We start from the raw sequence: 922,746 nt of genomic DNA on the forward strand, positions 1-922,746 counted from the left end.
GGCGCTGGTTGCCTATGTGGATAACGGTTATGCTGAGATAGATAACAACAGTGCAGAGCGCTCATTGCGGCCGATTGCCTTGGGCAGGAAAAATTACCTGTTTGCGGGTTCAGTTGCTGGAGGGGAGCGAGCTGCCGTGCTGTACTCAATACTAGGCACCGCTAAACTCAATGGCATCAATCCAAATGACTATCTCACAGCGGTACTTAAGCGTATCGGCAATCACCCCATCAATCGTGTCGATGAGTTGTTACCTTGGAATATCGATCTATCTAAACAGTCAGGTGACGCGATTTAAGACACTAAGTGTCCACTAAAATTAAGTGGACACTTAAATCAGAGCGCTAACCTGTGATCGCCGGACGCTTACTCACAATTAAGATATCAGCATTTAATATAAAAATGGCGTCCCCTAGGGGATTCGAACCCCTGCTTCCGCTGTGCAAAGGCAAAAGCGCGGTGTCCGCACCGCCATTCACGGCGAAAGCAGTAGAGAAATTAATATGATAATGGTTAATAGATGGCGTCCCCTAGGGGATTCGAACCCCTGTTACCGCCGTGCAAAGACAAAAGCGCGGTGTCCGCACCGCCATCACGGCACAGAAAACGTTTGAGATTGATTTAATATGAAATAAAATTGGCGTCCCCTAGGGGATTCGAACCCCTGTTACCGCCGTGAAAGGGCGGTGTCCTAGGCCTCTAGACGAAGGGGACGCACTGGAAATTGGTGGAGCTAAGCGGGATCGAACCGCTGACCTCTTGCATGCCATGCAAGCGCTCTCCCAGCTGAGCTATAGCCCCGAGTTATATTGAATCGGTTCTGGGAAAAGAAACCACTTAATGTGAAAATAATCATTGAAAGTGGCGTCCCCTAGGGGATTCGAACCACTGTCACCACCGTGCAAAGAAATTGCGCGGTGTCACACCGCCATCTCGGCGAGTAGATAATAAATTCAATTTAACTTTAACAAAAATTGGCGTCCCCTAGGGGATTCGAACCCCTGTTACCGCCGTGAAAGGGCGGTGTCCTAGGCCTCTAGACGAAGGGGACATAACAGTGAAAAGCGTGACTGAATTGGCGTCCCCTAGGGGATTCGAACCCCTGTTACCGCCGTGAAAGGGCGGTGTCCTAGGCCTCTAGACGAAGGGGACGCTGTAACAGTCTGAAAAGTGTAAAATTTAGTGGCGTCCCCTAGGGGATTCGAACCCCTGTTACCGCCGTGAAAGGGCGGTGTCCTAGGCCTCTAGACGAAGGGGACGCAATAAAATTTTGGTGGAGCTAAGCGGGATCGAACCGCTGACCTCTTGCATGCCATGCAAGCGCTCTCCCAGCTGAGCTATAGCCCCACACTTTTCTGTGCCAACTCTAAACTAAGCTTATCGCTGAACACGGGGCGCATTCTAGGGTGGTGCCTCAAAAGTGTCAACAGTTTTTTATAACAGCCCGATTGTTCGAGTAAATTTTAAACTATCACCAACCTTAATCACGTTTAAGCCATTAACACGCTTTTCTTTAGTGTTAGCCTTGGATTTTGTATACACTACGATCAGTTTACCGATGAAGAGCTTCTGGAAGGATTAACGATGTACGAGTCATACTACGGGCTGTCGGAGCGGCCTTTTCAGTTAACCCATAATACCAATTGGTTTTATGCCAGCCGCTTGCATAAAAAGGCTCTCGCCTATTTACAATATGGTCTGACGCAGGGCGAAGGCTTTATTGTTATTACCGGTGATGTCGGTACAGGCAAGACAACGCTCGCTAGTCAACTACTGTCTCAAATGAACCAAGACGAAATCGTCGCCAAGCAAATTGTTACATCAAGGCTTGGTCCAGATGATTTAATCCGTATGATTGCCAGTAGCTTTAACTTAATCGTCGCCGAAAACAATAAAGCAGCATACTTAGACGCTATCTACATCTTTTTGAAGCGTCTCAATTCCCAACATCGCCGCGCGTTGCTATTGGTTGATGAAGCGCAAAACTTGCCGCTTGAGTCAATAGAAGAGCTGCGCATGCTGTCAAATTTTCAAATAGATGGAAAGCCACTGCTACAAAGTTTTTTACTTGGACAAAATGAGCTTAACCCGATCATCCAAGCACCGAATATGGAGCAATTTCGGCAACGTATTATTGCGTCAAGTAACCTCGTGCCTTTGGTGCAAGAAGAAACACAAGGCTATGTAGAGTATCGCTTGCGTATGGCAGGATTAAATAGCCCATTACTAGAAGATGAGTGCTATCCGTTAGTACAACAGTTTAGCCGCGGCATTCCCCGCCGTATTAACCTATTACTCGACCGTGTGTTGTTGCTTGGCTATTTAGAGCAGCACCAAACAATCAAACCTGAGCATGTGCAAAGCGTGATTAATGAGATCTCCGAAGAGATCGCTCACCAAACAGCCCCCAGCCCTCAAAATATTAAAAGTGAAAGCGTAGCGCCAACAGCACCATCACCCTCGCCTGCCGCGCTTGGCAGTGCTTCAGTGCAACAGTTATTAGATGAGTCTTTAGAGCAGAAGCTTAAGTTAATAAAAGAGCTTGATGAGCTTATTCTGCAACGTCAGCAACAAGCAAAATAAGCTTCAGCTACCGATACACATAAAAACGGCGCTTAATGCGCCGCTTTTATTTTAAATACAACATGTTTAAGCTTAGAAACGATATTGATATTCTAACCAAACGCGATTCTCAGCATTATCAAACTCAGATTGATTTGAATCTCGATCTAATCGACGCAAAGCTAACCGTGCGGTAGAATGTGAATTGATAGTGCGTAAATAACTTAACGAGGCAGACAAGTTTTTATCTGTTCTTAATTCAGTAATGTACTTAGTGTTGTAATGCGTTACATCGAACAGCATTTTATTATGATCATTGAGCAGCCATGATGCTTGCAAACTCGCACTTTGGTTGGAGTTAGCCGCACCCGTTTCTACATATTCAGTTTCACTGTCTGAAAACAGCAGATTCAACGCTAAACGATTTTTGCTATATGCGATGTTGATACTTTCAGTTCGCACTTTTACTAGCTCTTGGCGCAACTCAGCGTTATTGATACTGACTTGCTGTAACGACTCACCAAATACAGGCACATATTGATTTGTCGGTGGCTTAAAGCAGGCATTAAAGTCAGATGCGCCATCTGGGCAAACAAACACACCTAAATCATCTAGTTCGTTATCAAACAGGTTTTGCGTTCTAACATTTTCAGAAACACTTAACCTCACCGACAAAAACCGCAAATCATACTTACCACTTAAGCGCATAGTTCGGCCAAAATAGCGCCGATCAAATGAGCCTTCTAAGCTGGTTCTGCGGCTTAACGCTAACAAGAAATCAGACGCTACATAGGTATCAGTTTCTGTTTTTAGGTCAAAGGCATTGGAGTCACTGCGATTCATGGTCAAGTTTATACGTGACTTGGCACCAAAACGGTATTCAACCCCCCCACCAAAATAGTCAAAACTGTTATCGTACTGCGCACCATTATCGGCTTCCTCAGCACCTAACCGACCAAAAAAAGAGAAATTTGGTGCAAAAGGTACACCGATAGATATGTTGTAGAAACTACCTGAAATATCATTGCCTGAATCACGCTCGGTTTCTTGTAAATTAGCTTCAAAAAACCAAAAGAAATTTAAACCACGGTTATTCGTTCCTAGCCGTAAATTAGCATTGTAGGCATCGGTGTCAAAGTTAGTAAAACCATCATCAACAATGCTTGTTTCTGATTCTGATTTACGATATTGCACAGCAATGTCAGTTATATAAACGGCTGAAGGCGAGTTAATATAGCTAACTTGAGTGCCATAACTATTCGCTTTACTAAGATTCTCAGCACCGGTGATTTTGTCAGAAAAAATGCCTAAGCGGCCATTTCTAACTACATAGTTTTGCTGAGCATTAAGCAGCCAATATAAACGCTTATTCAACGCGGTTATCTGGTTAGTAAATTGAAATTCGTTATAACTGCGACCATCGCGTTGCGCGTCATCATAAGCAACGGATTCATGTTGCCAAACCAATTTCGTTTGCATATTGGCTGACTGACGATTGAAAACAAGGCCAGGAGATAACTCCCAAGCCGCGCCATCATCCGTCTGATCAGACTCGGCCGTTTCAATCTGATAGCCATAAAAAGCCGTTTTAAATAACGGCGTAATCTTGGTTTCAGCAGCATTTAATGCTGCAGGCAACAATGCAACCGGCAATAGCAACAACAGCGAGTGCAACCTCGCTTTAGCAAAATGTTGTTGCTTGTTATTCAGCGCCGTAATAATAGCCATAACCATATCCTTTGCCCTGATTTCGGTGTGCCTTGTTAATTAAAAAACCAACCGCAATCTCTTTAGGAAGCAATGACACCGATTGTTCAATTTCAGCTAATCGGGTTTTATTTTCCTCAACAACAAGAACAGCTTGACCACACATTGCTGCCAACACAGACGTTTCGTTAACACCCAATAAAGGAGGTGCATCGAATATGACTAATCTATCTGGATAACGGTTTGCAAACTCTTCAGCGAGTTTTAACATTCGATCACTTGCCAGAAGCTCTGTAGACAAATGATGTGGGGAGCCAGCAGTAATTAATTTAAGCCGAGGGACATTGGTATTAAGAATGATATCGGATACTGAAACCTCAGTTGACAACAAATAATCTGTCAACCCTATCGGATAATCTACACCTAAAGTTTTAGCAACCTTTGGTCTTAAGACATCTGCATCGACCAACAAAACTGTTTTGTCTTGCTCTAACGCAATACTAAGCGCCAGATTTATCGATGAGAATGTCTTACCCTCACCCGGTCGTGAGCTTGAAACCAAAATTAGGTTTGAATTTTGTAAAGTTGACGATAAAACACCGAAAGCATTATTGATAAGCTTGCGTTTGATAACACGGTATTCTTCGTTTATCAGTCGCCGTTGCTTACTAAGAGAAACAAAGCCTTGTGATTCTAAGCGTTGTAAATCCAACTTAGTAACATTGCGATCTTCACTCGTCTCCACTTTTTTATTCGCATCATCAGAAAAAACAGTAGATGGCTGACTAATATCATCAACTCTTAATACTCGATTTTCTTGTTCCGCCGTCTCAGACGTGTCTAATTGTTCAGCGCGGCGCTGAATAGCTTTTTCAATAATACTCACCGCACAACCCTCATTAACAACTCCGCTGAACGACCAAATAGCATGTCATTACTCATTAAAACCAAGTAAAAAACAATTAACATTGCCGTAAGAGCAGTAAAATAGAAAAAGTGTAACCTAACCTGCTTTAAGATTTTCTCTTTTTCAGTGTGAGAAATCACACCAAAAACAGGATAATCACAAATAAAGCTAAGTTGAGAGGCACGACTCAGCACGGGTGACACTAAACTTCTCAAAAAAGCCATGCCTAAACCGGCACCTAAACCTAACAATAACACGACAGAATAAAGCAAGCGACGATTAGGACCTGATGCTTCAAAGGGTACTCGTGGAGGTTCGATGATTTTAAATTGTACATCTTGTTCAGAAGCATCAACACGACGAGAAAGCTCAGATGCTTCACGACGAGCCAAAAGCGCCTCATATTTTGAACGGTTAACATCATAATCTCGATTTAAGCCAGTGAACTGAGCTTCAATTTCAGGAATTAAATTTAAACGACTTTCTAACTCGTCAACCTTACCCTGAAAAGCATTAACTCTGACCCTCGTTGAGGCAACTTCAGTTTCCAGTCTTGCTACATTTAATTGTAACTCTTGATAGACAGAGTTTTGAGTAGCAACAAAGCCAGAACCTGATCTGCCGGAGCTAGATTCAGCTAAAGCGGTTAACTCATCATTTCGCTGTTTTACTAATGAATCAAGTAATCGGCGAGTTTCCACTACATCCGGATGGTTTTCAGTAAAACGGATCAACGCCATGTCTAATTGAGTTTGCAGTTGCTTAATTCGCTCGTCATATTGCGTGGTAATAGTATTATTATCACCACCTGCAGGATTTACTCCAGTCAGTTGCCCTCGGGCAGATTGCAGGCGAGTTTCTAACTCGCGAAGACCAAGTTTTGCATCCTCTAATTTTTGCTGTTCGTTTGCTAACTGGCTGTAATAATTGCTCTCAGAGCCCGGCAATAAATTCATGCGCGTTTTCTTAAATTCAGACAGTTTCTGTTCAGCCTCCATTAACCGACGTTCATAATCAGCAATTTCTCTGTCAAGAAATTCTTGAGCTGCCTGCGAGTCTGCACGGCTATTACCAATACGATTCTCCATAAAAGTATTTAGCGTTTCTTGAACGACTTTTAGTGCCTGCTGTGGCTGTGGGTTGGCATAGGTGATGGAATAGATATTTTCTCGGCTTGTGCCTGATACCTTTATTTCTTTTTGTAAAGCATCAATTATTGCTTCAAATTCAAGATCGGTTTTACTTTGCAGGTCTAAGTCAGCTTGACGGGCTATTTTTTGTAAATTTGTTCTACTTAGCAAAGTTCTTGCCATTAAACTAATTTCATCACGTTGATTTGTATTAATAGTTAGACCTCGAAGAATAGGCTCGAGAAAAGTACTACTTTCAACATATAAACGCGCGCTAGCTTCGTAGGTCGGTGGCATTTTATACACATAAAGCCACCCAGCTGGGCAAATCAACCATGCAGTAATGATGATATAACGCCGGCGCAGCCAGACACCTTGTAAATAGGTGTTTAATAATTCAAGCGCCTGCTGAATTTCTTTCATTATTCCTCCCTGAAGAATTTAAATTTAATGGCGTACTACAGATATCGCTTAAAACCATGCTTCAGGAACAATAATAATGTCACCGGGTAAGATATCTACGTTTGCTGAGATTTCACCTTCACGAACTAAGTCATCTAAGCGGATATTATAAGTGCGTTGCGAGCCATTGGTAGTGCGCACTAATTTAGCATTATTGCCATCTGCAAACTCTGTTAAGCCCCCCACCGTAATCATGACATCAAGTAAAGTCATGTACTGACGATAATTAACGGCTTGCGGATTGAGCGCTTGACCAATAACGCGAACTTGTTCGCTAAAAGGACCAACAAAATTATTAACTGATACCGTAACAACAGGATCACGAATGTATTTTGCTAAAATTTGCTCCATATCACGCGCTAGTTGCGTAGGTGTTTTACCACTCACTTCAACATCCTCAACTAAAGACGTCGAAATTTTACCGTCTGGACGAACAATAAAGCTTCCTGAAAGCTCAGGGTTACGCCATACAAATATAGTTAAAGAATCATCAGGACCAATCAAATACTGATAGTTATCAACTGAGGTTGTCGCAGAATTCTGCACGGATGCTCGAGGCAGAGTACTGTTATTAGCGCAGCCGCTAAGCAACAAAGTCGCTGCAAAAATTGCTGAAAAAGTTATTTTAACGTTTATCTTGTTATTCATAAAACGTGTCCTTTTGTCTGATGCATCATCAATATAACTAAAAGTTCGTCATTTAGCTGCTTTTTTTGAAGGTTAATTTCAAAAACGCAACTAGGAATTCAGCCTTAATTCAGCTAGATTACAGATCGACATCCAACTAGTTTAAAGGTACTATCACGACAATGTCTATTTATATTACCTAAACAGCAATTCGTGATGTTTAATGTTCCTCAAAACGAGTTAAAACACCAGCAAGTACCAAGGATGTGTTATGTTCAGCACAAGGATTAATCGTTCAAAAGTATCCGATAAGATACTGATGTTGGGCGAAATCAGTTTAATTTTGTTATCTGCCCATCTTGGTTTCATCCTCGCTGGCTTCGTTTCAGCAGAACCCATGGTATCGCTAACCCTAGAATGGGAAATGGTTTATATCGCCGTTTTCACATTTTCTACCATGCTTTGCACCCTGTCCTTAGGGCTTTATGATCATAAACTGCGCGAAACTAGCTCGGGTATTGTTAAACGCGTATTTCTCACTCAATGCTTCAACGTTTTATTTCTTGAATTTATTATTTTCAACATCGCCGACCACATTGATGTAGGCTTTATCCCGCTACTACTCTCGTCATTGATTACTGTATTGCTAATTAGCAGCTTCCGTACCTTTTTCCAATATCACGACTTAGTCAGACTTAGTCGCCGCAGAATCTTAGTGCTGGGTTCAGGCGAGCGTGCAGCTATTATTGAAAACAGAATGCGCCGTGATGTCGACCGACGTTATTTTGACTTAGTCGGTTTTGTGCGCATTGAAGGAGATAAAGAAGGCTATATTCCTGAAGACAAACTTATCGACATGGACTATCTAAACGACCTATTTACCTATGCTGAAAAACACAATATTGAACAATTAGTGATTGCCTGCGACGAGCGACGCAATATGTTACCTGTGGATTTGTTGTTTAAATGCAAAACACGCGGTATTGATGTTACCGACATCCTCGACTTTATTGAAAGTGAAACAGGACAAATTGCTGTAAACCTTATTTACCCAAGCTGGGTAATTTACTCTAATGGTTTAGCACGCAGCAAAAAATTTAGAACGAATTTAGATTATCGCTTAAATGCCATCTTAGCCATATTCACACTGCTACTGACTTGGCCAATCATGCTGATCACTGCCTTTTTAATTTATTTAGAAGATGGCCGAAAAACCGGTGCCCCCGTGCTTTACCGCCAAATCCGAGTAGGTTTTGATGGCCAACCGTTTCATATCATTAAATTCCGCAGCATGGGTATTGATGCCGAAAAAGACGGTGCGCAATGGGCTACCACTGATGACGTGCGCGTCACTCGCGTTGGCCGTTTTATCCGTAAATATCGTGTTGACGAGTTACCACAGTTAATTAATGTGCTTAAAGGCGAAATGGGCTTTGTGGGCCCTCGCCCTGAGCGCCCTGAGTTTGTAGATCAACTGGTGAAGGATATCCCCTACTACGCACAGCGCCATAACGTTCGCCCTGGTTTGACTGGCTGGGCACAGTTGAAATACCCCTATGGTGCTACAGCTGAAGATGCTTTAGAGAAACTAAAATTTGATCTCTACTATATTAAACATCGCAGCTTATTGTTAGACCTCACTATTTTAATCAGAACAGTTGAAATCGTCGTTCTCGGTAAAGGCCGCTAAGCATAATGTCAATAAAGCAAAAACCCATCAGCGCATTAACAGTAGATGTTGAAGATTACTTTCACGTCGCGGCTTTTGAAAAGAATATCAAATTAAGTGACTGGGATAAGATGCCCGTTCGCGTTTTCGATAATACAACACGGTTACTTGACTTATTTGATAAGCACGATGCTAAAGCAACTTTTTTTCTTTTAGGATGGGTAGCAGAACGTTTTCCTCATTTGGTTAAAGACATTCATAGTCGTGGACACGAAGTGGCGAGTCATGGATACAATCATGTAAAAGCAACACTGCAAAGCCGAGCTGAGTTTGCGAAGGATGTTCGAGATACAAAAGCCTTATTAGAAGATTTAACAGGAGCTGCTGTTGTTGGTTATCGTGCTCCCAGCTTTTCTATTGATAAAACCAACGAATGGGCTTTTGGTGAGTTACAAAAAGCAGGCTATCAATATAGCTCTAGCACCTACCCAGTAAAACATGATTTATATGGCACGCCTGACTGGCCGCAATTACCTTATATGCGACCTGAAGGGATATGGGAATGCCCTATGCCCATCCTCAATATGGCAGGAAAACAATGGCCGGTTGCAGGTGGTGGTTACTTTAGGTTAATGCCCTATTGGCTAAGTAAGCGTTTAATTAGCCGTTACATTAAAACAACCGCCAGTCCCTATATGTTTTATTTTCATCCTTGGGAAATTGACCCTGACCAACCACGTATTGATAACGCTAGTTTTAAATCTAAATTTAGGCACTACGTAAATTTAAATCGAATGGAAGATAAAGTCAGTGCATTATTAGTTGATTATCGGTGGCAGAGTTTGCAGCAAGTTTATGCTAATAACTTCATCTGATAACAATAGCTAATACCATGGAACAGGTTTACCGACTATCAGAGCCCCTCTTAGCAAATAACAACGAACTGTCTAAGAGGAAACCGAAATTATTGTTTTTGTGCCAACGACCTCCCTATCCTGCAGATAAAGGTGACAAAATTCGCTCATTTAATGTTATGCGCGAACTATCTCAATACTTTGAGATCCATCTTGGCGCATTAACAGAAACACAAAATGAGCTTCAATACACCAAAGCATTACATCAATGGTGTGCATCTGTTCAGCTTGTGTACCTTCCTCAATGGCAACGTAAACTTCAAGCACTGCAGTGCCTATTTATCGGCAAACCCATCACCAAGGGATGGTTTTTTAATCAAGCTCTGCAAAAATGGGTTAATCAGCAGCAAAATAAACAATTTGATTCAGTATTAGTGTATTGCTCCTCTATGGCGCAATATATTGAGCAGTCAGTTTGGCAAAGTACAAATTGTGTAATTGATTTTGTTGATGTCGATTCGGCAAAATGGCGAGAGTATGCAGCAAGAAGCAGCCAGTTAAAAAGTTGGCTCTATCAGCGGGAAGCCCGATTGCTAGAGCGCTATGAACAATATATTTGCTCCAACCTGGTTCGAGCAGCATTTTTGGTAAGCGAAGCAGAATGTGCACGTTTACAACAGCCCGCTAATTGCCAAGCGCATATTGGTTATTACGCAAATGGTGTCGATCTAGCTTATTACCAACCTCAGAGTAATGTGCTGCTGCATAGTCATGATATTGTATTTACCGGTGCGATGGACTATTTACCGAATATTGATGCGGTTCAGTGGTTTGTATTACATTGCTGGCCTGCCATTCAACAGTGCAGCCCCAATGCACGGCTGGTTATTGTGGGTAGTAACCCTGCCAAAAGTATAAAAAAACTGATGGCAAACCCAAACATTATCATTACTGGTCAAGTACCGGATGTCAGACCTTATCTTGCAAACGCAGCGCTAGCCATTGCACCAATGCAGTTAGGTGGCGGTATTAAAAATAAAGTATTAGAAGCCATTGCTATGTCACGACCAATGGTTGTTAGCACCTTGGCAACACAAGGTTTGAAGCTACCGAACGATCCCGCTCTCATCGTGGCTGACTCGGCAGAAGAAACGATTGCGGGCTGCTTACATTTTCTGCAACACCCATGTGCTTCAGAGCAGCTACGCGATTGGATCAGTCAACATGCTTCTTGGGCGGAAACGATTAAACCTCTGTTATCAGCTTTAAATGCTAAGGATGCAGCATGAATAAAACATATCCTCATATCAGTGTTTTTTTTCTAGCGCTAGCCGCGATAATAGCGATTGTTTGGCCGAGTTTAGCGGAAATGGAGTCGTTATGGCGCCGTTCAGAAACTTTTATGCACTGCTATTTAATTATTCCTATCTTTGCTTGGTTACTATGGCGTCGCTGGCCTTATCTTGAAACAAAAGAACTTACCTTTAGCCCCATTGCAGCAGTGGCCGCCGTTTTTTGTTTAACTGCTTGGTTATCTGCGTATTTAGTTGAAGTTAGCTTTATTGCTCACTTTAGTATTATTGCCTTCCTGCAGTGTTTAGTATGGGCTTGCTTCGGGAAAAAGTTCGTTCTCTCAATCCGATTTCCGATGTTGTATTTATATTTTTTAGTGCCCTTTGGTGAAGCAATAAACCCATTTTTACAAGATATTACCGCGTATCTCACGGTTGGGTTATTAAACGGTGTTGCTATACCAGTATTTAGAGAAGGCTTGTATTTACACACTGCCTTTGGTTTATTTGAAGTGGCGGTAGCCTGTTCAGGTTTAAATTTCCTTATTGCAGCACTGTCACTCGCCTGTCTCTATGCTTATCTCACTTACAGCAGCTTGTTAAAACAAGTAAGCTTTGTCATTATCGTGATTATTTTATCAATTCTTGCCAATAGCCTGCGCGCCTTTTTATTGATCTATATTGCTAAAGTGAGTGACTTTAATTATGGTTTTGGCGATGACCATTACTACTATGGTTGGGCTGTGTTTTTCTTGGTCATTTTTACTAATTTTTGGTTGGGAGGCTACTTTGCTGACAAAACGCCTTCTGTTAATCAAACTTACAGTCCTAAAGCAGATAAATATAAACCGTTTAATCGAATGATAGCTGGCATTACGGTATCAATTTTAGCGGTTAGTTTGTTCAGCAGTGCCTTAATACGATTTAATTTACCATTGACTGAAGTAATTACAGCGGCTCAACCATCACCACAAATCCTCTTATCGAGACAACAAAATCCCTCTGACTGGGGAATTACGTTTAATGATGGTCTGTACCGAGATTTCTTAGTACTGGAGAATAGCGTAGAAATTTTGCACGCCAGTTATGCCAGCAGACAAGATCAAGGTGAAATGATTAACTGGCGCAATCGTTTATTCGATAGAGATGGTTGGACGATTGTACGCAGGACCGCTATAGGGACAGGATGGCGGAACCAAGCAGAACTGCTTTTTCTACGGGATAACAGAGGTCGTTCTCGTACGGTACTTTACACGTATCGGATAGGTAAGCTTAATCTCATTCGCCCCGAGTTGGTAAAAATAGCACAGCTACTTGATTTGCTAAGCATACAACAAGGAGCATCGGTATTGGCATTTTCGATATCAGACGTAAGCGATGATGAGGCAACTGATATTTTACAACAAAGTTATTTGCTATTGAGCTGTTTGCCGGAATCCTGTAAGTCATGAGTAGTGTTTCAATCAGAGTGCTACCAGAGAACGCTACTGGTTACGCAGCAGGATAAATCACTAATGAAAACTATCTTTAAAAAGTTAATCAAATTATTTTTTCGCTTGTTAGCATCGCCATTTTTTATTTGGCTTTCTCTCAATACCGTGTTAATAGGTAGAGATCAGGCATTCCAGTCGATGTCACAAGTTCTGAGTGTGATCCCAGGCATCCTTGGCATTTATTTGAGGGCTGCCTTTTATCATCTAGCTTGTCCCAACACATCCGATGAAATATCGATAGGTTTTTTAAGCTTGTTATCGCATCGCGATACGGTCATAGAAAAAGGCGTCTATATTGGACCACAGTGTAATATAGGAAAATGCCGGATCGGTGCGGATACCATGCTGGGCTCCGGCGTGCATATCCTCAGTGGCAATAAACAGCACAATTTTGAAAATACCTTAAAACCGATGCAGCAACAAGGCGGACATTATCATCAAGTTAACATTGGCCGCGACTGCTGGTTAGGGAATAGCTCCGTAGTGATGGCCGATGTTGCAGACCATTCTATTATTGCTGCAGCAAGCGTAGTAACCAAATCGATTGAGGAAACACATAGCATTTGTGCTGGAAATCCGGCAAAGTTTATTAAATCCAGACTCAATCAACAGAGCAAAGATTAGTTATGCAAATCCACGGTACCGAAGTTGCTTTTGTCATCCCGGCCTTAAACGAAGAGCAAAATTTAGCCAACACCTTAACAGTGATTAAACAGCTATTCGGCAGTTGTGAAGGAGTGATTTTAGCTGACAATGGTTCGACTGATCAAACAGTTGAAGTTGCAAAAAGTTTTAATATAACAACCACAGTGCATCCCGGTGTTTCTATTGCTGCACTTCGCAACCATGGTGTAGCAATGACCCAAGCAGACATTATCGTTTTTATCGATTCGGATATCCAACTGGATCCAAGCTGGCCGAAGCATTTTGCCCATACTGTCCAGCAAATTAAAGCTTCGCCTTTGACGGTTGCGGGATCACGCTGCCGAGCTATCAACAAAAATAATTATGTTGGACGTTACTGGTATAACCGGCTCAGTCAGCAACAGAGCACTAACTACATCAATTCAGGGCATTTAGTTGTCAGCCGTGAACTGTTCGACCGCATCGGCGGTTTTGACGAATCGTTGCGTACAGGCGAAGACTATGACTTCAGCCAACGTGCCCTTAAAGCCGGTGGAAAAATAGAGCCCGATGCAGCACTGATTGCCTGGCACGATGGGTACCCTGATACCATAGGCGGATTTATGGCACGTGAAATGTGGCACGGCCGTGACGAATTCAAATCAATAACCTCAATTTTTCAATCGAAAGTGGCATTAGTATCTGTGACTTTAACACTGTCTTTGGCTGTTGCGCTTGTACTTTCCGTTCAGCAATCAAGCTTACTGCCAATATTATGGTATTCTGGGTGTTGGGCTTTATTAATTTTGACATTGATTATACAAAAATTCGGCTTAAGTAGTTTAAAAGTAACTACGAACAGTGCGCTGCTCTATTATTTGTACTTTCTGAGCCGTTCTTTTGCCTGGAGTTTTAAAGCCAGAAGGCCACTCGCGCGAAGCAGACAGGAAAAACCTGATGAATAGCTTTAGACTCAATCGCACACACTCAAAGGCATTTTTTTTACTTCTTTTGGTACTATTACCGGCATTAACTGCTTTAGCTTGTCGTTCTTATTTTCATCGGCAAACCGCCGCAGATAAATCATGGTTTTACCAGCAATCTCTGGAAATCATGTATCATCGACAGGCTTTGAATCTGCCGGTTGGCTCAGTGGTGTTTTTTGGAGATAGTCAAATCCAGGGGCTAGCGGTTACTGCCATCAGCCCAAAAGCAGTGAACTTTGGTATTGGCCACCAACAGTTGCAACGTTTAGCGTTCCGTATTGCCGACTATCCCAACCTTGAACGGGCAGAAAGAATTTTTATCGGCATTGGTATTAATGATTTATTACATGCTCCATCCGATGACCTTGAACGGGCAATCTCACAATTAATCAGCGGATTGCGCTGTTGCCACAGCAAAGTTACTTTGCTGAGTATTTTGCCGGTCAACGAAGTGAAACTCGCAAGACCTGGCTTGAATAAACAAATTGTTAAGCTCAACGAGCAACTGAAAGCTGCTGCCAATCAAGCCGGTCTGAATTTTATTGATTATCAAACGTCGTTTTCGGATCTAAACGGACATTTGAATATTCGTTATGACCTTGGGGATGGTTTGCATTTGAGTCAGGCTGGATATGACCACTTAATCGAAAAAATAAAAACAGGTTTACTAGGGGCGCCCAAAAATGCAAGCTAGTCATCCGGGACATTTACCACAACTGACATGGTTACGTGGTATCGCTGCGTTATTTGTGTTGTTCTCACACATTAATCGCGCCAATGAAACTAGTTACACCGGAGAGCAACTCCAAGACTATTGGTTGTTAAACTGGCTTGACCTAGGTAGTTTTGGCGTGGTGTTGTTTTTTACGCTGAGCGGCTGCACTTTGTATCTAAGTTCTTACCGACAGGGCTTTCCTGATATCAGAATCGGGTACGTGTTTTATGTTAAGCGGTTCTTTCGCATATGGCCTGCTTTTGCCGTATCTCTTTTGGTTTATATTATTGTTGGTCATCTGCTCCACGAAACATTACTCCCCTATCATGGTGGTTGGCTTGCTACTCAGTTTACAAATCCTTACTCATTTACTGATATACTTAATTATATGCTCCTTGTCTTTAATTTCACAGGACCATCTGAACTTTTTAACAATGCGTACTGGAGCCTCCCAGTAGAGTTTCAGTATTATTTGACGCTTCCTTTGCTCATTATATTATTGCAGCGATATGGCCCTGTAGCACTCTTTGCAATGGTTGTGCTCGGTCATGTTTTGTACAAGGCCGATATCAGCTCAATCGACAGTCCGCTAGTCTTCCGTTTATTTTTTACTTTTTGCTTTGGTATTTTTGCTGGGTACTTGTATGCAAATACGCGGATACGACTAGCAGCATGGTTTACACTGCCATTGATTCTGCTACTGACAGCTTTTACTTACCTTTTTAGCGCTGGTGTATTCAACCATATACCAATGCCGTCAGAGTGGATACTGTATGGGCTTAGTGCGGTGGGCGTTGTTATTTTGTCTGTAATTACAACTATCAGACTTCCAAAAAAAATAGATGATTTTCTTACATTTTATGGCGATATTTCTTATAGCTTGTACTTATTTCACAATTTGATTATTGCAATAGTTGTTGTATTTTTTATTCAGAACAACCTCTTAATTTCACAATACAAGCTATTATATCTAACAATATCTACAACGATTTTCTCGACTTTCGTAGCGTGGTTTTCATACAAGTATATAGAGCTCCCAATGATGCATTATGGTAAACATTTATCACGTAAATATATTAAGAGCATAGATGAAAAAATATCAAATTAGTTCCTAATGTTCCTAATAAAGTTTAAGACGTACAAAGAAAGTAGAATTTCCGACACTTTGATTTATGAAAGGTTTAGATAGTAAGACTAAAAATAAATTTTTAAGGCTCTTTATGATAAATTTAGCAAATAAAATTAAATTAGCACTTATTCTTATATGTTTTTCTTTTGATTCCATGGCGTCCAGTAAACCAGTATTGTTTTACTCTGACTTAACAGCCGGACCTAAAAATGGCTGGAGCCAAACAGAACCTAGCAAAGGCGCAGTAGTAACTGTTTGGGGTCGTAATTTGGGAGATTTCAAGTCTGCTGGCACTTACGGTAACTATATAACCGTTGGAGGAGTTCATTTGACAGACCTTAAAAGCTACGCTGAAGAATGGGGAGAAGAAGCACCTGTTCCGGGCATCCAAAAAATCAGTTTTTGGCTTACAAATGATATGCCTAAGGGATCGGTAGACATCAGTGTTACTGTTGATGGTGTGATTTCAAACAAGTTACCTTTTATGATAAATTCAGGTAGATTAGTTTTCATCGATAACACTTTGTTACCAAGCGTAGGTAATGGAACACATGAAAACCCGTACAGCTCGCCTTCCAAAGCACTTGGTTCACTAAAAGCTGGGGATATCCTTTATTTTAAATCTGGCGTATATAATCTTAAATATTGGGAAGGTGGTGAGAATATTTGGGCTAGACCAACCGCGCCTAAAGGAACCGAGGAGAACCCTATTGCCTTCGTTGCGTATCCCAAAGCAACGCCAATTTTCGATTCTTTATCTGCAAAAAGCTCAAGTTTCCACACTGGCATAAGAATAGATGTACCTTGGTACACTGTATCAAAGTTAACTTTTGTGTCCTATGCATCAGCAATTATCGCATCAGGCGAAAATGCACGTATCGTCGCAAATGATGTAGATGGTGGAAATATCTTTCGTTTTGGTATTGGGGTCATTACCGCAGCAAGAGATGGTGTGAAGGTTTTTGGAAACAGAGTTCATGGAGGTGAAACTGGCAATAGACTTGATCATGCCATTTACCTTAGTGGCTGTTCGCCAAATGAAGGAATTGAAGTTGGATATAATTATATACATGATAATAACTTTGGCGCTGGCCCAATGATTGTCGTAAATCATCAAGATGAAAGATGTAGTCCAGATGTTAGGTTAGCTGCACATAAGATATACAGTAATTTCATTGATTGCCAAAAGTATCCTTCAAGAGCAATAGGTTTATATGACCAATCATGGGATCCAAAGACAGATTCTTCAGGCGAACCTGAACCTACGTATGTCTTCAACAATATTACGCATTCATGTGGTGATAAAAGACAGCCAGTTTTTTATCAAAATTCAGCTCACGGCAGATGGTATAATAATACTCTGTATAACTCTCTGGGTAATGGCCTTAGCGTCTCAGGGGAACGAGTATTGTCAACTGAAATAATTAACAATATATTTCACATGAAATTGCCTCATCTGAAGTATTTTAATGTGACAAACGGAAAATATATTGTCACAAATAATCTTTATTATGGCGCTGGCCCGGACAATGGATTGGATGCTAAACCTGTAAACCGAGATCCGAACATGTATGTTACTCCTTATAAGCTAGAAGCAAGATTATGGCCTACAAGCCCCGCTATAAATGCTGGGAGTTTATCAACGATGAAGATTGTTAATTTAGACTACAAAGGCAGAACTAGAGTAACGGCTGATATTGGAGCGGCGGCAAAGACAGAGACTGTAATAATGAAAAAGCCAAGTTTTGAGCCACAAATGCAATAGTTTAAAATCATATAAATTTTGCCAATTGTATTCTAAATACAAATCAATTAAATACTTAACGGTGTATTAAAAAAAATGCAAAATAAATTGAAACGAAAGTGGCTGATTTTTACTTCTGCCGGTGATAACTCGAATATACAACAATGGCTGGGTGCTGAGCGAAAATACGATGTTTTTGTCGTCTATTATGGTCCAACAGAGTTTTTACTTAAAAACGATTGTGAAGTATACAAAGTGAGAAAAGGTGGTAAATATCAAAATTTACACTATTTCTACAATGAGGCTCGGGATTATTTCAATCAATACGAAGCTATTCTTGTAATGGACGATGATATCGAAATACCCACTGCAAATATTAATGCTTTGTTTCACTTAAGGGAAAACCGAAAATTTGATTTATTACAAAGCGCCTTTGATAGACGTGGGAAAATCAGTCATAAAATTACTGAGTTTAATCCTTTAGCATCAATCCGGATCACTAATTTTATCGAGGTTACGTGTCCTGTATTTTCTCAAAGGGCATTGGTAGCATTCTTAAACGAATATGACCCTACAGTAAATGCAACAGGTGTAGATTGGTGGTTCTGTAGTATTGTTGAGCGCAACTTTGGATTAGACTCTATTGCGATATCAGACGACATTACCTGCCTAAATCCCCACGACCTTGATAAAAACCCAATTGGGAATAGAGAAATCGACAGGCTTTTATCCAGAGAGCAACGTAATCAGTCGTGGATTGAAGTAAAGAAAAAGCATAATCTCGAGCTCAATGAAGGGGAATATGTTCTCTATCACTCGGAATACCGACCAACTTTAAAGAAAATTAGTTATTGGGTCTTTACAAAAATAGCAAACGTCCTACTTAGGATTCAGCGCAAACTAAATCGTAAGAACCTATTTAGAATTATAAACCCCATTAAGTAGCATTTCGGCCAAAAATCTATATTTATACGTAAGCGATCAATATAGCACGTCAGTTCTTTAGCGCGGTTTGACGCCAAAATTTTATCATTAACCCAACGGAGCATAATGATGACTAAGACAAGACGAACAGCCCGGCAATTGCAGCAACTTATCAGCGATTGGCAGGAAATAGTGGAGGCAGATGAAACCCTGTTTACATGTGCATTTGCACTTTACTATTATGGGGAGCCGTCAGATGTGTTAGTTTGCATTAACGTTGCCGAAGTCTAGCTTTTTTGTCGGTCATGAACAGGGACTTACCACATGTTAAAGAATGCTCATCGAATTGAACTTGTAATCACATTAACTGCACTTATTGGCGTGTTCGCATATCTGATACACTTTTTTCTGGTACCTGCTCTAATTGAAAACGAGTCAGTGTATTTGGTAAACGCGGCAATGTTAGCTCAACCAGAGTTATTAAAAAATGACTGGACCTTAACCAACAATTCAATGAGCTTTGGTGTAGCGTTTCATTATTTTTTACAACCTTTTTATTGGATTTCAGCCGATCCCATTTTCGTTGCTCAAAGCGCACGATTAGTCTTGTGGTTATTTGTTATTAGCTGCTTCATCTTTCTTGGTCGGGCTTTAAAACTAAGCTTTTCCACCATATTTATCGCCTTAAGTCTATATTTACTTGTTGGTCAGGGACAGTTTGCCTGGGCGTGGATATTTGGTGGTGCAGAACAAAAAGTTATCGCCTATGGGTTTCTATTTCTATCGCTGGCTAATTTAGTTAAAAAACGTTATGTCTTCTGTGGATTGCTGGCTGGTATATCCTTTTATGCCCATGTCATTGTGGGTGGGTGGGCGGCTTTGGCAATCGGTTTAGTGATAATCTCGCGTATTAAAACTGAGCCTTACGCCATAATAAAATATGCTAGTTTTGCCTTACCCATTGCAATAGCGGTGCTTACCTATCATTATTTTAGTGGTTTAGCTTACAACGATAAAAACTATGCCTTGGCTACAATGAATGTATACGAGATTAGTGCTACATTTCGTAATCCTCATCACATTGACCCAAATTACTTTTTAAGCATAAAAAAGACTTTACTCTATTTATTATTCGTAAGCTTGGGTGTGTATTTTAGTGTTAGCAATAAACTGCCTGTTGGTACCAAGGTATTAGCACAAATAATGACAATATTTGGTCTGTTTTTTGGCATTGGTATACTAGCCCGACAGCTAAATTTGTACTTTCTTTTGAATTTATATCCCTTTAGGCTTGCAGATGCTCTTTACCCCTTGTTTTTATCACTGCTTGTTGTTGAAACTGTATTGCTATCTCTTAAACAATTAACAATTAAATCCCCCTACTCCAATATACCTACATATGTATTTTTAGCCACTGTCCTGTCTCTGCCATTTTTTAAAATCGCCCTCAATCCACAGTCCAAAACAAATTACGCTCAATCTTCCGACGCAGCTAAAATGCACAATTGGATCAAGGACAACACAGCAAAACAAGCGATATTCGCCGTAATGCCGTGTAATGGTGATTTTTGGATGATGGCAGAACGTGCAATGATTGTTAATTTTAAGGCGGCTTCTGTGGGTAAGTCTTTCCCTGAATGGTATCAACGTTTAATAATGTTAAACGGCATGAAAGGTTTTACCACAGTAGGATTCAACGTATGTAGAGAACTTAAAGAAGGTTTTAATTCTCTGAGCATTAATAATCTAGTTGATATTAGTGAAAGTTATGGCGCGACTCACTATTTAAGTGACAGGCAGCACGCCGACTTAAATGAATCATTGCTGATTAACTTTGGCGACCTGTACCTGTATGAAATTAACAAAATTAAGCGAGTAGAGGTTTTATGAAAGGAATTATACTAGCTGGCGGCAGTGGAACTCGTCTTTACCCCGTCACTCAGGCAGTATCTAAACAGCTATTGCCAGTCTACGACAAACCTATGATTTATTATCCCCTAAGTGTACTTATGCTAGCGGGTATTCGCGACATTCTTATTATCACCACACCTCAGGATCAAAGCCAGTTTATTCAATTATTGGGCGATGGTAAGCAGTTTGGCATCAATTTAAATTATGCCACACAGGCAGAGCCCAATGGCCTAGCAGAGGCATTTATTATAGGCGAGAGTTTCATCGGTAATGAGGCTGTAGCAATGGTGCTAGGTGACAATCTTTTTTATGGGCCAGGATTTAGACCCTTATTGGAACGTGCGGCACAAACCACGCAGGGGGCTACCGTTTTTGGTTATCAGGTTAAGGATCCAGAACGATTTGGCGTAGTCGAATTCGATGAGGATCGAAAAGCTATCTCAATTGAAGAGAAACCACTCCAACCCAAAAGTAACTTTGCTGTAACAGGGTTGTATTTTTACGACAATGATGTGATAGAAATTGCTAAAGCAGTCGAGCCCTCCCACCGAGGTGAGATAGAAATCACTTCGATTAATCAGCAATACTTAGAGCAAGGTAACTTAAGAGTTGAATTATTAAGACGAGGGTTCGCCTGGTTAGATACCGGCACGCATGACAGTTTGTTAGAAGCCAGTAGCTTTGTGCAAACCATTGAGCACCGACAAGGGTATAAAATAGCCTGTTTGGAAGAAATTGCCTTTAATCAGCGCTGGATAGAAGCAAATGACATTAGGCGTATCGGGCAAGGCATGGCCAAAAATGGTTATGGTCAGTATTTGTTGGCCTTGCTATCTTAATGTTTTACAAGGGATTATTTTAATTGATTACTCAAGTTGACATAACGCCACGGGCATTTGACAGTCATTTGTTTTCGTTAGATGTGAAGTTGTTAGAGTTAACAACAGGCATCTCAATTTCAGAAGCAATTGAAGTAATTCAAAAAACGGCGTTTGATCTACTTTATATAATCTCCAGTCAACCAATTGAAACAGAATTTCTACAAAACAAGCAGGTATTAGAAATAAGTTATTGTGACGAGAAGATTGTCTTTTCGGGTGCTATTGAAAATCTTATTAGTACGGATTCCACTGTGCCTGTTATTGCAAATACGTTTAAACCAGAAGATTTCTCTGTATTGGAAAATTTGGCATTTCAAAGTGGCGAGTTTTCACGTTTTTATTTGGATCAAAAATTACCACATGAGGCATTTAACACTTTATATTCAACCTGGATAAGTAAATCATTGTCGAAAGAATATGCTGATGACTATTATATTGCCTATGATGGAAAAGCAGTTGGTTTGCTAACGTCTTCAATTAGGGCTGGTGTCGCTCAAATTGGATTGCTTGCAGTTGACAAGCATAGCCGGGGTAAAGGTATTGGTCGGAACCTATTATCGCGATTTGCTACAGAGATGAAAGGTAAAAACATAGAAAAGGTAGCTATTCCTACTCAACGGGCAAATATTAAGGCCTGTGGCTTTTATCAATCCCTCGGCTTATCAGAGATTGAACATAAATTCATCTATCACTGCTGGAAAAATAATGGATAAGATTGCTGTAGTTGTACCTGTATATGGTTGTCCAGAGTCGTTGCAAGAACTTTGTCGGCGGCTTATTGAAAACTTAAAAAAAATAACCAGCTCATATGAAATATTGCTTGTTGAGGATCATTGCCCAAAAGGCTCCTGGGAAATTATAGAAGGTATTTGTGCTGCCGAGCCATCAGTAAAGGGCATACGATTTTCAAAAAATTTCGGCCAGCATTATGCTATTCTGGCCGGCATGAGAAATACACAAGCCGATTATGTGGTGATTATGGATTGTGATTTACAAGATCCACCGGAAGAAATCCCCGGTTTATATGCAAAAGCCAAAGAAGGTTACGAAAAGGTTTTGGTGAAGCGTATTGCACGAAAACACTCAATTTTGGAAAGAGTAACTTCCTTTTTATTCTATAAATTTTTAAGTTATATGACAGGTACTCAGCAAGACTCAAGTGTCGGTAATTTTGGTATTTATAGTAAAAAAGTAGTAGCTGAAATGTCAGTCTTAACAGAGAGATCGCGGCTTCTGCCAGTTCACTCCCGATGGGTTGGATTTAACAGTGCATATCTTGAAATAGCCCATAATGACAGACACAGTGGTACCTCATCCTATACCTTTGCAAAGCGAATGGCGCTAGCTATAGATATCGTTTTGTCATTTAGTGATAAGCCACTATGGATGGTGATTAAAGCCGGTTTTACCATTTCTTTTATTTCATTTTTATATGCTATTTTTGTTTTCTTTAATTGGTTTTTTGGAGAAATTAAAGTGGATGGTTGGACGAGTCTTATTATTTCGGTGTGGTTGCTGGGAGGAATGATACTTGCAACCCTTGGTTTTGTTGGTGTATATGTAGCAAAGACATTCGATGAAACTAAAAACAGACCCCTGTTTATTATAGATACACGACTTAATTTAGAGAAGTAAGCGATGGGTTATCTTTATATTCTTGGGTGCGTACTGTTTACCGTTTATGGACAACTGGTCTTAAAGTGGCGCATGAACCAGCAGCAGCCCTTGCCGGATGGTCTATTTGACAAGGTTTTTGAGTTAATCAAACTGATCATGTTCGACCCATTTATTCTAAGCGGTTTTGTGTCAGCTTTTTTAGCTTCTTTATTCTGGATGGCGGCGATGACAAAATTTTCTTTGAGTTTTGCCTACCCTTTTATGAGTTCAGCGTTTGTTATAGTTATGTTTTTTTCAGTGTTTTTATTTGGAGAAACATTAAACTTGTATAAAATTACAGGTACCGGGCTAATCGTTGCCGGCATTATAGTGCTGAGTCAGGGCTATACAGTCTAATTGAATAGTAAAAGGAATTATTTGTGCAAAAGATATTAGTAACCGGTGGTGCCGGATTTATTGGTTCGGCTTTGATCAGATTTCTTATCAATGAAACCAGTCACTCAGTGGTGAATCTGGACAAATTAACCTACGCCGGTAATTTGCAGTCTTTGCGTTCAATAGAAGCGTCGCAGCGCTATCGTTTTGTCAAACAAGATATTTGTGATAGAGCCGGATTAACTGAACTTTTTTTCCAGGAACAACCTGACTTGGTCATGCATTTGGCAGCTGAAAGTCATGTGGATCGCTCCATTGACGGCCCCGCTGAGTTTATTCAAACTAATGTGGTTGGTACCTTTACTCTGCTGGAAGTCGCCCGAGATTATTGGCAGTCATTAAATGATGAAAGAAAATCCGCTTTTCGTTTCCAGCATATTTCAACCGATGAAGTCTATGGTGATTTGGGGCCAACTGGTTTATTTAGCGAACAAAGCGGCTATCAGCCCAGTTCACCCTATTCGGCCAGCAAAGCTGCTTCTGATCACTTGGTTAGAGCCTGGAATAGAACCTATGGTCTACCTGTAGTTATCACAAACTGCTCAAACAATTACGGCCCGTTTCATTTCCCCGAAAAGCTTATTCCGCTGATTATTTTAAATGCCCTTGAGAGGAAACCCCTGCCTGTATACGGCGACGGTCAACAGATACGCGATTGGCTGTATGTTGAAGATCATGCCCGGGCTTTATATAAAGTTGCCACGATGGGCGTGACGGGAGAAACCTATAACATTGGTGGCTTTAATGAAAAAGCCAATATTGATGTGGTTTATACCATTTGCGATTTATTAGAAGAATTACAGCCAGTAAAACCTGAAGGACTAGATGCTTATCGCGATCTGGTACATTTTGTTAAAGACCGACCAGGCCATGATCTGCGCTATGCCATAGATGCCAGCAAAATTGAACGTGAACTTGGCTGGCAACCTCAGGAAACCTTCGAATCGGGTATACGTAAAACAGTGTTGTGGTACCTGGATAACTTAAACTGGTGTAAAAGTGTGCAGGATGGACGTTATCAAAAAGAAAGATTAGGAGACAGACCATGATCCCATTTAACCGCGCGCCAGTGGTTGGCAACGAACAGGGCTTTATACAACAGGCTATTGAATCGCGAAAACTGTGCGGTGATGGGCCCTTTGCCAAAAAGGCCGAAGAACAGCTCAAGCAATTAACTGGCTGTCAAAAAGTATTGCTTACGCCTTCCTGCACTGCAGCACTGGAGATGGCTGCCCTACTACTTAACTTGCAAGCCGGTGATGAAGTGATCATGCCAAGCTATACTTTTGTCTCTACCGCCAATGCCTTTGCGCTGCGCGGGGCCAAAATAGTGTTTGTGGATGTAAAGGCTGATACCATGAATATCGACCCAGAGTGCATTGCAGCAGCTATTACGCCCCAAACTAAAGCCATAGTGCCGGTGCATTATGCTGGGGTTGCCTGCGACATGGGCACAATTATGGGCTTGGCTGAGAAACACAACTTATTTGTAGTAGAAGATGCTGCCCAGGCGATAGATAGTTTTTATAAGGGCAAGCCCCTCGGCACCATAGGGCATCTGGGAACTTTTAGTTTTCATGAAACTAAAAATATTACCAGTGGGGGAGAAGGCGGAGCCTTACTTATCAATGATGTGGCAATGTTTCAACGGGCAGAAATTATTCGTGAAAAGGGCACCAACAGAAATCAGTTTTTTCGCGGCAGTGTAGACAAGTATTCCTGGGTTGACATAGGCTCAAGTTATTTGCCCTCAGAAATACAGGCTGCCTACTTATACGGTCAACTGCTGGAATTAAAAACAATAAACGATAACCGACGTGCCAGTTGTGAACTATATAGACATCAACTTACTCAGCTGGCAGATGATGGATTGATAGAACTGCCCCACATTCCCGATTTTGCCACTAATAATGGCCATATGTTTTATCTAAAATGTAAAAACCTTGAGGAACGCACAGCGTTGATTTCTGCTTTGAGAGAAGCCGAAATAGGTGCCGTGTTCCATTATGTGCCCTTACATAGCGCAAAAGCTGGATTACAGTTTGGCCGCTTTTACGGAGAGGACATTATCACCACCGCACACAGTGAAAGACTACTACGGTTACCACTTTTTTATGGTATAGAAGTGGCAGAGGTGCTGAGCGTAGTTTCAGCGGTTAAGGGTTTTTATGCATAATAAAGCCTTCATGTTAGGGCTATTACATTGTAAGCGATGCATCCATGCCACCGAGTTAGTCGCCCCTGAATAACCCACTTTCTAAATGGAAGATCAGGGCTCTCTTCTAAATCTGCAGGCCTGCACTAACAGACCTGCATCACCCACAATCAAAACTGGTAACTTTCTTCTTTTCAAAGCGATGTGTCAGATCAATAACATTTTTCAAGTCGAGACTAATTAACCTTATATTTTCGGTATTTACCTTTCTTTCTTAATCCTTGAGAGACAGGGAATGAACATCTTTTGGTTAAAAATCATCCGACCAAGATTTCTGACCTGAATTTGCTATTTAGATTTTCCATAAATTAATGAGTCTCTGTGCAGAATTAACATAAATTCCCTTATCAAACCTAAAGCATCCAATAAAATGAACAAATACAAGTTCTGCTTTAAATTTATCTACAGAGTCATATTTTGCAATGGGTAAAACAAATACCGAATCGTCATTAGCCAGGATATAATTCGAAGCAAATTGCTCAGTCCCCCAATCATACCAGCGGTCTCCGAATAAGGCGTGATATTTAGTTGAAACTTCTAGCAATTTTTGTAAAGTTAATGTACCTGGAGCGTATCCGGCGAAACCAGCGCAAGCCCTGATGTATTTAACCATTTGCACATCGCCCATAATTCCCAAACTAGCCTCTGCATCTATTTGAATATGGGAGACACCTTCGCCTTTACGTTTCTCTGCAAAAGCTAAGCATTCAGCTGCGGTTTTTACCACTGTACCGCTGTCAGTTGGCAGTGCAAATGATCTATTCTGAGCAATAGCATCGATCATTTCGACTGGTGTGCTCATAAACAAAGTATCTGCATCCATTTGTACGATATATTCGTGCTTTGAAAACTCGCTGACAGCGACAATTCTTTCCCAACAGCCTCCACATGGCAATCCTTCTACCCGGTAGTTTTGAATTGGAACAATTTTGGCTGATGGGCATGCATTAATAATCTTCGCAATCTCAGGTGTGCCTAAAGACCCATCATTAACAATAATGACGTGCTTTGGCTTTGCGTATTGAAATAAAGAACGAATGGCAACCAGATATTGATAAAGATCTCGCTTACATAACATACTTAAAACCGAAAACTTTCCGTCCGGATCTGTATTAAGTTGAGGAAGGTGAAGTACGTGACGAGTTGACCAGTCGAATCTTTTAAAATTGAATTTATTCACTATACTAGACAGCATTTTCATCTTCCTTTATTAACTTTTTTGAGTGCAAACAACCACATATTACTAACAAAAAACAACTCATAATTTTGAAAGCGTCTAAAATACGACCATGCATACATCCCAAGCATAAAAATTATTGTATATAAAACAAACTTAGTGATCAGAATAATAAAGACGAAAGCATCAATAAAAGTAAAGACATAACAGGTAACAAAATAAGACAGTACTCCGACGACCAAGCTTGGCAGAGTTGCTTGTAGGGCCAACAAAAAACGCATTTTTGTATATTGCGCTGTGAATCCTATCGTAATAAAAAGGACTATCGAAGATGATAACAATCGTCCATATGATATCGCCAGTAGCGTTTTAAATTCAATCGCGGCATATCCAATAATGGCAAAGATAACTATGAAAGAGATGCAATCTAGATAAAAAACCAATTTAACTTTGGCTTGTACTGTAAGCAGCCTTTGGAGTATCGTACCCGAAGCATACAAAGCATATGCTGTACTGAGTATTGATACAACAGCAGGAATAGCACTCCACTTTTCTCCAAGCAGTATTGAAACAATCTCTTCAGAAGTTGACGCCAGCAATAGCGATAAAAAGAATACAATCAGAGACATAGCAGCCAAAGACTTGTACGCAAGTTGAATCTGTTGAGGCGAATCTGATTCGTGCTGTGCCAGGCCTGCATACAAAGGACGAGTTATGGGAGTAGCAAGCTCATTCGACGGCATATCTGCTAAGCTGGAGCTTAAGTGGTATTCCCCCATACCTGAACTCCCAACATATTTTGCCATAAGCAAACCATCGATTTTCGATTTCGTAAAACCTATGAAAACTTGTAAAAATGACCAACTATAAAAGCTAAATTGAAACTTTACATTCACAAGTGTTGGCTTAAGGTAGTTCCGTTCAACAGGGAGATAAATGTAGCTACACAACGCAAATACAACACAACCGATAACTTCTCCGTAAATTAAGGACCAATAATTAAAACCATTTAATGCCAATGTGACTGATACAGCGAAACCGATAACCTTCCTTGAAAGACCCAACATAAATACAGGTCTATAGTTTATTTTTTTCTCTTCCAAAAATAACCCTATATTTTTTACTGCATCAAACATTGGAACAATAGAAAGGACTTGAAACACAGGTTCTAACCGAGGCTCATTGAAGTAGATGGAAAGCTGCCCACTCGCTAAAAATAAAGCAGCACAATAGAAAGCCCGAAACAATATAAGCAACGTCCACGAAGTTCTAATATCATCCGCATCTAGATTGGTTTTTTGTATTAAATATTGAGATGTACCGGCAGAAGATAAATTCTGGATAAAATGCATTACAATCATGGCGATCGCAACTATCCCATAGTCCTCAGGCGTCAGAATTCGCGCTACAATTATAACACTAAATAATCCAATAAACCGTGAAAGCCAAGCAAGACCTACCGACCAAGCAGCACCTTTAAGTAAATTGTTAAACATTAAACAAGGCCCAGCACTTACTCAGTGAAATTATCATGACACAACCTTTATTGAAAACTTAGATTCAAAATTATTGATAAATACATTGTAAATCCAGTAAATCAAAAATACTGCTTTAAATATAGTCAAAAGCCCTTAGTGTAGATCTCTTTATACCGAACCGTCATTCTTTCTATAGAAAAATATTCGTAGAATATATTTCTTCCTTTTACTCCAAAAATATTTCTTTCATTGGTATCCGAGAGCAATTTTTTGATCGCGTTTGCAAAACTGCCAGGATCGTTAGACGGTGTTACATATCCAGAGACCTTATCGATAACAATCTCTGGGTTTCCTCCAACAGAGGTAACCACACAGGGTTTACCTAGATTCATTGCCTCGAGCAGTGTCATAGAAGTCCCTTCAGTCAATGAACTGAGTAAATAAATATCCATTAATTGCAAGTACGAAACCGGTTCGTTAATAAACCCCGTGAAAATAACGAGTTCTTTTAATCCAAGCTCCAAAGTCAGTTGTTCAAGCTCCTGACGGGAAGGCCCATCACCCACTATCAGCAATCTGGAGTTAGGGAATTCAGTTTGTACCAATGCAAAAGCATGCAGCATCATCGCTTGGTTTTTAACCGGATCTAGTCTGGCGATAGTTCCCAGAACAAGCAGGTCGTCAGTTAATCCAAGTTTAGACCTCAGCTCAGAGACCTTTGACATTTCAACTGTCAATGGCTGAATGCCGTTGTACACCACTTGCACCAGTGTCTTTGGAACCCATTCATAGCGTGCTAGCGCATCACGGGTAGCGGCAGAAATTGCACTAATGGCAGAGGTTGTAAGCGCCATTAGCACGTTCAGTGGTATAGCTTTACCACGGGAGCGGTCCGGGAAAAACCGACCATGTTCAGTAAACACAACTTTGGCTTTACAGCCCCAGGCCGCGAACCAGCCATAAACCCAAGGCGTGTATTGATGACAGTGTACGACGTCAAATTCACCGTTAAATAAGATCTGACGCAGCGTTTTTATCAGGACAAAATCAAGCCCACCTTTGCGTGACGCCTGATGAATGCGAATACCCTGCTGCTGTAACTGCTCACCGATCGCACCAATCTTACCGTCGATACAGAAAATCTCGTTGTCAAATTCGGCGGCCGGTAAATTCAAAACCAGTTGCCGAATCACCTGCTCGGTGCCGCCAATAGCCATATCAAAGGTGACATGTAAAATACGCAGCTTCTTCATGCCGGCGTGCCTATTGCTATTGTTTCAGAGGAACTTGCGCACGTAGCGACTGGTTGTGTCAGTGGCAACTCCGCAATGTAGAGGTCCCACCACTGCGAAAAAACCAGCAGGCTCCATAATTCCTGCGTGTGCTGATGTTGACCCTGTAAATGTTGTTGCCACAATTGCTGAATGCGCGGCAGATGAAACAGTTGCGCGAGCCCACCATCCGTTTGGCTAAATGCCTGCTCTGCAAACGGCTTTAACTCGGTTTTAAGCCATAGTGCTAGCGGCACTGAGAAGCCCATTTTTTTCCGGTATAAGGTTTCGTCGGTCAAAAAGCCTTCGAAGCTTTTTTTCAGGATATATTTTTTCTCCTGGCCATGCAGTTTCAACGCAGACGGAATACTGGCGGCATACTCGACCACGCGGTAATCCAGTAGTGGCGCCCTCGCCTCCAGTGAATTTGCCATGGTCATGCGGTCGACTTTGACCAGAATATCGCCCGGCAGGTAACTGTGAATGTCGGTATACAGCACCTTTGACAGATGATCGTCGGCCGGTGCTTCGTGATATTTCTGGCAGGTCATTGCTGCTGGGTCGTAGTCACGCGTATCGCGGGCAAAATCGCCATGCGCTAGTTGCTGCCAAAGGTCCGGGTGGAAAAATGAATTGGTGACAAAAAATCCCTGATCCGGCTCCATTGCGAGCGTGCGCAACAACGAATTTGCTTTACGGCCGTAAATACTGTTAAAAGTGCGGCCAAACAATTTACTGAGATTGGCAAGTGGCGGAAAAACACTGCTGCGCAGCGTTTTGGGGAACATACCACGCAGACGCTGCTCGGTCTGGTCAACATTGTACTTGCTATAGCCGGCAAAGCTTTCGTCACCGCCATCACCGGCTAACGCAACCGTTACGGCCTGGCGGGCTAATTTGGCGACAAAAAAAGTGGGAATATAGGAAGGATCAGCAAAAGGTTCATCAAAATAACTGCTGATTTGGGCAAAATTCGCCGACACCGATTCTTTTACCGTAAATTCGTGGTGGTCAGTGTTAAATTGCGCTGCAACCTTCCGGGCAAAATGGACTTCATCAAACTTTTCGTCGCCAAAACCGATGGCACAGGTTGTTACTGGCCCTTTACTGTGTTTTGCCATCATGCCTACTACGGCGCTGGAATCGATGCCGCCGGATAAAAAAGCCCCAAGCGGGACGTCACTGGCTAAGCGGATACGGGTCGCATCATCAATCAGCTCACGCAATTCACTGGCAATTTGTTGCTCCGTGCCACTAATTTGCTGTTTAAAACTAAGCTGCCAGTAACGTTGTTGCTGCATGTTGCCGTGTCTGTCACGTTTTAACCAATGTCCGGGCGGCAATTTCACAATATCGGCAAAAATCGTTTTCGGGTCTGGCACATACTGATAAAAGAAAAAATCCTTCGCAGCGTCTGGTCTAATAAGGCGCTCTACGCCTGGCAATGTCAGAATTGCTTTAATTTCTGAAGCAAACGCCAGCTCGTCGCCACGCTGATACAGATATAACGGCTTTTTACCCAACCGGTCCCGGGCAGCAAACAAGCTTTGCTCGGTTTTATCCCAGACCACAAAAGCAAACATACCGTTTAACTTATCCAGTGCCCGCTCGCCCTCCCGCATAACCAGGCGTAATAATACCTCGGTGTCGGTTTGGCTGGAGAACTGTTCGCCCTGTGCTTCAAGTGCCTGACGCAGTTCTTGGTAGTTATAAATCTCGCCATTAAAAACAATGACATAACGTCCGCATGGTGAGTGAATCGGCTGGGTGCCAGCGTCAGACAAATCGATAATGCTAAGCCGGCGGTGTACCAATGCAATGCCCTGGTCCCACCAAGTAGAGGCCGCATCCGGTCCACGGTGGCGGATGGCATTGCCCATTTGTTGCAATAGTTGCTCCGGTTCTTGACCGGTAAACTGTGTCCCACGAATAAATCCTGCAATGCCGCACATAATTGCCTCTGTTATCCCTTAAGTGCCAGCAGCTGGCGGAACAGCGTGACGTATTCATCAGTCATGCGTTTGGCAGAAAAACGCTGGTCGACCAAAGCGCGGCCGGCCACAGCAATTTGCTGATACAGTGCCAGATCTTTTACTAACTGTTCACAGCGCACTGCTAACTGCTGCCAGTCGCCCAAAGGCGCCAGCAAACCGGTATGCCCATCGATAATGAGTTGGTCAACGCCAGGAATGTCATACGCCACCACCGGACTACCAACAATCATCGCTTCCATCAGACAACGCGGAATGCCTTCGAGTGATGACGTCATCAGAAACACGTCAAACTGCTGCGATAACTGCAGACGGTCCTGCCGAAAGCCGAGAAAGCTGATCGCACTGTTACAAGGCAGGCTTTGCGCCAAAGCTTCCAGTTCACTGCGCTGTTCACCATCGCCAATTAAAGTCAACTTTGCATCCGGATAGCGACTGTATACCTCGTTAAAAGCACGGATCATATCGGCGATGCCCTTACGCGCAATCAACTGACCGATATAGCCAAAGTGCGGAGCCGAAATCTCATTGGTTGCATTAGTTCTAGTTTCAGCAGGCAGTAATTTGCGGTAGGTCTCAAGCTCAGTCAGGTCGACACCATTTTCAATAAACTGGATTTTGTCGCGACGCACACCAGCCGCGACAATGTCTTCAATCAGTTGCTGCGATAAAGGTGCAACTTTGTCGGCGAAGCGGATAGCAAATAAGCCCAGCCGGATAAACAGCCGCAGTTTCAATGGGATGTTATTAGAGAAACCATGTGGCGTCGCAACCACACAAATACCAGCTTTTTTCGCGGCCAAAACGCCAAGAATATCAGATTTATAGCCATGCGTGTGGATCACATCAATTTGACGTTGTTTTATCACTTCGACTAATTTGTCGACCACTCTTAAATCAAAGCGGCCGCTCATCGGTAAATAATGCACTTCGCCCTTCTCGCGCGGGTATAATTTTGCAACCGTTAAATCCTGCGTTTCACTTTCTTGAGTGACGGCCAGATCACATATCATCTCGGTACTGTCGGTATTATTGGCCACCGCCAGCACCCAGCGCTCAGCACCATAGAAGCCTGATGGCGTTATAAATTGAAGGACTCGCAGTTGACGCATAAGATTAACTCCGTTTTCTTTTGATCTCATCATTGAGAATTTCAATTTTTTTGTGGCCGTTTTTGTATTGTAAATAGTAAATATTTGTAGCAATCATCAAGAACAGAATGCACCACCAAAGTGCGGGAGCTCTTATACGATTAATAAACGTCGCCGCTGCAAAATAACCTAAAAGTGCGGCCTCGAGGGACAATACATGAAAATATCTTTCTGTGAGCTGATGTTCTAACAAATACTTTTTAGTCAGACGTAACAACCGAAATAGCGAAACAAGAAGTAAACCAAAACAGACCAATCCAACCCAGCCAGCTTCAGCTAAAAGCTGAAACCAACTCGAATGTACTGCTTTTGCATCAAGGGTTACAAAATAGGATTCAGGTAAGTAGGATTGACTAACTGCTTCGAAGCCACTGATGCCCACTCCCAACGGATGATCTCGCATTACATCAAAAGTTGCCAGCCAAAAATCAATACGATGAGATCCACTAGTACCACCATCCTCGATAACTTTTAGTGTTGACATTCGAGCCCAAAAAGAAGCGTCCGTAAGAGAAAATGCTCCGACTAACCCGAATAATATTATAGCAACAGCCGTCCCTCGCTGGCCCTTTTTTTGCCACTTAGAAAAAATCATGTAGCTTAAGAATATGCTTGCCCCAACCACACAACCAATAAATGCACCACGACTATTAATTAAAATAAGACCATTTACGACAAATGCGGCACATACTACACTCAGCAATCTGACCTTCAGGCTCCCCAACCACACGTAATACAAAAGCATAACTACTGCCGGAACAAGAGCTGCAGCTGTTAGATTCGAATCACCACCTGTGTCAATCATCCCTATGCCTTCAACACGGCCAGCACTATTTCTCCCTACAAAGCCTGCATAGTAGCCTATATAAGCAGCGCCAATAATATAAGCCCAAATGACTGCATCAAAGATAGACTGCCTATCTATTATCTTATAAACAACAAACAATATGACAACCAACTTAAGAAACTCGAAGCAAAACTGATAATGTATAGAGGTAAGTACTGCAAAAAAACCTGTAAAATAGTAGATGAGAAGTAAGATGACAATCCATTTAAATACTGGTTGTTCACGCCACCGTGTTTTTTCCGACAACCTCGAATAATGGATTAAAAGTGAAAATATCATTACCATTACAGTAATAAAAGAATACCCAATACTCGGAATGCCAGCACCCCACCATCGTGATTCCGGGTTCATAAAATAAACCAATTTATAAAGAATTACAGCATACAAAGGGGAACTAAAAAAAGCTCCGATCAAGCAGCCAAAAAACATAAGTAGAAATAGCAGCGCAAACTTAGACATATGGCCACATCAGGCAAATGGTGAATAAAATAACGACAACGATTAAACCTGGCAAACCAGACTCAGTCGGTATAACTCGTACCTGGTTGGAAGGCCGCACACTGCTCCAGGTAACCTGAGTCTGTCCCTGCAAAGCTTTGACAACTCCACGCATCGCGAAATAGTTGACCATTAAAAGGTAATACGGCATGGCAAACCAAATCGCTAGCGACGGAGAGCTACGGCGAAAACCGCCGATAGTAGCAGCAATGAACACCAGCAAAGCACCCGCAATGACCAATTGAAACAAAATTTGTTGCTGCGCAGCTAAGAAGGCGCTGCCGACCAAGCCGATACAAGCAAAATAGGGTAATAACCAGCGTAATAACTTGTGAGAAATCACTTCAAAACTAAACCAACCGTTATAAAAGGGGTTCATGACCGCTTTCACTCGCATCAAACCGCGGACACTACGGTTGACGATGCGCTCTTTGCGCTTGGCCTCTTTGGTAAAGTCACCTGCGGTTTCTTCATAACAGCGTGCCGTCGGTGTGAAAATTCCGCGATAGCCTTGTGCGACGATCTGCAACGGATTTACAAAGTCGTTAATGTCTTTTTGTTGCAACGGTTGCCATAGACTACGTCGAATGGCATAAATCGCACCATCTCCACCGACCACCGAATGCAACCTCGATTCCCACAGTTTTAACTTTAACTCATAACGCCAGTACAAATCTTCGTTGGCAGCCGCAGCATTGTCTTTACCATCAGTATACAAGGCTGCGCCAACCACATAGCCAACTTCGGGCAACTGAAAAAATCTGACCAACTGCAAAATTGCATCAATTTGATACATGGCATTGGCATCGGAAAACACCACATAATCGGCATCTGTGTGCTCCAGTGCCATATTCAGGCCCATGGTTTTGCCAAGTCGCCCTTCTTGCCGCAATAAGCGCACACCGTGGTCGGCGAAGCTTTTAACAATGGTATCGGTATCATCGTCTGAGCCATCCGACAACACCAAAATGTCTAACAATTCCTTGGGGTAATCCAGTGCTAAAGCGTTTTCTAATTTTTCTGCGATGACGCCTGCTTCATTATAGCAAGACACTACCAGTGTGACTTTTTTTGTCCTGTCAAAGGCAGGCTCCGGTAACGCAGGTTTTAGCCGGCTTAACAGCCAGAGTAACAACGGATAGCCACAATAGACATAAAGCGGGATCAATAAGCAAATTACAGTCAATATCAGGATCAAGGTCATAATGTGATATACCTGCGTAAACGGCTACCCAGTGAAGTCATCCAGGGCTCTGGAAGCGTACGCCAAATCTGTTCTGCTAGGGTTCGAAGTTTGCCTGGCGCAGCGACACTAATTTGTTCTGTAACTTGCCCTGCTGAGTTAAAACGTTGCCATAACAGCAGCTCCGGCACAGCTCCCCATTGTTTTTTAAACTTATATGTACCTTCACCGTAGGTTGAACGGCCAAAATTAAACCGACGCACGCCATTCTGACACAACCAAGCTTGCACAGACCAGTACAACAACATATTCGGCGCCAATGAGTTAAATTCAGCAATGGTTGATGCCCAAGGGATTACCGCTTCTTCGTTGCATAATAAAACGATGGCAGCCCCCACCACTTGTTTATCCAAACAAACTAAAGCCAAAATGGCTTCATTGTTGGCTTGATAGTGTTGCAAAACAGCGGCAAACCAAGCTTTACTATGCGCAGGTGAACCCAAACGGTGCATATTCTGACTGTAAACCTTGTAGAAGTCTTCCAGCCCGCTAGCATCGGTAAGCACCTTGGCAGTGAGGCCATTTTTACTGGCCTTTTTGATTTGACTGCGGAGCTTAGCAGAAAAAGCTGTCAATAAAGCAGATTCGTTATCTGGCAAACACAGCTGCATATTCACTTTTTTTCCACTCAAAAAGCTTTCATTTCTCTCAGCTGCATTATTTTTTTGGTTTTCTTGCCTGTTTTGCTGTTGGACTTGTTGCTGTCGAACTTCGCCGCCTTTTGGTTTCTGTGTGCAAACATGCACTGCAAAGAAACCTACAAGCGCTTCAGCAATTTCTGCATTGATAGCAACAGGGCCACCCACATCACAATAAGGCAATGAAACAAAAGCACAACGTCCCAGAATATCACGAACACAACAATAAGGTAAAAAACCGCGAATTTCGTTTTGCTCACGCCAGACAAGCACGCCCGGAGAAAATCCGTAACTTTGCTGGACAGCATTACGCCAACTGCTGAGTAAATATGGACTTTGACCAGGCAGTTTGCGAACCAGCTCATCCAGTTCCTGTTGCAATGCAGGGTTTTCTTGTTGCAGCCATTCAATCATGGGGATAACCTTTTGATATTGCAGATCTCAGAAGACAATTTTTGACCCAACGTCCAGCCCGTTCCAGTTTTAATTTCAAACGCGGCCGTTGCATTGAGACTTGAACGAGCCGGCTATGCCAATTACCAAGCTGTGATTTATAGCGCTCGCTGCCCCCCATAAAATCATAAAAATCATAACCATGATCCAGATATTGTTGAATACAATAACTATGCCCCAGTAAACCTGGTTTTTCCTTGTTATCAGATATCTGCTCGATACCACTAAGATAAAAAAATACTTTATTGAGGTAAAAAAAATTATAAAAAGTAGCAATATGATGCTCACCAGCATAGAGCGCCACCAGATCCACTTGTTTATGCTCCCAACAAAGCCTTATCAAGCTTTGATGAAAACTCACAAATTGTGGATTGGCAAAACCACTCTGATGTAAAGCACTGCCCCATCGTCTCATGTGCAATTGCCCAATTCGCTGAAAAAATGACAGCGCTTCGGTTTGACTTGCGGGCCGACGTAAAGTTAATTCACCGAATTGCTGATACATTCGCTCAGAGCGGCGAATTTGATAACGAGTATTTTGAGTCAGTGACGCCAGATATGAGATATTTTCAAACCTTAAATGCTTCATATCAACTCCAAAGCATGGCGCGGACCAACGTTCATGCATATAAAGTCGCGAAGCAAGATTTAATTGTAATGCTTTATTCTCTTCAATGCCTCCGAGTACCAATTCATCCCAGTGGGGGTATTCCGAACACAAATATTGAATGAACTGCTGTTCGATTAGTAGGCTATCTTGTTGATCGGTTAAAAAACCATTGTATTCAATCCAGATCTGATCTTGATCCCAATGGCCAGTCTGATGAAGTAGAAGCGTTCTCGCGTGTAGCACTCCATGGCGTTTTTCAACTTTTTGAGAGATTAAACCCAACCCACAAAGACTTCCATTTTGGCGAACCGCTTTTACCACTATCACCGACGGTCTGAAGATTTCAAGCCAGGTACCTATCCAATTCCAGGACAAAAAGAAACTGGTCTGAGCTTTTCGCTCAAGCAATTGCCAATCTCGGGCTAAAGCCGTGATATCGGTCAATTCATAATGTGATAACTGAAGCATGCGTCAATTAGCTGATTGTGGATGCTTGACTGAATAAGGACCCAACACTAGATCGTCAAGATTGCTATTAAAGAAGGCACGAACTACGTCCGATGGGCTATTTACAATATGCTCTTCAACCATATTAAAGCTAGTATTAATCAAACTCGGAATCCCGCTTAATTTTTAAGATTGTTTTAGAATATCGTAATATCCCTGATTATTTTCGCATTTCATAAGTTTCGGTCTGGCCGAACCATCAACATGAAAAACCGCAAGACAAGTTTGCCGGATAAAATCAGTGCAGTCAAAAGTTACCGTTACAAGCTCTGCTGCATGTTCTGCACTCTTAATGTTTTGAAACACTGCTCACGCGCTTCATTTAAGTGACTAGAGCAAAAGACAGCTCGGCACGTTCAAGACGTTTATTGAGTCATTGATTAACTTCCGACTCACCGTCATAATATATGATTGAGCGATTACCTAAAGCCCGCGGCCCGCATTCCATTAAAACCTGCTACCGCCTTTACGTTATTAATTAATAAAGCAACTTCTTCAGCAAGATTTTCCGGGCGTTCAGCTTTAAGGCCTTCAGCATCTAAAGCATCAAGTGACTCAGCATCAGAATATTCTGGGCCAAAATAGGCTCTTTGAATAGTTGGTTGCACCTTAAGCCTTAGGTGCAAAACGCTCGATAAAGGCTTTTTCTTCTTGTAAGTTACTGTGAATAGCCTTGGCTTCACTATCATTCGTCATAAACGCATAAGCAACTTCATCAAATTACGTTATTCTAAGGCCGGTGAAATCCAGTTCTGCTTACAAGGCTAACCGAGGAAAAACCGAGGATAACCATCTAGTGGTTTCACTCTAAAAAGGCGATATTGGCCTACAGCCAATACAATTTCACAATCAATGACGATAGAGATAATTGCAAATTTATCTAAAGGTGAAATACCTAAAACCTTTATTCTTATTTCTCAATTAACTTTTTAAACTGGCATGGGCTGGTTGCAGTACCGGCTAGTTCCCCAAAGAAATAATCAAAATAACGCCGAAAGCTGTCTAAAAATTGCTGCAGTTCTCTTTCATTTTGCACATAGGGTGTATGGCCCACTTCAACATTTGGGCTATGAAAGCTCCATATGAATAAGCGTGTACCACGTGTCAATAGTTCTTGAGTAAGCTTTTTGTGCTCTGCTGGGGTGTACCCTTCGGGTGATAATACCAGACGATCAACGGCACCTAATTTAGATAAGATACCGGGACCTTTTATTTTTTTTAAACGCTGCGCATTTCTAAATAAAGGGTCAGCCAAGCCTCTAGCCCAGCCAGTGAGAGCAACAGTAACGGGCAATTCTAACAATTGGTTACCAAACCAAAACGGCTCAGAATTATAAGCACGGTAATCTGGGCCGCCATCAGCACGATGATCAAATACAGGGCATACAGAAACGTCTATCTCAAACCCTAACTGGGTAATGATCGCTTGTGTATTTGGCCCAAAGCCATAACGCCCTGCTTTATACACTGAGGGTTTAAATAAAAAAGTCTCTTCAATTTTAGCAACTAAAGCGACGAGTTTTGCATACTCTAACTCAGCCGACAGATTACCGGGGTACATATTGGCTATGGATAATTCTTCGGATAAAGGCGGGGTAACCCAAGGATGTAAATGCGCGCCAATTTCACAGCGGCCTGCTGCAAAAATATCTCTTAAAGATTTATTATTTTGTTTATCAGAAGCAATGGGGTAATCAACGACATAACAGGGTTTAATCCCATATTCGTCAAAAATGCTTTGAACCCTATCAAGCTGATTTAAGTGCGCTACTGACGTTTTTTTCCGATCCGGAAATTCATTCCAGTTAAACTCTTCTTCAGTATCAATAACCACCATAAGTTGTGGCGGCATACTGACAGGCAAATGAATAGATTGTTTGTTAGTAAACATCACCCGTCCTAGGCTTGCCGCTTTAAAAGCGTTCTATTTTCTGTTTTAAAGTTATCATGCTTGATTTTTGCTCTGTGGGCAATATGATGGGTAAAAAGAATCTCACCGAAGAACACACTGGTTCTATCTAAAAACCCCTCAACCTTTTATTAAAATAATAACTATTAATACGAGGTCTTTGAGCAAAGGAGAATGTTCACATGAAAAAAACGTGTTTATCTGCCGCAATATTACTGAGTTTAATGCTCACTGGCTGTGGAGGCAAAACACCCGATGAGCATTTTGCTGCTGCTACTGAGTTGGCATCACAGCAACGTTATAATGAAGCTATCATTTCGCTCAAGTCTGCGGTGGCAGGAGCACCGGAAAATGCCGATTACCGAGTTTTACTGGGCCGTATGTATATGCAGAGTGGTGATTTTTCTTCTGCAGAAAAAGAGTTCGGAAAAGCCATTGAAAACGGTTTATCTATTAATGACATGGGTTTAGATTTAATTCAATCGTTTTATCGAAGTGAAAACTACCAAGCTGTTTTAAATTACTTTACTGAAGAATCAGGGCTTAGTGACTCTTTACAGCGCTACCTTAGCTTCTATCAAGCATCAGCTAACATTGAGATGGGTACGCCAGAAAATGCACTTACAACCTTTGACCAATTAGTAAATGCAGAGGAAGCGGATCTACAAACCATGGCACAAGCCGTGTTGAGTATTCGTAATAATGAGCCCCAAGAAGCGCTCACTCTTTTAGAGAGCTTTAACGAAGAATCCCCAATTGCGTTAGAAATGTTACTAATGAAAGCGCAGTTAAAGTCTAACTTGCAACAGCGTGAAGCCGCTTTAGAAGATTTTTACGCCTATTTAAAACAAGTACCAAGCTCGCTGCGCACACGCCTTATTGTGGCGCAAGTACATTTATCGCTGCAACAAGCCGACAAAGCCAATGAACAATTAGCATTAATATTACGTTTTGCTCCAACGCATGGCCTAACTAACTATTTAAAAGCTATGATTGCCTATGAAAAAAAGGACTTTACCTTAGCGAAAGAACATATAGATACGGCCATTACTAGCCGCTTTAATACAGCATCAAGCAGAATCCTCGCTGGATTAGTCAATTATGAGCTAGGTTTAAATAGTCAAGCACTGGCTCATTTAACCAGTGTTCAAGACCAATTAAGCATTTTCCCTCCAGCGCAACGTTTATTTACCGCTTTACAATTGCAAGCTGGCGAGTTCACTCAAGCAGCAAAGTCACTTACCAGCCAAACACTCACCGAAGATGATCTTTCTCTTGCTGCATCCACTGCCTTTCAATTAATGAGATCAGGCGAAGCAACACTTGCCAACGACATCATCAGAAAAATTGAAGACGCTGGTTTAAATAAAAATAGCCAAGCTCTTACCCAACTGGGACAGCTTAAATTGGGCTTCCCAGATCAAACTGAATCAGCAATTAATGATTTAGAACAAGCCTTGATTTTAGACCCAAGCAGACATGACGCGCGTTTAATTTTAGCGGCAAGTTATATTCGTCAACAGCAGTTTGATAAAGCCTCAGCATTAGGTGACGAATGGTTATTGCAACCAGAAACCACTAATGCTGGTTATAATTTAAAAGCACTTGCTGCGATGATGACAGGTAAGCAGAATGAGGCAGAACAACTACTAATTAAAGCTGAAGCTGCTGATGTAGAAAACCCCTTTACCATTTATCTGCAAGCCGCTGTTGCGCAACAAAATGCTGATTCTGATAAAGCGTTAGAGTTGTTAAATAAAACAATCAAAATTAAAGCTGATTATGTGCCTGCATTAACAAGCATATACCGGATCAATAAAGGACTCTCGCAAGATGTCACGCCTTTTATTACAACATTACAAGAAACACAAAAAGCTTATCCTGAAAATCAAGAGTTATTACTACTCGTATTAAACATCTACCAGCAAGAAGGCCTCCATTCTGCTACGGTGCAGCTATTAGAAGACAAGGTAAGTAAATCGGAAAATTTAGGGCCATCCGCTTACTTGGCTTTAGCAAATGCATATGCCGCGCAGCAGCAGCTTCCGCAAGCTCTGGCTCTGACTGAACGTTGGTATAAACAAGACGAAAGAGATCAACAGGCTGCCTTAGCTTACGCTAATGTACTGTCGATATCTGGTAAATTTAAAGATGCACTACAAGTAACTGAAAAACAATTACAAAACTCACCAACAGATCAAAGATTATTGTTGGCAAAATTTGCATTACTCTCTGAACTTAATAACCCTAAAGAAGCACTTGAAACCTACACTAAACTCTCTCAAGAGGTTGCTAATCAACCAAGAGTGTTACTGCAAAAAGGTCGAGTGGAGCTAGCTGCAGGCCAAGCGAGGTTGGGTTTAGCCAGCTTACAAAAAGCCTATGATAAAGAGCCGAGCGTGTTAACTGCCCAAGCCATGGCAGAGACGATTGCTCAAACAGACTCGTTTGACAAAGCCGTTAAATTTTTGGAAAAACACTTTGCAGAGCACGGTAATGACAATCAGCAGCTTTACAGCTTTTATGGCAGCCTACTTACAGAAGTAGACTCGAATAAAGCGAGAGAGGTTTATGAGTCTATTGCTAAAGCACAACCCGAAGATCCAGCAGTTCTAAATAACTATGCTTGGGTTTTAGCAACATCCGGTTTTGCTGCTGAAGCTCAACCTTATGCTGAAAAAGCATTGGCCATTCTTCCTCAACATCCGGATATTATCGATACCTACGGTAAGATCATGCAGCTACAAGGAAAATATCAAGAGGCTGCTGACCTTTTTGAAAAATCGTTAGTCATTAGACCTGAACACGCTGAAGTACAGCTTAATTATGTTGAAGCACTAATAAAACTAAATCAGAAGGTAAAGGCGGCAGAAGTTCTTAATTCTGTGCAGCCGAAAACGCCGTCTCAAACGACTAGACATAATCAGTTAAAATCTTTAATTTAACTACACCTGTGGGTGACGACACTGTGTGTTACCCACTTTTCTTACCTTTAACAATCACGCTCTATAAACCATCATAAGCTTCTTGCCATATTTAGCTTTATAAGTGCATTCTTTGTCGGTTTCAGGCCTTCGCGTAATTCAAGATAACTAAAGTTATGAGTGAAACCTAACGTGATAACGAGGCGACGGATTATTGAAAATAGACAACGCTGCGTCTAAAAAAACGTTAATTAGTACACTTTAATGCGTAGCTGCGACTGACCTTAATAAGAAGAAAAATAACTTTAACGGTTTAAAGTGTCAGCTTTTTTTACACATAAAACAATTTTCAAAAAACAGGCATTGATTTATATAGATTTTTTTATTGGCACGCTGTATGCATCATTTACTGTAACTACATTTTACAACCCAAAGGACAGACAAAATGAAAAAGACAATTTTAGCAGTAGGCTTACTTGCCGCATCAATAGCGACTGCACAAGCCGCATCTATTATTACTTGGGATTTTAGTGGTACTGGTGGTTCAGCAGCACCAAATTCCAACAATGTTGATGGCCCAACTGTTAACGATACAATGAACTTCACTTATAACTCACAATCTTTAGTTTTTGACGCTGATGGAAGCGGCACTTTAAGCGATGGTGACACTATTCGCTCATTTGGTGGTTGGGGAGCTAATGGTTTTAACTCCGCAGCTACACCTTTGTCTTCTACTGGATCAACTGGATTTGGTATTATTGGTTCCAATTTTATTAATGGTTTTGCGCCTGATGGTTCTCCTGCTCCAATAAATTATAACAGCAGTTATGTATTTACTTTTCAGTTCAACAATCTGATGGGTACATATTCAAGCGCTGCTTCAAACTTTATTTACACTTCAGGTGAAATTAAGTTTGGACTTCTATCATACTCAGCGACTACCGGTTTTGCTCCAGGTACGTCTGCTAACAGAATTTTTCACCCTCTTTTTAACCTTGACCTAGTTTCAGGTGGCCCGGTTACTGCTTTTGGGCAAGTACAGCAGGTATTTAAAGGAACAATTGATCCTACTTCTATTAGCACTGCAGCTGGTGCCGGTTTCACCTTAACCAGCCCAGGTAATGGTACCAAAACACTTGGTCAGTGGGCAGCTTTAGATTCTCCAATCTTTTTTGAGCTATCACAAACAGTTAAAGGTGGCTTAAGAGATATACCATTCAATCCTCAAAACTTACAGTTTGATGCAAATGGTAATACATTACTTGCCGCTTCTCATGATGGTAGTGTTCGTTTTTCAGTACCACAACCTGCAAGTATCTCAATCTTGGCTTTAGGTTTATTAGGTTTACGTTTAGCTTCACGTAAAGCGAAAAAATAAATCTTAATTTGATACTAAAAAGCCACTTCATTTGAAGTGGCTTTTTTATTTTTACTCTCTAATTTTTACAGCATAAAGCAAGCGCGAGATAGGGCTATAATAGCCGAACAGTTGCTAAAACCTTAACTAGCTTGCTGTTTTAACAGTGCTTTAATTTTATTAAACATCCAGCGTTGTATCGGGTTTTTATTACCAAAAGGACGCCAGGTTTTAATTAGGCAGTTACGATAAGCATCAAAATGCAGGCCTCTTGGCGCTTGAATCAACCCACCACGTTTGAGTACTAATTTTAGTACGTTAGAACATAGCACGCCGGCTGCCAGTGATATACCAGGGCATACTGAAGGCACTTTTTCTGCCATGATGTTAACGCGTGTATTATCCATCAAATAATGTCGCTGCTGCATTGATGGTGATACACCGATAATAAACCTGATAATATTGTCTTCAAAAATCTGTTTTACTTCAGCTTCCGTGTTGGATGGTTTTGCATCAACAAAACAAAAATAATCTTCAAATGACATACTGGTTGCTGTAAAGATCAACATGGCGGTACCCATACCCATTGGCGCAGCGGTAATGGCAGGGATCCCGAGCTCTCGACATCTTTTGAATACGGCTCTTCTAATGTCTAAAGCAAAAATATCAAGGCTATCGATATAGACGTCGACACCCTGTAAAAACTCATCAAGGTTTTCTGTTGAAATGCCTTTGTGGAAGTTTTTAACCGATGCTTCCGGGTTTATTTTCATGATGGTGTCAGTAATAACTTTTGATTTATCTACACCCACCGTATCAATATTGGCACCGGCTTGCCGATTAAAGTTGGCATAATCGTAGGTGTCCATATCGGCGATATGAAAATTGGAAATACCAAGACGGGCACAGACTATCGAATGATCGCCACCAACACCACCCAGTCCCCCCACAGCAACCTTGGTTTCTTTCAGTTGTTGTTGTTCGGCTTCAGTTAACCAACCGATATTTCGAGAAAAGGCATTGTAATAATTAAACATAATTGCACTCTTTAAAATGTAATTGACCTGTTTTAAGGCGCAAATAACAGGGGAGAGGTTTCAAAATCTTGCTGTTGCGATACGTCACTATTGTCTGTCAAGTTGCCTGATAGCATTAAATCCTGCTCGATAATGCTTAATAGTTTTATATAGCCAGGGCTTAAACTTTCTTTTAGTTGTCTACCGTCAATATAAAATGGTGCTCTTGGCCCGTGAAAATCGATTAATTTTCCAATCTGCTGAAAAGAGATACCCACAAAACTTAAACTTCTGGCTAAACGTGGCTCCATCATAACAAAACCATGATAACGGTTAGCTTGAATAGCCATAGACGTTGCCGCCATATACAGACATATCGCTATGTAAGGAAAACAACGTAATTCACTTTCAGAAAATACCGATTCATTAATAGCACCTGTTGCAGCGCCTTTAAATTTATCAATGGTACGTTTTCTAAAGTTGGCAGGGACAGCCAGACGTGATATTTCGCAAATTGACTCTCTTGGAAAGTTCTTTGGTATTAAGTCGCTATTTTCAAAAGCGTGACTGCAATACTTCTCAATTGGCAAAAGATCGTCTTTATCTGAACATTTAATGACCCTGACTGTACCGGCAAGTTGCTCTGAACTAAGGTGGCGAATTAAACAGTGCACCGACCTTTCATCGAATTCATCGACTTCTTCGTAACTATCTTTAATATCTTCAAAACCCAATTCTTCACAATATACCTGATGTCGTAAACGATAAACGCCTCGCTTTAACTCTTCTGTTACAGCAATTTGAGGGCGAAGATACTGTGAAAAATGTTCAGCAATTAACTTAGCGTCATTACTGGCGATTTTAGACATCGCTTTCTTTACAACGCCGCCGATTATTGGATTGTCTGCTAAATCTCTAAGCCCTTTCATACATTCCTCTGTAGCTATTTTACTCACAGTCGAGCTTTAGTTAAGCTGAAGGCAACTCAACTAGTTTAACTTTTTCATTAAAACAGTTTTAAAGCTAATACCTAATCTTAAATAGCTTTTTTACGCGCATTTTTAAAACCTATGGTTTAAGATTAATACAATTCAAAGGAATAAGCTAAGGTAGGCAAATGATATGCGAGCTTTTTTTTCATTTTTACTAATATTAATTAGTGTTTCTCCATTAACAGCACATCAAAATGACCTGCAAGCGACATTAAGTAAAATTAAACCCTCAATTGTTGCTATTGGCATTTACAACCCCACTGCTGCGCCACGGACGAAACTCATAGGCACTGGCTTTGTCATACAACCGGGTAATCAAGTCGTTACGAATTATCATGTAATTGCTGGTCTATTGGATAGCCAAAAACAGGAGCACTATGTAGTGTTATCCGGTCAAGGAACAGAGGTTAAGCAGCATAAAGTACTCACTCAGAAAAAGTCGATAGCACATGATCTTGCTATCTTAACCATTGCAGATAGCCTGCCCTCATTAACGCTTGTGAAACAAAACACGTTGATTGCTGATGGCACTGACATTGCGTTTACGGGTTTTCCGATCACCCAAGTATTAGGATTATACCCCGCAACCCATCGCGGTATTGTTGCTGCGCATACGCCTATTGCCATCCCCGCCGATAACTCTGCGCAATTACATGCCGCGGCCATCCGGCGTTTAAACGAGCCGTTTCTGGTTTATCAGCTAGATGCAATGGCATATCCAGGCAATAGTGGCAGCCCATTATTTTTGCCGGAAAGCGGCGAAGTGATTGGTATTATTAACTCAGTGCATATTAAAAGTACTCGCGAAGCGGTGTTAAGTGATCCCAGTGCGATCTCTTATGCTATCCCGGTGCGTTACTTGAAGCTGTTACAGGTGGAAACCCCTTAAATGGCTTTTTGGGAAAGCTTCTCACCGGAACGTATTGGTTTTGCGATAGCCGCCCTCGCCTATTTGGCCTTATCATTACTGGTTTTAACCACGCGCAGCCGTAATGTGCCGAAAAGTTTGTTATTGGCGTTTATTTTAAGTAGTTTTGTCTGGGCGCTGTTTTATGCCATCCAAGATACTTTACCTTACAACAGCGCGGTATCTCATACCCTAGAAGTGTTGCGGCAATTGTTGTTATTGCTGTTTTTACTCGCTGCACTGCGCCCGCATAAAACTATTAAAGATTTTATTTTTAAAAATTACAGCTTACTCATTATTGGCGTTTTGTTCGGCTGGCTCGCCGCATGTTTATGGCTGCAATTGTCTGCCAGTTTGCTTTACACCGGCTATCTTGGCTTATGTGTTCTGGCCTTAGCCTTACTGGAAGCTCTTTACCGGCGCTCTGGTAGCTCTGAGCGCTGGCAATTCAAACCATTATTAATTGCCCTTGCCACAGGCATTGTTTTTGACTTTGTCTTGTTAGCTGAGTCGGCGCTATTCGCTCGCATTGATACCCAGCTTTGGCAAGCGCGGGGCTTTGTGTTTGCCTTGCTAGTGCCGGTACTCACCATCTCTATTCGGCGCATTGAAGCTTGGGGCATCAATGTGTATATCTCACGTGATATTGTGCTGCAAAGTAGCTTGGTGCTAGCGGCGGGTTTGTACCTGTGTTTGCTGGCCATCACTGGTTTTTATTTACGTTACTTTGGTGGTTCATGGTCTGAGCTACTGCAAACCAGTTTTATTGTGCTGGGTTTTGCGCTGTTGTTGTTATTGGTGTTATCGGGCACCTTGCGCCGGCGCATTAAAGTGTTTATTGAGAAACATTTTTTTGCCAACCGCTTTGATTACCGTGAGCAGTGGTTAACGCTGACCAGTGGTTTAAAACAAATTGATATTAGCCACCATGATCGCCATCAGAAATTACTGCGCGTTTGGCTAGCAAGCATTAATTATACGCAAGGCGCCATAGTGCAGTATCGCGCACAAGGCGAATTAAAAACCTTGGCGTTGCAACAGCGTAATGCGCTTACCGACGCAGAGCAAACGCTTCTACAACGCTATTTTACGCTGTATGCCAATCAGAATTGGCAAGTCGATTTGCGAGAGCCACAAGGCAAACTGACTGAGGGTTTAGCGCCTGAGAGTTTACAGCTGCAACTGATATTGCCGATCCGCACCAAAGATGGTCTGTGGGGGGTGTGTATTATGCAAACTGACAGCGACACTAAGCTACGTCTTAACTGGGAATTACGTGATTATTTGTCATTGGTGTCAGAACAAGTTACTGCCTTACTGTTATTGATGCAGCACAGTGACAAACTCAGTGAAAATGCGCAGTTTATTGCTTTTAGTCGGATGTCGGCTTTTGTTGTACATGACTTAAAGAACGTTAAAGCGCAATTAGACTTGCTGCTACGAAATGCCCAAAAACATAAGCATAACCCCGAGTTTATCGATGATAGCTTTATTACGTTGGAAGCCATGCAGCAGCGCTTAGATCATATGCTGTTACAGCTCACCAATAAGCACAGTAAAGAGCAACCTCAGCGCAGTTTTTCTGTGGGGAAAGTATTAACCCAAGTGATTAACGAACGCTGTTCGGGCAAGTTACCCGTACCGCAAGTAGACATTATCAACGACAGCGAGCTAAAATTAGACCAAGACCGTTTTGCTAATGTGATGTTTCACCTACTCGACAACGCCCAGCATGCCACACCGTCAAATGGCATGATCAAGCTGGTACTCAACCGTCAAGCTAACCATCTACACATCACCCTTGAAGATAGCGGTAGCGGCATGAGTGCCGACTTTATTGAGAAGCGTTTATTCAAACCCTTTGATACCACCAAAGGCAATGCGGGAATGGGGATTGGCGTTTATGATGCACAGGTATTTATTGAACAAGCCGGCGGCACAATTCAGGTGACAAGCACCCTCGGCAAAGGAACTACCTTTAGCATTCAACTTCCGTTACACTCGGAGCCATTATTAGAACCAACACGCGCATTGTTGGCACAAGGACTGTAAAGGGATTGGCATGGCATTAAATACGGTATTAGTTATTGAAGATGATCTTGGCATCCAAAAACAATTAAAGTGGAGCCTAAGTGATTACGAATTAGTGTTTGCGTCGGATAGGCCACAAGCGATGACGCAACTACGTCGCTATGAACCGGCAGTAGTTACGCTTGACTTAGGCTTACCGCCCGATCCCGCCAATGCCACGGAAGGATTAGCTTGTTTAACTGAAATACTGACCGCGCTACCCGATACTAAGGTGATCGTGTTGACCGGTAGTACCGATAATAACCATGCACTGCAAGCTATTGCATTGGGTGCCTACGATTATTACCAAAAGCCAATTGATGCCGATGTGCTGAACATCATTTTACAACGCGCCTTCAAACTGACTGAGCTGGAAAACGAAAATAAAGCCCTAAAAGCCAGTAGCCAACAGCAAGCCGATATTCTGGGTAACAGTGAGGCCATGCAAAAAGCTTGTCGTACAGTCGAAAAAATTGCCCCCACCGAAATTACTACTTTACTGCAAGGCGAAAGCGGCACCGGTAAAGAAGTATTTGCTCGCGCCATTCATAAACAAAGCCCTCGCGTTGATAAACCTTTTATTGCCATTAACTGCGCTTCTATTCCTGAAAATTTGCTTGAGAGCGAGTTGTTTGGTTATGAAAAAGGCGCATTTACCGGCGCAGTAAAAACCACGGTTGGTAAAATAGAATGTGCCAACGGCGGTACCTTATTGCTCGACGAGATTGGTGATATGCCTTTGAGCTTGCAAGCAAAAATGCTGCGTTTTTTGCAAGAGCGGGTAATTGAACGTGTTGGTGGCCGCAGTGAAATTGAAGTGGATGTACGGGTTATTTGCGCTACGCACCGTGACTTACAAGAAATGGTAGCCAACCAAACCTTCCGGGAAGATTTGTATTATCGCGTTAGTGAAATTGTGTTGCGTATTCCCCCGCTACGCCAGCGCGGCCATGACATTATGATCATTGCGAACGCCTTGTTAGCGCGTTTTAATGAAGAATACAACTCGCAGGTGCAAGGCTTTACCGATTGCGCCACGAAAGCCATGCTCGCGCACAGTTGGCCTGGTAATATTCGTGAATTACAGAACAAAGTGAAGTCTGCGGTGATCATGGCAGATTCTAAACTGATTAATGCCGATGATTTAGGCTTAGTAGCCCCAGGAAACCACGGTAATATGCAAACGCTTCGACAAATTCGCGAGCAAGCAGAATCAGATGGCATCCGCCAAGCCTACTTATTAGCCGATAGCAATTTAACTAAAACAGCAGATATCTTAGGCATTACTCGGCCAACGCTGTATTCATTAATTGAAAAGTATAAATTGTATGACTTACGCAACAGCGAGCCTGAGTAACAGTCATCGATCGTATTATCAAAAACCGCATGCAAAGTGCGCAGCTTTAGTTTGCTAAATTATAACGACCTTAGCTAAAGCTATGACTTTACTGCAATGACAATGCAATATTTGCACAGCGTCTCCCTTTAATCAGCCCTAAGCTCATTACTGCACATTATCTGTGAAATTTCCTATTACCACAGTGTTGCTGTTGATATTTATCTTAGACTTGCTTAGAGGCAGCCATAACTTCTACCGTGCATAACCTCTAAAATTTGTTTTAAAAATAAACCGGTTATCGTTACTGATTAGCATGAAAGCCACATTGGGCTTTCATGCTAAAACGTGGCGTACTAGCTAAAGAAGTGCCACCAACCTAACCAAGCTGCTCCGGCTAAGCACAGCAACAGTATCGGTAAACGCCATGGGCTGCGTTTTTCTGCATAGGGATCATTCAAGCTGCGTTTCGCGCCAGCGGGGAGTTTCGCGACACCCGTTAAGGCTGCACCAAAGGGTACATTGATTTTCGCGCGAGTGTTCACCGCCCAGCCGTTAGCATCGAGTAGTGGCCCCACATTACGCCGACGCAATGTTAGATAGGCCAAAATCATCGATGGTGTTGAAATCAGCAACATCACAGCCGCCAGCACTATCGGCACTTGCCACCATACTAACGAGAACAAACCGGCAACCACCGCAGCTAAAGCGGTACCTAAAGCGCCTAAGGCTAAACCGATAGCGGCAAAGATACCGGCAAACTTCGCAATATCAAAGCTACTGGCCACCGCAGTAGGTGAAGCAGCGCCGCTATTGGTTTTGCTTTCGATATCTTTATCCCGCGAGGCGGCAAACTTTTGCACTTGCGATTCAATAAAGGCCGCCATACGACGATACGGTGACCAAAACGCTTGCGGAATACTGACCGGTTGCGCCACCACCTTGGTGACACTGGCACGCCAATCTCGGCCTTGGCGATCATAGAAAATACCGTTACGACCTGGCACCATGAGTTCATCAACGTCACCGTTAGTCAGTGCCGCAACAATATTGATGGGTTTTTCACCTTGGCGCACACAGGTGCAGTACACCAAATAACAGCCGCTAAAAGGTGCCATAGAGGCGTGTCGCGCTGGATCGGCTACCCGCATCACTAATTCACAGCTACGTTGATCCAAGTAAAGCGTACCCGCTTGGAAGATCGCTTTTGAATCGCCGTGATAAAAATCGCTAAAAGTCACGAAGTTGCGCAGTAAGGTCACGAGGTTTTGTTGATAACGCGTTAGCTTTTCCAGCGCTAATAAGTTATCGGCAAAGGTACTCGCGGCTAAATCATCGGCGATGAGTTGTTCTAATTGCGCTTTAAAATCACTGGCTAGCAGTTCATTAATGCGATCTAAACCTAAGTCATGCACCGCAGTAGCCGGGCGCGCGGCTTGCCAATTACGCCAAGCCGCCAGTTGAGCGGATACCTTGCGCCAATCGGCGTGGTTTAATTCAGCGTAATCGTCACCTAACAAAGGCTGTAATACGCTGCTGGTTAGCGCAGCAATTTGTGTTTGCCATGCTGGGTTAATGCCATCTACTAATGGTAAAGCCCGATCCGCAGCAATTTCAGATAAGGGTAATGAGGCAATATCACTGTCTTGCTCGGCAATAACCCGATTGGCTAGGCCGTCGTACATAGACGTTAACGGGTTTAAATTATCACTGGCACGGCCATCAAAGGCGGCAAGTTGGCAACGCACAAAGTAGTCGTCAATTTTCGCTTGCACTTGCTCAAATACCGCTACGGCCGCCGCGGTGTTTTCTGCTAGCGGGCACAGTAAACCTTGTTCATTAGTATAGGCCGCATGCCAGTCTTGCACGGCTTGTAGCTGTGCCCAAAAGCTGGTGACGGTATCCTGTGTGACGCCCATGCCACCACTGCGATCGGCCACGCCACCTTGTGTACTGATGATCTCAGCAATACATTGCTGTAGTGCTGCATCAGGCGTTAACTCTGGCATGATCACGCCATCACCATTGCAGTGATTAGGTGAAAACAATTGGCTGGTGTTGGTTAAGTCCGTAACTTGAATCGGCTGTTCGGCCGGGATCTGCAAATAGGCCATGACTTTTTCGGCAGCATGATAAATGCCCTCGCCTTCAGCATCCGCTTTAGAAATACTGGCGAGCGGTAATCCTGGCTGAGCAAACATTAAGCTGGCATCGGTTAACCGCTGACAACTCCAGCTTACTGCGCTAAGAATTTCAGGCACGCGGATCTGGCCATCGCCATCATTGTCCATCAGTGCCAAGGTGCGTTCATCAAACTCTAAGCCCGTAGTCGGGCAATTCAGTACGGTCCAAAGTTTTGGATTAAGTTCGCCTAAGTGGAGTAAATCGGCGGCGGTTTCAATGGAGACTTGGTCAAAGCCGCCTGAGCGGAAAAAACGCCATTGATGTGAAGTGGTGTTGTTAGTCAAAATACCTTTCCTTGTATAGATAATATGCATAAAAAAGCATAAGTGACTCTGCTTGTTTTTGCTAATAAAAAAACAGCCTTGCTCTAATAAAGTATTTCAGCATTTATATCATAAGCATTTTTGTGCAGTATTTAAGCACATCATCACTTTGCCAAACAGCAAAACTACTATATTATGCGCCACCTTTTCTTGCCGAGGCGGCGATTAATGATTTCGTCCAATGTGCTCTACACAGATTTATCGGCTTATTACGATGTGCTTTGTGCCGATATTAATTATCAACAGCAAAGCCAAGCTATCGCTCGCATCGCCGGGTTATTTGGTAATGGTGGTAAACAGCATGTGGATTTGGCCTGTGGCACCGCGCCGCACATTTGGCATTTACTGCAACAGGGTTATCAGTGTACCGGGTTAGATTTGAATCAGCCGATGCTCGATCTGGCTGCCATTCGTTGCCCGGAAGCGCAGTTTATGCAACAAGATCTGTGTCACTTTCAGCTGGCCGAGCCAGTCGATTTGATCACTTGTTTACTTTACTCCATTCATTACAGCGCCAGCCTAGCCGGTTTACAAAGCTGCTTACGTCACGTAAGCCAAGCATTACGCCCTGGCGGTGTGTTTTGTTTTAATGCGGTTGATAAAGATCGCATAAGCAATCAATTATCCGCTTCACATAGCAGTGAGTATCAGCAAAGTCGTTTTACCTTTGCCTCGTCGTGGTATTACTCTGGGCAAGGTGAGCAACAAGCGCTTAATTTACAGATCAGCCGAGAAACCGCAGGGCACACCGAGCAATGGCAAGACAGCCATACCATGGTGGCCGTGAGTTTTACTGAATTACTGGCGCTGCTTGCACCTTATTTTGAAGTGCATGTGTTAGAGCATGATTATCAACGTATCCAACCCTGGGACACGCAAAGCGGTAATGCGCTGTTTGTGTGTGTGAAGCGCTAAAACGGTCGAAACGGTCTTACAAACGTCAACAAGCCCTAGTCAAAACCTGCTACATTAATCACCTTAATGTTTTTTAGGAATACCGCCATGCACGTGGTGATTTTAGCGGATGGCGCCGCCGTAGCTGACTATGGCGCCAAGGTGTTTAAACAGCAGATAACCAAAAAACCTAACTCAGTGTTAGGTTTAGCCACCGGCTCGACACCGTTGGCATTATATCAACGCCTCATTGCGGCTTATCAGGCTGCAGAATTATCCTTTGCTCAGGTTAAAACCTTCAACCTAGATGAATACCTCGGTTTAGCGCCCGAACACCCGCAAAGTTATCGTGCTTTTATGCAGCAACAGTTGTTTGCGCATATCGATATAAACCCTGAACATACGCATGTGCCGCTGGGCGCAGCGGCGGATCCTTGGCAAGCCTGCATGGATTATGAGCAGCTTATTCTGTCTGCAGGCGGTATTGATTTGCAGTTATTAGGGTTAGGCCGTAATGGTCATATTGGCTTTAATGAACCGACGTCCTCATTACAGTCGCGCACTCGAATTAAAACGTTAACCGCACAAACCATTGCCGACAATGCGCGTTTTTTTAAAGCAGGCGAGTATCAACCGCATTTGTCAATCACGATGGGTATTGGCACGATTTTAGAAGCAAAGAAGATTATGCTACTTGCCACTGGCAGTGCGAAAGCGCCAGCCGTGCAGGCTTTAGTTGAGGGGCCGCTGAGTGCAGTTTGCCCCGCTTCCGCCTTACAACTCCACCCACAAGCCATTATTGTGGTTGATGAAGCAGCGGCCTCAGCGCTACAGCACCAAGCATTTTATCGGCATATTGCCAAAGAAACCGCGGCGTTATATCAGCGATTTCAGCGACAGCATTAGTTGCCAGCATCCGTTAACGGGCGGCCCACTGTCGCCACTTATGGCCTTTAAAGGCATAAAATAAGATAAACACATAACAAGGCAGTAATAACCAATACGCTTGTTGGTTACTGCCACTTTGCTCCGCCAAGTAACCATAAGTTAACGGCAACACCGCCCCACCCGCGATGCCCATAATCAATAGCGCTGAGCCTGTCGCCGTTAATTTACCTAAACCTTCTAAAGCCAGAGGCCACACGGCTGGCCAGACTAACGCATTGGCTAAACCTAACAAGGCTAAAAACATTACTGAGTCAGGCACGGTGGCAAAACCTAACCAGCCAATCAGCACGCTCGATAACCACTGGCTATCAGTTGAAGCAAAGATCACCCCCAAACTAAAGCCAATTCCGCTTAATGCTGAGATTTGTAAAGCGCGAGCTTGGCTTAACCAGCGTGGGATCAATACCACGCCTAGCACATAGCCCAGCACCATAAAACTCATGGTATAAGACGTTAACACACCGAAATGCCCAACCGCTAAATGCTTACCATAAAGTGCAATGGTATCACCGGCAATCACCTCTACCCCGACATAACAAAACAATGCCAGCACCCCAAATACCAACTGTGGCTTAGCCAATACTGCACGTAAATGATTGCTGTCGCGCTGAGTCGCGGTCTCGCTGGCGGGTAATTCAGGTAAGGGGGCAAAACCGATAAAGAACGCTAATAGCAGTAATGCGCCCGTCATATAAAGATAAGGCAGCACTAAGCGCTCTGATAACGTAGCCAATTGCACTTGCTGTTCTACCTCAGACAATTTAGCCAAGGCTTCGGCAGAGAATTGATCGATATTACTCAGCACCATAGAGGCAAACACAAACGGCACAATAATACCGGCGGCCTTGTTAACAATACCCATAATACTGATGCGCATAGCGGCACTTTCACGTGGGCCAATACAAACGATATAAGGGTTTGTTGCCGTTTGTAAAATGGTTAAGCCGGTACCCAGGGTAAATAACGCGAATAAAAATAACGGATACCAGGCGCTTTGTGCCGCAGGAATAAATAATAAAGCGCCAACGGCCATAATCAGTAAGCCCGCCAACATACTCTTTTTATAACCCAATAGATTTAATAAAAATGACATGGGTAAGGCCATTACCGTGTAGGCAATATAAAAGGCGGTGGTAACAAAAAAGGCTTGAAACTCGTTTAGCTGACAAACAATTTGTAAAAAGGGGATCAGCGCACCATTAAGCCAGGTGACAAAACCAAACACAAAGAACAAGATGCCGATAATCAACATTGGGCCTAGCGTTGAAACGGTCGAGGGTGCGCGCAAAGACTTATCCATCATATTTCCTGCCAGCTGTATAAAGGTTAGTTTTTAGTTTTTAGTTTTTAGTTTTTAAATAATGAGCCTGCCCCGCGATCCAGCAGCCTTCTACCTCTATATCGTCATTCAGTAAGGTGAAATCGGCCCGATAACCTGGCAGCAAATGACCATATTGCTGCTCGATCCCCAGCGCTTGCGCCGGATAAAGCGACGCCATGCGCAGCGCTTCATCCAATGCCACACCCAATGTTGTCACGGCATAACGCACCGCCGATGCCATATCTAATACGGAACCGGCTAACGCGCCCGCTTCATTGGTCAGCTTATTGCCTTCGCGGCGCACTACACCGTCAAAAAAAGCAAATTCGCTTTCAGACGTGCCCACCGGCGACATCGCATCGGTGACCAACAACACTTTACCCGTCGGCTTGGCTAATAACGCCAGTTTTGCGGCAATGGCATCGATATGTAAGCCGTCGAGAATAATGCCACACCAACTATCGGCATCCGTTAGTGCTACGCCCACCATACCAGGTTGGCGCGAAGTAAAGGCTGACATCGCATTGTATAAATGGGTAAAGCCATTGGCCCCGGCTTGCAGTGCCTGCTGCACTGTGGCGGCATCGGCATTAGAATGGCCGAGCCAAACATGGCTTCCACTGGCTTTTAATGCTTGAATTTGTTCTGGAGAGACATTTTCAGGAGCCACGGTGAGTAAACGACATCCTAAATCTGAACGCTGATAAAGCGCCAGCTCAGCGGCCGTTAAAGCACGAATATGTTGCTGCGGATGCACGCCTTTTTTTGGCACCGATAAATGAGGCCCTTCAAAATGGACGCCCAAAATGCCCGCTTGTTGCTGGCTTAGCGCGGCAGCAATGGTCGTAGCGGCCTGTTGCATCACGTTTAAACTGTCGGTGATCACCGTCGGTAGCATAGCGGTAGTACCAAACTGAGCATGCGCTTGTACCATGGTGTGCAAAGTTTCGCTGGTAGGCGCGGTATTAAATAAAGCGCCGCCACCGCCGTTAACCTGCAAATCGATAAAGCCTGGCACTAACATCCCGGCTAACACCTGACCACTCGCCGCTTGGATCTGACTGATCCGCCCCTGCGCTAACAGCACTTCTACATTATGATGCCAATTTGCACCGTCGAATAATTGAGCCACCGCTACGCGCTGCATTGTGCTTCCTTTTGACTGAGAGTTTGCGGCATCAAGGTTAAATTAGGCCTCTAGCACAAGCTGATAGCGCAAAATAACGCTGTGTTAGCCACAGTGCAATGGCTTTTTTGTGAAGTATAACAAAACACAAAGGCAGCTTGACCTTTGTGGTTGCGGTATGGCCCGTTTATCTTGGTTTAAGACACAAACAAATAAATGATATTTAGTTATTAATTGCCACTCGACCCGCATGGGCAAAACCCGCTACGCAACGACGCTGTGGCGCTAGGATAAATAAATCGCCATTTTGCCCAAGCAATTGTTGGCGCACCCCCGCGAGCTTTGCAACTTGGGCATTCGCTTGCATATGCGCGGCTTCACCGTGCACCGGCACGGCAATCTCGGGTTGTACATAACGATAGAGGAGATCCAGCTCACCTTGGTTGGGATGCCCAGATACATGGATGGGCAATAAGGTATCGGCTTGTTGTAACACCTGCACTTTTTTGGCTTTTAATTTATCGACCATTCGAGAAATCAGCATTTCATTACCGGGGATCAGCATGGCACTGAAAATCACCAAGTCGTCAGGCTCTAATAATAATTGCCGATGCCGATCTTCTGCTAACTTGGTTAAAGCGGCTTTAGGCTCGCCTTGACTGCCGGTGGCGACCACTAGCACTTCCTCGGGCGGTAAAAAGCCCACATGCTCGTTGGCAATCAGTGGAATATCTTCTGGCCAAAAGCCACATTGCCGCGCCGCGCCCACCATGTTCTCCATGGCGCGGCCAAATAGCGCTAAATAACGGCCGCTTTGCTTGGCGATGCGCCCTAAGCTGATTAAACGGCCGATATTGCTACTAAAACCGGTCACCACCACTCGTCGTTTAAACGGTTGGATCACCGTTAATAAGGCTTGGTAACAGGCCGTTTCAGATAACGAAAAACCACTTTTTAAGGCATTGGTTGAATCACACACCATTGCAGTAATGCCCTGTTTGGCTAAGCGTTTAAACACTTGCGGTTTAAAGGCTCGGCCTAAAATCGGTGCCGCATCCATTTTCCAATCGGCGGTATGAAACACTTTACCGGCGGCAGTGGTGATCAGCAGTGCCTGCGGCTCTGGAATAGAATGGGTGATATTCAGCCAATTGATAACAAAAGGCCCACAATGACAGGTGCCGCCGGGCGGTATTTCAATAATGGGCATATCTGCTGATAAACCCGAGCGAGCAATTTTGCGGCGTAAAATTTCTGCGGCAAAGGGCGTGCAATACACGGGCGCTTGCAAGCGTGGCCATAAGTACGGCAAGGCACCAATATGATCTTCATGCGCATGCGTAATAATAATGGCGCAAAGTCGTTCGCGCTGCTGACTAATAAAGGCAGGATCAGCAGCCTGCACTTCAGCGGTTAATGTTTGCGTGGTAGGCTGCAGCGGGTTGTAAAAAGTTACACCACAATCGACCATCAACCATTGACCGTCATGACCGTATAAATTCAGGTTCATGCCAATTTCACCACAGCCACCCAGTGGTAAAAACCATAATTCTTTGGCACTAGGTAACCGCTCTGCCACTGCTGCGTGCGTCAAAATAGCCTCGTGTAAAATTGCTTAGCGCTAAAGTGCTCACTAGTATCACTTTTTTTGCTTTAGCTGCTGTAAAAGCCTAATCATAAAGCATTAGGTACGTCAAATATACGAAAATGGCTCGCTTTCATGGGTATCGCTGTTAAATCCCGTTAATTTTTTACCTTTCAGTATTAAATGATCCTACTTGGGTGCTGTCTTAATAAAGTCTTAAGGTTCGGCATTTAAATTGGTCACAGTTTGCTTTACTAAGGCCACCTTATGACTCAGTTCGCTGCGCTTAACGCTTTGCCCCGCCCTTTTTTTGGCGATTGTTTGGCGCTGCAAAGCAGTAAATTGACACTGCATACAAGGCACAGCGCTGATCGCACTGAGATAGAACAGTTTATTCAACAGCAATTTCGACAGCACCATCAAGCCGACATCAATTTTTTTATGCCGGTGCTACTAAGCTTGCACTGCGCCGGGCAATTAACCGCCGTGGTGGGTTTAACTGCCGCCGCTTCGCAACCCTTGTTTTTAGAGCAATATTTACCGGCACCGATTGAACAGGTATTAAGTGCTCAACAGCAAATTGAGGTTCCACGCCAACATATTTTAGAAGTGGGTAATTTGGTCGCCAGTCGCAGTGGCAGCAGTTTGTTACTAATGGTGGTGTTAAGTGAACTGATCGCTGCATCGCCTTACCAATGGATCGCCTTTACCGCGACCCGTGAAGTGCAGTCCTTATTGAGTAAATTGCATTATCAACCGCTGGCTTTGGCCCCCGCCGATGTGAGCAAATTAGCCGACAACCCCACAGGCTGGGGCCGCTATTATCAAAAACAACCTACCGTTATGGCAGGGCATGCGTTGCCGGCGATAGCCAGTGCGCAACAACTCACCCGCTATCAGCTGATCAAACGGCTATTTTCCGAGCAAATTACACAGATCAGTACCGAACTTAACCTATTGGAGCACTCTTATGCTTAATACCGTGCCCGTGTCGCATGCTCAGTTGCTGCAATTTGCCGATCGCATCGCTTTAGACGATGGCGAACAGCAACTCAGTTATCATGAGTTGGCTTTGCAAGTATCGATCCTCAGTGCGTGGCTAGTCGCCTCGCCGTATCAACGCATTGCGATCAGTGGTGATAACAGTATCGCCTGGGTCATTGCCGATCTGGCATTGGCACAAGCGAATAAAATTGCCATCCCTGTACCGGTGTTTTTCTCTGCTCAGCAGCAACAATTTATGTTGGCTGAAGCCGGTGTTGAATTATTACTGCAAACACAAGCCACTGAACAAAGTCAGCCAACGGTTATTGACGGCTTATGGGCAAAGCGCCTTAACCCGGTCGAACATCATGCTGCCAGCATGCCGATCAGCAGTGGCAAAATTACTTTTACCTCGGGCACTACCTCAACCCCGAAGGGCGTATGCTTAAGCTGGCAACAACAAGCCGCCACCTGCGATGGCTTACAACAGGCTTTAGCCGAGCAGTTTAGCGCTGCGCCTCAGCTGCATTATTGCTTATTGCCGTTGGCCACTTTATTAGAAAACGTTGCAGGCGTGTATTTGCCGCTGCGTTTAGGGCAGCGTGTTTTAATGCTTAGCGCCGCTAAAACCGGCCTGGCTGGCAGCTCGGGTTTAGATTTGCCGACCTTTATTGCCAGCTTATTGCAATATCGGCCAGCCAGTTTGATTTTAACGCCGCAGCTGTTACAAGCGTTACTGCTGATCTGCCGGCAGCATCCTGAGCTAAGCCGCACCTTTCGCTTTATCGCCGTAGGCGGTGCGCATTGTGCCAAAGCTTTGTTAACTCAGGCGGCAGCGCTGAAGTTACCAATTTTTCAAGGTTATGGTTTATCGGAAGCGGGCTCTGTGGTCGCGTTAAATTTACCGCAGCAACAACGTCAAAACAGTGCGGGTAAACCCCTGCCCCATGTTGCTGTGCGTGTGCGTCAGCAACATATTGAAGTGAATGGCCAGCTTTTTAGTGGTTACCTTGGTGAGATGCCACGCGATCCAGAGGCGTGGTTAGATACCGGCGATCTGGGTTATCTGGATGAAGACGGCTATTTGGTGATCCAAGGGCGCAGCAAACATCTGCTGATCAGCAGTTATGGTCGAAATATTTCGCCAGAATGGCTCGAAGCCGAATTACAAAGTTGCCCCGCCATTGCTCAGGCGATGGTGCTAGGAGATGCCAAGCCTTGGTTAAGTGTGGTGCTGACACTTCGCGCCAATGCCAGCAAACAGACTTTACAACAGCAATTAAGCCAACTTAATACGCAATTACCTGATTATGCGCGCCTGCGAACGGTATTGGTGATAAACACCCCATTTACCCAAGCGAATCAGCAATTAACCGCCAATGGCCGATTGCGCCGCCAGCCGATTATTGAGCAGTATCAAACCGCCATTGAGCAGCTATATCAGCAACAACCCGATCCGCTTATTCCCACCATTATGGCAGTCGCTGCCAAAGAGGAGTTAACTTATGAGTTTTTTTAACACACTAATGGCACAAACCAGCAATGAGCGGCAATACCTGTTATCCGCACCGCTGATCCAGCGCTGTTTAGCGGCTCAAAGCTTTAATTTGGCTGAGTATCAGGCGTTTTTAACCGAAGCCTACCATCACGTTAAGCATACTGTGCCCTTGTTGATGGCTGTAGGCAGCAGACTGCGTAGCGACCAAGAATATTATCGCGAAGCCATTGCCGAATATATTGAGGAAGAATTAGGCCATCAAGAGTGGGTGTTAAACGATGTTGCCGCCTGTGGTGTGGACAAAGAAAGCGTTCGACATGGCCAGCCCCGCCTAGCAACCGAGTTAATGGTGGCTTATGCCTACGACACCGTGCTGCGCAAAAATCCGTTAGCGTTTTTCGGTATGGTATTAGTGCTAGAAGGCACCAGTGTTAATTTGGCCACGCAAGCAGCAGACATTATTCAACAGCAATTGGGCTTACCGAATAAAGCCTTTAGTTATCTGCGTTCACACGGCAGCTTGGATATTGAACATCTGACGTTTTTTGAAAAATTAATGGACACCATTACCGATAGCGCTGATCAAGCTGCCATCATTCATGCCGCAAAAGTATTTTATCAGTTGTATGGCAATATCTTTCGCAGTATCGAAAACGCGCCATCGCAGCAGGAGGCCGCATGACATTGCAGGCTAAAGCCGTCTTATTAACCGGTGCCAGTGGCGGGATTGGTCAGGCTTTAGCACAGCAACTGGACCAAGCAGGAGCAACACTCTGGTTAACCGGTAGAAACGTAGCTGCACTTCAGGCCTTAGCCGCTAAACTCAGTCGGCCAGCGCATATTGTCATCGCTGATCTTACCAGTAGCGCCGGTCGACAGCACCTGCTAGAGCGCTTAGGCACAGAGCCATTAGATGCTGTGGTGTTTGCTGCCGGCACTAACCACTTTGCTTTACTGGGCGATCAAAGTGCAGAGCAGCTAAGCCAGCTAATTAATACCAATTTACTGGCGCCAATGCAGCTAACACAAAGCTTATTGCCGCGATTAAGTGCCGATGCGCGCTTACTGTATATTGGCTCAAGCTTAGGCGCCATCGGTTATCCCGGTTTTGCCGCCTATGGTGCCAGTAAGGCGGGCCTGCGCAGTTTTGCTCAAGCACTCCGCCGTGAGTGGGCCGATAGCCCACGTCAAATTTGTCATATCGCGCCTCGCGCCACCCAAACCGAGATGAACAGCGCGGCGATGCAGCAAATGAATCAGCAATTAAAGGTCAAGGCCGATAGCCCCCAGTGGGTTGCCAGCCAAATACTGCGGCAACTGCAAGCAGCACACATGCACGATCAAGATTTAGGTTATCCGGAAAAACTGTTTATCCGCATCAATGCTGTATTGCCAGGGGTGGTCGATAACGCCATTACTGGTCAATTACCGGTGATTAAACGCTTTGCAAAACAAAACGTCAGCCAAGCGCTGACGACAGGAGAGGCTTTATGAACACTTATCAATCTTTACTCGTGAGTACCTTGTTAAGCAGCGCCTTGTTATTCAGCGCGACCAGTTACGGAATTGAGTTACCACAGCTGCAACAGCGTTGGGCCGAGATTAAATATCAACAAACCGGTAAGCAGCAAGAAAGCGCTTATCAAGCGTTATTAACTGCAGCCAGCGCCGCCCGTGCCGAACACGCTAATGATGCGAATTATCTTATTTGGGAAGGGATTATTCGCTCAACCTATGCCGGCGCCGTGGGCGGTTTATCTGCACTCAGTGAAGTGAAAGCGGCGCGCAGCTTGTTTGAACAAGCCATTGAGCTGGATGCCAATGCCTTAGATGGCTCGGCTTATACCAGCTTAGGCTCATTGTATTATCAAGTGCCTGGCTGGCCTGTTGGCTTTGGCAGCGATAAAAAAGCCCGTGAATATTTACTCAAAGGCCTGGCGGTTAACCCTAACGGTATTGATGCTAACTATTTTTACGGTGATTTTTTACTGCAACAAAAAGACTATCAAGCCGCCATAGCCGCCTTTGAAAAAGCGCTGGCGGCACCAGATAGACCCGGCCGTGAGCAAGCCGATCTCGGCCGTCGCCAAGAAATAATGCAAGCCTTAAGCCTCGCGCAACAAAAAAAGGCTAAATAACACGCCAAGCGTTTTATAGTGTGTTTCATTCGCCAATATAAAAACGGCAAGCACGGGTTCTCGCTTGTAGCGAGACCTCGTTAAGCCTATCTTAAGTGAATAATATGAATGTCTTGGCAGAATTAGCCAGCAGCAGGAGCAAGCCGATGCGTTTGTTATTAGTCGAAGATGATAAATTATTAGCGCAAGGTATTGTCACGGCGCTAAGCAAAGCCGGTTATCAATTGGAACACTGCCAAACCGGTAACCAGGCATTACAAGCGATTAATCATAGCGAATTTGACTTAATTATTCTCGATTTAGGCTTACCTGATGGCTTTTCTAAAACCGTTTTAGATAAATTACGCTCACAAAAGCATACCTTACCGGTATTGGTGCTGACCGCCTTGGACCAGCTAGAAACCAAGCTGAGTTTACTCAATGCTGGGGCAGATGATTATATGATTAAGCCCTTTGATGTGCGTGAGCTAGAAGCGCGGATCCGTGTGCTGATGCGTCGGCAAAGCACGCGGCGACACGATGTACTGACGGTAGGGAAAGTATCGTTAGATTTAGCCAATCATAGCTGCGACTTTGCCGGGCAAGCGGTTAACTTAACGCGCCGCGAGTTTTTGTTATTACAAGATTTTTTGCAGCATAAAGATCAAATTTTAACGCGCCAGCATCTAGAAGAGCTCAGTGTCGGTTGGGATGGTGATAACGAAAGTAACGCCATTGAAGTGCATATTCATAACTTACGCAAAAAACTGCAGCCAGAGCTGATTAAAACCGTACGCGGTGTCGGTTATTTATTACCAAGCAATTTATCTGAGTAACGTAGCCCTCTTAATTAACGCATGAAACGGCCTAACCCACATCGGGGTTAGGCCGTGTTTGCTCTCGCTAACGGTTCACTTAGCTTTGCAGCGCCTTGCTGATCATCAGATCGATTAAGGCTTTTTGTGCTTTTGCGGCATCATCCGCGCTTCGCGGTAACTTGCTGGCTTGAATGTTATTCAACTGCAACAAGGCGGCCGCTTTCGCCAGATTGTCATAGTCGCTTGGTTTTTCTAAACCGGCAGCGGCAATCAGCCGTTTCACATATTCCACTTGCAGGTTATGACTTACTGAAGTGGCTTTACGTGGGTCAACGAAGATACTGTCGGTCAGATCTTTCATAAAGCGCGTTAAGCTGTACTCATTACCATAAAGTGCTGAGTCAGAAATACGCTGTAACACGGCTTTGTGCAGGATGTGATCTAGCACCGACTTTTGCATGCCTAAGATCATCTCATGCGCTTTAGGATCTAAGTTACGACCGCTGTGCGTGAAGCCCCGACGTTGCTGTAATAACTGGCTGTATAACGGCTGCATTACCGCTAATACATCCGGCGCAAACACTTTTTCGCTCAGTAACTTCATCGCAGCTTGTTGCTGCGCTAATGGCACTGGTGTTAAAGGCTGCTTGTCGGTAGGGGCACCCGCGACATTACGCTCAACATAAACCCCACCAATTTGCCGCGATACCACACCGGCTTGGCTGCGGTATTGGCCAAACAGCATGTTCGCTGAAGTGAGTAAACGCTGGTAAGAGTCGCCTTCGGTAACAGCGGTAGTTGATAGCTCTGCCATCATTTTCTCTAACAAACGCATGCGATCGGCCGCATAAACAACAGGCTCTGAAGACATATCGCCAATCATCACGCGTGGATCAATGTGTCGCCCTGGCGTGCGCATATCATCCGCATCGTTACCAAAAGCTAAAGCAGGCTCAACTGAACGCGCTAAGATTTTCTCTAAACGCGCTTGCTCTGCTGCAGGATCACTTAACGCGGCGCTGTAGCCAAACTCAATGGCCCAATCATCATAAGGGCCGGGTTTTACTTGGAAGAAGTCGCCTTGTGCCATACCAATGGGCGCAACATTGATTGGCGTGTAGTCCATCACCGAGCCGGTTAAAATCCCTTGGGTTTTGCTCTTGTCATGCACTTCTTTGGCATTCCACAAGTTAGAAGCGCGCATGTTGTGGTTTAACCCCAGTGTATGGCCTACTTCGTGCAAAATTAACTCCATTAGGCCTTGGCGCATAATGTCGTTTTGGTCAATATCAAGGCCATTACCTAAGCTTTTGGCCAAAATAAAACTTTCTTGCAGTTGGTGCCCGGCTGAGCAGTACAAACCATCGGCATGCTGGTGCTGGCTTTCTTCTGTTGCCAGTTGCGCTGTGCCACCTTCAGTAAACAGCTTGTCGAAGATCCAGCGGTTTTTCATAAACACGTATTCAAGCATGATGTCGGCGCCTAAGATCTCGCCTGTTAACGGGTTAGCTAACGACGGGCCATAACCGCCAAAAGGTGGCTGTGGTGACGAGGTCCAACGTAATACGTTGTAGTTAATATCACCCGCATCCCAATCGGCATCATCCGGCTGGATACGCACTTCAATGGCGTTTTTAATCCCGGCCTTTTCAAAAGCACTGTTCCATGCTAATACACCGTCTCTGACAGTGTCGCGCCACTCTACAGGTGTGGTGTTCTCAATCCACCAAACGATCGGTTTAACAGGCTCAGATACCGCCGCTGACGGATCTTTTTTCTGCAGATCCCAACGATGGATCACATCCCGAAACGGCGCCCAATCTTCTGACGTCATATTGTCTGCTTGGGTGGTGAAGTAACCAATGCGCGCATCGTCATAACGCGGCACAAAGTTATTCTCAGGCAAAGCAATAAAAGAATGTTGAAACTTGATAGAAACAGAGCGCGGATCGCTTAGGGCATTGCTGCCACGAACGCCTGGGTTGCCGTCGGCAAACACATAATCTACGACGACATCAAGGTTATTCGGGTAAGGGCGATGCTGCACGATACGTGATTTTTTATCGTCTAATTTGCCTAGGCTAAAACGTTTTTTGGCGTTGGGATCGTTCGGGTTCGCCCACGGCGATACTTTGGTTAAGTCTTCGCTTAAAAATAGCTTGTCGGCTTTAACTAGAAACTTATCTTGCTGTTGCTTTTCAATTTTCAGCGTAGCTAATACGGCTTCACTGATATTCGCGTCAGCGGCGCGCGCTAAAGCACTGTTTGGGTCAAAGTAAAAGCGTGGTGTTTTACTGATCACATCAATGCGATCAAAGTAACGACGAAATTCAATCAGCTTAGTACCCCGATACGAGCCACGGAAATGCCCTGCATCGGTCACGCCATCCAGCGTTTTCGCGAAATACAAAAACGGTTTGTCGAGTTGCGCTTCCGTGATCATCATTAAATGCTCACCGGTTTTTTCATCAACATACAGCGTAAATAAACCGTTTATCGCGGTTTTGTTGGCAATCATGCTGCTGTAGGTTTGTTCTTTTTTTTCGGCAGCAGCAGGCTTGGCATCTTGGGCGGCAATCGGCGCGGCCAATAAGGCCAGCGATACCGCAAGCGAGAGAATGGATTTATTCATTAAGTAGTCTCTTATCTTTTTAGTTAATGTATTCATGACCAGGTTGCAAAAGTAACAACCTGTGTAAACTGGCCGTAGCCATGCGTTCAGTCAAGATTGATCAGACTGACATACGCACTAATACGATAAATGGCTCAAATGCCGCTAACGGCTCTGTTTTGTGCGTAGCTTGTTAACAAGGTGATACGGGTTAATGGCAACAACAAAACGAGGCGTTAAGTGCGAAGTTCACTTTGTCCAGAACCGTGTTTTTCATGGATGAAAAACAGGAGCCCCCAGGGAAGGGTTCACGGCGCGTTCTGGCAAAGTTGAACGGAGCACTGGGACTAAAGGGTCAGGTCTTGCTTTTTGCCTTTTCTGTCTGCTGCGTTAAAGTTAATATAGCTTCGGGGGCAGATACCAAGCCCCTTAACGTTTTCGCCGTTGGCGAGATACTTTCTTTTGCGTCGCCAAAAGAAAGTATCCAAAGAAAATGCCCCACCTCCGCTCGAAAGCCCGGCTGCTCATGCGCTGTCCAAGGCAAAAACGTCACTGACGCTATGCTTCGTCGCCGCACTCAAACACCCGTTTTCTTAAAACCTTGGTCAACGATGATCAGTCGGCTCGCTCTAAGGGGAATAAAAGCCAGAGCGATATTCGCTTAGCTGAATAGCTTGTTTGTGCAATGTTGCAGACATTTCACAGGGCAATCAGCAAAGACCGCTTTCAGTTTTTGGCTGTAAGAATCTTTAAACCGAAATACGCCTAAGTCTGATGCGCTTTTAAATCCCATTACGTTGCAAGCCGTGCAAGTTTGTACGACCAAGGTTTTAAGACGAGGGGTGTTTGAGTGAGGTGCGGTAGCGCCGAGCGAGTTACCTCGTCGCCTTGGACGGGCAAAATTGAACGGGCTTTCGCCGCAACGTGGGTCGAATTTTCTTTGGTGACTTTCTTTTGGCGAAACAAAAGAAAGTTACTCGCCAACGGCGAAAACGTTAAACGCTGCGTAAAGCTTCGGCTGGAGCACGCTTTAAATACATCCTTGTACGCTCCTCTTTTTCATCCCTGAAAAAGACGTCTCCAGCCAAAGTTTACTTCGCTGTTAACTCGCCCCGCATCAATCCGAAGTGTCTGTGCTGTTAATCCCATTACGTTGCAAGCCGAGCAAGTTTGCACGTCCAAGGTTTTAAGACGAGGGGTGTTTGAGTGAGGGGCGGTAGCGCCGAGCGAGTTACCTCGTCGCCTTGGGCGGGCAAAATTGAACGGGCTTTCGCCGCAACGTGGGTCGAGTTTTCTTTGGTGACTTTCTTTTGGCGAAACAAAAGAAAGTTACTCGCCAACGGCGAAAAAGTTATTTATTTATAAGTTATTGCGGACATGCGCATAGACATTTTGATGCGGCAGGTATTTCTGTTTTTCGCTCAAAGCAGCACATCACCTCCCTGTGCCCTTTCAGCCTGCGCAGCCTCCCTGCTGCTGTTACGAAAACGTTAGCCAACAGCGTTCTTAACTGCACACAATCTCTAGCGAGGTCTAATTAGCTGGCGCTGCCACTTGCAAATCGAGCCGATACTCCGCAAAGCCAACATTGTCGCTCGCCAGCTTCGTCATTGGCCAATACTGATTCGCCTGAATGAACTGCTGCGCGGCTACTGAATCACGGGTTTTAAAGCGCAAATCTAATTGCACCGCGCTTTTCAGTGGCAACAAACGCCAATTATGATCCGCTTGCGGATCCACCGCACTAAGATAACGATCGCTGGCAGCATCATACTGCGATTGCTGCTCAATATAGGCCACCAGGGCTTCACGATTGGTGTCGGGTAATTCCAGCACCACCTTATCACTGCCGGTACCCGCAAACATGCCGGTATAAGCCCGATAGTTGTTGGTGGCGACGATAAAGCTTTTGGCCGCAAACTCGGCATCCCGATACACTTTGCCATTGGCGTCGGTATAACGTAAATCGACAATGCGGTTTGCCGATGCATTCACTAATTCACAGCGCTGATTAAATTTGCTTGGTTGGCTAACATCAATTTGGTAATAGATGCCATCAATCACATCAAAATTATACGCTGAATGCGCCAAGTTAATCAGTGTTTGTGGCGCCGTTGACGTCAGATCAATTTGTAAAAATTGGTTAGCAGAACACTCCAGCCAATCTTTGAGCTCAGCCCCGTTTAACTTTACTGCGACAACAGTATTCGGATACAAATACAAATCGGCAGCATTACGAAAACTTAACGGCCCTTGGCTGACTTGAATATATTGCTCAGCATCGTTGCTGCTCTCAAGCTTACCACCAGCTTTAAACGGCGCAGCAGCTGACAAGAGCGGGATATCTTGCAATTCCGGCGGCAATAGCTCGGCCACTCGCGCTCGTTGCGCATCGGCAACCAATTGCACAGTAGGATCATCCTGAATTTGTGCTAAAAAGCTGTACATATCGGCAGAGGCCATACCAATACTACGCTGCATAAAGGCCATAGTGCCTTGATGCGCCTCAGCAACAGCGGCAACAATAGCAGCATCAGCCTCCACATTCGGCTGCTGAGTGGCATTGTCAAACACCGCTAAAGTTTGCGCTTGAGCAGAGACCACTTGCCACTTACCGGCGTTTTGCTGCAAGGTCAAATCGACCAGACCTAAATGATCCCCCCAGCGCCCTGGCATCACGGCCGGAATACCGTTGAGCAGGCCCTGCGTGATATCCGTGCTAGGTAGATGCTGAAATTGCGCCGCGGGAAACACTGCATGGCTGTGGCCAAACAACACCGTGGCAATGCCGGGTACCTGTGTTAAGGCATACACCATATTCTCAGCCATCGGATCAACTTCTGCGCCCGTATGACCCAAACCCGAATGAGCAATCGCAATAATTACATCGGCACCGGCCGCTTGCATTTCGGGCACCATGCGCTTTGCGGTGTCAATAATACTGTCTACCCGCAGCTGGCCATGTAAATGTTGTTTATCCCATGACATGATTTGCGGCGGCACAAAGCCAATATAGCCAATAGTGATTTGCTGCGGTTGCCCTTGAGTATCAATAACTTGTTTTTGCTGCAAAATGTAAGGTGGATATAAATGATCGCCCTGCTCGACACCCGGGCGGCACTGCGTTGTCGCGCAATAAATATTGGCACTGGTATACGGAAAATTAGCCCCCGCCAGCGTTTGATATAAAAACGGTAAGCCAAAGTTAAACTCGTGATTGCCCAGGGTAGCAACATCATAATTAAGGGTATTTAGCGCCAGCATGATCGGGTGGATCTCACCCTCTGCTAAGCCGCGCTGCGCAATGTAATCACCTAATGGGCTGCCTTGGATCAGATCGCCATTATCCACCAACACGCTGTTTTGTACTTCGGCCCTGGCCGCTTTAATTAAACTGGCGGTGCGCGCCAAGCCCAAACTTGGATCGGTTTGACCGCTGTAATAATTAAAATCCAGCATGTTGGCATGTAAATCGGCCGTTTCTAAAATGCGTAATTTAACTTGTGCGGGTTGTGCTGTTGAAGACTTAAGCTCTTCGAGTTTAGGTTGGCAAGCAACCAGCAGAAAAAGCGCGAGGCAAGCTAAAAAATGTGGTGCGGGATGCTTCATAAAATTCAATCTCTTTGGTCAGCAGGTTAAAGCGCTTTGAAACAATAAAAAACCGAATGTAAGTTCGTCGCCATGCTCTGTTTATCGAGTTTTGCGGCAAATTATACCGAAAAGAAGCGGATACAGTAAAAAGTAACGAGCTAACAATAGGTAAATATCATGAAAAAAAGGCTAACAAACTAACTTGATAGTGCAAAAATGTCATTAAATCATAAGAGTATTTACTTTAAAAAAACCTAAATTAATCATCTTAAATACAAAATTCCATTTATTAGAAAAAATTGATGGTAATTCGCTTTAATTCTGTTACATTTTTTATGGTTATTATTTTTTATAACAATAACACCTTGATTGCTATCAACCGTGACATGGAGTATCGGCACGTGTTTGACCACAAACAACATTGATAAAGGAGCATCAAATGTGGGTTACCACTCTATTCTTAAACCTCAGCGTTAGCAAAAAACTCATCGGTGGCTTCAGCATTGTCTTATTGATCTTACTCGGCATAAGTATTGTCAGTTATCAGTCAATGGTCAGCATAGTCGAACGTTTTGCGCTGGTGAACCAAGTTAGTCAAATTGATACGCTAGTGAACACGGCGCGCATGCAAGAAAAGGAATTTATTATTCGCCAAGATGGCAGTGCCGCTAACTTAAATAAAGAAACCATTAATCAAGTTATCGCCCTTGCAGAATTAGCCGCTAATGAGTTTTCCACCTTAGAAAGCAAACAACTTATTGCCGATTTAAAGCAAAGCGCACGCGCTTATCAAACATCCTTTTTACAGTTTGAAGGTTTAACGGCTGCAAATTTACAACGGCAAAACGAGATGGAGTTGGCAGCGCGAAACACCGTTGAAATGCTCAATCAAATAGAACAACAGCTTAACCAACAAACCTATCAATTAATTGCTCAAAATGCTGATGAAACACAACGTGCGTCATTGCAGCTATCAAGTTTAGCCGGTAATGCCGCCAAGGTAATGTTAACTGCACGTAAAGATGAGAAAAACTTTGTGATGCGTCAAGACACTGCAGATGCAGAAATTCTGCAAGCGCACATTGATAACTTACAAGGCAAAATACAACAGTTACGAACGAGCGTTACGGATAGCGATTTAAGCCAACAACTTCAAGCCATAACCTTACAGCTTAACCGTTATCAACAACAATTTGATGCCTATCAAGCCTCCATTGATAACGGTAAAGAAACAGAAAGTGCCATGCGCGAACATGCACGCTTAACCATGCAATATGCGACAGATTCAGCGTCTAGACAAATGGTTCGGTTAGAGAGTATGGCGCAAACTCGTGAAATTTTAGTGATTGTTACAGCCATTATCGCCCTGTTATTAGGTTTTAGTATAGCCGCTTTAATTACACGCGCGATTGTTTCGCCTCTTCGACAAGTGGTAACCGTGGCCAATAAAATTGCTGACGGCGACCTGACAGAAGACTTACCTCAAGATCGCCATGACGAACTGGGACAATTAATGCAAGCTACTCAGAAAATGACTGAGAATTTGCGTGGGATTATCTCTCAGCTAGCCGCCGGCATTAGCCAACTGGCCAGCTCAACTGAACAAATGGCAGCGGTATCCACACAAAACTCAGCAGGGGCAAGTCAGCAACGGGCAGAAACCGAACAAGCCGCCACCGCAATGAATCAAATGGCCGCAACCGTGCAAGATGTAGCACAAAGCGCAGAAGATGCATCTAACACAGCGAATACCTCGGCTGAACAAGCAACATTAAGTGAGCGCGTTATAAAAACGGCTATGCAACAAATTAATGATCTAGTCACTGAAGTGCAAGATTCGTCTGAAACCATCGATAGCTTGATGCAACAAACTTCGAATATCGGCACCATATTGGATGTGATTAAAGGCGTGGCAGAGCAAACGAATTTATTAGCATTGAATGCCGCGATTGAAGCAGCACGCGCCGGTGATGCGGGTCGGGGTTTTGCGGTAGTTGCTGATGAAGTTCGAAATTTGGCCTTTCGTACAAAAGAATCGACCGTACAAATTGAAAATTTAATTAGCACCTTACAACAAAAAGCTTCTGCAGCAACTGCGAGTATGGCGCGAAGCAATGCGTTGGCTAACACCACGAAAGAAAGTGCACACCAAGCCAGTAATTCTATTGAAACAATTACCGCCGCGATAGGCAGTATCCAACAGATGAATCATCAAATTGCCGCAGCAGCCTTAGAACAGAGCACGGTCGCTGAGGAGATTAATCGTAATATTAACCGTATTAAAGATATAGCAGAACAAACGGCCAGTGCCAGTGAAGAAACCGCCGCGGCAAGTTCAGATCTCAGTCAATTAGGTGTAGAACTGCATGGCATTGCCTCACGCTTTAGAGTGCATAAAGATCAGCCACAGACTCAGCCTAGCGCTGAACCCGCAGTGCAATCACGTTCATTACGTATTTTATTGAATGGCTAACGAGTTACAATAAAAGCAACAAACGATTACAGCCTAGCGGCACGCCTTAAAGTAGCGCTGCTAGGCTTTTTTATTGCGAGAGGCTTACGAAAGGCTAAAAGTTATCTAACCCAACGGCTTGACAAGTCTGCGTGGTTAAGATTAACAGCACGTTTAAAGCTACCGTTTTCGTTGCTCATCAGGTCAAAAACAATATAAAAACGCTATCCACAAAGCTTTAAACCACTATTGTATCTTACGCACGCTTTGTAATACCGCTGAGGTATCTTTTAAACCCACGGTGGTAGCGCCGCCGATCACGTAAATTACGTTATCTAAGGTCACGGCACCTAAACCATGCCGTGGAATCGGCATGGCAGGCAGTGCTTGCCAAGTATTACTTTCGGGCTGATAAGCCCAAGCGTCGCTATACACACCGCCGCCGTCGGTAAAGTACTCACCGCCAAATACCCATATTTGCTGATCAATCACAGCTGCTGCTAGGCCGCCTTGCGCCTGGGGTAACGGGGCTAACGTTTGCCATTTACCGCTTAGTGTATCAAAACGTTGCATCAGCGCTAAATTACTGCCCCCTACTTGCCGACCACCAACGACATAAAATTGTTCAGCCAAATTAACGGCAGCAGCGCTATTAAACGCCTGTGAAAGTGCCGGTGCCGCTTGCACGCTTAAAGTGGCAGGGTCAAAGATCCAGTGCCAGTTCACATCGGCTTGATCGCGCCACTGCGCATTTTCTAGAGCAATCGGTGAACGACCTGAAGCGAAATGCACTTTATTGCCAAGCACCACCGCAGTGGTTTCGGTTAACGGCTTTGGCAGTTGCCCCACTTTTTGCCAACGCTTAGCCGCTTCATCTAAACGCAAAATATCTGCACTGGCGCTCCAACGGCCATCATTCGCCTCGACAAAACCACCGAACAGGAATAACTGCTGTTGTACCGACACCAAATAAGCATGATGCCGCGGTGCAGGTAACTCTGCTGCTAATGACCAGCTATCGGTAGCAGGATCGTACACTTGCACCAGTGCGGTCATTTGCTGCACGCTCATATCCAGGCTATCACTAAGCCCCCCGGCAACGAAGATTTTGCCGTTATGTGCTGCAGGATAAATTTCCTGCACCGCAAGTGGCATATCAGCTAAACGTTGCCACTGCGTCGTGGCAACGCTATTGCAGGAACAGAGCAACAAAAATAATATGACAATGCGCATAAGGTAACTCCAGCAGCAATTAAAACAGTAAGTGGGTTCATACCAAGCCGTGGTGTGTTAGATCACACAGTACACTGGCTTGGTATCAGTAAATGGCGGTTTAGTTAAAGGTGTTCAGCTTTTTGCTTAAGATAATCACCACTATCCAGTAATCGGTTCATTAATTGATTATTCCAATCCTGCACGATAATTTGGGCACGGAACAACTGATAAAACTCGTATACGCTCACTAACAGGATCAGCACGATACCGGTCAACCAAACACTGGTAAACAATAACGCGACACCCAGTGTAAAGCTTAAGATATTCAGCAGACCATGCAGCCATTGCCGCAGATAGAAGTGATGTAAACCCGCTACAAAAAACCAGTTCAGGGCAGCGTAGGTATCAGGATCTTTCAGTTGGTCTTTTACTATTTGATAAAAGGCTTGGCGGTGAGCATCGGGCAAGGCCGCTGCGCGCAAGCGTAGCGCCTCTTCCTGAGCATCCACCTCAGTTTGCTTTAGCATCAAAAGTCTCCGGTACCGGCTCGATACATTTACAAAAACTATCATGTTGGCTACAACGGCGGATCCGTTGCCAACCCAATAACACACCACGGCGCACACCATAGCGCTCAATTGCAATATAGGTATAAGCAGAACAGGTGGGTTCAAAATTGCAGTCAACCGCAAACCAGCGCTGACCACCGCCGGTTCGCCGATAATAAGTGATTAGTTTTAACAGCAACGGCTTGAGCATTTAACGCCCTAAGGTAACGATCATCGCTTCACGGCTCCAAAACAGCCAAAAACGTTTTTGCTCAATCACTTGAAAAACCACCTGCCAACCTTGTGCCGCCTGCGCGTTTAACTCGGCTTCTACTTTTTTTAAAGGTAATCCCGATGCGCCCAAAAAGATGGTGCCACAGCCGCCCTCGGCTATATGTAAAACTTTGTATTCCCGATATGCTGTTGCCATGACGAGTTCCTTGATAAGTAGATTAAAAGCGGCTATCCGCATTGCTGCCAATTAGGACGATAGTATCAGCTGTTGAATCAGAAGCAACCACAGCGGCAAGGTCAAACAACCCAAAACGGTCGATTGTGCAATTAAGGTCGCCACACTTTGCCGATCAGCACCAAATACCGAGGCCAACACATGCGCAGCCGCGGCCGTGGGTAAAGCAGCAAATAACACCAGCACGGCGCTTGGCGCTGCCGCTAAACCTAAGTATTGGCTAGCCAGCAACATAACAGCAGGTAAAATCAGTAGCTTAATGCTGTTTAGTGCTAGCTGAATACGGGTAATTTGTGCCAAAGCCCGCCAGTTGATTGCCGCACCAATCGATAACAAGGCCAGTGGGATCGCCGCCTGCGCCAGCTTGCTTAACGCAAGCCATAACGGTTCAGGTAAACGGACATTCCATAACGAAAAGCTGATACCCGCGAGGCTGGCAATTAAAAAAGGATTGGTAACTAACTGGCGAAGTATATGCCGTTTCGTTAACTGCTGGCCGCGTGATAACGCCGCTACGGCTAAGATATTGGCTAAGGGGACTGCTAACCCGACCGCAATCGACATCAAACCACGATAGTCTGGCGGAAACACCTGCACCACCGCGAGCGCTACCGCGGTATTAAAACGCCAAGCGGTTTGCCACATCCCCGCAAAATCAAGAAAACGCGCTGGCCCCCAACGGCGCACCATAGCCCCTAAGGCACAAGCCAATAAAATAACCGACCATACGCCCGTCCCCATGATCGTCAAATCAGTCCAAGCGGGTGCACTGCGTAAGGTACTAACAAAAATTAAAGCCGGAAATAGCAGATAATAATTTAGGGTATCAATACCTTGCCAGGTTGCACTGGGTAAAGCACGACGCAAGCCCATGCCGCCGAGTAATAACAGTAAATCAGGTAACAGCGTAAGATAAAAAGGCGGCATGCGACCACTCCAGAACCTGCTGACACATTATGAAAGTACGCAATTATCTACACTTAACCAAATAACCATGTTAAACGCGCGCCATAGACTTGGCTAACACGATTAGACTGATCCTCTGCAGCTGTAAAATCACTGTTTACAATGGATTGTATATCAGCCGTAATAAAAACGGTCGGGGTTATCGCATAGCGTAAATACATTTCATACTGCTGGGTGTCAGCATTAACTGGCCGCTCGTCTGAGATAATTTGCTGCCCAACATAGGCTCGCGCCATAGCAAGGCCTAACACATAATTGTTGTGGCTAAACTGATAACTGACGCCAGCAAAGGCCCCCGCGGTGCTGACGCGATCATTTGCCGCACCTAAACGCACATTCCAAGCGTGTTTACCCAATTGATAACCTGCTAACAGATACAAACCATAGTTAGCCTGCTCTTGGTCGCTATCATCTAAACGAACATGGGCCGCAGTATTGGCCCAAACGCCCAAACGGAATAAATAATCGCTTTGCCGCCATGAAATAGAGGTAATGGCAAACACCCCTTTATCTTTTTCATTTACCGTTAACAATTGCGAGTAAGAGCGAGCATCGTTATCGGCTAAACCATTTGAACTGGCAAAGGCTGCACGAAGCACTGGCCCGGCGGTTAAATGCTGTTCGTATACTACGCCCAAAGTGTAATCTGGAAATTCAATCAGCGGGTTACCAGTAAAAAACGCGCCTAAAAATTGTGTGGCTTCATCACTAGCAATACGGCTTTGTTCAAAAAAACCGGAGATATCTATTAAACCCACGCTAAGTGTTTGCAGATCACTAAATTGATGTTGATAGAAAAGTTCAGATAGCTGAAAGCGGCCATTATCCTCTTTGGACAAAGCCGAAGCCGCATCGGTGTTAGCCTCGGGCAATAAACGGCTGATCCCTGCCGTTTTTGGGCTAGAGGACGCTTCTAGATGTATGACCCAACTGCCACTGAGCTGCTGTTTTGTTAGCAGTAAATCCGCTGAAGCCGCAGTTTCATTTGCCACCTGTTGCTCATCGGTTTGTTGATGTGTCAGCACGACACCGCCAGAAAAATCCCAGCTACTCGCCTGTGTGGTGAGCGGAGTTAAAGCAATAAAGGCGCTAATAAGGGTGACCATAGAGCGGGTTTTAGTCATGAAGGGCTCATTTGCAAGTATTAATAAATGGTAAATTTACACAGCAAGAAAACAAGCGGATCATAAAGCGCACACGGCATATTCACAAGCAGCATTAAGCTGAGCTCGCTTTTATCAACGCCTTATTTTGCACCGCACGCTTCAGTGCCGAACAACTTGCCTTTTCGATAGGCTTACACTATGGTGTTTGCATGCATGCTATTCATTTAATCCGCACTGGCACAGCAAACGCGCACTGCCACACACATAACGTTATCGCCTTCCATTCTTAGGCCGGTTTTGCCCTGCGCAAAATCGGCTAAAGATCCCATATTGATTTCTTAATACCTCATTATTAACTAGATTTTTACTGCTCTGTACTGGAGTTGTTATGCATTTCTGTTATCCCGACCCCGCAAACACTTTTGTTAATCGCTGGGTTGCATTGCTGGCTTGCCATGAATTTTTGCCTATTTCGGCACAGCAGCTTGCAAATACGTTGCATTTTTTAGCCGACAGCCAAACCCAACCTAAGCTGAATATCAACACGGTGATCCGCCAAGGCAGCACCGTGGAATTAGAAAATGGCCAAACCGGCTTAAGGGGTTGGTTAAAGTTAGTGGCACCGGCTCACGCTTGTTACCGTTCGGGCCGCATCTCATTACTGTCGCCGCTGGGTAGCGCCATGCTGGGCAAGACGGTTAATACCGACATTCACTTATCGCTATTGTGTCACCCATTACATTTTCGAGTACTCACCATACTGCATGTTCAACATGGCAAAATAAGGAGCCTATAATGCACACCCCTGACATTATGTTATCCACAACGGATTATGATCGATTAGATGCCCTACTAAGAGCGCAAAAAACAACGAGCATGGCGACCGAGACCTTGCGCCAAGAAATCGAGCGTTCCACACTCGTTGCACCAGAACAACTGCCCCCTCATGTGGTCAGTATGAACTCAACAGTACGCTTTCGCTTTGCTGAAGGTAAAACCAGTACACTGACGCTGGTATACCCGAAGGATTTAGATCAAAGCGGTCAGCAGATCTCCGTGTTAGCGCCAGTTGGCAGTGCTTTGCTGGGATTGTCGATCGGTGATGTGATTAACTGGCCATTGCCTGGCGGCAATATGTCAACGATTACCATTGAAGAGATTATTTATCAGCCTGAGCGGGCTGGTGCTTTTCATCGCTAACATAGCAGGCCATTGACGCTGCTTGCTGCGTATTATGTGTTAATTTTGCGCTGATGCTGTTGCGGCACTGCCACAATAAAAGCCCTGTGTTGTTAACCACAGGGCTTTGTTGTATGACGACTTAGCAAAATGGCTTCGCTGACTTAGCGATCCAACTCCATCACTTTGCTCCACGCCGCCACGAAATCGTTAACGAATTTCTGCTTAGAGGTATCAAAGGCATAAACCTCGGCCACCGCACGCAGCTCTGAATTTGACCCAAAAATCAGATCCACTGACGTTGCCGTCCATTTTTGTGCGCCTGATTTGCGATCAAAGCCCTCGTAAACGCCATCGGTAGCCGACTTTTTCCACACGGTTGACATGTCTAACAAGTTAACGAAAAAGTCGTTATTTAATGTGCCAGGTTTAGTGGTTAACACACCGTGTTTACTGCCACTGTGGTTAGCATCGAGTGCCCGTAAGCCGCCTACTAGCACCGTCATTTCCGGTACGCTCAGATCTAACTGATCGGCTTTATCCACTAACATTTCCGTTGGTGAGCGGTAGCTGTTTTTGCTGTCAAAGTAGTTTCTAAAACCGTCTGCACTTAACTCTAACAAACTGAACGAATTGACGTCGGTTTGCGCTTGAGTAGCATCACCGCGACCCGGTGTAAAAGGCACATTAACAGTATAACCGGCATCTTTTGCGGCTTTTTCAATCGCCGCAGCACCGCCTAACACGATTAAATCCGCTAACGACACTTGGCGTCTATTAGAGCGCGCATTAAAGGTTTTTTGCACTTCGGTTAACGCCGCTAACACCTTGGCGGTTTCAGCTGGGTTATTCACCGCCCAGTCTTTTTGCGGTGCTAACGCAATACGCGCACCATTTGCGCCGCCCCGCATATCAGATTGCCGGTAACTGGCTGCAGAAGCCCAAGCCACGCGCACTAACTCAGGCACGCTTAAACCCGTTTCTAAAATCTTGGCTTTAAGATCTTTAACGGCTTTGGCATCAAGGGTCGATTTAGTTTTTTCATCAATCGGATCTTGCCACACCAAGATATCTTGCGGCACGTCTTTACCCAAGAAGTTACGTGGTGGTCCCATATCGCGGTGCGTTAACTTGTACCAAGCCTTAGCAAAAGCTAAACGATACTCTTCAGGATCAGCTAAAAAGCGCTCCGCAATTTTGCGATATTCCGGATCCACTTTTAACGCCATATCGGCGGTGGTCATCACGGGCGGGTTAAATTTACCTTTAATATGCGCATCCGGTACTACGGTATGTAATGACTCATCAGTAGGGATCCATTGAATAGCACCGGCTGGGCTACGTGTTTGTTTCCACTCGAAATTCAGTAAATTGCTTAAATACAGCGAAGTCCAACGCGTTGGTGCTTGTGTCCAGGCGCCTTCTAAACCACTGGTGACGGTATCTTCAGAGTGACCTTTACCGCATTTGTTTTTCCAGCCTAAACCTTGCTCTTCAATACCGGCAGCAGCAGGCTCTGCACCTACACAATCCGCGGGTTTGTGCGCACCGTGCATCTTACCGAAAGTGTGACCGCCGGCAATCAACGCCAAGGTTTCTTCGTCGTTCATAGCCATCCGCTCAAACGCGACCCGAATGTTTTTCGCTGAGCCCATAGGATCCGGCACGCCTTTTGGCCCTTCTGGATTGACATAAATTAAGCCCATGTGGGTGGCACCTAACGGCCGTTGTAACTTGCCATCGCGATCTTCACGATCACTGGCTAACATTTCGACTTCTGGCCCCCAGTACACCATATCTGGTTCCCAGTCGTCCGCTCGGCCACCAGCAAAGCCGTAGGTTTTAAAACCCATATTTTCCAGCGCAACGTTACCTGCTAGCACCATTAAATCAGACCACGATAACGACTCACCGTATTTTTGTTTAATTGGCCATAACAAACGACGAGCTTTGTCCAAATTGCCATTATCAGGCCAGCTATTTAGCGGATCAAAGCGTTGCTGACCACCACCGGCGCCACCACGGCCATCAAGGGTGCGATAAGTACCCGCGCTGTGCCAGGTCATCCGAATAAAAAACGGGCCATAGTTGCCGAAGTCGGCAGGCCACCAATCTTGAGAAGTGGTCAGTAATTTATCGATATCTTGTTTAACTTTATCCAGATCCAGTTTGTTAAAAGCATCGGCGTAACTAAAGTTGGCGCCATAGGGATTTGAACGCGCATCATGATCGCGCAGTGCAGACAGATCCAGCTGATCCGGCCACCAGAATTGATTACTTCTCGCTTGGCCTTCTTTAGCCATGCCTGTGCCCACTGCACCTTTGGGCTTGGTCATTTCGGCTTTACCATGATTGTCACTTAAGGCACTGCCAGACAACAGCAACATACTCATGGCTATCGCCACAGCGGTTTTATTAAAACGTGGTGTTTTCATTATAAGGTTCCTTTGCGTTTACGTTTCTACACCTGTAGTAAAAACGGTATTTCACTCTAAAGATTGCAGCGCAGTCGTGTGAGCTACAAGTTGATTTACCCATGCCGGCATGTCTGTTTGGCTTGGATAACAACGCACTAAAAGAGTATAGCAATTGGCTAATAGATTAGAGTGAATTAAAACGATTGCCTTAATCGACTAATATGATGAAAGCAGAATGCGATGGGCAAATGGCCGTTATGCATCGATGTAGCTGATGTAAACAGTTTGAGGACCTTAGCTGACATAAAAAAATCGCTGGTAGCTTAAGCTGACCAGCGATTTTTCAGTAAGTTAAGCCAAAAAGATTAGCCCAACAAGAAAGGTCGATTGATTAACGACTGGCGGCAAAGCCATCCGCTTGAATTGATACCCGAGTCACTTCGCCCAGCGTTTGCGCAAAAGATGCTAGCTCATCTGCCTTACCCACTAACACAAACTGCAACTGTTGCTGTGGGAAATATTGCTGAATCAGCCGCTGTGTGTCAGCTAAGGTCAGGCTATCCACTTTTTGCTCAAAGTCGTTAATGTAGCCCTTATCTAGCTGATACAAATGCATATTACCGAGTAAATTCGCTAACTGGCTATTCGTTTCATAATCTGGTGGAAACTGGCCTTTCACATAAGCTTTAGCCGAGTCTAAGGTGGCCTGGTCGATGCCCTGCTGCCACAGTTTACTGTAGGTTTTCAGCGCCAATTCAATGGTTTGTTGACTGGTTTCGCTGCGGGTAAAGGTACTGATCTGAAAAGCACCACCGCGGCTTAACGCACTAAAACCTGAACGCGCGCCATAGGTCAGCCCGCTGTTAACGCGCAGCTCATCATTTAACCATGAGGTAAAACGGCCACCTAAAATGGTATTGACCACTTCTAAGCCAACAAAATCAGGGTTGTTTTGACTTACCCCGACACCACCGAACATCAATGTGGTCTCAGTCGCATCGGCTTTATCGACTAACAACACCCGCGCTTTGCTGGGCTTACTGACCTCAGCTAATGCTGGTTTTGCTGCACTTTGGCCTTGCCAGTCAGCAAAACGCGCCGTCAGTTGTGCTGTCAGCTCGCTCACTTGAAAATCACCGGTGACCACAATGGCAATATTATCCGGTTGATAATAACGCTGATAAAACTCAGTAACCGCTTTTAAATCCAGTGAAGCTAATGATTGCTCACTGCCGCTTCTGGCTTTGGCGTAAGGATGGCTGCCATATAGCAGTGCATCAAAATAACTGCCAATCACATTTCTCGGGCTTTCTTTGGCTTGTTGCTGTTGTGCCACTAACCGCGCATGTAATTTGCTAAATTCTGTCGTATCAAACGTCGGTTGCCTTAGCACCGCCGCTAAAATATCCAGCATACTGTCGGTATCTTTTTGCATAAAGTTCATGCTGAGGTAGCTGGCTTCTTTACCGGCCACGCTATTTAAACTGGCACCAATAAAATCCGTGGCTTGCTCTAGCTGTTGCTTGTTTTTATCGCCAGCACCTAACAACAGGCTTTGTGCGGTTAAAAAGGCTTCGCCACCGCGCTGATCCAGCACGGCACCGGCGCTAATGACCGCTTGCACACTTAATAAAGGCACTTCATGTTGCGGCATTAAATACAGCGTTAAGCCATTGGGCAGCACCATTTGCTGATAATCCGGTAACTTAAATGCCGATACCGACGGTGCGTTATCGCTAGCATTTGACGCAGGGGCGGATACTGCAGGTGCAGTCAGGCTGCAACCACTGAGCACAAGGCTGGTGGCCAGCACAAGACCTACCGCTAGCTTATTCTTGATAAAGTGTTTCATTGATCGGTCTCCTCGTTAGCGGCCAAAATGCCAACGGTACGGTTTGCCCGAGTTAAATAGCGTGCGGCCACCCGTTGAATATCGGCGGCACTCACTTGATTAAACAGTTCGGCTGTTTGATATAACTTGCGGTAATCACCAAAATACAATTGGTAAGTACCAATGTTATCGGCTTTACCATTAATGGTTTGCATCTCGCGATAAAAATTCATTAGCTGAATATTTTTAGCTTTTTCGAGCTCATTCGCGGTTACGCCGTTTTGGGCCAACGCGCTTAGCGCCTGCAATAACGCTTGTTCTAAAGTGCTTGCCGCAACCCCGGGGCGAGCTACGGCATAGATATAAAATAAATTGGGATCAAACGATAACGGCACATTGGTGAACACGTTGGTGGCAAGTTGTTGCTCAACGAGGGCTTGATGCAAACGCGAGCTATTGCCGCTGCTTAAAATGGTGCTAAGTAGCTCTAACGCATAGTAATCGGCATCGGAGGTCGCAGGAACATGATAGCCCAGCATAATATTGGCTGAGGTGGCGGAGGCTTTAGTCACAAACACCCTGCGCTCACCCGTTTGCTCTGGCTCGACGGTTTTTACCGCGCGCGGTGCCGGTTGCGCGGGGATCGGCGCAAAATATTGCTCGGCTAAACGTTTTACTTCCGCAAGGGTCACGGCACCGGCAATCACCACTACCGCGTTATTCGGTGCATAATAAGTTTTATGATACTGCTCTAGATCCTTGATGTCCCAGGATTGAATATCTGACTCATGCCCGATTACCGACCAACTATAAGGATGTGCTTGAAAGGCCACGCCTTTCAATGCTTCGCTTAAGGTACGGTAATTGGAGTTTTCCAAGCCGGTGCTGCGCTCAGAGATCACCACGCCGGTTTCACTGGCTACCATGTCTGGATCAATATCTAAATCGGCAATGCGATCCGCTTCTAAATCAAAGATCGTTTCCAGTGCGGTGTTCGGAAACCAGTTGGTATACACGGTTAAATTTTCCGTGGTATAGGCGTTATTCGCACCACCTGCTGCTTCCATCACCTGGTCAAACATTTTCGGGCCGTATTTTTTTGAACCGTTAAACATCATGTGCTCAAAAAAATGTGAAATGCCGGTAATGCCGGGCGCTTCGTTGCGTGAGCCGACTTTCCAAAATAAATACATATTAGCATTCGGGATCGAGTGATCTTCTAACACTAAAATTTGCATACCGTTTTCAAGGGTAAATTGCTGAACTTGCCCCGCGGTATTCGCCAGTGCCGGCAAGGCGGTAATGCTCGCCAGCCCCAGCCAACACGCCCAGCGTCTGGCGGTGGAAAAAAATGTCATAACAGCTCCTTAACGATTACCTGTGCGGTAAATGAGTGCAACACGATATACTTGCTGGCATAGGCTGTAAAGCAAGGCTCAGCCTTAAAACCGCGCTTATGGTTTACATTACTGATTATTTTAATAACAAATCGTCGCTGATCGGGATAAACCGGCTCGCTGCATTCACTAAGGCTTGCGCGGTGAGGCTTGGCACGCCATACACTTCGACTTCGGTGTGATATTTGTCAATTAGCCGCTGTGCTAACAGTGCAAAATCGCCATCGCCCGAGAGTAAGATCAGTGTGTCACTACTGGCACCGTATTCAATCGCATCTAACGTAATACCGACATCCCAATCGCCCTTTGCACTGCCATCAGCGCGTTGTATAAAAGGCTTTAATTTCACTTCAAAACCGATAGCCCGCAGAATATTTTGAAATTGCCGCTGCTTTTCATCGCCACGTTCAATGGCATAGGCAATCGCTTTGACTACGGTACGATTAGCCGTAGCCAGGCGCCAGAAGGCGTTGTAATCAAAGTTGCGCTGATAGGCTTCTCGGCTGGTGTAGTAGATGTTTTGCACATCGACCAGAATGGTCACACTGCTCATCGAAATACTCGTTAAAGAGAAAAAGCCACGCTAACTGGCAATGTAGCGTAGCGCAAGCTTTTTAATGGCGCGCTGCGGCTAATGCCGATAACACTGAGGCAGACAACCGCCGGAGTGCCGAAGCCTGTTCAGCCCGGTTTCACAACAAAATCCCGTGCTCCTAACTCTTTTGCTAAAGCACGTAAGGCGCTTTGCTGTTTTACCGGCTGATACGCAAAACAACTGACATACAAGCCAGCGTCACTGGCGGTGTGAATAAACTGGCAAACCTCACTAAAGCCATGCTGTTTTGGCTGAACAAGCTGCTGATAAGCGGGCGGATTGGTGGCCGGTAAAAAAATCTCGATGCGCTCTACTTCAAGATCGATTAATTGCTGACAAAGCTCTACAGCCATGTCTGCCGCGACCAAACCATAGCTCACCAACGTGATCGGTACGCCATGGCGTTGCTGTTTAAAAGCCGGTATCACCTGTTTTAATAAATCGAGCTGTAATAACGGATCACCAATACCCGCTATTGCCATACCCTGCAGCTCAAACTCGGTAGAGGCTTGCTGCTCATAACCGGCAACATAAGCCTGCTCTGCAGCATCAAGCAGTTGCTCAGCCGTTGGCGCAGCAGCCAGTTGCGTTAATAAGGTGCGGTTATCGCCAAATGTTAATAACGACTGTGCTGCTGGAAGTTCACTGCCACATTGCAGGGTTAAACGCTGATCATCAAAATATCGAAAAGGGCTGGCACTCATAGTGTCTCCTGCATACCGCTAAATAGAGCAAACAGCATGACAAAATGCCGCCACCATCGCAAGGCAGTTATACCTTACGGCTGAAAGCCTACATGACAAAAGGGGCGATATCATGCTAAAAGCTAAGCAACAAACCGCCATTTTATAGCCATTGGAGTGATCTGTGAGCACATTAACCCAGCTAGCCTTAATACTTTTTTGTTTACTGCTGTTCCCCGTACCAGCAGCCAGTGCGCAAGACAGTGCTTTGCGCTATCAGCCAGAACAACAGATCTTGCCAACGCTTCCGGTGTTGGAGCAAAAAGCCTTAGCTGAAAACAAATTGTTACTCGTTGCGTTGGGTGCAAGCTGGTGTCATGACAGTGTGGCGTTACTGGAACACTTTGCCGAGCCGACCTTAGCTGCCGCCTTAGCCGAACGGTTTGAAATAGTGTTGGTTGATGTCGCTTATTTACAATATGGTCAAGCCACCACCACGCGCTATCAGCTGCCCCTTTATTACGGCACGCCGACAGTGATGATTATTGACCCCAGTAATCGCCAGCTATTGAATAAACCCGATTTAATGCAGTGGACCAATGCCGCCTCTTTTGATGAAGCTGCCTACCAGCAGTATTTTTTAACCACCCACTTTAAACAACAATTTACCCAAACACAGCAACCTGCACTAACTGAGGCCTTGCAACAGCAAATTCGTGATTTTGAAGAGCAACAAGCGGCCACCTTAGCAATAGGTTATCAGCACTTAGGCCCGTTGCTTGCCGCCATGAAGAGCGATGCTCAAGCCGATCGTGCTGAGTTTATGGCCGTTTGGGATGAAGTAAGACGTTTTCGCGGCCGTATTATTGCCGATGTGCAAGCGCTGCAACAAGCCGCGGCACTTGATGCCAGCTCGCCGTTAAAGATACCAAGCTACACCGCGTTTAGTTTTCTAAAACCGGCCGAAGCGGACAAAGAATAAAAAATCACGTTGTGTTGCGCTATGGTGCAACAATCACTGGCACTAACACTTCATTGCGACGCATAAACCAAGGCATTAATGGCGGGTTATAACGAGCCCAAGACGGCTCACCCGCTACTTGGTATCCCTTGTCGTTGATCCATTGCATCAATTTCTCTTTGTGGCGCAAATAGCCCTTCTCATTCCAAAAACCGGAATAAGTGATAGCGGCCATGCGTTGTGCTGGCACTTGCCGAATTTTGACTAAAGGGTCACGCGGCTCTGGAATGGTCTCAAGCGTAAACTCTGCTGGCATCATAAAACTGACTAACCAATGCCCGGCTTGCTGTTGCTGGCCGACCGGTGTGGTCATATCAATTTTTTGCCCTTCTGCAGCTTGACCAACCGGTGTGGTCATAGCAATGTCTTGCCGAGCGGCATTATTACCCGAAATGTATTTAAACAAACGCTGAAACGCCGCATTACCTGCCTCATCAAACTCGGCCGCAACGGCGGTTTCTGCCACGATATGCGGCTCGTATAAGCGCAGTTCAAAATCGCGCTCAGACACTTCAACCGCATATTTTGCCTCTTCAATAGCCAACGCTTTAACCGCGAAAAGCGACAACAGTAATAACAGAGTTGTTCTTAATAATGTCATTTTAAATATCCTTAGATTGAACGCGCATTACCTAGGAAACGGCAACACAGCATTCGGTTGTTAGGGCTATCAACGCGCTTAAGCCACAATACGATCAATTTCACGGCGGTTTTATTTATTAAAGATGAGAGGGGTTACTCCGAATCACGGCATCGGCATAACAACGCTTGATGAAACAGTACTTTTACTGAAGGATAACAGGCAGTCTAAACAGTGTAGAGATTGCAGCAGGCGCTGCTGCAACGCCCTACTGCAGCAGATAGGTAGATAAATGCGGTAGGGCCAAAATCGCGCCCTACTGCACATTTTAAAGCTAAGGCTTATTCTACCATTAAGGTGCGCACAGCCGGTTTATCTGTGAACGGTTTGATACCTAATTTAGGATAAACTTCGCTTGGGTAATAAAACACGCCGCCGCGAGATACCAAGCGGATTGTTTTCACCGCTTTAAAATCGACGGTGGGATCATTCGGCACTAAGAAAAAGTCGGCTAATTTGCCCGCTTCAATACTGCCAAGCTCAGTATGCCCCATATATTTGGCCATATCGTAACTGGCTAATTTCAGCAGTTCGGCAGGGCTAAAGCCAAGCTGTTGATACAGTTCTAGTTCACGGTGCAGTGTAAAAGCACCACCTAAATCAGTACCGGGCACTATAAAGATGCCTTTTTCGCGCATCATGGTTAATGTTTTAACAATTTGCTCGTAAGCACCGCGATAAGCCGCATCTTGTTCAGGGCTTGTCACCTGCACCATCGACACCTTGGCACTGCGCTGCACACCCGGTGGCATGTTATCAATGTAATCTAATACCGCACGCTGTGTTTTACCGTTGCGCGATAACAACAAACGCTCGTGAATGGCTAACGTGGGCTCCATCGCAACGTTATTATCACGCATCAGCTGCAAGGTATACTGCACAGGCTCACTGTTTAAATCCAGCGCGGGTAAGCGGTCTAAGGCAGTTAAGCGCAGCAAGGTGCGCGTATCTTCATCTGGCTGTAACACCCAACCGAGCATCACTTGGTTGATATGCGTCAGCTCATGATAACCGGCTTTGATCATGGCATTGGCATTAGAAAACGCGGGTACGTGACCGGACACGCGCATACCGCGCGCTTTGGCAAGCTCGGCCATCGCCGGTACCCACTCACCTTTCATACTGTTATAAATTTTGATACCCGGAAAACCGTTATCGGCATAGGTTTGCACTGCGGCTAAAGCCTGTGCTTCGGTTTCAACTAAAATACCGTTGTTATTGTTGGTGGGGCTTTTACCTTCAATCATGCCATAGCGGGAAATGCGCGGCCCGGCCAAAATACCCGCATCAATTTTACCGATTAACTCACCCAGTACCTCTAACGAGTTACCCATGTCACGAATTGACGTAACACCCGCTAATACATTCATTAAGCCATCATCATCGCCAACATGGCCATGCATATCATATAAACCGGGTAACACGCTGCCGCCATTACCGGCAATTTCGGTTTCACCCGGTTGTGTGGCTTCCTCTAACGGGGCAATGCGCTCAATACGACCGTCTTTAACCAATACCGATACCGGCTCAGATAAAGCGAGTTGCTCTGGTTGAAATACCCGCACATTGCGAATACGCACGACGCCATCGTAACGATGGGCAAACTCTGCCTGAATGGCTTCAAAGCGTTGGGTAGAATAATTCGCAGAGCGCTGACGCAGCTGCGCTTCTTCTGCTTCAAAACCTTCACGGATCACAATAAAACGCGGGTTAATAAAGGCAAAAAACTGCAGTTTCTCATCGAGCACTAAATAATCGGGATCTAAATCTGCACCCGATAAGGCATAAGTGCTTACTGTTAATTCGCTGCCGTTATTCTCAACAACCAGGCTTTCCAGCTTTTCTATTGATAATTGCCCTGCAGGTAACGCCGGTAACATTTTGGCTGGGGTATCTAATAACGCCTTGGCCATAATATAGGCACTATAAGGGCTGCTATTTTGTGGCACATACAAGGCCATACCCGGCACAGTTTTTTGATCAGCACCGGTGGCATCTTGCCAACTAACATGCTCGGCAGAGCGCTGCATCTGCTCGCTGATACTATTACCAAAGGTGGTATTACCCTTAATTTGCCATGCCGTAGGTAACCCCTGCGCATCTAAACTGAGGATCTCTTTTGAGGCAGGGCCGCGACCATTGCTTTTATAATCATAATCAATACTGATCTGACTACCGGCAGTCATAACATGCAAATGCCCAACACGGTTGCCATTTAACATCACCGTATAATTATCTTCGCTGGGTGTTTCGCTAATCGAGGTTGGCGCCGGTTTGGAGCAGCCAAACAGCATGCCCAACATGACACTACATAACAATAATCGCATTTCAGCTCTCCTTTGAGGCTTTTAAAAGACTGATGGGCTGCAACTCATCTGGATAAGTATGCAACGGGCATACAAGCTGGTAAGTGTATTTAAACGCTGTGCTGCAAGCCCCCTTGGCGGTGGTGACGCTTCTGCTAACACAGCTGCTTAAAATGAGTCTATCCTGCACTGCGCAAAACACCAATGGCTGCGCGGCTAGTGCACTTCATTAAAAGACAATTAGTAGAAATGTGCTTGTTCCACAACAATTTGTGCGCTTTTTTATCGATTGCTTGGCTAGCGCAAACTGTTAAGCAGGCTATTTAGCGACCCAAGCTATCTTCACTGCGCTGCCAGATGAGCGTAAATGCCTATTTTATGACACCCATTTTGCTAATTGTTTATTGTGCGCCGCACTGAGCAACACTAAAGCCATAATAGCCCCAAGTAAGGCCAAGCCCATATCCGATTGCGTATCCCAAACATAACCCTGAGTACCTAAAAAGGCTTCAGCGTCTTCACCCGAAAGCAGCGCTACCCACCATTCAATCAATTCGTAAAAGGCACTAAACGCTAAACAAATTGCAATAATAATAGTGTTACGCCAAGCGTCGCCATTGACTACCGCTTTACGAATTAAAATTTCTCTTGCCAGCAAGGCCGGTACAAAGCCCTGAAAGAAATGCCCCACTTTGTCGTAATTATTGCGCTCTGCGCCAAACAAACCATCGAAAAAAGGCACTTCTGCATAGGTGTAATGCCCACCAATCATCAGCACAATGCAGTGCAGTAAAATAAAAAAGTACAGTAATGGCGTCAGCCGAAACGATTGATAGGTAGTAATAAGCAACACCAAACCGATGATCGCCGGAGCCACCTCCAATAGCCAAGTAAACTGATCTTTAGGCGTAATGCCCGACCAAATGAATACTGCGCTAAAAATACTCAGCCAAAGATACTTAATTTTTATCACTCCTTATTATGTTAAGCCGCTAAACACCTGTCGTTGGCATAATGGCCATTTACCGCCAACGCCTTAGGACACTTTAATTGACGCTAAAATCTTCTGCTCACCTTTTAATACGTGCTGTACCGATGGCAAAGCTTTGATCCGAAGGTAAAGCGAGTAGAGCTTTGGAAAACGCTCTGCATCTAGTGTTTCTCCGCCATGCTCCATATTGATCAGCTGACAGGTAAAGGCTAAATCCGCCAGCGTTAAGCTATCGCCAACAAAGAATGGCGACTCGCCGAGCGTTTGTTCAAGATAAACAAAGTGCTTAGGTAAAGTGTCAGTGAGTGCCTGCTGCACCGCGGCTTCATCAACCGGCTTTTGCTTGCTGGGGTTTAACACGCGTTGTTGAAATACCGTAAAGGTGCTGAGCGGCGCTAACTCATAGTCAGCATACTTTTCCAGCCAGCGTACTTTGGCTCGCTGCTCGGCGCTGTGCCCCATTAATGGCAGGCTATCGGGGTATTTGTCCTCAAGGTATTGGCAGATCACGCTAGAGTCTGCTAACACAGTATCACCATCTTTTAAGGCGGGTATGCGCCGTAGCGGGTTAAAGTCAGCAAACCACTGTGGCGGCTCAAAAGGTAAAACAATTTCAAGTTTATAGTCTAAGGCTTTCTCAGCTAGGCAAAGCCTTAGCTTACGAACAAAAGGTGAAAGTGGCACACCATAAACAATCAAACTCATGATTATTCCTTATCAAGAACAGTATTTTGGGTGGCGTATTAACCCTGTAACCATTTTTAACGCGGGTTACCACCTATTGAACAATCAAAAATGCCTCATTCTTGCACTGCATAACTGATTGCACGACAAACAACGCGCGTGTTTTTTATAAAATATCATTAGCGATGGCTCTGTGCATAACTCAAAAAGTCGTTTTCAGACAGTGGCTTACTAAAGTAAAAGCCCTGATAAACCTTAGCGCCAAGTTCATTGAGAAGGCTGACTTGCGCAATAGACTCCACCCCCTCAATAACCAAATCTAAATTCAGTTTCTGAGTAATCTTAATGATCGCTTCAAGGATCACCTCATTACGCCGGTCTTCGACAATATCATCAATGAAGGTCTTATCAATTTTAATTTCATTTACAGGGAGCAGCTTTAAATAATTTAATGACGAGAAGCCAGAACCAAAGTCATCTAACGAAAAAGTCACGCCAAATTCTTTTAATATATTCATTTTCAACATCGACTCGTCAAGATTTTGAATCACCGTGTTTTCAGTAATTTCCAATACTAAACTTGCTGCTGCATCCATCAAGCCGTTAAATTCGTTCAATAAAAAGCTAAATCGTTCCACAAAACGTTCATGGTTGAATTGAACTGGGCTAATGTTAATCGATAATTTAAATTCTGATGGAATGATTAAATGTGACCAAGACTTGATGCTCTTTATTGCTTCAGTTAATACCCACTCCCCCATTGGTACGATTAACCCCGTATCTTCAGCCAAAGGAATAAATTCTGCGGGAGAAATGATCCCCTGGGTGGGATGGCGCCATCGAATCAACGCTTCAGCACCCACTAGCTGGTTATTGCAGTTAACTTTGGGTTGATAAACAAGGAAAAATTCATTCCTACTAAGCCCCTTGCGCATATCTGTTTCAAGTTGATTACGGCGCACTAGGTCTAATTGCAATGATTCATTAAAGAAGCTATATCTATTTTTACCACACGATTTTGCATAATACAGTGCTAAATCCGCTTGTTTAAGTAGTTCAAACTTATTGCTGGCCGTATCATTGAAAAGGGTAATACCAATGCTGGAAGTAATATAGAACTCATGGTTTTTACAGAAAAATGGCTGTTTAAATAGCTCACGAATTTTTTTCCCTAAATTTTCAGCGTTTCTGTAGGCTGTTTCAGGAGTGACACCGATATCTTCTGCCAGTATCAAAAATTCATCACCGCCGAATCTCGCAATCATATTGACGTTCGATAGGCTATTACTCAGTCGCTTAGCGATATTTCCTAACAATAAATCGCCTATGTCGTGGCCAGAGGTATCGTTTACCACTTTAAAATCGTCTAGGTCGATAAACAACAAAGCATTTAATGCTAAGGGTTTTGAATTTAGGATCAGCTTTTTCAACCCTTTATTAAACGCCGCACGATTCGGAAGCTGGGTTAACTCATCTGTAAATGCCAGGCTATATATTTTCTCTTGAGCACTCTTTTTTTCATCAATATTAGCTTGAATACCTGCAGCTCTGATCACTTCATGATGTTCATTGGCAATAAAGCGGCCTTTTGACCACAACCAATGAATGCTACCATCGGGCCAGCGACACCTAAACTCGACGTCATAATCCCCCCCGATTCGCATGGCTTCGTTAAATACTTGGTCGACTCTACGTTTATCTTCTTCAATAATATGCGAAAGAAAGGTTTCATAGCTCCAGTTTTCCTGCATAGTCAAATGACCAAACAAGTTATCATGTCTAAGTGAACGCTTAGTTTCATTCGTTTTTAAATCAAGATCCCAATAACCAAGCCCGGCTGACTCTAAAACGAAATCTAAACTTGCCTCTCGTTCACTGGCAATTTCTCGTGATTTTTTATACCGCGTTGTCTCAAACGAATGCCCAATATAATATTGGCATTGCTCACCATTGATTGATAAGGGGGTTAAATTTAACTCTATCCAATATTCCTGTCCGGACTTGGTATAGTTAAGTAATTCACCATTAAAGGGCACTTCATTTTTTATCGCGTTGCGAATTTGCGCGATGACGTCTGGGGATGTATCCACGCCCTGCAAAATAGAGGGCTTTTTACCCAAAACCTCATGGGGTTCATAACCAGTAACACGGGAGAAAGCCGCATTCACATAGAGTATTTTTAAGCCATCTTTATCCAGGTTTGGATTATTGGTAATAATAATAATTTGATCTAAGAGACTAAAACTTTTTTCCATTATGGCAATAAGTTCTTGCGGCGCTAATTTCAAACAACTCGACAAACTTAATTCCATAACATGGTCAACTTTTAGGTTATTGCTTTATTAAACAATTCAAGACAATCATAGCTTAAAACGGAGATTAAAGCTGGTTTACGCCAACACCGTAGCATTTTTACTGGCAATGATGAAAATGCGCTGTGATTGGCTAGACTAGCGCAGCGCATGTAGAGATAGCGACATGTCAATATCAAGTTTTTTTAACTTTTTTGGCCATAATTAAAAAATATAACACGCCCAGCATAGCAGAAATAACGGATGCAACTAGAATTGCCGTTTTTGCATTGTGCAGATGCTCGGGCTGTGCGTCAAAAGCCAGCGCGGCGATAAACGTCGACATGGTAAAGCCAATACCGGCTATAAATGAAACACCAACAATATGCTGCAAATGCATGCCTTCGGGCAAACACCCTAATTTGTAACGTAAACCGAGCCAGCAAGCACCAGAAATACCCACAAACTTGCCCACTACAAGACCTGCAATAATGCCTAAGCCGGTTGGGTGCATGACACTATCAATGAAAGAGCTAACGCTCAATACCACGCCAGCATTGGTTAAAGCAAACAGCGGTAAGATGAATAAAGCCACTGGGCGCACCAGTGCATCTTCCCAGCGACGTAAGGGCGTTGTTGCACGCTCTGCAAAGTCACGCACATCTAACACGTGTTCGTGATCCCGTTTACTACCCAGTACATCGACTGTTTTTGTCTTTTGCAGCATCCCACTGATCACTTTTTTTGCTTTGTTAAGCAATGCACTGGAAGCTAACTTTGGCCTAGCTGGCACCGTAAAAGCAATGGCAACACCGGCAATGGTGGGATGCACGCCAGATTGAAGCGTCATCCACCAAGTAATAACGCCCGCCACTAAATAAAATAACGGCTCTCGTATGCCCGCATAATTTAATAACGCTAAATAGGTAATAGATATCAATGCCAAGCACAAATAAATGATATTTATTTGTTGCGAGTAAAAGATGGTAATCACCAGAATTGCACCAATATCGTCAATAATGGCAAGGCCGACAATAAAAGCCAGGAGTCTGACGGGGATCTGTTTTCTGACAATTGCCAGCACACCAAGGGCGAAGGCGGTATCGGTCGCCATCGGTATGCCCCAGCCAATTTGTGATTCAAGCGACCAATTAAACAGTAAGTAAATAAGCGCAGGTACCACCATTCCCCCCACAGCACAAAGCATTAGCATGCGCCGTTTTTGTGGTTGTGCCAGATCCCCCGCGAGAAACTCTCGTTTTATTTCCAACCCTAGCAAAAAGAAAAAAATCACCATCAAACCATCGTTGATAATGTGTTTTAGTGAGGCATGCAGTTCAAAAACACCGATCGAAAACCCCAGCTCGGTATGGATGAGATTAAGGTAGGCAGTGGCATAATTAGAATTTGCCCACCACAGGGCTAACAGGGTTGCCAACAATAGAAACACACTGGACGTTTTTTGAGCACGGGTAAAACTAGAAAATGGATGATGCATATTTTCTAAAGCCCGCTCTAGCAGATTCTTACTCTGATTAGCCATGCTATTTTGGTGCTATTCCGGTTGATATGTCAGAAATAAAACGCAAGAAATACGCTTTGAAAGAGAAACGTTCGCTTGTTGTTACGATAATATTGACCGCTTACTTAAACCTAGAAGTGGCAGATTTCAGTGCGGCACCAAACGAATCCCAGACACTATCAACACCGGCTTTAAGATCTTCCCATGCATTGTCATTGGCAGCTTTAAGTTCTGCCAATTTTTTACTGGCCAGTTGTTGTAACTCTCGCAGTTTCTCAATTTGTTTGTAGTACTCCAGTTGACTTTCGGCTTCTACCTTACTGGCTTTGGCCTTAAGCTTGTCTATCTGGATGGACCATTCATCTAATTGTGTTTCTAGCTTATGTTGGTAATTTTCTTTGATTGTCATTACAACTCTCCATTTCAAACATCATTGTTTTTGAAAAAACTGTGGCATAGCAAACTTGCCATAAAACTTATTAAGACAGCGCTGCTAAATTGCTTTGTTTAATGGGTGGTTTTTTGCGCTTCAGATGGAGGGGCCTAGCCTAGAAATGAAGTTGTAAAAATTTAAGCTCTTGCTGATACAGCGCTCGTTAAAAGAGCTCTCACTTAACTATAGCCTATGTACAGCATTAAGTAGGAAAACTGTGCTTGTTGGCAGCCACTGTTCTCACCTAACTTAAATGCTTTAATGCCGAGTGCTCACTTTAATTTTTATGTTTTAATCAATTAATTTTATATGAAGTGACTCATAAGCTTAATAACAGCAGCTAGCCATATTTGCTGAACAAACTATGGCTAAAAAGCATCAAGCACAATGATGCTTATCTGTAGTTAAGCTTTTTTAAGCCTCTAAAATCACCTCAAAGCCACCATAAATTAACCGTTTACCATCAAACGGCATGGGGTTTTGCTCTGGCTGCATACGTGGATCCGTCATAATGGCAGCCCAGCCTGCTGCTCGTGCCGCTTTTGATGGCCATACCACTGACGAAAACACCACAGTCTCATTGTCTTGGCACTGAACGGCTTTTAAAAAAGACGTGTGCTCACCATCAGGCACACTCTCACCCCAAGACTCGGTAATACTCAAGGCACCATGTTCTTTAAATACCACCGCAGATAATTTGGCATGTTCAATGTATTTTTCTTTATTTGCGGTAGGCACCGCCGCCACAAAACCATCAACGTAAGCCATCTCGTTCACCTTTATTTCAATGATTAAAAGTTACATGCTTGATAGTAGTCTAAACATCCGTTTTTCGGCGACTTTCTTGTGGCTTAACTAATAGGAGTTTCGCTAAGCTCATCTTTTGCTTTTGGTAACAAGCTGCAAATTGCTTTGTGATGTAGAAAAAGAATTGGAATAATTCAATTTCATCAGTGCCTTAGAAGTTAGATTTTTAGGTATGTAAAAACGTGAGAGATCCTGAGCTATAATCTGATCTGTACCAGTACACTTTACCACACACTGTTGCTGGTCTGGGTTAAGCTTTTGCTTGTTTCCGTTGATTGCGCAATATCTTACCAACACTTACTTTATTGGCTTAGATATAATAGGCTATCGTTAAAAGAGGGTTGGCCATTATTGGCTATCTTGCCAGCACAGCTTGTATGCCTCACCCCAATAACGTTGAGTAAGAATGGATCACCGTCATTACCTATGAACTGCTGCCAAATGCTCATAAGAGCAACTTTTCTCGTTGTATTGTGTTTGTGGTCACTTTTAGCGATCGCAGACACCGCACTTACTGACACTGAAATTGCGCTTGTCAATGAGCGTTTATTTTTACTTGATGACCCAAAATCCAGCTTAACGCCGCAGCAAGCTTTTGCAGCATACACACGCGATGAATTTACTCACAATACTCAAAATAAAGTGAGTTTCGGTTTTACTCAAAGCACAATCTGGGCGGTATTACCTGTTGAAAATGTCACAGATGCGCCTTTGCACAGCGTGATAAAAATTGATAATGCCTGGTTAGATAATATTGATCTGTATTTTTTTACTGCCGACACATTGATTCACCAGGTGTCTACAGGCGATAACGTGCCTTTTTCAGAACGCTCACGCCAAGATCGCATGCCCTCGGTTGCGCATGAATTTCCGCTGGGCACGTCTCATGTACTATTTCGAATTAATTCTGAAGACCCTCTGACCATTCCTATCTATATGGGCAGCGAAATGGCAATGGCCAAAGCCTTAACCAAAAATGCATATGTTTATGGCGCGTTGTATGGTGGCTTACTGATACTGCTGATATACAACTTAGCATTGTATTTTTACTTAAGAGAAATCAGATATTTACTTTACCCCATCTACCTGTTTGCCTTTACTGCATTTAATTTCACTTATACCGGACATGGTTTTTGGCTGCTTTGGTCTGGATCGGTCAGCCTGCAGCAGTGGTTAATGCCAAACCTGATGTTTTGCTATTTGATCTCAGCAGTCATGTTTACTATTGGCTTTTTAAATACACGGACTTTTTTACCCGCTTTGTATGCCTACAGGCAGCGCATCTATGCCAGTTTACTAGTAATAGCGGGGCTGATATTTTTGTCTGGTGATCGCGCATTTATCATCATGATCCAGTTGATTATGCTAACTCTCCTATCGGTTTGGATGCTCGTGGTTGGATGCCTGGCCTACAAAAATAACGATCCGCTAGCCAAGTTTTTTATCCCCGCAATCATTATGGGAACCGGCGGTGCAACCATTTCTAGTTTTGCCACTTGGGGCATTATTCCTTATTCGCAATGGGCGTTTCGAGGGATAGAAATAGGCATGCTGTTAGAGATGTCATTGTTGTCTATATCTCTTGGGTTTAATTTTAAGTTAGCGCAAGACGCTCGAATAGTCGCAGAAAGCAATGCCCTGCATGATCCTCTCACCAACTTGTATAACCGCCGGGCATTTTCTAAGCTTGTTTACCCGAGCTGGGAGTTGGGTAAAAGGCACAATAATCCAATGTGCATCATGTTGATGGATTTAGATTGGTTTAAACGAATTAATGATCGATTTGGTCATACCGCAGGCGACAGCGTGCTAAAAGCGGTGGCTAAAGAAATTAAAAGTCGCCTACGTGATTCTGATATCCCATTGCGCTGGGGAGGCGAAGAATTTTTAATATTTTTACCCAATACTAATAGTGATCAGGCGCAACAACTCGCCAATGGTCTGCGAGCGCAAATTGAAAAAATTAACCTGAACAACATAGGCAATGTGACGATAAGTATTGGCGTGGTAAGTGCCACTCCAAATCAAATTGATCTGGATAAATTAATTACTTTGGCTGATGAGGCACTGTACTCGGCCAAAGAGAAAGGCCGAAATACCGTGGTTGTAACAAGTTACAACACACCTGTTGCCGATTAGCCGCACTTTGCATCATTCATCTTGATGCCTTTTAGGGCTAGAGCTTCAGCTATGTTAAGTTAAGCCCCTTAACGACACGTCTATAGGTTTTTACGACATGGTTCAAAGAGTAAGTTAAAAATAGCACGCGTTGAGTCAGGTTTCTCTAAATGATACAACTGGCGCATTGAGCATAAAAACAAAAAACCGCGGCCTTGTAGCAGCGGTTTATGTAATGGCGCAATCCAGACAAGGTGTGCCTTAGCACTAAGATTGCGTCAGCCGATCCGAAAACTTAGGCAGATAATTTATCTAACTCGGCTTTTAAGTAATGTGCCAGCTCAAGCATGCCAAATTGCCCCGCTTTGGCCTCAGCGTCTGAATTATAATTGGTGTTGGTATTTACATCATAGGCATAGCTGTTGCCATCAGCATCTTGGATGGCCTCGATACCCGCAACGTCAATGCCATTCGCTTTTAAAAAAGCTTCATACTGCTCAATAAAGGCGGGGCGATAGTCTTGCAGTATGTCAAATTTCGCTTTGGGCTGTGCCGGTTTTTCATCCGTTGGGCAGAACATATTACCTATTGAGCAGGCATCGGCTGGGCAAAGCTCAAACCCTTCAGAGGTATCCACTTTCACACCATACAAAAACTTACCACCAATAAACTCATGTCGGATGATAAAGGGTTCGGTCGCTTTAATATATTGTTGAATAAGGGTAATGCCATCCACCGGCGCATCAAAATTCGGACCATCAAGATACTCTTGCAGTGCCTGTACCGAGTGAAATAATTGCACACCTTGCCCCTTGCCCGCACGGTTATGCTTGGTAATAAATGAGCCCATGCCTAACGAGTTTGCGGCGGCGATGATGTGTTTTTTGCCTACGGCAGCAATGGTTTTTGGCGTGGCGATACCGGCTTTTTCTAAAGCCAAGTATTGATGTACTTTACTGATCTCTAAACGCAATGCGCCACTGCCGTTGATTACTTTACGGCCATGAAATTCCAGCCAAGCGATTACTGCGCCAGCCAGTTCAGGGGCAAACCGGTGATCACGGGTATGAGAAGAAGCACTCATACGATTATAAAAAACGCCCTCGGGTGGCTCACTGGCTAAATCGATGATGCCTTCATCTAAATGCCATAGCTCATAAGGGTAATTCAATTCATCGAGTCGATTTTGTAAATGCACGGTCCATTCATTGTTTTCATGTAACACGTAAATCTTGCTCATGGTAGCTTGCCCTTAATGACTAAGTTGAGAGTGTGCTGGCTGTCGCCTAAACGTGATAAATAACGCAGCGGTAATCTGCGATGCCTTAACGCTGACTGAGAAATGGCCCAATCAGCTTGCATCGATAACACGTACGCCAAAGCCGATTAAAATGTGATGTCGTTACTCTGTGCAACTGCAGCATTCATTTTGCGTTACACGTTATCAATAGCCAGCGTTGAAAATACGCGTTGGCTGACCATTTTAGCGATAAAAAAGCCCTCAAACTTGAGGGCTTTCATTATTGCCGATTACACGAGGAAGATCAATAAGCTCTTTTTTATCAATAACTTATCTGTAATCTTCCGGGCTTGGGCATGAACACATTAGGTTACGGTCGCCGTACACGTCATCAATACGGGTTACCGTTGGCCAAAATTTGTTTTCTGCGACAAACTTCACTGGGAAGGCAGCATATTGACGCTCGTAAGCGCGATCCCATGCTGGGTCGAAGATATCTTCCATACTGTGTGGTGCGAAAGCTAATGGGTTGTTATCAACAGTCCATTCGCCTGCTTCCACTTTGGCAATTTCCGCACGAATGGTGATCATCGCTTCAATAAACTTATCCAGCTCGGCTTTGCTTTCTGATTCTGTGGGTTCAATCATCAGCGTGCCGGCTACCGGGAAGCTCATCGTTGGTGAGTGATAACCGAAGTCCATTAAGCGTTTAGCAATGTCCATTTCGGTAATACCGCTGGCTTCTTTTAATGGCCGAATGTCGATAATACATTCGTGCGCCACGTGGCCTTTAGTACCTACATACAACACCGGGAAGTGTGGGTTTAATTTCTTGGCTACGTAGTTAGCGGTTAAAATCGCGTACTCGGTAGCTTGTTTTAAACCTTCACTGCCCATCATGGCAATGTACATCCAGCTGATTGGCAGAATACCCGCACTACCAAAAGGTGCTGCCGCTACCGCACCGTTGCTGCTGCCGGTGTTGTCAATTTTGACAATACTGTGATTCGGTAAGAACGGTGCTAAATGGCTTTTCACACCAATAGGACCCATACCCGGGCCGCCACCACCGTGTGGAATACAGAAGGTTTTGTGCAGGTTTAAGTGCGACACGTCTGAGCCGATAAAGCCGGGTGAGGTTAAGCCGACTTGCGCGTTCATATTAGCGCCGTCCATGTAAACTTGGCCACCATAAGAGTGCACCACGTCACAAAGCTCAGCGATGGTTTCTTCAAATACACCGTGTGTTGACGGGTAAGTCACCATGATGGCGGCTAAACGATCGCCCACTTCCGCCGCTTTCGCTTTTAAATCAGCCATATCGATGTTGCCTGATTTATCACAATCTACCAGTACAACTTCGTAACTGGTCATGGCTGCTGTCGCTGGGTTAGTACCGTGCGCCGACACCGGGATTAAACAGATATTACGGTGACCTTCACCACGGCTTTCGTGATATTTACGAATAGCAACCATACCGGCGTATTCGCCCTGCGCACCCGAGTTTGGCTGCATAGAAATATCGTCATAACCGGTGATATTAACTAACCAACGGCCTAACTCGCCAATCATCTCGTAGTAACCATCGGCTTGATCGCGCGGTACGAACGGGTGTAACGAGGCAAACTCTGGCCACGTAATCGGGATCATCTCAGCAGTTGCGTTTAACTTCATGGTGCAAGAACCTAGGCTGATCATTGAGTGGTTCAGTGCTAAATCTTTGTTTTCTAACTTTTTGATATAACGCAGCATTTCTGTTTCAGAGTGATACTGGTTAAATACCGGGTGCGTTAATACCGCACTGATACGTGCTAAATCGGCAGGGATAGAGGTTGAACCCTCAGCCACAATAGCGGCATCTAAGGCTTGAACATCTAAGCCATGACCGTTGCCTAATACGATATCAAACAGCTCAGCAATATCAGCGGCTTTGGTGGCTTCGTTAAAGCTCACGGCTAAACAATCGGCCATGTCCGTGCGTAAGTTTACACCCGCAGCTAAAGCACGGGCGATAACGGCAGCACGATCCGCAACGGTAAAGCTTACTGTATCAAACCAATGGTGATTAACTAACTTAACACCCTTAGCTTTAACACCGGCAGCAAAGATATCGGCACTGCGATGAATACGCTCAGCAATGTCTTTTAAACCTTGTGGACCGTGATATACCGCATAGAATGACGCCATATTGGCCAGTAATACTTGCGCGGTACAGATGTTCGAGTTGGCTTTTTCGCGGCGGATATGCTGCTCGCGGGTTTGCATGGCCATACGCAGGGCTTGATTACCACGGCGATCTTTTGATACACCGATAATGCGACCTGGCATAGAGCGCTTATAGGCATCGCGGGTGGCAAAGAAAGCCGCGTGTGGGCCGCCGTAGCACATAGGCACACCAAAACGTTGCATAGAACCTAGCACCACGTCAGCACCTAATTCACCTGGCGCTTTTAACAACATCAATGCCATAGGATCGGTAGCCACGGCAACCACCGCTTTTTTCGCCTGAATAGCAGCAATTAAAGCGCTGTCATCACGAATATCACCGCGTGTATTTGGGTACTGTAACAAAGCACCAAACACATCTAAATCTGTCGCTTCGTTAACGTTACCAACGATAATTTCAAAACCAAACATTTCCGCGCGGGTTTTTACCACGTCGATAGTTTGTGGATGTACGTCGTCAGCAATAAAGTAAGTATTAGATTTGCTCTTAGCAACACGCTTGGCTAACGCCATGGCTTCTGCTGCGGCAGTGGCTTCATCTAACAATGAAGCGCTGGCTAATTCCATACCCGTTAGATCTAACGATAACTGCTGGAAATTTAATAAAGACTCTAAACGGCCTTGAGCAATTTCAGGCTGGTAAGGCGTGTAGGCCGTGTACCAACCTGGGTTTTCTAATACATTACGCAGAATAACGTTTGGCGTTAATGTCGGGTGATAACCCATACCAATGTATGATTTATACATTTTGTTTTTTGACGCAGCGGCTTTTAAAAAGCTTAGAGCATCGGCTTCAGTGCGGCTGTCACCAATAGATAACGGCTCAGGTAAGCGGATGCTCGCTGGCACGGTTTCAGCAATTAACTGCTCTAGGCTGTCAACGCCCAGTTCTTGCAGCATGGCTGCCGTTTCGGCACTGTCTGGGCCGATATGGCGCTGAATAAATTCATCGTGTTTGGCGAGTTGCGTCAGGGTTTTAACAGCGGTATGGGTCATGCTTAATTCCTGGTATTGGTGCAGCGGTTGTCACAGCGGGCGCAAAGCAGTTAAGGTGTAAGCTGCTACGCCAGCTGACATAAAAAATGCGAGTGTGCGAACTCGGTTGCTTACGCAGTGTAAGCTCAAATAGATTGATCCAAATAAGCACAGCACACTTTGCGATTTCGCTATCAGCCGTTTTTCTTTACAGCCGTTGTCATTAATAATGAACAGCCGCGGGTGAAACGTTAAACAACCAATACAGCATCATCATGAAATAGATACTGTATTGCTTGGTGGCCAACAGCTAAAACAGCCGATATTACTCTTCGATAGCGCTCTGGTAACCCGCAGCGTCTAACAAACTGGCTAATTGGGCTTCATCAGCAATCTTAATTTTAAACATCCAACCCTCAGCGTATGGGCTGCTGTTTACCAATTCTGGTGAGTCCGCTAAGGCTTCGTTAACCGCAATCACTTCACCGGCTACGGGGGCGTAGATGTCAGAAGCGGCTTTAACCGATTCAGCAACAGCGCAATCGCCGCCTTGTTCTACAGTGTCACCCACTTCTGGTAATTCAACAAACACCATATCGCCTAACAGATCTTGAGCATGCTCAGTAATACCTACAGTGTAAACACCGTCACCGTCTGCTCGCAGCCATTCGTGACTAGATGCATATTTTAAATTCGCAGGGATGTTGCTCATGTTATTTTCCTTAGCTGTTTTATGTTGTAGTTCGGTGTAAATTAGTGCGCAGTTTGCGGCTTAAACGAGTTTTTTTCCTGCGCGGACAAAGGCCGGCTTGATCACTTTAACCGCAACCATTTTGCCACGAATATCCACTTCAGCCGTATCGGTAGTCGCAGCAGGTACGCGCGCCATCGCAATACTAAAACCTAGTGTAGGTGAAAAAGTCCCTGAAGTAATCACGCCTTCGCCTGCTGGGGTAACTACGCGCTGACCATGACGTAACACGCCTTTTTGTTCCATCACTAAACCCACCAACTTCTCAGTACCTGCCGCTTTAGCTTGCGTAAGCGCTGCACGACCAATAAAATCACGCTCAGCCGGTTCCCAGGCGATAGTCCAACCCATGTTAGCGGCTAATGGCGATACGCTTTCATCCATATCTTGGCCATGTAAGTTCATGCCGGCTTCTAAACGTAATGTATCGCGCGCACCTAAACCACAGGGTTTTACGCCAGCATCCACTAAACGCTGCCATAAATCGGCCGCTTGCTCGTTTGGCAGGGCAATTTCATAACCGTCTTCGCCAGTGTAACCGGTGGTCGCAATAAACAAGTCGCCTGCTTGCACACCAAAGAAGGGTTTCATGCCGGCGACGGCAGCCAGTTGGTTTTCATTTAATAAGGTGGCAACTTTAGCTTTCGCATTTGGGCCTTGTACGGCAATCATCGCGAATTCTGGACGCTCTGTTACCGTCACGTCGAAAGCTTTAGCTTGCGCATTGATGTGCGCCAGATCTTTATCGCGGGTGGCCGAATTAACCACCAAACGGAAGAAGTCTTCTTGCAGGAAATACACGATTAAATCGTCAATCACACCGCCGTCTGCATTCAACATGCCGGTGTATAAGGCTTTACCTGGCACGGTTAATTTGGCGACATCATTGGCGACTAAATAACGCAGGAAATTACGCGTGTTGGCACCGGTTAGGTCAACGATGGTCATGTGCGACACATCAAACATGCCCGCGTCTTGACGCACGGCGTGGTGTTCTTCGATCTGTGAGCCGTAGTTAATCGGCATATCCCAGCCAAAGAAATCGACCATCTTGGCACCGGCAGCGAGGTGGCTGGCGTGTAACACGGTTTTTTGAGCCATTATTTTTTTCCTACTTAATGTGAGGGTCAGCAGCAGAAAAACCATCGCAGCAAAAGGCTTTAAATTTCAGCCTGTTACGCAATAAGCCTGCAGCTTGGACTAAAAAATACTGCTGGATTATACCGCAAGGCCTCTTGGGTAAACAGCCCAATTTGGATTACTTTTTGTAATGAATCAAACCCACTTACCAAAAAATCTAAGGCAAAATTTAAGGCTCTTGTGAGATCCAAGCTCACTGAGCCGCCGTCCAAATGCGTGAGCCTGTTGCAGCTAGCGGCCTGTAGCGGGGTTTGTGGTGGATGGCTTATATCAATATGAAGAGGTTAGGTTTAATTTAGAACGGCATGTCTTTTGTTTGTAGGGTTGGAAGAACTCGTTTTGAGTTAAAATTGGAACGGGTTATCTGGCCACGAAAGCTCAAGGCTCGAAGGGTAAAAACTACAGTTTAGTCAGCATAAACAAACGCAAATCTCTTTCCGAGCGCATAACAAAAAGAATATACACCTTTTCACTATCACACTTGTAAAAAACACGGCATGGATTGACCAACAATTCACGATACTTGAGATGCGCGAGTTCTGGCGGAATACGTCCAGACTCTGGAAAATCGGCTAAACACTCTACTTTAGTGAAGACGGTTTGCACCCGTTGTTTCGCCGCAACTGCATTTTCAAGAACAATGTATTCAGCAATATCATTCAGATCCGATAAAGCGGGGTCGCTCCAAACTATTTCAGCCATTTTGACATTTTGTCCTTAGCATCTTGATGGCTGATGACTTCACCATTAGCTAAAGCGCGCTCACCACGAGCAATACCTTCCAAGATTGCTAGACGATTTTGCATAAACGCATAATCGTCTACATCAATAAGATAAGCGGACGGTTTTCCATGTTCAGTGATCAGTACAGGCTCTTTCGTATCGTGCAGCTCGGCAAGGATCTTTGTTGCTTGACGCTTTAGTGATGTCACGAGTTCTACTTTCATCTGTGAGGCTCCAAAGAAACACTAAAGTGATACTATTCTATCACTATCAACATGGCAAGCTGAAAGCGGCAGCACCATAACTCACTGCGAAGAATGCTTCACAGTTATCAGTGTTTCTCGGTATCTGGCCCCGAAGGGTTCTTTACCAAAGCTATCCAGCTAAGTGAATACCTCTAAGACTCTCCCCATTGCAGCGAGCCGGTTGACCATCGCTGGCCAAGGTTTTAAGAAAACGGGGGTTTGAGTGCGGCGACGAAGCATAGCGTCAGTGACGTTTTTGCCTTGGACAGCGCATGAGCAGCCGGGCTTTCGAGCGGAAGAGGGGCATTTTCTTTGGATACTTTCTTCTGGCGACGCAAAAGAAAGTATCTCGCCAACGGCGAAAACGTTGAGGGTCTTGGTATCTGAACCCGAAGCTACTCGCTAAGCGAATACCACTCTGGCTTTTATTCCCCTTAGAGCGAGCCGACTGATCATCGTTGGCCAAGGTTTTAAGAAAACGAGTGTTTGAGTGCGGCGACGGTAGCGCCGCGCGAGTTACGTTTTCGCCTTGGACAGCGCACGAGCAGTTGGGCTTTCGAGCGGAAGTGGGGTCGCATTTTCTTTGGATACTTTCTTTTGGCGACGCAAAAGAAAGTATCTCGCCAACGGCGAAAACGTTAAATTCTAAGAGCTTGAGAGAGCTCGGTATCTGACCTCGAAGGCTAACGGGGTTTCAATTAACTATTAACTGCTAGTCTTTGGTCTTTTTACTCGTTTTCAGCACTTCCTGCCGTTCCCGCTCATACTCTTCGTAAGTTAGAGGGATACTTCGCATACACTCATCATATTGGCTGACCGGTAATTGCTGACATTGCTGCTTTTTATTAAGCTGCAAATTCTGATAGACCGCTTTATTACTGCAACCAGCGAACGCAAACAGCAATAGCAGGTAAATGAGTCGTGTTATGGATGGCTTCATTGGCTTTTACCTTATTTGATTGTTCAGCGCGGTGTATCGCACTAGCTAGCAAGCCAAGCCACTGCTTTTGCAGAAGTTGCTGAGGTTCTAGCTTACTAATTAGTACAGCTTTGGCAATAGCGCTTATGCTAACTGGCGTGAATAAAAGCGCCATACAGCTGTATACGTTTGTTTTTCTAAGCCCTTTTCTTTAGCCGTACCCGGCTCATGTAAGCTAGCGCCATCAACACAAAAACCAAATGAGGTGAGGGCCTAATTTTTAAACTCGGTACTGTTGCCAAAGCCGCGGCCAACGTTGACCAGCGAACCTACAAAAAGCAAGGCCTGCCCCTGACATGAAGTTAGATGCGATAACCCCAAACCTAAACTAGCCATCGCACCGATAACATGAGTATTAATACGATATACGGAAACGCCACTGTCGGTCGAATAGCTTGACGAGCATACTCTTGCATAAGGGATAGTCCGGTTAAACTGCCTTTTTGATATTCAGTATTAAACTGAAAAGCAGGGGCTTCAGCTTGCGCGGCAATAGCCAGCTCAACCTGAAATAGCCGAGCCGCTATGCGAGACTGAAAGGTTTTCCAAATGGCATCTTGTAGCCAAAGCACTGCCAACAGCAGCAAGATAAAAACATTCACCCCACTTGCCAGCTGTGCAACTAATACCACCGTAATGCTTAATAGTTTTATATAAAGAGAATGCTTCTCGTAGCTGTCAAACTGCTGTTGCAGTAAACACCACTCTGATTCAAATTCTGTTGTTTTCATGAATGCTCTCTAACATTGGCGAGCCATTTAACGATGACGTTACCGTGTTTTTGCTTTATCTGGCCAACCATAGGAAAACCACGCATAGAGTTTTTAATTTGGCCTTAAAACAAAAAAGCGACTGTCTGAAAAGTCGCTTTAAAATCATATTTTTAAACGTATCGCCACAGCAGTATTAAACAAGCGGTCGAAACTTAGCCGCATCAATTATCGACCATAAGTGCGCTATGGCAGCGACAATAGCCGGGATCACCAACCAAAAGGTGGCATAACCCACAGCACAAATAACAAAAAACACGATAGCCGCTAAAATACGGCCTTGCACCAGCTGTCCTAACCCGGGGATAAACACATTACACAAGGCGGCGATAACGTTGCCACCTGAGCCCTGACCTGCCATAACGTACTCCTGACTAATGATATTTACTGTTGTTGAATTTATTGTTTTAACGCTGCCACAAACTGTTCGCTTTGCTTAATTGCAGTATTCATTTCAGCAATCAGTCGGTTAATGTCTTTTTGAATGGAATTAAACTCACCTTTTAACGCCCCAATCGCTTTGGCGTTTAGGTTATGCTTTAAATACAGAGTGTTATCTTGCAGTGAAGCCAGCACAGGCTGCATACTGTCTTCGGCGCGGCGCATGGTTTTCAGTAAACTGGTATATTGGCGCTTAGTAGCAGCCAGTTTGCGCGCGCTGTCGCGTTTCAGTTTGTCGTTGCTGTAAAGCTCCAGCTCATCTTGCCACTCGTCAAATAAGGCATCGGCTACCGATTCGATACTGTCGATGCGGCCACTTACCTCTGCGGCGGCTTTGCTACAGGCTTGAAACTCACTGTCGGTCGCTTCATACATACGCTGTAAGTCGCCACCATCGAACTTTATTAAGCTGCTGAACTGTTCGAGCGCCGATTTAAACTGCTGCTGCGCCTCTTGCTGTGATTGCTGCGCTTCTTCTACCCGATCAACTAAAATATCGCGCTTATGCACGCCAACCTTTTCCATCGCCGAATAATAGGCGCTTTGACAGCCCGTTAAAGTAAAGAAAATGGGCAAAATTAACCACAGATAACGCATAAGATCAGTCCTTTGCAAAAACCAGACATCTGATAATAACCACTAAACGTGATTTGAACAAATCTTAAGTCTGCTTACTTTGGCGTAACGCCTTTAATTTCCTGACACAGCTGCATATCTGATTTGAAACGTTTTGCGGCTTCACAATGCAACGTTCAAGGCCTTACTCTTTTAGTTTGCACCCGAAAGAAAAGAAAGAGGCAAATAAACAGCTATTTTAGTCTATAGTTTAATTTCAAACTAAAAATTCAAACAACGGGATGGATTTATGTTAAAAAAGGTAAGCTTTCTGGCCCTTTTTTTGTTCGCGATAACCAGTTATTCGGCTAACGCATTACTAATAAAAGTTGATTTTACCTCTACCTCGACTGATATGTGGGGAAACACCACATCTGCATTTGACGTGACACAAGCAGGATTCGCAGCAAGCACCTTTAACTCACTGACTGATGCCATTATGACAGCCGTGCGAAATGATTTTTACAATAGTAGTCTTTATGGCTTTATCAGCAACGATAAACAATTAAATATTGATTTTGTAAAAGCAGCTGTAACTGACGATGTATCAGCTATCGATCCCAATCACTACACGATCCAAGTGGGTTCTCGTCTTTCTGGCCCCCACAATGGGTTTGGTGTGGCTTGTATTTCCTGTGTTTCAGGCCCTGGAGGCATTGCACGCTTTCCAACCACGATAAATAACATCTTTGGCTCTATTTTTTCCAATAATATTTTTTCTGCACTGACTTTAGCAGCCGGCGGAACTTGGGATATGAACGAGGCAGTTAATGCTATTGCCGGAACTTTATCGCATGAGATAGGCCATGGTTTGAATCAGTTCCATCCTAGCGGTCAACAAATAAACCCAGGCGAATCACTATGGGGCCTAATGGCTACAGGAGCGAGCCCCTCTTTAATGCCTAATGGCGAAAGACTTAAAGATAGAGCCTTTAGTAATGTGAATATGCAAGATTTAGTTAATAACCTTGGTTTAAGATCAGCAGCAGTATCAGAACCCCCTGCAATAATCTTGTTTTTCTCTGCCTGCTTAATAATGTTTTTCCAATTAAGAAAGAAAAATAATCAAGCTAGTTTAATGTGTTAATCACCACATCACTTGGGCTATTTAATTGAAATAGCCCCGTTTCTTTTTCTTTAGTAAGGAACCAAGTGCCTCTCATACCTACCTCAACTTTAATATCTTGGCTATTCAACATCCCATAAGGCCAATAATAGCCAACTGAAACTAATATAAATTCAGAGTTCGTATTTCCTTTGGTGATATTTTGAATTGCAAGAATAGCGACCTTTCGCGCGTACAAATCTTCTGAAAACTTTAGCGGTACTAAACTGACAACCTCAGCACTCACAATTAAAACAGCCTGCTGTTCGCGCTCTTCGATTGTTAGATAAAGCTCATCAGCGGCAATATTCCCGTTAAATATAATAAAAACAATGATTAGCGTTCTCAATAGGTAAGGTACTTTCATTAATTCTCTCGTATGAATTTCATGCTCAAGCGCTATCGATAAAAGCTTGGCGAATTTAATTTGATAGCAAAACTGCATAACACATTAAAATAATTCAGTTTTTCTCAGAGAAGAAAATAGCGAGTTTTGGAAGTCAACTTAAACGGCTTCACTGACTATCTGCCCCCCATCAAGCTTTGACAGCGCCCTTAAGCTTTGGCGTAACGTCTTTAATTTCCTGACACAGCCGCATATCCGTTTTAAAACGTTTTGTGGCTTAACAATGCAACTTTTAAGCTCTGCCCCCGTGAGGGGTATTAGCAAAGCGCCGACGCAGCGCCACTAACACTAACAACCAAAGTGCCGACAGGTTACTGCTACCGCCTCCCGAGCTGCTGTTACTTCCGGTGTTGCCACCCGATGCTGGGGCACTAGAGGCGTTAATAGTGACGCTGACACTATTATTAGTGCCAATCACTTGGCTATTGCCCGTTAAGCGCACGGTAAAAGTTTCAGCAGGTTCGGCGAGCACATCGGCTGTGGCCGCAACATTAATGGTTTTGCTCAGCTCGCCATTGGCAAAAACCACTTCACGGTTAATCGGGGTAAAATCGTCAGCAGTGGCACTGCCCGCTTCGGTTAGCACGGTAACGCTAATTTGACCATCGGCACCATTTGTTCGATTAAGCGTTAAATTGGCATTCTGGCCTTCGGATAATTGCAAAGTGTTTTGTGAAAAGTTAATCACACCGGGATTACCCATATCATCTGAGGTGATCGTCACGGTTTGCGATGCGGCATTGCTGGCAATACTGACACCATAAGGATCGATCAGCTCCACGACGAACACCTCATCTTGCTCAAACACCGCATCTTGGAAGGTTGCCACGGTCACTTGGCTTGTGGTGTTGCTGCCATCAAAGTAAACACTTTTAAGCGTGGACTGAAAATCAGTGAGATCCGCAGTCGCTTTGCGCGTAATTAACTGCACAACATCACCTAATGCGGCCCCTGACCAGTTGACTTCAACGATTAACGTTTGCCCTTCATTGATCACCGCACTTGGCAGAGATAAAGCGACCGTGCCTGAAGCGGCTTTAGCGGGTGTATTGTTAGCAAAAGGCCGTTGACGATTAGGAATAAGACTGACCATGGCTTCTTTATAAGCTCGTGCGGCATCTGCCTCTTCATTTACCCCACAAGCTACGCCTTGGCTGTTACTCACTAACGGCGATGAAAAGAAGCCCTCACTACGATTACCCGTGCTGCTTTTCATAATACTGTCAAAGTTACCACAGGTGCTACCACGGGCGAATGGCGCAGCTAAAAGCGTGCGCTCAGCCGTGGTGTAACTGTTATAACTTTCGGTATCATGAATAAAACCATCGTTGTGCCCTAACTCATGCGCTAAAGTGCGGTCGGCTAAACCGAGCCCAACCGGAGAGACCCAAGAGTATTTACCGCTTACTTCAGCCAGGCCAATAGTGGCAACAATATCGGGATAATAACGATTCAGCGCCACAACATAAGAGGTATCGTAGTAAAAACTAAAATCATAAGTTCTGTTGAAATACACACTGCGCAAATTATTAAGCCGTTCTTCCCGCTCAGCTTTATCGTCATAAACTAAATCTGTGGGTATCGCCACTACCCCCGCTATTCTGCGGCGTAATGGAATATCTTGGCGTCGAAAACTGTCATTATTAATCTTCACCGCCCCTTCAACATAAGCAAGCAGCTGCTCAACATCATTCTGAAAGTAATCCAGCATATCGTTCGAGTAGAAAAACACCACATCATGCACCAAGGCTTCAGATTCTAAATGTGTCTGCGCCGGATAGGTAAAGCCGTTTGACTGCAATAACAGCGGTGGCGCATTAACATCAAGTGTGCGATCGGGATAAGACTCGGCAAAAGCCATGACCGACGATAGCGCTAATAGCGAAAAACTGAGGGGTTTTAGCATAAAATACGTTTCCTAAGTTGTTTATTCACAAAAGGAAACGTGGCCGCTCAGCGAACCTGCTCCTTAACAGATGCGTCATACTCAACTTGTACAACTATGCCGTTTTTTTTAAGGCGACGACTCAAGCCTATTTATAAAACGCTACCACCTACTGCATCGGATCAAACAAAGGATGAACAACAGCCATTTGAGCGATAAAGCAAGAACGCTGCTGAAGATGAAATCTCGGCGGAGAATTAAAAATAAAGTATAGCTCATCGCATGAAAAAGAGGCGTTAATCGTGTTTTTAACGCTAGCAATACTTGGTTTAGAAAATGCCTGCTTTTAAGGCACAAACTTTGGTACTCGCTAATGGTTGGTATTGAGGTTTTAGCGAGCGTTGTTATGACTACATTTAACTCTCAAGGCCTGACCTCATCAGTTTGATCCCATGAGTTCATCAGTTTAATTAAACGAGAACACCGTTTGGTTTCTGCCATTACCTTTAGCTTGATAAAGCATGGCATCTGCTGTTTTGATATCGTCTTGTACGTCAGCGCCTGAATACTGAGACACCCCAATACTTAAGGTGAGAGGAATATTCAGGTTATTATAGAGTAATGGCGTATTCGCGATTTTTTGTCGGATACGCTCTGCCACGGCTTTGATATTAGTTTCAGAGATATTGGCAATAGCAATAATAAACTCTTCACCCCCAAAGCGGGCAAAAAGGTCCGCCTTAGACAGCAAGCTGCTGATTTGATTTGCGATATGCTTTAATGCTTCATCGCCAACATCATGGCCAAAATCATCGTTTATTTTTTTAAAGAAATCGGCGTCAATCAAAATAAAGTACAAGTCATCGCGTTTCGGTATGCTCTCTAAACGCTCAAAAAACGCCCGTCGATTTAGAATAGAAGTTAAGTAATCGGTTTCGCCCACTTTTTTCATTTGATTGTGTTTCAATCTAAACGCCAACATTAAAAACACCATAATTAATGTCAGGTGACCAAATAGCATAGTCATTGAGCTTACTGTTTGAATTTGCAAAACCGTCGATTCAGGAATAGCAAAAGATAACAACACCATGCTAATAAAAACGAGATGACAGAGTATGATCAGTTGTAAGGTGTAAAAAAAGTAGCTGAGTTCTTCTTGGTACTGGGTATAGCGGGCCTTCTTCGCAACGATATAAGTAAGATAAACCAAGGGCATAACACCAATAGTGAAATGCCAGTAGTGTACGACATCAGCATTTGCGTCGTGAAAGAATGCGAGTAACAAACTTGGGACAAACGATCCAATCAGACAAAATCTTTCATGGTTTTTGTTGGATCGTATTTCTAATAGCTCGCTAAACGCACGACAAAACCAAAATAACGCTGTGGCATATAACGTATTGTTTATAAATACATTGGCTTGTGGCGCATGCCTATTTAAGATTAATTCAAGAATTGACATGCTCAACAAGCAGAATCCAGCTAAAAGAAAGGCGCTAAACCCTCTAATGGTGTGATTTCTTTCATGGAAAAACCAACAAGCGATAACAAACTGTAAGGTAAGGAAGATAGAAATAATGTTAATGGTCAAAGGTTCAATCACTTAAGCTTCCTGCTATAGGTTAAGTCCACAAATATTTGGTTATTAGACCTTGTTGACGGACTCTTTTTCCATCTTGGAAAGGTCTTTTGCTATAGCAACCCGAACAGAGTACGTCCCTAGCACCATCCAAATAAAGAATACCAAAAGCAAAAGTACCTCAGAAAGCACGTTTTTACTAACTAACCAATATGCAAATGCCGATAGCAAAAAAGGTAAAATGCCATAGATTATAAATCTAGAACTGATTTTATGTTCAATACACAGCGAGGTTGCGCAATGTTTACAAGTAAAAGCGCGCAGAGGAGTAGATAAACACAATTTATGGATACCAACACTTTGCTGGCAGGTCGGACATTTGGAGAAGTTCATAACAATCCGTATTTTGAACATTATCTATATGATTTATTTCTGCAGATTAATGCAATAGCAAGATTAAAACAAGGTTAAGCAACTGCTTATGGAACCGTTTGCTGCTTGCATACACCTCAAACGCTAGCATTGTGCTTGCTTAATGCGCCATCTTAGCTAGCACGCTCTGCTATTTTTTCATTTCACTTTCATGCCTAGAGCCATCAGCTCAGCAGGTTTCACAATAACTGCACAATTCATGCAAATTTCCACGGTATGTTGCTGTATACCCCGAATGTTATTGAGATGGAAATATGAATTGTAAAACCTCTGCCCTGTTCCCTTTGTCGTTAATCAGTTTGCTGTTATTTGGCTGCGGTGGCGGCAGCGACGTCGACACCAGTGTTGCAGTTGCCCCTACCACACCGGTGAGTCAAACAACCGGTGACTTAAGAATTAACGAAATTGTTGCGGCAGCAGTAAACGACGGAGCCGACTGGTTTGAGCTGTATGCAACGGCTGATATCGCAGATTTATCTCAATACAGCATTGTTGATGATAACACCTCACATAGTGCGCAAACCCTCCCGGCCATTGCCTTAAAAGCAGGTGAGTTTGTCGTCATTCAAGCGATTGATGAAACCGATACCCCTGCCGAAGGGCAATATTATGTCACCTTTAAACTCGGTTCTGACGATGCCCTAACCTTATTTAAGCAAGGTGTACAAGTTGATCAGTTAGATTGGCAAGAGGGTGAAGCGGCGCAAGGCTATAGCTTTGGTTTATATACCGATGGCAGTGATAACGCACAAACACTGAGCCCCACTCCAGGTGCGGCCAATCAAATAGTCACTGGCGCTGTTGTATTAACCGATACCAAAACGAACCACGACGCACCGCTACGCATTAACGAAGTGGTAGCAAAAGATGCTATCGGCGGTCCAGATTGGATCGAGTTATATGTTAGCGGCGACAGTAGCGTGTTTCTGGGTGATTACCAAGTTGCTGATGAGAATGGCGTTGCCGTTTCCTTACCGGCGGTGACTTTAGGCTCTGGCAGTTTTTATCGTGTGTATGCCACCACCGATGCCATGGCAGACAGCGCCACCGTCGCTTTTAAATTAGGCTCTTCCGATCTGGTCAGCTTATATAAAAACGAGGATTTGGTCGACCAACTGAGTTGGAAAAACGGCCAAGCGCTAGCCGGTTACAGCTTTGGTCGCTTTCCTGATGGCAGTGATGCAGTTGCTACACTAACGCCTACTGCTGCTACAAGCAATATCGCGGCGTCACACGGGCCCTTGGTGATCAATGAAGTGGTCGCCTCACCTCTGGATGAGGGGTTGGATTGGTTTGAGTTGTACAACAACAGCGACAGTGTCATCGCGCTAAATCAATATCAGGTTATCGACAGTAGCAGCGATATTGAGCCGGTCACTTTACCGGATGTAAACTTGGCGCCAGGCGCGTTTTTGGTGATTTATGCCACAGATGAAAACCCCGGCAGCTATTACGTGCCTTTTAAACTGGGTAAAGAAGACGAACTATCACTGCTGTTGAATAATGAAACGGTCGATTACCTCAGCTGGCAAGCGAGCGATGTTGCCGCCGGTTATAGCTATGGTTTAGTCAGTGACGGCAGCTGGCAGAAGAACACCTTAGCCATCACGCAAGGTGCCAGTAATCAGCTACCGGCGGTGTATAACAAAGCCGCGGTTGAGTCGATTTACTTTGAGATTGACGCGGCCAAGTGGGAGCACATGCTTGATAATGCCTTAGATGAAGAATACTACCCCACCGCAGTCACTTATAAAGGCGTTACATTAGACAGTGTTGCCATTCGTACTAAGGGTAACTCTAGCTTAGATTCTGTTTACCGCTCGGGCGGCGAACGTTTTAGCTTTAATATTGATGTGAATGAATATGTCAGTGGCCAAAAGTTACTCGGCATGAAAAAATTTGTGCTGAACAATATGTTCAACGACCCTTCTTACATGCGCGAATATATTGCCTATGAATTAATGGAGCAAATGGGCGTCGCCACCCCTGAGCATGCTTATGTCAATGTCTATGTTAATGGTCAGCTGAAAGGGCTCTATTTATTGGTTGAATTTGTTAACGAAGACTTTATTGCCAGGCATTTTAGCAATACCCAAGGCGATCTTTACAAGCCAGACGGGGTGGGCAGCGATCTGCAATGGATTAACGATAATTTCAGCAGTTATACCGGTGTTGAATTAAAAACCAACGAAGCCAGTTCAGATAATGGTGCTTTTATTAACTTTGTTCGTGAAATGGCTTACGGCGATGCCTTAAGTGTCATTGAGCAAGACTCCGTATTACGCTACATGGCCGTTAGTGTAGCCTTATCTAATCTGGATAGTTACCACGGAATTTTAGCGCACAATTACTACATTTATGAACAAGATGGCGTCTTTTCAATGTTACCTTGGGATCTAAATGAAGCCTTTGGCTCTTTTAGTATGGGCTGTAACCGTGCTGATATTCGTGGCTTATACATTGACGAACCTACCGATGGCGCTTTAGCTAATAAGCCCTTAGTTGCCAAAGTATTTGCCGATAGCGCCAACTTGGCTAGCTACCATGGATATTTACAACAACTGATCGACGGGCCTTTAGCCAGCGCGAACTTTGCAGCTTGGGTAGCCGCGATTGACGCACAAATTGGCCAACATGTTGCAGCGGATCCCACAGCGTTTTACAGCTATAGCCAATACAAAACCAATCAAACCTCTACGGTGAGCAATTTCTACGGTTTAACTTCTTTTGTGAATTATCGCGTTGCCAATATGCGCCAGCAGTTACTGGGTACCCTGCCGTCCAAAGGCACAGGTCGTGGTTATTGCAGTAATTAAGCACTCAGCTGTCGAGATCTGGCGCACCTGCGTGAGATCTCGATTTACGTAAAGTGTTTAAATCCTAACCCTAACTAACCCGCAGAGGTTGCTATGTTAAGTCCATCACTCTTCAATCAACAGCGCTTAGCGGAAACCCCGAGGCAAACACCGCAACTAAATAAGCCACAGCCTGTTTCGCAAGCGAATCCGGCCTTAATGCAAGCCTTGATGCTGTTTCGCAGCCATCAACTCAGTGATCTGGATAAAGCCACTTTGATGGATCGGGTAGACGTTAAGTTTATGCTACCTAGTGCATTTTTACCGTCATTGTTAACACAATTACAGCAGCATTACAGTGTCTTGGAAATCGGTGGTCAACGGGTGTCACGCTATTACAATCGCTATTTAGACACAGCCCATTTCGACTTTTATTACAGCCACCACAATGGCAAATTAAACCGTTTTAAAGTCAGGCAACGCAGTTACCTTGATACGCACAGCCACTTTTTAGAAGTGAAGTTTAAAAACAATAAAAAACGCACCATAAAATCACGCATTCCCTGCGCTGATCTGTTAGAAAATCAGGACATCACGCACGCCTTTATGGCGAAACACATGCAAACGCCATTAAGCAGTTTGCAGATCAGCCAAGTGAGTGGTTATCAGCGGATCGCGCTTGCTAATGAAGCCAGTGCTGAGCGTTTAACCTTAGATTTTAATCTGTGGTTTCAAGCCGATAAAACCAGCCAGCCGCTTAGCTTACCGCAGTTTTTTATTGCGGAATTAAAGCAATTTAAACGCTCTAAACTGTCGCCGTTTTACCAACTGATGGCAAAAAACCATATTTATCCGGTGTCATTTAGCAAATATTGCATTGGCTGTGCCTTGCTGTATCCCAACCAACTTAAAACCAATGCCTTTAAACCAACCTTGACGCTTATCGACAAGTTTGCGGCTATTCAATCAAACACTTTCAACTGGGTTAATTAATATGATTTCTTTAGATTTGGCTTTTATTATCAAGCTAGTTATCAACATCTTATCTATCGCCGTACTTTGCTATGGCTGTTATTACCGCTTACATAAAAACAGCGAAGTGGCTGGCTCTTTTTTATTGTTTGGCATCGGCATTTTTATCATTACTAACTTATTGCATGGCGTTGATATGTCGATGGAGTTTGCCTTTGGCTTATTTGCAGTTTTTACCATGCTGCGCTATCGCACTGATGCCATTTCAATTAAAGAAATGACCTACCTGTTTTTAGTCATCGCCATTGCGTTACTCACCGCTGTTAGCAATTTGGCCATTATCGAATTATTGCTACTCAATGGTTTAATTTGTTTTGCGGCCTTTATCATTGATATGCGTTTTTTAAGAAGCCGTTATCGTACCCAAACTGTCTCTTATGAGCGGATCGAAAATATTAAACCGCAAAACAAAGCTCTGCTGCTGGCAGACTTATACCAACGCACCGGCTTACAGGTAATAGCGGTAGATATTCTGCATATCGATTTTTTAAAAGATACCGCAGAACTCAAGCTTTCCTATTTACCTTGTACTGCCACAGCCCATGCAAAAACGCCGATAGCAAGCGGTAACATGGTAAAAGCATCATGAGAATAGCGTTATTGCTCAGTAGCCTGCTGTTGTTAAGTCAAACCAGCTATGCAGCTACGCCAAGCTGGCCAGAGGTGGCGTTTTCTGGCGATATCATGCTGGATTACGATAACTACGCGGCCAACTTTTTAGAAAAAGCCACCACAGGTGATGCTGACGCAGAGTTGCGGCGCTTTCGGCTTAAAGCAGAAAGCGATCTTAATCGCCATTGGCAAGGCAAGCTCAGTATTGAGTTGAGCGATGGGCTATCAATAAAAGATGCTTGGCTAAACTACAGCGGCTGGCAATTCGCCGATATGACCTTCGGCCTGCAAAAAGAGCCTTTTGGCTTAGCGCAGTTAACCAGTTCCAGCAATTTGCTGTTAATCGAGCGCAGTGTGGTTAGCGAAGCGCTTTCGCCAAGCAGAGCCCATGGCGTAAAGCTATCGAATACTTTTGGCAATCTAAACTGGCAACTGGGTTATTTTATCCATGATCAAGATGAGCAAGAGCGGGCCATAACCGGCAGGATCAGTTGGGCAGCCTATGCTACTGACGACAGTTTACTGCATGTCGGCAGCTCTTTTAGTCAACGTGATTATCAGGGTAGTCTATTCAGAATTAACGAAACTCTGCAGGTTCATAGCGCTGATTCATTAATCGAGGGCACCGCCTTTAACGCCAATAACGCTTGGTTAACCGCTCTAGATATGCTTTGGCAACACAAGGGTTTTATGTTTTTGGCTGAGTGGCAGCAAACTGACATCAACAGTACTTTTGCTCAGCAATATCAATATAGTGGGGGGTATTTTGAGATGAGCTATTTACTCTCGGGACAGAACAGAAAGTATAAAAATGGCAGTTTAGGTGGCATCAGTCGCAAAAAAGACTGGGAGCTAACGGCAGGCATCAGCAGGTTCAACCTGACACAAGAACAAAGCCGCGCCACAGTATATTCTGTTGGTTTAAATTATTACCCCAGTAAAAACATTAAGCTGATGGCGAATATCTTAAACGCTGAGTATATCGAACAAGCTAAAGCGCTTGGCTCCGGTAACGCCGTTTCGTTACGAGCCCAGCTAAATTTTTAAAGCACCACAGTCACCAAGGGGTCAGGTCTTGCAGTCACCAAGGGGTCAGGTCTTGAATTTTGCCTCAGCGCAGCATTTCGGTTCTCAGATGGCTACCAATTTCAGAAAGTTTTAATGTTACACAATTCAACTTTCAAGACCTGACCCCATCACACAAGACCTAACACCGTCAGCGCATCAGTGCAGAAATAAACCTGGTACTTGTTCAGTCAAAGCACCAGGTAAAAGCCTATTCTTTACTCAAATTGCTCGGCGTGATCGAGCTCGGTTTGCAAGCGCTTGCTTTCATCGGCTCTGGGTTTAGCGAAGCGTGCTAGCGCTAAATACAGCACCGGTGTCAGGTATAGCGTGAATAACACGGCAATCCCTAAACCACCGAAGACCACCCAACCAATGGCATTGCGCGCTTCAGCACCCGCGCCGGTAGATAAAATCAGCGGTAAAGCACCCAGTAAAGTAGAAAGCAGCGTCATGGTGATTGGGCGCAAACGAATACTGGCCGCGCGCTCTACTGCTTGGCGTACCTCAAGGCCTTGATCACGCAACTGATCAGCAAACTCGACCAACAAAATAGCGTTTTTGGCGAGTAAGCCAATCAGCATCACCAAGCCAATTTGCGAGTAAATATTGATAGAAGTACCGGTTAAAAACAGCGCAAATAGCGCCGCGGCAATACCAAACGGCACCGTGGCCATCACCACCACCGCACTGTTTACGCTTTCAAACTGCGCGGCTAATACCAACAACACGATGACAAAAGCCAGTACATAGGTCATGGTGACTTCGCGGGCCGTTTCCTCAAACGTCTGGGCTTCACCCAAAAAGATTAAGCCAATATTATCGGGTAAGTGTTGATCCGCCAACGCTCGTAACTTTGCTACCGCTTCTTGCAGAGGTAACTCTGGCGGTAATTCCAGATCCAGCTCAATAGCACGGCGCTGCGCTTGGCGTTCAAGTTCAGCGGCAACGCCCTCTTCAGAAATAGAAGCCAAGCTTGATAACGGCACTAAGCCGCCATCGCGAGAACCCACATATAAATTCGCCAGATCAGACGGATCGTTAATTTTCGAAGTTTGAGCTTGCAAGATAATCGGTACAGCTTGATCGCCAACATTTAAGTCGGCCAAATCATCGCCATTAATCGCTACTCTTAAGGTGGTGGCGATATCGGATAACGGCACACCTAATTCTTGCGCCCGACGTCGGTCAATGTTCACTCTAAGCTGAGGCTGGGTTGGTTGATACGAAATCCGTGGCATACCCAGTTCGGGGATCTGCTGCTGGATGACATTAGCAAACGCTTGGGCTGCAGCAAAGATTTCACTGTAGCTTTGCCCAGTTAAAGCCAATTCCAGCCCACCGCCTTGGCCACGTAAATTCAAACTGTTTGAACCAAAAGCCCGCGCTGGCGCACCCGGTATCGCAGCCAATGGCCCACGGATCTCATTAATAATCTCTTGTTGTGAGCGCTTACGCTCATCCCAGTGTTTTAATGGCACCGTAATAAAGGTGAGGTTAGGATCCCACTGGCCGACAACCGTATAAATAGAGTCAATATCACCGCCGTTGACATAAGGCAGCAAAATATCTTCCATTTTGTCCGCTTGACGATCCATAAAATTCAAGCCCACTCCATCGGGGCCGCGAGCAAACACGCGGATGCTACCGCGATCTTCCGTGGGCAGCAGCTCGTTATCCAGCACACTCACCACACTCAGTGCGGCTGTTGCAGCTAGCACGCTGGCTAAAAATACCCACCATGCTTTATCAAGGGCAAAGTGTAAGCTGCGTTGATACCCCTGCAAAATTCGATGACCCCATGCCGCCAAACGCGATTGACCGCCGCTTTTTATCGGTAGCCTCGCGGTTAATGCGGGTACCAGTGATAAAGCCACAAAAGACGAAATAATTACCGCGATGGCCAAGACACCACCAAACTCGCGGAATAACTGACCAGCGGTAGAAGGTAAAAAGGCAATGGGCACAAACACCGCAACGAGAACCGCCGTGGTCGCAACCACGGCAAAGAACACTTCACGCGTGCCAATAACTGCCGCTGCTCGCGCGCCCAAACCCATAGCACGGCGCCGCTGAATGTTTTCGGTTACCACGATGGCATCGTCCACAATCAAACCGGTGGCTAAAACAAGCGCAAGCAAGGTTAAGATATTAATTGAAAAACCCATTAACCAAATGGCCGCTAAAGCCCCAATCAGCGACACAGGGATCGACAAAGCCGGAACGATGGTGGCGCGGCCAGAGCCGATAAACAGCCACAAGGTGGCAATAACCATTAAGATGGTTAGCACCAAAGAGGTCAACACTTCTTTCACCGAGCTGCGGATAAACTCGGCATCATCCGAGGTCACTTGTAACTCTAAATCAGGGAAGCGGTTTTCCAGTTGCTTCACCATCGCTAACACTTCGTCTGAGATCTCAATGGTATTGGAGCGAGCCTGTCGGATCACCCCTAACCCAATGACCGGTTTACCATCTAGCCGAACTAAACTGCCTGCATCTGCCGGGCCAAAATACACGGTGGCCACATCGCCAATTCGGGTGTTACCACTGACAATAATATCGGCAATTTGCTCTGCGGTAATCGACGTAGCATCTGCGCGCACGATAAGCTGCTGATCGGTGGATTTCATACTGCCTGCAGGCACATCAAAAGGCGCTAAGCGCAGTGCTGCTGCGACATCTGTAACCGATAAATTAAAACTGGTTAAACGCAGTGGGTCGAGTAAAACGCGCAGCACGCGTTCGCGGTCGCCATTTAAGCGTACATCAGCCACACCGGGAATGCTTAGAAACATCGGTGCTAAATCTGTTTCAACGCGCTCGGTTAAGCTTTCCAGATCCAAGGTTTTACTCGACACGGCTAAACTCACCACCGACTCCGCATCATTATCCGCTTTGATAATGGCTAAACGTTCCACACCATTCGGTAATTCGCGCTGCACCCGACTGACGGCTTCACGTGTTTCATTGGCAGCGTCATCTAAATTGATACCAGGCCTAAACTCAACGCGAATGCGAGCACTGCCCTCTTCGCTTGAGGCATTAATCGATTTAACACCACTGACCCGTGCCACTGCCCCTTCTAGTTTACTGGTGACTTCGGTATCCACGGTTTCTGGCGAACCGCCGGGGTAAGCGGCCGTTACGGACACTATTGGTCTGTCGACATCAGGTAATTCTCGTACCTCAATGGCATTTAACGCCGCTAAACCCGCGATGATAATCAGCAGATTTAACACCACAATTAACACGGGGCGGCGGATCGATAACGACGGTAAATCGTTCTGGATACTCGGCTGGCTCATAAGACACTATCCTCGGTAGCAACAGCAGTTACTGCCTGGCCATTGCGTAAGCTCTGCACGCCTTCAACGATGAGCATATCACCGGCGTTTAAGGCGCCCGCGACTAATAAACGGCCGCTGAGTCGCTGCATAATTTGTACATCAACCCGCACCGCTTTGTTATCTTGCATGAGCCAAACATAAGCACTGGTTGCTCCCCACAGTAGCGCGGCTTCTGGCACCACGGCGTAGCTATCACCCTTCAGCTCTAAAATCACTCGAAAGCTCATGCCCGGCCGATACTGGTCTTGGGCGTTATCAAGCAGGGCTCTGGCACGAATGCTACGATTGGCGGTATCGATACGTGAATCCACTTGGCTGATGAGTGCCGCTATTGTTTCGCCTTGCGATAACCAAGGTTGTAACGACACTGAACCCTGTGCCGATAAAATGGGTAAAGCGGCTTCTGGCGCCACAAAATTAACCAGTAATTGTTCACGATTATCCAAAGTGGTGATCGGGGTTTGCAAGGTGATGCGATCGCCCGCTTCGACATCCGTTAGCCCTACTACGCCGCTAAAGGGTGCGCGTACCGTTCGATCTTCTAGATTGGTTTTGGCTTCGGCCATTTGTACTTTTAATAAGTCGCGGTTAGTAATAGCGTCATCTAAATCACTTTGCGCGATAGCGCCGCGCTGGCGACTTTCTTGTAAACGGTTAACGGTGCGCTCGGCATCCGCTAATTGGATTGTGGCACGGTCCACGGCGACTTGTTGCCGGCGATCGTCTAATTGCAGCAACACATCACCCTGCTCCACTAATTGTCCGGGTAAAAAATTAACTGCGGTGACTTTATCGGCAACAGCAGGATAAATCACCACTGAGCGCACGGCCTCGGCTGTACCCACCGCTTCGATGCGGCTGCTTTGCTGCTCGAAACTCAATGGCATCACAATAACTTGTGCAGCCTGCCCTCCCCTAGCTTGCTGTGCCTGTGCCGGGCTAAAAAAGACAATAGCCAAACTGACTATGATTAGCCGAAAAAGTGTCATGTGAAATCCTTTGCATAATTAAGTTAACCCAAACGATACGCACTTTTTAACGGTGATGATCAAAAAAGGCTGTTTATACGCGATAAACAGCCCTTTTGAGGAGATAGCTGGTCAGTATGGTCGTACTGGCTTAGCTCGCTTTGACTTGAGCAATCCAATTGTTGACGCGTTTTTCCAGCACCGCTAGCGGCAAGGCACCGCCGCCAAGCACGGTGTCATGGAAAGCGCGAATATCGAAACGCTCACCCAGTTGCTGCTGCGCGTGGTTGCGTAATTCCAGTATTTTGATCATGCCAATTTTATAGGCGGTCGCTTGCCCAGGCCACACAATATAACGGCGAACTTCTGATCGCACCGCTTCGTTGGCTATCGGGGTTTTCGCTAAGAAGTATTCAATAGCCTCTTGTTCGGTCCAGCCTTTGCTGTGTAAACCGGTATCTACCACCAAACGCACTGCGCGCCAAATCTCGGTAATTAAACGGCCAAAATCTGAATAAGGGTTTTCATAAGCGCCCATTTCTTTCGCTAACAATTCTGAATACAGCGCCCATCCTTCAACATAAGCGGTAAAACCGGTTTGGGTACGGAAAGTCGGCACCGAGGTTAGCTCTTGTGCAATAGAGATTTGCATATGGTGGCCAGGGCTACCCTCATGATAAGCGATGGCTTCCATTTCGTTTTTTGGCATGGCGCGCATATCAGATAAGTGCGCGTAGTAAATGCCTGGTCTGGCGCCATCGGGCGTGCCAGGAAAATAATGCTGCGCTGCGCCTGGCTGCTCACGGAATGCCTCTACCCGTTTCACGACCAATCCGGCCTTGGGTAAAATGCCAAAATACTCAGGTAATTTTTCTTCAATAAAAGCCAAATATTGCCGTGAGTCGGCTAGGTAGCCTTCCCGCCCTTCATCGGTATTGGGATAGTAAAATTGATCGTCAGCTTTAATAAATTTGAAAAAGGCCGCCAGATCACCGTCAAACCCTACCTGATCTTTAATGGCAATCATCTCTTTGGTCAGGCGTTCAACTTCATCTAAGCCAATCTGATGAATTTGCTCAGCGGTTAATGAGGTGGTTGTGGAGACGTTTAACATGTAATCGTAATAAGCGACGCCGTTTTTTTGCTTACCTACGCCGGTAGCTATCTCATCGGTTTTGCTGACATCTTCTGCTAACCATTGCTTTAACGCGGTATAAGACGGTAAGAAGTGCTGTTGCAGTGCCAGTTTGGCTTCATGAGTGAGTTGCTCGGCTTCTTTATCACTGAGTTTATCCGCGCTGGTCAGTGCGGCGATCTTCGCTTTCGCATCGCTCCACAATGGGATATCTTGCGGCGCATCGAGCAATGGCGCACCGGTGATCAAATTATCGATTTGCTCAATGATCCCTTCATAGGCAAAGCGTGGCGCCCGAAAATCGTCCGCAGCATTGGCCTTGGTGCGCTCCAGTAATTGCATAATCGCTCGGCTGATCCCTTCGATGCGCGACACATAGGCCTGCATATCTTCTTTGTTATCCACTTTGTGAAAATTAATCAGCATTTGTGGTAACAACGCATGCATACCTTGCATCTGGTTAAACACATAGGTGTTTTTTCGAAATTGCACGCCGTTTTTTGCTTGTTCGTACTGATAAACCCAGATGTCGTAAGAGGTTTGTGCTTCTAAATCAAGTTGGCTGTAATCAAAGCTGCTGGTCAGTTCTGCCACGGTAGCCGCTAACCAAGCCAATTGCGCCTCTTCAGCTGCAATTGAGACATCATCGACTTGGTTGTATAAGTCTTTGCGCCCCAACATGGTCAACCGTAACGGGCTTTGCTGTAACTGTTCTTCGTACTTTGTTTCAAACCACTGATTCAGTCGTGCTGTTTCAGAAATGTGTGGTTGTGCGGCTACGGTGTCTACAGTTTGACTAGTTTGTGTGGTTGGCGCTTCGCCACAACCGGCCAAAAAAGCGACTAAACCTATAGCAATTAAAGACTTACGCATGGTTAAAATCCTTGTTGAGGAGCTGATGTCCTCTCAAGACTAACGCGTATAAGCCGGTTAGTCTAAAGAATTTGTGTTGCAGAGTGTTGCTAGAAAGGTGCTAAGCCTTGCGCTGGCGATAACAAAGGGCTGCGCCTGGCGGCAAACAGCCTAAAGCCCAGTTTAATACTTGGCAATGTCTGGTAAGTCGCCACTGTTACCCAGCGCAGCCGCCATCAGCTTTTGTTTTAAACCTGGCAGTTTATCGGCCAGTAACAAGCCTGCACCACGTAATAATTTCAGTGCCGGTTGCTTGTTACTAAAACCCCGTTTAAAGGCTTCCATCGTGGCGATCATGCTTTGCGCTTCGACTTTACGCCAGCGCTGATAGGCCAGTAATGCACGAGGCTCTGCCAAGGCTTTACCGCTTTGCAGTTGCTTTTCAATAATTTGCGCTAACGCGGCCACATCCATTAAACCTAAATTCATACCTTGGCCCGCCAAAGGGTGAATACTGTGCGCAGCATCGGCCACTAACACAACCCGCCCCCGCACCCACTCACTGGCATAACGCATGGTCAGTGGAAAAGCATGCCGCTCGCTTGTCAACGTTAAACAGCCCAAGGCGCTTTGGCTTGCCGCCGTAAGCGCCTGATTAAAGGCGTTGGCATCTAACGCTAATAACTGCTCTGCCCGTGCCGTGTCGGCACTCCAAACAATAGAGCATTGCTGTGCATCGGGTAAAGGTAATAATGCTAGCGGCCCAGTGGGTAAAAACACTTGCCGCGCCACGCCTTGATGTGGATCTTGGCATTGAATACGCGCCACAATCGCCTGTTGCTGATAATCCCAATGCGTTAACGGTAGCTGTTGCTGCTGCCGTACAAAAGAATTGACCCCATCAGCGCCCACCAGTAACTGACTCAATAAAATGTCACCGCTGGCGAGCTGCACTAACACTTCGCGCTCGGTTTGCGCCAACTGGCTAATCTTTGCTTGAAAGAAACACTGCACATTATTGTGTGTTTGTAGCTGCTGATATAACTGCTGGCGGATCCCTTCGTTATCACAGATCCAACCCAGTTGCGGCAACTGCGGTGGCTCTGCACTAAACTCAATACGACCAAAGCTATCAGCTTCCCACACCGCCATCGACGAGTAAGCCGCCGCTTGCGCCATAATAGGGTCTGCCACACCTAAGTGACTGAGTAAACGCATCGAAGCCGGGTTTAACGCACTGACCCGCTGATAGGTTAACTCGGACGATGTTGGCGCAGCGCCCTGCTCGACTAAAGCAATCTTTAAACCTAAGGGCGCCAATAACAACGCCAAGGTAAGCCCCGCACTGCCGCCACCGACGATAGTAATATCAAGATTTTGCATAAGAGGTTCCATAGCCCATGGTTTGCCGTGCTAATGGCTGTTTTAACTGATCATTCAGTAATAATGCTAACAACCCCACATTGCGCGCCAAGGCAATTAAACGAGAGCGATTAGAAAAGCTGCGCACCAGCGCATCAGTCAGTTGGATCACTTGCGCCATATCGGCTTGTCGCGCCAGCTGATAACGGCGTAACTGCGGGTAAGTGCCCACTTCGTTTAAAGTACCACTGGCAAGCAGATCGCTTAAACAAGCAATGTCGCGTAAGGCTAAGTTAAAGCCCTGTCCGGCAATCGGGTGCAAGCTGTGTAAGCTATTACCTAGCAACGCCAACCGATGCCCGACCACTTGCGGGCTTTGTCGCAGTACCAAGGGATAAGATGCTCGCTGACCACAGCCAGTAAATTGCCCTGCGCGATAGCCAAAGGCTTGTTGTAATTTTGCCAAAAAATCAGGCTCAGACAAAGCCATTAGCTGCTCGGCTTGCTCAGGGCTAACGGTCCAAACGACTGAATAGCGATTATCGACTAACGGCAGCAAAGCTAAAGGCCCATGCTCGGTAAAACGTTCATAAGCTTTATGCTGATGGCGCTGGGCAATAGCCACATTACAAATGATCGCGGTTTGCTGATAAGGCTGTTCACTTTGCGTAATACCGGCAAGTTGACGAGTAGCCGATTGGCCACCTTCGGCAATGACCAGTAAACGAGCAGCAATGGCGCTGCCATCTTGTAAAGTCAGTTGTTGCTGCGCTTGACGGCTTTGCAGTTGGCTAATTTGATTGGGTTGATAACGCGTGATTTGCGGATAGCGCGACAACTTCGCCGTTAATACCGCGCCTAGGTGTTCCACTTCGACAACTTGGCCTAATGCCGGTAAGCGATATTCTGCGGCTGATAGCCAAGTTTTACCGAAATGGCCGCGATCGGATACGGCGATCTGTAAAATAGGGCAGCTGTGGCGGGCTAATTCCGCCCAAATACCTAATTGCTGAAGCTGTTCGACACTGGCCGCAGCCAAAGCAATACTACGGCTGTCAAAACTGGCTTGCGGCGCGCTGGCCGCTTGCTGCTCGACTATCGCGATAGTCAGTTCGGGGCAACGCTGGGCAATGCTCAACGCCAGCATAGAGCCAGCCATACCGCCACCGGCAATAACCAAATCAAAGTTTGCTGCGCCCTGCGGGCTGGATGCCAGCTCTGGCGCGGCTGAAGGCTCTATGGTTTTCATGCAAGCACTTTTCCTAGCAAATTAGCCGGTTTATCAGATGAAACAGGCTTTACTTCATTAACTGCTCTATCTCGGTAAGGCTTTTTACACAGCTGGCGGTAAGGTTCTCGTAGCCATCAGCCGTTACCAAAATATTGTCTTCAATTCGCACCGCAAGCCCCCACCATTTTGCGGCGGCGGCACAACCGGCAGGAAAATACAGACCCGGTTCAATGGTTAACACCATACCGGCGACAAAGGGTCGATCTTGCCCCGCGATTTTATAAGCCCCGACGTCATGCACGTCTAAACCTAGCCAATGACCAATACCGTGCATGAAATATTGTTTACAGGCTTTTTGCTGAATAAGTTCAGTTAACTCACCTTGTAATATACCCAGCTCAACTAAGCCCGTGGTTAAGATTTGTTCCGCTAAAGAGTTTAAATCGGCAAAGGTACAACCGGGTTTCACGGCAGCAATACACGCAAGCTGTGCATCTAACACTAACTGATAAATGGCTGCTTGCTCAGGTGTGAAACGCCCATTGACCGGAAAGGTACGGCTAATGTCGGCAGCATAACCTTGCAACTCACAGCCAGCGTCAATCAATACTAAGCTGTTATCCGCCAACTGACTGGCATTTTCAACATAGTGCAAAATACAGCCATTTTCGCCACTGCCAACGATGCTGTTGTACGCGGGGAAACGTGCGCCCTGACGGGCAAATTCATGCAAAATCTCCGCTTCCAGCTGATATTCCCAGGCACCGACCTGACAAAAACGCATCGCACGCTGATGCGCTTGGCTGCTGATCTGCGCCGCTTGCCGCATAATGTGCAATTCTTCCGGCTGCTTAACCAAGCGTTGTTCACTACTGAGCGGTCGTAAATCGTGCCATGCCGTCGGAGCACTGTCGCCACGCTTTTCGCGCTGCCGCAACACCGCCATGATCTGACTAATTTGCTGCTCTAAGCCTGAGTGTTCACCTAAATTAAGATATACCGCCGTTTTACCATTTAACGCCTGAGTAAGCTGTGTTTGCTGCTCAGTTTGACTACAGGCCTCAAGCCCCAGTGTTTTAAGCGCCGCTGCGGGGCCTAAGCGTCGACCTTGCCACATTTCAGCGAAAGCATCTTTGTCGCGGCACAGCAGTAAACTGGTGCTGTCAGCATCGGTTGCTTTGCTTAAAATCAGTAAGGCATCCGGCTCGTTAAAGCCGGTGTAATACCAAAAATCGCTATGCTGGCGAAAAGGATACTCGGTGTCACGACTGCGCGTTTGCTCTGAAGCCGCGGCGATAATCGCCACACTGTGCTCGGGTAGTTGCGCAAGCAGTTGTCGACGACGTTGCTGAAAATATTCGGGTAACATAAAGCCTCGGTTTGGGTCATCTGCCAAGCTGTATTTGGCCTAAGCGCACCTTTCGCTTAGCCTACAACGCCCATCAACAGATTAATGCAGTGTTTTACTTACAGGGCCTTTATCTTGAAACTTTTGCCCGACATCGTTAAAGCAACTGAACACCATTAACCGAATATGTTCGAGTACCATGTAATAAGCTTCTTCGTTTTCTTCAGCACTGCTATCAGAGCTGGTAGTAAGATCCACTTTGGTCACTTCGGTCAATTGCTCTACCGCTTCGCGCACATCTTCTGACACTAAAGACAGATCCGTTTGCTGCACCGCAAAACCAACTAAAAAGGCTTGTGTCCATTCCACCATGGCTTCTAACCGTTCAACCAAGGCATCATCTTCGTTGGGCAGCAATAGTGCAAAATCGTATTCACCGCTTTGTAAACTGATAGCAGTATTGCTAATTAACTGCTGGACGTCGGCTTTTAGCGCTGCAGGTAAAGCCTGACCATCATTTAAAAAATCGTATAACACGGCTAAGAAGTCAGCCGATTTCGCAGATAAGCCACCGCTGAGTAAACCACTAATTAAACCATGCAGCTCGGCGGCCGATGCCATCACATGGGCTTGCTCAAGTGCCGTACTCCAACGATCATAACTGTGAATCAAAGAACCGGGCATAGCACCCCTCGCCTAAAAAAATCAAAGTAGCTTATGCTAACACCCCCACCCGTTTTGGCCAATACTGCTAGGGCTATGCTCTGCAGGCCAAAGTGCATAAACAAACAGCAAACAAACCGACAATTTATCGAATAATTTAGACAGCGCCGTTACGGATGTTATACTTAAGGCGTTCTCTGGGTTGTTTGTGTGCTTGTTGACGTCCCTGAGCCGATAATTGTTTTACCTAGGGATGCTTTTGCGTTGCTTTTGTGCAGGCCCGGCTTGTACTGGGAAGCCTACGGTGACCATTGGCCTTCCGCCTTGAACCTTGGGTTCAAGGGCTTAAATAAGTTACGGCAACTTGGAGAACACTTACAAACCGCCTCAGGCTCAGCGGTTTGTCTTTGTCATTCCGATTTTGCGAGGCTGCAGCAAGACATGTTAAGTCGTCAGCAATTGCGTACAGAAATGCGACAGCGTCGCCAAGCCCTTTCTGCCGCAACCCAACATAGCGCCGCCCTTGCGCTCTGCCAGCAAATCCTTAGCCAACCTGACATCATGTGCCAACAACACTTTGCTTTATACCTAAGCAACGATGCCGAAATTAATACCAGCCCATTAATCAACGCCTTACTCAACGCTAATAAACAGCTGTATTTACCGGTACTGCATCCTTTTGTCAGTGGCTATTTGTTATTTCAGCATTACTTGCCTTCAATGCCGATGCGAACAAACAAATTCGGTATTGCCGAGCCCGTTTGGCATTGCCAACACATTAAACCGGTGGCCGAGCTCGATGTTATTTTTACGCCCTTAGTCGCTTTCGATGATCGTGGCCAACGCTTGGGTATGGGCGGTGGTTTTTACGATCGTACGCTTGCGCCGTTAAATCATCTCGCTGCGCCAGCGCGCACACCGCAATTAATTGGTTTAGCGCATAATTGCCAGCAATGGCCTGAATTACCCATAGCGCCCTGGGATCAGCCCATGGCGGCTATCGCGACACCTTCACATTTTTGGCGTTTTAACGCCGACTGAGCAGACAGAGCAAAAGCAACACTGTCTTTTTTTAACACAGCCGATATAATATCCATCTGTATGGCTAAACGTATAAAGTAGATAAGCAATGACTCAAGATGAAATGAAACGAAATGCTGCCCGCTCAGCACTGGCTTTTATCCCTGAGAACTCGATTGTCGGTGTCGGTACCGGCTCTACCGTGAATCATTTTATCGATGCCTTAGCCGAGATTAAGCATAAAATCACTGGCGCTGTGTCTAGCTCGGAGCAATCCACAGCACGATTAACCGCGCTGGGTATTCCGGTGTTCGACTTAAATGACGTGGCGAGCTTTAATGTGTATATCGATGGCGCTGACGAAATTAACCCGCAGCGCCATATGATTAAAGGTGGCGGTGCCGCATTGACTCGCGAAAAAATTGTTGCCGCCGTAGCCGATACCTTTATTTGTATTGTTGATAGCAGCAAGCAAGTAGACGTGATGGGCCGTTTCCCGTTACCGGTTGAAGTGATCCCAATGGCCAGCGCCTATGTTAGCCGCGAATTAAGCAAACTGGGTGGCAAACCGGTTTTACGCCAAGGCGTAATTACAGATAACGGTAATCAGATCATTGATGTACACGGCTTAGCCATCACCGATCCGCTGCAACTGGAGCAACAATTAAACAATATTGTCGGCGTAGTTACCAACGGTATTTTTGCTCAGCGTAATGCCGATATCGTGCTGGTTGGCACAGCTAACGGCACCCAAACCTTAAAATAATAAAATGCAGCACCGAAGCTGCAGCAATACGACGACAATCATAGGCAGCATTTTTTAATTTAATTAAGCACAAGAGACGTGACATGGAAAAATTTTCGCTAGCAAAAGACAAGATTAAAATCCTGCTGCTCGAGGGTTTGCACCACAGTGCCGTACAAACCTTTAAAGATAATGGTTATACCAATATCGAGTATCTGAAGACTTCGTTACCAGAAGATGAGCTGATTGAGCGAATCAAAGATGCACATGTGATCGGTATTCGCTCGCGCACTCAGCTGACCGAGCCGGTATTAGATGCCGCCAATAAACTGATGGCAATTGGTTGTTTTTGTATTGGTACTAACCAAGTGGATCTGCATGCCGCGTTAACTCGCGCCATTCCGGTGTTTAATGCGCCCTTCTCTAACACGCGTTCGGTTGCCGAGTTAGTATTAGGCCAATTAATTATGCTGTTACGTGGTATTCCACAACGTAACGCCGCTGCCCATCGTGGCGAGTGGTTAAAAACGGCAGACCAATCGTTTGAAGCCCGCGGTAAAACCTTGGGTATTATTGGTTATGGCCATATCGGTACGCAGTTAGGCATCATGGCTGAAAATATCGGTATGCGCGTGCAATTTTATGATATCGAAAGCAAATTAGTGTTAGGTAACTCAACACAAGTTGATTTAGAAACCTTACTGAAAACCTCAGATGTGATCAGTTTGCATGTACCTGAAACCGTACAAACTCAAAACATGATTGGTGAAACAGAACTGGCGCTAATGAAACAAGGCGCGATCTTGATCAATGCTTCACGCGGCACGGTGGTCGATATTCCGGCACTCACCGCCGCTTTAGAAAGCCAAAGGTTGGCCGGCGCCGCCATTGACGTCTTCCCTATCGAACCCAAAGGCAACAGCGAAGAGTTTGTTTCACCCCTGCGTCAATTTGATAATGTAATTTTGACTCCGCACATCGGTGGTTCAACCCAAGAAGCACAAGAAAACATTGGCTTTGAAGTGGCGGGTAAGCTGGTGAAATACAGCGATAACGGTTCAACACTATCCGCTGTTAACTTCCCTGAAGTATCCTTACCCGAGCACAAAGGCCGCTCACGCTTGTTGCATATTCACAAAAACCAACCTGGTATGCTGACTAAGATCAACGAAGCTTTTGCAAGGCATAATATCAATATTTCTGGTCAGTACTTACAGACCGTACAAGAAATTGGTTATGTGGTAATTGATATTGATTCTGAAGATAGCGAACTGGCGTTAAATGAATTAAAAGCGATCCCAGGTACATTAAGAGCCCGTATCCTGCACTAATTGAACACCAACTAGTGAATGCGCTTAAAAAATGACCTTGAGTCTAATACAAATCAGTTGAGCATGACCTGTTTGCTCTAATTCAACCGTTGAAGGCCATGGATGGCCGGACAAATTCGTTGGGAACGAATTTGAACAGCTTTGTTGGCCCGGAAGGGTGAACTTCAGGAATGAAGTTCATCATCGAGCCTCAGGGATGATTCATGACGTGTTGATGTGAGCAAACCGCGTCATGCTAAACATTACACTGCTCGATATTAACCCTAAATCCCTTTTTTGTTTTGTTCAATATCTTAAAGCTTAGCTGTACCACCACTCATTTAAAAAGCATAAACCAGTGAAGCCGACGTTTCTGTATCTGTCGTTTCAGCATCGCCTTCAGGCTCAGAGTTATAGTTCACACTAAAACTTAAACGCATGCCTAAACGACCATTAATTTGCGATGTTAACGACGTGCGACTGGTAAATATCGAGTTATTGCCATCCAGCGATACGTTTCCCTCAAAAGTCTGCCGAAAACGACTGCCTTTATACAACTCTTGATCGAAGTTGGCCGCTAAAAACCAGATTAAACCACGGCTAGTGTTACCCGATGCTGCTTCGCGATAGGCAAAACCCGGGCCGGTTTCTAAGTCTAAATAGTTAGCTTGGTGCTCATAAATACGGTTAGCATAACCTGTTACCAACTGCCCTTGCTGTTTAAAAGCCCCGAGCATGTCATAGGCATAGGCTGCACGGCCAAAGAATGACTGTGTACCACTTAGGAATTTATAATTGCTTTGCCCCGTGAACGCGTAACGCTTTATGGTCGTTTGGCTAGTCACATCACCGGTGTCTGTATTGGTAAATTGATTTTTTTGTAACCGCCCCTGAAACTGATACTTATTCCGAAAATACTCAGTGTCATGCACCATTTCGGTGACCAGCCGCCAGCCTCGTGCTTCGGTATTTCCGTCGATAAACAAAAAGCCGAGTTCGATATCACCCGTAATGGTGCCCAAAATACCCAAATCGATAAATTCAGGCAACGTTCCCGCATCGTTCTCGGGTTCTTCGTTGGCGAGTACACTAAAGGACAGTAATCCGAGCAAAAGTATTAAAACAGGCATGTTAGGCGTAATTTCTTTATGGGGTTTCTAAGTAATGCTAGCGCCGAATCTTCAGACGCTAGCTCTGGCTAACCGCTTAGTTACTTTCAGCGCGTTGCTTTATATAGTCAAGTGCTAGTGTGATCCGCGCTAAAGCACGCTCTTTGCCGACTAAATACAACGTCTGATCCAAAGCAGGTGAGTTACCGCCACCGGTAACCGCCACACGCAATGGCATGCCGACTTTACCCATACCTAAACCCAATGCTTCTGCTGCTGCATTAATCGTTTGGTGGATATTGGCCGCATCCCATGTGCTGAGTTCAGCCAGTTTGGCTTGAACTAACGCTAAAGGTTCCGCTGCAACAACACGTAAATGCTTTTTCGCTGCATTTTCTTCAAACTCGCTGAAGTCTTCGTAAAAATAACGGCTGACTTCTACCAACTCTTTTAGCGTTTTTACCCGCTCAGCTTGCACGCTAATCACGTCAGTAAGCGCCGGGCCGTTTTCAGTATTCAGCTTTTGCTCTGCCAGATGCCAAGCTAAGTGCTCAGCCACCTGCTCTGCTGGCAGCGTTTTCATATAATGCTGGTTAAGCCAAATCAGCTTGTCAGTATTAAAAGCAGAGGGTGCGCGGTTACAGGCAGACAAATCAAAGAGATCTTTTAATTCATCAATACTAAAAATTTCTTGATCACCATGAGACCAGCCCAAACGCACTAAATAGTTTAATAACGCCTGCGGTAAGAAACCATTATCGCGATACTGCATCACGCCAACAGCGCCGTGGCGCTTGGATAAGCGCTTGCCGTCATCGCCTAATATCATCGGTACGTGTGCGTATTTTGGAATATCTGCACCCAATGCCGCTAAAATGTTCATTTGCCGAGGCGTATTGTTAACATGGTCATCACCGCGGATCACATGAGTAATCCCCATTTTCCAGTCATCTACCACTACGGTCAGGTTGTAAGTTGGGGTACCGTCGCTACGAGCAATAATCAAATCGTCCAGCTCGGCATTAGCAATTTCAATGCGGCCTTTGATCATATCGTCAATTACCACGACACCATCTAGTGGGTTTTTAAAACGAATAACATAAGGCTTGTCGCTCGGGTGATCGGTTCTGTCACGCCACATACCGTTGTATTTGGGTTTTTCCCCGGCGGCCATTTGCGCTTCACGCATGGCGTCTACTTCTTCAACAGTACAAAAGCACTTATAGGCTTTGCCTTCAGCTAATAATTGCGCAACCACCTCTTTATATAAATCAAACCGCTGAGTTTGATAATAAGGGCCTTCATCGTGATCCAGCCCCAACCACTGCATGCCTTCTAAAATGGCATCAACCGATGCCTGCGTCGAACGCTCTAAATCGGTATCTTCAATACGCAGGATAAATTTACCCCCCTGCTTTTTAGCGTATAACCAGCTAAATAAGGCAGTACGAGCACCACCAACATGCAAATAACCGGTTGGGCTTGGGGCAAAACGAGTCACCAATGACATAATTTTTCCATATCTGACTGAACAAGCTATAAGCTGGCTATTGTAGCAATGCCAGCCGCAGGATGCACCAAAGCTGTCGTTGTTCATGCAGACTTTTTCGGCAATAGGCAAAATGCTGTTCACTTTTGCGGCAAGCGGTAGCATTTTCAGAAAATAAAGTTGACACTCTTTTCTTGCTGCCTATAATGAGCGCCATCACAGCGTGGATTGTTAGCTCAGCTGGGAGAGCACCGCCCTTACAAGGCGGGGGTCACTGGTTCGAACCCAGTACAATCCACCAATTTGATGTTTTAAACTTAAATGAGAGCACCGCCCGCTCTTTGCTAAGACAGGGTTGCCACTGATTTGAATTCAGTACAATCCACCAATTTGATGCTCCCTTCAGGTAAAACTGAAAACTGGATTGTTAGCTCAGCTGGGAGAGCACCGCCCTTACAAGGCGGGGGTCACTGGTTCGAACCCAGTACAATCCACCAAATTTTTTTAAACTTAAAAGAGAGCACCGCCCGCTCTTTGCTAAGACAGGGTTGCCACTGATTCCTACTCAGTACAATCCACCAATTCTGCAAAAGTTATACTCCCATGGATTGTTAGCTCAGCTGGGAGAGCACCGCCCTTACAAGGCGGGGGTCACTGGTTCGAACCCAGTACAATCCACCATATCCTTTTTTTAAACCAATCCAATTTCTTGTTTGCTCAGTTTTAAGAGCACCGCCCGCTCTTTGCTAAGACAGGGTTGCCACTGATTCAAACACAGTACAATCCACCATATCCTTTTTTTAAACCAATCCAATTTCTTGTTTGCTCAGTTTTAATAGCACCGCCCGCTTTTTGCTAAGACAGGGTTGCCACTGATTCAAACACAGTACAATCCACCAAATTCTATCTGAAACTCATCTAATTTATTGCCAACTCAGCTGGGTAAGCACCGCCTGCTCTTTACCAAGACGCGGTTGTCACTGGTTCGAGCGTTTCACGCCGCACCGTACAATCCACCATATCCTTTTGAAACCAATCTAATCTATTGTTAGCTCAGCTGTAAGAGCACCACCCGCTTTTTACCAAAAGATGGTTGCCATTGGCCCACCTGCCAAGCACTAACATTAATATTTGCTATCCCTGCCTCTCTGACCTAGGCTTTTATGCAAGCTACACATCACCACTTACTATTTTCAATAGCTAACCTATTATCATCGTTGCCTTCTTAAGTCGTTGGGCGCACAGAACAACTAAAGGAAGTAATTATGACATTACACGTTATAGGTCTTGGCCTTGGCCGCACGGGCACCTTTTCACTTAAAACGGTGCTTGAACAACTTGGCTTTGGGCCTTGCCATCATATGGAGCGCATTGCCAAAGACCGCGCAACACAAGTGCCGCTGTGGAACAAGGTGCTCGATAAAACGACGGGGTTTGAGCAGGTATACCGCGGTATGGCAAGTGCCGTAGATTGGCCCACCGCCGCCTTTTCTGAAGAGTTACTGCAAGCTTATCCCAATGCCAAATTTATTTTAACCCATCGCGATGCCCAGTCTTGGGCTGAAAGCTTTGGTTCAACAATCTATACCTTATTAGCCGCGCGCAAAGACACACCACCCGACGTACAAGCCTGGCTCGATATGGTCGTTAAGATAATTGAAAAGTCTGGCTTTAGTATGGGGCTGGATGCCCAAGGCTTAGCTGAGCGCTTTAACGCGCATAATCAACGGGTTAAAGCCTTAATTCCCAAAGATCAGTTATTGGTTTATCAAGTAAAAGAAGGTTGGCAACCCTTATGTGACTTTTTAGATGTGCCAGTGCCGAGCACGGATTTTCCGCGCACCAATAATCGTGAAGAATTTTGGGAACTGATCAAGGGCGCGACCTAACCTTTCTATGTTAATCAGCTTAAAGGAGCATACGTTAAGTGCGTATGCCCCTTCGTTGTGTTTCAGATTTTGTCGGATTCATTTGCCAATAACATACTGGCTCTGTTGGTACAATTAACCAAAGTAGCGCATTGTAATAAACAACAACCTACCTCAATTCAGCATTCAAGGCATTGCCCTAGATTTTATCCATTTAAGCAACAAACTGACAAACTCAAACAACATCCACATCGTCATTGCAGATTCAGATAATGTGCTTGCAACGTTTACTTCAGTGACCAAACGCATAGACTAAGTGTGAGTTATACGTCAAAACGAACATACGGTCATGGCTGCACTGTAGTATGCTGTTAATATCATCACTCGATCACACGCAACGTGCAGCAGGAAACCGCTTATGCCCCATTCCCACCACCATGGCACAGAAAACCTTGGCGATGGCAAACTGCTTGTTGCCGTGGTCATCAATGTTTTACTCACCGTAGCGCAAATTATTGGCGGTATCATCTCGGGCAGTTTATCGCTGATTGCCGATGCCATGCATAATTTAAGTGATGCCGCTTCGCTGGGTATCGCCATCTTTGCCCGCAAGATAAGCCGTAAACCCGCCGATGAATTGAAAACCTTTGGCTATAAACGGGCCGAAGTGATTGCAGCGCTAATTAACCTCACCACCTTAATCATTATTGGCTTATATCTTATTTACGAAGCGTTATGGCGTTTAGCTGAGCCACAAGAGATCGCCGGTTGGCTGGTGGTTATTGTGGCCAGTTTTGCGTTGCTAGTCGATGTGGTCACCGTGCTTCTGACGTATGCGCAATCAAAAAACAGTATGAACATTAAAGCCGCCTTTTTACATAATGTCTCCGATGCCCTCGCCTCCGTGGCAGTGATTATCGCCGGCACCTTAATTTTGCTTTACCAATGGTACTGGGTGGATACCTTGTTGACATTACTGATTGCCGGCTATGTGCTTTGGCAAGGTTTTAGCATGCTGCCTAAAGCTAACCATTTATTGATGGATGGCACACCTGAGCATATAGACATCCCACAGGTTATTACGGCCATGCAAGCGGTAGATGGCGTAACAAACGTGCATCATGTGCATATCTGGCAAGTCGATGAACAGCACAGTGCGCTTGAGGCGCATGTTGTGGTGGAAAACATGGATGTGGCAGCACTGGAGAAAATAAAAACCACCTTAAAAGCACTATTAGCCCGTGAGTTTCGTATAGGTCATTCCACCTTAGAATTCGAGCATGCCACCCTGACTAACTGCAATAACGCGCAAGTTTGTCATTAATTTTGCTATGCTTGTAATGAGATTTTAAAGCGGACTAGTCACTTCTTTGCCTTGTCCTGAGGAATACATGCATTTACCCACTGTTGTGATATTAGCTCTGGTAATAAACCTGATTGTGGGTTTTTATTTATACTTACTTTATCGGCGCAAACCCAAAGATCGCTGCTTTCGACTTTGGTCATTCTCATCCATCAGTTTTGTGCTGGGTGGCACGCTCGTCGCCTTACGCCCTTATGATATTGCCGCGTTTTTCACCTTCTTTGTTGCTGATTGCTTGTTGTTATTGGCGCCAATATTGGTGCTGGCGGGGCTCATTCAATTTTCACGTTTTCGCTATACTCGGCGCCGGCGCCAACACGCTTTTGTGCTGTTGGCACTGATCGTCATAGCATTGCTAAGTGTCTATCAGCATCCAGGTATCTTGAGTGTGCTGGTTGCGCTGGTCATCGGTGTCACCTTCTGTTTATGTGCCGTGTTGTTAGAAAAATCGGTAATCACCGAGCCAACCTTTACCCGCTCACTTCAAGGTATTTTTCTGCTGCATGCGCTGACCATGTTTACCCAGATAATGATGATCCTCTGGCAATGGCAATCTTTAGATATGAATGGCTTACCCGAAAGCTCGGTCTATACCCTGCTCAGCCATATCTTACTGACCACCTTTACCGCTTTATTGCTACCCTGGTTATGCTTTTTAAAACTGGAACGCAAACTCACCTTAAAGTCGCAACGCGATGGCTTAACCAAACTGGCCAATCGCGAGCATTTTTTCAATCAGGTGGAACGTTATTGGCAACAACAGCGCCCTCTGCCTGCCGTATTAATGATGATCGATATCGATTTCTTTAAAAAAATTAACGATAAATTTGGCCATGCGGTAGGCGATAGCGCAATTAAAGCCGTGGCACAGTTGTTATCTAAACAATTGCGTTGTAACGATATTATTGGCCGTATTGGCGGTGAAGAATATGCTGCACTGCTGATCGATCTGGATGAAGCCACCGCACTAAAAATTAGCCAACGACTCTGTGAACAAGTTGAAAAACAACTGCAATTTGTGGCTGATGCCAAGGTCGAACTGACCATCAGTATCGGTTTAGTGCATGTGGATACCTCACAACACGACTACGTGAGTGCGCTAAAAGCCGCAGATGAAGCGCTTTACAGCAGCAAGCGCGCTGGCAGAAATACCGTAACCCTCGGCGCAGTTGGGCTTTGACACCAAGAATTTTAGAATGGATTAATGGCAAAGCCTTGCTGTTGCAATAGCGCGTGAGCCGTCATCGCAGAAAGCGCCATATTCACACCGGGTAGCAAGTCAGCATTACTGATGCCATTAGCGGCAGCACTTTGTCCACAAAGGTAAAATTTGACTCCCTTTTCCTGTAGTTGTGCGATAGCAGTGGCGCTGCTATTTTTTAGTCCATCTTTATTGGCGGCAAAAAACTTTGGGTTTGTCATCTCTAAAGAGGCACTGCCATGCACTACCACGGCCAGCTGAATATTTTCTAAAGGCACACCCGCTGCGACATGCATATTGATAAATCGAGCCGCACTTTCTATCGACCGATTTAACTTGCCTGGTTCTGCAGCTTTAGCGACGTCGAAAGCCAGCTTAAATACCGTATTGACTGGCACCGGCTCAGTTTGTTGCACGGGTGCTGTCGGCCCGAAATCTTTAAACACGGGGCCGGTTTTAAAATTGTCCAGTTGCGCAGCTAAGGCATTTTCAGTGCAAAGCAATAAGGGTATTAATAAAAGAAAACGGTGTATTTGCATGGTAGTGTCCAACGATTGTTTATAAAGACTATACCTAGCACCCGCGTAATCAACATGCAAGGCCTGCCCCTGTGGTTTCAAACAACTCTGTGACCGAGATCAATAAACCTTTTTTAATTTACGCCTATACTTATCAGGGTAAGACAGTAATTAATCGCATAAGGAAATAATATGACGCTTGAAAAACATAGCTTTCTCAGTGAGTTTCCCGATCATCACCATACTATTCGCCATTTAAAGATGCACGACCGGCACTTTGCCAAGTTATTTGATGAATACAACGACTTAGATCACGAAGTATTTAGTATTGAATCTGCCGGTACCCCTACTACGGATGACAATTTAGAGCAGAAAAAAATGCGCCGTGTACAGCTTAAAGACTCGCTGCTTGCCATGGTAAAAAAAGAAGAAGCCGCGCAATAACACCAAGCCAAATAATCTTATTAACCACAGCTACGTTTAACAAAAAATGTAGCTGTGGTTTTTCCATCTGCCACTAAACTAGCCGTTTACGCAGCGGCTAATTGGCTTTAGCGATATGGATAGGCGCTGCCCCAAAGGTTTGTTTAAACACCCGGCTAAAGTGGCTTGGGTTATTAAAGCCTAACTGATAACACACTTGGCTTATCCGCTCGCCAGTTTGCAGTAACCGATAAGCCTGTTGTAAGCGCAATTGCTGCTGCCACTGCGCTGGGGTTACCCCAAAAGCTAATTTAAACTGCTGATAAAATTTACTGCGGCTCATGCAAGCAATTTTGCATAACGTTTCAATTTGAATATCTTCGCTTAGGTGTTGCTCAATATAGTTCAGCACATTACCCAGCGGTGTTGTTTGGTTGTTTTGCTTACAACTGGCCAACAGTAATTCGCGGCTTTGCTGCTGTAATAAACGGGTAATCAATTCGTTTAGCGACAATTCAATTAAATAGTCACGGTGCTGCTCGTTTTCACTGAACAGCGTGATCATTTTTTCCAGTAACTGCTGCGTTTGCGAATTATGCTGGCCGTGTACCAGCTTCGGCACATAATGAAAAAAATCGCTATGGCTAATTTCTTGTTTGAAATTCAGCGCATCGGCCACGTTACGGATTTTATCGGTACTGATTTCAATGGCAAGGCAGGTGGTGGGCTGTTGCAGTGATGCCTCTGGAAAGTCGATAAGTACCTTTTGCCCGGGCGCCAGCACAAAAGATTGATGCGGTAAAAACGCGCTGTGGTATTGGCAATCGGCGACATGCATCACTTTTTTGCCCGTTAGCATACCGCAAAATAATAACTCACTAGAGTGTAACGCCACCTGCTGCGCATCTTGATAGGTGTCATAAATACTGAGTTCAGCGTGTTCACCAGCAAAGCTCACTTTGTTTTCAACAAGCACATTAATGCGTTGGCGTTTTTGGGTGAGTACCGATGTTGTCATAGTCTCCCTCAGTTTGGACAAATAGACAAAAACTCTGGACTAGCAAGCAAGCGTGCTGAATACACCTGCGCTAATGTGAACTTATGGCGGCTAAAAAACAATAACTTCCCGCCAGATTTAGCAAATTAATTGCTTAATGCAAGTTCACTATTTAGACAAAGGATAGACTATGATTTATGCAAATCCAGGTACAGCGGGTGCCTTAGTTAACTTTAAAGCGCAATATGGTAACTATATTGGTGGTGAATGGGTCGCCCCCATTAAAGGCCAGTATTTTGATAACAAAAGCCCGGTAAACGGCAAGGTGTTTTGCCAGATCCCACGTTCGACTAAAGAAGATATCGAATTAGCGCTCGACAAAGCGCATCTCGCTAAAGCCGCCTGGGGCAGTACCTCTGTAGCGGCACGCAGTAACATTTTACTGAAGATTGCTGATCGTATGGAGCAAAACTTAGAGATGTTAGCCGTCGCAGAATCTTGGGATAACGGCAAAGCCATTCGTGAAACCCTGGCCGCCGATATACCGCTGGCAATTGATCACTTTCGTTATTTTGCCGGCTGTATACGCGCCCAAGAAGGCAGTATTGGTGAGATTGACGAAACCACTGTGGCTTACCATTTCCATGAACCACTGGGCGTGGTTGGCCAAATTATTCCGTGGAACTTCCCGATTTTAATGGCCGCATGGAAACTTGGGCCAGCACTGGCGGCCGGTAACTGTGTCATTTTAAAACCTGCCGAGCAAACGCCCGCCTCTATTTTAGTGTTAATGGAATTAATCGGCGACTTACTGCCAGCCGGGGTGCTGAATGTGGTAAACGGCTTTGGCAAAGAAGCCGGTGAAGCCCTTGCAACCAGCAGCCGTATTGCCAAAATTGCGTTTACTGGCTCTACGCCTGTTGGCTCACACATTTTAAAGTGTGCCGCAGAAAATATTATTCCGTCTACCGTTGAGCTTGGCGGTAAATCGCCAAATATCTTTTTTAACGATGTGATGGATAAAGACGATTCATTTCTTAGCAAAGCGATTGAAGGTGCGGTGCTGGCCTACTTTAACCAAGGTGAAGTTTGTACTTGCCCGTCACGGCTGTTTATTCAAGAAGATATTTACGAGCAATTTATTGCGCGCATTTTAGAGCGCACGCTGCAAATCAAGCGCGGCAACCCACTGGATAGCGAAACCATGGTCGGCGCTCAAGCCTCCCAAGCACAGTTTGATAAAATTTTAAGTTACATTGAAATCGGCAAAAAAGAAGGCGCACAGGTGCTAACCGGCGGTCAGGTTGAGCAACTAAGCGACGATTTAAACGGCGGCTATTATATTCAGCCCACCATCTTAAAAGGCACTAACGATATGCGGGTATTCCAAGAAGAAATTTTTGGCCCAGTGATTTCGATGTCAACCTTTAAAGATGAAGCCGAAGCCCTGCAGCTGGCTAACAGTTCAGAATTTGGCTTAGGCGCTGGGGTTTGGACGCGCAATATGAATCGCGCCTATCACTTTGGCCGTAAAATTGAAGCCGGTCGGGTGTGGACGAACTGCTACCATATGTATCCGGCGCACGCGGCCTTTGGTGGCTATAAGAAATCCGGTATTGGCCGAGAAACCCACAAACTGGCACTGAATCATTATCAGCAAACCAAAAACTTATTGGTCAGTTACAGTGAAGATCCGTTAGGTTTCTTCTAACCTAAGCGTTTGCAAACCTGATAAACCTATAGTGTTACAGGTGAATATCCGCCCTCAGTGCAGGGCGGATGTCGCATTGCTTCAGCATGTAAATTAGCTTAGCGCAGGTCTTTAACGGGTAAAGGATAAACACTAAGCGCAAAGTGATTAACGAAAAACCGGCATCAAGTCATACCGGTTTTTATGCTATAGCGCTTATCGCACACTCCTGAATCAGCGCATCACTGCCGATTACTCAGATACACTGGAATAATCGCCACCGACTCGGGGGCCGTTACCGCAAAACTGGCGTTGGCAGCAATATTACCACCGGCACTGTTCAAGATATTATCAAAGCGTAACACGCGGTTATTCGACTTTTCGGCAACATACAGATGCTCACCGCTATACATAATATCAACCGGATTACCGAGCAAGGTATTCGCGCCACTGATATTAACGGCTATGTTGGTTAAACCTTCAGCACTGCTGGCATTATTTATAATATAAATTTTACCATCGGTGGCATCGGCCGCACTGCCCACATCAGAGACTATTAACGCATCACTGGCAAAATCATAATCAATACCATGTAAATTGGTTGGCGCTGCCACAGCAACACCGGAGACCGCGGGGGTGATCATACGATCTGCAGTGCTAATGACACTGCTACCCGCTAGCCATTTCGCTCTAACTTGATTAAACACCGCAACACTGCCATTGGTTAAGGCGACAAAAGCACGATCTGTGGTGGGATCATAATCAACATCCCACGGTTGCGCCGGGGCGGTGTTTAAGGTTAATAGTGGCGCGGCATTACCGCTAGCACAGGCTGAATAAATGAATACGCCCGGTGTTGTCGCATTATTTTCAGCCACAAAAATCAAACCTGAGGCAGAATCAACATCTAAGCCTTTGGGTGAAATTAAGCCCGTGTTACTTCCGGTAATGATCCGATCTTGCGCCGCAGAATATTGCTCGCCTAAGCGCATAGTCGCGACACGGTTAGAAATCACAATGCCACCGCTAGTCGCCGTATCAAAAGTGGTGTAGCTGTCACCGGCTAAATCAAAGGTGACGCTTTCAATATTTTGTAGCGCATTATATTGGCCTAAGTTACTGGTTAAAGGCGCATTTAATCGGCTTATTTGCCCTGTTGTCGGGCCTGTTACCGCGGGATTACTGGATACCGCAACGCCGAGTAACACCGCAGCACTGCTGATATCAGAAATATCGGCGTCTTGGCGCGAAGCGGTCAGTTCAACCAATGCTTCAGGTTTAATGGCGCTGGTTGTTAAATCAGGCGCAATATCACCGCTTGCACCTGCAAAAATATTGGCGTACACCAAAATGGCATCATTGGCTTTTTCGGCAATGCGTAATTCGCTGCCCGATAAAATAATATCTACCGGATTACCCAGTTTAGTTGCGGGGCCTTTAATGACTCGGCTGGGCACAACATTACCATCGACCATTGATATGTTATTAAGTACAAAAATTGCGCCATCGGTGGCATCGGAGGCACTGCCAACATCCGAAAGGACCATTTTGTCAGATAAACGATCGTAGGCAATCCCATGTAAATTAATCGACTGTTTAGCCCCATTGCTATCAACCGGGGTGATATTGCGCGTTGGCATCGCGGCATAGTTGCTTGCAACATAATTATCGTAAACCGACAATACGCCATTTGTTAGCGCCACATACAGCCTATCGTTATTGTCATCGTAAAACAGATCCCACGGCATCGCATCGGTGGTGGTGGTAGCTAACGGCGCGACATTCCCCGCCGCGGCGCCGCCATATACGGTGACTTGCATTGCGGTTTGATCGGCAATAAACACTAAACCACGCATCTGAGAATAGGCAATTCCTTTGGGATTAACTAAACCGGTTGTCGCACCGGTAATTTCCCGATCACGATTTAGGTTAAACGCAGCGCCATCAGCACGTTGTGCTATCTGACAAAAGGTTTTAAGGCTACCGTTCATGCTGTCACCGGCTTGCACTAAATTGCCCAGCGGATCAAGCGCCAGCCCTTCATTATTTAAGCCCGTTAAACGTTTCAGCATAGCGGCATTTTGATTAACCACATCCACGGTATTGCGGTTATCCGTGCCATTGTTAGCGATAAGAAAATTAGCGGCGGCGAAACCGGGCTGGCCATTGTTACCTATGGGGCCAGGCTGGCCTGGTTGCCCTGTGGCGCCCATTTCACCGGGTGCACCATCATCACCATTACAACCCGATAAAGCCAATAACATGGCGAGAGCTAATGCGCTTAAAGCTAAAGGCCCTGTCGGCCGAACTAATTTTGATGTTGTCATGACGTTGTCCTTACGTTTATCAACTGAGTTTGATGAGTGGCATAGCTATTGGCTTTGCTGCTAAATACTCATCTTCAATTGCAGTAACGACTCACTTGAATAATTAGATGCAACTATTTGGATATTTTTTATCAATGAAATCGGCAATTTAAAACCTGTTTAATATCAGTATGTTTGTTGAAAATTCGCACCTTGCCTTCATTCGCGATACTATAAGTAATTGCTTTAAGAACATTGTACTTACACGTTAAGGAGCCATTTTGAGTGAGCATAACACCACGCATTGGCTGCCACCTCAGCAGCAAAATCATCAGAATGCCGAACGACAAGTCGGGGTTGAATTAGAATTTGCTGGCTGCCAGCCCGAGTCGATTGTCGATTGTATTACCGCAAGTTTTGGCGGTAAGGTAATTAAACATTCGATCTTCAACTACCAGATCAAAGACAGCCGTGTAGGCGATTTTCGGATGGAACTCGATGCTGAACTCTTGCAAAAGATCGTTGCGACAGAAGAGAGTGCGCAGCAAAGCAGTGCTATTTATCAAGCGGCCGAGCAATTATTGAAATCGGCAGCAGAGCAACTGGTGCCTTGGGAAGTGGTCACGCCACCGATCAACGTCGGTCAGTTGGCTGAATTGAATACCCTCTTTCATTGTTTACGCGAAAATGGCGCGGTCGGCACACGCAAAGCCGCACGTTATGCCTTCGGTTTACACTTAAATCCCGATCTGCCTAATCTTCAGGTGACAACCTTAGTCAGGTATCTGCAAGCCTATATGTGTTTGTATGATTATATTTATGCTAAAGAGAACATCGACCTCGTGCGCAAGCTTACGCCCTATATCGATAACTTTAACAAAGACTATATTCTTAAGGTGGTAGACCCACAGTATCAACCTGATTTAGATAGCTTTATTCGCGACTATATGGCGTACAACCCGAGCCGCAATCGCAGTTTAGATTTATTACCATTAATTGCGCACATCGATGAAAAATGGGTAGACACGCATCCAGAGCGCGCCTTAATCAAGGCTCGGCCCACCTTGCATTACCGCTTACCCAACTGCGATATTGATAACCCGAATTGGGATCTATCTAAACCCTGGCAGCGCTGGCTTAAAGTTGAACAACTGGCGGATCAGCCCAAACTGCTAGCACAATTTATCGATGAGTTTCGTGCCGACTATCAACGCTTGACGCGCGATCTTGATAAAAAATGGCTAACCCGCAGTACAGAATTACTGCAAAGGTTAGGCTAACGCAATGATGAAAAACGCTACCAAACCGCTTATCGCGGTAACTGGCCCACGTAAACGCTTTCCCATTGGTTGGTGGGCTATCCGTTTTAATCTATGGCTGGTGGGCTTGCGCGGTATTTATCTTTACCCTGGCGGGCCAGAGCTGAACCAGCCGATCAGCGGGCTGATTATTAGTGGTGGCGATGATATTCATCCTGAGCATTATGGTGAGGGTGCACGCGAAACCAGCCGTTATGACCCCGCTCGCGATAAACTGGAAATGACCCTGCTTGAACAATATCTCGATTCGGGGCTGCCCATTCTCGGCATTTGTCGCGGCGCACAGCTGCTTAATATTGTGGCGAACGGCTCGTTACATGCCGATATCCGCCCTGATCGCCAGAAAACCCCCAATGCCTACACCGCATTACCGGTTAAAGAGGTCACGGTGGCACAGAAGAGCCAACTGAGCCATTGTGTCTCGCCCAGCCGCTTTAGTGTCAATAGCCTGCATAACCAAGCGGTTAAACGCTTAGGCGATAACCTGATTATTACCGCCAGAGATGCCGATGGTTTTGTGCAAGCGATTGAGCATAAGCATCGATTTGTAGTGGGCGTGCAATGGCATCCCGAGTATTTACCCTATCTGCCCGCACAACGTGAGCTGTTTCGCTGCTTTGCGCGGGCGGTAAAGCGCTTTAGCAAAGGCAACAAGGCAAATTAAACAAATAATAAAGGGGATGTCTGCCATCCCCTTTCGCCTTACTGCATTTACGTTGTAAAGATTATAACGCGCTATTGATGCTGCTGATTAAGCTGTTAATACGTTCAGCATTTTTACCAACATCACTTCTGCCGACGCGTGATTTACTGCGAATATCCAATAAGCGCATCTCGCCGTTATCCACCACGCGAATAATCACATCATCTTTAAAGCCGAACCATGCCGTGGTGTGCGTCGCTTCGATAATACCGGCTGTGCGGTCAACATTGACGATTTCCATGCCGTAGCTTTTCACTGCGGCTTCGGCTGCAGCAAACACTTGCTCAAGGCTTTGGGAATATTGCTGGGTCGCCAGCTCAGGATAGGCAACACGTTGCTGCTCGGCCGTTTCTTCGCCAGCATACGCGACCGGGTTGGGGGCATCTGCCCGCAACGGAGCAATGGCAATAAACTCAGGTGGATTGACTAAGTCAGTCGAAATATCATGAATAGGCGGTACTGAACGCGCTTTATTCAATAAACTGACGGGCACTGCCACCGCAAATAGGGCCAACAATGCTGAAGCAGCGGCTAAACCCCAATTACTATTTTTACGTTTCAGCACTAAGTACACTAATAACAGTACTAGGGCTGCGCCTCCCACATAGACACCATAACGCAGGCCAGCAAAAGCCGTGCTCAGCGCAAACAGGCCATATTTATATAACAGGCCAGGCAACACTACCATTAAAAAGGCAACGAAACTGACCAGAATCACTAAGATGTTCATACCGTGTATCCTATTATTGTTTTAGCTGTTGATGAAATACCAGCAGTTAATACTAGCAGGGATCGCATCTGGACTTATGTTAATCTTATAAACTTAGGCTTTAATCGGTAAAAGACGTTTTTAGCCACTTTGCGCCAAGCGCTATGTGGCGAAGCCTAGGCTTGAGCCAGCGCAAGGCAGCTTAACTAAAAACCTCTTAAAATCAGCAAAATATGCGATGAATAATTGCGACTAAGCAGTTATTCTGTGCAAAAAAGTTGCTATAGTGTGTTTGACTAACCTTTAGGATTATTGCCAACGATGGATAGCTCGCTAGAACGCGATGAACGAATTCTGATTATTGACGAACAAGCCTTGTCACAGAGCTATTTACGCTATGCGTTAGAAAAGTTGAGCTATCAAGATATTACGGTGGCCGATCGGCCGCAACTTGCCCTTACCCTGTGTCGAGAAAATCATTACGATCTGATTATTTGCTCTTACAACCAAGGTGAAGGCAAAGACGGTTACCAACTATACGAAGAACTGAAATTTAATGGCTTACAAAAATACACCACCGGTGTCATTTTTATCAGTGCTGAAACCGATCCTACCCTTGTGCACAGTGTTATCGAACTGCAACCCGACGAGTTTTTAGCAAAACCTTTTGCCATTAAAGACTTGCAGGTGCGTATCGAGCGGGTCTTAAAACGTAAAGAACAACTTCGCCCACTCTATCAATTATTAGATGCGCAAAACCATGATGCCGCTCTAAGCTTTATTGATGAGCAACTGTCTGATGCCAACCAGCGCAAGTGGTTTCCGTTATTATTAAAGCTCAAGGGCGATATTTTATTAAACTTGGCGCGTTATAAAGAGGCCGAGCAGTACTTTCAAGCGATGCTGGCGATCCAACCCTTTAACTGGGCGCGCATGGGCTTGGTGCGCTGCTATTTAAAATTGGATAAAGAGTCGCAGGCTTTTAGTGAATTAGAAGCGATGCTGATGCGTTCAGACAGCCGCTTATTTGCTTTAGATCTGCTTGCCGAATTAGAGTTTAAACAAAAACGTTATCAAGAAGCGCAGCAGCATCTGATTGATGCCGCTGATTTAGCACCACGCAATTTATTACGCCAACAAAAGCTGTTTCATATGTCGCGGTTAAATCATGATTATGAAACGCAATACCGTGCGGCAAAAGACATGGTTAAATTTGCACGGTTTTCAATTTTCGAACAGCCCGACTTGTATCTCAATTTGGCCAGAGCCAGTATTGATTTTGCGCTGAGCAGTGAAGATGAAGAACAGAACGTGCGTTTAAATCGCCAAGCTACCCAGAGCTTAGTCAGTTTACAAAAACAGTTTAATAAGCATGAACTGTCTGAGCAGCAACATATCATTCAAGCGCGGTTGCATTATTTACAAGATAATAAAGAAAAGGCCAAAGCCTTACTGCGTAGTTTAAAAGTCGATACGCCCATTCATTCGTTAGAAGATGCGCTGGATAAAGCTAAAGCGATGCATGAAGTAGGCTTAACTGAAAATGCCGAACATTTGTTTGAGCAGATCAGTGATTATTGTCTGAAAAACCAAGCGGATCCGATGTTAAATGCTTATTTACAACAAGAAAAAGCCGAGCGCAAACAAATGCAACTGGGCCCACGCGAACTCAACAACAGTGCGGTGCAGTTATATCAACGTGGACATTGGGAGCAGGCATTCGCCGCGTTCTCATTAGCCCATCAGGTGATGCCTAGAAATGCGGGTATTGCGTTAAACTTGTGGCAAACCATTCTGACTTCACCGCGGCCGTTGTGCCCGATAAAAGAGCAAAATAAGTTATTACGTCAGTGCCAGCGAATTATTGAGCAAGCGATGTTAAAACCCGATCAGCAACAGCGCTATGATCAACTTAAACATAAACTGACACCGGCCGCTAATCTTTAGTAACCGGTAACGGCCACTCTCGAAACACCTCTGGTAAGGTACGCGAGCGACACAGCCAGGCAAAGCCTAGCCCTAGCCCTACTACGGTAAACAAACGCCATGGGGCATCTAAAATGGCATCGGCCGGCAGATCATACAGCGTATAGGCCAGATCAGCACCACAACAAAGCAGTAAAATGGGTAAACCAAAACGCCAGACATGCCGCCAGCCGGCATGACGTTTATCACTGCGCTGCGACAAGGCGGCAACAACCAGTAAAACGGGTAACGCCAATAAGCAGGCAATCAGAAAATCTTGCTGCTGCGGATAAAACAGTTTCAACATGTCTTTTTGCTGCGCAGGTACGGTTAACACCAAGACCCAACTCAGATAAGGCCGCAGCAATAAAATCAGTAACCAATATAAACGCATCGGTACAGGGACTAAACCGTATTTATCTAATAATGGCCACTCTTTCATCAGCTGCCTCGCCAACATAACATCGCCATTACTGCCCACACTGCAAATATAGATTACGCATCGACAAGCCCATGTTGCTGAAACAATTGCAGCATAGCAGCTTCATCCCACACGGGCACATTGAGCTCATTGGCTTTTACCAGTTTCGAACCGGCATTGTCTCCGGCAACCACCGCATGTGTTTTGGCAGAAACCGAGCCCGAGACCTTGGCACCTAAGCGTTGCAATAACGCTTTTGCTTCATCGCGGCCCATGCTTTGTAAGGTTCCGGTCAGCACCACGGTTTGCCCCGCTAAGGGCTGCTCCGTTGCTGCAACTTTGCTCATGGCAGGCCAGTGCACACCTTGGGCCAGCAGATCGGCTACTACGGCCTGATTATGTGGCTCAGCAAAGAAATGGCCCAGATGCTCTGCCACTACTGAACCGACATCACTGACCGCCAATAATTGCTCGTTGCTCGCTTGCGCTAAGGCATCTAAGGATGCAAAGTGCGTGGCTAAATTCAGCGCAGTCGCCTCACCGACTTCACGAATGCCTAGAGCATAAATAAAGCGCGCTAGGGTCGTGGTTTTAGCCTGCTTAATCGCCTGCAACAGCTTTAATGCTGACTTTTCGGCCATCCGCTCTAAACCCAGCAAAGACGGCATATCTAAGGCAAAAATATCGGCCGGTGCTTTTACCAGTGCATGATCGACTAATTGTTCCACGAGCTTATCGCCAAGACCGTCAATATCCAGCGCTTTGCGCGACACAAAGTGCTTTAACGATTCTTTTAGCTGTGCCTGACAACTTAAACCGCCGCTACAACGTGCCACGGCTTCACCACTGACGCGTTCGATATGCGCCTGACAAACTGGACAACGGCTTGGGAATTGCACCGGCACAGTATGCTCAGGCCGCTGCTCTAACACCACACCGACAATTTGTGGTATCACATCTCCCGCCCGGCGAATAATCACTTTGTCACCGATTTGCACACCAAGACGGTTAATCTCATCCTGATTATGCAAGGTCGCATTACTGACGGTAACGCCGCCCACCGACACCGGTTCAAGTCTGGCAACAGGCGTAATGGCACCGGTGCGGCCAACTTGAAAATCGACATCCAGTAAGGTGGTTAGCATTTCTTGGGCTGGAAACTTAAAAGCAATGGCCCAGCGCGGTGCTCGCGCAACAAAACCCAGAGCCTGTTGCTGCGCTAAGTTACTGACTTTAATCACCACGCCATCAATTTCATAAGCCAACTCGGCACGTCGCGTTAAGATCTGCTGATAATAATCCAGCACCGCCGACTCACCCGTCACTAACTGAATTTCCGGACAGACCGGTAAGCCCCACTGTTTTAATTGCTGCAAACGCTGATAATGACAAGCACTATCTAACAGCTGTGTCGGATCTTCAACTTGCCCAACGGCATAGGCGTAAAACATCAGTGGTCGAGTGGCAGTGATGGCCGGATCTAACTGGCGTAAGCTGCCAGCAGCGGCATTACGTGGGTTGGCAAATAACTTATCACCGCGTTGCCGTGCCTGTTCATTTAAGCGGGCAAACCCCGCAAGCGGCATAAACACCTCACCCCGCACTTCAAGCACTGCCGGGATCGACTCGCCTTTTAGCTGTAATGGAATGGCTCTAATGGTTCTGATATTGCTAGTAATATCCTCGCCGGTATAACCATCACCGCGTGTTGCTGCTTGTACTAACTGACCGTTTTCGTAGAGAATACTCACCGCTAAACCATCCAGTTTTGGCTCACAACAAAAGCTAAACTCACCGCTGAGATCCAGCCTGTCACGCATGCGCTTGGTAAAGGCGCTCAGATCTTCGGCGGCAAAGGCATTGTCTAAAGATAGCATCGGTAAGCGATGCTGTACCTGCGAAAACTTCGCCAAGGGTGCACCGCCCACCCGCTGTGTCGGTGAGTCTTGGGTAATGAATTCAGGGAACTGTTGCTCTAGCTGTTGCAGCTCACGATACAGACGATCATATTCCGCATCAGGGACGGTCGGTGCATCCAGCACATAATATTGATAATTATAGTCTGCCAGTTGTTGGCGGATAGCAGCACATTGCTGTTCAGCTGTTGGTTTCATAAGCGGGCTTAACTCTCGACGAAAAACGGCAGGTAAGTACCTGCCGTTAGGGTATTCGATATCAACTTAACGATGGATCAAACGCTGCCGTTGGAACTCACGGATCCGTTCAACATAATGTCGTACCGTTTGTACTGTTAATACACTACGTTGACCATCTAACACCTGACCACCAAATTCTTCTGCTAATTTTTTTGCAGCGTTATTCATTAAGTTAAAGTTTTGCAATGGCTCACCTGGCCCTGGCAAGGTCATAAATAAACTTAAACCACGGGTCGACAGTTGTTCCATTTTATCCAGGGCAAAGGTCCCCGGATTAAACATATTGGCGAGGCTAAATAATACTTCGCCATTACCGGCACTGTCTTGATGACGATGGAAAATATCCATATCACCGTATTTAAAACCTAAAGGCGTTAAGGCTGACAGTAATTCTTGGCCTTGGATCTCTTTGTTTTCGGGTAACAGCACGTACAAAATCAACACTTCTGATGACGACGCTTCAGACTCGCTGGCACTGCTACTGCTGTGAGCACTGTCTGTCGCAACCTCGTTCTCGTAATCAAAGTCATCGACAGCCGATACGCTCGGCTCTGCTTGCTCTATGGCTGAAAAATTTAAACTCGGCTCTTTTGGCTCACTAAATAAATCGTTTTGCTCTGCTGGGCGCTGCACATCAATGGGCCGGCTCTGCGGTTTAGGCTCTGGTCGAGGCGTATTAAAACGCTTTAACTCTACCGGCTTTTTAGCCGCAGCCGCCCCTTTAACCACTCGTACAGGGCCTACGCCTAACTCATCAAAGCCTTCAGCCGTGTCATCCTTGGTATTTTCTTCTGGATGATAACGGTGTTGCGTTTTCGAGCTGTTTTTACGCACCGTCCATAAGCCATGTAAAAATAAGCCGCCCAATACCAGGGCACCTAAAATAATTAAAACCATACGCAAGTCGCTAGCCATTTCTTATACCTTTCACTGTTCTTAGGCTACTGCCAGCTTGACAGCATCGTCTACATCAACCGCCACCACTCGAGAGACGCCGGGTTCCTGCATAGTCACCCCCATTAATTGCGCGGCCATTTCCATCGCAATTTTATTGTGGCTGATGTAGATAAATTGTACCGTTTCAGACATCTCGCGCACCAAATTACAAAATCGACCCACATTGGCATCGTCTAATGGTGCATCGACCTCATCCAGCATACAAAATGGCGCAGGATTAAGCCTGAAGATTGAAAATACTAATGATAAAGCGGTTAACGCTTTTTCACCACCGGATAATAAATGAATTGTACTGTTTTTTTTACCCGGCGGTCGCGCCATGATACTCACACCGGTTTCCAGTAAGTCTTCATCGGTTAAATCTAAGTAAGCGCTACCGCCACCAAAGACTTTAGGAAACAATTGCTGCAACCCTTGGTTGACCTGTTCAAAGGTCTCTTTAAAGCGTTGCCGTGTTTCCCGATCAATTTTTCGCATTGCTGTTTCCAGCGTATCGAGTGCCGCAATTAAATCGGCATGTTGTTCATCTAAATACTGTTTGCGCTCAGCTTGTTGCTGATATTCCTCTATCGCGGCTAAATTAATAGCGCCAAGTCGGGATACCGCATCAACGGTTTTATCCAGTTGCTGCTGCCATACGGACTCTTGCGCGTCTGCCGGTAAATCCGCTAACACACTTTTTAAGATGACTTGCTGTTCTCGCAAGAGTTCCAACATATTGTTAGCACGAACTCGGTAACCCTCAGCATCTAAGCGCAACGACTCCAGTTTCTTTTGCTGTTGCGCGACTAAGTGCACTATACCTGATTGACCTTGCTCTAGGGCACGAATTTGTTGCTCAATCGTCGATAAATGCTCATTCGCCTGTTGCAAAGCCTGCTCAGCATCCACATGCAAGCCTAAATTTTCCTGCAACTGTGCTTGTAACAGCTCGCTTGGATCGGCTTGTTGCTGCAGTTGTGTGGTTAACGCATCAATTTGCGATTGTAATTGTTGCTGTTGCTCATGGGCACGATTGAGATTCTGGGCAAGGCTTTGCTGCTGACGCTGACAAAGCGTTTGCTGCATTTGTTGCTCTAGTAATTGTTGGCGTAACCGCTCGCTTTGTCCACGTAAATGACTTTCTTGCTGCCGAGCCTGTTGCACGGCCTGCTCAAACTCTGATTGCTCAGCTTGTTGCTCACTTAATTGCTCAGCAACCACCTCTTGTTGATCGCGTAAAGGCTCGCTGCTAGCTGCAAGTAGCTCCAGCTCATCCTGTAACGCGGCGATGGTTTCAACAAATTGCTGCCGTTGCTGTTGTCGCTGCGCTAAAGCTTGTTGTTTTAACTGCACAGCGGTTTGCTGTTGCTGCCAAGCGGTTTTTTGCTGTTCTAATTGCTGCTGTAACGCCGTACATTGGCTATGTATGTCTTGCCAGCGCTGTTTTGCGGTTTGAGCCGTCGTCTCGGCCTCGGCCAGTGCAGCAGTTAATTTTTGCTGTTCAGCCATTAATTGCTGTAAACGCTCTTGGCGCAATAAAGCACTGTCGGCCGCATTGGCGCTGGGTAATTGCCCCCAGTTTTGTCCCAGCCAGATCCCTTGCGGGCAAATCACAGATTGCCCCGCAGCTAATTGGGTTTGCATCACTTTGGCCTGCGCCAACGACTCTGCAACTAAAATATGTTGAAAGCTTTCAGGATAAGGCCCACTAAGCACCTGGGCGGCTAAGGTACCGGGCACGGCACTTTGCGCTGCAGCGTCTAAATAGGTTTGCGCTTCATTCTGAGCAGCAGAGCCAATTTGCGCATGTTGTAACTCGCCTAAGGCAAAGGCTACAGCAAGCGCCCAACCCTCGGCTAATTCCAACTGTTGTAAAACCTGCTGTGCTGGGCTCGGTAAAGATTGCTGGATCGCCGTGAGTCGCTGAGCTTCATTATGCACCAGCTGCCATTGATTTTGCAGTTGCTGCAGCTGCTGTTGTGTTTGCTCGCGTTGTTCGGCTGCAAGAGCTAAGGTACTTTGCAAGGTTGCGAGTTGCGCACTGCTTTGAGTAACGGCGGCAGCTAGTACGGTTTCTTGTTCGGTTAACTGGGCTAACGCCAAGCTTAATGCTTGCTCGTCAATGGCTTCGAGCTGTGCTTGCTGCCGCTGCAATTGTGCTGATACTTGCTGTTGCTGCTGCGCGAGATGCTGTAACTGCATCATCAATTGTTGCTGTTGCTGACGTAAACTAAAACGTTGCTCTTGCCATTGTTCAAAGCGTTGTTGTTGCAGCTGTAACGCTTGTGAAGCCAACAGTAACTGCTCGTCAACTTCGGCTAACTGATCCTCTAACAGCGCTATCTGTGGCTCAAATTGCGTCAGTTGCGCCGTGTAATCGGCTAATAGCTGCTGATCAGCCTGTTGATGTTGGCTAAATTGCTGCAAGCTGTCTCGTTTTTGTTGGAGTTGGCTTTGCAAAAACTGCTGTTGCTGCTGCTGATTGACAATTTGCTGCTCTAACTTACTGATACTGGCACCGAGCTGATAATATTGCTGCTGACAGCGCTCTTGCGAAGTACGTGCCTCTACCGCCTGCTCTTTTAATTGCACTAAGATGCGCTGATCGCCTTGCTGGCTGGTTTCAAACTTAAGCAGTTCAGTTTCTTCTGCCGCCAGTTGTTGCTCAAGGCCGGTTAATTGCTGATTAAATGCTAACCATTTAATGGTTGTCACCTCAGCTTTTAATTTGCGCTCTTGCGCTTTCAGTTCTTTGTAACGCTCAGCGGTAGTGGCTTGGCGTTTTAACTTATCGATATTTTTGGCTAATTCATCACGCACATCGGCTAAACGATCTAAATTGTCGCGCGTATGCCGGATCCGATTCTCCGTTTCGCGCCGCCGCTCTTTGTATTTTGAAATCCCCGCCGCTTCTTCAATAAACACCCGTAATTCTTGCGGCTTAGATTCGATCAGCCGCGAGATCATACCTTGTTCAATAATGGCGTAACTACGAGGCCCTAGCCCTGTGCCTAAAAAGATATCGGTAATATCACGACGACGACATTTACTGCCGTTTAAAAAGTAGCTGGATTGTGCATCGCGGGTGACCAAACGCTTTATGGCAATTTCGCTGCGATCGGCCATTTGACCGGCTAAGCGGCCTTGCGTGTTTTCAAAGACTAATTCTACAGACGCTTGAGCGACGGGTTTACGCTGGGCCGAACCGTTAAAAATAACGTCTGTCATGGCATCGCCACGCAGATTCTTGGCCGAGCTTTCGCCCAGCACCCAGCGTACTGCATCAATAACATTTGATTTGCCACAGCCGTTAGGCCCAACCACCGCTGTCATCGCTTCAGGAAACGGCACAGTGGTCGGATCGACAAAGGATTTAAAGCCGGCAAGTTTAATCTGTTTTAAGCGCATCCAGCCGTTGCGTTATTGTAATCATTGGATTTTTTCAATCTACCTAAATTCAACAGTACTGTCACTTGCTAATTCGGTTAACTGGGCGCGTTTGTAGGTTTTTCTGTCGCCAACGTTCGGCTTTTGCCATGACATCCACGGTACGCCGCTTTTTAGCCGGTGCAACGCTAACAATTACCACCGGTCGCGAGATGATCAGGTTATTTGGATAGATAATGCGCTCATTATCGGTGGTTTTCAGCACCGTATTGAATAAATGAATTTCTGCAATATCGCCCTCTAACGCATTATTACCATCAATAATGCGCACCTTACTGCCTTCAGCAAAGTCTTTTTGCCCCAGTAAGATAAAGAAAGCCGTAACGTTACTGATTAATGACCATGAAGCGAATAAGGCGACACCGGCTACCGCAATGATCGATGAAGCCAACACCAATAAGCCACGAATGTCGACGCCCCAAACGATGCTAAGCATCACCAGTAACACTAACAACAATAAGATATGAAAAACCACCAATGCCCGTTTATTCATGTCCGGACGCATCCGCCGGCCTTTTAGTAAGCCGTAAATAACGGGCACGAGGCGGCGACTGATCAAAATATAAGCCAGCACAGTCAAAACCGATAACCCTAGCTGGATGACGGTTGGATTTAAATAGCCGCTTAATTGCTGCAGCAAGTCGCTTTCAGCAATAATGGATTGCTCTACACTCATGCTTAATCCAAGTCATTCAATGGCCAGCTAACAATATAATCTTCGAACTTGTCCATATCGACCTGATCTTCGGAGATGGTTTTGTTGCGTACCGACATTTGTTTTTTATGCATTAAGCTTTTTTTACCGCCGTTAAGTAGCGGATGCCAAGACGGTAAGCCTCTACCTTCATGTAAACGGCGATAGGCACAACTGGTCGGCATAAAAAAAATATCTTTTAAATTATCTTTGGTGAGTTTGATACAGTCAGGCACCAGCACGGTGCGTTGCGTGTATTCGGTACATTCGCATTTATGGCTGTTTAAATAGCGACAGGCAATATTACTGAAATGCACTTGCTCATCTTGATGCAACACTGCAGTAGGACCTTCGCTTTCGTCATCATCGATAAATTTATTCAAACAACATTTAGCACAGCCATCACACAAGGCTTCCCATTCTTCATTATTCATCTCGGCCAGCGGTTTGTGCTGCCAAAAATTCTCTGTTAAAGCCATTTATGCGGTTACCTGCGTTGTTACCGAGAAAAAGTCAGCGAGCTCTAGCGTTAACACATCACCATCTTGCAATGGCCCTACTCCTGCAGGCGTACCTGTTAGAACAACATCGCCGGGTAGCAAAGTAAAATGCTGGCTCATTTCGCTGATTAACTGATTAATGCCACGGATCATATTGGCGCTATTGCCTTGTTGGCGCAGCTGCTGGTTTACCGATAAGCTAAAATCTAATTGTTGCGGATGCTGCACTTGGTTTTTAGGAACAAAACCACTCAGCGGACAAGCACCATCAAAACCCTTGGCGATTTCCCAAGGACGCCCCTGTTGCTTCAACTTGGCCTGCACTTGGCGCAGCGTCAAATCTAAAGCCAAACCGTAACCCCAGATTGCATCATTAACTGTGGCATAATCGGCTTTGCATAATCGGCTTTTAATCAATACCGCGATTTCGAGCTCGTTATGCACCTCGCCCTGCTGCTGCGGGATACTAAATTGCGGCGCTAATGGCACCAGCGCCGTGGCCGGTTTAATAAAAAACAAGGCTTCGGGAGCGGTGGTACTTTGCATTTCGGCGATATGGTCTTGATAATTTTGACCAATACACACCACCTTACCCACAGGTAAGGCGATATCGACGTTGGCCATCGTAAGATGTTGATACATGTTTAGCCCTGCTCTGCCACAATCAGATCGGCCAAATAGCCAACACTGGTTACGAAATAATAAGAACGATTCCAGTGCATTAAACTTTTGTAATTACTATAAGCTAAGAAGGCACGACCTTTTTCACCGTCAGGCATAATTAATGCCGCCGGCTGCTCACTTTTCGGTAAAGCGCTACCATTTAAACGGGTGACACCCAGTTTGTGCCATTGCATCACACTGCGCTCAGAGGCATCCCAACGTTTTAACCACTCGGTACGGGCTAAGCTGCCGCGCTGAATGGCATGGCTCGGATCAAAATTGGCCGGCAGTAACACTTCACGCCCCCACGTTTTGTTGTTATCCCAACCCTGGTTTTTTAAATAATTGGCGATAGAAGCGAAAACATCCAGCTCGTTAGTCCAAATATCTTTTTTACCATCACCATCCCCATCTTGGGCATAAGCCATAAAAGAACTTGGCATAAATTGGCTTTGCCCCATGGCGCCAGCCCAAGAGCCTTTCATGTTTTCGAGCGTGATATGGCCTTCGGCCAGAATATCTAGCGCATTATAAAACTCTTGGCGAAAAAAGGTTTCGCGACGCCCTTCATAGGCAAGGGTGGCTAAAGCAGAGGGAATGGAATAAGTGCCCATAAAACGGCCAAAGCTGCTTTCTAAACCCCAAAGCGCGATAATAAAGCGTGGCTGTACACCATAGCGTTGGCCAATTTGTTCTAGTTGCGGTAGGTATTGTTGATAACGCTCGCGCGCCATACGAATGCGAATTTCACTGACCCGCTTTGGTAAATAGGTGTTGAGCGTTTCAACCACTTCAGGCTGGCTGCGATCGGCGCTCACCACCCGCTCATGAAATTCCAGGCTGGAGAATACGGCATCTAATAAAGCAGCATCATAGCCTTTGGTTGCTGCTTCTGCTTTTAAGGCCGCGGTATAGCTGGCAAAGTCGGGTTTAGCCACTTCGGTAGATTGAGCCACCTCAGTATTCGCCAGTGCCACTGAACTGCAAAGCCATAAGCCCGCGGCGGTAGTCAGGCGACGCCATGTTAATCCTGTCATACTTCTCTCCTTTATTCTTGCAGCGAAGACGCGTTAGACGCTTTATGTGCTGCCAGCAAATTTTCTGGTGGGGGCGGTAATTGTAAATAGTAGCCTTGCTCGGTTAAAGCGGCTTTCACCTTTTCGATTTCAACTTGGGCTAAATGTTCCCGTTTAGCTAAATTGAGCAAGGTAACCAGTTGCGGCTTACCGAAGCTTTGCAGTAATAAAGCGGGGACCTTTTCGAAGTCATCACGCTTTTCAATATACAGATAAGTGCCTTCTTTACGCAGGCTACGATAAATGGCGCATAACATAGAATAAAACTACTTCACTAACTTGCCTAACAGATAGCAAGACTATAACATGAAGCTCAGGTCTTGCGTAATGGCGCCGCTCGTCGGTAACGCAAATAATAACGCTGCAATGGCAGTAATAATAATAGCAAAAGCACTGAATTTTTATGTCTGAACACACCTTAGAGTTAAAGGGCAGTTTGTTCCCTTTGTCCGTGTTACATTGTACTGATCTAAGCATTCATACCCTTGAGCCCCTTCTCGCTGAAAAACTCGCCCAAGCACCGGGCTTCTTTTATCAGGCGCCTATCGTATTAAATCTACAAGATAATCGGAATGAGCCTGACTTTGTTGCGTTAAAACAGGTATTTACCAAATTAAATTTAGTACTGGTTGGTGTAACCGGTGCCAATAATGAGCAAAAAACGGCAGCGCAACAAGCGGGCTTAGCCGTACTACAAGCCGGTAAAGCGCCGGTCAAAGCGGCTGCAGCCGTCGTTGAAAAAGCCGTTCAACCGCAAGTACCACAGAGCACCATGGACAGCAAAGTGGTTGAACAAACAGTTCGTTCAGGCCAACAAATTTATGCTAAAGGCGCAGATCTGATTATCAAAGGTGCCGTTGGCGCCGGCGCTGAAGTGATTGCCGATGGCAACATCCATATTTATGGCTCCCTTCGGGGTAAAGCCATTGCGGGAGCTAATGGTGATCATAGCAAACGCGTGTATTGTTTTAATATGCAGGCAGAATTAGTGTCGATAGCTGGAAACTACTGGCTTAGCGATAGTCTGCAAGGTGAATTTTGGGGCAAACCGGCCTGCATTAAATGGCAGGACGAGAGCTTAGTCATTTCAGAATTAGTGTAAGGATCGTCACTATGGCAAAGATTATTGTGGTTACATCGGGCAAAGGCGGTGTCGGTAAAACCACCTCCAGCGCAGCGATAGGTACCGGTTTAGCGTTGGCTGGCAAAAAGACCGTTATCGTCGATTTTGATATTGGTTTGCGTAACCTCGATTTAATTATGGGCTGCGAACGCCGAGTTGTTTATGATTTTGTTAACGTTATCAACGGTGAAGCGAATTTAAAACAAACACTGATTAAAGATAAACGCGTAGAAAACTTGTTTATTTTACCGGCATCGCAAACGCGCGATAAGGACGCCTTAACCCGTGATGGTGTTGAGCGTGTACTGAAAGAATTATCTGAAGATTTTGATTTTATTATTTGTGACTCGCCAGCGGGTATCGAATCAGGCGCAATGATGGCGCTTTATTTCGCCGACGAAGCGGTCGTGGTGACCAACCCTGAAGTGTCGTCAGTTCGCGATTCTGATCGCATTATCGGTATGCTATCCAGCAAATCACAACGCGCCGAGCATGGTAAAGATGGCATTAAAGAGCACTTGCTATTAACCCGCTATAACCCTGAGCGCGTGTTAAAGGGCGAAATGCTGAGCGTAGAAGATGTCAAAGAGATTTTAGCCATCGAACTGATAGGCGTGATCCCTGAATCTCAAGCGGTGCTCAATGCCTCTAACTCAGGCCAACCCGTTATTTTAGATAAAGACAGTGATGCTGGTCAGGCTTATTTAGATACCGTACAACGCCTGCTAGGCGAAACACGGCCATTCCGTTTTCTGACCGTTGAGAAAAAGGGCTTTATCAAAAGGATTTTTGGAGGATAACTAATGTCGCTACTGGATTATTTTCGTTCAACTAAAAAAAATACCGCCAGCACGGCCAAAGAGCGCCTGCAAATCATTGTGGCTCATGAGCGCAAAAGACGCTCTGGCCCAGATTACTTGCCGCAAATGGAACGCGATATATTAGAAGTCATTCGTAAATATGTCGATATCCCTGCAGACCAAATTGCCGTGTCACTGGAACAACGCAGTGATGAACTGTCAGTACTCGAGCTAAACGTTACTTTCCCCGATGATAAGCGCTAAGTAGCGCTTTTTATCCTAACTCTATGTCAAAGGAGCAGACAATGCGCAAGACCCTTATTGCCGCCGCTATCGTTGCCGCAGGCGTCGCTGGCTATTTCGCCCTCAATCAATCATCGACCAGCGCGAGTTCGTTTACCGAGCTAGACTACGTTCCTGCAGATACCGCGCTGTTTTCTGGCCAGTTTACTGCTCTAGATATCGTGTCTTATTTAAAAAGCCTCGGTATGTCACCGGCACAATATAATTCTGACGAAATGCAGCAAGCGATGGCCGCATTATCTGAGGATGGCTCGCCAGCATTGAAATTTGCCATAGCCTTATTTCAAGACTACCTGACCGTATTAACGTCACCAGAAACCTTTGTTGCCAACACCGGCATTATGGCCAAAACACGCTCGCTGAGTTATTTAGTTGGCGCGGCACCGGTGGTGCGTTTTGAAGTGTCTGACGCTTTAGCCTTTCAAGCTTTCTTTGAGCGCGCCGCGACCCAAAGCGGCGTCGTCTCTGAACAACGCCAATTAGGCGAGCACAGCTATCAGGTTTACCCGTTAGGTGATGCCATGCCTGGTTTAGAGTTGTTGGTCAGTATTGATCGCGGCTGGGGTACGGTGGTATTACACAACACGCAATTATCGGCTGAGCACCGCGCGCAAAGTTTAGCGCAAAGTAAGCCTGCACAAAATTTAGGTAACAGCCAAAAGCTCACCGAAATGAGCAAGAAATATCAACTGCATCAAGATGGTATTGGTTTTTTAAGTACCGAACAGTTGGCTTTAGCTTTCACCACTACCGATGGCAATCAATTAGCTAAAGATTTGCAGTTAACTTTTACAGATGGCCTACCTGCTGCGCTTGAAGTGTGGCACAGCGATGCCTGTCGTACTGATGCTGCCATGCTGGCGAAAACCTGGCCAGGGTTAGTGATGGATGCCAAAATTGCCCAGCAAGATAACAGCGGTTTACATATGAGCGGCACGATGCTTTGGCCTACAGAAAGCAAAATTGCTTTAGAAGGCATGCAGAGTATGCAAGGCTTTATCCCGTCGAGCTTAGCGGGTGGGATCCACCCGTCCATGTTCTACCTAGCCATGGGCACTGAGATCAGCCAACTGACCCCCGCTATTAGTAAAATGTGGGCTGGCATGACAGATCTGACGCTTAGCTGTGAGCCACTTGTGGCGATACAAGAGCAAATGAAAGCGCAAAACCCTATGATGATGTTAGCCATGGCCGGTATGGCTGCCAATGGCTTGCAAGGTGCTTCAGTAACCATTAATGGCTTTAGCATCGACATGAACACAGGGCAGCCAAAAGCGGCTGATGCCTTAGTAACCTTGTCGGCTGATAATCCACAAACCTTATTAGCGAATGCCAAAGCGATGTTACCGCCTTTGGCGAATATTACGCTGCCAGCTGATGGCGAAGATATTGCCGTGGCGGATATTTTCCCACCCGTCGCTATGCTTAATTTAGATGTACGGCTAAAGCTAAGCGGTAATCACCTCTTGTTGTATGTGGGTGATAAAGCTACCGCTCAAGCACAGGTGATTGCTAAAGAAGCCTTAAAGAAAAACGGCATGATTGCTTTTGGTATGGATTATCAACAGTTCTTTGCCGCACTGGGTGAAATGTTTGTCATGTCAGGACAACCTATGCCTGCCGAGCTTGAATCGATGCTGCAATCAGATATGAAAATTGGCATGTCTGTTGGTGTCAACGAGCATGGTGTCGTGATCAGCACAGAAATGAAGCTGGCGGACTAAACCCCGTTTAGCGGTTGTAACCGCCTGAAAGATACCTCAAGCCAGAGCCATGCTCTGGCTTTTTTATAGCTTGTTTAAGTTGGCTTTTCGCGATTGGCGCGAGTTACGCCAAGCATCATAGCTGTAACAAATCAGCCCCGCCCAAATAAAACTAAAGGTAAATAAGCGCTCGGCCGCAAACGGCTCTTGATAAAGCCAAACACCAAAGATAAACATAAAGGTTGGACCGATATATTGAAAGAACCCCATTGTTGACAAGCGTAAGCGACGCGCACCAGCAATAAAGCACAGCAAAGGGATCGTGGTCACAAAGGCCGCGGCCACAAGATAAGCGTTTAACGCCAAGGTGTTGTCTAACAAATTAACGGCTGAACTCTCTGCGAAGGTGTTCCAATACCACAGCGCCAGTGGCATTAACAATAAAGACTCAAAAAACAAACCGGTAATGGCATCGACCGCCAATTTTTTGCGTAACAAACCATAGATCGCAAAAGAACACGCCAAGGTTAAAGCGACCCAAGGCAAAGCACCAAAACTGATGATTTGCCACAACACACCTGCCGCTGCCAGCGATACCGCCAGCCATTGTAATTTACGCAAACGCTCGCCCAAAAACACCATACCTAGTAGCACATTCAGCAACGGATTAATGTAATAGCCTAAGCTGGCATCGAGCATGTGTTTATTATTCACCGCCCAAATAAATAACCACCAGTTGCCACCCAGCAATACCGCAGTCAACAATAAGCTAGCCAACATTTTCGGCTGACGAAACACCCTAAACGTGCTTTGTACTTGGCGCAGTGCGACAATCACCAAAGCTAATAACAGAAATGACCAAACGATACGGTGAATTAAAATTTCCGCAGCCGGGATATAATCAATCTGTTTGAAGTATAACGGGGCAATGCCCCATAAGGTATAAGCACTGGCAGCAAATACACCACCGAGTTTTTGTTCACGCGTTAACGACATAACCACCCCGTAAATTAGCGGCTGATTATACGCAGAACGCTGGGATGCGTCTGCCTCTATCTGCGCTAAACCCTGCCAGCTTGTTAGCTGCTGCATAAACACGGCAGTGAAAGATAGGGCGTTACATCAATATAAACAATAGCTTAAATAATGCAGACCTTAGGCAAAAAAAAGCGACTAGCCAAAGCTAGTCGCTCAAGATACAGGGAAAAGTATTTCAATAACGACTTAGTTAAAATCGTCTAATAAAATCAAACCCACATTACCGGTTAAACCTGCTCCATCACGAGCTACGGCGGTGTAAATCTTATTGGCAGCTAAGTCTAATGATAACGGCCCGATAGCAGCCGTTTTGCTACCCGCGGGTGTTACCGTAACAAAGTAAGTACCTTCAGCTAGCGATACATAACCGGTGTCGGCTTTAAATGGCACAGCTGCAAACGCAGGGGTGGCAGCGCTGATATCATTAGTAGCAGTAACATAGATATCAACAGGACCGGCTAAGGTAGACCCATGCACAATACGCACTTGTGCTTCAGTGGCAACACGACGTGGCATATCCGCTAACACTAACGGCTCAATGGTATCATTTTGCAAAGAACCCACGGCTAACACACTGTAAAACGCCCCTGCATCTAAGGTCAGATCTGCATCGATAACCACTATACTGTTATCTGCAGCTGCGGCAACTTTGACATTGTAGGTATCTGGATCAACACCCACATAATCAGTAAAGTCTGGAAAAGATAACGCCGAAACGAGTTCAATACTGTCATTCACAATAACATCAACAGCAGGTGCATCAGAGACGTTATGTACGACGCGCACTGAAGAAGTGGTGTTAGCATCAGCCACATCAAAGAAGCTGCCATCTGGAGCAACCGCTAACAATGAGACAGGTGAAGCACCTGATAAGCGGTTATTGATTGCCGCTACCACTAAATCCGTGCCTGCGGCTAACTCTAAAGTACCTGAGTCAAATACAACGGTAGATTGGCCAGGTAGTGTAATACGGACACGATAGTTACCTGCTGGCACATCTACCGGCGCAGTAAAATCTTTATAATCTAGAGTTGCTAAGGGTGCGGTTAAAGCATCCGTTGGCGCAGTAACATGCACATCCACAGTGGGTGCTGCTGAGGCCGCATGCACGACTTGTACACGGATGTTACCCGCAGCCAGTGGCGCAACGTCAGAGTTAACCACTAGCGGTTCTAAGGTTTCATTTGCTACAGAGCCAACAGCAAATACGTGGTAGTTGGTCGCTTCGGCTAACGTCACACCCAATGGGCCAATCACTGTAGCGGTGCTATTACCCGGTAAAATGGCATCAACCGCAACTTGGTATGTGTCCGGAGTCACATTGAAATTTGCAGAGCTCTGTGCATAAGCCAAACCCGATACTGCGTTCGCGCCAAAACGAATATTGACATCAGGTGCATCTGACGAGGCATGTACAAACTTCAAGGTAGCATCGGCAACGGCAGCTGGCTGACCTGGTGGTGTGATGGTTTCATCATCGTTGCTGCTGTTACAAGCACTTAGAGAAAGCATTGCCACAGAAGCTAAGGAAAGTGTTAATATTTTCTTCATCATTAATACCCTTTTAATTGATAAGCGGGAAAATTTACGCCGTCTCAAAATTGCGGGATCAATCGAAAAAGTTGACAAATATCGAAAAAAAACACCTATTTTTTACATAAATCTATTTAGCGTTAACGAACGTTGTTAACCAGTTAACTTAAAAGTCGACATGTGCTGGTTTGGGTAAAAACGGTTTTAGTAGCTCTGCACGCCAGCCTCGTAAATATTCAGGGATCGGTAATTGTGCACGTTGCTCATCGGACACCCGCCAACACCAATTAAAAAACTCATGTAATTGCCGACGGGTTGACAAAAATGCGGCGGGCAAACCACTACTGGCAGCGGCATCTTTCACCGCCTGCCCCAGTTCAGCTAACACCACCTTTTCTCCGGCAAAACGGTCAAGATGATAAAAACGTTGTGGACACTGCTCTGGCGCTAACGCTTTCGCCTGCTGAATTAACTCCACTAATAGTTTGGCATGTCGACGCATATCACGTGTCGCCATGCCGGGTATATTCAATAAACTTTCTGGGGTGGCCGGGCGGCGTTTCGCTAATTCCAGCAACTGAGCATCTTTAGCCACTAAGCCCAGTGCCAGATCTTTGCTACTGGCATACTGAAAACGCCAACTTACGATGTCACGTAATACCGCTAATTCACGACTATTTAATTGGGTACTGTTTTTAATCTCTAAAAACTTAAATTGATCAGGCAATTGATGCTGGCGACGTTGCAATAATTGTTGCCCTTCTGCGAGTAAAACTTCGAGCTGCTGCGGGGTTTTAAATTCAGTGAGCAAACGTTGATACACATCGAGCAAGTATTTTACATCATTCGCAGCATACGCTAGCTGTGCGGGCGCTAATGGCCTGGCCAACCAATCGGTACGCGCTTCACTCTTATCGATCACCGCACCGGTAATTTGCTCGACCAAACGAGCATAGCCAATACTCCCACCCCAACCGATCACTTCCGCTGCAAGTTGAGTGTCAAACAAGGGAGTGATCTGCGTAATATTAATGGTTGCAAAAGCTTCTAAATCTTCGGTGCAAGAATGCAAAATTTTACAAATATGCGGCGCTGCAAACAAAGTTTGTAATGGCGTCCAATCATCAATGGCCAGAGGATCAACCAACGCAAAATGCTGGCCATCAAATAATTGAATTAACCCTAACTTCGGTGACAGGGTACTTTGCCGGATAAACTCAGTATCAACCGCTAAGCTAGGCTGCTCTGCTGCCTGCAAACAAAAACGGGCTAAACTTTGATTATCACTAAGCAACGACATGGTGTTCTCTCTTCAAAAAATAAAGCCGGCAATCGCCGGCTCTAAGTACTAACCGCGTAATTCGCGGCGTAGGATCTTGCCTACATTCGTTTTGGGTAATTCCTTGCGGAATTCTACCAGTTTCGGCACTTTGTAGCCCGTTAAATGTTGCTTACAGTGCGCGATGACTTCTTGTTCGGTTAAAGAAGGATCTTTTTTCACGATAAACACCTTAACCACTTCACCCGCAACGTCGTTTGCAACACCCACTGCGGCCACTTCAAGTACCTTCTCGTTCATGGCGACAACTTCTTCAATTTCATTAGGGAAGACGTTAAAGCCTGACACTAAAATCATGTCTTTTTTACGATCGACAATATAAAAGAAACCTTGCTCATCCATCCGGGCAATGTCTCCGGTGTAAAGCCATTCATCTTTAATGGTTTTAGCGGTTTCTTCTGGGCGGTTTAAATAACCCAGCATCACTTGTGGGCCACGCACTAACATTTCACCTGACTCACCTGGGGCGACATCGTTACCGTTATCATCAATTAAACGGATATCCGTAGACGGTGCCGGTAAGCCAATACTGCCGTTAAAGTCTTCTAAGTTCACTGGGCTTAAAGTAACCAGTGGGCAGCACTCCGTTAAACCGTAACCTTCCAATAAGCGACTCTTGGTGACTTTTTTCCAGCGCTCGGCGACAGGCCGTTGCACCGCCATCCCGCCACCCAGAGAGAGTTTGAGCGAACTAAAATCCAGTTTGTCAAAACCCGGCGTATTCAACAAACCATTAAACAAGGTGTTGACGCCCGTGATCGAAGTAAACGGAAATTTAGCGAGTTCTTTAACAAAGTTGGGCATATCACGTGGATTGGTGATCAGTAAATTGGTGCCACCGAGCTTAAAGAACACAAAGAAATTCGCCGTTAGCGCAAAGATGTGGTAAAGCGGTAACGCCGTGACAACATACTCTTTTCCTGCCACTAAAAAATGATCTAAAAAGGCACTGGCCTGTTCTAAGTTTGCCACCATATTGCGATGAGTTAACATGGCGCCTTTTGATACGCCGGTGGTCCCGCCGGTATACTGCAAAAAGGCAATATCTTCACCGCTGATGTTTGGTTTTTGCCATTGCAGCGCAGCACCTTCTTTCAGCACTTGTTTAAAGGGGATGGCTTTACGCAGTTGATAGGCGGGTACCAGCTTTTTCACGTGTTTCACGACGAAGTTAACGACCGCACCTTTGACACTACCTAACATATCACCCATCTTGGTTAAGATGACATGTTCAACTTGTAATTGTTTTTCTACCGCCATCAGCGTGTGCGCAAAGTTATCGACGATAACAATAGCTTTGGCTTTAGAGTCTGACAGCTGATGTTGTAATTCCCGAGGCGTATAAAGGGGGTTTACGTTGACCACGGTACAACCGGCACGCAAGGTTCCCATTAGCGCCACTGGGTATTGTAAAAGGTTAGGCATCATAATCGCGACAGCGTCGCCTTTAACCAAACCCAAGGTATTTTGCAAGTACGCGGCAAAGGCTTGGCTTTGCTGATCTAACTCACGATAGGTAAGACTTTTACCCATATTGATAAAAGCGTCTTTATCGGCGTAAGTTTCAATGCTACGGCTAAAAATGTCGTTTAATGACGAATAATGATCGGGATCAATTGTTGCCGGCACACCTTCAGGATAACTCTCTAACCAGACTCTATCCACCGTCTACTCCTTTTTTGAAGTTTTTCTATCTGGTCGCTGTCAGGCATCTATGCTGTATTCTGACAAAACCATTTATCGTTATAGTTGTGTTGATGTTATACAGTAATTACTGCGGCCATCTAAATACTGAGTTTTTACTCTAGGTTAATCATCCCATAAATGTCTGCAGCAGACAATCAATCTACGCTGTCGACGTCTTGCGGTTTAATAAATTTCAGTGTCATGCGATCACTTTCACCAATGTTTTGGTAAAAATCGCGATCTTCTTGTCCTAATGCCAACGTTGGCGGCAAGGTATAAACCCCTTTCACATAATCTTTGGTATCTTTTGCATTGGCATTGACTTCACTGCGGTCAATTAAGTGAAAGCCAATCGCCTCAGCAACAGCGATTAAATAGGCTTCATCGGTGTAACCTTCAACGGCATAACTGGTCAGTTCGGTCACTTTAGCCGCACGGTGCTCAACCATTCCTAAGATACCGCCCGGTTTAAGTACCCGAAACATATTTTCTAACGTTGCTCGCAAATGTCCTGCCTGATCCCAAATATGTACATTGCGAAAGCTCAATACCATATCAAATTGGTCAGCGGCCAGCTGCGGAATAAAGTTGGGGGGATCTAACGCGACGCGAGATACTTGGCCAAAAGTGGCTTCTTGCTGCAATATGCGCTGCTCTAAACGGTTGGTCAGTCGAGTCCAGAACACACTTTTTTCATCCGCATTATTGCCACCATCTAAACGAAAATGCGCAATGGTCAATTGCCCTTCATCCTTTAAAAACGGCGCCAAAATCTCGGTATACCAGCCTCGTACCGGCCAAATTTCTAAAACGGACATTTGCGGTTCAATACCAAAAAACATTAAGGTTTCAACTGGATGGCGGTATTGGTTGCGCTGCAAGTGAGCCTCGCCACGCGAACGACTCTCCGACAATTCGGTCAAACGCTGCTGCCATTCGGTGGCATTATTAGCAACGCTCGGCGCAGGCATTAATGCCAGCAATAAACCTAAAGACACTATGCTTGTTGTTATTTTTTTCATAGTAAAACCTTGTTACATAACATTATTAAGATGCGAACTCTGCATAAGGCACTGCGATCAAACAATCTACTTTAAGATAACGCCCTATTTGCCCAAAAGTCCAGCAAAAGCACCCTGCATACTGGCATCATTTTTTAGCCACTCTGCCGCAAGCGCCTTGGCGTTGTCATATTCATCCTTTAAACTGCAACGCTTCTCTGTTGTTTAAATACACAAGGTATCTGATGCGCGCATTATTATTGCTACCCGTAATCGCTTTTGCCTCAACCGCCGCTACTGCAGCGCCAAAAAATATTATTTACATGATTGGTGATGGTATGGGTCCCGCTTACTTAACAGCCTATCGTTATTATCAACACGAGGGGGACCTCCCTGTCGCTAACACGATATTTGATGATTTACTCAAGGGTACTGCCAGCACCTACCCTGACGACGATACCCTGGTTACCGACTCTGCCGCAGGTGCTACGGCTCTGGCCACGGGTGTAAAAAGCTATAACGGCGCTATAGCAGTCAATCGCCAACACATACCGATTAGCACTATGATGCAACTGGCGAAACATCAAGGTAAGGCTAATGGTGTGGTCGCAAGTTCTCAGGTTAACCATGCCACTCCCGCGTCCTTTTTAGCCCACAATATCAGTCGGCAAAATTACAATCAGATTGCAGACATGTACTTTGACTATCGGATCAACGGCAAGCCGGTAGCGGATGTGATTTTAGGCGGTGGTACTCAGTTTTTTATCCGTGAAGATCGGCATCTGGTTAATGAATTTAAAAACGAAGGTTATCAGTACATCGATAATTGGCAGCAACTTGACTCGCTGACCCGCGCACCGGCACTGGCACTGATGGCTGACGTTGCGTTACCTGCTGCCCTTAATGCGACTGAACCAAGACAACTGGCGACACTGACCAGCAAAGCCCTACAATTATTAAGCCCTGCTGAAAAAGGTTTTATGTTGATGGTAGAAGGCAGTCAGATTGACTGGTGTGGCCACGATAACGACATCGCCTGTGCCATGGCTGAAATGGATGATTTTGCCAACGCTATCGCCGTTGCTAAAGCCTATGTTGATGCCAATCCTGATACCTTATTAATCATTACTGCAGATCACGAAACCGGTGGCATGTCGTTAGGCGCGGCAGGCAAGTATTTATGGTTACCAGAGGTCATTAAAGGAGTATCAGCCACGGGTCGTAAAATAGCAGATGAGCTTAATGCTGCCCCCGATGACAACACCGCGTTAGCACGCTGGCTAGCTCTTACCAAGATCCAACTAACCAAAGAAGAACAGCAACAATTGTTAGCGGCTCGCGGCAAAGAGCAAAAAGCCTTACGCGAAGTGGCGGTTAAACTTGTGGCTCAATATTCTTACACCGGTTGGACAACAGGCGCCCATACCGCGGTGGATGTCCCTGTCATGGCTTATGGTAAAAACAGTGAAGATTTCCACGGCTTTATGGACAATACCGATATTGCTAAGCAATTAATCAAGTATATCAGTAGCCATTAAGCCTTAGCGGGCTTAAAAGCGCCCAGTCGTTATTCTTGCCGGATGGTTAAGTGTTTCTAATACAACACTTAACTATTCAGTATTAACTTGCGCTTTGTTGTTTATTCACTACGTAAACCGGTTAATTGCTCGCGTAACTTTGGCGCACTGGTATCGTTGTGTAGCCATATATTAAAAAACGCGGGCCCAAAAGTGTTGTCTGCAACCACCCCTGTTTTGGTGCCATTAAAATAAAACTCAACACTCGAATCGGCTAACAGCACTGCCGCTAAACGATCACCTTCTTTCACATCTTGCCACAGCGTTTTTAATTGTTCAGCCCAATCAGCTTGTTGCGCAGTGGTGCTTTGTTTCAGCTTTTTCCACTCATCAACTGTTGCCTCGATGAACTGATCACGGCTAATCTTGCGTTTATAGGTTAACTCTAACAATAACGGCGAGCTTTGCTGGTAATCAACATAACGGCCATCGCGGGTCGCTAAACGTGCATCGTATAACTGCCAAAATAAATAACGGTAACTACCTTGGCCAACGGTCTCGAGTTGCGGTACCGCAAACAACGGGAATGACACACCCAGTGCTAAAATAATACCCAATAACTTACGCATAGCCCCTCCAAATAACTTGCCAAAAGCCGCATTGTGATGCCGCCGACGATAATGTTTAGACTATTCCTGAGCCGAACCGTTCAACTCTTGCTCTGTGCTGGTCTCTAACAGGCTTGGGATCTTACCGAAAATCACGCCTAACAAGCCCCAGACTAAACATAAAACGATGTAAGAAGTCACGCCTGCTGGGAAGCTCATGACACCGTCACTTAATGCCGCACCGCCAATATAAGACAGCGGCCCACCGGTCGCGCCCAAGGCAAAGCCCAGCCAAGGTTTTGTTAAGAAACGACTCATCACTTCAACCAGTGCTAACGCAAATATGGCCCACAACAAAATAAACCACAGCGGTAGCCATGCCAATTGCGCAAAGCTTAGGATCCCTGTTGCGACTAATAACGAGTCAACGCTGATACCTATAATGGCAGCCGCCAATACCAAATAACGCGCCTTCATTGACGGCAGTTGCCAAAGACCATAAAGCAAATAAGCTAAAACCGGCCAAAAAGCCAATTGCTGAAAATAGACCAGTAAAAACCAACTTAACTCAAAGCCAATTAATACTCGCCAATTTAATTTAACCTTAACGCTGCTCATGATTGCTTCATCTTGGCTGCCAACTTACAGCGTAAACCGTAAGGCAACACACTCAACGTTTTTAATAAATAGGCTAAGCGTCTTGGAAAACGCAGCCGTAACTTTCCCGCTTCGATGCCATCAAAAATAAGTTTAGCTGCGGCGGCCACAGGCATTAAGAAAGGCATCTGAAAATCATTTTTTTGCGTTAATGGCGTATCAATAAAGCCGGGTTCAATCAAACAAATATGAATACCACTGTCAGATAAATCGACGCGTAAACTATCAACAAAATAACTGACCGCAGCTTTACTGGCACCGTAGGCTTCTGAACGCGTAAAAGGAAAAAAGTGTGCCATTGAACTGACAATTGCTAAAGTTTTGCCGGCTTTTAAACGTGGTAATAACAGCTTAGTACTGCTAACAACAGCCTGAAAATTAATGGCAAACGTTCGTGCAAACGCATCTAAATCGAGGTCATTAGCTTCGACATATTCGCAATTACCGGCATTTAACAGCACCACATCAAAATGCAGTGCTGCCGGTAAACTGGCTTGCCATTCTTGCATTGCTGCATAATCTGTTAAATCTAAACTGACAGGGATAATTTTTTCAGGATGTTCAGCAGCCAGTGCCGCTAACTTATCTTCTGAGCGAGCCACCGCGTAAACCGTCCAGCCCTGCTGTGCATAATAGCTTGCGGTTTCGCGGCCAATACCTGAGCTTGCACCCGTAATAAGAATCGTTGCAGACATATTCACTCCTGTTATGTCGCTGAGTTCACTCACGCATTAGCCTCTATAAGCAAGGCCAAATAAATAGTAAGCGAGCAAGAAAGATATAACTTGTACGTAAAGGAATTAGAACAGTTCAGTGTGGCAGTAGAAGGGATAAGCGAAGCGAAAAAAATTAAAGCAAACAATTAACAGCCATTAAGCGTACAGATCGACACCTAGCATAGCTTGAACTTCGCTACGGCGTTGTTCGTTTTGCAAGCTTTGATAGGCAGCAACCGCGCGTTCGTTGCGTTGTTCCGTGTTATCGCGAAAAGATTGGCGGTTAGTTTGCGCTTCCCGCTCGCTATCTAATCGCTCCACCGCATCACGCTCAAAACGAATACCCGCCGTTTCTTTAACCACACTCTCCCGCTCTGGCTGCACCGTACGACTCGGCTGTGGCCGATTCGTTGCCGGATTTAGCAAGCTACTGGGATTAATGTTGTTACTGGCGTTGATGCTCATGCAAGCTCTTAGCTAATGGACAGTGTTCTAATTATAGACAAGTAATCAACCAACAAGCCAGTAACTTTTACAAACAGTGATATTAATACGCATTTGCAAGCTGGCATCTCTAAGCTAACGTCTCTGAGTATGGTCAGACCTGTACCGGAGTGCGGTCTGACCAGTCTCAGAGTGTGGTCGTACCTGTCTCAGAGTGCGGTCTGACCAGTCTTTGGCAATGTGAGTGTGGTTAGGGGTTAACGGCCGGGCAGTTTTTGCCAAGTGACTTCGTCACGCACATAAACCGGTTCGGCCTGCTCTGCTGCAACAAAGTGGCCCTGTTGCCATGCCTGATCAGCAAAAGGCAACATGTATTGTGCTGAGGGATATAGAATATCTTTGGCCACGCTGGCTGAAAGTATGCCTTGCAGCTGGCTCTGATAGGTTTGCCAGCCGGTGCCGACGGCCATTACCTCAGTGTCAAAATTTAAAGCGGTTATCGCTGCGGGTAAGGCGCTAGGCTTTGCAGCCACTTCAGCGCTAATCGCCTGCATCAAACCCTGCTCATCACGAGCATAGACAGCCAAATAAACTTCAGCCATCCGCGCATCAATCGCAGCAATAACGTGCTGAGCATTTTTTAACTGCGCAGCAGCTTGTGCCATCGCTGCCAAAGTCGAAACGCCATATACCGGCACATCGACACCAAAGGCTAAACCTTGTGCGACCGACACGCCAATCCTTACGCCAGTAAAACTCCCAGGGCCACGGCCAAATACGATACCGTTTAGCTGATTCAGGTTAATACCGGCCTCAGCCAGTAATTGCTGCACCATGGGTAGAATACGTTTGCTGTGTTGTTGCGGGCATACTTCGTCTAGGGTCAGTATTTTGCCATTGTGACTTAACGCGACGGAACAGGCTTCGGTAGAAGTATCTAACGCTAAAAAATTCATGAGTTTCCTTGTTGCTGCTCTTTTAAACCTTGTATCTCTTTTAAAAACTGACTGGCCGCACCGAGATCACGCGTTCGCCGCATCGGTGGCAAGCTTTTTAAAAAGGTCGCCCCATAGGGTTTAGTCACCAACCGATTATCGCAAATTACCAGCACACCGCGATCGGTTACATCACGGATCAGTCGGCCGACCCCTTGTTTTAAGGTAATCACCGCTTGCGGTAATTGTACCTCAGCAAAGGGATCTTTACCGCGCATCGCACAATCTTCCACCCTCGCTTGTAACAACGGATCATCTGGCGAGGCAAAGGGTAGCTTATCTATAATGACACAGCTTAAGGTATCACCACGTACATCAACGCCTTCCCAAAAACTGCCGGTACCCAGCAGCACCGCATTTTCTAATTTCACAAATTGTTCTAACAATAAGCGTTTACCGGTAGAGCCTTGAATAAGCACCGGCTGGCGAATTTGTTCAGGTAAGGCTTTCGCCATCATCTGTAACATACGATGGCTGGTAAATAAAAAGAAGCAACGGCCGTTATTAGCGGTAATCAGCTCTATCGCCATAGTTAATAAAGCATGCATCATTGCAGGCTCGTGCGGCTCTGGCATAAATCGCGGCACACAGAGCAGCGCTTGTTGCGCATAATCAAACGGGCTTTCGAGTAACAGGGTATCCGCCCCCGTTAAGCCCATTTGTTGTTGATAATGGGTAAAGCCTTCATCTACCGATAGCGTGGCTGACGTAAAAATCCAGCTGCGCTGCTCAGCAAACACCAGCTTGTTAAATTTATCGGCAATACTCAGTGGCGTTAAATGCAAACCAACATGCAATTTGCTGGTTTCGAACCAAAGACTCACGCCCGTTTGTTCAACCTGCAGTAATTTTTGCAGTTGGCTTTTAAGCTGCGCTAAACGCTCGTAGCAATTATCCAAGGTTTGGCTGCGCCCTAAGCTACTTTTAACAATCTGGTACAACATATCTAGCGCATCGTTAATGCGGGTGATCGCCGTTTGCATAGCCGGGTTTTGATAAGCTTGCCGCCAATTGCCCCGCGCGGGATCTGTGGCAAATTGCAGCCGCCAATCGCGAGTCAGGCTTGCCACTTTATCGGCTGCCTTGCTTAGCTGCATGACATCTTTTAACTCTGCCTTGCCAACTAACTCAATGTCTTTACACAGATCTTGTAAAATACGGCTAGAGAAATGTTCGCCAAAATACTCACTGGCGATATCAGGGATCTGATGCGCTTCATCAAAGATCACCACTTCCATTTCTGGCAACAACTCACCAAAGCCAGTATCTTTTAAGGCTAAGTCAGCAAAAAATAAGTGATGATTCACTACCACAAGATCGGCGGCCTGTGCCTCTTTGCGCGCTTTGAGTAAATGACAATCTTCATAAACGGGGCAGTCTTTACCCAAGCAGTTATCGGTAGTACTGGTTACATAGGGTAAGGCTTTGGAGTCTTCGGCAATATAGGTTAATTCGCCGATATCGCCGCTGTGCGTCTCCGCAGACCATTTTTTAATTAAGCTTAAATCGGCGATCAGTTGCGGATCAGCTACCGGAATATGCTGATAATGCTGCTCTAAACGAAACAAACACAGGTAATTTGAGCGGCCTTTGAGTAAAGCCGTTTTAACCGGTAACGCTAAGGCTTGAAGTACGGTTGGCAGATCACGAAAGTACAATTGCTCTTGCAGGTTTTTCGTTCCGGTTGATAACACCACTTTTTTACCAGACAGTAACGCAGGCACTAAATACGCATAGGTTTTACCGGTACCCGTTCCGGCTTCTACCACCAAGGCACCGTCTTTTTGAATGGTTTGTTCAACAGCGGTTGCCATTTCCAGTTGCGCGGCCCGAGGTTTAAAGCCTGCAATATGCTGCGCGAGTATACCGTTTTCAGCAAAGGCTTTGGCAGACTTAACGGCCATAGGTTATCCAGACGAAAACGGGCAAATTGCAATAGCTCACTGGCACTCCACAAAGGCTTGATTAGCTTAAACGCAGGCTTTGAAACGCTAACGTAACCGCTGCATAAGATGTAATGCTGGCTATTATGCCTTGTTCAGCTAAAAAATCAGACAAAAATATCTAAATGCCCGTCTTTATCAACATGCTGATCTTCTTCGGGAGTGGTGTAAGGAGCGGCAGGATAATCATCAGCGGAGCCGGTTTTATAACCAAAACGGCGTAAAATAAGGTACTTTTGCTCTTCGCGCTTGAGGGGCTCAAGGCGTGCTTCTTTAAAAACAGGCAGCACCGTTTTCGGGTCCGGCTCAATCGGCGTTCCCGGAATACGTTGTATAAATGGCATAAAAGCATCCATTTTTGCCTCCTGTCCGTAATTAAAATGTTATTTGGGTCTCACATTATTATATCGGCGGCAAATCGCATCACTTTAACGCTATCAGTGCAATGCATGCCTATACAACCTGACCACATTTTAACCAAATGGTTTAATTTTTAAAACCGCGACTCTGCAACTGTTTAGCTTAAAAAAACACAACATTAACTTATGCTATTGATTTTAATATATTTACACTGAATTACTCGTTGGATTACTTGAAAAAAGCGCTTGCGAAAAACAGTCTGCTGCAGTAACTTGTATAGCATAGCATTTTGGATAAATTTACAGCATGAATCGTTCAACAGTAACATTGCATCATCATACAACCTAGCCTTACCGCTTAGGTGGAGGGCTGTTGTCTGGGCCTCCGGTGCATCTTGTTACTCGCAACCCCGCAGGCCTAAGCCACGGGGTTTTTTGTTTTTAATTACAGTTTTTAATTTTCGGAGTGACCAATGAGTCCAGCCATTGAAAGTAAACGTCTTCGCATCGGTATGCAAAAGTCAGGTCGTTTGTCGATTGAATCACAAGCGCTGCTTAGTAGCTGTGGTTTAAAAATCAATTTACGTGAACAACGCTTAATTGCTCACGTTGAAAATATGCCGATTGATATTTTACGGGTGCGCGATGATGACATCCCAGGCTTAGTAATGGACGGCGTCTGTGATCTAGGCATTATCGGCGAAAACGTATTAGAAGAAGTATCACTGCAACGGCAAATCGATAACGAAAGCGCGGACTATGAAGTGCTGGCCCGCTTAGATTTTGGTGGCTGTCGCTTATCGATTGCCGTACCACAAGAAGAGCAATATCAAGGTGTAAGCAGCCTTGAAGGTAAAACTATTGCCACTACTTACCCACGTTTACTGACACGCTATTTAAAGCAGCAAGGCGTGAATGCCCGCGTAGTAATGCTGACCGGTTCTGTTGAAGTGGCGCCGCGCGCCGGTTTAGCTGATGCCATCTGTGACCTCGTGTCTACCGGTGCCACCTTAGAAGCGAATGGTTTAAAAGAAGCTGAAGTGATCTACCGCAGTAAAGCAGTACTGATCCAACGCAAAGGTTTAGCTGATGCTCAGCACCAGAAACTGATTGCTAAGTTAATGCCTCGCATTCAAGGCGTGATGCAAGCCAACGAAAGCAAATACATCATGCTGCACGCCCCGCGCGCTAAGTTAGACGAAGTGATTGCCTTATTACCTGGTGCAGAAAACCCAACCTTACTGCCTTTAGCTGGCAATAACGATATGGTGGCCTTGCATGTGGTCAGCAGCGAAACCCTGTTCTGGGAAACCATGGAACAGCTCAAAGCACTGGGCGCCAGCTCAATCTTAGTATTACCTATTGAAAAGATGATGGAGTAATCGATGCAACGCTTTAACTGGAGTCAACTTGATCAAGCTGGCCAACAAGCTGCCTTGGCCAGACCGGCCCTGCCTGATTCAGCCAGCCTTGCGCCGAAAGTACGCGAGATCATTGCAGCGGTGCGAGCAGAGGGTGATGCAGCCTTACGACGTTTTAGTCAGCAATTTGATCAGCTTTCCGATAACCCATTGGCGTTAAGTGCCAGCGTGCAGCAGCAGTTGTTAAGCCAATTACAACCTGAGCGCAAAGCCGCTATTGAATTAGCCTATGACAATATTCGCAAGTTTCATGCGGCGCAATTACCGCGGGATATCGAAGTTGAAACCAGTGTTGGCGTAATGTGTCAGCTGAAAAGTCGCCCGATTGGCAGTGTCGGCCTGTATATTCCTGGCGGTAGTGCGCCCTTACCTTCTACGGTGTTGATGCTGGGTGTTCCGGCGCAGTTAGCGGGCTGCCCGCGTGCAGTCTTGGTAACGCCCCCAGGTAAGCCACTCGCTACCGATATTGCACCCGAAATTATTTATGCCGCTAACCTTTGTGGCATTACCGAAATTTATACCATTGGCGGCGCACAAGCCGTGGCGGCGCTGGCTTACGGTACAGAGACGATTGCCAAAGTGGATAAAATTTTTGGCCCAGGCAATCGCTATGTTACTGAAGCAAAACAGCAAGTAAGCCAAGATGCGAAAGGCGCGATGATTGATATGCCAGCCGGCCCATCTGAAGTGCTCGTGCTGGCCGATGCTCAGGCTAACCCAGAGTTTGTCGCAGCAGACTTACTGTCGCAGGCGGAACATGGCCCTGATTCACAGGTGATTTTAGTTAGCGATAGCGCAAGTTTGCTGGATGCCGTAGAGCAAGCCCTTAGTGTGCAATTAGTCGCCCTACCGCGCCGTGATATTGCTGCGCAAGCGCTAGCACACAGCCGAGCCATCTTAACAACCGACTTAGACAGCGCCATTAGCGTGACCAATGCCTATGCGCCTGAGCACTTAATTGTGCAAACAGAGCAAGCTGAGCTACTCACTGAGCGCTTTACCAGCGCAGCCAGTATTTTTGTTGGCGCGTGGACGCCCGAATCCGCTGGGGATTACGCCAGTGGCACTAACCATGTGTTACCCACTTATGGTTATAGCCGCACTGTCTCAAGCTTGTCGATGACCGATTTCTTCCGCCGCTTTACCGTGCAGCAATTATCTGCCACCGGGATGCGTAATATTGGCCCCGCCATTGTCACCCTGGCTGAAGCCGAAAGTTTAGAAGCGCACGCCAATGCGGTACGGTTACGCTTGGCCAGTTTATTAAAGGAGACTGAACATGTCTAAGGTACACCCGCTGGCCCGTGATGCCGTTAAAGCTATCGTGCCTTATGCTTCAGCTCGCAGCTCAATGAGTGGCGGTGCGGTGTGGCTTAATGCTAATGAAAACGCGCTAGCGCCCGCTTATCAGTTAGATGACACCTTTAACCGCTATCCGTCTTGTCAGCCCAAAGCCGTGATTGATGGCTACGCTGCGTATGCAGGATTAGCTGCCGAGCAAGTATTGGTAAGCCGTGGTGCAGATGAAGGCATTGAGCTCTTGATCCGAAGCTTCTGCGAGCCAAAGCAAGATAGCATTACAATTTGCCCACCGACCTATGGCATGTATGCCATTAGCGCCGAGAGCAATCAAACGCCGGTGAATAAAGTACTGCTAAAAGATAATGAACGCTTAGATTTACCCGGCATTTTTGCTACCTCGCCAAAGCTTGTGTTTATTTGTAGCCCCAATAACCCGACCGGTGATCTCATTCCTCGTGAAGATATTATCGCGGTGTTAGAGCACTTTACCGATCAAGCCTTAGTGGTGGTTGATGAAGCCTACATTGAATTTGCCCCAGAGGCGTCTGTGGTGTCGCTACTGAGCCGCTACCCGCACTTGGTGATCCTGCGCACGCTATCTAAAGCCTTTGGCTTAGCGGGCTTACGTTGTGGTTTTACGTTGGCCGCGCCTGAGATTATCAACGCCCTGAAAAAAATGATTGCGCCCTACCCGATTGCCGAGCCGGTGGCACAAATTGCTGCGCAAGCGCTATCGCCCGCCGGTATCGCGCAAATGCAACAGAGTGTGGCTACCATAAATGCTTTACGTGATGACTTTATTACGCTTGCCGCAAGCTTACCGGGCATTGATAAAGTATGGCCAAGCAATGCTAACTATGTATTGTTGCAAGTAAGCGATGCCGCAGCCTGTGTTAATGCGCTGATTGCAGAAGATATTTTGATCCGCAACCAATCTAGCCAACTGGGTTTATCGCAGGTGGTTCGGGTATCCATTGGCAGCCCAGCAGAAATGCAGCGTTTAGCCGGCGCTATGCAACGTTATTTTCAACCTAATCAGAGAGAAACCGCATGAGTGGCCAACCTATTTTATTTATCGATCGTGACGGCACCATGGTAGAAGAGCCGCCAATAGACAAGCAGCTCGATAGCCTTGAAAAATTGGCCTACGAGCCAGGCTTAGTGCCGGCGCTATTAAAACTGCAAGCGGCGGGTTATCGCTTAGTGATGGTGACCAATCAAGATGGTTTAGGCACCGACAGCTTTCCGCGCGATACCTTTGATGCACCCCATAACAAAATGATGCAACTTTTAACCTCGCAAGGTATTCAGTTTGATGATGTGCTGATTTGCCCACATTTTGAGCGGGATAACTGCAGTTGCCGCAAACCGAAACTCGGTTTGGTCAAAGACTACCTGCAACAAGGTAAAATCGATTTTACCAATTCTTATGTGATTGGCGATCGGCTAACTGACGTGCAACTGGCTGAGAACATGGGCTTACCGGCTTTTCAGTATCAACGTGACAGCTTGGGCTGGGCCGAAATCACCAAACGCTTATTAAGCCGTGGCCGCAGCGCAACCGTGGTGCGTACCACGCGCGAAACCGATATTAAAGTGACAGTCGATTTAGATAGCAGTGGTAATAACCTGTTCAACACGGGCGTCGGCTTTTTTGATCATATGCTAGAGCAAATAGCCACCCACGGCGGCTTCTCATTGCAAGTGGAGGTGAAAGGCGATTTACATATCGACGATCACCACAGTGTTGAAGATACCGCCCTCGCCCTAGGCCAAGCCTTAAAGCAAGCACTGGGCAATAAGCGAGGCATCAACCGCTTTGGTTTTGTGCTGCCGATGGACGAGTGCCGCGCCGAGTGTATTTTAGATTTATCGGGTCGGCCGCTGTTTGTGTTTAACGGCGAGCTGGGCGAAGGTGCGGTGGGCGGTTTAACGCTGGAGATGGTGCCACACTTTTTCCGCTCAATAAGCGATGCCATGTTGATGTCTTTGCACCTGAGTATTACCGAAGGCAATAAACACCATAAAGTAGAAGGTTTATTCAAAGCCTTTGGCCGAGCACTGCGCCAAGCCATTACCGTATCGGGTGAAGCCTTACCAAGCTCAAAAGGAGTGTTGTAATGAGTTTGGTGATTGTTGATACCGGCTGTGCCAACATCAGCTCGGTGTATTTTGCGGTAAAACGCTTAGGTGTTGAGCCTGTAATAAGCCGTGATGCTGCGGTCATCCGTGGTGCCTCGCGGGTCATTTTACCGGGCGTTGGCACCGCAAAAGCAGCCATGCATAATTTAGCCGAGCGCGAGCTGATCGGCACCTTACAAAGCCTAACGCAACCGATGCTGGGTATTTGCCTTGGTATGCAAATGCTCACCGCCCACAGTATGGAAGGTGATGTCGCCTGTTTAGGATTAATTCCAGGCGAAGTGGCACCGCTTAATGCTGCCGGTTTACGCTTACCGCATATGGGCTGGAATACCTTGCACCAGATCAGTAAGCACCCCATTTTGGCCGGCTTTACTGAACAAGATTATCTGTATTTTGTGCACAGCTTTGCAGTGGTGCCGAGCGAATATAGCTTAGCACAATGCCACTATGGCTCTGACTTTGCCGCGGTTATTGGCAAAGATAATGTGGTCGGTGCGCAATTTCACCCTGAGCGCTCAGGTAAAGTGGGCGCGCGATTATTACAAAACTTTCTGGAGTGGCAGTTGTGATTATTCCGGCGATAGATTTAATTGACGGCACAGTCGTGCGTCTATACCAAGGCGCTTACGATAAAACCACCGAGTACACTTTCAGCCCCTTTACGCTTCGCGATAGCTATGCCAAAGCCGGTTCGCCGCTACTGCATGTGGTTGACCTCTCGGGTGCCAAAGATGCCAGCAAGCGGCAAATTGCCCTGTTAACCAAGCTAATGACCGACGCGCCATTGCAAATTCAAGTTGGCGGTGGGGTGCGCAGCGAGCAAGATGTGATGGATTTACTCGCCGCCGGTGCTAGCCGCGTGGTGATTGGTAGCTTAGCAATTCGGGAGCCTGAGTTGGTACAAGGCTGGATCCGCAAGTACGGCGGTGAGCGCATTGTGTTAGCCTTAGATGTAGCCATTAATGCCCAAGGCGAAAAAACCTTACCTAGCCACGGTTGGATTGAAGAGTCTGGCGTAACACTAGAGCAAGTGTTAGACGGTTATATTGCTGCCGGTGCTAAGCATGTGCTTTGTACCGATATCAGTAAAGACGGCACCTTAACTGGCGCTAATGTGGCGTTATACCGTGAGCTTAGCAGTAAGTATCCAACGCTGGCTTGGCAAGCGTCTGGCGGCATTGGTTCATTAGCCGATATCCAAGCGTTAATTGGCTCGGGTGTCGCGGGGGTGATCTTAGGTCGCTCGCTGTTAGAAGGTAAGTTTACGCTTGAGGAGGCCATTGCATGCTGGCAAAACGCTTAATTCCCTGTTTGGATGTGCGCGATGGCAAGGTAGTAAAGGGCGTACAGTTTCGTAACCATGAAATTATTGGTGATATTGTGCCTCTGGCCCAGCGCTATGCCGAAGCCGGCGCAGATGAATTGGTATTTTACGATATTACGGCGTCGAGTGATGGCCGGGTGGTTGATAAGAGCTGGGTGCGCCGCATTGCTGAGGTGATTGATATTCCCTTTTGTGTGGCCGGTGGCATTAAATCGGTGGCAGATGCCGGCAAAATTTTGGAGATGGGCGCGGATAAAGTGTCGATTAACAGCCCTGCCCTAACTAACCCGCAGTTAATTGCTGAGCTTAACCAAACCTATGGGCAGCAGTGTGTGGTCATTGGGATTGATAGCTTTTTTGATGTGGCATCGGGCCAATATCAGGTGTATCAATTTACGGGCGATGAGAGCCGTACCCAGAAAACGCAGTGGTTAACTCGCGATTGGGTAACTGAGGTGCAGCGCTTGGGTGCCGGTGAGATTGTGCTGAACTGCATGAATCAGGATGGGGTGCGGCAAGGTTACGATTTGGCGCAGCTGAAAACCATTCGGGATCTGTGCAAGGTGCCGTTGATCGCCAGTGGTGGTGCCGGCGCAATGCAGCATTTTACCGAGGTGTTTCAGCAAGCCGATGTGGATGGGGCCTTAGCAGCCAGTGTCTTCCACAAAGGTATTATTCAAATCAGCGAGCTAAAGGCGAAGTTACTGGCCGATGGTATTAGTATACGTCCTTAAAAGGAAAGCCATAAAACCCACGCAAGCACTACGTACATTTTTTCTGTGACACGCCGTGAAGCTTCCCCGGGGCTAGATTGTGAATATCATCCATGATATTCACCCGTTGGGACAGCAGAGCTGTCCAAATGCGTTCCTGACGAATTTGTCCGGCCATCCATGGCCTTCAACGGTCACAGAAAAAAGTATCTCCGCGCTTGCTTAGTTCTGAGCTTTCTCCAAGGTAAAAGCTGGGAAGTCCCAGCGCAACACTGATAATGCTAAGCAAAGCGTCTTTGGCATGGATGCCAAAGAGGAGCCTACAGGGAAGTATTCACGGCGTCTTTGCGTGCAATATCAGTGTGAAGCGGTACAGAATTTACAACGACTTTGCATGCACTATCAGTTTAAAGCGTGACAGTATTTATAACGATTTTGCGTGTAGTATCAGTGTGAAGCGTTACAGTATTTACAATAACTTTATGTGCAGTATTCATCTAAAACGCACTAGAGATAACGCTAATGATACGTGGCAAAATACACATTCGAACGTGAGAATTAAATGATGAACCAACAACAGATTGAACAACTGAGCTGGCCTGAAAATCAGTTACTGCCTGCCATAGTGCAACATGCCATCTCAGGTAAAGTGCTGATGCAAGGGTATATGAACCCCGAGGCACTTTCTCACACTCTTGCAAGCAACACGGTTACCTTTTTCAGTCGCAGTAAACAGCGCTTGTGGACCAAAGGTGAAAGCTCAGGTAACACCCTAAGTTTGGTCAGCATTGACCAAGACTGTGATGCCGACAGCTTACTGATTATGGCGCTGCCGGCCGGCCCTACTTGCCACGAAGGCACCGAAACCTGCTGGCATGATAATGACGCCAATAGCCCACAACTGAGCTTTTTGTATGACTTAGAACAAGTGATTGCCAGCCGTGAAGGTGCCGATCCGAAAAGCAGCTATACCGCCAGTTTATTCGCCCGAGGCGTAAAACGCATTGCGCAAAAAGTGGGGGAAGAAGGTGTGGAGTCAGCCCTAGCTGCGATGGCAGGTGATAAAGAAGAGCTGGCAAACGAAGCAGCAGATTTAATCTTCCACTTACTTGTTTTGCTGCGTAGTCAAAAATTAGCACTTAATGATGTCATTAAAGTGCTACAAGATCGTCATAAATAACAATACGCTAGCCATTTATCTCGGCTGACAACGTCTCATACTAGGCGTTTCAGCCTTTATCCTGACATCGTTCGAACAAAATATATGCTATTCTTAACAGTGACGTTTTGGCTTAAAGACCATGGGTAGCTGGACGTTGGGGTGATTTAGCGCTTGCTGCAACAACGCTAAATCACAACTTGAGTTAACGCCTGACAAATAATGGATTAATTGGCATGGGCAAATTTAAAGAAGACATCAAATTTGATGTCCAAAATCTTAACCCTTTGCTGGCGTCGTGGCAGTTTTCAGCCAGTAGCCAAGCACCGGATGCGCAACAGTCTGTTCTAAAAACCTTAGACCTCAACCTGCTAAATAGCATTTTTGAGAACTTTCAAAAAGCCTTGGGCGTGTCAATCGCGCTGATTGATTTACACGGTAAAGTCGTCTCTTCATCTAACTGGCAACGCGTTTGTATGCAGTTTCATCGTCAGCACCCTGCTAGCCTTAAAAATTGCATTAGCTCTGATACTACTCTCGCCAACGAAGCGATAAAACAGCAAGATTTTGCCACTTATGCATGTTTAAATGGCTTAATTGACTGTGCAGCGCCAGTAAAAATACTCAATAAGCACGTGGCTAATCTTTATATTGGCCAATTCTTTATAAAAAAACCGGATTTAAACTTTTTTAAACAGCAAGCAAAAGCACTTAGTTTTGATGAAGATAGCTATTTAAAAGCGATTGCCGAAGTCCCTATTATCCCAGAATCAAAAATTGAAGCGATGATGAAGCTGATCGCTTTTCTGGCAGAACAAGTCGCAGAGCTGAGCCATAGCAATTATAAAGCTGACCGCATGCTGCAAATTGTCGAGCAACAAGTAAAAAATCGAACGCACGAATTAGAAATGCAAAACCAGATCCTCAGTATGATCAGTCATGGTTCAGCATTGTCAGATGTTTTAATACAACTTGTTCGACAAATTGAAGCCCAATATCCTGAAATATTATGCTCGATACTGATACTCGATGAAGCGCAGTATTGTTTACGCGTGGCCGCCGCCCCTTCGTTACCTCAAGCCTTTAATGATGCTATTGATGGATTAACACCGGGTCCTGATGCCGGATCTTGCGGCAGTGCGGCTTACAGTGGCCAAGCCGTTATGGCTGAAGATTTATTACAACATCCTCATTGGCAAGCCTATCGCGAATTAGTGTTATTGAACGAGTTAAGAGCCTGCTGGTCAATTCCGATAAAAAATGCCCAAGGTAAAGTGTTAGGCGCATTTGGCTTTTATCAAAAAGAACCCGGCTTACCCTCGGCTGAGTTTAGCAGCAAGATGGCCATTTTCAGTAACTTAGCTGAGCTTGCCATTTCCCGCTCGCTCTCAGCTGCACATATTCATAAAATGGCATTTTATGATCATCTCACCGGTTTAGCCAATCGCCGCTTATTGGATGATCGCCTACAACTGGCTTTTAAACAAAGCAAACGCAGCAACAGCTTTGGTGCTTTATTATTTATCGATTTGAATAATTTCAAGCCCGTGAACGATCGCTTTGGCCATAAAGTGGGTGACTTACTACTGATTGAAGTAGCGAATCGGTTAACAAATCAAGTACGAGAAGTGGATACTGTCGCTCGCTTAGGGGGTGATGAGTTTGTGATTGTGTTATGCGATTTAGACTGTGATGCCGATAAAGCAAAAACACTGGCACAACAACTGGCCGAAAAAATTAGTGCGGCTTTAGCAGAGCCTCATGTATTTACCGAAACGCTTGCCGTACAGCATAGCTGCACGGGTAGTATTGGCGCTAACTTATTTCATGGCGCACAACACAACAGTTCAGATGTGTTGCGTCAGGCCGATATTGCCATGTATCAAGCTAAGCAGCAGGCTAAAGCCATTTGCTGGTTCGAATCTCGTTAATGCCTACTTACTTCACAAAAGTGTAACGGTGTATGTCTACGGCTTGACAAGCCTGAGCCATGCACCGACTATAGCGCTGCAACCTCGTTATCCTCATTAATTCAATAAAACTAAGAGATTTTATGAAAAAGTCATTACTTGTACTGGCACTGGCCAGCGGTTTCGCAATGGCAGATGAAGGCATGTGGATGCCGCAACAGCTGCCTAATATTGCCACTGAATTAAAAGCAGCTGGCCTTGAATTAGATCCAGCCAACTTAACGAAATTAACCGAATTCCCAATGGGCGCTATCGTCAGTTTAGGTGGTTGTTCAGCGTCTTTCGTTTCGCCACAGGGGTTAGTGGCCACTAACCATCACTGTATTTACAATAGCATCGCGCACAACTCTACTGCAGAGAATGACTTACTCAGAAATGGCTTTTTAGCCAAGACTTTAGCCGAAGAAGTGCCGGCCGCCCCGGGTAGCCGTATCTATGTCACTAAGGCGGTTGATAACGTCACTAACAAAGTGATTGATGCCAGCACCGCCAAATTATCCGGGAAAAAGCGTATAGACGCGATTGAAGCCAATCAAAAAGCCATCGTTGCTGAATGTGAGCAAGATGCCGGTCATCGCTGTTCTGTAGCGGCTTATTACGGCAGCTTAGAATATTATTTAATCAAGCAATTAGAAATTAAAGATGTGCGTTTAGTGCACGCCCCTGCCGAAGGTGTCGGTAAATTTGGTGGCGACACCGATAATTGGATGTGGCCACGCCATACCGGTGATTACGGTTTTCTGCGAGCTTATGTTAGCCCTGAAGGGAAATCAGCTGATTTCCATGCGGACAACGTGCCTTACACCCCAGATTTTCACTTGAAATTAGCGAAAGATGGCTTAAAAGAAGGCGATTTTGTGATGGCATTAGGCTATCCGGGGCGCACTAACCGCCATCGCTTACCGTCTGAAGTAGCGGACACCTTTGAGTGGAGCTATCCGAACACCGTGAGCCAGTTTGCTGAAACACTGGACATTATTGGCCGCGAAACGGCCAATGACCGTGATGCGGCATTAAAATATGCCAGCCGAGTGGCAGGTTTAAATAACTACATGAAAAACCGCCAAGGCATGCTCGACAGCTATGCTCAAAGCGATTTTCTGGCGCGTAAACAAGCTGAACATCAAGCATTAACCGCTTGGGTCAACAGCAGTAGCGCCAACAAAAAAGCCTATGCAAAAGATCTGGCTAATATCGAAAAACTGTTAAAAGAGCAGCAGCAACAAGGCCGCGATAGTTATTTACTGAATAATGCGAGCCCTCGTTTACTTGGCACAGCCCGCAGTTTGTACCGCTTGGCGCAAGAAAGCACTAAGCCCGATGCGGAGCGAAAAGCAGGTTTCCAGGCACGTGATTTACCGCGCTTTAAAGCCTTTATCGCTGGTATGGATCGCTCTTTTGATGTGCGTGTAGAAAAAGCGTTAGATCTGCAAAGCTTAACTAAGTATGTTGCTTTACCGAAAAAACAACGCAATGCCGACTTCGACAAAGCCATGGGCATCAAAGATAATATGGATCAAGCCGCATTAGTAGCACTGATTGATAGCTGGTATGCCGCTACTGTATTAACGGATGCAGCACAGCGCGCGGCCCTGCTAGAAAGCACACCCGCACAATTTGCTAATAGCAATGATCCTTTTGTTAAAGCCGCAGTGGCACTGTACAAAACTGATCGTTCAAAAGAAGCGGAGCAAGAAGAGCTAGGTGGCAAGATCCAACAAGCTTATGCCAGTTACATGCGCGCGAAAATTGCCTTTATGCAATCACAAGGTAAAGCCGTTTACCCTGATGCCAACAGCACACTGCGTGTCACTTACGGTAATGTTACCGGTCGAGCTCACGGTAATGAAGATGGTAACGCTTGGACCGCATTCACCACCCTGCGCGGTATTACTGAAAAAGCGACCAGCGAAGGTGAGTTTAATGCACCACAAAATCAACTTGATGCCATTAAAGCCAAAAACTATGGCCCTTACGCAGTTGATAGCATTAATTCAGTGCCGGTGAACTACCTTGCCACCTTAGATATTACTGGCGGTAACTCAGGCTCGGCCGTGTTAAATGGTAAAGGTGAGTTTGTGGGGTTAGCTTTCGATGGTACGCTAGATTCTATTATCTCTGATTGGGATTTTAACCTAGCGAACACGCGCTCAATCCAAGTCGATTTACGCTTTATGTTATGGCAGATGCAAGTTGTCGATAACGCCGATAACCTGTTAAAAGAACTGGGTGTAAACTAAACCACTCCCCCAAGTCGGTTGACACTGGCTTGGGGGGTTCATCTGACACTTTATGCTTTTTCCGCCAACAACTGCACTGCTAATCTGACAAAATCAGATGACGTTAAAATACCAAGTAGTTTATTGTCGCCAGAAACCACCGGCAAACAACCATGCCGATTACTGACAAAAAATGAAGCCACATCAGTTAAGCTTTGCTCGGGTGTGACGGTGGCAAAATCGGTTAACATTAATGTCGCCACACCTAACTGTTGTTCTTTATGATCCAGCGCCGCAGCACCATATTTCGCCAAAAGATTAATCACGGCACCAATCAACACTTTTTGCGTTAACATGCCAATTAAGAAGCCCTCGTTATCAATCACCGGAATATGCCGGATATTTTTTACCCGCATCAACTCATGGGCGTCTTTCAAGGTGGCGCTGCGTTGCAGTGATAGCGGATCTGGGGTCATTAAATCAGTGACAGTTTGCATACTCATCGTTACTCCTTATTTGCAGTAGCACAGCGCAACAGGATGCACTGTGCTTGCCCTACCCTTTAGTTATAACGAATAAAAGCCGTTACTGCTTCGGTACAGATCAACTTTTTATGATTTTAAGGGTTTAAAAACCCAACTTAGCTCGCTGCAGCAGATTTACTGCTTAAGGTGCTGCCTAACGAAGCACTGATCACTAATAAAATAGCGAGCCATTGCGTTAAGCTGAGTAATTCGGCTAAAAACAAGAAACCCGCTAAAGCCGCAATAGCCGGTTCTAAGCTCATCAAAACACTAAAGGTTTGCGCGGGTAGTTTTTTTAATGCCACCATTTCTAAACTATAGGGTATGGCACTGGATAACGCTGCCACGCCAATCGCTAATGGGATCACCTGCCAACTGAGTAAACTCTGCCCAGCAGAAAAGAGGCCCAGCGGCAACAAAAAGCTCGCGGCTACAGCCATCCCCAAGGCAACCGTGACACCCCCTGAGGCTAAGCTGCCAGCACGTTGCCCAAATAAGATATAACCCGCCCAACAAGCCCCCGCACCCAGCGCCAGCGCAACACCGACGGGATCTAAGGCATCGGCCGAGCGCATATCGGGTAACAGCAATACTATCCCCGCGATGGTCAGTGCAACCCACAGTAGATCACTGCGTTTTCTTGAAGAAAATAACGCCACCGCTAGTGGGCCGGTGAACTCTAACGCCACACCTATACCCAGTGGAATGCGCGCTATGGCTAGATAGAATAATAAGTTCATGCCTCCTAAACAGACGCCATAGATAAAAACGGCTCGCCAATTACGACCGACGGGTAAATGTCGCCAAGGTCGAAACACTAACCACAACATTAATGCAGAAAAACCGATACGCAGACCGGTGGTACCGGTAGGGCCAATTAGAGGAAATAATTGCTTGGCTAAAGACGCACCGGATTGGATCGTCAACATCGCCATCACCACACTGGCAATCGCTAAGAAAAAAGTTTTGTTAAACGGCACATTGTTCTCCGAATGCGCAATGGAATAGGTATGGTATGCGAAGCCAATCGCCCTGATGGCCTGTTTTATACATTATTTGCACTGAAACTAGGCAACTGCTTTCATTTCAAGCACAAATTTTAGCAGTTTTAGTGGCATGAGCCGGATGTAATTTTCAAACTTTATTCATTTCAGCATCTTACACTCGCAAATTGTGACGCTTCGCACTGGCATACAACCTGCAGCAATAGTGTTTCGACCTTACGCCTGAGTGAACAACCTAGGCCTGCAACCATGAGGTGAATTATGGAAAATCTATCCCGTCGCAGTCATCCTCTTCGCGATTTATTGGATAAAGAATTACAACAGCGCACTTTTCCGCCGTTAACGGCCCCCTGTCGACTGTGTCATTTTATGCTGACCTTAGCCCCCGCGTCACGCGCCTTAGAGTTTCAATGTATGCAGCAATTGGCTGCACAGCAAGGCAGCCAATTAACCGAAGCGGCACAAGATCTTACCTTATCACTTTATGGCCAATGGCTGCGCTGGGAGCGGCATGGTGAGTTTTCCAGTTATACATTTATTCGTGCTGACGCCGAAAAGCCATGGTTTGATGATCCTTTAGATTTTTTGCCCTCACGTGACTGGTTTGATCACATCCCAGGGCAAATTTTTCGTATTGTGCAACTGACCATCATTGATGCTAAACAGCCCTTAGCGGCACAACAAGTGGCGCGCTTGTTTAATGCCGAGAATTGTATAAACAGCTTATTAGCTGCAGGCAAAGCCAAAATATGGACAGATTTTCAAAAACATGCTGAAGGTGCCGGCCGCATGCTGCTGCTGGATCAAGGGCTCTCTGCCGCGGCATTAGGGCGTTTAGTGCAGCAATTATTTGATTTAGGAAATTATCGAAAATTATCGCTACTCGGTTGGCCGGTCTCACGGCAAAGTTTGCAGCAACTCAATAGCTTAGAGCAAAATTTAGCTTCACTGACTCAACGTATTGAACAAGAACGCGATAATGATGAACAGTTACTGGATCAGATCAGCCAGCTCGCGGCAGGTACAGAGCGCTTAATTGCCGAAAACAGTTCTCGATTAGAAGCTACCGCCGCTTATTATCAATTAACCTTAGATCGACTAAAAGCCTTAGATGAAACCAGTATTGACGATAAGCTATCGCTACAGGATTTTACCGAACGACGTTTAACCCCGGCTTATCGAACCAGCGCATCGGTGCAACTGCGGCAAAATAGCCTGTCAAACCGCTTAGGCCGTTCAACTGAGCTACTACGCACCCGGATGAGTTTAAAATTAGCCCAGCAAAATCAGCAATTGCTGCTTTCGATGGAACAAAAAGCAAAACTGCAACTAAAGCTGCAACAAATGGTTGAAGGCTTGTCATTAGTGGCGATTAGCTATTATGCGGTGCAATTAGCCGATAAGTTATTGCGCTCATTAAGCTATTGGCTACCAGAATTACCGATAGCGCTCTGGCAAAGCATTAGCGTTCCCGTTATCATTTTAATGGTCGCGGTAGTATTAAAATGGTTAGCCCACCGCGTTAAACGCCAAACCTGACTGCAAGGATCTCCGGTAATGCAAAGCGTGCGATGGGCCACATTAGGCGTAAGTAGTTTTTGTTTAATCTTTAGCGCCCTGCTCGCGGCGACAGACCGTATCACAGAGCCGAAAACGACGATTAAACTATCGCCTAATAGTGCGCCTTTACCGCAACCGACTGCCAACAGCGCTAATACGCCCAAGGTATTAGTTTATAAAACCGTGCTGCCCGATGGCAGCGCACGATTTTCAGATCAACGCCCTATTGGCCAAGCTTTTGAATTATTGCGCTTTGATTGCTTTGCTTGTGCCCCTAACTCCAGTATAGACTGGCAAAAAACACCGTTATTTAAACAACGTTTTGCCCGGTTAATTAATCAAGCGGCGGCCGAGCATCAACTAGAAAGTGCACTGATCCGGGCGGTGATCCATGCCGAGTCGGCATTTAACCCCAATGCGATTTCTGCAAAAGGGGCCATGGGGCTCATGCAATTGATGCCCGCCACGATGCAGCAATTTCAGGTCTTAAATGGCCATGAGCCCGAACAAAACATTCGTGCTGGCAGTCAATATTTAGGGCAGTTGTTAAAAGACTATCAGGGCGATCTTACCTTAGCGTTAGCCGCGTATAACGCGGGGCTAGGCAACGTAAAACGCTATAATGGCATTCCACCTTTTGCAGAAACTCAGGCGTATATTGAGCGGGTGCAGATTTTACGCCGCCGTTACGCCGCAGATTAAATTTGGCGTACAGCATAAAAGTCAAGTTAAGCCAAAGATTCTTAGCTTTTAGGTTTGGCTAACAAAGCGGCTTTCATTATATCCTTCCACGATAACAACCCCAGCAGATGCTGTTGATTGTCGGTAACTAAAATACAACTGATATTATGCTCAACTAACATAGTAGCGATAACTCGAATGCTGGTATCAAGCGGCACGGTAATCACCGGCGACACCATCACTTGATGCACCTTACGCGTACGCATAAACAAGCCTAGCGTTGTTTCGCTAGCCGAGTCGATAAGCGGGCTGACCTCTTTAAAATAATCTTTTACTGAGACAATACCCACCACTTTATCGCTGCTATCGACAACCGGTACATGCTGAAAATGCGACTGATTAAATACGTTACGCAGCGAAGCTAAACTGGCATCACCTTGGGTGGTAACCAGTTTGCTGCGAGGGGTCATGATCGAACTTAAACCCATAATGTGTTGGCGCCTATTCTTTATCCATGCTGTCTAGGGTGACTCCGGATAAGAAACCCGACCCTTTCACTTCATTGTTACGCAGTTTAATCATTAAACGTAAGTCATTCGGAGAATCAGCATGGTGTATCGCATCGGTATAGCTGATCACTTCGGCCTTGTACAGATCATACAGGGCTTGGTCAAAGGTTTGCATGCCTAACTCGCGTGACTTCGCCATCACCGTTTTAATCTCAGCAATTTGTCCTTTACTGATTAAATCGGCAATAAACGGAGAATTGAGTAACACTTCGATGGCGGCAACACGCCCCTGACCGTCGGAGGTAGGAATTAATTGCTGCGCCACAATACCGCGTAAGTTCAATGATAAGTCAAATAACAGCTTACTGTGCATCTCCTTTGGTACGAGGTGCATAATACGGTCAATCGCTTGGTTAGCATTGTTCGCGTGCAAAGTGGCAATACATAAGTGCCCGGTTTCGGCGAAAGACAGAGCAAACTCCATGGTGTCTTGTGAGCGAATTTCACCAATCAAAATCACATCAGGAGCTTGGCGTAATGAGCTTTTTAATGCTGAATCAAAGGTTTCAGTATCCAAGCCGACTTCACGCTGGGTAATCATACTGCGGCCATGCTCGTGCACAAACTCGATGGGATCTTCAATAGTCAGAATATGCCCTTTCGAGTTTTTGTTTCGATAACCAATTAACGCCGCCAAAGACGTCGACTTACCGGTACCGGTTCCCCCCACAAACAGCACTAAGCCGCGTTTGGACATAACGATTTCTTTTAAAATCGGTGGTAAACCCAGATCGTCAACATTCGGAATGGTGGTCACGATACGCCGCATCACCATACCGGCTTTGTCACGCTGCCAAAAGGCGGAAACACGGAAACGCCCCGCATCATTGGCAATCGCAAAGTTACATTCTTTGGTGGTATTGAACTCGTGCTGCTGTTTCTCACTCATCGCCGACAACACTAAATTTAACGAATCGACTTCTGATAAGCGTTGATCATCAATCGGCTGTAATTCGCCGTTAATTTTTGCCGCCACCGGCATACCTGCGGTAATAAATAAATCCGAGGCTTTTAACTCAACCATTTTTTTCTGATAATCAACCAGCTGCATATAAAACCTCGACTACATTCTGCTAAAGGTATTTTTATCTTGCGCCTTAGCTGCCGCATCTTTTTGCGTCACTAAACCACGGTTTACCAAGTTAATCAGACATTGATCCATAGTTTGCATACCATGTGCCGCCCCAGTTTGAATGACCGAATACATCTGAGCAATTTTATCTTCGCGGATCAAGTTTCGGATAGCCGGTAAACCGACCATAATTTCGTGCGCAGCAATACGACCACCACCGACCTTTTTCAATAAGGTTTGTGAAATAACCGCTCGCAAAGACTCCGATAACATCGAGCGCATCATGGCTTTCTCTTCGCCTGGGAACACATCGATGATCCGGTCAATAGTTTTCGGCGCGGAGGTGGTGTGCAAGGTACCAAACACCAAGTGACCGGTTTCGGCGGCGGTCATGGCTAAACGAATGGTTTCTAAGTCACGTAATTCACCCACCAGAATCACATCCGGATCTTCACGCAAGGCGGAGCGTAACGCATTACTAAAACTGTGCGTATCACGATGTACTTCACGTTGGTTGATCAAACTAAATTTATTGCTGTGCACAAATTCAATGGGATCTTCAATGGTTAAGATGTGATCAAAGCGCGTGGTGTTGATGTAATCGATCATCGCCGCCAAGGTGGTACTTTTCCCCGAACCTGTGGGCCCCGTCACTAGCACCAAACCACGTGGGTTTTCTGATATCGATTTAAAGATATCCGGTGCGCCCAGATCATCCAAGGTTAATACGTCACTGGGGATGGTTCGAAATACCGCTGCCGCACCGCGGTTTTGTACAAAGGCGTTAACCCGAAAGCGAGCAAGGTTAGGCACCTCGAACGAAAAATCCGATTCTAACCGCTCTTCGTATTCCTTACGTTGCTTATCGGTCATAATCTCATACACTAACGCATGCACTTCTTTGTGCGTTAACGGCGGAATATTGAGCTTGCGTACATCGCCATCGACACGGATTAACGGCGGTACACCCGCAGAAAGGTGTAAGTCTGAGGCTTTATGTTCAACACTAAAAGCTAATAATTCGGTAATATCCACGTTTAGGAAACTCCAATTTACTTATTTATGATGAATAACATAGCAGAACAACTTGCCCTCGCCTATCAGAAGCTAGCGAAAAATTGTGAACAATTGCCAGAATCGCGTCAGCCTGTGCAATTAATCGCCGTGAGTAAAACGCAACCTGATACAGCCGTACTGGCCGCCTACGAAGCGGGTCAACGCCTGTTTGGAGAGAATTATCCACAAGAACTGGCCACCAAGGCTGAAGCGCTGGCACATTTACCAGACTTGCAATGGCATTTCATCGGCCCCATTCAGTCTAATAAGACGCGGATTATTGCGCAGTATGCCAGCTGGGTGCATAGCATCGATCGTTTGAAAATTGCGCAGCGCCTTAGCGAGCAACGGCCCGCTGATGCCGCCGATTTACAGGTGTTATTGCAAATCAATATCAGCGATGAGGCCAGTAAATCTGGTATTGCGGCCACAGAGATGCTGGCACTGGCGGCCGATGTGAATGTGTTACCTCGCATCACTTTACGAGGTTTAATGGCTATTCCAGCACCTGGCGATGAGCACAAAGTTAAAGCCGACTTTGCGGCGATGCAGGCGTTATCCAAGCAGCTACAAGCGCATTATCCGGCGGCGACTGAATTATCCATGGGTATGTCGAATGACTGGCCACTGGCTCTACCATACGGTGCAACTATGATAAGATTAGGCACCGCAATTTTTGGCGCAAGGAATTATGAAAAACATGAATGACAATCGGGTGGCGTTTATAGGCGCTGGCAATATGGCGCGCTGTGTTATTGCCGCCATGGTTAAAGCTGGCTATCCAGCAGAGAATATTATGGCGGCTAATCGTAGCCAACCAAAATTAACCGAGCTGGCAAAAGATTACGGTATTGCCACCACCTTAGATAATGCGGCCGCGGCCGACTGGGCAGACGTTATCGTGCTGGCGGTAAAACCGCAAATGATGCAAGACGTTTGCAGCGCCCTGCTTGAGCAAGCTCCGCAGTGTCAGGACAAAATGTTCGTAACGCTGGCCGCCGGTTTACCGGTAGCACATTATGAAAATTGGTTAGGCAACATTAAGTTAGTTCGCGCTATGCCTAATACACCCTCGTTAGTCGCGCTCGGTGTTACCGGCTTGTTCCCAAGCCGTTGTTCAAACTATGAAAAAGCCTTTGTTGATCATATGTTTCAAGGCACCGGCATGACAGTATGGTTAAATGAAGAACACGAAATTAATCATATTATTGCCGTAACCGGCAGCTCACCGGCTTACTTTTTTTACTTTATGCAATCGATGCAACAAAAAGCCGAACAATTGGGATTTAGTGCCGAACAAGCAAAAGCCATGGTGGCACAAACCGCCTTGGGGGCCGCAACAATGGCGCTACAAAGCGATTTAAGTTTTGCACAACTGCGCGCCCAAGTAACGTCGAAAGGCGGTACTACGCACGAAGCGGTCAGCACCTTTGCGAATGAAGGTTTAGAAGAGATGGTGGCAAAAGCCATGCAAGCGGCTATAGATCGGGCCGAAGCCATGGCCAAAAGTATTTAAGTTAGCGGAGAAGCTCAAATGGAAGCAATACAGTTTTTAGTGCATACCGCTTTTACACTCGCCATTATGCTGATGTTAATTCGCTTTTGGTTACAGTTGGTTAGAGCCGATTTTTACAATCCGTTTAGCCAGTTTGTGGTAAAAGCCACCAACCCCGTTGTACTGCCTCTGCGCCGGGTGATCCCCAGTATGGGTAAACTCGACACCGCCACCTTATTAATCGCTTATTTACTCGCAACAACCAAGTTTATTGTGTTGCAGTTATTATTTTCTGTGTCGTTACAAATTGGGCCAAGCTTTATTTTAGGTGGCTTGCTGTTAATGAAAGAGATCCTCAGCTTAATTTTCTGGATCTTATTAATTCGCGCCATTATGAGCTGGGTCAGCCAAGGCCGTAACCCGATGGAACAAGTGTTTCAACAATTAACCGAGCCGATGCTCTCGCCGATCCGTCGCATCTTACCGCCGATGGGCGGCTTAGATTTATCGGTGTTGATCGCCTTAGTCGCGCTAAAATTTATTGAGTTGCTGTTCGCGGGCTGGTTCCGCGGTTTATAAGCTCGGTACTCGAACGGTTTTTTAAGGCCGCCTAACGGCGGCACATTTCTCACCAAAAGCGGAGTTATCAAGATGCAACAACGCACAACGCATTACTTACTGTATCTGCTTATGCTAAGCAGTTTTTTGTTTGCGGGTACATTGCAAGCTGAACAAAAAAAACAGTTAGGCGATTGGGATATTCACTACATTGCTTTTAACTCGACGTTTCTGACACCGGAAGTGGCCAGAGCCGCAAATCTAAGCCGCAATAAAAACAACGCGATCATTAATATTTCGGTACTGGATACGCAAACTCAGCAAGCACAAGCCGTGATTATTAGCGGCATAGCCCGAAACTTATTAGGGCAACAGCGCAGTTTAACCTTTCGTGAAATTAAAGACGGTGCAGCCATTTATTATATCGCTGTCATGCCGTTTCGTAATGAAGAGCAGTTTCGTTTTAGCCTCGACATTCGCCAAGGTAATACCCGTCAGCAACTGAATTTCGAACAAAAACTTTATACAGAATAAGGCTTAGGCATGAACAAAGTGGTATTGGCAACCGGAAATAAAGGCAAGGTGGCAGAGTTAGCCGCAATGCTCGCCCCTTTTTCGTTAGACGTGGTCACGCAAAGTAGCTTGGGCGTGAGCGATGCTGACGAAACCGGTTTAACCTTTATTGAAAACGCCATTTTAAAAGCCCGGCATGCTGCCGCCATTACCGGCCTACCGGCCATCGCCGATGACTCCGGCTTAGCCGTCGCGGCCTTAGCCGGCGCACCGGGTATATACTCGGCGCGTTATGCCGGTCAGGGGGCGAGCGATCAGCAAAACTGTGAGAAATTGCTCAGCGCTTTAGTTGATGTCCCGCCAGCGCAACGTCAAGCAACCTTTCATTGTGTGTTGGTGTATTTAAGCCATGCAGCCGATCCAACGCCACTGGTCTGTCACGGTCAGTGGCAAGGTGAAATTGCCTTAGCTGCTCGCGGTGAAGGTGGCTTTGGTTATGATCCCATTTTTTATCTGGCCGACTTAAATAAAACCGCAGCAGAGCTGAGCGCTGAGCAAAAAAAGCAGCGGAGTCATCGAGCGCAGGCCTTGCAGCAACTGGTAAAACTAATGTCATTAGCGCAAAGCAATAAGGCGGCATCTTGAGTTTGCAATTACCGCCTTTAGCACTGTATATCCATATTCCTTGGTGTATTCAAAAATGTCCCTACTGCGACTTTAATTCGCATGCAGTGAAACAAGGCATTCCTGAGCAAGAATATATTGCGCATTTACTCAATGACTTAGATGAAGATTTACACCTAGTTCGGCAACGCCCTTTGCACAGTATTTTTATTGGTGGTGGCACGCCAAGCGTGTTTAGTGCTGACGGCATCAAACAGATCCTCGACGGTGTGTTAAGCCGTATGCCCGCGCAACCCGAACTTGAAGTGACGATGGAAGCTAATCCTGGGACTTTTGAAGCAGAACGTTTCGCCGGTTATGTCGCGGCGGGTGTTACGCGCTTCTCGATTGGTGTACAAACGTTTCAAGCGGCGCAATTAAGCGCGCTGGGGCGTATTCATAACGCCGATGAAGCGTGTCGCGCGGCTGAGCTAGCCGCAACCTTACCGCTGAAAAGTTATAATCTGGATTTAATGCATGGCCTGCCGGGGCAAACCGTCGCTGCTGCGTTAGATGATTTAGCCCAAGCCATTGCATTACAACCACCGCATTTATCTTGGTATCAGCTGACCATTGAACCGAATACCGCTTTTGCTTCAAAACCCCCGACCTTACCTGATGACGATATCCTTTGGGATATTCAGCAACAGGGTCTGGCTTTATTAAGCGCGGCGGGTTATCAGCAATATGAAACCTCGGCCTACAGTAAAACAGGTCATCAGTGTCAACATAACTTGAATTACTGGCGCTATGGCGATTATCTTGGTATTGGTTGTGGTGCACATGGCAAGATTACCTTACCCAGCCGCAACAGTATTTTGCGTACGGTCAAAGTAAAACATCCGAAAGGCTATATGGATTTAAGCCGTAGCTATCTGGATGAGCGCCAGCAAGTGGAGCCGGAGGATCGCCCCTTCGAATTTTTTATGAATCGCTTTCGCTTGCTTGAGCCTTGTCCGATGGCCGACTTTACGGCCTTTACTGGCTTACCCTTAAGCTATATCACGCAGCCAATCACCACCGCCATTAACAAAGGTTTGCTGCGCGAAATTCCGGGTCATTGGCAAATCACGCCTTTAGGGGCACGTTACCTAAACGATTTACTGACCTTATTTATTTAGATGCGACAAGATAAAGGAAGCACAATGCAGAAAAAACCTAAATATACTCTGGCCTTATTGCCACTGCTGTTATCTGCCGCCTTAGTTAGCGGTTGCGGCCCAAAACCTGCTGAGACGAATGTCAGCGAGCCCGCTTCGCAACAGCAGCAAGTGGATGTGAATGAGCGCGCCAATCAACTCTTTGAACGCATTTTTAATGAACGTGTGCAGCGTAGTCCAATTTTACAAACCAGCTTGGGCATCAAAGATGATTATGATAAGTGGCAAGATCTGAGCGACAGTGCCTTCGCTGCAGAATTAGCACAAACGCGTCAACATCTTTTATTGTTAGCCACCATCGACCCTGCTGAATTAGATGCACAAACCCGCCTGAGTTATCAGTTAATGCAGCAGCAATTACAAGATATGCTGACCGATGCAGAGTGGCGTTTATACAGCTACCCTGTTAATCAGATGTATGGCGTGCACTCACAAGTGCCTTCGGTATTAATTAACCAGCATAAAATCAGTGATATCAGCGATGCAAAAGCCTATATCGCTCGGTTAAATGCCGTACCCAAATTATTCGAGCAGTTAAAAGAGCAATTAAAACAGCGCGCTGATGTGGGCATTATTGTGCCAAAGTTTGTTTTTCCGCATTTAAAAAGCGCTAGCGAAAACTTGTTACAAGGCGCCCCTTTTACTGAGGAAGGTGATAGCACCCTTCTAAGCGACTTTACCAGCAAGGTCACCGCGTTAAATTTGCCAGCTGCAGAACAAAAACTGCTGTTAGATGAAGCGAAGGTCGCGCTTTTAACCAGCGTTGGCCCGGCTTATCAGCAGTTAATCAGTTATCTTGGCGAGCTAGAAAAATTAGCCGGTACCGATGATGGGGTTTGGCGTTTTGAAAAAGGCGCGGCGTTTTATCAAAATCGTTTAAACCGTATGACCACCACCGATATGGATGCCGCCACCATCCATCAGTTAGGCTTAGATGATGTCGCTCGCATTCATAAAGAAATGCAGGCCATCATGCAGCAAGTCGGTTTTGCGGGTAACTTAGCCGAGTTTTTTGTGTTTATGCGCGAAGCGCCGCAATTCTATTACCCTGAAACCGCAGAGGGGAAAGCCGCTTATTTAGCCGAAGCCACCGCGCTTATCGATAATATGCGCACCCGGCTAGATGAGCTGTTTATCGTGCAGCCGAAAGCGCCGATGATTGTCAAAGCGGTTGAGCCGTTTCGCGAAGCCAGTGCCGGTAAAGCCTTTTATCAGCGGCCATCAATGGACGGCTCGCGCCCAGGTATCTATTACGCCAACTTGTATCAAATGAGCAGTATGCCCATTTATCAGATGGAAGCGCTGGCCTATCACGAGGGTATTCCGGGACACCATATGCAATTGGCGATAGCGCAAGAGCTGGAGGGTATTCCTAAATTTCGCCGTTTTGGTGGCTTCACTGCCTATATTGAAGGTTGGGGTCTATACTCTGAACTGGTGCCAAAAGAAATTGGGCTCTATCAAGATCCCTATTCAGATTTTGGCCGCTTAGCGATGGAGTTATGGCGCGCAGCGCGGTTAGTGGTTGATACCGGTATTCATGCTAAAGGCTGGACACGTGAACAAGCCATCCAGTATTTAATGGATAACACACCGAACCCCGAAAACGATGCGATCAAAGCTATCGAACGTTATATTGTGATGCCAGGTCAAGCCACCGCTTATAAAGTCGGCATGATGAAACTGCTAGAATTACGCCAGCACGCGAAAGAGCAATTGGGCGAGCAGTTTGATATTCGTGAGTTCCATCAAGTGGTTCTGGCTAATGGTGCCGTGCCGTTGGATGTGCTTGAGCAATTAGTTAACGACTATATCCGCGAGCGCAGCACGTCAAACGCCAGTTAAGGCCAACCCTCTGGACCCCACTGCCCAACATGTCTTGCCGTGTTGGGCAGGATTAAAAACAAAAAACCAATAAGGTCCTGCATGATTACATTATGTTTTTTTGATCACGAATCGGCTACTTGGCAACAACGAAAGTTAAAAGCCTTATCTGATGGCTTTCAATTTACCAGCCCGATCTGGATCGATTTATCTGAGGCGAGTATTGAAGAAGAGCTGCATGTGATGCAGAAATTGGCGATTGCGCCAACCATGTTAGAAGATTTTACACGCCAGCGTCACCCGCCTAAGTTTGAAGCCCAAGACGACTTTTCTTTACTGATTTTACGGGGTTATGCTGATCCTGACTTTAGCGAGCTGACCGAAAGCGCACAGATCAATTTATTATTTTCTCGCGATATTCTGATCAGTAAAATTCAATGTCACGATCCTTTACTCGCCAGCCAATTACAACCGCAATTAGCGGAGAAAAAAAATGCCACCGTCAGCGATTGGGTTAAGCAAGTTATCCTTGCCGTATCGGCCAGCTACTTAGGAAAGCTGCTGATTTTTGAGGACGAATTAAGTGAGCTCGAAGATGTTATGCTGCAAAAAGGTGACGATGAACTGATGTCGGCCATGATGCGCTACCGATCGGTATTACGCAAAGTCAGCCGCAACTTAGCTTACCAAAAAGATATTTTTGCCGAAGCCAGTTACGAAGAACTGCATCCAATGAGTAAAATGTTTCTTAGCACCGATGTGCGTGACTTTTATGAGAAATTTGAACGACTGCACTCCATGACCGACATGTATTATGATCAGCTAAGCGATTTAGTGGATGGTTATATGTCGACAACGTCGCATCAAATTAACGAACGTATGAAAGTGTTAACCATGGTCAGCACGATTTTTATTCCCTTAACCTTTATTGCCGGCATTTATGGGATGAATTTTGCTAATATGCCAGAGTTGATGCATAAAAATGGTTATTTTATTGCCTTAATCGTGATGTTTTTTGTCGGGCTGGGTAGCCTAATCTGGTTTAAGTTCAAGAATTGGTGGTAACAAGGAGTCTATATGGTAGAGAGCCAACATCTTGATATTGAAGAAATTGTCCGTGACAGTTTCGATGAAGACGAATTAAATCAGCTGCTGACTCGGTTAACCGAATTAGAACCGTCTGAGCTGGCGTTAGCGTTAGAGTCTATGCCGCTAGAGCAGCGGTTAAACTGTTGGCTCGGCTTAGCAGCAGAAGATCAAGTCAGTGCCTTGACCCATATGCGGGTCGATGCGCGTGAGAACATTTTCAAACAACTCGATGATCAACAACTGCGCACCCTCGTTGAGGAAATGGAAGTTGATGATTTACTTGAGTTATTGGAAGAATTGCCCCCTCGCCTTTACGATTATGCCTGCTCGCGCCTAGACGCCAGTCAACGCCGTTGGCTAGAGATCGCGTTAACCTATGATGAAGATCAGTGTGGTCGTTATGCCGATCATGACTTACTGATCTTAAATAAAAACGCGCGTGTGCGTGATGCCATTCGGCTGTTTCAAAGTTTGCCTGAAGACGCTGAATACCAAGAAACCTTATTTGTGATTGACCGCACCGGCCGCTATGCCGGACAAGTCTCCGCCAGTCGCTTGCTGGGTCGCGGTAGCCATTTGCCGATTGAAAGCTTTATTGATGATGAAGCCCCGGTCGTTGATGGTCAGTTAGATTTAGACCAAGGCTCAGATATGGTCTCTCGCTCTGGGTATACCGCCCTAGCGGTCGTCTCTGCCGAGGGCAAATTACTGGGCCGCTTATCCATAGGTGAAGCATTAGAGAATGTGAGGCGCAGCCTAGAAAGCCAATTCATGCACACCGCCGGTTTAGATGAAGAAGAAGATTTATTCGCACCGGTCTTTATTAGTGCCAAACGCCGCGCGGTGTGGCTCGGCATTAATTTACTCACCGCATTTTTAGCCGCTTGGACTATCGGCTTATTTGAGGCGACATTACAAGAAGTGGTCGCCTTGGCCGTGCTGATGCCTATTGTCGCCAGTATGGGTGGCATTGCGGGCAGTCAAACGCTAACGCTGATGATCCGCGGTTTGGCGCTCGAACAAATTACTGAACAAACCTATGTTGCGCTACTGCGCAAAGAGATTGGCGTTGCCGCGTTAAATGGCTTGCTTTGGTCAATCGTTATCGCGGTGATCACGTTCTTTTGGTTTGGTAGTTGGCTGATTGGCGGCATCATTGGTGTGGCGATTATTATCAATATTATTATTGCGGCTATTTGCGGTGTCTTTATTCCTCGCTGGTTAGATAAACTGGAAATTGATCCGGCCTTATCGGGTTCGGTTATTTTGACCACCGTGACCGATGTCGTCGGTTTTTTTGCATTCCTAGGGCTGGGTTCGCTATTTTTACTGGCATAATAGCCTGCCGAATTCCTGACAATCGACCGATTGTCAGTCCCCTGGTGTTTAGTGTCTGCGCCAACCTGGCGAGCAGGCAGGAGCCTTTATGAAAATAGCGATTTTGTCGCGTAACGCTGAGCTGTATTCCACCAAACGATTGGTAGAAGCCGCTACTCACGCTGGCCATGAGGTCAGAGTGCTCGACCCGTTAATGTGTTATATGAACATTAACCGCAGTAATTCCTCGATTCACTACAAAGGTGATGTGCTCGAGCGCTTTGACGCGGTGATCCCGCGCATTGGTGCTTCAATTACCTTTTATGGCACCGCAGTACTGCGCCAATTTGAGATGATGGGCGTGTACTCGCTAAATGAATCAGTCGCCATTGGCCGCGCTCGCGATAAATTACGCTCATTACAATTATTAGCACGCCAAGGTATTGGTTTACCGATCACGGGCTTTGCGGATAAGCCCGGTGATATTCCCGATTTAATTGACATGGTCGGCGGTGCGCCGCTGGTCATTAAACTGTTAGAAGGTACCCAAGGTATTGGCGTGGTGTTAGCCGAAACCCGCACCGCGGCAGAAAGCGTGATTGATGCCTTTATGGGCTTAAACGCGCATATCTTGGTACAAGAATATATTCGCGAAGCGAACGGTGCTGATATTCGCTGTTTCGTGGTGGGCGATAAAATCGTGGCCTCGATGAAACGGCAAGCTAAAGCCGGCGAGTTTCGTTCAAACTTACATCGCGGCGGCAGTGCCACTAAGATCACCCTTACGCCAGAAGAGCGTAAAACCGCCTTAGCGGCAGCGCAAACCATGGGCTTAGATGTAGCGGGTGTCGACTTACTGCGCTCTAATCATGGCCCGGTGGTCATGGAAGTCAATAGCTCACCGGGGTTAGAAGGCATCGAAACCACCACCGAAAAAGATGTGGCCGGCATGATCATTCGCTATCTAGAAAAAAAGGTTGCGAGCCATCAAAGCAAAAAAACCCCTAAAACTAAAGGCACCGGCTAATGAGTACAACTCGTCCCCCTTTTATGCTGGCCAATACCTATATCGCTGCAGGGGAACGCGCGGTAGTGGATATTCCCTTTGGTAAGCTTTATACCCACACAGAGCTGAATATCGGCGCACATGTGGTGCATGGCCGCCAAGAAGGGCCAGTGTTGTTAATCACGGCGGCCCTGCATGGTGATGAAATAAACGGGGTCGAGATCTGTCGACGTTTGCTTAAACTGCCAAGGTTAAGTCGGCTCAAAGGCACCTTAATCGTCGTGCCTATCGTCAACACCTATGGCTTTGTGCAGCAATCACGTTACCTGCCCGATCGGCGCGATCTTAATCGCAGTTTCCCCGGCAGCGAAAAAGGCTCGCTGGGTAGCCGCATGGCATTCCAATTTACCAATCAAGTGTTGTCAAAGTGCAGCCATGCCATCGATTTGCACACGGGGGCCATCCATCGGGCAAACCTGCCACAAGTTCGCGCCAGCGCCAAAGATAAAATGGCGCTGCGCATGGCAGAGAGCTTTAACGCACCGATTATCGTCAAAGCCGCTACACGTGATGGCACCATGCGCGGCACGGCCAATAATATGGGCATTCCCATTTTGTTATATGAAGCAGGTGAAGCACTGCGCTTCGACGAGCAATCGATTAAAATCGGCGTGCGTGGCATTGTTAACGTGATGCAAGATCTCGGTATGCTGAGTCGCTTAAAACGCGGCAAAAAAACAGACTCACTGTTTACTAAAAAAAGTAGCTGGGTGAGAGCTGAGCACGATGGTATCGCCCGCTATTATGTCAGCCTGGGGCAAACGGTACAGCAAGGTGATTTACTGGCTCATATTTACTCACCCTACTCTGATTTTGAAGTGGCTATTCACGCCACCTTAGCGGGAGTGGTGATTGGCCGCAATAACTTACCGCTAGTCAATGAAGGTGAGGCGTTGTTTCATATCGCCGAAGTCAGCTCATTGGAAGAAGCGGAAAAGACGCTGGATGCGATCAGTGATGAAGTCGATAACTCGATGCCGGTATCGCTGCAAGATGAGTATGGTGTGGTATAAGCGCCGTTACAGCGCCTGAGGTAAATAGTCCGTCTAAGTCGCCCACGGCTATTCGGGCTTTTCAACCACCACGTCAAACTGCGCAAGGCTGGCAATACGCTTTTGCAGTTTTGATTCAATATGGTCAAGCTCGCGCATGCGTTGGCAAAACAGGGCTGATTTCGCTTCAAGCTCTACCATTTTTTCGTCCATACCCAAGGTGATCTTTTCCATCAATTGATTCACAGACTGCCAATCTTGAGTTTCGGCTCGCTCAAAGTTGTTATCTGATTGACGTAACGCATCGCGCAATGCGCCCCACACAGCACCGACAGTGCGCCGCGCTAAGCTGGTTAACTGCGGTTTGAGTTCACGATTAAGAAAGTTGTCTAACTCGTTCAAGCTTTGCGGCGCCAGATAAAAGTGGTCGCCACTGCGCACAAAACGCGATAAAAATTGAAAGGTTGTTTCACGGATCAGCGCGCGCCACTCGTCTTGCTGCGATTGACTACCCACGCCAGCTAACATGGCTTCGATACTGGATAACCCCACTTCAACACCATCGACGGCTAAGCTAACAATCTCAGGCACGAACTTACGTAAACCTTCGGCATATTGCTGCAGTAAGCGCTGTTCTTCTTCACTGAGTGTTTGCAACTCACCGCGCACAAACAATTGCTGATCATGATTGATTTGCACGTGCGTACGATTATTTTGCATCATACGAATATGCTCAGGCGAGATTAATACGCCATAACGAAATGCCATATTACAATTGGCTGCAGCCGGAAAACAAAATAATAACAGTAAAACGAGAAGTAAAGGCACCGCACAAACTCAGTTATTGAATACCGATATAGCATAGGAAAAAAGCAGACATTTTACACGACCTATTAACGCAAAGTAGCTCCAGCTGGTCGCATTGCGGCTATGTTACAAGGGTTCAATCAGCGGACGCCCCTCACTGATCTTAATTCGAGAAGGGCTATGCTCACGTCGCGTACGCACACTCTGTGGTCCAAACTGCACTTCAACGGCAGAAAACAACTGCTGTGTAACCTTAATTTCTAAGGTTTGCAAAATTTGTTGGCGCTGCTCTTCAAGAGCTTTTAGCTCAGTGATCAAGGCTTTAACCAACTCTCGTTGTTGCTGAAAGTCCAGTTCAAACATTTGTAATTGCGGATCACCTTTACCCGCGGACGCTTTACGTAGTTGCTCAATTTGTGCTTTGCACTCTTCAAGCTCGTGTCGACTCAGCACCAACTGCTCTCGAAGTAAGCGTTGTTGTTCCAGTAAAGGCGTAATTAAGCGGTTTAATTGAATTATCACCGGACTATTTGACGGCGAACCGAGCTGACCGCAACTAAGGCCGTTTGCCAGCAAATAATGACCACCGACAATTTTACCGTTAATTTTATCCTCACTACCCGCCAAAACCGTTTTGGCTTCGACCTTGCAGTGCATTAAGTATTTACTGGCAAAGAGTGATCCCTGACAATGTAATTCAGAGTATTGTGCTAACGCGCAATGAATATCGCCCTTGGCTTTAACAACCGTCGTAAAATGTTGATCCCCTTCACTGACTTGATGGCCAATAATAGAGCCATCAATCACCACATCACCACCGGCTTCGATCAATTCCCCTTCAACGACACCTTTGATGTAAACATTGCCACCTGCCAGCACTTTCATACCGGCTGCGACGTTACCGGTGATCACCACTGAGCCTTTAAAAATGATATGACCTGAGCCTAAATCGACTTGAGAGGTATTAAAAACGTCATCTACGGTTGCACCATGCTCAATTGAGCGAGGTAACCCTTCTTGCTTCGCCAGCAATAGGTTTGGATCGTTGCTACTTAGCGCCACGCCACTGCCTAATTGCCATTCGATAATCTTACCAGGTTCAGCCGGCGTTTTTTCGCCGGTCACGGTATAGCCCGCCTCACCTAGCGTGGGGGGTAAGCGGCGCATCAAAGGATCGCCGGCAACGACAGAAGGGACACTGCCAAAATCACGCAAGTCCACTTTATGAATAGAATCGACCTGTGGTCGCTTACGTCTTACCACCATGTCAGGAATTAATGGATCAAAACGGGAATCCAAACCATCCTTAGCCAGTCGGCCAGTGGCAATTTCAGCCTGTAGCTGCGCACCAGGCTCTGCCTGACTGCTGGTTTGGATTAATTGTATTATCTGCTCTTTTTGAAAGCCAAAAACAATGCCAGCCTCTTGCGCCGCTTTCACCAATGCATTGGCAGCCAATGGCGCGCCGCCATACGCCGCAGTAACGGTCGCCGTAGCTGACATCTTGTCTTCAGATAATTGAAAGGTTACTTCTGCTGGGCGTTTTTCAGCAATGGGATAAACCAGCTCTTCGCTATTTTCAAGCAAAGTCTGTTGTTGCACTTGTTTACACAAGGGGGCGTATTCGGCTAGCAAGGCGTCGATTTGTGCTTGCAGCACATAACAGCGGCCATAACCTGCGTCTATTAATGCTTTGCGGATCAGTTCAACACTGATAGCAGTAGCAGACACCGGCACCTTTATTATTATTTTAAGTTTGTGCTCAGTAAAATGCATAAGTAACCCGTTATCTCAGGTTAAAGATAAAGCAAAAGGAAACATGACACGATATAACAATAGCATTAACCCTGCGATAAAGCAGGGTTATAGGGTGAAATACAGCGCTTTAGATATAATTATCCTGGTGTAAACGAATAAACATATCGTTGTCTTTTTTGGTGTAATCAATTTTATATTCTTTGTTATTTAACGCTTGGATAAACAACAATGTTTTTGTTTCACCAAATACATCAATACTGGACACATCAACCAGCTCCATGTATTGCTCTTTAGCTTCTAAGCGACTGCTTGGCACTTCATCTTCAAACACCTTAACGCCATGCCGAGTGACGATCAGCGTTGGGTTAGTATCATCATTGATGATAATCAAATCCAACTTCTTATTTTTATGAATAATGGTGTTACGGCCACTCACCAAAAATGCTTTGTCATAACTACTCATTTCAACCCTGCCAGCTAACTAGTATGGATGTATTATTATACACCACGACACAAGTGTCTAGTTATCATCGGGATGCAGTTGTTGCAGTCGTAACCGATTAATATCCTGACACCATTTGCGCACAGTAGCAGGTTCTGCATTAACTGGCACTAACAATTCAAAGCCACAAGCCGCCGTAATACGCTGCATGCGTTGGGCAAAAATCGCTTTGACACCATCATACTGCTGCTTAGCAGTGCTAAAATGATCTTTTTCACGCAGTAACTCTGTTGCGCACTGGCCGATACTGCAGCTTTGCTTGATGGCTTCTAAAAAAATAGGCCGTTGCTCAGTCATAATTTTCACGGCTAAACGTAACGGCAATTTTGCTAACACCGCATCATAATCCGTCACTTTAAAACCAATAAATGCCAGATCTTCGCCGCCAATGCTTGGCACGGCACTGTAACTAAAGGCTTGCCATGGCAATAGCCAGCTGCCGGCACGATGATGATAATGCACGCCCAGTTCATCACAATCGATACTGTATTTGGGCTCTGCTAATTTTGCCCAACCAATAAAAATCCCCATAAAACTGGCTATATAAGCCACCGCTAGCAACCAATTAAATTGTTCGGCCAATAATAAGGTATAGATAAAAAGCACAAACAATGTGCCGACACTCAGCAGCAACAGTTTGGCTCCGCCACTGCTGGCTGAACCCGCTAGCGCTAATTTGCTCATTATGCTCTCCCCTTTCCCGCATTCTCTGCTTTATAGTCTGCCAGTGTTTGTTTGGTTTAAGCCAGCTAAAACTATATTTCAGCCACAATAACGGTTCAGATTTGCCGAAAAATCGTTCTGATACGACCAAGTGTAGTCAGATTGCGATAATAGGGAATCTGACAGGTCGATAATTCCATACAATAGCCAAGATGATTTTTCTTAACGTTCCGGAGTTCCCTTGGCGCAATTACATTCACGATTAATATGGTTCATTTTGTTAGCATTACTGTGTTTTGTTGGCTTTTTGTTCTGGCAATCCGGACAAGTTCAAGACGGCGGACGTGGACCTGGCGGCGCGGTTTCGGTTAAAACGGCCCAAGTTGAAAGACATGAAATGAGTCGCGAAGTCGGCGCCATAGGCACCGGCATTGCCAATAACTCCATTCAACTCATTGCACCGAGTAGCGAATTCTTAATTGAACTGAACGTCAGTGAAGGTAAAAAAGTCAATAAAGGCGAAATCATTGCCAAACTCAGTGACATTCAGCAAAAAGCCCGTGTGGCCGAGTTAAAAGCCGTGTTGGTAGAACAATCTCGGCAGTTGGATCGTTTGAAGAACTTAGCCAAAACCCAAGCCACCGCCCAATCGATGCTGGATGAACAACAAAGCCGCGTAAACAGCACGCAAGCGCAACTGGACATCGCCAGCAAGCAGCTGAACGATATGACCATCCGTGCGCCTTTCAGCGGTTTTTTAGGTTTACGCCAAGTTAGCCAAGGGGCTTACATCAATGCTGGCACTGTGATTACTAGCCTCGATGATATGCAAACGCTACGCGTGCAATTCAGTGTCGCAGAACGCTATCTCTCAGAAGTGGCCTTAGGTATGCCCTTAACCGTTACCAACGTAGCTTATCAGGACGAAACCTTCAGCGGCAAAGTCTCGGCCATTGATACGCGTTTAGATCCGGTCACGCGCTCGGTAACCGTGCATGGTGAAATTGACAACGCAAGCTTAAAACTGCGCCCAGGGATGTTACTGTCTGTGCGCTTACAACTGGAAAACCGTGAAGTGTTACGTATTTCTGAAAAAGCCTTAGTACCCCAGCAAAACCGTCAATATGTGTATGTGGTCGATGCGGATAACAAAGTGATGCAAAAAGAAATCGAAATTGGCCAGCGCATTCCAAGTTGGGTAGAGATCTTGTCTGGGTTACGAGAAGGCGATGAAGTGATTGTTGAAGGCGTACAAAAGGTTCGCAACGGCATTACCATCAATAAAGTTGGAGGTTAAGGATGTGGTTATCTGATACCTCCGTTAAACGACCGGTTTTTGCCACTGTTATTAATATCTTATTGGTGATTTTCGGTATCGTTTGTTTCAGCATGCTGCCACTGCGTGAATACCCGGATATCGATTCACCGGTAGTCAGTATCAATACGAATTACCCGGGTGCTTCTGCTGAAATTGTTGAAAGTAAGATCACGCAATTGCTTGAAGATCGCATCAGCGGTGTTGAGGGCATTAAAAATATAAACTCCAGCAGCCGTAATGGCCGCTCAAGTATCACCATTGAATTTAACGTTGAACGTGATATTGATGCCGCCGCTAATGATGTGCGTGAGCGCGTGTCTCGGGCACTGAACAACCTGCCGGATCAAGCGGATCCGCCAGAAGTATTCAAAGCAAACTCAGACGAAGATACCATTGCCTGGTTTGTCTTAAACAGCGAAAACATGACCACGCTGGAATTAACCGATTATGCTAACCGTTATATTGCTGAGCGTTTTTCAGTGGTAGATGGCGTGGCCCGTTTGCAATTCGGCGGCTCACGCGATTACGCCATGCGTATCTGGTTAGACCGCGATGCAATGGCGGCGCGTGGCGTCACCGTGCAAGATGTTGAATCCATATTACGTGCTGAGAACGTCGAATTACCCGCCGGTAATATCAAATCCTTTGACCGTGATTTTACCGTGCGCGTGGTGCGCTCTTTCCGCTCGCAACAAGATTTTGAACGCTTAGTGGTCAAACGCGGAGCGAACAATTACTTAGTTCGTTTATCAGAAATTGCCGATGTCAGCTTGGCCGCTGAAGATGAAGAAGGTGAATTTCGTAGCGACGGTAAAAACATCCTCGGTATCGGCATTATTAAACAATCTAAAGCTAATACCCTGGAAGTGGTTCGCAATGCCCGCGCGGAAATGGAAAAGATTAAAGTCAATCTCCCGGCAGGCATGACCATTGAGCCAGGCTATGATTCTTCAGTGTTTATCTCGGAGTCTATTAAAGAGGTATACAACACGCTAGGTATTGCCATGGGCATGGTTATTTTAGTGATATTCCTGTTCTTGGGTAATATCCGTGCCACCTTTATTCCAGCGATTACCGTACCGGTTGCCCTAGTCTCGGCCGTTACCGTGCTCTATGCATTAGATTTTTCAATTAACTTGCTGACCTTGCTAGCCATGGTGCTGTCTATCGGCTTAGTCGTTGATGATTCTATCGTCGTTTTAGAAAATATTTATCGGCGGATTGAGCAAGGTGAAGCGCCGTTACTGGCAGCCTATCGTGGTGCGCGTGAAGTTGGCTTTGCTGTAGTGGCAACCACGTTAGTACTGATCTCGGTGTTTGTACCACTTGTCTTTATGCAAGGTGAGCTAGGTAAACTCTTTACCGAGTTTGCGCTGGCGGTGGCCGCGGCAGTGGCCTTTTCCAGTGTGGTCGCACTCACCTTATCACCGATGCTTTGCAGCAAAATATTGTCGCACCGCAAACGTGAAAGTAGATTTGGCACTTGGTTACACAAGGCATTTGCCAAGCTAGAAAGCGCCTACCAACGTCAACTTGCCGTAGTGTGCACCAAGCGTTGGCCGGTCTTGGTGGTGGTCACGTTATGTTTTGTCGCCAGTGTACAATTAGTTAGAATGCTGCCAAGCGAGCTCGCGCCGCAAGAAGATCGCGGTACTTTCTTCGTGATGATGAGCCCCGCCGAAGGGGCAAGTTATCAAAGCAACAGCCGCAATATGCGCTTAATTGAAGATATTTTAACGCCTTACTATGAGGATGGGCAGCTGACTCGGATGCTATTACGTGTTCCTGGTTGGGGTAACAGCGGTGGTGTCGCCATTGTTGGTACTGAAAACTGGTATAACGGCAAACGCAAGACACAAGATTTACTCACGGAAATAGGCAGCAAAGTAAACGAACTGCCTGATGTGCGAGCCTTTACGTTTATGCGCAGTGGCTTAGGCGGCGGTGGCGGCGGTAATCGCCCAATCCAGTTCGTTATTCAAGGCAATACCTATGAAGAATTGGCGCAATGGCGTGACATTATTCTGGCTAAAGCCGCTGAAAACCCGAACTTAATCATGCTGGATCACGATTATAAAGAAACCGTGCCGCAGATCTTAGTTGATATCGACATTGATCGCGCCGGTGATTTAGGCGTGTCGGTAGGTGCCATTGGCCGCTCACTAGAAGCGATGCTCGGTGGCCGCCGCGTCACCACCTTCTTAGACCGTGGTCGTGAATACGATGTGATTATCGAAGGCTTAGACGATGACTTCCGCGCGCCAACTAAAATCAGTAACGTTTATATTCGCTCAGATCGCAGCAACCAGTTAATTCCTTTAGATAACTTAGTGACGCTGCGTGAAGAAGCCACAGCTTCTAGCCTAAACCGTTACAACCGGATGCGCTCGATTACCATCACCGGCAGTATGGCGGCGGGTTACAGTCTGGGTGAAGCACTGGAGTATCTGCAAAATATCGTCAAAACGGATATCAATGACACTTTGGGTGTTGACTACAAAGGCGAGTCGTTACTCTATCAAGAAAGCGGTCGCTCTACGGCGCTTGTATTCGTGTTAGCACTGATTATCACTTATTTGGTGTTAGCTGCACAATTTGAAAGCTTTATTCACCCACTGGTGATCATGGTCACGGTGCCTCTTGGCTTAGTGGGTGCCTTGTCAGGCCTTTACTTTGCCGGCATGACGCTGAACATCTATAGCCAAATCGGTTTAGTGATGCTGATCGGTTTAGTGGCGAAGAACGGTATTTTGATTGTTGAATTTGCTAACCAATTACGCGATGCCGGAGTGGCGTTTGAAGATGCCGTTAAACGTGCTGCAGCGCAACGTTTGCGCCCAATCGTGATGACCGCTTTTACTACGGTGATGAGTAGCTTACCGCTGGTATTAGCAACTGGCCCTGGCTCTGAAAGCCGTATGGTTATAGGTATGGTTATTTTAGCCGGTGTTGCCTTAGCAACCTTATTAACCATCTATGTGGTACCGGTGGTCTATATTGCTATTGCACGCAATACAGGTTCACCACGCTCGATTAGTCGTAAGCTAGAAGAACTCGAATTAGCTGCGCCTGATGAGCATGCCGCTGACGAGGTGGTGCCAAAATAAGGCCGAACTGCCGTTGATTGATCACAAACGGGAGCTTAAGGCTCCCGTTTTTATTGGCTGTATGGCTCAGTTAACATGCTGCGCGCATCCGTTAACTTAGCCGCGCCATACATTGAACCGCAGGGTTAAAACAGCATTGTCAGCCCGTTATTCCTGTGTCAGTGGTGCGATAGAAAGAGCCACAACACAAAGGGATAATTGCATTGAAATGATATCATTAAGACCGCCTAATACCACGCGGCCTTCGCTAGCAACGCCTTAGCGTAGCGCAACCGTATCCGAACGTATAAAGTTTGCTAACACGGGTTGATGCTGCTGCGCCCATTGCCGTAATTCACGATCATCTCCACTGGTAATTTGCGCGATAAACGCGCTTGATAAAGCCTGTGTAGCCGCTTTAATCACTTGCTGCTGAGGCTCAGAGTCACCACTACGTCGCCAATTGGTAAAAATATTATGACTGCCGGCACTGAACACGGCCAATACTTTGTATTGACTGCCCATAGCGTAATACAGCTCAAGCCGATCTTGTGGTGCAGAGTAAAAACCAGGCACTGTGATTTCATCTTCGGTGGTGGTGATGTGCAGCGTTGGGATCCTGATATCAGATAGTACCTGAGACAGCGGCTGTTTATTGTAAAAAGGCGGGGCTGAAATCAAAATGGCCGCCGTGATCCGTTCATCCTTTAGGCTGACCAAACGGCCATCCTGCTTCACCTGTGCCCCACTTAATAGCATAGCGGTGTTAGCACCATAAGAATGTCCAGCCATCACAATATGCTGCTGGTCAAACTGCCCGGCATACTCTGAGGCTAGAATGTGATCTAAAGCGAATTTCACATCCTCTACCCGAGCCAGTGCTTCAGTATCATCGGCCGCATCCATTAAACGAAAGGGTAATAATAAACGGCTACCTCGCCACACTTTGCGATCGCTGCCAACATGCTGTAAATGCAAACTCGCAAACCCCTGACTTGCCCAATATTGCCCCAGATAAGCATAACGCTCTTTTGAGCCGCCTAAACCATGTGAGAACACGATTAAGGCTTTCGCCTGTTGTGCTGCAGCCGGTTTGAACAATAATGCTGGTACACTGCGTTCACGAGCCGGATCCAGCCATTCAAAACTGATTTGTTCAACATCACGCGACAAATTTTCGGCAACACTCAGTGCTTGCTGTACTGAGGGTAAACTTAACTGTTGCTGCCAAGCCACATTGTTGACCGGCTGTTTTTGCGAACAAGCCGTTAGCGTTAACAGTAAGAGTCCAAGGCAACTGCCCAGTGTTAAGGCTTGATGCTTGCTGAAAAAACGCATAAGGATCCTCTTGCTTGAATTGATGATAAGTTTCGCTAACGAGCGTCTCAGTTCAGATCAGCGACATGGCGCACAAAAAAACGGTAAGCTTTAATAAGGTAGCGCTTGCCCATCCCAATTGAGTAATTGACCGGATTGCTCTGGGCTTAAGCCTGCGATAATCGGCAATAAACGCTCCGCGGTGGCATGCGCGCTTTGTAACTGCCCTTCGGGTAAATTTCGCTGAAATGGCGCAGATAGCGCCGTATCCGTGGTGCCGGGATGTAAACTGACTAAACTGGCCGTTTTGTTGTAGCGCGCCAATTCAATACTGGTTGTTTTAACCAACATATTCAGCGCTGCCTTGCTCATCCGATAGCTGTACCAGCCCCCTAACTGATTATCCGTAATACTGCCCACTTTGGCACTGAGCACGGCTAATTTGATATGGGGCAGTTTTTGGATAAAAGGAAACAAAGACTGTAAATACAAGGCCGGACTCATAATATTAACCTGGAAACTTTGCTGCATCGCTTGAGCGCTCAGTTGCCGGATGGTTTTCTCTGGCTGCATACTATCGCCGTGCAACCAGCCTTGACATAACACGATAGCCGTCACCGGTTGACTAAAAATAGTCGTCAATACCGATGCCGCCTCAGGCGCATCGGCCTGCGGCAGTGTATACCACGCCAGATTTGCTACTTTTTCGGTTAGCGGTTGTCGGCTGATTGCCGACACGTGCTTGCCCTGTGCCAATAACTGATCAACAAAAGCACGGCCAATACCGCCGCTTGCACCAATAATAAGCCAATGTTCAGCCATGCTGGATCCTCTGAGCTAATTCATAACCACTTAGCCAGGCATTTTCAACCCGACCACCACGTGTCCAATCGCCGGCTAACCACAAACCCGGCGCTATTGCATCTTGGAAATGACTATCTGGCACCTGCTGTTGCTGGGCATACAGCCAACGATGGCATAACGCATGACTCACCGCCACGCTCTGCTTGGTCAAGCCTAAAATTCCGCTTAAGGCATGCTGAGCGTGTTGCTGCCAAAAAACAGCGTCTTGCTCTAAATGCTGTTGGCTAAACTCAGGCGTAAAATGCACCAGCCAATTTTCAGCGACGCTGCGTCCAGGCTTACTGTTTTGCCGACTGATCCAACTGACACCAAATGCCTGATCCTTAACAAAAATACCACCGGCGGCATGCTGCGTAGCCTTACTTAGTTGTAAACTCACGGCCCAGCAAGGTTGTAATAAATGGGTGGGTAACGTCACCGCTAATGGCGCTGGTAATAATGCGGCAGCTTGCGCTGGTGGGATCGCCAAGATCACCTGAGAAAAGGGTCCAAACTGTTCAGCATGCTCGTTTTGAATAAACCAGCCCTCTGCCGTGTTTGTTATGGTGCTGACACGGCAGTTAAAGTGGCATTCTAAGGTGTCGGCCATCGCGCGAAGTGGGCTGTGCATCGCCGGCGTACCAATAAAGCGTTGCTCAGCATCGGGGGAAGCCGCTAATTGCCCAGCACGATATTGATACATGGGTGCTAACCAACGATTGACCACGCCTTGCTTTAACCACTGTGTAACTTGCTGCTGAAATAAGGGCTGCCGCGCCGTAAAATATTGGGCGCCGAGATCTAAATAGCCTTCAGCACTGCGCTTACTGCTCATGCGGCCACCGGCGCCGCGTGCTTTATCAAAAACCGCAACCTGATGTCCCGCTTGTTGCAGCGCATAGGCACAACTTAACCCGGCCATTCCGGCACCAATTACTGCCAACGTCATTATTACTCCGGCGTGTTATAATCTATTAAGTTTTACATTACGTATTAGCCGACAGGCACGATCAACGGTTGATGCAAGGAGAAGAGATGAGTACACAGATTGCCACGTTCGGCGCAGGCTGTTTTTGGTGTTTAGAAGCAGCGTTAAATGAAGTCACCGGTGTACACGCGGCCATCAGCGGTTACATGGGAGGTCATACCCTCAATCCTGATTATCAGAGTATCTGCACCGGTGAAACCGGCCACGCGGAAGTGGTACAAGTGAGTTATGACGATAGCCAGATCAGCTTTAAACAACTATGCCAGCTGTTTTTTAGCTTACATAACCCTACCCAACTTAATCGCCAAGGCAATGATGTCGGCACTCAGTACCGCAGCGTTATTTTTAGCCATAACGCGGAGCAAGCTGCCGAAGCCGCGGCGATAATAAGCGAGCTTGAACAACAACAGTTATTTGAACAACCGATTGTGACCGAGATCAGCCCGGCCAGTGTGTTTTATCCAGCAGAAAGTTATCATCAAGGCTATTATTTGCAAAACCCACAGCAAGGCTACTGTCATTGGGTCATTTCACCGAAAATGTCGAAATTTCGCAGCCAATTTCAGCACCTGTTAAAATAAATCCAGCGCCGACTGCCACCTAATGATAACAACCTAGGTGGCAAAAGACAGCGCTGGGTTTCTCTTTAGCGATTAAGCATCAAGCGTTTAAGGCAATTTATATTGCAGGCTTAAACCAAAGTTTACACCGGCTGTTTCATAACCCGAACTGGTTTGATAATGTTTATCAAACAGGTTATCCACCTTAGCACTGAGCGATAAAGCTGGGGATAATGCAAAGCTGCCGCCCACGCCAAACACAGTAAAGCCCCCTAGATATGGGCTACTGGCATACTCACCTTGATAGGTATCGCTTTGGTAATCCGCCGTCACAAATGCCGATAACTGCTGCCATTGTTGCGTCAAGCGCCAATTCACACTGTGCTCAGGTCGGCGCGCTAACCGCTGCCCAGTCAAGGTGTTTTCAGTGTCCAACCAGCTATAACTGATAGTTTGCTGTAACGAATCCCAACGCAGATCAACACTGAATTCCACGCCAGAAATTTTGGCACGTTCAATGTTTTGTGGCGTGTAGGTCGCAAAATCAAACTGGATCAGATTATCGACATCTTGCTTAAACCAGGCTAACTGCAACGTCGCTGCGGCTAACTGATAACTCAGTGCAATTTCATCCGACAAGGTACTTTCTGGTTGTAAATCGGGATTGGCACTACCAGGATAATACAAGTCGTTAAAGGTCGGCGCTTTAAAAGCCGAACCCCGGCTCAGTCTGAGCTGCATCGCATCACTAAGATCAACACCTGCGGCGAATTGCCAGGTTGTGTTACCACCGTATTGCTCGGTAAGGTCGCGGCGCACTGCCCCGTCTAAACGCAAGCCTTGCGCAGCAAATTGTAAACCAGCAAAGGCGGCACGATTAAGGCGATTATCCTTCACATAGGCTACGCCAGAGCGCGCTACGCTTTCTTGATACCAGTTCACGCCCGCTAAACCCGATAGGCTATCTGTCAATGCGGTGGTTGCCTGATAGTTAAATTCATCGCGCTCAGTCACATAAGGGCTTTGCGAAACAGGCCCATAAGTCGTGTCATCATCCAGCGTTCGGCTGAATTGTGCTTGATGTTGCCATGATCCTTGCTGATGTTCCCAGCCCAACAAATAACTGCGGTTTAACGTTTCCGCTTGATCTTCACTGCCCCAGGCCGTATCAAACTGATAAAAACCGGAGTTAACATCCACCTGACCACGCCAAAGGCCAAACCCTGTTTGATAGGCTGCAGCCAGTTTGGCAAAACGTTGTTGGTAACCATCACGATCGTTATCTAAATCGCTGCGCACATTAAAACCATCGGCTCGGCTATACCCCGCACTGGCACTCAAGGTCAGATCACCCTGTTGTTGACTGGCATTAATACCAGCACCAGCCTGCCCATAACTGCCAACATCCGCAGTTAATTCCACGCCGCGGGCTTGACGAGTAGTAATAGCAATCACCCCAGCTAAGGCGTCAGCACCATACCATGCCGCTCGAGGACCACGGATCACTTCTATTCGTTCAATTAACGCTAAAGGCAACATCGATAAGGTTTTATAACCCAAGGTGGCAGAGCCACTGCGCACGCCGTCAATCAATACGAGCGTATGACCATTATTCCCGCCACGCAAATACAAACCGCTATTTTGGCCACGGCCACCGTCACGAGAAATCGTAATACCGGGTAATTGCGCTAATAAAGCAGGTAAATCACTGGCTTGACGAGCCTCAATATCTGCACGATCTAGCACCGAAACACTGGCTAACACTTCGGAAGTGGCTAAAGGGGTACGATTAGCGTAAACACTGATATGTTCGACCGCGTCAGTCGCGGATACAGCAGTAGGCACGGCTGACAAAAGCAGCGCCCAAGAAGGTTTAAACATAGATACTCCAGCAATGTGCCCACCGCACATTTCTTTGGTTTGAAGGACTTTTAGGCCGGTCTCCGGGCTAACAACCTGCTGACGCGAGTATTTCGCCTTCCCATCTTGCGACAGTGGCGGATGAAATACTTTAAGTTGCTTACCGTTGCGGGGGCAGCTCTGGTTTTACACCAGATTCCCGTTTAACTTGGTCGATGACGTTAAAAAGCAGCGACCAAGCACCTAAAAAAGCGGCGGCTCTATCAAGAGCCGCCGCAAGTTTACGCTGAATCAGCGTTAAGTCAATAGACTTCTAGAAGTCTTAACTGCAAATCAATCGCGAAAGTTGGTAAATTGAAAAGCTTGCTCTAATTCAGCTGCACGCACCGCCGCGATAGCTTCTTGTAAATCATCGCGCTTTTTACCAGTAACGCGCACTTGATCGCCTTGAATAGCGGCTTGCACTTTTAACTTATTGTCTTTAATCAATTTAACCAACTTTTTCGCCATATCCGTTTCGATACCTTGGCGCAGCGATAACGCTAAACTGTAGGTTTTACCCGAGTGCACCACATCGCCTTCTTTAAAAGAGCGCACATCTAGATTGCGTTTCACCGCTTTGGCAAAAAAGATTTCGAGCATTTGCTGTAACTGAAACTCTGCCTCAGCCACCATGTTAATTTGTTTATCTTTGAGGGTAAATTCAGCATTTACGCCGCGAAAATCAAAACGCGTTTGTAATTCACGGTTAGCATTATCAACCGCATTTAGTACCTCTTGCTGGTCAACTTCAGAAACTATATCAAAAGCGGGCATCTTGCTCTCCTATCTCGGTCTATGCTGGTGATTATAACCAGAAAACTGCTACAATCCGAGCCCCATTTATCGGAGATGAGAACGTGCCGCAATCGTTTTATCGCTTTTTGTTTTTATTATGTCTGCTGTTAGCCACTTTTGGCTTTATGGCCGAGATTAACGGCCACAAGCTTGCTGGCGAGTTGTCTTTTTTTAAAATTGAAAATCTCGATAAAGTGGCCCATTTTGGTATTTTCTTTGTACTCAGTGGCTTAATTTGGAAAGGCTTTCGAGCAGTGTTTTGGAAGATTCTACTTTTACTGGCAATCTATGGCGCCTTAATTGAAGTGATACAAGAAAACTATACGCGACGCACTGGCGATTTTTGGGATTGGGTAGCTGATATGGCTGGGGTTTTAACCTTTTTTGTTGTGCGTAAACTGTGGCATTTATGGCGACCACGCAGCAAGCGTTAAACTGGACCGTCGTTGGCCAAGGCGCTATTGGCCTGCTTGCTGCCTGTCGTTGGCAACAGGCTAATACGCCAGTACGTTTGTGGTTGCGTCAACCTAAATTGTTAAGCGTGCGCTTTTTGGCGCTAGATCACACCGAGCAACAATGCCATTTTCAAGCGGCAGTCTCCCCCATCCATGCCTTGTTTTTACCGGTAAAAGCCTATGCCGTTACCGAGGCCTTAGCCCAACTACAACCTCATCTCACTGACAACGCCCAAATTGTCGTTTCCCATAATGGTATGCCAGACCTTGCGGCATTGCGGCAATTTGCACGGGCTAAGCAAGGGATCTGGTTTTTAACGACTAGCCATGGTGCCTTACGACAAGCAGAGCAGATCCGCCATACTGGCCAAGGTAAAAGTATGCTCAGCCCACTGAATGAGGCCGCGAGTGCACAACGCAAAGCCGTTTTCACGGCTTTAAATCAGGCTTTAGGCCCGTTAACTGTCACCGAGAATATCATAGCGGCTTTATGGCAAAAGCTGGCGATTAATGCGGCTATTAACCCGCTCACTGCAGTGTTAAATTGTAAAAATGGTGCTTTAGCGGCGGCAGAGCATCAACCTCAATTGCAGCAAATTGTCAGCGAAGTCTGTCAGCTGGCGTCGCTTGAACAGATTGATTTGCCGTTTGCGGCAACCTTTGCGCAAGTGCAACAGGTGATCACCGCGACGGCCAATAACTATTCATCAATGCAGCAAGATCATTACCATGGCCGCCCCACCGAGCTTAGCGTGATCACCGGCTTTATTGTCGCCACGGCGGCAAAACATCAGCTAGCGGTTCCGGCCAATCAAGCGCTATGGCAAGCGCTGCAAGATAATTAAGGCCGATACACTGCAACATTGTTAAATCCCATCTCTTGCAGCAATAAAGCCTGCAAACGACTCATCACGCCACGTTCACAATAACAGTAATATTGCTGTTGCTGATCTAACTGTGCAAACGCCGTGGCTAAACGGTAAAACGGAATGGTCAGTACCTGATGCTGCTGTAATTGCAGTGGCCGCGCGTCGACTTCGTCGTGACTGCGAATATCTAACACGATCGCGTTAGCCGGTAATATCGCCTCGGTAGCGATAACACCCGCTTGTTGTTCTGCTTGATATTCAACGGTTCGAATATCGAGGATTTTAGCTTGCTCAATGGCTTGATTTATCCTGCGCGGATCGAGCTGTGCTTCGGCTGTGATGACCTCGCTGAGGATGGCATTCACCGTCGGATTTTGTGAAATCACGCCACAATATTCCGGCATACTTCCCGCCAACTCGGCCACACCAATTTGTCGTGCTAAATCCACAATATCTTGTTTGTCATGATAAATAAGCGGCCGTAAAACTAAGCTGGGGCTCGCTTGATCGATCACGGCCAAGTTAGCCAGAGTTTGACTTGCAACCTGGCCAATACTCTCACCGGTGACCACTGCCGAGATCCCAAGCTTTTCAGCCATAGCGCTGGCCACCTGCATCATCAGGCGTTTTAAAACGACCCCCATTAACCCCGTGGGTACATGTTCCAAAATATCTGCCACAACGGGGGCAAAGTCGACACTGACAAACTTCACCCGATGCGAGGCCGCATAGGTTTTCCATAGATAAAAGGCGATTTCGCGCACACCGTTCTCATGTGCTGCACCGCCTAAATTAAAGAACAGATAATGCGTGCGTAAACCCTTGCGGATCATTAAATAACTGGCAACAGCCGAATCAAAGCCGCCCGAGATCAACGACAAGGCATCCGATTGCGATGGGATCGGTAAGCCGCCCATGCCTGAAAAGCTCTCGGTGACCAGTAAAAATTGCTGCTGTTTAATCTCTAATTTAATCTCTAAGTCAGGCTGCTTTAATTGCACTCGCGCGCTATTGACTAATTGGTTTAAGCCGCCACCAATATAACGCTCGGCGTCGAGTGAACTAAATTCATGTTCCCCTTGGCGTCTCACCCTAACACAAAAGCTTTTGTTGATAATTTGCGATTGATAAACCGCCGCAACTTGTTGGAATAGATCGGCTAAATCAGTGAACTGGCGCGTTTGCATCTGAGCAAAGGCCACAATGCCGGGAATACATTTTAAACGTGTAATTAATTCTTGGCGCCAAGCGCTCGTCTCGTATTGGCTAGTGACCGTTAGGTGGTCAAAATAACCGGTGACTTTCACTTTATGCGGCAGATGTTTTAGTAAGGTTCTGAGATTCTGCTCCACCAGCAACGTTTGACGCTTGCGCACCGACTTACTTTTGATGGCGATTTCAGGATGCAACTTAATAATAAATTCGAGCATGATGGGCGCATTTAGCTAACAATGTTGCGCATTATAACCAAGCGTAACAAAAACGCCTAATCAAGCGATTAGGCGTTTGCTGACTTAAGGATTCGCTGCCGGTTCAAAACTGATCGGATCAGACACCTTCGGCTTGCCCTGCATAATCGAGATTTCGACACGCCGGTTACGCCGACGATTCAGCTCACTATTGTTTGGCATCAAGGGGCGAGTATCAGCATGCCCTACCACGACAATGCGGTTTCGATCAAAGCCCGGCGCGGCAATTAAGGCGGTGGCCACTGAAACGGCTCGCTTAGCCGATAAATCCCAGTTGTTGGCATGTAACTCATCACCCACCTGAAAATCATCGGTATGCCCACTGACGGTGATTTCACCGGGAATATCATTGAGCATCACCCCAATTTGCCGCACTATCGGGATAAAGCGCGGCTGTAAAAAAGAAGAGCCCGACGGGAAAGAGCCATTTTCGCGGATACGAATAATGATTTGCTGCCCCAATGATTCTAACTCCACTGCGCCGTCAACGATTTGTTGCTCCAGCTCTTCAGCTAGCTTCTTCACCGTTTCATTAACCTGCTCTTGGGCGGCTTCTGCGGCAGCGGCCGCTTTGGCATCGGCGGCTTCTTGGTCCTCAGCATTTAATGCCGATTGACCACCGGTTTGATCATCGCGTTGATCTTGGCGCCCACCGGCAGAGTCTTCTTCACCCGCTTGAAATTCAATGACTTGCTGGGTCATTTCCATGGTTTGCTGCTGGATCGTTTCAATTGGCGTGGGATCAGGCCGCCCAGGGCGAAACTCCATGGCAATAACACTGGTTCCCTTCGGGATATCATCCACTTCAATTTTATTTTGCACACCAAAGGCAAACTTCATAGAGCCGGCAATTTGTTTAAACTTCAACACGTCCATTTCAGAAAATGCTAATAACAACACGAAGAAGCACATCAAAAGCGCCATTAAATCAGCAAAGGTTCCCATATAAGCGGGTAACCCAGGCGGTGGGCATTTGCATTCTTCTTCGTCACTCATGCCGCCTCTCCTGCTACTTCGCGTTTATTTTGCGCTAAATAGTTACGTAAAATCCCTTCAATAACCTTTGGATTCTGCCCATCTTGAATGCCTAATACCGCATCTAAGATCAACATATTGTTCAGTTTTTCTTGCTGGTTGCGGATCGCTAATTTGTCGGCCAACGGAATGGCAATAACGTTGGCGACAAAGGCGCCATATAACGTCGTTAACAGTGCCACCGCCATCGCCGGGCCGATGGCTTTAGGATCATCCATGTTAGATAACATCGCCACCAAACCAATCAAGGTACCGATCATCCCCATGGCCGGTGCGACGTCACCCAGACTACGAAAAATGGCAATAGCCGTTTCATGGCGCTTTTCGGTTAACGAAATATCCTTTTGCATGGTAGCTCGCACAACATCAGCGTCATGACCATCCACCAGCATATTAATGCCTTTTTGCATAAAGCCATTGGGAATTTCAGCCTCCTCTAGGGCTAAAAAACCACCTTGACGGGCGGCACCACCTAATTGCACAGCGGTTTCAATCAGCTCTTCTGGTGATTCAATTTTAAACATAAAGGCTTTTGCCACGGCTTTACCCGCACCGAGAAATTGTGCCAACGTAAATTTAGACAGTACAACAAATACCGAGCCACCAAATACAATGAGCACCGAGACCAAATCACCAAACATGCCGACGTCACCGCTACTGCTGATAAACATCGCCATTACAATAAAGCCAATTGCGCCAATCAATCCGATTAAGGTCGCTAAATCCACATCCTACTCCTTCCAAAACAGTGCCGGGGCTGGCTTTTGAATCTTGATTTTAGTTATTTTATATCAGCTGCAAACTAGTTATCGACCTTAACTCTGAATCATTAAGCAATAAATCAGCAAAGAATACCAATTTAGTCGTTACTATACGCAATTTCATTGACCATAATAGCCTGCTACGATAAGGTTGCGCACAGTTTTTTTGGGGAATAATATGAGTAAAAAATCTGCAGACCCAGGCCAATTTGAACAATCCATCCAAGAACTCGAACACATCGTCCAACAATTGGAACAGGGTGAGCTGTCGTTAGAGCAAGCCCTAGGCCAATTTGAGCGTGGGATCAGTTTGGTCAAACACAGTCAGCAGCAACTGCACGCTGCGGAACAAAAAGTCCAGATTTTGTTGCAACAACAACCTGAACCTCTGCAGCCGTTTGAGCCGCAAACAGGAGACTAACCTTGGCCCCAACCAGTCTATCGCTATTTCAGCAGCGGGTGGAACAACAACTGCAACAGGCGCTTACCACAACAGTTCCAACGAACTTTTTGTTGCATGACGCCATGGCTTACAGTTTATTGCTGGGTGGCAAACGGGTTCGACCTTTTCTGGTTTATAGCCTAGGTCAAATGTTAGGTGCCAAACTGGCTGATCTCGATGCCCCAGCAGTGGCCATTGAAGCGATCCACAGTTATTCATTAATTCATGACGACTTGCCGGCCATGGATAACGACGATTTGCGCCGCGGCAAACCTACTTGCCATAAAGCTTATAATGAAGCCACGGCGATTTTAGCCGGAGATGCACTGCAAGCTTTTGCTTTTGAGCTATTGAGCAGTCATGATTACCAACAGGTTTGCCCGCGTAGGCAGGTGTTAATGGTGAAAACGCTGGCACAAGCAGCGGGTGCCACCGGCATGTGTGCCGGCCAAGCGATAGACTTGGCACAAACCAATCAAAAAATCACTTTAGAGAAATTAGAGTTAATGCATCGTTTAAAAACGGGTGCATTAATTGAAAGCACAGTTAAACTAGCCTATTACGCCAGCCCGGTAGAAGATGAACAGATCCTGCTGGATTTGTTAAAGTTTGCCAGTGCGCTGGGTTTGGCCTTTCAAGTGCAGGACGATATTCTGGACATTGAAAGCGACACGGCCACTTTAGGAAAAACACAGGGTTCTGATCTTAAAGCCAACAAAGCTACGTATCCGGCCTTACTGGGGCTTGCCGGTGCCAAAGATAAAGCGGCACAACTTTATCAAGAAGCCCTTGCCGCACTCGAACGGCTACCCTACGATACGGCTGAGCTTGCACGCTTTGCCCACTATATTATTGCCAGAAAGTTTTAACATAGGCATTTGTTATGCAAATTGATATGACGGAATATCCACTGTTAACTAAGGCTAATTTGCCCGATGAGCTTCGGCAATTACCTCAGGAAACCTTACCCCAACTGAGCCATGAACTGCGGCAGTTTTTATTAAAAACCGTTAGCCAAAGTAGTGGTCATTTTGCCTCAGGTTTAGGTGCCGTCGAACTGACTGTTGCCCTGCATTATGTTTACAACACGCCTTTTGATCGGGTGATCTGGGATGTAGGCCATCAGGCTTACCCACACAAGATCCTCACGGGTCGTCGTCATCAAATGCACACCATCCGCCAAAAAGAAGGCCTGCACCCTTTTCCGTATCGGGAAGAAAGTGTCTATGACGTGTTATCGGTAGGCCACTCCAGTACTTCCATCAGCGCAGCCTTAGGCATGGCAGTGGCAGCACAACAAGCTAAGAATCAACGTAAAGTTGTTGCGGTTATCGGTGATGGCGCCATTACAGCAGGTATGGCATTTGAAGCCTTAAATCACGCAGGTGAAATTAAACCGGACATGCTAGTGATCTTAAATGACAATGAAATGTCTATTTCAGAGAACGTTGGCGCGTTAAACCAATACTTTGCCCGCATTTTATCGGGCAGTTTTTATACTAGCTTGCGTGAGGGCGGCAAAAAAATCCTCAGCAACATGCCACCCTTACATCAGTTAGCCAGCCGCGCTGAAGAACATTTCAAAGGCATGGTAACACCCGGTACATTCTTTGAAGAGCTTGGCTTTAATTATATCGGCCCAATTGATGGTCACGATGTATTAGGCTTGGTCGATACCATTCGCAATATGCGCCAGCTTAAAGGCCCTCAGCTACTGCATATCGTCACGAAAAAAGGAAAGGGCTATGCCCCTGCCGAAGCCGATCCGATTGGTTATCATGCGGTCGCAAAATTTGATCCTGCGGCTAAAACGCAACCGGCCAAAAAAGCCAGTGCACCAACCTTTTCCAATGTATTTGGCCAGTGGATCTGCGATATGGCAGAGCAAGATGAGCGGCTACAAGGTATTACCCCTGCCATGCGAGAAGGTTCTGACTTAGTGGCGTTTTCAAAACGCTTTCCTAAGCGCTATTTTGATGTCGCCATCGCCGAACAACATGCGGTGACGCTGGCCGCAGGCATGGCCATTGAGGGCTTAAAACCGGTAGTGGCTATTTACTCGAGCTTTTTACAACGCGGTTACGATCAACTGATCCACGATGTGGCGCTGCAACAATTAGATGTGTTGTTCGCCATTGACCGCGCAGGCATTGTAGGCGCTGACGGCCCAACTCACCAAGGTGCTTTTGATATCAGCTTTTTACGCTGCATTCCCAATATCACCATTATGGTGCCATCTAATGAAAATGAATGCCGGCAGATGCTTTATACCGGCTATCAACATAACGGGGTGGCCGCCGTTCGCTATCCACGAGGTAGCGGTAACAACCAAGCGGCCGCAACAACGATGGAGTTATTACCACTGGGTAAAGCAAAAGTGGTACAGCGCGGTAAAGAACTGGCTATCTTAGCCTTTGGTCCACTGCTTGGCGCCTGTGAGCAAGCGGCCAAAGCGCTTGGCGCCACCTTAGTTGATATGCGCTTTGTTAAGCCATTGGATACTGCACTGTTACAACAATTAGCCGTGGATCACCGTTACGTGATGACCGTTGAAGATAACGCCATTATGGGCGGTGCCGGCTCTGCGGTAAATGAGTACTTGGTGCAGCTACATTATCAAGGCCAGATCCTCAACCTAGGCTTACCAGATGAGTTTATTAAACACGGTACGCAACAAGAGATTTATCAAGAATTAGGCTTAGACAGTGCCGGTATTTTGGCACAAGCGCAGCGTTTATTAAAAGAAGAGTAGTCAGCGCTAGACAGGCGACACCCAAAACGCGGGTGTCGTCTTTGCTAGAGCCGTGTTAAAGCCGATGCTGCTCTAACCAAATCAAGCCTTCAGCTAACAAGCGATTAATCTGCAACGGTAAATCAACACTTTCTTCAAATTCAAACGCATCTAATTGACTGGCAAATGCCAAACTGCCCACCACCGCGCTTAAACCTTGAGCTTTTAACTGCAGTAATGCCTGCTCGGCTAATTGCATTGAGCTTTCCCAATTCAACAACTGGCCACCGAGTAAAGGTAACGGATAAAGTGCATAACCACCAGATGCGGTTAGATTAATCACTTCACCATCGGGCAGCGTAAAATGACTGGCCGCAATCTGTTCTAGCAACCGGCAACTATAAGATGCCACCAACTCTTGCGCGATATCACGAAACACTAAAACAAAACGTGCATCAACAAAACGCACCACATAATCTGAGCCGCGGGTTTCTCGACTTAATAACGAGCTTAATTGTTGTAACAAACTATCCGCCGTGCTAACGCCATACTTTAAAAGAATTTGCTGATAATGATCAGGTTCAAGCAGCAACAACGCGATGGTTTTACCCTGCTCGGTTAACGCTTGACGATTGCGCTGAAAGTGCTCGATATCTTTAGGCAGTTGCTCAAACATAAAGCGTTTATTACGTAAGCCGGTGGTGGTGTCACGATGCGTTAATTGACTGAGTTGCTCGTTCAATTCATTCAGCTTTTGATTGGTGTTTTCTAATTCTTGGGTACGTTGTCGCACCAAACTGGTTAATTGCTCCTGTTTGTGTAAGTTATTTTGCCGATAAAGCCAAAATAAGCCATAAAACAAACACAATAACAAACAGAGCCACAGCAAGCGATACACCAAGGTTTCATCAAAGCGGCGCGGGATCACTAATTGAATTTGCGTTTCTTGGGCATCCAACCAATGTTGATAGTTATACCTTACCTGTAATTTAAAGGTAAAGTTGCCAGGTGGCAGGTTGGTATAGACCGCTTCGCGCCGATCGACCACTTCATGCCACTGCTGATCAAAGCCCATTAACTGATAACGAAAAATCACACTATCAGGCCGAGTATATTCAAGCGCTGAATAACTGATGGTTAGATTGCGCTCTTGCCGTTCCAGAACTTGCCGCAGTTGTTGACCCGACAGCGGATAACTTTGCTGAGCACTGATTTTCTTCAAAATGGGTCTTAATGTCTTGGGGGTAGTACTATCTAATTCTTCAGGTACCGCAACCAAACCGCGTAATGTTGGATACCATAGCTGTTGCTGCCAGAACGCCACTTTAGACTGGCCGGCACCGTTACAACAACGGCTGGTTAACGAGCCCATCTGCCTATCGTAGGGCGATAGCACTTCTTCTAAACGAAACCCCTCATCGGCCGCTTGCGGCAAACTGTCGACGCGTAAACGAAAGATCCCTTTATGCGTGCTCACCCAGAGCCAACCCGACTGCTGGTGAAAATAAAAACTTAAGGCAGGGCCATGTAATAAACCATTACCGCTGTGCAAATGTAACCACGCGTTATTGGGTCTTTGAATATACACACCATCATCTAAAGTGCTCACCAGCACAGTGCCATCGGGTAACACTGATGTCGCTAAAATATAAGCGTTATAAAGGGCACTGCCGATGCCTAAACGAGTTAATTGTGCATTTTGCCAACGGTATAAACCACGACTGGTGCCAAACAACACTTGGCCTTTATGCTGACTTAAAGTGGTGATCTGTTTAGATTCTAATTCGGCGTTAAAGGGAAGTAAGGTTAAAACATTATCTTGTGCATGATATAAACCATTAAGACTACCGATCCAAATGCCGCCCTGTTCCGCCGGTTTCACCACCCTAACGGCTTGGCCTTGCAACTGGGGAAATAACACGCTGAGCTGGGCCGTTTTCACATCATATTGGTATAAACCTCGCTCCAGCCCCAGCCATAGCTGCTCAGGGCTAGGCCAATAGAGAGCATGTACCGTTTGCCCTTGCAATTGTTCGGCAGCGATCAAGGGCTGAAAACGTTCAGCCATGTCTAAATAGCCCACTTCGCTTTGACTGGCTAATAACAGCTTACCTTGAGGTGTAAGTGAGACACTGCGAATAATGGGATCGCTGCCGGGAACTAACCGACGAATTTGACTGCGATTGACCATAAAAATGCCATCGCTGAAACTGGTCAGCCAAATATTATGCTCTTTATCTTGAAACACCCGGCTAAACCAAGGTGAACTGCCAAGTTCGGCAACCGTAACCGTTTGCCAAGCTTGTCCGGGATATTGAAAAAATAGTTTACGATAAGAAGAAAGCCATTGCGCGCCCGTATTATCTTGTAACAAGCGATATACCGGTGCCATGGTGTTGTCAGGCAGTAACTGCGCGGTGATCTCACCGTCGCTTTGTAACTGATATAAACCGTTTTCACTGGCAATATGTAAACCGTTATCGGTCCATGCTAAGTCGTATACGGGGTTTTGTGCTAATGCAAGTGGCAAGGCGAATTGCTGCCAGCTGCCGTCAGCCGAGCGCTGATGCAAATAATCGCTGGCCATTACCCAGATCTGCTCACTGGTTTGGGCTAATTGACTGACCACCGCTTTGACTTGCTCGACCCGGCGTACCTTATCTTGCTGCACACTAAATAATTGATCAGCGGCGACCCAAATCTCGCCTGGCGCCACTTCAAGCAGCGAAGTCACTTCACTGTAAATCGGTAAGCGTTGTAATTCTAGAGTGGCAGGATCCAACACCGACAAACCCGCTTTGGTACCGATCCATATTTTACCGTCACTGTCAGTCAGTAAACGGGTAATCGCATTACTGGCTAATTTCGGATGGGTTTCATTACTAAATACTTCAAAATGTTGGCCGTCAAAACGGTTTAAACCATACAGAGTACCAAGCCAGATATAGCCAAGTTTATCTTGCGTGATCGCTCGAACAGAATTGCTTGATAAGCCTTCGGCACTGGTCCAGTGCTTCAGATCATAGTCATACACGGAAGGTGGGGCCGCCAAAGCGCTCTGACACATCAAAACAAAGATGATGAACAGAAAACGAGACATGCAGCCCTCCTTGGTGATAGTGATTACGGTGTGGTCACAGCCCTTAGTTTAACCATGACAGGTACACCAATAGATGCAAGATGGCTAAAGCAGGTAACGCGGCCAGTAAATCATCCAGCATAATACCGAAACCACCGTGTACCTTGCGATCAAACCAGCTGATAGGCCAAGGTTTTAAAATATCGAACAACCGAAACAAGATAAAGCCCAGCAACAGGCTTTGCCAGCTGATGGGCACCAAGAGCATCGTTAGAGCAAAACCGATAATTTCATCCCAAACAATGGCGCCATGATCATGTTCACCCACATCGGCTGCCGCTTTGCCACAAACATAAATACCCAGTAAAGTTCCTAAAACGATAAATAGCAATAACCAAGGTTGACCGGCAAGGCTAAGTAACCAAACCAACGGCAGTGCCGCCAAAGTACCAAAGGTACCCGGTGCTTTTGGTGCTAAACCACTGCCAAAACCCAGGGCTAAAAAATGTTGCCATTTACCCAGCTGAAATCGGGCTTTGCTGTTTGCTGTTGTCATAGAAAATGTTGAAACCCCTGATGTTGGTACGCATAAGGCTGTTCACCGGCTTTTAATTCCAGTTTACCCACCGCCCCAGTGATCCGGCCAATACAGGTGATTGGCACGCCATAAGGCGACAGTAGCACATCAAGTGAGCCGCGGCGATTCTCTGGTACGGTAAAGAGTAACTCGTAATCTTCACCACCCGATAACGCCAGTTGCATGGCTTCTTCTGCTGTACAGCTATCTTTCAACGCTTGTGACATGGGTAAACGTTGAATATCAACATAAGCCCCTACTGCCGAGCGACGTAAGATATGCGGTAAATCACCGGCTAAGCCATCAGAGATATCCATTGCGCTACTGGCGGTATTGCGCAGCGCCTGACCTAAAGCAACCCGAGGAGAGGGATAATGAAAACGCTGTAACACATGGCCTTGATGCTTTTTACTGATCTCGCATTGTCCTTGCACCAACTTTAAGCCCAAAGCTGCATCGCCCAGTGTACCCGTGACATAAATATAATCACCCACTTTAGCACCGGCACGGGTAATGGCTTTACCACGCGGTACTTGGCCTTTAGCCATCATACTGAAACTGAGTGGGCCACGTGTGGTGTCCCCCCCTATCAATTGGCAATTATAGTATTCGGCGGTTTCATGCAAACCGGCAGCAAATTGCGCTAACCAGCTTTCATCTGCCGAGGGTAACGTCATCGCCAACGATAACCATGTTGGCTCTGCCCCCATCGCGGCTAGATCGCTCACATTGACAGCCACTAATTTATGACCAAGTGCACGCGGATCAACATCAGGAAAAAAGTGAGTCCCCGCGACCATGGTATCCGTTGTAACAACGATGTCGTAACCATCACGCACCTGTAACACCGCACCATCGTCACCGACACCAATACTGACATCAGTGCGCTTCACGCCGATATTCGAGAAATATCGCGCGATTAAATCAAATTCACCCATAGCGTATAAAAAGCCGACTGACGTCGGCTTCTCCATTAATTTGGACGCAATACCTTGACCGCTTTGTCCAGGATACTGTTCACAAACTTATGACTATCATCAGCCGCAAAGGCTTTGGCTAATTCAATAGCTTCATTGATGATCACTTTATAGGGGACATCTAAACGGTACTTCAGTTCATAGGCTGAAACACGTAATACCGCTTTTTCGACTAAGTCGATATCTTCGAACGGGCGCTCGAGATACGGTTTAATCGCTTCGTCTAATTTGGAATGGTGTAATACCACACCGCGTAAAATGTCTTGGAAATACGCAACATCGATATGTTTAACATTATTTTCCAATAACAATTGCTGCTCAATGTCAGCTATCGGGTTGTGGCTAACTTGCCAGCTGTAAATGCCTTGTACAGCGAGTGAGCGAGATTGACGACGGACGTTAGGTTTCATCTGTGCTTCCTGTTACAGCTGTGCAAGCACATTGATCATTTCGAGTGCCGACATGGCTGCTTCGCCGCCCTTGTTACCGGCTTTAGTACCCGCACGCTCAATCGCCTGCTCAATACTGTCTACGGTTAGAACGCCAAAAGCCACAGGTAGGTCATACTGCATACCCACTTGGGCAATACCTTTGACACACTCGCCAGAGACATACTCAAAGTGTGGTGTGCCACCACGGATCACCGCACCAATAGCCACAATCGCATCATATTTCTTGGTTGCAGCAACACGTTGTACCGCTAATGGCAACTCAAAAGCGCCTGGAATACGTACGACAGTGATGTCTTGTTCAGCGATATTACCCACGCGACGCAAAGTGTCGATGGCGCCAGTGAGTAAACTCTCAACAATAAAACCGTTAAAGCGTGCGACTACTATCGCAATTTTCTTACCATTTGCTGCATAGCCTGCTTCAATTACCTGCATGACCTGTCCTTACTATTTAACTGCCGTCAAAATTTAGCCGTGCATAATAGCATAATTTCTGACACTCGGGCATAGCCTTATTCAGAAACGTAATCCACTACATCCAGACCAAAGCCGGATAACGCATGGTACTTAATCGGCTTGCTTAATAAGCGCATTTTCTTCACGCCTAAACTGGCTAAAATTTGTGAACCCACACCTACATTTCGTGAGGTGCCTTTCCAAGGTGCCACTGGCGGTTTCTCACCTTTATCTTCTGCTTCAAAATGTTGCACCATCTGTACTAGCTCTGAGGTGCTTTCGTGCTTACCTAACAACACCAAGACGCCACCTTCATCAGCAATGCGCTGCATGGCGGTATGCAGCGGGAAGCTACGATTAGTGCCACGAGTGGTCAGCAATAAATCATTAAAGGTATTATGTAAATGCACCCGCACTAAGGTTGGCTCGTCAGCGACAATCTCGCCTTTTACTAAAGCAAAGTGCAACTGATTATCAATAGTGTCTTTAAAGGTCACTAATTCAAAGTCGCCCATCTCGGTTGGCAACTGACAAGTCGCCACTTTTTCAATGGTGGTTTCATTGAGATTACGGTATTCAATTAAATCAGCGATGGTGCCGATTTTAATATCATGCTCTTTCGCAAACACTTCGAGATCCGGACGGCGCGCCATAGTGCCATCATCATTAAGGATTTCGACAATCACAGCTGCAGGTTCCAGCCCGGCTAACCGCGCTAAATCACAACCGGCTTCAGTATGGCCGGCACGAACTAATACACCGCCATCTTGCGCCATTAAAGGAAAGATATGCCCAGGCTGAATAATATCTGTTGGGCGAGCATCACGCGCCACCGCCGCTTTCACTGTTTTGGCGCGATCGGCCGCTGAAATACCGGTGGTCACGCCTTCTGCAGCTTCAATGGATACCGTGAAGTTGGTAGCAAACGGTGATTTATTGGCGTCGACCATTAAGGGTAAGTTGAGTTGCTGGCAGCGTTTTTTCGATAAGGTTAAACAAATTAAGCCACGACCAAACTTTGCCATAAAATTGATGGCAGCAGGCGTGACATACTCGGCGGCCATCACCAAATCGCCTTCATTCTCGCGATCTTCATCATCCATCAAAATAACCATTTTACCTTGGCGGATATCTTCAATAATTTCTGCAGGTGTATTCAGTTGCATAGCTAACCTTCTTTATAAAAACCCGCGTTGCGCTAACAACGCCAGATCAACACCTGTTGTAGGGGCAGGTGTTTTAGTATGGAGTAAGCGTTCTAAATAACGCGCGATCAGATCCACCTCTATATGGACCAAGCTGCCTTTTTGCAACTGCAGCAATGTCGTTTGCGCAGCCGTATGCGGCACTATCGTTAAACGAAAGGCTGTGGCACTTAATTCATTTACGGTTAGGCTGACGCCATCAATGGTCACCGAACCTTTATGCGCTAAATAAGGGGCTAACGCCGCAGGCATAGCAAACCACAGTTGCCAGGCGCGCGCGGTTTTTTCAATACGCAGCAGCTCGGTTACGCCATCAACGTGACCACTGACCAGATGACCACCCAATCGACCGGTGGCTAATAAGGCTTTTTCTAAATTCACTCTCTGCCCCACCTGATACTGACTAAAGCGGGTTAAGGCGAGTGTTTCAGCGGATACATCAGCGACAAAGCCTTGGGCTAGCAATTGGGTAACGGTAAGACAGACCCCATTGCTGGCAATACTGTCCCCTAACTGCACATCGCTAAAATCTAACTGCTCACTGTGGATCTGCACTTCTAAATCGCCGCCTTTAGCGGTTAAGCGGCTAATGTGACCTGTGGCAGCAATAATACCGGTAAACATATCAGCTCTCTTTTGTTGGGTTGGCAACATTTGCTGTAGTGGGCTTCGCCCGAATTCGAATATCGTTGCCGAGTTGGTGTACATCCAGCAGTGTTAAATGCGGTACAGCGGTTAATTGTTGGAAATCGCCCAATTTCGCTAAGGGTTGAGCACAGTCACCCAATAGGAGTGGCGCTTGATACAAGATCAATTCATCGACTAAACCGTGCTGCAATAAGGCCCCGGCTAGCGTACTGCCGGCTTCCGTCCAGACACTGTTGATCTGTTGCTGATGTAACACTTTAAGCAAAGCCGATAAATCGAATTGGCCTGATGGCAACAATGCAACAGGCCATTGCGTTACCGCAACCGCACTGGCGCTAAGTTGTTTTGCCGCTTGTGTGCCGTCATAGCAAATTAACACCGCGCCACCTTGGCTAAACAAGGCTTCAGCCCCCGTTAAGCGCTGTTGCCGATCCAAAATGACACGCAGTGGCTGGCGAAGGTTACCATCGGCTAAACAGCTAATGGCCTCGCTGGCGGTTTGTCGCACGGTTAAGCGTGCATTGTCGGCTAATACCGTGCTCGCCGTTGATAAAATCGCGCTGCTCTGCGCTCGATACTGCTGCACATCATCACGGGCAACATCCCCGGTTAACCACTGACTTACGCCATTAGCTAACGCGGTGCGCCCATCTAAACTGGCGGCCATTTTTAGCCAAACATAAGGTCGTTGACGTTCCATCCGACTGAGAAAACCCGGATTAAGCGCCCGGGCGGCGTTCGTAAGCAAACCATGCTGCACGCTGATCCCTGCTCTTTCGAGGATAGCGACGCCTTTGCCTGCCACCAGTGGATTCGGATCTAACATGGCAATCACCACGCGACTGACCCCAGCTTTTACTAACGCTTCGGCACAAGGCGGGGTGCGACCATAATGCGCACAAGGCTCTAACGTGACATAACAAGTCGCGCCTGCTGCAGCAGAGCCGGCTTGTTGTAAAGCATACACTTCGGCATGGCCCTGCCCCGCTTGTCGATGATAGCCTTGCCCTATAACCTGAGCGTTTTTCACCAACACCGCACCCACATTAGGATTAGGATCGGTGGTGAAACGCCCAGCCGCAGCTAAGCTTAACGCCAGCGTCATATACTGATGATCGGCTTCTGAAAAGGACACCGTTACTTCTCTCCCAAGCGGGCAATTTCCTCGCCAAACTCACGAATATCTTTGAATGAGCGATACACAGAAGCAAAGCGCACATAGGCCACTTTATCGACTTTAACTAACTCATCCATAATTAAATTACCCAGCAAATGACTACCGACTTCACGTTCGCCCGTTGCGCGTAATTGCGATTTAATTTTATGGATCAGCTGTTCGATTTCTTCGGTAGATACCGGGCGTTTTTCTAACGAACGTAATAAGCCATTGCGCAATTTATCTTCGTTAAAAGGCTCACGCGAACCATCACGCTTAATAATGCGCGGCATTACCAGTTCGGCAGCTTCAAAGGTCGTAAAACGTTCATGACAAGCTAGACATTCACGACGCCGACGCACTTGATGACCGTCGGCGACTAAACGAGAATCAATGACTTTGGTGTCATCCGCGTTACAAAAGGGACAAAACATGCTGAGCTCTCTATATCACCCTATCGGGACTTTTTGAGATGGCCGGATAAAATAATGGCCGCAATTGCGGCCATCATAACATGTTATTTTAGTTTACGCATAAACTGGGAAACGGCTACATACCTCAGAAACACGGGCTCTGACGGATGCAATAACCGCTTCATCACCACGGCTGTCTAACACTTCACAAATCAGTGTGGCGACTAAACGTGCTTCAGCTTCTTTAAAGCCACGACGGGTAATAGCCGGAGTACCAATACGTAAGCCACTGGTCACAAAAGGTGAACGTGGGTCGTTAGGCACTGAGTTTTTATTAACGGTAATGTGCGCTAAACCTAACCACGCATCCGCTTCTTTACCGGTAATATCTTTGTCGATGAGATCCATCAAGAACAGGTGGTTTTCCGTACCGCCTGATACCACTTTGTAACCGCGAGAGATCATCTCAGCACACATGGCTTTGGCATTTAGTAACACTTGTTGCTGATACACTTTAAATTCAGGCTGTAAGGCTTCTTTAAAGGCTACCGCTTTTGCCGCAATAACGTGCATTAAAGGGCCGCCTTGGCCACCAGGGAACACCGCTGAGTTTAACTTTTTCTCAATGGCTTCGTTTTTACGCGCCAAAATTAAACCACCACGTGGACCGGCTAAGGTTTTGTGCGTTGTCGTTGTCACGACATCAGCAATAGGTACGGGGTTTGGATATAAACCCGCCGCCACTAAACCGGCAACGTGCGCCATATCAACCAGTAAGTATGCACCGACTTTATCCGCGATATCACGGAAACGCTGCCAATCAACAATACCGGAATAAGCAGAGAAACCAGCAATAATCAGCTTAGGTTTGTGTTCTAGCGCTAAGGCTTCGGCTTGATCATAATCAATCACGCCGGTTTCAGGATGCAGGCCATATTGCACAGCATGGTAAAGTTTACCGGATGAGCTGACACTCGCACCGTGCGTTAAGTGACCGCCATGCGCTAAGCTCATACCTAAAATGGTATCGCCAGCGTTTAATAACGCTAAAAATACCGCTGAGTTAGCTTGTGAGCCAGAGTGTGGCTGTACGTTAGCGTAGTCAGCACCAAACAATTCTTTGGCACGTGCAATGGCTAAATCTTCGGCTAAATCAACAAATTCACAACCACCGTAGTAACGCTTGTGCGGATAACCTTCGGCATATTTATTCGTTAACTGTGAACCTTGCGCCTGCAATACCCGAGGGCTGGCATAGTTTTCTGAAGCGATAAGCTCGATATGGGCTTCTTGACGTTCAGTTTCTTGTACCATGGATTGCCATAATTCCGGATCGAAATCTGCAATATTCATTTCACGCTTTAACATGCTTTCTCCTGCGCGCGGCTACCACGCTGATCGATTGACAACAGTCTAAAAATTGTTGGCTATTCTACTCTTATTTTTTAATTCTTGCACTGAAAAAACAGACATCCAGACAGCTAAATGAAATGAAGCCTGAAAAAATCTTACTGGCTGTGCAGAAATACTGCCACTCGCTTTACAACGTGTTGTAAGGGGCGTAAATTACTGGTTATTCATACAGCGCTATTTGCAGCAGGATTATGTCGCATCGAAAAATTATCCATTTAGATATGGATTGCTTCTTTGCCGCGGTTGAAATGCGCGACAACCCTGCCCTGCGGCATATTCCGTTAGCTATTGGCGGTAGTCGATCTGAACGCGGCGTGATTGCCACCTGCAATTATCCGGCTCGGGCTTTTGGTGTGCGCTCCGCCATGCCAACACATGAAGCCTTAAAACGTTGCCCGCATCTAACCTTAATGCGCGGGAGCATGGATAAATACAAAGCCGTTAGCCAACAGATCCAAAGCATATTTCGCCGTTATACCGAGCACGTCGAACCACTTTCTTTAGATGAGGCCTATTTAGATGTCACCGATTGTAAGCAATTTAAAGCCAGCGCCACGCTGATTGCTGCGGATATTCGCCGCTCGGTGTTAGCAGAAACCGGTTTAACCGTTTCTGCTGGGGTAGCGCCCAATAAATTTCTCGCCAAAATCGCCAGTGATGAACAAAAACCCGATGGTTTATTTGTGATCCCACCCGAGGCTATCAACGATTTTGTTCTGCAACTCGCCCTGCGCAAAATCCCCGGCGTTGGGGTAAAAACCGCAGAGAAACTTGCCAAGCTCGGATTTCATTTTTGCCGTGACATTTGTCAGCCAGGTGAAGAGATCAGTATAGAGCGACTTGCCTTGTTATCTCGGCATTTTGGCAGCTTCGCCGCTACGTTAATTAAACGCAGCCAAGGTATTGATGAACGCCCGGTCCGGCAAGATCGTGAACGTAAATCGATCGGTGTAGAACAGACATTGCCGAACGACATCGCGGACTTAGAGCAAGCCGAACAAGAAATGCTTCAGTTATTACCCACCTTAGAGCAGCGTTTAGCGCAAAGCGGTAAAGCGGCATTACTACAAAAAATTGGCGTGAAATTAAAATTCAGTGATTTTCGGCAAACGACAGTAGAAACCCAATGTCATCGTTTAGATCCGCGCTTATTGGCACAACTATTAGCGCAGGCTTGGCAACGCAGGCAAGAGCACAGCGTGCGTTTGATTGGCATACAGCTTGGCTTTAAAACGGCTTGTCATGAACAATTACCCCTACCGTTAGAAGGCACCACTTTTTAGAGGCGTAACTCAGGCAAGGTATTCGGCAATAAAAAAGCCGGCGCTAAGGCCGGCTCTTTAAAATCTTTACTAATTAACCGATAACAGTTACGTTTTCAGCTTGTGGGCCTTTTTGGCCTTCAGTAACGATAAAGGTCACTTGTTGGCCTTCAACTAACGTTTTACGGCCTGTACCGTTGATAGCGCGGAAGTGAACAAACACGTCTTTACCGCCTTCACGCTCGATAAAACCAAAACCTTTATCTTCATTGAACCACTTAACTGTACCAGAAATTAACTGTGACATAACACTCTCTTACTTTAACAAATTTTGCCGAAATTCCGGCGACTTAAATAATACCGGCCACGTCATCGAGCTGATACTTACTTCGACCGCATTATCAGTGATGCTGATTAAGTGGTCAATATAAATACCGAGACGAACAGAAAATAGTTTTCTGTTGGGCCGTTCCGGCAAGGACTGCTAAACCTTACTTACTCAGTGTAGCAGTAATGTGGAAAAAACCATCAATCTTGTGGTGTTTTTTTACGTCGCACGGGCGCCGAGCCGTCATCGCCACCTTGGAAGAACACCTTCGCCGGTGCTTTTTTCACCGTTTTCGCGCTGGGCTTGCCCGAGTGTTTAGCTTTCATGGTGCTTTTAGCTGACTTCGCTGCCGCTTTACCGGCTTTTTCTACTGGCTCGGTTGGGCCTTTGAAGCGCGCCACTAAACCTTCCACCTCGCTAAACTCTGCAGGCCGGCGTAAAAAACCTTCAATTTTTTGCAGTGATGCCCAATCTTTTGGCCCGACTAAGGAAAATGCCTGCCCCTTCGCACCGGCACGACCCGTCCGACCGATCCGATGCACATATTCTTCGGGGTGTTTCGGCAAGTCAAAATTGATAACATGGGTTACTTGCAGCAAATCTAGGCCACGCGAGGCTAAGTCAGTGGTCACTAACACTTGATACTTACCGGCTGCGAATTGCTGCATCACCGCATTACGTTGGCCTTGGTTTAACCGAGCACTTAAGCCCATGGCGCTAAAACCGTTATCAACACACACGGTCGCTAAGCGCTCGGCATCGTCACGAGTGGCGGTAAAGATAATGAGCTGTTTCACCGGCTCGTGTTTGAGCACATGTGCTAATAAGGCTTCTTTGTGCGTGAGGTTATCGGCAAACATAAATTGCTGCTGAATATCACTGTGCTGCTCATGCCCACTGCCTAAGGCAACCCGAAACGGGTTTTTTAATAAGGCAACCGTTAGCTCATCAACTTCAGTGTGATCTAAGGTTGCTGAAAACAATAAAGTTTGACGTAATCGATGCTCGGCGGCTTTATTAATAGCATTTAATTGCGGCATAAAGCCCAAGTCTAACATGCGATCCGCTTCATCTAAGATCAGCATTTCTAAGCCTTGCAGAAACACTGACTTGTGCTCAAGATGATCTAAAAAACGCCCAGGCGTCGCCACTATAACGGTCGGTTGGCGTTTTAATAGCTTCTCTTGATCATTAAAATTCTCGCCGCCCACAATTAATGCTGCCGTAACAGGCGTATTTGACACAAATAAGCGCAACTGTGCATACACCTGTTTTGCCAATTCGCGGGTGGGTGCCAAAATTAACGCACGGGCATCTTGCTTAGACAAAGGGCGGCTTTTCAACAGCCGCTGCATCATCGGTAACAAATAAGCTAGGGTCTTACCCGAACCGGTTTTGGACGAGACCATCAGATCCCGGCCCACCAATACTGCAGGGATAGCTTCTTGCTGAATTTCTGTAGGCGTGGCAAAGCCTAAATGTTGTACCGAGCGCAATAATCGCGGGTCCAGCCCTAAGTCTTGAAAAACCAAAATATACCTCTCTTTACGATAGGCGACTATGATACCTCAACTGACAGATTTGAGTTAGTGCCCTGTGTCGAGCTAGTATAAGCAATATTCCCGTAAATCGTTAAGAGTAACCTCATGAGTAATGCCTTTAAAGAGCAACTGCTTAAAGCCGGTTTAGCCGATCCGAAAAAACTAAAAGCGGCAAAAAAGCAACAACATCAGCAACGTGTGCAATCAGGTAAAAACCAAAAAGTGGTTGCCGAGGCCACCTTACTGGCCGAGCAACGCCGCCAAGAGCAGGTGGCACGCGATCAAGAATTAAACCGCCAAAAAGAACAGTTGTTGCAGAAAAAAGCCATTGCGGCGCAAGTTTCACAATTAATAACGAGCAATACCATTAAGCCCAGTGGTGAAGTGGCATTTAACTTTACCGACGGCAAAGTGGTTAAGCGACTTTACGTTAATAATAAGTTGCATAGTGAATTAACTCGTGGTTTACTTGCGATCGTTAAGCAGGGTGAAAACTATGTGTTAGTGCCCGCAGCGATTGCTGCTAAAATTGCACAGCGCCAACCAGAAAGCGTTATCGTGCAACAGGACCGCCCTGTCGAACAGGCCGATGAAGAAGATCCGTATGCCGCTTACCAAATTCCTGATGATTTGATGTGGTAACAATACGAGGCGGGCTTCTTCTCTTAATATTATTATTAAATGAAGGAGCTTGCTATGCGGCAACTACTTACTATTGGATTATTGCTGTTTTTCGGTGTCAGCCAAGCGGTCTTTGCCGCTTCTGTTTGGCAAGTGAGTAAAGATCAAACCCAGTTTTACTTAGTTGGCACTGTGCATCTACTCAGTGAAAACGACTTCCCCCTCCCTAACGCTTTTGATACCGCCTTTAATGCCAGCCAGCATTTGATTTTTGAAACCGACATGCAACAACTTACCAGCCCAGCAGGGATGAATAAGATGATGTCTCAAAACACTTATCGCCCGGGGCAGAACTTAAAAGATGTGTTATCCAATAAAGTGTATCAGCAACTTCAAGCCATGGCGAAAGAGCGGCAATGGCCACTCACTGCCATAGAACAATTTAAACCGGCTTTTGCCGCAATGATGATTTCAGTACAAGAACTGCAACGCCTCGGTGCCGCTTCTACCGGCGTAGATATGCACTATTTGCAATTAGGCTTGCAACAGCAAAAAAGCATGAGTGGGTTAGAAACGGTCGATGAACATCTGGCGGTGCTGACAGCATTAAATGAAATTGACGCCAACAAAGTGATCAGTTCAACCTTACAAGATTTAGAAAAAATCGAAAGCATGTTGTCGCAAATGAAGGCCGCTTGGCGCAGTGGTCATGCTGAGCAATTGGCTGACTTATTTATCGATGACATGAAAAAAATCCCTGAGATCTATCAAATCACCTTGGCAAAACGCAACTATGCTTGGCTGGATACGCTAACACAACTGGAAGGCAAGGATACGATGGTATTAGTGGGAGCACTGCATATGGTCGGTGAAGATGGCCTATTAAAATTACTGGCCGATCGCGGCTATCGTATTGAACAGTTGCACGATTAAAGCGTTAACCGCAACAACAACGCCCAACTGCCTTGGCGGATCTGTTGGGCTTTGTTAGCTTTATTTTACTGATTTGCGCTGGGCGCCATGCCTGGCACTGATGCCCTGTGCGGTAGAAAAGCCAGTTTGTACCTGCCATTTTGGCCGGATCGGCGTTAAGGGTAATTCTCTTTTTCGCGCCACCAACAAATAACTCGACGCAAAATAGCGTAAATGACGTTCACTGAAACGTTGCCAACGCCCAGCTTTATAGTCTGGACTTAACATTGAACTGCAAAAAAACCGCTGCTCACCGACCACTTCAAAACCAATTAAGTGCAACCAATCTTTAATCCTCGCCGCACTGAAAAAATGACCTTGCCACGGAAATTCGTTTTTTAGCCACGGCGCAAAGCGGGTTAACCCAAGCACACTATGTGGATTAAAGCCGCTGAGCAATAAATAACCATCGCCAATTAACACCCGGTGCGCTTCGCGGATCACGTGATGCGGATCGGATTGAAATTCTAAACAATGACTTAATAGCACCGCATCAACGCTCGCTGCCGCTATTGGCAGCGCGTCGGGCTCAGCAATCATTTTTGCGCCGGAGGGCAGTTCTGCTTGCCCTTCGGCAGAGCCTAGCGTTAATTGTTGGCGTAAGCGGGCACTGGGTAAACTTAATTGGCTACTTAAATCACCAATCTTCAATAAGTAATAACCGAAGATTTTTTGCAACCACGGCTCTAATTCCTGCTCCAGCGCACTGGCTAAGGCATGGCCTTGCCGAAAACAGTGCCAGCCGGAAGGGACTGCAGGATGATTGTCACGAAGTGCCGGTTTCATGTTAATGTTCTGCCCTGATTAAATGCAAAGGAGTTCCCAATGCTGGATATTAGCCCTATTCATGCCTTTCAGGATAATTATATCTGGGTTCTGTCACGCCCGAACCAACCCTATTGTTTGCTGGTTGACCCGGGTGATGCCACGGTGGTCAATCAGTACCTTCAGCAAACCGGCAAACAATTGCTTGGGATCTTAATTACTCATCATCATGCTGATCATACCGGAGGCCTGGCGCAATTAAAACAGCAGTGGCCTGAGGTTCGGATCATCGGCCCTGTTGCAGAACAGCATAAAATTCCATTATTAACCGAAACCGTTGCCGATAATAGCATCATTCATTTTCCGGAACTTAATTGGCACTGTCAGACTCTACAAGTGCCGGGCCATACGGCTGGGCACGTAGCCTATTATTCAGCGGACGTTTTGTTTTGCGGTGATACCTTATTTAGCGGCGGTTGTGGCCGCTTATTTGAAGGGACACCCGCGCAGATGCTGCAATCTTTGCAACGACTCGCTAGCTTGCCCAGTACCACTAAAGTGTATTGCACACATGAGTACACCTTGGCAAATTTGCGTTTTGCCCGTGAGGTTGAGCCCGATAACCTAGATTTACTGCATTATCAGCAGCAAAGTCAGTTAAAGCGACAAAATAATCAGGAAACTTTGCCTTCTAATTTAGCGTTAGAGAAAAAGATTAATCCTTTTTTACGCTGTGAAAACATAGCGTTACAACACAAATTTAAACAAAGCTCGGCTCTTGAGCTGTTTACTTACTTAAGAGCAGCCAAAGATCAATTTAAATCCTGACTTGCATTGAGCTGTCAGACAGGTAATATTTATTTTTTTTAAAACTGGATCTCCGTTATGTCTGTAAGAATCTCTGCCGTAGTTTTACTGGCACTGTTATCCGGCTGTGTCAGCACGACAGGGTCTGATGCTGAAACAACAGCTCAGGTACCACAGCCACAACCAGCAAAAACTAAAGCTGTAGATTTTCACAAGAATACCGCTTCGGCTGAGAAAATTGCCGCGAGGTTATGGGCTTCAGGCCTCAGTGAACAACAACTGCTTGATGCCAGCGAGTTGGAAGATCTTTGGTTGCGTATCCAAGCGCAATTAAGTTTTAAGGTGCCGCAAACCCGCGCTATCGTCGAACAACGTAATTTTTATACTGATAATCAAGCCTATTTAGATAAGGTGGCGGGTCGAGCCCAGCCTTTTTTGTACTACATTGTGCAAGAGCTAGAAAAGCGCCAAATGCCGTTAGAATTGGCGTTACTGCCCATTGTTGAAAGCGCCTTTGATCCCCTGGCTACCTCTCCGGCGAATGCCGTTGGCATGTGGCAATTTATGCCCGTCACCGGCAAACGTTTTGGTTTAGCACAGAACACCTGGTACGACGGTCGCCGTGATGTGGTGCAATCTACCCAAGCCGCTTTAGACTATTTGCAATATCTGTACGATACCTTAGAACATGATTGGTTAAACGCGATTGCCGCATACAATGCTGGCGAAGGTCGGATTATGCGCGCGATTAAAGCGAATCAAAAACGCCGCTTACCCACTGATTTTTGGTCGCTCGATTTACCGGCAGAGACCACCATTTACATTCCAAGATTATTAGCTCTGGTTGATATTTTACAACGTCCTGAAGAATTCCAAATTGTCTGGAAGTTTATTGCTAATGAGCCAAAAATTACCGTGGTTGATGTAGGTAGCCAAGTTGATTTAGCCATTGCTGCAGACTTGGCCAACATGAGTGTTGCGGATTTGCAGGCGTTAAACCCTGGGTTTAGCCAATGGGCAACCGCACCAGATGGCCCCCATCAACTGGTATTACCGATTGAGCAAGCCGAGGTATTTAACCAAGCGTTAGCCAATACACCGGTAACGCAATTAATGCAGTTTAAACCTTATCGTGTGAAAAGTGGTGATAATTTAGGCGTGATTGCGCGTCGTTATCAAACCTCGGTTGACGTGTTAGTGCGCTTAAATAAATTGTCCGGCAATACCATTAGGATTGGCCAAGAATTACTGATCCCCAACAGCACCAACCATAGCACTTCAGAGCAAAGCATTGCCGCTAGCGATAATACCCATACCAGCAACGGTGAAATGACCGAGCATATTATTCAGCGCGGTGATACTTTATGGGATCTTAGCCGTAAATATGATGTGACGGTAGCGCAGCTTCGTAACTGGAATAAACTAAGCGTTAACAGTGTCTTAAACGAGGGGCAGCGCATCCAGCTGTGGAGTAACAGTCCTTTACAAACCGCTACTCAGCAAACCCGCACCCTAAATTATCGGGTGAGACCTGGCGACTCTTTAGTTAAAATTGCCCAGCGTTTCAGCATTACAGTGGCAGATATCGTAAAATGGAATAATATTAATACTGAACGCTATCTTCAGCCTGGACAACAATTAACGCTATTAGTCGATGCAACAGCTGTCTGATTTTTACCGAGGTATCAGATGAAATATGTAGTATTAGCCTGGTTACTGTGTTGCAGCCATTTCAGTTATGCTGACTTTAAATACCATGGCCAATTGCAATTGCAAACGGCCAGTGGCGAACAACGGCAGCAGATTTTTACCCTGCAATTGAAACGTGAAGCCGGTGCCTATGAATTTACGGTAGGCCAACAGCAAAGCCGTTTTGCGATGCCACCGCAGTCTTACTCACTGGCTTTAATTTTACAAGATGACAGTGAGGTCTGGGTAACCGACTTTATCAACCAGCCTCTGCATGGCTTTACACTGCAACTTGGCCAATATCTCATTAAGCTAAGCAAAGATGATAATGCCCGTTCTGCGCGTGGCCGTTTTGTATTGGAAATCAATGATGAATCTTATTATTTCAGTAAAGGTCCAGCCCAAATTAATTTCAATTTGAGTGATAACGGTATCAATGAATTACAGGTACGAGGAATGTTTAAACCGAAACGTTAAGGCTCTTTTTGCAGTTGCAATAACGGTATTAAACCTGATGCCAAACAGAGCAAGGGTGCCAGCAATAATGGCCAGAAATAGTGTATGGGGATCTGATTCCACCAAGCGTGTATAGCTGCGGTGCCTTGAAAGACTAAACCAAAAATACCCACATAACAGAACGTGCGATTTAACCAACGTTTTGGAAAGCGTAACTTCATCACTTTAATGCCCGATTCCTTGCCGACACTTCCACATTGACCAGCATTCTAGCAAAAACACCTAAGACTAAGCGTTCTTGCTCGGTGTAATAGCGATACTGTTTCACCGAATCAAAACCAACAAAACCTAACAGTTCCATACCCGCCAACAAGGGTATGGTGAGAAGACTTTTGATCCCTTGCGGTTGTAATATTTGTTTTAACGCATCCCCCTTTGGCAGCGACGGTACATCAGGGATGTGCATCTCCTGCCCTGTTTGATGTGCATGCAGCCATTGCGGGATAACCGCTAAGGGCACGCCTTGTAAACTATTGATCTCCGGCATAACGCCCTCAGCGCACCACTCAAAAGTGTTTGAACAGGTATTGTTGTTAAAATCATAATTAAAAATATAAACGCGATCTGCCGCCACGGTTTGCCCTAATTTGGCTAAAGCTTGCTGGATTAATGCGGGTAATGCAGCCGGTTCGACCGTACTAAAATGCTGGCCTAGTTCTAACAGTAAACTGACTAAAGCCACAGGATCGCGCTGACTGGCCGTTGGCGGGCTGGCAAAATGTAAATTGGGAATTTGCTGCAAGATCACTAAGAAAAACCCTGTAGCAGGGGCATAACTATGTACTTGGTAACATAAAGCCGTGCTTTCTGAGAAGTACACCGCATGTCGGTTAAACTCTTCAGGCTGACTACGCGCTAAACGCTCGGCCGTTAATCCCGTAACCACTTTGAATATTGCATTCGCATCAACAAATACCCATTGCTCAGGATGCGCCGCTGTTTCTTGATACAAAGCACAACCAAACGGCGCTTGTCGCCACCACTGGAACATATCATCGTTGCTCATTCTGAATTACCCAACCTCGAAAATCCTTGCTTGCGAAGCATTGCATCAGTTAATACCACAATACGGTAAAGATAACGTTGCAGCAATCGCTTTACAGCAAACACTATCGAGGAGGTTAGGTTATTTACAGTTGCGCATCACTTTGATGTTCTGGCGCAGCAAGAGCAAATGCCGCCAATTGCTGACAATGGTGATAAATACGATTGATCTGCGGATAATGCATCATATCGAGTTTAAAGCGCAGAGCGTTATACACTTGCGGCACTAAACACACGTCTGCCAAGCTGACACTGTCGCCATAGCAATATTCGCCAGCACAGGATGATAAGCGTTGCTCAAAGGCTTTAAAGCCAACATGCAACCAGTGATGCAACCATTCTAACTTTTGCGCTTCAGATAGCGCCAGCGGGCCCGTTAGGTACTGCAATACACGAAGATTATTCAGCGGGTGCATCTCACAAGCAATATCCAGCGCTAGGCCGCGAACTTGTGCTCGCGCAACCGGATTGTCAGGCAATAACGCATGTTGCGGATAACACTCTTCTAAATATTCAATAATGGCTAACGATTGATGCAGTGTTGCCTGCTCATCAATAAAAACAGGAACTAACTCGGCTGGATTTAATCGCTGATAAGGCGGCTGATGCTGCTGCCCGCCCTCTTTTAATAAGTGAACGGGAATAGTCTCAAAACTGAGCTGCTTAAGATTGAGCGCAATGCGCACACGGTAAGCAGCTGAGGAACGCCAATAACTGTATAGTTTCATCTAAGTTGTCCCCTCAGCAATAGGCGGATGCGGCGCATCCGCCTGCAAACAGCAACAGCTTAGTGGGAAGCTGTCACTTGCTGGTCAATAGCGCCAAAGATGCTTTGACCTTGTGGATCCAGCATTTCTAAACGGATGGTATCGCCAAACTGCATAAAACGTGTAGTCGGTTTACCATCACGAATGGTTTCAATCATGCGGATTTCTGCAATACAACTATAGCCCACGCCACCTTCAGCAATCGCGGTACCATAGTCAGTGCCTTGCTTATTAGACACCGTACCTGAACCAATAATAGCACCTGCACCCAGATTGCGTGTTGCTGCCGCATGCGCAATTAATTGACCAAAATTAAAGGTCATGTCGATACCGGCATTCGGTTTACCAAAAGCTTCGCCGTTATAGGTGGATAACAAGGGCAAATGCAAACGACCGGCTTGCCAATGCTGCCCCAGTTCATCAGGCGTAACGGCAACAGGACTAAAACTTGAAGCGGGCTTCGATTGAAAGAATCCAAAACCTTTGCCTAATTCATTCGGGATCAAGCCACGCAACGACACATCATTCACCAACATAAGTAAACGCACTTTATCTAAGGCCGCGTCGGCACTTATTCCCATCGGCACATCGTCGGTAATCACGGCGATTTCACCTTCAAAATCGATGCCATGCTCAGGGGTGATCGCCACGATAGGATCGCGTGGGCCGATAAAATCATCTGAACCCCCTTGATACATCAAAGGATCGGTCCAAAAACTCGCCGGCATTTCGGCATTACGTGCTTTGCGCACTAATTCAACGTGATTTACATAAGCACTGCCATCAGCCCATTGATAGGCGCGCGGTAACGGTGATTCACACGCGGCCTGCTGAAACGGCTGAGCATCACTGACGCTACCTTGATTCAGCGCTTGATAAACTTGCTCGGCTTTACTGGCTAATTGTTGCCAATTATCTAATAACTGCTGCATCGTGTGTGCAATTTGTGGAATAGCAACACAATGCTGTAAATCACGGCTGACCACCACAAGCTGGCCATCACGTGTTTGATTTTTTAAACTTGCTAACTTCATTTTTTATCCTTGTGCAGGCAATTAAGGCTTAACTTTCCAGCTGTTAACATAGTCAGGGTTTTCGGTAGCCACTGCCGCATCGCCGGCAATCAACGCATCTCGCGTATCGAGCATCACCGCCACTTCATCGGTAAACTTTTTCCGATACTCTTGCCCTGCCTGAAACGCTTTAGGATGAGGACCATGGGTAAAGCCAGCCGGATGGAAAGTGACCATACCTTTTTCAATATTATCGCGACTAAAGAAATCACCCGCATGATAAAACAGCACTTCATCATAATCATCGTTATTATGATAAAACGGCACTTTTAAGGCGCCGGGATCGCTTTCGATAGGCCGAGGCACAAAGGTACAGACCACAAATCGTTGTGCCACAAAAGTCGTGTGTGCCGACGGTGGTAAGTGATAACGATGGCTCATTAAAGGCCGAATATCACGCCAGTTAATGCGCATCACAGCTAAATCACCATGCCAACCAATGGCATCCAGCGGATTATAAGGATAGGTAATGACCGACACTTCATTGTGTCGTTTCACTTCCACCTGCCATTGCTGCTCACTGTATTGGGCTTTAAACGCCTCATCAATTTTTGGCGTATCGAGCATCGCAGGGTCAAAAATCGCATGATTACCCACTAAGCCTTTTTCTGGCAATTGATAGCTGTCGTTGGTCGCCTCAATTAACACAATAAGCATGGGCTCAGACGGCTCTAAACGCCACATGGTCGAACGAGGGATCACCACGTAATCCCCGTCACGCAAAGTTAAATGACCATAATCGCAATACAGTTCAGCACTGCCCTCATGAATAAACAACAACTCATCGCCATCGGCATTTCGAGCAAGTCGCGACATCTTGTCAGTTAAACGCCAGGTGCGAAATTTACAATGGGCGTTATGTAACAAGGTCGGTACTGACCAAGGTGAAGCGGTGTTATTGCTGTTCACCGCATTAAAGTCAAATAAGCGTGGCCGCAACGGGCCTTGCCAATCGCTCCAGCCCGTGGGTGCGTGCCGATGATGGAAGTGAGTTGCGGGGCCAAAAAAGCCGCTGCGCCCCGCTTCACGCTCATAAATGGCCTGCTCTGGAAAATCAGCATGCGCTTGACGAGATATATCACCTTCTTTTAATGGAAAGGCTGCCCATTTACGCATTATTTAACACTCCGCGCTGGATCTGATCTTCTTCAATCGATTCAAACAAGGCCTTGAAGTTACCTTCACCAAACCCTTCATTACCTTTACGCTGAATGATTTCAAAGAACACCGGCCCGATCACGGTCTTAGTGAAGATTTGTAGCAAGATACCATCTTTCATCGGCGCGCCGTCGATCAGAATACGCAAATCGCGCAGTTGATCGAGATCTTCAGTATGGCCTTCGACCCGTTCATTTACCTTGTTGTAATAGGTTTCAGGTGTCGGCATAAATTCCATACCGCGCTCACGTAAAGTGCGAACTGTCTGATAGATATCTTCCGTGGTTAGCGCGATATGCTGAATACCCTCGCCTTTGTATTCACGGATAAATTCTTCAATTTGTGATTTGTCATCTGAAGATTCATTAATTGGAATACGAATTTTGCCACAAGGTGCCGTCATCGCTTTGGAGACCAGCCCCGTCAGTTTACCTTCGATATCGAAATAACGGATCTCACGGAAGTTACCGATATTCTCATAGAAACCGGCCCACAAATTCATATTGCCACGCATAACATTGTGCGTGAGGTGATCAAGAATTTCTAAACCCACACCATGTTGGGCCATCTCAACTTGCCAGTTGTCATAGTATTTAAAATCGATGTCGTACACTGAGCTCGCGCCGTAACGATCAACAAAATACAGCAAGCTGCTTCCAATACCGTAAACGGCAGGAATATTGAGCTCCATCGGACCAATTTGGTTTTTATATTCTTTTGCACCATTCGCTAAAGCATGTTGCAAAGCCGCTGCGGCATCTTTTACGCGAAACGCCATGGCGCACACGGATGGACCATGCTGGCGTGCAAAGGCTTCGGCCTGCGAATTCGGCTCAGCGTTGATGATAAAGTTAATATCGCCCTGCTTATACAGCCAAGCTTGTTTTGAACGGTGTTTGGCGACTTCGGTAAAACCTAGACCGAAAAACAGCTCTTTTAACTTTTGAATGCCGTTAGCATCGGCAGCGGTATATTCTACGAATTCAAAACCATCTGTGCCTAGCGGATTAATATGATCAGTCATTGTACAACTCCTATTACCTTGTCTTTGCCGACATCATGCGCGAGCGCCAGAAAAAAGAAAGAGGCAAGCCGCTGAAGAGCTGAAGGCGATAGCTGGAGCAAATTGTACAGTTAAGCATACAAAACCGCTGTTTTCCCGCTTGTTCAAACAGAAAGGCCGTCAGCACTGGCTGACGGCCTTTCCGATGTACAGCAAAGACTACAAAATCGTCTTTATATTTTTACACTCTTGCGGTTAATGCCATAGTCACGCAATTTGTTTGCCACCGCTGTATGGCTTAAACCCAGTTTTTTCGCCAATTGCCGTGAACTTGGATAGGCCGGAAACAACTTGCGCAGCAGATTAGCTTCAAAGCGTTTTACGGCTTCATCTAAAGTGCCATCAAAGTCTTGCTCTAAATAACCAAAGTCACTGGTATAGCTTGGTAACTGTAAGTGATGCTTATCTAACTCACTACCATCTAACAAGGTTACCGCACGATATAAAGCATTTTCTAATTGCCGAACATTACCTGGCCAAGGATACTGCTGCAAAAATTGACTACAGCTTTCGCTTAACTTCGGTGCTTTGCGTCCTAAACGTGCAGCGTAACGCGCAATAAAAAACTCCGCTAACGGCACCACATCTTGGCGACGTTCCCGCAGTGGCGGTAGGTTGAGCGTCAATACATTTAACCGATAGAACAAGTCTTCGCGAAATTTCGATTCTTGCACCATCGCTGGCAAATCTTTTTGCGTGGTGCACAACACTCTAACATCCACTTTGACTTCTTTCTCCTCACCCACTCGACGAAAGCTACCATCTTGTAAAAAGCGCAATAACTTCGTTTGTAGTTGATGAGACATCTCGCCAACTTCATCGAGAAAAACGGTGCCACCATTAGCTTGTTCAAAAATGCCTTTTTTGCCTTCAGCCGAACCGGCAAAAGCATTGGGACCATAACCAAATAACTCAGACTCCGCGACGTTATCAGGCATTGAGGCACAAGGCACTGTTAAAAACGGTTTACCGTGACGTCCGCCCGCGGCATGACAAGCGCGTGCCAGTAACTCTTTACCCGTGCCGGTTTCACCCATAATCAGGATAGGGGCATCAAGTTGCGACATCCGTCGTGCTTCACGTACCACTTTGCGCATGGCATTACTGGTTGCTTGAATGCTATTGAAGCTTTCTTGATCGCCTTTTTTAAAGGCAATCATATGCTGACCCAGCCGGCTCTCAGATTTCAGGTTTATCACCGCTCCCGCTAAGATATCTTTACCCGTTTCGTCCGGCACGTGTACTGGTAGAATGTCGGCGATAAAGCGTTTGCCATGAATTTCAAAACGACGAGTTTGCGCCAAAACGTCATCACCTTCTAACCAGCGCAGAAAATTAAAGCCTTTTACCATGCCTTGCAGCGATTGATCGGCAATCTCTTCGCGGGCAACCGACAGCGCTTCTAACGCCGCATCATTAATTACCGTTACATTGGCTTTAGCATCAATGGCAATTAAGCCATCGGGTAAAGTACGCAATAATGTCATTAATTCGTTATGCTCACGCTCAGACGGTAAAAACGCCGTCGTTTTCACGTCTTCTACGCCATTAATGCGGCGCATTTTTGCCATTAACTCTTGGAACTGCTGAAAGTCGACAGTAGGGAAAGATACATAGATTTTGTTTAACGAAGGATCAACCTCGATACCGCGCAGGTCAAGCTGGTAACTGACCAGAATATTCAGCACATCCTGCGCCAGCCCCAGCCGATTTTGACAAAGAATTTCTAAACGCATAGCCTTATTACACCTCTGGCTTAACAGATGATGCATGATACGGTATAGAATGGCTGACAGACCAGTTATTTTCGTAAAGAATTCTGCACAAAATAAAACTGGCGCCCTCGGCGCCAGTTTTTTCGTCAAGCTGCCATCATCACAGCAGTGCGTCGGTTTTTGCGGCGCAAATAAAATCGTTTTTATGCAGGCCTTTAATCGAGTGCGACCACCAGGTCACCGTTAATTTGCCCCATTCCAGTAATAACGCCGGATGATGACCTTCGGCTTCAGCTAATTCGGCCACTTTATTATGAAAAGCCCAAGCTTGCTTAAAGTTTTTAAACTTATATTCGCGCTCTAATTGTAAGATGCCATCACGCACTATCGGCGTCCAATCGGGCAACTGTCGCATTAATTCAGGTAATTCCGCATCTGATACTTTAGGGGCATCTGCGCGGCAGGCTTCACATTGCATTGTGGTTAATTGTGTCATGAACTCTTCCTAACTGGCTTGTTTTTCTTTTGGCGGAAATTTCGGGGCATGTAAACCGAGTGCCCGAGCTTGGTTAACCAACTGCATCATATCTAACTGCGAGATGTCGAACAGATCATCAATGCTGTTAATCATAAAGTAGATGGGTTGCATAATATCAATACGATAAGGGGTTCTTAGCACATCCACCGCATCAAAAACTTTGCGTTCGGGTATATCTGAGCCCAGTGCATACTGCGTTTCACCCGGTGACGATAAAATACCACCGCCATAAATACGTAGGCCATCGGCGGTATTAAGTAAACCAAATTCAATGGTAAACCAATAGAGACGGGCTAAGTAAACGCGGTCTTGCTTACTGGCCGCTAAACCCAGTTTACCGTAAGTATGGGTAAATTCAGCAAAGGCTGGATTGGTAAGCATGGCGCAGTGGCCGAAGATTTCGTGAAAAATATCCGGCTCTTGTAGATAATCAAACTCTTCGCGACTTCGAATAAAGGTTGCCACAGGAAAACGTTTGTTCGCTAACAACTCGAAGAATTTATCAAAGCTGATCAGGGCCGGTACTTCGGCACATTCCCAACCGGTACACTCGCGCAGTACTTGGCTCACTTCCTCTAATTGTGGAATGCGATCTTGCGGTAACTGTAATTTCTCTAACCCAGCCATATACTCAGCGCAAGCTTTACCTTCGATCACACTGAGTTGCCGAGTGATTAATTCATGCCAAATCTGATTTTCTTCCGCACTCCAGTGGATAATGCCTTGATCATCCGACTGTCGTGACTGATATTTACTTGTCTTAGTCATACACTACCTGTTGTCTTAATGAAGGTCGGTATTCAACCGAATCGCTTGGGGGCATTATTATTGTTGGGCGGTGACCCAAGCGTAATAGCTGCAGATACTAGATGATCGGGCGACAGGAGTTAATCCTGTGCGCCCGATTAATGTCATGCACAAGCGTAAAGCTGGCATTACAGTGAGCGTCAAGCGGGCAGAGAGTGGCTCTGGCGTTGTGGCACCGCGACAGCAATAATACTCAGGGCACGTTGCAAGTCGGCCAAAATATCATCGATATGCTCTAAGCCAATAGAAACGCGGATCAGGCCATCACTAATACCTGCTTTGGCCCGCTCTTCTGCCGTATAAGGGCTGTGTGTCATTGACGCAGGATGTTGAATTAATGATTCGGCATCACCTAAACTCACCGCAATGTTAAACAGCTGACAACGATTGATGACCTGTCGGCTTTGTTCCAAGCTGGCCTTTAATTCAAAAGCAATAACTCCACCGGCCGCTTTCATCTGATTACCAATAAAGCGATAACCTGGATGTCCTGGCAGACCCGGATAATACACGGCGGCGATTGCCGGATGCGCTTGTAAAAATTCAGCCACTTGCTGGGCATTTTCACAATGACGCTGCATACGTACCGATAACGTTTTTAAGCCACGAATAATTAACCAAGCATCATGTGGGCTCATCGTCGCCCCCATGTCTTTTAACGTGGTCATTTTGATTTGTTGAATGTTGTCTTGATCCGACACAATAATCCCCGCCACCACATCGCCATGACCATTGAGATATTTGGTCGCACTGTGAATGACAATATCAGCGCCATATTGGGCAGGTTGCTGTAATAACGGCGTTAAAAAGGTATTGTCGACGACCGACATCATATTGTGCTCGCGACACAGCCCGCATAAGAAGGCCAGATCTAACACCACTAAATTGGGGTTAATCGGTGTTTCTAAAAACATCATCTTGGTGTTGGGTTGGATCGCCGCCCGTACTGCGTCATGATCGGTCATATCAACAAAACTGACCTCGATACCATAGCGACGGAATTGATGATTAAACAGTGCAAAGCTACAACCATAAATGGCTTGGCTGGCAATCAGGTGATCACCTTGTTGTAAAAACGCCATGGTCGCCGCGGCCACCGCGCCCATCCCCGTTGCCGTCGCCGCGGCATCGGCCATACCTTCTAAGGCCGCCACTTTTAACTCTAATTCACGGGTGGTGGGATTGCCCAAGCGGGTGTAAATATAACCCGGTTGCTCACCTGCAAATCGCGCAGCACCTTGCTCGGCATTGTCAAATACAAAGGTTGAGGTTTGATATAAAGGCGTACTCAGCGCGCCATGCTGATCAACAGCCTTGCCAGCATGGATACAGAGGGTTTCTAGATGCTTATTTTTAGGTTGATGCATAATGATGTCTGCTTGTGGCTTAACTTGTTAATAACATTAACTCGCGCCAGCAGAAAGGGAAGCAAGCCAGACGGCTTGCTGTCTGAAGCAACAACATATCTTACCAGTTAAAATTGTCAGCTTTTATTGTCAGTTGCAGTTTGGCCTTTAAAGCGCCCTACTAAGACTTTGGCTAATTCGCTCACACTGACCTTTTGGTTCACTTGCAGGGGTAAAGGGCGTAATTGTTGTTGCGCTAAACTGCCAATGCGGGCGACCAACAAACCGGCAATCACGCCTTGTCCAGCGCGGGCAGAAATTTTTGCCGTTAGCTCACTACTGAGCACATCCGACGCCATATCGAGCACCACCTCAGAGCCGCCTGCCCACAATAAGGCGGTAAAGGTCCGCTTTAACATCGCCATACTGCGTAATTGACCAATAGGCGCACCATATACCTGCGCTAATTCGCGTAACATGCGACTGCTGCGCCATAACACCAATAACATATCGGCCAAGGCAAAAGGACTGATCGCCACCGCCAAACTGCTATCGGTACTGGCGCGCCAAATCACCTGCCGAGATTTCTTATCGGCATCGCTTAGCACCAACTGATTAAATAAATTCAGTTGCTCTTGATCACTGTGCTCGGGCGTTAGCGCTTGCTGCCAACGCGCAGTTGCTGCGGTTAACGAGCTACTCGGTGGTAATACCGCTAACATGTCTTGGCACAAAGCTGCGGCTTCACCAAACTGCACGCTGTCATTGATCCGTGTGGCTTGTTGCTGCCAACGCTGATTTTGCTTTAAGCGCCGCCATAACTGCCACTCTCTAAACCCCACGATCAACACGACACTACCAAGCACCACACTGAGTAAGCTACTGAGTATTGCCATCGGTATACTGGCTTGCCAACTTTGTTGCCACCACGCTAACCATTGCCATATCGCCAACACTAGCACCAACACGACGCCCACATATATTAACTTGCTAACGAGGCGTGAACCGGGCTCGCTGGCTAGCTCGCTGGGCTCTGGTAGCTCTGGCTGTATAGCGTGTTCGCTAAACTGTGCACGCGGTTGTAACAAAGGACTGTTCACATCGGCCACATCGCTAAAGCGTTGCGCAGGCTTTAAATCCGTCATTGTAATTTGTCTCCTAGTAGAAACTCCAAGGCGTGATCCATCCGCACATGTGGCATTGGTTGTTGTCCGCGGTGTTGCAACGGCGCGAGCGCCGGAAATTGAAAAGGATGCCGGTTAAATAAGGCCGCATCCGGCAGTTTAGCCGGTACTTCACCTGGAAACAGCGTGACCTTATTTCCGCTATCTAACTCAACACCACTGATACAAGGGCTTTTTTGCCCAGCGTGTTGCACAAATCCGGCGCTACTGGCTCGGATCGCTGCTAAGGCCATGGCCTCACTTTTTGCTGACGCATAATGGCTATGTTTAATCGGCTGTAGTAAAAGCTGCTGCAATAATAACGTCAGGGCTTTATGTTGCTCGGGTGTGACATGATCGGCCTTACTCGCGGCAAACAGCACTTTATTAATCTGTGGTTTAAATAAGCGGCCCAGAATACTGGCGGGGCCATAGCGGAAGCTTTGCATAATTAAACCTAAGGCCTGCTGTAGTTCTTGCATCGCAGCGAAGCCAGCATTCAGTGCGGATAAGCAATCCACTAACACGACTTGACGATCTAAGCGGGAAAAATGCTGTCGATAAAAGGGTTTAATCACGTAATCACAATAGCTGTGATAATGCTCGCTGAGTTGTTGCAGCAACGGGCTATCCTGCTTTAATTGCGCCGGTAACAACGGAAAAAGTTTTAACATTGGCGCGCCGGCTAATTCGCCAGGCACTAATAAACGACCGGGTTGATGCAAAAACGTCGCCGCATTCGCGCGAAAAGTGTGTAATAAATTTAAATAAGCATCGGTTAAGCGCTGCAACTGCAATGCGCTAACATCGTTTAAATCGGTATTGGCTAGCAAGTCTGCAAAAACTTGTGCTTCAGCTTGACGATGTGGCTGCTGAAACAGCGTCCAACAAAATGATGACCACTGCTGATAATCTTGCTGCAACATCGGAAGGTCAAGTAACCACTCACCAGGGTAATCGACAAGCTCGAGTTGTAACTCACTGCGCTGTTGGATCTTCGAGCGCCAGCCCGCGGCTGATTTATAACGTAAAGTGAGGTTTAATTGGCTCCAACCAGCCGTAGACGGTGGCCATGTCGCTGGCTGTTGCTGTAAATACTGCACGTTTTGTTCATAAGGGAACCGCGGAAAAGCCAAGGGTTGATTATTGGCTAGCCGCCCACCCAAATAGCGCCCTTGTTGTACCACAGCAAAAAACGGCAAATGTTCTGGCTGATCGCCCAGCGTCAACTGATGCACTAAGGAAGTAATAAATGCGGTTTTGCCAGCACCACTGAGCCCCGTCACGCCAAGGCGCAAATGCCGATCCAGTGCGCGTTGGCCCCATTGTTGACTTTGATACTGAATGCTTTCTAACCAACTCATAATACTCGCTTAGTCTGTTAAGACATCAGAGGTTATTAAACTCTCGATTTAACTGAAAGTGGCTTGAGGTGACATGCCGCTCCATATCACGCAACGTCAACTCCATGCTATTAAATTGGTGGTTTAAGTGCTGTAACGCCTGTTTTGGTGACTCACCACGTTGCCAAACTCGAGTTTTCAGCTCAACCGATTTCCCATTATAGATGGAATTGCCTGCCCCGGCGGTTGGCGGTTGAGCCAGTGACTTTTTTTCAAGCACCACCCAAGCTGCAATATAGAGTACAAAAACTAAACCACCTGCGCCAAGAAAAGCAGCAGAAATGGTAATAATACGTACCAGCCAAATTTCCCAGCCGAAGTAATCAGCGATACCAGCACACACCCCCGCGATCTTGCCATTTTCATCATCGCGCAGTAATTCAGCTCTTTTCTTAATCATGTTGCGTCCTCCAACGTGGACTTTCTGCATCTAAAATCGCTTCTAGTGTTTTAATACGCTCCGACATTTTCTCAGCGCGGTGCGCCAATTCATTTAACTGCTCTAACTCACTGGCCGAGAGCCCCTGCTTAATTTTATTTTTACTGCGATAATGCATAATCACCCACAGCGGTGCCACAAAAAGCATAAACAGTATCAGTGGCACAAAAATTAATTCATGTAAATCCATGGTTTAACCCTTTTGAAACGACGCCTGTACTCAGGCGTCTTTAGAACCTTGCTGCATCTTGGCTTTTAAAGCAGCCAATTCGTGATCAATCTTATCTTGCGCCGCCAGTTCAGCGAACTCGTCTTTTAAGGTCTTTTTGCCTAAGTCGTAGGCTTCAACCTGCGCTTCTAAGTTATCAATTTTTTGCTCATAGCGTTCAAAGCGATACATCGCATCATTCAGCTTAGTGCTATCTAGGGTTTTCTTCACTTCTAAACGATTCGCCACCGTTTGCTGGCGCATCAGCATACTTTTTTGGCGTGCTTTGGCATCCGCCAGTTTTTCTTGCAGCTGCGAGACTTCATCCTGCAATTTACTGATATGTTCATCCAGATTAGCAATATCACGGCTTACCGCATCCGCTTGCGTTTGGGCTTTTTGCCGTTCAATCAAAGCGGCGCGCGCTAAATCATCGCGATCTTTCGATAAGGCTAATTCGGCTTTAGCTTGCCAATCGTTCACTTCTTCATGCAAACGATTAACCACACGCTGTAATTCTTTTTTCTCAGCGATTGTTTTAGCCGATGAAGAACGCACTTCGACTAAGGTGTCTTCCATTTCTTGGATGATTAACCGCACCATTTTTTCTGGATCTTCAGCTTTATCCAGTAATGCGTTGATATTCGAGTTGACGATATCGGAAAAGCGGGAAAAAATGCCCATAATGTAATCCTCTGCGTTAAGTAAATAGTGTTTACCCCTTAACCTTATTCAGATTCCTTGCCAACTTGGTAATAAATTTTAAATCAATGAATATAAACAGGTTTATTTAAAATAAAAATAAAACTGTTCCTACCATCGGTTATGAAATACACTATAAATTAGTTAATTTAACCAACTAATAGCTCACCATGAATCAAAAGTTTCGGCAAGATAATCTCATCGGCCAAGCCAACAGCTTTTTAAACGTGCTTGACCAGGTGTCACAATTGGCTCCGCTGGATAAACCGGTTTTAATCATTGGTGAGCGCGGTACGGGTAAAGAACTGATTGCCGCCCGCCTACATTTTCTATCTAAACGTTGGGATCAACAATATCAAACGCTTAACTGTGCCGCACTGAACGAAAACCTGCTTGAAAGTGAATTATTTGGCCATGAAGCCGGCGCTTTTACCGGTGCCAGTAAACGCCATGAAGGCCGCTTTGAACGGGCCAGTGGTGGCACTTTATTTCTAGATGAACTGGCGAATACCCCCGCGATGGTGCAAGAAAAACTGCTGCGCGTTATTGAATACGGTGAGTTTGAACGTGTTGGCGGCAGCCGACCGATCCGAGTCGATGTGCGCCTGATTTGCGCAACCAACGAAGATTTACCGTCAATGGCGGAGCTAGGTGAATTTCGTGCCGACTTGCTTGACCGCCTCGCTTTTGATGTGATCACCTTGCCACCGATGCGTGAACGCCGTGAAGATATTATGCAACTGGCCGAGCATTTTGCTATGAATATGGTTCGCGAGTTAGGCCTAGAGCTGTTTAGTGGTTTTACTGAGCGGGCAAAACGCACCCTGCTCGATTATGACTGGCCGGGTAATGTCCGCGAATTAAAAAACGTGGTAGAGCGCGCGGTATATCGCAATAATAATGCTTATGTGCCGGTACATGAGATCCAACTCGATCCTTTTGAGTCGGCGTTTCGCCCCCAAAAACGGACTAAGACCAGCCATGCCGTGAAAACGCCAGCCGTTGTTGATAAAACAACTGAGCTCGCTAACCCCTCGCCTTTTTCGCCTGCGCCGCCTTCGGCCACCGAACATGACTTTAGCCAACCTTTAGATTTTAAAATCCTGTCGCAAGATTTTGAAATCAATTTAATCAAGCAAGCGCTAGCAGCAAGCCAGTATAATCAGAAAAAAACAGCAGAAATGCTAGGACTGACTTATCATCAGTTAAGAGGTTATATGAAAAAATATCAGCTGCTGGATAGCCAACAAGCATGAAAAATCGATTAATCGCGCTGCTGGTCAGTGTTGTTTGGCTCGCCGGGTGCCAACAAGAAGTACCCGAGACAGTGCGCTCAGGCTTAGTTTATTGCGCAGAAGGCCCCCCTGAACACTTTAATCCACAGCGCGTGACCTCAGGCACGACTATCGATATTATCAGCCAGCAACTTTATGATCGTTTGCTGGATATCGATCCTGAGAACGGTAACTTGCTGCCTGGCTTAGCGGTATCTTGGCAACGATCGGCCGATGGCCTGATCTATGATTTCACCTTACGCCAAGATGTAAAATTTCATCAAACCCGTTTTTTTAGCCCAAGTAGGCCCTTCAACGCGGATGACGTTGTCTTTACTTTTGAGCGGATAATGGAGCCTAGCCACCCTTATCACTTTTTAGGTGGCGGCAACTATCCGTACTTTCAAAGCGTTAACTGGGCCGCTTTAGTGCAGCAAGTTAGCGCTATAGGCCCTAATCAGGTGCGCTTTGAGCTGAGTCGTCCTGACAGCTCGTTTTTATCCAACCTAGCAACGGACTTTGCTGCGATTTTATCTGCCGAGTATGCCGCAAACCTGTTAACCGATGGGCAGCAGGCTTTGTTAGATAGTCGACCGATTGGCACGGGGCCATTTCGCTTTCGTGAATATCAAAAAGATGTGCTAGTGCGTTTATATCGCAATACTGACTATTGGCGTGGCCAATCGGCCATGGAACAATTGGTATTTGATATTGTGCCAAATAATGCCAAACGCATGGCAAAACTGCTGACGCATGAATGTGATATCGTGGCCTTTCCGCGTCTGGCTGAGCTTACGCTGATTAGCGAACGTCCCGATGTTAAAGTGCAAGAAAGTACCAGCATGAACGTGGGTTTTTGGGCTTTTAACACCACCAAAGCGCCATTTGACCAAGTTAAAGTGCGCCAAGCTTTGGCAATAGCGATTAATCAAAGCGCGATTTTACAGGCGGTATATTTTAATCAAGCCACTGCGGCCAAAGGGATCTTGCCGCCAACCTCGTGGGCCTTTGAGCAAAAGCTCCCCGACGCAGAATACAATCCACAGCGCGCACGCGAGTTGCTGGCAGAAAGCGGTTTAGCTGCTGGCTTTAGCATGGATATCTGGGCGATGCCGGTGCAGCGTTTGTATAACCCCAACGCGTTAAAAATGGCGGAACTGATCCAAGCCGATCTGGCTAATATTGGCGTAACTGCTAATATAGTAAGTTATGAATGGAACACCTTTCGGCGTAAATTATCCGAAGGAGAGCATGATTCGGTGTTAATTGGCTGGGCCGCTGATAACCCGGATCCTGATAACTTCTTTAGCCCGCTACTGAGCTGTGCCGCGGCCGATAGCGGAAGTAATCGCGCATTGTGGTGTGATCCGACCTTTGATTTATTGCTGAGTCAAGCGCTCAGTACCGACAACCAAGAGGCACGCCGTGCTTATTATCTGGCGGCACAACGTCATTTACATGCAGAAATGCCCTTAGTGGCGATTGCGCACTCGCAGCGTTTTCAGGCCATTAATGCTAATGTTGAAGGCGTTATCATTAACCCTTACGGTGGCATCGCGCTGTTTGCCGCTAGGCGGGTGCTACCATGATTGTTTTTTTACTACGTCGCTTGTTTTTACTTGGCACCGTCTTGTTAGGTCTAAGTATCTTTGCTTTTGCGCTCGGTTATTTATTTCCTGGCGATCCGTTACAAAACTTCAGTGGTCTGCGTTATATCGACAGTACACAGCGCGATTTACTGATCAGTGAGTATCGGCTCGACCAATCTTACTTGGCACAGTATTTGGCTTTTCTTGAACGCATTATCGCGGGTAATTGGGGCTTATCCTTTGCCAGTCAGCAACCGCTGTTACAAGAGATCTGGCAAGTACTGCCCGCCACCTTAGAATTAACCGCCTACGCCCTACTGCTCTCTTTTGTACTGGGTGTGCCCTTCGGTATTTTAGCCGCCATTAAACCGCAAGGGGTATTTGGCAAGACCATCTCTGGGCTGGCATTGATCGGTTATTCCTTACCTATTTTCTGGTGGGCTTTGTTACTCATTATGTTTTTTTGTATTGGGCTCGGCTGGTTTCCCTCTGGCGGTCGTATCGGTGTGTTATACGAAATCCCCAACGTTACCGGCTTTATTATGCTCGATATTATGTATGCTGATGTTAGCTATCAACAAGCGGCCTTCCACGATGCGCTAACACACTTAATTTTGCCCACCTTAGTCCTCGCCACCTACCCCACTACCGTGATGATCCGCTTTGTACGCGATGCGATGCTTGAGGTGTGGGATCAAAATTATATAAAAACGGCCAAAGCTAAAGGCTTAAACCGGCTACAAGTGTTATATCGACATGGCTTGCGTAATGCGTTGTTACCGGTGATCCGGCAAATCGGTTTGCAGTTTAGCGCCCTCATCACGCTAGCGATGTTAACAGAAGTCATTTTCTCGTGGCCTGGGATAGGCCGTTGGTTAATAGACAGTATTTATCAGCGCAACTTTCCCGCGATCCAATCGGGTTTAATGATTATTTCGACGTTGGTGATTACTGTTAATATGCTGACTGAAATTCTGCATACGCTGTTTAATCCGCTGGCCAGGAAGTCTTAATATGGCTAAATTTCGTCTCTATCTAGAAGAAAACAATCGCTCACCACTGGCACAGTTATGGCGTGAGTTCTCTCGGCAACACAGCGCTTTGGTGGGGTTAACACTCTTTGCCAGTTTTTTACTCTTCAGTGTTATTGCGCCCTTTATCACCCCGCATGATCCGTATTTTCAAGCCGATAATTTATTACTACTGCCGCCGTCTTGGGCCCCTGACGGCTTAGTGCAATACCCGTTTGGTACCGACGACTTGGGACGCGATCTGCTTTCTAGAATGCTCAAAGGCACTACCTACACTTTTGGTTTAGCCTTAGTGACGGTATTAGCCAGCTTAATGGCCGGTTTAGCATTAGGCGCATTAGCCGGTATGAGCCGTGGTGTTAAATCCAGCTTCTTTAATCACTTACTCGATTTGGTTTTAACGATTCCCTCATTATTGCTGGCGATTATTATCGTCGCAATTCTAGGCCCTGGTTTAGCTAACACCGCTTGGGCCATTATTTTGGCGCTCTTACCACAATTTGTGCATGGCATTCGTAATGCCATTGCCGATCAGTTAAAGCGCGATTATGTTACCGCCTACCGCTTAGATGGTGCGAATAACTGGCAGGTGTTAACCCGTGTGGTGATCCCAAATATCTGGGAAAAAATTACGGTCATGAGCAGCATGGCCTTATCCACGGCGATCTTAGATATCGCGGCGCTGGGCTTTTTAGGCTTGGGAGCACAGGCCCCTACCGCGGAATGGGGGGCGATGATCAGTGATTCTATGGATCTGATCTACGTGGCCCCCGCCAGCGTGGCAGTGCCCGGCTTACTGATTTTCGCGGCGGTATTATCCGTTAATTTATTAGGTGATGGTTTAAAAGTGGCTATTCAAAAACGGCGGGAAAGCTAATGTTGCTGCTGGATATTAAAAACCTGACTATCGAACTAGAAACCCCTGAAGGGCTGATCCGCGCCGTCGATCGCGTGAGCCTCAGTTTACGCGAAGGTGAAACACGGGGCTTAGTGGGTGAATCGGGCTCAGGCAAAAGCTTGATAGCCAAAGCAATTGTCGGTGTACTCAATCGTCGCTGGCAAGTTACCGCCGATCGCTTTAACTGGATGGGCCAAGATATGCTGCGGGTAACGGCTGAACAACGGCGGCAAATTATCGGTAGAGATATCGCGATGATTTACCAAGAGCCCAGCCGCAGTTTGGATCCCACCGCCGAAATTGGTGAGCAACTTGAAGAAGCCATCCCCAGCCACCTGCTGACCGGTAGCTGGTGGCAAAAACCTTTTTTGCGGCGCAAAAGAGCCATTGCCTTGCTGCACAAAGTGGGGATCCGCGATCATAAAAGCATTATGCAAAGCTATCCCTATCAGTTATCAGAGGGGATTTGCCAAAAAGTGATGATTGCCATGGCCATCGCGAAAAACCCCAAACTGCTTATTGCCGATGAGCCCACCACCGCTTTAGAAAGTACGACCCAAGCGCAGCTGTTTCGTTTGCTGGCCAGCTTTAACCAATTAAAAGGCATGGCGGTATTGTTAATCAGCCACGAACTGGAGAGTGTCGCGCGTTACACCCAACATATTAGTGTGCTGTATTGTGGACAATTAGTAGAAAGCGGCGAAACCAGCCAAATTCTCAAGCACCCGTTTCATCCCTACACTAATGCCCTGATTAAAAGCGTACCTGAGTTTCAGAGTAACCTAGCCCCCAAAACCCCTCTGTATGCATTACCGGGCAGTATTCCAACCTTACAACATGTGCCGATTGGTTGTCGCTTAGGGCCACGTTGCCCAAATGCTCGCAAAGAGTGTGTAAAAACACCGGTGCTAGAACGGCTACAAAATCATTATTACAGTTGCCACTTCCCTCTGAAAAAGCGAGATGAATCATGAGCGCCTTACTCGAGGTGGAACAGCTTAGCAAATGCTACTTTAAACAGCGTGGGCTAAACCGTAAAAAAATTATTGCCTTACAAGATGTCAGCTTTAGCTTAGACACCGGAAAAACCTTGGCAATTATCGGGGAAACCGGTTCAGGTAAAAGCACCTTGGCCAAGTTGTTAGTGGGCATCGAAAAACCCGATAGCGGCATTATTCGCCTGTCAGGACAGCAAGTCGATATTACTAACTATAAAAAGTATAACCACGTTATCCGGTTTATCTTTCAAGATGCTGGCCACTCACTTAATCCGCTACAAAAAGTCGGGCAAATGTTAGAAGACGTACTGCGCTTTAGTACCATTTTAGATACTGAGCAACGCCGTGTAAAAATCCGTAGCACCCTTCGCACCTTGGGTTTATTGGATGAACATGCAGAGTACTACCCGCATATGTTCTCTGGGGGGCAATTACAACGGGTCGCGCTGGCACGAGCCTTAATTCTCGATCCCAAGCTGCTGATCTTAGATGAAGCCTTAACCGCACTGGATCCTTCTTTACGCGCCCAAATTGTTAACCTGCTGCTAGAGCTACAGCAAAAAAATGGCTTGGCGTATTTATTAATTACCAATAACTTACGTTTGGTACGTCATATTAGTGATGAGATGCTGGTGTTACATGAAGGACAAATGGTCGATGTGGGTAATACCACCGCGGTGTTCAATAACCCCGTACATGACTATACCAAGCGTTTAATTAAAAGTAGCGCCTAACACCGAAGAAAAACGCTGCTAGCACAGCCTGTGCTCAAATGAATAAAAAAGGGAGCCGTTGGCTCCCTTTTCAGTGTTTTGGCGTTAACGCCGTTTCAATGCGCTTACAACTGCTCACTCAAATCAGTCGTGCGTAATTGACGCGTGATCTTAGCGTCAGCTTTTAAAGTGGCAATTAGCGCTTGATAATGCAGCTCTGCTTGCTGACGTGCAATCGCTTCTAACTGGCTGGTATCTGGCACACTGCTAATATTGGCAGGGGTAACCGCATCCACCGCCACTAATACCACATCACCGTTACTTAACTGCACCGAGTCAATACTGGCTTGATCGTTAGTAGGTCTTGGCATAGCAAACGCTTTACTGCGTACCTCTGTTTCTAAACTACCACCAAACCGCGGCGTGGCAGCACTATCAACGATGCTCGCCTCTGCTTTACTCGCCATCGCGGCTAAATCGCCACCTGCGGCGACGAGCTCTGCCGCATAGGCAGCAGCTTGTTTGGCCATTTCAGCTTGTTGTACTGCGTTTTGTACTTCAGCGCGCACTTCATTTAAACCTAAGGTACGTGCCGGTACATGTTCTTTAACGCGCATCACCACAACATGCTCGCGAGCAATTTCTAACACATCGCTGTTTAAGCCTTCGGCAATGAAGTTCAAATCAAATAACCGATTCAAAATAGCCGGTTGTGATAAGGGCTCTGCCGCATTAGCGCGCTCAAATAAGCCGGTAGTTTTAACTTGTAAACCAACCACATCAGCGGCTTCTTCTAAGTTGTCAGGCTGCTCAAACGAGACTTGTGCTAAACGCTGTTGCAGATCATAAAATAAGGCCGTGGCTTGCTCCGCTTTTAACGTTGTCGCAATTTCTGCAGCAACCTCAGCTAAAGGTTTAGTCACTGCCGGCTCAAGCGTGGCTAACTTGATAATATGATAACCATATTCACTTTTCACTACGCCAGATAATTGGCCTAGTTCTGTTAGCGCAAAAGCGGCTTCTTCGAACACAGGGTCCATTTGACCGGCCACCAACTCACCTAAATTACCGCCATTTTCGGCAGAGAAGGTATCGGCAGAACGGGTTTTTGCTAACTCAGCAAAATCTGCACCTTGTTGTAATTCCGCTAATAAGGCAGCAGCTTGTGCAGCAATAGCGGCATCTTCACTTTCGCTTTCCAGCATAATGTGGGCAAATTCACGCTTTTCTTCGGTGCCATAGCGCGCAGCGTTAGCTTGATAGTAATCAGCCACTTGCTGCTCAGTCACTTCGATGTCTTCCGCTAACTTGGCCGCTGACAATTCTACATATTCAGCAGAGATTTGCTCAGGCGTCATAAAACGGCTGATATTTTGCTGATAGTACTCTTGCAGCATATCGTCGCTGACACTAACTTGCTCAGCAAAACGCTCAGCAGTTACCGTGAAATAACGGATGTCACGTGTTTGCTGTTGTAACGACAGCAATAAATTAATTTCGGCAGGTAAACCAAATTCACTGCCCACTAAGCCTTGCATCAGTTGGGTTGTGGCTAAACCTTCGCGAACCATTTCGCGGAAGTCAGCAGGTTGATAACCGGCTTGGCGTAATAACGCGATAAAGCGATCTTGATTAAACACGCCATCAACTTGGAATTCTGGTAGGCCAGTAACGGTTTCACGTACTTGATCATCACCTACCCGCAAACCCAACTTACGGGCAAATTGCTTTTGTAAGGTTTCGTCAATTAAACGTTCTAACACTTCATTACGAAAGTTAGCCATATACGCAGGATCGGCGGCTAACATATCGTACATTTCACCAAACTGCTGTTGCATACGAGCACGTTCATTTTGTAATGCTTGCTCATACTGCACCTGACTAATGTCATCGCCATTAACCACGGCAACAACCGCATCACGTGGCGTACTTAGGTAACCACCAACCCCGGCCAGGGCGAATGTCAGGATAACCAAGCCCAAAATGATTTTGGCGGTCAATCCCTGCGAGCCTTCTCTGATTCGTTCTAACATCTTTGCTCTTTCTCTGTTATCGGTGACACAAAAGTTTGTGCTAAAAAAAAAGCGCATCTTAACAGATGCGCCTTTTTTATAGAAGCCTTGGCATTGTCTGCGGGCTTAAGGACCCTCCCGGCGCGCCGGGCAGAATACTGTTAGTTTACTGCGTCTTTTAACGCTTTACCTGGCTTAAATGAAGGAATCTTCGCAGAAGCGATTTGAATAGTAGCACCAGTTTGTGGGTTACGGCCAGTACGGGCAGCACGCTCGCGTACAGTGTAAGTGCCAAAACCAACTAAAGCTACAGAATCGCCTTCCTTAAGAGCTTCGGTAACAGCGTCGATGAACGCGTCTAAAGCACGACCTGCTGCGGCCTTAGAAATGTCTGCATTCGCAGCAATTTTGTCGATAAGTTGAGACTTGTTCACAATATCATCCCCTTCAATTGTTATTATTTTCTACAACGTCAAGCTATTAGTTTTTAGAAGTTGCCCGCTTGTTATAACAAGCAACGACTTTGCTTGCAAGCAGCAGAAACGAGAAAACTAATAATTTTGGCTTTGACCGCAGCCCTTGCTACACAAGGGCTTGGCCGAAACTGACCATAACTTAGCACAGCCTACGATAATAAAAAGCCCCTAAACCGGATTTTTTTCGGTTTTTTTGCTTTTTGCAGCTGTTTTTGGTGAATTAACCGGCGTCACACGGGCAATTGGCTCTTGTAAGGCCAGTTCTAGCACTTCTTCAATCCATTTCACCGGCTTAATTTCTAAGGCACCTTTAACATTTTCTGGGATTTCTTTTAAATCACGAATGTTATCATGCGGAATTAATACGCGTTTTATACCACCACGGTGTGCAGCCAACAGTTTCTCTTTCAAGCCACCAATGGGTAATACTTCACCGCGCAAGGTGATCTCACCCGTCATCGCGACATCTGCTCGCACCGGATTACCGGTTAAGCCCGACACTAACGCCGTGACCATCGCAATACCGGCACTTGGGCCATCTTTAGGCGTCGCACCTTCGGGTACGTGAACGTGAATGTCCCGTTTCTCATAAAAGTCTTCGTTAATCCGCAGCGCTTCTGCACGGCTACGTACCACCGTCATCGCTGCTTGGATCGATTCTTTCATTACATCGCCAAGCGAACCGGTGTAGGTTAATTTACCTTTACCGACCACGGCTGCCGCTTCAATCGTTAGTAAATCACCCCCGACTTCTGTCCAGGCTAAACCGGTAACCTGGCCAATGCGGTTGCTGTCTTCTGCTTTACCATAATCAAAGCGATGCACACCAAGAAACTCTTCCAAGTTAGCGTCGTTAATCAGCACGGTTTTCAACTCTTTGTTTAAAAGAATTTGTTTTACCGCTTTGCGACATAGCTTCGATAATTCGCGCTCTAAGCTTCGCACACCGGCTTCACGGGTGTAATAACGAATAATGCCAATGACTGCACTGTCTTCAATCACCACTTCAGTGGGTTTTAAACCATTACGGCTAATTTGCTTGTTGATTAAATGCTGACGGGCAATGTTCAGTTTTTCGTCTTCGGTATAACCCGATAAGCGAATCACTTCCATCCGATCTAATAACGCGGCGGGAATGTTTAAGCTATTCGAGGTGGCAAAGAACATGACATCTGACAGGTCATAATCCACTTCTAAGTAGTGATCACTAAAAGTGGCATTTTGTTCAGGATCTAATACCTCTAATAACGCTGCAGCCGGATCGCCACGGAAATCCGAAGCCATCTTGTCAATTTCATCCAATAGGAATAATGGGTTACGTACACCCACTTTTGCCATTTTCTGAATGATTTTGCCTGGCATAGAGCCGATATAGGTTCTGCGGTGCCCTCGGATCTCGGCTTCATCACGCACGCCACCAAGTGCCATACGCACGTACTTACGGCCAGTAGCTTTTGCCACCGATTGCCCCAGCGAGGTTTTACCCACGCCCGGTGGGCCAACCAGACATAAGATCGGGCCTTTCAGTTTATTCACGCGCTGCTGCACCGCCAAATACTCAATGATGCGCTCTTTAACCTTATCTAAACCATAGTGGTCAGCATTGAGAATTTGCTCAGCAATGGCTAAGTTTTTCTTCACTTTAGACCGCGCTTGCCACGGCACCTGCGTTAACCATTCAATATAGCTGCGCACCACCGTTGCTTCGGCTGACATCGGTGACATCATCTTCAGCTTTTGCAGTTCAGCTTTGGCTTTGGTTTCGGCTTCAGCGGGCATTTTCGCTTCAGTAATTTTTTTCGCTAAAGCTTCAAATTCATCCGGCGCATCTTCTAGCTCACCCAATTCGCGTTGGATCGCTTTCATTTGCTCGTTCAGGTAATACTCGCGCTGGCTTTTCTCCATTTGCTTTTTTACCCGGCTACGAATACGCCGTTCAACTTGCAAAATGTCGATTTCACTTTCCATCATCGCCATCAAATACTCGATGCGCTCTGTGACATTGGTCAGCTCTAAAACTTTTTGCTTATCATCCACTTTTAGTGGCATATGCGCCGCCATGGTGTCAGCCAAACGGGCTGCATCATCAATACCGCTTAAGGCGGTCAGCACTTCTGGCGGGATCTTTTTGTTCAGTTTGATATAACCTTCAAACTGATTAATGGCCGAGCGTAAAAACACTTCTTGCTCGCGGCTATCGATGTCTTGTGTTACTACAGGATCGATAAAAGCAGCGAAGCTTTCTGTTGTTTCAGTAAATTCAGCTAATTGCGCACGCTTGCCGCCTTCAACTAACACCTTTACGGTGCCATCAGGCAATTTTAGCAATTGTAAAATAGTGGCAATGGTACCGATGCGATACAAATCACTTTCAGCCGGATCGTCCAAAGCGGCGTCTTTTTGTGCCACCAGGAAAATCTGCTTATCGTTTTCCATAGCAGCGTCTAAACATTTAATGGATTTCGCCCGGCCGACAAAAAGTGGGATTACCATATGCGGATAAACAACAACGTCCCGCAACGCCAGTACCGGCATGTGCAAACGTTCTGAATGTTCTGTGGTCATTGATTTACTCTCGAATTAAATTACTGCAGGCGACAATAAATAGTATATGGGGACGGATCTACAAACTTCAATTCATCTGATAAAAAAGGAGCTTTGCAGCTCCTTTTTTATTTAGTGTGATTCAGCAACCGCCGGTTCGTTGTTCTCATAGATAAGTATGGGCTGACTCTCGCCTCGGATCACTGTTTCATCAATGACCACTTTTGCCACATCCTGCATAGAGGGCAATTCATACATGGTATCAAGCAGAACACCTTCCACTATAGAACGTAAACCACGCGCACCGGTTTTGCGTTCCATGGCTTTTTGGGCAATGGCTTTTAAGGCATCGTCACGGAACTCTAATTCAACGTTTTCCATTTCGAATAATGCCGCGAATTGCTTGCTTAGTGCATTTTTCGGTTGACTTAAAATTTGCACTAAAGCGTCAAGATCCAATTCCGTTAATGTTGCAACAACGGGTAAACGCCCGATAAATTCTGGGATCAGGCCATATTTCACCAAATCTTCAGGTTCAACATCACGGAAGGATTCGCTCAGGCTACGGCTGCTTTCTTTGCTTTTAACTTCAGCACCGAAACCAATACCCGCACCTTTGGCGCTACGTTGTTCAATCACTTTATCTAAACCGGCAAAAGCACCACCACAGATAAATAAGATTTTAGAGGTATCTACCTGTAAAAATTCTTGTTGTGGATGTTTGCGCCCGCCTTGTGGCGGCACAGAAGCAACAGTACCTTCAATCAGTTTCAGTAAGGCTTGCTGTACCCCTTCACCGGATACATCACGGGTGATAGATGGGTTATCAGATTTACGCGATATTTTATCAATCTCATCAATATACACGATACCGCGCTGGGCTTTCTCAACGTCGTAATCACATTTTTGCAGCAGCTTTTGAATGATGTTTTCGACATCTTCACCGACATAACCGGCTTCGGTTAAGGTGGTGGCATCAGCCATGGTAAACGGCACATCGAGTAAACGCGCTAGCGTTTCAGCCAGTAACGTTTTACCACAACCGGTTGGGCCGATTAACAAGATATTACTTTTACCTAATTCAACGTCTTGTTTGTGCTGCGAGCTACGTAAGCGTTTGTAATGGTTGTATACCGCTACGGCTAACACTTTTTTCGCATGTTCTTGGCCGATAACGTAATCGTCTAAGTGTTGACGAATTTCACGAGGCGTCGGTAATTTTTCACCGTCGCGTTTAGGTGAGATATCTTTAATTTCTTCGCGAATGATATCGTTGCATAGGTCAACGCATTCATCACAAATATAGACTTGTGGCCCTGCGATCAACTTACGCACTTCATGCTGTGATTTGCCACAAAAAGAGCAATACAGTAATTTGCCGCTCTTGTCGCCGTCAGTGCGGTGATCAGACATGTAACTACCTCTTTTTCCAATCAGCGGGCAAATACTGCCCGCATAATCCAATTATTTAGCTTCTCTATTGGTCAATATGGAGTCGACTAAGCCATATTCCAAGGCTTGCTGTGCACTTAAGAAGTTATCGCGTTCAGTATCCTTACATACTTGCTCATAACTCTTACCACTGTGCTCAGCCATCAAGCGATTGAGTTTCTCTTTAATATACAGGATTTCCTTGGCATGGATCTCAAAATCTGTCGCTTGGCCTTGGAAGCCCCCTAATGGTTGGTGAATCATCACGCGAGCATTAGGTAAGCAATAACGTTTGCCCTTGGTACCACCGGATAGCAAGAACGCGCCCATACTGGCGGCTTGGCCAACACAAACGGTTGCGATATCGGGTTTGATATAACGCATGGTATCGTAAATCGATAAACCGGCCGTGACTGAACCACCAGGTGAATTAATATAAATATAAATGTCTTTTTCTGGGTTTTCTGATTCAAGGAACAATAGCTGTGCCACAATCAGGTTAGCCATATGGTCTTCGACCTGACCAGTTAAAAATATAACCCGTTCTTTCAGCAAGCGGGAATAAATATCAAAAGAACGTTCGCCTTTAGCCGTTTGCTCGATAACGATAGGTACTAAGGCATTTACGATGTCATTCATGTCGCGAGACATTGGCATAATCTGGGATCCCTCTGCTGTAGCTGGGTAATACTGGCGAAAAGACGGTGCCTGAAAATAAAATGGCCCGAACACGTGTCCGAGCCATTAAAACCGCCATACGCTAAGAAGTCAATCTTAGTTAGCGGACTTTGGGTTCATAATCTCGTCAAAAGCGGCAGCTTGCTCAGTCACCTTAGCCGCAGCTAATACAACTTCGATTGCTTGCTCTTCTAACGCAACATTACGCATGCTTTGCATCAGCTCTTTGTTAGTGGTGTAGTACTGTACCACTTCTGCTGGATCTTCGTAGGCCGAGGCCACGTTGTCGATCAGCTCTTGAACTTTAGCTTCATCCACTTTCAGTTGATTAGTCTTGATGATTTCACCTAATAACAGGCCTACTTTTACGCGGTCTTTTGCTTGTTCTTCAAACAATGACGCCGGTAATTCTGGCAACTGTTTTGGATCCATGTTTTGACCAAAACGCTGTAATGCTTGTTGACGTAATACATCAACTTCGCTAGCGATCAGAGACTTAGGCACTTCAACTTCGTTGTTCGCTAACAGGCCTTTGATCACTTGCTCTTTTACTTTGCCTTTAATGGATTGCTTCAGTTCGCGTTCCATGTTTTTCTTTACTTCAGCTTTTAATGCATCAACAGACGCATCGGCTAAACCGAATAAAGTGGCGAATTCGTCATTCAGCTCAGGTAATACCTGGCCTTCAACCTTCTTCACGGTAACAGCAAAACTTGCCGCTTTACCTTTCAGGTTTTCAGCATGGTAATCTGCTGGGAAAGTCACTTCTAACGTGGTTTCTTCACCGGCTGCTTTACCGATCACGCCTTCTTCAAAGCCTGGGATCATGCGGCCTTGGCCTAATTCTAAAACGAAATCAGTCGCTTTACCGCCTTCGAATTCTTCGCCGTCAATTGAACCCACGAAATCCATGGTGACGCGATCGCCAGTAGCCGCGGCATCTGCTTTGTCTTCCCATTTCGCGTGTTGCTTGCGTAAAGTGTCTAACATGTTAGACAAATCCGCCTCGGTGATTTCAACAGTAGGCTTAGTCACTTCTACTTTATCTAAAGCCGCTACCGTGATTTCTGGATACACTTCAAAAATAGCCGTAAATGCTAAATCTTTGCCGCTTTCTAAGGCACCAGGTGCAAACTGTGGCGCACCGGCTGGCGTTAATTTGTTTTCTACAATAGCTTCGTAGAATGAACGTTGCATTTGCTCAGAAGCGACTTCTTGCAGCACAGCAGAACCGAAACGTTTCTGAATAATAGAAACGGGGGCTTTGCCCGGACGGAAACCATCGATACGCTGACGTTTAGCTAATTCGCGTAAACGGCTCTTCACTTCTGAATCAATACTGGCAGCTGGCACGACGATATTTAAACGGCGCTCTAAACCTTGGGTGGTTTCAACAGAAACTTGCATCTCTTTACCTCAAATTCAATGTCAGGCGGCTCTGATACGCCTTACTGTGATGGCCGGGTGTCGACAAACTCAAGATGAACCTGACCTGTTATAAAAATTAACGCGGCATTATAGCGAGCTATAACCCGCTAGTCGAGCCTTTAGATACGATGCTTTTTCAAGACAAAAAAACAGGCTTTTATCAACGATAAAAGCCTGTAATAACTTCGTCGTGTTCTTTTAAACGCGGGTTTGCCCCACGCCGGTAACCACATACTTTTCGGTGGTTAATGCTTCAAGCCCCATAGGCCCATAAGCATGTAACTTACTGGTAGAAATACCGATTTCCGCACCTAAACCTAACTCGCCACCATCAGAAAAACGTGAGGAGGCGTTATGCATGACCACCGCAGTATCGACGGTAGCAATAAAACGGTCAGCATTAGCTTGATCTTCTGTACAAATCACTTCGGTATGTTGGCTGCCAAAACGATCAATATGGGCAATGGCACCGTCAAAATCAGCAACAACCCGCACGGCAATTTCCGGCGCAAGGTATTCTTGGCCAAATTCATCTTCCGCAATAACTGAGGCACCACTAAAATACGGTAAACTTTGTGCACAAGCATGCACCTTAACGTGATTTTCGGCTAAGGCCGCGGCAACTTTAGGTAAAAAACTATCTGCAATCGATTGATGTACGAGTAAGCCTTCTAAGGCGTTACACACACCAGGACGTTGCACTTTACCGTTAATTAATAAGTTAAGGGCCATCTCGGGTTTTGCGCTGGCATCCACAAATAAATGGCAAACACCTTTAAAGTGCTGGATCACCGGAATACGGCTATGCTCAGTTACAAAACGAATTAAGCCTTCACCACCCCGTGGGATCACTAAATCGATGTAATCATCCTGCTTTAACAACGCCAGTAATAAATTACGATCAGGATCGGGCACAATACTAATCACCGCATCAGGCAGATTATGTTCGGCTAACGCCTGACGCATAGCAGCGGCAATCGCTAAGCTCGTTTTAATCGCTTCCCGACCACAACGTAAAATCACGGCATTACCCGATTTGAAACACAAAGCACCAGCATCAGCCGTTACATTTGGGCGCGCTTCATAAATCATGCAAATTACGCCAAGCGGAATACGACGCTTGGCAATATTGATGCCGTTAGGCCGTTGCTCAATTTGGCGGGTTAACCCCACCGGATCGGGCAGCTGGATAATTTGCTCAATGGCACTGGCCATCGCTTCAATGCGCTCAGCGGTTAACGTTAAACGATCAACCATGGCCGCGGCTGTGCCATTGGCCGTCGCCTCTGCTACTTCGGCACGGTTTTCGGCTAAAATAGTTGGCGTGGCTTGACGAATCTTATCGGCAAACGACTGCAATACGATATTTTTTTGCTCGGTGCTTAATACGGCTACCGCTTTTGCCGCCACTGCGGCTTCTGCAGCAAGCTTAGCTGCAACATCATTACTCATATTTTCTCCAGTAACATCATTTCACTGCGATGGATCACGGCGTTACTACCGTTGGGACAATAACCTAAATAATCGGCAATATGCTGGGTTTTTTGTCCTTTAATTGAAAACAATTCACTCGCACTAAAGCGTGTTACGCCTTTAGCAATAGAGCGCTTGCCGTTAGAGCAACGAACGATCACCGCATCACCTGATTCAAACTCGCCTTTTACTTCAACAATACCACTGCTGAGTAAAGAAGCACCGTTATCACGTAGCGCATCGATACAACCGCTATCAACCCAAATTTCGCCTTTGGCACGTAAGGTATGTCTAACCCAATGTTTTTTAGCCGGTAACGGATTTTTTTGAGCATAAAATATCGTGCCCGGATTCTTGCCCGCTAAAAGACACTGAAAACTGTCAGCCTGATGCCCGTCTAAAATCACGGTATCAACACCTTGTGTGGTGGCTTTTTCTGCTGCTTCAATTTTAGTACGCATCCCTCCCGTACCCACTGATGAAGTTGCACCACCGGCTAAGTCATAAATGCGCTGATCAATTTTTTTGACAGTAGGGATTAAGGTCGCTTTCGGGTCTTTGTTTGGATCTGCAGTATACAAACCATCGACATCTGAACAGATAATCAAGGCATCAGCCTGCGTTACCGTTGCAACCATAGCCGCTAAATTATCATTATCGCCTACTTTTAATTCTTCGGTAGCAATAGTGTCGTTTTCGTTAACGATAGGCAATACACCATGATCTAGCAGTCGGCGCATAGTATTTTGCACGTTAACGTGGCGTACCCGATCGCTTAAATCACCGTGCGTCAGTAATACCTGAGCACAAGGAAAATCGAAACAACGGCTCCAGAAATTCATCATCTCATTTTGACCTACGGCAGCCATGGCGCGTTTTAAAGCCATAGGCACACGATGATGCTGGAAATTAAAATGGTGTCTACCAGCCGCTACACTGCCTGAAGAGACTAAAATCACTTCACGACCCAGTGAGCGACATTCGCGGATAAATTCGGCAATAGGACGCAAATACTTTTCGCTGCATCCTTCATTGTCCGGCGCGATTAGGGCACTGCCGACTTTCAGTACAACCCTACGCCAGGATGGGTTAAGCATAATTCCTCCGTTATGTAAATCGGTGCATAGTCTAACAAAAACAGCCTAGCCCTACCACCCAACACCACGCGAACAACACTTAAAACCACAGTTAAAGGAGTAAAAATAAGTGATAATTATCATTAATTTAGAAAAAAACATCGGTATTTTCAAACCTTGAATATGTAAAGGAAGCCCCTGATAACTGTAACAAAATTACAGATCCACGCCGCTAACTTTTTCTGCAAAAACGCCCCCCATTATCACAAAAATAAAAAATCACTATTATTCTGATGAATAGTGGTTATAACGCCCTGTCACTAATCCAAATGGCCACCTGATCACTAGGGCTTGTTGACGTTTGCTGTTTAGATTTTGTTCGTTTGGCGATGTTTTGATCGCGAAACGAGGAGTGTAATTTAGTTATTCTAAATAAACGACGAGAGAAGCTACCGCGTCCTGCTCTCGCCCCTGACCTACATCCATGTAGGCCACAAAGAGCAAAGCATCGCCAGACGAACCCTTCGGGCAGCGTGTGGCTGGCATTTCTACTGCGTTATACGAAATATATCCTATATTTCGCCTTCGGCCAGCAGAGCTGTTCCCGTTTGTTCCATACAAACGGGTCGCTTGTTTATGTAGAATAACTACACGGCACAAGCTCTGCCTTGTATAAATACCAGCCACTCAGCTGCAAAAACAACCAGCAAACGTCAACAAGCCCTGTCAGCACTGTGTGGCGATTAAAATACATGGCTTCAACATTAAGTTTTGCCGCAAGCATCGGGATTTAACGCACACTGGATACAGCGATAATTTAACTTATTTAATGCCCTACTAAAAACCCTGAGCATTTAGCCCTAGGTACTCAGCCATGAGCATTAAAACGTGCAAACGAAGCGGGCTCAGTGAGAGCAGTAAAACTGCCCAGCAAATGTCAATTACCATGGCAAGCATAAACACAAATGCTCGTTAAATGTGCTGTGCGAGGTGTTTGGGTCTTAATTAAAGCATTTGTTTTAGACAAAGCAGTTGTGCTGATACGGCATGTGTTTAACCCGCATTTGCATGATCAAATCAACCGGTCGGCGACCTAAAGAGAGAATATCTAATGAAGCTGCGTAACAAATAAAAATGGTCGGGGGTACCGGAGTTGAACCTGCGATTGCATGAATGAACACAAACATGTGCATGAAAATTATTGTAATGTGAGATTTTGATTCGGGAAATTTAAGACTTAGGGAGAATGGTCGGTGATGCAGGATTTGAACTTGCGACTGCATGAGTGAACACAAACATGTGCATGAAAATTATTGTAAGGTGGGATTTTGATACGGAAATTTTGAAAATTAGGGAGAATGGTCGGTCATGCAGGATTTGAATCTGCGACTGCATGAATGAACACAAAACTGCGCATCAGAAATTATGATGATATGAGATTTTTGTATAGGAAATTTAAGACTTAGGGAGAATGGTCGGTGATGCAGAATTTAAACTTGCGACTGCATGAATGAACACAAAACTGTGCATCAGAAATTATGATGATATGAGATTTTTGTCTAGGAAATTTAAAACTTAGGGGAGAATGGTCGGTGATGCAGGATTTGAACCTGCGACCCCTTGGACCCAAACCAAGTGCGCTACCAAACTGCGCCAATCACCGACAAGGGGATGGGGTGGATGATGGGGTTCGAACCCACGACAACCGGAATCACAATCCGGGGCTCTACCAACTGAGCTACAACCACCACAATTTGAAACTTTGCACCAAATGGCGCGCCCGATAGGACTCGAACCTATGACCCACGGCTTAGAAGGCCGTTGCTCTATCCAGCTGAGCTACGGGCGCACATGTCAAACGCCTATCTGGGACTCTCTTAATTTTGTAAATTAAGATTGGTCGGTGATGCAGAATTTGAACCTTCGACGTCTTGCATCGATAACACCCAAACTAAGCATATAATCTAACCAATTTAAAATTGGTCGGTGATGCAGGATTTGAACCTGCGACCCCTTGGACCCAAACCAAGTGCGCTACCAAGCTGCGCCAATCACCGACAACGTTACATCGCTGCAACGGGGCGGAATATTAACGCCCGCCATGCACACCGTCAAACCTTTTTTTAGGTATTTACGCTGATTGGCTATTATTTGAACCTAATTGCCCCTTGCTGGCGGTTATTCATGTTTGCTACGGACGATGATAGCGTTCTTTTGGCAGCTGTGCGAAAATATTGCTCTTTTTAGTTCCTAGGAAATCAGCAGGCATGACAGCACAAATAATAGATGGCAAAGCCGTTGCTAACGCAACAAAAGACAAAGTCGCCGCTCAGGTACGCGCTCGCGTAGCAGCCGGAAAACGAGCTCCCGGACTTGCCGTTGTATTAGTTGGGCTTGATGCAGCCTCACAAGTGTATGTTGGCAGCAAACGCAAAGCCTGCGAAGAAGTGGGTTTTCATTCGGTATCTTACGATCTTCCGGCTGAAACCAAGCAACAACAATTGTTGGAGCTTATCGATACGTTAAATAATGACAACAGCATCGATGGTATTTTAGTACAACTGCCCTTGCCGGCAGGGTTAGACGCTTCGGCTATTTTAGAGCATATTCACCCGCACAAAGATGTCGATGGTTTTCATCCCTATAATATCGGCCGCTTAGCGCAGCGTATGCCAGCCCTTCGCCCTTGCACCCCTAAAGGTATTATGACGTTACTGCAAAGTACCGGCGTAAACGTTAAAGGTATGGATGCGGTTGTCGTGGGTGCATCTAATATAGTCGGTCGCCCTATGGCTCTGGAATTGCTCCTCGCCGGTTGTACAACAACGGTCTGCCATAAATTTACCCGCAATTTAGAAGAGCAAGTGCGTCGTGCGGATTTATTGGTTGTCGCCGTAGGTCGGCCTGAGTTTATTCCTGGTGATTGGATCAAGCCCGGTGCTCTGGTCGTTGATGTCGGCATCAATCGCTTAGACAGTGGCAAACTGGTAGGTGATGTCGAATATGCTAAAGCGGTTAAATTGGCTCGCTATATTACACCTGTCCCTGGTGGTGTTGGCCCAATGACCGTAGCCAGTTTAATTGAAAACACGTTAGAAGCGTGTGAGCTTTATCACGACAGTAAATAACGGTGACAGTTGCCATAAAAAAACCGCCATCGGCGGTTTTTTTATGGTGCAATGACCGTTTTAAGCCTTGCGCCAACTGGTCACGCCATTTTTATCTTCAACAATAATGCCTTTAGCGGTTAATTCAGCGCGAGCCGCGTCAGCCGCGGCCCAATCTTTAGCGGCACGAGCCGCATTGCGCTGGGCAATTAACGCTTCAATTTCTGCCACATCGCTATCTGATGCGCCACTTTGTAAAAAGGTTTCGGCATCGCCCTGCAGCAAGCCCAGTACGCCCGCTAAAAGTGTCAGCAAACCCGCTAGCTCTGCGGCTTTTGCTGGCTCAGCCTCTTTAAAGCGATTCACCTCACGCGCTAATTCAAACAATACCGGCAAAGCTTCAGGCGTATTGAAGTCATCATCCATCGCGGCTTTAAAACGCACAATATATGGGCTGGCCAAATCAATGCTATGGCTTGGCGTTACTGAACGCAGCGCAGTGTAAAGTCGTCCTAGCGCGGCATGTGCTTGCTCTAAGTTTTCTTTAGAGTAATTTAATTGGCTACGGTAATGGCTAGACAGTAGGAAATAACGTACCGCTTCTGCATTATATTCAGCTAATACATCTTTTACCGTAAAGAAATTGCCAAGTGACTTCGACATTTTTTCTTTATCAACTTGCACCATACCAGTATGGATCCAGGTATTGACGTACTTTTGGCCATGGGCACAGGTAGATTGTGCTATCTCATTTTCATGATGAGGAAACTGTAAGTCTGAACCGCCACCATGAATATCGAAATGTTCGCCCAAATGCTTAGCGCTCATGGCAGAACATTCAATATGCCAACCGGGCCGACCATTGCCCCAAGGTGAAGCCCAGAACGGCTCACCCGGCTTGGTACCTTTCCATAACACAAAGTCTAATGGATCATCTTTATTTTGCGCCACTTCTACCCGAGAACCGGCTTGTAACATATCTAGGTTTTGTTGGCTTAACGCACCATATTCAGCATATTTACTGACATCAAACAGTACATCGCCATCTGCTGCAACATAGGCATAACCTTTGGCAACTAAGGTTTCGATCAGGCTAATAATCTCGGCCATGTGAGTGGTCACTTTCGGCTCAATATCGGCGGGTAATAACCCTAAAGCCGCAAAGTCGGCATGCATTGCCGCGGTAAAGCGTGCGGTTAAAGCATCGCAACTTTCGTTGTTTTCTGCCGCGCGCTTAATAATTTTGTCGTCAACATCGGTGATATTTCGCACATAGGTCACGTCATAACCGCTAAAACGTAAGTAGCGATTAATGACATCAAACGCAACATAAGTGCGGGCATGCCCTACATGGCAGTGGTCGTAAATGGTAATGCCACAAACATACAAGGCCACTTTCCCCGGAATGATAGGTTTGAAGACTTCTTTTTGGCGGCTTAAGGTATTGTATATCTGTAACATTATGTCCTCTGACAGAAAATATGAATCATTAACAGCAAAATGCGGCGATTAGTTTAGCATTGGCAGATGCTAGCCGCTATCCTTGCTTTATGATTTGACGGCAGTGCGTTAGAATGGCGCATCTGTAATGATAAGGAAAAAATGATGGTTAGCTTACATACTAATTTTGGCGTGATTAAATTAAATCTTTTTGCTGACAAGGCACCGGTGACCGTGGCTAACTTTATTAGCTACGTGAAAGATGGCTTTTTTGACAACACTATTTTTCACCGGGTGATTGACGGCTTTATGATCCAAGGCGGTGGTTTCACTGCAGATATGCAGCAAAAAGAGACAAAAGAAACCATTAAAAACGAGGCTAACAACCGCGTCGCGAACAGCAAAGGCACCATCGCTATGGCGCGCACCAGCGATCCGCATTCTGCCACCTCACAGTTTTTTATCAACGTTGCGGATAATAGCTTCTTAAACTTTAGTGCTGAAAACGCTCAAGGCTGGGGTTACTGTGTATTTGGTGAAGTGGTTGAAGGTATGGACGTGGTTGAAAAAATCAAAGCGGTACGCACGGGTCGTAACGCTGGTCACAGCGATGTACCGGTTGAGCCAGTAGTGATTGAACGTGCTGAGCTGAACGACTAAACCATGTCACACACGCTGTTTATTGCAGATTTGCATTTATCAGCAGAAAGGCCTGATATTACTCAGGCCTTTTTACAGTTTATTGCGCAGCAAGCGCCAGCGGCCGATGCACTGTATATTTTAGGCGATCTGTTTGAAGTCTGGATTGGTGACGATAATCCCGAACCGTTACTCGACACCGTCGCCCAGGTGTTAAAACCGCTCAGTCAGCACACGCCGATTTACTTTATCCATGGCAATCGTGATTTTTTATTAAAACAACACTATGCCAAACGTGCGGGGTTAATTTTATTACCGCAACAGCAGGTCATTGATATTTACGGGACCCCCACCCTCATCATGCATGGCGATAGCTTATGCACGATGGATGTGGCTTATCAAAAGTTTCGACGTTGGTGGGATCAAGCTTGGTGGCAACGATTGATGCTCTCGTTACCCCTTTTTATTCGGCAAGCTTTAGCCCGCAAAGCGCGCGCCAAAAGCGCTATAGCCAAAGCACGTTATCAAACAATGGGTAGCGCCAACATTATGGATGTTACGCCAACCGAAGTGCCTAAAATAATGGCCGAGTATACCGTACAACATCTGATCCATGGCCACACACACCGCCCTGCGGTACATCAATTAACCGTCAACAACCAACCCGCTTTGCGCTATGTGCTGGGAGATTGGTATAGTCAAAGCAGTTATCTCAAGGTAACCGCCGATCACTGGCAACTGGTCTTTAACCCGCTTGCGCCATAAGCTCAGACACTGGGCTTCCACTATGAAATTTAAAGTCGTTATCCGCGGATAAAATTAACTCGGCTTCCTTTTCACCAAAAAAGGCTACGCGCGCACTGATATCCTGCCCAGCAATTTGCTCTGCCAGTTGCAGATAATCTTGATAATGCCGCGCTTCTGAGCGCAACAAAGACAGATAAAACTGGCCAATATCCGCAGGCAAATGCGGCGCTAAGGTAGCAAAACGCTCACAAGAACGTGCTTCGATGTAGGCACCACAAATAAGCTTATCAATCAAAGCCGCTGGCTCATAAGTGCTAACATGACGCAACAAACCGCGGGCATAGCGACTAGAGGTGATTTTTTCATAAGGCACATCATGTTGCTGCATCACTTCAAGCACTTGATAAAAATGATGTAACTCTTCTTTAATTAACAACACCATCTTATCGATAAGTTCTTGGCCATAAGCTGAATTCGATTTCGGTAGCATCGACTTTTTCAGTTTGATATCCGCTAAGGCTTGCCATGTGCCCTGCTGGCGATAAGTAAAGTCTTCATAAGGTTTCAGCCATTGCAGTAAGGCCTCAGCACTTTGCTCATCTACCGCATAACGCCGGATCAGATACATCGCGGATTGCGCCGCTTTTAACTCACAAATCAGATGATCAGTTAACAGCATCGGTAAACGAGCCGGTTGCATTGCTTCATTTAACCAAGTTTGAGGCGTACTGCAGTGCAAAAACTGCTGAATGGGCGCTAATAAGATCTGATATTCGTGGCTTAACATAAGGCGGTCTACTGATTGAACACGCTGCGCAGTATACCCGAAGGTAGCAATGTGCTCCAGCATCGACATGAACTGTTGAATTTTTCAACATTGACCTTGACGAATCTGCGTTATTCAACCATAACTTTAATACGGGTAAATTTTTTAAGTTCCCGCACAAGGCGCTTCAATAATAAGGATAATAACGATGATTCTAAACCATTTATGGGGCATCTACGCCCATCCAAAAGAAGAATGGCATACCATTGATGCCAGACATGAAAGTTTACGCTATAGCTTAATTCACATTTTACTGGTTGCTTTGATCCCTTCCATTTGCGCGTACTACTCGGCAGTGCATTTAGGCTGGAGCATTGGCGTTGGCGAAAAAATCTTTTTAACCGCAAATAGCGCTTTAATGCTGTCTGTTGCGATGTATTTTGCCTTAATTATTGGCGTGCTGGCGCTGGCGCTTTTAGCACACTGGATGGCCCATACTTTTGGTGCTGAGCCGACTTACACTCAAACCCTGGAGTTGTCGTCATATACGTCAACGCCTTTGTTTATGGTGGGGTTAGCGGCCTTATACCCTGAACTATGGTTTGTGATGGTTGTGGGTTTAGCGGGCTTAACGTATTCAGTGTATTTACTGTACGTTGGGGTGCCTATCTTAATGCACATTCCTGAAGAGCGCGGTTTTATCTATGCCAGCTCGGTGGTTACGTCAGGTTTAATTTTGTTAGTGACTTTACTCGCCGCCACTGCTATTTTATGGAGCTCGGGCTTTGGCCCTGCTTTTACCCACTGATGGTAAAACCAAACGCATAATAATAAGACAAGGTAGACAGTAAAACGGCTGCAATTGCAGCCGTTTTTTTATGCTTGCAACAACAACTTGGTTTAACCTTCGTTGTAAGTTTCTAAGTTAGTTGCCATGTTCATGCTAGACGCCGCTTTCACATCGTCACTGCGTAATTGATCAAGACGATTTAAATAATCTTGATCAATATCGTTTGTAACATAATGACCATCAAATACCGACGTTTCAAAATGGGTAATGTCCGGGTTTTCTGTTCTTACTGCGGCAATCAAATCAGGCAATGATTGGAAAATCAGGGCATCCGCGCCGATGATCTGACAAATACTGTCCACATCATGACCATGAGCGATGAGCTCATTGGCCGACGGCATATCAATACCATACACATTCGGGAAACGTATTTCTGGTGCTGCCGAAGCGAAATACACTTTCTTCGCACCCGCTTCACGCGCCATTTCGATGATTTGGCCCGAAGTGGTGCCACGGACGATGGAATCATCCACCAACAACACGTTCTTACCTTTAAACTCTTGCCAGATCGCATTCAATTTACGCTTAACTGATTTTTTACGCTCTGTTTGGCCAGGCATAATAAAGGTACGACCAATATAACGGTTTTTCACGAAACCTTGGCGGTACGGTAAATTAAGAACGTTAGCAATTTCTAAAGCCGCATCATTACTGGTTTCTGGGATCGGGATAACCACATCAATATCCAGATGCGACCATTCCCGTTTTAATTTTTTACCGAGGTAAGTTCCCATCGCGACACGAGAAGCATAAACCGAAATATTGTCGATGGTTGAGTCAGGGCGCGCAAAATAGACGTACTCAAAAATACAAGGGGTATAGCTTGGGTTCTCAGCGCACTGCATGCTGTGTAATTCACCTTGCTCGGTGATGTACACGGCTTCACCTGGTGAGATATCCCGTAATACGGTAAAGCCATCCGCATCAAGGGCTACGCTTTCTGAAGCGACCATATACTCAGTACCCGCCGCAGTTTCACGTTTGCCCATCACTAAGGGGCGGATCCCGTTCGGATCACGGAAGGCGAGTAAGCCATGGCCAATAATCAGCGCCACCGCCGCATAACCGCCTCGCACTTTGCGATGCACATTGGCCAGCGCTTTGAAGATTTGCTCAGGCTCTAGCTTCATATTCGGTTGAATGGCTAATTCGTGCGCCAACACATTTAACAACACTTCTGAGTCAGAAGTCGTGTTCACATGGCGACGCGCTAAACGAAAGATTTCGTCTTTTAGCTCATGCGCATTAGTCAGATTGCCATTGTGCGCTAAAGCGATACCAAAGGGGCTGTTAACGTAAAACGGCTGCGCTTCGGCGGTGCTTGACGAACCGGCGGTAGGGTAACGCACATGCCCAATTCCGATATTACCGGCCAGGCGCTGCATATGACGTATCTCAAATACGTCTTTGACCAGACCATTGGCCTTGCGCAAGCGCAAGGTATTATTATCGACCGTAACGATACCCGCAGCATCCTGACCACGGTGTTGCAAGACTGTCAGACCATCATACAGCGCCTGATTAACGGGATACTTACCTACGATTCCAACAATACCACACATTGATTTTTCCTCGCCGGCTATGGCTTTTGCATAAAACTAGAACGGCTTTGCAGATATTCGAAAAACCATTCAATAATAAAACCAAACTCAGGGATCAAGCTAGATTGGCTCCACCAATCAGCCGCCGCCGCAGGAGTAAAGGCGTCAATAAAAAATAATACGGCACTGACCACTAACACACCGCGCAACGCACCAAAGACCAGCCCAAGCAACCTATCTGTGCCAGATAAGCCGGTAGACTGGACGAGTTTGCCAACGACATAGTTGATCAGCGCGCCCACAATAAGCGCACAAATAAATAAAATGGCAATAGCTGAAGCATTACGCAGCGTGGGTTCAGAAATATTTGTGAAAAAACTGGCTAGATGGGGGTAATACGAGCTGGCAATAAAGAAAGCCGCGATCCATACGGTCAAAGAAATAGCTTCTTTTACAAAGCCTCGGACCAGACTGATCACAGCGGAGAGAGCTATGACCGCCAAGATGACAAAATCAACCCAACTCATTTGCTACCAAAGGTTGCCTAACGACGGGGCGCATTCTAACAAATTGCCGACCCAAATAGCTAGGGAATGTTCATAAACAAGTGATCCGTTTGTTTATTACAAACGGAAACAGCTCGTGTCGATCAAACTCAGTTGATTTCCGTAGGTTGATAATTACTGATCGTCAGCTTTGCAATACCGGTTAATTGTTGCAGCTTACCCAGACCTTGCTCTAGACGCTCGCGTCGCACTTCAGGGCCAACAAAAACACTGGTTAACGGCTGGCCATTGCTGTTAGTAATGCTGCGGGTAAAGGTGGCAAAACCGGCTTGTCTTAATTTTGCTTCTAACGCACTGGCGTTTTGCGGATTACTAAAACTACCGACTCGTACCACCCATGCAGCTTGATTAAGCGCTACGGCCGTTTTCGTTGGCGTTGTGCTTGGGGTCGCTTCAACAACTTTAGTGGGCGTAGCGACTTTTTCAGCTTCTGTTGCGCCGGCGGTAACTTGGGCATATTGTTGCGAGGGTAAGTTAGCACTGTCACTGCTATTATCAGCGTCATCCAAGACATCGGCATCGTCTATCGGCTGGCTGTTAGCGGCTTGTTGTTTGGCCGCAAACTCATCATCAGGAAACGGCTGAACCTGTTGTACACCAACGAATTCTGGGCGATCGGGAATGACTTTAAAATCATCTTTGACGACTTGTTTTTCACCATCGAGTAAATCTGGCAAAAAGATAATGCCGGCCAACACCAAAATACTGGTACCCAATAACCGATGTTTAAATTTTGCTATCATTGCCCCTCCTACTGAAGCGCCAATACCGCAGAAACGGTAACAAAAGAGCCGAAAATGACCAAGAGATCCGTAGGCTGCAAGGTACTGACGATAGCCTGATACGCCTGAGCAACAGAATCATGCTCAATAGCGTTAGATGCACTGGCCTGATCGACACTGGCCAATGCCTGCTGTAATTGCGTTCTGCTGGCGCCGCGGTTACCCGGTAAGCTAACAAGATGCCATTGCGTTACACAAGACGTCAAGGGCTGTAACGCTTGGCGCATATCTTTGTCTTTTAACATGCCAACTAAGGCAATAATTTGCCGATAGCGCGGCTGTAATAATTGTAACTGCGTCGCTAAATAAGCCGCCGATTGCGGATTATGCGCTACATCTAACAAAATAGTTGGGTTTTGTTGCAACTGTTGCATACGCCCGGGCAAGGTTAACGTGCTTAAGCTGTGCTTTAACACGGTTTCGCTTGGCAGCTGCCCTAATTGTTCTAACACCGCTAAACTGGTGGCAACGTTTTGTACTGGCACTTGTGGTAACGGTAAGTCACTAAACTGCTGCTGGTAGCCTTGCCAATGCCATTGCTGTGCACTAACTTGATAATGAAAGTCGCTACCAACTTGTTTAAATAAGGCACCGAGTGCGGTGGCCACCTCATTCAAACTTGCTGGAGGCAATAACTCGCCGGAAATAGCCACTTTACCCGAACGAAACACGCCGGCTTTCTCTCGACCAATACTTTCACGATCTGGGCCAAGCCAATCTTGATGGTCTAAATCAATTGTGGTGATGACGCTGATAGTCGGATCGACAATATTTGTTGCATCTAAACGCCCGCCTAGCCCAACCTCAATTAAACAGTAATCGGGTTGCTGAGCGCGTAAAATGGCAAAAGCCACCAAGGTCGTAAACTCAAAATAACTTAAAGGAACCTCCAGCCGTAATTGCTCAACTAACTGAAAAGCGGCCAGCCAATCGGCATCAACGACATCAGTACCATTGAGGCGTAAGCGTTCATTAAACTGCAGTAAATGCGGTGAGCTGTAAACACCGACCGTAAAACCTTGGGCCAGCAGCAAGTGCTCTAACGTACGAGCGGTGGTACCTTTACCATTGGTACCGGCTATCAACACAACCTTTCCAGGCAGTTGTGCTAAATCACCGCGAGCAGCCACTTGCCGCACACGATCTAAGCCAAGCTCAATTTTATCAATCGGATGACTTTGCTCTATATAACAAAGCCAATCGGCCAGGGTTTGGCACGATTGGCTATTTAATTGTTGGACCGACATAAATCCCTAGGATGCATCACGCTCCGCCACTGGCGCAGGTAGTCGCATAAACTTAGCCATAAGTCGGGCAATTGTATCGCGCATTTCACGGCGGTCAACAATCATATCAATTGCACCGTGTTCTAATAGGAATTCACTACGTTGGAAGCCTTCTGGCAGCTTTTCACGAACGGTTTGCTCAATAACCCGAGGACCGGCAAAACCGATTAACGCTTTAGGTTCACCGATGTTGATATCGCCCAGCATCGCTAAACTGGCAGACACACCACCCATAGTTGGATCAGTTAATACCGAGATATAAGGCAAGCCTTGCTCGCTCATTTTCGCTAATGCCGCACTGGTTTTCGCCATTTGCATTAAAGAAAATAAGGCCTCTTGCATGCGAGCGCCGCCACTGGCAGAGAAACAAACAAAAGGGACTTTATGCTTTAAAGCATATTCGACACCGGCAACAAACTTAGCCCCCACCACGGAAGCCATCGAACCGCCCATAAACTCGAACTCGAACGCCGCGGCAACAATCGGATTACCATGCAAAGTACCGTGCATCACCACCATAGCATCTTTTTCATTAGTGGCTTTCTGGGCAGCAACAATACGATCTTTGTATCGCTTGCTGTCTTTAAATTTTAGCAGATCTTGTGGTTCAAGCTCAGCGGCTAGCTCATGAGTGCTGCTCGCATCAAAAAAACTTTGTAAACGCGCACGAGCCGATACACGCATATGGTGATCGCATTTAGGACAGACACCTAGATTGCGGTCTAGATCCGCTTTATACAGCACCGCGTCGCAAGAAGTACATTTAGTCCAGACACCTTCTGGAATATTGCGGCGACCAGAAGACGATGTTCTAGGTAGAATCTTTTCTAACCAACTCATAGAGGTTTCCTAATCTGTCATAGTCGATAACACAGGGCTAACGACGGAAAAATACGTTAAAAACACTGATATAGCGTAAATGCAGCTATTAAAACACATATTGAGTACTGTCGAATACAGAAAACTGGTCTTAGTAGTCAGTGCTATCTGCCTAGGTAGCCGGTAAAAACAGCGGCCCTAGTGCCACTTTCGGGATCGCAAACTGCTCAGGGTAATCGACTTCGACTAAATACAAACCACCCGGCTTCGCCGTTGCAGCAGCAAGATTACGATCTTTACTGGCTAACAATTCAGCTAACCAGCTTACAGGGCGGCGGCCCATACCAATTTCCAATAAACTGCCGGTAATATTACGCACCATATGATGCAAAAAGGCATTGGCTTTAATGTCTATGACAATGAAATCGCCTATTCGTGCGATTCGCAGGTGATGCACATTTCGAAACGGCGTATTTGATTGGCACTGCATAGCGCGAAAAGCGCTAAAATCTTGTTCGCCCAGCAAGGCAGGTGCCGCTTGCTGCATTAAGGCTATATCAAGATCTTGATGGTAATGACTCAAACCCGCCCGCAAAATGGCCGGTCGATATTTATGATTATAGATGACATAACGATAACGACGCGCCGTTGCGCTAAAACGGGCATGAAAATCATCAGGAACCTCTTTGGCCCAGCGCACAGCGATTTGATCAGGCAGCTGAGCATTAGTACCCATCACCCAGGCTTTCATATCGCGATCAGCACTGCAATCAAAATGCACGACTTGACCGGTAGCATGCACACCGGCATCGGTGCGACCAGCACAAAATAATTCAATCGGCTGATTAGCCACCTTGGCTAATGCCTGTTCCACTTCTTGTTGCACGCTGTTGACTTCGCGCTGACGCTGCCAGCCATAAAAGCTGGCGCCATCATACTCAATACCTAACGCAATTCGCATCATTGGCCCTCTGTTAACTGCGCGGATTATAACGCAGCTAACCGATTATACCTACTCTGCTCTGAGCGCTTTCACTTCAGCTTTTATGTGTTCAGGCGCGTTGGAAGTGAGGATTTCTTCAATCAGCAGTTCTGCACTTTCGGCTTCATCCATTTCTAAGTAAGCGCGAATCAAATCCAGTTTGCCGGCAAAACCTTCATCTTCTTTATCAACGTCCATCTTAGTATGTTCGCCAATAATACCGGCATAATCCTCTAAGCCAACATCCACATTTAATTGATTGAAACGCTGCTCATCTTCATCAGCATGCTCCATTGCAGATAACAAATTATCAATTTCGACAAAGTCATCATCTGAAATGGCCGGCTCATCGCTGATCTCCGCGGCTGTAGATTCGGCATTAGGAATAGCTAAAGCATCGTTAGCCAGCTCAACATCGTTGTCTGCTTGGGTAACGTTTTCATCTACCGCTAACTCATTTAATAACGAATCGAACTGACTGTCTTCCAGCTCGGTTAGGTTAAATTCCTCTGGGCTGAGTTCTGGGATAGCATCTTCGTCTTCGTTTTCACTCTGCTCAGCTAAGGCTGCAGCGAATTCTTCATCGCTGAATTCTGCAGCAGACTCATTGGTTAATTGCTCAATTTGCTCGGCAAGCTGACTAAACTCATCGTCATCCGCAGTATCGTCTGACATGGCTAATTCAGGATAGCTGTCCAGTACTTTACTGGGGTTTTCGACAGAGAGTGCCGCTTCTGAAGGGCGCGTGACCGAATTATCTTCATCTGAAGCTAAGTCTAGTGCTAATTCTGCATCGCCTTCTGGCTCGGCATCACTGTCTAAAGCGACATCAGGGAAATGCTCTGACGATTCCGCTGTTAAAGCATTGTCATCCGCCTCTTCGTCAGCCGATGTGTCGGGTAGGGTTGGTTCTGCCGCAGTTTCATCAGTATCCGTTGTCGCAGCATCATTAAGCGCTGCGGGTTCAGGCTGTTCTGCCAAATCATCGGCAGTCGCGTCATCAGGTTCAGTTAATAAGTTCGTAAGATTATGGCTAAACTCGTCTTCTGCCGTTAGCGTCTGGGCAATATCAGACTCCGCGTCTTCGTTCAGCAAATCGGCTATCTGTTGCGCGGATGCCGCGTGCTCTGAGGCTTTTCGAGCAGCGCTGCTTTCGCTGCTATCAGCGGCGGTCTGCTCATTCAGCTGCTCGTCGACAGCAGGTAATGCGGTGTCTTGGGCTAGGCTTAGTTCGTCACTTAACTGCTCAGCAGCGGCAAGCTCCAAGGCTTCATTAAGCTCGGGCTCATCGTCAATTAACGCATAGTCTGCTGCCAAATCGGCTACGTCATCAAGTTCGGGCTCATCATCAATTAACGCATCGTCTGCTGCCAAATCGGCTACATCATCAAGTTCGAGCTTATCATCAATTAACGCATCGTCTGCTGCCAAATCGGCTACGTCATCAAGTTCGGGCTCATCATCAATTAACGCATCGACTGCTGCCAAATCGGCTACGTCATCAAGCTCGGGCTCATCATCAATTAACGCATCGTCTAATGCTAGATCGGTTTCTTCCGGCAGCTCAAACTCTGTCACTAACTCATCATCAGCCGCCTGCTCAGTAATAACGTCATCAACGTCGTCTTGTGCAGCGGTGTCGATTAAATCCATGTCATCGAGCGCTTCACTGGTTAATTCATCGATATCTGCATCGCGGACCTCAGGGGCTGTCGCTTGTGATTGCTCCGCTGCCGCTTGCTCTAAGATATCATCAAGCTCGGCATTCAATTGCTCTTCATCTGCAGACAAGCTGTCTGCATCCTCCGCTTCAATGGATTCTGCAGCCAACTGCTCGGCAAAGTCATCTAAATCAGAATTATCAAAACGGGCTTCTGAGGCTAATAAACGTTCGCGCTCATTATCTAACAGTAACTCGTCAATATCATCAGCATCGAGTTCGTCTGTTGCGGCATCGATTGCCTCGTCAGCAGACCTATCCAACACATCGTCAATCAGCTCTGCCGGTTCGTCTAGCTCATCATCCATTGTCGGCATGGTAGCGTCTGGTTCATCGTCAGGCAGCTCAACTTCAATTTCTTCAATATGATCGTCAAAATCATCTGCTGTCTCACGCTCTGGCGTAGTAGGTTCTGCCGCTAACTGGGCTGTTTCTGCCTCACTCGGATCCGCTAACTCAATAACCTCATCGTCATCATCAGCCATTAATAAGGCCGATAAATCCGTATCCGACAAAATATTATCCGGGTCGAAATTTAATTCTTCCGCGCCTTCTAATTGAATATCGTGTTCTTCCCGCACCGGCGTTACAGGATCTAAGGCGTCGTCATCAACATCTAAACGATCATCATCCATGCCATCTAACATATCCGTGCGCAGTGGATCTGGCTCAACTAACTCGTTAATTAAAATATCGTCACTGAAATCCGGTAATGTATCATCTTCAAGGCTATCATCTAGGGCACTGACAGCACTTGGGCTGGCTTCATCAAAATCGTTACTAAACAGATCGTCATCCATATCGAGCAGGCTTTCGTCAAAATCCTGACTATTGTCGATAGGTGGCACCGGTGATTTATAGCCTGCCGAGGTCTGCGGCTCTTTGATCGCATTCGCTACCGCTTCTTCGGTTTGCCGCCCACGCCGTTTAACCCAAGCGATAAAACCCATCAATAACAAAATAGCAGGTAACGACGCAGCAAGCGCCCAAGTAATTGGATTATTAAGCCAGTTGGAGGCTTCTGCTTCAGCTGCGGCGGCGGCGAGTTGCGCCGCTTCTTCCGCTTCGCGTCGGGCTTGTTGCTCTGCCAAGATTTGCTGCTGTTGCTGCAGTAACTGATTAAGCTGCTGTTGTAATAAACTGTCATCGGCTAATTGCGCCTTTAAGCCTTCTAGCTCTTGCTCTACCCGTCCTAGCGAGCCACGTAATTGCTGGTTTTCCAGCGCAATACCTTCAATAAGTTGAATAGAGTCTTGATACTGATCTTTTAAAGCATTTAGCTCTGCGGCGGTTTGTTGCTGCACCACATTAGGCTTATTGGCTTCTTCGCGGGCTTTAGCGCGTGCCGCGGCATCACGCGCGACTTTTTTCGCCCACTCAGCATCATCGCTATCGGCTTTACGTCGAGCGACTTCGGGATCAACCAAACGAATTTCACGCAACTCAGGAACAATTAAGATGGCACCAGGCCGTAAATGATTGAAGTTGGCGTCATTAAACGCGCCAGGGTTTTTCATGAAAAGTGCGTACATCACTTGGAATGTGGTCACACTGTCGCTAGGTTTGACCTGCTCGGCGATACGCCACAGAGTGTCGCTGGGCGTTAAAGGGCCAAATTGCTTTTGCAATAGCACACTATCCGCGTTTTTCGGGCCACGGATCTGCGTCGGCGCAGACTGAGCCAGCACCATCGACGAAAAATTGACTAACAGCAAAAGTAAAATTATACGAACAGGCATCAGGATTCCTTAGCCGAGCACCTAGACTCACGTTAAAGCAAAATCATATGATAATGTTATGCAAGCAGTGTTCCATTATTACTGCTGCTGACTCAACAAATATAATGCAGTTAGCTTCGGCTTACCAGTAAATAGCAACAAGCACTGCTGTTTACCGCCATAAATAACACAGAGCGCCCTAAGGCGCCCTGTGATTTGTGACCTAATTAACCCGCCAAAACGGCGTTATAAATAATCACGAATTAAGTGCTCAGCAATTTGAATACTGTTGGTGGCAGCACCTTTGCGAATATTATCCGCCACAACCCACAAGTTTATGCCGTTTTCATGCGTAATATCTTGCCGTATGCGCCCAACAAACACCTCATCTTTGCCTGTTGCGTTACTGACCTGCGTTGGAAAATCAGCGTTATTTTCAAATAACACAACGCCAGGGGCATCCGCTAAGAGCACTTTAACTTGCTCAACGGTAATCGGCATCCGCGTTTCTATATGGATCGCTTCAGCATGACCAAAAAACACCGGCACTCGCACCGCTGTTGCATTAACACCAATGCTGTTATCACCAAGAATTTTTTGTGTTTCCCAGTGCATTTTCATTTCTTCTTTGGTGTAACCGTTATCCATAAACACATCAATTTGCGGGATCACGTTAAAAGCGATTTGCCGAGCGAAATGCCCCCCCTCTTCTAAAGGCCGACCATTTAATAACTGCGCCGTTTCCTGGGCTAAGGCTTCAACTGCCGCTTGGCCAGCACCGCTCACCGATTGATAAGTCGCCACATTAATACGGCTGATCCCCACGGCATCATGAATGGGCTTTAAAGCGACCAACATTTGGATCGTAGAGCAGTTTGGGTTAGCAATAATATTACGATTACGATAATCAGCAATGGCTTCTGGGTTCACTTCAGGCACCACTAACGGAATATCCGCTTCATATCGATAGTGTGAGGTGTTATCAATCACCACACAGCCTGCATCTGCGGCTTTTGGCGCATAAATAGCTGACACGCTACCACCGGCTGAAAACAAACCAATTTGAGCTTGGCTCCAATCAAAGGTATCCGCATCTAGCACAGTAATTTTTTTGCCTTTAAAGGTCACAGAGCCACCGGCAGAGCGGCTGCTTGCCAAAGGAAATAGCTGGGCAACAGGGAAATCGCGCTGCTCTAATATTTCAATTAAATGTTGGCCTACCAAGCCCGTCGCGCCTAGGACTGCGACATTATATTGTGACGCCATCTGATGCATCCTCTTAAATCTGACTATTAAAGCCCAATTGGCCAAGCCAGGCAGGTACGGCCTGACCGACAAGCTGCAGCGCGCTGTATTCGCGCCGTGCGGGATATGACTTTCTTAGCCAGTCAAACCCATGTTGTTGCAGGTGTTGCCGCAATAAAGCGTCATCACGCCGCACATCATATAACATTCTTGCGACACTTTGGACATCCGGAAGCCCAAAATTAGCAGAAATTTGTAATTTTTCTACAGCAGGCCGAGGTAACAAGGCTGCTAACGCGATTTCTGGCGTGACACCCAGTAACTCACAACAGCGTTGATACAGCATTTCAGTGCCGCGCGCTTTACCTTCAACACTGTGGCCAGCAATATGCGCGGTTGCTATATCACAGTAAGGCAATAACGCTTGCAGAATATCAGGTTCTTGCTCCCACACATCGAGGACCAAAGGGCGACGATGCTGTTGCTGTGCCGCTAATAACGCTTGGTTATCAATAACTCCGCCGCGAGAGGCGTTAATCAAGGCACAGTGCGGTTTTAAACTGGCTAGCGTGGCATCATTAAACAGGTGCCACGTAGCATTGGGCCCTTGTTTTTGCATGGGGGTATGCAGGCTAACAATATCGGCTTGCTGACAGAGTGTTGTAAAGTCGGTGTGTGGAAAATCCGGCTCTTGCGCTGCACGTATTGGATCACAAAGTAAAACCGGGATCCCTAAAGCATTTAACGCCCGCGCTAAGCGCCCACCGATATTGCCTACGCCAACAATACCGACCGTTTTATCGGTTAACTGCCATTGATAATGCTCGGCTAAACACCAAATACTGCTGAGCACATATTCCACTACCGATTGTGCATTACAGCCCGGTGCAGCACTAAACGCAATATTTTGACGCTGCAAGTAAGCCTGATCAATATGATCTGTGCCAATCGTCGCGGTACCCACAAAACGCAACTGCTGATTGTCGGCGAGTAACGTAGGCCCTACTGGCGTGACTGAACGCACTAACAAAATATCTGCCTGACTCAGTTGTGCAGCCGTGACCTTGCGCCCATCAAAGGTTGTGACCTCGCCTAACTGCGAAAAAAACTCATGCACTAACGGCATATTTTCATCAGCATAAATCTGCATTCATCGGCACTCCACTGGTTTTGACGTTAAGTGTAACAAAATTACACCGCTGACAAAGCAAAAGGCGCCATCTAGGCGCCTTTTAAATCAACCTATTAGCTTATTTTGCGTCGTTATAACGCTGTAACACTAAGGTCGCATTGGTGCCACCGAAACCAAAACTGTTCGACATCACCGTATTTAATACTGCATCACGTGCTTCAGTCACGATATCTAAACCTTTGGCCGCATCATCTAATTCACCAATGTTGATCGATGGGGCAATAAAGTTATGCTGTAGCATCAGCATAGAATAGATGGCTTCGTGCACACCTGCAGCGCCTAAAGCATGGCCTGTCATGGCTTTAGTTGCACTAATAGCTGGCGTTTTACCGGCAAAGACTTCTTGGATCGCGCCTAACTCTTTGACATCACCGACTGGAGTACTGGTGCCGTGAGTATTCACATAATCAATGGGTGCGCTAACATCTTGCATCGCCATCTGCATACAGCGAATGGCGCCTTCACCACTTGGGGCAACCATGTCATAGCCATCTGAAGTGGCACCATAGCCGACGATTTCAGCATATATGGTCGCGCCACGCGCTAAGGCATGCTCTAATTCTTCAACCACCACGATACCGCCGCCGCCGCTGATCACAAAACCGTCACGGTTAGCATCGTAGGTGCGCGAAGCAAGTTCTGGCGTTTCATTGTAACGAGAGGATAAGGCGCCCATGGCATCGAATTCCATCGCCAGTGTCCAATGCACTTCTTCACCACCACCGGCAAACACGATATCTTGTTTACCCAGTTGGATCAGTTCCATGGCATGGCCAATACAGTGCGCGCTGGTAGCACAAGCAGAACTGATGGAATAGTTAACGCCTTTGATTTTAAATGGCGTAGCTAAACAGGCTGAACAGGTACTCGACATGGTTTTAGGGACAGCATAAGGGCCAACGCGCTTAACGCCTTTTTCCCGTAAAATATCCGCCGCTTCAACCTGTGTTTTAGAAGAAGCACCGCCAGAGCCGACGACTAAGCCGACGCGAGGATCTGAGATTTGCTCTAAACTTAAACCGGCATCTTCCATCGCTTCTTGCATGGCAATGTAAGAATATGCTGCAGCATCGCCCATAAAACGCATCGCTTTGCGGTCAATCAGGGTGGCAGGATCCAACTTAATGTCGCCCCACACTTGTGAGCGTAATCCCAGCGTAGCAAACTCTTCCGCCCGGCTAATGCCAGACTTGCCCGCTTTTAACGCGGCTAATACTTCTGCTTTATTGTTACCAATACTGGATACAATACCTAAACCGGTGATTACGGCTCTTTTCATTCTGTCTCCTAGACCTATTTATTTAGGCTCATTAAAAATTTGCGTCTTATTCTACGGCTTTTCCGCAAAAAACTGGTCTGCTTTCAGCGAACAGTTGTACTCTGTTTTCAATTTTGCTTGAGCCTGAGGTAAACTACAAGTTGAATTTTCTGCACAGGCTCCAGCATGCAACCTTTATCCAACGCTCGCATTCATTTTAATCAGCAAGGCGCCCCCGTTGCCAGCGACTTCGAAGATATCTATTTTTCTGATGAAGGCGGCCTTGGCGAAACAGATTACGTGTTTTTACAGCAAAATGGCTTACCCGAACGCTGGTTACAACAGAGTAAAACGTATTTTCATGTGCTGGAAACAGGTTTTGGTACGGGTGCCAATTTTTTAGTTTGTTGGCAACGTTTTCAGCAATTTCGAGCCCAAAATCCAAGTGCACCCTGTCAGCGTTTATATTTTAGTAGCGTGGAAAAATTTCCGATCAGTGCCACCGATCTGCAAAAGGCACTGGCTTGTCAGCACGAGTTAGCCGAATTTAGCCAAGCATTATTAGAAGCTTACCCGCCTGCGGTTGCAGGATGTCATCGCTTAGTGTTTGCTGAGGGCCAGGTTATTTTGGATTTATGGCTAGGTGACGCTAATGATTTATTACCCCAATTCCCGACAGACCATCAGGTTGATGCCATCTTCTTAGATGGTTTTGCGCCCTCGAAAAACCCTGAAATGTGGCAAGTCAGCTTATTTGAGCAACTCTTTCGGTTAGCCGCTCCTGAATGCACACTGGCCACCTTTACCTGTGCGGGTATTGTAAAACGCGGCTTGCAACAAGCGGGCTTTCAGATTAAAAAAGTTAAAGGCTATGGCCGTAAACGCGAAATGCTTACCGCCAGTGTACCGGCAGAGCGCCAGCTAGAAAAAGCGCACAGCATAAGCCAGCGAACGGCTGCCATTAGTCATATCACCATTATTGGTGGCGGTTTGGCAGCACTTTGCAGCGCAGCCGCTTTGCTAAAGCGCGGTATCAAGGTGCAATTACTTTGTGCGGATGCGGATGTGGCACAGCGTGCCTCGCACAATCGTCAAGGCGCGCTTTATCCCAACTTAACAGTACAACCGACGGCCGCCTCGTTGCTGCACTGCCACGCCTTTCATTATGCCAAACAGTTTTATCAGCATTATCATGCTATCGGGTTAAACTTTCCATTGCAGTTTTGCGGCATGCTTCATCTCGCTACCACAGCGCATTTAGCCACGCGCCAGCAAAAAATGGCCGCGAAGGCGAGCTGGCCACATAACCTGGTCAATTTTGTCGATGCCGCAGAGGCATCAAGCCTGGCCGGCATTGCCTTGCAGCACAGCGGCATATTCTTGCCAGCAGCAGGCTGGCTGGGCCCTCAAGCATTTTGCCAAGCGTTGCTGGCTCATTTGCAGCAACAACAGGGGTTTGAAGTGCGATTTAATTACCATGTCACGGCTTTACACCCCTTGGCAACAGGCTGGCAAATCGAAACGGCAGAGCATACTTTTAACGCCGAGCATTTGCTGGTGGCAACCGGTGCCGATATTGGTCAGCTCGCACCACTGGCCGCATTACCCGTTAATCGTGTCCGAGGGCAAGTGAGTCATGTGCAGGCACCAGAGATCAGTCAGTTACGCACGGTGATCTGTCATAAAGGCTATCTCACGCCAGCTTGGCAAGGCGAGCACAGTGTCGGCGCAACCTTTGACCGTGATGGTCAGATCGCTCAAACAACCACAGAAGATGATAAGCAAAACATTGCCGAGTTACAACAGCAACTGGGGCAACCCGCTTGGAGTTCCGCCATAACGGCCATTTCAGCAAAGGCAGCCTTTCGCGCTACCGTACCTGATCGTTTACCTATAGTCGGTCAGATGGCTGCGCTGAAAAACCTATGGGTGATGACAGGTTTAGGGGCTCGAGGCTTATTATATGCACCGCTACTGGCGGAATTACTCGCCTGTCAGTTGGCGGCAGAACCGCTACCGCAGGGCAGCCATGCCATAGCACAGCTGGCTGCTAATCGCTTTAACAAAGGCTAGTATTGCAAGATAAAGCGAGTAAAAACGCTTTAGTTTAGCTTGGCCGAGGCGTCTGTGCATTAACATAAAAAATACTCGCAACAGCCTGCTCGCTAGCTAAACCCAGCCGCGCAGCAGGTACCACTGGAAATACTTCATCGCCAGTAGTAGTCAAAGCAGCGGAAACTTTGCTAAGGTTAATCAAGCTATTACTGATTAAACAAGGAAGCCTTATGAGAAGTTGGATTGTCACCCTAGGTTTGCTGCTCAGCGTCAGCGCAGGGCAATTAGCCGCTGCACCGGCTTTTCAGGAGATCCCGCTGCCAAATGATGCGCAAGAAATGGCCCGCCTAGAAACAAAGATGCCGGCGGTATTGCATTATTTTAGCCAACAAACTCAGCAAGACTTGTTGCTGTTTTATATCACCGCTTTAGGTGAGCCTAATCAGCAGAAAACCTTAGCAACGCAAAAGCAATTGTATTTCTTTCGCGAACAGCAGCAGATCCGCGTGGTGATTGCCGAGCGCAATGGCTGGCGTGAAGTGTCTGTGATGGTTCAGGGCCGCTAGGCCCTGCTTAAGGTTTTGCCATTTGTAACACGACACGACGGTTAACCGCCCGGCCTAATGAGGTTTCATTCGCGGCCACATGCCGACGCTCACCGAAACCTTCGATTTGTACTTTATCTCCAGTAACCCCAGCAGCAATGAAGAATTCTTTAATCTTTTCAGCCCGCTGCACCGACAATTGTTCGTTCATCCAACGTCCGCCATAGCTGTCGGTATAGCCTTGTAACTCTATCGATTCGATTTCACTGTCATACTTAAGATATTCCGCTATCTGGGTTAAACGTCGACGAGATTCTCGGCTGAGTTGATCGCCGCCGCTCTCATAACTTAGTACCGTAAAGGCAATATCATCAAAGCTGTAAGGCAATAATGCTGCGATACAATGACTAAAGGCTTGGTATTGTGCAGGAAACTGCACTGGGTTTAACGCGGCCACCACTTTATCGTAAGGGCTGTACCAATCGGCGTAGTAAAACGTTGGGCTAAACCCCTGCTCTAATTCAGTGAGTAAGGTCCAAGCCACTTTTTTAGGCAGATCACCGTTAAATTGCTTTAACAGTTTCATACTGGCCACCGCTTTGGTTTTTTCACCCGCACGCCATTGCGGTGGTACCGACATCACTTCGGCGAGATCGTAATTATCTGGCAGGCGCAACATGCTCAGTTCAAAATCCATATTCAACGCTTTACCGGCTTGGCTACGAAAAATCGCTTTGCCAAAATTGGGGATCTCATGCTCTAGCTGACACTGCAATGGCGTATTTTTACTTAATAGCCAACTAGACTGCTCAATGCTGGCAGAATATTGACGCCATTGTGTTGACGCCGCCACACAGTTAAGCGCAGTCAAACTCAGGCTAGTACAAAAAACATAGGCTAAAGCACGCATAGGCTTAGGTTAATCCCTTTAATTTATCATTTAATCACAGCAAAAGACGCTTCTGCAGCATAACGTCAAACCGCGCCCTATGAAAAACTAAGCAAGCATTGTGCCTAACACAAGACCTAAGCCGTATTTTTTGGCATAATAGCGCCATCTTTGGTAATTGACCTATCTGTGAACGCAACGATGCCCGCTCAAACCACTTCCTTATTGGCTCGCCGTTTTCGCGGTTACTACCCTGTAGTTATCGACATCGAAACCGCTGGCTTTAATGCTCAAACCGATGCCATGCTAGAAATTGCCGTAAATTTACTGACAATGGATGAAACGGGCCAACTGCTCCCGGGCGAAACGCTGCATTTTCATGTTGAGCCGTTTGAAGGCGCTAACCTTGATGCCAGCTCGTTAGCCTTTAATGGTATTGACCCTTTTAATCCGCTTCGTGGCGCGGTTAATGAACGCGAAGCCATTGGTGAGATCTGTAAAGCGGTACGCAAAGCCCAGAAAGTCGCAGGCTGCCAGCGCTCAGTTATTGTGGCGCACAACTCAGCGTTTGACCAAGGCTTTTTCAATGCGGCAATAAACCGGTTAAATTATAAACGCTCGCCGTTTCATGCTTTCGTTTCTTTTGATACCACCAGCTTAGCCGCGCTGGCCTTAGGCCAAACCGTATTAGCCAAAGCCTGTGCCCAAGCAGGCATCGCCTTTGATGCGAAAGAGGCTCATAGCGCCTTGTATGACACCGAACGTACCGCAGAATTATTTTGCTATATCGTCAATCGCTGGCAACAACTCGGTGGCTGGCCACTGGCTGACGCCTTAGCTGAAGAATCAACCGATGCTGAGAGTGAGGCCTTAACTGCGCCAACGGACGAAGCCTAAGAGTTAAGACGAAAGATGCAGAGGGATGTGGCAAAAGCAGGTGATTAGCCGCATCGCGAATAACATTGAAGCGGCCAACGAGGCCGCTTCGCATGCAGGCTATTATTCAGCGCTGGTTTCTTTTTGACGCGCGGCCGCGTCCTTGATTAACGGCTGTAATTCAGCACGTTGAAACATTTCTAATATGATATCGCAACCACCCACTAATTCACCTTCTACCCATAACTGTGGGAAAGTTGGCCAATTGGCGTATTTTGGTAATTCAGCCCGAATATCCGGGTGCAGCAGAATGTCCACAAAAGCAAATTGCTCACCGCAAGCTATCAGCGCTTGTGACGCCTGGGCAGAAAAACCACAGCTTGGGAATTTTGGTGATCCTTTCATAAATAACAGGATCGGGTTTTCAGCGATTTGCTGTTTGATTTTATCTAGCGTTTCCATAGTGTCCTCACGGTTTAACATGACTGTGTCAATATTTTACCCTGTATTAGGCCGCCAAGCACTTGAGTTTTTCAGAAAGAACCCAATATCTGCTAAACAGATAATAATGTCCCGGCAGCAGCCGAGTGGCAAAGCCCAATCGCTCAACGAATAAACTTGAGTATTTTAGTCAGGTTTTGTAGTCTAAGCGATGCAGACACATTTAACAACGTTAACGGAGAGCAACAATGGCCTTTGAATTACCAGCATTACCTTATGCGAAAGATGCGTTAGCCCCACATATTTCTGCGGAAACTTTGGAATACCACTACGGCAAGCATCACAATACCTACGTCGTAAAATTAAATGGTTTAGTTGAAGGCACACCTTATGCCACTCAATCGCTAGAAGAAATCATTCGTTCAAGTGAAGGCGGCGTATTTAACAACGCAGCCCAAGTTTGGAACCACACTTTCTATTGGCATTGCTTAGCGCCAAATGCTGGCGGCCAACCAAGCGGCGCATTAGCTGATGCCATCAATGCGAAATGGGGTTCGTTTGATGCCTTTAAAGCGGCATTCAACGACAAAGCCGTGAACAACTTCGGTTCAAGCTGGACTTGGTTAGTGAAAAAAGCTGATGGTAGTTTAGATATCGTCAACACCAGCAATGCTGGCACGCCAATCCAAGATGCGTCAGTGACACCGATCATCACTGTCGATCTGTGGGAACACGCTTACTATATCGATTACCGCAACGCACGCCCAACTTACTTAGACGCCTTCTGGGCCCTAGCTAACTGGAACTTCGCTGCAGAAAACTTCGCTAAATAATTTTTACGCAGTTTTTGCTCAATACCCAGCTTCGGCTGGGTATTTTTTTGGTTTGTATTTTGATTTCATCAAACTGCCGTCGTGTAGCCCACAAAAGCTAGATTTACACGGATCAAGCCGGTGGCGTTACTAGAATAGGGCTGCTCAACACTCAGGCTTTAAAAAGTGTCACTTGGTTACGTCCATTTTGTTTGGATTGATATAAGGCTTTGTCTGCGGTTTCAATCCACTGTATACAATTTTGGATGGTTACATCTCGTTCCACCAACCCGAAACTCATCGTCACTTTAATCAGCTGCTGATTATACATAATGTCGAGTTGCTCAATCTTTCGGCGCACTCGTTCGGCTAAATATTGCGCCTGATCGGCGGTGGTATCGAGCAGTAAAATCGCAAATTCTTCACCGCCGTAACGCCCGGCAATATCGGTTGTCCGCAAACTTTTACGAATCACTTCGGATACCCGTTGGATAACCAAGTCGCCAGCGGCATGCCCGTAGGTATCATTCACTTTTTTAAAATGATCGATATCACACATAATTAAACTGCTGTGATGCTGCGAATAACGCTGCAAACGATCAAACTCCAGTTTTAAGTGCTCTTCCCAATTACCGCGATTACGTATCTGCGTCAGGTAATCGGTACTGGATAACTCACGAAGTTGCTGATTAGTTTGCTGTAACGCTAATTTGTTTATTGCGGCATCGGTCACATCGTAAATCATAAAACACAGATGGCTCACTTCGCCGCGACTATCCGTGATCGGAAATATGGTGCTGTTTTGATACATGTAATCAGCATTGCCAGTAATGGGCCGATAATTATTGAAGCGAAAAATATAAGGGCGTTGTTCCCAAATGGTAAAGGCGCGATTTTTTAACAGAAACACCGGATCGCACTTGCGCCTTAACCAGTCTTCATCTATTTCGGGAAACAAATCAAACAAATAATGTTCACGCACTTGGCGTGGCGTTAGGCCACTATGGTTTTCCATAAAACCGTTCCACAGCTGGATCCGATAATCTTCATTAACGATCACCAGCCCGACATCCACAGTTTGTAACATGTCCATCAGCCAATGAATATCTGCTACGCCAGCACTTTGCTCTGTCATAAAACATCATCCATTAAAAAAGCCAGTTTATAATTTAAGGTTTTCAAACTATCCTCAGTAAACAGCAGCAATAAATCACAATTAATATCAAAGTTTTCAATGCCGTAACTTAATTCTACTGTTAGGGTGGTTTTCCAACGCTTTGAATTCGCTTTAATTAAGTCATTAATTGCGGCGTGTTGGCCCAGCACCACCGGGTGGCCTTGGCTAAAGGTAATATCAATTTGCTCAGCAATGCCTTTGAGAACAGCACCAATCAGGATATTCGCAATATCCATCAATAGCTCTAATTCGATAGTGCTATTCATTTCACCGTGATAATTCAGCAAACGCGCAATATCAGCAAAACCCGAGTCAGTGAGAATTAATAACGCTTCACCAGCCACCCCACTGCCGATAAACCCTTGGCAAATGGCCGAGTTTTCACTGTTCGGATCAATCGATGCCAATGCCATCGTCAACTCACTGACTTCAATCACATTGACATTGGGGATCGGTAATTTCACAAACACATTCAGCAAACGCGCCAGTAAATCCCCCGCTTGTCCCATGGCGACGTTGGCGACTTCTTTCATGACATCGCGCAACTCGTCATTCAGTTGTAATGCATCGGCGACTTTTGGTGCAACGCGTATTTTGGGTGTTGTCAATAACGCCGCATCGTTAATCGGCAAAAAGGCCGATAACTCAACAGCACTCATGGGTTTTTTTAAAAACGCCTTAGCGCCTAAGGCCATCACCCGTTCGTGCGCCTCAGGTTGCACATCACCAGAGATCACAATAACCTGCACCGGTAATTGCAATGCCTGTAGCTCAGTGAGTACCTGATAGCCATCCATCACCGGCATATTTAAATCGAGCAACAACCAATCAATCGACTGTTTCTTTAAGGTGGCCAGCGCATCAGCGCCGTGTCCGGCAAAATAAATGGTGGGTTGCCAATCCTGTGGTAAGATCCTAGCCAGTTGCTTTCGAGCCAGATTAGAATCATCACAAATCAAAATTGCAGGCGTCATAACTTTCTCGCATTGCCGCAGTTAGTCTTATCATAACGCTGATTAACCATTGGAGCAGCAAAATGTTTTTAAAAACCGTGAATAGTAATAAACTACTAGTTGCACTTTGCCTTACTTTTGGCAGCTTTTCAATTCAAGCCATCGACATCACCGAAAAACTCCCCGCGCGAGTCAGCGCCGTAAAAGCCGGTGATCAACAAGTTGTATTATTAGGTAAGCCGTTAATTACGGGTAAAAAAGCGCCTGACTTTAAAGTAGTCGATAATAACTTTAAAAAAGTCAGCCTGGATGATTTCAAAGGTAAAACACTGATGATCAGTGTAGTACCCAGTATTGATACCGGGGTTTGCTCATTGCAAACCAAGCGTTTTAATGAAGAAGTGGCTAAATTACCGGAAAACGTGGTACTGCTAACCATCAGCGCTGATCTGCCTTTTGCGCAAAAACGTTTTTGCCAACAAGAACAAGTAGAAGCGATGGCGGTGTTATCCGATGCCGTTTGGCGTGATTTTGGCAGTAACTATGGTTTACTGATTAAAGATATGGGCTTGTTAACACGCGCTATTATTTTAATCGACAATAAAGGCAAAGTGGCGTATCAACAATTGGTGCCTGAACTGGCCCAAGAGCCCGATTATGCAGCGGCACTGGCGGCGTTGCAGCAGCTTACGGCGTCTTAATGTTGCGCTAACCAGAGGTAAAAATAAAAAACCGGCATAGCCGGTTTTTTTATGAGCCACAGGGCAAGATAGGCGATTAATCTAGTAATGTTACCAGTTGCTGACTCACCGCATCGACCGCCTGAGTACCGTCAATATGGTGATATTGCGTTTCACCGCGGGCTGCAGTTTGACGATAATAACCCACTAATAATTCAGTTTGCTCATGGTAAATCGCTAAGCGTTTACGCACGGTTTCTTCTAAGTCATCCACCCGTGTCACTAACTCTTCACCCGTTTCATCATCTTTACCGGTCACTTTCGGTGGATTGTAGACTAAATGATAAACACGACCTGAAGCGGGGTGCACACGGCGACCGCTCATGCGCTCAACGATTACATCGTCTGGCACATCAAATTCAATAACGTGATCCACACTAATGCCAGCATCTTTCATGGCATCAGCTTGTGGAATAGTACGTGGGAAGCCATCTAATAAGAAGCCATTAGCACAGTCTGCTTTTGCTACACGCTCTTTTACTAAGCCGATAATTAATTCATCTGATACCAGCTGCCCAGCATCCATAATCTTCTTTGCAGCCACGCCGAGTTCTGAACCCTCTTTAATCGCCGCACGTAACATATCCCCAGTTGAGATCTGTGGAATACCATATTTGCTCATTAAAAACTGTGCCTGAGTTCCTTTTCCGGCGCCAGGGGCCCCTAACAAAATTATGCGCATAGCGATCATCCTCGTCTTTTGGGATCAATTTGTAGTTTTTGTCAGGCTTGATCTTTGCATAATGCGCTCTTTGAAACAAGAAATTTGTCAACTGGTGCTACCTGAAACAGCGGTATGCCTAGCCTTTAGTCGATAGTCTAGCCAAAGCCGCCGTTACAAGGTGTTATTACTGAGTAAGCAGAATAAGTGACAAGGTTTTCAGCGGCTTTCTGGCTATTATCAGACTAAAGTCTGAAACGCTTCACTAATTCTTGTAGCTGCTCGGCGAGCGTGGATAAAGCATCACTGGCCTGTGAAGATTGCTGCACATTCTGGTTAGTTTGCTCTGCCACATCACTAATCGAATGAAAGTTCTGATTAATATCATGCGATACCACGGTTTGCTGTTCCGTTGCGGTCGCTATTTGATGCGTAGTGGCGCTGATCAGCTCAATAGCCTCATTAATCGATATTAAAGCCTGTTCGGCGCGAGTTGCGTTTTCAGCCGTTTTTTGTGCATTGTTTTCACTGTTTACTGTCGCGCTAACGGCTTTCTCTGTGCCTCGTTGCAGTTTTTCAATCATCTGTTTGATTTCAGTTGTAGAGTCTTTGGTACGGCTAGCCAGCGTTCGAACTTCATCCGCCACAACCGCAAAGCCTCGACCACTTTCGCCGGCTCTGGCGGCTTCTATAGCCGCATTTAGCGCCAGCAAATTGGTTTGCTCAGCGATACTTTCGATAACTTGTAAAATACTACCGATCTGATCGCTATCTTGTTTTAATAAACGAATAATAGTCGCTGCTGAGCTGACTTCTTTTGATAGGTTAGATAAGTCGAGCACGGTGTTACTGACCACTTCTCGACCCTGTTTACTCTGTTGCTCTGCCTGCGTTGCCGCTTCGGCTGCTTGCTGGGTGTTCCGTGACACTTCTTGCAATGTACTGGTCATTTCATTCATGGCAACCGCAGCACTGCTAATTTCAGTACTTTGTCGCTGCATACCGTCGGTGGTGTGTTGATTAATTTGCGCTAACTCAGTGGCTGCTGCCGCAACCTGATCAGAATAATTTCCTACTTCACCGAGCATTTGCCGCAAGCGTTGCTGCATCGTGGCGATAGACGCTAATAAACTGCTGTTATCACCTTGGCTCAGTTGAATTGACACAGTAAGATCGAACTGTGATACCTGATGCACCATTGCTGCGGCATACTCAGGCTCGCCGCCTAAAATGCGAGTTACCCCTTTTACAATAAAAATACAAATAAAGGTCGCGATGACCATGATGAACAATGCAGCCATTAGCAAGGTGTATAGCATATTGTTCACTTCAGCTAAGGCTTCTTGTTGCCGGCTTTCTAGCACTAGGCTCCAGCCAAGCATAGGAATGTATTGATAGCTACCAATCACGGCCGTTCCCGCCGCATTTTGGTAGAGCCCGGTGCCACTTTGCTGTTGCCGAGCGGCCGCTGCGGCCTGCGTTTGTAGCGGATCTTTAGTGTTAATTGATGCCGCCGGCGATAAAGCAATACCGGCCGTATCGAGCAAATATATTTCGGTGTGATCGTTAAGCTTAAGCTCATTGACCTTACTAAAAATGGCTTCTAGCTTAACGGCACCGCGCATAACCGCCACAATTTGATTATTTTGCCGGATAGGAATAGCAACCGTACTGACGGTTTGACCGGTAGCACGGGATACCACAGGCTGTGAGAATACATCCTGGCCGCCAACCGCTTGTTTAAACCAAGCGCGATCAGCCACGTTAAACGCGGCATTTTCAGCCGCCGATAACACCTTGGCTTGGCCATCACTAAAACTGACACCCGCCTGACCGATACCGTCTAATCCAACCACAAAGATGGTGTCATATACACCTGAGTTTTGTGCCAGTTGTTGCATCAGTTGCGTGGCTAACGCTAAATCTAACTGTTGGATACTCGGCAAAGTAGCCAACAAGCGCATCTCATCTTGGCGCACTAATAACCAATCGGTAAAAACGTCAGCGTTCGTACTAGCGGCACTGCTTAATGTGGTTATTTCATCTGCGGTTTGTGAGGATTTATATTTAACGAAGACCATACTGCTTAACGAGACAATCGCAATAAAAAACACACTAACAATAATGACCGTTAAACGCACACCTAAGCCAAGACTACGCCAAAATGTTGTCATACTACACCTATTAGCTTTCTATTTTTATAGCTGTAAGTATAGATGCAAAAACCTAAATTTTCCTGATAGCAAAAAGCCAAAAAAAATGACCGCCTAAGCGGTCATTTTAAACGAGCATGAAGCAAAGGTTACTTTGCCAACGCTAACAGTAACCCGTTTAAACGGGTTACGAAGCCCGCTGGGTTTTTCAAACTACCCCGTTCGGCCAGTAAGGCTTGATCTAACAACACCTCGGCCCATTGCTTAAACTGCTGTTCATCTTGCTCTTCCGCAATATGCTTCACAAGTTGATGCTCTGGGTTTAACTCGAAAATGGGCTTCACTTCAGGTACTTTTTGGCCAGCAGATTCCATCAATTTAATCATCTGCGTGCTCATGTCATACTCATCCGTTACCACACAGGCTGGGCTATCAGTTAAACGATGACTGACTTTCACGTCTTTAACTTGATCGCCTAAAGCTGCTTTAAAACGCTCCGCTACCGTGGCGAAGGCTTCTTCAGTTTGTTGTTGTGCCTGCTTGGTTTCTTCATCATCTAACTTAGATAAATCTAAACCGCCTTTAGCGACTGAACGCAGCTTCTTACCATCAAATTCAGGTAAGTGTTGCACCAACCACTCGTCAATACGATCAGAGAGCAATAAAACTTCGATGCCTTTTTTGCGGAACACTTCCAGATGTGGGCTATGTTTCGCAGCTTCAAAGCTATCGGCAACCAAGAAATAAATCTCATCTTGGCCTTCTTTCATTCGAGCCACATAATCGGCTAACGCCACGTTTTGCTCACTGCCTTCATTGTGAGTAGAGGCAAAACGTAACAAGGCGGCGATTTGCTCTTTGTTGTTATGATCTTCAGCCGGGCCTTCTTTAAGCACTTGGCCGAACTCACTCCAAAAATTTTGATATTGCTCGGGATCTTTAGCCAGCTTTTCTAACATCTTCAAAGCACGGCTGCTACAGCCTTTGCGCAAGCTTTGGCTGACTTTGTTATCTTGCAGAATTTCACGAGACACGTTTAACGGCAGATCGCTCGAATCTAACACACCTTTAATAAAGCGCAGGTAGCTCGGCATAAATTGTTCAGCATCGTCCATAATGAACACGCGCTGCACATAGAGTTTTAAACCATGCTTAGCTTCACGGTTCCACATATCAAAAGGAGCTTTTTTCGGCACATATAACAAGCTGGTGTAATTCGAGTTTCCTTCAACTTTATTATGGCTCCAGCTTAATGGCTCACTCCAATCGTGTGAAATATGCTTGTAGAACTCTTGATATTCTTCATCTGAAATATCAGATTTATCACGTGTCCATAACGCAGTGGCTTTGTTAACCGCTTTCCAGTGGCCAGGCGTAGCCGCGATGGTTTCACCGTCTTCTTCACGCGCCTCAGTACCTTCTTCCCACATTTCTACCGGAATAGAAATATGATCAGAGTACTTAGTTACCGTACTTTCAATTTTCCAATGGCTTAAAAATTCGTCTTCACCTTCGCGTAAGTGTAAGGTAATTTCAGTACCACGTTCATTTTTAACAATGGGCGCTAAGCTGTATTCACCTTCGCCTGATGACTCCCACTCTACGGCACTGTCTGCAGCCATGCCGGCCTTACGGGTACGCACGGTTACTTTGTCCGCAACGATAAAAGCAGAATAGAAACCTACACCAAATTGACCAATTAACTTCGAGTCTTTGCTTTGATCACCCGACAGTTTAGAGAAAAACTCTTTAGTACCTGATTTCGCAATGGTACCCAGGTGTGAAATCACTTCAGCTTCATCCATACCAATGCCGTTATCGCTGATGGTTAGGGTACGTGCTTTCTCGTCAAAACTGATTTGTACGCGCAGCTCGCCGTCATTTTCATACAGGCTGCTGTCTGAAAGGGCTAAAAACCGCAGTTTATCTGCCGCATCCGAGGCATTTGACACCAATTCGCGTAAGAAGATCTCTTTGTTTGAATACAGCGAGTGGATCATCAGTTGCAGCAGTTGCTTAACTTCCGCCTGAAAGCCATGGGTTTGTTTCTGGCCAGACTGGGTGGCAGTGGTATCAGTCATTTGGTGAGTCCTCAACAAAAATAATGTAAGTGTGACAACAAGTACGAAGTACCTGCCTTTTCATCAAGGGATATGGGGGTTAACAGTAGGAATTCAAGCGCCGATTTTTAGTCTACTTAGCCACACTAACGGTTAAGTAGACTCTTTACGCTGGATTAAAAGCTTTTACGGCCACTAAAGGCGTGCGCCAAAGTGGTACCGTCGATATATTCTAACTCACCGCCAAAAGGCAGTCCTTGCGCTAAACGCGTGACCTTACAACCGTATTTCTGGCACAGCTCAGCAATATAAAAAGCTGTCGCCTCACCTTCAACCGTGGGATTGGTTGCCAAGATTAACTCAGTGAGTTTACCTTGAGCTAATTGTGCTGCTAACGCATCTAGGCCTAACTCTGCTGGGCCAACGCCATCTAAGGGCGACAGGTAGCCCATTAATACAAAATAACGCCCTTGAAACTGCCCAGTGTGTTCTATTGCCAGTTGATCCGCAGCAGACCCTACCACACACAGCACATCGGCTTGTTGACGTTTCGCATCACTGCAGATGGCGCACAGGCTATGCTCAGAAAAGGTACGGCATTGCTGACATTGCCCTATCCCTTCCATCGCGGCCACTAAAGCCGTGCCCAGCCGAGCGCCACCGCTACGATTACGCTCGAGTAACTGAAAAGCCATGCGCTGGGCCGACTTTGGCCCAACACCAGGTAAAACGCGCAAGGCTTCAATCAGCTGCTGTAACAGGGGCGTTAACTTCGCCATAGTTAGAACGGCATCTTCATACCTGGCGGTAATTGCATGCCACCAGTTACTTTCGCCATCTGCTCTTTATTGTTTTCTTCAACCCGGCGCACGGCATCATTTAATGCTGCAGCCACCAAATCTTCTAGCATTTCTTTATCATCACTCATCAGGCTGTCATCGATAGTCACTCGACGCACATTGTGATTACCCGTCATGGTCACTTTAACCAAGCCCGCGCCTGATTCACCCGTGACTTCCATTGTGGCGATTTCAGCTTGTACTTTCGCCATTTTTTCTTGCATGGCTTGCGCCTGCTTCATGATATTGCCCATGCCACCTTTAAACATACTCTATCTCTCTATTTTGTGGATGTGGAAATTGTTGGCGACAAGATAAATACTCGCTCAACAAATTACAAGGTTAATTCACCTGCAAGGTGTCAAGTTGCAGCTCTGCACTAAATATCTGTTGAATGGCTTGCAGCTTGGGATCTTGTTGCAACAAGCGGCTGACATAGTCTTTGCGTTCATGTTCTATACGCTGCTGAATGGCTAATGGACTGGCATTAATCTCTGCCAAGTATTGAATGTCTAACTGAAAATTGGCAGGAAATACCGGGCTAATTGCCGCATACAGCTTTTCACGAAAATCGCCCTTGTCTAAATGTTGCTGCGTTTGGGCTACCTGCAATTGCACTTGTAGGCCATTTTGCTGCATAGCACTGTGTAATAAATATAAACGTAATAACCCCCCTATCGATAGCTGTTCGATCAAGCGCGACCAGGCATCGACCTGAGCAGCATAACGAATAGAAAAACGCTGCTCGTCAAGCTCATCGGTATCATTACTGGGTAAAACATCAAATTGCTGCTGCTGCCACCAAGCTTCCGTTAACGCTTGTTGCTCAGCGAAACTAACGGTGTCATCTGCAGTGGCGCTATCTTCATCGTCATGTTGGTGTGAACGGGGATATAACTCTGCAGCAGGCTCGGGTAATACCGCAGTTGCTTCTGGGGGTTTTGTTGTAGCAGCCATGGCGGATGGCGGCGTATTTAAACGTCGAGGTAATTCAGGCTGAGGCGGCGCCATCGGGCGCTCAGGCTTTTTTCCTGCGACTGTCTCCACCACTGGCGGTGCTGCCGTCACTTGCACCCCACGCCGAGCCATAATACGCGCGGTTCCCTCATCTATCGCCGATGCTACTGGGGTGGCGCTATGCCTATCAGGCGAGGTAATCGGGTTGTTGCTCAAAGCAATGTTAGGTATTGCAGCACTGGCGTTTAACGTTTCTGTCGGCGCCGAGGCTATTGCCGCCGCCTCAGTGGGTTGGTGTGGTTCAGCTGCCGCAGAGGTTACCTGACTTGGCGCGCTAACGGGCGCCATAGCGTGTGGAGCAATTGGCGCAATTGGCGCAGCCATAACGGCTGGGCGTGCCTGAGGTGTCGAGGCGGCTGGTGTTGATAGCGCTTGCGTTGGCGCCGGACTTTGCGGCTCTGTGCGACTCGCTGGTACAAAGGCCATGGCGCGTAATAACGCCATTTCTAACCCGACCACCGGCTCTGGAGCAAAAGGGAGCTCCTTTTTGCCACTAATTAACAATTGATAATACAACTGTACCGCCTCAGGCGCTAAATGCGCAGCCCAGTAACGGATCATTTCGGCTTGTTCAGATAAGTCTGCCGCAGCAGGCTGTAGTTGTGTTAGCGCGGTCAGATGCAACAGCGACAACATATCATCTAACACCTGCTGATAATCGGACTGTTGACTTAACAGTTCTTGTAACGCCTGCTGCAGCTGCGCCATATCGGCGGCTAATAGCGCGCTCAGTAAACTTACAGCAAAACGGGTATCTAATAAACCCAACATCTGACGCACGGTTTCGACGGTAAGGTTGCTATTACTTAGCGCAATGGCTTGGTCGGTTAAACTTAACGAATCGCGTAAACTGCCTTTGGCCGCTTTGGCTAAGGCGGTGAGCGCAGCCGTTTCAAACGGGATCTGCTCGGCAGCGAGCACTTCTGCTAAATGCTGCTCAATTTGCACCGGCGTCAGGGCTTTTAAACTAAACTGTAAACAACGCGAGAGGACCGTGATGGGTAACTTTTGCGGATCAGTCGTTGCGAGCAAAAATTTGACGTGCGGCGGAGGTTCTTCCAGGGTTTTCAATAAAGCATTAAAACTATGCCGCGACAGCATATGCACTTCATCAATCAGGTACACTTTAAAACGACCACGACTGGGTGCATATTGCACGTTATCCAGTAGATCGCGGGTGTCTTCAACCTTAGTTCGAGAAGCCGCATCGATTTCGAGCAAATCAACAAAGTTACCGGCATCAATTTCTTGGCAAGCACTACACTGACCACAAGGCGTTGCGGTAATGCCCGTTTCACAATTTAAGCTTTTGGCAAAAATACGGGCGATGGTCGTTTTACCGACACCACGGGTGCCGGTAAATAAATAAGCATGATGTAAGCGACTGCTGGTTAGGGCATTAGCCAACGCAGTTTTTACATGCTGTTGCCCCACCAACTCACTAAAATGACGTGGCCGCCATTTTCTTGCTAAAACCTGATAACTCATGCCCGCTTTCCTGCACCTAAGATCACAGTGCCTAGCCTAAACTTATTCGCCTTGATACTCAACCAAACTGCAAAGTTTCAAGCCCAAGGCTTCAAGTCTTGCCACACCACCTAATTCAGGTAAAGCGATAACAAAGGCCGCATCTTCAACCTGACCGCCTAAACGACGCACTAATTGCACGGTAGCATCGATAGTACCGCCAGTGGCAAGTAAATCATCAACCAATAACACTTTATCACCTGCAGCGATGGCGTCAGCATGTAATTCCAGTGCATCTTGGCCGTATTCTAAGGTGTAAGCCTGCGATATGCGTTCGCGAGGTAATTTACCTGGTTTACGCACAGGCACAAACGAAATACCCAACGCATAGGCCAAAGGCGCCCCAAAAATAAAACCGCGAGACTCCGTACCAATAATCTTAGTAATACCTTGCTGCTGATAATGCGCCGCAAAAGCATCAATCACTTTTTTAAAACTGGGGCCATCTTGCATTAAGCTGGTGACATCCCGAAAAGTAATGCCAGGTTTCGGGTAGTTTTCTACCGTTTTGATCACGCGCTTTAATTCAGCTGCTAATGCTTGATAATCCATTGCTTTACCCTTGTATTAAACCGATAAAAAAGCCGCCCGAGTGGCGGCTATCTGGCAAATGCAAAACTGCATTAACCCAATAACTGTACCCAGCGTAAAATTGGCACTAAACACAGCAAACTTACAAAAACAATTACAAATATCAGTATCTGTTTTGCATTCAAAGAGTCTTTAAAGTTTTCGTCAGCCATTTATTTCTACCGCGCAAAAGTTGATTCAAATCAAAACTGGCGCTTATGGTAATGAATTTATGCCTATTTGAAAAGCATTAGGCTTGAATAATCACAAAAGAAAAGCCCCGCAAAGCGGGGCTTTTGTCAGTTTTAAAACACTCAAGTTGAATTAAAAGGTGTATGTCATGTTAAAGAAAGCACGACGACCTAAATAATCAAGTTGCGAAGCAAATAGTGGTACGTTACCTACTACACTTAATGCTGTAGGACTTACCACTGGAGGTTGTTTATCAAACATGTTGGCTAAACCCACGGTCACATCTAAGTTATCGCCATAACTGTAACTGACTGAAGCAGCATGCAGAATATAGGTTGGCGTTTCAGCAACAAAAGTTACTGGAACACCACGTAAAGTAGTGTTGTTACCATTTTGATACAAGTGGTAATTAGAGGTTTTGCTGTAATAACTGATATTCCAATTAAACTGCCAATCATCACGAGTAACCGTGGTAGCTAAAGTACCCACGTGCTTCGGATTACCTACGCGAGTGATGTAGTATAAGCGATCACTATCAGAAAATTGTTGGAAAGAACGTTCAATTTGATTAGTGTGATTCCACACAACTCGTAAATCACCATAAGAGAAGGTATCTTGGTAAGTCGCTTTAAAGTCAACACCACGTACTTTCTGTTCTGCAGTATTTAAGTAACCACCACGCACTTCTGCTACACCCCAGTCACCATCTACACCAGTACGACGGTCAATTTGCCGACAGAATGGCTCATTGGCGAAGTTTTCAGAGGTATAACATTGCGATAATACGGCAGCACCCGCTACGCTTGAGACTTGATCGCTAATGGTCACGTCATAGTAATCAACAGACGCAGCAAATTTACTTTCTGGGCTGGTATAAATTAAGCCCATACCTTTGGAAACAGAGGTTTCAGCTTCTAATACTCCTGCACCACCACCGGTAACCGTGGTCATTGAACCACCCACACCTGCAATGTAGCTTTCTGGAATACCAGCAGCCTTACAGTTTTGACGAACAAGTGGGTTAGTGGATTCCACATAGTTCACACAAGGATCAACTGTTTGTCCCAAGAAGCCAGTTTGACCTTCTAAATACAATTCAAACAACGCGGGTGCACGGAAAGAGGTACCGCGTGAAGCACGAACCCGGAAACCGTGACCTAAACTCCAGTTAGCACTAACTTTGTAGGTGGTATCACTACCGTAGGTATTCACATCAGTCCAACGGCCAGAAGCCGTTAAATCGAATGATTCAATTAACGGTAAGTCACGTAATAATGGGATTTGTGTTTCTGCATATACCGCTTTGGTATTTGCACTACCTGCGGTAATACCCGCGCTGCTTAAACCCCATGAGTTACCACGGCGTGTTTCCACACCGGGGGTATCAACAATCATATCAGTTTGAATAGAGGCACCAATTGCAGCGCCGACCATACCTGCTGGTAATTCAAACAAATCACCGGTCATGTAACCATCAACGGTATCTTGTTTATATATGGTTTTACCGATATCACGGCCAAATAAGAAGCCACGCACTTCGTCGCTGAACTGACCATTGATATGCTCTGGGGTAAACCAGTTTACTTGCACACAATCTAGACCGGTTAACGGTGTTTTCTCACCGGCACATGGGCCACCTAATAAGGCATTTTGCGCCATCAACATCGAGTCACGGATAATAATATCTTGCTCATAATCGCCGCTATTGTGCGTACGCTGCCAAGAAATATCCCACGTCCAATCATTGAAAGAACCTTCAAAGCCTAACACCGCACGGCTATAGTTGATGGTGGTTTCGCTTGAGAAATGATCCGTTAAGGCCACCGGTAACACGCGAGTCGTTCCCGACCAGCCCGGTGCTAAGTTAATTGGCACGAAGCCGATATCGGCGGTCCAGAATTGTCTGGCGCTACTGATATCCGTTTGACGACTGCTGTGCAGTAATTCACCATAAACTGATACGCTATCGGTTAAATCGTAATCACCTTGGAGGAATAACGAACTTACCGTGGATTCAGGGATCATCGTTTGCTTTAAACGAAATGGATGTAAACCATCTAACCAACCATCTGTTTCAGGTGTATGACCTGCCCAATACCAGCCTGCAGGGTTTTGCGTCACAGTAGTGTTGGTAGAACTAACAGTCGGGAAACCGAAGTTAGTGTAATCGTATTGGAAACGACCACCGCCTAAGTTAAATAAACCTGGACCTGAATCGGTACAGTGGTATTGACCAGTACGGGGATCGATTGGATCTTGACGCTCACCAGTGCTGGCATTAAATAAGTAACGCTCTTGGCAGTCAAAGAATTCGCGATCACCACGCTGTAAGCCGGTATTCACGTTGTGGTCGGCAACCACACGCCAAGAACCACGATCAAAAGTCGTACCGTAAGTCCCGTTTATACGGTAGGTCTCACCACCCGATTCAAACGGCTTGCTGCCACTGACATTAATGCTCGCATCATCGCCTTTTTTGGTGATGATGTTGATTACACCAGCAACCGCATCAGAACCGTATAATGATGACGCGCCATCTTTTAAGATTTCAACACGTTCAATAGCAGAAACCGGTAACGCATTCATATCAAACGCAGACACTGTACCGCGTGTACCGGCAGGGCCCGCACGACGGCCGTTTAATAATACCAAAGTACGGTTAGCACCTAAACCACGCATCGAGATAGATTCTGCACCGGCACCACCGTTAGTCACAAAACCCACAGAGTAGGCAGAGATCAGCTGATCCGAACCCGCTGCTACAGTAGAGGTACGCAGTAATTCGCCTAAGGTACTTAAACCTTGGTCTTTGGCAATATCAGCACTGATAATTTCTAACGGGGTAGCGTTATCAATACCGTCGGTACGAATACGTGAACCGACTACTTGAATACGTTCAGTTTTACCGTCTTTTTTGACTTCTTCTTCTTCAGTTTCTTGCGCTATAACATTGCCGGCAAAGGCCATTGTTGTTGCAGCACCGAAAACCATAGCAAGGCGCACGGCTTTGCTTAACTTGTTATTGGTGAACATGTTTAACTCCCTGGATGACTCTGTAGAGCATCTCTCTTTATTTATAGTTTGTTAACACAAGGCTTACAGGTAAAAGCTTGATTTGTCACTCAACAAGATTTGAGTAACATTGACTTACTATGAAGGAAAAAAATGATGGGTCAAGAGAAAATGAGACTAATAACATCAAAAAAGCCAAAGTTTTTTGAACTTTTTTACTAGAGTAATTTATCACGATTGCAGTAAGGCAATTATCGCAAAAAAATGTTATTTCACGGCAAGTTGAATAAAGTCTATTGCCATAAATCGATTTGTAATGTCTATAACGAAACGGTCTTATTTAACAGCACTTTTAAACAGCGTAAAATCACAAGTTGCTAGTATTAAATTACAATTGAATCTTGTGAAAAACTTTTTACCCATATTTAAGTAATAGCCATTGATAGTTATTACTTTTTATTAGTTTAACTCGCACAGTTTCAACTTTGATAACGATTGCACGGAATATAACTCTTTATTTAACTTTTCAATAGCTCTTGATAATAACGCAACATTGATACTTAAAAGTAATCAAACAAACTTAATGATTATTTAGACAGCTATTTACAGACTTTACTAACAACACAGATCAATTGTTTACTCAATAAAGCACCCTATATCATGGTGGATTCTCTATTAAGCAGGTAGATCAGTTTAATACAACATTACTCTTGGTAAAATCAGAGATAGACTTAGGTCTTGCTACAGCTGATTGCAGCTCCCAGAAGAATTGATGTGTATCATATTGCATATAATTCATATCTACACTCACCATAGAATTAGGATCTGACACTTGAAACTCAGCAGAAGAGTATTGTTTAAGGCTTTTCTTACTTGACTTGAACTCTTTAAAGTATTTTACAAAGTCGTGCTGCAACATGGCTCTTACTGGGTAAGTTAAACAATCATCTGGCATGGATAAAATACTTACCTGTAATACAGTAGATAAAGCACTATCATTGGCTATACCGTATTTGTTTGTTATAAATGCAGCAATCTGCTGGTAAAATAAAGTCCAACCTCCCGGCATCGTTTTATCATGTTCGAAAAAACGTACAGCCCAAGTTATGTTTGAGTAGAGTTTTGGGTCTTTAATAACTTGATCGCGAAGATCAGTTAAAAAAGTCATTGCTGGCACGCGATATTCCCATTGAAGAAAACGCATCACGTACCTTAGTAAAGAGTAGCCATCTGCCATAACATAAATTCGGTAAATAGCTTTCATTTCTACAAGATCTTGTTCAGTAAAACTAAAACTGGAAATTACAAAATCATTTTCATCAACGTTGATGTTATATTTCTTTATATACTCTGGATCAGCCATAGGGCTATTAGGCAATAACTGAGTTGGATACGCCTTTACAGACACATCTAAATCTATATAACGTTGTAAATCATGTAAAAACGCTGTGGTGGTAATTCCAGGTAAACCAATCATTAAGTCTGTAGATAAAGGTAAATTCAAATCAGAAAATATTTGAGTTAATTCATCATAACGTTCTGTTTTGATGTTTCGCCGATTAATAACCCCTAGAGTATTTTCATCTGTTGTTTGAATAGAAATAATACCTTGACTGATAATATTACCATTTGTAAATATTTTTATAATCTCCACCAATTTCAATGTTGAATTTTTGGTGTAATTCACTACAACTTCATTTGGATAACCGTATTTTTCTTTAGCCGTAACGATATATTTAGCAATTTCGATATCTCGTTCGTACATACCAAAATTAGCATCAGCAATCCATAAAACATTAATTTTATTTTTTGAAATCCAATCAATTTCTTTCATTACACGTTCTAATGCAAATTTACGTACTTTTTGATTTGTAGCAGAACCCCAATCACAAAATGTACAACCGTATGGACAACCTCGATTTGTTTCAATAATGGCAGATTCCACTCTACCGCCATAACTATCAAAATAGCCTGATAAATAGGGTGATGGTACAAGATCAACCTCTTTCATTCTTTCTCGTTTAGCAGTATGTACAACCTTTTTCGATAAAATACTTTTGAAACTAATGCCCGTCACATTTGAAAGCTGATAATCATTATATGTAAAAACCGACTTATTGATCTTGGTGATAGTCTCAAAAATTTCTGAAATAGCGACCTCTCCCTCACCATGAACAGCGATATCAACTGAGCTATTTTTCACAAAGAAATCTTGACATGCATGTGGGTAGTCAGGTGTGCTTGGACCGCCGTGGATCGTGATGTTTATACTATTGTGCTGTTTAATAGTGTTGCTTATTTGCATGTTTAAGTCGATAGACCACATATAATTTGAAAATAACCAAACTCCAGCACCAAAACGTTGATATGGACCTGTAAGTAAGGCTTGTGGCTCTAAAAAAGTAATGGGTATAAGCACAAAACGTTGTAAATGCTTACCATCTTGGTAATGTTGAATTGCACTAAACAGCACACCTAATGCTAGAGGAAAGTGATTTTCCATGTGAGGCACAAAATACACTGGTATACGGCCATCTGGCTCGATATCTTGCCAACCAGCGATTTGTTGATTGGATGTATTAGCAATATTAAATACTGGAATACTCGTCTGTTGAAATTCTTTTAATTCCTTTTTTCTGATGAGTAATCTGGCCTCATAAAGCTCTAGCACATTTTCTAAAAAATGAGACTCGTTTTCAAAATACTTAAGCTTCTCGAGCTTAACATCCTCAAAAGTTTTTCCATCCGCAAACGCAGAGAGTAAAATAATATGTAAAACCGATAACTTAAGCATAGCTTGTTTAAAAGAACACCAGCTCAAAAATCCCTCTTCAGTAATAACCACCGCAAAATGCATACTTATGGCTAACGTCTTTGGGATATTAAGATCTATTTGATTTGCTGTTTTGTTCAAAGATATTAAAACATCATGGGTTGTAGTGATCTTTGATTTACTTGGCGGCTCAGAATGGAATAAATTTGCTTGTGCTAATTGCTCTAAACGTTGTAATACCGATTCAGTTTTAATATGAGGGGAAAGGCTTTTTACCAAAGGATGAGAAATGAAACCCTGACATATGGACATTTTGTCAGCGTATTGAAGGCATAATGACAGCAATACAATATCAAGATCATGAACCACAGTCGGACGAACAGAACCAGACAAATCACTCACCATCAAGTAGTTGTTTCGTTGTAGGATCATTAAATTTGAATTTAAATACACAGAAACTCCCTAATAATATTACTTATTAGTCGACGAAGAATGACATGTTAAACATGGATTTTCATTAAATCGCAAACCCAACATAATTTGCCTTCAGGTAATTCAAAAGTAGATATCGACGTTTTGAACCCTTGTTTGTTGCAAAATGCTTCAAGCATTTTTACATTGTTATTATCCCAAGCAACAGTGAGCTGCTCAGTGATTCTTTCTCTGAAATAGTGTAGTGACAGCGACTTATTATGTACTATCTCAACCGTTAATTCGCGCCAATTCGCCAGAAACGGAACAAGTTCTTTTGCTACTTGATTAAACCAGTCACGCTCAACATCATTAAGATTGTTTTGTGTATCTTTAAAAGATTGAAGTAACAAAGCACTTTTTTGTCTGAGTTGTGTTAATTGCGACTCTGATAAAACTGGCGTTTTTTGCAGTATCTGACAATAGTTGGCAAAGTCAGTGGCCTTCGCCATTAAGCCCTTATCTTTTAGGAATAATTGAAGTACTTTTAATCCAATACGGCAATCTTGAGAAATAAATGAATCCGTATGATGCACCATAGCGACAAATTTACCGTTTGATTTTAATACTCGGTGTATTTGTTTAATTGTAGGAAATAAGTCGGTGTATTCAAAACCGAATTGACTAATCACTAAATCAAATGTTTCATTGTTAAAAATTAAATTTTCAGCTGGCATATTGCCATAAAAATTTATTTTTTGAAGAAGGTAGAAAATATCATCTTTTGAATTAAATAAACTCAACGGTTGAATGTCTGCCTTATCAACAGCAGAAATCTGAAAGGTTTCATTCAACTGCAGTGCCAGAACAGCTAACCCTCCATTACCTGTTGCGATATCTAGCAACGAGGAATGACTTCCAACAGTCTCAAAAATCTTTCGCCAAAAATCCGCTATATCACCGCTGTAGCCTAAGCCTTGGTTGCCTTCAGCAAAGCTGTTTAAAGTTTTTGTGTTTTGCCAGTAAGTAGTCCAATGCTGCAAGTGACACTCCTTTAGCTAATTTAAATAGAAAAAAGGCGGGGTTGCCCCCGCCTTTTTAAACTATTGTTGTCTTAGAAAGACTGAGACAAACGAACGTACACAATACGGCCATACCCATCATATAAATCGAAGTTGTAATCACGTGAAAAACCTGGATCAGTTCCCAAGGTAGGGAATTTCTCAAACACGTTGTTTACACCTACAGAAATTTTAGTCTGAGTAGGAAGCGAGTAGCTTGCTTGTATATCGTGAGTTACCCAAGAACCCCAGTGTCCTGACTGAACACCATTAGTTACGTCAGAGTACTGAGAACCGATATAGTTTAGGTTATAACCGATGTCAAAATTGCCAAAGGCATATACGTTGTTAAACACAGCGCGTTGACGCGGCTCACCCGGATCTTCAACAGTATTACGTCCGCCATCAATTTTGGTGCTTAAACGGTGGCTTAACTGTAAAGTCTGATTTAAACGACCATAATCACCGAAATCAAAATTAGTGTTTACGTTAAAATCAAGACCAGAAATAGCAAAATTACCGTCATTACCATAACCTTGAGTAGCTAATTCAATACCACCTTGGCTATTACGAGCTACACCCAGACCGGCAGGAATAGGAGCGCCAGAGCTTTCACGGGTTAATAAAGTAGCAATACCGAAGAAACGAATTAGGTTTTCAATTTCAATGTCATAGTAGTCTACAGAGAAATTCAACCAATCAGTTGGTTGATAAGCCATACCTAGTGAAAGTTGTTTTGAAGACTCAGAACCAAGCTCAGAGTTGGCTAGAGTAATAGCACTGACTTGAATATTACAGTTTGTAGCTAGACCTAAAGTCACACATGTTGCTGCATCTTGTACTGATGGATTACCCGGAGATGGTTGCTGTGTCAGGATATCAAGAGTTGGTGCACGGAAACCTTCACCGTATGATGCACGTAATACAAGACCATCCATTACATCATACTTAAATGATACTTTTGGAGAGAAGTCATTACCGTAATCTGAGTATTTATCAAAACGTCCTGCTACTGACATTTCTAAATCATCTGTGATGGGAACTAAGATTTCAGCAAATGCACTTTTCAGGTCTCTTGAGCCACCAGCACTGTTACCCGCTGAACCACCCACTACACCAGCTTCTGACAATGAGTCATAAATGTCAGCATAAGTTTCTTTACGATACTCAGCACCAACAACTGCTTGAACCATTCCCGATTGGAGTTCAGCAACATCGAAAGACGCTGAAGCAAATGCTTCTTCTTGATCAAAGATACCGATACGCGCAGTAGTGACTTTTAAGCTGTTTAATAAAGCATTGTAAGAGCTTTTACCCGCGTCCGTTGTGAAACGAGCACCAAATGGATCACCAACTAAGTAACTACCGTCGTTAATAGCATTAATCGCAGCAGAACCTAACAAGTAGTTGCGACCGATCTCGTACGTTTTGTTTTTATTTTTACGTGCACCGAAATCAATGAATACATCACCGACTTGTCCCTCAGCACCGATTAAAAAGTCTGTTGACCAGTTATCAACCTGTGAATCACGGTTACCCAGTGCAGCAAAACGATGACGGAATTCGATAGTGCGATTTACTGAGTGATCTGGATTTGACGCGTCGTGATAAGGACTCAATGGATTAGTTGGGTTGTTGATACTGTCAGCAGCCATAAATGGTGTGCTGTCGTTTAAAGAAGGAGCATAACGACCAAACGACTTAGTTTTAGAAATCATTGTATGAGAAAAGATTTTCCAATCATCATTGATTTCATATTCTGCTTTTAAGAAACCCGAGCTGTTGCCAGTTGAGGCTTCATTTGCATTTGTGGCGTTAAAGTTATACGCACAGATAGGTCCAGTACGATAAAAGTTTTCTAGGCCATTACATTGATCGTCACTTACAATAGAACGAAAAACTGGGTTGCGATTCGGGGTTCCAGCGACGTCACGGAAGTTAACACCGAAAGAAGAAGCGCCTGGTGAAACCCACGGAAAATCACGCTGGAAAATAATGTCGCGATTGTTCCAAGATACACCACCAACCATGCTTGCTTTTCCAGAACTCGTTCCGAAAACAGCAGAACCTTCTTCACGGTCCCCACCCTCAGCAGGAATACTTACAGATGATTGACCAAGACGAACTTCAACACCATTAAAGTCTTTACGGGTAATAATGTTAATTACCCCAGCAATAGCATCAGAACCATATACTGCTGATGCACCGTCAGATAAAATTTCAATACGCTCAACCGCAGCCATTGGGATTGAGTTTAAATCTTGAGAGTTACCGGTTGAAGGTGACTTTGGTAAACGACGACCGTCAATTAGGATTAGTGAACGTTCAGCGCCTAAACCTCTTAAGTTGACTTGTGAAACGCCCTGAGCAGAACTACCAGACTGAGGACGGAAAGAACCTGAAGTGTTGAAAGAAGTATTACGGATTAAATCCGATACTGACGTCTGACCAGAAAAGTCGATTGCTGCACGATCAATGACCGTTACAGGCACAGAACCTTCTAAATCGGTTCGCTTGATACGTGAACCTGTTACTTCAATCCGCTCAACTTTTGCGGTTTCTTCATCAGCAGCAGCTTCTTGAGCAACTGCAGTGCCAACGAACGCTGAAGCAGCGCCGAAAGCAATAGCTAAGCGCACAGACTTAGTCAATTTATTATTTGTATACATTAAGATCTCCCTGGACCACGTTTTGTGATTCTGTTTTATTTGTTACCTACTGGGGATGGTTGTTGGGTAATGAGTAGAATTTATTACCGCTTCCCGAGTAACGCGCCTTGATAATAGACTTAAATTTTCTTTGGGGTCAACCGATTTTATTGAACATTTTCTGTGATCGGGTGTCTGAGCGCTCTGCCTGAGAACCTAAGACCACCAGTAAAAAACACTAATACCATACACAAAAATAACACACACATCAAAAAACACTGATAATTAACAATTTTTTGGAAGTTACGCGGCTTTTTAGCTTTTTTAACTTAATAGATAGCGGCAAATTATCACTAATACCGTAAACTCAAAGTTACAAAAACCATAATTTAGCAGCTAAAAAAGACTGCATTTAAAATGTAAAAAAACGCTTGAGGTAAAAAGCTTGATGAGTAGATTGCTCAAAAACCTTACAGCCATTGCCACAAAGCTCGTTACTATTAAGAAATTACCATGATTAATAGCACCGTATAATTTCAGGTTGTTAATATCAATCTGCACAAATTCGACTTTGAAGCTCAGGCTGATTGCAAGCGATTGACTTTTATTAAGGCTACCGTCATAAGAATACGCCCAATTTTTGTCTAAGACAGACGCTTTATACTGTCTAAAGCTGACTGATAAGTCATTTAGGAACATCGCTAAACATACTGAATAACAAAATTTTAAGGATATACATGGTATTCTCATGATATAGCACATATCGCGTTGCTGACTATAGCAGAAAGCCGTGTTTTGAAATCGTTCAAAAATCCGATAAAACTGTTATTTAACAGCAACATATAGAGAAAAAGAGATGGCGTTAGCTGAACCAGAACAACCATAGAAACAACACTTTTGCAGCGTAAAATTAAAACTTTAAATCAAAAGTAAAACGTACCTTACGTTTAAACAAAGAAATCGGAACAATGCTAACTGACACCACAAAGCAGCAGATACGGCAAATCCATCAACAAATAAAACAACAATTGCCCAATTATCAGCCACGTCCGGCGCAAAATAAATTGATTGCGGAAATAGCCAATATTGCTGCAGGCCAATACGATCGACACGATCGCATCGGTTTGATTGAGGCGGGTACCGGTACGGGCAAATCTTTAGCCTATCTGCTTGGCACCCTGCCTTATGCCTTAAGTCAAAAGAAAATAGTGGTGATTGCGACGGCAACGGTGGCACTGCAAGAGCAGCTAGTGAATAAAGACTTGCCTTTTTTTCGGCAACATAGCGGCTTAGAGTTTGATTACAGCCTGGTGAAAGGCCGCCAGCGTTATGCCTGTATTGAGCGTTTACAACAACGGATACAACAACCTACGCTGTTTAGTCAAGATGCACCTGATGCCCATCAACAAGCGTTATTACAGCGCTTGTTAGACGCTTGGCAACAACGTAGCTGGCTGGGCGACCGCGATACGTTACCCGAGTCTGTTACTGACGAGCTCTGGTATAGCTTACAAGCCGATGCGCACTACTGCAGTAAAACACAGCGTCGACATTTACACTGCCCTTTTCACTTAGCCCGTGCTGAAATCAGCACGGCTCAGGTGCTGGTGGTCAATCACAGTTTACTGTTATCAGACTTATTAAACGGTGGCGCGGTATTGCCCGAACCGGCAGAAACACTTTATGTGATTGATGAAGCACATCATCTCGCAAGCTGTGGCAGAGAGCTACTGAGCGCCAGCGCACAATTAACGGAAAATGGCCCTTGGTTAGAGAAATTTCGGAAGACGCTTACGCAACTCCAAGCCGTTTTACCCGATACCGCATTGCGCGATTGCATGCGCTTAGACGATGCGGTGAGTGATTTTAACATCGCGCTTAAACCGATTCAGCGCAGTGTGCAAGAATTTCTACCCAGTTGGTTTAGCAGTAAACAGCAAACCGAATATCGTTTTAAACACGCGGCTTTACCCAAATTGTGGCAGCAACAAGCTGAGGTTTTGGCACAAGCAGCGCAAAAAGCCACTCACCTGTGCGATAAGTTGTTAACCGAGCTACAGCAAAAGCTTACGGAAAACAGTAAGATCACTAAACTATGGTACACGTTATTACAAGAGCTGGCTTATGCACGCCAACGCTTTGAGCAACAGCAAGCCCTGTGGCAATTATTACAACAAGAGCAAAAAGAACCCGCTTGGCAAGCGCGTTGGTTACAGCGGCGAGCTGATACCGATCTTTTATTTATGCACGCCAGTCCCTTGGCTGCCGGCTTGCAATTAGAACAGCTGTTATTCAGCCAAGCCTTTGCGGTGATCCTTTGCTCTGCCACACTGACCGCCTTAAACTCGTTCGATTATGCAAAAAAGGAATTAGGGTTAAATGCCCATACTGGCTTGCAATGTTTTCAAGTCGATTCACCTTTTGCTTATCAACAACAAGCTGAAATACTGCTACCCAAAACACGATGTGAACCTACTGACAGAGCTTTTACCACTGAACTGGTACGCTTGTTACCGCATTACCTCAATACCCCTGCCGGATCTTTGGTGTTATTTGCGTCTTATTGGCAAATGCAAGAAGTGGCCACTGAGCTTCGCAAACAAGGTTTTACCCTACTGGTACAAGGCGAGGCTTCGCGACAAGCTTTGCTGCAATTACATGCAGATAGGGTGAATGGCGATAACGCCAGCATATTATTTGGCACACAAAGCTTTTCGGAAGGGTTAGATTTACCTGGTAAACTGCTGACCAATTTAGTGATCACTAAACTTCCTTTTGCCGTGCCCACTTCACCGCTGGAAGAGGCGCTTGCTGAGGCAATTACCTGTAAAGGCGGTAATGCGTTTTCACAATTAACCTTACCGGCCACCGCCAAAAAACTGGTACAAGCCTGTGGCCGCCTGTTACGACATGAGCAAGATGAAGGCAGAATTGTCATTTTAGATCGGCGTCTTGTCACCAAATCCTATGGCAAAGCGATGTTAAGCGCACTGCCTCTTTTTACTCGTAAAATCGAGTACTAAAAATTAAAAAGGCCCTCACATCACTGTAGGGCCTTATAAAATAATGTCATTAACGGTTCAGACTTCAATGCTACACTTGATGCTAACTGCTTTGACCTTCCTTGGCCTCTTCACTTGTTTTATCACTTAGCCATCTATACAAAGATCTTTACATCGAATCTGACTTTTTACGGCGTAAATTAAAACTTATGGGTTAAGCTCACATAACCAAAACGACCTGGTAAACGGTACGTAGGATCGTAAGTATTAGCAAAGGCAGAAAACGCCAGTGGCGGTTCTTTGTCAAATAAATTACGCACACCTACAGTAAACTGTGTATCCCAAGGTGCAGTCCAACCCATCTGTACATCAAAATACACCACAGAACCTAATCTGTTAGTGGCATAAGCTTGATTAGGCGTCGCAACCACTTCAGTAGTACCTGGTTTAAAGGTATAAAGTGTGCGTGTATCATCTGGATTAGAACATAAATTGCGTAATGCAGGCTGATTCAAACCGGTTGCTGCAGTGATAATACCGCGACAATCTTCTGTCAAGCCAGACAAATACTGAGCAGTAACGGAAGCACTCCACGCGTTTAATTTCCAAGATAATGATAAATTAGATTTCATCTTGTTACTGGCGCCACCACCAGAAGCACCGGCAGCATATTTTCCAGCTTGATTACCGGAAGAAATATCACCATCGGCGTTTAATTGACCTATCTCTGGTTGACCCACATCGCCTTCAAATAACATGATTGCCGTATCCCAATTAACACGGAACGAACCCACTTCAGTGTTAAAACGGTAATCAACATTAATATCAACGCCTTCACGTTCTAAACCACCCACGAAGTTTTGGTTTAGTGATAATACATTGGATATTTCACCTGGGTTCGCATTAAGAGTACCGGTGAAATCACGAGTGATCAGATTACAGTAGCTTTGAATACCTGTGACATAACAGGCATTAGCGATATAGCCTGCACTGCGAGCGCCAATGGCGTTTTGCAGTTCAATATTATACCAATCGACACTGACGCCTAGATTCTCAACGAACTCTGGACTGTAAACAAAACCAAAGACTTTGGTTTTTGCTTCTTCAGGTTGAACATCAGGATTCCCCCCTACTTTAGCTCGGAATTGCGGATCTTTTTGCACAAAACCTGCTGGAACACCTGCTGCTGCACAACGTGAACGCACATCGGCATTTTGCTGGTAAGGTACTGAAGTCGCACTACAAGGATCGGTGGCTGCAGGACGTGAATCGTTTTGACCTTGGAATAACTCTTGAATAGATGGCGCCCGGAAGCCTTCACCATAACTGGCTCGAACCAGTAATTCTTTCACTGGACGATAAGACAGCTTAAAGCTGGAGTTCGTTGTATCTCCAAAGTTTGAATAATCGGAGAAACGAGATGAAGCTGATAATTCGAGCATTTCAGCAAACTGCATTTCTGCTAGTAATGGAATCACCATTTCACCGTAAAACTCAGTTACGTCATAACCACCATTGGTGGGTGTGGCCGCATTATCACCTAACACTTGTCCTGCTACTGTTAGTGGATCTGGATTAGTGAAGCCTGACTCTCTGCGAAGTTCGCTACCGATTACTGCAGCAACGGCACCGGCGGGTAATTCAAATAGCTCAGTACCAATGTTAGCCGAATAATCAGTCATTTTAGAAAATTCTAAGTTACGCGGCTCTACTCCAACGTAAGCTAGCATTTCTGGGGTCACGCCTTTCTCACCACCAAAGATATTAAAAGGTGTACAGTTATTAGCTGTAATAGGTGCCGCAGCCGTGCCACAACGAGCAATACCGCCAGCATCAATATAAGATGGCCCTAACGCGGTAGTCATACGAGTAGAGTTAAAGAAACCGGTTTTTAACTGTGTAAAGCTGTTATCTGAATAGACATAGCCTAAATCCCAGTCAAAATTACGATTGGCGAACTCAAAATCACCTAGCAAGCTAACGCCGAACCGCCATGTTTGGTTATCAGCATTGAACACCCTTGGCGCCACGATAGGACGGAACGATGCCCCAGTGATATTAGTACCAAAGGGGTTATATACGTTTTCGCCTGAAATCGCTAAGCCACCTAAAGGTTGAGCTGCTAACTGCGCCGCCGACTTACGGCTGTTGTAAAGACCATCAACACGTAAACGAACATTATCGGCTAAATCATAGTTCGCTAATACAAACAACGAACGGGTTTCAGAAGGCTGTACTAGGTAGTTTACTGGAGCAAAGTTATAACCGTCGGTATTGGCATCATACAGTTTAAAATCAGCCAAACTGGTACAGTCAGCGTTTGGCACACAACCCGTGCCGCCATCTTTTAACGTATAAGAGCCGGTGACACCATCTTTAGTGGCACGGAATTGACCATTCGGAGTAGTTGGGCTGGCTCGACCACCAGAAGCCGATACCCGGGCCGGCAAGCCAAAAATAGGCACTGAAGAGATCTCGCGATCGCCACCCATGACTTCGCCTTGCGAGGTATAACTTGCACTTAATAATACTGAGCTTTTTGCCGAGGTACTGCCTAAAGTCATCGAGTAAGATTCGCGTTTACCGTCACCTTCAGAATACTGACCGTTGTAAGCACTGACTTGAGCGCCATCAAATTCATCGTTAGTGATGATGTTGACAACACCACAGATGGCATCGGTACCGTAGATGGAAGAAGCGCCATCCTTTAATACTTCCATTTGTTTGATGGCAGCTAGTGGGATCGTTGAAATGTCTACTGCGCCACCGATATTAGCAACCCAACGCTGGCCATTAACTAATACTAAAGTTCTGTTCGCCCCACAGTTACGCAAATCGACTCGCACCACGCCGTTAGTATTACCGTTGTTTGTTTGCAAACCTAAAGAGGCACCGTTAGTGGAGATTTCTTTTAAAATATCGCCCACACTGGTTAAACCTGAACGAAGGATATCTTCAGCGCTTACCACTAAAACCGGCTGCGCGGTTTCTAAATCTGTACGTTTGATACGTGAACCCGTTACTTCTATTCTTTCGAGTTTGTTTTCAGCGGCAGCTTGGTCTTGTGCTATAGCAACAGCACTGATAGACGAAGCAGAAACTGCACCAAAGGTTAACGCTAAACTCACTGCTTTTGAAACGTAATTTTTGGCAAGCATGAAGACTCCCTGGACCGTAATTTACGACCCTTATAATTTTATGTGTTATTGGTTTAACGAACGTAGAACGATGCAAATAGCAACACATCGTCGCTGCATAGTAATGTCACGATTTGCTGTTTATCAATAGCGTAATTCACAAAAATTAAATGCAGCCTTAAGACGCTACAGCCCAGCTATAGCGGTGATTTCATCATTTCACAATCACCGAAGATTCACTATAAATGCTCATTTATTGCTTACAATATCAGCAGGATTTTTGTGACCTCTTCGTGTCGATTTTTTTTGCCACAATGCGGCTGTAGCGATTTCATTACAAAAGTTCAAATTGCAATATTGAACTTTATTGTTTATTTAAAATCGGGGTGAAAAACGGTGTTAAAAGTAGCAAATAAGAGTGTCAGACAAAGGTATGTCTGATTGCTTAAAAGTGAAATTGAACGGAATAAGATGGGTTAAACCGAATGATCTTTGCAAAGAAAACTTCTTGCTGTCTGTGGTAAACTACTCTTGGCTTGAAATGAATGAATGTTTGCTTTTTTGTTGTAGCAGCAAACCTCAGCCAGTGCCGCGATATCAAACACCATGCCCACTATTAATTTGCTATTAAATCACAGGAAGCAACTTTGTTTACCGAGCTAGCCTTAGATCCCTCAGTATTATTGCTCCTTTGTTCGGTGGCTTTTTGTGCCGGCTACATCGACGCTATCGCCGGCGGTGGCGGTTTATTAACGGTACCGGCTTTGCTTACTGCGGGTTTGCCACCGCATGTCGTGTTAGGCACCAATAAACTGGCCGCGACCTTTGGTTCTTTTACCGCCTCGCTTACTTATTATCGCAAGCGTCTATTTAACCCGCGTTATTGGCGCACCAGCCTGATTTTTACCGCCCTAGGCGCATTAATCGGTACCTTGGTCGTCGATCAATTAAGTACCGCATTGTTAGAAAAACTGTTACCCATCCTCATTCTTTTTGCTGCAATTTATACCCTATTTAATCGCATGCAACCCGATGATCGGATGACATTACCGACACCGAGTAAAAAATTGTTTTGGCAACAACGTCTGCAGGGGTTCACATTGGGCTTTTATGATGGCGTAGCCGGCCCGGGTACTGGCGCTTTTTGGATGGTGTCGACCATGGCAATGTATAAAATTAACTTACTACTGACCAGTGGTGTCGCCAGAACCATGAATTTTGTCAGTAATGGGTTTTCATTGGCCGCTTTTATTGTGCTGGGCCATGTGCATTTTACCCTGGGTTTCGCCATGGGTTTTTGCTTGATGTGCGGTGCATGGTTAGGTGCGCACTCAGCCATTCGTTTCGGTAGTAAGTTTATTCGGCCCGTATTTATCAGTGTGGTCATTGCCATTGCGGCACGTTTAGCGTGGCAGGCTTGGAGCGCTTAAGATGAACAGCTTAACCTCGGAGCAATTGCGTCAGTTACAAGCACAATTGCAGCAATTATTAAGCTGGGCGCAACAACTTGATCGGCAAAGAAAACCCGGTAAGCCGGTGCACTGGTTCGATTCTGCCTTGTTTAGTTGTCATTCACCGGATCTGGCAGATTATGTGCAGGATAGCGTGCGTAATCTAAACCGACTGCAACAACAGGCTGATCATTTATCTACCACAGCCAAACAACGGATTACTGAACGCTTAAATGAACAAATTTCGGCGTTAACCCAGGCATTTCGGCTCAATCAAGTGCGCCAACAACATCAGCATGTCGCGGCCCCTCGTACTAAAGCGGCGGTGCAACAACTTGCGGTCACAGGTCAGCAGTTGTATCAACAGCTAAGTGAATACCAGCAATATGAAAGCCGCTTATTAGACATGGTGCGACAAGCCGAGCGGGAAAGTGATGCAGAAGCAACCAACCGCACTTTGACCCTACATGGTCGCTTGGGTCGCTGTCGAAAAGCAATTTATGAAGTTGAGTTAGCCATTCAAAAACTGGAGGCAGGAAAAAACCGATGAGCCAAGCGTTACCGCCGCTAATTTATCATCCTTGTTACAGCGAATTGGCTTTACCCGAGCGCCATCGTTACCCGATTGGTAAGTATCGCGCTTTGCAACAAGCACTGCTCGCTATCGGTGTACCCGACGCACATTTTACCGCAGCGCCCGCTGCCCTACCCGCCGAACTCAGTTGTATCCATGCCAGTCACTATGTTGAAGCCTTATGCAGCGGCACGCTGGATGCCAAAGCCATGCGCCGTATTGGTTTTCCGTGGTCTGAACAACTGATTTCACGCTCATTGCAATCGATAGGTGGCACTTTACACACCGCAGAATTAGCGTTAGCACAAGGTTTAGCCGTGCATCTAAGCGGTGGTTATCATCACGCTTTTCATGATTTTGGCAGTGGCTTTTGCCTGTTTAATGATTTGGCTTTTACCGCAAAAACGCTGAAACAACGGGGTGTGGGCCCGATCTTAATTTTTGATCTGGATGTGCATCAAGGCGATGGTACCGCGCTGCTGTTAGCCAACGAGCCAGAGATTATCACTGCTTCCATTCATTGTGAGAAAAACTTTCCGGCACGCAAACAACACTCTGATTGGGATATTGGCGTAGCAACGCACTGTAGCGAACACGAGTATTTAGAAACCGTGCAGCAAAGCTTAGACAGTTTATTAACGTGGTATCGCCCTGAACTGGTTTTGTACGACGCAGGCGTGGATGTGCATAAAAACGATGATTTAGGTTTATTATCGATCAGCACGGCCACTATCGCACAGCGCGATCAGTTAGTACTTGAACGCTGCCGCGCCAAACAGATCCCGGTCGCGGCAGTCATTGGCGGAGGCTATCAACGCGATCTCGCCGCACTCACTGCGGTGCATCTGCAGTTATTTAAAGCGGCGTTCAACGTCTTTGGCTCAAGCTTGGGGCGCGAAATAAAAACCTAACTGCCGTTTGATCGGCGTGGGTAAGGCCGGTAAAGCTGACTTTGGCAGTAAAAAAGTTGCCATAGTGAATAAATCGGTGAAGATACGATTCTTCTCAGTAGTGCGCTTTAAATAATCATGCCCTGACGAGCCGCCGGTGCCTATTTTACTGCCCAACATCCGTTGTACCATCATGGCATGCTTGTAACGCCAGATCGTCAGTTGTTCATCAATCTCTGTTAAACAGGTTAATAACTGAAACGGTAAATTAAACAGCGGCTCTTCTTGATATAAGTTGATAAACAAGGCCGACAGCATGGCTTTTTGACTTAACCGAAAACTACCTTGCTGTTGTAATTGCTGATATTTCTCCGGATCGAGTAAGGCCGAAAATTTTTCACGCGTACGGGCAATTTCTTGCAGCTGGAGATCACGCTCGGCATCCGATATCTGCTCAATTTGCGAAACGATACTCTGATCATTTTGCAGCATCTGTTCGGTTGCTTGTTGGTACATTTGCCAAAAACTAAAGTCTTCAAATTGTAAGAACGGCATGCGCTCTAACCACTTTTCAATGCGCTCAAACAAACTTGGCGCCTGTTCTAAGTTTTGTAAAAACTCACGATCGGTGGCATTTAACCGACTGTAAAATGAATTTTTGTCAAAATCGATGCGAAATTCGCTTTTTAAACCCAAACCAATTTCAAGCATTTTAAATTGAATGCTCTGAAAACCGGAGGCCGGCACCAAGTAATCGCGAAACGCCATAAAGTCTTGCGGTGTCATGGTTTCGATGACCGCAATTTGCTGATTAAGCAGTTGCTGAATACTGATAATGCGCTTTAATTTATGCACCATACCGGTTAATTGTTCATCTTTGACTTCAGCTTCAGCAAACACCGCCATCACAGCGCCAAGCTCATGCAAAATTTGTTTAAACCACAGTTCATAAACCTGATGCACTATAATGAATAAGGTTTCATCATGTGCTTCAGCGCCATAACGCTTACTTTCTGGGGCTTGGGCGGTTAAAAGCTTGTCGAGTTGCAAGTAATCGCCGTAGTAACATGCTGTTGTATTTTTTTGCATACGTTTAATAACCACTTATCGCTGTTCAGCGCATTGTAACAAGGCGCGCGACTAACTCAATCTTTCAGTAGTCTTTTCGAGCAAAGCTGATTATGCTTAAAGCACATTTATCAGGAGAAACGCCATGACATTGGATAGCGATATTCATAATTTTTATGAAAAATTATTGTTAGATCATATTGTTGAGCTGGGATTAGACCAAGAAAAGGAAAGCGAGTATCTGGCTGATCTATGCTGTATCTCTTTAAACTTATTACCCCCCCGATACATTCGCTATGAAGTGGACATGTCTTTTTACATGCCACAAAGCGAGCGCTTTGAAATGCAAATGAAAGTAAAAGAGGCGGTTAGCCGTGCCCGTAGCTTTTTGGATAATCAGTAATGTCACCTCTTGAGCAGGCACCCGACCATGTCAAACTGGCCGTTGATCTTATTGTGTTGCTAGAGCAACAGCAATTACCGGCAGACACCTTGCTCGCGGCCTTAAAATTAGTCGTCAAAGATACTGAGAACAAACTGGCCGCAGCTTCGCAATAAGCGCTGAGTAGCGAACATCTCACAAGCTTCGGTCAAGCTTAGGGGCCAGATACCTAGACCCCTTAACGTTTTCGCCGTTGGCGAGATACTTTCTTTTGCGTCGCCAAAAGAAAGTATCCAAAGAAAATGCGACCCTACGTTGCAGCGAAAGCCCGGCTCAACCTAACACAGCCAAGGCGACGAGGTAACTCGTTCGGCACTACCGTGCCTCGCTCAAACACCCCTCGTCTTAAAACCTTGGCCGCGCTAGGTTGCCCGGCTTGCAACGTAATGGGATAAAAAGCACAATCACTTCGAATTGATGCTGGGCGAGTTAATAGCGAAGTAAACTTTGGCTGGAGACGTCTTTTTCAGGGATGAAAAAGAGGAGCGTACAGGGAGGTATTTACCGCGTGCTCCAGCCAAAGCTTTACGCAGCGCTTAACGTTTTGCAATCTTCTAGCTTCAGATACCTAAACCCTTAACGTTTTCGCCGTTGGCGAGATACTTTCTTTTGCGTCGCCAAAAGAAAGTATCCAAAGAAAATGCGACCCCACTTCCGCTCTAAAGCCCAACTGCTCATGCGCTGTCCAAGGCGAAAACGTAACTCGCGCGGCGCTAGCGTCGCCGCACTCAAACACCCGTTTTCTTAAAACCTTGGCCAACGATGTTCAGTCGGCTCGCTGCAAAGGGGGGAAACCTTTCAGGTCAGATACAAATCTTTTCGACAGGTTGCTCCGCATGCAACGTAAGGGGATTAACAGCATAAACAGCTATGACTTTTTGCATTCACTTGGATTTATGCGGGGCGAGTTAACGGCGAAACAGCAGCTTATGTCAGCGTTTTGAATAAAATAGAGTCAACAACGAGGGGTTTGGGTGGCAACTCCACCAGCCACATCCCGGCACATACATCATAAACTGTGGCTGCTTCCTTCCGGACCTGACCAGGTTCGCCTACTAGTATTGCGAGAGGACCAATGGAGTTACCATGGTATTGCCTTAACGGCAGCGCGCATTATCCGCAAAACCGTTCGGGGTTGCAAGTGCTAAGCAGCAAGCTGCAACCCTAACGCTGATAAAAACCACAGTTTAATTACCTAAAGCTTGCTGATAGGTCTGCAGCACCGCTTTTAAACGACGTTGTTGCGCCCCTGATAAGCGTAATAATTGTTTCTGCGCTTCAGGTAACGCCTCTAACTGCGGATCAGCGTAAATATACATGACCGAAGGGCGGATTAATTCTGGCTGACTCGACAGCTCTGGCGTAGCCAGCAATAGATTAATCGTTTGACGTAAACGCTGTTCAAAACTCATGTCAGGATAGCCTAGCTCAGCGAAAGCCTCGTCAAGCAAGGGTTGATAACGCGCTTTCAAAGCCAATAACTGTCTAGCTGGTACGCTTTCTAACAGCTGAATATATGGCTCATAGCGGGCGGCATTCGCAGCAGCCATCCGAAAACGATCCGGGGCCACTTGCTCAACTAAAAAAGCGTCAGCCGGTGCAGATAATACAGCATGGCCTGCGACTAATCGGCCTTGCGCTAAATTATCAACCGTGACCACAAAATGCCGCACCATATCTTCACGATTAAATAGCGATGCCATACCCGCTTTCCAGTTCAGCGCTAACAGATCGTCGCTAATCACTTTATCAGAGACATTTAACGGTGGTAACGGCGGTAGCTCGGGTTTTACTTCGGCCACGGGTGTTTCAATGGTTGTTATCGGCTCTGGCATAACGGCAGGTTCGTTAACGGCTTCAGGTTGCATTTGCTCAGCTTGCTCTACTGCGGCCACTTGTTCGGGTTGCGGTAATAATACCGGTGGCAGCGTGACGGTTTCGGTCGGTTCGGCCGGCCCTTTGAATAAAAACCATAATGCAGCGATAATGATTAATACTACGCCGGCTAAACCGGCATAATAAACGGACTGTCCACCACCTGAAGCTTGTTGTGACATAATGATTTACCTGTGCTTTTGAAATAAATTGCCCTTTAGGGCGTCTAGCATTGCATTAATCTCAATTATCAGCAATATACTAATTGAAGAGTTCAGGTTGTAAAAAAAGTTCAGTGAAGGATGTTTAACACCTTATTATGCAAACAGACCCCACAGTAACATCTAGCAAGACCGCATTAATGTTAACCGGTGGTGGCGCACGAGCGGCCTATCAAGTTGGTGTGCTTAAAGCGATTGCCAGTCAATATCCACGCAGTAGCCCACTGCCATTTAAGATTATCAGTGGCACTTCTGCTGGCGCCATTAATGGTGCAGGCCTTGCCTGCTATGCCTCTTGTTTTCATTTAGGGGTGAAAAAAATTGAATCGGTTTGGCGAAACTTTCATACCGCGCAGGTGTATTACTCTGATTATCCTCGGCTAATTCGCCATCAAATTCGCAATGTTTACAGTGCCTTTCAAGCAGACTATGCCAATAAAAAACCGGTCAGCTTACTGGATAACAAACCGCTTAAGCAGTTATTGAACAAAATTCTCGACTTGCAGCGCATTGACCAAAATATCATGCGAGGTTATCTGTCTAGCTTCTCGGTAACCGCCTCTTGCTATAACACCGGCGATTCGATTAGCTTTTTTCAATCTGATACCGCAGAAGAATGGCGCCGAGCCAAACGTTGTGGCCAACGCACCCTGTTAGATGTGCATCATTTAATGGCTTCTGCGGCAATACCACTGCTGTTTCCCTCGGTACGTATCCATCAACGCTACTTTGGTGATGGCTCTGTGAATCAATTGGCTCCCCTTAGCTCGCCGATCCATTTGGGGGCTGATAAAATTTTGATTATTGGTGTCGACGACCCACGCCGAGGTGCTTTTCGAGAGCGCAGCTTACACCACCCGGATTTAGCCACGGTGGCAGGTCATTTACTTGATACGGTATTTACCGACACGCTGAACTCCGATTTAGAGCGAATGCAGCGCATCAATAAAACGGTTGAGCTGTTAAAGCAGCACAATATTGAAACGGAACTCAAGCCCGTGCAAAGCTACATGATTAATCCAAGCCAAAATTTTAATCAATTAGCAAGTGAATACTTTTTGTGTTTACCGATCGCCATTCGCACCCTATTGCGCGTTACGGGTATTCGGCAACACTCTGATTCAAGCTTAGTCAGTTATTTATTATTCGAACAAAAATACACGCGCCGTTTAATTGAATTAGGCTATGAAGATGGTATGCAGCAGATGGATCGTATCATGCAATTTCTTGCCGCACCGTAAAATTAATGCCGTCAAAAAACCGCCAACCTTAAACAAAATTAAACTTAACTGCATAAAAACAACAACTTAAAAAACTGGCCTAACATTTGCTTTATCCTTATCAGTGCAACAATAAATTCTGGTAAGGTGAGCATATGTGGCAAGAATCAAGCAACTTAACTAATGCGTTTGGTGACTTATCCATCGGCAGTATTTGGCAAGAAACTCCAGATTGCAGTGAAAGCAGTTTAGTCAGTCAATTACAAACCACCTTAGATTTGCAGCAACAATTGGATATTTTTTCCATGAGCGCAGGTCGTGTTTTGCCTCTGTGCGGAATGACTTTAAATACCCACTCCAGCAACTTGCAAGCCCGCGGTTCAAAAAAAGGGGCTTACCAACACCAATCAAAATTGGTGTTAGAAAACCAAGTTTTAGCTGAAATTAGTTATGATTCGGCGCACGCGTTTACGCCTTTAGTGCAACGGCAATTGCTGTTGTTAGAATCAGAGTGGCTATTTGCATTGCGTAATGCCCTACTTGTCAGCCGCTTGCAGCAAATGGCTTTGAAAGATCCATTAACCACGTTAGGCAACCGTCGCTTTTTTGACGATAGTTTTGTCAAAGCCGTGCAACTGGCTAAGCGCCATCAACTGCCCTTTACGTTATTGTTATTAGATTTAGATAACTTTAAACAAGTTAATGATAACTCCGGCCACTATGTGGGTGATGAGGTGTTGATCGCGGTAGCAGATTGTATGCGGGAATCGTTAAGAGCCACTGACAGTTTGTTCCGCTTTGGTGGTGATGAATTTGCAGTATTACTCTCTGATAGCGATGCAGAACATGCAGATGTGGTGGCTGAGCGTTTACTGCAAAGCATTGATACAAATGCTTTTTTAGCGAGCCATAACGTTGGCTGCAGTATCGGTATGGCGCGGTTATCGGCTGAACAACAACCGCGTGATTTATTTCATGCCGCCGATGAAGCCTTATATCAGGCTAAATCATCAGGCAAAGGTCGGGTCAGTCAATATAATGGCGGCCGCGTTAAGTTGCTAGAAAAGGCAGCTCATTCTCTGTTGGCTGCCAGCTAAGCCACGCTTTAGCTTGTTCATCGCTGTAGCTACTGGCATAACCGGCGACTAACACCAATTTGCCCTCCTGCAGCAGCAACGGTATTTGCCCTCGCTGCCAAGGGGGCAATTGCCATTGCTTAAACCACTGCTTTAACGGCTTAGTCTGCTTCCCTGCCGGTTTAAACGGCAAATTTAACATACCAAATACCACTTGATACTGCTGTGACGCTTCAGCTAATGCTAATGATCCTGCTACCTTGGTTTTATGCCAGAGTAACTGCCCCAGATCCTCGGGCAGCTGACAAGCTTGTTGCCAAGTTAATACGCAACTCGGTAAGGCTTGCCGTTGAGAATCGTTATTCAGTAAATAAAGATGCTGTTGATAACGGCGAACCAGCAAGCGCCCGGCCACTAATTGCGGCTGAGCATCGGCTTTCGCCGCGATAACTTGCTGTTTTAACGTTAAAAGCCACTGTGTTTCTGGATTAAAGCCGGCAGCATATAACCAACGGCGTAACACCAAATCTTGCTGTAACGGATGCTGCTGACTCAGTGCAATAATATCGAGCTTATTTGGCGTGGCACAACGCGCTAACGCTTGTTCGGTATAATATTCCGCCAAACTGGCGGCATCTTGCAGATGTTGCACACTGCGCCCTACCGTACTGAGCCACTGCGGCCAGCGCTGTTTTAATACCGGGCTCACCGTATGTCGCACAAAATTGCGCTCAAACTCGGTGTTCTGATTACTTTCATCTTCTACCCAAGACAACGCATGGCGAGTGGCATAATCCACTAACTGTTGGCGGCTGATGGCCAGTAACGGCCGCCACAACTGGCCCTTGGCAAAATGTCGACGGCTTGGCATGGCGGCTAAACCGTTTAAGCCGGCACCGCGCTTTAACGCTAGCAGTAGGGTCTCGAATTGATCATCGGCATGATGTGCGCACACTAAGCTCGTTTGAGGCTCAGTAATGTAATCCGCGAGTACCTGATACCGAGCGCGGCGTGCTTGTTGCTCAATATTGGTATTAGACGGCAGGTGTACATGGCAAAGCTCAAAAGGCAGGTTAAGCTGTTGACACTGTTGCTGGCAAAAACGGGCCCAGGCATCGGCTTGCGGGCTTAGCCCGTGATGTACATGCACCACTTGCAAGGGAATGGCGTGTTGTTGGCATAAAGGCCAAAGTAAATGCAATAAAACTTGTGAGTCTAAGCCACCGCTATAAGCCAACACCAGCCGCGAGGGCTGGTGTTGATGCAGTTGCTTGAGCAAATACTGGCTTAAGTCTGTTCGGTGCAAAGCTGGCCTATCCTCAGCTAGCTATGCTTAACAATAACCGTAAGACATTAAACGCTTGTAGCGTTTTTCTAGTAATTCTGCGGTGCTGAGTTTCTGTAGCTTCTCTAAGTCACGCAGTAAAGCCTGCTTTAAAGTGCTGGCCATTTGCTCTGGCGAGCGATGGGCGCCACCTAGTGGCTCAGTAATCACTTCGTCAATTAATTTTAGCTCTTTTAACCGACCGGCAGTAATACCCATAGCATCAGCCGCTAATGGCGCTTTTTCAGCGCTTTTCCATAAAATAGAGGCACAGCCTTCTGGCGAGATAACCGAATACGTGCTGTATTGCAACATATTCACTTTGTCGCCCACACCAATAGCTAAAGCACCACCAGAACCACCTTCACCCACTACCGTACAGATCACCGGCACTTTTAAACCGGCCATCACTTTTAAATTACGGGCAATGGCTTCAGATTGACCGCGCTCTTCAGCGCCGATACCTGGATATGCACCTGGCGTATCAATAAAGGTAATGATCGGTAATTTAAAGCGTTCGGCCATTTCCATTAAGCGTAAGGCTTTGCGATAACCTTCTGGTCTTGGCATACCAAAGTTACGACGGATTTTTTCTTTCGTATCGCGACCTTTTTGATGGCCGATGACCATCACCGCTTGTTCACCAAGACGGGCCGTTCCGCCGACAATCGCATTGTCATTAGCAAAAGCCCGATCGCCACACAGCTCATCAAAATCGGTGAACATATGCCGAAGATAATCAAAGGTATATGGCCGACGAGGATGGCGCGCTAATTGTGCAACTTGCCAGGCACCTAATTCCGCAAAAATCTTTTTGGTCAGCGTCAGGCTTTTTTCTTTTAATTTGTTAATTTCTTCTTCTAACCCAAGATCATAATCGCCATTGCGAGTGACATTGCGTAATTCGTCTATTTTTGCTTCCAGTTCAGCAATAGGTTGCTCAAACTCTAAATAATTCAGCATCATCGACTATCACTACCTAATTAATTAAATTCCAATTCTATTGTTGCCATCTGTCGTAACTGATGCAACAAAGCGTCTGTGGGCGTGACCCACCATGCTGTCCCTAACTGCAGTCTAACCTGCCCTTCCTCGCGTTGATACCAAAGATGTACTGGCACGGTGCCAGCTTGATACTCGGCTAACGCCCGTTTTAACTTTTCCAGATAATTCTGATCAATCTGCGTCGATTGTACAGTGATATTCAGAGATTTCAGCGATTTTTCTCGCATCGCGGTAATTTCGCTGACATCGCGGCCGGACATTGTAAGGCCACCGTTAAAATCATCAAAGCTGACCTGTCCATTAACCAGTAAAATTCGGTCTTTTTGTAGCAATTGCTCGAAAGTTTCCAGCTGTTCTGGGAAAAATCGTACATCTAAGCGGGCAGATTTATCATCTAAGGTCACAATAGCCCAGCGCCGACCTTTTTTGTTAATCATAACTCGCACTGACACAACTAAACCTGCGACTTGCACGCTTTGATCTTTTTTCGTTGGTTGTAAATCGACTAAGCGACAACTGGTGTAGTGCTTAATTTCATCAAGATAGCGATTTATCGGATGGCCGGTTAAATATAACCCCAGCGTCTCCCGCTCGCCTTCTAACCAGACTTCATCAGACCACAGCGGCACCATTCTCAGGCTTTGTGTACCGGGTTCATCTTCGGCGCCACCGAGTAAACCAAATAAATCATCTTGGCCAACCGCTTGCGCTTTGGCATGTTGCTCGGCGGCTTTCATGGCTTCTTCCAAATTAGCCATTAAAATAGCGCGTTGCGGCCCAGGATGTTGTTTAGCTCGGGTCGGCCCTAATTGATCCATAGCACCGGCTAAAATTAATTTTTCCATCACGCGTCGATTTAAACGCTTCAGATCTACCTTAGCACAAAAATCAAACAAATCACTAAATTCACCGTGTTCACGCCGTGCCTCGATAATGGCTTCAATAGGAGCGGCTCCGACACCTTTGATGGCGCCAATACCGTAAACAATGTGACCTTGTTCGTTCACGGTAAACTTATGTTGGCCCGCATTAACATCAGGAGGGATCAAGGTCAGCTTCATTCGCTCACATTCATCAACCAAGGTCACAATCTTATCGGTGTTATCCATATCGGCTGACATCACCGCCGCCATAAATTCGGCGGGATAATGCGCCTTCATCCATAACGTTTGATAAGAGACTAAAGCATAAGCGGCAGAGTGCGACTTGTTAAAACCGTAGCCGGCGAACTTCTCTACTAAATCGAAGATTTTTATCGCCAATTCCGGATCGATGCCATTTTTGGCGGCACCTTCTTGGAAGGTATCGCGCTGTTTCGCCATTTCTTCCGGCTTTTTCTTACCCATGGCGCGGCGAAGTAAGTCGGCGCCGCCCAATGAGTAACCCGACAGCACCTGCGCGATCTGCATGACCTGCTCTTGGTAGAGAATAATGCCGTAAGTCGGTTCCAAAATAACTTTTAACGAATCATGCTGCCAAGTGGCATCGGGGTATGAAATTTCTTCACGACCACGTTTACGGTCAATAAAGTTATCAACCATGCCCGATTGCAATGGACCAGGGCGGAATAATGCCACCAAGGCAATCATATCTTCGAAACAGTCAGGTTGCAGGCGTCGGATCAGATCTTTCATCCCACGCGATTCTAGCTGGAATACCGCCGTGGTATCAGCTCGCATCAGCAGTTGAAAGCTGTAACGGTCATCCAGTGGAATACTATTAATATCGACCAGCGCACGTCCTTCTTTTTGCAAACGGGCGTTGGCCATATTGACCGCCCATTGCAAAATAGTCAGGGTACGTAAACCTAAGAAGTCGAACTTCACTAAACCGGCATATTCCACATCGTTTTTATCAAACTGAGTGACCGGATTTTGACCGTGTTCATCACAATAAAGCGGTGAAAAATCGGTAATTTTTGTTGGGGCGATAACCACACCGCCCGCGTGCTTTCCGGCGTTACGGGTTACCCCTTCTAACTGCCTTGCCATATCAATCAGATCGCGAACGTCTTCATCTGAGTCATATAACTCAGGTAAGCGCGGTTCTTCTTTAAACGCTTGCTCCAAGGTCATGCCGGGCGTGGGCGGGATCAGTTTCGAAATGCGGTCAACAAACCCATAAGGATGGCCTAAGACCCGACCGACATCGCGGATCACCGCTTTAGCCGCCATGGTGCCGAAAGTAATAATTTGTGACACCGCTTCACGGCCGTACATATCGGCAACGTGTTCAATCACCTCATCTCGGCGATCCATACAGAAGTCGACGTCAAAGTCAGGCATCGATACCCGCTCGGGATTTAAAAAACGCTCGAATAGCAGGTCAAATTCCAGAGGATCAAGATCGGTGATTTTTAATGCATAGGCAACTAACGAACCCGCCCCTGAGCCCCGGCCAGGGCCCACCGGAATGTCGTTATCTTTGCTCCATTGAATAAACTCCATTACCACCAAAAAGTAACCGGGGAAACCCATTTGGTTGATCACGTCTAATTCAATTTGCAACCGTTCATCATAGCCGACACGCTGCGCGGCTCTGACTTGTTCATCTGGAAACAGTTGCAATAAACGGTGCTCTAAGCCTTCGCGCGATTTCATCACTAAGAAATCGGCGTCTGACATGCCACCGGTGGGAAACGCCGGTAAGAAATATTCGCCTAAACGAATCGTCACATTACAGCGTTTAGCAATTTCTACGCTGTTTTCCAAGGCTTCAGGAATATCAGCAAACAGCTGCTGCATCTCAGCTGCGGTGCGTAAGTATTGCTGCTCTGAGTAGTTTTTCGGACGACGCTTGTCATCCAAGGTGAAACCATCATGGATCGCCACCCGAATTTCGTGGGCAGGGAAATCGCTGGCTTTTAAAAATACCACTTCATTAGTGGCGACCACGGGTAAATCTTCTGCTTCGGCTAAGGCAATGGCCTTTTGAATATACCGCTCTTCCTCTGCTCGGCCAGTGCGGCATAATTCAATATAGAACCGCTCAGGGAAATACTGCTGATAAAAACTGACCAGCTGTTGCACACTGCCCGGGTTCTCTTTTAGCAAGGCTTTGCCGAGTAAGCCATCTTTGGCACCGGATAACACGATCAGGCCCGCGGCATGTTCAATCAACCAATCATGATCTAACTGCGGTTTGCCATCGATGTGGCCGCGTAAATAGGCTTTTGAGATCAGGGTAGTCAGATTTTGATAACCCACGTTATCAGCGCATAACAACAACAACCGGTTTAACTCACCGGGAAAGATCGGATGTTGTACCCAGCAATCCACACCAATGATCGGTTTAATACCCGCATCGTGCGCCGTACTGTAAAAACGGACCAAACCACACATGTTCATTTGATCGGTTAAGGCTAAGGCTGGCATCTGCAAACCTGCCGCCATTTTAACAATAGGTTTGATCTTCGCGACGCCATCGATCATCGAAAAGTCGCTATGCACCCGTAAATGGATAAAGGCCGGATCGCTCATCGCGCTGTAACCTCGCACTGGCCTGTCTGCTGAGCGTGTTGCTCCACTATTAACCGCACAGGTTTAAAGCTGCGCCGATGTTCAGGTAAAATGCCATATCGTTGAATTGCGGCTAAATGCGCAGCGGTAGGGTAACCTTTATGATCCGCAAAGCCAAATTGCGGATGAGCCTGATGCAGCAGCTGCATTTCAGCGTCGCGTGCCACTTTGGCTAAAATGGAGGCAGCGCTGATCTCTGGCACCAAACTATCGCCTTTCACTACTGCTGTCGCGGGCATGGCTAACGCAGGGCAACGATTACCATCAATTAAGGCCCATTGTGGTGTAATCGCTAAACCGGCCACTGCGCGCTGCATAGCTAACAGGGTGGCATGCAGAATATTAAGCTGATCAATTTCTGCGGGCTCAGCTCGGCCTAGCGCCCAACACAGAGCCTTTTCTTTAATTTCTTCGGCTAATAGCAGGCGTTTTTTCTCTGATAGTTTTTTGGAATCGTTTAACCCCTTAATCGGTTTAGCGGGATCTAAAATCACCGCAGCGGTAACAACCGCACCAATTAAAGGGCCACGGCCCACTTCATCTACACCGGCAATCCATTCTACCTCTGGCCGAGAATACTCAAACATCTGCCATTACCTCACTGATTGCGGCTGCCGCCACTTGACTCGCCTGCTGCTTTAATTGTTGATGGATCGCTAAATACGCTTGCTGTAGTTCAATAGACGGCTCGGCTAGCAACGGCTGCATAGCACTCACCAAGGCCGTTACGTTAAGATCATCTTGCAGTAACTCGGTGACTAAGCCTTTACCCGCTAATAAATTAGGTAAGCTAACATATTGCAACTTAACCAAACGCTTGGCGATTTGAAAGGTGAGCCAATTAGTCCGATACCCTACCACCATGGCACATTTGGCTAATAAGGCTTCTAAAGTGGCGGTGCCCGAAGCAATAAAGGTAGCATCAGCAGCGAGTAAGACTTGGCGTGCTTGGCCGATATATTCAGTTACCACTAAGTCGGCAGCATGCTCCGCTTTTAATTGTCGCCATAAAGTGGCTTTGGCGGTAGTCACCATATTAGTAATTAATTGTATTTCTGGGCGTTGCTGCTGTAACTCAGCCGCCGCTTTGAGAAAATCAGCAGTTAATAAGTTAATTTCGTTGGAACGACTGCCCGGCATAATCGCCAATACTGGGCGCGACGGATCTAAACCTAATGCCTGCTTAGCCGCCGCTTTGTCCACTTGCAACGGCATCGAGTCGGCTAAGGTATGCCCGACAAAGGTACAGGGTACTTGATACTTATCATAAAACGCTTTTTCAAACGGCAGTAATGCCAGCACCATGTTGGTTGCTTTGGCAATTTTAAAAATACGTTTATGCCGCCAGGCCCAAACTGACGGACTAACATAATGCACGGTTTTTACGCCCTGTTGTTTTAATGCCAATTCTACTGGCAAATTAAAATCAGGGGCATCAATACCAATAAACACCGCCGGCTTATCTTGTAAAATGGCGCTGACAATTTGCCGCTTTACTTGTAATAAACGCGGTAAACGGCCTAACACTTCGACCAAGCCCATCACCGCTAACTCTTCCATATCAAATAAAGCTTGAAAGCCCTCAGCTTGCATGCGTGGACCGCCTATGCCGAAAAACTCGGCGTGGGGATAGCGCTGTCTTAAGGCAACAATCAGATCTGCGCCAAGGATATCGCCAGAGTGCTCGCCAACAATTAAGGCAAATTTAATAACGGGGGTAACGGGTAAGTCATGTTCAGCCATATCCGGGCAAGTGCTTCCTGTAAGTGTCTATCGATCATGCGATGCGCTATAACGGCTATCTTAACCGCTAATCCGCTTCAGTAAAACGCAGTAATAACAAAAACGCTCTGCCCCTTACAAGCAGGCAGAGCGTTTTATTCGCAGCACAGCACGGTTAAATGCTCAGGCTAGCGAGCAATACCACGGCTGGCGTCTGCAATGAAATCCGTAAATAATTTCACTTCAGGCATACTAGCTGATTTTTCAGCTAAGGCTTCTAGGGCTTGTGGCACGGTTAGGCCTTTGCGGTACACTTCTTTATAAGCGCGGCGAATTTCTAACAACGCTTCGCTGCTAAAGCCACGACGTTTTAGGCCTTCGGTATTGATACCGGCAGGCACACAAGGGGCACCATGCACCATTAAATAAGGAGGGACATCTTTTAATACAATAGAGCCACCACCGCAAAAACTATGTGCGCCAATTTTGACAAATTGATGTACGCCTGTCATGCCGCCTAAAATGGCCCAATCACCAACATGCACATGCCCCGCTGCCTGAGCACCACTGGCGAAGATGATATTGTTCCCAATCACGCAGTCATGCGCGATATGCGTGGTGTTCATAAATAAATTATGATCGCCGATAATGGTTTTACCTTGATCTTGCACCGTACCACGGTGCACTGAGCAGCCTTCACGGAACACATTGTAATCACCAATAATCAGCTCTGTCGGTTCACCTTTGTACTTTTTATCCTGACAAGCTTCACCAATACTGGCGAATTGGAAAAAGTGGTTACCTTTACCGATGTTAGCAGGGCCTTTGATCGCAACGTGCGTTTCTAACACACAGTCGTCGCCTAACACCACATCGTGACCGACGTAGCAAAAGGCCCCTATTTTTACATTTTGTCCAAGCTTAGCGCTGGCTTCAATTACTGCGGTAGGATGAATCACGTTACATCTCTCTTCTGGCACACATGAGTTCAGCGCTGCATACGACTTGACCGTCGACTTTTGCTTCGCCATAAAACTTCCAAATGTTGCGACGTTCCTTTAAAAATTTCACTTCTAAAATTAAGGTATCACCGGGCACGACCGGTTTTTTAAAACGGGCTTCGTCAATGGCAGCAAACAAATACAATTCATTTTCTGAACGTTCTGTTGCCGTTTTAAAACCTAAAATCCCGGTAGCTTGCGCCATGGCTTCTAAAATCAGTACACCTGGGAAGATTGGCATGCCGGGGAAATGCCCGGTAAAAATAGGCTCATTGATGGTGACATTTTTCAACGCAGTCAATGACACGCCCGGTGTGTAATCCAACACCTTATCAATTAATAAAAATGGATAGCGATGTGGCAACAAGGCCATGATTTCCTGAACATCCAGGCTATTAAGTGAGTTAGCCAAAATTAATCCTCTAAGGCGCTATCAGCAGAACCGTCTGCTGCTGCCAATTGTTTTTCCAATAATTTTACGCGCTGATACAGCTGATCAATTTGCCGTAATTTCGCCGTCGTTTTTCGCCATTCGGCATTCGTTGTTGCTGGCAAACCTGAAGTATAGACGCCTTTTTCAGAAATGGATTTCATTACCATCGCCATTCCTGAAATATGCACACCATCACAGATAGCAATATGACCATTAATGGCAGCTGCGCCACCAATAATACAGTAACGACCAATAGTCGTGCTGCCGGCAACAGTTGTTGCGCCGGCAATGGCCGTATGATCGCCTATGACGACGTTGTGGGCAATTTGAGAAAGGTTATCAAGAATAACATTATTACCAATCACCGTATCGTCGATAGCACCACGATCAATACAGATATTCGCACCGATTTCGCAATCATCACCAATACGCACACCGCCGGTTTGTGGGATCTTCAGCCAACGGCCACGCTCATTGGCAAAGCCAAAGCCATCTGCACCAATAACCGCACCACTTTGGATAACGCAGCGCGCACCAATTTTTACGCCATGATAAACGGTAACATTGGCCCACAGGCGGGTATTTTCGGCAATTTCAGTGCCTTCGCCGATAAAGCAGCCGGCACCAATTTGCACCCCTGCCGCAATTTTTGCGTTTGCCGAAATCACGGCATTAGCACCGATGTGTGCATCGGCTGCAATCGTAGCAGTGGCATCGATAACGGCACTTGGCGCAATACCCGGTTTTGCTGTGTCAGGTGTGGTATCAAATAATTGTGCGGCTTTGGCAAAAGCAACATAAGGATCGGCCACCACTAAGCTGTTTACTCCGGGGGCAACGAAAGGTAAATCTGCAGCTTTAATCAGCACCGCACTGGCCTGAGTATCGGCTAAATATGAACGGAACTTGCTGTTAGATAAAAAGCTCAATTGGCCAGGGCCGGCTTTTTCTAGAGAGGCAACAGCAGAAACGCCGCAAGCGGCGTCTCCGTTAAGTTCTGCATTAAGCTTTTCAGCTAAAACAGATAGTAGCATCACAGTATTATTTCGCCTTGCCGACCTGTTGAATCACTTTTTCAGAGATATCAAATTCTGGTTTAGCATAAACTGCTGAAGTTGCATTTAACACTACATCAAAATTTTCACGAGCCGCAACCACATCAATAGCGGCTTTAATCAGACCAAGAATACGGTTACGCTCTTCTGTTTGACGCTGACGAATTTGCTCATCCAGAGGGCGTGCCAGTGTTTCATACTGTTGACGCTGATTATTAACTGTCTCTGTTAAATCTTTTTGTTGCTTTTCGCTCATGGTAGGACCATCGCGACGCAATTTCTCAATATTGAAATTGATATCGGTTTCTAACTTGTTCACTTCAGCAATTTTAGCGGCGAACTCGTTTTTGATCGTCTCTTGCACTTGCGCGGCTTGCGGAATACTCGCTGCAACAGCGGCTACATCAACAAAACCAATTTTTACTTCTTTAGCTTGTGCATTACCGGTATAAAGCATCGCCACTACAACAAATACTGCAGATTTAAAAAGATTTGAATTAAACATCTTATTTCCTATCATGTTCTAGAAAGTTGTACCAATATTGAAACTAAAGTTTTCTTGTAAATCACCGTCGTATTTCTTAATGATTTTCGCCAAACTAAAGGTCAAAGGCCCCATAGGTGAAATCCATTGTACCGATATACCTGCTGTTGCTCTTATCAAGCTAGGATCAGAATAATCGATGAGTGCAGGATCACGATCACTCGCGATGAACTGTACCAAATTGGCATAACGATTAATATCAAATTCTGTGTCCCAGACGTTACCTGCATCAACAAAAATACTGGTTCGCACTGAATTACGATTTTCATCTTTTAAAAATGGCGTGGGGGTAATTAATTCCAGCGTCAACATCGCCATCGCATTACCACCAATCGAGCGTTGCGACACCTGGTAGGAGTCGTTACTGACATCACCAGGGAAGGCAATACTACCGCCTATAGGATCAGGTACACCCGGTACTGAACTGGTAGAACGGAAGATAGCATGAGGACCGATAATACGGTTTTCAAAACCCCGTAAGTTAGTACCACCACCGTAGAAGTTTTCGGTAAAGGGTAAGGTGTAATCGTAACCATCTTTATCACCGTAACCATTACCATAACCTAATTCGAACTTGGCACGGAATGACCACTGATGATCATTACTCAGTGGCACATACTGCTGCGCTTCAAAGTTAGTTTTAAAGTACTGCAAGTCAGAGTTCGGCGTAGTGGCGCGCAATGATAAGTTCATCATCCGACCTGCGGTAGGGAATAAACCCCGGTTTAACGTACTGTGCATCCACGACGTACTTAATTCAAAGTTAGTGAAATCATAACCACCGTCTGGATTAGACGCATCTAACAATACCGCACGGAAATGACGTAACTGGTCATATTCGTTAATCTGGTTGATTTTGTTAACTGAAACACTGGCACCGAAGTTTAAGCGGTTACGCTCGTTAATCGGATAACCGACGTTAGCGCCGACGCCATAACTTCTACGGTTGTAGGCTTCAAGGTTAGATGAAGTACCGCTGTAGTCGAGGTCTGAATAAAATACCTGACCGCCCAAGCTGATGCCATCCAAGGTATAGTAAGGATCGGTATAGCTAAGCGTCACGCTCTTTTGGTACTTGTTGGTATTAAGATTAATACCGGCTGAGTTACCCGAGCCTAAAAAGTTGTTTTGTTCCACACCAATCTGGAACGACAAACCTTGGAAGCTACCATAAGACACACCCGCATTAAAACTGCCTGATGGTTGCTCTTTGATAGTAAAACCAATATCCACTAAATCATCAACACCTGGCACCGGTGAGGTGGCAAAGTCGACTTTTTCAATGTACATCAGACGTTGTAAACGCTCTTTTGACAACTCTAACGAGTCGTTAGATAACCAAGCGCCTTCCATCTGCCGTAATTCGCGGCGAATAACTTCGTCTTTGGTGCTGGCATTGCCTTTAATATCAATACGACGCACGTAAACGCGTTTACCTGGATCGACACTGATGGTTAACGCCACTTCTTTTTTGTCATCATCAATGGTCGGAATCGTGCGGACTTTCGAGTTAGCATAGCCAAAACGCGCTAAGAAGCGGGCAATGCTTTCTTCGGTGAAGGTAACTAAAGCGCCGTTATACAGCTGGCCTTTTTGCAAAGGTAAAATAGCGTTGATGACCTCGTCTTGCCCAATCAAATCACCAACGAAATTAATTTCGCTAATGTTGTATTGCTCGCCTTCTGTCACGTTCATGGTGACATAAACAGCGGTTTTATCTGGGCTAACTGCCACCTGCGAAGAGTCGATATTAAAGCGCAGGTAGCCGCGGTCAAGGTAGTAACTGTTGATCTTTTCAAAGTCACCTTGCAGCGTTTGCTTTTGATAGCGGTCCGAAGTCCAAAAACGCCACCAAGGCATATCTTGTTTTGATTCAACAACGCTAAGCAATTCTTCATTCGGGAAGATTTGGTTACCGACGATGTTGATTTGACGCACGGAAGCGGCATCGCCCTCTTCAAAGGCAAACTCAAGATTGACGCGGTTACGCGGCAGGTAGGTGACTTTGACTTCAACCTTAGCCTGATATTTACCCACACCGTGGTAAAACTCAGTTAAGCCGTTTTCAATATTTTTGAGGATCGTTTTATCAAGCGGTTCTCCCACTTGGATCCGATTACCAGCAAGACTTTCGTTTAGCTGCTCTTCTTTAATATCTTTGTTGCCTTTGAACTCGATATTATTGATGGTTGGACGCTCGCGCAGCCGATAAATAACGGTGTTACCATCACGGTATACCCGAATATCATCGAAGTGACCGGCGCTATATAGCGTGCGAATACTGCGCGACAAAGCAAAGTCTGTCACGGTATCACCAATGTTGAAAGGCAGGTTATTAAGTGCCGCACCCAGTGCAACACGTTGCAGGCCTTCGACCTGGATATCCTGTACGGTAAAAGATTCTTCAGCAAGCACCGAGTTGCTGCCTGTAGCAAGCAAGATCGCAGCTACTAATCGTTTAATTGTCATTATTTGAACTACTTATGATTAGTTTATTACAAACGAGAAATATCGTTGAGCAGCGCAATTCCCATTAACATTAGCAGGACTAAAGCACCGAAGCGAAAACCTATATCCTGCGCTCTCTGAGAGACAGGTTTACCGCGTATTAGTTCCACCACAAGATACATTAAATGGCCTCCATCCAAAATAGGTAAGGGCAATAAATTGATTACGCCCAGATTAACACTGATCAATGCCATAAAAGACAAAAACGCGATCAGGCCAGTACTGGCGGAGCTTCCAGCACCTTGTGCAATCGAAATGGGACCACTCAAATGTTTTACCGACACATCGCCGGTTAATAATTTGCCAACCATGGCAAAACTGAGCCGCGTTAGCTGCCAGGTTTGATTTAACCCTTCAGCCATCGCAGCAAACACCCCATAGCGTTGGGTATAACGCAGGCCCTCAGGCCAAGGTGACACGGTAGGTACCACGCCCAACACCCCTAAACTAAAACCAGCGCTGTCTTGCGTTAACGCGGGCGTTGCGTCGAGTGTCAGTTGCTGATTATCCCGCAGCAGCAGAAAACGCAAAGTTTGCTCGGGTTGATTTTTTATCGCCTGCTCCACTTCGCTCCAGGCACTGATGGGCTGGCCATCAATAGCCAAAATGATATCGCCCGCTTGCAAACCCGCAGCGTCGGCAGCAGAGCCTGGGGAGATCATCGCCAAGGTAGTGGTGGCCTGAGGCAGCAATAACGACAAACCTAAACTTTGGAAAACAGAATCGCGCTCAGGGTCAAATTGCCAATCGCGCGTGTCGAGCACAACTTCGCGCTGTCGAGCCGTTTCGGTGTGCTCTAAGGTTAAACGAATTTCAGAACGACCTAATTGTTCGACTAACAGTAAGTTAGCTGTGCGTACATCGCGTGAGGGTCGACCATTAACGGCCAGCAATTGTTCATTTTGCTGCACCCCGGCTAGGGCCGCAATAGATTGCGGTTGGGCTTGCGCGATCACCGGTTTGACTTCCGGCACACCAATAAGATACATCACCCACAGCAAGAAAATGGCAAAAATAAAGTTGGCTGCTGGGCCCGCGATCACAATAGAGATGCGCTGCCAAACCGTTTTATGATTAAAGGCGAGATCTTTAAATTGTGGCAAAACAGGATCGACTCGCTCATCGAGCATTTGCACATAGCCGCCAAGCGGAATAGCAGCGATAACAAATTCAGTACCTTGACGATCACGCCAACGCACTAAGCTTTTGCCAAAGCCAATAGAGAAACGCTTTACCAGCACGCCATTTTTACGTGCCAGCCAAAAATGACCAAATTCATGAACGGTGACTAAAATACCTAGCGCGACCACAAAACTCAGCGCATTCAACAAAAAAGCCGACATTAACCCCTCTCCAACAACTGCCGAGCATAGGCTCGTGTTTCGGTATCGAGCGCCAATATATCATCCAGCGCGCGCGCTTGATAGGTTAGGAAGCGATTGAGGCATGAAGCATTAATCTGATGGATACCGTTAAAGCTTAATTTTCCGGCAAGAAAAGCCGCCACGGCCACCTCATTAGCCGCATTCAGTGCTGTTGTTGCCCCCTGACCTGCGGCGCAAGCATCCATCGCTAAATACAGGTTTGGATAGCGTGCTGCATCGGCTTGCTCAAAGGTAAATGACTGTAAGCTAAAGAAATCTAAGGGTGGAACAGGGCTACTGATCCGCGATGGGAATGCCAAAGCATGGGCAATCGGCGTGCGCATGTCAGGTTGGCCCAGCTGTGCCAGCACTGAACCGTCGGTATATTGCACCATCGAATGAATGATACTTTGCGGATGAATCACCACTTGAATATCCGCGGCCAGACAATTAAACAGCCAGCGCGCCTCGATAAACTCTAAGCCTTTATTCATCATGGTCGCACTGTCGACTGAGATTTTTTGCCCCATGCTCCAATTAGGATGGGCAACCGCCTCAGCCACCGTAATCTGCCCAAAAGTGTCTAACGGACGAGTTAGAAAAGGCCCACCACTACCCGTCAGTAACAAGCGAGAAATACCAAACTGCTGCAAAGTGGCTTGCTGGGTATTTTGCTGGAAAGCTAACGGCAGGCATTGAAAAATCGCATTATGTTCGCTGTCTATCGGCAATAAAGTGGCACCATGGGCGGCCACCTTTTGCATAAACAACTCACCGGTCATCACTAGGGCTTCTTTGTTGGCTAAAAGTACCGTTTTACCTTGCTCGACGGCAGCCAAGGTTGGTAGTAAGCCCGCAGCACCGACAATCGCGGCCATGACGATATCAGCGTCTGGATGCCCGGCTAATGCCACTAAGCCAGCTTCGCCGCTTAAGACCTCAGTCGATAAGCCCGCTGCTTTTAACTGTGTCGCCAGCTCTGCAGCCGCAACGCTGTCTTGCATCGCAGCAAAACGCGGTCTCACCGCCAAACATTGTTGCAATAATTTATCGACACCGGTGGCAGCCGTTAATGCTAATACCTGGAATTGCTCGGGATGCTCAGCTAATACCGATAAGGTACTGCAACCAATCGACCCTGTTGCCCCCAGAATAACCACTTGCTTCATAAAAACTGTTTACCTAAAAAGGCCAACATCAGTGCAAACACCGGTGCGGTCGCCGTTAAGCTATCAATGCGATCTAAGATACCACCGTGCCCGGGTAAGAAAGCCCCACTGTCTTTTTTGCCCGCTACACGCTTAAACATACTCTCGCTTAAATCACCGAATACCGATAACACGGTAAGTAACACGGCAGCCACATACCAGTACAGGCTGTGATCGGTTTTCTCCAGCCACGCTAACAGCGCAGTGACCATCAACAAGACAAAAACTAAACCACCGAGCATGCCTTCCAGCGTTTTACCTGGGCTCACTTTGGGCAGTAATTTGGTGCGACCCAATGGCTTTCCGACCAAATAGCCACCAATATCCGCGGCCCACACTAAGCCAAGTAAACAACAAATTAGCCAAGCACCATAAAAGGGTGTTTCATCATAATGCATGCCGCGAATGAAAATTAAAGCCGCCCAAGCGGGTAACAGTGTGAACCAGCCCATCAGTGCGCGTCTAACGCCACTGGTGGCCCACAAGGTTTGACTGTTCGGAAAGGTTAACACTAAGACGATAGCCAGCGTCCACCAGGCTGCGCCGAGCAATAACAAACTGAATAACAGTAGATTACTACTCAAGGGCTCGCTAAATGACACTAGGCTGTACCAGCACAGCATAATAAGCGCAGTTAAGATGACATAACTGGCTCTAATACGCCGAGCGGCTAAACCACAAAAGCCGCTCCATTCCCATGCGCCCAGTAAAAACGCCGCAGATAACACCGCGGCAAAGCCGACCAAAGGTAAATAAAAGACCGCGGCCAGCGCCAAAGGCGCAAGGATTAATGCGGTGATCACGCGTTGCTTAAACAATATTATTATCCTTTATTTTCAGCAGCAAGCTCTCGGATCTGGGCACCCGTACAACCAAAACGTCGCTCTCTGTTAATAAAGGTAGCTATCGCTTCAGAAAATACTTGTTGGTCAAAATCAGGCCAGAGGGTTTCAGTAAACCATAACTCAGCATAGGCAGCTTGCCATAATAAAAAATTGCTGATGCGTAAATCGCCACCGGTTCTAATTAGTAAATCCAACTCTGGCTGATCGGCCATTTGTATTTCGCGAGCCATTAACTGTTCGGTAATCTCAGCGGGGGTGAGTTTTCCCTGCTGTACCTGTTCAGCCAGTTGCCGGCTTGCGGCAACGATATCCCAACGACCACCGTAATTTGCTGCGATATTCAGCGTCATTGCAGTATTAGCGGCGGTAAGAGCTTCTGCTTTTTTAATATTTTGTACCAGCTTATCGCTAAATGCAGATAAATCGCCAATAATTTTCAGGCGAATATTATTTTTATGCAGGGATTTGACTTCTTTTTGTAACACCAGCATAAAAAGTTGCATCAGCGTACTGACTTCTTCTTCAGGTCGCCGCCAGTTTTCACTGCTAAAAGCGAACAGCGTTAAAGAAGGAATGCCTAATTCACGACAAAAACTGACACTACGGCGAACCGCTTCAACGCCTTTTTTATGCCCCCAAACGCGGGGCTTGCTCTGACGCTCTGCCCAGCGTCCGTTACCATCCATGATAATTGCCACATGCTGCGGCAACGCTTGTTGTTTAAGCTGTGAAACTGCAGTCATCAGTTAACCTGTTATTGTTGTTCTTATGTGCCAACGCTGCCGTTGCACGCCACATTTTATTGGGTTAAACAAAAAAGCGCCGCGAAGTTAGACTGACACGGCGCTTTCTTCATACTATTTCATACTAAAAACAGCAACAAATGAAAGGTCTGAAATCAGACTTCCATCAGTTCCTTTTCTTTTTCTGCTAACACTTCGTCCACTTTTTTCACGAACAGATCAGTGACTTTTTGGATCTCATCTGCCGCTCTACGCTCATCATCTTCACTGATTTCTTTATCTTTTAATAGCGATTTAAAATCAGAGTTAGCATCACGGCGGATATTACGGATCGCCACTCGACCGGCTTCAGCTTCACCGCGTACCAGTTTAACTAAGTCACGACGGCGCTCTTCCGTTAATGCAGGTAACGGCACACGGATCACGGTGCCTGTAGACATTGGGTTTAAACCCAGGTTAGAGGCCATGATGGCTTTTTCTACCGCCGGTGTCAGGCTTTTGTCGAACACGGTAATGGCTAAGGTACGCGAGTCTTCAATAGACACGTTTGCCAGCTGACGTAACGGCGTATCTGCACCGTAATAAGAAACCTGAATGCCGTCTAGCAGACCTGGATGCGCACGGCCTGTACGCACTTTACTTAGTTGAGTTTTCAGAGCATCAACGCTTTTATCCATCCGGACTTGAGCATCAGCAATAATGTCGTTAATCACGATCGTTATCCTTTTTTTATTTATGCAGCAGTAACGCAGTCGTTTAGTTTACTGTAAATTTTCCGCGTGGTCGATGATTGTGCCTTCATCGTCACCCATAATCACGCGTTTAAGTGCTCCGGGCTTGTTCATATTGAACACACGAATTTGTAAGTTGTGATCGCGCGCCAAGGTAAAAGCGGCTAAATCCATCACTTTTAATTCTTTGTCGAGAATTTCATTATAGGTTAATTTGCTATACAAGGTAGCAGCCGGATCTTTTACTGGGTCAGCTGAATACACCCCGTCGACTTTCGTGGCCTTTAATACGGCATCGGCTTCAATTTCAATACCGCGTAAACAGGCCGCAGAATCAGTGGTAAAAAATGGGTTACCCGTACCGGCCGAGAAAATCACCACACGGCCTGATTTTAATAAGCTAATGGCTTCTGCCCAGCTGTAGTTATCACACACCCCGTTTAACGGAATCGCACTCATCATGCGAGCGTTAACATAAGCACGGTGTAAAGCATCACGCATGGCTAAGCCATTCATTACCGTGGCTAACATCCCCATGTGATCGCCGACCACCCGGTTCATCCCCGCTTTAGCCAAGCCTTCGCCACGGAAGATATTTCCGCCACCAATCACAATACCGACTTGTACACCGAGTTCAACGAGCTCTTTAATTTCTTGCGCCATGCGATCGAGCACTTTGGGATCAATACCAAAGCCTTCGTCTCCCATTAAGGCTTCACCGCTCAGTTTTAAAAGGATGCGACGATAGGTTGGTTTCGGATTAATGCTCATAATTTCCCCATTATGCTATTAGAATTAGTCAGGCAAAAAAAAACCGCGACTCAGGTCGCGGTTATTTTAGCTGTTTTCAGCAAATTGCTAAAGCGCAAATTACTTTTTAGCAGCAGCAATCTGTGCTGCAACTTCAGCTGCGAAGTCTTCTTCTTTCTTCTCAATACCTTCGCCTACTTCTAAGCGAATGAAAGAGATAGCCTTAGCACCGTTTTGCTTTAAGAATTCGCCAGTAGAGATTGACGGATCTTTAACGAACGGCTGACCGGTTAAACTCACTTCGCCAGTGAATTTAGCCATACGGCCGGCAACCATCTTCTCAGCGATTTCTTGTGGCTTACCAGAGTTAACCGCGATATCGATTTGAATTTGACGCTCACGCTCAACTTCTTCAGCTGAAACGTCTTCCGGGTTAACATAACCTGGGTTGTTGGCAGCAACATGCATTGCCACGTCTTTAGCGATATCTTCGTTACCGCCTTCTAATACGGCTAATACACCAATACGACCAGAGTGGATGTATTGACCGATTACCGCGCCTTCAACTACGGCTACGCGACGTACGTTCATGTTTTCACCGATTTTAGCAACCAGTGTAGCACGCGTATCATCAACAGAAGCACCGTTTAAGTCAGCCGCTAATAATGCTTCAACTGTGTACAGTTTTTGTGCTTGCGCTAAATCAGCAACGCTGTTTGCGAACGCTAAGAAGCTGGCATCACGTGCCACGAAATCAGTTTCACAGTTAAACTCGATAGCAATACCTACGCCGTTAGCTACGCGCGTAACAATTACACCTTCAGCAGCAATACGGCCGGCTTTTTTCGCAGCTTTCGCTAAACCACTTTTACGCATCGCGTCGATCGCGGCTTCGATGTCACCACCGGTTTCTTCTAAAGCTTTTTTACAATCCATCATGCCAGCGCCAGTGCGCTCGCGCAGTTCTTTTACTAAAGCGGCAGTTACAGCCATAAAAGCATCCTCGTAATTTAGTTCAGACAAACAGGGGCAAAATGCCCCTGTTGCAAAGTGATTCTGTCAAAGGGCTCGCGGTATTACAGCCAACCCAAATCAGAAAAATTATTCTGCTTCAACGAAGGCTTCAGCTTCAGCTTGCACTTCGATGTTTTTGTCACGACCTTCCTGAATCGCCTGGCTAACAGCGCCCAGATATAACTGGATTGCGCGGATAGCATCGTCGTTACCAGGGATTACGTAATCAACACCTTTAGGATCTGAGTTAGTATCTACAATAGCTACTACCGGGATACCTAGGTTATTGGCTTCTTTGATCGCGATATGTTCGTGGTCAGCGTCGATAACGAACAGCACGTCTGGCAAGCCGCCCATATCTTTAATACCGCCTAAGCTCTTTTCCAGCTTGTCCATTTCACGAGTACGGTCTAAAGCTTCTTTTTTAGTCAGCTTGTCGAAAGTACCGTCTTGGCTTTGCGATTCAAGATCTTTCAGACGCTTGATAGACTGACGCACTGTTTTCCAGTTGGTTAACATACCACCTAACCAACGGTGGTTTACGTAGAACTGGTCAACATTTGCTGCAGATTCTTTGATTGCTTCTGAGGCTGCGCGCTTAGTACCTACGAATAAGATTTTGCCTTTTTTCGCAGAAACTTGCTGGATGAACGCCAAAGCGTCATTCATCATCGGAACAGTTTGTTCTAAGTTGATGATATGAACACGGTTACGAGCACCGAAAATGAATGGCTTCATTTTTGGGTTCCAGTAACGAGTTTGGTGACCGAAGTGAACGCCCGCCTGGAGCATGTCGCGCATAGAAACTTTTGCCATGATATTAATTCCTGTTAAGGGGTTAGGCCTCCATGCATCCCATATGCCGACTCAGCTTTCGCTAAGCACCCCGGAATATGTGTCGATGCATGTGTGTTATTTAATTAAGGTTAGTGCAATCTGCTTAAGCACTGAACTGTCTAACTTATTGCCAGAAATTCTGTAAAGCTACAGCACACGAGCCTTAAGTTAGGGTACAATGCAATTTGCTAAATTGCGGCGCGCTTTATACCATAGGCAGCTTGCAAACACAATGAAATGTGTAAATTAACAGCATTATCCTTTCAACAGATGTATCAGAGAGAGCAGGCATGACAGCACCTATTAAAACCCCAGCAGAAATCGAAAAAATGCGCATTGCAGGCCGACTTGCTGCCGAAGTGCTGGAGATGATTGAGCCGCATGTTGTCGCGGGTATTACTACTGATGAACTGAACACAATTTGTCATAATTATATTGTGAATGAACAACAGGCCATTCCTGCCCCACTGAATTATCACGGTTTTCCTAAGTCAATTTGCACCTCGGTCAATCAGGTGATTTGTCACGGCATTCCTAACGATAAAGCGTTAAAAGAAGGCGATATCATTAATATCGATATTACCGTGATTAAAGATGGTTATCACGGTGACACCTCTAAAATGTTCGTTATTGGCAAGCCAAGCATCATGGCTGAGCGCCTGATTAAAGTGACACAAGAGGCCATGTACTTAGGTATTAAAAAAGTGAAAGATGGCGTGCGCTTGGGTGATATTGGCCATGCTATTCAACAACATGCCGAAAAATTCAGTTACAGCATTGTCAGAGAATACTGTGGCCATGGTATTGGCGCCGTGTTCCATGAAGATCCGCAAGTCTTGCATTACGGTCGCCCAGGCACAGGTGAAGTATTAAAAAGTGGCATGTGCTTGACCATTGAACCCATGGTCAACGCCGGTGGCCGCCACAGTAAATTGCTGGCCGATGGCTGGACGGTAGTGACCAAAGATCGCAGTTTATCGGCACAGTTTGAACACACGATTTTAGTGACCGACACCGGCTGTGAAATCCTGACCCTGCGTAAAGATGAAACCTTTGAACGGATCGTCACCGCGGAATAACCGCCTAACAGGAGAGTAATGTGACCCAGGCTCTTAGTTTTAACCGCGCGCTGCCCGAACACTATTCACTAGACGCTTACAAAAAGCACTTTGCAGAATTTCAAGAGTTTCAGGCACGGGCTTTTCATAGTCAGCCCATTAATATCCTGGTAAAAAGCCGTGCGAGTTTTATTGATGAAGTATTACTTGAGCTCTGGCAACATTGCGGGCTGGCTAAAGATAAAGCCATCAGTTTAATCGCCGTGGGGGGTTATGGTCGCGGTGAGTTACACCCCTACTCTGATGTTGACTTATTATTACTGGTTGATAAACGCCCCGACAGCAATCAACAAGAGGCTATCGCCCGTTTTATTACCATGCTGTGGGATTTACGCTTAGAAGTCGGCCACAGTGTCCGTACCTACAAAGAAACCTTAAGCCTGGGTAAAGACGATATTACCATCGCCACCAATCTTTTGGAGATGCGCTTACTCACCGGCAATAAAACCCTGTTTCAAGAATTACAAACCGCGGTCAATGCCGATAGTTTTTGGACCAGCCAAGCGTTTTTTCAGGCTAAACGCCATGAGCAACAACAGCGCCATGCACAGTATCACGGCACGGCATACAACCTTGAACCGAATTTAAAAGCCAACCCGGGTGGTTTGCGTGATATTCAAACCATCGGTTGGGTAGCCAAACGCCATTTTAATACCCGCACGATGCGCGAGTTAGTGGCTTATCAATATCTTACTGAAGATGAATACCAAGAGCTGATCGAATGTGAAGCCTATTTATGGCAGATGCGCTTCTCTTTGCATTTAGAAGCGGGCCGTAACGAAAACCGAATTTTGTTCGACTATCAACCCGCCGCGGCTGAGCGCTTAGGTTTTGGCTCGGATGGTAAAGCCTCAGTAGAACGAATGATGAAGCGGTTTTTTCGGACAGTTCAACGCGTCAGTGAATTGAACGAAATGTTGTTGCAACACTTTGAAGGCAGCATTCTTAATTCGCAACAAAAACTCAAAGTCAGTCAGTTAGATGATTATTTTGAGTTGCAAGGCCATTTAATTAAAGCGCGCGACAGCGCGGTGTTTGCCCGACGCGATAATTTATTGCGGCTGTTCTGGCATATCGCCAATAACTCCAATATTACTGGCGTGCACTCGACCACTATTCGCTTAATTCGCCAAGTCCGGCGGCGCTTAATGGGTGACTTACAAGATTATGAAGCCTGTCGCCAACTGTTTCTGACCCTACTGCGCCACCCGCGTGGTATGGATTTAGCGGTGACCTTGATGCACCGTTATGGCATTTTAGCGGCCTATTTACCGCAGTGGCGCAATATCGAAGGCCAAATGCAATTTGATTTGTTTCACGCCTATACCGTAGACGAGCATACCCACCGCTTATTAAAGAATTTGTACAAATACAGCCTTGCTGAACATGAAAGTGAGTTTCCACTGTGCACGGCTATTGTCAAAAAAATGGAAAAGCCAGAGCTGTTATACCTTGCCGGCATTTTCCATGATATTGCCAAAGGCCGTGGCGGTGATCATTCTGAATTAGGCGGTATGGATGCACGCGAATTTGCCAAGTTGCACAAACTGAGTGAATTCGACAGTAAGCTAATTGCTTGGTTAGTGGAAAACCACTTGCTGATGTCGGTAACCGCACAGCGCCGCGATATTCACGACCCTGAAGTTGTGGCCGAATTTGCCGCCAAGGTGCGCGATGAAACGCGTTTAAACTATTTATATTGTTTAACGCTGGCCGATATTCGCGCCACCAATGATACCTTGTGGAATGATTGGAAAGGCTCACTGCTGCGTGAATTGTTTTTAGCCACACAAAAAGCATTTCGTCGTGGTTTAGAAAAACCGATGGATTTACGCGATCTGATCCGGGAAAACCAAAGCGAAGCCCTGCCCATGCTATTACGGCAAACCTTTATTGAAAGTGAAGTGTTGCAGTTATGGAGTCGCATCAAAGCGGATTACTTTGCACGCTACAGCCCAAAACAAATTGTCTGGCATACCGAACACATTTTAAAGCATAAAACACCGAATGAACCTTTAGTACTGGTCAGTAAAGCACCGATCAAAGGCGGCACCCAAGTGTTTGTTTACACAAAAGATCAAGCCGGTCTATTTGCAAAAATGGTCGCCGCGCTAGACAGTAAAAAGGTGAATATTTTCGACGCACAAATCATGACCAACAAAGACGGTTATGCGATGGATACTTTTGTGATTTTAGAGCAAAACGGTGAAACCGTGAACTCCCCTTCGCGCCAGCAAAGTATCAAGAAAGCACTAGAGCAATATATTCTTGGCAAGCCTGATTTGTCGCGACAAAAACCAAAACTCTCCCGGCAAATGCGCCAATTTACCGTGCCACCGAAGGTGGTATTTTTACCAGGCAACACCCGCCACCGTACCATGCTAGAAATTGCCGCATTGGATACGCCGGGTTTATTGTCTGATCTAGGCCAAGTGTTTCAACAATGCGGTGTGAATATTCACGCGGCAAAAATCACCACCATCGGCGAGCGCGCCGAAGACTTTTTCTTAATTTCTAACGCAGAGGATGACGCGCTGACAACTGAGCAACAAAGCCAGTTAAGACGGGTGTTAATCTCGCAACTCTCGCAGCAAACAGAAGGCTAAATGACGAATGTCTGACTTAAAAAACCTTATCGAAACGGCGTTTGAACAACGTGCTGACATTACCCCAAAAACCGTGACCGCCGAATTAAAACAGGCCGTCGAGCAAGTGTTAAGCATGCTAGATAACGGTAGCGCCCGTGTCGCAGAAAAAATTGCCGGTGAATGGGTAGTGCATCAATGGCTGAAAAAAGCGGTACTGTTATCGTTTCGGATCAACGATAACGAAGTGATGGATGGCGCCGAAAACCGCTTTTTTGATAAAGTGCCGATGAAATATGCCAACTACACTGACGCGCAATTCCGTGCCGATGGTGTGCGTATTGTACCGCCTGCTGCCGTGCGTCGCGGTAGCTATATTGGTAAAAACGTGGTGGTGATGCCGTCTTACGTCAATATTGGCGCTTATGTCGGCGAAGGTTCAATGGTGGACACATGGGCCACCGTCGGTAGCTGTGCGCAAATTGGTAAAAACGTGCATTTATCAGGCGGCGTTGGCATTGGTGGTGTGTTAGAGCCGCTGCAAGCCAACCCAACGATTATCGAAGATAATTGCTTTATCGGTGCTCGCTCTGAAGTGGTTGAAGGTGTTATCGTTGAAGAAGGCGCTGTGCTCTCAATGGGCGTCTATATTAGCCAAAGCACCCGTATTTATGATCGTGAAACGGGGCAAATTAGCTATGGTCGCGTACCGGCCGGCGCAGTTGTCGTGCCAGGCACCATTCCCTCTAAAGATGGCAGCCACAGCTTATATGCTGCGATCATCGTGAAAAAGGTTGATGCGCAAACTCGTGCTAAGGTTGGCATTAACGCGCTATTGCGTAGTATTGAAGAATAAGCCTGAATACTGTTAATTCACACCTTGCTGCTAAAATAGCAAGGTGTGTTGTTATGCATTAGCGTGGTGCAAACATAAATAATGCCCACAACACCGCAGCGCCGATGGCAAATACCGTATATTCTAAACGTTTCTCAAAGCGTAACTCTGCATCTTTGTTGGCTGGCACAACGATAGCCGATACCAGACATACTAGCGCGGTTATCAGTAATAACAATGTTACTGCAAACTCCACTGCTGAACCTAGCTCTACTAACCACACGGACATTTCATACCTCTGCTTATTAGCTTATTGAAATCGGTCGCATCTTAACACAATGCACGCTATGGCTGCAGTGACGCCAGCAAAACACGGTTAAAAAACCTCAACAGCAAATGGCGAGATTTTGTTACGTTTTGTCACAGTCTATGCAGGGTTTTCTGGCACGAAGTCGGTATACTAGTTTAAACAGCCTGTATTCGGAGGACATGATGTTTTACTTTTTTAAAGGGCTGCGCTTGCTGGGGCAAAAAGGCTTAAAACGTTTTGTCTTAATACCCTTGCTGATTAATTTAGTGCTGTTCTTTATGGCGTTTTATTGGATGTGGCAACTGCTACAGTCGTTTATTGTGCATATTCAGCAATGGCTACCGCAATGGCTGCATTGGTTAGAGTATTTATTGATCCCGCTGGGGGTGATGTCATTACTGCTCAGTTTTGCCTATAGCTTTACGATGGTCGCTAATTTTATTGCCGCGCCCTTTAATGGCTTACTTAGTGAGAAAACCGCCGCGCTACTCAGTGGCAAAACGATCCCCGAAGTGAGTATGCGACAATTTCTGCATGACGCGCCACGTTTACTGGCGCGCGAATGGCAAAAACTGTGTTATCTATTACCTCGGGCTACCATCCTGTTTATTCTGTGTTTGTTGATCCCAGTGGCGGGCCCCTTCCTGTGGTTTTTTATCAGCGCCTGGTTCTTTAGCCTGCAATATCTCGATTACCCGTTTGATAACAACAAGGTGAGTTTTAGCGAGCTAAGAGGTCAACTAAGACAAGCGCCAGCCCTCAGCTTATCTTTTGGCAGTGCCGTGGCACTCTTTAGCATGGTGCCGTTGCTGAACTTATTAGTGATGCCGGCCGCGGTATGCGGCGCGACAGTACTGTGGTGTGAGCGTTTTGCCGAACACTATGATCCGGCATTACAGGCACCTGGGGCGCGTAGTTACCAGAAGTTAAACAAGTATTGTTAGAAGTGCTCAGCTAACCAAGGCAATGCCACATCTTCAGCTTGTAAGGTTTCACCGGCGTCGATCTCTAACATCGGCGCTACCGCACTGGCTTGTAACTCAACAAGTAGCTCATTAAACTGCTGGCCAGCCGCACAAAAAGTATCATAACTGCTGTCACCTAAGGCAATAACCGCATATTTTTTACCGGTTAATAGCGGAAACTGATCCTTGCAAGCCATATAAAAAGGAAACAACGAATCGGGAATATCACCCTGGCCAGTCGTTGAAGTGATCACTAACCAACAATCCGCAGCAAAGGCTAACACCTCTGCTAAGTCTGCAGGTTGAAACCATTGCACCTGATAACCCTTGTGGGTTAATAACGGTAGCGCTTGCTCTGCAACATACTCTGCACCACCGTATACACTGCCGACCATTATGGCGATTTTTTGCATGCTTGTGTCTCCAGAAAAAGATTAAACTGCTGGCGATAGTAAGCGGAGTCTACCGGCCAATTAAAATGGGTAAAAAGTGTTGTTAATTCGTTTAGCCCTGCTTCGAGCAACAACGGCTGTCCGGTTATCGGATGGGGTAAGCGTAACGTGAATGCGCACAATAATAAACGATTGCAAGCAAACTGTTCACGAAACATCGCATTATGTTTACCATCACCATGGCTAGTATCGCCAACAATCGGATGGCGCAAATGGGCCATATGCCGGCGTAATTGATGTTTTCGGCCAGTGATGGGCTGCAGCGCCAGCAAGGTGTAACGCGAGGTCGCATAACGACTAACAGGGATCGGCAACTCCACGCGTTGTAACGGTGAATAGCGACTAAGCGCAGCTTGTGCGGCTTTATCCGCAGCGGCAAACTTGTCGGCAATTTTATCGAGTTGCTCGGTTAGAGCATAATCTAACTCACCTGCGGCAGTGACATAGCCTCGAACCACCGCTAAGTAACCTTTTTGCCACAGCCCTTGCTGATTTTGCTCTGATAATAACCGTGCCACCTCAGATGACAACGCAAACAGCAGTACCCCTGACGTGGGTCGGTCAAGCCGATGCACCGGATAGACATGTTGACCAATGTGATCGCGCACGGCCTGCAGTGCATAACGGCTAATTTCTTTATCTAAAAAAGAACGATGCACCAACATGCCACTGGGTTTATCGACCGCAACCAGATACTCATCTTGGTATAGAATCGTTAAAGGTTCAGCAAAAGTGGGGGCTTCGGTGAGGTCATACGCTAGGGTTTGTTCAGACACAGATCTAACCTTGTAATCGCCGCTAACAGCGGTTGAATATTCTCGTCTCGCCCGGCATACACCTGCTCTGCCATCGGTAAAATAGCGACTTTATTCGGTAGCGGTTGACCGGCAGCGAGCATCACTTGCAGACGAGGAATTAAAATAAATTGCAACCACTGCTCCAGCGGCATGCTATCACAACAAAAAGGCATCGTACTGGCCATCGCCTGCGGCGAAGGTGGCTGCTGACTATACAGTCCGGCTTGCTTTAGCGCTTGCATAATATCGGCTAGCAATAGGCTCAGGTGCTCACTCATGCGGTTCCTCTCTGTTACAAGGCGGCAATTCTAGCACATTGCCGCTGCAACGTAGCATCTTGTAAAACCGCGAAGCAAACGCCATTATGTGGCTAACAAGGAGAAGCAATGACATCAATTTGGTTACTACTGCTGTTAGTCAGCGTAATTTATGGGTTTTGGATGCAACGTAAACAAGATGAGCGCGCTTTTGTGTTAGCGCGCCAATTATGTCAACAGCATCAATTACAATTTTTAGAGTGTGGCCGCAATCGCCATCATTTTCGCAAATTGCAGCAAGGTTGGCGCTTACTCACCAGCTATCAGGTTGACTTTAGCAGTGACGGTGAGAGCCGCTATCAAGCAGAATTGCTATTAAGCGGCATGCGTTTAGCAAACTTTACTTTACCGGCACATCGTATTTAAGACGGGGGCGATGCCCGGGCCAGGTGTTGTAATTTGCCGCTCAACTGGCCGGTTAAAAAGTCTTTATACATCACCCAATCGGCCGCCAAACTATAAAAAGGATAGTCAAACGTAGCCGGTTTATTATGCTCAAACAATAAATGGCCCAACCAAGCAAAGCCATAACCGATGACAGGTAAACTGAACAGCCATAGCCATTGTTGTGTTAACACTGCCCAAAACAGCACGACGAGCACTAAACTGCTGCCCAAATAATGTAAAGCCCGACATAGCGGATTGGCATGCTCACTTAAATAATAGGGATAAAAATCGGCAAAACAGGTAAAACGTGCCATACCGCTTTAACCTTGCGCCGACTGACGGGCGCGAAACATTAAAGTGCCACTGACTGAGCCAAAAGCAAGCTCACTGACTTTTTGATATTGTTCATCCGCAAAAAAAGCGTGGTACTTGGCTAACGTGACAAAAACACCCATCCCTGCAGAGGACGGATCTTCATCAACTAAGCCATCCACGGCCGCAATTAAATAGTGGCCCAACCCCGCATGCTGATATTTCGGCGCCACGGCAATAAAAGCCAGCATGTGATAGCGTTTTGCCGGCATGGCCGCATGAATTTTTTCTTCTTTATTTAACAGCTGTTTGGTAGAAACAAAGCCCGCAGTTAACAGCATTTTTAAACGCCAATGCCATAAACGACTGCTGCCAATGCCAGAATCTGGCCCAACTACACAGGCTACACCCAGTAATTGCTCTTGATTAAACAAGCCGATGATTGGCTGCCCGGCTTGCCAAAAAGTACTGAGCTCTTCGCGAATAGCAGAGCGCAAACGGGCTTCATAATCCGTGTCAGCGGCACGAAAAATTTCCATAAAAAGTGGGTCATCATGATAAGACTGATATAACACGGAAGCAGCCAGTTTTAAATCTTCGCCTCCCAACAAACTGGCCGTTAATTGAGAGGGTTCAAAATTAGTTACCTGAGCTAACATGCGGCACCTGCTATTGTTGTTGTTTTTTTATTCACAATAGCAGTGTCATGCTAGGTTGCCAAGTATGATTTTTACAGGCTATGTATCGCTAATCACGCTGAGTCACCGTGCAAAAACGGGAATAAATACTATACTTAACGCCAAACAGGAGTAAAGAATGGATACCACAGCAACCACGTTAGAAAATTTATTCGCGCAACTCGGTTTAGCCAACAGTGCTAAAGCGATTGAAGACTTTATTCAAACGCACCAATTAACCGAAGACACCGACATTGCCAAAGCCCCTTACTGGAATGAGGCGCAGGCGAGCTTTATTAATGAGGCACTGCGTAATGATGCAGAATGGTGCGAAGTGATTGATGAATTAAATGCGCAACTACATCAAGTTGCTGCGCAATAACCGTTGCTTATAGATAATTGTAGGCTTTCTCACCCCAACCACTGAGTTGATCGCCATGAAATACAATAGGCGTACATTCATCTTTCGTGGTTTTATTATCTCGGCGATTAAGTTGTGTGCGATAAAACAGCACTTGAACTTGCTCGCCGTTTTTCTGAAAGGCTTCGGTGAAATCAGGTGCACCGAGTAAAGTTTTTACTTCTGCTACGGAAAAGCCTAACTGTAACTGGTTAATTTTTTTCAAATTTTCTTGTTGTGCTTTATCTGAAGCCAATTGATTTTTTGGCTCTTCCGTATTGCCAATAGCCACCACACAACCACTTAACCCCAACACCAGAAACGCCACTACACCGGCTTTAATCATTTTAGTGCCCATACCCGACATAAATCTTCTCCTTTTAAGTAATGCCAGTAATCAATAAAGTATGATACTTAACACGCCAAACAAAGCAAAATTGACACCAAATTTAAAATGTAAGTATTTTCATGAACTTAAAAACATAGGGCTTTTGCTAAGGCCAAGGGAGTGGTAAATTAAACTACTTTTTGGTGAACCAGACTATCCGCTATGACCACGGCCATCCGTTTATTACAACACGCTGCAGCCCAATTGCGTCAAGAAGGCAAAAAGCCCAGCTTGGCGCTGTTTAAAGCGAAACTGGCTGGGCAACTTAATGCACCAGAACTGTTTACAGCATACCAGCAATGGCGCCAGCAGCCGATCGCCGAAGAAGATCCTGCATGGGTCGCCGATCTGGCGTTAAGTCGGCCCATTAATGCCGAGCAAGATATGAGCAGCCAGCTTAACCGCATTGAACAAAAACTCGATTTATTAATCAGCCTGTTAGAAAACAATAATGTATCTCGCTGAGTTGCGGTTTCGGGTCATCGCTGATACCGATTTAACGCAGGCAGAACAAGCGATCCGTGCTTATATTGAAGCCTTAATATTTAATGGCCAAGTATTAGGCCGAGAATTTCCTACCGCATGGCAACAAGATGCGTTTAGCAGCCGGGTTGTACTGGCCAGCCAAGATGCCCTTGCCAGCAAATGGCACAGTAAGAGAGTGCGGTATGCTGAGCAACAATTAACCGTGGCGGGTCTCGGCTATGCCCAACTCACCTTACTGGGCGCTGATTTGATGTCACAGCAAACCTGCAAAGCCCTTCCCAAGAGCCTGATATTATTTACTAGCTTCGCCGATACCTGCTCACCCTTACGTTGTGCTGAAACCTTGCGACCCGTGCCACTCTTTTGGTTATCCGCAGCAGAAGACGATTTTGAAGCATTGATCCGCTGGCAAATTCAATATCAGGCCTTAGATGAAATACAGTTACAAGAAGATCGGGTGCTACCGAAGATCGCCGAAAACAGTCTGCAGCAATTACATAGCAAATTAAATCGACGCGGCCGCCAATTGGCACAGCAGATCAGTCGACTTAATCAGCTGCCGATCTGGTATGCCCTGTACAGTGGCAGCAGTTCGGATTGTCAGCAAGACGCTAACAAATGTTGTCCCGGCTGTGGAGCTGATTGGCGTCTGGCGACGCCACGACTCGAGATGTTTGATTTTCAATGCGATAACTGCCAATTGCTCAGTAATATCGCGTGGGAGTGTCAGTCAAAACAAGCGTCGTAAGCTTGAGGGGTTAAACTGGCGAGAAACGACGGCAGGTCATCGGCAATTTTTTCCGAGACTTCTTTCCCAACATGCTCTAAGAATACCTCGCCGGTGCTATTTAACAGCGACAACATAATATTGGCGTCATCGGTTACGGCAAAAAATACCGTGGCTCGCTGTTTTAAGCGTTGCTTCATTAAAATATGACCAATGATGTTTTCTTGCAAACGGCTAATATCATCTTGATTCCAAGGCAATAGTAAAGCTAACTTGCCACGTGGATGCGCTGCGGCCATATTCGCTGCATAAAAACAGCTGTAAAAAGCTTTAATAGAGGGATGCAGCGTTAACTCTAATGCTTGCTCAATATTGCTAAAATCCGCAGCGGGTTGCTGGGCAACAGGTAGCCAACTGACCTGATCCTCGGCTAACCATTGCTGTTGGCAAGGAGAAGGGCTAGCCGGATCGGCCCATGCCGTTAATGGCTGCGCCGTGGCCTGATGCCAAGTGACACTGTGTTCGATAAATTTTGCCAACGCTTGTTCAGTAGACACCTCTACTCCTCGGGACAGTTATGATAATATGCGCGGTATTGTAGCTAAAAAGACAGAGAAATGACAAAAAGCCATACCGACATTCTGGCCGACTTAAGTCTAGGCAAGATCACCGATTATGTTGATCACTACACTCCCTCGCTGTTACAAGCGGTTCCTCGTAGCTTAGGCCGCCAAACACTTGGCATAAGCGATGCTGATCTGCCCTTTGTTGGTCAAGATATCTGGCACGGTTACGAACTATCTTGGTTAAACGCCAAAGGCAAACCCATGGTGGCGCTGGCGACCTTTGTGGTACCGGTAGACTCTGCCAACTTAATTGAATCTAAATCCTTTAAATTATATTTAAACAGCTTTAATCAAAGCCGCTTTGCTGATTTAGGTCAGGTTTATCAAGCATTACAGCAAGACTTATCGGCCTGTGCTGGCAAGCCAGTGCAAGTTAGCCTACATAATGTAAGTGAAATCATGGCGTTTCAAGCAACCTGGATCCCGGGTATCTGTTTAGATGAATTAGATATTAGTGTTGACCAGTATCAGTACGATGCCAGCTTACTGGCATTAGATCCGAACCGAGATCGCGTTGATGAAAAACTGCATTCGCATTTGTTAAAATCAAATTGCTTAATTACCTCGCAACCCGATTGGGCCAGTATTTATATTCATTATCGCGGCCCAGCACTGTCGCATGAAGCCTTATTAAAATATTTAATCAGCTTCCGCAGCCATAACGAATTTCATGAACAATGTGTAGAACGCATTTACACGGATTTATGGCGCTTTGCCAAGCCGGAATTTTTAGCGGTATATGCGCGCTATACACGTCGTGGTGGCTTAGACATTAATCCATTACGCAGCAGTGAGCCTTATCAGGCCCCCAATATTCGCTTAAGCCGCCAATAATGTAACTCAAGTGGTAACTCAACACCCTAAAAGACAGCAATATGCTGTCTTTTTTCTTTTAATCGGCCATAAAGCAGTAAAGTAGCCACAAAATCTGAAGCTAAACATGTAATATTACAGCCACACTTTCATTTTAAGGGTAATTCTGCTTTAATAGCGGCACCTGTTGATGCTGACAACAGGCAATAGCAAAATGGAACCTGATAATGTTACATCTTACCCCTACAGAAGAAACCAGTTGGCTGCCTTACTACCTAACAAAGTAAGCCAAGCCAAAATAATAAAAAATATCGAAAAGCGAGCTTAAGCTCGCTTTTTCCTTTAAGTTTTTTAGCTTTACGCTACCTTCTTAGCCCAGTCTGGGGATATACTTGGGTAATCAAGACTCTTGGATCCCTTAGTAGGTGGCAGCATTGCAACAAGACCTGAAACAACAACTTAGCCAAGCCGTTTCTGCTCGAAAAACCTTAGAGCAAACTTACCAAAAGCAGTTTTCACTGCTTTCGCAGCTCGTATTACGCTTATCCTTACTGACAAAAGGCATTGATTTAGAACTGGATAATCGACTAGCTAAGTTACGCAGCGCGCTAAGTAAAAGTACAGATCTTGAAAATGTCTTACCCTTAATTAATGATATAAGCAGCAGCTTACAGACGCTAGAAAAGCAACAACAGCTTGAGATTGTGAAGATCCAACAAGAACTGACCCAAGCAGGCAAAATGCTGCAACAACAGCGAGGGTTACCTGATCAGTTACGCCGCGATTTACGCCAGTTATTAAGTAAAGTAGAGCAGCCCACCGCAACCTTACAAGCCTTTTTGCCGCAACTGACGCACCTAACGCAACTTTACCAAAGCGCATTAAAGGCGCATCAGGATGCCAAAAACAGCAACGTTTTAAGTGATGGCCATGCTGAGCAAGAGCGCTATGCACATATTTGTCGGCAACTGACCTTAGAATTGAGTAATTTACTGAGCGAGCTCACCTTTACCGAAAAACACGCCCCAGCCGCTGAGCAAATCAAGGCCAGCTTACTCGGTTCGCTGAATGTTGAAGGCCTATTTGATGCCTGTTTAACCACCATCAGTATTATCGCCAAAGGCTTGCAAGAAGAGCGGCAATCCTCTGAGAACTTCTTATTAAAGTTAAATGATGCGCTTGCCAGTGTGCAACAAGCCGTTGAAGCCACCTTACTAGACTCAGGGCATTTTCAACAAAAACTCGCCACACTAAATCAACAAATCGAAAATCAAATTGATGATTTAGGCAAGCAAACTAAAAAAGCACAATCTTTAGAACAACTTAAAATCTTGGTTATTGTGCGCATGAATGATTTAACCGAGTCATTAAATGAAAAAGAACGGCTAGAACAACAAGAACGACAAAAGCTGCTGGGCAGCTTGGTTGCGATGGAAGGTCGCGTCAAAGAATTAGAGCGTGATGCTAAAAGCTTTAAAGAACGTCTCGCCGAGCAAAGTGTTCGCAGTGCTCGTGATACTTTAACGGGGATCCCAAATCGTGCTGCATACGAAACCCGCCTGGATCTAGAATTTAAACGCTGGTTACGCCAAGGCACACCGCTGTGTATTATTTTAGGTGATGTAGACCTTTTCAAGAAAATTAACGACAGTTACGGCCACAGTGCCGGTGATAAAACCCTGCGGGTTATTGCCAAAACACTACAACAATCGATTCGACAAACAGATTTTTTAGCCCGTTACGGTGGTGAAGAATTTGTGATCATCATGCCCGATACTAAACTGAGCCAAATCAGCGAACCTCTTAATTTAATTAGAGAAAAAATCAAAAAAATACCTTTTAAATTTAAAAATGAACATGTGCGTATTACCATTTCTTTCGGAGCCACTGAGTTTTTAGCCGGTGAACAACCGCGCCAAGCTTTCGACCGCGCCGATGAAGCCTTATACCTCGCCAAAAAAGGCGGACGGGACCAAATAGCATTAAAGTAACAACGCTGTTGCCCGCAATCAGGAGATTGCCGATGCAAGTACATCTTAACCCATTGGGTGCTATGGATTTATTATCCCAATTAGAAGTTGAACGCTTACAACAGAATACCGAAAACGACACTTACCAACTGTTTCGCAACTGCGCCCTGGCGGTGCTGAATGTCGGTAGCCATACCGACAGTTCAGCGGAAATCTACGAACAATATCAAGATTTTTCCATTAAATTACTCAGCCGCGAGCGCGGCATCAAAATTGAATTAAACAATCCACCGCAAAGCGCCTTTGTCGATGGCAAAATTATCAAAGGGATCCATGAACACTTGTTTGCGGTGTTACGCGATATTTTGTTTTATCACACCCGCCATAGCGGCGAAACTAACCCGTTAGATTTAAATAATGGCGTGCATCTGACACACAGTGTGTTTGATATTTTGCGCAATGCTCGTGTCATCGATGCCACCAGTGAACCTGATATGATTGTTTGCTGGGGGGGCCACTCCATTCGTGAAGCAGAATATCACTACACGAAAGAGGTGGGTTATCAACTCGGTTTACGCGGTTTAAACATTTGTACCGGCTGTGGCCCGGGCGCGATGAAAGGCCCAATGAAAGGGGCAACCATTGGCCATAGCAAACAACGTATTCGCAGTGGTCGCTATTTAGGTTTAACCGAGCCAAGTATTATTGCTGCCGAGCCACCCAATCCGATTGTAAATGAATTAGTGATCTTGCCGGATATCGAAAAACGCTTAGAAGCTTTTGTGCGCGTGGCTCACGGTATTATTATTTTCCCAGGGGGTGCCGGTACAGCGGAAGAGTTACTGTATCTGGTAGGGATCATGCTAGATAAACGTAACGCCGAGCAACGCTTACCGATCATTTTAACCGGCCCTGCCAGCAGTGCAGCTTACTTTAATGAAATTGCCGATTTTATTCAGCAAACGCTTGGCGCTGAAGCATTAGACTTGCTGGAAATCATTATTGATGATCCGGCGGCTGTGGCAAAACGCTTAAAACAAGGTTGTCAGGATGTGCGTGCCTATCGTAAATCCGTAGGTGATGCTTATCACTTTAATTGGACCTTGGATATCGCGCCTGATTTTCAACAACCTTTTATCCCAAATCATCAGAATATGGCCGCACTCGACTTGCACCTTGATCAGGACAAAGCGAAACTGGCGGCTAATTTACGCCGTGCATTTTCAGGTATCGTGGCCGGTAATGTTAAAGACGAGGGCATCAAAGCCATTCGTCAGCATGGCCCCTTTATTCTCAGTGGCGAGCCAGTATTAATGCGTTTGATGGATAAATTATTGGCGGCTTTTGTTGAGCAAGGTCGCATGAAATTGCCTGGCAGCAAATACGAACCCTGTTATCGGATCTCTCAATAATTATGGCTAGAGTAATACTATTAGATGCGCTGAATCTGATCCGTCGCTTGTATGCGGTACAAGAACGCCCCTATCTGCCGTTAGCGGAAGACGTTGCAGAGGGTACGCGTCAGCAAATTATTAGTAATACTCAACAAATGCTACTGCAAACGTTAAGTCGCCTGCGCCAAGAGCTGCAGGCCACCCATGCGTTAATGGTATTTGACGGTGACAATAGCAGCCAGTGGCGACAAAAATTATGCCCGCTGTATAAAGCCAATCGTAAGCCCATGCCCAGTATTTTAGCCGCAGCCCTGCCCGACTTATTAACCGCTACCGAGCTAAGCGGCGTGAAGTGCTTTCATCAGGCTGAATATGAAGCAGATGATGTGATTGCCACTATTGCCACCAAGATACGCCAGCACCAACAAGACGTGGTTATTGTCTCAACCGATAAAGGCTATTTACCGCTTCTGGGCCAAGGTGTTGAGATTTATGATCCTTTCGCCCGACACTATGTTAGCCGCGATCAGGTAAAAGAAAAGTTTGGTGTGCAGCCAGAGCAACTTGTCAGTTGGTGGAGCTTAGTGGGTGATAGTACCAATAATATTCCGGGGGTAAACGGTGTGGGCCCCAAAGGGGCTGAAGAATTTATGGCGCTAGGCCGCAGCTTAAATGATGCCTTGCAACACCCTGATTGCCCGAAAAAATTGAAACTAAAAATCACTGAGCAAAAACAAGATATTATTCTTTATACTCAAATTCTGACATTGCAAACTCAATTAGCGCTGGGTTTAAACTTACAAGATATACGCTTAACGGAGTCATCGTAGTCGCTTATGAAATTTAAAACCCTGCTATGGTTTGCTGCTGGTGTTGTACTCTATTTTGTGAGTACTTTTGCTATTTTGCGTTTTTATCCCGACGACCCGACTCAAATGAATTGGCAAGACCGCGAATCTTTTAATGCTAAAGTCATCCAACGCCTTGATCTGAAGCAACCCCTCGCGCAGGATGCACTGATCAATCGTTTAGGCAGCCCCGATATTACCGAAGCCTTTGTACACAATAATCAAGTTTATCAACTATTGTACTATCGTACTCATCGTAAAGCCGCAGACGGTATTACCACTGCAGACGAATGTACCGCCTTATTATTTATTAATCGCCAACTGACCGCCATAGGTGACGACGCCACGAAACACTATCTGGAGCAGCAACCGCATGCCGGATCAATCGATTAATTGGCTACGTAGCTACCAACAACTGCCCTTGTTAAGCCAAGCGCTAGCGCAAGCCACTACGCCTGAAACCCTACAAAGCGCTATTCAACAAGCGCGAGAACTGCATATCCAACTGCAACAAAGTAGTGAAATTAATTTAGCCGCAGCCATGGCGCAATTATCCTATATTCCCTCGGAAGAACCGGCTGCGGTAAATCGCACCATGAAAAGCTGGGTGTTGTTGATGCTATGGACTCGGCTGAAACATTGGCCAAAAGCACGACGCGATCTAGTAGGGGTAGCCGTGTTATTGGCCGGTTGTACAACAGCACACAATAAGATCCCAGCGGCATTACTATTAGCCAAAAAACTGAAAGAACATAAATGCGGCGGCATCATTACCACGGTACTCGCTGGCACTTTTCATCGCTTACAAAAACGCCTGCCTTGGCAAGTGCATCACGATAGCCCGCTATTAACCTTAGCCATTGAGCTTGGTTATCAATTACAACCGGATAAGGGCAGCGCACCGGCCTTAGAAGTGCTGTTAGCGCGCTGGATTAACGGTTCTAATGATGAGTTAGTATTAACCGAAATTAGCCAGTTAATGCACTACGCACCTGCTTTGTATTTGTGTGGCCGCGTTGCCCGCGATGAGCAAGACAACTTTTGGCTACTTTGTCATGCTGATAATCACAGCGAGGCCTATCAGGCGTTGCAATACTGGCCAGAACAACAACGTTTAGCCGAGCATCCGACTAAACGTAATGTGGATGAATTAAAAATTTTGCCACCGGCTAAGCTGATCCAGCAACACTGGTTAGCCAAAGTCAGTATGCCGAAGCGACCCGAAGTGACAATACTCACCCCAAATGGCTTGATGCAGCAGTCTATTTTAAGCAGTTTAAGTCACAGCGATTTAAACGCTCAGGTTAGCTTACTGGAAAAGCATCCGGCTATTGCTCAGTTGTTACTTGAGAATGCCAGTGCCAGTAATCGGCAGAAAGTTGCAGTAAACAATTTACGTCATGCGCTTGCCAGTTTCGGTCAAGCGCAGTTGCCGCTTGCGGTAGCGCGTGCCGAAATGCAGTTTTACCTACAATGCCAGCGCAGTAATCAGCATGCTTGGTTATGGCAATTACAACAGGCGCTGTATCATAGCTTATTCGTATTAGGCCAATACTTAGCACAACCCTTATCTCAGCAACAAGCAGGCTTGATCGCCAGTTGTGCCAGTGCGCCACTGTGGCATCACCCTAGCCTGCAAGCCGTACCGGTCAGTCGTCTCGTCCAACAGCAACATTTACTGGGCCAACTGGTACAAAAATACCTGCTGGAACCGGTTAAAAGTCAGCGTTTGACGGCGGCACTATTGCATCATTATCAGTTAGAAAATTGGGCTGATGGCGCCATGTGTCAATATACACAACATATTGAAGGGATGCCTTGGACCTTAGCCGAGCAACAAGGCTTGCTGTTACGGCTGGCCTGGCAGCTGACATTCAGCGTGTTTTGTTATCCGATGGCACAGCAAAGTACCCAACACCTGCTACAACAAGCCACGGCTACGCTCTCATTACCGCTTAAATCATTAAAAGAATGGCAACAACAACTGCTGCAGCACGACGGGCTGTATTATCCGCTAAATAGTGAATTTGCCTAACACAAGCTACATTCACCAAACTTATAGCACCTATCAAAGCTGTGACTAGCTATCCTACGCGGTAAACTGGCTTAAAACCCGCTGCAGCGCTATAATGAGAACGCTTTCAGGCAGACGCCTGACTATAAATATCAAAAATATACAGCTAAGGATTTCCATGAGCAAGCAAACGATTACCGTGATTAAAGGCGATGGCATTGGCCCAAGTATTGTTGAAGCCGCGATTCAAGTACTGGAAAAAGCCGGTTGTGATTTTGACTACGAATACGTGGATGCCGGTTTGACCGCGCTGGAAAAAACCGGTGAGTTGCTACCACAAGCCACCTTAGACGCTATTCTTAAAAACAAGATCACACTCAAAGGCCCTTTAACCACGCCAGTAGGTGAAGGCTTTACTTCAATTAACGTCACGTTACGTAAAAAGTTTAACCTGTACGCTAACGTTCGCCCAGTGATCTCGTTTAAAGGCACCAAAGCCCGTTACGAAAATATCGATATCATTACCATTCGTGAAAATACCGAAGGTATGTATTCAGGCCATGGCCAAACCGTGTCAGAAGATGGCCAAACTGCGCAAGCGTCGAGCATTGTCACTAAAGAAGGCGCGCGCCGTATTGCCGAGTTTGCTTTTGAAACCGCACGTCGCGAAAACCGCAAAAAAGTCACCATCGTGCACAAAGCCAATATCTTAAAATCGACTTCAGGTTTATTCCTGAAAACGGCGCGCGAGGTTGCTCAGTCGTATCCGGATATCGAAGTTCAAGAAATGATCGTTGATAACACTTGTATGCAACTGGTCATGAACCCACAGCAGTTTGACGTAATTGTGACCACTAACTTATTTGGTGATATTTTATCGGATCTGTGTGCAGGCCTTGTGGGTGGTTTAGGCATGGCGCCAGGTGCGAATATCGGTAAAGATTGTGCCATCTTTGAAGCGGTGCACGGTAGCGCGCCAGATATTGCGGGTAAAAACCTAGCAAACCCAAGTTCAGTGATCTTAGCGTCCATTCAGATGCTAGAATACTTAGGTATGAAAGATAAAGCCGATAAGATTTTAGCGGCATTAACTGACGTGATCGCCAGCGGTGATCGCACCACGCGTGATTTAGGGGGTAGCTTCGGCACAACCGACTTCACTGCAGCCCTGATCGAACGTTTATAACATCTGATAGCCAGCGCCAGCAGCCATTGCCGCTGGCGTAATGGGAAGCCACATGACACAAACAAATAACCCCTTGCATGGCGTTACGCTAGAACAAATTGTTACTGCGTTAGTGGTGCATTATGGTTGGCCCAAGCTGGCAGAGCAGATTGACATTAACTGCTTTAAAAAAGATCCGTCGGTAAAAAGTAGCCTAAAGTTTTTACGGCGTACCCCATGGGCACGCGAAAAAGTCGAAGCGCTCTTTATCAGCAATAAACTGTATAGCAAGGTTAATTGAATGGAAAAAGCCAGCTAACGCTTAATTAATGTCAGTTAAGCATGACCTGTTTGCACTAAATCAACCGTTGAAGGCCATGGATGGCCGGAATCGAGCCTCAGGGATGATTCATGGCGTGTTGATGTGAGCAAACCGCGTCATGCTAAACACTAAATGATCGGTATTATGCTAACGCTGGCTTTTTTATTAATGCTATTGTGATAGCCTAACCATTATAAATGGTGCCACCCTCTTGCAAATAATGCTGTAGCACTGCAGCTGCAGCATCACGCTCCACTAACCGCACCACTTCAATACCCACATCAGTTAGATACTGATAACTTTGCTCGTATACAGGGCCTTCATCAAAACCAATTGCTCGCGCATCATCGGCGGTTGCCGCACAGACCAAACGCTTCACCCCACTCCACAAGGTGCCGCCTAAGCACATAGCGCAAGGCTCACAGGAAGTAAACAACTCGCGCTTAACACCATCTGCAGACAAGCTAAAGCTTTGCAGTGATTGCTCAGCCAGCATAATCGCCATCATCTCGCCATGGGCAGTGGAGTTACTTAACGGCATGACCCGGTTAACCCCTACACTGAGTAACTTTCCGCTTTCGATATCAAAAATCGCACTACCAAAAGGGCCACCCGTGCCACGCAATACGTTTTGCCGGGATAACTCTATGGCTAGCGCCATTTTTTGCTGATCGTTTTGATACGTCTGCTGCCAATCAACCACCTCGTTGATCCAGTCAGGCAGCGTTAAAGTCAGTTGGGTTAGGCTCATACTTCCTCGGCCAGTGGCTTACTGTAGGCTAACTCCATATCCCAAGGTAACTGGATCCAAGTATCTTGCTCGATATCCGTGACGTAGTTATCCACTAACGGCTTACCCTGTGGTTTGGCATATACCGTGACAAAACGCGCCAGCGGAAAACGCTCGCGCAGTGCCTTTGCCGTTTCACCGGTATCGACCAAATCGTCGACCACCAACAGTTTGGCCGAATCGGCTAACTGCGCATCTTTTAAGATCGTTAAGCTACCTTGCTTATCATGATCGTAACTGGCCACACAGATACTATCGACGGTACGAATATTCAGCTCACGCGCCAAGATGGCTGCCGGTACTAAACCGCCGCGGCTTACCGCGACGATGGCATCAAAGTCTTCGGCTAACAGCTGACGTGCCAGCTCTTTCGTGGCGCGATGAAACGCTTCCCAAGACACATAAAACATTTTATTGGTAGTTAATGACATAATCAGCAATCCCTCGTTGTTTACAGACAGCCTAAGGCGACTTCAACCATTTCATTAAAACTGGTTTGACGTAGCTCGGCACTTAAGGCTTCACCGGTGCGGATATGATCACTCACGGTAAAAATGGCTAACGCATTAATGCCATACTCTGCTGCCACACCGTACAAACCGGCGGCTTCCATTTCCACGGCCAACACACCGTATTTTTCGAGGGTATCGAATAACGTTTCACTGGGGTTATAGAATAAATCTGAAGTGAACACGTTACCCACTTTGACATCAATTGACTTAGCACGTGCTGCGGCAACGGCCTTTTCTAACAAACCAAAACTGGCCATTGCGGCAAAATCTAAACCGCCAACACGATTGCGGTTAACCATAGAATCGGTGCTCGCGCCCATACCAATCACCACATCACGCACTTTAACCGATAAGGGTAAAGCACCACATGAACCGATACGGATGATGTTTTTTACATCGTAAAATTTGACTAATTCAGTGGCATAAATAGACATAGACGGTACGCCCATACCTGAACCTAATACACTGACTTTTTTGCCTTTATAAGTGCCGGTATAACCAAACATATTGCGCACCGTGTTAACGCAAACGGCATCCTCTAAAAACGTTTCAGCAATATGTTTTGCCCGCAGTGGATCGCCAGGCATTAACACAGTTTCAGCAAAAGCGCCCGCAGGGGCATTAATATGTGGAGTCGCCATAATTTCTCTTTAATTAATTCAAATCAGCTAAGAAAGATGCACCGTATGCCATGGCATCCAGCGCGAAATAGTCGGCCAAGGTTTGGCCCATATCAGCAAAACTCATGCGTTCGCCAAGATCAACACCGTTTAGCCCTTGTTTGTACACCAGCACTGGCACATATTCGCGTGTGTGCTCGGTACCCGGCCAAGTTGGATCGCAACCATGGTCAGCGGTAAGTAACAACAAGGTCTCTTCATCACAGGCGTTAATCAGCTCTGGCAAGCGGCTATCGAAATACTCTAATGCCTCGCCATAACCAATAGGATCGCGGCGATGGCCAAAGTTTTGGTCAAAATCGACCAAGTTGGTAAAAATTAAACTGTTATCCGGCTGTTTGGCCATTTGCGCTAAAGTGGTATCGACCAAATGCGCTAAACCATTGGCTTTTAATGATTGCGAAATACCCTGATGCGCGAAAATATCGGCAATTTTACCAATACTGATCACCTGACCACCTTGCTGCACCAACTTATCGAGTACAGTCGGCGCGGGTGGTAATACTGAATAATCACGACGATTACCCGTTCTGGCATAGTTCTCTGGCGCAGTACCGGTAAAAGGCCGAGCAATGACGCGGCCAATATTATATTTGTCGAGCAGTTCGCGGGCCACTTCACAAAAGCGTAGTAAACGCTCTAAACCAAAATGCTCTTCATGTGCAGCCACTTGAAACACGCTATCAGCTGAGGTGTAACAAATCGGTTTACCCGTTTTAATGTGCTCATCGCCCAGTTTTACCAAAATATCGGTGCCCGAGGCATGACAATTACCTAAGATACCGCTGATGCCTGTGCGCTGGCATAATTCTGAGATCAATTCTGGCGGGAAGCTGTCTGTTTTAGCGCTAAAATAACCCCAATCAAATAACACCGGAACACCGGCCATTTCCCAATGACCACTGGGCGTATCTTTACCACTACTCAGCTCACGGGCATAGCCATAAGCGCCATGCAGCGAACTGGCATCGGCGACTGTCGGTGCTTTACCCTGACTGGCGGCGGTACAGGCTTTTACCAAGCCTAAACGCGCAAGGTGAGGTAATTGCAAGGCTCGTTGTTTCTGCTCGGTAAAGGTTCGGGCAATGCTGGCAAAGGTATTGGCGCCTTCGTCACTAAACTTTGCGGCATCCGGCGCACTGCCGATCCCAAAACTATCGAGGACTAAAATTACTGCTTTTGCCATCACTTACTCCTGTGCAGAACAGCCATTGTTGGCGATGTTATTTTGCCAGATAGCGCTAAGCTAACAAAATAAAAAGGGCACGCAGCTTAATACGCCACGGCCGTTTTAGCAACACCTTGGCAACTTATCGCTACTGAAAACGAAAATGGCGTCCGAAGACGCCATAACCCTTCGCCATGAAGCGCTTATTTCGGTAACTGACTATAACCCATATTAAACAGCGTAAAGCTGTAAATATCTGCGGCTTGATCAATCACCATCGCCACTGGCATACCCGCACCATGACCTGCATTAACATCAATGCGAATAAGCTGAGGAGTGGCTTTGCTGGCTTTGGCTTGCAGCTCTGCAGCAAATTTAAACGAATGCGCAGGCACCACGCGATCATCGTGATCGGCTGTCGTAATCATGGTGGCAGGATAAGTGGTGCCCGCTTTCACGTTGTGTACCGGCGAGTAACCTTGCAGATAGTTAAACATATCGGCTGATTGCTCTGATGTACCGTAATCATAGGCCCAACCCGCACCGGCGGTAAAGGTATGATAACGTAACATATCAAGTACACCCACTTGCGGGATCGCCACTTTGAAGAGCTCTGGCCGCTGGGTCATGACTGCACCCACCAATAAACCACCATTTGAACCACCGCGAACGGCGGTTTTCTCTTTGGAAGTGTATTTTTCTGTTTGCAGATATTCAGCCGCAGCAATAAAGTCATCAAACACATTTTGCTTTTGTAATTGTGTACCGGCGTTATGCCAGGCTTTACCGTACTCACCCCCACCACGAATATTGGCCACCGCATAAATACCGCCCATTTCCATCCATACCGCGTTCGCCACGCTAAAAGATGGGGTTAGGCTGATATTAAAACCGCCATAACCGTACAAGATAGTGGGGTTGCTGCCATCGCGTTTTAAATCTTTACGATAGCTGATGATCATCGGCACCTTAGTACCGTCTTTAGAGGTATAAAACACCTGCTCAGACACGTAGTTGCTTGGGTCAAAATTCACTTTCGGCTGGTTATACAGCGAGGTTTCACCCGCTTTTGGCTCAAACGCATAAATAGAACCCGGTGTGATGTAGTTAGCAAAGCTAAAATACAGCGTATCTGCCTCTTTTTTACCGCCAAAGCCGCCCACGCTGCCTAAACCAGGTAATTCGATATCGCGCACCAGTTGGCCGTTCATATCATATTGTTTTACCTTGGCAATCGCATCGACAATGTAATTAGCGAATAAAAAGCCTGCGCCGCTACTAATACGCAGCACATGTTCAGTTTCCGGGATCAGCACTTGCCAATTTTCTGGCTGCGGTGCTTTGGCCGACACCTTGACCACTTTACGATTAGGCGCATCACGGTTAGTCGCTAAGATGAGCATGTCACCGTCACTGTCCACTAGATCCACATCTGAATCGGTATCGGTAACAATCGCAACAAACTCACTATTGGGTTGGGTGAGATCTTTCACGAAAAGCTTATTACCCGACGTCGACACCGCAGCGGACACCAGCAAATAACGATTATCTTCGGTGACTTCAGCGCCTACATAACGATGTTTCTGACCATCTAGGGCACCGAATACGACCGGATCCGCTGATTGAGGCGTGCCAAGCTTGTGGTAGTACAACTTATGCTGATCCGTCATGGCAGAGAGTTCACTGCCATCGGGTTTGTCATAACTAGAATAGAAGAAACCGTCGTTCCCCTGCCAAGCAATACCACTAAACTTAATATCAATCAGCGTATCGCCAATTTGTTGCTTGGTCTCAGTGTCGATGACGATCACTTTACGCCAATCGCTGCCACCTTCTGAAATGGCATAAGCGGCCAGTTTTCCGTCTGCGGAGAATTGAATATCGGCCATGGACGTTGTGCCGTCAGCGCTAAAAGTATTGGGATCTAAAAACACTTCGGCAGCGCCATCGCCTTTTTGGCGATACAACACAAACTGATTTTGTAAACCGTCATTCTTGTAAAAATAGGTATAATCACCTTCTTTAAACGGTGCGCTAATCCGCTCATAGTTCCACGATTGTTGTAATTTATCGCGGATCTGATCCCGAAATGGGATCTGTTTTAAATATGCGAAAGTACTCTCGTTTTGCGCTTTTACCCAGCTTTCAGTCTCACTGCTACGATCGTCTTCTAACCAACGATACGGATCGGCGACTTGTGTACCAAAATAGTTATCAACCACATCACCTTGGCGGCTCTGGGGGTAGTTAATTGCGCTTTGTTGCTGAGTGACAGTCACATTTTGCTCCGGGACGACATCTTGCTTAGCACCGCCGCAAGCGGTTAAGACCGCGGCTGCCAGCAAAGTTAATGCATATTTCATTTAACGTGGGCTCCATTACTCTTATTACTTAGCGCTGAAGATAGCCTCAGCATGTTTGTTTTATTCATGCAAACGGGGTAACTCTTAATATTTTTAAGCAATTGAGCTTAACAAAGTTGTCGTGATTTGCCTATTTTGCTCGCGACAGCCAACCTTTGTTTTAGGCAACTGGTCGAATTTGCGTTCAACGATAATATCCCCCCAACGGTGACCTATCATGTTGTGCGTTTTTTTGCTTCATGCTGGTGCCAGCCTGCACTAATTTGATGCAAATTAGCAAGCTAAAGCGTGCTTAAAAAAATTAAAAATGTTTATTTTCATAGCACTAGGATTATGGCAACAATCCTGCATAGTATAAAAAAGTAACATCTAAACAATTTGTAGTTGGCATCAGTAAAGCGATGCCATCACGGCAACGAAGCCCGCACACAGTGGAAACACTGTTTGCGGGCTTTTTTGTTTGGCACGCCTTTAAAGGTGCCAACTTTTATTGCACAAGGAGCTAACGATGACAGCATCGCAACATATTTTGGTCGTGGGTAATGGTATGGTTGGACACCATTTTGTTGAACAATTGCGGGCAACAGCGCCTACAGCAACCATTACTGTACTGTGTGGTGAACCACAATTGGCTTATGACCGAGTTTATCTATCCAGTGTTTTTACCGGTAAGGATCGTGCCGAACTCGCGCTCACTTCTGAGCAGCATTATCGAGAACAAGGCATTAAATACCACTTAAATTGCTGGGTCAGCCGAATTGAACCGCAAAGTAAAACAGTATTCACTGCCAATGGCGAAAACTATCATTATGACAAGCTCGTACTGGCTACGGGTTCTTATCCGTTCGTGCCGCCGATCCCGGGACACCAACAAGAACATTGTTTGGTGTATCGCAAATTGGACGATTTAACGGCTATCGCGCACAGTGCTCAAGACAGCCAAACCGGCGTGATTATTGGCGGCGGTTTATTGGGTTTAGAAGCGGCAAATGCGCTAAGACAACTCGGGCTAACCACCCATGTCGTTGAATTCGCCCCCCAATTGATGGCTGTGCAACTCGATGTAGCAGGTGGCCAGTTATTAACACAAAAGATCACCGCGTTGGGCTTAGGTGTGCACACGGGTAAAACCACACAAGCAATAGTTGCAGGTGACGAATGCCGCTACCGCTTAGAATTTAGCGATGGCAGCTTTTTAGAAACCGATTTGGTGGTGTTTTCAGCCGGGATCCGCCCTTATGACGCACTAGCAAAAGATGCTGGTCTGGCTATCGGAGCTAAAGGTGGCATTATCATCAATGATTACTGTCAAACATCACAGCAAGATATTTATGCCATTGGTGAGTGTGCCTTATGGCAAAACCAACTATTTGGATTAGTCGCGCCAGGTTATCAAATGGCCCGCGTAGCCGCCAGTCATCTGACCGGCCAAGCACTCCGGTTTCAGGGCGCCGATATGAGCACCCGTTTAAAACTTCTGGGTGTAGAAGTGGGGTCAATCGGAGATGCGCATGCACGCACACCAGGGGCACAATGCTTAACATATCAAGATCCCATTCGCCAAATTTATAAGAAGCTGGTTCTCAATGACAGCGGCGATAAATTGCTCGGCGCGGTGTTAGTGGGTGATACTGCTGAATATGACACTCTGCTGCAATATTTTTTAAATGCGCTGCCTCTGCCCGCAGCCCCGGAAAGCCTCATTTTACCGCAATTAAACGCCAACACGCCGACGCTCAGCGCTGATCTGCTGCCAGACCATGCCATGCTTTGCTCTTGTCACAACGTAACCAAGGGCGATATTGTTGCCAGCATCGAGCAAGGTCATGTTGAACTAGCCAGTATTAAGCGTTGCACAAAAGCCAGCACTGGCTGTGGTGGATGCGCAGCCTTACTAAAATCTGTAGTGGATACCGAATTAACCTTGCGTGGAGTCGCGGTCAACAACCATCTCTGTGAGCATTTTGCCTATTCACGCCAAGCATTATTGCACTTGGTGCAAGTTGAACAACTGACCACCTTTGAACAGTTACTGCAGCGTTATGGCCAAGGCCAAGGCTGTGATGTCTGTAAGCCTACCGTTGCATCAATTTTAGCCTCGGTTTGGAATGAATACATTCTTGATAACAAACATGTCGCGTTACAGGATACCAACGATACGTTTTTAGCAAATATGCAAAAAGACGGCTCTTACTCCGTAGTGCCTCGCATCGCTGGTGGTGAAATCAGCTCAGCAAAATTGTTGGTTTTAGCGCAAGTGGCCGACGACTTTCAGTTGTATTGCAAAATTACTGGTGGTCAACGCATTGATTTATTTGGCGCAAGGCTAGAACAACTGCCATTAATATGGCGACGTTTGGTCGATGCCGGTTTTGAAACAGGTCATGCCTACGGTAAATCATTACGTACTGTTAAATCCTGTGTAGGCAGTACTTGGTGTCGTTACGGTGTTCAAGACAGTGTGGGCCAAGCTATTTCTATAGAGAGCCGATATAAAGGCTTGCGCTCCCCGCATAAAATCAAAATGGCCGTGTCTGGTTGTACTCGCGAGTGTGCCGAAGCGCAAAGTAAAGATATCGGGGTCATTGCTACTGAAAATGGCTGGAATTTATATGTTTGTGGTAATGGTGGTATGCGTCCTCGCCATGCGGATCTGTTTGCAACTGACCTGGATACGCCAACACTCATCCGTTATATCGATCGCATTTTAATGTTTTATATCCGCACGGCCGATCGCTTACAACGCACATCGGTCTGGTTAGAAAAACTCGAGGGAGGACTGGACTATTTACGCCAAGTGATTATCGATGACAGCCTTGGTTTAGCCGCTGAATTAGAAAAACAAATGGCCGGTTTGGTTAACAGCTATGCCTGTGAATGGCAACGCACACTGGACGATCCAGAGGCCCTAAAACGATTCCGACATTTTGTGAATAGCCCCGAAGGTGATAGCAATATTTTGTTTGTGCAAGAGCGAGGGCAAATCCGCCCTGCAACGTTAGAAGAGAAGCAGCAACAACAGCGTATACCCGTAACAATGATTGAGTCTGAGGAGATCACCCATGACATGGTTTAACGTAGCAACCACGAGTGATCTGGTCGACAACAGTGGGGTTTGTGTTTTGGTCAACGGGCAACAAATTGCCCTGTTCAGCCTCACTATCACCGGGCAAAACCAGTTATTTGCCATCGACAACTTTGATCCGATTGGCCAAGCAAATGTGCTAGCGCGTGGCATCACGGGTTCAATTGGCGATAGGCTGGTTGTCGCCTCGCCGCTTTACAAGCAACATTTTGATTTACACAACGGCCAATGTATAGAAATGCCTGAGATCAGCGTGGGTGTTTACCCGGTACAACGGCAAGAACAGACTATTTGGATACAACTAAAGAGCTCGCAGCCCCGAGCAGAAACTAAGATGGAGGCGATGGTATGAGTTTTTTAACCTTGTTTCGTCGGCCCATGAGTCAATGGTTTGCCCCCTTTTTCCCGATAGCACGAACTTATGCACAACAGACTTTGCCAAAAACCGGTCAGGTTTTTTTAGTAGGTGCCGGCCCAGGCGATCCTGAATTGTTAACGCTAAAAGCCTGGCGTTTACTGCAACAAGCCGATGTGGTGCTATATGATGCTTTAATTTCACCCGCGTTACTGGCGCTGATCCCCAAAGCTTGCCAGCAATATTACGTTGGAAAACGCGCCGGCCAACATGCTTTGACTCAACCGGAGATCTGCCAAAAGCTGCAATATTTTGCGCAGCAAGGCCATACCGTAGTCAGGCTTAAAGGGGGCGATCCCGCCATTTTTGGTCGGGTAAACGAAGAAGCCGCGGCCTTACAGGCCGCAAATATTCCCTTTGCCATTGTACCAGGGATAACCACCGCCTGTGCCGCTGCCGCATATACGGGTATTGCGTTAACTGCGCGCAATGTCGCACGTAGTGTCACCTTCCTCACGGCACAATTTGCCGATCCTAAGCAACAACCTAACTGGCAACAATGGCGCTATCAAACCGAGGGAGACAATCCAACACTGGTGGTATATATGGGGCTAAGCCGGTTGCCAATGCTCTGTCAGGGCTTGCGCGCCGTAGGTTGGCCTGCCTCTACCCCTATTGCGTTGATAGAACAGGTCAGCTGCCCTGAGCAGCGCTTACTTAGCGCAACCCTTGAGGATATTAATGACAAAGTTCAGCAACAACCCTTTACTGGGCCCACTCTAATTATGATTGGCGACGTGATCCAACAACCGATGGCAGTCAATCAATCGCTTTTGCAAAGCGCTTGGGCATAAATACAAGGTAACCTGATGACATCGAGCCCGACGTCATCAGGTTTAAAGCAAAAATTGATAGCAAAGTGTTAGGTTTAACAGCAACAATATCAGTGACACCACTTGCCAAAAACGTAATGGATCACGCTGTAACAAGGGCCGAAATGGCTGCTGCAAATAGGCGGGATTAGGGTGCTGCAAATCGTATAAAAAAGCCGATAACTGCTGATAACGCGCTGCCGGATCAGGCTGTAAGGCTTGCTGCAAGGTTAAATCAAACCATCTGGGGATGGCTGAAGCTTCTGACGATAGGGGCTGATAACATAAGCGCTTTTGCTGCTGACGATTACGACATCGCGCTAACTGATTACCATAAGGAAAGCGACCACTTAATAGGTAGTAACACAATACAGCTAATGAATACAAATCTGCGCTTTGGGTGGCTTCCTCCCCTAATAAACATTCTGGCGCAGAGTATAGCGCTGTGCCAAGCCCCCGCTCTACGGCAATATGATATTGTTCAACTAAGCCCGCTACCTGTGCAGACCCTAAATCAATAATTTTTACTAAACCCGTTTCAGTAATCATAATATTTTCAGGGCGTAAATCTTGGTGCACCACTTCTGCCCGATGCAAAGCTTGCAGCCCTGTCCCGACTTGCAACACAATCTGTCTAACTTGCTCTAAAGAGGGGTGAGGATGATCTTGCCGCCACTGCTGCAAGGTTTGCCCCTGAATAAATTCAGCAAGGGTGTAAATATAACGACGTTCACGCCCTGTGCTGACCGAACGGATCACATGATCATTACGCACTCGCCGGGCAATCCAATCTTCGAGTAATAAACGCGCTAAGTAGGCTTCATTGCTCATCTGCTCAGTTGCAGGGGTTTTTAGCACCAACAGTTGTTTGCTTATTTCATCTTGCACCAGATAAACATGGCTGCGATGGCTCTGATAAAGTGCACGTATCACGGTATAACCATCGAGCGTACTGCCCGCAGCTAAATCCGTTACCACATGCAAGCGCTCATCTAATTTTGGTGGGGTCGCGGGCTCAGGCAGCTGTTTAATTTGCAACAAGGCTGCACTGAGATTATCTTCACTTTGCGCCGCTAAGGCTGCAGCGGTTAATGATGAAGCCAGCTCAGGCATACTCATCTTCGCCTCGGCTTTTGCTAACAAAGCGCTTAAGGCTGAAGGGGATAAATTGGCATAAACGCCATCAGTCAAAAGTAGCAGTATGTCACCCTCTCGCAGTGCCACCTGAGTATAATCATACTTAAGTTGGGGCCCAGCGCCGAGCGCTCGACTTAAATAAGTGGTTTTAGCGCTATGGCCAGCCCCAGTTAAAACTGGGCTGCTGTGATCGGAACTGATTTGCGTTAAGAGCCCTTGCCGCCAAAGGTAAGCGCGGCTATCCCCAATATGGAACAGATGGGCAAAACGGCCCTTAACAACCCAACCGCTGAAGGTGCAAACATAACCTTTGTCAGGATCGTGCCCGAACACTTGACGACTTTGCCCATACAACCACGCATGAATTGCCTGCAACACTTGACCGCCAGCCTGCTTGACGCTGGCGGTATCTGAAGTACAAAAATAATCATCCAAAAAACTGGTTACCGCCGTTTCACTGGCAATCTGACTCACCGTGCTGCTACTGACACCATCGGCCAACGCCACGGCTGCCCCCTTAGTGCAAAGCATTGACGTAGCAGGAATGACGCCAGCACAAAAATCTTGATTTAACGACTTTTCCCCAGCACAGCTGTGTAACCCTAAGGCTAATGTCAGTGTCATCAGTGCAGCCTTATCATTTAGCGGCTTGCTGTACAGCGGTCGCATTACTCACTGTGGACGTTGCAACGACATGACGTTTAGGCGCTGTTTTATAGTGTGTGGTATATAAAGTTAGCCCGGTAAAAGCCAAACCACCCACTAAATTGCCCAGCACAGTTGGGATCTCGTTCCAAATCAGATAATCCATAATGGAGAAATCGCCGCCCATTAACAGCCCATAAGGAAATAAAAACATGTTAACGACTGAATGCTCAAATCCCATAAAAAAGAACAGCATAATTGGCATCCACATTGCCAGCACTTTACCACTGACATGAGTGGAGATCATTGCGCCAACCACCCCCATCGATACCATCCAATTACACAACATGCCCCGCAAAAAAATAGTTAACCAACCGGCAACCCCGTATTCAGCATAACCTAAGGTGCGCGCTTCACCGATGGTCGCAATTTTTTCACCGACCGAGCCGCCATCAGTGTTAAAACCCATGGTAAACACAAAGGCCATCATTAGCGCCACCGTCAGCGCCCCGGCGAAATTACCACAAAACACCCAACCCCAATTGCGTAAGATACCGGCAACGGTGACGCCTGGGCGTTTATCTAATAAAGCTAAAGGGGTTAGCACAAAGACCCCAGTTAACAAGTCAAAACCCATCAGGTATAACATACAAAACCCAACCGGAAATAACGCTGCGCCAAGCAAAAAACTGCCGGTTTGTACTGCAATGGTAATGGCAAACACTGCCGCAAGCGCTAAGATGGCACCCGCCATATAGGCGCGGATTAAGGTATCTCGAGTAGACATATATATTTTAGATTCGCCGGCATCGACCATCTTGGTGACAAACTCAGCGGGAATTAGATAAGCCATAGAATGTTCCTCTGTTTATAAAAATTAGTCAGTTGTGACGCTGTACTGCTCTTTTTTACGCAAAAAAAAACGCCCACCCGAACTGATCACAGTTCTAGGTGGACGTCGTTGTCCGATATACACGGCTTGTATTCTGGTAAAAATCTGTGCGGCTATTGATGCTGAACACCTCATCGCCACACAAATTATTTAAAGCAACTAAAGTGCCAAAACTGAAAAAAAATTTTATTGAATAAAATCATTACCCTAGAAAATGGTCACTGCAGCAAGCTGCCCACGACTGTACCAGAAGGGTGCAATCCTTTCGATAATTGCACTAAAATACAGCAAGATCGCTGCCCCTCTTTGCCTGTAAAACAATAAATTAGCTGCTAACCCGGCTGATCAAATGCTTGTTTTTTATAAACTTAGTGCTAGTTAACCCCCTCTGGAACATTCCTTGCAAAATGCTTTGGTACCCGCTTACCAGGTAGCCAAACCGCTATTGACCATGCAAGTTCATTACAGCCAGACCACAGAACAATTTCTATTAGCCGCCAAACAAGCTGAGCTAAGCACCTTGCAACAATTAAGCAGCAGCACTCAGGTGGTTACAGGGATCAGTGAACTGATCCATCAATTACAACGTGAACGTGGCATTAGCAACATTTATCTTGCCTCGCATTCTGAACATTACAGTAAAGAACGAACTGTTCAGCTCAAGCAAACTTTAATCAGTGAACAACAGCTGCGCGTGATCCTTAGCGAGCATTATTTGCCGGTGACTTTGCGCAGCGGTGCAAGCAGATTGATGCATGGTATCAGTCTCAGTTTACAAGGATTAGATAATTTAGTGGCGCTGCGCAGCCTGATCACTGAACAAAAGTTGACGCCCCTGCAGTGTACCGAAGCTTACTGTCGGTTAATCTCCAGCCTGTTAAACTTAGTTGCCGATGTAGCGGAAGGTGCTGGCGAGCCGCAGATGACCCGTTTATTAGTAGCATTATTTAATTTGATGCAAGCGAAAGAACATGCAGGGCAAGAACGGGCTTGGGGTGCCATGGGATTTGCTTCTGGCCAGTTTGACTCAAACATCTGTGAAAGATTACAGCAGCTTCAAACAACACAGGAGCAACAATTACACCTTGCGCAATCGCTAGTAGATATCCATTTAGAAAATTTATTTCAAACCGAACATGTGCAAGGCAAAACAGAATTTGTGCAGTTGCGTAAATTGATCCAACAACTCAGTGATGGCACCGCCGTCGCCCCTGTGTTGTGCGAAGTTTGGTTTGATATGGCCTCAGAACGCATAGACCAGCTTTACACGCTTGAACAACAGGTGTTAAAGCATCTCAACAGCCAAGCCCAACAAAAACTAGCGGAAGGTGAACAGGCGATGCAGCAACATCGTCAACAATTACGGGCCTTAAGTCAGCGCACCAGCAAGCCTGAGCATCCTAGCAGCTTGTTGTTCGATCCGTCGCAGCCAGGCCTGTTCGGCTCGAAACTGCAGCCTGCAATGGCGGCATTTACAAAAGAGGGAACCGATTTACATCGAACCTTTTATGATTTACTGCAAGAGCAGGCACAACATATTCAACAAATGCAGCAACAGTTGCAAGATGCAAAACAAGCGCTTATCGCTCAAAAACAGATTGATCGTGCCAAGCTACTGTTGATGCAGCAGTCGCAATTATCCGAGCAACAAGCTTATCGGCAGCTGCAGCAACTTGCCATGCATTCACAACAGTCGTTGGCCGTGGTCGCAGCCACGGTAATAGAAACGCATACTAGACATAAATAAACACCCTCGTCAGGAACGATGTGGAACAGCTGTAAGCTGGCCCGCAAGGGCGAGGCGCAGGACGCGCCGAGTAATCGAAGATGACGCCGGGGCGATAAAAGCAAAACGCCAGCACTAGGCTGGCGTTTTAACTATAATGGTGCCCAGAGGCGGACCACATCGTCGGGAACGATGTGGAACAGCTGTAAGCTGGCCCGCAAGGGCGAGGCGCAGGATGCGCCGAGTAATCGAAGATGACGCCTTGGGCTGAAAAAGAAAAAGCCTGTCGTATGACAGGCTTTCGCTATAATGGTGCCCAGAGGCGGAATCGAACCACCGACACGCGGATTTTCAATCCGCTGCTCTACCGACTGAGCTATCTGGGCAAAATAATGGTGCCGCTTATCCGAGTCGAACGGATGACCTACTGATTACAAGTCAGTTGCTCTACCAACTGAGCTAAAGCGGCAGCGACACTGTAAGATGTTACAACAATGACACCAAAATTCATGGTGCCCAGAGGCGGAATCGAACCACCGACACGCGGATTTTCAATCCGCTGCTCTACCGACTGAGCTATCTGGGCAATGCGGCGTATTAAACGGATTTTGCCGAGTTAAGTCAATAAATATTTTTGAAAAGCATACTGACAGCCTATAACTTGAACAAAAAGACCGTTTTCGAGTAATAAACACACTACGATAAGCTAAAAACAAACTGCTAATATTACTGCTTTTATGGGCAAAAACTTGTTAAGCTAGAAAACTGTAATTCCGGTTAATTTTGTTTCATTTAACGCTATGGAAGGTCAATGGAAAACACGCATTTTACTAAACAAATATTTTTTCGGTTGGCGATTGTTTTACTGATTTGCCTCGCCATTCAAACATGGTTGTTTGGCTGGTTTACCGCTTCTGCGCAGCGCAGCTCTGAACAACTGCAACGACTCACCGCTGAAAGTATGGTGCTGGCACAAAGCCTTAGTCTGGTGCCCACTGATGATAAGGTCTTACAACAGCAGTTATTTTTACAAGCACGCAATAATGATCCCAGCCGGGCGTTCTATTTGTACAGCGTGACAGCCAAAGGCATTGAGCTTGAATTAAATACGGAAAATTTACCTAATGTGGTGCCCTCACCCACCCTGTCAAATATGGCCATTCGCCAAGATGATTTATTAATTGTGCACCGCATTTTACCGGGGCAAACGAATAAAGTATTAGTGTCATTACAATTACTGCCGCCCCCCAATTATCAACCCGCTCTCTTTGCGTTATTTATCGGGTTAATCACGGGGTTATTGTTACTCGCTGGCATCAGTTATCACTTATCGCAATTTTTTCGCGAACGCCTGCTGCCTCTGGCATTAGGCACACGCAACGCCTTAGAGAAAGATCAGTTTGTACCCGGTTTTGACAGCCATGAAAACGATGTCTTTGGGCTGTTAGCAGAGCAAATCAATACGGTGTTTTATCGGCTACAACAAAGCACACAAGCCTTAAAAGCCTCAGAAGATAACATCAGCCAATTGAAGCGAGAAGTTGAGCATCGCATTAAAGAACGTACCGATGCTTTAGAAACAGCAAAATTAACGGCTGAAAAAGCCAATGAAGCCAAGTCGACTTTCTTAGCCACCATGAGCCATGAAATTCGTACCCCCATGAACGGCATTATCGGCACGATCGACTTGTTACGTAAAACGGAATTAAGTAACCCGCAATATCGCATGACTGATACGATCCGAGAATCCTCGTTTTCGTTATTACGGATCCTCGATGATATTTTGGATTTCTCTAAAATCGAAGCCGGCAAACTTGAGCTTGAAAATATCCCCGTGTCGCTGGTCGATATCATTGAAGCAGTGGGCCGCATCTTAGTCTCTGTGGCCTATCAGCGACAAATTGATTTAAAAATTTATATCGATCCGCGCATTCCCGATGGCTTAATGGGCGATCCTGTCCGCTTACGGCAAATTCTGTATAACTTGGCGGGTAACGCTATTAAATTTACAGAAACCACAACAGAGAAAACCGGAGTGGTGGTGGTCAGCGCTCGGTTATTAGAAGAGAACATGGATTTCAGCCAAATCCAATTGACGGTATCCGATAACGGCCGCGGCATGACACAGCGGCAAATTAGCTATGTTTTCCAGCCTTTTAACCAAGCAGAAGGTTCCATCACTCGGCGTTTTGGCGGTACAGGGTTAGGTTTATCTATTTGCCAATACCTCACCTCTTTGATGTATGGCGAAATAGATGCGAAGAGTGAACCGGGCAAAGGCTCTGAATTTCAAGTACGGCTGCCGATGCACCGCATTGAGAACGCTCGCTATCTGTCACAAAGCTTACTCAAAGATTTAGCTATTTGCCTGTTTAGCCAAGATAGCGACAATCAACATCACTTATCAGACTATCTGCTCTATTGCGGAGCCAACGTAGATATCGTGCTGAGCTTAGAGGCTCTGCATCTTCGTGCCGAAAATCAACGAGAAGATGCGAAAACCCAGACGGTTTGGGTGCTAGATGCGACCTATGAACAAATCTCGGCAAGCGAAATAACATATTTAGTCACGCATCCCAAATTAACAAGCGTGAAGTTTGTGATTATCACTAACCAAACTGAATTAGCCGACTTGCTGTTTGATAATGTGATTTACGTGCATGGTAGCCCGATTTGCCGCACACAAATCTTGGAAGCCGTACAAATTATCTGCGGCCTAAAGGCGCGACCTAAACAACTTATCCAACCGACTAACCAAGCTTCATTGCAAGCTCCTAGTATTGAAACCGCGCGAAAAAATCGTGAGCTGGTATTGTTAGCTGAAGATAATCACATGAACCAACGCGTCATCGTAGAGCAGTTAAGTGCTTTGGGCTATGCCGTGGAAGTCGCTGATGATGGCGCTATCGCTCTTGAGAAATGGCGTGAACATCATTACGCGCTGGTATTAACCGATTTGCATATGCCTAATCTCAGTGGCTATGATCTGACGAAAGCCATTCGGTTAGAAGATTTACACCGACAAGACGATAGCCAATTTACCCGTATTATTGCCATTACCGCTAATGCCATGAAAGGCGAAGAGCAAAAATGCCTGAGCGTGGGTATGGACGCTTATATCACCAAACCAATTGAATTGGTCACACTACAAAATGTCATGCAAAAATGGTTACCGCTAAAACAGAGTGCTAAAGAACCAGCACAAGATACTGTTGAGCAAAATACTCTCTCGCCGATTTGTTTTACCACTTTAGCCAATTGCTTGGGTAATGATCCGGTTAAACATGAAGAATATTTAAATTATTTTATTAGTGAAGCGACCCCTGTCATTGGTAAATTAACGCAATTACACACGAGTCAGCAGCGTCAGGGCATTCGTAGTGAAGCTCATCAATTAAAAGCTATGGCAAAGAGTGTGGGTGCTTTACAAGTGGCCAACAAAGCGTTGAGTTTAGAGAAGATTGCGGAAACAGCAGATTTAAGTACGGTAGCGGAAACGATTGAACAATTAACCGATCAGTTTCATAACGTGATCCATTATGTGAAACAGCGCTATTGATGCTAACAGGCGTCAGCATCAATATTATTCGCTAACAACACTTAATTGGCTGAAGTATCCAGCACAGGAAAGCTTTTAACCAACTGATCTAACGCCTGCATCTGCGCCAGATAAGGCTCGAGCTTAGCCAATGGCAAAGCACAAGGGCCATCGCATTTAGCCAAATTAGGCTCAGGGTGTGCTTCAATAAATAACCCAGCTAAGCCTAAAGCCATACCCGAGCGAGCCAGTTGTGCCGCTTGGGCGCGTCGGCCATCTGCAGAGTCTTCACGACCACCCGGTTTTTGTAAGGCATGGGTTGCATCAAAAATGACAGGCGCATACTGTTTCATTTCATCCATGCCAAGCATGTCGACAACCAGGTTATTGTAACCAAAGCTTGAGCCGCGCTCGCAGAGGATCACTTGCTCATTTCCAGCTTCGGCAAATTTCTTCAGAATATGGCGCATTTCATGCGGCGCTAAAAACTGCGGTTTTTTCACATTAATGACCGCGCCCGTTTTTGCCATCGCCACCACTAAATCGGTTTGCCGAGCTAAAAAAGCAGGCAATTGGATCACGTCGACAACTTCTGCAACCGGCGCTGCTTGATGCGGCTCATGCACGTCAGTAATCAGCGGCACGTTAAACGTACGTTTAATCTCTTCGAAAATGCGTAAACCTTCTTCTAAGCCTGGACCACGGTAAGAGTGCACAGAAGAACGATTCGCTTTATCAAACGATGCTTTAAACACATAAGGAATGCCCAATTTTGCACACACTTGAACGTAGTGTTCGGCGATACGCATGGCGAGATCGCGAGACTCTAATACATTCATGCCACCAAACAGCACAAAAGGTTTATCGTTGGCGACATCAATACCGGCAACATTAATCAGGTGATTTTGCATAACAGATCCGTCAGGTTAACTAATTAAAATGGAAGAAATATCGGCTGCTTGCTCAGGGCAACCCGGATCATTAAACCAAGCCAGCCCAGTGCACCTAAAAACGATAACCAACGAATGGCGACAGTGCGCCCTTTTAAAGCAGAAAAACCCAAAGCGATGTAAGCAAACAGTGCGATAACTTTTTCGGTCAGCCACGGATTAACAAAGGGATACTGGGCAATGGTGATCATTAACGCCGCCGCCGATAACAATAAAAAGGTATCAACCACATGGGGCGCTATTTTAAAGAATTTACGCTGCAACAGCGGCGAGTCTTTTAAACGCAAAGCAAAGCGAATAAATAGCAGTGATACACTTAACGCCACCATTAACAAATGAATATGCTTAAACGCCATATACATAACAAACAACCTCTTGTGAATATCAATAAATTAAAGTGGCGCTACGTTACCACTATCTGGATATTTTTGCAGTACGCCTTCAAGCTTCGATACAATCTGGTTAAAGGCTGCCACCATTTTAGGTTCAAACTGCCGATTGACTTGCGCATTAATCTCAGCGGTGACTTGCTGTAAAGTCCAAGCTTCTTTGTAACAGCGACGATGCCTTAACGCATCATAAACATCGGCCAATGCCGCAATACGCGCAAACACATGGATCTCTTCTGCCTTTTTACCATCAGGGTAGCCCGTACCATCCCAACGCTCATGATGTTCACGTGCGATGATTGCGCCTGCCTGAATAATAGAACGCTTCGAATCTTTTAGTATGTTAAAACCGATGTTGGTGTGCTGTTTCATTACAGACCATTGCTCAGCGGTGAGTTTGTCCGGTTTATTTAAAATTTCATCAGGGATCCCCGCTTTACCAACATCATGCAGCGGCGCAGCATACATCAGTAATTCGGCATCCTCTTTGGCTAAACCATAGGCAATGGCTAACTCGTAACAAATAAAAGCAATGCGCCGTACGTGATTGCCGGTTTCCACCGAGCGCTGCTCAACCGCCTCACTTAACCGATAAACAATTTCACGCTGTGTATCTTCAACTTCGTGCTGTAATTGCACGTTTTCATAAGCAATTTGTACATTTTGTGCGAATAACTGCACCAACTTTTGTTGGTTTTCGCTCATCGGGCCGGGTAAACCAGATATATATAACAAAGACCCATGGGTAAATTTACTGCTGCAATACGCAACCAAATAATTATCACGATACACAATGGCTTTGGAACTTAACGCTTGCTCAAAGGCATCGAGTAAGGGTTTCTCAAGTACCTCTTGAATAGGTCGCCCTTCTTTTTGCTCAAATTCGCCTTGCCCAGCAAACACCACCAGCTCGCGTGGATCACTAGTGCGCACATTACCAGCAACTAAAGAAGAACTGACCAATAAAGCGTCTTGATCACAGCCAAGCACCGAGGTCAGTTGTTGCAACACACCATCAATAAATTGTTCCATCGAATGTGAAGAAAACAAATCGACGGAGGCATCCATGATTTTCGCCAAGCCTTGTCGGCTCTGTTCGATGGAAATAATATCGCGGTAAGAGCGTAAGCTTGACATCATTACGGTAAATAACTTTTGCGCCGTCAACTCAGTTTTTGATTTGTAATCGTTGATATCATAATCCACTATTACCTGCCGCTCCGGCGCTTGCCCTGGCTGACCGGTACGTAAAATAATCCGCACAAATTGATTATTTAACTGCTCCCGAATATAACGCGCGACTTGTAAACCGGCATCATCGGTTTCCATCACGACATCGAGCAATACAATGGCAATATCGTGTTGTTCAGACATGATTTGCTGTGCTTCTGCGCCAGAATAGGCGCTGATAAATAATAATTTCTTTTGTTGAAAACTGAAGTCACTCAGTGCAAGACGTGTTACCACATGCACTTCAGACTCATCATCCACGATCAATACTTTCCAAGTGCCATTGGATACTGTGACTTCTAACTGTGGTTCATCTGCAAACAAAAATTGCTCAGACATCTCGGTGGCTCCCTCCAAAAAACTTATATGGTTATAAGCTGCTTTTCGTTACACGTCAAAAAATTTGTCACCATCCGCCTTGGGGGTTGTGCCTGATGATGGGGGCGTGCAAACAAAAAAGCTAAAGCACCTAATCGTGAAGAAAGCAGAGGGAGCTAATTAAGCTTTAAAGGATAGAAACAGCGCGAATGCTCTGCTAACCGGCAGCTAATTAAGTTGTCCGCCACTGATGCGCCAATGACCACCGTAGTCTTTCACCGAGCTCACTTGCTCAAAACCCGCCGCAACTAACATCTGTCTTACCAGCGGCGCTTGTTCAAAGCCATGCTCAAGCCACAACCAACCGCCTTGGGTCAGATGCTGGGGAGCATTAGTGATGATATGTTGCAAATCGGCATAGCCCTGCTCGGCAGCAACCAAAGCGCTTAAAGGCTCATAGCGTAAGGCACAAAGATGCGGATCTTCAGCTTCAATATAAGGGGGGTTACTGACGATTAACTGATATTGCTGTGCAGCAAGCTGACTAAACCAACGGCTTTGTTGCACTTGCACTTGAGGTAACTTTAAAGTAGCCGCATTACGCTGTGCTAAGGCGACGGCCTCTGGCTGAAGGTCAACCGCCGTGATCTGCCAAGTCGGGCGCTCACTCGCCAACGCTAAGGCAATAGCGCCAGTGCCAGTGCCTAAATCGAGTACTCTTGCATCAGCAGCTAAGGGCAGCGTTAAAACATGTTCTACCAACACTTCGGTATCAGGTCGAGGGATCAACGTACTGGGCGCTACAGCCAACTCTAAACCAAAAAAATGCCAGTAACCAAAAATATAGGCTAAGGGCTCACCCGCTACACGCCGCTTTAACATGCGCTCGAGCTCTTGCAGTTCAGTGGCACTTAACAGACGTTCTGGATAAGTATATAAAAAACTGCTGCTGCAGTTTAATACCCGACAGAGCAACAGCCGGGCTTCGTGTAGCGGGTTATCAGAACAGCTTTGCAGCAACGCGGCGCTATGCTGCAACCAAGGCTGCAGCTGCATTAACGGTTTTCATCCGCTAACGCGGCTAATAAGTCAGCTTGATGCTCTTGCTTCAATGGCTCAATCACCAAGGCTAATTCACCTTCCATTACTTCGTTTAAGCGATAAATGGTTAAGTTAATTCGATGATCGGTTAAGCGGCCTTGTGGAAAGTTGTACGTGCGAATACGTTCTGAACGATCGCCACTGCCCACTAATGAACGGCGAGTGTCTTGCTCTGCTAAACGGCGCTTTTCATCTTCGGCCGCTTGAATACGTGATTGCAGCACGCTCATCGCACGGGCACGGTTTTTATGCTGCGAACGCTCATCCTGACACTCCACCACGATACCCGTTGGTAAGTGAGTGATCCGAATAGCGGAGTCAGTTCGGTTAACGTGCTGTCCACCGGCGCCAGAAGCGCGGTAGGTATCCACCTTTAAATCAGCCGGATTGATTTCAATGGCTTCACTTTCTGGGATCTCCGGCATGATGGCCACAGTACAAGCGGAAGTATGCACCCGACCTTGCGATTCGGTTGCGGGTACGCGCTGCACACGATGGCCACCCGATTCAAATTTCAAGGTACCAAAGGCGCCCTCACCTTGAATATGTGCGATAACTTCTTTAAAACCACCGTGCTCACCATCACTGGCACTGACCACTTCTAAGCGCCAGCGTTGTTTTTCAGCAAAACGGCTGTACATTCGAAACACATCACCGGCAAAAATGGCGGCTTCATCGCCACCGGCACCGGCGCGAATTTCTAAAAAGCAGCTATTGCTGTCGTTAGGATCTTTGGGCAGTAACAAAATTTGCAGTTCAGTATCAAGCGCTTCAATGCTGGCACGAGCAGATTTATACTCTTCTTGCGCCATTTCCCGCATGTCAGGATCGGGATCTTTTTGCATTTCTTCAGCCATTTGCAAATCGTCTTGCGCCTGACAATAGCTACGAAAGGCTTTGTTAAGATCTTCTAACTGACTAAATTCTTTTGATAACTCACGAAAACGTTTTTGATCGCTAATAACGCCTGCGTCACTTAGCAACGCTTGCACTTCTTCGTAGCGTTCTACTAAGGCTTCGAGCTTACGATATACCGACTCTTTCATTTTAACCTGTTAACCTGATTATAAATCGACTAAGACCTTAACCAACTCGGACGCGTCCGGTTGCTCGGATTGTAATAATTGACGTATGGCTTGCGTTGGGCTGTGCATTAAACGATTACTCAGTTTATTGGCCATCTCTTGCAGCACTTTTTCGGGATCTTGCCCTGCGGCCAACTGGTTTTGTGCTCGGACAAGCAATTCTTGTTTCACTTGTTCGCAACGCTGCCGATAATCACGCAGCCAATCGGCTTTATCCTGTAAAAGTAACCATTGCTGAAACTCGTTAGCGCCCGTTTCGATCATCACCCCCGCTTGTGCAGCGGCATGTTGTCGATGGTTTAAATTTTGCGCCACAATGCTTTGTAAATCATCTACGGTGTAAAGGTAAGCATCTTCTAACTCAGACACCTGCTGCTCAATATCTCGCGGCACAGCTAAATCGACCAAGAACATCGGTTTATGCTTACGCTGCCGTAACGCCTGCTCAACCATCCCCTTGCCCACAATAGGTAAGGTACTGGCCGTTGAGGAAATCACAATATCGGCTTCAGCTAAACGAGATGGCACCTGCGCTAAGGTTAACACTTGGGCATTAAATTGCTTAGCCAGGTTTTCGGCTCGCTCATAGGTGCGGTTCGCCACGCTTAATTTAGTTGCGCCCTGCTCAGACAAATGCCGCGCAACCAGTTCAATGGTTTCACCTGCGCCAATCAAAAGTACCCGCACATTATCTAATTTGCCAAAAATCTGCTTTGCCAACGTAACGGCAGCAAAAGCAACCGATACCGCATTAGCGCCAATCTCTGTTTCGGTGCGCACGTCTTTAGCAACAGCAAAAGTCTTTTGAAAAAGCCGCTCGAATAATGGCTGGATCGTACCCGCTTGGCGCGATTGATTATAAGACTGCTTCACCTGCCCAAAAATTTGCGGCTCACCCAACACCAAAGAATCTAACCCTGCCGCCACGCGCATTAAATGCTGCACCGCTTGCTGATCTTGAAATAAGTAAAGGTGTGGTTGTAAATCCGGTAACGACAATTGATGAAACTGCGCTAACCACTGCACCACTTGCTCGGCTTGTTCAGCACCACCGCTAAAATACAGCTCGGTACGATTACAGGTAGACAAAATCACTGCATCGACCAACTGCAGTTTCGCTGCCAATTGTTGCAAGGCCTCAGGCACCTGTTCGGGTGCAAAAGCCAGCTTTTCGCGCAGCGCAACGGGAGCTGTTTTGTGATTTATGCCTAGTGCAAAAATAGCCATCACCTGTATCATGGTTTCTGTAGGGGGCGAATTGTACGAAAAAGCCCAGGTTAATAAAAGCAAAAGCAAAGGACTTTAGTGTGTCATTACCGAATAGCCGATGGAGTATGTTAGTTTTTGTGGCTTTATTAAGCGCTTGTAGCCTAAAACCCAAGGTGCCACCCGTCGAGCCCGTGATGAACGCCGCGGCGCGACAACAACAATTAAACGCCATGCAAAGTTTTACCGTACAAGCATCGATGGGCATTAAAGCGCCGAATGAATCGATCAGTGGTAATTTGCGTTGGCAGCAGATTAATGCCAACGATTTTCAAGCTCGGCTGGCTAATATGCTCGGTATCAGTTTATTTGAACTGACCCAGCAAACAGACTTTTCAGAATTACTGGTTAAAGGCGAACGTTATCAGGCGGCAGATGCCAGCAGTTTGTTGTGGCAATTAGCCGGTTGGTCTATTCCGCTGCATGATATGCCGTTATGGCTGCGCGGCTTACCTGGCGCCAGTGCCACCGAGTTGCAATATGACGCTGCTGGACGCTTAACCCGCTTTACGTTACAAGATAGCACCGGTATTCGCTGGCAATTAACGTATCGCAGCTTTTTTGCCGATGCGCTGTCGTTACCCAAGCAACTAGAATTAAGCAGCGATGATACACACATTCGCTTAGTGATCCGGAGCTGGCAACCATGAGTTTTTCGTTACCGGCAGTGGCCAAACTGAATTTATTTTTGCATATCACAGGCCGTCGCGCTGACGGTTACCATAATCTGCAAACGCTGTTTCAGATGCTTGATTATGGTGACCGCTTACATTTCAAAGCAGACAATAGCGGTGAAATAACGCTAAGTTGTAGCGATCCTTCACTTAACGGTAGCGATAACTTAATTTATCGTGCGGCTCAACTGCTGAAACCCTTTGCGCCCGCTGCAGCGGGCTGTCAGCTTTATTTAGAAAAAAACTTACCCATGGGTGGCGGCTTAGGCGGCGGCTCGTCTGATGCAGCAACGACCCTGCATGGTTTAAATAAGTTATGGCAATTAGGTCTGTCTACCCAGCACCTTGCCGAACTGGGTTTACGCTTAGGCGCAGATGTCCCGGTTTTTGTGCATGGCACTACCGCCTTTGCTGAGGGGGTTGGCGAGCGCTTACAAGCTGTCGAATTACCCGAAAAAATTTATCTCGTGGTGACACCTCATTGTCATATTAGTACGGCGGCTATTTTCAGCCACCCGCAATTAAAACGTGATACGCCTACCATGGTTTTGGCTGATTTAATGCAACGCAATTGGCAAAATGATTGCCAGCCTTTGGTCGAACAGCTGTATCCGATTGTTGCAATGACCTTACAGTGGTTGTTAGAATACGCCCCGTGTCGAATGACGGGTACTGGTGCAAGTGTGTTCGCCGAATTCCCGGACGCGGCCAGTGCTCAACATGCCCTAGCGAATTTGCCCGCATCATGCCAAGGCTTTATCGCAAGAGGGGTCAACCAGTCGCCATTATGGGCTGCGCTGACAGATACCGACTCTAACAGCTGATGTCACTAAACGTTAGGTATTACTGAATAAGTTGCTAACACGATCATTACGTTATACGTTGCAGGCAACGCAGCCTGATGACAGTGTGCATGGACGTTACACGCCAACGTAATAATATGTCGGTTTAACAACAAACTGGGTACGCTTAACCTTTGTGACGTTATAATGATTAAACCGGACTCACCACTGCCCTGAGGATCCTACCGTGCCCGACATGAAGGTTTTCGCTGGTAACGCCATACCAGATCTTGCCAACAAAATCGCCAGCCGTCTTTACATCAAACTGGGAGACGCCTCTGTTGGTCGCTTCAGTGATGGCGAAGTCAGTGTGCAAATCAACGAAAATGTACGCGGTTCAGACGTCTTTATTATCCAATCTACTTGTGCACCCACTAACGATAACTTGATGGAACTGATCGTGATGGTTGATGCATTACGTCGTGCCTCTGCCGGACGGATCACTGCCGTGATGCCTTACTTCGGTTATGCGCGTCAAGATCGCCGTGTACGTTCAGCTCGGGTTCCTATCACCGCTAAAGTGGTTGCTGATTTTCTGTCTAGCGTCGGTGTTGACCGTGTGCTGACGGTTGACTTACACGCTGAGCAAATTCAAGGTTTCTTTGATGTGCCGGTGGATAACGTTTTTGCCAGTCCGGTTTTACTGGATGACATGCGCAAGAAAAATCTGCAATCACCCATCGTGGTATCACCAGATATCGGTGGTGTAGTCAGAGCGCGTGCCGTGGCTAAACTGTTAAATGACGCTGATTTAGCGATTATCGACAAGCGCCGTCCGCGCGCTAACGTGTCGCAAGTGATGCATATTATTGGTGATGTACGTGATCGTGATTGTATTATCGTTGACGATATGATTGATACGGGCGGTACACTGTGTAAAGCAGCCGAAGCCTTAAAAGAGCAAGGTGCGAAACGTGTCTTTGCTTACGCTACGCATGCTGTCTTCTCGGGTAATGCGCCAGAAATCATCAGTAATTCCGTTATTGATGAACTCATTATTACCGATACCGTGCCATTATCCGCTGCGATGAAAGCCATTCCAAAAGTACGTCAGCTAACCTTAAGTGATTTATTGGCCGAATGTATTCGTCGTATTAGCAACGAAGAGTCGATTTCTTCGATGTTCGATTAAGCAGACGATTTCGATCATAAAGGCGCTTTAGGGCGCCTTTTGGTTTTTTTAAGCCTAATACGCCATGCTAAAAAGCCACTGAGCGTTTTATCCTTAGACGCTGAAAAATGATAAACAGCATATCAGATAGCGACACAGCCACAATGCCGCCAATTTGCATTTGCAGCTAACGGGGGCTGGTGGTAATATGTCGCGCCTTTTGTCACGCTACAAAAGGCAACAGGTTTCGGCTGGTCGCAAGCCGGGACAAATACTAATTATTGGAGTACATCATGTCTGATGCAATTTTTACATTAACCGCAGAAGTCCGTTCTGACCTGGGGAAAGGTGCGAGCCGCCGCCTACGTCACGAAGACAAAGTTCCAGCTATCATTTACGGTGGCAGCGTAGCCGCTCAATCAATCACTTTAGAGCACTCTAAACTGTTGAAAGCGCAAAGCGTTGAAGCCTTCTACTCTCACATCCTGACTATCAACGTCGCGGGTGAAGAAGTAAAAGCCATCGTTAAAGCCATGCAACGTCACCCGTTCAAGCCAAAAATCTTACACGTTGACTTCCAACGCGTAGAAGCTGGCCACGAGTTACACACTATTGTTCCTATCCACTTCATCAATGAAGAAGCCGGTGCGAAGAAAGGTGGTGTAGTTGTTCATGGTATGAACGAAGTTGAAATTGCCTGTTTACCACAGGATCTGCCAGAGTTCATCGAAGTAGATTTAAGCGATGTTGCAGTAGGCGTAACCTTACACTTAACTGACATCAAAGCACCTAAAGGTGTTACTTTTGTTCAGTTAACTAAAGGCGAAGGTCATGACCTGCCTGTAGTATCTGTAAACAAACCAGCTGGTAAAGCTGAAGAAGAAACACCTGCTGAGTAATGTCTGACGCTGTTCAGCCAAAGCTTCAGCTAATCGTGGGCCTGGGTAATCCAGGCCCCGAATATCAATATACCCGTCATAATGCGGGCGTGTGGTTCGTTGAGCAACTGGCTCGGACCTATCATGCGACCTTAAAACCCGAAGCTAAATTTTTCGGGCACACTGGCAAATTCATGCTTGCCGGCCAAGAATTCAAATTACTTATTCCATCGACCTATATGAACTTAAGCGGCAAAGCCGTTTTGGCCATGGCACAGTTTTATAAACTGTCACCAGAGCACATTCTGGTAGTACATGATGAGCTGGCGTTACCGCCCGGCACAGCCAAATTTAAGTTTGCCGGTGGACATGCGGGCCATAACGGTCTGCGCGATATCACAAGTAAGTTGGGTAATAACCCCAATTTTTATCGCTTGCGGCTTGGCATCGGCCATCCGGGGCACAAAGATCAGGTAACTGGTTTTGTTCTGGGTAAAGCGCCAAGCAGTGAACAATCACTGATTAATAGCTGCATCGATGAATCGGTTGCCTGTTTCGACCTGTTAGCTCGCGATGGCTTGGTAAAAGCTCAGCACCGATTACACAGCTTTCAGGCTAGCTAAAATTTCGGAACACTCCCGTCGCTAATAGCACATTAAAGGATACACTCATGGGTTTCAAATGTGGCATCGTCGGTTTACCTAATGTTGGTAAATCCACCTTATTTAATGCTTTAACCAAAGCAGGCATCGAAGCCGCCAACTTTCCGTTCTGTACTATCGAACCGAATACCGGCGTGGTGCCAGTACCCGATTTACGCTTAGATAAACTGGCTGAAATCGTTAAACCGCAACGCGTATTACCCACGACCATGGAGTTTGTGGATATCGCAGGTTTAGTCAAGGGCGCTTCCCGTGGTGAAGGTTTAGGTAATAAATTTTTAGCAAACATCCGCGAAACTGACGCTATTGGTCATGTTGTACGGTGTTTCGACGATGAAAACATTATTCACGTTGCCGGTAAAATTGATCCGGCCGATGACATTGAAACCATTAACATGGAATTAGTGCTATCTGATATGGACAGCGCTGATCGCGCCATTTTCCGTGTTCAAAAGAAAGCAAAAGGCGGCGATAAAGACGCTAAAGCAGAAATCCAGGTTTTAGAAAAAGTGAAGGCGCATTTAGAACAGGGCCATACCCTGCGCCAGCTTGAGTTAGAAAAAGAAGAAAAGGCGCTGATTGCCTACATGAACTTTTTAACGATCAAGCCTACCATGTATATTGCTAACGTGATGGAAGATGGTTTCGAGAATAACCCTTACTTAGATATCGTTACTGCGATCGCTGAGAAAGAAGGTGCCATCGTGGTACCGGTATGCGCCGCTATCGAATCGGAAATTGCGGAGTTAGACGAAGAAGAGCGCAATGAGTTTATGGCCGACATGGGCTTAGAAGAGCCAGGCTTAAACCGGGTGATCCGTGGTGGTTACTCTTTGCTTAGCTTACATACTTATTTTACTGCCGGCGTTAAAGAAGTACGGGCTTGGACTGTCGCAATTGGTGCCACTGCGCCACAAGCCGCTGGCGTGATCCACACTGACTTTGAAAAAGGCTTTATCCGCGCTGAAGTGGTCGCTTATGACGACTTCGTACAATACAACGGTGAAGCGGGCGCGAAAGAAGCCGGTAAATGGCGTCTTGAAGGTAAAGACTACATTGTAAAAGATGGCGATGTTATGCATTTCCGTTTTAACGTTTAAGCCTCGCGGTTAAACGCTCGATACCAAGCCGGACCTCGTGTCCGGCTTTTTGTTGTTGATAATTCTCGGGGACTATCCCATACTTAAATTTACTGTTTAGTTTTTGCTCGCTCTGAACATAAATTCGGCAAATACACTGCAACTGGTATAATATCGAAAAAAAACGGTTGACGCTCATAAGTGAGATCAGCATAATACGCGCCACTTGCTTAGGACAAGTTATAGTGGCTACATAGCTCAGCTGGTTAGAGCACAGCACTCATAATGCTGGGGTCGCAGGTTCGATTCCCGCTGTAGCCACCACTTCCTACTCTACTGTTGTATGCGGGAATGGCGGAATTGGTAGACGCACTGGATTTAGGTTCCAGCGCCGCGAGGCGTGAGAGTTCGAGTCTCTCTTTCCGCACCATAATAGGGTGCAAGTAAGTAAAAAGTTGTTGTAGGGGCGTAGCCAAGCGGTAAGGCAGTGGGTTTTGATCCCGCCATGCGTTGGTTCGAATCCAGCCGCCCCTGCCATTAACTCTTTATCATCCCAGTAGGGGCGTAGCCAAGCGGTAAGGCAGCGGGTTTTGATCCCGCCATGCGTTGGTTCGAATCCAGCCGCCCCTGCCATTATTCAGAAAACCCGACCTCGTGTCGGGTTTTCGGTTTTCTAATCGTCAATCAAATACAACGCTTTAGCTACAGCACGTCTCATCCAGCGGTTTACGCTGCGTCTTATATCCTTTTAACTTCAAGCAAACTTGATCGCCAAGCGATACGACTAAAACCCGAAGATGCGGTAGCATTTTCGAAACAGCAGCACGGATACTGCTTGCTACCTGACTACATAAATTTACTAAAAATGCTCACTAATAAGCAGATGTAGGACGAAGTGGTAAACGCAGAGTACACTTTGAACGAGGGCGTGTTTTTCATGGATGAAAAACAGGAGCCCCCATGGATGGGTTTACGGCGTCCCTCGTTAAAGTTGTACGACGCGTTTAACCACTGGATGCATTAATATCAAACCTGCTCACACTCAATTCTAGATACAATCTAAAAAAGCAACATGCAGCAAATTGCTCGGCATACCAAGCCGCAGAATTACCAACCTCAAACCTATATAACAGAGTAACAGCAGAAGCAGACAAGACTTAAGGATTAATCAAAACACCCCATTACCCACAGCGTACTTTGTTAGCAAGCGTTTAGCGGGCCCCGCGTTAGCGGCCAGCCGAAGCCCCTGCTGGCGAATAAAGCTCAGCGTATCCGAATCACGGCTGAAGGTTTGATAAATCGCATCCATCGCGCTCATCATCAAGGTATTTTGCAGCTTACGCTGCCGCTGATACTGCTTTAAACTGGCATTATCGGCCAGATCGCGACCGGCTTGTTGATTCTCAATTAACGTATCAGCCAATAACATCGCATCGGCAAAACCGAGGTTTACCCCCTGCCCCGCCAACGGATTAATAGTATGGGCCGCATCACCGGCTAACACGCAGCGCCCTTTAACGTAATGCTGCGCATGCATCCGTGCCAAAGGAAACCACGCTGAAGCTTTCAGCTTAACCGCGCCTAACTCTGCCGGAAAGGCGGTTATAAACGCTTGCTCTAGCGCCGCTGGCGTAAGCTGTGCTAGCTGTTTTACCTTGGCCGCTTCGTCATACCAAACCAAAGACGCGCGTGCACCAGGTAAAGGTAAAAATGCCCGTGGGCCACTGGGGTAAAACTGCTGCCACGTTATATCCTGTTGCGGATAAGGCGTATCAACATAGGCCACTAAACACGCTTGTTGATATTGCCAACCCTGAGTACCAATGCCGGCAAATTGCCGCACCACAGAATTTGCACCGTCGGCACCAATGAGTAATGCGCCCGATAGCTGCTGCCCATCTGCCAATGTGACCTGCACCGCTGTATCGTTTTCTTGTACCGCGCTGATCTGCGTATCGGTGATCACCGTCACGTGACGGTTAAATTGTTGCCATAACGCCAGCTGTACCAAGTTATTCTCAACAATATGCCCTAAATGGTCCTCTGCAATGTCTGCAGAAGCAAAACGCACCGAGGCTTTCGCTTCGCCTGCTTGTAAATACTGATAAGGACACAGCCGCATAGCGGCTAACGCTTGCCAAGCCCCTAATTGCTGCAACCAACGCTCTGAGCGTAAATTTAATGACGACACGCGTAAATCGATCTCGCTTTGTGCGTCGAATGGCGCTGGGGCATGCTTTTCAATTAAACTGACCGTCAGCCCGGCCTGACTTAAAGCCAACGCCAGCGCGGCACCGACCATGCCACCACCACTGATAATGATATCTGTATTCTGCATCTGTGTTGCCTTGTACCGCTGCCTAAAAACGGCAGGTAATTTAGTGCGAATTTTGCTAAGGTTAACAACAAATTTCCGGTAGGCAACCTGCGCTTAGAAAATAACCGGAAAAAACATTGACGAGTGCCGAAAAATGCGGCATTTTGCGCGCCCCTTTGTACGGTGGCTCGAACTTGTTGGCTTAGTTTGGTAACGATTGAATTGGAGATGGCGGATGCGAAATGTAACTGTTGCTGCAACCCAAATGCAGGGTGGCTGGAATGTGGAAGAAAATATTGCTCGAGCAGATAAGCTGGTGCGTGAAGCGGCCGCCCAAGGCGCGCAAATAATCCTGATCCAAGAGCTGTTTGAACGTAACTACTTTTGCCAGAAGCAAAAGCCTGACTACTTAGCATTTGCAGTCCCCGTTGCTGAAAATGCCGCGGTAAAACACTTTGCCAAGGTGGCTAAAGAGCTGGCGGTCGTGTTACCGATCAGCATTTATGAACGTGCCGGTAACTGCTTATACAACACCGTGGTGATGTTAGACGCCGATGGCAGCAATATGGGCATTTATCGTAAAAGTCATATTCCTGATGGTCCAGGCTACAGCGAAAAGTACTATTTCACGCCAGGCGATACCGGTTTTAAAGTGTGGGATACCCAATATGCCAAAGTTGGCGTCGGTATTTGTTGGGATCAATGGTTCCCTGAATGCGCGCGTAGCATGGCATTAATGGGCGCAGAACTGATTTTCTACCCCACCGCTATCGGTAGCGAACCGCATGATGCCACTATCAGCTCACGTGATCACTGGCAACGTACGCAACAAGGCCATGCCGCTGCTAACTTAACACCGGTTATCGTATCTAACCGTATCGGTACTGAAACCGAAGGCGATTTCTCTATTACGTTCTATGGCAGCTCTTTTATTGCTGACCATACCGGTGCCAAGGTGAAAGAAGCCAATGAAACCGAAGAAACGGTACTCGTGCATACCTTTGATTTAGACGAAGTGGCGGCAACGCGTCGCGCTTGGGGTGTTTTCCGTGATCGCCGCATTGATATCTACGATGCGTTACTGACCAAAGATGGCAAAATCAATCCGGAGAACAGCAAGTGAGCCGGACCTTAACCAGTACACCACAGCAAGATGGCTTTGGTATGCCGCCTGAATGGGCACCGCATAAACAAACCTGGATGGTCTGGCCCGAGCGTACCGACAGCTGGCGTTTAGGCGCTAAACCGGCGCAGGCTGCTTTTGTTACTGTAATCAAAGCCATTGCCGGGTTTGAACCGGTCAGCGTTGGCGTGTCTGCTGCCCAATATGCCAATGCCTATGCGCAATTAAGCCAAGCAGAAACTAAATACCCGATCCGTGTGTTGGAAATTTCTAATAATGACGCTTGGTGTCGTGATACCGGCCCCACCTTTGTCACCAATGGCCAAGGTGAAGTGCGTGGCGTCGATTGGACCTTCAACGCTTGGGGTGGTTTAAATGGCGGTTTGTACTTCCCTTGGGATCGCGATGATCAAGTCGCCAGTAAGATTTTAGGTATCGAGCAACTGCCCCGCTATCGCACCGAAGGCTTTGTGTTAGAAGGCGGTGCAATCCATGTTGATGGTGAAGGCACGCTACTGACTACCGCAGAGTGCTTACTGAATGCTAACCGTAACGCACATTTAAGCCGTGAGCAGATTGAACAGCAATTAGCAGAACATCTGAATATTAGTAAGGTGTTATGGCTTGAAGACGGCATCTTTAATGATGAAACCGATGGCCATGTGGATAATATGGCCTGTTTTGTTAAGCCGGGTGAAGTGCTGTTAGCTTGGACAGATGATCAGTCTGATCCACAGTATGCTCGTAGCAAAGCCGCACTAGACTATCTAGAAGCCAGTACCGATGCCAAAGGCCGCAAAATCAAGGTGCATAAACTGCCCGTGCCAGCGCCTATCATGGCCAAAGCCGAGGAATATGCGTCAGTTGATCAGTCGATGGCCGCCATTCCACGTGAAGCCAATGCCCGTTTAGCCGGCTCTTACATCAATTTTTATTTATGTAATGGCGGTTTGATCCTGCCAACCTTTGATGATCCCAATGATCAGGTTGCCGCAGCAATATTGCAGACACTTTTCCCTCTGCACAAAGTGGTGACGGTACCCGGCAGAGAAATTCTGCTCGGTGGCGGCAATATCCACTGTATTACTCAGCAGCAACCGGCCGGTTAATGACCGCGTTGGCGAAAAGGTGTTGCCGTTAAGCCAAACAAAGGGGTGCTAATCATCACCCCTTAGCTTTTACAGCAAAGCGCTGTACTTATTGCTAAACGCTTTACCTTACTCAGCAAGGAACCTCAGCCATGGCCAAAGCCTGTGCCCTACATATTTTAGTGAAAACCCGCGAACAAGCCGAGAAGTTAAAAAGACAGCTGGATAAAGGTGCTGACTTTAGCAAACTGGCCAAGCAACATTCGTTATGCCCATCTGGTAAAAAAGGCGGCGACTTGGGTGAGTTTCGTAAAGGGCAAATGGTCAAACCCTTTAATGATGCGGTCTTTAAAGGGCCGGTATTAGCAATATTAGGCCCGGTCAAAACCCAATTTGGTTTTCATTTAATTAAAACCCTGTATCGCGATTAAACCCAAAGGCTCAGGCTTTGCCAAGGAGTAACCATGCAATTAATACCGGCCACTCGCACACATCTGCCAGAGTTAATGAGCTGGTTTAATAGCGAAGCCGAATTAATCAACTGGGCGGGCCCGGGTTTTCGTTTTCCTTTTAATGCTGAGAGCTTTGCGCAAGATCTTAAGTTAGAAAGCCTGGCGTCTTGCCTGTTACAAGCTGACGATGGCCAAATATTGGGGTTCGGCCAATATTCCTTGCAACACGGTCATGCGCATCTGAGCCGGTTGGTGATTCACCCACGGTTTCGTGGCTATGGTTTTATTCAGATTTTACTTGGGAAATTACAATGGCAAGCCGGCTTAACACTCAACACCGCGAGCGCGTCGCTGTTTGTATTTCGCAGCAACGCTGCTGCGATCCGAGCTTATCAACAGGCCGGTTTTGTAGAGCAGTTACATCCGCAAGGCGAGTTACATCCGCTTTGCAGCTATATGGTTCGCCCTGCTAACGCCGTAGCGTCTTAAACCCAGTTTAGTGGCTCAGTTTAAGCTTTACCCAACGCTTTGGCTCTTAATTTCGCTTTAACCTTACCCGCCGATGGCCGTTTAGCGCCATCTTGCCGCCCTTGGCGCTGACCAGGCTTACCCGGTAAATGATCAGCCGGCGGCACAAAACTGGGGTCGTGTTCATAGCCTGGCAACACTTTCGCTGGCAGCACTTGTTGTGTCAGTTTTTCAATTTCTTGCAAAGCCCCACGCTCTTCTGGGCCAATCAAGGTAATGGCTTCGCCACTTAAACCGGCGCGGCCAGTACGCCCGATGCGATGCACATAATCTTCCGCAATTTGTGGTAAATCATAATTCACCACATAAGGTAGCTCGTTAATATCTAAACCGCGCGCAGCAATATCGGTCGCTACCAGAACACGTACCTTACCTTGCTTAAAATCATCTAAGGCTCGCTGTCTGGCACCTTGCGCTTTATCACCGTGGATAGCCGCAGTGTTTAAACCGTCTTTTTGTAACTGCTTTGCCAGTCGATCTGCACCATGTTTCGTGCGCACAAAAATCAAAACTTGCTGCCAATTACGCGCACCAATCAGGTGTGAAATCATTTCGCGCTTGCGATGCCGATCAACTAAATACACTTGTTGCGCCACCCGATCCGCGGTGGCATTCGCCGTAGCCACTTCAATTTGGATGGGATTGTTTAACAGCTCATCTGCCAGCTGTTTAATGTCTTTAGAATAGGTTGCCGAAAATAGCAGGGTTTGTCGTTTAGCCGGTAGCTTAGCCATAATGCGTTTGATGTCGACCACAAAGCCCATATCCAACATGCGATCAGCTTCGTCTAACACCAGCACTTCTAGCTCGCTCAGATCGACTGTTTCTTGATGTAAATGATCAATCAAACGCCCTGGTGTTGCGACCAGAATATCCAGGCCACGTTCAGCTTCATCATATTGCGGCCGAATCGACACCCCGCCATAGAACACGGCACTGCGACAGCTTAAATACCGGCTGTAGGTTTGCACACTTTCGAACACTTGCTGTGCCAATTCACGGGTGGGTGTTAATACCAACACGCGCACTTGCGCGGGGCGTAAGACCTTAGGTGCATTGAGAAGCTGTTGCAGCAGTGGTAAGGTAAATGCCGCTGTTTTCCCGGTGCCGGTTTGGGCGCCCGCGAGCACATCTTTACCTTGTAAAATCGGTGGAATACTTTCTTGCTGTACCGGTGTTGGGCTAGCATAGCCCTGTTCAGCTAAAGCGCGTAAAATAGGCTCAGCCAGAGCCAGAGATTGAAACACCATGTGTAATTCCAGAAATCAAAACAGCTAACATCTAAATGATGTGTGAGTATAGCAGATGAGCGCTTTACAAGATATTGCCACACCCAGCCCAGCTTGGGTGTTGTATATGGTACGCACTGCGGCTGGACAGCTGTATACGGGTATCACCGTTGATCCGAAGCGACGCCTGCGTCAACACGCCGGTGAAATTAAAGGGGGCGCCAAAGCGCTGCGCGGTAAAGGCCCCTTAACACTGGTTTATCAACGTTGCTATCCGGATCGCGCCAGTGCCAGTCAGGCAGAATACCAGTTAAAACAGCTGAGCAAAGCTGAAAAAGAGCAGTTAATTAGCGAGCAATAATGGATAATTTTTATTTAGTTTTAGCCTATCTGGTCATCGGCTTTTTATTACGGCGCCAACCCGCCATGCCGCAAAATAGCGGTATTGTACTGAATATTTACGTGCTGTACGTGGCGTTGCCGGCGTTGATCCTGAAAAATATAAAGTTATTAGAATTCTCGTTTTCACTGCTCATCCCAGCCATCACGCCCTGGTTGCTTTTACTTGTTGTGGTGGCACTGGTGCTACTGCTCAGTAAATTCTTTAACTGGTCGCGTGAAGTGACAGGCGCGTTGTTAATCATTCTGCCGCTGGGTAATACTTCGTTCTTAGGCTTTCCGATGACCGAAGCCTTATTTGGCAGCGTCGCCATGCCCTATGCGGTGGTCTATGATCAAATTGGCTCTTTTATTGCGCTAGCAACCTATGTCACCATCGTTGCGGCCATCTACAGCCCAACGATGAACAAGCCTAACGCGAAAGCCATCATCTGGAAAATCATTAGTTTTCCCTCGTTTATAGCTCTGATGGTAGGGTTACTGATCCGTGATATGACCCTGCCACCACTGGCCATTACTTTAGTTGATAATTTGGCCGCGACGCTGGTGCCGGTAGTGATGATAGCGGTAGGTTTTCAGTTGAGTTTTCGTTTTAACAAAGATGAGATCGTGCCGTTACTCAGTGCCTTAATGATTAAGTTAGCCGTGATGCCACTGAGCGCATGGTTAATTTGGCGGGCGCTGGGGCAAGAGGGGTTGGCGGTGACCATCAGTATTTTTCAAGCGGCAATGCCGCCGATGATCTCGGCCGGTGCTATTGCCATTATGGCCGGTTTAGCGCCTAGGTTGGTAAGTGGCGTTATCGGTTTTGGTATTCTCTTTGGTCTGGTAAGCTTACCTATAGTCTTTTGGCTATTACAATAATTCGAGGAAGACATGGACTGGGAAACGTTATACACACAGGTGCTGACCATCATTCAGCAAAAAGAAAATTGGTATCAACTCGTTGCACTGACCGTAGCGTTACTCATTGCCTCTTTCAGTAATCAACGCCTACAACGGGCGTTAGAAAAACATCAATTACAAGGTGCTACGTTTCGGCATCTGGCCATTCGCAGTTTACAGCGTTTACTGTGGCCGTTAATCGCCTTACTGGTGTTAATCCCCATTAAAACCGCCTTTGTGCAACAAGAACTGCCGATGGAGTTGTTAGGGTTCGCTACGCCTATCTTGTTGGCCTTAGCCATGATCCGCTTTTGTATTTATCTGCTACGTAAAGCGTTTTCGGTAAGCCCTTTACTTAAGTCATCCGAAAGCGTGTTATCGGTGCTGATCTGGTTAGCCGTTGTATTACATTTAGTCGGTTGGTTACCGGCCGTTATCGTTATGCTGGATAGTTTCGCATTGACTGTCGGTGAAAGCCGTATCTCTGTGCTATCGGTAATGAAACTGCTGTTTATGATTGCCTTAGCCTTTACCTTAGCGCTTTGGCTCTCCACACTAATTACCAATAAACTGGAACGTACACATTCTATTAGCCCGAGTATGCGGGTTGGATTTGCTAAGTTCACCAAGTTTTTCTTAATTACGGTGGCGTTTTTAGTCGCGTTAAATGCCGTAGGCATTAACCTTAGCTCACTGGCAGTATTTGGTGGTGCTCTGGGTGTTGGTTTAGGTTTTGGTTTACAGCGGATCGCCTCTAACTTTATTAGCGGCTTTATTCTGGTACTCGACCGTTCTATTAAACCCGGCGATATTATCTCGGTGGGCGATAAGTTTGGTTGGGTTGAACAACTGAATGCACGCTACTTAGTGGTACGTAACCGTGAAGGGGTAGATACCTTAATCCCGAACGAAAATATGATCACGAACGAGGTGATTAACTGGAGTTACGCCGATCCGTTCGTGCGCGTAGTGATTAAAGTGCAAATTAGCTACGACGACGACCCAGAGCAAGCCATGGCTCTTATGCTCGAATGCGCCCAAGCCTCCGCTCGGGTATTAACGGAGCCCGCCCCTACTGTCCGTTTAATGGAGTTTGCCGACAGCGGCATTGAACTGCAATTACGCGTGTGGATTGGTGATATGGAAAACGGCACCGCTGCGGTGAAATCGGATATTAACGTGGCTATTTGGCGCATCTTTAAAGCCAATAATATTACTATTCCGTATCCACAGCGTGATTTGCACATTAAAAGCTGGCCGAGTAAACCGCGCTCAGACCATTTGCCCAGTGATATTAGCGATGAGCTATAACTGCAAGGCCTGATAAATCATCGTCATAATACTGCCGTAGCGGCCGGTTTCAAACCGGTCGCCACTAAAGTAATACCCCTCACCGTCAGCCACTATCGGGCTGTGTTTTTTATTGGTCAGTAGCACCACCAGCAGATTATGCGCTGGATCGATCACCGTTGCGGTTCCGGTCCAGCCGGTATGGCCGTAGGCATATTGACTGGCATAAGCGCCAAAATGCCATGCTAAATCGCCCTGAACTGCAGTACGCCAACCCAGCGCATATTGATGATCATAAGGAGAGGCTGCCACAAACTGCTGTATCGTCGCTTGATCAAAGAAGCGTTGCCAACCATAGCCACCGCCCTGCAACGCCACTGACATCAACACCGATAAATCTGCCGCAGTGCTAAATAAGCCAGCATGCCCAGCGACACCTTGAAAAGAATAAAACGCTTTTTCGTCATGCACTTCGCCCCGCAGCACCCCTTGGCGATTAGCAGGAAAACTGACACGGCCACCTCGGCTATTGCCTTGTAATTCGGTTGCGGCAATCCGTGTTACTGCCACACCGTGCTGCAACGGATTAAACAAAGTATCAGCCAAACCTAACGGCTGATAAAATTGCTGCCGAACAAACACATCTAAAGGCTGTGCGCTTATTTTCTCAATCAGCATACCAAGCAACATATAATCGACATCGCTGTACACCGACTGCGCGCCGCGCTCAGTCGCAAAGGGAACTTGCGTTAAAATTAAGTGCTCGGTGTGCGCTTTGTTTAGCGAATAAAACGCAGCGCCGTGTCGGTTGTCGGGGCGAAAAAAATGCACCTCAGGCGGATAACCGGCAATATGATACAGCAAATCGCTGACCAAACGCTGCTCACGCCCTTCGCCCTGATAATCGGGTAAATAATGCTGGATGGGTTTAGTCACATCTAACTTGCCTTGGCTTACCAACTGCATCAAGGCATAGTTAGTGGCATACATTTTAGTATTAGAGGCGATATCAAACAGCGTGTAGTGCTGCATGGGCTCGGGCTTTGAGACACCACGGCCATCATCGGCATAACGCTGGCTATAACCATAGGCACTGTGTTTAATCACCACGCCATCTTTAACCACCAACAAGACGGCCCCCGGAAACCCCTCGGCAATCTCCGTCTCGATTAACTGATCTATCGGCTGAAACGCCAAGGCATATTGCTGTAAATCGGTGCGTAACGTAGGAAATGGCAGGCTCAGTTTGACTTCAGCTGAAGCAGGAACGCTGCTGAGATAACGCAGACGGTTTTCACCATTGCGGGTATAACGTGATACATCAATCTTTACCGGTCGACCATCAGCCGGGCGTTGCACCCGAATAAGTTGTTGATTAACTTGCAACAGCAACTCTGTGGCTTGCTGCAAATCAATCAGTATTTCACCCTGCCCAGCATAAGCTAAAAAACTGCGGGTGTTATTAAGCTTACTGCGCTCACTGCGCTGCTCTGGCCAGGTAAGTTGTAACTGGCCATGCCCTTCGGCTAAGGCCAGTTGCTCCGCTGGGGTTAACGGCAGAGGTACGGCAAAACGTGACCAACCAAACAGACTGCATCCTGCCAGCAGGCACAAACTTAAACTTAACAGCAAGGTGCGCAGTGACAGCATAGGTTCAGCCCTTTTCGTTTTACTTACGCTAAGGTGACCTTAGCAAATTTACGTTTACCTACCTGATAAATTTGGCAAGTGCCTTTGGCAATATCTAACTTAGCATCAGTAACCTTGGTTTCGCCGTCTAACTTCACCGCGCCTTGTTTGATCATGCGCAGCGCTTCAGAGGTACTCTCCACCAAGCCAGCCGCCTTTAACAGGTTAGCAATGGGCATGCTGGGCTCATCACAGCTTAAGGTGATTTCGGCAATGTCATCTGGCAAGGCATTTTTACTAAAACGCTGAATAAAGTCTTGATGGGCCGCTTCAGCCGCCGCAGCGTCGTGAAAACGACTGATTAATTCTTTAGCTAAAGCAATTTTCACATCGCGCGGATTCAACCCTGCTGCCACATCGTGTTTCAACTGTGCAATCTCAGTTAGCGGGCGGAAACTCAATAAGTCGTAGTAACGCCACATTAACACGTCAGAGATAGACATGACTTTACCAAACATCTCGTTCGGTGCATCGGTAATACCAATGTAATTACCTAAAGATTTAGACATTTTCTGCACACCGTCTAAACCTTCCAGTAAGGGCACCATCATGACCGTTTGTGGCCGCATGCCTTCATCTTTTTGCAGCTCACGCCCCATCAACAAGTTAAAGCGTTGATCGGTGCCCCCCATTTCAACATCGGCTTCTAAGGCAACAGAATCCCAACCCTGTACTAACGGATACAGAAATTCGTGAATAGCGATGGACTGATTGTTAGCAAAACGCTTTTTAAAATCATCACGCTCTAGCATACGCGCGACGGTTTGGCGTGATCCTAGTTTGATCATGCCGGCAGCGCCTAATTTCTCCATCCACTCAGAATTAAAAGCGACCCGCGTTTTGGCCGGATCCAGAATTTTAAATACTTGTTCTTTATAGGTTTCAGCGTTAGCCAACACCTCTTCGCGGCTTAAAGGCTTACGCGTGACATTTTTACCACTCGGATCGCCAATCATGCCGGTAAAGTCACCAATTAAGAAGATGACTTCATGGCCTAACTGTTGAAAAGTACGCAATTTATTAATCAGTACCGTATGGCCTAAATGTAAATCAGGCGCCGTCGGATCGAAGCCCGCCTTGATCTTAAGAGGTTTGCCTTCCTTTAATTTGGCAATTAGCTCTTCTTCAAGCAGAATTTCCTCGCAACCGCGTTTTAGCTCTGCTAATGCCTGTGCCCAATCGGCCATTTTTAACTCCTAAGAATAAATATTTTTGCTCAGATAACGGCCATTCTATCGCATGTGCCGCCGAGGTGAAACGCACAAAAGTCTGGTATCTTCGAAAAAAAACAGATATGCTCGCTTTTTGTGCATTCTGAGATATTGTGGTTATTATGCAGCAATTAGTCGCTCAAATTCCTTCTCGTCATCGCCTGCTAATTCTGCTGGTTTCTGTTTTTATTGCTATTTTGCTACTTTTACCGTCCGAGCAAGCCTCTGCCTCTCGCGGTTCCGAACACAGCAGCTTAGCCATCAGCAACACCTACAGTGTTGAACTGAACCTCCCCGCTGAAACCCCCTTAGCGGCTTTACCTGAAGTAAGTGATGAGGTGCCGGAATTACCCGAACTAGTTATCGAACAACGGGGTTTACAGTGGACCACGCTCGAAGTGCAAAGTGGCGATATCTTATCTAGCCTGTTTCGCAAAGCCAATGTTAGCCAGCAAACTATGCTGAGCATTTTAGATTTAGGCAAAACAACACGCACGTTAACTCGGCTTTATCCCGGTGAAAAACTGGAATTTGGTTTGGATGAGCAAGGCGAATTACAACAATTGCGTTATGCCATTGATCGCCTGACTACCTTACAAATCAACCGCGGCCTTGAGGGCAACTTCACGGTAGAAGAATTACGTAAGCCCGTAGAACAACGCCAACAATTCACCAGTGCCGAAATTCGCAGTAATTTTTGGAGTGCCGGTTTAGCCGCAGGCTTAACCGATGCGCAGATTATGCAACTTGCCGGCATTTTTGGCTGGGATATCGATTTTGCGTTAGACATTCGCGCGGGCGATTATTTCTCTGTGCTCTATAATGCCGACTACGTTGAAGGTGAATTTCTGGGTAATGGCACCATTTTAGCGGCGCAATTCAGCAATCAGGGCCAGGTGTATCAGGCTATTCGCCATAGCGATGGTAACTACTACAAACCCGATGGCATGAGTATGCGCCAGGCTTTTTTGCGCGCGCCGGTTAGCTTTCAATACGTTAGCTCTAACTTTAATCCACGCCGCTTACATCCGGTGTTAGGCACTGTCCGGGCACATAATGGTACTGATTATGTGGCGCCAGTCGGCACCCCCATTATGGCGGCAGGTGATGGCAAGGTCACAAAATCAGCCTACAACAGCTTAAATGGCCACTATGTGTTTATTCAACACGCCAATAACATCGTTACCAAATATCTGCATTTATCGAAACGCTTAGTGAAAACCGGTGAACGTGTGCGCCAAGGTCAAAGCATTGGTAAATTAGGGGCAACTGGCCGTGTAACTGGCGCGCATTTACATTATGAATTTATGCTCGATGGCGTGCACCGTAATCCGCGTACTGTGAAATTACCAGAAGCACTGCCACTACAAGGTAAAGACAAGCAACAGTTTATGCTAACCGCCAGTACCGTATTGGCCGAGCTGCAACAACAACATCAGCAATACCTAGCGAGCCAAGAGCAACCTGCAGCACCACTGGTCGCTAACTAAACGCATTTAAGGTCTCGCTATGTCAAAGCGAGACCGCTTTACTTCTGCACCTGCTGTTTTTCTGCCTCAACACCAATGCGCATTTTAAACAACGTTATGCTGCCATAAACCTTGACGCATGAAATTGTAAATCAAGGCGGTGACACACAGGCAGACCAAGCCAGTAATCCAACGTCTATCCGCCTTGAGGCTGCTATCCACTGCGTACTGTGCATAAGGCAGATTTAACAACACCTCTAGCACTTTTAGCGAACTTCAGCGTTATCGTCGCCCATAAAAAAGCCCTGCAGCTGCAGGGCTTTTGGTTATAACCACAAAAATCTTAACGGCGTAATCATTAGCCGACTAAGGCTAGCAAGATACCGGCAGCCACAGCTGAGCCGATAACACCGGCTACGTTCGGTCCCATCGCATGCATTAACAAGAAGTTATGTGGATCAGCTTCTAAACCCACTTTGTTCGATACCCGTGCGGCCATCGGTACCGCGGATACCCCAGCAGAGCCAATCAACGGGTTGATACTTTGCTTTGATACCTTATTCATTAACTTCGCCATCAACACACCGGCCGCGGTACCGATAGCAAACGCCACCATACCCAGCATCAGGATGCCCAAGGTTTGCGTCGTTAAGAATTTATCGGCACTTAAACGTGAACCGACCGCTAGGCCTAAAAAGATGGTAACGATGTTAATTAACTCGTTTTGTGCGGTTTTACTTAAACGGTCGACCACACCACACTCTTTCATTAAGTTACCTAAACAAAACATACCAATTAACGGCGTGGCGGTAGGCAATAACAAAATAGTGAGCACTAACAACAGTAAAGGAAAGACGATCTTTTCGCGCTTAGACACCACACGCAGTTGTGTCATTTGGATCTTCCGCTCTGCTGGTGTGGTTAATGCTCGCATAATAGGAGGCTGGATCAGCGGCACCAGCGCCATATAAGAGTATGCGGCTACCGCAATAGCGCCAAGCAAATCAGGCGCTAAGCGCGATGCTAAAAAGATCGCCGTTGGACCATCAGCGCCACCAATAATGGCAATCGCTGAAGCCTCTTTCATGGTAAAACTTAAACCGGGTACCCAGTTCAGTGCGATAGCCCCAAGTAGCGTAGCAAAAATACCAAACTGCGCGGCGGCCCCTAAAAACAACATCCGCGGATTAGCAATTAAAGCGCTAAAGTCGGTTAAAGCACCCACCCCCAGGAAAATGAGCAACGGGAATAAACCCGAGGTAATACCCATATCATAAAACAGATAGAGTACCCCTCCAGGCTCACCCATACCGGCTAAGGGTACGTTAGTTAAGATTGCGCCAAAGCCAATCGGAACTAACAACAAGGGCTCAAAACCTTTGGCGATAGCCAAAAACAGCAGCAGCACCCCAACCAACATCATAATGATTTGGCCAGGGCTAAAGTGCACTAACCCCGTTGAGTCAATCAGTGTTTGAATAGCTTCCATCAGAAATCCTTGTTATCTCAACACTGCATTAATCAAAACTGATTAGCACATCGCCGGTCGTGACAGAGTCACCGGCCGCAACATGAATTTTCGAGACAGTACCATTGGCCACCGCCCGCACTTCAGTTTCCATCTTCATCGCTTCCATAATGATCACCACATCACCCCGTTGCACGCTGGCACCCGGCTTGGTCACGATTTTCCAGATATTACCGGCTAAGGGGGCATTTAACGTTGCACTACCGGTAACCGAGGCGCTACCAGGGATATTTTCAGATACCACCGGTTTAACGCTGCTTAATTCACCTGTTGGCGCAACATCAACCTCATACACTTTACCGTCTACCCGCACGCTATAGCTCGCTGGGCCGGTGTTAGCCTGTGGTTGACGCTCTGCCACTTTGGGTTTTGCTGAAGAAGAAGGCATAACCGGTGCAGGCTCAAACGCCGCCGGATTGTTACGATTTTTTAGGAACTTCAAGCCCACTTGTGGGAATAAGGCGTAAGTTAATACGTCATCAACAGTATCAGTGGCTAAATCGATGTTTTCGGTTTTCGCGAGTTCGGTGAGTTCTGCGGTGAGTTTCTCTAACTCTGGCGTTAATACATCCGCAGGGCGGCAAGTAATGGCTTTGCCACCGGCCAAGACCTTTTCTTGTAATTCCGCATTAACCGGCGCCGGTGTGGCACCGTATTCGCCTTTTAACACACCCGCCGTTTCTTTGGTGATGGTTTTATAGCGCTCGCCCGTTAAGACGTTTAATACCGCCTGGGTACCCACAATTTGCGATGTCGGTGTGACTAACGGTAAGAAACCCAGATCTTCGCGCACGCGAGGGATTTCTTTCAGTACGTCATCCAATTTCTCGATGGCGCCTTGTTCTTTTAACTGACTTTCCATATTGGTGAGCATGCCACCGGGCACTTGCGCTAACAAAATACGGGCGTCAACGCCTTTTAATGAGCCTTCAAACTGGGCATATTTCGTTCGAACATCACGGAAGTAAGCCGCAATTTCTGCCATCAGCTCCATATTCAAGCCGGTATCACGTTCTGTGCCTTCAGTGATTGCAACCATTGTTTCCGTTGCAGTGTGACCATAGGTCATACTCATAGAAGAAATGGCGGTATCAAGCATATCAATACCCGCATCAATGGCTTTTTGATACGTAGCGGTGCTTAAACCGGTGGTGGCATGACATTGCATGGCAATGGGTATTTTTACTTCTTCTTTTAAACGGGTAATTAACTCTTCACAGGTATAAGGTTTAAGTAAACCGGCCATGTCTTTAATACAAATGGAGTCACAACCCATATCTTCTAACTGCCGCGCCATATTCAACCACATATCAATGGTATGCACTGGGCTGACGGTATAAGAAATGGTGCCTTGGGCATGCGCGCCCACCTTGATGGCCGCTTGTACTGCGGTTTGCAAATTACGAATATCGTTCATGGCATCAAAGATGCGGAATACATCTACACCGTTGTCGTGAGCGCGTTCAACAAAGCGCGTGACAACATCATCGGCATAGTGGCGATAACCCAGTAAGTTTTGACCGCGTAACAACATTTGTTGCTTGGTGTTTGGCATGGCTTTTTTTAATTCGCGAATGCGATGCCAAGGATCTTCACCTAAATAACGTATACAAGAATCGAAGGTGGCCCCACCCCAAGACTCCATTGACCAGTAACCGACTTTATCTAACTTGCTGGCGATTGGCAGCATATCTTCTAAACGTAAGCGGGTAGCCAACAACGATTGGTGTGCATCGCGCAACACCAGCTCGGTTAATAACAAAGGCTTCGTCATGCCAGTATCCTCTTGGTCTGTTTATTGTTTTTGACGGTACTGATGCACTGCAGCGCTAATAGCAGCAATGATAGTAGGGGAAACACCGCCGGCAGCCGTTGTGCTGACGTGAGATGATTTTTCGGTTTGTTTAACAGGGAAATAACGCTGGATCGTTTTGCTCATGAGTTGCAGTAACACCACCAGCAAAAAGAGAAAAGTAAACACCGAGACCATGCCTATCAGCATCAATCCCGCTGCTTCAAACAGTAAATCAGCAACCATCGTTAAATTCCTCAACGTGTTTACACAGTGGCGCTTGCTTAAAAACCTTAGCAAGCGTTAGACAATAGTTAAAAGAGTATGGTCTAAACTGTTGTGATAATAAAATAAATTAGCGTGATACTTACTATAGGTCTTTTTAGCCGATTGCCAGCTTAGCGTCAAGAGTTAGGCCGTTTAAATTTCTAGACATCCAAACAGCTAAATATAATCCCACTTACGTTAATGCTGCTGCACGGCTAAGGTGATGTCCTGTAATAACTGCTGCCAGCCTATACTCAAGGCGTTTACCATGGCAGGATAACCGGCATCGGCCAACGGTACCTGATACAAAAAGGCTTGTGTTTGCACCCGTTGTTCGTCACTAATACTGTAACGGCCACTAACCACAGCCTGACCAGCTGCATCGGCATAAAAACGGTCAATATCTAAGCGTAATAGCGCAACTTGTGCCGTCGGTTGTGGCAATAACGCCAGCTTTGGCACACTGGTCAATAAATATTCGGTAAGCTGACGTTGCAGCTGCTGCTCTAAAGAATCTGTCCACAGATGCTGTCGCGCGATACTAAACTCGACCGTTGATTGTTGCACCACTAAACCACTGCCATTTAAATAACTCGCCACTCTCACTGGCGCAATGGCTAATGCGGCTATCGCTGCTGGCTCGACTGGCTTGGCACTTGGTGCTGCAACCTGATAATAACGTGTACCATTAACAGTGTTGCTGCAGGCACTTAAGGTGATCAGCAAGGCCAATATGACAAGTAAATGTAGTTTCATTGTTGAGCTTTCCTTGGCTGCGGATCGGCATTATCACTGGCATTGATCAGTAAGGCATTGCTTTGCTGATTCAGCATTTTCAACACCGGTTGTAACTCTCTTAGTACCTGATCCATCATTTGCAAATTCATTCCCGCTCGTTCATAAGCGGTTGACCCCGGGCTTACTCCGGCTAACGCTTGGCGTAAGTCGGTTAAGCTTTGCTGCAATTCACTCGGTAACTGTTGTAACTCAGGTTGGCTAACAAACTGCTGTAAGGTCGCTAATAACTGCTCACTGCTGGCTAGCATTTGCTCTGTTGCTGCCAAGGTTTGTTGGCCCTGCGTTAAGAATTCTTCTAATTGTAGATTATTGATTTTATCCAGTGCCATCAGCACTTTTTGCTCAATGTTACTAAAACCGCTGCGCGCTGAGGGTAAGCTGGGATAGCCCGCCTGGCGACTTAACAACAATTGCTCGTTATATAACGCTTGTTGCCGACTATCGGCTAAGAGCTCGCTGTTGATATCCAAATCGACATAGAGTGCTCCCGTTAATAAATTACCGGTTTTTAATACGGCATGAAGGCCACGACTTACCGCCTGGCTAAGTTCATTGCCCAATTGCGCTAAGGTGAGGTTTTCATAAAGCCGGCCGGCTTCAATTCTTAACAGAACGGGCACCCCTTGATTCAACGAGACTTCAAACGGTTTTTTCATCGCGAAAAAGAACGGTACACTGGTAACGGTACCTACTCGCACCCCTCGAAACTCAACCGGCGCACCGGCCTTTAAGCCGCGTACCGATTCATCAAAAAAGACCAGATACTCTACAAACTGATAATACATACCATCTTGGATGCTTTGCTTATCCGGAAACAACTGAAACTCGGTACCATTTTCGGCCGCGGCACCAACAGGCCAACCATCTAGCACATCAAAACTGACACCGCCGCTCAGTAAGGTCGCGGCAGAGCCCACATCCACTGACAGACCTTCTGCCGATAAGTCGATAGACAAACCACTGCTTAGCCAAAACCGCACATTTTCAGTAACCAACACGTCAAAAGGTTGTTTGATATATAACTGATAATGCGTGCTGCGCGTGCTTAGTTCAAATTCGCTGCTTTCCACGGTGCCCACTTCATAGCCTCGGTATAACACCGGATCACCAATGGTTAAGCCGCCCGCATCAGAGGTTTGTAATTTTACACGCACGCCAGGTGCATCAGCTGAAGCAACGGGTGGGGTATTTAATAACGGATGGGTGAGCACCACCCGAGTCGCATCACCGGGTTGTAATTCAATATAAGAGCCCGACATCAGGGTATTTAAGCCGGTTACACCACCTCGACCAATTTGGGGTTTCACCACCCAAAACTGTGACGCTTCGTTTAACAATGGCGTCACATTCGGCTTCATACGCGCTTTGATCATCACTTGACTAAGATCTTCACTCAATTCAACCGAGACCACCTGCCCAACATCGACATTACGATTCTTAATTTGGGTTTTACCGGCAACAATACCTTCCGCGTTTTCTGCCACGAGCAACAACATCGCGCCTTGTTGCTGAAAATGGTTATATAACATCCACAAACCAATGAGGATAGCGACGATAGGTACTACCCAAATCGGCGACCACTGCTTGATCGGACTTACATCGGCCTGCACTAACTCTGCCTCTGTCACACATCTCTCCTTGTCTCAGCTTGCTGATCCCACAGCAAACGCGGATCAAAACTTATTGCCGCCAACATGGTAATCACCACCACTGCAGCAAATACTAACGCCCCCACTCCGGGATAGACGCTCATCAGCAAACCGAACCGCACCAAAGCTGCCAAAATGGCCACCACTAACACATCGACCATGGACCAGCGTCCTACCCAATCCACCAATAAATAAATTTGCGTGCTCATCTTACCTTGTCTGGCTGTGGGGTACTTTGTCAAATAGCATAACCAGAACATCACGATGATTTTCACTATGGGCACCACCACACTGGCTAACAATATCACAATCGCCACCGGATATTCGCCGTCTTGCCACATTAACAATAAACCACTAATGATGGTTGAGTCGGTAATACTGCCAAAAGAGACCGTACGCATTATGGGTAACAAATTTGCCGGTATATACAAAATACAAGCCGCCAGCAAAAGTGCGAGTGTACGCTGCAAGCTCGCAGGATTACGGGCATACACCCGGCTATGACAGCGCGGACAATGCGTGCGCTGCTCACGCATAATCGCGGTGCAACACTGGCATAATTTTAGCTGTTGGCTTAAACCACTTTGCCCGACTTTCGCCGCTACCGCCGGTTGCGGGCTCGGCGCAATCTTCGACCAGAGTTGATGGCGGTCGATCACCTGAAAAGTACGTAAATGAAATAAACAAAATAAACAAAAAGCCCAAAAGCTTGGACCCAGTGAAATATCGGCATCGGCAACCAACTTAACAAAGCTGATTAACAACCCCATCAAAAAGATGTCCACCATACTCCACGGCTTCAACATAAACAGCACGCGGGCCACCCAAATACGTGCTGGCAAACGGTAAACCATACCCAACTTTAAATAAATCACTGCCACCATGCAAAATGCCGGAACCGCTTGAATAAATAACCAAACTAAGATTGCTAAGCTTTGGTGGTACTCATTAAACAATACCGAGGACGCATCAAAAAAATGCATTTCGCTATGGTTACCGGCTAAGCCCATACTGACGAAAGGAAATAAATTCGCCATTAACAACATAAACAGCGCCGAAGCCGCATAAGAGACTGGGCGTAAGATGGGCTGTGGCTGTCGTGCATCCAGCCGAGAATGACAACGGCGACAGTGCGCTTCTTGTCCGGCTTGTAAACTGGGTAATTGTTGTAATAAATCACAATGCCGGCACAGCACCAATTCGTCGTTTGGCGCTGAAGCAGCAGAAAAAGATGGTGGAAGCGTTTGACCGTTAGCGATGGACACGAATGAATTTGCCCTCGAGGAACTATGTTGTTGTTATAGCATATTTTCGAAAATCAAACGACTAAATATCATGGCCACGGGTAGCGGCATTATTGCAAAACTATGGCGTTTCGCTTTACGCCTTTATCTCTTAATATAAATGACTCAAAGTAACCGCAAATTTCATTTGCATCAGACTGTAATTATTAACATTTTCGCTGTGGGCGAGATACTTTCGTTTGCGTCGCCAAAAGAAAGTATCCAAAGAAAATGCGACCCCACTTCCGCTCGAAAGCCCGGCTGCTCATGCGTTGCCCAAGGCGAAAACGTAACTCGCGCTATGCTTCGTCGCCGCACTCAAACACCCGTTTTCTTAAAACCTTGGCCAACGATGATCAGTCGGCTCGCTCTAAGGAGAAGTTACTTAAGCTTCTGGGTAAGAGACAAGCGTCTTGTTAAGTGCCGCTATCTTGGGTAAAAGTGAGCTAATGGGCTTACCAGTAAAGCGGTTAACAGTATAAGGCCAAACAATAATGTGAAAGCTGAAACCTTTGATAATAACAACGCGATCCTGTCATCTGATTTTTTGTAAATAGTCGCTAAAGCAACTAATAAACAAATTGATACCACATAAGTAATCAGCGCCATTGAGCTTCCAATTGAAATCCCTTCCCCGTTGCTTCCATAAAACTTATAAAGGCTCCAAAGTGCACTGGTTACACGCTCTGCTACTGCATATAACTGGTAAAAGCCGATCAGTAAGATCAGCAGAGCTAAAGAACGAAAGAGTAATTTCATGGCCATATGTACATTATTTTGCAGGAGAAACCTGTAATAAGATGATAGTAGTTAACTTTTTCGCCGTTGGCGAGATACTTTCTTTTGCGTCGCCAAAAGAAAGTATCCAAAGAAAATGCGACCCCACTTCCGCTCGAAAGCCCAACTGCTCATGCGCTGTCCAAGGCGAAAACGTAACTCGCGCGGCGCTACCGTCGCCGCACTCAAACACCCGTTTTCTTAAAACCTTGGCCAACGATGATCAGTCGGCTCGCTGCAAGGGGAGAATGATTATCCCAAAGCAAAAATCTAGGTTCGGAGTAAAGCGAGTTAATAGCGAAGTAAACTTTGGCTGGAGACGTCTTTTTCAGGGATGAAAAAGAGGAGCGTACAGGGAGGTATTTACCGCGTGCTCCAGCCGAAGCTTTACGCAGCGTTTAACGTTTTCGCCGTTGGCGAGATACTTTCTTTTGCGTCGCCAAAAGAAAGTATCCAAAGAAAATGCGACCCCACTTCCGCTCGAAAGCCCGGCTGCTCATGCGTTGCCCAAGGCGAAAACGTAACTCGCGCTATGCTTCGTCGCCGCACTCAAACACCCGTTTTCTTAAAACCTTGGTCAACGATGATCAGTCGGCTCGCTGCAAGGGGGGAATGATTATCCCAAAGAAAAGATCTAGGTTCGGAGTAGAGCGAGTTAATAGCGAAGTAAACTTTGGCTGGAGACGTCTTTTTCAGGGATGAAAAAGAGGAGCGTACAGGGAGGTATTTATCGCGTGCTCCAGCCGAAGCTTTACGGAGCGTTTAACGTTTTCGCCCTTGGCGAGATACTTTCTTTTGCGTCGCCAAAAGAAAGTATCCAAAGAAAATGCGACCCAACTTCCGCTCGAAAGCCCGGCTGCTCATGCGCTGTCCAAGGCGAAAACGTAACTCGCGCGGCGCTACCGTCGCCGCACTCAAACACCCGTTTTCTTAAAACCTTGGCCAACGATGAACAGTCGGCTCGCTCTAAGGGGAGCTCATATTCTAAGCAGTATTCCCTTAGTTGAGCAGTTTGTATCAATTGCAACAGTGAGATTATCAGCATCATTTTTGCTGTAGTGGCAAATCATGTTGAACGAGTTGACAGCGAAGTAAACTTTGGCTGGAGACGTCTTTTTCAGGGATGAAAAAGAGGAGCGTACAGGGAGGTATTTACCGCGTGCTCCAGCCGAAGCTTTACGCAGCGTTTAACGTTTTCGCCGTTGGCGAGATACTTTCTTTTGCGTCGCCAAAAGAAAGTATCCAAAGAAAATGCGACCCCACTTCCGCTCGAAAGCCCGGCTGCTCATGCGTTGCCCAAGGCGAAAACGTAACTCGCGCGGCGCTACCGTCGCCGCACTCAAACACCCGTTTTCTTAAAACCTTGGTCAACGATGATCAGTCGGCTCGCTCTAAGGGGGACTAAAATCTGGAGGAAGCTTTTTTTCACAAGCTTCGGGGGCAGATACCAAGATTCTATTCTACAAGAAAAACCTGTAATAAGATGATAGTACTTAACTTTTTCGCTGTTGCCGTTTAGCTTGAGTAAGGGGTTAGGTGTTTTTGTTTTCGTTGTACCGGGCGTTTATCTTCTCGATAGAGTTGATGACTAGCTGCTCCAGCACAGTTGTATCTAGATCAGAAAGGCGCTTGAAGTATAAACAGGATTTGGTCATACGGTGCTGGCCAAGCTTACAGAGCAGTGAGGCATGGGTTGTATCTTCGCAGCTTAAATAGACAACAAGTTCTCGCCCTCTGATAGCGAATCCGGTTAAACACATTTCTCCCGTTCTGCCACTCTCGTATTTGTACTTGTATGAGCCATAGCCGACGATGCTCGGGCCCCACATCTTCGGTGGTTGCCCTGTAATTTTCTTAAACATCGCCATTAGGGTTTCACAGTCTGTCTTTTGGCTGTCGTTAGCGCGTGTGGATATGTAGTCCGCGACACTGGCGTGAGTTGCCTTTGTCTTAAGTTCAGCCATTTTATCGTTCCTCAGAGAATTTTTTGTAGCACCTCACGCCCAAAATTAACGCGCTGCGGGTTGGTGTTCGACAACCATTGAGAGCTGGTTATGTTTTGCTATCAACTGAACTCACGTATTTGAATATGATTACCATCTGAGTCTGCTATGTTACATACCTTAAATATTGGATTAGACCATACACCTGCAAATGACTGACCGCCTAGCTGCTCGGCTTTCAATTTAGTGGCATTGAGATCATCAACTGCCATAAACAGCTTAATTGAATTGAAATCTGGTGTAGGCATTGTAGTTAGTGGAACATGGATAACGATATTAAAGCCGTCTTTAACCAGACTAACGAGCTCTGACGTTTCCCGTGTCACGTTCATCGAAAACAACTCAGTATAAAATTTAGCAAGCGAATGAATATTATTAGAATATATTAAAGCGCCGTTTTTTGCCGGTCCGTTCATTTCTATTCCTGATTACGCAAATGATGCAATAAATTATAACGCTTAAATCAGCCGCCGTTTAGGATGGCTGCATTCACTGATTAGGCGGTAGTGCTTCAACGGACAAAAGAACATCTCGAACGATTGCTTCCCGTTTGTAAAGATCCTGCCATCGATTGGGAGTGTCTATATTAAGTGCAAAAAAAACTGCTCCAGATGGCCATTCTACCCACCCGACCCACCAGCCGTAACGACCTTCCCATCCTGTCTTTGCTCGTAATATCCAATCCTTTCCAGCCTCAACTATCATAATATCCTTTAAAAGAAGTTGATGCTCTAACTTGAACGGAAGCTCATTGTGATACAGTTTTTTCAAAAACGTTACTTGCTCTGTCGCCGATATGGCGAGCTTTCCATCGACCCAGTATGCCCCACCGGCTGTGCTGGGATCCCTATTTCCATAATCGATTCTTTTTAGATAGCGCTTTGCATTTTTCTCACCCAGCGCCTTCGCAAAACGCTCATACACCCAAAGTGCAGAATGCCGCATAGCAGAACGCAAATTCTGATCCTGATTATGAGGTTCGTAGTCTCTTTTAACGCCATCCCATGGAAACACCTGAAATGCGTCCTTAACTATCCCGGCATCTAACGCAAAAAGGGTATGAGGGATTTTGTAGGTGGATGCGGGTGAGTAGCGCTGATTCGCTCGTGCTCTATCATAAACACTGACTTTTTCGGTTGAACCACGACCGTCAACGATAAGAATAGTGCCGGTTGCTTGATGCTTATCGAAGAATGATTGCCATTCAGGCTTGTCAGAAATTTTCTCCTGAGTGAAAACGTCAGGACTAAAAATTACGAAAGGTAACAAAAAAATAAAAAATTTAATATTCACTATGCATCCAAGTGAGCCATACGCCTTGATTAGAAAAAACATGTTGGCTAAATTGCAGCGGCGCGAAACCAAGCCAACGTAAATTTGCGCACTTTAAACCGCGAGTTAGAAATACCCTAAGACCAAGCCGGAGGCCAGCCAAATAGTAATATACTTGCAAAAAACAAAGGGACTGAAATAGCCGTTAAAAAGTAACCATATATCATCGGTGAGCGATAAAGGTCACAAAATTTAATACCGGAGCTTGAATTGGATTCTTTATATAGTTTCTGTATTAAATACTTAGTGGTTGGCCAAGCTTTTACAAGATCACCATTGCTCATAATGGTCGGGGTACCAGCGTGCTTCCATTGTTCAGGATGGTGCTTTTTCAACTTGATTAAAAACGTCCACTGTATAGCACTACCGATAACCAGCATTCCTAGAAAGTAAATTATTGCTAAAGCGGTTGGGTGTGTTATCGACTCCATTTTGTACTCCTCAGCGCCAAATTCAGCGCAGAAAACTTAGCCGCGGTTTAACATCGCAGCTAGCCATAAAGCTGGCTTGTTATTACTGATCTTGTTGCAACTTACTGAATTCACGCTTTATAAAAAACCACATGAATAATCCCCAAAATAACCCACCAATTGGAAACAACACAAGAGCGAGAAATATACTTTCGTTAAAAGGTATGCTGCCTATAAAATGCATGATGGCTGACCAGAGAATAGCTGTTGGCACTCCCCAACCAAGCACACCGTGCTTTAAAACGTAAGACCATTTACCTTTTTTAACCAAAGCCTTTAGCTTTTCTGATTGGTGTTGGTGCATAAACTTAACCATTCAAAGTTTTAACGCAGAGTTGAGGGGCGTGCCGCTTTTGGCGCGTCCCTCTCGAACCTCATGTTAGACCTGTAATTCATCATATAGCTCCTTGCTGTAACGACCTACGAAGAGTTGTTCTCAACACTCTAAATAGTCGATAGCGCGAAGTCGGGTGAAGTAAATTTTCCGTGAGGATCTCAGCCCGTTGGCTGAAAAGCCCAGTGACAGTTGCCGTGCCTTCCCTTAGTAGTTTGTAGGCGTCATATTTAGATAAAATAAAAAAATCCCCTTCATCATCGTGGCCTGCATTAAGTGCAAGATTTCGCTTTCGCTCAATCAGTCTTTTACGAAGTTCAGATACATCAATGGATAGTTGAGCTAGCCCGATGATTGTGGGGTTATAAAGCGGAAGCTCGATTCCAATTGACAATATCCTAATAAACCTTAAATCATCTTCAAGAAATGGCATTACGTCCTGAAGTGCTGAACTATTTCGTAACTGAAAAATTTCTTCGCACAGGGCCCGTTTAAATAATTTTTCAATTGGCGCCTGTTTGCCGATTTCGTGATCCGATACTTGCTCTTCACCGGTAATACTCCAAAGCCCGCTGTGATAGGCCATGCCTCCGGATCGTTTCATACACAGAATAGAGTCGTCGGCTGTACGGATTACATAGTGAAGACACAAGCTGGATGGGATGCGGTTGTCTTCAAGTACAACACTTCCAAATTTGGACTGCAATTGTGGTTGTTCCCGCAAAAGCTTTTTGGCAGTTTGAACCGTGAAATAGTTTGTTTCGTTGAGAACAAGTTCGAGTTGCGGAGACTCTTCGGTTACAAATGGAGCTGAAACAAGTGCGTACTTAGTACCGTTCGGAGGATCAAATTCATTTTTCCCTCCGGATAGTTCCAAAAGCTCTTTTGCATCAAACTCCCTGTCGTCAAGCTCAACGATAATTTCTGCTGGGCTCCAGCCTGCATCGGCTGCCCGAGTTGCTGTGTTTAAATTTGGGTGAGGGATGATCTCTACAAAATCGCCAACCACTAGGTGATTTTTATTAGATTTTTGAATTGCTGTAAGCGCTTCTTGACTGGGCTTCAAGAGCCCCATTATCTCCTCTTCTGAAATGGCTAATTGTTTCAAGGAGCGGCGCTGATCATAAAAGGCGAAACCAAATACAAAAACCATCAGCGCAAGCAAAATGACAGCTGCTTGAACGGCATATACGTTTGTTAATGCACCAAAGAACGCTCCTGTGACTAACGTTACCCGGGAGTCTTTTGCTGATTTTCTTAAAATGCCTATTAATTGTTTCATTACAAGATTGCCTGTGGTGTCTAACAGCTTATTCAACGGAAAATTTCATATTTAAACACGGACTTTTCCGTTTTTGTAAAATTCATGTTGCTGACATTACATCGGTTTTGAACTTTTCACAACACGTTATGGGTACAGAAGTTTTTATTATTCGTGATAAATACTGAAACACCCGCCTAACGAAGCGCGATGCTCTTTCGATATGACTTGACTGTAATGACAACCAATAATATTTAGTAAATGTCTTAGGGAGAAGACCAGTTTTGGCACAAACAAGCTATTCAGCTAAGCGAATACCGCTATGGCTTTTATTTCCCCTTAGAGCGAGCCGACTGATCATCGTTGACCAAGGTTTTAAGAAAACGGGTGTTTGAGTGCGGCGACGAAGCATAGCGCGAGTTACGTTTTCGCCTTGGACAGCGCATGAGCAGCCGGGCTTTCGAGCGGAAGTGGGGTCGCATTTTCTTTGGATACTTTATTTTGGCGACGCAAAAGAAAGTATCTCGCCAACGGCGAAAACGTTTAGCTAATTAACAATATAGGCCTTGAGAGCTCGGTATCTGACCCCGAAGCTACTTTTTATTTGCAGGTAGCTGATTATTACTGGCCTGCATGGTGATTAATTCATTCACAGAAACAAAGCGATAACCTTTCGCCAGCAGCCCTTCAATAATGAGCGGCAGAGCCTCGCGCGAACTTTGCCGACTTTGGTACATCACATGTAACAGGATAATACTACCGGGGCGGGCCTTGGCTATCACCGCTGCCGCCATCACTTGGGGATCCGCTACCAGCTTTGGCTCGGACTCTGGCTCTAAATCCCACATAATGGTTTTACGCTGCTGCTGGTTAAGATACCGGGGCAGGCTAAACAGCTTTTTGCCGTAAGGTGGTCGAAACAGGATCTCGTCAGTAAAACCCGCCTGCCGGATTTGCTGATCGGTGCGCTCCAGTTCTGACGCTACGGTTGCCGATGATACCAGCAGCATGCGCTTGTGGGTGTAGCTATGATTGCCTAACTGATGCCCGGCCTGCACCAACAAACGGCCTTGCTCCGGATGGCGCGCGAGCTCATGGCCTGTGACAAAAAAAGTGGCCGGCACCTGATAGCGTGCCAGCAGTTCAACTACCTCGGCGGTATAACGCTCTGAGGGGCCATCGTCAAAAGTGAGGGCAATTAACGGCTGTTCTATTTCCACCCGGGCGATCAGCTCGCCAAACAGCTGATACTGCCGTGAGGACGCCAGTTGATACAGGCCGAGCAACAGCAGTAAGAACAGGGATACAGTTGTAACAGCAGCGGTGCGTCTTTGCATTGAACGTCCTTGTGCAATAAAGCTTAGTTATCAGTGTGATACTTCTGAACTGAACTGCCAATTAATGTTGAAAATTTATTCTGTCAGTAACGGGTGCGACTCGATAAAGCTCGGTATCTGACCCCGAAGCTACCAAACAAGCTATTCAGCTAAGTAAATACCGCTTTGGTGGCTTTTATTCCCCCTTAGAGCGAGCCGACTGATCATCGTTGACCAAGGTTTTAAGAAAACGGGTGTTTGAGTGCGGCGACGAAGCATAGCGCGAGTTACGTTTTCGCCTTGGACAACGCATGAGCAGCCGGGCTTTCGAGCGGAAGTGGGGTCGCATTTTCTTTGGATACTTTCTTTTGGCGACGCAAAAGAAAGTATCTCGCCAACGGCGAAAACGTTTAGCTAAATAACAATATAGGCCTTAAATGACAAACCACTCAGTGTTGCCACTAGGCGGGTTTCTTCGTATTGGAAGGGTGTTTTGGGGCTAAAGACTAAACGTCCTCGATTTTATCCCCCTTAGAGCGAGCCAGCTGATCATCGTTGACCAAGGTTTTAAGAAAACGGGTGTTTGAGTGCGGCGACGAAGCATAGCGCGAGTTACGTTTTCGCCTTGGACAACGCATGAGCAGCCGGGCTTTCGAGCGGAAGTGGGGTCGCATTTTCTTTGGATACTTTCTTTTGGCGACGCAAAAGAAAGTATCTCGCCAACGGCGAAAACGTTTAGCTAATTAACAATATAGGCCTTAAATGACAAACCACTCAGTGTTACCACTAGGCGGTTTTTTTCTTATATGGAAGCGTGTTCTGGGGCCAAAGACTAAACGTCCTCGATTTTATCCCCCTTAGAGCGAGCCGACTGATCATCGTTGACCAAGGTTTTAAGAAAACGGGTGTTTGAGTGCGGCGACGGTAGCGCCGCGCGAGTTACGTTTTCGCCTTGGACAACGCATGAGCAGCCGGGCTTTCGAGCGGAAGTGGGGTCGCATTTTCTTTGGATACTTTCTTTTGGCGACGCAAAAGAAAGTATCTCACCGCAAGGTGAAATGCTGACTTACAGCCATAATTGCCGCCTGCGTCAGTTTGCATCACGTCAGAATGAAAAAACCCGCTAAGGCGAAAGCCGTAGCGGGTTCTTCGTATATGGTGGACGCAGGAGGATAACAGGCGGCTATCCTGCCGCCTGCCCTGCGGGTCGCACTAAAGTGCGCACCAACTTATTCCCGATAAGTTGGTCGAACCTAACGGAGCTTCTCACCCGCCTGCGTCAGTTTAATTTAGGCTTAAATGTAAAAAACCCGCTTAGTGTTGCCACTAGGCGGGTTCTTCGTATATGGTGGACGCAGGAGGATTCGAACCTCCGACCGCTCGGTTCGTAGCCGAGTACTCTATCCAGCTGAGCTATGCGTCCAGGGTGAAGCGTTTGTCTACATAATGATTAAAGTACTGTGTAAGGTACTGCCCAATTTAAGATGGTGGACGCAGGAGGATTCGAACCTCCGACCGCTCGGTTCGTAGCCGAGTACTCTATCCAGCTGAGCTATGCGTCCATCTTAAAAATGGCGGAGAAAGAGGGATTCGAACCCTCGATAGAGTTTCCCCTATACACCCTTAGCAGGGGTGCGCCTTCAGCCACTCGGCCATTTCTCCACTCTGTGTTGCGGCGTGTATATTAATGTCTCAGGAAAATATGTCAAACAATTTTTGGAGCAGATCAGTGTGTTTGCCGACCTTTTAAACAATTTGCTGGTTATTTAAGTCATCTTACAAGACAGAGTAAATAACCGGCTCTCGTTTAGGGTGTTTTGTACGCTTACTCAGTCTCGCTAAAATTGCCACCGTTGGTGTCTTTTTCAGCTTGAATACGCATATAAATTTCTTCACGGTGTACAGAAATATCTTTTGGTGCATTAACACCAATCCGTACTTGATTACCTTTAACGCCTAATACAGTTACGGTAACTTCATCACCGATCATTAGGGTCTCGCCTACACGACGTGTCAGTATTAGCATTCTTTTGCTCCTTTGCCTGTCTATAGCAGTATTTGTTACTACTGCTTACTTTGCCGGTATGATAACCCAGCATTGTTCCTTTTAAAACGCTTCAATCAGCTTCATTATAGCTAAGCGGCATTAAAGCCGCTCTTTTATATACGAAAAAGCTAATTCTAAAACTTTTGGTAAGTTTTCAACGTCAGTTGCGCCCGCTTGTGCCATATCTGGCCGGCCACCCCCTTTGCCACCTAATTGGTTAGCAGCCCATGCGACTAACTGCCCAGCATGCACTTTGGCGGTTAAATCCGCAGTGACCCCAGCAATTAAACTCACTTTACCCTCTTGCGAACTGGCTAATAAAATCACGGTCGAGCCGAGTTTATTTTTCAATTCGTCTAACAAGGTACGCAAGGCTTTGCCATCTGTATCAGGTAATTGTTGAATAAGTACTTGTACACCGTTTAATTGCTGCACGTTATCGGTTAACGATGCGCCAGCATAACTGGCCAGTTTACCCTTTAACTGCTCAATTTCTTTCTCAAGCGACTTAGCGCGGTCTAAGCTTTGCTGCACCCGCTCGGTTAAACTAAAAGTATCACCTTTTAGTAAAGCCGCCGCTTGCTGTGCTTGCGCTTCTAATTGCTGAATGTAGCTAATGGCCGCTGCGGCGCAAACCGCTTCAATACGCCGAACTCCCGAAGCAATACCGCCTTCACTGACAATTTTGAAGACACCAATATCACCTGTTCTGTTGACATGGGTACCACCACAAAGTTCGATAGAAAAATCACCCATGCTTAACACACGGACTTCTTCATCATACTTTTCACCGAATAACGCCATCGCGCCGGCGGTTTTCGCATCATCAATCGACATAATGCGCGTTTGTAAGGCTACGTTTAATTGGATCTGCTGATTGACCAGCTGTTCAATCTGCTGCAACTCGGCGGCTTTCACCCCTTCAAAGTGTGAGAAGTCAAAGCGTAAGCGCTCTGGCCCCACTAAGGAGCCTTTTTGCGTGACATGCTCACCGAGCACTTGGCGTAACGCTGCATGTAATAAGTGCGTTGCTGAGTGATTTTTGCGGATCGCATCGCGCCGCGCGGCATCAATGTTGGCATCTAAACGCATACCCACTTGCAGCGCCTGCTCGGCTTTACCTTGGTGGGCAAAGGCTTTACCAATTTTAACGGTATCTTGTACCGAAAAAAGTACACCTGCACTGTTATTTAAGGTACCGGTATCACCCACTTGGCCGCCCGACTCCGCATAAAAAGGGCTGCTATCTAAAATCACTAACCCGCTATCACCCGCGGCTAATTGCGGCACGCTTTGGCCATCTTTTAAAATTTCAACGACCACTGCACTGCCCGCTTCTGCGGTATAACCGGTAAATTCAGTCTGCTGGTTGGAGCTCACTTGTTGATTGTAGTCCACACCAAAGTTGCTGGCTTGCTGTGCACGTTTACGTTGCTCGGCCATTGCGCTATCAAAGCCCGCTTGGTCAATCGTTAAGTTACGCTCACGTGCTACATCGTTGGTTAAATCGACGGGGAAACCATAGGTATCATATAACTTAAACACCAGCGAACCGGGAATTTCGCTGCTGGTTAACGCCGCCAATTCGTCGTCTAAGATCTGTAAACCACGCTCTAGGGTTTTACCAAACTGCTCTTCTTCCAAGCGTAACGCTTTTTCGATGATGGCTTGTTTCGTTAGCAACTCGGGGTAAGCTTCACCCATCTGCGCCGCTAATGCGGCCACTAATTTGTAGAAAAACGCGCCTTTCGCACCTAATTTATTACCATGGCGCACCGCACGACGAATAATCCGGCGTAGCACATAACCGCGGCCTTCGTTCGATGGCATCACGCCATCAATAATTAAGAACGCACAACTACGAATGTGGTCGGCAATCACCCGCAACGACTTATCCGATAAATCGCTCGCGCCAGTAACCGCTGCAGCCGCGTTAATTAACGAAACAAAGGTATCCGTTTCATAGTTGCTGTGAACGTGTTGCAAAATAGCGGAGATACGTTCTAAGCCCATACCGGTGTCCACACTGGGTTTTGGCAGTGGCTGCATTTCACCGCTGGCTAAGCGGTTAAACTGCATAAAAACGATATTCCAAATTTCAATAAAACGATCGCCATCTTCTTCCGGTGAGCCTGGTGGGCCACCCCAAATATCTTCACCGTGATCGTAGAAAATTTCAGTACAAGGACCGCATGGGCCAGTATCACCCATTGCCCAGAAGTTATCTGAAGCGTATGGCGCGCCTTTGTTATCACCAATGCGGATAATCCGATCAGCTGGCACACCAATATCGTTAAGCCACAGATCATAGGCTTCATCATCGGTTGCATAAATGGTGACTAATAATTTGCTCTTCGGCAGTTGCACCACTTCGGTTAAAAACTCCCAAGCATATCGAATGGCGTCTTGCTTAAAGTAATCACCAAAACTGAAATTACCGAGCATTTCAAAAAAGGTATGATGACGTGCGGTATAACCGACGTTTTCTAAATCGTTGTGCTTACCCCCCGCCCTGACACAGCGCTGAGACGAAACCGCGCGCGTGTAGTTACGTTGGTCTTGGCCTAAGAATACATCTTTAAACTGAACCATACCCGCATTGGTAAATAACAAGGTGGCATCGTTACCTGGGATCAAGGAACTACTCGACACAATGCTGTGGCCTTTGCTGGCGAAGAAATCTAAAAAGGCTTGCCGTACTGCGGCAGATGTCATACTCATGAAAAATCCTGTTCAGTTGTTCGGTTAATCATTCTGGTCAAAGACCGCCCGGATTTGCTCGCTACTAAAGCCGCGACGCTGCAAAAAAGCCATACGTTTTGCTTTGTCTTTATAATCAACAATGGCTTTTTCACCAAATTTCTTTTGATAGGCTTGGCGGGCGAGATCCCACCAGTCTATTTCTTCTGCGGCAATCGCCGTAGCGAGTTGCTGCTCGGTCAATTTGTGTTGACGACACTCTTGCAAAATATAGCGGTAACCATAGCCTTGGCGGCAGCGGTTACGCAATATCATTAATAAAAAACGATCTTCATTCAGGTAGTTTTCACTACTGCACCAATCGAGCACTACCGCTAATTCTTCGGCTGTGGCGCCCTTTTGCTGTAATTTAACAGAAAGCGCGGCCCGACTGTAATCTCGCCGACTTAAATAATTCAGTGCCGCTTGGCGTAATTCCCGCTGTCTATCTGCCGTCACACTTCTAATACGCCATCTTGTTGTGATTTAACTTGCAGCGCAAACAGCTCATTAAATGACAAGAAAAAAGCAATATGTAACACCGGCATCACCACGATTAAGCCTAGGAAAAAGGTCGGAACCGTTAAGATAATCAGTAGCAAACTTAATAAACCAAAACTCACTAGGGCCGGAATGTTACGCCAGCAAGCAATAAAACTGGCTTGTAATATGGTAAAAATGCGCTGTTCTTTTAAAAAATAAGCAATCGCCACGGCATAAGCAAACAGCATAGCGGTGATCAGGGTGGCAATTAATAACAAAAGTAAAGACCAGCTATAGCCCGCAGCGCCATCAGGGGATTCTTGTGCTAATTGCATGGTGGCAAATACATCAACGCGAAATTGCGCTAACGGAATAGAAATTAAAAAGTTAAGCGCGGCAATCACTAATAAAATGCGCCGAGTGGCGGGTTCCTTAAAGGGTTGGAATAACCAGTCGATACTGATTTTTTGTTGTTGCTGCACACCTAACACCGCGCGGTAAAAACCGGCTGTAATAAAGGGGCTGGCTAACACCGCAATAATCAGGGTGATCTCGTGCAAACTTGCCAATACGCTTAACGCGAGGGTCAGTAAAATCATCTGCACAAAAACGATGGGATATTGCTTAAAAATGCCCCAGGCGTTTTTTAACCACGCTATCGAGGCAGCTGCGCTGACTCTGCGGATAATTAACTTTATTTGAAACGGCTTTTCCACAGGCTCTCCAAAACAACACCGCTACACCAACACTGGTGTAGCGGGAGTATGATACTGCAAAAGCCGATTAATTAAGAGACTGAATACCGGAAAAACTTCAGCTTAGCTTGCCAGATTAGCCTAAAGTTTAACGGATATTCGGGCCTAACCACATTTCTGCCGTTGCAAGGTCCCAGTCTTTGCGCTGCGCATAATCCGCTACCTGTTCGGCATCAATTTTACTCACCGCAAAATATTTACTATCCGGATGCGCAAAGTACCAACCACTCACCGCCGCCCCCGGCCACATGGCGTAGCTTTCCGTTAATTTCATGCCGATTTGCGCTTCCACATCCAGCAACTGAAACAGCGTGCCTTTTTCGGTGTGCTCTGGGCAGGCCGGATAACCCGGTGCGGGTCGGATCCCTTGGTATAATTCACGAATTAACTGTTCATTATCCAAAGTTTCATCGGCAGCATAGCCCCAATACTGGCGGCGTACTTGCATATGTAAATACTCGGCTAAGGCTTCTGCCAGTCGATCGGCCAAGGCTTTGACCATGATGCTGTTGTAATCGTCATGCACTTTGACAAATTCAGCAGCAAACTCATCGGCACCAAAACCGGAGGTAACCGCAAAGGCGCCAACATAATCGGCAATACCAGAGCCGACGGGGGCAATAAAGTCACTTAAACAGCAGTTTGGGGCATTGTTACGCAGGGCTAATTGCTGCCGCAAACCGTGTAAACGGCAGCGCTCAGTTTGCCGACTGTCGTCGGTATAAATAATAATGTCGTCGCCGTCACTATTGGCCGGAAAAAAACCAAAGGCGGCTTTGCCAGCAATGCGTTTTTGCTGGATCATCTGATCCATCAAGGCATTGGCGTCTTGATACACTTTACGTGCTTCTAAGCCCACTTCGGGGTGATTTAAAATTGCCGGAAACTTGCCCGACAATTGCCACGTTAGAAAAAACGGTGTCCAATCAATATAGTCGCGTAATTGTTGTAAATCGACATCTTGCCAATAATGCACACCGGGCTGCACAGGGGCCGGTGCCACTTTGGTTAAATCGAGTTGAAACTTGTTGTCGCGTGCCGCGCTTAAACTGAGCATTTTCTCGCCCGGGCGACTACGCAGATGCTGCTCCACCGCGATACGATATTCTTCGGTTACACGCGCTAAATAAGGCGGTTTGGCGTCTGCACTGATTAACGATTGCACCACCGATACGCTACGAGAAGCATTCGGTACATACACCACGCCATGCTGGTAATGCGGTGCAATCTTCACTGCGGTATGCGCTTTAGAGGTGGTAGCGCCACCAATTAATAACGGAATAGTAAAACCTAAGCGCGTCATTTCTTTAGCCACATACACCATCTCATCAAGCGACGGAGTGATCAGGCCCGACAAACCAATCACATCGACATTACGTTCTTTGGCAACCCGTAAAATCTCTGCGCACGAGACCATCACGCCTAAATCAATCACTTCAAAGTTATTACATTGCAGCACCACGCCCACAATGTTTTTGCCAATGTCGTGCACATCGCCTTTTACCGTGGCTAACAAGATTTTACCTTGCGCTTGGCCACCCGCTTTGTCTTGTTCAATATATGGCTGCAAGTAGGCCACGGCTTTTTTCATAACCCGCGCCGATTTAACCACTTGGGGTAAAAACATCTTACCTTCACCGAACAAGTCACCCACCACGTTCATGCCGTCCATTAACGGCCCTTCAATCACGTGTAAGGGCTTTTCTGCTTGTTGCCGTGCTTCTTCAGTATCTAATTCAATAAAATCGGTAATGCCTTTAACTAGCGCGTGCTCTAAGCGTTTGCCCACTGGCAAGCTGCGCCAAGCATCATCGACTTTTTCAGCCACACTGCCATCGCCTTTAAACTGGGCTGCGACTTCCAATAAACGTTCGGTACCATCGTCGCGTCGATTTAAAATGACATCCTCTACCCGCTCACGCAGCAATAACGGAATATCATCATACACCGTTAACTGACCCGCATTAACGATACCCATATCCATACCTGCGGCAACCGCATGGTATAAAAATACCGAGTGAATGGCTTCGCGCACGGCGTCATTGCCACGAAACGAGAACGACACATTCGACACACCGCCAGAGATTTTAGCGTAAGGGCATAACCGTTTAATTTCACGCGTGGCTTCAATAAAGTCGACCGCGTAATTATTGTGCTCTTCAATACCGGTGGCGACCGCAAAAATATTCGGGTCAAAAATAATGTCTTCGGGTGGGAAGCCAACCTGCTCGGTCAAAATGTTATAAGCCCGTTGGCAAATTTCAACTTTGCGCTGCTGCGTATCCGCTTGGCCTTTTTCATCAAACGCCATCACTACCACGGCCGCACCGTAACGTCGCAATAAGCGTGCTTGCTGTAAGAAGGGCTGCTCACCTTCTTTTAATGAAATAGAGTTAACAACGGCTTTGCCTTGAATGCACTTTAAGGCCGCTTCGATCACTTCCCATTTAGACGAGTCAACCATGATCGGCACCCGAGAAATATCGGGTTCAGAAGCGAGCAAGGTTAAATAACGCACCATGGCGGCTTTGCTATCGAGCATCGCCTCGTCCATATTGATATCGATAATTTGCGCGCCATTTTCAACTTGCTGCCTTGCCACATCGAGCGCGGCTTCGTAATCGCCTTTTAAAATCAGTTTTTTAAAGCGTGCCGAACCGGTTACGTTGGTGCGCTCGCCAATATTGATAAATCGTGCTTGCTGTCGCATTACCACTCCACCGAAAAAGCTTCTAACCCAGCCAAATGAAAACTATGGTCGGGTGTTTTAGGTTGACGGGCCGGCAAACCTTGCACCGCTTGGCTGATTGCAGCGATATGTTCCGGCGTGGTGCCACAGCAACCGCCAACAATATTTAAGAAACCTTGCTGCGCCCAATCGGCAATTTCTGCCGCCATCTCGGTTGCGCCTAAATCATATTCGCCAAATTCATTGGGTAAACCGGCATTCGGGTGTACCGAGACAAAAGCCGAGGAAATACCAGACAGGGTTTCGACATAGGGCCGCAGTAAATCTGGGCCTAAGGCGCAGTTTAAACCAAAGCACACCGGCTCAACATGGGCTAACGAATGATAAAACGCTTCGGTAGTTTGCCCTGACAAGGTGCGACCCGAGGCGTCAGTAATGGTACCGGAGATCATCACCGGTAAACTATAACCGAGCTCGTCAAACACCTGTAATACAGCAAAAGCCGCCGCTTTTGCATTTAAGGTATCGAAAATGGTTTCAAGCATAATGATATCGGCACCGCCCTCAACCAATGCCAGCGTGGCTTCCATGTAGGCGATGACTAACTCATCAAAGCTAACATTACGATAGCCTGGATCATTGACATCAGGTGAAATTGACGCTGTACGGTTAGTGGGCCCTAACACACCGGCGACATAACGCGGTTTATGCGGTTCAGTTGCTAAAAATTCGTCACACACTTGGCGTGCTAAGGCTGCTGCTTCGCGATTAATCCGCGCGGCTAAGTGCGACATGTGATAATCGGCCATCGCGATGGTAGTGGCATTAAAGGTATTCGTTTCAATAATGTCAGCGCCCGCTTGCAAATACTGCCGATGAATATCGGCAATTAACGCCGGTTGCGTTAGCACGAGTAAATCATTGTTGCCTTTTAAATCAGAGGCCCAATCGGCAAATTCGCTGCCACGATAGTCTGCTTCATCCAAAGTGCGCTGCTGGATCATGGTGCCCATGGCGCCATCCAGAATGAAAATGCGTTGCTGTAGCTGCGCTCGTAGGGCAGCGGGTGTCAATTTGCTTCGATTCATTTAACTGTTCTGCCCAATTTGGTTAATATCAAAAGGCGTGGCTTGGTAAACATAGTAGTTTAACCAGTTACTGAATAATAAAAAGGCATGCGCCTGCCATAGCTTCTGTGGCCCTTGTAACGGGTCGTTATTACGATAGTAATTCTCGGGTAATAAGGCACTGACGCCCGCAGCTAGGTCGCGTTTATACTCTTCATCCAGGGTAGTAAGATCATATTCTGGATGGCCTGTAACAAAGATCCGGTTACCCCGACTGTTCTGTAACAAGTAAGCCCCAGTGGCATCAGCTTCAGCCAAAATATGTAAGTCGGCATGCTGCTGATACTTTTGGATTGGCACTTGCGCATAACGTGAATGCGGCACTAAAAATTGATCGTCAAAGCCACGCACTAAGGGGCTTAAAGGCTGCTTCACGTCTTGCCAATACACCCCTGATAACTTCTCACCGCGGATCTCACGTTGTAAGCCATAATAATGATACAAGGCTGCATGCGCTGCCCAACACAAAAATAAGGTGGAGGTCACATGGGTATCGGCCCAACGTAAAATCTCGCCAAACTGCTGCCAATAGGTAACATCTTCATAGTTAACAAGGCCTAAAGGCGCCCCGGTAATAATTAAACCATCGTAGTTTTGATCTTGCACATCAGAGAAATAACGATAAAAACAATTGAGATGGCTTTCCGAGGTGTGTTTACTCACATGATCATCAATGCGCAATAACTCGATATCTAATTGTAGCGGGCTATTGGCCAATAAACGCAATAATTGGATTTCAGTAACAATTTTATTCGGCATCAAATTGAGGATGGCGATCCGTAATGGCCGAATGTCCTGCGAAGCAGCGCGGCTTTCTGTCATCACAAATACGTTTTCTGCTGATAAAGCCTCTACCGCTGGCAACTGATCAATGACTTTTACTGGCATAAGCTACTCCGCTCACAGATTAATGGCTTACTGTGCTGAAAAAACACCACAATGTCAACTTCTATACGTTTAGATGGCTAAATATGCGACGATTCGTTGCTGTTCGAACTGCGGTTGGGTTATTAGTCTATTTCGGCATTGGCCGTATGACCCACTAATCAAGCTGTCACCTTGCGGTGAGATAATTTCTTTTGCATCGTTAAAAAAAGTATTCCAAGAAAATGCGATACCATTTTTGTGCATGCTCCAGCCGAAGTTTTAGGCAGCGTTTAACGTTTTCGCCGTTGGCGAGATACTTTCTTTTGCGTCGCCAAAAGAAAGTATCCAAAGAAAATGCGACCCCAATTTCGCTCGAAAGCCAGGCTGTTCATGCGCTGTCCAAGGCGAAAACGTAACTCTCGCTATGCTTCGTCGCCGCACTCAAACACCCGTTTTCTTAAAACCTTGGCCAACGATGATCAGTCGGCTCGCTTCAAAGGGGGAGTTAATATTCTTAGCGGTATTCGCTTGACTGAACAGCTTGCTGACGATTACGGTTTTTAATGTTTAGTTTCTGACCGTGAAGGATCGGATTGAAGCTTGGCAAGTTAACAGCGAAGTAAACTTTGGCTGGAGACGTCTTTTTCATGGATGAAAAAGAGGAGCGTACAGGGAGGTATTTACCGCGTGCTCCAGCCGAAGCTTTACGCAGCGTTTAACGTTTTCACCCTTGGCGGTATTCGCTTGACTGAACAGCTTGCTGACGATGACGGTTTTTAATGTTTAGTTTCTGACCATGAAGGATCGGATTGAAGCTTGGCAAGTTAACAGCGAAGTAAACTTTGGCTGGAGACGTCTTTTTCAGGGATGAAAAAGAGGAGCGTACAGGGAGGTATTTACCGCGTGCTCCAGCCGAAGCTTTACGCAGCGTTTAACGTTTTCACCCTTAACGGTATTCGCTTGACTGAACAGCTTGCTGACGATGACGGTTTTTAATGTTTAGTTTCTGACCGTGAAGGAGCGGGTTGAAGCTTGGCAAGTTAACAGCGAAGTAAACTTTGGCTGGAGACGTCTTTTTCATGGATGAAAAAGAGGAGCGTACAGGGAGGTATTTACCGCGTGCTCCAGCCGAAGCTTTACGCAGCGTTTAACGTTTTCGCCGTTGGCGAGATACTTTCTTTTGCGTCGCCAAAAGAAAGTATCCAAAGAAAATGCGACCCCAATTTCGCTCGAAAGCCCGGCTGTTCATGAGCTGTCCAAGGCGAAAACGTAACTCGCGCGGCGCTAGCGTCGCCGCACTCAAACACCCGTTTTCTTAAAACCTTGGCCAATGATGATCAGTCGGCTCGCTTCAAAGGGGGAGTTAATATTCTTAGCGGTATTCGCTTGACTGAACAGCTTGCTGACGATTACGGTTTTTAATGTTTAGTTTCTGACCGTGAAGGATCGGATTGAAGCTTGGCAAGTTAACAGCGAAGTAAACTTTGGCTGGAGACGTCTTTTTCATGGATGAAAAAGAGGAGCGTACAGGGAGGTATTTACCGCGTGCTCCAGCCGAAGCTTTACGCAGCGTTTAACGTTTTCGCCCTTGGCGAGATACTTTATTTTGCGTCGCCAAAAGCTACAGCCTTAAGCAGGGTGCGCTATTATAACCATCAAATATTTTTGTCTTTCCCAGTCGTTCCAAAGAAAACAATGTAAAGTAAACTTATAACTCCAAAAAAGCCAAACGCTATGAAGAACCAAAAAAGTAATGGCTCGGTAGCACGAGAGAATGCCATCGCTTTAATGTGTATGTCTCCAGCTTTTATATTGTCGAGTACACTTTTCCCGCCCCAAAAACAAAATACTAATAGTATTACATTACGCAGATTCAGTTTTTCTTAAAATTTCATAACTAGCCTTATGACACCCTCATGGAACCGGCTGGGTCAGGTTCAAACTCTGACTCCAAACATGTTATCAAGACTCAATTAAATGTCAGTTTCTTTTACAAAAATAATAAGATAAAACGCAAGCTGCTGAATTTCTTGATTTATATTTTTGGAATGATTCTTGCTTTGATTATTTTTTTAATTAAGGGCTGTGTAAAAATGTTGACAGAAAAACTGTATTTTCAAATCTTACGTTATCGAATAACTGCTCTTTCAATTATTCTCGCGGTTATTTGTTTTCAAACAAATGCAGCACCAATCTTTGTGAAGCTTCAATCAGGGCAACTGATAACCCTTCAAACAGAAGCATCAGATACGATTGAGAATATTAGACAAAAACTTCAAGATAAAGAAGGCTTTCCGCCGGATATTCAGCGTCTGTTTTTTAATGGCCGCTTCCTCGAAAATGAGCGGACATTGATGGATTATAATATTGGCAAAGACGCCATACTTGATTTAGGTACACCTTTCGCGAACATCAATATTAACCGTTCGGGAGAATTATTAGCGGGTGGGTATCAAAACTTCGCAATCTCGTTGGATAACGGCTTCAGCGACACTCTTATCTATTTAGAACCTTTAATAGTATCATCCAGCGCTGATAATCCATTTGTTATCCATTTGCAACTATTCAATCATAGGTATTCTGCAAATCAAATTTTCGACGTGAATGTTGCAAAACAATATTCTCTTTTTGAGTCGAAAACTTCGATTGGTACTTTTACCCCAAACCAGTTCAAAATTGACACTAGTGCACTTCTATTCAATGGCGAAGTTGGTACTTTTACCATAGATACCATTGATGCCAAGAGCATAACTCTTACATATATGCCAGTCTCTGAGCCTTCGACAATTATCATAGCAATGCTGGGTTTTATGTTGCTGATCTTCCCAAAGCGTCGATGGAATTGAATCTTTAATACCGCGGGCAACCGCGAACTTTATAAGTGAACGGCTCAAATTTCATAATGTTTAGTCTTTGATTCTGTAGGTATCTTAACTGCCAAAGTTCAATTACGAGTGATATTTAATCACCACGACTAATATGCTTCTATTAGGTTGTAAGCCGCTCACGCCTGCACGGCAAAGGTTTAAGACGAGGGGTGTTTAAGTGAGGTGCGGTAGCACCGAGCGAGTGACCTCGTCGCCTTGGCTGGGCAAATTTGACTCTCCGTGCAGTTGCAATATGATGAATCAACACTTTTCGTTGGGAACAAAGCAATGCCGATAATTAGTCGTTTTTACGGAATTTTGATTGCTATGTATTTTAATGATCACAATCCGCCACATTTTCATGCAAAATATTCTGGTTATGAAGCGTTATTTGCTTTCGATGGCACCATTTTAGAAGGCGAATTACCCAAACGCGCTGCGACCTTTGTGCAGGAGTGGATCGGAATACACAAGAGTGAATTAGAGGAAAACTGGCTTCGGGCCAGAGCTGGAGAGCCACTTAACTATATAGCACCTTTGGAGTAAATTATGTTGCACATTAAATCTGCAAAATATGTGACTGGTTACAAAATTTGGGTCGCATTCGATGATGGTTCATCTGGAGAGATCGATTTGAATGGCGAGCTGAGTGGGCCTGTATTTGAACCGTTGAAAGATATTGCAGTTTTTCGAAAGGTATCTGTTGATCCTGAACTTGAGACAGTGGTATGGCCAAATGGTGCAGATTTGGCGCCAGAGTTTCTTAAAAGACTGCAAAACAAGCAAAGCAATCCTACTCTTAAAGACGTGCAGTTTCTTTGAGCCTAATGGCCTATATCCGCTCAAAGCAGCTGATCACAGTTTTTGAGCAGAAATACTCTTAACGCTTAAATGCCCTGACCCCAACTAAGTTGCAAGCCGCTCAAGCCTGCACGGCCAAGGTTTTAAGACGAGCGATGTTTAAGTGAGGTGCGTTAGCGCCGAGCGAGTTACGTCGTCGCTTTGGCTGAGCAAGTTTGCACGAGCTTTCGCCGCAACGTAGGTCGCATTTTCTTTGCCGGACGTTCTTTTGGCGAAACAAAAAAACTCCCTCGCCAACGGCGAAAATGTTTTTTACAGTTATGACATACCGACATGACAACCCAAGGCATATTTAAAACGAAATATGCGGTAATTTAAGGTGTTGCTTTACAATCAGACCACTGTTGATTGCAGCCCTGTCACTATTATCAAACTGTTTTGCGACAAACATTGAGTCAGCGCCTGTGCTCTGCAACAATGTTCCCTTCTTAACCATGAATAATGAGATCCCCGCCATGGGCGTCATACCTGCTCACCTACGCGCTTTGTTGTATCTGTGGCTCATTAGCGGTCTATGGCCAACGCCTGCCGAAGCTGAGTGGCAGCGCCAGTCATTTCAAACGATGGGCACGCAAGCCTATGTCGAGTTTTGGACTGAGGATAGCAGCCAAGGACCCTTGCTGATCAGTGCCGTGCAAAACGAATTTGAACGCATTAATCAACTGATGAGCCCCTACCTTCAAAGCAGTGAGCTGAGCTTACTTAACCGCGATGCCAGCCAGCAAGCCGTGACCATCAGTGCAGAGCTTTACCAGTTGTTACAACAAGCCGAACAGCTCGCCGTATTAAGCGCCGGGGCCTTTGACATTAGCTTTGCCTCAGTCGGTTTTAGCTATGATTATCGCCAGCATGTCAAACCCAGTGTCGAGGATTTAGCCGCGCAGCGCAGTTTAATTAATTACCGGCATATTCAGCTGCTGGCCAATAACCAAGTACGCTTTGCTAAAGCCGGCGTCAAAATAGATTTAGGCGGTATCGCCAAAGGCTATGCGGTGGAACGGTCTATGGCGTTACTGGCGCAAGCGGGCATTCAACATGCGTTAGTTACCGCCGGTGGGGACACTCGCTTATTGGGTGATAAACGCGGTCGTCCTTGGTTAGTGGCCATTAAACACCCACGTAAATCTGACGATATCGTGGCGCAATTACCGCTTATTAACAGCGCCATTAGCACCTCAGGGGATTATGAGCGGTTCTTTATCGAAGATGGCGTGCGTTATCATCATATTTTAGATCCGAAAAGCGGTGAAAGCCCATCGGGTTTAATGAGTGTGACGGTGTTAGGTCCAGACACCACACGCACCGATGCACTGTCGACCACTTTATTTGTGTTAGGGCTTGAACGAGGTATGGCACTGATTGAGCAACAGGCAGACTATGAAGCTATTTTTATCAGCAGTGAGCATCAATTGTATTTTTCATCGGGTTTAGCCCGCTAAGCTTTATGATATCCGCTTAGCGAACGCACTCTATTAGGCGCCGAGCGCCCGCGCAGCAAACACTGGGGGCACTCAGCTACAGAGCTTAGACAATAGGCGCAAACGCCGTTAAGCGATCTTGGCTGGCGGCATTACCTAAACCATGGAAAGGCGCGACCTCGCTCAGTCGCCCTTGCTCACCATGCAAGGCTAAATAATTGAGCATCACCGTTTGTACTAATAAATTGACATTATTAGCGGCCATCGATGAGCCCGTTTCAACCGAAGCATCGGGGCGCATAAAACCAATTTGCTGGTGACGCGCTTGCTCGAGCGCCGTGCCCCCCAATAAACTGGGGCGACCATTCGGGTTATACACCAGCATAGCTGAGGCGGCAGTTGATGAGTTATCACCGGTCCACTCGCCTTTGCCACGGCCATTTACGCTGTCATCAATACGGCCATTACTGGCCACCGAACCATCAGAATACAGATAAATCATTAAAGGCTGATTACGTCTAGCGGCATATTCTAAGCAAGCGCCAATACAGCGGCCTGCGCGCAAATCACGTAGCTCGCCAGTACCCCGCTCGCCGGTGTGATAATCATAGCCACCAATGGTTACGGTGCCGGCTCCAGCAAAACCATTGACCACCAGCTTCATCACCGACGCGGTTTTACGAAATTCGGCATCGCTGTTAAATTCAGCGCTGGTAAAAATACCGCTATTCCCCACAATATCCGGATCGGCTGCAGGATCGAGGGTCGCAGGATTACCGAAACGGTCGGCCAAATCAGCGCTTTTAACATAACCACAACGCACCAACTCTTTAATGACCTGATCCCGACTTACCGCCGAATTCACCCGCGCTAATTTGTTATCACTTAAACGCTGGATCGATTCCATAACGGCAACGGCGTCGTTTTGATCAAGCAGGCCAAACAAGTCGCCAACATCGACTAAACCGGTAACATCACTGGGTCTGTCAATCTTGGTTGGCCGCCACTCTGGATTATAAAACTCAGCCGGTGCCATCGAGTTGGCGCCAGAATCTGAGTTACGCGAGCCAATCAACGGCATCAGCGAGCCATTAGCACCGGCTTTGGCAATAGCATACATCGGGTTGTGGGGGTTATTGCCAGTATCATTTTCTGAGCGAGAGGGGATCACCGCGCCATTGATCATGGCTTGCGTAGCCATGGTGGTTCGCTCTAATATGCCGGCTAACAATTGTGAATCACTGTGAAACGCTAAACCCAACTGCGTATTGACAAAACCACCGGCCGGATTGGCGGCATTCACTGCGCTGGGCACCATATCGGCGGGCAAACCTAATTTGCTATAGCCTTGGGTTGACAGAAAATCTAACTGCCCTCCCGCGCCCCCGACCAAAATATTAGAGCCTGCGATGTTGGCGCCACCGGCCAGATCAAAACAAATAAACGGGATCTTCCCTGCACCTTCGACGTTGATACCGCATTGATTTTTCAACATTTCCAGGTCAGGCGACAAACTGGCGTAAGCTTTAGTGGGATTGGCAAATAAGCTAAATACCGAGCCCGTGGTTAACATGCCGGCGCCAATACTCATGCCGCAGGCAATAAAGTCGCGCCGGGTGACGGGCTTGCTATGACAGGCATGTAACAGTGGCGCATCCGGGTGTAAGGCTTTTTTCGATTTCATCAAGAACTCCTTAATACACGAGCATTTGTGCGCTTGCCAGCACCGCAGTGCAGGCGGCTTTAGCGATGGTTTGAGTGCGCTGGCTATCACAACTGCCATGACATTGGCTTAACCTGTCAACTAGGCTATTTAGCTCTACTCGCGCATCGCTGTTGGCGATATCTGTGGCCGCTTGCAAAGGCATAAAACGCTGCAGTAACGGCTCAATCAAGCTATCCCGATTTGCGGGGCTCAACGCTTCAGCAGGGCTGGCATTAAAATCAATGGCCGGAAACCAGGCACTGCGCAACATCGAATTACTGATTGCCGCATTACAGTAAGCGATCCCTAACTGAGTAATGGCCATTTGCTGCGCTGAAATAAAGGTTTCAATATTCGGCATCGCCGGTAACTGCCGCGCTATGGTTTGATAGGTGTTGGCCACCGCAGGGTTCGCTTGTGACACGCCGGTAAGCTGACTCATGCTGGCATGGATTGCCGCGAACGGCCGGATGCCAATATCGCTACTGCTGGAACTTGCCATACTGATTTCTTGCTGCGGAAAGCTGACCTTGCTGCGCACATTGCTAAAGGCGCCAATCTCGGCGAACGATAAGAAAAACTCATCGCTATTCGCGCCCGACTCAGCCGCAATAATCGTGCCTAAGGCAGATAGCGTATGAGGCTCGGTCAACACCGTGCCTGTCGCCACGTTAAAGCGTTGTTTGATCCACGCTTGGCCGCCGCTGCTCTCTTTACCATTAATCGCTAACGCCATGCCGCTGATCGTTACATCAGCAGGTAAAGTGGCACCGTCTAAATTAATCAGATAAGGCTGACTAAACAGGTAAGAGTAATTATCAAACTGCGCCACCTCAAACACGATGTAGCTTTGCGGCAAATCAATTAAGTGGCCTATGGCAAACGGCAAATAGAACTTCTGGCCAACGCCAATACTGAAGTTTTGAGTGACTTGTGCCGCACTGAGCGCACGGTTATGAATGGCCAGTAAACGCACACTGCCCTGCCACTGCCGGCTGCCATCCGCCTCACTGCCCAGCATTAAGGCAAAACTGTCATCCCAGTTGCTGATACTCGCCGCTTCGCGCCGCACACCACTGTCTTGGCCATTGACATAAATACGCTGGCCGTTAACCGGATCTTGCGTGAGCACCACATGCTGCAAACTGGCTTGCAGTAGCTCATCGGCATCGGCGGTACTTAGCGCGGGCTGTCCGGCAAAATTGCTTGCACTGCTGCGCAGTAAAAAATCATAGTTGTATTGGGTTTGCCCTAAGGTCAGGTTTCGGCTAATGGTACTGCCGGCATAACTAACTATGGCCGCAGGCCCTGCTTGCACCACGTTGGCGGGGATCAGCCAGGCTTCAAAGGTGAGCTCTCCGGTTGCGCCAATCAGTCGAGCCAATTTGGCACTGCTTTGGGTGCTGGCTTGCGCGCGCCCACGGTTAATGTGTAAGCCCCAGCCGGTAAGCCAGTTAAAATCGCCCTGTAAGGTTAAATTAGCCGCAGGCTCAACGCCTGAAGTATCAAACGCTTGGCTACCTTGGCCTTCTTTAAATTGATAAAACGCAATTTGGTTACTTTCATAACGCCCACCGCTAGAAGCCACAACGCCATCTTCAAGTCGCAAGGCTTTAGAGGGCACTAAGGTAGGATCCAGTTCCGCTAAGGGCACGGCATCAGCTATGTGGGTAATGGCCGCTAGCATTTGCGCCGCATCATTCGCACAATCAGACCAGCAGTTATGAAACTCTCCTCCTAGCCTGGCCACTAAGCGGGATAATGCGGGCCGATCTAAATTAATTAAACTTCGGCTTGCCTGATAAGCCGCACTGAGATCATTGGCAGCGAAAAAAGGCGCTTGTGCTACTGTCGCCGAGGGCGCGTGGCAATTGACACAATACTGCCGCACCATAGGATAAACTTCGGCGGCAAATAAGCCCGCGCTCTCGGGCAAGGCTTTACTGGCCCCAGCATCTCGGATCACCGGGGCAACTAATCGAACCGCAACTTGCTCTGCTCCGCTGGTATTGCCCCAGTTGCGTAACCACTGCGTAATGGTATCAGCACAGGCAGTATTACTGCTTAGCCAGCAATTATGGCCACCCGCAACTTTTTGCACCAGCAAGGATTGCGCCGGATCGGCTAAGTTAACCAAGGGTAAGGCGGCAGTGTAAGCCAGGTTAATATCATCACGGCGTACAAAAAAGGGCGCGGTATTACCCGGTTGATGGCAACTGCCACAGCGGTTGTCTGCCACCAAGTTATCCCACAAATTGAGTTTAAACTGCTGAATATCGGTCGTTTGAGGTGCAGGGCCGTTATAGTTGTTCGTGTTATTCGGTAACGCTGGCGGCGGATTTTGCTCAACTTCTGCGCCACCACAACCGAGCAACAGCATACTGGCTAGTACTAGCAAGAAAATTCGCATGTTCACTCCCCCATACAATAGGTGGCGGTGTCGGCGAACACCTGCTTTAAGTTATAACCGCTTTGACTAAACCGGTCGCGGGTTTGTTGGATCAAGCTGACATCGGCCAGGCTTTCTGGTGGCCGCAAACAGGTGGTTTCGAACACTTTTTTCACCTGACACTGCGCAAACGCCACCGAATTGGCTAATTCTTGGCCTAAGCTTTTCGCGCCATAACCTTCACCCGGTAAGCTGTTATCCCAACCCAGTGCTTGATTGCGTCCTTCCCGCCAATAGTTTTGCCAAAAATCATCTTCGGTTTTGTAACCCAGCGGGAAATTCCCCGAGTTAATATGGTATTTCGGCTGCACGCGACTGCCGGTTTGATCATGACTGCTGCCTGCGGGCTGATAAAACAAACGGCCATTTTCCCCCGTTTCATCGGTAAATTGATAATCGTAATAAGCAAAAGCTTGCGCCAGCGGATCCATCCCGGCATGGCAAGCAACACAGCGATTATGAAAAATTCGGCTATCGCCACCGGGGCTGCGGCTAACATCTTGGCGGATCCGATCGGTAGGCGTACTGCCATCTTTCAACGGCTCTAAGTCGGTGCACAGCTGGCTCATTAACGTAAAACGCAGCATGGCGCGATTGGTACCTAAATAGAAAAACGCTTTTGCGCCAGCGCGACTGGTCATCACACCGGCACTGGCCTCAGCGGGAATGCCCAGCAAACTGCTTTGCGAACGCGGTTCCAGATACTGTTGTAAATCGACCCCTTGCTGATCTAACGCAGCGTAATGCGCATTGTTATTGGCGGCGTAAGGCGGTAAGCCTAAGCTGTCAGCGGCCACATACAGCACGTCGGTTTGCAAAATCTGCCGAAAATCGACGTTATCACGCACCAAACCAATAATGGTGGCACTGTAATCATTCAGCGGTTCAAAAATATCCAAATCACGGTTGGTGGCCGGCGAGGCAAACAACTTTAGTGTGGTGCGATAAAAGTCTGGATGCTGCATTGCCACATTCGCGGCAGCCTGGGCGTTACCCTGCTCCAGTAACGTGGTCATTTGCTGCAAGGTTGCCGCATCAGCTGGCACGCCAGCTAACCGATCATGCAAGCGTTTGGCTTGCTCTAAAGCACCAGCCGAGGCGGTAGAACTGCAGAACAGCGCTAACAGTAAGCTGGGTAAAAACCGCTTAGTATAGCTTTGCATAGTTATCTCCTGCCCGCTTAACCGGGTAAAAATGCGATAGTCCACTGCGAACGGGTCGGCGCCACATCCGCCGCGCCAAAATTCACCGCTTGCAAGCGTAGTTGTAACTGCCGCTCCAATCGCTCGTCATTTAATTCACTTTCGATAATCAACACCTGCGCCAAACTGCCATCGGGGTTGATAATCAGCTCAAACACCACCTTGCCTTTTAACAAGGGGTTGGCGCGTAACGCCCGGTTGTACAAGGTGTATAAGCTACTTTTATTCGCTTCTAGTATTTGTCGAATACTGGCTTCGCTACGCCCACCCTGCGCCGCCGCATCCGCATTACCTGCACTACGACTGCTGGTGCTTGATGCCGGCGCTGAGCTGGCTAAACCACGTAGCTCGGCATCAGTTACACGTACATTTTCGGCTTGCGCTAACTCAGCACGCGCAATATCCGAGCTCACTGCAACAGCCGCTTTCGCCGCTGTCTTCGCTAACACGGGGTTAGCGATGGTGTCAGGCTCTGTTACAGCAGCACTTTGCTGCCCCTCACGTTGTAATTGCGGTGCTTGGCGGTTAACCGTAAAGGTTTGCCTTAAGGCCGCTAACTCATCTTGCATGGCTAATAACCCCGCTTGCTGTGCGGTAGCGCGGGCTTGCTCTGGCGTAACGGGGCTGGCTTCAACGACTGTCGCTTCAGGCTTGGCTATCGGCTCAGGTTCGGGCTCGGGAAGCGGCTCGGGCTCGGGCAACACAATCGGCTCAGGGGGGATAATTTCCCGCTGCTCCAGCACCACTCGGGCTAACTGTGGCGGTAACTGTTCTAACTGAGTACGACTGCGCTCAGGCACTTGATAAAGCGGTATGGCAATCGACAACACCAGCAACAACACCAAGCCGGCAATCACCACCCGAGTAAAAACGGTATCTTCATCTTGCCAGCTCGCCTGCTGTTGCCAAGTCAGTGTGCTCATGGCGTCGCCTCCAACACCTTACTGCGCTGCTCAACGGCTAATGAAATATCGCGATACTCAGTGCCGGCACACATTGCCATTAAACGCCGCAGCACGGCATAGGGGGTGCTGGCATCAGCTAAAATGGTCAGCGGTCGCCCCAGTGCTTGCTGCTCTTCTGTAAGCGCAGCGGTACGACCGGCTAAATAGTTCAGCTCTTGCTGCACCGCCTCGCTTAATTCCTCTTGCCATAATGCAGGCGCTTGTTGCCAATCGCCGCGCCAAATAGCTTTGCCTTGAATTAACACGCCATTTGCCGTCACAGTGAGCAACACCTGCTCACGCGGTAACTGTTCTGACACCGATTGCGGCAAACGCATGTCTTTATTACTGGGTAATACCACCACATCCGACTGGTTCACCATCAAGAAAAACACCAAGATGGTAAAAATATCCATCAACGCCACCAGGTTTAATTTTGAGCTTTGCGCCAGTCGTTTGTGTTGCTTGAGCATGCGTTTTGCACGAAATGATTGCTTCATTCTGTGACCTCGCTGGCGCCAGCGGGCAACTGCCCCAAGGAAATTAATGGAAACAACTCCGCATCAACCACCGAGGCGGCAACTACGGTTTTAAACGAGCGCACTGTGTCCATGGCACTGACTAGCGTTTGGTAATCTAAGTCTTCTGGTGCCAGTAAACTGATATCACGCTTGTCGATTTGTTGCTGCTGCCAAGTCAGTTTCAGATCTTGTAAAAATGCAGACAGCGCCGCGAAGTCAGGTTCTGCGTCTGGCGTGTGGCTAAATTCTCGCAGTAACTGACCGGCCGGATAATTTAAGCGCAGCCGATCGCTTCGCAGCTCCAATTCCAGCACTTGCGGATCTTCTCGCTCTTGCTGCATTAACTGCTCAACTTGGGGCGGCAGTTGAATGTTCAGCACGCGGATCTGAGTAAACACTAAGCTCAGCAACAACACGGGCACCAACACAATCATCAAATTCATAAACGAGGTGATGTCGAGCTCAGCGTCGTTTTGCTTAATTTTATGCTTTCTGATCATCCCGGCCACCCGTAAAACGTTGTCCGATACTGTTCATCAATTTGATGCCGGCCATCTCCATGGTGTCGACAATACTGGCCGTTTTACTTTGCAATAATGCATGCACAAAGACCAACGGGATCGCGGTCATCAAACCAAAGGCGGTGGTGTTCATCGCCACCGAAATACTGGATGACAATAAGCTGGCTTTTTCAGAAGGATCGGCATTTGCGACCGCCGAAAAGGCCGCGATTAAACCCACAATGGTACCGAGTAAACCGAGTAAGGTGGCGACATTGGCTAAGGTGGCTAAAAACGGTGTGCGTTTTTGCAAACGCAGGCTGTATTCCAGTACCACTTCTTCCATGGCGTACTCCATATCTTCACGCCGATGTGATGACGATAAGCGATTGACACCGCTGGCGAGCATTAAACCTATGGCGGTTTGGCTCGATTCCGCTTGTTTTAAGATCGCTTGGGTATCGGCCGCGGCAATGGCCGGTTGTAACTGGCGATAGGCTTTTTGGTTATTGGCATACACGCCGCGTAAAAACCACCAACGCTCAATCGTAATGGCAATACCTAAAATCAAAATAAAGGCGATAGGGTAAATAAAATAGCCGCCTTCCTGCAAAAACCGCACTATGCTGTTGACGAAATCCATGCTGTAACCCTCTTAATTATTTTTAGTAGATACGGTATTGGCCGGTTGCTGTTGTAGCGACTGAGCCTCAATAAAACGCAGAAATTGCTGGCGATCCAGCGGCTGTATCGGTGGCGGTGGCACATCAAGCCCCGGCGCCGGAATACGAATTTGGGCAATACTGTCTTGCCATGGCAAGACATACAAGGTGCGCGGTTGCTCTTGGTTACCACTAATAGTGGTGCTGACATCAACCCGTACGCTCGCTGCCGCTTTGTTGGTTGCAGCAGCCGAGGGTTTAGGCTCTGGCAAGGCGCGGCTTTGTTGCTGCGCCAGTGTCGCACTCGACAGCAGCAATACACTTAGATAGGTGGCGGACATGAGATAATTCTTCATGTGTTACTCCTGTTGTGGCAGCAAACTCAGCCAAGCTTCCGCCAGCGGATCGCCGGTAAGTTGCTGATAATGCCTGTAGTGATAACGAGCCTGCTCGGGTTGCTGTAAATACAGCTCATACAAAAACCCCAGGTTTTTATGCGCATCTGCATAATCGGCCTGCTGGTTTAACGCCGCCAACCAATGCCGCTCGGCTTGTCGAAAATGCCCCGCCTGGCGCGCTATCACGCCAAGTAAATTGCTGGCTGCCACATAATCTGGCCGCAGTTCAAGCAGCTGGGTAAGCTTTAAGCGTGCGGCGTCAGTCTGTGCTAATTGCCAATAGCACAGCGCCAAGTTGTAACGGATCCCTGCAGCGGCAGGGACGGCTTCAGCCAAAGGCTGCAATAATTGACTCGCGCCAGCGTAATCTTGTTGACGCATGAGTGTTTTTGCTTGCTGATAGCGCTCGGCTAAATCGGCAGTCAACGCTGGCCAAACCGTGGGGCTAGTTACCGCAGTTGCCGTGGCGTTGTGGGCCACAGCATTGGGTTCAGCCTGGGCCTCTGTGGGGGCGCTAACACTCGGCTCGGTCACCGGCAGTAATGTTGACATTGCAGCGCAATGGCTGAGCAATAACAGCATGCCAAGTGCACCGCTGACACGGCGCAGCGCTCGCCAAGGTTGAGCGATGCATTTTGCAACGAGGATCTTGCTATTGTTGTGTTTAATAAGCGTCATCGGCCAGCTCCAAGTACACTTCGGGTTTGCGATAACGCGCCGGCGATAATTCGGCTAACTTAGCAAAACTGGCGGCTACCCACTGATCATAAAGTGGCTGCGTCACCAAGGCGGCATTTTGCTGGTGAATTTCAATCGCCAACTCTTCAAACGGATAGGCTTGCTCTTCTAACAATAAATCATATTGCTCTAGCGCCAGCGCATCTAACCCCTTGGGTCGCTGCGACGTTAACAACGCACCGGCCATCTGTTGATACAAACTGGCCACCTGATATTGCGCTTGGCTGTAAAAATCGGCGACTTGCCAGCCCATGCTCATTTGCAGCTGCTCAATGGCCGTGGTCATGTGAGCTTGTTTTTTGCGTAAGTTATCGCGCAGCGGTTGCTGCAGCAGCACGGCTTCAAACAACCGACTGTGATATAACCCTAGCTGCAATGCTGCATCGGCGGCCAAATAACGACTGCGGTCAGTACCCTGAGCTTGTTGCTGCTCGGCACTGACGAGTTGCTGATACCAAAAATTTCGCCGAGTCAGATCATTATCCGCTTGATACAATTGCACCAATACCGCCCGCGCTTCTTGCGCAGCTAAATGCGGTTCAGGATAGCGATTGGCATAACGGCGATAAGCTGTCCGCGCGGCATCGCGGTTGCCCGCGCGTAAATAATAATCGGCGGCTTTAGCTAATAAGCTTTGCTGCTCGGCGCCCTCTGCCAAGCGTTCAATTTGTGCACTGAGTAAGTCGGCCGCTTGCTGCCAATCTTGTAACTGCTCATAGCTATTTAACAATGCCAAGCTGATCGCCGTTTGCTCGGTGCTATTTGGGTACTGCTGCTGATAAGCGAGCATTAACTCAATCGCCTCAGCCCAAGCTTGTTGCTCTAGCTGCAAACTGATTTGCTGATAAGCCGCGCTTTGATGATATTCCGAAGTGGGTAACGCTAATAAGCGTTGCAAATGGGCTAACTGTGCGCCAACCGATAAATAGCCTAGCTGTGCTTGCTGATAAATCGCTGAGGCGCGCTGCGCCGTTAATAACTGCGTACGGCTGCGACCTAACTCGCTAGCATCGTTTTGATACAACGCCAGCAACGGTTCAATGCTTTGCTCTGCTGCGGCAAAGTCGTCTTGCGCTAATAGCGTTTGACTGACAATAAAACGCGCTTCATTTACTAAAGCTGGCTGGCTTAACTCTGGATGTGGCCATTCTGTTACGCGACGGGCGAAACTGGCGACGTCAGCAAAGGCTTGACGCTGATACTGTTCGGTCAGTTGGTTTAAGGCAATTTGCTGTGCCGCCGGATGCCGGCTGTGCCAACGGACAAATTGATTTTGCTCATGCCACCAATGAGCCGACAGCTCGGTTACATCGGCGCTGTTATGGGCACTGGCGGTATTAAAGATGCGCTCACTCAGTAATAAAGCACGATATGCCGCCTGCTCAGCATTAACATTGCGGGCGTTCAGTTCGACCACGCCGTACCCCAGCTGCTGATAGAGTGCGAGCGCAGGTTTAGGCTGACCGCTTGCCGCTAACGATTCGGCCAATAAATAGCGCACGTCATCGGGCCACAATAAGCTGTCATCGACTTGTTCAGCCGCCACAAACGGCTGTATTACTAGCAATTGCTGCCAAAACGGCACCGCTTCAGCAAATAAACTCGCTTGCTCGGGCACTGCGGCTTGCTGGGCTAACTGATAACGTTGCCGGGCAAAATAATCGAGGTATTGCGCCAAGATGGGCGCTAAGTCTGCTTGCTCACGCGGTAGCGCTTTTTGCCAAAAGGCACTGGCGGGGCCAAATAAACTGACAAATCTCAACTGTGCCTGCTCGGCAGCCGCAGCATCGGCCTGTGCTAAATGGTATTGCACAATCTTCAATTGCATCTGTGCTGCTTCTAATGCGAACGGCTGATAAGTAATAAATTGCCGATAGCTGTCAAGCGCCGCTTGCCGCAGATCTTTTTCAAATAAAAAGTCGGCCAAGCCCTGAAATAACTGCGCCTGAAACGCCAAGGGCCGACGTTCTGCCGCTTTATCTTGATAAGGCGTACGCTGCAACAAGGCTAATAAACTGCTCGCCTGCTCTTGATAACTCAGCGAAATACTTAAAATGCGTTGTAACTCTTGCTGCAGACTTTGTTGTTCATCCAAGCTGTTTGGCTGCGCAGTCATATCCAGCGCCAGCAAGAAAGCTTCATCCGCTTGCGCATACTGCTGCAACTGAAAATGGCTCCAGCCACGCATATACAACGCATGCAGCTTTAATTCCGTTTTAGCGAATCCCAATACCTGGTTAAAGGCTTTTAAGGCGGCGCTATAGTTAGCCTGACTGTAATCAATATCACCTATTCGAAACCATAATTCGGCAGCAAATTCGCTACGCGGAAACTGCTGTAATAAGCGTTGCATTTGCTGCTGTGCTGCCGCATTGTCGCCACTTAAATCTAAGGCCCGAGCTAACTGATAGCGGATCAGTTCGTTATTCAGATCATCCGGATACGCTTGTAAAAGCTGTTGATACTGGGCAATTAAACTGGCTAAGGCTTGTTGCTCAGCGGCAGGAGGCAAAGCCATCCGCTCTAATTGTTGGGTATTCAATTGCGACAGCCGATACAACACTTTTTGTCGTACATCGGCCGCCGGTGCTAGGGCTAATAACGATTGATATACCTGTTGTAATTTATCGGCATTAACCGTTTCGGGTGGCTCAGCACTGAGTGGGGTATAAGGCATAAACTCACCGAGCGTAGGCCGACGCACCACTTTTTCAGTTGGCGTGCTGCAGGCGGTTAAGAGTGTCGTGGCGAGCACAGACAGGAGCAACCATGGCATTGGGTGACGCATCAGTTGGCCTCCTCGGTGCTCAGCAACACTTGCTCCATTAACCGCGCAATGGCTTGGGTGTTCAGCCGTTGTAAGGCCATCAGCTGCTCGCGCTCTGCTAAACGTTGTTGCTGTAACGCCTGATTCAAGGACCTCAATAATTGTTGTTGTTGTTCTGCCAGCAACACGCTAAAACCTTGCTCATTAGCCATGCTTTGGGTTAATTGTTGCTGCTGCGCCAATAGCCGTGTGGTTTTACCCTCTAACGCGGTTAAGCGCTGGATACCGCTATCAATCTGCTGTAACTCAGCGGCTAGCTGTTGCTGCAACTGCGCTAACTGATAACGGCGCTCGGCACTATTTTGTTGATAGTGCCAGGTTAATAAGCCTTTAAGCCGCTGTAAGCGGGCATTTTCTGCGGTCATGTCGCGCCCGTCTGCCGCTAACTGCTGAAGCCGGCGGCTGGCCCGCGTGAGCATTTGTTGCTGTTGGCTAAAAGCCTGCTCACCATCGTTAAGCCACAACAATTGGGCCATCGGCTCAGTTTGTGCTTGGCGTATCGTCTCGGCTAAGGCAGCGTTTTGTGCCTGCAAGCCTTGCTGTTTAGCCGTTAAACGGGGCAAAGCTTGAGTCAGTAATTGCTGTTGCTGTAACAGCTTGCTTTGCACCACTTCAGTTAAATGCGTTAAACGTGCTAACCGTTGCTGCTGCTGTTGCTGCAACTGCGCTACGGCGTCTAATTGCCGGTTTAATTGATATAACGCGGCCTGCTGGCGTAATTGATAAAACTGCCACGGCGTTAACGTATCTGGATTAGCCAATTGCTCCGCAGTGACAGGCACCAGATAACCGGCATTAGCCGTTAATTGCCGTTGATAATATTGCTCAGCCCAGCGGTAAGCCGCTAGCGCCTGTTGCTGCTCAAAGGTGAGTTCCAGTTGCATACCAATTTGATGCGCTGCCAGCCAACTCGCTGGCGCCAAAGGGTAACGCGTAATTAATTGCTGCAATACCGCTAATAACACCGGGATCTGTCGGTTTTCGATCAACACATCACGGTATAGCGTCATAGCGGGTAAGGTGAGCACGCTATTGCTGGCAAAGCCGCGCAGCACTTGTTGCGCTTCGGCCCAGCGTTTTTCATCCACTAACAAACCGGCTTTTAGCAGCAATAAGTAATCGGCCAAGGCATCGCGTTCGACCCGATCATCACTGCCCATGGCGGTGCTTGGCTCGCGAAAGAGTTGCTGCCAAAAACTCAAGGTAGCTGGCTTAGATAACGCAGTATTTAACCGCGCTAACAGTGGTAATGCCTGTGCGCTTTTTTGCTGTTGGCGCAGCGCCAAGATATGGTTAATGACCACATAAGGTAATTCAGCTTGACCCGCCAATTGCTGAAACACCTTGTCATCAAAGGGGGTTATATTGGGCCAAGTTAACATCTGCTGCAATAAGGTCGCTTGCCCGGTTAACTGCAACAGCGGTGCAGTAAGCTTGGCAAAGTAAAAGCGCGCCTGCTCCGGTTGCTGTTGCTCAAATTGATATTGGCTAAATTGCAGCAACGCCACGTTGCGTAACTCTTGAGGTAAAGCGCCACTCAGCGTTTGCTCGGCTAGCAGTTGCTCTAATAATGCGGCAGTGGCCGCAGGCATGTCTAATTGCAAAAATAAGCCGGCTTGCAATAAACGTGCTTTGGCCGCAGGCTCGGGTGCCAAACTTAAATGCAACAGCGCTTGATATTCATCGTCGCGATAAAAATACCACGCTGCCAGTCGATACTGCTTTTCTGTTTGCAGTAAGGACTCGGTAGCCTGTGCACTCGGTGCGCTTAGCAGCAGCGTCAACAGCACACTGCAGCAGCGGAACAGGCGAAAACTCAATTGCCAGACCATGCTTCAACACTAAAGGCTGGTTGATAATTAGCCGTACTGTCCGTAATTTTTAATTCTAATAACACGGCAGTATCCGCCTTGGTAAAGCGGTGACTGATGGCACGGCGATAATCGCGCTTATCGGGGCCTTTACCCACAAACACCGCAGTTAAGGTATGTTCACCCGCGCGAATATTGCCTTTAAATAATGGCTGAATGGCGCCGCGCAATAACCCGGCAATCTCTTTTTCGGTGTACAGATACGCCGTAACCGACTCATCGTTGAGTTTAAGCTGGACACTGTCTAGCTGAAAAAACTGCCCAGCATCCACCGACAAAAATACCGCCAATTGCGTTTGTGCCGGAAACAATAATTCTTCTTCCAAAATAAACAATTCGCGATTCAAAGCAATAGCCTGTTGTTTTAATTGCTCTAGCTGCTGCTCTGCAGACTCTTGCGCCAGCAAAGGCATGGCAACGAACAGGCTTAGCAATAGGCTGGCAAGCAGGAAAAAACGCGGTCGGTGCAAGCTCATAAAACACCCTCGTTAAAAATAGACACTGAAAAACACCCGATAAACATTGGCGCTTAATTGATATAACGGCTCAGCACCGACGGCAGTATCGATTAGCGTAACATTTCGAAAGTTATTGTAATTAAAGCGGATATAATCCCACTCGATATTTAATTCGGGTTTAGCCGCCGGCCACCAAGCCCAACTCGCAAAGCGATAGCTGGCGCCCAATCCAACACTGAGATTATTAAAATCACTGAGCTCTTTGTCTCGCGCCATAAAGTTTTGCTGATTAGCAAACTCAAATAAATCGGCATAAAACGAGGCTTCGCCTTGCTGATACCAGCGAATATGGCTATCTAACACCCAACGCTCTCCCAGTGGGTGCACGTACTCTAATTCCGCATCAAAACCTGTAATATCCCAGCTGTCGTTGTAATGACGCAGTGAAAAGGTCACGGCTGCGCGATACGGTAAGTAAAATTTATTCACTAAGCCTACCGCAAAACTATTGCGCGTTTCGGGATACACTTCAAATTGATAACCATAGCCAAGTTCAGCCAAGGGATCGCGATAACGCACACTGCGATAGGGATTGTTTAAAAAGCCTTGCTCCATATCGACGTCAACATTTAAGGCACTGATCCAGCGCTTACTCAGTACTTGGGTGATCCCCAAGCTATAACTGTAGCGGCGTAACTGCTCACTGAAGCTTGCATCGCCATTGCGACCAATGTCATCGTTACCAATGCCGGCATTTAAACTCAGGGTTGTCATACCGCCAAAAGTATCGTGCGACACGCCAAAAGACAGTGATTTGGCGTTGTAATCATTCTCGTCACTTTGTGCGTAATTTATCGATAAAATACTGTTGCCGGTCAGGTAATCCATCCCTACTCGACTTTCAATGCGTGTCTCGCTGTAAGCTGAGGCCGTGGCCACCACATCTATCGAGGCTCCTGACACAGTATCGACATAATAAAAACCCGATACCGATACCTGGGTGCCAATTTTGGTACGTAACATCAATGCCGGACCATCAATGGAGACACCGCCGCCTTGGTAACTATGCTGCATCAAATCAACGCGGTTATCGGGCAATACTGCACCAAAGCCAGCGGTGCTTAGCAACAATAACAAACCGCATAGCGCAGCCTTAATTGCAGCCACAGCCGCCTCCACCACTGCCATCGGCACCTTTGGCGGCTTCACGTGAGTCACGCACATGCACACTGTGCTGCAAGGCAATAGGATGACGACTAAAAGCCATAATCGGGTCGGCTAATTCAGCGCGCTCATAGGGTTTAACCCATGGCTCAACACTGGCACAGCCCACCATACCCGCTAACGCCACAGCGACGAGCAACAGTTTAGTTGCGCAATAAGGTTTTAATATCGTCTTCATATTTTTGCTCATAGCCCGGTTTATAACCACGATGCACACTAAACACATCGCCATGTTGATTGATGATCACCGTAGTGGGCATCGCTTGTACTTGATAACGCTCTGATACGCTATTCTCGGTATCAAACAAGATGGGAAACTGTACCTGGGTTTTACTTAAATATTTTTGTGCCGCACGGCTATCCGCTTCAACATTCACGCCCCACACTTGCACGCCGAGTGGCCGATACTTGTTGGCAAGCTGATCTAATGCGGGCATTTCTTGTAGGCACGGGCTACACCAGCTGGCCCAAAAATTCAATACAATGATCTCGCCGCGTTGTTCAGCTAAACGTAGATTCACCCCCGTTAACGACTTAAGCGTAAAGTCAGGTGCTTGTGCCGAATCGGTTGCATGCACCTTTGCGCTAACAGCGCAGTATGACAGCACAGTTAACAACAGGCTTAATAACAGTGTGCGCATAGTCTTTCCTTATATTAAAAATACAGCGCGAGGCCCAGGCCTAACTGTAAGTTATGGGTGGTTTTGCTCTCGGCTAAGATCGTGGTTTCAAACACATAGTCGGCTACCTGTAAATCCAGTGCCAGCCAATCGGTCATGTAGAGACGAAACTGACTCCCCAGCTTTACTGCAAAAACTTTGTCGCCCGCGAAATCAACATTACCGCCACCCGCAAAAATTGACCAACCCGTATTAAAGGCCCAGTTCCGACCTAAAAAAACTTGGCCTGGCAGCACCACGTAACCGAGCTCAGCACCGTAATAACGCCACTCGCGTTCGCTATCAGTTAATAAGGGCGCCGCAGCGCCACTTAAGCGCTCGTAAGAGGTTAACCCTGCTTTGGCTTGAGCAAACTCAGCATTAACATAAAAATCTTCATTGATATGGTAACCCAGTTGCAGCGCCACTAAACCGCTACTGCCAAAGTCTTCGATGGCGATAACCCCCCCGCGCAGCGCTAACACAACATTCTCGCTATCAAGCTTAGCGGGTGTCACCTGCGATTGCTCGATTTCTGGCTCAATCCTTGCCGTGCTGCTGTTTGCTTGCTGCGCGCAAACGAATGGACTTAGCCATAATAAACTGCTGACTAAAAGGCCAGCTTTAATCCGATTAACCATGTATTTGTCTCTTCGTTAATATCACGTTCGGTGCTAATTAAGCCACGCCGATAACGTAAATTGGCTTGTAAACGCCGAGTTAGCGCATAATCCAGCCCTAATTCCATGGTGGCCATGGGGCTATTACGCTCAGGCGTTTGTACCAAGATAGTTCGTGGTTGAGTTAACAACACACCACCACCTAAAGCAAAATAGGGCGACCAACGCCAGTGCGGCCAAGGGCTAACGCCCAATTGCACTAAAAACTGTTGACTGCTGGCTTGTTGACCACTGCCCTGCCCAGCACTGAGTTCAATAAAAATCACATCGGAGAAGTCATAGCTGGCACTGAGTTGGTAGTAACTGGTACCGGCAAAATCACCTGCAGCCCCCCCTAACTGCCATGCACTTGGCGGCTGATCAACTTGCCATAGACTGGCCAAACTTTGCTCGCCCTCGGGTAAATACAGGTGCGCGAGAGCGGTACTGGCTAGCCATAATGTTTGTTGCCGATATTGCACGCGGATCCAGCCCCCGCGCTGCTTGAGTAATGTTAGCGCGTCACCTTTTAACACCACCTGCACTATCGGATACCCTCTACCAGGGCCGGTATGTAGCTCAACAAAATCTTGTTGCACCACCACTTGCTGCGCCTGTAGCGGTAAGAAAGCGAGCAGTAAGCTACAAAATAGCCCACAACCCATGTGCGTTAAAAAGCGCATCTAGGGTAGCTCCACAGCAAAAGGGGAATTGTAATATTGCGCGCCCATATCGAGCCACTGGCTAATCAATCTTAATTCGACTGGCGACAAATACCCCTGATGACGCCCGCCTGGGGCAAAGGTTTGGAAGAAACGGCTACTGCCCAGGGCATTCCCAGCCCGCAATAAGGGCGGGACATTGACCGTGATCATGACCGGGATCGGTTGCTCATTTTCATCCAAAATCAACTCGCCATTGGCATCTCGCAAAAACACTAAATTGCCGTTGCCATCGACCGCTTGCACTAAACGGTCAACGAGCACCCCACCCAGCAATTCTTGCTCGTTATCATTACTCAGCAACTCTCGGTAACTGGTTAAATGTGCCGCTTGAATGTCCGAGGCTTGAGCCGTTAGCTCTAACTGCGCAGCGGGCAGCCTAGCATTGCCTGCGACATCGCTACGGCTATGACAGCTGACACAGCTGTTGTCTTGCAGCAGTTCATTACTTACAGGGTCAAATTGGCGACGGTCACGTTGCCACAAGGGTTGTATGTGTGTGGGATAATCAATGCGCAAACGACAGGCCGCTTGCCAGCGCTCAAAGCAATCCAAGCCTACCGGTAAAGGGGTAGCAAGCTCACTAAAGTGATTTTGCTCTGGCGGATCCGGCTGACGGCGCGCGGGATCGGTCCAAAGATCGGTATAGGCTAAGCCGGCACTTAACGTGGGCTCGCCTTGCAAACGTGCCACGGTTTGCGCCATGGTTTCACCGGCATTCGGCGGTAATTGCGGGTTAGCATTGCTAAAAGCGCTACTGGCATTTTCTGGCCCCGGATTAATCGTCGGCCATTCGCCTGTTAAGCGCCCGTGTGGCCGAGTATTGGTCGCGCTATGGCAACCATTGCAACGAAGTGTCTCGCCCGGCGCTAAGGTGATCCATTGCTGATGTTGCGCAGAAACGACCTGCCCTTCAGCATTCAGTAAGCTAAGCGCTAACGGCACATTGGCCGGAACTTTTACTCGTACCGAACCATCAGGTTGCACCGGTGTAATACCGACCAATTCACGCATCAACTGCCGACGGTTTACCCCATAAGCAAAATTAGGCACCTCTCGCACCTCTTCTGGTGGAATGGGCACGCCACGAATCAAGCTGACATAACGAATGGGCCGTTGTGCCGCACTTGTTTGCATCGGATCCGATAATTGGCTAATGGGCAACACCGCTTCCCCACCGATATCATAAACACTACGAATATCTAAAATCGCTTCGCCACGATCTACCAGAGTAAGATCCGCGTCTGGGTTACTAGCTAAAAACGCGGGTCGCGGATACTGCTGCATCACCACCGATTCAGTTAGCAACTGCTGCTCCGACCCTAATTTCACCGGCACCTGAGTTTGCTTCGCTAAATCGAATAACCATAATCCAAATAAAGGATCAGCCGCGGGGTAAGCACTGGCATCATCAACCTGCGCACAAGGTACGATTTGCTCATTCACTCTGACCCGACAAGGTGACCAACTGAGCAGATAACGCGATGAGCCATCTTGTAACGCAAAGACATTTTGCACTAAGCCGGCAGGCTCAGCGCGTAAGCTATTATCAAAAGGCCAAGGGAGCAAGGCGGTCTGTGCCGGTAAGTTTAACTGTTGTTGATATAACGGCTGCGTGTTATCGCTGGCCAGTGCTAAGGCTATCTGCACGGGTAAGGTATTTAAGTGCGTTTGTTGGCGGTTTTTTAATAAGGTTGCGATCTCACCATCGGCCAGTAACAAGGGTTTGGCAAATTCCACCACCGTGTCATTCGGCCCGCTGCGATGCGAATGCCAACCATACAACAGCTGATTACTGGAGCCATCAGGGCGCATTTGATACCAATTAAACATATTACGGTCGCTTTGATTATCCCAGCGACTGTACAGAATATGCCCATCGGTTTGCACCAATGGATACAAATCGTGACTTAAGTTAAAACTAATTTGGGTTATCTCGCTGCCGTCGGCATTCATCACATGCAGATTAAACGCCTGCCCCTGCAAATCTTCATGTAAGGCACTGTACTGGGGTTTAAATTCATCTAATAAAATTTGCCGGGCTTTTTGCTGACGGGTAGAGCTAAAGACGATTCGACCGTCGGCTAACAGTGCGGGATTGATATCGTGCCCTTGCTCCGCAATAAGGGAATTACTGATAATCGGTGCCGCACTCTGATCAATCAGACTATAACGCCACAGACTCCAAGTGGGTTGTAACTCCTCGGGCACATTTGGTAAGGCCGGCGGTCGTAATGCAAACAACAGGCTATTGCCGTCAGGCGATACCAGCAGATCTTTAACGTCGTAGCCGCCATCAGGGAAATACTGCGCTAATATCGCTTGCTCTGCCGACTGCGCAAAAGCATTTTGTTTTAATATCAGTTGTGCACCAGGGTTAAATTGCTCTGGCGCAGTCAAATTCGTTTGGTAAGGATTGCCTGCGTCGTCAAATAACGCGCGTTGCACAAAAATGAGGGGAAATTCTTGCACTACCGGATCAGCTGGCTCGTCTTGCACGCTAATATCGGCCTTGCAGCTGATTAAGCAGAAAATACTCAGAAGCAGCAAAAGGGTGTGTTTAGTCATTATTGTTATTACCCGCCACCAACTGCGATGACTCTAGTGTATTGCAAAAAAACTGAACCAAAATAACGTTATTAGAGTAGCCTTGGCCTGTGAGCAGAGCAATAGCTAATTTCAGCGCTAAACGGCGGGCTTGGGTGTTATTCCCGATAGTAGAAAAAGCGGTTTTGGTCGTGATCGCAACATCATGCGTTAGCTCAATAGTTTAGTGCGCTTTCGCAAACGCGGCCTTTGCCCCTTGGCGGCAATTTAACTGCGCATAAAAACAAAAAAACCAGCATCACTGCTGGTTTTTTCTAACTATAAAGTATTATAGGTCTGCTTCGAAATCAGCAGGTATTGCCTCATCAACCACTTTTTCGCCCGGCTTTAACAACAAGCGCTCGCGCAGAATTTTCTCGATTTCATCCGCAATGGCTTTGTTTTCTTGCAAGTATTTCATGGCATTGGCCTTACCTTGACCAATTTTGTTACCTTGATAGGCATACCAAGCACCGGCTTTATCGACGAGGTTTTGCTGCACCCCTAAATCAATCAGCTCGCCTAGTTTGTTGATACCCGCACCATATTGAATAATAAACTCAGCTTGTTTAAACGGCGGCGCAACTTTGTTTTTCACCACTTTAACGCGGGTTTCGTTACCGGTAATTTCATCACCGTCTTTTACTGAACCAATACGGCGAATATCCAAACGCACTGACGCGTAGAATTTTAAAGCATTACCACCGGTGGTGGTTTCTGGATTACCGAACATCACACCAATCTTCATACGAATTTGGTTAATGAAGATACATAGGGTATTTGAACGTTTAATATTACCGGTTAATTTACGTAAGGCTTGTGACATTAAACGGGCTTGTAAACCCATGTGGCTATCACCCATGTCGCCTTCAATTTCTGCTTTTGGCGTTAAGGCGGCTACCGAGTCGACAATAACAACGTCAACCGCAGCCGAGCGCACCAACATGTCACAAATTTCTAGTGCTTGTTCACCGGTGTCAGGTTGCGATACTAATAATTTATCGACATCAACACCCAGCTTTTTAGCATAAATCGGATCTAAAGCATGCTCGGCATCGATAAAGGCACAGGTTTTGCCGTCTTTTTGTGCTTCAGCAATAACTTGTAAGGTTAACGTCGTTTTACCTGACGATTCAGGACCATAGATCTCAACAATACGGCCATAAGGTAAACCGCCAATGCCAAGGGCAATATCTAAGCCTAAAGAGCCTGTTGATACTGCCGCAATATCCAGAGCGGTACTGTCACCTAGGCGCATAATAGAACCTTTACCAAACTGGCGTTCAATTTGGGTTAATGCGGCACTCAGGGCTTTTTGTTTGTTATCGTCCATCTCTTACTCCGGTAAAATCGGTCAGTTAGTAAACACTGTATGAGCATACAGTAGTAGAGTTTCAATTAGCTGTCAACAACAAGATGCATTGCCGTAAGGCATGTTCAATGGCTTGCTGACGAACCTGCTGCCGATCGCCTTTAAAAACATGCTGTTGCGTGGTTATCGTGCCTTGTAAATAAAATCCAAAACACACTAATCCAACCGGCTTGCTGGCCGAGCCACCCCCCGGCCCCGCAATACCTGAAATGGCAATTGCCAATTCAGCGCCAGCCGCTTTGGCAGCACCGCTGGCCATTTCAGCTACGGTTTCAACACTCACTGCGCCATATTGTAGCAAGGTGGCACTGCGTACTGCTAACAATTGCTGCTTAGCTTTATTACTGTAAGTGACGAAACTACGATCAACATAAGCTGAACTTCCGGCGACAGCGGTTAGCCAATAAGCAACTCCGCCACCTGTACACGATTCTGCAGTGGTGATACTGTAGTTTTTCCGCAATAATAGCTGCCCTAACTCACTGGCAAGGTCAAAACTTACTGATGCCTCTGTCATATATAATCCAACGGGACTGAATAACACCATTATGCCGTCAGACCAGAAACCGGAGCAAGCCTTAAGCGCTCATACGCCGATGATGCAACAATATCTGGCGTTGAAAAGTCAGCACCCTAGCATTTTATTGTTTTATCGGATGGGTGACTTCTACGAGCTATTTTTTGATGATGCGAAAAAGGCCTCAGCCTTATTGGATATCTCGCTGACCAAAAGAGGCCAAAGCGCCGGTGAGCCAATCCCTATGGCCGGTGTACCCTATCACGCCGTAGAAGGCTATTTAGCGCGCTTAGTTCAGCTAGGTGAGTCGGTGGCGATTTGTGAGCAAGTTGGCGATCCCGCCACCAGCAAAGGGCCAGTTGATCGTAAAGTGGTACGCATTGTCACCCCCGGCACCGTTACTGATGAAGCTTTACTCAATGCGCAACACGACAATTTATTGTGTGCCATTAGTCAAAGCCGGCAACATTTTGGTTTAGCGCAGCTGGATTTAAGCAGCGGCCGTTTTTTATTAAATCAAGTTGATAACCTTGATGATCTCGCCGCGTTATTGCAACGCTTAAATCCCGCCGAGTTGCTTTATCCGGAAGACTTTAACCAGCCGCAGTTAATTGAACGCAAAGGCGCTCGGCGGCGGCCAATTTGGGAATTTGATTTGGCAACTGCCGAACGGGCATTATGCCAACAATTTGGTACTCGCGATTTGCGCAGCTTTGGCGTAGAAGACGCCCCAGTGGCGTTGATGGCCGCAGGCTGTTTAATGCAATATGTTAATGATACCCAACGGGCGCAACTGCCGCATATCCGCAGTATCGCGTTAGAGCGGGCAGAAGATTATATTGTGCTTGATGCCGCCACACGGCGAAATTTAGAACTCACCCAAACGCTCTCTGGGCAAACCGACAATACCCTGGCCAGTGTGCTGGATCATTGCCAAACGCCAATGGGCTCGCGTTTATTAAAACGCTGGATCCACGCCCCGCTGCGCGATCAACAGAAAATCAATTTACGGCTAGCGGCGGTTGCCGAGTTAACCGACGATTACGAAAGCCTGCAACCGCAGTTAAAACACATCGGTGACATAGAGCGGGTGATTGCCCGCTTGGCCTTAAAAAGCGCCAGACCACGCGATTTTGCCCGTTTGCGCCAAGCGTTAACGGCCTTGCCTAACTTGCAGCAACAATTAACGCTCGCCCACAGCGATTTACTGCAGCGCCATGCACAGGCCAGTGCGCCGTTACCAGAACTGCTTGAGTTACTGCAACGAGCCATTGTTGAAACGCCCCCGGTGCTGATCCGCGATGGCGGTGTCATTGCCGATGGCTACGATGCAGCCTTAGATGAATGGCGAGCCTTAGCTGAAGGCGCTACGGATTATTTAAGCCAATTAGAACAACGCGAACGGGAACGCACCGGTATTAGCTCGCTGAAAGTGGGTTACAACCGAGTACACGGCTTTTATATTGAAACGGGTCGCAGTGCTGATAACAAAGTGCCGGCTGATTATATTCGTCGCCAAACGCTGAAAAATAATGAGCGTTATATTATTCCAGAGCTAAAAGCCCATGAAGACAAGGTACTGGGTAGTCAAAGCAAAGCGTTAGCGCTGGAAAAACAGTTGTACGAACAACTTTTTGTGCTGCTAAGCCCCTATTTAGCCCAATTACAACACCTCGCTGACGCCTTGGCCGAGCTCGATGTATTAGCCAGTTTGGCAGAATGCGCGGTACTGCATCAATATTGTCGGCCAGAGTTGAGTACAGACATCGGCATTCACTTGCAGCAAGCGCGACATCCGGTTGTCGAACACGTATTAAGTGAGCCCTTTATTGCAAACCCCCTGCGCTTAAACGCAGAACGGCGCATGTTAATGATTACCGGCCCCAATATGGGCGGTAAATCAACCTATATGCGACAAACCGCACTCATTACGCTGATGGCCGCTATAGGCAGTTTTGTGCCTGCCGCCTCGGCGGTCATCGGCCCCGTCGATCGGATTTTTACCCGAATTGGCGCGTCTGATGATCTGGCTTCGGGGCGTTCGACCTTTATGGTTGAGATGACCGAAACGGCAACCATTTTACATCATGCTACCGCTCAAAGCTTAGTGTTGATGGATGAAATTGGCCGAGGCACCAGCACCTATGATGGCTTAAGTTTAGCGTGGGCCTGTGCCGATTACTTAGCGAAAAAAATTAAAGCCTTAACGCTTTTTGCCACCCATTACTTTGAATTAACCGATCTTGCCGAACAGCTACCCGCCGTTGCGAATGTCCATTTAGATGCAGTAGAGCATGGTGAGCATATTGTGTTTATGCATAATGTGCAGGACGGTGCCGCCAGTAAGAGTTTTGGTTTGCAAGTGGCACAACTTGCCGGTGTACCCAAGGCTGTGATCCAACAAGCGAAACAAAAACTGCACCAACTGGAACTGCAACCCAGTGTCGCCGCAAAGCCGGCAACGGGCAGTGAAGCACAATTGCCGTTGTTAGCAGCAGAGCACCCGCTACTGGCGCAATTAAGACAGATCGACCCCGACGAACTGAGCGCCCGTCAGGCGTTAGATTTACTCTATCAACTAAAAAAACAATTGGACGCCTAACACGCCTAAGGGATCAAGATGCTATTAAAAGACGTGAGTGTGTCTGCTATTGTTGCGGGCTTTGTTGCGGTACTAGTCGGTTTTGCCAGCTCAGTTGCCATCGTGTTTCAAGCCGCCGCTGCGGCCGGTGCCAGTAGCGAGATCATTGCCTCGTGGTTATTAGCCTTAGGTATCGGCATGGCGGCCACCTGTATTGGGCTATCTTGGTACTATAAAGCGCCGATTATTACCGCATGGTCAACACCTGGCGCCGCCTTATTAGCGGGCAGCCTGCAAGGACTGAGCATTGCCGAAGCAACCGGGGTGTTTATTTTCACTGCGGCATTGGGTTTAATCATTGGCTTAAGTGGCATGTTTGAACGCCTGACACGGCTGATCCCACCCTCATTAGCCAGCGCGATGTTGGCGGGGATCTTACTGCAATTTGGTTTTGCGATCTTTCAATCCATGCAAAGTGAAATGCTGCTGGTCGCCATTATGTGTCTCAGCTATGTGATTGCCAAAGCGACTGTGCCTCGGTATGCCATTTTGCTGGTATTAGTGAGCGGCTTGGTTACGGTCATCGCCGGTGGGCAATTAGATTTGTCGCACTTAGAGCTCAGCATCACTCGCCCTGTTTGGGTGAGCCCTGAGTTCTCTCTCAGTGCCATGCTGGGTGTTGGCTTACCGTTATTATTGGTGACAATGGCCTCCCAGAACATCCCCGGAGTGGCGGTGATCCGCGCCAGCGGTTACCAAACACCGGTGTCGCCAATCATTGTTAGTACCTCACTCAGTACCTTATTACTGGCACCTTGGGGCGCGTTCTCGATTAATCTCGCCGCCATTACGGCTGCGATTTGCACCGGTACAGAGGCACACCCTGATGCCAAGAAACGCTACATTGCCGGTATTGCCGCCGGTGTGTCTTATTTAATTGCGGGTTTAGCCGGCGCAACCGTAGTGGCGCTATTTGCCGCATTTCCGCAAACCATGATTGCCGCCTTAGCCGGTTTAGCCTTGATCAGCACTATTGCCAGTAATTTACAAACCACTACCGCCGATCCTGACTATCGCGAAGCGGCCGTGATTACCTTACTGGTAACAGCGTCAGGCGTCAGTTTCTTTGATATTGCGGCGGCGTTTTGGGGACTGATAGCCGGTTTAATCACGGTGTTAGTGCAAAAATTAGGACAGCGCTTCATCAGTGCCTAAGACAACAGATAACAACTCGCGGTTAAATCGTGTTGAATCGGTTAAAACTACAATGCACAAAGCAAGTTAGCAAGTTAGCAAGTTAGCAAGGTATGAGATTAAGAGCATGCTAAAAGCATGTCGTTTTGAAAGATAAACAATCAGCAAAAAATCAGCCGCAAGCCACTGCAATTCAGCGCTTAGTGAGGGACTAAGCGCTGCTGTTATCGCCTTTATTCTTGAAACAGCGTTTCGATATTTAACCCCTGATGCGTCACAATTTCACGCAACCGGCGTAAGGCTTCAACCTGAATTTGCCGCACGCGTTCCCGCGTTAAACCAATTTCACGCCCTACATCTTCCAGCGTAGAAGGTTCATATCCCAGCAAACCAAAGCGTCGTGCTAATACTTCACGTTGCTTTGGATTAAGCTCTTCCAGCCAAATCACCAGATGTTGTTTGATGTCTTGATCTTGCAGTTCTAGCTCGGGGCCTAATTCTTTTTCATCAGCAATAACATCAAGTAGTTGTTTTTCTGAAGCGCCAGCCACTGGTACATCAACTGAAGTGATTTTTTCATTCAACTTCAGCATCTTACGGACATCTTCAACCGGCTTATCTAACGAGGCGGCAATTTCTTCTGCGGTGGGTTCATGATCTAATTTTTGTGATAACTCACGCGCCGCACGTAAATAAATATTCAGCTCTTTCACCACATGAATAGGTAAACGGATCGTGCGCGTTTGATTCATAATGGCGCGTTCGATGGTTTGACGGATCCACCAAGTCGCATAAGTTGAAAAGCGAAAACCGCGTTCAGGATCAAACTTCTCTACGGCACGGATCAGGCCTAAATTGCCTTCTTCAATCAAATCTAGTAGGGCTAAACCACGATTAATATAACGACGCGCTATTTTTACCACTAAACGTAAGTTGCTTTCGATCATGCGTTTGCGGGCGGCTTGATCACCTTTTAGCGATAGGCGGGAAAAATACACTTCTTCTTCAGCAGACAACAGCGGTGAAAAACCAATTTCACCCAAATAAATCTGTGTCGCATCCATCGATTTTTGACTGTCATCCCTGACGAAAATTTCGTCTAGGGTGCCTTCGTCTTGCGATAACTCTTGTAACTCCGGTTCAGCGTCATCATCCTCAGCTAACACATTGTCATCATTCAGATCGTCGTCTTTAGCGTCAGTTACTTTGTGTTCTTTACTTGTCATATCCACTTACCCCACACTTATTTACACACCATAGGTGTGCAATGCTTCCATGCAAATGATTAATTATTATTGTTTTTATTATTAGGTTTCACGGTTATCTCGGCAAATACCTTAACGGGTCAACCGATTGGCCACGAAATCTAATTTCAAAGTGTAACCGTGTATCCGCCGCATCGGTATCACCCATTTCGGCTATTTGTTGCCCCGCTTTAACTTCTTGGCGTTCCTTGACCAAAAGCCGTTTATTGTGGGCATAGGCACTGAGGTAATCATCGTTGTGCTTAATAATGATTAAGTTGCCATAGCCTCGTAGCGCATTACCGGCATACACAACCTGACCATCGGCAGCAGCATTAATACGACTGCCCGCACTACCACCAATATCCACCCCTTTATTGCCCTGCTCAGCCGTTGAAAAACGCGCCAAAATGGGACCTTTTACAGGCCATTGCCAGCTTACTCGCCCAACTGCAGTACTAGCAGGTTGAGTAACATTGACAGGTGGCTTCTCTTGAACATACCCCTTTTGCGAGCTAGCTGCAACCGATTTCACGGTAGAACTTTTGCTCGTGGCAGGCGTGACTGGACCTTTAATGTTGGCGGCGGTACCGGCTTGCAGTTGAATAATCTGCCCCGGATAAATGGTGTAAGGCGCTTTGATATTATTGCGTGCAGCAACAGTGCGAAAATCTTGTCCTGCCCGAAAAGCAATAGAGTATAAGGTGTCACCCCGTTGTACTTGGTAACTGCGGCCACTTAGCGTTTGTTGTTGGCGTAATTGATGTTGCTGTTTGCGAATTTCCAGCGTGGTGACTGGCGCCGGAGTCGACGAACCGGCGCAGCCCGTTAACAACAGGACTGCAGCAATAGCTATCCAGCCAAAACCGTTCAGGGTTTCGGGCAGAGATAGTGTGCTAACTGCGCAAGACCTGACAATAATAGTTTACTCCTTGCTCTGTCCTACTACAGCACCGTCCGTTGCGGGTCGCTCAGGTTCAGCGCCCAACCACTTTTCAAGATTCAGTAGTGCCAGCATCACAAACACTGCACTGGCAAAACATAACAATGCCAGCAGCAGATCATTATGACCAAACGCTATCGCATAACGGCTTGGTGAATACATGAACTCACCCGCTTGCCAAGGCCAAAGCCGATACATGGCGCCAACGACGACGCCCGTTAACAACGCCAGAGTGGCATCATGGTAGCGCTGTAATAACCACTTTAACACATGCGAAAAACTTAATAAGCCCAGAACGCAACCACTAGCAAACAGCGCCAGCACCGAAAAATGTAACTCACGAATGGCTAATATCACGGGGGCATACATGCCCGAGATTAACAAAATAAAGCTACCAGAAATGCCCGGTAAAATCATGGCACAGATCGCCACGGCACCGGCGACAAAAAACATCCAACTTGAAGGTTGTAGATCAACTGGCGAGAGCATCCCGACAAAGACCGCTAGCACACTGCCTAATACCGCTAGCGCAGCACGACTGACTGACCACTTTACTGAGCGGAACAAAAACGGTAACGCCGTTAAGATCAAACCATTAAAAAAGGCCCACAAGGGTACAGGCCGATGCTCTAACAACCAACTGATCAGCGAGGCGAGGGAAAAAATACTGAGGAAAATCCCGGCAAACAAACACAACACAAAAGTGCCATCGATATGCCGCCACAATTGCTGAAATCGTCCTTTAAGTAACAGTTGAAACGCCTGTACATTTATCGCGCTAATTGCGCCTAATAAACGTTCATAAATACCCAAAATAAACGCGAGCGTGCCGCCCGAAACGCCCGGCACTACATCCGCCGCCCCCATAGCGAGACCTTTAATCAGCCATTGCAGATACTTCATACACTTCCTGTTTGCACGTTGTGCTGGTTACGCCAGATCGCCTGGCACTAAGGGAACAAACCTTACGGTTTCAATATCTTGTTTTTGCCACTGTTCGCCGTTTCGCTGATAAACACGTAACACTTGTTGTTCCGCACCCACCGGGATCACTAAACGCCCGCCATCGGTTAATTGCTCTAACAAGGCTTGCGGCACATCCACCGGCGCAGCGGTAACAATAATGCTATCAAAGGGCCCTTTCGTCGGCCAGCCTAACCAGCCATCACCGTGCTTCATCGACACATTGTGTAAATCTTGCGCTTGTAAACGGCGCTTCGCTTGAAACTGTAACGATTTAATACGCTCGACACTGCAAACATGACTGAATAACCGAGCCAAAATGGCAGTTTGATAACCCGAGCCCGTACCAATTTCGAGTACTTTGCCGCAACTGCCGCCATGCAGCAACAGCTCGGTCATACGTGCCACAATATAAGGTTGCGAAATGGTTTGCCCCAAGCCAATGGGCAAGGCCGTATTCTCATAAGCTTTGTGTGCCAGCACTGGCTCAACAAAGAGATGGCGCGGTGTTTGCGCAATAGCGCTCAGTACACGGGCATCGGTGATGCCATCAGCTTGAAGTTTTTGCGCTAACATCTGCGCACTACGTAAGGTAACGACTGCCATAATTACAATGGGATCCCCTCTAACCAATGTGCCAAGGTTTCCATACTTTTATAGGCAGACATATCAACATGTAATGGTGTGACTGAAGCATAACCATTTGCAATGGCATGAAAATCCGTGCCTTCACCAGCGTCTAATTCTGGCCCTAAAGAGCCGTACCAATAAATTTTTCGACCCCAAGGATCGGTTGAGCTACTCATGGTTTCGGCTTTATGCCGACGGCCAAGCCGCGTCACCTGAATACCTTTTAGTTCGTGCAAAGGAATCGCCGGCACATTGATATTCAAGATTTGATCAGCAGGTAACGGATGTGATTGTAGTTTACGGATCACTTCAACGGTCACATGCGCCGCCGTAGCAAAATGCTGTTCTTCACGCCCAGCAAGCGATACGGCGATAGCCGGTAAGCCAAGGTGTCGGCCCTCTGTCGCGGCGGCTACGGTGCCAGAATACAACACGTCATCCCCGAGGTTTGCCCCATGATTGATGCCGGCGACCACTAAATCGGGTGTGAAATCTAATAATTGGCTAATGGCTAAATGGACACAATCGGTTGGGGTGCCATTTACCGCAATAAAGCCGTTGTCTAAGGTTTGTGTGCGCAGCGGATTAAGTAAGGTCAACGAATTACTGGCACCACTGCAGTTACGATCGGGTCCTACGGTCGTGACTTCAGCAATTTGTAATAATGCTTGCTGTAATACTTGAATACCACGGGCATGCACCCCGTCATCATTACTCAGTAAAATGCGCATTTAACACTCCATTTGTGCAAGATCGCGGGCAATGTCACGATAAGACACTAACTCTCGCAGGACACTCGTTGCAAAACACCCTGCTGGTAAAGCAAACTGCAAGATCACCGTATCAGCTTCGACTGTCGCGCTCACCGACTCGGGGATCAGGCGCATCGCCCGTCGGCCAACTTGCACCCGCAGTAATTCTAAACCGCTCACCCAGTGCTGCCAGGGCGCAACCACCTGCTGTTCAAATAAAGCGGCGTCTGCACTGACTAACGCCTTACCCTCACCACATAAAGGTGCGGTGAGATGAATATCGGCGCTGTCGAGCCGCTGTTGCAACACCGCGTCGGGTTCAGTAACCGGAAAAATCGAGCCAGAACCGTTTAGCTGCACCACATCCCCAGCCATTAATTGCTGAAAAAGACCTTGTTGGATCCGCGCTGACAGAACCTGATTAAACAAAAAAGAGCGGCTCGCCGATAGTGCTAAACCGCGTAATTGCCGATCTGCGATACTTTCGCCCTGAAACAAACGCTCAGCGAGGTGTAAATTTCCGCCAGCCATACCAAAGCGTTGCTCACCATAATAATTAGGTACCCCGGCTTCGAGTAAAGGTAACTTGGCCATTAGCGCAGGTACATCAGATACTTGTGTTAAGCGTAAAGTAAAATGATTGCGCTTTAAAGCTCCTAGGCGCAATTTACGGTAATGCCGTACCATCTGTAAAATGTTTGAGCCTGCAATTTGCCAGGTTTGCCAGTCCAGTTCTTGCTTGATGGGCCATTTAAAACAAAACCATTGCTGCGTGACGGCATGCCGATCTTTTAAACCCGCATAGCTAATATCGCGCACGCGTAAACCGGTTAAACGCGCCAGCTCGCGGGCAATAAATTGGGTATTTTGCCCGGTTTTCTCAATTTGCAGCAGGATATGTTCACCGGCACCGCTCGGCGTAAAATTAAGTTCTTCCACCACTAAAAAATCAGCAGCTGCCGCTCGAATCGCGGCGCGAATCTGCGGTTGACCGTGTAAATAAGCTAACTCAGCTTGCGCAGGAAAAGACGGATGACTTAAAGCGGTTTCAGTGTTCAGCATGAGGTTAATAACACCACGGCGGCAACCGCGATACCCTCTTTACGACCGACAAAACCCAGTTGCTCGGTGGTGGTCGCTTTAACATTAACTTGATCAGGCTGACACTGCAGATCGGTAGCAATACAGGCACACATATCGGCAATGTGCGGTGCCATCTTCGGTGCTTGCGCCATAATGGTAATATCCACATTACCAATCTGATAGCCGCACTGCTGCACTTCATTGAACACGTTACGTAATAAGATACGGCTATCAATACCGGCGTAAGCCGCGTCAGTGTCTGGAAAATGCTTGCCAATATCACCCAGCGCTACCGCACCTAATAAGGCATCGGCCAACGCATGTAGCACCACATCACCATCGGAGTGCGCAACGAGCCCTTGATGATAAGGAATTTTGATACCGCCCAGCGTCACTGGACCTTCGCCGCCAAAGGCATGTACATCGAAACCATGACCAATACGCATTGTCATTATTGATTTTGCTCCAAATAAAACGCTGCCAGCTGCAGATCGGCTGGCCGCGTAATTTTAAGATTATCACTGTGTCCTTCCACTAACAGAACCGGCTCATTTGCCCATTCCATAGCCGACGCTTCATCGGTAATCACCACGTTGGCCGCTAACGCAGCTTGGATATTCGCTCTGAGTAAGGCCGTAGGAAAAAACTGTGGTGTGAGCGCATGCCATAAATGCTCTCGCTCTACCGTAGCATTAATTAAGCTTTGGCCACGTTTCATGGTATCACGGACTGGCGTTGCTAAAATACCACCATGCCCAACCTCAAGGCAGCGCTGGATCAGTAACTCGATATCTTGCGGACGCACTAAAGGTCGCGCAGCATCATGCACAAGTACCCAAGGCATTTTTTCAGCATCTATCGCTAACAGCGCATTTAATACCGAGTGCACCCGCTCTGTACCACCATCAACTCGCACAATATTTTCAGCGGTTAAGCCGGTAGCGGCAAAATAGGGATCGTCTGGGCTTAGCGCTAAATATAACTGCTGCACGGCGCCAAGGGCTAACACCGGTTTAACACTGTGCTCTAAAATGGTTTTGCCGTGTAAGCGCAAGTACTGCTTGGGTTTATCGGCTTGCATACGCTGGCCAACCCCAGCGGCGGGGATCACGGCGGCAATCGCCGGAAAAGATTTTAATGACATTACGGTGTCCGCGGTACTATCCGAAAAAAAACTTCATCTTCAGCAATCAGGCCAAGCTCGTTGCGAGCTCGCTCTTCTATCGCTTCCAATCCCTGGCGTAAATCATCAACATCCGCCAACAACATACGATTACGCTTAATCAACTCCTGATTACTCGCTTGCTGAGTGGCTATTTCTTCCTGCTGACGCAGGTAATCTGTCACACTGAGCTGACCAAACCAAAGCCGGTATTGTAAGGCCGCTAACACGATGAGCAACAGCACGATTAATATGCGCATAACTAAACCGTTATTTCTGTTTGAGCTTATTATGAAGCGTTAAATAGCTACTGCAAAGCTTTATATCAGCTGCTTTGCCCCAAATGTGGCCGAGCGAAATTACGCCAATTTAGGCGGCTAGCCAATAAAAGTTCACGCAAGGTGAGTAAACGCGGTTCTTTTTTTTGTAAGTTTAACCACTGATGGCCACAACAAGCGGCAGTCATAATGTTCTTGTCTGGTTTAAGTAAAAACAACTTACTGTTGTCCTCGGCTAAGGGCATGCCACTAAACGAAAACCAACCATACTGATTACAATGCAAACGCTGCTCTGTTACATCCACTTCATCAACACTGTCTAACACGATATGTTCAAGGGTTTTATCTTCGCAGTAAAGCGGCACAATCAAACCAGGTTTCGCGGCTTTGCTGTAAAAAGCCAGGATCGGATCGGCCGCCTGTTTACTGGCCGGACAGCGTTTAAATTGTTTGCCATACCAAGACGCATTTTGACTATCGAGCGCCAAATTAGCAGGGTATTGCAAAATACTGCTGGCAGCACGCCGAATATAAAAAGGTAAACTGGCGATGCGTTTTGGCAACTGTGCTAATTCTGAGCTGGGGGTGGCCGCCAAACGAAATAGCTCACGCTCATACAGAGCATTACACAGCTCAGTATAAGTTTGATTGGCCGCGGTTGCTTGCCAAAAATGTGGTTGATTTTCGTGCATCATCGTCATGTAGCGATGTTAGCCAATAGCCTGATTATTGTAAAAGCCTAAATGCATCTGTTAAGCAGAAAAACCGCTCTGTATGAAAAAACCGTCGCAGCAAAGCGCTAATCCGCCGGGCTATCGCTGCAGACTGGACGCTCGCGCCGAAAAACGGTAGTTTAAGCGCCAGTCACACCACCGTTAGCTATAGAATAGGTCCGATGAATCGTCGTCAATTTTTACGCACCGCCGCTTTTACTCCCTTGGTTGTCGTGCTGGGCAGCAAATTTGTTGCGACCTTACGGCATTACCCTCTGACCGATCTGCAACAACGTTTACGCGCAATGCAACCGGATCGACTCCATAGTATGGGGAACTGGAATGTGAGTCAGATTTTTCAACATTGCGCGCAAAACCTGCGTTACTCTATTGTGGGTTATCCACAGCATCACTCGGTATTACAAAAAAATATCGTGGGCAAATTAGCGTTAAATTTTTATGCCGCAACGGGCAGTATGCCTGCAGCTCAGGAGCAGCCTATTCCTGGCGCACCGCCACTGGCCGCAGAGGTACCGAATGATGTGGCACTACGTGAGTTAATGTTTGAATTACAAGAATTTATTAATTGGCAGGGCGAATTAGCCGCGCATTTTGCTTACGGTAGCCTTACCAAGGCGCAGTACTACAAAGTGCATGCATTATTTTTAGAGCAACAGTTGCAGCAGATTGTCCCTCGTTAAGGTCTGGCTTTGGCCAGTACGGGGGTTAACGCAATTCAATGGCTTTATCGCGTAACTCATATTCACTGCTACCGACGCCGCTACCAAACGACTCACACTTGATCTGTACGCGGTAACCATAAAAGCTGTTATCTGCCGGATCAGGATGGCCTTGCTTATTTAAGCGTAAAGTCACGGCATTCGGGCCATAAAAATGTTTCAGATCCTCGGGATGATACTTTTGCCGTAAAGCATCAAGCTGCTCTGCGGCTACCTCTAAACACTGCTTGGGTGTCTCTGCTAGCTGAGCTTGGCTTTGTAACACAATCCAGTGCGCCTGTTGCTGTCGATTAAAATACACATTTAACAAGGTTTCACCGTCCGCTGCATTACGCTGTGCCTGACACTGTGTTTTTACACATTTAAATGCGGCTACACTGCCATCTTTGCTCTGTTCGCTGTGACTAAATTGATGTTTTAATAATCGTTCTACCGTGGCTTTACTCATACCTAACTGTAAGCCATTAATTTGCACTTGGGCTAAATCAATCTCACTTAATGTTGGGCTTTGTTTAGCTTGCGCCGAGGTGATGCTGATGAAACCGGCACCTAATACTGCACAACATATCCGAATCAAAGCGTGTCTTCTCATAGCAAACCTAAAAAGTTATTAGATATATTGACTATAACGCAGCCATAACGTTTCGGCGGGAAAATTTCAATAAAGCTGCAGCAGCTTTGATCCTCATCATATTTTATGCGTTAAGCACAATAAGGAGAGCGCTCTGCCACAGCATTGTGCATGCCGCGAGCAGTCATACCGGTAGCCTGGCGGCTACCGGGGAAACAAAGCCTAAATTACTGGCCTTTGATTTCGCTACGGCCTTTGTAGGGGGCCTTGCTGCCTAACTCTTGTTCGATACGCAGTAATTGATTGTACTTCGCAACGCGATCTGAACGACACAGTGAACCGGTCTTAATTTGACCGGCTGCGGTACCCACGGCTAAATCCGCAATAAAGGCATCTTCGGTTTCGCCGCTACGGTGTGAAATAACCGCAGTAAAGCCCGCGTCTTTAGCCATTTTAATAGCGGCTAAGGTTTCGGTTAACGAGCCAATTTGATTAAACTTAATCAAAATTGAGTTACCGATGCCCTGCTCAATACCGCGTGTCAGGATCTTGGTATTGGTAACAAACAGATCGTCACCGACTAATTGCACTTTAGTGCCAATTTTGTTGGTTAAATCTTTCCAGCCATCCCAATCACTTTCGTCTAAACCATCTTCAATAGAAACGATCGGATAACGCTGTGATAAACCGGCTAAGTAATCATTGAAACCATAGGAATCAAAGCTTTTGTTCTCGCCGCTTAACACGTACTGACCGTTTTTATAAAACTCAGAGGCTGCACAATCTAAGGCTAACGTAATGTCTTTATCCATTTCGTAGCCGGCGGCTTTTACCGCTTCAACGATAACCGATAAAGCTTCTTCGTTAGATTTCAGATCAGGTGCAAAACCGCCTTCATCACCCACTGCAGTGTTTAAACCGCGTTTTTGCAGTTCTTTTTTCAAGCTATGGAAAATCTCAGCGCCCATGCGTAATGCTTCAGCGAAGGTTTTAGCGCCGACAGGCTGCACCATAAACTCTTGAATATCAACGTTATTGTCAGCGTGTTCGCCACCGTTGATGATATTCATCATCGGTACTGGCATGCTGTAAACACCCGAAGTGCCATTTAAATCAGCAATGTGTTGATACAATGGGATCTTTTTATCGGCAGCGGCAGCACGCGCTACGGCCAGTGATACCGCTAAAATGGCGTTGGCGCCTAATTTTGATTTGGTTTCAGTACCGTCTAAATCGATCATGATCTGATCGATGTCAGCTTGTTGGTAAGCATTTTTGCCGACTAACGCTGCTTGGATCGGGCCATCAATATTGGCAACCGCTTTTAATACGCCCTTGCCCAAATAACGGCTTTTATCACCATCACGTAGTTCTAATGCTTCGCGTGAACCGGTTGAGGCACCTGAAGGTGCGCAACCGCGCCCCATCACACCACTGGTCAAGTACACATCCGCTTCGACTGTTGGGTTACCGCGTGAGTCTACGATTTCGCGGGCAATAATTTTTGCAATTTCTGACATAATTTAAGATCCCCTTGATAAAGACAAAAAAGCCGTGTTATCCAACACGGCTTGCTAAAGTTATACGCGCTGCTGTTTTTGAAACTTATGCGCAGCGGCTACAAAGCTTTGGAACAATGGATGGCCATCGCGCGGCGTCGAATTAAACTCCGGATGGAACTGACCTGCCACAAACCAAGGATGATCGGGTATTTCAATCATCTCAACCAGCTGATTATCAGCTGATAAACCAGAAATCACCAAGCCGGCAGCTTCTAATTTTGGTCTTAAATTGTTATTCACTTCATAACGGTGGCGATGACGTTCTTGAATCACCGCTTGACCATAAATACTAAAGGCTTTGGTATCGGCAACCAAATTACAGTTTTGGCTACCCAAGCGCATGGTGCCGCCCAGATCAGAGTCGTTAGTACGCACTTCAACTGAGCCATCTGCATCGCGCCATTCGGTGATCAAACCGACCACTGGATACGGTGTTTCTTTATTAAATTCAGTAGAGTGAGCTTCTGGCATACCCGCCACGTTACGCGCATATTCAATTAAAGCGACTTGCATACCTAAACAAATGCCCAAATAAGGTACTTTGTTTTCGCGTGCAAATTGCGCCGCTAAAATTTTACCTTCAACACCGCGCTCACCAAAGCCACCCGGTACTAAGATACCGTCTAAGCCGCTTAACATAGCAGGGCCTTTGCTCTTAATATCTTGCGAGTCGATGTATTTAATATTAACGGTAACGCGATTTTTTAAACCAGCATGACCCAAAGCTTCGTTCACCGATTTATACGCATCGGGTAACTCCACATACTTACCAACCATACCTATGGTGATCTCGCCCGTCGGGTTCGACTCTTGGTATAACACCTGTTCCCATTCCGCTAAATCGGCTTCAGGTGCATCGATATGGAAACGACGACAGACTAAATCGTCTAAGCCTTGTGATTTCAACAAAGCCGGGATTTGATAAATGCTTGAAACGTCTTTTAGCGAAATAACCGCTTTTTCTTCAACATTAGTAAACAGCGCTATTTTAGCCCGTTCGTTATTCGGGATCGCCCGATCGGAACGGCAAACCAGAATATCAGGTTGAATACCGATAGAACGCAGCTCTTTTACCGAGTGTTGAGTCGGCTTGGTTTTGATCTCGCCAGCCGTGCCTAAGTAAGGCACCAAGGTTAAATGCATAAACAAGGTGCGCTCACGGCCCACTTCGGTACCCAGCTGACGAATAGCTTCTAAGAAAGGTAGCGATTCAATATCACCGACCGTACCGCCAATTTCGACAATGGCAATATCATAGCCATCGGCACCGGCAACCACGCGGTTTTTAATTTCGTTAGTGATATGCGGAATAACTTGAATGGTGGCACCTAAATAGTCACCACGACGCTCACGGCGCAATACGTCAGCGTAGATGCGGCCTTGCGTAAAGTTATTTAACTTCGTCATTTTAGTGCGAATAAAGCGCTCGTAGTGCCCCAAATCCAGATCCGTTTCCGCACCGTCTTCGGTAACGAAAACTTCACCATGTTGGATCGGGCTCATCGTGCCAGGATCGACGTTAATGTAAGGATCCAATTTCAGCAGAGTGACATTTAAACCACGCGCTTCCAGAATTGCCGCCAGCGATGCCGCAGCAATGCCTTTACCTAGAGATGAGACAACCCCACCCGTCACAAAAATATATCGTGTCGCCATAAGACCCCAGAAACGCAGTAATAGAAGATTTCGCCAAACAAAAAAGCATTTAGCACCGATAAAACTATCGGTTGCTGTTAAAACAAGGGCTTAAAATGTTTGGTATCAGGACGGGAGGAAAGTATAGCAAAGGCCGAACAGCGGCTCAATCTAAAGCTGTGTTAGTCGTTAAATAATTGCACGACGTAAAGCAGGTAAGACCAGCAAGTCGCAATGCAACAAGCAAATCGCATAACCCTTTACTTATAGCCGGTGGTTTAGGCTGTCATTACCGCCGTAAGCATGGCCACTCAGCCGCCATTATGACGGTTGACGCTTTACCTGCTGCCAAATCTGTTCCATTTCGTCCAAAGAGGCCTGTTCAGTGCTGCGGCCTTGCTCGGCAAGCGTCAGCTCGACCGCGCGAAAGCGCTTTTCAAACTTACTGTTCGCTGCACGTAATACCGCTTCGGGATCCAGTTTATGCTTGCGCACCACATTCACCAGCGCAAACATTAAATCGCCGAGTTCTTCAGTGAGCTCGGCACTGCCCGGGGCGGTTTGTTCAACTTCTAAAATCTCTTCTTTCACCTTATCCCAGCAGCCGCTAACATCCGGCCAATCAAAACCGACATTTGCACAGCGTTTTTGCAGCTTATAAGCACGGCTTAATGCCGGCATCGCTTGCGGAATATTATCCAGCACGCTGTGTTGCCCGCTTTCTTTACGCTCCGTGCTTTTCAGGGCTTCCCAATTTTTTAGCACGGTGTCAGCATCTTCTGCACTGAGGTTGCCAAACACATGCGGATGCCGACGCTCTAATTTATCGCAAATGGCCGTGACACAATCCTCAAACTGAAAGCGGCCTTCTTCTTTAGCTAATTGGGCATAAAACACCACTTGAAACAGCAGATCGCCTAATTCATCTTTCAGCTCATCAAAGCTATCACGCGCGATGGCATCAGCCACTTCATAGGCCTCTTCTAACGTGTAAGGCACAATGCTGGCGTAGCTTTGTTTCAGATCCCACGGACAGCCGCTGACAGGATCGCGTAATGCCGACATGATGCTTAACAAGCGTGAGATGGGTTCAGACACGGCTAACTCTTCTTATACTTGAAGGCTTAATGATGAAAGCGTTTTGCTTCAATCACATCGTCTATTTGGCTAATTTTACTTAGCAGTTTATTTAACGAGTCCAGGTTGTACAGTTCCATCGTCATATTAATCACCGCGGTTTGCGCTTTAATATCCGAACTACTGCTCATACTGGTCACGTTGGCTTTTTCATTGGCCAAGATACTGGTGATATCGCGTAACAAGCCATTGCGATCATTCGCCACAATCCGAATGTCGACTTCGTAACCAGAGGCATACTTGTCACCCCAAGTTGCATCGACCACACGTTCTGGATGCGTATCCAATAAGGTTTTGAACTGATCGCAATCATCACGGTGAATCGCAATACCGCGACCTTGCGTGATATAGCCAATAATGGCATCGCCCGGTAACGGCTGACAACAACCCGCCATATGTGTCAGCAAATTACCAACACCTTGCACCACCACATCACTTTTCACTTTATTGGTGGGTAGCGGTTTGGTTTTTAAACGCGGATCAATCTCGGGTAATTCATGATTTGGGCTTTGGCTTTGAATAAAGTGGACCACTTGTGTCACTTTGATTTCACCACCGCCAATGCCGACTAATAGCTCGTCCATGCTATTCACATTAAAGCGTTGCAACACCTTGGTTGGCGCTTCAATCTGCAGGTTTAACCGATTCAATTCGGCATCGAGTAATTCGCGACCGGCTGACAAATTCTTATCACGATCTTGTAAGCGGAACCAATATTGTACCTTAGAGCGTGCCCGGCTTGATTTTAAGTAGCCTAAATTAGGATTTAGCCAATCACGGCTAGGGTTGGGCTCACGCCCCGTAAGAATTTCGACCTGATCACCGGTTTTTAATTGATAGGTAAAAGGCACGATGCGCCCAGAGATTTTCGCGCCTATACAACGATGCCCAACATTAGAATGTACATAGTAAGCAAAATCTAACGGTGTCGAGCCCATCGGTAAATCAACAATATCGCCTTTGGGCGTAAAGACATAAACGCGATCTTCGATAACCTGAGTACGCAGCTCTTCAGCCAAGTCGGTGCCATCGGCTAAATCTTCCTGCCATTGCAGTAACTTACGTAACCAGCTAATTTTTTCATCGTTCGCCACGGTTTTGCTGGCCGCGCCGCCCTCTTTGTAACGCCAATGCGCCGCGACACCCAACTCGGCATCTTCATGCATTTGCCGTGTACGGATCTGGATCTCGATCGGCCGCCCTTGTGGGCCTAGCACCACGGTATGAATGGATTGATAACCATTTTGTTTTGGCGTGGCGATGTAATCGTCGAACTCTTTGGGTAAATGCCGCCAATTGGTGTGCACTAAACCCAAAGACGCATAGCAATCTTGCACACGCTCGGTAACAATCCGAACCGCTCTGATGTCATACAACTGTTCGAAAGACAGTTGCTTTTTCTGCATTTTCTTCCAAATGCTAAAAATGTGTTTCGGCCGCCCGTAAACTTCGGCTTGCACTTGCGCGTCGAGCATTTTTTGCCGAACCGCAGCCACAAAATCTTGCATATATTGTTCGCGATCTAAGCGCCGTTCTTCCAGTAAACTGGCCACCTGTTTGTAAGTGGTCGGATGCAAATAGCGAAACGCCAGATCTTCAAGTTCCCATTTTAATTGGCCAATACCTAAACGGTTGGCTAAGGGCGCAAAAATGGCATTGGTTTCTTTCGCCGCGAGAACGCGCGTTTCTTCATCGGCATCTTTCACATCACGCAGGTAGCAAATTTGTGCCGCTAATTTAATCACCACCGCGCGCACATCTTCTACCATGGCTAACAACATGCGCCGTAAGTTATCCGCTTGTTGGCCATCCGCACCTTGCTTAACGCTGGTTGGGATAGTGCGGATCGCTTCCATTTGTTGCACCGCAGACAGTAGCAAGGCCACCGGAGCCGAAAAATTGGCTTCAATCTGCGCCAATTCCAGCAGGCCCGCCTCAAAAGCAGGAAATAACAAGGAGGCAAGCAGTGAATCCTGATCCATTTTAAGATCAGCTAAAATCTCGACCATTTCCCAGCCGGTTCGCACCTCTAGCACATCGTCGTCTAGTTGTTGCTGTTTTAGCCAGGCTGCGCATTCTAATAATGCACCAATCCTTTTTTCAGACAGCCCCAGTGAGCACAGCCATTCGACTGTCTCACCACCATGGTAGCCACTGCTGTGTGACTGGCGCACCCTAACCATGCTTTGTCCTCATTAAAATAAGTCGTTCCAGCTTATTGCACGTCACGAAAGTCAGCCAGATTGGCTAACGACTAAACAACGCCATCAATTCCAGATGACTCGTGTGGGGAAACATATCGATGCCAGCAATCTTTTGCAACTGATAACCCGACTGTAACAAAACTTTTGCATCGCGCGCAAAGGTCGCGGCATTGCACGATATGTACAATATCTGTGCCGGTTTTAGCTTCACCAGCTGTGGCATCGCGCCTTCGGCGCCGGCTCGGGCAGGATCAAGCACGATCTTCTGGTAAATCGGGTTATTCCAGTCAGTTTTACCCCATGCTAAATGCAAATCGGCTTGCCAAAACTGGGTGTTAGTAATGCCATTAAGTTGGGCATTCGCCGTGGCTTGCTGCACCATAGTGGCAAGCCCTTCAACACCATGCACCAATTTAGCGCGCTGCGCCAAGGCTAAACTAAAATTCCCCATACCTGCATACAAATCAAGAATATTATCCTCAGCTTGCGGCTGCAACCATTGTAGCGCTAATGACACCATTTGCTGATTTAATTGCGGATTGACTTGAATAAAATCGGTGGCGGCAAAGGCCAACTCTAAACCTTGCTCACTTAACCGATAACGCGGACTTGGCGCATTAGGCTGCCAGTTTGTTAACTGCCCTGCTTCGGCTTCACCCTGCCAAACCGCGTCAGGCCACGCCGTAACAAATAATTGTTGCTCAGCGGTGGTCAATGGCTTTATATGCCGCACAATTAAAAACACTTGCTGCTCAGCGGCAATCACTTCAACATGCGTGATCGCACTCGGCTCTGATAATTGTGGTACAACCTGTTGTAATACTGCAAAAATAGGCTGTAACTGCGGCTGCAGTACAACACAGGCCTTAATAGGCGTGAGGGTTTTGCTGGCGCTTTCTCGAAAGCCAACCGTCAGCTGCTTGCGTTTACGATCAAACCAAACACCAATTCGCGCTTTACGCCGATAACCTTGATCGGGGCCCGTTAACAACGGCTGCCATGGCAACTCGCCTAAACCGGTTTGATGACGGATTAACTCATCTACACCTTGTTGTTTTAAGCGTGCTTGCTCGGTACTGGCCACATGCTGCAATTGACAACCACCACATAACTGATAATGCGGACAAAAAGGCGTCACTCGCAATGGGCTGGCTTTAAGTACCCGCTCAACGCGCGCTTTAATAAAATGCGCTTTATCTTCAGTCACCTTAGCGAGCACCTGTTCGCCAGCTAAAGCGCCGCTGACAAAAGCAATTTTCTGTTGCCAACGACCAATACCATTGACTTCATAATCGGTCGATTCCACTTGCAATTTTACTTGCTGGCCAAGGTGTTGCGCTTTTTGTTTCGGTTTATAGAGCGTTACCATTCGATGCAGGTCTTATAGGCATTTAAAGGATCATGTGTCATTATGACATGGCTGAGCTTAATTGTAACAAGTGCCGTGCCCTGATGAAAAAAATTGGTCTGCGTTTTTGGTTAATTCTTTGTAGTGTGCTACCCAGCTTGCTGGTGGGTATACTGCTGGCTAGCTATTTTAACCACCGGCAACAACAGGCCAGTGAATTACACTTGCATGAGCGTGCTGCCAATGTCGCCCTGATGTTGGCGATTAGCAGCCAACCCCTGTTACAACAACAGCCACTAAAAACCGTTCTGCCGTTGCTGGAACATGCCCATCGCTTAAACGCGCCCTTGATCACCAGTATTTCGTTATTTGATGCTGAGGGTCGTTTATTACTGACCAGCAATAGCCAACAAGATTTATCTACTCATGCGGTGCATCAACAGGCCACTAAGCCTTCGCAAATCCGCTTTTATTCGTCCCAACCACAATTAATTGTCTATCAGCCATTATTACGCGATAACAATTTATTGGCAGAAGACCCTGGCTATTTGCTATTGCAGTTTGACCAACAACATATTGTATTACAGCAACAACTAGGGGTGCTGCAAAGCGGCGCTTTAATTGCTTTAGTCTTGCTGCTCGCACTGGGTTTAACCCTATTTTTAATTCAAAAACTGCAACCTGAACTGCAACGTCTGAAACGGCAAATGCAGCAATTGATGGATGGACAATATCGACTGCGGCCTTATTTGTTAGGCGTTCGCGAGTTTGATGATTTTCAACAAGGTTTGTTGAAATTAGCCGAGCATCTGTCTCGGCTAGAGCAAGAAATGCAGCAAAATATTGAACAAGTGACCAGTGATTTACAACTGAGCATGGAGCAGCTTGAGATCCAAAACATCCAGCTCGATTTTGCGAAACGCAAAGCGCTAGAAGACAACCGGCAAAAGTCGGATTTTTTAGCCAAAATGAGCCATGAACTACGCACCCCGTTAAACGCCGTCATTGGCTTTACCCGGCAATTATTAAAAACCCCGCTGACTCACCATCAAAGTGACTATCTACAAACTATCCAGAAGTCGGCAAATAGCCTGTTGAATTTGGTTAATGATGTTTTGGATTTTTCGCGGTTAGAAGAAGGCCGTATGTCGATTAATCCTGAACCGTTTTCACTGCGCGACGTGCTAAACGATACCATCGAATTATTAGTCAGCAACGCTTTTGATAAGCAATTAGAGTTGGTGTTGTTGGTCGAGCCAGACTGCCCTGATGCCGTGGTAGCCGATCCGGCTCGATTAACTCAGGTGTTGATGAATATTGCCGGTAATGCCATTAAATTTACTGAGCATGGCAGTATCATCATTCGGGTTAAAGCCACCAGTTTGAACGATGAACAAATTCAGCTACAAATTTCGGTTAAAGATACCGGTCGTGGCATCAGTGAAGATAAAAAACGTCATTTATTTGATGGCGTCACACCGCTTGAGCAAAGCGACCAACAAACCGGCTCTGGTTTAGGCTTACTTATCTCAAAACGGTTAGTGCTAGCCATGCAAGGTACTATTGGCTTCGAAAGCAAGTTAGCCGAGGGTTCAACTTTTTGGTTTACCATTAAGTGCCAACGCCATCAACTGTCGGTTGCGGAAGCGCTACCGCTAGAGTTGCTCGCTGAAAAAACCGTTTTGTATTTTGAACCACAGCAATATTCACGCGAGGCCACCTTACAACTGCTGAGCAGCTGGGGAATGGTGGTGACGGCTTGCGCCACCAAAGCGCAACTACAACAAGCGCTTAGCCAGCCTAAGGCTTATGATATCGGCTTATTAGGCCGAGCCGTTGCCATTAATCAAGTCAATGAAATTATTACGCTGGTGCAGCGCATTAAAGCGCACTGCCAACATGTCTATTTGTTGGTGAATACCTTATCACCCAACTTGCGTGAAGTATTGCTCAGCTCAGGCGCCAGCGCTTGTTTACCCAAGCCGGCTCATATGCGCAAATTAGCCTTAACCTTAGCTCAGCCTTATACCGACATTGCTCAAGCCAATGGCCAAAGTGAAGAGCTGCTATCGCCAGGCTTAAAAGTGTTAACGGTCGACGATAACGAAGCCAACTTAAAACTGATTAATACGCTTTTACGTGAGCATGTGCATTTTCTGGATTCGGCTCGTGATGGTGCCGCCGCGTGGCAGAAATCCACGCAGCATGCCTACGATATTATCTTTATGGACATTAATATGCCGGTGATGGATGGCATCACGGCGTGTCAGCGCATTCGACAAAGCTCGTTAAATGAGCATACACCGATTATTGCTGTAACCGCACATGCGATGGATGGCGAGCGCACACGCTTAATCAATGCCGGCTTTAATGAATTTTTAACCAAACCGTTAGATGACAAAATGCTGTTGTTTACCTTGCAAGAGTATTGTCAGCTGCAAAAACATCAAGATACCCAGCAGCAAGCCTTACAAGTGGTGCCTTTAATCGATTGGCCCATGGCGTTACAACGGGCAGCAGGTAAACCGGAATTAGCGCAAGAGATGCTACTGATGTTGTTAAAAAGCTTACCGCAGTCTGAAAAACAAATTAACCAAGCGATTAGAGATAATGACCAACAAATGCTGCTGCATGCCTTACACAAATTGCATGGCGCCTGTTGTTATACCGGTGTGCCCAGGTTAAAAAATCTACTGGAAGCGCTTGAAACACAATTAAAACGCGGCGCCAATATCAAGTTATTGGAGCCGGAGTTATCAGAGTTAGACGATGTTATCCAGCTGCTCTATGGCATCGATCCGTCGATGCCAGAGCCATGAGCTTAAGATTCTAAAATGACCGTGGCACAAGCATAAGCCTGCTCATCACTGATACTGAGCCAAACTGCAGTAACGCCCTTCTCGGCAGCTAACACAGCAGCCTGCTCGGTTAAGGTTAACTCAGGCTTGCCCCAGACATCATTACGGATCTCAAAATGTTGAAATGAAATGCCGCGACCAATACCGGTACCCAAGGCTTTTGCCGCGGCTTCTTTCGCGGCAAAACGTTTTGCAAAGTAACGCTCGGGTTGCCGATGATTTTGATATTGCTCTTGCTCAAACGGGGTTAACACCCGCAGCACTAATCGAGGGGTCTGCTGCAAACTTCGGGCAATGCGTTCAATCGCCACAATATCAGTACCTAGGCCGCGGATCGCCATTAACGACGTGCCTCTACCATCAGCCGTTTCATTTCGCTTACTGCTGGGCCTAAACCGCTAAAAATAGCGCGGGCAATAATAGCATGACCAATATTAAGCTCGTACATTTCAGGGATAGCCGCAATAGGCTGTACGTTATGATAATGCAAACCATGGCCCGCATTGACCGTTAACCCCAATGAAGCCGCATAGGTTGCAGCCTCTTGAATACGCTTTAGTTCGGCTAACTGCTCCGCGGGATGCTTGGCTTCGGCATACTTACCCGTGTGGATCTCGATAAAGGGTGCGCCGACTTCGGCCGCGGCAGCAATTTGTTTTTTATCGGCATCAATAAACAGTGATACCAAAATATTATCTGCGGCAAGTTGCGCCACAGCATCACGCATTTGGCTTAATTTACCGGCAACTTCTAAACCGCCTTCGGTGGTCAATTCTTCACGCTTTTCTGGGACTAAACAACAAAAATGCGGTTTCAGCTTAGCCGCAATGCCCAGCATTTCATCGGTCAGTGCCATTTCGAAATTGAGCCGTGTTGCTAAGGTCTCGCGTAAAATAAACACATCGCGATCAATAATATGGCGGCGGTCTTCGCGCAAATGCACGGTTATGCCATCCGCACCGGCTTGCTCGGCCATCAGTGCCGCGTGCACTGGCTCGGGATAATAAGTGCCACGTGCATTACGCACTGTTGCCACGTGATCAATATTGACACCCAAATAAATTGCCGTCATTTTTCTCTCCACTCTTTGGGTTACGCCTTATCGGACGAAGTAAATAATGCCCTGCTGGCTAAAGGTTTATTGCCCAGTAACGGGGCCAGTAATTGTCGAGTCAGTTGTTTAGCCACCGGTAATAGCCCGACAACATGCCATTGCTCTGCGGCCAGCGCTAGCAACAAAGCACCAGGCCAGCCTTGCTGCACGGGCACCAAGCCTTGCTCTGGCACATAACAATAATGCTGCTCGGCTTGCAAAGGTCGATCATAGCAGTCAGATGACCAGTCAGGTAATACGCCTAATTCGTCTAATAAGGCCAATTCAAATTGGCGCAACGCACTTTCTAAACCCGTTGCTTGTTGTTGTACCTGCACTAGCGCGGCTAATGCCTGTTGATATAAAGCAAATAAGTTATCTGATGGCTGATCAGCAGGCCATAAACGACATATCAATTCATTGAGATAAAGACCACTGAACAGCACCTTACCGCTTAATTGGCTGGCGGCACGGCTCTCTTCGAGCTGTTTTACCGTTTTTAAGTCACTGCGACCGGTTAAACTGACCGAGAACAACTGAAAGGGTTGGAGTGCGCGATGCTGTTTGCCACTGCGTCGCCGCGCAACAGCGCTAATGCGCCCTTGCTCAGGTAACAACAGTGACAATAAAAGTTTATCTTCCTGAAAGGGACGGCTATGCAAAATATAGGCAGGCCAGAGCTTAGCGTCCATTGGCGGGCTTAATCTTCGCCGTAACCTAGGCTGCGCAGCGCTCGCTCATCATCTGCCCACCCCGATTTCACTTTAACCCAAACTTGCAAAAACACCGGCGCATCCAACATGTCCGCCATATCTAGCCGGGCTTCAGTGGCAATTTGCTTAATCCGCTCGCCTTTGTTACCAATGACCATCCGCTTCTGACTTTCGCGCTCAACCAGCACTAACGCTGCAATGTGAAAGTGTTTTTCTTCCCATTTAAAGCGTTCGATCTCCACCGTGACGGCATAAGGTAATTCATCACCGAGAAAGCGCATCAGTTTTTCACGGACGATTTCTGCTGCCATAAAACGCTGCGAGCGATCGGTAATATAATCTTCTGGGAAAAAGAATTCGCAAGGCGGCAGCTGGCGTTGTATCACTTTACGTAGGGCTTCAACATTATCGCCGGTTTCAGCAGATAACGGCACCACATCTAAAAACGGTAACTGGCTGCCCAACCACTGTAGATGCGGTAATAAATCTGATTTGTCTTTATACAAATCGACTTTATTTACCACTAAGACCACCGGTTTATTGGCCGCGATCAGTTTGTTCAGCACCATTTGATCGTCATCGTGCCAACGCGTGCCTTCAACCACAAAAATCACACACTCTACGTCTTGAATTGATGACGAAGCCGCTTTATTCATCAGGCGGTTAATCGCGCGTTTTTCTTCAATATGCAGGCCGGGGGTATCGACATAGACGGTTTGATACTGCTCTTGAGTATCAATGCCGACAATACGATGGCGGGTCGTTTGGGGCTTTTTTGACGTAATACTGACTTTCTGACCCACTAATTTATTTAACAGGGTCGATTTACCGACATTCGGCCGCCCAACTATGGCCACCAAACCGGCAAAAGTCGTTGCTGCGTCGGGCTGTTGCTTATCTGTCATGTTTAATTTGTTCCAAAGCCAACTGAGCCGCATCCTGCTCAGCTTTGCGCCGAGATGAACCGGTCGCATTAATCGGGGGCATGCCTGGCACGGTGCAACGCACAGTGAAAGTTTGCTGATGAGCCTCACCCACGGTGGCAATCACATCGTAGGTGGGCAAGGGTTTACGTAACCCTTGTAAATATTCTTGCAGCAGGGTTTTCGAGTCTTTTTGCTGGCCTGGGGTAATTTCTTGTAAACGCTGTGCAAACCACAACATGATTTGCGCTTTACACGCTGCCATACCGCTATCTAAATAAATTGCCCCAATAATCGCTTCTAGCGCATCCGCTAAAATCGATTCTCGACGAAAACCACCGCTTTTTAACTCACCTGGCCCTAAACGTAAAAACTCAGATAAGCCTAATTCTTGGGCAATAGAGGCTAGGGTGACCCCTTTTACCAGCGCCGAGCGCATGCGTGTTAAATCGCCTTCGCGGGTCTCTGGAAAACGCTCAAATAACGCTTCCGCAATGACCAGACCAAGTAAGGCATCACCTAGAAATTCTAACCGCTCGTTATGTTGTCCTTTACAACTGCGGTGGGTCAGCGCCTGCTCCAATAAGGCGGGTTGCTGAAACTCATAACTTAATTTGCGCATCAGCGGTGCTAACGGTTTATGCATAAAACACTCTTAATGGATCGGTCCTAGTCGTGCAAAACGTACACCGACCGGAACCCAACGCGGTAACCAGCTATTCGGGTCTTCGCTAAATTCAAAACTCATCCAGACAAATACCGCTTTACCAACCATGTTATCGGCAGGCACAAAGCCCCAAAACCGACTATCAACACTGTTGTCGCGATTATCACCTAGTACAAAATAGTGGCCTGCAGGTACAACAAACTCATCAATACCCGTACCTGGCTGACGATAGAAATCCTGTAGATTGTCTGGCAGCATCGGAGTTTGCAAAATATTGTGCGTTACCTGTCCCAGCGTTTCTTCATATCGGCGTTGTGGTAACGGCCCCATAAAGAACTCAGCCTCGGCTTGAAAGGTTAACGGGATCATTTCTAAATTGCCGCAGCCGCTGGTTTGACCTTCGCTACAAGCGCGTTGGATATACAATTGCTTTTGCTTATACACAATACGATCGCCAGGCAAACCCACAACCCGCTTGATATAGTCTAAACGTGGATTAGGCGGATATTTAAATACCGCAACATCTCCACGCTCAGGCTGATTGTTTGACCACAAGGTTTTGCGCCAAACCGGATCTTTTACATCATAAGAAAACTTTTCTACCAAAATAAAATCACCGACCAATAAGGTCGGCATCATCGATCCTGACGGAATTTGAAACGGCTCGTACAAAAACGAGCGTAACAAGGTGATGCCCGCAACTACCGGTAAAATTGAAATGGCGGTTTCAACAATGGCCGGTTGTTTTAAAAAGTCTTGCTGAACCTGTTCTGGCAATACCGACTTCGATTGGGCATTGGCAAAAGCTAATTTTTGCTGCCGCTTCGGCGCGAGTAAAAACCGCTCGAATAACCAAGTAACGGTACATGCTAACGTCAGTAACACCAAAAATATTGCAAAATAACCAGCCATTAAGCTTCCTTAATCATGCGATCGGGGTTTATTTACCCACTTTTAAAATGGCCAAGAAGGCTTCTTGTGGCACTTCCACATTACCCACTTGTTTCATCCGTTTTTTACCGTCTTTTTGCTTTTGTAAGAGCTTTTTCTTACGGCTAATATCGCCACCATAACATTTCGCTAATACGTTTTTGCGTAACTGTTTTACCGTAGTACGAGCAATAACATGGTTGCCAATAGCTGCTTGAATGGCAATATCGAACATCTGCCGTGGGATCAGCTCTTTTAGCTTTTCCGCTAACTGCCGGCCTCGACCTTGTGCAAAATCGATATGACTGATGATGGCCAACGCATCTACCCGCTCGCCGTTAATCAAGATATCAACCCGCTGCATATTCGAGGTTTGGAAACGTTTGAAACTGTAATCCAATGACGCATAACCGCGACTGGTCGATTTTAAGCGGTCGAAGAAATCCATCACCACTTCAGCCATCGGCAGTTCGTAAACCACGGCGACTTGTCGACCGTGGTAGCTCATATTAATTTGCGTACCGCGCTTTTCGATACATAGGGTAATAACGTTACCTAAATACTCTTGCGGCACCAAGATATGCGCTTCAACGATAGGTTCACGGATCTCGTCAATATCATTTACCGCAGGTAAATCGCTGGGGTTATCCACTAAAATGGTCTCGCCATTTTTGGTGACCACTTCATACACTACCGTTGGTGCTGTTGTAATCAGATCCAGATCGTATTCCCGCTCTAAGCGCTCTTGAATGATTTCCATGTGCAACATACCCAGGAAACCGATCCGAAAGCCAAAGCCTAATGCGCCTGAGTTTTCTGGTTCATAAAATAATGACGAGTCGTTTAAGCTTAACTTAGCCAGTGCATCACGGAAGTCTTCATAATCATCGCTGGACACCGGGAAAACACCCGCATACACCTGCGGTTTAATCCGTTTAAAACCCGGTAAGGCTTTTTCAGCGCTGTTTTTTGCCAAGGTTAAGGTATCACCCACTGGGGCGCCCTTGATTTCTTTAATACCGGCAATCACAAAGCCTACTTCACCGGTTTTTAATTCGCCGGTATTGGTGGCTTTCGGGCTGAACACCCCTACTTTGTCTACTTCAAAGATTTGCCCACTCGACATCACTTTGATTTTGTCTTTGGTTTTAATACTACCGTGTTTTACCCGAACTAAAGAGACAACACCTTGGTAGGCGTCAAACCAAGAATCGATAATTAATGCTTGCGTCGGGGCATCCGGCTCGCCTTCTGGGCAAGGGATTTTTTTAACGATAGTTTCTAACACATCCTTGATACCCAAACCGGTTTTGGCCGAACACTGCACCGCACCCAGGGCTTCAATACCAATAATATCTTCGATTTCTTCAGCTACCCGCTCCGGCTCTGCCTGTGGTAAGTCGATCTTATTCAGTACCGGGATAACTTCTAAATTCATGTCCAAGGCGGTATAGCAGTTGGCCACGGTTTGTGCCTCTACCCCTTGTCCAGCATCCACTACCAATAACGCGCCTTCACAGGCGGCTAACGAACGGCTCACTTCATAAGTAAAGTCTACGTGGCCTGGCGTATCGATAAAGTTTAGCTGGTAAGTGTTGCCATCATCCGCAGGATAATACAGCGTCACACTCTGTGCTTTGATGGTGATACCACGTTCACGCTCCAGATCCATGGAATCCAGCACTTGTTGCTGCATTTCACGATCACTTAAACCGCCACAATATTGGATCAGGCGATCGGATAAGGTAGATTTTCCGTGGTCAATGTGGGCAATAACTGAGAAATTTCTGATATGTTCAAGTTTAGGCATGGTATCCGCAAGAAACTAAGCGTATGGCCGCCGTCGCTGTCAGTAAATGACCAATAGCTTAAGACTAACCATACAGGTTATTAATAAAATTAGCGCGAATTGTACTCTATCCCGCGGCAGCTTGCTATGGTTGTTAAGCGTCAGTCGCTGCAGGGTTTAGCTTTATACTGGGCAGTACGCTTAAGATGATCACTTGCTCTTGCTGGCTTTGCAAAGACTGATTATAGCGCCGAGCTAAAGCAAAGCCGCTGGCCCCGCCGATCAGTGCGCCCAACATCAACCAGCTTTCAGCCGGTTGCCATAGGCTTTGCATGGTCACCACCACCACTAACATCAACACTAAGGGTAATAAATAGACGGCCAAGGCCGCTAACACTAAGCCTTGCTCGGCAACACCAATCGTCACTTGTTCACCGGGTAACAGCTGTAACGGAGTTTTGACAAAAAAGCGATTTTGGCGAGGTGTAAAGGTTTGCGCCACGATGCCAGTACCACAATCAGTACTGACATGACAGCTATGACAGGTCCCAGCCGGTGTGGTATTTAGCCAGACCCCATCGGATTCAATGGCTAATACGGTGGCTATTTCTTCAACCATGGGGCAGCTGGCTCATCATTAGTGCACCGCAGCGGCTAAACGCTTAGCCGTTTCAATGCTGATTGGCCCAATCACGGTCACATCCTGTTTAGCATCGGCTTGTACATAAATGGTGGTGGCGCCATCACGGTAAGCTTGAGTGGGTAACTGATGGCTATTCTGCACAAAAACCGACACTTGATGTAAGCCATCTGACAATAACCAGTAACTGAGCACATCAGGTTGTAACTGAGGCACTAATAATGGATCGTCGCTAATGCTAAAACCCTTCGGTAACCAGCTAAGTTGGTGCGGTTGCGAAGCCGGTTTGGCTACCACAGGCGGTGTCAGCGCAGGCAACTCAATTTCTAGCAATTGCGCTAAGGTATCGGGAAGCTCAGGAGTGATGCGTAAATGCGTGACCTGCCAAATCTCTAAAGCACGGTTTTTGTTATTGGGATGTTGTTCAGACAAGGTATCAATGCGCAGCGGAAAGCCAGTTTGCACATCTACCCACAGCCAATAATGATGCCGATTATCATCAATGGCAGATAGCCTTAATAGTTGGGCACTACGACCGTCCATCAGCGAACTGCTACCGGCGACCGCATCGTACAGGCTGCGAATTTTTTCGGGGCTTTGAAATAATAATGGCGGCAGTTCTTTAATACTGCTGCTTTGGGTCACGAGAGAAGGACGCTCGCTGAGTAAATAATACACTTTGTCGCTGCGTCTAACGATATCGACACCATCGGCGTACATCGGGATCAGATGTTCAATTTCTTTATCACCCGAACGGCCATGCAACCAACGATAGGTCTCGGCTTGGCCGCCTTTGAGCACGACATAAGAAACGTCAAAATTGTGCTGTTTAACACTCTGCTGCACTTTATCAAATAAAGCCCAACCCGTTTCTTCGGCACTTGCCGGCTGACTACAACACAGCACGACCATACTACAGATGCCAAACAGCCATTTCATCATTATTGCTCGCGTTTTTCCTGTGTTGAGGTTTTGTTCGTTTGCGTTTCAGAAACTCGAATTTGCTGACGGTGCGCCTGTAATAACGCTTGCAGACGTTGCTGTTGCTCTAACATCGCTTGCTGCTCTTGCGCTTCAAAACGATTTTCAACAGACGTTTGACTTAAACTCACTGGCGTAGCAAAACCGGCAACGGGGCGCGTTTGTAAAAGAGGCGTGGGCGCACTCAGTTGCTGTTCGAGCGGTTGCTGATATTGCTGCACACCAAATACCGCCACTAAAGCGACACTGGCGGCAATAGCACCATGTGCTGCCGGTTTAAACCATTCGGCATTCGCCGCCTGTAGTAAACCGTTTTTCATTTTCTGTAATAAACTGCTGCTGTTTTGCAATTGATAGGTTGGCTCTTGTTCCAACATACTGGCCAAGTTATCGGCAAAATCCAGTGGTAACACACTTTCGGCTTCATTTCGAAGCACGGCACCAGCCAACTGATAGCGCTGCACGGTTTCCTGCAAATCAGGCTGCTGTAACAATTCTGACAGTTGCTCGGCAGTTAACGCGTGATTATCGGCGGCTTGTGACAGCCATTCTTGCTTTTCTGACAACATAAAGTTTCCTGTCAAATAGTCTATATCGGCTTAGGTATTACCCACTAAGGGTTTTAACTGAGCGTCTATGGCTTCGCGCGCCCGGAAAATACGACTACGTACTGTACCAATCGGACACTCCATAACTTCGGCAATCTCTTCGTAACTTAACCCTTCTAATTCACGTAGCGTAATTGCCGTACGTAACTCATCGGGTAATTTTTCTATGGTACCAAACACCACTTGGCGAATTTCTTCGGACAATAATAAATGTTCCGGAGAATCTTGTTCTTTTAAAGCATCACTACCTTCGTAGTATTCTGCATCCTCGGCATCTACATCGCTAGCCGGTGGCTTACGATTGTTTGATACCAGATAATTTTTGGCACTATTCACTGCTATTCGATACAACCAAGTATAAAACGCACTCTCACCACGAAAACCGGGGATAGCTCGATAAGCTTTAATAAAGGCTTCTTGAGCGACATCAGCTACGTCACCATGGTTAGAGACATAACGTGAGATTAAGTTCGCGATCCTATGCTGATATTTTTTTACCAGCAGATTGAAAGCGGCTTTATCGCCTTGTTGTACACGCTGGACAATTTGCCAATCTAATTCTTGCTCGCTCATTCTTGAGCCTACCCCTGTAATACTTATTTAGGTGTTGTAAACGAATGGCGCCAGTCAAGCGTACTGACTATGACTGCAGGCTGAATAAATAGTTCTGCTTATTTTTATAAAAACGCTAGAATAACCTGAACATAGCGCAACAAATTATACCGCAGCCTGTTATTTTAGTCTGTTTTACCAAAGCCACTAACTGAGTTAAGTGTATCCTATGACACAACCCAATGAATATCTTTGTGACGTATTAATTATTGGTAGTGGCGCGGCGGGTTTGTCGCTAGCGCTGCAATTGGCGGATCACGCCAGCGTTATTGTTTTAAGTAAAGGGGCTTTACGCGAAGGCTCAACACTGTACGCGCAAGGCGGGATCGCCGCGGTGTTTGACGAAAATGACACCATCGCGTCGCATGTGAATGACACCTTGATTGCTGGTGCCGGTTTGTGCGAAGAAGAAGCGGTAAAATTTACCGCAGAACACGCTAAGCAAGCGATGGAGTGGTTAATCGCCCAAGGCGTCCCCTTTGATCAGTACCAAGATACTGATGGCAGCATGAAATACCACCTCACTCGGGAAGGTGGCCATAGTCATCGCCGCATCTTGCATGCAGCCGACGCCACCGGTAAAGCCGTACAAATCACGCTGGTTGATCAAGTTAAACGCCACCCAAATATTCGTTTGTTAGAAAACTACAACGCCATTGATTTGCTCACCGGCAAAAAACTCGGTCTAGATCCGGCACGTTGTTATGGTGCTTATGTTTGGAACAACCTTTTGGCTCGCGTTGAGACCATTCAAGCTAAAGCGGTGGCACTAGCTACCGGCGGCGCCAGTAAAGTGTATCTGTATACCAGCAATCCAGATGTAGCCAGTGGCGATGGCATTGCGATGGCTTGGCGTGCGGGTTGTCGGGTGGCCAATATGGAATTTAATCAATTTCACCCAACCAGTTTGTACCACCCTGCAGCACCGAATTTTTTAATTACCGAGGCCATGCGCGGCGAAGGAGCCTATTTAAAGCGCCCCGATGGCAGCCGGTTTATGCCTGATTTTGATGAGCGTGCAGAGTTAGCACCGCGAGATATTGTGGCTCGTGCGATCGATTTTGAAATGAAACGCCTTGGCGCTAACTCTGTGTTTTTAGATATTAGTCATCAAGACAAAGATTTTATTATTGAACACTTCCCCACCATTTACGCTAAATGCCTCAGTGTGGGTATTGATATTACCAAAGAGGCCATTCCGGTCGTCCCTGCTGCGCACTATACCTGCGGCGGCGTAATGACCAATTTGCATGGCCAAACCGACTTGCAAAATTTATACGCCATTGGCGAAGTGGCCTATACCGGTTTACACGGCGCGAACAGAATGGCGTCTAATTCGTTATTAGAATGTATTGTTTTTGCCCAAGCCGCGGCTCGACATATTTTGACGCAATTGCCCCAATCTCAAGCTACCCTAACGTTGCCCGCTTGGGACGATAGCCGAGTGAGTAATTCGGATGAAGAAGTAGTGATAACGCATAACTGGCACGAGTTGCGGTTATTTATGTGGGATTATGTGGGTATTGTGCGCACCGATAAGCGACTTGAACGGGCACTGCATCGCGTAGAGTTACTAAAACAAGAAATCCACGATTATTACAGTCATTTTCGTATCAGCAATAATTTATTGGAATTACGTAATTTAGTGCAAGTGGCCGAGCTTATTATTCGCTGTGCCATGCAGCGTAAAGAAAGCCGGGGTTTACATTACAATTTGGATTACCCAAATATGCTAAGTGATAGTAAACCGAGTATTTTACAACCGCTGCGTTAAAGCGCCTCGTCAGCAACGCTGCGCCAGCGTTGCAATTGTACCCGTCTTGCCAGTGCTCGATAATCACTGGCAGACAATTGGTCGGCAAACAGATAACAGCGCTGCCGCTGGCCCATTTCGTCATACCAAAACAATTGCACAAACCAAGGGTTGAGTAGACAATTTGCGGCTAATTGCCCAGCGGGTAAAGCACTTTGTTGCCAATGCAAAGCGCCATCTTGCTCAATATGTAAAATACCGCTAACACCGGGTGCAGCCCAGTATTGCAGCATCAGATAAAAAAACGCGAGCAGCAACAAGGCAGCGGGTAAATACCAGATCCCTTGCAGCGGTAAAGTGAGGACGATAGCGCCACCGAGCACACTGATGGCCAGTAGCGCAATGCGTCGGTAACGCGAGGTTCTAAGATAAAAGCTAGACCCGGACACGATTGACGATTAACTCAACCATGGCTTGAATAGAGGCATCTTTAGAGTGTTGATGCCCCATAAACCAAGCGAATAAATCCGGATCATCACAGGCTAAGAGCCGTTCAAAATCGGCTTTTTGCTGGTCGTTTAATGCATCGTAACCTTCGTCGACGAAGGGGGCTAATAAAATATCTAACTCCAACATACCGCGACGACACGCCCAGCGCAGTTTTGGTTTACTCATTAAAGCGGTCATGTAGACTCCTCATTATTCTGCGACATTGGCAGTATCTTAACAAATATTGCGATCAGGGGTTGAGCTTTTGTGTCTTGCCCCAATCTATTTACTATTAACGGTTAAATGAACGCTCGCTATGCATACATCTTGGCTAACTGCAGAACAATACGCACAATTATCTACTCAGGTTCATGATGCTTATCTTGCTCCTTTACCTGCTTTTCAGGTATTGGCTATTAGTGGGCCTGATAACCGTAAATATCTACAAGGGCAAACGACCTGTGATATTGAAACCTTAACGGCGGACACTTTTTTACGCGGCGCACATTGTGATGCTAAAGGTAAAATGTGGGCGATATTTCAGTTGTTTGCCAAAGACGATGCGCTACTGATGGTCGCTTTTCGTGACGAACTGCAAGCCTCTGCCGCCCAACTGAAAAAATTTGGCGTGTTTTCCAAAGTAAGTTTTGACCAAACCACCGAACCTTATGCCGTGTTTGGTTTAGGCGGTTCGCAAGCAGAGCAGCTTGTGACACAGTTAGGTTTTAGTCTGCCCGCGGCAGACGGTCAGGTTAGCCATGGACCACACGGCAGCTTATTACGCTTAGCTGCGGCGCATTTTATGTTGGTGCTACCGCAAACGCAGGCGCAGCAACTTATGACGGCAGATTGGCCACTGGCCGCCCCAACGGTTTGGCTTAAAGCCCATATTTTGCAAGGTTTAGCTTATTTAGAACAACCGCTAATTGGCGAAGCCGTGCCACAGATGCTTAACTTACAAGCGATTGATGCCATCAGCTTTACCAAAGGCTGCTATATCGGACAAGAAACGGTAGCCCGTTTGAAATACCGCGGTGGCAATAAAAGAGCCAGTTACATTTTACACGCAAACACCAACGAACTTCCGGTCGCAGGCACAGCAATAGAACTGCAACTGGAACAGAACTGGCGCCGGATTGGCCAAGTCATTAATGCGGTGAATATCAATGACCAACTTTGGTTGTTAGCACTGCTTCCGAATGATATAACACCGGCAGACACCTTGCGGCTAAGTGCTGAGCAGCCCGTTTTGCTGCAACAACTACCGCTACCTTATTCATTAAATTAAGAGGTTTGCATGACCATTTCTCAAGACAAAGTCGTCGCCATCCATTACACAGTAACAGATACTGCAGGTAACCAGCTTGACTCTTCTGCTGGCGGCGAACCTCTAGTCTTCCTGTTTGGCCATGGTGCATTGATCCCAGGTCTGGAACAAGCACTGATTGGCAAAAACAGTGGCGATAAATTTACGAGCAGCATTGCTGCTGCAGATGCTTACGGCGAGCGTCATGATCAACTCGTACAATCCGTACCGAAAAACATGTTTGAAGGTATGGATGTAGAAGTAGGCATGCGTTTTCGCGCATCCGGCCCAGATGGCCGTGAACAGCCGGTCATTATTGTCGACGTTACAGAAGAAGAAGTCGTCGTTGATGGTAATCACCCACTCGCTGGCATTGAACTCAGTTTTGATGTTGACGTTGTGTTAGTTCGTGATGCGACAGCAGAAGAACTGGCGCACGGCCATGTGCATGGTTTAGATGGACATGCTGATCACTAAGGCTTATTGATTTCATTGATAAAAAAAGAACCGCAGTGACCGCTGCGGTTTTTTTATTGACCCTAAGCAAACACGCCAACTGAAAAATCATTGCTCTGAAGTAGTGCAACCCGCCGCATGAACTGCTTGACAGCCACCCCAAAGCCACATATTTTTAGCCATTGTTATTTTTTAGCCACTGAGCACATTATCCAGCTGATGAAAGATCGTATTAGTATTTCTATCTCTAGCATCAACGGCACCAAGCACTTTAGTATCGGTAAGATATTTAAGCGCAACGCTGTAATTGGCTTATGGCTTGTGCTGTTTTCAGTACTGATCACCGCGGCGGTGATTAACTATTTGCTGCATACGGTTGAACAAACCAAAACCGAGCAACAGCTACTGACCTCGCAAACGAATGCTTTACAGCAACAACTGGCTCAGTTAAATGCCGCCCGCGAAACCCTAGAACACGAATTAACCCTTAAACAAGATCAGATGCTGCAAGTCAGCCAACGTTTGGGTGAAATTGAACAGAATTTAGGTTTAGAGCAAGGTATCGATCAAAATTTAGAAGCTCGACTGGATATCGCCACCGTGAACGCCAGTGCAAGGATGGCCATGTTGCAGCTGGTACCCAATGGCTCACCACTTGATTTCGATAAACGTTCTTCTCGCTATGGCGTTCGTACCCACCCTATTTTAGGCAAGCGCCAGCATCATAATGGTATTGATCTCACAGCACCGAAAGGCACCGAAATTTATGCCCCTGCTGACGGCGTGGTGGAAGTGGTGCGTCGCAGCAATAGCGGTTATGGCAACTTATTAAAAATACGTCATGCTTTTGGTTTTGCCACGCTTTACGCTCATTTATCAGACTTTAATGTGGCAAGTGGCACCTTTGTCCACAAAGGCCAATTAATCGCTAAAGCAGGCAATACCGGCAGTTCAACCGCACCGCATTTACACTATGAAATTCATTTTCTTGACCGGTCGCTTAATCCACAACACTTTATGGAATGGGATTCCGGTAATTTCGACCTGTTGTTCGAAAAAGAGAGGAGTATTAAATGGGATTCTTTGGTAACCATGTTGCAAACCAAGGCAAGCACACAATTACAACTGTCATCGCTGAGGGATGCGTCCTTAACGGCAACTGCCGAGTAAACAGTGATATGCAAATCGACGGCGAACTTGAGGGTAACGTCGAATGCAAAAGTACTGTCATCATCAGCTGTAGTGGTAAAGTTGTCGGCGAAATCACCGCTGACAAGGTGATGATAAATGGCTATTTCGATGGTCAAATCACCGCTAACATAGTTGAAATACTGCCTCAAGGCAAAGCACATGGCGTGGTGTTCAGCGATAATCTGTGTATCGAACGGGGTGGCAGTTTTTTTGGCGAAACGCATGCCTCTAAACCTGGCCAACAAAATCTGCTGTTAACCGACGAACTGCAACCCAACAACGTTGCTGAACTTAGCCAAGCGAAATAACGCCGCTTTATGCTACACTATGCCCTTTACGTGCAGACAATGGGTCTGCGCCTAGTGCAGGATAGTTCCCTTGAGTGTTCAACTTAGTTTCAGCGCCTTTGCGCTTTCACCCGCCTTACTCGATACCTTAACCAGCCTGAATTATCATCAGCCTACGCCTGTGCAGGCACAAAGCCTACCGGCAATTTTGGCGGGTAAAGATGTGCTGGCTCAGGCCGCGACGGGCTCGGGTAAAACAGCCGCCTTTGCACTAGGCCTACTCAGCAATTTAGACGTTAAACGTTTTCGGGTACAAAGTTTAGTGTTATGCCCCACACGTGAATTGGCTGAACAAGTCGCCACCGAAATTCGAACTTTGGCGCGCGGCATCCATAACATCAAAGTATTAACCTTATGTGGTGGTATTCCGGCCAAAGGACAAATTTTGTCTTTAGAACACGGTGCGCACATCATTGTGGGCACACCGGGTCGAGTGTTAGATCATTTACAACATGAGCGTTTGAACCTAGAAGAACTGACGATGTTAGTGCTCGATGAAGCCGATCGGATGCTCGAGATGGGTTTTGCCGAAGACTTACAACAGATCATCGATGCTATGCCAGCACAGCGCCAACAACTGCTGTTTAGTGCCACCTTTGCGCCTGCCGTGAAGAAACTGGCAAACGAGCTGTTACATTCACCCCAAGAAGTGATTATTGATAGCCCTGCTGCCAAAGCCAATATTAATCAGCAATTCTTTTTGCTGAGCCATAACCAAGAACGCAGCCAAGCCACGGTACGTTTAATTTTGGCTAAAGCGCCGCAAAGCTGCGTTATTTTTGCCAATACCCGTAAAGAAGTGCAAAGCTTAGCCGAGCAATTAAAATATGCCGGTTTTAGTGTGGCTGCCTTACACGGTGATTTAGAACAGCGCGAACGCGAACAACAACTGCTGCAATTTGCCAATGGCAGCTTACAATTGTTGGTAGCCACCGATGTGGCGGCACGCGGTTTAGATATCGAAAAGCTTGATCTGGTGATTAACTATGAACTGGCGCACGATACGGATACGCATATCCATCGCATTGGCCGAACCGGTCGTGCCGGCGAGCAAGGGGTCGCCTGCACGCTGTATACCACGCAAGACGGTAATAAAATTAGCCAACTTGAAGAGGCGCTGGGCCAAGAGATTAATCCTGAGCCCTTACCGGAAACCCGCAATAACAAGCCGCTATTACCGCTCATGGCAACCATTGAAATTGACGGCGGTAAAAAACAAAAATTACGCCCGGCCGATATTGTGGGTGCGCTCACCCGTGATGATCAGATTGCTTTTGCCGATATTGGTAAAATTCAATTGCAGGATTTTCGGGCTTATGTGGCGGTAAAACGCAGCGCTTTAAAAGCCGCTTTGCAGCAATTAAACAACAGCCGCATCAAGGGCCGCAGTTTTCGGGCTTACCGTTTAGGTAACGATTAACTAGGGCTTGTTGACGTTTGCTATTTAGATTTTGTTCGTTTGGCGATGTTTTGAGCGCGAAACGAGGAGTGCAGTACGCGGTACCCGGTTTGTTATTCTAAATAAACGACAAGTGAAGCTACCGCGTCCTGCTCTCGCCCTGACCTACATCCATGTAGGCCACAAAGAGCAAAGCATCGCCAGACGAACCCTACTCAAAACCTTTGTCACGGCGCAAGGCCTTAGTTTGGCCTTGCTGCTTCTTCTGCTGTAAGCGTTTTTGCTGGCTGCCATAAGTTGGTTTAGTGGCAAAACGTTTCTTCGGGGTTTTACTGACACTGTGCACCAACTCCACAAATTGCAATAATGCCAGCTCGCGGTTTTGCTCTTGGCTGCGGCTTTGCTGACATTTAATCAAAATTTTGCCGCTGGGTGTAATCCGGTGATCAGACAATTGCAGCAAACGGCTTTTGTAGATCTCAGGTAAGCTGGAGTGGGCAATATCAAACTGCAGCAGCACTGCCGTTGATACTTTGTTTACATGCTGGCCACCAGGGCCAGAGGAGCGCACAAACTGCCAACTCAACTCATCATCTGCTACATGAACATTTGCATTAATCCTGATCACCGCTGCTCCTTAACGCTCCCAGTAAGCCTCTTCTAAGCTATCTTCGCGCTCAGGTAGGCCTTTAGATAAACGGGGAGCATTCTGTACTAAAATCTCGTAGCTGACCCGATTGGCGTATTTACATAATTGTGCAAACGATGAATAAGCCAAGTATGACTCTTCGTGCTTGCTCGATAACGGCTGTACTTGTTTATGATAATGATTCGCCGCCATATCATGTAATATGGCCGCTAAGGCCCCATCACCGGCGCCATTGGTATTTTTAATGCGCTCTGGGCCGCCTAAATACGGATCAATGTGCGAATACACCTTCAAGGGTGCTTGGCAATTTTGCCGTAGCATCGGCCGACTAAACTCAAAGCGATTAAAATCTGCTAAGCTGGCCGATTTGATCGGGTTAGAACTCTCACGTTTCATACTTTCATCAGTATAACCGCACAAGTATAGCCCCTCAGCACCCGCGGTGATCAACACCATATCGGTGATCTCTAAAGCGGCTTGCGCTGCGCGTAGCGGATCAGCAAAGCCGGTTAACGCTTCGGCCTCTAATTCATTCATTGCCAGCACATTGACATATTTAATAACAGTTTCAATAATTTGCTCGCGGTTTTCTTCCACCAAATGCCGCGTACCTAAGCTCATCACCACCGGTACTTGCTGCTCACTGGCATCCGACAACGCTTTAAGCATAGCTTGTTGAATAGGCTGATCAGTGGCGCGCAAGGGGTAAGCACTGACCACAAACGCTGCCGCGCCTGCAATAATGTCAGTCGGGATATACTCTGGTGCCAGCTGATCCATATCACTGGGATCGATAACAAAAGTACGTTCACCATCGGGCGTAATCATCGTGATACCACGGCCAATATCACCGGCAACACCTTGCAGGCGGTTCATATCCACTTTCGAGCTGGTATGACACACATAATGATAGGCTGGCGAGCCAAGCGCGATATTGGCCGACATCACGCCGAGCAACACCGATTTATCATCGGCTAATACGGAGTAATTATGAATGGTATTACCAATAGTGCCACCGGCAAAATGATCCGAAATCGCTTGCTCCACCACCAACTCATGGTAAATCTCGTTGGCTTTTTCATGGGCGACTAAATTGGATAACCCTTTGGGAATATTATGTTTCGCGAGAAACTCATCACTGACACTGGCCACTACATCAACGATAGTTTGATCAAGCCCTACGATATACGTGTCTAACTCCGGCCGCACTTCAAAACTGGGCAGTTGTGGTTTAGGTTGGGAAACTGGGAAGTAATGCTTTATTTTGCGCAGACCAGGAAATTTCATAGCGTAGGCTCAACTGAAAACAAGCCGGTATGTTAACAAAAATACCGGCAAAAAAGTAAAGTAATGTCAGCTGGCATCACGCAAAAACACCGGTTTATCCAAGCTGGATAACGTATCGCTGAAATAATAACCATCAAGGTCGAATTGTTGTAATTGTGCGGGTTCCTGCAATGCGTGCTGGATCACATAACGCGCCATCAGGCCACGCGCTTTTTTGGCATAAAAACTGATAATTTTATATTGGCCATTTTTATAGTCTCGAAACTCAGGCGTAATAATGCGTGCTGATAAGTGTTTTTTATCGACCGCTTTAAAATACTCTTGTGAGGCTAAATTGAGTAATACATCACTGCCTAAAGCCGCCAGCTGCTGTTGTAAAGCCTTAGTCACTTCGGCCTGCCAAAAGGCATACAAATCTTTACCGCGCGGATTCGACAGTTTTGTGCCCATCTCAAGCCGATAAGCTTGCATCAAATCTAAGGGCCTTAATACACCATATAAACCGCTAAGAATACGCAAATGGTTTTGTGCATAGTTTAGCTCGTCATCCGACAGGCTATCCGCCGCTAGGCCTTGATACACATCACCATTGAACATAAATAACGCAGCTTTCGCATTGTCGGTATTAAACGGGGGTTGCCACTGTGCAAAGCGTGCCGCATTTAAACCCGCCAATTTATCACTAATATGCATTAAAGATGACAAATCAGCTGGGGTTAACTGCTGACAAACCGTGGCTAATGCTTTGGCATCCTGTAATAAAGCAGGTTGACTAAAACTCAGCTCACGCGCGACGGGGGTTAAATCTAAATCTTTGGCTGGCGATACCACCATCAACATAAAGACGGCTCCTATTTTGACAAAATGAGCGTTTATACTGCACAGCCGCGGTTTCAGACCTTGCAGACAACGATATAGCCCATTATGCTGTTTACTAACTCGATTGCAAAAGGAATCTGCATCAGCGTTACCACTCTGTCGCCCGCTGTATCTGGTTTTTGCTGACTGTCCTCTTACGTTCGTTAAGCTGCAATTAACGGCAGAGCAGCCTCGATAAAGGCAGATCCCACATTAACCCTGTTTTTAGACAAACGGCTATTTTGTTGTTATTTTATTACAAGAATAGCCATTTAGACGTATACTTAAGCTAATTCCAACTAATAAGTGGTAAGTGAACAACATGAATGATCTTCTCAGCCAATTAAAAGCCGTCACCACCGTGGTCGTTGATAGCGGTGATCTGGGTGCTATTGAACAGTTTCGTCCGGTCGATGCCACCACCAATCCATCGTTATTATTAAATGCCAGCCAACTCGACTTTGCTAAGCCCATCTTAGCGGCAGCGATTGCCTATGCTAAAGCACAAACCAGTGACAAAGACGCGCAGTTAAGCTTAGCCAGTGATAAATTTGCGGTAGATATTGGCACGGCTATTAGTAAGTTAGTCCCTGGCCGCGTGTCTACCGAAGTCGATGCCAGATTGTCCTTTGATCGTGATGCAACCTTAACCAAGGCACGGCAATTAGTGGCCTTATACCAGCAAAACGGTGTCAGTCGTGAGCGCATCTTAATTAAAATTGCCTCAACCTGGGAAGGGATCCAAGCGGCCAAAGTGCTTGAGCAAGAAGGCGTTCAGTGTAATTTAACCCTGTTATTCCATATGGCGCAGGCACGCGCTTGTGCCGAAGCCGGTGTGTTCCTGATTTCTCCCTTTGTCGGGCGTATACTCGACTGGTACAAAGCCAATACCAAACAAGACTACACCGCCGAAACCGATCCCGGTGTCTTGTCGGTACGTGAGATCTACCGCTTCTTCAAAACCCATGGTTACCACACGGTAGTGATGGGTGCCAGCTTCCGTAATATTGGTGAAGTATTAGCGCTTGCCGGCTGTGACCGTTTAACCATTAGCCCAGGTTTGTTAGAAGAGCTGCAACAGCAGCAAGGCGAATTAACCGTACATTTGAAAGACGACGGCGCCACAGCGACAAAACCAGCGGCATTAACTGAAGAAGCTTTTCGTTGGGCACTTAACGAAGACGCCATGGCGACGGAGAAATTGGCCGAAGGGATCCGCAAATTTGCCGTGGATCAACGCAAACTCGAAGCATTACTCGCTGCCCAACTTTAAACCACTGATTTTTAGGAGATGACGCGATGTCGGTAACCCTTACGGCTTTATTAAGCCCTCTAGCAGCGAAGCAGCAACCCCTGCGGCAATTATTTGCGGCAGAACCGGGCCGTGCTAAACGCTTTAGCACTAGCGCTTGTGGTATCTATTTAGATTATTCAAAAAACTTATTAGACGAGCAAAGTTGGCAAGCCTTGCAGCAATTAGCCACACAAAGCAAAATTCGTCAGCTCAGTAAACAAATGCAAGCCGGTGCGGCCATTAATAATACTGAACAGCGCACCGTGTGGCATACGCGATTGCGCCAACAAGATCTGAGCAATTTACAGCTAGCCGGCGAAGATATTGGCGCAGCCATTACGGCTTGTCAGCAGCAAATGGCACAATTGATTGATGATTTACACGCACAGCGTTATATCGGCTATCAAGGTAAACCGATCACGGATTTAGTCTGGGTTGGCATTGGTGGCTCATTATTAGGCCCACAGATGGCCGTAGAAGCACTAACACCCTATCATTGCAGCCCGGTAAACTTGCACTTCGCAGGGAATATCGACGGTGCGGTGGTGAGCGATATCACCAAAAAACTCGATCCTGCCACCACCCTCGTCGTGGTGGCGTCTAAGTCTTTTGGCACCGAAGAAACCAAACAAAATGCCTTGGCATTACGGCAGTGGTTTAACGACGCCGGTGCCGACAGTAGCGCCATTGCTCATCACTTTTGGGCGACCTCGTCTAATGTAAAAGCGGCTGCCGAGTTTGGCATTATTGAGAAACATATTTTACCCATGTGGGATTGGGTTGGTGGTCGTTATTCATTATGGTCTGCCATTGGCTTACCCATTGCATTAATGATCGGCAATAGCGCTTTTAAAGAATTGCTAGCCGGTGCTGCCGCCATGGATGAGCACTTTTTTAATGCCCCCTTTAGTGAAAACTTGCCGGTTATTTTGGCATTGCTAGGCATTTGGTACATAAATGGTTTTGGCTGCCAAGCTCAAGCCTTATTGCCTTACAGTCATTATTTACGTTTATTGCCCTCTTATGTGCAACAACTGGATATGGAGAGTAATGGTAAGTCGGTTGACCGTCGCGGCCAACCACTACAAGACGCCACGGCACCCGTGATCTGGGGCGATGCAGGCACCAATGGCCAACATGCGTATCATCAATTGTTACATCAAAGCCAACTAAAAGTACCGGCTGATTTTATTCTGCCCTTACAGGTAAGCCACAGCTTAGCGGATCAACATCAACGCTTAGCGGCGCATTGTTTTGCGCAAACACAGGCGTTGATGCAGGGTAAAACGGAAGAGGAAGCCCTTGCCGAATGCTTAGCTGCAGGCATGACACAACAGGCCGCGGCAGAGCTGGCGCCCCATAAAGTATCGCCGGGTAATAAGCCCAGCAACACCCTATTACTCGATGCTTTATCGCCTTATCACCTCGGCGCGTTAATCGCCATGTATGAGCATAAGGTGTTTTGTCAGGGGGCTATTTGGGAGCTGAACAGCTTTGATCAATGGGGCGTCGAGTTAGGTAAACAACTCTCAGGCCCCATTTATCAGGCGATCAGTGGTCAAGCTGACGGACAATTTGATTGCTCAACCGCCAGCTTAATAAAACGCTTTTTGCAAAAACCTTAGGCATACCACTAAGCTTACCAAGCTTATTATTATTTGATTAACGTAAAAAGGCTGCTTTCGCAGCCTTTTTTTTGGCTTGTCATCTTGTTGTCACTTTTTAGTTTTATTTTTAAACAAAATATGGTAGAACCTTTGTTGAAAATAACAACAAAATCAACATCAGATGAGGCCGTAATATGGAAAGCTTCGAAGACTTACTGAATATGTTGGAACGACCTGCTGCGAAGACTCGTGTGGTCAAACGCAAATGGCGTGAAATTGAAGAGCTGAAAGAGCGTCAACGTCTCAAAAAGGAACTCTGTGACATAGATTGGACCATCGAACCTGAACTAGATAACATTGAATTATAAACAATAGGCCCGCTACTCGTAGCGGGCCTATTGTTTTCATCACTGTGCTAGGATTGCATGCCAATTAATCGGCGTTTTACCCGCCGCTGTTAATAGGCTATTGGTCTGTAAAAAGTGTCCACATCCGAAAAACCCTCGGTGCGCCGATAAGGGTGAAGGATGCGGTGCCGTTAAAATATGATGGCGCTGAGCGTCAATCAGCCGAGCTTTCTTTTGCGCATGACTCCCCCACAATAAAAACACCACCTGTTCACAGTGGGCGGAAATTTGTTGGATAACGAAATCGGTAAACGGCTCCCAGCCAAGTTTCTGATGTGAATTCGGGCTATTCGCTTCCACGGTCAGCACCGTGTTCAGTAACAATACCCCTTGCTCCGCCCAGCGCTGTAAACAGCCTTGATCCGTGGCGGCAAAATCAGCATATTCCAGCGCCAGCTCTTTGTAGATGTTACGTAGCGACGGCGGCACTTTTACCCCAGCTCGAACTGAAAAAGCTAGGCCATGTGCTTGATTTGGCCCGTGATAGGGATCCTGGCCTAAAATCACCACTTTTAGCTGTGCTAATGGCGTTAACTTAAACGCATTAAACACCTCATTACTCGGTGGATAAATCACCTTACCACTGGCTCGCGCTTGTTCAACCTGTGCCAGTAAGTCTAAAAAATAAGGCTGCTGTTTTTCAGCAGCCAACACATCGGCCCACAGCATTATTGAGCAGCCGTTTGCCGAATCACTTGCTCTAAAGCACTAAAGTCAGCAGGGATCTCTAAATTTAAGCCCGGCTCAGCGGCACATTTAGCTAAAATTGCCGGTAACGCGATTGGATTGCCTAGAATATTCTCGACCTGCTCTTTAAACTTAGCCGGATGTGCCGTACCTAAGAAGATACCAAACTCACCCGGTTGTAAACAACGTTTTAATGCTTTATAAGCCACGGCCGCATGCGGCTCGCTTAAATAACCTTCTTGCGCCAATAAACGCATACCGACTTGCGTATCGTCTTCATCAACCATGGTCGCTTCAATATCACTGCGGCTTATCACACCTTGCGCTAGCAATGCTTCAACCCGCGGCCAATTGTTAGGGGCACTGACATCCATGGCATTAGACAAGGTTGCACGGGTATCTTTTGGCTGCCATTCGCCATTTAACCAATAACGAGGCACCGTATCATTAAGATTGGTTGCAGCCACTAAGCGCTTGATCGGTAACCCCAAAGCTTTGGCAATTAAACCCGCCGTTAGGTTACCAAAGTTACCACTCGGCACCGCGATAACCACTTCTGAGCGTTTATCTACCGGTACTTGTGCCATAGCTTCAAAGTAATAACAGATTTGTGCAAACAAGCGGCTGATATTAATCGAGTTAGCCGAGTTGATATTAAACTCAGCAACCAGTGCTTTATGATCGAACACTTGTTTGACTAACGCTTGGCATTGATCAAAATCGCCTTCCACCGCTACGGTGGTAATATTTTCACCCAGCGTCGTAAACAGTTTTTCTTGCAGCATGCTGATTTTACCCTTCGGATACAAAATCACCACCTGCACGCCCGGTTGTTTAAAAAAAGCATGCGCCACGGCAGCGCCAGTATCGCCTGAAGTGGCAGTCACAATCGTAGTATGTTGTTGCTGCTGCGCTTGCGCTAAGGCTTGCGCCATAAAGCGCCCACCGAAATCTTTAAAAGCTAGCGTTGGGCCATGAAATAACTCTAGGCAATGCACTTGCTCGTTTACCGCAACCAGCGGTGCCGGAAAGGTAAAGGCGTGCGCAACCATCTGGTGTACTTGCTGCGGGCTGAGTTCATCACCAATTAGCGCAGATAAAATCTCCGCACTGCGCTGTACTAAGGGCAAACTCAGTAAATGCTCAATATCCAATTTGGGCCAACTGCTCGGGAAAAACAGCCCTTGTTGCTGCCCTAGCCCCTGGCGTACGGCTTGTAAAAAACTGACCTGCTCTGCAGGTACTTTTAAATTATTTAATTGCATGCTTGTTCCTCCAGCGCCCGCGCGCCTGTATTCGCCAGACGACACACTACGGTGAGCGCATCTTGATTTTTTGCATAATGGGTTTGCAGATATTGAGCCGCGAAATCAGCCACAGCGCTACTATTACATACGGCAAATAACGTTGGCCCTGCGCCAGAGATACCTAAATGCAACACCCCTGCGTCAGTGAGCGCTGCTCGCAATGCCGTTAATTCAGGTAATAACGGCAAACGTGCCGGTTCAGCCACCAGATCTTGTAAAGCGGCCGCCGCATCAACGTCGTCGCTACTGTATAAGGCGCTAACAAAGCGACTTAAGGTACCTGCAAATTTAATGCTATGTACTAACGAGAGTTGTTTTGGTAACACTTCACGCGCCGCTTTGGTGGATAACACGGTACCGGGGTAGCATAACACCACTTGCCAGTCTGCAAACCAAGGTAAGCTGCGACAAATTGCCGGGCTATCCGGTAGCATTAATTGCAAGCCGCCAAAATAAGAAGGCGCGACATTGTCATAATGCACACTACCACTGACGCCCCCTTCAGCAGTCGCCATCAGTTGGAGCAGTTCAGTTTGACTAAAGGGCTGACCGAAATAATCGTTAAAGGCATAAAAAGCGACAACAATTGAGCAAGCACTAGAACCTAAACCGCTACCAACGGGTAGGTTTTTATGTAAGTGTAATTGTAAGCGAGGTAGCGTTTTACCTAACGCCTGCTCAAAAGCATAAAAAGCCTGGCTCACTAAATTATCCGTGGTACCTGCAGGTAACTGATGCACATAACGGCCACTGATGGTCAGCGATAAAGACTCCGCCTCGCCTAAGATATCTAATACATCGCCCAGCAAACTGCCATCTACTGGCGCAAAGGCTGCGCCAAGCAAATCGAAGCCGACCGACAAATTCCCCGTCGATGCCGGAGCGTAATACCGTTTAATACTGTTTTTTTGCATTATTTATACCTGCTGCTGCCAACTTAGCGTGCGCATGATATCGCTAAACACCCCTGCCGACGTCACTGCGGCTCCGGCACCATAGCCCCGCAGCACAAACGGGATAGGTTGATAATAACGACTTAACATCGATAAGGCGTTCTCGCCGTCTTTCACTTTTGCTAAGGGATGATCAACCGCTAACGCTTTAATGGCCACCTTACATTTACCATCACGAATTTCACCAATGTAACGTAGCACCTGCCCTGCTGCTTTGGCTTCGGCTAAGCGCTTTGCAAAATGCTCGTCAAGGCTGGGTAAACGCGCCATAAAGTCATCGATACTGCCACTGGCATCAAAATCGGCAGGTAATACAGACTCCACCTCGACATCACTTAAATCCAGCTGTAAACCCGACTCCCGAGCCATAATTAACAGCTTACGTGCGACATCCATACCCGATAAATCATCACGTGGATCTGGCTCAGTAAAGCCCAGCGCCTTGGCTTTGGCCGTCACGGTTGATAAGGCGACACCCGCTTCTAACTCACCAAAAATATAAGAGAGCGAACCAGATAAAATGCCTTCAAAGGCTAGCAGTTCATCACCCGCATTAATTAAACCTTGCAGTGTATCAATGACCGGTAAGCCAGCGCCTACAGTGGTTTCATATAAGAAGCGACGACGCTGTTGCTGGGCAACCGTCCGTAGCTTGTGATAATAGTCTAAACTGGCCGTGTTGGCTTTTTTGTTGGGTGTCACGACATGAAAACCCGCCGCCAGAAAATCAGCATACTGATCGGCAATTTGCTGTGAACTGGTGCAATCCACTAATACCGGGTTAATCAAATGCTGTTCTTGCACAAAACGATTTAATTCAGCCAAAGAGAAGGTTTGCTTGGCAGCCGGCAATTGTTGCTGCCATGACTCTAACGCAATGCCATCGCCGGCTAATAATAACTGCTTACTGTTGGCAATGCCGTACACCGTTAAGCGCACTTGCCGTTGTTGCAAAAACGCTTGTTGACGATGGATCTGAGCCAATAACTCACTACCAACCACACCACAGCCCACCAAAAACACATCAATACTCGGGATATGGCTAAAAAAGTTCTCATGACACACTTTTACCGCACTTTGACAACTGCGTTGCTCTACCACCGCCGAGATCGAACGCTCACTGCTGTCTTGCGCTATCGCCACAACATTCACTCGGGCTTGCGCTAACGAGGCAAAGAACTTCGCGGCAACGCCTTTATGTTGGCGCATGCCATCCCCTACCAAGCTGACAATGGCCATATCAGATTGAATGATTAACGGTCGTAATAATTTGGTTTGTAATTCGAGTTCAAATTCTTGCTCTAACGCGCGTTTAGCGGCTTGCAAATGTAATTGTGGCACACAAAAACTGATACTGAATTCAGACGAAGATTGCGTGATCAAACTGACCGAGATCTGTGAACGTGCCATGGAAGCGAAAACCCGGCTGGCCATGCCAACGACACCTTTCAAGCCAGGGCCGGAAACAGTGATTAACGCTAAATGCTCTAGGCTTGAGATCCCTTTTACTAAGGCTTCCCCATCACCGTCGTTATCAATACAGGTACCGGGTGCACTTGGGTTCAACGTATTTTTGATATAACACGGTATTTGCACTCGCGCTAAGGGGCCGATGGTTTTCGGATGCAGTACTTTGGCACCAAAGTACGACAGCTCCATCGCTTCATCATACGACAAACGATCAATTAAGCGCGTTTGCTTTACTTGCCGTGGATCGGCACTGTAAACACCATCAACGTCCGTCCAGATTTCACAGGCACTGGCTCGGATTGCCGCAGCGACGACTGCAGCAGAGTAATCTGAACCGTTTCGCCCCAATAAAGCCGTTTCGCCTTGAGCGTTGCTTGAAACAAAACCCGCTAACACATAGATACTGGCGGGCAAACCGGCAATGGCTTGTTGAAATTGTTGTGCCGTCGCTTCCACATCCGCGGTGGCATTTAAGAAATCACCATGGCTTTTCACTAATTTTACGGAATCAAGTGATGCGGCATCTGCACCACGCGCTTGCAACAACGCCGTCATCAGCGCCACGCTAAATTGTTCACCCAAGCCCAGAATTTGCGCCTTGATATGATCGGGACAGAAGCGTAATAGGCTCATGCCCTGTAATCGCAAACTTAATTGTTCAATTTGCTGGGTAATTAACTGCTGCACAACCTGCTGCTGTGCGGCACTGATACCCACCACATCTTGCAATAGTTGCTGATAACGTTGCTGTAACTGTTGCAGTAGCGCTTGAAAATCGGCTCCCAAATAAGCCAGATCCGTTAATTCTACCAGCGTATTGGTCACCCCTTGTGGGGCCGATAAGACTAAACACACTTGTTCCGTCGTAGCTTGTTGCATCACGATCGTTGCCACTTCACTGAAGCGGGCAACTGACGCCAACGATGACCCACCAAATTTTAGCACCCTCATGTCTCTCTCCTCGCGCATTGTCGTCTTTCGTTGTTTTGCTATCGCAGACCCATCGCCATTATCGGCCAAAAAAAAACCCGAAACCTTTTGAGGTCACGGGCCTTTTTACAGACAACACACCGCCGACCTCCTACCCCGCAGGGTTGGTGGTGATAATAATCATGGTGAGTGCTGTCATTTTTATTTTCATGGGCACACTATGCACGGACTTATAGACGTCTGTCAATCCTTTTTCTGATTTAACTGGCTATCGCTGCGGCATTCCAAATACTGACCTGATTTCGGCCCGCTCGTTTCGCTTGATACAGGGCTTGATCGGCTTGTAAGATCAATTCATCTGCACTGTTCGACATTTGATGCAAACTCACGCCCGCGCTAATTGTCACCCGCGCTTTGGGTTCATGCTCGATAAAAGCTTGTTCTGATAATTGCAAACGGATCCGGTTGGCCACTTCTATTGCCCCATTTAAGGTGGTATCTGGCAGCACGACTGCAAAAGAAGCGCCACCGAAGCGTGCTAAGAGATCATTATCACGCAATAGCCCTGCACAATGACGCGCCAGCGACTGTAACAAGATATCTGCTACTTTGTGGCCATATTGGTCATTAAGGTGTTTAAACTGATCAATATCAAACATCATTAGCGATAACGGCCGCTCATAGCGCTCGGCTCGTGCGATTTCTAACAATAATTGTTGCTGCCAAAATTGTCGATTCATCAAGCCGGTAAGACTATCTTGGCGGTCGTGAATTTTGAGTTGTTGCTGCGTCATTAATAATTGAGCGTGATAACGCGCTTGCTCACTGGCATCTTGGATCCACAAGCACAGAAATTGTTCGTGAGTTTGAGGGTGACGTAAGGCAATAAGCGTGCAATTTTGCGCCATATACACTTGTGTTTGGTCCAGGTGTTGTTGGCGAGGAAACTTCAGTAAATACAAGCGCTGTTGCCAGCTAATCTGTTCGGTTTGTTGGCTGGTCAACACGCTCTGCATTTTCCGATTGAACCACGCTTTAGGCACTTCGGGAAACAAAGAAAAAAACGATTTGCCTACCAGCTCTCGCTCTGTCAATTCGCTATATCGGTAAATAAAGCTGTTGGCGTAACTGATTTGGCAATGCGAATTCAGTAACAAAACGCCACCAGGTAAATGTTGCACCATGGCTACTAATATCGACGAGATCACACAGATTCCTCTTTTTACCGCCAATTGCTGACTATTTTGCTATAACTATTTTAAATCTTACGCTTATTCGTTATGGTAACAGTAATACATAATAATAAAACGATGATCAATCTTAGGGTGATACCATGCAGCAACCCAGCTTGTCAAAAAAGCTGCTGACAAAAGTCTTATCAGTCTATTTTATTTTGACGCTCGTGGTGACCGTTGGCCAGATCGTTGCTGAATATTACAACGCCAAAAATTATATTAATAACGAGCTAACCACCTTACAAAACACCTTCGCTGGCAGTTTGACGCGGGCGATTTGGGAGCTCAACACCCCACAAACCTTAAATATTGCCGACGGCTTGTTAGCCATCCCAACGATTGAAGGGATTATTGTGCGGGACGATAACGGCGCCATTATTACTCAATCTGGCCGTTATATTGATATTCAACAACGCTTTAGCAACCAATTGGTGAGTGAAGAAGTCAGTTTAAGTGAACAAGGTTCGGGTATTTTTGGATTTACCTTTCCGTTAATCTTTGAGTTTTCTGGCAGAACGAGCCAAGTGGGCGATGTCACACTATTTTCCAGCCGCGATATTGTTATCGAACGTATCAAAGTGGGTTTATATTTCCTGATTGCCAACGCAATGCTAAAAACCACTTTTTTAATTATCTTATTCTTACTGGCGTTTCGCCGTTATCTGATTGAACCTTTAGCTGATTTAAGCCAACAAATTGAAGATTTAGATCTCGACCAGTTAGATGGCAGCAAAGTCATTGTCGCAGAAGACCAAGGCGCTGAATTATCCTTTATGGCAAATGCGTTTAACCGACTGCTGGCTCGCTTAAGCGACAATCAAGGCCAATTAAAACAAACACAGCAACAATTGCTGGTATCACATAATAAATTAGATCAACAAAACCTCTTATTAGAACAAGAAGTCGCGCGAAAAACCTCGGGGTTAAGTCAAGCGATGATGGATTTGCAGCAACAAAAACAAGAATTACTGCATAAAAAACAAGCTCTACGTGAAGAAATCGAACAGCGTGTGCAAACAGAAAGTAACTTACTGCAAAAACAACGTGAGCTGCAGGAGACCATTGATAACTTAAACTTAGCGCAAGACCGGTTAGTGCAATCTGAAAAAATGGCGGCACTCGGCGGTTTAGTCGCCGGTATTACACATGAAGTGAATACCCCTGTGGGGATTTGTGTTACGGCCACCAGCTTTTTAGATGAGCGTGTCAGCAAACTGAGCAGCGCTTATCAACAAAAGCAGCTTACGCCCAAAATGCTCGAAGAATTCTTACAAGAAGCGCAACAAAGCACCGCCTTATTGCAATCAAATTTATCGCGAGCATCCGATCTGATTGCTAGCTTTAAACAAATCGCCGTGGATCAAGCCAGTGAAGCCACCCGCACCATCAATCTTTGTGACTATCTGAATGAAATTATTCGTTCATTACAGCCGCACTTTAAGAAAACCCAGTATCAAATTGAGGTGAACTGCGAAGAGAACATTATCCTAGATTGCCCAGCCGGTGCTATTTCACAAATTATTACCAACCTGCTGATGAACTCATTGATCCATGGCTTTGAAGACCGAGAGCATGGGCTGATCCGCATTACCGTGCTAGACAACGAGCACAATATTGATATCCATTATGCTGACGATGGTAAAGGGCTCGCGGCCGATCAGTTAGCGCAATTATTTCATCCGTTTTTCACCACCAAGCGCAATCAGGGTGGCAGCGGCTTAGGTACGCATATCATCTATAACTTAGTTCGCCAAACGCTAGGTGGCAGCATTGAGGTCAGCAGCCAACTGGGCGAAGGCTTGCATTATCATATTTGTTTTCCTAAAAAACTAAATAGATAGCGCCGCTTGAAGCAGGGTATACTGCCGCTCTTTGCTGTAAAATGAAGTAAGGTTTTTATGTGGTTTAAAAATATTCGGGTTTACAAACTCAGCGCTCCGCTGACAACAGATTTGGCCAGCCTTGAGCAAGCCTTCGCTGAATTTAAGTTCAGCCCTTGTACCGGCCAAGAAGCAGTGAAAAGTGGGTTTAGCTATCCACTGCATAACAGTATTAAACAATATTGCCATCAACAGCAGCACCGCTGGTTTTTTGCGATTAAGCGCCAAGAAAAGATCCTACCTGCTGCCGTGATCAATGAAGAGTTACAACCTAAAATTGATGCTGCCGAGCAAGAACAAGGCCGCGCGTTAAGTCGTAAAGAAAAACAGGCTTTAAAAGAAGAGCTTATTCATACTTTACTGCCGCGTGCTTTCAGTCGTTCACAGCTGACTCAAGGTTATTATGATGCGCAACAAAACTGGTTGGTGATTAATAGCAGCAGTGCGAGTAAAGCAGAAGATATCTTGGCTTTACTGCGCAAAGCCATGGGTTCTTTACCGGCTTTACCTTGGTTAGACAGCCATAAACTGAATAGTCAGTTGCAACAATGGTTAAAGCATGAGGATTTACCCAAGGGCTTTATGCCAGGGGCGGAAGTCGAGTTAAAAGCGCCCGATGAAGAAGGTGCCAAGGTGCGCTTTAGTAATCATTTACTCAGCGCCGATGAAGTACAAACCCATTTACAAGATAAATTGGTTACGCGCATCAGCTTGCAACAAACCGAAGGTGTCTCACTAACCATCACTGATGATGGCAGTATCAAACAAGTCAAATACCCAGATAGCGTTATTGATCACAATGATGAACTGGGCTGGGATGATTTACCGGCACGATTAGATGCTGATTTGTTATTGATGGCGGACAGTGTCAACAATGCCCTGCTCGCCATCAGCGAGCAGGTGAATAGCCATCCGGAAAGTTAAGATTTATTGAAACAGTTGCCGAATGTCTTGGTACAGGTTGGCAATTTGCGGTTGTTGCATAAACTCCGGTACCGACACCACTTGCTGCGTAACATAATGCGTTAGCAATTGGTGTTGTTCTTCCGTTGATTTGTAATAACCGCGTGCTACGGCCGCTAAACGAATAAAATCCGTATAATCTAATTCTGGGCTGGCCTTACAAACGCGCCATGTTTTGGCTGCACGCTGCAACTCGTCATCAAAGCCCCAGGCCTTTAACACTTTGACACTAATATAAGGCGCCGCCTTGTCGATCACACTGGTTAAAAAAATCGGATGCCCAAACACTTCTGGATGCCGTTCGGCTTCGGTGATCACGGCAAGCGCCCCAATATTATGCACTAACGCACATAACGTCATCACATCCGCACTTAACGTACATTGCTTATTCACTGTTTGATAGGCTTTTAAGCAGGCCACCGCGATCGCCGCGACCTGCACATTGTCTTGCCATAATTTATCTAAATGCTGCTGTACTTGTTTATATTGCGATATGAATAACTGCTCTACCGCCATCGCGGTGGCGATATTTTTAATTTGGCTTAAACCAATTCGAGTAACCGCTTGGTTTAAGGTGCTCACCTTAATAGAACGCCCCATAAAGGCGCTGTTAGCGACTTTCATCATCCGGGCTGTCAAAGAGGGGTCTTGTGAAATAACCTCTGCCATTTGCGCTAAGCTTACGCTGGCATCATCGGCTCGTTGCCGCACTCGTAACGCAATTTCTGGCAAGGTCGGTAAGACCAAGCGGTCATTACGGATCTTGTCATCTAAAATAGTCAGTAATGCTTGTTGTGCACTCATACTGCGCAGTCTCTCGGTTAATCAATGAAAACTCGTTATAGGGCTTAATAGTAAGCACCCTCGGTTTAAGCCGATCCGGTTACATTAAGCTTGCTCGATTATCTGCTGCATCTGTTGCAAGATAGCTTGCACCGCAGCCACATCTTGATGTTTTGCTATTTTTTCTAATTCGTCGGCAAGTTGGGTGAGTTGTGGGTACCCCATACTGCCCGCACTGCCTTTTAAACTATGGGCATCAAACTCTAGGCTAGACCAGGCTTGCTGCTGCAAAGCTAGCTCAAATTGCTGTAATAACGCCGGCAACTGCGCTTTAAAACGCGCTTTTAGCGCTTGCATAGCGGGATCCTGGGCTAAATGCTGATCCAACTCCTGTAATTTGCTTGACGTTGTTTTAGCATAACGACGCAACAAGGACAAAAATTCTTTTTGCACAATAGGCTTGCCAAGTAATTCCTGACACCCCGCTAGACGGTAACGCTCGGCATCCTCCGCCATCACATTAGCCGTCACTGCAATAATGGGGGTGTTCACGCCGGCCAGTCGGATCAATTGAGTGGCTTCTTCTCCACCCATCACAGGCATTTGCATATCCATAAAGATCACATCAAAACGGCCAGATAAAGCGCGCTCTACCGCTTGATGACCATTACTGACCAATTCATGATGCACTCCCACTTTATCTAGCATTAACGCCAGCAGCAGTTGGTTATCCGGGTTATCTTCCGCCACCAGCACATTAAGTTGCCACTGCGTGTCATGCTCGGTTATCGGCTCAGCAAGGGGTTCAACAGCCTCATATTGCTCAATCAGCTGCACTGTATCGCCAACGGGCAACAGTAATTCAAAGCTACTGCCAATGCCCTTGACACTTTCGACCAAAATATCGCCCGACATTTGCTCAATCAGTTTTTTCGAGATACACAGGCCTAGACCCGTTCCACCAAAATCGCGAGTAACGGTGGCATCGGCTTGCATAAACGGCTGGAATAAACGCTGTTGCTCATCGTTATTCATGCCAATGCCGGTGTCTTTTATTTTAATCGACAGCCGCGAATGTGCTGCATCATAACTGACCGCTAACAAGATCTTACCTTTACGGGTAAATTTCACGGCGTTACTGGTGAGATTTAATAACACCTGTCGTAAACGCAAGCTGTCCACATAAAGAGTTTGGGGTAACGGAAACTGAATGTGTAATTGACACTCTAGCCTCTTTTGACGGGCTTGCTCCTTGGTTTGCTGATAAATTTCATCGAGCATCGCTAGGTAATCGACCTGGCTTAATTGCAGCTCTAATTTGTCAGCTTCAATTTTTGATAAATCCAAAATATCGTTGATTAAGCCAAGCAAATGCTCGCTACTGCGCAGCACGCGGCGTAAATAATCCGAACGGGTTTCTTGTTCTGTTTCATTTAAGGCTTGCTCACTAAAACCAATAATCGCAGTCAATGGTGTGCGGATCTCATGGCTCATGTTAGCTAAAAATACACTTTTTAAACGGTTGGCTTGCTCGGCCACTTCACGCGCTAAAATTAATTCTTGGTTAGCTGAAGCTAAATCGTTATTGGCCCGGGCGAGATCTTGAGTACGACGCAATACCTTATCTTCGAGTTGCTGTTTATAGATTGTTTCACGTTCTCGGTACACGCGTAACTGCCGCACCATCACATTAAAAGCCGCGAACATATCACCGAGTTCATCTTGCTTACGTATTTCAAGTAATGTCGCAAAGTTACCGCGGCCAACCGCCGTTTTCGCTGCCGTCAGTTGTTTTACCGGGTTAAACACCTGATAAATCAGTATTTGGTGTATTAGAATAGGCACTGCGAAGATACAAAATAACGCGAACAACAAGATATACCCTGGCCAGTTTAAAAACTGGCTATACATCTCGTCTGCATCCACGCCGTAGATCAGCTGATACGAGCCCGTTAAGTTTTTACCGAGTAAGAGTTTCGGTTGGCCCAGCAATAAACTATCAATAAAATGAGTATGATCAATGCTCTGCTGAATGATCCGATATTGACTGGGCGGGAAGGCACTACCGATTAAAGATTGATTGGCGGCATACGCAATGGTGGCGGCACGATTGACCAATAAAGTGACACTATTGGTTGAGACAGGGTTATTCGCAACTTGAGCAAAGGGCTCGGCATCGAGCACCATCAAAATATAACCCCACACTTGCCGACTCGCGCGACTATCCGCAAGGTAAAGCTTTTTCACAATAAAGACCTGCAATTGACGATCTACGCCATGTGGCGCCAGAAACACCGTTTGATCTTCGATCATCGCTTGTACTAAAGAAAAATACTCATTCCTAAAACGACTTGGTACCGTCGAAACCGCCTGTTGAGCTGGGTAAATCACATCCTCATCGCCATTTAGCCGCAACAACTTGATGGCTCGTAGCGTCTTATCTTGCGCCGCCACTTCTTGAAACAAGCTATCTACGGCCTGTTTATCTTCGGCGGAACCCGTTTGTAAATATTGATTAAGGCGTTTTGAAATGGTGAGTATCGACAGCTTAGTCTGATTCACTCTCAAATAGTCATTGAGGTATTGTTGTTGGTCGTTTAACTGCTGTGAAACCTGCTGAAACAATTGTTGTTGTTTGACGGTGTTACTGTAGTGATATGCCAAATAGCCTAACAACGCTAAAGGTAAAATCAATAGCGGCAGCATATAGATTAACAGTGTTTCCCGAAGCCTCATGCTGGCTTATGCCTATTATAATTGTTAATAACAATGGACTTACAGCATACTCAGCATTGCAGTCAGCGACAAGGGATCAGGCAGTTTTGACGACAAAAAGCAGATTTAACTCGGTTAACGCAAGGTCTGGTAGCCATGAACATGGCATAGCCTTGATGGGGCTAGATCGCATGGCGACCTAGCCCTGAGCTTTAGATAATTTTATTATCTTGCCAAAACTTTTCTTTTTCTAAGCGTTTTTGTCTTTTCTCACAAGGCTTATCGCAGTCACAAGCTTTATCGATGTTCAATTCACCTAAACCGCCACAACTTCCGGCAAGTGACTTACGTTGTAATAAATAACCGCTGGCCATTGCCACAACTACAACTAAAAATAACCCAAAGGTCATTAAAAAAATGGTCATTGTTCACCTCAAGGTTGAGTTAAATAAGGTTTAAAAGCATCTGATATATGTTCCACAAAACCGGCATCCGTTTTTTCAATAATTAATGCAGCAAGCTGCTGCTGATTAGCAAACGCCAGTGCCTCACTTGCCGACATCACATTTAACGCTGTGGCATAGGCATCTGCCGTCATAGCGGATGCATGCAGCACAGTGCTAGATACTGTTTTATGCTGGATGGGTTTACCCGTACGCGGATCAATTAAATGCGAGTAACGAATACCGTCTTCCTCAAAGTAATTACGATAATCACCCGAGGTAGCTACCGCGATTTGGTTTACCGCCATAATGCGTTGCACAGCACGTTCATGGTCGATCGGTTTTTCAATGGCCACTCGCCACTCACCATTAGGTTTTGCTGCACCTAAACGCATTTCGCCACCAATATCCACCAAAAAGCTTGTGATGCCTTGCGCTAATAAGATCTCTGCTAATTGATCGACGCCATAGCCCTTAGCTATCGTCGACAAATCAACACTCACCCGCGGATCGCTTTTTTGTAACTCAGTGCCATTTAAACTGATTTTATCAATACCCACATGTTGGCGTATGGCTATTAACGCTTGCTCGTCAGGCGCATGTTCAATGCGACCTTGCGCACCAAAACCCCATAACTCGACTAATGGCGCCACGGTAACATCAAGCACACCTTGCGTTTCGTGCCCGACACGAATGGCTTCGGCTATAACCAGTTGCGTACGGGTTGATAAGGTAAAGGGCTCGCTGCTCTGTTGGCGATTAAAGCGCATTAATTCAGATTCTGGTCGATAGGTCGACATCAGATCGTTTAATAGCTCTAACTCGGTATCAAAGGTGGCTTGCAGCGCGGTCAGATCCGGCTCTTGCTCACTGTAGAATTTCACAACATAATAAGTGCCCATCGTTTTACCTTCCACTTTGTATTCTGGGAAGGTTTGTTGCGGTTGGCAAGCCGCAACCACTATAACGAACACTAACATTAGCAAGGGGCGAATAAATCGCATGTTCTGCTCCTGATAAAAATAAGGGGCGACTAAAAGTCACCCCTACTATTTTACCGCGTCACGCTTAGATTAACCACCAAAGTCATCTAATAGAATGTTGTCATCTTCTACGCCTAAGTCTTTCAGCATATTGATAACTGCTTTGTTCATCATTGGTGGACCACACATGTAGAACTCACAGTCTTCTGGTGCTTTGTGGTTCTTCAGGTAGTTTTCATAAATAACGTTATGGATAAAGCCCGTATAGCCCGTCCAGTTATCTTCTGGTTGTGGATCAGATAACGCCACATGCCATTCGAAATTGTCGTTCTCTGCCGCTAGCATATCGAAATCTTCAACATAGAACATTTCGCGCTTCGAACGCGCACCGTACCAGAAACTGATCTTACGCTTGGTTTTTAAGCGGCGTAATTGGTCAAAGATATGTGAACGCATTGGCGCCATACCTGCACCACCACCGATAAAGACCATTTCAGCTTCAGTGTCTTTGGCATAGAACTCACCAAAAGGCCCTGAAATCGTTACTTTGTCGCCTTCTTTCAAAGACCAAATAAACGATGACATCTTACCGCAAGGCAGCGTCAGGTTATTAGGTGGCGGCGTAGCGATACGCACGTTCAGCATGATAATGCCTTCTTCTTCTGGATAGTTAGCCATTGAATAAGCACGAATAGTCGGCTCATCCACTTTTGACTCCAGTGTGAAGAATTTGAAACGTTCCCAATCACCACGGAATTGTGCAGGAACATCAAAATCTGCATATTTAACGTGATGCGCAGGCGCTTCAATTTGGATATAACCACCCGCACGGAAGGGTACTGATTCGCCATCAGGGATCTGCAGTTTCAGCTCTTTAATGAAAGTGGCTTTGTTATCGTTAGAAATAACCGAGCAATCCCATTTTTTAATACCGAAGATTTCTGCTTCGACTTCGATGTCCATGTCAGTTTTAACATTAACCTGACAAGACAAACGACAGCCTTCACGGGCCTGACCTTTAGTGATGTGACCCAGCTCGGTGGGTAAAATCTCACCACCGCCCTCGTGTACATGGACACGACACTGACCACAAGAACCACCGCCACCACAGGCGGATGACAAGAAGATACCGTTATCAGCTAATACGCTTAATAACTTACCGCCTGCTTTTGTTTTAATTGCTTTGCTCGGATCACCGTTAACACTGATCGTGATATCGCCACTGGCAACCAGTTTTGATTTGGCCGCTAGAATAATAAATACTAGCGCCAGTACCACGACAGTGAACATGCCAACGCCAAGATAAATCTCTTGCATGGTGTTATTCCTCTACTGCTTATAGTTGAACGCCAGAGAAAGACATAAAGCCTAATCCCATTAAACCTACTACCAAGAAGGTAGAACCTAAACCGCGTAAACCGTCTGGGATATCAGCGTATTTCAGCTTTTCACGAACTGCGGCTAATACCGTAATCGCTAATGCCCAACCTACACCACTTCCTAAACCGAACACGACGCTCTCACCGAAGGTATAATCACGTTCAACCATAAAGGCTACCGCACCGAAAATAGCGCAGTTAACGGTAATTAAAGGTAAGAAAATACCTAATGCGTTGTATAACGCAGGGAAGTACTTGTCTAAGATCATTTCTAGAATTTGCACCAGGGCAGCGATAACGCCGATGTAGGTTAAGAATCCTAAGAAACTCAGATCGGCATCCGGAAATCCCGCCCATGCTAACGCACCTGGCGCTAATAAAAGGTGGAAAACCAAGTTGTTCACCGGTACCGAAATACCCAGTACAACGATAACCGCAACACCTAAACCAAAAGCAGTTTTGATTTTTTGTGATACAGCAAGAAAGGTACACATCCCTAAGAAGAATGCTAATGCCAGGTTTTCAATAAATACGGCACGTACGAACAAGCTAATGTAATGTTCCATCAATCGCTCCTTATACCTTCTTCTCAACTTGCTCTGGGCGGTATGCACGTAATACCCAGATAAAGGCTGCAATAATGATGAAGGCGCTTGGTGGCATCAGTAGGATACCCATTGGCTGATACCAGCCGCCTTCACTGATCAGAGGCATGATTTGTACGCCAAATACTGAACCTGAACCGCCTAACTCACGGATAAAGGCGACAACTAATAACACCACGCTATAACCTAAGCCGTTACCAATACCATCTAAGAAACTCATACCTGGAGTACTTTTCATGGCATAGGCTTCAGCACGGCCCATAACGATACAGTTAGTGATAATCAAGCCAACGAATACCGAAAGTTGCTTTGATAAATCATAAGCATAGGCTTTCAAGAACTGGTCAACAACGATTACCAATGAAGCGATAATGGTCATCTGCACGATGATACGTACGCTTGATGGAATGTGGTTACGGATACTCGAAATAAAGAAATTCGAAAAGGCCGTTACAAAGGTCAATGCCAAACACATTACTAATGCGGTGGTCATCTGAGTTGTTACCGCTAGCGCAGAACAAATACCGAGTACTTGTAAAGCGATAGGGTTATTGGCAAAAACCGGACCAAACAGGACGGTTTTAATTTCTTTAGCATTAGCCATTGGTTAAGGCTCCTTGACGCACTTTAGTTAAGAATGGACCGAAGCCGTTCTCACCAATCCAGAAAGTGAAGGTATTTTGCACACCATTTGCAGTCAGCGTGGCACCTGACAAACCATCAACCTGATAATCAGACTGAGGGTCGGCATTACCTGGTTTCAAAATAGTTAACGCCAGCTGGCCAGCATCATTGGTTAATTTCTTACCCGTGAACTGTGCTTTCCAACGTGGGTTTTCTATTTCACCACCTAAACCGGGCGTTTCACCTTGCTCATAGTAGTTTAAGCCGATAATCGTATTACCATCGGTTTCAACTGCTAAGAAAGCATGCATCGTTGACCATAAGCCATAACCATGCACCGGTAACACCACGGCTTTTAAGTTACGATTTTCATCGTAAGTTAACCAAATAGGTGCTTGCTCTGAAATACGACGGATAGAAGCCACATCTTCGCTTTGCGCCAGCGCTTCACCTTCCTTCAGGTTTTTACGGTAGTCATAAGCCTCAGCACAAGCGGTATCGCAGCTTGCGTCGATCTCACCGGTCTTTAAATTAACCAGACGCGTTTCAACGTGCTTGCTAAACAGCTCGGCAACCTTAGCTGCAGGTGCTGAACCTTCGATTAAACCTACACTGCGCAGGATGTTAATTTGCGAGTCTAACTTTTTGTTGGCTTGCTGCGTTGGGCGCAACTGCACAGCGGCAGTTGCCACCACGATGGCACAAACTAAACATAAAGAAACTACTACAATCAGCGTCTTGCTGATGCTGTCATTATTACTAGACATTACGTGCCAGCCTCCGCTTGATGTTGCTCTGAGCCACGAAGAAATCGAATAAAGGTGCAAACAAGTTAGCAAACAAGATTGCCAACATCATCCCTTCTGGATAAGCCGGGTTCACCACACGGATCATCACCACCATAAAACCAATCAAAATACCGTAAGCCCATTTACCTTGGTTAGTAAACGAAGCAGATACTGGGTCTGTGGCCATAAAGAACATACCGATGGCAAAACCACCTAACACTAAATGCCAATGCCATGGCATCGCAAATAACGCGTTGCTGTTTGAGCCAATAGCATTAAACAAGTAGCTGGTTAACACCATACCGACCATGACACCCAGCACGATACGCCAAGAAGCAATGCGGAAGTAAATTAACGCTAAACCACCAACTAATAACGCCAATACTGAGGTTTCACCGACTGAACCAGGGATAAAGCCCAAGAACGCATCCCACCACAGCTGGGTATTTGCCGCGTAATCTAATTCACCAGAAGACGCTTTGCTTAACCAAGTCGCACCTGAGTAACCGTCGGCTACAGTCCATACCGAATCACCAGAGATTTGCGCTGGGTAAGCGAAGAACAAGAACGCACGACCGGCTAAGGCAGGGTTTAAGAAGTTACGGCCAGTACCACCAAACACTTCTTTTGCCACTACGATACCGAAGGTGATACCAAGCGCCACTTGCCATAAAGGAATAGTTGCAGGCAGGATTAAAGCAAACAGGATTGAGCTAACGAAGAAACCTTCGTTGACTTCATGTTTACGCACTGAGGCGAATAAAACTTCCCAAAAGCCACCGACCACAAAGGTAACGGCATAAATAGGTAAGAACCAGACCGCGCCATAGAACATCTTAGCGCCCCAGCCTGAGGTGGCCGTTAACTCTCCGCCTAAGGCAGAGTAAATGGCAACCTGCCAAGTGTCAGGTGTACTAAAGCCTTGTGCTAATGCCAAACTGGCCTGATGGCCAATGTTGTACATACCGAAGAATAACGCTGGAAATAATGCCAGCCAAACGAAAATCATAATACGCTTCAGGTCAATACTGTCACGGACATGAGTACCGTTTTTAGTCACTAAACCTGGCGTATAAAGTACGGTCGCCACTGCTTCATACAGTGCGTACCACTTTTCGTGTTTTCCGCCTTTTTCAAATTGCGGCTCAATGCGCTCTAAAAAATGCTTTAAGCTCATGATTAGCCTTCCTTCTGGATGGTAGTCAAGCAGTTGCGTAGAATAGTGCCGTAGTCGTATTTACCTGGGCATACATAAGTACACAAAGCTAAATCTTCTTCGTCTAATTCTAAACAACCTAATGTTTGTGCCCCGTCAGTGTCGCCAGAAACCAAATCGCGCAACAATAATGTTGGCAGGATATCTAACGGCATTACCCGCTCGTAGTTACCAATAGGTACCATGGCACGTGATGAGCCATTCGTGGTTGTGGTCAGATTGAACAGTTTTTTCGGGTTAAGGTGGCCAAGGTAAGCACGGGTAACTGAGTGTTTTTCAGCGCCAGGTACAATCCAGCCAAACAATAACTTTTCAAAGCCTTCGGCTAATACCGAAACCTGATTGTGGAAGCGACCAATATAACCGTGAACGCCCTGTGCGGTAGTACCTGCTAGTACTGAGCCTGAGATGATACGGTTTTGACCTTCGTTAAGTTCACCGGCAGTCAGTTCAGCGGTTGAAGCGCCCAGCAAGGTTTTCACCAAACGTGGATTTTTCACTACAGGACCGGCCAATGAAATCACTCGCTCACTGTGTAATTGCCCCGTTGTAAATAATTTACCAATGGCAATAACGTCTTGATACCCAAGGTGCCAGACGACTTTTTTCGCACTGGCTGCATCGAGTAAATGAATATGCGTGCCCACTAAACCCGCAGGGTGTGGACCATCAAATTCGGCTACAGTGACCTGAGAGACGCTAGGAATAGCCACACCGGCTTTTTTACTCAGGTAGGTTTTACCTTCAGTTAAACGTGAAACCACCGTTAAACCGTGAGTAAACGCCTCGGCATCCGCATTTATGACCACAGCAGGATCGGCTGCTAATGGATTAGTATCCATCGCATTCACAAAGATGGCACGTGGCGTGCTATCAATGGCAGGAGAACGAGAAAACGGCCGCGTACGCAGCGCTACCCACAATCCTGAGTCGATCAAGTTTTGTTTAACCTGCTCTACTGACAAACTGGCCAATTGCTCGACAGAGTACGAGGTAAATTGTTCAGCCGCATCGCCGCTAGCTGCAATCACAACGGATTGCAAAACTCGCTTAGCGCCACGATTGATTTCTTTAACCGTACCCGCGATTGGGGCAGTAAACTTAACGCCAGGGTTTTTCTTATCTTCGAAAAGCACCTGACCTTTTTTTACTGTATCGCCCACTTCGACCGCCATGGTCGGACGCATACCAACATACTCTTCACCTAAAACGGCGACAGTTGTGATGGCATTGCCCGCACTGATCTCTTGTTTAGGACTGCCTGCAAGGGGAATGTCCAAGCCTTTTTTGAGTTTTATCATACGTACTTGCACTACTATTTTGGGAAGAAACAGGGCCTAGTTTTTCAGCTGCTGAGCGGCAGCACACCTGGTTGAACAATTCAGCGACTTACAACTGCGCAAAACTTAACCAGATACACGTATTAAAGTGACGGATTCTAGCATTAATACCAGCTTGTATCCATGGTAATACCAAAAATTATCCATGTTCCGTTGTACAGCAAAGTTGCTGTATCAAACGTATAAAAACCGCCTTGCGGCGGTTTTTTCAGCTGAGTCAATACGACTAATTGATAAGGTTCTGCAACGGCACTAAGGCTTCAACATCAGCGGTATAATCAACGTGCTGGTAACCGAAACCAAACAGCCGTAAAAATTCATTGTGGTAACCCACATAGTCAGTCAGGGTATCAATGTTTTCGGTGGTCACTTGTTGCCATAAGTCTTTTACGGTTTGCTGTACATGATCGCTTAATTCTTTTCCATCCATGCGTAAACGACCCGCTTCATCAAGCGTTGGCGTAGCGCTATATAATCCCTGACGGAACAAGCCATTAATTTGCTCAATACAGCCTTCATGGGTACCTTCTTCTTTCATCACGCGGTACAGCAATGAAATATACAACGGCATGATCGGAATGGCGGAGCTGGCTTGCGTGACTAAGGCTTTTAACGACGCCACATAGGCTTTGCCTTTTTTGCTGGCTAAGCTCGCCGTAATGGCCGCAGCGGCCCGGTCAAGATCTTCTTTGGCTTTACCAATGGTCGCCTTGCCGTAGATAGGCCACGTTAATTCTTTACCAATATAGGTGTAAGCGACGGTCTGACAATTATCGGCTAACACACCGGCTGCATCTAATTGGCTTAACCAACGTTCCCAATCTTCGCCACCCATCACTTTAACAGTGTTAAAGATCTCGTCATCGTTTGCGGGCTCTACTGACACTTCTTCAATTTCACGTTTAGAGGTATTGAGGTTTTTTGCAGTGTAAGATTGGCCAATCGGTTTTAATACCGAACTAAACACTTCACCCGTAACAGGATCTTTACGCCGAGGGGCGGCTAAGCTGTAGACGACCAGATCAATTTTGCCCATTTCACTGCGAATGGTTTCAATGGCTTGCGCTTTTAATTCATCGGTAAAAGCGTCACCGTTTAAATGTTTGTTCCAAACACCCGCCGCATTAGCCGCAGCTTCAAAAGCGGCGGTGTTATACCAACCCGCAGAACCGGTTTTGTTGTCACTCGGGGCTTTTTCGAAAAAGATACCAAGGGTATTGGCACCCGAACCGAAAGTGGCGGTAATTCTTGAGGCTAAACCATAGCCCGTTGAAGCACCAATCACTAACACGTTTTTCGGGCCATTTGTCACGGCCCCTTGCGCTTTTACATAAGCAATTTGTTCATTTACATGTTCTGCACAGCCAACTGGGTGTGCATTAGTACAGATAAAACCACGAATTTTAGGTTGAATAACCATAAAGAGTCCTGCTGTTGTCTTGAGTAAAGTAGCGCTAGTGTAAAACTTTAACGCAAAAAACAGGTCGGATCAGCTAATAATGATCATGACGAGGCTTTATCTGTTTTGCTACCACCGAAACATTTGGGCGAAGCCGGGGGTTTTTCTGCGTAGTATTCATACCATTCTGAAGGAGTATAAGTATGTAACGCCAAAGCGTGAATTTTCTCTGCCAGCTCTTCCGCGACGATGGCATTAACCGCACGATGCCGCTGTAACAAGCGCATGCCGTTAAAAGCGGGCGTGACGATGACGACTTTAAAATGAGACTCTGAACCTGCGGGCACATTATGATTGGCACTTTCGTTGACCACATCAAGAAACACCGGGTTAAAAGCATCCAATAATTTTTGCTCTATTGCAGTATGTATTAACATTGCCGTTCTGCTCCTTTGGGTGTCCTTCATTGTATTTTAGCCAAGGCCGTGACGTTTGTCTTGCTCACGGTAAGCGCGCAGCGTTAAATCATCGCTAAACCAATAAGCATACAGCTAAAATAAATTTTTTTATGCTAACGTAATACTGCACTAGCGATAATTCGAACCACGCCAGAGGGATTGCTGTTGTCGCTACCTGCTGGGCGTGTCAAAATGCCAGCCTTACTATTGAGATGAAGTGGTTATGAATACGCAGTTTACGCTTGGTTCTATCAGTCTTACCTTACATCGTTGGCCCTTAGCGCAGCCGAATCATAGTCTCCAAGCCTGGGATGCCGCAGACGAGCTAATTCTCACTCAAGCCCTACCTTTACTCTCTGATTTAACGCAGCGTTTAGCCACGCCGCCTAAAGTGTTGATCATTAATGATGCCTTCGGTGCTTTATCCTGTGGGCTGGGTGCCGGTTCGCAGGTATTAATGCAAGATTCAGTGCTTGCACAGCTGGCTTGTCGTTATAACCGTACCCAAAATCACTTGGATAATGCGGACATCACAGAATTATCCAGCCTTGATGCCTTACCAGACGCCCCTGATCTGGTGCTATTAAAAGTGCCGCAAAACCACAGTTATTTAGCTCATATCCTTGCCGCACTCAGCCAAGTGATGACCCAAGAAACGCAACTGGTGGTGGCGGCCAAAGCAAAAGATATTACCAAGCAAGTACTGGCACTTTTTAGCCATTATATTGGGCCCACCCAGGCGTCACTGACCGAAAAAAAATGTCGGTATATTCAAAGCCAATGGCAGGCCGATGCCACTCAGCGCGATGCCCCTGCCGCCATGCGTTGGCCACTTGATGATAGCCACTTTACCTTGGTTAACTATGCCAATGTGTTCGCGCGAGAAAAACTCGATATTGGCGCCCGTTTGTTTTTAGCGCATTTACCCAAAGTGGCACCCGGCAGTCGTGTCATTGATTTGGGCTGTGGCAATGGCGTATTGAGTTTACAGTTGTTAGCGCAACAACCGGATTGCAAACTGATTTTAACCGATGAATCCTATTTGGCTATCGCCTCGGCACAAGCCACCCTTAGCGAAAACCTGCCTGAACGACTTGGCGATTGTCAATTTGTTGCCGATGACTGCCTAACACAGCAAGCGGAGCACAGTGCAGACTGGATTATTTGTAATCCGCCTTTTCATCAGCAAAATGCCGTCACCACCCATGTGGCAAGCCAAATGTTTCGTGATGCGAAACGTGTCTTAAAAACCGGCGGACGACTGCGTATTGTGGCCAATCGCCACTTGCCTTATAAGCTGCAGTTAGAAAAGTTATTTGGACATTGCCAGCAATTAGCGGCTAACCCAAAATTTGTTATTTTAGAGTCCATCAAAAGGAGTTAATAATGCGTTATTTATCGCTGGTATTACTGCTACTCGTTGCCGGTTGTGCCACCAAGGTACCGTCGTTTATCGTGGCACCACAAATTTTTTGGCCACAAACAACTGAACTCAGCGGCCGTCAATTTAGTTTTTCGGTGGTTGATTTGCGTCCAAGAACGCACAGTTTAACCATTCAGCAGGGGGGGAATGAAAATAACTATCGAACCTCTAATGATGTTCGTTTTCAGTTAGAAAAAACCGTGGCGGCTGCCCTAACCGAGCAAGGCGCAAACTTACTTGGCCAGCAAGGCACGCAATTAAAAATTCAAATTAACCAATTACAAGCGAACGTTCAACAACGGCCGCTTGATCATCTAGTGACCAATCAAGTCGCGCTAACCATCTTTATCCAACGTGATGATGGTAGCTTTACTAAATCCTATGCCGGTGATAGCAGCTATACCGCCCCTTTTAAAGTCGATTTAGCTGCGGTAGAACGTGAACTACGTATTCTAACTGAGCAAGTGTTAAACCAATTACTGCAAGATCCTACTTGGAAATCTGAGCTGAACTAAAGGAGCATTTATGAAACAACTTATGTTTATCATGTTACTGCTGTGCGGCGTTTCGGCGCACGCGGGGCAATTTATGCAACCTGATAACTTGTTTCCTAAAGTGAAATTTATGACCTCACATGGCGATATCGTGGTGGAATTAGATCGCAGCCGCGCGCCATTGAGCGTCAATAATTTTTTAAGCTATGTTAAAAAAAACGCTTACAACAATACGGTATTCCATCGGCTCGTGCCGGGTTTTGTATTGCAAGGGGGTGGCTATACCCCCGATTACAAAGAGATTGACACGCTAAAGCCAGTCTTTAACGAGTCAGGTAATGGCCTAAAAAATCAACTCGGCTCCCTGGCGATGGCACGCTTAAACGATCCGCATAGTGCGGTCAGTCAATTCTATTTCAATCTGGAAGATAACAGCAGTTTAGATCCGGGCAGTCGTTGGGGCTATGCCGTATTTGGGCAAGTGGTTTCCGGTATGGAAGTACTCGAGAAAATCCAAAATGTTGAGACTGAAATCAATCAGCAAACCGGCTGGAGCGATGTTCCGATAGAGCCGGTGATACTAAAAATGGTCATTCTGCTCCCACAAGAGTAATTTTGACTATACTTCGGTAAAGGCTTTTTGGCGGAACTGAAGTATGGCCACTCATTTTACTGATGAAAAATCTCGGCAATTGGTGTTTTATGCCTCGCGTTTTTTGCGCGGCCAATTGCCACATCATGAATTGCATTTGTTTATTTGGGATACCCTAGAAGAATGGGCGGCTTTGCAACAGCGCCCCACTGCCCCCCCTCACCCGCAAGAACGTGTATTTTGGTATTTGCTGCATCAGCTGGAATTTTGGCCTGAACAGCAGCTATTGCACAACAAAAGATTGAAGCGCAACTTACAACTTTGCCTAGGCTTTATCGTCGGTAAAGCTCAAAGACCGCTCAATTGTGTGGGCTTAAGGCCCTAAACCGAAAATCTGCATTAAAAACCGTTACTTTTCAAATTCATGCTCTTTGCTGTGAGCAGCGTGTCTGTTAAGGTTTGCCTTCAGATAATTCAGGATCGGCCAGATGACACTCGGTAAACAACAAGGCGCAGCGCAAAGCTGGCGGCAAACGCTGCAAAGCTATCAAGATATCCGCCTGCTTTTCATCTTTTTTATGGGTTGTGCCTCTGGTTTTCCTTGGGTATTAATTGGCTCAAATATGAGTGGATGGCTAAGTGATGCAGGGCTATCGCGCACGGCCATTGGTTATTTTGGCTCAGTCTTTATTGTCTACGCCTTAAATTTTTTATGGGCGCCTTTACTTGACCGCGTCAAACTACCGCTGCTTTATACCTGGCTAGGTATGCGCCGGAGTTGGATCCTACTGATGCAAAGCATTATGTTATGCGCCACTATCGCCATTGCTTTTACCGAACCGAGCCAAAGCCTGTTGCTGACCTCGCTGCTGGCAATGGCCATTGCGCTGTCATCAGCCACCCAAGATGTGGCCATTGATGCCTATCGAATTGAAATGATCGGTGATGATAAAGTGCGAGTCGCACCGGCCGCGGCTATGGGGGTGATTGGTTGGTGGACCGGTTATTCCTTGCCCGGCTACTTGGCTTTTGCCAATGCCGATCAATATGGTTGGCCTGCCGTATATCTGGGTATGGCGTTAGTGATCGTGCTATTAATGTTCTTTACCTTAATCAGTAAAGAACCCCTAAATCAACGTGATCTTTTGCAGCAGCAAGCGGCCGCTCGTCATAGCGCGGCAGTCGGCAAGCAAGTTGCCCGCCCTTATCTGATTTGGTTAACCGTAACCGTGCTCGAGCCCTTTTTGGATTTCTTTCGCCGTAACGGTTGGCAGTTATCGTTAGCGATCCTCAGTTTTGTGTTTTTATTTAAAGTGGGTGAAGCGTTCTTAGGCCGCATGTCAGTGCCGTTTTATAAAGAAATTGGTTTTTCAAATGAGCAAATTGCCGAATACTCTAAATTGGTTGGTTGGTTTGCCACCATTGTCTTTACCCTACTCGGTAGTGCCATCAATATTCGTTTTGGTATCGTGCGCGGCTTATTTATTGGCGGTATCGCCATGGCAGCCAGTAATTTGATGTTTGCTTGGATCGCCTTAGTCGGGCCAAAACCCGAGTTATTTATTGCCGCCATTTTAGTCGATAACTTTACCGCTGCTTTTTCCACCGTCGCCTTTGTGTCTTTCTTAACCTGGCTAACCGGCCGCGCTTTTACTGCTACCCAATACGCACTGCTCGCCTCTTTGGGTAATTTAGGTCGTACCACCTTAGCTTCTTTTAGTGGTGAAATGGTAGATTTACTGGGGGGCAATTGGGCGTTGTTTTTTGTTTTCACCTCGTTAATGGTGATCCCCGGTTTATTGCTGTTATTGTGGGTAGGTAAACGGTTACAGCAACGTGAACAAGCGCAACAATAAAGCATTAAAAAAGCCGCTTATCGCGCCATGTTTAACCCACTAACATGACACGAAGAGCGGCTTTTTAAGTTGTTGTGCTGGCTAGCCGTTAGTTAACTGCAGTAAACCTTCGGCAGGATCAACCTCAAGCGCTTGGCAATAACGCACAAACTCGACGACATCCAATCTACGTTCTTGATTTTCAACCTTACCAATAAAGGAATGCGGTGTGCCTAATAACTCAGACAAACTGCGCATAGTGTGACCTTTCTCTTGTCGTTGTCGTTTTAACCAAACGCAAAGCCGTTTATTTTCATCAGAAATGACACTTTTCGTACCTTTCATTTTTTTTATTCTCCGAGCGTGTTACGCTTTTATTTATTATAGTTTATGCGCTCCCTGCAATTTTTGGTTGTTGTGGTCTTGCTTGACTGACACGGGTGTAACTAGTAACTAATATCACAGGTTGCGATAAGCGTACAGATTTTCAGGTTAAAAAATCAGGCGGTTAACAAGATTAATACGTTTTAAAAATATCAGCGTAAATGAGTATCTTTTTGAGTATCGGCGGCGCAAAGCGCCATGAGGAAACAATGGTTAGATTAGTCTTCTTGTTACCATTATTAATGAGTTTAGGTTGGTATTTGTTCTTACGCAACTACGGCATCCCCTTAAAACAAGGCCTCCGGGGCTTTATTTATATCGGGGCTTTTAACGCTATTATCGCATTAGTGTTGTGGGCGTTAATTCTTATCACCAATCGTTGAGCACCCTAAAAAACGGTATCTGTGTTAAAACAGATACCGCTACATTGTTCAGGGTGAAAAGCTTACGCCAGAGCAGCGTAAAGTATGAGCGGGTTATACCGAAAAAGAAGAACCACAACCACAGGTTGTCGTTGCGTTCGGATTTTGCACAATAAAACGGCTGCCTTGTAAGCCTTCGGTGTAGTCAACCACCCCACCCATCAAGTACTGTAAACTCATCGGGTCAACAACCATGGCCACGCCTTGCTTTTCAATTAACAAGTCGCCTTCATTCACTTTTTCATCGAAGGTAAAGCCATATTGAAAACCTGAGCAACCACCGCCGGTGATATAAACCCGCAGCTTTAAATCCGGATTTTCTTCTTCACTGACTAGGGTAGCGACTTTACGCGCAGCCGCATCGGTAAACTCTATAGGGATCTGTAATTCAGACATGGTGGCTCCAACCAGCATAACAACGGAGGCAATTATCTAATACCTGACTAATTTATTCAAGTATTAGGCGCAAGTGAGCGATAATAGTTCAGCACGCGCGCATGACGCGACCGAAACGTGCTGACCAACAGTACGCCGCGCTAACCAGCACGTCAGTACTCATTTTTGGCGCAACTATGTTAAGCTTCGTTTAATTTAATCCACTTAGCATGAATTATCCTATGCGGCGCTGGCAAGATCACCTCCCCGCCTTACAACGGCGACTGGCTCTCCCCCAAACTTCGCTTCAGTTGTGCTTACTCGGCATGCTCGGCGGGTTAATTGCTGCGTTATTAATTATCTGCTTTCGTTTAGCTATTATCGGTATTCAAGGTTTTTTCCTAGAGCATGCTGATGACTTTGCCAGTATCGATGCTGAAATACGCTGGTTATTACCCTTAGGTGGAGCGGCTTGCATTGGCTTAATCGCTCTGTTTACCGGTTATAAACACTATCGTCTTGGCATCCCATTTGTGATCCACCGCATCAAAACCGCTTACGGGGTGATGCCCTTTCGCAATACGCTTAGTCAGTTCTTTGGTGGGGTGGTCGCGCTCGCCAGTGGCTTTTCGGTGGGTCGGGAAGGCCCATCCGTGCATCTTGGCGCCTATGGTGCGAGCACCGTTGGCCGTTATTTAAAACTACCCTATAACAGCGTGCGTATTTTGGCAGGGTGTGGCATTGCCGCCGGCATTTCAGCCTCGTTTAATACGCCTTTAGCGGCGATGATTTTTGTGATGGAAGTGGTACTGCGTGAGTATCGCATCCATGTGTTTATCCCTATTATGCTGGCTTCGGTAGTGGGTGCTATGGCCACCCAACTGGTTTTTGGCACCGACCGCGAACTCGCGGCATTAGATATTATTAGTCTCAGTGTTTGGCATTTTCCATATTTAATTCTTTGTGGCGTTATCTTTGGTGCGGTTGCTTGGTTTTTTAATAGCAACATGATGCGCTTATTAACGCTGTTTAAAAAGTGGCCCTTATTACTGCGTCTTGCCTTGGCCGGCATGGTCACGGCGTTAGTGGGTTATCTGATCCCTGAGGCCATGGGCGCAGAAACGGGCGCTATTCAATTTGCTATTAATAGCCCTACTGCCATCCATCTACTGTTACTGATTTTAGCTGGCAAAATGATTTTAACGCTGTTTGCTATTGGCTTAGGTGTGCCTGGTGGCATCATTGGCCCGGTTTTTGGTATCGGCGTTGTATTGGGCACCATCTTAGCCATTGTTCCGGCGGTGATTGTTGATAACAGCAGTAATGCCGGTACTTATGCGGTTTTAGGTATGGCGGGAATGATGGCGGCGACGCTGCATGCCCCCTTAGCCGCCTTGGTGGCCGTGTTAGAGTTAGCCGCGAACCAACATATTATCTTGCCGGCCATGTTGGTTATCGTTACCGCTTATGTCACGACGGTGCAATTTTTTAATAATAAATCGATTTTCTTGATGCAACTCGACTTTATGCAGTTGCCGTATAAATTATCGCCCGCAGATGATGTGCTGCAAAAAGTGGGGGTATTAGCCGTCATCAGCCAAGAATATCAAGTGTTAGCTAATCCCGATGAACAAACGGTTTTGGCCAGTCTCGACACGCTACAACCGCCAACGCAATTAATCATTAAACGCCACACCAGCGATAGCCTGCAATTTTTTACTGCACAATACGATATCAGTCTAACGCTCAGTGGTGAAAGTGCCGTGCAATACACGCCTATTCAAGGGTTATCGCATCAAAGTACCATGGCAGAGGTATTTGCTATTTTAGAAGACGAACGCGAAGGGCTGGTTTACATTTATCAAGACGACCCAGCTCATCCGATCGGTATTATCCGCTGGGACCAACTGCGGGCACTCTTAACTAAACAGAATAACTTACTATGACCCTGATCCTTGTTTACAAAGCTTTACACCTGTTTTTTATGGTTGCCTGGTTTGCCGGTATTTTCTATTTGCCGCGCTTATTTGTTTATCACGCTGAAACGCAAAGCACAGATTGCGATAAGACTTTTAAAGTAATGGAGCGGCGGTTACTGTTTTTCGTTACTCCCTTTGCCTTACTTACCTTGGTTTTCGGCCTGTTATTAATTGGCAGCTATGGCAGCGCATGGTTTGCCGCGAGTCGCTGGCTACATTATAAATTGCTGTTAGTTATCCTGCTGTACCTCTATCACGGCTATTGTTTTAAGCTATTGGCCGATTTTAAACATAACCGCAATACACGCAGCCCACGTTTTTATCGGATTTTTAATGAAGCACCGGTGCTGATCCTGTTGGCAATAATTCTGCTGGCGGTATTAAAGCCGATATAAATAGCGCTAACTTTTCCGTATAATGAAACCAGTTTGGCCTCTGGGTCTCTTCCATTCGCTATCCGAAATAAGTGAGCACGCACTATGAGCTTTAAAGGTCAGCATATCCTGTCGGTTAAACAATTTGACCGCGACAGTATCCAATATGTGTTTGATATTGCCCGCAAGATGTCCCCTTACGCCAGCAGAAAAAAACGGACTAAGGTACTCGATGGCGCTATTTTGGGTAATCTGTTTTTTGAACCGAGCACCCGTACTCGGGTAAGCTTTGGTTGTGCTTTTAACCTGCTAGGCGGTGAAGTGCGCGAAACCACGGGCATGGAATCGTCAGCCTTGTCTAAAGGTGAGTCGTTATACGATACCGCACGAGTGATCAGCAGTTACAGTGATGTTATCGCGATGCGACATCCGCAAGCCGGCTCTGTCGCAGAGTTTGCTGAAGGTAGCCGTGTGCCGGTATTAAACGGTGGCGACGGCGCCAACGAACACCCTACTCAGGCCTTATTAGATCTGTTTACCATTGAACGTGAACTAACCGCCTCTGGCCAGAGTATTGACGGTATGCATATTGCCATGGTGGGTGATTTAAAGTTTGGCCGTACCGTGCACTCGTTGTCGAAACTACTTAGTTTGTATAAAAACTTACAAATTACCCTGATTTCACCACAAGAATTAGCCATGCCTGATGAGGTGGTGAGCAGCTTAGAGAACGCCGGCCATCGTTTGACTATTAGCGACAAACTCGAAGGCAATTTGAACGCCGATATCGTCTATCAAACACGGATCCAAGAGGAACGTTTTCCGTCGAAAGCCGAAGCCAATTTATACCGTGGTAAATTTCGCTTAAACCAAGAAATCTATACGCGGCACTGTAAATCGAACACCGTGATTATGCATCCTTTACCCAGAGATTCACGACAAGAAGCCAATGAGTTAGATAATGATCTTAACCTCAATCCTAACTTGGCTATTTTTCGCCAGGCCGATAATGGCATCTTGGTCCGGATGGCGCTGTTTGCGTTAACCCTGGGTGTCGAAAACGTGATCCAAGATTATGAATGCGCTGTGCCTTGGTATAGCAACAAATAACTGACAGGAATCCGATAATGTCCATCTCTTCAGAACTCTTCAGCCGCGCACAACACACGATCCCCGGTGGTGTAAACTCACCGGTTCGTGCCTTTAAAAGTGTCGGTGGCGAACCTTTTTTCGTTGCTCGTACTGATGGCGCCTATTTATTTGATGTCGATGGCAAACGCTACATCGATTACATCGGCTCTTGGGGCCCGATGCTATTAGGCCATAACAACCCGGTGATCCGCCAAGCGGTCATTGATGCTGCGGCACATGGTTTAAGTTTTGGTGCTCCTTGTCCAGCCGAAGTCACCATGGCAGAAACCGTCGCAAAACTGGTCCCAAGCATGGAAATGCTGCGGATGGTCAGCTCAGGCACCGAAGCCACCATGAGCGCGATCCGTTTAGCTCGGGGTTATACGGGCCGTGATACCATTGTAAAGTTTGAAGGCTGTTACCATGGCCATGCAGACTCGCTGCTGGTTAAAGCAGGTTCAGGGGCGCTGACTTTGGGTGTCCCCAACTCCCCTGGCGTGCCAGCCGATTTTGCCAAATATACTCTGACCTGTGAATTTAACAATTTGGCGCAGATCCAACAGTTATTCGCAGCACAAGGTAGCGAAATTGCTTGTATCATCGTTGAACCGGTTGCCGGCAATATGAACTGTATTCCGCCAGAGCCAGGATTTTTAGAAGGCTTACGGCAGCTTTGTGATGACTACGGCAGCGTCTTGATTTTTGATGAAGTGATGACCGGCTTTCGGGTCGCCTTAGGCGGCGCTCAAGCCTATTATGGCGTAAAGCCAGATCTGACCACCTTGGGTAAAATCATTGGTGGTGGCATGCCGGTTGGCGCTTTTGGTGGTAAAAAAGCCATTATGCAGCATATCGCGCCACTGGGCCCTGTTTATCAAGCAGGTACCTTATCAGGCAATCCGATTGCCATGGCTGCAGGCTTAGCCGCTATGCAAGAAATCAGCAAGCCTGGCGTATACGAAGCACTGACCGAGAAAACCAGTCGTTTAATTACCGGGTTAGCTCAAGCGGCGGCGCAACATGGCGTGCCAATGAGTTTTAACCAAGTCGGTGGCATGTTTGGTATGTTTTTTACCAACGAAGGCCGCGTCAGTAATTATCAGCAAGCAACCCGTTGTGATATTGCCGCGTTTAAACAGTTTTTCCATGGCATGTTAGAACAAGGCATTTACTTAGCGCCTTCGGCTTATGAAGCCGGTTTTTTATCATTAGCACACACTGATGATGATTTAGCCGAAACCATTAGCGCAGCGGCTAAAACCTTTGCCGCACTGTAATTAAGCGGCATCGCAAAAAAGGGCGCGCCTAGCTGGTGCGCCTTTTTTTATCGGTTAATCACACTGATTTAATGCTAACACGCTATCTTGATGGGCCGGCAACAACCAACTATTCGGGCAATACTCAGGAACGGGTAAACCGCTTTGCGTCGAAAAACGCTGCCATTCTACTTGTTCGGGCATATACCGAATTAAATTATGGGTGCCCTGCTGTTTAAAATAATCGGTAAACACTCTTAAAGCGCCGCTACCCCCGGTTAAATTGGTCGATTTGTTATCATCTCGCCCCAACCAAACGGTCACCAATCGATCTTGATCAAAACCGCTAAACCAACTGTCCCGATAATCACTCGAGGTGCCGGTTTTACCCGCAAACGTAGGTTGTGGCCAGGTGCGCGCTAACGATTGCGCGGTGCCCGTTAAGGTTGCTTCGATCATCGCATAATGCAATAAATAAACATCTGCGGCAGGATAACGCACGCTCGGCGTTAAATTACGTTGATACACTACCGCACCATTTTGATCGGTGACCGCCTGTACCGTGGCCAAGCTTTGATGTACGCCATTATTGGCGATGGTTTGATAAAGCTGACTGACTTCATAAGGTGAGAGTTCTAACGAGCCTAACAAGGCTGATGGGTACAAGGTAATATTACGCTCTAAGCCCAAACGGCGCAGGGCTTCTTGCAATTTAGGCATACCCAGTTGTAAGCCCAGCCGCACCGTTGGCACATTTAATGAGTCAGCCAAAGCGCGCATGAGAGAGACATTACCGCGAAATGTCTTATCAAAGTTCTGCGGTTGCCACTCTTGATTATTACTGCGTAAGCTCAGCGGGCTGTCGTCGAGCATGCTACCAAGGGTGTAGCGACCCCGTTGTGCCAACGCTTCTAAAAAAATGGCCGGTTTAATTAAACTGCCAATAGGCCGCCGCGCTTCCAGTGCACGGTTAAAACCCGCATACCCCGCAGTTTTACCGCCTACCAAGGCTTGTACAGCGCCCCGTTGATAATCCACCACCAGCATCGCCGCTTCTAGCTCTTTATCCATAGCCGGAACCAGCTGAGTCACCGTGCGCTCGGCTTGGGTTTGCGCCATCGGATCCAAATAAGTAAACACTTTAATGCCACTGTGCATCAGATTGCTGGCCAGCGCTAATTGCCGTAATTCACGTTTCACGGCATCCATATAAGCCGGGAAGTTGGCATTTAAGTATTGCCCTCTTGCCACCACTTCTACCGGCCGAGTTAACGCCTGCTCGTAAGCACGTTGATCTAATAAATGTTGCTCAAACATCAGCCGCAGCACTAAGTCTCGCCGCTGCTTGGCACGCTCTGGAAACCGGCGTGGATCGTAATAACCTGGGCCTTTCACAATGCCGATTAACAAGGCGTACTGATCGGCATTCAGTTCCGTGAGCGGTTTACCAAAATAAAAACGGCTGCCTAAACCAAAACCGTGCACCGCCGTGGCATGATTTTGCCCAAGGTAAATCTCATTCAGGTAAGCCTCAAGGATCTGATCCTTACTAAAACGATAATCGAGTACCAAGGCAATCATCGCTTCGTTAATCTTGCGCAGCAGCGTGCGATCCTGCGTTAAATACATATTCTTGGCTAACTGCTGGGTCAGCGTCGAGCCGCCCTGCACGGTGCGCCCCGCCGTAATATTTACCCACAAGGCACGTAATACCGATAACGGCGATACGCCACGATGTTGATAAAAATCGCGATCTTCTACCAGCAATAGCGTTTCTTTCAGCAAGCTTGGCACCCACTCTAAGCGCACTAATTCACGATCTTCTTGGTGGGGTGACACCAAATGCTCGATTAATTGCGGCTCAAGGCGTGCCATGCTTAATGATGACTTTTGTTGCAGCAATGCACTGATGCCACTGCGATTAAACTCGACACTAAAACGTGAAGCGGCTTGAGTGCCATCGACAAAGGTAAAACTACGGCGAAAAATCTCTACGGTGTTGCCACTGGTGCGAAATTGTCCTGGCCCAGACACTGCATTTACGCGTTGGTATTGCAGCTGTTCCAGCTCTTGCACCAACTGTTTCTGTGTCAGGTATTTGCCAGGAAACAGCTCTAAGCTGCGGCCATAAATTTGTGCTGGCACTTGCCATTTTTGCCCTGAAAAGGTGCTGGTGATCTTACTGTCGAGATATATAAAATACAAAAACAGCCCTAGAAATCCTGCCAAAGCGAGCTTTAAAGAGGTTGTCCAAATCAATCGCCACCAGCGGGCTGGCCGAGCGGAGGTGGGCACTTTTTTACGAGTTCGAGTCATAGCGCATCGCTTTTTTGGTTTTAGTCGTCGGTAAGGCTTTCGCAGGATCGTCCGGCCAAAAATGTTTCGGATAACGGCCTTTCATTTCTTTTTTTACTTCATGCCAGCCTTGCTGCCAAAAACTGGCCAAGTCACGGGTAATTTGTAGTGGTTGTCGGCCAGGCGATAGCAAGGTCACACTTAACGCCAATTTACCATCTAGCACTTGCGGCGTGGTCAGTTGACCATACATTTCCTGAACCCTTACTGAAAAACCCGGCCCGCCAGGTAAGCAATAATCAATCGCCACCCGGCTGTCTGCCGGCGTGGTAAAAAACTCGGGTAAGCATTGATTCAGTTGTTGCTGCTGGCTGTAACTGAGTTGCTGCCAGAGAAGATCATACAGGGGTAATTGCGCTAGCTGATTAACTTTATTGATATTCGCTAAATAAGGTCCTAACCAGCTCGCCATATTCGTGGTCAGCCCTGACAGACTGAGATCAGGCAAGCCAGCATACTGGTGTTGCGTTAACAAGGCGACACGCTGCTGTAACTGCTGACAGCGCGCATTAAAGGGTAATATCGCTATGCCTTTTTTCGCTAAGTAAGCTAACCAAGCTTGTTGCTTTTCAGCGGCAGTAAGCTGCAAGGGTTGCGGCCGCCGCTGAAGCACAATTTCACCAAACAGACGTTGCGACTCACTATAAAAACCCGCTTGCTTTTCATCCCAGCCGGTATGAGGCTGCCATGCCAGCGCGGGCCAATCGTCTAGAATATCGGGCAGCGCTATGGCGACCGCTTGTTGTATCCGGTTGCTTTGCGCTGTTTGCGTAATACTAACGGCCACCACTAAATCTTGCTGCTGTAACGGATGGTTGGCGGGGAAACTGGCGCCCACGCCATTGGCTAACAAATAACCCTGGCCACGGCGCTGTGCTAACCGATCTGGAAATGCTCGTAACAATAAGACGGGTAACAAGCCAAGTGGCAAGCTGGTATATTTTTTAGCGGCCAATCGCTTAGCAAATACTTCAGCTTGTTGATAACGCCGCTGCTCTTGCGCTGGGCGTTCTGCTAAGCGCTGCACTTGGCGGTAAAGATCCTCGTGCAAATCGCGGCTATCTTCTAGCAACGCCGCCAGCAAAGCGGCTAGCCACAGCGCACCGGGTTGAGTGGTTTCTAACGTTTTGGCATGCTGCAGCATACTGGCTAAGCGAATATCGGTGCCAAATTGATAAAGTGTTTGACCATAAGCCGTAATTTGCCCACGTTGATCTAGCACTTCAAGTTGTTGCAACAGGGCTGTTGCCGCCGCTAAGTTTGCTGATTGTGGCGAGGTTAACCAGTTTAGGTCTGCCGGTTGGCAACCCCAAACGGCAATCTCTAAGCGTAAGCTGGTTAACTCGCTGATCTCAATTTCTGCAGGTTCAAAAGCCGTTCGCCGCTGCCATTGTTCTGCACTGTCTAAGCGATAACACCAACCTTCACCAAGTCGCCCAGCTCGACCGGCTCGTTGTGTTGCCGCTGCTTGGCTAATGGCAACCGTATCTAAGCGCGTTAGACCACTGCGGGCATGATAACTAGCACGTCTTGCGACACCACTGTCGATCACCACATGAATGCCTTCAATGGTTAAACTGGTTTCCGCTAAATTCGTGGCCAGCACAATTTTATAATGCCCTGCCGCCGGAGCGGCAATCGCGGCTTGTTGTGCCGCCAAACTCATACTGCCCAACAGAGGCAATACGCGCAAATTTGCCGCTAAGTCTTGCTGAGCTAACCACTGCGCCGCCTGATTAATTTCTGCTTGGCCGGGTAAAAAGACCAAAACACTACTTTGATGACGCCAAAAGCCCTGCAGAGCTAAGCGGGCACTTTGCAGCGCGATGGGTTCTTTATTCAGCGGTTGATAAACGATATTTACCGGATAACTGCGCCCTTCGCTTTGCAATACCGGTGCCTGTAAATAGCGGGCCAGCATACTGGTGTCCAAGGTCGCCGACATCACTAAGATACGCAGCTGTTCGTTCAGTTGTTGTACTTCCAGCGCCAGTGCTAAACCAAAGTCAGCATGCAAAGAGCGTTCGTGAAACTCATCAAAAATCAGGATATCCACACTACTCAGCTCAGGATCTTGCTGAATTTTCCGCGTTAAAATACCTTCGGTGACAATAAGCAGCCGAGTTTCAGCGCAATATTGGCTGTCTTGGCGAATTTGATACCCCACCGTCTGTCCAACGGGCTCATTCAGTTGGGCGGCGAGATAACTGGCGATGGTGCGTGCGGCTAAGCGCCGTGGCTCAAGCAATAACAGCCGCTTACCTGCAAAAGCGGGGTGCTTGAGCAAATACAACGGTAAAAAAGTCGATTTGCCGGCACCCGGTGGCGCCGACAGAATAACCTTAGGCTCATGCTGCAGTAGCTGACAGAGCCTGGGCATAATCTCGTTTACAGGTAACACCAACCGCTACTCAGCAAGGGCCGCAGAAATGCGGCCAGGGTGACAAGGTAAATTACGCCGATAATTCATGTAATAACATCGCCGCGATTGTGCGGATCCCTTGACCCGTTGCGCCCACGGCTAAAAAGCCATTAGCGCTATCACGATAGGCTGCCGCTAAATCAAAGTGCAACCAACCTTGGCCATTATTTGGCACAAAGCGACTTAAGAAACCGGCTGCATTACTGGCCCCCCCCGCGCCACCGCCTTTTACTGGCCGGCTGTTAGCGGTATCGGCAAAGGCCGACGGACACTGTTGCTGATGCCAAGGCTCTAAAGGCAGTTGCCACAGTAACTCTTGTTGCTGCTCGGCATAACTTAACGCGCGTTGTGCTAAGGGTTTATCTAATGCAAACAGGGCATTGTATTCTGAGCCAACCGCCGTTACGGCTGCACCGGTTAACGTCGCCGCATCAATAATTAGCGGCGCACCACTTTCCGCTGCCATTTGTAAGCCATCGGCCAATACTAAACGCCCTTCAGCATCGGTATTAACAATTTCGACTGTGGTGCCATTTTTATAAGTAATAATATCGCCCAATTTGTAAGCATGACCACTGATCAAGTTTTCAGCACAGCACAAAATCAGTTTAACCCGCTGGGTTAAGCCCTGCAAAATAGCCAAGGCTAACGCCGCTGTCACCGTAGCGGCACCGCCCATATCACATTTCATATGCAACATGCCTTCGGTCGCTTTGATCGAATAACCACCACTATCAAAGGTAATACCTTTACCGACCAAGGCAGCCGCCACCGGGGTATCCGCTTTACCGCTGGGGTTAAAATCCAGTTCTAACATCGCGGGCGCTCGCACGCTACCGCGACCTACTTGATAAATACCATGCCAGCCTTCGCTGACTAATTGCTCGCCACTGATCACGCGATAGCTCACTTTGGCAGTGCCAGCCACCTCTTCAATAAAGGCTGCGGCTTGTGCGGCTAACTTCTCTGGTGATAATTGCTCAGGGGTTTGATTAATTAACGCTTTAGCAAACTGGAAACAACGCGCTTGTTGCTCTAACCGTGTGACTGTGGCGCTATCACCGGTAAAGTGCACGCCACCTTGGCGCTTGGCATTCACAAAACCTTGATAAAATGCCCACTGTAATTCCAGCGGCCACTCACCGCTTAATTGCAACGCCGTTACGCCTAAGCCATCAAGCATCCGAGCGGCTTTTTGCACGATACGGCGTTCTTGACCTGCGCTAAGATGAATTTGATAACCTTGCTCACTGGGGCTAATCAACGCATTAGCGCCAAACTGGGCCGCGGCGGGTTGCTGTTGCAAACTGATGTGAAGTACTGAACTGTTTGAATTCATTCTTAGCTCCGAAAATAAAAGGGCAAAGTAAGCCATCTGTTGGCTGATGGCGTATTGTAGCACACTGCAGTACTTTGCTAACGGCAGTGCGCTTAACAAAAAACGCAAAATAAGTGTTTATTATTACTCACTTGAGCGAAAGTCAATGCAGACTTATCGAAAATAAGTGACGGCAAGGCGGTCTGTCTGTATACTTCCGCGGTTTTTTATTAGTGATTGCGGTAGCGGTGATATTCTGCTATCTATAGCCGCCAGCTTTTTGGCTTGGTGGGATTGTACAGGAGAGAATCATGCCAGTAGGCAATAACAATAAATCCCTTGGGCTATTAGCGCTAGCGGGCGTAGTACCCTATGAAGCAGCGGTCGGGGAAGAGTACATGAACCCGAAGCAGTTGGAGCATTTCCGGAAAATTCTGGATGCATGGCGCCAACAACTTCGTGAAGAAGTGGATCGCACTAAAACACATATGGCTGATGAAGCAGCTAATTTTCCTGATCCAGTGGATCGTGCAGCTCAAGAAGAAGAGTTCAGTTTAGAATTACGCGCACGGGATCGTGAACGTAAGTTGCTGAAGAAAATTGAAAAAACGTTACAAAAGATCGAAAATGACGACTTTGGTTTCTGTGATACCTGCGGTATCGAAATCGGTATCAAACGGTTAGAAGCACGTCCTACTGCTGATCAATGTATTGATTGTAAGACGCTTGCTGAAATCAAAGAGAAGCAACTCGGCGGTTAACGCTGCGGCAACCTCAGTGTCAGCGCATCTTGCAAGGCAAACGGCCGGTTATCGCGGCCGTTTTGCTCCCTCCCCCTCGGGGCCATTACATTTTGGCTCACTCGTGGCGGCTGTTGGTAGTTATCTTCAAGCAAAAAGTCAGCACGGCCAATGGCTGTTACGTATCGAAGATATTGATACGCCTCGCATGCAAGCCAATGCCGATAGCGACATTATGCACACCCTAGAAAGCTTTGGTTTATGCTGGGATGGCCCGGTTATTTATCAAAGCCAACGGTTGGATCGCTATCAAGACGTATTTAATCAACTCCAGCAACAAGGCTTGCTGTACGGTTGCCAATGTTCACGCAAAGCAATCCAAGCCGCCGGCGGCCTCTATAACGGGCGCTGTGCCGCTAAACAATTGACGACACCGCCGTTAGCCTGGCGTCTGCGTGCGGCAGATGTGCATTGTCATTTCCATGATCAGGTGTTTGGTAACCAGCGTATCGATGCCGCTTTAGCTGCAGAAGATTATATCGTTAAGCGCCGCGATGGGTTATTTAGTTATCAACTGGTGGTGGTGATTGATGATCAGGATCAACAGATCAGCGAAGTGATCCGAGGGGCCGATTTACTCAGTATGACTCCCAGGCAACAACATTTGTTTCAATTGCTGGGGCAAACCGCGCCACTGTACGGCCATTTACCCTTAGCCGTTACCGCGCCGGGGCAAAAACTGAGTAAACAAAACCATGCAAGCGCCCTCGCTCATTGGCCAAATCATCACAGTTTAACGGCGGCATTACGTTTGCTAGGCCATGCCCCGCCTGATGAACTACGGCAAGCGCCAGTAACGGAAATACTTGCTTGGGCCACCCAGCACTGGCAGCTGGCGAAGGTACCAAAACAACTCGAAATTCGCTGTGCAGATTTTGCGTAATTTGCGCGACATTGACTCAGCGTAATTAAAATACAGAGAGTGCCGCCTTGCATTCTCATTTTCCGCAGATTCAGGTATGATACGCCGGTTTTTTCGGCTCAAAACAGCCCGTTCGTTTCCATTGAGGAGAAACACCATTATTTCGCGCGTGATTGACTTTTGCCGTCGTACCCTTGGCGCAAAAAATACCGAAACCGTAACGACCGAGCCAGTGGCTGCCGTTGCAAAAACTGCCGTGTCTAGCTTACCGCCGATGCGGGTTATTGGCCGTGATCAACACTCGATTTCTCGCAAAGACATCAGCCCGAATGCGCTGAAGGTGCTTTATCGTCTGAAAGACGCTGGCTTTGAGGCATATTTGGTGGGCGGCTGTATCCGCGATTTACTGATTGGTTTAAAACCCAAAGATTTTGATGTGGTGACCAATGCTCGCCCAGAAGAAATTAAACAGGTCTTTCGTAACTGCCGCTTAATTGGCCGCCGCTTTCGCTTAGCGCATGTGGTTTTTGGCCGTGAAGTCATCGAAGTGGCAACGTTTCGTGGCCACCATAGCGGTGCCGAAGACGATGAAAATGTTAACAAAATCGCTAGCTTAAGCGATCATGGTCAGATCCTGCGGGATAATGTCTATGGCACCATCGAAGAAGATGCTGAACGTCGTGACTTCACCGTTAACGCGCTGTATTACTCGATCAAAGATTTTACCATTTACGATTTTGCCGAGGGCATGCAAAGCATCGCCAATCGCAATATCGAGTTAATTGGCGATCCTGACGTGCGTTACCGTGAAGATCCGGTGCGGATTTTGCGCGCCATCCGTTTTGCCACCAAACTGAATATGCAATTGGCGGCGAAAACGGCTGCGCCGATCCCGCAATTAGCGGTATTGCTGAAAAACATTCCGGCACCACGCTTATTTGATGAGCTGGTAAAAATGTGGTTAGCCGGAAAAGGTTTCGATAACTTCATGCTGATGCGTGAGTTAAAAGTGCTGAAGCAATTGTTACCGCAGTTAGAAAAACTGCTGAAACAAGAGCCTGAAGGTAAAGCCTTTCAACTGATCACCCGCGCGTTACAAGATACTGATCAACGTGTAGCGCAAGATAAACCGGTGACTCCCGCCTTTATTTTTGCGGCATTACTCTGGTATCCGGTTGAAGTACGCGCTCAAACCTTACTGATTGAAAGCGGTTTAAACGAGAACGACGCTTTTAGTATCGCCATGACCGAAATTTTGGATGATGTGCAGCGCAATATTGCCATTCCTAAACGCTTTAGCCTAGCCATGCGTGACATCTGGATGTTACAAGGTCGCCTGACTAAGCGCGCGGGTCGGCGTGCCTATAAGCTTATGGAACAAACCAAGTTTCGCGGTGCTTATGATTTTCTGGTGCTGCGAGCAGCGGCCGAAGGCGGCGATTTGCCTGAATTAGCGCAGTGGTGGGAACAATTTCAGTTTACCGACGAAGCGAATCGATTAGAGTTAATTCAGCAATTGGGGCGCGCCGGACAAGAAAGACCGAAGCGTCGGCGTAATTACAAACGTAAACCGAGCCATGATTAAGCAGACAGAATTATGCTATATCGGCTTGGGAGCGAATCTCACAGAGCCCGTCGCCCAGTTACAGCGAGCCGTTGCGGCATTAGCGCAACTGCCTGCTTGCCAACTGTTGCACGTATCACGTTTTTACAGTTCTAAGCCGATGGGGCCGCAAGACCAGCCTGACTATGTCAATGCGGTGGCGGCCTTAAATACCGAGCTTAGTGCACAGCAATTACTGCAGGCTTTGCAACAGATTGAACGGGAACAAGGGCGGCAGCGTAAAGCCGAACGCTGGGGGCCGCGCACTCTCGATCTGGACATATTATTATTTGGGCAACAGCAGATTGCTACACCAAGCCTCACCGTGCCGCATTACGGTATGACGAAACGCGAATTTGTGCTGTACCCATTAGCAGAGATTGCGCCGAACTTAGTATTACCCGACGGCACCGCTCTATCGCAATGGCTTAGCGCCGTGCCGTTAAATGGCTTGCAACCGCTGCAACTTGCCGCTCAAGGTACTTTGTGCGAAGGTGCACCCTCAGACAATTAGTCGGATACGATGATATGGCGAAGATAACCACCGCAGTCTTACAAAAAATGAAACAACAAGCCGATAAAATCAGCATGTTGACCGCTTACGATGCTAGCTTTGCTAAACTGTTTGCTGAGCAAGGCGTTGATGTTCTACTGATAGGTGACTCTCTCGGTATGGTGTTACAAGGCCATAGCGATACCCTGCCTGTGACTGTCCAAGATATCGCTTACCATACTCGCGCTGTACGTGCAGGCGCGCCAGAAGCTTTCGTTATCGCTGATATGCCTTTTATGAGTTACGGCAGTACCGAGCAAGCGTTGCAAAGCGTCGTACCCTTGATGCAAGCGGGTGCCAATATGGTCAAGCTAGAGGGCGGTGACTTTTTATTACCCACCATTACCGCCTTAACTGAGCGCGGTGTTCCGGTGTGTGGTCACTTAGGCCTAACACCGCAATCTGTACATATTTTAGGGGGGTATAAAGTACAGGGTAAAACGGCAGAGAAAGCCGATGCCATGCTGCGCCAAGCTTTAGCCTTAGAAGCTGCAGGGGCACAGTTATTAGTCCTGGAGTGCATTCCAACGCCACTGGCACAGCGGATCACCGCGGCTCTGACTATTCCGGTGATCGGCATTGGAGCCGGTAATGTTACCGATGGCCAAGTACTGGTGATGCATGATCTCTTAGGTATTAGCAGTGGTTACATCCCGAAATTTTCTAAAAATTATTTAGCCCAAACGGGCGAGATCCGCAGCGCCATTGCCAGCTATGTCAGTGAAGTCAAATCCGGCGTTTTTCCAAGCCAAGAGCACAGTTTTAATTAAATGAATATTCTGCAATCTGTTAATGAGCTGCGCAGCCACATTCTGCGCTGGCGACAAGCGGGGCAAAGCATCGCTTTTGTGCCGACGATGGGTAATCTGCATGCTGGCCATCTAAAATTAGTTGATGTTGCGAAGCAACAAGCCGATCAAGTGATTTGCAGCATCTTTGTCAATCCCATGCAGTTTGGTAAAAACGAAGATCTGGCCAGCTATCCACGCACTTTAGAGGATGATATTGCCGGTTTAACACAGCACGGCGCCGCCGCTTTGTTTACCCCCACTCCTGAGATCATGTACCCACGCGGTTTAGACGTACAAAGTTATGTTGAAGTGCCTTTACTTGGCGATCTGCATTGTGGCGCCAGCCGTGCCGGGCATTTTCGCGGTGTCAGTACCGTCGTCAGTAAACTGTTTAATTTAGTGCAGCCCGATGTTGCCTGTTTTGGTCAAAAAGACTATCAACAACTGGCGATTATCCGGCAAATGGTCACCGACTTGTCTTTTCCTATTCGGATCATTGGTGTGCCTACTGAGCGCGCTGCCGATGGCTTAGCCTTAAGTTCGCGTAACGGCTATTTAAGCGCAAGTCAGCGCCAACAAGCGCCGGCGCTATATCAGATTTTACAGCAAGTAAAAGCGGCCATTTTGGCCGGCCAGCATGATTATCGGGCACTTGAGCGCCAAGCCAAAGCCGACTTAACTGAAGCGGGTTTTCGTCCTGATTATTTTGATATTAGCCATCAACACACCTTGGCCCTGGCAGAGCACGCCACCGAGCCGAAAGTGATTTTAGCGGCTGCAGCGCTTGGCACAACCCGATTGATTGATAATCTGGAAGTTTAAACAGTGCAGTTGTATTTAGGCTGCCCGATGTGGGCCAACCCGCAGTGGAAAGGCAGCCTGTACCCTGATGATACACCGCAACACGCCTTTTTAGCCCAATATGCCGCCGTGTTTAACACGGTGGAAGGCAATACCAGTTTTTATGCCGATCCAGATGCCAAAACAATAGCACGCTGGGCCTCGCTGTTACCTGCAGACTTTCGCTTACAATTAAAAGTCCCTTCGCGGCTGTCACATCAGTTACACAGTGATAATACCGCTGAACTGCAAGCCTGGTGGCAATTGCTCAGCCCGCTGCATCCGTTATTGGGTATGGTCCATTTACAACTGCCTGCCAGCACAGGCCCGGCCAATCTCGATTGGCTAACGCAACAACTGGATATCTTAAGGCCGTTAACCCCCATTTGTGTTGAGGTTCGCCATCCCGCTTTTTTTGACAAAGGCGAAGCAGAAGTGCAGTTAAATCGCCTACTGAGCCGCTATCAAACCGAGCGCGTAGTGTTAGATAGCCGAGCGCTATTTTCGGTACCCGCTAATAGCCCTGCACTGCTGGATGCACAGCAAAAGAAACCACGCCTACCGGTGCATGCCATTTGTTTAACTGAAACGCCCGTGATGCGCTTTATTGGTTGTGCTGACGCCAGCATTAACCAGCATTATTACCAACCTTGGCTAACTAAAATTGCCAGCTGGCTGCGTGCAGGTAAAACACCCTATTGCTATTTTCATACCCCTGACAATCAGGGGGCACCTGCGTTAGCACGGCAATTTACCCGTGATTTACAACATCAACTACCTGAGCTACAACACGCGGTACTTGCACCCTGGCCAGGCGAGCAGCGCGACCAATTAGCCTTATGGTAGCGCTATTTGCTTTTCCTGATAACTCCTCCTAACCTTTAAATAAGCTCGCTCACTGGCTTGCGCAGGTGTTGCCACTAAACAACGCAATCATAATGTAGATCAAACCGCTGTTAACACAATTCCCTTACTATGACAGGGTTGATGTTTGGCATTATGCCGCAGCTAACGGCTGACAGGCTTTACTGATGCTGCTGAGCTCTGTGAGTGTTGTGCCGGCTACAGCAGGACACAGCTGTTATTGCAACCTGCCGCCATACTCAATAAGCATAGCCTCAGCGTATTGTATTTATTAAACAACATAAGGATATGATCTTGCTTGCAGTACTTTTCGGCGTCAGTCGCGCAAATTTTCTTACTTTAACGCTAGTGTGTGTGTTACTGGCTGCTACGGCAGGATGGCAAATGGTGGCCATGTCAACATGGCAAAACTACCTACTGGTGACCTTAATTGCGCTCAGTGCTCATATCAGCGTCAATGCCTTTAATGAATACTTTGATTTTAAATCGGGGCTCGATTTTTTAACCCAGCGTACGCCATTTAGTGGCGGCAGTGGTACCTTAGTAGACCACCCTGAGGCCAGTAATATTGCGCTGAAACTGGCGATTATTTCGTTATGTGTGGTCATTCTTGCCGGTCTTTATCTGAGCTTTCAACAAAGCTGGCAATTACTGTTAATTGGTATTCCCGGTGTACTGATTATTTATGCCTATACTCAGTATTTGAATAAAAACCCATTAGCCTGCTTATTGGCACCCGGATTTGGCTTTGGCTTACTGATGACACTGGGCGCCTTTTGGGTGTTTGCTGGGGGCTTAACCGCCGGTGCTTGGGTACTGGCGATGATTATCAGTTTGTTAGTCAGTAATTTACTGCTACTAAATCAATTTCCAGATGTTGAAGCGGATCGTCAAGTCGGCCGAAACCATCTGCCCATCGTTATTGGTCGCCGACGCAGTGCCATGGTGTTTACTGCTTTATTGCTAGCCAGTTATGGCTTATTGATCATAGCCGTTGTTATGCAATTACTCCCCTGGCAAACCTTGCTAGGCTTACTCAGTTTACCCTTATTGCTGAAGTTACTGCCGGGCATTTTTAAGTATGCCGACCAACCGACCGAACTTAGTCCCTATCTTGGGATAAACGTCATACTTTGCCATGTGTATCCCTTGTTACTTTGTGCCGGCCTCGCTTGGGCGGCAGTTTAAACACTCGCACACTTTTAAGGATTTTAGATGCAGGTACTAGAAACGGATATCGCCATCATAGGTGGGGGTGGCGCGGGGTTAAGAGCGGCGATCGCTGCAGCAGAGGCCGACCCGGCTTGTCGGATCACCCTGTTATCTAAAGTGTATCCCATGCGATCACATACCGTTGCTGCCGAAGGAGGGGCCGCCGCAGTGACCTTGGCGCAAGACAGTATGCAAGGCCACTTTGAGGACACTGTTACGGGTGGCGATTGGTTAGCAGACCAAGATGTCGTCGAGTATTTTGTGCAGCATGCCTATGAAGAATTAGTTAATTTAGAACGTTGGGGTTGCCCTTGGAGCCGACGCGAGGATGGCAGTATTCAAGTCAGACGCTTTGGCGGCATGAAAACCGAGCGAACCTGGTTCGCCGCAGATAAAACCGGTTTTCATATTTTACATACGTTGTTTCAAACATCTTTTAAATACCCGAATATTCAGCGTTTAGATGAGTTTTTTGTTTTGGATTTATTAGTACATGAGCAACAGATAGTTGGTGTGCTTGCCATACAACTCAACACTGGCGAACTGTATCAGATCCATGCCAAAAGCGTCATTCTGGCAACGGGGGGCGCTGGCCGAGTATTTCACCACAACACCAATGGTGGCATTGTTACGGGTGATGGCATGGCACTGGCCTATCGGCATGGTGTCGCGCTGCGCGATATGGAGTTTGTGCAATACCATCCAACCGGTTTGCCCGGCTCTGGCATCTTAATTACCGAGGCATGCCGAGGTGAAGGCGGCATTTTACTCAATCGTGACGGTTACCGTTACCTGCAAGATTATGGCCTAGGCCCTCAAACCCCGCTGGGTAAGCCGGAAAATAAATGTATGGAGCTTGGCCCGCGCGATAAATTATCGCAAGCCTTTTGGCATGAACAGCAGCAGGGCCGAACGGGTGATTGTCAGGGGCATGCGGTTGTCTATTTAGATTTGCGCCATTTAGGCGAACGCCATCTGCAACAACGACTGCCCTTTATTTGTGAATTAGCTAAGGCTTATGTCAATGTCGATCCCGCAAAAGCCTTAATACCGATCAGACCGGCCGTGCACTACACCATGGGGGGTATTTTAACTGATGCCCAATGCCAAACCAGTATCGCCGGTTTATTTGCCGTCGGCGAATGTGCCTCTGTTGGGCTGCACGGGGCCAACCGCTTGGGATCTAACTCTTTAAGCGAATTACTGGTGTTTGGCCATGTTGCCGGTAAGCAAGCGGCCAGCTTTGCTAAAACGGCAAAGGCCGCTGCTCGCACTGAAGTGGATCAGTACTGCCAGCAGCAACAGCAACAGTTACAAGCCAAACTCGGCGTAAAAAGCGCCGACAGTATCGCTGCAATTCGCCATGAGATGACACTGGCAATGGAACAAGGTTGTGGTATCTATCGTGATACTGCGGGTATGCAACAATGTTTAGCTACTCTGGCGCACTTGCAGCAACGTTATCAACAGGTGTTCGTCAGCGACCACAGTAAGGTCTTTAATACTGAGTTAATTCAACATTATGAGCTGGGCTTCGGCTTAGATGTGGCCAACGCTATGGTCAGTAGTGCATTGGCACGGCAAGAGTCTCGAGGCGCTCATCAGCGGATCGATGAAGGTATGCAACAGCGTAATGATGAGCGCTTCCTACAACATAGCCTAGCCCAGTTAACCGAGCAAGGTGCCGCCAGTATTCGTTATCAGCCCGTGCGTATCACTCAGAGCAAACCGGCGGTCAGACGTTATGGTGCAGAGCCCAGCCAACAGGAGCAGCGTTAATGCAGAAAACACTGGTGATTCAACGCTACAACCCAGAGCAAGATCACAAACCGCATCCGCAGCATTTCACTGTACCCTGCGATGACAGCACCTCGGTGCTCGATGCATTGTTATATATTCAGCAGCAACTGGATCCAACGCTGGCTTTTCGATGGTCTTGCCGCATGGCTATTTGTGGCTCCTGTGGCGTGATGGTCAATGGCATACCGAAGCTTGGTTGTAAAACTTTTCTGCGTGATTATAAAGATGACATCACGGTGGAAGCCTTAGCACACTTTGCCACCGAAAAAGATCTGATTTCTGATATGTCAGTGTTTTTAACCCATTTGCAGGCAGTCAAACCTTACCTCATCAACCACGACACCCGCCCACAGCCGCATCAGCAAACACCAAAACAGCTGGCGAAGTATGCTAAGTTTTCCAACTGTATTAATTGTGGTTTATGTTATTCCGCCTGTCCGCAATTTGGTTTAAACCCAGCCTTTTTAGGCCCTGCCGCACTGACTTTAGCGCAGCGTTATAATCTCGATAGTCGCGATCAGGGGAAAGCACAGCGCATGCCGCAGCTTAACGGTAAAAATGGCGTCTGGGGGTGTACCTTTGTCGGCTTTTGCTCGGATGTCTGCCCAAAACAACTCGATCCGGCCGCTGCCGTCAATCAGGGTAAAGTAGCGTCTGCTGCTGACTTTGTGATTGGTATCTTTAAACCTTAGGAGCGCATCATGTCAGAACCCCGTCAGGTTAACCGAGCCTATCAGAGTCAACTGCGGCGCAATTGGTGGTTAAAGCATGGCTACTATCAACGTTATATGCTGCGTGAAGCAACCGTTTTACCCTTATTGTTTTTTTGTGGTTGCCTACTAACCGGCCTGTACAGTTTGCAACATAGCGAACAAAGCTGGTTGAATTGGCTTGCCTTTATGGCCACCCCTTGGGTAATTGGCCTAAACCTTTTGACCTTTTTTGCTAGTTTGTTTCATGCCAAAACCTTTTTTGAATTGTTTCCTCGGGTGTTACCCATTTTGCCGGCGCCGTTAATGATTGCGGGGCAATGGCTTGGCACACTCAGCGTGGCGTTATTACTCGCATTGTTATTAGGGGGTGTGCTATGACCCAACCGACCCGTTCTGATGAACCGATTTGGTGGGCTTTATTTAGTGCCGGCGGTGTGTGTTTTGCCGTGCTGATCCCAGGGTTAATTCTTACCCTCGCGATTGCTTATCCTTTGGGATTATTACCGGAAAACGCTTTAGATTATGCCCAAATACGCCAGTGGCTCTTTAGCGATTATTGGGGATTGGCAGGCTTAGTGCTAGTGGGCGCGGGGCTGTGTTTGCCCCTGTTTCATGCCATGCACCGCGTGCATCATGGTATGCATGACTTAATGCTCAGAGCGGGCGGCTGGGGTAAAGTGCTCTGCTATGGTAGCGCCAGCTTGTTAAGTGTGCTGGCGCTGTATTTTTGGTATTTAGGCCTAAGTGCAAGCTAACCCCCCTGACGCCGCAGCGTCAGAGTCAGGGTTAAGCTAAGATATCAGCAGCAAATTGGCGTAATCTGGGATAGAAGTCTTTGTCTAATTGCGCCAACTGATCTTGTTCCACTAAGACCTCACGCAAAATCTCTTCTGTGGTAAGGGGGTTCGCCAGTACCACACGAAACACGATCGTTTCTTGTCGATCATAGCGCACAGGAGTTAACCGGGTACGAGAAACAAAAGATTTCCCCTCCTCCCGCTGCCGTTTTTGAATAAACTGCGTTAAACCATTTAACAGCTCGTTGATACGGCGGCGTTGCTCAGGCGTGCCATGCGCCAGCGCTTTTTGCACCTGCGCGGGAACATAGCGGTAGGTCAAAATGCACAGTTCAGGCTCAGTGATCAGCTCAAAATCAATATTATGGCTAATCAGCGTGGCAAAGTACTTGGCTTTTTCGATGCTGCGTTCAATTAAGATCTGATAGCCTTTATAGCCAATCACTTGCAAACACGCGTGCACCAGCATGGCCATGCCCGGCCTAGACCCTTCTAAGGTTTGACTGCCGAGATCTTTCGAGCCCTTACGCAAAATATATTCGGCATGATGCTCAATCGCATTCGCCGCAGACGGATGCTTAAACACCACCATGCCAGCGCCCATTGGCACATACATTTGTTTATGCGCATCAATGGTCACCGAGTCGGCGCGCTCAATGCCCGCAAGCAGGGTTCGGTGCTTAGCCGAAAATAACGTCGCACCGCCCCAGGCCGCATCAACATGGAAATGACACTGATATTCTGCCGCCAGATCGGCCAATTTATCTAACGGATCCACGTTACCGGTTTCTGTCGCGCCGGCCACTCCGACAATCGCTAACACTTTAATCTGCTTTTGCTGTAGCTCGTTTAACACCCGGCGCATCTCGGTAATATCGGCTTTGTTATTCGCGTCAGTTTTTACCGAAATAACCGAATCACGGCCAATGCCAAGCACATCTGCCGCTTTACCTAACGAGTAATGCCCCCGCTCAGACACGACAATGGCTAAACCTTGATAACCGTAATGCTGCATCGCGCGGAATAAGCCCTCTTTTGCAATGCCTTTAAAATCACCCTCAGCTTTCAGCAGTTTGTTACGCGCAATCCATAAGGCGGTAATATTGGCAATGGTGCCGCCAGAACAAAACGCGCCGAGCGAGTGATTCGCACTGTGCATCCATTTTTTATAGAAACCTTCGCGCTCGCCGTACACTAAATGGTGCATCATGCCGAGCACTTGCCGCTCTAATGGCGTAAAGGCTTTCGAGGTTTCAATCTTCACCAAGTTTTGATTAAGCCCTACCATCATTTTCGATAGCGGCAACACAAAATAGGGTAAGGCTGACGTCATATGGCCAATAAAGCTGGGCGCTGCTGTATGCACCGAGTGTGCAACCAGCTTTTGCATAATGCTTTCGGTATAGTCAGAGACAAAACTGGGTTGTTCTGGGATCTGGTATGCCTGAAAATCCCGTTCGATTTGCCATAGCGGTTTTTCGACAGCAACAATGCTCTCGTTTAAAAAACCAGCCAAATTCTGTGACAAATTCTGCTCAATAATACTCAGTGTCGAGTCCGGCGCTTCCGGTACAGTAAAGATCCGCCACAACGCTTCTTCCGAAGCGGTTGCTTGGCGTTTTGTTTGGTCATTCATGCCTGTCAGTACCTTGCTGCATTCGATTAACCCTAGGTCTATACACCAACCTAGGGTGTTATGGTTGCAACCATTAAATGTCTGCAAAAATCATATCCCTGTATCCGGGATTTAGTATTTAGCTACGCAAACCTATACCTTTGTTAATAAGATACATGGCATAACTGAATAAAACGATGATAAATCCTAAAACTACCGCTAGCGCTAACCACAGACTGACGTCTGAATACCCTAAGAAACCATAGCGAAAGGCATTAACCATATACACTATTGGATTTAAAGCGGCAACTTTTTGCCAAAAACCAGGCAATAATGTCAACGAATAAAACACCCCACCTAAATAGGTTAATGGCGTTAAAACAAAGGTGGGGATGATACTAATATCATCAAAGGTTTTCGCATACACCGCGTTGATTAAGCCACCTAAGGCGAACAGCATAGACGTTAAAATCACCGTAACAATAATGATCGCCAAATTATGAATTTGGATCGTCACAAAAAACAACGACAAGATGGTTACGATTAAACCAACCAACATGCCACGGGCCATACCACCGCCAATATAACCCAGCACGATAATAAAATTTGGCACTGGCGCAACTAACAACTCTTCGACATTGCGTTGAAACTTCGCACTAAAAAACGATGAGGCAACATTAGTGTAAGAATTGGTGATCACCGACATCATAATTAGGCCAGGTACAATAAACTCCATGTAGCTAAAGCCATTCATCTGACCAATACGTGAGCCAATCAAGCTACCAAAAATAACAAAATACAAACTCATGGTAATGGCGGGTGGCACCAAGGTTTGCACCCAGATCCGCATAAAGCGGGTAATTTCTTTATTTAAAATACTTTGTAATGCAATCAAGTACTGGCTTCTCATACTGCCGCCTCCCGACCATGCTCGACTAAGGCGACAAATAACTCTTCTAAACGATTCGCTTTATTGCGCATCGATAGCACTTTGACGTCTTGTGCACTCAGTTGGCTAAAGATAGGGTTTAAACCTTGCGATTTTTCTACATCTACTTCAATACTTTGTTCATCTAACTGTCGCCAAACAAAGTCGGTTAATTGTAAATTCGCAGGCAACTGTGCCACATCGAATATAAAGGTTTCTTTGCCCAGCTTGGCCAGCAATGCCTTCATGGTGGTGTTCTCAACAATATTGCCTTTATCAATAATGGCAATATTGCGACAGAGCATTTCGGCTTCTTCTAAATAATGCGTGGTCAGAATAATGGTGACACCTTGCTGATTAATGGTTTTTAAGAACTCCCACATCGAGCGGCGTAATTCGATATCCACACCGGCGGTAGGTTCATCTAATATCAATAGTTTAGGCTCATGCATTAGCGCCCGCGCAATCATCAAACGCCGCTTCATCCCCCCGGATAACTCACGGGCCGGCGCCGACCGTTTTTCCCACAAACCAAGCTGCCCGAGGTACTTTTCGGCGCGTTTTAACGCCACCGCTTTCGGTACCCCATAATAACCCGCTTGATTGATCACAATCTGTAACACCGTTTCAAACTGGTTAAAGTTAAATTCTTGCGGTACCAGCCCTAAACAACTTTTCGCTGCTTCTAACTGTGTATCGATATCGAAGCCAAACACCCGCACCTTACCTTGCGTTTTATTCACCAACGAACTGATCACACCAATAGTGGTGCTTTTACCTGCGCCATTCGGGCCAAGTAAGGCAAAGAAATCACCCTGCTTAACTTGCAAATCAATGCCTGACAACGCCACCGTGCCGCTGCCATAAACTTTATGCAGATCTGAAATATCCAGTGCAATTTCCAACGTTAACTCCTCTTTGAATACTTAGTTACCACCGTAGCCCCAACGTGCGACTAATTGCTGCGACAAACCCAGCTGGTCGAGAATACGTGCCACCATAAAATCCACTAAATCGCTGATCTGCTGTGGCTGATGATAAAAGCCAGGTGCGGCAGGCATAATACAAACCCCTAGCCGACTTAGCTTTAACATGTTTTCTAAATGGATGGCACTGAGTGGGCTTTCTCGCACCACTAAAATTAACTTACCGCCCTCTTTAATAACGACATCGGCCGCGCGCTCTATCAAGTTATCACTGGCGCCTTGAGCAATCGCCGACAGACTCCCAGTTGAGCAGGGACACACCGCCATCTGTCGCGGCGCCGCTGAGCCAGACGCCACCGGTGAAAACCAATCATCTTTGCCATACACCTTGAGCAATTCAGCATCACATTGAAAATGTTGCTGTAATTGCGCAGCACAGCGCTCAGCGGCGGCGGGTAACTTAATATCATGTTCGGTAGCAAAGACCACCCGCGCCGCACTAGAAATCAGCAAGTGCACTTTGACCTGTTGCTTTAACAACAATTCTAATAAGCGCCAGCCATAGGGCGCACCTGATGCACCGGTAAAGGCTAAGGTGATTTCTGTTGGGGATTGATTCATTAAGTGTTCCATTTATCTGTGAGGGCAGTCAGTAGTTTCTGATGAATCCCGCCGAAGCCGCCATTACTCATAATGACAATGCTGTCACCGGGTTGAGCGGTTGCCACTAAACGCGTCAATAATTCATCAATATCGTAACTCACACTGGCCGGGCCATGAAGCCGCGCAACCAATTCACTCATCGACCAACCGGCATTGCGTGGTTCAAACAGTAACACTTCATCGGCACTGAGTAACGCTTGCGGTAGCGCGGCTTGATGCACGCCCAGTCGCATGGTGTTCGAGCGTGGTTCCAATACGGCTATAATACGTTGCTGGCCCACTTTGGCACGTAAACCTTTCAAGGTCGTTTCGATGGCCGTGGGGTGATGTGCAAAATCATCATAGATGGCAATATTACCCGGCGCCCCTTTTAATTCCATGCGACGTTTCGGCGCAATAAAACGGGCTAAAGCTTCAATACTGACGGCAACCGGCACACCCGCATGACGAGCCGCGGCAATGGCCATCATACCGTTATCGACATTGTGCTGGCCGGTTAGCTGCCAAGTGACGCTACCTTGCAACTGTTGTTGCCAAAACACCTGAAATGCCGAACCATCCGCCACCGTTAACGCGACTCGCCAATCGGTACCATAAGCTTCGCGTTGACTCCAGCAGCCTAAGGCGAGTGTTTGCGCTACGGCCGGTACACCTTCCGGCGACACCACTAAACCTGAAGCCGGTACCGTGCGCAACAGATGATGAAATTGCCGTTGAATGGCTGCCAAATCTGGGAAAATATCCGCATGATCATATTCAAGGTTATTAATCACTAAGGTGCGTGGCCGGTAATGCACAAACTTCGAGCGTTTATCAAAAAACGCGGTGTCATATTCGTCGGCTTCAATCACAAAAAATGGCGCATCGCCTAAACGGGCAGAGCAATCGAAGTTTTGTGGCACACCACCAATTAAGAAGCCCGGTTTTAAACCGGCATACTCGAGGATCCAAGCTAACATACTTGCGGTGGTGGTTTTACCATGCGTGCCAGCGACGGCAATCACCCAGCGCTGCTGCAAGAGTTGCTCGGATAACCATTGCGGCCCTGAGCTATAAGCTAAGCCGTGCTCAAGTACATACTCTACCGCGGGGTTGCCGCGAGACAGCGCATTACCAATAATCACCAAGTCAGGTGCCGGTTCCAACTGGGCAGGATCGTAACCTTGCGTTAAACTGATGCCAAGCTGTTGCAGTTGCGTGCTCATTGGCGGGTAAACATTGAGATCGGAGCCGGTGACGTGATGTCCCAAGGCTTTCGCTAATGCGGCAATGCCACCCATAAAGGTGCCACAAATACCTAAAATATGAATATGCATATATCTTTTCTCTTAACAATCGCCGGCTATTGTAACAAATGCAGATAAAGCTGCGATGAAAACTGCAATTTAAGGAAAACTTCTTTAAAATAACTATTGCTGTAAACAGCAACCCTCTGACCCGATAAGAAAAGGACCTACTATAATGCGTCGCATCTCCCCCGTACTGCAACAAGATGGCGTGGATCCAGACCTGATCTCGCTTTTAAAAACTATTCTCGCTGCCTGTCGTGAAATTGCCTTTCGGGTAAGTCAAGGTGAACTGGCCGGTGTTTTAGGATCAACCCTGGCCGAAAATGTCCAAGGCGAAACACAAAAAAAACTCGATATTATCGCCAACGAATTACTCAAAGAAATTATCTTAGAAACCGGTGTTGTCAAAGCGATTAGCTCTGAAGAAGAAGACACCATAGTACCGGGTAACCCTAATGGGCGTTACTTAGTCACGTTTGATCCGCTCGACGGCTCATCTAACACCGATATTAACAGCCTACTCGGCACCATTTTCTCAATTCTTCCCGCTGATGCAGCAAAAGAGGCTGACGATGCCAGTCAATTTTTACAACCCGGTACGGCTCAAGTTGCCGCAGGTTATGTGCTCTATGGTCCGTCGACCATGTTAGCGCTAACGACCGGTAAAGGCACGCGTCTGTACACCTTAGATAAAACCTATGGCGGCTTCTTATTAACCGAAGACACGGCGACTATTCCTAAATACACCGCCGAATTTGCGATTAACATGTCAAACCAACGTTTTTGGCAGCCTGCTATGCAGGGATATATGGCCGATTTACTAAAAGGCAAGGAAGGGCCTCGTGGCAAAAACTTTAATATGCGCTGGATCGCCGCGATGGTCGGTGATGTGCATCGCGTATTGTGCCGTGGCGGTATCTTTATGTACCCACGCGATAACAAAGACCCGAGCAAGCCCGATAAACTGCGTTTAATGTACGAAGCTAACCCGATGAGCTTTTTAGTAGAGCAAGCCGGTGGGGCAAGTTCAACCGGCTATGAACGTATTATGGATATCGTACCCACCGATATTCACCAGCGTGTGGCCGTTATTTTAGGCTCAAAACATGAGGTCGAGACCTGTATTGGCTATCATGCTAAGCAGCCCAACTAAGACCAATAACTTATAGCGAATTTTACGGGCGTCATTATAATGTCGCCCAGCCATTAACCAGAGGACCAAGCGATGAGCTTAAGCGATGTAGCTGCAGGTAAAAATCTGCCAGACGAAATTAACGTCATTATTGAAATTCCAGCGAATGCTGACCCGATTAAATACGAAGTTGATAAAGATACTGGCACGGTGTGGGTTGACCGCTTTATGTCGACCCCGATGTTCTACCCTTGTAACTATGGTTTCGTTAACCAAACCTTATCGTTAGATGGGGACCCAGTTGACGTTTTAGTGCCAACACCTTATCCATTAGTACCAGGTGCGGTGATTAAATGTCGTCCGGTTGCCGTTCTGCATATGGAAGATGAAGCAGGCCAAGATGCCAAAGTATTAGCGGTTCCAGTCAGTAAACTGACGAAACTGTATGATCATATCCATGATGTGAATGACGTGCCTGAACTGCTGAAAAAACAAATTCAGCACTTCTTTGAACGTTATAAAGAACTGGAAAGCGGTAAGTGGGTAAAAGTAACGGGTTGGGGCGATGTTGCTGCTGCCAAAGCCGAGATCATGACCTCATTTGAACGCGCGAGCAAGTAACCTCATTACGCCATAAGCTAGCATCACTGGCTTATGGCGTTTAACCGCATTAATTTTCTGCTAAGTAAGCCATTAATTCAGCATGTGGCAGCGGTTTCGCGAAGAAATAACCTTGTACTTCATCACACTGCATTTGAGTAATCACCGCCAACTGCTCTGCCGTTTCTACGCCTTCAGCAATGGTTTGTAAGCCAATACGTTTACCTAAATTGATAATGGTTTCAGCAATTAAGCCACCATCTTGCTGATCCATTGCATTAATAAAAGCTCTGTCTACTTTAATGCGATCCAGTGGTAATTGTTGTAAATAACTTAACGACGAAAAGCCGATACCAAAATCATCTATCGCGACCTTAATACCAAAGCTTTTCAGCTTTTGTAATGCACTGATCACCCTATTCGGTTCGTCCATCACCACCGATTCAGTGATTTCCAGCTCTAACAGGTGCGGCGCAACCTGATAACGCTGAATGGTTTCGATAACCGAGGGCACAAACTGTGCAGAACGAAATTGCGGCATCGACACGTTCACGGCAATGCGCAGATTAGGATAACCGGCCTCAGCTAAGCGCTGTAATTGCTGACAAGCCTGCTCTAGCACCCATAAACCAATCTCCACAATCAGCCCTGAATACTCCGCCAGCGGAATAAACACGGCCGGTGAAATATATTGATTCGGCTGATGTGGCCAACGTAATAAGGCTTCCATTCCAACCACTTTTTGCGTTTTGATACACAGTTGTGGCTGATACCATAACTCCAATTTGTCTAGGGCAAAGTCGGCTCTGAGCTTACGCAACATGTTTAAGCGATTACTGACTTCATCCTCCATCGAAGGCTCGTAATATTGATGGTGCACTCCCAAAGTCTTTTTGGCTTTATTCAGCGCAATATAAACATGCTTCATAATAACCATACCCTGCTCACCCGAGTCGCGTAAATGACAAAGACCAAAGGTAGCATTAACTTGCAGGCTATGCTCAAACGCTTGAAATGGTGTACTAAATACCGCTTTTAACCGTGAAGGGGTTAACTGGTCTTCTGGCCCCACTAAGGCGAAGACATCCGCCCCCACTCGACCCAACTGGCAGCTAATGCCAAAATGTTCAATCAAGCGCAGCGTAACAGCAACCAGCAGTTCATTACCCACCTCTTGGCCCAGGCCATCATTCACATCTGAGAAATGATCAATATCCACCAGTACGGCAACCATATTATCGGGTTCAAACCGTCGCGTATCCTGCAAGATTTGAATAAACTCATTACGATTGGGCGTTTTGGTTAACGGGTCAATGTAGGCCGCATGTCTTAACTGTTGGAATAAAGCGACATTCTCATAACCAATCGAGATATTAGTTAAAAATACTTCGATAAGTTGCTGATCAGCTGCATCAATAGACCGATTGGTTTCAATATAAACGGCGGCATTGTGTTTCTCGTTGCCTAAGTACAAAACGGTGTCACGTTCCGTGAAGATATGCCGTTTACTCAAGAGGCACAGATTAATTTGTTCGACAATCCGTTTGTTCTCTAAGCGTTCTAATTGGCATTTGATGTAGGGCGCGTAATGCCCGGCCGCACCCAACACATAAATACGATCACTCGCCGAGCCATCATCTTCAATTTGTGCACACAAGACACCTTCAGCGTGCAAACCAATTAACGAAGAAATTTGCGTGACTACGCCTTCAGAGAATTCATGTAATGAATGCTGTTCCAGTAAATTGGCACCGGCACTGATGATTTTTTGTAAACCAAGGCGATTTTGATTAATGGTTTTAATTTGCTGATAAGAACGAATGGAAGAAATAATCGAGGTAACCAGTCTACTGCGGGTCAGTTCTGTTTTCGTTTTGTAATCATTGATATCATATTCTTTGATAACACTTTCTTCAGGCGCATAACCTGGCTGACCGGTGCGCAAGACAATACGTAACTCTTCCATTCGCAATTCGTCACGAATACGCCGCACGACCTGTAAACCGGCGTCATCGGTCTCCATCACCACATCGAGTAAAACCAACGCCGTATCAGGCTGTTTCAGCAAAAAATCGATGGCTTGCTGCCCAGAGTAGGCATGATGAAATTGCAAACGTTTACCCAGCACGATCAAATCATTCAGCGCCAGCTTGGTTACGGTGTGGATTTCTTCATCGTCATCGACGATCAACAAGTGCCAAACGTCGAGATCATGCATCGGTGTAATCGGCGCATGCTCATCGTCTGCTAAAAACAGAAATCCTTCATCTGCGTTATTTTGTATCATCGGCCAACCTTTATATTAACGTCCTGCTAATTTAACCGCTTCCTAACTGCAAAGGGCGTGCTGCTAATACCCTAATAGGTATGCGCATAGCTTAGATTTTTAATGTAGCTGATAATGCGCCAACAGTGCTGCAAATTTACTCGGTTCTAACGGCTTTAACAAGATATCATCCATGCCTGCTTTTTTAAATTCGGCAATTTCTGCCGGTAACGCATGCGCGGTAAACGCTAAAATGGGTGTATGTTTATAACCGGGTAAAGCTCGCAACTGTTTCGCTACTTCAATACCCGACATATCAGGCAAACGAATATCTAATAAAATCATATCAAATTGCTGATGCAAGCACAGCTGTAACACCTGCTTACCGGTTAAAGCTGAAGCGAGCTGCACCGGCTTGTTTTGCAGCAGGATATTAATAAAAGCTTGGTTCGTTTCATTGTCGTCGACCACTAATAAACTTTTATGCCGCTGGCTTTTTAACACTTCGACAGCGTGTTGCTGTAGCATCATTAAACTAAACTCTGCACTCGCTAAGCAAGGCAGTACTGCTTGCCAATGCGATAACGTTAACTCTGTAGCAAAAGCTTGTATGTTAATACTGGCTTGATAAGAGGATAGCAATTGCTGCCAAGCTTCATTGGGTTGTTCCGCCGGCAAAAACAATAATAAACGCTGTGGCGCAGTCTGCTCTAATTTGCGTTTTAACTCGGTAAAATGACTGCAAGCACTAACCTGCACCGCTTGGCTGGCTAAGCCCGCTAAACGGCCCTGTAGCCTATCGCTATCTTGATCAAACACCAGTAAGCGATCCATCGGACTATTAAAGGTTACCGCTTTTAGCGCCACCGGAAAACGCAAACGAATACTAGAGCCAAGCCCTTCTAATGATTGCACCTGTAACTCAGCCTGTAACAACTTGGCCATCAATTGTAATAGCGCCACATCCACATCGCGCCATTGCCAGCTTGACGATTTGGCCTGGCTGATATGCTCGGTAATATGCGCAGGTAAGCCATTGCCATCACAGCTCAGATGCAGCAGCAGATGAGGCTGCGCTGTGGCTTCTAAGGTGACTCGGCACAAAATACGCTGAGTATTCTCAGAGCGTACCGCCAACAACAACATCGCTTGTAAACTGGCTTGCAGCACTTCCTCATCTAACAATACATCAAAATGTATATTGTCTGGGCCTTCTACCCAATCAATACTGGTTCCTTGTGCCAAGATCTTATGCAAAGCATTGAACTGTTGCGGTAACCAATGCACCAGCGATAACGGATCTTTTTTTAAATCACGCGGATTAAACTGAAAGAGCCCATACAAAAAATGCAACCGCAATAACGTTTGAAACACCGCCACTGATAATTGCTCTTGTCGCTGCCACAGTAATTTACAGTGCTGTAACCACGCTGACATTTGTTGGCGCAGTATGTCAGCCTGCTCGGTCAAGGCGCTGCTTTGCTGTTGTTGTGCCGTACATTGCTGTTGCAATAATTGCTGCTGTTGCGCCGCACTCTCCAGCTGCTGCTGCAAACTCAGTTGCTGTTGCTCTGCCTGCACACGCCAGTCAAATAACGCCTGTACATCAGACGGCACACGCGACAGCGCACAGGTTTCGGTATCATCGGCTGTCAGGCGATTAAGCCATAGGTTGCGTTGTTGTTGCCACAGATAGACCAGCCACACCGTTAGCATAAAAAATACAGTAAAAATTAACCCACTAATACTTAGCGGTAACAGCACTGGCGGCCAACTTTCGGTGGTTTCCGGTAGGATTAATAGAAAAGCATCGGGCGTTTTAAAATGATCAAATTGACCTGACGAGGCAGACCAAATCATCAAAGGTTGTAACGCCACCCGACCTTGTTCAGTTTGTAACAACTGATATTGCCGACCTTGCGTGTCAATTTTAGACGGTAATGCGGTCAAGGCACCGGTGCTGGCTAATTGTATGCCATCAGATTGATAGACGCCGAGTGCGGCAATCGGTAGTAAGGCACTGTACTGTAATTCATTAAGATGGGAACTAAGCTGCTCAGCTGACGTTTGTAATAACAAGGGTCTTAAACTGATTTTTAACAGATCGGCATACTGCTGCAGCTGGCGCTGCGCCTGTTGATCGGCGACACGGACTTGCCAGCTAAATAAGACGGCCGCCAGCATAAGGCAGGCGGCGACATAGATAAGCGTAAGATTTCGGAAAAGCGGCGTCAACATCGTGCTCTTTACAGCATAATAAAGACGGTTACTATATGGCTTAAGGCTAATAGTAACAAGTCAAACCAGAATACTTAGGCTTTTTTTAACTAAAAGTGCAATTCTACGCCGGCAAAAGCGCCTTTAAATTGTAAATCGGCGTACAAATCATCGATATCATCCAAACGTAAATCGACTGTGCGATAACCCACTTTCAGGCGCAGATCTATCAGCAAATTGTCAACCAGCTGGTAGCCAATTCCCGCTTGAGCATCATATAAATGACTGTCTTGCCAGCGCGTTGCATTCGCCGTTGCAAACACATCTAACCCCGTACCGAGGATGCCAATACGCGTATCGACATACAGCATCGGCACAACTTGGTTAATATCTTGGATCGCGCCGACGGAAGCTGAACGGGCAGCGGCATAGCCTTTTAAATGTTTCGCAGTGACACCTAGGTCGAGTGTGATTAAGCCATTATCTAGCACTTCATAATACAAGACATAATCCGTACTGCTAAGATCCAGTTCAGTGGCTATGTTAGTCCCTTGACTGTAATTGATGCCACCAAAAGTAAAAGTGCTATTGAGCAGCGTATTACCTTGCGTTTCCAATGTTTGATATTGAATACGCAAATTAGGCAGTAGCGGCAACGGGTGCTCTAACGCCAAGTAAAACGATTGCTGAGATTCATCTTCAAAGTTAAAGGCCTGTGTTTGCTCAGAATTAGCGAAACCGCCATTCACTTGAGTTTGCCAGAAATCGGCACCGGCATAGAGACCTAATACGGTATCTGCTTGCACTGTCGTGCTTAACAGCAACAAAGAACCCACTACACCCATACATCTTTTCATTTTACTATCCTTGTATTAATAACTCTGATAAATCAATTAATGCCGCATTAGCGCGTGAAATATAATTGGCCATCACTAAACTATGGTTAGCGAGCACCCCAAAACCACTACCGTTTAACACCATTGGGCTCCAAATCGGTTGTTGTGTCGCTTCCAGTTCGCGAATAATTTGCTGCAAACTGACCATGGCATTACGACGTTCTAGTACATCAGCAAAATCAACCTCAATCGCCCGCAGGTACTGTAATAACGCCCAGGTCGCACCACGGGCTTCGTAAAATTCGTCATCCAATTTCCACCAACTGGTTTTTAACCACTGTTTTTCGGGGGTCGTTGTAGATTGCCGTGCGGCAGCATCACCCGCTAAATCCGTATTTAAACGCTCCTGCCCTACACTTGCACTTAAGCGTTGCGAATAACTGCCTAAGCGCTTTTCAACGTTCTTTAGCCAATCGCGTAAATTATCCGCACGGGCATAAAATTGGCTATCGTTCTGTTTTGGATCCATTAAAGCTTGGCGATACAAATAAAACTGTTCAATCGCTTTACGGTATTCTGATTCGGCGCTGGGTAACATCCAGCTTTGATGATCAATATTTAATTGCGGCTGCGCCACTTTAAGAAACGCATTTTCGGCCGATTGGGATTGCGAACGGCTGAAATCTTTACGCAGGGCTAGCGCTAGATCACGTGACATTTCTAGTACACCAAATTCCCAAGCAGGCATATTGTCTAGCAAGCTAAAAGGCGGTAAGACATCATTTGCCATATAACCGCCCGGCTTGTTTAACAGGGTTTCACTTACTTGAATTAAAGCGGTAGTGGTACTGTAGCCAGCAACACGCTGCTGCTCAGTACTCATGCTGTTTGTTGCAGTGGCGGGTAACACCATGGCGGGCTCTCGGCTGACCCACCAACTAAGCATCCAAAACAACAATAACAAGATAATGGCAGACCAACTGCCAATCATAGATTTATTCATGGTTTCTCCTATCGGCGTGGCATGGCCACTAACGGGAATGCAAACTGTAACTGACTACCATCTTTAAATTGAAGAGTGACCGGTACCGTTTCACCTATCACCAGCGGTTGCGTTGGCGTAAACATCATCATATGCAAACCGCCTGGGGCAAAAATCAAGCGCGCACCGGCATCCACTTCAATGCTGGCCACTTCAACCATGCGCATCATGCCGTCTTGTTCGATATGTTGGTGTAGTTCAATTACCTCAAAAGCGGGGCTACTGGCAGAGACTAACTCAATGGATTTTGTCGAGTCATTTTGCAATTGAAAGTAACCTGCCGTTACCGTACGACCGGGCAAGGGCGCACGCACTTCTGCATGTGTTAACTGCAGCTCAGCTGCACTTAATGCCGCACTGGCTAAACACAAAGCACTGCAGCACATAAAGAAAAAATAGCGCATCTTACTTATCCTTGCTGGTTTGACCTGCCTTTATCTTACACCAAAACCACTACAGCGACAGTGTAAATCCGGTTTTGATCCGTGCAGCTTGTTCAATCGTTGGCGTTTTTTTGCGACGAGGCTTACTAAAGCGCCACACCACCAAAGCCGGTAACATGCCTAAAATAAAGCCAAGTAACGGCATAAGGTAAATCAACAGCAGGGTATCATGTTGAAATAACATCATTTGCCACCTGCCTTATGATGACACAGGCGGTTTAACGGCATTAACAATGGCATAGACGGCTCCTTGCTTAAGCATCATCCTAGAATCAGGAACATACCTAAGTTGTTTCAAGTGCCGTGCCAGTCAGCAGAAAAACCATAAACCATTGAATTATATATAAAATAACTAAAGACAGCGAAATACTAAGGTGATTTTTCGATAGCTGAAAATAAAAAAAGTGGCGAAAATCACCACTTTTTTAAGATTTAGCTTACTCAGGTACTTTGGCCAAAGCCGCTTCAAGTAAGGCCGGAGTGGCGCTGCTGAGATGGCCTTGCTCACTGAGTAAACGCCGCCATTGACGTGCTCCCGGTAAGCCCTGAAATAGCCCGAGCATATGCCTGGCGATATGCCAAAACCGCGCACCTTGCTGCATCTGCTGCTCTATGTAAGGTAACATCTGCCGCACTAGCTGATGCTGCGAAAGTACCGGATGCGTATCGCCATAAAGCTGCGCATCCACTTCGCTCAAGATGTAAGGGTTAGTGTAGGCTTCTCGCCCAATCATCACACCATCAAGTTGTGTTAAATGTGTCGCGGCTTCAGCTAAGGTTTTAATACCGCCGTTAATACTGATATCTAACGTCGGGAAATCCTGTTTTAATTGATAAACCCGCGCATAATTAAGCGGTGGAACTTCTCGATTCTCTTTTGGGCTTAAGCCCTTTAACCACGCTTTACGCGCATGGATCACAAACTGCTGACACCCCGCATCCGCCACCATTTGCACAAAATCTTGTAAGAATTGATATTCATCTGAATCATCAATACCAATACGTGTTTTTACTGTAATGGGAATCGCAACCTGATCTTGCATGGCTTTCACGCAATCAGCTACCCGCTGCGGCTGCGCCATAAGACAGGCGCCAAACATGCCGTTTTGCACCCGATCTGACGGGCAACCAACATTAATATTGATTGCATCATAACCACGCTGTTCCGCCAGTTTAGCGCAAGTGGCCATATCCTTTGGATCAGATCCGCCTAATTGCAATACCAACGGATGCTCTTGTTCGTTATAGCCCAGGTAATCGCCTTTACCGTGAATAATGGCACCGGTAGTGACCATTTCGGTGTACAACACCGCATGCTGGCTCATCAAGCGATGAAAATAACGACAATGCTGATCGGTCCAATCGAGCATGGGGGCAACGGAGAGTCGTTGCGGTAACAATTTTAGCGTCAAAACAGGATGTCCTCTTAACAGCGCAATTAGGCATGTACCAAATAGCTAGTGAGTTTTTTCACCATAGGCAGTACCAATAACAAGGTAGGAAAAGCAATTACCCAAGACAAACCCCAAGCGGATAACCAACCCGTAAAAGTAAATGCAGACCAACCCAGACTACTTAGCGTACTCACCAAGGACACAATACAGGTCATCATAATAGATAATAACAAGGGCATAACCAGCCCTGCCGTTTTCGCGGGTAATCGAGGCATAAGATTTTTATTTATCTCTACAAAAGAGTGAGTGACTCACCAATAAAACTGCCGGCAATGATACCAAAAACCTAAGCAGAAAGCAGTTGTTGTCAGCAAGCTTATGACATTAGCTAACAACATGCGCAAGCTGGCAGTGTGCAAGCAATATGGTACACTGCCACCAGAAATGGAGTGGAGACTAAGTATGTCAACTGAGAGTTTAGTGTCACGAGCCAAAGCCATCTGTGTGCAAAATGGCGCGCGCTTTACCGCGATCCGCGAAAAGGTCTTTCGTTTAATGGCTGAAAACCAAGGTGGCCAAGGTGCTTATGATTTATTAGAGCAGTTAAAACAAAGCGAACCCGCCGCTAAACCGGCAACCATCTATCGCGCTTTAGAGTTTCTGACAGAACAAGGTTTTATCCACAAAATTGAATCTAGCAATGCCTTTATGTTGTGTCATCATTTTGAAAAACACCACCCTGCACAGTTACTGATTTGTGAAGTGTGTGGCAATGTTACCGAATTGCACTCTAGCGCTTTGCAAACCGAATTTAGCCGTCAAGCGGCCTTGCAAGGATTTGATATTCACCATCAAACCATTGAAGCTCGAGGTAAGTGTCGGAATTGCCGCGAAAATTAAGTATCTTGCGAGCAATCATGCTTGTATTACCCTAAAAAAACTTCTAGGCTTAGTATTGCGTGTTAGGCGAACGCTTGTATAAATTCCAAAGGCATTTAAATGAATGTTGAATACGTAAACCCATTTCTGTCCTCTTTGGTCAATGTGTTATCGACGATGGCCAATACCAAAATAGTGCCGGGACAGCCTCGCATTAAAAAGAATGAAATTGCAAATGGCGATGTCTCTGGTTTAATTGGCATGGTTGGACCCACCATGAAGGGGTCTTTTTCGGTTAGCTTTGATGAGTCGTTAGCCATTGAAATTATGTTTCGGATGCTAGGCGAGCGGCCAACAAAAATAGATGCCGATGTTACGGATATGGTCGGTGAGATCACGAACATGGTTACCGGCGGCGCTAAGCGGATGTTAGGTGAAAAAGGCTACGAATTTACCATGGCCACACCGATTATTGTGTCTGGCAAAAACCACACCATTACTCATCGCTGCGAAGGCCCTACGATCTTAATGCCGTTCACTTCAGACTTTGGCAAAGTGCACATTGAAGTGACCTTTGATAAATAGCGATAACGCACAAACGGCTGGGCCTCCTCAGCCGTTATCACCTAAATACTGATACTGCACGCGTGGCGTAATATTACACAGCAATTCATAAGCGATGGTTTCTGCTTGAGCAGCCACTCGCTCTATTGCCAGTTCGGGCCCCCACAATACCGCTTCATCACCGATCTTATCTTTGCAGAAATGACCTAAATCAACGGTAATCATATCCATTGATACCCTACCCGCTAAAGGCACTTCACGGCCATTTAGCCACACCGGCGTGCCATTGGCCGCATGCCGGGGATAACCATCACCATAACCCACCGCGATCACGCCGATAAAAGTATCTGTTTTTGCTCGCCAAAGCCCAGCATAACCGACCGTGTCACCCGCCTTCACCTTACGGATAGCAATTAAACGGCTACTTAAACGCATCACGGGCTGCAATTGATGATCCGCCCCCTGTTTACCGGCAAAAGGTGAAATACCATGCAGCATTAAGCCGGGTCTAACCCATTGGCCATGCGTGGCAGGCCAGGCTAAAATTGCCGCAGAATTGGCTAGACTGTGCTGCTCGGCTTTATCGGCACACAGCTGTTGAAATAACGCGAGCTGCTGCGATGTGGTAGCTGAATCAAGTTCATCAGCGCAACTAAAATGACTCATCAAACGAATGCCGGGCAACACATTAGAGCATTGCCACAAACGTCGATACATATTATCCACTTCAGCAGGGTCAATGCCCAAACGGTGCATACCCGTATCAATTTTCAGCCAAACCTTTAATTGGCCATCTAACGGCGTTTGCTCTAACGCTTGCAATTGCAGCTCGTTATGAACAATGGTTTGCAGGTTATTGGCTAATAATAAGGGTAACTCTGCCGCCTCGTAAAACCCTTCTAACAACACTATGGGTTTAACAATACCCGCGGTTCGCAAAGCGAGTGCCTCATCAATGCGCGCCACGGCAAAAGCATCAGCGGCAGTCAGTTTTTGTGCCACCTTCACTAAACCATGACCATAGGCATTAGCTTTCAACACCGCGAGCACCTGACTGTCTGGCGCTAATTGCTTCACCCGCTGTAAATTCTGTTGTAACGCCAGCAGATCGATCTGCGCAACAGGACGCCGACTCATTAATACTCGTCCTCAAAACGCGCACTGCCGGCATAATTATCAAAGCGCGAGTAATGGCCATGAAAGGTTAAGCGCACTTTGCCGATGGGGCCATTCCGCTGTTTACCGATGATGATTTCCGCCAAACCTTTATCTTGGCTTTCATCGTTGTACACTTCATCCCGGTAAATAAACATAATCAAGTCGGCATCTTGCTCAATAGAGCCCGATTCACGTAGGTCTGAGTTTACCGGTCTTTTATCTGCCCGCTGCTCTAACGAGCGGTTTAACTGCGACAAGGCCACCACCGGCACTTTTAATTCTTTGGCCAGCGCTTTTAATGAACGAGAAATTTCAGCGATTTCTAAGGTGCGGTTTTCTGACATGCCTGGCACCGTCATTAACTGCAGATAGTCGACCATGATCATACTCAGGCCACCGTGCTCTCGGGCAATGCGTCGTGCCCGCGAACGCACTTCTGTTGGGGTTAAACCTGAAGCATCATCAATATACATTTTGCCTTTGCTGTTTAGTAACTCAATGGCGGATGATAAGCGCGCCCAATCTTCATCTTCTAATTGGCCGGTGCGTACCTTAGTTTGATTGATCCGGCCCAACGAGGCCAACATCCGCATCATGATTTGGTCAGCGGGCATCTCTAAGCTGAAAATTAATACCGGCTTATCACTGGTAATCGCAGCATGTTCGCACAGGTTCATCGCAAAGGTGGTTTTACCCATCGATGGACGTGCCGCCACGATAATTAAATCGGAAGGCTGCAAACCATTGGTCATTTTATCTAAATCGGTGTAACCCGAAGAAAGCCCCGTTACGCCTGTTTGCGGGCTGCGGTATAAAGCATCGATTTTATCAATGGTCTTCGCCAAGATATTATTAATTGGCTCAGGACCTTCATTAGCATTAGCGCGTTGCTCGGCAATTTTAAACACTTTGGTTTCGGCAAAGTCGAGTAATTCGGCACTGGTACGCCCTTGCGTATCATAGCCGGCATCGGCAATATCATGCGCTACTGAGATCATGTCGCGCACCACAGCACGCTCACGGACGATCTCCGCATAGGCCATTATGTTGGCGGCACTGGGCGTATTTTTAGCTATTTCGCCCAAGTAGGCAAAACCACCAATATCATCTAATTGTTGATTGGCTTCTAAGGCTTCGGAAACGGTAATTAAGTCTATCGGCTGATTGGCTTCAGCTAAGCGTGACATCGCACTGAAAATAAAACGGTGCGAGCGTAAATAGAAGTCTTGCTCCACCACTTTTTCTGAGACGCGATCCCAGGCTTCATTATCTAACATCATGCCACCAAGCACAGACTGTTCAGCTTCAATAGAATGCGGCGGCATCTTTATGGCGGCGACTTGCTTATCTTTTACGTTACTCATAGGGTGTTCAAACTGCCGAGGGGAAATAACGGAATACTGTCTGTCATGCTAACCTGCAGCGCGCAGAAGTCAAAGTAAAGTCTGAAAAAATCTTAGGGTAATGCGGGGTGTAATGCAGAGTAAAATAGCAAGTTGGAACGAGGAGTAGAGGAAAGCACACCGCCGCAGGGCAGTGTGCTTAATGCCTTAGGCTTCAGCGATCACAACAACTTTGATTGTTGCGATAACTTCAGCGTGTAACTGCAGATCGATTTCGAACTCGCCAGTTTCACGTAAAGTACCGTTTGGTAATTTAACTTCAGCTTTAGAAACAGCAACACCGGCTTCAGTGATCGCATCAGCGATATCACGAGTACCGATAGAACCGAACAGCTTGCCTTCGTCACCCGCTTTAGAAGCGATAGTCACTTCTGCAAGCTCAGTGATTTTTGCTGCACGCTCAGTTGCCGCAGCTAAATCAGTGGCCAATTTGGCTTCTAATTCAGCACGACGTGCTTCAAATTTCTCAATGTTAGCCTGAGTTGCTGGCACTGCTTTACCCTGTGGGAATAAGAAGTTGCGAGCATAACCAGACTTAACAGTTACATTGTCACCTAAACCACCAAGGTTCGAGACTTTGTCTAACAAAATAATTTGCATTGTCTATACCCCTCTGTATTAGCTGTGTGAGTCGCTGTATGGTAACAGGGCCAGGTAACGCGCACGCTTGATAGCGCGAGCTAACTGACGCTGATATTTAGCGCTAGTGCCAGTAATACGGCTAGGTACGATCTTGCCGCTTTCAGTAACGTAGTTCTTCAGAACGGCGGTATCTTTGTAATCAATCTCTACAGTGCCTTCTGCAGAAAAACGGCAGAATTTACGGCGACGGAAAAAACGTGACATTTGTCTGTCTCCTAACTTAATTGTTCAATCTGTTGCGCATGCAGGACCAGTTTAGCCTGACCACTGCGATTCTGATGTCGGTTTAAAAAACCTGCCACCCGAACCTGATTGCCCAACGTCAAATGCTGAGCTTGTTGCTGTAACACGGTACCGCTAAGAACAACCTGCATTCGCACATAAGCTTGCCGGTTTAACCCCGACTCTTGTTGCATACTGCGGTGTTCTAAGGTTAATACAGTGTGCGGAATACCCGCCGGACTTTCACTGCGTTCAGGGTGCCGACATATGGCGCCACTAAGCACAAAGTAATTGTCCATTAACAACTTACTCGTCGTTTGCTACTTGCTCTTCAGAATCACGAGGAGCACGTTCACGGCGCTCATCACGTACCTTTGCCATTGGTGATGGCTCGATTACTGCACCATTAGTGCGCATAACCAGGTTACGTAAAACAGCATCGTTGTAGCGGAAGTTAGTTTCCAGCTCATCGATCACAGTCTGTGGTGCTTCCACGTTCATTAACACATAGTGTGCTTTATGTAACTTTTGGATTGGGTAAGCCAGTTGACGACGGCCCCAATCTTCAAGACGGTGGATAGTACCGCCAGCTTCTTTGATCGAACCAGTGTAACGTTCAATCATACCAGGCACTTGTTCACTCTGATCAGGGTGAACCATAAAAACGATTTCGTAATGACGCATTGTAGCTCCTTACGGTTAGTAAGCCTCGGGGGAACTCGGCCGGGTTCTCATAAAGGCAAGGAACGTGAGTTGAATGGCCGAAGGTCGCGTATTTTACGGAGTTAGCGGATAAATAACAAGCACTGATATGAGCATGACCAAAATACTTCAGAAAAACCCCGTTCGCAGTCGCCGCTCGGGGTTATTTCAAAGGTCAAAACCGATTAAAGCGTGTTTACGGGTAGCACTTTACAACGTGCCGCAGTGAGCAAAGCGCTGTTACCCGAAGCGGGATGTTGGATCAGGCAGCCTCGTGCTGATTTCAGTAACACAAACCGATAAGCCGGCAGGGCATGCCGGCCATCTAAAGGGTTACCCTTAGCATCTAAGGGCATCCGCTGGCTAATATACAGCTCAGCTTGCTGCATAAAGACATCATCGGCCAGTATCACTGAGTTCCCCCCCACGATGTCGGTTATAAAGGCTGACAGCTGTTGTTTTAAGGCGGCATCAACAGCCTCTAGTACCGCTGGCTCAGCCGCTCGACTTAACTGGCAACCACTTAACATCAGCGCTAAAGATGCACCGATTAACAGCAGGCGTTTCACGGTTGTTGCTCCGCAGGTGCCAGCTCCGTGATCACTTTGTTGTGCAAGATAACATCACGATAGCGAGGATCTAACAGCGGCATTCCACCGCTCAAAGAGGCTTCGCCAGTAGCCGATTGTACATTGCTTGTCACACTGGCTTGGCCAACTGCCAGCGGTGGACAACTGTTATTTTGAGCATAATATAACGCCGCAGAAAATAAGCGTTCACTGGGATCGCCCAGCGGTTTGCTGAAATCATCATTCAAAGCACAGCCTTTCACGTCGGCCGCAAACACTGGGTTATTTTTAGGAATGAATCCATCCGCATATTCGCCAAAGCCTTTCGCATTGACACCGGTAAACTGGATAGTAAAGTAGGTTGTGCCGCAGTTATCTGTCGGATAAAAACCGTAAGGCTTACCACAGGTCTTGTTACCGACCAAGATCACCTCGACATTAATGCCTCGCAAACCATTGAGCAGCGCTTCACTGGCCGAGCAAGTGTTACCGGTACTTAAAATAAATACCCGGCTTAAATTTAAAGAAGGCAAGTCGGTGTTAGTCAGTCGATTACCTTCGTAATCGATCACTTTAGAATAAAACGGGATTGGCGCTAAGGTCGCCCCCGTGATCGGATTCGTATTGGGATACTTATCATTAAAAATAGTTCGTTCAAAAAACTGGTTTTGAATAATGGCAGGCCCCGTTATCATATAGCCAAGCTGTGAAGCTAAAGCCAACAAGCCGCCGCCGTTATAGCGTAGGTCAATGACCAAATCTTTGACATTAGCATTAGCAAATTGCTGTACCGCACTGATCAATTGCGGCTGAGCAGGCGCGATATGCGTATTAAACTGCATATAACCCACTTTACCCGTTGGTGTGTCTAATACCGCCACATTTTGTACTGCCGAAGTACTGACATTCGCCGAGGTCATGCTGACCGTTTTACGAGTGCCATCGACCGCAGTAAACACAAAGTTAAAGGTTAAACCCGTGTCTGAGGGAAAAAGCGCGCGGTTGAGTAAATCGACCCCGGCTTCAGAATTATCATTCACAAAGTCGACACCATTGATACTGACCAATTGATCACCGCGCGCTAAGCCGGCGTTACGCGCCGGAGAATTGGGTTCGGTATAAGCAATGGTGATAGAGCGAGGTGGGCTATTTCGGCCAAACGACCATTTAATACCGTAACCTGCGGTTACGCCCGCTTGGGTTTGTTGTTGATATTCAGCGGTGACTTCGGTGAAATGAAAATTGTCTTTAGGGGATCCCGAATCGGTCAATTGCTCGGTTCTGAGCAAGTCGAAATAGTTAGCGACCGAAAAAGGCGCAGGATCACGATCCGCGACTTCTCGATACCATAAATAACTGTTATTGGTCCAAGAACGCAGCCACATTTTTTCATGCATGCTGCTACCCGCGCGATCGGGATAGGCTTGGTTACTGAACGGGTCAATACCGCTTCGAGGTGTCTGGCAATAGTTTTTTAAGGTGCTTTCAGCCGGATATTGACCCGCGATCCACGTGGGTGGGGTAACACCGCTGCCGCCGCCTGAGCCAGAACCGCCACCGCTGGTAGGGGTTGAACTACCCCCGCCTCCGCCGCCACAAGCCGTTAAACTTAAAGCAGCGCAAGACATCAGTATAGCTGTTGCAATAATTTTGCGATCCATGAACGAACCCTCGATTTAGCACCATAAAACCGGCAAAGATAAATTTACCAAAACTTAACATGGCTATTTAGCGTTATCAAGTGTGTTTACGCTAAATGAGGGCGCTAGGATCGGCTAAGGCCTGTTATTGAGCACGTTGACGTACCGCTTCAAATAAACAAATACCCGTCGCAACCGAGACATTTAAGCTAGAAACACTGCCAAACATCGGAATTTTTACCAATACATCACAGGTTTCACGCGTTAAACGGCGCAGTCCTTCACCCTCAGCGCCTAACACTAAGGCTAATGGCCCTTGCAAATCAGCTTGATAGACTAAGGTTTCTGTTTCGCCAGCCGTACCCACCACCCATACCCCAGCTTCTTGCAGTTGACGTAAGGTACGCGCTAAGTTAGTCACGGTAATAAAAGGCACGCTTTCAGCGGCGCCGCAAGCCACTTTTCGTACCACTGACGTAAGCTTAACAGAGCGATCTTTAGGCGCAATCACCGCATGCACACCGGCGGCATCAGCACTGCGCAAAATAGCGCCTAAATTGTGTGGATCGGTGACACCGTCTAACACTAATAAAAACGGTTTAGTTTGGCTCTCTAACAAGGCGGCCAGATCAGCTTCATTGCCACCACTGCTTAAACGCGCTTTAGCCACAATACCTTGATGCTGACCACCCGTCATATCATCTAAAGTGCGGCGATTGCAGAACTGGATAGAAATGCCTGCTTGCCGCGCTTGTTGCAACAACGGTTGCATTCTTTTGTCTTCGCGATCTTTTAACGCGAAAATTTCTAATACATCGGCTGGCGAACGTTCTAATATCGCGCTAACCGCGTGAAAACCAAATACAACATCATTACTCATGTTTATCGTCACTCATCTAGCCTTACGGCCTTTATTTCTTTTTGGCACGCCGTGGCTTTTTCGCCGCCGTGGCTTTAGCTTTTACGGGTTTTTTCGCGGCCGCCGCTTTAGGCTTTTTCGCTTTGCTACCGGTGTTTTGCATTTTCGCTTCAAAGGCTGCATTACGGCTGGCTTTCACTTTACGACCTGACACCTTCGTATGCTCAACGCCCACCATGGCTAAATCAATTTTTCGCGCTTCAAGGTTAACGGCAACCACTTTCACTTGCACCAGATCGCCCATACGATAACTGACACCAGAGTGCTCACCGGTTAGAACTTGGCGCTCTGCATCAAACCGATAGTAATCGTTGTTTAACGACGTAACATGCACCAAGCCTTCGATATATAAATCGCTTAAGCGCACAAATAAACCAAAGTTAGTGACCGTTGATACCACACCGGCAAACTCACTGCCTAAGTGATCTTGCATGTATTCACACTTTAGCCAATCGGCGACTTCACGCGTTGCATCATCCGCACGGCGTTCTGTCATCGAGCATTGCTCACCTAAGGGCGCAATTTCTTTTTCAGTGTAGGCTTTTGGCCCCGTAACCGGTTGTTGCTGTTTGGCTAATAACGCCTTAATGGCGCGATGCAATACCAGATCTGGGTAACGGCGTATCGGTGAAGTGAAGTGCGCATAGGCCTCCAGCGCTAACCCAAAGTGACCTTGGTTATCCCCTTGATAAACAGCTTGCTTCATCGAACGCAGCATCGTCATTTCGATCAACTCGCGATCGGGACGATCAGCTAACGCGGCTAAGGTGGTGGTTAACTCTAATGGCGTGGGTTCAGCTGATAAATTGGCTTCGATACCCAATTCGGCTAAAAAGCGCCGGAAATTGGCAAAACGATCGCTATCGGGGCGTTCATGTACGCGGAATAACGCATGCGCTTCATGCTTTTCAATAAAGCGGGCAGACGCCACGTTCGCCATGATCATACATTCTTCAATAATCTTGTGCGCTTCGTTACGATGCACCGGCACAATTTGTTCAATCTTGCGATGGCTATTAAAGATAAAGCGCGTTTCAACCGTTTCGAATTCAATAGCGCCTCGCTGTGCACGAACTTTGGCTAGCTTTTTATACAAGCTGTACAGCGTTTCTAAATTGGTCAGTTGCTCAGCATATTCCTGCCGTAACTTGGCATCGCCCTGTAAAATGGCGTGTACTTTGTTATAAGTAAACCGCGCCGCTGAATGCATGACCGCTTCATAAAATTGGTAGCTTTCCAGTTTACCTTGGCTGCTAATTTGCATTTCACAGACTAAGCACAGTCGATCAGTATGCGGATTCAGTGAACACAAACCATTTGAAAGTGCTTCTGGTAACATCGGCACCACATGGTCAGGGAAATACACCGAGTTACCACGCTCTAAGGCACTGTGATCAAGTGCGGTACCAAATTTCACATAGGCACTGACATCGGCAATGGCAACCCATAGCGTCCAGCCACCATTATCTTTGGCTTTGGCATAAACCGCGTCATCAAAATCACGAGCATCTTCACCATCAATCGTCACTAAAGGCAGTGCCGTTAAATCAACACGCCCCTGCTTAGCGGCAGCAGGCACTTCTTCGCCATATTCCGCCACTTGGGCTAATACTGCGTCAGAGAAAACATGCGGAATTTGATGATTACGAATAGCGACTTCAATTTCCATACCCGGCGCCATATGCTCGCCCAGTACTTCAATTACGCGACCCGTTGCACTAACACGTTTCGAAGGCCGCTGGCTAATTTCAACCAAGACAACTTGGCCATGTCGTGCTGCGCCCTGCTGGCCATCAGGAATAATGATATCCTGACAGATCCGTGCATCATCGGGTACCACCACACAGATGGCAGAATCTTTGTAATAGCGGCCAACAATGGGCTCGCTGCGGGGCTCAAGCACGCGTACCACGCGCGCTTCCACTTTATCTTTGCTTTTGATGGTGGTGGCCGTTGCCAACACCAAATCACCGGGGATCACCCGCTGCATTTCATGAAAAGGCAAATACCAATCAGGGCCGCCTTGTTCTAATTTGATAAAACCAAAACCGTCACGGTGACCAATCACCGTGCCTTTGACCAAATCCATGTGTTCAACCAAGCCATAACGCTTGCTCTTAGTGAACAACAATTGACCATCACGCTCCATCGCTCGTAAACGCTTTTTCAGGGCAAAAATGGCATCATCATCCGTTAAGGCTAATTCAGAGACGAGTTCTTCAAAGTAGGCAGGTTGTTGCCGTTTCTCAATATGCTCGAGAATAAATTCACGGCTGGGGATAGGGTTCTCGTATTTTTCTTGCTCACGCGCAAGATGCGGATCATTTACCGTCATTAATTAAACTTAGTTTTCCTTTTAATACTATTCAGTGTAACAGCTTGGCAAGAAAATAGGATGAATTTCATTTGACAGGCCGTTCGGCATTCGCAACCACTCTGGCAGGCATTTTTTCTGCCAGACGTTGCTTTAACTTAGTTAGTTTAGCATGAACCGCAGGATCTGCGGTAATAGCATGATGTAACCAGCGATAACTCTGCTCAAAATCGGTAGGGCTACCCTGCCCTGCTACCAAGATTTCAGCTAAACGGATCTTGGCGTTAAGATTGCCCACCGCAGCGGCTTCGCGCAGATAAATAATCGCTTTGTGCAGGTCTTTTTGCACAAAGCGGCCAATATGATAATAACGGCCAATTTGCTCTAAACCTTCAGGCAAACCTTGTGCCGCGGCTTGTAACATAAAATCCCAGCCACGCTCTACATCGCGCGGCACACAAACGCCGTAGGCTAACATGTCACCAAATAAAAACTGGTAAGACGGCAATTTCATAATATCGGCGCGGGCTTCAATATCGCGCACGAGCTGGCAATCATCAGCTTTTACCCGTTGTAAATGCGCATTACGCTTTATCAGCGTTAATAACTCATCTTGTGAATACAATTCGACTGCTTGCAACTCTTGTGCTTGAGCCGTGGTGTTCAGCAATGAGCCCACCAACAGTGTTCCAACCAATAATTTATGCATAGTGTCAATTAACCGTAATAGAGGCGGCAAAAATGCCTAAATGCTAATTATTAAGCAAAAATTAGACCAGCTTATAAAATCACCAGCCTATGCAGCCTAGTACATCACAAAGAATGGCATGTCAAAGCGACAGGCGCTGAACGGCGAGCAAAAAAAACGCTACTCTAAGGTAGCGTTTTTCAATGCAAAACCAAGGTTTAATTGAAGGGATGCTTCAGTACGATAGTTTGCACGCGATCCGGACCCGTTGAAATAATATCAATTGGCACACCGGTCAACTCTTCTAAGCGCGCAATGTAGTTACGGGCAGCTTGCGGCAATGCCGATAACTGCTGAACACCAAAGGTGCTTTCTGACCATCCAGGCATTTCTTCTAATACCGGCGTTACCTGCTCATAACCTTCAGCAGCATAAGGGGGTGTTTGCAACACTGAACCATCGGGTTGGCGATAGCCGACACAGATTTTCACGGTTTCAAGGCCATCCATCACATCCAGCTTGGTTAAACAGAAACCTGAAATACTGTTTAACTGCACGGCACGGCGCACAGCAACGGCATCAAACCAACCACAACGACGTTTACGACCTGTAGTCGCACCAAACTCGTGGCCTTTAACACCAAGGTGTTCGCCGATGGCGCAATCTAACTCGGTTGGGAACGGACCTGAACCCACACGTGTTGTGTAAGCTTTCACAATACCCAGAACATAATCTAAGTAACGTGGGCCAAAACCACAACCCGTAGCAACACCGCCCGCCGTGGTATTAGACGAAGTGACATAGGGATAAGTACCGTGATCAATGTCTAATAAAGTGCCTTGAGCACCTTCAAACATGATCTCATCACCATTTTTGCGCGCTTGATCTAATAACTCAGTCACATCAACAACCAGCGATTTTAATAAATCAGCCATGGCTAAGGCGTTATCTAAGGTGGTTTGATAATCAACCGCAGCAACTTTGTAATATTCGGTCAGCGTGAAGTTATGCAGATCCATCACTGTTTTCAGCTTTTCAGCAAACAAAGTAGGATTGAACAAGTCACCGACTCGTAAACCGCGACGGGCAACTTTATCTTCGTAAGCTGGGCCAATACCGCGACCTGTAGTACCGATAGGTTTATCGCCACGCGCAACTTCGCGTGCCACATCTAAGGCAACATGAAATGGCAGAATAAGCGGACAAGCTTCACTGATTAACAAGCGCTCTTTAACCGGAACACCACGCTGCTCTAGCATGGTCATTTCTTTTAAAAAGGCTTCTGGCGATAACACCACACCATTACCAATGACACATTTTACGTTACTACGTAAAATACCTGACGGGATAAGATGTAATACAGTTTTTTCACCGTCTATTACCAAGGTATGACCGGCATTGTGGCCGCCCTGATAACGCACCACATAACTGGCTTTATCGGTTAATAAATCAACAATCTTACCTTTACCTTCGTCACCCCATTGAGTGCCGAGCACAACGACGTTTTTGGCCATGGTTCCCACATCACACAAAAAATTAGGCGTGGATTTTAGCAAATTGGCTGACAAGTTTCAGCCGTCCAGACGAAAAAAAGGCCAAATTTTTATTTGGCCTAAATAACTTGTTTATTTACAGTGCCTTAAGGCATGACAAATCAAACTGTTCGAGATTTTGATACAAAGCAAAACCAAAACGTAGCCGATCACCGCGATAATCTGTTTCAATTTTGTGCTGTTTTAGCAAGCCTGCCAGCTCGGCTACCTGACTACTGCTGCCTAATCGAAATGTAAAAAAGTGGCCATGATGCGCCTGATTGTGCATAAGCAAGTGCTCACGGTTTAATAGCGGATGCTGTAATTGATCCAGCAACTGTAAGAAGCCCTGCTGTAATTGCTGCACATAACGATGCATGCGTCCTACCGTAATACCTTGCTGCTTATAAAGCAGTAGCGCCGCTTCTAATCGGTATAAGGCAGTGAAGTCCATCGTGGCACCGGCAAAGCGATAACCATCTTCACTGTATAACACCAACGCCGATTTGGCGGCGGCTAAGGTGCCAAACTCGGCAAACCAACCGGTATAAAGCGGTCGTTGTTCACTGCCCGCTGGCACTGCCATAAAACAGCATCCCTCACCACCTTGCGCATATTTATAACTGCCTGAAATATAAAAAATCCGCTCAGCAATCGTAGATAAGTCTGTCGGCAACGCCATAAAGCCGTGATAACCATCAATCGCAATCATCGCCTCAGTAACGGCAGCCAATTGCTTTACAAAGTGGCTCAAATCAGCAATCGCATAACCAGAATTAAAGAAGACCTGACTGCAAAACACCATATCGTGGCCACCTTTTGCGGCCGCCTCGATAAAACGCTGCTCAAAGCTGGCAAAGGGTTCAGTAGCAATCACCTCGACGTCGACACTCTCCCACTCGGCTAAACGTTTAACTTGCCGTTGAAAGCTATAAAACTCGCTGTCGGTAGTCAGAATTTTTAAGGGCTTTTGCCAATCGAAACAACTGAGTAAACGCATCACTAATTCATGGGTATTAGGTGCAAACACTAGTTGTTCGGGCAAGGGTAAATTCAGTACATCGGCAATTAATTGCTGGGTATGCGGGATCTTGGTACCAAAAATGTAATGCCATTTTTGGTCAACTAAGCGGGCACTGTCATCCCAATAAGCGAGGGTTGCAGCGCGGGTCACATCAGGCCAGTAATGATGTGAATGACAGGCAAAATGTTGAGTACCTTGGTTCGCTTGTAAAAAATGCGAAAAAAACTGTTGATACATAATTGACCCCTAACGTGTTTAAACGCGCTGCCGCTTTAGTTGAACAAAAGGCCCTTTCGGGCCTTTAAATGTTACGCAATATGTGTGGCTACAGTAGCGCAGCCATTAGTTTTGCGGTTCTTCGGTACGCATATATTTGAAGAACTCGTTATCTGGTTGCACAACCAGGATATCGCTCTTCGAATTAAAGCTATTCCGATAAGCCTCTAAACTACGTACAAAAGAATAGAACTCGGCATTCTTGTTGTACATATCTGCATAGACCTTCGCTGCGACTGCATCGCCTTCACCGCGCACTGAACGAGAATTACGTTCTGCATCCGCGATCATAACGGTAACACGCGCATCGACATCAGCACGAATGATTTCAGCTTGCTCACGACCACGTGCACGGTGCTCATCAGCTACCGCTTTACGCTCAGCGCGCATCCGCGCAAAAATCGAATCGCTGATTTCAGTCGGTAAGTTAATTTGCTTAACTCGCACATCGATGACTTCAATGCCTAGTTCATTTGCTGCTTGCGCGGCTTGTGATAGTGCACTTTGCATTAACTGGGTACGTTCACCTGAAACGATCTCTTGGATCGTTCTGGCACCGAACTCAGTACGTAAGCCGTTATTGATGTACTGTTTTAACAACACTTCAGCTTGAGACTTAATGCCACCCGTAGATAAGAAATAAGCACCAAAATCTTTGATACGCCATTTCACATAGCTATCAACTAATAAGTCTTTTTTCTCTGCGGTAACAAAACGGTCAGCCTGATCATCCAGGGTTTGAATTCGCGAATCTAACGACCGCACCACTTGGATAAAAGGAATTTTGAACTGTAAACCCGGTTCATAAACGCGCACCTGGTTTTCAGCATCACGTTGGATCTTACCGAATTGAATAACGATCGCACGCTCACCTTCAGGCACTACAAACAACGCTGAGGTAACAACGATACCAAGCACGACGGCAATGGCAATAATAAAGTTTTTCATTGGCGCTTATCTCCCACTTCCGGTTCGAGGCGAACTAGCGCGACTGGTTTCAGGGAACACTGGCGCGGTCGACATATCCTGGCTATTGCGCGCAGGTAATGGCGTCACGGCTTTACCTTGCGTAGCAGCTGCACCTTGATTCATCAACTTATCTAGCGGCAGATACATCAGGTTGTTGCTGTTTTTAACATCAACCAAAATTTTAGAGGTATTCGAGTACACGTATTCCATGGTCTCTAAATACATCCGATCACGTGTAACCTTAGGTGCAGCGAGATACTGCGGCAGTAATTGTTCAAAGCGTGATACTTCACCTTGAGCCCGTAACACGATTTGTTGCTTGTATGCTTCGGCTTCTTGCATTACCCGATTGACCTGACCACGAGCACGCGGTTCAATCTCACGAGCATAAGCGGTTGCTTCTTGCACAAAACGTTCTTGATCTTCTTGCGCTTTAATTGCGTCATCGAAGGCATCGCGCACTTCTTCTGGCGGTCTGGCATCGCGGAAGTTAACATCCACTAAGGTTAAACCCATGTTGTAAGGGTTGATGATGCTTTCTAACTCGATCCGCGTATCTTGACGAACCACTTCACGACCACGCGTTAACACATCATCCATAATAGAATGACCGATAACAAAACGTAGCGCCGCATCGGTAGCTTCGCGCAAACTACTGTCGGCATCAACCACAGAGAACAAGTATTGGCGAGCATTGAAGATACGATATTGCACTTCAAAGGTCACTCGAACCAAATTTTGGTCTTGCGTTAACATAAAGCCATCTGCACGTAATGAACGTACTTCTTGAGTGTTCACTGGTGTTACAGTATCAATAAAAGTAGGTTTCCAGTGAATACCCGCACCCACTTCTTCATGATATTGGCCAAAGCGTAAAATCACACCGCGTTCTGCGTCTTTAATGGTGTAAAAACCACTTAAAGCCCAAACCGCAATCGCAACGATTAACACCACTATCATTAAGATAGAGCTACCACCGCTACCTGCGTTGCCAGAGCCACCGCCTTTACCACCAAAAACTCCGCCTAGTTTTTTACCTAAATTGCGGAATACTTCATCTAAATCGGGCGGGCCTTGATCACGACCACCTTGTTTCCAAGGGTCGTTATTCTTGCCGTTATTGCCCGGCTCGTTCCAAGCCATGCTTAACTCCATTACCGTAAGTTGTCATTAAGGGTTAATGTATCAAAAAAGTGTCTAGCTGACGATATAGTTTTCGAGTTGTTGCTCACTCTGTTTTAACAAACGAGCCCACTGTGCTGCCGACAGCTGAATTTTTAACTGGCAACGGCCATCACTCAAAAAGGTTTCCTCTAACACAGCTTGCAGCTGATAAAGCCGTGCTCGCCAATTACCCGCCTCTGGCGGTAATAATAAGGTTAATTGCAAATGTTGTTGCGACAACAACATCGCTAAAGCTTGCTCAAGTAAGTCGAGCCCCACGCCGGCTAATGCCGACAGATAAACGGCAACCGGTAAACCGTCATCGTTGTATTCTATACGTGGCTGCTGGCCTAATTGGTCAATTTTGTTGAAAACCAATAACTGTGGTACATCTGCTGCGTCAATTTCTTGCAACACCAATTGTACCTGACGCATATTTTCATCGCGCCGAGCGTCTGCCGCATCAATCACGTGCAATTGAATATCGGCATCCCGAGTTTCTTGTAAGGTTGATTTAAACGCAGCCACGAGATCATGCGGTAAATGGCGGATAAATCCTACTGTGTCAGCCAGAATCGCTTCACCAAAATTCGGCAAGTTAATTTTACGTAAGGTAGGATCCAGTGTCGCAAAAAGTTGATCAGCAGCATACACACTGGCACTGGTTAGCCGATTAAACAGCGTCGACTTGCCTGCATTGGTGTAACCTACAATCGACAGCACAGGTTGTTCAGAACGTTGTCTGGCACGCCGCCCTTGCTCCCGCTGCCGTGACATTTTTTGCAAACGCTGTTTTAACGCTTTAACCCGCTCACGCAATAAGCGTCGATCGCTTTCAAGCTGCGTTTCACCCGGCCCGCGTAAACCAATACCGCCCTTTTGCCGTTCGTTGTCAAAACCACGGATCAGACGGGAGGCAAGATGCTGTAACTGGGCCAGTTCGACTTGCAGCTTACCTTCGTAAGTGCGAGCGCGCTGCGCAAAAATATCGAGGATCAAGCTGGTGCGATCAATTACCCTAACCTGACAATGTCTTTCCAGGTTGCGAGTTTGGCCAGGCGACAGCTCGTGATTAAAAATCACCACTGTAGCGGCGAGTTCTTCTACCAGCGCAGCCAATTCATCTGCTTTGCCGGTACCAATAAAAAACTTTGCATCTGGCGCAGGCCGATTGCTTGAGAGGATTTGCAAGGTGGCAACGCCCGCAGACGACACCAACATCTGCAATTCTTGCAAATCTTCGGTTGACGCTTCCTGCGGAAAATTAACGTGCACTAATACGGCTTGTTCTGCAAGCTCAGAGAGTTCAAACAAGCGCTGCTACTCCGCTAATTATTCCGTCTCCTCGTCGTCATCACCTTGGCTACCGTGAGCAACCATAGTGTTAACCGCACGAGCAGGTACAACGGTAGAAATAGCGTGTTTATACACCATCTGACTTACCGTGTTTTTCAGCAAAATGACGAATTGGTCAAATGATTCAACCTGACCCTGTAATTTAATCCCATTCACCAAATAAATTGAAACAGGAATACGTTCCCGTCTTAAGGTGTTCAAAAATGGGTCTTGTAAAGATTGCCCCTTTGCCATGTCGCGCTTTCCTTTTTTATTAATTAGGCTTTATATTGGTATTATTATTTTTATTTCAAGTTGTTAAACCTGAAATATTTGCTGCCTCTGTTAGCTTAGCGAAGAAATGACAGCTTGCAAGTTTTCCTCAAGTTTCACTTCACTTTTTAACCAATGCAATTCTGGCCAACTGCGCAGCCAAGTTAACTGGCGCTTCGCTAATTGCCGCGTTGCAGCAATGCCTTGAGCTTCCATCTCCTGATAAGTAAGCTTTCCAGCGATATAATCCCACATTTGCCGATAACCAACACATCTTATTGATGGTAAATCAGCGTGTAAATCTGTGCGCTGTGCTAACGCACGCACTTCTTGCTCAAAACCTTGCGCTAACATTTGCTCGAAGCGTAATGCTATACGTTGATGTAATACCGCACGATCGGTCGGCGCAATGGCAAATTGGTACACTTTATACGGAAAAGGTTCAGGTTTTTCCGCAGTTAATTCCGTTAAGCTGCGCCCGGTTAAGCGATAAACTTCTAGAGCACGATTAATCCGCTGTGGATCATTCGGATGGATCCGTTGTGCGGCTGCAGGATCCACGGCTGCGAGCTGTTGATGCAAATAAGCCCAGCCATGTTCGGCCGCTTCAGCTTCCAGTGTAGCACGAATGGCCTTGTCCGCAGCGGGTAGCTCCGAAATCCCTTGGAGTAAGGCTTTAAAATACAACATGGTACCGCCGACTAAAATCGGCACATTGCCACGCTGCTGGATCTGCGCAATCAACTGTAACGCATCAGCACGAAAATCGGCTGCAGAATAACTTTCTGCCGGATCGCGAATATCTAACAAAAAATGTGGGGCTTGCGCCAACTCTGCAGCGGTGGGCTTAGCCGTGCCAATATCCATACCGCGATAGACTAAAGCGCTGTCTACGCTAATCAGCTCTGCGTTAACCAGCTGTTGCTTTAAAGCGATAGCTAAAGCGGTTTTGCCCGACGCCGTGGGGCCCATTAAACAAATCACCGGTAAATCAGTGGCCATCGTTAGCCTTCCGTATTTGCAGCGTTGCCGCATCAAAACTGAGCGCCAGCGCCCGGCGTTGCGCTTTGCTCAGTGCTGCGGGATACACACCTAACAATAAATCGGCTTGTAAAAAGCCTTGGCGCAACAACACATCGAGTAATGCTTCGGCTAAGCCGTCAGTTTGCACTGTACTTAGTGTAGACAAAAACTCACCGAACCATTGGCCTATTGCCGTATGTCTTAGCCAAATGGGCACTGCGCGAATAATCACCGTGCGATCTTTTAACAGTAAATCGAAACCTAAAGCCGACAAGTTGTCAGCCGCCGCGAGCAAGGGTTCAAATTCAGCCGACGCCACGGTTAAGCGCACCGGTAATAATAATGGGGCACTTTGTACCTTTAACTGCCACTGAATAGCAATACTGGCGGGCAAATCAACCATAAATAATTGCTCAGCCTCCTGACAAAGTGCAAACCGATTCTCTAACAAAAAATAATGCGGTGCAGGGCTAGCAACTTGCTCGGTCGCGGCCTGCAACGTTGCTGCCTGATAATTGATTTGCGCTTGCACTGAAGCCACAGCCGGTTTAGCGGCTACGCTGTCGTGAACAGCACGCGCCGCGACATGGCCTTGTTGCGGCTGATATAACGGCGCTTTCGTATCTCCCGTTGCAGCATGTCGCGTGGCATAAGCGGCGTGTGCCGCTGCTGAGTTTGGCTGCGGCGATGCGACCTGCGCTTGTGAAGACGTCATGCTAGGTGATTCAGCCGCTAAAGCAGGCTTAGGCTCACTGTCTTGCCCTTGCGTTAAGGCATCGGCTAAAGCACTCACCACAAAATCATGCACCAAACGGGCTTGATGAAAACGGACTTCGTGTTTAGCGGGGTGCACATTGACATCCACGTCGTTAGCCGGCAGCTCTAGATACAGTACAAAAGCCGGTTGTAGTTCAGCCGCTAACCATTCACCGTAGGCTTGTCGGATCGCATGATTTAACAATTTATCGCGCATCATACGACCATTCACATAACTGTATTGGCCGCTACTGACCGCTTGGCAAGCCATCGCTGGTAAAATCCAACCACTGAGCTTGATCTCACCATATTGATTTTCAATCCACAGTGCTTGCTCAGCAAAATTACGACCACAGATCAGCGCTAAGCGTTTTTGCTTGGCCGCAGCCGTATCAGCAACCGGTAAACGACGCACCACTTGGCCGTTATGGCTCAGTTGCCATGCCACATCAAAACGACTTAAGGCTAAGCGTTTGATTAATTCATCAATATGCGTAAATTCGGTTTTATCGCTTCTTAAAAAACGCCGACGAGCTGGGGTGTTAAAAAATAAATCAACCACGTCGATGCTCGTACCATCGGGATGGGCGGCAGGTCGCAATTCTACTGCCATATCGCGGCCTTCAGCACTGGCTTGCCAAGCAGCGGCTTGCTGCGCCGGTTTTGATGTGAGGGTTAAACGCGCCACTGAACTGATACTGGCTAGCGCTTCACCGCGAAAGCCTAAACTTACAATCTGTTCCAGATCCGCTAAGCTGCTAATTTTACTGGTGGCATGCCGACTTAGCGCCAATACTAATTCCGCTTCAGCGATGCCCACACCATTATCGCGGATCCGGATCAGCTTGCTGCCACCCTTTTCTAATTCAATATCAATTTGAGTGGCTTGCGCATCCAAACTGTTTTCAACCAATTCTTTTACGACGGAGGCGGGGCGCTCCACCACCTCACCAGCCGCAATTTGGTTAGCTAATTGCGCGGGTAATAATTGAATGGGCATATTAGGGGATCCGCAACACCTGACCAATGCGAATGCTGTCGTTACGCAGTTCGTTATGGCGGCGTAACTCGTCTAGTGACACATTATAACGCTGTGCTAATAACGATAAAGACTCCCCTGCTTGCACGCGGTGCTCTTTTGAACGACGCTGCGCAAATAACGAATCGGCTGGAGGCGATAACTCAAAGTGACGGCGCAAACCATTAAATAATGACTGCACTAATTTTTGCTGATGCGAACTACTGCGCAATAAACGCTCTTCTTGCGGGTTAGAAATAAAACCGACTTCAACTAAAATGGACGGAATATCCGGCGCGCGCAACACCCCTAAGCTAGCAGCTTGCGGCTCTTTTTTGTGCAGAGTCGTCACTTTGCCCAATTCAGACAAGACCTGGTTAGCCACTTGATGTGCCGTTACCATCGAATGATTCATTGATAAATCGAGTACCGTTTGCGCTAAATAGCGCTCATTAGCCGAGTCTTTAATCACTTCCGCGACACCGCCTAACAACTCACCGTGTCGCTCCGTTTGCTCTAGCATGCGGCCGACCTCTGAGGTCGCTCGACGTAACGATAACACCCATACTGAAGCGCCTTTCGGTTGAGGTGAAGTAAAGGCGTCCGCGTGAATGGATACTAATAAATCTGCTTGCATGCGCCGCGCAATATCAGTGCGGCTATTCACATGCACATAGTAATCACCGGTACGCACCATGGTGGCTTTCATACCGGGCTCACGGTTAATGGTTTCCAGTAATTGCTTGGCAATAGGCAGGGTTAAGTTTTTTTCATAAATGCCGCTGGGGCCAATGGAACCGGGGTCTTCGCCACCGTGTCCGGCATCGATAGCAATAATGATATCGCGAGCGGCACGCACTGTCGCAGGAATCGCCTGGCGACTACTGCCTGTGTTGGCGCTGCTGTTCGTCGCAGGGCGAGTTTCAACCGGCGCGCTACTGGCACTGCTGCTACTGGCTTTACTATCGGGTAAATCCACCACCAAACGATGGCCATAAGGAGGTGTCGGGGTCAGTGCAAAAATCGTCGGTTTAACAGCGCTGCTTAAATCGAGCACAATGCGCATGGTGTTTTTAGTGCCACTGCTGCGAATATCTCGGATCAGCGGGGCTTCACCGCTAATCGCTGGCAGTGTGGTCGCGCCCGTGACGCGACTTAAGTCAATGACTAAGCGTTCTGGGTTTTCTAAGGTGAAATATTTATATTCTGGGGCAGCAGCTAAATCAAATACCACACGGGTATTGTCTGGCGAGGGCCAAATACGAATATTCTGTACCTGATTACTGGCAAACGCCACCGCACTTTGCAGTAACAGACAACACAATATGAGATGAGCAAGCAGCGCGTTAGTTTTTTTCATTATCCGTCAATGCTGTCAATAAAGTTTGAACATGTGCGTTATGCGCCGTGATAACCAAATGACGCGAAGTGGCATCCAGCGAAAAAGCCAGCGTTAAATCAGGTTCAGGCAAACAGCCAAAACCACGTTCAGGCCATTCAATTAAACATAGGCTATCAGCATTAAAATAATCTCTGATCCCCATAAATTCCAGTTCTTCTGCATCATGTAACCGATACAAATCAAAATGATAAACTTGTAGGCCTACCAAATCATAGGGTTCAACTAAGGTATAGGTTGGGCTTTTTACTTTACCTGTGTGGCCTAAGCTTTGAATTAAACCTCGAGAGAAGGTGGTTTTACCCGCGCCTAAAGGCCCTTGCAGAAACAGAACTAAACCACCGTGCAGTTGCGCCGCCAGTTTTGCCGCGAACGCTGCCGTTTGCGCTTCGCTATCAATTTGTACCTTAAGTTCTACCACAGTAATAACTCAACACCCTATCTTTAATTGCCGTTGGCTATGTTAACAAACTTGTAGGGCATGCAGGAAGAAAAACCGCTCAAGCTTGTGGTCAGACTAAGTAAATTGCCTCAAGTTCCCGTTAGTTAGCCACTTATAGCCATCGGGGTGAAGTCTAAATGCCAAAAGACCATGGACAATTTATGTTAAAGTAGCGCCTAGAAAAGCGCGATATGACGAATACAGAGTTCAGTATGGAAAAACAGCAGCTAGCCGAGCAAATTAAACAATGGGCCGCTGAATTAGGTTTTCAGGCCTGTGGTATTACTAAACCTGACTTAGCTGAGCATGAAGCGCACTTACAGCAATGGTTAGACGCTGGCTTTCATGGTGATATGCATTATATGGCGCAACACGGCATGTTGCGTGCCAGGCCCACTGAATTACACCCCGGTACGCTCAGTGTCATTAGCGTACGCCTAGATTATTTACCGCAGCAAGCCGGTTTTGCCACTAACTTAGCCGATCCTAACTTGGCCTATATTAGCCGTTATGCGCTGGGGCGAGATTATCATAAATTAATGCGCCAACGTTTAAAGCAACTGGGCCAGAAGATTGCCACGCTCAGTGCTGAATTAGCCGGCCGCCCTTTTGTCGACTCGGCGCCCATTTTAGAACGGCCTTTAGCACAAAAAGCCGGTATAGGCTGGGTTGGCAAACATAGCTTGGTGTTGGCCGAACAAGCCGGTTCGTGGTTTTTCCTTGGCGAATTACTGGTGAATCTCGATTTGCCCATCGACACGCCACACAACGGCGATTGCGGTAGCTGCGTGGCCTGCATAACCAGTTGCCCAACAGGTGCCATAGTGGCGCCTTATGTTGTTGATGCCCGCCGCTGTATCTCGTATCTCACCATCGAATTAGCCGAGGCGATCCCTGAACAGTTTCGAGCGCAAATTGGCAATCGTATTTATGGCTGTGATGATTGCCAATTAGTCTGCCCGATAAATCGAGCCGCGCCGTTGAGTCAAGAAAGCGATTTTCAACGTCGTCCACAATGGCAAGATCAGTCACTGCTGGCACTTTTTCAATGGGATGAGGCGACCTTTTTGCAGTTAACCGAAGGCAGTGCCATTAGGCGGATTGGCTTTGAACGCTGGCAACGAAACATTGCCGTTGCACTAGGCAATGCGCCTTATGATCCTGCTATTAGTGAGTTATTACAGCATCGGTTGGCTGACGCCAGTGAGTTAGTAAAAGAACATATTCGCTGGGCGCTAGCACAGCAAAAACAAAAAAGCTGGCAACAAGCCAATTTATTACCAAGAAGTACCGAACGTTTGGTACGGATTATTCAGAAGGGTCTGCCGCGAGATAGTTAAGCGGATGAACAGGCCGCTCTGCTCGTCGTGCTGCCGCCTGCTGGACAATTTCCGTTTTTCGTTGCTCGTCAGCCTGATGCCATTCGGTAATTTCAGCCAATAAACGGCCACATCCCAAACAGCAGTCGTGTTGGTCTAGGCAGCAATTTCTAACACATGGGGAGAGCGCCATCGCAAATCCTTAGCAGTGTGTCTCAACATAACATTTCGCTAGAAATTGTTGTCTAAAAAAAGACATTTGGCAATATCGCAGATTCAGAAAAGCGAAAAGCAGCCACAAGGGCTGCTTTTCTAATTTGGAGCGAGTTACGAGATTCGAACTCGTGACCTCGACCTTGGCAAGGTAGCGCTCTACCAACTGAGCTAAACTCGCATCATGCTTGCAACCGAAGTTGCTTACTGATGGCGCGCATTTTACAAAACTGGCCAATCGATGCAAGCATTTTTTTAAGGAATTCGAAAAAAATGTGTGCGATAGGTCACTAATTCAGCAATTGACTCACGAATGTCGTCCATCGCCAAGTGACTGTTGGTTTTTTGTACGTGTTTAATCACTTCAGGCGCCCAGCGTTTCGCTAACTCTTTTATCGTGCTGACATCGACATTTCGATAATGAAAGAAGCTTTCGAACTCAGGCGCATATTCTGCCAAAAAACGCCGGTCTTGACCTATGCTATTGCCACACATCGGCGATTTACCCGGGCTAACATAGCGACTTAAAAAGGCCAGTGTTTGCTCAACCGCGTCGGCTAGCGTAACGTCACTGGCACGACAGCGAGCCGTTAAGCCACTCTTACCGTGTTGCTCAACACACCAAGAGTTCATATTCGCCAACACATCATCCGCGGTTTTAATGGCAAAGACCGGACCTTCCGCTAAGATATTTAACTCGCTGTCCGTCACAATAGTGGCCATCTCTAAAATAACATCGGTTTTTGGTTCCAGCCCCGTCATTTCTAAATCAAGCCAAACCAAGTTGCTATCATTCACTGTCATAATTATTCAGTACCTTTCTGAAGTGAGTGGGCTGAAACGTTTGCTGCTTTGTTACAACCCAGATTGCAGGTATGATACACGTCCTAAGCTTAACAGTAATAGCATCCTTTACAGAAAAACGGTAACCAGTGACCAAGAAAAAACATCTAACACAGCGCCAGCACGATCGAATTGCCAAAAATGAGCAGCGACGTTTACAACGTAATGCGAAAAAAGGTGCCGTCGACTGGGATGAACAACTTTTATTAGCGCCTGAGCCAGGTTTGGTACTCAGTCGCTTTGGCCAGCATGCCGACGTTGAAGATGCCCAAGGTAAGGTGATCCGTTGCAGTATGCGTCGCACCATCAGTTCGGTGGTGACTGGCGATAAAGTACTGTGGCGGCGCAGCACGCAAGCGACCGGCAGTATTGATGGTGTTATTGAAGCAGTGGAAGATCGCAGCTCTGTTTTATTACGCCCTGATTTTTATGATGGCCTAAAGCCTGTAGCTGCCAATATTGACTTGATGATTATTGTCTCGGCCATTTTGCCAGCGCTGTCTTTAAACATTATCGACCGTTATTTGGTTGCTGCTGAAATCACCGGCATTAAACCGCTGCTGGTTATTAACAAAGCGGATTTATTAGATGCTGCTGCACAAGCTGAACTTCAGCGGCAACTTGAGCTGTATCGTGGTTTAGGTTATCCCTGTTTATTATTGAGTGCCAAAACTGGCCAAGGCATGGCTGAATTGCAACAGCATTTGCACAGCGGAACCAGTATCTTTGTTGGTCAATCTGGGGTTGGCAAATCGTCATTAATGAACTCGCTCATGCCCAGCCTAGCGGTCACTACACAGGAGGTCTCAGCGCTGTCTGGCTTGGGCCAACATACCACGACGGTGTCGCGTCTTTATCACTTGCCAGAAGGTGGCGAACTGATCGATTCGCCAGGGATCCGTGAATTTGCCTTATGGCACTTATCACCTGAAGAAGTAACGCAAGGTTTTATTGAATTTCGACCTTGGCTGGGTCGCTGTAAATTCCGCGACTGTAAACATATCACAGACCCCGGCTGCGCCATTCAACATGCCGTAGCTGAAAACGCGATCAGCCAAGAACGTTACGACAGTTATTTAAAAATCCTGACCAGTATGACCCAGGATAAACCGAATCATTTTTAATTTTAAGAGTATCGACCCGCTATGGATAAACTAAAAATCACCCTGCAATATATGCTACCTAAGCATTTAATTTCCCGCTTAGTGGGTAAATTGGCCGCTGCCCGTTTAGGCTTTATCAGCCATGCGCTGATTAAGCTGTTTATCAAAGCCTATAACATCAACATGCAGGAAGCTAAATTTGAACGCGCCAGTGACTATGCCAGTTTTAATGAGTTTTTTACTCGGCCGTTAAAAGACGGTATTCGCCCGCTGGACAGCGATCCGGCGATTATCGCCCATCCAGTAGACGGCGCCATTAGCCAGCTGGGTGAAATTGTCTCAGGCCAACTGGTGCAAGCTAAAAACCATAACTACAGCTTACAAAGCTTATTAGGGGGTAAAGAACAAACCGCCGCGCCTTTCTTAGGTGGTGAATTTGCGACCATTTACTTAGCCCCCAAAGACTATCACCGTATTCATATGCCGGTAACTGGCGTGTTGCGTGAAATGATCTATGTGCCCGGCGAGCTGTTTTCGGTTAATCCATTAACGGCTGAAAACGTGCCTGATTTATTTGCCCGTAACGAACGCGTGGTAACGATTTTTGATACCGAGTTTGGCCCAATGGCCTTGGTATTAGTTGGTGCTACGATCGTTGCTAGCATTGAAACCGTCTGGGCCGGTACCGTCACGCCCCCAGCGGGCAGCAGTATTTTCCGTTGGAATTATCCGGCGAGCGGTTTAAACAGTGTTCGTTTAGAAAAAGGCGCCGAAATGGGCCGCTTTAAACTCGGCTCAACGGTGATCTTAGCTTTCCCTGCTGGCAAAGTAGCATTCTTAGCCGATCAGCAACCCGGCACCGTCACTCGCATGGGTACGCCATTTGCTAACATAACCTAAACAGTAACACCTGAGCAGGATATACGGATGTCCTGCTCTTCTCTTCTTTCTCGTCACAACGCCCTTTTTCTCTAAGCCTCCTCAGCTAAACCTCTCTAATCTAGGCTATTTACCTTCAGTTGCCGCGACAAGCTGATGAAAAAAATCCGCAACCGGCCCTTTATCTGCAGTAAACTAAGCAAAAAGGGGTTTTAAGGAATGAGTATGCAAATCATCGCGCATCGTGGTGCCAGTGGTGAGTATCCAGAAAATACGCTATTGGCGATTGAGCAAGCGATAGCTCAAGGCGCAGATGCTATTGAGATAGATGTGTTTGCACTGCAAGGTGAGCTGATTGTTATCCATGATCATCATGTGGCACGCACCACGAATGGCCAAGGCAGCTTATATCAGTTTTCTTTAGCCCAATTACAGCAGCTAGATGCCGGGCGCGGTGAGCGCGTACCGACACTGTGGCAAGTGTTGCACTATTTGCAGGCAACCAAGGCGTGGTTAAATATTGAATTAAAAGGCGCGGATACCGCCGAGCCCTTGCTTAAATTACTGCAACGAGCCGAGCAAGAATTGGCTTTCGATTGCCAACGCTTGCTGATTTCTTCGTTTAATCACCATTTACTGCATACCATCAAACGCGCGCAGCCTAGTTTAAAACTGGGGGCGTTAACGGCCAGCTTACCGCTTGATTATGCGGCTTTTGCAGAGCAACTGGGGGCTTACTCGGTGCATTGTGATGTTAGCTTTATTGACCAAGCGTTTGTCGATGACGCCAAAACCCGTGGCTTAAAAGTTTATGTGTATACCGTGGATCAAGCCGATGATATTGCGCGGCTGCAGCACTATGGCGTAGATGGGATCTTTAGCAATTATCCGGCGCGCAGCAGACAGCGCCTTTCAGCGTCAAACTAAACGGCGCAAAAAGCAGTAAATCATCAGAAACAAAAATCCCGCCGTAGCGGGATTTTTAGATGGGTTTGCAGAATTAAGACGGTTGATGTTCGTCTTCGCAACTATTGCAACTGTTACATAAGCGCATATTCATAATATGCGCTGACACCACTAAGGTGGCACCGATAATCAAAATGAGGTGTTCGTATTCGCTACCCCAAGCGCCGCGTTGCCAATAAATAAAACCACCTAAAAACAACGCATAAAATGGGTAAAGTTTACGATGATAACGATGAAAACCCACAAATAACGTGAAGAAACCTAAGGCCATGGTCAGCAGTAACACTATGCCTTCAAACGCATGGTTGTGGCCGGCAGTTAAACCTAACAAAGGTAGGATAGGCAGAATGACAGGTAGCATAATGCAATGAATGGCACATAACGATGTGACCATTATTCCTACCTTATCAAACAACACTCTCGCTTTGGCAATCACTGCGATATCCTTAAAACACGAAATCAAAGAAACGATATAGTATAACAAAACATTTTATAATGGAATGGCTCGGCACAAATTATCTCTGTTTTGGACTCTGCTACCACAGCCTTTATGGCATAATAGCTCGCTAATTTTAATGATTTGAAAAGATGCGTTATGGATACTCTACTGGAACAACTGGATGACAATCTAAAAGAGCTTTATCGTAAAGCCCTCGATGCCGATGCACTGCTAGAGCAATTGCAACAAGAAGGTAAGGCTAATCATCAGGCGGTATTTGCTAAAGAAGCAGGATTTAGTGCGCAAAGTAATCGTTTTATGCCTTACTTAGCTGAAACTGCAGAACACATCGCGGCGATGCGGCAAAGCCAGCAATTCAATACCGCAACTTTAGAGCGTGTGGTTCGACAACTCAAACTATTACACAAAACCTTGGCGGAGTTTCGACACATCACCAAATAACAAAAAAGGGGTAACCGCTTAGCCGTTACCCCTTTCACACATCGTTTGTGATTCACTACCGATACCGGTACTAGTCATTCAAAGCAGGCTTTACCGTTTTCTTAAACCAGTCTTCCAGCATTTTATGCTCAAATTCAAATTCTTTACGCGAATTGGCTCGGCCTAAGCGCTGCAAAAAGCCCATATCACGCTCCTTTACCTCGCCACTTAACACCGTCTGACCACTGGCATCGAGTAATTGGTGTGTAAAGCGAATAGCAGGCGAATGAATATCTTTAACAATGCGTAAAGCTTGACCGGCTGGCCCAGCAAAATAGTCAACATCACCCGCTAAATCAATATCGGTTACCGTGACTTGCCATTTATATCCAGCAGGCATTGCTGCGGCCAACTCGTTAAAGGAATCAGTAAATGCCGCGACCACTCTTTCAGAATAGCGACTACGGGTATCATTAGTCGGCCTTACATCAGTAAAACCTTTGGGATCATCAAAGTTTAGTGTTAGCTCGGCTGCTGCGGCACTAAACCCTGACCACGCTAGCAGCGTCATTGCTAATATACTGTTACGCATTTTAACCTCCTCGAATAACTGATGAGTTATTACAACATTTAAAGGTATAGGCTAAGTTAGCTTTATGCAAGCTGAACACGGTAACTGACAAACGGCATGCTGTTGCTTAACCGCATAAAATGGCCATACAAACTGACACTTTGCCGAAGTAAAAGCGCCTCTCCATCCGAGCAAGTCGTATCGCTTCTGTAATTAGGCCCCACGTTGACATGGTTAAAGCCCCTTTCAAAGGTGCCTGCCTACACCTGACGTTATCAAAATCGCTTTGCCTCACCGCTGCTAAGCACTTAATAAATCAATCATTAACGTAATAGTGCGCCCTCTCTTGGCCTGCACTTTCTCAGATGAATCCAAACTGAACCCAGCAATAAAAAAATTTGAAATTAAGCTATTGAATTTATTTATAAAAAAATAAAGAGCTTAAAAAACCTGCTTAAATTCTGACAAAAACAGTTGACGGCAGAATTATTAATCGAGAATATGCTCAAGCACTGAGCTAATGCCCGAATATAAAAAACGAATCGGAGTGAGCATTAATGCCCAGAAGTTTTTGACCACCTCGCTGTAGGTTAAAACACATAAAAATGACGTTCCAAGACAAGGGTTTTAAACATGACATTATTCAACAACACGAAACATTCGTTTTCAGTGTTGGCCTCAGCCTTGCTTTGCGCAGGCTTCAGCGCCACACCTGTAGATGCCGCAGAATTTTTTGATGATCGCCTAAAAGTAAATGCTCTTTTTATGCAGGGCTTTCAAAATATCGAAGCCGATCCCGGTGCTTTTGATCCTATTAACGAAAACATGTCGGCAGGCTTTCAGCGCCTGCGCTTTAACTTAGAACTGACATTTAAGATCACCGATGACATCACTGCCTTTGTCGATTTAGGTGAAGAACCGAATGATTTTGGCAGCGATGACAAATTTGAGATCTCGCAAGATTTTGGCTATATCGATTTCAACGTACTAGGCTTATTAAAAGTCACGGATACCCCTCACGAATTGCATGTAAAAGCCGGTAATATCGAATCGTCCGTGTTTGATTTCAGAGGTTTTTCTGATGGCGCGGCGGTACAAAACAACCCATTGATCGGTAACTCTATTGCCGACTTTGTTACGGCTGAATCAGGCGTACAAGTGGCTTGGGCTTATAAGCTACAGCAATACAATATCGACAAAGTTAATGCCAATATCACCGTAACAGTACCCACCTTTGACGAGGACTATGGTGATGGCCGCGGCTACAACGTTTTTGGTGATGTTTCTGTTAATACCAACTTTGGCCTAGATTTAGGCATCGGCTGGTTTGTTAGCGACCTGGGCGGTCAAGTGGGTTTACGTGACTTTGCTGATATCCAAGTGGCGGGATTAATTTTTGGTGACGGTGATAACTACAATTTTGTCTCTAGTGGCAATAGCTCTCGCGATACGCATGCCGGCTTACTGCCGGGGTTAAACGTGACGATTGTGCAATTAAACAGCCAATATCGCCTTTCTGAGAACACCTTGTTCAGAGGCTGGTTCGGTACCGCCGAGGATGACTATAGCTTTGTCGATGTTAACGGTAATCAAGCCGTTGCCACTCAAGGTGTGGCTTATGCGGCGATCAGCAGCAAAATGCGCTTTTTCGGGCTAGAAGCATCACATTACATTATTCCTGATAAACTTTATCTGGCAACCCGCTTTTCTCAAGTCAGCAATGAAACAGAGGGTGTGAGTGGCGATACCGATTTAACTCGGCTGCAATTAGGGGCTGGCTGGTGGCTAGCAGAAAACACCTTATTAAAAGCAGAGTGGGTTGAGCAACGCGAAGGCGCTAACTCAGCGGGCCAAATCGGCACAGACTGGGGCGGTTTTACTGCTGAAGTCTCGGTACGCTTTTAATCTGTTGATACACGCTTTACCAGCCAGAATCTAAGGAATTATCTATGTCTATCAGAACGTTCAGTTTTGCATGCCTAGCCATGCTCGCGACTGTCGCAACCGCCGCAGAAACCATTACCATCGCCACAGTCAACAATGGCGACATGATCACGATGAAAGAGCTTAGCAGCGAGTTTGAGCAAGCGCATCCGAACATTAAACTGCAATGGATCACGTTAGAAGAGAATATCTTACGCCAGCGTGTCACCACCGATGTGGCGACGGGCGGTGGTCAATATGATGTGATGACCATCGGTACTTATGAAGTACCGATCTGGAGCAAATTAGGTTGGTTGAAAAAGCTCGATAATTTTGCCGCAGATTATGATGTGGACGATATTCTGCCATCCATTAAAAATGGCTTGTCCTATCAAGACGAGTTATATGCCGCCCCCTTCTATGGCGAAAGCTCGATGGTGATGTATCGCAAAGACTTAATGCAAAAAGCCGGTTTAGAGATGCCTAATACCCCTAGCTGGCAGTTTATTAAACAAGCGGCAGCGGCCATGACCGATAAAGAGGCCGGCGTGTACGGGATCTGTTTACGCGGTAAGGCTGGTTGGGGTGAGAATGTCGCGCTCATCACGGCCATGGCTAACTCGTTTGGCGCACGCTGGTTTGACGAAAAATGGCAGCCACAATTTAACACTAAAGCTTGGCAAGATACGCTGAATTACTATGTTGAAGTGATGAATCAATATGGACCACCAGGTGCTTCAGCCAACGGCTTTAACGAAAACCTCGCATTATTTCAAACCGGTAAATGCGGTATCTGGATCGACGCCACTGTTGCTGGCGCCTTTGTGACCAACCCAGCCGATTCAAACATCGCCGATCAAGTGGGTTTTGCCATGGCACCTGATAATGGCCTAGGTAAACGAGGCAACTGGTTATGGGCTTGGACGCTGGCGATCCCATCAAGCAGTAAAAAATCAGATGCGGCCATGACCTTTATCAGCTGGGCAACATCGAAAGGTTATACCGAATTAGTGGCCAGTAAAAAAGGCTGGAAAAATGTTCCGCCAGGCACGCGTGCTTCTCTGTATGCGAATGCAGACTACTTAGCCGCAGCACCTTTTGCGCAAATCACCCTCGATGCCATTCGCTCTGCCGATCCGGTTAACCCCAGCGTGTTGCCGGTACCTTATGTCGGCATACAATTTGTAGCCATTCCAGAGTTTCAAGGCATTGGTACGGCGGTCGGTCAGCAATTTGCTGCCGCGCTAACGGGTCAAATGTCGGTTGAGCAAGCGTTACTGAATGCTCAGCGCACCACGGAACGCACCATGCGTAAAGCACGCTATCCGAAATAAGCCATGTCATCCCGTGAGGTAAGACCGTGTGCTTACCTCTCAAACATATATTTTTAGAGGTTTTCCTTATGGCTACGATACAGTCCAGAACACTGGCTCGATTCATGCTGTTTCCATCCGTGGTGCTATTGCTAGGATGGATGATTGTGCCACTTTGCATGACGTTGTATTTCTCATTTTTAGATTACAACCTGCTGATGCCTGGCAATGAAGCTTTTATTGGTTTTTTAAACTACGAATTCTTTCTGACTGATCCGGCGTTTATTGAATCTTTCTTTAATACTCTACTGCTTGTCGGTGGCGTGCTAACCATTACCATCGGGGGCGGCATTGGCTTAGCCATTTTACTGGACCAAGCCATTTGGGGCCGTAACTATGTACGCATTATGGTGCTTGCGCCATTTTTCGTGATGCCGACGGTATCAGCGCTGGTTTGGAAGAACATGTTTATGAACCCGGTAAATGGCTTATTTGCCCACCTTGCCGCGTTCTTTGGCACTGAGCCAATCGACTTTTTCGCACACTACCCACTACTTTCAATTATTGTGATCGTCTCTTGGCAATGGCTGCCGTTTGCTGCCTTGCTATTACTAACCGCTATTCAGTCTTTAGATCGCGAGCAATTAGAAGCAGCAGACCTAGATGGCGCAGGGCCCATCAGCAAGTTTTTCTATATTGTATTACCGCACTTATCACGGGCAATCACTGCCGTGATCCTGATTGAAACCATTTTCTTACTGTCGATCTTCGCTGAAATTTTGGTGACCACCAGTGGCGGCCCAGGCTATGCCTCAACCAATATTACTTATCTGATCTACACCCAATCACTACTGCAATTTGATGTCGGGGGTGGCTCGGCAGGGGGCATTATCGCGGTCATTATCGCCAATATTGTGGCTATTTTCTTAATGCGCCTTATTGGCAAGAATTTGGAGGGCTAATCGATGTCAACAAACGCGAGCTTCCGCTCAAAAGTCTTTTATACCGCTCTAGCCTGGTTAATCAGCGGCCTGATATTCTTCCCGATCTTGTGGACGTTTATCACCAGCTTTAAAACTGAGGCTGAAGCCATTTCGGCAACCCCTAGCCTATTTATGTTTGAATGGACGCTGCAAAACTACAGCGATGTATTGGCCCGTTCACCTTACTTTGATCACTTTATTAACTCAGTGGTCATTGCCTTAGGCTCAAGTGTCGTCGGTTTATTGATTGCCATCCCCGCCGCCTGGTCAATGGCATTTGTGCCAACCAAGCGTACCAAAAATCTGTTGATGTGGATGTTATCTACCAAGATGCTGCCACCAGTAGGCGTGTTGATCCCAATCTATCTGTTATTTCGGGATTTTTCCCTACTGGATACCAAGCTCGGTTTAGTGATCGTGATGACGCTCATTAACCTGCCGATTATGGTCTGGATGCTATACACCTACTTTCGCGAGATCCCACATGAAATCCTTGAAGCGGCCCGGATGGATGGTGCCAGCATTACCGAAGAAATCTTTCATGTATTGCTACCCATCGCTTTACCCGGCATAGCCTCAACCTTGCTGTTAAATGTCATTTTGGCTTGGAACGAAGCCTTTTGGACACTGATTTTATCGGCTGCCAACGCAGCACCGCTGACGGCATTTATTGCCAGCTACTCCAGCCCGGAAGGCCTGTTCTACGCGAAATTATCCGCAGCCTCCGTGATGGCCATCGTGCCTATTTTAATCTTGGGTTGGTTCAGTCAAAAACAATTAGTGCGTGGATTAAGTTTCGGCGCAGTGAAATAAGGAATTCGTATCATGGGTAGCATTACATTAAAACAAGTAACGAAAAATTTCGGTGACGTAAACGTGATCCGTCCATTAGATTTAGCCATCCGCGATGGTGAATTTATTGTGTTTGTTGGGCCATCAGGTTGCGGCAAGTCGACGTTATTACGGATGATCGCCGGTTTAGAAGACACCAGCAGCGGCATCATTGAAATCGATGGGCAAGACGCTACACAATTAGCCCCTGCCAAACGCGGCCTGGCCATGGTATTTCAATCTTATGCCTTGTATCCGCATATGAGTGTGCGCAATAACATTGCCTTTCCCTTAAAACGCGCCAAAGTGCCGGCTGCCGAGATCGCTCAAAAAATTGATGCTGCAGCCAAAATGCTGAATTTAACTGATTATTTAGATCGTAAACCCGGTCAACTGTCGGGTGGCCAACGGCAACGCGTAGCAATTGGCCGCGCTATTGTTCGCCAGCCGTCAGCCTTCTTATTTGATGAGCCATTATCGAATCTTGATGCATCATTGCGGGTCAATATGCGGCTTGAAATCACCGAACTACACAAAAGCTTGGGTACGACCATGGTTTATGTAACACACGACCAAGTTGAAGCCATGACCATGGCGGATCGCATTGCGGTATTTAATGGCGGTGTTATTGAACAAGTCGGCACGCCTTTAGAGCTGTATAAGCAGCCGGTCAACAAATTTGTTGCTGGTTTTATCGGCTCACCCAAAATGAATTTCATTGAGGTCGAGGCTCAAGCTAATCAGCTTACACGTACGCTGGGTGTGCGCCCAGAGCACTTCAAGATTAACGAAGACGCAGGCATGTGGACAGGTAAAGTAGGTGTGATTGAGCATCTTGGTTCAGAAAGCTTTCTACATGTCCATGTTGACGGCATAGGTACCTTGACCGTGAAAGCGGACGGTGACAGCCCTATCCGCTCAGGCGATCAAATCAGACTGAGCGCAGCAGACGATAAAATCCATAAATTTGATGCCGCCGGGAACAGCTTAAATGCGACACCCGTTGCCGCGTCTCAAGTATAACGAGCACCATTCCATGCCAATGAAATTAAATTATCAAACGCTGGCCAGTTTGCCGGCAAATTTAACCAAACCTTTATATCATCGCGAACAGCTTAGTGGCGGCATTGTGCACATCGGTGTCGGCAATTTTCATCGTGCCCATCAAGCCATCTACTTGCATCGCTTATTTAATCTGGGTAAGTCGCATGACTGGGCCATTATTGGCGCCGGGACTAAATCCTTTGATACCATTATGCGTGAAAAGCTAAAGCAACAAGACTATTTAACCACGGTCGTTGATTTAGATGCGAAAGGACTCAGCGCCCAGATTTGCGGCTCGATGATAGATTTTATTGAAAATGACACAGCGAAGTTAATTAGCAAATTAAGCGAGGACAGCACGCGCATTGTCTCTTTGACCATTACTGAAGGCGGTTATTATATTAACAGTAAAGGCGGTTTTGATCTGGCACACCCGGATATCCTGCACGATATCAGTAACCACAGCCAACCAAAAACCGTATTTGGCATGATGTTAGCGGCATTACAGCACAGACGGGAACATAGCATCGCTGCCTTTACCGTGATGTCATGCGACAATATTCCGCATAACGGTGATGTTACTAAACGCATCATGCTGGAAATGGCTAAACGCATCGATACTCATTTTGCTCACTGGTTGGAAGCGCAGGTCACTTTTCCTAATTCCATGGTGGACTGCATTACCCCTGCCACCTCAGAAGCGGAAAAAACACGCTTGATTAATCTGTTCGGCGTAGAAGATCTCGCCCCGGTATTTTGCGAACCGTTTCGGCAGTGGGTACTAGAAGATAACTTTTGCAATGGCCGCCCAGCGCTAGAAGAGGTTGGGGTTGAGTTTGTTGCTGATGTGGCACCGTTTGAACTGATGAAACTGCGCATTTTAAATGGTGGCCATGCCGCTATTGCCTATCCGGCGGCTTTGCTAGGGGTGAATATCGTGTCTGATGTGATGACAGAATCGCACATCACCGCCTATTTGAAAAAACTGACCACAGAAGAAATCATTCCTAGTTTAGCTGCAGTGCCAGGTGTGAATTTTGCTGAATACGCTGAGTTAATTGTATCCAGATTTGCCAATCCAGAAGTTCGTGATACGGTACCGCGTTTATGCCAAGATGCCTCAAACCGGTTACCGAAGTTTATCTTCCCTATTATCCGCGATAATTTAGCAGCAGGTCGCAGCGTGAAGGGCCTAGCGCTTGTCGTTGCACTTTGGTGTCGACTTTGCGCGATGAACAGCTCGGCAGAACAGGGCTTAGGCTTTGATTTATATGATGAGCACGCACCGCGTTTGGCTGAGCTTTCATTACAAGCGAAAGACAATCCGGTAGTATTTCTACAGATGCATGATATATTTGGCGAAATAGGTACCAATGCCGTTTTTGTTGACCACTTTTCTGCTTGGCTGAGCAAGCTGTGGCATGACGGTGTGGCAAAAACACTGGCTGATTACTATCAAGCATAATGAACCCAACGCTATGACTAACCGACTTCGCCCTTTGCAAAATAATTCCATCGAGTTAATTATTTTCGATTGCGATGGCGTGTTAGTCGATAGCGAGGATCTCAGCAAACAACAATTATTAAGCATGCTAACAACCTTAGGTGCCGATGTGTCGCCTAGCTATTTTGATCAGCATTTTTTAGGTCATAGTTATCAACATGTGCAGGCTAAAGTTCAGCAAGATTTTGGCGTATTGCTGTCGGCTGACTTTCAGCAACAGTACCATGTGGCCTTGATGGATCTCTTTGCCGCCAAACTTCAAGCCACCTTAGGTTTAACAACCTTGTTAGACCAACTTAATTTACCCAGTTGCGTGGCAACCAGCAGTACCCCAGAACGTGTCGCCCATGCCTTGGATGTGACGCAGCTAGCAAGCTACTTTAACGGTCGGGTCTTTACTGCTGCAGAAGTGCCACGTGGTAAACCCGCACCCGATTTGTTTTTACATGCTGCGGCTCGTTTGGGTTACTTGCCCGAGAACTGTTTGGTGATTGAAGATTCACCGGCCGGGATTAGCGCCGCTATCGCTGCGCAAATGCAAGTGATCCAGTATCGAGGCGCCAGCCATTTAAAACATAAACCTTATGACCTAAGTAACGACCTACCCGCAACACATTGCATTTCGCACTGGCAGCAACTTACTATTCTGCTACCAAAACTGATATCCACTGACAAACACTAGAGGTTACCGTGGCTAAGCTATCCAACGCTGAGATTAGAAAACTCGATGATGCCGCAAGGGCGGGCTGGCTTTATTATGTCGCCGGCAACACCCAAGATGAAATTGCCAAAAAGCTGAATATCTCGCGTCAATCGGCACAAAGAATGGTGGCGTTGTCGGTAAGCGAAGGCTTAATAAAAGTTCGGCTCGATCATCCCATAGCCAAATGCATGGATTTGAGCGAAAAACTGAAAAGTCGCTTTAATCTGATCACCTGTGAAGTGGTACCCAGTGATCTGGATGACACGAGCTCCCCCCTTGGTTTAGCGCAAGCTGGCGCTAATGAAATTGAACGTCACCTTCGCCACACAGAGCCACAAGTATTAGCCATGGGTACGGGCCGAGTACTTAGAGCCTGCGTTGACGAGCTAACGGCGATGGACTGTGAGCAGCACAAAGTTGTCGCGCTATTGGGTAATATGGCCTCAGATGGCTCAGCATCACCTTATGATGTCGTGGTAAGGATGGCCGAGCATATCAATGCAAAACACTATCCGATGCCGTTACCTGTGCTACCTAGAAGCAAGCAAGAAAAAGAACAACTGCATTCGCAGCGCAATGTGGCCAGCAATCTGGCCTTAGCCGCTAACGCGGATGTGACCTTTGTCGGCGTGGGCAATTTAGGGCTGCACTCGCCATTATTTCTTGATGGTTTTGTCACCCACGAAGAGCTGAAAGAATTAGAAGAAAAAGGTGCAGTCGGCGAGATTATTAGTTGGGTATTTGATCGCAACGGTCAGTTAATTGATTGTGCCGTCAACGATAGAGTGGCCAGTACGCCATTGAAAGTCAATGCTGATAAGCCGGTTATCGCCATTGCTGCGGGTGAAGATAAAGTGTTGTCACTGTTAGGTGCTTTGCGTTCAACCATGATCAACGGGTTGATCACCAACGAGTATACTGCGGAACGTTTGCTAAGTAGCGACTAACCGCTTTGCCAATCAAGGTGATGCCATCACCGCCATTCACCGTGTTACACGTGCTGATGTTCATTACCCAGCAAGCACTGCCTGATGCAGGCTTGCGAGGTTAGGCCTACTTACTTTTTAACAATAAAAGTACCGGCTTCTACTTCAGCCAAGGTAGGTAATGCAGCCATTGCACCAATAGTGGCACAGACTAAACCACTCACTTTACCGGCAAAAGCCACGAAATCGGCAATTTGCTCACGATAAAAATGTTCGCCAGCCGCCGTTTGCGACATCTTAAACAATACCGCACCAATAAAAGAGTCACCCGCCCCTGTGGTGTCGATGGCGGTTATTACATAAGCTGGCACTAAAGTCTGCTGCCCCAGATGTGAAATTAAACAGCCTTTAGGGCCCAGAGTAACCAGTACAATCTTCACGCCTAAATCATGAAAGTACTGACAGCCTTTTTGCATATCGGTTTCATTACTTAACAATACTAATTCGTCATCGCTTACTTTAACGATATCGGCCAGCGCAAAATAGTGCTCGCACTTAGCTTTAAATTCTTCTTCACGGTTTTGCCACAGGCCAATTCTAAAATTGGGATCGAAACAAATGATATTACCTTTGCGTTTAGCGGCAGTAGCCAAACGTAAATAACTGGCGCTAAGTTCGCCACCCAGTAAAGCCGTGGCTGAACCTAAATGTACAATGGCATCATCGGTTAATTGCTCAATTGCTGCATCGCTCAGGCACAGTTGCTCATCGGCACCGCGGTTAAACGCAAATTCACGCTCGCCGTTATCCGCTAATGACACAAAAGCAAAAGTGGTCGACATCGGTAACGTCGACACAAAATCCGTGTTCACATGATAGGCTTTAATTTCTTCAGTTAAATACTGACCATAAGGGTCGTTACCCACGGCCGCTACCAACGAAACATCCGCACCTAATTTACCAATACAGGCCGCCACATTCGCCGGCGCACCACCTGATTTTTTCACGTAATTTACGCCGTTAACTAAGCCTGCGTTCGTATCTGTACAAACAAAGTCAATTAACATTTCGCCGATGCACACAACTTTCATTTACGCTTCCTTTTTACTAGGTTATTTACTGGATGCTTCGTTACAATACAATTTAAACATCAATAAGTTAGAGTTTTAGCTCGACTTTAGCCTACTGCGCCACAAGGGGTTTATTATAACAGAAGCCGTACAAAATTACGGCGAAAAACAGCATAAATATAATAGCGTTCAGCATTTTGAGTGGGGTGTAAAAAGAGCCAATAACCGTGATGTTTTAAGCAAAACCTCAGCTTAAAACATCTGCATTTAGGACTAAATGGACAGGCTAAATGGGCTAAAAACACAAGAAAACAAAACCTATTTAGGGCAATACAATGGTTTTCATACGAATAATTAGCGGCTAAATGGAAAACCAATATCAAGCGAGATATAAATTTAAATCATTAAAATGCGACTTAAAGCAGTGAATTTACCAATAAAAAAACCCGTAAAGCAGCGCTTTACGGGTTTTTAACACATCGAAAAAAGATGCTTGGGCAGATTACATCATGCCGCCCATGCCACCCATGCCGCCCATATCAGGCATTGCAGGCGCATCATCTTTTGGTAATTCAGTTACCATGGCTTCGGTGGTGATCATCAGTGAACCTACAGAAGCAGCAAACTGCAGTGCAGAACGCGTTACTTTAGTTGGGTCAAGGATACCCATTTCTAACATGTCGCCATAAACATCCGTCGCGGCATTGTAACCGTAGTTACCTGTGCCTTCTTTCACTTTGTTTACAACCACTGACGGCTCTTCACCAGCGTTAGAAACGATTTGACGCAGTGGTGCTTCCATTGCGCGTAGCGCAATTTTGATACCGTGCGTTTGATCTTCGTTTGCACCCGTCATGCCCACTAAAGAAGCAGCAACACGAACTAAAGCTACACCACCGCCAGGCACTACGCCTTCTTCTACTGCTGCGCGAGTTGCATGCAGCGCATCTTCAACACGGTGCTTCTTCTCTTTCATTTCGATTTCAGTCGCCGCACCGACTTTGATTACCGCTACACCGCCAGCAAGTTTCGCCAGACGCTCTTGCAGTTTCTCTTTATCGTAGTCAGAAGTGGCTTCTTCGATTTGCTGACGAATTTGCTTCACACGACCATCGATAGCCGCTTGATCACCGGCACCATCAATAATAGTGGTGTTATCTTTCGTGATAACCACGCGCTTAGCAGTACCTAAATCTTCCAGCGTGGCTTTTTCTAATTCCATGCCGATTTCTTCAGAAATCACAGTACCGCCAGTCAGTGTGGCAATGTCTTGTAACATTGCTTTACGACGATCGCCGAAACCTGGGGCTTTAACCGCAGAGATTTTCACGATGCCGCGCATGTTATTTACCACTAAAGTCGCTAAGGCTTCGCCTTCAACGTCTTCTGCAATAATTAACAATGGCTTGCCTGATTTTGCTACACCTTCTAATACCGGTAGTAATTCACGGATATTCGAAATTTTCTTATCAACCGCTAAGATGTAAGGGTTATCCAGTTCAACCTGGCCGGCTTCTTGGTTGTTGATGAAGTAAGGAGACAGGTAACCACGGTCGAATTGCATACCTTCAACCACGTCTAACTCGTTGTTCAGGCCTTGACCTTCTTCAACGGTGATCACGCCTTCTTTGCCTACTTTGTCCATGGCTTCGGCAATAATGTTACCGATTTCTTCGTCAGAGTTAGCAGAAATAGTACCTACTTGCGCAATCGCTTTGCTGTCGGCACAAGGCTGAGAAAGTTTTTTCAGCTCTTCAACGGCAGCAATAACCGCTTTGTCGATACCGCGCTTTAAATCCATTGGATTCATGCCAGCAGCAACGGCTTTAACACCTTCGTTGATGATGTTTTGCGCTAGTACCGTTGCGGTAGTGGTACCGTCACCGGCTTCGTCATTGGCTTTAGACGCGACTTCTTTCACCATCTGTGCGCCCATATTCTCGAACTTGTCTTCTAGCTCGATTTCTTTGGCAACAGAAACACCGTCTTTAGTGATAACAGGTGAACCGAATGACTTATCTAAAATAACATTACGGCCTTTTGGGCCTAAGGTAACGCGTACCGCGTTAGCCAGAATATTTACGCCTTTCAGCATTTTATTGCGAGCTTCGTCGCCAAAACGTACGTCTTTTGCAGCCATGTTGTATATCCTCAAATGCGATTAATAATTGATCAGTGAAGTGTGAAAATTAATCCAGAATGACACCTAAGATGTTGTCTTCTTTGGTGATAACATATTCCTGACCATCAATTTTTTCTGTGCGCTCTACATAAGCACCGAACAATACTTTGTCGCCAACTTTTACTTCTAGTGGCTTAACGTTACCGTTATCTAAGATACGACCATTGCCAACTGCAACGACTTCACCACGGGTAGATTTTTCGGCAGAAGCCCCGGTCAGCACGATGCCGCCAGCTGATTTGCTTTCAGCTTCGGTACGTTTGATGATGACACGATCATGTAATGGACGAATATTCATGCTCTATCTCCTAAAGCGAGTTTTATGTTTAACAAGGGTGTTAAATTGTGTGTTCGCTATATGGGGCGCTGAGGAAAAAATTCCAAGGGCTGTTGTAAAAAAACCTGCATTTTTTTAAGGTCGCTTTCGCTTATAATCACTTTTCATTGTGCTTCAGATTGGGAACCGACGATGACGCCCTATTTATTGATTCTCTGTAATTGCCCTGATGACAGCAGCGCACAGCGCATCACCGAAAGCTTACTGTCCCAGCAGTTAGTCGCTTGTATCAATCGATTGCCGGATATTCGTTCCAGTTACCGCTGGCAAGGCCAAATTGAGCACAGTGTGGAAATACAATTGCAGTTAAAAGCACCAGCCGTTAACTTTACCGCAATAGAACAAGCCATCTTGGCCATTCACCCGTACACTGTGCCAGAAATTATTGCTTTACCGCTGACTCGGCTGCATGCACCCTACGGTCAATGGATAAATGAGGTAACCCTAGGTGATCATTAAACGTTTTTATTTGCTGCTTTTAAGCTTGGTTCTCACCCTAGCCTTAACGGGCTTTGCCCAAGCACAACAAAGCAATGCACTAGCGAACAACAATTCGGTATTAAATAGCCTACTGCAAGCGCAGCCGCAATTTCTGCCAGTTGAACAAGCCTTTGTGTTGGATTACCGGCAACAAGATGGCGCTTTATTACTGAATTGGACTATCGCTGATGGCTACTACATGTATCGCGATAAATTTAAACTCGGCGGCGTAGCCGTCAGTTTTTCTCACCCCACCTACCCTGCTAGCATGACCATTGAAGACGAGTTCTTTGGCAAAACCGAGGTGTATTACCATCAATTGCAATTAAAGATCCCGTTAAGCGATATTGATGAAGACGCTATTTTTCGTGTTCAGTATATGGGCTGTGCTGAAGCCGGTTTTTGTTACCCGCCGAAAAGCGTTGACATTCCATTATTGCAACTGACAGACGGCACAGCACTACCCAGTACAGTAGATATTGATACCGACACGTCTTCAAACGCGATATCGAGTCAATATGGCTTAATGGATAAGCTTAATCAGGGTTCTTTATTGGCAAGCTTGGGAGTATTTTTTCTATTAGGTTTGGGTTTATCTTTTACACCTTGTGTCTTTCCGATGTATCCCATTTTAAGCGGTATCATCGTTGGACAAGGGAAACAACTTTCGACTCGTCGTGCATTTGGTTTATCCATGTCTTATGTGCAAGGCATGGCGCTTACTTACTCTGCTCTTGGTTTGGTGGTCGCCAGCCTGGGTGTAAAGTTTCAAGCTTGGCTGCAACATCCCAGTGTTCTTATTGTTGCCTCCGTCATCTTTGTCGTTTTAGCCCTAGCAATGTTTGGTGTATTTAATTTTCAATTACCATCCAGTTGGCAGGCGAAAATCTCAGGGCTTAGCAATAAACAACAGGGCGGCTCGTTAAAAGGCGCTTTTGTCATGGGCGCGTTATCAGGCTTAATTGCTTCGCCTTGTACCACTGCACCGCTATCAGCCGCGCTATTGTATGTGGCACAAAGTGGCGACTTAGTTATTGGAGCCTTAACCCTGTATATCCTGAGTTTAGGGATGGGGCTGCCTTTACTGCTGCTCGGCACATCCGGTGGCCGTTTACTACCCAAAGCGGGCAATTGGATGAATGCGGTAAAAAACATCTTTGGTTTCTTGTTATTGGCTGTACCTTTGATTTTGTTAGAAAGATTTTTGCCTTACAGCACCATCTTATTAATGGGTACTGGCTTAACGCTAGTATTGGTGGTGTATTTATATCGGCTGTTATTTACGCTGCAAAACCCAAGTGGCAAAGCGATATTAGCCGTCATAGCACAATTGCTGTTACTTGGTGCTTTTTGGCTTAACTTAAACCACTGGCGTCCAGCATCAACACTGGCAGCGCCTAGCCCGCAAAGCAGCGAGCAAGCTGGTTTCAACGTTAATGCACTGGGCTTTATTGAAATAGAAACTGCTGAAGATCTGGCCGAACAATTAAAACTGGCGGCTGCGGCGGGGCAATACACCATGGTCGATCTGTATGCGGAATGGTGTGTCGCCTGTAAAGAATTTGAGCAACTGACCTTCCCCAAACCAGAAGTGACGGCCTTAACGTCGCAAATGCGCTTGATTAAAATTGATGTTACCCGTATGTCACGCGCCGACGCAGCATTATTGGATAGCTATCAAGTACTCGGTTTACCCACCTTGTTGTTCTTTGCTCCTGATGGCACGGAACTAACCCAAAGCCGTGTTACGGGCTTTCAAGCTGCTGCGCCTTTTGCCGCGCATTTAAATAGCATCATCAATTAAAGTCTTTCGGCGAACGATAAAGTTCGCCGAAGCTGGCAAAACTGACGTTGCGGGCATCGCTCGCAACAGACATCCAGACAGCCACTGGCTGATAAGACCAGTATTTTGCTGCCATTTGCTGCGATTTCACTATAATAAGGCAGGTAACTGCCAGTTGGCTCTCGACAACCAGACCGGTTTCGCCCTAAAGTGCTGCATTAACTTCAGCAAACAAGGCGTTTGTTGGTGGTAGCAGCATTTTATAAGTGGATAGGGAAAGATGGCAGCAACTTTGCGCATATTACTGTTAAATGGCCCAAATTTAAATATGTTGGGCGTTCGTGAGCCGGCCACCTATGGTGCTGCCAGCTTAGCGGATATTGTTAGCGCATTGCAGCAACAAGCCGCTTCCTTAGATGTGCAATTACAAGCCCTGCAATCTAATGCTGAGCATGAATTAATCAACGCCATCCACCAAAGCTATCAACAGCAAGATTTTATTATTATTAACCCAGGTGCTTATACCCATACCAGCATTGCACTGCGCGATGCGTTGTTAGCGGTTGCGATCCCTTTTATCGAAGTACACTTATCTAATGTACATGCGCGGGAAAGTTTTCGGCATCACTCTTATTTATCCGATATTGCCCGAGGCGTGATCTGCGGCCTCGGCGCTAAAGGCTATCATTACGCTTTAGACGCGGCAGTATCTTATTTACACTCACATAATCAAACCTAACTCAATCAGGCGAAAGACATGGATATTAGAAAAATTAAAAAATTAATTGAATTGCTGGAAGAGTCTGGCATTTCTGAATTAGAAATTACTGAAGGCGAAGAATCGGTACGCATCAGTCGCCATGGCCCCGCACAACATTATGCGCCACAACCTATGCATTATGCGCCAGCGCCAATGCAGGCGCCTGCACCTGCGCCAGCGGCACCTGCGGCAGCCGCAGCGGAAGCAAAACCGGTAGTCACGGGTCATGTTATGAAATCACCGATGGTGGGTTCTTTCTATCGTGCTGCATCGCCAACGTCGAAAAATTTCGTGGAAGTGGGTCAAGCCGTTAAAGTGGGTGACACCTTATGTATTGTTGAAGCCATGAAGATGATGAACCAAATCCAAGCCGATAAAGCGGGTGTGGTAAAAGAAATCTTGGTTGAAAACGGCGAGCCGGTTGAATTTGACCAGCCAATTTTTATTATCGAATAACATTAAGGCTGACTAATGTTAGAAAAAGTCCTGATAGCCAACCGAGGCGAAATTGCCCTACGCATTTTGCGTGCGTGCAAAGAGCTCGGTATCAAAACGGTAGCAGTACACTCTACTGTTGACCGTAATTTAAAACACGTGTTGTTAGCTGACGAAACCATTTGTATTGGCCCAGCACCTTCACCGCAAAGCTACTTAAATATACCCGCATTAATTGCGGCTGCTGAAGTGACTAATGCGCAAGCGATCCACCCAGGCTATGGTTTCTTGGCTGAACGCGCCGATTTTGCGCAACAAGTTGAAGAAAGCGGCTTAGTGTTTATCGGCCCACACCCGGATTCTATCCGCCTAATGGGTGACAAAGTGTCAGCCATTGAAGCGATGAAAAAAGCCGGCGTGCCATGCGTGCCGGGCTCTGATGGTGCGGTTGGCGATGATGCTGCTGTTAACATGAAGATTGCAAAGCGCATCGGGTATCCGATTATCGTTAAAGCGGCTGGCGGCGGCGGTGGTCGTGGTATGCGAGTGGTGCGTACTGAAGAAGAATTAGTCAGCTCTATCGAGATGACGAAAGCCGAAGCGAAAGCCGCTTTTGGTAATGACATGGTGTATATGGAGAAATTCCTGGAAAACCCACGTCATATCGAAATTCAAGTTTTAGCTGATGGCCAAGGTAACGCCATCCACTTAGGTGAGCGTGACTGTTCAATGCAGCGTCGCCACCAAAAAGTGGTAGAAGAAGCGCCAGCACCGGGTATTACCCCAGAACTGCGTGCCTTTATCGGTGGTCGTTGTGTCGATGCCTGTAAAGTGATGAATTACCGTGGCGCCGGTACTTTTGAGTTCTTATTTGAAAATGGTGAGTTCTTCTTTATCGAGATGAACACCCGTATTCAAGTAGAGCACCCGGTTACCGAAATGATTAGCGGTGTCGACTTAATTAAAGAGCAACTGCGTGTTGCCTCGGGTATGCCGTTGACCATCAAGCAAGAAGACATCGTTATCCGTGGCCATGCCATTGAGTGTCGGATCAATGCTGAAGATCCAGTGAGCTTTATCCCATCACCGGGTAAGATCACACGTTTCCATCCACCGGGTGGTAATGGTATTCGCTGGGACTCGCACATCTATGCTGATTACACGGTGCCACCAAACTATGATTCGATGGTCGGTAAGTTAATCACCTACGGTGAGACCCGTGATATCGCTCTGGCGCGGATGCGCAATGCCTTAGACGAGTTATTAGTGGAAGGTATCAAAACCAACATCCCACTGCATAAAGACATTATGCGCGATGCCGGTTTCTGTAAAGGCGGTACCAATATCCATTATTTGGAAAAGAAATTGGGTATTAAATAACAGCGTTTTACTCACGTGAAACTGAAAAGGGCCTGCGGGCCCTTTTTCTTTTGGCATTCATTGGATCTCTGCTGGTTGCAGGCGCTATAATAAGCGCCTTTTTTCGCTTGTAGAGAACCGCTATGCCTTGGATCCAATTACGCGTCACGACCACTGAAAAGAAAGCCGAACAGGTCAGCGACATGCTAATGAGCTGGGGGGCGCAGGCGGTCACCTTTCTGGATGCGCAAGACACACCGATCTACGAGCCGATGCCAGGTGAAGTGATTTATTGGGCCAATACCGTGGTGATGGGGCTATTCGATGCCGAACACCCGATGCAAAAAGTGATTGCGCAGCTTGAAAGCACTGCATTATTTAAAGAAGGCGTCAGCTACAAGCTAGAACAGTTAGAAGATAAAGACTGGGAACGCGAATGGATGGATAACTTTCATCCGATCAAGTTTGGCGAGCGGCTATGGGTATGCCCAAGCTGGCGCCCTATCCCCGATCCGACAGCCGTGAATGTGATGCTAGATCCCGGCCTGGCGTTTGGCACCGGCACCCACCCAACGACCGCATTGTGTATGCAATGGCTCGACGCACACATTAGCCATGGCCAAACCGTGGTCGACTTTGGTTGCGGCTCAGGTATTTTAGGTATTGCAGCGTTAAAACTGGGTGCCAGCCGTGTTATTGGCGTGGATATCGACCCACAAGCCATTATGGCCTCACGTGCCAACGCGGAACGTAACGATGTGCTAAATCAAATAGAATTGTACTTACCTAAAGATCAGCCACAACTTCAAGCCGATGTGGTGGTGGCCAACATCTTAGCCGGCCCCTTAGCTGAACTATCCAGCATTATTAGTGCCTATGTAAAGCCGGGGGGCTTATTGGCGCTCTCGGGTATTCTGCAAAGCCAAGCGCAAAGTGTGATCGATTCCTATGCCGCTGAGTTTACTTTTGATCCCATTGCCGAACAGGAAGAATGGGTACGTTTAAGCGCCAGAAAAAACGCCTAATTCAGCGTCTATTCAGTCAGGCTTTTGAGTTTTGGGTTGGTGATAAAAACAACAACAACACAATTATCTTTTTATCGACATCAGCACTGGCGCTAACATAAGCTTGAGAAAACACGGCTTTTCAGCCTTTTAGGGAATGTCAATCCCTGAAAGGTCAAAAAAAAGCAGGTTTTGTTTAAATAATAACCTTTGCTTTAGTGACAAAAATCCGTAAACTTAGCGCCCCTTGGAGGTAGAGCCTTGGATTCAGTGGTGCGCATAGGTCCATATCAGTTAGCGAATAAGGTAGTTTGTGCTCCGATGGCTGGAGTAACCGATCACACTTTTCGTGAGCTTTGTCGGCGTTTCGGTGCAGCTTTAGCTGTGTCAGAAATGCTGTCGAGCAATCCGCTGGTCTGGCAGAGTGAAAAATCACAGAATCGCATGGGACATCGTCAGGAGTCTGGGATCCGTTCGGTGCAAATTGCCGGCAGTGATCCTGAACAAATGGCGGCAGCAGCCCGTTACAATGTCGAGATTGGCGCACATATTATCGACATTAATATGGGATGCCCTGCCAAGAAGGTAAATAAAAAACTGGCGGGTTCTGCTTTATTGCAGTATCCCGAGTTGGTTGAACAGATTATCCAAGCGGTGGTTAACGCCGTTGACGTCCCTGTAACGTTAAAAATTCGTACAGGTTGGGATCCGGATAATCGCAATGGCGTGCAAATTGCGCGTATTGCTGAAGATAATGGCATACAGGCACTCGCGGTACATGGCCGTACCAAAGCTTGTATGTATAAAGGAGAAGCTGAGTACGACACCATTGCCGCAATTAAGCAGCAGGTATCGATACCAGTAATGGCGAATGGTGATATTACCACCCCGGAAAAAGCACGTTTTGTGCTGGACTACACCGGAGCTGACGCCGTAATGATTGGCCGAGCAGCTCAAGGACGACCATGGATTTTTCGGGAAGTAGTACATTATTTGGCAACAGGACAGAAATTAGCCGCACCTTCAGTTTTAGAAGTGCAGCAAATCCTGTTGGAGCATGTGCAAGGCTTACACCAATTGTATGGTGAACACGCCGGTGCCCGTATCGCCCGCAAACATGTGGGGTGGTATTTGGCAGAGCATGATCCTCAAGGACTTTTTCGCAGTGAATTCAATGGCATTGAGCTGGCGTTAACGCAGCTTGATGCATTAAATGACTATTTTCATAAACTAGCAGCCACCTAACGTAAAAGAGAAAAAGCAATGTTTAATTCGAACGTTACTTCGCCATTTATTACTAACGCCCACGTACAAACTCAGGAAAAGCCACAGGCTTTATCTAACGCCGCGCAAAAAGCCGTTGCTAACTATCTGCAACAGTTAAACGGCCAAGATGTTAACGACCTGTACGAGCTGGTTTTATCTGAATTAGAACGCCCGCTACTGGAAGAAGTGATGAAATATACCCGCGGCAATCAAACACGCGCCGCTAACTTAATGGGTATCAACCGCGGTACGCTGCGTAAGAAACTTAAACAATACGGCATGTCGTAATGCCCCGCAGGGTTCGGCCCTGCTACCAAGCACCTTCGGGTGCTTTTTTATTAGCTGGATCAGAGTAAAACTTCGCTGCTAAGCTCTGTTCCAGCCCGGCTTACGCCATGTCACTCTTTCTTTTAGCTACAACGAGATAATCCTGATGAGCACACTTCGTCCTGTCCGCCGCGCCCTTTTGAGCGTATCTGATAAAACCGGTATTGTTGAATTCGCCAAGGCACTCAGCGCCATGCAAGTAGAGATTTTATCTACCGGTGGCACAGCTAAATTATTAGCCGAGCAAGGTATTGCCGTAATTGAAGTTTCTGATTACACCGGCCACCCTGAAATTATGGATGGTCGTGTTAAAACGCTACACCCGAAAATTCATGGTGGTATTTTAGCGCGCCGAGGCATCGATGAAGCCGTGATGACGGCAAATAACATCGGCCCTATCGATTTAGTTGTCGTGAACCTTTACCCATTCGCTAACACCGTAGCCAAAGCGGATTGCTCATTGGCTGATGCAATTGAGAATATCGATATCGGTGGCCCAACAATGGTGCGTGCTGCCGCTAAAAACCATCAAGACGTGACAATTATTGTTAATGCTCACGATTACGCGATGGTACTGGCTGAAATGCAAGCACATAACGGTGCCACCACTCATGCTACGCGCTTTAGTTTAGCTATCAGCGCCTTTGAACATACCGCACAATATGATGGCATGATCGCCAATTACTTCGGCGCCATGTTACCGGCTTATGACACGCCCACCGCGCCGGCGAGCAAGTTCCCTCGCACCTTTAATAGCCAATTCGTGAAAAAACAAGATTTACGTTACGGCGAAAACAGCCATCAAACGGCGGCGTTTTACGTACAAGCCGGCGCCAATGAAGCATCGGTTGCCAGCGCAACACAATTACAAGGTAAGGCCCTGTCTTACAACAATATTGCCGATACCGATGCCGCTTTAGAGTGTGTAAAAGAATTTGCCGAACCGGCCTGTGTGATCGTCAAGCACGCCAACCCTTGTGGTGTGGCTATTGGTGAAAACATTCTGGCGGCTTATAACCGCGCTTATGCAACCGATCCTACCTCAGCGTTTGGCGGCATTATCGCCTTTAACCGCGAGTTAGATGACACCACGGCAAAAGAAATCGTTAGCCGTCAATTTGTGGAAGTGATTATTGCCCCTAGCGCCACCGCTGCTGCGGTCGCGGTTGTCGCCACTAAGCCGAATGTACGCTTATTAGTGTGTGGCGAATTTGCTGCCGCCAGTGCTGCCGTGGATATCAAGCAAGTCAACGGTGGTATCTTATTGCAAGACCGCGATCAAGCCACTGTAACAGCGGCTGATTTAAAGGTAGTGAGTCAGCGCCAGCCCACCGAACAAGAGTTAAAAGATTTATTGTTCTGCTGGAAAGTCGCCAAGTTTGTGAAATCGAATGCCATTGTTTATGTGAAAGACAGCATGACCATTGGCGTCGGCGCCGGCCAAATGAGCCGCGTGTACAGCGCAAAAATCGCTGGTATCAAAGCCGCGGACGAAAGCTTAGAAGTCAAAGGCTCTGTCATGGCCTCTGATGCTTTCTTCCCGTTCCGCGACGGTATTGATGCTGCCGCTGCTGCGGGTATTACTGCGGTGATCCAGCCAGGTGGTTCAATGCGCGATGCCGAAGTAATCGCTGCCGCAGATGAGCACGGTATGGCGATGGTGTTTACCGGTGTACGCCATTTCCGTCACTAAACATCTGCTTTAACTGTAAAAAGGCCGCGTAGCGGCCTTTTCTATTCCAAAGTCACGATCAGTTTCCATCCAGCGTAAAATCACCTGATAAAATGGGCTTTAAATCATCCGTCGCGCGGTTGTAAACATAGACCCAAGCAGTAACCGCTGCACCATTTTGTAGGGTGACGGGTTGTTTAAGTCGCAGATATTCAGTGGGGCTAGCAAAACCAGGGTCGCACTCTTCATAGGCATCCAGCTCTGTGAGTAAATTTGCAGCTTTCGCTAGCTGATAAACTTCACCGACAACCTGCCAAGCGGGGTCGTTACTTGGCACGGCACCGGGGTAATAATCGACCAAATACAGCTTAGCCTGCAAACCACCCAGCCCGACAAGGCTGGCATATTGCTGCAGTAACTGATAGCAACGATTGCCAGCTGCCCGGCGCGGGGCATGTTGGCGAAGCGTGCCATAGACAAATAAATATTCTGACATGAACAAAGTCCGGATTAATAGTCGCCTGCCATTTTACATAAATTCAGTCTGAACTCCCCCTTCCTGCACAAAACGATACCTCATTGCACCGCAAACAAGCCAACTTAATACTGTTGTGTGGTAAATCCGCTAACCCATTGGCTGAAAAACGTACTTTTTGGTGGTTTTGCTAAAACCGACTATGCTCTTAATTGTTAATTTATTGATTTAAAGCAAGAAAAAATATGGTCTCATTTTTGCCTCTACATCCCCAACTGTGACCCGGTTACAGACAATACACACTGCATAACAATAACAAGGAGTAATTATGTTAAAACAACTATGGCTAGCCAGCGTATTGTGCTGCACCAGTGGCGCTGTAATGGCAACAACGACTTTACCGAATACAACAGCGATAAGCGGTTACGCCGATCAATTACTGTTACAACAACCAATAGATAGCAAGGGTCCGGGCGTTGCGGTATTGGTTGCTCGGGGTGACGAGGTGTTATTTCATAAGGCATATGGCCAGGCTAATATCGAACTTGCCGTGCCATTAAGTTCAGAACATAAATTCCGGATCGGCTCTGTGACCAAACAGTTTGCGGCGGCGGCCCTGTTAAAGCTGATTGACGAAGGCAAAGCATCACTGAGTGACCCACTTAACAAATACTTGCCAGATTATCCAAATGCAAAAAATATTACGCTATTGCACTTGCTAAATCATACCTCTGGCGTGAAAAGCTATACCGGTATTCCCGGCTATATGCATAATAATATTCGCAGGGAATTAACCACCGCAGAGCTGATTGACGAGTTTAAAGACTTAACAGTCGATTTTGCTCCAGGTGCAGACTTCAGATACAACAATTCCGGTTATGTGCTGCTGGGGGCTGTTATTGAAACCATTAGCGGAAAAAGCTGGCATCAGTATATTAACGATGCGTTACTGCAACCCAATCAGATCAGTAATATTCGTTATCCTGGCGAGCAAACTATTATTCCGGGGATGGCCAGTGGCTACAGCTTGCGTCCAAGACAAGATGTTACGCAAGCGGCTTTATTAAGCATGACCCAACCCCATGCCGCTGGTGCCCTGGTAGCAGATGCGCATGCGCTGTGGCAGTGGAACCGCCTGTTGCATGGCGGCAAGCTTCTAACAGCAGCCAGCTACCAGCAAATGATTACACCAACCGGTGCTGCAGCAGAGAATGATGGCAATTATGGCTTTGGTATTTTCAGGGGGACGTTACGGGGTATGGAGGAACTTCAGCATGGCGGTGGCATCAATGGTTTTGTCTCGATGTTGATTTACGTACCTCAAGCCAAAATAACCGTGGTGATGCTTCGAAACAGTGATGGCCCCGGACCAGATCTTAGCTATTTAGGTCGAAAAATTGCTGCATATGCCAGCGGTAATCCCTACCCGGAATACCCGTCAGTTAGCCTCTCTGAAGCCCAATTGCGTGAAGTGAGCGGGGTTTATAGCAAAGCTGAGGACAGTCGCACACTGGAGATTCAAAACGGCAAGTTATTCTCGACCCGCGCAGGCAGTCGCCCCTTCGAACTAATCGCGCAGGGAAACGACAGTTTTGGCTTTACAGATAGCGTAACCCGTTTGGTGATCCAACGAAACAAAGAGGGCAACCCAATCGGTCTTAACATGTTTTATGACGGTGACGGAGCAGAGGAATTCTGGCAAAGAACCGGTGATGTTGCGACAAGAGCCGATATCAGCCTGACGCCACAACAACAGCAAGCGCTGATTGGTAACTATGCGTCCGAACAGTTGCAACTGAAAATTTTCTCAGATGATGCTAACGGACTAGTGGTGCAAGTCGCGGGACAACCGGCACTGGCTTTAAAAGCCGCAAGCGCACGTAGCTTGTACCTTACTGTCGTGGACGCCACACTCGAGTTTGAGCCTGCTACCGGTCAGGCAAAACAGCTAACCCTTACTCAGGGGCCGGGACGCTTTGTGCTTACCCGCCAATAGCCTGCCAACAGATCGTCGACTACTATTTTGAACACGCCACTGCTGATCAGCAGTGGCGTTAACCCAACTTAGCCCCATTGGGCACCGGGCTGTCTACTGATACCAGCACGATAGCACCATCTTCTCTGGCAAAACCGGTAACCAGACACTCTGACTGCATAGGGCCGATTTGCTTAGCTGGAAAATTTACCACTGCCATGACCTGCTTACCCAATAATTGCTCTTTACTATATAAGCTGGTGATCTGGGCACTGGATTTTTTGATACCAATGTCGCTGCCAAAATCTAATTGCAGTTTATAGGCGGGTTTTCGGGCCTCAGGAAAATCGTCTACAGCGATAATGGTGCCTACCCGAAGTTCTACTTTGGCAAAGTCTTGCCAGCTGATGGTTTCCATTACACCCTCTGCGTTAAGCTGCTATGCTAAGAAAATTAAAGTAAACCGGAGAACGCTATGGCGCAATGGTTAAATGCGACGGTATCGGAAACAATTCACTGGACCGGAAATTTATTCAGCATAAAAGCTAAGACCGGGCCACTACCTTTTATTGCCGGTCAGTTTGTCAGACTGGCCATTGATGGCCCTGAAGGAAGGATTCAGCGCGCTTATTCACTGGTTAACCCACCTGACAGCGAATATCAGGAGTTTTTAGTCAGCACCGTTGCCGATGGCTTGTTATCGCCGTTATTACAGCAATTAACGCCTGGCGATACGCTGGGAATTAGTCAGCCGGCTACTGGTTTTTTTATTCTGGATGAAGTACCTGACGGCGACAACTTGTGGCTGATTGCCACTGGCACCGGCATAGGCCCCTATTTATCGATGCTAGCCACCGCTGAACCTTATCAGCGCTTCGCCCATATTATTCTAGTACACAGTGTCAGCAACGCAGCCGATTTAACCTATAAAGACCTGATAGCCAGCTTTGTGGCAAAGTATCCCGAACAGTTACACTATCAGCCGATCGTTACCCGGGAAACCTACCCTGGTGCCCTGCAAGATCGGATACCCAAATTAATAAACAGCCAGCAGTTACAACAACAGTGCGGTCAGTTGCTAAACCCAAAATCACAGGTAATGCTTTGTGGTAACCCACAAATGATTACCGACACTAAAGCCTTATTGGAAGGCATGGGTTTAACCAAAAACCTGCGGCGTAACCCCGGCAATATTACAGTTGAGCAGTATTGGAAATAATGTTGTCTTGGCTTTGATAACGTTTTGAGCGTAACGCCGTTAAAAAATGCCGGCCAAAGAACGTAATATACCGTTATGCAAAGAGGGTTCGGCTTCTTCCCACGTTAAATTGGCTTTATTGGCAAAGCCTAGCAACTTCACCTGATATTTACGCCGATCGGTATGTTGCTCCCACAACAATTCTAACTGGCCACTGTCCCCTTGCCATAAGCGCTGTTCGCTTTGTTCCAGCACAGGCTCATCGCTGTCTGGGGTAATCCGCTCGGCAATTTGAATATCGGCTAATAAGGTAAAGTATTTATCTTTCACCAACTGATTACCGACATATTCCGCGCCAACAATTACCGCAACCACGGCTAAAGCACGTACCACATCTTTGGTATCAAGATCAGTAGAAAAGCCGGCATCGGCATAAACTACACCTGGGCCAGACGCGCGACGGCGCGTTGCCGGCGTGTTATTGGCAACAACACTGCTACCAGGGCGCATAAACTCGGCAATTTGTTGCTCACTCATGCCGTATTGTTCACGTAACACTTGCTGCGGCGGTTGGTTTAATACGGTACGAATATTGACCTGCAACCAATACTGCGCAGCACTAGGTGAATTAACTAACTGATAACCGCGCGCCGAAAGTAACGAGGCCACATCACGCATTAACGGCCGTTGATACTCCGCCGCCGTTTGTCGAATGTCTAAAAATACCGTGCGCAGCTCAGTTTCCACCGGATCTAAATAAATGGTTTCGCTCATGCGCATTTGCACATCAAGCTTGCCCTTACTCACTGAGGTATGCAGCGCGCCGCAGCCGGATAACAGCAGTAAACCACTTAAGATCGCGCCTTTGCACAGCAACGACATTTAGAATAGCCCAGCTAAAGCACGCGCGACGCCATCGGTTAACGGCTGTGCCGCCGCTTCCCATTTTAGGTTTGCTTGATTAGCTGAACTGACAATGCGTGTTTGATATTTACGCATATTGGTTTGCTGAGAATAACTTGACCGAGTACTGCCACTATCACCTTGCAACAACGTATGCTCAGAACGTTCTTGTACTTGACCAGAAAATCTCTCCATAATTTGAATATCGGTGATCACGCTGTAATAAACATCTTGTACCATGGCATCCACTACCGTACCGACTACGGCACCCGCCACCGCTGCACCTGCCGTACCGCCAACAGACCCCCCTGTTGAACGATGGATCACCGCACCCGTTACTGCACCACCAACCGCACCGGGGCCGGCAGCAAGCGCTCCTTGACTATCACGAGCATTGCTACGACCAACTTGTAACACATTTGCCTGTAACCAGTAGTGGGCTTTTGAGGGGCTATCAATGACTTGATAACCGCGACTGCGCAGCGTCAAGATCACCTCTTCGCGCACATTAAATTCAGGCTTGTCAGAGGTATTACGAATATCAACATAGACCGTGCGTAATTCAGGATCAACTGGCTCAAGAAAGATACTTGAGCTCATTTTAGTTTGCACATCTAACTGTCGTTTAGCCACACTGGTATGCAGTGCGCCACAGGCAGTTAAACTGAGTAAAGCCGCTACAGCAAGCAATCGAGTCAGTAGGTTCATCAAGATATCCCAAAGGTTTTAGACAAGCATAAGCTTATTCTGCGGTTACTGGCTGAATATTATCTGAACAACCCCAGCAATTTATCACGTTTTTAACCTTTTACTGCAACAGACAAATTAAGAAACACCGAGGCAAATGCTTTACTTTTTTCAAGCAGCCGCTACAATATGCGCCGCTCTTTTGATTGTTCTTTATACAGCTCTTTTTAAAATAAGGTAATCGCTATGCATCCGATGTTAAACATCGCCATTCGTGCTGCCCGTACCGCGGGTAATATTATTGCACGAGCTTGTGGCCAGCTCGACATGGTTGAAAAACTGCAGAAAGGCAGCAACGACTTTGTTACCAACGTTGACCGCGAAGCTGAACAAGCTATTGTTGCGGTGTTAAAAAAATCTTTTCCAACCCATGGTATTGTCGGTGAAGAACATGGCGATTACGGTAACAACGACAGTGAATTCCAGTGGATTATTGATCCGTTGGATGGCACAACCAACTTCATCAAAGGCATTCCACACTTTGCCGTTTCTATTGCCTTAAAACATCAAGGTAAACTAGACCAAGCCGTTATTTTCGATCCGCTACGTGGTGAATTGTTCACGGCGTCTCGCGGTCGTGGTGCACAATTAAACGGTACGCGTATTCGGGTAAATAACCTGCCAGATATGCAAGGCAGTATTTTAGCCACCGGTTTTCCTTTTAAAGCCAAACACCATTTAGACAGCTACAGCAAAATCTTCAACGCGTTTTTTGCCGACTGCGCCGACATGCGCCGTACCGGTTCTGCCGCCTTAGATTTAGCTTATGTCGCTGCCGGTCGTTTTGACGGTTTCTGGGAAATTGGCTTAAAGCCTTGGGATATCGCCGCAGGTGAACTGATCATCCGCGAAGCCGGTGGTATGGTCTGTGATTTTGCTGGTGGCAATAACCACATGAAAAGCGGCAACATTGTTGCAGCCAGCCCAAAAGTATTGCAAGCTATGGTGAAAGGCATGCGGCCACACCTGTCAGAAACGTTAGCAAAATAAGTTATACGGCCAGCGCTGTGCGGCCATCGCCACAGCGCTAATCTTAGCGGGTAATCTATCCGCTGATGGTTGCACTGCTCACAGGCCTGCTCACAGCCTGACTAAGCTGGACGCTTTAGCGTCCTTCTCTCAGCCAGTAAAAGGTTAAGCATGCAAGAAATCATTAGTACTATCGCCTCGATAAAATCGTGGTCAGAGGCCAATCCTCACCTTGCCATGTGGTTAGGCATCGCGATTCTATTATCACTTTCTTGGCTAGCCAATTTTCTGGTTAAGCATATTCTGCTGCGAAGCGTTTTCAGTTTATTAGGTTTAAAGAAAAGTCAGTGTGAGCAACGCGGCTTAGATTTTCGTTTTGTTAATCGGCTTTCCAATGTGGTACCTGCGCTGGTTATTTCGACCTTAGTCAATCGCGTACCGCTATTACCCGAACTGCTGGTGCAGGTTACCATTAACGTGACTAACGCCTTTATTGTGCTGACTATCGCTATTGCGCTAAGTAATCTGTTAACGCTAATTAACTCTTTATACGCCCGACGCGAAGATGCACGCAGTAAGCCGATTAAAGGCTATATCCAACTACTTAAAATTGTGATTTACGCGGTCGCGGTGATTTTGATGATTGCCTCGCTGTTCGACCGCTCGCCTTTGATTTTACTGTCTGGCCTGGGTGCGATGGCCGCGGTACTGATGCTGATTTTCCAAGACACCATCTTATCGTTAGTGGCCAGTGTGCAAATCTCCTCTAACGACGTGATCCGCGTGGGTGACTGGGTTGAAATGCCACAACTGCATGCCGATGGTAATGTTATTGATATCGCCCTACACACGGTAAAAATACAAAACTGGGATAAAACCATCACGACTATCCCCACCCGCCGCTTTATGACCGATCCGTTTAAAAACTGGCGTGGCATGCAAGACTCTGGCGGCCGACGCATTAAACGTAGCTTAATGCTCGATCAACAAAGTGTGCACTTTTTATCAGAAGAGCAAATCAAAAAGCTCAGTCGTTTTCGGTTATTAACTCAATATATTAGCGATAAACAGGCTGATATTGCGGCGTGGAATGCTGAACTGAAAGAGCAAGGCCGCGAGCCGGTGAATACTCGGCGCATTACTAATTTAGGCACCTTCCGCGCCTATGTTACGCAGTATCTAAAAAGTCATCCGCATGTGCATCAAGACATGACCATGATGACGCGGCAATTAGCACCCACCCCAGAAGGCTTGCCACTGGAGATCTATTGTTTTACTAATACCATTGCTTGGGTTGCCTATGAAGGGATCCAATCGGATATTTTCGATCATCTGTTCGCGATCTTGCCCGAGTTTGGATTAAGTGTGTACCAGCACCCTAGTGGCAAAGACTTACAAATGTTACGTCTGACATCAGGCCAAGCCACCTCGGCAGCGTCACAGCAAATTACCGAGTAACGCTAAAACAGGCCATGGCGACAGTGCAGGCTGCGCCATGGCAGGCGTTCAAGGCTTAATCATAAAGGCTTAATCAGCGGTAACTGACGCTCTTGCCATTCACGAAACCCACCCGCCAAGCTGAACACCTGTTGATAGCCCATCTGCTGCAGGGTTAACGCTGCTAAAGCCGAGCGGTAACCGCCACCACAATACAGCACGATTTTTTGTTTTTTATCGGCAACCGTCTGCTCGATATCACGCTCAATAATCCCTTTGCCCAGATGCATCGCTTCAGGAAAGTGTCCCTGTTGCCATTCGTGATCTTCTCGAATATCTAACAATACATAAGGCTGTTCGTGAGCTAAAAGCTCATCGATGCTGATTTCTTTGATCTGTTGTTTGGCGGCTTCAACCAGTGCGATAAAGCCTGCAGCATGTTGCTTACTCATATTTTACCCATAAAAAATGCCAGTCACAGTCTGGCATTTTTAACACAGTTTTCGCTAAATTACATTAACGGCTCGGTACCTTCACCTTCTTTCTCAGGTGGGGGTGGCGGTAACATATCATCGCGGTTTAAGCCTAGCTGAACCGCAATACCACTGGCCACAAAGATAGAAGAGTAAGTACCAATGGCGATACCAAATAACAGTGCAGTGGCAAAGTTATGGATCAAAGCGCCCCCCATGTAAAACAACACAACCAATACAATAATCGTGGTTAATGACGTAACAACCGTACGGTTTAGCGTTGAGGTTACTGCGTCATTGACGGTTTCTTCTGGCGTGCTATCACGTAATTTGCGGAAACTCTCCCGGATCCGGTCAAACACCACGATAGTATCGTTAATTGAGTAACCAATCAGCGCTAGGATCGCCGCCAGTACCGTCAGGTCGAACTCAAGTTGTAACAAGGAGAAAAGACCCAGGGTAATAATGACATCGTGTCCTAACGCTAATACGGCGCCTAATGACAAGCGCCACTCAAAACGCATCCCCACGTACAACAAGATACCAATTAACGCCGTCAGCATGGCTAAGCCACCCTGCTCTTTTAATTCGTCACCCACCGAAGGGCCAACAAATTCAATACGACGCATTTCAATCGGCGTAGCAGAGGTTTCGGATAACGCCGCCATAATCTCATTCGAGATCCGGCTTTGCTCTACCCCTTCTCTTGGTGCAATACGTATCGCGACATCTTGGCTTGAGCCAAAATATTGCACTACCGCATCGGCATAACCGCGTTCGGCTAAAATGGCACGCACTTGGGTCAGATCAGCGTTTTGGGTGTAACCCACTTCGATAACCGTACCGCCGGTAAAATCCAGCCCCCAATTGATGCCTTTTGTGAACAGCAAGCCAAACGAGCTTAGCAGTAACACGATAGACAGCATCAGCGCTGGCATCTTAAAGCGCATGAAATTGAGAGGTTCGTTAAAACTAAATATTCTCACACCAAGCTCCTTACATCGGTAACGACTGTACGCGACGGCCGCCCCAGAATAAATTAACCAGCAAGCGGGTACCCACTACTGAAGTAAAGATCGAGGTTAAAATACCGATAGCTAAAGTGATGGCAAAGCCTTTCACTGGGCCAGTACCAATTCCAAACAGGATCAACGCCACTAATAATGTGGTGATATTCGAGTCAGCGATTGTCGCAAAAGCACGGTCATAGCCTTGATGGATCGCTTGTTGAATCGAGCGGCCTTCGGCAATTTCTTCACGGATCCGTTCAAATATCAGCACGTTAGCATCAACGGCCATACCGACAGTTAACACAATACCCGCCATACCCGGTAAAGTTAGGGTGGCACCGGGGATCATCGACATAAAGCCAATAATTAACACCAAGTTAGCGACCAACGCCAAGTTAGCGATTAAACCGAACACACGGTAGTAGATCACCATAAAGATCAATACCACCACCATACCCCACATAATGGCTGTCATACCTAGATCGATATTTTCCTGACCGAGGCTTGGCCCTATGGTGCGTTCTTCGATGATTTGCGTAGGCGCAATCAGGGCACCGGCACGCAATAACAAGGCTAAGTTTTGCGCTTCAGCAGGGTTACCAATACCGGTAATGCGGAAACTGCGACCCAAACGCGCTTGAATGGTCGCGGCATTGATCACTTCTTCCTGCTTAATCAGTACTGGCGTGCCATCGGCTTGTAATTGCTCACCCGGTTTATATTCAATAAACACGGTAGCCATACGCCGACCAATCGCTTCACGAGTGGCATTCGATAATAAATTACCACCTTGCGCATCCAATGAAATATTCACCTGTGGCTGGCTGTATTCATCGTAACTTGAGCTGGCATTGGTGATGTGTTCACCGGTCAGCATCACGCGGTTTTCCAGTAAGAAAGGTTGGCCACTGCGGTCATAATACAAACCTGAACCAGGTGGTAAACGACCATTCAAGGCCGCACCTAAGTCACCTTGCTCGTCAACTAAACGAAACTCGAGTGTTGCCGTTGCGCCCAAAATCTCTTTAGCTTGCGCCGGATCTTGTACGCCAGGTAATTGCACGATAATACGATCAGCACCTTGACGTTGCACCAGCGGCTCGGCCACCCCAATTTCATTCACCCGATTACGGATAATGGTGATGTTCTGCTCTAACGCATATTCACGAATTTCGCGCAGACGATTTTCGCTTAAGGTCACTTGTAGGCTAAATTCAGCAGGGCCGTCAGTAAACACTAACTCACGGTCCAGTTTGCCTAATGCCGAGCGAGCCGCTTGCACATCTTCAGCTGAGCGCAATTGCAGTTGCACCATGCCGCGATCTACATCTGCAGAAACCGAACGGTAGCGCACTTTAGCTTCACGTAAGTCGGCACGGAACGCACCCACCATGTCATTGATGTTTTTATCAATGGCCGCTTTCATGTCTACTGCCATTAAAAAATGCACACCACCACGTAAATCTAAGCCTAACTTCATTGGTGTTGCACCAATGCCAGCAAGCCAATCGGGGGTGGTGGGCACTAAATTTAATGCAGTAACATAGTTAACAGTACCCAATAAATTAATGGCAATTTGCCGCGCTCGCAGCTGATCTTCAGCAGATTGAAAGCGCGCTAACAGCTGACCATTTTCCAGTGTTACCGATTTTGGCGTAACACCTTCACTGATAAAGCCTTGCTCCAACTGTTGGCGAGTGCTTTCTAACACCACGCCCCCACGGGTTGCATTAATATTCAGCGCCGGATCTTCCGGATATAAATTTGGCATTGCGTAAACTAATGCCAGTAGCAGTACCCCGATAACGACCAGGTACCGCCAGAGCGGATTTTGGTTTAACACGAATACATCCTTTCGTTAGCAGTGCCGCTTATAACGACTTTAAAGTACCCTTAGGTAATACCGCACTGATAGCGGATTTTTGTACTGTAACTTCAGTACTGTCATTTAATGCCACAACGACAAAGTCTTTATCTTCAGCAATTTTAGTAATGCGACCGACAATACCGCCTTGCGTCAGCACTTCATCACCTTTACCTAAAGCCGACATCAGGTTGCGATGTTCTTTTACACGCTTGGCTTGTGGGCGGTAGATTAAAAAGTAAAAAATCAAACCAAACGCCAACAACATAATAATTAAATCCCAACCACCACCTTGTGGTGCGGCAGCGGTATCGGCATAGGCTTGGTTAATGAATAAACTCATGGTTGTCCCCTTAATGTTAAAATCAGTTATTCTGTTAATTCTGCGTCCAGCGATGGTACTGGCATACTTCTTTTTGCGTAAAATTCTGCTACAAAAGCAGACAAGTTACCAGCGGCAATAGCTGCGCGCAATCCCTGCATCAGCTTCTGATAATGATGCAGGTTGTGAATGGTGTTTAAACGCGCGCCTAAAATCTCGTTGCAGCGATCTAAATGATGTAAATAGGCCCGAGAATAATTTTTACACGTGTAACAATCACAGTCTTTATCTAACGGCGCGGTATCGGTTTTATGCTTGGCGTTGCGGATTTTAATCACGCCATCACTGACAAACAAATGGCCATTACGGGCATTGCGTGTCGGCATGACGCAATCGAACATATCCACACCACGGCGTACCGCTTCAACTAAGTCTTCTGGTTTGCCTACACCCATTAAATAACGCGGCTTGTTCGCCGGCATTTTATCGGTGGTGTGATTCAAAATATTAATCATATCGGCTTTGGGTTCACCTACCGATAAGCCGCCAATGGCATAGCCGTCAAAACCAATTTCTTCTAACCCGGCTAGTGAAATGTCACGCAAATGCGGATACATGCCACCTTGGATAATACCAAATAACGCTGACGGGTTATCGCCATGCGTATCTTTTGAACGTTTCGCCCAGCGCAGCGATAATTCCATGGACTTACGAGCTTGTGGCTCGGTCGCCGGATAAGGCGTACATTCATCAAAGATCATCACGATATCTGAACCCAGATCGCGCTGCACTTCCATTGAGCGTTCTGGCGTTAACATGATGCGTTCGCCATTTAGCGGCGAGCGAAACTTAACGCCTTCTTCGGTGATTTTGCGCAGTTCGCCAAGGCTAAACACCTGAAAACCGCCTGAGTCGGTTAAGATAGGTTTATGCCAATGCATAAAATCATGCAGGTCACCGTGTAACTTAATAATGTCAGTGCCCGGACGCAGCATTAAGTGAAAGGTGTTACCTAAGCAAATTTGCGCACCGGTGGCATCTAACTCTTCTGGTGTCATGCCTTTTACCGTGCCGTAGGTCCCCACGGGCATAAAGGCAGGGGTATCCACCACACCACGATCAAAAATAAGTTGACCACGACGGGCTTTACCGTCAGTAGCAAGTAATTCAAATTTCAAAATTTACCTCTTCTGGCCGGAAAAACAGTCCGGCTCGTCATTATTAGCGTTTTGCCGCAATATGGCCGCGCGCAATCGGCGGCCATTATAGCAGTATTCAGCCAGCGCCTTAACTAATAAACATCGCATCGCCATAGGAATAGAAGCGATATTGCTCTGCAATAGCCGTTTTATATGCCTGTAATACATGTTGTTGGCTACTAAAGGCGGACACCAGCATAATCAGTGTCGATTCGGGTAAATGAAAGTTGGTGATCAATGCATCAATGACTTGAAAGCGATAACCCGGGTAAATAAAAATTTGGGTATCGCCACTGTAAGGTTGCAGCTGACCGCCATGCTGTGCCGCAGCGGATTCAAGCGAGCGCACTGAGGTGGTGCCTACGGCTACTACCCGATTGCCGCGCGCTTTACATGCTGCAACGGCCTCCACCACCTCTTGCTCCACTTCAATGTATTCAGCATGCATTTTATGCTCTAACACCGAATCAACGCGTACCGGCTGAAAAGTACCGGCGCCAACATGCAAAGTCACATAAGCAAATTGCACGCCTTTGGCCGCTAATTGATCTAACAAGGGCTGATCAAAGTGTAAACCTGCTGTAGGTGCAGCCACGGCACCGGGTTTCTTGTTATACACGGTTTGATAACGGGCTTTATCTTCTTCGGTATCAGGACGGGCAATGTAAGGGGGTAACGGCATATGTCCTAGCCTGTCTAGCATGGCAAATACCGGCTCATCACCCAGTAACTCTAATTCAAATAAGGTATCGTGCCGTTGGCGCATCAGCACTTTAGCCGAGTTCTCTAACAGTAATTCTGTGCCGGGTTTTGGCGCTTTACTGGCACGAATATGCGCTAAGAAACGCTGTGAGTCCAAGACGCGCTCGACCAACACTTCAACCTGGCCGCCAGAGGCTTTTTGACCAAACAAACGGGCGGGGATCACGCGTGTGTTGTTAAACACTAACAAATCGCCAGGGTTGAGCAAATCAAGCAGTTCTTTGAAGATATGATGGCGCAGTTCACCCGTTTGGCGCTGCATGGCCAGTAAACGACTGGCTGAGCGCTCAGCCTGAGGTTGACTGGCAATTAGGTGTTCAGGTAACTCAAAACTAAAATCTTTCACTAACATAGCGTTGTCCTTGGCTTTACCGGCCAAATCCGGCGGCGCTATGTTAGCAAATTTATCAAGGGCTTGTTGACATTTGATGGTTGTTTTTGCAGCTGAGTGGCTGGTATTTATACAAGGCAGAGCTTGTGCCGTGTAGTTATTCTACATAAACAAGCGACCCGTTTGTATGGAGCAAACGGGAACAGCTCTGCTGGCCGAAGGCGAAATATAGGATATATTTCGTATAACGCAGTAGAAATGCCAGCCACACGCTGCCCGAAGGGTTCGTCTGGCGATGCTTTGCTCTTTGTGGCCTACATGGATGTAGGTCAGGGGCGAGAGCAGGACGCGGTAGCTTCTCTCGTCGTTTATTTAGAATAACAAACCGGGTACCGCGTACTGCACTCCTCGTTTCGCGATCAAAACACCGCCAAACGAACAAAATCTAAACAGCAAACGTCAACAAGCCCTTGTCCGGCACTTTTTTAAGAGCACTTCACCGATTAACGCGGCCATTTGCTGATAACTACGCGCTTTACTTGACGTTGGACGCCAGGCGACACCGATATCCCGATATGCCTGCCCAGCAGAAGCCGGTTGACTGATTAACTCGGTGCCCTCTAGAACACCACTGTTAATCGCCATCTGCGGCATAAAGGTCACCCCCAGTTTGTTATTCACCATTTGCGTAAGGGTATGTAAGCTGGTGGCAAAAAACGGATTTACCTTACGGCTGTCTTCTAATTCACAGGCTTTTACCGCATGGCCCGTTAAACAATGCTCGCGCTCTAACAAGAAGATACTTTCATCTGGCCATTGGTTAATATCTTGATTAAAACCCCGATCTTGCCAATCTTTATGCAGTACTAAATTAAACGCATCTTGTTGCAGTACTTCAGTGTGCAATACGCCCGTTTCATAGGGTAGCGCCAGCAACACCATATCTAGGCGGCCTTCACTTAACGCATGCAACGAGTTATCTGAGGTGTCTTCGCGCAATAATAATTGCAACTCGGGAAAACGCTCACGGCACAGTGTCATAACTTCACCCAGCACAAAGGGCGCAATAGTCGGGATACAACCCAACCGAAAAGGCCCTGTCATCGGTTTACCCTGAGATTTAGCAAAATCGGTCAGCTCTTCGCATTGCTCAATAATTTGGCGTGCCAGCCTGACAACATCTTCACCTAGGGCGGTGAAAATAAAGGTTTTATGGTCACGCTCTAATAATTGCGTTTCCATGGTCTCTTCTAAACTGGCAATGGCCGCGCTGAGTGTCGATTGCCCAACATAGCAAGCATCGGCAGCACGGCCAAAGTGCTGATGCTCATGCAAGGCGAGTAAATACTGTAATTGTTTAATACTGGGCAGACGTTTCATGCTGAACCTTTCGCTACAATCGAATTGGTAGAACTTACCTTTTTTAATCGATTTAAGCAATTAGCAACAGTGGCATGATAGAAGAAATACAAGGTGCAGGCAGACAAGACAGGCTTATCAGCGGCGACAGCCCTGCTGTCGCCGCTGCAACTAAAGCTTAACTGAAAATCGCTTTTAAGATGTAGAAGAACACAATGGCTAAACCTGCGCCGACTGGTAAGGTAATAACCCAAGAAATAAAGATATTACGCACGACCCCCAGGTTTAAGGCCGCAATACCCCGTGCTAAACCCACGCCGAGTACAGCGCCTACCAGGGTTTGCGTGGTAGAGATCGGTAAGCCAGCACCCGAAGCAATAACCACGGTAGAAGCAGCAGACAGCTCTGCCGCGAAACCACGGCTGGGTGTTAAATGCGTAATCGCCGTACCGATTGTTTTAATGACCCGGGCACCTAAGGTTGCTAAACCAATCACGATACCGATGGCACCTAAAGGCAACACCCAAACGGCTAACGTTGCTTTAGCGGCAATTTCACCGCCAGAGGTCACCACACTCACTACCGCCGCTACTGGGCCGATAGCATTCGCCACATCGTTCGAGCCGTGTGCAAAGGCCATACAACATGCGGTGGTAATCATTAAAATACCGAAAATACGCTCAACGTTATTAAATTGCATGTGTCTGTCGGCTTCAGGATCAATCTTGATACGAGAGATCGCAATTTTACCAATCACCGCCACAAGTAATCCCACCGCAATCGAGATGTAGAAACCATTTGCGGTAGAGATATCTAAGCCAACGTGTTTTAAACCTTTTTGTACGGTGACTAACGTCATCATTAAACCGGCAAAAAACATATAAAAGGGTACATAGCGCTTCGCATTCGCCAGTGGATTATCCGTATCAAAAATTAACCGCTGCGCGCTCATAAAAATAATATAAGCCAGCACGCCAGCCAGCATAGGCGTGACTACCCAACTGCCTACGATACCGCCAACTTTACTCCACTGCACCGCTTCGCTTCCCGCTGCGACCACGGCAAAACCGATAATGGCGCCAATGATCGAGTGAGTCGTTGAAACCGGCCAGCCAAAGTAAGACGCCGCTAGCAACCAGGTACCGGCAGCTAATAACGAGGCAATCATGCCAAACACCATAAATTCAGGTGTATCAACAAAGAAACTGGAGTCAATAATGCCGGAGCGAATAGTCGAGGTAACTGACCCCCCCGCAAGGTAGGCGCCAGCAAATTCAAAAATAGCAGCGATGATAATAGCTTGCTTGATTGTCAGGGCTTTGGAGCCAACCGAGGTGCCCATGGCATTTGCCACGTCGTTCGCACCGACACCGTAAGCCATAAAAAAGCCAAATACCGCGGCCAAAATAATCAGGATCAGGCCGTAAGATTCTAAAATTGCCATAAAAAATTACCTATTAGGTTAGCGGGCTAGCATAATTTCAAGACGGGAACCAACACGTAAGGCGACATCTGCTAAATCGCCCAACCATTCCAGTGTGCGATATAAAAACATCACATCGACTGGGTTAAGATCCTTCTCGGCTAGCCGCAACTTCTTACGTAATTTAATTTGCATTTCATCGGTATCGTGCTCGATAGCATCCAATTGCTCGACCATCTTAATCACTAGATTAACTTCACGGCCACGAAAGCCCGTTTCCAGCAATTCATCTAGTTCATTAATTACCTGAGATGCCATCTCGGTGGCATCGATACAACGCTGCACATAAGCAGTAAATTCAGTTTGAATTGTTTCAGGAATTTCTAATTCACGACCCAACACACGGCCAGAAATATCTTTTGCTTTGTTAGCAATTTTATCTTGCTGTGATACCAATTCTAAAATATCGGTACGGTCAACGGGTAAAAACAAACCGCGCGGTAAGTTAATCCGAATTTCGCGTTTTAAGCGATCGGCATCTTTTTCAAATGCAACGATGCTTTTACGCACTTCCGCTGCCTGGGTCCAATCTTTTTGATAAACCGCCGCAAAGAATGGCAGTAATTGCTCACTGGCCTGGTGTACTTTGCGAATATGCTCTTCAATCGGCTTTATTGGCGATTTGGCAAATACGGACAAAAAAGTATTAGCGGGCATAGAGGGCCTCATTGATGTTAAGTGACTGTAGTCGGCGGACATTGTAACCGCAATGCCAAAGTAATAAAAATGAAATGTCGTTTGCAAAAAAATGCCCCGGCTAGAAAACCAGCAGAGGCAAGGCATAACATTTGGCTAAGAGCTAGTCGCCACGAACTTCCTGCTCGAGCTTTTCGTGGCTGGCATGTCTAACCACTTTACCTTTAACAAAGAAAATAATGTATTCCGACAAGTTCTTACAGCGATCGCCAATGCGTTCTAACGAACGAGCCGACCACAGCACGTTCATCACTTTAGGAATAGAACGCGGATCTTCAATCATGTAAGTCATTAATTGCCGCGTAATCGCTTCGTATTCACGATCCACTTTTTTATCTTCTTTATGCACGGTTAACGCTGCTTCAACGTCCATTCGAGCAAAAGCATCTAACACATCGTGCAACATTTGCGCGACATGTCGCCCCAGATTGTCCAGGTTTACCAGCAAGTCTTGTTGATCACTGTTAAAAGACTCCAGCGCTACTTTGGCAATGCGCCGTGTTTCATCACCGATCCGCTCTAAATCGTTAATGCTTTTTAATATCGCCATTATTAAGCGCAGATCGCTGGCAGCAGGCTGACGCTTGGCAATCACTCGGGTACATTCTTTATCTATCTGTAATTCCCAGTCATTGACCTTCAGATCATTGGCAATCACCTGCTGTGCCAATTCACTATCGCTATTGGCAATGGCGGCTAAGGCATCATAAAGTTGCCGCTCAATTAGGCCGCCCATCGACATCACATGATTTCTAATTTGTTCCAATTCTTCGTTGAACTGGCTGGAAATATGCTTCGATAAATTTAATTTATCCATCCTGTTAGTCTCCGTGGTCCTATTCTGGCTTAGCCATAGCAATTCGGTTAACCGAACCGCCCAGTAATATAATCTTCTGTTTGCGGCTGGCGTGGATCGGTAAAGATCTTGTTGGTGGCATCAAACTCAACCAACTGCCCTAAATTCATAAACGCAGTAAAATCCGATACCCGCGCAGCCTGCTGCATATTGTGTGTCACGATAACGATGGTGTATTGCTGCTTTAACTCATATAGCAATTCTTCAATTTTTAGGGTTGAAATCGGATCCAACGCTGAAGCCGGTTCATCCAATAACAACACCTCAGGCTCAATGGCAATAGCGCGGGCAATCACTAGCCGCTGCTGTTGACCACCCGATAAGGTCAACGCATTGTCATATAAACGATCTTTCACTTCATGCCAAAGTGCGGCTTTTTGTAAGGCCGCGGCGATTAACTCGTCTAACTGCCTAGCACTGTTAATCCCCTGCAAGCGCAAGCCAAAAGCGACATTTTCATACACCGACAATGGAAACGGATTGGGTTTTTGAAACACAATGCCAACCCGTCGACGTAACTCGGCTAAATCGACACCCGCTTGATAAATATTCAATTCATCTAGCAACACCTGCCCTTCGGTGTTGGCATCATCGAGCAGTTCATTCATGCGATTGAAGCTTCGCAATAACGTTGATTTGCCACAACCGGATGGCCCAATCAGCGCCGTGACACGATTAGCCGGAATGTCTAAACTGATCTGATCCAGCACTGTTTTACCGGCCAAACTGACCGACAGGTTTTGTGCTGACATTTTCGTACTGACATCCGTTAATGCGGCCATTGTAATCCTCATTTATGACACTTTTATGAAACTAAGACGTATTTTTAAGCACCCTGACTGCGTGTCTTTGCCCGATAGTAACGGCGTAAGCGCATCGCTAATAAATTCAGGCTACCAATTAATAACAGCAACACCAGAGCAATAGCGTACACCCGAGGCTCAGCTGCGTCGGCATTCGAGCTTTGCAAGCCAACATCATAAATTTGCAAACCCAAGCTCATAATTTGCTGATCAAGCTGCACAAACGGCCATTCGCTCCGCAGTGGTAATACCGGTGCGTATTTCACCACCCCAACAAAAATTAACGGAGCAACCTCGCCGGCGGCACGTGACATCGCCAGCACCACCCCCGTGATCATGGCAGGAATAGCAACCGGTAAAATAAGCTTACGTAATACTTCTGCTTTGGTCGCACCTAAGGCATAACCGCCTAAGCGCAAACTTTGGGGTATGCGTGCCAGCCCCTCTTCTGTGGCGACAATCACCACGGGTAAGGTTAATAATGCTAGGGTCAGGGATACCCATAGCAAGCCGGGGGTGCCAAAGGTCGCTTGTGGAAGTTGTTCCGCGTAAAACAACTGATCAATACTGCCACCCAACACATAAACAAAAAAGCCTAAGGCAAACACGCCAAATACCACAGAGGGCACCCCGGCAAGGTTATGCACACTGAGTCGCACCAAACGCACTAAGCGGCCATCTTTGGCATATTCATGTAAATAAATACCCGCCATAATACCAATGGGCGCAACTAACAAAGCCATTAATAATACCGATAATACCGTACCCATAATGGCCGGTAAGATCCCGCCCGCGCTGTTTGCTTGCCGAGGTTCAGTACTCAAAAACTGCCACCACTGCGCAGCAAACAGTTGCAACTTGCCCCATAACGACAACTGATTGGGTGAGATCACCCGTTCAATATCGCTGCGCAGAAAGGTTCTGCTGCTGTTATCGCTTAAGCGTAATTGCAGTTCAGTCGCGTTCTCTTGCATCACGACACCATAAAACTCGCCTTGGCTAAAATGCCGCAGCAAACTTAGCTGCGCCGGCGTTTGCCAATCGCGGCTCAAATGCTGCCAATACCAACGAAACGCCGTTTGACCCGCCGTTTGGCCTTGTTTGATTAACACACGCTGTGCCTGGCTGTGACTCGGTAGGCCCGCAGCAGCAAGTTGCTCAGCATTAACTTGCTGGCGAGACACCACCTCACCAAACACTTGCTGCATTTGGCCTGAGATGGGGTATTGAAACTGCACGACTTCAGCTGGCCAAAATAACCGTAAACCACGGCTTAAAATTAACAAGCACAATAAGAAAAACGTGAGTAGCGTTAAAGCGGTGGCTAATGCCGAAAAGAAATAGAGTCGCCGCCCGGGCTGCCGATTCGCGCTCATTATTCCAACCTCTGTAAATTACGGCGTAAACGTTGGCGCACTAAGTCAGCTAAGGTATTCGCAGCAAAGGTGAAAACAAACAACAGAATAGCCACTAAAAACAACACGCGATAATGGCTGCTGTCGACCGCGGCTTCGGGGAGTTCGATGGTCAGCGTGGCCGTTAAACTGCGCAGCCCCTCGAACAGATTAAAATTGGTGATGGGGTTATTGCCGGTCGCCATCAAAATAATCATCGTTTCACCAATAGCACGGCTTAGCCCCAACATCACGGCCGCTAAAAACCCGGGCATCGCCACCGGTAACATAATTCGCCGTACAATTTGCCATTGATCGGCCCCCAGCGCATAGGCACCGGCCGTCAGTTGTTGCGGAATTTGTGCTAAAGCATCGTAGCTTACTGTATAAATGACCGGTAGCACGGCAAAGCCCATCGCCAGACCAATCACTAAAGCATTACGCTGCTGATAATCAACGCCTTGTTGATCTAACCAAAAGCGTAGGCTGTCATCAAACAGTAAGCTTTCAAACCAAGAGCCTAAACCCAACGCCACCCAGGCACCGACAAGCAATATCGCACTCATCAGTATTAACATGGCACCACTGCTATTTAAACGCTGCCAACGGCGGGGTAAATAATGCCAATAATAGGCCAGCGCCCAAACAGCCGCCGGCACTAACAGTAAATACAGTAATAAAGAGAGCAAATGTTGCTCTAAAGCAGGGGCCAGCCAAATAGCCGCTAAAAAGCCAATAATGACGGTAGGAAATAACGCCATCAGTTCAATCATGCTACTTAAGCGGCTTCGAACCGGCTCTTGCAAAAAGCACACACTGAAAATGGCGGCCAAGACGGCTAAGGGTACCGCCACCAATAACGCATAAAAAGCCGCTTTTAGAGTACCGACGGTTAAGGGCACTAAAGAGTATTTACCTTGATAAAGCTCATAACCCCCACCGCTTTGCCAAACATATTCGGGTTGTTGCCAACTTTCGTACCAGACTTTTTGCCACAGCGTACGCCATGAAATTTCGGGATGCCGATTGTTAATGGCTAAAAAGCCTTCGGCCTGCTGCGCGTTGAGCAGCCACAAACCGTCATTATTAGGGGTAAAACGTAATTCGGTCACGCCTTTCTGCGCCAAGGAGAGCGTTGCATACTGTGCCTGCCAAATAGGCGAACTTAACGCACTATAAAACACACTGAGGCCACCTTTAGCATCTAATACTGCAAAGCCACGGCGGCCTCGTTCGGCAGCAATAGCGACAATGGATGCAGCTTGCTGGCTAAATGGTTTAACCCAACTCAAGCGAAGTTGCCCCGCCGCATCGGCAATCAAATACCATTGTTTTAATTGGCCACTGCTATCGCCGGTAATTAAGCTTTGTTGGCCTGCTAACCAAGTGGCGGCGGTTAACTGCACTGTGCGATCTGTAAGAGATAAACGCTGCTGACAGCCTTGTGACAATGCCGCACGCAGCAACACACAGGCTTCGCCATCGCGTTTAGCGAGTATAATGACGCGCTTTAACCCATCAATTAACTGAAAGTCAGCAGTAAAACCCGCTTTTGCAGCAGCCATAGCAAAATCGTCATCGGCTATACTGGGTAGTATTAATGCCGGTGGCGGCGTGCTAGCAGCATGCGGCTGTAACTGAGCCGATACCGGTTTAAACAGTGGCAGCACTTCTAGCAACAAATAAACAAAAATGGCCAATAACGTGGCGATCACACTCACCCCAGCCAAGGTGATTAACGCATGCCAGCCACGGTCCAACCAACGCCGATGGCGACTACGTCGCTGACGTTGCTGCGCATTCGGTAAATGACTGCCTGTAGGCTTTTCTGCGTTAGGCGTCATAAGCCTAAATCCTCAAACACTTGCTGTCTTAAAGGTAACGGGATCGGCACTAAGCCATCACTTTCTAACAGCTGCTGCCCCGCTGCGGATAAAATAAAGCGGAAAAATTCACGCTCGGCTGCAGCTAACGGCTGATTAGGGGCTTTATTAACATAAATATAGAGTAACCGAGCCAACGGGTAAGCCCCTGATAAAGCATTCTCCGGACTGGGCATAATGGCCGCTTGTTCTGAACCTTGACTGATCGCCAACATTTTCACGCCAGCAATTTGCTGCCCCACCCCAGAGTAACCTAGGCCGTTCTCACTTAAACTTACCGACCTAACTACAGCAGCAGCGCCCGCTAACTGCGCGACTTTTTGCTGAAAATCGTCGTTACAAAGCGCCTTTTGCCGAAAAAAAGCATAAGTCCCTGACGCCGGATTACGACCATAGGCAGCAATAGATCGTTGCTGCCATCGCCCCGCTAAACCCAAATCGCCCCAACGCGTGATCGCCGGATGCAGCGCACAACGCCGATTTTGCGAAAAAATCGCTTCAAGCTGCGCCATACTGATTTGTTGTAATGGGTTATCTTGATGTACATAAATTGCCAGCATATCCAGTGCAACAGGCACAGCATAGGCTTCATAGCCAAAACGACGGCGAAAACGATCTTGTTCAGCCGTTAACATAACGCGGCTCATCGGCCCAAGATTGGCGGTGCCTTCAACCAAAGCAACAGGGGCGGTAGCCGAACCACTACTTTGTATTTGAATATTTAATTGCGGATGTTTCAGCACAAACTCGCGCCGCCAAACCATCATCATATTATGCAAGGTGTCAGAGCCAGTGCTGGATAAGGTGCCAGTTAAGCTTGCGGTTTGGCTAACATTATTCGGTCGAGTTTCAGTGCTGCACACAAAGGGTGTGGTCACTAATAACAGCACACTACAGAGGTGGCTTAAGCGCATGCGCAAGGTATCCATTGCTATCGAACCTAGTACAGATGAGTTGCAATCTTAACGCGCCTAAGCAGCAACCCCAAATAAAAATTTAGTATTTACTTTAAAACCATTTGCTTGCAGCTACACTCTATAGCAAGTATTCAACAGATTTTACCATGGGGGTGTTGACCTTACCGTGGCAAATCTTGTTTACTGCGCTGCTTAATTACATATTACAGCATTAATCGGGCGTTAAGCAGCGGCTATAAATACTTGCCCAAACCGGACCTAATGAGGAATAACAGAATGAAGCAGTTAGTACTTACCGTGATCGGTAAAGATAAAGCCGGTTTAGTTGAGCAACTCGCAAAAGTCATCAACGATAATCAAGGTAACTGGATGGCCAGTAACCTAAGCCATTTAGCCGGTTACTTTGCCGGTATAGTGCAAATTGAAGTGGCAGAGCCAGATCTCGCGCAATTAACCGCAAGTTTGCAGCAACTGACGGATCTGGATATTCGTGTGCAGCACGGCGAACACACTGAACTCGATAAAAATCAGCAAATTCGTTTTGTGATCACCGGTAACGACAGGCCTGGCATTGTACGGGAATTATCGGCTATTTTAAGCCATAAAGGCGCCAATATTATTGCCTTTGAAAGCAATAAACAAAGCGCACCGAATTGGGGCGTACCGCTATTTCATGCTGAAGCGACCGTGCAACTGCCTGCTGGCTTGCATCGGGATGATGTCACCGAAGCACTGGAAGGGATTGCTACCGATATCGTCGTCGATTTGGAATAATCCGTTATTTTCACGATGCCGTGCGGATGTCATCGTGCTGTCATTAAACTGACATAGTGTGCTTTGCAGGAAGTAAGCAGGAGCAAAACCCAATGGAACAAACCATCCTCCCAGCGAAAACGGAAGATTATCCGCTTTATGCACGAGAGTTAAGCTGGCTGGCATTTAACGGCCGGGTGTTGCAAGAAGCCGCCGACACCCGAAACCCACCGATTGAGCGTTTACGCTTTTTAGGTATTTACTCTAATAACCTCGACGAATTTTTTCGGGTGCGTGTGGCCGATGTAAAACGGCGCATCCTCTTAAAAAAATACCAAACGTGGGAACACGAAGACGCAGAGCAATTGCTGAGCGAAATTCAAAATCGGGTGTTAGATCTGGGTAAACAATTCAACAAAATCTACTTAGATATTCAGCTAGAACTGCGCAAACACAATATCGAGTTAATCGATGACAGCAAGCTCACCGAATTACAGTCTGGCTGGGTGCGTAGCTATTTTAATAGCGAAGTGAAAAAACACATTTCACCGATTATTCTCTCTAGTGCTGATGCCTCTTTAAGTAAGATTTTAGAAGATAACACCACCTACTTATTGGTTGAAATGACCGGTCAGAACAAGCCTGAATACGCCATCGTGCAAGTGCCTACCGCTGAAGTATCACGCTTTACTGAATTACCCTTACATCTCAATACTCGGAAAAAGAACGGCCATTATCGCCGGCAAATTTTGTTATTAGACGATATCATCAATCATTGTATTGCCGATTTATTTCAAGGCTTTTTTGAGTTTGAGCACATCTGCGCTTTTTCACTGAAACTGACCCGCGATGCCGAATACAATATCAGTGACACCCTTGATCAAAGCCTGATTGATAAAATGTCCAAGGGGATCCGGCAACGCTTAAAGTCTGAGCCCACTCGTTTGGTGTATGACGCAGCCATGCCAGAGCAAATGCTTAAAGTGCTGACCAAACAATTAGGCACAAGCTCCGCGGATGCGTTGATTGCTGGTAGCCGTTACCGCAATTTTAAAGATTTTATTGGTTTTCCCAATCTAGGCCATCAAAGCATGGAGTTCCCGCCGCTACCGCCGCTACCCAGCGTCGATTTTGAGCAGCACCCCACTACCTTTGATGCCATTAAAAATGGCGATATTTTGCTGTACTACCCCTACCACAGCTTTGGTTATTTTACCGAGTGGGTACGACAGGCCTCGTTTGACCCCAAGGTAAGCCATATTAAAATCACTATGTACCGAGTAGCCAAGCATTCTCGGGTGATCCACTCGCTGTTAGATGCAGTGCGTAACGGCAAAAAAGTCACAGTGGTGGTGGAATTAAAAGCCCGCTTTGATGAAGAAAATAATATCAACTGGGCGCGGCGCATGACCGAATCGGGTATTGAAGTGATTTTTGGGCAAACCACGCTGAAGATCCACTCCAAGATCTGTTTAATTACCCGCCAAGAAAAAGGCAAAGCCGTGCGCTATGGTCATATCGGCACCGGTAATTTTAATGAGAAAACGGCCCGTATCTATACCGATATGAGCTTATTTACCTGTCATCCGGAAATTACTGCGGAAATTGAACAGGTCTTCGAGTTTATTCAATATTCGTATCGCCCGTTCCACTTTAAACATCTTATTGTGTCACCCACGTGGAGTCGCCCCAAGCTGATGTTGCTGATCCAACGCGAGATTGATTTCGCCATCAGTGGTCGCAAATCCGAGATCTTTCTTAAAGCCAATAACTTGGTCGATGAAGAAATTGTGCAATTACTGTATCGCGCCAGCCAAGCCGGTGTGAAAATTCGCATGATTATTCGGGGTATGTGTTCATTAGTGCCGGGCGTACCCGGTATGAGCCAGAATATCAAGATCATCAGTATTTTAGATCGGTTTTTAGAGCATGCCCGCGTGTATGTGTTTCATAACGGCGGGGATACCGATGTCTATATTTCCTCAGCCGACTGGATGACCCGCAATATTGATCAGCGCGTTGAAGTGGGCGTGCCACTGTTTGATGCTAAAATTAAACAAACCGTTATCGCCACGTTAGATATGCAATGGCGTGATAACGTCAAAGCCCGCACTATTGACGCAAAACAAACCAACACCTATGTTAAACGCGGTAACAAGCGTAATATTCGTTCGCAACAGAATATCTATGACATGTTTGCGGCACAGGCCCAACAGCTAATCCAACAGGTTGATTCCGAGCATTGACAACAACAACTGAACAAGAACAAGGCCAAGCGCCCTATATAGCCGCCGTCGATTTAGGCTCTAACAGTTTTCATATGGTTATTGCCCGTATTGTAAAAGGTGACATCCAATTACTGCATCGCGAAAAGCAAAAGGTGCAATTGGCTGAAGGCTTAAGTGATGATTTGGTGCTAAGTGAAGATGCAATTGAGCGCGGTTTAAATGTGCTGCGCCAATTTGCGGATACGCTGCAACCTTTTGCCCCGCAATCGGTGCGCGTGATTGCAACTTACACACTACGCCGCGCGAAAAACTCTGCCACATTTTTACGTCGTGCCAAAACCTTGTTCCCGTTCCCGATTGAAGTCATTTCAGGGCAAGAAGAAGCGCGTTTTATCTACCAAGGGGTGGCACATTTTGAACACTTTAGTGGCCGTCGCTTAGTGATTGATATTGGTGGTGGCAGTACCGAGTTTGCCTTAGGTGAAGCCGAACAACCGCTGCGTTTAAGTAGCCGCAATATGGGCTGCGTCAGTTACGGTAAAACTTTATTCCCGCAAGGTAAAATTAGCAGCCGCCGTTTTAATCGCGCCATTGTGCAAGCCGAGCAAGAACTCGAACCTATCGTTAACAGTTTTCGCACCGTGGGTTGGCAACAAGCGGTGGGTACTTCGGGTTCGGTCAAAACCATTCGCGATATCGTGGTTGGCTTTGGCTGGAGTACAAATGCGCTAGAGTTATCGCACTTACTGCAACTGCGTGATTACCTGTTAAAGTTTGAAAACTGCCAAGACTTGGATTTACCCGGTTTAACCGATGATCGCAAACTGCTGTTATGCTCTGCGCTGAGTATTTTGATTGCGGCTTTTCAGATGTTACATATTGAACAACTGGTTTACGTTGATGCAGCCCTACGCGAAGGGGTGCTCTATGAAATGAGCGATCGGATGCAGCATTTAGATATACGTGAACAAACCATGCAAAGCCTAGTGCAGCGCTACGACATCGATCAGGCGCAAGCACAGCGCGTTCGCAGCACCGTTTTAACCTTGGTAGCACAGGTAAAAGACAGTTGGCAACTGAATGAAGAAGATGCGCTGTTACTCAGCTTTGCCGCAACCGTAGCAGAGATTGGTTTGCACATTAACTCGTCAGGGGTACAAAAACACTCTGCCTACATTTTGCAAAACGCCAACTTGCCCGGTTTTAACCAAGAACAGCAGAATTTATTAGCCTGTTTAGTGCGCTTTCATCGTCGAAAAATCCGCGCTGACGAACTGCCTTACTTTAGCTTATTTGAATTATCAAAAGTGATTAACTTATTAATTATCTTGCGCTTAGCCGTATTACTGAATCAAAAACGCCGAGATGATTTTCTACCGACTTTAGTGGTTGAGGCCGGGGCGCAAAGCATAAAATTAGATTTACCATTGTCTTGGTTGCAGCCACAAAACGTGTTGGCCGCTGATTTACTACAAGAACAAAAAATCTTAAAGAAAATCGCCTTTAAATTAGATATCCCAAGTTTAACAGAGTTATCGAACCAATTACTGGTAGAGAGCAGCAGCTAATGTGTCGTTGCCCATGGTTAGATATCAGTAAGCCTGATTATGTGGCCTACCATGATACTGAATGGGGCGTGCCGCTGTTTGATGATACAAAACTGTTTGAATTTTTAACGCTAGAAGCAGCGCAAGCGGGTTTAAGTTGGTACACCATACTTAAAAAACGTGATAATTATCGCCAAGCCTTTGCGGATTTTGATGCGGCAAAGGTAGCGGCGTTTGATGAGACACAGGTTCAAGCCTTGCTACAAAATGCCGGTATTATTCGCAACCAATTAAAAATTCGCGCCACGATTAACAATGCCGCTCGGTTTTTAGAAGTGCAACGCGAGTTCGGCAGCTTTAGTGCTTACCAGTGGGCCTTTGTTGGCCATCAACCCATCGTTAATGAACCACGGCAATTAGCTGACTATGCAGCACGTAGCGCCGAATCAGACGCCTTTAGTGCTGATTTAAAACGCCGCGGCTTTAAGTTTATTGGTTCGACTATCATCTATGCGCATATGCAAGCCTGTGGCATGGTAAATGACCATAGTGCGACCTGTTTTCGGCGCCAGCAAATTATTGACCGCTACCCGCAGCTTTCATTTACTTCTGATTCGTAAATATCAAATAGATCATTACAAACACACTTCTCGCAGTGGTAAGGTTGCCGCACCAATAGACACGGGATTGTGGTCAATACCTGACACCACTATCTGTGGTAAAGGGCGTTTAGCGCCTCGACGAAATTGAGCATAGACATCAATTCTCGAAATGACTTTTTGCGCTAAGCTTTTAGGAATATGGCCGCCAATAATAATGGCTTCAGCATCCAACAGTGCCGAACAGCAGGTTGCGACTAAATCAAACGAATCTTGTACTTTGAATAGCCATTCTTCAACACCTGGCCAATCGACATCAAAATCTTCATTCAATTTATAAATTGAGGGAATATTGACCCCATGCTTCTTCAGGATCCGTTTTAACAGCTCTAGATTGGGGTGAGCATATAATTTGGGCGGCAACATATCGCCCAGTTCACCAGCATTACCATAAGTGCCTCTAAGCACTTCTGAATTATTGACGATGCCACCACCAAAAGCGGAAGAGACAAATAAATAAACAAAGTTTTTGTATTGCCTACCGATACCCGCAACACCTTCACCTGCTGCCGCCCCCGTAGCATCATTCACTAACCACGTTGGCAACTGAAAATGCTTTGAAACAATCTGCACAATATCAATTTGAGCCCATTCCTCTAGGGTATGGTGGGTGTTCATTTTTCCATCCATCGAACTAAAGAAACCCGATATCCCCACGCCCATACCCAATACGCGATCGGGATCAATCGCAAAACGCGTGCTGATTTGCTTAATAAGTTGCTCGGCCGTTTTAAGCACTGAGGGGATGCTCATATCAGACATTTCAACTAACTCGCTGTGAATCACATTCCCGGCGAAATCCATCACAGCGACACTGATCGCATCAAATAATATTGAAAGGCCAAGAGTATAAGCAAAAGCCGGGTTGACTTTAATCCCGGCTCCTGGCTTGCCTTTTGGATTAGGTAATAGCTCAGCGGTTTGTAATAACACACCGCTTTGCATTAATGATTTCAGTAACCTAGAAACGGTTTGTTGAGGGATTTTCGTCATCGTCACCAATTGGCTTTGTGTGACACACTTTTCCCAAAACACGGCCCTGATAATTTCTCGCTCAATATCCTGAAACAGCTTTTGGCCTTTACCAAGGGTAAAACCTGGACGTAATAACTGACTGTTAAATATCGACATCATCGTTTATGGCTCTGGTAACTTTCTGCTGCAGATTACGTTAATAGAACAGAAAGAACAACACCTTCTGCGGCTGACTATTCGATCATAATTACCCGAAAATCGTTCACATTAGTATTAGTTGGCCCCGTAATAATCAGGTCTCCTATTGTATGAAAAAAATGATAACTGTTATGCGCGTTCAACTCAGTTTGCAGGTCAAGCTTCGCTGCAGCGGCTCGTTGTAATGTTTGCGCATCGATAAAGGCACCCGCAACATCTTGACTGCCATCAACCCCATCAGTATCACAGGCTAACGCACTGATCCCAGGTGCGGCGTTTAAGGCTTGCGCCAAAGCCAATAAATATTCTTGGTTGGGCCCCCCATGTCCCGCTTCTCCCGATACGGTTACCGTTAGCTCACCACCCGAAAATAACAACACACGCTCTGCACGCTGTTGATAGCCCAACGCCAATGTTGCATGTTGCTTGGCAACACTGCTTGCTTCACCTTGTAAATCATAGCCTAGCACTTCACATCGCCAACCAGCTTGTTGAGCCTTTGCTATGGCAGCATCAATCGCTGTTTGGGCATTCGCCACTATGCTGTAATGTGCAGCAGATGCTGAATTGTCGCTGTCTGAAACGTCTGGCTGCTTTAAAAATGCGGCAACTTCAGGTAACACAGGCCAATGGTATTTTTCTAAAATTGCTAAAGCATCCGCTTTTGACTTACCATCACTAATCGTAGGACCAGAAGCAATATCGGCAGGATTGTCGCCTACGACATCAGAAATGATCAATGATAGGTGCGGTGCAACGGCCGCCTTAGCTAGCTTACCGCCTTTAATTTGAGAAAGTTGTTTTCGAACGGTATTAATTTCAGCCACGTTGGCACCACTGCGTAACAAAAATCGATTGAGTTGCTGTTTTTGCGTAAATGATACCGCTTCAACCGGCAAAGACATCAATGACGAACCACCGCCCGAAATTAAAAATAAGATCGGGATATGTGGCGGATTGTCTTTGACCAACTGCAACAACGTTTTTGCCGCGAGCAAACTATTCTCATCTGGGGTTGGATGGCTGGCGGTTAATACGCGGATCCGCCCCGTATCACCCACCTGCTCATAACCATAACGAGTAACAACAGCGCCAAAGCAAGCATCACCAAAATATTGGTGTACCACTGCCGCCATCTCAGCCGCTGCTTTACCCGCCCCTATCACACAAACACCATGTTTCGCTTCTACCTGATGTAAATATCGAGGCAAACATGCCGCTGGTTTACACGCTGACACCGCTTCCGAAAACAATTGCTGTAGGAATGGCTTGGTATTTTCCATGATGAAGCCCTTTAAAATAAGTAAGGAATAGTTAAGCAAATGCCAACCATAATGGCGAACATGCCTAACAGAACAATGAGATCACGGCGAGTTAGAATCGACTGTTCAACAAGGCCTGTTGTGGGTTCAAGAGATCGCTGCTCGCTATTAACGTTAAAAAGTTGACTAGTGAACATGGCCACCACCACCGCCACGCTAAAACCAATAAAGTTCCACCAAAACCAAAACACATTAGGTAGCAATAACAACACCAATAAATTACACAATACACCGGCAACCAAACCGAGATTGACATGCAAAGCACGACTTTTCTTGTGTAATACTGCTAATAAAAACACAGCTAAGATCGGCCCATAAAATAAAGAGCCCACTTTATTAATTGCTTCAATCACTGTTGGAGCAATATTACCGGCATACAATGAAAACAGCAGTGTGACACCCCCCCAAGCCAATCCTAAATACTTAGCCAATGACAAGTAACGTTCTTGATCGAGTTCTTTGTTCGCGATTCGGCAATAGTCTTCTAAACTGACTGCGGCCAAAGAGTTAATAGCGGAGCTCAGTGATGACATCGCCGCGGCTAAAATTGCGACCACTAGCAAACCAATTAAGCCATGAGGTAAATAATTAAGAATGAAAACAGGCATCATCCAATCTGGATTATCTGCCGGAATTTGCGCGAGGAAACTGGCGTCACTGAGCGCTAACGTGCCCACAATTAAGCCCGAGAAACAATACAGTAAAGTAATAGGGAAACGGATCACACCATTTGCCAGCACCATATAACGCAAATGTTCTGGATTCTTTGCCGCTAATGCTCGCTGTGCCTGAGTTTGATCACAACCATAATAAGAGGCATACAACACTACACCGCCAAAAATCATCGGTAAAAAACCAAAGCCATCGCCACTTAAACCGTAAGAATCAAATTTAATTGCTTGTAAACGACTTGGATCGACTTGCTCAACAAAGGCATCAATACCACCTAGATAGTACAAACCAAAACCGATGCAAGCTATGGTACCTGCGACAATAATGACCATCTGGATTGCGTCACCGTAGACCACGGCTTTCATCCCACCTTGCAGTGAATATAACACCGTAATCACCCCCGTCAGCACCACAGCTTGCCAAGCGGCTATGCCCATAGTACCTTGCAAAATAATCGACACGGCATAAATCATAATGCCGGTTGCAAATGCACGGCTAAACTGAAATACAATGCTAATTAGCACGCGGGTAGAACGGCCGAAGCGTAGCTCCAGGAAATCATAAATACTGACTACACCGCTGCGATATAAAGCGGGTAACACAGTGGCGAGAATCACGATCATGGCCAGTGGCACACCCAGTTCATAAGACAACCACTGTAATCCACCGCCTTCCCGTAATCCCACAAAAGCGGGGGCAGAAACAAAACTGATTGCCGACAACTGCGTCGCCATCACAGATAGCGATAGCGGCTTCCAACCTAATGTTTTCCCGCCTAAAAAATACTCACTTTTACTGTTTTGTGAGCGCAACATAAAGCCTAAAACCAACAAGGCTGATAAGTACAACACGATAATTGAAAAGTCTAAGATATTCATAATATTACTTATGCCGCCAGCACAGTAAGGCGCTTCACTTGAATGCCTTAATATTAGAAGTCAGTAGGCCATATTCGTCACGTTGTCACGATAAAGCATGGCCACTGGTTTATGACACTTGGATTTGCTGATTAGAAATCGTACTTCAGGCGTAATGTGACTCGTCTTGGTAAAATCGGACGGCCAACAAAGAAGGGATTATCCGAGCTTTGATTGTTACCCAGTCGCGGTGATCCTTCCGTAACACCATCTGAATCAAATAAGTTAAATACTCCCACACTTAATCGAATCTTCTGATCATTCGATAACGCCCAACTATGGCCGACATCTACTCTGAACAGATGAAATGCGTCTAATTGCACAGAGTTTGCATCATTAGCATAATTATCACCGGTGTAACTATGATAAAAAGACGCATCCCAATTATCCGCTTGATAACTCACGGCGGTATTCAACATCAGCTTGGGCTTACGCCGTAATTCGTTACCGATAATAGTTGGATCAGAGTCATATTGAGTAAACTCATGATCGGTATAAGTTAAATTAGCATCAACAGACCAACTATCAGTTAATTTATAACGGCCGGTCAATTCAACACCGGTGGCTTTAGTTGACTGTAATACAGGCAACTCTAACACCCCACCTTGACCATCATTGACAAAATCAACGCTGCGGCGATCTTTCAGATCGGTTCGGAACAAGGCCACGCTACCAATAAAGTCATTATTGAAAAACTTAATACCTAATTCAGCTTGTTCAATCACTTCCCCTTCATATTTAGCTGGCTTGCCTAGGCTGCTAAATTGAATACCACGAATTTCAGGGAAGAAAAAACCACGCGAAGCATTTGCATAAACATTGAGTTGATCTGTTAAACGATATAACGCCGCCGCAGATACCGCAAAATCTGAGGTGGACACTTCACCATAGGTGATTTTTCCATTACCCGTGGTATTCACTCTTAGGTTTGGAGCGAGTAAGGGATTGTCGCTGAGTTGTACTACTTGGCTACCTTCACGATTAATGGTGCCATCAATGGTTTCCCAACGAATACCTAAGTCAAGAATCCATTTGTCACTTTCCATTTGGTCAGCAATATATACCGCACGCCGTGTCGCGTTTATAGTTTGATTAGTATAGGAAATACCTGGGCCGCTGACGCCGTTTTGGGTATAGCTCATCAAGGTACCAGCACTACCACTTTGGCTGCCATCGACATCGGTATAACGGACATCGACTAAACGAGGCACATTGTTAAATTCGCCCAGATAGGTCGTAATCACACTATCATCATCGGCTTCAGAATGAGAAAAGAAGGAACCTAAGGTTATATTGTGACTAAAATCGCCAATAAACAGACTTTTTACTAAATTTAGCTCAGTAGAAAGATCTTCTGCGGGTCGGTCACGATCTAAAATACGGTTGGCAAACAATAAATAATCAGCGGGTAATACCTGACCGGAGTCGACAAAGGTAAAACTGGCATTGGCAGGTAAGCCTAAACCCCGATTGGCTAAAAATTGTGACTGTGTTTCAGGGACATTGACAATACCATCGCCATCAAGAAACAAATTAAATTGGTGCTGATACTTTGCATATTTACCACGCATATTAAACGCAAGGTCTGTTGTTAACTCTTTATCAAATGCAAAGGAAACCGAACTCCCTTTGGTCACGGCACCTTCGCTAATTGGCGATTCGTAACGACCATCTGCCGTCATGTAAGACATACTAGACGCATAAGCCGTTTGTAGCGATTCCACTTCTTTACCATCGTTGCCTACAAGCCGTGATAAATTCTGGCCATCCAGTGGGATCGGTAAATAAAATTGTGCCTGATCATCAATATATTGGCCATATATCGTAAAAGAGCCAGAACCATCAGTGAAAGCTTTATGAATATTGCCTCGTAACTGCGTGCCTTTAGTTGGTAAGCCGGTGTCGAGTGGGCCATCATCATAGCGATAAAAACCTGATAGGGCATAAGATAAACCATCATTGTTTAACGGGCCACTGGTCGCGAAATCAAGACGGGTACGCCCTTGATCGGCCATTTCAAGTTGCACACTACTTTGTGCTACATCGCCACCCACTTTAGAAATATAGTTAATAACCCCAGCTACCGAACCCGCACCAAATAAATTTGATACGCCACCTCGAACAAACTCTACCCGCTCAATACCCAAATCATTTCGATAATAGACATCAAAGGCAGATGAATTCAAACCAAAGGTACTAAAGCTTGGCGAGCCATCATACATCAAAGGCGTAAATTGAAATTGACCAGACGATGGTAAACCGCGCACTTGTAAGTTTGTCGCAACTTCGCCACCTCCACCTTCTACTTTAATGCCAGGTATATAGCGTAAAACATCTGCTTGGCTACTTGATGTAAGCTTGCCAAGCTCAAATTCGCCAATAGCCGATACCGATTGCGGTGTGTCGGACATAATACGTCCACGGCTAGTACCAGAAATGATAATTCGCTCCACTTCAGGCTGATTTTTTGCTTTTTCAATGGTTGTCCCGTCTTCAACAGCGAAGGCGTTTGGTACCAAACACAAGGAAATAATAGATGCGATTGTTGTTTTCTTCACAGCGGTTTCTCCATCCTGTTATTAAAATTATGGTGTCATTCTCGACATGCGGAATAACTTTGTTGTTGTAACCTGTCATGGGCTGAGTAAAGCACAAAAAAAAACCGTTTACAACCCATTTTGGGTGATATACCATTCAATTATTAGCCGATAAACTTAAAGGAACACCCATAATGACTAATAGTAATTGGACGGCAAGCACATCACCACAACAACAAAACTTGCGAGCATTAGCCGAAAAGACATTAATAAATAATGATTTAGGCGGTTATACCGTACCGACGCATGGCCTATATCCTTTTCAATGGAATTGGGATTCTGCTATTACAGCCTTAGGTTGGATGCAATTTGATGAACAACGAGCTTGGCAAGAATTAGAAATATTGTTTTCCGGGCAATGGCCTGATGGCATGGTGCCGCACATTTTATTTCATAAAGATTCTGACAGTTATTTTCCAGGCCCCGTAGTTTGGGGGGCAGACAAACCCATCAAAAGCACGTCTATTTCGCAACCCCCCGTGGTAGGAAGCGTGATGAAAATCATGCTTGAACAAGCCAAAGACCCGCATTTTGCGCGAGAAAAAGCGACGACATTATTCAATAAATTAGTCGATTACCATCTATGGTGGTATCAGCAACGTGACCCGGAAGAAACCGGCTTGGTGGTGACTTATCACCCATGGGAATCAGGCATGGATAATAGCCCGGCTTGGGATGATGCTTTACAGGCAGTGCCATGCGTCACCTGGTCTTATGAGCGGCGCGATACTAAACACGTTGATTCCGCGCAGCGCCCACATAAAAGCGAATATGACCGTTTCTTGTATTTGGTAGACTTTTTCAAACAGCATCAATTTGATAGCAAACGCATCTTTGCACAATGTCCGTACAAGATGAATGATATTGGCATCATCGCGATTTTGCATCGCGCCAGCAAAGATTTACTCATTATGAGTGAAATGCTGCAAATGCAAGACGAGCGCACTGAGTATATTGCCAAGCGAATGGAAGTCACGCAACAAGCCATCAGTGCTTTGTGGTGTGAGAAAGACCACTATTTTTATAGCCGCAATGTGTTGACCAATCAGCTTGTCGCAGTAAAAACCTCGGCTGGCTTACTCAGCTTATATGCGGGTTTCGCCTCTGCAACACAAAAAACCAGCTTAAACAAAACCAGCATTGAATGGCTACAAGCTAGTCAATTCAGCCTGGCCTCAACGCACCCAAGCGCAAGCTGCTACGAACCACAACGCTACTGGCGTGGACCGATTTGGCTGCATATTAACTGGATGATTGCCTTAGGTTTAGAAGAGTCGGGATATCAAGATACCGCCAAATCGATTCAAAACGATAGCCGAGAGCTGATAAAACTCGCTGGTTTTTATGAATACTTTAATCCAGAAACGGGTGCCGGTTGTGGTGGTAAAGATTTCTCTTGGACCGCAGCAATCGCGATGCATTGGTTACTGTAAATAGCGAAAAGTAACTTAAGACTTGTTTTCGTGGCAGCCGCTTTGCTGCTGCCTTGCTTCACACATTGTGTACTCGCCCCTTAGGAGCTTGTTATGAGACCGACTTTTCCTAATTTTAATAGTAAGGCCTTTCTAACCCAGCATATCGCAGATACGCTGGCTTTTTATGAGCCCAACATTGATGCTCCCCATGGTGGTTTCTATCAAAACTTTGCTGATGACGGCAGCGTATTTGACAAAGAAAGCCGACATCTCGTCAGTTCAACCCGCTTTGTGTTCAACTATGCACGCGCCTTTTTACTGTTTAAAGACGAAAAATACCTACAAAGAGTAAAGTCAGGTATCGAATTTCTACGTAACGCTCATTTTAATCCTAAAACGCGGGGGTATGCTTGGTTACTGAAAGTCGACGAAGCAGGACATATTCAAATCCTTGATGATACTAATCATTGTTATGGCTTTGCCTTTGTTATGTTGGCTTATAGCTGGGCGTTCAGAGCTGGCGTGCTAGCCGCAAAAGAGTACTTAGCCGAAACGTTTGCCTGCATGGAACAACACTTCTGGGATACAAAGGCCAGTTTATATAAAGATCAATTTAATGCGGACTTTAGTGTTTGCGATCCTTACCGTGGTCAAAATGCCAACATGCACAGTTGTGAAGCGCTTATCGCCGCGTTTGAAGCGACCAAGGAAAACCATTATCTCGATCGGGCATTGTTATTAGCTGACACCATGGTCAACCGCCAAGCATCCATGATGAATGGCCTGATTTGGGAGCACTATGATACCAATTGGAACGTCGATCTTAATTACAATAAAGACGACCCAAAACATTTATTCCGCCCGTGGGGGTTTCAACCCGGTCATCAAACGGAATGGGCAAAATTGCTGTTATTTATAGCACGGCATCGCCCAGCCGATTGGTTGCTAGCGAAAGCAGAAATACTCTTTAATCAAAGCATAGACATTGCTTGGGATAAACAACATGGCGGCTGTTTTTATGGTTTTGCGCCTGATCACAGCATTTGCGATGATGACAAATATTTCTGGGTTCAAGCTGAAAGTCTCTGTTGTGCCGCTTATCTGTTTAACGCTTCAGGTAACCCAACATATCAAAACTGGTACCAAGAATTATGGCGTTATAGCTGGCAACATATGATTGACCATAAATATGGGGCTTGGTTTAGGATCTTAACCGCAGACAACCAAAAAGTTGATGATAAAAAAAGCCCGCTTGGCAAAACGGACTACCACACTATGGGGGCTTGTTTCGATATTTTACAACTGGGTAGCATTTAGCCCGTGTGCTTGAAATAAAGGGTGTAAAGCCCTCGACAGTGGCCTTAGTCATCTTAACATCGCCTAAAACACAAAACGTGCTATTTCGTTAAAAAATTAGGACGTTTTGTCACTGCCGGTGTATTCAGCACTAACTCTGGCGGCAGTGCAAAAGAAAAAGTACTGCCTTCACCCGGCTCTGAAAAAATCATTAGCTGGCTATTATGACGTGACAGCACATGTTTAACGATGGCTAAACCTAAACCGGTGCCCCCGGTATGACGAGCACGCGCCTGATCTACGCGGTAAAAGCGTTCGGTCAGTCGTTTCACATGATTAGCCGCAATACCTTCGCCATTGTCCGTCACCGTAAACAGGGCTTTTTGATGTTCGCGCTGCCAGCTGATATGGATCTCCCCCTTGGCAGGGGTGTATTTTATCGCATTCGTCACTAAGTTAGAAAAAGCACTCCGCAGCTCTTCTGCTACCCCGGTCACTTTTAGACTGTCATCAATGGTAAAGTGTAATTGATGTTGTTTTTCTCGGTTTAAGGTTTCGGCTTCGTGTTCAATTAAATGCAGCATGGCGGGTACATCCACCTCTAATTCAAACTGCACTCTTGCCGCCGCCTCAATCCGCGATAAGGTTAATAACTGCTGCACTAAACTGTCCATGCGTCGCGTTTGTTCTAGCATGACAGTATGGGCTTTAGGCCAGATCGCCGGTGGCGGTTGGCAATCGGCATCCATCATTTCTAAATAGCCTTGCAGCACCGTCAATGGCGTACGTAACTCATGCGATACATTGGCAACAAAGTCTTTGCGAATTTGCTCTAACTGCTTTAATTGGCTGATATCGCGGACGATCAGCAGAAATTGCGCCTTACCGTAAGGCATCATTTTACATTCAAGCACCAGATTAGATGAGGTAGGCGACAAGACTTCTAACGGCTGTTGAAAGCGTTGTTCTTTCAGGTATTGATGAAACTCAGGCGAGCGAATTAAATTATCAATACGCTGCCCTTCATCACTTGGCCAACGTAAACCAACCAATATTTGCGCCAGCTTGTTACACCAAATGATACTCCAGTCTTCACTTAGCACCACCACCGCCTCAGGCAGGGCTTCAGCGCCATCTCGAAAACGCCTGACTAAAGTCCGTAATTCTTTGCGTTTGCGCCGCTCGCGCCGCTGCTGAAAGTAAATGCCGTCGAAGATTTGTTGCCAGCTACCATCGCCGGCCGGAGGGGTGAGTTTACGATCGCGCCACAACCATTTATCTAATAAAAAGATATGTTTATAGTGCCAAGCCAGTTGAAACACACTCACTATAAACAAAGCCAGTAAAATATCACCAAAGATCCAACCGACAAAAGCTGCCAAACCATACTGCAGCAAGGCTTTGCTCAGCAGTGTCTTTTTAGACAGCAATAAACGCATGGGCGCTTACTTAGCCGAAAAGCGGTAGCCAGATCCGCGCACTGTTTGCACTAACCTGTCATGACCGTTAAAGGCGATAGCTTTACGTAATCGACGAATATGCACATCCACAGTGCGATCCTCAACATACACATTAGTGCCCCAAACATGATCCAGTAATTGTTCGCGGCTGTAAACGCGCTCAGGGTGTGTCATAAAAAAATGCAATAAACGAAACTCAGTTGGCCCCATATCTAAAGGCTGTTCGGCTGAGGTGACGCGATGCGATACCGGATCCAGCTTTAACCCCTGCACTTCAATCACATCATCTAAACTGGTGGGTGCAACCCGACGGATCACCGCTTTAATGCGTGCCATCAACTCTTTGGGTGAAAATGGCTTAGTGACATAGTCATCCGCACCCACTTCTAAACCTCGAATTTTATCTTCTTCTTCACCGCGTGCCGTTAACATAATGATCGGGATAGTACGGGTGATCTCATGCTGCTTCATTTTCTTGGCAAACTGAATGCCACTGCCACCTGGCAACATCCAATCGAGTAAGACGAGATCGGGATAAGGTTCAACCAACATCTCTACCGCACTGTTGAAATCAACGGCAGTAGCGGCTTGGTAGCCATTTTGCTCTAGTACAAAACACAACATATCTCGGATTGGAGCTTCATCTTCTACAACGAGAATTTTACGCGACGACATTTATTCACCTGTGTAATGGTTATTTACCTAAGTGCCAGTATCCAATCAAAATATGACATTTTTATGAAATATAGCATCCTTTGTGTTGTTGCTCATTAACTCACTGTTTTTCTTCCTCAGCAGCCGGCCCATTTTTGGCGTTTTATGCAGCATACTTTATGACAGTTAAGTGAATTATTTATGTCATACCGCCCTGCAGGCCTTGTCAGTACTCATTGTTCCAATTTCAGTTACATAACCAGCCTAGTCTGTAATAAAAGCGTCATAGCCGCAAGCTAAGTTAGCCGCACATTCATTCTTATTGCTCACTCATCAAAATAGATACGGAGAAATCGTCATGGCTTTAGGCAAATTATTAAAACTGAGCGCTATCACATCTGCCCTCATCCTCGCAGGATGTGGTGGCGACTTAGTGGTGAATACCAATGCAGGTGACAACGCGTCAGTTGGCGGTGGCGGCACGACACCCCCAGTGACCAGTAGCTGCCCGGCCTTTGCCACGCAAGGGAGCAGTTTAGCCGGTGTCAGTGCCACCGTGTGTGAAATCAGCGGCACCCTCACCAGCGATGTGCGCTTAACCGCAGATATTGTTTGGTCATTAAGTGGCAAAGTTACCGTGGGCAACGATAATAGCAACAGTGCCACCTTAACCATTGAACCTGGCACGCATGTTTTTGGTAAAAGCGGCGCCGATTATTTAGTGGTCGCTCGAGGTTCAAAAATTCAAGCCATCGGTACAGCAGCGGCGCCCATCATTATGACCTCGGTAAACGATATGTTGGGACTGTCTGATGAAGAATCGGCTGCTGAATGGGGTGGTTTAGTCTTACTCGGTAAAGCGCCAACGAATAAATGTGATCAAGCCAACTTAGCTAGCTGTCAGGTTGAAGCAGAAGGGGAAGCCGGCCCCTATGGCGGTAACGACCCAGAAGATAACAGCGGTGCACTGCGCTATGTGCAAGTACGTTATGCCGGTTTTGAAGTGATCCCCGATAATGAACTGAACGGCATTACCTTTGCGGGTGTGGGGCGCGGCACCACCGTCGAATACATTCAAGTTCATAACAATTTAGATGATGGCGTGGAGTTTTTTGGCGGTACTGTCGATGCCAAATATGTGGTGCTAACCGGTAACCGCGATGACTCTTTAGACTGGGCTGATGGTTGGCAAGGTCGTATGCAGCATGTGCTGATCCGCCATAACCCGAATGATACCAAGGCCAACCGGGGCATCGAGGCAGATAATCAATCTGGCAACTTCACAGCCACACCGGTTTCAAAGCCGCAAATTGCTAACCTGACCATCATCGGGAACAACTTTGATGGCGAAGATGATTCTGAAGGTATCTTACTACGCGCCGGAACCGCAGCTGAGTTATACAATGTTATCGTTACCGGCCCAAGTGGTATGGGCGAATGTTTTGAAATTAACTCCGACGAAACCATCACCAACGCGGGTAATGGCGAAATCGTCTTCCGTAATTCTATTCTTGATTGTGCCGAGCCATTTAAAAACTCGGTTGATGCCAGCGGCAACGTCACCTTAAACGCTGAAACCTGGTTTCGTGCTCAGCCTGGCAATATGGTAACGGACGCATTGTTAGGCGGCTATATTCCTGCACCTAACTCACCTGCCCTAGGTAATGGCTACAACGTGGCGAATAACGTTGACCCTTGGTTTGATAACGTCAATTACATTGGTGCTTTTGATGGCATGAATGATTGGACAACCGGTTGGACAATTGGCTTACACCCCGATGATGACTTGGCAGCCTGCCCAGCAGGGACCACTGCAGTCAACAGCTTAACGGGTCGTTTAAATTGCCAATTGTCTGGCGATATTACGGCAAATGTTACGCTTGCAGCCGGTGCGGATTATGTATTAAACGGCCGAGTGCGCGTTGGACAAGATAATCAAAACAACGCCACGCTAACCATTCAACCTGGTGTCACCTTATACGGTAAGTCTGGTGCTGACTTCTTAGTGGTCAGTCGTGGTTCAAAAATCAATGCCAATGGCACCGCGGCAAACCCTATCGTTATGACGTCAGTGCAAGATGTGATTGGCTCACCTACAGCAGCAGGCCAATGGGGTGGCTTAGTCTTACTGGGTAATGCACCTAGCAACAAATGTGATCAATCTAACCTGGCCAATTGCCAAGTCGCTGCAGAAGGTGATGCGGGCAACTACGGCGGTGCTAACTGGGAAGACAACAGCGGCGTGTTGAATTATGTGGTGGTGAAACATGCCGGCTTTGAGGTTATCCCCGATAACGAATTAAACGGCATTACTTTCGCCGGCGTGGGTTCAGGTACCCAATGTAGCAATATCCAAGTGCACCAAAACGTGGATGACGGTGTCGAGTTCTTCGGTGGCGCGGTTAGCTGTAAGAATGTGGTGTTAACCGCGAACGGCGATGACTCAGTAGATTGGGCCGACGGCTGGCGCGGTAATATGCAGTTTGTCATTGTAAAACATGCTGCAGATGGCGCTAAAGCGAACCGTGGTATCGAAGCGGATAACCAATCAGGTAATTTCGGCGCCTTGCCCATATCAAACCCGGTTATTGCCAACCTAACCATTATCGGTAACACCTTTGACGGTGATGATGATTCTGAAGGTGTATTGCTACGCGCTGGCACTAATGCGCAATTAGCTAACTTTGTGATTACTGGCCCGATAGGCATGGGTGAATGTTTAGAAATTGAATCCAATGAGTCGCGCGCGTTAGCCGCTGCCGGTTCCTTAACGCTCACCCATAGCGTTATTGCTTGCCCTACTGAAGCGACCAAAGGCACCGTCGATGCTAACACCACGACAGAGCAATGGTTCTTAAATCAGCCTGGCAATAGCTTCGCGGCTAATCAAGCTGCGGTGTTGGACGGTATTTTCACTATCGACACTACCACACCTAAAGATATGACAGCCGTTAGCAGCTTCTTTGAAGCCGTTGACTTTATTGGTGCCGTTAAATCCGGTAACGACTGGACCGCAGGTTGGTCTGTTGGCTTAGACGACTAACTCCCTTGCAGCACAACCCAAATGACGCGGTTGTGCTGCTCTTTTTAGGCCATCTCATGGCCATCGCCAGTAACGTTTAAAAAGCTGATAGGACAATGTTCAGATGAGCAGCAGACAAAAACTAAATTTAAGTCGGGTAGGTCTAGGTGTATTGCTGGCCATCAGCACCACCACTGCCCCGCTATCTTTCCAAGCCATGGCTGAAGATAACAGCTCGGCTGCACCCACTGCAGAAGCCGATTATGAACGGATCTCCGTATCAGGTCGCCTGATGAGCTCCGCCGCTGCCGCCGCAGCTGAACGGCGAGAGCAGCCGTATGTAGCAGAATTACTGGGTATGGAGCAAATTTCGCGCGCAGGCGATAGCAATGCGGCCACCGCGCTGCGTCGTGTTACCGGTTTAACACTGGTTAAAGACAAGTTTATTTATGTTCGCGGTTTAGGCGAACGGTACTCTAGCACGCTGTTAAACGGCGCTATGGTACCCAGCCCAGATCCAACCCGTAATGTGATCCCGCTGGATATGTTTCCGGCCGGCATTATCGAAAGTTTAGTGGTACAAAAGGCTTACTCCCCGGAACTACCGGCCGCTTTTGGTGGCGGTAATGTCAATATTAGAACCGCAGCCATCCCCTTACAAACCACCTTTAACCTGGCAATCGGTACAGGCTATAACAGCTTAAATAGTGCTGATGGTTTTAGCTATCACGGTGGCGCTGATGATTGGCGCGGTAAAGATGACGGCACTCGCGCCATCTCTACCGAACTCGCCGCAGCGCAAAGCCAATTTGGTGTACTAACACCCATCAATATCGCGGAAGCCTTAGGCGGTATCAACGCGTCAAACCTTGCTCAAGCGCAAACGATTGTGCGTGAACTGGGAACCGCCTTTAACCGTGATATCGATATCAGCCGCACCTCAGTTAAACCTGACTTTGATGGCAGTGCCTCCTTTGGTAGTCGGTTTGATCTGGCAAAAAATGTCGTGTTTGGTGTGATGACAGGCTTTAGCTACGATCGTGCGACCCAAAATATTGAAGAACAAGAGCGTTATTACTCAATTTCAGGGGAGGCTTTAACACCGCTTAATCGTTACGATGACATTCGTGGCACGGAGCATCAGATCAAAATGTCAGGCATGCTTAATTTTGGGTTAGAACTCGGCGTCGATCATCGTTTAGAAACCTCAACGATTTATCTGCGCGATACTAAAGATGAAATTAAGATCAAAAACGGTGACAGTATCGAAACCATCAACGAAACCAACCGTTTTAACACCGACACCAGCCTAACATACGAAGAACGCAGCATGTTAAGCAACCAACTGCGTGGCAAGCACAATCTTCCGTCTCTGTGGGATTTGGCTATCGATTGGCAATACACCGATGCCAAAGCACGTCGTTATGCCCCAGGCCAAGTTGAATACCGTTATTTGAATGAAACTCAAGCCGACGGCTCTGTTTTTGCGTTCTTACGGCGTAACCAAAATGCCGTAACCTACAGCTTTGGCGATATGCAAGACAACACGGAAAATCTCAGTTGGAACCTTAAGTTACCACTAACCATGGGTAAAGCCGACCTGTCGCTAGCAGCAGGTTACAGCTATTTTGAACGTAACCGCGATGCCCAAACCGATCGCTTTAACTTTGATACCGTGGGTTTTAGCCTACAACAGTTATCGGGCAGCTTTGCTGAGATCTTTTCTGACAACAGTATATTAGATGCGAGCAATGGCTTTAAGATATCAAATGTGACCACTCAAGCTGATGATTACTTAGCCGCGCAAATGATCGATGCCGGTTATGCAGCTTTAGAAGTGAATTATGACTACCTGTTTCGTTTAAACCTTGGTGTGCGCTACGAAGATTTTAAGCAAGTCTCGTTACCGTTAACCGCTGATGGCCAAATTAGCGGCAATGTCACCGACTCGGTGTTAATCGAAGATGGCTTTTACCCTGCGTTATCGTTGACGTGGTTTGTCAATGACCAGTTGCAAGCACGTTTTGGTTACAGCAAAACGGTGGTTCGACCCGACCTGCGTGAGGTAACACCGGTGTTGTATGTGGATCCCCTCACTGACTTTAAAGTTACAGGTTTTGCCGGTTTACGCAGTACTGACATTAACAGTGCCGATGTGCGTTTAGAGTGGTATTACGATACCAGTAACTACAGTGTTGGCGTATTTTATAAAGATCTTGCGAACCCGATTGAGGCCATTGAATTATCTGGCTCTGACGGTAATTTGCTGATGTCATTTCGTAACGCCGAAAGCGGCACCCTATATGGCGTGGAAGCCGAGTTTTTACAGCAGCTCGATATGTTTAACGGTGAGTTTGGCCAATTTGCTGATAACTTTTTCTTAGCAGGTAACCTCACGGTCAGTGAATCAGAAATCAGCATTCAGCGCTTCCCTGGAGCAAATTTAACCCATCTAGAGCGAAGCTTAAGTGGTCACTCGAAGTATGTGGCTAATTTACAACTCGGTTTCGATGCGGATAACAATAAACACAATGCCACGCTAACCTATAATGTTTTCGGTAAGCGTATTGCATTTGCTGGGGTAAATGGCAAAGACGATGCTTTTGAGCAGCCGTTTAACTCGCTGGATTTTACCTACAGCTACACGCCTCTGAGCAACCTGAGTGTCAAACTGGGCCTGAAAAACCTGCTGAATGAAAACGTCGAAATTTTGCAACAAGGTGAGATTTTACAAAAGCGCACCGAAGGGCAAAGCTATTCGTTGAGCTTTTCTTACCAATATTAAGCGATAAAACAAAAGCCCCTATTCTACCAAGGGAGCCCGAACAGGGGCAGACCAACACAGAATAAGGGCTTTTTCATCATCGTCAGCACAGCGTGATGGTCTGTCATGTCGTGCAAGTAGTCCCCAATGACAAACTATGTTTATTACCTATTAGGGTTGTGGGGTGTTTTCATCTACTTTTACGCGCTTTTTCGGTGGATTTAACCAGACAACATGACCTAAGTGCGGGCTAGTACGCGTTAATGCCGTCGCATCTTCTAGCTGCTGCTCGTCTATTTCATAGACATACTGTGAGGTTGTGTTAGTGGAGCATCCGGATAGTAACGATAAGGCAAAAGCAGTCATAACGATGGGAAGATATTTTTTCATTGGCTAGACCTCTGTTGTTAACCTGAGTTCACTATAAACAGCGCCGCCGAACTTGTCTAACACAGCAATATGACAATCTGATGAAGCCTGAAAATTATAAACAATTGAAAAATAAAGCTATTTTAAAATAGTGATTTTCGGTGTGACACTATTAAGACGCTTTAAGTGCGGTGGGTTATAAATAACAGCATTGATAAAAGAATTTGGTTTAAAAACGGGGAAAGAGGGCAATAAAAAAGCCGGTTTAAAACCGGCTTTTTCAGGATTAAGCTTAAAACTTATGTTTAATACCTACCGCTAAATAATCACGATCAGGTGAATTCACATCAAAATTAAAGCTGCTATACCAAGCATACAGCGTGGTGTTTTTACCGGCTTTGTAATCGGCACCCACACTGATAGCATCATCGTCTTCTAAAGTTTGATACTGTGCTTTCAGTTCAGTTTTACCCACTGGATAGGCGGCGCTAACTAACCAGCCATCTTGCTCTACACCCGTGGTAATATTCTCTTGTGAATGGAACATCGCGCCCAGTTTAAAATCAGCCGCTTTCACTTGCGTTTGTAAACGCAGCGTATCATAACCCGCCACTTCTGAGTCCATTGATATGGCAGCATAATAGGCGCTGTCTTTCAGGTTTTCATCACCGTAATAGACCGAGGCCGAGTAGGCATCTTCCGCATCTGCTGCATCTTCCATCACGTAGGTTAATTGCATACCAAAATCATTAAATTTTGGCGTGTAGTACGTCACTGAATTACTGGCTCGTACTTCACCGCGCCAAAGCGCTTTTACGTCAGCTTCGTAATCACTGAATAAGTCAATTTTACCTTGCGCATCTTTTTGCGCCGTATCATGGCGCCCTAAACGCACTTCACCAAAGTTACCTTTTAAACCAACATATTGATTTCGAGAGGTAATGTTCTCGCTACCGCTAACATCCGCCAGATCAACCGCCCATTCCACTTGATAAACTAAAGTCAGGCCACCGTCTAATGCAAAATCACCTTTCAAACCAAATCGTGAGCTGTTGCTTTTCAGTTCAGAGAAACGCCCTTCCCCTTCATCACTGGATTGTGCTGAAACATTCAGTTGACCATAAACGGTAAGTGGCTCAGCGTAAGCGACAGTGCTAACGGCGGAACCTAAAACTAATGCTACTGCAATTGATGATTTTTTCATGTTATCTACCCGAGTTAATTAGGTTTCATGTAGCTAATGCTCACAACCATAGTATTGATGACGAGGTGCATAATAAGAATTTTTTATGACAAACAAATGACAGTATAACATTTATATCGCGTTTATTTAGATTAGCCTGGACTGACCATAACAATGTGTATTGATAGACGAACATGGCGGTGGGGATAACACAGGCGCAGTCCAGCAATGGGTTCAGCAAACAAGAAAGGCGCTTTCGCGCCTTTATTTTTTTGCCAAAAATCTAAGCTTAACCGTAACGGCCTGTAATATAGTCTTCGGTTTTTTTCTGTTTCGGGTTGGTAAACACATCGTTGGTGCCACCAATTTCAATTAAGTTACCTAAATGGAAAAACGCCGTGCGATCAGACACCCGGGCAGCTTGCTGCATATTGTGCGTCACAATCACAATGGTAAAGTTTTGCTTTAATTCATCGATTAACTCTTCAATAATCGATGTGGCTATTGGATCAAGCGCCGAACAGGGCTCATCCATTAAAATCACTTCTGGGCTAACCGCGATGGTACGCGCAATACACAAACGCTGCTGCTGACCACCCGATAAACCGGTACCCGGTTGATGCAAGCGATCTTTTACTTCTTCCCATAAACCGGCACGACGCAAACTAGATTCCACAATATCATCTAAATCAGATTTTTTACTGGCTAAACCATGCAACTTAGGGCCATAGGCAATATTGTCATAAATCGATTTCGGAAAAGGATTCGGTTTTTGAAACACCATGCCCACCTGAGCACGCAGTTGCACCACATCTAACGCCGGATCGTAAATGTTGTAGCCATCTAAAGCGATTTCACCCGACACTCTACAAATATCGATGGTGTCGTTCATCCTATTTAAACAACGTAAAAACGTTGATTTACCACAACCTGACGGGCCGATAAAAGCAATCACTTCGTTTTCAACGATATCCATATCAATGCCATGGATTGCCTGATTATCGCCATAAAACACTTTGACATCTCGCGCGGTCATTTTGATTTTTTCGGCGTTATTTAACATGGTTACTTCACTCATAGTTTAATCCTGTTCGCTCAATTTATAGGCCGTGCATCATGGTTTACCAGCGCACTTCATAGCGCTTGCGTAACCAAATAGCCAAACTGTTCAGAGATAACATCATCACCAATAACACAATGATGGCGGCCGAGGTTCTCGCCTCAAAGAAATTCCGTAATTCGTTGCCTTGCCACAGGTAAATTTGCACCGGTAAGGCCGTTGCTTGATCCATGGCACTACCTGGCACCGATGCCACAAAGGATTTCATGCCAATCAACAATAAGGGGGCCGTTTCACCTAAGGCTTGTGCTACACCGATAATCGAACCGGTCAAAATACCTGGAATGGCTAGCGGCAACACATGATGAAACACCGCCTGCGTTTTAGACGCGCCTAAACCTAAGGCCGCTTGGCGGATCGACGGAGGAATGGCTTTTAAGGTCGAACGCGTGGCAATAATCACTGTGGGTAATGTCATCAGTGTTAGCACTAAGCCCCCAACCACCGGTGCGGACATCGGCAAATTAAACCAACCGATAAAAATAGAGGCCCCTAATAAACCAAACACAATAGAGGGCACAGCGGCCAAATTGTTAATATTCACTTCGACCAAATCGGTCAGGCGATTTTTCGGCGCAAATTCTTCTAAGTAAATCGCCGCGGCAACCCCCATCGGAATGGCTAATACGATAACCACCAGCATCATATACAATGACCCCATAAAGGCGCCGGCTAAACCCGCCGAGGCCAGAGAACTGCGCGAATCGGGGTTCATAAACAAGGCAAAACTAAAGCGGTTACTGATCACGCCTTGCTGTTTTAAAGCATCAACCCATTCGCGTACCTTGGCACTGAGTTGTTGTTGCTCGTCAGGTAAACTGCGATCAATATTGCCTTTTAACCAAACATCGATATTGGCATCTGTGAGCAAGTGTAAGGTTTTGGTTTGACCAATAATCGAAGGGTCAGCAATCACCAAATCACGCAACGCGAACCGCTCACCGGAGGTCACGATACGTTGTAATTCACGCCGATGTTGCTGAGCATCAGGGATCACTTGCTGTAATGCCGGGAAAATAAGCCGATTAAAGTTTACTAAACCCACTTCTGAACGCCACGCCAAATCACGCTGCCGAAACTCGTTCTCCGTTTCTCCTGCTTGCGGTTGCGGCTGTTCGCTGATCTTGACTATGGCAGGATCAAAGTAAATATCCAAGGTAATACTGTGCTGCCAAAACGCCGGTAGCCCTTTGGCAAAAATATTCACAAACAGTAAGATCACCAATAAGATACTGGCCGATACCGCCAATAAACCTGCGGTTCTAAATAACTTTTCTTGGCGATGGCGTTTTTTTAACGAGCGCACCACTTGTTGCTGTACTTTGCTGTAAGCCTTGTTCGCGCTGGTTACGGTGTTAAGTTCAGTCGTCATTTGGGATCACTCGTATTGTTCACGGTATTTACGCACAATCACCAATGCTACGATATTCAGCAGCAAGGTAATGGCAAACAGGGTTAAACCTAATGCGAAAGCCACCAAAGATTGCGGGCTAGCAAAGTCGTTATCACCCGTTAATTGATTAACAATGGTTACGGTAACGGTCGAGACGGCTTCAAACGGGTTAGCGGTTAAGCTTGGGCTGTTACCTGCGGCAAGCACCACAATCATTGTTTCGCCAATCGCCCGGCTCACCGCCAATAACACGGCCCCGACAATGCCGGGTAACGCCGCCGGTAACACGACTTGCCGAATGGTTTCAGACTTTGTTGCCCCCAAGCCTAAAGAGCCATCACGTAAGGATTTTGGTACCTGAGTTAAAATGTCGTCGGATAACGATGAAATAAACGGGATAATCATAATGCCCATCACCACCCCGGCCGTGAGTGCTGAAGTCGCACGAATCGTCATACCGATGCTTTGCCCGAACTCAGCGAAAAAAGGGCCAACCGTCACCAGCGCAAAGAAGCCATAGACAATCGTAGGAATACCGGCCAACACTTCGATAATCGGTTTAACGGTATTGCGTACCCGCTGTGGTGCGTATTCGGCTAGATATATCGCCACCATCAAACCCAGTGGAATGGCCACCAACATGGCAATCAAAGCCACCAATAAGGTGCCCGCTAACAAAGGGAGTAAACCAAAGCTCCCTTGGCTTCCGGTTAACGACCCTTCGGCTAAACCAACGGTAGAAAAACGCGGATTCCAGGTAGTGCCAAAGAAAAAGTCTGCCGGGCTAATAAACGAAAAGAATTTTAAGGTTTCGCCCACCATCGATAACACAATACCCACTGTGGTTAAAATGGCGACGGTTGAGCAAAGCAATAACACGGCCATCAAGGCTTTTTCAACTTGATGACGCGCACGTAATGACGGTTGGATCTTTTTAAAACTGAGCAATAAACCTAGCGATGCCAAAATAAACATTAACGCAGTTAACATTAAGGCGCTTTTCTGCTGCAATGCCGACAGATAACTCGCTGCAGCCACTTCCCAATCAGCCGCTTCGGCAACCACCCCAAAATTATTGGCTAAATTACTAATACGACGCATTAATACCGCAGCTTGTTCGCTATCGGTTAACAGTTCTGCAGGCACCGTCGCTAATGTCAGCGTTTGCAGCACACCGGGCGCCAGCCAATTCCACAATAATAGCAACAGAAATGGCGGTAACACCGCCCATAAGCCGACCATCATGCCGTAATGATGTGGCCGAGAATGCATACTGGCACTGTTCTGACCGCCCGCCATGCGCCGGCTGCGAGTCATGCCAAATTGATAGGCAATCGCCATGAAGATCAGCAGTACAAAAATTAAAGACAGATTATTCATCAAAGCTCCGCTTTCGCACAGAGGACAATTTAGTGGGGGCAGGATAACGCGCTAAAGTTGCAGTTTTATGACAGTCACAGCAAACAACCCTGTTGTTTAGCACAAACTAAAAAAAACCACCTTTACAAGTCTGCTGATCAGTTAGCGGTGAGGCTTAACTGACCTGCATTAATCTTGCAGGTGGTTTTTTTAGAATACTGAAATTACAGTGACTTTTTACTACGAATGGCCGCTAAGATTTCAGCACGCTCGTCATCCGCTAATGGGATCAGACCGGCAAATTCTAGCGGGCTGGCTTCACCCGAGGCCGCATCCGATACAAAGTATTCAGCAAATTGCTGTAAACCAGGGATCACGCCGATATGCTCGCCTTTCACATAGAAAAACAATGGCCGTGACACTGGATAGGCGCCTGAAATAATGTTCTCAACAGTAGGAACCACACCATCAACAGTGGCCACTTTAATGCGGTCACGATTCGACTCATAGAAACTTAAACCAAATACGCCCACGGCGTCTTTTTGTGCTTGTAAACGCGCTAAGGTTTCAGTGTAGTCACCCGCAATTTCAACTACGGCGCCGTCAGTACGCATGGCTAAACAAAATTCACCCTGCTGATCCTTTGACATGGTTTTGATTTCAGGCAAAGACTTACACCCTTCTAAAACCACTTTTTCTTCGTACACTTCGCGCGTACCATGGTTAGAACCGGGGATGGCTAACAAGATGCTTTGATCAGGCAATGACTTATCAATTTGCGACCAACGCGTGTAAGGATTCGCCACCATTTTGCCGTTTTGTGGCACTTGCGCGGCTTGCGCGAGAAACACATGCTCAGGTTTTAAAGCAAAGGTTCCGGCATCCACTCGTGAGGCAAATACAATACCGTCGTAGCCTATTTTCACTTCAATAATGTGTTTAACGCCATTGGCTTTACACGCCTCCACTTCCGCAGGGCGAATTTGCCGCGATGAGTTAGCCACATCAATAGTATTGGTACCCACGCCTTGGCAGAACTGGCGTAAACCACCTGAAGAACCGCCTGAACCCACAACAGGTGTCTTGAACTGAGCAAAGTTATTGCCAAATTCTTCTGCCGCAATAGATGAGAATGGCAGCACGGTAGACGAGCCAGCAATTTGAATGGTGTCACGGGTACTTTGTGCAGTTGCCGCAAAACTGATACTTAAAGCAGTGATTAAAGCCAGCTTAGAAAATGTTTTGATTTGCATAAATTCATTCCTCGATTGCAGAAGGTTATCTCAACCCCTGTAGTCTGCCTGTGTAATATTGCATTAATGTGACAAGCAAGAATTTGTTTATTTTACTAGGTGTTCATTGCACCTGCGCAAAGGTTATTGAATGCGAAATTGCCGCCAACCGGCACTCAGTTGCTCCGCAACGGCCGAAAGTTGCTCACTCGCCTCAGCTGATTGTGCGGCACCATCATGCAGTTGCTGACTTGCCGCATGCAGCAAACTAATTCCGCTGACAAAGCGCGTAGTCACCGCCTGTTGACCCGAACTCGATAAAGCAATTTGTTGGTTAAACTGGGCTAGCCTGCTGACTTCTGCCGCAATATCCCGAAACACAGCTTCAGTGTTACGTGCTTGCAAAACACTACACTCTGCCTGCTCTGCGGCTTGATCAATGGCGGCAACCGCGTGATCGGCCTGTTGTTGCAACGTATTAATCATCTCGCGGATTGATTCAGTCGCCGCCTTAGTATTGCCTGACAACGTTCGCACTTCATCAGCCACCACCGAAAACCCTCGCCCTGCTTCACCGGCACGTGCCGCTTCAATCGCTGCATTTAACGCCAGTAAATTTGTTTGCTCTGAAATACTGCCAATCACTTCCAAGACACTGGAAATTTTGCCCGCATCGCCTTGTAAACTGCGCATCAAATCGCGCGATTGCAACATAGTTTTCTCAAGAAGCTCAGAGCTTTGCATACTTAGTAACGCATCAGCACTGCCTTGTTGGCAAAGGTGTTGTGCACGGGTCGCACTGTCGGTTGCCGCTGCAGTTTGACTGACCACTTGATTTAGTGCGGCACTCATCTCTGCCACCGCCAAGGCCAGCTGATCGGCTTGATGAGCCTGCTGCCCTGCCCCCGTATTGACTTGCTCACTAATGGTTTGTGCTTGGCCGGCTTGTTGACTGAGCGCCGAAGAACTCGCTCCCAATTGTTGTAGTAGAACCGCAAAACGACCAAGCATTTGATTTAACGCTCTGGCCGCCTCTGCAATTTCATCATGGCCTGCCTCATCAGCTCTTAAGGTGAGATCAGCCTGCTGTGATAATTGCAATAACATGTCACGCAACCGTTGCAGCGGTTGATTAACCGCAACACGGGTACGCCAAATTAACGCTAACACCAATAGCAATAAAGCTGCACCGCCATATAAATACCCCTGTAGCATGGCTAAGGTTAATTGCTCAGCCTGATCGCGTACTTCGGCAGCGGTGGCAATTTGCTGCTCCACAAACTGCTCTGCTTGCACCGTAAACGGCGCAATGTGTTGTGACACTTCGTAAGTAATGGTCGATTCATTAAGAATTTTAACTAGCAAGGCATCTGAACCAGCAAACGCTATCCATTGCTGATAATGCTGGATCGCCTTTGCAAAAGCGGTGTCTAATTGTTCAAGTAACACCGCATCCTCTGCGGTTTTGGCTATACGTTGATCGATAAACTGCTGCCAATGCTGTTCGGCCTCTAGCAGTAATTGTTTAACCTGCTGCTGAGTCTGCTCAGCGCTAATCCAGCCCGTTCGATACTGTTGTAACAAACTTAAACCTTGTTGCTGCAAAAGTTTTTGCGGTGTCATCACATGCGTTAAAATCACCAAATGCTGGGCATATAATTGATGAAATAAACGGTCTTTGGCTGTAGCTGCCCAAAAGCTGGCTAATAACACCACCACTAATAATATGCAGGGGATCAGCCCAAGTAGCACAACACGTTTAGCAATGGTCAGTTTAAGTCGCATGACACACCTGTCTTCATCCTAAAAAAGGATACCTTAACAAGCGGATATGGCTGTTTTATGACAGGATAATAAAGGGGTAAAGCAGCAAACGAAATGAATGAAAGACTCACGAAAAGGAGTATAACAACGGCTCAACCAGCCGCAAAATAACCCAAGTTTAAACACTCTGGTTTAAACTCAGGTTGAGGTGGAGGCAACGTTAAGCTTTTTTAACCCAAGCAGAGCACCAGCCTTCAGAGGCCACTAATTTACCTGGGAAAATAGCACATGGCCGCCATTCTTCACCATCAGCACCTTGCACTAAGCTACAGTTTGCACATTTCTGATCGGCTTTCTCAGACTTGTGCGTGTATTTCATTGCGGCCGCTAACGGATCATCTAACTTTACCGGCTCGGCAGCAAAAGCTCTTAAGCTAACGCCACCCACGGTCATACCAATCACTGCACCGGCAGAGATCTTGAAAAAATTGCGACGATTAATATTATTCATGATGTTTCTCCTGCATTGTTGCTTATTATAATACTGATGAATGCGCGTTGTGGATTTGATAAGCATCAAGTTTCCACTGAGTTGTGCCACGCCATCTCTGGTTTAACTATTGCCATGCTAAACCCAGTGTAGATGATTTCGTATTTATTACCGCATAAATTTTTGCTTTGCAGCCCACACCGCCATCAAACCTCGTTTTTACCGCTTTGGTCGCTTTTTCAATAGTGATCAAAAAGGCATGCTAGCCAGCCCCACCCTGTCTGCGTTATTGTTGTTGTAAGCTGTAATAGGAAGCAAAAGACTTCAGGAAAACCACACCATGCAAAACTCTGCTGTTCTGTTTAACAATGATGCTGTGTTATTTGGCGTCATTACGGTCATTCTGGGGGTGGTATTTTATACCAGCCACAGCAGTCACCGTTATTGCCAAGCGTTTTATCGTTTTGTTCCCGCCTTGTTACTTTGCTATTTTTTACCGTCACTGTTAAATACTTTTGGGTTAATCGATGCAGAAGGCTCGTCGATTTATCATGTCGCTTCACGTTACTTACTCCCCGCTAGCTTGGTGCTGTTTACATTAAGCGTCGACTTTAAAGCGATTTTAGGGCTAGGGCCTAAAGCCTTAATTATGTTTTTAACGGGTACCTTGGGCATTATGATCGGTGGGCCCATCGCGTTATTAATTGTTGGTAGCCTTGCGCCTGATGCCCTGGGTGGCGATATTTGGCGTGGCATGACCACCATTGCCGGTAGCTGGATTGGTGGTGGCGCCAATCAAACCGCGATGAAAGAAGTGTTTGAAGTGGATAACACGATTTTTTCGGTGATGATCACCGTTGACGTGATCATGGCGAATATTTGGATGGCGGTGTTATTAATTTGGGCCAGTCGCGCTGAGAGTTTTGATAAGAAAACCGGAGCGGACACCAGCGCCATTCGCGAGTTAAAACAACGTATCGAACACTATCAAGCGCAGCATGCACGGATACCGCAACTGCATGATTTGATGTTGATTATTGCGGTAGGTTTTGGTGCCACAGCCATAGCGCATTTTGCTGCCGATGGTATTGCGCCTTGGATAGCCAAAGAAGCGCCACAATTAGCCATGTACAGTCTGACCAGTACCTTTTTCTGGTTGGTGGTGGTAGCCACGACGCTGGGGTTATTATTATCTAACACCAAACTCAGAAAACTGGAAGCCGTAGGCGCATCTAAAATGGCCTCAGTGTTTTTATATATACTGGTGGCCAGTATTGGTATGCAAATGGATATCCGCGCTATTTTAGATTACCCCATTATGTTTGTGGTTGGCGTAGTGTGGATGGCCATTCATGCCGGTTTACTGGTCATTGTGGCAAAGTGGATTAAAGCGCCATTGTTTTATCTGGCTGTGGGCAGCCAAGCGAATGTCGGGGGTGCGGCCTCGGCCCCCATTGTCGCAGCGGCCTTTCACCCGTCACTCGCGCCGGTTGGGGTATTATTAGCGGTACTCGGTTATGGTGTCGGCACTTATGGTGCTTATCTGTGTGGGCTTATGCTGCAGTTTGCTGCGCCTTAAGGGCGCTTTCTACACATAAAAAAGCCAGCTTTCGCTGGCTTTTTTATTACGGCTCTACCGATTAATCGGCTTTACGATTTGCACGCTTACGGTCGTTTTCCGTTAAATGACGCTTACGGATCCGGATTGACTTTGGCGTCACTTCAACTAATTCATCGTCGTCAATAAACTCTAACGCTTGCTCTAAAGCATAACGAATAGGTGGTACTAAGTTGATCGCTTCGTCAGTACCTGAAGCACGTACGTTAGTTAACTGCTTGCCTTTTAAACAGTTAACAGTCAGATCGTTGCTACGGCTATGAATACCGATAACCTGACCTTCATACACTTCTTCAGCATGACCAATAAACATACGGCCGCGCTCTTGCAAAGAGAAAATCGCATAACCAGCGGCTTTACCCATCGCATTGGAGATCATCACGCCGTTCATACGTTGACCGATAGAACCGCCTTTATGCGGGCCATAATGGTCAAAGCTGTGGTACATCAAACCGGTACCAGAAGTAATCGTCATAAATTCCGTACGGAAACCGATTAAACCACGACTTGGCATTAGGAAGTCCATACGGTTACGACCTTTACCATCGGGTTGCATGTTGGTCATTTCGGCTTTACGTTCGCCCATCTTTTCCATGATGGTACCTTGATGCTGTTCTTCACAGTCAATGGTCACGTTTTCCATCGGTTCCATTTTCACGCCGTCTATGGTTTTCATAATCACTTCTGGCCGAGACACCGCTAACTCAAAACCTTCACGACGCATGTTTTCAATTAACACACCTAAGTGTAATTCACCACGGCCTGACACTTTGAATTTGTCACCGTCTTCGGTTTCTTCAACGCGTAAAGCGACGTTGTGTTTCAGTTCGTTTTGTAAACGCTCTAAAATCTGACGTGAAGTAACAAACTTACCCTCTTTACCGGCGAAAGGTGAAGTGTTGACTTGGAAAGTCATGGTAACGGTGGGCTCATCAACTTGTAACGCCGGTAAAGGTTCAACCTTAGTGGTGCTACAAATGGTGTCAGAAATTTTTAATTCGCCTAAGCCAGTAAAGGCAACAATATCACCTGCCTGCGCTTCTTGTGTTTCGATACGCTCTAAACCTAAGTAACCGAATACTTGGCCTACTTTGCCGTTACGCTTGGTCCCGTCAGCACCAACGATCGTCACTTGCTGGTTCGGTTTTAATGAACCACGCTTGATACGGCCGATACCGATAATGCCTAAGTAGCTAGAGTAATCTAACTGAGAAACCTGTAATTGGGTTTCGCCATTTAATTCAACGGCTGGAGGGGCAACGTACTTAACGATAGCTTCAAATAAATCTGTGATGTCGTCTTTTTTCACGTCGGCTTCTAATGAAGCCCAGCCATTCAGGCCTGACGCATAAACAATTGGGAAATCTAATTGGTCATCAGAGGCGCCTAAGTTATCGAATAAATCGAAAACTTGGTCGATAACCCAATCTACACGAGCACCTGGCTTATCAACTTTATTGATAACAACGATAGGCTTTAAACCATGAGCAAAGGCTTTTTGTGTTACGAAACGCGTTTGTGGCATGGGGCCTTCAACCGCATCAACTAACAACAATACCGAGTCAGCCATTGATAAAACACGTTCTACTTCACCACCGAAATCAGCGTGTCCTGGTGTATCCAGAATATTGATATGGTAACCGTTCCAACGTACAGAAGTGTTTTTAGCCAGGATAGTAATACCCCGCTCTGACTCCTGCGCGTTTGAATCCATCATCCGTTCTTGTAACTTAGCACGGGCATCGAAGGTTCCGGATTGTTGCAACAGCTTATCAACCATGGTTGTTTTACCGTGGTCGACGTGGGCAATAATAGCGATGTTACGTAATTTATCTAAATATGAAGCGGTAACGCTCATGAATATGTATCCTCTGTGGCACTAGATGACCATAATGACCACCAGGCAAACGCATTTTAAACTTAAGGGCGCGTATTCTACTCTTTATTTGTCTGAAAGAAAAATTCCATGCGCGCTTTTACTGATTTTTTTTCAGGCGGTTAATTTTCCGCTACACTGAAAGCCAGCCCGCGAAGCACCAACTTGATGCAACAAAGCACCACCTTGGTGCAAAGTTATCATTTGGCTGTGCTGATTTTTTTAAATAGTTAATAGATACATAAACTTAGTATGTTGGCATATATCTGGCATTTAACAGGGCAACATACAATACAACTGCTCAAATTGGTTCACTTGGAGGACTGCATGTCTGTAGAAAACGTTCTGAAACTTATCAAAGAAAACGATGTAAAGTTTATCGATCTGCGCTTTACCGATACCAAAGGTAAAGAGCAACACGTCAGTGTACCGGTTAGCCAAATTTCTGAAGAGACATTTGAAGACGGTAAAATGTTTGACGGCTCTTCTATTACCGGTTGGAAAGGCATCAACGATTCAGACATGATTTTAATGCCAGACGCTTCTAGCGCTGTATTAGATCCCTTCTTTGAAGAAACCACGTTAAACATCACTTGTGACGTTATCGAACCTAGCACTATGCAAGGTTATGATCGTGACCCACGTTCAATCGCTCAGCGCGCTGAAGAGTATTTAAAATCAACTGGTATCGCGGATACCGTGTTGTTTGGCCCTGAACCAGAATTCTTTATGTTTGACGACGTGCGTTTCCACACCGACATGTCAGGTTCATTCTTCAAACTGAACTCTACTGAAGCCGCGTGGAACTCAGGCACGAGTTATGAAGAAGGTAACAAAGGTCACCGTCCGGGTGTGAAAGGCGGTTATTTCCCGTTACCACCAGTAGATTCAGGCCATGATATTCGTAGTGCTATGTGTATGGTGCTTGAAGAGATGGGCCAAGTTGTTGAAGCGCATCACCACGAAGTGGCAACTGCGGGTCAAAACGAAATCGCAACGCGTTTCAATACATTGACTAAAAAAGCAGATGAAGTTCAACAGCTTAAGTATGTAATTCACAACGTAGCACATATGTACGGCAAAACAGTTACCTTTATGCCTAAGCCATTAGTTGGTGATAACGGTTCTGGTATGCACTGTCACCAGTCTCTAGCGAAAGATGGCGTTAACCTGTTCGCAGGTGACAAATACGCTGGCTTGTCTGAAATCGCACTTTATTACATCGGCGGTATCATTAAGCACGCTAAAGCCATCAATGCGTTCACTAACCCGTCTACTAACTCTTACAAGCGTTTAGTGCCACATTTCGAAGCGCCTGTGATGTTAGCGTACTCAGCGCGTAACCGTTCTGCGTCAATCCGTATCCCTCTGGTACCTAGTGCAAAAGCACGTCGTATCGAGTGTCGTTTCCCGGATCCAGCAGCTAACCCATACTTAGCCTTCACTGCACAATTGATGGCCGGTTTAGACGGTATTCAAAACAAGATCCATCCTGGCGATTCAATGGATAAAGATCTGTATGACTTACCAGCAGAAGAAGCAGCCAACATCCCACAAGTGGCGACCTCTTTAGATGAAGCGTTAAACGAATTAGACAAAAACCGCGCGATCTTCACTAAGGGCGGCGTTATGTCTGACGAAATGATTGATGCTTATATTGGTATCAAGCGTGCAGAAGCCCGCAAAGTCGCAATGGCTGTGCACCCGCTTGAATTTGAATTGTATTACAGCGTGTAATATCAGTTAATTAAGCTTTATCTGTGCATTAAAAGCTCACTTCGGTGAGCTTTTTTTTGTAGAATATTTAAGTATTTCAGGCTAAAGTTAAAAGAAGCGTCAGGAAGACGGAACTTAGGAATAAAGCATTAATGAAATTACTTTGGCTATCACTGACACTATTACTCGTCGCCAGCTCAACCTTGGCGCAAGAAAAGAAGATCTTTGTCGGTCGTGATGCCAATGGTGTTTTGGTTTTTTCAGATAGCCCGTTACCCGGCTCAGAAGAAGTCAGTTTGCAGAGCCGGCCGAATATCATGGAAGCAACCGACACACGCTTACCTGAAAAAAAGCCTCCCGCGCCTGAGCCCTACACTGTCTCAATTACCCAACCTGAAAATGAAGCCACCGTTCGCGACAACACCGGCTCAGTTTATATCTCCGGCCGTATCAGTCCCCGTTTTCAGCGTGGCTTTCGCGTTAGGCTATTATTCGATGGTAAAGCGCATGGCGAGCCACAGAACAGTGCGGTATTTGTGTTGCGTGATGTTGATCGCGGAGAACACAATGTACAAATCGAACTTCTAGACCAAAACGGCAAGCTAATTGCAACAAGTCCTCTTACCATCTTCTATATGCATAGAACTCGTATAAATTAACCAAATTAGTGCATTGTCAGTGAAATTCAGGTTGTTCTGAGTTAAGCTTCACTTCCATAGCACCAAATTGGTGCAATAGGTAAGTTTATGACTCAGGACTCGTTTGCGATATCACTGGTTGATCAGCTCACTACCGCGGTAATGGTGTTAGATGAAACGCTCAGCGTGTGTTATTTTAATACCGCCAGCTGTGCCGTTTTAGGCCTTGGCGAAAAAAAGCTTAAGCAACAGTTCTTTCCCGGTTTATTTCAACACATCGATTTAAAAGCCAATCATTTGTATAACGCGATGCAAAGCAAACAAGCTTTTAGCGTCAGTGACGTACAGGCAGTATTAATTGATGGTCGTCATTTATTATTAGATATCTCAGTTACTATTATTGAGCAACAGCCGATATATTTGCTGCTAGAGCTGCGCCAAGTTGATCATCAACGTAAGATCAGTATGGAAAGCTTGCAACAACACCAGCATCTGGCCGCGCGTGAATTGATCCGAGGTTTAGCCCATGAAATTAAAAACCCTTTAGGCGGTTTACGGGGTGCTGCGCAGTTGCTAGAAGAGTCATTGGATGATGAGCAAAAAGAATACACCCAACTGATTATCGCCCAAGCGGATCGTCTTCGTAATTTAGTCGACCGTTTGCTCGGTCCTTATCGGCCCCCAAGTTTACAGCAAAGTAATTTGCACCAGGTTGCCGAACAAGTTCTTAAACTGGCGAACATGGATAACCCGCAGCAAATTTATTTTCAACGTGATTACGATCCCAGTATTCCGGATTTTATGTTCGATCCTGAATTGTTAGAACAAGCCTTATTAAATATCGTACGAAATGCACAACAAGCACTCGTCGATGGCGGCCAAATCACGCTACAAAGCCGTATCTTGCATCAGCACACCCTGCACGGTAAGCGTTATAAGCTGGTTGCCTGCATTAAAGTTATCGATAACGGCCCGGGTATACCCGTGGCCATTCGCGACACACTGTTTTATCCAATGGTCAGCGGCAAAGCGGGTGGCACAGGCTTAGGCTTATCCATTGCGCAAACGCTGATCCATCAACAACGCGGTTGGATTGACTGTGAAAGCTGGCCGGGACATACCGGTTTTATGATTTATTTACCTATTTCAGACTGTGAGGATGATGTATGAATCAATTTGTCTGGATAATTGATGACGATAATTCTATTCGTTGGGTCTTAGAAAAAGCCCTAGCCCGCACCGATATCCAATGTGAAAGCTTTGCCTCAGCCGATTTAATGCTGCAACGCTTAGAGTATGAACAACCGGCGGTCGTTGTATCGGATATTCGGATGCCCGGTACAGATGGCATGGCGTTACTTAGCAAGTTGCAAGAACTTAGCCCGGATTTACCCGTGATAATTATGACGGCGCATTCTGACCTAGACAGCGCAGTCAACGCCTTTAAACGAGGTGCTTTTGAATACTTGCCTAAGCCCTTTGATGTTAACGATGCCGTCGCTCTGATCAGTCGCGCTTTAGAGCACAGCAAAAATCAATTAGCCAAACAGCAACCGCTGCCACCGGCACTCAACCCAGAGATTATTGGTGAAGCGCCTGCCATGCAGGAAGTGTTTCGTGCTATTGGTCGCTTAGCTCGCTCCAGTATCAGTGTACTGATTAATGGGCAGTCGGGTACCGGTAAAGAATTGGTTGCGCGCGCCTTACATAAACACAGCCCCCGCTCAGAAAAACCCTTTATTGCCTTGAATATGGCTGCGATCCCAAAAGATCTGATTGAATCAGAGCTATTTGGTCATGAAAAAGGCGCGTTTACCGGGGCCAATACGCAACGGAAAGGGCGTTTTGAACAAGCCGATAGCGGTACCTTATTTCTGGATGAAATTGGCGATATGCCGCTTGATGTGCAAACACGTCTATTACGGGTATTAGCCGATGGCCAATTTTACCGGGTCGGCGGTCATCAGGCTGTCGGGGTAGATGTCCGTATTATTGCTGCCACCCATCAAAATTTAGAATTGCTGGCCCAAGAAGGTAAGTTTCGTGAGGATTTATTCCATCGCTTAAACGTGATCCGCGTGCATTTACCTACCCTAAAAGAGCGCCGCCAGGATATTGCTAAGCTGGCACGCCACTTTTTGCAGCAAGCCGCAACGGAACTTAATGTTGAAGCGAAAACGCTGAGTAAAGAAGCGGAATTATTTCTGACCGATTTAGATTGGCCAGGTAACGTGCGGCAATTAGAAAACACCTGTCGTTGGCTCACCGTGATGGCCAGTGGCAAACATATTGTGGTGGCCGATATGCCGCCAGAATTAACTCAAAGCGGCAAAAACAGTTATAACTCGGTTACCGACGCAGTTCATGGTGATTGGCAAAGCTTGCTCGCGCAATGGGTGACGGAACGCTTAGCCGCAGGAGAAGAAAATATCTTGGCCGAAGCAGGCCCAGCTTTTGAGAAGATTGTGTTAAAGCAGGCGCTGCATCATACGCATGGTCATAAACAAGAAGCCGCGCGCAAATTAGGCTGGGGTCGAAATACGCTAACGCGCAAATTAAAAGAGCTGGGCGTCGAATAGACGCCCAGCTGATGATTTAAGCAGAACGTGCTTTAAGCTGAGCGTTCTGCTTTGGCACGACGGCCCTCATGTTTACCTTCACCATCGCGGCCTTCACCTTTAGTGCGGCGTTCTTCACGTTGGTTTTTCAATTGCTCACGTTGCGCAACGGTTAAGATCTGGTTGATTTGATGACGTAATTGCAGTGCATGCAACTGACGTTCTTCATGCTTAGCTCGACGCTTTTCTAGCAACAGTTTTGCCGTTGTTTCATCAAACTGTGGCGCGTCCATCAGTGCTTGCCAAGCTTGCTTGTCGGCCGCTCGCTCTGCGGCATCGCCCTGATTAGCCCGATGTTCGGCTAAGACAGCCGCAACGGCTTGCTTTTGTTCAGCAGACAAATCTAAGCTGGCTAACTGGCGCTTTAGCATGGCACCCGGTGCCATTTGTTGGCGCTTTTGTTGTTGCTGTTTATGTTGATGCGGTGCTTTTTCTGCTGAGTCTGGTGCTGCAGCCATGCTTGCAGTAGAAAAGGCGACTAGGGTGCTCAGGGTAAGTAATAAGGTTTTCGCTTTCATCATTTGCTCTCCGCTTAGTTGACTATTACAGCTTAACTCAGCCAATGCAAAGCAACGCAAAGGACAGGTAAAGATTCTGTAAAGAGCCTGACAGTCTGAAAGTGACCACGTAAACTGACCTAAAGCAACAGGAGGAGTAGCATGCCAAAGATCTTGATGATTGATGACGACACTGAACTGTGTCAATTAGTGGCGGAATATCTCGCACTAGATGGGTTAAGTTTCGAAGCAGTACACGATGGCCAAGCTGGGCTTGAACGTATTCAAACTGCTGCAGCCGATCTGATTTTATTAGATGTTATGCTACCCACTTTAGATGGCTTATCGGTATTAAAAGCATTACGGGCCGGCCCTTATTGCCCCGTGTTAATGCTAACCGCCCGGGGAGATGACATCGACCGGATTCTGGGTTTAGAACTCGGTGCTGATGATTATTTGGCCAAACCGTTCAATCCACGAGAATTGGTCGCCCGCATTAAGGCCATCTTACGCCGAGTTGAATTACTGCAACAAGAGCCGAGTCATGCAGTAAGCCTTTTACATATTAATGATTTGAGTTTAAACACACAAAATCGCCAAGTATTGTGCGCAGAACATCCGGTGAGCCTCACTGCCACCGAGTTTCAGTTACTGGAAATGCTGATGCGCAAAGCAGGCGAAGTGATTTCTAAAGAAGAGTTGAGCAAAGTGGTGCTCGGTCGCCGATTACAAATGTATGATCGCAGTTTAGATATGCACATTAGTAATATTCGAAAAAAACTGGCGCAATTTAGTCCAAACGAAAAAATTCAAACCCTGCGGGGCAGTGGTTATTTATTCTTAAGTGATGGTCACTGATGAAATTACACTGGCTTAACCCGGTTAACTCGCTAGCCGGTCGCATCTTTATCTGGTTTTGGTTAGTGCTGATCCTGACGGTATCAAGCACCTTATTTTTAAGTCGACAATTACTTGAAGATACCAAAATTCATCGCTTACCCAATAACATTGTCACGCAATTACAACAGCAGGTGAAACAATTTCATCGCGCCGAGTCGGTCGACAAGCTGCTCCGTTACTTACAGCGGCAACAAGATCCACGCTGGGTCGTCGTTGATTTAGCGCAAAATCAGGTATTAACACCCGATGCCTTACCTCGTAACTTTGATCAAAACTGGTTGTTTGAATTAAACCAGCTTAATCGGCCACGGCTGTTGCGGCATAATAATATGCATCTAGCGGGGCCTTTTATGCTAGAAATCGGCGAACAAACCCTGGCCCTTTACCAACAGCGTAATATGCCGAGTCAACCTTGGTGGAGCCTGCGCGGTTTATCCGAACCCATTCTGGTGCTGCTACTGCTCTTAACCTCGGCGGCAGCCAGCTTTATCTTAGCCATTTCCATTTCTAAGCCATTACGTGAACTGGTGCAACAAAATCTGTTGTTCGCTTCCGGTAAGTTGGATAGCCGAGTGCCACGTTTAGCAAAACGTAAAGATGAACTAGGCCAACTTGGCCGCAGTTTTAATACCATGGCCGAGCGGATCAGCGCCTTATTGCATAATCAGCAACGCTTGATGCGGGATATATCACATGAATTACGCTCACCTTTAGCGCGCGCGCAGTTGGTATTGGGTTTAACCGAACGCCAGCAAGATCTGCAACAATTACCGCGTTTAAAAAATGAATTAGAGCGGCTCGATATGATGCTTGACGAATTATTAACCTACAGTCGCTTAGACGCAGGGCAATACCAACTGGATATCCATGCCTGTGATTTGGTCGCGTTAACCGAAGATGTGCTGCATTTAAATCAAGTCGATGCCGATGCTAAACAGCAACAATTACGCTTTGTTGGCCCAGAGCAACTGTGGCTGCAAGCCGATAGCCGCCTGTTAGGCCGTGCCATTGAAAATATTTTACGGAATGCGCTTAAATACAGCCCCGAGCAAAGCACTATTGAATGCAGCATAAGTACGCAGGCTAGCAGCGTAACCTTAAATATTCGCGATCATGGTCCAGGGATCCCAGCAGAGCAGCTCGACAAAATCTTTTTACCGTTTTATCGGATCAGTGATAGCCGCACCAGCACCACCGGCGGTACGGGTTTAGGTTTAGCCATCGTGGCACAAATTATTCGCCAGCACCAAGGTGAGGTTGTGGCTAGCCTGCCCTCTGGTGCGGGCTTGCAAGTCAGTGTTACACTGCCGCTAACGCAACAACCGCCCACAGCGAAAACGGACGAACACGAAACAACCTAATGGCAGACGTTACTTTTAACCCGATCCAGCCGCTTGCCACTGAACAGCAGTTAGCCAAACACTGGCCAGACACCTTATTGCCGTTTTGGCGACAAATGCAACACGGCCAATTTGCTGGGGTGGCCGGTGTGCCGATACATTATAGCTATCATTTAACTCCCGGTGCGCACACGGCGTGGGTGATCAGTAGTGGCCGCATTGAAACGGCAATTAAATACAGCGAATTAATGCTCGAATTAACGACTGCCGGTTATAGCGTGTTTATTTTAGATCATCGCGGACAGGGGCGTTCCGGTCGCATGTTACCCGACTCACAACTGGGCTATGTTGCAGATTTTGCAGATTATCAGCACGATCTGGAAAGCTTTTTACGGCAAGTGGTCAAACCGGCGGCCCATCAAAAACATGTATTGCTAGCCCATTCAATGGGCGCAGCTATTGCCGCAGGCTTAATTACTCAGCCACCTTGGCAAGAATGGCAGTCGTTTTTCTGCGCCGCGATCCTTTGCTCGCCGATGTTCGGTATTTATACTGGCAAGGTACCTTCTAACGTAGCTGAACCGCTCGCCCAGCTTTATTGCCAGTTACGGCGCTGGTGGCAGCCTAATGCGCCGCGTTATTTTCCGATGCAGTTAGCTTACAAAGATAAAGCCTTTGCCAATAATGAATTAACTCATAGCCAAGCACGCTATCAAGCTTTACGTCATTGTTATCAAACCGAGCCGCAACTGCAACTGGGTGGCGTAACATGCGCTTGGTTACATCAAGCTATTCTGGCGATGAAACGCTTACGCCGCAGCGCGCAACACTGCCAAACACCGGTCTTGTTGTTACAAGCCGGCGCCGATCAAGTGGTGGCTAACCGCGCGCAACAGGCTTGGTTTAAGCAATTACCCACAGCGCTACCACATAGCTTTAAGATAATTGAAGGTGCCAAGCACGAGCTTTTAATGGAGCAAGACAACTTACGCCAACAAGCCTTGGCTCACATCAATCAGTTTTTACAACAGCTGCCCACTCACGCGAACAACGCGCTGAAATAAGGCTTAAACCCCCGCCAGAAAATCATGCTGTCGCCACGCTTCGTAGCTGACAATCGCGACACTATTGGCCAAATTTAAGCTGCGCGCACCCGCCTGCATGGGAATACGAATTTTCTGCTCGCTGGGTAATTGATCGCGTACTGCATCAGGTAACCCGCTGGTTTCAGAGCCAAACAACAACACGTCATCTGGCTGATATTGCACTTGATGGTAAAAGCGCGTGCCTTTAGTGGTGACTGCATAAATACGTCGCCCCTGCATCGCCTCAGCAAATTGCTGATAATTGGCATAGCGCGTAACACGGGTTAAGTCGTGATAATCTAAACCGGCGCGGCGTAGTTTTTTCTCTTCAAAATCAAAGCCCATCGGTTCAATGATATGCAATTGACAGCCATTATTCGCCACTAAACGAATAATATTGCCCGTATTCGGTGCAATCCGCGGTTCAAACAATGCCACATGAAACATTACTAATTAATCCTTGTTGTCTTTGTAGTACAAAGGTACTATCGTGAGTTGACCACGCAATGCGTACTGCTAGAAATCCAACTGTTATTTTTAGTTTACACACTGTACCCGCTGAGCAAAAAGCTCTATAGTTAAAGTTGGTCAGAAATTAACCTAGGAAAGTTTCGCAATGACCCACCTTAAAAGCACGTTTTGCTTAGCGTTATTTAGTATCAGTTTGCCTGCTGCAGCGGCAAACCAGCCTTTTATGGAAGGCGCCTTTTTGCTCTTTACCTTGACGATCTGTCTGCTGGTAGTGGCCTTGATCTTAACCATGCGCAGCTTGGCGATAAAAAGCCATAAGCTCAAGCAATTTCGCACCAGTTTTAGTGATCTGCTCAGTGAAACTTCAGGTGTTATTGCTGTATTGGATAAAAACTTGGTGCTGCGTAATGGTAGCGGCACGCTAAAGCGTTTATTAAAAGCCGATGACAGCGCAACCATTTCTGCTCCGCTTAATTTATATGCCGATCCGGATGGCAAAACATTACTGGATAACGACATTAAACTGGCTTTACGCACAAATGGAAAGTGGCAAGGCGAAGCCTGGCTATTAAATGAGCGGCAACGCGAAGCCTTTGAGCTCAGCATTCACAGTGTGCAGCCAGATAACGTGCGTAATACAACTTACCTTATGTATGGCCAAAACATCAGCGAACTGCGCAAAGAAAATCAATTACAGTTGCAGCAACAAACCCGTGATAGTTTGACCTTATTGCCCAATAACAAAGTGTTTGATGAATTACTGAAAATGGTATTACAAAGCTGTGATGCCCATTATCCTTCAGCCGCAGTCATTTTTATTCATTTAACACCCAGCTATGGCAGCGAGCACAACGAAGCCAAATTACAGCAACAACTCCCCGAAATTGCGGCCAAGCTACAACAGGTGCTGCCACGTAAACTGCTGTTAGCTCGCTATAAAACCGATGGCTTTGTGGTATTAGTACCGCCCCATCTGTGTAACCACAACAGCAGCATTTATTTAAACCAGCTAGCACACAAAATTCTAGCCGGCATTAATCAGCCTGGCAGCGATGATGGCAAGGCTATAGAGATTATTGCCCACTTAGGTATCAGTATCAGCCCGAACGACGGTATCGATGCCGAAAGCCTCTTGAACAGTGCTGAAAAAGCGGCGCATAAAGCTTCGCAACAAGGCCAAAACAATCTGTGCTTTGCCGATAGCGGCAGCCAAGAGCAAGCCCCAGATTATTTAGCCATGGAAACAGAATTATATCGCAGTGCTGCCCAAGGTGAATTTGAGTTGTATTATCAACCTAAGTTCAGCATTAGCAGTAATCGGATTATTGGTTACGAAGCCCTGCTACGCTGGCCTAGCCCACGTCGCGGCATGTTACCGCCACCAACCTTTATGCCCTTGGTAGAAGAAACAGGCCTCATTATTAGTTTGGATCGCCTGGTGTTCCGTAAAGCCTGTCAGCAAGTGAAATACTGGCAACAAACCGGTTTAATGCGTGGCCGTTTAGCACTGAACATTTCTAACCAACAATTTGAGCAAGCTGACTTCTTGCGCTTTATGCAAAATACCTTGCAAGATGCCGAGGTTAGCGCCAGTTTATTTGAATTAGAATTACCGGAGACGATTTTTACTCAACCCACGGTGTGGTTGCGTGAGCGGATGCATAGCTTGGATAAGATGGGCTTTCGTTTAATTTTAGATAACTTTGGTGAAGGGGTGTCCTCTTTAACCCAGTTACGGCAACATCCGTTGCATGGTGTGAAATTATCGCCTACGCTCACCAAGTATATTGAACAGCAAGAACAGCAACGAAATATCTGCGCAACGTTAATCCGCTTAGCCAATTACTTGACTCTGGATGTTACCGCGACCAATATCGAAACAGAGATGCAGGCGTATTTACTGCATGTGATGGGCTGTGATAATCAGCAAGGCCACCGCTTTAGTAAAGCCGTGCCCGCTGATGAAATTGGTCAATTATTGCTAAAAGAAAATAACCTGCTGAACAACACGAACCTGGCTAGTGGCTAGTTTCGTCTTTGCGCTCGCGGCCTAACAAGTGTTGGGCTGCTAAGCGCGCATCCTTACCTTCATACAACACCTTGTAAACTTGCTCTGTAATGGGCATTTCCACGCCCATACGTGCAGCTAAGTTAAACACTTCTTTGGTATTGCGGTAACCTTCAACCACTTGGCCGATGCTCTCAATGGCTTCAGCGACGGACTTACCCTCGCCTAACAATAAGCCGAAACGCCGATTACGTGATTGATTGTCGGTGCAGGTTAAGACTAAATCGCCTAACCCGGCCATACCCATAAAGGTATCTTTTTGCGCTCCCATAGCACAGCCTAAACGACACATCTCGGCTAAACCACGGGTGATCAGTGCAGTGCGCGCATTGGCACCAAAGCCAATGCCATCGGCCATACCTGCGCCAATGGCGATAACATTTTTTACCGCACCGCCCAACTGCACGCCAATAAAATCGGGGTTGGTATAAACGCGAAACGTTTTCGCGCAGTGCAGTAAATCAGACAATTCTTGAATAAAAACAGGATCGCTGGAAGATAACGAAATAGCAGTAGGCAAACCTGCGGCCATCTCTTTAGCAAAGGTGGGGCCGGATAACACCGCTAAGGCAATTTGTTCACCCAAGATATCGCGGGCGACATCTTGTAATAAACGCCCAGTATCAGGCTCTAAGCCTTTTGTGGCCCAAGCCACTCGGGATTTTGCAGTGAGTAATGGCTTAATTTGCTGAAGCGTAGCGGCAAAAGCATGACTAGGTACGACCATCAAAATATCATTGCTCGTTTGCACGGCAGCCGTTAAATCAGCGGTCACTTGCAAAGTTTTCGGTAAGGCAATGCCAGGCAGATATTTTTGGTTTTCACCCTGTTGCTGCATTAAAGCCATTTCGGCAGCGTTACGACCCCACAAGGTAATGGGGTTGCCGTTACGCGCCAAACAAATAGCCAGCGCGGTGCCGTAAGACCCCGCGCCAATAACGGTAATAGCAGAAGGCTGCAACATTACGCGTTCAGTTGTGGTGATTCAGCCTGACGTTGCTGCAAATATTGCGCAAATAAGGCATCAAAATTCACTGGCGCTAAGTTTAACTGTGGGAAAGTACCACGGTTAACTAAGTTTGAAACCGCTTCACGGGCATAAGGGAACAGAATGTTCGGGCAGAATGACGCCAACATGTGAGCCATTTGCGCTTCTTCCATTTCACCAATAGAGAAGATACCCGCCTGTTGCACTTCGCATAAGAAAGCTGTTTCATCACCGACAGTGGTGGTTACTGTTAAAGATAAAATAACTTGATAGACGTTATCTTCAATTTTGTCGCTGCGGGTATCCAGATCTAACTTAACTTCTGGTTTCCATTCTTTACGGAAAATAGCAGGTGCGTTTGGTGCTTCAAATGAAACATCCTTAACAAAAATACGCTGAATGGCAAATTGTAGACCCTGTGCAGTTTGATCTGCTGCAACGCCGTTTGCTTGTTGTTCGGCCATGATAAATCCTATGTTAATGTTATGCTTGTAGTAATGAGTCGAGTTTGCCAGCTGATTCCAGCGCAAACATATCGTCGCAACCGCCAATGTGCTGATTGGCAATAAAAATTTGTGGTACGGTACTGCGTCCACCGGCGCGTTCGATCATTTCAGCTCGACGCTCGGTTTCAACATCAATTCTGACTTCTTGATACGCAACTTTCTTCTCGCGTAATAACATGATAGCCCGAACACAATAAGGACAATACGCCTTAGTGTAAATAGTCACTTCTGCCATTATTACCTCTTCGATTTCACTACGGGTAAGCTAGCGCCTGTCCAAGCACTCATACCACCTTGTAGCGTAGAGACTTTGGTAAAGCCTTGCTTAGCCAGAGCTGATGCCGCTCGATTTGCGGTCATGCCGGTTTGACATACTACAATAATGGGCGCATCTTTTTGCTTTTCAAGGCCTGCCAGCTGTTGCTTATCAATTTGTGCCTGCGTTAGGTGCTTAGCATCGGTAATATGACCTTTAGCAAACTCAGCTTCTGTGCGGATATCGACTACCACGGCATTTTCACGGTTTACCGCTAAAGTCAGTTGGGTTGGCGACACCGGCTTAATGGCAGAGAGCAACGAACTGATCCAGCTGCCCACAATTAACACCACCAATAATGCCCAAACGCCGCTCAGCAGCGGATGATTGCTGATAAATTCGATAACTTGATCCATAACGTCAATATTCTTCTCGTTGAAAACAAAACAGCGCTGAGTATACCGATTTTACATAAAATCCACAGCTAAAAATCGGCCTAAAAGCACTCAGCAAGCGTTAGAAAACGAATGATCACTGGAGAATTAACAAAAAATCGGTAAGATAATGGCTCATCCTCATTACCTGCTATCTTGTTCATGGAGTTTGTATGCACCCAGCTAAAAAGCCTTTAGTTTTATTAATTCTCGACGGTTGGGGTTATCGCGAACAAACCGACAACAACGCCATTGCTCAAGCTAATACCCCGGTAATGGACAAACTGTGGCAAGACTACCCTCACAGTTTAATTTCGGGCTCGGGTTTAGATGTTGGTTTGCCCGATGGGCAAATGGGCAACTCTGAAGTGGGCCACGTTAATTTAGGCTCAGGCCGCATTGTGTATCAAGACTTTACCCGTATTACCAAAGCCATTGCCGAGGGTGATTTCTTTGAAAACCCGACTTTAGTAACAGCGGTGCAAAAAGCCGTGGCCGCAGATAAAGCGGTGCATATTATGGGGCTGTTATCACCCGGTGGCGTGCACAGCCACGAAGAACACCTACTGGCCATGGTAAAGTTGGCTGAACAGCAAGGCGCCAGCCGCATTTATTTACATGCGTTTTTAGATGGTCGCGATACCCCTCCTCGCAGTGCTGAGGCTTCCATTAAGGTGTTTGAAGAACACTTTGCCGCTTCAGGTAAAGGACAAATTGCTTCAATTATTGGTCGTTACTATGCCATGGACCGCGACAAGCGCTGGGACCGTGTGCAACAAGCCTATGACCTACTGACCCAAGGCAAAGGTATTTATCAATATAATAGTGCCTCTGCAGCACTTGCCGCCGCTTATCAGCGCGATGAGAACGATGAATTTGTGAAAGCCTCTGCCATTCGCACCGGCGATCAACAAACCATTAGTATGCAAGACGGCGATGCCCTCATTTTTATGAATTTCCGCGCCGATCGGGCTAGACAATTTAGCCACGCCTTTGTGGATGCCAACTTCGATGGTTTTGTGCGCCAGCATCAGCCTAAACTCAGCAGCTTTGTCATGCTGACCGAATATGCTGCCGATATTCCCGCGCCGGTCGCTTATCCACCAGAAAGCCTTAATAATGTGTTGGGCGAATGGTTAGCCAAGCATCAAAAAACCCAGTTGCGTATTTCTGAAACGGAAAAATATGCGCACGTGACTTTCTTCTTTAGCGGAGGACGTGAAGACCTGTTTGACGGCGAAGAGCGGATTTTAATTCCATCGCCACAGGTCGCGACTTACGATCTGCAGCCAGAAATGAACTCAACCGAGTTAACCGACAAACTGGTCGCGGCCATTCACAGCGGTCAGTTTGATGCGATCATTTGTAATTATCCGAATGGCGATATGGTTGGCCATACCGGTATTATGAGTGCCGCAATTAAAGCCGTTGAAGCCGTTGATAGCTGTATTGGCAGAGTGGTTGCCGCCTTGCAAGAAGTTGGTGGCGAATGCTTAATTACCGCAGATCATGGTAATGCTGAAATGATGCAAGATCCGCAGTCTGGTCAAGCTCATACCGCCCATACCAGCGGTCCAGTGCCGTTGATTTATGTGGGGCGTCAGGCCAAGGTTATCGAAGGCGGTGTACTCAGTGATATTGCACCGACCATGCTGCATCTGATGGGTATGCCAAAACCAGATGAGATGACCGGCAAAGTATTGATGCAAGTTAACTAAATGCCACCATCGCACAGCAAGACACCCTTTATCACTTGGCAGCTTGGGCTGCTGGTGTTTTGCTGTGTGTTTTTCAGCGTGGCGCAGGCGCAACAAAAACCGCAAGCCGAGCGTGAATTACAGCAACTGCAAAATCAAATTAAGCGTACCGAACAGCAAGTAAAACAACAGCAACGCCAATTGCAACAAGCTGAGCAAAAACTGCAACAAGCAGACAAAGCCCTGGCGGAGGCTTCAGGCAAAGTTCGGCAAACCAGCCAACGTAAACAACAGCTTGAACAAGAAAGCGCTAAGCTAGAACAACAACAAGCTAAATTGCAGCAACAATTAAATGAACAACAAACGCTACTGGCCGCCCAATTAAAAAGTGCTTACAGTATGGGGCAGCATGATTATTCTCGTTTGCTGTTGAATCAACAAGATACCGGCAAATTAGAACGCGTACTGACTTACTATCAGTATTTTAACCAAGCGCGCATTCGGCAATTAGCCAAGATCAATCAAACAGCGCAAGATTTGGCGCACATTATGGCTAAACTCGATGAGCAGCAGCGATTATTAGCGCGCGAATTAAGCGCCTTAGAAGAGCAGCAACAACAGTTTCAAAGTGCACGTAGCAGCCAACAAGATTCGGTTCAGCAATTACAAGCCTTACTGAAGCAACAAGGCAATCAGCTTAGCTACCTACGCCAAAATGAAAGCAGCCTGCAAAATACGATCAACGAATTACGCCGCCTTGCTGATCTCAACAAAGATATGAGCGGCCTCAGCAGTGGTAAAGGTCGTTTTCCATGGCCCTTAAAAGGTCAATTGTTGCAACGTTTTGGGCAAAATCGGCAAGGGGGTATGCCCTCTCGTGGCATCCTGATCCGCGGTATTAATGGCAGTAATGTGCAAGCTATCGCCGATGGCCGTGTGATTTATGCGGATTGGTTAAAAGGCTATGGCTGGGTTATCGTATTAGATCATGGCGCGGGGTTTATGTCGTTATACGGCCATAATCAAAACCTGTTAAAACAACCAGGAGCGCAGGTAACGAGTGGTGAAGCGATTGCATTGGTCGGCGCCAGTGGTGGCCAAGCCGACGCGGGGTTATATTTTGAGATCCGCGAAAAAGGGGAAGCGGTTAATCCCTTAAGCTGGCTTTCTCGCCAATAAATAACTGTTTAAAATCATCTTTAACGCTTACTATTCGCCATAATTTGTTTAAGTGTTAAAGCTGTCGGAGTCCCGGCATTAAAAAGGAAAGTGTTGTCGTGCGTTTGAGTTTGTTGCTGTCTGCTTTTTTACTTTGTGTGAGCTCGGTTACCGCAGCAGCACCCCGCATTGCCATTATCATAGATGATATTGGCTATCAACGTAACGATCTGAAAATGGTCGAATTACCCTATCCGTTAACTTACGCCGTATTACCGCATACCCCCTATGGCAAACAAGCGGCCGAACAAGCCTTTATGTTACAAAAAGACGTGATGCTGCATATGCCGATGGAAGCCACTAATCGTAACAGTTTAGGCCCCGGTGCCTTAACGCAAGAGATGACGAAACAGCAAGTGCAACTGACGCTGCAACAAGCGCTGGCCGACATTCCTTATGCGATTGGTATCAATAACCATATGGGTAGCCTGTTTACTGCCTTAGAGCAACCCATGGCGTGGACCATGGAATATTTGCAACAACGTCAGCTATTTTTTATTGATAGCCTTACCACACCGCAGAGCACCGCACGCCGTTATGCGAAACAATACAACGTGACCATTTTATCGCGGCATGTCTTTTTGGATAACGAGCAAAACCAACAAGCGCTAGAAAAGCAATTTAAGCAATTGCTGCAAATTGCCCGGCGCCATGAAACCGCTATTGCTATCGGCCACCCCTACCCTGAGACTTATCGTTTTTTACAACAACGCTTACCGCAGCTACAAGCAGAAGGTATCGAATTAGTCGGGATCTCCGCACTGTTACCTGAAAGTCATCAAGTGATCGCTGCTGGCTTTACCGAGCCCGCCAGTTATAGCCCTGAAGAATAAACTAAAGCCCCCTTACGCGCCCTGCTATCAAGGCTAAAGGCGTCAATGGGCTGCAATAGCGCCCTTAACCCAGCTTAACGCCAACGCGCAGCCAGAATGGCCTGTTGCGGCTTAAACGTGTTGATCAAACAAGATAGTATTACCATCGGGATCGGTTACGGCAAAACTGCCTGGACCACGTTCATTTTTCAACTGCTGTTGACTAAGCTCGATGCCTTGCGCCGTTAATTGCTCAGCAATTTGACGCACATCCGTAAAACTGGGCAACGCTTGGGCATGTTGATCCCACCCCGGATTAAAGGTCAAGATGTTGTGATCAAACATACCTTGAAACAGCCCTATATTGGTGTCGCCATTTTTCATAATAAGAAAACGGTGCGCCAGCTGACCGGCATACACCGTAAAACCTAACTTTTCATAAAATGCTTGTGATACCGCTAAATCTTTTACCGCTAAACTGATTGAAAAACAGCCGATACTCATAAAAAGGCTCCATTAAAAAAAAAGCCTAAGCAATGGCTTAGGCTTGGTAAAATAAGCTTAGCAGATCGCCATTATAACGACCGGTAAAACATCACCGCGATCACCAAGGGGCAAACAAATTTCACATACCAGGGCCAAATGCGCCAGAACCAACTGTATTCCGCATTGGCATCGGCGGTTTTTAAGTCTTGTAAAATGTCATTACGATGCCAGATCCAGCCAGCAAAAATACACAGCATTAAACCGAGTAGTGGCTGGCTGTAACGCGTAGTTAGGGTAATCACGAAGCCAAACAAACTGTCAAAGTTCAGCAAAATAGTCGCGCTAGCAACAAAAATAATCGCCGCGACCAACCATACCGCTTTCTTACGAGCCACTTTTTGGTGTTCAACCACATAAGATACCGGTACTTCTAACATTGAAATAGACGACGTTAGGGCCGCAATCGACATTAATAAGAAGAACGTTAGGCCAACGAACAACCCGACCAAGCCCATCGTGTTAAACAGTGACGGTAACACGGTAAAAATTAAGGTATCTTCAGCAAGCAACTGACCGCTTTCATTGAAAATTTCGACACCGTTATTAAGTGCTACATACATAGCAGGAATAATCACTAAGCCGGCCAGTACCGCAACACCGATATCAATTAAGGATACGGCCGCCCCTAAGCGCGGTAAGTTTTCACTATGACTCACGTAAGAGCCATAAATCAGCATAGTACCCACCCCTAACGACATAGAGAAAAAGGCTTGGCCCATCGCGCTGATCAGTAAATTAGGATTAAGCACTTCGGCAAAGTCAGGCAACAGATACACTTTTAAACCATCCATTGCGCCGTCTTGCGTCATAACATAAGCAAACAACAACAACATAATGACGAACAAGGTTGGCATTAAGCGAACTGACCAACGTTCGATACCATCTACCACGCCGCCGCTGACAATACCCACGGTTAGCAACATAAAGAACGCACAAAATAACAGGTTGCGCTCTAACGAAAAGGTGACCAGCCAGTTAGCCAAGTCAGTTAAACCAGCAATATTAGCGACGGCTTCCAGCGCATAGGAAAACATCCAGCCACCGACAATGCCATAAAACGCCAAAATCAGTGATACCGTGATCAGACCCATCACCCCGACTGCTCGGCCAGAAATACCCCGCGACACCTGACCTAAGGCATCGACCACATTCGACTTGGTGGCACGGCCAATTAATAACTCTGCCATCAATACTGGGTATGCCAATAAAAACGCTAAGAGCAGGTACATTAAAACGAATGCGGCGCCGCCATTACTGGCTACCTGCGATGGGAAGCCCCAAATATTTCCCAAACCAACAGCTGAACCTGACGCTGCCAGCACAAAACCGATCCTCGATGAGAACTCTCCGCGTATAGCCATAAAACAACCTTTTTTATAATTATGTAATTAACCTGAACCTGAGTTGTGGTGGGTCGCGCTTTGCGCCGACCGGGTGTTAAGTTGCCACACCCTGCAATAAAACTATTTTTTCTGTGTTTATTTTTTGCTGTTTGAATATATCGCATAACGCCAGCGCGTTCTATGGATTGTTCAAGCACAATGTCAGTATTACGCTGATTTTCGTCGCTACTGCGACGACTTACCCCAAGCACCGCCATCGCAAGACAACAGCGATGAAGTTATGGCCTGAAATAAGGTTATTCAGGGAGAATAGTTTGTATTAAAAGCGGTTATTGGCCTGTTTGCAGCTGGTTAGTCAGCAGCATTATTCCGTTTGTTACAGCAAAACTACCTAACAAAGATTTCACTGTTGGTGAAATACTTTCTTTATTGTCGCCAAAAGAAAGGATCAAAAAATGCGACCAAATTTCGCTCGAAAGCTCGCCTGACCACAAACGTTGTCCAAGGCGAAAACATCACTCGCGGGGCTCAGCAACGCCGCACTCAAACACCTGTTTTATTATGCTTGAGTAATAAAAAACCTCACATAAAGTGAGGTTCCAATCGGTAATCATCGATTAAATTATTAAGCTTAAAATGTATGCTCAGACGCGACTACGACGACGCATTAAACCCAACCCAAACAAAGCCGCACCGAAAATGGCTATTGTACTAGGCTCTGGCACAGCGTTAGCGTTTACAGAAAAATTAGCTAAGCGAAAGTCACCGTCAATAATACCATTACCGCCACCAGAGGCGACATCAATAGCACGTAATACTCCAGCAAAACCTAAGCCGCCAAACCAATCTGCATTCTCTGTGATATTGAAGGTAGCACCATCAGTGAAAAGCGTTCCAGTAATATCTAGTGTACCTGAACCAGCTGGGTCCACAAAAGCTGGAAGACCCAAGGCTGTCATTGCTGCATTAACTTGCGCAAACAAAGAAGCAGACATTTCGCCGTTATAGCTGGTGCTAAAACTGAGCCCAGGAAAGCCAGGTCCGTCATTTTGTCCCAGTACGCCAGCGTTAAAGTTAAACTCATATGTAGGGATGAGTAAACCACCGAAAGCTAGAAAACCACTAAAAATGTCGAAAGGATTATTTAGGCCACCTGTCAATGTGCCACCAGGACCCGCATGACCACTGAACGAACCACTACCTTGAACGCTTACAGTGTAATTTCCTGCTGCTATATTATTAGCCTTTACTGTACCTGCTAGATCACGATAATTAATCGTATAAGTGCTAGGTGATGAATCTAAGAATCCAGTAATTGACACATAGCCTGTTAGGCTATCAGTCGACATAATTACTGTAGAATGCGCTGCGGCGCTAGCAACGACTAAAGTGGCTGTCGCCAAAAAGCGGGTTACTGATTTCATTTATTACTCCCTAATATCATTGAAAAATAGTGAACATTATTTATTGTGAGCACCGAAACCTCTTAAGCAATAACCAAGCCAAAAATAATAAACAATACAAACCAATAACTTAAGCCTAAGCCCGTACCGATTTTATTATAAACTGTAAAATTTACTGACATTAAAAATCACGCTAATTTCATAAAATGGCAATAACAAAAAGCTAAAATCAGTGCCCCCACGGTAGGTGTTCCGGGAGAAATTACGCCTAGAAAACAAACGATTCAATGTGTGGTGTCTCATTAGAATTTAATGTTCAAGATGGCGTCGTCTTCATTTTCATTATTGGGGACCATAAGATTTAAAGGCAGAAGCGGCAGCTTTAATTGTTGATCAATATACTGTCAATGGTGTCAACGCAAAGTGCAGCCATTGCGGGCATCCGCATTTTGAGACTGCAGAAGCACAATTGAATACCGCGGGCTTAACATTTATAAATTTAGATTGGGCAAATAGAAGCGCATCAATGCTTGTTTGTAAAAAATGTACATTTATTATGTGGTTTTTAGAGGAACCCAGAAGGGTTGTCAGCTGATGCTTACAACAAGCGCCTTAAACAAAATGGCCTGCGGTCGCTTGGCTAGCAACAATTGGCATGGCTATGTTTTTAAAAGGAAAGGTGATTTGAAAAAAATAGATAACATTTTAAAAATAGGCATAGTTTTGGCTACTTTTGTTTTCATTAACGGTTGCGTCGCTCACCTTAATAAAGACACGCTCACCTCATCGGAATTAGTGAAAAAGCATGCAAAAATGGCAATAGCAGCTTGCGGCCAAGGTAATGTTAAAACAGTTTCTACTGAAGGCTACGAATGTCACATCTAGCAAGGTGCTCTCGTCGACGCTTGATCGGTTAGAACGCCGTTCCGCTGTGATCTCGCCGCATCTGACTTTGCTGTTACGTATTATGATAAACGTCTTATCGATAAGCTTTGCTTTAACTCCACAAGCTGCTCTGTATTTGACGTGGAGTAATTATATTCACACTGTATGATGTGTTAATCGATTGCTATCAAAACTTTTTACCGGATGTCAGTAGAGTAATGTTTATGAATACCGCGCATGGCAATTATTCACTGTCGGTCAATGGACATGTTATTTTCTGTGATTACTCTCAAGGGTTTAACATCGAAGGGGTGAGAAAACTTACCCATGATCTTCTTGTATTGGTATCAAGCATGGATGAATGGGTACTTTTCCAAAACCCTGATGAGTCTGCAGGTATTGTCCATAATGCTATCGTTGAAATGATGTCAAGTTACGTAAAACTGCAAAACGCAGGCTGTAAGGCAGTGGCAATTGTTGAAAACAGTATTTTTGTAAATGCAGGGATCCGATATCACCCTAAAGAATTAACGATGCCCATTCGAATTGATAAAGATGGCAAAATGCTGCTGGCATGGTTAGAGACCGAACTAAAAAAGCCACGTGAATGATCTGAAAATACTGAAAAACGTTTTTAAATTGGTCATTAAATCCACTCATCATATTTTGCTGTTAACTCCGCTTTTAAAGATAGGGTCTTTGCAAAACACCCGCTAATTATTCGCCCAATTACGTTGCAAGCCAAGCTTGGTTGATTACAACAAATTGGCAATACAACAGGTGGGGTGTTTAAATCAATGTCACTGCTCTCGTTGATTCTTACAACTATCATGCTCCTTGACCGCACCTGTTAACTGGTGCTATTAATAGCTAATCATTTTCATTGGGTAATCAGTATGCAAGTTAAATTTTCTGAAGATGTCATTCCGCTATCAGATCTTAAAATCAATCCCGGAAAGGTAGTTGGTCGAGCACAGGAGACACATCGCCCAATCCTGCTTACTAGCCGTGGACGAGGTGTAGCTGTTGTACAGGGTCTCGAAGATTATGAAAAAACTGCCGAAGAGTTGCAATTTGTAAAGGCGGTAGCGCACGGACTTATGGATGTTCGACAAGGCAACACAGTATCGTTAGAAGATGCCAAAAAATTATTAGGTATCAAATAAATGGAATTACGGATCGCACAGTCTGCTCTTGAAGACTTACACACTATTCAGGTGTATTACAAAGAGCAAAGTGTGCCACATATCGGTAATGATTTCGTAACTGCTATTCTGGAACAGTGCGAAATGCTTAAACTCCACCCAGATGCTGGCAGAATTGTTCCAGAATTCAACCTCAAACATATTCGTGAATTGATTCACCTGCCATTTCGGGTTGTTTACCTTAGGCAGGTGAAAGAGGTGGTGCTTATTCGAGTCTGGCGAAGTGAAAGACAGCTCGCATTACCAGATAACGAAACATGACCCAATTATAAATCGTCTAGCCCCCTTCACTTCACTGCGATACTGAAACTTGATCCACATATTGCCATAAATTGAGCAATAGATATCAGCTTTACGTCAGAACATCATTTACTTATCACGCTTTGCCGCTGTTAATCCCATTACGTTGCAAGCCGTGCAAGTTTGTACGACCAAGGTGTTAAGACGAGGGGTATTTGAGTGAGAAGCGGTAGCGACGAGCGAGTTACCTCGTCGCCTTGGGCGGGCAAAATTGAACGGGCTTTCGCCGCAACGTAGGGTCGCATTTTCTTTGGATACTTTCTTTTGGCGAAACAAAAGCAAGTTACTCGCCAACGGCGAAAAGGCTTAATAATGAACCAGATAATTAATTAATAAAAACCCGCGCATCACTCAGTGATTATCGCGGGTTTTTATTGTTTAGCGCTGCTTAGCAGCACAAAAAACTTAACTAACTAAAGCTTGATGCAGTTTTTTCATAGCGTTTTTCTCTAGCTGGCGAACTCGCTCAGCAGACACTTGATAACGCTCAGCTAACTCTTGCAGAGTGAGTTTTTGATTGTCTAACCAACGTGCGCGCACGATATCTTGGCTGCGATCATCAAGAGTGCGCATAGCCGCCTGTAAACGATCGACTGCGGCAGTATCCCACTGTTCATCGGCTACTTGCTCGGCCAGATCAGAACTTTTATCTTGCAGATAATACACCGGTGCCGTGTAGCTGCTATCATCATCTTCATCGGGGGCATCAAACGGCATATCGTAGTTACTCATACGAGATTCCATTTCACGCACTTCGTGCTCGGCTACCCCTAGCGACTCAGCAACGTTTTTTACTTCGTCTTGGTTAAACCAACCCAGATGCTTTTTCGATTTGCGCAGGTTAAAGAATAATTTACGCTGGGCTTTAGTGGTGGCAATTTTCACAATGCGCCAGTTTTTCAGCACATACTCATGAATTTCGGCTTTAATCCAGTGCACAGCAAAAGACACTAAGCGTACGCCTACTGCAGGGTCAAAACGCTTTACGGCTTTCATCAGGCCAATATTGCCTTCTTGAATTAAATCACTAACCGGTAAGCCATAACCTGAGTAGCTACGCGCAATGTGCACTACAAAGCGTAGGTGAGACATAATAAGTTGACGGGCAGCTTCTAAATCGCCGTCTTCATGAAGACGCTCTGCCAGATGGCGCTCTTGCTCAGCCGTTAGCATTGGAATCGAGCTAACTGAGTGAGTGTAAGCTTCCAGACTACCGCTGGCTGCTACAGAAAGTGGCATATAAGCTGATTGTGTCATGGTTTTGCACATCCTTAAAACAAACGATGGAGAGATATTAGCACTCTTTACGGGAGAGTGCTAATCCTAGATCAGCTTTTTTAAGATCTGCTTTTTATAACTAAGAACTTTTTAAGCACTTTTAGTACTATGGGCCGGATGGCTCAATCGCCCGAATATGTCGACGTACCGAAAGGTAAGAACCGCCAACACCTAAGGATACCGCCAGTAAAATAACACCGCAAAATTCGTATAGATTCATCGCCTGTAATTGAAAGTCGCTTTGATAAAGACTGGTGATATCACTGATGGCCCCCCGTAAACCCCAAAGCAAGGTTTCAGACACCAAAAACGCTAATAAGCCCCCCAGCACACCAAACCAAAAACCCGTATATAAGAAAGGGCGCTGAATAAAACTGTCTGTTGCGCCGACCAATTTCATCACTTCAATTTCAGCCTGTTTGCTGATAATCGATAAACGAATAGTATTACTCACAATAAACAGTACGGCGCTGAGTAATAATAATGCGATGGCAATGACGGCTTGCTGCATCAAGCGCACCACCGCTTCTAAGCGGGTTAGCCATTCCAAATCCAGTTTAGCGAACTCAACGATGCGCTCAGCCGCTAATTGTTGCATTAATGCCCGCGCTGCCGCAGGCTCGGTGTTCGCGGGCATAACCACTAACACATCTGGCAACGGATTTTCTGTCAGGTAATTCAGGGCTTCACCAAAGCTAGACGCGGCTTGAAATTCAGCCATCGCATCGGCTTTATTGATATGCCGAACCGCGGTGATCTGTGGATCGGCTTTTAAAATAGTTTGCAGGCTTTGAATTTGCGCCGCCGATGCGTCTTCTCGAATAAATAAATTAATCTCGGCAGCTTTAGCAAAGCTATTACTGATTTGCTGGGCGTTCTTGACCAATAAGTGCAACGTAACCGGTAAGGTTAAACTGAGCCCCAGCACAATAATGGTTAAAAACGAGGCCGCAGGCGTGCGCCATAACTCACCTAAGCTACTTAAAGCTTGGCGGATATGATGCACAAAAAACATCAGAAAACGGCGCACCAAGCCAATACGGTTAGCCTTCGCCCCCGTGGCGCGGCCAGTAAACAAAATACTCATACTTGATCCCTCGACGGGATCAGATCATCGTTGATCATGCGCCCTTGCTTTAAGGTCAAAGTACGATAACGCATTCGCGCAATCAGCCCCAAATCGTGGGTTGCTACCAGTACAGACACACCAACCTGATTAAAGGCTTCAAATACTTGCATAATATCGCGTGATAATTCGGGATCAAGGTTACCGGTAGGCTCATCTGCTAATAACAGCGGCGGTTTATTCACTACTGCCCGTGCAATGCCGACACGTTGTTGCTCACCGCCTGATAAGGTTTCAGGCAAACAACGTTGCTTATCTAACAGCCCTACTTTATCGAGGGCGGCATGCACGCGTTTAACCATCTCTTTGCCTGTAAAGCCTTCAATGACTAAGGGTAAGGCGACATTATCAAAAACCGTGTGATTCATTAATAAGCGGTGGTTCTGGAAAATAATCCCCACATCACGGCGAACATAAGGAACTTGACTGCGCTTTAAACGGCTTAAATCAATATTATTGATCATCACCCGCCCAGTGCTGGGGCGTTCGATCATGCTAATCAGCTTTAAAATGGTACTTTTACCCGCACCAGAATGGCCGGTTAAAAACACCATTTCGCCTTTGGCGATGCGGAAATTGATACGCTCAAGCGCCACAAAACCGCCGGGATAACTTTTGCTGACATGATCAAACTGCAACATGCGGTTTAGTCCTTATTAAATAACGCCCGGATAAAATCTTTAGCAGCAAACTGCCGCAAGTCGTCGATGGCTTCGCCCACACCGATAAAACGGATTGGCACTTTAAACTGATCCGCAATTGCGAAAATCACCCCGCCTTTGGCTGTGCCGTCTAGCTTGGTTAAACTAATGCCCGTTAGCGGCACAGCCTCATTAAATAACTTGGCTTGGCTTAGCGCATTTTGGCCGGTGCCGGCATCTAACGTTAGCATCACTTCATGTGGTGCCTGCACGTCAATTTTTTGCAGCACGCGCACAATTTTCTTCAACTCTTCCATTAAGTGCGCTTTGTTTTGTAAACGCCCTGCGGTATCAGCGATTAAAATATCCACTTTACGCGCTTTAGCCGCTTGATAAGCATCAAAAATAACAGAGGCACTATCGGCACCGGTATGCTGTGCAATAACCGGGATCTTGTTACGCTCTCCCCACACTTGCAATTGCTCTACCGCAGCCGCGCGAAAGGTATCACCAGCGGCTAACATCACGCTCTTACCTTGCTGTTTAAATTGCTGCGCCATTTTACCGATAGTGGTGGTTTTACCCACACCGTTAACACCAACCATTAAAATCACAAAGGGGCCACTGCTGTTTTCTGGGACTAAAGGCTGTTCCACATCTTGTAATAACGTTGCCATATCCAGTTGCAGTTTATCAAATAATAAACCGGCATCTTTTAATGCTTTGCGATCGGCATGCGTGGTGAGTTGTTTAATCAGCTTTTGTGTCGTGTCCATGCCCACATCAGCCAGCAATAGCTGCGTTTCTAATTCTTCGTACAGCTCGTCATCGATTTTCTTACCGACAAATAACCCCGCTAAACCGGCGCCGAGGTTTTGGCTGGTTTTTGCTAAGCCTTGTTTTAAGCGTGTGAAAAAGCCCGGTTTTTTCTGTGGCTGTGCGGCAGCCATGGGCTCTGCATTGTTTTCAGCACTGACGGTCGGCAAAGCTTGCTCGACTAGCGGGCGAGTCGGCTCTGCTGCCGCTTGATTTGCCGTGTTTTCACTGCGCGTCTCGTTATGAGCCGTTGCATGTACCACGGCAGTAGCGGCCGTGACGACCGCAGGCTCAGCGCTAACCGCTACGTCAGGTGAAACTGCAGCATGCTGGCTTGAAGTCTCCACCTCGGCTTGAGGTTTCGTGGCGGCTTGCTCAACCTCGGCAGATTTTACAGGAGCGGCTTCGACAGGCGTTGGCTCTACAACGCTCTCTGCTGGTTTTAACGCCGCCGTCACAACAGTGGGTTCTGACGGTACTTGCACATCAGATGCTGGAGTGGCATCCGTTACGGCAGGCTCTGCAGCAGCCGTCTCTGGTGCGTTATCGGCGTTAGGCTGGGTGGGCGTTAACAAAGGCTCAGCAGCAGGTTCAACTGCCGCAGGCGTTGCATCGTTTTTGGTGGTATCAGCCGCAGGGGCATCGGCCGGTGGGTTATTTTTCTTACCAAAACCTAACCAGGAGAAGAGTTTATTTTGTTTTGTCATATGCTTTTGTGTCAGAGTCGGAAAACTAGGATAAAATTGGCTTTATACTAACACCTTTATCAGCAAGGCAAAATGCAATAGATGAAACAACTGAAAACGCACGCGGCCAAGGCAGCTCAACCTGGCTTTGTCAGAATTATCAGTGGCAAATGGCGCGGTAAAAAGCTGCCGGTAGCCGATGCTCTCGGTTTGCGCCCAACCACCGATCGAGTAAAAGAAACGCTATTTAATTGGTTGATGCACGATACTGCACAAAGCACCGTGCTAGATTGTTTCGCTGGCAGTGGCAGTTTAGGCTTAGAAGCCTTATCGCGGCATGCGGCCTTTGTAACCTTAGTTGAAAAGGCGCCCAACTTGGCTAAACAATTACAGCAGCATTTACGCCAACTCGACGCCAGCAACGCTGAGGTGTTAAATCAAGATTGTTTATTGTGGTTACAACGCCCGGCGCTACGCCAATATAATTTAGTTTTGATTGACCCACCCTTTCGTCAGAATTTAGCGCAGCCATGCTGTGCAGCATTAGAACAACAAGGTTGGTTGGCTGAAAATGCGCTGATTTATCTGGAAACAGAAAAGGAACTGACATTAGAAAGCATACCGGCGAATTGGCGCTTATTAAAAGAGAATATCGCCGGTCAGTTAGCGTATCGCTTATGGTTAAGAGGCTGATGACGGGTTTTGGGGCAATTCCATTGCTAGGTTGGTTAGCCCCTGCTCTTTTACCCAGGCCTTAAGGCTTTGCATTTGCTCACGACCTATCACGGTCATCGGTGTTACTAACGCGATAAGCTCAGCTAAACACTCCATTTCGTAGCACATTAGCGGATCTTCACGCACAATCTTCTTCAACTCGGCTTCGGTAGTAATATCTTCATCAACCGTGTTGTATTCAATTAAACGCGCCACTGTCGCTTGCGAAATTTTAGCGACATTGAGAAACTCTGCGGCATCTAGCTGACAAATACCATTTAACATCATATCTAACGCCGTGGCGCAATCAACCGCCGGATAAACACCGAACATATCAAAATGATTCACTTCTGGCGTCACCAACTCTAGCTCTTCCGCTAAACGCTCAAAGTTAATTTTAACTTTTTTTACCGTTAACCATTCCCAGCACAGATCTAAAATATTGCGTAACAACTTGCTGTCACCAAACTCGCTTACTTCAGCGAACAACTGATAGTTCGGTAACATTCTTTCCATTAACGTCGCAGCAATCGCGGCTTGTTGATATAACGATAATTCGCGCATTAATTGAAAGTTATTCGCTTTTTGATTCATAAAGATCCTGCTAAGGGTACTGACAAAGACAGCGTGGTTAAGTGAGTTGTCGATTATAGCCTAATGTTAGCGATCGATGTTGCAAGCATCGGCGAGAAAATTCGACTATTTACACTGACCGCATGTTGGCCTCGAAATATTTTTGCACCATGCCTTACGCCAAGGTCGGCGCAGTGTATGATAACTATGGCTCAGTATTATGGCGCAATTGGCTATAATAGGAACCTTTAAGTAGTTTTAACAGTCATACCCTGTGCAGATAATGCCAGATCCAGTCGATGCTAAGTGCTGATCGCACTTGGGCATTTTGCAGTAAAATACTTTGTATCAGTAACGGTAAGCAGGTGTTTATGAACAGACAATCTTTTTCAACCATGTGGCGTACTTTAGTAACAGCGGGCAGTTTGCTGCTCCTTAGTGCCTGCGCGACTGGCCCTACCGTACGCTCAGATCAAGCCCCCGATGCCAACCTGGCTAATTACCAAACCTTTGGCTTTATGACCGAGTTAGCCACTGACCGGGGCGGTTATACTTCGCTGGTGACACAACATCTGAAAGCCGCGGTCACAGCTGAAATGACCGCACGCGGTTATCGCTTTTCTGAAGAAAGCCCGCAGTTATTAGTCAATTTTAATTCGAACGTGGAGCAACGCACTGATATTCGCACCACCACTTCTGCCGCGCTTGCGCCTTATAGCTATTACCACTACCGTCGTGGTTTTTACAGCCCGTTTCCTTACTATCAAAAAGAAGTAGAAACCGTGCGTTACAAAATTGGCACCGTCAATATCGACGTGGTTGATGCGGCACGTAAGCAATTGGTGTGGGAAGGGGTTGCTGAAGGCGTGTTAAAAAGACAAGATTTAGAAGAGCCACGCCAAGCAATGGCTCAGGTTGTTGCCAATATTTTCGACAAGTTTCCACAACCGCGCCGCTAAGCGGCGCGCTAGCGGCTTTAGCTGTTACTGGCCAGTTCAGCAACCTGCTGTTTAAGGTTACTGCAACTGGCTTGCGGATTTAGCTGTTGAATAGACAAGGTTAATTCCGCCACCTTAATCCCAAACTTATGCATTGTTGTGCGGTTAATCAGGTTTTGTTGATCCACCAAGTACAACCAATCTTTCACCGTAACATCTAATTCATCACCGTTATACGGAATACGCAATACATACTGCCAATACAAGCTATTACCGGCCAACTGGCCATTTGCTGCACCCACGACATCCCCTGCAGAACCGGTTATGCGACCATCGGCAAATTGCGTTAACTGCCAATGCCGCTGCTCAACTCGGCCATCGCTAAAATAAAAGACTTCATATAAGTCACCTTTATCACCCTGCCACTCACCGCACAAGTCTGCAGTAAAGCGTAATGTTTGCTTACCGCGCCAATCGTGCAGTACCCCATAAGCCTTGCCACTGCCTAAGAAAAATTCTTTTAACGAAAGTTTGGGTGTTTCGGCTTGATACTGCTGCACCGACTGACTACAACCGGCCAGCAATAACGCCGCCGCCATGATACAAATACGCATATCGGATCTCCTGATAAACCTTGCTTAAGCATACGCCAATAACTACCGTCTGGCTCAGTACTATGGCAAACTAGCGCCCCGTTACTCTTGCCAAGAAGACTCTTCATGTTCAGCATTGACCCTGCGCAATTTGCCCCCTTATTGGACAAATTTAACCAACAGGGATGGGTATTAGCACCTCACTTTGTACCTGCGGCTTTAAATCAGGCGCTATTAGCGGATTTGCAGCAACAACAGTTGCAGCAGGCGGGCGTAGGACGACAGCAAGCACATAGCATCAACGCAGACATTCGGCGTGATAAAACGGCGTGGTTTGATGGGCAAAGCGCTGCGCAACAACAGTACCTGCAATTAATGCAAGCCCTACAACAGGCGTTTAATCGGGCATTTTTTTTAGGGTTATTTGATTTTGAGTGTCACTATGCGCGTTATAGCCAAGGCGACTTTTATCACAAACACCTTGATGCATTCAGCGGCCGCTCTAACCGGGTGCTGACCACCGTAAGCTATTTGAATACGGTCAGCCAAGGTGGCGAGCTACAACTGTTTAGCGAAGAGGATCAACTCCTCAGTAGTATTGTGCCAACGGCGGGCAGTTTAATTTTGTTCGAAAGCGAGCGTTTCCCGCATCAAGTCTTACCGGCCGTAGACGAACGATACAGTATTGCCGGTTGGTTTAGACGCAATAATAGCCTGCAAGGACACATTGATCCGCCCAATTAACGTTTAAGGTTGTGCTTCTGCGGCCAGCAAACGAACGGTACTACCTTTACCTAGGTTTTGTGCAGCAAACCAACCTTGCGGCATTTCTAATGCCGCAATAATTGCAATCTCAGAGGGTACCGGCGTTTCATCAAATGGCTGCAGCTGACGAATATGGTGGATGGTCCAATCTGCGGTAATAAAGGCAACATCCAACGGCATGCTGGTGTTGCGCATCCATAAACTGATTGCTTGTGGCTCGGTATAAAGCAGTAACATACCGGGTTCGGCCTGTTGTTGAAACATTAAACCCTGGGCGCGCAACGCAGGGGTATTAGCCAACTGCACCGGTACTGTTACCGAGTCTAATTGCAAACGCGCAGCGGGAAAAGTCAGCAGCGTCGTCTGCGTTATCGCGGCACAACTGGTTAATAACAAACAGAAACTCAGTAACCATGCTTTCATGCAAATCACCCCTGGCTTTGTTGAGCAAAGCTCACAAAGAGCCCAATAAAAATAATTAAACCCACATAGTGGTTATGTAAAAAGGCTTTAAAAGCACCTTGCCTGCTGTTATACGCTAACCAGTGCTGGTAAGCAAAAGCCGGTAGCGTAGCAACAATAGCCAGATAATACGGCCAACCTAATAATAACTGCCAGCCAATCCAGCTTAATAAGCTTAAGAAGATCAGCTGCAGCAAGGCAATAATCGGTAACGCGAAGGCACCAAACAAAATCGCCGTAGATTTTACGCCAATCTGTAAATCGTCTGGCCGATCGACCAGCGCATAGTAAGTATCATAAGCCACTGTCCAACATAAATTGGCTAAATACAACGCCCAAGCATAACCGGGGATCTCACCCTGATAGGCCATAAATGCCATCGGAATCCCCCAACTGTAAGCCGCACCTAAAACCACTTGCGGTAAATGAGTGTAGCGCTTCATAAAGGGGTAACAACTGGCCAGCAGCACGGCCACTAATGCCAATAACTGGGTGGCACTATTGAGAAACAGCAATAAGCTAGCTGCCAGCACCAGCAGTAGCACAAACAATTGCAACGCTTCCGGGGCGGTGACCGCGCCAGTTGCAAGCGGTCGGTTTTTCGTGCGTTCTACCTGACCATCGACTTTACGATCAGCGTAATCATTAATCACGCAACCGGCTGAGCGCATTAAAATCACCCCCAGTGTAAAAACCAGCCACATGCTAAAAGACGGTATACCTTCGGCAGCGAGCCACAGCGCCCACCATGTTGGCCATAGCAGCAAATAAATACCAATAGGTTTATCTAGTCGCATTAACTGGCTATAAAAAGCCCGCTGCTGCCAACGTAACTGCCAACTCATAAATTTAGTACCCCGGGCAAAAAGACTTCTGCAACTAATAACGGTTGCTCTGCTACTGAAAACACCGAGCGTCGCGCCCAAAAATGCCCCGGTGCCACGCCAGCAAAGCCCTTAGTTAAGGCTAATTGTGCGACTTCAATAGCGCTTCTGCTGACATCATCAAATTGAAATAGCAACTCGCCCAGCGGCTGTTCGCCTAGCGCAACTAAGGCTTGGATTCGCTGCATACTTTGCTTTGGCAACCAGCTTTGAGCATAAACGACAGGTTGTTCATTACACCACATTAACACTTCTCGGCATACACACTGCTGCACTGGCTTTGGAAAACTCGCTTGTAGAAAATGCGGCAGTACAGCCGCAGTCTCGGCAATAACTTGTAAGCGAAAAGACGTGCTGTGCGCTTTTAATCTGGCGGTTAAGGAACCCGACTCTAACAGCCAAGGCGCTAAAGATGTGGGTAAAGGCGACGTGACCGCATGCTGCCAAGCCTCTTCTAATGATAAAACAACACTCATCGTTTTCTGCTATCAAGCCCTTAAAAAAAGTTGCCGCATCATAGCAACTGCTTAAATTTTTTTCAGCTCAAATTGCCCGTGCACTAGGTGATTTCAGGATCTGCTGATATTATTAAAACACGTTATCTCTTTACGGTTACGGAACTTCTGCCTTTGAAATCAATTCTGCAAGGTCTATGCTTCGCCCTGTTGCTGTCTGGTACTGCAGCGGCGCAACAAACCACTACCGAAGTGGTTTATTACGGTTTTGAGCCGGATATCGTGACGAATTTTGTCTCGGAAAATCGCCGCAGTTTAGGCTATGTGCGAGTCTCCATTGAGTTGATGCTGCCAAATAAAGAAATGCTCTCTGTTATCGAGTATCACGAGCCGATGATCCTAGACACCATTATTGGTATTTTAAGCAAACAGCCTGAACAAAAAATCAAATCAATTACTGGTCGTGAAGAAATCCGTTTAGAAATTTTTGAACAGTTAAAAGTGGTATTGAAACGGGAAACCGGCCAAACCATGGTGCAAGATATTTTATTTACGAAGTATCTTTACCAATAAGCCCGCTTTACACGGGCTGTTTTGAATGACGCAATACAGCCCAAATTAGGCCACACGCCAATCCGCCTAAATGTGCCCAATTGGCCATATTAACCCATAGCACATCCATAAATCCAAAGGCTAACCACAGCACCATAAACGCCGCTAAACCATCGGTCACCGGGTAATGGTGTTTTCCGGCTAACTTATCACTCAGCCAACAATAGCCAAACAGCGCATACACCACGCCCGATAAGCCACCAAAATCAGGGCCAACTAACGCCAACTGCAAACCATTTGATAATAATGCACTGCTCAAGGTTAATTGAATAAGCAACGCACTGCCCGCTCGCTGTTCAATTTTTTGCCCAAGCAAAAACCACCAGCACAAATTAAACACGATGTGCGTGAGCGAAAAGTGCAGCAGTATTGGTGTTATCCAACGCCAAATTTGCGCCGGCTCTGTTAACATCAGAGCGCTATTGGCCGCTTGAAAACTGAGTTGTTGCCATAAATATATGAGGCATACCAGCAGCACTATGAGTGAGGTAACAGGAGATTGCAGTAACTGTGACCAACGCAGACTGGGCCGCTTACCGCTTGTTGCTATGGTTCGGCTTTGTTGCCAAGCGGCGGCTTGATAACGGGCGTGCTCGGGTTCAGTCAAAAACTGCTTTAATAACGGCTCAATTTGGCTCAGTTGCTCGGCCGGTGCGGCTAAGGTGGTTGTTTGCCCTTCCTGCGCCAGCTCTACCTGCAAACCTTTGCTGGTGCAATAGTCTGCAAATAAACGCGCAGGAATTGCCGACTCAAACGCGACAAACTTATGCATTGTCATCAGTGACAACCGGATATTCGGCACGCCAAGCTGCAACGCCACCGTCCATGCTGTACACCTCTTCATAGCCTTGTTGTGCTAAATATTGCGCGGCACCTTGGCTAGAATTGCCGTGATAACACACCACAACTACGGGCTGCTCAAACGGAAACTGCTGCATAAATTGCACAATACTGCCATTCGTTAAGTGATAAGCGCCTTCGATATGACCGGCAGCAAAACTGTTTTCATCCCGAATATCCGCAATAATGGCTTGCTGCGTGATCAGCTGTTGAGTTTCGGCCACCGAGATACGTTTAAAATCGCTCATTTTCACCTCATTCAGAAAAGGCCTTATCATAGCGCAGCGCTTAGTGAATAGCAGCCTTGATAACAAACTTTACACGCATTAACCGAAGAACTGCTGGACAATCAGTTAAACCTTCGTTAACAATAAACCAAATATATTGTTGGAGTAGGCTATGGCACCCCTTATCATTTTAGCGCTGATCGCGGCTCTGGTGTTTTACATCATCAGCATCTTTAATCAGCTGGTAAAACTCAGAAATCGTTTTCAAAACGCCTTCGCACAAATCGAAGTGCAGCTGAAACGTCGTTACGATTTAATCCCGAATTTAGTCGAAACCGCGAAAGGCTACATGAAACATGAGCGCGAGACGCTTGAAGCGGTGATTGCAGCGAGAAATACCGCGTTAGCGGGGCTGAAAGTGGCCGCCAATAATCCGGGCGATGCCGGAGCAATTGGCCAACTGGCAGTTGCTGAAGGGGCATTACAAAGCTCAATGGCGCGCTTTAGTATGGTGATGGAAGCTTACCCTGACTTAAAAGCCAGCGAGAATATGCAGCAATTATCAGAAGAGCTGACCAGCACAGAAAACCGTATCGCTTTTGCCAGACAAGCGTTTAATGACGCGGTAACAGACTACAACAGCTACAAGCAAAGCTTTCCGCCGATGTTTTTCGCAGCCAGTTTTGGCCATAGCAAAGATGCGGTGTTATTAGAGTTTGCTGATAGCGCAGCCATTCAAGCGGCACCGAAAGTTAGCTTTTAAATAATGGCAACAAACTTTTTTCAGCAGCAAGATTTAGCACGTCGCAATACCCGTCTGTTGGTGGTGATCTTTGGCATGGCGGTGTTGTCGCTGATTGTGCTGACTAACTTGCTGGTGATGATTAGCCTGGGCTTTGTGCAAGACGTACAAAGCAGCTTTATGCTGCCATGGGAAGTGATAACGAGTATCAGTTTAGTGGTCATTGCCGTGGTTGGTTTAGCCATTATGGCTAAGTGGCAGCGGCTAAAACAAGGTGGCCGCACTATTGCCGAGGCGCTCGGTGGTGAACGGGTAAACCCTGATACCGCCAATAGCGCAGAGCGCCGTTTACTGAATGTGGTAGAAGAAATGGCCCTGGCGGCTAATTTGCCTGTTCCGCCCGTTTATTTGCTGCCTGAAAGCGGTATCAATGCCTTTGCCGCCGGTTACAGCCAGTCTGACGCGGTGATTGGTATCACCCAAGGTAGCTTGCAACAACTAAGCCGAGACGAATTACAAGGCGTTATCGCGCATGAATTTAGTCATATTTTAAATGGTGATATGCGGATGAATATCCGCTTGATTGCCATTTTAAATGGCATCTTGTTTATTGGTCATATTGGCTATTATTTATTGCGCTCTGGTCGCGGTAGCAGCGCACTGATGAGTAGCCGAAAACGCAATAAGAATGCCGGTGGCTTATTACTGTTCGGCATTGGCTTAGTGGTTATCGGCTATCTAGGTTCATTTTTTGGTAATTTAATTAAGGCCGCGGTAAGCAGACAACGCGAATATTTAGCAGATGCTTCCGCGGTTCAATTTAGCCGGAACCCTTTGGGTATCAGTGGCGCCTTGAAACGGATTGGCGGCTATCAAGCAGGCTCAAAAATTAACCACCCGAACGCGGATGAAATGAGCCATCTTTTTTTTGGCGAAGCACTGAGTCGCTGGACCAGTATCTTTGCCACTCATCCGCCTTTAGCAAAACGTATCCAACGCTTAGATCCCACTTGGAATGGTCGTTTCGCGGCAGCAACGAGCACAAAAAAAACCAGTGCAGAACAAACCACGAGCGACTCGCCGGCATTATCTGCGCGTCAGAGCATGCTCGCTGCCCTGCCGTTGCTATTAAGCCAAAGTAGTCATCAGCTATTACCCGCTAAAGCCATTGTCTGTGCCATGTTACTGACCCCAGAGCAATTTGCTACACAATTAGCTATGATTAAAAACCAAGGCTCACCGACCCTTTTACAACAAGTGGATCAACTAGCCGATGAGGTAAGCCGTTTACCACTGGCGCAACAGGTGCAATTATTGCAACTGACGATCCCCACCCTGAAACAACTTAGCGCCAGCGAATTTCAACAAATTTCAGCGCTGTTGCAACAATTAACCGCCAACAACTCCAGCTTACAAGCTTGGCTATGTTTAAATTTTATTCAGCATACTGTCGCCAGTCAGTTCAGCGCTAAAGACGTCCATCATCGCGCGCATTCGCACAGTTTGGCGCAGTTACAGCCCCAATTAACACTCTTATTCAGCGCACTAGCCGACTGCGCTGGGCCTGAGCAAACCGAACCCGCGTGGCAAGCCGCTTGGCAGCAACTGGCTTTGCCCAATGTGCCTGCAAAACCCGTCACCGACTACCAGGCACTAACGGCTGCCTTACCTATGCTGATCGACGCTGCACCCAAAGTTAAACAACAACTGTGGCAAGCCGTGCTTGTTACTATTGCTGCCGATAAACATTTCAGTGACGCAGAACAAGCGATGACTAACTTACTGGCAATGCTCTTAGAAATGCCCGTCCCCTTAACAGCAGATTTTAGTTAGGTGTTGATTTTCAGACAGGGCTTTAGCACAAGCGCAGGCTAAGGTACAATGTGCGCTTTGTTGAATTGTCTGGAAGGTGCCATGTCTGATAATCGCTTATTCTTGTTGTACGATGCCTCGTTCGACGAAATGGATGCAGAAGGCTGCCCAGGATTTGGCTATGTTTTATTATTTTCTGCCGACGATGTAGAACAATTTCAACCGGGTGAAAACCCCGAGTGTGCTGCAGTGTCTATGCTATTTACGGATCATGCTGATGGCAGTATCAGCGGCGATTTATTAGGCTGGGCACATGTTGATGCCGCTATTTTTCAGGAATACCCGTTAGGTCAATTCTTAGTATTAATGGAACAAGCGGCTCAAGTAGCGATTAATGCTTATCGTCAGGTCGGTCAGGTACCCGATAAACTGGTTGCAGTGAATTTACCGGATGACGAATTATTGCAATTTGATGTGCAGTTTAACGATTTGCAACTCACAGAGCAGCAAACTGAACAACAACTGGCGCAGCAATTGATGCTTGGTCGCCCTTACCTCGATTCATAACAACGGCATTAAACCGTCTAAACAGGCACGCGGAGTAGCGGCATGGTACAAGCAATCAATATGGGCTTAATTGAGCAAGCCTTACAAGGTTTTACCATTCCGCCGCAGCCGCAAATTTTGCAGCATATTCAAAAACAACTCAGCAGTCAGGATCCCGATCTGAATCGTATTGCAGCCTTAATTGCACTGGATATCGGTACTGCGGGTTTTACTTTAAAAGTGGTCAATTCTGCCTTTTTTGGGCTGAAAAATAAAATCACCTCGATAGAGCAGGCCTGCCGCTACCTGGGCTTAAACCGTGTGATCATGTTGGCGCGCAGTGTGTTATTACGCTTTACCTTGGAAGAAGGGCGCCAAGATGCTTTTAATCAAAAGCTCTGGAATAACGCCTTGCACACTGCCAATATTGCCATGACACTCGCCAAACAATTGAATTTTAGCCAACTCGTCCAAGATGATTGCTATTCACTGGGCTTGTTTCGCAATGCCGGCATGGCCTTAATTAGCCAACAGCGCAATGACTATGCCGCCATCATGCAGCAAGGCCTGCAACAGCAACAACACTATAGTGAAATTGAAGAGCCACGTTTTCATACCAGCCACGAAGTATTAGGCTATTTAATTGCCGAATCTTGGGGCTTGTCTGACATGTTGTGTAATGTAATTGCTTATCACCATAGCACACCTCTAATCCTGGCGACCGAAAACTCAGAAGAGCAGCAACGCTTTGCCCTGTTAAAAATTGCGGAATACTTTAGTGGTGAAAGCCGACAATTGTTCGCTGTTCATCAAGATCCTGAGTGGCAAAGCCAGCAAAGCGCCATCCTCGATGTATTGGAGCTAGAACCACTGCAGTTACCTGAACTGGCCGAGCTGCTGCATCGCCAAGATTTACACACTATTTATAGCGTTTGATATGGCGCACAAGAAATGTCATTTACCTGAAAAAATCTGCCCCGTCTGCCAACGCAGTTTTAGTTGGCGGAAAAAATGGCAACAGCACTGGGACGAAGTGCGTTATTGCTCAGAGCGCTGCCGACGTCAACGCAGCAACGATAAAGTATCCCCCTAATATGCGAATTATCTTGGCACCGATGGAAGGTGTGGTCGATCACTTGATGCGCGAGATGCTCACGGCCATTGGTGGTTATGATTTATGCGTTACCGAGTTTGTCCGTGTTGTCGATCAAAAACTGCCTGCCCGGGTCTTTACGCGGCTTTGCCCTGAGTTATTACAAGGCGGTAAAACCCTCGCCGGCACACCTGTACGCGTACAGTTATTAGGCCAAGAGCCCGACTGGTTAGCCGAAAACGCCGTGCGTGCCGTTGAGTTAGGTTCGCCAGGTGTCGATTTAAACTTTGGTTGCCCTGCTAAAACGGTGAATAAAAGCCGTGGCGGTGCGGTACTGTTGCGTGATACCGAGCAGTTGTATCGTATTGTCAAAGCAGTACGTACTGCGGTACCGGCTGAATTTCCGGTGACAGCTAAAATTCGATTAGGTTATGAAGATACCCGCTTAGCCATTGCTAATGCCTGCGCCATCGCCGAGGCGGGTGCTAGCAGTTTAGCCATTCATGCTCGCACTAAATCGGATGGCTATCGCCCACCCGCTTATTGGCCTTGGATCGCGAAAATTAAACAACAGGTCGCTATCCCATTAGTCGCCAATGGTGAGATCTGGAATGCCGAACAGGCTTTGTTATGCCAAGAGCAAAGCCAATGCCAAGATATTATGCTCGGCCGTGGTGCCTTAGCGATGCCGAATTTAGCTCAGCATATTCGACTAAAACAGCCACCATTACCCTGGCCTGAGGTACTCACGCTATTAATGCGCTATTCGGAATTTGAGATGTCGGGCGAGAAAGGTAAGTATTACGCCAACCGCGTAAAACAGTGGTTTAGCTATTTAAAACTGCAGTATCCACAAGCCAGTGAGTTGTTTCAGCAATTACGTGTGCTAACTCGAAGCGCCGATATTTTAGCGTTGCTTCAGCAACAACTTGAGCTACCAAATAACCAGCATGCCTAAGGCATGCACGCCATATTTAACAGCAAAGATTGGCATGAATCTTCACCTGATAACTCCTACGAGTACAATATAAAAGCGAACCTAAGTTTAATGCCGATCAGTTTAGTGTTTAGCATCACGCGATTTGCTCACCTCAACACGCCATGAATCATCCTTGAGACTCGATGATGAAGTTCATTCCTAAGCTTCACCCTTGCGGGTCAGCAGAGCTGCTCGCATTCGTTCTCGATGAATTTGTCCGGCCATCCATGGCCGTCAACGGTTGATTTAGAGCAAACAGGTCATGCTTAACTAACGTGGATTAAACCTAAGTTCGCCTTTTGTTAAGTTAAGCCTATCTTAGCGCGCTATGGTGATCACTGGCGAAATCCACGTTTCCCAATGCGCTGGATTATTTTTATCACCCAGTGCTTTCAGTACTTTAATTTGTATTACGTAGTCGCCATTGGGCACTTCTTTGGTTTTACCTTTACCGCCATTGCTATGGATACGACTACCATCCCAGCTAAATGAATAAAAACCGGTTGTAGTACTGTTGCGTGGTAAATAATCACTGACGTTGGTTTTATGGAAAACCGGATGAACAGGCTGCATTGACGCTGCATGCAGGATATTCATTTCCATATAACGGGCATGGTGATCAAAGTGCAGCAAGAACCAAGGCACATCATCACCTTGCATAGTGTAGCTGCAGGCAGCCGCACAATTACTAAAGAAGCCACCACCTAATTTTGCTAACCACGGAAAACCGTTGCCAGTTGGCGTTAAAACTTGAATACCTTGGTAATCACCGACAAAACCAGCGAAAGGCACGCGGTATACTTGCCCCGCCTGTTCAGGCGTAAACACAATATAACCCCCATATTGGCCATTTACCGGGCCAGTTGCTGGATTGATAGTCGCATCAACTGTGGCACTACTGTTCGCTGGTACTGTTAGATTATTGCTACTAAAGGTCACACTGGCATCACTACCAAAAAACGTAGGGGTAATAACACCACCAGTAGATAAGGCATTCACTGCTGACAATTGATAGGTTACCGCAACATCCGCTTGGTTATGCACCGTTAAGCGTTGGATAAACGCTCCAGCCTCCCCTTCACCGGTAGCAATTTTACCCGGTGTGATATAAGTAGTAGCATTGATGCTGTCATCAATATCAACCATACCGGCACCTTGGCGATGCACATGGTCTAGAATACCTGTATTGGGATTAAGAGACCAAACTTTAGGATCAGCACTATTTTGTAACACAGTACGTACCGCCTTAGCCGATAACGCAGGCTTAGCTTCTAATAAAAGCGCGGCTGCACCAGCAACATGCGGTGATGACATTGAAGTGCCACCCAAGGTTGCAAAACCGCCTCTTTCTAAAGGATAAGTTGAATAAATCACGCCGCCTGGCGCACCTATATCCGGCTTAAGGGCTAAGTCAGGAGACAGACCATAAGAACTGAAACTAGAAATCAAGCCGCCTGTGGCTAGTGGCGTTTTAATACTACGATTAGTCCAAGTTAGCACAGGGCTTGCTTGCGCTAACACATAAGCACCATCAGTCCCGGAAATACTGACTACCGGAATGGAGCCATTGCCAATAACCGCACCCAAAGTACCGCTAAAACTGGCAGCGGCATTGTTATAGATCACCACAGCAGTAGCACCGGCATTAATGGCATTAGCCGCTTTCTCACCAAAACCACAAACGCCTCGCACGGCAAGCGCAACTTTACCTGCCGGACTTGCCAGCAACGCATCGGTGTTACAAGCACGGCCAATAGCGACCATATCCGCAGAACCTAACTTGGGTACTGGACCACTAAACGTGAACGTGTTGTACGCGATATCCCGACCATTAACTTGTAGTAGTGGTGTTGACGTGGCGGCGTTGTCATAGGAGGCCACACCAATTACATGCTCACCTAAACCTGGCGCGCCAGCAGAATATAAACCACTCGCGCCACTATTACCGATGGATGCCACAACAACCATGCCTTTTTCGACTAAGCGATCTGCAGCTTGCGCGGTAGGATATTGCGGCCATTGAAAGGATGAACCAATACTCATATTCAGAATATGCATACCATCGGCATAGGCTCTTTCCATTGCTTCGATCATGATGTCGGCGGTGGTGCTGCCATTACAGCCAAATACCCGATAAGCACCAAAAGTCACATCGGGTGCCACGCCAACCACAGTGCCATTCGCACCGACAATACCGGCGACATGAGTACCATGGCCACCACAATCATCAGGATTATTATCCGGTGTTGCCACAGGGTTATACAAAGCACTGGTTGAATCAGCATTAAAGGCATCACCGACAAAGTCATAACCATAAGCTACGCGTGCTGAAGGAAACGAAGTGCTACCATTTACGCCATTACCACCAAAGTCCGGGTGATCAATATCGATACCCGTATCCATAATAGCGACTTTTATGCCAGAGCCTTTTAAGCCAAAAAGGTTTTGTGCCACATCAGCACCGGTCATTCCGAGCGCGTTAGCCATATCAGCCGCAGAACCACCGTGGTCGACATCAACATTTGGCGCTTGAATTAACTCAACGGGGTAAATGGCTTTAACACCAGGGATCTGCATTAATTTGGCACGCTCAGACGAACTGATTTGTACTGAGAAGCCATTAAATAGTGTTGTAAAACTCCGTCTTTCGTTAAAGTTTACTTCGGCTTCTTTTGCCGCTTTTCGAAAGTTATCTTGTGCTGCTTTGACATTATTTTTAGAATTTCCATCAGCTACTGGCTTATCTGATAACTCGATAAACCAGAGATTACCGCCTTCAGCGGCATTTTCAGGTAATTGTTGAGCGAATATTGATGGTGCACTAAAGGCCAGCAGGCAAGCTGCTGCAAGGTGGAAGCTTGTGGCAATTTTATTTTTTTTTGAAGACATGGATAACGACTCCTTGTATTGCTCTTAACATCGCTTTAACAGTACATCATTTTCTCTGGGGCGACCGTATTACTGATCAGAAAAACGGATTCAGCGCAAACGAGCAGCATAAAATGAGCCAAGTCGTAATCATGAGCTGCAAGAGAATAAAATCGCATTAACTTAGAAAAAGTCGCACAGCAAACTTTATGAAGTGTAAAAAAAGCTGACGGATTTACATAAAATTAGCCTCAAATTCAATTGCTATAAAACACAGTTAAATATGAAACAAAAGTAAACTTTGTAAAATGAAGAAAAGCGGTGCGAGGCGATTTCAAGCAAAATTGATAAGAATATGAGGTTGTGTAAAAAGCAGCAAAACGCCATTTTAGCAGACGTTTATTACCAAAAAAGAGCGCCGAAGCGCTCTATTCTAATGGGTTAAGACCAGTTTAAGATCACTTTGCCCGATTGGCCTGAGCACATAATCTCAAAGCCTTCTTGGTAGTTTTCCATCGGCATTTCATGAGTGATAATCGGGCTTAAATCTAAGCCTGATTGAATTAAGCTGGCCATTTTGTACCAGGTCTCAAACATCTCACGGCCATAAACGCCTTTAATCACTAAACCTTTAAAAATAACCTTATTCCAGTCAATCGCCATTGAGCTGGGTGGAATACCCAGCATGGCAATTTTGCCGCCGTGGTTCATGGTATCAAGCATGCTGCTAAATGCAGACGGCACACCTGACATTTCTAAACCGACGTCAAAGCCTTCGGTCATGCCCAGTTCGCGCATCACTTCTTTCAAGTTTTCTTTACTGACATCAACGGCACGGGTTGCGCCCATTTTTTTAGCGAGTTCCAAGCGATAAGGGTTTACATCGGTCACCACCACATGGCGTGCACCGACGTGCCGTGCTACGGCAGCCGCCATAATACCAATAGGGCCAGCACCGGTGATTAACACATCCTCACCCACTAAATCGAATGACAATGCGGTATGCACCGCATTACCGAACGGATCGAAGATTGCCGCGATGTTGTCTGGAATATTGTCGGCGAGTTTAAAAGCGTTATAAGCAGGGATCACTAAATACTCGGCAAAAGAGCCGGTACGGTTAACGCCCACGCCTATGGTATTTCGACATAAATGCACGCGACCCGCACGACAGTTACGGCAATACCCGCAGGTGATATGACCTTCGCCCGATACGCGATCGCCTATGCTAAAGCCACGAACTTCTGAGCCCATGCCTTCAATCACCCCCACATACTCATGACCAACGACCATACCATGAGGAATGGTGTTTTGCGCCCACTCATCCCATTTGAAGATATGCACATCGGTGCCGCAAATAGCGGTTTTCTTGATGCGAATTAACACATCGTTCGGGCCCACTTCTGGTTTTTCAACTTCCGTTTGCCAAATACCTGGTTCTGCTTTTAACTTTGCTAATGCTTTCATTACTACGCCCCGCCTTATGCGATCACGCCCATGTCTTTACCAATTCGGATAAAGGCCGAAATGGCTTTATCTAATTGCGCTTTTGTGTGTGCTGCTGAAATTTGTGTGCGGATCCGCGCTTGGCCTTTGGGCACCACGGGAAAGGAGAAACCCACCACATAGATCCCCTCTGCCAACATGCGTTTTGCCATTTCGGCCGCGACCTTGGCATCCCCTAACATCACCGGAATAATGGCATGATCTTTACCAGCCAGCGTAAAACCTGCCGCCGTCATTTGCTCACGGAAATAATTAGCGTTTTGCCATAGCTGCGCGCGTAATTCATCACCTTGCGCCAGCATGTCTAATACTTTAATCGACGCGGTAACAATAGAGGGCGCTAAAGAGTTCGAGAACAAATAAGGCCGTGAACGTTGCCGTAACCAATCAATAATAGCTTTTTTACCCGAGGTATAGCCGCCTGAGGCGCCACCTAAGGCTTTACCTAAAGTGCCGGTAATAATGTCAACGCGATCCATTACTTCACAATATTCGTGAGTGCCGCGACCGTTTTTACCGACAAAACCGACCGCATGACTGTCATCTACCATGACCATGGCATTATATTTGTCGGCCAGATCACATACTGATTTCAGATCGGCAATCACGCCATCCATCGAAAAGACACCATCAGTGGCGATGAGCTTAAAACGCGCACCGTCGGCGTCGGCTTGTTTTAATTGCGCTTCTAATTCGGCCATATTGTTATTGGCATAACGATAGCGTTTCGCTTTACACAACCTCACGCCATCAATGATAGAAGCATGATTCAGTGCATCAGAAATGACCGCGTCTTCAGCACCTAAAATCGTTTCAAACAAACCACCGTTGGCATCAAAGCAAGAAGAATACAAAATGGTATCTTCGGTACCGAGAAACTCGCTCACTTTGGCTTCCAAGGTTTTATGAATATCTTGCGTACCACAGATAAAGCGCACCGATGCCACACCAAAACCATGGCTTTGCAAACCGGCCGCGGCGGCAGCAATCAGATCAGGATGATTGGCCAACCCTAAATAGTTATTCGCACAGAAATTGAGTACCTGTTGTGAGCCAACCGTCACATCGGCTTGCTGTTGTGATGTGATGATACGTTCTGCTTTGTACAGACCTTCTGCTTTCACCTCTTCGAGTTGTTGTTCTAGATGGTGCAGAAAAGCGCCATTGCGCATAAAGCCTCCTCTGGCAATATTGGGCAGGAATTAAGCTGTTGAACTCGCTATTGTAAAGATTTAGTGCAGTGACTGCAGCGTTCAACGTGAAGCAGCCCGACGGCAGCGCCGCCAAGCTGTAAAGAAAAACCTACAAATCGGCAGCAAATTCATCGCTACCGGCTAAATCGGTATAATGTTGCTGCAGCTTCCGAAAATCGGGTAAGGCTTCTGCCGTGGCATAAGGCTTAAACAATAACAGTACTTTTAGTACGCCACGATATAAATTAGCCTTATTGACTGCCGCTAACGGTGCTTGGGTTTTTAAATAGCTGATCCAAAAACTCACCAGCAACTTGATATTATGCGCCACGTCGCGGATATCATTGGGCTCGATAGCAATCACCTTAGCGTCATTTAAGCCCTTAATCACCGCCATGACCCGTGCTAACACGTTTTGTTGTACGTGCAAATAATCTTGCTGTAACGCGGGATCGCGCGCCAGAATATCCGGCAAATTGGCATAAAAAAACTGGAAACGCCACATTAACTCAAACACCGCATCAAGATAGTCGGTTAGTAAATCCAGTGCCTGTTCAGGCTGCGCAGGGGGTTTGATCCGTGTATCGAGTAATTTGGCATATTCGCGAAAGATCTGCCGCACAATATCTTCTTTATTTCTAAAGTGATAATACAAATTACCCGGGCTTATGCCCAGGTGTGCAGCGATATGGTTAGTGGTAACTTGACGTTCGCCTACTTCGTTAAATAAGGCAATACTGGCCTGTAAAATGCGGTCTTTGGTTCTTAACTTCTTTTCCATTACGTCGTGCGGGCTTCTGTTAATCAGCAAGTATTTTGTTATAGTAACGCCAAACTGAATGTAATTACCAGCCGCGCTGTTGCGTACGCTGGCCGAGGACCACCCATTGATGAAAATCCGCGCTATCTATCCTGGCACTTTTGACCCTCTGACCAATGGCCATGCTGATTTGGTTTTGCGTGCTGCCCGCCTCTTTGATAGCGTCGTCGTGGCAGTGGCGTCTAACCCAAGTAAACAACCGTTATTCACCTTAGAAGAGCGCGTAGAACTGGCTCGAGCGGCATTTAAAGATTGCCCCAATGTCAGTGTCATTGGCTTTTCCGGCTTGCTCGCCAAGTTTGGCCAAGAACAACAAGCGCAGGTATTGATCCGCGGTGTGCGTGCAGTCGCTGATTTTGAATACGAGTTTCAGTTAGCCAGTATGAATCGGTCGTTAAACCCCGAATTAGACAGCATCTTTATGACGCCCTCTGAGAAAAATACCTTTATCTCATCCACCTTGGTCAAAGAAGTCTGTCGTCATGGTGGTGATGTGTCGAGCTTTGTCCCCGATCATGTCAGAATTGCGCTGCAAGCACGTTTAGCCCAAGTGGCTGCAACAGCTCAGAGCGCTGGCTAAATAACTTACATACCGCTCAAAAAAAGGGGCTCAGTAAACTGCGCCCCTTTTTTATTGCACTGGCGGTCACTGCAACAGTAACCGCTTAGCTATGGCATTATTCTGTTTTTGCAGCAGCGGCAGCCGCATCACGTGCGGCTAACTTTTGCACTAATTTTTGCGTATGCTGAAGTGACATCAGGTGAGCATAAATTGCAGTCAAGTAACCTAACTTACGTAATTCAAGGAAGGTTTCATCGCTTAACTCATTCAACGCTTTGTCATCAATCATGTTGATACCGTTGATATTACGCTTTTCTTCATTGATGGTAACAGTAAGCACTTGCTCTTTAATTAAGCCTAATTCTTGCATTTTTAGCGTGAAGTTATGAGTGATCTGGCTAAAATCAACAAAATCAGCCATTTGCTGCTTACGTGCAACTAAGTATTCACTTTCTGTGCCGTCTTCATTAAATAAGGCAAAACCTTCAGTGTCGTTCACACGCTCAGACGATTCGTCGATAGCCACGATTAAACGATCACTACCTGGCTGATCTTGTACTAGCACTAAAGGGTAATTACGAGCAACACGAGGAACGTACATACCGTCCCACTTGCCATCTTTGATCACCAGGTTTTGCTGTGCTGATAAACCTAATAACACCACTGGCTGGAAATTTTCACCCGATTGATCTTTAACAAAAACGATAGGGAATTCAGCACCCGCAACCACAAACTCATGCACTACAACCGGTAACATATGCTCATTAGCAATGTGTTGAAAAAGATTTTGCGTGTTGATCTTGGTTTTGGCGTGGCCTTCTTTGTGTAACGCCACTACTTTATTTTCTGCCATATACTACTCTGCTCTCTAAAATTTTAAATTAAGTATGTTGTGTTGGTTCGCTGCAGCATCTCACTCATTAACCTGGCTATGGAACGGTCGGCCCGCAGTAAGGCGGAACAAGCCAGGCGCTATACAGACTGCTGCTTAGCTGCCTGAGCCATGTTATATCACAGCTTTCAAGCAGCAGTAAGCCTGATTACCAATTACTGTGTGAATTCGTAATAGGTCGGGGCATTTGGCCCCACGGGCATGCCCAATAAGAACACCCAGCTATAGAATAAGATGACCCAGCCCACGAAAAACACCATGGTATAAGGCAGCATGGTGGCAATCAGCGTACCGATCCCCATGTTCTTTTTATAACGGGAGGCCACCGCCAAAATAAGCCCAAAATAGCTCATCATTGGCGTAATGAGGTTAGTGACCGAATCACCAATACGGTACGCCGCTTGAATCACCTCTGGTGAGTAACCGACAATCATTAACATCGGCACAAAAATGGGTGCGAAAATCGCCCACTGTGCAGAAGCCGAGCCCAAAGACAAATTGACAAAAGCACACATTGCAATAAAAAACACAAAGAGTTCTGGCCCGGTTAAACCAATGTTTTGTAACAAGGTGGCGCCTTTTACCGCAAATATCGCCCCTAAATTTGACCAGCCAAAAAACGCGACAAACTGCGCCGCAAAAAACACCAGCACGATATAAAGCCCCATCGAGCTCATGCTTTTAGCCATGGCATCAATCACATCACGATCGCTTTTCATGGTGCCAACAATGCGACCATAAACGTAACCCGGAATACCAAAAGTAATAAAGATAAAAACAACGATGCCTTTAAGAAACGGTGAGTTATCTACCAAGCCGGTTTCGGGATGCCTTAACACACCATTCTCTGGCACGATACTGAGCGCCAGCAAAATGCCTAAGAATAAAAACGTTAAACCCGCCGCTTTTAAACCGCGTTTTTCTTGAGGCGTCAGTGCATCGAGTTTTTGCTCACCCAAATCGACCGAGGCTTCATTCGGGTTATATTTGCCCAGTTTCGGCTCAACGATTTTTTCTGTGACTAAAGCACCGAGCGTAGCAATAACAAAGGTACTGACAATCATAAAGTACCAGTTAGCTTCGGGGCCAACGACATAGTTTGGATCAATTAAATTCGCCGCTGAAGTGGTAAAGCCTGCCAGTAAGGGATCGACCGTACCAATAAATAAATTGGCACTGTAACCGCCAGAAACACCAGCAAAAGCCGCGGCTAAACCGGCTAACGGATGACGGCCTAACGAGTAAAAAATTAAGGCAGCCATTGGAATGAGCACCACATAACCCAGCTCTGAGGCGGTATTAGAAATGATACCGGCAAACACAACCGTGACCGTGACCATGCGTTTTGATGCATTCATCACCAATCCCCGCATCGCCGCAGAAATTAAGCCGGAGTGCTCCGCCACACTGACACCCAGCAAGGCCACTAACACCACGCCTAAAGGCGCGAAACTGGTAAAGTTAGTCACTAAATTTGAAATAATCCGCTGTAAGCCATCAACCGTCATCAGGCTTACCACCTGAATGGTGCCGTCGGCTGCGCGGCCAGAGGTACCCTCTGGTCTTGGATCAATCGCGCTAAAATCAAAGTAAGCAGCGATACCACTGCCAAAAACCACGGCAATAGCAAAACAAGCAAATAAAGTTACAGGGTGTGGGAGCAGATTACCTAAAAATTCTACAGTATCGAGAAATCGGGTAAACCAGCCACGTTTTTCCGCAACGCCGTTTGGCGTTTTGCTGGAATTCGTCATCAATCGGATCCTCTTGGTCAAAGGTGGTGCAATAAGGCATTGCTATTGCAAACCAGACGGTTTTTTATTTTATTAAGCGCCAAGGCTGGTTTGCCTTGCTGGCGGCTCAAGTACCGTTCTGGTGAATTGTAAAAGCGCTAAATCTATCACAGGAAATCAGTAGCGCAAAGCTGCAAACCTTTTACTGCCTCACTGTCATCGCTTAAAGCCGCTCACTGGCGAACCTTTATTGTGGCCATTTCGCTGCAGATTGACGCTGGGGTTAAGCCCAATAAATAGGATTTCAATATCCTAAACTGTATTGGTTAGCCAGACACATGGCACACATAGCACTAAAGTACCGTTGTAGTAAGAGGCCAGCTTTCTTAGCATGCTAAGTATTATTTATAGGAGAGTTATTATGCGTGTAGTCGTTACTGGAGCCACCGGCGGCATTGGTTTTGCCGTTGCCGAAGCCTTTGCTAAAGCAGGTCATGCTGTGGTGTTGGCCGATTTAAATGCTGAATTACTGAAGAGCAAAACGGCAGAGCTCACCGCTGCCGGATATATCGCCGACGCCTTTGTATTAGATGTAACCAATGACGAGCAAATTGCCGCTTGTGCCGCACAATTTCCAGCAGATATTTTAATTAATAATGCAGGTATTCAGCATGTTGCTCGCTTAGAAGACTTTCCACCAGAGAAATGGGCATTATTATTAGATGTGATGCTAACCGGCCCCGCCATGTTAACGCGGGCCATGTTGCCGCATATGCAGCAACAAAACTTTGGCCGAGTGATCAACATTGGCTCTATCCACGCGTTAGTGGCATCGCCGTTTAAATCGGCCTATGTAGCAGCCAAGCATGGTTTACTGGGCTTTAGTAAAGTGATCGCACTGGAAAACGCAGATAAGAACTTTACCATCAACACCATTTGCCCGGCTTATGTCAAAACGCCATTGGTAGAAAAACAAATTAGTGCCCAAGCTAAAGAGCATAACTTAACCGAGCAGCAGGTCATTGAACAAATTATGCTAGCGCCGATGCCACAAAAAGCTTTTATTGACGTCAGTGAAATTGCTGAAACCGCCTTATTTTTGTGCCAACCGGCCGCCAAACACATTACGGCGCAAACCTTGGTATTGGATGGTGGCTGGACTGCACGCTAGCTGAACCCGTAAAACTCAGGCACAATCAGGATATTATGTATTGACGAGCTCTGCCTCTGCAATGATTCAAAATGGTAGCGGAATCGGTTTAGCCACCCTTGCCGCCATATCACTGCTGTATTTGTTGGTGCTATATTGCGTTGGCCTGTTCGGCCGGCGTATTACCGCACAGCATCCGCTTGCGCCCTGGGTGTTTAGTTTAGCCTTATCCATATATTGCACATCCTGGGCTTTTTATGGCGTTACCGCTCAAGCCGTGGTGAATGGCTGGTGGCTGCCCCCCACCTATATTGGCTCTTTTATCCTGTTTTGGTTTGGCTTTAAATTGCTCGCCCGCGTCGCTGTTGCCTGCCGACGCTATCGTATCACCTCTATTGCTGACTTTATTGCCACCCGCTTTGGCCATTCGCGGCTGTTAGCGGTGATGATCACGTTAATTTTATTGATGACGGTGATCCCCTATATCACGCTGCAACTGCACGCCGTTGCGACCAGTATTAACACCCTAGTGAAAGTGGAAACCGGAGAGCATTGGTATACCGATACCGGGCTTTATGTGTGTTTATGGATGGCAGTGTTTGCGCTGCTGTTTGCCGGTAAAAGCGCTCGCGCCCACCAGCCCAACCCCGGTTTAATGACCGCCATTGCCTTTGAATCGCTAGTTAAACTGTTTGCGTTGTTAGCCATTGCGATATTTGTAGCATGGGGCATCTTTGACGGCGTAGGTAACATCTTTGAATTAGCCGCCGACAGTAACGCTGTACAGCAAATTCAACGTCAGCGCTTGCCTACTTACACCTATTGGATCCATGTATTACTGGGTTTTGCGGCTACCCTTTGTTTGCCTTGGTTATTCCATGTCAGCTTTGTCGAAAACCAAAAGTTGAGCCATTTGCGCAACGCGCGCTGGGTTTTTCCGCTGTACTTATTATTGATGGGCGCCTTTAGCCTACCCTTAGGTTTAGCCGGTATTATGTTACTGGGTGAAAACGCCAATCTCGACTTAGTGATTCTACAACTGCCGCTCGCGGCTAATCGCACCGATATTGCCTTGCTGGCATATATTGGCGGTTTCTCGGCGGCCACCAGTATGGTTGTGATCGCCACCGTTGTACTAGGGATTTTGATCACCAACGAATTGTTAGTGCCGTTATTGTTTCGTCGAAACAACCTAGCCAATGATCAACAAAAACTGATTAAAGTGGCGACTGTAAGACGTTTAGCCATGATCGTGGTACTCACGCTCGGTTTTATTTATTACCGTTTTATTGGCACTGGCACCGGTTTAGCGCAGCTCGGCTTAATGGCATTTGCTTTAGTAGCACAGTTAGCACCTTCGCTAATTATGGGGCTGTTCTCACGTCAAATAAATCGGCGAGGTGCTATAACAGGTTTGGGCAGTGGCGCCTTAATTTGGGCTTATGTATTGCTGTTCCCTGAACTCGTGCGGGCCGGCATTATCAGCAGTCAAATACCTTTAACTGGGCCTTTTGGCGTAAGTTGGTTAGCCCCACAACATTTATTTGGCTGGCAAGGTGATAGTATTACCCTGGGGGTATTACTCAGTTTAAGCGTTAACTGTTTAATGACCCTCCTGGTGAGCCAATTAACCAATACCGGTATTAGTGAATGGCTACAAAGCGGCCGCTTTTTGCGCAGTAGCCGTGAAGCCCCAGCTAGACCATTACAACAACTGACCATTCAAGAGTGTTACTTATTAGTTCGCCGTTTCGCAGGGGAACGCGAAGCCCAGCGCCTGTTACAACGCAACACCAAAGACAACCAAAGCGAATTGCAGCGCTTAGCGCCGATTAATGTGATTCAAGCCACTGAGCGCAGCCTGGCGGCCGTATTAGGCGGCGCCTCGATGCGTTTAATTATGGATGCCAGTGGTCGACATGGCCGTTTGCCGATGGAAACCGTGGAACGCTTTGTCGACGAAGCCAGCCAAGTTTTTCGCTTTAATCAGAATTTATTGCTCTCCACTATTGATAACATCAGCCAAGGTATCGCCGTAGTCGATGCCGATCAACGTGTTATTGCTTGGAATCAGCGCTATATTGAGATGTTTGATTACCCACCGGCGATGGTCGAAGTAGGTCGCCCCGTTGCTGAGTTAATCCGCTTTAATATGCAACGCGGTTTAATTGATAGCGCCGATATTGAAAGCGAAGTGGCTAAACGTATTGGCTTTTTACGCCAAGGTAGCCAATATCGGGTGCAGCGCGAACAGCAAGATGGCCGTGTATTAGAAATACAAGGTAACCCCTTACCGGGCGGCGGTTTTGTGACCACCTATACCGACATCAGTTCTTTTATTGCCGTGCAGCAACAATTAGAACAGAGTAATCAGCTACTAGAACAACGTGTAGTCGAGCGCACCAGTGCCTTGCAACAGTTAAACGCCCAGCTACAACACACTCAGCAACAGCTTGAAATAAGCACCCAAGCCAAAACCCGTTTTTTTGCTGCCGCTGGGCACGATTTAATGCAGCCTTTTAATGCGGCAGCCTTGTTTGCCAGCTTATTGCGCCAAAAAGTGACGGAACCCGAATTAAAACAATTAAGTGAAAACCTCAGCCATTCCCTCAATTCCGCCGAAGAATTACTGACGGCTATCCTCGACTTAACCAAACTCGATTCAGGGGTGATTAAAGCCCGTCATCAACCGGTGAGTGTGCAAATATTGTTAGAAGACATTGCCCGTGATGCCACCATTTTAGCCGAGAAAAAGGGCTTACAATTTAAGCTGCATAGCACAAAATTAGTAGTGAACACTGATCGCAAACTGTTAAAACGTGTCCTACAGAATTTACTGGCGAACGCCATCCGTTATACCCCAGCAGGAAAAATTGTTTTAGGTGTGAAACGCCGCGGCGAGCAACTACAAATTTGTGTATTGGATACCGGTGTTGGTATTGCGCTGGCTGATCAGCAGCGTATTTTTGAAGAGTTTCAACAAGGTAGCCAACCCGATCAAAAAGGCTTAGGGTTAGGCTTAGCGATTTCTCACCGGATCAGCGCTATTTTAAATCACACCTTAACGGTGCAATCGGTGGAAGGACGCGGCAGTTGTTTTAGCCTGTTATTACCACGCGCCCACCTGGTACCGGCACCGCTTGAGAGCACTGCAAAAATTAGCGATATTAGCGCCAGCTTTGCCGGCAAAACGGTTTTATTGTTAGATAACGAACCACAGTTACGCACCGCAGTGGCTGAATTATTACGCAGTTGGCAAATTAATGTGATGGCGGTGGGCCAGCCAACTGAAGCAGTACAGGCATTACAGCAAGGTTTTTTACCCGATGCCTTACTATTTGATTATCACTTGGATAACGGTGCTATTGGCATTGATGTAGCAAAAGAGTTGGCTGCGCGCTTTGCCATAACAGCACCGGTGATTATTCACTCTGCCGATCACAATGAGCAAATTCGTGAAACAGCATTATCAGCGGATTACTATTTTTTACTAAAACCATTAAAACCGGCCGCACTAAAAAAACTGTTTGGCCGGTTATGGCGTTAACGTACGTCACTTTTAAGTAAGGGCACTTCGCCGAGTCACTAGCAATACTAGCATTGAAGCAAACAGCCACAGTGTTGTAGGCTCAGGTACCGCAACCCGACACGCTCCCTGACCTACGCTTACACAAGCCTCACCAGCGGTAAGTTGTAAACTTTCACCAACTCGCCCAACCACATTAAAACCCAATAATGGATCTGCCACATCAAAACTGAGCAGAGTTACTCCATCGGTTAACGCAGTAAAGTTAACCGAAAAAAGCTTTAATGGCCCCACTTGAAAAGCGGCTAACTCATCATCGGTTAAAAATGACACCATAAGACTTTTAATACTGAAGGGTTCAAAGTTAAAATCATAAAACGCTTCACTCGGATCAAATGTAAAGTTAGCCAATTCAAATATTAGCTCATCGGCTCGTAAAATATTGCTATCAAACAGTAAATTGATATCCCAGCCAGAAACAATATTGGGAGCAAACAAGTTCGCCCAAACGTCGATGGATAAGGTGTCCCCCACTGCGACATGCTGCTGCACCGGTGTAATGTAGATCAGTGCGGCTTTTGCTGGCATAGTCGTAAGCGCAAGTAATAACAACAAGCTCGCTAAAAATCTTTTCATAATCATGTTCCTTTTTTATGTTGTCAATTACGTTAAGGCGCTATTGCACAGCGAGGCAAACTGCATTTCAAGGCGCACAAACGAGTATCATTTACCGTGATAACACCATCATTGTTCTGATCTCTAACATCGCCAGCTAACACAAATTGGCCAATAGCCGCACGCACTAAACCAACGTCAACAGAGTCAGTAGCTTGATTGCCATTGACATCACATGCGCTGACTAATGGGCTTATCGTTAGATCGAACAATATGGGCGAGCCTCGTTGCTCATTGCCATTCAGGCGAGCTTGCACTTGCATAAAACGCCCGCTGTTAGATAACGCGGCACCTTTTGTGGCGACTTGATAAGGCAGAGCCGTTAAACCTGCAACACTGTCAGCACTGCGATAGGCAACTTGCACGGAAGTCTCTTCGGGTAAAAACTCATTCCAGTTAATACTGCCCCAGGCCATACCTGCACTCCCGCCGTCATATACGACAGTCCATGTACCTGTTGGTGATGTAACATTTCGCGCTACTAACCCCGTTGCATCGCTGTAGGTGTAAGGCATATTACCCACCGCAAAAACGCCAAGCGGTGCGCCAGTTGTACCACTGTATTTTTGTACTCTGCCGGCACTGGTAAACCCAATTTGCAGCACATCATTATTGGCATCCACTTGAATACCGACCGAAAAGCTACCTCCCGCCTGCAGAGGTGCTTGCCACTGCAATGTGCCATCTGCTGCCACTTTTCTAATCGAAGTTGAACCAGCGATAATATTCCCGCCACCATCCACCACAATACCTAAGGTACTTACTGCCATATTTGGAATAGCGCTATGCGTATTGGTTGTTGGATCGAATTGCCGATTTCCACTTCCCAAGTACACCTTGCCATTACCCAGCGCTATACCGTAATTACTCATCCCACCGAAAGAGGACACCGTATAAGGCCCAGCGTTGCTTTGCGTATTGGTGATTTTACCTAAGGTGCTACCTAAGGATGCGCTCCATAAGGTACCACTGGCATCGATTAAACAACCATAAGGTGTCCATGAACCTGCATTGGGCTGCCCATCAGTTGGCGTTGTTGACACGGGCCCAAAAATGGTGGAACCATCGGCAGCACTGACTTTGTAATAAGCGCGATCATTATATAAACCTACCCACAAATTACCGTCAGTCCCGATACACATTGCACGACCTAATGTACCCGTGGGTCGCAGTGGTGCAGCGTTACCATCCGGTACACGTTTTGCCCAAGCAATACGCTCATCCTGAATTTCATTTTCATCAATAATGCCATTGCCGTTCAAATCCGCCATAGGTAGCATTTCGGAATCATCAATAATCCCGTCATTATTGGTATCTACTGACGTTTCCATCCTGCCATTACCATTGCGGTCAATAAAACCTTCTGCCAAAATTTTCAGGACGACACCAGCACTCATCGTTCCTTGACTAAAATGGCGATTTAAAACATAGGCATTTCCGTTAATATCAACTGATGTGCGTGAGGGTGCAGCACCAGAGTAAGCCGATCCTAAATGTCCAAAATGTCCAGCCTGCCCTGCCGGTCCAAACCAAGTACGGTAACGCGCCACTTCAACGTTTAACACCGTATCAAATTTCGAGACGGTGTCTTCACCCGCGTTAGCAATCCAAGCAACTGGAAAAGTTGTTCCTACCGTATTTAGCTGCAACTGGTCACCATTAGGTGCATCAAAGTTAACGCCATCTAAAGTCCCCGATGCAAAATCTGCATCCAAGGTATAGATTTTTGGCGCAGCCAAAACTGCTGAACTAAAACTGCAAGCAATAACGAGCAATAGGCTTGGATTTAATAATTGATTACCACGATTACGTTGAGTTTTCATCTTAAAGACCTCCCTTTGTAACCGACACCGCAGTTTGCAATTGAATTACTGCTACAGGCTGAGGCACCTGGTCCATATCATGTGATTGGTTTCTGCTAATTCGAACTGAATGTTGCATCGTCAAATCATAAAAAAATATTTGCGTCGTGCCCGTCCGTAAGCTGCTATAAACAACTTGCTGCCCATCTGCGGTCCAGTGTGGATTAAAGTCTTCGTGAGGGTGCTGGCTCAAGTTTTTTACAGCAGAGCCGTCTGCATTCATAACAAAAATATCCATCCTTGTTAAGCCGGGATCATCCCTGCTACTAGCAAAAACTAGCTGCTGACTATCCGGTGACCAGCGAGGAGTTTCATAAGCAGCGGGTTTATCCGCAGTTAAATTAAGCGTTTCTCCCGTTTGTAAATCAAATCGCATGATTGCCAAATGCCCGCGCATATCGGCAACATAAGCAATATAGCGACTATCCTTTGATATAGAGGGATGGGCTTTATTACGGTTTGATGCGTTCTGACTAATATTTCTGAGGTTACTTCCATCTTTATTTACTATCCATACGTCAGTTTTCCCCTCAGTATTGCTTCCCAAAAAAACCAGCTGCTGTCCATCATCACTCCATACTGGTGCATCAGGTCCTTTTTCCTGATCATTATCAGCTACAACCGACATCTGCCGTTTTGGCAGATACCAAATATGCAACTGCATCCCGGCTTTGCTGTTGTCACGTGCCAAATAAGCAACATTTTTGCTATCAGCCGACCATGATGGCGCAGTTTGCCATAACGAGTTCTGATTTAAACGCCGCAAGTTATTACCATCAGCATCAATCAAATAAATCGAGGATAAACCGTTGCGTACCGAGCTAAACGCTAACGTCTTACCATCATTTGACCATGCAGGTTGAGTATTAATTGAATCGCCTTGCGTCAGTGCATGCTCATGCTGGCCTTCACGAACATAAATGTGCGCATTGCCATCTCGTATTGAAACAAACGCCAACGGTGGCTCACTGGAAGCAAGCGACAACTGACTACTCAATAGCAAAAATGCCATGGCGCAGTTAATAAGTGAAATAGTCATCTGTCACTCTCCCGCTTTATGGACATTGACCACTAAAGTTGCAACCACATTATTCTGACTATCAAGCACGCTAAGATGGTGCGCACCAACATAGCTTGTAATAAGCTGATACTGCAGGCTGCCATCGTTACCAGCGGTAACAACTTCATTGCTTCGCTTGTTGTTAACGACAGTTTCTAAGGTATAACTGGCTCCTGGGCTAAACAGAGTTCCATTCAGAACTACAGTATCACCAGCAATAGCCTGCGATGGCCCCGACAACGACAACGCGGTATCAGCCAAGCTTGTTGATGAACACAGTAGTAAGGTTACAAATATCGACGATTTTAAAAATGTGTTAGAAGGGATAATTTCCATTGCTAGCTTCTCCTTTATAAATTAGGTAGAAACCCGCATCACGGCTTAATATGCAAGGTACAACAAAATTAGTTATTGCATAGCTTAAGCCAACTTTAGTTAGGCTTGTTTTAATTGATTAATTTAAAATGAGCGTGATGATACTGCTGTGCAAGTGTAAAGAATGCTGACACTAATACAGTCAAAACTTAATTAATTAAACGTCAAAGCTGAATCCAAACGTTATGTGCACATAAGACATAGCAAGTGTATTCTTACATTCCCGACGTAACTTTTTTGTAAACTTAGCGCGGTTATTTCTATTTCAGTCTTTGCCGCTATAAAATTTTTGCTACTCATTAAACGTCACCTCCCTAACAAACCAGCCAATCGACTTTTTATAATTAATCAGAATTAAAAACTTCGTTTTTTATAAAAAATTATTCTGTTGATTTGCTTTACGACTTTCAAGCCATAACCTATCTTAAAAATCACTTTTAATTAACATTAAAATGACAAATGAGCCAGCAGCCTTTATTTAGACAAGCCGCACTGAAACAGCAAGCGCAACGCTTAGAGGGAGAGGTGGTGATCGCCCAACCGCTGAGTAGTACTGTGCTGACAGTCAGTTTATTACTGCTGGTTAGCGGTATTGTCACTTTTTTAGCTCAGGCTGACTTTAATCGTAAAGCCACCGTCAATGGCTATTTGCAGCCAGATATGGGTATCGCCAAGGTGCATGCCGCACGTGCAGGAGTGATCAGTGAGCTTTATGTTGCAGATGGCGCTATGGTCAGCCAAGGTCAACCGCTACTGTTAGTTAATGTACCGGACTATTTAGCCGAAGGCAGTAGCTTAGTCGGTAGCTTAAGCTTGAGCTTACAACAACAGCAACAATTACTCACCGCTCGGCGCGAACAGCTAGTACTGCACTATCAACAGCAGCAACAAGAATTGCAAAGCCGCTTGGGTTATCAGCAAGCATTATTAACCGAGCAGCAACACCAAACCGCCCTGGTTGCCAATCGGCTGCAACTGCAACAACAACGCTTAGATAAGCTGAGTAGCTTGCAAGCAAAAGGCGCCATTAGCGAGCTGGATTGGCAAGTACAACAAGAAAACTTGCTGTTATTAAAACAACAAGTCACTGAACAGCAGTTAACGCGGCAAAGTCAGCTCGCCGCACTGTCACAACTTGAGGGTCAGTTGCAGCGTTTGCCTACGGAGCAACAGCAGCAACTCGCTTTATTAGAGGCAGAATTTTCGCGACTGCAGCAGCAACAATTAGAGCTACAAGCGCGTAATCAATTGCTGATCACTGCCCCAGTCAGCGGCCGAGTCACCAATTTAGTCGCCGAGCTAGGTAAATATACCCACAGTCATTTACCACTTTTAACTATCTTACCGGAGCAAGCACAGCTCCAAGCTATTTTGCTGGTGCCCACCCGAGCTTTTGGGTTTGTTAGCCCAGGCCAGCGCACTCGCTTACGCTTTGACGCCTTTCCTTATCAGCGTTTTGGTTTATATGAGGGCGAAGTGTTAACAACCGGTGAGGCGATTTTGTTACCTAATGAAGTGGAAATGCCGATTGCTATTCAAGAGCCCGTCTACCGCGTTGCGGTAGCACTGGACTCGCAAGAGATCCGCGCTTACGGCAGCAGCGTCCCGCTGCAATCGGGCATGCTGCTAAGCGCAGATATCGTGCTTGAGCAACGCAGCTTATTAAGCTGGTTGCTAGAGCCGATTTTCAGCCTGAAAGGGCGTCTTTAACCTTAACTGTAATCGTCTCTAGGAGAGATATTATGCAAGAACTTACATTTGAGCAAGTTGAAGAAGTGAGTGGTGGTTTTGTCGCATTATACTGGATTGCTAAGGGTAGCTACATAGCTGGTAAAGCAGCTGTGAGTTATGCAACTCGGCATTATGTTACAACCGCAGTGGGTATTGGTGTAGCTGTTGAATTAGCGAGCGATTGATTATGAATAATTTATCGAAGAGTAGTGCCTCAACCAAAATGATAGAACTTCATGAAAATGAACTTACTTCAGTTTCTGGAGGCCATCCTGCTGTAATCGTTGTTGTTACAGCATACGGTGGTTATGAATTTGGTCGAGAAGTAGGAAAAGGTATTAAGAAAGCTTGGAGTTGGGTTAAAGATAAGCTTTCTGAAGAGGAACCATAGTTAATTATTGATTAGGGCATCAGCGAAGTCTGTTTCACTGATGCCCCGTTGAGGTGAAATATGGATGAACCAAATTATTTGATTATATTCTTTGGCATTATTGTTTTTTACTTCTTTAAGTTGAAAAAATTAAAGAAGTATATGTCTGCCCCTAATGTTCTTTTATATTCAACATTAAAGTTGATAGTGCTGGTTGTTATGACTATGGCTTGTATGTTATTTGCTCACAATATCATCGATGCAAATAACAAAATAGTCTTAGGTTTTGGCGGGGTTGCATTCATAATAACACTAGTTGTAATTACGATTTATGAAGACAAAAAAATTGGTGTTATCGATGACATAATTCAAAAAGCAAAAGACGATTTTTATAAATAACCTTAATAAAATACTTATTTTTTCTAACCATCATAGTCAAAATTATAAAAGCTCATGATCTAGTATTCATAATACTTATGATTACTAACTTACTTACACAACAACTACTGCTAGCTAAAATAGCTATACGCTGAATTTAGCCCTGTTTAAAGTTCGGGAGTAAAAATATGAAGCCTTTCTTACCTATGATCGCTTTAGTTGTTTTTTTCCTCTTATTCGGCATATTTAATATATTTGATCGCTGGCAAACCGGTGAGAGCATTAGAAGAATCGATTACGCTATACTCATGGTCATGCCAATTGGTATTGCCTACTGTTGCTTGATTTTTCTTATCATAAAGCTGTCCCTTCCCGCTAAATCTCAGCCTAAACAATGATCTACCAATCCGAAGCCGCTGAATGCGGGCTCGCCTGTATGGCGATGATTGCTAATCACCATGGCCATCAGCTGGATCTCACCACGCTGCGTAACCGCTATAGTGTGTCATTTAAAGGCGCGAATTTACAGCAACTGATGGTGCTGGCTAATCAGTTGGGGCTGGCAGGTCGCGCACTTAAATTGGAACTAGAAGACCTCGCTAAGTTAAAAACGCCCTGCATTTTGCATTGGGAAATGAACCACTTTGTGGTGCTGCGTAAAGTGCATCGAAACGGTATTAGTATTTTCGATCCGGCTATGGGGGAACGGCGATTGTCATTGAAAGAAGTTGATAAAGCCTTCACCGGTATTGCGCTGGAGCTCACGCCCACCACAGAATTTAGCCAGGTTGATGAACGGGTAAAACTCAAACTAACCGCCTTTTGGCAAAAAGCTGCTGGCTTATGGCCTTCATTATCTAGACTTTTTATCTTGTCATTATTGTTACAGCTATTTTTACTGGCATCCCCTTACTACACCCAGCTAGTGGTGGATGAAGTATTGATTAGCCATGATAAGCCATTGCTCATTGTGCTCGCTTTGGGTTTTGGCTTGTTGGTGTTAATTCAAGTCGTTACCCAAACGCTGCGTGGCTGGGTGGTGCTGCACTTAGGCTCGGTGTTAAGCGTACAAATGGCCACCAATTTAATGCGTCATCTACTGCACTTACCGCTGAGCTATTTTGATAAACGCCATATGGGCGATGTGGTTTCGCGTTTTGGCTCATTACATGCGGTGCGAGAGTTATTTACCAACAGCTTAGTAGAAGGTGTTATCGACGGCATTATGGCCTTAGCTGTGCTAATTATGATGTATTTATACAGCCCCAAACTGGCATTGGTAGTGGTGATTGCTGTTATGCTTTATGCCGCTATCCGCTTTCTACTGTATCGTCCACTGCATCAACTTACAGAAACCAGCATTATGGCCAGTGCCAAAGAACAAACAAACTTTATGGAATCGGTACGCGGCATGCAAAGCATCAAATTGTTTGGCCAACAATCGCAGCGGCTGAATGTCTGGCAAAACCGCTATGCCGATGCGATTAATCAAAATTATCGTTTAGGGAAATGGCAACTTGGCTGGCAAAGCACCAATCACCTGTTATTTGGCGTTGAAAATGTGCTTGTGGTCTATCTTGCCGCCTTAACCGTGATGAGCGGCGACATGACCGTTGGGATGCTATTTGCTTTTATCGCGTATAAAAGTCAGTTTACCAACCGCACGGCAGCGCTGATTGATAAATTGATTGAAATAAAAATGACGCGTTTACATCTCGACCGTTTAGCCGATATTGCCTTAACCGAACAAGAACGAGAGGGCCTGACTAACCCTTACCGAACCATCAGCGGCAATCTAACGCTTACCGATCTGCAGTTTCGCTATGCCAGTAATGAACCCTGGCTGTTTAACCAGTTAAACTTAACCGTTGAGGCGGGTGCCAATATTGCTATTATTGGCCCTTCTGGCACGGGCAAAACCACGTTAATGAAATTGATGCTGGGGTTATTAACGGCCGAGAGCGGTAAAGTTTTGGTCGATGGCATTGAAATAACACAGTTAGGCTTGCGCCATTACCGCAGTCAAATCGCCGCGGTGATGCAAGACGATCAACTGTTATCCGGTAGTTTGGCAGAAAATATCAGCTTTTTTGACCCAGAACTCAACATGCAGCAGGTGCATGAGGCGGCCCAATTGGCTGGGATCCATCACGATATCAGTGCCATGCCGATGGGCTATAACAGTTTGGTGGGAGATATGGGCAGTTCCCTGTCGGGTGGCCAAAAACAACGTGTTTTGCTGGCCAGAGCACTGTATCGTAAACCGAAGATTTTGTTTATGGATGAGGCGACCAGCCATTTAGACGTACAATTAGAACACTATGTCAATCAGGCTATTAAGCAACTTAATATGACGCGTATTATTATCGCGCATCGGCCAGAGACCATATTGAATGCCGCACAGATCTATTTATTACAAAACGGTCAGTTACAAGAAATCACCCAGCAATACAAAGCACAGTATCAGTTGGCGGCTGAGCCTCACTAACAATACGCGAATGTATTAATCATACTGTTCTGGCAGTTTCAACTTTTCAAATAAAATACCGGCTAAGGTGCGGTTATTAACGTTAAGCTTGCGCAAAATCGCTGACACATGCTGCTTGATCGTGGTTTCCTGCACATTCATTTCATAGGCAATTTGCTTATTTAACAAACCATCGGCAATCATTTTTAACACCCGAAACTGCTGTGGGGTGAGTTGTTCTAGCCGCTGCGCAAAGTCATGATCAATTAAAGCCCGGGCGTTTTTAACATCATCTGCCAATGCGGGTGGCAGCCAAGTATCGCCACTGGCGACGGCATCGATGGCCTCTGACAATAATTCTAGCGGTGCTGATTTTGGAATATACGCGGCAGCACCTAGCGCCAGCGCTTGCTTAATAATAACCGGATCTTCTTCTGCCGACACCATGATCACCGGCACATCGGGATATTCTGTACGCAGTGCGGTAAGGCCCGTAAAACCGTCCGAGCCCGGCATTTTTAAGTCGAGGAAAATAAAGTGAGTATCAGGATGTTGACGGAGTAAGGGCCAAACTTGCTGCATGGTTTGTGCCTGCAACAACAAGGCATCTTTACCTAAAATCGCCGCGCAAGCTTGCGACAGTGCAACGCGGAACAAGGGGTGGTCATCAGCAATAATAGCAATCATAACAATACTTCAGGACAATTTTGCCCATAATGAACCGGGGCTTTCGCCCCGGCAAGGTTTTTCGAGATTAGAAACGGTAACCGACTGACAAACTTACCGTCCGTGGGTCAATGTAATAACCGGTAATGGTTTGCTCACCCGCTAACAACGCAAAATTGTAACCAGCAATACGCGCCTGCTTATCACCTAAGTTTTTGCCCTGTAGCGACACATCCCAGTAACCGTCTTTTGAGTACCAGTTTACACCTGCATTGATCAAGGTATAGCCGCCGTAATCGAGTACAGAGGGTACTTCAAAAATTTGCGTCGCGCCGCGATAAGCTAAGTTAGCATTAAACACTAAGCTACCAAAATCGGTTTCTACGGTGTAACGGCTCGCTAAGGTTGCCGTTAATTCCGGCGTATTAGCAAATCCCCAAACATTAGATACATCAACCACCGCTTGCGATACTGGATCAAAGAACTCTACTTTGTTAAACGACGCATCGATGTAACCGACAATCGCGGTTATTTCCAAATCACGTGTCGCCGCGAACAAGGCTTCAACCTCAGCACCGTTAATATCTGCGCTGGCCGCATTTAATACTTGAGATGCAACGTTATTACCTACCGCACGTTGCACGGTAACTTGCATATCTTCATAAGAAGAATGGAAAACCGCCGCATTCAAACGTAAACGCTGATTTAACCATTCGCTCTTAATACCCAACTCATAGGTATCAACCGTTTCTTCTTGGTACGGGTCGGTCGCGTTAGGGTTTACAATTTCAACCGCACGCATATCAAAACCACCTGACTTAAAGCCGTCTGTGTAGCTCACGTAATACATTAAATCATTGCTGTACTGGTACTCTGCACCTACACGTGGTGAGAAATGGCTAAAACTTTCACTCCCGCTAAAATCTGTTTGCACTTGTAATAGGGTATTTGGCGCAGCAGGATCACGTGGCCCTTTGTAGCCTAGGTACAATCTGCGGTCTAAGGTGGCATCTTTGTCATCTTTGGTATAACGACCACCCGCAGTTAACGATAACTTGTCAGTTAACTCGTAAGTACCTTGAGCGTAGGCAGCAATACTGTCGGTGTCTACGCAACCGCCGTTTTCAACAGTTACACCGGCACCGGCCACAATAACAGTACCGAAGGCCCCGCAAGCTTCACCGGTGTAATAGTATAAGCCCGACGCCATTTTAAACTTATCGCCACTAAATAATAACTGCAGCTCTTGAGAGGTTTGCTCATCTTCATAAAAAGCCGGTACATCTAATGACTGTAAAGGGGTAGAGTCAAAATCGATATTGGTATCGGTAACACCTTTACGTCTGGCGGTCACCGATTTCACCGTCCAGTTATCGTTAAGATCCCACGTTAAGGTTAACGATTGACCTTCCGTATCCACTTTGTTGTCGGCTGGCATACTAGAATAAGAGTCGTATACGCTGTCAGTTAATGGCTGATTAGGAACCAATAAACTTTGCGTTAAACGATAGCCCCCTTTTGAATTTGATTTATCGACAGTTTTATCAGCACTGAAGCGCACGCTAAAATTGTCTGCGGCATTCCACTGCACACTCACACGGCCAGATTGCACATCTTTGTCATAGTTATCAGCACCGGTATTTAAATAAGTACCAAAACCATCGCGGTTAAAGCTAGCAATAGCACCACTGACAAATAAGTTATCCGTTAAACCTACTTGGCCCGATAATTTAAAATCTTGCTGATTATCAGTACCGATGGTGCCGCGCACAGCAAATGCCGTATCACCAGTTAACTCTCTGGTGACATACTTAACCGCACCACCGATAGTGTTACGACCGTACAAGGTGCCCTGCGGACCACGTAGTACTTCGATCCGCTCGACATCATAAACATCTAACGCTGCACCTTGCGGGCGCGCCATGTAAACGTCATCAATATAAATACCTACGCCAGGTTCAAAACCCCATAACGGATCTTGCTGACCAATACCACGAATATAAGCCGTTAAAGTACTGTTAGTACCGCGTGATACTTGCAAAGTGGTGTTCGGTGAATATTGCTGTACCGACGTAATATTATCGATACCACGCTGAGCTAATTCTTCTTCACCAATTGACGTTACCGCCACGGGTACCGTTTGTAAGTTTTCTACTGTGCGTCGAGCAGTCACTTCAATCCGTTCTAATTTTACTTCATCATCATTGCTGTTGCTTTCTTGAGCGAAAGCAGGCGCCATTAAACAGCTGCTTACGGCTAATGCCAAGAGGCTGGGTTGAAAGAAGCGCGGGTAGATCGTTGAAGCTTGCTCAATCTTATTATTCTTGGCCATGGGGCTCTCCTGTTGATTGCAGATGTTGCTGTCTATTTGGAATTATAGATTTGTAAGTTGTTATCCATAGAGTAGCCCTGATCGCAGAAATATTAACCTGTACCTTAGTACTATGGTGAGGCAGAGCAGACTGTATCAGACTAAGAAAAAATAAAAACAAGGATTACTCCATGTTAAGTCTGTTCGGATTATTACTGGGTTTAGGTTTACTCATCGTGTTAACGATGCGCGGCTTCAACCTCTTCATTACCGCCCCACTCTGTGCGCTGTTGGTGGCGTTAACAAACGGTATCCCCTTTTGGCAGCTAAACGATAAGCTCGATTTTGTGCATGGTTATATGGCAGGTTTCTCTAGCTTTGTCGCGGCCTGGTTCCTGATGTTTTTACTCGGTTCCTTATTTGGTAAGTTGATGGAACACAGTGGTGCGGCCGATGCGGTCGCCTTGGCGATTGTCAAACGACTAGGCCATACCCGCGCGGTGTTAGCCATTGTGTTAGCGTGTGCCGTATTAACCTATGGTGGTGTCAGTTTATTTGTCGTGGCTTTTTCTGCTTACCCCATGGCGGTGAGCTTGTTTAAAGGGGCCAATTTACCACGGCGCTTTATTCCAGCCACGCTAGCCCTAGGCTCTGTGACCTTTACCATGACATCAGCAGGCTCTCCAGAAATTCAAAACTGGATCCCAATCCCTTATCTTGGCACTACCCCTTACGCGGGGTGGCAAGTCAGCATCATGGTAGCGGTTTTCATGGCGGTTGGCGGCTATTTAGCGCTGATGTGGATGATAAAAAAAGCACAAGCAAAGGGTGAGCAATTTGTCAGTCGCGCCAGCGATCCGACGGTTACCGATAAACCGTTACCGCATTGGCTGACGGGGTTAATTCCTTTGTTAGTGGTGTTAGTGACCTCGTTTTTATTACACGACAGTTTACAGCAAGCAGCCTTAATTATTGCCCTAACCGGTGGTGTCGTCAGTTTGTATTTATTAACGTTCCGTTTTATTCACAACCCTGGCGCAGCCACCAATGAAGGGGTGCTCGGTGCGTTACTCGCTATCGGTAATACCGCTGCCGTTGTCGGTTTTGGCGGTGTTGCTAAGTTAACGCCCGCTTTTAATCAAGTGGTTGAATATATGACGCATTTACCTGGCCCAGAGTTAATTGGTGCTGCGGTCGCGGTCAGTGCCATTGCGGGGTTAACCGGCTCGGCCTCGGGAGGTCAAGTTATTGCGTTACCTGAAATTGCGCCGACTTATTTAGATCGCGGTGTCGATGCCGAACAACTACACCGTGTCGTGGCGATCTCATCCGGCGCACTCGACTCACTGCCGCATAATGGCTATGTCGTTACGACTATCCGTGCTATCTGTGGCGAGTCACATCAAAATGCTTACTGGCCGGTCGCCGTGGTTAGCGTATTGATGCCGGTACTCGGTGTGATATTAGCCATTACCTTGTTTCAATGGTTTTAAGGAAAACAGTTATGCGTTCTATTTATTCTTTGCTACTAGCCAGCTTATTACTGTTAAGTAGCTGCAGTTCAGCTGAGCCATTACTCGTTACTAAACAAGCGTTTAGCATTGATAACTTTAAAACCGATAATGGCCAAATTATTCATCCGGTAAAAGTAGGTTGGGAAGCCTATGGCAAGCTTAACGCTGATAAGTCTAATGTGATTCTTATTACACATTTTTTTTCTGGCACGTCGCATGCTGCCGGTAAATATCATGCTGATGACGCCGCACCAGGTTATTGGGATGCCATTATCGGCCCTGGCAAAGCCATTGATACGAATAAGTTTTATGTAATAAGCGTCGACACCCTCGTCAATGCTAATGTGTATGATCCTAACGTTATTACCACGGGGCCTGCAACCATCAACCCTGCCACCGGCAAGCCCTGGGGATTAAGCTTTCCCGTTGTCACCGTCGGTGATTTTGTCGAAGTACAGCGCCATTTATTAGATAGCCTCGGTATTAAAAAACTGCATGCGGTAATTGGTGCATCAATGGGCTCTTTTCAAGCGATTGAATGGGCGGTGCGCTACCCTGAGCGGGTTGAACGCTTATTGCCGGTGATTGGCACGGCTTACATTGATGCCTGGGCTGCGGTGCGCTTAGAGCGCTGGGCTTACCCAATTAAACACGATCCCGCTTGGAATAAGGGTGATTATTATGAACAAGGTCAGCCCCGTGCCGGTTTAGCCACTGCCGTAGCTTACATTACCCAAGACGCGCTTTATCCAAGCAGTTTTAATGCGCGTTTTCCTGCTCCTGCTACAGATCGCGCGCCGCACAATGATATTTTGGCGCCTTTTTCAGCTTGGCAACAGTTGATGGAACAAGCCGCCACGCGTGCCAGTGTGCAAGATGCCAATCATATTCTTTACCTAATTCGAGCATCGCAGTTATTTCGCGCCGGTATGGGCGATAACTGGCAAGCGGCATTAGCCAAAGTGACGGCGAAAACGCTGTTTTTACCGGCGACAGGTGATCAACTACTGCTGGCTGAAATGTCGAAACAAAGCGTTGCGGTAATGAACCAAGACAATGCTGCTTATGCTGAAATTCCCGGTGAATTTGGTCATTTAGATGGCGTGCTGAATATTAGCGCTGTTGCTGACAAGATCGCGGCATTTTTACGTTAAGCCAACCTTTTCCCTGGAGGCGCGGCTAGTAAAGCGCGCCTTTTTTCTTTTCTCGCGCTCTGCTAAACTCAATTAAAATAACACTGTGTTTACAGGGATGAGCCCACTTGTGAGTCACCTTTTCGGCAAAATCTCACGCTACGCTTTCTTAATGAACAGCCTGCTGTTCTGTTCAAGCCTTTTTGCTAACGCTTTAGCTCATAACCCGATCATTTTCGCTAGCAGCGAATATCCGCCACATTATGGTACTGATCTTGTCAAGCAAGGTGTGGTTATTGAGATTGTTCGGCGCGCTTTTGCCAGACAACAACTCAATATTGAAGTGGCATTCATGCCTTTTGCCCGCGCGGTGCATGATACCGAACAGGGTTTGTATGCTGGGGTGATTGCCATTTGGTATACCGAAGCGCGTGCCGAGACATGGCTGTATTCCCAGCCAATTTATGCCAATCACATTGTTTTATTTAAACGCAAAGCGGATTTTAGAGTAAAACAAAATCTTGACACCGTGCTAGCAGGAAATGGCACCTTGGGGTTCGTTACCGGTTATCTGCAACATCCTTTACTGCACCAAAGTAACTTGAGTAAAGTCAGTGTGGCTTCAGAAGAGCAACTGTTTAAAATGCTGGCGATGCAACGCGTGGACTACGTCCCCGCAGATTTACAAAGTGGCTTATATTTTATCTCGAGATTACCGGTTGAATTACGGCAATCGGCTATAGATTGGCTGGTGCCAGCATTAGAAATCAACCCCATGCACCTAGCCTTTCCAAAACATCACCCTGATAGCGAATATTTAAAACAGCAATTTGATCTGGGCTTACAGGCCTTAAAAGACAGTGGCGAGTTTGCTGAATTACTGCATCAGCTTTTACCTGAGCCAAGCAAGTAACTCAGCCCGGCTTTTAAGTTAGCCGTGGAAACAACACCAAGTGATCAAGATCAAGACGAATGCCAATATGCTCGCCAATAGCATGATTATGATGACTTAGCGCTAAACAATAGACTTGCTCGCTGCCCGCTAACGCCAAGGTATACAGGATGTGCGAACCGCGAAAAGCTTTTTCCAACACAGTAGCTTGGATTGGGCTGTCGTCATCATGCACAATGTCATCCGGCCGGATCAGGACATCGACTAAATCATCGGTCTGTACGTCCGTTAAATAACGTTGCCGAAAAACACCTAAACAGGTTTCAACTTGTTGCGCATCTAACATCTTGCCTGGCAACATCACGCCCCGACCAACAAAGTCAGCCACAAACCGATTAACAGGTCGATGATACAACTCATAAGGGGTCGACCACTGCTGTAACTGGCCTTGTTGCATCACCCCAATCATATCTGCCATTGCAAAGGCTTCAAACTGATCGTGCGTCACTAATACCGCAGTGATATGCAATTGCTTTAAGATTTTACGTATATCCCGCGCTAACACTTCGCGAAACTCGGTATCTAAACTAGAGAACGGCTCATCCAGTAATAACACCTTGGGCTCAGGAGCAAGGGCTCGGGCCAATGCCACCCGCTGTTGTTGACCGCCGGATAGTTGATGAATATACCGTTTGCCCAGATCGGGCAAACCCACGAGTTGTAATAAACGGCTGACTTTCTCTGCTTTTTGCGCTTTATTAAAATCCTTTAAGCCAAAGGCAATGTTATCGGCAACGGTTAAATGAGGAAATAACGCAAAATCTTGAAACACCATGCCTACTTTGCGTAATTCAGGCGCCAACTGAGATGTACTATTACTCACCTGTTGACCTTGCAAGCGGATCACACCCGAGGCCGGCGCTTCAAAACCGGCAATTGCGCGTAAAATAGTGGTTTTACCACAACCAGAAGGGCCCACTAAACAGCCAATTTGGCCTTGGGCTAAAGTCAATGAAATGTCATTGACCACTTTATGAGGGCCATAAGCGACAGCCAGTTGCTCTAATGCCAACATTATTTGTTTCCTCGCATACGTTGCTCAGTAGAACGCGCTAAAATAATCACAGGTAACAGCCCCACCAATACAATAGCCAGCGCAGGTAAGGCCGCTTCGGCTAAGCGCTCATCAGAAGCTAATTCATGCGCTCTCACCGCTAAGGTATTAAAATTAAAAGGCCGTAATAACAGGGTTGCGGGCAATTCTTTGAGTACATCAACAAACACCAGCAACAACGCCGTTAACACGCTACTGCGTAACAACGGTACATGTACGCGCCGCAGCACCTGCCAAGGCCCTAAACCTAAAGAACGCGCGGCATTATCCATATTAGGCTTTATTCGCGCTAAACCGGCTTCAATACCATGTAATGACACTGCCAAAAAACGCACACTGTAAGCTAATAGCAGCGCAAAAATAGTACCGGAAAACAGTAAACCGGTGCGGACACCAAACCATTGCTCAGCAAGTAAATCGATCCGTTGATCAAACCATGCCAAGGGTATCATCACGCCAATGGCAATGACCGTGCCAGGAACCGCATAGCCTAACGCGGCTAATTGTACCGGGAATCGTACTAAAGGATCGTCGCGTAAACGTCGTGCATAAGCAAACAGCAACGCCAACAGCACCGACAACAAAGCCGCCGCCGCGGCCAAAGAAAAACTATTCCAAACTAATTGCCAAAAAGCACTATCCAAGGTGCGCTGCCAATTGCCAAGCGCCCAACTGGCTAACTGCCATGCCGGTAACAGAAAACCCAATAATACTGGCAGAGTGCACAACAACAGAAATAAACATTGCCGAGCAAAGCTCACTTGGCGTAAAGCCGCAGCACTGTGTTTTTGACCTTGATGATAATAACGCACTTTGCGCCGTGACCATTTCTCTAACAACAATAAAAACAGCACAAAACTGGTTAACAGCGCGGCGAGTTGCGCGGCGGCTAACGCATTGCCCATCCCAAACCAGGTTCGAAAAATCCCCGTGGTAAAGGTAGGTACACCAAAATATTGCACTGTGCCATAGTCGGCAAAGGCTTCCATCATCGCTAATGCCATCCCGGTTAAAATCGCCGGGCGCGCCAAAGGTAACGCGACTTGCCAAAAATGCTGGCGCGGCGTTAAACCTAAGGTGCGGCTCGCCTCAGATAACGACGCCGACTGCTCAGAAAAAGCATTACGTGCCAACATATAAACATAAGGATATAACACTAATGACAGCATCAATACCGCCCCACCCAACGAGCGGATCTCAGGAAACCAATAATCACCGTAAGACCAATCGAAAGTGTGACGTAATTGCTGCTGCACAGGGCCAGCAAAGTCGAGCATGCCGGTATAAGTGTAAGCGATGATATAAGCGGGAACCGCTAAGGGTAATAACAATAACCAGTCGAGATAACGTCGGCCAATAAATTGATATTGGCTAATCAGCCATGCGGCGCCGGTGCCAATCGTTAAGGCACCTAAACCGGTGCCGCCAGCTAACAACAGCGAATTGAGAACATAATCAGGCAGCACGGTTTGGCGCAAATGCTGCCAAACCGCTGTTTGCCAAGAGAATAAACTGGCGAATACCATCATTACCGGCAGCGCCAACAACAAGGCGGGCAGTAATACTGCCCAGCGCCAACGATTAAACAGCGGTATTCTGAACAACGATGTCGGCTCCTACTACGACGGGTAGTTTAACGCCAGCCAGCGCGGTCCATCACCCGGATCGCTTCAGCATTAAACTCGCCTAACTGTTCTAACGGTAACTCATCGGCTTTGAAGCGACCAAATTGCTCTAACACTTTGCTGATGTTTACGTCACTACGAACAGGGTATTCATTATTGACGTCAGCATACCAGTGCTGCGCGTCTGGCTCTACCATATATTCTAGCAATTTCAGCGCATTCGCTTTATTAGGAGCAAAAGCGGCTACACCGGCGCCTGAAATATTAATATGTACGCCATTATCTTGCTGATTAGGCCAGAAAATACGCATTTTTGCTGCCGCCGCTTGTTCAGCGGGATCGGTCAGCATACCGGCTAAGTAGTAAGTGTTGGCTAAAGCGATATCGCATACACCCGCTGCTGCGGCTTTAATTTGATCACGATCGCCACCCTGTGGTGGACGTGCAAAATTGGCCACTAACCCTTTAGCCCATTGCTCGGCTACCGCAGCGCCATCATGCGCAATAATAGAAGCAACATGAGATTGGTTATAGATATTATTTGAAGAACGCACGCAAATTTTACCTTTCCACTTCGGATCGGCGAGATCTTCCATAGTTGATAATTGTGCCGGATCTACCTTTCCCTCAACATACATAATGGGCCGAGCTCGAACGGTTAAGCCATACCAAACACCGGCAGGATCACGCAAAGTGCTAGGAATAACGCTCGCTAATTTGTCTGAGGTAACACCTTGCAATACTCCCTGCTCTTTCGCTCGGGTTAAACGGCCCACATCGGTCGTCAGGAGTAAATCAGCTGGGCTATTGCGGCCTTCACTGCGCATACGCGTGATCAATTCATCGGCATTACCCGTAATTAAATTAACCTTAATACCCGTTTGTACGGTAAAGGTATCGAGTAAAGGTTTGATCAGTTCTTCTTGCCGCGCAGAGTACACATTGACTTCATCGGCATAGGCCGCAGCAGTATGGAATAAACAAGAAGTAAGACCGGCAGCAACTAACAGGGTGACAGAATTGAATTTCATTACAGCTCCACGAGATGATGATGCTAAGGCGTATATCTAAACACAAATAATAACAATTCGCAATAAGTGCGTATTGGTTTAATGCTAATTTCACCGCGAAAACACTTAGCTACAAGGCTAAAGCGCTCCAATAAAATAGCCCTGTCATGACAGGGCTATAACGAAGAATGCACCACTGAGCTTGCTCGCTTACCGAAACTAACTCTTTTGTAACCGATTGTTGTGTTGCTGAAAATCAGGCACTGAACGCTGATAATCTTGCTGGTAAAGACTGGAATGTACAATAAAGTCTGCTGTGGCGACATTACAAGCCACCGGAATATTCCATACTACCGCTAAACGAATTAACGCTTTAACATCAGGATCATGCGGCTGTGATGACAATGGATCCCAAAAAAATATCAGCCAATCAATTTGTTGTTCCGCAATTAAAGCACCGATTTGTTGATCGCCACCCAGCGGACCACTGGCCATACAACGTACCGGTTGTTGTAACTTTTCACTGATCAGCTTTCCGGTGGTACCGGTTGCAATAAGTTGTTTGTCGGCAAAAAAAGACTGATGTTTTTCGATCCATTCGAGTAACGCAGCTTTTTTACCGTCATGTGCTACCAATGCGATTGTTTTCATGATTATTCTCCAGTGCTTAGCGTTTAAGCATACTTAGTTTAGGACAAACAGGCAAAAAAAAGCCCCGACAAGCGGGGCAAAACAACCAAGGTCCACGTATAACATCATTATTGGTCTGGTATTAACTGCAACACTGCTGCAGGTTAATCACCACTAACCACTTCATTCAGGTAGACGAATTAATTCGCCTCAACAATTCGTTTCATTGCCGTCATATAACCGCGTAACTTCTTACCAACAACTTCTACCGGGTGTTGGCGAATGGCTTCATTGACAGCGATAAGTTTTAAGTTATCCACGCCATTTTGGCTGCTGCTTAAACCTTTACCAATCAGTTCACTGCTCATGGCGTTTACTTTGTCGCGTAACAATGGAATAGCAGCGTGCGCAAACAAGTAATTACCATATTCAGCGGTATCTGAAATGACCACGTTCATTTCGTATAAACGCTTACGCGCAATGGTATTAGCGATCAGCGGCGTCTCATGTAAAGACTCGTAGTAAGCCGATTCAGCGATAATCCCCGCATCAACCATCGTTTCGAAGGCCAATTCTACGCCGGCTTTTACCATGGCAACCAGTAAGATGCCGCGGTCAAAAAATTCTTGTTCAGCGATTTTTTCATCCGACACCGGTGCTTGTTCAAAACCGCTGTCTAAGGTTTGTTCACGCCAAGTCAGTAAATTTTTGTCATCATTATGCCAATCGGCCATCATGGTGCGTGAAAACTCACCGCTGATGATATCGTCCATATGTTTTTCAAATAATGGCCGTAATGTCAGTTTTAACTCTTCTGCTAAATCAAAGGCTTTTAACTTCGCCGGATTGCTCAAACGGTCCATCATGTTGGTGATGCCGCCGTGTTTCAGCGCTTCCGTTACGGTTTCCCAGCCAAATTGAATTAATTTTGCTGCGTAGCCGCTATCCATGCCATCTGCCACCATCTTGTCGAACGCTAAGATGGCACCTGTTTGTAACATGCCGCATAGGATGGTTTGTTCACCCATTAAGTCTGATTTAACTTCCGCAACGAATGACGATTCCAACACACCAGCACGATCTCCACCGGTAGCAGAAGCGTAAGCCTTAGCAATTTCTAAACCTTGGCCTTTAGGATCATTCTCTGGATGCACGGCAATTAAAGTAGGTACACCAAAGCCACGTTTGTATTCTTCACGAACTTCGGTACCAGGGCACTTAGGCGCAACCATCACTACGGTGATATCCGGACGAATTTGCTTACCTTCTTCAACAATATTAAAGCCATGTGAATAAGCTAAGGTTGCACCTTGCTTCATCAGTGGCATTACCGCATCAACCACGCTGCTGTGCTGCTTGTCTGGTGTTAAGTTTAAAACTAAATCCGCTGCTGGAATTAATTCTTGATAAGTGCCTACTTTAAAGCCATTGCTGCTGGCTTTTTGAAAGGAGGCGCGCTTTTCAGCAATCGCTTCAGCACGCAAAGCATAACTAATGTTTAAGCCAGAATCGCGCATGTTTAAGCCTTGGTTTAGGCCTTGCGCACCGCAACCTACGATAACAATGTTCCAGTCTTTGATTAAAGCGCATCCGTTAGCAAACTCGGCTTTGTCCATAAAACGACAACGGCCTAATTGACTTAATTGCTGACGTAAATTTAAGGTATTAAAGTAGTTACTCATAATGTTCTCGGAATTCTTAGTCTGTCTCAGCCACGCTGAGCAGTAGCAGTATGCTGCGGCCTTATTGCCCTGTACTGCTTTAATGAACACAGTTTAACTACAGACTTATATTGCGTGAAGTGATATATTTTCAATTCTGTATTTCATTAATTGCAATAGAGGCATTATGGACCTGCGCAGTGCTCAGCTTTTTTTACATTTAGCATCTAGCCTAAACTTTGCTAAAACCAGCGAGCAAATGTTTGTTAGCCCATCAACATTAACTCGCGTGATCCAACGTTTAGAGGATGAACTTGATACCTGTTTATTTGAACGAGACAAACGCTCAGTTCACTTAACGGCTGCCGGTGAGCGAGTGCAACGCTTTGTCCGCGTGTGGTTGGATGAATGGCATCAATTACAACTAGACTTGCAACTGGCGAGTGCAGAATTAAGCGGCACTATCCGGATTTTTTGTACAGTGACAGCCAGTTACAGTCACCTGCCTGCTTTACTCGATAAGTTTCGCTTGCAATGCCCTAAAGCTGAAATCCAATTAACCACCGGCGATGCCGCCTCGGCCATAGAGCGGATCCGTGCAGATGAAGCTGATGTGGCAATAGCTGCTTATCCTGAGTCCTTTCCTGCTAATTTATTTTTTCAGAGTATTGCGAGTATCCCTGTTTACTTAATTGCACCGGTGATCCCATGTAAAGTCAATGATTTGCTTAATCAACAACCCATTGCTTGGAACAGTGTGCCGATGATTTTGCCTGAGCATGGCCCTGCCCGCAGCCGTTTTAACCAATGGTTACTAGATAAAGGCATCAGCCCGAATATTATTGCCAAGGTAGATGGACATGAAGCGATGGTATCGATGGTGGCACTAGGCAGTGGTATTACTATTGTGCCTGAGCCCGTATTTCAGCATAGCCCAGTACGGGATCGCGTAAGAATTTTAGAAACAAATTATGCTTACAAAGCATTGGATTTAGGGGTTTGTATGCTGCAGAAGCGACGGCTAGAGCCGTTAATTGCTGCATTTTGGCAGCTAGCACTGAAAAAGTGAGTGGAGATTTCAGGTGGTTTAGCCACCTGAAATACCGTTTAACCGCTTATTACTTAATAACTTTAAGATGACTCCCCCGACCAGGCTTTGGTGGCTCTGGGGGTGGTTCATCATCTAATGATTCTGGCAAGAAATCCTGCTCATCTTCATCGTCTTCTTCTAAGGTAAATACCGTACCTGCACCGTTTTCACGGGCATAAATCGCCAGTACCGCTTTTACCGGTACCGACAAAGCAAAGGGTTGCCCACCAAAGCGTGCATTAAAAGTGACAAAGTCATTACCCAGTTGCAAATTACCCACCGCTGACGGCAGTACATTCAAGACAATTTGACCATTTTGCACAAATTGTTGTGGCACACGCACATCTGGATAGTTGGCATCTACCACCAAATAAGGTGTGCATTTGTTATCAATTATCCAGTCGTAAAACGCCCGTAACAAATAAGGGCGATTTGGTGTCATTTTTTGCATTACAGCTTAAGTCCCTTGCGGATCTCACGCTCTGCCTCAGTTAATGAAGCTTGGAAAGCGTCGCGTTCAAATATACGGGTCATATAGGTTTTTAATTGCTTACTACCTGTGCCGTTTAATTCAATACCTAGTAAAGGTAAACGCCATAATAAGGCCGCCATGTAACAATCGACTAAACCAAATTCTTCACTCATAAAAAACGGCGCTTCGCTAAATAAAGGCGCAATCGACAATAAGCCTTCTTTAAGTTCTTGTCTGGCAATAGCGGCATCTTCGTGATCGTTTAATACCTTGTCAGCTAAGCTATACCAATCATTTTTAATGCGATACATCATCAGGCGAGCCTGACCCCGAGCGACCGGATAAACGGGCATCAATGGCGGGTGAGGAAAACGCTCATCCAAGTATTCCATAATGATGTCAGCTTGATAAAGCGCAAGTTCACGATCTAATAAAGTGGGCAGACTACCGTATGGATTCACTTCATACAGGTCTTCTGGCACGTTGTCTGGTGTTACCTGAAGGATATCAACAGTAACTCCTTTTTCTGCTAGCACGATACGGACCTGATGGCTGAACATATCGTCAACTGCTGAAAACAGTGTCATCACAGGGCGTTTATTGGCAATGATCGCCATGTATTCCTCCGGTTAATTTAGAAACAGCAAAGGGGCACTAAGGCCCCTGAGTACAGCTTAATGTATAACTGATAAATTATTCGACATCTTTCCAATATTCTTTTTTCAGGAAATATGCCAGAACAAAGAAAATCAGTAGGAATATCATAACTTTAATGCCTAAGGCATGTGATTCAAGCTTGCTAGGTTCGCCAGAATAGACCAAGTAGTTGACTAAATCACCTACCGCACGATCGTATTCTTCGGTACTTAATTCACCCGAGCCATCAGTACGAATACCAACATACACTTCTGTTGGTTGACCATCGACTAAACGTGTCTCATAAGCACGGTAAGGAACACCTTGTAACTCTTGCAGCACATGAGGCATACCCACTAATGGGAATACTTTGTTATTTACACCAAATGGGCGGCTTTCATCAACGTAGAAAGTGCGAAGATAAGTGTAAACCCAATCAGCACCACGCACTCGAGCCACGTTGGTTAAGTCAGGTGGCAATACACCAAAAGAAGTTTGCGCATAATCAGCCGGCATAGAGTTGGTAATATGATCACCTAACTTTTCACCGGTAAACATTAAATGTTCCATACCTAAATCTTCAGGGATCCCTAAATCTTTAAAGGTACGAGAATAACGCTGATACTGCATTTGATGGCAGCCTAAGCAGTAATTCTGGAACAACTTGGCGCCATTTTGTAATGAAGCCTGATCACGCAGATCAACAGGTGCTTTATCAAGCGGAATGCTTGGCCCGGCAGCGATTGCCAGCGATGAAGCTAACAAGGCGACCGCAGAAAGTAACGTTCTCATCATTATGTTAACCTCACTGGCAATGGCTTAGTTTTCTCATTTTTACTGTATAACCACAGCAAGCCGAAGAAGGCAAAATAGGTGAATGAGAAAAATTGTGAAAATAAGGTGTAAGTTGGTGTTGCGGGTAATACACCCAACACACCTAAAGCAACAAAGCTGATACAGAACACCACTAGATTCCAGCGATGTAACTCACAACGGTAACGCACTGAACGTACGGTGCCACGGTCAATCCACGGTAATAATGCTAACGCAATAATCGCAGCAAACATCGCTACTGCCCCCAGCAATGGGTCTGGAATAGCCCGTAAAATGGCATAGAACGGTGTGAAGTACCAAACCGGTGCAATATGGTCAGGTGTCTTCATCGGGTTTGCCACTTCAAAATTCGGCTTCTCTAAGAAGTAACCACCGCCTTCTGGCGCAAAGAAAATAACAAAAGCAAAAATCAGTAAGAAACCGGCCACGCCCACTAAATCTTTTACCGTGTAGTATGGGTGGAACGGGATAGCATCAACGATAATTTTCTTACCACCACGAGTGAAATATTGGTGAAAGGTAAATTTCTTATCCGCTGCAGTTTGCTCAACGCTACCATCGTTATCGCGTTTAATGTCGATACCATCTGGGTTGTTCGAACCCACTTCGTGTAAAGCCATGATGTGTAAAAACACTAAGATGACTAAAACTAAAGGTAAGGCGATAACATGTAAGGCGAAGAAACGGTTTAAGGTTGCACCTGAGATAACGTAGTCACCACGGATCCACAAAGTTAAATCATCACCGACAAACGGGATAACCCCGAAAATAGAGATAATAACTTGCGCACCCCAATATGACATTTGACCCCATGGCAGCATATAACCCATGAAGGCTTCTGCCATCAGCACTAAGAAAATCAGCATACCGAAAATCCACAGTAATTCCCGTGGCTTCTGATAAGAACCGTACATCATGCCACGAAGCATGTGCAGATAAACCACCACAAAGAACGCTGAGGCGCCAGTAGAGTGCATATAACGTAACAACCAGCCGTATTCCACATCACGCATGATGTATTCAACAGAGGCGAAGGCACCTTCGGCAGAAGGAACGTAGTTCATCGTCAACCAAACACCCGTCAGGATCTGGTTAACGAGGACTAAAATGGCAAGCGAACCAAAAAAGTACCAGAAGTTAAAATTCTTTGGCGCTGGATATTGCACTACGTGCAAATTCATCTTATCCATAAAGGGTAAGCGATATTCAATCCAGCTCATCATATTTTTAAACATTAGACAGTCCCCTCGTCTTCACCAATTAATATGGTGTTGTCGTCAACGTACATGTACGGAGGAATTACCAAGTTAGCGGGTGCAGGTACGCCTTGGAAAACACGACCGGCCATATCAAATTTAGAACCATGACATGGGCAGAAGAAACCTGAGCGAATGCCTTCAGTTTGTGCGGCAAAGTCATCTGGCAAGTAGGTAGGAGAACAGCCTAAGTGCGTACAAATACCGACAGCAACAAGGATCTCAGGCTTGATTGAACGATGACGATTCTGAGCGTAAGCAGGTTGTTGTTCAACCTCTGAACCCGGATCGCGTAAACGGTCTTCAGTTTCAGCTAGCTGAGCTAACATTTGCTCGGTACGTTTGACGATCCAAACAGGTTTGCCACGCCATTCAACACGAATCAGCTGACCAGGTTCGAGTTTGCTAATGTCTGCACTTACTGCAGCACCAGCTTGTTTCGCCCTCTCACTCGGATTCCAGGACGCAATAAAGGGCACAGCAACTCCTATGGCACCGACGCCCCCTACTACAGAGGTCGCAATGGTAAGGAAGCGGCGGCGACCATGATCTACAGGCGCATTGCTCATCCACTCATCTCCACATTAAACACTTAAACGATTAAAATTTAAGCGGCTGAAATTCAGCAATTATTATAAGTACACAAATATGTTCGATCATAATGAAAAGCCTTGCTTTACACAAGGATTAAGGCGAACTGAATGGCTAATATCTTAGTCTTAGTCATGCTTTAACAGTAATCCTTAGCATACAGTTGTGCAGCAAAAGCAGTAAAACAGGGGTAATTAACTTTATTTTTCGCGTTAGTTTAAATCTTAGCCAGCCTGGCTGCCAATAACTAAGATTGCAGACATAAAAAAACCCGGTAAAAACCGGGCTTTTCGACATACCAGCGAATTAACGCTTTGAGTACTGTGGACGCTTACGTGCTTTACGCAGACCGACCTTCTTACGTTCAACTTTACGAGCATCACGCGTTACAAAGCCTGCTTTACGCAGTGCTGGACGCAGTGACTCGTCGAACTCCATCAGTGCACGGGTAATACCGTGACGGATAGCACCGGCTTGACCGCTGATACCACCACCTTTAACAGTGATGTATAAGTCGAATTTCTCGACCATATCAACCAGTTCTAACGGCTGTTTAACTACCATACAGGCAGTTTCACGGCCGAAGTACTCGGTCAGAGCGCGCTGGTTGATAACGATGTTACCTGAACCAGCTTTTAAGAAGACGCGGGCCGTTGAGCTTTTACGACGACCAGTTCCGTAGTATTGATTCTGTGCCATGTTATGCTCCGATTAAATATCTAAAATTTGCGGTTGCTGAGCCGAATGTTGATGCTCTGCGCCAGCGTAAACTTTTAACTTACGGAACATAGCGCGACCTAATGGGCCTTTTGGCAACATGCCTTTGATAGCAGTTTCCAAAACCATTTCTGGTTTCTTAGCAATCAATTTCTCGAAACTGATTTCCTTGATACCACCTGGGAAACCTGTGTGCGAGTAATATGTTTTTGCCTTAGCTTTATTACCAGTTACCACGACTTTCTCAGCATTAACAACGATGATGTAATCACCGGTATCAACGTGTGGCGTATATTCTGGCTTATGCTTACCACGTAAACGCGATGCGATTTCAGTTGCGATACGACCTAAAGTTTTGCCGTTTGCATCAACAACGTACCAGTCGCGGGTTACGCTTTCTGGTTTTGCAGTAAAAGTTTTCATCTAAACCTATTCCAAAAATAACTTAAGTTACACCTGACACTGTGCAGGGCTGATGCAGCAATGTCGTTATCGCACCCCTTCGAATGCAAGAACCGCCGGGCTAACGGCAGTATGAGGCTGTAACGTCGGCCGGGCGCGGATTATATATTAAACAATCTTAAAAATCAGCATTCATTTGCAAAAAAATTAACGGTTCAACACATTTAAGGTAAATGCTCACTGGCCAGATAATCGTGTGACTGCATTTCCTGCAAACGACTTAAGCAGCGCTTAAATTCAAAGCTGAGTAAACCGCCCTGATAAAGCTGCTCTAACGGCACTGTCGCAGAGATAATCAGCTTTACGTGCCGCTCATAAAACTCATCAACCAATGCTAAAAAGCGCCGAGCGACATCGTCATTTTGTTGCCCCATCGCCGTTACACCCGACAATAATACCGTATGATACAGCCGGCTTAACTCGATGTAATCGTATTGACTGCGCGCCGTTTCGCATAACTCCTTAAAGCTAAACCACACGATACCATCGGCTTCGGCCCGCGTGGTTAATAAGCGGTTGGCGACTTCAATTTTTACCGCTTGCTGACGAGGCTCAACCGATAACGCATGAAAATACTGCTGTAAATTAATGTCAGCTTGCTCATCTAGCGGATAATGATAAATCTCGGCCATTTCTAAAGTGCGTAAACGATAATCAATGCCACTGTCGACATTGACAATTTTGGTGTAGCGCTTGATAAGTTCAATTGCAGGTAAAAAGCGTGCTCGCTGCAAACCATTGCGATATAAACCGTCTGGCTCGATATTTGACGTGGCCACTAAAGTAATGCCACGCGCAAACAAGGCTTGCATTAAGGTGCCTAGAATCATCGCATCGGTAATATCTGAAACAAAGAATTCATCAAAGCAAATAATATCGGTTTCCGCTTTGAAACGATCTGCAACCTTTTCGAGCGGATCGCTCACCCCTTTTAATGACTTTAATTCATCATGCACTCGGTGCATAAAGCGATGAAAATGCACACGCATTTTGCGTTGTGTCGGTAAACATTCAAAGAACGTATCGACCAAATAGGTCTTACCTCGGCCCACGCCTCCCCAGAAATACAAACCGAGTAAAGGGCTATCGCTCTGCGTTTTTCCGGTCACTTTTTGCCAAAAACTCTGTTTTGCCGGCGGGCGACTGATAAAATCATCAAACAATCGCTGTAGTTGCTTAACCGCATTTTCTTGAGCAGCATCAAGATGAAAATCAGGGCGTAACAGATCTTGTTGATATTTTTCTAGTGGCGTCATGGTCTTTAACTTGAAAGTAGCGAAACGAAACCTTAAATATGAGGCATAATAGTAACATGCCTTACCACCTTGTATAAGAAGTTAGGGTACACTAAGTAAAGTATTTCATCGTTAGGAGTAAGCATGGACTATACATCGGTTTTAATTGGGCTGGTTGTCGGTTTATTAATTGGTGCGGCCATCAGCCGGATCATTAGCCTGAAACAATTTGGCCAACACAAGCTGCAACAAGAATTAGACGAAAGCCGCAAACAACTGACGCAGTATCGCAAAGATGTCTCAGAACATCTGGAGACAACCAATCAGTTAATGAGCCAGCTGCAGGATAATTATTCACGCATTGCGCGTCATGTGCAGCAATCGAAAATGCAACTGGTTGAGCAGCCGACCAGCCCAAGCGATGAAGTGAATTATTTTGCTGCGGATACCACATTACATATTAAACAATCGTTACATCAACTGAATGAGCGTCGCAGAGAACACTCAGAAATTGGTGAGCAACCGCGTGATTACTCTGGTCAAGCCAGCGGCTTGATTAAAGAGCGGCCAAGTAAAGGCGAATAGAAAACTTTTACCGTTAGTGCGCGACTGCTCAGAACTTTTTTGGGGTGCGATGCTCTTAGTGACACTGTCATATAAGGAGACATTACGCGATGAACCAGAAATTTTCTTTGCTTAGCGCGGCCGTGTTAGCAGCCATGTTGTTGGCTCCTGCATCCCCAGCACACGCCAGCTTACCGTTTTTCGGAAAAGAAGAGCAGCAAATGCCTTCGCTGGCGCCGATGCTTGAACAAGCCACACCCGCTGTCGTCTATGTTTCTGTTGCGGGTAGCCGTGAAGTACGCCAGCGTATGCCTGAAGCTTTTCAATACTTTTTCGGCCAGCGCGGCCAAGGTGAAATGCGCCGTGAACAACCTTTCCGTGGTTTGGGTTCAGGTGTCATTATTGATGCCAAAAAAGGCTATATCGTCACCAATAACCATGTTGTGCAAGATGCTTCTGAAATTCAAATTCGCTTAAAAGATGGCCGTACCTTTACTGCAAAAAAACTGGGTTCCGATCCAGAAAGCGACATCGCTTTATTGCAAATTGAAGCCGATAACCTGGTTGAGTTACCTCTAGCAGATTCTGACAAACTGCGGGTGGGTGATTATGCCATTGCCATTGGTAACCCCTTTGGTTTAGAACAAACCGTCACCTCTGGCATTATTAGCTCACTCAGCCGCAGTGGCTTAAATGAAGGCTTTGAAGATTTTATCCAAACTGATGCCGCCATTAACAGCGGTAACTCGGGTGGCGCTTTAGTGAACTTACGTGGCGAACTGATCGGCATTAACACGGCTATTTTAGGGCCTAATGGCGGTAATGTCGGCATAGGCTTTGCTATCCCCGCCAATATGATGAAAAACTTGGTTGAGCAAATTGTGGAATTTGGTGAAATTCGCCGTGGTAGCTTGGGTATTCGCGGTAATGATGTTAATTCTGAGTTGACCAAAGCCTTAAACCTGAATGTCAGTCGCGGCGCCTTTGTCGGCGAAGTGCTGCCAGACAGCGCCGCAGCGAAAAGTGGTTTGAAATCAGGTGATGTGATTGTCAGTATGAACGGCAATCGTATTCACAGCTTCAATGAATTACGTGCCAAGGTCGCCACGCTGGGTTCAGGCCGAGAAGCCATTTTAGGCGTACTGCGTGACGGTAAAGAACGCGACATTAAAGTCGTACTGCAAGAGACCACCAGTGGCCAGGTTGCGGCGACACAATTACACCCCATGCTACAAGGTGCAACCTTAAATAATGCTGACAAAGGCGTGGAAGTCAGTAGCGTGGAAGCGGAATCACCCGCGGCACAAATTGGCTTACGCCAAGGCGATATTATTACTGGGGTTAACCGTCAACGCGTGAACAACCTTGCCGAATTACGTCGGTTACTAGAAAAACGCGATGGTGGCGTTGCCGCGCTGTATATCCAACGTGGTAATGATCAACTGTATATCCTGATCCGCTAAGCGCTTAATTTAGGCAGGTGGTAGCTGAACGCTACTGCCTGTGCTAAAAAAATGCTATGCTAAACTTATTCATCTTTAGGCAGAAGCGACATTGTGCGCAACCTTTTGTTATTTATTTTAAAAAGTAGCGCATACGGCTTAGCGCTCGCCTTTATTCTTATCTTGTTTTTCCCCAACATCGCTCGGGTTGACTTGTCTTTATGGCAAGCACCTCGTGCCGAGCAAAATACCGCGCCGGTTTCTTATAACCATGCGGTACGACGTGCTGCGCCAGCGGTGGTAAATGTCTATACACGCAGTCGAATTGTCGATCCCCGCTCATTACAACCTCGCACCATCGAACGGCAAGAGTTAGGTTCAGGTGTCATTATGTCGGCGCAAGGCTATATTCTGACTAATTATCATGTGGTGTATGGTGCCGATCATATTGAAGTGGCTTTGCAAGACGGTCGCTGGCTAGAAGCCGTGTTAATCGGTCAAGATGAAGTGTCTGATTTAGCCGTGCTTTATGTACAAGCCGACAACTTACCGGTGATCCCGCAAGATCCTAACATCGAACCACAAGTTGGCGATTTGGTATTAGCTATCGGTAACCCACTTAATTTAGGCCAAACCATCACGCAAGGCATTATCAGTGCTAATGGCAACCATGGGTTAAGCTCTCGGGGCTATCCTGACTTTATGCGAATGGATGCCGCCATTAACAAAGGCAATTCTGGCGGTGCACTGGTAAACAGTAATGGCACCTTGGTTGGCATTAATGCTGCGGCATTCCAAGTACAAAATCAGGATATCCAAGGTATTTTCTTCGCCGTGCCCTATCAACTCGCCCGTATTATTATGGAAAAGCTCATTAAGCATGGTCGCGTTACACGCAGCTATTTGGGCGTTGCAGGTCAAGCTGTCATCAACGCTGCGGGTGATCCTTTATTTTCATCTGGCCAAGCGCTGTATGGTTTGCGCTTAAGTGAAGTTACCAGTAATGGCCCTGCGGCAATGGCTGGCTTACAAGCCAATGACATTATTTTGGAAATTGCCGGACAACAATTTCAAGATATGCGGCATGCGTTAAACTTTATCGCTGAAACGCCCCCCGATACCGAGTTACAAATCACCATCGACCGTAACGGTCAGCGTATGGTGATCCCAACCATCGTTAGGGAACAGCCGCGCCGCTAAATGCGCACATAAGATGCATCAGCTGATTTAATCAGTTTTAAGCAATAAAAAAAACCGCATTTCTGCGGTTTTTTTATTTACAAGCAAAGGTTTAACCGTTTACTCGCTCAATGTGCGCACCTAAACCTTGTAGTTTATGTTCGATATGCTCATAACCACGGTCGATATGGTAAATGCGATCCACCACTGTGGTGCCTTTAGCCACTAAACCCGCAATCACTAAGCTTGCCGAAGCACGTAAGTCGGTTGCCATTACCTGAGCTGCAGTTAACGATGGGCTGTGCTGACAAACTGCTGTATTTCCTTCTAAGCGGATTTTCGCGCCCATACGTTGTAATTCAGGTACATGCATAAAGCGATTTTCGAAAATCGTTTCAGTGACAACACCAACACCTTCAGCTACCACGTTTAACACCGTAAACTGGGCTTGCATATCTGTTGGAAAGCCTGGGTGAGGCACCGTTTTAACATCTACCGACGTTAACTTTCTTCCGGTCATGTTTAAACGGATCCAATCAGCACCCGTTGTCACTTCAGCACCGGCTTCACGTAATTTCTCTAGCACAACTTCTAGATCGCTTGGTGCTGCTTTTAAACAGGTAATATCGCCACCGGTTACCGCCGCTGCCACTAAAAAGGTGCCTGTTTCAATACGATCTGGCAGAACACGATGCTCCCCCCCCTGTAACGCAGGCATGCCGTCAATCACTAAGGTGTCTGTACCGGCACCGCTAATTTTCGCACCTAGGGTATTCAGATAATTTGCTAAATCAACAATTTCTGGTTCACGAGCAGCGTTTTCAATGACCGTACGACCATCGGCTAAGGTCGCCGCCATCATCAAGTTCTCGGTGCCTGTCACACTGACCATATCCATCACTAAGTGCGCGCCTTTTAAGCGTTTAGCCTGCGCTTTGATGTAGCCGTTTTCAACCGTGATCTCTGCGCCCATTTTACGCAAACCGTCGATATGTAAATTGACGGGTCTAGCACCGATAGCACAGCCACCAGGCAAAGAAACCTCAGCTTGACCAAAGCGTGCCAATAAAGGGCCCAGCGCTAAAATAGAGGCACGCATGGTTTTCACCAAGTCGTACGGAGCAAATTGATTACTAATTTGGCTGGCATCAACAATTACGACATCCGCATCACACTCAACCTTGGCGCCAAATAGCTGCAACAGCTTAAATGTCGTTTCGATGTCTTTGAGTTTAGGTACATTGCGAATGGTGGTTGGTTGCTCAGCTAATAAGCTTGCAAACAGAATAGGCAGGGCGGCATTTTTTGCGCCCGATATCACGACTTCACCTTGTAGTGGGCCGTTGGCAGTAACTAAAAACTGTTGCATAGCGGATCTCAGAGCGGAGGGTTTAAAAGTTTATCTCTGCGCCACTGCTGTGGCGTAAAGGCCTTAATACTTACTGCATGCATACTGCCATCAGCAATCGCTGCCATTAACGGGCTGTAGACAAGCTGCTGTTGTTTAACACGGCTTAAGCCGTCAAAACAATCACCTACGGCAGTGACTGCGTAATGTGAGCCGTCAGCTTTAACATAAACTTCTGCTAGTTGCAGTTGTTCTTTTAACAGTTGCTCTATCTGAGCAATTTCCATAACTACACCTTAATTGGTTATAGGCAAAATGTCGGTCACCGCACTTACCTTAGCAAGTGAAAGTAGCTGTGCCGGCACCTTGATAATTTCAATTTGTATCTTAAAGGTCTTGGCGCGTGCAATCTGCTGGATCAGCCAAGCTAATCCTGCCGAGTCTACATTGGTTAACGCCGAGAAATCAAAGATTACCTTACCCTGCAACTTATTTAACAACGTGAAGGGTGAATGCATCATTAACGTATCGCGATCGAGTTCACCACTAAAAAACAGCGTTTGATCGGTTTGGCTGATTGCTAATGCCACCTGTTACTCCGAAGTGCTTGCACTATCATCGTCGGCTAACTTAACCGGCTCTTTAGATTTTTCTTTCAGCAACTCAGTCACACTGGCCAAACCTTGCTGTCTGATCAAGTTATTTAATTCGGCGCGTTTGCTATCGAGTAACGAAATACCTTCGGCGATTAAATCGATCACCAACCACGTTTCCGCATTGCGTGGACGGCGCAATTTAAAATCAATAACGATGTCAGGTTTGCCAGGATCCATCACCCGAGTACGAATAGTGATAATACTTTGATTACCAATCACTTTGGATGGCTCAATCATCACTTTTTGTTCTTTGTAATAGGTTAAAGCGCCAGCGTAAGAACCAATCATATATTGTTCAAAGGCTTTCACAAAATCATCAAAGGCTTTTGGATCTTTACGAATATCTACGGTACGGCCAACAACGATCGCCGCAGCATAACGGCTATCAATATAAGGTAATAATTCTTCTTGCACTATCACCCGCAAATGTTCTAAATCTTGGTTAATGATCGGCTGATCTGTTTTCACCCGATTAAAGGTTTTGTCTGCAACCACTTCGATCATTTTGTAAGGATCGGTATAAGTTTCGGTTGCTAGCGCAGGCAAGACTAAACCTGCAGTTAATAGCAAGGACACACTCACCTTTTGCAAAAAAGCTCTCATTAATTCCCCCGGTTGAATAAAAACTGTCCAATTAACTCTTCGAGCACGATAGCTGAACGCGTGTCTTCTATGGTATCACCGTTACCTAGCATCAATACGGTGTCATCGACAAACCCTGGTAACAAGCCAACATATTGTTCACCTAATAAGCCTGAGGTTAAAATCGCTACTGAACTCGTTTCAGGAAAGTTACTGTACTCAGCGTTAATTTCTAACTTAACCACTGGCGTGTAACTGACGCGATCTAATTCAATTGAGCCAACACGGCCAACAATTACGCCACCCACCTTAATGGGTGAACGCACTTTTAAACCGCCAATATTGTCAAACTTGGCATACAAGGTGTAAGTTTGCGAAGCACCACCAAAACCGGTGTCAGCTACTTTTAAGGCCAACATTAAAAAGGCCGCACAAGCCAAGACAATAAAGCCGCCAACTAAAATTTCAATTTTACGCGTGGTCATTTTTTATCCACCAAACATTAATGCAGTTAATATAAAATCAAAGCCTAAAACAGCCAATGATGCCGTGACTACCGTTTGAGTGGTGGCACGGCTAATACCTTCCGAGGTCGGGATGGCATCAAAACCTTTGTGTAATGCAATCCAGATCACCACGAGTGCAAACACTGCACTTTTTATTACACCATTTAACACATCCTGATACAGGTCAACGTTAGCTTGCATAGCAGACCAATAGCTACCTGCATCGACACCTAGCCATTCTACACCAACTAAATGGCCACCTAATATGCCCACAGCATTAAATATCAATGCCAGTAATGGCATGGCAACCACCCCCGCCCAAAAGCGTGGAGCGATAATACGACGCAGCGGATCAACTGCCATCATTTCCATACCGGATAATTGCTCAGTCGCTTTCATTAAGCCAATTTCTGCGGTAAGCGCGCTACCGGCACGACCTGCAAATAACAGCGCGGTGACTACCGGGCCTAACTCGCGCAGCAAACTTAGCGAGACTAACGGGCCTAACATGCCCTCTGCGCCAAACTTGACTAAAACGTTATAACCTTGCAGTGACAGCACCATGCCGATAAACAAACCGGATACAAGGATAATCATCAACGACAACACGCCAATGACATACAATTGTTTGATAAACAACGGGAAGCCTTTACGGAAATCGGGCTTACCCACTATGGCACCAAATAACATGATGCCTGCACGACCAAAACCACTGATGGTACTCAGCGTTTGATGGCCTATTTTTTGTAATCTATTTGCGATCACTTGCCGAGCTCCATTAATTCATCTTCATAAGCTGCAGCTTTATAATGAAAGGGCACTGCCCCGTCTGCATCGCCATTTAAAAATTGCTGCACTAATGGCGATGGATCGGCACGTAATTGCTCTGGCGTACCTTGGCCAATCACGGTTTTATCTGCCACAACATAAACGTAATCGGCGATACTCATGACTTCTTTTACATCATGCGACACCACGATAGACGTTAAACCCAAGGCATTATTCAGTTCGCGGATCAGCCGCACAATAACCCCCATTGAAATAGGGTCTTGCCCAGCAAAAGGCTCATCGTACATGATTAACTCAGGATCTAAAGCGATTGCCCGAGCTAATGCAGCACGTCTTGCCATACCACCGGATAATTCAGCCGGCATCAAATCACGTGCACCGCGTAAACCTACGGCCTCCAGCTTCATTAATACAATTAATCGAATTAACGACTCTGATAAACGGGTGTGTTCACGAAGTGGAAACGCCACGTTGTCAAATACCGATAGCTCGGTAAATAAGGCACCGCTTTGAAACAGCATGCTCATCTTTTTACGGGCTTGATATAAAGCTGAACGTGACAATTTAGGGATATTTACGCCATCAAACAGAATATTGCCGCTGTCTGGGATCAATTGACCACCAATGAGTTTTAACAGCGTTGTTTTACCAATGCCGCTAGGCCCCATAATGGCGGTAACTTTTCCCCTGACAAACTGCATAGACATATCGCGGTAGATCACTCGTTCTCCGCGTGAAAAGCTCAGGTTTTGGATATCGACCAACACATCAGACAACGTTATTTCTCCAGTTCTCTTTGCAACCAGTCAGCTCTCGTTAAACGGGCAATCTTGCTAAGGGCGCGCATGTTATATACATTCATAACAGTTTACAATATGAGCAAAGTGGCAAAGTGTGCTTATTGTAAACGCTATGAGAGAGTAAGTCGTGGCAATAATTCGAAACGATCAGCAGGTATTTTCGAATAATGCTTGGCGTAGGTGTTTTTACCGAGGTTTTTTTGCATTTAGCAGCAAGAAACGGGAAAATACCCTTTTTAACTGTTAAGCAGACAACGGACACCATGATATCACCTTTGTTATTAGCCATTATCTTCGTTATCGTCGGACTCGTATTGCTGATTTGGAGTGCTGACCGTTTCGTATTCGGCGCGTCATCTGTTGCCCGCAATAGCGGTGTTTCGCCAATGATTATCGGATTAACGATTGTTGCGATGGGTTCATCCGCGCCAGAAATGTTGGTCTCGGCAACAGCCGCAGCACAAGGACGACTCGACACCTCGGTTGGTAACGCTTTAGGTTCCAATATCACAAACATCTTAATGGTCATTGGGGTTATTGCCCTATTCAAACCGATAACGGTTGCCTCATTAACGTTGAAGCGCGAATTTCCGTTAATGCTGTTTTTCACCTTTGTTGGATACTATTTTTTATCAGACCATAACTTAACGCGGGCTGAAGGTATTATCTTGCTTATCGCTTTTTTCAGCTTTATCAGTTTGTTGGTGTACTGGGGTAAGCATGCCAGCCCAACCGATCCGCTTATCAGCGAAATTGAATCAGAAATTCCACCACCAACCTCTACCCTAAAAGCGGTGTTTTGGGTTATCGCCGGCTTAGTGTTGTTATTAGCCAGTTCACAGCTATTGGTTCAGGGTGCAGTCACCATTGCGCGTTATGCTGGAATGAGCGATTTAATCATCGGCTTAACGATTATTGCTATCGGTACCAGTTTGCCCGAACTCGCCGCTAGCGTCATAGGTGTACTAAAAGGCGAAGATGATCTGGCGCTGGGCAATATTATCGGCTCGAACATTTTTAACATTTTAGCCGTGTTAGGCTTAGGCGCCGTGATTGGGCCTTCAACACTCGATGTTAATGCCGGTACGCGGGATAGCTACGTGATGATCGCGGCGGCCTTTGCACTGTTACTCATGTCAATACGTATCGGCAAGCAACAACGTATCAATCGATTAGAAGGTGGCTTGCTTTTAAGCGGCTTTATTGGCTACCAATATTTGTTATTCACTCATTTGGCGTAAACTTGGTTATGACCACAAAGACTTTCCGTGAACAGGCTTTAGCGGTATTACGCATCGAAGCCGAAGCCGTTCGACAACTCGAACAGTATCTTGATGATGATTTTGAGCGCGCTTGTCAGCTGGTACTCGATAATAAAGGTAAAGTTATCGTCAGCGGTATTGGTAAATCTGGCCATATTGCCAACAAAATCGCGGCAACCCTCGCCTCTACCGGCTCTCCGGCTTTTTTTGTGCATCCAGGCGAAGCGAGCCATGGTGATCTTGGTATGTTGTCAAAAGACGATATCGTTATCGCCATCTCCAATTCAGGTGAAACAGCAGAATTACTGACCATAGTGCCAATTATCAAACGCATGGGTATTCCACTGATCGCCATGACCGGGAAAGCGGATTCTACGTTAGCGCGCTTGGCCGATATTCATTTATGTGTCGGTGTTCCACAAGAAGCGTGCCCACTTGGCTTAGCGCCCACCGCCAGCACCACGGCGACACTGGCGATGGGTGATGCCCTGGCTGTTGCAGTATTAGATATCAGAGGCTTTTCAGCCGATGATTTTGCGTTATCACATCCCGGTGGCAGCCTTGGTCGCAAATTATTGTTGCGCTTAGAAGATTTAATGCATAAAGAGAATTTAGTGCCTATCGTACCGCAAGAGGCCAGCATTAAAGATGCCTTATTAGAGATTTCACGCAAAGGGCTTGGCATGACCACCGTGGTCGATACACAAGGTCGCTTGGCTGGGCTTTTTACAGACGGTGATTTACGGCGCATTCTTGATCAACGTATTGATATTCACAGCACCTCCATAGCCAAGGTGATGACGGTCAATTGCATTACGGTAAAAGCAGAAATGCTCGCCGCCGAAGCGTTGAATATTATGCAGCAACGAAAAATTAATGGCCTGATCATTGTTAACGAGCAGCGCGAGCCAATCGGCGCCATGAATATGCACGACTTACTGCGAGCAGGAGTAATGTAACATGGACTTATATCGCCAGTTGTACCAAGCTATCAGTGATACTAACGCCAGCCGCGCGGCTGATATTAAATTACTTATCTGTGATGTCGATGGCGTATTTTCGGATGGGCGCATTTACTTAGGCAATCAAGGTGAAGAGCTAAAAGCCTTTCATACCCGGGATGGGTATGGCATTAAAGCACTGCGCCAAGCGGGCATAGAAGTGGCCGTGATAACAGGGCGACAATCGGCCATTGTGGAGCAGCGTATGAAATCGCTAACCGTGCCCTATATTTATCAAGGGCAAGAAAATAAAACGGCCGCGTTTCAAGCGCTGCTCGCTGAACTGCAATTAGATGCCAGCCAAGTCGCTTACATCGGTGATGATTTGGCCGATTGGCAAGTCATGCAACATTGTGGCTTAGCCGTCGCGGTAAAAGATGCACATCCTTATTTGCAAAAGCACGCCCATTTAGCAACGTCATTACCTGGCGGCTTTGGTGCAGTGCGCGAATTATGCGATCTGTTACTGATTGCGCAACAGCGATTTTTACAATTTGATGGCAGCAGCTCATGAGAAAGTTTTTTGTGCTCATCGTCATGTTACTCGTGATAGTCGCGGGCTACCTGTGGTTGAATCCCAACGTTGAGCAAGTGGATCTGCAAGTGGATCGAGAATTTCAACCGGATTACATTGCTGAAAATGTTACCTTGCGCATCTACGACAATGAGGGCTATATTGCCGATCATGTGCAGGCACTGAAATTAGAGCATTTTGAACAGCTCGGCTTTACGCAGTTTGATCAACCGCGCTATACCCTGTTTAATAAAGCGCATCAGCCTGCTTGGGAAATCAGTAGCTTACAAGGTGTCTGGTTTCCTGAAGATAAGATTATTTTGGAAAACCAGGTGGTTTTGCAAAACAAACAAACCATCGGTTTAGTGGAACGCGTTGAAACGGCCTCATTACAACTGATGTTACCTGAAAAAAGTATTCATACGCATGAAATCGTTCAGATCACCGGCGCCGGTTTTTTCATTAAAGGGCAAGGTATGCATGTCGATTTAACAAAAGAAACCATGCAATTGCAAAAGCATTTAGAGACGGTATATTTCAATGAAAATTAACAGTTTAGTGATTGTTCTGGCCTTTTTTTCTGCCGTCAGTTTGGCCGCCGAACCGGATCATAAACAGCCTATTTCGGTCGATGCAGATAAAACCTTAGCCTCATTAATTGACAGTATTGCCAGTTATGCCGACAACGTTGAAGTACGTCAGGGATCCATGCTGATCAAAGCAGACAAACTTGAAGTCGACGCCAGTGCCGGTAAAGGCAAAGAGGTGTTTATCACTACCGGCTCACCGGCGACCTATTCACAAACTTTGCAAGGTGATCGTCCTGTAACCGCTCAAGCGAATGAGATCCGATTTGACCGTGCCAGCCGCATTTTAACCTTATCGGGTAATGCCGAAGTGATGCAAAGCGGTAGCTTAGTGCGCGGTGCCGTGATCCGTTACAACATTGAATTACAACAATTAAGTGCTGAAGGTGAGCAAAATCGTCGCGTTACCACGATTTTCACCCCAGAAAACAAGGACACTCCATGAAGTTAGTGGTCTCGCACCTCGCCAAAAGCTATAAAAGCCGGCAGGTGGTGAAAGATGTCAGCTTAGAAGTCAATGCAGGGCAAATCGTCGGTTTATTGGGCCCTAACGGTGCAGGTAAAACAACAACCTTTTACATGATTGTTGGCTTAGTTCCCTCGGATAAAGGCACCATTACCCTCAACGAGCAAGATATTACTTTTGCTCCTATCCACCAACGTGCCCGCGCCGGCATTGGATATTTACCGCAAGAAAGCTCGATTTTCCGTAAATTGACCGTGCATGAAAACTTATTGGCCATTTTGCAAACCCGCAAAGATTTAAGCACGCAACGCCGCGCTGAAATTGCCGATGATTTATTAGAAGAATTTCATATCGGTCATATCCGCAACAGTTTAGGGATGGCGTTATCTGGTGGCGAGCGTCGTCGGGTGGAGATCGCGCGGGCGTTAGCCGCTGATCCCGCTTTTATTTTATTAGACGAACCGTTCGCTGGGGTTGACCCAATTTCAGTACTTGATATCAAAAAAATCATTCAACACCTCGCCCAACGTGGCATTGGTGTTCTCATTACTGACCATAATGTACGTGAAACGTTAGATGTTTGTGAAATCGCTTATATTGTCAGTCATGGCGAACTGATTGCAGCGGGCTCTCCGCAAGATGTTCTCGCAAATCAGCAGGTGCGTGATGTATACCTAGGTGAGCAATTCAGGCTATAGTAAAGAAGATAGAACGCAACTGCGCATTCAGGAGAGAATTACAGGTACATGAAGCCCTCTTTGCAACTCCGCCTAGGACAACAGCTTACCATGACGCCACAACTGCAACAGGCGATACGCCTATTACAGTTGTCTACCATTGAGCTACAGCAAGAAATACAGGAAGCGTTAGACGCGAACCCGTTACTCGAAGGCGACGATGATTTCGAACGCCAGCCAGATGAGGTTGATCACAGCCTTGGCAATATCAATCGCGATACCCTTGACGATCCTCGCAACAAAAACTCAGAGCAAAAAGACGCAGCCGATCGCGATACCAGCGATGATCTGAATCAACAAAACATTCAAGAAGATTTACCGCTAGATAATAACTGGGATGACTTAGTCAGTGCCGCTCCAGTTAGCAGTGGCAACCTGCCTGATGACGATATGGTGTATCAGGGGGAAACCAGCGATACCCTGCAAGATTATTTACGTTGGCAAATGCAACTCACGCCCTTTTCTGAAATCGACCGGGCTATTGCTGAAATCATTATTGAAGCCATCGATGACAATGGTTTTTTAAGTATCAGCTGCGAAGAAATACTCGACTCACTGCAATCTAACGAAGTCGAGGCCGACGAAGTTGAAGCCGTGATTAAACGCATTCAATTATTTGATCCGGTCGGGGTCGGTGCCCGTTCGGTGCAAGAGTGTTTACTGGTGCAGTTACGACAGTTTGAGCCAACGACACCCTATTTAAATGATGCAAAACTCATTATTAGCAACTATACCGAATTTTTAGCGAATAGAGACTTTCGTTCTTTGATGCGCGTGACTAAACTCAAAGAAGAAGAGTTAAAGGAAGTCATGCAGTTGATCCACAGTTTAAATCCACGGCCGGGTGCTGATGTGATTAAACAAGAGCAACAGTATGTTATTCCTGATGTCACGGTGACAAAAGTAAAAGGTCGCTGGCAAGTCGAATTAAACGCTGATGCTATGCCCAAAATACGGATCAATCAGCAATATGCGGCGATGAGCAAAACCGCTAAAAATACCGCTGATACGCAATTTATTCGCTCGCACTTGCAAGAAGCTAAATGGTTTTTAAAGAGCTTAGAAAGCCGAAACGATACTTTGCTTAAAGTAGCCAATTGCATTGTGCAGCAACAACAAGCCTTTTTTGAGCATGGTGAAGAAGCCATGAAACCAATGGTGTTGAATGATGTTGCAGAAATGGTCGGTATGCATGAGTCGACGATCTCACGCGTCACCACCCATAAATATATGCATACACCGCGTGGAATTTTTGAACTTAAATTCTTTTTCTCCAGTCATGTTAGTACAGAGAGTGGTGGTGAATGTTCTTCCACTGCCATTCGCGCCTTTATAAAAAAATTGGTGGCGGCAGAAAATCCGGCAAAACCGCTCAGTGACAGTAAAATGGCGGAGATTTTGTTAGAACAAGGGATAAACGTGGCTAGGCGAACTATCGCTAAATACCGCGAATCGTTGTTTATTCCGCCGTCAAATCAACGAAAGACCCTGCTGTAAGTGTCTTAACTAAAAGGAAGAGTCTATGCAAATCAATTTAACAGGCCGTCACGTCGAAATTACCGAAGCCTTAAAAGATTATGTCGAGAATAAATTTGCTAAGCTAGAGCGTCATTTCGAGAACATTAATAATGTACATGTCATCCTAAACGTGGAAAAATTGCAGCAGATTGCCGAAGCTAAAATCCATCTCACCGGTGGTGAAGTGTTTGCGGTGTCTGAGAACGAAAACATGTATGCTGCGATTGACCAGTTAATAGACAAACTCGATCGGCAGGTCATTAAACACAAAGAAAAACTGTCACGACACTAAGACATTATTATGAATTTAAACGCGATGTTAGCGGAGAACTGCACGAAAAGTGCAGTTCTATTTAACAGTAAAAAACGTATCCTCGAATATATCGCCGAACTGGCTCACCAGCAGCTTCCCGAACTATCCGAATACACCATTCTTGAAGCCTTAATGACCCGTGAAAAACTCGGCTCAACCGGCATCGGTGGCGGCATCGCCATTCCTCACGGCAAACTTGACTGCGTAACCCAACCGATGTTGGTGTTTGTGGTCAGTAAAGACCCTATCGCGTTTGATGCGATAGATAATCAAGCTGTCGATATTTTTTGCGCTATTTTAATACCCACGGAGCAATGCCAAACGCACCTAAGTACGTTATCCGGTATTGCCAAACTGTTAAGTCAGAAAGATTTAACCAAAAAAATCCGCCATGTCGAGTCAGATGAACAACTGTATCAGCTACTCCTCGACTATAGCCAAAAAACAGGTGAGTCATGAAACTACTCGTCGTCAGTGGCCGCTCAGGCTCTGGCAAATCGGTTGCTCTGAGAGTCATGGAAGATCTCGGCTATTACTGCGTCGACAATCTCCCGGTTAATTTATTACCGACCCTGGCAACTGCAGTAATGGGCCAATATGAACGCGTTGCCGTGAGTATTGATGTGCGTAACTTACCGGGCGATCCCGATGAGTTATCAGACATTTTGTCGTATCTGCCTCGCAAGCTGGAACTGACGATTTTATATTTGGATGCGGATCACACCACGCTAATTAAGCGCTTTAGCGAAACGCGTCGCTTGCATCCGCTATCCCATCAAGCGATGTCGCTCGATGAAGCCATTTCGCGTGAACAACAGTTATTAGATCCTATCTCTAGCCGCGCCGATTTATATATCGATACCACTGAGCTGAATGTGCATCAGTTGGCCGAGCAATTACGTGAGCGGATATTAGGCCAAAAGACCGGCCGTTTAGTGATACTCTTTGAATCCTTTGGTTTTAAATATGGTATTCCAAAGGATGCCGATTTTGTGTTCGATGCGCGGTTTTTACCCAACCCACATTGGGAGCCGGATTTGAAACCGCTCACTGGTATAGATCAGCCTGTTAAAGATTACCTCGCTTCACAAGACGTGGTGGCAAAATACACGTGGCAGATCAATACCTTTATCGCCAGCTGGCTACCTCATCTCGAGCGTAACAATCGCAGCTACTTAACGATAGCGATTGGTTGCACAGGTGGCCAGCATCGTTCTGTGTATATCGCACAAAGCCTAGCCGAAACCTACCGCAGCCAACGCGAAGATGTACAAATTCGCCATCGGGAATTAGTCAGACATCATGGCCGATAAGTTAGCTGCAACAGTCACGATTATTAATGCCCTAGGCCTACACGCACGTGCCGCCACCAAGCTAGTGCAGTTAAGCCAGCAATTTGATGCCAAAGTAGAATTAGTGCAAGAAGATGGTAAAACAGCAGATGCCGGCAGCGTACTGGCCTTGCTAATGATGGCCAGTAGTAAAGGTAAAACCTTGACAGTGACTACCGAAGGCCCTGACGCCGCTGAGGCGTTAGAGGCGATTACTCTATTAATTAATACCGGTTTTGGTGAATAGCGTAAAGCTTGCGCTTTACGCTATTGTTAGGTTGTTTAAGGTAAATTCGATTTAATATGCGAGCGGCTGCTGTTTTGTAACTGCCCTCGCTTCAATTCTTGCTCGCCTGTGGTACGCGCAATCGCCTCAGTGCGATGATGCAGCGCGGCTTTAATAAGCATATGTGCACTGATTGGCGCGGTGATCAATAAGAAAATAGTAATCAACAATTCATGCACGCTGATCTCACCGGGTGTCGCACTAAAAAATAACATCGAACCTAACAAAATACCGCCCATGCCCAAGGTGGTTGCCTTTGTTGGCCCATGTAAGCGCATAAAAAAATCGGGCATCCGCGTTAAACCAATCGAGCCAATTAACACAAAGCTGCCACCGAGTAATAAAAAGAAGGCAATTGCCCATTCTATCCAATTTTGCATACTGTCTCCTATTCGATGATATCGCCACGTAATAAAAACTTACACACGGCCACCGTACTGACAAAACCTAACATGGCAATTAATAACGCGGCTTCAAAATACAATGAGGTGCCCATCAGCAAGCCATATAAGATGATCAGGGCGATGCTATTGATATACATGGTATCGAGCGCTAGGATGCGATCTGGCAAGCTTGGGCCACGTACTAAACGCCATAGGTTAAGTATCAAAGCCAAACTGATCATACCAAAGACTAAAAAGATAACATTCTCTAACATTGAAAGATCTCCTTTAGCGGGGCTTCATAGCGCGATTTGATCGAAGCAATCAGCTCTGCTTCGTCTTCTAAATTCAGCACATGAATTAACAACCAACGCTGTTTTACTTCTTCACCTTCTGCCAGCATTTCTTTAGTCGGGTAAATATCCGCGCTTACCGTGCCAGGGGTCATCGACACGGTACTGGCTAAAATGGTGATAGGCAGTTCATGCTGTAAATCCAGCGGCACACGCACAAAAGCGGGTTTTAACCGTTTAGTCGGCCCTAAAATTAATATCGCGACCTGTGCATTTGCGGTAACAATATCCATCAAAACCATAAGAATATAACGTAGCGCCAAAATGGGGCGTTCAATCAACGGCTGAGGATCTCGGAACTTGGCACTGATCCAAGGGATTAATAACGCCAACACGAAACCAAAAAACAGATGCACTGGCGCGACACTTTGATTGAGTAGTAACCATACTAAAAACAACAAGACGCTGCGATACGGTGTTGGCAACCAGCTGTAACGAGGTTGTAATCTCATTGAGCACCTCCAGACACGCTAGATTCAAGTAAAATCGTGGAAATTGTTTGTGACACATCTTCAAGCTGCACCGCTGCCGCCACACTTAACTCGGTTAAAGGCCCGGCAAACACCACCAGCATTGGGCTAGCTAACAGCAACAATGACACGGCAAAAACCTGCAGCGGTAAGGCTTTATCACCGCCCGACTCTGAACCGGTAACGCGCCAAAACAAAATACTGCCAGCTCGTGATAAGCCAATTAACACCATTAGGCTGCTCACCAGCACCACTGACCATAACAGGGCTTGCTGCAGTGGTGTAACGGCCGCTTGCAGGATCATCAGCTTTCCGATAAAGCCCGATAACGGCGGTAAGCCCGCTACCGTTACCGCAGCAGCAAAGAACAGGCTACCCAGCAATACCGGTTGAGCTACACGGCGCCCAGACACTAAGCGATCACCGGCTTTACCTCGTTGATTAGCAATCATGTCGGCCAATAAAAATAAGGCACCGGTCACTAAGGTGGAATGTACGGTGTAATACAACACCGCAGCGGTAGCGGCCGTATTCTGCATAGCGACTAAACAGACTAAAGTGCCCACCGATACGATAACCAAATTGGCCACCACCTTGCGAAAATCCAAGCTGCCCATCACCCCAATGGCCCCCAGCACAATGGTTGCTAAGCCAAAGGGCCATAACCAATTCATGCCTAAACCGGCTAAAGGCCCTGCAGACTCACCAAAAATCGTGGTGTACACGCGGAGCAAGGCATAGACACCGATTTTCGTCATCACCGCAAATAATGCGGCTACTGGCGGCGAAGCTGCAGCGTAGGTGTCGGGTAACCAAAATTGTAATGGCAAGATCGCTGCTTTTAGCGAGAAAACGATCAACAGCAATAAGCCACCGGCTTTGACTAACAACACATCTTCTGGTGGTAAGGTTGAGACTTTTAAAGCCATGTCGGCGATATTAAGGGTACCTAAAGCACCGTATAAAATCGCCAGCGAAAACAAGAATACCGCCGAACCGGTTAGGTTCAACACCACATAATGCACGGCCGCTTTGGTTTTGTTTTTACCACCCGCGTGAATTAACAGGCCATAAGAGGCAATCAGCAACACTTCGAAAAACACGAACAGGTTAAATAAGTCGCCGGTTAAAAAGGCGCCATTGATCCCCATAATTTGGAAGTGAAACAGCGGATGAAAAAACGAACCGCGCACATCCTCGCCAGCCGCACCGTAACAAATCGCCGCCAGGGCTAAAAAGGTGGTTAAACAGACCATCACCACACTGAGGGTATCGGCAACAAGAATAATACCGAACGGCGGCTGCCAATCCCCTAAGGCATAAAAGGTTAAGCCATTTTGCTGAGTTTCCCACAGCAGAAAGCATGAAATGATCAGTTGAATTGCCGTGGCAATAATACTGACTAAGCGGCGCCGATTGGGTACATAGTGCACCGGCGGCAGCATAATGATAATGGCGGTTAAGATGGGCAATAAAATGGGAGCAATAATCAAATGACTCATGCGCCGTTCTCCTTACGACGACCGTCGCTATCAGGCAATTTACCATCGACATGGTCATTACCAAGATCTGAGCGCGCGCGAATGGCTAAAATAACTAAGAACGCCGTCATAGCAAAGCCAATAACAATAGCGGTGAGCACCAAGGCTTGAGGGAGCGGATCAGCATAGTTTTCAGACATCCCCAATACCGCAGCACCTTGTAAGTTAAGCCGACCGGATGAGAATAAAAATAAGTTCACGGCATAAGACAACATGGTTAACCCCATGGCTACCGGAAAGGTTCGGCCACGTAACATCAGAAAGACGCCACAGGCAGTCAGAAAACCAATGCAACAGGCTAACAAGGTTTCCACTAGATCGTCTCCTTATGCACCGGACGGTGCAAGGTCGTCATTTTACCTAAACTCGATAAAATCAGCAGTGTCGCGCCGACCACGGTTAGGTATACCCCTAAATCAAATGCAATCGCACTGGCCAGTTCTAACTCACCTAGGATAGGCAGATGGAAATAATCAAACCATGACGTTAAGAACGGTCGACCAAAAGCAAAGCTTGCCACACCCGTAACGAGGGCGATCAATAAGCCGATTGCTATAACACGTTGATATTCAATATCCATCCGTGATTTTACCCAATCCACACCGTGAGCAATGTATTGTAGGATCAATGCCACTGAGGTAATTAAGCCTGCAATAAAGCCCCCACCGGGTAAGTTATGACCACGGAAGAAAATATACACCGACACCATTAATGCCAATGGCAGCAAACTTTGTGACACCGTCGCTAATAACAACGGATGGCGCTCGCGACTCCAAGGCCGTCCATCACCATCACTACTGGGTTTAAACAATGGAATACGTGTTAACAATTTGAAGATACCCAAGGCAGCAATACCCAATACGGCAATTTCACCGAAGGTATCAAAACCACGGAAATCCACTAAGATCACGTTAACCACGTTGGTACCGCCACCACCGGTTTTGGCATTCGCTAAGAAGAAATCAGAAATAGAGGTAAAGGGCCGCGTCATCACCGCATATGCCCAACTGCCAATCACAATACCCACTAGACCCGCCAAGCTGATATCACGGATCACACGAGAGGGTTCAGACTGACTCGGTGTTTTATGCGGCAAGAAAAATAAGGCTAACATCAACAAAATTACCGTGACAACTTCAACCGACAGCTGTGTTAGCGCGAGATCGGGAGCGGAGAAACGGGTAAAAGCAATCGATACCATCAGCCCCACGACCGAAATCATCAACAGCGCCACCACGCGTTTACGATGCCAAATCACTGTGGCCAAAGCACTGATCAGCAGTAATGCGGCACCTGTGGCGTTTACCGCATCAATCGGTAATTCTTCACGACCACCGGCAAGTACCGACACATCCAACAACGGCAAGCCAGCCAGTACAACCACTGCTGACAATAAAAACACCATGTAACGCTGTAAAGAGCCATTATCGAGCCATTCATAAAAATACCGACAATAACGATTTACGGTTTTAATGGCCAATTCAAAACTGTTCAGTGCATCTAAACCTGGCAAGCTATTTTGAAAATCAAATAAGCGTTTCCGATAACTGTAAATCAATAAACCGCCGCTAATCGCTACCACACTCATAAACAATGGCAAATTGACACCGTGCCACAGCGCCAAGCTATAAGCAGGCACTTCTCCGCCTAACACTGCGCCCGCTGCTGATTGCAACAAGGCCCCCACTGCCCAAACCGGAAACAGGCCAATAACAATACACAGCACCACTAAAATTTCGACCGGCAAACGCATAAGATGCGGCGGTTCATGCGGTGTTTTTGTTAAGCCCCGTGGCTCACCATTGAAAAATACATCGTGAATTAATCTTAACGAGTAGGCGACAGAGAATACCGCAGCAATCGTTGCTAACAATGGAATAAGCCAAGACAGTGCCCCGAGTAAATGCTGATCCAGAGTTTCGGCTAAGAACATTTCTTTAGATAAGAAACCATTCAGTAACGGAATACCGGCCATCGACGCGGCCGCTATCATCACTAAAGTACCAGTGATCGGCATGTAGGCCCACAAACCATTAAGTTTTCGCATATCACGCGAGCCGGTTTCATGGTCAATAATGCCTGCCGCCATAAACAAAGAGGCTTTGAAGGTAGCATGGTTAATGATATGAAAAATCGCGACCACCGCCGCTAACTCTGTTCCCATCCCTAGTAGTAGGGTGATTAAGCCTAAATGGCTGATGGTGGAATAAGCTAATAAGCCTTTTAAATCATGTTTAAATAACGCCAAATACGCGCCAACTAACAAGGTGGCTAAACCGGTTAAACTGACCAAGATAATCCACAAGTCAGAACCGGCCAACGCCGGATAAAACCGCGCCATTAAGAAAATACCGGCTTTTACCATAGTGGCAGAGTGTAAGTAGGCACTCACTGGCGTAGGAGCTGCCATGGCATTGGGTAACCAGAAATGAAATGGGAATTGCGCTGATTTGGTAAAACAGCCCAACAAAAACAGCACTAATAAAATAGGATACCAGCTGTGCGCTAGCAAAATGTCAGCACTAGCTAAAATCACATCGAGATCATAGCTGCCAACAATACGGCCAATTAATAACAGCGCCGCTAATAAACAAAGACCACCGGCACCCGTAATGGTTAACGCCATCCTGGCGCCGCGCCGCGCTTCCGATTTATGCCACCAAAAGCTGATCAGCAAAAAGGAGCTGATACTGGTGAGCTCCCAAAACAACCAAAGCTGTAGCACATTGTTGGATAACACAATACCCAGCATCGCGGTCATAAAGAACATCAAAAAAGTGTAGAAACGCGGCATCGAATCAGCTGCAGAGAGATAAAAGCGCGCATAGAGGATAATCAGCAAGCCAATACCTAAGATCAGCAAGCTAAATAAATAGGCTAAGCCATCGAGTCGCAAAGCAACATCCAGGCCCAGTACCGGCACCCAAGCCAATGAAAAACGCAGTGTTTCACCGGCGAAGACCGCAGAGGTTTGGCTTAACAATAAAATAAAAGCCAAAGCTGGAGGTAACGCCGTTAACAGCGCACAGGCACTACGCGACCATTTTGCTGTCAGCATGGGTAAGCTAATACCACACAGCGGTAACAGTAGGATCCACAACAAAGTCATAAGGTTTTTGCTTCCTCGTTAACGTTCACAGACCTGACACTCCTCACTGCTGCATTCATTAGACCATTGAAATACTGCTGATGTTAATCAGCCATTTATCACGTGTAATACGTTTGGCAGATGATTTGCTCGAGCAACAGAGGTAGGCAGAAAAACAAATTGTCAGGAAAACTGCGAATATTTATACCTGCATCACATCAAAATGTCTATTAAAGTCGGTTGCCAATGCCGTCTAATCCCTATAAATACAGGGGTTATAGCGTTTTTGCTGCTTGGTAACATCAACTTAAACGGCCTTTTTATCCGGCGTATTTTAGAGCCAATAGCCCTAGTTGGGATAACGTGTAGCGGCTTAACAACCGCTTGTTGCCCACTACCCCATGGCAATATTTGCTATTCCTGACTATATTTTGACTATCTGCGGCAGCAAATACATGTAGCCGCTCCTGTTTGAATAAGAGATCAGCATGGCCATAATGACTGTCAACGAGGTTGCTCACTTTTTAGATATTACCCCTATTCGGGTAGAACGCTTAGCCAGAGAACATCTATTGGTACCCTGTGATAAGGCGAATGACGGCAAACCCTTGTTTGCCGAAGAGGATGTGCAACGCTATAAAGTGTTAGCAGAACGTTTAGGCGGGCTTTAACGCTAACAACTGCGCGAGCTTATTTTGCCAACGGAGTGCGGCGTCCTTATCGGGGCTGGCTTGATACCATAACCAACAAAAACCGCTGTATAACCGCTTAGCTAGGTGTAAACGTTCGGCTAAGCTGTGCCGACAATCGCGCGCCGTTTGACTATGGCTAAAATGCCTTGCGCTAAGATACGCTTGCAGTAATTGTGTTTCTTCAGCCTGGTTTAACTGATAGTTCAAGCAAATCGCTGCTAAATCAAAGCTACTGTCGGTTAGCTGCGCATATTCAAAATCTAATAACCAAATCTGCTGTTTCGCCCACAGCACATTGCCCTGATGCAAGTCCATGTGGCATAACACCCGATCAAACGGCAAGCTTTGCATCTGCTCAGCACTGTGTAACAAGGCGGAAAATAAGGTGGCTGCCGGCTCTAAACTGGCCAACTGGCTATTATCCATCAGCTGACGTAAGTACTGACTCACCTGCAAAACAGGGGTTTGTATGGTTAATGAGTGTAATTTAGCCACGACTACAGCTAACTGTGTTAAACGCTCGGTGTTTAGCGCTAAAGGTATGCCGTCGCTAATGTAATCGCTGATCAGTAATTGTTGATGATTGTTTAAAGCTAAAGGTGCCGGCGCAAGACCAATTGCGGCGGCGGCATGCTGACAACGTAATTCTTGCTGTCGGCAGACGCCTAGCGTATCTAGCGGGTAACGGCGTAAGACATATTCGCCGCGCTCGGTTTTGATGTAATAATTCAGATTACTTTCACCTGAAGCCAGTGGCCGCACGATTAAAGGCGGATGGCCACTGAAGAACTCAAGATGTTCGCAAAAACGGCTTATAGCCGCGCTGGATCCAACGTCGATGTTTGCTGCAGTTGATAATGACTGCGCCATGCAAAATACCCAACTAAGGCAATGATGGTATACAGCATAAACAAGGCTGTTAGAAAATAAAGGTGTTTTTGTGCATAAACATAAATTGATACCGCATCTATCACCACCCAATATAACCAATTAGACACTAATTTCTGCGCCACTAACCACGTTGCTACCAAGCTAAATGCCGTTGTTTGTGCATCTAACCAAGCAAAATCAGCGTGAGTGTAATGCTCCATAAAATAGCCTAAAACCAAGCCTGCGATTGCCGTACCGCTAACCAGCATAAGGTGCCATTGCCAGGGGCGCTCGAACACCGGCGCCTGACCTTTGCCATGTTGCTGTTGGTATTGCTGCCAGCGGCGCCAACCATATAACGCCATACCGGCGTAATACAATTGCAACAACGCATCCGACAACAAGGCAGAATCCCACATCACATGGCTAAATAACAAGGTGCTGAGTAAGGCGGCAGGCCAACACCACAGGCTTTGTTTTAACGCTAAAAACACATAAGCCAACGCCAATAATGTCGCAATCAGTTCAATACTGTGCAGTAATTGCCAATCACTGATCACCTTACTCAGCAGTTCATTCATGGCCGTAAATCACCTGGAATAAATTTACACACAAACACCAACTTACCATAAGTTTGCATCGACCATTTCATGCATTTCTGCAAGGCCTGCATCACCGTATCGTAATCGCCAAAAATTTGGGTACTCATGGTATTGGTGATGATGTGCAAATCGGCTTGATCTGCTAACAAATCGATAAAGGCTTGGATCGGCGCTTTATAATCTTTTGCTAACGGATATTTACTGATTTCTACTGATAGTTTCATTATGCTTTCCTTAAAAACTGTAACTGGCGGTCACACCAAAACGACGTGGCTCAGCAAATTGTTCGTAAACCTTAGGAGCATATTCGTCACGGGGATCGTTGCCAAAGTAAAAACCTCTGACACCGGTTTCCTCATCAAAGGCATTACGCAACCATGCCGCGATTTGCCACTGTGCTACCTGATAATTCAAGCGTAAATTAACTTGTTCGCTGGCGGCAGCTTCGGCATTATGACCGTCAGAATAATAGAAACTGCTGCGCCCTTGCACTCCGGCTTGCAGTGACCATTGCTCGTTTAAAAACCAATCCGCACCGATGCTGAAGTTCACTCGCGGGGCATGTGCTTGGTCACGGCCCGTTAAATCCAAGCCACCATCGGTGACATACTGGCCCAGTTTAGAACGTAAATAACCGACATTAACGAACAACTGCAACGCCGCATGCGCTTGGAAACGGTTTTCCATTTCAATACCGTAGTTACGACCACTGGCGGCATTATCAATAAAGCCGGCAAACTCAGGGCCTAAATCGGGGTTAATCCAACCTTTTACCTGCATATCGTTACGCCACATATAAAATGCCGCAACTCGAGTCAGTAAACGCTGATCTAAACTGCTCCCTTTGACACCCAACTCCGCATTAACCACGGTTTCAGGTGCAAAACTGGCTTTCGTCGCTAACAGGGCGAAATCGCCGTCATCGGCTTTGGCTAAGGCTTCACCGTTGATACCACCCACTTTATAACCACGCGACACTAAACCATAAATCATCGCTTGCGAGTTAACTTGATAATTTAAACTGATCTTGGCTCCCCACATGGTGGCATCTGGCGTTAGGCTGATACCGGCAACATCTTGATAATCATCGCTATACTGCTCGACGCGCCCGCCCACGACCATGCTAAGCTGCTCAGTTAGCGCCGAAGTGGTCTCAGCATAAACCGACAGATTATTTCGCTGTAATTGACTGTCAAATAAGCGCATTTCGCTCTCTGCGCGACGAATGCGATTTAATGTCAAATCACGACTGCTAGCATACACGCCTAATACCCAGTCAGTATTATGCCAAAGTTGTGCGGCGGGTTTAGAGACTAAACGATAATCTAAAGACGATTGCTCACGTGAACGTAAATAGCGATCTTGGTAAGAATATTCCCACGGATGAATACCGCGATAACTCCAGTCTTCATCAAAGCCGTAATCAGATTGCGCATTTAAATAGCTAATTTGCCCTTGCAGATCGACAGCCGCAAACTCTTGGTAGGCAAAGGTGAGTGCTAAAGCCTTACTACGCAGATTATCTTCACCCGGCTCATCTGATAAAGTGACACGATTTTGATCAAGTGAAAACGCATCGTAGCCATTTTGCTGGTCAATCAGATGGGCAATCAAGCCCAGCTGCAGGTGCTCAGAAGGTAACCAACTTAATTTAAAACGACCCGTAAATTCATCAATGTTGTTGGTGTCGTCGCGCTGTAAAAAAGCATTGTCAATAAAACCATCAGACAGCGCTTGGTCCAGCGTTAAGCTAAAGGCAACTTGCTCACTTAAGGGGGCACTGTAATAACCCGACAACTGCTGGCTATGATAATTTGCGACAGTGGCGCTGAGTTGCCCTTCTGGGCTAAATACGGGGTTTTTACTGGTGAAATTCAACATACCCGCCAGCGCATTAGTACCAAAGCGCGTAGCCTCAGGCCCACGGAATACTTCTAACTGTTCCGGATGAGCGACACTGCTGATGCCCAAACCCGCATAGTCAATGCCATCAATTAGGATACCGACCGAAGGGTTAACCACATCGATAAATTCACTGCGCTCGCCAATACCCCGAATTTGAATAAAACGCCCACGCGAAGCACCGGCGGCAAAGTTCACGTTAGCAAATTGTTTTAACACATCATCAAGATGCTGTGCCGATTGACGCTGCATCTCTTGCTCAGACAAAATGACAACACTACCCGCCAGTTGTTGGATGTTTTGCTGACGAAAGTCGCCTTGCACGGTCACGCGCTCAATTTGTTGCTCAGTCGCATGCAAGTTAAACGCAGACAATAAAGCGATAGATAAAACAGAATAGCGAAAAAACATAGGTGATCGGCTCCGGTAAACAACACGTTGAGGATCACACTGTTCAGATTTAACGGTATTACGACTAACACACCTTGCTAAGCAAGTGGTAAATAGCGAAACACGTTCTGATGGGGAGTTAGCACCATCCCTCCGCCGGTATGATCCGGATCAGGTTCTAAGGGTTTGCCTTACGGCATCTCAGCGCATTCAAACCGAAGTTTGAAGGTTGCACCCCTTGGTTGCTTGCGTAGTCTATGTGGTTTTAAAGAAAAAAACAACGCGCCTAAGCGATATTTGTCAACGACGTGTTTAGGTGATGTGACAGGCTGACCAGCACAGGGCATCATCGCTTTTCAGGTTTCATGCTGCTTACGCTTACTGACAGTCGTGGTTTAAAATCGCGGTTTAAAGCTGCTGTAACTGTCTAACCGTGTTGGCAAACGGCTACTTAGCGCCACTGGCCATTATCATGCAAATTAGCCTGTAACTGTGCAATCAACGTATCTGACGGGATCGGTCTTGAAAATAAGTAGCCTTGGCCAATATCACACTGATGCTGTGTTAAGGTTTTGCATTGCGCCTGCGTTTCAACCCCTTCGGCGACAACTTCTAAACCTAATTTGCGCACCATGGCGATAGTCGAGGTAATAATATCGAAGTCTGCTTGGTTATCTAACATGCCAAACACAAAACTTTTATCAATTTTTATGGTATCCACGGGCATCTGCCGTAAGTAACTTAACGATGAATAACCGGTGCCAAAATCGTCAATCGCTAAGCGGAAACCACGACTTTTTAAGCGCTGCATACTCTTGATCGTTTCATTGATGTTGTTGGCCAGCATACTTTCTGTCAGTTCTAATTCGAATAGCGCAGCTGACAGTTGATGTTGCTGCAATAACGCATCGAGAAACGCCGGCAATTTGGCATCGTTAAGTTGTGCCGCGGAGAGGTTAATGGCCATAGTCGTGTCCGTAAAACCTGCCGCTTGCAGTTGCACCATAATACGGAAACTTTGCTCGATCACCCAATAACCTACGGGGATCATCAGATGCGCATACTCTAATACTGCGATAAATTCGTCAGGTGATACCATGCCGCGCGCGGGGCTATGCCAACGCAATAACGCTTCTAAGCCTTGTAGTTTGCGATTAGCCAGGTTAATTTTGGGTTGTAAATGCAGCGCAAACTGCTGCTGGGCTAACGCTAGCTTTAAGTCGCTTTCTAATGCTAAACGATTTTGGAAATCATCAAACATTTGCTGACTATAAAAGTGCAAACTATTGCCGCCCTTCCCTTTGGCCTGATACATGGCTAAATCAGCTTGCCGCACTAAATCATCAGGTTTCAGCTGAGCATTACGCGTACTGCTGATACCAATACTGATATTTAATTGATACTCTTCATCGCCCAGTGACATGGGCTGACGAAACGCTGCGATTAAGCGATTGGCCAATGCCGTTAAGGCATCGATATCCGCCACTTCTGTCACCACAATAAATTCATCACCACCAAAGCGGCAGATAATATCGGTTTTATCTAGCGATGCCCGCAGCCGATTACTCGCTTCAATCAGTAACTGATCGCCTTGCTCGTGACCACGAATATCATTAACTCGTTTAAATTGGTCCATGTCTAAAAACAGTAACCCTAATAAGGCACTGCTCTCGGTTAACGCGGCGATACTTTTCTTCAGTTGATATTGCAACATATTACGATTGGCTAAACCGGTTAGCCGATCGTACATCGCCATATTTTCTAGCTCACGAGTCTGGGTATTGATGTTGTCTTGCAGTTGCTCTAATTTACGACTTAACGTTTGACCGGCATCATAGAGTTGATCAACTTCATCGCTCATGGTACCGGCAGATTTAGGTAAAGCATCGCGAAAAGCCCGATATTTATTTTCCGCTAACATCGGTAGCGCATGACAGATCAGCAATAAGCGACTGGTTAAGCGCCGCGTTAACAAGTTGGTCAGCCAAGCAAATAACACAAAGCAAAGCGTGGCCAAGGCAATCAATTGCCATTTGAAGGCATTATTTGCCGCTTGGTAAGAGCTAATGTTCTCTAGCAATAAAATCGCAAAATGCTGCTGCTGTTGTTGAACCAAGGGAATGTGATAAATAAAGTAGGGTATCTCAGCTAAGCTGAACTGGGCGCCATTACTGTTTTGCCAGCTGGCTAACTCCACCTGATCTAATGCAGGCAAATTGCCTGTGGCAGATAAGATGGTCATGCCTGCCGCATCTAAACGCACAATCGCCACTTCACTTTGCAAGGCTTGCCCCAAAGCAATAACCACATCAGCCAGCGTTTGACTTGAAACCAGTACGGCTATGTTACCGTCTTGATCGGATACCGGTAGGCTCACCACATTACTGCAATGCGCCGCACAGTAAATCCGTGATTGCGGCCGCTGCTCCTGCTGCGTTTGCGTCACCATACTGGCTAATTCAGTCGGGAAGATACTGCTGGCAAAGGCCGCTTGCGAGCTATCCTCGGTAAACACCCAAAGCGCTTCAATATTCAAATAAAGACTAAGCACGTCGTAGCGTTGCTGCAATGCTTGAGTAAACACGGTGAAACCTGATTGCTGTTGCAGGCCGGTCAGCTCGGCAAAGCTTTCAAACCAAGCTTGTTGCTGATTTTGCAGCAGCAATTGATATTGGGTAAAGTGCTGCTCAACTTGCTGCCGCTTTAACGTTTGCTGCTCGGTGAAGCTGTCACCTAAACGCTGCAAGGATAAACTGGTCACCAACACGATTAGCACCAGCATCAGCGCCAGTGTTAACAGTAAAATCTTCGTAGGTAGGCTAAAAAATCGCATTTAAAACCAGTACATCAGTTGTAACGCCCATACCTGCCAATAGCGATCTTGATTGCGCTCTAGATCAGGGACCAAACTGGGTGATAAACGACCGGTACCGTCCACCCAGTGATGTTCAGCTTGCAACCGAAAGCGACTGCCTAGCTCATAGCTGGCACCCAACATTAGGCTATGTTGATAACCAAAATAGGAGGGTATACCCAGCTGTCCTAACTGACTGCCTCGTTTATCGTCTTTGTTAAGCGCCAACATATCAACACTGACTAATGCCGTCAGTTTAGGATCAAAGCGATAGCGCCCCAGTAAATAGCCGCCAATACCGATTTGAGCGCGTTCAAAACCTGGCGCGTAAAAACCGTCTATGCTCATGCGTTCTTGAAATAACTCCGATGAAAGATCCCATTTTTCGGCTTGATAACGCCAGTTTAAAATAACTCTTTGTACGGTAACGTCACCGTCAGCAAAAAAATCGAAGTTGGCCTGTTTATAAGAGAACTGTGAATCAAGAAGGGAGATACCATAACTGGCTTGGCTACCAATGCCCTGCCAAAACATACTGGCTTGATGAACATATTTTTGTTCTGAACTGCCTTGTATATCTGGGCTTAGCAAAGTACGGGCTTGATCAGTGGTAATCTTGGTAGAACCAATACTCCAATTATATTCCAACTCACCTTGGCCTAATTGTTTATAGCCTTTAAGCGCCAAACCATCGCTCGCCACAGCAATATCACGAAACGCATCGTAATAAACCGACTGCGGTAAAATAATACTGGGCCGTGTAAAGGGCACATCACGGGTACTGGAAAAAAGCCAATGCTGATTTTTATAGCGGCCAAGAAACACATTAAGTTGATGATCAAAATTATCTATCGCACTAAAGTCTAAAAATAAATAATCTAAGCGTGCGCCTTCTGGGTAGCGATTACCACCATTTAAGTACACTACTTGCCCCGATAATTTTAAGCGTGGATACAAATCTAACTTTGCATTGAGTCCCAGCTCGGTAAGCGCCAGCGACACATCACCCTCATTATTAATCGCATTACTCTTTGCGGCTTGGGCAATACCTTGCGCAACAAAACCATGAATTTCTAAAGGCTCTGCCTGTGCCACCGCGCCAGCGAAGCACAGCGGCATTAACCAGTAAAATCGGTTGTTATTTTTCATTAATCGTCACCACTCTCAGATTGGATGAAAGGGTATCTGTGGGAAGATAACCGATGGCACCTGGTGTTGTTTCTAGCAATATGAGCAGTTCTGCCGCGGTATCCACTTGCATTGGAAAACTGCCAATGCCGGAATAACGTTGCCGAGACCAAATTGCATCTAATTGATAAGGAAACATTTTTAATTTATCGCGGCTAAACCGCTGATGATGTGGATGGTCAGATTGCAAGACAAAAACCTGAATAGCTTGTCCATCTGTCCAGCGAGTCTGACGCATGGTAAAGATGGCTCGTAATTGCGCAGTGCTCAGCGTTGTCTCGCTCACCGATGAATGCACAACAACTTCTACTGCTTGCACGGAGCAAGCAAGTAGCAGTAAGCAACATAGTGAACGTAAAAAAGTCATTAGATACCTGTAAACCAGCTGTCGGGAAACCGATACTCTGTTCAGTCGGTGTTACATTACCGACACATATGCAGATAAAATATTGAAATTAAAGCGTTTGCGCAATAGTACATTTGGGTTGTTACAGCGCAAAAAAATATTTATAAGCCCAGATACCAGGTGGCGATCGAGAAATAAACCACCACCCCCGTGACATCCGCAATAGAAGTAATCAGCGGTCCACTGGCTGTCGCCGGATCTAAATTAAAGCGGCTTAACAAAAACGGGAGTGACAAACCAATCAAGCTACCGGCCATCACCACCAGCATCATGGTACAAGAGACGACTATCGCGATATCGGCACCCCCACGCCAAAGCCCTAAACCCAGAACAGCGGCAGACATGGTGAGACCCAGCAGCCCGGCAACCAAGCATTCTTTACCGAGTAAATAGCCCCAATCGCGCAGTTTGATTTCACCCGTAGCTAGCGCTCGCACCATCAATGTGCCGGCTTGCGCGCCAGCATTACCGCTACTGGCAATCAATAAGGGCAAGAAAAACAACAAGGCGATATAGCGGGCGATCGTTTCTTCAAAATAAGCGATACCGGCACCAGAAAAAATATTGCCAAACACCAATACCACCAACCAGAATACCCGTTTTCTGTACAGTAAACCGATACCCGCATTTTTCACGTTTCCGTCTAATTTGCCGATGGTGGCTGTTTTGTGAAAGTCTTCCGTCGCCTCTTCTGCGGCGACGTCCATCGCATCATCGTAAGTCACAATACCGACCATCTGATGCTCGCTATTGACGATAGGCAGTGCTAATAAATCGTACTTAGCAATCAAACTGGCTATCTCTTCTTGCGGCAATTCAACACTGGCAAAAATCGGATCCGTATTCATCAAATCATCAACCCGCATACTCACGGGTGCCAAAATTAAATCGCGTAAACTCACCACGCCAATAAGCTTTCTGGCTTCATCAACCACATAAGAAGAGTAAATGGTTTCTTTATCGGGTGCTTCTAATCGCAGCACTTCAATGGCTTCACGTACCGTCAGTTCAGGTGGCAACAAAGCATAATCTGAGGTCATAATGGCGCCAGCAGAACCCTCTTCATGCGCAGATAAACGTAACAAATCTTCACGTTCGGCTTGGGCTAAGGCCGGTAATAAGGTATCGCGTTGCTCGTCAGATAATTGATTAAATAAATCGGCACGTTCGTCCGAAGACATTTGTCTGATAATCGGTGAGAGTTTGCGCCGACTCACGCTGATAGCTAAACTAACCTGCACTTCAGCAGGCAAATAACCAAACACCTCAGCTTGTTCTGCACGGGGCAATACAGTTAATAAACTCCACAATTCTGTGGCAGAAAATTCAGTTAGGGCTGCAGCATAATCAGCTGGATGCACATCTTCGAGTTGTTCACGTAACAAAGGCAGCGTATCGTGTTGCAACGCATTACGCAGAGTTTTGATAAGAACAGGTAAATCCATAACAGCCTCTTATCAGCAGCACGTTTTTTTCAGAGACTGCTGGGCAGTATGCTGAATCATGCAGGGTAAATGGAGTGTCGATACTAAGCAATTTGAGCTAAGTGCCAATGAAATGGCCAAATGCCACACGAATGATTAAGACATTGCCAATAAAACAATAAATAATGCTATTTTATGAGTTAAGTTAGCTTAACTCAACCTGAGCGTTGAAAGTTTTACAGTAGCAACGTTTTTTAAACCGAGCCACTGAAAAGGAAAATATTGATGAGTCACTCTGCAGCAAGCGCTACTACGCCCCAATGGTGGCAACCACAAACGATGGCGTTAGATGAATGCTGGCATTTTACCATCGGCCCCGTTAGCTTATATTTCAAACGCTGTTTGCAAGAATGGTTATTTGGTTTTGAGCGCAGTACGCAGCCAGAACAAGCTTATCGCGTGCTTAGCCAATCTGCGGCCTGCTTACCCGAAGCCCTGAACTCGCAGCGTTTTATGTTTCGCCATAGCCCCGGTCAATTTAAATTAACGCCGCATTTGCTCGAGCGCGCCGTGGTGATCAAAACGCATCAGCCGGTGAGCATTCCCGCAGGCGAACAAAGCGTATTCTATATTAGCTCACCGGTTAGTATCGAAATTAGTCTGCAAGAGCCTAACGTAGTGCTCATGGAATTACCGTTACAACGTTTATCCGATACGTGGTTTGGTGACTCTACCCAGCAAGGAGAGTTATGTTTTGCTGACAAAACACATGCCAGGCATAGCCTCGATGATATTCCCACACGGCCGCACCGTGCCGTGACCGCAGTGACAATCGAAAACCGCTCTGATCGTATGCTAACCATTGACAAGTTAAGCATCCCGCTGCCATTTCTCGCCTTGTATGGCCATCGTGATGGCAGCTTGTGGACCGATCCACTGTTGTTACAGCACGAGAGTGTCGGGCAACTTACTCGCTTTAAAATTGGCAAAACCTTGCCGCTGGGTTTAACCAGTGCAGACTTGCTCGCCTCACCACGGCAGCATCCCGATAAAAACAGCCTAGTGCGCGCCTTTACCGGCATTTTCAGTCAATAAGGAGTCACGCATGCTGGAAACGTTAATACAATTTTTTCAATCCGAAACCGTGTTGAATGGCCTACAGGCTTTACTGCTTATCGTGGTAGGTTTGTTGTTAGCTCGCTACGCCTCGCAAGCGGCAGAAAAGCTCATTAGCCATAATTTCTCTCGACATCATGCTGCGCTGTTTCGTCGCGTACTTTATTGGTTAGTGCTCGCCTTGTTTGCCGCCTCAGCACTGCATCAACTAGGGTTTTCATTAGGGGTACTGCTGGGCGCAGCTGGCGTATTATCCGTTGCCATTGGCTTTGCCTCACAAACTTCCGCCTCTAATTTAATTAGCGGTTTGTTTTTAATCGGCGAACAACCCTTTCAAATTGGCGACACCATTAAAGTGGGTGCCACTGTGGGTGAAGTGCTGTCTATTGATTTACTCTCGGTTAAATTACGCACCTTCGATAACCTGTTTGTACGGATCCCCAATGAAAGCCTGATTAAATCTGAAGTGATTAATATGACACGCTTTCCTATTCGACGCTTCGACTTACAACTGGGTGTGGCTTATAAAGAAAACATGGCGCAAGTTCGAAAAATACTGTTTGAGGTCGCCGACAAAAACCCGCTAAGTTTAGATGAACCTGCCCCCACGTTTTTGTTTGTGGGCTTTGGTGATTCGGCACTGAATATTCAGTTTTCTGTTTGGAGTACGACACCTAATTTTCGAGAGCTACGTAATAGCCTGCAAGAAGAAATTAAGCTGGCTTTCGATGCCAATGGTATTGAAATTCCGTTTCCACATCGAACGCTTTACACGGGAAGTGAAACCGCACCTTTCCCGGTGCGGATCGTTCCCGAGCAAACAACAACCTCGCCCAATAATCCTGAGGGTCACCGTAAAAACTAACGAACTTCAGCAATGCGTGTTGGCATTTCTGGCAAAAACACGCATAGTTAAGTAGAGTTTTTTCATTCCATTAGGCTACAAGGAGTCAACGCATGTGGCGTAGTTTATGCCTGTTGTCATTGCCGTTTTACAGCTTTACCTTGCTAGCCAATTGCAACGATGAGTTTGATCTAGAACACCTTGCTGCACAAAAGCCGCAGATTAGCGCTATTCATTTCGAACAAAACAACGTGTTTGATTTGACCGAACCTGGGGTGTTTTGGCTTCATCGCTTTGCAAATGCCAGCCATCGTATCAGCCTTGAAGGTACAATTCGTGATGATCTGTTGTTTAATGATCACGCACCGTTAAACCTAGCCGATTTGGCGGAGACCGAACGTCTGTTAAGAAGCCGGCGCTACATCCGCGACGCTCGCGTTTCGGTTAGCCGCTATTGTCCCTCAGACAACACCGTTGAAGTCATGGTAAGAACTTGGGACAACTGGTCCTTGTTACCCAAAATTGATTTTTCTAGTGAAGGGGGTGAAACCGAGTACTCACTTGGCATTGCTGAAGATAACCTGCTCGGTTATGGCAATCAAATTCACTTAGATTACAGTAAAGACAGCGAACGTAGTGGCTACTTAGTTAGCTTCGGCAGCCCCAACATTTTTGGTACGCACTGGAACACCTTTTTAAGTTACGCCAATAATTCTGATGGCGAAAATTATCGTTTTAATGTGCAGCGGCCTTTTTATCGCTTAGATTCACAGTGGTCTCTTAACTTCGATCTGCTTAAAAATAAAGAACTCGTTACCGATTATCAATTAGATGAGCGGGTTAATGAGTACAATCGCACTCGGCAACAATTCGAAAGCGCTGTTGGTTTCAAACTGGTTGAACGCGGTCGCAGCATTCAGCGCTTTATTGTTGGTATGACCTTAGAAGACGTCGCCTTTAATGATACCGAGGGTACGGTATTAGCGTTACCTGACGAGCGTAATCTTTCAGCGTTATGGCTGGAGTATCAAATTTTAGAAGATGACTTTTATAAGCTTTACAATATCAATCAATTTAACCGCGTTGAAGATATTAATGCCGGTTGGCAATTACAACTGCGCCTTGGCTATTTACAATCATGGTTAGGCGCCGACAATTCTGGCTTGCAGCTCACTGCACATGCTGAAAAAGCGTGGCAACTGCAAGAGCATACTTGGTTATTTGGTCAGTTGAATTATCGCCGATTAAATTGGCAAGATCAGACACAGCAACTGCTGCATTTCTCTTGGCAATTAAACCATCAACTGAATGAATACAATAGCGTCGTCGCCAGTATCTCTGCAGAACGTGGCAGCAATTTATTTGCCGATGAACGCCTATATTTAGGCGGTGATACCGGATTGCGCGCTTTCCCACTGTATTATCAAAGCGGCGATAAACGGGTGATCGCCACAGCTGAATACCGGCGTTACACCGATTGGAATCTATGGCGGATCTTTGATGTCGGTTTTGCTGCCTTTACCGATATAGGCCGCAGCTGGGGCGATTCCGAACAATTTAAAGACTTAATGGCCCAACCCGATATCGATGACAAAGTGCTATTCGGCGTCGGTGTCGGTGTTCGCTTACTCTCTAGCCATTCTAGCCGTGGCACTATGGTGCATTTAGATCTGACCCGCCCATTTAGTGATAACCCAGATATTAACAACTGGCAGTGGCGTGCTACCGCAAAACGGCGTTTTTAAGATCGCATATACCTTTATGCAAACTTATTGAGTCGCTTTACACTTTACGGCCATCATTGCCATCGGCTTGTCGCCATGCAAAGCGCTTTTCACTGTTTAGCTGCGTAACTTGTCGCCGAATGTTTTTAGACTAGTTTTGAGTGACCCCGCTAGTAGTCAATGAGGGGTATGCAACTCGATAAAAATCTTAACAAGCATCCCGCTCTGGTGGGAGTCGTTTCGGGAGACCCTGTATGCTGAGCTGGGCGATCCGGCCGTAGATGGTGAAAGACTGCGGCGCATCTCACCGGTTTTTCATGGTAATAAAGTCAAAAAACCGGTATTAGTAGTGCAAGGCGCAAATGATCCGCGGGTATTGCAAGTTAACAGCGATGAAATGGTCACCGCAATTCGCGAAAATGGGGTGCCAGTAGAGTATGTGCTGTTTCCTGATGAAGGGCATGGTTTCTTGAAAAAAGCTAACCGGATCACCGCACAAAACGCGTATTTGAATTTTTTAAGGCAGTATTGAAAACTCGTGAATGTAACTTCTAACAAGGCAAGCTTACCACGCAACCTAGGGCTTTTCGGCCTTTGGTTGCTGGTGATTAATGGTTTTATTGGCGCCGGTATTTTTGGCTTACCGGGTGGCGCGGCTAAATTAGCGGGCGAATATAGCCCCTATATTTATCTGCTCTGTGCCTTACTCATTTTACCCATCTTATTGTCCATGGCTGAGCTGTCGAGTTATTTTCGCGGCAGCGGTGGCCCCGTGCGCTATGGCACGGCCGCCTTTGGGCCTTTTATCGGTTTTCAGGCCGGCTGGTTATATTATATTGCGCGCTTGGTTTCTTTTGCTGCCAATACCGTGCTACTGGTCGACAGCATCAGTTATTTTTGGCCCGCGGCCAGCAATACCCTACAACGTACCTTGCTCCTTACTGCCATTGTGGGCAGCTTAACACTGATTAATGTGCTCGGCTCGGTGCGCGCCATGCGCTCCTTGGCGTTGCTAACAGTACTCAAATTTGCTGTGTTATTACTGCTGGTGGTTACCGGGATAAGCTACTTTGGTGCACAACTGTTACCCGAAGCGGATGCCACGACGTTGTTTAATAATCACTACGATATTGGCGCTGCCGTGTTGTTATTAATTTATGCTTTTGTGGGATTTGAATCGGTGGTGGTACCCGCTGGAGAGGCCAAAAACCCCGCCAAAGATATGCCCCGCGCCTTATTGTTGGGCTTAGGCCTCGTGACGCTGTTATATATTGCGATTCAGTTAGTGAGCGTAGCCGCCGTACCGAACATTGCTGATTCTAGCAACCCGTTACTGGATGTCGCCGCGACTTTATTCGGGCCCGTCGGTGCCATGATGTTAATGCTAGGCGTGGTCGCCTCCGTCGCCGCGAACTTATTGGGCTCTATTTTTTCAACACCGCGCGCCAGCTTCGCCTTAGCCGAAGACGGCAGCTTGCCAAACTGGTTTGCAAAAGTACAGCCGCGCTTTTTAACCCCAGCGAATTCGATTGTCTTTTTTGGGATCTTAGCGCTGATATTAACGCTTTATGGGTCATTTTTATGGCTGGCCGCTGCAACAGTAGTTTCACGCTTGTTGCTTTATGGCCTAACCTGCGCCGCCGTGCCAGTATTACGGCCCAAACTGGCCGCCAGCGACAGCTTTATTTTACCCTTTGGTTACGCCATACCACTACTGGGTATCGCGGCCTGCGTTTGGCTGGCGTTTCAGGTTAGCCTGTCATCGGTATTAGCCACCAGCGCTTTTGTGTTATTAGGCACGGCCTTGTACTTTTTGGCACGTTGGCAGGCAAAATAATGGCTAATGGCTTTAGTTTAAGGCTTTAGAGCAAACTTCAGATGATTCGGTATTCAGATAGGGCCGTTTAACGTTGACAGTGCTGACAAAACACCGTGCTACGCTGACCTAAACGGATTTCTTGTAGCGGCTCACCACAGCTAAAGCAGGGCTTGCCGCCACGCCCATACACTAACAACGCCTGCTTAAAATACCCTGGCTTGCCGTCTACTTGGCTAAAATCACGCAAGGTGGTACCGCCTTGCACTATGGCGGCCGCCAGCGTTTCTTTTACTACGGTTGTTAATAACTGCAATTTCTCTGCATTGACTTGATTGGCTGGAGCTTGCGGTGCAATGCCTGCTTTAAACAGCGCTTCGTTGGCATAGATATTCCCTACGCCTACCACCACCTTGTTATCCATCAGCACCAATTTAATGGCGGCAGAACGTTTAGCACAGTGGCTGATCAGGGTTTGCGCGGTGAAGTCTGCCGTCAACGGCTCAGGCCCTAACGCGGCGAGTAAAGGATGGATGCTACCATGGGCTTGCCACAGTACCGCACCAAAACGACGCGTGTCGTTTAAGCGCAAACATTGGCCACTGCCCAGCACAAAATCGATGTGATCATGTTTCGCTGGCGCGACGCTGTTCGATACCACTTTTAAATGGCCAGACATGCCTAAATGCAAGATCACACTACCGCTTGGCAGTTCCAGCAATAAATATTTAGCACGCCGACTGACAGATAAGATCGGCTGCTGCTGGATCTCAACTACTTCATCCGGGATCCACCAGCGTAATTGCCGTTGTCGAGCAACGACCTTGGTAATCACTTGCTGCTGTAAATGCGGGCTAATACCCAACCGAGATACTTCTACTTCTGGTAATTCAGGCACAGCCTACTCCAAGGTAAATAACAAACGCGCTTGGGCGGGCGCTAACAAATACAACTGGGTACGCCCCACTTGCTGCACTAAGTAACCGCTAGGTTGCTGATACAATAACCAGATCTGAGGTTCAAACTGCCCTACTAATTGCACACTGGCTTGAGCAATCGGTACCCAACTAGCACCTGCCGTTTCATTACTTGCTACGAGTTGCGTAGTTTGCCAAGCCGCAGCCATCTCAGTAGCAGACACCGTGCTCGGTTGATGAGGTTGCCATTGCCATTGCCCTGCCGCTTGTACTAAACGTTTTGAGCCAATAGAAACACTCAGCAGCTGGCTAGAGTCAGGGAGCAAACTTACACGTTCAGCGCGGCCAAAATAGGTATTGCCTGACCAGTCATACAAGCTAAACATCAGCAGCAGTACAACAAAAATCAGTACATTGTTCCAATTACGACGAGACAATTTCAACATGATGATGTGTTTTAAAGAAAAGACAGCAGAATAGTAACGCAGGGGCAGTATAAAAAGCAAAAACCCGGCGAAAGCCGGGTTCTTGTAAATTCGATTATTTGATTTTCGCTTCTTTGAAAATCACGTGCTTGCGCACTTTAGGATCGAATTTTTTGATTTCCATTTTTTCTGGCATGGTACGCTTGTTCTTCGTAGTAGTGTAGAAGAAACCAGTACCTGCAGAAGAAACTAAACGGATTTTATCGCGCATTTGTTAATTCCTTATACCTTGTGACCGTTGGCACGAACGTCAACTAGGACGGCATCGATACCTTTCTTGTCAATAATACGCATACCACGAGTGGTTGTACGTAAAGTAACAAAACGGTTTTCACTTTCAACCCAGAAACGGTGCGTTTGCAGGTTAGGCAGGAAACGGCGCTTTGTCGCGTTGTTGGCGTGCGAACGACGGTTACCAACCATCGGACCTTTGCCAGTTACTTGGCATACTCTAGACATGTCAATATTTCTCCAAAATTACGTCAGCTCGAGCTATCTTTCACCCTTCTGGCCTTGAAGGTTGCCCCGAAAATGGATGAGGGCGCACTTTATACACGAAAGCGCAATCAAACTCAAGACAATTTAGCCATGAGCTAGAACGCCTTGTTGTGCCAAGTCCTCATTTACAACCAGCCACGCTCAGCAAAAGAGACGACTTCTGCATCGCCAACCACAAAGTGATCCAAGACTCTGATATCAACCAAAGCCATGGCTTGTGTTAGGCGCTCCGTTATTGCTCTATCGGCGCGGCTTGGCTCGGCCACCCCAGAAGGATGATTATGAGCCAGAATAACGGCCGCGGCATTATGCCGTAAAGCGTGTTGAACCACAATACGCGGATAGACTGGGCTGGCATCAATTGTGCCTTGAAATAAGGGTTCAGCACAAATCATACGATGTTGATTATCAAGATAAAGCACCATAAATATCTCGCGTTGCTCTTGTGACAACAAAGAACTCAAATATTTTCGTACTAATGCCGGCTCGGTAAATACCGTTTCGCGCTGCAATTGTTGTTGTAAAAAACGCCGACTCAGCTCCAATACCGCTTGTAATTGCACGTATTTCGCTTCGCCTAGGCCTCTTGCTTGGCAGAACTCGGTTTTACTGGCGCCAAGCAACGCTCGTAAACTGCCAAATTGCTGCAACAACTGCCGAGCTAAACCCACGGCATCAGTGCCTGCAATACCGGTACGCAAAAAGATCGCGAGCAATTCCGCATCCGATAAGGCCTGCGTACCCAGTTGCAACATTTTTTCACGCGGCCGCTCTGAAAGCGGCCAATCAGTAATCGCCATAACTCGCTCCTTTTCTCGCTGCTGAACGGATGCTGAATTTCGGTTTCCATGCTATCTTATGCCAATCTAATTCTGGCTAGGGTGCTTCTGCTATGCAGCAAAGCCTTGCTTCTAAACGTATTTTACTTGGTATCAGCGGCGGTATTGCCGCTTACAAAAGTGCTGACTTAGTGCGGCGTTTAACGGAACGCGGCGCCGATGTGCGGGTGATCTTAACCGATGCTGCCCAGCATTTTATTACGCCCTTAACGCTACAAGCCCTTTCCGGAAACCCGGTAAGTCATAGCCTCCTCGACCCGTCAGCGGAAGCGGCGATGGGCCATATTGAGCTGGCAAAATGGGCTGATTTAATTATCGTAGCCCCAGCCAGTGCCGATGTGATTGCCCGCTTAGCGCATGGCTTAGCAAATGACTTATTAACCACTTGCGTGTTAGCAAGTGACGCTATCGTGGCTGTGGCACCGGCGATGAATCAGCAAATGTATAAAAATATAGCTACACAAAAAAATATAGCAACATTAAAAGAACATAAATTTCACATTTTTGGGCCGGGTTCGGGTGTGCAGGCCTGTGGTGATGTGGGTGCGGGCCGCATGTTAGAGCCGCTAGACATTGTCAGTTTAGTTGAGCCGCTCCTCAATCCTAAGCAGGTTTTAGCCGGCTTAACTTTCACCATTACCGCAGGGCCTACCCGCGAAGCAATTGATCCAGTGCGTTATATCAGTAATCACAGCTCTGGCAAAATGGGCTATGCCCTTGCTGAAGCGGCGGTAAAAGCAGGCGCTAAGGTCACCTTAATCAGTGGTCCTGTGCAATTGCCTGCACCCGCCGGCGTGCAAATGATTCAGGTTGAAAGTGCTGAGCAAATGCATCAAGCCGCACTCACTGCCGCCGCGCAATCTGCCATTTTTATTGGCTGTGCGGCGGTGGCAGATTATCGGATGAGCGAGATCGCCAGCGATAAGCTGAAAAAAGGCAGTGAGCGTGAGCTACATCTCACCTTAGTGAAAAACCCCGATATTATTGCTGCCGTTGCCAGCATGAGCAAAAACCGACCCTTTACTGTCGGTTTTGCCGCCGAAACACGCAATGTGCTCGATTATGCCCGGCAAAAATTGCTGAATAAAAAACTGGATATGATCTGCGCCAACGATGTTTCTAAACCTAATAGCGGCTTTAACAGCAATCAAAACGCCATTACGCTGATTTGGCCCTTAGGCGAATTAGATTTACCTGTACAACCCAAACAACAATTAGCAGAGCAGTTAATCGCCCTGATCAGTCAACATTATCACGCATTAGAAAAGAAGCCATGATGAAAAAAGCTATTGACCTAAAAATCCTCGACCCGCGTATTGGCAACGAGTTTCCTTTACCCGCTTATGCTACTCCTGGCTCTGCCGGTTTAGATCTGCGGGCTTGTGTCGAGCAAACGTTAACACTGGCCCCAGGTGAAACCGCACTGATCCCTACGGGTATTGCCATTCATATTGGCGATGCACAATTATGTGCAACCATTTTACCGCGCTCGGGTTTAGGCCATAAACACGGTATCGTTCTTGGTAACTTAGTCGGGCTGATTGATTCTGATTATCAAGGCCCGTTAATGGTCTCGATGTGGAACCGAGGCCAACAAAGCTTTAGCATTGAACCCGGCGATCGTATTGCGCAGTTGGTGTTTATGCCGGTAGTGCAAACAGAATTTAACGTGGTTGAGTTATTTGATAGCTCAGAACGAGGTGAAGGCGGCTTTGGCCACTCGGGTAAACATTAAGGATCGTCCAGCTCGCATGACAACACCAAAACGCGCTAATCGTAAAGAAGATATATTGCAAGCTCTTGCCGCCATGCTGCAGAGTAACAGTAATGGTCAACGGATCACGACCGCGGCGCTAGCAGAAAAAGTCGGCGTATCGGAAGCCGCACTTTATCGGCATTTTCCAAGTAAAGCCCGCATGTATGAAGGCTTAATTGAGTTTATCGAAGACACCTTGCTTTCAACGGTAAACGCGATTAGCGATGAGCACAAAGATACCCGCACGCGCATCAGTTTAATGTTGCAGTTAGTGTTAGTTTTTGCCGAACGTAACCCCGGCTTTTGCCGAATTTTAACCGGCGATGCCTTACAAGGTGAGCAAGAGCGGCTTTTAGAACGAGTGGCTGCCTTGTTTGAAAAGTTAGAAGCACAATTTCGCCAATGCTTGCGTGAGCGCAAATTGCGCGAAGGCAAAGGGTTTAGTATTGACGAAGCAGAACTCGCCAATTTATTGCTAGCCACCGTCGAAGGTAAAATTAACCAGTTTGTCCGCTCGGGCTTTAAACGCTTGCCAACACAGTGCTGGAGTAATCAATGGGCGTTGCTTGAGCAAAGTGTGTTTCAATAACCGAATAAAAAAGGCACCGCGGTGCCTTGTTGTAACGTTAACCGGTCACTCAACCAGTGTATTAATTCGTAAAGCTTAATTGGAGCAAAACGTTATGCTTGCGCGCTAACGTGAGCCTGAGCGCGTTGCAACGGCCAACGGTTAATGACAAGCTATCACCTGAGCAAGTCGGCAGTTTAAAGCAGCGTAAACCACTCCCACAACGCCGCTCCCCACACTAAACCAACAATTACTAAGCTGGTAAACACCGCCGCTGAAGCGAGATCTTTTGCCCGACCTGACAATTCATGCCGCTCTAAGCCAACACGGTCGGTTAATGCTTCAATAGCGGAATTAAGCAATTCAACCACTAACACTAAACACCATACGCCAACAAGCAAGGCAAATTGACTGACCGATTGCGCTAACATCGCGGCTAAGGGCACAGACAGCAAGGTTAACAGCGTTTCTTGACGAAAAGCGGATTCGTGCCGCCAGCCAGCAGCAAAGCCCTGCATAGAGCATTTAGCGGCTTTTAACACCCTAGCTAACCCAACGCCATTTGGCTTTATCATAGTGCGTTCCTAACTGTGCTTAACAGGCTGTCTTTTTATTTGGATAGCGAGCTTAGGTATTAAATCTTAAGCACAGATTAATTTACACCATACTCTGCACGATAAGCTTGTACCGCGGCCAAATGCTCAGCTAATTCCGGTTTATCCATTAAATAATGGATCAGATCCGGCAAGCTGATAATCGACACCACCTTAGTCGCAAAATCACGCTCAACTTCTTGAATCGCTGATAACTCACCTTGGCCACGCTCTTGCCGATCCAACGCAATTAACACGCCGGTTAGCGTGGCGCCTTGTGCTTGGATCAGTTGCATCGATTCACGAATAGCCGTACCCGCGGTAATCACATCATCCACCAACATGATGCGACCTTGCAGAGGTGCACCGACTAAATTGCCGCCCTCGCCATGGGTTTTCGCTTCTTTGCGATTAAAACAATAAGGCACATCGCGATCATAGTGATCCGCTAAGGCTACCGCGGTAGTGGTCGCAATTGGGATGCCTTTATACGCTGGGCCAAATAGCACATCGAAATCTAAGCCGCTATCTTGTAAAGCCGCAGCATAAAAGCGACCTAACTTTGCTAAATCAGAGCCGGTATTAAACAAGCCTGCATTAAAAAAATACGGGCTGGTGCGGCCAGACTTTAAGGTAAAGCTGCCAAACTTTAACACTTGGCGCGCTAAGGCAAACTCAATAAACTCACGCTGGAATGCTTTCATACAAACCTCTTAGGCCAATACACGTTTTTGTTCGGCGACGATATCTAGAATGGCGTTATGGCCAAGGCCTAACATCTGTTGCATTTCCTCAAAACTAAAGGGCGCCTCTTCTGCGGTGCCTTGAATTTCAATGATTTGGCCTGTTTCGGTCATCACTAAATTCATATCGGTTTCTGCCGCAGAATCTTCAGCATAATCTAAATCGGCCACCGGCGTGCCTTTGTAAATACCCACCGACACCGCCGCAACCATGAATTTTAACGGGTTCACTTTTAACACGCCTTTGTTGCGTAAATAGCTCAACGCATCCACCAGTGCCACACAAGCACCCGTGATCGATGCCGTACGCGTACCACCATCTGCCTGAATCACATCACAATCGATGGTAATGGTGTTTTCACCCAGTAAGCTTAAATCTACAGCGGAGCGCAATGCCCGGCCAATCAAGCGCTGAATTTCCATGGTGCGACCGCCTTGCTTACCCCGTGCCGCTTCACGATCATTACGAGTATGCGTCGCGCGAGGCAACATGCCGTACTCCGCCGTGATCCAGCCTTTACCTTGGCCTTTTAAAAAACGTGGCACACCTTCCACTACGCTGGCAGTACAAATCACTTTGGTATTGCCGAACTCAACCAACACCGAACCTTCGGCGTGAGCGGTAAAATTACGGGTAAATGAAAGAGGACGGATTTGACTGGCGGTTCTGCCACTTGGACGCATAAAGCTTCTCCTGACTAAAAATGTAAGGGCTATTATAAGAGCTTAGGCCGCTAAGGGCTATCTCTAGCCCAAATCAATCACGTTTTAGTCAGGTTACAACCCCATTAGGCATGATTAACACCCCACTTTAACCTATGCCCTTGCGCCGATGGCGACAGGGTAAGCTCCTGCTGATATTGGCCATTTAACCTGAAACTCAGGTATACTCGGTCATATTCTTGCTGTTTGGAACAAATCAATGATTCATAGTATGACCGCCTTCGCCCGTCACGAAACCAAAGCCAGTTGGGGTACTGCCCAGTGGGAAATTCGCTCTGTTAATCAGCGCTATTTGGAATCGTACTTTCGTTTACCCGAGCAATTCCGTGGCCTCGAAAGTTTATTGCGTGACAAACTGCGTAACAGCCTGCAACGCGGCAAAATAGAAGTGAATTTACGTTTTCATGCTAACCAAGCTGCAGGAGAACTGACGCTAAACGACGTTTTTGCCGAGCAGTTGTTACAAAAAGCGCAGCAATTACTGCAAAAAGCCCCGCAAGCTCAACTTAATATTGCTGATATTCTGCGCTGGCCCGGTGTCATGGAAACACCAACAGAAGACTTAGACGCCTTGCAAGGCGAACTGCTCGCCGGTTTTGATGCCGCGCTGCTAGATTTCTTAGCCGGCCGTGGCCGTGAAGGCGCTGCCATTGAAGATATGATCCAGCAGCGCCTTACGGCCATCGGCGAGCGCGTCGCCTTTGTACGGGAACATTTACCGCAAGCCATGCAATGGCAACGCGACCGCATCACCCATCGCTTAAATGAAATTAAAGCCGACTTAGATCAAAACCGCCTCGAGCAGGAAATGGCCTTTTTAGCCTCAAAATCCGACGTGGCCGAAGAATTAGATCGCCTAGATGCCCACATTAAAGAAACCCGCCACACCCTAAAAAAAGGCGGTGCCTGCGGCCGCCGCTTAGATTTTATGATGCAAGAGTTTAACCGCGAAGCGAATACGCTGTCATCTAAAGCTATTAGCACTGAGATTACCAATGCTGCGGTAGAGTTAAAAGTGCTAATCGAACAGATGCGGGAGCAAATTCAGAATATTGAATAACATTGCGCTATCGCACAATTAAATAGCAGGTTCAATCAGGGACCTGCTATTGCAAGATCACATACCTGGTACTTCTGCCCCCTGAAGCGGTTTTCACCAAACACTACATTTCTACCAGCTGCGCCAAATGCCAATTGGTGGTTGCAGGACTCACCAGGTTTAAGTGAACACGCCAGCTAATCTACTCACACAGTGAGGCGAATAGCGAGGCTAATCAGCTCATCAAACGCACTAAGAAAATTCTACGTATCGTTCGATAAAGTCAGAGCCCCATATCAAACCTAGTTTTGGGCGAACCATTACCGAGTAACTCCGATGCCATCGCACTGACTTCGGCCTGCACATAAGCCCAATACTCCGGGTTATCCACCGTACGTTCCTTGATCTGACTTGGTATAAAACGGCTCATCTCCGTATTAAAATCAGCACGTACTTCATCATCTTGCTGTAACTTTTTGATCTGCAGCTCGAGCGCGGTTCTAAAGTCGTCTTTATGTTTATGTCTTGCCGCTAATTTTTTTTCTACCAGTTCTTTTGATAGCGCTACGCCTCGTTGTTTGATCCAAACGATATCCCAGATATCTCGCGGTTTAATTCTTCTGGCCCGATAAGCGACGGCAATAAATTTATCTGCCAACGTTTCTTGCAATGATTGCACCGGCACCAAAATCCCCTCGGTGGGTACCACGATATTGTAATGGTTTAACAAGGGCCTTTTTTCAATGTCGAATGACGGAATAGCGCAGACATCAATATGCATTTTTTGCTGGGGCAAATCCGGACGGTTCGCTTCTTTTACGATACTGATTTTCCAGGAAACCGTATCTCCCTGATTGTCTGCTGCAGGTTTGTTTACCCATACCTCAGTTTCATATTTGTTCTGAATATAGTTTTGAATGTCGGCTTCAAGACCATCGAAATCAGCCGGCTTGAAATTATGACCACCGTTAAAATCGAGATCCTCTGATAGGCGTGCACTGTTGTAACACATACGCAAAGAAGTCCCGCCAATAAAGGTCAGACTTTGCATCGCACCTTGCTTGATCAAGACTGCCATAATGTCGTGGTGCAGGATCTCCTTCTCAATAACAGGGGTAATAGCGGCATAGTCTGGATTCGCTTGCACAATTTGACCAAGCTGTTGTTTTATCATCCTGATCCTCTCTCTATTCATGCTCCAGCATATGCAGATTGCGCTGACAGTATTTCAGGTCGGTCAGCGCTTGTTCGGTATTGGCGCGATACATTTTAATGTCAGGGTCAAAATACAGATTAGCGACAAGCTGCTCGACAGGCCTTTTGGTGTGGGTGAACTCAATCACGCCATAAGGCGTGGCAAAGGTGCCGCTTCTACCTTTTGTCATCACGGTAACCCTGTCCATCATCACTTGCGAAATCTCGCCAGTATGGCTTAGCTGACTTTCCAGGCTGATATAACTCAGTTCATCGCTACGCAATTTTTTGATGATTTTATAAATTGCTGTTTCAGGCTCTGGCGGCGTTAGCACACTTTCGTATAACCCTTGGGCCAATCTCCTAAGCTGACCTTTTTTTACCCGGTCGGCCAGAAATTTCGTAAAGGCGGGTGTGTATAGCTCACCTAACATAAAAGCCAACTCTGCAGCGCTATGAATGCCGCCGCCAGCCTTTACCGCGTTAGCAAAAACGAGCAATAATTTGTCAGATTTTGACATAGGTACACACTAAATAACCAAATATGTAATAAAGTGTAGACATGAACGGAAAGATCGTCAATCGAGCGGTGCACAAAAACACACCTTAAAAGTAATAAACTGTAAACCCAATAGCCAATCTAACTCACTATAAGCTTGAGCAACTGTTCGGCGACAATTAAGATGACCGCCAAAGATAGACGACGAACAACAGTTGTTGCCAATCCACGCGAAGCTAACTACCGAAGAAGCGGCGGCGCTACTGAATGTATCACGGCACTTTACCTACCAGATTGTCTAATTGCTGGCGCGTTAAGTGCGGATTGTCTTGCAGCAATAACATAATCGGCTTAAGCGTTTTTAAGCCAGCAATATTTACTGGGGAATATACAGAGGCGTTTACAGGGGGCTTTCTTACTAAGGCTTGAACCAAAGTTTTTGCCATAGCGATCAACATAAGCAACAGAAAAATGGTGGGTAAAGTCGCGGGTAAAATAACAAAAACACCAGCCATTTAAAAATCAAACCACTGATTTAAAAAGCAAATAAATTTATAATCTACAAGTAGATCCAGAACATCAAATAATGTGTAGCCAGCTTGTAGCGATAAGCAAGCTCAAAAATCAGGGTCATCGTTTTCACCGCTTGGGTATTTAGCTTGTAAATACGCTAAGCGGGCTTCTGCAGAAGCAAATGCGGTGCAATTGATAAATTCCATGTCATCGCTTTCTTCTTCCAGTAAAAAAGCCATCGTGCTTTCGTCAACTACCACTAAGAATTGCGTATCGGTGTCAAAGGTATAAACCGTGCCGCCTTCAAAGCGCTTAAATACCGTCATTTTGGCAAAGTCATCTTCCGTGAAAACCACTGCAGCACTCTCTTGCTCGCTCATGCTCATTCCTTAATTTTATTGTTGAACCACTCATAACAACACGACAAGCGCCTTAACATCAACAACATTTAATCGATACTAAAAAATCTCATTCTCGACACAACAGTGACTTTAAAGTAGGCCGTTTTTTGGTCGCAGTTAGTAATTTTAACAAAGAAAGGCTAGTATATTTGCCTAGAAAAGTAGGGAGTAATTTTGAAACGGACAGTATTTTTATCAAATAAATGGCGAGTCTTACTTGTCTTATGTGCGATTGTTGCGGCGCTGTACTTCGCTGATCGGGCATCACCTTTAGCACGCGGCAAAGCTGCCGACAGCCTGACGCAGCCGTTAATCAGCCAAGATCCTGAGCTTGGTGCGCATTACCAACAACAGATAAAACCGCTGCTGGAATCTCGCTGCGTGGTTTGTCATGCCTGTTACGACTCCCCTTGCCAACTGAACATGAGCGCACCGCAAGGTTTTGCGCGCGGCGCGCACAAAGAAAAAGTGTACGATGGCACACGTTTATTAGCCGCAACACCGAACCGGCTGCATCTTGATGCCGCCACCACGCAAGAATGGCGCGCACGCGGCTTTTTTTCAGTACTGGAAAACCAACAAGGCGATGCGCCGATCACCACCGGTTTAATCGCGAAAATGCTGCAATTAAAACAAGCACATCCGCTACCAGACGCTAATGCGATGACAGAACAATTTGATTTAAGCCTCAATCGTCAACAGCAATGTCCAACAGATAGCGAATTTGCTAGTTATGCCAAGGCGCAGCCTTATGCCGGAATGCCTTATGCATTACCGGGTTTAAATGCACAAGAACATAGCCTTTTAACCAACTGGCTTAGCGCCGGCGCTTATTTTCCAGCGGATGCGCCATTACCGGCCGCACACCAAGCCGCGGTGCAGCAACTTGAGCAATGGCTCAATACTGATGATTTAAAAACTCGGTTAAGTGCTCGCTATATTTACGAGCATTTATTTACGTCTCATTTGTATTTCAGCGCACTGCATGATGACAACGAACGGCCGCAATTCTTTCGACTTTTGCGCTCAAAAACACCGCCAGGCCAAGCGATTGAGGTGATTGCCGGGCGCCGTCCTTATGATGATCCAGCAGTTGAGCGCGTTTATTATCGGCTACAAGCCGTGCGAGACACTATTGTCAATAAAACACATCAACCTTATGACATCAATGACAACTTGCTACAAAAATGGCAACGCTGGTTTAAAGGTGCCGACTATCAAGTGAGTGCGTTACCCGGCTATGCTCCCGAGGTCGCCGCCAACCCACTGACCGCTTTTAAAGAACTGCCAGTGAACGCGCGCTATCGCTTTATGTTAGAGCGTGCTGAAAATACCATTATGGGCTACATCAAAGGCCCGGTTTGCCGAGGCCAGGTGGCGCTTAATGTCATTAACGATCGGTTTTGGGTATATTTTATTAAACCCGAACTCGCTGAAAGTGCCGCCGTAAATGCTTTTTATCTCTCGCAACAAGATAATTTGCGCTTACCGGCCGAAGAAGAAAGTACCACCTTTGCGGTGAGCTGGGTCGGCTTTGCTGCCCGACAAGGCGATTATTTGCAAGCGCGTAGCGCTTTTTTAAATGAGCATTTACAGCAAAGTGCCTACCTAACCCCTGACGTGTTGTGGGATGGCGATGGCCAAAATCAAAATGCTAGCCTCACTGTTTTTCGGCATTTTGACAATGCCACTGTGGTAAAAGGGTTACTGGGCGAACCCCCTAAAACCGCTTGGGTTATTGATTATGCGCTGCTTGAACGCATCCACTATTTGCTCGTTGCCGGGTTCGACGTTTATGGTAACTACGGTCATCAACTGATGACACGGCTGTATATGGATTTTCTGCGAATGGAGGGTGAATCGAATTTCTTAGCCTTTTTACCCGAGGCCAGCCGCCGCCAAGAATTTGCAGATTGGTATCAGCAAGCAGGTCCGGAACTGACCGAGTTTATTAAAGGTGACATTAACCCGTTTTCACAACCCAGTGGCATCACGTTTCAAACGCCCGATCACAAAGCAGAACTGTATCAATTATTCGCAGAGCAATTGCACGCTGTGCAACCGCAGCGTTATCAATTAAGCGATAGCCAATTAAACAACAACAGCTTAAACCTGCTCTCTCAATTAGGGCAGCTACAAGGCACCAGTGCGACACTATTGCCTGAGCTTACCATTATTATGCTGGAACCTGCCGATGGCCGTGCCGCAGAATTATTTACGTTGATCCGTAATAGCGCCCACTTTAATGTTAGCAGCCTATTAAAAGAAGAAGAAAACCGTCATCCGGCCGCAGATACCACCACCTTAGTCAGCGGTATTTTAGGCAGTTACCCCGATGCATTTTGGAAAATATCCGAAGCACAGCTGCCTAAAGTTGTAGCACAAGTGCAGCAAATGCAAACTGAGCAACAGTATCGGCAATTACTGAACGACATTGGCATTGGTCGGCACCATCCGCACTTTTGGCAGTTTAGTGACAAACTTAACCAGCTGTTTCAACAGCGCTATCCCATTGACGGCAGCTGGCTAGATTACAATCGGTTAGAACATCGGCCATTGCAACAAGCCCAGGCCGATTAGCGCTAAGCGAAATCGCCAATTTGCTTTTGGTCAGACCAGTGGTAAGCTAGGCCAAATCAAACAATTTTGAGTTTTAGATATGGCAACCTCACTACGCAAAGCCAATTGGTTTTTAAAGTTATTCGCTTGGCGCTACATTCCGCTAATTGGTTTTTGTTCACCGAAAATTGTCCGCATGGATGAAAAAACGGTAGAAATCACCATGCCGCATGCTTGGCGCACTAAAAATCATTTAGGCAGTGTTTATTTTGGTGCTTTGGCCATCGGCGCCGATTTAGCCGGGGCTTTTTCTGTGTTTAGTAAAGCCAAAGACCGCGGCGTTAATGCCAACTTTGCCTTTAAAGATGTACAAGGCCAATTTTTAAAACGCCCTGAAGCGCAGGTGCATTTTACCAGCCATGATGGCGATGTGATTGATCAGATGATTGATGAGTCTTTAGCCAGCGGCGAGCGCATCAATAAGCCCGTTTCAGTGGTGGTGACCTGCCCCAGCTTACATGGCACTGAGCCAATGGCCACCTTCACGTTAACCTTGTCGATCAAGGCCAAAGCTAAAAGAAGCGCAAAAGCCTAAGCCGCGACAATTGCACGCAGCGACGACAGGCAGTAAACTTGCTTGCCTATCCTCGTTGCGCCTAAAGGTAACCACTTTGACTGAACACAACATGCAGCAACTTAGCGGCAATCTGTTTATCATTTCTGCCCCCAGTGGCACCGGTAAATCCAGTTTGATCCAAGCCTTATTACAGCGCCATGCTGATATGCAATTAAGTGTCTCGCATACCACCCGAGCCCCACGTGCCGGTGAGCAAAATGGCGTGCATTATCATTATACGACGGTCGACGATTTTAAAGCACGCATTGAAAATAATGAGTTTTTAGAATGGGCCGAAGTCTTTGGTAATTATTACGGTACGTCTCGCGCAGCAATCGAGCGGCAATTAGCGCAAGGCATTGATGTGTTTTTAGACATCGACTGGCAGGGCGCAAGGCAAATTCGCGAACAAGCAGCGGGCACTATTGGTATTTTTATCTTACCGCCAAGCTTAACTGAACTGCAACAACGCCTAACAAATCGCGCAACTGACAGTGCCGAAGTGATTGCCGGGCGTATGGCAAAAGCCCAAAACGAAATGTCGCATGCCGACGAATATGACTATTTAATTATCAACGATGACTTTGCTGCTACGCTGCATCAACTTGAACAAATTGTGCTTTGCCAGCGTCACCGCTTCGCCTCTGCACAACAACGGCAACAGCCATTACTCGATCAATTGTTGGCGAAACCGATAAAATAGCGTATATTATGCGGTCTTGTAACATCCCTGATTAACCCTGAATATTTCCGGAGTGCTGAATGGCTCGCGTAACCGTTGAAGATGCTGTAGATAAAATTGGTAACCGTTTTGATTTAATTCTGGTTGCAGCACGCCGTGCTCGTCAGTTGGCCGTTGAAGGCAAAGAGCCATTCGTTGAACTTGAAAACGACAAACCCACGGTAGTGGCGTTGCGTGAAATCGAACAAGGTTTCATTACGAGCAGCATCTTGGATGCGCAAGAGCGTCGTGATCAATTACAACAAGAAGCCTCTGAAATGGCGGCTGTCGCGGCCATTATTGGTTCAGATCAGTAAAAATTCCCGTCTAATCGATGCCAGCGGCACTTTAGCCGTTGGCATTCGTTAAATTTAATCGTATATTCTAAACTTTCATCAGCTTTTAACGCTGTAGTTATGCTGTATTAGTTTGGAGCGCTTGTGTATCTATTTGAAGGTCTGAAAAATCAGATAAGTGCCTATCTGCCACAAGAGCAGGTAAATCTGGTACAACAGGCCTATGTGGTTGCCAGAGACGCGCACGCACCGCAATTTCGTTCAAGCGGTGAGCCTTACATTACCCACCCTGTTGCCGTAACTAGCATCTTAGCGGACATGCGACTCGACCATGAAACACTGATGGCCGCCTTGTTGCACGACGTGATCGAAGACACCCCAGTTAGCAAAGAAGATTTAAGCCGCTTGTTTGGTGCTACCGTTGCCGAACTGGTGCAAGGTGTCAGTAAGCTCGACAAAGTTAAATTTAAAGACTTTAAAGAGTTCGAAACCACGAACCTGCAAAAAATGTTTATGGCAATGACCCAAGACATTCGGGTTATTTTGATTAAACTGGCCGACCGTACTCATAATATGCGAACGCTCGGAGCACTGCGGCCCGAAAAGCGCCGCCGGATCGCCAAAGAAACCCTCGAGTTGTATGCGCCTATCGCCAACCGCTTGGGTATTCACAATATCAAAAATGAATTAGAAGACTGGGGCTTCCAAGCGCTTTATCCCATGCGTTATCGGGCGCTCAGTACAGCGGTAAAACAGGCCCGTGGCAATCGGCGTGAACTGTTAGAAAAAGTGCAGCACGATATCCGGCACCGTATCGAGCAAGCCGGCATCAGCGCCGATGTCAGCGGCCGCGAAAAGCATTTGTATAGCATCTATCGCAAGATGAAAAACAAAGAGCTGATGTTCAACGATGTAATGGATATTTACGCCTTTCGCGTGGTGGTAGACAACATCGATAGTTGCTATCGCACACTGGGCATTATGCATAACTTGTTTAAGCCTATTGAAAGCCGCTTTAAAGACTATATCGCCATTCCAAAACAAAACGGTTATCAATCGTTGCATACTTCGTTAATTGGCCCGCATGGTATTCCTGTTGAAATTCAAATGCGTACTCGCGAAATGGATGAAATGGCCGACAAAGGTATCGCCGCACACTGGATGTACAAAACCAACGGTGAGTTGCCGCGCGAATCGACAGCGCAGATCCGAGCGCAGCGTTGGATGCAAAGCTTACTTGAACTGCAACAATCTGCTGGTAACAGCTACGAATTTGTCGAAAACGTTAAATCTGAGCTCTATCCTGACGAACTTTACGTGTTTACCCCTAAAGGTCGCATTGTGGAATTGCCAATTGGCGCTACTGCGGTCGATTTTGCTTATGCTGTGCATACGGATATCGGTAATCGCTGCGTAGGGGCTAAAGTTGATCGGCGGCCTTACTCCCTCAGTAAACCGCTTGAAACCGGCCAAACCGTCGAAATTATGACCAGCTCGGGCGGTAAACCTAACGCCAATTGGTTGAATTACGTGGTGACTAGCCGCGCCATCTTGGGCATTCGTAACTACCTGAAAAAACAGCAACAAAATGAAGCCATTTCGTTGGGTAAACGCTTGCTAACCTCTGCCTTGGGTAGTGTTAAATTAGATGACATTGCCGCAGATCGTATCGAGCAAGTCTTAGCTAATGTGAATCAACAATCCTTAGATGCGCTCTATACTGAAATCGGTCTGGGCAACCAATTACCTATCGCTATTGCAAGGCGCTTACTGGGTGAATTTGAAAGCCAAGAGCCGCAAAGCAAAACCCCGCAGCTACCGAAGGGCAATGCCTTTATTGTTGGCTCTGAAGGCATGTTGATTACCTTTGCCAAGTGTTGTCGACCGATACCGGGTGATCCTATTGTGGCGAATGCCACACCGGGTAAAGGTTTAAACGTGCATCGTGCGGATTGTCGAAATATCAAAGGCTGGGAGCGTGAACCGGCGAAGTTCTTCCCGGTACGTTGGGATAACACCTCAGAGAAGCAATTCTTATGTGATATCCGCGTCTTTATTATTAATCGCCAAGGGGTGCTAGCGAAGTTGACTTCACTCATTGCTGCGCAAGACTCCAATATTCAAGATCTGTCGACCGACGATCGGGATACCGGCGAATACGTCATTAAAATAACCCTGTCGGTGCGCGATAGGGTCCATCTTGCTAACGTTATGCGCAAAATTCGTGTGCTGCCTGACGTGCAAAAAGTGTATAAAAGGAAATAGTTTTCATGTCTAAAGTGATTATTCGCACTGATGCGGCGCCAGCCGCTATTGGTACTTACAGCCAAGCGGTAAAAATTGGCACCACAGTGTATTTATCCGGCCAGATCCCACTCGTGCCGGCCACCATGCAGTTTGTTTCAGATGATTTTGCCGAGCAAACACACCAAGTATTTAAAAACTTAGCCGCGGTATGTGAAGCCGCCGGCGGTAGTTTAAATGACATGGTTAAAGTGAATATTTTCTTAATTGATCTTAGCCAGTTTGCTGTGGTTAACCAAATTATGAGCCAATACTTTGCCGAACCCTACCCTGCTCGTGCAGCGGTACAAGTCAGTGCTTTACCACGCGGCGCTCAAATTGAAATTGACGGCGTGATGGAAGTACCGTCTACCCACTAGGCCTGTATCTTGAGCCCAACGCGTTTAGATAATATTGCCATCGCCGTGATCAAAGGCGTTGGCAGCAAAGTAGCGGAACGGCTCGCCAAGCTGGCTATTTTTAGTGTGCAGGACCTGCTGTTTCACCTGCCGCTACGCTATGAAGATCGCACTCGCCTTTATCCCATCGCCGATTTGCAACCGCTGATCCATGCCACCGTGCAAGGTGAAGTGTTAAGTAGCGAAGTGCAATTTGGGAAAAGACGCAGCTGGTTGGTGACGCTACAAGATGGTAGCGGCCGCATCACGCTGCGTTTTTTTCATTTTTCTGCCGCGCAAAAAAATGCAGTCGAAAAAGGCAGCCAACTTCGCTGTTTTGGCGAGGTAAAACGCGGTCATCGCGGCTTAGAAATGCTACACCCGGAATATAAGGTCATAAACCCGCAGCATGCCGAGCAGCAGGTGGCTGAAACCCTAACGCCGGTTTATCCAACAACCGAAGGGCTGAAACAAGCTACGTGGCGTAATCTTACCGATGCCGCCCTCGAGTATTTAGAACGCTACGCGCCAGCAGAATACTTACCGGCACATTTATTGAAACAGCCTTGGTCGCTAGCTGATGCGCTGCGTTATATTCATCGCCCGCCGCCAGATGCCGCCCTCACTTTGCTTGAAGAGGGCAAACACCCCGCGCAGCAACGACTTATTTTAGAAGAGCTGATTGCCCAGCAACTCAGCATGTATAAACTGCGCAGCCAAGCACAACAGCAACAAGCCGTGGTATTAACTACGCCAGAGCCTTTACTGGCACAATTTTTAGCCGCCTTGCCTTTTAGCCCAACCGGCGCACAGCAGCGGGTGGTGGCCCAAATTCAACAAGATCTTGCCAAACCGCTGCCCATGCTGCGTTTAGTGCAAGGTGATGTTGGCTCAGGTAAAACGCTGGTGGCCGCCCTTGCGGCACTGACCGCTATCGGTAATGGCTATCAGGTGGCATTAATGGCCCCGACTGAATTGCTCGCCGAGCAACATGCCGTTAATTTTCAACGCTGGTTTGCGCCACTGGGCATCGAATTAGCCTGGCTGGCCGGTAAAACCAAAGGTAAAGCTCGGCAAAGTGCCTTAGATGCCATCGGCAGTGGCCAAGCCCAGATGGTAATTGGTACCCATGCGCTGTTTCAGCAGCATGTCGAATTTAGTCGTCTCGCGTTAATCATTATTGATGAACAACACCGTTTTGGGGTGCACCAACGCCTAGCGCTACGTGAAAAAGGCGGCATTGTTGCTCACTACCCGCATCAATTAGTAATGACGGCAACGCCGATCCCCAGAACCTTGGCCATGACCGCTTATGCCGATCTCGACACCTCTATTATTGATGAGTTGCCACCGGGCCGCACGCCCGTCACCACGGTGGCCATCCCGGATAGTCGCCGCGACGAAGTCATGGCGCGCGTCCGTCAAGTGGTTACCGAGCAAAAGCGCCAAGCCTATTGGGTGTGTACACTCATTGAAGAATCTGAAGTGCTGCAATGCCAAGCCGCAGAAGATACCGCCAGTTTATTGCAAGCCGCCTTACCTGAATTAAAAATTGGTTTGGTACATGGCCGCTTAAAAAGCGCGGAAAAACAACAACTGATGCAGCAATTTAGCCGTGGCGAGTTAGATTTATTAGTGGCAACAACCGTTATCGAAGTTGGGGTTGATGTGCCCAATGCCAGCTTAATGATTATTGAAAACCCTGAACGGCTGGGTTTAGCGCAATTACACCAGTTACGTGGCCGTGTCGGTCGTGGCAGCGCAGTATCACATTGCGTATTGCTGTATCACGCGCCCTTGTCTCGCACCGCACAATCGCGCTTAGCCGTACTACGCGAAAGTAATGACGGCTTTGTTATCGCGCAGCGCGATTTAGAAATTCGTGGCCCGGGTGAATTACTCGGTACCCGACAAACCGGTTTAATGCAGTTTAAAATTGCCGATCTGACCCGAGATAGCGCCTTACTGCCGCAAGCCGGCGCCATTGCCGCGCGGCTATGGCAAGATTCACGTGAAGATAGCTTACAATTAATTAAACGCTGGCTGGCCAATAGCGAAATCTATGGCAATGCTTAACGCGCTGCAAACTCAATAAAACCCTATAACACTAAGCCGGAGTTGGTATGTCACAACCTAACCCTTTGCAACTGAGCCCTTTGCAAATTCGTCAGCAATGCCGCAGTGGCGCTTTTAGCCGCAACACCTCTGGGTTGGCGCCTGGTTTTGTGCAAGCCAATATGGCGATTATTCCCGCCGCTTATGCGGCTGATTTTTTGCAGTTTTGTCATTTCAATCCGAAACCTTGCCCCTTACTGGGCATGGCGGCAACGCCCGGCGCCATTGACATGCCGCAGTTAGCTGCCAATTTAGATATTCGCAGCGACTTACCACGTTATCGGCTATTTCGACACGGCGAATTTACCGAAGAAGTTACCGACTTAGGTGCAGTATGGCGCGATGATTTAGTCACTTTTTTAATCGGTTGCTCGTTTTCATTTGAAGAAGCGCTACTGGCCGATGGCTTGGAAATTCGTAATATTACCGAGCAGAAAAATGTCCCCATGTACAAAACCAATATTCCTTGCCAAAGTGCTGGGGTGTTTAGCAGTAATATGGTGGTCAGTATGCGGCCAATGCAGCCTGCCGCAGCGATCCGAGCCATTCAAATTTGCTCGCGCTTTCCACAAGTACATGGTGCCCCTGTGCATTTTGGCGATCCAGCCCGGATCGGAATTCAGAATATCAATCAGCCTGATTACGGTGATGCGGTAAGCATTAAAGAAGGCGAAGTGCCGGTATTCTGGGCGTGTGGCGTAACGCCACAATTAGCCATAGCGCAAGCGAAACTGGATTTTTGTATCAGTCATGCCCCAGGCCATATGCTGATCACAGACTTACCCAACAGCAAATTAGCCGTACTTTAAACGGCTGAGTGGCTTGGCTTAGCGCCGAAAGGTTTTAACGGTAATGGCACCCCGCCCTGAGTTTTTGGCTTGATACAGTGCCTTATCAGCCAGTAGCAGTAAATCGTCACTGGCGCCTTGCTCGCTAACCGCCACACCAATACTGATGGTATGAGACTGGCCATGCAAAGTGGCCAAATATTGCTGTTGAATGCGCTCGCTAATTTGCAGCGCATCTAGCCTTTTACAGGTCGGCAAAACCAACATAAATTCATCGCCACCCAAACGCGCCGCAAAATCATAATCGCGGATATTCAAGGTCAAGATGTTCGCCAGTGCTTTTAATGCATCATCACCGGCCTGATGGCCAAAGTTATCATTCAGTTGTTTAAAGTTATCAAAATCTAGCGCCATAACGCTGATATCAGAATCCGTTGATTCCTGCTCAATACAACTTTGCCATAAATCAGCAAAACCACGTCGATTTAATAAACCGGTCAGCGGATCTTGCTCGGATAACATGCGCAGTGATTCTTTATCTTGAAAGGCTTGTTTTAAATGGCGACGCGAAGTTTGTAAGCGCCGCTGTAATTTAGTTAAACGCTGCCATTGCGAAACCTGCCACGACACCGCTTCGGCAATTAATTGGATCTGCTCGTACTGTTCGTTATCAAGCTCGGTTTCGTTCACGCTAGTACCACACAAGCTGCCAATCAACCGATTGTTATATTGCACCGGTAAGGCAAAAAACGTATTCATGCCCGATTTGGCCCCAATACTGTCAGGGTACCTTTTAGCCACGCGACTTTGGATCCAGCCTTCATCATTAAAAATCAATCGGCACATCGAGTCATGCCAATCGAGTTCATCACCGGCGACGATATTAATTTCGCCATCGCCCGACACCGCCACCACTTGCTGACGGCCCGCCACCGGATCGATATAGGAAACAAAAGCGGTTTCTAAACGCGAAATCCTATTCACCAGTTGGATTAAAGGTAACAAAGCCTTTTGCAAGGTTCTGAGCCGACTTTCCAATTCACTACTTTCCATAAAAAAATCCGTCGTTCCTGAAAATGGACACTGCTACTCTTTAGTAAAGCACAGGCTAAGCCAAAGCTGCAGCAAAATAACGAATATTCTCGCTAGGTTGATGCTTTTTAATCAAAAGCTGTCTTTTATGCCGCAAAACCACAGCATAGCACCACGGCAGAATAGTTTATTCTTAACAAATTAAAGCCTGAATATTTTATTATTTGCGCGGTTAGGCAACTGGACATTATATAGCGACTCACGCACACTATGGCAGTTTAGAAAGACGTTAGCGGAGCCGTTATGACAGTACAACAGATCTCGTCAACTGCAGCAGACATGCCTCGAGCCCCCCTGTTACTTAACTGCGATCTCGGCGAAAGTTTTGGTAGCTGGCAAATGGGGCGTGATCACGACGCCATGCCACATATCGATCTTGCCAATATCGCCTGTGGTTTTCATGCCGGCGATGCTAATGTTATGGCACAAACCCTCAGCCTAGCCAAACAACACAAGGTGACCATCGGGGCCCACCCCAGCTATCCCGACTTACAAGGTTTTGGCCGGCGCAGTATGCACTGTTCAGCAGCTGAAATTCGCCATTTGTTACATTATCAAATAGCCGCACTCGATGGCATGGCGCAATGCCAAGGTATGAGCGTTAGCTACGTAAAACCACATGGCGCTTTATATAACGATATGATGAGCCAGCCTGCGGTATGGCAAGCGGTACTAGAAGCTATTGCCAGCTATCATAAACCCCTAAAATTAATGATTTTAGCCACTGCCGACGCCGCTTTACTAAAACAGCAAGCCGCAACAGCCGGTGTGTCTTTATTATTCGAAGCCTTTGCTGATCGCCGTTATACCGACCAAGGCAAGCTAACGCCTCGCGCTCAAGCCGGCGCGGTGTTACATGGCGCAGAAGTGCTCGAGCAAGTCGACCAATTACTCAAAAGCGGCACCGTGACCACCGACACCGGCCGTACCCTCGCCTTGCAAGCCGATACACTGTGCGTACACGGTGATAACCTTGAGGGCATTGCGCAATTACAACAGATCCGAATGCGAGTAAATGCATGTCAGAGATAAATCTTAACCGCTCAGATCTGTTGGTGGGCGGCTTATCCGCTGCAGATTATCATTTACAAATTGCCGGTGAAAATGCGTATATATTGTATTTAACTACGCAGCAAATTAGCCCTGGCGCAGCGCTGCATATTCAAACCGCTATGCAGCTATTACAGCCGTTAGTCGGCTCGGTATTAGTGGAGTTATTACCCTCTTATGCCTCATTACTGATTACCTTTAATCCGCTGCAACATAGTCACTTAACGCTGCGGCCTTTATTGGTTAAGGCTTTAGCCAAACCTGCAGCAAAATTAGCGACCAGTACAGCCAAATGCGTAGAATTGCCCGTGTGGTATAGCGAACAAGACGATTTAGATTTAGTACGGGTGGCCAAAGCCACTGGCTTATCGGTTGCAGAAGTGATTGCACTGCATAGCCAGTGCAGTTATCAGGTATATGCCATTGGCTTTGCACCGGGTTTTGCTTATTTAGGTGAACTCCCGGCCGCATTAGCGTTACCACGCTTAAGCACACCGCGCGCCAAAGTACCGGCCGGTGCAGTCGCCATTGCCGATCGCCAAACTGCGGTGTACCCTGCCGCTTCGCCTGGTGGCTGGCATTTGTTAGGGCTTTGCCCGGTGCCGATGTTTAACGCCAAACAACAACCAGCGATGCCGATGGCCGTGGGCGATCAGGTTAATTTTGTGCCGATCACCGCACGCGAATATAGCTTGTTAGGCGGTCTAGTATGACGAGCATGACGGTACTGCGCATTATCAGCCCTGGGGTGTTAAGTTTAATACAAGACCAAGGCCGCTTTGCCATGGGGGCGCTGGGTTTAACTCAAGGCGGCCCACTCGATTTACATAGCTTTCGCTGGGCCAATGCGTTAGTGGCCAACCCTGTTAACAGCACACTGATTGAACACAGTGTCGGCGGCTTAACATTACAAGCCGTTGCAAACTGCGTGATCGCGGTCACGGGTGCAGAGTTAGCTTTAACCTTAAACGGCAAGGCGGTGCAGTGCTGGCAGGCATTAGCGCTTAAAGCCGGTGACGAAATTGCACTGGGCATGTGCAGTCGTGGCTTACGGGCTTACATTGCGGTTGCGGGCGGTATTGCCGCCCCCGCTCAGTTTGGCAGTAGCGCCACCGTTATGCGCGAGGGTATTGGCGGCTTGCAGCAAAACGGTCAAAAGCTTACCGCAGGGGCTGAGCTCGCTTTAGCAACCAAAGCAAACAGCCATATCAACACCAGTAAAGCGCCGGTTGCCGCCGCCATTCGTCAACGCACCTTACCTGGCGCCACTCCCCTGCAACTGCGCTTAATTGAAGGCTATCAAGCCGCGTTATTTAGCGCCACCGCGCGGGCGCAGTTTTATTTACATACTTATCAAGTCAGCCCACAGTTTGATCGCATGGGCTACAAGTTAAGCGGCCCAGCCATTCGTTGCAGTACCAGCCAGTTGTTATCAGAGGGGATCAGCTATGGCGCCGTGCAAATTCCACCCGATGGCCAACCGATAGTGCTGTTAAACGATCGGCAAACCTTAGGCGGCTATCCGAAAATAGGCAATGTACTATCTCTTGATTGTTGGGCTCTGGCACAGGCCAGTAGCGGTACACAGCTTAATTTCAGCCCAATCACCGCCGCCGATGCACATAATGCTACTCATTTAGCTGCCGCTAGATTACAACGCGAATATCAACACTATGGCATTAGCCCGACTGTTTTGGACACCCTATGACACACGCTGCGCCCAATACCGCCTCAAGCCAACCCATGCTGAACTTAAAGCAATTAAGCCAACAGCTCGAAAACTGCTTGGTGGAGCGCAATTTGCGCGGTATGCAACTGTTACAACCGCATTTACGCCCCGGTTATTTGCTGCGTGCCGCGCGTTTGTTTAACTTACCCGCTGGCAGTACGGTATTAATTGGCACCGGCTTTCCGGTATTAGAAACCTTTGAAACCGATGGCCCGGTCGGCGCCATTGCCCTGTATCAATGCGCACTGCACATGCAGTTAAAGCCGATCATTGTTTGTGGTGATCCGCTGTTTAGCGTATTAAGCCAGCGTTACCAGTGTTTTGCACTGCGGGTCAATCAATATCAACAGTTAGCACAAATTGCCACAGAGGCCTTAGCCGAATTAAAACCAGCCTTGGTGCTGGCTATCGAGCGCCCCGGTTTTAGTGCCAATGGCCGCTATATGAATATGCGGGGTGAAGATATTTCGGAGCGCTGCGCCAGCTTTGATTATTTTTTAGAGCAGGCCGCTTGCCCCACCTTGGCGATTGGCGATGGTGGCAATGAAATTGGCATGGGTAATTTAGCCGCCGTTTTGGGCCAATTAAATATCACACCCAGTGTTACCGAATGCGATGAACTGGTGATTGCCGATGTTTCCAACTGGGCCGCCTGGGGCATTATTGCCATGGTGTCGGTATTACGCGGCGAAAATTTACTGCAACAAACCAACCTACTGGAACTACTACAATACCTTGTTGCTAACGGCTGTATTGATGGCGTTACCCGCGCCAATACCTTAACAGAAGATGGTTTACCTTATAGCGAGGGTGCAGCCCTGATTGCCCGCTTGCAGCAATGGGTAAAAGATGCGTTAAACCCCGTTGCTACGCCAACCCTTTAATTTTTTAACTGACACGAGATATCCATGAGCACAGTCTATTTAAACGGTCATTTTATACCTGCCAGCGAAGCGAAAATATCGCCAATGGATCGCGGCTTTTTATTTGGCGACGGTATTTACGAAGTGATCCCGTCATACCACGGCCGTTTTGTTGGGTTTGCACCGCATATCACGCGCCTGCACAATGGTTTAGCCGAGCTGAGTATTCAACATGGTATGCAAGCCGCAGAGTGGGCCGACATTTGCCAGCAATTACTGACGCTTAATCAACCCAGTATGGGCGATAACCTCGCGGTGTATATTCAGGTCAGTCGTGGCACTGATAGTAAGCGCAACCATGCCTTCCCAACCGATATCCGCCCAACGATCTTTGCTTATGCTTTTGCCATTGCGGCAGAGCCCATCGCCGATAAGCAACACGCCACCACCTATCATGCGGTGACCGGTAACGATTTACGCTGGCAGCGTTGCCATATTAAATCGACCTCGCTGCTTGGTAACGTCTTGCACTACCAACAAGGTAAAGAGCAAGGCGCGCAAGAAATGTTATTGTTCGACCGTGAAGGCTTTTTAACCGAAGGCGCCGCCGTCAATGTGTTTGTAATTAAAAATGCTGAAATCGCTACCCCGCCGCTCTCTAATAAATTGCTACCCGGCGTTACACGCTTGCTGCTATTACAGATTTTACGCCAGCATAGTCAGCTAAAGGTGGTTGAGCGCGACATCAGTTATGCCGAAGTATTGGCCGCCGATGAGATCTGGTTAACCAGCTCCAGCAAAGAGATTGCCCCCGTCACGCTGTTGAATAATCAACCAGTCGGTAACGGCCAAGTGGGTGACATTTGGCTACAAGCACAAAAGTTATTTAGCCAATATAAATACAGCATATAGTACTTTTATACTATTTATTTCTGCCGCTTTATTGCGCAAAACAGCCATAAAGCTGTTATAGAGCAATAAATTAGCAATTTTTTAATTAGATTAAAAAATAGTGCTTGCGAAATGTGAAAAACCGTCCAGAATAAGTATTAGCCCAAGCGGCTAACAAAACTCAGGAGATGTACAAATGATTAATTTACAACGTGCAAAACAACAAGGTTTTACCTTAATTGAATTAATGATCGTAGTAGCGATCATCGGTATTTTGGCGGCAGTTGCTTTGCCTGCTTATCAGAACTATACACAACGCAGCTCAAACGGTGCTTGTTTAGCTGAAGCCAGAGCATACATGGGCAGCGCGGTTGCTGACTTAGCAATTGGCGGTGAAGATTCAGAGGCAAGTGACTTTAACTTAACTAATGTTGCCTGCACTGATCTTGATGCGCTGCCGACTTATGAGCAACACATCGCTGGCGATGAAATCACTTTTACTCCAGTTGCGAGAGGTGCAGCTGGTGAGTTAAGAGCTACAACATGTAATGTTGGTACTGGTTCTTGTGCATTAGATGCTGAAGCACCTGCTGCTGGTGGTTAAAAACGACCTTCGTAAGACCTTCGGACCTTCGGGGTCAGATACCTAACAACAAACCCGCCTCGCGCGGGTTTGTTTTTGCGACTTTCGGAGTCAGACCAGCAATAACCTTCGGGGTCACCCATTAGCCCCTCGGTGTCAATAGCATAAGCGAACCCGCGCACGCCAATGCGCGTATCTTTTTTATTCCTTGTAAACCAATAACCTTCGCATTTTAGTGCTCGTTGGTGGTTATGCGTGTATCGCACCCGTCACCCATCAGGATCAAGGCTCTGGACTCACTGCGTCCTGCCCCTGGCTACTTGTCGCCCCAGAAAACCCTCTGCTCTCCCGCCTGTCCAAGTGATGCAGCTTTGCTGCGACAGAATCATGGTTTTAAACCAACCCCTTGATGGCTCAGGCAGCAGGCGATGTTACAGATACCGAATACAGAAAACGCGGCGCCCTTATAACTTGTCGCCGTTGATATTGGTGTTGATAAGATGGCGTGCGATTAATCACGCCCCCTAAATTATCACGCTAACCAATGATCTTTTAAGTTAACCAAAAAGCAACGATACCAATACCGAACCTCAGTGGTAATGTCATTTTTTCAAAAAAAAACCTGTTTAGTTATTAACCACTCTTGACGACTGCAAATTTTAGAGGTAAAACGTTTAAGATAACTTTAACGTAGCATATCAACTCGAAGAAACAACCAAGTTTATGTTTGAAAGCGCTTAGCTGACTTTGCTGTTATTGGTTAAAACTAGCAAAATTGACTTAGTCTGCTACTATAAATCAAAGAATGCTGCAAAAGCACACTTGATAATGAAATTATACAAACGCTATTTTTCGCCTTTTATCTGAAACGATTTAGATGGAGTCAAAAAGTAGGCTGAAGCACCGTATGATAATAATATTTATTCAAGACCGACAAGGGAGACACCAGATGAAAACAACACCAAATCGCCGTTCTTATTTGGCGCTGGCTATTAGCTTAGCCTTAACGGCTAATGCTGTGCAGGCGCAACAAGACAACACCGAGACTGAAACCGCAAATGCTGAACAAGCTGCTGAACCCACCGGTTTGGGCTTTGAACGTATTATCGTTACCGGTTCTGTCTCACGTAATCAAACCGTGATGCAATCTAGCGTGTCAGTGAGTGCTTTGACACTAGAAGATATTGATGCGAGTGCGCCAAGATCAACTGCCGAAATCTTCCGTATGCTGCCCGGTGTACGCAGTGAATCAACCGGTGGTGAAGGTAACGCTAACATCGCTGTTCGTGGTTTACCAGTGGCCGCAGGCGGTGCTAAATTTTTAACCTTACAAGAAGATGGCTTACCGGTAGTACAGTTTGGTGATATTGCCTTTGGTAACGCCGATATCTTTGTGCGTGCCGATGCTACCCTCTCGCGGTTAGAAGTGATCCGTGGTGGCTCAGCCAGTACGCTAGCCAGTAATTCACCTGGCGGTGTTATTAACTTTTTAAGTAAAACAGGCGCCGATAATGGCGGCAGTATCGCCATGACGACCGGTTTAAATTACGACCAATTCCGTACTGACTTTGAGTACGGTGGCGATATTAATACGGATACCCGCTTCCATTTGGGCGGTTTTGTCCGTCAAGGCGAAGGCATTCGTGATCCTGGTTATCAAGGTGAACGGGGTTATCAGTTAAAAGCCAATATCACTAAAGAATTTGATACGGGCTATGTACGGCTTTATGCCAAACACTTAAATGACCGTGTTGCCAGCTATATGCCGATGCCAATGCGTGCCGATGGTAGCTCAGTAGCGGGCTACGATTCGCAACAAGATACCCTACAATCCGTGTATTTAACCGAAACCGTGCGCTTAAATGGTGCTAATCAGATCTCGCGCGGTGATATTCGTAACGGGATGAATCCTGAAGTAAATAGCTTCGGGGTGGAAGCCGTTTTTGATTTAGATGATAATTGGACGCTGGATAACCGCTTCCGTATTAGCAGTGTTAGCGGCAATTTTATCACGCCATTCCCAGCCGAAGTGGATAATAGCCAAAGTATTGCCGACAGTATTGCGGGGCCAGGTGCGGTTGTTCGTTATGCGGTAGGACCTCAAGCTGGCGAGCGTTATGATGCCAGTGCCAATGCGATGCGTATTCATACCTTTGATGTTGAGATCAACGATTTCGGTTCAATGGTTAACGACTTAAAACTGTCCCGAAGCATTGGTGAAGTGGATGTGACTTTAGGCTATTACATCGCCGATCAGTCTATTGATATGTCTTGGCTGTGGAATTCCTATTTTATGGCCTTAAAAGGCGATAACGCAGAACTGCTGGATGTTACCGCTGCAAATGGCACAGCGTTTTCTGAAAAGGGTTTATTAGCTTATGGTGTGCCATTTTGGGGTAATTGCTGTCAACGGAATTACAACACCGATTACAGCATCAAAGCACCTTATGCCTCTGCAAGCTGGGGCTTTGGCGATTGGTCGTTTGAAGCCAGTGTTCGCCGCGATATGGGTGATGCGACAGGCACCTATGCGGGTGCTGTGCAAAGTAGCCGTGATATGAATGGCGATGGCGTCATTAGCCAAGTTGAGCAAAGTGTGTCAGGTATCGACTTAGCTAACCCGCAGTTAGTGAATTATGACTGGAGTTACAATTCTTACTCGGTAGGTGCTAACTATCAATACAGTAGAGACTGGGCAGTATTTGGTCGCATCAGTAAGGGTGGCCGTGCTAATGCCGACCGTTTACTCTTTGGCAAAGTTAATGCAGATGGCTCAGTAGCAGCACAAGATGCGGTAGACCAAGTAAAACAGTACGAGTTTGGTAGCAAGAGCCGTCATGGTAATTTAAACCTGTTCGCCACTGTGTTTTTTGCTGAAACCGATGAGCAAAACTTTGAAGCCACGACCCAGCAGTTTTTTGACCGCGTATATGAAGCCAAAGGTGTTGAGTTAGAGAGTAGCTATCGGATTGGTGATTTCGATTTCCGCGGTTCGGTGACTTGGACGGATGCGGAGATCAGCCAAGATGCACTTAATCCAGGTGTGGTAGGTAATACGCCACGTCGTCAAGCCGATTTTATCTATAACTTATTAGCACGTTATACGATGGATAACGCACAAGTCGGTATCACTTTAGTCGGAACGACCGGTGCTTATGCGCAAGATAACAATGATCTGAAGTTTGATGCTTATACGCAGCTGAACGCCTTTGCTAACTATGAGCTAGCTCAGAACTTAACACTGTCAGTCAATGTAAATAACCTATTTGATACTGTGGGTATTACTGAAGCGGAACAAGGCAGTGTACCGGCAAACGGCATTATTACGGCCAGAACCATTAACGGTCGCACGGCTTCGTTAGGTATACGCTATCAATTCTAAGTGAGTTGTGCGCTTTTCTAACTGGCATTGTGAAAAGAGATATGTAAAGCTGCATTAACGTGCAGCTTTTTCGTTTTAGACAATCGGATCTGCGGCGGTAGCACAAGTTTATAAGCAGTTTAAGGATAGTACAGTATGGCAAAAATTACATTGAAATCACTGGCTAAGCACCTAGGCGTGTCCGTGGCAACGGTTTCAAATGCCTTTAATCGGCCTGACCAACTGTCTACTGATTTGCGCAGCCATATCTTGGCCGAAAGTGAAAAGCTCGGTTTTAACGGCCCGAATGCCACGGCGCGCAGCTTGCGCACCGGCCGCTCAGATATGATTGCCATCTTACTCGCCGACTCGCTCGATTATGCCATTAGCGATCCGGTGGCGAGCCAATTGATTAAAGGTATTGCCGAAGTATTACAGCAACAGGGTAAAGATATGTTGTTGCTCTCTGGCAGCAAAGCGGTGCACAGCACGGCCGAAGCCATGCCTGATGGCTTTATTATTTATGGCCGCTCGAAAAGCCCAGAGCAACTCGACCGTGTACTAGCCAGTGGTAAGCCGATGATCACCGTCGACTGTAACCTCCCCGAGGTGGGTTCTGTCAATATCGATAATTACCGTTATGCCTATGACATTGCAGAGTATGCCTTGCAGCAACAAGCCGGTAAGGTCGCAGTACTTGGCTTACGTTTACTCGATTCAGACCGTGTCTGTCGGATGCAACCGAACGAGCTATATCATGAAGAAGAATCTATCGCGCGGCGGCGCCTTGATGGTTATTTAGCGGCGATGCAAGCGCAAAACCGAGCCTTGCCCGCCGAACAAGTGTGGCATATCCCCGTTAATACTCATCATTATGCCGAAATCGCCGCACGTGAAGCCCTTACCCAATATCCTAGACCGCAGTTATTACTCTGTATGAGTGATCGCATTGCCTTAGGGGCCATCGCTGTCGCGCGCCAACTTGGCTTACGCATTCCAGAAGATCTGCGCATTGTCGGTTTTGATGGCATTGAAGAAGCCGAGCGTGCCTACCCTGCGCTAACCACGATTGCCCAGCATAGTGATGAGAAAGGCCGCACGGCCGCCCGTTTGTTACTGAGCGGCCAACAGCAACAACATGTTTTGCTTGATTGTGAGTTGCGTTTACGCGACAGTTGCTAAGGTGCCTGACTTACCGACTATCCTCTTGTGTTAATCTAACAGCATTTTGTTTAAATATCGTGCAGAAGCCTTGCAACTTAATCGTTTAAGGTGTAATTTTAAGATAATTAAAAACAGGCGACGACATGTACTCAGTACAGCGATCACCTGATAAAAATAACGTTAGCCTCAGGCTGATCTTAACAAGGTAGAAACATGCAAAACTCTCAACCGCACGCTGCTGTCGTGGTGGATAACCACACCCATAATCAGGTTAAATGGATGACCTGCCTAATGTTTTTTGTGTTCGCTATGACCACAGATGCCGTTGGCGTTATTATTCCAGAAGTGGTGGCTCAGTTTAATCTAACACTGACGCAAGCCGCCGCCTTTCATTATGTACCGATGATCTTTATTGGTTTATCTGGGTTATTCCTAGGGCAACTGGCCGATCGCTTGGGCCGCAAAAAGATTATCTTATTTGGTTTATTTATTTATACGTTGGCCTGTGTTGCCTTTGCGTTTGGCCAAAGCTTTAACTTTTATTTGTTACTACTGGGCCTGTGCGGTTTAAGTATCGGTTTATTTAAAACCGGTGCCTTGGCGCTAATTGGTGATATCAGTAACAATGCGCAAGGTCATACCCGTTTAATGAATCGGGTAGAAGGTTTCTTTGGCCTCGGTGCCATTGCTGGCCCCGCTTTAGTGGCATTGCTACTGAGTTATGACCTCGCTTGGGAGCAGCTTTACTTGTTAGCTGGCTTTATTTGCGCGGTATTACTGCTGATTGCTTGGCGCATGGATTACCCCGGTTATGTCACGCAAGCGCAAAGCTCGATTTGGGATTGTTTAGCTTTAGTTAAAAACCGCTACGCGCTGGGCTTTTCGCTAGCAATCGCCTGTTATGTGGCAACCGAAGTGGCGATCTTTGTTTGGCTGCCGACCTTACTGCAACAATATGATGGCCAATGGACCACCATGGCAGCACATGCCATCACGGTATTTTTTATTTTACGCACGCTGGGCCGCTTTTTAGCTGAATGGCTGTTAACCCGTTTTTGTTGGACGAGTTTATTGGCTTGGTTTAGTACCGTGATCGCAGCCTGTTTCATCGTCAGTATGTGGCAAGGTATTGCGTGGGCACTGTGGCTCATGCCGCTGTCGGGGCTCTTTATGTCGATGATGTATCCCACCTTAAACTCCAAAGGCATTAGCTGCTTTCCGCGCAATCAACATGGCGCTGCCGCAGGCTTAATTTTGGCTTTTACTGCTTTAGCCGCTGCTTTAGGGCCTTTGTTAATGGGTATTGTTGGCGATATGTTTGGTGATGTGCGCTATGGCTTCTATCTGGCCACCGGCTTTGCCGTGCTGCTGTGTATCGGTTTGTGGTGGAACTTCTTGTTTAACCCGGCAGAGCAGCAACTGCAAAAAGCCACACATTAGTTTAATACAATTCAGTTAAGCGAACCGCGTGGTGCTGAATACCCAACTGATTAATATTACACAGTAGCTCTGAACGTTTTCTCTGTAGTTTGCCCCGCTTGCGGGGCTTTTTTTGTCAAAATTGAATCCATACTCGGCTGAAATTAAAACGGCTTAGAAGACTAAGCCGTAAATGAATAACCGCCTTTAACTCACCGTTGCGCTTAACCAGAGCACTTGGTAAGGCGCCAAATGTAAGCTGCGGCCATGCAATAACTCACCGCTTAACTCTTCGCGCCATTGACTACCCGGAGCCCCCACAAAGACTTGCGGCTCTTCACTAAAATTGACCACACATAACATGCTTTGTTGATCCAATTGCCGCCGATAAGCGAACAAATGCGGATTACCGCTATGTAATATCTCGGTTTGCCCTGCGCCTAATACCGGTAAGCGGCTACGGGTGCGAATAAGCTGTTGCAGCTGAGCATAGATTTTACCTGAGAGACTGTCAGGGTTGTGGGCCTCAGCTAACTGTTGCTCGCTAACAGCAACGCGGTTGACCCAGCGACTATCGTCGCGTTTGTGCGGATCATCCTGATAAGCATAATCATTGAGTAAACCCAGCTCGTCGCCCATATAAAGTAACGGCAAGCCGCCAATACTGAGAATAATACTGTTCAGCAAATAAATACGCGCTAGCGCAAAGTGTAAATGCGTGGTGTTACCACTTTGCACAGCTTGCTCGACACCCGTTAACGACGCCAGCATGCCAGCTACCCGGCAATCACCGGTCACTGGGTTTTGTTGAAATGGCACGCCCGTGGCAAAGCTGCCAGCAAACTGCCCAGTATAGAATTGATTTAAAAATTGCCGATGATGCTCAGGGTTAATGCCTAGCTGCCAGGCGATTTGATCATCAAAAGTCCAGCCAATATCGTCATGGCAGCGAATATAGTTAACCCAACTGCACTGTGGATCAATCGCAAAACGTCGTTGCAATGACTCGGTTAACAAGCGTGTTTTACGGGTCGCTAAGCTATTCCATAGTAAGGCCATTAACAGTGGGTTATAAGATAACTGGCACTCTTGCGGCGCAATGTACTTCACCACTTCATCTGGATGCACTATGGCTTCTGATTTAAATTGTAAAGCCGGCGCTGCTATCGCTGCCACCGCATTAAAAGCACGGATCAAGGTATGCGCTTTTGGCAGGTTTTCACAAGACGTGCCGGCTTCTTTCCAAACAAAGGCTAAGGCATCCAGCCGCAGCACTGCGGCACCCTGATTGGCCAAAAACAACATTTCTTCAGCCATGGCATTAAACACTTCCGGGTTGGCGTAGTTTAAATCCCATTGGAAGCTGTTAAAGGTGGTCCACACCCAACGCTCGGCATGGGGCTCAAAGGTAAAGCAACCGCGACGAATTTCTGGGAAGATTTCTCGTAGCCAGGGCGCATACTGATCGCGTTCTTGCTCGTCGAAAAAAAAGTAATAATCTTGGAATTGCTGCTCACCGGCTTTGGCTTTTTCGGCCCAACGGTGCTCATCCGACGTATGATTAAATACAAAATCGAGCACAGGCCTAATCCCTGCGCTGTGCAATTTTTGCATCAGCTTAGCCAGTTGCGGCATTGAGCCAAGATGCGGCATGGTCTTGCGATAATCGGATACCGCATAACCGCCATCGCTGTTTGGCTCGGGGGCTTTAAACAGCGGCATCAAATGCAAGTAATTGATACCGGTTTGCTGAAGGTAAGGAATACGCTGCTCTAGGCCTTTAAAATCGCCCGCAAATAAATCGACATAACAAGCAGAGCCCAGCGCTGTTGGCGCTTTATGCCACTGCTGCGGATCCTCATCTTCTTGCAGCAAGAAATCCGGTCGCTGTGCCAACGCTTTGGCTAACACCTTTAGTAATTGTTCTAAATGGTAATGGCAATCGTAACGCTCACCATACAGCTGTAAATACAATGGCAGCAACTGCGGTAATAGCTGCTGTAAACGCGCTTCGAGTATAGGCCAACGACTTTTCGCACTGGCTTTAAGTGTCGAACTATAACGTTTAAGAATTGTTGCACATTCAAGTTGTAACTGGCTTGCGTTTTCGAGTAATGCTGTCGCTGTTTTTTGCATGGCGATCTACCTTTGTCTTCTTGTCTTAACCTTGTATATTTGCTTTTATCTTCGGATAATTCAAGTAAAAGCTAAAAAATAAGCAATTTTATTACCGACTTTACGACAGCAAACCATAGCGACCATAAAACACATCTTAATCAATTAAGTTTTATTTTTTTACAAGCGTACTAAAAAGGATATCCGCATACAGATCTGATGTTCACTCATCACCGAAAATGAGCTTGAGTAACGTGAAAGCGGGCTTAGAAAAACACGAGGTTGTTTCAAGCCTACCCGGTAACAAACGGGCAGGCCCTTGCGACGGGCTTAACCCATTAACATTTCAATATCGGCATCAACATCTGGCATGGCTAAAATATGCTTATAAACGTCGTCTAATTGCAGATGGAGAGCATGCGCCAATTTTGCAGGGAATAACTCAAATTGTTCTTTTTGAATATCCTGCTCATGCTCAATTAAATAACGGCTTAATACCAATAATGACGCATAAGGATCTAAGGTGCCGCTCTTCGCGGGTGTATATTGATGTTGAATGGCTTGGGCAATCTCTTCTGGAAAATGCCAATGCCGTGCCAGTTCGGCACCGGCTTGGGTAAAATCAAAACCTAAATGTTTCATCTCAATTTCGCGACGGCGATTACCGGCAGCCACTTCTTGATCAATTAACACCGCCGTTTCCGGTTTAACGATGTGGATTAAATACTCCCCTACACCGTGCAATAAACCGCACGTGTAGGCCACATCGGCATCCGCTTTAATCAGTTTGGCTAAATACTTTGCCCGATTCGCCATCCGAAACGAATAGCGCCAGTAAGCAGGTAAATCGAAACCGGGGATAGCTTTAAAACTGCCGGCTAAACCCACCGATAATACTAGGGTACGCAGGGTGCTGGTGCCAAGCACTAACACGGCATCTTTGACGGAGCCAATTTTACGATGACCGCCATATTTGGCTGAGTTGGCCAAACGCAATACCTTAGCGGTTAAGGCTTGGTCACTGTTTAAAATAGTGGCTATCTGTTCACTGCTCACGGTATCACTTTGAAAACTGGCGATGAGGTCTTGTAACACTTTCGGAATTGACGGCAGGCTAGTGGCTTTTTCTATTAGTTCGCGCATAACAACATAATTCCCATAACGATTAAATGGTCTTAAGTTTCAGCATAGAGCATTTTTGCCTTGATTAGCTATTGCTTTACTGAACTTTTCTGCATTTATTTAGCAATACGCTCCTGCCGAACAGCCTTGCTGGTAAAACAAGCAATAACGCCTACACTTATTAAGTCAATTTAATCTAAGGAGTTTTGCTATGCGCAGTGTTCCTATGTTTTTTTATCCCATTACGCTTATATGCACTAGCCTGCTGCTCACAGGTTGTAAACCGAATACGCCAGCCGCCCCGGCTATGAATCCGATAGCAGAAGTTGCGGTTATCACCGAACCGCTGAAACCCGACGCTTGTCTGTTAAAAGTTGGCTTTGATGCTTGGGAGCCCTACCATTATTTAGGGCAAGCCGCACAACCACAGGGCTTAGATATCGACATTTTGCAAGCGCTGACCAGCGAGCTCAACTGTGAGTTACAACTGGTGCCGGGTGACTGGGCGAATTTATTAAGCCAACTACAGGCTGGTGAACTCGATGTATTACCCGGTGCCTCAAAGAATGCTGAACGTGAAAGTTATGCTTGGTTTTCTGATGCCTATCGACAAGAACAATTTGTGTTACTGACCAGAACCGAGGTGGAGATGGATTATGCCGATTTTCCAGCACTCATCGAGGCAGGCCATACTATCGGTGTCGTTAGTGGTTATTATTATGGTGACTTAATCAATCAATTGTATGGCGAAAAACCGCAAGCCTTTGTAAACGCCCAGATCAGCGAACTCAATTTAGCGCGCTTACAAGATGAAGAGATCAGCGGTGCCTTAGAAGATAGCTTTGTCGCTGCCGCGATTATTCGCCGTAAGGGGTTGAGCCAACAAATACAGCCACACACACTAAGCTTGGCGCCATCTGAGGTGTACTTTATGCTCAGTAAAAAAAGTGTCTCAGAATCACAACTAGCCGAGATTAATCAAGCTATTAGCGCCTTGCAGCAAAATGGTAGCTTGGCTGAATTAATCAGTCGCTATCAGCAATAAGCCGTTTAGCTACTCTGGCTTAAAAAAGCGGCCTAGTAAATGCCGCCGAATAAAAGCGCACTGTTGCTGTGATTCTAACTAGTGAGCTGACTGCCGAGTAAGGTTAACTTGGCAGTATTTTCATAAACAGAACTGACAATGTCATACCGTGCTGCGCTTAGGCTGTGCGAATAAATAAACAATTTGACTATCTGCCGGATAATTGACAGTAAATCTTGAATAGTTAAAGGATACTGGCATACTCTTAACTAATTGTTTAACTTCAAGCTACCGGAGTAAACGGCCACTATGGCGGTGACGAGTAATTCCACCCTGCTCAAGAAATTGATCCAGCAGAGCATAATTGATGGCGATAAAGTAACGAAACTGATTACCGAAAAGGGTAAGCAGTATCGTACTTTGCCTGAACTATTAATCACCGAAAAACTGTTAGATTCGGCTAAGCTGGCGGAAGTGGCGAATAGCGTCAGCCAGCATATTATGCTGGATCTGGACTTCTTTGATGTGAGCTCTATCCCTGAAGACCTACGCAATGAAAAACTCACCCGCAAAAACGATATGCTGCCGTTGGCAAAACGCGGCCGGACTATGTACTTGGCGGTGGTTGATCCGACCAATATGGCGGCGATTGAAGATTTCGAGTTTAACGCTGGCTTAAATGCCGAAATCGTGATTGTGCAGTACGACAAATTAACCAAGCTAATTGAACGCTTATTTGAAAACGCTTATGCCAGCTTAGGCTCAGGTGATGGCGAGTGGGATCTGACGGCCATGGGCGTGGTTGAAGAAGAAACCGACGATGCGCCTGCCGTACAAAGCGATAAAGAAGATCAGCCGATCATTACCTTTATCAACAAGATTTTATTAGATGCTATTCGTAAAGGCGCCTCAGATTTACACTTTGAGCCCTATGAAAAAATGTTTCGGATCCGCTTTCGGATTGATGGCATTTTAACTGAGGTGGCCAGCCCACCGGTCGCACTGTCCACACGGTTATGTGCTCGTTTAAAGGTCATGTCACGGCTGGATATCGCCGAAAAGCGCGTACCGCAAGATGGCCGCATTAAACTGAAACTCTCCGCAAAAAAATCTATCGATTTTCGGGTCAGCACCCTGCCAACCTTGTATGGCGAAAAAATCGTAATGCGGATCCTCGACTCTGATAGCGCCATGCTCGGTATCGATATCTTGGGTTATGAGGACGCACAAAAACAACTGTATTTAAATGCCTTAGCCCAGCCACAAGGCATGATCTTAGTAACCGGCCCTACCGGTAGCGGTAAAACCGTTTCGCTGTATACCGGCTTAGCGATTCTGAATACCGAAGAAACCAATATTTCTACTGCGGAAGATCCGGTCGAAATTAACTTACCCGGCATTAACCAAGTACAGGTGAATGCCCGAGCTGGTTTAACTTTTGCTACCGCTCTACGCGCCTTTTTACGGCAAGATCCTGATGTGGTGATGGTGGGTGAAATTCGAGATTTAGAAACGGCCGAAATCGCCATTAAAGCGGCGCAAACTGGTCACTTAGTGTTATCGACATTACACACCAACTCAGCCCCGGAAACACTAACACGGTTACTGAATATGGGCGTACCGGCTTATAACGTTGCCAGTTCGGTTTCGTTGATTATTGCCCAGCGCTTAGCTCGGCGGCTTTGCCCAAAATGCAAAGTGCAAGAAGAGATTCCGCAGGCCGAATTACTGCGCCAAGGTTATGAAGAGGATGAAGTGCATAACATCAAAATCTTTAAACCGGTTGGCTGTGAGCATTGCACCAACGGCTATAAGGGCCGCGTGGGTATTTATGAAGTGATGCCGATCAGCCCGAAAATGGCGGATATTATTATGCAAAACGGTAACTCCATTGATATCGCTAACCAGGCAAAACTGGATGGTATTAATAACTTGCGCCGCTCCGGTTTATTAAAAGCAGCCGCGGGTGTCACCAGCCTGGCAGAAGTTAATCGCGTAACCAAAGGCTAACGGCTTACTGACTTAGCATTAGATAGATTAAAGCGACAATCAATTTGAAATAGCATGAATAGAGCGGGCAAAAGGATAATCACAGATGGCGCAGGAACAAAAATTTAAAATAAAAGAACTGCACACCTTCACTTACAAAGGCGTAAACCGCAAAGGTGATCGCAAAACCGGTGAAATTAAAGCCACCAGCGTTGCCGAAGCTAAAGCCCTTGTGCGCCAACAGGGCATCACTCCTTCTGCGGTGAAAAAGAAACCTAAGTCGCTATTTGGTGGTGAGAAAAAAATCACTGCGGCCGATATTTCTATTGTCACCCGCCAGATTGCTACTATGCTGGGCGCTGGCGTACCCTTGGTGCAATCGATCGATCTCATCGCTAATGGTGCAGATAACAAAAGCCTGCGTATTTTAATGCAAAAAATTTCAGTAAAAATTCAAGCCGGTTTACCGCTTTCAGAGACGCTGCGCGAACACCCGAAGTATTTTGATGAGCTGTATTGTGATTTAGTGAAATCCGGCGAGCAATCGGGTGCCTTAGATCGGATTTTTGATCGCATTGCCATTTATAAAGAAAAAGCTGAAGCACTGAAATCAAAAATTAAAAAAGCCATGTTTTACCCCATTGCCGTATTAGTCATTGCACTTATTGTCACTTCAATCTTACTTATTTTTGTCGTTCCACAATTTGCTGCAATCTTTGGAAGTTTTGGTGCCGAATTGCCGGCTTTCACTCTATTTGTATTGGGCATTTCAGAATTTATGCAGTCCTACTGGTGGGTAGTACTGGGCGTGATTATGCTCACGGGTTATTTTGTTGGTAAAGCTTATAAAAACAACCTTAAGTTTCGCACCGCATCGGATGCATTTATTTTAAAAGCCCCGGTGATTGGCAATATTTTGAACAAAGCGGCGGTAGCACGTTTTGCTCGTACCCTATCCACCACTTTTGCAGCCGGTGTGCCATTGATTGAGGCTTTAGAGTCGGCTGCAGGGGCCTCAGGTAATGAGATTTACCGCAATGCCATATTAGAGGTACGCGATGAAGTTTCTTCCGGTAATCAAATGCACTCATCGATGAAACAAACTGATCGCTTCCCAGAGATGGTGATTCAGATGGTCTCCATCGGTGAAGAATCGGGTGCCTTGGATAGTATGCTATCAAAGGTCGCCAATATTTATGAACAAGAAGTCGATGATGCGGTAGACGGCCTTACTGCCTTGCTAGAGCCAATGATTATGGCAGTGCTGGGTGTAGTTATTGGTGGTTTGATTATTGCGATGTATTTACCGATCTTCCAATTGGGCGAGATTGTCGGATGAGTGAGTTAAGTTTAGTTTTTACCACTTATCCATGGCTGTTTTTAAGCCTAGTGGCGTTATTTAGCTTAGTGATTGGCAGCTTTTTAAATGTGCTGATCTATCGGCTACCGATAATGATGGAGCGCGAATGGCAGGCGGAATTTCAAGAATATTTTCAGCCTAACCAGCAACATAAAGCGGCAACCCCTTTTAACTTAGCCGTACCGCGTTCAGCTTGCCCAAAGTGCCAACAACCGATTGCCGCTTACGATAATATCCCGCTGTTAAGTTGGCTATGCTTAAAAGGACGTTGCCGGCAGTGTAAAACCACCATTAGTGCACGTTATCCTGCGGTAGAGTTGTTAACAGCCGTACTATCTACCTTGGTCGCTTGGCAATATGGCCCGACTCTGACCAGTGCAGTACTGATTTTTTTAACCTGGGGCTTAGTGGCGCTGAGCTTTATTGATATTGATAAAATGCTGCTGCCGGATCAGCTGACCTTACCGCTGCTCTGGTTGATGTTGTTATTTAGCATAACTAGCAGTGCCATAGTTAATCCAGAACAAGCCTTGCTTGGTGCCGCAGCCGGTTATTTAAGCCTGTGGTCGGTGTACTGGGCTTTTAAGTTACTGACCGGCAAAGAAGGTATGGGTTATGGTGATTTTAAACTGTTAGCGATTTTTGGTGCGTTGCTAGGCTGGCAGCAATTACCTCTGATTATTTTACTGTCGTCTGTAGTTGGTGCGGTGATTGGTGTGACTTTGCTCAGCATTCAAGGTAAAGATAAAGCGACCCCTATCCCCTTTGGCCCCTATATTGCCGCAGCAGGCTGGATTGCCATGCTCTGGGGTGAGCAAATGACGGGCGCCTATCTGCGTTATCTCGGCCTATGAAGCAGCCTGCTGCAATATCATCACTGCTGATTGGCCTGACCGGCGGCATAGGGAGCGGTAAAAGCACGGTAGCAGAACATTTTAAAGCGCTGGGCGCTCACTATGTTGATGCTGATATCGTAGCACGCGAAGTGGTCATGCCGGGCAGCTCTTGTTTAGCGGCCATCGTGCAACACTTTGGCCAAGGTATGTTGTTAGCCGATGGTCAGTTGGATCGCGCAGCATTACGCAAGAAAATCTTTGCCGATAGCGCCGCCAAACGCTGGTTAGAACAATTACTCCACCCGGCGATCCGCAGCGAGTTACTTAGTCAACTGGCGGCCAGCACGACACCTTACACACTACTGGTGGCGCCCTTATTACTTGAGAACGGTTTAGATAAATGGGTGTCTCGGGTGTTGGTTGTGGATGTGAGCGAACAAACCCAGTTAGCCCGCACGACCACGCGCGATAATAACAGTGAAAGCCAGGTTCGTGCCATTATGGCAGCACAAATCGACAGAGCCGCTCGCTTAGCCGCTGCGGATGATGTTATCAATAACAATGGCACGGCCGCAGAGTTGTTGCCGCAAATTAGCCGCTTACATCAAGCGTATCTTGCAATGAGCCAAAAAATAGGTGAAAAACCGCAGTGACGACTGCCGAATTAATTTACGAACATCCGCTTAACGAAAAAATCCGCACCTACTTACGGGTTGAGCACTTATTTACCCAACTCAATAGCCTGGCCGACCTAGAAAATGAAGCACAGCAGCTCAGTTATTTTAGCGCCTTATTTACGCTAATTGATGTGTTAGATCGGCATGATATCCGCCCCGATTTACTGAAAGATATAGAACGCTGTGAAAATCAATTAGTGCAATGGTCACGCCATCCATCGGTGTCTGATAAAAAGCTGCAAGTGATGCTGCAACAAGCGCTGCGTTTACAAAGCGACTTATTGCGCAGTGGCAAATTAAGTAGCCCGCTCAAAGACGATGTGTTTTTAGCGCCGCTGCGCCAACGGTTTGGCTTACCCGGTGGTTGCTGTTACTTTGATATGCCACAGCTACAATACTGGCTAGCCTTACCGCAAGCAGAACGACAACAGCAGCGCGCAGAATGGCATAACGCCTTGCAACAAACGGAGCAAGCCATTCAATTTGTACTCAGCTTTGTGCGTGAACGTGGCCATTTTCAAACGATCAGCAGTGATAACGGTTTTTACCAACAAAATGCTGAACAGTTTGAACTGCTGCGCATTAAATATCAGCAGTCGGGTGGCTCCTTTCCTACGGTGAGCGGTAATCGTTATCGCTATGCCATCCGCTTTATGCAATTAACCGAGCAAGCCGGCCGCAGTGTGTGTGCTGAAGCGGTAAGTTTTCAATTGGCATGCTGTTAGCACTGACAAGTCTTCTGTTTTAATACAACTGATATTGCAAGCTTTTACTTGCCGCCATCATTTTTAATCTGGCCTGTAGATAAGTTCTCTGGCTGTGCCTAACGCATACAGAGCTGATCTGTTACAATCCACACATGTTTATTGTTGCTGCCATAGATCTCGCAGCAGCAGCCGTTAGAGGAGCCCTGCATGACCACTACAATTCAATGTCCTACCTGTAAAACGCCGGTTATTTGGCAAGCCGAATCCGTATTTCGCCCTTTTTGTAGCGAGCGCTGTAAGTTAATCGACTTAGGTGATTGGGCCGCAGAAAATCATCGTATTCCCGATAAAATGCCGATTGATGCAGCGTTATCAGAAGCGTATTTAGCAGAATTAGAGCAAGACATGATAGCGCAGGATAATCAGTTTTTTAAAAATACAGATTAATGCTAGGGCTTGTTGACGTTTGATGGTTGTTTTTGCAGCTGAGTGGCTGGTATTTATACAAGGCAGAGCTTGTGCCGTGTAGTTATTCTACATAAACAAGCGACCCGTTTGTATGGAGCAAACGGGAACAGCTCTGCTGACCGAAGGCGAAATATAGGATATATTTCGTATAACGCAGTAGAAATGCCAGCCACACGCTGCAAAAATGCGCTTAACTCAGTTCACAGTTAATCATTAGCTTAGCTGTGAGTGTTGAGTGTTAAGTGTTGAGTGTTGAGTTTTGAGTTTTGAGTTTTGAGTTTTGAGTTTTGAGTTTTAAGTTTTGAGTTTTGAGTTTTGAGTTTTGAGTTTTGAGATATTAGAGAAAGTGTTGTTGCAGATGTTCAACAATTGGCTGATTAGCATCGGGCAATGTAATAGTATCAAGCTCACTGATAGCAAACCACTTTACTGCTTGCCCTTCTAAGCCTTGCGGCTCACCACTAAACTCAGTAACCAAACGAATATCCAAAAACACTTCACGCTCTGGATATTGATAACGCAATTGCAGCAAAGGGGAACTGGCCTGCACTGTAATACCAATTTCTTCGGCTAATTCGCGAACCAAGGCGTACTCTGTTAACTCACCTTGTTCCAGCTTACCGCCTGGAAACTCCCATTTCCCCCCTTGATGCTGTGATGCTTTGCGCAACGCAAGCAACACCTGCTGTTGACGCACAATCACGCCAACAGCCACATGCAACACCGCTTTAGCTAAGTTGGCCATGACAGTGCTTGTATTTTTTACCTGAACCACAAGGACAGGCGTCATTACGCCCTACTTTAGCACCGTCACGCATCACTGGGGCAGCGTTTTGCATACCTTCTGGTAAATCACTAGCTAACTGCTCGGCATCCGCATGTTGATAGTTATGCGGTACGTTGTCAGCTTGACGACGTTGCTCTTCAACTGCTTCAACATCTTCTGCCGCTTTCACTTGCACGCGACTAAGAATACCAATCACATCCAGTTTCAGTGCTTCCAACATGTTGGTGAATAACTCAAAAGATTCGCGCTTATATTCTTGCTTCGGATTCTTCTGCGCATAACCACGTAGGTTGATCGCTTGACGCAAGTGATCCATCGCCGCCAAATGCTCTTTCCAGTGCGTATCTAAGCTTTGTAACATAATGGCTTTTTCGAACTGACGTAGCACTTGTGGGCCGACCATCTGTTCTTTTGAATTGTAAGACGCGCTCACTTCTTCTTGAATACGCTCACGTAGCTTCTCTTCAAACAGCTTTTTGTCATCCGCTAACCATTGGCTAATCGGCAATGCCACGCCAAAGTCGGCTTGCAGACGCTGCTCTAAACCAGGGATATCCCACATTTCGTCCATAGACTGTGGCGGGATATAGTCATTAATCATGCTGTTAACAACGTCATCACGAATGGCATGAATGGTTTCACTAATATCGTCGGCATCTAACAAGTCATTACGTTGCTCATACACCACTTTACGTTGGTCATTGGCTACGTCATCAAACTCAAGTAACTGCTTACGAATATCAAAGTTACGCGCTTCCACTTTACGTTGTGCGTTTTCAATGGCACGACTGACCCAAGGGTGCTCGATAGCTTCACCTGGCGCCATACCAATACGGCGCATCATCGCCGCCATCCGATCTGAGGCGAAAATCCGCATCAAGGCATCTTCTAGCGATAAGTAAAAACGGGAAATACCTGGGTCACCTTGACGACCGGCACGACCACGTAACTGGTTATCAATACGACGCGATTCGTGACGCTCAGTACCAATGATATGCAAACCACCGGCTGCAATCACGGCATCATGGCGTTTCTGCCATTCTGCTTTCGCTGCCGCAACCACTTCGGCATCCGCATCGGCACCTAAGGCTTGTAATTCACTCTGCCAGCTACCGCCTAAGACGATATCGGTACCACGACCCGCCATGTTAGTGGCGATAGTGACCGTGCCTGGGCGACCGGCATCAGCAATAATTTGTGCTTCGTTAGCGTGAAACTTAGCGTTTAATACTTGGTGGGTAATTTTGGCTTTGTTCAGTAACGTTGATAAGTATTCTGAGCTTTCAATTGACGCCGTACCTACCAGCACAGGGCGGCCAGTATCGCGAGCGGTTTTCACATCTTCGATAATGGCGTTGTATTTATCTTCAGCCGTTAAATACACTAAATCGGCCAAATCTTGGCGTACCATCGGCTTGTTGGTTGGTACCACTATGGTTTCTAAACCATAGATTTGTTGGAACTCAAACGCTTCGGTATCTGCAGTACCGGTCATACCGCCTAATTTGTCATATAAGCGGAAGTAATTTTGGAAAGTAATAGACGCCAGCGTTTGGTTTTCGTTTTGAATGCGCACGCCTTCTTTGGCTTCTACCGCTTGGTGTAAGCCTTCAGACCAACGACGACCTTCCATTGTTCGGCCCGTGTGCTCATCGACAATAACGATATCGCCATCTTTTACAACGTAATCAACATCGCGTTTAAACAACTGATGCGCACGTAAGGCGGCATACACATGGTGTAGTAGCGTAATATTTGCAGCAGAGAATAAGGTGTCATGCTCACCAATCATGCCGCGCTCTCGCAACATGTTTTCGACTTGAATTTGACCCGCTTCCGTTAAGTACACCTGACGGGCTTTTTCATCCACGGTAAAGTGGCCATCACCGTGTTTATCTTCTTCGTCTTCTTTTTCTTGGCGCACTAACTCGGGCACTAGCACGTTAATCTTTTTATACAGCTCAGAGCTGTCTTCGGCGGGACCGGAGATAATCAGTGGTGTCCGCGCTTCATCGATCAGGATTGAATCCACCTCGTCGATAATGGCAAAGGCCAGATCGCGCTGCACACGTTCTTGTGGCGAGAACGCCATGTTGTCTCGTAGATAGTCGAAACCGAATTCATTATTGGTGCCGTAAGTGATATCGGCGGCATAGGCTTTCTGCTTTTCTGGGTGTGCCATGCCGGGCACGTTAACACCCACAGTTAAGCCTAAGAAGGTAAACAACGGCTCGTTAGTTTGCGCATCACGCTTTGCCAGATAATCGTTAACGGTAATAACATGTACCGACTTGCCACTCAGAGCATTTAGGTAAGCAGGCAAAGTCGCTGTTAAGGTTTTACCTTCACCGGTACGCATTTCCGAGATTTTACCTTGATGCAGCACCATACCACCGACCAGTTGCACATCAAAGTGACGCATGTCAAACACGCGCTTACTGGCTTCGCGCACGGTGGCGAAGGCTTCAGGCAGAATGTCGTCTAAGGTCGCGCCGTCTTGTACGCGCTGTTTAAATTCGCTGGTTTTCGTTTTTAATTGTTCATCACTCAGCTTTTCGTATTCCGCTTCCAGCGCGTTGATTTGCTGTACCTGTTTTTTTAATTTTTTTAAGAAACGGTCATTACGGCTACCAATTAATTTGGCAAAAAATTTTCCAAACATTATCCAGATACCATTTTAAGTTAAAGCTGCAATGCAGCCCTGGCCATGCCAGTATTATCGTCAGTGTGAGGTCTGGCTTAATGCTCAGACATGGGCCGAAGTTAACAGGATATGGTGATGGTTTATCCTGCTTTCAAGGGCAGTGGCTACTGCTACTGCCGCAGCCTAAAAACTGTTACACTTTGTGCGTTGTTTTACTATTTCAAACAGGCTGCTGCAAATGAAACGTTATAGCCATAAACCAGAAGATTTAACTAAACTTTTTAGTCATAGCACTCTGGCTGGCGTGCAACAGCAGTTTCAATTAATCGGTAAACTTAATGCAGAATTGTGTCAGATCCTGCAATTAACACAGCTCACCTCTTGTCAGGTCGCAACCATTAAAGAGGGGCGAGCGATTATTTTATGTAGTTCGGCAGCCTGGGCTACGCGACTAAAAATGCAACGCGACGCCATTCTAGACAATTTCCGCAAAAAAATCTTGCCTGAATTAGCAGGGATTGATATCGAAGTGTCACCTGTAGGCCAAACAAAGCCATTACACGTGCAAGAGCAACCGGCAAAACCCTATTGTGCAACCTTAAGTCATGATACCCGCTTACAGTTACAACAGGCCGCTGCGCAAACCGATGGCCCAGTGCAACAAGCCTTACAGCGCTTATTGCGCAATATGCCTGATAACACACCGCGCTAACGGCAAGGCTTAAAACCGCTTAAGTGAGATCCCATGCTAAATTGCAGACGAAAAAAAAGCCGCTTAGCGGCTTTTTCTTAGGCAAGTTGCGGTGCCAAAAAGGATATCGGCATTTCTGCCTTATCTTCAAAGGTCACAAATTCCCAGTTTTCTTGCTTGGCTAGTACCGCTGATAACAGTTGGTTATTTAAACCATGACCTGTTTTATACGAACGGAACTCACCTAAAATACTGTGACCAGCCATGTAAAGATCGCCGATGGCATCTAACATCTTGTGCTTAATAAACTCATCGTCATAACGCAGGCCATCTTGGTTTAACACACGGAACTCATCGAGCACCACGGCGTTATCCATGCTGCCACCCAGCGCTAAATTGTTAGCACGTAAAAATTCAACTTCGTGCAGGAAGCCGAAAGTACGCGCACGGCTGATTTCTTTAATAAAGCTGGCGGCTGAAAACTCCATCACCACGTGTTGCGTGGTTTCTGAAATGATCGGGTGATTAAAGTTAATGGCAAAATCTAACTTAAAGCCATTGTAGGGCTTAAATTCTGCCCATTTATCACCGTCTTCTACCCGGACCGTTTGTTTAATGCGAATAAACTTCTTCGCTAAACGCTGCTCGGCAATACCCGCTTCTAATAACAAATAGACAAATGGGTTGGCGCTGCCGTCCATAATAGGGATTTCTGCTGAGTCAACATCAATAACTAAGTTATCAATGCCCAGGCCAGCAATCGCGGCCATTAAATGCTCAGTGGTGGATAACCGCACACCCTGTTCGTTAATCAAACAGGTACACATTACAGTATCGCCCACTAACGAAGGGGTGATTTTGAAATCGACTACCGGAGACAGGTCTACACGCCGGAATACAATGCCGGTATTGTCAGGTGCAGGTCGGAGAGTAAGCGTAACCTTTTCACCTTTGTGTAAACCCACACCGACAGAGCTAACAGTCTGTTGAATGGTACGTTGTTTAATCATAAGTTTTTCCTGCTCAATTAGTAAGCAATCATAAACGGGCGCGCAGCATAGCACATCACTAATAGTATGCCAATTATTAGCTTAACAGCGGATGAATCTCATCTGCTTGACTATGTCTACTTTACGCTGTCGAAAGCGACAGCGATTAATCAGCCTGTTTTCTTAAAAACGCTGGGATATCGAAAATATCGATGCCGCCTTTTGCTTCAGCCTGTGGCTTAGTTTGTGGCAACTCTTCACGTTGTGCCGCAACCGCAGGAGCCGGTTGACGCACAGCATTACCGTGTTGGACATAACTTGTAGTAACAGGTTCAGCGCGATGCGTTGGTACTAAGCTGATATCTGGGCGACGATCCGCACCGATACCGGTTGCCACCACAGTAACGCGTAATTCGTCATGCATTTCTGGGTCAATAACAGCACCCACTACCACGGTCGCATTTTCTGAAGCGAAAGCTTTGACGGCATTACCGACAATTTCAAACTCTTCAATGCTGATATCTAAACCGGCGGTAATGTTCACTAAAATACCTTTCGCACCCGATAAATCGATATCTTCTAACAGTGGGCTAGAAATCGCTTGTTCAGCGGCTTCTTCAGCACGGTCAGGACCACTGGCGCGGCCAGTACCCATCATGGCAGTGCCCATTTCCGACATCACAGTACGTACGTCGGCGAAGTCAACGTTGATCAAACCTGGACGCGTAATAAGTTCAGCAATGCCCTGCACGGCACCGAGTAACACGTTATTAGCAGCTTTAAAAGCATCCAGTAAGCTAGTGCCTTTACCTAATACTTTTAATAATTTATCGTTAGGAATAGTAATTAACGAGTCAACATGTTTGCTTAACTCTAAAATACCTTCATCAGCATAAGCAGTACGCTTTTTACCTTCGAAGGGGAAAGGTTTCGTCACAACCGCAACCGTCAGAATACCTAACTCACGCGCCACTTCCGCAACGATGGGTGCAGCACCTGTACCCGTACCACCGCCCATACCGGCTGCGATAAAGATCATATCCGCGCCTTGTAGGGTTTTCTTGATGGTTTCACGATCTTCTTCTGCCGAACGACGACCAATTTCTGGATTCGCACCCGCACCCAAACCTTTGGTTACGCTGGCACCCAGTTGTAAGGTGACATTGGCAGAAGAATTACGTAGTGCTTGGGCATCGGTATTCGCCGCCACAAACTCTACGCCTTCAATATTGCTAGCAACCATATATTCCACGGCGTTACCACCGCCACCACCAACACCAATAACTTTAATGACCGCTTCTTGGTTGTGGTTTTCCATTAACTCAAACATAGCTCTCTCTCCGTTTTTTACGCTTACTTAAAACTGACCATTGAACCAGCTGCTAATTTTTTTAAAAAAGCTGCTGACTGAATCACGGCTTTGACTGGCTGCCTTGTTCTGGCTGCGCACGTCCTTGCCATAGAGTAACAAGCCAATGACGCTGGCGTAGGCCGGGTCATTAACATATTCTTTTAAACCGGTAATGTGCATCGGATAACCGACCCGCACCGGCATTTGGAAAATATCTTCGGCAAATTCGACCGCGCCTTCCATCTTGGCGGTACCCCCAGTTAACACTAAACCGGCAGCAATTTGCTCTTCTAAACCACTGGAGCGAATTTCTTCTTGCACCAGTTCAAATAATTCTTGGTAACGCGGTTCAACCACTTCCGCTAGGGTATGACGCGACATAGACCGCGCGGCTCGCCCCCCGACACTGGGTACTTCGATGCTTTCTTCTTTACCCACCATGCTGCGCAGCGCGCAAGCATACTGCACTTTGATCTCTTCCGCATGACTAATTGGTGTACGGAAAATTTTCGCGATATCACTGGTTACCTGATTGCCCGCTACCGGGATGACTGCCGTGTGGCGTAAGGCGCCATTAGTGAAGATCGAAATATCGATAGTGCCACCGCCGATATCGACCACGCAGACCCCTAACTCTTTTTCGTCGTCGGTTAACACGGCATAACTTGATGCCAGCGACGAGAAAATAAGCTGATCAACATGTAAGCCACAACGCTCGACACACTTCTCAATATTCTTCGCCATATCGTTCGCACAAGTAATAATGTGTGCCCGCGCTTCCATCCGAACGCCTGACATACCTACTGGGCTTTTAATGCCCTCTTGCATGTCGACCGAGAACTCTTGAGGTAAGACATGCAACATGCGACGCTCGGCGGAAATGGGTACCGATTTCGCTGCATGGATCACATTGGCCACGTCCTCGTTGGTCACTTCGGTATCGTTAATCGGCACCATGCCACTTTCGTTTTGGCAACGAATATGCTTACCGGTAATACCTAAATACACTGACGATACTTGGCAATCCGCCATTAACTCGGCTTCATTGATCGCGCGCTGTACTGCCTGCACCACCAAGTTCAAGTCGTTGACGCCGCCTTTATCCATGCCACGCGATACATGGGTGCCAACACCCACGATGCTCAGCTGATTGTCTGCGGTAATTTCGCCCACAACCGCCTTAATCTGGGCAGTACCGATATCCAAGCCTACAATCAAATCCCGCTCTAATGACTTTGTCATGTTTTTCTCTTTGTCTCTGTTGCACCATAGCGCACGGCAATACCCGTGTCATAACGTAAATCTACTTCCACCATGGCGGCGTTTATCTTGTGTTGCTGCATGGTGGGATACAACTCAACAAACCGCTGAAGCCGCTTTAATGATTCTTCCCTGCCCAGTTGCAGCTGTAAGCCATCGGCTAATTCTAGGCGCCAAGCAAAACGCTCGGTTAACCAAATTTGCCGCACACTAAACTCATGTAACTGCAGCAATTGCTGCATATTAGTAAACATGTTCAGGGCATCCTGCGCTGAGCCTGCTGGCCCATGCAATAGGGGTAGCGAAGTGGTCAGCTGTTCGAGTGGGGCATCAAACACCACCCCTTTGTTGTTGATCAGCTGCTCTGAATTCCACACCGCGACCGGTTGCTGCTCTGTCACCACCACCACCAAGGTATCAGGCCATTGTTTGCGCACGGCGACCTGATAAACCCAGTGTTGTTGTTGCAGGAACTGCTGCACCTGATCCACGTTCACTCTAAAAAAGTTACCGACATATTCCTGTTGAATGCGTTGCTGTAACGCTTTGGCATCCAAATGCTGAAAATTGCCATACAACTTCACTTGTGAAATCGGTACACTTTGTTGATCTTGTACCCATTGCACTAACTTCACCGTTAAATAACCTAAAAACACTAACGAGCAGCCAAAAAACACCAGCCCCGCGATAAAAGCGGCTCGGCTAGGTGTAGCTGGCACGGTCGCAGTGTTCGTCATACTAGCGGCGCGCCGACTCAGCTTGCGTTAAAATCGCCAGCACTAACTGTTGAAAACTGTAACCGGCGGCTTTCGCTGCCATGGGCACTAACGACTTTTCTGTCATGCCCGGTACAGTATTCACTTCTAATAAATAAAATTGACCTTGCTGGTCCAGCATTAAATCAACCCGGCCCCAACCTGAAGCGCCCACGGCTTGAAAAGCCGCTAAAGCGGTTTTTTGCATTGCTTGTGTCAGCTCTGCCGTTAATGGCGCAGGGCATAAATATTCGGTGCTATTGGCCTGATACTTCGCTTCGTAATCATAAAAGGAGCGTGGTGTGCGCATCTCAACAATCGGCAATACCGCACCATTTAAGATGGCGATAGTAAATTCACGCCCTTCAATCCAGCGCTCGACTAAGACTTCTTCGTCATATTGATGGGCTGTTGCAATAGCTTGCGCTAACTCTTCAGCCGTGACTGCCACGCTCATGCCAATGCTTGAGCCTTCATTGGCAGGCTTAACCATCACTTTGCCACCGAGTTGCGCTAGCATGGCGGCGTAATCTTCTGTGCCTGGCCTGGCTACAGCAAAAGCCGCCGTTGGTAATCCTTGGGCTTGAAACAACCATTTACAGCGAATTTTATCCATCGCTAAGGCAGAACCCAGCACACCGCTACCGGTATAAGGCAGGCCGCGCTGCTCTAAAGCGCCTTGCATTACGCCGTCTTCGCCGCCGCGCCCGTGTAACACAATAAACACTTTATCAGCGTCTAGGCTGCTTAAATCTTCTTGTTGTGGGTCAAATGCAAAGGCATTAACGCCAGCGTCTAATAATGACGCTAACACCGCTTTGCCAGAACGTAACGACACTTCACGCTCAGCTGAAGAACCGCCAAACATCACCGCTACTTTTGCGTTTTGGCTCATAACGCAGCTCCCTTAGTCGCTTTTAATTGTTCGATATTTAATCCCAAAGCACTCAGTTGTTTTACTAAGGTGCCGATATTGCCCGCGCCCTGCGTTAACACCACATCCCCGTCTTGCAGCACATCGGCTAAACACGCGGCTAAATCGCTTGGCTGCGCCACATAGATGGGTTCTAACTGGCCACGCGCTCGAATAGAACGCGCTAAACTACGGCTATCGGCCCCGGCAATTGGCGCCTCGCCTGCAGCGTACACTTCCAATAATAATAAGGTGTCCACTTCAGACAGTACTCGAGCAAAATCATCATACAGATCACGGGTACGGGTATAACGATGTGGCTGATAACACATCACCAAACGTCGTTCTGGCCAAGCATTGCGCACCGCCGCAACGGTAGCGGCAACTTCTGTTGGGTGATGACCGTAATCATCGAGCAAGATGGCTTTGCCACGACCGGTGTCAAATTCACCATACTGTTGAAAACGCCGACCAATGCCTTCAAATTTACTTAATGCTGCTAAAATTGCCGGTTCCGCTATGCCTTCGTCTTGCGCTAAGGCAAAAGCGGCGGTGGCATTTAACGCATTGTGCTTGCCTGGCAAATTTAGGATCACTTGCCGGGTTTGACCTTGAGCATCACGAATACTGAACTGCGTGCGTGTGCCAGACTGCTGAAAATCGCTGATTTGAAAATCGGCATCTTCACTAAAACCATAGGTCAGCACCGTGCGGCCAATACGCGGGATCAAATCACGTAATACGGGGTCATCTAAACAAATCACCGCCATGCCATAAAACGGCAGGTTATGTAAAAACTCTAAATAGGTGGCTTTTAGCTTTTCAAAGTCACCTTGATAGGTGTCCATATGATCCGCTTCAATATTGGTGATCACCGTTGCCATCGGTTGCAAATGTAAAAACGAAGCATCGCTTTCATCGGCTTCGGCAATTAAATAACGGCCCGCCCCTAAGCGCGCATTGGAACCGGCAGAATTTAACAAGCCGCCAATCACGAAAGTGGGATCGGCACCGGCTTCAGCAAAAATTGAGGCGAGTAAGCTGGTCGTCGTGGTTTTGCCATGCGTACCTGCAATAGCAATACCATGGCGAAAACGCATTAATTCACCAAGCATTTCGGCACGGCGTACCACAGGAATGCGCAACTCGCGTGCGGCTTGCACTTCAGCATTGTCGTTTTTAATGGCGCTAGAAACGACTACGACACTGGCACCTTGAATATTTTCAGCACTGTGGCTAAAGAATAATTCTGCACCAAGGCTGCGCAATCTGTCGGTAACGGTGTTCGGTGCGATATCCGAGCCGGAAACCTTATAGCCTTCATTGACTAATACTTCGGCAATACCGCCCATGCCGGCACCACCAATGCCAACAAAGTGAATGCGTTCAACCCGGCGCATCGCCAGTTTTTTCTGTTGTGGCGTGGTAATCATACTGCTTGTCCTGTTACTTGCCGACATACTGCTACTACTGCGGCAGTCGCATTGTCTCGTGCCTGCTGCCTGGCATTTTGCGCAAACTGCTGCAGCACACTTTTATCTGTTAAACACGGCGCCAATAATGGCACTATGCCTGTTTTGATGAGTTCCGACTGCGGTAATAACCAGCCCGCGTCAGCACCGGTTAAACTGCGGGCATTGGCGGTTTGGTGATCATCAATCGCGCTGGGCAGCGGTACAAAGATTGCGGCGACACCAACGGCGGCCACTTCGCTGACGGTCAAGGCACCGGCACGACAAATCACCACATCAGCCCAACGATAAGCCGCTAACATACTGTCGATAAAGGCACTGACCTGCACCGACACACCCTTTGCTTGTAATGGCTGGTAAGCGGCTTGCACTTGCGCCAGCATCGCTTCGCCCGTTTGATGCCAAATCGCGATCTCACCTTGTGCGGCCAGCGTGCTAAATTGCTCGGGTAACTGCTCGTTTAAGGCTTTCGCGCCTAAACTGCCGCCGACCACTAAAATGTTGAGCGGCTGCTCACTGGTACGCGGTTGGCGACAAGCAATCAGTTCAGCCCGCACCGGATTGCCCACCACCTGTTGTTTAGCTGAATTGGCAAACGCTGCCGGAAAAGCCACTAACACCTGCTTGGCTAAACGCGCTAGCAATTTATTGGTGCTACCGGCAACGGCATTTTGTTCATGGATCAATAAAGGCACACCGGCTAACCAGGCAGCCACGCCACCGGGGCCACTGGCATAACCACCAAAGCCAATCACTAAGCTCGGTTTTACCTGCTTAACCACTTGCCGCGCCTGTCGGATCGCCCGCCACACCATCAGCGGCGCATGCACAATGCTGCGCCAGCCTTTACCACGTAAACCCGCCACTTGGATGGCATGAAATGCCCAGCCAAAACTCGGTACTAAACGCGCTTCCATCCGATCTGCAGTGCCAAGCCAAGCAATCTCCCAGCCTTCAGCATGCAATGCTTTTGCTACTGCCTGTGCTGGAAAAATGTGGCCACCGGTGCCACCGGCCATAATCAACGCTAGCGGTTTAGTCATGCTTACCCCCGCTAACGGCCTGCTTGCCTTGCATCCGTACTTCAAAGTCAATGCGCAGCAATAAAGCCGCGGCCATTAACATGATAATTAAGCTACTGCCGCCGTAACTGACAAAAGGTAAGGTCATACCCTTGGTCGGTAACATACCGCTGGCCATACCGGCGTTTACGGCGGTTTGAAAACCAATCCAAATGGCTAAGGCATAGGCTAAGAAACCGTGGAAACTCATGCCTTTTTGTAAGGCACGATTACCCATCATCAGCGCACGAAAAACGAGTAAGAACAACAAACTTAATAACGCCGCCACCCCTAGAAAACCGGTTTCTTCGCCAATAACGGCAATAATAAAGTCGGTGTGCGCCTCGGGCAGATATTCTAATTTTTGAATACTGTTACCCAAACCTTGGCCAAACCAACCACCGCGACCAAAAGCCATTAACGACTGGGTTAACTGATAACCACTGCCAAAGGGATCAGCCCAAGGATCAAGGAAGGCCGTGACCCGACGCCAGCGGTATTCGCTGTAAAAAATCAGTACACCCACTGCGGCAATCCCAGTGAGAATTAACGCAATAAACTGCCACAGCCGAGCACCGGCTAAAAACAGCAACACCACCGCAGTGGCGAACATCACGATCACGGTGCCTAAGTCAGGCTGCATTAACAGCAACACTGCAAAAATAAATAGCATGATTAATGGCTTAAGAAAGCCCATTAAGTTTTCACGTACTTCTTCATGCCGCCGCACCAAATAACTGGCTAAATACACAAAGAAATACAATTTAGCCGGTTCAGCCGCCTGAATGTTGATGGGGCCTAACGCTAACCAACGGGTTGAACCGTTGACGTTTTTACCAAACAATAGCACGGCCACCAGTAACGCTAAGGCGGCAAATAACAGCTGCATATTGTAGTTATGCCAAAAGCTGATAGGTAAACGCATCACGACCAAGGTCGCGCCTAAACCAATGAACATATACACTAAATGGCGCAGCGTGAAATGCAGCGGATTGTCAAATAAACGTTCAGCCACCGGAATAGAGGCACTGGTTACCATCACTAAACCCAGTGTCAGGATTAACAACAGTACGGTTAAAAACATACTGTCGTAATTACCCTGATCTTTACTCTGCCACCAAGCATCAAAGCGAGGTAACGGATTAAAACGACCACCCAGTAAAGCTGCTTTAATCATTTCAGCTCCTTTACTGCTTTGGCAAACTGCTCGCCGCGATCGGCATAGCTTTTAAACATATCTAAGCTGGCACAAGCCGGTGATAACAACACCATATCGCCTGCTTTAGCTAACGCCGCTGCGGCGCTGACCGCTTGCTGTAATGTTTTGACTTGTACGCTGTCGGCTTTTAACGCGGCAATCGCTGGGCCATCTTGGCCTAAGGTAATCAAATGCTGCACATCTTGCTGCAATACGGTTTGTAACTCTTGCACATCAGCGCCTTTGGCGTCGCCGCCAGCAATCAAAATCAGCTTGCCTTGAATGCCAGGGCGTAAACCCGCTAAGGCGGCTAAAGTCGCGCCAATATTGGTCGCTTTTGAATCATTCACCCAGCGCACGCCATTAAGCTCGGTCACCAACTCACAACGATGCGCTAAACCGCTAAAAGTACGTAAAGTGGCCGCTAAGGCTGCACGAGAAGCCCCCGCCGCTAAGGCTAAAGCCGCAGCCGCTAGCGCATTAAACTGGTTATGCTCGCCAAACAGGCTCATCTCAGCGACGGGCAATAACGGCTCACCCTCTACTAACAACCAAGGCGCTTGCTGATGCTGCACAATGCCGTAACCACTGGCGTTGGGTTTTAAACTCAGTGCCAAGCTAGCGTGCGACTGAGCGGGTTGCGTCATGCGGTCATCCGCATTGTAAATGGCTAATTGGCTATGCCGATGAATACGCTGTTTGGCTGCCGCGTACTCGGCAATGGTGTTATACCGATCCAGATGGTCAGCGCTGATGTTTAAATTCACACTGGCGACGACCTTTAAGCTATCGGTGGTTTCTAATTGAAAGCTGGATAGCTCCAACACAAACACTTCAGCATCACTGTGGTTGATCGCTTCTAATACCGGTAAACCGATATTGCCGGCCGCAACTGCTTTGATACCGCTTTGCTGCAACATGGCCGTAGCCAACATGGTCACGGTCGACTTGCCATTAGAACCGGTGATCGCCAAGACCGGTTTGCGGTTGAAATGCGCAAACAGCTCAACATCACCAATAATCTTAGCGCCTTGTAACCGAGCAAAACGCAAGGCCGGATGCTTCACCGACAAACCCGGGCTGACGATAATCAGTTCCATCTGCGCCAGTCTATTGGCGTCTAACTCACCTAAGTAGATACCATCGACTTTCTCAACCGGAATCTGCTCTAGGCCAGCGGGTTGTTTGCGGGTATCCATCAATACCGGCTTGATCCCTTGCGCAAGCAAAAAGCGTACGGTCGCCAGGCCAGAAAGACCGAGCCCCACTACTGCAATTCGTTTTGCTGTTAGGATACTTTGCATGCTGTTATCTCAGTTTCAGGGTGGCGAGGCCAACCAGCACAAAAATGATGGATAAGATCCAGAAACGCACAATAACGCGCGGCTCTGGCCAGCCCTTTAATTCGTAATGATGATGAATAGGTGCCATACGGAAAATGCGTTGTTTACGCAGTTTGTAAGAGCCAACCTGCAGGATCACCGACAGGGTTTCCATGACGAAAATTCCGCCCATGATAAACAGCACGATCTCTTGGCGCACCAAAATGGCGATCACACCTAGCACCGCACCTAATGCCAACGAGCCGACATCGCCCATGAACACCAAAGCCGGATAGGTGTTAAACCATAAGAAACCTAAACCTGCACCAATTAGCGCGGCACAAAACACCACTAACTCACCGGCATAGGGTAAATAAGGAATATTTAAATAACTGGCAAAATTAACGTTACCGCTGGCATAAGCAATGATAGCAAAAGCCCCCGCCACCATAATGGTCGGCACTATCGCCAAACCATCTAAGCCGTCAGTTAGGTTAACGGCATTACTGGTGCCGACAATGACGAAGTAACTGAGGGCAATAAATAATAAACCCAGTTGCGGCATCACATCTTTAATAAAGGGCACGAGCAGTGCCGTTTCAGCTGGCCGCTCTGCGGTGCTATACAAGAAAATGGCGGTAATAAGGGCGAATACGGATTGCCATAGGTATTTCCAGCGCGCGATTAAACCACGGGGATCTTTTCGGATCACCTTACGGTAATCATCGATAAAGCCGATAGCCCCAAAGCTAACGAGTACAAATATCACCACCCAAACGTATTTGTTGGCTAAATTAGCCCACAGCAGCGTAGAGATTAACACTGAACCGAGGATCAAAATGCCGCCCATTGTAGGCGTGCCTTTTTTCGAAAAATGACTCTCTGGGCCATCATTGCGAACCACTTGCCCAATTTGCATGCGCTGCAGCGCCGCAATCAGCTTAGGCCCTAAATAAAGGCTTAATAATAACGAGGTTAACACGCCTAAAATGGCGCGAAATGTCAGATAACTAAAGACATTAAAGCCGGTGTAATATTGTGTTAGATATTCTGCTAACCAGACTAACATGCTGGGATCTCCTGCTGACAACGTTCTAGCAAGTCTTGTACTACTAATTCCATCTTCGCACTGCGCGAACCTTTAACCAGCAGTGTCACTGCCGTTTCGGCTGCAATAATGGGCAGCAATTGCGTAATTAGCGTTTGCCGTTGGCTGAAATGTGCTCCTTGCTGTTTGAACACATCACTGGCGCTCTGTGATAACACACCGACAGTGAACAACAGATTAATCCCAGCCGCTTTGGCATATTCACCGATTTCTTCGTGGTATAAACGCGCATTGGTGCCAAGCTCACCCATGTCTCCGAGGATCAACCCCCGAAAGCCACTGTAACTGGCCAATAAGTCAATGGCGGCTTTTACCGACTCGACATTGGCGTTGTAGGTGTCATCGATAATTTTTAGCGTTGAGCTAACCTGGATCAGATTAGTGCGCCCTTTCACAGCACGCATTTTTGCTAAACCTTGCTGTACCTGCTGCGCACTGATACCAATGGCAATAGCAGCTGCCGCGGCGGCAAGCGCGTTAGCCACATTATGACGCCCTGGCACCGTTAAACTTATTGGCAGCTGCTCTGTTGGCGTGTGCAACGTAAAATGCGCACAGCCAAGGCTGTCTAATTGCACTGCTGAAGCATAAAAATCGGCTTGTGGCTTATCTACGCTAAAGGTCAGGCAGGGTAAATGTGCCACCTGGGTGAGCCAGAAATCACTGTAATCACTGTCTAAAGAGATGACCGCCGTGCCTGATGCGGGAATACCCTGATAAATTTCTGCTTTAGCGCGAGCAACACCGGCAATATCGCCAAAGCCTTCTAAATGTGATGCGGCAGCATTAGTAATGAGCGCCACATCGGGTTTCACCAAAGCCGTGGTATACGCAATTTCGCCATGATGATTGGCGCCCAGCTCCATCACCGCGTAGCGATGTGCTGCCGTTAAACGTAATAAGGTGAGTGGCACACCGATGTCATTATTGAAATTACCCGAGGTTGCTAACACCTCGGCTTGCTCACTTAAAATAGCCGCTAGCATTTCTTTTACCGTGGTTTTACCGGCACTGCCCGTCACGGCGATGGTTTTAGGAGCTAAGCGTGCTTTTAATGCCGCAGCAAACTGGCCTAAGGCTATACGCCCGTCGGGGACTAAAATATAAGGCACATCCACCGGTGGTACTTCACTACAAATTAACGCCACCGCACCTTTACTGACGACATCAGTTAAAAAGTGATTGGCATCAAAGTTCGCCCCTTTTAAAGCAATAAATAACGCGGCACCGCTTAATGTTCGACTATCCGTGCTCACTGCATCGATTTGCACATCAGCACCCTGCCAGGTGGTGCCCAGCATTTGGGCTATCTCTGATAATTTAAGCGTGATCATGATGCCATCTCCGCCACCAATTGTTGAACATAGGCTCTTTCATCGTAATGCAGTACTTGGTTACCCATGATTTGTTCTGTTTCATGGCCTTTACCCGCCACCAAAATAATGTCGCCCTGTTGCGCTTCGGCAATGGCTAACTTGATGGCGGAGCGTCGATCGGGCTCGATGGTGTAGTTGCTTTGCGGATGCATACCCGCCGCAATATCTTGCAAAATCTGTAAGGGATCTTCGCTACGTGGGTTATCCGACGTGAGAATAATATGATCGGCTAATTGTTCTGCCAGCTGCCCCATGATGGGCCGCTTACCTTTGTCACGATCACCACCACAGCCAAATACCGCCCATAGATGATTATCACAATGCTGACGCAAGGCCCGTAATGTTTGATCCAAGGCATCAGGTGTGTGAGCGTAATCGACCACTACTGTCGCACCGGTTTTTAGGCTGTACTGTTCCATGCGCCCAGCCACCGGTTGCAATAAAGCCGCTACCGCAATCAAGTCAGACAGGGAATGGCCCAAGGCGTGTAAACACTTCACGGCGGCCAGCGCGTTTTGCACATTAAATTCACCCAGCAACGGCAAATTTAACTCGTAGTTTTTAGCGGCATACTTCAACTGACAATAAGTCCCGTGGGCTTTTGGGCTCAAACGTTGGTAGCTCAGTGCCTGCACATCCGATTTACAATCAATACTGGCACCATAAGCATGCACGGGGATCTGCATTTGCTCGGCGTAATGACGACCGGTTTCATCCGATAAATTCACAATGGCCAGCATACTTTGCTCAGGTTTGAACAATAGCGCTTTTGCCGCAGCATAAGCGGGCATACTGCCGTGGTAATCTAAATGATCACGACTTAAATTGGTAAACACTGCCGCCGCAAAATGCAAACCGGCCACGCGCTTTTGAACTAACGCATGCGAGGACACTTCCATGGCCACTAAACGCACACCTTTACTGACCATTTCCGCCAGGATGCGCTGAATATCGACAAAGTGCGGCGTGGTGTTTTTTAAGGGCGTAAGCTGTTGCCAGTTGCCATAACCTAGGGTGCCAATCACCGCGCTCTTAACACCAAGCTCGCCAGCAAGCTGAGCAATAAAGCTACTTACAGACGATTTGCCATTAGTGCCGGTAACGCCAATTAATGTCAGTTGCTGTTGTGGCTGGCCATAAAAGTCAGCCGCCAATTTCGGTAACACCGTATTCAGCCGTGGTATGGCCAACACCCGACTATCGCTCGAATGGGTGTTTTCCGTCAGTACTAAGGCGGCGCCTTGAGCCAAGGCTTTATCAATAAATAAACTGCCATCTGTGGTTGTGCCGGGTAAAGCAATAAACACATCGCCAGGCATCACGTCGCGGCTATCAATGCGTAAGTGCTGCAACTCTAAAGACGGCACTTCACTGAGGTAATTCGCTAACCAACGTTGACTATTAACCGGCATTTTGACCTCCACGAACCGCGGTGATCCTTGGGCGGCTCTGTCCATCTGGTGGCAAATTAAGCAGCTGCATCGCTGCTCCCATAATATTGGCAAACACCGGGGCAGCAATCTCGCCACCATGGTAAAAATCACCGGCAGGTTCGTTAATCACCACCACACAGGCTAATCGCGGTTGGCTGATTGGGCCGACACCGGCAAAAGAAGCGATATAATCATCACCGTAGCCGCCGGCGACGGCTTTACGAGCCGTACCTGTTTTGCCGCCTACGCGATAACCGGGCACCTGTGCACGTGTTGCCGTGCCACCAGGACCAATATTCGCTTCCATCATTTCCAGCATAGCCAGCGCAAACTCTTCTTTTAATACCCGCTCGCCCAACTCTGGTTCCGTTTGTTTAATGATACTTAGTGGCCGATTAATACCGCCATTGGCCATGGTGGCGTAAGCGCGTGCCAGTTGCACAGCGGTAACCGATAAACCATAACCGTAAGAAAAGGTAGCGCGTTCAAAGTCAGACCAACGCTGGCGGAAACTAAAAATACCGGTGCTTTCACCAATAATGGAAGCGCCCGAATCTTGGCCTAACCCCATATTGTGATACAAACCAATCACATGTTGATGCGGCACTTCTAACACTAAGCGCGCTACCCCCATGTTGCTCGATTTTTGAATAATACCGGTGAGATCTAAGCGATTGTAATTAGAGGGATCGCGCACCCAACTGCCACCAATGCGCATAAAACCAGGGCTAACATCCACTACCGTATCTAAATTGGCCGAGCCAAACTCTAAAGCGCTTAAGACCGCTAACGGCTTCATAGTAGAACCCGGTTCAAAGGTGTCGGTAATGGCCCGATTACGAAAGCGATGGATGGGCGTATTACGGCGGTTATTCGGGTTAAACGAGGGGCTATTCACCATGGCTAAAATTTCGCCGGTTTGCACGTCGATCACCACTGCCGAACCAGACGCAGCACCATTGGATAACACCGCTTTTTTCAATTCACGATAAGCTACCGCTTGAATACGTTGATCGATGCTCAGCACCACGGTGGCCGACTCGGTCGCTTGCTCGCGCTCTAATACTTCGATTTCACGGCCTTTGGCGTCTTTACGATAGACCTTGCGACCCGCTGTACCAGTGAGTAAATCATTAAAACGTTTTTCAACACCTTCTACGCCAACGTCATCGACATTGGTAAAACCGATTAACTGCGCGGCAACTTCGCCAGCAGGATAATAACGACGCGATTCTTGGCGGAAATGAATACCGGGCACGCGCAGCTTGCGCACATAATCGACCACTGCTGGATTAACTTGGCGCTGTAAATAAACAAAACGCCGCTGCGGGTTATCACCGATGCGGCTAAGAAGTTGCTGCGGGCTCAGTTGCAGAATTTCTGCTAGCGCATGCCAACGCCGCTCATCCCCCGGCGCGTTGCGCTCCAGTACTTCTTTAGGATCTGCCCAAATGGCTTCTACCGGTACACTAACAGCCAATGCTTCGCCATGCCGATCGAGGATCATGCCGCGCATCACTTTGTCAGATTCCACGCGTAAACTGCGCAAGTCACCCTGAGTAACCAGCATATCCGGCTCAAGCACTTGTAACCAAGCGGCCCGCGCAACCAAGGCTACAAACACCGCGCTAATACTGACCAGCACAAAAGCAAAACGCCAGCCGAGTACGGCGGGCTGCGTTCTGGTTTTTGCTTGGGCCTTGCTTACCGGGCGTTTCATTGTAATTTCACCGTAATATCACGATCGCCCGTGGGGCGCTGCATATTCAGTTGTCGCCGCGCAATCTCTTCTACACGACTGTGTTCGGCTAACGCACGTTGCTCTAACAGCAAATTGCGCCATTCGGTATCGAGCTGATCACGCTGTTGATAATTTAAGTCCTGCTGGATCGTTAATTGCCGGTTTAAATGCGACATTTGCACGACGGCCAAGGCAGACAGCAAACACGCCAACAACAACGCGATAACTAACTTACGTTGTTGCAGTTCCTGGGCAATGATTTTGATCAGCTGGACTTGTTTCATAGCGCCTGCCTCTCTGCGATACGCAACACCGCACTTCGTGAGCGCGGATTTGCAGCCAGCTCGGCGGCAGAAGGCATAATCGCTTTACCTATTAAGCGCAGCGGGATCGCCTTATATAACTGAGCATCCGTTAACGGTAAGCCACGCGGCACCGGTTCAGGTTTGGAATGGCGACGCATAAATTGTTTTACTAGACGATCTTCTAACGAATGAAAGCTGATCACACAAAGCCGGCCACCAGGCTTTAGCGCTGCCATTGCGCCCTGTAACGCTAAATTCACCTGCTCCAATTCACTGTTAACGTAAATACGAATGGCTTGAAAACTGCGGGTCGCAGGGTGTTTTTTCTCTTTTGGGCTTTTCGGCAGCACATTGCTAATTAAATTAGCCAGCTCACTGGTGCGTGTTAGGGGTTGCTCAGCACGGTGGGCAACGATGGCATTAGCAATACGCCAAGCCGATTTCTCTTCACCGTATTCCCGCAGCACAAAAGTAATGTCTTCGACATCGGCATGGGCTAACCACTGAGCTGCAGATAAGCCATTTGTAGGGTCCATCCGCATATCCAGCGGACCATCGCGCATAAAACTAAAACCACGTTCAGCTTCGTCTAATTGTGGGGAAGACACGCCAAGGTCAAGTAAAATGCCATCGATTTTGCCGAAAATGTTTTGTTGTTCGGCGATGTTTGCCAGGGCGGCGAAGGGGCTATGGGTGATGTGAAAACGCGCATCGGCGAGCAGTGGGGCTGCAGCGGCAATGGCGGAAGGATCGCGATCAATAGCGAATAAGCGGCCATTAGGCCCTAACGCTTGTATTATTTCTCTACTGTGACCGCCACGGCCGAAAGTGCCATCTAAATAGATGCCATCAGCCTTGATTGCCAGGCCTGCTAACGTTTCCGCTAACAGTACCGAGATATGTGGACTTGTGGTCATTTACAGTACAAAATCCTGTAATCGTTCTGATAACTCCACAGTACCGGCTTCTGCTTGCTCCAGCTCAATATCCGCTGCAAGCCGCTCTTGCCAGGCTGCTTCATCCCAGATTTCAAATTTATTTAATTGGCCCACCAAACGGATGTTTTTCGTTAATCCAGCGTGTTGCCGCAATGAAGCTGGCAACAAAATACGGCTGCTTTTATCCATATCACAGTCGGTGGCATTACCCAGTAATAACCGCTGTAAACGGCGTTCCTGAGGATTTAAGCTTGAGAGAGATTTCAGTTTTTCTTCTATTTCTTCCCACTCAGCTAGCGGAAATAGCAACAAACAGGGATCGTGCAAATCGATGGTGCAAATCATTTGGCCCTGAAATTCAGACATAAGGCGTTCACGGTAACGCGCTGGAAGCGCTAACCGGCCCTTTTCGTCTAATGTCAGTGTAAATGATCCACGAAACATCTTAGTTTGCCCGCCTTAAGAGTTTGCGTTGCTCGAGTAAAGTATCAGAGACGACAAAAAGGGGTGTCAGCTACCACTATCACCACAAATTTACCAAAATGATCCACAATTACCCACATATCCCCACAACGAGACAGTTTAGGGTGCCGCTTCCGCTGCTGTCAAGGTAAAAACACCGGCAAAGATCGAATAAGATCGAGCTAAAATAAGCGCTCTAGCGAAGTGGATGATTTTGGTAGGAAATTCCTTTTGCGCAGAGTGAAGCAGCGTGCTTGCTATTGTGGAATAATTTATTCAATATAAATTAACATTAGCTATCACCCCTGGCAGCGTCTTTGCCGGTGTTTAAGGGCAATAACCATGCTAAGTCTGTTGAAAATTCAAGGAATGTTGGACCAGTTGTCCGTTAGCGAGCGGAAACTCGCTGACTTTATTTTAGATAATTCGCATTTAATGCGTGATTATTCATCACAACAATTGGCAGACGCCGTTGGCATTAGCCAGTCGAGCGTGGTGAAATTTTGTCAAAAATTAGGCTACAAAGGCTATCCCGATTTAAAACTGGCCATCACCGAAGCCGTCGTGACCGCATCAACCCTACAACGTGAACAACAAGACGTAAATACAGCACTCGGTAGCGTAGCGCAGCTCGCCGAACAATTGCAGTTAGGGCTGACACAAAGCTTTCGTAATCTGCTGAGTATTAATAGCGAAAAAACCTTAAAACAAGCCGCTCGGTTATTAGATAAAGCCGATTGCATTTTATTAGCGGGTTGCGGCCACTCCGCCGTTGTCGCCGCCGATATGCAATGCCGCTTACTTGAACTGGGCAAACTGGGCTTGTATCACAGCGATCCGGCATTAAGTTTACAACTGGCACGCACCCTCACGCCTAATAGCGTGCTACTGTTGATTTCAGACAGTGGCCAAAATGCGGATATTTTGCGGTTGGAAGTGTTTGCCAGACAGCGCAAACTTAAGATTATCTCGTTAACGCGTTATCAAACCAGTGCGCAAAGCGCCGGGGCGGATTTGCAATTATTCACGCTGGGCAGTGAAACCGACGAGCAGCTGCAACAGTTGATTACACAACAAGCGCAGCAGCACCTCTGTCATTTATTGTATTTAATGCTGTGTCAGCAGCCCGCTAACCGACAACAGCTAGCGGACCATAACCAAGTCATGGGTTTACTGGAAAAGCATTAACTGCTCAGCATCTGTAGACCCTGAATATCCGTGATGCCCAAGCCTGGGGCATCACCAATAATAATATCCGCTTCATTAAAGGTAACACTGCTGGTGACCGGGTTAAAGGCACACAGTGACGGCCCATCTAAGTCAATCTTGGTAATCACATCGGCTTTCGCTACGGCCACATGCACCGCTGCTGCAACGCTAATGCTCGATTCCAGCATACAGCCAATCATACATTGCATATCATAAAACGAGCAGATATCAGCGATCTTGATGGCATTAGAAATACCGCCCGTTTTCATCAGCTTAATATTGATAATATCGGCTGCACGCATTTTGATCAGTTCAATCACTTCGCGTGGCCCAAAACCGCTTTCATCGGCCATTACCGGCGTATGTACGCGCTCGGTAATATACTTTAGGCCTTCCAGATCATAGTATTTCACCGGCTGTTCAATTAGCTCTAGCCGCACACCGGCATCTTCTAACTTATGCAGGGCATACACCGCTTCTTTCGCGGTCCAGCCTTGGTTAGCATCTAAGCGGATCAACGCCTTACCTGCCACAGCGTTATAAATCGCTTTTACCCGCTCGATATCGACCCCTATATCTTTGCCGACTTTCACTTTCAGCGTTTCAAAACCTCGGGCAACAGCATCTAAGGAATCGGCCACCATTTTATCGATGTAATCGACACTGATGGTAATGTCCGTCGTCAGTTTAGGTACGCCGCCACCCAGTAACTTGTATAACGGCGTTTTATATTGCTGGGCAAATAAGTCATACACGGCCATTTCCACTGCCGCCTTCGCACTGTAGTTTTTCATAATACAGTTTTGAATAATGCGGATCAGATGGTTTAAATCACTGATGTCTTGCCCAATCAATTTGGGCTTCATCACCGTGCGGATCGCCCCGATTATCGAATCATGAATATCACCCGTGATCACGGCCGTGGCCGGAGCTTCACCATAACCACGATGCCCCGTATCAGTCTCAATAATGACAATCACATCTTCAATTTCATTCACCGTGCGCAACGCGGTTTTAAAAGGTGTCTTTAATGGCACCTTCAGCATACCCAAACGGATATCGGTAATTTTCATAATAACCTCAGTTAACGCAACGATTTAATAGCATAAATACGATCCAGATAGCTCTGCTCAGCATTGAGATATAGCGGTGCCAAGGGCGTGACGGATACACTGTTTAAGGTGCCACGATAAAATTCGCCAGCGGCATTAACATAAGCCAGATCAAATACCGCATGGATCACAAAGGGTTCGCCCGCACTTTCACCTAAGTACAACATGACATGACCAGGACGATAAATAAAATCGCCTATTTGCGCCCGCTTAATCGCCTGTAGCTTAGTGTTATGACTGCTTTGTTCAGTAAAACGCACATTTTGACCAAATTCGCCATAGCCTTGCTGACCTGAGTTACGCGGCATCAGCAAGCCAAAACTGCGGAAAATATCCACCAAAAAACCGGTACAGTCGACGCCGTTATAGTCGTAACCCCAACCATAGCGCTGACCTAAGTATTTAAAAGCTTGCCGCACAATATGCTCGGTGCTGTAAGGCAAGTATCCAATATGCACATCTTGATTGCGCGCCAGCAACGCCGGCACTAACTGTAACTGCCCTACGGCGTTACGTGTGGGTAACTGCACAATATAGCTGGCATGCGGATTTTGACCATAGAGGTTATGCCCCACTGCAGCGGCGGATAATAGCGGCAAGCGGGTGCCCATATCCAGCTGTAATTCCGAGATCTGCGGTTGATTTGGTACATAATTACTAAAAGCACGCGCGCCGGTGACCACTAAAAAAGGCGCTTGCTCGGCATAAGCAAGCACCTGTTGTCGAGGCGCCAGCGCCAGCGCCTCTGTCGCCACCCAACCGCTATAGTGATAGTTTTGCACTAAAGACCAGTGACCGTCGGCGCTTTGATGTAACACCGCCACCGGCTCACCAACAAACAAGGCGGTTTCTTGTAAGCGATTTAAATCTAACGACATGCTGTCGTTAAAAACCCGCAGCGTGGTTGGCATGGCTAACAAAGCACTGCGTTTCGTTACCAAGGCAAATTGTGTGCGGGTGTTTTCCGCAACACCGACACGATTCACTTGTTGCTGGATGGGCGCCCAATCGCTTTCTTGCAGCGGTTTGCCATCGGCAAAAAAACGCGGTGACGGCGGTATTGCACTTACCTGTTCGATCACCTTGAGCAGCTCGGCCCGACTAAACTGCAGCGGAATCTCCGCTATCGGAGTCATTTCAGCTTGCTGAGCAAAGGTTTGGGCATTTCGCTGCACAATTTGACTGGGGGTAAGTAACAATTCAGCGGCATTCGGCTGCTTAGCTAACCAATATTCTGGCGACAAATGCTCGACTTTTAATAGGGGAATATCTGACGTGAAATGTTCTGTCGCAGCACTGCTTAAGCCACTCATCAGCAGCAACAAGCCGCCCGCGAAAGCATATCTTAAAGCTAAAAAACCACGCATTTGCTCGACTCTCGGTCATCAAGGAATGAAATATTCCAAATATTATTAATTTTTAGCATAAATTATTTTCAAAACCAACAAAAGATTGCTATGTTAAATTTGTGCAGAAATCAAACATCCCTGCACAGCGCCGCAAGGCTTAAGCAGCGCAACGTTATAAAAAACTATAAAGGGTGTAACATCCAGGAGAGATTGCAATGAAGTTGAACAGGCTTATTCAGTCTATTGCCCTTGCCGGCTTTAGCTCGACGGTCGTCATGGCGCAAGATACTGTAACCCCGGAAGCCGATGATGCAAAAGTTGAACGCATCAGAGTTACCGGCTCGAATATCAAAAGAACCAATATTGAAGGTTCATTACCTCTCACGGTATTCAGTAAGGCAGACATTGATGCTCAAGGCATCACCTCTGCTGAACAATTACTGATGCAACTGAACATTGCCGGTAACTCCTCAGATAACCTCGCCAGTAACGGCGGTATTGTTTCTGAAGAACAACGCGGTAATAACGGTGTTTCAGGAGCTAACTTACGGGGTCAAGGCGCAGATGCCACCCTAGTATTGTTAAACGGGCGCCGCGTTGCCACACACGGCTTAAAAGGCCGCGCAGTGGATTTAAACTCAATCCCCTTTGCTGCCTTAGAGCGCGTTGAAGTGCTTCGGGATGGCGCTTCTGCCATGTACGGTACTGATGCAATTGGCGGTGTCATTAACTTTATTACCAAGAAAGATTACACCGGTGGTGAAGCTTCTGCCTTCATGGATGTGACGGAAGCCGGTGGTGGTAACATTTACCGCACCAACCTATTATTAGGTGCAGGTGATATTAATAAAGATGGTTGGAACCTGTTTGGTACCCTGTCTTTTAAACGAAATGCCACGTTAGAAGGCTCAGATCGCGATTTTTCTAACACCTTCCAACCTAATCGCGGCTTATCACCGGATACACGCGGTACCCCTTTTGCTACCGTGTTTAACCGTGGTGCTACCCAGCCCAACTTAATTGGCACCGGTTTAGTCGATCCACGTGATGGCCAATCAGTCATTGCGGTAAACATTTTAGATTTACCGGGTGCGGCGGGCTGTGAAAGTGGCGGCGATATGATGGGCCCTTACGATCAAAAGTTATGGAGCTCGGAATCTTCACGTTATGCCTGTGCTTGGGACTATCCTGCGGCAGCACGTATTCAACAGCCACAAGAAAGTACAGACTTTATCAGCCGTGCCTCGTTTAAACTGAACGAGAATCACAGTGCTTATTTAGAATTGGTTGCTTCCAAAGTCGATGTCAGTAAGGCCTTTGAACCGAACCAAATTTCCCCCGGCACCACCTTTGGTCCTGCCACTTGGTATCCTAGCACCGGTGCGTCTTACAACACCATTTACAATGCTTTAGCCAATTACTTTGGCGCATCACAGCTAAATTATGGCCAACCCATAGCTTATCGCTGGCGTTGTATGGCCTGTGGTGGTCGTGAAATTGATACTGAAACTAATTCTTATCGTTTGATGGCGGCATTTGAAGGTATTATTCCTGGTATTGAGTGGGACTACACCGCAGGTTTATCACGCGCATCAAGTGAGTCAGAATCTGTCCTTGGCGGTGGATACCATTACACCGCTGAACTGCAACAAGTATTAGGCAGCGGTTTAATTAACCCCTTCTTATTACCTGGTCAAAGCCAGTCTGCCGCGGGTATCGCAGCATTAGAGGCCGCCTCCGCCACCGGTGTTAAATTGTATGGCGGCGAGTCATTAATGACGCAATTAGATGCCACCATCAGTGGCGGTTTTGGTTTTGACTTACCTGGCGGTGAATTACAAGCGGCGTTCGGTGTCGATTTACGCCGTGAAGAGTTTAAATTTAATGGTGATGAACGCGCCGAGATGCGGCCAATTTTTAACGCGCCATTCGATAATGCCAACGTGTTAGATAAAGTCAGCCGGGATATTCAGGCGGTCTTTGCTGAATTCTATCTACCGATTTTCGATAGTTTAGATGTCAGCTTATCGGGTCGTTATGACAAATATGACGGTTTTGGTAGTACAACTAACCCGAAAGTGAGCTTTACTTGGCGGCCAGTAGAGGGCTTCTTAGTGCGCGGTGCTTATAGCACGGGCTTTAAAGTCCCCACTTTTAACCAGCTGTTTAACGGCGTCACTGAATCGCAATACACTGGTCTTGATTTAGCCGATCCTGCCACCTGTGCTAGCGGTATCGCCAGTGAAACAGTGGCCGGTTGTGCTTCTATTCGCCCGGTAGAGATTTTCGGTGGTAAAGAAGATCTGCAACCTGAAGAATCAGAGCAGAAGAGCATCGGTTTTGTGGCCGCGCCTTATGACAATTTTAACTTCAGTGTCGACTGGTGGGAAATTGAACGTACCGACACGATCCGCTCCGCGCCTCGTGATGTGCTGATTGCAAACTACGCGCAATTCCAAGCTAACTGGATCCGTGATAGTAGCGGTCAAGTGATCGCCATCGACCGTCGTTATATCAACTCAGGCGGCACCCTAACCCGTGGTATCGAAATTGACGCTAATTTAAGCGGCGAGTTTGCCGACGGTAATTGGCGCTTAAATATGAACGGTAGCTATATCGACAGCTTCAAAACCAAAGGCTTAGATTCGCTGCCTTACAGCGATAACTTAGTGGGTGAATATGTTCGTTATTACAACCTGCCGATCAAGTGGAAACATACGCTGAACCTAAGCTATGTGAAAGGCGATTGGAGCCATACGTTAAGCCAGTTATTCCGCGATGGTTACAAGGATGAATTACCGGTTAGCGTGCGTAATGGCAGCTACATTCCAGATGATTGGAACCCAGAAGTCAGCAGCTATACCACCTATAACTATAGTTTGAGCTATAGCGGCTTCGACAATGTCAGCTTTACCTTTGGCATTAAAAACATCTTTGATCGCGATCCACCTTTTACTGCACACCAAAACGACTTTGCAGCCGGTGCAGCATGGGAACCGCGTATTGCCGATCCACGTGGCCGTTCCTTTACCTTACTGCTTGATTACAAGTTTATGTAAGGTGAGTTAACTCCGCCGCAATAAAAAACCGCACGTTGTTTTAGCAACGTGCGGTTTTCTTTATTAGGGGAGTCGGTCATTAAGCCGGGTTTTGTGCTCTGTTGCCAGAGTAGCAATCATTCCTCTAGGACTTAGGTCACCCTAAGCCTCAAGCAATCTACCCGCCCTCAACGCGGGCCGCGCCATAGAGGGCCTATTTGATCTTGCTCCGGGTGGAGTTTACCGTGCCACGAACTGTTGCCAGTCGCGCGGTGCGCTCTTACCGCACCCTTTCACCCTTACCTGATCTCAGGCTTTCCGAAGAAAGACTGAGCCATCGGCGGTTTGCTCTCTGTTGCACTAGTCGTAGGCTCGCGCCTCCCAGGCGTTACCTGGCACCCTGCCCTGTGGAGCCCGGACTTTCCTCCCCTTGCTTGCGCAAGCAGCGATTGCCTTGACCCACTCCGCTGACCATTATACGCAAAAGCCGCGCCGACAACAGCATATTTGCCTGTTGCAACACAAATGCTCGCATTAAGAGCCATCATTCGATGGCAAAGCCGCCATGGCCAACTATAGTTAACCCGATAACGTCCCCTCAACAGCGACTCCCAGCCTTATTCGCTACCTTAGTTCGATAAGGAGCCAACATGTTTATTATTACCAATCGGCGCGTGAATGCAGGCAAAACCACCGTAAAAACTGCCTTTGGCGACAAACCCGCAGAAGGCCCCAATGAATTACGTTTAGCTGAAGCCAGCCGCGTGAATGGAAAATGGCACATCAATGTCTTTCCGGATCGAGTGAATGCCGCTGGCCAAGCAGTTAGCGCCAAAAAAGCCCAAGATCAAGACAGCATGTTCGCCAGTGAGTACGTTGCCAAGCAATTGGTCAGTAAACTGAAAACCTACACCCCCTCGCGCCACCTCATGTTGTATGTGCATGGCTTTAATAACGATTTAGCCTCGGTGCTCGATCGCGCAGAGCAGCTTGAGCAAAACTATAATTTGGAAGTGGTGATTTTTAGCTGGCCCGCGAATGGTGGCGGTGTACAAGGTGTTTTAAGTTATAAAAGCGACAAACGCGATGCGCTGGCCTCAGTAGGCGCACTTAACCGGGTGCTCGAGCGTTTACAAAGTATTGTGCAGCAACTGCATGCTGATTATGTCGAACAATTAGAACAAACAACCGAGGCAAAATTTGGTGATGACGCTGAAAAGTGGGATCGCTATTTTACGGCCGCGGCCGCTGCGCGCTGCCCCTTTACCATTAATTTGATGCTACACAGTATGGGCAATTATCTGTACAAACATTTGTTAAGCTCCAGCGTTTATGCCGGTGATCAGTTAATTTTCGATAATATTGTGATGGTGGCCGCAGATGCGAACAACGCGGGGCACGCTGACTGGGTAGATAATATTCAGTGTCGCAATCGCTTGTATATCACGTTGAATGAACATGATAGTGCGCTACGGGCATCGCGCATGAAAATGGGTGAGAAACAAAGAGCCCGTTTAGGGCATTACCTACGCTGCTTAGAATCTAAAACCGCCACCTATATTAATTTTACTGGGCAGGCCCATGTCGGCACTTCGCATGCATACTTTGAAGGTAAGCCACTGGAGAATTCGCAAGTGCGCAGTTTTTTTCAGTTAGCCTTCAACGGCCAGACTGCCGAAGACAGCCTGACCTTTGACGCAGCACGCAACCTCTACTACTTTTGAGCCGCGTTTAATGAGGGCTTTTCAGCCCTAGGGCAAATTGATATAACACATTTTTCTTTTCGTTATGAATTTGTGCAGTTAACGCAGCGGCTTGCTTCAGCGGTAACTCCGCTAACAGGAGTTGCAGCGTACGCTGCGCTTCTGCGCTGATCTCTGAAGCCGGCTTTTCGGCTTCAGCGGCAATCATTAACACCATTTCACCTTGGCAGCGCTGCGGATCTTCGCGCAACCAATGCTGAATTTGCGCGGCGTTGCCATAGGCAAAATGCTCGAAGGTTTTGGTCAGCTCTTTCGCTAACACCAATTGCCGCTCAGCACCCAGTACTGCGGCAACATCATCTAAAGTATCTAAAATACGCCGGGCCGTATCGTAACAAATAATGGTGCCAGCATTGGCTGGAACATCGGCTAATTGCTTTTGCCGTTGGCTCGATTTGGCGGCTAAAAAGCCAATAAATTGAAATTTATCGGTCGGTAAACCGGCAGCACACAAGGCGGTAATCAAAGCACAAGGACCAGGAACCGGCACTACGGGTACACCGGCTTCACGGCATAAACGCACTAGGCTGTAACCGGGGTCACTGATCAACGGCGTGCCGGCATCAGAAATTAACGCAACATCTTCACCAGCAAGGCATTTTTCAATAATGCTGGCGGCGCGTTGTTTTTCATTGTGATCATGTAAAGCCAGCAATCGATTGCTGATACCAAGGTGTTGTAATAACTTGCCGCTGTGCCGAGTATCTTCAGCTGCGATACAGCTAACCTGCTGTAAGGTAGCTATCGCCCGCTGGCTAATATCAGCCAGATTGCCTATCGGCGTGGCCACAACATAAAGAGAACCGCTTTGTTTGGTCATATTTCGCTAATTATTTGAGCTTAACGGGTTGTGTCAGTAAGATAACACCACGAAAACTCTATGGTACTGTGCATTGTGAAAACCAGCAAATTTAAGCCGCTATTTATTTTAACCTTGGCCGCCTTAGTCAGCAGCTGTGCGCAAACCATTCCGCAGCAAAGTAGCACGACTGAGCGCGAGCTGATCACCGAGCTAGCCAAAGACGAAACCCGCGAACCGGCAACGCTTTCGGCTGAGCAATTGTTAGCTCAAGCCGCAACTTATCAAGGCGAAGCGCAACAAATTCGCTTATTAAAAGCCGCCGAAGCCGCCTTGTTAGAGCAAAACAGCGAGTTAGCCTTAGCCATTACCGATACCTTACGCCAAAGTGACAGTGCGCTGATCCGCCAGCGTAATCAGGTGCTGTTGTTACAAGCTTATCTGCAACATAACGAGCTGGCGTTAGCCGAACAACTGATTGAGCAAACTAACCGCACTCAACTCGCACCGAGCGATCAAGCCGCCTTTTTATGGTCCAGTGCCAAACTGTATCAACAGCAACAGCGCGCTTACGCTGCGGCCCGCAGTTTATTGCAATTAGATGAGATGCTCGGCAACAACCCTACGCTACTAAACAGCTATGCTGAATTACATGAACAGTTATGGCCGCAGCTCAGTGCCTTAAGTCATAGCGAACTGACCAACTTACAAGTGGGTGCGGGCCAGCGCGCGCGCGGTTGGCTCAATTTATTAGAAGTGGTACGCAATAAGCTGGGCAACCCCGAGCAATTAAACAATGCGCTAACCGAATGGCAACAACGTTATCCGCAGTTACCGAGCTTGTCGCAATTACCAAAGGCTTTACAACAGCAATTGGCCCTAACGCCTTATCAACCACAGCGTATCGCCGTATTATTGCCGCTTAGTGGTCAATTTCAGCAACATGCAAAAGCGATTCAATATGGCTTACTGGCCGCTACCAGCGCGGATAACAGCTTACCCCGTGAACTGCTGTTTATTGATAGTCAGCAATCGGTTACCGACATTCAACAGCAATTAGCAGCGAAGCAAATCGACTTTGTGATTGGCCCTCTGTTAAAAGATCAGGTAGAACAAGTCAGTAAACAAGCCGATTGGACTTACCCAACCTTATTTTTAAACAGCCGTGACAGTCAATTACCGGCGCAACCTGACCGTTTTTACTTTGCTTTAAATTTGGAAGATGAAGCGGCGCAGATGGTGCAATTGTTTGCGCAAAAAAATTATAAGCGGCCTGTGATCATCAGCTCACGTAATGCCATTAGTCAGCGTATGCAGCAACACTTTACCCGACAATGGCAAGCACTGGGCCATGAGGCACCCGAGAGCTACCAATTTGAAGCCAAAGCTGAATTAGAAGCTTTAATTACTCGGTTATTAGAAACAGATAGCAGCCGCGAGCGTATTCGGCTGATCTCCGGTTTAATTCCTGGCAGTGTGGAAAGCGAAGCGCATAGCCGCTTAGATATTGATGCTATTTATTTACTTGCCGATCCGGTGCAAACCAGAATGTTTAAACCCTTTGTCGATGTCTCGGTGATGCAAACCGCGCCAAAGCTGCCTATTTACGCCAGTTCTCGCAGCTACAGCGCCGGCGGTGATGCTAATGATTTACGCGATCTAAACGGCCTCACGTTTACCGAAACGCCTTGGTTGTTAAACGAACAGCACAGTCAAAAGGTTCGGCAGCAATACCTGGCATTGTTTAGTGAGCAGGATGAAACCCTGCAGCGATTATTCGCAATGGGCTATGACGCCTATCACATTATTGGCAGCCTAAAGCAACAGCAACAATTACCCAGTTTAAGCCATCCCGGTTTTACTGGCCGACTGACCGTCAACACCGATGGCAGTATTAGCCGGCAATTAAGCTGGGGCAGTTACCGCAGCAACCGTTTGGTTGCGGTGCAAGAGCCGTAAGCCCGCATGAACGAGCTTGGTCAGCAATATGAAGCCTTGGCGCTGCAATTTTTGCAGCAACAAGGCCTAAGCTTGGTGCAACAGAATTTTAGCTGTAAGCTCGGTGAAATTGATTTAATTATGCGCCAAGGCCCTTACTGGGTGTTCGTTGAGGTAAAATATCGGGCGAGCACAGCGTTTGGTGGGGCATTAGCCGCCATTACGCCCGCCAAACGACAAAAAGTGTTAAAAGCCGTACAGTATTATCAACAGCAGCATCGACTTAGCCAACAGCCTTGTCGCATAGATGTGGTAGCCATTGAAGGCCAAGCGCCCTATCAGTATAACTGGCTGCAAAATGCCTTTAGTTAACAGGACCCCGGATGCAAGAACATATCAGACACCTGTTTAGTGAAAATATCCAAACCATGATCGCCACCAGCGAAGCGTTAGCCGGCCCAATTGAAAGCGGCGCGCTAATGATAGTGCAAACGCTGATTAATGGCGGTAAGGTGATTTGTTGTGGCGAAGGGGCCAGCGCTAATTTAGCCAGCCATTTTGCCCAACTGTTATTGGATCAATTTGAAACCGAGCGCCCGTGTTTACCCGCATTTGCTTTACAAGCGGATCACTCTAGCCTGCAACCGGCTAACCAACAAAATCATGATTACTTAGCGAGGCAAGTGAAAGCGTTAGGCCAAGCTGCGGATATTTTAGTGGTGATTTCACTTAATGGTGCAGAACAAAGTCTGATCCGTGCAACCGAAGCGGCACTGACCAACGATATGAAAGTGATTGCCCTCACGGTAGATAACAGCAGTGATTTATCCGGGTTATTAAATCAACAAGATGTTGAATTAAAAGTGCCGGCACACCGTCCGGCACGGGTGATTGAATGTTACACCTTTTTACTACACTGCCTTTGTGAATTGATCGATATGACGCTGTTTCCACAGCAAGGAGAGTTTTAATATGATGAAATTAGCCAGTGTTTTAGCTGCTATTCTATTGCTACAAGGTTGTGCTGCAGCCGTGGTGGCCGGTGGCGCAACCGCGGTGACCGCCGCTAATGATCGCCGCACTTTAGGTTCGCAAATTGATGATAACGGTATAGTGCTAAAAGCGCGCCGAGCATTAGGTGATAACGACATCACCGCTAAAGGCAGTAATCTGAATGTGACGAGCTACAATGGTGTGATTTTGCTCACCGGCCAAGCCAAGAGCGAGCAAGTTCGCGAGCAAGCACAACGTTTAGTGCAAGATATAGCCAGCGTAAAAATGGTGCATAACCAAATTCGCCTTGGCAACAATACCTCACTGACCACCCGCACCCGCGATAGCTGGATTGGCACTAAAGTAAAAAGTAAGTTATTAGCCGATGATGATGTCAGTGGTTTAAACATCAAAGTGGTTACCGAAAACGCTGAAGTGTTTTTAATGGGGCTAGTAGGTGGGCCTGAAGCAGATAAAGCAGTTGATATTGCTCGTAATGTCGAAGGTGTGGTTCGGGTTATTAAAGCCTTTGAAAGCCCGTAATAAGCGGAATTAATCACACGCCACCGCTTATTTACGTGATAAGCGATGGCGTTTGCTTTAACCCCTTAGCACTGCTGCAGGGCTTTTAATACCTTAGAATGAAACTCTCGGTGTTTTAAGATCAATACCACCACCACAGTTGCTCCCATAAACAAACTGCTATCAATAAACCAGGTAAGTGCCGCTAGCGAAAAATAGATGGCGCGCAAACCATAGTTAAACGAGTGGTTGGCTTGATCAATCACCTTGGCCGTGCGGCTGGTATACAAATCTTGTTCTTCTGTCGCCATCTCGCGACCATCTGGCGCTGCACCAATTAATACCCCACAAAAACCGTATTGGCGTAATGACCAGGTAAATTGGAAAAAGGCGAACACATAAATCAACGCTAACAACAAAATCTTAATTTGAATTTGTGTTTCGGTTTGCGCGCTCCACGGGATCAACCCGCTCAGCATAGTGTTTAAGCGTTCACTCGATGTCAGCACCGTTAGCAAACCGGCCATAATTAACAAACAACTTGAAGCAAAAAAGGTCACGTTGCGCTCAAGGGTAGAAATCAGCCCGACATCCGCCATCTTATTGTCACGCCGTAACATCTGCTGCATCCAATGGTTTCGCTTCCGGCGCAGCTCAAATGACAAACAACTCACCACTTTCGCGCGGCGTTTCGCGTAGAGGGTGTAGCCTCCCCAAGCTAAACTAAACCAAACTAAGGCGATAATATCTAATAAGCTCAGCACTTGACGCTCCTACCTGTTTTAACTTTGTGCATAATATAACGAAAGCGCAGTGTGCCTTAAGACTGTTTTATTACGACTTATGCGTAAACAAACTTTGCAACTACCCCACCAGATAAGTACCGGTACCCAACGCGATATGAATACCCAGCTCGTTATGCAATTCCATACGACAAACTGCCACTTTATTGCCCGCACGGATCACTCTGGCGCTAGCAATAAACACGTTGCCACGGCCCGGCCTTAAGTAATCGGTGCGAATATCAATAGTACTCATTTTACCGAAACGTTCGTGCAACTGCTCTGGCGCAACTTGCTGCACGCGACCTAAGGCACTGGATACGGCCATCAGCCCCCCCGCCACATCCAGTACCGAAGCAATCACGCCGCCATGCAAAATTTGCTGTAGCGGGTTGCCAATAAGTTGCTCTGCCCAATTAAAGCGCACTTCAGCCACTTCCTCATCAAAGCGGGTTACGGTTAAACCGATAAGTTTATTAAAGGGCATTTCATTGAAAACGCCAGCAATGTAAGGCACCAGTTGTTCAGGAGTCATGTCATCGTCTTATTTTTATGGATTTTTGTCAGTGTACTGCCTCTGTTGTTCACTGCAAAGCCTGCTGGGGTATAACTTTGTGGCATTTCTGCTTACAATACGCCTCTTTTTTACCGGAGATCGACACCGCGTGCTTGAGCAAATGCTACCCGCCCTAAAACAAACCTTTGGTTATGACACCTGGCGTGAAGGTCAGGCTGAAATTATTGGTGCGGCGATGCAACAACGTGATTGCTTTGTATTACTGCCAACCGGTGGTGGTAAATCACTTTGTTATCAATTACCTGCTCTACACCTACCTAAAGTGACGTTAGTCGTTTCGCCGTTAATGTCTCTGATGAAAGATCAGGTTGATGCGTTAAAAGCCAATGGTATTGCGGCCGAGTTTATCAATAGCAGTTTAAGCCGCGACGCCGTGCAAGAGGTCTTTACGCAGCTGTACGACGGCCGTTTGAAATTATTGTATGTCGCCCCCGAACGCTTGTTGCAACCCAATTTCATTGCTCGTTTACAAGAAGTAGGGGTGAGCTTATTTGCTATTGACGAAGCGCACTGTATTTCGCAGTGGGGCCATGATTTCCGCCCTGACTACATGGCTTTAGCCCAATTAAAACAGCGTTTTCCTGATACTCCGGTGATGGCCTTAACCGCCACCGCTGATCCCGGCACTCAGCAAGATATCTTGCAACAACTCGATCTAAACAACCCACTGATTTATCGCGGCAGTTTTGATCGCCCGAATATTCGTTACACGGTACAAGAGAAGTTTCGGCCATTAGAACAACTGCTGGCTTATCTGAAACAACAAGAGAATAACAGCGGCATTATTTACTGCAGTTCGCGGCGAAAAGTAGATGAACTCACCGCGCAATTAGCCGAGCGGGGCTTTCGCGTGGCCGCTTATCATGCAGGTTATGACGCAACCCAACGTGACCAGGTACAAGACGCCTTTAAACGTGATGATATCAGTATTATTGTGGCTACCGTGGCCTTTGGCATGGGTGTTAATAAACCGAATATTCGCTTTGTGGTGCATTTTGAACTCCCCCGCACTATTGAAGCTTATTACCAAGAAACGGGGCGCGCAGGACGAGATGGCGTGGCGGCAGAAGCACTGCTGTTATTTGATCCGGCTGATATCGCCAGAATGAAACGCTGGTTAGAAGCCGAAGACAACCCGCAACGCGCAGAAGTGGCGTGGCAGCGCTTTCAATCAATGGCCGCTTTTGCCGAAGCGCAAACCTGCCGCCGACTGGTGTTATTAAATTACTTTGGCGAAGCACGGCAACAACCCTGTGGCAACTGTGATATTTGCTTAAACCCGCCACAGCAATTTGATGGCACCCAAACTGCGCAACAGGCGTTGTCTTGTGTTTATCGGGTAGGCCAAAACTATGGCCTGCACCATGTGATTGAAGTGCTACGTGGCAGTCAAAATCATAAAATTCAGGAACTTGGGCACGACAAACTCTCTACCTGGGGCCTAGGTAAACAACTCAGCCATGATTATTGGTTAAGTATTTTTCGACAACTCATTCACTTTGGCTTGTTACAGCAAGATATTACTCAGCATTCGGTATTACGTTTATTGCCCGCGGCACGCCCAGTGCTGCGAGGTGAACACCCACTGCAACTGGCGGTGCCTCGCCTTCAAGCTAGCAGTAAAACGCCGGCGAAGCTTGGCCAACAAAAACATGACAAGGTATTATTTGCTCGCCTGCGAACACTGCGCAAAGCCATCGCAGAGCGCGATGACGTACCGCCTTTTGTGGTATTTAGCGACGCAACGCTGATTGATATGTGCCACAAACTGCCCACCGATAACGCCGCCATGCTGGCGGTATCAGGGGTGGGTTTTACGAAGCTAAGTCGTTACGGCAAAGAATTTATGACCGAAATTGGGGATTATCTGGCTGATAGCCGTAACCCTCTGCTAGAGTAGTAAGCACATATCCTATTTTTTAACCTGAGGTTCACAGTTTGTCACGTTTTCTGACCTTAGCCCGCATCGCCTTGTTATGCTTAAGCCTATGTAGCAGCGTTCATGCTGCCGGCACCTTGGATATTATTCAGCAACAACCGCATCGGTTAACCGAGCTACAGTATCAAATCACCGATGTGTCACTGTCGGCCAATGAACTGGTCGCCGACCCCGCGTTGTTCCATAACTTTTCCGCGCTAACTCCCCAACAAAATACCCTTAGGATCACCGCGCAACAAGCCGTTTGGCTGTTAGCCAAAATTAAAAACCCGTACCCTGAACCATGGGATGCGGTGCTGAGCTATCATTTTCTCGCCGTCGACAAAGTCAGTTTTTATAAAGTCGCAACCGATATCCCTAGCGTGCAATTTCTGGGGCGTAGCGGTAGCGCATTTCCATTTAGTGAGCGGCCTTTACCGCTCTACAGCTTTTCACAACCGCTGCGCTTTGACATTGCAGAGCAAGTCAGTGTGTTAATTAAGCTAGAAGATGCCGCCATGATAGGTACCGAATTAAGCATTTCTTCGCTTGCATCGCTGCTCGAAGCAAGCCATCAGCAGTTACAATATGACAGTATGATTAATGGCGCCCTGCTGTTACTGGCCTTACTAGCACTGTGCCGGGGTGTACAGCAACATCAACCGGCACTGTATGCCTTAGCGGGGTTTTATCTGGCCTTTTTATTAGTGCTAAGTACGCTTAATGGCCAAGCCTTTAGTCGCTTATGGCCATTACATCCGGAAATGAACGCGGTATTTATTTACATTAGTGTTGGGGCGAGCTTAGCTTGCTTAAGCTTGTTTGCCCGTTTTAGTTTACTGCGGCAAAGTTCAGGCTATGGTTTATGGCTGAATAGCGGCAGTTTCTTGCTGGCCTTGTTGCTATTATTTAGCCCGTTATTTGCCTCGGGCCCCATGAAGCTTAAACTCTTGTTTATCTGTATGACCTTAGTGTTAAGTATCACGTTGTTGCAGGCATTATTTATTAGTTTGACCACGCAGATCCGCTACACGCCACGGTTTTCCTTACTTGCTGTTGCGGCTACCTTGCAGTTATTACTACTGCAACTTAACTACATGGCCAATTTCGTGCAGTGGCTAAACACTAGCTTATTGTTTGTTTTGGCCATCTCCACTTTTTTATTACTGCATATTCCCAAAGCACGATTACAGTTTGCCCGACGTGATCTTTGACTATATTTTCAACTACCTCTTGCAGACAGAGGCCATAGCACCCTAGAATGGCGCCGCGGCAAATCGCCGTTTCTATCGACTATTCTTTAGTTATTTCGTTCGGAGTCTTAAATGCAACGACTGCGTGAGTTATCGCGTCGTGTTGAGGCTGTGTATGGCGAAATGGCGGACACATTTTCCAGTTATCAGCAAGACAGCGGTTTAAGCTGTCGTAGTAGCTGTGGTGAGTGCTGCACTCAACCCACTATTGAAGCGACCGTGCTAGAAATGTTACCGCTGGCATTACACCTGTTTGATCAGGGTAAAGCCGAGCAAACACTGACACAACTCGAAGAGTTACCAGAAGTTTCTGGTTGCTTTTTTTACCAGCGGCTATCGTTTGATGGCAAGCAAGGGCAATGCACTGTATATCAGCAGCGGCCTAGTATTTGCCGCGTTTTTGGTGCGGCAGGATACCGTGACAAAATGGGCAAAACCTCACTTTCGGTATGTAAAACGATCAAAAGTGATAAAGCAGAAAAGTACCAACAACACCTGATTATGCTGACTGAGCATCCGCCACCGATGATGATGTCAGCCAAAGAGCAGGTCAACGAGCTAGATTATGAATTGGGTAATAAGCATTATCCGATCAATCAGGCCTTGTTATTGGCGCTAGAAAAAGTGCTATTTAAATCCTATTACAGTAGTTTTAGTACTGATTTACAAATAGCCTAATGCCCTAATGCAGACCTGACAAAGCTTTGTGCTGTGTCGGGTCTGACGTTTAAAACCCCGCTAGAACAATCTTACCCATGGCTTTACCGCTTTCTAATAGGGCATGCGCTTTACGTAAGTTAGCCGCGTTGATGGTGCCAAACTGCTGCTGCAATGTGCTTTTGACTTGGCCTTGTTCAATCAGCTTGGCGAGATCGGTTAATATCTGATGTTGTACCTGCATATCGGCAGTAGCAAATAACGACCGGGTAAACATAAACTCCCAATGCAGAGAAATACTTTTTTGCTTCAACGGCATAATATCCAAACCACCGACCGGATCGTCAATCAATGCGAGCTTGCCCTGTGGTGCTAGCGCCTTTACTAATTCAGCATAATGCGCATCAGTGTGAGTTAAACTCGCCACATGGCTGACGGCATCAATACCCAGCGCCTGCAACTGCGCTAACAACGGCTTACTGTGATCAATTACATAGTGCGCGCCCATCTCTCGCACCCAGGCTTGCGTTTCTGCTCTGGAAGCCGTCGCGACAATCGTTACCGTGGTTAATTGCCGCGCCAGTTGCAACAATACTGAACCGACACCACCGGCAGCCCCAACCACCAGTAACACCGGTTTCGGATGCTTTAAGCTAGGCGTAGCAATATCTAGGCGGTCAAACAACATTTCCCAGGCCGTTAGTGCCGTTAAGGGTAAAGCTGCCGCTTCTGCATAACTGAGGTTCGCCGGCATTTTGCCGACAATACGTTCATCCACCAGCTGAAATTCTGCATTTGAGCCTGAGCGCTGCAGTGCACCGGCGTAATAAACTTTATCGCCCGGCACAAAATGCTGCACTTTTTCGCCAACAGCAACAACCTCACCCGCTGCGTCCCAGCCTAAAATTTTATATTCGCCGGCTGGCGGTGTGACACGTTGCCGAATTTTTGTATCAACCGGATTAACCGAGATCGCAGCGATCTTCACCAACACATCATGGCCGCTGGCCACCGGTTGCGGTACTTCAATATCCAATAATGCTGCCGCATCGCTAATTGCTAGTGAGTGTTGATAGCCAATCGCTTTCATATATCCCTCTGCTTTATATCAAATTGAGTAACTGAAATCAGTGTGCCAAGCTTAAGCGACAAAGCGCCACCTGCCGTTGCAGCATACCAAGCTGTGCCCGCAAATAATTCAGCCGTAAGGTTAAATCGGCGCTGTGTGGGCGAATGCCTATTTTTAAACCCAGCACCGCTAAATTAACCCCTTGGCAAGCTTGTAAGGTGTCTGCCACTGCTTGCTCGGTTAACCAAGAACCCGGCTCACCAAACGCCACTAATTCATTCGTTTGTGCCGGCTGATGGCTGTCTCGCCAAGCGCCATATTCGGTGGCTTGATCAGAAATACCCGAGAACATCACGCCCGCGAGCAAGCCCTGGGCTTTGGCTGCGACGATATGCTGTAAGGCGCCGTCGGGCTGCCGAGTTTCTAACACTGAACGGCCCCAGTTAATCACAACACCTAGCGGAAGCTCTGGCGCTTGGGTGGCATTCAGTTCAGATAACACGCTTAACTCATCGGTTAAACTTAAAAACCCTTTAGACGGCGCATGGCTGTCGATTAAGGCATCACAATGCTCTACCAGCAAACGCGCACCGTGCCAATCCCAACTTAACAAGGTTTGCATCGATGTTTTAAACGCCGCGGCCGAACCAGCACAGTTATGCCGTGCCGGCGCGCTATGGAGCATAATAGCAGTCACGGCTTGCCGTTTCAGATGGGTATTCAACTTAGCAATGGCATGATTCGCTTGGCGCATAAAGGCAATCGCGGCTTCGCGCCCGGCTTCATCCGTAGATGCCAAGCCAAATGTAGGTAAGGTGGCTAAAGCGTTCATCACGCCAGGAATAGTGGTAAAAACAAAATCCCACTTAGTATCAATATGCTGCAAAAACCACTGATCATCCTGCGCATGCAAACTGCCTAAAAAAGGGTGCTCTAAGCCACGAACCGATTCTAAGCTTTTTAACTGTTGATAATAAGCAGCTTCAAGTTGGGGATCCCAACCCGATACATTAGGAGAGGCGGCATAAGCCCCTAAATAAAACGACATGGCTTGAAACCTGTGTAAGAAAAAAATCTATCATACCGTGTCTTGTTAAAAAACGGCAGCCCCAGCCTAGCGGTAAAGCCTAGCGATTGTGCTGCTGCGCTAAAGTGATTACACTCGATACTCGCATCTGTGGTGTTTATAACCTGATTAGGAATCTTTATGACGTTTTTTCGCCGAACCTTACTCCTTAGCTCCGCTTTCTTAATGATCAGCGCCTGTTCACCTGAGCCAAGCAGTAATACTCCGACAACGGCCGTGGAACAAGCGGCTCCTGCTGCCCCCAGTCGCGTGTTTACCGAAGGTAGCCACTACACTGTTTTAGCCAACCCGGTACTTGAAGCCGCGCATCAGCGCTACATTACTGAATACTTTTGGCTTGGTTGCCCGCATTGTCAAAACTTTGAACCGACCTTACGCAATTATCTGCAAGCCAATCCGGATGTGGTGTTGGTACGCAAGCACCCCGCCCTAGGTGAGCGTTGGGCTTTTGATGCGAGTGTGTTTTATGCTTTGCAACAAAGCGGCAATGAGCAGTTAGTTGAACCATTGTTTGAACTGTATCGGCAAACACGGGAACAACAAAACACCATGCCCGATACCAAAGCGATTAATGCGTTTATGGAGCAGCATGGGCTCGATCCAAAGCAATTAACTGAACTGGCGCAATCGCCAGCCGTACGCCAAGCGATGGAGCAAGCCAACCGCGAAATGCTCGATAACCGCATTCAAGGCGTACCCAGTGTGGTGGTTAAAGGTAAGTATCTGGTGAATGGTGATTTACCGGAAGATGTGAAAACCGCTGAAGATTATTATGAGCTGTTAAATTACCTGCAAAACAAACCCTAAATGTGCAGCGGGCCAGCCTTAACTCTCTGGCCCGCTTAACGTAAACACCAAATGTTTGCGCATATCTTTTAGCACTACGCCCTTTTTCAACAATAAGCCACTGAGCTTTTTTTGCCACGGCAATAACACTGCCTGCGCCGCATCTAACGCCGCCTGCTCTACAAATTGCAAACGCACTAATAGCGAGCTGGGGAACACATTGTATTCCATGCTAAACCAACATTGTTGCACACCGGCTAATTGCTGCATGGCTTGCTGTTCCAGCGTGGTGACAACGTCCATGACTAACGCTTGTTGTTTCTTTTGCACACTCGACAGCTTTTTCATGGTTAAACCTAATCCTTTTTGTATATTGAGCCGCGATTCAGCCGCTGCGCCATGCTTATTGCATTTGACAACAGGTTAAGCTCCCGATCTTTGCACAAAGTGCATCAGACCGCAAAGACAACCCGCCATGCTACGCTTGGTGGCGGCAGATAAGCCTGTTAAAGAGTATTTTTTCGGCAGCGCTATCGTGAAATGGCAGGATGGTAGTCATCACATTGTCGCTGTTGTCGAGAGACTTTCTTTTGCGTCGCCAAAAGAAAGTATGCAACGAAAATGCGATCCCACTTCCGCTCGAAAGCGCTCTGAGGGGAATAAAATCCAAAGCGGTATTTGTTTTGCTGAAAAGCATCTTTGTATCTGAAGCGGAATTTTATCAAAGTTAAGATTTACCTCACTTTGAGCAATCAGGAATCACATGCATAATAACTCAATCTGTTTTCCAATAACCTGAGTTTATGCCTGATATTTTATCGATACGCAGCTACAGTACCAAACCTGTTGATCATTCACATGACTATTATCAGCTGGTACTTCCGTTACGGGGAAGTATTGCGATTAAAGTGGGAAACTTTAACGGCAAAGTAGCGGTTGGCGAATGTGTGATCGTTAGGAAGCATGAAAATCATCTTTTTACAGCGCCCCCTGAAGCGCGGTTTGTTGTTGCTGATATGAGCTGCCTCCCAGTAAAAATTGATTCTTTTGACGGAGTGGTATTTGCGATTAATAAAACGCTGTCGTGCTATTTGCTGTTCATTGAAGAGCAATTACAGCAACAGTTAAACTTACAACTTGAACAATCTATGTTTCATACTTTTTATTTGTTGCTGTCTGAACAAACGTTGATGCCGAAGCTGGATGCTCGTATCGCTAACGCAATTCACTTTATACAAATGCATGTTCAACAAGTGCTTAGCATAGAGCAACTAGCGCAAGTGGCGTGTTTAAGCAGTACTCAGTTTAAAGTTTTATTTAAAAAGTACACCGGCATGACGGTGATGAACTTCGTCAGTAAAGTGCGTATGGAGAAAGCGCAAGCTTTGCTACGACATACTGATTATCCAATTAATATTATTGGCGAAAAAGTTGGCTACCCAGAACAGGCTGCATTTAGCCGCAAATTTTCAAAACACTTTGGCCTTCCTCCAACACGATTTAAATCATAACTTCCGTCTTCATCGATATAAAAACCGTCCTTTTGGTAAAAAGCTAATTGTATTCCCCTTGTAATATACACCTAAGTCATTATTAGTGTTATGGGGTAAAAGTGGCAATGGCAAGTGCGCGTTTTCACAGTGTTCTAGCGGTAATAGTGGCGAGTTTTTTGTGGGGAACTACCGGAACCGTTGCTCATTTTTCTCCCGATATTAGCCCATTAGCGATTGGCGCTTTTGCCATGGGCGGAGGCGGCGTACTTCTTTGTATTTTAGCGAGAAAAGAGCTAGATAAGAATTTACCTTTAATGAGAAAAATGCCAATTGTGCTTATCGGCGGTGGTTTGTGCGTGGCCTTGTACCCATTAGCCTTTTATACTGCAATGCGCTGGTCAGGTGTTGCCATTGGCACTGTCGTATCAATTGCAAGCGCACCACTTTTCTCTGCAATATTAGAGCGTCTTTTTTGCAAAAAGAATGTATCGGCGAGATGGTGCGTCAGTTTTGTCATTGGCGCAAGCGGCGTTGTATTGCTTAGTATGGGAAAGTCAGCTGATGGCTACTTACCGATTGATGTTAGCTTGCAGCGGCTAGGTATTATGCTTGGTTTGGTAGCAGGCTTAACGTATGCAGCCTACTCTTTGCTGGTAAAGCATATGATCAACAAAGGAGTAAGCTCAACATCTTCAATGGCGGGGATATTTGGTATTGCGGCTACATTGCTTCTACCGTCCCTATTTTTTACCGGTGAAAACTTGTTCCGCACGCCTGAAAATACTTTGGTTGTACTATATATGGCATTCGTGCCGATGTTTTTAGGTTATTTATTGTTCGGGTTTGGGCTTAAGTCAGTTGAAGTAAGTTCAGCTACTCTAATTACCTTGATTGAACCGCTCGTTGCAACGCTTTTAGCCGTTTGGATTGTAGGAGAGGTATTTACGTTTAAAGGTTGGCTGGGAATGCTGTTGGTTTGTGTATGTATTGTTATTCAGTCTGTAAACTTTAGAACTGCAGTGCGCAGTGAGTATTGAAATAAAATGTTCATCTGACTTCAATAGTGGCGAATTCAGGAATGTTATTGCGATTGCTATCACGGGTAAATTTTTATTCAGTAAAGCTCAGCGACCGCAATTCGCTTATATTGTAAATCGCCTGTACGCTAAAAACGGAAATGTTTAGGGGGCGAGACTAAGCATTCATACACTAGACATTGAACGTCTTAGGCAGGTTGTGCTGGTGTTTATTAGCCTATCGAATTGAGATCGGCTGATTCTCGTGAAACTAACAAGATACTTTCAAGTGTTTAGCTAGAAAACTATGGCTACTCATTGCGGCTTGGTATTTTTCATTATGCCTTTCCGCTAGTGTTTTTCCGAACGTGTAGCCTAGGCAAACGACAACGATAAAAATAACGACAGTTCTGTATTTTTTAATATCATGCCACATCAAAATAATCGGCATTAACGCGATAGCCCAAACACCGAAAAAAATAAAAAATGTGATCATTAAAATGATGTGCTCTAGAGCAAGTTTTTCCATAAATTTTTTCATAATTCAATTCCCTGCAAATCACGAACGAAAAGCTTTTCGGCTACAATTGCATCCACTTGTATTCATTTTAGTTCAGACACTTAACATTATAAGCACTTACAAGTTTTCTGCGAATTCAGGTAAGACTCCCCCCTGATTTTTCAATATAGTTCGTTTTTAACTTTTACTCTTATACAAGTATGTTTAACGTCATTTGGGATCAGACGCTAAACATTCATTTTGCTAACACTGCTATGCTTTGAAACCCATTACGTTGCAAGCCGAGCAAGTCGGCTCGCTTTAAGGGGAATAAAATCCAAAACAGCCTGCGCTTAGCTGCATATTACGTTTTTTACTTCAAAGTTTTTGGTCATCATTTCAGCAACTCAGACTAAGTGGCTCGTCAGTATTTTCACCTGCGGTGAGAGCTTGGCTAAACATTTACCACTGTTAAGAACAGGCAATAATATATGGGAAAGCATGAAATGAGATGAAAGTTCAGTTGTACGCATAATGAATGTCTGAGAATATTGCATTGGTTATTTAGAAAAGGATTTCACATGAAAAAGTTGCTACTGTTGTTGCTGGTGTTGGCTGGTATCTACCATTTTCAAGGTAGTGATATCAGTAAAGGCTTTGATGACGGTTTTAACAATGCTGTAGCAGAACAAAACGCCTACCCGCAATCGCATCAGTCTGCACAGGAGCGAGAGCTACAAAAAACATTACAACGGATCCGTAGTAATGGCCCTTTTCCATATGATCGCGATGGCATAACCTTTCAAAACAGAGAGCGCCTGTTGCCGTCTAAACCAAGTGGTTACTACCGGGAATATACGGTTGATACCCCAGGCCTTTCACACCGTGGTCCGCGGCGAGTTGTAACAGGTGGCAATCCACCGATAGTATATTATTACACCGAAGATCATTATCGCTCTTTTCGAACTATTTCTGGTGCTCAATGATGGAGCAAGCTTATAACCGTGGTGTTTCACTGCAGTATGCTACTGCCCCGACTAATGCTATTTGTCTTGCTCAAGACGACATCCTTAACCAACAAACAATCTTAGCCAACTTGCAGCGCTATTTTCAGTTTCCTGATTACTTCGGCGAAAATTTTGACGCCGCTTATGATCTGTTGCTGGATGTTGTTGATACCCTTACTACGCCCACCGTTTGGTGTTTTTGCACCGGCAGCCAGCCAACCATTGATAACGATGCGCTGGCTATCTGGCAGCAATTAATGCAAGACTTGATACACTATGCTGACAGCAAAGGGGTAAAGTTGCAGGTAGAGTTATTTATTGAGCCTTAAAGAACGTTACGAGTCAGATCCAATAGTTACCCTTGTCGCACTGAATTGCGGTAACAACCGGCATTTTTGTCGTTCTGGAGACTCTTCACAGTCAGCGCGCATCAGTTCAATACAGTGCTCTGGTGTAATGGTATAAATCATCATTTTGTCGTAAGCTTCGGCAAAAGCTTCGGGATCAGATACCGAGAGTCTGTGGGATCAGTCACTAGCATTAATTTTGCTAACACTGCTATGCTTTTAAACCCATTACGTTGCAAGCCGAGCAAGTTTGCACGACCAAGGTTTTAAGACGAGGGGTGTTTGAGGGAGGGGCGGTAGCGCCGAGCGAGTTACCTCGTCGCCTTGGGCGGGCAAAATTGAACGGGCTTTCGCCGCAACGTGGGTCGCCTTTTCTTTGCGAGACTTTCTTTTGGCGATGCAAAAGAAAGTCTCTCACCGCAAGGTGAAAGCTTGGCTAGAAACTCAACGCAAAGTGAAGGTTTGGTTCAGCACGCTGACAAAAAGTGTCACTTAACAATACTGCCCTGCCACCCAACCACTACTCCACGCCCATTGAAAATTATAGCACCCTAGCCAACCTAGCTTCGGGATCAGATACCGAGAGTCTGTGGGATCAGTCACTAGCATTAATTTTGCTAACACTGCTATGCTTTTAAACCCATTACGTTGCAAGCCGAGCAAGTTTGCATGACCAAGGTTTTAAGACGAGGGGTGTTTGAGTGAGGGGCGGTAGCGCCGAGCGAGTTACCTCGTCGCCTTGGGCGGGCAAAATTGATCGGGCTTTCGCCGCAACGTGGGTCGCCTTTTCTTTGCGAGACTTTCTTTTGGCGATACAAAAGAAAGTCTCTCACCGCAAGGTGACAGCTTGGCTAGAAACTAAGCAAGGTGACAGCTTGGCTAAACGCTTACCACTGGGTGGTTATGCTATAGATAACCGAACCGCAACAAACAAGTAAATAAAAACAGTTAACGCGTAGTCGCATATCAAAATCAGTTAAGCGCTACGATGAAAAGTGTCACTTAACAATACTGCCCGGCTACCCAACCACTACTCCACGCCCATTGAAAATTATAGCCCCCTAGCCAACCAGTAACATCGACTACTTCGCCGATAAAATACAAACCAGGTTGCTTTTTCGCTTCCATGGTTTTAGAGGATAACTCGTTGGTGTCAACGCCACCAAGAGTGACTTCGGCGGTGCGATACCCTTCGGTGCCATTGGGTTTAAACACATATTGCGTTAATAACTCATCGAGGCGGGCAATGCTTTTGGCGTTCAGGGCTTTTAATGGCTGGTTTTGAAACAACTGTAACTCCAGCAGCTTATCCACTAAGCGCTTGGGAATTAAGCGCGCTAAGCTGGTTTTTAACTCTTGCGCCGGATGTTGTTGTTGCTGCTCGGTTAAAAATACCGTGACATCTTGGCCGGCAGCTAAATTAACACGAAGCTCGTCACCGGGTTGCCAGTAGTTAGAAATTTGCAAAATAGCCGGGCCGCTTAAACCGCGGTGAGTAAATAGCATATCTTCGGGAAACTGAGTGTCATTAGCCTCAGCCGTAACCGGAAGCGCCACACCACTTATTTCTTCAAACACCGCTTTATCGCTGGGTTGCCACGTTAATGGCACTAAGCCCGCACGCACCGGCAACACCTTTAAACCAAACTGCTCTGCTAGCTGAAAACCAAAGGCGGTAGCACCTAGGTTCGGCAAGCTTAAGCCGCCACTGGCGATCACTAAACTGTGGCATTGCCGCACGCCTTGCGCTGTGGTGAGTTGATACTGGCCATCCACAAAACTGACCTGTTGAATATCTTGTTGTAAGCCGATTTGCACGCCTGCTTTGTCGCACTCTTGCTGCAGCATCTCGACGATGTCTTTGGCGCTGTTGTCACAAAACAACTGGCCTAGGGTTTTCTCATGGTAAGCAATACCATATTGCTGCACCAGCGCGATAAAATCCCACTGGGTATAACGGCTGAGCGCCGATTTACAAAAGTGCGGATTTTGCGATAAAAAGTTAGCGGGGCTGGCATACATATTGGTGAAATTACATCGGCCGCCACCCGACATAATAATTTTGCGACCGATGCGCTTACCATTATCCAGCACGAGGGTTTTTCGGCCGCGTTTCGCGGCTTCGATGGCACAAAATAACCCGGCGGCACCGGCGCCAATCACGATCACATCCCACTGCTGCATCTTATGCCTGACCTTTACTGTTTAGCTGTTGCTGATAACCTTGCACCACGTCATCCCACGTGGCGGCTTGCCAATGAAATACCGGCAATTTACCTAATTCTTTATTAAATGAGCGCAATAACCGCGCTAAGTTTTGCTCTGTCCACGGGCCTGTTGAGCGGCGCTGGCATTTATCAAAATCAATTAACCACACCGTGCCGCTGCCATCTAACATGATATTGCGACAGTTCAGATCCGAATGATACACGCCCACTTGATGCATCCGAGCAATCGCCTTACCCACCGCTTGCCATTCGACCTGCGTCAGTGGCCTTTGCTGTAAAATGGCCGCCAAGTCTTTGCTATCGGGGATCAGTTCAATGAGTAAATCAGCGCGGTATATTAAGCCGCTGCGCTGATAACGCGCGGCCACCGGCTTGGGTACCGACAGCCCTTGCTCGCGCATCCAAGCTAACAGCTGGTATTCTTGCATGGCGCGACTATTGCCCACTGATTGCAACCAAAATTGATCATGCAACAACTTACCGACTAAGCCACCACGATAATAATGACGCAACACCAGCTTATGCTGCTGATGTTGCACAAAGTACGCAATATTACGACCACTTGAACTGCCAATCACCGCGTCTTGTTGCTGCCACCACTGGCTATCAAATTGTGCGGCGCTAAGCGTTGAAAAAAACTCGGGATCAAACCAGAAGGTTTCATGCCCTTGCTGGTGAACATGATGCGGCATGCTTGCTCCTATCAGCTGTGCAATGGCTTGCAGCGTGCGTGAAGTTGCACCTTGTTGCTGCAAGAAAAATACCTGTGCTCGCTGGCCTTGCGTTTGTCGCAAGGCACTGTCAGCAAGCAACCTTTGGCTATCGGCTAACAAGGCGGTAGCGTCTGACACGATACTGACCGCCGAGCGTTGTTGTAGCTGGCGGTAGGCTTCTTTAAAATTAAACACATGTGGCCCGCTTTGCACGGCTTTGGCAAAGCTGATGGCTTCCAACGGGTTGTGACCGCCGCGCGGAATTAAACTACCGCCGATAAACACTAAATCAGCTAATTGATACCAACTGAGCAACTCCCCCATAGAGTCGCCGAGCGCCACCTCAACATTGGCTTCGGGCAAACGGTCGCTGCTGCGCCGCCACAAGCTTAACCCCGAACTCGTGACTAAGTCGGCAACCTTGTCAAAACGTTCCAGATGCCGTGGCACTAGCATCAACAGTAAATTTGGAAATTGCTGTTTTAAGGCGGGATAAAGCGCCAGCAACTGTTCATCTTCACCCGCATGCGTGCTACCGGCCACCCACACTAAGCGTTTCGCCAATACCGGCGCAAAACGTTCAACTAAGGCTTGTTGTGTAGTTGGCAAGGCCAACTCAAACTTTAAATTACCTGCCACCTGCAGCTCATTACGGTAACCTAAGGCCCGAAAGCGAGCGGCAGTAGCGCGGTTTTGGCACAACAACAGGCTAATATCCGCTAACAAACTTTGGCTAACTTTATGAAAACGCCGATAGCCTTTAGCCGACTTAGCCGATAACCGCGCATTCACCACCACCACGGGGATGTTCGCATAACGACAACCTGCTAGAAGATTTGGCCACAGTTCCGTTTCAACAATCACCACTAAGCGCGGTTGCAAGTGTCGTAAAAAACGCCCCACTGCGCCAACATAATCAAAGGGTAAGTAACAATGCTGCACACTATCACCAAACCGCTCAACTATAGTGGCGCTGCCGGTTGGCGTGGTGCAGGTTACCGTAATAGGTTGTGTGGGATAACGTTGTTGCAACTGGCGGATCAGTGGAGTGGCGGCAATCACCTCACCAACCGACACCGCATGCACCACAATACCGTGAGGTTTTAGCTTTAAGGCAGCCAGTTGCCAGCTAAACCGCTCAGTTAAGCGCTGCCGATAAGCAGGATCTTTGCGCGAACGCCAAAGCAAATAAAGTAATAGCGGCAACAGCAGCAAATACAGTAGTAGCGAGTAGATCAGCCTAAACAAATCAACAACCCTTTTATAAAGCCCTTCATGGCGCTAAAGTCACTGCCCGCGGTGTGTCGTCAGCCTTAGGTGGCCTGACCTAAACGCCGTTAACGGCAACCTTTGCAACGGCTTTTGCCAAAACGGCAAATAGTATACCATGCAGTTATCTAGTCCGCTGCGCTTGCGCGCCTTCCTTGTTGATGAGCCGTTATGAAAATTGTCCATATTATTCTCACCCACAGTTTTGCCGGTAGCGAGCGTTATGCGGTCGAGCTGGCCAACTTACAGGCCGAACAAGACCATGACGTCACCCTGATTTTGCATCAACGCGGCGCTGAGCAGCGGGCTAATGCCATTGCCCATCGGGTTTCGTCTAAGGTTAACCTTAAACTGGTTAGTGGCATGAAGTTTCTTGCGATCTTTCGCGCGAAACGCTTGCTGAAACAGTTAAAACCCGATGTGGCACACGCCCACCTCAGTGCTGCCTGTCGCGTATTACAAGGTGTGCCCGGCTTGTGTCTGCGTGTGGCCACTTTACACATTCATTATAAAAAACAACAGCATGCTAAGCTTGATGCCTTAATCGCTATCGCCCCTTGGCAAATGGCGGCTATTCCTCTGCCGCTGCGTGAGCGCACGGTGCAACTCGATAACTGGTCAGCCGCCAAAAGCGTGCCGATGGATGCGCGGGAACGCTTGCGCCAAGAGCATGCGATTGGCCCTGATGATCTCGTGATTGGTACTTTGGGTCGAGTAGAGCAAAGCAAAGGCCAAGAGACCTTATTACAAGCCTTTAGCCTCGCGAATATCCCTAATAGCCGCTTAGTGATTGTGGGTGAGGGCAAACATTGGCAGCAAATACGAGATAAAGCGCCAAGTACTGTGATTATGCCAGGCTTTAGTAGCGAACCTCAGCAATGGCTCGCTTGCTTTGATCTGTTTGTCAGCACCGCCCGCAGTGAACCTTTTGGTTTAGTCTTTTTAGAAGCGATGCATGCTGGTTTACCCATTGTTGCCACCGCCTCAGAAGGCGCAAAATATTTACAACCGCTGTTTGCTACCGAATTAGTGCCGATTGATGATGCTGAAACCTTGGCACAGCGCATCAAAGAGCAGCTTACGCATTTGCAGCGCCGTCAATATCCGATGCAGCGGTTTGAACCGGCGGCTAAAGCCGCTGAAGTGTTAGCTTTTTATCAGCAACAATTGGCCCTACAAAACACAGCGAAAAGCCAGGTTTGACTCTGTGGAATATCACTAAACCGCAATGACGTTGCAGCACGCCAGGTTACCAGGCTAGTTTGATAACCGCGTACTGCCACGGCTATTCGGCCATTTACGGGCACGCAACAACGCCTTAGGGCCGTAAGTTTTCAGGTTATGCCATAAATTGGCAATAATAAATTCCAGCCGTCGCCAATAAAACACTGATCGCTTGACCTGATCATTTTGCTTACCGGCTATGGTGCTATCAAAACCCAGATCCGGTTTAAAGATCAGCGGCCACAAGCCCATCGCCTGAAAACCTAATTGCCAACTATATTGCATGGCAACATCTACCGGCCGCCCAAAAGGCACTTCTCGCTCTAACAACAATTTAGCGCCAGCCAAGCTCACCGCTTGTGCCACAGCCGAGATCGGATTCTTCTGAAAATGCACCAACTGAAAAGGCGCACCGGGGGAACTGGCAATGATTTTTTGTTGTTTATTTGGCATGGCCAGCTTTAATAAATGCCAGGGGGTTGGAACGGCCGCAATAGCCGACAATAAAGCGGGTAAATCGCCATCTACCAGAAAGTCATCTTCGAGGATCAAGGCAAAATCGAGCTGCTGAGCCACAATTTGCTGCCAGCAACGAATATGGCTAATAAAAGCGCCCTTTTCACCGGCTTTTAGCGTTTTATAATGTAAGCGTTGGTTGGCGCTGGCAGAATAATATTGCGCAATGTCGGCTGCCGACATCGCTCGACCATCGGCCGCGTCAATGCGTTCTACAGGCAGATCAGGCCATTGCGCGAGCTGCGCTAAAGCTTGCTGGTAGCGCTCGGGTGAGCGCGCCAGATTGATAATGAAAATTTTATAGCGCATTAGCGAAACTTACTGCCACATATCCTTAACCCACTGCACCGGCAGCACGCGCCGATACCACTTGCCACTGATACCTGCGACGGCATCCGGCGGATTAGGTTTACCATGGAAAGCAACAATTTTCGCCCCTTTCGGGATCACGGCTGGCTTAAACCAGTTCATAATGCCTTTTGGCAAACAGTGCCGTTTAAAGCTTACGCACCAGCCTTCAGGCCAGTATTGTAATTTGTTTTGTGCGGCTAAGTTTTGCGTAACGAATTCTTGTTCGTTGCGTACTTTGGCTAATTCGCGCTCTTTATGATTTTTCAGTAAATCAATTAAGTCGCTGTGAGCACCAATTTCATAACGGTATACCGAGGTATTACCGGTGGCATCGGTTTTATCCCACTCTTTAATCACGAAGAATTCGCCTTTCGGCTGGAAGAAGCAATCGATGTTGTCGACAATGACCACATCTAAATCGATAAACAACGTTGGCCCCGTTAAGTCATATAACGGATCAGCAAAGCTGGTGACTTTTAACCAACCATGGCCAAAACTCCATGGCTGACGTTCATCAAAATCTTTAAAACCCACAGCCGGAATATCTTTTACTTCAATATGGCTGTCGATACCAACGGCGTCGTCGGTTAAGCAAATAAAGCGAAACGGCAAGGTCAGATTACGACTCACCATCGAATGCAGCTTATTGACGTAATCAGGGCCATACTTTTTGCCCCACTTAATACACAGTACATTTACTGTTGTCATAAATTCCTCAGATCCACTCTGTCTACATGCGCAGTTAGCAAGCTACTATGCTTACGGAATAAGGTCAAATACCTCACTACGCTCTCATACTGCCTATAATAACCGTTAAGCGACCTTGCTGCGCTGCTTTTTCTAAACGGTACTGGCATAAAGGTAATGAATTGGCGGGAAATCGCGCAGGTGTAACTGACTCGCCCTACTCAACCGCAGTTTTAACCTCTTCAAAAGCAAAACGCGCAGCTCAATGGCTACGCGTTTTACGCTGAGACTTATAGTGCAGCGAGCACCGTTTCCGCTTTACTGACTTCAAAGCTCTTTGGTGGTTCAACATTAAGCAGGCTTACTACGCCGTCATCGACGATCATTGCGTAACGCTCTGAACGAACACCGCCAAAATCACCGGTCTCCATGGTTAAACCTATCGCTTTATGGAAACTGGCACCGCCATCAGCTAAAAAGGTAATTTCTTCTGCATTTTGGCTGTCGGCCCAGGCTTTCATCACAAATGCATCGTTTACGGCAATACAAACGATAGTATCAACGCCCTTCGCTTTAATTTGATCCGCCAGTGCAATATAGCCAGGCAAATGTGCCGCAGAGCAGGTTGGCGTAAAGGCGCCAGGTACGGCGAACAACACCACTTTTTTACCAGCAAACACATCGCTGGTCGTTGGGCTTTGCATACCTTCTGCCGTTAATTGAGCAAAAGTCACTTCGGGTAATTTATCGCCTACTTTAATCATTGTTATATCCTTAGGTTATGGCTTGTTTAATATAAACATCAAAACGGTTATTTTTACCTTTTACCACCAGTTGCGGCTCGCGCTGCGCCAGCACTTGTGCATAGCCCGGGCGTTTTACCACAACACGGTACTTCGCCAAGGCCAACGCCGGTTCTAACAGGGCATCCGCATCGGTATCACTGCCTACCACATCATGAAAGGCACGCATTTCTTTTTTCACTAACGCAGATTTTTCACGCGGTGGAAACATCGGATCAAGATAGACAACATCGGCCGTGGGCAAGCAGGTTAACGCTTGTAGCGCTGGAGCAAAATGTAGCTGCATTCTACTGGCCAACTCGGCCGTGCTGGCATGCGCAGCAGCGCGCTGCAGGCCATCGTATAATAGTGCAGCAACCAGCGGGTTGCGCTCAACTAAGGTAACATGTGCGCCGACATTCGCCAGCACTAAGGCATCACGGCCCAAGCCGGCAGTGGCATCAATAATCTGCAAATCGCGCTTTTTATGCAGGCCACAAGCTTTGGCGATGCCTTCGCTTTTGGCGCCACCATGTTGACGGCGATAAGTCGCCGCTGCACTGGCAAAATCGACCACGATATCACCCTGTTTCGGCATGTCGGTGTGTCGAAGCACTAACTGCTGCTCAACCCAACGTAGATGCCAGCCCGTCGCGCTATCGCTTAAGGTTAAACCAAAACGTTGCGTTAACTCGGCCGACAACTCAGCGGGCAAGTCAGCAATAAGTAACACCGCTCTCATTGCTGCATACCGGCATAATTTTCACCGACACTGTAAGACACGATTTGACTGATTTCTTGTAAACTCAGGCCACTTTGTTGCTGCCAATCGTTAAATTGTTGTTGGATCTGCTGTTGGCTGCGTTTACTGCTAATGCCCCCATCAAACACGCCATAAGCTTTTAAATAAGCTTCAACATCTTGGGTTAATAAAAAGGTGTCTTTACCCAAGGTGCGCAAAGCGTAAGGCCCGGTATTGCCGCCTAAGCGTGCGCCGTGTTTTTTTAAATAATTCCACAGCCCAATAATGTCATCGCTTGGCCAATCAGCCACAAAGCGCGCAAAGCTGCCGTGTTGCTGCTGCACGTGATAAATCATCAATGCATTATCACGAATAGTAAAAACCTTATTTAAGTTGCGAATAATCCGCGGATCTTGCGCTCTTTTTTCCAGCATTTCGTCACTTAGCAACAGCATTTTTTCGATATCAAAGTCGAAAAACAGCTCACAAAATGCGGGCCATTTTTGCCGTACTACGCGCCAAACAAAACCGGATTGAAAGACTTTTTTACTAAACTCGGCTAAAAACACACTGTCGGGCAATTCCGCGATAGCTTTGTTCGACAAGGGTTTACCCACTAACGCCGCCAGGGCTGCTGCGCCGCCCTTACGCTCTTTTGCACGTTGCAGAATGTCACTAAATTTTTCTACCTGACGCACTCAGCATCCCCTTTACCGCAGCGAAGAGTTAATCTTTGCTGCTTACTGCGTAAGCTCTTTTACCAACTCACATTGGCCATTATTTAATTGTACTTGGGGTTTCATCACCACCGAGCAGTCAGACATCATGCCCTTGCGCATATTTTCAGCTTCGACCGCTTGATTATAGGCACTAATTTTTTTCAGCAAGGCGCCTTCATCACGCCCTTTGGTCGATACCGCGATATACTCTGCCGGCCCACCACAAGGTTTATGCCCCAACCCTAACACTAAGCACTGCTGCACATTATCGGCGCTTTTGTCGCGTGTTAGTTTTAATACTTCAGCGCGTAATTGCCCGACATCAGCCAGTGCCACACTTTGTTGCTGTTGATGTGCACGCACGGCTTTAACCGGATCGGTTTGCGGGTCAATTTGCTCAACTAAAGGCGCCGGTGCAACGCGATCAACACTGGAAGGTTGCTGACACGCTAACAGCGGTAAACAACCGAAAAGCAATACGAGTTTTTTGGCATGCAACATAATATTTTCCTTTTTCAGTAAGCCAGCCTTAGCTGGCAATCCCCATATGTCGCAATAAGGCTTCGTTAGAAGGCTCGCGGCCTCGGAAACCTTTAAACAACTCCATGGGTTCGGCACTGCCACCGCGCTCTAAAATCCATTGCAAAAAGTCTTGCCCGGTAGCGGCATTAAATACCCCTTCTTCTTCGAAGCGGCTAAAGGCATCAGCGGATAATACTTCTGCCCATAAGTAACTATAGTAGCCTGCCGCGTAACCACCGGCAAAAATATGACCAAAGCTATGTTGGAAGCGATTAAAGCGTGGCGGCATAATCACCGACACCTCGGCGCGCACTTCATCCAGCAACTGCTGCACACGGCCACCCTCGGTTGGGTTGAACTCGGCATGCAAGCGCATATCAAACAAGGCGAACTCTAATTGTCGAATCAAAAACAACGCCGATTGGAAATTTTTCGCGGCCAACACTTTGTTTAATAGATTTTCTGGTAGCGGCTCACCCGTTTCATAATGGCCGGAGATCAGCGCTAACGCTTCTGGTGTCCAGCACCAGTTCTCTAAAAACTGACTGGGTAACTCTACTGCATCCCAAGCGACACCATTAATACCCGCCACGGCAGCTGCATCAACTTGGGTTAACATATGATGTAAACCATGACCAAACTCGTGGAATAAAGTAATCACTTCGTCATGCGTAAACAGCGCAGGCTTGCCACCTACGGGTTTATTAAAGTTACAGGTTAAATAGGCCACCGGGGTTTGTAACTGACCGTTGGGTAAAACACGTCGGCCTTGGCAATCATCCATCCAGGCGCCACCGCGTTTTTTACTGCGGGCATACAGATCAAGATAGAAACTGCCACGCAACGAGCCATCGGCGGCAAACACATCATAAAACTGGACATCAGCATGCCACACATCCACGCCAGCACGCGGTTTCACTGTAATGCCAAACAATTTCTGTAATACGGCGAACAAACCCGGTACCACTTTTGTGGCTGGGAAATAAGGGCGTAACAACTCATCAGAAACGGCATAACGCGCTTCTTTCAGCTTGTCGGCGTAGTAGGTGATATCCCAAGCATGCAACTCAGCCACGCCAAATTGCTCTTTGGCGAATTGGGTTAACTCGGCTAAATCGCGCTGCGCTTGTGGTTTAGCGCGACCCGCTAAATCCGTTAAAAAATCTAACACTTGCTGTGGCGACTCTGCCATTTTGGTCGCCAACGACTCATCGGCGGCATTAGCAAAATCCAGTAGTTGCGCTAACTCATGTTTTAGCGCCAGGGTTTCTTCAATTATAGCTGTGTTATCAAACTGGCCCGCGGTTGGGCCTTGCTCTGAGGCTCGCGTGCAATAAGCGCTGTATAACTCTTGGCGCAGTGCCTGATCGTCAGCGTAAGTCATTACGGCGATATAACTAGGAAACTCAAGGGTGAACACCCAACCGGTTAATTCACGTTGCTCCGCTTCTTCGGCCGCTGCCAATTTAGCATCTGCCGGTAAGCCCGCTAATTGAGCCTCATCAGTAACGTGCTTGAACCACGCCTGAGTGGCATCTAAGGTATTGTTAGCAAAGCTTGAGCTTAAATCAGATAAACGGCTTTGAATTTCGCCATAACGCTGTTTCTTCGCTGCCGGTAAGCCAATGCCTGATAATTTAAAATCACGCAGGGCGTTGGTGATGACTTTTTGCTGGGCCGCCGTTAACTGTGCGAACTCAGCACTGTCGTGTAACTGCTGATATTTTTGATATAAGCCCTCATGCTGGCCTAACCAGGTACTAAATTCTGACAACAGCGGCAAACAACTTTCATAGGCTTCACGCAGCTCTGGGCTATTGGCTACAGAATTGAGATGCGACACTGGCGACCACAATTTGCCCAGCCGATCGCTGTCTTGCTCTAATTCAGTAATGAGGCTGTGCCAACTCACATCCGCCGCAGCCACCACACGTTCAACCGCAGCGCGCGCGCTGGCAATGGCATGCTCAACGGCAGGCTTTATATGCTCGGGTTGAATGGCGGAAAATGGCGGTAAGTCAGTGAAGGTTAACAAGGGGTTAGCTTGAACGGCGGCAACAGATGCAGTTGTCATAAGAGCAGTTCCTTTAAATAAGCGAGATGTATGCTATGTTGGGGTTTTGGCTCGGGTTGTCAAGGCGTTAACCGCAAATTGCCGGCATTGGCTTGTAATCTGTGGCTTAACCCCTTATATCTGTCAGCAATAATTTTTACATTATAGGTTCAGTTATGTCTCGTCATTATGATTTTCTCGCCATTGGTGCCGGTAGCGGCGGTATTGCTTCAGCCAATCGCGCCGCTATGCGTGGCGCAAAAGCCGCCGTAATTGAAGCAAAAGCGGTGGGGGGCACCTGCGTTAATGTCGGCTGTGTGCCAAAAAAAGTCATGTGGTTCGGGGCACATATTGCAGAAGCCATTAAATACAGTGCAAGTTATGGCTTTGATTTAAAGCAACAAGGCTTTGATTGGGCCACCTTAGTGAAAAATCGCGAAGCTTATATTGAGCGTATTCACGGCGGCTATCAGCGCGGTTTTAGCAGTAATGGGGTTGACTATATCCAAGGTTTCGCCCGTTTTATTGATAAAAATACGGTTGAAGTAAACGGTGAGCAGATCACGGCCGACCATATCACTATTGCGGTTGGCGGTCGTCCAACCCAACCGCAGATCCCGGGTGCCGAACTGGGTATTGATTCTGATGGTTTTTTTGCCTTAACCACTCAGCCTAAAAAAGCGGTCGTGGTAGGTGCGGGTTATATCGCGGTGGAAATTGCAGGTGTATTACATGCACTGGGTACAGAAACGCATTTATTAGTGCGTGGCGATCGGCCGTTACGCAGCTTTGATACTGACATTACTGATGCCTTACTCAGCCGCATGGCCCAAGACAAATTACCATTGCATACGCATTGCAATGTAAAAAGTGTGGAAAAACAATCTGATGGCTTATTAAGCCTGACGCTGGAAAAAGGTCAAACCATTAAAGATGTTGACTGCCTAATTTGGGCCATTGGCCGTGAGCCGACCACCGATGCCATTAATTTAGCTGCGGCCGGTGTTCAGACAGATCAACATGGTTTTATTCGTACCGATAAATACCAGAACACCAATGTCCCTGGTATTTATGCGGTGGGCGATGTCACAGGCGAAGCGCAACTTACGCCAGTGGCCGTTAAAGCAGGCCGCTTGTTAGCCGAAAGGCTCTTTAACCCTGCCTTGCCTGATGCACATATGGATTTCTCGTTAATACCTACCGTGGTATTCAGTCATCCGCCGATTGGTACTATTGGTTTATCCGAAGCCGATGCGATAGCCATTTATGGTAAAGAACAGCTGAAAATCTATCGTTCTGGTTTTGCCGCCATGTACAACGCCATTACCCCGCACCGTGCACTCAGTAGCTTTAAACTGATTTGCTTGGGTGCTGAAGAAAAAATCATTGGTTTACATGGTATTGGCGAAGGCATGGATGAAATTTTACAAGGCTTTGCTGTCGCCATAAAAATGGGGGCAACTAAAGCAGACTTTGACGCCACCGTCGCGCTACACCCGACCAGTGCCGAAGAATTTGTTACTCTTAAAAACTAGTGCTGGAAAACGTAAACTATAAAATTGACACCTCTGGAAAACCGACTAGATTCATGATTAGTGTCTTGCTAATCATGGAGCTGGTATGGTCTTTATCATTGACTCTGATGACTTCGAAGTCCCAATACCGCATATCTCAAAAAATCTGAATAGAAATATAAAGCTAAGTGGTTTTCCAACAT

The 922,746-nt window shown here is 46.6% G+C and carries 837 protein-coding genes, 24 tRNA genes, 3 other RNA genes, 2 pseudogenes and 2 riboswitches (1 of these 868 only partly in view); of the genes and pseudogenes, 346 read left to right on the forward strand and 520 right to left on the reverse strand.

Features of this window, described 5'->3' with window-relative positions:
- On the forward strand, positions 1 to 298 hold a 298-nt coding region (locus L1N97_RS00005; protein ID WP_236128429.1), incomplete at its 5' end, for a transposase domain-containing protein.
- A 340-nt stretch (positions 299 to 638) separates the two neighbouring features.
- Here L1N97_RS00005 and L1N97_RS00010 read toward each other — a convergent pair.
- The 6 genes from L1N97_RS00010 to L1N97_RS00035 form a co-directional block, all read right to left on the reverse strand.
- Positions 639 to 714, reverse strand: a tRNA-Glu gene (locus L1N97_RS00010).
- Between the two features lie 11 nt (positions 715 to 725).
- Positions 726 to 801 (reverse strand) — tRNA-Ala (locus L1N97_RS00015).
- 174 nt (positions 802 to 975) lie between these two features.
- Positions 976 to 1,051: transfer RNA gene (locus L1N97_RS00020), tRNA-Glu, on the reverse strand.
- 25 nt (positions 1,052 to 1,076) lie between these two features.
- Positions 1,077 to 1,152: transfer RNA gene (locus L1N97_RS00025), tRNA-Glu, on the reverse strand.
- A 31-nt stretch (positions 1,153 to 1,183) separates the two neighbouring features.
- Positions 1,184 to 1,259: transfer RNA gene (locus L1N97_RS00030), tRNA-Glu, on the reverse strand.
- 12 nt (positions 1,260 to 1,271) lie between these two features.
- A tRNA-Ala gene (locus L1N97_RS00035) sits at positions 1,272 to 1,347 on the reverse strand.
- 237 nt (positions 1,348 to 1,584) lie between these two features.
- On the opposite strand from L1N97_RS00035, the gene L1N97_RS00040 reads away from it, so the two are divergent.
- Positions 1,585 to 2,583: an AAA family ATPase gene (locus tag L1N97_RS00040; RefSeq protein ID WP_236128430.1), complete on the forward strand. Its 999-nt coding sequence runs from the start codon at positions 1,585 to 1,587 to the stop codon at positions 2,581 to 2,583.
- Between the two features lie 72 nt (positions 2,584 to 2,655).
- On the opposite strand, the gene L1N97_RS00045 is transcribed toward L1N97_RS00040, so the two are convergent.
- Genes L1N97_RS00045 through L1N97_RS00060 form a run of 4 tightly spaced genes read right to left on the reverse strand, consistent with a single transcriptional unit; the run spans position 2,656 to position 7,416 of the window.
- Positions 2,656 to 4,290, reverse strand: a complete 1,635-nt coding sequence (locus tag L1N97_RS00045) for a hypothetical protein (protein WP_236128431.1) — start codon at positions 4,288 to 4,290, stop codon at positions 2,656 to 2,658.
- On the reverse strand, positions 4,265 to 5,155 hold the full coding sequence (locus L1N97_RS00050) for an XrtA-associated tyrosine autokinase (RefSeq protein ID WP_236128432.1): 891 nt from the start codon (positions 5,153 to 5,155) through the stop codon (positions 4,265 to 4,267). Before L1N97_RS00050 ends, L1N97_RS00045 begins: the two co-directional genes overlap by 26 nt.
- A complete protein-coding gene (locus L1N97_RS00055; protein WP_236128433.1) occupies positions 5,152 to 6,729 on the reverse strand; it encodes an XrtA system polysaccharide chain length determinant in 1,578 nt (525 codons plus the stop codon). The genes L1N97_RS00050 and L1N97_RS00055 overlap by 4 nt, the downstream gene beginning before the upstream one ends.
- Before the next feature lie 48 nt (positions 6,730 to 6,777).
- Entirely contained in the window at positions 6,778 to 7,416 is a 639-nt protein-coding gene (locus tag L1N97_RS00060) for an XrtA/PEP-CTERM system exopolysaccharide export protein (protein ID WP_236128434.1), read from the reverse strand.
- Positions 7,417 to 7,666: 250 nt separating this feature from the next.
- Between L1N97_RS00060 and L1N97_RS00065 the strand changes: the two genes are divergently transcribed.
- The 17 genes from L1N97_RS00065 (at position 7,667) to rffA (ending at position 25,845) form a co-directional block, all read left to right on the forward strand.
- Positions 7,667 to 9,085, forward strand: coding sequence for a TIGR03013 family XrtA/PEP-CTERM system glycosyltransferase (locus L1N97_RS00065; RefSeq protein WP_329605529.1), 1,419 nt, complete (start codon positions 7,667 to 7,669; stop codon positions 9,083 to 9,085).
- 5 nt (positions 9,086 to 9,090) lie between these two features.
- A complete protein-coding gene (locus L1N97_RS00070) occupies positions 9,091 to 9,939 on the forward strand; it encodes an XrtA system polysaccharide deacetylase (protein ID WP_236128435.1) in 849 nt (282 codons plus the stop codon).
- Positions 9,940 to 9,956: 17 nt separating this feature from the next.
- Positions 9,957 to 11,207, forward strand: a complete 1,251-nt coding sequence (locus L1N97_RS00075; protein WP_236128436.1) for a TIGR03087 family PEP-CTERM/XrtA system glycosyltransferase — start codon at positions 9,957 to 9,959, stop codon at positions 11,205 to 11,207.
- The gene (gene xrtA / locus L1N97_RS00080) at positions 11,204 to 12,661 is read left to right on the forward strand and encodes an exosortase A (protein ID WP_236128437.1); all 1,458 of its coding nucleotides are present in this window, start codon (positions 11,204 to 11,206) and stop codon (positions 12,659 to 12,661) included. Before L1N97_RS00075 ends, xrtA begins: the two co-directional genes overlap by 4 nt.
- Before the next feature lie 63 nt (positions 12,662 to 12,724).
- A complete protein-coding gene (locus L1N97_RS00085) occupies positions 12,725 to 13,327 on the forward strand; it encodes an acyltransferase (RefSeq protein WP_236128438.1) in 603 nt (200 codons plus the stop codon).
- Between the two features lie 2 nt (positions 13,328 to 13,329).
- Positions 13,330 to 14,292, forward strand: a complete 963-nt coding sequence (locus L1N97_RS00090; protein WP_236128439.1) for a glycosyltransferase — start codon at positions 13,330 to 13,332, stop codon at positions 14,290 to 14,292.
- Positions 14,285 to 15,007 (forward strand): GDSL-type esterase/lipase family protein, encoded by a 723-nt coding sequence (locus L1N97_RS00095; protein WP_236128440.1) that lies wholly within the window; start codon positions 14,285 to 14,287, stop codon positions 15,005 to 15,007. Before L1N97_RS00090 ends, L1N97_RS00095 begins: the two co-directional genes overlap by 8 nt.
- Positions 14,997 to 16,136: an acyltransferase family protein gene (locus L1N97_RS00100; RefSeq protein WP_236128441.1), complete on the forward strand. Its 1,140-nt coding sequence runs from the start codon at positions 14,997 to 14,999 to the stop codon at positions 16,134 to 16,136. The genes L1N97_RS00095 and L1N97_RS00100 overlap by 11 nt, the downstream gene beginning before the upstream one ends.
- Before the next feature lie 64 nt (positions 16,137 to 16,200).
- A complete protein-coding gene (locus tag L1N97_RS00105; protein WP_236128442.1) occupies positions 16,201 to 17,922 on the forward strand; it encodes a hypothetical protein in 1,722 nt (573 codons plus the stop codon).
- A 75-nt stretch (positions 17,923 to 17,997) separates the two neighbouring features.
- Positions 17,998 to 18,846 carry a hypothetical protein gene (locus L1N97_RS00110; protein WP_236128443.1) on the forward strand — a complete coding sequence of 283 codons (849 nt, stop codon included), beginning with the start codon at positions 17,998 to 18,000 and terminating at the stop codon, positions 18,844 to 18,846.
- 303 nt (positions 18,847 to 19,149) lie between these two features.
- Positions 19,150 to 20,715 carry a DUF6798 domain-containing protein gene (locus L1N97_RS00115; protein ID WP_236128444.1) on the forward strand — a complete coding sequence of 522 codons (1,566 nt, stop codon included), beginning with the start codon at positions 19,150 to 19,152 and terminating at the stop codon, positions 20,713 to 20,715.
- A complete protein-coding gene (rfbA, locus tag L1N97_RS00120; RefSeq protein ID WP_236128445.1) occupies positions 20,712 to 21,575 on the forward strand; it encodes a glucose-1-phosphate thymidylyltransferase RfbA in 864 nt (287 codons plus the stop codon). The genes L1N97_RS00115 and rfbA overlap by 4 nt, the downstream gene beginning before the upstream one ends.
- Positions 21,576 to 21,598: 23 nt before the next feature.
- Positions 21,599 to 22,330, forward strand: coding sequence for a GNAT family N-acetyltransferase (locus tag L1N97_RS00125; RefSeq protein WP_236128446.1), 732 nt, complete (start codon positions 21,599 to 21,601; stop codon positions 22,328 to 22,330).
- On the forward strand, positions 22,323 to 23,252 hold the full coding sequence (locus tag L1N97_RS00130) for a glycosyltransferase family 2 protein (protein ID WP_236128447.1): 930 nt from the start codon (positions 22,323 to 22,325) through the stop codon (positions 23,250 to 23,252). Before L1N97_RS00125 ends, L1N97_RS00130 begins: the two co-directional genes overlap by 8 nt.
- A gap of 3 nt (positions 23,253 to 23,255) precedes the next feature.
- Entirely contained in the window at positions 23,256 to 23,630 is a 375-nt protein-coding gene (locus L1N97_RS00135) for an EamA family transporter (protein ID WP_236128448.1), read from the forward strand.
- Between the two features lie 23 nt (positions 23,631 to 23,653).
- Positions 23,654 to 24,718 (forward strand): dTDP-glucose 4,6-dehydratase, encoded by a 1,065-nt coding sequence (rfbB, locus tag L1N97_RS00140; protein WP_236128449.1) that lies wholly within the window; start codon positions 23,654 to 23,656, stop codon positions 24,716 to 24,718.
- Positions 24,715 to 25,845: a dTDP-4-amino-4,6-dideoxygalactose transaminase gene (gene rffA / locus L1N97_RS00145; protein ID WP_236128450.1), complete on the forward strand. Its 1,131-nt coding sequence runs from the start codon at positions 24,715 to 24,717 to the stop codon at positions 25,843 to 25,845. The genes rfbB and rffA overlap by 4 nt, the downstream gene beginning before the upstream one ends.
- 331 nt (positions 25,846 to 26,176) lie before the next feature.
- Here rffA and L1N97_RS00150 read toward each other — a convergent pair whose 3' ends face one another.
- The 12 genes and pseudogenes from L1N97_RS00150 to L1N97_RS00200 all read right to left on the reverse strand — a co-directional run bounded on the left by L1N97_RS00150 (position 26,177) and on the right by L1N97_RS00200 (position 39,639).
- On the reverse strand, positions 26,177 to 27,079 hold the full coding sequence (locus tag L1N97_RS00150) for a hypothetical protein (RefSeq protein ID WP_236128451.1): 903 nt from the start codon (positions 27,077 to 27,079) through the stop codon (positions 26,177 to 26,179).
- Between the two features lie 2 nt (positions 27,080 to 27,081).
- Positions 27,082 to 28,557: an oligosaccharide flippase family protein gene (locus L1N97_RS00155; protein ID WP_236128452.1), complete on the reverse strand. Its 1,476-nt coding sequence runs from the start codon at positions 28,555 to 28,557 to the stop codon at positions 27,082 to 27,084.
- Between the two features lie 125 nt (positions 28,558 to 28,682).
- Positions 28,683 to 29,792: a glycosyltransferase gene (locus L1N97_RS00160; RefSeq protein ID WP_236128453.1), complete on the reverse strand. Its 1,110-nt coding sequence runs from the start codon at positions 29,790 to 29,792 to the stop codon at positions 28,683 to 28,685.
- Complete coding sequence (asnB, locus tag L1N97_RS00165) at positions 29,789 to 31,762, reverse strand: asparagine synthase (glutamine-hydrolyzing) (RefSeq protein WP_236128454.1); 1,974 nt, start codon at positions 31,760 to 31,762, stop codon at positions 29,789 to 29,791. The genes L1N97_RS00160 and asnB overlap by 4 nt, the downstream gene beginning before the upstream one ends.
- An 11-nt stretch (positions 31,763 to 31,773) precedes the next feature.
- A complete protein-coding gene (locus L1N97_RS00170; RefSeq protein ID WP_236128455.1) occupies positions 31,774 to 32,913 on the reverse strand; it encodes a glycosyltransferase in 1,140 nt (379 codons plus the stop codon).
- Positions 32,914 to 32,917: 4 nt separating this feature from the next.
- A complete protein-coding gene (locus L1N97_RS00175; RefSeq protein WP_236128456.1) occupies positions 32,918 to 34,258 on the reverse strand; it encodes an O-antigen ligase family protein in 1,341 nt (446 codons plus the stop codon).
- Positions 34,251 to 35,501, reverse strand: a complete 1,251-nt coding sequence (locus L1N97_RS00180) for a glycosyltransferase family 2 protein (RefSeq protein WP_236128457.1) — start codon at positions 35,499 to 35,501, stop codon at positions 34,251 to 34,253. Before L1N97_RS00180 ends, L1N97_RS00175 begins: the two co-directional genes overlap by 8 nt.
- Complete coding sequence (locus L1N97_RS00185; RefSeq protein WP_236128458.1) at positions 35,498 to 36,592, reverse strand: GNAT family N-acetyltransferase; 1,095 nt, start codon at positions 36,590 to 36,592, stop codon at positions 35,498 to 35,500. The genes L1N97_RS00180 and L1N97_RS00185 overlap by 4 nt, the downstream gene beginning before the upstream one ends.
- Positions 36,585 to 37,709, reverse strand: a complete 1,125-nt coding sequence (locus L1N97_RS00190) for a GNAT family N-acetyltransferase (protein WP_236128459.1) — start codon at positions 37,707 to 37,709, stop codon at positions 36,585 to 36,587. The genes L1N97_RS00185 and L1N97_RS00190 overlap by 8 nt, the downstream gene beginning before the upstream one ends.
- A gap of 3 nt (positions 37,710 to 37,712) precedes the next feature.
- Positions 37,713 to 38,054, reverse strand: a pseudogene (locus L1N97_RS17055) (carbamoyltransferase C-terminal domain-containing protein).
- A gap of 113 nt (positions 38,055 to 38,167) precedes the next feature.
- Positions 38,168 to 38,356, reverse strand: a complete 189-nt coding sequence (locus L1N97_RS00195) for a hypothetical protein (RefSeq protein WP_236128460.1) — start codon at positions 38,354 to 38,356, stop codon at positions 38,168 to 38,170.
- Between the two features lie 302 nt (positions 38,357 to 38,658).
- On the reverse strand, positions 38,659 to 39,639 hold the full coding sequence (locus tag L1N97_RS00200) for a polysaccharide deacetylase family protein (RefSeq protein WP_236128461.1): 981 nt from the start codon (positions 39,637 to 39,639) through the stop codon (positions 38,659 to 38,661).
- 200 nt (positions 39,640 to 39,839) lie between these two features.
- Between L1N97_RS00200 and prsT the strand changes: the two genes are divergently transcribed.
- A complete protein-coding gene (prsT, locus tag L1N97_RS00205) occupies positions 39,840 to 42,602 on the forward strand; it encodes an XrtA/PEP-CTERM system TPR-repeat protein PrsT (protein WP_268964480.1) in 2,763 nt (920 codons plus the stop codon).
- 424 nt (positions 42,603 to 43,026) lie between these two features.
- Positions 43,027 to 43,959, forward strand: coding sequence for a hypothetical protein (locus tag L1N97_RS00210; RefSeq protein WP_236128463.1), 933 nt, complete (start codon positions 43,027 to 43,029; stop codon positions 43,957 to 43,959).
- Positions 43,960 to 44,081: 122 nt separating this feature from the next.
- Here the strand turns inward: L1N97_RS00210 and L1N97_RS00215 are convergent, their stop codons facing one another.
- Positions 44,082 to 44,975, reverse strand: a complete 894-nt coding sequence (locus L1N97_RS00215; RefSeq protein ID WP_236128464.1) for a ThiF family adenylyltransferase — start codon at positions 44,973 to 44,975, stop codon at positions 44,082 to 44,084.
- A 32-nt stretch (positions 44,976 to 45,007) separates the two neighbouring features.
- The gene (locus L1N97_RS00220) at positions 45,008 to 45,910 is read right to left on the reverse strand and encodes a PEP-CTERM/exosortase system-associated acyltransferase (RefSeq protein ID WP_236128465.1); all 903 of its coding nucleotides are present in this window, start codon (positions 45,908 to 45,910) and stop codon (positions 45,008 to 45,010) included.
- Positions 45,911 to 46,076: 166 nt separating this feature from the next.
- Here L1N97_RS00220 and L1N97_RS00225 point away from each other — a divergent pair, with 166 nt between their 5' ends.
- Genes L1N97_RS00225 through prsR form a run of 3 tightly spaced genes read left to right on the forward strand, consistent with a single transcriptional unit; the run spans position 46,077 to position 50,280 of the window.
- Complete coding sequence (locus L1N97_RS00225; protein ID WP_236128466.1) at positions 46,077 to 46,835, forward strand: S1 family peptidase; 759 nt, start codon at positions 46,077 to 46,079, stop codon at positions 46,833 to 46,835.
- A complete protein-coding gene (gene prsK, locus L1N97_RS00230) occupies positions 46,836 to 48,905 on the forward strand; it encodes an XrtA/PEP-CTERM system histidine kinase PrsK (protein WP_236128467.1) in 2,070 nt (689 codons plus the stop codon).
- A gap of 10 nt (positions 48,906 to 48,915) precedes the next feature.
- The gene (prsR, locus tag L1N97_RS00235; RefSeq protein ID WP_236128468.1) at positions 48,916 to 50,280 is read left to right on the forward strand and encodes a PEP-CTERM-box response regulator transcription factor; all 1,365 of its coding nucleotides are present in this window, start codon (positions 48,916 to 48,918) and stop codon (positions 50,278 to 50,280) included.
- 335 nt (positions 50,281 to 50,615) lie between these two features.
- Here prsR and L1N97_RS00240 read toward each other — a convergent pair whose 3' ends face one another.
- Complete coding sequence (locus L1N97_RS00240; protein WP_236128469.1) at positions 50,616 to 52,727, reverse strand: hypothetical protein; 2,112 nt, start codon at positions 52,725 to 52,727, stop codon at positions 50,616 to 50,618.
- A gap of 207 nt (positions 52,728 to 52,934) precedes the next feature.
- Between L1N97_RS00240 and L1N97_RS00245 the strand changes: the two genes are divergently transcribed.
- The gene (locus tag L1N97_RS00245) at positions 52,935 to 53,681 is read left to right on the forward strand and encodes a class I SAM-dependent DNA methyltransferase (RefSeq protein ID WP_268964481.1); all 747 of its coding nucleotides are present in this window, start codon (positions 52,935 to 52,937) and stop codon (positions 53,679 to 53,681) included.
- Positions 53,682 to 53,768: 87 nt separating this feature from the next.
- Complete coding sequence (gene nagB, locus L1N97_RS00250; RefSeq protein WP_236128470.1) at positions 53,769 to 54,566, forward strand: glucosamine-6-phosphate deaminase; 798 nt, start codon at positions 53,769 to 53,771, stop codon at positions 54,564 to 54,566.
- A 13-nt stretch (positions 54,567 to 54,579) separates the two neighbouring features.
- On the opposite strand, the gene L1N97_RS00255 is transcribed toward nagB, so the two are convergent.
- From L1N97_RS00255 to L1N97_RS00265, 3 genes are all read right to left on the reverse strand, one after another.
- Positions 54,580 to 55,908: a sugar MFS transporter gene (locus L1N97_RS00255; protein WP_236128471.1), complete on the reverse strand. Its 1,329-nt coding sequence runs from the start codon at positions 55,906 to 55,908 to the stop codon at positions 54,580 to 54,582.
- A 40-nt stretch (positions 55,909 to 55,948) separates the two neighbouring features.
- A complete protein-coding gene (gene nagA / locus L1N97_RS00260; RefSeq protein ID WP_236128472.1) occupies positions 55,949 to 57,076 on the reverse strand; it encodes an N-acetylglucosamine-6-phosphate deacetylase in 1,128 nt (375 codons plus the stop codon).
- Positions 57,077 to 57,278: 202 nt separating this feature from the next.
- Positions 57,279 to 58,649 carry a ribonuclease J gene (locus L1N97_RS00265; protein ID WP_236128473.1) on the reverse strand — a complete coding sequence of 457 codons (1,371 nt, stop codon included), beginning with the start codon at positions 58,647 to 58,649 and terminating at the stop codon, positions 57,279 to 57,281.
- Positions 58,650 to 58,907: 258 nt separating this feature from the next.
- Here L1N97_RS00265 and L1N97_RS00270 point away from each other — a divergent pair, with 258 nt between their 5' ends.
- The 6 genes from L1N97_RS00270 to L1N97_RS00295 all read left to right on the forward strand — a co-directional run bounded on the left by L1N97_RS00270 (position 58,908) and on the right by L1N97_RS00295 (position 64,075).
- Positions 58,908 to 59,618: a thermostable hemolysin gene (locus L1N97_RS00270; protein ID WP_236128474.1), complete on the forward strand. Its 711-nt coding sequence runs from the start codon at positions 58,908 to 58,910 to the stop codon at positions 59,616 to 59,618.
- Positions 59,611 to 61,143, forward strand: coding sequence for an AMP-binding protein (locus L1N97_RS00275; protein WP_236128475.1), 1,533 nt, complete (start codon positions 59,611 to 59,613; stop codon positions 61,141 to 61,143). Before L1N97_RS00270 ends, L1N97_RS00275 begins: the two co-directional genes overlap by 8 nt.
- Positions 61,130 to 61,804: a TenA family transcriptional regulator gene (locus tag L1N97_RS00280; RefSeq protein WP_236128476.1), complete on the forward strand. Its 675-nt coding sequence runs from the start codon at positions 61,130 to 61,132 to the stop codon at positions 61,802 to 61,804. Before L1N97_RS00275 ends, L1N97_RS00280 begins: the two co-directional genes overlap by 14 nt.
- Positions 61,801 to 62,616 (forward strand): SDR family oxidoreductase, encoded by an 816-nt coding sequence (locus tag L1N97_RS00285; RefSeq protein ID WP_236128477.1) that lies wholly within the window; start codon positions 61,801 to 61,803, stop codon positions 62,614 to 62,616. The genes L1N97_RS00280 and L1N97_RS00285 overlap by 4 nt, the downstream gene beginning before the upstream one ends.
- Positions 62,613 to 63,260 (forward strand): tetratricopeptide repeat protein, encoded by a 648-nt coding sequence (locus tag L1N97_RS00290; RefSeq protein ID WP_236128478.1) that lies wholly within the window; start codon positions 62,613 to 62,615, stop codon positions 63,258 to 63,260. The genes L1N97_RS00285 and L1N97_RS00290 overlap by 4 nt, the downstream gene beginning before the upstream one ends.
- A 146-nt stretch (positions 63,261 to 63,406) precedes the next feature.
- Positions 63,407 to 64,075, forward strand: a complete 669-nt coding sequence (locus tag L1N97_RS00295) for a response regulator (RefSeq protein ID WP_229585082.1) — start codon at positions 63,407 to 63,409, stop codon at positions 64,073 to 64,075.
- Positions 64,076 to 64,154: 79 nt separating this feature from the next.
- Here the strand turns inward: L1N97_RS00295 and L1N97_RS00300 are convergent, their stop codons facing one another.
- Together L1N97_RS00300 and L1N97_RS00305 are read right to left on the reverse strand one after the other, a co-directional pair.
- Complete coding sequence (locus L1N97_RS00300; protein ID WP_236128479.1) at positions 64,155 to 66,689, reverse strand: zinc-dependent metalloprotease; 2,535 nt, start codon at positions 66,687 to 66,689, stop codon at positions 64,155 to 64,157.
- A gap of 1,512 nt (positions 66,690 to 68,201) precedes the next feature.
- Positions 68,202 to 70,277 carry a bifunctional 2',3'-cyclic-nucleotide 2'-phosphodiesterase/3'-nucleotidase gene (locus tag L1N97_RS00305; protein WP_236128480.1) on the reverse strand — a complete coding sequence of 692 codons (2,076 nt, stop codon included), beginning with the start codon at positions 70,275 to 70,277 and terminating at the stop codon, positions 68,202 to 68,204.
- Between the two features lie 421 nt (positions 70,278 to 70,698).
- On the opposite strand from L1N97_RS00305, the gene L1N97_RS00310 reads away from it, so the two are divergent.
- On the forward strand, positions 70,699 to 72,732 hold the full coding sequence (locus tag L1N97_RS00310; RefSeq protein WP_236128481.1) for a HAMP domain-containing methyl-accepting chemotaxis protein: 2,034 nt from the start codon (positions 70,699 to 70,701) through the stop codon (positions 72,730 to 72,732).
- A 225-nt stretch (positions 72,733 to 72,957) separates the two neighbouring features.
- On the opposite strand, the gene L1N97_RS00315 is transcribed toward L1N97_RS00310, so the two are convergent.
- The 6 genes from L1N97_RS00315 to L1N97_RS00340 form a co-directional block, all read right to left on the reverse strand.
- Positions 72,958 to 73,944, reverse strand: coding sequence for a Kelch repeat-containing protein (locus tag L1N97_RS00315; protein WP_236128482.1), 987 nt, complete (start codon positions 73,942 to 73,944; stop codon positions 72,958 to 72,960).
- A gap of 104 nt (positions 73,945 to 74,048) precedes the next feature.
- On the reverse strand, positions 74,049 to 74,453 hold the full coding sequence (locus tag L1N97_RS00320) for a TM2 domain-containing protein (RefSeq protein WP_236128483.1): 405 nt from the start codon (positions 74,451 to 74,453) through the stop codon (positions 74,049 to 74,051).
- Positions 74,437 to 74,685, reverse strand: coding sequence for a membrane protein insertion efficiency factor YidD (gene yidD, locus L1N97_RS00325; protein WP_236128484.1), 249 nt, complete (start codon positions 74,683 to 74,685; stop codon positions 74,437 to 74,439). The genes L1N97_RS00320 and yidD overlap by 17 nt, the downstream gene beginning before the upstream one ends.
- Positions 74,686 to 74,904 carry a DUF4177 domain-containing protein gene (locus tag L1N97_RS00330; protein WP_229585076.1) on the reverse strand — a complete coding sequence of 73 codons (219 nt, stop codon included), beginning with the start codon at positions 74,902 to 74,904 and terminating at the stop codon, positions 74,686 to 74,688.
- Positions 74,905 to 74,955: 51 nt separating this feature from the next.
- The gene (locus L1N97_RS00335) at positions 74,956 to 75,870 is read right to left on the reverse strand and encodes an AEC family transporter (protein WP_236128485.1); all 915 of its coding nucleotides are present in this window, start codon (positions 75,868 to 75,870) and stop codon (positions 74,956 to 74,958) included.
- A 53-nt stretch (positions 75,871 to 75,923) separates the two neighbouring features.
- Complete coding sequence (locus L1N97_RS00340; RefSeq protein ID WP_236128486.1) at positions 75,924 to 77,033, reverse strand: carbohydrate porin; 1,110 nt, start codon at positions 77,031 to 77,033, stop codon at positions 75,924 to 75,926.
- Between the two features lie 370 nt (positions 77,034 to 77,403).
- Between L1N97_RS00340 and L1N97_RS00345 the strand changes: the two genes are divergently transcribed.
- Both L1N97_RS00345 and rnk read left to right on the forward strand, forming a co-directional pair.
- Positions 77,404 to 77,811, forward strand: a complete 408-nt coding sequence (locus L1N97_RS00345; RefSeq protein WP_236128487.1) for a GreA/GreB family elongation factor — start codon at positions 77,404 to 77,406, stop codon at positions 77,809 to 77,811.
- On the forward strand, positions 77,811 to 78,215 hold the full coding sequence (rnk, locus tag L1N97_RS00350) for a nucleoside diphosphate kinase regulator (protein WP_236128488.1): 405 nt from the start codon (positions 77,811 to 77,813) through the stop codon (positions 78,213 to 78,215). The genes L1N97_RS00345 and rnk overlap by 1 nt, the downstream gene beginning before the upstream one ends.
- A gap of 143 nt (positions 78,216 to 78,358) precedes the next feature.
- On the opposite strand, the gene katG is transcribed toward rnk, so the two are convergent.
- The 5 genes from katG to L1N97_RS00375 all read right to left on the reverse strand — a co-directional run bounded on the left by katG (position 78,359) and on the right by L1N97_RS00375 (position 85,138).
- Positions 78,359 to 80,629 (reverse strand): catalase/peroxidase HPI, encoded by a 2,271-nt coding sequence (gene katG, locus L1N97_RS00355; RefSeq protein ID WP_329605530.1) that lies wholly within the window; start codon positions 80,627 to 80,629, stop codon positions 78,359 to 78,361.
- A gap of 373 nt (positions 80,630 to 81,002) precedes the next feature.
- Positions 81,003 to 82,463 (reverse strand): M16 family metallopeptidase, encoded by a 1,461-nt coding sequence (locus tag L1N97_RS00360; protein WP_236128489.1) that lies wholly within the window; start codon positions 82,461 to 82,463, stop codon positions 81,003 to 81,005.
- Positions 82,460 to 83,800, reverse strand: coding sequence for a M16 family metallopeptidase (locus tag L1N97_RS00365; protein WP_226750780.1), 1,341 nt, complete (start codon positions 83,798 to 83,800; stop codon positions 82,460 to 82,462). The genes L1N97_RS00360 and L1N97_RS00365 overlap by 4 nt, the downstream gene beginning before the upstream one ends.
- 115 nt (positions 83,801 to 83,915) lie before the next feature.
- The gene (locus L1N97_RS00370; protein ID WP_226750779.1) at positions 83,916 to 84,392 is read right to left on the reverse strand and encodes a LabA-like NYN domain-containing protein; all 477 of its coding nucleotides are present in this window, start codon (positions 84,390 to 84,392) and stop codon (positions 83,916 to 83,918) included.
- Positions 84,393 to 84,520: 128 nt separating this feature from the next.
- A complete protein-coding gene (locus tag L1N97_RS00375; protein ID WP_229585070.1) occupies positions 84,521 to 85,138 on the reverse strand; it encodes a hydrolase TatD in 618 nt (205 codons plus the stop codon).
- A gap of 163 nt (positions 85,139 to 85,301) precedes the next feature.
- Between L1N97_RS00375 and L1N97_RS00380 the strand changes: the two genes are divergently transcribed.
- The gene (locus L1N97_RS00380) at positions 85,302 to 86,099 is read left to right on the forward strand and encodes a thioredoxin family protein (protein ID WP_236128490.1); all 798 of its coding nucleotides are present in this window, start codon (positions 85,302 to 85,304) and stop codon (positions 86,097 to 86,099) included.
- 19 nt (positions 86,100 to 86,118) lie between these two features.
- Here L1N97_RS00380 and L1N97_RS00385 read toward each other — a convergent pair whose 3' ends face one another.
- From L1N97_RS00385 to L1N97_RS00420, 8 genes are all read right to left on the reverse strand, one after another.
- Positions 86,119 to 86,739 (reverse strand): SOUL family heme-binding protein, encoded by a 621-nt coding sequence (locus tag L1N97_RS00385; RefSeq protein ID WP_236128491.1) that lies wholly within the window; start codon positions 86,737 to 86,739, stop codon positions 86,119 to 86,121.
- A gap of 320 nt (positions 86,740 to 87,059) precedes the next feature.
- Entirely contained in the window at positions 87,060 to 89,105 is a 2,046-nt protein-coding gene (locus tag L1N97_RS00390) for an amidohydrolase family protein (RefSeq protein WP_236128492.1), read from the reverse strand.
- Between the two features lie 355 nt (positions 89,106 to 89,460).
- The gene (locus L1N97_RS00395) at positions 89,461 to 90,057 is read right to left on the reverse strand and encodes a DUF2238 domain-containing protein (protein ID WP_229585066.1); all 597 of its coding nucleotides are present in this window, start codon (positions 90,055 to 90,057) and stop codon (positions 89,461 to 89,463) included.
- A gap of 63 nt (positions 90,058 to 90,120) precedes the next feature.
- Positions 90,121 to 90,780, reverse strand: coding sequence for a glutathione S-transferase family protein (locus L1N97_RS00400; protein ID WP_236128493.1), 660 nt, complete (start codon positions 90,778 to 90,780; stop codon positions 90,121 to 90,123).
- Between the two features lie 158 nt (positions 90,781 to 90,938).
- Positions 90,939 to 93,071, reverse strand: coding sequence for a putative bifunctional diguanylate cyclase/phosphodiesterase (locus tag L1N97_RS00405; protein ID WP_236128494.1), 2,133 nt, complete (start codon positions 93,069 to 93,071; stop codon positions 90,939 to 90,941).
- Positions 93,072 to 93,246: 175 nt separating this feature from the next.
- Entirely contained in the window at positions 93,247 to 94,593 is a 1,347-nt protein-coding gene (gene nhaA / locus L1N97_RS00410) for a Na+/H+ antiporter NhaA (RefSeq protein ID WP_236128495.1), read from the reverse strand.
- A gap of 100 nt (positions 94,594 to 94,693) precedes the next feature.
- Positions 94,694 to 94,981, reverse strand: a complete 288-nt coding sequence (locus tag L1N97_RS00415) for a hypothetical protein (protein ID WP_236128496.1) — start codon at positions 94,979 to 94,981, stop codon at positions 94,694 to 94,696.
- 438 nt (positions 94,982 to 95,419) lie between these two features.
- Positions 95,420 to 95,773, reverse strand: coding sequence for a DUF1428 domain-containing protein (locus L1N97_RS00420; protein WP_236128497.1), 354 nt, complete (start codon positions 95,771 to 95,773; stop codon positions 95,420 to 95,422).
- Positions 95,774 to 96,163: 390 nt separating this feature from the next.
- Here L1N97_RS00420 and L1N97_RS00425 point away from each other — a divergent pair, with 390 nt between their 5' ends.
- Entirely contained in the window at positions 96,164 to 97,951 is a 1,788-nt protein-coding gene (locus L1N97_RS00425; protein ID WP_236128498.1) for a diguanylate cyclase, read from the forward strand.
- A gap of 274 nt (positions 97,952 to 98,225) precedes the next feature.
- On the opposite strand, the gene L1N97_RS00430 is transcribed toward L1N97_RS00425, so the two are convergent.
- From L1N97_RS00430 to L1N97_RS00475, 10 genes are all read right to left on the reverse strand, one after another.
- The gene (locus tag L1N97_RS00430) at positions 98,226 to 99,170 is read right to left on the reverse strand and encodes an ATP-grasp domain-containing protein (RefSeq protein WP_236128499.1); all 945 of its coding nucleotides are present in this window, start codon (positions 99,168 to 99,170) and stop codon (positions 98,226 to 98,228) included.
- A 330-nt stretch (positions 99,171 to 99,500) separates the two neighbouring features.
- Positions 99,501 to 102,392 carry an aminomethyl-transferring glycine dehydrogenase gene (gene gcvP / locus L1N97_RS00435; RefSeq protein WP_236128500.1) on the reverse strand — a complete coding sequence of 964 codons (2,892 nt, stop codon included), beginning with the start codon at positions 102,390 to 102,392 and terminating at the stop codon, positions 99,501 to 99,503.
- A gap of 304 nt (positions 102,393 to 102,696) precedes the next feature.
- On the reverse strand, positions 102,697 to 103,083 hold the full coding sequence (gcvH, locus tag L1N97_RS00440; RefSeq protein ID WP_226750726.1) for a glycine cleavage system protein GcvH: 387 nt from the start codon (positions 103,081 to 103,083) through the stop codon (positions 102,697 to 102,699).
- 60 nt (positions 103,084 to 103,143) lie between these two features.
- Complete coding sequence (gene gcvT, locus L1N97_RS00445; RefSeq protein ID WP_236128501.1) at positions 103,144 to 104,223, reverse strand: glycine cleavage system aminomethyltransferase GcvT; 1,080 nt, start codon at positions 104,221 to 104,223, stop codon at positions 103,144 to 103,146.
- A gap of 438 nt (positions 104,224 to 104,661) precedes the next feature.
- The gene (locus L1N97_RS00450; RefSeq protein ID WP_236128502.1) at positions 104,662 to 104,964 is read right to left on the reverse strand and encodes a type II toxin-antitoxin system RelE/ParE family toxin; all 303 of its coding nucleotides are present in this window, start codon (positions 104,962 to 104,964) and stop codon (positions 104,662 to 104,664) included.
- Positions 104,952 to 105,209: a type II toxin-antitoxin system Phd/YefM family antitoxin gene (locus L1N97_RS00455; protein ID WP_229585057.1), complete on the reverse strand. Its 258-nt coding sequence runs from the start codon at positions 105,207 to 105,209 to the stop codon at positions 104,952 to 104,954. Before L1N97_RS00455 ends, L1N97_RS00450 begins: the two co-directional genes overlap by 13 nt.
- Positions 105,210 to 105,942: 733 nt before the next feature.
- The gene (locus L1N97_RS00460) at positions 105,943 to 106,170 is read right to left on the reverse strand and encodes a hypothetical protein (RefSeq protein ID WP_236128503.1); all 228 of its coding nucleotides are present in this window, start codon (positions 106,168 to 106,170) and stop codon (positions 105,943 to 105,945) included.
- Positions 106,171 to 106,532: 362 nt separating this feature from the next.
- Positions 106,533 to 106,940, reverse strand: a complete 408-nt coding sequence (locus tag L1N97_RS00465) for a hypothetical protein (protein ID WP_236128504.1) — start codon at positions 106,938 to 106,940, stop codon at positions 106,533 to 106,535.
- 175 nt (positions 106,941 to 107,115) lie between these two features.
- Positions 107,116 to 107,340 (reverse strand): hypothetical protein, encoded by a 225-nt coding sequence (locus L1N97_RS00470; RefSeq protein WP_229585054.1) that lies wholly within the window; start codon positions 107,338 to 107,340, stop codon positions 107,116 to 107,118.
- 38 nt (positions 107,341 to 107,378) lie between these two features.
- Positions 107,379 to 108,017: a DUF2959 domain-containing protein gene (locus L1N97_RS00475; RefSeq protein WP_229585053.1), complete on the reverse strand. Its 639-nt coding sequence runs from the start codon at positions 108,015 to 108,017 to the stop codon at positions 107,379 to 107,381.
- 268 nt (positions 108,018 to 108,285) lie between these two features.
- Here L1N97_RS00475 and L1N97_RS00480 point away from each other — a divergent pair, with 268 nt between their 5' ends.
- The gene (locus L1N97_RS00480) at positions 108,286 to 109,122 is read left to right on the forward strand and encodes a hypothetical protein (RefSeq protein ID WP_229585052.1); all 837 of its coding nucleotides are present in this window, start codon (positions 108,286 to 108,288) and stop codon (positions 109,120 to 109,122) included.
- Here L1N97_RS00480 and L1N97_RS00485 read toward each other — a convergent pair.
- From L1N97_RS00485 to L1N97_RS00495, 3 genes are all read right to left on the reverse strand, one after another.
- Positions 109,106 to 109,507, reverse strand: coding sequence for a hypothetical protein (locus L1N97_RS00485; protein WP_236128505.1), 402 nt, complete (start codon positions 109,505 to 109,507; stop codon positions 109,106 to 109,108). The genes L1N97_RS00480 and L1N97_RS00485 overlap by 17 nt on opposite strands.
- A gap of 271 nt (positions 109,508 to 109,778) precedes the next feature.
- Positions 109,779 to 111,452: a Calx-beta domain-containing protein gene (locus L1N97_RS00490; protein WP_236128506.1), complete on the reverse strand. Its 1,674-nt coding sequence runs from the start codon at positions 111,450 to 111,452 to the stop codon at positions 109,779 to 109,781.
- Positions 111,453 to 111,897: 445 nt separating this feature from the next.
- Positions 111,898 to 112,647, reverse strand: coding sequence for a GGDEF domain-containing protein (locus tag L1N97_RS00495; RefSeq protein WP_236128507.1), 750 nt, complete (start codon positions 112,645 to 112,647; stop codon positions 111,898 to 111,900).
- Positions 112,648 to 113,696: 1,049 nt separating this feature from the next.
- Here L1N97_RS00495 and L1N97_RS00500 point away from each other — a divergent pair.
- The 4 genes from L1N97_RS00500 (at position 113,697) to L1N97_RS00515 (ending at position 118,928) form a co-directional block, all read left to right on the forward strand.
- Positions 113,697 to 116,258 (forward strand): CotH kinase family protein, encoded by a 2,562-nt coding sequence (locus L1N97_RS00500; protein ID WP_236128508.1) that lies wholly within the window; start codon positions 113,697 to 113,699, stop codon positions 116,256 to 116,258.
- A gap of 93 nt (positions 116,259 to 116,351) precedes the next feature.
- Positions 116,352 to 117,230: a polyphosphate polymerase domain-containing protein gene (locus tag L1N97_RS00505; RefSeq protein WP_236128509.1), complete on the forward strand. Its 879-nt coding sequence runs from the start codon at positions 116,352 to 116,354 to the stop codon at positions 117,228 to 117,230.
- Position 117,231: 1 nt separating this feature from the next.
- Positions 117,232 to 117,858 (forward strand): DUF4956 domain-containing protein, encoded by a 627-nt coding sequence (locus tag L1N97_RS00510; RefSeq protein WP_229585046.1) that lies wholly within the window; start codon positions 117,232 to 117,234, stop codon positions 117,856 to 117,858.
- A complete protein-coding gene (locus L1N97_RS00515) occupies positions 117,855 to 118,928 on the forward strand; it encodes an OprO/OprP family phosphate-selective porin (RefSeq protein ID WP_236128510.1) in 1,074 nt (357 codons plus the stop codon). The genes L1N97_RS00510 and L1N97_RS00515 overlap by 4 nt, the downstream gene beginning before the upstream one ends.
- 236 nt (positions 118,929 to 119,164) lie before the next feature.
- Here L1N97_RS00515 and L1N97_RS00520 read toward each other — a convergent pair whose 3' ends face one another.
- From L1N97_RS00520 to L1N97_RS00550, 7 genes are all read right to left on the reverse strand, one after another.
- Positions 119,165 to 122,254, reverse strand: coding sequence for an efflux RND transporter permease subunit (locus L1N97_RS00520; protein ID WP_236128511.1), 3,090 nt, complete (start codon positions 122,252 to 122,254; stop codon positions 119,165 to 119,167).
- Positions 122,251 to 123,285, reverse strand: a complete 1,035-nt coding sequence (locus tag L1N97_RS00525) for an efflux RND transporter periplasmic adaptor subunit (protein ID WP_236128512.1) — start codon at positions 123,283 to 123,285, stop codon at positions 122,251 to 122,253. The genes L1N97_RS00520 and L1N97_RS00525 overlap by 4 nt, the downstream gene beginning before the upstream one ends.
- Positions 123,286 to 123,415: 130 nt before the next feature.
- Positions 123,416 to 125,272 carry a DUF885 domain-containing protein gene (locus tag L1N97_RS00530; RefSeq protein ID WP_236128513.1) on the reverse strand — a complete coding sequence of 619 codons (1,857 nt, stop codon included), beginning with the start codon at positions 125,270 to 125,272 and terminating at the stop codon, positions 123,416 to 123,418.
- A gap of 162 nt (positions 125,273 to 125,434) precedes the next feature.
- Positions 125,435 to 126,634, reverse strand: a complete 1,200-nt coding sequence (locus L1N97_RS00535; RefSeq protein WP_236128514.1) for an FAD-dependent monooxygenase — start codon at positions 126,632 to 126,634, stop codon at positions 125,435 to 125,437.
- On the reverse strand, positions 126,621 to 127,862 hold the full coding sequence (gene ubiH / locus L1N97_RS00540) for a 2-octaprenyl-6-methoxyphenyl hydroxylase (RefSeq protein WP_236128515.1): 1,242 nt from the start codon (positions 127,860 to 127,862) through the stop codon (positions 126,621 to 126,623). Before ubiH ends, L1N97_RS00535 begins: the two co-directional genes overlap by 14 nt.
- A gap of 49 nt (positions 127,863 to 127,911) precedes the next feature.
- Positions 127,912 to 129,213 carry a Xaa-Pro aminopeptidase gene (pepP, locus tag L1N97_RS00545; RefSeq protein ID WP_236128516.1) on the reverse strand — a complete coding sequence of 434 codons (1,302 nt, stop codon included), beginning with the start codon at positions 129,211 to 129,213 and terminating at the stop codon, positions 127,912 to 127,914.
- An 81-nt stretch (positions 129,214 to 129,294) separates the two neighbouring features.
- Positions 129,295 to 129,876 (reverse strand): UPF0149 family protein, encoded by a 582-nt coding sequence (locus L1N97_RS00550; RefSeq protein WP_229585038.1) that lies wholly within the window; start codon positions 129,874 to 129,876, stop codon positions 129,295 to 129,297.
- A 170-nt stretch (positions 129,877 to 130,046) separates the two neighbouring features.
- Here L1N97_RS00550 and ssrS point away from each other — a divergent pair.
- From ssrS to serA, 4 genes are all read left to right on the forward strand, one after another.
- A non-coding RNA gene (gene ssrS, locus L1N97_RS00555) (6S RNA) lies at positions 130,047 to 130,230 on the forward strand.
- 66 nt (positions 130,231 to 130,296) lie between these two features.
- Entirely contained in the window at positions 130,297 to 130,896 is a 600-nt protein-coding gene (locus L1N97_RS00560; protein WP_236128517.1) for a 5-formyltetrahydrofolate cyclo-ligase, read from the forward strand.
- Between the two features lie 88 nt (positions 130,897 to 130,984).
- A complete protein-coding gene (gene rpiA / locus L1N97_RS00565; RefSeq protein WP_226749923.1) occupies positions 130,985 to 131,641 on the forward strand; it encodes a ribose-5-phosphate isomerase RpiA in 657 nt (218 codons plus the stop codon).
- A gap of 83 nt (positions 131,642 to 131,724) precedes the next feature.
- Positions 131,725 to 132,951: a phosphoglycerate dehydrogenase gene (serA, locus tag L1N97_RS00570; RefSeq protein ID WP_236128518.1), complete on the forward strand. Its 1,227-nt coding sequence runs from the start codon at positions 131,725 to 131,727 to the stop codon at positions 132,949 to 132,951.
- 320 nt (positions 132,952 to 133,271) lie between these two features.
- Here serA and L1N97_RS00575 read toward each other — a convergent pair whose 3' ends face one another.
- Together L1N97_RS00575 and gltX are read right to left on the reverse strand one after the other, a co-directional pair.
- The gene (locus L1N97_RS00575; RefSeq protein ID WP_226749921.1) at positions 133,272 to 134,060 is read right to left on the reverse strand and encodes a DUF481 domain-containing protein; all 789 of its coding nucleotides are present in this window, start codon (positions 134,058 to 134,060) and stop codon (positions 133,272 to 133,274) included.
- 76 nt (positions 134,061 to 134,136) lie between these two features.
- On the reverse strand, positions 134,137 to 135,549 hold the full coding sequence (gene gltX, locus L1N97_RS00580) for a glutamate--tRNA ligase (RefSeq protein WP_236128519.1): 1,413 nt from the start codon (positions 135,547 to 135,549) through the stop codon (positions 134,137 to 134,139).
- A gap of 204 nt (positions 135,550 to 135,753) precedes the next feature.
- Here gltX and L1N97_RS00585 point away from each other — a divergent pair.
- The 6 genes from L1N97_RS00585 (at position 135,754) to L1N97_RS00610 (ending at position 139,939) form a co-directional block, all read left to right on the forward strand.
- Positions 135,754 to 135,829: transfer RNA gene (locus tag L1N97_RS00585), tRNA-Val, on the forward strand.
- A 120-nt stretch (positions 135,830 to 135,949) separates the two neighbouring features.
- Positions 135,950 to 136,025, forward strand: a tRNA-Val gene (locus tag L1N97_RS00590).
- Positions 136,026 to 136,133: 108 nt separating this feature from the next.
- A tRNA-Val gene (locus tag L1N97_RS00595) sits at positions 136,134 to 136,209 on the forward strand.
- Between the two features lie 584 nt (positions 136,210 to 136,793).
- Positions 136,794 to 137,417, forward strand: coding sequence for a sulfotransferase family protein (locus tag L1N97_RS00600; RefSeq protein ID WP_236128520.1), 624 nt, complete (start codon positions 136,794 to 136,796; stop codon positions 137,415 to 137,417).
- A 397-nt stretch (positions 137,418 to 137,814) separates the two neighbouring features.
- Positions 137,815 to 138,720, forward strand: coding sequence for a cation diffusion facilitator family transporter (locus L1N97_RS00605; protein ID WP_236128521.1), 906 nt, complete (start codon positions 137,815 to 137,817; stop codon positions 138,718 to 138,720).
- 67 nt (positions 138,721 to 138,787) lie between these two features.
- Positions 138,788 to 139,939: a GGDEF domain-containing protein gene (locus tag L1N97_RS00610; RefSeq protein WP_229585033.1), complete on the forward strand. Its 1,152-nt coding sequence runs from the start codon at positions 138,788 to 138,790 to the stop codon at positions 139,937 to 139,939.
- Positions 139,940 to 139,950: 11 nt separating this feature from the next.
- Here L1N97_RS00610 and L1N97_RS00615 read toward each other — a convergent pair whose 3' ends face one another.
- Entirely contained in the window at positions 139,951 to 140,499 is a 549-nt protein-coding gene (locus L1N97_RS00615; RefSeq protein ID WP_236128522.1) for a DsrE family protein, read from the reverse strand.
- A gap of 171 nt (positions 140,500 to 140,670) precedes the next feature.
- Between L1N97_RS00615 and L1N97_RS00620 the strand changes: the two genes are divergently transcribed.
- The gene (locus tag L1N97_RS00620; RefSeq protein WP_229585031.1) at positions 140,671 to 140,922 is read left to right on the forward strand and encodes a YdcH family protein; all 252 of its coding nucleotides are present in this window, start codon (positions 140,671 to 140,673) and stop codon (positions 140,920 to 140,922) included.
- Between the two features lie 97 nt (positions 140,923 to 141,019).
- On the opposite strand, the gene L1N97_RS00625 is transcribed toward L1N97_RS00620, so the two are convergent.
- Positions 141,020 to 141,919, reverse strand: coding sequence for an AraC family transcriptional regulator (locus L1N97_RS00625; protein ID WP_236128523.1), 900 nt, complete (start codon positions 141,917 to 141,919; stop codon positions 141,020 to 141,022).
- Between the two features lie 169 nt (positions 141,920 to 142,088).
- On the opposite strand from L1N97_RS00625, the gene exaC reads away from it, so the two are divergent.
- Complete coding sequence (gene exaC, locus L1N97_RS00630) at positions 142,089 to 143,609, forward strand: acetaldehyde dehydrogenase ExaC (protein ID WP_236128524.1); 1,521 nt, start codon at positions 142,089 to 142,091, stop codon at positions 143,607 to 143,609.
- Between the two features lie 221 nt (positions 143,610 to 143,830).
- On the opposite strand, the gene L1N97_RS00635 is transcribed toward exaC, so the two are convergent.
- On the reverse strand, positions 143,831 to 145,915 hold the full coding sequence (locus L1N97_RS00635) for a collagen-like triple helix repeat-containing protein (protein ID WP_236128525.1): 2,085 nt from the start codon (positions 145,913 to 145,915) through the stop codon (positions 143,831 to 143,833).
- Between the two features lie 260 nt (positions 145,916 to 146,175).
- Here L1N97_RS00635 and L1N97_RS00640 point away from each other — a divergent pair, with 260 nt between their 5' ends.
- Both L1N97_RS00640 and L1N97_RS00645 read left to right on the forward strand, forming a co-directional pair.
- The gene (locus tag L1N97_RS00640) at positions 146,176 to 147,174 is read left to right on the forward strand and encodes an amidoligase family protein (RefSeq protein WP_236128526.1); all 999 of its coding nucleotides are present in this window, start codon (positions 146,176 to 146,178) and stop codon (positions 147,172 to 147,174) included.
- A 4-nt stretch (positions 147,175 to 147,178) separates the two neighbouring features.
- Positions 147,179 to 147,877, forward strand: a complete 699-nt coding sequence (locus L1N97_RS00645; protein WP_236128527.1) for a gamma-glutamyl-gamma-aminobutyrate hydrolase family protein — start codon at positions 147,179 to 147,181, stop codon at positions 147,875 to 147,877.
- Positions 147,878 to 147,938: 61 nt separating this feature from the next.
- Here L1N97_RS00645 and L1N97_RS00650 read toward each other — a convergent pair whose 3' ends face one another.
- Entirely contained in the window at positions 147,939 to 148,646 is a 708-nt protein-coding gene (locus tag L1N97_RS00650; protein ID WP_236128528.1) for a DUF1499 domain-containing protein, read from the reverse strand.
- 300 nt (positions 148,647 to 148,946) lie between these two features.
- Here L1N97_RS00650 and L1N97_RS00655 point away from each other — a divergent pair, with 300 nt between their 5' ends.
- Positions 148,947 to 150,572 carry a response regulator gene (locus L1N97_RS00655; protein ID WP_236128529.1) on the forward strand — a complete coding sequence of 542 codons (1,626 nt, stop codon included), beginning with the start codon at positions 148,947 to 148,949 and terminating at the stop codon, positions 150,570 to 150,572.
- Here the strand turns inward: L1N97_RS00655 and L1N97_RS00660 are convergent.
- From L1N97_RS00660 to L1N97_RS00700, 9 genes are all read right to left on the reverse strand, one after another.
- Positions 150,562 to 151,032 carry a DUF2919 family protein gene (locus tag L1N97_RS00660; protein WP_229585023.1) on the reverse strand — a complete coding sequence of 157 codons (471 nt, stop codon included), beginning with the start codon at positions 151,030 to 151,032 and terminating at the stop codon, positions 150,562 to 150,564. The genes L1N97_RS00655 and L1N97_RS00660 overlap by 11 nt on opposite strands.
- Before the next feature lie 53 nt (positions 151,033 to 151,085).
- On the reverse strand, positions 151,086 to 153,125 hold the full coding sequence (gene ligA / locus L1N97_RS00665) for an NAD-dependent DNA ligase LigA (RefSeq protein WP_236128530.1): 2,040 nt from the start codon (positions 153,123 to 153,125) through the stop codon (positions 151,086 to 151,088).
- 66 nt (positions 153,126 to 153,191) lie between these two features.
- Positions 153,192 to 154,082 carry a cell division protein ZipA gene (gene zipA / locus L1N97_RS00670; RefSeq protein ID WP_236128531.1) on the reverse strand — a complete coding sequence of 297 codons (891 nt, stop codon included), beginning with the start codon at positions 154,080 to 154,082 and terminating at the stop codon, positions 153,192 to 153,194.
- Between the two features lie 21 nt (positions 154,083 to 154,103).
- Complete coding sequence (locus L1N97_RS00675) at positions 154,104 to 157,514, reverse strand: AAA family ATPase (protein ID WP_236128532.1); 3,411 nt, start codon at positions 157,512 to 157,514, stop codon at positions 154,104 to 154,106.
- A gap of 61 nt (positions 157,515 to 157,575) precedes the next feature.
- Positions 157,576 to 158,229 (reverse strand): mechanosensitive ion channel domain-containing protein, encoded by a 654-nt coding sequence (locus L1N97_RS00680; protein ID WP_236128533.1) that lies wholly within the window; start codon positions 158,227 to 158,229, stop codon positions 157,576 to 157,578.
- A 2-nt stretch (positions 158,230 to 158,231) separates the two neighbouring features.
- Positions 158,232 to 158,726, reverse strand: coding sequence for a YcgN family cysteine cluster protein (locus L1N97_RS00685; protein WP_226749897.1), 495 nt, complete (start codon positions 158,724 to 158,726; stop codon positions 158,232 to 158,234).
- Complete coding sequence (locus L1N97_RS00690) at positions 158,727 to 159,389, reverse strand: fumarylacetoacetate hydrolase family protein (protein WP_236128534.1); 663 nt, start codon at positions 159,387 to 159,389, stop codon at positions 158,727 to 158,729.
- Positions 159,390 to 159,391: 2 nt separating this feature from the next.
- Positions 159,392 to 160,447 (reverse strand): lytic murein transglycosylase, encoded by a 1,056-nt coding sequence (locus tag L1N97_RS00695; RefSeq protein ID WP_236128535.1) that lies wholly within the window; start codon positions 160,445 to 160,447, stop codon positions 159,392 to 159,394.
- 11 nt (positions 160,448 to 160,458) lie between these two features.
- Positions 160,459 to 160,743, reverse strand: coding sequence for a YcgL domain-containing protein (locus L1N97_RS00700; RefSeq protein ID WP_229585016.1), 285 nt, complete (start codon positions 160,741 to 160,743; stop codon positions 160,459 to 160,461).
- Positions 160,744 to 160,889: 146 nt separating this feature from the next.
- Here L1N97_RS00700 and minC point away from each other — a divergent pair, with 146 nt between their 5' ends.
- The 4 genes from minC to L1N97_RS00720 are packed head-to-tail and all read left to right on the forward strand — an operon-like array spanning position 160,890 to position 164,436.
- On the forward strand, positions 160,890 to 161,588 hold the full coding sequence (gene minC, locus L1N97_RS00705; RefSeq protein ID WP_229585015.1) for a septum site-determining protein MinC: 699 nt from the start codon (positions 160,890 to 160,892) through the stop codon (positions 161,586 to 161,588).
- A gap of 11 nt (positions 161,589 to 161,599) precedes the next feature.
- On the forward strand, positions 161,600 to 162,409 hold the full coding sequence (gene minD / locus L1N97_RS00710) for a septum site-determining protein MinD (protein ID WP_229585014.1): 810 nt from the start codon (positions 161,600 to 161,602) through the stop codon (positions 162,407 to 162,409).
- A 3-nt stretch (positions 162,410 to 162,412) separates the two neighbouring features.
- Positions 162,413 to 162,673 carry a cell division topological specificity factor MinE gene (gene minE, locus L1N97_RS00715; protein ID WP_226749891.1) on the forward strand — a complete coding sequence of 87 codons (261 nt, stop codon included), beginning with the start codon at positions 162,413 to 162,415 and terminating at the stop codon, positions 162,671 to 162,673.
- Positions 162,674 to 162,714: 41 nt separating this feature from the next.
- On the forward strand, positions 162,715 to 164,436 hold the full coding sequence (locus L1N97_RS00720) for a hypothetical protein (protein WP_236128536.1): 1,722 nt from the start codon (positions 162,715 to 162,717) through the stop codon (positions 164,434 to 164,436).
- Between the two features lie 63 nt (positions 164,437 to 164,499).
- Here the strand turns inward: L1N97_RS00720 and rarD are convergent, their stop codons facing one another.
- The 5 genes from rarD to L1N97_RS00745 form a co-directional block, all read right to left on the reverse strand.
- Positions 164,500 to 165,411 carry an EamA family transporter RarD gene (rarD, locus tag L1N97_RS00725; RefSeq protein ID WP_236128537.1) on the reverse strand — a complete coding sequence of 304 codons (912 nt, stop codon included), beginning with the start codon at positions 165,409 to 165,411 and terminating at the stop codon, positions 164,500 to 164,502.
- Positions 165,412 to 165,639: 228 nt separating this feature from the next.
- Positions 165,640 to 167,007 carry a DUF4397 domain-containing protein gene (locus tag L1N97_RS00730; RefSeq protein WP_236128538.1) on the reverse strand — a complete coding sequence of 456 codons (1,368 nt, stop codon included), beginning with the start codon at positions 167,005 to 167,007 and terminating at the stop codon, positions 165,640 to 165,642.
- Between the two features lie 145 nt (positions 167,008 to 167,152).
- Positions 167,153 to 168,286, reverse strand: a complete 1,134-nt coding sequence (rnd, locus tag L1N97_RS00735; protein ID WP_236128539.1) for a ribonuclease D — start codon at positions 168,284 to 168,286, stop codon at positions 167,153 to 167,155.
- A gap of 48 nt (positions 168,287 to 168,334) precedes the next feature.
- Entirely contained in the window at positions 168,335 to 169,990 is a 1,656-nt protein-coding gene (fadD, locus tag L1N97_RS00740) for a long-chain-fatty-acid--CoA ligase FadD (RefSeq protein WP_229585008.1), read from the reverse strand.
- Positions 169,991 to 170,166: 176 nt separating this feature from the next.
- A complete protein-coding gene (locus tag L1N97_RS00745) occupies positions 170,167 to 171,033 on the reverse strand; it encodes a class I SAM-dependent methyltransferase (RefSeq protein ID WP_236128540.1) in 867 nt (288 codons plus the stop codon).
- 224 nt (positions 171,034 to 171,257) lie between these two features.
- On the opposite strand from L1N97_RS00745, the gene L1N97_RS00750 reads away from it, so the two are divergent.
- Entirely contained in the window at positions 171,258 to 172,550 is a 1,293-nt protein-coding gene (locus tag L1N97_RS00750) for an alkaline phosphatase (protein ID WP_236128541.1), read from the forward strand.
- A 101-nt stretch (positions 172,551 to 172,651) separates the two neighbouring features.
- Here the strand turns inward: L1N97_RS00750 and L1N97_RS00755 are convergent, their stop codons facing one another.
- From L1N97_RS00755 to L1N97_RS00785, 7 genes are all read right to left on the reverse strand, one after another.
- Positions 172,652 to 173,158, reverse strand: a complete 507-nt coding sequence (locus L1N97_RS00755; RefSeq protein ID WP_236128542.1) for a chalcone isomerase family protein — start codon at positions 173,156 to 173,158, stop codon at positions 172,652 to 172,654.
- 60 nt (positions 173,159 to 173,218) lie between these two features.
- The gene (locus L1N97_RS00760; protein ID WP_236128543.1) at positions 173,219 to 173,755 is read right to left on the reverse strand and encodes a DUF2878 domain-containing protein; all 537 of its coding nucleotides are present in this window, start codon (positions 173,753 to 173,755) and stop codon (positions 173,219 to 173,221) included.
- The gene (locus L1N97_RS00765; protein ID WP_236128544.1) at positions 173,752 to 174,489 is read right to left on the reverse strand and encodes an SDR family NAD(P)-dependent oxidoreductase; all 738 of its coding nucleotides are present in this window, start codon (positions 174,487 to 174,489) and stop codon (positions 173,752 to 173,754) included. Before L1N97_RS00765 ends, L1N97_RS00760 begins: the two co-directional genes overlap by 4 nt.
- Before the next feature lie 177 nt (positions 174,490 to 174,666).
- Positions 174,667 to 174,975 (reverse strand): hypothetical protein, encoded by a 309-nt coding sequence (locus L1N97_RS00770; RefSeq protein ID WP_226749880.1) that lies wholly within the window; start codon positions 174,973 to 174,975, stop codon positions 174,667 to 174,669.
- A 236-nt stretch (positions 174,976 to 175,211) separates the two neighbouring features.
- Entirely contained in the window at positions 175,212 to 175,910 is a 699-nt protein-coding gene (tsaB, locus tag L1N97_RS00775; RefSeq protein WP_236128545.1) for a tRNA (adenosine(37)-N6)-threonylcarbamoyltransferase complex dimerization subunit type 1 TsaB, read from the reverse strand.
- Positions 175,907 to 177,853 (reverse strand): ATP-dependent DNA helicase, encoded by a 1,947-nt coding sequence (locus L1N97_RS00780; protein ID WP_236128546.1) that lies wholly within the window; start codon positions 177,851 to 177,853, stop codon positions 175,907 to 175,909. The genes tsaB and L1N97_RS00780 overlap by 4 nt, the downstream gene beginning before the upstream one ends.
- A gap of 146 nt (positions 177,854 to 177,999) precedes the next feature.
- A complete protein-coding gene (locus L1N97_RS00785) occupies positions 178,000 to 178,248 on the reverse strand; it encodes a hypothetical protein (protein WP_229585000.1) in 249 nt (82 codons plus the stop codon).
- 476 nt (positions 178,249 to 178,724) lie between these two features.
- Between L1N97_RS00785 and hisG the strand changes: the two genes are divergently transcribed.
- From hisG to L1N97_RS00835, 10 genes are all read left to right on the forward strand, one after another.
- Complete coding sequence (gene hisG / locus L1N97_RS00790) at positions 178,725 to 179,633, forward strand: ATP phosphoribosyltransferase (protein ID WP_236128547.1); 909 nt, start codon at positions 178,725 to 178,727, stop codon at positions 179,631 to 179,633.
- 3 nt (positions 179,634 to 179,636) lie between these two features.
- On the forward strand, positions 179,637 to 180,959 hold the full coding sequence (hisD, locus tag L1N97_RS00795; protein WP_236128548.1) for a histidinol dehydrogenase: 1,323 nt from the start codon (positions 179,637 to 179,639) through the stop codon (positions 180,957 to 180,959).
- On the forward strand, positions 180,952 to 182,028 hold the full coding sequence (gene hisC, locus L1N97_RS00800) for a histidinol-phosphate transaminase (protein WP_236128549.1): 1,077 nt from the start codon (positions 180,952 to 180,954) through the stop codon (positions 182,026 to 182,028). Before hisD ends, hisC begins: the two co-directional genes overlap by 8 nt.
- Positions 182,025 to 183,095: a bifunctional histidinol-phosphatase/imidazoleglycerol-phosphate dehydratase HisB gene (gene hisB / locus L1N97_RS00805; protein ID WP_229584996.1), complete on the forward strand. Its 1,071-nt coding sequence runs from the start codon at positions 182,025 to 182,027 to the stop codon at positions 183,093 to 183,095. The genes hisC and hisB overlap by 4 nt, the downstream gene beginning before the upstream one ends.
- Positions 183,095 to 183,688 carry an imidazole glycerol phosphate synthase subunit HisH gene (hisH, locus tag L1N97_RS00810; protein ID WP_236128550.1) on the forward strand — a complete coding sequence of 198 codons (594 nt, stop codon included), beginning with the start codon at positions 183,095 to 183,097 and terminating at the stop codon, positions 183,686 to 183,688. Before hisB ends, hisH begins: the two co-directional genes overlap by 1 nt.
- On the forward strand, positions 183,685 to 184,422 hold the full coding sequence (gene hisA / locus L1N97_RS00815; RefSeq protein WP_236128551.1) for a 1-(5-phosphoribosyl)-5-[(5-phosphoribosylamino)methylideneamino]imidazole-4-carboxamide isomerase: 738 nt from the start codon (positions 183,685 to 183,687) through the stop codon (positions 184,420 to 184,422). The genes hisH and hisA overlap by 4 nt, the downstream gene beginning before the upstream one ends.
- Positions 184,404 to 185,177: an imidazole glycerol phosphate synthase subunit HisF gene (hisF, locus tag L1N97_RS00820; RefSeq protein ID WP_229584993.1), complete on the forward strand. Its 774-nt coding sequence runs from the start codon at positions 184,404 to 184,406 to the stop codon at positions 185,175 to 185,177. The genes hisA and hisF overlap by 19 nt, the downstream gene beginning before the upstream one ends.
- A gap of 541 nt (positions 185,178 to 185,718) precedes the next feature.
- Entirely contained in the window at positions 185,719 to 186,336 is a 618-nt protein-coding gene (gene hisIE / locus L1N97_RS00825) for a bifunctional phosphoribosyl-AMP cyclohydrolase/phosphoribosyl-ATP diphosphatase HisIE (protein WP_236128552.1), read from the forward strand.
- Between the two features lie 215 nt (positions 186,337 to 186,551).
- Entirely contained in the window at positions 186,552 to 188,246 is a 1,695-nt protein-coding gene (locus tag L1N97_RS00830) for a PocR ligand-binding domain-containing protein (protein ID WP_236128553.1), read from the forward strand.
- A 122-nt stretch (positions 188,247 to 188,368) separates the two neighbouring features.
- Entirely contained in the window at positions 188,369 to 190,525 is a 2,157-nt protein-coding gene (locus L1N97_RS00835; RefSeq protein ID WP_236128554.1) for a S46 family peptidase, read from the forward strand.
- A 50-nt stretch (positions 190,526 to 190,575) separates the two neighbouring features.
- Here L1N97_RS00835 and L1N97_RS00840 read toward each other — a convergent pair whose 3' ends face one another.
- On the reverse strand, positions 190,576 to 191,007 hold the full coding sequence (locus L1N97_RS00840; protein WP_229584989.1) for a CBS domain-containing protein: 432 nt from the start codon (positions 191,005 to 191,007) through the stop codon (positions 190,576 to 190,578).
- Positions 191,008 to 191,144: 137 nt separating this feature from the next.
- Positions 191,145 to 192,008, reverse strand: coding sequence for an EamA family transporter (locus L1N97_RS00845; RefSeq protein WP_236128555.1), 864 nt, complete (start codon positions 192,006 to 192,008; stop codon positions 191,145 to 191,147).
- 285 nt (positions 192,009 to 192,293) lie between these two features.
- On the opposite strand from L1N97_RS00845, the gene L1N97_RS00850 reads away from it, so the two are divergent.
- Both L1N97_RS00850 and L1N97_RS00855 read left to right on the forward strand, forming a co-directional pair.
- Positions 192,294 to 193,571, forward strand: coding sequence for a DUF3422 domain-containing protein (locus tag L1N97_RS00850; protein WP_229584987.1), 1,278 nt, complete (start codon positions 192,294 to 192,296; stop codon positions 193,569 to 193,571).
- A gap of 18 nt (positions 193,572 to 193,589) precedes the next feature.
- The gene (locus L1N97_RS00855) at positions 193,590 to 194,294 is read left to right on the forward strand and encodes a lytic transglycosylase domain-containing protein (RefSeq protein WP_236128556.1); all 705 of its coding nucleotides are present in this window, start codon (positions 193,590 to 193,592) and stop codon (positions 194,292 to 194,294) included.
- A gap of 41 nt (positions 194,295 to 194,335) precedes the next feature.
- Here the strand turns inward: L1N97_RS00855 and L1N97_RS00860 are convergent, their stop codons facing one another.
- Genes L1N97_RS00860 through L1N97_RS00870 form a run of 3 tightly spaced genes read right to left on the reverse strand, consistent with a single transcriptional unit; the run spans position 194,336 to position 196,949 of the window.
- The gene (locus L1N97_RS00860) at positions 194,336 to 194,761 is read right to left on the reverse strand and encodes a CBS domain-containing protein (RefSeq protein ID WP_229584985.1); all 426 of its coding nucleotides are present in this window, start codon (positions 194,759 to 194,761) and stop codon (positions 194,336 to 194,338) included.
- 13 nt (positions 194,762 to 194,774) lie between these two features.
- Entirely contained in the window at positions 194,775 to 195,893 is a 1,119-nt protein-coding gene (locus tag L1N97_RS00865; RefSeq protein WP_229584984.1) for a PilT/PilU family type 4a pilus ATPase, read from the reverse strand.
- 12 nt (positions 195,894 to 195,905) lie between these two features.
- Positions 195,906 to 196,949 (reverse strand): type IV pilus twitching motility protein PilT, encoded by a 1,044-nt coding sequence (locus tag L1N97_RS00870; RefSeq protein WP_229584983.1) that lies wholly within the window; start codon positions 196,947 to 196,949, stop codon positions 195,906 to 195,908.
- A gap of 27 nt (positions 196,950 to 196,976) precedes the next feature.
- Between L1N97_RS00870 and L1N97_RS00875 the strand changes: the two genes are divergently transcribed.
- The 11 genes from L1N97_RS00875 (at position 196,977) to L1N97_RS00925 (ending at position 207,668) form a co-directional block, all read left to right on the forward strand.
- On the forward strand, positions 196,977 to 197,678 hold the full coding sequence (locus L1N97_RS00875; RefSeq protein ID WP_236128557.1) for a YggS family pyridoxal phosphate-dependent enzyme: 702 nt from the start codon (positions 196,977 to 196,979) through the stop codon (positions 197,676 to 197,678).
- Positions 197,662 to 198,486 carry a pyrroline-5-carboxylate reductase gene (gene proC, locus L1N97_RS00880; protein ID WP_229584981.1) on the forward strand — a complete coding sequence of 275 codons (825 nt, stop codon included), beginning with the start codon at positions 197,662 to 197,664 and terminating at the stop codon, positions 198,484 to 198,486. Before L1N97_RS00875 ends, proC begins: the two co-directional genes overlap by 17 nt.
- 18 nt (positions 198,487 to 198,504) lie before the next feature.
- The gene (locus tag L1N97_RS00885) at positions 198,505 to 199,044 is read left to right on the forward strand and encodes a YggT family protein (RefSeq protein ID WP_229584980.1); all 540 of its coding nucleotides are present in this window, start codon (positions 198,505 to 198,507) and stop codon (positions 199,042 to 199,044) included.
- A 72-nt stretch (positions 199,045 to 199,116) separates the two neighbouring features.
- Positions 199,117 to 199,557 (forward strand): DUF4426 domain-containing protein, encoded by a 441-nt coding sequence (locus L1N97_RS00890; RefSeq protein WP_226749860.1) that lies wholly within the window; start codon positions 199,117 to 199,119, stop codon positions 199,555 to 199,557.
- Positions 199,558 to 199,566: 9 nt separating this feature from the next.
- Positions 199,567 to 200,181 (forward strand): RdgB/HAM1 family non-canonical purine NTP pyrophosphatase, encoded by a 615-nt coding sequence (gene rdgB, locus L1N97_RS00895; protein ID WP_229584979.1) that lies wholly within the window; start codon positions 199,567 to 199,569, stop codon positions 200,179 to 200,181.
- On the forward strand, positions 200,178 to 201,320 hold the full coding sequence (gene hemW / locus L1N97_RS00900; protein WP_236128558.1) for a radical SAM family heme chaperone HemW: 1,143 nt from the start codon (positions 200,178 to 200,180) through the stop codon (positions 201,318 to 201,320). The genes rdgB and hemW overlap by 4 nt, the downstream gene beginning before the upstream one ends.
- A gap of 24 nt (positions 201,321 to 201,344) precedes the next feature.
- Positions 201,345 to 203,204, forward strand: coding sequence for a DUF885 domain-containing protein (locus L1N97_RS00905; RefSeq protein WP_236128559.1), 1,860 nt, complete (start codon positions 201,345 to 201,347; stop codon positions 203,202 to 203,204).
- 81 nt (positions 203,205 to 203,285) lie between these two features.
- A complete protein-coding gene (locus L1N97_RS00910) occupies positions 203,286 to 204,248 on the forward strand; it encodes a magnesium transporter CorA family protein (RefSeq protein ID WP_236128560.1) in 963 nt (320 codons plus the stop codon).
- Positions 204,249 to 204,260: 12 nt separating this feature from the next.
- Positions 204,261 to 205,610, forward strand: coding sequence for a magnesium transporter (gene mgtE / locus L1N97_RS00915; RefSeq protein ID WP_226749855.1), 1,350 nt, complete (start codon positions 204,261 to 204,263; stop codon positions 205,608 to 205,610).
- 88 nt (positions 205,611 to 205,698) lie between these two features.
- On the forward strand, positions 205,699 to 206,616 hold the full coding sequence (rimK, locus tag L1N97_RS00920) for a 30S ribosomal protein S6--L-glutamate ligase (RefSeq protein ID WP_236128561.1): 918 nt from the start codon (positions 205,699 to 205,701) through the stop codon (positions 206,614 to 206,616).
- Positions 206,616 to 207,668 carry a succinylglutamate desuccinylase/aspartoacylase family protein gene (locus L1N97_RS00925; protein WP_229584974.1) on the forward strand — a complete coding sequence of 351 codons (1,053 nt, stop codon included), beginning with the start codon at positions 206,616 to 206,618 and terminating at the stop codon, positions 207,666 to 207,668. The genes rimK and L1N97_RS00925 overlap by 1 nt, the downstream gene beginning before the upstream one ends.
- Positions 207,669 to 207,716: 48 nt before the next feature.
- On the opposite strand, the gene L1N97_RS00930 is transcribed toward L1N97_RS00925, so the two are convergent.
- From L1N97_RS00930 to L1N97_RS00945, 4 genes are all read right to left on the reverse strand, one after another.
- Complete coding sequence (locus L1N97_RS00930) at positions 207,717 to 208,415, reverse strand: DUF2884 family protein (protein WP_226749852.1); 699 nt, start codon at positions 208,413 to 208,415, stop codon at positions 207,717 to 207,719.
- A gap of 165 nt (positions 208,416 to 208,580) precedes the next feature.
- Entirely contained in the window at positions 208,581 to 210,185 is a 1,605-nt protein-coding gene (locus L1N97_RS00935; protein ID WP_236128562.1) for a DUF342 domain-containing protein, read from the reverse strand.
- Positions 210,186 to 210,339: 154 nt separating this feature from the next.
- Positions 210,340 to 210,675 carry a hypothetical protein gene (locus L1N97_RS00940; RefSeq protein ID WP_236128563.1) on the reverse strand — a complete coding sequence of 112 codons (336 nt, stop codon included), beginning with the start codon at positions 210,673 to 210,675 and terminating at the stop codon, positions 210,340 to 210,342.
- 57 nt (positions 210,676 to 210,732) lie between these two features.
- The gene (locus L1N97_RS00945; RefSeq protein ID WP_229584971.1) at positions 210,733 to 211,398 is read right to left on the reverse strand and encodes a DUF2982 domain-containing protein; all 666 of its coding nucleotides are present in this window, start codon (positions 211,396 to 211,398) and stop codon (positions 210,733 to 210,735) included.
- Positions 211,399 to 211,774: 376 nt separating this feature from the next.
- Between L1N97_RS00945 and L1N97_RS00950 the strand changes: the two genes are divergently transcribed.
- Both L1N97_RS00950 and L1N97_RS00955 read left to right on the forward strand, forming a co-directional pair.
- The gene (locus L1N97_RS00950) at positions 211,775 to 212,674 is read left to right on the forward strand and encodes an efflux RND transporter periplasmic adaptor subunit (protein ID WP_236128564.1); all 900 of its coding nucleotides are present in this window, start codon (positions 211,775 to 211,777) and stop codon (positions 212,672 to 212,674) included.
- 2 nt (positions 212,675 to 212,676) lie between these two features.
- Positions 212,677 to 215,802, forward strand: coding sequence for an efflux RND transporter permease subunit (locus tag L1N97_RS00955; protein WP_236128565.1), 3,126 nt, complete (start codon positions 212,677 to 212,679; stop codon positions 215,800 to 215,802).
- A 258-nt stretch (positions 215,803 to 216,060) separates the two neighbouring features.
- Here L1N97_RS00955 and L1N97_RS00960 read toward each other — a convergent pair whose 3' ends face one another.
- The 3 genes from L1N97_RS00960 to L1N97_RS00970 form a co-directional block, all read right to left on the reverse strand.
- Positions 216,061 to 217,119 (reverse strand): alpha/beta hydrolase family protein, encoded by a 1,059-nt coding sequence (locus tag L1N97_RS00960; RefSeq protein WP_236128566.1) that lies wholly within the window; start codon positions 217,117 to 217,119, stop codon positions 216,061 to 216,063.
- A gap of 90 nt (positions 217,120 to 217,209) precedes the next feature.
- Complete coding sequence (locus tag L1N97_RS00965) at positions 217,210 to 217,920, reverse strand: SDR family NAD(P)-dependent oxidoreductase (protein ID WP_236128567.1); 711 nt, start codon at positions 217,918 to 217,920, stop codon at positions 217,210 to 217,212.
- Complete coding sequence (locus tag L1N97_RS00970) at positions 217,913 to 218,890, reverse strand: NAD(P)/FAD-dependent oxidoreductase (protein ID WP_236128568.1); 978 nt, start codon at positions 218,888 to 218,890, stop codon at positions 217,913 to 217,915. Before L1N97_RS00970 ends, L1N97_RS00965 begins: the two co-directional genes overlap by 8 nt.
- An 86-nt stretch (positions 218,891 to 218,976) precedes the next feature.
- Here L1N97_RS00970 and msrA point away from each other — a divergent pair, with 86 nt between their 5' ends.
- Positions 218,977 to 219,510, forward strand: a complete 534-nt coding sequence (msrA, locus tag L1N97_RS00975) for a peptide-methionine (S)-S-oxide reductase MsrA (protein WP_229584965.1) — start codon at positions 218,977 to 218,979, stop codon at positions 219,508 to 219,510.
- Positions 219,511 to 219,597: 87 nt separating this feature from the next.
- On the opposite strand, the gene L1N97_RS00980 is transcribed toward msrA, so the two are convergent.
- Both L1N97_RS00980 and L1N97_RS00985 read right to left on the reverse strand, forming a co-directional pair.
- The gene (locus tag L1N97_RS00980; protein ID WP_236128569.1) at positions 219,598 to 221,370 is read right to left on the reverse strand and encodes a TonB-dependent receptor domain-containing protein; all 1,773 of its coding nucleotides are present in this window, start codon (positions 221,368 to 221,370) and stop codon (positions 219,598 to 219,600) included.
- 36 nt (positions 221,371 to 221,406) lie between these two features.
- Positions 221,407 to 221,611, reverse strand: a riboswitch (cobalamin riboswitch).
- 71 nt (positions 221,612 to 221,682) lie between these two features.
- Positions 221,683 to 222,165, reverse strand: coding sequence for a YajQ family cyclic di-GMP-binding protein (locus L1N97_RS00985; protein ID WP_226749841.1), 483 nt, complete (start codon positions 222,163 to 222,165; stop codon positions 221,683 to 221,685).
- An 83-nt stretch (positions 222,166 to 222,248) separates the two neighbouring features.
- Here L1N97_RS00985 and L1N97_RS00990 point away from each other — a divergent pair, with 83 nt between their 5' ends.
- Positions 222,249 to 222,620, forward strand: coding sequence for a VanZ family protein (locus tag L1N97_RS00990; protein WP_229584963.1), 372 nt, complete (start codon positions 222,249 to 222,251; stop codon positions 222,618 to 222,620).
- Complete coding sequence (locus L1N97_RS00995) at positions 222,596 to 223,486, forward strand: ketopantoate reductase family protein (protein ID WP_236128570.1); 891 nt, start codon at positions 222,596 to 222,598, stop codon at positions 223,484 to 223,486. Before L1N97_RS00990 ends, L1N97_RS00995 begins: the two co-directional genes overlap by 25 nt.
- Here the strand turns inward: L1N97_RS00995 and thiI are convergent.
- The 3 genes from thiI to pomA form a co-directional block, all read right to left on the reverse strand.
- Positions 223,483 to 224,940 carry a tRNA uracil 4-sulfurtransferase ThiI gene (gene thiI, locus L1N97_RS01000; protein ID WP_236128571.1) on the reverse strand — a complete coding sequence of 486 codons (1,458 nt, stop codon included), beginning with the start codon at positions 224,938 to 224,940 and terminating at the stop codon, positions 223,483 to 223,485. The two genes, L1N97_RS00995 and thiI, sit on opposite strands and share 4 nt — an antisense overlap.
- 84 nt (positions 224,941 to 225,024) lie before the next feature.
- Positions 225,025 to 225,975 carry a flagellar motor protein MotB gene (locus L1N97_RS01005; protein WP_236128572.1) on the reverse strand — a complete coding sequence of 317 codons (951 nt, stop codon included), beginning with the start codon at positions 225,973 to 225,975 and terminating at the stop codon, positions 225,025 to 225,027.
- Positions 225,972 to 226,742 carry a flagellar motor protein PomA gene (pomA, locus tag L1N97_RS01010; protein ID WP_229584959.1) on the reverse strand — a complete coding sequence of 257 codons (771 nt, stop codon included), beginning with the start codon at positions 226,740 to 226,742 and terminating at the stop codon, positions 225,972 to 225,974. Before pomA ends, L1N97_RS01005 begins: the two co-directional genes overlap by 4 nt.
- Before the next feature lie 211 nt (positions 226,743 to 226,953).
- Between pomA and xseB the strand changes: the two genes are divergently transcribed.
- Genes xseB through dxs form a run of 3 tightly spaced genes read left to right on the forward strand, consistent with a single transcriptional unit; the run spans position 226,954 to position 229,969 of the window.
- Complete coding sequence (xseB, locus tag L1N97_RS01015) at positions 226,954 to 227,196, forward strand: exodeoxyribonuclease VII small subunit (protein WP_229584958.1); 243 nt, start codon at positions 226,954 to 226,956, stop codon at positions 227,194 to 227,196.
- Positions 227,197 to 227,198: 2 nt separating this feature from the next.
- The gene (gene ispA, locus L1N97_RS01020; RefSeq protein ID WP_229584957.1) at positions 227,199 to 228,086 is read left to right on the forward strand and encodes a (2E,6E)-farnesyl diphosphate synthase; all 888 of its coding nucleotides are present in this window, start codon (positions 227,199 to 227,201) and stop codon (positions 228,084 to 228,086) included.
- A gap of 14 nt (positions 228,087 to 228,100) precedes the next feature.
- Positions 228,101 to 229,969 (forward strand): 1-deoxy-D-xylulose-5-phosphate synthase, encoded by a 1,869-nt coding sequence (dxs, locus tag L1N97_RS01025; RefSeq protein WP_236128573.1) that lies wholly within the window; start codon positions 228,101 to 228,103, stop codon positions 229,967 to 229,969.
- Between the two features lie 55 nt (positions 229,970 to 230,024).
- On the opposite strand, the gene L1N97_RS01030 is transcribed toward dxs, so the two are convergent.
- The 10 genes from L1N97_RS01030 to glyA form a co-directional block, all read right to left on the reverse strand.
- On the reverse strand, positions 230,025 to 233,048 hold the full coding sequence (locus L1N97_RS01030) for a two-component regulator propeller domain-containing protein (RefSeq protein ID WP_236128574.1): 3,024 nt from the start codon (positions 233,046 to 233,048) through the stop codon (positions 230,025 to 230,027).
- A 43-nt stretch (positions 233,049 to 233,091) separates the two neighbouring features.
- Positions 233,092 to 233,583, reverse strand: coding sequence for a phosphatidylglycerophosphatase A family protein (locus tag L1N97_RS01035; RefSeq protein ID WP_236128575.1), 492 nt, complete (start codon positions 233,581 to 233,583; stop codon positions 233,092 to 233,094).
- A complete protein-coding gene (gene thiL, locus L1N97_RS01040; RefSeq protein WP_236128576.1) occupies positions 233,580 to 234,578 on the reverse strand; it encodes a thiamine-phosphate kinase in 999 nt (332 codons plus the stop codon). Before thiL ends, L1N97_RS01035 begins: the two co-directional genes overlap by 4 nt.
- Positions 234,578 to 234,991 carry a transcription antitermination factor NusB gene (nusB, locus tag L1N97_RS01045; RefSeq protein WP_226749830.1) on the reverse strand — a complete coding sequence of 138 codons (414 nt, stop codon included), beginning with the start codon at positions 234,989 to 234,991 and terminating at the stop codon, positions 234,578 to 234,580. Before nusB ends, thiL begins: the two co-directional genes overlap by 1 nt.
- A gap of 12 nt (positions 234,992 to 235,003) precedes the next feature.
- Positions 235,004 to 235,468 (reverse strand): 6,7-dimethyl-8-ribityllumazine synthase, encoded by a 465-nt coding sequence (ribH, locus tag L1N97_RS01050; RefSeq protein WP_236128577.1) that lies wholly within the window; start codon positions 235,466 to 235,468, stop codon positions 235,004 to 235,006.
- 77 nt (positions 235,469 to 235,545) lie between these two features.
- Positions 235,546 to 236,655, reverse strand: coding sequence for a bifunctional 3,4-dihydroxy-2-butanone-4-phosphate synthase/GTP cyclohydrolase II (gene ribBA, locus L1N97_RS01055; protein ID WP_236128578.1), 1,110 nt, complete (start codon positions 236,653 to 236,655; stop codon positions 235,546 to 235,548).
- Positions 236,656 to 236,667: 12 nt separating this feature from the next.
- Positions 236,668 to 237,318, reverse strand: a complete 651-nt coding sequence (locus L1N97_RS01060) for a riboflavin synthase (protein ID WP_236128579.1) — start codon at positions 237,316 to 237,318, stop codon at positions 236,668 to 236,670.
- 1 nt (position 237,319) lies between these two features.
- Positions 237,320 to 238,477 carry a bifunctional diaminohydroxyphosphoribosylaminopyrimidine deaminase/5-amino-6-(5-phosphoribosylamino)uracil reductase RibD gene (gene ribD / locus L1N97_RS01065; protein WP_236128580.1) on the reverse strand — a complete coding sequence of 386 codons (1,158 nt, stop codon included), beginning with the start codon at positions 238,475 to 238,477 and terminating at the stop codon, positions 237,320 to 237,322.
- 2 nt (positions 238,478 to 238,479) lie between these two features.
- Entirely contained in the window at positions 238,480 to 238,932 is a 453-nt protein-coding gene (nrdR, locus tag L1N97_RS01070) for a transcriptional regulator NrdR (RefSeq protein WP_226749825.1), read from the reverse strand.
- A gap of 93 nt (positions 238,933 to 239,025) precedes the next feature.
- Positions 239,026 to 240,279 (reverse strand): serine hydroxymethyltransferase, encoded by a 1,254-nt coding sequence (gene glyA, locus L1N97_RS01075; RefSeq protein ID WP_229584950.1) that lies wholly within the window; start codon positions 240,277 to 240,279, stop codon positions 239,026 to 239,028.
- A gap of 236 nt (positions 240,280 to 240,515) precedes the next feature.
- Here glyA and dinB point away from each other — a divergent pair, with 236 nt between their 5' ends.
- Positions 240,516 to 241,607: a DNA polymerase IV gene (gene dinB / locus L1N97_RS01080; RefSeq protein ID WP_236128581.1), complete on the forward strand. Its 1,092-nt coding sequence runs from the start codon at positions 240,516 to 240,518 to the stop codon at positions 241,605 to 241,607.
- A gap of 73 nt (positions 241,608 to 241,680) precedes the next feature.
- On the opposite strand, the gene L1N97_RS01085 is transcribed toward dinB, so the two are convergent.
- Both L1N97_RS01085 and L1N97_RS01090 read right to left on the reverse strand, forming a co-directional pair.
- Entirely contained in the window at positions 241,681 to 241,893 is a 213-nt protein-coding gene (locus L1N97_RS01085; RefSeq protein ID WP_226749822.1) for a cold-shock protein, read from the reverse strand.
- Positions 241,894 to 242,114: 221 nt separating this feature from the next.
- Entirely contained in the window at positions 242,115 to 243,446 is a 1,332-nt protein-coding gene (locus L1N97_RS01090) for a DEAD/DEAH box helicase (RefSeq protein ID WP_236128582.1), read from the reverse strand.
- A gap of 114 nt (positions 243,447 to 243,560) precedes the next feature.
- Here L1N97_RS01090 and L1N97_RS01095 point away from each other — a divergent pair, with 114 nt between their 5' ends.
- Together L1N97_RS01095 and L1N97_RS01100 are read left to right on the forward strand one after the other, a co-directional pair.
- Positions 243,561 to 244,097 (forward strand): DUF2058 domain-containing protein, encoded by a 537-nt coding sequence (locus L1N97_RS01095; protein WP_236128583.1) that lies wholly within the window; start codon positions 243,561 to 243,563, stop codon positions 244,095 to 244,097.
- A 54-nt stretch (positions 244,098 to 244,151) separates the two neighbouring features.
- Positions 244,152 to 245,009, forward strand: coding sequence for a TraB/GumN family protein (locus L1N97_RS01100; protein WP_236128584.1), 858 nt, complete (start codon positions 244,152 to 244,154; stop codon positions 245,007 to 245,009).
- Positions 245,010 to 245,069: 60 nt separating this feature from the next.
- On the opposite strand, the gene L1N97_RS01105 is transcribed toward L1N97_RS01100, so the two are convergent.
- A complete protein-coding gene (locus tag L1N97_RS01105) occupies positions 245,070 to 245,834 on the reverse strand; it encodes a class I SAM-dependent methyltransferase (protein ID WP_229584945.1) in 765 nt (254 codons plus the stop codon).
- A gap of 39 nt (positions 245,835 to 245,873) precedes the next feature.
- Between L1N97_RS01105 and gloB the strand changes: the two genes are divergently transcribed.
- Genes gloB through L1N97_RS01120 form a run of 3 tightly spaced genes read left to right on the forward strand, consistent with a single transcriptional unit; the run spans position 245,874 to position 248,786 of the window.
- Positions 245,874 to 246,641: a hydroxyacylglutathione hydrolase gene (gene gloB, locus L1N97_RS01110; RefSeq protein WP_229584944.1), complete on the forward strand. Its 768-nt coding sequence runs from the start codon at positions 245,874 to 245,876 to the stop codon at positions 246,639 to 246,641.
- Positions 246,642 to 246,698: 57 nt separating this feature from the next.
- On the forward strand, positions 246,699 to 248,291 hold the full coding sequence (locus tag L1N97_RS01115) for a lytic transglycosylase (RefSeq protein WP_236128585.1): 1,593 nt from the start codon (positions 246,699 to 246,701) through the stop codon (positions 248,289 to 248,291).
- An 18-nt stretch (positions 248,292 to 248,309) separates the two neighbouring features.
- Complete coding sequence (locus L1N97_RS01120) at positions 248,310 to 248,786, forward strand: hypothetical protein (protein ID WP_229584942.1); 477 nt, start codon at positions 248,310 to 248,312, stop codon at positions 248,784 to 248,786.
- Here L1N97_RS01120 and L1N97_RS01125 read toward each other — a convergent pair.
- From L1N97_RS01125 to pspA, 15 genes are all read right to left on the reverse strand, one after another.
- A complete protein-coding gene (locus L1N97_RS01125) occupies positions 248,783 to 248,986 on the reverse strand; it encodes a hypothetical protein (protein WP_229585236.1) in 204 nt (67 codons plus the stop codon). The genes L1N97_RS01120 and L1N97_RS01125 overlap by 4 nt on opposite strands.
- Positions 248,986 to 249,816, reverse strand: coding sequence for a GAF domain-containing protein (locus tag L1N97_RS01130; RefSeq protein ID WP_236128586.1), 831 nt, complete (start codon positions 249,814 to 249,816; stop codon positions 248,986 to 248,988). Before L1N97_RS01130 ends, L1N97_RS01125 begins: the two co-directional genes overlap by 1 nt.
- A gap of 139 nt (positions 249,817 to 249,955) precedes the next feature.
- A complete protein-coding gene (gene maiA / locus L1N97_RS01135) occupies positions 249,956 to 250,597 on the reverse strand; it encodes a maleylacetoacetate isomerase (protein WP_229584940.1) in 642 nt (213 codons plus the stop codon).
- 59 nt (positions 250,598 to 250,656) lie between these two features.
- Positions 250,657 to 251,670 carry a fumarylacetoacetate hydrolase family protein gene (locus L1N97_RS01140; protein WP_229584939.1) on the reverse strand — a complete coding sequence of 338 codons (1,014 nt, stop codon included), beginning with the start codon at positions 251,668 to 251,670 and terminating at the stop codon, positions 250,657 to 250,659.
- Positions 251,671 to 251,691: 21 nt separating this feature from the next.
- A complete protein-coding gene (locus L1N97_RS01145; RefSeq protein WP_229584938.1) occupies positions 251,692 to 252,825 on the reverse strand; it encodes a homogentisate 1,2-dioxygenase in 1,134 nt (377 codons plus the stop codon).
- Positions 252,818 to 253,891: a 4-hydroxyphenylpyruvate dioxygenase gene (hppD, locus tag L1N97_RS01150; RefSeq protein ID WP_229584937.1), complete on the reverse strand. Its 1,074-nt coding sequence runs from the start codon at positions 253,889 to 253,891 to the stop codon at positions 252,818 to 252,820. Before hppD ends, L1N97_RS01145 begins: the two co-directional genes overlap by 8 nt.
- A 212-nt stretch (positions 253,892 to 254,103) precedes the next feature.
- On the reverse strand, positions 254,104 to 255,666 hold the full coding sequence (gene tyrR, locus L1N97_RS01155) for a transcriptional regulator TyrR (protein WP_229584936.1): 1,563 nt from the start codon (positions 255,664 to 255,666) through the stop codon (positions 254,104 to 254,106).
- A 139-nt stretch (positions 255,667 to 255,805) separates the two neighbouring features.
- On the reverse strand, positions 255,806 to 256,141 hold the full coding sequence (locus tag L1N97_RS01160) for a 4a-hydroxytetrahydrobiopterin dehydratase (protein ID WP_229584935.1): 336 nt from the start codon (positions 256,139 to 256,141) through the stop codon (positions 255,806 to 255,808).
- A gap of 9 nt (positions 256,142 to 256,150) precedes the next feature.
- On the reverse strand, positions 256,151 to 256,951 hold the full coding sequence (phhA, locus tag L1N97_RS01165; RefSeq protein ID WP_236128587.1) for a phenylalanine 4-monooxygenase: 801 nt from the start codon (positions 256,949 to 256,951) through the stop codon (positions 256,151 to 256,153).
- Positions 256,952 to 257,130: 179 nt separating this feature from the next.
- Positions 257,131 to 258,357 (reverse strand): methionine gamma-lyase, encoded by a 1,227-nt coding sequence (gene megL / locus L1N97_RS01170; protein WP_236128588.1) that lies wholly within the window; start codon positions 258,355 to 258,357, stop codon positions 257,131 to 257,133.
- Positions 258,358 to 258,473: 116 nt separating this feature from the next.
- Positions 258,474 to 259,481: a TIGR01620 family protein gene (locus tag L1N97_RS01175; protein ID WP_236128589.1), complete on the reverse strand. Its 1,008-nt coding sequence runs from the start codon at positions 259,479 to 259,481 to the stop codon at positions 258,474 to 258,476.
- A complete protein-coding gene (locus L1N97_RS01180) occupies positions 259,478 to 260,863 on the reverse strand; it encodes a YcjX family protein (RefSeq protein ID WP_236128590.1) in 1,386 nt (461 codons plus the stop codon). Before L1N97_RS01180 ends, L1N97_RS01175 begins: the two co-directional genes overlap by 4 nt.
- Before the next feature lie 25 nt (positions 260,864 to 260,888).
- Positions 260,889 to 261,302, reverse strand: a complete 414-nt coding sequence (gene pspC, locus L1N97_RS01185; protein ID WP_236128591.1) for an envelope stress response membrane protein PspC — start codon at positions 261,300 to 261,302, stop codon at positions 260,889 to 260,891.
- A complete protein-coding gene (gene pspB / locus L1N97_RS01190) occupies positions 261,295 to 261,531 on the reverse strand; it encodes an envelope stress response membrane protein PspB (RefSeq protein WP_226749802.1) in 237 nt (78 codons plus the stop codon). The genes pspC and pspB overlap by 8 nt, the downstream gene beginning before the upstream one ends.
- A 30-nt stretch (positions 261,532 to 261,561) precedes the next feature.
- Complete coding sequence (gene pspA / locus L1N97_RS01195; RefSeq protein WP_229584930.1) at positions 261,562 to 262,233, reverse strand: phage shock protein PspA; 672 nt, start codon at positions 262,231 to 262,233, stop codon at positions 261,562 to 261,564.
- A 188-nt stretch (positions 262,234 to 262,421) separates the two neighbouring features.
- Here pspA and pspF point away from each other — a divergent pair, with 188 nt between their 5' ends.
- The 6 genes from pspF to L1N97_RS01225 are packed head-to-tail and all read left to right on the forward strand — an operon-like array spanning position 262,422 to position 268,775.
- A complete protein-coding gene (pspF, locus tag L1N97_RS01200; protein WP_236128592.1) occupies positions 262,422 to 263,507 on the forward strand; it encodes a phage shock protein operon transcriptional activator in 1,086 nt (361 codons plus the stop codon).
- Complete coding sequence (locus L1N97_RS01205; RefSeq protein WP_236128593.1) at positions 263,504 to 265,114, forward strand: ABC transporter substrate-binding protein; 1,611 nt, start codon at positions 263,504 to 263,506, stop codon at positions 265,112 to 265,114. Before pspF ends, L1N97_RS01205 begins: the two co-directional genes overlap by 4 nt.
- Positions 265,111 to 266,127, forward strand: coding sequence for an ABC transporter permease (locus L1N97_RS01210; protein WP_229584927.1), 1,017 nt, complete (start codon positions 265,111 to 265,113; stop codon positions 266,125 to 266,127). Before L1N97_RS01205 ends, L1N97_RS01210 begins: the two co-directional genes overlap by 4 nt.
- 1 nt (position 266,128) lies before the next feature.
- Positions 266,129 to 267,022 (forward strand): ABC transporter permease subunit, encoded by an 894-nt coding sequence (locus L1N97_RS01215; protein WP_229584926.1) that lies wholly within the window; start codon positions 266,129 to 266,131, stop codon positions 267,020 to 267,022.
- A complete protein-coding gene (locus L1N97_RS01220) occupies positions 267,022 to 268,017 on the forward strand; it encodes a peptide ABC transporter ATP-binding protein (protein ID WP_229584925.1) in 996 nt (331 codons plus the stop codon). The genes L1N97_RS01215 and L1N97_RS01220 overlap by 1 nt, the downstream gene beginning before the upstream one ends.
- Positions 268,014 to 268,775 (forward strand): ATP-binding cassette domain-containing protein, encoded by a 762-nt coding sequence (locus L1N97_RS01225; protein ID WP_236128594.1) that lies wholly within the window; start codon positions 268,014 to 268,016, stop codon positions 268,773 to 268,775. Before L1N97_RS01220 ends, L1N97_RS01225 begins: the two co-directional genes overlap by 4 nt.
- Before the next feature lie 104 nt (positions 268,776 to 268,879).
- Here L1N97_RS01225 and L1N97_RS01230 read toward each other — a convergent pair whose 3' ends face one another.
- The 12 genes from L1N97_RS01230 to L1N97_RS01285 all read right to left on the reverse strand — a co-directional run bounded on the left by L1N97_RS01230 (position 268,880) and on the right by L1N97_RS01285 (position 281,929).
- Positions 268,880 to 270,787, reverse strand: coding sequence for a SurA N-terminal domain-containing protein (locus L1N97_RS01230; RefSeq protein WP_236128595.1), 1,908 nt, complete (start codon positions 270,785 to 270,787; stop codon positions 268,880 to 268,882).
- A 140-nt stretch (positions 270,788 to 270,927) separates the two neighbouring features.
- Complete coding sequence (gene hupB, locus L1N97_RS01235) at positions 270,928 to 271,200, reverse strand: nucleoid-associated protein HU-beta (RefSeq protein ID WP_226749793.1); 273 nt, start codon at positions 271,198 to 271,200, stop codon at positions 270,928 to 270,930.
- A 210-nt stretch (positions 271,201 to 271,410) separates the two neighbouring features.
- Complete coding sequence (gene lon / locus L1N97_RS01240; protein WP_236128596.1) at positions 271,411 to 273,807, reverse strand: endopeptidase La; 2,397 nt, start codon at positions 273,805 to 273,807, stop codon at positions 271,411 to 271,413.
- Between the two features lie 111 nt (positions 273,808 to 273,918).
- Positions 273,919 to 275,199: an ATP-dependent protease ATP-binding subunit ClpX gene (clpX, locus tag L1N97_RS01245; protein WP_226749791.1), complete on the reverse strand. Its 1,281-nt coding sequence runs from the start codon at positions 275,197 to 275,199 to the stop codon at positions 273,919 to 273,921.
- 51 nt (positions 275,200 to 275,250) lie between these two features.
- Complete coding sequence (gene clpP / locus L1N97_RS01250; protein WP_420778843.1) at positions 275,251 to 275,874, reverse strand: ATP-dependent Clp endopeptidase proteolytic subunit ClpP; 624 nt, start codon at positions 275,872 to 275,874, stop codon at positions 275,251 to 275,253.
- Between the two features lie 117 nt (positions 275,875 to 275,991).
- A complete protein-coding gene (gene tig, locus L1N97_RS01255; protein WP_236128597.1) occupies positions 275,992 to 277,302 on the reverse strand; it encodes a trigger factor in 1,311 nt (436 codons plus the stop codon).
- A 219-nt stretch (positions 277,303 to 277,521) separates the two neighbouring features.
- On the reverse strand, positions 277,522 to 278,775 hold the full coding sequence (locus L1N97_RS01260) for a glutamate-5-semialdehyde dehydrogenase (protein WP_236128598.1): 1,254 nt from the start codon (positions 278,773 to 278,775) through the stop codon (positions 277,522 to 277,524).
- A complete protein-coding gene (proB, locus tag L1N97_RS01265) occupies positions 278,772 to 279,893 on the reverse strand; it encodes a glutamate 5-kinase (protein ID WP_236128599.1) in 1,122 nt (373 codons plus the stop codon). The genes L1N97_RS01260 and proB overlap by 4 nt, the downstream gene beginning before the upstream one ends.
- Before the next feature lie 1,565 nt (positions 279,894 to 281,458).
- Positions 281,459 to 281,535 (reverse strand) — tRNA-Pro (locus L1N97_RS01270).
- Positions 281,536 to 281,544: 9 nt separating this feature from the next.
- Positions 281,545 to 281,620: transfer RNA gene (locus L1N97_RS01275), tRNA-His, on the reverse strand.
- A gap of 24 nt (positions 281,621 to 281,644) precedes the next feature.
- Positions 281,645 to 281,721: transfer RNA gene (locus L1N97_RS01280), tRNA-Arg, on the reverse strand.
- 131 nt (positions 281,722 to 281,852) lie between these two features.
- A tRNA-Pro gene (locus L1N97_RS01285) sits at positions 281,853 to 281,929 on the reverse strand.
- A gap of 210 nt (positions 281,930 to 282,139) precedes the next feature.
- Between L1N97_RS01285 and folD the strand changes: the two genes are divergently transcribed.
- Positions 282,140 to 283,000, forward strand: coding sequence for a bifunctional methylenetetrahydrofolate dehydrogenase/methenyltetrahydrofolate cyclohydrolase FolD (gene folD / locus L1N97_RS01290; protein ID WP_226749787.1), 861 nt, complete (start codon positions 282,140 to 282,142; stop codon positions 282,998 to 283,000).
- 60 nt (positions 283,001 to 283,060) lie between these two features.
- On the opposite strand, the gene cysS is transcribed toward folD, so the two are convergent.
- Positions 283,061 to 284,440 (reverse strand): cysteine--tRNA ligase, encoded by a 1,380-nt coding sequence (cysS, locus tag L1N97_RS01295; RefSeq protein WP_229585540.1) that lies wholly within the window; start codon positions 284,438 to 284,440, stop codon positions 283,061 to 283,063.
- A 144-nt stretch (positions 284,441 to 284,584) separates the two neighbouring features.
- Between cysS and L1N97_RS01300 the strand changes: the two genes are divergently transcribed.
- On the forward strand, positions 284,585 to 285,079 hold the full coding sequence (locus L1N97_RS01300; protein ID WP_226749785.1) for a peptidylprolyl isomerase: 495 nt from the start codon (positions 284,585 to 284,587) through the stop codon (positions 285,077 to 285,079).
- 3 nt (positions 285,080 to 285,082) lie between these two features.
- On the forward strand, positions 285,083 to 285,823 hold the full coding sequence (locus L1N97_RS01305) for a UDP-2,3-diacylglucosamine diphosphatase (RefSeq protein WP_236128600.1): 741 nt from the start codon (positions 285,083 to 285,085) through the stop codon (positions 285,821 to 285,823).
- On the opposite strand, the gene miaE is transcribed toward L1N97_RS01305, so the two are convergent.
- Positions 285,804 to 286,592, reverse strand: a complete 789-nt coding sequence (miaE, locus tag L1N97_RS01310) for a tRNA isopentenyl-2-thiomethyl-A-37 hydroxylase MiaE (RefSeq protein WP_236128601.1) — start codon at positions 286,590 to 286,592, stop codon at positions 285,804 to 285,806. The genes L1N97_RS01305 and miaE overlap by 20 nt on opposite strands.
- 187 nt (positions 286,593 to 286,779) lie before the next feature.
- Between miaE and L1N97_RS01315 the strand changes: the two genes are divergently transcribed.
- Positions 286,780 to 287,379, forward strand: coding sequence for a Yip1 family protein (locus L1N97_RS01315; RefSeq protein WP_226749782.1), 600 nt, complete (start codon positions 286,780 to 286,782; stop codon positions 287,377 to 287,379).
- A gap of 92 nt (positions 287,380 to 287,471) precedes the next feature.
- Here L1N97_RS01315 and purF read toward each other — a convergent pair whose 3' ends face one another.
- From purF to fabB, 10 genes are all read right to left on the reverse strand, one after another.
- Positions 287,472 to 288,983 carry an amidophosphoribosyltransferase gene (gene purF / locus L1N97_RS01320; RefSeq protein ID WP_236128602.1) on the reverse strand — a complete coding sequence of 504 codons (1,512 nt, stop codon included), beginning with the start codon at positions 288,981 to 288,983 and terminating at the stop codon, positions 287,472 to 287,474.
- Between the two features lie 17 nt (positions 288,984 to 289,000).
- On the reverse strand, positions 289,001 to 289,489 hold the full coding sequence (locus tag L1N97_RS01325; RefSeq protein WP_226749780.1) for a CvpA family protein: 489 nt from the start codon (positions 289,487 to 289,489) through the stop codon (positions 289,001 to 289,003).
- A gap of 128 nt (positions 289,490 to 289,617) precedes the next feature.
- Positions 289,618 to 290,271, reverse strand: a complete 654-nt coding sequence (locus L1N97_RS01330) for an SPOR domain-containing protein (RefSeq protein ID WP_236128603.1) — start codon at positions 290,269 to 290,271, stop codon at positions 289,618 to 289,620.
- Positions 290,272 to 290,279: 8 nt separating this feature from the next.
- Positions 290,280 to 291,557: a bifunctional tetrahydrofolate synthase/dihydrofolate synthase gene (gene folC / locus L1N97_RS01335; RefSeq protein WP_236128604.1), complete on the reverse strand. Its 1,278-nt coding sequence runs from the start codon at positions 291,555 to 291,557 to the stop codon at positions 290,280 to 290,282.
- Positions 291,558 to 291,563: 6 nt separating this feature from the next.
- Positions 291,564 to 292,436, reverse strand: coding sequence for an acetyl-CoA carboxylase, carboxyltransferase subunit beta (gene accD, locus L1N97_RS01340; protein ID WP_226749777.1), 873 nt, complete (start codon positions 292,434 to 292,436; stop codon positions 291,564 to 291,566).
- A gap of 151 nt (positions 292,437 to 292,587) precedes the next feature.
- Complete coding sequence (gene truA / locus L1N97_RS01345; RefSeq protein ID WP_226749776.1) at positions 292,588 to 293,376, reverse strand: tRNA pseudouridine(38-40) synthase TruA; 789 nt, start codon at positions 293,374 to 293,376, stop codon at positions 292,588 to 292,590.
- 51 nt (positions 293,377 to 293,427) lie between these two features.
- A complete protein-coding gene (locus tag L1N97_RS01350; RefSeq protein ID WP_236128605.1) occupies positions 293,428 to 296,856 on the reverse strand; it encodes a FimV/HubP family polar landmark protein in 3,429 nt (1,142 codons plus the stop codon).
- Positions 296,857 to 297,081: 225 nt separating this feature from the next.
- Positions 297,082 to 298,101: an aspartate-semialdehyde dehydrogenase gene (locus tag L1N97_RS01355; protein ID WP_229585533.1), complete on the reverse strand. Its 1,020-nt coding sequence runs from the start codon at positions 298,099 to 298,101 to the stop codon at positions 297,082 to 297,084.
- 13 nt (positions 298,102 to 298,114) lie between these two features.
- Complete coding sequence (locus L1N97_RS01360; RefSeq protein ID WP_236128606.1) at positions 298,115 to 299,230, reverse strand: 4-phosphoerythronate dehydrogenase; 1,116 nt, start codon at positions 299,228 to 299,230, stop codon at positions 298,115 to 298,117.
- 100 nt (positions 299,231 to 299,330) lie between these two features.
- Positions 299,331 to 300,551 (reverse strand): beta-ketoacyl-ACP synthase I, encoded by a 1,221-nt coding sequence (gene fabB, locus L1N97_RS01365; protein WP_236128607.1) that lies wholly within the window; start codon positions 300,549 to 300,551, stop codon positions 299,331 to 299,333.
- Between the two features lie 165 nt (positions 300,552 to 300,716).
- Between fabB and mnmC the strand changes: the two genes are divergently transcribed.
- On the forward strand, positions 300,717 to 302,603 hold the full coding sequence (mnmC, locus tag L1N97_RS01370; RefSeq protein ID WP_236128608.1) for a bifunctional tRNA (5-methylaminomethyl-2-thiouridine)(34)-methyltransferase MnmD/FAD-dependent 5-carboxymethylaminomethyl-2-thiouridine(34) oxidoreductase MnmC: 1,887 nt from the start codon (positions 300,717 to 300,719) through the stop codon (positions 302,601 to 302,603).
- 212 nt (positions 302,604 to 302,815) lie between these two features.
- A complete protein-coding gene (locus L1N97_RS01375) occupies positions 302,816 to 303,151 on the forward strand; it encodes a hypothetical protein (protein WP_236128609.1) in 336 nt (111 codons plus the stop codon).
- Between the two features lie 7 nt (positions 303,152 to 303,158).
- Here L1N97_RS01375 and L1N97_RS01380 read toward each other — a convergent pair whose 3' ends face one another.
- Positions 303,159 to 304,040, reverse strand: a complete 882-nt coding sequence (locus L1N97_RS01380) for a flagellar protein MotY (RefSeq protein WP_236128610.1) — start codon at positions 304,038 to 304,040, stop codon at positions 303,159 to 303,161.
- Positions 304,041 to 304,220: 180 nt separating this feature from the next.
- On the opposite strand from L1N97_RS01380, the gene rnt reads away from it, so the two are divergent.
- Positions 304,221 to 304,916, forward strand: a complete 696-nt coding sequence (rnt, locus tag L1N97_RS01385; protein ID WP_236128611.1) for a ribonuclease T — start codon at positions 304,221 to 304,223, stop codon at positions 304,914 to 304,916.
- A gap of 102 nt (positions 304,917 to 305,018) precedes the next feature.
- Here rnt and grxD read toward each other — a convergent pair whose 3' ends face one another.
- On the reverse strand, positions 305,019 to 305,357 hold the full coding sequence (gene grxD, locus L1N97_RS01390; RefSeq protein WP_229585549.1) for a Grx4 family monothiol glutaredoxin: 339 nt from the start codon (positions 305,355 to 305,357) through the stop codon (positions 305,019 to 305,021).
- A gap of 227 nt (positions 305,358 to 305,584) precedes the next feature.
- Between grxD and sodB the strand changes: the two genes are divergently transcribed.
- Positions 305,585 to 306,169: a superoxide dismutase [Fe] gene (sodB, locus tag L1N97_RS01395; protein WP_229585525.1), complete on the forward strand. Its 585-nt coding sequence runs from the start codon at positions 305,585 to 305,587 to the stop codon at positions 306,167 to 306,169.
- Positions 306,170 to 306,320: 151 nt separating this feature from the next.
- On the opposite strand, the gene L1N97_RS01400 is transcribed toward sodB, so the two are convergent.
- Positions 306,321 to 307,283: a sensor domain-containing diguanylate cyclase gene (locus L1N97_RS01400; RefSeq protein WP_236128612.1), complete on the reverse strand. Its 963-nt coding sequence runs from the start codon at positions 307,281 to 307,283 to the stop codon at positions 306,321 to 306,323.
- Positions 307,280 to 308,299, reverse strand: coding sequence for a response regulator (locus tag L1N97_RS01405; RefSeq protein ID WP_236128613.1), 1,020 nt, complete (start codon positions 308,297 to 308,299; stop codon positions 307,280 to 307,282). The genes L1N97_RS01400 and L1N97_RS01405 overlap by 4 nt, the downstream gene beginning before the upstream one ends.
- Before the next feature lie 62 nt (positions 308,300 to 308,361).
- Between L1N97_RS01405 and tpx the strand changes: the two genes are divergently transcribed.
- Positions 308,362 to 308,979, forward strand: coding sequence for a thiol peroxidase (gene tpx / locus L1N97_RS01410; RefSeq protein WP_236128614.1), 618 nt, complete (start codon positions 308,362 to 308,364; stop codon positions 308,977 to 308,979).
- A gap of 76 nt (positions 308,980 to 309,055) precedes the next feature.
- Here the strand turns inward: tpx and adk are convergent, their stop codons facing one another.
- From adk to L1N97_RS01465, 11 genes are all read right to left on the reverse strand, one after another.
- Complete coding sequence (gene adk / locus L1N97_RS01415; protein WP_229585518.1) at positions 309,056 to 309,700, reverse strand: adenylate kinase; 645 nt, start codon at positions 309,698 to 309,700, stop codon at positions 309,056 to 309,058.
- 224 nt (positions 309,701 to 309,924) lie between these two features.
- A complete protein-coding gene (locus L1N97_RS01420; protein ID WP_236128615.1) occupies positions 309,925 to 311,853 on the reverse strand; it encodes a methyl-accepting chemotaxis protein in 1,929 nt (642 codons plus the stop codon).
- A gap of 128 nt (positions 311,854 to 311,981) precedes the next feature.
- Positions 311,982 to 313,913, reverse strand: a complete 1,932-nt coding sequence (gene htpG / locus L1N97_RS01425) for a molecular chaperone HtpG (protein ID WP_236128616.1) — start codon at positions 313,911 to 313,913, stop codon at positions 311,982 to 311,984.
- Between the two features lie 155 nt (positions 313,914 to 314,068).
- Positions 314,069 to 314,671, reverse strand: coding sequence for a recombination mediator RecR (gene recR / locus L1N97_RS01430; RefSeq protein WP_236128617.1), 603 nt, complete (start codon positions 314,669 to 314,671; stop codon positions 314,069 to 314,071).
- Positions 314,672 to 314,673: 2 nt separating this feature from the next.
- On the reverse strand, positions 314,674 to 315,000 hold the full coding sequence (locus L1N97_RS01435; protein ID WP_226749759.1) for a YbaB/EbfC family nucleoid-associated protein: 327 nt from the start codon (positions 314,998 to 315,000) through the stop codon (positions 314,674 to 314,676).
- A 73-nt stretch (positions 315,001 to 315,073) separates the two neighbouring features.
- Positions 315,074 to 317,236 carry a DNA polymerase III subunit gamma/tau gene (gene dnaX, locus L1N97_RS01440; protein ID WP_236128618.1) on the reverse strand — a complete coding sequence of 721 codons (2,163 nt, stop codon included), beginning with the start codon at positions 317,234 to 317,236 and terminating at the stop codon, positions 315,074 to 315,076.
- Positions 317,237 to 317,278: 42 nt separating this feature from the next.
- Positions 317,279 to 317,827, reverse strand: a complete 549-nt coding sequence (apt, locus tag L1N97_RS01445; RefSeq protein ID WP_226749757.1) for an adenine phosphoribosyltransferase — start codon at positions 317,825 to 317,827, stop codon at positions 317,279 to 317,281.
- A 342-nt stretch (positions 317,828 to 318,169) separates the two neighbouring features.
- Positions 318,170 to 321,070: a TonB-dependent receptor domain-containing protein gene (locus tag L1N97_RS01450; protein ID WP_236128619.1), complete on the reverse strand. Its 2,901-nt coding sequence runs from the start codon at positions 321,068 to 321,070 to the stop codon at positions 318,170 to 318,172.
- A 667-nt stretch (positions 321,071 to 321,737) separates the two neighbouring features.
- On the reverse strand, positions 321,738 to 324,275 hold the full coding sequence (locus tag L1N97_RS16980; RefSeq protein WP_236128620.1) for a B12-binding domain-containing radical SAM protein: 2,538 nt from the start codon (positions 324,273 to 324,275) through the stop codon (positions 321,738 to 321,740).
- Between the two features lie 47 nt (positions 324,276 to 324,322).
- Entirely contained in the window at positions 324,323 to 325,276 is a 954-nt protein-coding gene (locus L1N97_RS01460; protein ID WP_236128621.1) for a class I SAM-dependent methyltransferase, read from the reverse strand.
- 71 nt (positions 325,277 to 325,347) lie between these two features.
- The gene (locus L1N97_RS01465) at positions 325,348 to 327,963 is read right to left on the reverse strand and encodes a TonB-dependent receptor (protein WP_236128622.1); all 2,616 of its coding nucleotides are present in this window, start codon (positions 327,961 to 327,963) and stop codon (positions 325,348 to 325,350) included.
- A gap of 947 nt (positions 327,964 to 328,910) precedes the next feature.
- Between L1N97_RS01465 and dinG the strand changes: the two genes are divergently transcribed.
- Complete coding sequence (gene dinG, locus L1N97_RS01470) at positions 328,911 to 330,965, forward strand: ATP-dependent DNA helicase DinG (protein ID WP_236128623.1); 2,055 nt, start codon at positions 328,911 to 328,913, stop codon at positions 330,963 to 330,965.
- Positions 330,966 to 331,144: 179 nt separating this feature from the next.
- Here the strand turns inward: dinG and L1N97_RS01475 are convergent, their stop codons facing one another.
- Positions 331,145 to 334,102 carry a TonB-dependent receptor domain-containing protein gene (locus L1N97_RS01475; protein WP_236128624.1) on the reverse strand — a complete coding sequence of 986 codons (2,958 nt, stop codon included), beginning with the start codon at positions 334,100 to 334,102 and terminating at the stop codon, positions 331,145 to 331,147.
- A 626-nt stretch (positions 334,103 to 334,728) separates the two neighbouring features.
- Between L1N97_RS01475 and L1N97_RS01480 the strand changes: the two genes are divergently transcribed.
- From L1N97_RS01480 to L1N97_RS01490, 3 genes are read left to right on the forward strand one after another with little or no spacing between them, the layout of a single operon-like run.
- Positions 334,729 to 335,511, forward strand: a complete 783-nt coding sequence (locus L1N97_RS01480) for a TSUP family transporter (RefSeq protein WP_236128625.1) — start codon at positions 334,729 to 334,731, stop codon at positions 335,509 to 335,511.
- Position 335,512: 1 nt separating this feature from the next.
- Positions 335,513 to 336,082 carry a primosomal replication protein PriC gene (gene priC, locus L1N97_RS01485; protein ID WP_236128626.1) on the forward strand — a complete coding sequence of 190 codons (570 nt, stop codon included), beginning with the start codon at positions 335,513 to 335,515 and terminating at the stop codon, positions 336,080 to 336,082.
- Positions 336,079 to 337,017: a histone deacetylase family protein gene (locus L1N97_RS01490; protein ID WP_236128627.1), complete on the forward strand. Its 939-nt coding sequence runs from the start codon at positions 336,079 to 336,081 to the stop codon at positions 337,015 to 337,017. Before priC ends, L1N97_RS01490 begins: the two co-directional genes overlap by 4 nt.
- Here the strand turns inward: L1N97_RS01490 and L1N97_RS01495 are convergent.
- Entirely contained in the window at positions 336,988 to 338,085 is a 1,098-nt protein-coding gene (locus L1N97_RS01495) for a tryptophan 2,3-dioxygenase family protein (RefSeq protein ID WP_236128628.1), read from the reverse strand. The genes L1N97_RS01490 and L1N97_RS01495 overlap by 30 nt on opposite strands.
- 124 nt (positions 338,086 to 338,209) lie before the next feature.
- On the opposite strand from L1N97_RS01495, the gene L1N97_RS01500 reads away from it, so the two are divergent.
- Both L1N97_RS01500 and L1N97_RS01505 read left to right on the forward strand, forming a co-directional pair.
- Positions 338,210 to 338,467, forward strand: a complete 258-nt coding sequence (locus L1N97_RS01500) for a late competence development ComFB family protein (RefSeq protein ID WP_229585505.1) — start codon at positions 338,210 to 338,212, stop codon at positions 338,465 to 338,467.
- Positions 338,467 to 338,622 carry a DUF2496 domain-containing protein gene (locus L1N97_RS01505; protein ID WP_236128629.1) on the forward strand — a complete coding sequence of 52 codons (156 nt, stop codon included), beginning with the start codon at positions 338,467 to 338,469 and terminating at the stop codon, positions 338,620 to 338,622. The genes L1N97_RS01500 and L1N97_RS01505 overlap by 1 nt, the downstream gene beginning before the upstream one ends.
- 865 nt (positions 338,623 to 339,487) lie before the next feature.
- Here L1N97_RS01505 and ffs read toward each other — a convergent pair.
- Both ffs and L1N97_RS01515 read right to left on the reverse strand, forming a co-directional pair.
- Positions 339,488 to 339,584, reverse strand: an RNA gene (gene ffs, locus L1N97_RS01510) — signal recognition particle sRNA small type.
- 109 nt (positions 339,585 to 339,693) lie between these two features.
- Positions 339,694 to 340,563 (reverse strand): DUF3014 domain-containing protein, encoded by an 870-nt coding sequence (locus L1N97_RS01515; RefSeq protein WP_236128630.1) that lies wholly within the window; start codon positions 340,561 to 340,563, stop codon positions 339,694 to 339,696.
- Positions 340,564 to 340,742: 179 nt separating this feature from the next.
- Here L1N97_RS01515 and L1N97_RS01520 point away from each other — a divergent pair, with 179 nt between their 5' ends.
- Positions 340,743 to 341,843 (forward strand): patatin-like phospholipase family protein, encoded by a 1,101-nt coding sequence (locus L1N97_RS01520; protein WP_236128631.1) that lies wholly within the window; start codon positions 340,743 to 340,745, stop codon positions 341,841 to 341,843.
- Positions 341,844 to 341,977: 134 nt separating this feature from the next.
- Entirely contained in the window at positions 341,978 to 342,919 is a 942-nt protein-coding gene (locus L1N97_RS01525; RefSeq protein WP_229585501.1) for a GGDEF domain-containing protein, read from the forward strand.
- On the opposite strand, the gene tilS is transcribed toward L1N97_RS01525, so the two are convergent.
- The 18 genes from tilS to rpsB form a co-directional block, all read right to left on the reverse strand.
- The gene (tilS, locus tag L1N97_RS01530) at positions 342,873 to 344,204 is read right to left on the reverse strand and encodes a tRNA lysidine(34) synthetase TilS (RefSeq protein WP_236128632.1); all 1,332 of its coding nucleotides are present in this window, start codon (positions 344,202 to 344,204) and stop codon (positions 342,873 to 342,875) included. The two genes, L1N97_RS01525 and tilS, sit on opposite strands and share 47 nt — an antisense overlap.
- Before the next feature lie 27 nt (positions 344,205 to 344,231).
- Positions 344,232 to 345,188, reverse strand: a complete 957-nt coding sequence (accA, locus tag L1N97_RS01535; protein WP_236128633.1) for an acetyl-CoA carboxylase carboxyl transferase subunit alpha — start codon at positions 345,186 to 345,188, stop codon at positions 344,232 to 344,234.
- A 17-nt stretch (positions 345,189 to 345,205) separates the two neighbouring features.
- A complete protein-coding gene (gene dnaE / locus L1N97_RS01540; protein ID WP_236129162.1) occupies positions 345,206 to 348,706 on the reverse strand; it encodes a DNA polymerase III subunit alpha in 3,501 nt (1,166 codons plus the stop codon).
- Positions 348,703 to 349,332, reverse strand: a complete 630-nt coding sequence (gene rnhB / locus L1N97_RS01545) for a ribonuclease HII (protein WP_236128634.1) — start codon at positions 349,330 to 349,332, stop codon at positions 348,703 to 348,705. Before rnhB ends, dnaE begins: the two co-directional genes overlap by 4 nt.
- The gene (gene lpxB / locus L1N97_RS01550; RefSeq protein ID WP_236128635.1) at positions 349,325 to 350,488 is read right to left on the reverse strand and encodes a lipid-A-disaccharide synthase; all 1,164 of its coding nucleotides are present in this window, start codon (positions 350,486 to 350,488) and stop codon (positions 349,325 to 349,327) included. Before lpxB ends, rnhB begins: the two co-directional genes overlap by 8 nt.
- 167 nt (positions 350,489 to 350,655) lie before the next feature.
- Positions 350,656 to 351,426, reverse strand: coding sequence for an acyl-ACP--UDP-N-acetylglucosamine O-acyltransferase (gene lpxA, locus L1N97_RS01555; protein ID WP_226749740.1), 771 nt, complete (start codon positions 351,424 to 351,426; stop codon positions 350,656 to 350,658).
- 1 nt (position 351,427) lies between these two features.
- On the reverse strand, positions 351,428 to 351,880 hold the full coding sequence (fabZ, locus tag L1N97_RS01560; RefSeq protein ID WP_226749739.1) for a 3-hydroxyacyl-ACP dehydratase FabZ: 453 nt from the start codon (positions 351,878 to 351,880) through the stop codon (positions 351,428 to 351,430).
- 2 nt (positions 351,881 to 351,882) lie between these two features.
- Positions 351,883 to 352,935, reverse strand: a complete 1,053-nt coding sequence (lpxD, locus tag L1N97_RS01565; RefSeq protein WP_236129163.1) for a UDP-3-O-(3-hydroxymyristoyl)glucosamine N-acyltransferase — start codon at positions 352,933 to 352,935, stop codon at positions 351,883 to 351,885.
- A gap of 7 nt (positions 352,936 to 352,942) precedes the next feature.
- Positions 352,943 to 353,461, reverse strand: a complete 519-nt coding sequence (locus L1N97_RS01570; RefSeq protein ID WP_226749737.1) for an OmpH family outer membrane protein — start codon at positions 353,459 to 353,461, stop codon at positions 352,943 to 352,945.
- Between the two features lie 18 nt (positions 353,462 to 353,479).
- On the reverse strand, positions 353,480 to 355,969 hold the full coding sequence (bamA, locus tag L1N97_RS01575) for an outer membrane protein assembly factor BamA (protein ID WP_236128636.1): 2,490 nt from the start codon (positions 355,967 to 355,969) through the stop codon (positions 353,480 to 353,482).
- Positions 355,970 to 355,995: 26 nt separating this feature from the next.
- A complete protein-coding gene (gene rseP / locus L1N97_RS01580) occupies positions 355,996 to 357,351 on the reverse strand; it encodes a sigma E protease regulator RseP (RefSeq protein ID WP_236128637.1) in 1,356 nt (451 codons plus the stop codon).
- Positions 357,351 to 358,541: a 1-deoxy-D-xylulose-5-phosphate reductoisomerase gene (gene ispC, locus L1N97_RS01585; protein ID WP_236128638.1), complete on the reverse strand. Its 1,191-nt coding sequence runs from the start codon at positions 358,539 to 358,541 to the stop codon at positions 357,351 to 357,353. The genes rseP and ispC overlap by 1 nt, the downstream gene beginning before the upstream one ends.
- Positions 358,538 to 359,398, reverse strand: a complete 861-nt coding sequence (locus L1N97_RS01590; protein ID WP_229585494.1) for a phosphatidate cytidylyltransferase — start codon at positions 359,396 to 359,398, stop codon at positions 358,538 to 358,540. The genes ispC and L1N97_RS01590 overlap by 4 nt, the downstream gene beginning before the upstream one ends.
- A gap of 5 nt (positions 359,399 to 359,403) precedes the next feature.
- On the reverse strand, positions 359,404 to 360,168 hold the full coding sequence (gene uppS / locus L1N97_RS01595; protein WP_226749732.1) for a polyprenyl diphosphate synthase: 765 nt from the start codon (positions 360,166 to 360,168) through the stop codon (positions 359,404 to 359,406).
- A 155-nt stretch (positions 360,169 to 360,323) separates the two neighbouring features.
- A complete protein-coding gene (gene frr, locus L1N97_RS01600; RefSeq protein WP_226749731.1) occupies positions 360,324 to 360,881 on the reverse strand; it encodes a ribosome recycling factor in 558 nt (185 codons plus the stop codon).
- 48 nt (positions 360,882 to 360,929) lie between these two features.
- The gene (gene pyrH, locus L1N97_RS01605) at positions 360,930 to 361,670 is read right to left on the reverse strand and encodes a UMP kinase (protein ID WP_226749730.1); all 741 of its coding nucleotides are present in this window, start codon (positions 361,668 to 361,670) and stop codon (positions 360,930 to 360,932) included.
- A 99-nt stretch (positions 361,671 to 361,769) separates the two neighbouring features.
- Positions 361,770 to 362,642, reverse strand: coding sequence for a translation elongation factor Ts (gene tsf / locus L1N97_RS01610; RefSeq protein ID WP_229585493.1), 873 nt, complete (start codon positions 362,640 to 362,642; stop codon positions 361,770 to 361,772).
- 108 nt (positions 362,643 to 362,750) lie between these two features.
- Entirely contained in the window at positions 362,751 to 363,479 is a 729-nt protein-coding gene (gene rpsB / locus L1N97_RS01615; protein WP_226749728.1) for a 30S ribosomal protein S2, read from the reverse strand.
- Between the two features lie 311 nt (positions 363,480 to 363,790).
- Between rpsB and map the strand changes: the two genes are divergently transcribed.
- The 3 genes from map to dapD are packed head-to-tail and all read left to right on the forward strand — an operon-like array spanning position 363,791 to position 368,059.
- Positions 363,791 to 364,579, forward strand: a complete 789-nt coding sequence (gene map / locus L1N97_RS01620) for a type I methionyl aminopeptidase (RefSeq protein ID WP_236128639.1) — start codon at positions 363,791 to 363,793, stop codon at positions 364,577 to 364,579.
- A 20-nt stretch (positions 364,580 to 364,599) separates the two neighbouring features.
- Positions 364,600 to 367,224, forward strand: coding sequence for a [protein-PII] uridylyltransferase (gene glnD / locus L1N97_RS01625; RefSeq protein ID WP_236128640.1), 2,625 nt, complete (start codon positions 364,600 to 364,602; stop codon positions 367,222 to 367,224).
- 7 nt (positions 367,225 to 367,231) lie between these two features.
- Positions 367,232 to 368,059 carry a 2,3,4,5-tetrahydropyridine-2,6-dicarboxylate N-succinyltransferase gene (dapD, locus tag L1N97_RS01630; protein ID WP_226749725.1) on the forward strand — a complete coding sequence of 276 codons (828 nt, stop codon included), beginning with the start codon at positions 367,232 to 367,234 and terminating at the stop codon, positions 368,057 to 368,059.
- Positions 368,060 to 368,117: 58 nt separating this feature from the next.
- Here the strand turns inward: dapD and L1N97_RS01635 are convergent, their stop codons facing one another.
- The gene (locus L1N97_RS01635; protein WP_226749724.1) at positions 368,118 to 368,327 is read right to left on the reverse strand and encodes a hypothetical protein; all 210 of its coding nucleotides are present in this window, start codon (positions 368,325 to 368,327) and stop codon (positions 368,118 to 368,120) included.
- Positions 368,328 to 368,527: 200 nt separating this feature from the next.
- Here L1N97_RS01635 and cysZ point away from each other — a divergent pair, with 200 nt between their 5' ends.
- On the forward strand, positions 368,528 to 369,292 hold the full coding sequence (cysZ, locus tag L1N97_RS01640; RefSeq protein ID WP_236128641.1) for a sulfate transporter CysZ: 765 nt from the start codon (positions 368,528 to 368,530) through the stop codon (positions 369,290 to 369,292).
- Here the strand turns inward: cysZ and L1N97_RS01645 are convergent.
- From L1N97_RS01645 to L1N97_RS01655, 3 genes are read right to left on the reverse strand one after another with little or no spacing between them, the layout of a single operon-like run.
- Positions 369,289 to 369,726 carry a flavodoxin gene (locus L1N97_RS01645; protein WP_236128642.1) on the reverse strand — a complete coding sequence of 146 codons (438 nt, stop codon included), beginning with the start codon at positions 369,724 to 369,726 and terminating at the stop codon, positions 369,289 to 369,291. The genes cysZ and L1N97_RS01645 overlap by 4 nt on opposite strands.
- On the reverse strand, positions 369,708 to 370,541 hold the full coding sequence (gene truC / locus L1N97_RS01650; protein ID WP_229585487.1) for a tRNA pseudouridine(65) synthase TruC: 834 nt from the start codon (positions 370,539 to 370,541) through the stop codon (positions 369,708 to 369,710). The genes L1N97_RS01645 and truC overlap by 19 nt, the downstream gene beginning before the upstream one ends.
- Positions 370,523 to 370,840 carry a YqcC family protein gene (locus L1N97_RS01655; RefSeq protein ID WP_236128643.1) on the reverse strand — a complete coding sequence of 106 codons (318 nt, stop codon included), beginning with the start codon at positions 370,838 to 370,840 and terminating at the stop codon, positions 370,523 to 370,525. The genes truC and L1N97_RS01655 overlap by 19 nt, the downstream gene beginning before the upstream one ends.
- A gap of 108 nt (positions 370,841 to 370,948) precedes the next feature.
- Between L1N97_RS01655 and L1N97_RS01660 the strand changes: the two genes are divergently transcribed.
- Positions 370,949 to 371,245 carry a DUF3301 domain-containing protein gene (locus L1N97_RS01660; RefSeq protein WP_229585485.1) on the forward strand — a complete coding sequence of 99 codons (297 nt, stop codon included), beginning with the start codon at positions 370,949 to 370,951 and terminating at the stop codon, positions 371,243 to 371,245.
- Here the strand turns inward: L1N97_RS01660 and L1N97_RS01665 are convergent.
- Together L1N97_RS01665 and L1N97_RS01670 are read right to left on the reverse strand one after the other, a co-directional pair.
- On the reverse strand, positions 371,242 to 371,580 hold the full coding sequence (locus tag L1N97_RS01665; RefSeq protein ID WP_229585484.1) for a DUF962 domain-containing protein: 339 nt from the start codon (positions 371,578 to 371,580) through the stop codon (positions 371,242 to 371,244). The two genes, L1N97_RS01660 and L1N97_RS01665, sit on opposite strands and share 4 nt — an antisense overlap.
- Positions 371,581 to 371,586: 6 nt before the next feature.
- Complete coding sequence (locus L1N97_RS01670; RefSeq protein WP_229585483.1) at positions 371,587 to 372,237, reverse strand: GNAT family N-acetyltransferase; 651 nt, start codon at positions 372,235 to 372,237, stop codon at positions 371,587 to 371,589.
- Between the two features lie 157 nt (positions 372,238 to 372,394).
- Between L1N97_RS01670 and L1N97_RS01675 the strand changes: the two genes are divergently transcribed.
- Positions 372,395 to 372,637, forward strand: coding sequence for a DUF2789 domain-containing protein (locus L1N97_RS01675; protein WP_229585482.1), 243 nt, complete (start codon positions 372,395 to 372,397; stop codon positions 372,635 to 372,637).
- 7 nt (positions 372,638 to 372,644) lie between these two features.
- On the opposite strand, the gene L1N97_RS01680 is transcribed toward L1N97_RS01675, so the two are convergent.
- Positions 372,645 to 373,022 (reverse strand): DUF3192 domain-containing protein, encoded by a 378-nt coding sequence (locus L1N97_RS01680; RefSeq protein ID WP_229585481.1) that lies wholly within the window; start codon positions 373,020 to 373,022, stop codon positions 372,645 to 372,647.
- A gap of 183 nt (positions 373,023 to 373,205) precedes the next feature.
- Here L1N97_RS01680 and L1N97_RS01685 point away from each other — a divergent pair, with 183 nt between their 5' ends.
- On the forward strand, positions 373,206 to 373,508 hold the full coding sequence (locus L1N97_RS01685) for a hypothetical protein (protein ID WP_229585480.1): 303 nt from the start codon (positions 373,206 to 373,208) through the stop codon (positions 373,506 to 373,508).
- Entirely contained in the window at positions 373,495 to 374,277 is a 783-nt protein-coding gene (locus L1N97_RS01690) for a DUF2310 family Zn-ribbon-containing protein (protein ID WP_236128644.1), read from the forward strand. Before L1N97_RS01685 ends, L1N97_RS01690 begins: the two co-directional genes overlap by 14 nt.
- Here the strand turns inward: L1N97_RS01690 and syd are convergent.
- A complete protein-coding gene (syd, locus tag L1N97_RS01695; RefSeq protein WP_236128645.1) occupies positions 374,256 to 374,813 on the reverse strand; it encodes a SecY-interacting protein in 558 nt (185 codons plus the stop codon). The two genes, L1N97_RS01690 and syd, sit on opposite strands and share 22 nt — an antisense overlap.
- Positions 374,814 to 374,873: 60 nt before the next feature.
- On the opposite strand from syd, the gene queF reads away from it, so the two are divergent.
- The 8 genes from queF to L1N97_RS01735 all read left to right on the forward strand — a co-directional run bounded on the left by queF (position 374,874) and on the right by L1N97_RS01735 (position 383,387).
- Positions 374,874 to 375,716, forward strand: a complete 843-nt coding sequence (gene queF, locus L1N97_RS01700; RefSeq protein ID WP_229585477.1) for an NADPH-dependent 7-cyano-7-deazaguanine reductase QueF — start codon at positions 374,874 to 374,876, stop codon at positions 375,714 to 375,716.
- A 404-nt stretch (positions 375,717 to 376,120) separates the two neighbouring features.
- The gene (locus tag L1N97_RS01705) at positions 376,121 to 377,686 is read left to right on the forward strand and encodes a GGDEF domain-containing protein (RefSeq protein ID WP_236128646.1); all 1,566 of its coding nucleotides are present in this window, start codon (positions 376,121 to 376,123) and stop codon (positions 377,684 to 377,686) included.
- Positions 377,687 to 377,718: 32 nt separating this feature from the next.
- A complete protein-coding gene (ppnN, locus tag L1N97_RS01710) occupies positions 377,719 to 379,077 on the forward strand; it encodes a nucleotide 5'-monophosphate nucleosidase PpnN (RefSeq protein ID WP_229585475.1) in 1,359 nt (452 codons plus the stop codon).
- A gap of 2 nt (positions 379,078 to 379,079) precedes the next feature.
- Entirely contained in the window at positions 379,080 to 379,889 is an 810-nt protein-coding gene (gene xni / locus L1N97_RS01715) for a flap endonuclease Xni (protein WP_236128647.1), read from the forward strand.
- Between the two features lie 6 nt (positions 379,890 to 379,895).
- The gene (locus L1N97_RS01720; RefSeq protein ID WP_229585473.1) at positions 379,896 to 380,300 is read left to right on the forward strand and encodes a DUF3192 domain-containing protein; all 405 of its coding nucleotides are present in this window, start codon (positions 379,896 to 379,898) and stop codon (positions 380,298 to 380,300) included.
- Positions 380,281 to 381,942, forward strand: a complete 1,662-nt coding sequence (locus L1N97_RS01725; RefSeq protein WP_236128648.1) for a hypothetical protein — start codon at positions 380,281 to 380,283, stop codon at positions 381,940 to 381,942. Before L1N97_RS01720 ends, L1N97_RS01725 begins: the two co-directional genes overlap by 20 nt.
- A 157-nt stretch (positions 381,943 to 382,099) precedes the next feature.
- A complete protein-coding gene (locus tag L1N97_RS01730; protein WP_236128649.1) occupies positions 382,100 to 383,107 on the forward strand; it encodes an isocitrate dehydrogenase in 1,008 nt (335 codons plus the stop codon).
- A gap of 52 nt (positions 383,108 to 383,159) precedes the next feature.
- Positions 383,160 to 383,387 (forward strand): VF530 family DNA-binding protein, encoded by a 228-nt coding sequence (locus L1N97_RS01735; protein ID WP_226749704.1) that lies wholly within the window; start codon positions 383,160 to 383,162, stop codon positions 383,385 to 383,387.
- Between the two features lie 205 nt (positions 383,388 to 383,592).
- On the opposite strand, the gene L1N97_RS01740 is transcribed toward L1N97_RS01735, so the two are convergent.
- From L1N97_RS01740 to L1N97_RS01760, 5 genes are all read right to left on the reverse strand, one after another.
- On the reverse strand, positions 383,593 to 384,159 hold the full coding sequence (locus L1N97_RS01740) for a nucleoside deaminase (protein WP_226749703.1): 567 nt from the start codon (positions 384,157 to 384,159) through the stop codon (positions 383,593 to 383,595).
- Positions 384,156 to 384,629, reverse strand: a complete 474-nt coding sequence (gene gpt, locus L1N97_RS01745) for a xanthine phosphoribosyltransferase (protein WP_226749702.1) — start codon at positions 384,627 to 384,629, stop codon at positions 384,156 to 384,158. The genes L1N97_RS01740 and gpt overlap by 4 nt, the downstream gene beginning before the upstream one ends.
- Positions 384,630 to 384,649: 20 nt before the next feature.
- Positions 384,650 to 385,351, reverse strand: coding sequence for a purine-nucleoside phosphorylase (gene deoD, locus L1N97_RS01750; protein ID WP_226749701.1), 702 nt, complete (start codon positions 385,349 to 385,351; stop codon positions 384,650 to 384,652).
- Positions 385,352 to 385,364: 13 nt separating this feature from the next.
- Positions 385,365 to 386,576 carry a phosphopentomutase gene (locus tag L1N97_RS01755; protein ID WP_236128650.1) on the reverse strand — a complete coding sequence of 404 codons (1,212 nt, stop codon included), beginning with the start codon at positions 386,574 to 386,576 and terminating at the stop codon, positions 385,365 to 385,367.
- A 185-nt stretch (positions 386,577 to 386,761) separates the two neighbouring features.
- Positions 386,762 to 388,921, reverse strand: a complete 2,160-nt coding sequence (locus tag L1N97_RS01760; RefSeq protein ID WP_236128651.1) for a prolyl oligopeptidase family serine peptidase — start codon at positions 388,919 to 388,921, stop codon at positions 386,762 to 386,764.
- A 508-nt stretch (positions 388,922 to 389,429) separates the two neighbouring features.
- Between L1N97_RS01760 and nirB the strand changes: the two genes are divergently transcribed.
- The 3 genes from nirB to cobA are packed head-to-tail and all read left to right on the forward strand — an operon-like array spanning position 389,430 to position 393,215.
- Entirely contained in the window at positions 389,430 to 391,997 is a 2,568-nt protein-coding gene (nirB, locus tag L1N97_RS01765; protein WP_236128652.1) for a nitrite reductase large subunit NirB, read from the forward strand.
- Positions 391,984 to 392,358, forward strand: a complete 375-nt coding sequence (gene nirD, locus L1N97_RS01770) for a nitrite reductase small subunit NirD (RefSeq protein ID WP_229585467.1) — start codon at positions 391,984 to 391,986, stop codon at positions 392,356 to 392,358. Before nirB ends, nirD begins: the two co-directional genes overlap by 14 nt.
- Positions 392,355 to 393,215 (forward strand): uroporphyrinogen-III C-methyltransferase, encoded by an 861-nt coding sequence (gene cobA / locus L1N97_RS01775; RefSeq protein ID WP_236128653.1) that lies wholly within the window; start codon positions 392,355 to 392,357, stop codon positions 393,213 to 393,215. Before nirD ends, cobA begins: the two co-directional genes overlap by 4 nt.
- A 42-nt stretch (positions 393,216 to 393,257) precedes the next feature.
- On the opposite strand, the gene L1N97_RS01780 is transcribed toward cobA, so the two are convergent.
- Positions 393,258 to 394,994 carry a bifunctional protein-serine/threonine kinase/phosphatase gene (locus tag L1N97_RS01780; RefSeq protein ID WP_236128654.1) on the reverse strand — a complete coding sequence of 579 codons (1,737 nt, stop codon included), beginning with the start codon at positions 394,992 to 394,994 and terminating at the stop codon, positions 393,258 to 393,260.
- A gap of 13 nt (positions 394,995 to 395,007) precedes the next feature.
- Positions 395,008 to 395,868, reverse strand: a complete 861-nt coding sequence (locus tag L1N97_RS01785) for a formate/nitrite transporter family protein (RefSeq protein WP_236128655.1) — start codon at positions 395,866 to 395,868, stop codon at positions 395,008 to 395,010.
- A gap of 439 nt (positions 395,869 to 396,307) precedes the next feature.
- Between L1N97_RS01785 and L1N97_RS01790 the strand changes: the two genes are divergently transcribed.
- Positions 396,308 to 397,654, forward strand: coding sequence for a nitrate- and nitrite sensing domain-containing protein (locus L1N97_RS01790; RefSeq protein ID WP_236128656.1), 1,347 nt, complete (start codon positions 396,308 to 396,310; stop codon positions 397,652 to 397,654).
- Positions 397,655 to 397,943: 289 nt separating this feature from the next.
- Here the strand turns inward: L1N97_RS01790 and L1N97_RS01795 are convergent.
- The 3 genes from L1N97_RS01795 to L1N97_RS01805 all read right to left on the reverse strand — a co-directional run bounded on the left by L1N97_RS01795 (position 397,944) and on the right by L1N97_RS01805 (position 398,219).
- Positions 397,944 to 398,019: transfer RNA gene (locus L1N97_RS01795), tRNA-Phe, on the reverse strand.
- Between the two features lie 7 nt (positions 398,020 to 398,026).
- A tRNA-Thr gene (locus tag L1N97_RS01800) sits at positions 398,027 to 398,102 on the reverse strand.
- A 41-nt stretch (positions 398,103 to 398,143) separates the two neighbouring features.
- A tRNA-Phe gene (locus tag L1N97_RS01805) sits at positions 398,144 to 398,219 on the reverse strand.
- 225 nt (positions 398,220 to 398,444) lie between these two features.
- Here L1N97_RS01805 and L1N97_RS01810 point away from each other — a divergent pair.
- Entirely contained in the window at positions 398,445 to 401,192 is a 2,748-nt protein-coding gene (locus L1N97_RS01810; protein WP_236128657.1) for a hybrid sensor histidine kinase/response regulator, read from the forward strand.
- A gap of 41 nt (positions 401,193 to 401,233) precedes the next feature.
- Here L1N97_RS01810 and kdsA read toward each other — a convergent pair whose 3' ends face one another.
- The 6 genes from kdsA to hemA form a co-directional block, all read right to left on the reverse strand.
- Positions 401,234 to 402,082, reverse strand: coding sequence for a 3-deoxy-8-phosphooctulonate synthase (kdsA, locus tag L1N97_RS01815; RefSeq protein WP_226749697.1), 849 nt, complete (start codon positions 402,080 to 402,082; stop codon positions 401,234 to 401,236).
- A 23-nt stretch (positions 402,083 to 402,105) separates the two neighbouring features.
- Positions 402,106 to 402,483 carry a SirB2 family protein gene (locus tag L1N97_RS01820; protein WP_226749696.1) on the reverse strand — a complete coding sequence of 126 codons (378 nt, stop codon included), beginning with the start codon at positions 402,481 to 402,483 and terminating at the stop codon, positions 402,106 to 402,108.
- Positions 402,484 to 402,513: 30 nt separating this feature from the next.
- Positions 402,514 to 404,079, reverse strand: coding sequence for a DUF3369 domain-containing protein (locus L1N97_RS01825; RefSeq protein WP_236128658.1), 1,566 nt, complete (start codon positions 404,077 to 404,079; stop codon positions 402,514 to 402,516).
- Between the two features lie 207 nt (positions 404,080 to 404,286).
- Entirely contained in the window at positions 404,287 to 405,114 is an 828-nt protein-coding gene (gene prmC / locus L1N97_RS01830) for a peptide chain release factor N(5)-glutamine methyltransferase (RefSeq protein WP_236128659.1), read from the reverse strand.
- A complete protein-coding gene (prfA, locus tag L1N97_RS01835) occupies positions 405,114 to 406,205 on the reverse strand; it encodes a peptide chain release factor 1 (protein ID WP_236128660.1) in 1,092 nt (363 codons plus the stop codon). The genes prmC and prfA overlap by 1 nt, the downstream gene beginning before the upstream one ends.
- Positions 406,206 to 406,223: 18 nt before the next feature.
- On the reverse strand, positions 406,224 to 407,471 hold the full coding sequence (gene hemA / locus L1N97_RS01840; RefSeq protein WP_236128661.1) for a glutamyl-tRNA reductase: 1,248 nt from the start codon (positions 407,469 to 407,471) through the stop codon (positions 406,224 to 406,226).
- A gap of 80 nt (positions 407,472 to 407,551) precedes the next feature.
- On the opposite strand from hemA, the gene lolB reads away from it, so the two are divergent.
- The 10 genes from lolB (at position 407,552) to L1N97_RS01890 (ending at position 413,389) form a co-directional block, all read left to right on the forward strand.
- Positions 407,552 to 408,160 carry a lipoprotein insertase outer membrane protein LolB gene (lolB, locus tag L1N97_RS01845; protein WP_236128662.1) on the forward strand — a complete coding sequence of 203 codons (609 nt, stop codon included), beginning with the start codon at positions 407,552 to 407,554 and terminating at the stop codon, positions 408,158 to 408,160.
- Positions 408,157 to 409,008 (forward strand): 4-(cytidine 5'-diphospho)-2-C-methyl-D-erythritol kinase, encoded by an 852-nt coding sequence (ispE, locus tag L1N97_RS01850; RefSeq protein ID WP_236128663.1) that lies wholly within the window; start codon positions 408,157 to 408,159, stop codon positions 409,006 to 409,008. The genes lolB and ispE overlap by 4 nt, the downstream gene beginning before the upstream one ends.
- A 214-nt stretch (positions 409,009 to 409,222) precedes the next feature.
- Entirely contained in the window at positions 409,223 to 410,158 is a 936-nt protein-coding gene (locus L1N97_RS01855) for a ribose-phosphate pyrophosphokinase (protein ID WP_236128664.1), read from the forward strand.
- Between the two features lie 272 nt (positions 410,159 to 410,430).
- Positions 410,431 to 411,036 (forward strand): 50S ribosomal protein L25/general stress protein Ctc, encoded by a 606-nt coding sequence (locus L1N97_RS01860; RefSeq protein ID WP_226749688.1) that lies wholly within the window; start codon positions 410,431 to 410,433, stop codon positions 411,034 to 411,036.
- Positions 411,036 to 411,638, forward strand: coding sequence for an aminoacyl-tRNA hydrolase (gene pth / locus L1N97_RS01865; RefSeq protein ID WP_229585453.1), 603 nt, complete (start codon positions 411,036 to 411,038; stop codon positions 411,636 to 411,638). Before L1N97_RS01860 ends, pth begins: the two co-directional genes overlap by 1 nt.
- Before the next feature lie 47 nt (positions 411,639 to 411,685).
- Positions 411,686 to 412,777 carry a redox-regulated ATPase YchF gene (gene ychF, locus L1N97_RS01870; protein ID WP_229585452.1) on the forward strand — a complete coding sequence of 364 codons (1,092 nt, stop codon included), beginning with the start codon at positions 411,686 to 411,688 and terminating at the stop codon, positions 412,775 to 412,777.
- 226 nt (positions 412,778 to 413,003) lie between these two features.
- A tRNA-Met gene (locus tag L1N97_RS01875) sits at positions 413,004 to 413,080 on the forward strand.
- A gap of 21 nt (positions 413,081 to 413,101) precedes the next feature.
- Positions 413,102 to 413,186: transfer RNA gene (locus tag L1N97_RS01880), tRNA-Leu, on the forward strand.
- Between the two features lie 32 nt (positions 413,187 to 413,218).
- Positions 413,219 to 413,293 (forward strand) — tRNA-Gln (locus L1N97_RS01885).
- Positions 413,294 to 413,314: 21 nt separating this feature from the next.
- Positions 413,315 to 413,389 (forward strand) — tRNA-Gln (locus L1N97_RS01890).
- A gap of 535 nt (positions 413,390 to 413,924) precedes the next feature.
- Here the strand turns inward: L1N97_RS01890 and L1N97_RS01895 are convergent.
- Positions 413,925 to 415,094, reverse strand: coding sequence for an FAD-dependent monooxygenase (locus L1N97_RS01895; protein WP_236128665.1), 1,170 nt, complete (start codon positions 415,092 to 415,094; stop codon positions 413,925 to 413,927).
- A gap of 214 nt (positions 415,095 to 415,308) precedes the next feature.
- Here L1N97_RS01895 and aguB point away from each other — a divergent pair, with 214 nt between their 5' ends.
- From aguB to L1N97_RS01915, 4 genes are all read left to right on the forward strand, one after another.
- Positions 415,309 to 416,196, forward strand: a complete 888-nt coding sequence (gene aguB / locus L1N97_RS01900) for an N-carbamoylputrescine amidase (RefSeq protein WP_226749684.1) — start codon at positions 415,309 to 415,311, stop codon at positions 416,194 to 416,196.
- Positions 416,193 to 417,305: an agmatine deiminase gene (gene aguA, locus L1N97_RS01905; RefSeq protein ID WP_236128666.1), complete on the forward strand. Its 1,113-nt coding sequence runs from the start codon at positions 416,193 to 416,195 to the stop codon at positions 417,303 to 417,305. The genes aguB and aguA overlap by 4 nt, the downstream gene beginning before the upstream one ends.
- A 131-nt stretch (positions 417,306 to 417,436) precedes the next feature.
- Positions 417,437 to 417,715 (forward strand): peptidylprolyl isomerase, encoded by a 279-nt coding sequence (locus L1N97_RS01910; protein ID WP_236128667.1) that lies wholly within the window; start codon positions 417,437 to 417,439, stop codon positions 417,713 to 417,715.
- Positions 417,716 to 417,748: 33 nt separating this feature from the next.
- The gene (locus tag L1N97_RS01915) at positions 417,749 to 418,225 is read left to right on the forward strand and encodes a GNAT family N-acetyltransferase (protein ID WP_236128668.1); all 477 of its coding nucleotides are present in this window, start codon (positions 417,749 to 417,751) and stop codon (positions 418,223 to 418,225) included.
- Between the two features lie 20 nt (positions 418,226 to 418,245).
- On the opposite strand, the gene L1N97_RS01920 is transcribed toward L1N97_RS01915, so the two are convergent.
- Positions 418,246 to 419,514 carry a DEAD/DEAH box helicase gene (locus tag L1N97_RS01920; protein ID WP_236128669.1) on the reverse strand — a complete coding sequence of 423 codons (1,269 nt, stop codon included), beginning with the start codon at positions 419,512 to 419,514 and terminating at the stop codon, positions 418,246 to 418,248.
- A gap of 55 nt (positions 419,515 to 419,569) precedes the next feature.
- Between L1N97_RS01920 and L1N97_RS01925 the strand changes: the two genes are divergently transcribed.
- Genes L1N97_RS01925 through L1N97_RS01935 form a run of 3 tightly spaced genes read left to right on the forward strand, consistent with a single transcriptional unit; the run spans position 419,570 to position 422,088 of the window.
- Positions 419,570 to 419,854 (forward strand): GIY-YIG nuclease family protein, encoded by a 285-nt coding sequence (locus L1N97_RS01925; protein WP_229585446.1) that lies wholly within the window; start codon positions 419,570 to 419,572, stop codon positions 419,852 to 419,854.
- Positions 419,854 to 420,756, forward strand: a complete 903-nt coding sequence (locus tag L1N97_RS01930; RefSeq protein WP_229585445.1) for an AEC family transporter — start codon at positions 419,854 to 419,856, stop codon at positions 420,754 to 420,756. The genes L1N97_RS01925 and L1N97_RS01930 overlap by 1 nt, the downstream gene beginning before the upstream one ends.
- Before the next feature lie 12 nt (positions 420,757 to 420,768).
- A complete protein-coding gene (locus tag L1N97_RS01935; RefSeq protein WP_236128670.1) occupies positions 420,769 to 422,088 on the forward strand; it encodes a mechanosensitive ion channel family protein in 1,320 nt (439 codons plus the stop codon).
- Here L1N97_RS01935 and pbp4b read toward each other — a convergent pair.
- Positions 422,083 to 423,717 (reverse strand): penicillin binding protein PBP4B, encoded by a 1,635-nt coding sequence (pbp4b, locus tag L1N97_RS01940; protein ID WP_236128671.1) that lies wholly within the window; start codon positions 423,715 to 423,717, stop codon positions 422,083 to 422,085. The two genes, L1N97_RS01935 and pbp4b, sit on opposite strands and share 6 nt — an antisense overlap.
- A gap of 23 nt (positions 423,718 to 423,740) precedes the next feature.
- Positions 423,741 to 424,943, reverse strand: coding sequence for a tyrosine--tRNA ligase (gene tyrS, locus L1N97_RS01945; protein WP_236128672.1), 1,203 nt, complete (start codon positions 424,941 to 424,943; stop codon positions 423,741 to 423,743).
- Between the two features lie 146 nt (positions 424,944 to 425,089).
- On the opposite strand from tyrS, the gene L1N97_RS01950 reads away from it, so the two are divergent.
- Positions 425,090 to 426,457 carry a peptidoglycan DD-metalloendopeptidase family protein gene (locus L1N97_RS01950; protein ID WP_229585441.1) on the forward strand — a complete coding sequence of 456 codons (1,368 nt, stop codon included), beginning with the start codon at positions 425,090 to 425,092 and terminating at the stop codon, positions 426,455 to 426,457.
- Between the two features lie 337 nt (positions 426,458 to 426,794).
- On the opposite strand, the gene L1N97_RS01955 is transcribed toward L1N97_RS01950, so the two are convergent.
- The 23 genes and pseudogenes from L1N97_RS01955 to L1N97_RS02065 form a co-directional block, all read right to left on the reverse strand.
- Positions 426,795 to 427,925, reverse strand: coding sequence for a sodium ion-translocating decarboxylase subunit beta (locus L1N97_RS01955; protein ID WP_236128673.1), 1,131 nt, complete (start codon positions 427,923 to 427,925; stop codon positions 426,795 to 426,797).
- Between the two features lie 28 nt (positions 427,926 to 427,953).
- On the reverse strand, positions 427,954 to 429,738 hold the full coding sequence (gene oadA, locus L1N97_RS01960; protein ID WP_236128674.1) for a sodium-extruding oxaloacetate decarboxylase subunit alpha: 1,785 nt from the start codon (positions 429,736 to 429,738) through the stop codon (positions 427,954 to 427,956).
- A gap of 21 nt (positions 429,739 to 429,759) precedes the next feature.
- Positions 429,760 to 430,002, reverse strand: a complete 243-nt coding sequence (locus tag L1N97_RS01965) for an oxaloacetate decarboxylase subunit gamma (protein ID WP_226749670.1) — start codon at positions 430,000 to 430,002, stop codon at positions 429,760 to 429,762.
- A gap of 219 nt (positions 430,003 to 430,221) precedes the next feature.
- Positions 430,222 to 430,779 carry a PqiC family protein gene (locus tag L1N97_RS01970; protein WP_236128675.1) on the reverse strand — a complete coding sequence of 186 codons (558 nt, stop codon included), beginning with the start codon at positions 430,777 to 430,779 and terminating at the stop codon, positions 430,222 to 430,224.
- Entirely contained in the window at positions 430,776 to 432,449 is a 1,674-nt protein-coding gene (gene pqiB / locus L1N97_RS01975; RefSeq protein ID WP_236128676.1) for an intermembrane transport protein PqiB, read from the reverse strand. Before pqiB ends, L1N97_RS01970 begins: the two co-directional genes overlap by 4 nt.
- Positions 432,446 to 433,735, reverse strand: a complete 1,290-nt coding sequence (locus L1N97_RS01980) for a PqiA/YebS family transporter subunit (protein ID WP_236128677.1) — start codon at positions 433,733 to 433,735, stop codon at positions 432,446 to 432,448. Before L1N97_RS01980 ends, pqiB begins: the two co-directional genes overlap by 4 nt.
- A gap of 444 nt (positions 433,736 to 434,179) precedes the next feature.
- Positions 434,180 to 434,512, reverse strand: a complete 333-nt coding sequence (locus L1N97_RS01985; protein ID WP_236128678.1) for a hypothetical protein — start codon at positions 434,510 to 434,512, stop codon at positions 434,180 to 434,182.
- Positions 434,513 to 436,062: 1,550 nt separating this feature from the next.
- The gene (locus L1N97_RS01990) at positions 436,063 to 436,494 is read right to left on the reverse strand and encodes a DUF1801 domain-containing protein (RefSeq protein WP_236128679.1); all 432 of its coding nucleotides are present in this window, start codon (positions 436,492 to 436,494) and stop codon (positions 436,063 to 436,065) included.
- A 101-nt stretch (positions 436,495 to 436,595) separates the two neighbouring features.
- The gene (locus tag L1N97_RS01995; protein WP_236128680.1) at positions 436,596 to 436,949 is read right to left on the reverse strand and encodes a VOC family protein; all 354 of its coding nucleotides are present in this window, start codon (positions 436,947 to 436,949) and stop codon (positions 436,596 to 436,598) included.
- A 73-nt stretch (positions 436,950 to 437,022) separates the two neighbouring features.
- The gene (gene blaOXA, locus L1N97_RS02000; protein ID WP_442967215.1) at positions 437,023 to 437,820 is read right to left on the reverse strand and encodes a class D beta-lactamase; all 798 of its coding nucleotides are present in this window, start codon (positions 437,818 to 437,820) and stop codon (positions 437,023 to 437,025) included.
- Between the two features lie 122 nt (positions 437,821 to 437,942).
- Positions 437,943 to 438,296 carry a hypothetical protein gene (locus L1N97_RS02005; protein ID WP_236128681.1) on the reverse strand — a complete coding sequence of 118 codons (354 nt, stop codon included), beginning with the start codon at positions 438,294 to 438,296 and terminating at the stop codon, positions 437,943 to 437,945.
- Positions 438,297 to 438,378: 82 nt separating this feature from the next.
- Complete coding sequence (locus tag L1N97_RS02010; RefSeq protein ID WP_236128682.1) at positions 438,379 to 438,639, reverse strand: hypothetical protein; 261 nt, start codon at positions 438,637 to 438,639, stop codon at positions 438,379 to 438,381.
- Positions 438,640 to 438,730: 91 nt separating this feature from the next.
- Positions 438,731 to 439,951 carry a hypothetical protein gene (locus L1N97_RS02015; RefSeq protein WP_236128683.1) on the reverse strand — a complete coding sequence of 407 codons (1,221 nt, stop codon included), beginning with the start codon at positions 439,949 to 439,951 and terminating at the stop codon, positions 438,731 to 438,733.
- Between the two features lie 572 nt (positions 439,952 to 440,523).
- Complete coding sequence (locus L1N97_RS02020) at positions 440,524 to 441,267, reverse strand: polysaccharide deacetylase family protein (protein ID WP_236128684.1); 744 nt, start codon at positions 441,265 to 441,267, stop codon at positions 440,524 to 440,526.
- A 1,325-nt stretch (positions 441,268 to 442,592) separates the two neighbouring features.
- A tRNA-Arg gene (locus L1N97_RS02025) sits at positions 442,593 to 442,669 on the reverse strand.
- 62 nt (positions 442,670 to 442,731) lie between these two features.
- Positions 442,732 to 442,808: transfer RNA gene (locus tag L1N97_RS02030), tRNA-Arg, on the reverse strand.
- A 10-nt stretch (positions 442,809 to 442,818) separates the two neighbouring features.
- A tRNA-Ser gene (locus L1N97_RS02035) sits at positions 442,819 to 442,908 on the reverse strand.
- Positions 442,909 to 443,071: 163 nt separating this feature from the next.
- Positions 443,072 to 443,272, reverse strand: coding sequence for a carbon storage regulator CsrA (gene csrA / locus L1N97_RS02040; protein WP_226749658.1), 201 nt, complete (start codon positions 443,270 to 443,272; stop codon positions 443,072 to 443,074).
- Between the two features lie 120 nt (positions 443,273 to 443,392).
- Positions 443,393 to 446,008, reverse strand: coding sequence for an alanine--tRNA ligase (gene alaS / locus L1N97_RS02045; protein WP_442967216.1), 2,616 nt, complete (start codon positions 446,006 to 446,008; stop codon positions 443,393 to 443,395).
- A gap of 30 nt (positions 446,009 to 446,038) precedes the next feature.
- Entirely contained in the window at positions 446,039 to 446,491 is a 453-nt protein-coding gene (locus L1N97_RS02050; protein ID WP_229585426.1) for a regulatory protein RecX, read from the reverse strand.
- Positions 446,488 to 447,231 (reverse strand): hypothetical protein, encoded by a 744-nt coding sequence (locus L1N97_RS02055; protein WP_229585425.1) that lies wholly within the window; start codon positions 447,229 to 447,231, stop codon positions 446,488 to 446,490. The genes L1N97_RS02050 and L1N97_RS02055 overlap by 4 nt, the downstream gene beginning before the upstream one ends.
- Positions 447,232 to 447,358: 127 nt before the next feature.
- Positions 447,359 to 451,047, reverse strand: a pseudogene (gene metH / locus L1N97_RS02060) (methionine synthase).
- Positions 451,048 to 451,974, reverse strand: a complete 927-nt coding sequence (locus L1N97_RS02065; protein WP_229585424.1) for a homoserine O-succinyltransferase — start codon at positions 451,972 to 451,974, stop codon at positions 451,048 to 451,050. It abuts the pseudogene before it with no gap.
- A gap of 1,895 nt (positions 451,975 to 453,869) precedes the next feature.
- Here L1N97_RS02065 and L1N97_RS02070 point away from each other — a divergent pair.
- The 4 genes from L1N97_RS02070 to L1N97_RS02085 all read left to right on the forward strand — a co-directional run bounded on the left by L1N97_RS02070 (position 453,870) and on the right by L1N97_RS02085 (position 457,120).
- Complete coding sequence (locus L1N97_RS02070) at positions 453,870 to 454,799, forward strand: ubiquitin-like protein (protein ID WP_236128686.1); 930 nt, start codon at positions 453,870 to 453,872, stop codon at positions 454,797 to 454,799.
- A gap of 261 nt (positions 454,800 to 455,060) precedes the next feature.
- Positions 455,061 to 455,366, forward strand: coding sequence for a DUF4160 domain-containing protein (locus tag L1N97_RS02075; protein ID WP_229585422.1), 306 nt, complete (start codon positions 455,061 to 455,063; stop codon positions 455,364 to 455,366).
- Between the two features lie 3 nt (positions 455,367 to 455,369).
- Complete coding sequence (locus tag L1N97_RS02080; protein WP_229585421.1) at positions 455,370 to 455,642, forward strand: DUF2442 domain-containing protein; 273 nt, start codon at positions 455,370 to 455,372, stop codon at positions 455,640 to 455,642.
- Between the two features lie 473 nt (positions 455,643 to 456,115).
- A complete protein-coding gene (locus tag L1N97_RS02085) occupies positions 456,116 to 457,120 on the forward strand; it encodes an FAD:protein FMN transferase (protein WP_236128687.1) in 1,005 nt (334 codons plus the stop codon).
- A gap of 85 nt (positions 457,121 to 457,205) precedes the next feature.
- Here L1N97_RS02085 and L1N97_RS02090 read toward each other — a convergent pair whose 3' ends face one another.
- The 20 genes from L1N97_RS02090 to L1N97_RS02185 all read right to left on the reverse strand — a co-directional run bounded on the left by L1N97_RS02090 (position 457,206) and on the right by L1N97_RS02185 (position 479,113).
- Positions 457,206 to 458,783 carry a general secretion pathway protein GspF gene (locus tag L1N97_RS02090; RefSeq protein ID WP_236128688.1) on the reverse strand — a complete coding sequence of 526 codons (1,578 nt, stop codon included), beginning with the start codon at positions 458,781 to 458,783 and terminating at the stop codon, positions 457,206 to 457,208.
- Positions 458,784 to 458,793: 10 nt separating this feature from the next.
- Entirely contained in the window at positions 458,794 to 461,214 is a 2,421-nt protein-coding gene (locus tag L1N97_RS02095) for a LamG domain-containing protein (protein ID WP_236128689.1), read from the reverse strand.
- 2 nt (positions 461,215 to 461,216) lie between these two features.
- On the reverse strand, positions 461,217 to 462,416 hold the full coding sequence (locus tag L1N97_RS02100) for a hypothetical protein (protein ID WP_236128690.1): 1,200 nt from the start codon (positions 462,414 to 462,416) through the stop codon (positions 461,217 to 461,219).
- A 17-nt stretch (positions 462,417 to 462,433) separates the two neighbouring features.
- Positions 462,434 to 463,378 (reverse strand): AgmX/PglI C-terminal domain-containing protein, encoded by a 945-nt coding sequence (locus L1N97_RS02105; protein WP_236128691.1) that lies wholly within the window; start codon positions 463,376 to 463,378, stop codon positions 462,434 to 462,436.
- A complete protein-coding gene (locus L1N97_RS02110; protein ID WP_236128692.1) occupies positions 463,375 to 463,899 on the reverse strand; it encodes an ExbD/TolR family protein in 525 nt (174 codons plus the stop codon). Before L1N97_RS02110 ends, L1N97_RS02105 begins: the two co-directional genes overlap by 4 nt.
- Positions 463,896 to 464,420, reverse strand: a complete 525-nt coding sequence (locus tag L1N97_RS02115) for a biopolymer transporter ExbD (protein ID WP_236128693.1) — start codon at positions 464,418 to 464,420, stop codon at positions 463,896 to 463,898. Before L1N97_RS02115 ends, L1N97_RS02110 begins: the two co-directional genes overlap by 4 nt.
- Positions 464,404 to 465,063, reverse strand: coding sequence for a MotA/TolQ/ExbB proton channel family protein (locus tag L1N97_RS02120; RefSeq protein ID WP_229585413.1), 660 nt, complete (start codon positions 465,061 to 465,063; stop codon positions 464,404 to 464,406). The genes L1N97_RS02115 and L1N97_RS02120 overlap by 17 nt, the downstream gene beginning before the upstream one ends.
- A gap of 12 nt (positions 465,064 to 465,075) precedes the next feature.
- Positions 465,076 to 465,438, reverse strand: a complete 363-nt coding sequence (locus L1N97_RS02125; RefSeq protein WP_236128694.1) for a hypothetical protein — start codon at positions 465,436 to 465,438, stop codon at positions 465,076 to 465,078.
- 3 nt (positions 465,439 to 465,441) lie between these two features.
- Positions 465,442 to 466,158, reverse strand: coding sequence for a tetratricopeptide repeat protein (locus L1N97_RS02130; protein WP_236128695.1), 717 nt, complete (start codon positions 466,156 to 466,158; stop codon positions 465,442 to 465,444).
- Positions 466,145 to 469,006 (reverse strand): tetratricopeptide repeat protein, encoded by a 2,862-nt coding sequence (locus tag L1N97_RS02135; RefSeq protein ID WP_236128696.1) that lies wholly within the window; start codon positions 469,004 to 469,006, stop codon positions 466,145 to 466,147. Before L1N97_RS02135 ends, L1N97_RS02130 begins: the two co-directional genes overlap by 14 nt.
- On the reverse strand, positions 469,006 to 470,865 hold the full coding sequence (locus tag L1N97_RS02140) for a hypothetical protein (protein ID WP_236128697.1): 1,860 nt from the start codon (positions 470,863 to 470,865) through the stop codon (positions 469,006 to 469,008). Before L1N97_RS02140 ends, L1N97_RS02135 begins: the two co-directional genes overlap by 1 nt.
- Positions 470,862 to 471,392, reverse strand: a complete 531-nt coding sequence (locus L1N97_RS02145; RefSeq protein ID WP_236128698.1) for an AraC family transcriptional regulator — start codon at positions 471,390 to 471,392, stop codon at positions 470,862 to 470,864. Before L1N97_RS02145 ends, L1N97_RS02140 begins: the two co-directional genes overlap by 4 nt.
- Positions 471,393 to 471,404: 12 nt before the next feature.
- On the reverse strand, positions 471,405 to 472,541 hold the full coding sequence (locus tag L1N97_RS02150; protein ID WP_236128699.1) for a DUF3570 domain-containing protein: 1,137 nt from the start codon (positions 472,539 to 472,541) through the stop codon (positions 471,405 to 471,407).
- On the reverse strand, positions 472,528 to 472,776 hold the full coding sequence (locus L1N97_RS02155; RefSeq protein ID WP_226749637.1) for a DUF4266 domain-containing protein: 249 nt from the start codon (positions 472,774 to 472,776) through the stop codon (positions 472,528 to 472,530). Before L1N97_RS02155 ends, L1N97_RS02150 begins: the two co-directional genes overlap by 14 nt.
- Entirely contained in the window at positions 472,742 to 473,239 is a 498-nt protein-coding gene (locus L1N97_RS02160; RefSeq protein WP_236128700.1) for a TlpA family protein disulfide reductase, read from the reverse strand. The genes L1N97_RS02155 and L1N97_RS02160 overlap by 35 nt, the downstream gene beginning before the upstream one ends.
- 14 nt (positions 473,240 to 473,253) lie before the next feature.
- A complete protein-coding gene (locus L1N97_RS02165) occupies positions 473,254 to 473,898 on the reverse strand; it encodes an outer membrane beta-barrel domain-containing protein (protein ID WP_236128701.1) in 645 nt (214 codons plus the stop codon).
- A complete protein-coding gene (locus L1N97_RS02170; protein WP_236128702.1) occupies positions 473,868 to 474,599 on the reverse strand; it encodes an SH3 domain-containing protein in 732 nt (243 codons plus the stop codon). Before L1N97_RS02170 ends, L1N97_RS02165 begins: the two co-directional genes overlap by 31 nt.
- Positions 474,600 to 477,206 (reverse strand): hypothetical protein, encoded by a 2,607-nt coding sequence (locus tag L1N97_RS02175; RefSeq protein WP_236128703.1) that lies wholly within the window; start codon positions 477,204 to 477,206, stop codon positions 474,600 to 474,602.
- Positions 477,207 to 477,513: 307 nt separating this feature from the next.
- Positions 477,514 to 478,557 (reverse strand): recombinase RecA, encoded by a 1,044-nt coding sequence (recA, locus tag L1N97_RS02180; RefSeq protein WP_229585402.1) that lies wholly within the window; start codon positions 478,555 to 478,557, stop codon positions 477,514 to 477,516.
- Positions 478,558 to 478,618: 61 nt separating this feature from the next.
- Positions 478,619 to 479,113 carry a CinA family protein gene (locus L1N97_RS02185; RefSeq protein ID WP_236128704.1) on the reverse strand — a complete coding sequence of 165 codons (495 nt, stop codon included), beginning with the start codon at positions 479,111 to 479,113 and terminating at the stop codon, positions 478,619 to 478,621.
- 31 nt (positions 479,114 to 479,144) lie between these two features.
- Here L1N97_RS02185 and mutS point away from each other — a divergent pair, with 31 nt between their 5' ends.
- Both mutS and L1N97_RS02195 read left to right on the forward strand, forming a co-directional pair.
- A complete protein-coding gene (gene mutS, locus L1N97_RS02190; RefSeq protein ID WP_236128705.1) occupies positions 479,145 to 481,715 on the forward strand; it encodes a DNA mismatch repair protein MutS in 2,571 nt (856 codons plus the stop codon).
- Between the two features lie 18 nt (positions 481,716 to 481,733).
- A complete protein-coding gene (locus L1N97_RS02195) occupies positions 481,734 to 482,909 on the forward strand; it encodes a benzoate/H(+) symporter BenE family transporter (RefSeq protein ID WP_229585399.1) in 1,176 nt (391 codons plus the stop codon).
- Between the two features lie 212 nt (positions 482,910 to 483,121).
- Here L1N97_RS02195 and rpoS read toward each other — a convergent pair whose 3' ends face one another.
- The 10 genes from rpoS to L1N97_RS02245 form a co-directional block, all read right to left on the reverse strand.
- Positions 483,122 to 484,114 (reverse strand): RNA polymerase sigma factor RpoS, encoded by a 993-nt coding sequence (gene rpoS / locus L1N97_RS02200; RefSeq protein ID WP_236128706.1) that lies wholly within the window; start codon positions 484,112 to 484,114, stop codon positions 483,122 to 483,124.
- 94 nt (positions 484,115 to 484,208) lie between these two features.
- Complete coding sequence (locus tag L1N97_RS02205; RefSeq protein WP_229585397.1) at positions 484,209 to 484,967, reverse strand: peptidoglycan DD-metalloendopeptidase family protein; 759 nt, start codon at positions 484,965 to 484,967, stop codon at positions 484,209 to 484,211.
- A 90-nt stretch (positions 484,968 to 485,057) separates the two neighbouring features.
- On the reverse strand, positions 485,058 to 485,978 hold the full coding sequence (locus L1N97_RS02210; protein WP_236128707.1) for a DUF368 domain-containing protein: 921 nt from the start codon (positions 485,976 to 485,978) through the stop codon (positions 485,058 to 485,060).
- A 27-nt stretch (positions 485,979 to 486,005) separates the two neighbouring features.
- A complete protein-coding gene (locus tag L1N97_RS02215; RefSeq protein WP_226749625.1) occupies positions 486,006 to 486,644 on the reverse strand; it encodes a protein-L-isoaspartate(D-aspartate) O-methyltransferase in 639 nt (212 codons plus the stop codon).
- Between the two features lie 2 nt (positions 486,645 to 486,646).
- Entirely contained in the window at positions 486,647 to 487,399 is a 753-nt protein-coding gene (surE, locus tag L1N97_RS02220; RefSeq protein ID WP_226749624.1) for a 5'/3'-nucleotidase SurE, read from the reverse strand.
- Positions 487,400 to 488,482 (reverse strand): tRNA pseudouridine(13) synthase TruD, encoded by a 1,083-nt coding sequence (gene truD, locus L1N97_RS02225; RefSeq protein ID WP_236128708.1) that lies wholly within the window; start codon positions 488,480 to 488,482, stop codon positions 487,400 to 487,402.
- Positions 488,476 to 488,955 (reverse strand): 2-C-methyl-D-erythritol 2,4-cyclodiphosphate synthase, encoded by a 480-nt coding sequence (gene ispF, locus L1N97_RS02230; RefSeq protein WP_268964505.1) that lies wholly within the window; start codon positions 488,953 to 488,955, stop codon positions 488,476 to 488,478. Before ispF ends, truD begins: the two co-directional genes overlap by 7 nt.
- Entirely contained in the window at positions 488,955 to 489,647 is a 693-nt protein-coding gene (gene ispD / locus L1N97_RS02235) for a 2-C-methyl-D-erythritol 4-phosphate cytidylyltransferase (RefSeq protein ID WP_236128709.1), read from the reverse strand. Before ispD ends, ispF begins: the two co-directional genes overlap by 1 nt.
- Complete coding sequence (gene ftsB, locus L1N97_RS02240) at positions 489,647 to 489,925, reverse strand: cell division protein FtsB (protein WP_229585393.1); 279 nt, start codon at positions 489,923 to 489,925, stop codon at positions 489,647 to 489,649. Before ftsB ends, ispD begins: the two co-directional genes overlap by 1 nt.
- 65 nt (positions 489,926 to 489,990) lie before the next feature.
- A complete protein-coding gene (locus L1N97_RS02245; protein WP_226749619.1) occupies positions 489,991 to 490,644 on the reverse strand; it encodes a hypothetical protein in 654 nt (217 codons plus the stop codon).
- 194 nt (positions 490,645 to 490,838) lie between these two features.
- Between L1N97_RS02245 and L1N97_RS02250 the strand changes: the two genes are divergently transcribed.
- Positions 490,839 to 491,357 carry a DUF1569 domain-containing protein gene (locus L1N97_RS02250; protein ID WP_236128710.1) on the forward strand — a complete coding sequence of 173 codons (519 nt, stop codon included), beginning with the start codon at positions 490,839 to 490,841 and terminating at the stop codon, positions 491,355 to 491,357.
- Between the two features lie 25 nt (positions 491,358 to 491,382).
- Here L1N97_RS02250 and L1N97_RS02255 read toward each other — a convergent pair whose 3' ends face one another.
- The 6 genes from L1N97_RS02255 to rlmD form a co-directional block, all read right to left on the reverse strand.
- The gene (locus tag L1N97_RS02255; RefSeq protein ID WP_236128711.1) at positions 491,383 to 491,988 is read right to left on the reverse strand and encodes a hypothetical protein; all 606 of its coding nucleotides are present in this window, start codon (positions 491,986 to 491,988) and stop codon (positions 491,383 to 491,385) included.
- Between the two features lie 206 nt (positions 491,989 to 492,194).
- Positions 492,195 to 493,487: a phosphopyruvate hydratase gene (gene eno / locus L1N97_RS02260; RefSeq protein WP_226749616.1), complete on the reverse strand. Its 1,293-nt coding sequence runs from the start codon at positions 493,485 to 493,487 to the stop codon at positions 492,195 to 492,197.
- Positions 493,488 to 493,547: 60 nt separating this feature from the next.
- Positions 493,548 to 495,185: a CTP synthase gene (locus L1N97_RS02265; RefSeq protein ID WP_229585390.1), complete on the reverse strand. Its 1,638-nt coding sequence runs from the start codon at positions 495,183 to 495,185 to the stop codon at positions 493,548 to 493,550.
- A gap of 300 nt (positions 495,186 to 495,485) precedes the next feature.
- Positions 495,486 to 496,262 carry a nucleoside triphosphate pyrophosphohydrolase gene (gene mazG, locus L1N97_RS02270; RefSeq protein ID WP_324295592.1) on the reverse strand — a complete coding sequence of 259 codons (777 nt, stop codon included), beginning with the start codon at positions 496,260 to 496,262 and terminating at the stop codon, positions 495,486 to 495,488.
- 26 nt (positions 496,263 to 496,288) lie between these two features.
- Positions 496,289 to 498,484 carry a GTP diphosphokinase gene (gene relA, locus L1N97_RS02275; RefSeq protein ID WP_229585389.1) on the reverse strand — a complete coding sequence of 732 codons (2,196 nt, stop codon included), beginning with the start codon at positions 498,482 to 498,484 and terminating at the stop codon, positions 496,289 to 496,291.
- A 64-nt stretch (positions 498,485 to 498,548) separates the two neighbouring features.
- The gene (gene rlmD / locus L1N97_RS02280; RefSeq protein WP_236128712.1) at positions 498,549 to 499,874 is read right to left on the reverse strand and encodes a 23S rRNA (uracil(1939)-C(5))-methyltransferase RlmD; all 1,326 of its coding nucleotides are present in this window, start codon (positions 499,872 to 499,874) and stop codon (positions 498,549 to 498,551) included.
- An 83-nt stretch (positions 499,875 to 499,957) separates the two neighbouring features.
- Here rlmD and L1N97_RS02285 point away from each other — a divergent pair, with 83 nt between their 5' ends.
- Positions 499,958 to 502,672 (forward strand): response regulator, encoded by a 2,715-nt coding sequence (locus L1N97_RS02285; protein ID WP_229585387.1) that lies wholly within the window; start codon positions 499,958 to 499,960, stop codon positions 502,670 to 502,672.
- A gap of 2 nt (positions 502,673 to 502,674) precedes the next feature.
- Here L1N97_RS02285 and acpS read toward each other — a convergent pair whose 3' ends face one another.
- The 11 genes from acpS to rpoE form a co-directional block, all read right to left on the reverse strand.
- Positions 502,675 to 503,052, reverse strand: coding sequence for a holo-ACP synthase (acpS, locus tag L1N97_RS02290; protein ID WP_226749610.1), 378 nt, complete (start codon positions 503,050 to 503,052; stop codon positions 502,675 to 502,677).
- Positions 503,052 to 503,783, reverse strand: coding sequence for a pyridoxine 5'-phosphate synthase (pdxJ, locus tag L1N97_RS02295; RefSeq protein ID WP_229585386.1), 732 nt, complete (start codon positions 503,781 to 503,783; stop codon positions 503,052 to 503,054). Before pdxJ ends, acpS begins: the two co-directional genes overlap by 1 nt.
- A gap of 20 nt (positions 503,784 to 503,803) precedes the next feature.
- Positions 503,804 to 504,496 (reverse strand): DNA repair protein RecO, encoded by a 693-nt coding sequence (gene recO, locus L1N97_RS02300; RefSeq protein ID WP_229585385.1) that lies wholly within the window; start codon positions 504,494 to 504,496, stop codon positions 503,804 to 503,806.
- An 8-nt stretch (positions 504,497 to 504,504) separates the two neighbouring features.
- Positions 504,505 to 505,422 (reverse strand): GTPase Era, encoded by a 918-nt coding sequence (era, locus tag L1N97_RS02305; RefSeq protein WP_226749607.1) that lies wholly within the window; start codon positions 505,420 to 505,422, stop codon positions 504,505 to 504,507.
- On the reverse strand, positions 505,412 to 506,086 hold the full coding sequence (gene rnc / locus L1N97_RS02310; RefSeq protein WP_226749606.1) for a ribonuclease III: 675 nt from the start codon (positions 506,084 to 506,086) through the stop codon (positions 505,412 to 505,414). Before rnc ends, era begins: the two co-directional genes overlap by 11 nt.
- Before the next feature lie 9 nt (positions 506,087 to 506,095).
- Positions 506,096 to 507,019, reverse strand: a complete 924-nt coding sequence (gene lepB / locus L1N97_RS02315) for a signal peptidase I (protein WP_229585384.1) — start codon at positions 507,017 to 507,019, stop codon at positions 506,096 to 506,098.
- Between the two features lie 28 nt (positions 507,020 to 507,047).
- Complete coding sequence (lepA, locus tag L1N97_RS02320; protein ID WP_226749604.1) at positions 507,048 to 508,847, reverse strand: translation elongation factor 4; 1,800 nt, start codon at positions 508,845 to 508,847, stop codon at positions 507,048 to 507,050.
- Between the two features lie 133 nt (positions 508,848 to 508,980).
- Complete coding sequence (locus L1N97_RS02325) at positions 508,981 to 509,445, reverse strand: SoxR reducing system RseC family protein (protein WP_236128713.1); 465 nt, start codon at positions 509,443 to 509,445, stop codon at positions 508,981 to 508,983.
- A gap of 18 nt (positions 509,446 to 509,463) precedes the next feature.
- Positions 509,464 to 510,408: a MucB/RseB C-terminal domain-containing protein gene (locus L1N97_RS02330; RefSeq protein WP_236128714.1), complete on the reverse strand. Its 945-nt coding sequence runs from the start codon at positions 510,406 to 510,408 to the stop codon at positions 509,464 to 509,466.
- Positions 510,408 to 511,016 carry a sigma-E factor negative regulatory protein gene (locus L1N97_RS02335; RefSeq protein WP_229585381.1) on the reverse strand — a complete coding sequence of 203 codons (609 nt, stop codon included), beginning with the start codon at positions 511,014 to 511,016 and terminating at the stop codon, positions 510,408 to 510,410. The genes L1N97_RS02330 and L1N97_RS02335 overlap by 1 nt, the downstream gene beginning before the upstream one ends.
- Before the next feature lie 30 nt (positions 511,017 to 511,046).
- On the reverse strand, positions 511,047 to 511,628 hold the full coding sequence (gene rpoE, locus L1N97_RS02340) for an RNA polymerase sigma factor RpoE (RefSeq protein ID WP_226749600.1): 582 nt from the start codon (positions 511,626 to 511,628) through the stop codon (positions 511,047 to 511,049).
- A gap of 208 nt (positions 511,629 to 511,836) precedes the next feature.
- Here rpoE and nadB point away from each other — a divergent pair, with 208 nt between their 5' ends.
- Positions 511,837 to 513,441 (forward strand): L-aspartate oxidase, encoded by a 1,605-nt coding sequence (nadB, locus tag L1N97_RS02345; RefSeq protein ID WP_229585380.1) that lies wholly within the window; start codon positions 511,837 to 511,839, stop codon positions 513,439 to 513,441.
- Here the strand turns inward: nadB and L1N97_RS02350 are convergent.
- Positions 513,438 to 513,869, reverse strand: a complete 432-nt coding sequence (locus L1N97_RS02350) for a protein YgfX (protein WP_236128715.1) — start codon at positions 513,867 to 513,869, stop codon at positions 513,438 to 513,440. The two genes, nadB and L1N97_RS02350, sit on opposite strands and share 4 nt — an antisense overlap.
- Positions 513,856 to 514,107, reverse strand: a complete 252-nt coding sequence (locus tag L1N97_RS02355) for an FAD assembly factor SdhE (protein ID WP_226749597.1) — start codon at positions 514,105 to 514,107, stop codon at positions 513,856 to 513,858. The genes L1N97_RS02350 and L1N97_RS02355 overlap by 14 nt, the downstream gene beginning before the upstream one ends.
- A gap of 118 nt (positions 514,108 to 514,225) precedes the next feature.
- Here L1N97_RS02355 and ygfZ point away from each other — a divergent pair, with 118 nt between their 5' ends.
- The 5 genes from ygfZ to dbpA all read left to right on the forward strand — a co-directional run bounded on the left by ygfZ (position 514,226) and on the right by dbpA (position 518,629).
- Positions 514,226 to 515,197, forward strand: a complete 972-nt coding sequence (gene ygfZ / locus L1N97_RS02360; protein WP_236128716.1) for a tRNA-modifying protein YgfZ — start codon at positions 514,226 to 514,228, stop codon at positions 515,195 to 515,197.
- A gap of 9 nt (positions 515,198 to 515,206) precedes the next feature.
- Positions 515,207 to 515,692 (forward strand): FKBP-type peptidyl-prolyl cis-trans isomerase, encoded by a 486-nt coding sequence (locus tag L1N97_RS02365; RefSeq protein WP_229585377.1) that lies wholly within the window; start codon positions 515,207 to 515,209, stop codon positions 515,690 to 515,692.
- 126 nt (positions 515,693 to 515,818) lie between these two features.
- Positions 515,819 to 516,841, forward strand: a complete 1,023-nt coding sequence (locus tag L1N97_RS02370; protein WP_236128717.1) for a M23 family metallopeptidase — start codon at positions 515,819 to 515,821, stop codon at positions 516,839 to 516,841.
- Between the two features lie 8 nt (positions 516,842 to 516,849).
- On the forward strand, positions 516,850 to 517,170 hold the full coding sequence (locus tag L1N97_RS02375) for a bactofilin family protein (RefSeq protein ID WP_229585375.1): 321 nt from the start codon (positions 516,850 to 516,852) through the stop codon (positions 517,168 to 517,170).
- Positions 517,171 to 517,240: 70 nt separating this feature from the next.
- Positions 517,241 to 518,629, forward strand: coding sequence for an ATP-dependent RNA helicase DbpA (gene dbpA / locus L1N97_RS02380; protein ID WP_236128718.1), 1,389 nt, complete (start codon positions 517,241 to 517,243; stop codon positions 518,627 to 518,629).
- A gap of 190 nt (positions 518,630 to 518,819) precedes the next feature.
- On the opposite strand, the gene arfB is transcribed toward dbpA, so the two are convergent.
- The 3 genes from arfB to yaaA form a co-directional block, all read right to left on the reverse strand.
- On the reverse strand, positions 518,820 to 519,236 hold the full coding sequence (gene arfB, locus L1N97_RS02385) for an alternative ribosome rescue aminoacyl-tRNA hydrolase ArfB (protein WP_236128719.1): 417 nt from the start codon (positions 519,234 to 519,236) through the stop codon (positions 518,820 to 518,822).
- 9 nt (positions 519,237 to 519,245) lie between these two features.
- The gene (locus tag L1N97_RS02390; RefSeq protein ID WP_236128720.1) at positions 519,246 to 520,544 is read right to left on the reverse strand and encodes an inosine/guanosine kinase; all 1,299 of its coding nucleotides are present in this window, start codon (positions 520,542 to 520,544) and stop codon (positions 519,246 to 519,248) included.
- A 66-nt stretch (positions 520,545 to 520,610) separates the two neighbouring features.
- A complete protein-coding gene (yaaA, locus tag L1N97_RS02395) occupies positions 520,611 to 521,384 on the reverse strand; it encodes a peroxide stress protein YaaA (protein WP_236128721.1) in 774 nt (257 codons plus the stop codon).
- Positions 521,385 to 521,724: 340 nt separating this feature from the next.
- On the opposite strand from yaaA, the gene tal reads away from it, so the two are divergent.
- The 3 genes from tal to L1N97_RS02410 all read left to right on the forward strand — a co-directional run bounded on the left by tal (position 521,725) and on the right by L1N97_RS02410 (position 524,671).
- Positions 521,725 to 522,675 carry a transaldolase gene (tal, locus tag L1N97_RS02400; RefSeq protein WP_236128722.1) on the forward strand — a complete coding sequence of 317 codons (951 nt, stop codon included), beginning with the start codon at positions 521,725 to 521,727 and terminating at the stop codon, positions 522,673 to 522,675.
- 26 nt (positions 522,676 to 522,701) lie between these two features.
- The gene (pgi, locus tag L1N97_RS02405; protein WP_236128723.1) at positions 522,702 to 524,321 is read left to right on the forward strand and encodes a glucose-6-phosphate isomerase; all 1,620 of its coding nucleotides are present in this window, start codon (positions 522,702 to 522,704) and stop codon (positions 524,319 to 524,321) included.
- Between the two features lie 176 nt (positions 524,322 to 524,497).
- Positions 524,498 to 524,671, forward strand: coding sequence for a DUF3545 family protein (locus L1N97_RS02410; protein WP_229585368.1), 174 nt, complete (start codon positions 524,498 to 524,500; stop codon positions 524,669 to 524,671).
- A 39-nt stretch (positions 524,672 to 524,710) separates the two neighbouring features.
- Here L1N97_RS02410 and ung read toward each other — a convergent pair whose 3' ends face one another.
- From ung to L1N97_RS16985, 5 genes are all read right to left on the reverse strand, one after another.
- Positions 524,711 to 525,379, reverse strand: coding sequence for a uracil-DNA glycosylase (ung, locus tag L1N97_RS02415; protein ID WP_229585367.1), 669 nt, complete (start codon positions 525,377 to 525,379; stop codon positions 524,711 to 524,713).
- Entirely contained in the window at positions 525,379 to 526,662 is a 1,284-nt protein-coding gene (gene thrC / locus L1N97_RS02420; protein ID WP_229585366.1) for a threonine synthase, read from the reverse strand. Before thrC ends, ung begins: the two co-directional genes overlap by 1 nt.
- Entirely contained in the window at positions 526,653 to 527,618 is a 966-nt protein-coding gene (thrB, locus tag L1N97_RS02425; protein WP_236128724.1) for a homoserine kinase, read from the reverse strand. The genes thrC and thrB overlap by 10 nt, the downstream gene beginning before the upstream one ends.
- A 3-nt stretch (positions 527,619 to 527,621) precedes the next feature.
- Positions 527,622 to 530,078 carry a bifunctional aspartate kinase/homoserine dehydrogenase I gene (thrA, locus tag L1N97_RS02430; RefSeq protein WP_229585364.1) on the reverse strand — a complete coding sequence of 819 codons (2,457 nt, stop codon included), beginning with the start codon at positions 530,076 to 530,078 and terminating at the stop codon, positions 527,622 to 527,624.
- A 239-nt stretch (positions 530,079 to 530,317) separates the two neighbouring features.
- Positions 530,318 to 531,265, reverse strand: a complete 948-nt coding sequence (locus tag L1N97_RS16985) for a sensor domain-containing diguanylate cyclase (RefSeq protein WP_236128725.1) — start codon at positions 531,263 to 531,265, stop codon at positions 530,318 to 530,320.
- Positions 531,266 to 531,390: 125 nt separating this feature from the next.
- On the opposite strand from L1N97_RS16985, the gene L1N97_RS02440 reads away from it, so the two are divergent.
- Positions 531,391 to 533,133: a sensor histidine kinase gene (locus L1N97_RS02440; RefSeq protein ID WP_236128726.1), complete on the forward strand. Its 1,743-nt coding sequence runs from the start codon at positions 531,391 to 531,393 to the stop codon at positions 533,131 to 533,133.
- Positions 533,134 to 533,190: 57 nt separating this feature from the next.
- On the forward strand, positions 533,191 to 534,096 hold the full coding sequence (locus L1N97_RS02445) for a recombination-associated protein RdgC (protein WP_236128727.1): 906 nt from the start codon (positions 533,191 to 533,193) through the stop codon (positions 534,094 to 534,096).
- Between the two features lie 3 nt (positions 534,097 to 534,099).
- On the opposite strand, the gene L1N97_RS02450 is transcribed toward L1N97_RS02445, so the two are convergent.
- From L1N97_RS02450 to L1N97_RS02505, 12 genes are all read right to left on the reverse strand, one after another.
- Positions 534,100 to 534,939, reverse strand: a complete 840-nt coding sequence (locus tag L1N97_RS02450) for an HDOD domain-containing protein (RefSeq protein ID WP_229585360.1) — start codon at positions 534,937 to 534,939, stop codon at positions 534,100 to 534,102.
- Between the two features lie 84 nt (positions 534,940 to 535,023).
- The gene (locus tag L1N97_RS02455) at positions 535,024 to 537,654 is read right to left on the reverse strand and encodes an ATP-binding protein (protein WP_236128728.1); all 2,631 of its coding nucleotides are present in this window, start codon (positions 537,652 to 537,654) and stop codon (positions 535,024 to 535,026) included.
- A 191-nt stretch (positions 537,655 to 537,845) separates the two neighbouring features.
- On the reverse strand, positions 537,846 to 538,058 hold the full coding sequence (gene nqrM / locus L1N97_RS02460) for a (Na+)-NQR maturation NqrM (protein ID WP_226749576.1): 213 nt from the start codon (positions 538,056 to 538,058) through the stop codon (positions 537,846 to 537,848).
- A gap of 8 nt (positions 538,059 to 538,066) precedes the next feature.
- Positions 538,067 to 539,080, reverse strand: a complete 1,014-nt coding sequence (locus L1N97_RS02465; protein WP_236128729.1) for an FAD:protein FMN transferase — start codon at positions 539,078 to 539,080, stop codon at positions 538,067 to 538,069.
- A gap of 69 nt (positions 539,081 to 539,149) precedes the next feature.
- On the reverse strand, positions 539,150 to 540,376 hold the full coding sequence (gene nqrF, locus L1N97_RS02470; RefSeq protein WP_229585357.1) for an NADH:ubiquinone reductase (Na(+)-transporting) subunit F: 1,227 nt from the start codon (positions 540,374 to 540,376) through the stop codon (positions 539,150 to 539,152).
- A 19-nt stretch (positions 540,377 to 540,395) separates the two neighbouring features.
- The gene (gene nqrE / locus L1N97_RS02475) at positions 540,396 to 541,004 is read right to left on the reverse strand and encodes an NADH:ubiquinone reductase (Na(+)-transporting) subunit E (RefSeq protein ID WP_226749573.1); all 609 of its coding nucleotides are present in this window, start codon (positions 541,002 to 541,004) and stop codon (positions 540,396 to 540,398) included.
- Positions 541,005 to 541,014: 10 nt separating this feature from the next.
- A complete protein-coding gene (locus tag L1N97_RS02480; protein ID WP_229585356.1) occupies positions 541,015 to 541,647 on the reverse strand; it encodes an NADH:ubiquinone reductase (Na(+)-transporting) subunit D in 633 nt (210 codons plus the stop codon).
- On the reverse strand, positions 541,640 to 542,434 hold the full coding sequence (locus L1N97_RS02485; protein ID WP_229585355.1) for a Na(+)-translocating NADH-quinone reductase subunit C: 795 nt from the start codon (positions 542,432 to 542,434) through the stop codon (positions 541,640 to 541,642). Before L1N97_RS02485 ends, L1N97_RS02480 begins: the two co-directional genes overlap by 8 nt.
- On the reverse strand, positions 542,427 to 543,632 hold the full coding sequence (locus L1N97_RS02490; protein ID WP_236128730.1) for an NADH:ubiquinone reductase (Na(+)-transporting) subunit B: 1,206 nt from the start codon (positions 543,630 to 543,632) through the stop codon (positions 542,427 to 542,429). The genes L1N97_RS02485 and L1N97_RS02490 overlap by 8 nt, the downstream gene beginning before the upstream one ends.
- Positions 543,633 to 543,634: 2 nt before the next feature.
- Positions 543,635 to 544,972, reverse strand: a complete 1,338-nt coding sequence (locus L1N97_RS02495; protein ID WP_229585353.1) for a Na(+)-translocating NADH-quinone reductase subunit A — start codon at positions 544,970 to 544,972, stop codon at positions 543,635 to 543,637.
- A gap of 265 nt (positions 544,973 to 545,237) precedes the next feature.
- The gene (gene fabV, locus L1N97_RS02500; RefSeq protein WP_229585352.1) at positions 545,238 to 546,431 is read right to left on the reverse strand and encodes an enoyl-ACP reductase FabV; all 1,194 of its coding nucleotides are present in this window, start codon (positions 546,429 to 546,431) and stop codon (positions 545,238 to 545,240) included.
- A gap of 83 nt (positions 546,432 to 546,514) precedes the next feature.
- Positions 546,515 to 546,847 carry a BolA family protein gene (locus tag L1N97_RS02505; protein ID WP_229585351.1) on the reverse strand — a complete coding sequence of 111 codons (333 nt, stop codon included), beginning with the start codon at positions 546,845 to 546,847 and terminating at the stop codon, positions 546,515 to 546,517.
- A gap of 244 nt (positions 546,848 to 547,091) precedes the next feature.
- Between L1N97_RS02505 and L1N97_RS02510 the strand changes: the two genes are divergently transcribed.
- From L1N97_RS02510 to L1N97_RS02530, 5 genes are all read left to right on the forward strand, one after another.
- On the forward strand, positions 547,092 to 548,252 hold the full coding sequence (locus tag L1N97_RS02510) for a methyltransferase (RefSeq protein WP_236128731.1): 1,161 nt from the start codon (positions 547,092 to 547,094) through the stop codon (positions 548,250 to 548,252).
- Positions 548,253 to 548,254: 2 nt separating this feature from the next.
- On the forward strand, positions 548,255 to 548,806 hold the full coding sequence (locus tag L1N97_RS02515; RefSeq protein ID WP_236128732.1) for a YajG family lipoprotein: 552 nt from the start codon (positions 548,255 to 548,257) through the stop codon (positions 548,804 to 548,806).
- 10 nt (positions 548,807 to 548,816) lie between these two features.
- Positions 548,817 to 549,398 carry a peptidylprolyl isomerase gene (locus tag L1N97_RS02520; RefSeq protein WP_236128733.1) on the forward strand — a complete coding sequence of 194 codons (582 nt, stop codon included), beginning with the start codon at positions 548,817 to 548,819 and terminating at the stop codon, positions 549,396 to 549,398.
- Positions 549,399 to 549,441: 43 nt separating this feature from the next.
- Positions 549,442 to 549,762, forward strand: coding sequence for a hypothetical protein (locus L1N97_RS02525; RefSeq protein ID WP_229585348.1), 321 nt, complete (start codon positions 549,442 to 549,444; stop codon positions 549,760 to 549,762).
- 103 nt (positions 549,763 to 549,865) lie between these two features.
- Entirely contained in the window at positions 549,866 to 551,233 is a 1,368-nt protein-coding gene (locus L1N97_RS02530) for an AmpG family muropeptide MFS transporter (protein WP_236128734.1), read from the forward strand.
- An 81-nt stretch (positions 551,234 to 551,314) separates the two neighbouring features.
- On the opposite strand, the gene L1N97_RS02535 is transcribed toward L1N97_RS02530, so the two are convergent.
- Positions 551,315 to 551,557, reverse strand: a complete 243-nt coding sequence (locus L1N97_RS02535; RefSeq protein ID WP_226749561.1) for a helix-turn-helix domain-containing protein — start codon at positions 551,555 to 551,557, stop codon at positions 551,315 to 551,317.
- A 248-nt stretch (positions 551,558 to 551,805) separates the two neighbouring features.
- On the opposite strand from L1N97_RS02535, the gene L1N97_RS02540 reads away from it, so the two are divergent.
- A complete protein-coding gene (locus L1N97_RS02540; protein WP_226749560.1) occupies positions 551,806 to 551,979 on the forward strand; it encodes a hypothetical protein in 174 nt (57 codons plus the stop codon).
- A 93-nt stretch (positions 551,980 to 552,072) separates the two neighbouring features.
- Here the strand turns inward: L1N97_RS02540 and erpA are convergent, their stop codons facing one another.
- Positions 552,073 to 552,414: an iron-sulfur cluster insertion protein ErpA gene (gene erpA, locus L1N97_RS02545; protein ID WP_226749559.1), complete on the reverse strand. Its 342-nt coding sequence runs from the start codon at positions 552,412 to 552,414 to the stop codon at positions 552,073 to 552,075.
- Positions 552,415 to 552,623: 209 nt separating this feature from the next.
- Between erpA and L1N97_RS02550 the strand changes: the two genes are divergently transcribed.
- The 4 genes from L1N97_RS02550 to hemL all read left to right on the forward strand — a co-directional run bounded on the left by L1N97_RS02550 (position 552,624) and on the right by hemL (position 557,154).
- Positions 552,624 to 554,339 (forward strand): chloride channel protein, encoded by a 1,716-nt coding sequence (locus L1N97_RS02550; RefSeq protein WP_236128735.1) that lies wholly within the window; start codon positions 552,624 to 552,626, stop codon positions 554,337 to 554,339.
- Positions 554,336 to 554,767: a CopD family protein gene (locus tag L1N97_RS02555; protein WP_229585345.1), complete on the forward strand. Its 432-nt coding sequence runs from the start codon at positions 554,336 to 554,338 to the stop codon at positions 554,765 to 554,767. The genes L1N97_RS02550 and L1N97_RS02555 overlap by 4 nt, the downstream gene beginning before the upstream one ends.
- Before the next feature lie 84 nt (positions 554,768 to 554,851).
- Complete coding sequence (locus L1N97_RS02560) at positions 554,852 to 555,856, forward strand: aspartate carbamoyltransferase (RefSeq protein WP_226749557.1); 1,005 nt, start codon at positions 554,852 to 554,854, stop codon at positions 555,854 to 555,856.
- 17 nt (positions 555,857 to 555,873) lie between these two features.
- Complete coding sequence (hemL, locus tag L1N97_RS02565) at positions 555,874 to 557,154, forward strand: glutamate-1-semialdehyde 2,1-aminomutase (RefSeq protein WP_268964508.1); 1,281 nt, start codon at positions 555,874 to 555,876, stop codon at positions 557,152 to 557,154.
- A gap of 54 nt (positions 557,155 to 557,208) precedes the next feature.
- Here the strand turns inward: hemL and mrcB are convergent, their stop codons facing one another.
- From mrcB to pepB, 3 genes are all read right to left on the reverse strand, one after another.
- Positions 557,209 to 559,449 (reverse strand): penicillin-binding protein 1B, encoded by a 2,241-nt coding sequence (gene mrcB / locus L1N97_RS02570; protein WP_229585344.1) that lies wholly within the window; start codon positions 559,447 to 559,449, stop codon positions 557,209 to 557,211.
- Complete coding sequence (hrpB, locus tag L1N97_RS02575) at positions 559,433 to 561,868, reverse strand: ATP-dependent helicase HrpB (RefSeq protein WP_236128736.1); 2,436 nt, start codon at positions 561,866 to 561,868, stop codon at positions 559,433 to 559,435. Before hrpB ends, mrcB begins: the two co-directional genes overlap by 17 nt.
- A 73-nt stretch (positions 561,869 to 561,941) precedes the next feature.
- The gene (gene pepB / locus L1N97_RS02580; RefSeq protein WP_236128737.1) at positions 561,942 to 563,249 is read right to left on the reverse strand and encodes an aminopeptidase PepB; all 1,308 of its coding nucleotides are present in this window, start codon (positions 563,247 to 563,249) and stop codon (positions 561,942 to 561,944) included.
- Positions 563,250 to 563,539: 290 nt separating this feature from the next.
- Here pepB and dksA point away from each other — a divergent pair, with 290 nt between their 5' ends.
- The 12 genes from dksA to frdD all read left to right on the forward strand — a co-directional run bounded on the left by dksA (position 563,540) and on the right by frdD (position 574,021).
- A complete protein-coding gene (gene dksA, locus L1N97_RS02585; RefSeq protein WP_226749552.1) occupies positions 563,540 to 563,989 on the forward strand; it encodes an RNA polymerase-binding protein DksA in 450 nt (149 codons plus the stop codon).
- Positions 563,990 to 564,005: 16 nt separating this feature from the next.
- Complete coding sequence (gene gluQRS, locus L1N97_RS02590) at positions 564,006 to 564,911, forward strand: tRNA glutamyl-Q(34) synthetase GluQRS (protein WP_236128738.1); 906 nt, start codon at positions 564,006 to 564,008, stop codon at positions 564,909 to 564,911.
- A gap of 76 nt (positions 564,912 to 564,987) precedes the next feature.
- A complete protein-coding gene (gene pcnB, locus L1N97_RS02595) occupies positions 564,988 to 566,475 on the forward strand; it encodes a polynucleotide adenylyltransferase PcnB (protein WP_236128739.1) in 1,488 nt (495 codons plus the stop codon).
- Complete coding sequence (folK, locus tag L1N97_RS02600) at positions 566,468 to 567,007, forward strand: 2-amino-4-hydroxy-6-hydroxymethyldihydropteridine diphosphokinase (protein ID WP_236128740.1); 540 nt, start codon at positions 566,468 to 566,470, stop codon at positions 567,005 to 567,007. The genes pcnB and folK overlap by 8 nt, the downstream gene beginning before the upstream one ends.
- Positions 567,008 to 567,021: 14 nt before the next feature.
- Positions 567,022 to 567,816 (forward strand): 3-methyl-2-oxobutanoate hydroxymethyltransferase, encoded by a 795-nt coding sequence (panB, locus tag L1N97_RS02605; protein WP_226749549.1) that lies wholly within the window; start codon positions 567,022 to 567,024, stop codon positions 567,814 to 567,816.
- The gene (panC, locus tag L1N97_RS02610) at positions 567,817 to 568,659 is read left to right on the forward strand and encodes a pantoate--beta-alanine ligase (protein WP_236128741.1); all 843 of its coding nucleotides are present in this window, start codon (positions 567,817 to 567,819) and stop codon (positions 568,657 to 568,659) included.
- A 27-nt stretch (positions 568,660 to 568,686) separates the two neighbouring features.
- Entirely contained in the window at positions 568,687 to 569,523 is an 837-nt protein-coding gene (locus L1N97_RS02615) for a DUF72 domain-containing protein (RefSeq protein WP_236128742.1), read from the forward strand.
- A gap of 312 nt (positions 569,524 to 569,835) precedes the next feature.
- Entirely contained in the window at positions 569,836 to 570,729 is an 894-nt protein-coding gene (locus L1N97_RS02620; protein ID WP_236128743.1) for a prenyltransferase, read from the forward strand.
- Between the two features lie 27 nt (positions 570,730 to 570,756).
- The gene (gene frdA, locus L1N97_RS02625; protein ID WP_236128744.1) at positions 570,757 to 572,532 is read left to right on the forward strand and encodes a fumarate reductase (quinol) flavoprotein subunit; all 1,776 of its coding nucleotides are present in this window, start codon (positions 570,757 to 570,759) and stop codon (positions 572,530 to 572,532) included.
- Positions 572,532 to 573,245: a succinate dehydrogenase/fumarate reductase iron-sulfur subunit gene (locus tag L1N97_RS02630; RefSeq protein ID WP_236128745.1), complete on the forward strand. Its 714-nt coding sequence runs from the start codon at positions 572,532 to 572,534 to the stop codon at positions 573,243 to 573,245. Before frdA ends, L1N97_RS02630 begins: the two co-directional genes overlap by 1 nt.
- 9 nt (positions 573,246 to 573,254) lie before the next feature.
- A complete protein-coding gene (locus L1N97_RS02635) occupies positions 573,255 to 573,644 on the forward strand; it encodes a fumarate reductase subunit C (RefSeq protein ID WP_229585334.1) in 390 nt (129 codons plus the stop codon).
- Positions 573,641 to 574,021: a fumarate reductase subunit FrdD gene (frdD, locus tag L1N97_RS02640; RefSeq protein WP_236128746.1), complete on the forward strand. Its 381-nt coding sequence runs from the start codon at positions 573,641 to 573,643 to the stop codon at positions 574,019 to 574,021. The genes L1N97_RS02635 and frdD overlap by 4 nt, the downstream gene beginning before the upstream one ends.
- 31 nt (positions 574,022 to 574,052) lie before the next feature.
- Here frdD and panP read toward each other — a convergent pair whose 3' ends face one another.
- From panP to mpl, 5 genes are all read right to left on the reverse strand, one after another.
- On the reverse strand, positions 574,053 to 575,699 hold the full coding sequence (gene panP, locus L1N97_RS02645; protein ID WP_229585332.1) for a pyridoxal-dependent aspartate 1-decarboxylase PanP: 1,647 nt from the start codon (positions 575,697 to 575,699) through the stop codon (positions 574,053 to 574,055).
- Between the two features lie 118 nt (positions 575,700 to 575,817).
- Positions 575,818 to 576,588 (reverse strand): ABC transporter permease, encoded by a 771-nt coding sequence (locus tag L1N97_RS02650; RefSeq protein ID WP_229585331.1) that lies wholly within the window; start codon positions 576,586 to 576,588, stop codon positions 575,818 to 575,820.
- Positions 576,585 to 577,511: an ABC transporter ATP-binding protein gene (locus L1N97_RS02655; protein WP_236128747.1), complete on the reverse strand. Its 927-nt coding sequence runs from the start codon at positions 577,509 to 577,511 to the stop codon at positions 576,585 to 576,587. The genes L1N97_RS02650 and L1N97_RS02655 overlap by 4 nt, the downstream gene beginning before the upstream one ends.
- A gap of 21 nt (positions 577,512 to 577,532) precedes the next feature.
- A complete protein-coding gene (locus L1N97_RS02660) occupies positions 577,533 to 578,153 on the reverse strand; it encodes a flavin prenyltransferase UbiX (RefSeq protein ID WP_236128748.1) in 621 nt (206 codons plus the stop codon).
- Positions 578,153 to 579,511, reverse strand: a complete 1,359-nt coding sequence (gene mpl / locus L1N97_RS02665) for a UDP-N-acetylmuramate:L-alanyl-gamma-D-glutamyl-meso-diaminopimelate ligase (RefSeq protein ID WP_229585329.1) — start codon at positions 579,509 to 579,511, stop codon at positions 578,153 to 578,155. The genes L1N97_RS02660 and mpl overlap by 1 nt, the downstream gene beginning before the upstream one ends.
- A 145-nt stretch (positions 579,512 to 579,656) precedes the next feature.
- Here mpl and L1N97_RS02670 point away from each other — a divergent pair, with 145 nt between their 5' ends.
- Together L1N97_RS02670 and ppa are read left to right on the forward strand one after the other, a co-directional pair.
- A complete protein-coding gene (locus L1N97_RS02670; RefSeq protein ID WP_229585328.1) occupies positions 579,657 to 580,637 on the forward strand; it encodes a class 1 fructose-bisphosphatase in 981 nt (326 codons plus the stop codon).
- A gap of 72 nt (positions 580,638 to 580,709) precedes the next feature.
- Complete coding sequence (ppa, locus tag L1N97_RS02675; RefSeq protein WP_226749535.1) at positions 580,710 to 581,237, forward strand: inorganic diphosphatase; 528 nt, start codon at positions 580,710 to 580,712, stop codon at positions 581,235 to 581,237.
- Positions 581,238 to 581,286: 49 nt separating this feature from the next.
- On the opposite strand, the gene L1N97_RS02680 is transcribed toward ppa, so the two are convergent.
- The 8 genes from L1N97_RS02680 to L1N97_RS02715 form a co-directional block, all read right to left on the reverse strand.
- Positions 581,287 to 583,503, reverse strand: coding sequence for an EAL domain-containing response regulator (locus L1N97_RS02680; RefSeq protein WP_236128749.1), 2,217 nt, complete (start codon positions 583,501 to 583,503; stop codon positions 581,287 to 581,289).
- A 99-nt stretch (positions 583,504 to 583,602) separates the two neighbouring features.
- Positions 583,603 to 585,720: a response regulator gene (locus L1N97_RS02685; protein ID WP_236128750.1), complete on the reverse strand. Its 2,118-nt coding sequence runs from the start codon at positions 585,718 to 585,720 to the stop codon at positions 583,603 to 583,605.
- An 89-nt stretch (positions 585,721 to 585,809) separates the two neighbouring features.
- A complete protein-coding gene (locus L1N97_RS02690; RefSeq protein WP_236128751.1) occupies positions 585,810 to 586,556 on the reverse strand; it encodes a TIGR04219 family outer membrane beta-barrel protein in 747 nt (248 codons plus the stop codon).
- Positions 586,557 to 586,560: 4 nt separating this feature from the next.
- Complete coding sequence (locus tag L1N97_RS02695; protein WP_229585324.1) at positions 586,561 to 587,538, reverse strand: DUF2333 family protein; 978 nt, start codon at positions 587,536 to 587,538, stop codon at positions 586,561 to 586,563.
- An 8-nt stretch (positions 587,539 to 587,546) separates the two neighbouring features.
- The gene (locus L1N97_RS02700; protein ID WP_229585323.1) at positions 587,547 to 587,981 is read right to left on the reverse strand and encodes a copper chaperone PCu(A)C; all 435 of its coding nucleotides are present in this window, start codon (positions 587,979 to 587,981) and stop codon (positions 587,547 to 587,549) included.
- A gap of 49 nt (positions 587,982 to 588,030) precedes the next feature.
- On the reverse strand, positions 588,031 to 588,207 hold the full coding sequence (locus L1N97_RS02705; protein WP_236128752.1) for a hypothetical protein: 177 nt from the start codon (positions 588,205 to 588,207) through the stop codon (positions 588,031 to 588,033).
- A 250-nt stretch (positions 588,208 to 588,457) separates the two neighbouring features.
- Positions 588,458 to 589,432, reverse strand: a complete 975-nt coding sequence (dusA, locus tag L1N97_RS02710; RefSeq protein WP_268964510.1) for a tRNA dihydrouridine(20/20a) synthase DusA — start codon at positions 589,430 to 589,432, stop codon at positions 588,458 to 588,460.
- A 26-nt stretch (positions 589,433 to 589,458) separates the two neighbouring features.
- Complete coding sequence (locus L1N97_RS02715) at positions 589,459 to 589,653, reverse strand: DUF2798 domain-containing protein (RefSeq protein ID WP_236128753.1); 195 nt, start codon at positions 589,651 to 589,653, stop codon at positions 589,459 to 589,461.
- Positions 589,654 to 589,876: 223 nt separating this feature from the next.
- On the opposite strand from L1N97_RS02715, the gene L1N97_RS02720 reads away from it, so the two are divergent.
- Together L1N97_RS02720 and L1N97_RS02725 are read left to right on the forward strand one after the other, a co-directional pair.
- Positions 589,877 to 590,314, forward strand: a complete 438-nt coding sequence (locus L1N97_RS02720) for a transcriptional repressor (protein ID WP_226749526.1) — start codon at positions 589,877 to 589,879, stop codon at positions 590,312 to 590,314.
- A 99-nt stretch (positions 590,315 to 590,413) separates the two neighbouring features.
- Positions 590,414 to 590,878, forward strand: coding sequence for a chemotaxis protein CheX (locus tag L1N97_RS02725; RefSeq protein WP_236128754.1), 465 nt, complete (start codon positions 590,414 to 590,416; stop codon positions 590,876 to 590,878).
- A 27-nt stretch (positions 590,879 to 590,905) separates the two neighbouring features.
- Here L1N97_RS02725 and alr read toward each other — a convergent pair whose 3' ends face one another.
- From alr to tsaE, 21 genes are all read right to left on the reverse strand, one after another.
- Positions 590,906 to 591,994: an alanine racemase gene (gene alr / locus L1N97_RS02730; protein ID WP_236128755.1), complete on the reverse strand. Its 1,089-nt coding sequence runs from the start codon at positions 591,992 to 591,994 to the stop codon at positions 590,906 to 590,908.
- Positions 591,994 to 593,379 carry a replicative DNA helicase gene (gene dnaB / locus L1N97_RS02735; protein WP_226749954.1) on the reverse strand — a complete coding sequence of 462 codons (1,386 nt, stop codon included), beginning with the start codon at positions 593,377 to 593,379 and terminating at the stop codon, positions 591,994 to 591,996. Before dnaB ends, alr begins: the two co-directional genes overlap by 1 nt.
- A gap of 186 nt (positions 593,380 to 593,565) precedes the next feature.
- Positions 593,566 to 594,018: a 50S ribosomal protein L9 gene (rplI, locus tag L1N97_RS02740; RefSeq protein WP_226749523.1), complete on the reverse strand. Its 453-nt coding sequence runs from the start codon at positions 594,016 to 594,018 to the stop codon at positions 593,566 to 593,568.
- Positions 594,019 to 594,036: 18 nt separating this feature from the next.
- Positions 594,037 to 594,264, reverse strand: coding sequence for a 30S ribosomal protein S18 (rpsR, locus tag L1N97_RS02745; RefSeq protein ID WP_008218940.1), 228 nt, complete (start codon positions 594,262 to 594,264; stop codon positions 594,037 to 594,039).
- A gap of 11 nt (positions 594,265 to 594,275) precedes the next feature.
- Entirely contained in the window at positions 594,276 to 594,581 is a 306-nt protein-coding gene (gene priB, locus L1N97_RS02750; RefSeq protein ID WP_226749522.1) for a primosomal replication protein N, read from the reverse strand.
- Between the two features lie 7 nt (positions 594,582 to 594,588).
- Complete coding sequence (gene rpsF, locus L1N97_RS02755) at positions 594,589 to 594,966, reverse strand: 30S ribosomal protein S6 (RefSeq protein ID WP_236128756.1); 378 nt, start codon at positions 594,964 to 594,966, stop codon at positions 594,589 to 594,591.
- Positions 594,967 to 595,169: 203 nt separating this feature from the next.
- Complete coding sequence (locus L1N97_RS02760; protein ID WP_236128757.1) at positions 595,170 to 595,553, reverse strand: hypothetical protein; 384 nt, start codon at positions 595,551 to 595,553, stop codon at positions 595,170 to 595,172.
- Positions 595,550 to 597,214 carry a S41 family peptidase gene (locus tag L1N97_RS02765; protein WP_236128758.1) on the reverse strand — a complete coding sequence of 555 codons (1,665 nt, stop codon included), beginning with the start codon at positions 597,212 to 597,214 and terminating at the stop codon, positions 595,550 to 595,552. Before L1N97_RS02765 ends, L1N97_RS02760 begins: the two co-directional genes overlap by 4 nt.
- Before the next feature lie 124 nt (positions 597,215 to 597,338).
- A complete protein-coding gene (gene rlmB, locus L1N97_RS02770; protein WP_229585316.1) occupies positions 597,339 to 598,073 on the reverse strand; it encodes a 23S rRNA (guanosine(2251)-2'-O)-methyltransferase RlmB in 735 nt (244 codons plus the stop codon).
- 31 nt (positions 598,074 to 598,104) lie between these two features.
- Positions 598,105 to 600,447, reverse strand: coding sequence for a ribonuclease R (rnr, locus tag L1N97_RS02775; protein WP_229585315.1), 2,343 nt, complete (start codon positions 600,445 to 600,447; stop codon positions 598,105 to 598,107).
- A gap of 67 nt (positions 600,448 to 600,514) precedes the next feature.
- The gene (locus tag L1N97_RS02780; protein WP_236128759.1) at positions 600,515 to 601,135 is read right to left on the reverse strand and encodes a tetratricopeptide repeat protein; all 621 of its coding nucleotides are present in this window, start codon (positions 601,133 to 601,135) and stop codon (positions 600,515 to 600,517) included.
- Between the two features lie 197 nt (positions 601,136 to 601,332).
- Positions 601,333 to 602,628 (reverse strand): adenylosuccinate synthase, encoded by a 1,296-nt coding sequence (locus tag L1N97_RS02785; RefSeq protein ID WP_229585313.1) that lies wholly within the window; start codon positions 602,626 to 602,628, stop codon positions 601,333 to 601,335.
- A 115-nt stretch (positions 602,629 to 602,743) separates the two neighbouring features.
- Positions 602,744 to 603,907 carry an aminotransferase class V-fold PLP-dependent enzyme gene (locus L1N97_RS02790; protein WP_229585312.1) on the reverse strand — a complete coding sequence of 388 codons (1,164 nt, stop codon included), beginning with the start codon at positions 603,905 to 603,907 and terminating at the stop codon, positions 602,744 to 602,746.
- 105 nt (positions 603,908 to 604,012) lie between these two features.
- On the reverse strand, positions 604,013 to 604,894 hold the full coding sequence (gene hflC / locus L1N97_RS02795) for a protease modulator HflC (RefSeq protein ID WP_229585311.1): 882 nt from the start codon (positions 604,892 to 604,894) through the stop codon (positions 604,013 to 604,015).
- A gap of 6 nt (positions 604,895 to 604,900) precedes the next feature.
- A complete protein-coding gene (hflK, locus tag L1N97_RS02800; protein ID WP_229585310.1) occupies positions 604,901 to 606,058 on the reverse strand; it encodes an FtsH protease activity modulator HflK in 1,158 nt (385 codons plus the stop codon).
- Between the two features lie 54 nt (positions 606,059 to 606,112).
- Entirely contained in the window at positions 606,113 to 607,393 is a 1,281-nt protein-coding gene (hflX, locus tag L1N97_RS02805) for a ribosome rescue GTPase HflX (RefSeq protein WP_226749511.1), read from the reverse strand.
- A gap of 18 nt (positions 607,394 to 607,411) precedes the next feature.
- A complete protein-coding gene (gene hfq / locus L1N97_RS02810) occupies positions 607,412 to 607,669 on the reverse strand; it encodes an RNA chaperone Hfq (RefSeq protein ID WP_226749510.1) in 258 nt (85 codons plus the stop codon).
- A 90-nt stretch (positions 607,670 to 607,759) separates the two neighbouring features.
- On the reverse strand, positions 607,760 to 608,689 hold the full coding sequence (miaA, locus tag L1N97_RS02815) for a tRNA (adenosine(37)-N6)-dimethylallyltransferase MiaA (RefSeq protein WP_236128760.1): 930 nt from the start codon (positions 608,687 to 608,689) through the stop codon (positions 607,760 to 607,762).
- The gene (gene mutL, locus L1N97_RS02820; protein WP_236128761.1) at positions 608,679 to 610,466 is read right to left on the reverse strand and encodes a DNA mismatch repair endonuclease MutL; all 1,788 of its coding nucleotides are present in this window, start codon (positions 610,464 to 610,466) and stop codon (positions 608,679 to 608,681) included. Before mutL ends, miaA begins: the two co-directional genes overlap by 11 nt.
- A 1-nt stretch (position 610,467) precedes the next feature.
- Positions 610,468 to 611,844, reverse strand: a complete 1,377-nt coding sequence (locus L1N97_RS02825; RefSeq protein WP_229585307.1) for an N-acetylmuramoyl-L-alanine amidase — start codon at positions 611,842 to 611,844, stop codon at positions 610,468 to 610,470.
- Positions 611,831 to 612,304, reverse strand: coding sequence for a tRNA (adenosine(37)-N6)-threonylcarbamoyltransferase complex ATPase subunit type 1 TsaE (gene tsaE / locus L1N97_RS02830; RefSeq protein WP_229585306.1), 474 nt, complete (start codon positions 612,302 to 612,304; stop codon positions 611,831 to 611,833). The genes L1N97_RS02825 and tsaE overlap by 14 nt, the downstream gene beginning before the upstream one ends.
- 212 nt (positions 612,305 to 612,516) lie before the next feature.
- On the opposite strand from tsaE, the gene queG reads away from it, so the two are divergent.
- A complete protein-coding gene (queG, locus tag L1N97_RS02835) occupies positions 612,517 to 613,665 on the forward strand; it encodes a tRNA epoxyqueuosine(34) reductase QueG (protein WP_236128762.1) in 1,149 nt (382 codons plus the stop codon).
- On the opposite strand, the gene L1N97_RS02840 is transcribed toward queG, so the two are convergent.
- The 3 genes from L1N97_RS02840 to orn all read right to left on the reverse strand — a co-directional run bounded on the left by L1N97_RS02840 (position 613,634) and on the right by orn (position 614,661).
- Positions 613,634 to 613,837 (reverse strand): DUF1289 domain-containing protein, encoded by a 204-nt coding sequence (locus L1N97_RS02840; protein WP_236128763.1) that lies wholly within the window; start codon positions 613,835 to 613,837, stop codon positions 613,634 to 613,636. The genes queG and L1N97_RS02840 overlap by 32 nt on opposite strands.
- Positions 613,838 to 613,962: 125 nt before the next feature.
- Positions 613,963 to 614,038 (reverse strand) — tRNA-Gly (locus L1N97_RS02845).
- 74 nt (positions 614,039 to 614,112) lie between these two features.
- Entirely contained in the window at positions 614,113 to 614,661 is a 549-nt protein-coding gene (gene orn, locus L1N97_RS02850) for an oligoribonuclease (protein ID WP_229585303.1), read from the reverse strand.
- A 128-nt stretch (positions 614,662 to 614,789) separates the two neighbouring features.
- Between orn and rsgA the strand changes: the two genes are divergently transcribed.
- The 3 genes from rsgA (at position 614,790) to L1N97_RS02865 (ending at position 617,609) form a co-directional block, all read left to right on the forward strand.
- Entirely contained in the window at positions 614,790 to 615,824 is a 1,035-nt protein-coding gene (gene rsgA, locus L1N97_RS02855) for a small ribosomal subunit biogenesis GTPase RsgA (RefSeq protein ID WP_229585302.1), read from the forward strand.
- A 21-nt stretch (positions 615,825 to 615,845) separates the two neighbouring features.
- Positions 615,846 to 616,703: an archaetidylserine decarboxylase gene (asd, locus tag L1N97_RS02860; RefSeq protein WP_226749501.1), complete on the forward strand. Its 858-nt coding sequence runs from the start codon at positions 615,846 to 615,848 to the stop codon at positions 616,701 to 616,703.
- 204 nt (positions 616,704 to 616,907) lie between these two features.
- Complete coding sequence (locus L1N97_RS02865; RefSeq protein ID WP_229585300.1) at positions 616,908 to 617,609, forward strand: glycerophosphodiester phosphodiesterase; 702 nt, start codon at positions 616,908 to 616,910, stop codon at positions 617,607 to 617,609.
- Positions 617,610 to 617,682: 73 nt separating this feature from the next.
- On the opposite strand, the gene L1N97_RS02870 is transcribed toward L1N97_RS02865, so the two are convergent.
- Positions 617,683 to 618,084: a MerC domain-containing protein gene (locus tag L1N97_RS02870; protein ID WP_329605532.1), complete on the reverse strand. Its 402-nt coding sequence runs from the start codon at positions 618,082 to 618,084 to the stop codon at positions 617,683 to 617,685.
- Between the two features lie 159 nt (positions 618,085 to 618,243).
- Between L1N97_RS02870 and L1N97_RS02875 the strand changes: the two genes are divergently transcribed.
- Positions 618,244 to 618,549: a primosomal replication protein PriC gene (locus tag L1N97_RS02875; RefSeq protein WP_229585298.1), complete on the forward strand. Its 306-nt coding sequence runs from the start codon at positions 618,244 to 618,246 to the stop codon at positions 618,547 to 618,549.
- Positions 618,550 to 618,619: 70 nt separating this feature from the next.
- On the opposite strand, the gene L1N97_RS02880 is transcribed toward L1N97_RS02875, so the two are convergent.
- Positions 618,620 to 619,120: a DUF3016 domain-containing protein gene (locus L1N97_RS02880; protein WP_236128764.1), complete on the reverse strand. Its 501-nt coding sequence runs from the start codon at positions 619,118 to 619,120 to the stop codon at positions 618,620 to 618,622.
- A 612-nt stretch (positions 619,121 to 619,732) separates the two neighbouring features.
- Here L1N97_RS02880 and L1N97_RS02885 point away from each other — a divergent pair.
- From L1N97_RS02885 to L1N97_RS02920, 8 genes are all read left to right on the forward strand, one after another.
- Positions 619,733 to 621,004: a hypothetical protein gene (locus L1N97_RS02885; RefSeq protein ID WP_236128765.1), complete on the forward strand. Its 1,272-nt coding sequence runs from the start codon at positions 619,733 to 619,735 to the stop codon at positions 621,002 to 621,004.
- 44 nt (positions 621,005 to 621,048) lie between these two features.
- Positions 621,049 to 622,356, forward strand: coding sequence for an ABC transporter substrate-binding protein (locus L1N97_RS02890; RefSeq protein WP_229585295.1), 1,308 nt, complete (start codon positions 621,049 to 621,051; stop codon positions 622,354 to 622,356).
- Between the two features lie 104 nt (positions 622,357 to 622,460).
- On the forward strand, positions 622,461 to 623,297 hold the full coding sequence (locus tag L1N97_RS02895) for a carbohydrate ABC transporter permease (RefSeq protein WP_236128766.1): 837 nt from the start codon (positions 622,461 to 622,463) through the stop codon (positions 623,295 to 623,297).
- A 3-nt stretch (positions 623,298 to 623,300) separates the two neighbouring features.
- Positions 623,301 to 624,131, forward strand: a complete 831-nt coding sequence (locus L1N97_RS02900) for a carbohydrate ABC transporter permease (RefSeq protein WP_229585293.1) — start codon at positions 623,301 to 623,303, stop codon at positions 624,129 to 624,131.
- A gap of 12 nt (positions 624,132 to 624,143) precedes the next feature.
- A complete protein-coding gene (locus L1N97_RS02905; protein ID WP_236128767.1) occupies positions 624,144 to 625,172 on the forward strand; it encodes an ABC transporter ATP-binding protein in 1,029 nt (342 codons plus the stop codon).
- Positions 625,173 to 625,185: 13 nt separating this feature from the next.
- The gene (locus L1N97_RS02910) at positions 625,186 to 626,658 is read left to right on the forward strand and encodes a mannitol dehydrogenase family protein (protein ID WP_236128768.1); all 1,473 of its coding nucleotides are present in this window, start codon (positions 625,186 to 625,188) and stop codon (positions 626,656 to 626,658) included.
- A 13-nt stretch (positions 626,659 to 626,671) separates the two neighbouring features.
- Positions 626,672 to 627,379 carry an HAD family hydrolase gene (locus tag L1N97_RS02915; RefSeq protein ID WP_236128769.1) on the forward strand — a complete coding sequence of 236 codons (708 nt, stop codon included), beginning with the start codon at positions 626,672 to 626,674 and terminating at the stop codon, positions 627,377 to 627,379.
- Between the two features lie 8 nt (positions 627,380 to 627,387).
- Positions 627,388 to 628,347 carry a sugar-binding transcriptional regulator gene (locus L1N97_RS02920; protein ID WP_236128770.1) on the forward strand — a complete coding sequence of 320 codons (960 nt, stop codon included), beginning with the start codon at positions 627,388 to 627,390 and terminating at the stop codon, positions 628,345 to 628,347.
- Positions 628,348 to 628,457: 110 nt separating this feature from the next.
- Here L1N97_RS02920 and L1N97_RS02925 read toward each other — a convergent pair whose 3' ends face one another.
- From L1N97_RS02925 to L1N97_RS02935, 3 genes are all read right to left on the reverse strand, one after another.
- On the reverse strand, positions 628,458 to 629,417 hold the full coding sequence (locus L1N97_RS02925; RefSeq protein ID WP_236128771.1) for a carbohydrate kinase family protein: 960 nt from the start codon (positions 629,415 to 629,417) through the stop codon (positions 628,458 to 628,460).
- Positions 629,418 to 629,898: 481 nt separating this feature from the next.
- Entirely contained in the window at positions 629,899 to 631,536 is a 1,638-nt protein-coding gene (groL, locus tag L1N97_RS02930) for a chaperonin GroEL (RefSeq protein WP_226749493.1), read from the reverse strand.
- A 49-nt stretch (positions 631,537 to 631,585) separates the two neighbouring features.
- Positions 631,586 to 631,876, reverse strand: coding sequence for a co-chaperone GroES (locus L1N97_RS02935; RefSeq protein WP_226749492.1), 291 nt, complete (start codon positions 631,874 to 631,876; stop codon positions 631,586 to 631,588).
- Positions 631,877 to 632,047: 171 nt separating this feature from the next.
- Here L1N97_RS02935 and cutA point away from each other — a divergent pair, with 171 nt between their 5' ends.
- The 9 genes from cutA (at position 632,048) to purH (ending at position 641,022) form a co-directional block, all read left to right on the forward strand.
- On the forward strand, positions 632,048 to 632,374 hold the full coding sequence (gene cutA / locus L1N97_RS02940) for a divalent-cation tolerance protein CutA (RefSeq protein ID WP_226749491.1): 327 nt from the start codon (positions 632,048 to 632,050) through the stop codon (positions 632,372 to 632,374).
- Entirely contained in the window at positions 632,364 to 634,199 is a 1,836-nt protein-coding gene (locus L1N97_RS02945) for a protein-disulfide reductase DsbD (protein WP_236128772.1), read from the forward strand. Before cutA ends, L1N97_RS02945 begins: the two co-directional genes overlap by 11 nt.
- A 259-nt stretch (positions 634,200 to 634,458) precedes the next feature.
- Positions 634,459 to 634,917 carry a type II 3-dehydroquinate dehydratase gene (gene aroQ, locus L1N97_RS02950; protein WP_229585285.1) on the forward strand — a complete coding sequence of 153 codons (459 nt, stop codon included), beginning with the start codon at positions 634,459 to 634,461 and terminating at the stop codon, positions 634,915 to 634,917.
- A gap of 18 nt (positions 634,918 to 634,935) precedes the next feature.
- On the forward strand, positions 634,936 to 635,394 hold the full coding sequence (accB, locus tag L1N97_RS02955) for an acetyl-CoA carboxylase biotin carboxyl carrier protein (RefSeq protein WP_236128773.1): 459 nt from the start codon (positions 634,936 to 634,938) through the stop codon (positions 635,392 to 635,394).
- A 15-nt stretch (positions 635,395 to 635,409) separates the two neighbouring features.
- Positions 635,410 to 636,753 (forward strand): acetyl-CoA carboxylase biotin carboxylase subunit, encoded by a 1,344-nt coding sequence (gene accC / locus L1N97_RS02960; protein WP_226749487.1) that lies wholly within the window; start codon positions 635,410 to 635,412, stop codon positions 636,751 to 636,753.
- Between the two features lie 122 nt (positions 636,754 to 636,875).
- The gene (prmA, locus tag L1N97_RS02965; protein WP_236128774.1) at positions 636,876 to 637,757 is read left to right on the forward strand and encodes a 50S ribosomal protein L11 methyltransferase; all 882 of its coding nucleotides are present in this window, start codon (positions 636,876 to 636,878) and stop codon (positions 637,755 to 637,757) included.
- A 252-nt stretch (positions 637,758 to 638,009) separates the two neighbouring features.
- On the forward strand, positions 638,010 to 638,981 hold the full coding sequence (gene dusB, locus L1N97_RS02970) for a tRNA dihydrouridine synthase DusB (protein ID WP_420778848.1): 972 nt from the start codon (positions 638,010 to 638,012) through the stop codon (positions 638,979 to 638,981).
- An 18-nt stretch (positions 638,982 to 638,999) separates the two neighbouring features.
- A complete protein-coding gene (gene fis / locus L1N97_RS02975; protein WP_068228306.1) occupies positions 639,000 to 639,290 on the forward strand; it encodes a DNA-binding transcriptional regulator Fis in 291 nt (96 codons plus the stop codon).
- 145 nt (positions 639,291 to 639,435) lie between these two features.
- Positions 639,436 to 641,022, forward strand: a complete 1,587-nt coding sequence (purH, locus tag L1N97_RS02980) for a bifunctional phosphoribosylaminoimidazolecarboxamide formyltransferase/IMP cyclohydrolase (RefSeq protein WP_236128775.1) — start codon at positions 639,436 to 639,438, stop codon at positions 641,020 to 641,022.
- A 58-nt stretch (positions 641,023 to 641,080) separates the two neighbouring features.
- Here the strand turns inward: purH and L1N97_RS02985 are convergent, their stop codons facing one another.
- Positions 641,081 to 641,497 carry a gamma-glutamylcyclotransferase family protein gene (locus tag L1N97_RS02985; RefSeq protein WP_236128776.1) on the reverse strand — a complete coding sequence of 139 codons (417 nt, stop codon included), beginning with the start codon at positions 641,495 to 641,497 and terminating at the stop codon, positions 641,081 to 641,083.
- A gap of 307 nt (positions 641,498 to 641,804) precedes the next feature.
- Here L1N97_RS02985 and L1N97_RS02990 point away from each other — a divergent pair, with 307 nt between their 5' ends.
- A complete protein-coding gene (locus L1N97_RS02990; protein WP_236128777.1) occupies positions 641,805 to 643,472 on the forward strand; it encodes a serine hydrolase domain-containing protein in 1,668 nt (555 codons plus the stop codon).
- A gap of 58 nt (positions 643,473 to 643,530) precedes the next feature.
- On the opposite strand, the gene L1N97_RS02995 is transcribed toward L1N97_RS02990, so the two are convergent.
- On the reverse strand, positions 643,531 to 643,869 hold the full coding sequence (locus L1N97_RS02995; protein ID WP_229585279.1) for a tRNA-binding protein: 339 nt from the start codon (positions 643,867 to 643,869) through the stop codon (positions 643,531 to 643,533).
- 57 nt (positions 643,870 to 643,926) lie between these two features.
- On the opposite strand from L1N97_RS02995, the gene L1N97_RS03000 reads away from it, so the two are divergent.
- Positions 643,927 to 644,670, forward strand: a complete 744-nt coding sequence (locus tag L1N97_RS03000) for a ferredoxin--NADP reductase (RefSeq protein ID WP_236128778.1) — start codon at positions 643,927 to 643,929, stop codon at positions 644,668 to 644,670.
- A gap of 39 nt (positions 644,671 to 644,709) precedes the next feature.
- Here L1N97_RS03000 and traT read toward each other — a convergent pair whose 3' ends face one another.
- Both traT and L1N97_RS03010 read right to left on the reverse strand, forming a co-directional pair.
- Positions 644,710 to 645,531, reverse strand: coding sequence for a complement resistance protein TraT (gene traT / locus L1N97_RS03005; protein WP_229585277.1), 822 nt, complete (start codon positions 645,529 to 645,531; stop codon positions 644,710 to 644,712).
- Positions 645,532 to 646,260 carry a complement resistance protein TraT gene (locus tag L1N97_RS03010; protein ID WP_236128779.1) on the reverse strand — a complete coding sequence of 243 codons (729 nt, stop codon included), beginning with the start codon at positions 646,258 to 646,260 and terminating at the stop codon, positions 645,532 to 645,534.
- 225 nt (positions 646,261 to 646,485) lie between these two features.
- On the opposite strand from L1N97_RS03010, the gene suhB reads away from it, so the two are divergent.
- Both suhB and L1N97_RS03020 read left to right on the forward strand, forming a co-directional pair.
- Entirely contained in the window at positions 646,486 to 647,289 is an 804-nt protein-coding gene (gene suhB / locus L1N97_RS03015; RefSeq protein WP_226749478.1) for an inositol-1-monophosphatase, read from the forward strand.
- 150 nt (positions 647,290 to 647,439) lie between these two features.
- Positions 647,440 to 648,726, forward strand: coding sequence for a mechanosensitive ion channel family protein (locus L1N97_RS03020; protein ID WP_236128780.1), 1,287 nt, complete (start codon positions 647,440 to 647,442; stop codon positions 648,724 to 648,726).
- 59 nt (positions 648,727 to 648,785) lie between these two features.
- Here L1N97_RS03020 and L1N97_RS03025 read toward each other — a convergent pair whose 3' ends face one another.
- The 14 genes from L1N97_RS03025 to L1N97_RS03090 all read right to left on the reverse strand — a co-directional run bounded on the left by L1N97_RS03025 (position 648,786) and on the right by L1N97_RS03090 (position 664,069).
- The gene (locus L1N97_RS03025; RefSeq protein WP_226749476.1) at positions 648,786 to 649,157 is read right to left on the reverse strand and encodes a rhodanese-like domain-containing protein; all 372 of its coding nucleotides are present in this window, start codon (positions 649,155 to 649,157) and stop codon (positions 648,786 to 648,788) included.
- 59 nt (positions 649,158 to 649,216) lie between these two features.
- Complete coding sequence (secF, locus tag L1N97_RS03030; protein WP_229585273.1) at positions 649,217 to 650,164, reverse strand: protein translocase subunit SecF; 948 nt, start codon at positions 650,162 to 650,164, stop codon at positions 649,217 to 649,219.
- 10 nt (positions 650,165 to 650,174) lie between these two features.
- Entirely contained in the window at positions 650,175 to 652,031 is a 1,857-nt protein-coding gene (gene secD, locus L1N97_RS03035) for a protein translocase subunit SecD (protein WP_236128781.1), read from the reverse strand.
- Positions 652,032 to 652,059: 28 nt separating this feature from the next.
- Positions 652,060 to 652,395: a preprotein translocase subunit YajC gene (yajC, locus tag L1N97_RS03040; RefSeq protein WP_226749473.1), complete on the reverse strand. Its 336-nt coding sequence runs from the start codon at positions 652,393 to 652,395 to the stop codon at positions 652,060 to 652,062.
- 26 nt (positions 652,396 to 652,421) lie between these two features.
- Positions 652,422 to 653,552 (reverse strand): tRNA guanosine(34) transglycosylase Tgt, encoded by a 1,131-nt coding sequence (tgt, locus tag L1N97_RS03045; RefSeq protein WP_236128782.1) that lies wholly within the window; start codon positions 653,550 to 653,552, stop codon positions 652,422 to 652,424.
- Positions 653,553 to 653,661: 109 nt separating this feature from the next.
- Complete coding sequence (gene queA, locus L1N97_RS03050; protein WP_236128783.1) at positions 653,662 to 654,687, reverse strand: tRNA preQ1(34) S-adenosylmethionine ribosyltransferase-isomerase QueA; 1,026 nt, start codon at positions 654,685 to 654,687, stop codon at positions 653,662 to 653,664.
- Between the two features lie 438 nt (positions 654,688 to 655,125).
- On the reverse strand, positions 655,126 to 656,046 hold the full coding sequence (locus L1N97_RS03055; RefSeq protein WP_236128784.1) for a hydrogen peroxide-inducible genes activator: 921 nt from the start codon (positions 656,044 to 656,046) through the stop codon (positions 655,126 to 655,128).
- 157 nt (positions 656,047 to 656,203) lie between these two features.
- On the reverse strand, positions 656,204 to 657,469 hold the full coding sequence (locus tag L1N97_RS03060; protein WP_229585269.1) for an inorganic phosphate transporter: 1,266 nt from the start codon (positions 657,467 to 657,469) through the stop codon (positions 656,204 to 656,206).
- Between the two features lie 18 nt (positions 657,470 to 657,487).
- Complete coding sequence (locus L1N97_RS03065) at positions 657,488 to 658,165, reverse strand: TIGR00153 family protein (protein ID WP_226749468.1); 678 nt, start codon at positions 658,163 to 658,165, stop codon at positions 657,488 to 657,490.
- Positions 658,166 to 658,307: 142 nt separating this feature from the next.
- Positions 658,308 to 659,021, reverse strand: a complete 714-nt coding sequence (gene phoU / locus L1N97_RS03070; protein WP_226749467.1) for a phosphate signaling complex protein PhoU — start codon at positions 659,019 to 659,021, stop codon at positions 658,308 to 658,310.
- 47 nt (positions 659,022 to 659,068) lie between these two features.
- Positions 659,069 to 659,812, reverse strand: a complete 744-nt coding sequence (gene pstB, locus L1N97_RS03075; protein ID WP_229585541.1) for a phosphate ABC transporter ATP-binding protein PstB — start codon at positions 659,810 to 659,812, stop codon at positions 659,069 to 659,071.
- Positions 659,813 to 659,886: 74 nt separating this feature from the next.
- Positions 659,887 to 661,239, reverse strand: a complete 1,353-nt coding sequence (pstA, locus tag L1N97_RS03080; RefSeq protein ID WP_229585268.1) for a phosphate ABC transporter permease PstA — start codon at positions 661,237 to 661,239, stop codon at positions 659,887 to 659,889.
- Positions 661,239 to 663,101: an ABC transporter permease subunit gene (locus L1N97_RS03085; protein WP_236128785.1), complete on the reverse strand. Its 1,863-nt coding sequence runs from the start codon at positions 663,099 to 663,101 to the stop codon at positions 661,239 to 661,241. Before L1N97_RS03085 ends, pstA (L1N97_RS03080) begins: the two co-directional genes overlap by 1 nt.
- Positions 663,098 to 664,069: a PstS family phosphate ABC transporter substrate-binding protein gene (locus L1N97_RS03090; RefSeq protein WP_236128786.1), complete on the reverse strand. Its 972-nt coding sequence runs from the start codon at positions 664,067 to 664,069 to the stop codon at positions 663,098 to 663,100. The genes L1N97_RS03085 and L1N97_RS03090 overlap by 4 nt, the downstream gene beginning before the upstream one ends.
- A 264-nt stretch (positions 664,070 to 664,333) precedes the next feature.
- Between L1N97_RS03090 and L1N97_RS03095 the strand changes: the two genes are divergently transcribed.
- The 4 genes from L1N97_RS03095 (at position 664,334) to L1N97_RS03110 (ending at position 669,205) form a co-directional block, all read left to right on the forward strand.
- The gene (locus L1N97_RS03095) at positions 664,334 to 664,831 is read left to right on the forward strand and encodes a glycine cleavage system protein R (protein ID WP_229585265.1); all 498 of its coding nucleotides are present in this window, start codon (positions 664,334 to 664,336) and stop codon (positions 664,829 to 664,831) included.
- A gap of 92 nt (positions 664,832 to 664,923) precedes the next feature.
- Entirely contained in the window at positions 664,924 to 667,056 is a 2,133-nt protein-coding gene (gene ppk1, locus L1N97_RS03100; RefSeq protein WP_236128787.1) for a polyphosphate kinase 1, read from the forward strand.
- Positions 667,053 to 668,606 carry a Ppx/GppA phosphatase family protein gene (locus L1N97_RS03105; protein ID WP_236128788.1) on the forward strand — a complete coding sequence of 518 codons (1,554 nt, stop codon included), beginning with the start codon at positions 667,053 to 667,055 and terminating at the stop codon, positions 668,604 to 668,606. Before ppk1 ends, L1N97_RS03105 begins: the two co-directional genes overlap by 4 nt.
- Positions 668,606 to 669,205, forward strand: coding sequence for a DNA-3-methyladenine glycosylase I (locus tag L1N97_RS03110; protein WP_236128789.1), 600 nt, complete (start codon positions 668,606 to 668,608; stop codon positions 669,203 to 669,205). Before L1N97_RS03105 ends, L1N97_RS03110 begins: the two co-directional genes overlap by 1 nt.
- Positions 669,206 to 669,220: 15 nt before the next feature.
- On the opposite strand, the gene L1N97_RS03115 is transcribed toward L1N97_RS03110, so the two are convergent.
- The 4 genes from L1N97_RS03115 to L1N97_RS03130 form a co-directional block, all read right to left on the reverse strand.
- Positions 669,221 to 670,378, reverse strand: coding sequence for an ROK family transcriptional regulator (locus L1N97_RS03115; protein WP_236128790.1), 1,158 nt, complete (start codon positions 670,376 to 670,378; stop codon positions 669,221 to 669,223).
- Positions 670,379 to 670,452: 74 nt separating this feature from the next.
- The gene (locus tag L1N97_RS03120) at positions 670,453 to 671,700 is read right to left on the reverse strand and encodes a glycerate kinase type-2 family protein (RefSeq protein WP_236128791.1); all 1,248 of its coding nucleotides are present in this window, start codon (positions 671,698 to 671,700) and stop codon (positions 670,453 to 670,455) included.
- Positions 671,701 to 671,711: 11 nt separating this feature from the next.
- A complete protein-coding gene (locus L1N97_RS03125; protein WP_236128792.1) occupies positions 671,712 to 673,289 on the reverse strand; it encodes a sodium:solute symporter in 1,578 nt (525 codons plus the stop codon).
- A 131-nt stretch (positions 673,290 to 673,420) separates the two neighbouring features.
- The gene (locus tag L1N97_RS03130; RefSeq protein WP_229585258.1) at positions 673,421 to 675,886 is read right to left on the reverse strand and encodes a TonB-dependent receptor; all 2,466 of its coding nucleotides are present in this window, start codon (positions 675,884 to 675,886) and stop codon (positions 673,421 to 673,423) included.
- A 173-nt stretch (positions 675,887 to 676,059) separates the two neighbouring features.
- Here L1N97_RS03130 and L1N97_RS03135 point away from each other — a divergent pair, with 173 nt between their 5' ends.
- Together L1N97_RS03135 and L1N97_RS03140 are read left to right on the forward strand one after the other, a co-directional pair.
- A complete protein-coding gene (locus tag L1N97_RS03135) occupies positions 676,060 to 677,358 on the forward strand; it encodes an MGH1-like glycoside hydrolase domain-containing protein (RefSeq protein ID WP_236128793.1) in 1,299 nt (432 codons plus the stop codon).
- A 93-nt stretch (positions 677,359 to 677,451) separates the two neighbouring features.
- A complete protein-coding gene (locus L1N97_RS03140; protein WP_236128794.1) occupies positions 677,452 to 678,657 on the forward strand; it encodes an AGE family epimerase/isomerase in 1,206 nt (401 codons plus the stop codon).
- An 80-nt stretch (positions 678,658 to 678,737) separates the two neighbouring features.
- Here L1N97_RS03140 and phoR read toward each other — a convergent pair whose 3' ends face one another.
- Together phoR and phoB are read right to left on the reverse strand one after the other, a co-directional pair.
- Positions 678,738 to 680,075 (reverse strand): phosphate regulon sensor histidine kinase PhoR, encoded by a 1,338-nt coding sequence (gene phoR / locus L1N97_RS03145; protein ID WP_236128795.1) that lies wholly within the window; start codon positions 680,073 to 680,075, stop codon positions 678,738 to 678,740.
- Positions 680,076 to 680,081: 6 nt separating this feature from the next.
- Complete coding sequence (gene phoB, locus L1N97_RS03150; RefSeq protein ID WP_226749458.1) at positions 680,082 to 680,771, reverse strand: phosphate regulon transcriptional regulator PhoB; 690 nt, start codon at positions 680,769 to 680,771, stop codon at positions 680,082 to 680,084.
- Positions 680,772 to 681,108: 337 nt separating this feature from the next.
- On the opposite strand from phoB, the gene L1N97_RS03155 reads away from it, so the two are divergent.
- On the forward strand, positions 681,109 to 683,793 hold the full coding sequence (locus L1N97_RS03155) for a hypothetical protein (RefSeq protein ID WP_236128796.1): 2,685 nt from the start codon (positions 681,109 to 681,111) through the stop codon (positions 683,791 to 683,793).
- Positions 683,794 to 683,896: 103 nt separating this feature from the next.
- Positions 683,897 to 686,557 (forward strand): TonB-dependent receptor domain-containing protein, encoded by a 2,661-nt coding sequence (locus L1N97_RS03160; RefSeq protein WP_236128797.1) that lies wholly within the window; start codon positions 683,897 to 683,899, stop codon positions 686,555 to 686,557.
- Positions 686,558 to 686,707: 150 nt separating this feature from the next.
- Here the strand turns inward: L1N97_RS03160 and L1N97_RS03165 are convergent, their stop codons facing one another.
- The 8 genes from L1N97_RS03165 to L1N97_RS03200 form a co-directional block, all read right to left on the reverse strand.
- Positions 686,708 to 686,926 (reverse strand): YgdI/YgdR family lipoprotein, encoded by a 219-nt coding sequence (locus L1N97_RS03165; protein WP_229585252.1) that lies wholly within the window; start codon positions 686,924 to 686,926, stop codon positions 686,708 to 686,710.
- Between the two features lie 271 nt (positions 686,927 to 687,197).
- Positions 687,198 to 688,109, reverse strand: a complete 912-nt coding sequence (locus L1N97_RS03170) for a porin (RefSeq protein ID WP_236128798.1) — start codon at positions 688,107 to 688,109, stop codon at positions 687,198 to 687,200.
- 268 nt (positions 688,110 to 688,377) lie between these two features.
- Positions 688,378 to 689,166 (reverse strand): phosphate ABC transporter ATP-binding protein PstB, encoded by a 789-nt coding sequence (pstB, locus tag L1N97_RS03175; RefSeq protein WP_229585250.1) that lies wholly within the window; start codon positions 689,164 to 689,166, stop codon positions 688,378 to 688,380.
- A gap of 43 nt (positions 689,167 to 689,209) precedes the next feature.
- Complete coding sequence (pstA, locus tag L1N97_RS03180; RefSeq protein ID WP_236128799.1) at positions 689,210 to 690,580, reverse strand: phosphate ABC transporter permease PstA; 1,371 nt, start codon at positions 690,578 to 690,580, stop codon at positions 689,210 to 689,212.
- Between the two features lie 6 nt (positions 690,581 to 690,586).
- Positions 690,587 to 691,981: a phosphate ABC transporter permease subunit PstC gene (gene pstC, locus L1N97_RS03185; protein WP_236128800.1), complete on the reverse strand. Its 1,395-nt coding sequence runs from the start codon at positions 691,979 to 691,981 to the stop codon at positions 690,587 to 690,589.
- A 203-nt stretch (positions 691,982 to 692,184) separates the two neighbouring features.
- Positions 692,185 to 693,213, reverse strand: a complete 1,029-nt coding sequence (locus L1N97_RS03190; protein ID WP_236128801.1) for a substrate-binding domain-containing protein — start codon at positions 693,211 to 693,213, stop codon at positions 692,185 to 692,187.
- Positions 693,214 to 693,336: 123 nt separating this feature from the next.
- Complete coding sequence (locus L1N97_RS03195) at positions 693,337 to 694,977, reverse strand: methyl-accepting chemotaxis protein (RefSeq protein ID WP_236128802.1); 1,641 nt, start codon at positions 694,975 to 694,977, stop codon at positions 693,337 to 693,339.
- A gap of 199 nt (positions 694,978 to 695,176) precedes the next feature.
- The gene (locus L1N97_RS03200; RefSeq protein WP_229585245.1) at positions 695,177 to 695,467 is read right to left on the reverse strand and encodes a high-potential iron-sulfur protein; all 291 of its coding nucleotides are present in this window, start codon (positions 695,465 to 695,467) and stop codon (positions 695,177 to 695,179) included.
- Positions 695,468 to 695,786: 319 nt separating this feature from the next.
- Here L1N97_RS03200 and L1N97_RS03205 point away from each other — a divergent pair, with 319 nt between their 5' ends.
- Positions 695,787 to 697,025 carry a DUF819 family protein gene (locus tag L1N97_RS03205; protein WP_236128803.1) on the forward strand — a complete coding sequence of 413 codons (1,239 nt, stop codon included), beginning with the start codon at positions 695,787 to 695,789 and terminating at the stop codon, positions 697,023 to 697,025.
- A 61-nt stretch (positions 697,026 to 697,086) separates the two neighbouring features.
- Here L1N97_RS03205 and typA read toward each other — a convergent pair whose 3' ends face one another.
- Positions 697,087 to 698,922, reverse strand: coding sequence for a translational GTPase TypA (gene typA, locus L1N97_RS03210; protein WP_229588436.1), 1,836 nt, complete (start codon positions 698,920 to 698,922; stop codon positions 697,087 to 697,089).
- A gap of 345 nt (positions 698,923 to 699,267) precedes the next feature.
- Between typA and glnA the strand changes: the two genes are divergently transcribed.
- The 4 genes from glnA (at position 699,268) to glnG (ending at position 703,873) form a co-directional block, all read left to right on the forward strand.
- On the forward strand, positions 699,268 to 700,677 hold the full coding sequence (gene glnA, locus L1N97_RS03215; protein WP_229588438.1) for a glutamate--ammonia ligase: 1,410 nt from the start codon (positions 699,268 to 699,270) through the stop codon (positions 700,675 to 700,677).
- A gap of 131 nt (positions 700,678 to 700,808) precedes the next feature.
- Positions 700,809 to 701,315 (forward strand): DUF4124 domain-containing protein, encoded by a 507-nt coding sequence (locus L1N97_RS03220; protein WP_236128804.1) that lies wholly within the window; start codon positions 700,809 to 700,811, stop codon positions 701,313 to 701,315.
- 87 nt (positions 701,316 to 701,402) lie between these two features.
- Complete coding sequence (glnL, locus tag L1N97_RS03225; protein WP_236128805.1) at positions 701,403 to 702,464, forward strand: nitrogen regulation protein NR(II); 1,062 nt, start codon at positions 701,403 to 701,405, stop codon at positions 702,462 to 702,464.
- Positions 702,461 to 703,873, forward strand: a complete 1,413-nt coding sequence (gene glnG, locus L1N97_RS03230; protein ID WP_236128806.1) for a nitrogen regulation protein NR(I) — start codon at positions 702,461 to 702,463, stop codon at positions 703,871 to 703,873. Before glnL ends, glnG begins: the two co-directional genes overlap by 4 nt.
- Positions 703,874 to 703,905: 32 nt before the next feature.
- Here glnG and L1N97_RS03235 read toward each other — a convergent pair whose 3' ends face one another.
- On the reverse strand, positions 703,906 to 704,433 hold the full coding sequence (locus L1N97_RS03235) for a Spy/CpxP family protein refolding chaperone (RefSeq protein ID WP_236128807.1): 528 nt from the start codon (positions 704,431 to 704,433) through the stop codon (positions 703,906 to 703,908).
- Between the two features lie 138 nt (positions 704,434 to 704,571).
- On the opposite strand from L1N97_RS03235, the gene L1N97_RS03240 reads away from it, so the two are divergent.
- Genes L1N97_RS03240 through L1N97_RS03250 form a run of 3 tightly spaced genes read left to right on the forward strand, consistent with a single transcriptional unit; the run spans position 704,572 to position 707,713 of the window.
- Complete coding sequence (locus L1N97_RS03240; protein WP_236128808.1) at positions 704,572 to 705,267, forward strand: response regulator transcription factor; 696 nt, start codon at positions 704,572 to 704,574, stop codon at positions 705,265 to 705,267.
- Positions 705,267 to 706,670 carry an ATP-binding protein gene (locus L1N97_RS03245; RefSeq protein WP_236128809.1) on the forward strand — a complete coding sequence of 468 codons (1,404 nt, stop codon included), beginning with the start codon at positions 705,267 to 705,269 and terminating at the stop codon, positions 706,668 to 706,670. The genes L1N97_RS03240 and L1N97_RS03245 overlap by 1 nt, the downstream gene beginning before the upstream one ends.
- Positions 706,670 to 707,713, forward strand: a complete 1,044-nt coding sequence (locus L1N97_RS03250; RefSeq protein ID WP_236128810.1) for an alpha/beta fold hydrolase — start codon at positions 706,670 to 706,672, stop codon at positions 707,711 to 707,713. The genes L1N97_RS03245 and L1N97_RS03250 overlap by 1 nt, the downstream gene beginning before the upstream one ends.
- Before the next feature lie 3 nt (positions 707,714 to 707,716).
- Here the strand turns inward: L1N97_RS03250 and L1N97_RS03255 are convergent, their stop codons facing one another.
- Positions 707,717 to 708,181: a tRNA (cytidine(34)-2'-O)-methyltransferase gene (locus L1N97_RS03255; RefSeq protein WP_226749437.1), complete on the reverse strand. Its 465-nt coding sequence runs from the start codon at positions 708,179 to 708,181 to the stop codon at positions 707,717 to 707,719.
- A gap of 169 nt (positions 708,182 to 708,350) precedes the next feature.
- Between L1N97_RS03255 and L1N97_RS03260 the strand changes: the two genes are divergently transcribed.
- Complete coding sequence (locus tag L1N97_RS03260; protein WP_236128811.1) at positions 708,351 to 710,234, forward strand: putative bifunctional diguanylate cyclase/phosphodiesterase; 1,884 nt, start codon at positions 708,351 to 708,353, stop codon at positions 710,232 to 710,234.
- Here the strand turns inward: L1N97_RS03260 and gpsA are convergent.
- The 4 genes from gpsA to L1N97_RS03280 are packed head-to-tail and all read right to left on the reverse strand — an operon-like array spanning position 710,224 to position 712,439.
- Positions 710,224 to 711,237 carry an NAD(P)H-dependent glycerol-3-phosphate dehydrogenase gene (gpsA, locus tag L1N97_RS03265; protein ID WP_268964527.1) on the reverse strand — a complete coding sequence of 338 codons (1,014 nt, stop codon included), beginning with the start codon at positions 711,235 to 711,237 and terminating at the stop codon, positions 710,224 to 710,226. The two genes, L1N97_RS03260 and gpsA, sit on opposite strands and share 11 nt — an antisense overlap.
- Complete coding sequence (gene secB, locus L1N97_RS03270; protein ID WP_226749434.1) at positions 711,237 to 711,725, reverse strand: protein-export chaperone SecB; 489 nt, start codon at positions 711,723 to 711,725, stop codon at positions 711,237 to 711,239. The genes gpsA and secB overlap by 1 nt, the downstream gene beginning before the upstream one ends.
- Before the next feature lie 19 nt (positions 711,726 to 711,744).
- Positions 711,745 to 712,002: a glutaredoxin 3 gene (gene grxC, locus L1N97_RS03275; protein ID WP_226749433.1), complete on the reverse strand. Its 258-nt coding sequence runs from the start codon at positions 712,000 to 712,002 to the stop codon at positions 711,745 to 711,747.
- Positions 712,003 to 712,004: 2 nt separating this feature from the next.
- The gene (locus L1N97_RS03280) at positions 712,005 to 712,439 is read right to left on the reverse strand and encodes a rhodanese-like domain-containing protein (RefSeq protein WP_226749432.1); all 435 of its coding nucleotides are present in this window, start codon (positions 712,437 to 712,439) and stop codon (positions 712,005 to 712,007) included.
- Between the two features lie 191 nt (positions 712,440 to 712,630).
- Between L1N97_RS03280 and gpmM the strand changes: the two genes are divergently transcribed.
- The 3 genes from gpmM to L1N97_RS03295 all read left to right on the forward strand — a co-directional run bounded on the left by gpmM (position 712,631) and on the right by L1N97_RS03295 (position 716,205).
- Positions 712,631 to 714,175, forward strand: coding sequence for a 2,3-bisphosphoglycerate-independent phosphoglycerate mutase (gene gpmM, locus L1N97_RS03285; protein ID WP_236128812.1), 1,545 nt, complete (start codon positions 712,631 to 712,633; stop codon positions 714,173 to 714,175).
- A complete protein-coding gene (locus tag L1N97_RS03290; RefSeq protein WP_236128813.1) occupies positions 714,176 to 715,333 on the forward strand; it encodes a murein hydrolase activator EnvC family protein in 1,158 nt (385 codons plus the stop codon).
- Between the two features lie 98 nt (positions 715,334 to 715,431).
- The gene (locus L1N97_RS03295) at positions 715,432 to 716,205 is read left to right on the forward strand and encodes a divergent polysaccharide deacetylase family protein (protein ID WP_236128814.1); all 774 of its coding nucleotides are present in this window, start codon (positions 715,432 to 715,434) and stop codon (positions 716,203 to 716,205) included.
- 111 nt (positions 716,206 to 716,316) lie between these two features.
- On the opposite strand, the gene L1N97_RS03300 is transcribed toward L1N97_RS03295, so the two are convergent.
- From L1N97_RS03300 to L1N97_RS03310, 3 genes are all read right to left on the reverse strand, one after another.
- Positions 716,317 to 716,688, reverse strand: coding sequence for a VOC family protein (locus L1N97_RS03300; protein WP_236128815.1), 372 nt, complete (start codon positions 716,686 to 716,688; stop codon positions 716,317 to 716,319).
- Between the two features lie 71 nt (positions 716,689 to 716,759).
- Entirely contained in the window at positions 716,760 to 718,091 is a 1,332-nt protein-coding gene (locus L1N97_RS03305) for a sodium-dependent transporter (RefSeq protein WP_229588462.1), read from the reverse strand.
- A gap of 626 nt (positions 718,092 to 718,717) precedes the next feature.
- Entirely contained in the window at positions 718,718 to 719,497 is a 780-nt protein-coding gene (locus tag L1N97_RS03310; RefSeq protein WP_236128816.1) for a PEP-CTERM sorting domain-containing protein, read from the reverse strand.
- A gap of 573 nt (positions 719,498 to 720,070) precedes the next feature.
- Between L1N97_RS03310 and L1N97_RS03315 the strand changes: the two genes are divergently transcribed.
- The 4 genes from L1N97_RS03315 to L1N97_RS03330 all read left to right on the forward strand — a co-directional run bounded on the left by L1N97_RS03315 (position 720,071) and on the right by L1N97_RS03330 (position 721,827).
- Positions 720,071 to 720,361: a hypothetical protein gene (locus L1N97_RS03315; RefSeq protein WP_236128817.1), complete on the forward strand. Its 291-nt coding sequence runs from the start codon at positions 720,071 to 720,073 to the stop codon at positions 720,359 to 720,361.
- Between the two features lie 224 nt (positions 720,362 to 720,585).
- The gene (locus tag L1N97_RS03320; protein WP_236128818.1) at positions 720,586 to 720,972 is read left to right on the forward strand and encodes a hypothetical protein; all 387 of its coding nucleotides are present in this window, start codon (positions 720,586 to 720,588) and stop codon (positions 720,970 to 720,972) included.
- Between the two features lie 285 nt (positions 720,973 to 721,257).
- Entirely contained in the window at positions 721,258 to 721,527 is a 270-nt protein-coding gene (locus L1N97_RS03325) for a type II toxin-antitoxin system Phd/YefM family antitoxin (RefSeq protein ID WP_236128819.1), read from the forward strand.
- Positions 721,528 to 721,827: a type II toxin-antitoxin system RelE/ParE family toxin gene (locus tag L1N97_RS03330; protein WP_236128820.1), complete on the forward strand. Its 300-nt coding sequence runs from the start codon at positions 721,528 to 721,530 to the stop codon at positions 721,825 to 721,827.
- Between the two features lie 444 nt (positions 721,828 to 722,271).
- On the opposite strand, the gene rpoH is transcribed toward L1N97_RS03330, so the two are convergent.
- From rpoH to ftsY, 4 genes are all read right to left on the reverse strand, one after another.
- The gene (gene rpoH, locus L1N97_RS03335) at positions 722,272 to 723,123 is read right to left on the reverse strand and encodes an RNA polymerase sigma factor RpoH (protein ID WP_226749423.1); all 852 of its coding nucleotides are present in this window, start codon (positions 723,121 to 723,123) and stop codon (positions 722,272 to 722,274) included.
- Between the two features lie 127 nt (positions 723,124 to 723,250).
- On the reverse strand, positions 723,251 to 724,231 hold the full coding sequence (gene ftsX, locus L1N97_RS03340) for a permease-like cell division protein FtsX (protein WP_236128821.1): 981 nt from the start codon (positions 724,229 to 724,231) through the stop codon (positions 723,251 to 723,253).
- Positions 724,228 to 724,911: a cell division ATP-binding protein FtsE gene (gene ftsE / locus L1N97_RS03345; RefSeq protein WP_229584906.1), complete on the reverse strand. Its 684-nt coding sequence runs from the start codon at positions 724,909 to 724,911 to the stop codon at positions 724,228 to 724,230. Before ftsE ends, ftsX begins: the two co-directional genes overlap by 4 nt.
- 5 nt (positions 724,912 to 724,916) lie before the next feature.
- A complete protein-coding gene (gene ftsY, locus L1N97_RS03350; RefSeq protein WP_442967217.1) occupies positions 724,917 to 725,861 on the reverse strand; it encodes a signal recognition particle-docking protein FtsY in 945 nt (314 codons plus the stop codon).
- A 654-nt stretch (positions 725,862 to 726,515) separates the two neighbouring features.
- Here ftsY and rsmD point away from each other — a divergent pair.
- Positions 726,516 to 727,106, forward strand: coding sequence for a 16S rRNA (guanine(966)-N(2))-methyltransferase RsmD (gene rsmD / locus L1N97_RS03355; protein ID WP_226749419.1), 591 nt, complete (start codon positions 726,516 to 726,518; stop codon positions 727,104 to 727,106).
- Here the strand turns inward: rsmD and L1N97_RS03360 are convergent.
- A complete protein-coding gene (locus L1N97_RS03360) occupies positions 727,095 to 727,721 on the reverse strand; it encodes a YjaG family protein (protein WP_226749418.1) in 627 nt (208 codons plus the stop codon). The genes rsmD and L1N97_RS03360 overlap by 12 nt on opposite strands.
- 350 nt (positions 727,722 to 728,071) lie before the next feature.
- On the opposite strand from L1N97_RS03360, the gene L1N97_RS03365 reads away from it, so the two are divergent.
- Entirely contained in the window at positions 728,072 to 728,659 is a 588-nt protein-coding gene (locus L1N97_RS03365) for a DUF4136 domain-containing protein (RefSeq protein ID WP_226749417.1), read from the forward strand.
- 17 nt (positions 728,660 to 728,676) lie between these two features.
- Here L1N97_RS03365 and L1N97_RS03370 read toward each other — a convergent pair whose 3' ends face one another.
- Positions 728,677 to 729,252, reverse strand: a complete 576-nt coding sequence (locus L1N97_RS03370) for a DUF3833 domain-containing protein (RefSeq protein ID WP_229584902.1) — start codon at positions 729,250 to 729,252, stop codon at positions 728,677 to 728,679.
- Positions 729,253 to 729,357: 105 nt separating this feature from the next.
- Here L1N97_RS03370 and L1N97_RS03375 point away from each other — a divergent pair, with 105 nt between their 5' ends.
- Positions 729,358 to 729,975 (forward strand): 2OG-Fe(II) oxygenase, encoded by a 618-nt coding sequence (locus L1N97_RS03375; RefSeq protein ID WP_236128822.1) that lies wholly within the window; start codon positions 729,358 to 729,360, stop codon positions 729,973 to 729,975.
- A gap of 3 nt (positions 729,976 to 729,978) precedes the next feature.
- On the opposite strand, the gene L1N97_RS03380 is transcribed toward L1N97_RS03375, so the two are convergent.
- From L1N97_RS03380 to L1N97_RS03390, 3 genes are read right to left on the reverse strand one after another with little or no spacing between them, the layout of a single operon-like run.
- A complete protein-coding gene (locus L1N97_RS03380) occupies positions 729,979 to 730,419 on the reverse strand; it encodes a DUF192 domain-containing protein (RefSeq protein ID WP_229584900.1) in 441 nt (146 codons plus the stop codon).
- Between the two features lie 5 nt (positions 730,420 to 730,424).
- On the reverse strand, positions 730,425 to 731,303 hold the full coding sequence (gene ubiA / locus L1N97_RS03385; RefSeq protein WP_229584899.1) for a 4-hydroxybenzoate octaprenyltransferase: 879 nt from the start codon (positions 731,301 to 731,303) through the stop codon (positions 730,425 to 730,427).
- Positions 731,300 to 731,818 carry a chorismate--pyruvate lyase family protein gene (locus L1N97_RS03390; protein ID WP_236128823.1) on the reverse strand — a complete coding sequence of 173 codons (519 nt, stop codon included), beginning with the start codon at positions 731,816 to 731,818 and terminating at the stop codon, positions 731,300 to 731,302. Before L1N97_RS03390 ends, ubiA begins: the two co-directional genes overlap by 4 nt.
- Before the next feature lie 153 nt (positions 731,819 to 731,971).
- Between L1N97_RS03390 and L1N97_RS03395 the strand changes: the two genes are divergently transcribed.
- Positions 731,972 to 732,370, forward strand: coding sequence for a flagellar basal body-associated protein FliL (locus L1N97_RS03395; protein ID WP_229584897.1), 399 nt, complete (start codon positions 731,972 to 731,974; stop codon positions 732,368 to 732,370).
- A gap of 7 nt (positions 732,371 to 732,377) precedes the next feature.
- Here the strand turns inward: L1N97_RS03395 and glpG are convergent, their stop codons facing one another.
- Complete coding sequence (glpG, locus tag L1N97_RS03400; RefSeq protein ID WP_236128824.1) at positions 732,378 to 733,187, reverse strand: rhomboid family intramembrane serine protease GlpG; 810 nt, start codon at positions 733,185 to 733,187, stop codon at positions 732,378 to 732,380.
- Positions 733,174 to 733,497, reverse strand: coding sequence for a thiosulfate sulfurtransferase GlpE (gene glpE, locus L1N97_RS03405; protein WP_226749409.1), 324 nt, complete (start codon positions 733,495 to 733,497; stop codon positions 733,174 to 733,176). Before glpE ends, glpG begins: the two co-directional genes overlap by 14 nt.
- Before the next feature lie 151 nt (positions 733,498 to 733,648).
- Between glpE and L1N97_RS03410 the strand changes: the two genes are divergently transcribed.
- The 6 genes from L1N97_RS03410 (at position 733,649) to dusC (ending at position 738,627) form a co-directional block, all read left to right on the forward strand.
- Positions 733,649 to 734,239: a LemA family protein gene (locus tag L1N97_RS03410; protein WP_229584895.1), complete on the forward strand. Its 591-nt coding sequence runs from the start codon at positions 733,649 to 733,651 to the stop codon at positions 734,237 to 734,239.
- 3 nt (positions 734,240 to 734,242) lie between these two features.
- Complete coding sequence (locus L1N97_RS03415; RefSeq protein WP_236128825.1) at positions 734,243 to 736,051, forward strand: M48 family metallopeptidase; 1,809 nt, start codon at positions 734,243 to 734,245, stop codon at positions 736,049 to 736,051.
- Positions 736,052 to 736,132: 81 nt separating this feature from the next.
- Positions 736,133 to 736,597: a hypothetical protein gene (locus L1N97_RS03420; RefSeq protein WP_226749406.1), complete on the forward strand. Its 465-nt coding sequence runs from the start codon at positions 736,133 to 736,135 to the stop codon at positions 736,595 to 736,597.
- Between the two features lie 42 nt (positions 736,598 to 736,639).
- Positions 736,640 to 737,512: an HDOD domain-containing protein gene (locus tag L1N97_RS03425; RefSeq protein WP_236128826.1), complete on the forward strand. Its 873-nt coding sequence runs from the start codon at positions 736,640 to 736,642 to the stop codon at positions 737,510 to 737,512.
- Between the two features lies 1 nt (position 737,513).
- Positions 737,514 to 737,669, forward strand: coding sequence for a DUF2256 domain-containing protein (locus L1N97_RS03430; protein ID WP_229584892.1), 156 nt, complete (start codon positions 737,514 to 737,516; stop codon positions 737,667 to 737,669).
- Position 737,670: 1 nt separating this feature from the next.
- Positions 737,671 to 738,627 (forward strand): tRNA dihydrouridine(16) synthase DusC, encoded by a 957-nt coding sequence (gene dusC, locus L1N97_RS03435; protein ID WP_236128827.1) that lies wholly within the window; start codon positions 737,671 to 737,673, stop codon positions 738,625 to 738,627.
- 339 nt (positions 738,628 to 738,966) lie between these two features.
- Here dusC and L1N97_RS16990 read toward each other — a convergent pair whose 3' ends face one another.
- The 4 genes from L1N97_RS16990 to L1N97_RS03465 all read right to left on the reverse strand — a co-directional run bounded on the left by L1N97_RS16990 (position 738,967) and on the right by L1N97_RS03465 (position 744,996).
- Positions 738,967 to 741,537, reverse strand: a complete 2,571-nt coding sequence (locus L1N97_RS16990; protein WP_329605533.1) for a S8 family serine peptidase — start codon at positions 741,535 to 741,537, stop codon at positions 738,967 to 738,969.
- A gap of 420 nt (positions 741,538 to 741,957) precedes the next feature.
- Complete coding sequence (gene tdh, locus L1N97_RS03455) at positions 741,958 to 742,983, reverse strand: L-threonine 3-dehydrogenase (protein WP_236128828.1); 1,026 nt, start codon at positions 742,981 to 742,983, stop codon at positions 741,958 to 741,960.
- A gap of 14 nt (positions 742,984 to 742,997) precedes the next feature.
- Complete coding sequence (locus L1N97_RS03460; protein ID WP_236128829.1) at positions 742,998 to 744,194, reverse strand: glycine C-acetyltransferase; 1,197 nt, start codon at positions 744,192 to 744,194, stop codon at positions 742,998 to 743,000.
- A gap of 130 nt (positions 744,195 to 744,324) precedes the next feature.
- Complete coding sequence (locus L1N97_RS03465) at positions 744,325 to 744,996, reverse strand: TetR/AcrR family transcriptional regulator (protein ID WP_226749400.1); 672 nt, start codon at positions 744,994 to 744,996, stop codon at positions 744,325 to 744,327.
- Between the two features lie 109 nt (positions 744,997 to 745,105).
- On the opposite strand from L1N97_RS03465, the gene coaD reads away from it, so the two are divergent.
- Positions 745,106 to 745,615 (forward strand): pantetheine-phosphate adenylyltransferase, encoded by a 510-nt coding sequence (gene coaD / locus L1N97_RS03470; protein WP_268964603.1) that lies wholly within the window; start codon positions 745,106 to 745,108, stop codon positions 745,613 to 745,615.
- Positions 745,616 to 745,712: 97 nt separating this feature from the next.
- Here the strand turns inward: coaD and L1N97_RS03475 are convergent, their stop codons facing one another.
- Together L1N97_RS03475 and L1N97_RS03480 are read right to left on the reverse strand one after the other, a co-directional pair.
- Entirely contained in the window at positions 745,713 to 746,450 is a 738-nt protein-coding gene (locus tag L1N97_RS03475) for a SapC family protein (RefSeq protein WP_229584888.1), read from the reverse strand.
- A 194-nt stretch (positions 746,451 to 746,644) separates the two neighbouring features.
- Positions 746,645 to 748,243, reverse strand: coding sequence for an AbgT family transporter (locus L1N97_RS03480; protein WP_229584887.1), 1,599 nt, complete (start codon positions 748,241 to 748,243; stop codon positions 746,645 to 746,647).
- 400 nt (positions 748,244 to 748,643) lie between these two features.
- Between L1N97_RS03480 and L1N97_RS03485 the strand changes: the two genes are divergently transcribed.
- The gene (locus tag L1N97_RS03485; RefSeq protein WP_236128831.1) at positions 748,644 to 749,393 is read left to right on the forward strand and encodes a 3-hydroxybutyrate dehydrogenase; all 750 of its coding nucleotides are present in this window, start codon (positions 748,644 to 748,646) and stop codon (positions 749,391 to 749,393) included.
- Between the two features lie 40 nt (positions 749,394 to 749,433).
- A complete protein-coding gene (locus L1N97_RS03490) occupies positions 749,434 to 752,919 on the forward strand; it encodes a hybrid sensor histidine kinase/response regulator (protein WP_236128832.1) in 3,486 nt (1,161 codons plus the stop codon).
- A 12-nt stretch (positions 752,920 to 752,931) separates the two neighbouring features.
- Here L1N97_RS03490 and L1N97_RS03495 read toward each other — a convergent pair whose 3' ends face one another.
- The 4 genes from L1N97_RS03495 to L1N97_RS03510 are packed head-to-tail and all read right to left on the reverse strand — an operon-like array spanning position 752,932 to position 756,831.
- Entirely contained in the window at positions 752,932 to 753,534 is a 603-nt protein-coding gene (locus L1N97_RS03495) for a PEP-CTERM sorting domain-containing protein (RefSeq protein WP_236128833.1), read from the reverse strand.
- A gap of 32 nt (positions 753,535 to 753,566) precedes the next feature.
- On the reverse strand, positions 753,567 to 755,396 hold the full coding sequence (locus tag L1N97_RS03500; RefSeq protein ID WP_236128834.1) for a hypothetical protein: 1,830 nt from the start codon (positions 755,394 to 755,396) through the stop codon (positions 753,567 to 753,569).
- Position 755,397: 1 nt separating this feature from the next.
- Positions 755,398 to 756,474 (reverse strand): TolB family protein, encoded by a 1,077-nt coding sequence (locus L1N97_RS03505; protein WP_229584882.1) that lies wholly within the window; start codon positions 756,472 to 756,474, stop codon positions 755,398 to 755,400.
- Positions 756,475 to 756,477: 3 nt separating this feature from the next.
- Positions 756,478 to 756,831: a hypothetical protein gene (locus L1N97_RS03510; RefSeq protein ID WP_229584881.1), complete on the reverse strand. Its 354-nt coding sequence runs from the start codon at positions 756,829 to 756,831 to the stop codon at positions 756,478 to 756,480.
- A gap of 498 nt (positions 756,832 to 757,329) precedes the next feature.
- Between L1N97_RS03510 and L1N97_RS03515 the strand changes: the two genes are divergently transcribed.
- The 5 genes from L1N97_RS03515 to L1N97_RS03535 all read left to right on the forward strand — a co-directional run bounded on the left by L1N97_RS03515 (position 757,330) and on the right by L1N97_RS03535 (position 761,837).
- Complete coding sequence (locus L1N97_RS03515) at positions 757,330 to 758,580, forward strand: HlyD family secretion protein (protein ID WP_236128835.1); 1,251 nt, start codon at positions 757,330 to 757,332, stop codon at positions 758,578 to 758,580.
- Between the two features lie 32 nt (positions 758,581 to 758,612).
- Complete coding sequence (locus L1N97_RS03520) at positions 758,613 to 758,786, forward strand: hypothetical protein (RefSeq protein WP_236128836.1); 174 nt, start codon at positions 758,613 to 758,615, stop codon at positions 758,784 to 758,786.
- Positions 758,787 to 758,788: 2 nt separating this feature from the next.
- A complete protein-coding gene (locus tag L1N97_RS03525; RefSeq protein ID WP_236128837.1) occupies positions 758,789 to 758,992 on the forward strand; it encodes a hypothetical protein in 204 nt (67 codons plus the stop codon).
- A 60-nt stretch (positions 758,993 to 759,052) separates the two neighbouring features.
- Positions 759,053 to 759,370 carry a hypothetical protein gene (locus L1N97_RS03530; RefSeq protein ID WP_236128838.1) on the forward strand — a complete coding sequence of 106 codons (318 nt, stop codon included), beginning with the start codon at positions 759,053 to 759,055 and terminating at the stop codon, positions 759,368 to 759,370.
- A gap of 373 nt (positions 759,371 to 759,743) precedes the next feature.
- Positions 759,744 to 761,837 carry a peptidase domain-containing ABC transporter gene (locus tag L1N97_RS03535; protein WP_236128839.1) on the forward strand — a complete coding sequence of 698 codons (2,094 nt, stop codon included), beginning with the start codon at positions 759,744 to 759,746 and terminating at the stop codon, positions 761,835 to 761,837.
- Between the two features lie 15 nt (positions 761,838 to 761,852).
- Here the strand turns inward: L1N97_RS03535 and L1N97_RS03540 are convergent, their stop codons facing one another.
- Together L1N97_RS03540 and L1N97_RS03545 are read right to left on the reverse strand one after the other, a co-directional pair.
- Complete coding sequence (locus L1N97_RS03540) at positions 761,853 to 762,503, reverse strand: response regulator (RefSeq protein ID WP_229584875.1); 651 nt, start codon at positions 762,501 to 762,503, stop codon at positions 761,853 to 761,855.
- Between the two features lie 67 nt (positions 762,504 to 762,570).
- The gene (locus L1N97_RS03545; RefSeq protein WP_229584874.1) at positions 762,571 to 764,814 is read right to left on the reverse strand and encodes a TonB-dependent receptor; all 2,244 of its coding nucleotides are present in this window, start codon (positions 764,812 to 764,814) and stop codon (positions 762,571 to 762,573) included.
- A 170-nt stretch (positions 764,815 to 764,984) separates the two neighbouring features.
- Between L1N97_RS03545 and L1N97_RS03550 the strand changes: the two genes are divergently transcribed.
- The 3 genes from L1N97_RS03550 to L1N97_RS03560 all read left to right on the forward strand — a co-directional run bounded on the left by L1N97_RS03550 (position 764,985) and on the right by L1N97_RS03560 (position 768,353).
- The gene (locus L1N97_RS03550; protein WP_229584873.1) at positions 764,985 to 766,286 is read left to right on the forward strand and encodes a GntP family permease; all 1,302 of its coding nucleotides are present in this window, start codon (positions 764,985 to 764,987) and stop codon (positions 766,284 to 766,286) included.
- A gap of 11 nt (positions 766,287 to 766,297) precedes the next feature.
- Positions 766,298 to 767,461, forward strand: coding sequence for an E22 family MetX-like putative esterase (locus tag L1N97_RS03555; protein WP_236128840.1), 1,164 nt, complete (start codon positions 766,298 to 766,300; stop codon positions 767,459 to 767,461).
- A gap of 109 nt (positions 767,462 to 767,570) precedes the next feature.
- Entirely contained in the window at positions 767,571 to 768,353 is a 783-nt protein-coding gene (locus L1N97_RS03560) for a substrate-binding periplasmic protein (RefSeq protein ID WP_236128841.1), read from the forward strand.
- Positions 768,354 to 768,366: 13 nt separating this feature from the next.
- Here L1N97_RS03560 and L1N97_RS03565 read toward each other — a convergent pair whose 3' ends face one another.
- From L1N97_RS03565 to ilvC, 5 genes are all read right to left on the reverse strand, one after another.
- Complete coding sequence (locus L1N97_RS03565) at positions 768,367 to 769,407, reverse strand: ABC transporter ATP-binding protein (protein ID WP_229584870.1); 1,041 nt, start codon at positions 769,405 to 769,407, stop codon at positions 768,367 to 768,369.
- Positions 769,407 to 771,050, reverse strand: coding sequence for an ABC transporter permease (locus L1N97_RS03570; RefSeq protein ID WP_236128842.1), 1,644 nt, complete (start codon positions 771,048 to 771,050; stop codon positions 769,407 to 769,409). The genes L1N97_RS03565 and L1N97_RS03570 overlap by 1 nt, the downstream gene beginning before the upstream one ends.
- A 29-nt stretch (positions 771,051 to 771,079) precedes the next feature.
- The gene (locus L1N97_RS03575) at positions 771,080 to 772,102 is read right to left on the reverse strand and encodes a Fe(3+) ABC transporter substrate-binding protein (protein WP_229584868.1); all 1,023 of its coding nucleotides are present in this window, start codon (positions 772,100 to 772,102) and stop codon (positions 771,080 to 771,082) included.
- Positions 772,103 to 772,300: 198 nt separating this feature from the next.
- Positions 772,301 to 772,732 carry a methylglyoxal synthase gene (locus L1N97_RS03580; protein WP_229584867.1) on the reverse strand — a complete coding sequence of 144 codons (432 nt, stop codon included), beginning with the start codon at positions 772,730 to 772,732 and terminating at the stop codon, positions 772,301 to 772,303.
- Positions 772,733 to 772,911: 179 nt separating this feature from the next.
- Positions 772,912 to 774,393 (reverse strand): ketol-acid reductoisomerase, encoded by a 1,482-nt coding sequence (gene ilvC / locus L1N97_RS03585; RefSeq protein WP_229584866.1) that lies wholly within the window; start codon positions 774,391 to 774,393, stop codon positions 772,912 to 772,914.
- 166 nt (positions 774,394 to 774,559) lie between these two features.
- Here ilvC and ilvY point away from each other — a divergent pair, with 166 nt between their 5' ends.
- A complete protein-coding gene (gene ilvY / locus L1N97_RS03590) occupies positions 774,560 to 775,441 on the forward strand; it encodes an HTH-type transcriptional activator IlvY (protein WP_229584865.1) in 882 nt (293 codons plus the stop codon).
- Positions 775,442 to 775,490: 49 nt separating this feature from the next.
- Here ilvY and L1N97_RS03595 read toward each other — a convergent pair whose 3' ends face one another.
- The 8 genes from L1N97_RS03595 to zapE form a co-directional block, all read right to left on the reverse strand.
- On the reverse strand, positions 775,491 to 775,904 hold the full coding sequence (locus L1N97_RS03595; RefSeq protein ID WP_420778842.1) for a ClpXP protease specificity-enhancing factor: 414 nt from the start codon (positions 775,902 to 775,904) through the stop codon (positions 775,491 to 775,493).
- Positions 775,905 to 775,912: 8 nt separating this feature from the next.
- Positions 775,913 to 776,551: a stringent starvation protein SspA gene (sspA, locus tag L1N97_RS03600; RefSeq protein WP_226749379.1), complete on the reverse strand. Its 639-nt coding sequence runs from the start codon at positions 776,549 to 776,551 to the stop codon at positions 775,913 to 775,915.
- Between the two features lie 76 nt (positions 776,552 to 776,627).
- Positions 776,628 to 777,365 (reverse strand): cytochrome c1, encoded by a 738-nt coding sequence (locus L1N97_RS03605; RefSeq protein ID WP_229584863.1) that lies wholly within the window; start codon positions 777,363 to 777,365, stop codon positions 776,628 to 776,630.
- Positions 777,365 to 778,639, reverse strand: a complete 1,275-nt coding sequence (locus L1N97_RS03610) for a cytochrome b (protein WP_306177202.1) — start codon at positions 778,637 to 778,639, stop codon at positions 777,365 to 777,367. The genes L1N97_RS03605 and L1N97_RS03610 overlap by 1 nt, the downstream gene beginning before the upstream one ends.
- On the reverse strand, positions 778,639 to 779,229 hold the full coding sequence (petA, locus tag L1N97_RS03615; protein WP_229584862.1) for a ubiquinol-cytochrome c reductase iron-sulfur subunit: 591 nt from the start codon (positions 779,227 to 779,229) through the stop codon (positions 778,639 to 778,641). The genes L1N97_RS03610 and petA overlap by 1 nt, the downstream gene beginning before the upstream one ends.
- A gap of 328 nt (positions 779,230 to 779,557) precedes the next feature.
- Positions 779,558 to 779,950 carry a 30S ribosomal protein S9 gene (rpsI, locus tag L1N97_RS03620; RefSeq protein WP_019675270.1) on the reverse strand — a complete coding sequence of 131 codons (393 nt, stop codon included), beginning with the start codon at positions 779,948 to 779,950 and terminating at the stop codon, positions 779,558 to 779,560.
- A gap of 12 nt (positions 779,951 to 779,962) precedes the next feature.
- A complete protein-coding gene (rplM, locus tag L1N97_RS03625; RefSeq protein ID WP_226749376.1) occupies positions 779,963 to 780,391 on the reverse strand; it encodes a 50S ribosomal protein L13 in 429 nt (142 codons plus the stop codon).
- A 203-nt stretch (positions 780,392 to 780,594) separates the two neighbouring features.
- On the reverse strand, positions 780,595 to 781,686 hold the full coding sequence (gene zapE / locus L1N97_RS03630; RefSeq protein WP_236128843.1) for a cell division protein ZapE: 1,092 nt from the start codon (positions 781,684 to 781,686) through the stop codon (positions 780,595 to 780,597).
- Between the two features lie 123 nt (positions 781,687 to 781,809).
- Here zapE and L1N97_RS03635 point away from each other — a divergent pair, with 123 nt between their 5' ends.
- From L1N97_RS03635 to L1N97_RS03645, 3 genes are all read left to right on the forward strand, one after another.
- Positions 781,810 to 782,250 (forward strand): YhcB family protein, encoded by a 441-nt coding sequence (locus L1N97_RS03635; RefSeq protein ID WP_226749374.1) that lies wholly within the window; start codon positions 781,810 to 781,812, stop codon positions 782,248 to 782,250.
- A gap of 89 nt (positions 782,251 to 782,339) precedes the next feature.
- Positions 782,340 to 783,692 carry a Do family serine endopeptidase gene (locus tag L1N97_RS03640; protein WP_229584860.1) on the forward strand — a complete coding sequence of 451 codons (1,353 nt, stop codon included), beginning with the start codon at positions 782,340 to 782,342 and terminating at the stop codon, positions 783,690 to 783,692.
- Positions 783,693 to 783,785: 93 nt separating this feature from the next.
- The gene (locus tag L1N97_RS03645; RefSeq protein WP_229584859.1) at positions 783,786 to 784,871 is read left to right on the forward strand and encodes a trypsin-like peptidase domain-containing protein; all 1,086 of its coding nucleotides are present in this window, start codon (positions 783,786 to 783,788) and stop codon (positions 784,869 to 784,871) included.
- Positions 784,872 to 784,962: 91 nt separating this feature from the next.
- Here L1N97_RS03645 and murA read toward each other — a convergent pair whose 3' ends face one another.
- Genes murA through mlaF form a run of 7 tightly spaced genes read right to left on the reverse strand, consistent with a single transcriptional unit; the run spans position 784,963 to position 789,513 of the window.
- Positions 784,963 to 786,219, reverse strand: a complete 1,257-nt coding sequence (murA, locus tag L1N97_RS03650; protein ID WP_236128844.1) for a UDP-N-acetylglucosamine 1-carboxyvinyltransferase — start codon at positions 786,217 to 786,219, stop codon at positions 784,963 to 784,965.
- A gap of 8 nt (positions 786,220 to 786,227) precedes the next feature.
- Complete coding sequence (locus L1N97_RS03655; RefSeq protein WP_236128845.1) at positions 786,228 to 786,485, reverse strand: BolA family protein; 258 nt, start codon at positions 786,483 to 786,485, stop codon at positions 786,228 to 786,230.
- 9 nt (positions 786,486 to 786,494) lie between these two features.
- Positions 786,495 to 786,788: an STAS domain-containing protein gene (locus L1N97_RS03660; RefSeq protein WP_236128846.1), complete on the reverse strand. Its 294-nt coding sequence runs from the start codon at positions 786,786 to 786,788 to the stop codon at positions 786,495 to 786,497.
- A gap of 3 nt (positions 786,789 to 786,791) precedes the next feature.
- Positions 786,792 to 787,457 carry an ABC transporter substrate-binding protein gene (locus L1N97_RS03665; protein WP_236128847.1) on the reverse strand — a complete coding sequence of 222 codons (666 nt, stop codon included), beginning with the start codon at positions 787,455 to 787,457 and terminating at the stop codon, positions 786,792 to 786,794.
- Positions 787,457 to 787,921 carry an outer membrane lipid asymmetry maintenance protein MlaD gene (gene mlaD, locus L1N97_RS03670; protein WP_226749367.1) on the reverse strand — a complete coding sequence of 155 codons (465 nt, stop codon included), beginning with the start codon at positions 787,919 to 787,921 and terminating at the stop codon, positions 787,457 to 787,459. The genes L1N97_RS03665 and mlaD overlap by 1 nt, the downstream gene beginning before the upstream one ends.
- Positions 787,922 to 787,924: 3 nt before the next feature.
- Entirely contained in the window at positions 787,925 to 788,707 is a 783-nt protein-coding gene (mlaE, locus tag L1N97_RS03675) for a lipid asymmetry maintenance ABC transporter permease subunit MlaE (protein WP_226749366.1), read from the reverse strand.
- A complete protein-coding gene (mlaF, locus tag L1N97_RS03680) occupies positions 788,704 to 789,513 on the reverse strand; it encodes a phospholipid ABC transporter ATP-binding protein MlaF (RefSeq protein WP_229584915.1) in 810 nt (269 codons plus the stop codon). The genes mlaE and mlaF overlap by 4 nt, the downstream gene beginning before the upstream one ends.
- 281 nt (positions 789,514 to 789,794) lie before the next feature.
- On the opposite strand from mlaF, the gene L1N97_RS03685 reads away from it, so the two are divergent.
- Genes L1N97_RS03685 through L1N97_RS03735 form a run of 11 tightly spaced genes read left to right on the forward strand, consistent with a single transcriptional unit; the run spans position 789,795 to position 797,507 of the window.
- Positions 789,795 to 790,772, forward strand: coding sequence for a calcium/sodium antiporter (locus L1N97_RS03685; protein WP_236128848.1), 978 nt, complete (start codon positions 789,795 to 789,797; stop codon positions 790,770 to 790,772).
- Positions 790,773 to 790,780: 8 nt separating this feature from the next.
- Positions 790,781 to 791,752, forward strand: a complete 972-nt coding sequence (locus L1N97_RS03690; protein ID WP_236128849.1) for a KpsF/GutQ family sugar-phosphate isomerase — start codon at positions 790,781 to 790,783, stop codon at positions 791,750 to 791,752.
- A 1-nt stretch (position 791,753) separates the two neighbouring features.
- The gene (kdsC, locus tag L1N97_RS03695) at positions 791,754 to 792,308 is read left to right on the forward strand and encodes a 3-deoxy-manno-octulosonate-8-phosphatase KdsC (RefSeq protein WP_226749362.1); all 555 of its coding nucleotides are present in this window, start codon (positions 791,754 to 791,756) and stop codon (positions 792,306 to 792,308) included.
- Positions 792,305 to 792,859 carry an LPS export ABC transporter periplasmic protein LptC gene (lptC, locus tag L1N97_RS03700; RefSeq protein WP_236128850.1) on the forward strand — a complete coding sequence of 185 codons (555 nt, stop codon included), beginning with the start codon at positions 792,305 to 792,307 and terminating at the stop codon, positions 792,857 to 792,859. The genes kdsC and lptC overlap by 4 nt, the downstream gene beginning before the upstream one ends.
- Complete coding sequence (gene lptA, locus L1N97_RS03705; RefSeq protein WP_236128851.1) at positions 792,849 to 793,340, forward strand: lipopolysaccharide transport periplasmic protein LptA; 492 nt, start codon at positions 792,849 to 792,851, stop codon at positions 793,338 to 793,340. Before lptC ends, lptA begins: the two co-directional genes overlap by 11 nt.
- Positions 793,337 to 794,059, forward strand: a complete 723-nt coding sequence (lptB, locus tag L1N97_RS03710) for an LPS export ABC transporter ATP-binding protein (RefSeq protein WP_226749359.1) — start codon at positions 793,337 to 793,339, stop codon at positions 794,057 to 794,059. Before lptA ends, lptB begins: the two co-directional genes overlap by 4 nt.
- Before the next feature lie 48 nt (positions 794,060 to 794,107).
- Positions 794,108 to 795,595, forward strand: a complete 1,488-nt coding sequence (locus tag L1N97_RS03715) for an RNA polymerase factor sigma-54 (RefSeq protein ID WP_236128852.1) — start codon at positions 794,108 to 794,110, stop codon at positions 795,593 to 795,595.
- A 25-nt stretch (positions 795,596 to 795,620) separates the two neighbouring features.
- Positions 795,621 to 795,908 carry a ribosome hibernation promoting factor gene (hpf, locus tag L1N97_RS03720; protein ID WP_226749357.1) on the forward strand — a complete coding sequence of 96 codons (288 nt, stop codon included), beginning with the start codon at positions 795,621 to 795,623 and terminating at the stop codon, positions 795,906 to 795,908.
- Positions 795,909 to 795,917: 9 nt separating this feature from the next.
- Positions 795,918 to 796,388: a PTS IIA-like nitrogen regulatory protein PtsN gene (ptsN, locus tag L1N97_RS03725; RefSeq protein ID WP_236128853.1), complete on the forward strand. Its 471-nt coding sequence runs from the start codon at positions 795,918 to 795,920 to the stop codon at positions 796,386 to 796,388.
- Positions 796,385 to 797,242: an RNase adapter RapZ gene (gene rapZ / locus L1N97_RS03730; protein ID WP_236128854.1), complete on the forward strand. Its 858-nt coding sequence runs from the start codon at positions 796,385 to 796,387 to the stop codon at positions 797,240 to 797,242. Before ptsN ends, rapZ begins: the two co-directional genes overlap by 4 nt.
- Positions 797,232 to 797,507 carry an HPr family phosphocarrier protein gene (locus L1N97_RS03735; protein ID WP_236128855.1) on the forward strand — a complete coding sequence of 92 codons (276 nt, stop codon included), beginning with the start codon at positions 797,232 to 797,234 and terminating at the stop codon, positions 797,505 to 797,507. Before rapZ ends, L1N97_RS03735 begins: the two co-directional genes overlap by 11 nt.
- 35 nt (positions 797,508 to 797,542) lie before the next feature.
- Here L1N97_RS03735 and L1N97_RS03740 read toward each other — a convergent pair whose 3' ends face one another.
- From L1N97_RS03740 to L1N97_RS03765, 6 genes are read right to left on the reverse strand one after another with little or no spacing between them, the layout of a single operon-like run.
- The gene (locus L1N97_RS03740) at positions 797,543 to 797,926 is read right to left on the reverse strand and encodes a Na+/H+ antiporter subunit G (protein WP_229584847.1); all 384 of its coding nucleotides are present in this window, start codon (positions 797,924 to 797,926) and stop codon (positions 797,543 to 797,545) included.
- Between the two features lie 8 nt (positions 797,927 to 797,934).
- Entirely contained in the window at positions 797,935 to 798,204 is a 270-nt protein-coding gene (locus L1N97_RS03745; protein WP_226749353.1) for a K+/H+ antiporter subunit F, read from the reverse strand.
- Entirely contained in the window at positions 798,198 to 798,734 is a 537-nt protein-coding gene (locus tag L1N97_RS03750) for a Na+/H+ antiporter subunit E (protein WP_226749352.1), read from the reverse strand. Before L1N97_RS03750 ends, L1N97_RS03745 begins: the two co-directional genes overlap by 7 nt.
- Entirely contained in the window at positions 798,731 to 800,254 is a 1,524-nt protein-coding gene (locus L1N97_RS03755; protein WP_229584845.1) for a monovalent cation/H+ antiporter subunit D, read from the reverse strand. Before L1N97_RS03755 ends, L1N97_RS03750 begins: the two co-directional genes overlap by 4 nt.
- A complete protein-coding gene (locus tag L1N97_RS03760; RefSeq protein ID WP_226749350.1) occupies positions 800,251 to 800,607 on the reverse strand; it encodes a Na+/H+ antiporter subunit C in 357 nt (118 codons plus the stop codon). Before L1N97_RS03760 ends, L1N97_RS03755 begins: the two co-directional genes overlap by 4 nt.
- A complete protein-coding gene (locus tag L1N97_RS03765) occupies positions 800,607 to 803,402 on the reverse strand; it encodes a monovalent cation/H+ antiporter subunit A (RefSeq protein ID WP_236128856.1) in 2,796 nt (931 codons plus the stop codon). The genes L1N97_RS03760 and L1N97_RS03765 overlap by 1 nt, the downstream gene beginning before the upstream one ends.
- A gap of 467 nt (positions 803,403 to 803,869) precedes the next feature.
- On the opposite strand from L1N97_RS03765, the gene L1N97_RS03770 reads away from it, so the two are divergent.
- Entirely contained in the window at positions 803,870 to 804,052 is a 183-nt protein-coding gene (locus L1N97_RS03770; RefSeq protein ID WP_229584843.1) for a helix-turn-helix domain-containing protein, read from the forward strand.
- Here the strand turns inward: L1N97_RS03770 and L1N97_RS03775 are convergent.
- The 8 genes from L1N97_RS03775 to mgtE (L1N97_RS03810) all read right to left on the reverse strand — a co-directional run bounded on the left by L1N97_RS03775 (position 804,038) and on the right by mgtE (L1N97_RS03810) (position 813,730).
- On the reverse strand, positions 804,038 to 804,943 hold the full coding sequence (locus L1N97_RS03775) for a phosphotransferase (protein WP_236128857.1): 906 nt from the start codon (positions 804,941 to 804,943) through the stop codon (positions 804,038 to 804,040). The two genes, L1N97_RS03770 and L1N97_RS03775, sit on opposite strands and share 15 nt — an antisense overlap.
- Positions 804,886 to 805,524 carry a nicotinamide riboside transporter PnuC gene (gene pnuC / locus L1N97_RS03780; RefSeq protein ID WP_229584841.1) on the reverse strand — a complete coding sequence of 213 codons (639 nt, stop codon included), beginning with the start codon at positions 805,522 to 805,524 and terminating at the stop codon, positions 804,886 to 804,888. The genes L1N97_RS03775 and pnuC overlap by 58 nt, the downstream gene beginning before the upstream one ends.
- Positions 805,521 to 805,769, reverse strand: a complete 249-nt coding sequence (locus L1N97_RS03785) for a hypothetical protein (protein WP_236128858.1) — start codon at positions 805,767 to 805,769, stop codon at positions 805,521 to 805,523. Before L1N97_RS03785 ends, pnuC begins: the two co-directional genes overlap by 4 nt.
- Before the next feature lie 10 nt (positions 805,770 to 805,779).
- The gene (locus tag L1N97_RS03790) at positions 805,780 to 807,858 is read right to left on the reverse strand and encodes a TonB-dependent receptor (protein WP_236128859.1); all 2,079 of its coding nucleotides are present in this window, start codon (positions 807,856 to 807,858) and stop codon (positions 805,780 to 805,782) included.
- A gap of 110 nt (positions 807,859 to 807,968) precedes the next feature.
- Positions 807,969 to 808,086: riboswitch (TPP riboswitch) on the reverse strand.
- Positions 808,087 to 808,288: 202 nt separating this feature from the next.
- The gene (locus L1N97_RS03795; protein ID WP_236128860.1) at positions 808,289 to 810,670 is read right to left on the reverse strand and encodes a putative bifunctional diguanylate cyclase/phosphodiesterase; all 2,382 of its coding nucleotides are present in this window, start codon (positions 810,668 to 810,670) and stop codon (positions 808,289 to 808,291) included.
- Complete coding sequence (locus tag L1N97_RS03800) at positions 810,671 to 811,840, reverse strand: hypothetical protein (RefSeq protein ID WP_236128861.1); 1,170 nt, start codon at positions 811,838 to 811,840, stop codon at positions 810,671 to 810,673.
- A complete protein-coding gene (locus L1N97_RS03805) occupies positions 811,830 to 812,246 on the reverse strand; it encodes a hypothetical protein (protein ID WP_229584837.1) in 417 nt (138 codons plus the stop codon). The genes L1N97_RS03800 and L1N97_RS03805 overlap by 11 nt, the downstream gene beginning before the upstream one ends.
- Positions 812,247 to 812,386: 140 nt before the next feature.
- Positions 812,387 to 813,730, reverse strand: a complete 1,344-nt coding sequence (mgtE, locus tag L1N97_RS03810) for a magnesium transporter (RefSeq protein ID WP_226749340.1) — start codon at positions 813,728 to 813,730, stop codon at positions 812,387 to 812,389.
- Positions 813,731 to 813,994: 264 nt separating this feature from the next.
- Between mgtE (L1N97_RS03810) and L1N97_RS03815 the strand changes: the two genes are divergently transcribed.
- From L1N97_RS03815 to L1N97_RS03835, 5 genes are all read left to right on the forward strand, one after another.
- Complete coding sequence (locus tag L1N97_RS03815; RefSeq protein ID WP_236128862.1) at positions 813,995 to 814,804, forward strand: DUF432 domain-containing protein; 810 nt, start codon at positions 813,995 to 813,997, stop codon at positions 814,802 to 814,804.
- Between the two features lie 10 nt (positions 814,805 to 814,814).
- Positions 814,815 to 815,690, forward strand: coding sequence for a mechanosensitive ion channel family protein (locus L1N97_RS03820; protein WP_236128863.1), 876 nt, complete (start codon positions 814,815 to 814,817; stop codon positions 815,688 to 815,690).
- 92 nt (positions 815,691 to 815,782) lie between these two features.
- A complete protein-coding gene (locus tag L1N97_RS03825; RefSeq protein ID WP_236128864.1) occupies positions 815,783 to 817,414 on the forward strand; it encodes a BamA/TamA family outer membrane protein in 1,632 nt (543 codons plus the stop codon).
- Between the two features lie 229 nt (positions 817,415 to 817,643).
- Positions 817,644 to 817,925, forward strand: a complete 282-nt coding sequence (locus L1N97_RS03830) for an alpha/beta hydrolase family protein (protein ID WP_268964608.1) — start codon at positions 817,644 to 817,646, stop codon at positions 817,923 to 817,925.
- 6 nt (positions 817,926 to 817,931) lie between these two features.
- On the forward strand, positions 817,932 to 819,230 hold the full coding sequence (locus tag L1N97_RS03835; protein ID WP_236128865.1) for an APC family permease: 1,299 nt from the start codon (positions 817,932 to 817,934) through the stop codon (positions 819,228 to 819,230).
- A gap of 67 nt (positions 819,231 to 819,297) precedes the next feature.
- Here the strand turns inward: L1N97_RS03835 and mutM are convergent, their stop codons facing one another.
- The 5 genes from mutM to radC form a co-directional block, all read right to left on the reverse strand.
- Positions 819,298 to 820,107 (reverse strand): bifunctional DNA-formamidopyrimidine glycosylase/DNA-(apurinic or apyrimidinic site) lyase, encoded by an 810-nt coding sequence (mutM, locus tag L1N97_RS03840; RefSeq protein ID WP_236128866.1) that lies wholly within the window; start codon positions 820,105 to 820,107, stop codon positions 819,298 to 819,300.
- 3 nt (positions 820,108 to 820,110) lie between these two features.
- Positions 820,111 to 820,572 (reverse strand): hypothetical protein, encoded by a 462-nt coding sequence (locus tag L1N97_RS03845; RefSeq protein WP_236128867.1) that lies wholly within the window; start codon positions 820,570 to 820,572, stop codon positions 820,111 to 820,113.
- 94 nt (positions 820,573 to 820,666) lie between these two features.
- The gene (gene rpmG, locus L1N97_RS03850) at positions 820,667 to 820,822 is read right to left on the reverse strand and encodes a 50S ribosomal protein L33 (protein WP_008219722.1); all 156 of its coding nucleotides are present in this window, start codon (positions 820,820 to 820,822) and stop codon (positions 820,667 to 820,669) included.
- An 11-nt stretch (positions 820,823 to 820,833) separates the two neighbouring features.
- The gene (rpmB, locus tag L1N97_RS03855) at positions 820,834 to 821,070 is read right to left on the reverse strand and encodes a 50S ribosomal protein L28 (protein ID WP_026349251.1); all 237 of its coding nucleotides are present in this window, start codon (positions 821,068 to 821,070) and stop codon (positions 820,834 to 820,836) included.
- A 164-nt stretch (positions 821,071 to 821,234) separates the two neighbouring features.
- Positions 821,235 to 821,909: a RadC family protein gene (gene radC / locus L1N97_RS03860; protein ID WP_229584830.1), complete on the reverse strand. Its 675-nt coding sequence runs from the start codon at positions 821,907 to 821,909 to the stop codon at positions 821,235 to 821,237.
- Between the two features lie 92 nt (positions 821,910 to 822,001).
- On the opposite strand from radC, the gene coaBC reads away from it, so the two are divergent.
- The 3 genes from coaBC to slmA are packed head-to-tail and all read left to right on the forward strand — an operon-like array spanning position 822,002 to position 824,293.
- The gene (gene coaBC, locus L1N97_RS03865) at positions 822,002 to 823,225 is read left to right on the forward strand and encodes a bifunctional phosphopantothenoylcysteine decarboxylase/phosphopantothenate--cysteine ligase CoaBC (protein ID WP_236128868.1); all 1,224 of its coding nucleotides are present in this window, start codon (positions 822,002 to 822,004) and stop codon (positions 823,223 to 823,225) included.
- Positions 823,225 to 823,683: a dUTP diphosphatase gene (gene dut, locus L1N97_RS03870; RefSeq protein WP_329605539.1), complete on the forward strand. Its 459-nt coding sequence runs from the start codon at positions 823,225 to 823,227 to the stop codon at positions 823,681 to 823,683. The genes coaBC and dut overlap by 1 nt, the downstream gene beginning before the upstream one ends.
- A gap of 16 nt (positions 823,684 to 823,699) precedes the next feature.
- Positions 823,700 to 824,293: a nucleoid occlusion factor SlmA gene (slmA, locus tag L1N97_RS03875; RefSeq protein WP_229584827.1), complete on the forward strand. Its 594-nt coding sequence runs from the start codon at positions 823,700 to 823,702 to the stop codon at positions 824,291 to 824,293.
- 176 nt (positions 824,294 to 824,469) lie between these two features.
- Here slmA and L1N97_RS03880 read toward each other — a convergent pair whose 3' ends face one another.
- The 3 genes from L1N97_RS03880 to rph form a co-directional block, all read right to left on the reverse strand.
- Positions 824,470 to 824,847: a diacylglycerol kinase gene (locus tag L1N97_RS03880; protein ID WP_226749329.1), complete on the reverse strand. Its 378-nt coding sequence runs from the start codon at positions 824,845 to 824,847 to the stop codon at positions 824,470 to 824,472.
- A gap of 77 nt (positions 824,848 to 824,924) precedes the next feature.
- Entirely contained in the window at positions 824,925 to 825,569 is a 645-nt protein-coding gene (pyrE, locus tag L1N97_RS03885; RefSeq protein ID WP_226749328.1) for an orotate phosphoribosyltransferase, read from the reverse strand.
- 9 nt (positions 825,570 to 825,578) lie between these two features.
- Entirely contained in the window at positions 825,579 to 826,292 is a 714-nt protein-coding gene (gene rph / locus L1N97_RS03890) for a ribonuclease PH (protein ID WP_229584826.1), read from the reverse strand.
- Between the two features lie 238 nt (positions 826,293 to 826,530).
- Here rph and L1N97_RS03895 point away from each other — a divergent pair, with 238 nt between their 5' ends.
- Positions 826,531 to 827,391, forward strand: coding sequence for a YicC/YloC family endoribonuclease (locus L1N97_RS03895; protein WP_324295581.1), 861 nt, complete (start codon positions 826,531 to 826,533; stop codon positions 827,389 to 827,391).
- A 262-nt stretch (positions 827,392 to 827,653) separates the two neighbouring features.
- On the opposite strand, the gene L1N97_RS03900 is transcribed toward L1N97_RS03895, so the two are convergent.
- The 4 genes from L1N97_RS03900 to L1N97_RS03915 form a co-directional block, all read right to left on the reverse strand.
- Positions 827,654 to 828,544, reverse strand: coding sequence for a nucleotidyl transferase AbiEii/AbiGii toxin family protein (locus L1N97_RS03900; RefSeq protein ID WP_236128869.1), 891 nt, complete (start codon positions 828,542 to 828,544; stop codon positions 827,654 to 827,656).
- 13 nt (positions 828,545 to 828,557) lie between these two features.
- Positions 828,558 to 829,085, reverse strand: a complete 528-nt coding sequence (abiEi, locus tag L1N97_RS03905) for a type IV toxin-antitoxin system AbiEi family antitoxin (RefSeq protein WP_236128870.1) — start codon at positions 829,083 to 829,085, stop codon at positions 828,558 to 828,560.
- A 250-nt stretch (positions 829,086 to 829,335) separates the two neighbouring features.
- On the reverse strand, positions 829,336 to 829,578 hold the full coding sequence (locus tag L1N97_RS03910) for a hypothetical protein (RefSeq protein WP_236128871.1): 243 nt from the start codon (positions 829,576 to 829,578) through the stop codon (positions 829,336 to 829,338).
- A gap of 102 nt (positions 829,579 to 829,680) precedes the next feature.
- Positions 829,681 to 829,956 (reverse strand): hypothetical protein, encoded by a 276-nt coding sequence (locus tag L1N97_RS03915; RefSeq protein WP_236128872.1) that lies wholly within the window; start codon positions 829,954 to 829,956, stop codon positions 829,681 to 829,683.
- A 195-nt stretch (positions 829,957 to 830,151) separates the two neighbouring features.
- Here L1N97_RS03915 and L1N97_RS03920 point away from each other — a divergent pair, with 195 nt between their 5' ends.
- The 8 genes from L1N97_RS03920 (at position 830,152) to L1N97_RS03955 (ending at position 839,774) form a co-directional block, all read left to right on the forward strand.
- Entirely contained in the window at positions 830,152 to 832,557 is a 2,406-nt protein-coding gene (locus L1N97_RS03920) for a fatty acid cis/trans isomerase (protein ID WP_236128873.1), read from the forward strand.
- 79 nt (positions 832,558 to 832,636) lie between these two features.
- Complete coding sequence (locus L1N97_RS03925; RefSeq protein ID WP_226749315.1) at positions 832,637 to 833,131, forward strand: PaaI family thioesterase; 495 nt, start codon at positions 832,637 to 832,639, stop codon at positions 833,129 to 833,131.
- Positions 833,132 to 833,207: 76 nt separating this feature from the next.
- Positions 833,208 to 833,855: a guanylate kinase gene (gene gmk / locus L1N97_RS03930; protein WP_329605534.1), complete on the forward strand. Its 648-nt coding sequence runs from the start codon at positions 833,208 to 833,210 to the stop codon at positions 833,853 to 833,855.
- 59 nt (positions 833,856 to 833,914) lie between these two features.
- On the forward strand, positions 833,915 to 834,190 hold the full coding sequence (gene rpoZ / locus L1N97_RS03935) for a DNA-directed RNA polymerase subunit omega (protein WP_226749314.1): 276 nt from the start codon (positions 833,915 to 833,917) through the stop codon (positions 834,188 to 834,190).
- 123 nt (positions 834,191 to 834,313) lie between these two features.
- Positions 834,314 to 836,434, forward strand: a complete 2,121-nt coding sequence (spoT, locus tag L1N97_RS03940) for a bifunctional GTP diphosphokinase/guanosine-3',5'-bis pyrophosphate 3'-pyrophosphohydrolase (RefSeq protein ID WP_236128874.1) — start codon at positions 834,314 to 834,316, stop codon at positions 836,432 to 836,434.
- Positions 836,435 to 836,439: 5 nt separating this feature from the next.
- Positions 836,440 to 836,832, forward strand: a complete 393-nt coding sequence (locus L1N97_RS03945; RefSeq protein ID WP_226749312.1) for a RidA family protein — start codon at positions 836,440 to 836,442, stop codon at positions 836,830 to 836,832.
- A gap of 9 nt (positions 836,833 to 836,841) precedes the next feature.
- A complete protein-coding gene (gene recG / locus L1N97_RS03950) occupies positions 836,842 to 838,926 on the forward strand; it encodes an ATP-dependent DNA helicase RecG (protein WP_236128875.1) in 2,085 nt (694 codons plus the stop codon).
- Positions 838,927 to 838,973: 47 nt separating this feature from the next.
- Positions 838,974 to 839,774, forward strand: a complete 801-nt coding sequence (locus tag L1N97_RS03955) for a putative hydro-lyase (protein ID WP_226749310.1) — start codon at positions 838,974 to 838,976, stop codon at positions 839,772 to 839,774.
- An 18-nt stretch (positions 839,775 to 839,792) separates the two neighbouring features.
- Here the strand turns inward: L1N97_RS03955 and L1N97_RS03960 are convergent, their stop codons facing one another.
- Positions 839,793 to 840,806 carry a GGDEF domain-containing protein gene (locus tag L1N97_RS03960; RefSeq protein WP_236128876.1) on the reverse strand — a complete coding sequence of 338 codons (1,014 nt, stop codon included), beginning with the start codon at positions 840,804 to 840,806 and terminating at the stop codon, positions 839,793 to 839,795.
- 282 nt (positions 840,807 to 841,088) lie between these two features.
- On the opposite strand from L1N97_RS03960, the gene L1N97_RS03965 reads away from it, so the two are divergent.
- The 9 genes from L1N97_RS03965 (at position 841,089) to L1N97_RS04005 (ending at position 851,926) form a co-directional block, all read left to right on the forward strand.
- Positions 841,089 to 841,877 (forward strand): 5-oxoprolinase subunit PxpA, encoded by a 789-nt coding sequence (locus tag L1N97_RS03965; RefSeq protein WP_236128877.1) that lies wholly within the window; start codon positions 841,089 to 841,091, stop codon positions 841,875 to 841,877.
- Positions 841,865 to 842,608, forward strand: coding sequence for a 5-oxoprolinase subunit B family protein (locus tag L1N97_RS03970; RefSeq protein WP_236128878.1), 744 nt, complete (start codon positions 841,865 to 841,867; stop codon positions 842,606 to 842,608). The genes L1N97_RS03965 and L1N97_RS03970 overlap by 13 nt, the downstream gene beginning before the upstream one ends.
- Entirely contained in the window at positions 842,605 to 843,603 is a 999-nt protein-coding gene (locus L1N97_RS03975; protein ID WP_236128879.1) for a biotin-dependent carboxyltransferase family protein, read from the forward strand. Before L1N97_RS03970 ends, L1N97_RS03975 begins: the two co-directional genes overlap by 4 nt.
- The gene (locus tag L1N97_RS03980) at positions 843,600 to 844,508 is read left to right on the forward strand and encodes a glutamate cyclase domain-containing protein (protein ID WP_236128880.1); all 909 of its coding nucleotides are present in this window, start codon (positions 843,600 to 843,602) and stop codon (positions 844,506 to 844,508) included. The genes L1N97_RS03975 and L1N97_RS03980 overlap by 4 nt, the downstream gene beginning before the upstream one ends.
- Before the next feature lie 24 nt (positions 844,509 to 844,532).
- Positions 844,533 to 845,399: an aminotransferase class IV gene (locus L1N97_RS03985; protein ID WP_236128881.1), complete on the forward strand. Its 867-nt coding sequence runs from the start codon at positions 844,533 to 844,535 to the stop codon at positions 845,397 to 845,399.
- 175 nt (positions 845,400 to 845,574) lie between these two features.
- Positions 845,575 to 845,982 carry a pilin gene (locus L1N97_RS16995; RefSeq protein ID WP_329605535.1) on the forward strand — a complete coding sequence of 136 codons (408 nt, stop codon included), beginning with the start codon at positions 845,575 to 845,577 and terminating at the stop codon, positions 845,980 to 845,982.
- A gap of 928 nt (positions 845,983 to 846,910) precedes the next feature.
- Positions 846,911 to 849,343 (forward strand): TonB-dependent receptor domain-containing protein, encoded by a 2,433-nt coding sequence (locus L1N97_RS03995; protein ID WP_236128882.1) that lies wholly within the window; start codon positions 846,911 to 846,913, stop codon positions 849,341 to 849,343.
- A 135-nt stretch (positions 849,344 to 849,478) separates the two neighbouring features.
- Positions 849,479 to 850,504, forward strand: a complete 1,026-nt coding sequence (locus tag L1N97_RS04000; protein WP_236128883.1) for a LacI family DNA-binding transcriptional regulator — start codon at positions 849,479 to 849,481, stop codon at positions 850,502 to 850,504.
- A 195-nt stretch (positions 850,505 to 850,699) separates the two neighbouring features.
- Positions 850,700 to 851,926 (forward strand): MFS transporter, encoded by a 1,227-nt coding sequence (locus L1N97_RS04005; RefSeq protein ID WP_236128884.1) that lies wholly within the window; start codon positions 850,700 to 850,702, stop codon positions 851,924 to 851,926.
- Between the two features lie 186 nt (positions 851,927 to 852,112).
- Here L1N97_RS04005 and L1N97_RS04010 read toward each other — a convergent pair whose 3' ends face one another.
- Positions 852,113 to 854,041 carry an alpha-amylase family glycosyl hydrolase gene (locus L1N97_RS04010; RefSeq protein ID WP_236128885.1) on the reverse strand — a complete coding sequence of 643 codons (1,929 nt, stop codon included), beginning with the start codon at positions 854,039 to 854,041 and terminating at the stop codon, positions 852,113 to 852,115.
- A gap of 309 nt (positions 854,042 to 854,350) precedes the next feature.
- Positions 854,351 to 855,163 carry an HDOD domain-containing protein gene (locus tag L1N97_RS04015; RefSeq protein WP_229584804.1) on the reverse strand — a complete coding sequence of 271 codons (813 nt, stop codon included), beginning with the start codon at positions 855,161 to 855,163 and terminating at the stop codon, positions 854,351 to 854,353.
- 190 nt (positions 855,164 to 855,353) lie between these two features.
- Between L1N97_RS04015 and L1N97_RS04020 the strand changes: the two genes are divergently transcribed.
- The 7 genes from L1N97_RS04020 (at position 855,354) to yacG (ending at position 862,182) form a co-directional block, all read left to right on the forward strand.
- Complete coding sequence (locus L1N97_RS04020) at positions 855,354 to 856,187, forward strand: substrate-binding periplasmic protein (RefSeq protein ID WP_236128886.1); 834 nt, start codon at positions 855,354 to 855,356, stop codon at positions 856,185 to 856,187.
- A gap of 288 nt (positions 856,188 to 856,475) precedes the next feature.
- Complete coding sequence (gene pilB / locus L1N97_RS04025) at positions 856,476 to 858,176, forward strand: type IV-A pilus assembly ATPase PilB (protein ID WP_236128887.1); 1,701 nt, start codon at positions 856,476 to 856,478, stop codon at positions 858,174 to 858,176.
- Positions 858,177 to 858,261: 85 nt separating this feature from the next.
- The gene (locus L1N97_RS04030) at positions 858,262 to 859,494 is read left to right on the forward strand and encodes a type II secretion system F family protein (RefSeq protein ID WP_236128888.1); all 1,233 of its coding nucleotides are present in this window, start codon (positions 858,262 to 858,264) and stop codon (positions 859,492 to 859,494) included.
- A complete protein-coding gene (locus L1N97_RS04035) occupies positions 859,491 to 860,369 on the forward strand; it encodes a prepilin peptidase (RefSeq protein ID WP_236128889.1) in 879 nt (292 codons plus the stop codon). The genes L1N97_RS04030 and L1N97_RS04035 overlap by 4 nt, the downstream gene beginning before the upstream one ends.
- Positions 860,366 to 861,004 carry a dephospho-CoA kinase gene (coaE, locus tag L1N97_RS04040; protein ID WP_236128890.1) on the forward strand — a complete coding sequence of 213 codons (639 nt, stop codon included), beginning with the start codon at positions 860,366 to 860,368 and terminating at the stop codon, positions 861,002 to 861,004. Before L1N97_RS04035 ends, coaE begins: the two co-directional genes overlap by 4 nt.
- Positions 861,001 to 861,753 carry a cell division protein ZapD gene (gene zapD, locus L1N97_RS04045; RefSeq protein WP_236128891.1) on the forward strand — a complete coding sequence of 251 codons (753 nt, stop codon included), beginning with the start codon at positions 861,001 to 861,003 and terminating at the stop codon, positions 861,751 to 861,753. Before coaE ends, zapD begins: the two co-directional genes overlap by 4 nt.
- A 189-nt stretch (positions 861,754 to 861,942) precedes the next feature.
- Positions 861,943 to 862,182 carry a DNA gyrase inhibitor YacG gene (yacG, locus tag L1N97_RS04050; protein ID WP_236128892.1) on the forward strand — a complete coding sequence of 80 codons (240 nt, stop codon included), beginning with the start codon at positions 861,943 to 861,945 and terminating at the stop codon, positions 862,180 to 862,182.
- 358 nt (positions 862,183 to 862,540) lie between these two features.
- Here yacG and mutT read toward each other — a convergent pair whose 3' ends face one another.
- Positions 862,541 to 862,948, reverse strand: a complete 408-nt coding sequence (gene mutT / locus L1N97_RS04055) for an 8-oxo-dGTP diphosphatase MutT (protein WP_236128893.1) — start codon at positions 862,946 to 862,948, stop codon at positions 862,541 to 862,543.
- Complete coding sequence (gene secA / locus L1N97_RS04060) at positions 862,932 to 865,652, reverse strand: preprotein translocase subunit SecA (protein WP_236128894.1); 2,721 nt, start codon at positions 865,650 to 865,652, stop codon at positions 862,932 to 862,934. Before secA ends, mutT begins: the two co-directional genes overlap by 17 nt.
- A gap of 220 nt (positions 865,653 to 865,872) precedes the next feature.
- Between secA and L1N97_RS04065 the strand changes: the two genes are divergently transcribed.
- On the forward strand, positions 865,873 to 866,346 hold the full coding sequence (locus L1N97_RS04065; protein ID WP_236128895.1) for a DUF721 domain-containing protein: 474 nt from the start codon (positions 865,873 to 865,875) through the stop codon (positions 866,344 to 866,346).
- Between the two features lie 77 nt (positions 866,347 to 866,423).
- On the opposite strand, the gene lpxC is transcribed toward L1N97_RS04065, so the two are convergent.
- The 16 genes from lpxC to mraZ form a co-directional block, all read right to left on the reverse strand.
- Positions 866,424 to 867,335 (reverse strand): UDP-3-O-acyl-N-acetylglucosamine deacetylase, encoded by a 912-nt coding sequence (gene lpxC, locus L1N97_RS04070; RefSeq protein WP_229584793.1) that lies wholly within the window; start codon positions 867,333 to 867,335, stop codon positions 866,424 to 866,426.
- Between the two features lie 145 nt (positions 867,336 to 867,480).
- Positions 867,481 to 868,644: a cell division protein FtsZ gene (gene ftsZ, locus L1N97_RS04075; protein WP_226752151.1), complete on the reverse strand. Its 1,164-nt coding sequence runs from the start codon at positions 868,642 to 868,644 to the stop codon at positions 867,481 to 867,483.
- A gap of 27 nt (positions 868,645 to 868,671) precedes the next feature.
- Positions 868,672 to 869,907, reverse strand: a complete 1,236-nt coding sequence (gene ftsA, locus L1N97_RS04080; protein ID WP_229584792.1) for a cell division protein FtsA — start codon at positions 869,905 to 869,907, stop codon at positions 868,672 to 868,674.
- A complete protein-coding gene (locus tag L1N97_RS04085) occupies positions 869,904 to 870,662 on the reverse strand; it encodes a cell division protein FtsQ/DivIB (protein WP_236128896.1) in 759 nt (252 codons plus the stop codon). The genes ftsA and L1N97_RS04085 overlap by 4 nt, the downstream gene beginning before the upstream one ends.
- Before the next feature lies 1 nt (position 870,663).
- Entirely contained in the window at positions 870,664 to 871,575 is a 912-nt protein-coding gene (locus L1N97_RS04090) for a D-alanine--D-alanine ligase (protein ID WP_236128897.1), read from the reverse strand.
- Complete coding sequence (murC, locus tag L1N97_RS04095; protein ID WP_236128898.1) at positions 871,572 to 873,026, reverse strand: UDP-N-acetylmuramate--L-alanine ligase; 1,455 nt, start codon at positions 873,024 to 873,026, stop codon at positions 871,572 to 871,574. The genes L1N97_RS04090 and murC overlap by 4 nt, the downstream gene beginning before the upstream one ends.
- Complete coding sequence (gene murG, locus L1N97_RS04100; RefSeq protein ID WP_236128899.1) at positions 873,023 to 874,108, reverse strand: undecaprenyldiphospho-muramoylpentapeptide beta-N-acetylglucosaminyltransferase; 1,086 nt, start codon at positions 874,106 to 874,108, stop codon at positions 873,023 to 873,025. The genes murC and murG overlap by 4 nt, the downstream gene beginning before the upstream one ends.
- The gene (gene ftsW / locus L1N97_RS04105) at positions 874,101 to 875,303 is read right to left on the reverse strand and encodes a cell division protein FtsW (protein ID WP_236128900.1); all 1,203 of its coding nucleotides are present in this window, start codon (positions 875,301 to 875,303) and stop codon (positions 874,101 to 874,103) included. Before ftsW ends, murG begins: the two co-directional genes overlap by 8 nt.
- Entirely contained in the window at positions 875,300 to 876,628 is a 1,329-nt protein-coding gene (gene murD / locus L1N97_RS04110; RefSeq protein ID WP_236128901.1) for a UDP-N-acetylmuramoyl-L-alanine--D-glutamate ligase, read from the reverse strand. The genes ftsW and murD overlap by 4 nt, the downstream gene beginning before the upstream one ends.
- A 4-nt stretch (positions 876,629 to 876,632) precedes the next feature.
- Positions 876,633 to 877,715, reverse strand: coding sequence for a phospho-N-acetylmuramoyl-pentapeptide-transferase (gene mraY / locus L1N97_RS04115; RefSeq protein WP_229584785.1), 1,083 nt, complete (start codon positions 877,713 to 877,715; stop codon positions 876,633 to 876,635).
- Positions 877,709 to 879,088, reverse strand: coding sequence for a UDP-N-acetylmuramoyl-tripeptide--D-alanyl-D-alanine ligase (locus L1N97_RS04120; RefSeq protein ID WP_236128902.1), 1,380 nt, complete (start codon positions 879,086 to 879,088; stop codon positions 877,709 to 877,711). The genes mraY and L1N97_RS04120 overlap by 7 nt, the downstream gene beginning before the upstream one ends.
- Entirely contained in the window at positions 879,085 to 880,542 is a 1,458-nt protein-coding gene (locus tag L1N97_RS04125; protein WP_229584783.1) for a UDP-N-acetylmuramoyl-L-alanyl-D-glutamate--2,6-diaminopimelate ligase, read from the reverse strand. The genes L1N97_RS04120 and L1N97_RS04125 overlap by 4 nt, the downstream gene beginning before the upstream one ends.
- Positions 880,532 to 882,283: a penicillin-binding transpeptidase domain-containing protein gene (locus L1N97_RS04130; RefSeq protein ID WP_236128903.1), complete on the reverse strand. Its 1,752-nt coding sequence runs from the start codon at positions 882,281 to 882,283 to the stop codon at positions 880,532 to 880,534. Before L1N97_RS04130 ends, L1N97_RS04125 begins: the two co-directional genes overlap by 11 nt.
- Positions 882,280 to 882,588, reverse strand: coding sequence for a cell division protein FtsL (gene ftsL / locus L1N97_RS04135; protein WP_229584781.1), 309 nt, complete (start codon positions 882,586 to 882,588; stop codon positions 882,280 to 882,282). The genes L1N97_RS04130 and ftsL overlap by 4 nt, the downstream gene beginning before the upstream one ends.
- Positions 882,585 to 883,526: a 16S rRNA (cytosine(1402)-N(4))-methyltransferase RsmH gene (rsmH, locus tag L1N97_RS04140; protein ID WP_229584780.1), complete on the reverse strand. Its 942-nt coding sequence runs from the start codon at positions 883,524 to 883,526 to the stop codon at positions 882,585 to 882,587. The genes ftsL and rsmH overlap by 4 nt, the downstream gene beginning before the upstream one ends.
- Positions 883,527 to 883,991 (reverse strand): division/cell wall cluster transcriptional repressor MraZ, encoded by a 465-nt coding sequence (gene mraZ, locus L1N97_RS04145; protein WP_226752164.1) that lies wholly within the window; start codon positions 883,989 to 883,991, stop codon positions 883,527 to 883,529.
- Between the two features lie 360 nt (positions 883,992 to 884,351).
- Between mraZ and L1N97_RS04150 the strand changes: the two genes are divergently transcribed.
- Positions 884,352 to 885,197, forward strand: a complete 846-nt coding sequence (locus tag L1N97_RS04150; RefSeq protein ID WP_236128904.1) for a MurR/RpiR family transcriptional regulator — start codon at positions 884,352 to 884,354, stop codon at positions 885,195 to 885,197.
- On the opposite strand, the gene L1N97_RS04155 is transcribed toward L1N97_RS04150, so the two are convergent.
- Both L1N97_RS04155 and L1N97_RS04160 read right to left on the reverse strand, forming a co-directional pair.
- A complete protein-coding gene (locus L1N97_RS04155; RefSeq protein ID WP_229584778.1) occupies positions 885,194 to 886,291 on the reverse strand; it encodes a dipeptide epimerase in 1,098 nt (365 codons plus the stop codon). The genes L1N97_RS04150 and L1N97_RS04155 overlap by 4 nt on opposite strands.
- Before the next feature lie 11 nt (positions 886,292 to 886,302).
- Positions 886,303 to 887,697 carry an SH3 domain-containing protein gene (locus tag L1N97_RS04160; protein WP_236128905.1) on the reverse strand — a complete coding sequence of 465 codons (1,395 nt, stop codon included), beginning with the start codon at positions 887,695 to 887,697 and terminating at the stop codon, positions 886,303 to 886,305.
- A 197-nt stretch (positions 887,698 to 887,894) separates the two neighbouring features.
- Here L1N97_RS04160 and L1N97_RS04165 point away from each other — a divergent pair, with 197 nt between their 5' ends.
- Complete coding sequence (locus tag L1N97_RS04165; protein WP_236128906.1) at positions 887,895 to 890,738, forward strand: TonB-dependent receptor; 2,844 nt, start codon at positions 887,895 to 887,897, stop codon at positions 890,736 to 890,738.
- A 64-nt stretch (positions 890,739 to 890,802) separates the two neighbouring features.
- Here L1N97_RS04165 and rnpB read toward each other — a convergent pair.
- An RNA gene (gene rnpB / locus L1N97_RS04170) (RNase P RNA component class A) lies at positions 890,803 to 891,183 on the reverse strand.
- A gap of 184 nt (positions 891,184 to 891,367) precedes the next feature.
- Between rnpB and L1N97_RS04175 the strand changes: the two genes are divergently transcribed.
- Positions 891,368 to 892,441 carry an alpha/beta hydrolase gene (locus L1N97_RS04175; protein WP_236128907.1) on the forward strand — a complete coding sequence of 358 codons (1,074 nt, stop codon included), beginning with the start codon at positions 891,368 to 891,370 and terminating at the stop codon, positions 892,439 to 892,441.
- Positions 892,442 to 892,448: 7 nt separating this feature from the next.
- Here L1N97_RS04175 and rsmI read toward each other — a convergent pair whose 3' ends face one another.
- On the reverse strand, positions 892,449 to 893,300 hold the full coding sequence (gene rsmI / locus L1N97_RS04180; RefSeq protein ID WP_236128908.1) for a 16S rRNA (cytidine(1402)-2'-O)-methyltransferase: 852 nt from the start codon (positions 893,298 to 893,300) through the stop codon (positions 892,449 to 892,451).
- 60 nt (positions 893,301 to 893,360) lie between these two features.
- Between rsmI and L1N97_RS04185 the strand changes: the two genes are divergently transcribed.
- Genes L1N97_RS04185 through dolP form a run of 4 tightly spaced genes read left to right on the forward strand, consistent with a single transcriptional unit; the run spans position 893,361 to position 896,753 of the window.
- Positions 893,361 to 895,238: a penicillin-binding protein activator gene (locus tag L1N97_RS04185; RefSeq protein WP_236128909.1), complete on the forward strand. Its 1,878-nt coding sequence runs from the start codon at positions 893,361 to 893,363 to the stop codon at positions 895,236 to 895,238.
- A 6-nt stretch (positions 895,239 to 895,244) separates the two neighbouring features.
- The gene (locus L1N97_RS04190; RefSeq protein WP_229584772.1) at positions 895,245 to 895,589 is read left to right on the forward strand and encodes a YraN family protein; all 345 of its coding nucleotides are present in this window, start codon (positions 895,245 to 895,247) and stop codon (positions 895,587 to 895,589) included.
- 11 nt (positions 895,590 to 895,600) lie between these two features.
- Complete coding sequence (locus L1N97_RS04195) at positions 895,601 to 896,188, forward strand: SIS domain-containing protein (RefSeq protein WP_226752173.1); 588 nt, start codon at positions 895,601 to 895,603, stop codon at positions 896,186 to 896,188.
- Between the two features lies 1 nt (position 896,189).
- The gene (gene dolP, locus L1N97_RS04200) at positions 896,190 to 896,753 is read left to right on the forward strand and encodes a division/outer membrane stress-associated lipid-binding lipoprotein (RefSeq protein ID WP_236128910.1); all 564 of its coding nucleotides are present in this window, start codon (positions 896,190 to 896,192) and stop codon (positions 896,751 to 896,753) included.
- Positions 896,754 to 896,818: 65 nt separating this feature from the next.
- Here the strand turns inward: dolP and L1N97_RS04205 are convergent, their stop codons facing one another.
- The gene (locus L1N97_RS04205; RefSeq protein WP_229584771.1) at positions 896,819 to 897,496 is read right to left on the reverse strand and encodes a DUF599 domain-containing protein; all 678 of its coding nucleotides are present in this window, start codon (positions 897,494 to 897,496) and stop codon (positions 896,819 to 896,821) included.
- A gap of 100 nt (positions 897,497 to 897,596) precedes the next feature.
- Positions 897,597 to 898,049, reverse strand: a complete 453-nt coding sequence (locus L1N97_RS04210; RefSeq protein ID WP_229584770.1) for a thioesterase family protein — start codon at positions 898,047 to 898,049, stop codon at positions 897,597 to 897,599.
- A gap of 130 nt (positions 898,050 to 898,179) precedes the next feature.
- Between L1N97_RS04210 and recQ the strand changes: the two genes are divergently transcribed.
- The 3 genes from recQ (at position 898,180) to L1N97_RS04225 (ending at position 901,940) form a co-directional block, all read left to right on the forward strand.
- The gene (gene recQ / locus L1N97_RS04215) at positions 898,180 to 899,991 is read left to right on the forward strand and encodes a DNA helicase RecQ (protein ID WP_229584769.1); all 1,812 of its coding nucleotides are present in this window, start codon (positions 898,180 to 898,182) and stop codon (positions 899,989 to 899,991) included.
- Positions 899,992 to 900,029: 38 nt separating this feature from the next.
- On the forward strand, positions 900,030 to 901,223 hold the full coding sequence (locus L1N97_RS04220; RefSeq protein ID WP_236128911.1) for a 7TM-DISM domain-containing protein: 1,194 nt from the start codon (positions 900,030 to 900,032) through the stop codon (positions 901,221 to 901,223).
- A gap of 111 nt (positions 901,224 to 901,334) precedes the next feature.
- Positions 901,335 to 901,940, forward strand: coding sequence for a YkgJ family cysteine cluster protein (locus tag L1N97_RS04225; RefSeq protein WP_229584767.1), 606 nt, complete (start codon positions 901,335 to 901,337; stop codon positions 901,938 to 901,940).
- 49 nt (positions 901,941 to 901,989) lie between these two features.
- Here the strand turns inward: L1N97_RS04225 and L1N97_RS04230 are convergent, their stop codons facing one another.
- Together L1N97_RS04230 and L1N97_RS04235 are read right to left on the reverse strand one after the other, a co-directional pair.
- Positions 901,990 to 903,009: a zinc-binding alcohol dehydrogenase family protein gene (locus tag L1N97_RS04230; RefSeq protein ID WP_229584766.1), complete on the reverse strand. Its 1,020-nt coding sequence runs from the start codon at positions 903,007 to 903,009 to the stop codon at positions 901,990 to 901,992.
- Between the two features lie 37 nt (positions 903,010 to 903,046).
- Entirely contained in the window at positions 903,047 to 904,036 is a 990-nt protein-coding gene (locus tag L1N97_RS04235) for a DUF4862 family protein (protein WP_236128912.1), read from the reverse strand.
- A 159-nt stretch (positions 904,037 to 904,195) separates the two neighbouring features.
- Here L1N97_RS04235 and L1N97_RS04240 point away from each other — a divergent pair, with 159 nt between their 5' ends.
- The gene (locus L1N97_RS04240) at positions 904,196 to 904,882 is read left to right on the forward strand and encodes a thiol:disulfide interchange protein DsbA/DsbL (RefSeq protein WP_236128913.1); all 687 of its coding nucleotides are present in this window, start codon (positions 904,196 to 904,198) and stop codon (positions 904,880 to 904,882) included.
- A gap of 18 nt (positions 904,883 to 904,900) precedes the next feature.
- On the opposite strand, the gene L1N97_RS04245 is transcribed toward L1N97_RS04240, so the two are convergent.
- Positions 904,901 to 905,209 carry a hypothetical protein gene (locus L1N97_RS04245; RefSeq protein ID WP_226752182.1) on the reverse strand — a complete coding sequence of 103 codons (309 nt, stop codon included), beginning with the start codon at positions 905,207 to 905,209 and terminating at the stop codon, positions 904,901 to 904,903.
- A gap of 127 nt (positions 905,210 to 905,336) precedes the next feature.
- On the opposite strand from L1N97_RS04245, the gene L1N97_RS04250 reads away from it, so the two are divergent.
- From L1N97_RS04250 to L1N97_RS04260, 3 genes are all read left to right on the forward strand, one after another.
- Positions 905,337 to 905,570 carry a hypothetical protein gene (locus tag L1N97_RS04250; protein ID WP_236128914.1) on the forward strand — a complete coding sequence of 78 codons (234 nt, stop codon included), beginning with the start codon at positions 905,337 to 905,339 and terminating at the stop codon, positions 905,568 to 905,570.
- Between the two features lie 94 nt (positions 905,571 to 905,664).
- Positions 905,665 to 906,372, forward strand: coding sequence for an AraC family transcriptional regulator (locus tag L1N97_RS04255; protein WP_236128915.1), 708 nt, complete (start codon positions 905,665 to 905,667; stop codon positions 906,370 to 906,372).
- 107 nt (positions 906,373 to 906,479) lie between these two features.
- On the forward strand, positions 906,480 to 907,391 hold the full coding sequence (locus L1N97_RS04260; protein WP_236129172.1) for a DMT family transporter: 912 nt from the start codon (positions 906,480 to 906,482) through the stop codon (positions 907,389 to 907,391).
- Between the two features lie 250 nt (positions 907,392 to 907,641).
- Here the strand turns inward: L1N97_RS04260 and L1N97_RS04265 are convergent, their stop codons facing one another.
- A complete protein-coding gene (locus L1N97_RS04265; RefSeq protein ID WP_236128916.1) occupies positions 907,642 to 907,911 on the reverse strand; it encodes a hypothetical protein in 270 nt (89 codons plus the stop codon).
- Between the two features lie 539 nt (positions 907,912 to 908,450).
- On the opposite strand from L1N97_RS04265, the gene L1N97_RS04270 reads away from it, so the two are divergent.
- Complete coding sequence (locus L1N97_RS04270) at positions 908,451 to 908,855, forward strand: ribonuclease domain-containing protein (RefSeq protein ID WP_236128917.1); 405 nt, start codon at positions 908,451 to 908,453, stop codon at positions 908,853 to 908,855.
- Entirely contained in the window at positions 908,852 to 909,205 is a 354-nt protein-coding gene (locus L1N97_RS04275) for a barstar family protein (protein WP_236128918.1), read from the forward strand. The genes L1N97_RS04270 and L1N97_RS04275 overlap by 4 nt, the downstream gene beginning before the upstream one ends.
- A gap of 1,020 nt (positions 909,206 to 910,225) precedes the next feature.
- Here L1N97_RS04275 and L1N97_RS04280 read toward each other — a convergent pair.
- Both L1N97_RS04280 and waaA read right to left on the reverse strand, forming a co-directional pair.
- Positions 910,226 to 911,407 (reverse strand): NAD(P)/FAD-dependent oxidoreductase, encoded by a 1,182-nt coding sequence (locus L1N97_RS04280; RefSeq protein WP_236128919.1) that lies wholly within the window; start codon positions 911,405 to 911,407, stop codon positions 910,226 to 910,228.
- A gap of 1 nt (position 911,408) precedes the next feature.
- Positions 911,409 to 913,412, reverse strand: coding sequence for a lipid IV(A) 3-deoxy-D-manno-octulosonic acid transferase (waaA, locus tag L1N97_RS04285; protein ID WP_236128920.1), 2,004 nt, complete (start codon positions 913,410 to 913,412; stop codon positions 911,409 to 911,411).
- Positions 913,413 to 913,604: 192 nt separating this feature from the next.
- Here waaA and L1N97_RS04290 point away from each other — a divergent pair, with 192 nt between their 5' ends.
- On the forward strand, positions 913,605 to 914,636 hold the full coding sequence (locus L1N97_RS04290) for a glycosyltransferase (protein ID WP_236128921.1): 1,032 nt from the start codon (positions 913,605 to 913,607) through the stop codon (positions 914,634 to 914,636).
- Positions 914,637 to 914,690: 54 nt separating this feature from the next.
- On the opposite strand, the gene L1N97_RS04295 is transcribed toward L1N97_RS04290, so the two are convergent.
- From L1N97_RS04295 to prlC, 7 genes are all read right to left on the reverse strand, one after another.
- Positions 914,691 to 915,482, reverse strand: coding sequence for a glycosyltransferase family 25 protein (locus L1N97_RS04295; protein WP_236128922.1), 792 nt, complete (start codon positions 915,480 to 915,482; stop codon positions 914,691 to 914,693).
- A gap of 9 nt (positions 915,483 to 915,491) precedes the next feature.
- Complete coding sequence (locus tag L1N97_RS04300; protein WP_236128923.1) at positions 915,492 to 916,232, reverse strand: hypothetical protein; 741 nt, start codon at positions 916,230 to 916,232, stop codon at positions 915,492 to 915,494.
- A 269-nt stretch (positions 916,233 to 916,501) separates the two neighbouring features.
- Positions 916,502 to 916,975 (reverse strand): peroxiredoxin, encoded by a 474-nt coding sequence (locus L1N97_RS04305; protein WP_226750392.1) that lies wholly within the window; start codon positions 916,973 to 916,975, stop codon positions 916,502 to 916,504.
- A 10-nt stretch (positions 916,976 to 916,985) separates the two neighbouring features.
- Positions 916,986 to 917,735 (reverse strand): class I SAM-dependent methyltransferase, encoded by a 750-nt coding sequence (locus L1N97_RS04310; protein WP_236128924.1) that lies wholly within the window; start codon positions 917,733 to 917,735, stop codon positions 916,986 to 916,988.
- Positions 917,732 to 918,433: a DNA-3-methyladenine glycosylase I gene (locus L1N97_RS04315; RefSeq protein WP_229584722.1), complete on the reverse strand. Its 702-nt coding sequence runs from the start codon at positions 918,431 to 918,433 to the stop codon at positions 917,732 to 917,734. Before L1N97_RS04315 ends, L1N97_RS04310 begins: the two co-directional genes overlap by 4 nt.
- Positions 918,434 to 918,475: 42 nt before the next feature.
- Complete coding sequence (locus L1N97_RS04320) at positions 918,476 to 918,955, reverse strand: hypothetical protein (RefSeq protein ID WP_229584721.1); 480 nt, start codon at positions 918,953 to 918,955, stop codon at positions 918,476 to 918,478.
- 28 nt (positions 918,956 to 918,983) lie between these two features.
- On the reverse strand, positions 918,984 to 921,050 hold the full coding sequence (prlC, locus tag L1N97_RS04325) for an oligopeptidase A (RefSeq protein ID WP_236128925.1): 2,067 nt from the start codon (positions 921,048 to 921,050) through the stop codon (positions 918,984 to 918,986).
- Positions 921,051 to 921,205: 155 nt separating this feature from the next.
- Here prlC and gorA point away from each other — a divergent pair, with 155 nt between their 5' ends.
- On the forward strand, positions 921,206 to 922,564 hold the full coding sequence (gorA, locus tag L1N97_RS04330) for a glutathione-disulfide reductase (RefSeq protein WP_236128926.1): 1,359 nt from the start codon (positions 921,206 to 921,208) through the stop codon (positions 922,562 to 922,564).
- An 85-nt stretch (positions 922,565 to 922,649) separates the two neighbouring features.
- Positions 922,650 to 922,746, forward strand: the start of a protein-coding gene (locus L1N97_RS04335; RefSeq protein ID WP_236128927.1) for a tyrosine-type recombinase/integrase. The gene runs 1,115 nt beyond the window's last position; the window shows 97 of its 1,212 coding nt (coding positions 1–97); the start codon lies at positions 922,650 to 922,652; its stop codon lies off the right edge, out of view.

It is taken from the genome of Rheinheimera sp. UJ63 (assembly GCF_021568285.1).
In the GTDB taxonomy this organism is placed as follows: domain Bacteria; phylum Pseudomonadota; class Gammaproteobacteria; order Enterobacterales; family Alteromonadaceae; genus Alishewanella; species Alishewanella maricola.

Coding starts and splice junctions, on each gene's coding strand:
- L1N97_RS02995 (WP_229585279.1), bottom strand. CDS start 643,869: ATGGAAACCATCAGCTGGCAAGACTTTGCCAAAGTAGAACTTCGGGTA.
- L1N97_RS00980 (WP_236128569.1), bottom strand. CDS start 221,370: ATGTTTAAACCTTCTTGGGCGCTGCTTTTGTCAGCCGTGCCTACTGCT.
- ribH (WP_236128577.1), bottom strand. CDS start 235,468: ATGCAGGTAATTGAAGCAGGCTATGCAGCAAATGGTAAGAAAATTGCG.
- nagA (WP_236128472.1), bottom strand. CDS start 57,076: ATGCAGCGCGTAGCGGTGGCTCAATTATTCGACGGTGCAAATTGGCAT.
- L1N97_RS03635 (WP_226749374.1), top strand. CDS start 781,810: ATGGACTATACATCGGTTTTAATTGGGCTGGTTGTCGGTTTATTAATT.
- L1N97_RS01300 (WP_226749785.1), top strand. CDS start 284,585: ATGGTTAGCTTACATACTAATTTTGGCGTGATTAAATTAAATCTTTTT.
- L1N97_RS00995 (WP_236128570.1), top strand. CDS start 222,596: ATGGCGACCACGCAGCAAGCGTTAAACTGGACCGTCGTTGGCCAAGGC.
- megL (WP_236128588.1), bottom strand. CDS start 258,357: ATGCATCAACCTAAAAATAAGCATCTAGAAACCCTCTGTATCCATGCT.
- L1N97_RS00275 (WP_236128475.1), top strand. CDS start 59,611: ATGCTTAATACCGTGCCCGTGTCGCATGCTCAGTTGCTGCAATTTGCC.
- rlmB (WP_229585316.1), bottom strand. CDS start 598,073: ATGAGTAATGATGTTGTATTTGGTTTTCACGCGGTTAGCGCGATATTA.
- prmC (WP_236128659.1), bottom strand. CDS start 405,114: ATGCAGCTGCAGCCTTGGTTGCAGCATAGCGCCGCGTTGCTGCAAAGC.
- L1N97_RS02335 (WP_229585381.1), bottom strand. CDS start 511,016: ATGTTGTCAGAAAAGCAAGAATGGCTGTCACAAGCCGCCGATAATCAC.
- L1N97_RS01985 (WP_236128678.1), bottom strand. CDS start 434,512: ATGAAATTACTCTTTCGTTCTTTAGCTCTGCTGATCTTACTGATCGGC.
- L1N97_RS00070 (WP_236128435.1), top strand. CDS start 9,091: ATGTCAATAAAGCAAAAACCCATCAGCGCATTAACAGTAGATGTTGAA.
- tal (WP_236128722.1), top strand. CDS start 521,725: ATGAATGATCTTCTCAGCCAATTAAAAGCCGTCACCACCGTGGTCGTT.
- frdA (WP_236128744.1), top strand. CDS start 570,757: ATGCAGGTACTAGAAACGGATATCGCCATCATAGGTGGGGGTGGCGCG.
- L1N97_RS01855 (WP_236128664.1), top strand. CDS start 409,223: ATGAAGGTTTTCGCTGGTAACGCCATACCAGATCTTGCCAACAAAATC.
- L1N97_RS03120 (WP_236128791.1), bottom strand. CDS start 671,700: ATGGAAAATACCAAGCCATTCCTACAGCAATTGTTTTCGGAAGCGGTG.
- L1N97_RS00865 (WP_229584984.1), bottom strand. CDS start 195,893: ATGCAGCTGGTTGATTATCAGAAAAAAATGGTTGAGTTAAAAGCCTCG.
- L1N97_RS02175 (WP_236128703.1), bottom strand. CDS start 477,206: ATGACTAAACACACCCTTTTGCTGCTTCTGAGTATTTTCTGCTTAATC.
- L1N97_RS04065 (WP_236128895.1), top strand. CDS start 865,873: ATGAAACGTTATAGCCATAAACCAGAAGATTTAACTAAACTTTTTAGT.
- lptA (WP_236128851.1), top strand. CDS start 792,849: ATGAAAATTAACAGTTTAGTGATTGTTCTGGCCTTTTTTTCTGCCGTC.
- thrB (WP_236128724.1), bottom strand. CDS start 527,618: ATGCAAAAAAACAGTATTAAACGGTATTACGCTCCGGCATCGACGGGG.
- ligA (WP_236128530.1), bottom strand. CDS start 153,125: ATGAAACCAACAGCTGAACAGCAATGTGCTGCTATCCGCCAACAACTG.
- mpl (WP_229585329.1), bottom strand. CDS start 579,511: ATGCATATTCATATTTTAGGTATTTGTGGCACCTTTATGGGTGGCATT.
- L1N97_RS00960 (WP_236128566.1), bottom strand. CDS start 217,119: ATGCGTTTTTTCAGCAAGCATCAAGCCTTAACACTGGGCAGTTGCCTT.
- rpiA (WP_226749923.1), top strand. CDS start 130,985: ATGACTCAAGATGAAATGAAACGAAATGCTGCCCGCTCAGCACTGGCT.
- L1N97_RS01995 (WP_236128680.1), bottom strand. CDS start 436,949: ATGAACGGACCGGCAAAAAACGGCGCTTTAATATATTCTAATAATATT.
- L1N97_RS02215 (WP_226749625.1), bottom strand. CDS start 486,644: ATGGCAGTCGTTACCTTACGTAGTGCGCAGATGTTAGCGCAAAAACTT.
- fabV (WP_229585352.1), bottom strand. CDS start 546,431: ATGGTTATTCAACCTAAAATTCGTGGTTTTATCTGTACTAATGCACAC.
- priC (WP_236128626.1), top strand. CDS start 335,513: ATGAACAGCTTAACCTCGGAGCAATTGCGTCAGTTACAAGCACAATTG.
- minD (WP_229585014.1), top strand. CDS start 161,600: ATGGCAAAGATTATTGTGGTTACATCGGGCAAAGGCGGTGTCGGTAAA.
- L1N97_RS00175 (WP_236128456.1), bottom strand. CDS start 34,258: ATGTCTAAGTTTGCGCTGCTATTTCTACTTATGTTTTTTGGCTGCTTG.
- L1N97_RS03485 (WP_236128831.1), top strand. CDS start 748,644: ATGCGTGTAGTCGTTACTGGAGCCACCGGCGGCATTGGTTTTGCCGTT.
- L1N97_RS02890 (WP_229585295.1), top strand. CDS start 621,049: ATGTCTATCAGAACGTTCAGTTTTGCATGCCTAGCCATGCTCGCGACT.
- L1N97_RS00370 (WP_226750779.1), bottom strand. CDS start 84,392: ATGAGCAGTGTGACCATTCTGGTCGATGTGCAAAACATCTACTACACC.
- ilvY (WP_229584865.1), top strand. CDS start 774,560: ATGGACCTGCGCAGTGCTCAGCTTTTTTTACATTTAGCATCTAGCCTA.
- priB (WP_226749522.1), bottom strand. CDS start 594,581: ATGGACAATTACTTTGTGCTTAGTGGCGCCATATGTCGGCACCCTGAA.
- L1N97_RS01035 (WP_236128575.1), bottom strand. CDS start 233,583: ATGACAACAGCAAACAGCAAAGCCCGATTTCAGCTGGGTAAATGGCAA.
- accD (WP_226749777.1), bottom strand. CDS start 292,436: ATGAGTTGGTTAGAAAAGATTCTACCTAGAACATCGTCTTCTGGTCGC.
- L1N97_RS00890 (WP_226749860.1), top strand. CDS start 199,117: ATGCAACAACGCACAACGCATTACTTACTGTATCTGCTTATGCTAAGC.
- L1N97_RS02695 (WP_229585324.1), bottom strand. CDS start 587,538: ATGAATAAATCTATGATTGGCAGTTGGTCTGCCATTATCTTGTTATTG.
- L1N97_RS00075 (WP_236128436.1), top strand. CDS start 9,957: ATGGAACAGGTTTACCGACTATCAGAGCCCCTCTTAGCAAATAACAAC.
- L1N97_RS02015 (WP_236128683.1), bottom strand. CDS start 439,951: ATGAAACAATTAATAGGCATTTTAAGAAAATCAGCAAAAGACTCCCGG.
- L1N97_RS00485 (WP_236128505.1), bottom strand. CDS start 109,507: ATGAAAGTACCTTACCTATTGAGAACGCTAATCATTGTTTTTATTATA.
- L1N97_RS01490 (WP_236128627.1), top strand. CDS start 336,079: ATGAGCCAAGCGTTACCGCCGCTAATTTATCATCCTTGTTACAGCGAA.
- L1N97_RS02530 (WP_236128734.1), top strand. CDS start 549,866: ATGACACTCGGTAAACAACAAGGCGCAGCGCAAAGCTGGCGGCAAACG.
- L1N97_RS03655 (WP_236128845.1), bottom strand. CDS start 786,485: ATGGAAATTGCTCAGATAGAGCAACTGTTAAAAGAACAACTGCAACTA.
- abiEi (WP_236128870.1), bottom strand. CDS start 829,085: ATGTCAAAATCTGACAAATTATTGCTCGTTTTTGCTAACGCGGTAAAG.
- dnaX (WP_236128618.1), bottom strand. CDS start 317,236: ATGAGTTATCAGGTTTTAGCAAGAAAATGGCGGCCACGTCATTTTAGT.
- pepB (WP_236128737.1), bottom strand. CDS start 563,249: ATGAATTCAAACAGTTCAGTACTTCACATCAGTTTGCAACAGCAACCC.
- L1N97_RS03510 (WP_229584881.1), bottom strand. CDS start 756,831: ATGGAAATTATCCCTTCTAACACATTTTTAAAATCGTCGATATTTGTA.
- L1N97_RS03235 (WP_236128807.1), bottom strand. CDS start 704,433: ATGATGAAAGCGAAAACCTTATTACTTACCCTGAGCACCCTAGTCGCC.
- L1N97_RS02555 (WP_229585345.1), top strand. CDS start 554,336: ATGACCCTGATCCTTGTTTACAAAGCTTTACACCTGTTTTTTATGGTT.
- mutL (WP_236128761.1), bottom strand. CDS start 610,466: ATGCCCATTCAATTATTACCCGCGCAATTAGCTAACCAAATTGCGGCT.
- phhA (WP_236128587.1), bottom strand. CDS start 256,951: ATGACTAAGACAAGTAAATATCAGTCACGACAGTCGGATGATCAAGGC.
- L1N97_RS02490 (WP_236128730.1), bottom strand. CDS start 543,632: ATGAGCTTAAAGCATTTTTTAGAGCGCATTGAGCCGCAATTTGAAAAA.
- xni (WP_236128647.1), top strand. CDS start 379,080: ATGGCTAGAGTAATACTATTAGATGCGCTGAATCTGATCCGTCGCTTG.
- relA (WP_229585389.1), bottom strand. CDS start 498,484: ATGGTTAGGGTGCGCCAGTCACACAGCAGTGGCTACCATGGTGGTGAG.
- L1N97_RS00615 (WP_236128522.1), bottom strand. CDS start 140,499: ATGCAAATACACCGTTTTCTTTTATTAATACCCTTATTGCTTTGCACT.
- L1N97_RS04160 (WP_236128905.1), bottom strand. CDS start 887,697: ATGCGTGGTTTTTTAGCTTTAAGATATGCTTTCGCGGGCGGCTTGTTG.
- L1N97_RS03960 (WP_236128876.1), bottom strand. CDS start 840,806: ATGGAAAGTAGTGAATTGGAAAGTCGGCTCAGAACCTTGCAAAAGGCT.
- nirB (WP_236128652.1), top strand. CDS start 389,430: ATGACAGCATCGCAACATATTTTGGTCGTGGGTAATGGTATGGTTGGA.
- L1N97_RS00860 (WP_229584985.1), bottom strand. CDS start 194,761: ATGGGTTTAAGTTCGATCATGACCCCTCGCAGCAAACTGGTTACCACC.
- L1N97_RS01210 (WP_229584927.1), top strand. CDS start 265,111: ATGATTGTTTTTTTACTACGTCGCTTGTTTTTACTTGGCACCGTCTTG.
- ribBA (WP_236128578.1), bottom strand. CDS start 236,655: ATGCAACTGAATACACCTGCAGAAATTATTGAAGATATCCGCCAAGGT.
- L1N97_RS01220 (WP_229584925.1), top strand. CDS start 267,022: ATGTTGCTGCTGGATATTAAAAACCTGACTATCGAACTAGAAACCCCT.
- yaaA (WP_236128721.1), bottom strand. CDS start 521,384: ATGTTGATGGTGGTATCGCCAGCCAAAGATTTAGATTTAACCCCCGTC.
- L1N97_RS01060 (WP_236128579.1), bottom strand. CDS start 237,318: ATGTTTACCGGTATTATTGCTGCCACAGGTCACATTAGCCGCTTAACC.
- L1N97_RS00405 (WP_236128494.1), bottom strand. CDS start 93,071: ATGGAATTAAGTTTGTCGAGTTGTTTGAAATTAGCGCCGCAAGAACTT.
- traT (WP_229585277.1), bottom strand. CDS start 645,531: ATGTCGTTGCTGTGCAAAGGCGCGATCTTAAGTGGTTTACTGCTGTTA.
- pspB (WP_226749802.1), bottom strand. CDS start 261,531: ATGGATTTACATGAATTAATTTTTGTGCCACTGATACTGTTTATGCTT.
- L1N97_RS00835 (WP_236128554.1), top strand. CDS start 188,369: ATGAAAAAGTCATTACTTGTACTGGCACTGGCCAGCGGTTTCGCAATG.
- L1N97_RS02715 (WP_236128753.1), bottom strand. CDS start 589,653: ATGCCCTTGTTATTATCTATTATGATGACCTGTATTGTGTCCTTGGTG.
- L1N97_RS03410 (WP_229584895.1), top strand. CDS start 733,649: ATGGCACCCCTTATCATTTTAGCGCTGATCGCGGCTCTGGTGTTTTAC.
- L1N97_RS02450 (WP_229585360.1), bottom strand. CDS start 534,939: ATGAGTGCACAACAAGCATTACTGACTATTTTAGATGACAAGATCCGT.
- L1N97_RS02630 (WP_236128745.1), top strand. CDS start 572,532: ATGCAGAAAACACTGGTGATTCAACGCTACAACCCAGAGCAAGATCAC.
- L1N97_RS01655 (WP_236128643.1), bottom strand. CDS start 370,840: ATGAGTGAGCACCTGAGCCTATTGCTAGCCGATATTATGCAAGCGCTA.
- L1N97_RS03170 (WP_236128798.1), bottom strand. CDS start 688,109: ATGAAAAAATCATCAATTGCAGTAGCATTAGTTTTAGGTTCCGCCGTT.
- cysZ (WP_236128641.1), top strand. CDS start 368,528: ATGATGTTTTACTTTTTTAAAGGGCTGCGCTTGCTGGGGCAAAAAGGC.
- L1N97_RS02390 (WP_236128720.1), bottom strand. CDS start 520,544: ATGAAATTTCCTGGTCTGCGCAAAATAAAGCATTACTTCCCAGTTTCC.
- htpG (WP_236128616.1), bottom strand. CDS start 313,913: ATGACTGATACCACTGCCACCCAGTCTGGCCAGAAACAAACCCATGGC.
- yajC (WP_226749473.1), bottom strand. CDS start 652,395: ATGAGTTTATTCATTAACCAAGCCTATGCCGATACCGCTGCCGCACCA.
- L1N97_RS03525 (WP_236128837.1), top strand. CDS start 758,789: ATGAATAATTTATCGAAGAGTAGTGCCTCAACCAAAATGATAGAACTT.
- rnr (WP_229585315.1), bottom strand. CDS start 600,447: ATGACGGTAAATGATCCGCATCTTGCGCGTGAGCAAGAAAAATACGAG.
- mutT (WP_236128893.1), bottom strand. CDS start 862,948: ATGGCCAACTTAGCTAAAGCGGTGTTGCATGTGGCTGTTGGCGTGATT.
- L1N97_RS01690 (WP_236128644.1), top strand. CDS start 373,495: ATGTATCTCGCTGAGTTGCGGTTTCGGGTCATCGCTGATACCGATTTA.
- sspA (WP_226749379.1), bottom strand. CDS start 776,551: ATGGCGATCATTGCCAATAAACGCCCTGTGATGACACTGTTTTCAGCA.
- L1N97_RS00550 (WP_229585038.1), bottom strand. CDS start 129,876: ATGCCCGGTTCTTTGATTCACAGTTATGATCGTTGGAGTACGGCACTT.
- folC (WP_236128604.1), bottom strand. CDS start 291,557: ATGTCGGTCCAACAATTAAATAGCCAATCGTGCCAAACCCTGGCCGAT.
- mrcB (WP_229585344.1), bottom strand. CDS start 559,449: ATGACTCGAACTCGTAAAAAAGTGCCCACCTCCGCTCGGCCAGCCCGC.
- L1N97_RS03110 (WP_236128789.1), top strand. CDS start 668,606: ATGTGTCGTTGCCCATGGTTAGATATCAGTAAGCCTGATTATGTGGCC.
- L1N97_RS16995 (WP_329605535.1), top strand. CDS start 845,575: ATGATTAATTTACAACGTGCAAAACAACAAGGTTTTACCTTAATTGAA.
- L1N97_RS04320 (WP_229584721.1), bottom strand. CDS start 918,955: ATGTTGCATGCCAAAAAACTCGTATTGCTTTTCGGTTGTTTACCGCTG.
- L1N97_RS01970 (WP_236128675.1), bottom strand. CDS start 430,779: ATGAAACTACATTTACTTGTCATATTGGCCTTGCTGATCACCTTAAGT.
- L1N97_RS02245 (WP_226749619.1), bottom strand. CDS start 490,644: ATGACGATGATGCACGAAAATCAACCACATTTTTGGCAAGCAACCGCG.
- L1N97_RS00945 (WP_229584971.1), bottom strand. CDS start 211,398: ATGAGCAAATTAGCGCTAGCGGGTTCAGCCAGCAGTGGCGGAGCCAAA.
- L1N97_RS01910 (WP_236128667.1), top strand. CDS start 417,437: ATGGCCAAAGCCTGTGCCCTACATATTTTAGTGAAAACCCGCGAACAA.
- L1N97_RS04260 (WP_236129172.1), top strand. CDS start 906,480: ATGGCAAGTGCGCGTTTTCACAGTGTTCTAGCGGTAATAGTGGCGAGT.
- L1N97_RS03300 (WP_236128815.1), bottom strand. CDS start 716,688: ATGAGTATCGGCTGTTTTTCAATCAGTTTAGCGGTAAAAGATTTAGCG.
- L1N97_RS01120 (WP_229584942.1), top strand. CDS start 248,310: ATGAAATATGTAGTATTAGCCTGGTTACTGTGTTGCAGCCATTTCAGT.
- L1N97_RS01495 (WP_236128628.1), bottom strand. CDS start 338,085: ATGCAAAAAAATACAACAGCATGTTACTACGGCGATTACTTGCAACTC.
- L1N97_RS00090 (WP_236128439.1), top strand. CDS start 13,330: ATGCAAATCCACGGTACCGAAGTTGCTTTTGTCATCCCGGCCTTAAAC.
- tdh (WP_236128828.1), bottom strand. CDS start 742,983: ATGAAAGCATTAGCAAAGTTAAAAGCAGAACCAGGTATTTGGCAAACG.
- L1N97_RS01315 (WP_226749782.1), top strand. CDS start 286,780: ATGATTCTAAACCATTTATGGGGCATCTACGCCCATCCAAAAGAAGAA.
- map (WP_236128639.1), top strand. CDS start 363,791: ATGACAGCACCTATTAAAACCCCAGCAGAAATCGAAAAAATGCGCATT.
- pspC (WP_236128591.1), bottom strand. CDS start 261,302: ATGATTAAGAAAAGAGCTGAATTACTGCGCGATGATGAAAATGGCAAG.
- L1N97_RS02010 (WP_236128682.1), bottom strand. CDS start 438,639: ATGCACCAACACCAATCAGAAAAGCTAAAGGCTTTGGTTAAAAAAGGT.
- L1N97_RS04295 (WP_236128922.1), bottom strand. CDS start 915,482: ATGCGCTATAAAATTTTCATTATCAATCTGGCGCGCTCACCCGAGCGC.
- L1N97_RS02465 (WP_236128729.1), bottom strand. CDS start 539,080: ATGCGATTTATTCGCCCCTTGCTAATGTTAGTGTTCGTTATAGTGGTT.
- L1N97_RS02690 (WP_236128751.1), bottom strand. CDS start 586,556: ATGAAAAGATGTATGGGTGTAGTGGGTTCTTTGTTGCTGTTAAGCACG.
- accC (WP_226749487.1), top strand. CDS start 635,410: ATGTTAGAAAAAGTCCTGATAGCCAACCGAGGCGAAATTGCCCTACGC.
- oadA (WP_236128674.1), bottom strand. CDS start 429,738: ATGACGAAGCCTTTGTTATTAACCGAGCTGGTGTTGCGCGATGCACAC.
- L1N97_RS00685 (WP_226749897.1), bottom strand. CDS start 158,726: ATGGCTTTAACAGAGAATTTTTGGCAGCACAAACCGCTGGCCGAGATG.
- gcvT (WP_236128501.1), bottom strand. CDS start 104,223: ATGGCTCAAAAAACCGTGTTACACGCCAGCCACCTCGCTGCCGGTGCC.
- L1N97_RS02135 (WP_236128696.1), bottom strand. CDS start 469,006: ATGCGTCACCCAATGCCATGGTTGCTCCTGTCTGTGCTCGCCACGACA.
- L1N97_RS01685 (WP_229585480.1), top strand. CDS start 373,206: ATGACCACGGCCATCCGTTTATTACAACACGCTGCAGCCCAATTGCGT.
- rpsF (WP_236128756.1), bottom strand. CDS start 594,966: ATGCGTCATTACGAAATCGTTTTTATGGTTCACCCTGATCAGAGTGAA.
- hemA (WP_236128661.1), bottom strand. CDS start 407,471: ATGGCTATTTTTGCACTAGGCATAAATCACAAAACAGCTCCCGTTGCG.
- ung (WP_229585367.1), bottom strand. CDS start 525,379: ATGCTGTGGGCCGATGTGTTGGCTGCTGAAAAACAGCAGCCTTATTTT.
- L1N97_RS03770 (WP_229584843.1), top strand. CDS start 803,870: ATGGCCATAATGACTGTCAACGAGGTTGCTCACTTTTTAGATATTACC.
- L1N97_RS03765 (WP_236128856.1), bottom strand. CDS start 803,402: ATGACTTTGTTGTGGATCCTACTGTTACCGCTGTGTGGTATTAGCTTA.
- L1N97_RS02195 (WP_229585399.1), top strand. CDS start 481,734: ATGCTATTAAAAGACGTGAGTGTGTCTGCTATTGTTGCGGGCTTTGTT.
- L1N97_RS04015 (WP_229584804.1), bottom strand. CDS start 855,163: ATGCGCGAACTAATAGAAAAAGCCACTAGCCTGCCGTCAATTCCGAAA.
- L1N97_RS03900 (WP_236128869.1), bottom strand. CDS start 828,544: ATGATAAAACAACAGCTTGGTCAAATTGTGCAAGCGAATCCAGACTAT.
- L1N97_RS00770 (WP_226749880.1), bottom strand. CDS start 174,975: ATGAGCATCAACGCCAGTAACAACATTAATCCCAGTAGCTTGCTAAAT.
- L1N97_RS00185 (WP_236128458.1), bottom strand. CDS start 36,592: ATGATTGAATGGCTGCAACAAGAAAACCCTGCATTGCAACAGGAACTG.
- L1N97_RS00360 (WP_236128489.1), bottom strand. CDS start 82,463: ATGAAACACTTTATCAAGAATAAGCTAGCGGTAGGTCTTGTGCTGGCC.
- L1N97_RS03545 (WP_229584874.1), bottom strand. CDS start 764,814: ATGGCCAAGAATAATAAGATTGAGCAAGCTTCAACGATCTACCCGCGC.
- L1N97_RS01125 (WP_229585236.1), bottom strand. CDS start 248,986: ATGAAGTTACGCTTTCCAAAACGTTGGTTAAATCGCACGTTCTGTTAT.
- hemL (WP_268964508.1), top strand. CDS start 555,874: ATGTCCATCTCTTCAGAACTCTTCAGCCGCGCACAACACACGATCCCC.
- L1N97_RS03505 (WP_229584882.1), bottom strand. CDS start 756,474: ATGACTATTTCACTTATTAACTGCGCCATGGCATTTTTGCTATTGAGT.
- ppnN (WP_229585475.1), top strand. CDS start 377,719: ATGCAAGTACATCTTAACCCATTGGGTGCTATGGATTTATTATCCCAA.
- recA (WP_229585402.1), bottom strand. CDS start 478,557: ATGGACGATAACAAACAAAAAGCCCTGAGTGCCGCATTAACCCAAATT.
- L1N97_RS03555 (WP_236128840.1), top strand. CDS start 766,298: ATGCGTTCTATTTATTCTTTGCTACTAGCCAGCTTATTACTGTTAAGT.
- L1N97_RS02765 (WP_236128758.1), bottom strand. CDS start 597,214: ATGGATCGCAAAATTATTGCAACAGCTATACTGATGTCTTGCGCTGCT.
- L1N97_RS01380 (WP_236128610.1), bottom strand. CDS start 304,040: ATGCGTGCTTTAGCCTATGTTTTTTGTACTAGCCTGAGTTTGACTGCG.
- L1N97_RS00905 (WP_236128559.1), top strand. CDS start 201,345: ATGCAGAAAAAACCTAAATATACTCTGGCCTTATTGCCACTGCTGTTA.
- mgtE (WP_226749340.1), bottom strand. CDS start 813,730: ATGGATTTACCTGTTCTTATCAAAACTCTGCGTAATGCGTTGCAACAC.
- L1N97_RS01730 (WP_236128649.1), top strand. CDS start 382,100: ATGAGCAAGCAAACGATTACCGTGATTAAAGGCGATGGCATTGGCCCA.
- L1N97_RS01085 (WP_226749822.1), bottom strand. CDS start 241,893: ATGTCACAGTTAATTTCTGGTACAGTTAAGTGGTTCAATGAAGATAAA.
- L1N97_RS03605 (WP_229584863.1), bottom strand. CDS start 777,365: ATGATGAGAACGTTACTTTCTGCGGTCGCCTTGTTAGCTTCATCGCTG.
- L1N97_RS00085 (WP_236128438.1), top strand. CDS start 12,725: ATGAAAACTATCTTTAAAAAGTTAATCAAATTATTTTTTCGCTTGTTA.
- L1N97_RS00965 (WP_236128567.1), bottom strand. CDS start 217,920: ATGGCTGAACATTGGCTTATTATTGGTGCAAGCGGCGGTATTGGCCGT.
- L1N97_RS00330 (WP_229585076.1), bottom strand. CDS start 74,904: ATGGCAACAGCATATCGGGAATACAAAGTTTTACATATAGCCGAGGGC.
- uppS (WP_226749732.1), bottom strand. CDS start 360,168: ATGACTGCAGTTTCACAGCTTAAACAACAAGCGTTGCCGCAGCATGTG.
- L1N97_RS02615 (WP_236128742.1), top strand. CDS start 568,687: ATGTGGGCCAACCCGCAGTGGAAAGGCAGCCTGTACCCTGATGATACA.
- L1N97_RS03500 (WP_236128834.1), bottom strand. CDS start 755,396: ATGAAAACTCAACGTAATCGTGGTAATCAATTATTAAATCCAAGCCTA.
- rdgB (WP_229584979.1), top strand. CDS start 199,567: ATGAACAAAGTGGTATTGGCAACCGGAAATAAAGGCAAGGTGGCAGAG.
- L1N97_RS03530 (WP_236128838.1), top strand. CDS start 759,053: ATGGATGAACCAAATTATTTGATTATATTCTTTGGCATTATTGTTTTT.
- prsR (WP_236128468.1), top strand. CDS start 48,916: ATGGCATTAAATACGGTATTAGTTATTGAAGATGATCTTGGCATCCAA.
- rpmG (WP_008219722.1), bottom strand. CDS start 820,822: ATGCGCGATAAAATCCGTTTAGTTTCTTCTGCAGGTACTGGTTTCTTC.
- L1N97_RS02070 (WP_236128686.1), top strand. CDS start 453,870: ATGGAACCGGCTGGGTCAGGTTCAAACTCTGACTCCAAACATGTTATC.
- L1N97_RS03140 (WP_236128794.1), top strand. CDS start 677,452: ATGAGACCGACTTTTCCTAATTTTAATAGTAAGGCCTTTCTAACCCAG.
- L1N97_RS01740 (WP_226749703.1), bottom strand. CDS start 384,159: ATGAGCCTAACCCAACTGACTTTAACGCTGCCTGACTGGATCAACGAG.
- zapE (WP_236128843.1), bottom strand. CDS start 781,686: ATGACGCCACTAGAAAAATATCAACAAGATCTGTTACGCCCTGATTTT.
- L1N97_RS02650 (WP_229585331.1), bottom strand. CDS start 576,588: ATGAGAAGCCAGTACTTGATTGCATTACAAAGTATTTTAAATAAAGAA.
- L1N97_RS00940 (WP_236128563.1), bottom strand. CDS start 210,675: ATGAGTAGTTATGACAAAGCATTTTTGGTGAGTGGCCGTAACACCATT.
- L1N97_RS01520 (WP_236128631.1), top strand. CDS start 340,743: ATGTTAACCGGTGGTGGCGCACGAGCGGCCTATCAAGTTGGTGTGCTT.
- L1N97_RS04255 (WP_236128915.1), top strand. CDS start 905,665: ATGCCTGATATTTTATCGATACGCAGCTACAGTACCAAACCTGTTGAT.
- L1N97_RS00730 (WP_236128538.1), bottom strand. CDS start 167,007: ATGATGAAGAAAATATTAACACTTTCCTTAGCTTCTGTGGCAATGCTT.
- murG (WP_236128899.1), bottom strand. CDS start 874,108: ATGACTAAACCGCTAGCGTTGATTATGGCCGGTGGCACCGGTGGCCAC.
- L1N97_RS01950 (WP_229585441.1), top strand. CDS start 425,090: ATGCAGCAATTAGTCGCTCAAATTCCTTCTCGTCATCGCCTGCTAATT.
- L1N97_RS04000 (WP_236128883.1), top strand. CDS start 849,479: ATGGCAAAAATTACATTGAAATCACTGGCTAAGCACCTAGGCGTGTCC.
- pstA (WP_229585268.1), bottom strand. CDS start 661,239: ATGAGCGCGAATCGGCAGCCCGGGCGGCGACTCTATTTCTTTTCGGCA.
- L1N97_RS01180 (WP_236128590.1), bottom strand. CDS start 260,863: ATGAGTTGGTTAGAAAGCATTCAGTATCAAAGTCAACAATGGGGCCAA.
- rpoH (WP_226749423.1), bottom strand. CDS start 723,123: ATGACACAATCAGCTTATATGCCACTTTCTGTAGCAGCCAGCGGTAGT.
- L1N97_RS00575 (WP_226749921.1), bottom strand. CDS start 134,060: ATGCCTGTTTTAATACTTTTGCTCGGATTACTGTCCTTTAGTGTACTC.
- L1N97_RS02700 (WP_229585323.1), bottom strand. CDS start 587,981: ATGCGCTATTTTTTCTTTATGTGCTGCAGTGCTTTGTGTTTAGCCAGT.
- recR (WP_236128617.1), bottom strand. CDS start 314,671: ATGGCGAAGTTAACGCCCCTGTTACAGCAGCTGATTGAAGCCTTGCGC.
- L1N97_RS00495 (WP_236128507.1), bottom strand. CDS start 112,647: ATGCCCTTGGTTTATCTTACTTATATCGTTGCGAAGAAGGCCCGCTAT.
- erpA (WP_226749559.1), bottom strand. CDS start 552,414: ATGTCTGAATTACAGATCCCTATAGAGTTTACCGATGCGGCTGCGCGT.
- L1N97_RS02925 (WP_236128771.1), bottom strand. CDS start 629,417: ATGAAAGTTGTGTGCATCGGCGAAATGTTAATTGACTTTGTTTGTACA.
- L1N97_RS00105 (WP_236128442.1), top strand. CDS start 16,201: ATGAAAGGTTTAGATAGTAAGACTAAAAATAAATTTTTAAGGCTCTTT.
- L1N97_RS01570 (WP_226749737.1), bottom strand. CDS start 353,461: ATGTTTAATTCAAATCTTTTTAAATCTGCAGTATTTGTTGTAGTGGCG.
- L1N97_RS03550 (WP_229584873.1), top strand. CDS start 764,985: ATGTTAAGTCTGTTCGGATTATTACTGGGTTTAGGTTTACTCATCGTG.
- lptC (WP_236128850.1), top strand. CDS start 792,305: ATGAGAAAGTTTTTTGTGCTCATCGTCATGTTACTCGTGATAGTCGCG.
- L1N97_RS03160 (WP_236128797.1), top strand. CDS start 683,897: ATGAGCAGCAGACAAAAACTAAATTTAAGTCGGGTAGGTCTAGGTGTA.
- pstA (WP_236128799.1), bottom strand. CDS start 690,580: ATGACGACTGAACTTAACACCGTAACCAGCGCGAACAAGGCTTACAGC.
- L1N97_RS03155 (WP_236128796.1), top strand. CDS start 681,109: ATGGCTTTAGGCAAATTATTAAAACTGAGCGCTATCACATCTGCCCTC.
- L1N97_RS03740 (WP_229584847.1), bottom strand. CDS start 797,926: ATGCAAAATTGGATAGAATGGGCAATTGCCTTCTTTTTATTACTCGGT.
- L1N97_RS03595 (WP_420778842.1), bottom strand. CDS start 775,904: ATGACACCAAATCGCCCTTATTTGTTACGGGCGTTTTACGACTGGATA.
- L1N97_RS03095 (WP_229585265.1), top strand. CDS start 664,334: ATGAAGCAGTTAGTACTTACCGTGATCGGTAAAGATAAAGCCGGTTTA.
- hppD (WP_229584937.1), bottom strand. CDS start 253,891: ATGACTGATCATATTAATCCGCTAGGCACAGATGGTTTTGAATTCGTA.
- L1N97_RS03565 (WP_229584870.1), bottom strand. CDS start 769,407: ATGTTGGCATTAGAGCAACTGGCTGTCGCTTATGGCCCTCATAAAGTG.
- L1N97_RS02325 (WP_236128713.1), bottom strand. CDS start 509,445: ATGGTTGAAGAAATAGCCACCGTATTAGCCATTGAATCCGATGGGGTC.
- L1N97_RS02165 (WP_236128701.1), bottom strand. CDS start 473,898: ATGGTTAATCGGATTAAAGCTGGCCTTTTAGTCAGCAGTTTATTATGG.
- L1N97_RS00245 (WP_268964481.1), top strand. CDS start 52,935: ATGATTTCGTCCAATGTGCTCTACACAGATTTATCGGCTTATTACGAT.
- L1N97_RS01725 (WP_236128648.1), top strand. CDS start 380,281: ATGCCGGATCAATCGATTAATTGGCTACGTAGCTACCAACAACTGCCC.
- L1N97_RS00470 (WP_229585054.1), bottom strand. CDS start 107,340: ATGGCAGGTCAGGGCTCAGGTGGCAACGTTATCGCCGCCTTGTGTAAT.
- L1N97_RS00055 (WP_236128433.1), bottom strand. CDS start 6,729: ATGAAAGAAATTCAGCAGGCGCTTGAATTATTAAACACCTATTTACAA.
- queA (WP_236128783.1), bottom strand. CDS start 654,687: ATGTTAGTGAAAGATTTTAGTTTTGAGTTACCTGAACACCTAATTGCC.
- L1N97_RS03975 (WP_236128879.1), top strand. CDS start 842,605: ATGACGAGCATGACGGTACTGCGCATTATCAGCCCTGGGGTGTTAAGT.
- L1N97_RS03820 (WP_236128863.1), top strand. CDS start 814,815: ATGCTGGAAACGTTAATACAATTTTTTCAATCCGAAACCGTGTTGAAT.
- thiL (WP_236128576.1), bottom strand. CDS start 234,578: ATGGAGAAGCCGACGTCAGTCGGCTTTTTATACGCTATGGGTGAATTT.
- pepP (WP_236128516.1), bottom strand. CDS start 129,213: ATGTTACCCGAATATTTTCAGCAACGTCGTCGACAACTGCTTGCGCAA.
- thrA (WP_229585364.1), bottom strand. CDS start 530,078: ATGAGGGTGCTAAAATTTGGTGGGTCATCGTTGGCGTCAGTTGCCCGC.
- mraZ (WP_226752164.1), bottom strand. CDS start 883,991: ATGTTTCGTGGATCATTTACACTGACATTAGACGAAAAGGGCCGGTTA.
- L1N97_RS00620 (WP_229585031.1), top strand. CDS start 140,671: ATGACGCTTGAAAAACATAGCTTTCTCAGTGAGTTTCCCGATCATCAC.
- purF (WP_236128602.1), bottom strand. CDS start 288,983: ATGTGTGGTATTGTTGGAATCGTAGGTAAGTATCCCGTTAATCAGGCG.
- L1N97_RS01810 (WP_236128657.1), top strand. CDS start 398,445: ATGGAAAACACGCATTTTACTAAACAAATATTTTTTCGGTTGGCGATT.
- L1N97_RS00310 (WP_236128481.1), top strand. CDS start 70,699: ATGTGGGTTACCACTCTATTCTTAAACCTCAGCGTTAGCAAAAAACTC.
- L1N97_RS02915 (WP_236128769.1), top strand. CDS start 626,672: ATGACTAACCGACTTCGCCCTTTGCAAAATAATTCCATCGAGTTAATT.
- L1N97_RS01825 (WP_236128658.1), bottom strand. CDS start 404,079: ATGTCTGAGCAATTTTTGTTTGCAGATGAACCACAGTTAGAAGTCACA.
- serA (WP_236128518.1), top strand. CDS start 131,725: ATGGAAAAATTTTCGCTAGCAAAAGACAAGATTAAAATCCTGCTGCTC.
- L1N97_RS00480 (WP_229585052.1), top strand. CDS start 108,286: ATGTTAAAAAAGGTAAGCTTTCTGGCCCTTTTTTTGTTCGCGATAACC.
- ispE (WP_236128663.1), top strand. CDS start 408,157: ATGAGTTTTTCGTTACCGGCAGTGGCCAAACTGAATTTATTTTTGCAT.
- tsf (WP_229585493.1), bottom strand. CDS start 362,642: ATGGCTGTAACTGCCGCTTTAGTAAAAGAACTGCGCGAGCGCACTGGC.
- L1N97_RS01435 (WP_226749759.1), bottom strand. CDS start 315,000: ATGTTTAAAGGTGGCATGGGCAATATCATGAAGCAGGCGCAAGCCATG.
- L1N97_RS02080 (WP_229585421.1), top strand. CDS start 455,370: ATGTTGCACATTAAATCTGCAAAATATGTGACTGGTTACAAAATTTGG.
- L1N97_RS03795 (WP_236128860.1), bottom strand. CDS start 810,670: ATGCGATTTTTTAGCCTACCTACGAAGATTTTACTGTTAACACTGGCG.
- deoD (WP_226749701.1), bottom strand. CDS start 385,351: ATGGCGACTCCACATATTAATGCCCCTGCGGGCGCTTTTGCTGAAACT.
- L1N97_RS02120 (WP_229585413.1), bottom strand. CDS start 465,063: ATGGATTTCGTCAACAGCATAGTGCGGTTTTTGCAGGAAGGCGGCTAT.
- L1N97_RS03665 (WP_236128847.1), bottom strand. CDS start 787,457: ATGAGAGCTTTTTTGCAAAAGGTGAGTGTGTCCTTGCTATTAACTGCA.
- L1N97_RS02880 (WP_236128764.1), bottom strand. CDS start 619,120: ATGCGTAACAGTATATTAGCAATGACGCTGCTAGCGTGGTCAGGGTTT.
- L1N97_RS01305 (WP_236128600.1), top strand. CDS start 285,083: ATGTCACACACGCTGTTTATTGCAGATTTGCATTTATCAGCAGAAAGG.
- L1N97_RS00600 (WP_236128520.1), top strand. CDS start 136,794: ATGACATTACACGTTATAGGTCTTGGCCTTGGCCGCACGGGCACCTTT.
- L1N97_RS03995 (WP_236128882.1), top strand. CDS start 846,911: ATGAAAACAACACCAAATCGCCGTTCTTATTTGGCGCTGGCTATTAGC.
- L1N97_RS03380 (WP_229584900.1), bottom strand. CDS start 730,419: ATGAAAGCATGGTTACTGAGTTTCTGTTTGTTATTAACCAGTTGTGCC.
- L1N97_RS04150 (WP_236128904.1), top strand. CDS start 884,352: ATGCTAAGTCTGTTGAAAATTCAAGGAATGTTGGACCAGTTGTCCGTT.
- nrdR (WP_226749825.1), bottom strand. CDS start 238,932: ATGTTTTGTCCCTTTTGTAACGCGGATGACACCAAAGTCATTGATTCT.
- L1N97_RS02540 (WP_226749560.1), top strand. CDS start 551,806: ATGGTTAGATTAGTCTTCTTGTTACCATTATTAATGAGTTTAGGTTGG.
- aroQ (WP_229585285.1), top strand. CDS start 634,459: ATGGCAGCAACTTTGCGCATATTACTGTTAAATGGCCCAAATTTAAAT.
- folK (WP_236128740.1), top strand. CDS start 566,468: ATGATTAAGCAGACAGAATTATGCTATATCGGCTTGGGAGCGAATCTC.
- L1N97_RS02160 (WP_236128700.1), bottom strand. CDS start 473,239: ATGCGCACACTGTTATTAAGCCTGTTGTTAACTGTGCTGTCATACTGC.
- pspA (WP_229584930.1), bottom strand. CDS start 262,233: ATGGGCATTTTTTCCCGCTTTTCCGATATCGTCAACTCGAATATCAAC.
- L1N97_RS00625 (WP_236128523.1), bottom strand. CDS start 141,919: ATGACAACATCGGTACTCACCCAAAAACGCCAACGCATTAATGTGCTT.
- prmA (WP_236128774.1), top strand. CDS start 636,876: ATGCCTTGGATCCAATTACGCGTCACGACCACTGAAAAGAAAGCCGAA.
- L1N97_RS03370 (WP_229584902.1), bottom strand. CDS start 729,252: ATGCGTATTTGTATCATGGCGGCGGCGTTATTGCTGGCCGGTTGTAGT.
- L1N97_RS03315 (WP_236128817.1), top strand. CDS start 720,071: ATGCTTACAACAAGCGCCTTAAACAAAATGGCCTGCGGTCGCTTGGCT.
- typA (WP_229588436.1), bottom strand. CDS start 698,922: ATGAGCGTTACCGCTTCATATTTAGATAAATTACGTAACATCGCTATT.
- L1N97_RS03085 (WP_236128785.1), bottom strand. CDS start 663,101: ATGACGCCTAACGCAGAAAAGCCTACAGGCAGTCATTTACCGAATGCG.
- L1N97_RS03240 (WP_236128808.1), top strand. CDS start 704,572: ATGCCAAAGATCTTGATGATTGATGACGACACTGAACTGTGTCAATTA.
- hpf (WP_226749357.1), top strand. CDS start 795,621: ATGCAAATCAATTTAACAGGCCGTCACGTCGAAATTACCGAAGCCTTA.
- phoB (WP_226749458.1), bottom strand. CDS start 680,771: ATGTCGTCGCGTAAAATTCTCGTTGTAGAAGATGAAGCTCCAATCCGA.
- L1N97_RS02375 (WP_229585375.1), top strand. CDS start 516,850: ATGCAAATCGACGGCGAACTTGAGGGTAACGTCGAATGCAAAAGTACT.
- miaE (WP_236128601.1), bottom strand. CDS start 286,592: ATGTTAAGCCACGAATATCAGATCTTATTAGCGCCCATTCAGCAGTTT.
- L1N97_RS03255 (WP_226749437.1), bottom strand. CDS start 708,181: ATGTTTCATGTGGCATTGTTTGAACCGCGGATTGCACCGAATACGGGC.
- L1N97_RS00365 (WP_226750780.1), bottom strand. CDS start 83,800: ATGACATTTTTTTCCACCGCCAGACGCTGGGCGTGTTGGCTGGGGCTG.
- secB (WP_226749434.1), bottom strand. CDS start 711,725: ATGGCCGAACAACAAGCAAACGGCGTTGCAGCAGATCAAACTGCACAG.
- L1N97_RS00040 (WP_236128430.1), top strand. CDS start 1,585: ATGTACGAGTCATACTACGGGCTGTCGGAGCGGCCTTTTCAGTTAACC.
- csrA (WP_226749658.1), bottom strand. CDS start 443,272: ATGCTAATACTGACACGTCGTGTAGGCGAGACCCTAATGATCGGTGAT.
- pstC (WP_236128800.1), bottom strand. CDS start 691,981: ATGAATAATCTGTCTTTAATTTTTGTACTGCTGATCTTCATGGCGATT.
- L1N97_RS03010 (WP_236128779.1), bottom strand. CDS start 646,260: ATGAACCTACTGACTCGATTGCTTGCTGTAGCGGCTTTACTCAGTTTA.
- L1N97_RS02355 (WP_226749597.1), bottom strand. CDS start 514,107: ATGACCGCTTTAATGAGTAAACCAAAACTGCGCTGGGCGTGTCGTCGC.
- L1N97_RS03200 (WP_229585245.1), bottom strand. CDS start 695,467: ATGAATAATATTAATCGTCGCAATTTTTTCAAGATCTCTGCCGGTGCA.
- rsmH (WP_229584780.1), bottom strand. CDS start 883,526: ATGACCACAAGTCCACATATCTCGGTACTGTTAGCGGAAACGTTAGCA.
- alr (WP_236128755.1), bottom strand. CDS start 591,994: ATGAGTCGGCGTCCTGTTGCGCAGATCGATCTGCTGGCGTTACAACAG.
- msrA (WP_229584965.1), top strand. CDS start 218,977: ATGAGTACACAGATTGCCACGTTCGGCGCAGGCTGTTTTTGGTGTTTA.
- L1N97_RS03825 (WP_236128864.1), top strand. CDS start 815,783: ATGTGGCGTAGTTTATGCCTGTTGTCATTGCCGTTTTACAGCTTTACC.
- L1N97_RS01925 (WP_229585446.1), top strand. CDS start 419,570: ATGAGCGCTTTACAAGATATTGCCACACCCAGCCCAGCTTGGGTGTTG.
- L1N97_RS01105 (WP_229584945.1), bottom strand. CDS start 245,834: ATGAAACCGGCACTTCGTGACAATCATCCTGCAGTCCCTTCCGGCTGG.
- radC (WP_229584830.1), bottom strand. CDS start 821,909: ATGGCGATTACTGATTGGCCGCTTTCAGAGCGGCCGCGTGAAAAAATG.
- rplI (WP_226749523.1), bottom strand. CDS start 594,018: ATGCAAATTATTTTGTTAGACAAAGTCTCGAACCTTGGTGGTTTAGGT.
- dolP (WP_236128910.1), top strand. CDS start 896,190: ATGATGAAATTAGCCAGTGTTTTAGCTGCTATTCTATTGCTACAAGGT.
- L1N97_RS03220 (WP_236128804.1), top strand. CDS start 700,809: ATGAAATTACTTTGGCTATCACTGACACTATTACTCGTCGCCAGCTCA.
- L1N97_RS02265 (WP_229585390.1), bottom strand. CDS start 495,185: ATGGCGACACGATATATTTTTGTGACGGGTGGGGTTGTCTCATCTCTA.
- L1N97_RS03910 (WP_236128871.1), bottom strand. CDS start 829,578: ATGGCTGGTGTTTTTGTTATTTTACCCGCGACTTTACCCACCATTTTT.
- L1N97_RS04275 (WP_236128918.1), top strand. CDS start 908,852: ATGATGGAGCAAGCTTATAACCGTGGTGTTTCACTGCAGTATGCTACT.
- L1N97_RS03985 (WP_236128881.1), top strand. CDS start 844,533: ATGAGCACAGTCTATTTAAACGGTCATTTTATACCTGCCAGCGAAGCG.
- rpoE (WP_226749600.1), bottom strand. CDS start 511,628: ATGAGCGAGCAAGAATTAGATTGGCAAATTGTCCAGCGTGTACAACAA.
- L1N97_RS03390 (WP_236128823.1), bottom strand. CDS start 731,818: ATGAGTGTTGTTTTATCATTAGAAGAGGCTTGGCAGCATGCGGTCACG.
- L1N97_RS03305 (WP_229588462.1), bottom strand. CDS start 718,091: ATGGCTATACGCGGAGAGTTCTCATCGAGGATCGGTTTTGTGCTGGCA.
- glnL (WP_236128805.1), top strand. CDS start 701,403: ATGACTCAGGACTCGTTTGCGATATCACTGGTTGATCAGCTCACTACC.
- glnG (WP_236128806.1), top strand. CDS start 702,461: ATGAATCAATTTGTCTGGATAATTGATGACGATAATTCTATTCGTTGG.
- L1N97_RS00760 (WP_236128543.1), bottom strand. CDS start 173,755: ATGAGCAGCGTTAAGGTTAAATTAAATTGGCGAGTATTAATTGGCTTT.
- L1N97_RS04230 (WP_229584766.1), bottom strand. CDS start 903,009: ATGAAAGCGATTGGCTATCAACACTCACTAGCAATTAGCGATGCGGCA.
- sodB (WP_229585525.1), top strand. CDS start 305,585: ATGGCCTTTGAATTACCAGCATTACCTTATGCGAAAGATGCGTTAGCC.
- L1N97_RS03800 (WP_236128861.1), bottom strand. CDS start 811,840: ATGAAAAATAACAACCGATTTTACTGGTTAATGCCGCTGTGCTTCGCT.
- ftsE (WP_229584906.1), bottom strand. CDS start 724,911: ATGTTGCAGTTTGATCATGTCAGCAAAAGTTATCCCGGCGGTTTTGTG.
- L1N97_RS03790 (WP_236128859.1), bottom strand. CDS start 807,858: ATGTTTTTTCGCTATTCTGTTTTATCTATCGCTTTATTGTCTGCGTTT.
- surE (WP_226749624.1), bottom strand. CDS start 487,399: ATGCGCATTTTACTGAGTAATGATGACGGGGTGCATGCCCGTGGTATT.
- L1N97_RS00180 (WP_236128457.1), bottom strand. CDS start 35,501: ATGACCTTGATCCTGATATTGACTGTAATTTGCTTATTGATCCCGCTT.
- L1N97_RS00420 (WP_236128497.1), bottom strand. CDS start 95,773: ATGGCTTACGTTGATGGTTTTGTGGCGGCGGTGCCTACCGCAAATAAA.
- cysS (WP_229585540.1), bottom strand. CDS start 284,440: ATGTTACAGATATACAATACCTTAAGCCGCCAAAAAGAAGTCTTCAAA.
- hrpB (WP_236128736.1), bottom strand. CDS start 561,868: ATGCCCAGGCTCTGTCAGCTACTGCAGCATGAGCCTAAGGTTATTCTG.
- L1N97_RS02170 (WP_236128702.1), bottom strand. CDS start 474,599: ATGCGCTTTTTAACGCACATGGGTTGTGGGCTATTTTGTAGCTTACTG.
- L1N97_RS04305 (WP_226750392.1), bottom strand. CDS start 916,975: ATGATTAAAGTAGGCGATAAATTACCCGAAGTGACTTTTGCTCAATTA.
- ftsY (WP_442967217.1), bottom strand. CDS start 725,861: ATGGCTGCCGCACAGCCACAGAAAAAACCGGGCTTTTTCACACGCTTA.
- L1N97_RS04250 (WP_236128914.1), top strand. CDS start 905,337: ATGCTACGCTTGGTGGCGGCAGATAAGCCTGTTAAAGAGTATTTTTTC.
- L1N97_RS01920 (WP_236128669.1), bottom strand. CDS start 419,514: ATGGTGTTTCAATCTCTGGCTCTGGCTGAGCCTATTTTACGCGCTTTA.
- L1N97_RS00840 (WP_229584989.1), bottom strand. CDS start 191,007: ATGAGTATGCAAACTGTCACTGATTTAATGACCCCAGATCCGCTATCA.
- L1N97_RS04090 (WP_236128897.1), bottom strand. CDS start 871,575: ATGAGCCAAAACGCAAAAGTAGCGGTGATGTTTGGCGGTTCTTCAGCT.
- ptsN (WP_236128853.1), top strand. CDS start 795,918: ATGAATTTAAACGCGATGTTAGCGGAGAACTGCACGAAAAGTGCAGTT.
- L1N97_RS04290 (WP_236128921.1), top strand. CDS start 913,605: ATGAAAATTGTCCATATTATTCTCACCCACAGTTTTGCCGGTAGCGAG.
- L1N97_RS03115 (WP_236128790.1), bottom strand. CDS start 670,378: ATGATGTCGATATTTAACAGTCAGTTATTACGTCCAGGTTTTACCCTT.
- L1N97_RS04010 (WP_236128885.1), bottom strand. CDS start 854,041: ATGCAAAAAACAGCGACAGCATTACTCGAAAACGCAAGCCAGTTACAA.
- nhaA (WP_236128495.1), bottom strand. CDS start 94,593: ATGGCTAATCAGAGTAAGAATCTGCTAGAGCGGGCTTTAGAAAATATG.
- L1N97_RS03480 (WP_229584887.1), bottom strand. CDS start 748,243: ATGACGAATTCCAGCAAAACGCCAAACGGCGTTGCGGAAAAACGTGGC.
- L1N97_RS04270 (WP_236128917.1), top strand. CDS start 908,451: ATGAAAAAGTTGCTACTGTTGTTGCTGGTGTTGGCTGGTATCTACCAT.
- L1N97_RS00200 (WP_236128461.1), bottom strand. CDS start 39,639: ATGTTTACTAACAAACAATCTATTCATTTGCCTGTCAGTATGCCGCCA.
- L1N97_RS01680 (WP_229585481.1), bottom strand. CDS start 373,022: ATGTCGGGTATGGGCACTAAAATGATTAAAGCCGGTGTAGTGGCGTTT.
- L1N97_RS00320 (WP_236128483.1), bottom strand. CDS start 74,453: ATGCTAAAGCAAACTGAGGTGGATGCTCAGGAAGAGGCGCTACGCTTG.
- orn (WP_229585303.1), bottom strand. CDS start 614,661: ATGACAGTGAATGATAGCAACTTGGTTTGGCTTGATTTAGAAATGACG.
- L1N97_RS00255 (WP_236128471.1), bottom strand. CDS start 55,908: ATGGATAAGTCTTTGCGCGCACCCTCGACCGTTTCAACGCTAGGCCCA.
- L1N97_RS02895 (WP_236128766.1), top strand. CDS start 622,461: ATGCTGTTTCCATCCGTGGTGCTATTGCTAGGATGGATGATTGTGCCA.
- L1N97_RS00500 (WP_236128508.1), top strand. CDS start 113,697: ATGAATTGTAAAACCTCTGCCCTGTTCCCTTTGTCGTTAATCAGTTTG.
- L1N97_RS03745 (WP_226749353.1), bottom strand. CDS start 798,204: ATGTTAGAGAATGTTATCTTTTTAGTCTTTGGTATGATCAGTTTGGCT.
- gltX (WP_236128519.1), bottom strand. CDS start 135,549: ATGTCATTGGTGACTCGTTTTGCCCCAAGCCCAACCGGTTATTTGCAT.
- L1N97_RS02495 (WP_229585353.1), bottom strand. CDS start 544,972: ATGATAAAACTCAAAAAAGGCTTGGACATTCCCCTTGCAGGCAGTCCT.
- groL (WP_226749493.1), bottom strand. CDS start 631,536: ATGGCTGCAAAAGACGTACGTTTTGGCGACGAAGCTCGCAATAAAATG.
- L1N97_RS04265 (WP_236128916.1), bottom strand. CDS start 907,911: ATGAAAAAATTTATGGAAAAACTTGCTCTAGAGCACATCATTTTAATG.
- yidD (WP_236128484.1), bottom strand. CDS start 74,685: ATGCTCAAGCCGTTGCTGTTAAAACTAATCACTTATTATCGGCGAACC.
- L1N97_RS02535 (WP_226749561.1), bottom strand. CDS start 551,557: ATGAAAGGTACGAAAAGTGTCATTTCTGATGAAAATAAACGGCTTTGC.
- rph (WP_229584826.1), bottom strand. CDS start 826,292: ATGCGTCCAAGTGGCAGAACCGCCAGTCAAATCCGTCCTCTTTCATTT.
- bamA (WP_236128636.1), bottom strand. CDS start 355,969: ATGACAATTAAACGATTAGTAGCTGCGATCTTGCTTGCTACAGGCAGC.
- L1N97_RS00170 (WP_236128455.1), bottom strand. CDS start 32,913: ATGCGTCAACTGCGAGTCCTTCAATTTATAACGCCATCAGGCTTCTAT.
- hisD (WP_236128548.1), top strand. CDS start 179,637: ATGCAACGCTTTAACTGGAGTCAACTTGATCAAGCTGGCCAACAAGCT.
- L1N97_RS04165 (WP_236128906.1), top strand. CDS start 887,895: ATGAAGTTGAACAGGCTTATTCAGTCTATTGCCCTTGCCGGCTTTAGC.
- dnaB (WP_226749954.1), bottom strand. CDS start 593,379: ATGAGTAACGTAAAAGATAAGCAAGTCGCCGCCATAAAGATGCCGCCG.
- L1N97_RS03055 (WP_236128784.1), bottom strand. CDS start 656,046: ATGAAACGTCTGCCCAGTATTAAACAATTACAGTATTTACTCGCCTTG.
- tyrR (WP_229584936.1), bottom strand. CDS start 255,666: ATGCGTTTAGAAATTCTTTGTCAAAATCGGCTGGGGCTGGCGCAGGAT.
- rpoZ (WP_226749314.1), top strand. CDS start 833,915: ATGGCTCGCGTAACCGTTGAAGATGCTGTAGATAAAATTGGTAACCGT.
- L1N97_RS03755 (WP_229584845.1), bottom strand. CDS start 800,254: ATGAGTCATTTGATTATTGCTCCCATTTTATTGCCCATCTTAACCGCC.
- L1N97_RS03420 (WP_226749406.1), top strand. CDS start 736,133: ATGTCTGATAATCGCTTATTCTTGTTGTACGATGCCTCGTTCGACGAA.
- L1N97_RS00520 (WP_236128511.1), bottom strand. CDS start 122,254: ATGAGCCAGCCGAGTATCCAGAACGATTTACCGTCGTTATCGATCCGC.
- L1N97_RS04235 (WP_236128912.1), bottom strand. CDS start 904,036: ATGTCGTTTTATTTAGGGGCTTATGCCGCCTCTCCTAATGTATCGGGT.
- rsmI (WP_236128908.1), bottom strand. CDS start 893,300: ATGACCAAACAAAGCGGTTCTCTTTATGTTGTGGCCACGCCGATAGGC.
- L1N97_RS01115 (WP_236128585.1), top strand. CDS start 246,699: ATGTCTGTAAGAATCTCTGCCGTAGTTTTACTGGCACTGTTATCCGGC.
- L1N97_RS00675 (WP_236128532.1), bottom strand. CDS start 157,514: ATGCGCTTAAAACAGATTAAACTTGCCGGCTTTAAATCCTTTGTCGAT.
- L1N97_RS01465 (WP_236128622.1), bottom strand. CDS start 327,963: ATGTATACAAATAATAAATTGACTAAGTCTGTGCGCTTAGCTATTGCT.
- L1N97_RS00290 (WP_236128478.1), top strand. CDS start 62,613: ATGAACACTTATCAATCTTTACTCGTGAGTACCTTGTTAAGCAGCGCC.
- L1N97_RS00215 (WP_236128464.1), bottom strand. CDS start 44,975: ATGTTTAATTATTACAATGCCTTTTCTCGAAATATCGGTTGGTTAACT.
- L1N97_RS02480 (WP_229585356.1), bottom strand. CDS start 541,647: ATGGCTAATGCTAAAGAAATTAAAACCGTCCTGTTTGGTCCGGTTTTT.
- L1N97_RS04175 (WP_236128907.1), top strand. CDS start 891,368: ATGTTTATTATTACCAATCGGCGCGTGAATGCAGGCAAAACCACCGTA.
- L1N97_RS02155 (WP_226749637.1), bottom strand. CDS start 472,776: ATGAAGACGATATTAAAACCTTATTGCGCAACTAAACTGTTGCTCGTC.
- L1N97_RS03785 (WP_236128858.1), bottom strand. CDS start 805,769: ATGAAACTATCAGTAGAAATCAGTAAATATCCGTTAGCAAAAGATTAT.
- L1N97_RS03425 (WP_236128826.1), top strand. CDS start 736,640: ATGGTACAAGCAATCAATATGGGCTTAATTGAGCAAGCCTTACAAGGT.
- nagB (WP_236128470.1), top strand. CDS start 53,769: ATGCACGTGGTGATTTTAGCGGATGGCGCCGCCGTAGCTGACTATGGC.
- L1N97_RS01755 (WP_236128650.1), bottom strand. CDS start 386,576: ATGGCAAAAGCAGTAATTTTAGTCCTCGATAGTTTTGGGATCGGCAGT.
- L1N97_RS03320 (WP_236128818.1), top strand. CDS start 720,586: ATGAATACCGCGCATGGCAATTATTCACTGTCGGTCAATGGACATGTT.
- minC (WP_229585015.1), top strand. CDS start 160,890: ATGTCTGAACACACCTTAGAGTTAAAGGGCAGTTTGTTCCCTTTGTCC.
- L1N97_RS00155 (WP_236128452.1), bottom strand. CDS start 28,557: ATGTTTAACAATTTACTTAAAGGTGCTGCTTGGTCGGTAGGTCTTGCT.
- L1N97_RS00970 (WP_236128568.1), bottom strand. CDS start 218,890: ATGACGTTGGCAGTAATTGGTGCCGGAATGGCCGGGTTAAGTTGTGCC.
- L1N97_RS01100 (WP_236128584.1), top strand. CDS start 244,152: ATGCGGCAACTACTTACTATTGGATTATTGCTGTTTTTCGGTGTCAGC.
- L1N97_RS02020 (WP_236128684.1), bottom strand. CDS start 441,267: ATGCAAAGACGCACCGCTGCTGTTACAACTGTATCCCTGTTCTTACTG.
- L1N97_RS01505 (WP_236128629.1), top strand. CDS start 338,467: ATGTCACCTCTTGAGCAGGCACCCGACCATGTCAAACTGGCCGTTGAT.
- L1N97_RS03025 (WP_226749476.1), bottom strand. CDS start 649,157: ATGAGTAAGCAACATGCTGCAGGCTTTATCGCACTGGTTGAAGCCGCC.
- dksA (WP_226749552.1), top strand. CDS start 563,540: ATGCCAGTAGGCAATAACAATAAATCCCTTGGGCTATTAGCGCTAGCG.
- queG (WP_236128762.1), top strand. CDS start 612,517: ATGACGAATACAGAGTTCAGTATGGAAAAACAGCAGCTAGCCGAGCAA.
- coaD (WP_268964603.1), top strand. CDS start 745,106: ATGAAAATCCGCGCTATCTATCCTGGCACTTTTGACCCTCTGACCAAT.
- L1N97_RS00645 (WP_236128527.1), top strand. CDS start 147,179: ATGATGAAAAACGCTACCAAACCGCTTATCGCGGTAACTGGCCCACGT.
- murD (WP_236128901.1), bottom strand. CDS start 876,628: ATGCAAAGTATCCTAACAGCAAAACGAATTGCAGTAGTGGGGCTCGGT.
- mraY (WP_229584785.1), bottom strand. CDS start 877,715: ATGTTAGTCTGGTTAGCAGAATATCTAACACAATATTACACCGGCTTT.
- L1N97_RS00855 (WP_236128556.1), top strand. CDS start 193,590: ATGCAAAGCGTGCGATGGGCCACATTAGGCGTAAGTAGTTTTTGTTTA.
- L1N97_RS02900 (WP_229585293.1), top strand. CDS start 623,301: ATGTCAACAAACGCGAGCTTCCGCTCAAAAGTCTTTTATACCGCTCTA.
- rffA (WP_236128450.1), top strand. CDS start 24,715: ATGATCCCATTTAACCGCGCGCCAGTGGTTGGCAACGAACAGGGCTTT.
- hfq (WP_226749510.1), bottom strand. CDS start 607,669: ATGGCAAAGGGGCAATCTTTACAAGACCCATTTTTGAACACCTTAAGA.
- L1N97_RS00875 (WP_236128557.1), top strand. CDS start 196,977: ATGATGAATAACATAGCAGAACAACTTGCCCTCGCCTATCAGAAGCTA.
- L1N97_RS04240 (WP_236128913.1), top strand. CDS start 904,196: ATGACGTTTTTTCGCCGAACCTTACTCCTTAGCTCCGCTTTCTTAATG.
- L1N97_RS04185 (WP_236128909.1), top strand. CDS start 893,361: ATGGTACTGTGCATTGTGAAAACCAGCAAATTTAAGCCGCTATTTATT.
- L1N97_RS04280 (WP_236128919.1), bottom strand. CDS start 911,407: ATGCAGCAGTGGGATGTGATCGTGATTGGCGCCGGTGCCGCCGGGTTA.
- pdxJ (WP_229585386.1), bottom strand. CDS start 503,783: ATGACGGCAATTTATTTGGGTGTCAATATTGATCACGTGGCAACAGTG.
- L1N97_RS04130 (WP_236128903.1), bottom strand. CDS start 882,283: ATGAAACGCCCGGTAAGCAAGGCCCAAGCAAAAACCAGAACGCAGCCC.
- dxs (WP_236128573.1), top strand. CDS start 228,101: ATGCAAATTGATATGACGGAATATCCACTGTTAACTAAGGCTAATTTG.
- ygfZ (WP_236128716.1), top strand. CDS start 514,226: ATGCATACATCTTGGCTAACTGCAGAACAATACGCACAATTATCTACT.
- L1N97_RS03290 (WP_236128813.1), top strand. CDS start 714,176: ATGCCACCATCGCACAGCAAGACACCCTTTATCACTTGGCAGCTTGGG.
- L1N97_RS01375 (WP_236128609.1), top strand. CDS start 302,816: ATGAGAAGTTGGATTGTCACCCTAGGTTTGCTGCTCAGCGTCAGCGCA.
- gloB (WP_229584944.1), top strand. CDS start 245,874: ATGCTGGATATTAGCCCTATTCATGCCTTTCAGGATAATTATATCTGG.
- L1N97_RS02455 (WP_236128728.1), bottom strand. CDS start 537,654: ATGAGGCTTCGGGAAACACTGTTAATCTATATGCTGCCGCTATTGATT.
- L1N97_RS02670 (WP_229585328.1), top strand. CDS start 579,657: ATGCGTCGCATCTCCCCCGTACTGCAACAAGATGGCGTGGATCCAGAC.
- maiA (WP_229584940.1), bottom strand. CDS start 250,597: ATGAAACTATACAGTTATTGGCGTTCCTCAGCTGCTTACCGTGTGCGC.
- L1N97_RS00160 (WP_236128453.1), bottom strand. CDS start 29,792: ATGAAGAAGCTGCGTATTTTACATGTCACCTTTGATATGGCTATTGGC.
- ilvC (WP_229584866.1), bottom strand. CDS start 774,393: ATGAGTAACTACTTTAATACCTTAAATTTACGTCAGCAATTAAGTCAA.
- L1N97_RS00065 (WP_329605529.1), top strand. CDS start 7,667: ATGTTCAGCACAAGGATTAATCGTTCAAAAGTATCCGATAAGATACTG.
- L1N97_RS03195 (WP_236128802.1), bottom strand. CDS start 694,977: ATGCGACTTAAACTGACCATTGCTAAACGTGTTGTGCTACTTGGGCTG.
- L1N97_RS00695 (WP_236128535.1), bottom strand. CDS start 160,447: ATGACAGGATTAACATGGCGTCGCCTGACTACCGCCGCGGGCTTATGG.
- aguB (WP_226749684.1), top strand. CDS start 415,309: ATGCGAAATGTAACTGTTGCTGCAACCCAAATGCAGGGTGGCTGGAAT.
- L1N97_RS03360 (WP_226749418.1), bottom strand. CDS start 727,721: ATGAATCAAAAAGCGAATAACTTTCAATTAATGCGCGAATTATCGTTA.
- L1N97_RS04195 (WP_226752173.1), top strand. CDS start 895,601: ATGCAAGAACATATCAGACACCTGTTTAGTGAAAATATCCAAACCATG.
- rlmD (WP_236128712.1), bottom strand. CDS start 499,874: ATGGTAACGCTCTATAAACCGAAACAAAAAGCGCAACACCTTGGCCAG.
- L1N97_RS00700 (WP_229585016.1), bottom strand. CDS start 160,743: ATGTTATGCGCCATTTATCGTAGCCTGCGTAAAGAAGGCACTTATCTG.
- mgtE (WP_226749855.1), top strand. CDS start 204,261: ATGGTAGAGAGCCAACATCTTGATATTGAAGAAATTGTCCGTGACAGT.
- L1N97_RS01780 (WP_236128654.1), bottom strand. CDS start 394,994: ATGACACTGACATTAGCCTTAGGGTTACACAGCTGTGCTGGGGAAAAG.
- nadB (WP_229585380.1), top strand. CDS start 511,837: ATGACACAACCCAATGAATATCTTTGTGACGTATTAATTATTGGTAGT.
- gorA (WP_236128926.1), top strand. CDS start 921,206: ATGTCTCGTCATTATGATTTTCTCGCCATTGGTGCCGGTAGCGGCGGT.
- alaS (WP_442967216.1), bottom strand. CDS start 446,008: ATGACATCTGCCGCAGTACGGCAAGCCTTTTTAGATTTCTTCGCCAGC.
- L1N97_RS00510 (WP_229585046.1), top strand. CDS start 117,232: ATGATTTCTTTAGATTTGGCTTTTATTATCAAGCTAGTTATCAACATC.
- phoR (WP_236128795.1), bottom strand. CDS start 680,075: ATGCGTTTATTGCTGTCTAAAAAGACACTGCTGAGCAAAGCCTTGCTG.
- nqrF (WP_229585357.1), bottom strand. CDS start 540,376: ATGCAAGAGATTTATCTTGGCGTTGGCATGTTCACTGTCGTGGTACTG.
- L1N97_RS00135 (WP_236128448.1), top strand. CDS start 23,256: ATGGGTTATCTTTATATTCTTGGGTGCGTACTGTTTACCGTTTATGGA.
- ftsW (WP_236128900.1), bottom strand. CDS start 875,303: ATGATTAAAGCAGCTTTACTGGGTGGTCGTTTTAATCCGTTACCTCGC.
- coaE (WP_236128890.1), top strand. CDS start 860,366: ATGAAGCAGCCTGCTGCAATATCATCACTGCTGATTGGCCTGACCGGC.
- L1N97_RS04020 (WP_236128886.1), top strand. CDS start 855,354: ATGCGCAGTGTTCCTATGTTTTTTTATCCCATTACGCTTATATGCACT.
- L1N97_RS00765 (WP_236128544.1), bottom strand. CDS start 174,489: ATGTCTGCAACGATTCTTATTACGGGTGCAAGCTCAGGTATTGGCCGC.
- L1N97_RS00415 (WP_236128496.1), bottom strand. CDS start 94,981: ATGACAATCAAAGAAAATTACCAACATAAGCTAGAAACACAATTAGAT.
- L1N97_RS00745 (WP_236128540.1), bottom strand. CDS start 171,033: ATGAAAAAAATAACAACAAGCATAGTGTCTTTAGGTTTATTGCTGGCA.
- proC (WP_229584981.1), top strand. CDS start 197,662: ATGAAAAACATGAATGACAATCGGGTGGCGTTTATAGGCGCTGGCAAT.
- L1N97_RS02285 (WP_229585387.1), top strand. CDS start 499,958: ATGAAAAAAATTGGTCTGCGTTTTTGGTTAATTCTTTGTAGTGTGCTA.
- L1N97_RS00720 (WP_236128536.1), top strand. CDS start 162,715: ATGCGCAAGACCCTTATTGCCGCCGCTATCGTTGCCGCAGGCGTCGCT.
- grxD (WP_229585549.1), bottom strand. CDS start 305,357: ATGGAAACGCTAGATAAAATCAAACAGCAAATCGCTGAAAACCCGATC.
- L1N97_RS16990 (WP_329605533.1), bottom strand. CDS start 741,537: ATGTCTTCAAAAAAAAATAAAATTGCCACAAGCTTCCACCTTGCAGCA.
- L1N97_RS03915 (WP_236128872.1), bottom strand. CDS start 829,956: ATGAGCGAGCAAGAGAGTGCTGCAGTGGTTTTCACGGAAGATGACTTT.
- L1N97_RS01230 (WP_236128595.1), bottom strand. CDS start 270,787: ATGTTAGAACGAATCAGAGAAGGCTCGCAGGGATTGACCGCCAAAATC.
- rpoS (WP_236128706.1), bottom strand. CDS start 484,114: ATGACAAGTAAAGAACACAAAGTAACTGACGCTAAAGACGACGATCTG.
- L1N97_RS02685 (WP_236128750.1), bottom strand. CDS start 585,720: ATGTTGACGCCGCTTTTCCGAAATCTTACGCTTATCTATGTCGCCGCC.
- tsaB (WP_236128545.1), bottom strand. CDS start 175,910: ATGAATTTTTTAGCGTTAGATACTTCTACCGAAGCCTGTTCCGTCGCG.
- L1N97_RS02485 (WP_229585355.1), bottom strand. CDS start 542,434: ATGTCTAGTAATAATGACAGCATCAGCAAGACGCTGATTGTAGTAGTT.
- L1N97_RS03430 (WP_229584892.1), top strand. CDS start 737,514: ATGGCGCACAAGAAATGTCATTTACCTGAAAAAATCTGCCCCGTCTGC.
- yacG (WP_236128892.1), top strand. CDS start 861,943: ATGACCACTACAATTCAATGTCCTACCTGTAAAACGCCGGTTATTTGG.
- L1N97_RS03460 (WP_236128829.1), bottom strand. CDS start 744,194: ATGCGCAATGGCGCTTTTCTGCACCATCTAGAACAACAACTCGAAGAG.
- L1N97_RS03125 (WP_236128792.1), bottom strand. CDS start 673,289: ATGAATATCTTAGACTTTTCAATTATCGTGTTGTACTTATCAGCCTTG.
- L1N97_RS00270 (WP_236128474.1), top strand. CDS start 58,908: ATGACTCAGTTCGCTGCGCTTAACGCTTTGCCCCGCCCTTTTTTTGGC.
- L1N97_RS03690 (WP_236128849.1), top strand. CDS start 790,781: ATGACCACAAAGACTTTCCGTGAACAGGCTTTAGCGGTATTACGCATC.
- L1N97_RS01735 (WP_226749704.1), top strand. CDS start 383,160: ATGACACAAACAAATAACCCCTTGCATGGCGTTACGCTAGAACAAATT.
- L1N97_RS02885 (WP_236128765.1), top strand. CDS start 619,733: ATGACATTATTCAACAACACGAAACATTCGTTTTCAGTGTTGGCCTCA.
- dapD (WP_226749725.1), top strand. CDS start 367,232: ATGTCTGACTTAAAAAACCTTATCGAAACGGCGTTTGAACAACGTGCT.
- tpx (WP_236128614.1), top strand. CDS start 308,362: ATGTTTTTAAAAACCGTGAATAGTAATAAACTACTAGTTGCACTTTGC.
- L1N97_RS01500 (WP_229585505.1), top strand. CDS start 338,210: ATGACATTGGATAGCGATATTCATAATTTTTATGAAAAATTATTGTTA.
- ppk1 (WP_236128787.1), top strand. CDS start 664,924: ATGGAACAAACCATCCTCCCAGCGAAAACGGAAGATTATCCGCTTTAT.
- L1N97_RS00475 (WP_229585053.1), bottom strand. CDS start 108,017: ATGCGTTATCTGTGGTTAATTTTGCCCATTTTCTTTACTTTAACGGGC.
- ychF (WP_229585452.1), top strand. CDS start 411,686: ATGGGTTTCAAATGTGGCATCGTCGGTTTACCTAATGTTGGTAAATCC.
- L1N97_RS04155 (WP_229584778.1), bottom strand. CDS start 886,291: ATGAAAATTACCGATATCCGTTTGGGTATGCTGAAGGTGCCATTAAAG.
- lptB (WP_226749359.1), top strand. CDS start 793,337: ATGAAGTTAGTGGTCTCGCACCTCGCCAAAAGCTATAAAAGCCGGCAG.
- L1N97_RS01325 (WP_226749780.1), bottom strand. CDS start 289,489: ATGAGTTGGGTTGATTTTGTCATCTTGGCGGTCATAGCTCTCTCCGCT.
- L1N97_RS04005 (WP_236128884.1), top strand. CDS start 850,700: ATGCAAAACTCTCAACCGCACGCTGCTGTCGTGGTGGATAACCACACC.
- L1N97_RS03535 (WP_236128839.1), top strand. CDS start 759,744: ATGATCTACCAATCCGAAGCCGCTGAATGCGGGCTCGCCTGTATGGCG.
- L1N97_RS03640 (WP_229584860.1), top strand. CDS start 782,340: ATGAACCAGAAATTTTCTTTGCTTAGCGCGGCCGTGTTAGCAGCCATG.
- L1N97_RS01670 (WP_229585483.1), bottom strand. CDS start 372,237: ATGTTAGCTCAGGTAACTAATTTTGAACCCTCTCAATTAACGGCCAGT.
- L1N97_RS02905 (WP_236128767.1), top strand. CDS start 624,144: ATGGGTAGCATTACATTAAAACAAGTAACGAAAAATTTCGGTGACGTA.
- L1N97_RS02825 (WP_229585307.1), bottom strand. CDS start 611,844: ATGAAAAAAACTAACGCGCTGCTTGCTCATCTCATATTGTGTTGTCTG.
- rnc (WP_226749606.1), bottom strand. CDS start 506,086: ATGCATAAACCGTTAGCACCGCTGATGCGCAAATTAAGTTATGAGTTT.
- fis (WP_068228306.1), top strand. CDS start 639,000: ATGTTTAATTCGAACGTTACTTCGCCATTTATTACTAACGCCCACGTA.
- L1N97_RS02110 (WP_236128692.1), bottom strand. CDS start 463,899: ATGAAGCAATCATTTCGTGCAAAACGCATGCTCAAGCAACACAAACGA.
- L1N97_RS00850 (WP_229584987.1), top strand. CDS start 192,294: ATGGAAAATCTATCCCGTCGCAGTCATCCTCTTCGCGATTTATTGGAT.
- L1N97_RS00780 (WP_236128546.1), bottom strand. CDS start 177,853: ATGGCCGTTAAGTCTGCCAAAGCCTTTGCTGAAAACGGTATACTCGCG.
- L1N97_RS02185 (WP_236128704.1), bottom strand. CDS start 479,113: ATGACAGAGGCATCAGTAAGTTTTGACCTTGCCAGTGAGTTAGGGCAG.
- glpE (WP_226749409.1), bottom strand. CDS start 733,497: ATGAGCGATTTTAAACGTATCTCGGTGGCCGAAACTCAACAGCTGATC.
- L1N97_RS00655 (WP_236128529.1), top strand. CDS start 148,947: ATGGATAGCTCGCTAGAACGCGATGAACGAATTCTGATTATTGACGAA.
- ubiH (WP_236128515.1), bottom strand. CDS start 127,862: ATGAAAACCATAGAGCCTTCAGCCGCGCCAGAGCTGGCATCCAGCCCG.
- L1N97_RS02410 (WP_229585368.1), top strand. CDS start 524,498: ATGGAAAGCTTCGAAGACTTACTGAATATGTTGGAACGACCTGCTGCG.
- hisC (WP_236128549.1), top strand. CDS start 180,952: ATGTCTAAGGTACACCCGCTGGCCCGTGATGCCGTTAAAGCTATCGTG.
- accA (WP_236128633.1), bottom strand. CDS start 345,188: ATGATGCTGAATTATTTAGAGTTTGAGCAACCTATTGCTGAACTGGAA.
- L1N97_RS03365 (WP_226749417.1), top strand. CDS start 728,072: ATGAACAGACAATCTTTTTCAACCATGTGGCGTACTTTAGTAACAGCG.
- L1N97_RS04030 (WP_236128888.1), top strand. CDS start 858,262: ATGGCGCAGGAACAAAAATTTAAAATAAAAGAACTGCACACCTTCACT.
- L1N97_RS00755 (WP_236128542.1), bottom strand. CDS start 173,158: ATGCGTAAGTTATTGGGTATTATTTTAGCACTGGGTGTGTCATTCCCG.
- L1N97_RS03375 (WP_236128822.1), top strand. CDS start 729,358: ATGTTCAGCATTGACCCTGCGCAATTTGCCCCCTTATTGGACAAATTT.
- purH (WP_236128775.1), top strand. CDS start 639,436: ATGAGCACACTTCGTCCTGTCCGCCGCGCCCTTTTGAGCGTATCTGAT.
- L1N97_RS02105 (WP_236128691.1), bottom strand. CDS start 463,378: ATGAGCACACTGACTTGGCAACAGCAGGCGAGCTGGCAAGATGAAGAT.
- L1N97_RS04210 (WP_229584770.1), bottom strand. CDS start 898,049: ATGACTCCTGAACAACTGGTGCCTTACATTGCTGGCGTTTTCAATGAA.
- nqrE (WP_226749573.1), bottom strand. CDS start 541,004: ATGGAACATTACATTAGCTTGTTCGTACGTGCCGTATTTATTGAAAAC.
- L1N97_RS01420 (WP_236128615.1), bottom strand. CDS start 311,853: ATGACAACATTTTGGCGTAGTCTTGGCTTAGGTGTGCGTTTAACGGTC.
- dnaE (WP_236129162.1), bottom strand. CDS start 348,706: ATGAGCGATCCGGCCTTTATCCATTTACGGGTGCATAGCGACTTTTCG.
- kdsA (WP_226749697.1), bottom strand. CDS start 402,082: ATGCAAAATCACCTGATTAATGTTGCCGGTATTGATGTCGCCAACGAT.
- ftsL (WP_229584781.1), bottom strand. CDS start 882,588: ATGAAACAAGTCCAGCTGATCAAAATCATTGCCCAGGAACTGCAACAA.
- L1N97_RS03280 (WP_226749432.1), bottom strand. CDS start 712,439: ATGGATCAAGTTATCGAATTTATCAGCAATCATCCGCTGCTGAGCGGC.
- L1N97_RS02550 (WP_236128735.1), top strand. CDS start 552,624: ATGAATTATCCTATGCGGCGCTGGCAAGATCACCTCCCCGCCTTACAA.
- L1N97_RS03965 (WP_236128877.1), top strand. CDS start 841,089: ATGACAGTACAACAGATCTCGTCAACTGCAGCAGACATGCCTCGAGCC.
- lpxD (WP_236129163.1), bottom strand. CDS start 352,935: ATGCTACTATCTGTTTTAGCTGAAAAGCTTAATGCAGAACTTAACGGA.
- L1N97_RS00925 (WP_229584974.1), top strand. CDS start 206,616: ATGAGTACAACTCGTCCCCCTTTTATGCTGGCCAATACCTATATCGCT.
- nusB (WP_226749830.1), bottom strand. CDS start 234,991: ATGAAACCTAACGTCCGTCGTCAATCTCGCTCACTCGCTGTACAAGGC.
- accB (WP_236128773.1), top strand. CDS start 634,936: ATGGATATTAGAAAAATTAAAAAATTAATTGAATTGCTGGAAGAGTCT.
- rpsR (WP_008218940.1), bottom strand. CDS start 594,264: ATGTCACGTTTTTTCCGTCGCCGTAAATTCTGCCGTTTTTCTGCAGAA.
- L1N97_RS02330 (WP_236128714.1), bottom strand. CDS start 510,408: ATGATGAAATGGCTGTTTGGCATCTGTAGTATGGTCGTGCTGTGTTGT.
- panP (WP_229585332.1), bottom strand. CDS start 575,699: ATGAATGACCAAACAAAACGCCAAGCAACCGCTTCGGAAGAAGCGTTG.
- minE (WP_226749891.1), top strand. CDS start 162,413: ATGTCGCTACTGGATTATTTTCGTTCAACTAAAAAAAATACCGCCAGC.
- L1N97_RS02935 (WP_226749492.1), bottom strand. CDS start 631,876: ATGAATATTCGTCCATTACATGATCGTGTCATCATCAAACGTACCGAA.
- L1N97_RS00455 (WP_229585057.1), bottom strand. CDS start 105,209: ATGAAAGTAGAACTCGTGACATCACTAAAGCGTCAAGCAACAAAGATC.
- L1N97_RS00605 (WP_236128521.1), top strand. CDS start 137,815: ATGCCCCATTCCCACCACCATGGCACAGAAAACCTTGGCGATGGCAAA.
- L1N97_RS00505 (WP_236128509.1), top strand. CDS start 116,352: ATGTTAAGTCCATCACTCTTCAATCAACAGCGCTTAGCGGAAACCCCG.
- L1N97_RS03310 (WP_236128816.1), bottom strand. CDS start 719,497: ATGAAATCAGTAACCCGCTTTTTGGCGACAGCCACTTTAGTCGTTGCT.
- L1N97_RS01175 (WP_236128589.1), bottom strand. CDS start 259,481: ATGACGGATTTAAAGCCTGCGCAACGCTTTAGCGATGTGGCCGATGTG.
- L1N97_RS00465 (WP_236128504.1), bottom strand. CDS start 106,940: ATGAAAACAACAGAATTTGAATCAGAGTGGTGTTTACTGCAACAGCAG.
- L1N97_RS02440 (WP_236128726.1), top strand. CDS start 531,391: ATGCAGCAACCCAGCTTGTCAAAAAAGCTGCTGACAAAAGTCTTATCA.
- L1N97_RS00680 (WP_236128533.1), bottom strand. CDS start 158,229: ATGAGTGTAGAGCAATCCATTATTGCTGAAAGCGACTTGCTGCAGCAA.
- hisB (WP_229584996.1), top strand. CDS start 182,025: ATGAGTGGCCAACCTATTTTATTTATCGATCGTGACGGCACCATGGTA.
- L1N97_RS01260 (WP_236128598.1), bottom strand. CDS start 278,775: ATGAGTAATGATGTTGCAGCTAAGCTTGCTGCAGAAGCCGCAGTGGCG.
- mutS (WP_236128705.1), top strand. CDS start 479,145: ATGCCGTCAGACCAGAAACCGGAGCAAGCCTTAAGCGCTCATACGCCG.
- recO (WP_229585385.1), bottom strand. CDS start 504,496: ATGGACGCTAAGCTCTGGCCTGCCTATATTTTGCATAGCCGTCCCTTT.
- L1N97_RS03495 (WP_236128833.1), bottom strand. CDS start 753,534: ATGAAAAGATTTTTAGCGAGCTTGTTGTTATTACTTGCGCTTACGACT.
- asd (WP_226749501.1), top strand. CDS start 615,846: ATGGATAAACTAAAAATCACCCTGCAATATATGCTACCTAAGCATTTA.
- L1N97_RS00385 (WP_236128491.1), bottom strand. CDS start 86,739: ATGACATTATTAAGAACAACTCTGTTATTACTGTTGTCGCTTTTCGCG.
- L1N97_RS04120 (WP_236128902.1), bottom strand. CDS start 879,088: ATGATCACGCTTAAATTATCAGAGATAGCCCAAATGCTGGGCACCACC.
- L1N97_RS02525 (WP_229585348.1), top strand. CDS start 549,442: ATGGCCACTCATTTTACTGATGAAAAATCTCGGCAATTGGTGTTTTAT.
- L1N97_RS02510 (WP_236128731.1), top strand. CDS start 547,092: ATGAATACGCAGTTTACGCTTGGTTCTATCAGTCTTACCTTACATCGT.
- L1N97_RS01140 (WP_229584939.1), bottom strand. CDS start 251,670: ATGAAGTTAGCAAGTTTAAAAAATCAAACACGTGATGGCCAGCTTGTG.
- gcvH (WP_226750726.1), bottom strand. CDS start 103,083: ATGAGCAACATCCCTGCGAATTTAAAATATGCATCTAGTCACGAATGG.
- L1N97_RS00060 (WP_236128434.1), bottom strand. CDS start 7,416: ATGAATAACAAGATAAACGTTAAAATAACTTTTTCAGCAATTTTTGCA.
- hflC (WP_229585311.1), bottom strand. CDS start 604,894: ATGAAAAACTTTATTATTGCCATTGCCGTCGTGCTTGGTATCGTTGTT.
- L1N97_RS02100 (WP_236128690.1), bottom strand. CDS start 462,416: ATGCAAAGCTATACTAAGCGGTTTTTACCCAGCTTACTGTTAGCGCTG.
- L1N97_RS00045 (WP_236128431.1), bottom strand. CDS start 4,290: ATGGCTATTATTACGGCGCTGAATAACAAGCAACAACATTTTGCTAAA.
- L1N97_RS03205 (WP_236128803.1), top strand. CDS start 695,787: ATGCAAAACTCTGCTGTTCTGTTTAACAATGATGCTGTGTTATTTGGC.
- asnB (WP_236128454.1), bottom strand. CDS start 31,762: ATGTGCGGCATTGCAGGATTTATTCGTGGGACACAGTTTACCGGTCAA.
- L1N97_RS00950 (WP_236128564.1), top strand. CDS start 211,775: ATGAGTCGCGAAGTCGGCGCCATAGGCACCGGCATTGCCAATAACTCC.
- L1N97_RS02125 (WP_236128694.1), bottom strand. CDS start 465,438: ATGAAGAATTATCTCATGTCCGCCACCTATCTAAGTGTATTGCTGCTG.
- L1N97_RS03750 (WP_226749352.1), bottom strand. CDS start 798,734: ATGAGATTACAACCTCGTTACAGCTGGTTGCCAACACCGTATCGCAGC.
- L1N97_RS02910 (WP_236128768.1), top strand. CDS start 625,186: ATGCCAATGAAATTAAATTATCAAACGCTGGCCAGTTTGCCGGCAAAT.
- L1N97_RS03845 (WP_236128867.1), bottom strand. CDS start 820,572: ATGTTGAAATTGTCTCGTCGTAATTGGAACAATGTACTGATTTTTGTT.
- adk (WP_229585518.1), bottom strand. CDS start 309,700: ATGCGCATAATTTTGTTAGGGGCCCCTGGCGCCGGAAAAGGAACTCAG.
- L1N97_RS01635 (WP_226749724.1), bottom strand. CDS start 368,327: ATGTCCGTGTGGTTAGTAGAGCTAGGTTCAGCAGTGGAGTTTGCAGTA.
- clpP (WP_420778843.1), bottom strand. CDS start 275,874: ATGCCAATGTCTCGCGACATGAATGACATCGTAAATGCCTTAGTACCT.
- L1N97_RS02785 (WP_229585313.1), bottom strand. CDS start 602,628: ATGGCCAAAAACGTCGTTGTGCTCGGCACTCAATGGGGTGACGAAGGT.
- L1N97_RS03135 (WP_236128793.1), top strand. CDS start 676,060: ATGACTAATAGTAATTGGACGGCAAGCACATCACCACAACAACAAAAC.
- L1N97_RS03020 (WP_236128780.1), top strand. CDS start 647,440: ATGCAAGAAATCATTAGTACTATCGCCTCGATAAAATCGTGGTCAGAG.
- xrtA (WP_236128437.1), top strand. CDS start 11,204: ATGAATAAAACATATCCTCATATCAGTGTTTTTTTTCTAGCGCTAGCC.
- L1N97_RS03325 (WP_236128819.1), top strand. CDS start 721,258: ATGCAAGTTAAATTTTCTGAAGATGTCATTCCGCTATCAGATCTTAAA.
- truD (WP_236128708.1), bottom strand. CDS start 488,482: ATGCTGAACACTGAAACCGCTTTAAGTCATCCGTCTTTTCCTGCGCAA.
- glyA (WP_229584950.1), bottom strand. CDS start 240,279: ATGTTAAAGCGTGAAATGAATATTGCAGATTTCGATCCGGAATTATGG.
- cobA (WP_236128653.1), top strand. CDS start 392,355: ATGAGTTTTTTAACCTTGTTTCGTCGGCCCATGAGTCAATGGTTTGCC.
- murA (WP_236128844.1), bottom strand. CDS start 786,219: ATGCAACAGTTTTTAGTTACTGCCAACGGCCCACTACAAGGTGAAGTC.
- pcnB (WP_236128739.1), top strand. CDS start 564,988: ATGATACGCCGGTTTTTTCGGCTCAAAACAGCCCGTTCGTTTCCATTG.
- L1N97_RS03260 (WP_236128811.1), top strand. CDS start 708,351: ATGACCCACCTTAAAAGCACGTTTTGCTTAGCGTTATTTAGTATCAGT.
- lpxC (WP_229584793.1), bottom strand. CDS start 867,335: ATGATTAAACAACGTACCATTCAACAGACTGTTAGCTCTGTCGGTGTG.
- L1N97_RS01645 (WP_236128642.1), bottom strand. CDS start 369,726: ATGCAAAAAATCGCCATAATGGTCGGCAGTGTATACGGTGGTGCAGAG.
- L1N97_RS04300 (WP_236128923.1), bottom strand. CDS start 916,232: ATGACAACAGTAAATGTACTGTGTATTAAGTGGGGCAAAAAGTATGGC.
- L1N97_RS03245 (WP_236128809.1), top strand. CDS start 705,267: ATGAAATTACACTGGCTTAACCCGGTTAACTCGCTAGCCGGTCGCATC.
- era (WP_226749607.1), bottom strand. CDS start 505,422: ATGACAGATAAGCAACAGCCCGACGCAGCAACGACTTTTGCCGGTTTG.
- L1N97_RS00225 (WP_236128466.1), top strand. CDS start 46,077: ATGCGAGCTTTTTTTTCATTTTTACTAATATTAATTAGTGTTTCTCCA.
- pilB (WP_236128887.1), top strand. CDS start 856,476: ATGGCGGTGACGAGTAATTCCACCCTGCTCAAGAAATTGATCCAGCAG.
- ispC (WP_236128638.1), bottom strand. CDS start 358,541: ATGAAGCAAGTGGTTATTCTGGGGGCAACAGGGTCGATTGGTTGCAGT.
- rsmD (WP_226749419.1), top strand. CDS start 726,516: ATGAAACAACTGAAAACGCACGCGGCCAAGGCAGCTCAACCTGGCTTT.
- L1N97_RS01030 (WP_236128574.1), bottom strand. CDS start 233,048: ATGTCTCGTTTTCTGTTCATCATCTTTGTTTTGATGTGTCAGAGCGCT.
- L1N97_RS01095 (WP_236128583.1), top strand. CDS start 243,561: ATGAGTAATGCCTTTAAAGAGCAACTGCTTAAAGCCGGTTTAGCCGAT.
- lepB (WP_229585384.1), bottom strand. CDS start 507,019: ATGGCTGGTTATTTTGCAATATTTTTGGTGTTACTGACGTTAGCATGT.
- L1N97_RS03090 (WP_236128786.1), bottom strand. CDS start 664,069: ATGGATACCTTGCGCATGCGCTTAAGCCACCTCTGTAGTGTGCTGTTA.
- L1N97_RS01820 (WP_226749696.1), bottom strand. CDS start 402,483: ATGTATATGGCGTTTAAGCATATTCATTTGTTAATGGTGGCGTTAAGT.
- L1N97_RS01360 (WP_236128606.1), bottom strand. CDS start 299,230: ATGCAGATTTATGCTGATGAAAATATGCCGTTAGTGCATGAGTTTTTT.
- queF (WP_229585477.1), top strand. CDS start 374,874: ATGACAAAAAGCCATACCGACATTCTGGCCGACTTAAGTCTAGGCAAG.
- L1N97_RS00830 (WP_236128553.1), top strand. CDS start 186,552: ATGGGCAAATTTAAAGAAGACATCAAATTTGATGTCCAAAATCTTAAC.
- rplM (WP_226749376.1), bottom strand. CDS start 780,391: ATGAAAACTTTTACTGCAAAACCAGAAAGCGTAACCCGCGACTGGTAC.
- pnuC (WP_229584841.1), bottom strand. CDS start 805,524: ATGAATGAACTGCTGAGTAAGGTGATCAGTGATTGGCAATTACTGCAC.
- frdD (WP_236128746.1), top strand. CDS start 573,641: ATGACCCAACCGACCCGTTCTGATGAACCGATTTGGTGGGCTTTATTT.
- L1N97_RS01475 (WP_236128624.1), bottom strand. CDS start 334,102: ATGCTTGCCAAAAATTACGTTTCAAAAGCAGTGAGTTTAGCGTTAACC.
- L1N97_RS00390 (WP_236128492.1), bottom strand. CDS start 89,105: ATGCGATTATTGTTATGTAGTGTCATGTTGGGCATGCTGTTTGGCTGC.
- dinB (WP_236128581.1), top strand. CDS start 240,516: ATGTCGCATCGAAAAATTATCCATTTAGATATGGATTGCTTCTTTGCC.
- L1N97_RS02365 (WP_229585377.1), top strand. CDS start 515,207: ATGACCATTTCTCAAGACAAAGTCGTCGCCATCCATTACACAGTAACA.
- L1N97_RS00750 (WP_236128541.1), top strand. CDS start 171,258: ATGCGCGCATTATTATTGCTACCCGTAATCGCTTTTGCCTCAACCGCC.
- L1N97_RS04245 (WP_226752182.1), bottom strand. CDS start 905,209: ATGAAAAAGCTGTCGAGTGTGCAAAAGAAACAACAAGCGTTAGTCATG.
- panC (WP_236128741.1), top strand. CDS start 567,817: ATGAATATTCTGCAATCTGTTAATGAGCTGCGCAGCCACATTCTGCGC.
- dinG (WP_236128623.1), top strand. CDS start 328,911: ATGCTAACTGACACCACAAAGCAGCAGATACGGCAAATCCATCAACAA.
- L1N97_RS00100 (WP_236128441.1), top strand. CDS start 14,997: ATGCAAGCTAGTCATCCGGGACATTTACCACAACTGACATGGTTACGT.
- L1N97_RS00115 (WP_236128444.1), top strand. CDS start 19,150: ATGTTAAAGAATGCTCATCGAATTGAACTTGTAATCACATTAACTGCA.
- L1N97_RS00300 (WP_236128479.1), bottom strand. CDS start 66,689: ATGAATAAATCCATTCTCTCGCTTGCGGTATCGCTGGCCTTATTGGCC.
- L1N97_RS01860 (WP_226749688.1), top strand. CDS start 410,431: ATGTCTGATGCAATTTTTACATTAACCGCAGAAGTCCGTTCTGACCTG.
- apt (WP_226749757.1), bottom strand. CDS start 317,827: ATGGATTATCAAGCATTAGCAGCTGAATTAAAGCGCGTGATCAAAACG.
- L1N97_RS04190 (WP_229584772.1), top strand. CDS start 895,245: ATGAACGAGCTTGGTCAGCAATATGAAGCCTTGGCGCTGCAATTTTTG.
- acpS (WP_226749610.1), bottom strand. CDS start 503,052: ATGGCGATCCGCGGCCTAGGTACTGATATTGTGGCGATTGAACGCATT.
- coaBC (WP_236128868.1), top strand. CDS start 822,002: ATGCAGCAAAGCCTTGCTTCTAAACGTATTTTACTTGGTATCAGCGGC.
- L1N97_RS03805 (WP_229584837.1), bottom strand. CDS start 812,246: ATGACTTTTTTACGTTCACTATGTTGCTTACTGCTACTTGCTTGCTCC.
- L1N97_RS03580 (WP_229584867.1), bottom strand. CDS start 772,732: ATGAAAACAATCGCATTGGTAGCACATGACGGTAAAAAAGCTGCGTTA.
- L1N97_RS03065 (WP_226749468.1), bottom strand. CDS start 658,165: ATGCCCGCTAATACTTTTTTGTCCGTATTTGCCAAATCGCCAATAAAG.
- L1N97_RS01990 (WP_236128679.1), bottom strand. CDS start 436,494: ATGGCTGAACTTAAGACAAAGGCAACTCACGCCAGTGTCGCGGACTAC.
- L1N97_RS03250 (WP_236128810.1), top strand. CDS start 706,670: ATGGCAGACGTTACTTTTAACCCGATCCAGCCGCTTGCCACTGAACAG.
- L1N97_RS00315 (WP_236128482.1), bottom strand. CDS start 73,944: ATGCGCATTGTCATATTATTTTTGTTGCTCTGTTCCTGCAATAGCGTT.
- L1N97_RS00610 (WP_229585033.1), top strand. CDS start 138,788: ATGCATTTACCCACTGTTGTGATATTAGCTCTGGTAATAAACCTGATT.
- L1N97_RS02875 (WP_229585298.1), top strand. CDS start 618,244: ATGGATACTCTACTGGAACAACTGGATGACAATCTAAAAGAGCTTTAT.
- L1N97_RS01145 (WP_229584938.1), bottom strand. CDS start 252,825: ATGCGTAAATGGGCAGCCTTTCCATTAAAAGAAGGTGATATATCTCGT.
- fabB (WP_236128607.1), bottom strand. CDS start 300,551: ATGAAAAGAGCCGTAATCACCGGTTTAGGTATTGTATCCAGTATTGGT.
- L1N97_RS00130 (WP_236128447.1), top strand. CDS start 22,323: ATGGATAAGATTGCTGTAGTTGTACCTGTATATGGTTGTCCAGAGTCG.
- L1N97_RS00560 (WP_236128517.1), top strand. CDS start 130,297: ATGTTAAGTCGTCAGCAATTGCGTACAGAAATGCGACAGCGTCGCCAA.
- rfbA (WP_236128445.1), top strand. CDS start 20,712: ATGAAAGGAATTATACTAGCTGGCGGCAGTGGAACTCGTCTTTACCCC.
- murC (WP_236128898.1), bottom strand. CDS start 873,026: ATGATTACCACGCCACAACAGAAAAAACTGGCGATGCGCCGGGTTGAA.
- exaC (WP_236128524.1), top strand. CDS start 142,089: ATGATTTATGCAAATCCAGGTACAGCGGGTGCCTTAGTTAACTTTAAA.
- L1N97_RS02660 (WP_236128748.1), bottom strand. CDS start 578,153: ATGAATCAATCCCCAACAGAAATCACCTTAGCCTTTACCGGTGCATCA.
- L1N97_RS02635 (WP_229585334.1), top strand. CDS start 573,255: ATGTCAGAACCCCGTCAGGTTAACCGAGCCTATCAGAGTCAACTGCGG.
- L1N97_RS02865 (WP_229585300.1), top strand. CDS start 616,908: ATGCAAATCATCGCGCATCGTGGTGCCAGTGGTGAGTATCCAGAAAAT.
- L1N97_RS01895 (WP_236128665.1), bottom strand. CDS start 415,094: ATGCAGAATACAGATATCATTATCAGTGGTGGTGGCATGGTCGGTGCC.
- rnk (WP_236128488.1), top strand. CDS start 77,811: ATGCACACCCCTGACATTATGTTATCCACAACGGATTATGATCGATTA.
- rpsB (WP_226749728.1), bottom strand. CDS start 363,479: ATGGCAAAAGTTTCTATGCGCGACATGCTCCAGGCGGGCGTTCACTTC.
- lpxB (WP_236128635.1), bottom strand. CDS start 350,488: ATGGCTGAACATGACTTACCCGTTACCCCCGTTATTAAATTTGCCTTA.
- L1N97_RS00400 (WP_236128493.1), bottom strand. CDS start 90,780: ATGAGTTTGATTGTTTATGGTGTGCCACTTTCACCTTTTGTTCGTAAG.
- panB (WP_226749549.1), top strand. CDS start 567,022: ATGGCGAAGATAACCACCGCAGTCTTACAAAAAATGAAACAACAAGCC.
- L1N97_RS01965 (WP_226749670.1), bottom strand. CDS start 430,002: ATGGTTGCTGATTTACTGTTTGAAGCAGCGGGATTGATGCTGATAGGC.
- L1N97_RS02085 (WP_236128687.1), top strand. CDS start 456,116: ATGAATAATGAGATCCCCGCCATGGGCGTCATACCTGCTCACCTACGC.
- nqrM (WP_226749576.1), bottom strand. CDS start 538,058: ATGACCATTTTTTTAATGACCTTTGGGTTATTTTTAGTTGTAGTTGTG.
- L1N97_RS01720 (WP_229585473.1), top strand. CDS start 379,896: ATGAAATTTAAAACCCTGCTATGGTTTGCTGCTGGTGTTGTACTCTAT.
- L1N97_RS04035 (WP_236128889.1), top strand. CDS start 859,491: ATGAGTGAGTTAAGTTTAGTTTTTACCACTTATCCATGGCTGTTTTTA.
- xseB (WP_229584958.1), top strand. CDS start 226,954: ATGAGTAAAAAATCTGCAGACCCAGGCCAATTTGAACAATCCATCCAA.
- L1N97_RS01330 (WP_236128603.1), bottom strand. CDS start 290,271: ATGATAGCAAAATTTAAACATCGGTTATTGGGTACCAGTATTTTGGTG.
- dut (WP_329605539.1), top strand. CDS start 823,225: ATGAAAAAAGCTATTGACCTAAAAATCCTCGACCCGCGTATTGGCAAC.
- L1N97_RS01160 (WP_229584935.1), bottom strand. CDS start 256,141: ATGACACAATTAACCACAATGCAATGTGAAGCCTGCCGCGCAGATGCC.
- L1N97_RS01005 (WP_236128572.1), bottom strand. CDS start 225,975: ATGAGTGACGAAGAAGAATGCAAATGCCCACCGCCTGGGTTACCCGCT.
- L1N97_RS00515 (WP_236128510.1), top strand. CDS start 117,855: ATGAGAATAGCGTTATTGCTCAGTAGCCTGCTGTTGTTAAGTCAAACC.
- L1N97_RS03880 (WP_226749329.1), bottom strand. CDS start 824,847: ATGATAAAGCCAAATGGCGTTGGGTTAGCTAGGGTGTTAAAAGCCGCT.
- L1N97_RS00885 (WP_229584980.1), top strand. CDS start 198,505: ATGGAAGCAATACAGTTTTTAGTGCATACCGCTTTTACACTCGCCATT.
- rapZ (WP_236128854.1), top strand. CDS start 796,385: ATGAAACTACTCGTCGTCAGTGGCCGCTCAGGCTCTGGCAAATCGGTT.
- L1N97_RS00660 (WP_229585023.1), bottom strand. CDS start 151,032: ATGAAAGAGTGGCCATTATTAGATAAATACGGTTTAGTCCCTGTACCG.
- eno (WP_226749616.1), bottom strand. CDS start 493,487: ATGTCAGAAATTGCAAAAATTATTGCCCGCGAAATCGTAGACTCACGC.
- L1N97_RS02780 (WP_236128759.1), bottom strand. CDS start 601,135: ATGCATAAATTATTGGTTGGAACACTGTTGGTGGGCTCATTGCTGAAC.
- rimK (WP_236128561.1), top strand. CDS start 205,699: ATGAAAATAGCGATTTTGTCGCGTAACGCTGAGCTGTATTCCACCAAA.
- petA (WP_229584862.1), bottom strand. CDS start 779,229: ATGAGCAATGCGCCTGTAGATCATGGTCGCCGCCGCTTCCTTACCATT.
- tyrS (WP_236128672.1), bottom strand. CDS start 424,943: ATGGCCGATTGGGCACAGGCATTAGCAGAGCTAAAACGCGGTTGCGAG.
- L1N97_RS03575 (WP_229584868.1), bottom strand. CDS start 772,102: ATGAAATTCAATTCTGTCACCCTGTTAGTTGCTGCCGGTCTTACTTCT.
- proB (WP_236128599.1), bottom strand. CDS start 279,893: ATGCTTAACCCATCCTGGCGTAGGGTTGTACTGAAAGTCGGCAGTGCC.
- L1N97_RS02255 (WP_236128711.1), bottom strand. CDS start 491,988: ATGAGAAGACACGCTTTGATTCGGATATGTTGTGCAGTATTAGGTGCC.
- L1N97_RS01225 (WP_236128594.1), top strand. CDS start 268,014: ATGAGCGCCTTACTCGAGGTGGAACAGCTTAGCAAATGCTACTTTAAA.
- L1N97_RS01665 (WP_229585484.1), bottom strand. CDS start 371,580: ATGGCACGTTTTACCTGTTTTGCCGATTTTTATCCCTATTATTTAAGT.
- L1N97_RS00280 (WP_236128476.1), top strand. CDS start 61,130: ATGAGTTTTTTTAACACACTAATGGCACAAACCAGCAATGAGCGGCAA.
- L1N97_RS00525 (WP_236128512.1), bottom strand. CDS start 123,285: ATGACACTTTTTCGGCTAATCATAGTCAGTTTGGCTATTGTCTTTTTT.
- L1N97_RS01405 (WP_236128613.1), bottom strand. CDS start 308,299: ATGACGCCTGCAATTTTGATTTGTGATGATTCTAATCTGGCTCGAAAG.
- L1N97_RS00375 (WP_229585070.1), bottom strand. CDS start 85,138: ATGAGTGCCAGCCCTTTTCGATATTTTGATGATCAGCGTTTAACCCTG.
- L1N97_RS00430 (WP_236128499.1), bottom strand. CDS start 99,170: ATGAGCAAGATTTACGTGTTACATGAAAACAATGAATGGACCGTGCAT.
- rnd (WP_236128539.1), bottom strand. CDS start 168,286: ATGTCGTTGCTTAGTGATAATCAAAGTTTAGCCCGTTTTTGTTTGCAG.
- L1N97_RS03735 (WP_236128855.1), top strand. CDS start 797,232: ATGGCCGATAAGTTAGCTGCAACAGTCACGATTATTAATGCCCTAGGC.
- L1N97_RS00340 (WP_236128486.1), bottom strand. CDS start 77,033: ATGACTAAAACCCGCTCTATGGTCACCCTTATTAGCGCCTTTATTGCT.
- L1N97_RS02145 (WP_236128698.1), bottom strand. CDS start 471,392: ATGAGCTTGCACCGACCGCGTTTTTTCCTGCTTGCCAGCCTATTGCTA.
- L1N97_RS00190 (WP_236128459.1), bottom strand. CDS start 37,709: ATGCTTCAGTTATCACATTATGAATTGACCGATATCACGGCTTTAGCC.
- L1N97_RS02990 (WP_236128777.1), top strand. CDS start 641,805: ATGTTAAAACAACTATGGCTAGCCAGCGTATTGTGCTGCACCAGTGGC.
- L1N97_RS00345 (WP_236128487.1), top strand. CDS start 77,404: ATGCATTTCTGTTATCCCGACCCCGCAAACACTTTTGTTAATCGCTGG.
- hisG (WP_236128547.1), top strand. CDS start 178,725: ATGAGTCCAGCCATTGAAAGTAAACGTCTTCGCATCGGTATGCAAAAG.
- L1N97_RS02560 (WP_226749557.1), top strand. CDS start 554,852: ATGAGCTTTAAAGGTCAGCATATCCTGTCGGTTAAACAATTTGACCGC.
- L1N97_RS03465 (WP_226749400.1), bottom strand. CDS start 744,996: ATGGAAAAGAAGTTAAGAACCAAAGACCGCATTTTACAGGCCAGTATT.
- L1N97_RS02720 (WP_226749526.1), top strand. CDS start 589,877: ATGTCAACTGAGAGTTTAGTGTCACGAGCCAAAGCCATCTGTGTGCAA.
- ftsA (WP_229584792.1), bottom strand. CDS start 869,907: ATGACAAAGTCATTAGAGCGGGATTTGATTGTAGGCTTGGATATCGGT.
- L1N97_RS00530 (WP_236128513.1), bottom strand. CDS start 125,272: ATGCGTAAGTCTTTAATTGCTATAGGTTTAGTCGCTTTTTTGGCCGGT.
- nirD (WP_229585467.1), top strand. CDS start 391,984: ATGACATGGTTTAACGTAGCAACCACGAGTGATCTGGTCGACAACAGT.
- zipA (WP_236128531.1), bottom strand. CDS start 154,082: ATGGCTAGCGACTTGCGTATGGTTTTAATTATTTTAGGTGCCCTGGTA.
- L1N97_RS03060 (WP_229585269.1), bottom strand. CDS start 657,469: ATGGCAATTTTAGAATCTTACGGCCTGATCCTGATTATTTTGGCCGCG.
- L1N97_RS03925 (WP_226749315.1), top strand. CDS start 832,637: ATGGCAACCTCACTACGCAAAGCCAATTGGTTTTTAAAGTTATTCGCT.
- truA (WP_226749776.1), bottom strand. CDS start 293,376: ATGCGAATTGCGTTAGGTATTGAGTATGATGGCGCCAGCTTTTATGGC.
- L1N97_RS01915 (WP_236128668.1), top strand. CDS start 417,749: ATGCAATTAATACCGGCCACTCGCACACATCTGCCAGAGTTAATGAGC.
- hisIE (WP_236128552.1), top strand. CDS start 185,719: ATGATGAACCAACAACAGATTGAACAACTGAGCTGGCCTGAAAATCAG.
- L1N97_RS00930 (WP_226749852.1), bottom strand. CDS start 208,415: ATGGCATTTCGTTATGGCGTATTAATCTCGCCTGAGCATATTCGTATG.
- L1N97_RS03520 (WP_236128836.1), top strand. CDS start 758,613: ATGCAAGAACTTACATTTGAGCAAGTTGAAGAAGTGAGTGGTGGTTTT.
- L1N97_RS01400 (WP_236128612.1), bottom strand. CDS start 307,283: ATGACAGAGCAAAGTGCTGGCGTAGCAGATATTCATTGGCTGATGGAC.
- pyrH (WP_226749730.1), bottom strand. CDS start 361,670: ATGAGCATTAATCCGAAACCAACCTATCGTCGCATCCTTTTAAAACTG.
- L1N97_RS03330 (WP_236128820.1), top strand. CDS start 721,528: ATGGAATTACGGATCGCACAGTCTGCTCTTGAAGACTTACACACTATT.
- L1N97_RS02520 (WP_236128733.1), top strand. CDS start 548,817: ATGAAACAACTTATGTTTATCATGTTACTGCTGTGCGGCGTTTCGGCG.
- dusC (WP_236128827.1), top strand. CDS start 737,671: ATGCGAATTATCTTGGCACCGATGGAAGGTGTGGTCGATCACTTGATG.
- ftsB (WP_229585393.1), bottom strand. CDS start 489,925: ATGCGCATATTAATCGTGCTGTTGCTCATCGTGTTAGCGGCCTTACAA.
- rseP (WP_236128637.1), bottom strand. CDS start 357,351: ATGTCGGCTTTTTTGTTGAATGCGCTGAGTTTTGTGGTCGCGCTAGGT.
- L1N97_RS01355 (WP_229585533.1), bottom strand. CDS start 298,101: ATGGCGTCACAATATAATGTCGCAGTCCTAGGCGCGACGGGCTTGGTA.
- phoU (WP_226749467.1), bottom strand. CDS start 659,021: ATGGATAAATTAAATTTATCGAAGCATATTTCCAGCCAGTTCAACGAA.
- pbp4b (WP_236128671.1), bottom strand. CDS start 423,717: ATGCTGTCACTGCGCACCTTGCTGTTAAGTTTAAGTTTGTGCCTGCTG.
- L1N97_RS01760 (WP_236128651.1), bottom strand. CDS start 388,921: ATGAAATATGCATTAACTTTGCTGGCAGCCGCGGTCTTAACCGCTTGC.
- L1N97_RS03895 (WP_324295581.1), top strand. CDS start 826,531: ATGATTCATAGTATGACCGCCTTCGCCCGTCACGAAACCAAAGCCAGT.
- L1N97_RS02705 (WP_236128752.1), bottom strand. CDS start 588,207: ATGATGTTATTTCAACATGATACCCTGCTGTTGATTTACCTTATGCCG.
- L1N97_RS03540 (WP_229584875.1), bottom strand. CDS start 762,503: ATGATTGCTATTATTGCTGATGACCACCCCTTGTTCCGCGTTGCACTG.
- L1N97_RS03980 (WP_236128880.1), top strand. CDS start 843,600: ATGACACACGCTGCGCCCAATACCGCCTCAAGCCAACCCATGCTGAAC.
- cutA (WP_226749491.1), top strand. CDS start 632,048: ATGACGCCCTATTTATTGATTCTCTGTAATTGCCCTGATGACAGCAGC.
- L1N97_RS00335 (WP_236128485.1), bottom strand. CDS start 75,870: ATGCCGCCTTTTTATCTTACGCTGTTACCTGATTTACTGTTATTACTC.
- ppa (WP_226749535.1), top strand. CDS start 580,710: ATGAGCTTAAGCGATGTAGCTGCAGGTAAAAATCTGCCAGACGAAATT.
- L1N97_RS00095 (WP_236128440.1), top strand. CDS start 14,285: ATGAATAGCTTTAGACTCAATCGCACACACTCAAAGGCATTTTTTTTA.
- L1N97_RS02095 (WP_236128689.1), bottom strand. CDS start 461,214: ATGCGAATTTTCTTGCTAGTACTAGCCAGTATGCTGTTGCTCGGTTGT.
- L1N97_RS01350 (WP_236128605.1), bottom strand. CDS start 296,856: ATGCCTGTTCGTATAATTTTACTTTTGCTGTTAGTCAATTTTTCGTCG.
- L1N97_RS02065 (WP_229585424.1), bottom strand. CDS start 451,974: ATGCCAGTAAAAGTCATTGATCAGTTGCCAGCGGTAGAGGCTTTATCA.
- gpmM (WP_236128812.1), top strand. CDS start 712,631: ATGCACCCAGCTAAAAAGCCTTTAGTTTTATTAATTCTCGACGGTTGG.
- L1N97_RS03515 (WP_236128835.1), top strand. CDS start 757,330: ATGAGCCAGCAGCCTTTATTTAGACAAGCCGCACTGAAACAGCAAGCG.
- clpX (WP_226749791.1), bottom strand. CDS start 275,199: ATGTCTGATCACCGCACTGACGGCGACAAGAGCGGCAAATTACTGTAT.
- L1N97_RS02515 (WP_236128732.1), top strand. CDS start 548,255: ATGCGTTATTTATCGCTGGTATTACTGCTACTCGTTGCCGGTTGTGCC.
- pyrE (WP_226749328.1), bottom strand. CDS start 825,569: ATGAAAGCATTCCAGCGTGAGTTTATTGAGTTTGCCTTAGCGCGCCAA.
- L1N97_RS02005 (WP_236128681.1), bottom strand. CDS start 438,296: ATGGAGTCGATAACACACCCAACCGCTTTAGCAATAATTTACTTTCTA.
- L1N97_RS01450 (WP_236128619.1), bottom strand. CDS start 321,070: ATGTTCACCAATAACAAGTTAAGCAAAGCCGTGCGCCTTGCTATGGTT.
- suhB (WP_226749478.1), top strand. CDS start 646,486: ATGCATCCGATGTTAAACATCGCCATTCGTGCTGCCCGTACCGCGGGT.
- L1N97_RS01525 (WP_229585501.1), top strand. CDS start 341,978: ATGTGGCAAGAATCAAGCAACTTAACTAATGCGTTTGGTGACTTATCC.
- pspF (WP_236128592.1), top strand. CDS start 262,422: ATGAATCAAAAGTTTCGGCAAGATAATCTCATCGGCCAAGCCAACAGC.
- L1N97_RS03970 (WP_236128878.1), top strand. CDS start 841,865: ATGTCAGAGATAAATCTTAACCGCTCAGATCTGTTGGTGGGCGGCTTA.
- L1N97_RS03475 (WP_229584888.1), bottom strand. CDS start 746,450: ATGGCAGAAAATAAAGTAGTGGCGTTACACAAAGAAGGCCACGCCAAA.
- L1N97_RS00690 (WP_236128534.1), bottom strand. CDS start 159,389: ATGTATCAACATCTTACGATGGCCAACGTCGATATCGCCTTACCTGTG.
- L1N97_RS03955 (WP_226749310.1), top strand. CDS start 838,974: ATGTCACAACCTAACCCTTTGCAACTGAGCCCTTTGCAAATTCGTCAG.
- thrC (WP_229585366.1), bottom strand. CDS start 526,662: ATGCAATTAAATAATTTAAAAGTACCTGCAGAGCAGGTCAGTTTTTTA.
- kdsC (WP_226749362.1), top strand. CDS start 791,754: ATGGACTTATATCGCCAGTTGTACCAAGCTATCAGTGATACTAACGCC.
- L1N97_RS03715 (WP_236128852.1), top strand. CDS start 794,108: ATGAAGCCCTCTTTGCAACTCCGCCTAGGACAACAGCTTACCATGACG.
- L1N97_RS02680 (WP_236128749.1), bottom strand. CDS start 583,503: ATGATACAAAATAACGCAGATGAAGGATTTCTGTTTTTAGCAGACGAT.
- mlaD (WP_226749367.1), bottom strand. CDS start 787,921: ATGACCACGCGTAAAATTGAAATTTTAGTTGGCGGCTTTATTGTCTTG.
- L1N97_RS02985 (WP_236128776.1), bottom strand. CDS start 641,497: ATGTCAGAATATTTATTTGTCTATGGCACGCTTCGCCAACATGCCCCG.
- ftsX (WP_236128821.1), bottom strand. CDS start 724,231: ATGAGTATTTTGTTTACTGGCCGCGCCACGGGGGCGAAGGCTAACCGT.
- L1N97_RS04125 (WP_229584783.1), bottom strand. CDS start 880,542: ATGCCGGTTAATAGTCAACGTTGGTTAGCGAATTACCTCAGTGAAGTG.
- L1N97_RS03945 (WP_226749312.1), top strand. CDS start 836,440: ATGTCTAAAGTGATTATTCGCACTGATGCGGCGCCAGCCGCTATTGGT.
- L1N97_RS03190 (WP_236128801.1), bottom strand. CDS start 693,213: ATGCAAATCAAAACATTTTCTAAGCTGGCTTTAATCACTGCTTTAAGT.
- miaA (WP_236128760.1), bottom strand. CDS start 608,689: ATGGCCACTGATTTACCGGTGATTTGTTTAATGGGCCCCACGGCGTCG.
- L1N97_RS01215 (WP_229584926.1), top strand. CDS start 266,129: ATGGCTAAATTTCGTCTCTATCTAGAAGAAAACAATCGCTCACCACTG.
- tig (WP_236128597.1), bottom strand. CDS start 277,302: ATGCAAGTTTCTGTTGAAACCACCCAAGGTTTAGAGCGCCGTTTAAAT.
- rnt (WP_236128611.1), top strand. CDS start 304,221: ATGCCCGCTCAAACCACTTCCTTATTGGCTCGCCGTTTTCGCGGTTAC.
- L1N97_RS03815 (WP_236128862.1), top strand. CDS start 813,995: ATGAGTCACTCTGCAGCAAGCGCTACTACGCCCCAATGGTGGCAACCA.
- L1N97_RS01660 (WP_229585485.1), top strand. CDS start 370,949: ATGACATCAATTTGGTTACTACTGCTGTTAGTCAGCGTAATTTATGGG.
- L1N97_RS00285 (WP_236128477.1), top strand. CDS start 61,801: ATGACATTGCAGGCTAAAGCCGTCTTATTAACCGGTGCCAGTGGCGGG.
- L1N97_RS00460 (WP_236128503.1), bottom strand. CDS start 106,170: ATGAAGCCATCCATAACACGACTCATTTACCTGCTATTGCTGTTTGCG.
- L1N97_RS02725 (WP_236128754.1), top strand. CDS start 590,414: ATGAATGTTGAATACGTAAACCCATTTCTGTCCTCTTTGGTCAATGTG.
- prsT (WP_268964480.1), top strand. CDS start 39,840: ATGAAAAAAACGTGTTTATCTGCCGCAATATTACTGAGTTTAATGCTC.
- L1N97_RS00785 (WP_229585000.1), bottom strand. CDS start 178,248: ATGGATGCTTTTATGCCATTTATACAACGTATTCCGGGAACGCCGATT.
- pgi (WP_236128723.1), top strand. CDS start 522,702: ATGTCGGTAACCCTTACGGCTTTATTAAGCCCTCTAGCAGCGAAGCAG.
- L1N97_RS03165 (WP_229585252.1), bottom strand. CDS start 686,926: ATGAAAAAATATCTTCCCATCGTTATGACTGCTTTTGCCTTATCGTTA.
- L1N97_RS02115 (WP_236128693.1), bottom strand. CDS start 464,420: ATGATCAGAAAGCATAAAATTAAGCAAAACGACGCTGAGCTCGACATC.
- rarD (WP_236128537.1), bottom strand. CDS start 165,411: ATGTCGTTAACGCGTGAACAAAAACTCGGTGGTGTATTTGCTGCCAGT.
- L1N97_RS03000 (WP_236128778.1), top strand. CDS start 643,927: ATGGCGCAATGGTTAAATGCGACGGTATCGGAAACAATTCACTGGACC.
- L1N97_RS00955 (WP_236128565.1), top strand. CDS start 212,677: ATGTGGTTATCTGATACCTCCGTTAAACGACCGGTTTTTGCCACTGTT.
- L1N97_RS01515 (WP_236128630.1), bottom strand. CDS start 340,563: ATGTCACAACAAGCTTCAGGTGGTGGACAGTCCGTTTATTATGCCGGT.
- hisH (WP_236128550.1), top strand. CDS start 183,095: ATGAGTTTGGTGATTGTTGATACCGGCTGTGCCAACATCAGCTCGGTG.
- rpmB (WP_026349251.1), bottom strand. CDS start 821,070: ATGTCTAGAGTATGCCAAGTAACTGGCAAAGGTCCGATGGTTGGTAAC.
- L1N97_RS04225 (WP_229584767.1), top strand. CDS start 901,335: ATGCAACGACTGCGTGAGTTATCGCGTCGTGTTGAGGCTGTGTATGGC.
- ispF (WP_268964505.1), bottom strand. CDS start 488,955: ATGACAATGCGTATTGGTCATGGTTTCGATGTACATGCCTTTGGCGGC.
- slmA (WP_229584827.1), top strand. CDS start 823,700: ATGACAACACCAAAACGCGCTAATCGTAAAGAAGATATATTGCAAGCT.
- pth (WP_229585453.1), top strand. CDS start 411,036: ATGTCTGACGCTGTTCAGCCAAAGCTTCAGCTAATCGTGGGCCTGGGT.
- L1N97_RS03775 (WP_236128857.1), bottom strand. CDS start 804,943: ATGGCGCAGTCATTATCAACTGCAGCAAACATCGACGTTGGATCCAGC.
- L1N97_RS02250 (WP_236128710.1), top strand. CDS start 490,839: ATGAATCGTCGTCAATTTTTACGCACCGCCGCTTTTACTCCCTTGGTT.
- pstB (WP_229585541.1), bottom strand. CDS start 659,812: ATGTCAGCACAAAACCTGTCGGTCAGTTTGGCCGGTAAAACAGTGCTG.
- L1N97_RS00295 (WP_229585082.1), top strand. CDS start 63,407: ATGCGTTTGTTATTAGTCGAAGATGATAAATTATTAGCGCAAGGTATT.
- L1N97_RS00210 (WP_236128463.1), top strand. CDS start 43,027: ATGAAAAAGACAATTTTAGCAGTAGGCTTACTTGCCGCATCAATAGCG.
- L1N97_RS03610 (WP_306177202.1), bottom strand. CDS start 778,639: ATGTTTAAAAATATGATGAGCTGGATTGAATATCGCTTACCCTTTATG.
- L1N97_RS01935 (WP_236128670.1), top strand. CDS start 420,769: ATGGACTGGGAAACGTTATACACACAGGTGCTGACCATCATTCAGCAA.
- L1N97_RS00635 (WP_236128525.1), bottom strand. CDS start 145,915: ATGACAACATCAAAATTAGTTCGGCCGACAGGGCCTTTAGCTTTAAGC.
- L1N97_RS00450 (WP_236128502.1), bottom strand. CDS start 104,964: ATGGCTGAAATAGTTTGGAGCGACCCCGCTTTATCGGATCTGAATGAT.
- L1N97_RS00535 (WP_236128514.1), bottom strand. CDS start 126,634: ATGCAAAATCTTGATATTACTATCGTCGGTGGCGGCAGTGCGGGGCTT.
- L1N97_RS02445 (WP_236128727.1), top strand. CDS start 533,191: ATGTGGTTTAAAAATATTCGGGTTTACAAACTCAGCGCTCCGCTGACA.
- ispD (WP_236128709.1), bottom strand. CDS start 489,647: ATGTCATTAAAATCTTTTCCGGCGATTGCCGCCGTGATCCCCGCCGCT.
- L1N97_RS00110 (WP_236128443.1), top strand. CDS start 17,998: ATGCAAAATAAATTGAAACGAAAGTGGCTGATTTTTACTTCTGCCGGT.
- L1N97_RS02505 (WP_229585351.1), bottom strand. CDS start 546,847: ATGTTAATACATACTGCAATAGAGCAAAAATTATTGGATGCTTTTAAC.
- L1N97_RS00650 (WP_236128528.1), bottom strand. CDS start 148,646: ATGAACATCTTAGTGATTCTGGTCAGTTTCGTTGCCTTTTTAATGGTA.
- L1N97_RS00910 (WP_236128560.1), top strand. CDS start 203,286: ATGATTACATTATGTTTTTTTGATCACGAATCGGCTACTTGGCAACAA.
- pstB (WP_229585250.1), bottom strand. CDS start 689,166: ATGAGTGAAGTAACCATGTTAAATAACGCCGAAAAAATCAAAATGACC.
- L1N97_RS02790 (WP_229585312.1), bottom strand. CDS start 603,907: ATGTATCAACAGTTTTTTTCGCATTTTTTACAAGCGAACCAAGGTACT.
- L1N97_RS01785 (WP_236128655.1), bottom strand. CDS start 395,868: ATGGCTTATCTAATTCCCGCTGAGTTTGTCACCAAGATGGTCGATGCC.
- gcvP (WP_236128500.1), bottom strand. CDS start 102,392: ATGACCCATACCGCTGTTAAAACCCTGACGCAACTCGCCAAACACGAT.
- gpt (WP_226749702.1), bottom strand. CDS start 384,629: ATGTCATTAACTACCAATAAAATGTTTTATGTGTCTTGGGAAGCGTTT.
- L1N97_RS02130 (WP_236128695.1), bottom strand. CDS start 466,158: ATGACGCTTATTAAACACAACAATAGCAAGATCCTCGTTGCAAAATGC.
- glpG (WP_236128824.1), bottom strand. CDS start 733,187: ATGACAATGCATAAGTTTGTCGCGTTTGAGTCGGCAATTCCTGCGCGT.
- L1N97_RS01205 (WP_236128593.1), top strand. CDS start 263,504: ATGAAAAATCGATTAATCGCGCTGCTGGTCAGTGTTGTTTGGCTCGCC.
- rpsI (WP_019675270.1), bottom strand. CDS start 779,950: ATGGCACAGAATCAATACTACGGAACTGGTCGTCGTAAAAGCTCAACG.
- L1N97_RS00985 (WP_226749841.1), bottom strand. CDS start 222,165: ATGCCCGCTTTTGATATAGTTTCTGAAGTTGACCAGCAAGAGGTACTA.
- hisF (WP_229584993.1), top strand. CDS start 184,404: ATGCTGGCAAAACGCTTAATTCCCTGTTTGGATGTGCGCGATGGCAAG.
- lepA (WP_226749604.1), bottom strand. CDS start 508,847: ATGCCTAAACTTGAACATATCAGAAATTTCTCAGTTATTGCCCACATT.
- ubiA (WP_229584899.1), bottom strand. CDS start 731,303: ATGAGTTGGCAGTTACGTTGGCAGCAGCGGGCTTTTTATAGCCAGTTA.
- glnA (WP_229588438.1), top strand. CDS start 699,268: ATGTCTGTAGAAAACGTTCTGAAACTTATCAAAGAAAACGATGTAAAG.
- prfA (WP_236128660.1), bottom strand. CDS start 406,205: ATGAAAGAGTCGGTATATCGTAAGCTCGAAGCCTTAGTAGAACGCTAC.
- mnmC (WP_236128608.1), top strand. CDS start 300,717: ATGCAACCTTTATCCAACGCTCGCATTCATTTTAATCAGCAAGGCGCC.
- grxC (WP_226749433.1), bottom strand. CDS start 712,002: ATGGCAGAAGTGACTATTTACACTAAGGCGTATTGTCCTTATTGTGTT.
- L1N97_RS04085 (WP_236128896.1), bottom strand. CDS start 870,662: ATGACGAACACTGCGACCGTGCCAGCTACACCTAGCCGAGCCGCTTTT.
- L1N97_RS01675 (WP_229585482.1), top strand. CDS start 372,395: ATGGATACCACAGCAACCACGTTAGAAAATTTATTCGCGCAACTCGGT.
- ftsZ (WP_226752151.1), bottom strand. CDS start 868,644: ATGTTTGAGTTAATGGAAAACCACAACCAAGAAGCGGTCATTAAAGTT.
- prsK (WP_236128467.1), top strand. CDS start 46,836: ATGGCTTTTTGGGAAAGCTTCTCACCGGAACGTATTGGTTTTGCGATA.
- L1N97_RS02210 (WP_236128707.1), bottom strand. CDS start 485,978: ATGAAGTATCTGCAATGGCTGATTAAAGGTCTCGCTATGGGGGCGGCG.
- L1N97_RS02840 (WP_236128763.1), bottom strand. CDS start 613,837: ATGGCGCTCTCCCCATGTGTTAGAAATTGCTGCCTAGACCAACACGAC.
- L1N97_RS00490 (WP_236128506.1), bottom strand. CDS start 111,452: ATGCTAAAACCCCTCAGTTTTTCGCTATTAGCGCTATCGTCGGTCATG.
- folD (WP_226749787.1), top strand. CDS start 282,140: ATGACAGCACAAATAATAGATGGCAAAGCCGTTGCTAACGCAACAAAA.
- rnhB (WP_236128634.1), bottom strand. CDS start 349,332: ATGTTTGAGTATTCTCGGCCAGAGGTAGAATGGATTGCCGGTGTAGAT.
- L1N97_RS01130 (WP_236128586.1), bottom strand. CDS start 249,816: ATGTTCCAGTGGTGGCGACAAGCGCCGTTTGGTTGTGCTTTGTATCAA.
- L1N97_RS03685 (WP_236128848.1), top strand. CDS start 789,795: ATGATATCACCTTTGTTATTAGCCATTATCTTCGTTATCGTCGGACTC.
- L1N97_RS01955 (WP_236128673.1), bottom strand. CDS start 427,925: ATGGAAGCTATTCAAACACTGATTGACTCAACGGGGTTAGTGCACTTT.
- secA (WP_236128894.1), bottom strand. CDS start 865,652: ATGTTTGGAAAATTTTTTGCCAAATTAATTGGTAGCCGTAATGACCGT.
- L1N97_RS01930 (WP_229585445.1), top strand. CDS start 419,854: ATGGATAATTTTTATTTAGTTTTAGCCTATCTGGTCATCGGCTTTTTA.
- thiI (WP_236128571.1), bottom strand. CDS start 224,940: ATGCTCGAATTTATTATTAAGTTGCATCCTGAAATCGCCATCAAAAGT.
- katG (WP_329605530.1), bottom strand. CDS start 80,629: ATGAAAACACCACGTTTTAATAAAACCGCTGTGGCGATAGCCATGAGT.
- lon (WP_236128596.1), bottom strand. CDS start 273,807: ATGACCACAGAACATTCAGAACGTTTGCACATGCCGGTACTGGCGTTG.
- hflK (WP_229585310.1), bottom strand. CDS start 606,058: ATGGCTTGGAACGAGCCGGGCAATAACGGCAAGAATAACGACCCTTGG.
- L1N97_RS02090 (WP_236128688.1), bottom strand. CDS start 458,783: ATGAAATCGAAAAAAGCCTTACACCCGGATGCGCCACTGTTACATGCC.
- L1N97_RS00150 (WP_236128451.1), bottom strand. CDS start 27,079: ATGCTGTCTAGTATAGTGAATAAATTCAATTTTAAAAGATTCGACTGG.
- prlC (WP_236128925.1), bottom strand. CDS start 921,050: ATGACAACTGCATCTGTTGCCGCCGTTCAAGCTAACCCCTTGTTAACC.
- L1N97_RS00305 (WP_236128480.1), bottom strand. CDS start 70,277: ATGAAGCATCCCGCACCACATTTTTTAGCTTGCCTCGCGCTTTTTCTG.
- L1N97_RS03415 (WP_236128825.1), top strand. CDS start 734,243: ATGGCAACAAACTTTTTTCAGCAGCAAGATTTAGCACGTCGCAATACC.
- L1N97_RS04310 (WP_236128924.1), bottom strand. CDS start 917,735: ATGAGAGCGGTGTTACTTATTGCTGACTTGCCCGCTGAGTTGTCGGCC.
- gpsA (WP_268964527.1), bottom strand. CDS start 711,237: ATGTTGCAGCCTTCTGCTATTACCGTTATTGGCGCGGGGTCTTACGGC.